The 896,000-nt window shown below is 64.5% G+C and carries 855 protein-coding genes, 10 tRNA genes, 10 pseudogenes and 1 riboswitch (2 of these 876 only partly in view); of the genes and pseudogenes, 332 read left to right on the forward strand and 543 right to left on the reverse strand.

Annotation, left to right across the window (positions count from 1 at the left end):
- Together ACE10W_RS19965 and ACE10W_RS19970 are read left to right on the forward strand one after the other, a co-directional pair.
- A protein-coding gene (locus ACE10W_RS19965) for a TRAP transporter large permease subunit (protein ID WP_375762686.1) crosses the window boundary here: on the forward strand, positions 1-1,582 show its 3' portion. Its footprint begins 308 nt before the window's first position; only the last 1,582 of its 1,890 coding nucleotides appear in the window; the start codon falls outside the window, past its left edge; it ends in the stop codon at positions 1,580-1,582.
- A gap of 20 nt (positions 1,583-1,602) precedes the next feature.
- The gene (locus ACE10W_RS19970) at positions 1,603-3,264 is read left to right on the forward strand and encodes an acyl-CoA synthetase (protein WP_375762687.1); all 1,662 of its coding nucleotides are present in this window, start codon (positions 1,603-1,605) and stop codon (positions 3,262-3,264) included.
- A 29-nt stretch (positions 3,265-3,293) separates the two neighbouring features.
- On the opposite strand, the gene ACE10W_RS19975 is transcribed toward ACE10W_RS19970, so the two are convergent.
- The 6 genes from ACE10W_RS19975 to ACE10W_RS20000 form a co-directional block, all read right to left on the reverse strand.
- Complete coding sequence (locus tag ACE10W_RS19975; RefSeq protein ID WP_060912239.1) at positions 3,294-4,091, reverse strand: MBL fold metallo-hydrolase; 798 nt, start codon at positions 4,089-4,091, stop codon at positions 3,294-3,296.
- A 13-nt stretch (positions 4,092-4,104) separates the two neighbouring features.
- Complete coding sequence (locus ACE10W_RS19980) at positions 4,105-4,881, reverse strand: TatD family hydrolase (RefSeq protein ID WP_375762688.1); 777 nt, start codon at positions 4,879-4,881, stop codon at positions 4,105-4,107.
- A gap of 12 nt (positions 4,882-4,893) precedes the next feature.
- Positions 4,894-6,837, reverse strand: coding sequence for a methionine--tRNA ligase (gene metG, locus ACE10W_RS19985; RefSeq protein WP_375762689.1), 1,944 nt, complete (start codon positions 6,835-6,837; stop codon positions 4,894-4,896).
- Positions 6,838-6,946: 109 nt separating this feature from the next.
- Positions 6,947-7,993 carry a DNA polymerase III subunit delta' gene (locus ACE10W_RS19990; RefSeq protein WP_011087288.1) on the reverse strand — a complete coding sequence of 349 codons (1,047 nt, stop codon included), beginning with the start codon at positions 7,991-7,993 and terminating at the stop codon, positions 6,947-6,949.
- The gene (gene tmk / locus ACE10W_RS19995) at positions 7,990-8,676 is read right to left on the reverse strand and encodes a dTMP kinase (RefSeq protein ID WP_028174037.1); all 687 of its coding nucleotides are present in this window, start codon (positions 8,674-8,676) and stop codon (positions 7,990-7,992) included. Before tmk ends, ACE10W_RS19990 begins: the two co-directional genes overlap by 4 nt.
- Positions 8,677-8,678: 2 nt before the next feature.
- Positions 8,679-9,941: a D-alanyl-D-alanine carboxypeptidase family protein gene (locus ACE10W_RS20000; protein WP_375762690.1), complete on the reverse strand. Its 1,263-nt coding sequence runs from the start codon at positions 9,939-9,941 to the stop codon at positions 8,679-8,681.
- Positions 9,942-10,093: 152 nt separating this feature from the next.
- Between ACE10W_RS20000 and ACE10W_RS20005 the strand changes: the two genes are divergently transcribed.
- Positions 10,094-11,050 (forward strand): alpha/beta fold hydrolase, encoded by a 957-nt coding sequence (locus ACE10W_RS20005; RefSeq protein ID WP_375762691.1) that lies wholly within the window; start codon positions 10,094-10,096, stop codon positions 11,048-11,050.
- A gap of 138 nt (positions 11,051-11,188) precedes the next feature.
- On the opposite strand, the gene ACE10W_RS20010 is transcribed toward ACE10W_RS20005, so the two are convergent.
- A complete protein-coding gene (locus tag ACE10W_RS20010) occupies positions 11,189-12,124 on the reverse strand; it encodes a septal ring lytic transglycosylase RlpA family protein (protein ID WP_049832503.1) in 936 nt (311 codons plus the stop codon).
- Between the two features lie 795 nt (positions 12,125-12,919).
- Between ACE10W_RS20010 and ACE10W_RS20015 the strand changes: the two genes are divergently transcribed.
- Complete coding sequence (locus tag ACE10W_RS20015; protein WP_256380384.1) at positions 12,920-13,048, forward strand: hypothetical protein; 129 nt, start codon at positions 12,920-12,922, stop codon at positions 13,046-13,048.
- Between the two features lie 33 nt (positions 13,049-13,081).
- On the opposite strand, the gene ACE10W_RS20020 is transcribed toward ACE10W_RS20015, so the two are convergent.
- Positions 13,082-13,315, reverse strand: a complete 234-nt coding sequence (locus ACE10W_RS20020) for a hypothetical protein (RefSeq protein WP_375762763.1) — start codon at positions 13,313-13,315, stop codon at positions 13,082-13,084.
- Between the two features lie 212 nt (positions 13,316-13,527).
- On the opposite strand from ACE10W_RS20020, the gene ACE10W_RS20025 reads away from it, so the two are divergent.
- Positions 13,528-14,109: a TIGR00645 family protein gene (locus tag ACE10W_RS20025; RefSeq protein WP_011087294.1), complete on the forward strand. Its 582-nt coding sequence runs from the start codon at positions 13,528-13,530 to the stop codon at positions 14,107-14,109.
- Positions 14,110-14,226: 117 nt separating this feature from the next.
- Here ACE10W_RS20025 and ACE10W_RS20030 read toward each other — a convergent pair whose 3' ends face one another.
- The gene (locus tag ACE10W_RS20030) at positions 14,227-14,544 is read right to left on the reverse strand and encodes a DUF1476 domain-containing protein (RefSeq protein WP_038967566.1); all 318 of its coding nucleotides are present in this window, start codon (positions 14,542-14,544) and stop codon (positions 14,227-14,229) included.
- Between the two features lie 253 nt (positions 14,545-14,797).
- Between ACE10W_RS20030 and ACE10W_RS20035 the strand changes: the two are divergent.
- Positions 14,798-15,023: pseudogene (locus tag ACE10W_RS20035) on the forward strand (hypothetical protein).
- A 55-nt stretch (positions 15,024-15,078) separates the two neighbouring features.
- On the opposite strand, the gene ACE10W_RS20040 reads toward ACE10W_RS20035, so the two are convergent.
- Positions 15,079-15,270 (reverse strand): hypothetical protein, encoded by a 192-nt coding sequence (locus ACE10W_RS20040; protein WP_028174031.1) that lies wholly within the window; start codon positions 15,268-15,270, stop codon positions 15,079-15,081.
- A 335-nt stretch (positions 15,271-15,605) separates the two neighbouring features.
- Entirely contained in the window at positions 15,606-16,349 is a 744-nt protein-coding gene (locus ACE10W_RS20045; RefSeq protein WP_375762692.1) for a DUF2786 domain-containing protein, read from the reverse strand.
- A gap of 121 nt (positions 16,350-16,470) precedes the next feature.
- Between ACE10W_RS20045 and ACE10W_RS20050 the strand changes: the two genes are divergently transcribed.
- Entirely contained in the window at positions 16,471-16,764 is a 294-nt protein-coding gene (locus ACE10W_RS20050) for a hypothetical protein (protein ID WP_161534942.1), read from the forward strand.
- 71 nt (positions 16,765-16,835) lie between these two features.
- Here ACE10W_RS20050 and ACE10W_RS20055 read toward each other — a convergent pair.
- The 4 genes from ACE10W_RS20055 to ACE10W_RS20070 form a co-directional block, all read right to left on the reverse strand.
- Positions 16,836-16,925 (reverse strand) — tRNA-Ser (locus tag ACE10W_RS20055).
- A 281-nt stretch (positions 16,926-17,206) separates the two neighbouring features.
- Positions 17,207-17,530, reverse strand: a complete 324-nt coding sequence (locus ACE10W_RS20060) for a hypothetical protein (RefSeq protein WP_375762693.1) — start codon at positions 17,528-17,530, stop codon at positions 17,207-17,209.
- Positions 17,531-17,764: 234 nt separating this feature from the next.
- Entirely contained in the window at positions 17,765-19,615 is a 1,851-nt protein-coding gene (gene ilvD, locus ACE10W_RS20065) for a dihydroxy-acid dehydratase (protein WP_028174015.1), read from the reverse strand.
- Between the two features lie 197 nt (positions 19,616-19,812).
- Positions 19,813-20,754, reverse strand: coding sequence for a VOC family protein (locus tag ACE10W_RS20070; protein WP_375762694.1), 942 nt, complete (start codon positions 20,752-20,754; stop codon positions 19,813-19,815).
- Positions 20,755-21,585: 831 nt separating this feature from the next.
- Between ACE10W_RS20070 and ACE10W_RS20075 the strand changes: the two genes are divergently transcribed.
- Positions 21,586-23,832, forward strand: a complete 2,247-nt coding sequence (locus ACE10W_RS20075; protein WP_375762695.1) for a TOMM precursor leader peptide-binding protein — start codon at positions 21,586-21,588, stop codon at positions 23,830-23,832.
- Between the two features lie 95 nt (positions 23,833-23,927).
- Entirely contained in the window at positions 23,928-25,304 is a 1,377-nt protein-coding gene (locus ACE10W_RS20080) for a SagB family peptide dehydrogenase (RefSeq protein ID WP_028174012.1), read from the forward strand.
- 39 nt (positions 25,305-25,343) lie between these two features.
- On the opposite strand, the gene ACE10W_RS20085 is transcribed toward ACE10W_RS20080, so the two are convergent.
- The 10 genes from ACE10W_RS20085 to pncA form a co-directional block, all read right to left on the reverse strand.
- Positions 25,344-26,306: an ABC transporter permease gene (locus ACE10W_RS20085; RefSeq protein WP_011087311.1), complete on the reverse strand. Its 963-nt coding sequence runs from the start codon at positions 26,304-26,306 to the stop codon at positions 25,344-25,346.
- On the reverse strand, positions 26,303-27,232 hold the full coding sequence (locus tag ACE10W_RS20090) for an ABC transporter permease (RefSeq protein WP_375762696.1): 930 nt from the start codon (positions 27,230-27,232) through the stop codon (positions 26,303-26,305). Before ACE10W_RS20090 ends, ACE10W_RS20085 begins: the two co-directional genes overlap by 4 nt.
- The gene (locus tag ACE10W_RS20095; protein ID WP_375762697.1) at positions 27,232-28,224 is read right to left on the reverse strand and encodes an ABC transporter ATP-binding protein; all 993 of its coding nucleotides are present in this window, start codon (positions 28,222-28,224) and stop codon (positions 27,232-27,234) included. The genes ACE10W_RS20090 and ACE10W_RS20095 overlap by 1 nt, the downstream gene beginning before the upstream one ends.
- Entirely contained in the window at positions 28,221-29,204 is a 984-nt protein-coding gene (locus ACE10W_RS20100) for an ABC transporter ATP-binding protein (RefSeq protein WP_011087314.1), read from the reverse strand. The genes ACE10W_RS20095 and ACE10W_RS20100 overlap by 4 nt, the downstream gene beginning before the upstream one ends.
- Before the next feature lies 1 nt (position 29,205).
- Positions 29,206-30,843 (reverse strand): ABC transporter substrate-binding protein, encoded by a 1,638-nt coding sequence (locus tag ACE10W_RS20105; RefSeq protein ID WP_011087315.1) that lies wholly within the window; start codon positions 30,841-30,843, stop codon positions 29,206-29,208.
- A 30-nt stretch (positions 30,844-30,873) separates the two neighbouring features.
- Positions 30,874-31,689, reverse strand: coding sequence for a sugar phosphate isomerase/epimerase (locus tag ACE10W_RS20110; RefSeq protein ID WP_304565062.1), 816 nt, complete (start codon positions 31,687-31,689; stop codon positions 30,874-30,876).
- 459 nt (positions 31,690-32,148) lie between these two features.
- Entirely contained in the window at positions 32,149-32,532 is a 384-nt protein-coding gene (locus tag ACE10W_RS20115) for a GrlR family regulatory protein (protein WP_038967432.1), read from the reverse strand.
- Positions 32,533-32,570: 38 nt separating this feature from the next.
- Complete coding sequence (locus tag ACE10W_RS20120) at positions 32,571-34,604, reverse strand: NAD(+) synthase (protein WP_375762698.1); 2,034 nt, start codon at positions 34,602-34,604, stop codon at positions 32,571-32,573.
- A 135-nt stretch (positions 34,605-34,739) separates the two neighbouring features.
- A complete protein-coding gene (locus tag ACE10W_RS20125) occupies positions 34,740-35,855 on the reverse strand; it encodes an alpha/beta fold hydrolase (protein WP_375762699.1) in 1,116 nt (371 codons plus the stop codon).
- Positions 35,856-35,871: 16 nt separating this feature from the next.
- Complete coding sequence (pncA, locus tag ACE10W_RS20130) at positions 35,872-36,516, reverse strand: bifunctional nicotinamidase/pyrazinamidase (protein WP_375762700.1); 645 nt, start codon at positions 36,514-36,516, stop codon at positions 35,872-35,874.
- A gap of 252 nt (positions 36,517-36,768) precedes the next feature.
- On the opposite strand from pncA, the gene glk reads away from it, so the two are divergent.
- The 3 genes from glk (at position 36,769) to ACE10W_RS20145 (ending at position 38,408) form a co-directional block, all read left to right on the forward strand.
- Positions 36,769-37,755: a glucokinase gene (gene glk, locus ACE10W_RS20135; RefSeq protein WP_161534916.1), complete on the forward strand. Its 987-nt coding sequence runs from the start codon at positions 36,769-36,771 to the stop codon at positions 37,753-37,755.
- A 148-nt stretch (positions 37,756-37,903) separates the two neighbouring features.
- Positions 37,904-38,107, forward strand: a complete 204-nt coding sequence (locus ACE10W_RS20140; RefSeq protein ID WP_375762701.1) for a hypothetical protein — start codon at positions 37,904-37,906, stop codon at positions 38,105-38,107.
- Positions 38,108-38,252: 145 nt separating this feature from the next.
- Positions 38,253-38,408 carry a hypothetical protein gene (locus ACE10W_RS20145; protein ID WP_165448160.1) on the forward strand — a complete coding sequence of 52 codons (156 nt, stop codon included), beginning with the start codon at positions 38,253-38,255 and terminating at the stop codon, positions 38,406-38,408.
- A 111-nt stretch (positions 38,409-38,519) separates the two neighbouring features.
- Here ACE10W_RS20145 and ACE10W_RS20150 read toward each other — a convergent pair whose 3' ends face one another.
- Both ACE10W_RS20150 and ACE10W_RS20155 read right to left on the reverse strand, forming a co-directional pair.
- Entirely contained in the window at positions 38,520-38,897 is a 378-nt protein-coding gene (locus ACE10W_RS20150) for a response regulator (RefSeq protein ID WP_375762702.1), read from the reverse strand.
- Between the two features lie 111 nt (positions 38,898-39,008).
- Positions 39,009-39,806 (reverse strand): Spy/CpxP family protein refolding chaperone, encoded by a 798-nt coding sequence (locus tag ACE10W_RS20155; protein ID WP_375762703.1) that lies wholly within the window; start codon positions 39,804-39,806, stop codon positions 39,009-39,011.
- Positions 39,807-40,321: 515 nt separating this feature from the next.
- On the opposite strand from ACE10W_RS20155, the gene ACE10W_RS20160 reads away from it, so the two are divergent.
- From ACE10W_RS20160 to ACE10W_RS20185, 6 genes are all read left to right on the forward strand, one after another.
- On the forward strand, positions 40,322-41,662 hold the full coding sequence (locus tag ACE10W_RS20160; protein ID WP_011087324.1) for an ABC transporter substrate-binding protein: 1,341 nt from the start codon (positions 40,322-40,324) through the stop codon (positions 41,660-41,662).
- 146 nt (positions 41,663-41,808) lie between these two features.
- Positions 41,809-42,750 carry a carbohydrate ABC transporter permease gene (locus ACE10W_RS20165; protein WP_028174000.1) on the forward strand — a complete coding sequence of 314 codons (942 nt, stop codon included), beginning with the start codon at positions 41,809-41,811 and terminating at the stop codon, positions 42,748-42,750.
- Positions 42,750-43,661 (forward strand): carbohydrate ABC transporter permease, encoded by a 912-nt coding sequence (locus ACE10W_RS20170; RefSeq protein ID WP_060912216.1) that lies wholly within the window; start codon positions 42,750-42,752, stop codon positions 43,659-43,661. The genes ACE10W_RS20165 and ACE10W_RS20170 overlap by 1 nt, the downstream gene beginning before the upstream one ends.
- 6 nt (positions 43,662-43,667) lie before the next feature.
- Positions 43,668-44,768: an ABC transporter ATP-binding protein gene (locus ACE10W_RS20175; protein WP_011087328.1), complete on the forward strand. Its 1,101-nt coding sequence runs from the start codon at positions 43,668-43,670 to the stop codon at positions 44,766-44,768.
- A gap of 34 nt (positions 44,769-44,802) precedes the next feature.
- Positions 44,803-45,792: a hydroxyacid dehydrogenase gene (locus tag ACE10W_RS20180; RefSeq protein WP_375762704.1), complete on the forward strand. Its 990-nt coding sequence runs from the start codon at positions 44,803-44,805 to the stop codon at positions 45,790-45,792.
- A gap of 169 nt (positions 45,793-45,961) precedes the next feature.
- The gene (locus ACE10W_RS20185; protein ID WP_028173998.1) at positions 45,962-46,447 is read left to right on the forward strand and encodes a hypothetical protein; all 486 of its coding nucleotides are present in this window, start codon (positions 45,962-45,964) and stop codon (positions 46,445-46,447) included.
- Between the two features lie 8 nt (positions 46,448-46,455).
- Here ACE10W_RS20185 and ACE10W_RS20190 read toward each other — a convergent pair whose 3' ends face one another.
- Positions 46,456-46,959, reverse strand: coding sequence for a DUF1993 family protein (locus tag ACE10W_RS20190; RefSeq protein ID WP_038967429.1), 504 nt, complete (start codon positions 46,957-46,959; stop codon positions 46,456-46,458).
- 114 nt (positions 46,960-47,073) lie between these two features.
- On the opposite strand from ACE10W_RS20190, the gene ACE10W_RS20195 reads away from it, so the two are divergent.
- The 3 genes from ACE10W_RS20195 to ACE10W_RS20205 all read left to right on the forward strand — a co-directional run bounded on the left by ACE10W_RS20195 (position 47,074) and on the right by ACE10W_RS20205 (position 49,509).
- Positions 47,074-47,856: a transporter substrate-binding domain-containing protein gene (locus tag ACE10W_RS20195; RefSeq protein WP_011087332.1), complete on the forward strand. Its 783-nt coding sequence runs from the start codon at positions 47,074-47,076 to the stop codon at positions 47,854-47,856.
- Between the two features lie 233 nt (positions 47,857-48,089).
- The gene (locus ACE10W_RS20200; protein WP_375762705.1) at positions 48,090-48,971 is read left to right on the forward strand and encodes a DUF2147 domain-containing protein; all 882 of its coding nucleotides are present in this window, start codon (positions 48,090-48,092) and stop codon (positions 48,969-48,971) included.
- Positions 48,972-49,152: 181 nt separating this feature from the next.
- Entirely contained in the window at positions 49,153-49,509 is a 357-nt protein-coding gene (locus tag ACE10W_RS20205) for a hypothetical protein (RefSeq protein WP_028173994.1), read from the forward strand.
- Positions 49,510-49,566: 57 nt separating this feature from the next.
- On the opposite strand, the gene ACE10W_RS20210 is transcribed toward ACE10W_RS20205, so the two are convergent.
- Both ACE10W_RS20210 and ACE10W_RS20215 read right to left on the reverse strand, forming a co-directional pair.
- A complete protein-coding gene (locus ACE10W_RS20210) occupies positions 49,567-49,971 on the reverse strand; it encodes a cupin domain-containing protein (protein WP_038967426.1) in 405 nt (134 codons plus the stop codon).
- A gap of 16 nt (positions 49,972-49,987) precedes the next feature.
- Positions 49,988-50,686: a ribonuclease activity regulator RraA gene (locus ACE10W_RS20215; RefSeq protein WP_011087336.1), complete on the reverse strand. Its 699-nt coding sequence runs from the start codon at positions 50,684-50,686 to the stop codon at positions 49,988-49,990.
- A 248-nt stretch (positions 50,687-50,934) separates the two neighbouring features.
- On the opposite strand from ACE10W_RS20215, the gene pxpB reads away from it, so the two are divergent.
- Genes pxpB through ACE10W_RS20230 form a run of 3 tightly spaced genes read left to right on the forward strand, consistent with a single transcriptional unit; the run spans position 50,935 to position 53,501 of the window.
- A complete protein-coding gene (gene pxpB, locus ACE10W_RS20220) occupies positions 50,935-51,666 on the forward strand; it encodes a 5-oxoprolinase subunit PxpB (protein WP_304553486.1) in 732 nt (243 codons plus the stop codon).
- Positions 51,663-52,700: a biotin-dependent carboxyltransferase family protein gene (locus tag ACE10W_RS20225; protein WP_304565058.1), complete on the forward strand. Its 1,038-nt coding sequence runs from the start codon at positions 51,663-51,665 to the stop codon at positions 52,698-52,700. Before pxpB ends, ACE10W_RS20225 begins: the two co-directional genes overlap by 4 nt.
- Before the next feature lie 30 nt (positions 52,701-52,730).
- On the forward strand, positions 52,731-53,501 hold the full coding sequence (locus ACE10W_RS20230; RefSeq protein ID WP_375762706.1) for a LamB/YcsF family protein: 771 nt from the start codon (positions 52,731-52,733) through the stop codon (positions 53,499-53,501).
- Here ACE10W_RS20230 and ACE10W_RS20235 read toward each other — a convergent pair whose 3' ends face one another.
- The 6 genes from ACE10W_RS20235 to ACE10W_RS20260 form a co-directional block, all read right to left on the reverse strand.
- Positions 53,502-53,654, reverse strand: a complete 153-nt coding sequence (locus ACE10W_RS20235) for a hypothetical protein (RefSeq protein WP_014495196.1) — start codon at positions 53,652-53,654, stop codon at positions 53,502-53,504.
- 331 nt (positions 53,655-53,985) lie between these two features.
- The gene (locus ACE10W_RS20240) at positions 53,986-55,605 is read right to left on the reverse strand and encodes a sulfite reductase subunit alpha (protein WP_375762707.1); all 1,620 of its coding nucleotides are present in this window, start codon (positions 55,603-55,605) and stop codon (positions 53,986-53,988) included.
- Positions 55,602-57,383, reverse strand: a complete 1,782-nt coding sequence (locus tag ACE10W_RS20245) for a NirA family protein (protein WP_375762708.1) — start codon at positions 57,381-57,383, stop codon at positions 55,602-55,604. Before ACE10W_RS20245 ends, ACE10W_RS20240 begins: the two co-directional genes overlap by 4 nt.
- Before the next feature lie 334 nt (positions 57,384-57,717).
- Positions 57,718-58,884 (reverse strand): CmpA/NrtA family ABC transporter substrate-binding protein, encoded by a 1,167-nt coding sequence (locus ACE10W_RS20250; protein ID WP_375762709.1) that lies wholly within the window; start codon positions 58,882-58,884, stop codon positions 57,718-57,720.
- Complete coding sequence (locus tag ACE10W_RS20255) at positions 58,881-59,471, reverse strand: ANTAR domain-containing response regulator (RefSeq protein ID WP_011087344.1); 591 nt, start codon at positions 59,469-59,471, stop codon at positions 58,881-58,883. The genes ACE10W_RS20250 and ACE10W_RS20255 overlap by 4 nt, the downstream gene beginning before the upstream one ends.
- A gap of 239 nt (positions 59,472-59,710) precedes the next feature.
- Positions 59,711-60,274 (reverse strand): hypothetical protein, encoded by a 564-nt coding sequence (locus ACE10W_RS20260; protein ID WP_375762710.1) that lies wholly within the window; start codon positions 60,272-60,274, stop codon positions 59,711-59,713.
- 191 nt (positions 60,275-60,465) lie between these two features.
- Between ACE10W_RS20260 and rimO the strand changes: the two genes are divergently transcribed.
- Positions 60,466-61,785 carry a 30S ribosomal protein S12 methylthiotransferase RimO gene (gene rimO, locus ACE10W_RS20265; RefSeq protein WP_375762711.1) on the forward strand — a complete coding sequence of 440 codons (1,320 nt, stop codon included), beginning with the start codon at positions 60,466-60,468 and terminating at the stop codon, positions 61,783-61,785.
- 242 nt (positions 61,786-62,027) lie between these two features.
- Here rimO and ACE10W_RS20270 read toward each other — a convergent pair whose 3' ends face one another.
- The 3 genes from ACE10W_RS20270 to ACE10W_RS20280 form a co-directional block, all read right to left on the reverse strand.
- A complete protein-coding gene (locus ACE10W_RS20270) occupies positions 62,028-62,447 on the reverse strand; it encodes a carboxymuconolactone decarboxylase family protein (RefSeq protein ID WP_038967418.1) in 420 nt (139 codons plus the stop codon).
- A complete protein-coding gene (locus ACE10W_RS20275) occupies positions 62,380-62,811 on the reverse strand; it encodes a MerR family transcriptional regulator (RefSeq protein WP_375762712.1) in 432 nt (143 codons plus the stop codon). The genes ACE10W_RS20270 and ACE10W_RS20275 overlap by 68 nt, the downstream gene beginning before the upstream one ends.
- Positions 62,812-62,968: 157 nt before the next feature.
- The gene (locus tag ACE10W_RS20280; RefSeq protein ID WP_375762713.1) at positions 62,969-63,916 is read right to left on the reverse strand and encodes a hypothetical protein; all 948 of its coding nucleotides are present in this window, start codon (positions 63,914-63,916) and stop codon (positions 62,969-62,971) included.
- Between the two features lie 298 nt (positions 63,917-64,214).
- Here ACE10W_RS20280 and ACE10W_RS20285 point away from each other — a divergent pair, with 298 nt between their 5' ends.
- Complete coding sequence (locus ACE10W_RS20285; RefSeq protein ID WP_375762714.1) at positions 64,215-65,189, forward strand: tetratricopeptide repeat protein; 975 nt, start codon at positions 64,215-64,217, stop codon at positions 65,187-65,189.
- Positions 65,190-65,314: 125 nt separating this feature from the next.
- Positions 65,315-65,584: pseudogene (locus ACE10W_RS20290) on the forward strand (hypothetical protein); the annotation flags it as partial.
- Positions 65,585-65,617: 33 nt separating this feature from the next.
- On the opposite strand, the pseudogene ACE10W_RS20295 reads toward ACE10W_RS20290, so the two are convergent.
- Positions 65,618-66,935: pseudogene (locus tag ACE10W_RS20295) on the reverse strand (IS256 family transposase).
- Between the two features lie 47 nt (positions 66,936-66,982).
- Between ACE10W_RS20295 and ACE10W_RS20300 the strand changes: the two are divergent.
- Together ACE10W_RS20300 and ACE10W_RS20305 are read left to right on the forward strand one after the other, a co-directional pair.
- Positions 66,983-67,360, forward strand: a pseudogene (locus ACE10W_RS20300) (hypothetical protein); the annotation flags it as partial.
- 267 nt (positions 67,361-67,627) lie between these two features.
- Complete coding sequence (locus ACE10W_RS20305) at positions 67,628-68,824, forward strand: acetylornithine transaminase (RefSeq protein ID WP_375762715.1); 1,197 nt, start codon at positions 67,628-67,630, stop codon at positions 68,822-68,824.
- 125 nt (positions 68,825-68,949) lie between these two features.
- On the opposite strand, the gene ACE10W_RS20310 is transcribed toward ACE10W_RS20305, so the two are convergent.
- The 3 genes from ACE10W_RS20310 to pcsA all read right to left on the reverse strand — a co-directional run bounded on the left by ACE10W_RS20310 (position 68,950) and on the right by pcsA (position 71,506).
- Positions 68,950-69,924: a quinone oxidoreductase gene (locus ACE10W_RS20310; protein WP_028173980.1), complete on the reverse strand. Its 975-nt coding sequence runs from the start codon at positions 69,922-69,924 to the stop codon at positions 68,950-68,952.
- Between the two features lie 92 nt (positions 69,925-70,016).
- On the reverse strand, positions 70,017-70,742 hold the full coding sequence (locus tag ACE10W_RS20315) for a TerC family protein (protein ID WP_375762716.1): 726 nt from the start codon (positions 70,740-70,742) through the stop codon (positions 70,017-70,019).
- Positions 70,739-71,506: a phosphatidylcholine synthase gene (pcsA, locus tag ACE10W_RS20320; protein ID WP_375762717.1), complete on the reverse strand. Its 768-nt coding sequence runs from the start codon at positions 71,504-71,506 to the stop codon at positions 70,739-70,741. The genes ACE10W_RS20315 and pcsA overlap by 4 nt, the downstream gene beginning before the upstream one ends.
- Before the next feature lie 87 nt (positions 71,507-71,593).
- Between pcsA and ACE10W_RS20325 the strand changes: the two genes are divergently transcribed.
- Positions 71,594-72,778 (forward strand): UbiH/UbiF family hydroxylase, encoded by a 1,185-nt coding sequence (locus ACE10W_RS20325; RefSeq protein WP_375762718.1) that lies wholly within the window; start codon positions 71,594-71,596, stop codon positions 72,776-72,778.
- Positions 72,779-72,784: 6 nt separating this feature from the next.
- Here ACE10W_RS20325 and ACE10W_RS20330 read toward each other — a convergent pair whose 3' ends face one another.
- Positions 72,785-73,738: an AEC family transporter gene (locus ACE10W_RS20330; RefSeq protein ID WP_161534902.1), complete on the reverse strand. Its 954-nt coding sequence runs from the start codon at positions 73,736-73,738 to the stop codon at positions 72,785-72,787.
- A 106-nt stretch (positions 73,739-73,844) separates the two neighbouring features.
- Here ACE10W_RS20330 and hspQ point away from each other — a divergent pair, with 106 nt between their 5' ends.
- Complete coding sequence (hspQ, locus tag ACE10W_RS20335) at positions 73,845-74,177, forward strand: heat shock protein HspQ (protein ID WP_011087359.1); 333 nt, start codon at positions 73,845-73,847, stop codon at positions 74,175-74,177.
- Between the two features lie 77 nt (positions 74,178-74,254).
- Here hspQ and ACE10W_RS20340 read toward each other — a convergent pair whose 3' ends face one another.
- The gene (locus tag ACE10W_RS20340) at positions 74,255-75,085 is read right to left on the reverse strand and encodes an invasion associated locus B family protein (protein WP_011087360.1); all 831 of its coding nucleotides are present in this window, start codon (positions 75,083-75,085) and stop codon (positions 74,255-74,257) included.
- Positions 75,086-75,345: 260 nt separating this feature from the next.
- On the opposite strand from ACE10W_RS20340, the gene ACE10W_RS20345 reads away from it, so the two are divergent.
- The 3 genes from ACE10W_RS20345 (at position 75,346) to ACE10W_RS20355 (ending at position 80,015) form a co-directional block, all read left to right on the forward strand.
- Positions 75,346-77,184, forward strand: a complete 1,839-nt coding sequence (locus tag ACE10W_RS20345; protein WP_375762719.1) for an extracellular solute-binding protein — start codon at positions 75,346-75,348, stop codon at positions 77,182-77,184.
- A 23-nt stretch (positions 77,185-77,207) separates the two neighbouring features.
- On the forward strand, positions 77,208-78,710 hold the full coding sequence (locus tag ACE10W_RS20350) for an AMP-binding protein (RefSeq protein WP_375762720.1): 1,503 nt from the start codon (positions 77,208-77,210) through the stop codon (positions 78,708-78,710).
- Positions 78,711-78,794: 84 nt separating this feature from the next.
- A complete protein-coding gene (locus tag ACE10W_RS20355) occupies positions 78,795-80,015 on the forward strand; it encodes a hypothetical protein (RefSeq protein ID WP_028173973.1) in 1,221 nt (406 codons plus the stop codon).
- A 62-nt stretch (positions 80,016-80,077) separates the two neighbouring features.
- On the opposite strand, the gene ACE10W_RS20360 is transcribed toward ACE10W_RS20355, so the two are convergent.
- From ACE10W_RS20360 to ACE10W_RS20385, 6 genes are all read right to left on the reverse strand, one after another.
- Positions 80,078-80,314 carry a hypothetical protein gene (locus ACE10W_RS20360; RefSeq protein ID WP_028173972.1) on the reverse strand — a complete coding sequence of 79 codons (237 nt, stop codon included), beginning with the start codon at positions 80,312-80,314 and terminating at the stop codon, positions 80,078-80,080.
- 233 nt (positions 80,315-80,547) lie between these two features.
- Positions 80,548-81,672, reverse strand: a complete 1,125-nt coding sequence (locus ACE10W_RS20365) for an acyl-CoA desaturase (RefSeq protein ID WP_375762764.1) — start codon at positions 81,670-81,672, stop codon at positions 80,548-80,550.
- Positions 81,673-81,874: 202 nt separating this feature from the next.
- Entirely contained in the window at positions 81,875-82,084 is a 210-nt protein-coding gene (locus tag ACE10W_RS20370; protein WP_028173969.1) for a cold-shock protein, read from the reverse strand.
- Between the two features lie 235 nt (positions 82,085-82,319).
- Positions 82,320-83,084, reverse strand: coding sequence for an SDR family NAD(P)-dependent oxidoreductase (locus ACE10W_RS20375; RefSeq protein WP_011087367.1), 765 nt, complete (start codon positions 83,082-83,084; stop codon positions 82,320-82,322).
- A gap of 42 nt (positions 83,085-83,126) precedes the next feature.
- Positions 83,127-84,122: an aldo/keto reductase gene (locus ACE10W_RS20380; protein WP_375762721.1), complete on the reverse strand. Its 996-nt coding sequence runs from the start codon at positions 84,120-84,122 to the stop codon at positions 83,127-83,129.
- A 39-nt stretch (positions 84,123-84,161) separates the two neighbouring features.
- Entirely contained in the window at positions 84,162-84,557 is a 396-nt protein-coding gene (locus ACE10W_RS20385) for a cupin domain-containing protein (protein WP_375762722.1), read from the reverse strand.
- 283 nt (positions 84,558-84,840) lie between these two features.
- On the opposite strand from ACE10W_RS20385, the gene ACE10W_RS20390 reads away from it, so the two are divergent.
- Positions 84,841-85,734, forward strand: a complete 894-nt coding sequence (locus tag ACE10W_RS20390) for a LysR family transcriptional regulator (RefSeq protein ID WP_375762723.1) — start codon at positions 84,841-84,843, stop codon at positions 85,732-85,734.
- A 34-nt stretch (positions 85,735-85,768) separates the two neighbouring features.
- Here ACE10W_RS20390 and ACE10W_RS20395 read toward each other — a convergent pair whose 3' ends face one another.
- The 3 genes from ACE10W_RS20395 to ACE10W_RS20405 all read right to left on the reverse strand — a co-directional run bounded on the left by ACE10W_RS20395 (position 85,769) and on the right by ACE10W_RS20405 (position 90,613).
- Positions 85,769-86,557 carry a carboxymuconolactone decarboxylase family protein gene (locus tag ACE10W_RS20395; protein ID WP_375762724.1) on the reverse strand — a complete coding sequence of 263 codons (789 nt, stop codon included), beginning with the start codon at positions 86,555-86,557 and terminating at the stop codon, positions 85,769-85,771.
- 250 nt (positions 86,558-86,807) lie between these two features.
- Positions 86,808-90,326, reverse strand: a complete 3,519-nt coding sequence (gene mfd / locus ACE10W_RS20400) for a transcription-repair coupling factor (protein WP_375762725.1) — start codon at positions 90,324-90,326, stop codon at positions 86,808-86,810.
- A complete protein-coding gene (locus ACE10W_RS20405) occupies positions 90,323-90,613 on the reverse strand; it encodes a succinate dehydrogenase assembly factor 2 (RefSeq protein WP_011087373.1) in 291 nt (96 codons plus the stop codon). The genes mfd and ACE10W_RS20405 overlap by 4 nt, the downstream gene beginning before the upstream one ends.
- 218 nt (positions 90,614-90,831) lie before the next feature.
- On the opposite strand from ACE10W_RS20405, the gene recG reads away from it, so the two are divergent.
- The gene (gene recG / locus ACE10W_RS20410; protein WP_375762726.1) at positions 90,832-92,940 is read left to right on the forward strand and encodes an ATP-dependent DNA helicase RecG; all 2,109 of its coding nucleotides are present in this window, start codon (positions 90,832-90,834) and stop codon (positions 92,938-92,940) included.
- Here recG and panE read toward each other — a convergent pair.
- The 4 genes from panE to glmS form a co-directional block, all read right to left on the reverse strand.
- Positions 92,937-93,866 carry a 2-dehydropantoate 2-reductase gene (gene panE, locus ACE10W_RS20415; RefSeq protein WP_011087375.1) on the reverse strand — a complete coding sequence of 310 codons (930 nt, stop codon included), beginning with the start codon at positions 93,864-93,866 and terminating at the stop codon, positions 92,937-92,939. The genes recG and panE overlap by 4 nt on opposite strands.
- Before the next feature lie 235 nt (positions 93,867-94,101).
- Complete coding sequence (locus ACE10W_RS20420; RefSeq protein ID WP_375762727.1) at positions 94,102-94,971, reverse strand: DUF1932 domain-containing protein; 870 nt, start codon at positions 94,969-94,971, stop codon at positions 94,102-94,104.
- Between the two features lie 105 nt (positions 94,972-95,076).
- Positions 95,077-95,847, reverse strand: coding sequence for a DUF502 domain-containing protein (locus tag ACE10W_RS20425; protein WP_011087377.1), 771 nt, complete (start codon positions 95,845-95,847; stop codon positions 95,077-95,079).
- A gap of 79 nt (positions 95,848-95,926) precedes the next feature.
- Positions 95,927-97,753: a glutamine--fructose-6-phosphate transaminase (isomerizing) gene (gene glmS / locus ACE10W_RS20430; RefSeq protein ID WP_304553525.1), complete on the reverse strand. Its 1,827-nt coding sequence runs from the start codon at positions 97,751-97,753 to the stop codon at positions 95,927-95,929.
- Positions 97,754-97,973: 220 nt separating this feature from the next.
- Between glmS and ACE10W_RS20435 the strand changes: the two genes are divergently transcribed.
- Positions 97,974-98,192 (forward strand): hypothetical protein, encoded by a 219-nt coding sequence (locus tag ACE10W_RS20435; RefSeq protein ID WP_028173960.1) that lies wholly within the window; start codon positions 97,974-97,976, stop codon positions 98,190-98,192.
- 3 nt (positions 98,193-98,195) lie between these two features.
- Here the strand turns inward: ACE10W_RS20435 and glmU are convergent, their stop codons facing one another.
- Positions 98,196-99,551: a bifunctional UDP-N-acetylglucosamine diphosphorylase/glucosamine-1-phosphate N-acetyltransferase GlmU gene (glmU, locus tag ACE10W_RS20440; protein WP_375762728.1), complete on the reverse strand. Its 1,356-nt coding sequence runs from the start codon at positions 99,549-99,551 to the stop codon at positions 98,196-98,198.
- Positions 99,552-99,724: 173 nt separating this feature from the next.
- On the opposite strand from glmU, the gene ACE10W_RS20445 reads away from it, so the two are divergent.
- Positions 99,725-101,104 carry a hypothetical protein gene (locus tag ACE10W_RS20445; protein WP_375762729.1) on the forward strand — a complete coding sequence of 460 codons (1,380 nt, stop codon included), beginning with the start codon at positions 99,725-99,727 and terminating at the stop codon, positions 101,102-101,104.
- Between the two features lie 114 nt (positions 101,105-101,218).
- The gene (locus ACE10W_RS20450; protein WP_011087382.1) at positions 101,219-101,599 is read left to right on the forward strand and encodes a hypothetical protein; all 381 of its coding nucleotides are present in this window, start codon (positions 101,219-101,221) and stop codon (positions 101,597-101,599) included.
- Here the strand turns inward: ACE10W_RS20450 and ACE10W_RS20455 are convergent.
- The gene (locus ACE10W_RS20455) at positions 101,559-103,223 is read right to left on the reverse strand and encodes a beta-(1-6) glucans synthase (RefSeq protein ID WP_375762730.1); all 1,665 of its coding nucleotides are present in this window, start codon (positions 103,221-103,223) and stop codon (positions 101,559-101,561) included. The two genes, ACE10W_RS20450 and ACE10W_RS20455, sit on opposite strands and share 41 nt — an antisense overlap.
- 223 nt (positions 103,224-103,446) lie before the next feature.
- Between ACE10W_RS20455 and ACE10W_RS20460 the strand changes: the two genes are divergently transcribed.
- From ACE10W_RS20460 to ACE10W_RS20485, 6 genes are all read left to right on the forward strand, one after another.
- Positions 103,447-104,043 (forward strand): hypothetical protein, encoded by a 597-nt coding sequence (locus ACE10W_RS20460; protein WP_011087384.1) that lies wholly within the window; start codon positions 103,447-103,449, stop codon positions 104,041-104,043.
- Positions 104,044-104,261: 218 nt separating this feature from the next.
- Positions 104,262-106,931, forward strand: coding sequence for a glycosyltransferase (locus ACE10W_RS20465; protein WP_011087385.1), 2,670 nt, complete (start codon positions 104,262-104,264; stop codon positions 106,929-106,931).
- Positions 106,932-107,260: 329 nt separating this feature from the next.
- Positions 107,261-107,336: transfer RNA gene (locus ACE10W_RS20470), tRNA-Lys, on the forward strand.
- A 349-nt stretch (positions 107,337-107,685) separates the two neighbouring features.
- A complete protein-coding gene (locus ACE10W_RS20475; RefSeq protein WP_375762731.1) occupies positions 107,686-109,140 on the forward strand; it encodes a DUF3696 domain-containing protein in 1,455 nt (484 codons plus the stop codon).
- Positions 109,141-109,298: 158 nt separating this feature from the next.
- Complete coding sequence (locus tag ACE10W_RS20480) at positions 109,299-110,207, forward strand: hypothetical protein (protein ID WP_375762732.1); 909 nt, start codon at positions 109,299-109,301, stop codon at positions 110,205-110,207.
- A 146-nt stretch (positions 110,208-110,353) separates the two neighbouring features.
- The gene (locus tag ACE10W_RS20485) at positions 110,354-111,253 is read left to right on the forward strand and encodes a hypothetical protein (protein ID WP_375762733.1); all 900 of its coding nucleotides are present in this window, start codon (positions 110,354-110,356) and stop codon (positions 111,251-111,253) included.
- Positions 111,254-111,483: 230 nt separating this feature from the next.
- Here the strand turns inward: ACE10W_RS20485 and ACE10W_RS20490 are convergent, their stop codons facing one another.
- The 5 genes from ACE10W_RS20490 to ACE10W_RS20510 form a co-directional block, all read right to left on the reverse strand.
- Entirely contained in the window at positions 111,484-112,317 is an 834-nt protein-coding gene (locus ACE10W_RS20490; RefSeq protein ID WP_375762734.1) for a hypothetical protein, read from the reverse strand.
- A gap of 50 nt (positions 112,318-112,367) precedes the next feature.
- Positions 112,368-112,700 (reverse strand): hypothetical protein, encoded by a 333-nt coding sequence (locus tag ACE10W_RS20495; protein WP_375762735.1) that lies wholly within the window; start codon positions 112,698-112,700, stop codon positions 112,368-112,370.
- A complete protein-coding gene (locus ACE10W_RS20500; protein WP_375762736.1) occupies positions 112,697-114,259 on the reverse strand; it encodes a hypothetical protein in 1,563 nt (520 codons plus the stop codon). Before ACE10W_RS20500 ends, ACE10W_RS20495 begins: the two co-directional genes overlap by 4 nt.
- Positions 114,256-114,669 (reverse strand): hypothetical protein, encoded by a 414-nt coding sequence (locus ACE10W_RS20505; protein WP_375762737.1) that lies wholly within the window; start codon positions 114,667-114,669, stop codon positions 114,256-114,258. Before ACE10W_RS20505 ends, ACE10W_RS20500 begins: the two co-directional genes overlap by 4 nt.
- Before the next feature lie 299 nt (positions 114,670-114,968).
- The gene (locus ACE10W_RS20510) at positions 114,969-115,382 is read right to left on the reverse strand and encodes a hypothetical protein (RefSeq protein WP_375762738.1); all 414 of its coding nucleotides are present in this window, start codon (positions 115,380-115,382) and stop codon (positions 114,969-114,971) included.
- A 51-nt stretch (positions 115,383-115,433) separates the two neighbouring features.
- Between ACE10W_RS20510 and ACE10W_RS20515 the strand changes: the two genes are divergently transcribed.
- Positions 115,434-115,604 (forward strand): hypothetical protein, encoded by a 171-nt coding sequence (locus tag ACE10W_RS20515; protein WP_375762739.1) that lies wholly within the window; start codon positions 115,434-115,436, stop codon positions 115,602-115,604.
- 144 nt (positions 115,605-115,748) lie between these two features.
- The gene (locus ACE10W_RS20520) at positions 115,749-116,378 is read left to right on the forward strand and encodes an SHOCT domain-containing protein (RefSeq protein ID WP_375762740.1); all 630 of its coding nucleotides are present in this window, start codon (positions 115,749-115,751) and stop codon (positions 116,376-116,378) included.
- A 23-nt stretch (positions 116,379-116,401) separates the two neighbouring features.
- Here the strand turns inward: ACE10W_RS20520 and ACE10W_RS20525 are convergent, their stop codons facing one another.
- From ACE10W_RS20525 to ACE10W_RS20535, 3 genes are all read right to left on the reverse strand, one after another.
- Positions 116,402-117,367 carry a hypothetical protein gene (locus tag ACE10W_RS20525; RefSeq protein ID WP_375762741.1) on the reverse strand — a complete coding sequence of 322 codons (966 nt, stop codon included), beginning with the start codon at positions 117,365-117,367 and terminating at the stop codon, positions 116,402-116,404.
- A gap of 760 nt (positions 117,368-118,127) precedes the next feature.
- Entirely contained in the window at positions 118,128-119,441 is a 1,314-nt protein-coding gene (locus tag ACE10W_RS20530; RefSeq protein WP_375762742.1) for a tyrosine-type recombinase/integrase, read from the reverse strand.
- A gap of 144 nt (positions 119,442-119,585) precedes the next feature.
- A complete protein-coding gene (locus ACE10W_RS20535; RefSeq protein WP_375762743.1) occupies positions 119,586-119,879 on the reverse strand; it encodes a hypothetical protein in 294 nt (97 codons plus the stop codon).
- A gap of 1,385 nt (positions 119,880-121,264) precedes the next feature.
- Here ACE10W_RS20535 and ACE10W_RS20540 point away from each other — a divergent pair.
- The gene (locus ACE10W_RS20540; RefSeq protein ID WP_060912148.1) at positions 121,265-121,477 is read left to right on the forward strand and encodes a hypothetical protein; all 213 of its coding nucleotides are present in this window, start codon (positions 121,265-121,267) and stop codon (positions 121,475-121,477) included.
- 333 nt (positions 121,478-121,810) lie between these two features.
- Here ACE10W_RS20540 and ACE10W_RS20545 read toward each other — a convergent pair whose 3' ends face one another.
- Positions 121,811-122,479, reverse strand: coding sequence for a hypothetical protein (locus ACE10W_RS20545; protein ID WP_028173954.1), 669 nt, complete (start codon positions 122,477-122,479; stop codon positions 121,811-121,813).
- 271 nt (positions 122,480-122,750) lie between these two features.
- On the opposite strand from ACE10W_RS20545, the gene ACE10W_RS20550 reads away from it, so the two are divergent.
- Together ACE10W_RS20550 and ACE10W_RS20555 are read left to right on the forward strand one after the other, a co-directional pair.
- Complete coding sequence (locus tag ACE10W_RS20550; RefSeq protein WP_165448161.1) at positions 122,751-122,921, forward strand: hypothetical protein; 171 nt, start codon at positions 122,751-122,753, stop codon at positions 122,919-122,921.
- 701 nt (positions 122,922-123,622) lie between these two features.
- On the forward strand, positions 123,623-123,865 hold the full coding sequence (locus ACE10W_RS20555; protein WP_011087435.1) for a hypothetical protein: 243 nt from the start codon (positions 123,623-123,625) through the stop codon (positions 123,863-123,865).
- 63 nt (positions 123,866-123,928) lie between these two features.
- Here ACE10W_RS20555 and ACE10W_RS20560 read toward each other — a convergent pair whose 3' ends face one another.
- Entirely contained in the window at positions 123,929-127,033 is a 3,105-nt protein-coding gene (locus tag ACE10W_RS20560; protein ID WP_375762765.1) for a DEAD/DEAH box helicase, read from the reverse strand.
- Between the two features lie 578 nt (positions 127,034-127,611).
- Between ACE10W_RS20560 and ACE10W_RS20565 the strand changes: the two genes are divergently transcribed.
- Complete coding sequence (locus tag ACE10W_RS20565; RefSeq protein ID WP_038967477.1) at positions 127,612-127,851, forward strand: hypothetical protein; 240 nt, start codon at positions 127,612-127,614, stop codon at positions 127,849-127,851.
- Positions 127,852-128,176: 325 nt separating this feature from the next.
- Positions 128,177-128,359, forward strand: a complete 183-nt coding sequence (locus tag ACE10W_RS20570) for a hypothetical protein (protein WP_231166484.1) — start codon at positions 128,177-128,179, stop codon at positions 128,357-128,359.
- A gap of 100 nt (positions 128,360-128,459) precedes the next feature.
- On the opposite strand, the gene ACE10W_RS20575 is transcribed toward ACE10W_RS20570, so the two are convergent.
- The 3 genes from ACE10W_RS20575 to ACE10W_RS20585 form a co-directional block, all read right to left on the reverse strand.
- On the reverse strand, positions 128,460-128,855 hold the full coding sequence (locus ACE10W_RS20575) for an NUDIX hydrolase (RefSeq protein ID WP_028173949.1): 396 nt from the start codon (positions 128,853-128,855) through the stop codon (positions 128,460-128,462).
- Between the two features lie 145 nt (positions 128,856-129,000).
- Positions 129,001-130,098, reverse strand: a complete 1,098-nt coding sequence (locus ACE10W_RS20580) for an AI-2E family transporter (protein ID WP_375762744.1) — start codon at positions 130,096-130,098, stop codon at positions 129,001-129,003.
- Between the two features lie 144 nt (positions 130,099-130,242).
- Positions 130,243-130,965, reverse strand: a complete 723-nt coding sequence (locus ACE10W_RS20585; RefSeq protein WP_375762745.1) for an outer membrane protein — start codon at positions 130,963-130,965, stop codon at positions 130,243-130,245.
- 255 nt (positions 130,966-131,220) lie between these two features.
- Here ACE10W_RS20585 and ACE10W_RS20590 point away from each other — a divergent pair, with 255 nt between their 5' ends.
- Positions 131,221-131,448 (forward strand): hypothetical protein, encoded by a 228-nt coding sequence (locus tag ACE10W_RS20590; RefSeq protein ID WP_271557833.1) that lies wholly within the window; start codon positions 131,221-131,223, stop codon positions 131,446-131,448.
- Positions 131,449-131,500: 52 nt separating this feature from the next.
- On the opposite strand, the gene ACE10W_RS20595 is transcribed toward ACE10W_RS20590, so the two are convergent.
- On the reverse strand, positions 131,501-132,304 hold the full coding sequence (locus ACE10W_RS20595; protein WP_375762746.1) for a helix-turn-helix transcriptional regulator: 804 nt from the start codon (positions 132,302-132,304) through the stop codon (positions 131,501-131,503).
- A gap of 98 nt (positions 132,305-132,402) precedes the next feature.
- On the opposite strand from ACE10W_RS20595, the gene ACE10W_RS20600 reads away from it, so the two are divergent.
- Both ACE10W_RS20600 and ACE10W_RS20605 read left to right on the forward strand, forming a co-directional pair.
- On the forward strand, positions 132,403-132,972 hold the full coding sequence (locus ACE10W_RS20600; protein ID WP_375762747.1) for a pyridoxamine 5'-phosphate oxidase family protein: 570 nt from the start codon (positions 132,403-132,405) through the stop codon (positions 132,970-132,972).
- Positions 132,973-133,236: 264 nt separating this feature from the next.
- Positions 133,237-135,285 carry an acetoacetate--CoA ligase gene (locus ACE10W_RS20605; RefSeq protein WP_375762748.1) on the forward strand — a complete coding sequence of 683 codons (2,049 nt, stop codon included), beginning with the start codon at positions 133,237-133,239 and terminating at the stop codon, positions 135,283-135,285.
- Between the two features lie 6 nt (positions 135,286-135,291).
- Here ACE10W_RS20605 and ACE10W_RS20610 read toward each other — a convergent pair whose 3' ends face one another.
- Entirely contained in the window at positions 135,292-135,504 is a 213-nt protein-coding gene (locus ACE10W_RS20610; protein WP_375762749.1) for a hypothetical protein, read from the reverse strand.
- Positions 135,505-135,703: 199 nt separating this feature from the next.
- Between ACE10W_RS20610 and ACE10W_RS20615 the strand changes: the two genes are divergently transcribed.
- Positions 135,704-136,006: a hypothetical protein gene (locus tag ACE10W_RS20615; RefSeq protein ID WP_028173942.1), complete on the forward strand. Its 303-nt coding sequence runs from the start codon at positions 135,704-135,706 to the stop codon at positions 136,004-136,006.
- A 5-nt stretch (positions 136,007-136,011) separates the two neighbouring features.
- Here ACE10W_RS20615 and ACE10W_RS20620 read toward each other — a convergent pair whose 3' ends face one another.
- Positions 136,012-136,245, reverse strand: coding sequence for a hypothetical protein (locus ACE10W_RS20620; protein WP_375762750.1), 234 nt, complete (start codon positions 136,243-136,245; stop codon positions 136,012-136,014).
- A gap of 333 nt (positions 136,246-136,578) precedes the next feature.
- Positions 136,579-136,863 (reverse strand): hypothetical protein, encoded by a 285-nt coding sequence (locus ACE10W_RS20625; RefSeq protein ID WP_375762751.1) that lies wholly within the window; start codon positions 136,861-136,863, stop codon positions 136,579-136,581.
- 189 nt (positions 136,864-137,052) lie between these two features.
- Here ACE10W_RS20625 and ACE10W_RS20630 point away from each other — a divergent pair, with 189 nt between their 5' ends.
- From ACE10W_RS20630 to ACE10W_RS20640, 3 genes are all read left to right on the forward strand, one after another.
- Positions 137,053-137,640 (forward strand): formyltransferase family protein, encoded by a 588-nt coding sequence (locus ACE10W_RS20630; RefSeq protein WP_011087445.1) that lies wholly within the window; start codon positions 137,053-137,055, stop codon positions 137,638-137,640.
- Positions 137,641-137,812: 172 nt separating this feature from the next.
- Positions 137,813-138,163, forward strand: coding sequence for a hypothetical protein (locus ACE10W_RS20635; RefSeq protein WP_038967470.1), 351 nt, complete (start codon positions 137,813-137,815; stop codon positions 138,161-138,163).
- Positions 138,108-138,653, forward strand: a complete 546-nt coding sequence (locus ACE10W_RS20640; protein WP_028173939.1) for a hypothetical protein — start codon at positions 138,108-138,110, stop codon at positions 138,651-138,653. Before ACE10W_RS20635 ends, ACE10W_RS20640 begins: the two co-directional genes overlap by 56 nt.
- Positions 138,654-138,705: 52 nt before the next feature.
- On the opposite strand, the gene ACE10W_RS20645 is transcribed toward ACE10W_RS20640, so the two are convergent.
- On the reverse strand, positions 138,706-139,104 hold the full coding sequence (locus ACE10W_RS20645; RefSeq protein ID WP_375762752.1) for a RidA family protein: 399 nt from the start codon (positions 139,102-139,104) through the stop codon (positions 138,706-138,708).
- A 147-nt stretch (positions 139,105-139,251) separates the two neighbouring features.
- Between ACE10W_RS20645 and ACE10W_RS20650 the strand changes: the two genes are divergently transcribed.
- Complete coding sequence (locus tag ACE10W_RS20650; protein ID WP_161534878.1) at positions 139,252-140,127, forward strand: DMT family transporter; 876 nt, start codon at positions 139,252-139,254, stop codon at positions 140,125-140,127.
- A 201-nt stretch (positions 140,128-140,328) separates the two neighbouring features.
- Complete coding sequence (locus tag ACE10W_RS20655; protein WP_375761849.1) at positions 140,329-141,756, forward strand: caspase family protein; 1,428 nt, start codon at positions 140,329-140,331, stop codon at positions 141,754-141,756.
- A gap of 76 nt (positions 141,757-141,832) precedes the next feature.
- Here the strand turns inward: ACE10W_RS20655 and ACE10W_RS20660 are convergent, their stop codons facing one another.
- Positions 141,833-142,072 (reverse strand): BrnA antitoxin family protein, encoded by a 240-nt coding sequence (locus tag ACE10W_RS20660; protein ID WP_028171896.1) that lies wholly within the window; start codon positions 142,070-142,072, stop codon positions 141,833-141,835.
- Positions 142,073-142,075: 3 nt separating this feature from the next.
- Positions 142,076-143,053: a cysteine synthase A gene (cysK, locus tag ACE10W_RS20665; protein ID WP_304553611.1), complete on the reverse strand. Its 978-nt coding sequence runs from the start codon at positions 143,051-143,053 to the stop codon at positions 142,076-142,078.
- Positions 143,054-143,276: 223 nt separating this feature from the next.
- Between cysK and ACE10W_RS20670 the strand changes: the two genes are divergently transcribed.
- Positions 143,277-143,495 carry a hypothetical protein gene (locus ACE10W_RS20670; RefSeq protein ID WP_038967464.1) on the forward strand — a complete coding sequence of 73 codons (219 nt, stop codon included), beginning with the start codon at positions 143,277-143,279 and terminating at the stop codon, positions 143,493-143,495.
- 3 nt (positions 143,496-143,498) lie between these two features.
- Here ACE10W_RS20670 and tgt read toward each other — a convergent pair whose 3' ends face one another.
- Positions 143,499-144,656, reverse strand: a complete 1,158-nt coding sequence (gene tgt / locus ACE10W_RS20675) for a tRNA guanosine(34) transglycosylase Tgt (RefSeq protein ID WP_375761850.1) — start codon at positions 144,654-144,656, stop codon at positions 143,499-143,501.
- A gap of 191 nt (positions 144,657-144,847) precedes the next feature.
- Between tgt and ACE10W_RS20680 the strand changes: the two genes are divergently transcribed.
- The 4 genes from ACE10W_RS20680 to ACE10W_RS20695 all read left to right on the forward strand — a co-directional run bounded on the left by ACE10W_RS20680 (position 144,848) and on the right by ACE10W_RS20695 (position 149,105).
- Positions 144,848-146,056: a patatin-like phospholipase family protein gene (locus ACE10W_RS20680; protein WP_375761851.1), complete on the forward strand. Its 1,209-nt coding sequence runs from the start codon at positions 144,848-144,850 to the stop codon at positions 146,054-146,056.
- Positions 146,057-146,183: 127 nt separating this feature from the next.
- Positions 146,184-146,930, forward strand: coding sequence for a TetR/AcrR family transcriptional regulator (locus tag ACE10W_RS20685; RefSeq protein WP_060912132.1), 747 nt, complete (start codon positions 146,184-146,186; stop codon positions 146,928-146,930).
- 251 nt (positions 146,931-147,181) lie between these two features.
- The gene (locus tag ACE10W_RS20690) at positions 147,182-147,784 is read left to right on the forward strand and encodes a PepSY domain-containing protein (RefSeq protein WP_028171890.1); all 603 of its coding nucleotides are present in this window, start codon (positions 147,182-147,184) and stop codon (positions 147,782-147,784) included.
- A gap of 283 nt (positions 147,785-148,067) precedes the next feature.
- Positions 148,068-149,105 carry an aspartate-semialdehyde dehydrogenase gene (locus ACE10W_RS20695; RefSeq protein WP_375761852.1) on the forward strand — a complete coding sequence of 346 codons (1,038 nt, stop codon included), beginning with the start codon at positions 148,068-148,070 and terminating at the stop codon, positions 149,103-149,105.
- Positions 149,106-149,154: 49 nt separating this feature from the next.
- Here ACE10W_RS20695 and ACE10W_RS20700 read toward each other — a convergent pair whose 3' ends face one another.
- From ACE10W_RS20700 to coaD, 6 genes are all read right to left on the reverse strand, one after another.
- Complete coding sequence (locus tag ACE10W_RS20700; protein WP_375761853.1) at positions 149,155-150,285, reverse strand: acyltransferase family protein; 1,131 nt, start codon at positions 150,283-150,285, stop codon at positions 149,155-149,157.
- A 239-nt stretch (positions 150,286-150,524) separates the two neighbouring features.
- Positions 150,525-151,625 carry a tRNA preQ1(34) S-adenosylmethionine ribosyltransferase-isomerase QueA gene (gene queA / locus ACE10W_RS20705; RefSeq protein WP_375761854.1) on the reverse strand — a complete coding sequence of 367 codons (1,101 nt, stop codon included), beginning with the start codon at positions 151,623-151,625 and terminating at the stop codon, positions 150,525-150,527.
- A 113-nt stretch (positions 151,626-151,738) separates the two neighbouring features.
- Entirely contained in the window at positions 151,739-152,203 is a 465-nt protein-coding gene (locus ACE10W_RS20710; protein ID WP_011087459.1) for a peptidylprolyl isomerase, read from the reverse strand.
- Positions 152,200-152,610 (reverse strand): hypothetical protein, encoded by a 411-nt coding sequence (locus ACE10W_RS20715; protein ID WP_304565010.1) that lies wholly within the window; start codon positions 152,608-152,610, stop codon positions 152,200-152,202. The genes ACE10W_RS20710 and ACE10W_RS20715 overlap by 4 nt, the downstream gene beginning before the upstream one ends.
- Before the next feature lie 12 nt (positions 152,611-152,622).
- Positions 152,623-153,198, reverse strand: a complete 576-nt coding sequence (locus ACE10W_RS20720; protein ID WP_375761855.1) for a peptidylprolyl isomerase — start codon at positions 153,196-153,198, stop codon at positions 152,623-152,625.
- 37 nt (positions 153,199-153,235) lie between these two features.
- Complete coding sequence (gene coaD / locus ACE10W_RS20725; protein WP_028171883.1) at positions 153,236-153,733, reverse strand: pantetheine-phosphate adenylyltransferase; 498 nt, start codon at positions 153,731-153,733, stop codon at positions 153,236-153,238.
- 257 nt (positions 153,734-153,990) lie between these two features.
- Here coaD and ACE10W_RS20730 point away from each other — a divergent pair, with 257 nt between their 5' ends.
- Together ACE10W_RS20730 and ACE10W_RS20735 are read left to right on the forward strand one after the other, a co-directional pair.
- Positions 153,991-154,248, forward strand: a complete 258-nt coding sequence (locus ACE10W_RS20730; RefSeq protein WP_008131028.1) for a hypothetical protein — start codon at positions 153,991-153,993, stop codon at positions 154,246-154,248.
- 218 nt (positions 154,249-154,466) lie between these two features.
- Positions 154,467-156,320: a potassium transporter Kup gene (locus tag ACE10W_RS20735; protein WP_375762766.1), complete on the forward strand. Its 1,854-nt coding sequence runs from the start codon at positions 154,467-154,469 to the stop codon at positions 156,318-156,320.
- Positions 156,321-156,443: 123 nt separating this feature from the next.
- Here ACE10W_RS20735 and gyrA read toward each other — a convergent pair whose 3' ends face one another.
- The 3 genes from gyrA to ACE10W_RS20750 all read right to left on the reverse strand — a co-directional run bounded on the left by gyrA (position 156,444) and on the right by ACE10W_RS20750 (position 160,437).
- Positions 156,444-159,176, reverse strand: coding sequence for a DNA gyrase subunit A (gene gyrA, locus ACE10W_RS20740; RefSeq protein ID WP_375761856.1), 2,733 nt, complete (start codon positions 159,174-159,176; stop codon positions 156,444-156,446).
- A 167-nt stretch (positions 159,177-159,343) separates the two neighbouring features.
- Positions 159,344-159,742, reverse strand: coding sequence for a DUF2306 domain-containing protein (locus tag ACE10W_RS20745; RefSeq protein WP_038967458.1), 399 nt, complete (start codon positions 159,740-159,742; stop codon positions 159,344-159,346).
- 200 nt (positions 159,743-159,942) lie between these two features.
- A complete protein-coding gene (locus ACE10W_RS20750) occupies positions 159,943-160,437 on the reverse strand; it encodes a single-stranded DNA-binding protein (RefSeq protein ID WP_011087466.1) in 495 nt (164 codons plus the stop codon).
- Positions 160,438-160,886: 449 nt separating this feature from the next.
- Here ACE10W_RS20750 and ACE10W_RS20755 point away from each other — a divergent pair, with 449 nt between their 5' ends.
- The 4 genes from ACE10W_RS20755 to uvrA all read left to right on the forward strand — a co-directional run bounded on the left by ACE10W_RS20755 (position 160,887) and on the right by uvrA (position 166,842).
- A complete protein-coding gene (locus tag ACE10W_RS20755; protein WP_028171880.1) occupies positions 160,887-161,666 on the forward strand; it encodes an outer membrane protein in 780 nt (259 codons plus the stop codon).
- A gap of 235 nt (positions 161,667-161,901) precedes the next feature.
- Positions 161,902-162,591: an outer membrane protein gene (locus ACE10W_RS20760; RefSeq protein WP_375761857.1), complete on the forward strand. Its 690-nt coding sequence runs from the start codon at positions 161,902-161,904 to the stop codon at positions 162,589-162,591.
- 223 nt (positions 162,592-162,814) lie between these two features.
- The gene (locus ACE10W_RS20765; RefSeq protein ID WP_011087469.1) at positions 162,815-163,567 is read left to right on the forward strand and encodes an outer membrane protein; all 753 of its coding nucleotides are present in this window, start codon (positions 162,815-162,817) and stop codon (positions 163,565-163,567) included.
- Positions 163,568-163,866: 299 nt separating this feature from the next.
- Positions 163,867-166,842: an excinuclease ABC subunit UvrA gene (gene uvrA, locus ACE10W_RS20770; RefSeq protein ID WP_011087470.1), complete on the forward strand. Its 2,976-nt coding sequence runs from the start codon at positions 163,867-163,869 to the stop codon at positions 166,840-166,842.
- A gap of 110 nt (positions 166,843-166,952) precedes the next feature.
- Here uvrA and ACE10W_RS20775 read toward each other — a convergent pair whose 3' ends face one another.
- Together ACE10W_RS20775 and ACE10W_RS20780 are read right to left on the reverse strand one after the other, a co-directional pair.
- Positions 166,953-167,090 (reverse strand): DUF5615 family PIN-like protein, encoded by a 138-nt coding sequence (locus tag ACE10W_RS20775; protein WP_157839442.1) that lies wholly within the window; start codon positions 167,088-167,090, stop codon positions 166,953-166,955.
- A 1-nt stretch (position 167,091) separates the two neighbouring features.
- On the reverse strand, positions 167,092-167,319 hold the full coding sequence (locus ACE10W_RS20780) for a DUF433 domain-containing protein (protein ID WP_375761858.1): 228 nt from the start codon (positions 167,317-167,319) through the stop codon (positions 167,092-167,094).
- Positions 167,320-167,418: 99 nt separating this feature from the next.
- Here ACE10W_RS20780 and ACE10W_RS20785 point away from each other — a divergent pair, with 99 nt between their 5' ends.
- Both ACE10W_RS20785 and ACE10W_RS20790 read left to right on the forward strand, forming a co-directional pair.
- Positions 167,419-168,060, forward strand: coding sequence for an HAD-IA family hydrolase (locus tag ACE10W_RS20785; RefSeq protein ID WP_375761859.1), 642 nt, complete (start codon positions 167,419-167,421; stop codon positions 168,058-168,060).
- 35 nt (positions 168,061-168,095) lie between these two features.
- Positions 168,096-169,022 (forward strand): nucleoside hydrolase, encoded by a 927-nt coding sequence (locus ACE10W_RS20790; RefSeq protein WP_375761860.1) that lies wholly within the window; start codon positions 168,096-168,098, stop codon positions 169,020-169,022.
- Positions 169,023-169,061: 39 nt separating this feature from the next.
- On the opposite strand, the gene ACE10W_RS20795 is transcribed toward ACE10W_RS20790, so the two are convergent.
- From ACE10W_RS20795 to ACE10W_RS20805, 3 genes are all read right to left on the reverse strand, one after another.
- Positions 169,062-170,009, reverse strand: coding sequence for a cytochrome D1 domain-containing protein (locus tag ACE10W_RS20795; RefSeq protein WP_375761861.1), 948 nt, complete (start codon positions 170,007-170,009; stop codon positions 169,062-169,064).
- A gap of 2 nt (positions 170,010-170,011) precedes the next feature.
- Complete coding sequence (locus ACE10W_RS20800) at positions 170,012-170,578, reverse strand: SRPBCC family protein (RefSeq protein WP_375761862.1); 567 nt, start codon at positions 170,576-170,578, stop codon at positions 170,012-170,014.
- A gap of 791 nt (positions 170,579-171,369) precedes the next feature.
- On the reverse strand, positions 171,370-172,137 hold the full coding sequence (locus ACE10W_RS20805; protein WP_375761863.1) for an AAA family ATPase: 768 nt from the start codon (positions 172,135-172,137) through the stop codon (positions 171,370-171,372).
- Between the two features lie 267 nt (positions 172,138-172,404).
- Here ACE10W_RS20805 and ACE10W_RS20810 point away from each other — a divergent pair, with 267 nt between their 5' ends.
- Positions 172,405-174,468 carry a DUF1217 domain-containing protein gene (locus ACE10W_RS20810; RefSeq protein WP_375761864.1) on the forward strand — a complete coding sequence of 688 codons (2,064 nt, stop codon included), beginning with the start codon at positions 172,405-172,407 and terminating at the stop codon, positions 174,466-174,468.
- Positions 174,469-174,484: 16 nt separating this feature from the next.
- On the opposite strand, the gene ACE10W_RS20815 is transcribed toward ACE10W_RS20810, so the two are convergent.
- The 3 genes from ACE10W_RS20815 to ACE10W_RS20825 form a co-directional block, all read right to left on the reverse strand.
- Positions 174,485-175,345, reverse strand: a complete 861-nt coding sequence (locus ACE10W_RS20815) for a PCC domain-containing protein (protein WP_028171870.1) — start codon at positions 175,343-175,345, stop codon at positions 174,485-174,487.
- Between the two features lie 9 nt (positions 175,346-175,354).
- Complete coding sequence (locus ACE10W_RS20820) at positions 175,355-176,962, reverse strand: acyl-CoA synthetase (RefSeq protein WP_375761865.1); 1,608 nt, start codon at positions 176,960-176,962, stop codon at positions 175,355-175,357.
- A gap of 105 nt (positions 176,963-177,067) precedes the next feature.
- Positions 177,068-177,565, reverse strand: a complete 498-nt coding sequence (locus ACE10W_RS20825) for a hypothetical protein (RefSeq protein WP_375761866.1) — start codon at positions 177,563-177,565, stop codon at positions 177,068-177,070.
- A 94-nt stretch (positions 177,566-177,659) separates the two neighbouring features.
- On the opposite strand from ACE10W_RS20825, the gene ACE10W_RS20830 reads away from it, so the two are divergent.
- The 5 genes from ACE10W_RS20830 to ACE10W_RS20850 all read left to right on the forward strand — a co-directional run bounded on the left by ACE10W_RS20830 (position 177,660) and on the right by ACE10W_RS20850 (position 185,853).
- Positions 177,660-178,025 carry a hypothetical protein gene (locus tag ACE10W_RS20830; protein WP_060912301.1) on the forward strand — a complete coding sequence of 122 codons (366 nt, stop codon included), beginning with the start codon at positions 177,660-177,662 and terminating at the stop codon, positions 178,023-178,025.
- A 351-nt stretch (positions 178,026-178,376) separates the two neighbouring features.
- Positions 178,377-183,953 carry a tail fiber protein gene (locus ACE10W_RS20835; protein WP_375761867.1) on the forward strand — a complete coding sequence of 1,859 codons (5,577 nt, stop codon included), beginning with the start codon at positions 178,377-178,379 and terminating at the stop codon, positions 183,951-183,953.
- A 109-nt stretch (positions 183,954-184,062) separates the two neighbouring features.
- Positions 184,063-184,914 (forward strand): outer membrane protein, encoded by an 852-nt coding sequence (locus ACE10W_RS20840; protein WP_011087483.1) that lies wholly within the window; start codon positions 184,063-184,065, stop codon positions 184,912-184,914.
- A gap of 136 nt (positions 184,915-185,050) precedes the next feature.
- Positions 185,051-185,566 (forward strand): DUF3828 domain-containing protein, encoded by a 516-nt coding sequence (locus ACE10W_RS20845; protein WP_375761868.1) that lies wholly within the window; start codon positions 185,051-185,053, stop codon positions 185,564-185,566.
- An 11-nt stretch (positions 185,567-185,577) separates the two neighbouring features.
- The gene (locus ACE10W_RS20850) at positions 185,578-185,853 is read left to right on the forward strand and encodes a GNAT family N-acetyltransferase (RefSeq protein ID WP_028171864.1); all 276 of its coding nucleotides are present in this window, start codon (positions 185,578-185,580) and stop codon (positions 185,851-185,853) included.
- Between the two features lie 49 nt (positions 185,854-185,902).
- On the opposite strand, the gene ACE10W_RS20855 is transcribed toward ACE10W_RS20850, so the two are convergent.
- Entirely contained in the window at positions 185,903-186,301 is a 399-nt protein-coding gene (locus ACE10W_RS20855) for an SPW repeat protein (RefSeq protein WP_038967269.1), read from the reverse strand.
- Positions 186,302-186,495: 194 nt separating this feature from the next.
- Entirely contained in the window at positions 186,496-187,431 is a 936-nt protein-coding gene (locus ACE10W_RS20860; RefSeq protein WP_375761869.1) for a tetratricopeptide repeat protein, read from the reverse strand.
- A 104-nt stretch (positions 187,432-187,535) separates the two neighbouring features.
- Between ACE10W_RS20860 and ACE10W_RS20865 the strand changes: the two genes are divergently transcribed.
- A complete protein-coding gene (locus ACE10W_RS20865) occupies positions 187,536-187,811 on the forward strand; it encodes a GNAT family N-acetyltransferase (protein WP_011087489.1) in 276 nt (91 codons plus the stop codon).
- A gap of 51 nt (positions 187,812-187,862) precedes the next feature.
- Here ACE10W_RS20865 and ACE10W_RS20870 read toward each other — a convergent pair whose 3' ends face one another.
- Positions 187,863-188,264 (reverse strand): DUF3597 domain-containing protein, encoded by a 402-nt coding sequence (locus ACE10W_RS20870; protein ID WP_028171860.1) that lies wholly within the window; start codon positions 188,262-188,264, stop codon positions 187,863-187,865.
- Positions 188,265-188,598: 334 nt separating this feature from the next.
- On the opposite strand from ACE10W_RS20870, the gene ACE10W_RS20875 reads away from it, so the two are divergent.
- Positions 188,599-189,507 carry a DUF2189 domain-containing protein gene (locus ACE10W_RS20875; protein WP_375761870.1) on the forward strand — a complete coding sequence of 303 codons (909 nt, stop codon included), beginning with the start codon at positions 188,599-188,601 and terminating at the stop codon, positions 189,505-189,507.
- Positions 189,508-189,637: 130 nt separating this feature from the next.
- Positions 189,638-190,462 (forward strand): lytic murein transglycosylase, encoded by an 825-nt coding sequence (locus ACE10W_RS20880; RefSeq protein ID WP_011087492.1) that lies wholly within the window; start codon positions 189,638-189,640, stop codon positions 190,460-190,462.
- A 59-nt stretch (positions 190,463-190,521) separates the two neighbouring features.
- On the opposite strand, the gene ACE10W_RS20885 is transcribed toward ACE10W_RS20880, so the two are convergent.
- On the reverse strand, positions 190,522-190,848 hold the full coding sequence (locus tag ACE10W_RS20885) for a hypothetical protein (protein ID WP_304553824.1): 327 nt from the start codon (positions 190,846-190,848) through the stop codon (positions 190,522-190,524).
- A gap of 666 nt (positions 190,849-191,514) precedes the next feature.
- Between ACE10W_RS20885 and ACE10W_RS20890 the strand changes: the two genes are divergently transcribed.
- The 6 genes from ACE10W_RS20890 (at position 191,515) to ACE10W_RS20915 (ending at position 196,684) form a co-directional block, all read left to right on the forward strand.
- Complete coding sequence (locus ACE10W_RS20890) at positions 191,515-191,667, forward strand: DUF1127 domain-containing protein (protein WP_007590701.1); 153 nt, start codon at positions 191,515-191,517, stop codon at positions 191,665-191,667.
- A gap of 126 nt (positions 191,668-191,793) precedes the next feature.
- The gene (gene trmFO, locus ACE10W_RS20895) at positions 191,794-193,221 is read left to right on the forward strand and encodes a methylenetetrahydrofolate--tRNA-(uracil(54)-C(5))-methyltransferase (FADH(2)-oxidizing) TrmFO (protein WP_011087495.1); all 1,428 of its coding nucleotides are present in this window, start codon (positions 191,794-191,796) and stop codon (positions 193,219-193,221) included.
- Positions 193,222-193,228: 7 nt separating this feature from the next.
- On the forward strand, positions 193,229-194,323 hold the full coding sequence (locus ACE10W_RS20900) for a serine/threonine protein kinase (protein WP_028171856.1): 1,095 nt from the start codon (positions 193,229-193,231) through the stop codon (positions 194,321-194,323).
- A 73-nt stretch (positions 194,324-194,396) separates the two neighbouring features.
- Positions 194,397-194,975 (forward strand): CAP domain-containing protein, encoded by a 579-nt coding sequence (locus ACE10W_RS20905; RefSeq protein WP_110116109.1) that lies wholly within the window; start codon positions 194,397-194,399, stop codon positions 194,973-194,975.
- A 91-nt stretch (positions 194,976-195,066) separates the two neighbouring features.
- Positions 195,067-195,480: a GFA family protein gene (locus tag ACE10W_RS20910; RefSeq protein WP_162603525.1), complete on the forward strand. Its 414-nt coding sequence runs from the start codon at positions 195,067-195,069 to the stop codon at positions 195,478-195,480.
- A gap of 25 nt (positions 195,481-195,505) precedes the next feature.
- Complete coding sequence (locus ACE10W_RS20915) at positions 195,506-196,684, forward strand: aminotransferase class V-fold PLP-dependent enzyme (protein WP_375761871.1); 1,179 nt, start codon at positions 195,506-195,508, stop codon at positions 196,682-196,684.
- A gap of 17 nt (positions 196,685-196,701) precedes the next feature.
- Here the strand turns inward: ACE10W_RS20915 and ACE10W_RS20920 are convergent, their stop codons facing one another.
- Genes ACE10W_RS20920 through yajC form a run of 6 tightly spaced genes read right to left on the reverse strand, consistent with a single transcriptional unit; the run spans position 196,702 to position 202,355 of the window.
- The gene (locus ACE10W_RS20920; protein ID WP_375761872.1) at positions 196,702-197,946 is read right to left on the reverse strand and encodes a threonine ammonia-lyase; all 1,245 of its coding nucleotides are present in this window, start codon (positions 197,944-197,946) and stop codon (positions 196,702-196,704) included.
- Between the two features lie 45 nt (positions 197,947-197,991).
- Entirely contained in the window at positions 197,992-198,855 is an 864-nt protein-coding gene (locus ACE10W_RS20925) for a phytoene/squalene synthase family protein (RefSeq protein WP_375761873.1), read from the reverse strand.
- Positions 198,852-199,235, reverse strand: coding sequence for an Mth938-like domain-containing protein (locus ACE10W_RS20930; protein ID WP_011087501.1), 384 nt, complete (start codon positions 199,233-199,235; stop codon positions 198,852-198,854). Before ACE10W_RS20930 ends, ACE10W_RS20925 begins: the two co-directional genes overlap by 4 nt.
- 60 nt (positions 199,236-199,295) lie before the next feature.
- Positions 199,296-200,315: a protein translocase subunit SecF gene (gene secF / locus ACE10W_RS20935; protein WP_011087502.1), complete on the reverse strand. Its 1,020-nt coding sequence runs from the start codon at positions 200,313-200,315 to the stop codon at positions 199,296-199,298.
- Between the two features lie 10 nt (positions 200,316-200,325).
- Positions 200,326-201,930 (reverse strand): protein translocase subunit SecD, encoded by a 1,605-nt coding sequence (gene secD, locus ACE10W_RS20940; protein ID WP_375761874.1) that lies wholly within the window; start codon positions 201,928-201,930, stop codon positions 200,326-200,328.
- A gap of 47 nt (positions 201,931-201,977) precedes the next feature.
- The gene (yajC, locus tag ACE10W_RS20945) at positions 201,978-202,355 is read right to left on the reverse strand and encodes a preprotein translocase subunit YajC (protein ID WP_028171851.1); all 378 of its coding nucleotides are present in this window, start codon (positions 202,353-202,355) and stop codon (positions 201,978-201,980) included.
- Positions 202,356-202,536: 181 nt separating this feature from the next.
- On the opposite strand from yajC, the gene ACE10W_RS20950 reads away from it, so the two are divergent.
- Positions 202,537-203,541 (forward strand): ATP-binding protein, encoded by a 1,005-nt coding sequence (locus tag ACE10W_RS20950; protein WP_375761875.1) that lies wholly within the window; start codon positions 202,537-202,539, stop codon positions 203,539-203,541.
- A 76-nt stretch (positions 203,542-203,617) separates the two neighbouring features.
- Here ACE10W_RS20950 and ACE10W_RS20955 read toward each other — a convergent pair whose 3' ends face one another.
- The 7 genes from ACE10W_RS20955 to ACE10W_RS20985 all read right to left on the reverse strand — a co-directional run bounded on the left by ACE10W_RS20955 (position 203,618) and on the right by ACE10W_RS20985 (position 213,439).
- Entirely contained in the window at positions 203,618-205,081 is a 1,464-nt protein-coding gene (locus ACE10W_RS20955; RefSeq protein ID WP_028171849.1) for an arylsulfatase, read from the reverse strand.
- A gap of 103 nt (positions 205,082-205,184) precedes the next feature.
- A complete protein-coding gene (locus ACE10W_RS20960; RefSeq protein WP_162494106.1) occupies positions 205,185-206,252 on the reverse strand; it encodes a transporter in 1,068 nt (355 codons plus the stop codon).
- A gap of 284 nt (positions 206,253-206,536) precedes the next feature.
- Entirely contained in the window at positions 206,537-207,514 is a 978-nt protein-coding gene (locus tag ACE10W_RS20965) for an HAD family phosphatase (RefSeq protein WP_049832412.1), read from the reverse strand.
- Between the two features lie 375 nt (positions 207,515-207,889).
- Positions 207,890-209,566: an arylsulfatase gene (locus tag ACE10W_RS20970; protein WP_038967256.1), complete on the reverse strand. Its 1,677-nt coding sequence runs from the start codon at positions 209,564-209,566 to the stop codon at positions 207,890-207,892.
- 100 nt (positions 209,567-209,666) lie between these two features.
- Positions 209,667-210,662, reverse strand: coding sequence for a formylglycine-generating enzyme family protein (locus ACE10W_RS20975; RefSeq protein WP_375761876.1), 996 nt, complete (start codon positions 210,660-210,662; stop codon positions 209,667-209,669).
- A gap of 622 nt (positions 210,663-211,284) precedes the next feature.
- Positions 211,285-212,679 carry a peptidoglycan DD-metalloendopeptidase family protein gene (locus tag ACE10W_RS20980; RefSeq protein ID WP_375761877.1) on the reverse strand — a complete coding sequence of 465 codons (1,395 nt, stop codon included), beginning with the start codon at positions 212,677-212,679 and terminating at the stop codon, positions 211,285-211,287.
- A gap of 109 nt (positions 212,680-212,788) precedes the next feature.
- Positions 212,789-213,439, reverse strand: a complete 651-nt coding sequence (locus ACE10W_RS20985) for a protein-L-isoaspartate(D-aspartate) O-methyltransferase (protein WP_011087512.1) — start codon at positions 213,437-213,439, stop codon at positions 212,789-212,791.
- A 241-nt stretch (positions 213,440-213,680) separates the two neighbouring features.
- Here ACE10W_RS20985 and ACE10W_RS20990 point away from each other — a divergent pair, with 241 nt between their 5' ends.
- On the forward strand, positions 213,681-214,052 hold the full coding sequence (locus tag ACE10W_RS20990; RefSeq protein ID WP_011087513.1) for a response regulator: 372 nt from the start codon (positions 213,681-213,683) through the stop codon (positions 214,050-214,052).
- A gap of 3 nt (positions 214,053-214,055) precedes the next feature.
- On the opposite strand, the gene surE is transcribed toward ACE10W_RS20990, so the two are convergent.
- The 12 genes from surE to ACE10W_RS21050 all read right to left on the reverse strand — a co-directional run bounded on the left by surE (position 214,056) and on the right by ACE10W_RS21050 (position 226,231).
- Positions 214,056-214,823 (reverse strand): 5'/3'-nucleotidase SurE, encoded by a 768-nt coding sequence (gene surE, locus ACE10W_RS20995; protein WP_375761878.1) that lies wholly within the window; start codon positions 214,821-214,823, stop codon positions 214,056-214,058.
- Between the two features lie 188 nt (positions 214,824-215,011).
- The gene (locus tag ACE10W_RS21000; RefSeq protein WP_028171843.1) at positions 215,012-215,374 is read right to left on the reverse strand and encodes a hypothetical protein; all 363 of its coding nucleotides are present in this window, start codon (positions 215,372-215,374) and stop codon (positions 215,012-215,014) included.
- Positions 215,375-215,468: 94 nt separating this feature from the next.
- Positions 215,469-216,800: a serine--tRNA ligase gene (gene serS / locus ACE10W_RS21005; protein WP_375761879.1), complete on the reverse strand. Its 1,332-nt coding sequence runs from the start codon at positions 216,798-216,800 to the stop codon at positions 215,469-215,471.
- A 198-nt stretch (positions 216,801-216,998) separates the two neighbouring features.
- On the reverse strand, positions 216,999-217,811 hold the full coding sequence (gene tatC / locus ACE10W_RS21010; RefSeq protein WP_060912318.1) for a twin-arginine translocase subunit TatC: 813 nt from the start codon (positions 217,809-217,811) through the stop codon (positions 216,999-217,001).
- Complete coding sequence (gene tatB, locus ACE10W_RS21015; protein WP_304553652.1) at positions 217,808-218,335, reverse strand: Sec-independent protein translocase protein TatB; 528 nt, start codon at positions 218,333-218,335, stop codon at positions 217,808-217,810. The genes tatC and tatB overlap by 4 nt, the downstream gene beginning before the upstream one ends.
- 89 nt (positions 218,336-218,424) lie before the next feature.
- Complete coding sequence (locus tag ACE10W_RS21020) at positions 218,425-218,658, reverse strand: twin-arginine translocase TatA/TatE family subunit (RefSeq protein ID WP_011087519.1); 234 nt, start codon at positions 218,656-218,658, stop codon at positions 218,425-218,427.
- A 166-nt stretch (positions 218,659-218,824) separates the two neighbouring features.
- Entirely contained in the window at positions 218,825-219,577 is a 753-nt protein-coding gene (gene scpB, locus ACE10W_RS21025; protein ID WP_028171841.1) for an SMC-Scp complex subunit ScpB, read from the reverse strand.
- A gap of 21 nt (positions 219,578-219,598) precedes the next feature.
- Positions 219,599-220,438 carry a ScpA family protein gene (locus ACE10W_RS21030; protein WP_011087521.1) on the reverse strand — a complete coding sequence of 280 codons (840 nt, stop codon included), beginning with the start codon at positions 220,436-220,438 and terminating at the stop codon, positions 219,599-219,601.
- A complete protein-coding gene (gene nagZ / locus ACE10W_RS21035; RefSeq protein ID WP_375761880.1) occupies positions 220,435-221,463 on the reverse strand; it encodes a beta-N-acetylhexosaminidase in 1,029 nt (342 codons plus the stop codon). The genes ACE10W_RS21030 and nagZ overlap by 4 nt, the downstream gene beginning before the upstream one ends.
- A gap of 46 nt (positions 221,464-221,509) precedes the next feature.
- Positions 221,510-223,081, reverse strand: coding sequence for an SPOR domain-containing protein (locus tag ACE10W_RS21040; protein ID WP_375761881.1), 1,572 nt, complete (start codon positions 223,079-223,081; stop codon positions 221,510-221,512).
- 141 nt (positions 223,082-223,222) lie between these two features.
- Positions 223,223-225,013 carry an arginine--tRNA ligase gene (argS, locus tag ACE10W_RS21045; protein WP_182871790.1) on the reverse strand — a complete coding sequence of 597 codons (1,791 nt, stop codon included), beginning with the start codon at positions 225,011-225,013 and terminating at the stop codon, positions 223,223-223,225.
- A gap of 9 nt (positions 225,014-225,022) precedes the next feature.
- The gene (locus ACE10W_RS21050; protein WP_375761882.1) at positions 225,023-226,231 is read right to left on the reverse strand and encodes a deoxyguanosinetriphosphate triphosphohydrolase; all 1,209 of its coding nucleotides are present in this window, start codon (positions 226,229-226,231) and stop codon (positions 225,023-225,025) included.
- A gap of 124 nt (positions 226,232-226,355) precedes the next feature.
- On the opposite strand from ACE10W_RS21050, the gene erpA reads away from it, so the two are divergent.
- On the forward strand, positions 226,356-226,685 hold the full coding sequence (gene erpA, locus ACE10W_RS21055; protein ID WP_011087527.1) for an iron-sulfur cluster insertion protein ErpA: 330 nt from the start codon (positions 226,356-226,358) through the stop codon (positions 226,683-226,685).
- A gap of 4 nt (positions 226,686-226,689) precedes the next feature.
- On the opposite strand, the gene ACE10W_RS21060 is transcribed toward erpA, so the two are convergent.
- On the reverse strand, positions 226,690-229,017 hold the full coding sequence (locus ACE10W_RS21060; RefSeq protein WP_375761883.1) for an ATP-binding protein: 2,328 nt from the start codon (positions 229,015-229,017) through the stop codon (positions 226,690-226,692).
- Between the two features lie 133 nt (positions 229,018-229,150).
- On the opposite strand from ACE10W_RS21060, the gene xth reads away from it, so the two are divergent.
- Positions 229,151-229,948 carry an exodeoxyribonuclease III gene (xth, locus tag ACE10W_RS21065; RefSeq protein ID WP_039185184.1) on the forward strand — a complete coding sequence of 266 codons (798 nt, stop codon included), beginning with the start codon at positions 229,151-229,153 and terminating at the stop codon, positions 229,946-229,948.
- 16 nt (positions 229,949-229,964) lie between these two features.
- On the opposite strand, the gene ACE10W_RS21070 is transcribed toward xth, so the two are convergent.
- The 9 genes from ACE10W_RS21070 to ACE10W_RS21110 all read right to left on the reverse strand — a co-directional run bounded on the left by ACE10W_RS21070 (position 229,965) and on the right by ACE10W_RS21110 (position 240,124).
- On the reverse strand, positions 229,965-230,786 hold the full coding sequence (locus ACE10W_RS21070; RefSeq protein WP_161534838.1) for a tetratricopeptide repeat protein: 822 nt from the start codon (positions 230,784-230,786) through the stop codon (positions 229,965-229,967).
- A complete protein-coding gene (ilvD, locus tag ACE10W_RS21075) occupies positions 230,773-232,497 on the reverse strand; it encodes a dihydroxy-acid dehydratase (protein WP_375761884.1) in 1,725 nt (574 codons plus the stop codon). The genes ACE10W_RS21070 and ilvD (ACE10W_RS21075) overlap by 14 nt, the downstream gene beginning before the upstream one ends.
- A 1,248-nt stretch (positions 232,498-233,745) precedes the next feature.
- On the reverse strand, positions 233,746-234,327 hold the full coding sequence (locus tag ACE10W_RS21080) for a hypothetical protein (RefSeq protein WP_304546648.1): 582 nt from the start codon (positions 234,325-234,327) through the stop codon (positions 233,746-233,748).
- Between the two features lie 75 nt (positions 234,328-234,402).
- Entirely contained in the window at positions 234,403-236,637 is a 2,235-nt protein-coding gene (locus tag ACE10W_RS21085) for a TonB-dependent receptor (protein WP_375761885.1), read from the reverse strand.
- A 113-nt stretch (positions 236,638-236,750) separates the two neighbouring features.
- Positions 236,751-236,965, reverse strand: a riboswitch (cobalamin riboswitch).
- 65 nt (positions 236,966-237,030) lie between these two features.
- The gene (locus ACE10W_RS21090; RefSeq protein ID WP_304568410.1) at positions 237,031-237,252 is read right to left on the reverse strand and encodes a hypothetical protein; all 222 of its coding nucleotides are present in this window, start codon (positions 237,250-237,252) and stop codon (positions 237,031-237,033) included.
- Between the two features lie 87 nt (positions 237,253-237,339).
- A complete protein-coding gene (locus ACE10W_RS21095) occupies positions 237,340-237,597 on the reverse strand; it encodes a hypothetical protein (protein ID WP_028171829.1) in 258 nt (85 codons plus the stop codon).
- Between the two features lie 140 nt (positions 237,598-237,737).
- Complete coding sequence (locus ACE10W_RS21100) at positions 237,738-237,950, reverse strand: hypothetical protein (RefSeq protein ID WP_028171828.1); 213 nt, start codon at positions 237,948-237,950, stop codon at positions 237,738-237,740.
- Between the two features lie 155 nt (positions 237,951-238,105).
- Entirely contained in the window at positions 238,106-238,282 is a 177-nt protein-coding gene (locus tag ACE10W_RS21105; RefSeq protein WP_166466009.1) for a hypothetical protein, read from the reverse strand.
- Between the two features lie 105 nt (positions 238,283-238,387).
- Positions 238,388-240,124, reverse strand: coding sequence for an adenylate/guanylate cyclase domain-containing protein (locus ACE10W_RS21110; protein WP_375761886.1), 1,737 nt, complete (start codon positions 240,122-240,124; stop codon positions 238,388-238,390).
- A 325-nt stretch (positions 240,125-240,449) separates the two neighbouring features.
- Between ACE10W_RS21110 and ACE10W_RS21115 the strand changes: the two genes are divergently transcribed.
- Entirely contained in the window at positions 240,450-242,636 is a 2,187-nt protein-coding gene (locus ACE10W_RS21115; RefSeq protein ID WP_375761887.1) for a transglycosylase SLT domain-containing protein, read from the forward strand.
- A gap of 84 nt (positions 242,637-242,720) precedes the next feature.
- Here ACE10W_RS21115 and ACE10W_RS21120 read toward each other — a convergent pair whose 3' ends face one another.
- Both ACE10W_RS21120 and ACE10W_RS21125 read right to left on the reverse strand, forming a co-directional pair.
- Entirely contained in the window at positions 242,721-242,885 is a 165-nt protein-coding gene (locus tag ACE10W_RS21120; RefSeq protein WP_231166487.1) for a hypothetical protein, read from the reverse strand.
- Positions 242,886-243,282: 397 nt separating this feature from the next.
- Positions 243,283-243,654, reverse strand: a complete 372-nt coding sequence (locus ACE10W_RS21125; RefSeq protein WP_236842062.1) for a hypothetical protein — start codon at positions 243,652-243,654, stop codon at positions 243,283-243,285.
- Positions 243,655-244,364: 710 nt separating this feature from the next.
- On the opposite strand from ACE10W_RS21125, the gene ACE10W_RS21130 reads away from it, so the two are divergent.
- The 3 genes from ACE10W_RS21130 (at position 244,365) to ACE10W_RS21140 (ending at position 247,938) form a co-directional block, all read left to right on the forward strand.
- Positions 244,365-246,803, forward strand: coding sequence for a PAS domain S-box protein (locus ACE10W_RS21130; protein WP_375761888.1), 2,439 nt, complete (start codon positions 244,365-244,367; stop codon positions 246,801-246,803).
- Positions 246,800-247,465 (forward strand): response regulator transcription factor, encoded by a 666-nt coding sequence (locus ACE10W_RS21135; RefSeq protein WP_011087542.1) that lies wholly within the window; start codon positions 246,800-246,802, stop codon positions 247,463-247,465. The genes ACE10W_RS21130 and ACE10W_RS21135 overlap by 4 nt, the downstream gene beginning before the upstream one ends.
- Before the next feature lie 86 nt (positions 247,466-247,551).
- Positions 247,552-247,938, forward strand: a complete 387-nt coding sequence (locus tag ACE10W_RS21140) for a response regulator (RefSeq protein ID WP_038967233.1) — start codon at positions 247,552-247,554, stop codon at positions 247,936-247,938.
- Positions 247,939-248,007: 69 nt separating this feature from the next.
- Here ACE10W_RS21140 and ACE10W_RS21145 read toward each other — a convergent pair whose 3' ends face one another.
- The 15 genes from ACE10W_RS21145 to ACE10W_RS21215 all read right to left on the reverse strand — a co-directional run bounded on the left by ACE10W_RS21145 (position 248,008) and on the right by ACE10W_RS21215 (position 263,432).
- Positions 248,008-248,979: a tripartite tricarboxylate transporter substrate binding protein BugD gene (locus tag ACE10W_RS21145; RefSeq protein WP_304546681.1), complete on the reverse strand. Its 972-nt coding sequence runs from the start codon at positions 248,977-248,979 to the stop codon at positions 248,008-248,010.
- Between the two features lie 208 nt (positions 248,980-249,187).
- Entirely contained in the window at positions 249,188-250,429 is a 1,242-nt protein-coding gene (locus ACE10W_RS21150; RefSeq protein WP_028171821.1) for a threonine synthase, read from the reverse strand.
- 229 nt (positions 250,430-250,658) lie between these two features.
- Complete coding sequence (lpdA, locus tag ACE10W_RS21155) at positions 250,659-252,080, reverse strand: dihydrolipoyl dehydrogenase (protein WP_060912350.1); 1,422 nt, start codon at positions 252,078-252,080, stop codon at positions 250,659-250,661.
- A gap of 17 nt (positions 252,081-252,097) precedes the next feature.
- Positions 252,098-252,331, reverse strand: coding sequence for a hypothetical protein (locus ACE10W_RS21160; protein ID WP_375761889.1), 234 nt, complete (start codon positions 252,329-252,331; stop codon positions 252,098-252,100).
- 8 nt (positions 252,332-252,339) lie between these two features.
- The gene (locus ACE10W_RS21165; protein WP_011087547.1) at positions 252,340-253,695 is read right to left on the reverse strand and encodes a pyruvate dehydrogenase complex dihydrolipoamide acetyltransferase; all 1,356 of its coding nucleotides are present in this window, start codon (positions 253,693-253,695) and stop codon (positions 252,340-252,342) included.
- A 62-nt stretch (positions 253,696-253,757) separates the two neighbouring features.
- A complete protein-coding gene (locus ACE10W_RS21170) occupies positions 253,758-254,210 on the reverse strand; it encodes a nucleoside deaminase (protein WP_027548267.1) in 453 nt (150 codons plus the stop codon).
- A 2-nt stretch (positions 254,211-254,212) separates the two neighbouring features.
- Positions 254,213-254,515, reverse strand: coding sequence for a DUF5076 domain-containing protein (locus ACE10W_RS21175; RefSeq protein WP_008142223.1), 303 nt, complete (start codon positions 254,513-254,515; stop codon positions 254,213-254,215).
- Between the two features lie 3 nt (positions 254,516-254,518).
- Positions 254,519-255,910 carry a pyruvate dehydrogenase complex E1 component subunit beta gene (locus ACE10W_RS21180; RefSeq protein ID WP_028171819.1) on the reverse strand — a complete coding sequence of 464 codons (1,392 nt, stop codon included), beginning with the start codon at positions 255,908-255,910 and terminating at the stop codon, positions 254,519-254,521.
- 29 nt (positions 255,911-255,939) lie between these two features.
- Positions 255,940-256,962, reverse strand: a complete 1,023-nt coding sequence (gene pdhA, locus ACE10W_RS21185) for a pyruvate dehydrogenase (acetyl-transferring) E1 component subunit alpha (protein WP_011087551.1) — start codon at positions 256,960-256,962, stop codon at positions 255,940-255,942.
- A gap of 226 nt (positions 256,963-257,188) precedes the next feature.
- Positions 257,189-258,706, reverse strand: a complete 1,518-nt coding sequence (gene adh / locus ACE10W_RS21190; protein WP_110116126.1) for an aldehyde dehydrogenase — start codon at positions 258,704-258,706, stop codon at positions 257,189-257,191.
- 280 nt (positions 258,707-258,986) lie between these two features.
- A complete protein-coding gene (locus ACE10W_RS21195; RefSeq protein ID WP_038967230.1) occupies positions 258,987-259,946 on the reverse strand; it encodes a GAF domain-containing protein in 960 nt (319 codons plus the stop codon).
- Between the two features lie 209 nt (positions 259,947-260,155).
- Positions 260,156-260,473 (reverse strand): septum formation initiator family protein, encoded by a 318-nt coding sequence (locus tag ACE10W_RS21200; protein ID WP_011087554.1) that lies wholly within the window; start codon positions 260,471-260,473, stop codon positions 260,156-260,158.
- Between the two features lie 144 nt (positions 260,474-260,617).
- Positions 260,618-261,169: an NADPH-dependent FMN reductase gene (locus ACE10W_RS21205; protein ID WP_271554112.1), complete on the reverse strand. Its 552-nt coding sequence runs from the start codon at positions 261,167-261,169 to the stop codon at positions 260,618-260,620.
- Positions 261,170-261,343: 174 nt separating this feature from the next.
- Positions 261,344-262,342, reverse strand: a complete 999-nt coding sequence (locus ACE10W_RS21210) for an MBL fold metallo-hydrolase (protein ID WP_375761890.1) — start codon at positions 262,340-262,342, stop codon at positions 261,344-261,346.
- 109 nt (positions 262,343-262,451) lie between these two features.
- Positions 262,452-263,432 (reverse strand): AraC family transcriptional regulator, encoded by a 981-nt coding sequence (locus ACE10W_RS21215; RefSeq protein WP_375761891.1) that lies wholly within the window; start codon positions 263,430-263,432, stop codon positions 262,452-262,454.
- Positions 263,433-263,528: 96 nt separating this feature from the next.
- Here ACE10W_RS21215 and ACE10W_RS21220 point away from each other — a divergent pair, with 96 nt between their 5' ends.
- On the forward strand, positions 263,529-264,266 hold the full coding sequence (locus ACE10W_RS21220) for an SDR family oxidoreductase (RefSeq protein ID WP_011087558.1): 738 nt from the start codon (positions 263,529-263,531) through the stop codon (positions 264,264-264,266).
- A gap of 29 nt (positions 264,267-264,295) precedes the next feature.
- On the opposite strand, the gene ACE10W_RS21225 is transcribed toward ACE10W_RS21220, so the two are convergent.
- From ACE10W_RS21225 to eno, 4 genes are all read right to left on the reverse strand, one after another.
- Complete coding sequence (locus ACE10W_RS21225; protein WP_375761892.1) at positions 264,296-265,432, reverse strand: zinc-binding dehydrogenase; 1,137 nt, start codon at positions 265,430-265,432, stop codon at positions 264,296-264,298.
- Between the two features lie 154 nt (positions 265,433-265,586).
- On the reverse strand, positions 265,587-266,342 hold the full coding sequence (locus ACE10W_RS21230; protein WP_011087560.1) for a hypothetical protein: 756 nt from the start codon (positions 266,340-266,342) through the stop codon (positions 265,587-265,589).
- Positions 266,343-266,432: 90 nt separating this feature from the next.
- A complete protein-coding gene (locus tag ACE10W_RS21235) occupies positions 266,433-269,873 on the reverse strand; it encodes a hypothetical protein (protein WP_375761893.1) in 3,441 nt (1,146 codons plus the stop codon).
- Between the two features lie 208 nt (positions 269,874-270,081).
- Entirely contained in the window at positions 270,082-271,365 is a 1,284-nt protein-coding gene (gene eno / locus ACE10W_RS21240) for a phosphopyruvate hydratase (protein WP_375761894.1), read from the reverse strand.
- A 177-nt stretch (positions 271,366-271,542) separates the two neighbouring features.
- Here eno and ACE10W_RS21245 point away from each other — a divergent pair, with 177 nt between their 5' ends.
- The 3 genes from ACE10W_RS21245 to ACE10W_RS21255 are packed head-to-tail and all read left to right on the forward strand — an operon-like array spanning position 271,543 to position 273,850.
- The gene (locus tag ACE10W_RS21245) at positions 271,543-272,520 is read left to right on the forward strand and encodes a lyase (RefSeq protein ID WP_375761895.1); all 978 of its coding nucleotides are present in this window, start codon (positions 271,543-271,545) and stop codon (positions 272,518-272,520) included.
- A gap of 51 nt (positions 272,521-272,571) precedes the next feature.
- Positions 272,572-273,024: a preQ(1) synthase gene (gene queF / locus ACE10W_RS21250; RefSeq protein ID WP_162603533.1), complete on the forward strand. Its 453-nt coding sequence runs from the start codon at positions 272,572-272,574 to the stop codon at positions 273,022-273,024.
- 16 nt (positions 273,025-273,040) lie between these two features.
- Positions 273,041-273,850, forward strand: a complete 810-nt coding sequence (locus tag ACE10W_RS21255; protein WP_011087565.1) for an extracellular solute-binding protein — start codon at positions 273,041-273,043, stop codon at positions 273,848-273,850.
- A 10-nt stretch (positions 273,851-273,860) separates the two neighbouring features.
- Here the strand turns inward: ACE10W_RS21255 and glsA are convergent, their stop codons facing one another.
- The 4 genes from glsA to ACE10W_RS21275 all read right to left on the reverse strand — a co-directional run bounded on the left by glsA (position 273,861) and on the right by ACE10W_RS21275 (position 278,337).
- Positions 273,861-275,735 carry a glutaminase A gene (glsA, locus tag ACE10W_RS21260; RefSeq protein WP_161534824.1) on the reverse strand — a complete coding sequence of 625 codons (1,875 nt, stop codon included), beginning with the start codon at positions 275,733-275,735 and terminating at the stop codon, positions 273,861-273,863.
- 106 nt (positions 275,736-275,841) lie between these two features.
- A complete protein-coding gene (locus ACE10W_RS21265) occupies positions 275,842-277,047 on the reverse strand; it encodes an MFS transporter (protein WP_161534823.1) in 1,206 nt (401 codons plus the stop codon).
- A complete protein-coding gene (gene kdsA, locus ACE10W_RS21270; protein WP_304546723.1) occupies positions 277,047-277,895 on the reverse strand; it encodes a 3-deoxy-8-phosphooctulonate synthase in 849 nt (282 codons plus the stop codon). The genes ACE10W_RS21265 and kdsA overlap by 1 nt, the downstream gene beginning before the upstream one ends.
- Positions 277,896-278,010: 115 nt before the next feature.
- Positions 278,011-278,337, reverse strand: coding sequence for an NIPSNAP family protein (locus tag ACE10W_RS21275; RefSeq protein WP_028171806.1), 327 nt, complete (start codon positions 278,335-278,337; stop codon positions 278,011-278,013).
- A 196-nt stretch (positions 278,338-278,533) separates the two neighbouring features.
- On the opposite strand from ACE10W_RS21275, the gene ACE10W_RS21280 reads away from it, so the two are divergent.
- The 3 genes from ACE10W_RS21280 (at position 278,534) to ACE10W_RS21290 (ending at position 281,350) form a co-directional block, all read left to right on the forward strand.
- Positions 278,534-279,208, forward strand: a complete 675-nt coding sequence (locus tag ACE10W_RS21280; protein ID WP_011087570.1) for a response regulator transcription factor — start codon at positions 278,534-278,536, stop codon at positions 279,206-279,208.
- Positions 279,205-280,581, forward strand: coding sequence for a sensor histidine kinase (locus ACE10W_RS21285; RefSeq protein ID WP_375761896.1), 1,377 nt, complete (start codon positions 279,205-279,207; stop codon positions 280,579-280,581). The genes ACE10W_RS21280 and ACE10W_RS21285 overlap by 4 nt, the downstream gene beginning before the upstream one ends.
- 106 nt (positions 280,582-280,687) lie before the next feature.
- Complete coding sequence (locus ACE10W_RS21290) at positions 280,688-281,350, forward strand: rRNA adenine N-6-methyltransferase family protein (RefSeq protein WP_060912364.1); 663 nt, start codon at positions 280,688-280,690, stop codon at positions 281,348-281,350.
- A 4-nt stretch (positions 281,351-281,354) separates the two neighbouring features.
- Here the strand turns inward: ACE10W_RS21290 and ACE10W_RS21295 are convergent, their stop codons facing one another.
- The 3 genes from ACE10W_RS21295 to tpiA form a co-directional block, all read right to left on the reverse strand.
- Positions 281,355-282,986: a CTP synthase gene (locus ACE10W_RS21295; protein ID WP_011087573.1), complete on the reverse strand. Its 1,632-nt coding sequence runs from the start codon at positions 282,984-282,986 to the stop codon at positions 281,355-281,357.
- Between the two features lie 166 nt (positions 282,987-283,152).
- On the reverse strand, positions 283,153-283,542 hold the full coding sequence (secG, locus tag ACE10W_RS21300; protein WP_011087574.1) for a preprotein translocase subunit SecG: 390 nt from the start codon (positions 283,540-283,542) through the stop codon (positions 283,153-283,155).
- A 140-nt stretch (positions 283,543-283,682) separates the two neighbouring features.
- Positions 283,683-284,438, reverse strand: coding sequence for a triose-phosphate isomerase (tpiA, locus tag ACE10W_RS21305; RefSeq protein ID WP_375761897.1), 756 nt, complete (start codon positions 284,436-284,438; stop codon positions 283,683-283,685).
- Positions 284,439-284,661: 223 nt separating this feature from the next.
- Here tpiA and ACE10W_RS21310 point away from each other — a divergent pair, with 223 nt between their 5' ends.
- Genes ACE10W_RS21310 through moaC form a run of 4 tightly spaced genes read left to right on the forward strand, consistent with a single transcriptional unit; the run spans position 284,662 to position 288,934 of the window.
- Positions 284,662-286,560: a SurA N-terminal domain-containing protein gene (locus ACE10W_RS21310; RefSeq protein WP_304568388.1), complete on the forward strand. Its 1,899-nt coding sequence runs from the start codon at positions 284,662-284,664 to the stop codon at positions 286,558-286,560.
- Between the two features lie 14 nt (positions 286,561-286,574).
- On the forward strand, positions 286,575-287,588 hold the full coding sequence (trpD, locus tag ACE10W_RS21315; RefSeq protein WP_028171799.1) for an anthranilate phosphoribosyltransferase: 1,014 nt from the start codon (positions 286,575-286,577) through the stop codon (positions 287,586-287,588).
- Between the two features lie 7 nt (positions 287,589-287,595).
- Positions 287,596-288,414 (forward strand): indole-3-glycerol phosphate synthase TrpC, encoded by an 819-nt coding sequence (gene trpC / locus ACE10W_RS21320; protein ID WP_304568387.1) that lies wholly within the window; start codon positions 287,596-287,598, stop codon positions 288,412-288,414.
- Between the two features lies 1 nt (position 288,415).
- A complete protein-coding gene (gene moaC / locus ACE10W_RS21325) occupies positions 288,416-288,934 on the forward strand; it encodes a cyclic pyranopterin monophosphate synthase MoaC (RefSeq protein ID WP_161534817.1) in 519 nt (172 codons plus the stop codon).
- An 11-nt stretch (positions 288,935-288,945) separates the two neighbouring features.
- Here moaC and ACE10W_RS21330 read toward each other — a convergent pair whose 3' ends face one another.
- On the reverse strand, positions 288,946-289,110 hold the full coding sequence (locus ACE10W_RS21330; protein WP_304568386.1) for a Flp family type IVb pilin: 165 nt from the start codon (positions 289,108-289,110) through the stop codon (positions 288,946-288,948).
- A 312-nt stretch (positions 289,111-289,422) separates the two neighbouring features.
- Here ACE10W_RS21330 and ACE10W_RS21335 point away from each other — a divergent pair, with 312 nt between their 5' ends.
- A complete protein-coding gene (locus ACE10W_RS21335) occupies positions 289,423-292,155 on the forward strand; it encodes an EAL domain-containing protein (RefSeq protein WP_375761898.1) in 2,733 nt (910 codons plus the stop codon).
- Here the strand turns inward: ACE10W_RS21335 and ACE10W_RS21340 are convergent.
- The 8 genes from ACE10W_RS21340 to ACE10W_RS21375 form a co-directional block, all read right to left on the reverse strand.
- A complete protein-coding gene (locus ACE10W_RS21340; RefSeq protein WP_028171794.1) occupies positions 292,152-292,763 on the reverse strand; it encodes an RNA polymerase sigma factor in 612 nt (203 codons plus the stop codon). The genes ACE10W_RS21335 and ACE10W_RS21340 overlap by 4 nt on opposite strands.
- A 350-nt stretch (positions 292,764-293,113) precedes the next feature.
- Positions 293,114-293,734, reverse strand: a complete 621-nt coding sequence (locus ACE10W_RS21345) for a hypothetical protein (protein ID WP_211433611.1) — start codon at positions 293,732-293,734, stop codon at positions 293,114-293,116.
- Positions 293,731-294,510 carry a class III cytochrome C family protein gene (locus ACE10W_RS21350; RefSeq protein ID WP_304568712.1) on the reverse strand — a complete coding sequence of 260 codons (780 nt, stop codon included), beginning with the start codon at positions 294,508-294,510 and terminating at the stop codon, positions 293,731-293,733. Before ACE10W_RS21350 ends, ACE10W_RS21345 begins: the two co-directional genes overlap by 4 nt.
- Entirely contained in the window at positions 294,507-295,214 is a 708-nt protein-coding gene (locus ACE10W_RS21355; protein WP_375761899.1) for an iron reductase, read from the reverse strand. Before ACE10W_RS21355 ends, ACE10W_RS21350 begins: the two co-directional genes overlap by 4 nt.
- A gap of 1 nt (position 295,215) precedes the next feature.
- Positions 295,216-297,165 carry an FAD-binding oxidoreductase gene (locus tag ACE10W_RS21360; protein WP_375761900.1) on the reverse strand — a complete coding sequence of 650 codons (1,950 nt, stop codon included), beginning with the start codon at positions 297,163-297,165 and terminating at the stop codon, positions 295,216-295,218.
- Positions 297,166-297,188: 23 nt separating this feature from the next.
- On the reverse strand, positions 297,189-298,043 hold the full coding sequence (locus ACE10W_RS21365) for a Spy/CpxP family protein refolding chaperone (RefSeq protein ID WP_375761901.1): 855 nt from the start codon (positions 298,041-298,043) through the stop codon (positions 297,189-297,191).
- Positions 298,021-298,434, reverse strand: a complete 414-nt coding sequence (locus ACE10W_RS21370) for a DUF1622 domain-containing protein (protein ID WP_082757022.1) — start codon at positions 298,432-298,434, stop codon at positions 298,021-298,023. Before ACE10W_RS21370 ends, ACE10W_RS21365 begins: the two co-directional genes overlap by 23 nt.
- Positions 298,431-299,660, reverse strand: coding sequence for an OpgC domain-containing protein (locus ACE10W_RS21375; protein WP_375762767.1), 1,230 nt, complete (start codon positions 299,658-299,660; stop codon positions 298,431-298,433). The genes ACE10W_RS21370 and ACE10W_RS21375 overlap by 4 nt, the downstream gene beginning before the upstream one ends.
- Positions 299,661-300,152: 492 nt before the next feature.
- On the opposite strand from ACE10W_RS21375, the gene ACE10W_RS21380 reads away from it, so the two are divergent.
- On the forward strand, positions 300,153-300,416 hold the full coding sequence (locus ACE10W_RS21380) for a hypothetical protein (protein WP_375761902.1): 264 nt from the start codon (positions 300,153-300,155) through the stop codon (positions 300,414-300,416).
- A gap of 148 nt (positions 300,417-300,564) precedes the next feature.
- Positions 300,565-300,801: a hypothetical protein gene (locus ACE10W_RS21385; protein WP_375761903.1), complete on the forward strand. Its 237-nt coding sequence runs from the start codon at positions 300,565-300,567 to the stop codon at positions 300,799-300,801.
- 73 nt (positions 300,802-300,874) lie between these two features.
- Here ACE10W_RS21385 and ACE10W_RS21390 read toward each other — a convergent pair whose 3' ends face one another.
- Positions 300,875-302,212 (reverse strand): S41 family peptidase, encoded by a 1,338-nt coding sequence (locus ACE10W_RS21390; protein WP_011087590.1) that lies wholly within the window; start codon positions 302,210-302,212, stop codon positions 300,875-300,877.
- Between the two features lie 304 nt (positions 302,213-302,516).
- Between ACE10W_RS21390 and ACE10W_RS21395 the strand changes: the two genes are divergently transcribed.
- The 8 genes from ACE10W_RS21395 to ACE10W_RS21430 all read left to right on the forward strand — a co-directional run bounded on the left by ACE10W_RS21395 (position 302,517) and on the right by ACE10W_RS21430 (position 309,258).
- Entirely contained in the window at positions 302,517-303,650 is a 1,134-nt protein-coding gene (locus tag ACE10W_RS21395) for an alpha-hydroxy acid oxidase (RefSeq protein WP_375761904.1), read from the forward strand.
- A gap of 14 nt (positions 303,651-303,664) precedes the next feature.
- A complete protein-coding gene (locus ACE10W_RS21400) occupies positions 303,665-304,291 on the forward strand; it encodes an HAD family phosphatase (RefSeq protein WP_304546746.1) in 627 nt (208 codons plus the stop codon).
- A 165-nt stretch (positions 304,292-304,456) separates the two neighbouring features.
- On the forward strand, positions 304,457-304,675 hold the full coding sequence (locus tag ACE10W_RS21405) for a hypothetical protein (protein WP_038967214.1): 219 nt from the start codon (positions 304,457-304,459) through the stop codon (positions 304,673-304,675).
- 223 nt (positions 304,676-304,898) lie between these two features.
- On the forward strand, positions 304,899-306,110 hold the full coding sequence (glp, locus tag ACE10W_RS21410; protein ID WP_271554154.1) for a gephyrin-like molybdotransferase Glp: 1,212 nt from the start codon (positions 304,899-304,901) through the stop codon (positions 306,108-306,110).
- Positions 306,111-306,285: 175 nt separating this feature from the next.
- On the forward strand, positions 306,286-306,981 hold the full coding sequence (lexA, locus tag ACE10W_RS21415) for a transcriptional repressor LexA (protein ID WP_011087594.1): 696 nt from the start codon (positions 306,286-306,288) through the stop codon (positions 306,979-306,981).
- Positions 306,982-307,268: 287 nt separating this feature from the next.
- Entirely contained in the window at positions 307,269-307,469 is a 201-nt protein-coding gene (locus ACE10W_RS21420; protein WP_375761905.1) for a hypothetical protein, read from the forward strand.
- Positions 307,470-307,662: 193 nt separating this feature from the next.
- Entirely contained in the window at positions 307,663-308,094 is a 432-nt protein-coding gene (locus ACE10W_RS21425; protein ID WP_028171781.1) for a hypothetical protein, read from the forward strand.
- Positions 308,095-308,316: 222 nt separating this feature from the next.
- The gene (locus ACE10W_RS21430; RefSeq protein ID WP_028171779.1) at positions 308,317-309,258 is read left to right on the forward strand and encodes a GAF domain-containing protein; all 942 of its coding nucleotides are present in this window, start codon (positions 308,317-308,319) and stop codon (positions 309,256-309,258) included.
- 9 nt (positions 309,259-309,267) lie between these two features.
- On the opposite strand, the gene ACE10W_RS21435 is transcribed toward ACE10W_RS21430, so the two are convergent.
- A complete protein-coding gene (locus tag ACE10W_RS21435) occupies positions 309,268-311,547 on the reverse strand; it encodes a ComEC/Rec2 family competence protein (RefSeq protein ID WP_375761906.1) in 2,280 nt (759 codons plus the stop codon).
- Positions 311,548-311,642: 95 nt separating this feature from the next.
- A complete protein-coding gene (locus ACE10W_RS21440; RefSeq protein WP_038967854.1) occupies positions 311,643-311,876 on the reverse strand; it encodes a DUF2171 domain-containing protein in 234 nt (77 codons plus the stop codon).
- Positions 311,877-312,268: 392 nt separating this feature from the next.
- Here ACE10W_RS21440 and ACE10W_RS21445 point away from each other — a divergent pair, with 392 nt between their 5' ends.
- Complete coding sequence (locus tag ACE10W_RS21445) at positions 312,269-313,597, forward strand: MFS transporter (RefSeq protein ID WP_011087600.1); 1,329 nt, start codon at positions 312,269-312,271, stop codon at positions 313,595-313,597.
- A gap of 64 nt (positions 313,598-313,661) precedes the next feature.
- Here ACE10W_RS21445 and ACE10W_RS21450 read toward each other — a convergent pair whose 3' ends face one another.
- Positions 313,662-314,024, reverse strand: coding sequence for an SPW repeat protein (locus ACE10W_RS21450; RefSeq protein ID WP_039184579.1), 363 nt, complete (start codon positions 314,022-314,024; stop codon positions 313,662-313,664).
- Between the two features lie 236 nt (positions 314,025-314,260).
- On the opposite strand from ACE10W_RS21450, the gene ACE10W_RS21455 reads away from it, so the two are divergent.
- Together ACE10W_RS21455 and glnA (ACE10W_RS21460) are read left to right on the forward strand one after the other, a co-directional pair.
- A complete protein-coding gene (locus ACE10W_RS21455; RefSeq protein ID WP_028171775.1) occupies positions 314,261-314,443 on the forward strand; it encodes a hypothetical protein in 183 nt (60 codons plus the stop codon).
- 126 nt (positions 314,444-314,569) lie between these two features.
- Complete coding sequence (gene glnA / locus ACE10W_RS21460; protein ID WP_011087603.1) at positions 314,570-316,000, forward strand: type I glutamate--ammonia ligase; 1,431 nt, start codon at positions 314,570-314,572, stop codon at positions 315,998-316,000.
- Between the two features lie 46 nt (positions 316,001-316,046).
- Here the strand turns inward: glnA (ACE10W_RS21460) and ACE10W_RS21465 are convergent, their stop codons facing one another.
- A complete protein-coding gene (locus tag ACE10W_RS21465; protein WP_304546790.1) occupies positions 316,047-316,433 on the reverse strand; it encodes a nuclear transport factor 2 family protein in 387 nt (128 codons plus the stop codon).
- A 7-nt stretch (positions 316,434-316,440) separates the two neighbouring features.
- A complete protein-coding gene (locus ACE10W_RS21470) occupies positions 316,441-318,117 on the reverse strand; it encodes a glutamine--tRNA ligase/YqeY domain fusion protein (protein ID WP_375761907.1) in 1,677 nt (558 codons plus the stop codon).
- Between the two features lie 154 nt (positions 318,118-318,271).
- On the opposite strand from ACE10W_RS21470, the gene gltX reads away from it, so the two are divergent.
- From gltX to ACE10W_RS21515, 9 genes are all read left to right on the forward strand, one after another.
- Complete coding sequence (gltX, locus tag ACE10W_RS21475; protein ID WP_375761908.1) at positions 318,272-319,699, forward strand: glutamate--tRNA ligase; 1,428 nt, start codon at positions 318,272-318,274, stop codon at positions 319,697-319,699.
- 167 nt (positions 319,700-319,866) lie between these two features.
- Positions 319,867-321,171, forward strand: coding sequence for a citrate synthase (gltA, locus tag ACE10W_RS21480; protein WP_011087607.1), 1,305 nt, complete (start codon positions 319,867-319,869; stop codon positions 321,169-321,171).
- A gap of 41 nt (positions 321,172-321,212) precedes the next feature.
- Positions 321,213-321,977: a hypothetical protein gene (locus ACE10W_RS21485; RefSeq protein WP_375761909.1), complete on the forward strand. Its 765-nt coding sequence runs from the start codon at positions 321,213-321,215 to the stop codon at positions 321,975-321,977.
- 147 nt (positions 321,978-322,124) lie between these two features.
- Entirely contained in the window at positions 322,125-323,303 is a 1,179-nt protein-coding gene (locus ACE10W_RS21490) for an ROK family transcriptional regulator (protein WP_375762768.1), read from the forward strand.
- A 58-nt stretch (positions 323,304-323,361) separates the two neighbouring features.
- Positions 323,362-324,648 carry an ABC transporter substrate-binding protein gene (locus ACE10W_RS21495; protein WP_028171769.1) on the forward strand — a complete coding sequence of 429 codons (1,287 nt, stop codon included), beginning with the start codon at positions 323,362-323,364 and terminating at the stop codon, positions 324,646-324,648.
- Entirely contained in the window at positions 324,645-325,568 is a 924-nt protein-coding gene (locus ACE10W_RS21500) for a carbohydrate ABC transporter permease (protein ID WP_038967845.1), read from the forward strand. Before ACE10W_RS21495 ends, ACE10W_RS21500 begins: the two co-directional genes overlap by 4 nt.
- A complete protein-coding gene (locus ACE10W_RS21505; protein WP_375761910.1) occupies positions 325,561-326,418 on the forward strand; it encodes a carbohydrate ABC transporter permease in 858 nt (285 codons plus the stop codon). Before ACE10W_RS21500 ends, ACE10W_RS21505 begins: the two co-directional genes overlap by 8 nt.
- Positions 326,419-326,428: 10 nt before the next feature.
- Positions 326,429-327,544 carry an ABC transporter ATP-binding protein gene (locus ACE10W_RS21510; RefSeq protein ID WP_375761911.1) on the forward strand — a complete coding sequence of 372 codons (1,116 nt, stop codon included), beginning with the start codon at positions 326,429-326,431 and terminating at the stop codon, positions 327,542-327,544.
- Positions 327,541-328,308, forward strand: coding sequence for an SDR family NAD(P)-dependent oxidoreductase (locus ACE10W_RS21515; RefSeq protein ID WP_375761912.1), 768 nt, complete (start codon positions 327,541-327,543; stop codon positions 328,306-328,308). Before ACE10W_RS21510 ends, ACE10W_RS21515 begins: the two co-directional genes overlap by 4 nt.
- 84 nt (positions 328,309-328,392) lie before the next feature.
- Here ACE10W_RS21515 and ACE10W_RS21520 read toward each other — a convergent pair whose 3' ends face one another.
- The 4 genes from ACE10W_RS21520 to ACE10W_RS21535 form a co-directional block, all read right to left on the reverse strand.
- Positions 328,393-329,337: an alpha/beta hydrolase gene (locus ACE10W_RS21520; protein ID WP_028171764.1), complete on the reverse strand. Its 945-nt coding sequence runs from the start codon at positions 329,335-329,337 to the stop codon at positions 328,393-328,395.
- Positions 329,338-329,357: 20 nt separating this feature from the next.
- Positions 329,358-329,789 carry a heme-binding protein gene (locus ACE10W_RS21525; RefSeq protein WP_231166490.1) on the reverse strand — a complete coding sequence of 144 codons (432 nt, stop codon included), beginning with the start codon at positions 329,787-329,789 and terminating at the stop codon, positions 329,358-329,360.
- Between the two features lie 103 nt (positions 329,790-329,892).
- Positions 329,893-331,386: an aldehyde dehydrogenase family protein gene (locus ACE10W_RS21530; protein ID WP_197982512.1), complete on the reverse strand. Its 1,494-nt coding sequence runs from the start codon at positions 331,384-331,386 to the stop codon at positions 329,893-329,895.
- Positions 331,387-331,399: 13 nt separating this feature from the next.
- Entirely contained in the window at positions 331,400-332,950 is a 1,551-nt protein-coding gene (locus tag ACE10W_RS21535) for a hypothetical protein (protein ID WP_375761913.1), read from the reverse strand.
- A gap of 290 nt (positions 332,951-333,240) precedes the next feature.
- Here ACE10W_RS21535 and ACE10W_RS21540 point away from each other — a divergent pair, with 290 nt between their 5' ends.
- The 5 genes from ACE10W_RS21540 (at position 333,241) to ACE10W_RS21560 (ending at position 336,074) form a co-directional block, all read left to right on the forward strand.
- A complete protein-coding gene (locus ACE10W_RS21540) occupies positions 333,241-334,011 on the forward strand; it encodes a TenA family transcriptional regulator (protein WP_049832404.1) in 771 nt (256 codons plus the stop codon).
- 15 nt (positions 334,012-334,026) lie between these two features.
- Entirely contained in the window at positions 334,027-334,359 is a 333-nt protein-coding gene (locus ACE10W_RS21545) for a 2Fe-2S iron-sulfur cluster-binding protein (RefSeq protein ID WP_039184585.1), read from the forward strand.
- An 89-nt stretch (positions 334,360-334,448) separates the two neighbouring features.
- Positions 334,449-334,745: a hypothetical protein gene (locus ACE10W_RS21550; RefSeq protein ID WP_028171760.1), complete on the forward strand. Its 297-nt coding sequence runs from the start codon at positions 334,449-334,451 to the stop codon at positions 334,743-334,745.
- A gap of 37 nt (positions 334,746-334,782) precedes the next feature.
- Positions 334,783-335,115: a 2Fe-2S iron-sulfur cluster-binding protein gene (locus ACE10W_RS21555; RefSeq protein ID WP_028171759.1), complete on the forward strand. Its 333-nt coding sequence runs from the start codon at positions 334,783-334,785 to the stop codon at positions 335,113-335,115.
- Between the two features lie 182 nt (positions 335,116-335,297).
- Positions 335,298-336,074 carry a GntR family transcriptional regulator gene (locus ACE10W_RS21560; protein ID WP_063623008.1) on the forward strand — a complete coding sequence of 259 codons (777 nt, stop codon included), beginning with the start codon at positions 335,298-335,300 and terminating at the stop codon, positions 336,072-336,074.
- A gap of 20 nt (positions 336,075-336,094) precedes the next feature.
- Here ACE10W_RS21560 and lpxB read toward each other — a convergent pair whose 3' ends face one another.
- Genes lpxB through lpxA form a run of 3 tightly spaced genes read right to left on the reverse strand, consistent with a single transcriptional unit; the run spans position 336,095 to position 338,938 of the window.
- Positions 336,095-337,273: a lipid-A-disaccharide synthase gene (gene lpxB, locus ACE10W_RS21565; protein WP_375761914.1), complete on the reverse strand. Its 1,179-nt coding sequence runs from the start codon at positions 337,271-337,273 to the stop codon at positions 336,095-336,097.
- Positions 337,270-338,127, reverse strand: coding sequence for an LpxI family protein (locus tag ACE10W_RS21570; protein WP_162603808.1), 858 nt, complete (start codon positions 338,125-338,127; stop codon positions 337,270-337,272). The genes lpxB and ACE10W_RS21570 overlap by 4 nt, the downstream gene beginning before the upstream one ends.
- Before the next feature lie 19 nt (positions 338,128-338,146).
- Complete coding sequence (gene lpxA / locus ACE10W_RS21575; protein ID WP_375761915.1) at positions 338,147-338,938, reverse strand: acyl-ACP--UDP-N-acetylglucosamine O-acyltransferase; 792 nt, start codon at positions 338,936-338,938, stop codon at positions 338,147-338,149.
- A gap of 170 nt (positions 338,939-339,108) precedes the next feature.
- On the opposite strand from lpxA, the gene ACE10W_RS21580 reads away from it, so the two are divergent.
- Positions 339,109-339,432 (forward strand): KTSC domain-containing protein, encoded by a 324-nt coding sequence (locus ACE10W_RS21580; protein ID WP_271554175.1) that lies wholly within the window; start codon positions 339,109-339,111, stop codon positions 339,430-339,432.
- A gap of 25 nt (positions 339,433-339,457) precedes the next feature.
- On the opposite strand, the gene fabZ is transcribed toward ACE10W_RS21580, so the two are convergent.
- The 17 genes from fabZ to ACE10W_RS21665 form a co-directional block, all read right to left on the reverse strand.
- Positions 339,458-339,919, reverse strand: coding sequence for a 3-hydroxyacyl-ACP dehydratase FabZ (gene fabZ, locus ACE10W_RS21585; RefSeq protein ID WP_011087619.1), 462 nt, complete (start codon positions 339,917-339,919; stop codon positions 339,458-339,460).
- On the reverse strand, positions 339,916-340,983 hold the full coding sequence (gene lpxD, locus ACE10W_RS21590; protein ID WP_011087620.1) for a UDP-3-O-(3-hydroxymyristoyl)glucosamine N-acyltransferase: 1,068 nt from the start codon (positions 340,981-340,983) through the stop codon (positions 339,916-339,918). The genes fabZ and lpxD overlap by 4 nt, the downstream gene beginning before the upstream one ends.
- Positions 340,984-341,131: 148 nt before the next feature.
- Positions 341,132-343,681, reverse strand: coding sequence for an outer membrane protein assembly factor BamA (bamA, locus tag ACE10W_RS21595; RefSeq protein ID WP_161534796.1), 2,550 nt, complete (start codon positions 343,679-343,681; stop codon positions 341,132-341,134).
- Positions 343,682-343,857: 176 nt separating this feature from the next.
- Positions 343,858-345,009 (reverse strand): RIP metalloprotease RseP, encoded by a 1,152-nt coding sequence (gene rseP / locus ACE10W_RS21600; protein ID WP_375761916.1) that lies wholly within the window; start codon positions 345,007-345,009, stop codon positions 343,858-343,860.
- A gap of 44 nt (positions 345,010-345,053) precedes the next feature.
- Positions 345,054-346,277, reverse strand: coding sequence for a 1-deoxy-D-xylulose-5-phosphate reductoisomerase (gene dxr, locus ACE10W_RS21605; RefSeq protein ID WP_375761917.1), 1,224 nt, complete (start codon positions 346,275-346,277; stop codon positions 345,054-345,056).
- A 4-nt stretch (positions 346,278-346,281) separates the two neighbouring features.
- Positions 346,282-347,124 carry a phosphatidate cytidylyltransferase gene (locus ACE10W_RS21610; RefSeq protein ID WP_011087624.1) on the reverse strand — a complete coding sequence of 281 codons (843 nt, stop codon included), beginning with the start codon at positions 347,122-347,124 and terminating at the stop codon, positions 346,282-346,284.
- Positions 347,121-347,879 carry an isoprenyl transferase gene (locus tag ACE10W_RS21615; protein ID WP_011087625.1) on the reverse strand — a complete coding sequence of 253 codons (759 nt, stop codon included), beginning with the start codon at positions 347,877-347,879 and terminating at the stop codon, positions 347,121-347,123. The genes ACE10W_RS21610 and ACE10W_RS21615 overlap by 4 nt, the downstream gene beginning before the upstream one ends.
- A gap of 10 nt (positions 347,880-347,889) precedes the next feature.
- Positions 347,890-348,453, reverse strand: coding sequence for a ribosome recycling factor (gene frr / locus ACE10W_RS21620; protein WP_028171750.1), 564 nt, complete (start codon positions 348,451-348,453; stop codon positions 347,890-347,892).
- Positions 348,454-348,521: 68 nt separating this feature from the next.
- On the reverse strand, positions 348,522-349,238 hold the full coding sequence (gene pyrH, locus ACE10W_RS21625; RefSeq protein ID WP_027545778.1) for a UMP kinase: 717 nt from the start codon (positions 349,236-349,238) through the stop codon (positions 348,522-348,524).
- A 61-nt stretch (positions 349,239-349,299) separates the two neighbouring features.
- Positions 349,300-350,223, reverse strand: a complete 924-nt coding sequence (gene tsf, locus ACE10W_RS21630; protein ID WP_011087628.1) for a translation elongation factor Ts — start codon at positions 350,221-350,223, stop codon at positions 349,300-349,302.
- Between the two features lie 133 nt (positions 350,224-350,356).
- Complete coding sequence (locus tag ACE10W_RS21635; RefSeq protein WP_028171749.1) at positions 350,357-351,352, reverse strand: 30S ribosomal protein S2; 996 nt, start codon at positions 351,350-351,352, stop codon at positions 350,357-350,359.
- Positions 351,353-351,584: 232 nt separating this feature from the next.
- Positions 351,585-354,092 (reverse strand): caspase family protein, encoded by a 2,508-nt coding sequence (locus tag ACE10W_RS21640; protein WP_375761918.1) that lies wholly within the window; start codon positions 354,090-354,092, stop codon positions 351,585-351,587.
- A 242-nt stretch (positions 354,093-354,334) separates the two neighbouring features.
- Positions 354,335-355,075, reverse strand: a complete 741-nt coding sequence (locus ACE10W_RS21645; RefSeq protein ID WP_110116166.1) for a carbonic anhydrase — start codon at positions 355,073-355,075, stop codon at positions 354,335-354,337.
- 59 nt (positions 355,076-355,134) lie between these two features.
- Positions 355,135-355,575, reverse strand: a complete 441-nt coding sequence (locus ACE10W_RS21650) for a DUF2846 domain-containing protein (protein ID WP_231166491.1) — start codon at positions 355,573-355,575, stop codon at positions 355,135-355,137.
- Between the two features lie 207 nt (positions 355,576-355,782).
- The gene (locus ACE10W_RS21655; protein WP_011087633.1) at positions 355,783-356,526 is read right to left on the reverse strand and encodes a carbonic anhydrase; all 744 of its coding nucleotides are present in this window, start codon (positions 356,524-356,526) and stop codon (positions 355,783-355,785) included.
- A 114-nt stretch (positions 356,527-356,640) separates the two neighbouring features.
- The gene (gene dnaE, locus ACE10W_RS21660; RefSeq protein WP_375761919.1) at positions 356,641-360,144 is read right to left on the reverse strand and encodes a DNA polymerase III subunit alpha; all 3,504 of its coding nucleotides are present in this window, start codon (positions 360,142-360,144) and stop codon (positions 356,641-356,643) included.
- A gap of 506 nt (positions 360,145-360,650) precedes the next feature.
- Positions 360,651-361,373 carry an outer membrane protein gene (locus ACE10W_RS21665; RefSeq protein ID WP_028171744.1) on the reverse strand — a complete coding sequence of 241 codons (723 nt, stop codon included), beginning with the start codon at positions 361,371-361,373 and terminating at the stop codon, positions 360,651-360,653.
- 255 nt (positions 361,374-361,628) lie between these two features.
- Here ACE10W_RS21665 and ACE10W_RS21670 point away from each other — a divergent pair, with 255 nt between their 5' ends.
- A complete protein-coding gene (locus ACE10W_RS21670; RefSeq protein ID WP_038967838.1) occupies positions 361,629-361,937 on the forward strand; it encodes a DUF3551 domain-containing protein in 309 nt (102 codons plus the stop codon).
- A gap of 1 nt (position 361,938) precedes the next feature.
- The gene (locus ACE10W_RS21675; RefSeq protein ID WP_038967837.1) at positions 361,939-362,193 is read left to right on the forward strand and encodes a DUF3551 domain-containing protein; all 255 of its coding nucleotides are present in this window, start codon (positions 361,939-361,941) and stop codon (positions 362,191-362,193) included.
- A 16-nt stretch (positions 362,194-362,209) separates the two neighbouring features.
- On the opposite strand, the gene ACE10W_RS21680 is transcribed toward ACE10W_RS21675, so the two are convergent.
- Positions 362,210-363,025 carry a transglutaminase-like domain-containing protein gene (locus ACE10W_RS21680; protein ID WP_161534791.1) on the reverse strand — a complete coding sequence of 272 codons (816 nt, stop codon included), beginning with the start codon at positions 363,023-363,025 and terminating at the stop codon, positions 362,210-362,212.
- Between the two features lie 254 nt (positions 363,026-363,279).
- On the opposite strand from ACE10W_RS21680, the gene ACE10W_RS21685 reads away from it, so the two are divergent.
- Positions 363,280-364,599, forward strand: coding sequence for an MFS transporter (locus ACE10W_RS21685; RefSeq protein WP_375761920.1), 1,320 nt, complete (start codon positions 363,280-363,282; stop codon positions 364,597-364,599).
- Between the two features lie 54 nt (positions 364,600-364,653).
- Here ACE10W_RS21685 and map read toward each other — a convergent pair whose 3' ends face one another.
- Positions 364,654-365,403: a type I methionyl aminopeptidase gene (map, locus tag ACE10W_RS21690; protein WP_011087638.1), complete on the reverse strand. Its 750-nt coding sequence runs from the start codon at positions 365,401-365,403 to the stop codon at positions 364,654-364,656.
- A gap of 218 nt (positions 365,404-365,621) precedes the next feature.
- Between map and ACE10W_RS21695 the strand changes: the two genes are divergently transcribed.
- The gene (locus tag ACE10W_RS21695) at positions 365,622-366,569 is read left to right on the forward strand and encodes a hypothetical protein (protein WP_375761921.1); all 948 of its coding nucleotides are present in this window, start codon (positions 365,622-365,624) and stop codon (positions 366,567-366,569) included.
- 19 nt (positions 366,570-366,588) lie between these two features.
- Here the strand turns inward: ACE10W_RS21695 and ACE10W_RS21700 are convergent, their stop codons facing one another.
- Complete coding sequence (locus ACE10W_RS21700) at positions 366,589-367,374, reverse strand: helix-turn-helix transcriptional regulator (protein ID WP_011087640.1); 786 nt, start codon at positions 367,372-367,374, stop codon at positions 366,589-366,591.
- A 109-nt stretch (positions 367,375-367,483) separates the two neighbouring features.
- On the opposite strand from ACE10W_RS21700, the gene ACE10W_RS21705 reads away from it, so the two are divergent.
- Positions 367,484-368,563, forward strand: a complete 1,080-nt coding sequence (locus tag ACE10W_RS21705) for an alcohol dehydrogenase catalytic domain-containing protein (RefSeq protein ID WP_375761922.1) — start codon at positions 367,484-367,486, stop codon at positions 368,561-368,563.
- Positions 368,564-368,694: 131 nt separating this feature from the next.
- On the opposite strand, the gene ACE10W_RS21710 is transcribed toward ACE10W_RS21705, so the two are convergent.
- From ACE10W_RS21710 to ACE10W_RS21745, 8 genes are all read right to left on the reverse strand, one after another.
- A complete protein-coding gene (locus ACE10W_RS21710; RefSeq protein WP_011087642.1) occupies positions 368,695-369,399 on the reverse strand; it encodes an ABC transporter ATP-binding protein in 705 nt (234 codons plus the stop codon).
- A gap of 7 nt (positions 369,400-369,406) precedes the next feature.
- Positions 369,407-370,687 (reverse strand): lipoprotein-releasing ABC transporter permease subunit, encoded by a 1,281-nt coding sequence (locus tag ACE10W_RS21715; RefSeq protein WP_011087643.1) that lies wholly within the window; start codon positions 370,685-370,687, stop codon positions 369,407-369,409.
- Between the two features lie 90 nt (positions 370,688-370,777).
- The gene (gene proS, locus ACE10W_RS21720) at positions 370,778-372,097 is read right to left on the reverse strand and encodes a proline--tRNA ligase (RefSeq protein ID WP_011087644.1); all 1,320 of its coding nucleotides are present in this window, start codon (positions 372,095-372,097) and stop codon (positions 370,778-370,780) included.
- A gap of 152 nt (positions 372,098-372,249) precedes the next feature.
- Positions 372,250-373,809, reverse strand: a complete 1,560-nt coding sequence (locus ACE10W_RS21725) for a copper resistance CopC/CopD family protein (protein WP_375761923.1) — start codon at positions 373,807-373,809, stop codon at positions 372,250-372,252.
- A complete protein-coding gene (locus tag ACE10W_RS21730; protein WP_028171736.1) occupies positions 373,809-374,327 on the reverse strand; it encodes a YcnI family protein in 519 nt (172 codons plus the stop codon). The genes ACE10W_RS21725 and ACE10W_RS21730 overlap by 1 nt, the downstream gene beginning before the upstream one ends.
- A 32-nt stretch (positions 374,328-374,359) precedes the next feature.
- Positions 374,360-374,881: a copper chaperone PCu(A)C gene (locus ACE10W_RS21735; protein ID WP_028171735.1), complete on the reverse strand. Its 522-nt coding sequence runs from the start codon at positions 374,879-374,881 to the stop codon at positions 374,360-374,362.
- Between the two features lie 40 nt (positions 374,882-374,921).
- On the reverse strand, positions 374,922-377,390 hold the full coding sequence (locus ACE10W_RS21740) for a TonB-dependent receptor (protein WP_162494110.1): 2,469 nt from the start codon (positions 377,388-377,390) through the stop codon (positions 374,922-374,924).
- An 84-nt stretch (positions 377,391-377,474) separates the two neighbouring features.
- A complete protein-coding gene (locus ACE10W_RS21745) occupies positions 377,475-377,849 on the reverse strand; it encodes a DUF2946 domain-containing protein (RefSeq protein WP_028171733.1) in 375 nt (124 codons plus the stop codon).
- A gap of 480 nt (positions 377,850-378,329) precedes the next feature.
- On the opposite strand from ACE10W_RS21745, the gene ACE10W_RS21750 reads away from it, so the two are divergent.
- The 4 genes from ACE10W_RS21750 (at position 378,330) to ACE10W_RS21765 (ending at position 382,466) form a co-directional block, all read left to right on the forward strand.
- Entirely contained in the window at positions 378,330-378,734 is a 405-nt protein-coding gene (locus ACE10W_RS21750; protein ID WP_375761924.1) for a globin, read from the forward strand.
- Positions 378,735-378,878: 144 nt separating this feature from the next.
- Positions 378,879-379,901 carry a sugar ABC transporter substrate-binding protein gene (locus ACE10W_RS21755; RefSeq protein ID WP_007610940.1) on the forward strand — a complete coding sequence of 341 codons (1,023 nt, stop codon included), beginning with the start codon at positions 378,879-378,881 and terminating at the stop codon, positions 379,899-379,901.
- Between the two features lie 21 nt (positions 379,902-379,922).
- On the forward strand, positions 379,923-381,425 hold the full coding sequence (locus ACE10W_RS21760) for a sugar ABC transporter ATP-binding protein (RefSeq protein WP_375761925.1): 1,503 nt from the start codon (positions 379,923-379,925) through the stop codon (positions 381,423-381,425).
- A 12-nt stretch (positions 381,426-381,437) separates the two neighbouring features.
- The gene (locus ACE10W_RS21765) at positions 381,438-382,466 is read left to right on the forward strand and encodes an ABC transporter permease (RefSeq protein WP_060912410.1); all 1,029 of its coding nucleotides are present in this window, start codon (positions 381,438-381,440) and stop codon (positions 382,464-382,466) included.
- 357 nt (positions 382,467-382,823) lie between these two features.
- Here the strand turns inward: ACE10W_RS21765 and ACE10W_RS21770 are convergent, their stop codons facing one another.
- A complete protein-coding gene (locus ACE10W_RS21770) occupies positions 382,824-383,513 on the reverse strand; it encodes an L-2-amino-thiazoline-4-carboxylic acid hydrolase (protein WP_060912411.1) in 690 nt (229 codons plus the stop codon).
- Between the two features lie 47 nt (positions 383,514-383,560).
- Entirely contained in the window at positions 383,561-383,953 is a 393-nt protein-coding gene (locus ACE10W_RS21775; protein WP_375761926.1) for a RidA family protein, read from the reverse strand.
- A gap of 128 nt (positions 383,954-384,081) precedes the next feature.
- On the opposite strand from ACE10W_RS21775, the gene ACE10W_RS21780 reads away from it, so the two are divergent.
- On the forward strand, positions 384,082-384,708 hold the full coding sequence (locus tag ACE10W_RS21780) for a LysR family transcriptional regulator (protein ID WP_011087656.1): 627 nt from the start codon (positions 384,082-384,084) through the stop codon (positions 384,706-384,708).
- 107 nt (positions 384,709-384,815) lie between these two features.
- On the opposite strand, the gene ACE10W_RS21785 is transcribed toward ACE10W_RS21780, so the two are convergent.
- Positions 384,816-385,091 carry a hypothetical protein gene (locus ACE10W_RS21785; RefSeq protein WP_375761927.1) on the reverse strand — a complete coding sequence of 92 codons (276 nt, stop codon included), beginning with the start codon at positions 385,089-385,091 and terminating at the stop codon, positions 384,816-384,818.
- Positions 385,092-385,774: 683 nt separating this feature from the next.
- Between ACE10W_RS21785 and ACE10W_RS21790 the strand changes: the two genes are divergently transcribed.
- Positions 385,775-387,229 carry a DUF1254 domain-containing protein gene (locus ACE10W_RS21790; RefSeq protein ID WP_011087657.1) on the forward strand — a complete coding sequence of 485 codons (1,455 nt, stop codon included), beginning with the start codon at positions 385,775-385,777 and terminating at the stop codon, positions 387,227-387,229.
- Between the two features lie 69 nt (positions 387,230-387,298).
- Here the strand turns inward: ACE10W_RS21790 and ACE10W_RS21795 are convergent, their stop codons facing one another.
- Positions 387,299-387,493 carry a hypothetical protein gene (locus tag ACE10W_RS21795; protein ID WP_375761928.1) on the reverse strand — a complete coding sequence of 65 codons (195 nt, stop codon included), beginning with the start codon at positions 387,491-387,493 and terminating at the stop codon, positions 387,299-387,301.
- A 3-nt stretch (positions 387,494-387,496) separates the two neighbouring features.
- On the opposite strand from ACE10W_RS21795, the gene ACE10W_RS21800 reads away from it, so the two are divergent.
- Positions 387,497-388,330, forward strand: a complete 834-nt coding sequence (locus ACE10W_RS21800; protein WP_375761929.1) for a hypothetical protein — start codon at positions 387,497-387,499, stop codon at positions 388,328-388,330.
- 87 nt (positions 388,331-388,417) lie between these two features.
- On the opposite strand, the gene ACE10W_RS21805 is transcribed toward ACE10W_RS21800, so the two are convergent.
- The 5 genes from ACE10W_RS21805 to ACE10W_RS21825 are packed head-to-tail and all read right to left on the reverse strand — an operon-like array spanning position 388,418 to position 393,823.
- Positions 388,418-389,470 carry an ABC transporter ATP-binding protein gene (locus tag ACE10W_RS21805; RefSeq protein ID WP_375761930.1) on the reverse strand — a complete coding sequence of 351 codons (1,053 nt, stop codon included), beginning with the start codon at positions 389,468-389,470 and terminating at the stop codon, positions 388,418-388,420.
- Positions 389,463-390,443: an ABC transporter ATP-binding protein gene (locus ACE10W_RS21810; protein ID WP_028171724.1), complete on the reverse strand. Its 981-nt coding sequence runs from the start codon at positions 390,441-390,443 to the stop codon at positions 389,463-389,465. Before ACE10W_RS21810 ends, ACE10W_RS21805 begins: the two co-directional genes overlap by 8 nt.
- On the reverse strand, positions 390,440-391,261 hold the full coding sequence (locus ACE10W_RS21815; protein WP_375761931.1) for an ABC transporter permease: 822 nt from the start codon (positions 391,259-391,261) through the stop codon (positions 390,440-390,442). Before ACE10W_RS21815 ends, ACE10W_RS21810 begins: the two co-directional genes overlap by 4 nt.
- Positions 391,258-392,181, reverse strand: a complete 924-nt coding sequence (locus ACE10W_RS21820; RefSeq protein WP_011087662.1) for an ABC transporter permease — start codon at positions 392,179-392,181, stop codon at positions 391,258-391,260. Before ACE10W_RS21820 ends, ACE10W_RS21815 begins: the two co-directional genes overlap by 4 nt.
- 52 nt (positions 392,182-392,233) lie before the next feature.
- Positions 392,234-393,823 carry an ABC transporter substrate-binding protein gene (locus ACE10W_RS21825; protein WP_375761932.1) on the reverse strand — a complete coding sequence of 530 codons (1,590 nt, stop codon included), beginning with the start codon at positions 393,821-393,823 and terminating at the stop codon, positions 392,234-392,236.
- A gap of 298 nt (positions 393,824-394,121) precedes the next feature.
- Between ACE10W_RS21825 and ACE10W_RS21830 the strand changes: the two genes are divergently transcribed.
- Complete coding sequence (locus ACE10W_RS21830; RefSeq protein WP_375761933.1) at positions 394,122-394,997, forward strand: hypothetical protein; 876 nt, start codon at positions 394,122-394,124, stop codon at positions 394,995-394,997.
- A gap of 13 nt (positions 394,998-395,010) precedes the next feature.
- Here ACE10W_RS21830 and mtnK read toward each other — a convergent pair whose 3' ends face one another.
- From mtnK to ACE10W_RS21940, 22 genes are all read right to left on the reverse strand, one after another.
- Positions 395,011-396,303 (reverse strand): S-methyl-5-thioribose kinase, encoded by a 1,293-nt coding sequence (gene mtnK, locus ACE10W_RS21835; protein WP_375761934.1) that lies wholly within the window; start codon positions 396,301-396,303, stop codon positions 395,011-395,013.
- Between the two features lie 33 nt (positions 396,304-396,336).
- On the reverse strand, positions 396,337-396,684 hold the full coding sequence (locus ACE10W_RS21840) for a hypothetical protein (RefSeq protein WP_011087666.1): 348 nt from the start codon (positions 396,682-396,684) through the stop codon (positions 396,337-396,339).
- Positions 396,685-396,720: 36 nt separating this feature from the next.
- Positions 396,721-396,996 (reverse strand): DUF1467 family protein, encoded by a 276-nt coding sequence (locus ACE10W_RS21845; RefSeq protein WP_011087667.1) that lies wholly within the window; start codon positions 396,994-396,996, stop codon positions 396,721-396,723.
- Positions 396,997-397,005: 9 nt separating this feature from the next.
- Positions 397,006-397,410, reverse strand: coding sequence for a methylmalonyl-CoA epimerase (mce, locus tag ACE10W_RS21850; protein WP_011087668.1), 405 nt, complete (start codon positions 397,408-397,410; stop codon positions 397,006-397,008).
- Positions 397,411-397,476: 66 nt separating this feature from the next.
- Positions 397,477-399,147, reverse strand: a complete 1,671-nt coding sequence (locus tag ACE10W_RS21855; protein ID WP_028171719.1) for a ribonuclease J — start codon at positions 399,145-399,147, stop codon at positions 397,477-397,479.
- Positions 399,147-399,953: a biotin--[acetyl-CoA-carboxylase] ligase gene (locus tag ACE10W_RS21860; protein ID WP_375761935.1), complete on the reverse strand. Its 807-nt coding sequence runs from the start codon at positions 399,951-399,953 to the stop codon at positions 399,147-399,149. Before ACE10W_RS21860 ends, ACE10W_RS21855 begins: the two co-directional genes overlap by 1 nt.
- Position 399,954: 1 nt before the next feature.
- Entirely contained in the window at positions 399,955-401,391 is a 1,437-nt protein-coding gene (nuoN, locus tag ACE10W_RS21865) for an NADH-quinone oxidoreductase subunit NuoN (RefSeq protein WP_375761936.1), read from the reverse strand.
- Between the two features lie 22 nt (positions 401,392-401,413).
- Positions 401,414-402,922, reverse strand: a complete 1,509-nt coding sequence (locus ACE10W_RS21870; RefSeq protein WP_028171717.1) for an NADH-quinone oxidoreductase subunit M — start codon at positions 402,920-402,922, stop codon at positions 401,414-401,416.
- Complete coding sequence (gene nuoL / locus ACE10W_RS21875; protein ID WP_161534773.1) at positions 402,923-404,995, reverse strand: NADH-quinone oxidoreductase subunit L; 2,073 nt, start codon at positions 404,993-404,995, stop codon at positions 402,923-402,925.
- Positions 404,996-405,003: 8 nt separating this feature from the next.
- On the reverse strand, positions 405,004-405,312 hold the full coding sequence (nuoK, locus tag ACE10W_RS21880; protein ID WP_008547737.1) for an NADH-quinone oxidoreductase subunit NuoK: 309 nt from the start codon (positions 405,310-405,312) through the stop codon (positions 405,004-405,006).
- Entirely contained in the window at positions 405,309-405,947 is a 639-nt protein-coding gene (locus tag ACE10W_RS21885; protein WP_060912423.1) for an NADH-quinone oxidoreductase subunit J, read from the reverse strand. The genes nuoK and ACE10W_RS21885 overlap by 4 nt, the downstream gene beginning before the upstream one ends.
- Positions 405,948-406,084: 137 nt before the next feature.
- On the reverse strand, positions 406,085-406,573 hold the full coding sequence (gene nuoI / locus ACE10W_RS21890; protein WP_026232873.1) for an NADH-quinone oxidoreductase subunit NuoI: 489 nt from the start codon (positions 406,571-406,573) through the stop codon (positions 406,085-406,087).
- 14 nt (positions 406,574-406,587) lie between these two features.
- Positions 406,588-407,655 (reverse strand): NADH-quinone oxidoreductase subunit NuoH, encoded by a 1,068-nt coding sequence (nuoH, locus tag ACE10W_RS21895; RefSeq protein ID WP_074076914.1) that lies wholly within the window; start codon positions 407,653-407,655, stop codon positions 406,588-406,590.
- Between the two features lie 10 nt (positions 407,656-407,665).
- Positions 407,666-409,741 carry an NADH-quinone oxidoreductase subunit NuoG gene (nuoG, locus tag ACE10W_RS21900; RefSeq protein ID WP_375761937.1) on the reverse strand — a complete coding sequence of 692 codons (2,076 nt, stop codon included), beginning with the start codon at positions 409,739-409,741 and terminating at the stop codon, positions 407,666-407,668.
- 5 nt (positions 409,742-409,746) lie between these two features.
- Positions 409,747-411,072: an NADH-quinone oxidoreductase subunit NuoF gene (nuoF, locus tag ACE10W_RS21905; RefSeq protein ID WP_011087678.1), complete on the reverse strand. Its 1,326-nt coding sequence runs from the start codon at positions 411,070-411,072 to the stop codon at positions 409,747-409,749.
- A 15-nt stretch (positions 411,073-411,087) separates the two neighbouring features.
- A complete protein-coding gene (locus tag ACE10W_RS21910; protein ID WP_011087679.1) occupies positions 411,088-411,294 on the reverse strand; it encodes a hypothetical protein in 207 nt (68 codons plus the stop codon).
- Complete coding sequence (gene nuoE, locus ACE10W_RS21915) at positions 411,294-411,905, reverse strand: NADH-quinone oxidoreductase subunit NuoE (RefSeq protein ID WP_011087680.1); 612 nt, start codon at positions 411,903-411,905, stop codon at positions 411,294-411,296. The genes ACE10W_RS21910 and nuoE overlap by 1 nt, the downstream gene beginning before the upstream one ends.
- Before the next feature lie 10 nt (positions 411,906-411,915).
- A complete protein-coding gene (locus tag ACE10W_RS21920) occupies positions 411,916-412,893 on the reverse strand; it encodes an FkbM family methyltransferase (RefSeq protein WP_375761938.1) in 978 nt (325 codons plus the stop codon).
- On the reverse strand, positions 412,893-414,089 hold the full coding sequence (locus ACE10W_RS21925) for an NADH-quinone oxidoreductase subunit D (protein WP_375761939.1): 1,197 nt from the start codon (positions 414,087-414,089) through the stop codon (positions 412,893-412,895). Before ACE10W_RS21925 ends, ACE10W_RS21920 begins: the two co-directional genes overlap by 1 nt.
- Positions 414,090-414,091: 2 nt before the next feature.
- Positions 414,092-414,703: an NADH-quinone oxidoreductase subunit C gene (locus ACE10W_RS21930; protein ID WP_375761940.1), complete on the reverse strand. Its 612-nt coding sequence runs from the start codon at positions 414,701-414,703 to the stop codon at positions 414,092-414,094.
- An 11-nt stretch (positions 414,704-414,714) separates the two neighbouring features.
- The gene (locus tag ACE10W_RS21935; protein ID WP_370140497.1) at positions 414,715-415,296 is read right to left on the reverse strand and encodes an NADH-quinone oxidoreductase subunit B family protein; all 582 of its coding nucleotides are present in this window, start codon (positions 415,294-415,296) and stop codon (positions 414,715-414,717) included.
- The gene (locus tag ACE10W_RS21940; protein WP_008136158.1) at positions 415,293-415,658 is read right to left on the reverse strand and encodes an NADH-quinone oxidoreductase subunit A; all 366 of its coding nucleotides are present in this window, start codon (positions 415,656-415,658) and stop codon (positions 415,293-415,295) included. The genes ACE10W_RS21935 and ACE10W_RS21940 overlap by 4 nt, the downstream gene beginning before the upstream one ends.
- A gap of 164 nt (positions 415,659-415,822) precedes the next feature.
- On the opposite strand from ACE10W_RS21940, the gene ACE10W_RS21945 reads away from it, so the two are divergent.
- Entirely contained in the window at positions 415,823-416,017 is a 195-nt protein-coding gene (locus ACE10W_RS21945) for a hypothetical protein (protein WP_375761941.1), read from the forward strand.
- A 342-nt stretch (positions 416,018-416,359) separates the two neighbouring features.
- Here the strand turns inward: ACE10W_RS21945 and ACE10W_RS21950 are convergent, their stop codons facing one another.
- A complete protein-coding gene (locus ACE10W_RS21950) occupies positions 416,360-418,615 on the reverse strand; it encodes a TonB-dependent siderophore receptor (protein WP_375761942.1) in 2,256 nt (751 codons plus the stop codon).
- Positions 418,616-418,792: 177 nt separating this feature from the next.
- Positions 418,793-419,302, reverse strand: coding sequence for a MarR family winged helix-turn-helix transcriptional regulator (locus ACE10W_RS21955; protein WP_011087686.1), 510 nt, complete (start codon positions 419,300-419,302; stop codon positions 418,793-418,795).
- Between the two features lie 216 nt (positions 419,303-419,518).
- Between ACE10W_RS21955 and ACE10W_RS21960 the strand changes: the two genes are divergently transcribed.
- The 3 genes from ACE10W_RS21960 (at position 419,519) to ACE10W_RS21970 (ending at position 422,414) form a co-directional block, all read left to right on the forward strand.
- A complete protein-coding gene (locus ACE10W_RS21960) occupies positions 419,519-420,709 on the forward strand; it encodes an aromatic ring-hydroxylating dioxygenase subunit alpha (protein ID WP_028171706.1) in 1,191 nt (396 codons plus the stop codon).
- A 63-nt stretch (positions 420,710-420,772) separates the two neighbouring features.
- Entirely contained in the window at positions 420,773-422,068 is a 1,296-nt protein-coding gene (locus tag ACE10W_RS21965) for a spinster family MFS transporter (RefSeq protein ID WP_375761943.1), read from the forward strand.
- Positions 422,069-422,210: 142 nt separating this feature from the next.
- Complete coding sequence (locus tag ACE10W_RS21970) at positions 422,211-422,414, forward strand: hypothetical protein (protein ID WP_375761944.1); 204 nt, start codon at positions 422,211-422,213, stop codon at positions 422,412-422,414.
- A 145-nt stretch (positions 422,415-422,559) separates the two neighbouring features.
- On the opposite strand, the gene ACE10W_RS21975 is transcribed toward ACE10W_RS21970, so the two are convergent.
- Positions 422,560-423,402, reverse strand: a complete 843-nt coding sequence (locus ACE10W_RS21975) for an FkbM family methyltransferase (protein ID WP_375761945.1) — start codon at positions 423,400-423,402, stop codon at positions 422,560-422,562.
- Positions 423,403-423,621: 219 nt separating this feature from the next.
- A tRNA-Asp gene (locus tag ACE10W_RS21980) sits at positions 423,622-423,698 on the reverse strand.
- A 234-nt stretch (positions 423,699-423,932) separates the two neighbouring features.
- Here ACE10W_RS21980 and ACE10W_RS21985 point away from each other — a divergent pair.
- Both ACE10W_RS21985 and pepT read left to right on the forward strand, forming a co-directional pair.
- On the forward strand, positions 423,933-424,232 hold the full coding sequence (locus tag ACE10W_RS21985; protein ID WP_011087690.1) for an HU family DNA-binding protein: 300 nt from the start codon (positions 423,933-423,935) through the stop codon (positions 424,230-424,232).
- Positions 424,233-424,336: 104 nt separating this feature from the next.
- On the forward strand, positions 424,337-425,587 hold the full coding sequence (gene pepT, locus ACE10W_RS21990; RefSeq protein ID WP_375761946.1) for a peptidase T: 1,251 nt from the start codon (positions 424,337-424,339) through the stop codon (positions 425,585-425,587).
- A 176-nt stretch (positions 425,588-425,763) separates the two neighbouring features.
- On the opposite strand, the gene ACE10W_RS21995 is transcribed toward pepT, so the two are convergent.
- Positions 425,764-426,480: a cation transporter gene (locus tag ACE10W_RS21995; RefSeq protein ID WP_375761947.1), complete on the reverse strand. Its 717-nt coding sequence runs from the start codon at positions 426,478-426,480 to the stop codon at positions 425,764-425,766.
- 232 nt (positions 426,481-426,712) lie between these two features.
- Between ACE10W_RS21995 and ACE10W_RS22000 the strand changes: the two genes are divergently transcribed.
- The 10 genes from ACE10W_RS22000 to ihpC all read left to right on the forward strand — a co-directional run bounded on the left by ACE10W_RS22000 (position 426,713) and on the right by ihpC (position 439,888).
- Entirely contained in the window at positions 426,713-427,270 is a 558-nt protein-coding gene (locus ACE10W_RS22000; protein ID WP_171901289.1) for a sigma-70 family RNA polymerase sigma factor, read from the forward strand.
- Positions 427,267-427,908, forward strand: a complete 642-nt coding sequence (locus ACE10W_RS22005) for an NrsF family protein (protein ID WP_375761948.1) — start codon at positions 427,267-427,269, stop codon at positions 427,906-427,908. Before ACE10W_RS22000 ends, ACE10W_RS22005 begins: the two co-directional genes overlap by 4 nt.
- Before the next feature lie 485 nt (positions 427,909-428,393).
- Entirely contained in the window at positions 428,394-428,753 is a 360-nt protein-coding gene (locus ACE10W_RS22010) for a hypothetical protein (protein WP_028171698.1), read from the forward strand.
- 121 nt (positions 428,754-428,874) lie between these two features.
- Positions 428,875-429,273, forward strand: coding sequence for a FixH family protein (locus ACE10W_RS22015; RefSeq protein ID WP_375761949.1), 399 nt, complete (start codon positions 428,875-428,877; stop codon positions 429,271-429,273).
- Positions 429,270-430,706, forward strand: coding sequence for an efflux RND transporter periplasmic adaptor subunit (locus ACE10W_RS22020; protein ID WP_375761950.1), 1,437 nt, complete (start codon positions 429,270-429,272; stop codon positions 430,704-430,706). Before ACE10W_RS22015 ends, ACE10W_RS22020 begins: the two co-directional genes overlap by 4 nt.
- Positions 430,703-433,861, forward strand: coding sequence for an efflux RND transporter permease subunit (locus ACE10W_RS22025; RefSeq protein ID WP_375761951.1), 3,159 nt, complete (start codon positions 430,703-430,705; stop codon positions 433,859-433,861). The genes ACE10W_RS22020 and ACE10W_RS22025 overlap by 4 nt, the downstream gene beginning before the upstream one ends.
- A 151-nt stretch (positions 433,862-434,012) precedes the next feature.
- Complete coding sequence (locus ACE10W_RS22030) at positions 434,013-434,378, forward strand: hypothetical protein (RefSeq protein ID WP_011087699.1); 366 nt, start codon at positions 434,013-434,015, stop codon at positions 434,376-434,378.
- Between the two features lie 56 nt (positions 434,379-434,434).
- Complete coding sequence (gene ihpA / locus ACE10W_RS22035; RefSeq protein WP_375761952.1) at positions 434,435-435,709, forward strand: divalent metal ion exporter subunit IhpA; 1,275 nt, start codon at positions 434,435-434,437, stop codon at positions 435,707-435,709.
- Positions 435,706-436,683, forward strand: a complete 978-nt coding sequence (ihpB, locus tag ACE10W_RS22040) for a divalent metal ion exporter adaptor subunit IhpB (RefSeq protein WP_161534761.1) — start codon at positions 435,706-435,708, stop codon at positions 436,681-436,683. Before ihpA ends, ihpB begins: the two co-directional genes overlap by 4 nt.
- Positions 436,676-439,888, forward strand: coding sequence for a divalent metal ion exporter subunit IhpC (gene ihpC / locus ACE10W_RS22045; RefSeq protein WP_375761953.1), 3,213 nt, complete (start codon positions 436,676-436,678; stop codon positions 439,886-439,888). Before ihpB ends, ihpC begins: the two co-directional genes overlap by 8 nt.
- Here the strand turns inward: ihpC and ACE10W_RS22050 are convergent.
- On the reverse strand, positions 439,885-440,007 hold the full coding sequence (locus ACE10W_RS22050; protein ID WP_375761954.1) for a hypothetical protein: 123 nt from the start codon (positions 440,005-440,007) through the stop codon (positions 439,885-439,887). The genes ihpC and ACE10W_RS22050 overlap by 4 nt on opposite strands.
- Before the next feature lie 60 nt (positions 440,008-440,067).
- Here ACE10W_RS22050 and ACE10W_RS22055 point away from each other — a divergent pair, with 60 nt between their 5' ends.
- On the forward strand, positions 440,068-440,883 hold the full coding sequence (locus ACE10W_RS22055; RefSeq protein ID WP_375761955.1) for a cation diffusion facilitator family transporter: 816 nt from the start codon (positions 440,068-440,070) through the stop codon (positions 440,881-440,883).
- A gap of 51 nt (positions 440,884-440,934) precedes the next feature.
- Here ACE10W_RS22055 and ACE10W_RS22060 read toward each other — a convergent pair whose 3' ends face one another.
- The 10 genes from ACE10W_RS22060 to ACE10W_RS22105 all read right to left on the reverse strand — a co-directional run bounded on the left by ACE10W_RS22060 (position 440,935) and on the right by ACE10W_RS22105 (position 451,665).
- The gene (locus ACE10W_RS22060; RefSeq protein ID WP_375761956.1) at positions 440,935-441,795 is read right to left on the reverse strand and encodes a class I SAM-dependent methyltransferase; all 861 of its coding nucleotides are present in this window, start codon (positions 441,793-441,795) and stop codon (positions 440,935-440,937) included.
- 111 nt (positions 441,796-441,906) lie between these two features.
- Positions 441,907-443,718 (reverse strand): acyltransferase family protein, encoded by a 1,812-nt coding sequence (locus ACE10W_RS22065; RefSeq protein WP_375762769.1) that lies wholly within the window; start codon positions 443,716-443,718, stop codon positions 441,907-441,909.
- Positions 443,687-443,863 (reverse strand): acyltransferase family protein, encoded by a 177-nt coding sequence (locus tag ACE10W_RS22070; RefSeq protein ID WP_375761957.1) that lies wholly within the window; start codon positions 443,861-443,863, stop codon positions 443,687-443,689. Before ACE10W_RS22070 ends, ACE10W_RS22065 begins: the two co-directional genes overlap by 32 nt.
- A gap of 183 nt (positions 443,864-444,046) precedes the next feature.
- Positions 444,047-444,123: transfer RNA gene (locus tag ACE10W_RS22075), tRNA-Val, on the reverse strand.
- Positions 444,124-444,172: 49 nt separating this feature from the next.
- A complete protein-coding gene (locus ACE10W_RS22080; protein WP_011087706.1) occupies positions 444,173-444,577 on the reverse strand; it encodes a GFA family protein in 405 nt (134 codons plus the stop codon).
- 70 nt (positions 444,578-444,647) lie between these two features.
- Positions 444,648-447,071 (reverse strand): endopeptidase La, encoded by a 2,424-nt coding sequence (lon, locus tag ACE10W_RS22085; protein ID WP_011087707.1) that lies wholly within the window; start codon positions 447,069-447,071, stop codon positions 444,648-444,650.
- A gap of 324 nt (positions 447,072-447,395) precedes the next feature.
- On the reverse strand, positions 447,396-448,667 hold the full coding sequence (gene clpX / locus ACE10W_RS22090; RefSeq protein WP_008547851.1) for an ATP-dependent Clp protease ATP-binding subunit ClpX: 1,272 nt from the start codon (positions 448,665-448,667) through the stop codon (positions 447,396-447,398).
- 448 nt (positions 448,668-449,115) lie between these two features.
- The gene (locus ACE10W_RS22095; protein WP_011087708.1) at positions 449,116-449,751 is read right to left on the reverse strand and encodes an ATP-dependent Clp protease proteolytic subunit; all 636 of its coding nucleotides are present in this window, start codon (positions 449,749-449,751) and stop codon (positions 449,116-449,118) included.
- 290 nt (positions 449,752-450,041) lie between these two features.
- Positions 450,042-451,403, reverse strand: coding sequence for a trigger factor (gene tig / locus ACE10W_RS22100; protein WP_375761958.1), 1,362 nt, complete (start codon positions 451,401-451,403; stop codon positions 450,042-450,044).
- A gap of 177 nt (positions 451,404-451,580) precedes the next feature.
- Positions 451,581-451,665, reverse strand: a tRNA-Leu gene (locus tag ACE10W_RS22105).
- Between the two features lie 154 nt (positions 451,666-451,819).
- Between ACE10W_RS22105 and ACE10W_RS22110 the strand changes: the two genes are divergently transcribed.
- On the forward strand, positions 451,820-453,124 hold the full coding sequence (locus ACE10W_RS22110) for a multicopper oxidase domain-containing protein (RefSeq protein WP_375761959.1): 1,305 nt from the start codon (positions 451,820-451,822) through the stop codon (positions 453,122-453,124).
- A gap of 1 nt (position 453,125) precedes the next feature.
- Here the strand turns inward: ACE10W_RS22110 and ACE10W_RS22115 are convergent, their stop codons facing one another.
- Both ACE10W_RS22115 and ACE10W_RS22120 read right to left on the reverse strand, forming a co-directional pair.
- Positions 453,126-453,563, reverse strand: a complete 438-nt coding sequence (locus tag ACE10W_RS22115) for a GNAT family N-acetyltransferase (protein WP_375761960.1) — start codon at positions 453,561-453,563, stop codon at positions 453,126-453,128.
- A complete protein-coding gene (locus ACE10W_RS22120) occupies positions 453,563-455,062 on the reverse strand; it encodes a bifunctional ADP-dependent NAD(P)H-hydrate dehydratase/NAD(P)H-hydrate epimerase (RefSeq protein WP_038966309.1) in 1,500 nt (499 codons plus the stop codon). The genes ACE10W_RS22115 and ACE10W_RS22120 overlap by 1 nt, the downstream gene beginning before the upstream one ends.
- Positions 455,063-455,442: 380 nt before the next feature.
- On the opposite strand from ACE10W_RS22120, the gene ACE10W_RS22125 reads away from it, so the two are divergent.
- Together ACE10W_RS22125 and glnA (ACE10W_RS22130) are read left to right on the forward strand one after the other, a co-directional pair.
- Entirely contained in the window at positions 455,443-455,781 is a 339-nt protein-coding gene (locus ACE10W_RS22125; RefSeq protein ID WP_007603495.1) for a P-II family nitrogen regulator, read from the forward strand.
- Between the two features lie 153 nt (positions 455,782-455,934).
- The gene (gene glnA / locus ACE10W_RS22130; RefSeq protein WP_011087712.1) at positions 455,935-457,344 is read left to right on the forward strand and encodes a type I glutamate--ammonia ligase; all 1,410 of its coding nucleotides are present in this window, start codon (positions 455,935-455,937) and stop codon (positions 457,342-457,344) included.
- Between the two features lie 82 nt (positions 457,345-457,426).
- On the opposite strand, the gene ACE10W_RS22135 is transcribed toward glnA (ACE10W_RS22130), so the two are convergent.
- The 4 genes from ACE10W_RS22135 to ACE10W_RS22150 form a co-directional block, all read right to left on the reverse strand.
- Complete coding sequence (locus ACE10W_RS22135; RefSeq protein WP_231166493.1) at positions 457,427-458,515, reverse strand: asparaginase; 1,089 nt, start codon at positions 458,513-458,515, stop codon at positions 457,427-457,429.
- Between the two features lie 131 nt (positions 458,516-458,646).
- Positions 458,647-459,408: a slipin family protein gene (locus tag ACE10W_RS22140; RefSeq protein WP_375761961.1), complete on the reverse strand. Its 762-nt coding sequence runs from the start codon at positions 459,406-459,408 to the stop codon at positions 458,647-458,649.
- Entirely contained in the window at positions 459,405-460,811 is a 1,407-nt protein-coding gene (locus ACE10W_RS22145) for a nodulation protein NfeD (RefSeq protein ID WP_375761962.1), read from the reverse strand. The genes ACE10W_RS22140 and ACE10W_RS22145 overlap by 4 nt, the downstream gene beginning before the upstream one ends.
- Positions 460,812-460,993: 182 nt before the next feature.
- Entirely contained in the window at positions 460,994-461,251 is a 258-nt protein-coding gene (locus tag ACE10W_RS22150; protein WP_011087716.1) for a tautomerase family protein, read from the reverse strand.
- Positions 461,252-461,403: 152 nt separating this feature from the next.
- Here ACE10W_RS22150 and ACE10W_RS22155 point away from each other — a divergent pair, with 152 nt between their 5' ends.
- The 3 genes from ACE10W_RS22155 (at position 461,404) to ACE10W_RS22165 (ending at position 463,836) form a co-directional block, all read left to right on the forward strand.
- On the forward strand, positions 461,404-462,381 hold the full coding sequence (locus tag ACE10W_RS22155) for a GlxA family transcriptional regulator (protein WP_375761963.1): 978 nt from the start codon (positions 461,404-461,406) through the stop codon (positions 462,379-462,381).
- Between the two features lie 288 nt (positions 462,382-462,669).
- Positions 462,670-463,227: a cytochrome b gene (locus tag ACE10W_RS22160; protein WP_038966310.1), complete on the forward strand. Its 558-nt coding sequence runs from the start codon at positions 462,670-462,672 to the stop codon at positions 463,225-463,227.
- Between the two features lie 363 nt (positions 463,228-463,590).
- A complete protein-coding gene (locus ACE10W_RS22165) occupies positions 463,591-463,836 on the forward strand; it encodes an EF-hand domain-containing protein (protein WP_011087720.1) in 246 nt (81 codons plus the stop codon).
- Between the two features lie 95 nt (positions 463,837-463,931).
- Here ACE10W_RS22165 and ACE10W_RS22170 read toward each other — a convergent pair whose 3' ends face one another.
- Positions 463,932-464,705: a gamma-glutamyl-gamma-aminobutyrate hydrolase family protein gene (locus tag ACE10W_RS22170; RefSeq protein ID WP_028171680.1), complete on the reverse strand. Its 774-nt coding sequence runs from the start codon at positions 464,703-464,705 to the stop codon at positions 463,932-463,934.
- Positions 464,706-464,955: 250 nt separating this feature from the next.
- Between ACE10W_RS22170 and ACE10W_RS22175 the strand changes: the two genes are divergently transcribed.
- Entirely contained in the window at positions 464,956-466,089 is a 1,134-nt protein-coding gene (locus ACE10W_RS22175) for an AI-2E family transporter (protein WP_038966312.1), read from the forward strand.
- 6 nt (positions 466,090-466,095) lie between these two features.
- On the opposite strand, the gene ACE10W_RS22180 is transcribed toward ACE10W_RS22175, so the two are convergent.
- From ACE10W_RS22180 to ACE10W_RS22205, 6 genes are all read right to left on the reverse strand, one after another.
- On the reverse strand, positions 466,096-466,392 hold the full coding sequence (locus ACE10W_RS22180; protein WP_025036647.1) for an antibiotic biosynthesis monooxygenase: 297 nt from the start codon (positions 466,390-466,392) through the stop codon (positions 466,096-466,098).
- 101 nt (positions 466,393-466,493) lie between these two features.
- Positions 466,494-466,733, reverse strand: a complete 240-nt coding sequence (locus ACE10W_RS22185; RefSeq protein WP_038966313.1) for a hypothetical protein — start codon at positions 466,731-466,733, stop codon at positions 466,494-466,496.
- A gap of 56 nt (positions 466,734-466,789) precedes the next feature.
- Positions 466,790-468,010: a diguanylate cyclase gene (locus tag ACE10W_RS22190; RefSeq protein ID WP_162603552.1), complete on the reverse strand. Its 1,221-nt coding sequence runs from the start codon at positions 468,008-468,010 to the stop codon at positions 466,790-466,792.
- Positions 468,011-468,240: 230 nt separating this feature from the next.
- Complete coding sequence (rpsI, locus tag ACE10W_RS22195; RefSeq protein ID WP_011087725.1) at positions 468,241-468,720, reverse strand: 30S ribosomal protein S9; 480 nt, start codon at positions 468,718-468,720, stop codon at positions 468,241-468,243.
- Between the two features lies 1 nt (position 468,721).
- Positions 468,722-469,186 carry a 50S ribosomal protein L13 gene (rplM, locus tag ACE10W_RS22200; protein ID WP_011087726.1) on the reverse strand — a complete coding sequence of 155 codons (465 nt, stop codon included), beginning with the start codon at positions 469,184-469,186 and terminating at the stop codon, positions 468,722-468,724.
- 158 nt (positions 469,187-469,344) lie between these two features.
- Positions 469,345-469,773 carry a PaaI family thioesterase gene (locus ACE10W_RS22205; RefSeq protein WP_011087727.1) on the reverse strand — a complete coding sequence of 143 codons (429 nt, stop codon included), beginning with the start codon at positions 469,771-469,773 and terminating at the stop codon, positions 469,345-469,347.
- 85 nt (positions 469,774-469,858) lie between these two features.
- Between ACE10W_RS22205 and ACE10W_RS22210 the strand changes: the two genes are divergently transcribed.
- From ACE10W_RS22210 to ACE10W_RS22225, 4 genes are all read left to right on the forward strand, one after another.
- Positions 469,859-470,683: an enoyl-CoA hydratase gene (locus tag ACE10W_RS22210; protein WP_162603553.1), complete on the forward strand. Its 825-nt coding sequence runs from the start codon at positions 469,859-469,861 to the stop codon at positions 470,681-470,683.
- 131 nt (positions 470,684-470,814) lie between these two features.
- Positions 470,815-471,399 carry a CoA-binding protein gene (locus ACE10W_RS22215; RefSeq protein WP_028171674.1) on the forward strand — a complete coding sequence of 195 codons (585 nt, stop codon included), beginning with the start codon at positions 470,815-470,817 and terminating at the stop codon, positions 471,397-471,399.
- 138 nt (positions 471,400-471,537) lie between these two features.
- Complete coding sequence (locus ACE10W_RS22220) at positions 471,538-472,818, forward strand: O-acetylhomoserine aminocarboxypropyltransferase (RefSeq protein ID WP_011087730.1); 1,281 nt, start codon at positions 471,538-471,540, stop codon at positions 472,816-472,818.
- Positions 472,819-473,023: 205 nt separating this feature from the next.
- Entirely contained in the window at positions 473,024-473,368 is a 345-nt protein-coding gene (locus ACE10W_RS22225) for a hypothetical protein (RefSeq protein WP_028171673.1), read from the forward strand.
- Positions 473,369-473,387: 19 nt separating this feature from the next.
- On the opposite strand, the gene ACE10W_RS22230 is transcribed toward ACE10W_RS22225, so the two are convergent.
- Positions 473,388-474,470: a COX15/CtaA family protein gene (locus tag ACE10W_RS22230; RefSeq protein WP_161534753.1), complete on the reverse strand. Its 1,083-nt coding sequence runs from the start codon at positions 474,468-474,470 to the stop codon at positions 473,388-473,390.
- A 124-nt stretch (positions 474,471-474,594) separates the two neighbouring features.
- Between ACE10W_RS22230 and ACE10W_RS22235 the strand changes: the two genes are divergently transcribed.
- A complete protein-coding gene (locus tag ACE10W_RS22235) occupies positions 474,595-474,813 on the forward strand; it encodes a DUF2842 domain-containing protein (protein WP_011087732.1) in 219 nt (72 codons plus the stop codon).
- Positions 474,814-474,831: 18 nt separating this feature from the next.
- Here ACE10W_RS22235 and ACE10W_RS22240 read toward each other — a convergent pair whose 3' ends face one another.
- A complete protein-coding gene (locus ACE10W_RS22240) occupies positions 474,832-475,872 on the reverse strand; it encodes a polysaccharide deacetylase family protein (RefSeq protein WP_161534752.1) in 1,041 nt (346 codons plus the stop codon).
- A 130-nt stretch (positions 475,873-476,002) separates the two neighbouring features.
- Here ACE10W_RS22240 and ACE10W_RS22245 point away from each other — a divergent pair, with 130 nt between their 5' ends.
- A complete protein-coding gene (locus tag ACE10W_RS22245; RefSeq protein WP_028171670.1) occupies positions 476,003-477,184 on the forward strand; it encodes a GNAT family N-acetyltransferase in 1,182 nt (393 codons plus the stop codon).
- 211 nt (positions 477,185-477,395) lie between these two features.
- On the opposite strand, the gene ACE10W_RS22250 is transcribed toward ACE10W_RS22245, so the two are convergent.
- Complete coding sequence (locus tag ACE10W_RS22250) at positions 477,396-479,666, reverse strand: GumC family protein (RefSeq protein ID WP_375761964.1); 2,271 nt, start codon at positions 479,664-479,666, stop codon at positions 477,396-477,398.
- A gap of 201 nt (positions 479,667-479,867) precedes the next feature.
- Here ACE10W_RS22250 and ACE10W_RS22255 point away from each other — a divergent pair, with 201 nt between their 5' ends.
- The 3 genes from ACE10W_RS22255 to ACE10W_RS22265 all read left to right on the forward strand — a co-directional run bounded on the left by ACE10W_RS22255 (position 479,868) and on the right by ACE10W_RS22265 (position 484,101).
- A complete protein-coding gene (locus ACE10W_RS22255) occupies positions 479,868-481,001 on the forward strand; it encodes a glycosyltransferase family 4 protein (protein ID WP_028171668.1) in 1,134 nt (377 codons plus the stop codon).
- A 117-nt stretch (positions 481,002-481,118) separates the two neighbouring features.
- Complete coding sequence (locus ACE10W_RS22260; RefSeq protein WP_028171667.1) at positions 481,119-482,666, forward strand: undecaprenyl-phosphate glucose phosphotransferase; 1,548 nt, start codon at positions 481,119-481,121, stop codon at positions 482,664-482,666.
- 178 nt (positions 482,667-482,844) lie between these two features.
- Positions 482,845-484,101: an O-antigen ligase family protein gene (locus tag ACE10W_RS22265; protein ID WP_375761965.1), complete on the forward strand. Its 1,257-nt coding sequence runs from the start codon at positions 482,845-482,847 to the stop codon at positions 484,099-484,101.
- Here the strand turns inward: ACE10W_RS22265 and ACE10W_RS22270 are convergent.
- Positions 484,070-484,546 carry a MarR family winged helix-turn-helix transcriptional regulator gene (locus ACE10W_RS22270; RefSeq protein ID WP_049832408.1) on the reverse strand — a complete coding sequence of 159 codons (477 nt, stop codon included), beginning with the start codon at positions 484,544-484,546 and terminating at the stop codon, positions 484,070-484,072. The two genes, ACE10W_RS22265 and ACE10W_RS22270, sit on opposite strands and share 32 nt — an antisense overlap.
- Before the next feature lie 147 nt (positions 484,547-484,693).
- Here ACE10W_RS22270 and ACE10W_RS22275 point away from each other — a divergent pair, with 147 nt between their 5' ends.
- Positions 484,694-485,890 carry an FAD-dependent monooxygenase gene (locus tag ACE10W_RS22275; RefSeq protein ID WP_060912454.1) on the forward strand — a complete coding sequence of 399 codons (1,197 nt, stop codon included), beginning with the start codon at positions 484,694-484,696 and terminating at the stop codon, positions 485,888-485,890.
- A gap of 50 nt (positions 485,891-485,940) precedes the next feature.
- Here ACE10W_RS22275 and ACE10W_RS22280 read toward each other — a convergent pair whose 3' ends face one another.
- The 4 genes from ACE10W_RS22280 to ACE10W_RS22295 form a co-directional block, all read right to left on the reverse strand.
- Complete coding sequence (locus ACE10W_RS22280; RefSeq protein ID WP_110116441.1) at positions 485,941-487,098, reverse strand: IS481 family transposase; 1,158 nt, start codon at positions 487,096-487,098, stop codon at positions 485,941-485,943.
- Positions 487,099-487,293: 195 nt separating this feature from the next.
- Positions 487,294-488,472 carry a trans-acting enoyl reductase family protein gene (locus tag ACE10W_RS22285; protein ID WP_011087741.1) on the reverse strand — a complete coding sequence of 393 codons (1,179 nt, stop codon included), beginning with the start codon at positions 488,470-488,472 and terminating at the stop codon, positions 487,294-487,296.
- A 9-nt stretch (positions 488,473-488,481) separates the two neighbouring features.
- Positions 488,482-489,264 (reverse strand): DUF169 domain-containing protein, encoded by a 783-nt coding sequence (locus ACE10W_RS22290; protein ID WP_375761966.1) that lies wholly within the window; start codon positions 489,262-489,264, stop codon positions 488,482-488,484.
- A 60-nt stretch (positions 489,265-489,324) separates the two neighbouring features.
- A complete protein-coding gene (locus tag ACE10W_RS22295; RefSeq protein WP_375762770.1) occupies positions 489,325-490,092 on the reverse strand; it encodes a YdcF family protein in 768 nt (255 codons plus the stop codon).
- 167 nt (positions 490,093-490,259) lie between these two features.
- Here ACE10W_RS22295 and ACE10W_RS22300 point away from each other — a divergent pair, with 167 nt between their 5' ends.
- From ACE10W_RS22300 to ACE10W_RS22310, 3 genes are all read left to right on the forward strand, one after another.
- On the forward strand, positions 490,260-491,201 hold the full coding sequence (locus tag ACE10W_RS22300; RefSeq protein WP_011087744.1) for an acetamidase/formamidase family protein: 942 nt from the start codon (positions 490,260-490,262) through the stop codon (positions 491,199-491,201).
- Between the two features lie 201 nt (positions 491,202-491,402).
- On the forward strand, positions 491,403-491,600 hold the full coding sequence (locus tag ACE10W_RS22305) for a hypothetical protein (protein ID WP_007603456.1): 198 nt from the start codon (positions 491,403-491,405) through the stop codon (positions 491,598-491,600).
- Between the two features lie 73 nt (positions 491,601-491,673).
- Positions 491,674-492,150 (forward strand): GcrA family cell cycle regulator, encoded by a 477-nt coding sequence (locus ACE10W_RS22310; RefSeq protein ID WP_161534745.1) that lies wholly within the window; start codon positions 491,674-491,676, stop codon positions 492,148-492,150.
- Between the two features lie 264 nt (positions 492,151-492,414).
- On the opposite strand, the gene ACE10W_RS22315 is transcribed toward ACE10W_RS22310, so the two are convergent.
- Positions 492,415-493,971, reverse strand: a complete 1,557-nt coding sequence (locus tag ACE10W_RS22315; protein WP_375761967.1) for a porin — start codon at positions 493,969-493,971, stop codon at positions 492,415-492,417.
- Between the two features lie 407 nt (positions 493,972-494,378).
- Here ACE10W_RS22315 and ACE10W_RS22320 point away from each other — a divergent pair, with 407 nt between their 5' ends.
- Positions 494,379-494,885: a MarR family winged helix-turn-helix transcriptional regulator gene (locus tag ACE10W_RS22320; protein ID WP_028171658.1), complete on the forward strand. Its 507-nt coding sequence runs from the start codon at positions 494,379-494,381 to the stop codon at positions 494,883-494,885.
- A 15-nt stretch (positions 494,886-494,900) separates the two neighbouring features.
- Here ACE10W_RS22320 and ACE10W_RS22325 read toward each other — a convergent pair whose 3' ends face one another.
- The 3 genes and pseudogenes from ACE10W_RS22325 to ACE10W_RS22335 all read right to left on the reverse strand — a co-directional run.
- Positions 494,901-496,016, reverse strand: a complete 1,116-nt coding sequence (locus tag ACE10W_RS22325) for a S9 family peptidase (RefSeq protein WP_028171657.1) — start codon at positions 496,014-496,016, stop codon at positions 494,901-494,903.
- Between the two features lie 272 nt (positions 496,017-496,288).
- Complete coding sequence (locus ACE10W_RS22330; RefSeq protein ID WP_375761968.1) at positions 496,289-497,260, reverse strand: SDR family NAD(P)-dependent oxidoreductase; 972 nt, start codon at positions 497,258-497,260, stop codon at positions 496,289-496,291.
- Positions 497,261-497,554: 294 nt separating this feature from the next.
- A pseudogene (locus tag ACE10W_RS22335) lies at positions 497,555-497,916 on the reverse strand (dihydrodipicolinate synthase family protein); the annotation flags it as partial.
- 328 nt (positions 497,917-498,244) lie between these two features.
- On the opposite strand from ACE10W_RS22335, the gene ACE10W_RS22340 reads away from it, so the two are divergent.
- The gene (locus tag ACE10W_RS22340) at positions 498,245-498,484 is read left to right on the forward strand and encodes a hypothetical protein (protein WP_027547402.1); all 240 of its coding nucleotides are present in this window, start codon (positions 498,245-498,247) and stop codon (positions 498,482-498,484) included.
- A 132-nt stretch (positions 498,485-498,616) separates the two neighbouring features.
- Here ACE10W_RS22340 and ACE10W_RS22345 read toward each other — a convergent pair whose 3' ends face one another.
- Entirely contained in the window at positions 498,617-499,591 is a 975-nt protein-coding gene (locus tag ACE10W_RS22345) for an alpha/beta fold hydrolase (protein WP_028171654.1), read from the reverse strand.
- A gap of 122 nt (positions 499,592-499,713) precedes the next feature.
- Between ACE10W_RS22345 and ACE10W_RS22350 the strand changes: the two genes are divergently transcribed.
- A complete protein-coding gene (locus ACE10W_RS22350; RefSeq protein ID WP_375761969.1) occupies positions 499,714-500,337 on the forward strand; it encodes a TetR/AcrR family transcriptional regulator in 624 nt (207 codons plus the stop codon).
- A 1,174-nt stretch (positions 500,338-501,511) separates the two neighbouring features.
- On the opposite strand, the gene ACE10W_RS22355 is transcribed toward ACE10W_RS22350, so the two are convergent.
- Both ACE10W_RS22355 and ACE10W_RS22360 read right to left on the reverse strand, forming a co-directional pair.
- On the reverse strand, positions 501,512-502,168 hold the full coding sequence (locus ACE10W_RS22355; RefSeq protein ID WP_375761970.1) for a phosphoribosylanthranilate isomerase: 657 nt from the start codon (positions 502,166-502,168) through the stop codon (positions 501,512-501,514).
- A 178-nt stretch (positions 502,169-502,346) separates the two neighbouring features.
- On the reverse strand, positions 502,347-503,093 hold the full coding sequence (locus ACE10W_RS22360; protein ID WP_074076895.1) for a class I SAM-dependent methyltransferase: 747 nt from the start codon (positions 503,091-503,093) through the stop codon (positions 502,347-502,349).
- Between ACE10W_RS22360 and ACE10W_RS22365 the strand changes: the two genes are divergently transcribed.
- The 4 genes from ACE10W_RS22365 to ACE10W_RS22380 all read left to right on the forward strand — a co-directional run bounded on the left by ACE10W_RS22365 (position 503,033) and on the right by ACE10W_RS22380 (position 504,988).
- Entirely contained in the window at positions 503,033-503,317 is a 285-nt protein-coding gene (locus ACE10W_RS22365; protein WP_028171650.1) for a hypothetical protein, read from the forward strand. The genes ACE10W_RS22360 and ACE10W_RS22365 overlap by 61 nt on opposite strands.
- Complete coding sequence (locus tag ACE10W_RS22370) at positions 503,304-503,714, forward strand: hypothetical protein (protein WP_375761971.1); 411 nt, start codon at positions 503,304-503,306, stop codon at positions 503,712-503,714. The genes ACE10W_RS22365 and ACE10W_RS22370 overlap by 14 nt, the downstream gene beginning before the upstream one ends.
- 140 nt (positions 503,715-503,854) lie before the next feature.
- On the forward strand, positions 503,855-504,640 hold the full coding sequence (locus tag ACE10W_RS22375; protein WP_028171648.1) for an outer membrane protein: 786 nt from the start codon (positions 503,855-503,857) through the stop codon (positions 504,638-504,640).
- Between the two features lie 63 nt (positions 504,641-504,703).
- A complete protein-coding gene (locus tag ACE10W_RS22380; RefSeq protein WP_038966330.1) occupies positions 504,704-504,988 on the forward strand; it encodes an addiction module antidote protein in 285 nt (94 codons plus the stop codon).
- Between the two features lie 361 nt (positions 504,989-505,349).
- On the opposite strand, the gene ACE10W_RS22385 is transcribed toward ACE10W_RS22380, so the two are convergent.
- The 3 genes from ACE10W_RS22385 to ACE10W_RS22395 all read right to left on the reverse strand — a co-directional run bounded on the left by ACE10W_RS22385 (position 505,350) and on the right by ACE10W_RS22395 (position 507,699).
- Complete coding sequence (locus tag ACE10W_RS22385) at positions 505,350-505,862, reverse strand: phasin family protein (protein ID WP_060913124.1); 513 nt, start codon at positions 505,860-505,862, stop codon at positions 505,350-505,352.
- 223 nt (positions 505,863-506,085) lie between these two features.
- Positions 506,086-507,276 carry an alpha/beta hydrolase family esterase gene (locus ACE10W_RS22390; RefSeq protein WP_375761972.1) on the reverse strand — a complete coding sequence of 397 codons (1,191 nt, stop codon included), beginning with the start codon at positions 507,274-507,276 and terminating at the stop codon, positions 506,086-506,088.
- Between the two features lie 3 nt (positions 507,277-507,279).
- Positions 507,280-507,699 carry a hypothetical protein gene (locus ACE10W_RS22395; protein ID WP_060913125.1) on the reverse strand — a complete coding sequence of 140 codons (420 nt, stop codon included), beginning with the start codon at positions 507,697-507,699 and terminating at the stop codon, positions 507,280-507,282.
- Between the two features lie 261 nt (positions 507,700-507,960).
- Here ACE10W_RS22395 and ACE10W_RS22400 point away from each other — a divergent pair.
- Positions 507,961-508,047, forward strand: a pseudogene (locus ACE10W_RS22400) (integrase); the annotation flags it as partial.
- Positions 508,048-508,316: 269 nt separating this feature from the next.
- On the opposite strand, the gene ACE10W_RS22405 reads toward ACE10W_RS22400, so the two are convergent.
- From ACE10W_RS22405 to ACE10W_RS22445, 9 genes are all read right to left on the reverse strand, one after another.
- Positions 508,317-508,724: an EF-hand domain-containing protein gene (locus ACE10W_RS22405; protein WP_182871855.1), complete on the reverse strand. Its 408-nt coding sequence runs from the start codon at positions 508,722-508,724 to the stop codon at positions 508,317-508,319.
- Between the two features lie 194 nt (positions 508,725-508,918).
- Positions 508,919-509,161: a hypothetical protein gene (locus ACE10W_RS22410; protein ID WP_161534739.1), complete on the reverse strand. Its 243-nt coding sequence runs from the start codon at positions 509,159-509,161 to the stop codon at positions 508,919-508,921.
- Positions 509,162-509,756: 595 nt separating this feature from the next.
- A tRNA-Pro gene (locus ACE10W_RS22415) sits at positions 509,757-509,834 on the reverse strand.
- Between the two features lie 126 nt (positions 509,835-509,960).
- On the reverse strand, positions 509,961-510,539 hold the full coding sequence (locus ACE10W_RS22420; protein ID WP_375761973.1) for a MerR family transcriptional regulator: 579 nt from the start codon (positions 510,537-510,539) through the stop codon (positions 509,961-509,963).
- A 26-nt stretch (positions 510,540-510,565) separates the two neighbouring features.
- Positions 510,566-510,907, reverse strand: a complete 342-nt coding sequence (locus ACE10W_RS22425; RefSeq protein ID WP_028171641.1) for an integration host factor subunit alpha — start codon at positions 510,905-510,907, stop codon at positions 510,566-510,568.
- 134 nt (positions 510,908-511,041) lie between these two features.
- On the reverse strand, positions 511,042-512,022 hold the full coding sequence (locus ACE10W_RS22430) for a beta-ketoacyl-ACP synthase III (protein WP_375761974.1): 981 nt from the start codon (positions 512,020-512,022) through the stop codon (positions 511,042-511,044).
- Entirely contained in the window at positions 512,019-513,080 is a 1,062-nt protein-coding gene (gene plsX / locus ACE10W_RS22435) for a phosphate acyltransferase PlsX (protein ID WP_375761975.1), read from the reverse strand. Before plsX ends, ACE10W_RS22430 begins: the two co-directional genes overlap by 4 nt.
- A gap of 297 nt (positions 513,081-513,377) precedes the next feature.
- Positions 513,378-513,941, reverse strand: a complete 564-nt coding sequence (locus ACE10W_RS22440) for a DUF177 domain-containing protein (RefSeq protein WP_161534703.1) — start codon at positions 513,939-513,941, stop codon at positions 513,378-513,380.
- Positions 513,938-514,489 carry a ubiquinol-cytochrome C chaperone family protein gene (locus ACE10W_RS22445; RefSeq protein WP_375761976.1) on the reverse strand — a complete coding sequence of 184 codons (552 nt, stop codon included), beginning with the start codon at positions 514,487-514,489 and terminating at the stop codon, positions 513,938-513,940. The genes ACE10W_RS22440 and ACE10W_RS22445 overlap by 4 nt, the downstream gene beginning before the upstream one ends.
- A 98-nt stretch (positions 514,490-514,587) precedes the next feature.
- On the opposite strand from ACE10W_RS22445, the gene ACE10W_RS22450 reads away from it, so the two are divergent.
- Together ACE10W_RS22450 and ACE10W_RS22455 are read left to right on the forward strand one after the other, a co-directional pair.
- On the forward strand, positions 514,588-515,073 hold the full coding sequence (locus ACE10W_RS22450) for an outer membrane protein assembly factor BamE (protein WP_162603564.1): 486 nt from the start codon (positions 514,588-514,590) through the stop codon (positions 515,071-515,073).
- A gap of 117 nt (positions 515,074-515,190) precedes the next feature.
- Positions 515,191-516,192: a tripartite tricarboxylate transporter substrate binding protein gene (locus ACE10W_RS22455; RefSeq protein WP_011087786.1), complete on the forward strand. Its 1,002-nt coding sequence runs from the start codon at positions 515,191-515,193 to the stop codon at positions 516,190-516,192.
- A gap of 276 nt (positions 516,193-516,468) precedes the next feature.
- Here ACE10W_RS22455 and ACE10W_RS22460 read toward each other — a convergent pair whose 3' ends face one another.
- The 12 genes from ACE10W_RS22460 to ACE10W_RS22515 all read right to left on the reverse strand — a co-directional run bounded on the left by ACE10W_RS22460 (position 516,469) and on the right by ACE10W_RS22515 (position 527,184).
- Positions 516,469-518,589, reverse strand: coding sequence for a sodium-translocating pyrophosphatase (locus tag ACE10W_RS22460; protein ID WP_011087787.1), 2,121 nt, complete (start codon positions 518,587-518,589; stop codon positions 516,469-516,471).
- A 267-nt stretch (positions 518,590-518,856) separates the two neighbouring features.
- Entirely contained in the window at positions 518,857-519,855 is a 999-nt protein-coding gene (gene thiL, locus ACE10W_RS22465) for a thiamine-phosphate kinase (RefSeq protein WP_375761977.1), read from the reverse strand.
- A gap of 174 nt (positions 519,856-520,029) precedes the next feature.
- A complete protein-coding gene (gene nusB, locus ACE10W_RS22470) occupies positions 520,030-520,527 on the reverse strand; it encodes a transcription antitermination factor NusB (RefSeq protein ID WP_011087789.1) in 498 nt (165 codons plus the stop codon).
- 3 nt (positions 520,528-520,530) lie between these two features.
- The gene (gene ribH, locus ACE10W_RS22475) at positions 520,531-521,022 is read right to left on the reverse strand and encodes a 6,7-dimethyl-8-ribityllumazine synthase (RefSeq protein WP_011087790.1); all 492 of its coding nucleotides are present in this window, start codon (positions 521,020-521,022) and stop codon (positions 520,531-520,533) included.
- 152 nt (positions 521,023-521,174) lie between these two features.
- A complete protein-coding gene (locus ACE10W_RS22480; protein ID WP_028171634.1) occupies positions 521,175-521,783 on the reverse strand; it encodes a riboflavin synthase in 609 nt (202 codons plus the stop codon).
- A 1-nt stretch (position 521,784) separates the two neighbouring features.
- On the reverse strand, positions 521,785-522,933 hold the full coding sequence (gene ribD, locus ACE10W_RS22485; protein WP_375761978.1) for a bifunctional diaminohydroxyphosphoribosylaminopyrimidine deaminase/5-amino-6-(5-phosphoribosylamino)uracil reductase RibD: 1,149 nt from the start codon (positions 522,931-522,933) through the stop codon (positions 521,785-521,787).
- Positions 522,930-523,412 (reverse strand): transcriptional regulator NrdR, encoded by a 483-nt coding sequence (nrdR, locus tag ACE10W_RS22490; protein ID WP_011087793.1) that lies wholly within the window; start codon positions 523,410-523,412, stop codon positions 522,930-522,932. Before nrdR ends, ribD begins: the two co-directional genes overlap by 4 nt.
- Positions 523,413-523,427: 15 nt before the next feature.
- Positions 523,428-524,726 (reverse strand): serine hydroxymethyltransferase, encoded by a 1,299-nt coding sequence (glyA, locus tag ACE10W_RS22495; RefSeq protein ID WP_110116252.1) that lies wholly within the window; start codon positions 524,724-524,726, stop codon positions 523,428-523,430.
- A gap of 266 nt (positions 524,727-524,992) precedes the next feature.
- Positions 524,993-525,214, reverse strand: coding sequence for a hypothetical protein (locus ACE10W_RS22500; protein ID WP_011087795.1), 222 nt, complete (start codon positions 525,212-525,214; stop codon positions 524,993-524,995).
- A 37-nt stretch (positions 525,215-525,251) separates the two neighbouring features.
- Positions 525,252-525,488 (reverse strand): hypothetical protein, encoded by a 237-nt coding sequence (locus ACE10W_RS22505; RefSeq protein WP_028171631.1) that lies wholly within the window; start codon positions 525,486-525,488, stop codon positions 525,252-525,254.
- A 194-nt stretch (positions 525,489-525,682) separates the two neighbouring features.
- On the reverse strand, positions 525,683-526,201 hold the full coding sequence (ldtR, locus tag ACE10W_RS22510) for a transcriptional regulator LdtR (RefSeq protein ID WP_011087797.1): 519 nt from the start codon (positions 526,199-526,201) through the stop codon (positions 525,683-525,685).
- A 479-nt stretch (positions 526,202-526,680) separates the two neighbouring features.
- Entirely contained in the window at positions 526,681-527,184 is a 504-nt protein-coding gene (locus tag ACE10W_RS22515) for a DUF6163 family protein (protein ID WP_060912471.1), read from the reverse strand.
- A 123-nt stretch (positions 527,185-527,307) separates the two neighbouring features.
- Between ACE10W_RS22515 and hemB the strand changes: the two genes are divergently transcribed.
- The 3 genes from hemB (at position 527,308) to ACE10W_RS22530 (ending at position 530,116) form a co-directional block, all read left to right on the forward strand.
- The gene (hemB, locus tag ACE10W_RS22520; RefSeq protein ID WP_375761979.1) at positions 527,308-528,369 is read left to right on the forward strand and encodes a porphobilinogen synthase; all 1,062 of its coding nucleotides are present in this window, start codon (positions 527,308-527,310) and stop codon (positions 528,367-528,369) included.
- A gap of 293 nt (positions 528,370-528,662) precedes the next feature.
- Entirely contained in the window at positions 528,663-529,220 is a 558-nt protein-coding gene (locus ACE10W_RS22525; protein ID WP_028171628.1) for an RDD family protein, read from the forward strand.
- Between the two features lie 119 nt (positions 529,221-529,339).
- On the forward strand, positions 529,340-530,116 hold the full coding sequence (locus tag ACE10W_RS22530; RefSeq protein ID WP_011087800.1) for an arginyltransferase: 777 nt from the start codon (positions 529,340-529,342) through the stop codon (positions 530,114-530,116).
- A gap of 20 nt (positions 530,117-530,136) precedes the next feature.
- On the opposite strand, the gene ACE10W_RS22535 is transcribed toward ACE10W_RS22530, so the two are convergent.
- The 5 genes from ACE10W_RS22535 to ACE10W_RS22555 all read right to left on the reverse strand — a co-directional run bounded on the left by ACE10W_RS22535 (position 530,137) and on the right by ACE10W_RS22555 (position 539,691).
- On the reverse strand, positions 530,137-531,576 hold the full coding sequence (locus ACE10W_RS22535) for a Dyp-type peroxidase (RefSeq protein WP_375761980.1): 1,440 nt from the start codon (positions 531,574-531,576) through the stop codon (positions 530,137-530,139).
- Positions 531,573-533,384, reverse strand: coding sequence for a hypothetical protein (locus ACE10W_RS22540; protein ID WP_375761981.1), 1,812 nt, complete (start codon positions 533,382-533,384; stop codon positions 531,573-531,575). The genes ACE10W_RS22535 and ACE10W_RS22540 overlap by 4 nt, the downstream gene beginning before the upstream one ends.
- Positions 533,385-533,403: 19 nt before the next feature.
- Positions 533,404-534,690, reverse strand: a complete 1,287-nt coding sequence (locus tag ACE10W_RS22545) for a hypothetical protein (RefSeq protein ID WP_375761982.1) — start codon at positions 534,688-534,690, stop codon at positions 533,404-533,406.
- On the reverse strand, positions 534,687-537,710 hold the full coding sequence (locus tag ACE10W_RS22550; protein WP_375761983.1) for an adenylate/guanylate cyclase domain-containing protein: 3,024 nt from the start codon (positions 537,708-537,710) through the stop codon (positions 534,687-534,689). The genes ACE10W_RS22545 and ACE10W_RS22550 overlap by 4 nt, the downstream gene beginning before the upstream one ends.
- Before the next feature lie 628 nt (positions 537,711-538,338).
- Positions 538,339-539,691: an Nramp family divalent metal transporter gene (locus ACE10W_RS22555; protein ID WP_011087805.1), complete on the reverse strand. Its 1,353-nt coding sequence runs from the start codon at positions 539,689-539,691 to the stop codon at positions 538,339-538,341.
- Between the two features lie 170 nt (positions 539,692-539,861).
- On the opposite strand from ACE10W_RS22555, the gene ACE10W_RS22560 reads away from it, so the two are divergent.
- On the forward strand, positions 539,862-541,106 hold the full coding sequence (locus ACE10W_RS22560) for an MFS transporter (protein ID WP_110116256.1): 1,245 nt from the start codon (positions 539,862-539,864) through the stop codon (positions 541,104-541,106).
- Positions 541,107-541,194: 88 nt separating this feature from the next.
- Here the strand turns inward: ACE10W_RS22560 and ACE10W_RS22565 are convergent, their stop codons facing one another.
- Entirely contained in the window at positions 541,195-542,454 is a 1,260-nt protein-coding gene (locus ACE10W_RS22565) for an adenylate/guanylate cyclase domain-containing protein (RefSeq protein WP_011087807.1), read from the reverse strand.
- Positions 542,455-542,631: 177 nt separating this feature from the next.
- On the opposite strand from ACE10W_RS22565, the gene ACE10W_RS22570 reads away from it, so the two are divergent.
- A complete protein-coding gene (locus tag ACE10W_RS22570; RefSeq protein ID WP_182871866.1) occupies positions 542,632-543,789 on the forward strand; it encodes an MFS transporter in 1,158 nt (385 codons plus the stop codon).
- 31 nt (positions 543,790-543,820) lie between these two features.
- Complete coding sequence (locus ACE10W_RS22575; protein WP_038966343.1) at positions 543,821-544,012, forward strand: hypothetical protein; 192 nt, start codon at positions 543,821-543,823, stop codon at positions 544,010-544,012.
- Here ACE10W_RS22575 and ACE10W_RS22580 read toward each other — a convergent pair.
- From ACE10W_RS22580 to dmeF, 3 genes are all read right to left on the reverse strand, one after another.
- Entirely contained in the window at positions 544,009-544,365 is a 357-nt protein-coding gene (locus ACE10W_RS22580; protein ID WP_244651760.1) for an EamA family transporter, read from the reverse strand. The two genes, ACE10W_RS22575 and ACE10W_RS22580, sit on opposite strands and share 4 nt — an antisense overlap.
- Before the next feature lie 50 nt (positions 544,366-544,415).
- Positions 544,416-545,246 carry an N-acyl homoserine lactonase family protein gene (locus ACE10W_RS22585; RefSeq protein WP_182871867.1) on the reverse strand — a complete coding sequence of 277 codons (831 nt, stop codon included), beginning with the start codon at positions 545,244-545,246 and terminating at the stop codon, positions 544,416-544,418.
- A gap of 87 nt (positions 545,247-545,333) precedes the next feature.
- Positions 545,334-546,293, reverse strand: coding sequence for a CDF family Co(II)/Ni(II) efflux transporter DmeF (gene dmeF / locus ACE10W_RS22590; RefSeq protein ID WP_028171620.1), 960 nt, complete (start codon positions 546,291-546,293; stop codon positions 545,334-545,336).
- A 206-nt stretch (positions 546,294-546,499) separates the two neighbouring features.
- Here dmeF and ACE10W_RS22595 point away from each other — a divergent pair, with 206 nt between their 5' ends.
- Positions 546,500-547,318, forward strand: coding sequence for a chromate resistance protein ChrB domain-containing protein (locus ACE10W_RS22595; protein ID WP_028171619.1), 819 nt, complete (start codon positions 546,500-546,502; stop codon positions 547,316-547,318).
- On the forward strand, positions 547,318-548,703 hold the full coding sequence (chrA, locus tag ACE10W_RS22600; RefSeq protein ID WP_375761984.1) for a chromate efflux transporter: 1,386 nt from the start codon (positions 547,318-547,320) through the stop codon (positions 548,701-548,703). The genes ACE10W_RS22595 and chrA overlap by 1 nt, the downstream gene beginning before the upstream one ends.
- Before the next feature lie 25 nt (positions 548,704-548,728).
- Here the strand turns inward: chrA and ACE10W_RS22605 are convergent, their stop codons facing one another.
- The 15 genes from ACE10W_RS22605 to rpoZ form a co-directional block, all read right to left on the reverse strand.
- The gene (locus ACE10W_RS22605; RefSeq protein ID WP_011087814.1) at positions 548,729-549,799 is read right to left on the reverse strand and encodes a c-type cytochrome; all 1,071 of its coding nucleotides are present in this window, start codon (positions 549,797-549,799) and stop codon (positions 548,729-548,731) included.
- 507 nt (positions 549,800-550,306) lie between these two features.
- A complete protein-coding gene (locus tag ACE10W_RS22610) occupies positions 550,307-550,489 on the reverse strand; it encodes a hypothetical protein (RefSeq protein ID WP_162494116.1) in 183 nt (60 codons plus the stop codon).
- Between the two features lie 1,424 nt (positions 550,490-551,913).
- Entirely contained in the window at positions 551,914-553,458 is a 1,545-nt protein-coding gene (locus ACE10W_RS22615) for a GMC family oxidoreductase (RefSeq protein ID WP_375761985.1), read from the reverse strand.
- A gap of 4 nt (positions 553,459-553,462) precedes the next feature.
- Positions 553,463-555,013: an ABC transporter substrate-binding protein gene (locus tag ACE10W_RS22620; RefSeq protein ID WP_375761986.1), complete on the reverse strand. Its 1,551-nt coding sequence runs from the start codon at positions 555,011-555,013 to the stop codon at positions 553,463-553,465.
- Between the two features lie 256 nt (positions 555,014-555,269).
- Positions 555,270-557,525: a DNA topoisomerase IV subunit A gene (gene parC / locus ACE10W_RS22625; protein WP_011087818.1), complete on the reverse strand. Its 2,256-nt coding sequence runs from the start codon at positions 557,523-557,525 to the stop codon at positions 555,270-555,272.
- A 61-nt stretch (positions 557,526-557,586) separates the two neighbouring features.
- Positions 557,587-557,871 carry a hypothetical protein gene (locus tag ACE10W_RS22630; protein ID WP_028171610.1) on the reverse strand — a complete coding sequence of 95 codons (285 nt, stop codon included), beginning with the start codon at positions 557,869-557,871 and terminating at the stop codon, positions 557,587-557,589.
- Positions 557,872-557,971: 100 nt separating this feature from the next.
- Positions 557,972-558,724, reverse strand: coding sequence for a DNA repair protein RecO (gene recO / locus ACE10W_RS22635; protein ID WP_304547056.1), 753 nt, complete (start codon positions 558,722-558,724; stop codon positions 557,972-557,974).
- A 137-nt stretch (positions 558,725-558,861) separates the two neighbouring features.
- Complete coding sequence (locus tag ACE10W_RS22640; RefSeq protein WP_011087820.1) at positions 558,862-559,242, reverse strand: hypothetical protein; 381 nt, start codon at positions 559,240-559,242, stop codon at positions 558,862-558,864.
- 21 nt (positions 559,243-559,263) lie between these two features.
- The gene (era, locus tag ACE10W_RS22645; RefSeq protein WP_375761987.1) at positions 559,264-560,190 is read right to left on the reverse strand and encodes a GTPase Era; all 927 of its coding nucleotides are present in this window, start codon (positions 560,188-560,190) and stop codon (positions 559,264-559,266) included.
- A complete protein-coding gene (rnc, locus tag ACE10W_RS22650) occupies positions 560,180-561,001 on the reverse strand; it encodes a ribonuclease III (protein WP_011087822.1) in 822 nt (273 codons plus the stop codon). The genes era and rnc overlap by 11 nt, the downstream gene beginning before the upstream one ends.
- Entirely contained in the window at positions 560,998-561,762 is a 765-nt protein-coding gene (gene lepB / locus ACE10W_RS22655) for a signal peptidase I (protein WP_011087823.1), read from the reverse strand. The genes rnc and lepB overlap by 4 nt, the downstream gene beginning before the upstream one ends.
- A gap of 249 nt (positions 561,763-562,011) precedes the next feature.
- Positions 562,012-562,431 carry a holo-ACP synthase gene (gene acpS / locus ACE10W_RS22660; protein WP_011087824.1) on the reverse strand — a complete coding sequence of 140 codons (420 nt, stop codon included), beginning with the start codon at positions 562,429-562,431 and terminating at the stop codon, positions 562,012-562,014.
- The gene (locus tag ACE10W_RS22665) at positions 562,428-563,180 is read right to left on the reverse strand and encodes a pyridoxine 5'-phosphate synthase (RefSeq protein WP_375761988.1); all 753 of its coding nucleotides are present in this window, start codon (positions 563,178-563,180) and stop codon (positions 562,428-562,430) included. Before ACE10W_RS22665 ends, acpS begins: the two co-directional genes overlap by 4 nt.
- A 44-nt stretch (positions 563,181-563,224) precedes the next feature.
- Complete coding sequence (locus ACE10W_RS22670) at positions 563,225-565,513, reverse strand: bifunctional (p)ppGpp synthetase/guanosine-3',5'-bis(diphosphate) 3'-pyrophosphohydrolase (RefSeq protein ID WP_011087826.1); 2,289 nt, start codon at positions 565,511-565,513, stop codon at positions 563,225-563,227.
- Positions 565,514-565,721: 208 nt separating this feature from the next.
- Complete coding sequence (gene rpoZ / locus ACE10W_RS22675; protein ID WP_008133017.1) at positions 565,722-566,114, reverse strand: DNA-directed RNA polymerase subunit omega; 393 nt, start codon at positions 566,112-566,114, stop codon at positions 565,722-565,724.
- Positions 566,115-566,440: 326 nt separating this feature from the next.
- On the opposite strand from rpoZ, the gene ACE10W_RS22680 reads away from it, so the two are divergent.
- Positions 566,441-567,085: an NYN domain-containing protein gene (locus ACE10W_RS22680; protein WP_011087827.1), complete on the forward strand. Its 645-nt coding sequence runs from the start codon at positions 566,441-566,443 to the stop codon at positions 567,083-567,085.
- Positions 567,066-567,740, forward strand: a complete 675-nt coding sequence (locus tag ACE10W_RS22685) for a uracil-DNA glycosylase (protein WP_028171606.1) — start codon at positions 567,066-567,068, stop codon at positions 567,738-567,740. The genes ACE10W_RS22680 and ACE10W_RS22685 overlap by 20 nt, the downstream gene beginning before the upstream one ends.
- Before the next feature lie 8 nt (positions 567,741-567,748).
- On the opposite strand, the gene ACE10W_RS22690 is transcribed toward ACE10W_RS22685, so the two are convergent.
- From ACE10W_RS22690 to dapA, 4 genes are read right to left on the reverse strand one after another with little or no spacing between them, the layout of a single operon-like run.
- Positions 567,749-568,330: a peroxiredoxin gene (locus ACE10W_RS22690; protein ID WP_110116265.1), complete on the reverse strand. Its 582-nt coding sequence runs from the start codon at positions 568,328-568,330 to the stop codon at positions 567,749-567,751.
- 4 nt (positions 568,331-568,334) lie between these two features.
- Positions 568,335-568,808: an SsrA-binding protein SmpB gene (gene smpB, locus ACE10W_RS22695; RefSeq protein ID WP_011087830.1), complete on the reverse strand. Its 474-nt coding sequence runs from the start codon at positions 568,806-568,808 to the stop codon at positions 568,335-568,337.
- A gap of 59 nt (positions 568,809-568,867) precedes the next feature.
- The gene (mscL, locus tag ACE10W_RS22700; RefSeq protein WP_027547170.1) at positions 568,868-569,284 is read right to left on the reverse strand and encodes a large conductance mechanosensitive channel protein MscL; all 417 of its coding nucleotides are present in this window, start codon (positions 569,282-569,284) and stop codon (positions 568,868-568,870) included.
- Between the two features lie 57 nt (positions 569,285-569,341).
- Positions 569,342-570,232 (reverse strand): 4-hydroxy-tetrahydrodipicolinate synthase, encoded by an 891-nt coding sequence (gene dapA / locus ACE10W_RS22705; RefSeq protein ID WP_375761989.1) that lies wholly within the window; start codon positions 570,230-570,232, stop codon positions 569,342-569,344.
- A gap of 281 nt (positions 570,233-570,513) precedes the next feature.
- On the opposite strand from dapA, the gene ACE10W_RS22710 reads away from it, so the two are divergent.
- Positions 570,514-572,925 (forward strand): transglycosylase SLT domain-containing protein, encoded by a 2,412-nt coding sequence (locus ACE10W_RS22710; protein WP_375762771.1) that lies wholly within the window; start codon positions 570,514-570,516, stop codon positions 572,923-572,925.
- 17 nt (positions 572,926-572,942) lie between these two features.
- Here the strand turns inward: ACE10W_RS22710 and ACE10W_RS22715 are convergent, their stop codons facing one another.
- From ACE10W_RS22715 to ACE10W_RS22730, 4 genes are all read right to left on the reverse strand, one after another.
- Complete coding sequence (locus ACE10W_RS22715; protein WP_161537054.1) at positions 572,943-574,625, reverse strand: arylsulfatase; 1,683 nt, start codon at positions 574,623-574,625, stop codon at positions 572,943-572,945.
- A 29-nt stretch (positions 574,626-574,654) separates the two neighbouring features.
- Complete coding sequence (locus ACE10W_RS22720) at positions 574,655-575,647, reverse strand: formylglycine-generating enzyme family protein (protein ID WP_375761990.1); 993 nt, start codon at positions 575,645-575,647, stop codon at positions 574,655-574,657.
- A gap of 306 nt (positions 575,648-575,953) precedes the next feature.
- Complete coding sequence (locus tag ACE10W_RS22725) at positions 575,954-577,561, reverse strand: porin (protein WP_271554713.1); 1,608 nt, start codon at positions 577,559-577,561, stop codon at positions 575,954-575,956.
- Positions 577,562-578,413: 852 nt separating this feature from the next.
- A complete protein-coding gene (locus ACE10W_RS22730) occupies positions 578,414-581,029 on the reverse strand; it encodes a tetratricopeptide repeat protein (protein WP_375761991.1) in 2,616 nt (871 codons plus the stop codon).
- A gap of 496 nt (positions 581,030-581,525) precedes the next feature.
- Here ACE10W_RS22730 and ACE10W_RS22735 point away from each other — a divergent pair.
- Positions 581,526-581,618 (forward strand) — tRNA-Ser (locus ACE10W_RS22735).
- Positions 581,619-581,751: 133 nt separating this feature from the next.
- On the opposite strand, the gene ACE10W_RS22740 is transcribed toward ACE10W_RS22735, so the two are convergent.
- The 9 genes and pseudogenes from ACE10W_RS22740 to ACE10W_RS22780 all read right to left on the reverse strand — a co-directional run bounded on the left by ACE10W_RS22740 (position 581,752) and on the right by ACE10W_RS22780 (position 589,895).
- On the reverse strand, positions 581,752-581,961 hold the full coding sequence (locus ACE10W_RS22740; RefSeq protein ID WP_375761992.1) for a hypothetical protein: 210 nt from the start codon (positions 581,959-581,961) through the stop codon (positions 581,752-581,754).
- Positions 581,962-582,158: 197 nt separating this feature from the next.
- A complete protein-coding gene (locus ACE10W_RS22745; protein ID WP_028171599.1) occupies positions 582,159-582,425 on the reverse strand; it encodes a hypothetical protein in 267 nt (88 codons plus the stop codon).
- Positions 582,426-583,987: 1,562 nt separating this feature from the next.
- Complete coding sequence (gene gatB / locus ACE10W_RS22750; RefSeq protein ID WP_271554717.1) at positions 583,988-585,466, reverse strand: Asp-tRNA(Asn)/Glu-tRNA(Gln) amidotransferase subunit GatB; 1,479 nt, start codon at positions 585,464-585,466, stop codon at positions 583,988-583,990.
- Positions 585,463-585,765, reverse strand: a complete 303-nt coding sequence (locus tag ACE10W_RS22755; protein WP_011087848.1) for a hypothetical protein — start codon at positions 585,763-585,765, stop codon at positions 585,463-585,465. Before ACE10W_RS22755 ends, gatB begins: the two co-directional genes overlap by 4 nt.
- The gene (gene gatA, locus ACE10W_RS22760; RefSeq protein ID WP_375761993.1) at positions 585,756-587,231 is read right to left on the reverse strand and encodes an Asp-tRNA(Asn)/Glu-tRNA(Gln) amidotransferase subunit GatA; all 1,476 of its coding nucleotides are present in this window, start codon (positions 587,229-587,231) and stop codon (positions 585,756-585,758) included. Before gatA ends, ACE10W_RS22755 begins: the two co-directional genes overlap by 10 nt.
- Complete coding sequence (locus tag ACE10W_RS22765) at positions 587,228-587,440, reverse strand: hypothetical protein (protein WP_027547180.1); 213 nt, start codon at positions 587,438-587,440, stop codon at positions 587,228-587,230. Before ACE10W_RS22765 ends, gatA begins: the two co-directional genes overlap by 4 nt.
- 18 nt (positions 587,441-587,458) lie before the next feature.
- Positions 587,459-587,746 carry an Asp-tRNA(Asn)/Glu-tRNA(Gln) amidotransferase subunit GatC gene (gene gatC / locus ACE10W_RS22770; protein WP_011087850.1) on the reverse strand — a complete coding sequence of 96 codons (288 nt, stop codon included), beginning with the start codon at positions 587,744-587,746 and terminating at the stop codon, positions 587,459-587,461.
- 77 nt (positions 587,747-587,823) lie between these two features.
- The gene (locus ACE10W_RS22775; protein WP_375761994.1) at positions 587,824-588,900 is read right to left on the reverse strand and encodes an NAD(P)H-dependent flavin oxidoreductase; all 1,077 of its coding nucleotides are present in this window, start codon (positions 588,898-588,900) and stop codon (positions 587,824-587,826) included.
- A gap of 18 nt (positions 588,901-588,918) precedes the next feature.
- Positions 588,919-589,895: pseudogene (locus ACE10W_RS22780) on the reverse strand (NAD(P)H-dependent flavin oxidoreductase).
- Between the two features lie 97 nt (positions 589,896-589,992).
- Here ACE10W_RS22780 and ACE10W_RS22785 point away from each other — a divergent pair.
- A complete protein-coding gene (locus ACE10W_RS22785; RefSeq protein WP_011087853.1) occupies positions 589,993-590,883 on the forward strand; it encodes a LysR family transcriptional regulator in 891 nt (296 codons plus the stop codon).
- Here ACE10W_RS22785 and ACE10W_RS22790 read toward each other — a convergent pair.
- The gene (locus ACE10W_RS22790; RefSeq protein WP_028171592.1) at positions 590,870-591,085 is read right to left on the reverse strand and encodes a hypothetical protein; all 216 of its coding nucleotides are present in this window, start codon (positions 591,083-591,085) and stop codon (positions 590,870-590,872) included. The genes ACE10W_RS22785 and ACE10W_RS22790 overlap by 14 nt on opposite strands.
- A gap of 46 nt (positions 591,086-591,131) precedes the next feature.
- Here ACE10W_RS22790 and ruvX point away from each other — a divergent pair, with 46 nt between their 5' ends.
- Both ruvX and ACE10W_RS22800 read left to right on the forward strand, forming a co-directional pair.
- Positions 591,132-591,617, forward strand: a complete 486-nt coding sequence (ruvX, locus tag ACE10W_RS22795) for a Holliday junction resolvase RuvX (protein WP_028171591.1) — start codon at positions 591,132-591,134, stop codon at positions 591,615-591,617.
- A 5-nt stretch (positions 591,618-591,622) separates the two neighbouring features.
- Positions 591,623-592,546, forward strand: coding sequence for an AEC family transporter (locus ACE10W_RS22800; RefSeq protein WP_028171590.1), 924 nt, complete (start codon positions 591,623-591,625; stop codon positions 592,544-592,546).
- A 167-nt stretch (positions 592,547-592,713) separates the two neighbouring features.
- On the opposite strand, the gene ACE10W_RS22805 is transcribed toward ACE10W_RS22800, so the two are convergent.
- The 3 genes from ACE10W_RS22805 to ACE10W_RS22815 all read right to left on the reverse strand — a co-directional run bounded on the left by ACE10W_RS22805 (position 592,714) and on the right by ACE10W_RS22815 (position 596,051).
- Positions 592,714-593,484, reverse strand: coding sequence for a CPBP family intramembrane glutamic endopeptidase (locus ACE10W_RS22805; protein WP_110116277.1), 771 nt, complete (start codon positions 593,482-593,484; stop codon positions 592,714-592,716).
- A 144-nt stretch (positions 593,485-593,628) separates the two neighbouring features.
- On the reverse strand, positions 593,629-595,272 hold the full coding sequence (locus ACE10W_RS22810; RefSeq protein WP_375761995.1) for an acyl-CoA dehydrogenase family protein: 1,644 nt from the start codon (positions 595,270-595,272) through the stop codon (positions 593,629-593,631).
- 20 nt (positions 595,273-595,292) lie between these two features.
- Positions 595,293-596,051, reverse strand: coding sequence for a M15 family metallopeptidase (locus ACE10W_RS22815; RefSeq protein ID WP_375761996.1), 759 nt, complete (start codon positions 596,049-596,051; stop codon positions 595,293-595,295).
- A 203-nt stretch (positions 596,052-596,254) separates the two neighbouring features.
- Between ACE10W_RS22815 and ACE10W_RS22820 the strand changes: the two genes are divergently transcribed.
- The 4 genes from ACE10W_RS22820 (at position 596,255) to ACE10W_RS22835 (ending at position 600,640) form a co-directional block, all read left to right on the forward strand.
- A complete protein-coding gene (locus ACE10W_RS22820) occupies positions 596,255-597,202 on the forward strand; it encodes an aspartate carbamoyltransferase catalytic subunit (protein WP_011087859.1) in 948 nt (315 codons plus the stop codon).
- Between the two features lie 5 nt (positions 597,203-597,207).
- Positions 597,208-598,509 carry a dihydroorotase gene (locus ACE10W_RS22825; protein ID WP_375762772.1) on the forward strand — a complete coding sequence of 434 codons (1,302 nt, stop codon included), beginning with the start codon at positions 597,208-597,210 and terminating at the stop codon, positions 598,507-598,509.
- A gap of 104 nt (positions 598,510-598,613) precedes the next feature.
- On the forward strand, positions 598,614-599,210 hold the full coding sequence (gene plsY / locus ACE10W_RS22830; RefSeq protein WP_028171585.1) for a glycerol-3-phosphate 1-O-acyltransferase PlsY: 597 nt from the start codon (positions 598,614-598,616) through the stop codon (positions 599,208-599,210).
- A gap of 212 nt (positions 599,211-599,422) precedes the next feature.
- Entirely contained in the window at positions 599,423-600,640 is a 1,218-nt protein-coding gene (locus tag ACE10W_RS22835; protein WP_375761997.1) for a patatin-like phospholipase family protein, read from the forward strand.
- Here ACE10W_RS22835 and ACE10W_RS22840 read toward each other — a convergent pair.
- Positions 600,632-601,876 (reverse strand): amidase, encoded by a 1,245-nt coding sequence (locus ACE10W_RS22840; RefSeq protein WP_375761998.1) that lies wholly within the window; start codon positions 601,874-601,876, stop codon positions 600,632-600,634. The genes ACE10W_RS22835 and ACE10W_RS22840 overlap by 9 nt on opposite strands.
- A gap of 90 nt (positions 601,877-601,966) precedes the next feature.
- Here ACE10W_RS22840 and dprA point away from each other — a divergent pair, with 90 nt between their 5' ends.
- Positions 601,967-603,109 carry a DNA-processing protein DprA gene (dprA, locus tag ACE10W_RS22845; RefSeq protein ID WP_375761999.1) on the forward strand — a complete coding sequence of 381 codons (1,143 nt, stop codon included), beginning with the start codon at positions 601,967-601,969 and terminating at the stop codon, positions 603,107-603,109.
- Here the strand turns inward: dprA and ACE10W_RS22850 are convergent.
- Entirely contained in the window at positions 603,106-603,528 is a 423-nt protein-coding gene (locus ACE10W_RS22850) for a helix-turn-helix domain-containing protein (RefSeq protein WP_161534669.1), read from the reverse strand. The two genes, dprA and ACE10W_RS22850, sit on opposite strands and share 4 nt — an antisense overlap.
- A gap of 83 nt (positions 603,529-603,611) precedes the next feature.
- On the opposite strand from ACE10W_RS22850, the gene ACE10W_RS22855 reads away from it, so the two are divergent.
- Complete coding sequence (locus tag ACE10W_RS22855) at positions 603,612-604,220, forward strand: FMN-dependent NADH-azoreductase (protein WP_375762000.1); 609 nt, start codon at positions 603,612-603,614, stop codon at positions 604,218-604,220.
- A 61-nt stretch (positions 604,221-604,281) separates the two neighbouring features.
- Here the strand turns inward: ACE10W_RS22855 and ACE10W_RS22860 are convergent, their stop codons facing one another.
- Positions 604,282-604,464: a hypothetical protein gene (locus ACE10W_RS22860; protein WP_011087867.1), complete on the reverse strand. Its 183-nt coding sequence runs from the start codon at positions 604,462-604,464 to the stop codon at positions 604,282-604,284.
- A 176-nt stretch (positions 604,465-604,640) separates the two neighbouring features.
- On the reverse strand, positions 604,641-605,414 hold the full coding sequence (locus tag ACE10W_RS22865) for an SDR family oxidoreductase (RefSeq protein WP_271554738.1): 774 nt from the start codon (positions 605,412-605,414) through the stop codon (positions 604,641-604,643).
- 121 nt (positions 605,415-605,535) lie between these two features.
- Here ACE10W_RS22865 and ACE10W_RS22870 point away from each other — a divergent pair, with 121 nt between their 5' ends.
- Entirely contained in the window at positions 605,536-606,006 is a 471-nt protein-coding gene (locus ACE10W_RS22870; protein WP_271554739.1) for a helix-turn-helix domain-containing protein, read from the forward strand.
- Between the two features lie 161 nt (positions 606,007-606,167).
- Here ACE10W_RS22870 and ACE10W_RS22875 read toward each other — a convergent pair whose 3' ends face one another.
- Entirely contained in the window at positions 606,168-606,407 is a 240-nt protein-coding gene (locus tag ACE10W_RS22875; protein ID WP_028171576.1) for a hypothetical protein, read from the reverse strand.
- Between the two features lie 228 nt (positions 606,408-606,635).
- Between ACE10W_RS22875 and topA the strand changes: the two genes are divergently transcribed.
- The 4 genes from topA to ACE10W_RS22895 are packed head-to-tail and all read left to right on the forward strand — an operon-like array spanning position 606,636 to position 612,960.
- Positions 606,636-609,392, forward strand: a complete 2,757-nt coding sequence (gene topA / locus ACE10W_RS22880) for a type I DNA topoisomerase (protein ID WP_375762001.1) — start codon at positions 606,636-606,638, stop codon at positions 609,390-609,392.
- Positions 609,393-609,399: 7 nt separating this feature from the next.
- Positions 609,400-611,742 carry a ribonuclease R gene (gene rnr / locus ACE10W_RS22885; protein WP_011087872.1) on the forward strand — a complete coding sequence of 781 codons (2,343 nt, stop codon included), beginning with the start codon at positions 609,400-609,402 and terminating at the stop codon, positions 611,740-611,742.
- On the forward strand, positions 611,736-612,176 hold the full coding sequence (locus tag ACE10W_RS22890; RefSeq protein ID WP_011087873.1) for a DUF983 domain-containing protein: 441 nt from the start codon (positions 611,736-611,738) through the stop codon (positions 612,174-612,176). The genes rnr and ACE10W_RS22890 overlap by 7 nt, the downstream gene beginning before the upstream one ends.
- 31 nt (positions 612,177-612,207) lie before the next feature.
- Positions 612,208-612,960 (forward strand): NUDIX hydrolase, encoded by a 753-nt coding sequence (locus tag ACE10W_RS22895; RefSeq protein WP_375762002.1) that lies wholly within the window; start codon positions 612,208-612,210, stop codon positions 612,958-612,960.
- Positions 612,961-613,017: 57 nt separating this feature from the next.
- Here ACE10W_RS22895 and ACE10W_RS22900 read toward each other — a convergent pair whose 3' ends face one another.
- The gene (locus tag ACE10W_RS22900) at positions 613,018-613,566 is read right to left on the reverse strand and encodes a hypothetical protein (protein WP_375762003.1); all 549 of its coding nucleotides are present in this window, start codon (positions 613,564-613,566) and stop codon (positions 613,018-613,020) included.
- Positions 613,567-613,859: 293 nt separating this feature from the next.
- Here ACE10W_RS22900 and ACE10W_RS22905 point away from each other — a divergent pair, with 293 nt between their 5' ends.
- Positions 613,860-615,185, forward strand: coding sequence for an LLM class flavin-dependent oxidoreductase (locus ACE10W_RS22905; protein ID WP_011087876.1), 1,326 nt, complete (start codon positions 613,860-613,862; stop codon positions 615,183-615,185).
- 124 nt (positions 615,186-615,309) lie between these two features.
- The gene (gene rpmG, locus ACE10W_RS22910) at positions 615,310-615,477 is read left to right on the forward strand and encodes a 50S ribosomal protein L33 (RefSeq protein ID WP_007603295.1); all 168 of its coding nucleotides are present in this window, start codon (positions 615,310-615,312) and stop codon (positions 615,475-615,477) included.
- Positions 615,478-616,596: 1,119 nt separating this feature from the next.
- On the opposite strand, the gene ACE10W_RS22915 is transcribed toward rpmG, so the two are convergent.
- Positions 616,597-619,449 (reverse strand): winged helix-turn-helix domain-containing protein, encoded by a 2,853-nt coding sequence (locus ACE10W_RS22915; RefSeq protein WP_375762004.1) that lies wholly within the window; start codon positions 619,447-619,449, stop codon positions 616,597-616,599.
- A gap of 223 nt (positions 619,450-619,672) precedes the next feature.
- Here ACE10W_RS22915 and ACE10W_RS22920 point away from each other — a divergent pair, with 223 nt between their 5' ends.
- Positions 619,673-620,620, forward strand: a complete 948-nt coding sequence (locus ACE10W_RS22920) for an AraC family transcriptional regulator (RefSeq protein WP_028171568.1) — start codon at positions 619,673-619,675, stop codon at positions 620,618-620,620.
- 33 nt (positions 620,621-620,653) lie between these two features.
- Here the strand turns inward: ACE10W_RS22920 and ACE10W_RS22925 are convergent, their stop codons facing one another.
- Complete coding sequence (locus ACE10W_RS22925) at positions 620,654-621,892, reverse strand: MFS transporter (protein WP_304568192.1); 1,239 nt, start codon at positions 621,890-621,892, stop codon at positions 620,654-620,656.
- A 131-nt stretch (positions 621,893-622,023) separates the two neighbouring features.
- On the opposite strand from ACE10W_RS22925, the gene ACE10W_RS22930 reads away from it, so the two are divergent.
- Complete coding sequence (locus tag ACE10W_RS22930; RefSeq protein ID WP_038966373.1) at positions 622,024-622,605, forward strand: TetR/AcrR family transcriptional regulator; 582 nt, start codon at positions 622,024-622,026, stop codon at positions 622,603-622,605.
- Positions 622,606-622,901: 296 nt separating this feature from the next.
- Here ACE10W_RS22930 and ACE10W_RS22935 read toward each other — a convergent pair whose 3' ends face one another.
- The gene (locus tag ACE10W_RS22935; protein WP_028171565.1) at positions 622,902-624,275 is read right to left on the reverse strand and encodes a PleD family two-component system response regulator; all 1,374 of its coding nucleotides are present in this window, start codon (positions 624,273-624,275) and stop codon (positions 622,902-622,904) included.
- Between the two features lie 14 nt (positions 624,276-624,289).
- Positions 624,290-624,655, reverse strand: coding sequence for a response regulator (locus ACE10W_RS22940; protein ID WP_007603272.1), 366 nt, complete (start codon positions 624,653-624,655; stop codon positions 624,290-624,292).
- Between the two features lie 237 nt (positions 624,656-624,892).
- Here ACE10W_RS22940 and ACE10W_RS22945 point away from each other — a divergent pair, with 237 nt between their 5' ends.
- Positions 624,893-625,204 (forward strand): DUF3572 domain-containing protein, encoded by a 312-nt coding sequence (locus ACE10W_RS22945; RefSeq protein WP_011087883.1) that lies wholly within the window; start codon positions 624,893-624,895, stop codon positions 625,202-625,204.
- A gap of 59 nt (positions 625,205-625,263) precedes the next feature.
- Positions 625,264-626,493: a DNA polymerase IV gene (locus ACE10W_RS22950; RefSeq protein WP_375762773.1), complete on the forward strand. Its 1,230-nt coding sequence runs from the start codon at positions 625,264-625,266 to the stop codon at positions 626,491-626,493.
- A 16-nt stretch (positions 626,494-626,509) separates the two neighbouring features.
- On the opposite strand, the gene ACE10W_RS22955 is transcribed toward ACE10W_RS22950, so the two are convergent.
- Positions 626,510-626,665, reverse strand: coding sequence for a hypothetical protein (locus ACE10W_RS22955; protein WP_165448163.1), 156 nt, complete (start codon positions 626,663-626,665; stop codon positions 626,510-626,512).
- 199 nt (positions 626,666-626,864) lie between these two features.
- Here ACE10W_RS22955 and ACE10W_RS22960 point away from each other — a divergent pair, with 199 nt between their 5' ends.
- Entirely contained in the window at positions 626,865-627,272 is a 408-nt protein-coding gene (locus tag ACE10W_RS22960) for an ACT domain-containing protein (protein WP_110116288.1), read from the forward strand.
- Positions 627,273-627,308: 36 nt separating this feature from the next.
- Here ACE10W_RS22960 and ACE10W_RS22965 read toward each other — a convergent pair whose 3' ends face one another.
- The 3 genes from ACE10W_RS22965 to ACE10W_RS22975 all read right to left on the reverse strand — a co-directional run bounded on the left by ACE10W_RS22965 (position 627,309) and on the right by ACE10W_RS22975 (position 629,261).
- Positions 627,309-627,668, reverse strand: coding sequence for an NUDIX domain-containing protein (locus ACE10W_RS22965; RefSeq protein ID WP_370204467.1), 360 nt, complete (start codon positions 627,666-627,668; stop codon positions 627,309-627,311).
- 51 nt (positions 627,669-627,719) lie between these two features.
- Complete coding sequence (locus ACE10W_RS22970; protein ID WP_028171561.1) at positions 627,720-628,121, reverse strand: RidA family protein; 402 nt, start codon at positions 628,119-628,121, stop codon at positions 627,720-627,722.
- Between the two features lie 294 nt (positions 628,122-628,415).
- Positions 628,416-629,261 (reverse strand): cell envelope integrity EipB family protein, encoded by an 846-nt coding sequence (locus ACE10W_RS22975; protein WP_028171560.1) that lies wholly within the window; start codon positions 629,259-629,261, stop codon positions 628,416-628,418.
- A gap of 248 nt (positions 629,262-629,509) precedes the next feature.
- On the opposite strand from ACE10W_RS22975, the gene ACE10W_RS22980 reads away from it, so the two are divergent.
- The 4 genes from ACE10W_RS22980 (at position 629,510) to ACE10W_RS22995 (ending at position 632,703) form a co-directional block, all read left to right on the forward strand.
- The gene (locus ACE10W_RS22980; protein ID WP_110116290.1) at positions 629,510-629,977 is read left to right on the forward strand and encodes a RidA family protein; all 468 of its coding nucleotides are present in this window, start codon (positions 629,510-629,512) and stop codon (positions 629,975-629,977) included.
- A 5-nt stretch (positions 629,978-629,982) separates the two neighbouring features.
- Positions 629,983-630,729 carry a glycerophosphodiester phosphodiesterase gene (locus ACE10W_RS22985; protein WP_182871893.1) on the forward strand — a complete coding sequence of 249 codons (747 nt, stop codon included), beginning with the start codon at positions 629,983-629,985 and terminating at the stop codon, positions 630,727-630,729.
- A gap of 228 nt (positions 630,730-630,957) precedes the next feature.
- Positions 630,958-632,214: a GNAT family N-acetyltransferase gene (locus ACE10W_RS22990; protein WP_182871894.1), complete on the forward strand. Its 1,257-nt coding sequence runs from the start codon at positions 630,958-630,960 to the stop codon at positions 632,212-632,214.
- Positions 632,215-632,274: 60 nt separating this feature from the next.
- Complete coding sequence (locus ACE10W_RS22995) at positions 632,275-632,703, forward strand: HIT family protein (RefSeq protein WP_182871895.1); 429 nt, start codon at positions 632,275-632,277, stop codon at positions 632,701-632,703.
- 121 nt (positions 632,704-632,824) lie between these two features.
- Here the strand turns inward: ACE10W_RS22995 and tsaA are convergent, their stop codons facing one another.
- The 4 genes from tsaA to ACE10W_RS23015 form a co-directional block, all read right to left on the reverse strand.
- Positions 632,825-633,316, reverse strand: coding sequence for a tRNA (N6-threonylcarbamoyladenosine(37)-N6)-methyltransferase TrmO (gene tsaA / locus ACE10W_RS23000; RefSeq protein WP_011087894.1), 492 nt, complete (start codon positions 633,314-633,316; stop codon positions 632,825-632,827).
- Between the two features lie 30 nt (positions 633,317-633,346).
- Complete coding sequence (locus ACE10W_RS23005) at positions 633,347-633,697, reverse strand: AzlD domain-containing protein (protein WP_028171555.1); 351 nt, start codon at positions 633,695-633,697, stop codon at positions 633,347-633,349.
- Positions 633,694-634,434 (reverse strand): AzlC family ABC transporter permease, encoded by a 741-nt coding sequence (locus ACE10W_RS23010; protein WP_060912523.1) that lies wholly within the window; start codon positions 634,432-634,434, stop codon positions 633,694-633,696. Before ACE10W_RS23010 ends, ACE10W_RS23005 begins: the two co-directional genes overlap by 4 nt.
- 255 nt (positions 634,435-634,689) lie before the next feature.
- Positions 634,690-635,712, reverse strand: coding sequence for a lytic transglycosylase domain-containing protein (locus ACE10W_RS23015; protein WP_244651766.1), 1,023 nt, complete (start codon positions 635,710-635,712; stop codon positions 634,690-634,692).
- 39 nt (positions 635,713-635,751) lie between these two features.
- Between ACE10W_RS23015 and ACE10W_RS23020 the strand changes: the two genes are divergently transcribed.
- Positions 635,752-636,768 (forward strand): TRAP transporter substrate-binding protein, encoded by a 1,017-nt coding sequence (locus tag ACE10W_RS23020; RefSeq protein WP_182871896.1) that lies wholly within the window; start codon positions 635,752-635,754, stop codon positions 636,766-636,768.
- A 70-nt stretch (positions 636,769-636,838) separates the two neighbouring features.
- On the opposite strand, the gene ACE10W_RS23025 is transcribed toward ACE10W_RS23020, so the two are convergent.
- The 8 genes from ACE10W_RS23025 to ACE10W_RS23060 form a co-directional block, all read right to left on the reverse strand.
- Positions 636,839-637,039: a hypothetical protein gene (locus ACE10W_RS23025; RefSeq protein WP_011087899.1), complete on the reverse strand. Its 201-nt coding sequence runs from the start codon at positions 637,037-637,039 to the stop codon at positions 636,839-636,841.
- Positions 637,040-637,083: 44 nt separating this feature from the next.
- On the reverse strand, positions 637,084-637,326 hold the full coding sequence (locus ACE10W_RS23030; protein ID WP_027548121.1) for a hypothetical protein: 243 nt from the start codon (positions 637,324-637,326) through the stop codon (positions 637,084-637,086).
- Between the two features lie 55 nt (positions 637,327-637,381).
- Positions 637,382-638,680 carry a glycoside hydrolase family 130 protein gene (locus ACE10W_RS23035; RefSeq protein WP_182871897.1) on the reverse strand — a complete coding sequence of 433 codons (1,299 nt, stop codon included), beginning with the start codon at positions 638,678-638,680 and terminating at the stop codon, positions 637,382-637,384.
- Positions 638,681-638,714: 34 nt separating this feature from the next.
- The gene (locus ACE10W_RS23040) at positions 638,715-641,000 is read right to left on the reverse strand and encodes a glycosyltransferase family 4 protein (RefSeq protein ID WP_182871898.1); all 2,286 of its coding nucleotides are present in this window, start codon (positions 640,998-641,000) and stop codon (positions 638,715-638,717) included.
- Positions 640,997-641,923 carry a class I mannose-6-phosphate isomerase gene (locus ACE10W_RS23045; protein ID WP_028171548.1) on the reverse strand — a complete coding sequence of 309 codons (927 nt, stop codon included), beginning with the start codon at positions 641,921-641,923 and terminating at the stop codon, positions 640,997-640,999. The genes ACE10W_RS23040 and ACE10W_RS23045 overlap by 4 nt, the downstream gene beginning before the upstream one ends.
- A 10-nt stretch (positions 641,924-641,933) precedes the next feature.
- Positions 641,934-642,305, reverse strand: a complete 372-nt coding sequence (locus ACE10W_RS23050; RefSeq protein WP_161534650.1) for a signal transduction histidine kinase — start codon at positions 642,303-642,305, stop codon at positions 641,934-641,936.
- 75 nt (positions 642,306-642,380) lie between these two features.
- Complete coding sequence (locus ACE10W_RS23055) at positions 642,381-642,629, reverse strand: hypothetical protein (RefSeq protein WP_028171546.1); 249 nt, start codon at positions 642,627-642,629, stop codon at positions 642,381-642,383.
- A gap of 87 nt (positions 642,630-642,716) precedes the next feature.
- Positions 642,717-642,884 carry a hypothetical protein gene (locus ACE10W_RS23060; RefSeq protein WP_231166499.1) on the reverse strand — a complete coding sequence of 56 codons (168 nt, stop codon included), beginning with the start codon at positions 642,882-642,884 and terminating at the stop codon, positions 642,717-642,719.
- 190 nt (positions 642,885-643,074) lie between these two features.
- Here ACE10W_RS23060 and ACE10W_RS23065 point away from each other — a divergent pair, with 190 nt between their 5' ends.
- The 7 genes from ACE10W_RS23065 to ACE10W_RS23095 all read left to right on the forward strand — a co-directional run bounded on the left by ACE10W_RS23065 (position 643,075) and on the right by ACE10W_RS23095 (position 648,268).
- Entirely contained in the window at positions 643,075-643,374 is a 300-nt protein-coding gene (locus ACE10W_RS23065; RefSeq protein WP_182871899.1) for a hypothetical protein, read from the forward strand.
- A 94-nt stretch (positions 643,375-643,468) separates the two neighbouring features.
- Positions 643,469-644,107 (forward strand): HAD family hydrolase, encoded by a 639-nt coding sequence (locus tag ACE10W_RS23070; RefSeq protein WP_028171544.1) that lies wholly within the window; start codon positions 643,469-643,471, stop codon positions 644,105-644,107.
- 106 nt (positions 644,108-644,213) lie between these two features.
- Positions 644,214-644,450 (forward strand): hypothetical protein, encoded by a 237-nt coding sequence (locus ACE10W_RS23075; RefSeq protein WP_110116297.1) that lies wholly within the window; start codon positions 644,214-644,216, stop codon positions 644,448-644,450.
- A gap of 115 nt (positions 644,451-644,565) precedes the next feature.
- Entirely contained in the window at positions 644,566-645,591 is a 1,026-nt protein-coding gene (locus tag ACE10W_RS23080) for an aldo/keto reductase (RefSeq protein ID WP_162603573.1), read from the forward strand.
- A 251-nt stretch (positions 645,592-645,842) separates the two neighbouring features.
- The gene (locus tag ACE10W_RS23085; protein WP_060912528.1) at positions 645,843-646,181 is read left to right on the forward strand and encodes a c-type cytochrome; all 339 of its coding nucleotides are present in this window, start codon (positions 645,843-645,845) and stop codon (positions 646,179-646,181) included.
- A 79-nt stretch (positions 646,182-646,260) separates the two neighbouring features.
- Positions 646,261-647,682 carry an MFS transporter gene (locus ACE10W_RS23090; RefSeq protein WP_304547113.1) on the forward strand — a complete coding sequence of 474 codons (1,422 nt, stop codon included), beginning with the start codon at positions 646,261-646,263 and terminating at the stop codon, positions 647,680-647,682.
- A gap of 127 nt (positions 647,683-647,809) precedes the next feature.
- Positions 647,810-648,268, forward strand: coding sequence for a PEGA domain-containing protein (locus ACE10W_RS23095; RefSeq protein WP_182871901.1), 459 nt, complete (start codon positions 647,810-647,812; stop codon positions 648,266-648,268).
- A 99-nt stretch (positions 648,269-648,367) separates the two neighbouring features.
- Here ACE10W_RS23095 and ltrA read toward each other — a convergent pair whose 3' ends face one another.
- The 5 genes from ltrA to ACE10W_RS23120 form a co-directional block, all read right to left on the reverse strand.
- Positions 648,368-649,609 (reverse strand): group II intron reverse transcriptase/maturase, encoded by a 1,242-nt coding sequence (ltrA, locus tag ACE10W_RS23100; RefSeq protein WP_232208763.1) that lies wholly within the window; start codon positions 649,607-649,609, stop codon positions 648,368-648,370.
- 605 nt (positions 649,610-650,214) lie between these two features.
- Positions 650,215-652,623 carry an ATP-dependent Clp protease ATP-binding subunit ClpA gene (gene clpA, locus ACE10W_RS23105; RefSeq protein ID WP_011087911.1) on the reverse strand — a complete coding sequence of 803 codons (2,409 nt, stop codon included), beginning with the start codon at positions 652,621-652,623 and terminating at the stop codon, positions 650,215-650,217.
- Positions 652,624-652,916: 293 nt separating this feature from the next.
- Positions 652,917-653,249, reverse strand: a complete 333-nt coding sequence (gene clpS / locus ACE10W_RS23110; protein ID WP_027548135.1) for an ATP-dependent Clp protease adapter ClpS — start codon at positions 653,247-653,249, stop codon at positions 652,917-652,919.
- A gap of 290 nt (positions 653,250-653,539) precedes the next feature.
- Positions 653,540-653,860, reverse strand: a complete 321-nt coding sequence (locus ACE10W_RS23115; protein ID WP_161534645.1) for a hypothetical protein — start codon at positions 653,858-653,860, stop codon at positions 653,540-653,542.
- 195 nt (positions 653,861-654,055) lie between these two features.
- Positions 654,056-654,394 carry a phasin family protein gene (locus ACE10W_RS23120; RefSeq protein ID WP_011087913.1) on the reverse strand — a complete coding sequence of 113 codons (339 nt, stop codon included), beginning with the start codon at positions 654,392-654,394 and terminating at the stop codon, positions 654,056-654,058.
- A gap of 389 nt (positions 654,395-654,783) precedes the next feature.
- On the opposite strand from ACE10W_RS23120, the gene ACE10W_RS23125 reads away from it, so the two are divergent.
- The gene (locus tag ACE10W_RS23125; RefSeq protein WP_182871903.1) at positions 654,784-656,610 is read left to right on the forward strand and encodes a D-alanyl-D-alanine carboxypeptidase; all 1,827 of its coding nucleotides are present in this window, start codon (positions 654,784-654,786) and stop codon (positions 656,608-656,610) included.
- Positions 656,611-656,830: 220 nt separating this feature from the next.
- Here ACE10W_RS23125 and ACE10W_RS23130 read toward each other — a convergent pair whose 3' ends face one another.
- On the reverse strand, positions 656,831-657,556 hold the full coding sequence (locus ACE10W_RS23130; RefSeq protein WP_011087915.1) for a DnaJ domain-containing protein: 726 nt from the start codon (positions 657,554-657,556) through the stop codon (positions 656,831-656,833).
- 119 nt (positions 657,557-657,675) lie between these two features.
- On the opposite strand from ACE10W_RS23130, the gene tehA reads away from it, so the two are divergent.
- Positions 657,676-658,668, forward strand: coding sequence for a dicarboxylate transporter/tellurite-resistance protein TehA (gene tehA / locus ACE10W_RS23135; RefSeq protein ID WP_182871904.1), 993 nt, complete (start codon positions 657,676-657,678; stop codon positions 658,666-658,668).
- A gap of 4 nt (positions 658,669-658,672) precedes the next feature.
- On the opposite strand, the gene ACE10W_RS23140 is transcribed toward tehA, so the two are convergent.
- From ACE10W_RS23140 to ACE10W_RS23150, 3 genes are all read right to left on the reverse strand, one after another.
- On the reverse strand, positions 658,673-659,422 hold the full coding sequence (locus ACE10W_RS23140) for a hypothetical protein (protein WP_011087917.1): 750 nt from the start codon (positions 659,420-659,422) through the stop codon (positions 658,673-658,675).
- 119 nt (positions 659,423-659,541) lie between these two features.
- Entirely contained in the window at positions 659,542-660,402 is an 861-nt protein-coding gene (locus ACE10W_RS23145; protein WP_011087918.1) for an alpha/beta fold hydrolase, read from the reverse strand.
- Positions 660,403-660,746: 344 nt separating this feature from the next.
- On the reverse strand, positions 660,747-661,670 hold the full coding sequence (locus tag ACE10W_RS23150) for a division plane positioning ATPase MipZ (RefSeq protein WP_060912532.1): 924 nt from the start codon (positions 661,668-661,670) through the stop codon (positions 660,747-660,749).
- A gap of 278 nt (positions 661,671-661,948) precedes the next feature.
- Between ACE10W_RS23150 and panC the strand changes: the two genes are divergently transcribed.
- Positions 661,949-662,800, forward strand: coding sequence for a pantoate--beta-alanine ligase (panC, locus tag ACE10W_RS23155; protein ID WP_028171533.1), 852 nt, complete (start codon positions 661,949-661,951; stop codon positions 662,798-662,800).
- A gap of 83 nt (positions 662,801-662,883) precedes the next feature.
- Here panC and ACE10W_RS23160 read toward each other — a convergent pair whose 3' ends face one another.
- The 5 genes from ACE10W_RS23160 to ACE10W_RS23180 all read right to left on the reverse strand — a co-directional run bounded on the left by ACE10W_RS23160 (position 662,884) and on the right by ACE10W_RS23180 (position 666,014).
- Positions 662,884-663,324: a DUF1489 family protein gene (locus tag ACE10W_RS23160; RefSeq protein ID WP_011087921.1), complete on the reverse strand. Its 441-nt coding sequence runs from the start codon at positions 663,322-663,324 to the stop codon at positions 662,884-662,886.
- Between the two features lie 42 nt (positions 663,325-663,366).
- Positions 663,367-664,353, reverse strand: coding sequence for a hypothetical protein (locus tag ACE10W_RS23165; protein WP_110116306.1), 987 nt, complete (start codon positions 664,351-664,353; stop codon positions 663,367-663,369).
- 151 nt (positions 664,354-664,504) lie between these two features.
- Positions 664,505-664,708, reverse strand: coding sequence for a hypothetical protein (locus tag ACE10W_RS23170; RefSeq protein WP_011087923.1), 204 nt, complete (start codon positions 664,706-664,708; stop codon positions 664,505-664,507).
- Positions 664,709-664,895: 187 nt separating this feature from the next.
- Positions 664,896-665,264, reverse strand: coding sequence for a YidB family protein (locus ACE10W_RS23175; RefSeq protein ID WP_182871905.1), 369 nt, complete (start codon positions 665,262-665,264; stop codon positions 664,896-664,898).
- An 87-nt stretch (positions 665,265-665,351) separates the two neighbouring features.
- A complete protein-coding gene (locus tag ACE10W_RS23180; RefSeq protein ID WP_182871906.1) occupies positions 665,352-666,014 on the reverse strand; it encodes a glutathione S-transferase family protein in 663 nt (220 codons plus the stop codon).
- Between the two features lie 123 nt (positions 666,015-666,137).
- Here ACE10W_RS23180 and ACE10W_RS23185 point away from each other — a divergent pair, with 123 nt between their 5' ends.
- A complete protein-coding gene (locus ACE10W_RS23185) occupies positions 666,138-666,854 on the forward strand; it encodes a DUF599 domain-containing protein (protein ID WP_060912536.1) in 717 nt (238 codons plus the stop codon).
- A 983-nt stretch (positions 666,855-667,837) separates the two neighbouring features.
- A complete protein-coding gene (locus tag ACE10W_RS23190; protein ID WP_028171482.1) occupies positions 667,838-668,089 on the forward strand; it encodes a hypothetical protein in 252 nt (83 codons plus the stop codon).
- A gap of 12 nt (positions 668,090-668,101) precedes the next feature.
- On the opposite strand, the gene ACE10W_RS23195 is transcribed toward ACE10W_RS23190, so the two are convergent.
- The 4 genes from ACE10W_RS23195 to mgtE all read right to left on the reverse strand — a co-directional run bounded on the left by ACE10W_RS23195 (position 668,102) and on the right by mgtE (position 672,095).
- Complete coding sequence (locus ACE10W_RS23195) at positions 668,102-669,088, reverse strand: hypothetical protein (protein WP_182871907.1); 987 nt, start codon at positions 669,086-669,088, stop codon at positions 668,102-668,104.
- 149 nt (positions 669,089-669,237) lie between these two features.
- A complete protein-coding gene (locus ACE10W_RS23200; RefSeq protein ID WP_028171480.1) occupies positions 669,238-670,056 on the reverse strand; it encodes an aldo/keto reductase in 819 nt (272 codons plus the stop codon).
- 130 nt (positions 670,057-670,186) lie between these two features.
- Positions 670,187-670,489 carry a DNA-binding transcriptional regulator gene (locus ACE10W_RS23205; protein WP_011088006.1) on the reverse strand — a complete coding sequence of 101 codons (303 nt, stop codon included), beginning with the start codon at positions 670,487-670,489 and terminating at the stop codon, positions 670,187-670,189.
- Positions 670,490-670,673: 184 nt separating this feature from the next.
- Positions 670,674-672,095, reverse strand: a complete 1,422-nt coding sequence (gene mgtE / locus ACE10W_RS23210; RefSeq protein ID WP_028171479.1) for a magnesium transporter — start codon at positions 672,093-672,095, stop codon at positions 670,674-670,676.
- Between the two features lie 77 nt (positions 672,096-672,172).
- Between mgtE and ACE10W_RS23215 the strand changes: the two genes are divergently transcribed.
- Positions 672,173-672,979, forward strand: coding sequence for a polysaccharide deacetylase family protein (locus ACE10W_RS23215; RefSeq protein WP_370204468.1), 807 nt, complete (start codon positions 672,173-672,175; stop codon positions 672,977-672,979).
- A 179-nt stretch (positions 672,980-673,158) separates the two neighbouring features.
- Positions 673,159-674,463 (forward strand): polysaccharide deacetylase family protein, encoded by a 1,305-nt coding sequence (locus tag ACE10W_RS23220; RefSeq protein WP_182871909.1) that lies wholly within the window; start codon positions 673,159-673,161, stop codon positions 674,461-674,463.
- A gap of 3 nt (positions 674,464-674,466) precedes the next feature.
- Here the strand turns inward: ACE10W_RS23220 and ACE10W_RS23225 are convergent, their stop codons facing one another.
- On the reverse strand, positions 674,467-674,841 hold the full coding sequence (locus ACE10W_RS23225; RefSeq protein ID WP_011088010.1) for a hypothetical protein: 375 nt from the start codon (positions 674,839-674,841) through the stop codon (positions 674,467-674,469).
- 292 nt (positions 674,842-675,133) lie between these two features.
- On the opposite strand from ACE10W_RS23225, the gene ACE10W_RS23230 reads away from it, so the two are divergent.
- The gene (locus tag ACE10W_RS23230; RefSeq protein ID WP_063194972.1) at positions 675,134-675,391 is read left to right on the forward strand and encodes a hypothetical protein; all 258 of its coding nucleotides are present in this window, start codon (positions 675,134-675,136) and stop codon (positions 675,389-675,391) included.
- 29 nt (positions 675,392-675,420) lie between these two features.
- On the opposite strand, the pseudogene ACE10W_RS23235 reads toward ACE10W_RS23230, so the two are convergent.
- The 3 genes and pseudogenes from ACE10W_RS23235 to ACE10W_RS23245 form a co-directional block, all read right to left on the reverse strand.
- Positions 675,421-675,534: pseudogene (locus ACE10W_RS23235) on the reverse strand (isochorismatase family protein); the annotation flags it as partial.
- A 357-nt stretch (positions 675,535-675,891) separates the two neighbouring features.
- Positions 675,892-675,976 (reverse strand) — tRNA-Leu (locus tag ACE10W_RS23240).
- Positions 675,977-676,141: 165 nt separating this feature from the next.
- Entirely contained in the window at positions 676,142-676,384 is a 243-nt protein-coding gene (locus ACE10W_RS23245) for a FliM/FliN family flagellar motor switch protein (RefSeq protein ID WP_011088012.1), read from the reverse strand.
- A 67-nt stretch (positions 676,385-676,451) separates the two neighbouring features.
- Between ACE10W_RS23245 and lipB the strand changes: the two genes are divergently transcribed.
- Both lipB and ACE10W_RS23255 read left to right on the forward strand, forming a co-directional pair.
- Positions 676,452-677,201: a lipoyl(octanoyl) transferase LipB gene (lipB, locus tag ACE10W_RS23250; RefSeq protein ID WP_182871910.1), complete on the forward strand. Its 750-nt coding sequence runs from the start codon at positions 676,452-676,454 to the stop codon at positions 677,199-677,201.
- A gap of 199 nt (positions 677,202-677,400) precedes the next feature.
- On the forward strand, positions 677,401-678,114 hold the full coding sequence (locus ACE10W_RS23255; RefSeq protein ID WP_182871911.1) for a DNA helicase: 714 nt from the start codon (positions 677,401-677,403) through the stop codon (positions 678,112-678,114).
- Between the two features lie 45 nt (positions 678,115-678,159).
- Here the strand turns inward: ACE10W_RS23255 and ACE10W_RS23260 are convergent, their stop codons facing one another.
- Positions 678,160-678,582 carry a 4-oxalocrotonate tautomerase family protein gene (locus ACE10W_RS23260; protein WP_161534612.1) on the reverse strand — a complete coding sequence of 141 codons (423 nt, stop codon included), beginning with the start codon at positions 678,580-678,582 and terminating at the stop codon, positions 678,160-678,162.
- Positions 678,583-678,695: 113 nt separating this feature from the next.
- On the opposite strand from ACE10W_RS23260, the gene ACE10W_RS23265 reads away from it, so the two are divergent.
- Positions 678,696-679,547: a LysR family transcriptional regulator gene (locus ACE10W_RS23265; protein ID WP_182871912.1), complete on the forward strand. Its 852-nt coding sequence runs from the start codon at positions 678,696-678,698 to the stop codon at positions 679,545-679,547.
- 11 nt (positions 679,548-679,558) lie between these two features.
- On the opposite strand, the gene ACE10W_RS23270 is transcribed toward ACE10W_RS23265, so the two are convergent.
- From ACE10W_RS23270 to ACE10W_RS23280, 3 genes are read right to left on the reverse strand one after another with little or no spacing between them, the layout of a single operon-like run.
- Positions 679,559-680,995 carry a TIGR01777 family oxidoreductase gene (locus ACE10W_RS23270; protein ID WP_370204469.1) on the reverse strand — a complete coding sequence of 479 codons (1,437 nt, stop codon included), beginning with the start codon at positions 680,993-680,995 and terminating at the stop codon, positions 679,559-679,561.
- Complete coding sequence (locus ACE10W_RS23275; RefSeq protein WP_182871914.1) at positions 680,992-681,657, reverse strand: DUF4166 domain-containing protein; 666 nt, start codon at positions 681,655-681,657, stop codon at positions 680,992-680,994. Before ACE10W_RS23275 ends, ACE10W_RS23270 begins: the two co-directional genes overlap by 4 nt.
- 16 nt (positions 681,658-681,673) lie before the next feature.
- Complete coding sequence (locus ACE10W_RS23280) at positions 681,674-682,231, reverse strand: GbsR/MarR family transcriptional regulator (protein ID WP_182871915.1); 558 nt, start codon at positions 682,229-682,231, stop codon at positions 681,674-681,676.
- A gap of 155 nt (positions 682,232-682,386) precedes the next feature.
- On the opposite strand from ACE10W_RS23280, the gene ACE10W_RS23285 reads away from it, so the two are divergent.
- A complete protein-coding gene (locus ACE10W_RS23285; protein WP_182871916.1) occupies positions 682,387-683,907 on the forward strand; it encodes a PAS domain-containing sensor histidine kinase in 1,521 nt (506 codons plus the stop codon).
- Between the two features lie 176 nt (positions 683,908-684,083).
- On the opposite strand, the gene ACE10W_RS23290 is transcribed toward ACE10W_RS23285, so the two are convergent.
- The 4 genes from ACE10W_RS23290 to ACE10W_RS23305 form a co-directional block, all read right to left on the reverse strand.
- The gene (locus ACE10W_RS23290; protein ID WP_011088021.1) at positions 684,084-684,383 is read right to left on the reverse strand and encodes an acylphosphatase; all 300 of its coding nucleotides are present in this window, start codon (positions 684,381-684,383) and stop codon (positions 684,084-684,086) included.
- The gene (locus ACE10W_RS23295; protein ID WP_011088022.1) at positions 684,380-685,246 is read right to left on the reverse strand and encodes an oxaloacetate decarboxylase; all 867 of its coding nucleotides are present in this window, start codon (positions 685,244-685,246) and stop codon (positions 684,380-684,382) included. Before ACE10W_RS23295 ends, ACE10W_RS23290 begins: the two co-directional genes overlap by 4 nt.
- 148 nt (positions 685,247-685,394) lie before the next feature.
- Positions 685,395-687,410: an acetyl/propionyl/methylcrotonyl-CoA carboxylase subunit alpha gene (locus ACE10W_RS23300; RefSeq protein WP_182871917.1), complete on the reverse strand. Its 2,016-nt coding sequence runs from the start codon at positions 687,408-687,410 to the stop codon at positions 685,395-685,397.
- A 187-nt stretch (positions 687,411-687,597) separates the two neighbouring features.
- Positions 687,598-688,680: a putative zinc-binding metallopeptidase gene (locus ACE10W_RS23305; RefSeq protein WP_182871918.1), complete on the reverse strand. Its 1,083-nt coding sequence runs from the start codon at positions 688,678-688,680 to the stop codon at positions 687,598-687,600.
- Positions 688,681-688,901: 221 nt separating this feature from the next.
- Here ACE10W_RS23305 and ACE10W_RS23310 point away from each other — a divergent pair, with 221 nt between their 5' ends.
- The 5 genes from ACE10W_RS23310 to ACE10W_RS23330 all read left to right on the forward strand — a co-directional run bounded on the left by ACE10W_RS23310 (position 688,902) and on the right by ACE10W_RS23330 (position 694,938).
- Positions 688,902-691,379 carry a PAS domain-containing sensor histidine kinase gene (locus tag ACE10W_RS23310; RefSeq protein ID WP_182871919.1) on the forward strand — a complete coding sequence of 826 codons (2,478 nt, stop codon included), beginning with the start codon at positions 688,902-688,904 and terminating at the stop codon, positions 691,377-691,379.
- Positions 691,380-691,530: 151 nt separating this feature from the next.
- The gene (locus ACE10W_RS23315; RefSeq protein ID WP_011088026.1) at positions 691,531-691,971 is read left to right on the forward strand and encodes an EamA family transporter; all 441 of its coding nucleotides are present in this window, start codon (positions 691,531-691,533) and stop codon (positions 691,969-691,971) included.
- Between the two features lie 65 nt (positions 691,972-692,036).
- Entirely contained in the window at positions 692,037-693,305 is a 1,269-nt protein-coding gene (locus ACE10W_RS23320) for an MFS transporter (protein ID WP_182871920.1), read from the forward strand.
- Between the two features lie 25 nt (positions 693,306-693,330).
- Entirely contained in the window at positions 693,331-694,581 is a 1,251-nt protein-coding gene (locus ACE10W_RS23325; protein ID WP_162603577.1) for an arsenic transporter, read from the forward strand.
- Positions 694,582-694,701: 120 nt separating this feature from the next.
- Positions 694,702-694,938, forward strand: coding sequence for a hypothetical protein (locus tag ACE10W_RS23330; RefSeq protein WP_182871921.1), 237 nt, complete (start codon positions 694,702-694,704; stop codon positions 694,936-694,938).
- 50 nt (positions 694,939-694,988) lie between these two features.
- Here the strand turns inward: ACE10W_RS23330 and ACE10W_RS23335 are convergent, their stop codons facing one another.
- Both ACE10W_RS23335 and ACE10W_RS23340 read right to left on the reverse strand, forming a co-directional pair.
- Positions 694,989-696,353 (reverse strand): MFS transporter, encoded by a 1,365-nt coding sequence (locus ACE10W_RS23335; protein ID WP_011088030.1) that lies wholly within the window; start codon positions 696,351-696,353, stop codon positions 694,989-694,991.
- A 24-nt stretch (positions 696,354-696,377) separates the two neighbouring features.
- The gene (locus ACE10W_RS23340; protein WP_011088031.1) at positions 696,378-697,145 is read right to left on the reverse strand and encodes a GntR family transcriptional regulator; all 768 of its coding nucleotides are present in this window, start codon (positions 697,143-697,145) and stop codon (positions 696,378-696,380) included.
- Positions 697,146-697,318: 173 nt separating this feature from the next.
- On the opposite strand from ACE10W_RS23340, the gene ACE10W_RS23345 reads away from it, so the two are divergent.
- Genes ACE10W_RS23345 through ACE10W_RS23355 form a run of 3 tightly spaced genes read left to right on the forward strand, consistent with a single transcriptional unit; the run spans position 697,319 to position 700,356 of the window.
- Positions 697,319-698,518, forward strand: coding sequence for a mandelate racemase/muconate lactonizing enzyme family protein (locus tag ACE10W_RS23345; RefSeq protein ID WP_038967093.1), 1,200 nt, complete (start codon positions 697,319-697,321; stop codon positions 698,516-698,518).
- A gap of 12 nt (positions 698,519-698,530) precedes the next feature.
- Positions 698,531-699,298: an SDR family oxidoreductase gene (locus tag ACE10W_RS23350; protein ID WP_028171461.1), complete on the forward strand. Its 768-nt coding sequence runs from the start codon at positions 698,531-698,533 to the stop codon at positions 699,296-699,298.
- Positions 699,299-699,324: 26 nt separating this feature from the next.
- Positions 699,325-700,356 (forward strand): L-idonate 5-dehydrogenase, encoded by a 1,032-nt coding sequence (locus tag ACE10W_RS23355; protein WP_182871922.1) that lies wholly within the window; start codon positions 699,325-699,327, stop codon positions 700,354-700,356.
- Here ACE10W_RS23355 and ACE10W_RS23360 read toward each other — a convergent pair.
- Positions 700,353-701,228, reverse strand: a complete 876-nt coding sequence (locus ACE10W_RS23360; protein WP_162603579.1) for a DUF3280 domain-containing protein — start codon at positions 701,226-701,228, stop codon at positions 700,353-700,355. The two genes, ACE10W_RS23355 and ACE10W_RS23360, sit on opposite strands and share 4 nt — an antisense overlap.
- 190 nt (positions 701,229-701,418) lie before the next feature.
- On the opposite strand from ACE10W_RS23360, the gene ACE10W_RS23365 reads away from it, so the two are divergent.
- Positions 701,419-702,801 carry a sensor histidine kinase gene (locus ACE10W_RS23365; RefSeq protein ID WP_182871923.1) on the forward strand — a complete coding sequence of 461 codons (1,383 nt, stop codon included), beginning with the start codon at positions 701,419-701,421 and terminating at the stop codon, positions 702,799-702,801.
- Positions 702,798-703,460 carry a response regulator transcription factor gene (locus ACE10W_RS23370; protein ID WP_182871924.1) on the forward strand — a complete coding sequence of 221 codons (663 nt, stop codon included), beginning with the start codon at positions 702,798-702,800 and terminating at the stop codon, positions 703,458-703,460. The genes ACE10W_RS23365 and ACE10W_RS23370 overlap by 4 nt, the downstream gene beginning before the upstream one ends.
- A 32-nt stretch (positions 703,461-703,492) precedes the next feature.
- On the opposite strand, the gene ACE10W_RS23375 is transcribed toward ACE10W_RS23370, so the two are convergent.
- Positions 703,493-704,476 carry a VOC family protein gene (locus ACE10W_RS23375; protein ID WP_182871925.1) on the reverse strand — a complete coding sequence of 328 codons (984 nt, stop codon included), beginning with the start codon at positions 704,474-704,476 and terminating at the stop codon, positions 703,493-703,495.
- Between the two features lie 146 nt (positions 704,477-704,622).
- Here ACE10W_RS23375 and ACE10W_RS23380 point away from each other — a divergent pair, with 146 nt between their 5' ends.
- From ACE10W_RS23380 to ACE10W_RS23395, 4 genes are all read left to right on the forward strand, one after another.
- Positions 704,623-705,414 carry a DNA-binding transcriptional regulator gene (locus ACE10W_RS23380; RefSeq protein ID WP_028171456.1) on the forward strand — a complete coding sequence of 264 codons (792 nt, stop codon included), beginning with the start codon at positions 704,623-704,625 and terminating at the stop codon, positions 705,412-705,414.
- Between the two features lie 76 nt (positions 705,415-705,490).
- Positions 705,491-706,999, forward strand: a complete 1,509-nt coding sequence (locus ACE10W_RS23385; protein ID WP_182871926.1) for a bifunctional 3-(3-hydroxy-phenyl)propionate/3-hydroxycinnamic acid hydroxylase — start codon at positions 705,491-705,493, stop codon at positions 706,997-706,999.
- 27 nt (positions 707,000-707,026) lie between these two features.
- Positions 707,027-707,878 (forward strand): fumarylacetoacetate hydrolase family protein, encoded by an 852-nt coding sequence (locus ACE10W_RS23390; protein WP_028171454.1) that lies wholly within the window; start codon positions 707,027-707,029, stop codon positions 707,876-707,878.
- Between the two features lie 46 nt (positions 707,879-707,924).
- Entirely contained in the window at positions 707,925-709,136 is a 1,212-nt protein-coding gene (locus ACE10W_RS23395; protein ID WP_182871927.1) for an ABC transporter substrate-binding protein, read from the forward strand.
- A 65-nt stretch (positions 709,137-709,201) separates the two neighbouring features.
- On the opposite strand, the gene ACE10W_RS23400 is transcribed toward ACE10W_RS23395, so the two are convergent.
- Positions 709,202-710,044, reverse strand: a complete 843-nt coding sequence (locus ACE10W_RS23400) for a hypothetical protein (protein WP_028171453.1) — start codon at positions 710,042-710,044, stop codon at positions 709,202-709,204.
- Positions 710,045-710,256: 212 nt separating this feature from the next.
- Between ACE10W_RS23400 and ACE10W_RS23405 the strand changes: the two genes are divergently transcribed.
- Positions 710,257-711,138, forward strand: a complete 882-nt coding sequence (locus ACE10W_RS23405; protein ID WP_110116322.1) for an IclR family transcriptional regulator — start codon at positions 710,257-710,259, stop codon at positions 711,136-711,138.
- A gap of 36 nt (positions 711,139-711,174) precedes the next feature.
- Entirely contained in the window at positions 711,175-712,149 is a 975-nt protein-coding gene (locus ACE10W_RS23410; protein ID WP_028171451.1) for a tripartite tricarboxylate transporter substrate binding protein, read from the forward strand.
- A 179-nt stretch (positions 712,150-712,328) separates the two neighbouring features.
- On the opposite strand, the gene ACE10W_RS23415 is transcribed toward ACE10W_RS23410, so the two are convergent.
- Together ACE10W_RS23415 and ACE10W_RS23420 are read right to left on the reverse strand one after the other, a co-directional pair.
- Positions 712,329-712,820, reverse strand: coding sequence for an SRPBCC family protein (locus ACE10W_RS23415; RefSeq protein WP_028171450.1), 492 nt, complete (start codon positions 712,818-712,820; stop codon positions 712,329-712,331).
- On the reverse strand, positions 712,820-713,209 hold the full coding sequence (locus ACE10W_RS23420) for a helix-turn-helix transcriptional regulator (protein WP_028171449.1): 390 nt from the start codon (positions 713,207-713,209) through the stop codon (positions 712,820-712,822). The genes ACE10W_RS23415 and ACE10W_RS23420 overlap by 1 nt, the downstream gene beginning before the upstream one ends.
- Positions 713,210-713,536: 327 nt before the next feature.
- Here ACE10W_RS23420 and ACE10W_RS23425 point away from each other — a divergent pair, with 327 nt between their 5' ends.
- Positions 713,537-714,592 (forward strand): serine hydrolase, encoded by a 1,056-nt coding sequence (locus tag ACE10W_RS23425; protein WP_182872569.1) that lies wholly within the window; start codon positions 713,537-713,539, stop codon positions 714,590-714,592.
- A gap of 71 nt (positions 714,593-714,663) precedes the next feature.
- Here the strand turns inward: ACE10W_RS23425 and ACE10W_RS23430 are convergent, their stop codons facing one another.
- Both ACE10W_RS23430 and ACE10W_RS23435 read right to left on the reverse strand, forming a co-directional pair.
- On the reverse strand, positions 714,664-715,497 hold the full coding sequence (locus tag ACE10W_RS23430) for an outer membrane protein (RefSeq protein ID WP_110116323.1): 834 nt from the start codon (positions 715,495-715,497) through the stop codon (positions 714,664-714,666).
- A 271-nt stretch (positions 715,498-715,768) separates the two neighbouring features.
- On the reverse strand, positions 715,769-716,473 hold the full coding sequence (locus ACE10W_RS23435; RefSeq protein ID WP_110116324.1) for an SDR family oxidoreductase: 705 nt from the start codon (positions 716,471-716,473) through the stop codon (positions 715,769-715,771).
- A 98-nt stretch (positions 716,474-716,571) separates the two neighbouring features.
- On the opposite strand from ACE10W_RS23435, the gene ACE10W_RS23440 reads away from it, so the two are divergent.
- Positions 716,572-717,414: a GNAT family N-acetyltransferase gene (locus tag ACE10W_RS23440; protein WP_182871928.1), complete on the forward strand. Its 843-nt coding sequence runs from the start codon at positions 716,572-716,574 to the stop codon at positions 717,412-717,414.
- On the opposite strand, the gene ACE10W_RS23445 is transcribed toward ACE10W_RS23440, so the two are convergent.
- From ACE10W_RS23445 to ACE10W_RS23475, 7 genes are all read right to left on the reverse strand, one after another.
- Positions 717,411-717,857 (reverse strand): hypothetical protein, encoded by a 447-nt coding sequence (locus ACE10W_RS23445; RefSeq protein WP_028171445.1) that lies wholly within the window; start codon positions 717,855-717,857, stop codon positions 717,411-717,413. The genes ACE10W_RS23440 and ACE10W_RS23445 overlap by 4 nt on opposite strands.
- A gap of 231 nt (positions 717,858-718,088) precedes the next feature.
- Positions 718,089-718,373, reverse strand: a complete 285-nt coding sequence (locus ACE10W_RS23450) for a hypothetical protein (RefSeq protein WP_038967087.1) — start codon at positions 718,371-718,373, stop codon at positions 718,089-718,091.
- A gap of 12 nt (positions 718,374-718,385) precedes the next feature.
- Positions 718,386-718,847, reverse strand: coding sequence for a curlin (locus ACE10W_RS23455; RefSeq protein ID WP_182871930.1), 462 nt, complete (start codon positions 718,845-718,847; stop codon positions 718,386-718,388).
- A gap of 44 nt (positions 718,848-718,891) precedes the next feature.
- Positions 718,892-719,314, reverse strand: coding sequence for a curlin (locus ACE10W_RS23460; protein ID WP_182871931.1), 423 nt, complete (start codon positions 719,312-719,314; stop codon positions 718,892-718,894).
- A 26-nt stretch (positions 719,315-719,340) separates the two neighbouring features.
- Positions 719,341-719,733 carry a curlin gene (locus ACE10W_RS23465; protein ID WP_110116328.1) on the reverse strand — a complete coding sequence of 131 codons (393 nt, stop codon included), beginning with the start codon at positions 719,731-719,733 and terminating at the stop codon, positions 719,341-719,343.
- 61 nt (positions 719,734-719,794) lie between these two features.
- Entirely contained in the window at positions 719,795-720,193 is a 399-nt protein-coding gene (locus ACE10W_RS23470) for a hypothetical protein (RefSeq protein WP_038967086.1), read from the reverse strand.
- A 166-nt stretch (positions 720,194-720,359) separates the two neighbouring features.
- Positions 720,360-721,019 (reverse strand): response regulator transcription factor, encoded by a 660-nt coding sequence (locus ACE10W_RS23475; protein WP_182871932.1) that lies wholly within the window; start codon positions 721,017-721,019, stop codon positions 720,360-720,362.
- Positions 721,020-721,618: 599 nt separating this feature from the next.
- Here ACE10W_RS23475 and ACE10W_RS23480 point away from each other — a divergent pair.
- The 5 genes from ACE10W_RS23480 (at position 721,619) to ACE10W_RS23500 (ending at position 728,097) form a co-directional block, all read left to right on the forward strand.
- Entirely contained in the window at positions 721,619-723,049 is a 1,431-nt protein-coding gene (locus ACE10W_RS23480) for an efflux RND transporter periplasmic adaptor subunit (protein WP_110116331.1), read from the forward strand.
- Positions 723,046-723,771, forward strand: coding sequence for an ABC transporter ATP-binding protein (locus ACE10W_RS23485; protein ID WP_110116332.1), 726 nt, complete (start codon positions 723,046-723,048; stop codon positions 723,769-723,771). The genes ACE10W_RS23480 and ACE10W_RS23485 overlap by 4 nt, the downstream gene beginning before the upstream one ends.
- Positions 723,768-724,991, forward strand: a complete 1,224-nt coding sequence (locus tag ACE10W_RS23490; RefSeq protein ID WP_182871933.1) for an ABC transporter permease — start codon at positions 723,768-723,770, stop codon at positions 724,989-724,991. Before ACE10W_RS23485 ends, ACE10W_RS23490 begins: the two co-directional genes overlap by 4 nt.
- A 53-nt stretch (positions 724,992-725,044) precedes the next feature.
- A complete protein-coding gene (locus ACE10W_RS23495) occupies positions 725,045-725,440 on the forward strand; it encodes a response regulator transcription factor (RefSeq protein ID WP_244651769.1) in 396 nt (131 codons plus the stop codon).
- A gap of 791 nt (positions 725,441-726,231) precedes the next feature.
- On the forward strand, positions 726,232-728,097 hold the full coding sequence (locus ACE10W_RS23500; RefSeq protein ID WP_182871934.1) for an alkaline phosphatase family protein: 1,866 nt from the start codon (positions 726,232-726,234) through the stop codon (positions 728,095-728,097).
- A gap of 43 nt (positions 728,098-728,140) precedes the next feature.
- On the opposite strand, the gene ACE10W_RS23505 is transcribed toward ACE10W_RS23500, so the two are convergent.
- Positions 728,141-728,713, reverse strand: a complete 573-nt coding sequence (locus tag ACE10W_RS23505) for a hypothetical protein (protein ID WP_182871935.1) — start codon at positions 728,711-728,713, stop codon at positions 728,141-728,143.
- Between the two features lie 392 nt (positions 728,714-729,105).
- Between ACE10W_RS23505 and ACE10W_RS23510 the strand changes: the two genes are divergently transcribed.
- Positions 729,106-729,765 carry a peroxiredoxin gene (locus ACE10W_RS23510; protein ID WP_011088064.1) on the forward strand — a complete coding sequence of 220 codons (660 nt, stop codon included), beginning with the start codon at positions 729,106-729,108 and terminating at the stop codon, positions 729,763-729,765.
- A 125-nt stretch (positions 729,766-729,890) separates the two neighbouring features.
- Here the strand turns inward: ACE10W_RS23510 and ACE10W_RS23515 are convergent, their stop codons facing one another.
- Complete coding sequence (locus ACE10W_RS23515; RefSeq protein WP_304547158.1) at positions 729,891-731,621, reverse strand: methyl-accepting chemotaxis protein; 1,731 nt, start codon at positions 731,619-731,621, stop codon at positions 729,891-729,893.
- Positions 731,622-731,728: 107 nt separating this feature from the next.
- Between ACE10W_RS23515 and ACE10W_RS23520 the strand changes: the two genes are divergently transcribed.
- Both ACE10W_RS23520 and ACE10W_RS23525 read left to right on the forward strand, forming a co-directional pair.
- Positions 731,729-733,174, forward strand: a complete 1,446-nt coding sequence (locus ACE10W_RS23520) for a deoxyribodipyrimidine photo-lyase (protein ID WP_370205771.1) — start codon at positions 731,729-731,731, stop codon at positions 733,172-733,174.
- A 66-nt stretch (positions 733,175-733,240) separates the two neighbouring features.
- Positions 733,241-733,543 carry a histone gene (locus tag ACE10W_RS23525; RefSeq protein WP_110116340.1) on the forward strand — a complete coding sequence of 101 codons (303 nt, stop codon included), beginning with the start codon at positions 733,241-733,243 and terminating at the stop codon, positions 733,541-733,543.
- Positions 733,544-733,617: 74 nt separating this feature from the next.
- On the opposite strand, the gene ACE10W_RS23530 is transcribed toward ACE10W_RS23525, so the two are convergent.
- The 3 genes from ACE10W_RS23530 to ACE10W_RS23540 form a co-directional block, all read right to left on the reverse strand.
- On the reverse strand, positions 733,618-734,361 hold the full coding sequence (locus tag ACE10W_RS23530) for a hypothetical protein (RefSeq protein ID WP_162603582.1): 744 nt from the start codon (positions 734,359-734,361) through the stop codon (positions 733,618-733,620).
- Between the two features lie 96 nt (positions 734,362-734,457).
- Complete coding sequence (locus ACE10W_RS23535) at positions 734,458-735,330, reverse strand: DMT family transporter (protein ID WP_110116342.1); 873 nt, start codon at positions 735,328-735,330, stop codon at positions 734,458-734,460.
- A gap of 98 nt (positions 735,331-735,428) precedes the next feature.
- On the reverse strand, positions 735,429-735,875 hold the full coding sequence (locus ACE10W_RS23540; protein WP_011088070.1) for a hypothetical protein: 447 nt from the start codon (positions 735,873-735,875) through the stop codon (positions 735,429-735,431).
- A gap of 292 nt (positions 735,876-736,167) precedes the next feature.
- Between ACE10W_RS23540 and ACE10W_RS23545 the strand changes: the two genes are divergently transcribed.
- On the forward strand, positions 736,168-736,431 hold the full coding sequence (locus ACE10W_RS23545; RefSeq protein ID WP_028171432.1) for a hypothetical protein: 264 nt from the start codon (positions 736,168-736,170) through the stop codon (positions 736,429-736,431).
- 30 nt (positions 736,432-736,461) lie between these two features.
- On the opposite strand, the gene ACE10W_RS23550 is transcribed toward ACE10W_RS23545, so the two are convergent.
- Positions 736,462-736,923: a host attachment protein gene (locus ACE10W_RS23550; RefSeq protein ID WP_028171431.1), complete on the reverse strand. Its 462-nt coding sequence runs from the start codon at positions 736,921-736,923 to the stop codon at positions 736,462-736,464.
- Between the two features lie 336 nt (positions 736,924-737,259).
- Here ACE10W_RS23550 and ACE10W_RS23555 point away from each other — a divergent pair, with 336 nt between their 5' ends.
- The 3 genes from ACE10W_RS23555 to ACE10W_RS23565 all read left to right on the forward strand — a co-directional run bounded on the left by ACE10W_RS23555 (position 737,260) and on the right by ACE10W_RS23565 (position 738,966).
- Positions 737,260-737,544, forward strand: a complete 285-nt coding sequence (locus ACE10W_RS23555) for a hypothetical protein (protein WP_028171430.1) — start codon at positions 737,260-737,262, stop codon at positions 737,542-737,544.
- A gap of 139 nt (positions 737,545-737,683) precedes the next feature.
- On the forward strand, positions 737,684-737,857 hold the full coding sequence (locus tag ACE10W_RS23560) for a zinc ribbon domain-containing protein (RefSeq protein ID WP_011088072.1): 174 nt from the start codon (positions 737,684-737,686) through the stop codon (positions 737,855-737,857).
- 146 nt (positions 737,858-738,003) lie between these two features.
- Positions 738,004-738,966, forward strand: coding sequence for an AraC family transcriptional regulator (locus ACE10W_RS23565; RefSeq protein ID WP_060912565.1), 963 nt, complete (start codon positions 738,004-738,006; stop codon positions 738,964-738,966).
- 66 nt (positions 738,967-739,032) lie between these two features.
- Here ACE10W_RS23565 and ACE10W_RS23570 read toward each other — a convergent pair.
- The 3 genes from ACE10W_RS23570 to ACE10W_RS23580 form a co-directional block, all read right to left on the reverse strand.
- A tRNA-Arg gene (locus tag ACE10W_RS23570) sits at positions 739,033-739,109 on the reverse strand.
- A gap of 152 nt (positions 739,110-739,261) precedes the next feature.
- A complete protein-coding gene (locus ACE10W_RS23575) occupies positions 739,262-739,810 on the reverse strand; it encodes a hypothetical protein (protein ID WP_110116343.1) in 549 nt (182 codons plus the stop codon).
- Positions 739,811-739,972: 162 nt separating this feature from the next.
- Positions 739,973-740,539 carry a hypothetical protein gene (locus ACE10W_RS23580; RefSeq protein ID WP_038967079.1) on the reverse strand — a complete coding sequence of 189 codons (567 nt, stop codon included), beginning with the start codon at positions 740,537-740,539 and terminating at the stop codon, positions 739,973-739,975.
- A gap of 182 nt (positions 740,540-740,721) precedes the next feature.
- Between ACE10W_RS23580 and ACE10W_RS23585 the strand changes: the two genes are divergently transcribed.
- Complete coding sequence (locus ACE10W_RS23585; RefSeq protein ID WP_110116345.1) at positions 740,722-741,108, forward strand: VOC family protein; 387 nt, start codon at positions 740,722-740,724, stop codon at positions 741,106-741,108.
- A 57-nt stretch (positions 741,109-741,165) separates the two neighbouring features.
- On the opposite strand, the gene ACE10W_RS23590 is transcribed toward ACE10W_RS23585, so the two are convergent.
- Positions 741,166-741,663, reverse strand: coding sequence for a hypothetical protein (locus ACE10W_RS23590; RefSeq protein WP_011088082.1), 498 nt, complete (start codon positions 741,661-741,663; stop codon positions 741,166-741,168).
- A 258-nt stretch (positions 741,664-741,921) separates the two neighbouring features.
- Between ACE10W_RS23590 and ACE10W_RS23595 the strand changes: the two genes are divergently transcribed.
- Complete coding sequence (locus tag ACE10W_RS23595) at positions 741,922-742,275, forward strand: GrlR family regulatory protein (RefSeq protein ID WP_028171426.1); 354 nt, start codon at positions 741,922-741,924, stop codon at positions 742,273-742,275.
- Here the strand turns inward: ACE10W_RS23595 and ACE10W_RS23600 are convergent, their stop codons facing one another.
- From ACE10W_RS23600 to ACE10W_RS23650, 11 genes are all read right to left on the reverse strand, one after another.
- Entirely contained in the window at positions 742,276-744,963 is a 2,688-nt protein-coding gene (locus ACE10W_RS23600) for a PAS domain S-box protein (RefSeq protein ID WP_011088084.1), read from the reverse strand. It abuts the gene before it with no gap.
- Between the two features lie 125 nt (positions 744,964-745,088).
- Positions 745,089-746,003, reverse strand: a complete 915-nt coding sequence (locus ACE10W_RS23605; protein ID WP_182871938.1) for a DMT family transporter — start codon at positions 746,001-746,003, stop codon at positions 745,089-745,091.
- Positions 746,004-746,082: 79 nt separating this feature from the next.
- Positions 746,083-746,877, reverse strand: a complete 795-nt coding sequence (locus tag ACE10W_RS23610; protein ID WP_028171423.1) for an NUDIX domain-containing protein — start codon at positions 746,875-746,877, stop codon at positions 746,083-746,085.
- Positions 746,878-746,881: 4 nt separating this feature from the next.
- Positions 746,882-747,835: a dihydrodipicolinate synthase family protein gene (locus ACE10W_RS23615; RefSeq protein WP_011088087.1), complete on the reverse strand. Its 954-nt coding sequence runs from the start codon at positions 747,833-747,835 to the stop codon at positions 746,882-746,884.
- Between the two features lie 104 nt (positions 747,836-747,939).
- Complete coding sequence (locus tag ACE10W_RS23620) at positions 747,940-748,818, reverse strand: SDR family oxidoreductase (protein WP_182871939.1); 879 nt, start codon at positions 748,816-748,818, stop codon at positions 747,940-747,942.
- 124 nt (positions 748,819-748,942) lie between these two features.
- Positions 748,943-749,803: a MaoC family dehydratase gene (locus tag ACE10W_RS23625; RefSeq protein WP_060912571.1), complete on the reverse strand. Its 861-nt coding sequence runs from the start codon at positions 749,801-749,803 to the stop codon at positions 748,943-748,945.
- Positions 749,804-750,025: 222 nt separating this feature from the next.
- A complete protein-coding gene (locus tag ACE10W_RS23630) occupies positions 750,026-750,415 on the reverse strand; it encodes a Zn-ribbon domain-containing OB-fold protein (protein WP_182871940.1) in 390 nt (129 codons plus the stop codon).
- Positions 750,415-751,572 (reverse strand): thiolase domain-containing protein, encoded by a 1,158-nt coding sequence (locus tag ACE10W_RS23635; RefSeq protein WP_182871941.1) that lies wholly within the window; start codon positions 751,570-751,572, stop codon positions 750,415-750,417. The genes ACE10W_RS23630 and ACE10W_RS23635 overlap by 1 nt, the downstream gene beginning before the upstream one ends.
- Before the next feature lie 145 nt (positions 751,573-751,717).
- A complete protein-coding gene (locus ACE10W_RS23640; protein ID WP_011088092.1) occupies positions 751,718-752,080 on the reverse strand; it encodes a hypothetical protein in 363 nt (120 codons plus the stop codon).
- A 201-nt stretch (positions 752,081-752,281) separates the two neighbouring features.
- A complete protein-coding gene (locus ACE10W_RS23645) occupies positions 752,282-753,295 on the reverse strand; it encodes a hypothetical protein (RefSeq protein ID WP_244651770.1) in 1,014 nt (337 codons plus the stop codon).
- 203 nt (positions 753,296-753,498) lie between these two features.
- Complete coding sequence (locus tag ACE10W_RS23650; protein WP_011088094.1) at positions 753,499-756,990, reverse strand: indolepyruvate ferredoxin oxidoreductase family protein; 3,492 nt, start codon at positions 756,988-756,990, stop codon at positions 753,499-753,501.
- Between the two features lie 293 nt (positions 756,991-757,283).
- Here ACE10W_RS23650 and ACE10W_RS23655 point away from each other — a divergent pair, with 293 nt between their 5' ends.
- A complete protein-coding gene (locus ACE10W_RS23655; protein ID WP_060912576.1) occupies positions 757,284-758,504 on the forward strand; it encodes a cytochrome c in 1,221 nt (406 codons plus the stop codon).
- Positions 758,505-758,610: 106 nt separating this feature from the next.
- On the opposite strand, the gene ACE10W_RS23660 is transcribed toward ACE10W_RS23655, so the two are convergent.
- Positions 758,611-759,252, reverse strand: a complete 642-nt coding sequence (locus ACE10W_RS23660) for a trimeric intracellular cation channel family protein (protein ID WP_182871943.1) — start codon at positions 759,250-759,252, stop codon at positions 758,611-758,613.
- 187 nt (positions 759,253-759,439) lie between these two features.
- On the opposite strand from ACE10W_RS23660, the gene ACE10W_RS23665 reads away from it, so the two are divergent.
- Positions 759,440-759,841 (forward strand): hypothetical protein, encoded by a 402-nt coding sequence (locus ACE10W_RS23665; protein WP_060912577.1) that lies wholly within the window; start codon positions 759,440-759,442, stop codon positions 759,839-759,841.
- Positions 759,842-760,047: 206 nt separating this feature from the next.
- On the opposite strand, the gene ACE10W_RS23670 is transcribed toward ACE10W_RS23665, so the two are convergent.
- The 3 genes from ACE10W_RS23670 to ACE10W_RS23680 all read right to left on the reverse strand — a co-directional run bounded on the left by ACE10W_RS23670 (position 760,048) and on the right by ACE10W_RS23680 (position 761,636).
- On the reverse strand, positions 760,048-760,857 hold the full coding sequence (locus ACE10W_RS23670; protein ID WP_060912578.1) for an oxaloacetate decarboxylase: 810 nt from the start codon (positions 760,855-760,857) through the stop codon (positions 760,048-760,050).
- Between the two features lie 91 nt (positions 760,858-760,948).
- Positions 760,949-761,299 carry an antibiotic biosynthesis monooxygenase gene (locus ACE10W_RS23675; RefSeq protein ID WP_011088099.1) on the reverse strand — a complete coding sequence of 117 codons (351 nt, stop codon included), beginning with the start codon at positions 761,297-761,299 and terminating at the stop codon, positions 760,949-760,951.
- Between the two features lie 28 nt (positions 761,300-761,327).
- Positions 761,328-761,636, reverse strand: a complete 309-nt coding sequence (locus ACE10W_RS23680) for an NIPSNAP family protein (RefSeq protein ID WP_018647290.1) — start codon at positions 761,634-761,636, stop codon at positions 761,328-761,330.
- Positions 761,637-761,831: 195 nt separating this feature from the next.
- On the opposite strand from ACE10W_RS23680, the gene ACE10W_RS23685 reads away from it, so the two are divergent.
- The 3 genes from ACE10W_RS23685 (at position 761,832) to ACE10W_RS23695 (ending at position 764,264) form a co-directional block, all read left to right on the forward strand.
- Positions 761,832-762,530, forward strand: a complete 699-nt coding sequence (locus ACE10W_RS23685; protein ID WP_161534578.1) for an ArsR family transcriptional regulator — start codon at positions 761,832-761,834, stop codon at positions 762,528-762,530.
- Between the two features lie 198 nt (positions 762,531-762,728).
- Positions 762,729-763,736, forward strand: a complete 1,008-nt coding sequence (locus ACE10W_RS23690; protein WP_182871945.1) for an alpha/beta fold hydrolase — start codon at positions 762,729-762,731, stop codon at positions 763,734-763,736.
- A 285-nt stretch (positions 763,737-764,021) separates the two neighbouring features.
- Positions 764,022-764,264: a GCG_CRPN prefix-to-repeats domain-containing protein gene (locus tag ACE10W_RS23695; protein WP_008143062.1), complete on the forward strand. Its 243-nt coding sequence runs from the start codon at positions 764,022-764,024 to the stop codon at positions 764,262-764,264.
- 152 nt (positions 764,265-764,416) lie between these two features.
- Here ACE10W_RS23695 and ACE10W_RS23700 read toward each other — a convergent pair whose 3' ends face one another.
- Positions 764,417-764,695, reverse strand: coding sequence for a twin-arginine translocation signal domain-containing protein (locus ACE10W_RS23700; protein ID WP_110116358.1), 279 nt, complete (start codon positions 764,693-764,695; stop codon positions 764,417-764,419).
- A gap of 107 nt (positions 764,696-764,802) precedes the next feature.
- Positions 764,803-765,117, reverse strand: coding sequence for a hypothetical protein (locus ACE10W_RS23705; protein WP_182871946.1), 315 nt, complete (start codon positions 765,115-765,117; stop codon positions 764,803-764,805).
- Between the two features lie 131 nt (positions 765,118-765,248).
- Between ACE10W_RS23705 and ACE10W_RS23710 the strand changes: the two genes are divergently transcribed.
- The gene (locus tag ACE10W_RS23710; RefSeq protein ID WP_182871947.1) at positions 765,249-765,896 is read left to right on the forward strand and encodes a glutathione S-transferase family protein; all 648 of its coding nucleotides are present in this window, start codon (positions 765,249-765,251) and stop codon (positions 765,894-765,896) included.
- A 134-nt stretch (positions 765,897-766,030) separates the two neighbouring features.
- Here ACE10W_RS23710 and ACE10W_RS23715 read toward each other — a convergent pair whose 3' ends face one another.
- The 8 genes and pseudogenes from ACE10W_RS23715 to ACE10W_RS23750 form a co-directional block, all read right to left on the reverse strand.
- The gene (locus ACE10W_RS23715) at positions 766,031-766,762 is read right to left on the reverse strand and encodes a protein-L-isoaspartate(D-aspartate) O-methyltransferase (protein ID WP_182871948.1); all 732 of its coding nucleotides are present in this window, start codon (positions 766,760-766,762) and stop codon (positions 766,031-766,033) included.
- A gap of 107 nt (positions 766,763-766,869) precedes the next feature.
- Positions 766,870-767,085 carry a dodecin family protein gene (locus tag ACE10W_RS23720; RefSeq protein ID WP_135178112.1) on the reverse strand — a complete coding sequence of 72 codons (216 nt, stop codon included), beginning with the start codon at positions 767,083-767,085 and terminating at the stop codon, positions 766,870-766,872.
- A 146-nt stretch (positions 767,086-767,231) separates the two neighbouring features.
- Positions 767,232-767,899: pseudogene (locus ACE10W_RS23725) on the reverse strand (SulP family inorganic anion transporter); the annotation flags it as partial.
- Positions 767,900-767,965: 66 nt separating this feature from the next.
- Positions 767,966-768,415 (reverse strand): GcrA family cell cycle regulator, encoded by a 450-nt coding sequence (locus ACE10W_RS23730; protein WP_306421904.1) that lies wholly within the window; start codon positions 768,413-768,415, stop codon positions 767,966-767,968.
- A complete protein-coding gene (locus ACE10W_RS23735) occupies positions 768,327-768,509 on the reverse strand; it encodes a hypothetical protein (RefSeq protein ID WP_028171408.1) in 183 nt (60 codons plus the stop codon). The genes ACE10W_RS23730 and ACE10W_RS23735 overlap by 89 nt, the downstream gene beginning before the upstream one ends.
- Positions 768,510-768,628: 119 nt before the next feature.
- A complete protein-coding gene (locus ACE10W_RS23740) occupies positions 768,629-769,114 on the reverse strand; it encodes an adenosine-specific kinase (protein ID WP_011088110.1) in 486 nt (161 codons plus the stop codon).
- Positions 769,115-769,275: 161 nt separating this feature from the next.
- Complete coding sequence (locus tag ACE10W_RS23745) at positions 769,276-769,623, reverse strand: hypothetical protein (RefSeq protein ID WP_011088111.1); 348 nt, start codon at positions 769,621-769,623, stop codon at positions 769,276-769,278.
- A gap of 119 nt (positions 769,624-769,742) precedes the next feature.
- Positions 769,743-771,275: an acyl-CoA carboxylase subunit beta gene (locus ACE10W_RS23750; RefSeq protein WP_182871949.1), complete on the reverse strand. Its 1,533-nt coding sequence runs from the start codon at positions 771,273-771,275 to the stop codon at positions 769,743-769,745.
- A 149-nt stretch (positions 771,276-771,424) separates the two neighbouring features.
- On the opposite strand from ACE10W_RS23750, the gene ACE10W_RS23755 reads away from it, so the two are divergent.
- From ACE10W_RS23755 to ACE10W_RS23765, 3 genes are all read left to right on the forward strand, one after another.
- Entirely contained in the window at positions 771,425-771,829 is a 405-nt protein-coding gene (locus ACE10W_RS23755) for a DUF4260 domain-containing protein (protein WP_011088113.1), read from the forward strand.
- A 164-nt stretch (positions 771,830-771,993) separates the two neighbouring features.
- The gene (locus ACE10W_RS23760; RefSeq protein WP_182871950.1) at positions 771,994-772,590 is read left to right on the forward strand and encodes a hypothetical protein; all 597 of its coding nucleotides are present in this window, start codon (positions 771,994-771,996) and stop codon (positions 772,588-772,590) included.
- Positions 772,591-772,660: 70 nt separating this feature from the next.
- Positions 772,661-773,653, forward strand: a complete 993-nt coding sequence (locus tag ACE10W_RS23765) for a dienelactone hydrolase family protein (RefSeq protein WP_182871951.1) — start codon at positions 772,661-772,663, stop codon at positions 773,651-773,653.
- Between the two features lie 157 nt (positions 773,654-773,810).
- Here ACE10W_RS23765 and blaOXA read toward each other — a convergent pair whose 3' ends face one another.
- The 4 genes from blaOXA to ACE10W_RS23785 all read right to left on the reverse strand — a co-directional run bounded on the left by blaOXA (position 773,811) and on the right by ACE10W_RS23785 (position 777,452).
- Positions 773,811-774,629: a class D beta-lactamase gene (blaOXA, locus tag ACE10W_RS23770; RefSeq protein ID WP_182871952.1), complete on the reverse strand. Its 819-nt coding sequence runs from the start codon at positions 774,627-774,629 to the stop codon at positions 773,811-773,813.
- A gap of 73 nt (positions 774,630-774,702) precedes the next feature.
- Positions 774,703-774,966, reverse strand: a complete 264-nt coding sequence (locus tag ACE10W_RS23775) for an EscU/YscU/HrcU family type III secretion system export apparatus switch protein (RefSeq protein WP_011088117.1) — start codon at positions 774,964-774,966, stop codon at positions 774,703-774,705.
- Positions 774,963-776,600, reverse strand: coding sequence for a flagellar hook-length control protein FliK (locus tag ACE10W_RS23780; RefSeq protein WP_182871953.1), 1,638 nt, complete (start codon positions 776,598-776,600; stop codon positions 774,963-774,965). The genes ACE10W_RS23775 and ACE10W_RS23780 overlap by 4 nt, the downstream gene beginning before the upstream one ends.
- A gap of 57 nt (positions 776,601-776,657) precedes the next feature.
- The gene (locus tag ACE10W_RS23785) at positions 776,658-777,452 is read right to left on the reverse strand and encodes an ATP12 family chaperone protein (protein WP_182871954.1); all 795 of its coding nucleotides are present in this window, start codon (positions 777,450-777,452) and stop codon (positions 776,658-776,660) included.
- Positions 777,453-777,528: 76 nt separating this feature from the next.
- Here ACE10W_RS23785 and ACE10W_RS23790 point away from each other — a divergent pair, with 76 nt between their 5' ends.
- Positions 777,529-777,975 carry a hypothetical protein gene (locus tag ACE10W_RS23790; protein ID WP_182871955.1) on the forward strand — a complete coding sequence of 149 codons (447 nt, stop codon included), beginning with the start codon at positions 777,529-777,531 and terminating at the stop codon, positions 777,973-777,975.
- A gap of 185 nt (positions 777,976-778,160) precedes the next feature.
- On the opposite strand, the gene ACE10W_RS23795 is transcribed toward ACE10W_RS23790, so the two are convergent.
- From ACE10W_RS23795 to ACE10W_RS23805, 3 genes are read right to left on the reverse strand one after another with little or no spacing between them, the layout of a single operon-like run.
- Entirely contained in the window at positions 778,161-779,378 is a 1,218-nt protein-coding gene (locus ACE10W_RS23795; RefSeq protein ID WP_060907953.1) for an RluA family pseudouridine synthase, read from the reverse strand.
- 52 nt (positions 779,379-779,430) lie between these two features.
- Entirely contained in the window at positions 779,431-780,768 is a 1,338-nt protein-coding gene (locus tag ACE10W_RS23800; RefSeq protein ID WP_182871956.1) for a replication-associated recombination protein A, read from the reverse strand.
- Complete coding sequence (locus ACE10W_RS23805) at positions 780,765-782,171, reverse strand: DegQ family serine endoprotease (protein ID WP_038967063.1); 1,407 nt, start codon at positions 782,169-782,171, stop codon at positions 780,765-780,767. Before ACE10W_RS23805 ends, ACE10W_RS23800 begins: the two co-directional genes overlap by 4 nt.
- Before the next feature lie 313 nt (positions 782,172-782,484).
- On the opposite strand from ACE10W_RS23805, the gene ACE10W_RS23810 reads away from it, so the two are divergent.
- A complete protein-coding gene (locus ACE10W_RS23810) occupies positions 782,485-784,116 on the forward strand; it encodes an OprO/OprP family phosphate-selective porin (protein ID WP_038967062.1) in 1,632 nt (543 codons plus the stop codon).
- A 41-nt stretch (positions 784,117-784,157) separates the two neighbouring features.
- On the opposite strand, the gene ACE10W_RS23815 is transcribed toward ACE10W_RS23810, so the two are convergent.
- The gene (locus ACE10W_RS23815) at positions 784,158-784,544 is read right to left on the reverse strand and encodes a helix-turn-helix domain-containing protein (RefSeq protein WP_011088126.1); all 387 of its coding nucleotides are present in this window, start codon (positions 784,542-784,544) and stop codon (positions 784,158-784,160) included.
- A gap of 133 nt (positions 784,545-784,677) precedes the next feature.
- Between ACE10W_RS23815 and ACE10W_RS23820 the strand changes: the two genes are divergently transcribed.
- Positions 784,678-785,691, forward strand: a complete 1,014-nt coding sequence (locus tag ACE10W_RS23820; RefSeq protein ID WP_182871957.1) for a zinc-binding alcohol dehydrogenase family protein — start codon at positions 784,678-784,680, stop codon at positions 785,689-785,691.
- A 106-nt stretch (positions 785,692-785,797) separates the two neighbouring features.
- Here the strand turns inward: ACE10W_RS23820 and ACE10W_RS23825 are convergent, their stop codons facing one another.
- A complete protein-coding gene (locus tag ACE10W_RS23825; RefSeq protein WP_060907958.1) occupies positions 785,798-786,106 on the reverse strand; it encodes a DUF1330 domain-containing protein in 309 nt (102 codons plus the stop codon).
- 10 nt (positions 786,107-786,116) lie between these two features.
- The gene (locus tag ACE10W_RS23830) at positions 786,117-786,905 is read right to left on the reverse strand and encodes an SDR family NAD(P)-dependent oxidoreductase (protein WP_182871958.1); all 789 of its coding nucleotides are present in this window, start codon (positions 786,903-786,905) and stop codon (positions 786,117-786,119) included.
- Positions 786,906-787,092: 187 nt separating this feature from the next.
- Here ACE10W_RS23830 and ACE10W_RS23835 point away from each other — a divergent pair, with 187 nt between their 5' ends.
- Positions 787,093-788,070, forward strand: coding sequence for a tripartite tricarboxylate transporter substrate binding protein (locus ACE10W_RS23835; RefSeq protein WP_011088130.1), 978 nt, complete (start codon positions 787,093-787,095; stop codon positions 788,068-788,070).
- A gap of 80 nt (positions 788,071-788,150) precedes the next feature.
- Here the strand turns inward: ACE10W_RS23835 and rplQ are convergent, their stop codons facing one another.
- The 31 genes from rplQ to rpsL all read right to left on the reverse strand — a co-directional run bounded on the left by rplQ (position 788,151) and on the right by rpsL (position 807,519).
- Entirely contained in the window at positions 788,151-788,567 is a 417-nt protein-coding gene (gene rplQ, locus ACE10W_RS23840) for a 50S ribosomal protein L17 (RefSeq protein WP_011088131.1), read from the reverse strand.
- A 191-nt stretch (positions 788,568-788,758) separates the two neighbouring features.
- On the reverse strand, positions 788,759-789,790 hold the full coding sequence (locus tag ACE10W_RS23845) for a DNA-directed RNA polymerase subunit alpha (RefSeq protein WP_011088132.1): 1,032 nt from the start codon (positions 789,788-789,790) through the stop codon (positions 788,759-788,761).
- Positions 789,791-789,902: 112 nt separating this feature from the next.
- A complete protein-coding gene (rpsK, locus tag ACE10W_RS23850) occupies positions 789,903-790,292 on the reverse strand; it encodes a 30S ribosomal protein S11 (protein WP_007603045.1) in 390 nt (129 codons plus the stop codon).
- A 122-nt stretch (positions 790,293-790,414) separates the two neighbouring features.
- Entirely contained in the window at positions 790,415-790,783 is a 369-nt protein-coding gene (rpsM, locus tag ACE10W_RS23855) for a 30S ribosomal protein S13 (RefSeq protein WP_011088133.1), read from the reverse strand.
- Positions 790,784-790,968: 185 nt separating this feature from the next.
- Positions 790,969-791,862 carry an adenylate kinase gene (locus tag ACE10W_RS23860; protein ID WP_182871959.1) on the reverse strand — a complete coding sequence of 298 codons (894 nt, stop codon included), beginning with the start codon at positions 791,860-791,862 and terminating at the stop codon, positions 790,969-790,971.
- Positions 791,863-792,141: 279 nt separating this feature from the next.
- Complete coding sequence (secY, locus tag ACE10W_RS23865) at positions 792,142-793,473, reverse strand: preprotein translocase subunit SecY (protein WP_011088135.1); 1,332 nt, start codon at positions 793,471-793,473, stop codon at positions 792,142-792,144.
- 148 nt (positions 793,474-793,621) lie between these two features.
- Positions 793,622-794,107, reverse strand: coding sequence for a 50S ribosomal protein L15 (gene rplO / locus ACE10W_RS23870; RefSeq protein ID WP_011088136.1), 486 nt, complete (start codon positions 794,105-794,107; stop codon positions 793,622-793,624).
- A gap of 75 nt (positions 794,108-794,182) precedes the next feature.
- Positions 794,183-794,377 carry a 50S ribosomal protein L30 gene (gene rpmD, locus ACE10W_RS23875; RefSeq protein ID WP_011088137.1) on the reverse strand — a complete coding sequence of 65 codons (195 nt, stop codon included), beginning with the start codon at positions 794,375-794,377 and terminating at the stop codon, positions 794,183-794,185.
- Positions 794,378-794,401: 24 nt separating this feature from the next.
- Entirely contained in the window at positions 794,402-794,995 is a 594-nt protein-coding gene (gene rpsE / locus ACE10W_RS23880; RefSeq protein WP_008136332.1) for a 30S ribosomal protein S5, read from the reverse strand.
- A gap of 44 nt (positions 794,996-795,039) precedes the next feature.
- Positions 795,040-795,402 carry a 50S ribosomal protein L18 gene (rplR, locus tag ACE10W_RS23885; RefSeq protein ID WP_007603036.1) on the reverse strand — a complete coding sequence of 121 codons (363 nt, stop codon included), beginning with the start codon at positions 795,400-795,402 and terminating at the stop codon, positions 795,040-795,042.
- Positions 795,403-795,413: 11 nt separating this feature from the next.
- Positions 795,414-795,947 (reverse strand): 50S ribosomal protein L6, encoded by a 534-nt coding sequence (rplF, locus tag ACE10W_RS23890; protein WP_011088138.1) that lies wholly within the window; start codon positions 795,945-795,947, stop codon positions 795,414-795,416.
- A 16-nt stretch (positions 795,948-795,963) separates the two neighbouring features.
- Complete coding sequence (gene rpsH / locus ACE10W_RS23895; RefSeq protein WP_011088139.1) at positions 795,964-796,362, reverse strand: 30S ribosomal protein S8; 399 nt, start codon at positions 796,360-796,362, stop codon at positions 795,964-795,966.
- Between the two features lie 14 nt (positions 796,363-796,376).
- Complete coding sequence (rpsN, locus tag ACE10W_RS23900) at positions 796,377-796,682, reverse strand: 30S ribosomal protein S14 (RefSeq protein ID WP_011088140.1); 306 nt, start codon at positions 796,680-796,682, stop codon at positions 796,377-796,379.
- A gap of 46 nt (positions 796,683-796,728) precedes the next feature.
- Positions 796,729-797,286: a 50S ribosomal protein L5 gene (gene rplE / locus ACE10W_RS23905; protein WP_011088141.1), complete on the reverse strand. Its 558-nt coding sequence runs from the start codon at positions 797,284-797,286 to the stop codon at positions 796,729-796,731.
- On the reverse strand, positions 797,279-797,593 hold the full coding sequence (gene rplX / locus ACE10W_RS23910) for a 50S ribosomal protein L24 (RefSeq protein ID WP_011088142.1): 315 nt from the start codon (positions 797,591-797,593) through the stop codon (positions 797,279-797,281). The genes rplE and rplX overlap by 8 nt, the downstream gene beginning before the upstream one ends.
- Positions 797,593-797,961 carry a 50S ribosomal protein L14 gene (rplN, locus tag ACE10W_RS23915; RefSeq protein ID WP_007603030.1) on the reverse strand — a complete coding sequence of 123 codons (369 nt, stop codon included), beginning with the start codon at positions 797,959-797,961 and terminating at the stop codon, positions 797,593-797,595. Before rplN ends, rplX begins: the two co-directional genes overlap by 1 nt.
- Positions 797,962-798,045: 84 nt before the next feature.
- A complete protein-coding gene (gene rpsQ / locus ACE10W_RS23920; RefSeq protein ID WP_011088143.1) occupies positions 798,046-798,294 on the reverse strand; it encodes a 30S ribosomal protein S17 in 249 nt (82 codons plus the stop codon).
- Positions 798,295-798,307: 13 nt separating this feature from the next.
- A complete protein-coding gene (rpmC, locus tag ACE10W_RS23925; protein WP_011088144.1) occupies positions 798,308-798,514 on the reverse strand; it encodes a 50S ribosomal protein L29 in 207 nt (68 codons plus the stop codon).
- A 5-nt stretch (positions 798,515-798,519) separates the two neighbouring features.
- The gene (gene rplP, locus ACE10W_RS23930; RefSeq protein ID WP_008549252.1) at positions 798,520-798,933 is read right to left on the reverse strand and encodes a 50S ribosomal protein L16; all 414 of its coding nucleotides are present in this window, start codon (positions 798,931-798,933) and stop codon (positions 798,520-798,522) included.
- 30 nt (positions 798,934-798,963) lie between these two features.
- Positions 798,964-799,689 (reverse strand): 30S ribosomal protein S3, encoded by a 726-nt coding sequence (rpsC, locus tag ACE10W_RS23935; protein WP_011088146.1) that lies wholly within the window; start codon positions 799,687-799,689, stop codon positions 798,964-798,966.
- Positions 799,690-799,707: 18 nt separating this feature from the next.
- The gene (rplV, locus tag ACE10W_RS23940) at positions 799,708-800,097 is read right to left on the reverse strand and encodes a 50S ribosomal protein L22 (RefSeq protein ID WP_011088147.1); all 390 of its coding nucleotides are present in this window, start codon (positions 800,095-800,097) and stop codon (positions 799,708-799,710) included.
- Between the two features lie 10 nt (positions 800,098-800,107).
- Positions 800,108-800,386 (reverse strand): 30S ribosomal protein S19, encoded by a 279-nt coding sequence (gene rpsS, locus ACE10W_RS23945; protein ID WP_008136357.1) that lies wholly within the window; start codon positions 800,384-800,386, stop codon positions 800,108-800,110.
- 12 nt (positions 800,387-800,398) lie between these two features.
- A complete protein-coding gene (rplB, locus tag ACE10W_RS23950) occupies positions 800,399-801,232 on the reverse strand; it encodes a 50S ribosomal protein L2 (RefSeq protein ID WP_011088148.1) in 834 nt (277 codons plus the stop codon).
- A 12-nt stretch (positions 801,233-801,244) separates the two neighbouring features.
- The gene (locus ACE10W_RS23955; protein WP_011088149.1) at positions 801,245-801,547 is read right to left on the reverse strand and encodes a 50S ribosomal protein L23; all 303 of its coding nucleotides are present in this window, start codon (positions 801,545-801,547) and stop codon (positions 801,245-801,247) included.
- Positions 801,544-802,164: a 50S ribosomal protein L4 gene (gene rplD, locus ACE10W_RS23960; protein WP_011088150.1), complete on the reverse strand. Its 621-nt coding sequence runs from the start codon at positions 802,162-802,164 to the stop codon at positions 801,544-801,546. The genes ACE10W_RS23955 and rplD overlap by 4 nt, the downstream gene beginning before the upstream one ends.
- Position 802,165: 1 nt before the next feature.
- On the reverse strand, positions 802,166-802,882 hold the full coding sequence (gene rplC / locus ACE10W_RS23965) for a 50S ribosomal protein L3 (RefSeq protein WP_011088151.1): 717 nt from the start codon (positions 802,880-802,882) through the stop codon (positions 802,166-802,168).
- A gap of 52 nt (positions 802,883-802,934) precedes the next feature.
- Positions 802,935-803,243, reverse strand: coding sequence for a 30S ribosomal protein S10 (rpsJ, locus tag ACE10W_RS23970; RefSeq protein WP_002712302.1), 309 nt, complete (start codon positions 803,241-803,243; stop codon positions 802,935-802,937).
- A gap of 81 nt (positions 803,244-803,324) precedes the next feature.
- The gene (gene tuf / locus ACE10W_RS23975; protein ID WP_011088152.1) at positions 803,325-804,515 is read right to left on the reverse strand and encodes an elongation factor Tu; all 1,191 of its coding nucleotides are present in this window, start codon (positions 804,513-804,515) and stop codon (positions 803,325-803,327) included.
- Positions 804,516-804,555: 40 nt separating this feature from the next.
- Positions 804,556-806,628 (reverse strand): elongation factor G, encoded by a 2,073-nt coding sequence (fusA, locus tag ACE10W_RS23980; RefSeq protein ID WP_011088153.1) that lies wholly within the window; start codon positions 806,626-806,628, stop codon positions 804,556-804,558.
- Between the two features lie 33 nt (positions 806,629-806,661).
- Positions 806,662-807,132 (reverse strand): 30S ribosomal protein S7, encoded by a 471-nt coding sequence (gene rpsG, locus ACE10W_RS23985; protein WP_011088154.1) that lies wholly within the window; start codon positions 807,130-807,132, stop codon positions 806,662-806,664.
- A 15-nt stretch (positions 807,133-807,147) separates the two neighbouring features.
- Positions 807,148-807,519: a 30S ribosomal protein S12 gene (gene rpsL, locus ACE10W_RS23990; RefSeq protein ID WP_007603006.1), complete on the reverse strand. Its 372-nt coding sequence runs from the start codon at positions 807,517-807,519 to the stop codon at positions 807,148-807,150.
- A 686-nt stretch (positions 807,520-808,205) separates the two neighbouring features.
- On the opposite strand from rpsL, the gene ACE10W_RS23995 reads away from it, so the two are divergent.
- Positions 808,206-809,441, forward strand: coding sequence for an FAD-dependent oxidoreductase (locus ACE10W_RS23995; protein WP_375762005.1), 1,236 nt, complete (start codon positions 808,206-808,208; stop codon positions 809,439-809,441).
- Here the strand turns inward: ACE10W_RS23995 and ACE10W_RS24000 are convergent.
- The 14 genes and pseudogenes from ACE10W_RS24000 to ACE10W_RS24065 all read right to left on the reverse strand — a co-directional run bounded on the left by ACE10W_RS24000 (position 809,372) and on the right by ACE10W_RS24065 (position 830,637).
- On the reverse strand, positions 809,372-811,387 hold the full coding sequence (locus tag ACE10W_RS24000; RefSeq protein WP_375762006.1) for an ABC transporter ATP-binding protein: 2,016 nt from the start codon (positions 811,385-811,387) through the stop codon (positions 809,372-809,374). The genes ACE10W_RS23995 and ACE10W_RS24000 overlap by 70 nt on opposite strands.
- A 133-nt stretch (positions 811,388-811,520) precedes the next feature.
- Positions 811,521-813,581 carry an FAD-dependent oxidoreductase gene (locus tag ACE10W_RS24005; protein ID WP_110116375.1) on the reverse strand — a complete coding sequence of 687 codons (2,061 nt, stop codon included), beginning with the start codon at positions 813,579-813,581 and terminating at the stop codon, positions 811,521-811,523.
- A 192-nt stretch (positions 813,582-813,773) separates the two neighbouring features.
- Positions 813,774-817,970, reverse strand: coding sequence for a DNA-directed RNA polymerase subunit beta' (gene rpoC, locus ACE10W_RS24010; RefSeq protein WP_011088158.1), 4,197 nt, complete (start codon positions 817,968-817,970; stop codon positions 813,774-813,776).
- Between the two features lie 131 nt (positions 817,971-818,101).
- Positions 818,102-822,220, reverse strand: coding sequence for a DNA-directed RNA polymerase subunit beta (rpoB, locus tag ACE10W_RS24015; RefSeq protein ID WP_011088159.1), 4,119 nt, complete (start codon positions 822,218-822,220; stop codon positions 818,102-818,104).
- Positions 822,221-822,703: 483 nt separating this feature from the next.
- On the reverse strand, positions 822,704-823,081 hold the full coding sequence (rplL, locus tag ACE10W_RS24020; RefSeq protein ID WP_011088160.1) for a 50S ribosomal protein L7/L12: 378 nt from the start codon (positions 823,079-823,081) through the stop codon (positions 822,704-822,706).
- 54 nt (positions 823,082-823,135) lie between these two features.
- Positions 823,136-823,654: a 50S ribosomal protein L10 gene (gene rplJ / locus ACE10W_RS24025; protein ID WP_011088161.1), complete on the reverse strand. Its 519-nt coding sequence runs from the start codon at positions 823,652-823,654 to the stop codon at positions 823,136-823,138.
- Positions 823,655-824,235: 581 nt separating this feature from the next.
- Positions 824,236-825,188: pseudogene (locus tag ACE10W_RS24030) on the reverse strand (2-hydroxyacid dehydrogenase).
- Positions 825,189-825,295: 107 nt separating this feature from the next.
- The gene (gene rplA / locus ACE10W_RS24035; RefSeq protein ID WP_011088163.1) at positions 825,296-825,988 is read right to left on the reverse strand and encodes a 50S ribosomal protein L1; all 693 of its coding nucleotides are present in this window, start codon (positions 825,986-825,988) and stop codon (positions 825,296-825,298) included.
- A 6-nt stretch (positions 825,989-825,994) separates the two neighbouring features.
- On the reverse strand, positions 825,995-826,423 hold the full coding sequence (gene rplK / locus ACE10W_RS24040; RefSeq protein WP_011088164.1) for a 50S ribosomal protein L11: 429 nt from the start codon (positions 826,421-826,423) through the stop codon (positions 825,995-825,997).
- Positions 826,424-826,556: 133 nt separating this feature from the next.
- Positions 826,557-827,111 carry a transcription termination/antitermination protein NusG gene (nusG, locus tag ACE10W_RS24045; protein ID WP_007602985.1) on the reverse strand — a complete coding sequence of 185 codons (555 nt, stop codon included), beginning with the start codon at positions 827,109-827,111 and terminating at the stop codon, positions 826,557-826,559.
- Positions 827,111-827,302, reverse strand: a complete 192-nt coding sequence (gene secE, locus ACE10W_RS24050; protein WP_007611620.1) for a preprotein translocase subunit SecE — start codon at positions 827,300-827,302, stop codon at positions 827,111-827,113. The genes nusG and secE overlap by 1 nt, the downstream gene beginning before the upstream one ends.
- A 358-nt stretch (positions 827,303-827,660) precedes the next feature.
- Entirely contained in the window at positions 827,661-828,929 is a 1,269-nt protein-coding gene (locus tag ACE10W_RS24055) for a class I SAM-dependent methyltransferase (protein WP_028171388.1), read from the reverse strand.
- Positions 828,930-829,014: 85 nt separating this feature from the next.
- Positions 829,015-830,037, reverse strand: coding sequence for a lysylphosphatidylglycerol synthase transmembrane domain-containing protein (locus ACE10W_RS24060; RefSeq protein WP_370204472.1), 1,023 nt, complete (start codon positions 830,035-830,037; stop codon positions 829,015-829,017).
- 12 nt (positions 830,038-830,049) lie between these two features.
- Positions 830,050-830,637 (reverse strand): SIS domain-containing protein, encoded by a 588-nt coding sequence (locus tag ACE10W_RS24065; RefSeq protein ID WP_231166508.1) that lies wholly within the window; start codon positions 830,635-830,637, stop codon positions 830,050-830,052.
- 160 nt (positions 830,638-830,797) lie between these two features.
- Here ACE10W_RS24065 and ACE10W_RS24070 point away from each other — a divergent pair, with 160 nt between their 5' ends.
- The 16 genes from ACE10W_RS24070 (at position 830,798) to ACE10W_RS24145 (ending at position 846,390) form a co-directional block, all read left to right on the forward strand.
- Positions 830,798-831,826, forward strand: a complete 1,029-nt coding sequence (locus ACE10W_RS24070) for an SDR family oxidoreductase (RefSeq protein ID WP_011088169.1) — start codon at positions 830,798-830,800, stop codon at positions 831,824-831,826.
- Positions 831,827-831,910: 84 nt separating this feature from the next.
- Positions 831,911-833,476, forward strand: a complete 1,566-nt coding sequence (locus ACE10W_RS24075) for a PfkB family carbohydrate kinase (RefSeq protein ID WP_097532105.1) — start codon at positions 831,911-831,913, stop codon at positions 833,474-833,476.
- 24 nt (positions 833,477-833,500) lie between these two features.
- Positions 833,501-834,502: an NAD(P)-dependent oxidoreductase gene (locus ACE10W_RS24080; RefSeq protein ID WP_028171385.1), complete on the forward strand. Its 1,002-nt coding sequence runs from the start codon at positions 833,501-833,503 to the stop codon at positions 834,500-834,502.
- 5 nt (positions 834,503-834,507) lie between these two features.
- Positions 834,508-835,119 carry a hypothetical protein gene (locus tag ACE10W_RS24085; RefSeq protein ID WP_244651773.1) on the forward strand — a complete coding sequence of 204 codons (612 nt, stop codon included), beginning with the start codon at positions 834,508-834,510 and terminating at the stop codon, positions 835,117-835,119.
- Positions 835,116-836,153 (forward strand): phosphotransferase, encoded by a 1,038-nt coding sequence (locus ACE10W_RS24090; RefSeq protein WP_370204473.1) that lies wholly within the window; start codon positions 835,116-835,118, stop codon positions 836,151-836,153. Before ACE10W_RS24085 ends, ACE10W_RS24090 begins: the two co-directional genes overlap by 4 nt.
- Positions 836,128-836,976 (forward strand): transketolase, encoded by an 849-nt coding sequence (locus tag ACE10W_RS24095; protein WP_182871964.1) that lies wholly within the window; start codon positions 836,128-836,130, stop codon positions 836,974-836,976. The genes ACE10W_RS24090 and ACE10W_RS24095 overlap by 26 nt, the downstream gene beginning before the upstream one ends.
- Positions 836,977-836,986: 10 nt before the next feature.
- Positions 836,987-837,946, forward strand: a complete 960-nt coding sequence (locus ACE10W_RS24100) for a transketolase family protein (protein ID WP_060907973.1) — start codon at positions 836,987-836,989, stop codon at positions 837,944-837,946.
- 8 nt (positions 837,947-837,954) lie between these two features.
- Positions 837,955-839,061 carry a DegT/DnrJ/EryC1/StrS aminotransferase family protein gene (locus ACE10W_RS24105; RefSeq protein ID WP_011088176.1) on the forward strand — a complete coding sequence of 369 codons (1,107 nt, stop codon included), beginning with the start codon at positions 837,955-837,957 and terminating at the stop codon, positions 839,059-839,061.
- Complete coding sequence (locus ACE10W_RS24110) at positions 839,051-840,169, forward strand: DegT/DnrJ/EryC1/StrS aminotransferase family protein (protein ID WP_182871965.1); 1,119 nt, start codon at positions 839,051-839,053, stop codon at positions 840,167-840,169. The genes ACE10W_RS24105 and ACE10W_RS24110 overlap by 11 nt, the downstream gene beginning before the upstream one ends.
- Positions 840,166-840,972, forward strand: coding sequence for a sporadic carbohydrate cluster 2OG-Fe(II) oxygenase (locus ACE10W_RS24115; protein WP_182871966.1), 807 nt, complete (start codon positions 840,166-840,168; stop codon positions 840,970-840,972). Before ACE10W_RS24110 ends, ACE10W_RS24115 begins: the two co-directional genes overlap by 4 nt.
- On the forward strand, positions 840,965-841,357 hold the full coding sequence (locus ACE10W_RS24120) for an LIC12192 family sporadic carbohydrate cluster protein (protein WP_060907975.1): 393 nt from the start codon (positions 840,965-840,967) through the stop codon (positions 841,355-841,357). Before ACE10W_RS24115 ends, ACE10W_RS24120 begins: the two co-directional genes overlap by 8 nt.
- Positions 841,358-841,382: 25 nt before the next feature.
- Positions 841,383-842,048, forward strand: a complete 666-nt coding sequence (locus ACE10W_RS24125; RefSeq protein ID WP_011088180.1) for a class I SAM-dependent methyltransferase — start codon at positions 841,383-841,385, stop codon at positions 842,046-842,048.
- On the forward strand, positions 842,026-842,604 hold the full coding sequence (locus ACE10W_RS24130; RefSeq protein ID WP_182871967.1) for a WbuC family cupin fold metalloprotein: 579 nt from the start codon (positions 842,026-842,028) through the stop codon (positions 842,602-842,604). The genes ACE10W_RS24125 and ACE10W_RS24130 overlap by 23 nt, the downstream gene beginning before the upstream one ends.
- A gap of 332 nt (positions 842,605-842,936) precedes the next feature.
- Complete coding sequence (locus tag ACE10W_RS24135) at positions 842,937-844,154, forward strand: class I SAM-dependent methyltransferase (RefSeq protein ID WP_182871968.1); 1,218 nt, start codon at positions 842,937-842,939, stop codon at positions 844,152-844,154.
- Positions 844,147-845,352, forward strand: coding sequence for a class I SAM-dependent methyltransferase (locus ACE10W_RS24140; RefSeq protein ID WP_182871969.1), 1,206 nt, complete (start codon positions 844,147-844,149; stop codon positions 845,350-845,352). The genes ACE10W_RS24135 and ACE10W_RS24140 overlap by 8 nt, the downstream gene beginning before the upstream one ends.
- A 36-nt stretch (positions 845,353-845,388) precedes the next feature.
- Entirely contained in the window at positions 845,389-846,390 is a 1,002-nt protein-coding gene (locus ACE10W_RS24145; RefSeq protein ID WP_375762007.1) for a Gfo/Idh/MocA family protein, read from the forward strand.
- Here the strand turns inward: ACE10W_RS24145 and ACE10W_RS24150 are convergent.
- Positions 846,380-848,074 carry a hypothetical protein gene (locus ACE10W_RS24150; RefSeq protein WP_182871971.1) on the reverse strand — a complete coding sequence of 565 codons (1,695 nt, stop codon included), beginning with the start codon at positions 848,072-848,074 and terminating at the stop codon, positions 846,380-846,382. The two genes, ACE10W_RS24145 and ACE10W_RS24150, sit on opposite strands and share 11 nt — an antisense overlap.
- 131 nt (positions 848,075-848,205) lie before the next feature.
- Between ACE10W_RS24150 and ACE10W_RS24155 the strand changes: the two genes are divergently transcribed.
- From ACE10W_RS24155 to ACE10W_RS24165, 3 genes are all read left to right on the forward strand, one after another.
- Entirely contained in the window at positions 848,206-848,712 is a 507-nt protein-coding gene (locus ACE10W_RS24155; protein WP_011088186.1) for a hypothetical protein, read from the forward strand.
- A 7-nt stretch (positions 848,713-848,719) separates the two neighbouring features.
- Positions 848,720-849,226, forward strand: a complete 507-nt coding sequence (locus tag ACE10W_RS24160) for a hypothetical protein (RefSeq protein ID WP_161534548.1) — start codon at positions 848,720-848,722, stop codon at positions 849,224-849,226.
- A gap of 126 nt (positions 849,227-849,352) precedes the next feature.
- A complete protein-coding gene (locus ACE10W_RS24165; RefSeq protein ID WP_060907981.1) occupies positions 849,353-850,114 on the forward strand; it encodes a glycosyltransferase family 2 protein in 762 nt (253 codons plus the stop codon).
- Between the two features lie 99 nt (positions 850,115-850,213).
- On the opposite strand, the gene ACE10W_RS24170 is transcribed toward ACE10W_RS24165, so the two are convergent.
- Positions 850,214-850,289, reverse strand: a tRNA-Trp gene (locus ACE10W_RS24170).
- 150 nt (positions 850,290-850,439) lie between these two features.
- On the opposite strand from ACE10W_RS24170, the gene ACE10W_RS24175 reads away from it, so the two are divergent.
- Positions 850,440-851,663: a serine hydrolase gene (locus tag ACE10W_RS24175; RefSeq protein ID WP_182871972.1), complete on the forward strand. Its 1,224-nt coding sequence runs from the start codon at positions 850,440-850,442 to the stop codon at positions 851,661-851,663.
- A 118-nt stretch (positions 851,664-851,781) separates the two neighbouring features.
- Here the strand turns inward: ACE10W_RS24175 and ACE10W_RS24180 are convergent, their stop codons facing one another.
- Positions 851,782-852,549: an SDR family NAD(P)-dependent oxidoreductase gene (locus ACE10W_RS24180; RefSeq protein WP_011088190.1), complete on the reverse strand. Its 768-nt coding sequence runs from the start codon at positions 852,547-852,549 to the stop codon at positions 851,782-851,784.
- Between the two features lie 140 nt (positions 852,550-852,689).
- Complete coding sequence (locus ACE10W_RS24185) at positions 852,690-853,388, reverse strand: histidine phosphatase family protein (RefSeq protein ID WP_182871973.1); 699 nt, start codon at positions 853,386-853,388, stop codon at positions 852,690-852,692.
- Between the two features lie 133 nt (positions 853,389-853,521).
- On the opposite strand from ACE10W_RS24185, the gene ACE10W_RS24190 reads away from it, so the two are divergent.
- Positions 853,522-854,307: an SDR family NAD(P)-dependent oxidoreductase gene (locus ACE10W_RS24190; RefSeq protein WP_182871974.1), complete on the forward strand. Its 786-nt coding sequence runs from the start codon at positions 853,522-853,524 to the stop codon at positions 854,305-854,307.
- Positions 854,308-855,206: 899 nt separating this feature from the next.
- On the opposite strand, the gene ACE10W_RS24195 is transcribed toward ACE10W_RS24190, so the two are convergent.
- Positions 855,207-856,259, reverse strand: coding sequence for an AraC family transcriptional regulator (locus ACE10W_RS24195; protein WP_110116393.1), 1,053 nt, complete (start codon positions 856,257-856,259; stop codon positions 855,207-855,209).
- Positions 856,260-856,376: 117 nt separating this feature from the next.
- Between ACE10W_RS24195 and ACE10W_RS24200 the strand changes: the two genes are divergently transcribed.
- From ACE10W_RS24200 to argE, 3 genes are all read left to right on the forward strand, one after another.
- A complete protein-coding gene (locus ACE10W_RS24200) occupies positions 856,377-858,341 on the forward strand; it encodes a YadA-like family protein (RefSeq protein ID WP_182871976.1) in 1,965 nt (654 codons plus the stop codon).
- Between the two features lie 207 nt (positions 858,342-858,548).
- Positions 858,549-859,115, forward strand: a complete 567-nt coding sequence (locus tag ACE10W_RS24205; protein ID WP_244651777.1) for a hypothetical protein — start codon at positions 858,549-858,551, stop codon at positions 859,113-859,115.
- Between the two features lie 126 nt (positions 859,116-859,241).
- The gene (gene argE, locus ACE10W_RS24210) at positions 859,242-860,414 is read left to right on the forward strand and encodes an acetylornithine deacetylase (protein WP_162603594.1); all 1,173 of its coding nucleotides are present in this window, start codon (positions 859,242-859,244) and stop codon (positions 860,412-860,414) included.
- A 123-nt stretch (positions 860,415-860,537) separates the two neighbouring features.
- On the opposite strand, the gene ACE10W_RS24215 is transcribed toward argE, so the two are convergent.
- The 5 genes from ACE10W_RS24215 to ACE10W_RS24235 all read right to left on the reverse strand — a co-directional run bounded on the left by ACE10W_RS24215 (position 860,538) and on the right by ACE10W_RS24235 (position 864,450).
- Positions 860,538-861,164 (reverse strand): LysE family translocator, encoded by a 627-nt coding sequence (locus ACE10W_RS24215; RefSeq protein WP_182871978.1) that lies wholly within the window; start codon positions 861,162-861,164, stop codon positions 860,538-860,540.
- A gap of 21 nt (positions 861,165-861,185) precedes the next feature.
- Positions 861,186-861,527, reverse strand: a complete 342-nt coding sequence (locus ACE10W_RS24220; RefSeq protein ID WP_011088200.1) for an NIPSNAP family protein — start codon at positions 861,525-861,527, stop codon at positions 861,186-861,188.
- Between the two features lie 135 nt (positions 861,528-861,662).
- A complete protein-coding gene (locus ACE10W_RS24225) occupies positions 861,663-861,950 on the reverse strand; it encodes a tetratricopeptide repeat protein (protein ID WP_182871979.1) in 288 nt (95 codons plus the stop codon).
- Positions 861,951-862,016: 66 nt separating this feature from the next.
- Positions 862,017-863,075 carry a phosphotransferase family protein gene (locus tag ACE10W_RS24230; protein ID WP_028171363.1) on the reverse strand — a complete coding sequence of 353 codons (1,059 nt, stop codon included), beginning with the start codon at positions 863,073-863,075 and terminating at the stop codon, positions 862,017-862,019.
- Positions 863,076-863,214: 139 nt separating this feature from the next.
- The gene (locus ACE10W_RS24235) at positions 863,215-864,450 is read right to left on the reverse strand and encodes an acyl-CoA dehydrogenase family protein (protein ID WP_011088203.1); all 1,236 of its coding nucleotides are present in this window, start codon (positions 864,448-864,450) and stop codon (positions 863,215-863,217) included.
- 325 nt (positions 864,451-864,775) lie between these two features.
- Here ACE10W_RS24235 and ACE10W_RS24240 point away from each other — a divergent pair, with 325 nt between their 5' ends.
- On the forward strand, positions 864,776-865,447 hold the full coding sequence (locus tag ACE10W_RS24240) for a TetR/AcrR family transcriptional regulator (protein WP_011088204.1): 672 nt from the start codon (positions 864,776-864,778) through the stop codon (positions 865,445-865,447).
- A gap of 3 nt (positions 865,448-865,450) precedes the next feature.
- Here ACE10W_RS24240 and ACE10W_RS24245 read toward each other — a convergent pair whose 3' ends face one another.
- The 7 genes from ACE10W_RS24245 to ACE10W_RS24275 all read right to left on the reverse strand — a co-directional run bounded on the left by ACE10W_RS24245 (position 865,451) and on the right by ACE10W_RS24275 (position 872,497).
- Positions 865,451-865,843: a RidA family protein gene (locus ACE10W_RS24245; RefSeq protein ID WP_028171361.1), complete on the reverse strand. Its 393-nt coding sequence runs from the start codon at positions 865,841-865,843 to the stop codon at positions 865,451-865,453.
- Positions 865,844-865,938: 95 nt separating this feature from the next.
- On the reverse strand, positions 865,939-866,154 hold the full coding sequence (locus tag ACE10W_RS24250; RefSeq protein WP_182871980.1) for a hypothetical protein: 216 nt from the start codon (positions 866,152-866,154) through the stop codon (positions 865,939-865,941).
- Positions 866,155-866,311: 157 nt separating this feature from the next.
- Positions 866,312-867,187 (reverse strand): 3-keto-5-aminohexanoate cleavage protein, encoded by an 876-nt coding sequence (locus tag ACE10W_RS24255; protein ID WP_182871981.1) that lies wholly within the window; start codon positions 867,185-867,187, stop codon positions 866,312-866,314.
- A 207-nt stretch (positions 867,188-867,394) separates the two neighbouring features.
- Positions 867,395-868,624 (reverse strand): CaiB/BaiF CoA-transferase family protein, encoded by a 1,230-nt coding sequence (locus ACE10W_RS24260; protein WP_011088207.1) that lies wholly within the window; start codon positions 868,622-868,624, stop codon positions 867,395-867,397.
- A gap of 183 nt (positions 868,625-868,807) precedes the next feature.
- A complete protein-coding gene (locus ACE10W_RS24265) occupies positions 868,808-870,013 on the reverse strand; it encodes an MFS transporter (RefSeq protein ID WP_028171357.1) in 1,206 nt (401 codons plus the stop codon).
- Between the two features lie 134 nt (positions 870,014-870,147).
- Complete coding sequence (locus ACE10W_RS24270; RefSeq protein WP_370204475.1) at positions 870,148-870,975, reverse strand: 3-keto-5-aminohexanoate cleavage protein; 828 nt, start codon at positions 870,973-870,975, stop codon at positions 870,148-870,150.
- 124 nt (positions 870,976-871,099) lie between these two features.
- Complete coding sequence (locus tag ACE10W_RS24275; protein ID WP_011088210.1) at positions 871,100-872,497, reverse strand: MFS transporter; 1,398 nt, start codon at positions 872,495-872,497, stop codon at positions 871,100-871,102.
- 120 nt (positions 872,498-872,617) lie between these two features.
- On the opposite strand from ACE10W_RS24275, the gene ACE10W_RS24280 reads away from it, so the two are divergent.
- On the forward strand, positions 872,618-872,968 hold the full coding sequence (locus ACE10W_RS24280; RefSeq protein WP_179883825.1) for a hypothetical protein: 351 nt from the start codon (positions 872,618-872,620) through the stop codon (positions 872,966-872,968).
- A 34-nt stretch (positions 872,969-873,002) separates the two neighbouring features.
- Here the strand turns inward: ACE10W_RS24280 and ACE10W_RS24285 are convergent, their stop codons facing one another.
- The 4 genes from ACE10W_RS24285 to ACE10W_RS24300 form a co-directional block, all read right to left on the reverse strand.
- The gene (locus ACE10W_RS24285; protein WP_028171354.1) at positions 873,003-873,206 is read right to left on the reverse strand and encodes a hypothetical protein; all 204 of its coding nucleotides are present in this window, start codon (positions 873,204-873,206) and stop codon (positions 873,003-873,005) included.
- 152 nt (positions 873,207-873,358) lie between these two features.
- Positions 873,359-874,312, reverse strand: coding sequence for a GDP-L-fucose synthase (locus tag ACE10W_RS24290; RefSeq protein WP_028171353.1), 954 nt, complete (start codon positions 874,310-874,312; stop codon positions 873,359-873,361).
- Complete coding sequence (gene gmd, locus ACE10W_RS24295) at positions 874,293-875,363, reverse strand: GDP-mannose 4,6-dehydratase (protein WP_370204476.1); 1,071 nt, start codon at positions 875,361-875,363, stop codon at positions 874,293-874,295. The genes ACE10W_RS24290 and gmd overlap by 20 nt, the downstream gene beginning before the upstream one ends.
- A gap of 507 nt (positions 875,364-875,870) precedes the next feature.
- Positions 875,871-876,191 carry a hypothetical protein gene (locus ACE10W_RS24300; RefSeq protein WP_049832405.1) on the reverse strand — a complete coding sequence of 107 codons (321 nt, stop codon included), beginning with the start codon at positions 876,189-876,191 and terminating at the stop codon, positions 875,871-875,873.
- A 564-nt stretch (positions 876,192-876,755) separates the two neighbouring features.
- Between ACE10W_RS24300 and ACE10W_RS24305 the strand changes: the two genes are divergently transcribed.
- The 4 genes from ACE10W_RS24305 (at position 876,756) to ACE10W_RS24320 (ending at position 883,403) form a co-directional block, all read left to right on the forward strand.
- Positions 876,756-878,474: a TolC family outer membrane protein gene (locus tag ACE10W_RS24305; protein ID WP_028171352.1), complete on the forward strand. Its 1,719-nt coding sequence runs from the start codon at positions 876,756-876,758 to the stop codon at positions 878,472-878,474.
- A gap of 191 nt (positions 878,475-878,665) precedes the next feature.
- The gene (locus ACE10W_RS24310) at positions 878,666-880,921 is read left to right on the forward strand and encodes a type I secretion system permease/ATPase (RefSeq protein WP_011088216.1); all 2,256 of its coding nucleotides are present in this window, start codon (positions 878,666-878,668) and stop codon (positions 880,919-880,921) included.
- Positions 880,911-882,161: an HlyD family type I secretion periplasmic adaptor subunit gene (locus ACE10W_RS24315; protein ID WP_011088217.1), complete on the forward strand. Its 1,251-nt coding sequence runs from the start codon at positions 880,911-880,913 to the stop codon at positions 882,159-882,161. Before ACE10W_RS24310 ends, ACE10W_RS24315 begins: the two co-directional genes overlap by 11 nt.
- A gap of 234 nt (positions 882,162-882,395) precedes the next feature.
- A complete protein-coding gene (locus ACE10W_RS24320) occupies positions 882,396-883,403 on the forward strand; it encodes a transglutaminase-like cysteine peptidase (RefSeq protein ID WP_244651778.1) in 1,008 nt (335 codons plus the stop codon).
- Positions 883,404-883,456: 53 nt separating this feature from the next.
- Here the strand turns inward: ACE10W_RS24320 and ACE10W_RS24325 are convergent, their stop codons facing one another.
- Positions 883,457-895,021 (reverse strand): immunoglobulin-like domain-containing protein, encoded by an 11,565-nt coding sequence (locus ACE10W_RS24325; RefSeq protein ID WP_375762008.1) that lies wholly within the window; start codon positions 895,019-895,021, stop codon positions 883,457-883,459.
- Between the two features lie 345 nt (positions 895,022-895,366).
- On the opposite strand from ACE10W_RS24325, the gene ACE10W_RS24330 reads away from it, so the two are divergent.
- Entirely contained in the window at positions 895,367-895,786 is a 420-nt protein-coding gene (locus ACE10W_RS24330; RefSeq protein ID WP_028176019.1) for a hypothetical protein, read from the forward strand.
- A gap of 122 nt (positions 895,787-895,908) precedes the next feature.
- Positions 895,909-896,000, forward strand: partial view of a hypothetical protein gene (locus ACE10W_RS24335; RefSeq protein ID WP_244651782.1) — the 5' portion only. 289 nt of this gene lie beyond the right edge of the window; 92 of the gene's 381 nt are visible here — the first part of the coding sequence; the start codon lies at positions 895,909-895,911; the stop codon falls past the right edge of the window.

An 896,000-nucleotide genomic window follows, 5' to 3' on the forward strand; every position in this document is an offset into this window, starting at 1 on the left:
CGCCGGACCCGCGATGCGGGCCTATCTCGACCTGGTCGCGACCGCTGCGGCGCTGGCGTTTCTGGCGCTGATCGTGTGGCCGTCCTGGGACTACGCTTACGAGGAAAGCTTCATCACCACGCCGGCGCTCCAGATCCCGAACATCTGGCGGGCCGCCGCGCTGCCGGCCGGCATCTGCCTGATGGCGGCGTTCGCGCTGCTGCGGCTGCTGCGCGCCGCCGATGTCCGCATGGTGCTGACGGCCGTGATCTCCGTTGCCGTCATCGTCGGCCTGTTCTGGCTGGCGCAGTCATATCTGCGGCCGCTCGGCAATCTCAACCTCGTCATCTTCTTCGTCGGCGTCGCCGGCTTCTGCGTCTTTGCCGGCGTTCCCATTGCGTTCGGCTTTGGCCTCGCGATCTTCGGCTATCTGGCGCTGACCACGCGCACGCCCGTCATGGTGCTGGTCGGGCGGATGGACGAGGGCATGAGCCATCTCATCCTGCTCTCGGTGCCGCTGTTCGTGTTCTTGGGCCTGCTGATCGAGATGACCGGCATGGCGCGGGCCATGGTGGCGTTCCTGGCGAGCCTGCTGGGTCATGTCCGCGGCGGCCTGCATTACGTGCTGGTCGGCGCCATGTACCTGGTCTCCGGCATCTCCGGCGCCAAGGCCGCCGACATGGCCGCGGTCGCGCCCGTGCTGTTCCCGGAGATGAAGCAGCGCGGCGCCCGTCCCGGCGATCTCGTCGCGCTGCTTGCGGCGACGGGGGCCCAGACCGAGACCATTCCCCCGAGCCTCGTGCTGATCACGATCGGCTCGGTCACCGGCGTCTCGATCGCGGCGCTGTTCACCGGCGGCCTGCTGCCCGGCGTCGTGCTCGCGATCACGCTCTGCATGCTGGTGTGGTGGCGCTACCGACACGAGGACATGAGCCATGTCCGCCGTGCCACGGGGGGCGAGATCAGCAGGACCTTCATCGTCGCCCTGCCCGCGCTCGCGCTGCCCTTCGTGATCCGCTACGCCGTGGTCGAGGGCATCGCCACCGCCACCGAAGTCTCCACCATCGGCATCGTCTATGGCGCCCTGGTCGGCCTCCTGGTCTATCGCCGCTTCGACTGGCGGCGGCTGTTTCCGATGCTGGTCGAGACTGCGGCGCTGTCGGGCGCGATCCTCCTGATCATCGGCACGGCCACCGGCATGGCCTGGGGCCTGACGCAGTCAGGCTTCTCGCGCTCGCTGGCGGCGGCCATGACGGGATTGCCGGGGGGAGCGGCGACCTTCATCGCCGTGTCCATCCTGGCCTTCACCATCCTCGGCAGCGTGCTGGAGGGCATCCCGGCGATCGTGCTGTTCGGGCCGCTGCTGTTCCCGATCGCCCGCGCCGTCGGCGTGCACGAGGTGCACTATGCGATGGTGATCATTCTGGCCATGGGTATCGGGCTATTCGCCCCGCCCTTCGGCGTCGGCTATTATGCCGCCTGCGCCATCGGACGCGTTGACCCGGCCGAAGGCATCAGGCCGATCTGGGGCTATCTGCTGGCGCTGCTGGTGGGGTTGATCATCGTCGCGATCTTCCCCTGGATCTCGATCGGATTTCTTTGAAGCGCTTTGAGGAGGTGTCGATGAGCGAACGGCAGAACCCGTACAATATCGGCCTCGACAAGACGCCCGCCAACTACGTGCCGCTGACCCCGCTGAGCTTTCTCGCGCGCAGCGCCGCGGTCTATCTCGATCACGTCAGCACGGTCTATGAAGGCCGCAGCTTCACCTGGGCGCAGACCTATGAGCGCTGCCGGCGCTTTGCGTCGTATCTCGCCGGCAAGGGCATCGGCGTCGGCGACACCGTGGCGGCGATGCTGCCGAACATCCCGGCCATGAACGAGGTGCACTTCGCGGTGCCGATGACCGGCGCCGTGCTCAATGCGCTCAACATCCGCCTCGATGCACCGTCGATCGCCTTTCAGCTCGATCATGGCGGGGCCAGGATCATCCTGGTCGATCCCGAGTTCTCTAGCGTCATCACCGACGCGCTCGCGCAGATGAGCGGACCGAAGCCGTTCGTGATCGACGTCGACGATGCCGCCTTCAAGGGGGGAATGCGCATCGGCGAGATCGAGTATGAGGCCGCGGTCGCGCAGGGCGATCCTGATTTCACTGCGATCCCGCCCAAGGACGAATGGGACGCGATCGCGCTGAGCTACACCTCCGGCACGACCGGCAATCCCAAGGGCGTCGTCACGCATCATCGCGGCGCTTATCTCAACGCCGTCAGCAACATCCTGGCCGGCAATCTCGGCCAGCATCCGGTGTATCTCTGGACGCTGCCGATGTTCCATTGCAACGGCTGGTGCTTCCCCTGGACCATCGCGGCCTCGGCCGGCATCAACGTCTGCCTGCGCAAGGTCGAGCCGACCAAGATCTTCGAGTTGATCAAGCAGCACGGCGTCACCCACATGTGCGGCGCGCCGATCGTCTACAACACGCTGATCAACGCCCCCGACGCGCCCAAGGAAACGCCAACGGGTAATGCCGCCCGCCGCGTCGTCGGCCTGATCGCCGGCGCCGCGCCTCCGGTTGCGGTGCTGGAAGGCGCGGAAAACATCGGCATCAAGCTCACCCACGTCTATGGCCTGACCGAGGTCTACGGCCCCGCCTCCGTCTGCGCCGAGCAGCCCGGCTGGGACGAGCTTCCGCCGGCCGAACGTGCGCGGATGAAGCGCCGGCAGGGCGTGCCCTACCCGCTCGAGGAAGGCGTCACCGTCATCAACCCGCAGACCATGCAGGAGGTGCCGCGCGACGGCGAGACCATCGGCGAGGTCATGTTCCGCGGCAACATCGTCATGAAGGGTTACCTCAAGAACGAGAAGGCGACGAAGGAGGCCTTCGAGGGCGGCTGGTTTCACACCGGCGATCTCGGCGTGCTCGACGAGCACGGCTACGTCATCATCAAGGACCGCTCCAAGGACATCATCATCTCGGGCGGCGAGAACATTTCCTCGGTCGAAGTCGAGGACATCCTCTACAAGCACCCGGCGGTGCTGTTCGCCGCCGTGGTCGCCAAGCCCGATCCGAAATGGGGCGAAGTGCCGTGCGCCTTCGTCGAGCTGAAGGACGGCGCCAGCGCGACCGAGGCCGAGATCATCGCCTTCTGCCGTTCGCACATGAGCGGCTTCAAGACGCCGAAGGCAATCGTGTTCGGGCCGATCCCGAAGACGTCCACGGGCAAGATCCAGAAATTCCTGCTGCGCAACGAGGTGGGATCGGCGAAGGCAATAACCGCCTGAGCTGATCTCCCGTTTCAAGGCTGCTGCGCTCAGTGTGTCTCCAGCCGCAGGCCGTCATATGCCGGCACCACGCCCGGTGGCAGCGACTGCCGGATGACTTCGTAATCGACGTCGGCCGTCATGTTGGTGATGACCGCGCGCTTCGGCTTGAAACGTTCGATCCAGGACAGCGCGTCATTGATGCTGAAATGGCTGACATGGCTGGTGTAGCGCAGCCCGTCGACAATCCAGAGGTCGAGATTTTCCAGCGCGCCCCAGCTCTCGCGCGGGATGTCGTTGAGGTCGGGCGTGTAGGCGGCGTCCCCGATGCGATAGCCGAGCGCGGGAATGTTGCCGTGCTGCACCAGGAAGGCCGTCATCGTCACGGCGCCGCCCTTCCCCAGAATGGTCTGGTTTTCGCCCGCCTCGATCGAATGCCGCGTCAGGATCGGCGGGTAGTCGCTGCCCTCCGGCGCGATGAAGCAATAGGAGAACCGCGACAGGATGTCCTTGGCGGTCGACTGGTTGAAGTAGGTCGGGATACGCCGGCGCATGTGCATGACGACCGAGCGCAGGTCGTCCATGCCGTGGGTCTGGTCGGCATGCTCGTGGGTCAGGAACACCGCGTCGATGTGGTCGACATTGGTCGAGAGCAATTGCTCGCGCAGGTCCGGCGAGGTGTCGATCACGATCCGCGTGGTGCCGTGCTCGGACGTCCGTTCGACCAGCAGCGAGCAGCGGCGGCGGCGGTTCTTCGGATTGCTCGGGTCGCAGGCGCCCCAGCCGAGCGCCGGGCGCGGCACGCCGGCGGAGGAGCCGCAGCCCAGGATCGTCAGCGTCAGCGTCATGCGGCTCCCGGAATCAAGCTGTCACCTTGGAGAACAGGCGGAAGAAGTTTTCGGTGGTCTGGCGCGAGATCTCATCAAACGACACGCCACGCGCTTCAGCCAGCACGTTTGCGACCTCGACCACATAGGCCGGCTCGTTGCGCTTGCCCCGGAACTTGCCGGGCGCAAGGTAGGGCGAGTCTGTTTCAACCAGAATACGGTCAGCCGGCAACTCGGCCGCGAGCGCGCGCAGCGCCTCCGACTTCTTGAAGGTCAGGATGCCCGTGAAGCCGATGTACAGGCCGAGCGATACCGCCTTCAGCGCCAGCTCGCGCCCGCCGGTGTAGCAATGCAGCACGGCGCGAAACGATCCGCGTGCTACCTCCTCTTCCAGGATGCGGCCGCAATCCTCGTCCGCCTCGCGGGTGTGGATCACCAGCGGCAGGCCGGTCGCGCGCGCGGCCGCGATGTGGGCGCGAAAGCCCCTCGCCTGCGCTTCCGGCGAGCCGTTGTCGTAGAAATAGTCGAGCCCGGCCTCGCCGAGCGCCACGACCTTGGGATGCTGCGTCAACGCGATCAGCTCGTCCGGCGAGATGCCGTCCTCCTCGTCCGCGTTGTGCGGATGGGTGCCGACCGAGCAGTAGACGTCGTCGTAGCGCTCGGCGATGGCCAGAAGCTGGTTCAGCTTTCGCACCCGCGTCGAGATCGTGACCATGCGGCCGATGCCGGCCGCTCGCGCACGTGACACGATCCCGTCGAGATCTTCCGCAAAATCGGGAAAATCCAGGTGGCAATGACTGTCGACAAGCATCGCGCGAACGCCTTAGGCCGCCGGCTCGATGTAGCGCGGGAAGGCCGGCGTCGGCGCGGGCAGCGTCGAGCCGGGCGCGATGCGCTTGGCGCCGCCGAGTGCCGCAAAATTGCGCTCGCCCCCGGGGACACCGAGGCTATCGAGCAGCAATCCCGAGGCGGTCGGCATCGCCGGCTGGGCCAGGATCGCAATCTGGCGCACGACCTCGGCGGTGACATAGAGCACCGTCTTCTGCCTGGCAGGATCGGTCTTGGCGAGCGCCCACGGCGCCTCGCCCGCGAAATAGCGGTTGGCTTCCGCGACCACGGCCCATACGGCGTTGAGCCAGTGATGGATCTGCTGCGTCGCCATCGCCTCGCGGCTTGCTGCGATCATGCCGTCGGCCATCGCCAGGATGGCCTTGTCGTTGTCGCTGAACTCACCCGGCTCCGGCAGCACGCCGCCGAGTTGCTTGGCGATCATCGACAGCGAGCGCTGTGCAAGGTTGCCGAGATCGTTGGCGAGATCGGCATTGATGCGCGCGACGATGGCCTCGTGGTTGTAGTTGCCATCCTGGCCGAACGGCACCTCGCGCAGGAAGAAATAGCGCATCTGGTCGACGCCATACTGGTCGGCGAGGTTGAAGGGATCGACGACATTGCCGACCGACTTCGACATCTTCTCGCCCCTGTTGAATAGGAAGCCGTGGGCATAGACCCGCTTCTGCACGGGAATGCCGGCCGACATCAGGAACGCCGGCCAGTACACCGCATGGAAGCGGATGATGTCCTTGCCGATGATGTGCACATCGGCCGGCCAGTAGCGCCAGTTCTTGTCGCTTTCGTCGGGGAAGCCTACCCCGGTGATGTAGTTGGTGAGCGCGTCGACCCAGACATACATCACGTGCTCTTCGTCGCCGGGCACCTTGACGCCCCAGTCGAAGGTGGTGCGCGAGATCGAGAGATCGCGCAGTCCGCCCTTGACGAAGCTCACCACCTCGTTGCGGCGCGAGTCCGGGCCGATGAAATCGGGATTATCGGTGTACAGCTTGAGCAGCTTCTCCTGATAGGCGGACAGGCGGAAGAAGTAGCTCTTCTCCTCGACCCATTCGACCGGCGTGCCTTGCGGCCCGAGGCGCACGCCGTCGTCGTTCAGGCGCGTCTCGTCTTCGGCGTAGTAGGCTTCGTCGCGCACCGAGTACCAGCCCGCATAGGTGTCGGCATAGATGTCGCCGTTCGCTTCCATGCGCCGCCAGATCTCCTGGGTGGAGCGGTGGTGCTGCTCTTCGGTGGTGCGGATGAAACGGTCGAACGACACGTTGAGCCGCTCGTCCATCGCCTTGAAGCGGGCCGCGTTACGGGCCGCGAGCGCGGACGGGGTCAGGCCCTCGTTCTGCGCGGTCTGAATCATCTTCAGGCCGTGCTCGTCGGTGCCGGTCAGGAAGAACACGTCCTTGCCGTCGAGCCGCGCAAAGCGTGCCAGCGTGTCGGTGGCGATCGCCTCATAGGCGTGGCCGATATGCGGGTTGCCGTTGGGATAGGCGATCGCGGTCGTGATGTAGAAGACGTTGTCGCGCGCGGGTGCCGCTGCGGGCACAGCGGCTTGCGCAGCTGCGACGGGCTTCGGCGCGCGGGGCGCCTTGGGTTTCGACACATTGGGCTTCACAGCCTTCGGCGGCGTGGCGACAGGCGTCGGTGCGGCGGTCACGGCAGCCGCAGTCACCTTTGCCTTCTTCGCAGGAGCCTTCTTTGTAGGAGACTTGGCCGGCTGTTTGGCCGCTTTCTTCACCGCCTTCTTGGCGCCGACCTGCTTCTTCGCAGCGTTCTTCTTCACGCCCTTCTTGGCGGCAGCCTTCTTGGTCTTCTTGACCTTCTTGGCAGCTTTGCGCGCAAGCGCCTTCACGGCCTTTTTGGTGGCCTTCTTCGCAGCTTTCTTGCCGCTCTTGCGCTTGACGGATTTTTTAGCTCGCGTTGCCACGACGAATTCCTTTACCGGCTTCTCGAAATTTGGAGACGAACCTGCGTTAGGTTATTGTTTTGAGCCTGATCCTCTTGGAAAACCGCTACACACTTTTCCGGATCATGCTCTAGCGCGTTGCGTCCGCCAGCCAGCCGAACACCGAGAAAACCAAGGGCTTTCGCTCCAGATTGTAGGTTTCGGTGTCGCGCGCGGCGCGGACGATCTTTTCCCATACCTCAGCTAGGCGCGCAAGGCGCGGCAGGTTCTGGTTGGCATTGGCCTCATCCGCATGCAGCCGTTCCGCGATCCAGCGGTCGATGCCGTCGATGAAGGCCGCAAGCGCGACGCGGTCGCTGGTGCCGAGCGAATCGCCGAGCGTGTGCAATTCGCGCGGATCGACCTGTGGCAATCGCGCAAGCAGTGCCGCCGTGCGCTGCTGGAGTTTCAGCGCATCGCCGCCGAGCAGCGTCAGCGCCCGCGCGACGCTGCCCTCCGAAGCCTCCGCCGCCTCGCGCAACGCCAGGTCGGTCGGAGCGAGGCCGGCCGCCTCCGCGGCGGCACTGATCACCTCGTCCGTTCCGAGCGGCCGCAGGCGCAGCTTGCGACAGCGTGACTGAATTGTGGCGAGCACGCGCGCGGGCGCGTGGCTCACCAGCAGGAACAGCGATTGCTGCGGCGGTTCCTCCAAGATCTTCAGAAGCGCGTTAGCCGCATTCGGATTGAGCTCGTCGACCGTATCGACGATGCAAACGCGCCAGCCTTCGGCTGCTGCCGTCGAGCCGAAGAACGAGATCGTCTCGCGCGTCTCGTCCACGGTGATCACGGTGCGCATCACGCCGCGGTCGTTCGCCGTGCGCTCCAGTGTCAGCAGCCCGCCATGGGACTCTGCGGCGACCTGGCGCGCCACGGCGTCATCAGGGTCGACTGCCAGGCTCTCGGCGCGCTGCACGACGTCCGCCAGCGGCTGGCCGTGCGCCAGCACGAAGCGCGCCATGCGGTAGGCCAGCGTCGCCTTGCCGATCCCCTGCGGCCCGCCGATCAGCCAGGCATGCGGGATGCGCCCGCTGCGATAGGCCGACAGCAGCGCCGTCTCGGCCTCGCGATGGCCGAACAGACGGCTGGTCTCGCGCGGATGCGGAATGGCGCTCTCGCGCTCTGCCTGACGCGGGCTCATACCGACACCACCGAGGCCGGCGTCGGAAGGAGACGATCGCGCAGTGCGTTCCAGACGCGGCCTGCGACCGTATCCGGATCGGAATTGGCGTCGATCAACACGCAGCGCGCGGGCTCGTCCGCGGCGATCTTGCGATAGGCCTCGCGCAGGCCCTGGTGGAAGCTGAGCTGCTCGCCCTCGAACCTGTCAGGCGTGCCACTGCCGCGACGGGCGGCGGCGCGCTGGAGGCCGATCTCGACCGGCAGGTCGAGGATGATGGTGAGGTCCGGCTTGAGATCGCCGATCGTAACGCGCTGCATCGCGTTGATCAGACCGGGAGAAACGCTGCCGAGGCTGCCCTGATAGGCGCGCGTCGAGTCGGCGAAGCGGTCGCACAGCACCCAAATGCCCTGCTTGAGCGCGGGCTCGATCACGGTGTGGACATGGTCATCGCGCGCGGCCGCGAACAGCAGCGTCTCGGCTTCGGGGCCGAGCAGCTTGCCCATGCCCGACAGCACCAGATGGCGCATGATCTCGGCACCCGGCGAGCCGCCCGGCTCGCGCGTCACAAGGGTGCGCATCCTTGCTGCCTTGAGGCGGTCGGCGAGCTTCTTGATCTGGGTGGACTTGCCAGTCCCCTCGCCGCCCTCAAAGGTGATGAAGCGTCCGCGTCCGGACGGCCGCTGTACCGCACTGTCACTCATGGTCAGAGCTTCTCGGCGCCTGCGCGGAACATTCCGATCACGAGCTCGCTGGCGCCATCGATGGCGCGGCGCATGGTCGAGCCGGTGGCGACTGCCTCGGCGGCATAGACCGGCGTCTCCACCGCGATGTTGCCGCTGCGCCAGACCTTCACCACGCCGACCCTCTGGCCGGCTTCGACCGGGGCCCGCACCGGACCGCTATAGACGACGCGCGCGATCAGCTTGTCGCTGCCGTTCTTGTGCACCATCACCTTCACGGGTGTCTTGGCGACCAGCTTCACCGAACGGCTCTCGCCGCCGAACACTTTTGCGTAGCCGACGGGCTGGTCGGCCGCGATCAGCGTGCGGGTCTCGAAATTGCGAAAGCCCCATTCCAGCATCTTCTTGGCTTCCGTGGCGCGATCCTCGGGGTCTTCCAGCCCGTTGACAACGACGATCAGCCGCGTGCCATTCTGCACGGCCGAGCCGACCATGCCATAGCCGCCCTCCTTGGTGTAGCCGGTCTTCAGGCCGTCAGCGCCTTCCATCGAGTTGAGCAGCGGATTGCGGTTGGGCTGCCGGATCTTGTTCCAGGTGTACTCTTTCTCGCCGAACAGTTTGTAGAACTCCGGAAAGTCCAGGATGATGTGGCGGGCGAGGATGCCGAGCTCGCGCACCGTCATCTTGTTGCCGGGGTCTGGCAGACCGTTGGAGTTGCCGAAGGTCGACTTGGTCATGCCGAGCTCGCGGGCTCGCTTGGTCATGAAGTCGGCGGCAAAGATGCGCTCATTGCCCGCCATGGCTTCGGCCAGCGCAATGCAGGCGTCGTTGCCGCTCTGGATGATCGCGCCATGCAGGAGATCGTCGACCGAGACCTTGCTGTTGATGGCGGCGAACATGGTCGAGCCGCCCGACGGCGCCCCGCCCTTGCGCCAGGCGTTCTCGCTGATCCGGTATTCGTCGGTCAGCTTGATGTCGCCCTTCTGGATGGCGTTGAAGACGACCTCCGCCGTCATCAGCTTCATCATGCTGGACGGCGCGCGCAGCTCGTCGGCGTTCTTCTCGAACAGCACGCTGCCGCTGGAAGCCTCGATCAGGATCGCGGTGGGGGCATCGCCGTCAAAGCCGGTATCTTCCGCCTTCTTGGCGCCCTGGATGCTTTGGTTGGCGGCGTAGAGCACGCCGCACCAGCCGAGGCTCGCGAGCAGCAGTCCGGCAACAAGCGCGCGCACCAGCATGCCGCAGGTGAAGCGGCTGCGACGGAGCGAAATGAGACGAAATGCCATGGCCAAGCCCTGAGAGCGGCGTTCTAACAGTTGGAACCGGCGCGAACAACACGAGGCTGGTGTCGGAACCCGAGATTGCACGATTCTCGTCACGCCCCTATCGTGGCACCTCACATTTCTCGACCAAACCCCTGAAACAAGGCGGAAAAGCGATGTCTTCCACCCGCGTGATCAAGGCCAACGGGATCGATCTGTTCATCCGCGAGGCCGGCCAGGGACCGCTGGTCGTGCTGTGCCATGGCTGGCCGGAATTGTCCTACTCCTGGCGCCACCAGATCCGGGCACTGGCGGCCGCCGGGTTTCACGTCGTCGCCCCCGACATGCGCGGCTACGGCCAGAGCGCGGCGCCGGCCGACGTGAGCGCCTATTCGATCTTCGACACGGTCGGTGACATCGTCGGCCTCGTGCAGGCGCTTGGCGAAAGCAAGGCCATGGTAGTCGGCCACGATTGGGGGGCGCCGGTCGCCTGGCACGCGGCGCTGTTCCGCCCCGACATCTTCACGGCGGTGGCCGGCCTGAGCGTGCCGCCGCCATTCCGCGGCCGCGGCAAGCCGCTCGACCTGCTGCGTCAGGGCGGCGTGACCAACTTCTACTGGCAGTATTTCCAGGTGCCCGGCGTCGCCGAAGTCGAGCTCGAGCGCGACGTCGCCCGCACCATGCGCATCGTGCTCGGCGGACGCGGCCTTGCCGATCCCTCCGCGGCCATGTTCGTGCAGGAGGGCAAGGGCTTTCTCGGCCACGCGACTGCCGATGAGCCGCTACCGGACTGGCTGAGCGAGGCCGACCTCGCCTACTTCACCGAGACATTCCGCAAATCCGGCTTCCGCGGCGGGCTGAACTGGTATCGCAACCTCGACCGCAACTGGGAGCTGACGGCGCCCTGGCAGGATGCGCAGATCCACCAGCCGTCCCTCTTCATTGCCGGTTCGAAAGACGCCGTCATCACAGGCCTGATCGGCGCCAAGCGCGTCAACGAACTCGAGCGCGTGCTGCCAAATCTCACACGAAAACTGATCATCGAAGGCGCCGGCCATTGGGTGCAGCAGGAGCGGCCCGACGAGGTCAACGCTGCGCTCGTGAAATTCCTGCGCGAAGCGTCGGCGCGCTAGCCGGTGTCCTTCTTCATTGCGATGTGAGCGGCGCCCGCCTGCTCCGTCTCGGCGAATCCGCGCCGAAGATAAAACCGGCGCGAATCCTGTTCTAGGCGTTAGCCAGCGACGTCAGAACCGCTCGGTGATTGTCCGGGTTTAGTAGAGGCCGCGGCCGCTCAGAATGCTGCGGGCCTCGGCGGCGCCGTCGGAGGCATAGGCGGCCGAGGGCGCGCTTTCGGTGGCGTAGCGGCCGTCCTCGTCATAGGACACGGCGCGCGCGTTCTGGAGCGGCCGGCCCCGGCTGCGGCTCGAGGCCGACATTTCCGAGGTCGCATTGAGTGAGGCCATGTCGGCCGAGGTATTGCCGAGACTGTAGGGCCGCCCCTCCGGCATCGGAACCTCGCCGCGGATGGCGCCACGGTTCGACGAGGGCAGCTCCGGCACGAATGGCCTTGCCGAGGCGACCCGGACCATCGAAGGCGACGGCGCCGGGATCCCGGTGCGCAGGGTCGCCATCAGCTGGCGGTCGTCGGAACCTTCCAGCGGCGCCCGGCCGACATATTCGACGCGGACCTTGGCGACGCCATTGCCTTTGAATTCAAGGAGTTCGGCGGCTTTGTTCGAGACGTCGATGAGCCGGTTGCCGTGATAGGGACCGCGGTCATTGACGCGGACGATCAGTGACTTGCCGTTCGAGATGTTGGTCACCCGGGCATAGGACGGCATCGGCAGGGTCGGATGCGCCGCCGTGAGCGAGGCCATGTCGAACACCTCGCCATTGGCGGTCAGGCGGCCATGGAAATCGTCGCCGTACCAGGACGCCATGCCCTCGGCACGATAGTTGACGTCCTCCTCCGGCACATAGGTCCGGCCGGCGACGACGTAGGGCTTGCCGACGCGGTAGGTGCCGCCGCCCTTGGGGACCGGATCACCCAAAGCCACGACCCGGGGGCTCGAGGACACGCCATATTTCGGGTCGACGCGGCTGGCGAATTTGTTGGAGGACGCGCAATTGGCGAGCGCGAGGCAGGTCGCGGCCGCCGCAACACCACGCGCGGCCCGCAATACCGAATCTGACCGTCGGATCCCCATTCGCCCCAAATACCATTTCGCCGGAGGCGTACCCACCCGCTCGGGGAGCGCTGTCCGGTCCTTTGCTCCGAGGCGGCCCACCACCGCTTCGGACGTCGTGACGATATCGCAACCCGAACACGGCGGAAATGGGGAGCCCGCGGCGATCGCGCGGAGATGGTAAACGGCGCGTTCGCTTTCCCCCGTTGATCTACGGAGCACAGGCACCTGCTCTGTGCCACTCCTGGACATTCTGTTGCGCCAAATCCTCACTCCACCCCCATTGTCGCGCCACTCACTGGAATTCTTTTGACTGTGCAAGGCCGCACGCGTTCTCTCGCATGCAAGGGCGGGATTTGGAATTTAACGATGATCGAGACGGTTTCGGCACTGATGGGTCTGGTAAGCGCGGGGATCTTCCTGGCCCATGCGTTTGAAGGTTACCGTACGAGGGCCTGAGGCACTCGCGCGGGCGGCAAGCATCACCTCTTTCAAGACGGCACGTTCGGGCAATTTCAAGCGATCCGATCGAGCATCGCAGACGAGAGCGGCAGGTGTCCAATGCGTAACCATGACCTCGTATCCGATGGCTTCCTGGCATTGACCGCAGGCGGTCTGGTGCTGTTGTGCTCGAGCCTGGTGGCGTTGGCCTTCGGCTGATCACAGCCCCCTTTCCCGGTGTTTCCGATCACGACCGTACTGCCCCGCAACACGGGTGTTTGTCCCGGAATTGTCCCGCTCCCGTTTAGTTGATTGAATTTCCGCGTTCGGCGCCTCGACTCATTTCAAGAGGCCATCACCAACGAAGGTGACGCAATGCTTGCCGAGAAATTCTTCCTGGTCCTGGAATCGCTGATCCGCGGCGGCCGGACCTATCCGGACGGAAGTCCAAGGGTCATCAGCACCTCCCCGCATATCCCGGTGAAGCTGCCCGACCGGAAATAGGCCGGATCGTTTTCGCTCTCCGACGCGCGCCGCTCAGCGCAGGCCAAGCAGCGAGCGACGATAGAAGCTGTCGCGGGCCTCGCCGAGGCAGACGAAGCTGCCGTCAAAACCCTGGCCATATCGCTTCTGGCCCCTGGCGTAGTAGACGCCCTTCCTGAAATCCAGCCAGACCACCTTGTCATGCGGACAATGGCGCTGCGCTTGCGCCTCGTAGCGAAACGGCGTCAACGGCGTAGCCGACACCTCGCCCCCGCCAAGCATCATCATCGCCGCAACAAGCGCGATCCTCCCGGGCCCACTGCTAAAGCCGCTCCGCACGTCCCGCCTCCCGCGATCCGGGCCGTCGCGCGACGGCCGCCCGGCACGGTAGCACGAAACGGCACGATCCCCGGAAGGCTGCGAGCGCACCACGCGTCTTCCGCCGGCCATCTTGTCGGGCTACATGAAAGCGATCATCTCGATGCGAGGATGCTGCCTGAATGTCGGTTGAGCCTGCCCCCACGACCGAAGCCCGCCCACCCTCGCCGCGCCTCGGCCTGCTGCCGATGATCATCTTCGGCTCGCGCTGGCTGCAACTGCCGCTCTATCTCGGACTGATCGTGGCGCAATGCGTCTACATCGCGCTGTTCCTCAAGGAGCTCTGGCATCTGTCCTGGCACGCCCTCGATCTCACCGAACAGCAGATCATGATGAGCGTGCTGGCGCTGATCGACGTCGTGATGATCTCCAATCTGCTGGTGATGGTCATCGTCGGCGGCTACGAGACGTTCGTTTCGCGGCTCGATCTCCAGGGCCATCCCGACGAGCCGGAATGGCTCGGCCACGTCAATGCGAGCGTGCTGAAGATCAAGCTTGCCATGGCCATCATCGGCATCTCCTCGATCGCGCTGCTCCGCACCTTCATCGAGGCCGGCAATCTCGGCTCGAACCGCGCCGGCTTCACCGAGACCGGCGTGATGTGGCAGGTGCTGATCCACATCACCTTCATCGTCTCGGCGCTAGGCATCGCCTACGTCGACAAGCTCAGCGATTCCGGAATGCGCAACAAGCATGCCGAGTAGGACCAGCCCGCTCACCTTGCGTCCCACCGCCTGGCAGAGGGCAGTTCTCTCACGGCCTCGGCGGCGAGCCCATAAAGATCGCCCACATGGTGCTGTGAGCGCCTAACTGCGCGGCGCTTACTCTTTGGCTTCGAGTTGTTGAATGGCCTGATGCAGGCATTCCTGGAACTTCGCGGCGACCTGCTCGCGCGCCACCCCCTTGGCGGCGAGATCGCCTGACACCTTGTCCAGGACCTCGTCCATCGTCCGGCTCTCCAGATGGTCCGTCGCCAGCGCCGTGGAATAGCTCTTGGCGGCATCGCCGCTGAGCCCGAGCTGGCCGGCGGCCCAGAGCCCGAGCAGCTTGTTCGACCGGGCCGTGGCCTTGAATATGAGCTCCTCGTCGTGGGCGAATTTGGCTTCAAAGCCCTGCTCGCGCTTGTCGAACGTGGTCATGGTCAGCTCCATTGCGTTTTCGCTGCTGCGGATCGGACTGGCTGGGAGCGAACGTCTCCGTCTTTCACGTCAGTTGAGGATCATTTGAATCTTCCGGCGGAAGCCAAACGCCGTCAAGCCCGCCGCTTGCGGCAGGCCCGGCCATCACGGCAGCCGGCCAGCTCCGCGCCAGCCAGACCGGCTACAGGAAAGCGTTTACTCTTTGTTAAGTGGACTCAGCGCCGCATAGCCCGGGGACATCGAGAGCTGACGCATGAACAGAGAGCTGCGGGAGTTTCGACGGCTTGAACGGGTCTGCCTGGAGCAGGCCGCCCTCTCCACCATGGACCTTGCACGACACGGACTGCTCAAGGTCGCCGACGATTGCCGCATCGCAGCCGAAGCGGATCGAGGCCCAATCGCCCCGCGGGGCATTGGCAGGCGCCGTCCAGGCGCTCAAGCTCGCCTTCAGCACGACGCGCACGCCGCAACGGCACTAGGTCCGGCCCGGCTGGAATATCCATCCGGAGGTTCTGGCGCGGCAACCGCGTTCGGTCAGTCCTTTGCCGTCGCTGCTTCGCGTGCGAGCCGCTCGGCCCGCAGCCGTTCCTTGTTGGCGTAGAACTGCTTCTGCGCCTCCTCGTGGTCGCGCATGGCCTTTTCAGCCTCGATCCGGCGTGCCGCATCGCGCGCCTGACGCTGTTCGGGGGTCAGGGGTTTGCGTCGGAAGGAAAGATCTTCGGTCATGGCAAGACAACGCGGACGCAGCGAAAGAGTTCCCCGAACCGAACCGGAAGACCCGGCGCGACCGAATAAAGAGACGAAATATCAGACAGTTAGAGGCGCCATCGAGAGCCGGCTCGACCTATTTCTTTGGGCGCGCCGGCTTAACGCCGACGAGCGGGCATTTCGGCGCGGCCCACTGGAATTTTCGAAAACAACCCCATGCACAGTAGCCAATGCGTTTGGGATCAACAGCTTGGGCGTCCCCCCCGCAAGGCCCTTTGGCACGTCGGGCAAAACAGGGGTATGCTGCTATTATTCCGAAATACATCGGCGCATCGTCCCTTGCCCCGATGCGATCAGCGTCCTTTGGGAGCGGTCCGTGACTGCGACTCGCCAAGGCCGGGATTGATGGCGAGCGACGCTCCGGCAGAGCCGCCGGCTTCATAGGCCGTCATCGACACCATCCGGCCGGTGCTGCGCTGGGTCCGGAGCTTGAGGTCGAGCTTGTCGAATTCCGCATCGACCACCGAGGTCTTGAGGACGACCAGCCCGCGGCCGGTGCTTTCGTTGACCTGATCGCGACTGGCCTTGATCGCCACCAGCCTGTGCGCGATTGACGCCACCATCCCGAGCGCGAAGGAGGCATTGGCCAGATGCCGCTCCTGGTGCCGGAACCTGCTGTAGTCGACCGAGGTCTTGAAGCGGCCGAGTTCGGCGCGCACGGCGCCGTCGATCAATTCGGCCAGATAATGCGCGACCTCGACATCCGCGCCGAGACCAAAGAACACATAGCTGCTCTCGCCGGCCGCATTCTTCTCGCGCCAGACCCGACAATCGCAGAAATGAGCGATCGCGCCGATGCAATCGTCCAGAGGAATTCGCTTCTTGCGATGGGTCTCAAAGACCCTCCGTTCGCACGGCGACGCCCGCAGGTCGACGTCGGAGAGCGACAAATCGTGGCGATCCAGCAGCTCGGCGACCTTGGCGGCGGCCGACAGCGCCTCTTCCTCGCTGCAGCCGTTGGCGATCGTCTTGGCGCGCAACGCCTGGATGCGAAGCTTGAGCTTGTCGAGCGCGGCCGGATTGGACGTCTGGTTCACCGATTACCTGCCCGGGAAAGCCCAACCGATCGTATGGCGGAAGGGGTGTCTGTCAAACCGCGCCCATTGATGCCGCAATCGGCGCGATGTTATGCTCGTCGCAGAACCGGGGGTTTTCTCGATGCGCAAAATCGCCGTCGCTGTCATGTTTGCTCTGATCGCACCGACCGCATTGGCGCAGGACCATGTTCCAATGTATGGCGAACAGTCCCAGGACAAGACGGAGACGCAGAAGGCGGACGACATTCGGGCTGAGCGCGCCTATCAACGCTCCCTCGGCAACGTTCCTGACCAAAAGGCCGTAGACCCGTGGGGAACTGCCCGCGGCGACGAAGCGTCGAAGAAGCTGGCCGCACCGCCTAAATCAGTAGTGAAACATTCGTCCAAGGCCAAGAGCGGCAGCACCCCCAACTAACGAATTTTAAAGGAGGCCCGCCGGCGTGAACCGGCCGCCCGAAGTTCGGCCCTACACATTTCGGTCGAAACTGGCGGAAGGGGTGGGATTCGAACCCACGGTACCCTTGCAGGCACGCCGGTTTTCAAGACCGGTGCCTTAAACCACTCGGCCACCCTTCCAAACCCGGAATGGCTGTCGCTTAACGTAGTCGACGGCGCAAGGCAACGCGAAGTTGGCCCCTCGTCCCCCTCGGCCGCCCTGATCTGTCAGGCGAGCGTCAGCCTGTTCCCTTAGCCTGGGTTTCTCAGCAATCCCGGACACTGGCGACATCTCCCAGGGCGTCGCTGGTTGCGAGGCCCGGTTTGGAGTCGCCTCCGTTTCCGGGCCTCGTTTGCTGCCCCCAAAGCAAAACGGCGCCCCGTGAGGAGCGCCGCATGGAATTGTTCGTCGCTGCCTTGGCTCAGTAGCCGCAGGACGCGCAGCCCGTCTGCACCGGGGCGTAATAGGAATAGCCGGGCGAGACCATCTCGACGCGCTGGCGCGTTGCGTATTGCGGCGGGATGCGCTCGTACTGGACGCCGGGCGGGGCGACCATCACGGTCTGCGGCACCATCACGGTGCGGTACTGCGCGGGCGTGCGGTGCGCGACGGTTGCGCCGGGCGACACCATCACGGTCTCGTCGACGGTGCGGTATTGCGGCGCGACGTATTGCTGCTGGTAGCAGGTCTGGCACGGCGGCGGCGCGTAGCAATTATAGCAGCCCGCGGAGGCTGCGCCCGTCATGGAAAGCGCGGCCACGGCTGTTGAGAAAACGACAGCAAGAGTACGAGACATTGTGGTGGTGCCCCAGTTGCCCGAAATGGATTTGCGAAGGTCGCAGCAGTATACGCGGCAAAATCCTAAGCTGCCGAACTTCGTTGAGGCATCCTTAATGCGAACGGCCGGCTTTCGCCGGCCATTCAGGACTTATTGACCATGCGCGACCGCGGCACTCGCGATCGCGCGCGCAAGCCGCGCTCAGTTCGAGCGGCGCTTCACTTCGCGCACCGCGCCGCGCGCGGCGCTGGTGGTGAGCGCAGCGTAAGCCTGGAGCGCGGTGGAGACGTTGCGCTTGCGGCCCGTCGCCTGCCAGGCGGCGTCACCCTTCGCCTCTTCCGCCGCGCGGCGCTTGGCGAGCTCCTCGTCGGAAACCTCAAGGGTGATGCTGCGGTTCGGAATGTCGATCGCGATAAGGTCGCCGGTCCGCACCAGGCCGATGTTGCCGCCTTCGGCTGCTTCCGGCGACAGATGTCCGATCGACAGGCCGGACGAGCCGCCCGAGAAGCGTCCGTCGGTGACGAGCGCGCAGGCTTTGCCGAGGCCCATCGATTTCAGATAGCTGGTCGGATACAGCATTTCCTGCATGCCGGGGCCGCCGCGCGGGCCTTCGTAGATGATGACCACGACCTCACCGGCGACAACCTTGCCGCCCAAAATGCCGTCGACGGCCGCGTCCTGGCTCTCGAACACGCGCGCCGGGCCGGAGAATTTCAGGATCGAGGCGTCGACGCCGGCAGTCTTCACGATGCAGCCGTCCTGGGCGAGGTTGCCGTAGAGCACGGCGAGACCGCCATCCTTGCTGAAGGCGTGCTCAAGATCGCGCACCACGCCCTTCTCGCGATCGGCATCGAGCTCGTCGTAGCGACGCTCCTGGCTGAAGGCGACTTGCGTCGGGATGCCACCGGGCGAAGCGCGATAGAAGGTGCGAACCGCCTCGCTCTTGGAGCGCTTGATGTCCCAACGCTCCAGCGCGTCAGCCATGGTCGGCGCATGCACGGTCGAGACCGACGTATCGATCAGGCCGGCGCGATCGAGCTCGCCGAGAATGCCCATGATGCCGCCGGCGCGGTGCACGTCCTCGACATGGACGTCGGCAACCGACGGCGCGACCTTGCAGAGCACGGGAACGCGGCGCGACAGCCGGTCGATATCCTTCATGGTGAACGCGACCTGCCCTTCGTGAGCCGCCGCAAGCAGATGCAGCACGGTGTTGGTCGAGCCGCCCATCGCGATGTCGAGCGTCATCGCGTTCTCGAACGCCTTGAAGTTCGCGACGTTGCGCGGCAGCACCGAGGCATCGTCCTGCTCGTAATAGCGGCGGACGAGATCGACGATGGTATGGCCGGCCTCGACGAACAGCCGCTTGCGGTCGGCATGGGTCGCGACCACCGAGCCGTTGCCGGGCAGCGCAAGGCCGAGCGCTTCGGTCAGGCAGTTCATCGAATTCGCGGTGAACATACCCGAGCAGGAGCCGCAGGTCGGGCACGCCGAGCGCTCGATCACCTTGACGTCTTCGTCGCTGACCTTGGAGTCCGCCGCGGCAACCATGGCATCGATGAGGTCGACGGCCTTGGTCTTGCCCTGGAGCTTGACCTTGCCGGCCTCCATCGGCCCGCCCGAGACGAACACGGCGGGGATGTTGAGCCGCAGCGCCGCCATCAGCATGCCGGGCGTGATCTTGTCGCAATTGGAGATGCAGACGAGGCCGTCGGCGCAATGGGCGTTGGCCATGTATTCGACGCTGTCGGCGATCAGCTCGCGCGACGGCAGACTGTAGAGCATGCCGTCATGGCCCATGGCGATGCCGTCGTCGACCGCGATGGTGTTGAATTCCTTGGCGACGCCGCCGGCCTGCTCGATCTCGCGGGCGACGAGCTGGCCGAGGTCCTTGAGATGGACATGGCCGGGCACGAACTGGGTGAAGGAGTTGACGACCGCGATGATCGGCTTGCCGAAGTCCGCATCCTTCATGCCGGTCGCGCGCCAGAGGCCGCGGGCACCCGCCATGTTGCGGCCGTGGGTGGTGGTGCGGGAGCGATAGGCTGGCATGGCGGTTTCCGTCCTCGGTTTGGCTGGCCGGCGGGAAAATTCAAGCCGCCTCAGGCCTTTCCGGCCGGATAGCGCACGGGGTCGGCTGGCGCAACGGGAACTTGGGCCGGACAGGGCCGGATCGGTCTTTCGCAGGCCTCCCCTGCTCCCGGCGCGGCCCATTGGAAGGACGCGCCAGCCCCGGGCAGACGCTGTAGCTAGCGCTTCGGCTTGGGCAGCACGATTCTCCCCTGTGAGGCAACCTCGCCCCACTTGGCGGACCACCCAACTTCCGAGGCCGAGGATGGCTCGATGCCTGCCTGACCCCGGGCCCCCTGCAGTGCAAACAGGGCGCCCTGGGGATCGACACATCGTGCGATCCAGCAGCCATCGGGCAATTCGATCGGACCCTGGAGGATCCGGCCTCCACCAGCATTCACCTGCTTAGTCGCAGCGCCGATGTCGTCGACATTGAAGTAATGCAGCCAACATGGCTGCGCTACGCTTGGAAGTTTCGTCAGCATGCCGCCGACCGTTTGCCCATCCGCCGAAAACAATTGATACCAGTCCGCTGGATCGGCTTGAGCGTCGGCCTTCTGCCAACCAAATAATGAGCTGTAGAAATCGAAGATCACGGTCCGGTCGCCGGCCAATAGCTCGTGCCAACCGACGCGCCCCGGCTCGTCCAGCCCGCCCGGCTTCGATCGGCCATGTGTCGGTTCCTCGATCAGACCGAACGTCGCCTTCTGCGGATCGGCAACGACTGCTATTCGGCCAATGTTGGTGTCGGTCGGCGGCACAAAGATCGTGCCTCCGAGACGCCTGATCTTCGCGGCGGTCCCGTCCAGGTCATCGACGGCGACGTAACCCATCCATCTCGGCGTTGCCCCCAATCTCCGCCCCTCGTCCGGGATATCCAAAAGTCCGCCGACCGGAACGCTGCCGCTGCGAACCACCGTGTAAGCCAGCTTCGGAGTCGACTCATCCTTCAAACCCCAGCCGACCGCCTTGCGATAAAATGCGCCTGCTGCCGCGACATCCGTGGTCAGGAGTTCGTACCAAGCGAAACGTCCGAGTTGATCTGCCACGCCGATCTCTCCGTTCAAGCCTGGATGCGATTGCGGCACCGCACCAAGCTGCACTCCGTGCGCGCCCGCCATGTACGTGGATCGGTGATGCCCTGTGTCAACGGGTCGGGCCGATGCTGTTCATGAAGATGAATACACTCTGAACGTGCGGCGCCACGCTTTTGGGCGCGCAATTGTTGCCTGCCCTATTTTCCGGGCGTAGAGTTAGCGCGGCTGGGATGCTTCTTGCAATGCACGGAGGTTCGACCATGCGGCAGGCGAAGCGATCTTCTAAAACGAAGAAGCGAGTAACCAAAGTCGCCGTGCCTGCGTTCGGGGCGGCAGGCCTGACTTTTTCGCTAGCGGGAGGCGCATCGGCATCGGCCGTGCCGGCACCCGACGTACAGCATATGCCGAACCTTGTACCGGGTCAGGCAATCACGCTCGATGAAGAGGAAATGGCCGACGTCAGCCTCGCCACCTTCCATCTCTTCGACAAGGAAAACGTCGGTAGCCGCGTGCAGTTGGCATGGCGCGGATGCGGTGGTTGCCGCGGCTGCAGAGGCTGTCGAGGTTGCCGCGGTTGCCGATGTGGCGTCGGTTGCCGGTGTGCTGGATGTGCTGTTGGTGTTGTAGGGTGCGCCGTATCATGCGCGGGTTGCTGCGCATCGTGGGGGCGCTGCCGCTGGTGCTAGGCCTCGGCGCGTTCCGAATTGCCTGTCCACAAGCCGACATATCTCATTGGCCGGCCCCTTTGTCACGGCCGGCCAAATGCTTGGTTTCTCTACGGCGCTTGCATCGATGGCTTGCCGGTGACGGGCGAATTTGTTTCAACTCTCTGGGAAAATACCAGCGCGCGGGCACGACGATCCATCTTGCGCCGGCGATCTGACGTAACGGCAACCGGATCGGCGTGCTGACGCAATGAATGCCAATAGCAAGACCCGCGTCCCGCGGCAGACCCGCAAAGACCTCCTCCGATTTGCACCGAACTTCACCGCCTACTTACTGCCTCCCGATGCGGTTTGCCTCTATTCCGAGGATCGCAAGTTCTTCCTGCACGGCGAACTCTACTGCGCCTTGGCCACCGCGATCGGGGAACATGGCAACGCCAGGCCGGCGATCATTCGCCAGCTTTCGAAGCGCTTCCCGGCCGACAAGATCGAGGAGGCGATCAAGCGGCTCCTCGATCGCCGGTATGTCGTTGCGCGGGTATCGCCAGCATTCGACGAAGCCGTCGGCGGTTTTTGGGCAAGCCTCGGCCTGTCTCCGGAAGTCGCGGAGCAAAATCTTCGCAGTTGCGCCGTGCAGATCGAGTCGATTGACGTCAAAGGCGCCAGGGAGCTAACCGCGGCCTTGAGTCGGCTCGGCGTTCAAATCGCCAAGCGCTCGCCGAAGCTCACGATCACGCTGGTGAACGATTATCTTGACCGCCGGCTCGCCGAACTGAACCAGGAACGCGTAGCCGGCAAGACGCATTGGCTGTTGGTGCAGCCGTCCGGCGCGTTTCCGCTGGTCGGGCCCATGTTCAAACCGGGCGAAAGCTCGTGCTGGACTTGCCTGTTCGATCGCATGATCCGCAACAGGGAGATCAAGGGGTTTCTTGACCGGGGACCGGCGCGTGCGGTCGCCATATCGCCGCTCGTCAACCATCCCGTCGGACGGACCGCAATCCATTTCGCAGCCGTCGAGATCGCCAAGGCAATCGCCTCGGGCTTTCGCACTGATCTGCGCGATCACATCGCAAGCTTCGACCTGGCCGGCGCCGTCATCGCAAAGCACTATGTCGCGCGACGCCCGCAATGCCCAACCTGCGGCAGCAAGAAGCTGCACAACCCGCGCCGATCCCCGGCCCTAGTCGAGATCGCCGAAGGCAAGAAGCTCGTCATGACCAGCGGTGGATATCGCACCATGACGTCGCGGGCCACGGTGTCGCGCTTCCGCAAGCATGTGAGCCCGCTGACCGGCGTGGTCACGCGGCTTGAGCGGATCGAGGCCGATCTGCCGATGAACACCAATTACTTCGCCCAGCATAATTTCTCCGCGCCGGCCCACAGCATCGACCAGCTCAGGTCCGGATTGAGCGGGGGCAGCTTTGGCAAGGGCTCGACTGCTGAGCAGGGCGAGGCCAGCGCGCTGATGGAGTCGATCGAACGCTATTCGGGCATTTTTCAAGGCGATGAGATCAGGACGACGCGCCGCTTTGTCGATTTCGCGCCTGGCGACGCGCTTCTTCCCAACGACGTCCAGCTCTTCAGCGAAACGCAGTTCAAGAACAGGTTTCTCCAGCAGCCGGACGATCCCCATCCGGTTCCCGAGCCGTTCGATCCCTCGACGAGGACCGAGTGGTCGCCGGTCTCATCGTTGCGCGACAAACGCTTTAAATATCTGCCGACCGGCCTGCTGTACTTCTTCTATGGCGGCTTTCATACCGATTCCAACGGGTGCGCGGCCGGCAATACCCGCGACGAAGCCATCGTTCAGGGCTTCCTGGAACTGATCGAGCGCGATGCTTACGCGATCTGGTGGTATAATCAGGTGCAGCGCGCCGCGGTCGATCTCGAGCAGTTCGACGATTTCTATGTCCGGGATCTCCAGGCTCAATTTGCGGATGCCGGGCGCAAGCTGTGGGTGCTCGATGTCACCACCGACCTCGGCATTCCGACTTACGTGGCTATCATGCACTGGATGCAGAATGGACACGAAAATATCGAGTTCGGTTCCGGCGCGCATTTTGACCGCCACATAGCCCTGTTGCGCTCCCTCACCGAACTGACCCAATTTATGTCCGTCGGCATGATGGGCGGCGCAAGCGGCGAGAAGCCGACACTTGACGGTGTCACGCCGCTGCGCCTGGAAAACTACCCGTTCCTGACACCGAGCGACCGCCCGGTCGTCCCCCCGGCGCCGAGCCTCAAGCTCCACGACAATACGCGTGACCAGGTCATTGCCTGCGTCGAGATCGCCGCCCGTGCGGGCTACGATTTCCTCGTCCTCGACCAGACACGTCCCGACGTCGAGGTTCCGGTCGTCAGAGTGCTCGTTCCCGGCTTGCGTCATTTCTATCGCCGCTTCGCACCGGGCCGCCTTTACGATGTGCCGGTGAAGCTCGGATTGTTGGACCGGCCGCGACTGGAAAGCGACCTGATTTCATTCCTTCCGCACACCTGAAGGGTTGCTCTTTCGTGCGCACCTCCAGGAAAAAACCGACCGGAAAGATCGCGCCAGACATTGCGGCCCGATTGAGCCATCGCTTCTCCCTCCAGATGCAGCCGGACGGAAACCTCGTCGCCTTTCTGGGCGACTATTCCGTCAACCTCGGACAATTCAGTAAGGCCGCGATAGACCGCGCGCGACATCTGAGCACCGGCCTTCCGCTCGCGTCCTTTGCAGGCAAGAGCGCCGTCGCGAGAGACGTCGACGCCCTTGTACACCGCTTGGCCCGGCAGGGGCTTCTGGAATACCGCCTCTCCTCCTCGCGCGACGAGCGGGACCTCGTGGTCATCGAGCCTCAAGTCCCCGAATACTGGCCGCGACGCGCGAAGCTGGGCAGCCGTGATACCATTGTGTTGTCACGCTTTGCCTATCTGCGCCGGCGCGGCAATGAGATGGTTCTGGAATCGCCACGCGCCGGCGCGCTGTTCCGGATTGGCGATCCCGCCGTCGCCGCCACCCTTTCTGCGCTGTCGCAGCCTCAGAAGATCGGCAAGCTCAACCTGAAGGCAGCCACTTTCAATCTCTGTCTGCTCGAACTGTTGGTGGAAAGCCGGATCCTGCTCAAGCTCGATGCGAAAGACGGACAAGGCCTGCGAGTGAACGAAGGCGACGGCAATCTCGTTCTCTGGGATTTCCATGACCTGGTGTTTCACACGCGGAGCACGGAGGGGCGGCAAGCCAATCCGGTCGGCGCCGCTTTCACCTATGCGAGCATCGTTCCGCCGCTGCCTGCGGTGCGCCCGCCCTGGCCCGGCAGCAAGATCGACCTACGCAAATTCTCCTCCCCGGAGCCGAACTCTCTCTTCCCGAAGCTGTTGCGCGAACGCCATTCGACACGAGATTTCGACGACAAAAATCCTGTCACGCTCGGCGAACTCGCACAGTTTCTCGACACCACCGCGCGCGTCGTGTCCGAATGGAAGAGCGGCCCGTATTTTGACGGCGGTCCCGACGTCACCTACAGCACGAGGCCATATCCGTCGGCGGGCAGCGCCTACGAGCTGGAGTTGTACCTGACGGTCTCGAACTGCGAAGGGCTTGCGCGCGGACTCTACCACTACGATGCAGGGAGCCACGCGCTGGTGGCGATCAGCGCCTCCACCCAACAACTCCAGGCGCACGCGGTGGCAGCCCAGTTCGCCATGGACGCGCCGGGTCAGCCACAAATCCTGATCACGATCGCGGCGCGCTTTGGGCGGGTCTCCTGGAAATACAGCTCAATCGCATATTCGTTGATCCTGAAGGATGTCGGCAGCCTGATCCAGACGTTTTACCTGGCCGCGACCGATATGGACCTCGGCGGCTGCGCGATCGGGAGCACCAACATCGACCTGTTCGCGACAATGACGGAGCTGGAATTCCATATAGAAGGCCCGGTCGGCCAATTCGCGCTCGGGCGCGGCAGGAAGCTCGATATCCCGAGCTAGAAGCTCGGGCAGTTCGGCGCTCGCCTCACGCCAGTCGCGCTATTGCAGGGTCGGATCCAGCCGGTCGCGCAGCCAGTCGCCGATCACGGAGACCGCCAGCGTGGTGACGACGATGGTGGTCGCCGGCGCCAGCATGATCCAGGGCGCCCGGGTGAGGTATTCGCGGCCGTAGCCGACCATGTTGCCGAGGCTGGTCATCGGCGGCTGCACGCCGAGGCCGAGGAAGGACAGGCCCGACTCCATCAGGATCACCTCGGGGAAGACCAGCGTCGTCGACACGATCAGGGTCGAGGCGATGTTGGGCAGGATGTGCCGGAGGTAAATCCGCGACGGCGTCGCGCCGAGCTGACGGACCGCGGCGGCATAGCCTTGGGCGTTGGCGGAGATGGCCAGTCCCCGCGCGATGCGGGCGTAGCGCTCCCAGCCGAACAGGCCCATCAGGCCGATCAGCAGCGGCAGCGAATTGCCGAAGAAGGCGAGCACGGCCAGCGCCATGATCAGGAAGGGCATGCTGGCCTGGAAATCGGTCAGCATCAGCACGAGCTGCTCGACGGTCCCGCGGAAATGCGCGGCGAAAAAGCCGAGCGTGGTGCCGACAATCGCCGAGATCGCGGTGGCGCCGAAGGCGATCAGGAGCGAGATGCGGATCGAGACGAGGAGGCGCGACAGCACGTCGCGGCCAAGCTCGTCGGTGCCGAGCCAGTGCGCGACATTGCCGGGCGACGCCAGACGATTGCGCAGGTCGAGCTGGGTGTAGCCATAGGGCGCGATCTTCTCGGCGAAGGCCGCAATCACCAGCATCGCGACGATCCAGGTGACCGCAAGCGCGACAGACACCGGGATCGCCGGCAGGCTGATGCGGCGGCGGACGCTAGAGCCCTTTCCGTTCCGATGAAATCGGAACGGGGCTCTAGATTCCAGTTTTGACGCGTTTTCTCTACGCGAACCGGTGTCCACTTCGCTTGAAAACGCTTCGGTGTCCTTCAGCGTCGCGTCGGTCATGCATGCGCTCCCTTGGTGCGCAGCCGCGGATCGAGGAAGCCGTAGAGGAAGTCGACGACCAGGTTCGACGTGACCATGGTCAACGCAACCAGCAGCAGGATGCATTGCACGACCGCGAGGTCGCGGTTGGCGACGGCGACGACAAGCAGGCGCCCTACCCCCGGCCACGAAAACACGCTCTCGACCACGACGGCGCCCGCGATCAGCGTTCCCACCATGAAGCCGAGAATGGTGACGGTCGGGATCGCCGCATTTGGCAGCGCATGCGAGGTCACCACCCTGCGCCACGGCACACCCTTGGCGGAAGCCGTACGGATATAGGGCTGGCCCAGCACCTCCAGCATCGCGCTGCGGGTGAAGCGCGCCAGCACCGCTGCGCCGCCAAGGCTCAGCGTTGCGATCGGCAGGATCGCGTGACGCCAGCTGTCCTGCCCGCCCGACGGCAGCCATCCCAATTGCACGGCGAAGACGAGAACCAGCAGCAGCGCAAGGACAAAACTCGGCACGGTGAACCCGGCGACCGCCGTCATCATCACGGCACGGTCGATCGCAGAGCCGCGATGCAGCGCGGCGTAAATGCCGGCGGGAATGCCGAGCCCCACCTTGAAGACGAAGGCCGGCAGCGTCAGCGCCAGCGTTGCCGGGATGCGCTCCAGCACGAGCTCGATCGCGGGGCGGCCGTCGCGCATGGAGCGGCCGAGCTCGCCTTTGGCAATGGCGCCGAAGTAATCGAGATACTGGAACCAGATGGGATCATCGAGGCCCCAGGCTTTCCGGAAGGCCGCGATGACCTCCGGTGGCGCCTCCGGTCCCAGGATCATCAACGCAGGATCGCCTGATAGCCGCAGCACGACGAAAGCGAAGGTGACGACCAGGACGATCGTCAGGGCCGCGCGCCCGATCCGAATGGCAAGATAACGCCCCATCACGCGGCGTCCCGCGTTTCGACCTGCGGACCGGTCACCAGATGACACGCGACCTGCCTGTCGCCGCCGACGACCGAGAGAACCGGCACTTCGCTCGCGCAGCGCGCGATCGCGCGCGGGCAACGCGGATGGAAGGCGCAGCCTTGGGGACGCGCGGCCGGGTTCGGCGGATCGCCAGCCAGTACGATGCGGCCCGCGCTGCGGCGGCCGGGCGCCGGCGAGGCCGAGACCAGTGCCTGCGTATAGGGATGCTCCGGCCGTGCGAACAGATCGTCGGCGCTGCCGATCTCGACGATGCGGCCGAGATACATCACGGCGACGATATTGCTGATTTGGCGGACGACGCGCAGGTCGTGGCTGATGAAGAGCAGCGTGAGACCAAGCTGAGCCTGAAGATCGGCGAGCAAATTCACCACCTGCGCCTGGATCGAGACATCGAGCGCGCTGACCGGCTCGTCGCAGACGAGGAAATCAGGTTTTGTCGCCAACGCCCGCGCCAGCACGATGCGCTGGCGTTGTCCGCCCGAGAGTGCGCCGGGATAGCGCGCGCCATGCGCAGGCGTCAGTTCGACCGCCTGCAGCAATTCGCGCACCCGCTCATCGCGTTCGCCCGGCGTACCGAGGCCATGAATGTCCAAGGGCTCGCGGATCTGTGTCGCGACCGGCAAGCGCCGGTCCAGCGCTCCCAATGGATCCTGGAAGATCATCTGCATGCGCGCCCGCTGCGCGCGCCACGCCTGCGTGCCTGGCGCTGCCATGGGCTTGCCGTCAAACCGCACCTCGCCGCGATCGGGCGGCTCGAGGCCAAGCACGATGCGACCCGTGGTAGATTTCCCCGAGCCGGACTCGCCGACCAGGCCCAGCGTTTCGCCCTTGGGAATCGTGAGCGAGACGCCATCGACCGCATGGACGGCCGTGCTCCGGCCGAACATCCCGGAGCGCATGCTGTAGCTGCGCGAGATCGCGGACACTTCGACGAGCGGCGCGCTCATTCGGCGGCGATCCCGAGCAGTGCGCGGCGCGAGGCCTCGGCCCGGATGCACGCGACCGCGCGGTCGTTCGTGATCGGTGCCAGGCTCGGCGCGGCGAGGCCGCACGGCCCGGCCGCCAACGCGCAACGCGGCGCGAACGCACAGCCATCAGGCATACTCGCGGGATCGGGCACCGTGCCGGGAATGGCGGTGAGGCGCCGGCGCGGACCGTCGAGCGGCGGCAGCGCGCCGATCAGGCCCTGTGCGTAGGGATGCACGGGATCGGCGAAGAGCTGGTTGGCCGGCGCCTCCTCGATGATGCGGCCGGCATACATCACGGCGACGCGGTCGCAATTCTCGGCGACGACGCCGAGGTCGTGGCTAATCAGGACCATCGCCATGCTCATCTCGCGGCGGATCGACGAGAGCAGCTCCAGGATCTGGGCTTGAATGGTGGCGTCGAGCGCGGTGGTCGGCTCGTCCGCAATCAGCAGGTCGGGATTTCCGGCGAGCGCCATCGCGATCATGATGCGCTGCACCTGACCGCCGGAGAATTCGTGCGGATAGGCGGACAGCCGCCGGCCCGCGTCGGGAATGCCGACGAGATCGAGCAGCCGTCGCGCTTCGGCTTTCACCGCTTCTCCAGAGAGATCGCGATGCAGCGCCAGGGCCTCGCAGAGCTGCTTGCGGATGGTCAGCACCGGGTTGAGCGCGCTCGCCGGATCCTGGAAGATCATGGCGACCCGCCCGCCCCGGACCCGATCGAGTTCAACCGCGGGCGCGCCCAGGAGCTCGTGCCCGTCGAGCCGCACCGAGCCCAGGACCCGCGCATGCCGCGGCAGCAGGCCCAGCGCGGCAAGCCACGTCACCGACTTGCCGGAGCCGGATTCCCCGACGAGGCCGAGGGCCTCGCCCTTGCGCAGGGTGAGATCGACGCCACGCAGCACCGGCACGCCGTTGAAGGCGACGCTCAGGCCTTCAATGCTGACCAGCGGCGACACCTCAGGCCTCGAAATTGCCGGCGCGGAAATCCATCGCGAAGGCGGGCGATGCCTTCCACTTGATCGATTTCGGCTTGGCCGTGAAGGTCGCGTTCTGGTGCAGCACCGTGTAGGCGGGGTCCTCGCGCTCGGCGATCTCCAGCATGCGGCGGAACGCCTTCTTGCGCGCCGCGCGGTCGGTCGAGGTTTCCAAGAACTCCGAAAGCGTGTTCAGCTCGGCGTTGGTCCACTCGCCGATCTGTTGCTGCTGGCCGTTCGGCCCGTGCTGGGCCACCAGCGAGGAGACGGGATCGTTGAAGGCGGCCGAGTTCGACCAGTCGCGCACGGCGCGCGTAGGCGCACGTTCCATGATCTGCGACCAGTTCTCCTTGGTCTCGATCTGCACGTTGAGGCCGACCGACTTCCACATCTCGACCAGGACCTGCGCGGTCGCGACCTGGTTGGTGTAGTAGTTGTTGAGCAGGCGATACGGGATCGGATCGCCCTTGTAATTGGCCTGCTTCAACAGGTCCTGCGCGAGCTTCGGATCATAGGCAGGCACGTTCCAGTCGGCGTTGAACATGTCGCCGTAGAATTCCCACTGAAGCCCCTTCGGCACGCGGGTGCGGCCGGCCCACAGGCTGTCGACGATGGCCTGGCGGTCGATCGCGTGGGTAAAGGCGCGCCGCACCAGCGGATTGGCGAGCTGGGCGTGGTTCTTGTCGAACACGGTCAGGCGGTGATTGAGGATGGTGCCGCCCTGCACTTCGAACGCCGCATTCTTCTCGATGCCGGCGATCTGGTCCGGCGGGATGTCGCAAGCGAACTGGTACTCGCCCGAGAGCAGCCCGTTGATGCGGCTCGCGACTTCAGGGACTTCGAGGAAGCGGATGCGCTTGAGCGGCGGACGGCCGCCCCAATATTCATCGTGTGCTTCCAGCGTCAGCGAGACGTCGGGCTTGAGCTCGACGACCCGGTAGGGCCCGGTGGTAACAGGCTTGCGCGCCCAGTCGAGATAGCTTGCGGACTCGTCCCAGGCCCGGCGGTTCATGATGTCGGAGCCGTAGCGCGACAGCCGGCCTTCGATGGTGACGTCGGGCGTCGCGTTGTAGAAGCGCACGGTGTATTTGTCGACGGCGTCGACGCGCACGAGGTCCGGCCAGATCCGGCGCGCGACGGCGGGCACATCGGGCGGCAGTTCCTTGCCCGGACGCGGCGTCGGGATCTTCTCGAAGGCCTGGATGGTGGAGCGGCTCTTGGCCTCGGTCTCGCCGAACATGCGTTCGCGGCTGAAGGAGAAGACCACGTCCTCCGCCGTCAGCTCGTCGCCATTGTGGAACTTGACGCCCTGGCGCAGCTTCACCTCGACAGTCTGGTCGTCGATGCGGCGCCACTCGGTCGCAAGGCCCGGCACGGCCTCGAGGCTGCCGCGCCAGTTCTTGGAAATCAGGCCCTCCCAGATCGAGGAGAAGAACACGCGCTCGCCGACATTGGACTGCTCGCGCAGCACGTCCAGCACGTTCGCGTTGGTCACCTTCTGCACGGCGATCGTCACCGACGGACGATTGTCGCCTTGCGCGATAGCAAAGCGCGGCAGCAGCAGCGTGCCCGCAGCCGCGGTGCCGGATTTCAGGATGGTGCGACGGGTGAGTTTGCTCATGACGATAGGCCCTGCCCTTGATGAGGTCGGTTATTCTGCGAGGCCAAGCGCGGCGAGATGGGCTGCGCCGGCGCGGACGTCGTCGTGGTTGCGGAGTTCGAGGATCAGCCGCGGGTTCGAGGTCAGCCGGCCCAGCGCGCGGAACACCGCGACCCACGGGATGTTGCCCTCGCCCGGCGCCCAGTGCCGGTCGGCAAAGCCGTCGGTGTCCTGGAGATGCACATGCGTCAGCATGTCGCCGGCGGTCTCGACATAGTAGTCGACCGGCGGCGCGCCGGTGGAGATGTGGGCGTAGTTGGCGTGGCCGGTGTCGAGCGAGACGCGGACCTTGCCGCTCTCCAGCGCCTTGGCGAGGCGCACGCGGTCGCGCGGATCCTTGTCCTCGATGTTCTCGATGACGATCTCGCAGCCGGTCGTCTCGGCACGCGCGATCACTTCGGCGAGGGTCGCCCTGACCCGTTCGACCAGATTGCCGCGATTGTCCGGATAGAGATCGAGATTGTTGTGGTCCCAGGTCGTGAACGGCGAATGGATCACCATCTGCGTGGCGCCGAGGAACTCGGCGGCTTCCAGCCCCTGCAGCAGGCGCTTGGTCACCGCCTGGCGGATCATCGGGTCGTGGCTGTCGATCTTGAAACCCCAGAACGGCCCGTGGATGCCGAGCCGACCGGTATGGCCCGCGAGCATCTGCTTGATCTCGCCGGCGGTCGCGCGCCAGTCGCTATCGAGGAGATCGGCGCGGAAGAAATCCTGGATCTCGAGATCGCGCTGCCGTTCCAGAAGCCAGTCGCGATGCGCGGGGATCGATTTGATGGACAGTGCGGCGCCCAACACCGGCTTCGACATGGCTTGCTCCTTTGACCGTCAGCAATGACGGGAGCAGCGCTAGACCAGTTCAATGACAGGCCCGTGAAACCGATGTTCCGCAGCGTCGAGCAGATGTGGACATCCCGCGCGTCGCCAGCATCGATGTTGTGCAGCGGCGCTGGCGTCGATGCAGGCACGTGCAGTCTGCCGCAGAAGCAAGCTGAATCGTGTCCGTAGTGCTCCGGAATGGAATCCTATTCCGATGTCGCGTACATCGCGCGACATCGATCGGCGGCCACTTCCAAGGGCATCACCCTCTGATCGCGCACCACGGGGTTGGGGGACCACATGGGGCGGGGGATCGAAGGCTGGGGCAAGGTGACGAGGTCCGGACTCCTAGGCACTCCGGACCTCGCGCTTTCCTTCAGCGCGAGCCTGCCAGCATATCGCTAGGCCCACATAGACCCATTCCACAGCAGCTCCGGCTGGCGCCTCGGCTCACATCGCATCCTTCAGCGTCAGCCGCGCCGTGAACGTCACGCTGATCTTGCCGACCAGCGCCATTCCCTCGACTTCCGCGCCGCCGGGGAAATAATCGCCGGAAAAGCCGCAAGTGACCTCCCTGCCTCCGAAGACGAGAGACCGGCCGACCGCTTCGGTGTGCTGATTGACGATCATGTCGCCACGCCATTTCCCGTTCCGGAACGTGTAGCTGCCGGTGTAGTAGAAATAGCTGTCGCCGCCCATGATACGCCCGTCGCAGAGCACGACCACGCCCCTCGCCTGCCCGCGCTTGCCGTCACGCATTTCGATGTCGAAGATGTAGAGGCCGTTGACGACGCTGGCCTCTTCACCCGTTTCTGAGCCTTCCCCGGCCGACATCAGATCGTCTCCCCAGCAATGTCGATCCGCCGCGTCATTCAGTTCGGTACGTTCCGGTCGAGATCCTCGAGCCATGCCGCTGCGCTCGAATCCGACGGTGCACGCCAGTCGCCGCGCGGCGACAGCGAGCCGCCGGCCGAAACCTTCGGGCCGTTCGGCATGGCCGAGCGCTTGAACTGGCTGAAGGCGAAGAAGCGGCGCAGGAACACTTCGAGCCAGCGGCGGATCTCGGGAAGCTCGTAGGCCTTGCGCCGATCGTTCGGGAACGCTGGCGGCCATTCGCCCTTGGCGACATCCTTCCACGCCTGGAGCGCCATGAAAGCGATCTTGGACGGCCGCATGCCGAAGCGGAGCGTATAGAACAGGTTGAAATCCTGGAGCTCGTAGGGGCCGACGGAGGCTTCGGTGCTTTGCGGTTTCTCGCCGGGCTTGACCGGAACCAGCTCGGGCGAGATTTCGGCCGACAGGATCGAGGCAAGCGTCCGGTTGACGTCATCGCTGAACTGCTGCGAGGCGATCACCCAGCGGATCAGATGCTGGATCAGCGTCTTCGGCACGCCGGCATTGACATTGTAGTGCGCCATCTGGTCGCCGACGCCATAGGTGCACCAGCCCAGTGCAAGCTCCGAGAGATCGCCGGTTCCGATGACGATGCCGCCGTGATGGTTGGCCAGGCGGAACAGATAGTCCGTGCGCAGACCCGCCTGCACGTTCTCGAAGGTGACGTCGTAAACCTTCTCGCCCTTGCCGAAGGGATGGCCGATATCCTTCAGCATCTGGGTTGCCGTGGTGCGGATGTCGAGTTCCTGCCAATTCGTCTGCAACGCCTTCATCAGCGCCAGCGCATTGGTCTTGCTCTCGCTGCCGGTGGCAAATCCCGGCATCGTGTAGGCGAGGATGTTCTCGCGCGGAAGGCCGAGCAGGTCGACGGCCTTGGCGGCGACAATCAGCGCGTGGGTGGAATCGAGCCCGCCCGAGACGCCGATGACGACGCGCTTGGTGCCGGTCGCGCGCATGCGCTGCACGAGGCCGGCGACCTGGATATTGTAGGCCTCGTAGCAATCCTGCTCGAGCAGGCTCTCGTCGCTCGGCACGAACGGAAAGCGCTCGACCTTGCGCAGGAAGCCGATGTCGGAGGCCGGCGGCTTCAGCGCGAACGTCACCTTGCGGAAGAACGCCTCACGCTGCCGGCGGTTGTCGTCGAACGTCCCCATCAAGGCGCGTTCCTGCCTGAGCAGGTCGAGATCGACGTCGGCGAACGTGATCTGGCCGCCCTGGCGGAACCGCTCGCCCTCGGCCAGCAGCACGCCGTTCTCGTAGATCGAGGTCTGGCCATCCCAGGCCAGATCAGTGGTCGATTCCCCTGCCCCTGCGGCGGAATAGACGTAGGCCGCGAGGCAGCGCGCCGAGGTCGATTGGCACAGCAGTGCGCGCGAGCGCGCCCGGCCGATCGTGATCGGGCTGCCCGAGAGGTTTATCAGCACGCTGGCGCCTGCGAGCGCGAGCTCCGAGGCCGGGGTCACCGGGATCCACATGTCCTCGCAGATCTCGACGCCGATGGTGAGGCCCGGCACGTCCTCGGCCGCGAACAGCAGATCGACGCCGAACGGTGCATGCAGCCCGCCGAAGGCGATCGTCTCTCCGGCGATGCCGGCGCCGGCGGCGAAATGCCGCCCCTCGTAGAACTCACGGTAGGTCGGCAGGTAACTCTTCGGCACCACGCCGAGGACGTTGCCGCGATGAATGACGACGGCGCAATTGTAGATGCGATGACCAAAGCGCAGCGGCGCGCCGACGATCAGGACGGTCATCAATGCATCGGAGGCCTCGACGATGGCCGCGAGACCGCGCTCGACGGCGTCGAGCAGCGGATCCTGCTTGACCAGGTCTTCGATCGCATAGCCGGACAGGCACAGCTCGGGAAACACGGCAACCGCCGCCGACTGTTCGTGGCAGGCATTGGCGGCCGCCAGGATGGCCTTGGCATTGGCCGAGGGATCGGCGACGTGGGAGGTGGTCACGCAGGCCGCCACGCGCGCAAATCCGTGGGCGTAGATCGAGTGGAAAGTCATCGAGCGCAGTACCTTTAATCTCTTTCCGGCCGGCCGCAGCCGTCAGCTCCAGCCTATGTAGCTCATCGATCCGGCTCCGTGCAGGCCATTCGCCATCATGCATAACGGATTTGCGCCTCGCTCTGGCCGGCGAGCTCAGGCGCTGCGGGCCAGGACGCCGGTCAGATCGTCGCGCAGCCACTGGGCGATCCGGGGCCAGGCATGCGCGTGGGTCCGCGCACCCATGAACAGGCCGAGGTGATTGCTCGGCTCGGAGGCCGCCGCAATGAAGGCTGGCGGCGTGCCGACAAGGCCGGCGGTGGCGAGCGCCTGCGTCACCGGCACCACTTCGTCGTCGAGCCCGGCCAGCAGGAAGATCGGCGCCTTGACGTCCTTCAGATCAATCGCGCGGCCGAGCGCCACGAAGTTGCCGCCGGCAATCTGGTTCTCCCGGAAAATCCGGTTGACGATCTCGAGATAGTAAGTGCCCGGCAGATCGAGCGTCTCCACGTTCCACTGGTCGAAACGCGCGAGCAGTGCCCCGCCTTCCTCGTCGGATAGGCCCACTTGCAAGGCGGCTGCGATATCCTCGCGGCTTGGCGTCCTTGACCAGAAGCGCAGCATCTCCTCGCCACTGACATTGCCTCCGCCACGCGCGACGAGTTGGTCGTAGACCATCTCCGGCGCGTTGCGGGCGAGCCTGGATAGCGAGGAATCGATCGACAGGTCGACCGGAGCGCCGACCAGGACCAACCGCCGCACCTTGGCCGGAAAGCGCGCCGCATAGAGCAGCGACAGCCAGCCACCCTGGCACAGGCCGACGAGATCGACCGGGACGCCGATCTCGTCGATGGCGACGTTGAGATCGGCAAGATAGCTGTCGATCGAGAGATAGCGCATGTCAGGGGTGGCTGAGCGCCAGTCGGTGAGATAGACCCGGTCGATGCCGCCGTCTTGCAGCGACTGCACCACGCTGTGGCCGGGTGCGAAGTCGGCGATCAGGGCCCGATGCAGCGCATAGGGTGCACAGACCAGCGCCGGCTGGCCGGATCGCGTCCGCGTGCAATCGCGCAGGCGCATGGTCGCAAGCTCCAGCGCGACCGTGTTGGGCGTCGTCCACGGCAGGCTGCTGTCGGCAGGCTCGTCCGGCCCGCGCTCCATCCATCCGAACCAGGCGTCCATGGCGAGCCGCGCCGCCGCAAACGGCCACAGCAGCGGATCGCCAGGGACATGGTCCGGCCCGCCCGGCTGTTTGCCTGTCTTCGCCGCCATGGCTATCTCGCGATTCTCACAGGAATGCCTCGAAGCTGATCACGGAAATGCCGAGCTCGACAAAACTCCGATGGGCTGCAGCCACAGAGCCGTCGAGGTCGATGCCGCGGCAGGCATCCTCGATCACTACGACCTCGCACCCGGCCTTGCGGGCGTCCTCTGCCGAAAAGCGGACGCAGAAGTCGAGCGCGAGCCCCGCGACGAAGACGGTCTTCAACTCGCGCTCGCGCAAATACCCGAGCAGGCCCGTCGGCGTCCTGTGGTCGTTCTCGAACAGCGCAGAATAGGAATCGATGCCGCGCCGAAAACCCTTGCGCACCACCAGGCTCGCCCGGGTGACGTCCAGCTCCCCATGGAATTCGGCGCCCGCCCTGCCCTGCACGCAATGCGTCGGCCAGAGCACCTGGCTGCCGTAGTCCAGCTCGATGGTCTGGAACGGCTGCTTGCCCGCATGATTCACCGCGAAGGAGACGTGGTCGCTCGGATGCCAGTCCTGGGTCAGCACCACATTGGCGAATTTTTGGGCGATACGGTTGATGGCTGGCACGACTTTCTCGCCGCCGGGCACGGCCAGTGCCCCGCCGGTGCAGAAGTCGTTCTGCACGTCGATCACCAGCAGCACGTCGCGGTCGGAAATCTTCATCGCAAGGCCCCATTCCATTTGCCGGCTCCGCCGGCGCCGAACGCTCCCTCCAATGTCGATCTTCCGGTGCGGCTTCGCAACCGCCGATCGCGTGTGGCCATATCGCGCTGGCGGCCAAGGATCGTCTCCAGGATGCAACGGTTTGGCCTCGTCCGTGTTGACTAGGCACAATCAAGCGAGGAATCTCAAACCGTCCGCAAACTGCGGATCGGATCAGGAGCGGAGGCAAAGGTTCCCGAAGGCCGGCAAGGCCGCGGCGACCAAAGGGTCATGAGTATCGGCAAGACAGGAAAAATTCTTCTCGCCGATATCGGCGGCACCAATGCGCGCTTTGCGCTGAGCCAAAGCGAACCGGGCAACGGCGACCAGACCGGATCGATCGACTATGTGAAGGTCGCCGACTTCCCGACCGTCCAGGAAGCCATCGTCGACGTGCTGGCGCGCCGGGCCGGCGGCGAACCGCCCCAACGAGCCGTGCTGGCCGTCGCAGGCCCCGTCACCAACAACCGCTGCGTCATGACCAACAGCCCCTGGGTCATCGACGGCAACGAGCTCCAGCCAACGCTCGGCTTCGACAGCGTCCATGTGCTCAACGATTTCGAGGTGGTCGCCTGGTCCCTGCCCGCCTTGCGGCCCGCCGATCTGATCCCGCTCGGCGGACAAGATGGCCTCCCCGGAGAACCGTTGCTGGTGGTCGGGCCCGGAACCGGCTTTGGCGTCTCCTGTCTGGTTGAGCGCCATGGGGCGCGGCTGGCCGTCGTCACCGAGGCGGGCCACGCGACGTTGCCGGCAGAGAACGAGCGCGAGGAACGCGTGATCGCGTCCTTGCGCCGACGTTTCGGCCATGTCTCCATCGAGCGCGGCGCGCTGTCGGGCTCCGGCTTGCAAAGCCTCTACGAGGCACTCGCGGAGATCGACGGCGTCCAGGTGCCGCACCGCGACGCGGCCGCCATCACCAAGGCCGCCCTGGATGGCAGCTGCCCGGTCAGCCGCGCGACGCTGGAGATGTTCTGCGCCACCCTGGGCTCGGTCGCGGGCAACCTCGCGGTGACCTTCGGTGCCCGCGGCGGCGTCTATATCGCCGGCGGGATCGTGCCGCGCTTCCCGGAGTTCCTTGCGGCCTCCGCGTTCCGCGCGCGCTTCGAAGCCAAGGGGCGCTTCCAGGACTATTTGCGCAACATCCCGACCCGGCTGGTCACGAAGCCCGATGCCAGCTTCGTCGGGCTGAAGATGTTCGCCGACCACAATCCTGATTGAAGTGCGGCCGGCCGAGACCGTCCGGTCCGTTAACTAATTCACAGCTGATTGCATCCAAAGCGGGGTTCCACGCAGGATCGTGCTTGCCCGATTGTTTCCCATGGGAAACAATCCCGCGGAGTGCGCGGCGTAGTTGCGGGGGCGTGACATGCGTAAACCGGATCTGGGCTTCGACTATCACCGTTATCACCGCCTGCTGACCGAGGCGGACGACGAGGACAAACGGCTGGCGCTGATCGAGCTCCTGATCGAGGAAAAGGCGCGAGACCGGCTGGCCGCCCAGCGCGCCTCGGATCGGGCCGCCATGACCGCCCATACGATCGCCACGGTGCTGAGGAACAGTCGCGGCTGAGACCTGCAATCCCGCGCCGGGAGGCGCGAATCCGCGAGCCGATTGCGATTCCGTTAACGATCCCTCGCAATCTCGCGTCAAACTTTTTGCTCTAAGAGTTCCCTCACCTGATGCAATTCAGGGGTCAACACAGGGGGGAATGAACATGAGCATGATTTCGCTCGCCGCGATGCCGGCCGCCGTCGAAACGCGTTTCGCCGATTCTTCGTTCAAGACCATCTTGCTGTTCTGCTGCACGGGCCTCGTCGCCTCGTTCGGCCTGATGGCGCACGGCATCGACCTCACCGCCGGCCTGATCTGAGAACCCGACGAATTCCTTCGTCACATGGCCGCCCCCGACGGGCGGCCATTTTCGTTGGCGATCCCTGCGCGGCGCCTGCTCCGTCGGTCAGCGCGGTGCCTTCACCGTCGCTCAGTGCGGCGCCTTCGCCGTGGTTTCCGGAAACATCGAATCGATCATCGCCTTGAGCTGGTCGATCGAAATCGGCTTGCGCAGGATGGGCCTGCGGCGGAGCAGTGACGGCAGGAGTTCCGGCCCGTAGCCGGTGGCGAACAGAAACGGCTTGCCGCGGCGCTCGATCAGGTCGGCGACGGGATCGACGTAGAGCCCCATGAGGTTGATGTCGAGGATCGCGAGATCGTATTGCGCGGTCATCGCAAAGGCGCTCGCGTCCCGGACATTGTCCGCTTCCGCGACGACATGGTGGCCGAGCTCCTCCACCATGTCGGCCATCATCATCCGGATCAACGTCTCGTCTTCGACCAGGAAAACGGAGAGTCCGTCCGCCATATCAACCCCGCAGTCAGCTTGCGAAGCTAATCATACCCGAATTGCGGAAAGGATTCACGAATTCGTGGCGGGCGCCGTTAATTCGTACGCCGGCGATCCGATTCAACTTGATCAATCCAGCCCGCGCTCGTGGCTGAGGCGTACCATCTCCTGGATGAAGACCTGTTTCTGCTTGTCGTCGAGGCTCGAATAGAGCGGCTCGGCGGCGTCGGCGACATTGCGCTGGTCGGCGGCCCGATCGATCAGGAACTGCGCCTCGTTGCGCATCTGCTCGATGATGTCGTCGGGCGGATCCCGCTTGGCGCGCGCAACCCGCAGGTTGAGCCGCTCCGCACCATTATGCCCAAGGTAGTGCATGGCGCTGGAGAACCCGTACCAGTGCTTCTCCTGATCAGGAGTGAGATTCAGTTCGGTCTTGATCCGCTCGATGTAGGAATCGCTGTTGGCGACGATCTGTTCAGCCGACTGTTGCGGCGCGCCGCTCTGGGTGAGGACCGTGACATCCTTGTTGTCCTTGGTGTCCTGCGGCGCGTTCTTGGCTTCCTTGCTCGCCTTGGCCCCCTTGCCCGCCTTGGCGCTCTTGGCATCCTTGTCCTTGCCGGCGCCTTCCTGCTGCTTGGCATCCTTGGTCGCGTCCTTGTTAGCGTCCTTGGCGGCCGGCGCCTGGTTGCCATTGTTGCCGACGCCGAGCACGCCGGTGAAAACGCCAACCACGCCGCCGATCGCACCGCCGAGCACGCCACCGACCGGACCGGCCGCCTTGTTCCCGGCTGCCGCCCCCTCCTGAACGCCTTTGACCAATCCTTGAGCGTTCGCGACTGCGGCTGCGCCGAGCAGCAGCGCGAGCACGGACCCCAGCGCGAGCCATCGTCGCAGGTAAAGCCGCGCTGGCGGCGCCGGGTTGATCATTCTCGTCTCCATCGTCGAACTGATTGGCCTATCCGGGTGGAAGCCGCCCGCTGGTTGCAACACTATCGTTTCCGCCGCTTCAAGGTCCAGACGCAGCCAATTGCTGTCCACGCCCGAAAAGTCTTTCGCGCGAAGCGGTTATGCAGGCTTATTCGAAACTGCGGCGTAATTGCGCACGGATCGTTCCAGGCCGGTTCGCGCACCGTGTGCGTCGCAAAAGGAGCAGCCACGGCGCAGGTCCGGCTCACCGCACCGCGGGCGCCGCCGCGCCGTCGGGCACAACGTTAGTTCTAGACGATCCCCGTTCGGCCTTTCTCGACAGACGCGATCAATCATGATCTGATCGCGCTACCAATTTGCCGCGCCTCGCGTGATTGCAATCGGAGCTGACGGCACCAACAAGAAACGTTCAACGAGAATTCCAACAAGAAACGCCAACAAGAAAATCAAGAGCAAAACTCGGAAGAGTTAAGAGGAAACGCCAGAACAATAAAACATCCAAGCGAGGAAACGAGATGTCACGCAAGACACTGACGCGACGTCAATTTGTGGCTGCCACTGCAATGTCCTCCGCGGCGCTGATCACGGCGCCCTATGTCAGAGGCGCTTATGCCGCCGGCAAGCTCTCGATCGGCTTCTGGGACCACTGGGTGCCCGGCGCCAACGACGCCTCCACGGCTCTCGTCAATGAATGGGCCGCGAAGGAGAAGGTCGAGGTCTCGATCGACTACATCACCAGCAACAACAAGAAGATCGAGCTGACTGCGGCGGCCGAAGCCCAGGCCAAGTCCGGTCACGACATACTTCAGATGCCGAGCTGGTGGCCGCACGCCTATTCGGAGAATCTCGAGCCGCTCAACGACGTCATGGAGCCGCTCATCAAGCAGAATGGCGAGGTGAACGGCACCGTCAAATATCTGGGCCAGTCGGGCGGCAAATGGCTCGCGATCCCAGCGACACCGGGCAGCCAGATCAAGGGCCCTTGCTCGCGCATCGACCTGATGAAGAAGCATGCGGGCATCGACGTGCAGGAGATGTACCCGGCAGGCAGTCCGCCGAAGGCCGACAACTGGACGATGGAGACGTTCTTGAAGGCTGCGGAAGCTTGCCAGAAGGCCGGCTTCCCGTTCGGCATCGGTCTCGGCGAGACCACCGACAGCGTCGATACAGCCGGCGCGATCTTCCAGTCCTTTGGCGCCGAACTCGTCAATGCCAAGGGCGATGTCACGGTCAAGACCGACGCGGTGCGGCAGGCGCTCGAATTCTACAAGAAGCTGATCGCCGTGCTGCCGACGGACGCGCCCTCCTGGGATGATGCGTCCAACAACAAATGGCTGATCTCGGGCCGCGGGGCGATGATCCTGAACCCGCCGAGCGCCTGGGCGGTCGCCAAGCGCGACGCACCGCAAGTCGCCGAGCAGTGCTGGACGCACGGCTTCCCGGCGGGTCCGAAAGGACGCTTTGCCCCGTACCTGCCCTATTTCTGGGGCGTCTGGAGCTTCGGCAAGAACAAGGAGGCGGCCAAGAGTCTGCTTACCCATCTGTCCTCGCCCGCGGCGATCGAAAAGTTCGTCGTGGCGAGCGGCGGCTATGACCTGCCGGCCTATGCCAACATGACGACGTTCAAGACCTGGGCCGAGGTCGGACCGCCGAAGGGCACGCTCTATCACTACCCGAACCCGTACAACCACCAGACGCTGTCAATCGCCGCATCGCCGGCGCCGCCGAAGATCGCGCAGCAGATCTACTTCCAGGCGACGCTGACCAAGATGGCGCTGCGCTTTGCGCAAGGAGAGAAGTTGGAAACGGCGCTCGCCTGGGCCGAGGGCGAGTGCGAGGGCTTCATGCGGACCTGAGCCGGGTGTGTGCCGTGGCGGTTCATGCCTTCGGGTGTGAGCCGCCGGGGCGCGCTCTCGCTACCTCCGCAAGCCAATGAAGCCGACCGGTCGCCGGCTTCACCGTTGAATCTTTCGCAAGAAAGCCTGACCAGAAAGTTTGACCCATGGCCGATGTCGTCGTTGAGCAAGGTCGCCTCGCTCGTGCCGGGAGCCCGCGCAAAAAGAACGCGAGCCTGCGCAATGTAATGGGTCGGAAATCGACCGTGGCGTTCTTCCTGACGCTGCCGCTGATCCTTCTGATCGCACTGTTCGTGCTCTACCCCGCCTTCTATTCGCTCTACCTGGCGACGCTGAACAAGGCGATGACGAAATTCGTAGGCCTCAGCAATTTCACCTTCCTGTTCAAGCGCGAGACGTTCTGGATGGTGGTGAAGCAGTCCTGCATCTTTGCGATTACCGCCGTGATCTTCAAGGCGCTGATCGGCTTCATCGTCGCGCATTTTGTCCACAACATTCCGGGCAAGAAGCAGCGCAAATGGCGCGGCATGCTGCTGGTGCCCTGGGTCATCCCGCCGGCAATGAGCACGCTGGCCTGGCTCTGGCTGTTCGATCCCTCCTACAGCGCCTTCAACTACACACTGTCCTTCTTCGGCGTCGGTCCGATCCCCTGGCTCGGTGACGCCTTCTGGGCGCGCTTCTCCGTCATCCTCGTCAACGTCTGGTACGGCGCGCCGTTCTTCCTGATCATGTACCTCGCCGCGCTGAAATCGGTCCCCGACCAGCTCTACGAGGCCGCCGCCATCGACGGCGCGAACTGGTGGCAGCGCATCTGGTTCATCACGCTGCCGATGATGCGCAACATCATCGCGATCACGACGCTGTTCTCGCTGATCGTCACCTTCGCCAATTTCGACATCGTGCGCATCCTCACCTCCGGCGGCCCGCTCGATCAGACGCATCTGTTCGCCACCTGGGCGTTCCAGGTCGGCATCCAGAGCAGCGACATTCCACTCGGCGCCTGCGTCTCGCTGTTCATGGTGCCCATCCTCGCCGTCGCAGCGGTCTTCATCCTGCGCGATGTCTCCAAACGCGGGAACGAAGCCTGATGAGCACGCTGGCAATCGACAAGGCTGGACCGAGCCGCAAGGTCAAACTCGGAAGCATGAGCCGGGACCGCACCTGGGCGCTACGCTGGTCCTACTTCTTCCTGGTGCTGTTTGCGATCTTCTTCCTGACGCCGCCGGTCTACATGCTGATCACCTCCCTCAAGAGCAGCGCGGAGATCTCGGCGGCAACCAATCCCTGGTGGGTCTTTCACCCGACATTGGCGAACTATGTCGAGCTCCTGACCTCGAACCAGTTCCTGCGCTTCTTCTGGAATTCGTCGATCATCTCGATCGTGGTCGTGATCGTCACGATGCTGATCAGCATCCCGGCGGCGTTTGCATTGGCGCGCATGAAATTCTGGGGCTCGGCGACACTCGCGACCGGTGTGTTCCTCACCTATCTCATCCCGGACAGCCTTCTGTTCATTCCGCTGTTCAAGATGCTCGCAGTGGTCCAGGATTTCACCGGCATCACCTTGCTCAACCGATGGTACGTGCTGGTGTTCATCTATCCGACGCTGACCGTGCCGTTCTGCACCTGGATCATGATCGGCTATTTCGCCTCGATCCCGAAGGAGCTCGATGAGGCCGCCCTCATCGACGGCGCCTCCTGGCTGCAGACCCTGACACGGATCTTCATTCCCGTGGCCCTGCCCGGGCTGATCGCCGCCACGATCTTCGCCTTCACGGTGTCCTGGGCGCAGTTCCTCTATCCCCTGGTGTTCACGACGTCGATCGATCAGCTCGTGCTGCCGGTCGGCATCACCACCACGCTGATCAAGGGCGACGTCTTCAACTGGGGGCAGATCATGACCGGCGCGCTGCTCGGTGCAGCGCCGCCGCTGGTCATCTACGCCTTCCTGATGGACTACTACATCGCCGGCCTGACCGCCGGCGCGACAAAGGGTTGATGTCTCATGGCTGACGTTGCATTGCGTAAGGTCGTCAAGCGTTACGATGATGTCGAAGCCGTGCGCGGCATCGACCTCGATATCGCCGACCATGAGTTCATCGTGCTGGTGGGCCCCTCGGGCTGCGGCAAGTCGACGACGCTGCGCATGATCGCAGGTCTCGAGGACATCAGCGACGGCGACATCATGATCGGCGGCGACGTCGTCAACGACGTGCCGCCGAAGGACCGCGACATCGCGATGGTGTTCCAGAACTATGCGCTCTACCCGCACATGACGGTCGCCGAGAACATGTCGTTCGGACTGCGCCTGAAGCACTATCCCAAGGCCGAGATCAAGGCGCGGGTGACGGAAGCCGCACGGCTCCTCGACATCACCGACCTGATCGACCGCAAGCCGAAGCAGCTCTCCGGCGGCCAGCGCCAGCGCGTCGCGATGGGGCGCGCCATCGTGCGCAATCCAAAGGTCTTCCTGTTCGACGAGCCGCTGTCCAATCTCGACGCCAAGCTGCGCGTGCAGATGCGGATCGAGATCAAGAAGGTGCACCAGAAGGTCCGCACCACCACGGTCTATGTCACCCACGACCAGGTCGAGGCGATGACGCTGGCCGATCGCGTGGTGGTGATGAACAAGGGGCGCATCGAGCAGATCGGCACGCCGAACGAGCTCTACCACAAGCCGGCGACACGCTTCGTCGCGGGCTTCATCGGCTCGCCGGCGATGAACTTCATCCCGTGCCGGCTGGAGGACGTGGGCGGCACGCTCCAGATCCGCCTCACCGATCGCATCGCCTTTGCGCTGCCGCCGGCCCGCGCCGCGCGCTACAACGCGCTGCCGCGCACCGACAAGCTGCTGCTCGGCCTCCGGCCCGAGCACCTCACCGAGGCGCATGCGCATCTGGGGCCGGGCGTCGAGAGCTTCGACACCGTGCTCGACGTCACCGAGCCGATGGGGATGGAGACCCTGGTCTATTTCGGCCTCGAGGGCACGCCGGTCTGCGGCCGTGTCGATCCCAATGCCGGCGCCAAGGACGGGGCACCCATGCGTTTGGCGATGGACCTCAACAATATGCACCTGCTAAACGAAGACACCGGCGTCGTGTTGTGACGCAGGTCCAAGAAATGCGAGCAGGCGGGGAGCGATGGCGACCAACAAGAAGAAGATTTTCGTTACACAAACTTTGTCGCAAGGGGCCCGCGCCCTCCTCACCCAGCGAGACGATATCGAGCTCGTCGAATTTGCGAACCTGATCTCAGCGAAGGATTTTGAGGCCCTGTTGAAGAGCCATGCCCCGGTCCATGGCGTGGCGCTCGGCGCCACCGCGTTCGGCGAGACCGAGCTTGAGGCCTCGAAGGACATGAAGGTGGTGACACGGATCGGCGTCGGCTACGACGCGGTTGACGTGCCCGCCCTCTCCCGCCGCAAGGTGCCGCTGATGGTCGCCGGCAGCGGGAATTCGCCCTCGGTCGCCGAGCAGGCGCTGTTCATGATGCTGACACTGGCAAAACGCGCGCAGGAGATGCATTCCTGCGTCAAGGACGGCAAATGGGCCGACCGTCTCGGCATGCTGCCGTTCGATCTCTACGGCAAGACCGTCCTGGTGATCGGCTTCGGTCGCATCGGCACCCGCACCGCCAAGCGCTGCCTCGCGATGGAAATGAAGGTCCAGGTCTACGATCCCTACAAGCCCGCCGCCGAGATCAAGGCCGCCGGCTGCGAGCCCGTCGCCGATCTCGACGCTGCGTTGCCCCATGCCGACTTCGTCACCATCCATTGTCCGAAGACGCCGGAAACGGTCGGCCTGTTTGACGCGGCCCGGATCGGCCGGATGAAGCCGAAATCCTATCTCATCAATACCGCACGCGGCGGCATCGTGAAGGAAGCGGCGCTGTACGACGCGCTCACGTCCGGAAAGCTCGCCGGCGCCGGCATCGACGTGTTCGAGGTGGAGCCGCCGCCGGTCAGCAATGCGCTGTTCGCGCTGCCCAACGTCATCATGGCCCCGCATGTCGCCGGCGTCACGGTCGAGGCAGTCCAGCGCATGAGCGAGCAGACCGCGCGCAACATCCTGAGTGTGCTGGACGGCGATCCTATCCGGCAGAACATCATCAATCAGGACGTGCTGGGCTGAGCAGACCGCAGGGCGGGCGGCCCATCCGCCCGCCTTCGGAACGCCAGAATGCGTCCCATTTTGGTGCAGATCGAGCCCCAACTCAGCCTTAATCAAACCCGCGTAATATGCCGAGCCGCGGCGGCAGTGGGACAGACTTGCCGGCCACGTCGAGCTGGAGGATGGACCCTTGGCAGAAATCGACCCGACCGACCACGCGCTGGCGACCATCGCCAGCATCCTGGAGCACCCCGAGCCCGTCCTCGTCGTCCGCGACGCCGAAACGGAAACGGCGGCTGCCGATGAGCATTCGGTCGTCGACGAGCATGCGGTCGTCGACGAGCATCCGGTTGCCGATGAGCATCCGGTGGTCGAGGAGCAGCCGCTGGTGCCGGAGCACACCGATGCCGACGGCTACAGCAAGGTCGGTCCCGGGCCGATGGTTGCGATCCGCCTCAAATGGACGGTCCATCGCGGCGATGACGACCAGTACTACGTCCACGAGACCATCGGCGAGCAGTCCGCGCCGGTCATCAGCGGCCCCATGACAAGCGACGCCGCCGTGCATTTCGTCGACACGCACGAGGACGAGGCGCACAGGCGTTTCGAGCTGCTGCGCAGCGAGATCGCCGGCCGCAGCTCGCTCGCCGAGTTCGAACGCAAGGGCGAAGCCTAAAGCGCGATCTAGCGCTCGCGGGGCCCGAGAAAATCCCGCTTCACGAGCTCGACGCCTGCGTGCCGCAACAGGTCGTAGGCCGTCGTGACGTGAAAGAAGAACTGCGGGACGCTGAACGTCAGCAGCAGCGTCCGCCCGGTGAAGGGCAGCTCGGTTCCGTTCTTCAGCCTGAAGAAGACATTCAGCTCCGCCGCCGCGTCGATCTCGGCCCGCGGCAGGCCCTCGATGAACTCGATTGACGTTGCGATACGCGCCTGAAGCCCGGCCATGTCGTGCTCCAGCGCCGGCAGCGTCACCGGCTCGCGCTGCGCCAGCAAGGCCGGAGCGACCGTTGCATGGCGGCAGGCCTCACCGACCTGCTGCGCCAGGTCGTACATGTTGGGTGCGAGGCGCATGCCGAGCAGGACCGCCGGGTTGAATTTGCGGGTCTCGGCGTAGGCCACGCCCTTGTCGAGCAGCGCGGACAGGTTGCGTAAGTACGGCACAAAGAGGCCGACCGAGGCCTCGTACATCGAGATCGTCACCTCAGGATTCCTTTCAATTCTGCCTCGCCAGCGACGGGCATCTGGTCTAAATCCACGTCTGAAGAGCTGCACAATGACAGCTTGGGCTTGGGTGGAGAAGAGATGACCGTTCGATTCCTGTCGGCTTTGGCCGTGGCGCTGCTGATGAACCTTTCGGCCCACGCACAGCAGGCGGCGCCGTCGCGCCTCGACGAGATCATGAAGCGCGGCACATTACGTGTCGGGATGACCGGCGACTACAAGCCCTTCACCTATCTGGACAAGGCCACGCAGCAGTTCAGCGGCTTCGACGTCGACATGGCGGAGGCGCTCGGCAAGGCGCTGGGCGTCAAGGTCGAGTTCGTGCCGACGGCCTGGCCGAAGCTGATGAAGGATTTCGAGGCCGACCAGTTCGACATCGCCATGGGCGGCGTCTCGGTGACGCTCGACCGGCAGAGGAAAGGCTTCTTCTCGATGCCGATCATGCGCGAAGGCAAGACGCCGATCGCGCGCTGCGCCGATGTCGGCAAGTACCAGACGCTCCCTGATATCGACAAGAAGGGCACCCGCGTCATCGTCAATCCCGGCGGCACCAACGAGCGTTTCGCCCGCGCCAACATCAAGGACGCCGACATCACCGTCTTCGCCGACAATACCGTGATCTTCGACGAGATCGCCAAGGGCAATGCCGATTTGATGATGACGGACGCTTCCGAGACGCGCTACCAGCAGAAGCAGCATCAAGGCGTGCTGTGCGCGGTGCATCCGGAAAAACCGTTCGACTTCTCCGAGAAGGCCTATTGGCTCCAGCGAGACATGGCGCTGAAGGCCTTCGTCGACCAGTGGCTGCACATTTCCATGGAGGACGGCAGCTACAGGAAGATCTACGCCGCCTGGTTCGACTAGAGCGTCTTCGAGCGAAATGGGTATCGGTTCGCGCGTTCCGATTCCATCGGAACGGGCTCTGGACCGTGTCCTCCTGTCGCTTGCTACGGCCAAATTGTGGACGGGTTCCGGGCGTATTGAACCCGAACCTGCCGGAGCACGACTCATACGGATGAAAGTGATCTAGATCACTTTTTGCGATCGAGCCGGGGCGTATGCGTCGGTCCGGGGACCATCTGTTCAGGAGATGCGAAATGAGGAAGCTGTTGGCCACGGCCGCATTCCTTTTGGCGAGCACCGCTGCGCAAGCGCAGTACACCTTCGAATATGGCGGGCGCACCATCCGCATCGATCCCGACCGGGGCACGGTGTCGATCCCCGGCGTCTATGACAACACCGGCCAGGGCAAGGCCAAGAAGGCCAAGAAGAACGAGACAAGTCCGGGCCAGCAGGCGCCGCAAGAGGCCAAGGCCGATCCGCAAGCCCCGGCTGCTCCGGCGCCTCCACCGGCCGCTGCCACAGCGCCGCCCGCAGCCGTGCAGGCTCCCGCGCCGCCCGTCGTGGCCGCACCGCCTCCCGCGCCACCTGCTCCGCCGTCGGCGACCGCCAATGCTGCACCGGCTGATACGGCCGTCGTGCCTCCGCCCGCACCGCCTCCGGCCCCTGCTCCCGTCGAGCAGCAGGCGGCTCCCGTGGCGCCGCCCCCGCCGGCTCCGACCGTGGCTGCCGCACCCCCGGCGCCACCTGCGCCGCCCGCGCCGGCGCCTGCCCCCGCACCCGTTCAGTCGGCCGCTGTCGCGCCGCCGGCTCCCGCTGCTGCACCGACGCGCGACCTCAATTCGCCGCTCGGCATCTGGCTCACCGAGGAGAAGGAAGGCAAGGTCCGCATCGAGCAATGCGGCAACAACCTCTGTGGCTATTCGGTCGACAGCAAGTCGAACCAGAACGGCGAGCAGGTCCTGATCAACATGAAGCCCGGCAAGGACCAGAAATGGTCCGGCCGCATCCTCGATCCCAACACCGGCTCGACCTACGATTCGACGATCGCCATGAAGGGTACGGATCGCCTGCGCGTGCAGGGCTGCGCCTTCGGCGGCATGTTCTGCGGCGGCCAGACCTGGACGCGGGTGAACTAAGCTCGGCTTCGACACTTTGACGGAGACAAGGGGCCCGTGATCCGGACCCCTTTGCTTTTGCCCGCGGTGTCATCGCGAGGTGCGCCACCTCACAGAGCCTGCTGCGCGCGTGACAGCCCTCACATCGCCGGTTGCGCAACCCATGCCACGATCGCCGCATGGTCAACCCCAGGGGCGTGTCATGAACGGTTTTCGCAAAGGTCTCTTCGCCACGATTGTCGCCATCGCCTTCCCGCTCACGCAGGCAGGCGCAACGACAAGCACTTTCGACGGGACATGGAACGTCCGCATCTCGTCATCGAGCGAGACCTGCGGCAACGGCGCGACCGTCGCGATCGGCATCAACAACGGTCAGATCGCCTCGAGCAGCGCCGCGGTGTCCGCATCCGGCCGCGTCGCCGATGCCGGCAGCATCAACGTCACCTTGAGCACCGGCATCAAGCGTGCAGTCGGCTTCGGCCGGCTGAGCGGCACGTCCGGCTCCGGCACATGGCGCGGGGCCCTTTGCACCGGCACGTGGACGGCGGAGCGGATTTAGGCTCCGGATCGCCGACGCATCGCCGTGGGGCGATGCGTCTTGTCCGGGGCGCGAGCGCTAACCCAGCGCTGCGCCATACTCCGCGTCGGTGACCGGCTCCAGCCAGGTCGAGTAGACGCCGTCGAGCGCTTCCTGCATGGCGATGTGGCACATGCCGTTGGTCGGCGATGCTCCGTGCCAGTGCAGCTCGCCCGGCGGAATCCAGACGGTGTCGCCGGGGCGGATCTCGCGGACCGGTCCGCCCTTGGTCTGAACGCGCCCGACGCCGGAGATGACGTAGAGCGTCTGCCCGAGCGGATGGTGATGCCAGTTGGTGCGCGCGCCGGGCTCGAATGCGACGCGCGAGCAGTTCAGCCGTGCTGGCGCGGGCGCCATGATCACGGGATCCTGCCACACGGTGCCGGTGAAGTTTTCCTTGGGCGCGCGGCGGGTCGGCCGCGTGCCTGCGACGGTGATATCCATAGTGTCCTCGCTTCTGTTACTTCTTGCTGGCGGCGTAACGCGCCTTGGTCTCGGCGTTCATGGGATAGAGCCCCGGCAACACCGCGCCGTTGTTCACCTCGTTGACGATCCAGGCTTCCATCCGCTCCTGCTCGACGCCCTCGTTGAGCACGTGATCGAGCATCGCCTGCGGTATCAGCACGCAGCCGTCCTGGTCGGCGACGACGATATCGTTCGGAAACACCGCGACGCCGCCGCAGCCGATCGGCTCGCCCCAGCCAACGAAGGTCAGGCCCGCCACCGACGGCGGCGCGGCATAGCCGTCGCACCAGACCGGAAGATTGGTGCCGAGCACGCCCTCGACGTCACGCACGACGCCGTCGGTGACGAGCGCGGTGACGCCGCGCTTCATCATGCGCGCACAAAGGATGTCGCCGAAGATGCCGGCATCGGTGATACCCATGGCATCGACCACGGCGATGCAGCCCTCCGGCATCGCCTCGATCGCGGTGCGGGTCGAGATCGGCGACGACCAGGATTCCGGCGTCGCCAGATCCTCGCGCGCCGGCACGAAGCGCAGTGTGAAGGCAGGTCCCACCAGCCGCGGCAGGCCCGGGCGCAGCGGGCGCGCACCGCGCATCCACACGTTACGCAGGCCCTTCTTCAGCAGGACCGTGGTGATGGTGGCAGTGGTGATGCCGGCGAGGGTCTTGCGGGCTTCGGGGGACAGCGACATGGAAACAGACGAGCTCCGGATGGGCGGGAAAGAACGCGCGCATCTTGCGAGCCGGGCGCTTTCCGTCAAGGGCCAAGAACGCAGGGCCGCAGGGCGGTTATGCGACGCGATAACAAGGCTTTATCGCTTCCCCTTGCATTAATTTATTGGACTTGCGGGCGCATTTACGCGAAGCAGGGACCAGCGGAACTCAAGGCTGAGCCCGCGTTTCCTGAGAAGCCCGATTTCGACAGCGCTTTGACAGTTCAATGGCCGCGACGCTTCCCCCGCCCCGCCTTCTGCCCAGTGGCGACAGCGCCGTCACGGTCGAGTTCAGCCGCACCATCGACGATGCTGCCAACCAGCGCGTGCTGGCACTCGACAAGGCGCTCGCGGCAAGCCCCATCGACGGCATCACCGAGACCGTGCCGACCTATCGCTCGCTGCTGGTGCACTACGATCCCGGCAAGATCGGCTTCGAGGCGCTCGGCGAAAAGATCCTCCCGATCGCGACCCAGCCGCTGCCGCCGGCCACCAAGACGCGCCGCTGGCGCATCCCCGTCGCCTATGGCGGCGAGCATGGCATCGACCTCGAGGATGTCGCCAAGGCGCTGAGCACAACGCCTGACGACATCGTCGCCCGGCACGTCGCCGGCGACTACAAGGTTGCCATGATCGGCTTCACGCCGGGCTGGTCCTATCTCAGCGGCCTGGACAAATCCCTGCACATGTCGCGGCGGCAGAACCCGCGGCTGCTGACGCCGGCCGGCACGATCTCGATCGGCGGCATCCAGGCCGGAATCCAGTGCCTGGCCGCCCCGAGCGGCTGGCACCTGCTCGGCCGCACGCCGGTGCGGACCTATCAGCTCCACCGCAATCCGACCTTCCTGACCGAACCCGGTGATCGCGTGACGTTTTTCGCCATCGACCACAAGACGTTCGAGGAACAGGACCGCGCCGCCGAGGCCGGCGAGATCATCGCCGAGCAGGTGGTCGCATGAGCCGGCTCATCGTCGCCAGCATCGGCCCTGCAAGCTCCGTCCAGGATGGCGGACGGCACGGTGCGCAGCGCTACGGCTTGACCGTGAGCGGGGCGATGGACCGTCTGTCGCTCGCGGCCGCGAATACGCTGGTCGGCAACGAGCCGTTCGCGGCCAGTGTCGAGATCGGCCCGTTCGGCGCCACCTTCACCGCCCGTGACGGCGCCGTGCGCGTGGCGATTGCCGGCGCGCCGCGCAATGCCGACGTCGCGGGGCGACCGGTCGCCATGGACACATCGGTGACGCTAAAGGACGGCGAAACCCTGACGCTCGGTTTCGCCCGCGGTGGCGCCTTCACCTATCTGGCGATCGAAGGCGGGATCAAGGGCGAGCCGGTGTTCGGCAGCCTCGCGGTCAATGCCCGCGCCGGCCTCGGCAGCCCCTACCCGCGCCCGCTCCAGGCCGGTGATGAGTTCAGCGTCGATGCCGCGAGCGGCGCGGCGGAGCTGCGCATCGAGCTGCCGAAGCCCGTGAGCGGTCCGATCCGCGTCGTGCTGGGCCCGCAGGACGACGAGTTCGACGACGCCAACAAGGCACTGTTCCTGGACAGCGAGTGGAAGATCTCGGCGACATCAGACCGCATGGGCTACCGGCTCGAAGGCCCCGCGATCAAGCACCTGCACGGCCACAACATCGTCTCCGACGGCACCGTCAACGGCAGCATCCAGGTGCCCGGCAACGGCTCGCCGATCGCGCTGATGATGGACCGCGGCACCTCCGGCGGCTATCCGAAGATCGCAACCGTGATCACGGCCGATGTCGGCCGTCTGGCGCAGACCTCGGCGGGGACCGCGTTCCGCTTCAAGGCTGTCAGCATGGCGGAGGCCCAGGACGAGGCGCGCAAATTCGCGCAAGCCATCCGCAGCCTGCCCGATCGCCTCCGCTCCGCCGACACCGTCGCGCTCAACATCGAGGCGCTCAGCGATGCTAACGTCGCGGGCTATGCGGTCAGCGCGGTGGATGCCGGAACGTGGCAGGTCACGGCGGAGCCGTAACGACAAGTCGACCAGAGGCGGAGAGCAACCATGAAGACGATCGATCTCAATTGCGACCTCGGCGAAGGTTTTGGCGCGTGGGAGATGGGCAACGACGCCGCGATGATCGAGCTGGCAAGCTCGGTCAACGTCGCCTGCGGCTTCCATGCCGGCGATCCCGACATCATGCGCCGGACGGTCGAGCTGGCGAAAGCCCGCGGCGTCTTGGTCGGCGCGCACCCAGGATATCGCGACCTGCACGGCTTCGGCCGGCATCCGATCGCGGGCCTGAAGGCCTCCGAGATCGAGAACCTCGTCGCCTACCAGATCGGCGCTTTGCAGGCGATCGCGACCGCGGCCGGCCACAAGGTCACGCATGTGAAGGCGCATGGCGCGCTCTCCAACGTCGCCTGCGAGGACGACATGACGGCGAAGGCGATTGCCGCCGGCATCAAGGCGGTCGATCCCAGCCTGATCTTCGTCGTGCTCGCCAATTCGAAGCTGGTGAAGGCCGGCGAAGCGGCCAATCTGCCGATGGTGCACGAGGTGTTCGCCGACCGCGCCTATGAGGACGACGGCAATCTCGTCTCGCGCAAGAAGCCCGGCGCGGTGCTGCACGATGCCAAGGCGATTGCCGACCGCGTGGTGCGCATGGTGCAGGACGGCGCGGTGGTGTCCGTGACGGGCAAGGTGATCAAGATGCGGACGGATACGGTCTGCATCCACGGCGATACGCATGGCGCGGTCGAGATCGCGCGGACCTTGCGTCAGGCGTTGAAGGATGCGGGGATCGAAGTCGCGCCGTTCAAGCGCGGGGCGTGATCAGAACGGGTGCACCGACAGCGTGCCGAACACGATCGCGGCGATGACCGCGAAGGCGCTGTAGAGCCCGACGTGGTGCATGCTCGCCCCGGTCCGGCGCGAGAGCGAGCGCGCGTAGAAGTGCAGCCTGGCTTCCGCCGATAGTTCGCGCATGATCGATCTCCAACGCCCCATTTGCGCGAGTATGAAGGATCAACCCTGGCGGGAGGCAAGATGGCGGCGAAAATAGCGATGGCGGTTCTCTGAAGGCGCCCCGTCGCAGGTGCAAATTCTCTTCACACGCGGGTTCCGAGAATCTTATTCGTTAAGATCCGAGCCAGTTGGAACCGGCCCGGATGACGGCGGGATGACAGCCGGCCTTTAGGCCCTGGACCCGGTCCAAACAAAAATGGCGAAAACAACCCCATGCACAGTAGAAGCGCGAACTCGGCGTGACGCCCGGCGCTTGCTCCGCCGGGACGATTCACGCTGATCTTGTCGCGCCTTAGTAGACGTCAGCCTGGAAGCGGCCGGTCTTCTTGAGCTCGGCGACAAAGCTGACGGCTTCGTCGGTCGAGCGCGCCCCGAACTGGGCGACGATATCGACCAGCGCACGCTCGACGTCCTTGGCCATGCGCTTGGCATCGCCGCAGATGTAGAGATGCGCGCCCTCGGCGAGCCAGGTCCACAATTCGCGGCCGACTTCGCGCATGCGGTCCTGCACGTAGAACTTCTTCTCGCCGTCGCGCGACCAGGCCAGCGACATGCGCGTGAGCAGGCCCGAGGTCTTCATCGCGTTGAGCTCTTCCTGGTAGAAGAAGTCGCAATCGCTGCGCTGGTGGCCGAAGAACAGCCAGTTCTTGCCCGGCGCACCGGTCGCCTTGCGGTCGAGCAGGAAGGCGCGGAACGGCGCGATGCCGGTGCCGGGGCCGATCATGATAACCGGCGTCTTCGGGTCCTGCGGCAGGCCGAAACCATGCGCCTTCTGCACATAGACCTTGAGCTTCTCGCCCTCAGCGATGCGCTCGCCGAGGAAGGTCGAGGCAACGCCGATGCGTTTGCGCTTGCCGATCACATAGCGCACGGAATCGACCGTCAGCGAAAGTTTTCCCGGCGTCGCATTGTGCGAGGACGAGATCGAATAGAGCCGCGGCTGGAGCGGCTCCAGCGCCTCGACGAAGGCTTCGGGATGCGGCCGTATGCCGGAAAACTTCTGGAGCGCCGCCATCACGTCCAGCGTGGCGGCGTCGCCATCGGGATCCTCGCCCTGCGCCAGCGCCCGCGCCTTTTCGCGCTGCGCGCCCCCGGTGATGAAGGAGATCAGCTCGAACAGCGAGTCAGGCGCCGGCGACAGCGAGACGTCGTCGATCAGCACCTCGCGCAGTGTCTTGCCGTTCACCTTGGTGGTGTGGGAAGCGCCGAGCAGTGCGATGATCTGGTCGACGAGGCCGACATCGTTGCGCGCGAACACGCCAAAGCTGTCGCCGACGATGTAGTCGAGCTTGCTCGCGGAGAGATCGAACTCGACATGATAGGTCTCCTTCTCCGACTTCCCCTTGTTGAGGAGGCGCCGCGACAGGAACGTCGCCTCGGTCGGATTGTCGCGCGAGCGGCCCGGCTCTGCGATCGTCACGGTCACGGCCGGCGCTGCCACCGCATCCGCCTTGTCGGCCCCCTTGTCGCCCGCCTTCGCCGCCGGCGCCTTGTCCAGCTCCTCGTACAGCGACTTCAGCATCCGCGCGGTTTCCTTGCCGCCGGGAACACACAGGTTGAGCCGCGCTTCGCTGCGGGTGGCGATCGCCTCCGAATAGTCGTGGCAATTGTAGCCGCACTGGCCGCAATCCTGCTGCGCCATCGCCGCCATCATCTTGCGGCGGACGGGACGCCCCTCTGCAAGCTTCATCCGGTCGGCGATCGGCATGGTCTGGTCGTGCCATGGCGCTTCGCCATCGTCGCCGTCGCCGGCTTGCATGACGGCGGCGCCCTGCTCCGCCGACAAGGGCGTAGCCACATCAGGCGACAGCAACCCGGCAAAGAATCCGTTCAGCCAGGAGCGCTGCGCGTCGGAGAACGGGGCGCTGGCGGGAATGATATCGAGTTTCGGCGGAGGGGTGATCTGGTTCATGCGGACACCTGTGCATCGGCAAGCTTGCGCAGCGTCTCGCCGTCATGGCGGCGCGCAAAGGAGAGGAAGGTTTCGTCGGGCGAGGCGCGATGAGCGATATAGGCCTTGAGCAGCGCTTCGACCGTCTTCGGCGCGTCCTCGGCCTTGAGGTCGTGATAGACCTCCTGCCCGACGTCGGCGTCGGGGCCGAACCCGCCGCCGGTGAAGAGGTGATAGCCCTCGACCGTGTCATCCTCGTTCACCGGCACCCGCGCTCCGATCAGGCCGATGTCGCTGATGTAGTGCTGCGCGCAGGAATGGTGACAGCCGGTGACGTGGATGTTGACCGGCTTGTCCATCTCGACGCGCGGCTCGCACCAGTCGCCGATCTCGGCGGCGTGGCGTTTGGTGTTGGAGGCGGCGAATCGGCAGCCGGCATTGCCGGTGCAGGCGATCAGGCCGGCGCGGATATGCGAGGCCTCGACCGCGAGCCCGATCTGCTTGATCGCGGCAATCGCAAGCTCGACGTTCTCGTCGCGCACGCCCGGGATCAAGAGGTTCTGCCAGACCGTCAGGCGGATCTCCCCGTCGCCGAGGTCACGCGCGACCTTGGCAAGGCCCCGCATCTGATCACAGGTGAGCTTGCCGAGCGTCAGCGAAACGCCGATCCAGTTGAGGCCGTCCTGCTTCTGCTTGTGCACGCCGATATGAGCCATGCGGTCAGCCGCAGGCCGCGGCGCAAACGCCTCTTCCGGCACGCGCGTGAATGGCGTCTTCAGCCGTTCTTCGACGAGCTTCAGGAAGCCGTCATGGCCCATGGCGTCGAGCACATACTTCAGCCGCGCCTTGTTGCGATTGGTGCGGTCGCCGTGGTCGATGAACACGCGCACGATGGCATCGGCGACAGCGGTCGCCTGCTCCGGCTTGACGATGATGCCGGAATACTTCGCAAAATCCTTGTGGCCGGTGATGCCGCCGAGGCCGAGCCGGAACCAGACCCCGGGCTCGACGCCGAACCCGTCCTTCACCTCGAACGCCGTGAAGGCGATGTCGTTGGTCTCTTCCAGCACCGCGATCCTGCCGGCGCCGTCGAAGGCGACGTTGAACTTGCGCGGCAGGCCGTAGAGCGAGCGGTCGTTGAGGATGTGGTAGTGCCACTCGCGCGCAAACGGCCGCGTGTCGATGATTTCCTGCGGATCGATGCCGGCGGTCGGCGTCCCGGTCACGTTGCGGATGTTGTCGGCGCCGGAGCCGCGCGAGCACAGGCCGAGATCCTGGATGCCTTCGATCAGCCTCACGGCGTGCTTCGGCGGGATCTCGCGAAGCTGGAGGTTGGCGCGCGTCGTGACATGGCTGTACGGCCCGCAGAGATCCTCGGCGAGATCGGCAAGGCCCGACAACTGCCAGTGCTTCATGATGCCGTTCGGGATGCGCAGGCGGCACATGTAGGAGTCCTGCGTCGGCGCGACATAGAAGATGCCGTAGTAGCGCCAGCGGAAATTGTCCGCCGGGCTCGGCGGCGCATTGTCGAGCGCCTGCTGGCGCAGCCGCGGATAGGCGTCGAAAGGATGCTCGTCGCGCTTGAACTTCTCCTGGTCGGCGAGCTTCTTGCCCGAGGCGATGACCTTGTCCTGCGCCTTGATGTGCACGGCATCCGGACCGGTCGGCTCGACATTCGCCTTGCCGGAGCCGCCACCAAGACCGCGACCGACCCGGCTGATCTGCAGACCGGTCGTGAAGCCTTCGAGATAGCGCTTCTGCTCGTCGGTAAAGTCGACTGAGACTGTTTCGAGTTTCATGGTCAGTAACGAAGCTCCTGCGGCCACCGGGGTGGTATCGACGGAAAATTGCGCGACCCGCGAGGCACTCGGCTGGCTCAAGAGCCTGCTCTGCACCCAACGGTCCGATCAGCTTCGTTGCTGCGGGACTCGGCTCAGCAGGCGTCTGTGACAAGCTGGCCGCAGTGCAACATACAAGTTGCGTGCCAGCTTCATCGAAATGAGAATTGCTGCAATTTCAGGTCATTAGGAGTGCCCCCGGGAACTCCCGGGCGGGGAACTCTCACGAAATTCGAGCAGCCAGCCCAAAATTTAGACGAAGAGCCCAGGCGCCTAAAAACGATGCAGGCTCGAATCAGGCCTTCCAGCGGCCGACTTCGAAGGCCTCGAGATGCCCCCTGATATTGTAGGGATCGAAGACGGGGCCGGCGAACGCCCCGAACGCCGCGGGAGCCTCACTGGGCGCCGCTCGGCTGCCCAGGGCGGCATCATAAAGATCCGGCCTGAACACGGCCATCGCCGTCTTGACGCCATCCGGCGCCAGCGCCGTCTGTCCCCAGCGCACCATCTGGGCGTAGAGCCAGGCGGCCTGGACCGGATCCGGGCGCCCCGCCCCTTCGCGTCCGACCAGGAGGTAACGGCCGCTTTCGCGGAAGGTGCCGTCGGGCGAGATCTTCAGGCGTCCGGTGAGCGTGCGCTGGATCACCTCGGCATCGACGCCGATCCGCTCCGGCTGCGCCAGGATGCGCGCGGCCTCGATGCGGTTCTCCGGATGCTCGATGAACTCGGCGGCCTTCACCGCCGCGCGCACGAGGCTAGCGACCACGTCCGGATTCTTGTCTGCCCAGGTCTGGCGGACCGCCAGCACCTTCTCCGCCGCGTGGACGAGGATGTCCGAGACGAAATGCAGGATGTGGCCGATGCCGAGATCGACCGCGATCGAATTCCAGGGCGCGCCGACGCAGAACGCATCGACATGGCCGTTCGCGAGGCTGTCCACCATGTAGGGCGGCGGCAACACCACCAGCCGCACATCCTCGTCGGGATCAACGCCGGCCGCCGCCATCCAGAACCGCAATTGGTAATTGTGGGTCGAGAACGGAAAGGTCATGCCGAAGGTCAGCGGATCGGCACCTAGCTTGCGCCGCCTGGCGACCACCCGAGCCAGCGCTTTCGCCGTAACGAGCGGATCGAAGCGGTCGCCGTCGATCTCCTCCATCAGCGCGGCATGGAGCGTCGGCGACACCGTGATCGCGTTGCCGTTGATGCCGAGATTGAAGGGCGCGGCGATCGGCACCTTGACGTGGCCGAGCCCGAGCGAGGACGCGATCGCCACGGGCGCCAGCAGATGAGCGGCGTCGAACAGGCCGATATTGAGCTTGTCGCGGACGTTGGACCAGGAGACCTCGCGCACCAGCTCGACGTCGAGGCCTTCGGCGGCGGTAAAGCCCTTGTCGACGGCGACGATCAGGGCGGCGGCATCGACCAGCGGAATGAACCCGATGCGGAGCGGTCCGGTCATTTCAGCATCTCCGACGCGGTGATGATCGACTGGGCGATCTCGCCGATTTTCTTCTTCTCGCGCATCGCGGTGGAGCGCAGCAGCACATAGGCCTCGTCCTCGGTGAGGCCCTTCACCTTCATCAAGATGCCCTTGGCGCGCTCGATGATCTTGCGGTCCTCGAGCTGCGACTTGGTGCGCTCGAGTTCCTCCTGAAGCTTGGCGAAGGCGTTGAAGCGGGACACGCAGAGGTCGAGGATCGGCTTGATGCGCTCCTTCTTCAGCCCGTCGACGATGTAGGCGGATACTCCGGCCTCGACCGAGGCCTGGATCGAGGCTGAATCGCTCTGGTCGACGAACATCGCGATCGGCCGGCGCACGGCGCGGCTGACCTGGAACATCGCCTCCAGCACGTCGCGGCTGGGGTTTTCCAGATCGATCAGGATGATGTCGGGATCGACCGCATAAATACGGGCCAGCAGGCTCTGCATCTCGCGGATATGGGCGACCTGCGTGAATCCGGCCTCCCGCAACCCCTCCTCGAGGATCGCGGCCCGGATCGGGCTTTCGTCGACGATCACGATTTTGGGCGACTGTTCGGCGCTCATGGCTCACTCACGTCAGGTGATTCATCCATAGCACGCCGGAACGCCCTGCAAAGGGTTGTAATTGACCGCATTTAGGACTAGCTGCTGCCGATCAATCAGGCAGATCAAGAGATATGCAAGAGACGGCTGCGCCCAAGGTCAGCTTCGTGTCCCTCGGATACTCCTGAGACAACGAATGTAAACTTTCAAAGCCGCCCACTCCCGCCCGACGGCAGCTGCCATCTGGTGGGCTTACGCTCTTACGGAATCCTCGCGCCAGCGATCATTTTATCGAGGAGTGGCACGGCGGCCAACACCGCACCCTCGTTCTTGCCGGAGACCGCCAGCCGCACGACATAGGAGTTGCCGTCCTTGTCGACATCAACGTAATGCGCGATCACTTCGACCGGTTGGTCCTTCAGGGACGGATTGTCGTACCGGTTGATGATGACACCGGGGCTGGCCGAGGGAAGCGAGGTGATCTTGGCATTCTTGCCGGACGTCGCCGCCCAATCCTGATCGCTCGTTGCCACCCATTGAACCAGTTCGGTTCGATCCTTGTTGTAGCGGCCTTCGGCATAGATGATTGCTTCGGCGTTACCGAATCCCTTCCCCCTGGGCACGAACATTGAGGCGCCGTATTTGAGGCTTGCGGCCTCGTCCCTCGCCCACCCGTCGGGCGCCTTCACGCGCGGCCTGAATTCCGGACACAGGCCTTTTTGTCCGTCGCAAACACGTAAGATCTTGTCGACTTCAGCCCGCGCCGGAAACATCGCGCTCCAGGAAATAACAGCGAAAACCATGCTGAAGATGAAGCGGCGCATCGCAGTCTAGCTCCGTGGAAATACGCAAGAACAGAATAACAACGAAAACGTGCACGTTGGAGCAATCCATCTCGGCTCCTCCACTCACACGATCGGAACCGGTCCATAGGTTAGTTATTGAATTTCGCCATCGGTTCAATTACTTGGATCGCTAAATCCGGACAATTCAGATCTAGGCTCCAGGCGATACAATGGACAGAGCGCCCCGCATTTCATTCACGTCACTCGGTTGTCCCAAGGCATTGGTGGATTCCGAGCGCATCATCACGCGCCTGCGCGCCGAGGGCTACGAGCTCGCCCGCAAGCATGACGGGGCCGACATCGTCATCGTCAACACCTGCGGCTTCCTCGACAGCGCCAAGCAGGAATCGCTATCGGCGATCGGCGAGGCCATGGCCGAGAACGGCAAGGTGATCGTGACGGGTTGCATGGGCGCCGAGCCCGAGCAGATCGAGCAGGCCTATCCCGGCGTGCTCTCCATCACCGGCCCGCAGCAATATGAGAGCGTGCTGGACGCGGTCCACCGCGCGCTGCCGCCGGCGCACAATCCGCATCTCGACCTGGTGCCGCCGCAGGGCATCAAGCTGACGCCGCGGCACTACGCCTATTTGAAGATCTCCGAAGGCTGCAACAACCGCTGCACCTTCTGCATCATCCCGAAGCTGCGCGGCGATCTGGTCTCGCGCCCGGCCAATGACGTGCTGCGCGAGGCCGAGCGGCTGGTCGGCGCCGGCGTCAAGGAGCTGCTGGTGATCTCGCAGGACACCTCGGCCTATGGCGTCGACCTGAAATACGCCGAGAGCCCGTGGAAGGACCGCCAGGTCCGCGCCAAATTCCTCGACCTCGCGCGCGAGCTCGGCGAGCTCGGGGCCTGGGTCCGGCTGCAATATGTCTACCCCTACCCGCATGTCGACGAGGTCATCGCGCTGATGACGCAAGGTACGGTGCTGCCCTATCTCGACATCCCGTTCCAGCATGCGAGCCCCGAGGTGCTGAAGGCGATGAAGCGCCCGGCGGCGCAGGACAAGACGCTGGCGCGGATCAAGCGCTGGCGCGAGGAATGCCCTGATCTCGCCCTGCGCTCGACCTTCATCGTCGGCTTCCCCGGCGAGACCGACGCGGACTTTGCCTATCTGCTCGACTGGCTCGACGAAGCCGAGATCGACCGCCTCGGCTGCTTCAAATACGAGCCGGTTGCCGGTGCGACGTCGAATGCGATCGCCAATCCCGTGCCGGAAGAGGTCAAGCAGGAGCGCTTCAACGCGCTGATGGCGCGCCAGCAGAAGATCTCGGCGCGCAGGCTGAAGCGCAAGGTCGGCACGCGCCAGCAGATCATCATCGACGAGGTCGGCCCGACCGTTGCCCGGGGCCGGTCGAAGGCCGATGCGCCCGAGATCGACGGCGCGGTCTACCTGTCGAGCCGCCGCCCCTTGCGCGTCGGCGAGATCGTCACGGCAAAGATCGAGCGCGCCGACCAATACGACCTGCACGGCAGCGTCGCGGGGTTCTGAGAGCACTGACGACAGCGCCTTCCACTTCATCACCGTCATCCTGAGGAGCCTGCTCTGCGGCGCAATCGCGCCGTAGAGCGAGCCTCGAAGGACGACGGCCCGGCTGCATCCCGTCAGCTCATCCTTCGAGGCTCCGTTCGCGATGCGTTTGCGTCGCAAGCCTCGCACCTCCAGCGACGAGCGCTACGCGCTCGCGCGGGGATGACAGGTCCGCTATCGCCTTTGCCGCGCTCGCGATGACGTCATGTCGCTTCTCCCGACCCCTGCCGTCCGTCATGCGCGGAAAACACCTCCTTGGCTGCGAACAGCCCGTTCACCGCCGCCGGGAAGCCCGCATAGACGGCCATCTGCATGATGATCTCCACGATCTCGTCGCGAGACAGCCCGACGTTCAGACCCGCCTCGATATGCACTTTGAGCTGAGGCGCGGCATTTCCGAGCGCCGTCAGCGCGGCGATCGTCGCGATCTCTCGATCGCGCAGGCCGAGATCCGGGCGGCTGTAAATGTCGCCGAAGGGAAACTCGATCACGTATCGTGCGAAATCCGGAGCGATGTCGGCGAGTGAGGCGACGACCTTTTCGCCGGCTCTGCCGTCAATGCGCGACAGGGCCCGCTGGCCGCGATCGAAGCGGCTTTCGGCTTGTGTTTGGGCGTGCGTCATTTTCCTTCGTCCTCTGTTCGCCGCCGGCATAGCCGGCGATCTTGGTATCAAGGACGAGCAGGCATTCCTGGAGTTCGGCAATCTCCGTGCGAACCTGTTCCCGGTGGATTTCCAGCATCTGCCGCCGGGCTGGCCCGGTGGCTTCGCCTTCATCACGAAGCGCCGCATAACGCAACATGTCCCGGATCGGCATTCCCGTGGTCTTGAGCCGACCGAGGAATTCGATCCATGTGAGGATCGATGCGTCAAAGTCACGCTGGCCGGAACGATCCCGGTCTGCGTATGGCAGCAGCCCGATGCGCTCATAATAACGCAACGTGTGAGTCGACAAGCCGGTTCGTTTTGCGAGGTCGCCGATCTTCATGTGTGCCCGTTCTCGTACTGACGCACGTACAGATACCCCTTCGAGCGCACTCTAAGTCAAGGGGGATCGAAGGTGCCGTTCCCGCGAGGTCAAGATGGCACGACAGCAGAAGATTTCGTCGCGCCGGCTGGGCGGCAGCATCGCGGGATTCCGAGCTTCAGGATGCCGCCAGCCATTTCGGCACCCAGCGCTCCGGGCGCGGGGCGCGGACGAGATCGGCCTTCGCCTCTGATAGCAGCGCGGGCTCGCCGTCGATGGTCGGGCGCAGATCGTATTCGAAGTTCGGCATGACGCGGCCGTCGGCGTAGAGCCCGAAACTCATCGCGTACCACAACCCGAGCTCGGGCTGTGCGCGGCGCATCTCTTCGCGCAGGTCGCGTAGCAGGGATTCGATCGAAGAAGCTTCCTCGAACGGCTGCGGTCCACGCGTGAGGACGCGCGCCTGATACTGCGCGCCCGATATCGCGACCTCGAAGTTCGTCTTGTCCCAGGGCTTCTTCCCCTTCGGTAGATGCGCAGCCAACCGCCAGCCGAGCTCGGCCATCAGGCGGTGATTGGCCCAATAGTCCTCGCGATCCCGGCTCCATTTTTCCACGAAGCCGCGAAAGTCGGGAAGCTCCGACGATGCGTCGTCCGGCGTCATCGGCTCGCCAGCCGGCCGCCCGGCGAGCCACCGCGCAAGCTCGACCGTCTGACACTCGACCTCGTCATGCGGCAGCAGGTCGCTCCAGGCGTTACCGAATTGCTGAGACGTCAGTTTTGCGAGCAGACCGTCAAGGCTCGGCGCCAGCAGCTCGTAGTCGCCCTCCGACCCCAGACCGACGATCGGCGGATTGTCCCGGTCGAGACCGGCACCGTACCACCCGCCGACGGCCGAGCCGTCCGGAAGTCGCATGAACAACGAAAACCTGTCGCGCAGGGGACTACCGTCGACGATCGGCGCATGATCGGAGAACTGGCCTTGCAGGGAGAAGCGGCCGACGCTGCCCCACGGGCGCCCGTTCAGCCAATCGGCGAAATCGACAAGCAGGGATGGCGCTTCGATGCCCGGCGGAAATGCGCCGCGAATGCTGTCGAGGTCGATCGGGTAAGGCGTATCGGACAAGGCTGAATACTGTCTGGTTGGTCACGCCAGTGTTGGTCTCAACGGACCAGCGTCCGGTTCGAACCAATTCGCGTCCTTCGATCACAAACGCGCCAGAGGCTCAATGGTTTCTGCGCGGCTATCGATGAAATACAATCACGAGGTTGGTATCCGGGCCGGGCTGTGCGCGATTGGCACAGCATTGATCCTGCTTGCACTTCCCGCCGCTGCACAATCGCCATCACCCGCCCAGGCGCGGCAATAGTGTTTCGGCACCGACAAGGTCGGCGACGACCGGCGCCTCGCCGGCTGCTCGGCGGTGCTGCAAGCCAATCCCTCCAATCCGCTGGCGCTTGCCAACCGCGGTGAGATCTTCCGGCGCAAGGGCGACGCCGAGCGTGCGCTCGCCGATCTCAACCGCGCCATCGATCTCGATCCGAACGACGCCATCGCCTGGTACAATCGCGGCATTGCCTATGACGATCTCGGCGATCGCGACCACGCCATCGCCGACTATACGCGCGCGATCCGGCTCAAGCCAAATGACGCGCTCTACTACAACAACCGCGGCAATTCCTACATCAGCAAGAACGACTACGCCCATGCGCTCGCCGACTACGATCAGGCCATCAAGCTCGATCGGACATTCGCGCTCGCCTATTTCAATCGCGGCACGGCCTATCGCGAGCACGGCGAGGCCGATCGCGCGCTCGCCGATCTCGACACGGCGATCAGGCTCGATCCCAACTATGGCCCGGCCTACGGCAACCGTGCACGCATCCTCCGCGACAAGGGCGAGCGGGCCCGGGCGCTGGCCGATTTCGGCAAGTCGCTTCAGCTCATGCCGAACAACGACCGCGACGCCTATGCGCGCGCGAACATGTATTTCGACGACCACGATTACCCGCGGGCGCTGGAAGACTACGACCGCGCGATCAAGGCCAATGCGAGCTATGCCGGCGTGTTCAATGCCCGCTGCATGACGCGCGCGATCCTGGGGCAATTGCAGGAGGCGCTGGCCGATTGCGAGCAGTCGCTTCGGATGCGCCCGGGCGATCCCTACACGCTGGACAGCCGCGCCCTCACCTACCTCAAGCTCGGCAATCTCGACGCGGCGATTGCGGACTACGACACGGCGCTGAGCGCAAAGCCGGAGCTCGACAGCGCGCTCTACGGCCGCGGCCTTGCGAAACGCAGGACGGGTGACGCCGACGGCGCGGAGCGCGACATCGCCGCGGCCAGGGCGATCAATGCCGGCATCGCCGACGTGTTCGCCCGTTACGGCGTGCAGTAATTTCTCTGCGCAACCGTCGTGCCGCGTACGACCGCACGCCGGAATGTGACACTATAGTGCATTCACGCGGAGGTCACGGACTCGTCCTAACTCTGCCGCGCTTTCAACGCGAGCGAGGATTGATGATGAGCTGCCTCTCGGACATGCTGCGCACGCAGCGCTTCGACGATTACCGCTTCTACCACCAGAGCACCGTCAACCAGACGCTGCACCTCTTCAGCGCCGTGATCTTCCTCGCCTGCTATGCGCTGCTGTTCAAAGATCCGGCGCTCGCGGGACTCGTCGGCTGGCTCGCGATGCTGACACGGCAGACCGGGCATTTCTTCTTCGAGCCGAGCGGCTATGACGCAGTCAACGACGTCAGCAACGCGTACAAGGAAGCGGTCAAGGTCGGTTAGAGCTATGCGGGATTTTGGGTGACGAGGCGATCAGGCGGCGTGGTTTTCCGGCACTTGGATGACCTCGATGCCGTTTTCGAATCTGACACCTGCGATGACCTTCGGCAACTGATTTGTGCCTTTCAGCCGCCGCCAGGTCTTTGATGCGGCGCAGAGCAGCTTGAACACCATCAACTTGGCAGTCGTTGACGATAACGAACCTTTCGTGCGCACCGTTCTGTGCCGGACCGTCGCGAACACGCTTTCGATGGGATTCGCCGTCCGCAAGTGGTCCCAATGCTCGGCGGGGAATTCGTAGAACGCAAGCATTGCGTCGCGATCTTTCGTCAGGCACTCGACCGCCTTGTCGTACTTCGCTCCGTATTTCTCGGCAAAGACATCGATCGCCACTTCGGCCGAAGCTCGGTTGGACGCCAAATAGACCTCGCGCAGATCCTTCTTCATGCTGGCCTGTACCGACACTGCGACTTTGTTCAAGATATTCGCGGTTTTGTGCACCCAGCACCGCTGATGTCGCGTGGCGGGAAAGACCTCGTCGAGCGCCTTCCAGAAGCCGAGCGCGCCGTCACCGACGGCGATTTCCGGGGCGATCTTCAGCCCACGGGTTTTCGCCTCGACGAGCAGTTCGTGCCAGCTCTGCGTGCTCTCGCGCACGCCGACCTGGAAGCCGATGAGTTCCTTCTTGCCTTCCGGCGTCGCGCCGATCAGCACCAGCATGCATTCGCTGTGGTCTTCCATGCGAGCCTGCAGGAAGACGCCGTCCGCCCACACGTATACGTACCGGCGCGCCGACAGATCGCGCTTCTGCCAACGCTCGTACTCGAGCTGCCACTCCGTCGTCAGTCTGGAAACCACCCCCGGAGAAAGATTCGGCGCATCCTTGCCCAGGAGCGCCGCCAGCGCCTCCTGGAAGTCGCCCGTCGAGATGCCTCGCAGGTACAGAACCGGCAAAAGTGCATCCAAGCTCTTCGTGCGCCGTGCCCACAACGGCAGGATCGCCGAGGTGAAGCGGATCCGCTCGCCATCGCTGGTCACCGCGCGATCGCGAATCTTTACCCGGGCGACTTCGACGGCGCCGATCCCCGTCTGGATCGTCCGCACTGGACCATGGCCGTGCCGCACGAGGCGGTCGCGGCCATCGGGAAGCTTCAAGCCCTTCATCGCGGCGAGAAACGCCTCGGCTTCCATCTCGACAGCCTGCGCAAGCAGCTGCCGAGCACCAGATCGCAAAATATTCGTCAGTGGATCGTCGATCTCATCGGGCTGACGCAGTGGGACAATGTTGCTATGCTCGTTCATGGCGTATCGCTCTCCTTGAGGTTCTGGCAGGCTCGACACCCGCCTCGATACGCCGCCTATCTCATTCCGTCATCACCCAGTTTCCCGCATAGCTCGGTCGGTTACAACCAGACCCGCAAGATCATCCTGCTCCTGGTCTGGGGCAGCGCGCCGCTCGCGCTGTACGTGTTCCCCACTCTGTTCGGACTGTTCGATCCACCCGCCACGCGTCTCGACTTCATCCGCCATGTCGGCGCGCTCTGGCTCGCGATCGGCGTCGGTGGCGGACTTGCGCGCATGATCCAGCTCTTCGTCGCGCGCGATGTCACAACCGGACTGGTATGGGTGTTCAAGGTGCTGACCGATCCCTTCCACAACATCGCACTGTACTGGACATCCCCGCTCAAGCTGATGCGCGGCGAGCTCATCGACAGCGCGATTGCGGCTGCGGATTGGGGGGCGGAGGACGCCGAAGAAGCTGCGCATCCGACCTGACCGATGCACGCTCGGCGGGCATCTCGCGAAACGCCCGCTTGACAAGTCCTGCCCTTCGGCTGTAGGGACGCGGCCCATGATCAATTCTCGGACCAACCGCCGCGCAGCTTTCCGTCGTCGCACCCGCGACGATGATGGGTTGCGCCATGTCCGACGACGCCGCTGAAGCACTGAATTCAGCCAGTTTTCGAGAAGGCCGCACCCGCAAAGTGCGGCCTTCTTGCTTTTTGCGTCCATTTTCCACCCGCCCCTCCAGAGGAGTTCGACATGATCACCGCCACCCATCCGTATGATGCGCTGATGGACATCACCGCACGGCCCAAGGCCGTGTTCGTCCGCGGCGCCGGCTCCTACCTCTGGGACGACAGCCGCAAGCGCTATCTTGATTTCGTGCAGGGCTGGGCCGTGAACTGCCTCGGCCACTCGCCATCGGCGATCGCCGACGCGCTTGCCGCGCAGGCCAAGCGGCTGCTGACGCCAAGCCCGGCCTTCTACAACGAGCCGAGCCTCAAGCTCGCGCAGGCGCTGGTCGCAAACAGTGCCTTCGACCAGGTGTTCTTCGCCAACTCCGGCGCGGAGGCCAATGAGGGCGCGATCAAGCTCGCGCGCAAACACGGCAGCCTGCACAAGGGCGGCGCATTCGAGATCATTAGCTTCGAGGGCGGCTTCCACGGCCGGACACTGGCGACGATGTCGGCCTCGGGCAAGAAGGCGTTCGAGCCCTTGTTCGAGCCGAAGGTCGCCGGCTTCAAGAAGGCGAAGCTCAACGACATCGCCTCGGTCGAGAAGCTGATCAACGACAACACCGTCGCGGTCATGCTCGAGCCGATCCAGGGCGAGTCCGGCGTATGGCCTGCGACCGATCAGTTCCTGCAGGAGCTGCGCGCGCTGACAAAGGCGCACGGCCTGCTGCTCATTCTTGACGAGATCCAGACCGGCATGGGCCGGACCGGAAAGCTCTTTCACTACGAGCACGCCGGGATTTCGCCCGACATCATGACGCTCGGCAAGGGCATCGGCGGCGGCGTGCCGCTCGCCGCCCTGCTTGCGACCGAACGGGCGGCCTGCTTCGAGCACGGCGACCAGGGCGGCACCTTCAACGGCAACCCGATCATGTGCGCGGCGGGCCTTGCGGTGCTGGACGAGGTCGGCAAGCCGGACTTCCTGAAGTCGGTCACCGAGACCGGCCTGTTGCTCGAAAGCGAGTTGCAGAAGGTCTCGGCCCGGCATGGCCTCGGCGGCGTGCGCGGCCGCGGCCTGCTGCTCGCGCTCGACCTCAAGCTGCCGATCGCGCCCGGCATCGTCGCGCAGGCGTTCGAAGCCGGCGTGCTGCTGAATGCACCGCAGGTCGACACGCTGCGCTTCATGCCGGCGCTGAACGTGACGCGGGCGGAGATCGCCGAGATGATCGATTGCCTCGACGCGATCTTGACCAAGGCCGGCGCGGCGAGGCGCGTGGCGTAGCGGCGCATACACAAGCTCGTCATTCCGGGGCGATGCGAAGCATCGAACTACGGTGCGCAATTGCGCGCCTGAGAATCTCGAGATTCCGGGTTCGGCTCTTCGAGCCGCCCCGGAACGACGGTTAGCTACGGCTTCAAAATCGACGCGCCCGTGGTCTTGCGGCTTTCGAGATCGATATGCGCCTTGGCGGCATCCTTCAGCGCGTAGGCGTGGTTGATCGGCACGTGCAGCTTGCCGTTGATGACGGCGGAAAACAGCGTGTCGGCGCCTTCCAGCAATTCCTTGCGCGTGCCGACGTAATCGTTGAGCTTCGGCCGGGTCGCGAACAGCGAGCCGTGGTTGTTGAGCTCGGCGATCGAGAACGGCGGCACCGGACCCGAGGCATTGCCGAACGAGACGAACATGCCGCGCGGCTTCAGGCAGGACAGCGAGCCCGGGAAGGTCGCCTTGCCGACGCCGTCATAGACGACATCGCAGCCCTCGTTGCGGCTGATTTGTTTGACGCGCGCGACGAAGTCCTCCTCGTTGTAGAGGATGACGTGGTCGCAGCCATTGGCTTCCGCAAGCTCGGCCTTCTCGCGCGAGCCGACCGTGCCGATGACGTGGGCGCCGAGCGCCCTCGCCCATTGGCAGGCGAGCAGGCCGATGCCGCCGGCGGCGGCGTGGATCAGCACGCGATGGTGCGGCTCGACCTTGAAGGTCTTGTGCAGAAGATACCAGACCGTGAGCCCCTTGAGCATCAGCACGGCGCCCTGCTCGTGGGTGATGTGGTCGGGCAGCTTGACCAGCTTCTCCCACGGGATATTGCGCTCGCCGGTATAGGCGCCGAGATTGTGGTAGTAGGCGACGCGGTCGCCGGGATGGAAATTCGTGACGCCCGGCCCGACCGCGATGACCTCGCCCGAGGCCTCGTTGCCGGCGATGAAAGGCAGCTCCGGCGCCTTGTAGAGGCCGGTGCGATAATAGACGTCGATGAAGTTCAGCCCCACCGCATGCTGGCGGATGCGCACCTCGCCGGGGCCGGGCGCCGGCACGTCGACGCTCTCATAGACCAGGGCTTCGGGGCCTCCGACCTTGTGCACACGGACGGCTTTGGTCATTGACTGACCTCCTCTCGGTCGTCGTGGCGGCAAGCCAAAGACATCACGACCACCTTGTCAACTCGACTTGCAATGGAACGGACCAAACGCGACTATTTGCCGGCTTTCCTGCGGTTGCGCTTGGCCAGCACGTTGAAGAACTCCACCGCGGCCGAGAACGCAATTGCGAAATAGATGTAGCCGCGCGGGATGTGGAATTGGAATCCATCCGCAACCAGCGCGACGCCGATCAGCACCAGGAAGGCCAGCGCCAGCATCTTCGTGGTCGGATGCTCCGCGACGAATCGCGACACCGGCCCCGACGAAAGGTACATGATCAGGCAGGCGATCACGACGGCCGCGATCATGATCTCGATGTCCTGCGCCATGCCGATCGCGGTGATGATCGAGTCCAGCGAGAACACGATGTCGATGACGATGATCTGGACGATCACCCAGAAGAAGGCGTTGCGGCCGGAAGCCCTGTCGTCCTCCCCCTCATCGGCTTCGACCTCGGCGTGAATCTCGTGCGTCGCCTTCGCGATCAGGAACAGGCCGCCGCCGATCAGGATGAGGTCGCGCCAGGAGAAATCGTAACCCGCAAACGAGAACACCGGCGCGGTCAGGCCGATCAGCCAGACCAGAACGCTGAGCAGGATGATGCGGAACACCAGCGCCAGCGCGAGCCCGATCTGGCGGGCGCGGTGCGCCTGCTTCTCCGGGATGCGCGAGACGATCACCGACAGGAAGATCACGTTGTCGATGCCGAGCACGATCTCGAGCGACGTCAAGGTGAGCAGCGCGGCCCAGGCTTCGGGGCTGGTGACCAGGTGCATCATACGAAGGATCTGGCGAAGCGGATTAATGCGTCGCTGAAGCTGATCCAGAGCGCGATGGCGCACAGCGCGAGCGTCACGCCGGGACCGACGCGAAAGTCCATGTCCAGCGTGTAAAGGGAGAGCACCGCCCAGATCCCGATCAGCGACATCGTCAGCCAGCGCAGCCGCACGACGCGGACCGGATGCAGCACGTGGAACGGCACGAAGGTCAGCACCACGAGGGCCGCGACCAGCAGCGTCGACCACAGCGGCGGCCAGTGCAGCAGGAACAGATAGAACGCAGCCGCGTTCCACAGCGCCGGGAAGCCGCGGAAATGATTGTCATCGGCCTTCATGCGCAGATCGGCGAAATATAGTGCGCTGGTGACGATGATGGCGACGCCGAGCAAGGGAGCCGCGACCGGCAGCAGCAGGCCGCTCGCCACGATCGCGTAGGCCGGCACGAACACATAGGTGACGAAGTCGACCACGAGATCGAGCACGTCGCCCGACCAGTTCGGCTGCACGTTCTTGACGTCAAGCCGGCGCGCGATCGGACCGTCGATCGCGTCGATGATCAGCGCGACGCCCAGCCATTGAAACATCGCCGCCCAGTGCTCGCGCACGGCCTCCAGCATCGCCAGCAGCGCAATGGCCGCGCCGAAGGCGGTGAAGACGTGCACCGAGAAGGCCGCGGCGCGGATCGCCGGTCTCGGCTTCAGGGAATCCTGCTGGGTATCCATGGCTTCTGCTATCAGAACGAGACCGGTTTGCACATAAGCCATTGCGGCGCTCGGTCGCACAATTCGCCACAAAATCACGGAAAAATAGGTGGGCTTGAATTTGCCGCCGGGCGTGTCAAATGTCGTTCCATGACAGACGTATCGACACTCTTTGACGCAGCCGTGATCGGCGGCGGACCGGCGGGACTTAGCGCGGCCATCGCGCTGGCGCAGGCGGGTGCACGGACCGCGCTGGTGGCGCGCCGCCTGCCCTATGCCGACAACCGCACCACGGCGCTGCTAGGCGCCTCCGTCGAGCTGCTGGAGAGCCTCGACGTCTGGCCGCGCTGCAAGGACAAGGCGGCCGCGCTCGAAATCATGCGCCTCGTCGACGACACCGGCCGGCTGTTCCGGGCGCCGGAGGTCCGCTTCTCCTGTCACGAGATCGGGCTCGACGCCTTCGGCTACAACATCGACAACCGCTCGCTGATGCTGGCGCTGGAAGAGCGCGCGGCCGAGCTGCCCGGGATCGTCCGGTTCGACGACGAGGCCGAAAGCGTCGTCATTGAAGCCGACGATGTCGCGATCCGCACGGCCTCCGCGCAATTCCTCGCAGCCCGCCTCGTGGTCGGCGCCGACGGCCGGCAATCGCTGTGCCGGGAGGCTGCCGGCATCGCGGTGACGCGGCGCGACCTGACGCAGACCGCGCTCACCTTCAACGTCGGCCATGCGCGGCCGCATCGCAATGTCTCGACCGAGTTCCACACGCCCCACGGTCCCTGCGTGTTCGTGCCCCTGCCCGGCAACCGCTCCAGCATCGTCTGGGTCGCGGCTCCTGCGGAAGCGGAACGGCTCCGCGGTTTAAGCGACGACGAGCTGTCCGCCGCGATCGAGAAGCAGTCGCATTCCATCCTGGGACGCATGACGGTCGAGCCCGGCCGCAACCTGTTTCCGCTGGCGATCGAACGTCCGAAATCCTTCGGCCGCGACCGCATCGCGCTGGTCGGCGAAGCCGCCCATGTGGTTCCCCCGATCGGCGCCCAGGGCCTCAACCTTGGCCTGCGCGATGCCGCCGACATTGCCAGACTTGCGGGCGATGCCATCGCCTCGGGCGAGGATCCCGGCGCGCCCGACGTGCTCGAGCGCTACGACCGCGCCCGGCGGCCCGACATCCTGAGCCGGACCTTTGCGATCGACATCGCCAACCGCTCCTTGCTCAACGATTTCCTGCCGCTCCAGCCGGTCCGCGCCGTCGGCATGCACCTGCTCGGCGCCATCGGCCCGCTCCGGCGCTTCGCCATGCGGGAGGGGCTGACGCCGACCTGGCGGCGGTAAGCTCGCTCACGGAAACGCCAGCCGGCCGGTCTGGATCGCCCACATCACGCTGGTCAGCGTGACCACGGACGCAAACGTCCCGAGCAGCACGGCGACGGAGGCGGATTCGATCCAGGCGTCATTTTGCCGGGCGATCACGAACACGTTGAGCGCCGGCGGCAGCGAGGCCATCAGCACGGCGGTCGCGGCCCAAGGCTGCGCGAACGGGCCGAACGCCAGCATCAGGCCGAACGCTGCGAGCGGATGGATCAGCAGCTTCACTGCGACCACGCCCGGCACCTCCCACGGCACCCGGTCGAACGGGCGGAGCGCCACGGTCACGCCGAGCACGAACAGCGCGGTCGGGGCTGCAGCGTTCTGGAGGAATGTGATGGTGCGGTCGAGCGCGACCGGCAGCTCGATATGCAGCGCTGCCACCGCCGCGCCAAAACAGGCCGACATGATCAGCGGGTTGAGCACGATCTGCTTCAGCACCACGCCGAACGCATGGACGATCGAGGGATGATCGCGGTCGGACAGCTCGATCAGGAGCGGCACGATCGTGAACAGGAAGATGCTGTCGCAGCAAAAGATCAGCGCGGTCGGCGCCGAAGCCTTCGCCCCGAGCACGGCGAGCGCCAGCCCCGGCCCCATATAGCCGATATTGCCGTAGCCGCCGGAGAGCCCTGCGAGCGTCGCCTCGCGCAGGGTCAGGCGGCCGAGAACCTTGCCGACGACGAGCGCCAGCGTGAACGCCGTAACCGTCGACAGCGTGGTTGCGACCAGGAACGGCGGGTTGTTCAGCTCCGCAAACGGCGTCTTCGACATGATCGCGAACAGCAGCGCCGGCAGCGACACGTAGAGCAGGAAGAAGTTCATCCAGGCCAGGCCCGATTCCGGCAGGGATTTGATCTTGCCGCAGGCAAATCCGACGAAGATCAAGCCGAAATACGGTAGCGCCAGATTGAGGATATCGACCATTTCTCAAGTTTCTTCTGAAGACTTGGGAGCTATCTGCCCCTTAAGCGGACGTTAATTCGAAGTTAGGCCACTAGCATCGGCCACAATCCTGGTCTATCGACGGGGAATGATAAAAGCGCGGACCGCGAAATTTCAGATCGGACAGGTCGTTCGCCACCGGATCTTCTCGTTCCGGGGCGTGATCTTCGACATCGATCCGGAATTCAACAACACCGAGGAGTGGTGGCTGTCGATCCCGGAGGAGGTGCGGCCCCACAAGGACCAGCCGTTCTACCATCTGCTCGCGGAGAACGCGGAATCCGAATACGTCGCCTACGTGTCCGAGCAGAACCTGTTGCCCGACGAATCCGGCGAGCCGATCCGCCATTCGCAGGTCGCCGAGATCTTCATCAAGGACAAGGGCGGCGGCTACCGCCCGCGCAATCCGTCGCTGAACTGAGTTAAGCCGCCGGCAAGCGGCCAATAAAAAAGGCGCTCGGAGTGAGCGCCTTTTTCATGTCAGGGATCTGGTCCCGATTATTTCTGGCCGGCCGGAGCCGCGCCGGGCGCAGCACCGCTCTGCTCGAGCTTCTTGCGCTGCTCGTCCGCCTTCTTCTGAAGCTCTTCCTGAAGCTTCTTCTGGGTTTCCTCGAACACCTTCGGATCGGTCGGCGGACCGTCATAGGCCTTCTGGAATTCGCCGGCGAGCGGCAGCGGCAGCGTCAGCGGCGCGCCGTTGGCGTTGATCGCCTGGACAACGAGATTCTGGCCCTTCTTCATGTTGGCGATGAGCTCGGGCGTCGCTTCGTAGTCCGACATGCAGCCGTTCTGGAAGCAGATCACGTACGGGCTCTGCAACGGCGCATTGCTGTCCACGATGATGCGGGTGCCGTGCACAAGCTGCATGCCGAGCGGCAGCGTCACGCGCAGGATCTTCTTCGGCTCGCCTTCCGGCTCGATGATGACGGCGGCGATGACCGGCTGGCCCGACTCGATGCGGCCGTCCTTGCCGGTGAAGCAGACCTGCTTGGCGTTGGCGTCCTGGCCCTTGAGGCAGAACTTGGTCCAGGGGGCGTAGATCAGCTGGATCTGCTGGTCTGCCGGCTGGGCTGCGCCCTGCTGCGCCGGCGCGCCCGCGGCGGGAGGAGCCTGCTGGGCGGGCGCCTGAGCGGCCGGTGCCGGAGCCTTGGGGGCTGCCTTGGGAGCGGCTTTCGGGGCCGGAGCTGCCTTGGGCGCGGCGGGCGCACCAGGGGCCGGCGCCGGGGTCTGGGCCTCGGCGGCAAATGGAACGGCCAATGCCGTCGCCGTCAACAAGGCGAGAAGTCGCCCGCGCGGCCGGACGGACGCGGCCAAGTAACGGAAATTCATTGCAGAAAACCCTTTCTGAACGGGAAGTGCCCGAACCGCTCCGAAGCGCCGAACCAAGCCGCCTTGGGCGCGGCTCTCTCCCCGTCAAATGAGGCGGATAAGTGACGGGCTCGGCGCTCTTGCGCGATTGCCCGCCTTCTTAACGTGGCCGACGAAAAGATCAATGCCGACAAGCGTCTTTGGTCACTCTGGCGCCAGCGCCCCGCCAAATTCCCTGTGATAGGATTCAGGTCCGCCGGTCCTCGAATCAACGTGTGCCGATGTTCATGTTCCAACGCCTTCTCGAGGGCCCCGGCATCCGCCATTGCATCATCCTCGCCTCGGCCCTCGTTATGGCCCTCGCCGCCGGGTTGCCGGCCAGCGCACGGGCCGAAGAGGCCCATGCCATCGCCATGCACGGCAAGCCGGCGCTGCCTGCCGATTTCACCCACATGCCCTATGCGAACCCGGATGCCCCCAAGGGCGGCCGGCTGACCTGGGGCCTCCTCGGCACCTTCGACAGCCTCAATCCCTTCATCGTGAGGGGATTGGCCGTGCAGCAGATGCGGAGCTACGTCATCGAGAGCCTGCTGGCGCGCGGTCAGGACGAACCGTTTACGCTCTACGGCCTGCTCGCCAAATCTGTCGAGACAGACGACGCGCGAAGCTATGTCACCTTCCGCCTCGATCCCCGCGCCCGCTTCTCTGACGGCAAGCAGGTCACCGCCGAGGACGTGTTGTTGTCCTGGCAGCTGCTGCGCGACCACGGCCGTCCGAACCTGCGGCAATACTATGCCAAGGCCACCAGAGCCGAGGCGACCGATCCCCTCACCGTCCGCTTTGATCTGACCGGTGCCAACGACCGGGAGCTCCCGCTGATCCTCGGCCTGATGCCGATCCTGCCGAAGCACGCGGTCGATGTCGCGACCTTCGAGGAGACGACGCTGGCCGGGCCAGTCGGCTCCGGCCCGTACCGGGTCACGGCGGTCAGGCCCGGCGCCAGCGTGACCTTGACGCGCAATCCCGACTATTGGGGCCGCGACCTCGCCATCAATCGCGGCCTCTACAATTTCGACGAGATCAGGCTCGACTTTTTCCGCGAGGCCAACGGCCAGTTCGAGGCCTTCAAGCGCGGCCTCTACGATTTCCGCGTCGAGAACGAGCCGCTGCGCTGGCACGACGGCTATGATTTTCCGGCCGTCAAAAGCGGCGAGGTGATCCGCGACACCGTCAAGCCCGGCGTGCCGCAGCCCTCGGAATTCCTGGTCTTCAACACCCGCCGTCCGATGTTCGCCGACATCCGCGTGCGAAAGGCGCTGACGCTGCTGTTCGATTTCGAGCTGGTCAACCGCAACTACTTCTTCTCGCTCTATTCGCGCGTCGCCGGCTATTTCGCCGGCTCGGACCTGTCGGCCTATGGCAGGCCTGCGGACGCGCGCGAGCGCGAGCTGCTCAAGCCGTTCGCCGCACAGATTCCGCCCGATGTCATGGACGGCAGCTACCGCCTGCCGGTGACCGACGGCTCCGGCCGCGACCGGGCCACGCTGCGCGCCGCGCTGAAACTGTTGTCGGAGGCCGGCTACGATCTCGACGGCACCGTGCTGCGCAACCGGACGACCAAGGCGCCCTTCACGTTCGAGATCCTGGTCACGACCCGCGACCAGGAGCGCATCGCGCTCGCCTTCCAGCGCGACCTCAGGCGCGCCGGCATCGAGCCGAGCGTACGGTCGGTCGATCCCGTGCAATTCGACCAGCGCCGGCTCGCTTACGAGTTCGACATGATCCAGAACCGCTGGGACCAGTCGCTGTCGCCCGGCAACGAGCAGTATTTCTATTGGGGCAGCGCTGCCGCCGACAATCCAGGCACCCGCAACTACATGGGCGCCAGGGATCCGGCGGTCGACGCCATGATCGCCGCCCTGCTGGAGGCCCGTGAACATACGGCCTTCGTCTCGGCGGTGCGCGCGCTGGACCGCGCCCTGATCGCGGGCTTCTACACAATCCCCCTGTTTAACGTATCCGAGCAATGGATCGCGCGCTGGAATCGGATAGAACGGCCAAAGGCCACTGCGCTGTCCGGCTACCTGCCGGAGACCTGGTGGTCGAAGGGTGAGCCTTAGGGCCAGTCAAGCGAAGTGACGCCGTGAACCAGCAAGCCGTATCGCCGACGCTCGACACGCTGTTCCAGCGCACGCTGATGCGGCAGCCGCACGCGACCGCCCTGCTCGACCCCCTCAACAAGGCGCGCGTGACCGGGCACCAGCCGCGGCGGCTGAGCTATGCCGAGGCCGATACCGCCATCGAGGCGCTGTCGGCCTATTTCGTCGAATCGGGCCTGCCGTCCAATTCCGTCATCGCAATCCAGCTGCCGAACACGGTCGAGTTCGTGCTGACGGTGCTCGCCGCCCATCGCGCCGGTCTCGTCGTCGCCGTGCTGCCGCTGCTCTGGCGCCACGCGGAACTGACCGCTGCGCTCAACCGCACCGCCGCGCGCGCCATCGTCACCATGAGCAGGGTCGACGGCGTCAGCTATTCCGACCTCGCGATGCACGCTGCGGCCGAGGCGTTCTCGATCCGCCATGTCTGCGGCTTCGGCACCGACCTGCCCGAAGGCATGGCCTCGCTCGACGAGGTCCTGGCCCGCCCGCCCGGCACCACGCGCGCCGTGATCCAGGACGGCCGCAAGGCGGCGATGATCTCCTTCGACGTCACGGCGGAAGGCTTTCGCCCGGTGCCGCGGCCGCATTTCAGCCTGATCGCCGGGGGCCTTGCGATGTCGCTGGAGGCCGACATCAAGCAGGGCGCAACCGTGATGGCGGCGTTCACGCCGATGTCGTTCGCCGGCCTCGCCTCCTCGCTCGCGGTGTGGCTGCTCTCGGGCGGCGCGCTGGCGCTGCATCATCCGTTCGAGAACGACGTGCTGGAGCAGCAGATCAACGAGCATGAATGCGAGGTGCTGATCGCGCCCGCGCAGCTCGCGCTGCGGCTCGGCGATTCCGACCTGGCGGCGCGGATGCCTACCTTACGCAACGTTATCGGCCTGTGGCGCGCGCCCGAACAGGTGGCGGCAAGCGATGCCTGGATCGCGCCGCATGCGCCGCTGACCGACGTCTATCTGTTCGGCGAGGCCGGATTGTTCGGCGTCCGCCGCGGCGAGGACGGCATGCCTGTTGCGGTGATGCCGGGGCCGCACGGCGCCCCGCGCGAACAGTCCGGCTCCTCCATCGCCGGCGAGATCCTGCTGACGCCGAAGGGCACGCTCGGCCTGCGCGGGGCGATGGTGCCGATCGCGGCCTATGCCCCGCCGCAGCCGGTCGGCGAGACGCTGATCGCGCAGCCGCCGCGCGACTATGTCGACACCGGCTATGCGGCGCGGCTCGACCGTCCGAGCGGTGCGATCTGCATCACCGCGCCGCCCTCGGGCATCATGGCCGTCGGCGGCTACCGCTTCCTCTCCAACGACCTCCAGGAATGGGCGCGCCGGCTCGGCCAGGGCGCCCTGCTCACCGCGCTGCCCGACCGCCTCTCCGGTCACCGGCTGGCGGGGCGGGCCCAGGACAACGCCCGCGCCCGCGAGGCGCTCAACGAGCTTGGGCTTAACCCCCTGATGGTTGAGGCTTTTCGCGACCGCTCCGGGGCGGCCTAGGCGCACTTTCGACCCATTCGTTGACGCTGCATTAAGGCGGCCAAACTAGATTGCGCAGCATCTGTCGCGTGATCAGAGTTTGCGATGTCCCAGGCGGGCCCGATCCTTTTTGTGTCCAATGCCGAGCGCCCCGCCTTCGTTGCGGCGCTGGACGAGGCCCGTCTCTTCCCCGTGGTCGACACCGACTGGGCCAGCGCGGTGCGCGCGGTCGAGCAGGTGCAGCCGGCCGCGGTTCTCGCCGCAATGAACAGCGGATATGAGCCGTATCTGGCGCTGCTCGCCAAGAAGATCGCCGACCAATCGCTTTACCTGCCCTTCGTGGCCCTGGACGCGGCGGGCACGCTGCCTCACAACGCCCTGCCCTTCTCCTCGCGCGGCAATCCCGACCGCCTGAGCGCGCGGCTGCGCGCCGCTCTGCGCGTGCGCACCCTTCATGCCACCGTGCTGCGCCGGCTGCCGGAGGCGAAGGTCGCGCTGCCGGAGAGCGACCCGTCGCGCGATGCCACCGTGCTCCTGATCGGCCGCGGCGCGGCCTATCCCGCACTCTCCGTCGCGCTCGGTGAGCGCGTCGGTGTCATCGGCGCGCTCTCGATCGAGGCCGCAGCCAAGCATCTCAACACTCGCGATATCGATGGCGTCGTGCTCGCGGAAGGTTTTACCGCGCGCGTCATCGACGCCTTCCTCACGGTGCTCGCCGAAGACACCCGCTTCCGCAGCCTGCCCGTGGTTGTCACCGCACACCAGCTCGTGCAGACCTACGACCTGCCTAATCTCGAGCTTATTCCGGGCGAGCCGGCGAAGGTCGCCGCCAACGCGCTGCCGCTGATCCGCCAGCACGCGATGGAAGCGCAACTGAGCCGCACGCTGCGCTCGATCGACGCCGGCGGCTGGCTCGATCCGCGCAGCGGCCTGCTTACGACGGAAGCCTTTGCCCGCGACTTCTCCAGGGCGGTCGAGCAGACGCTCGCCCGCGGCGGCGGCCTGTCGGTGGCGCGCTTCGCCTTCGATCCTTCAAATCCCCGCGCGCAACTGGATGCTGCGCGCATCCTGAGCCGCCTGATGCGGCAGATGGATTTCGGCGCGGCGCAGAAGGACGGCTCGGTCATCGTCGTGTTCGCCGAGACCGACTTCCGCACCGCCCACATGATCGCCCGCCGTCTCTCCGCGGTGATGCGGCACACCTCCAACGGCAAGCACGAGATGCGCAGCGATCCCGTGGTCAGCGTGGACTCGCTGTCGTCGTCGGATACGGCCAGGTCGTTGCTGGCGCGGCTGTCCGCCGACGCCTCGCGCGCGGCGTCGTAGTTGTTCGCCAGCGTTCAATAATCCAATACGCGTCTTGATGTCCGCCGTCGGGCCTCGGACGCTCACGTCATCATGAGCTTGATCTGGCCGTCCTCAACGGCTCCCATCGCGAGAGCGTCGCGAGCCATCTTTTCGACGGCCGGCCAATTCGCGAGAAGGTATTTTTGCGCCTGCGCCTTGGTTGGGAGCGTTGTCTGCAGAACACAGGTCTGCCGCGCGTTCCCGTTCGCGATCTGAAAGGACACGGCTTGGGGCCCTTCTTTGAGCTCTTGCTCGGTGGGCTTGGGAAACTTGCGCATGCGGCTCCTTCTCGGGGCTCAGCGAACGGGTGCGGTGACCCCGGACGCTTGATCGGCGCGGGCCATCCCGGCCGCGATCTTCCTGGCTTTCGCTGGGCGATTCGACTCGCGGCTGGGCTGCGTGTTGCGGACTGCCTCAGTCAGCATCTCGCGAAGCTCAGCCTTCGTCTTGGGTGGTTGCCGTGGACTCGACTTCTGCCAATTGGTCATACCCCTATATGGGGATGCTCGCGCTAAATGCCACTCTTCGCGTTCGCGTTGGCCGATAGAGCGGGAGTTGCCAGGAGAAAACCGACAGAATCGTGCAGGAGTTCGTAGGCGCGGTCGACGATATCGTCGAGGGATATGGTCTTGGCGAACATGCGCTGCGCCTCAGCCAGCAACTGCTCGCGGGTCGGCATGCTGGACAGGCGCAAGTCGGCACGGTGCTGCAACAGACTGAGCGCGTCCCGGACCGACAATTCGGTCTCGTGGATCGACGTTCTGATCGCGAGCGCGATGTGTTCAGGATCAAAGCGAGCGGCGAGCTGCTCGGCCGCTTGCTTGACCACGCGCGATCCCAAACGATGCTCGTTGCGCAGAACCTGCCGGGGCGGCAACTTCAGATCCCAGACGATCCCGAGCCAGGACAAGGCGACCAGGGCATAGTAGGTTAGATCGACCTCATACCAGTAGAAGCCCTGCCGGGCGCTGGCCTGGTAGGCGTGATGGTTGTTGTGCCACCCCTCACCCATGGTCAGCAGGGCGAGCAACCAGTTGTTGCGGGAATCGTCGCCGGTCACATACCGCCTGCGTCCGTGAACATGTGCGAGGGAGTTGATGCAGAACGTGGCGTGATACAGAACCACGGTGCTCCACATAAATCCGACCACGAGCCCCGACCACCCGGCAATGAGGAAGCACAGACCCGCGAGCACGGCCGCCGGCAACAGCTCCAGCCGGTGCAGCCACATCAACTCGGGATACGACGCCAGATCCGATACTTTCACGAGGTCGGTCGCATCGTGCTGCCGGTAGAAGATCCAGCCGAGATGACTGTACACGAAGCCCTTGTGCCGGGGTGAATGCACATCCTGCGCCGTATCCGAGTGAAGATGATGATGGCGGTGCTTGGCGGCCCACCAAAGCACGCTCTTCTGGGCGCTGCTCTGGGCAAGGAAGGCAAGGATGAACTGGAACGCCCGGCTTGTGGCGTAAGCCCGATGCGAGAAGTACCGGTGATATCCGGCAGTGATGCCGAACATGCGCAGCCAATACAGGGCAACGCAGATTGCAACGGCTTGCCACGAGACGCCCGACCAGATCGCCGCGAGGCATCCCGCGTGGATCAATACAAACGGCAGGACCTGCGGATACATGACGTCGTCGTGTTCCTGATCTGAGTCCTGGCCTGAATCGATATTGATAGACACGCTCGCGACCTCAGCTGTTTCGATGGGCGGGCCGACCCGCAACCGATGCAAAAAAACCCGCGGCCGGTAAACCAGTCGCGGGTCGAGAGAACCAGAAGCTCTGCCAGTACATCCGTGGTCAAAGCAACATAGTACCGATTGCGGTAGCCTAGACGGCGCGCAGATTTTCCGCAGCAGACTTGCCGGTCCGGCGGTCCGCGACGATTTCGAAGGAAACCTTCTGGCCCTCGTTGAGGGTGCTCATGCCGGCGCGTTCAACTGCGCTGATATGAACGAAAACATCCTGGCCGCCCTGGTCCGGCTGAATGAAGCCGAAACCCTTTTGGCCGTTAAACCACTTCACAGTTCCCGTATTCATGGGGTCGTCCTTTAACATAGATAAGTCTTTGGAACCGCGCTCAAGAGCACAGTTAGCGAATTCGAGATCTGGAGGGAGGGTCGTCAGTCAGGCACGCTTATCAGCGGCGAGGCCAAGTCGTTCGGCCGAAACTCGATGGCTTGAGTATGGCTATTGTTCGGGCATTCCGCAAGGGGCCATATGTCGCTGTTTTCGGACCTATATGTCCGGTTGGCGGCCTCCGGGTTCGCTGTATTCACCGCATGATGAACCCGCCGTCGACCGAGATGGACTGTCCGGTCACATAGCTGGCGGCGTCGCTGCAGAGCCATAACACCGCGCTCGCAATTTCCTCGGGACGGCCGACCCGTCCCATCGGCACGCTCTTCTCCAAGGCCCTGAGCGCATCGCCCTGGCCTGCGGCAACCATCTGGTCGGCCATCGGTGTCCAGATCAGCCCGGGGCAGATGGCGTTGATACGGACGCCGCGTGCCGCATATTCGAGCGCCGCGCTCTTGGTGAAACCAAGGACGCCGTGCTTGGCGGCGTGATAGATACCGCGCTCGGCGCCTCCCACAAGTCCCCCGAGAGACGAGCAATTGACGATCGCACCGCTGCCCTGCTTGCGCATCTGTTGCAGCTCGAATTTCATGCAGCTCCATTCACCGCGGAGATTGATCCCCATGACGCGGTCGTAGTCCTCACGGGTCGTGTCGGCGGTCTCCGCGAGAACATTCTGGACGCCCGCATTGTTGTAGGCGGCATCGAGCCTGCCGAAGACGGAAACGGTCTGCGCCACCATGGCCTCGACCTGCGCGTCATTGGAGACATCGCAGCGGATGGCGACGGCCTTGTGCCCCCGGGTGACCAGCTCGCCTGCCGCGGCCCTCACCGCGTCCTCGTTCCAGTCCGCCAGGGCAACGGACGCCCCGGATTCCGCGAAAGCCTTTGCCGTGGCGAGGCCCAGCCCGGACGCGGCACCGGTCACCAGCGCAACCTGTCCCTCGAATGAAATGTTCATGGATATCTCTCCTGTCGATCTGTCGGGTCGTCGTACGTGCCGTCAGCGCTGCGTACGTGCGGCTTCCGCCTGCGGGTAACGGTCGCCTGTGATGGTGATCTGCGCGACCGCGGCGTCGATGTGCCTGATATCGTCGGGTGTCAGCGCGACCGCGGCCGCAGCGATGTTTTCGTCGAGACGGCCGAGCTTGGTCGTGCCGGGGATCGGGACGATCCCCGGCTTCTGCGCCAGCAGCCAGGCCAATGCGATCTGCGCCGGCGTGGCACGTTTCTGGGCACCGATCTGAGCCAGCAGGTCGACGACCGGCCGGTTCGCCTTGCGGGCCTCGGGCGTAAAGCGCGGCAAGCCGGCGCGGTTGTCATTGCCGCCGAAGCTGGTGGTCTCGTCGATCTTGCCGGTGAGGAAGCCCCTGCCCAGTGGACTGAAGGGGACAAAGCCGATCCCCAGCTCCTCGCAAGCCGGCAACACCTCCGTCTCGGGCTGACGCCACCAGAGGGAATATTCGCTCTGGATCACCGTGACCGGCTGGACCGCGTGCGCACGGCGGATGGTAGAGGCGCCGGCCTCGCTGAGGCCGAAATGCCTGACCTTGCCCGCGGCGATCAGATCCTTGACCGCACCGGCGACGTCCTCGATCGGGACATTGGGATCGACGCGGTGCTGATAGAACAGGTCGATTGCCTCAACCCGCAACCGCTTCAACGAGCCTTCGGCCGCCTGCCGGATGCGTTCGGGGCGGCTGTTGAGCCCGCCAGTCCCCAGGGATCCGGCAGGACCAAAGTCGTGGCCGAACTTGGTCGCGATGACGATGTCTTTCCGGACCGGCTGCAGCGCCTCGCCCACCAACTCCTCGTTGGTGAACGGGCCGTAGACTTCGGCGGTGTCGAAGAAGGTGACACCGCGCTCCACCGCCGCCCGGACCAGCGCGATCATCTCGTGCCGTTCCGGCGCCGGGCCGCGATGATAGTTCAGGCCCATGCAGCCGAGGCCGATGGCCGAAACCGCGAGGCCGCTATCGCCAAGCTCGCGCATCTGCATGTTCAATCTCCTCGGCGCGCCGCTCGCACCAGCACGCAATCAATTGCGATACTGTTCGTCGCTGACCTTCTCCATCCAGTCGACATTCTTGCCGTTGAGCGATTCCGTGATGGCGATATGCGTCATCGCGGTTGTCGCGGTGGCGCCGTGCCAGTGTTTCTCGCCGGGCGGAAACCAGACGACGTCGCCGGGGCGGATTTCCTCGATTGGTCCCCCCTCGCTTTGCACCCAGCCCAGGCCGGACGTGACGATCAGGGTTTGGCCGAGCGGATGGGTGTGCCACATGGTTCGGGCACCGGGTTCGAAAGTTACTTGACCGCCGCTCAGACGTATCGGGTCACCCAACTGAAAGAGCGGATCGACACGGACCGTGCCGGAGAACCATGCTTCGGGGCCCTTGCCGGAGGGGCGTGAGCCGTTGCGTTTGATATCCATAGTTGCTTGCCTTCCCGTTGTCGGGCCAGTCTCGTCCGAGGCCCTCGCAAAGCCCGCATGCGACGATGCCAGCATGGCCAATCCGGCAGCGCCTGACAGCATGCTCCGTCGCGTCAGCGCGCTCGGGGCGTCCGCAGCGCACCTCTCGCATTGCCGGAAGGGAACGTCCGATCGATCCATATGCCGAGCTCGCCTCACCTCGCGGGACTGCGCCATATCTAATGCGTGCGGCTATGCGGACTAGCCACTATGATCGGCATGGACTTATAAGGAGGATCGATAAATGCAGCGCGGAAATCTCGACGACCTCGCGGCCTTCCTGATCGTCGCCCGCGAAGGCAGCTTTACGAGAGCCGCCGCGAAGCTCGGCATTTCGCAGTCCGCGCTCAGCTACACCATCAAGGAGCTCGAGGCGCGACTGAAACTGCGCCTGTTGACGCGCACCACGCGCAGCGTGTCGCCGACGGCCGCGGGTGAACGTCTGTTGCGCAACGTGGGGCCACGGATCGCGGAGATCGAGACCGAACTCGTCGCCTTGACCGAGCTCCGGGAAAAGCCCTCCGGTACCATTCGCATTACGGCGACCGAATATGCCACCGACGCCGTCCTTCTGCCGAAGCTAGCGAAGCTGTTACGCGAATATCCCGACATCAAGCTCGAGATCGTCAGCGACTACGGACTGACGGATATCGTCGCGCAACGTTTCGATGCCGGCGTGCGGGATGGCGAGCAAGTCGCGAGGGACATGATTGCGGTACGGATCGGCCCCGATGCGCGCATGGCCGTCGTCGGGACGCCATCCTATTTTCGGAGCCGGTCGGAGCCGAAGAAACCGTCGCAACTGGTCGAGCACAATTGCATAAATCTGCGCCTGCCGACCCACGGTGGATTGTACTCCTGGGAATTCGAAAAAGGCTCGCGGGAGCTCAAGGTTCGGGTCGATGGCCAATTATTCTTCAACACCACGACCCAGATGCTCCAGGCGGCGCTCGCCGGCCTGGGCCTGGCCTATCTGCCGGAGGGCCTCGTACAGCCCTACATCAACAGGGGCCGCCTCAAGCGGGTACTCGAGGACTGGTGCCCTCCCTATCCCGGCTACCACCTCTACTACCCGAGCCGGCGCCAGCCTTCCGCGGCTTTTGCACTCCTTGTCGAGGCGCTCCGCCACCGCGACTGAGCCGTCACTTCGGCACAAAGGCGGCGGGATGCGGCTAATGTTGCCGCTTCGCAAACACATCCTTCGCCACAGGCATTGCCGAAAACACGTTGGGCCAACCGACATAGAACGCCAGCTGCGTGATGGCCTCCGAAGCCTCCGTCTGGGTCAGGCCGTTATCCATCGCCCTGTTGAGATGCGGCGCGAGCTGCGCCATCTGCCCGTTGGCGATCAGCGCGCTGACGGTGACGAGACTGCGGTCCCTGGGCGCGAGGTCCGGACGCAGCCAAAGATCACGAAACAACACGTCGGTGGTGTACTGCACGACGCCCGGAACGGACGCGCCGAACTGGTCCTGGACGAACGCGGCGCGTTGCGCCTCGCCAGCCTCGTCGAGCGGCAACGGCGTCACCGAGACGACCGGAAGCTGCGCGGCGCCGACGTCGCGGGCGGCAAAGACGTCCTTGGCGACAGCGACGGCCGACATCGCATTGGCCCAGCCGGCGTAGAAGGCGAGATGCGTGATGATCTCCGAAATCTCGCGCGGCTTGACACCGTTATCGAGCGCAAGATTGAAATGATACGGCATCTCGATCGTCTGATTTCGCGCGATCAGTGCAGCCAACGTGACGATGCTGCGGTCGCGCGGCGCAAGGCCGGGCCGTTTCCAGACATCGCCGAGGAGACGGTTCTGCGTGTACGCCTCCAGTGCCGGGGCGACTTTCCGAACATCCTCATACGTTAGCGCGGGCTTTGATCCGGTCATGGCGGCAGTCTCCTCCGTGCGGGCCGATGGCATGGCCGTCAGCGCAAGCAATGCGACGACCGCGGCTTGCAGTTTCATGACGGATCTCCTGTACACTGCAGTTGCTTCCCGGGCGCACGCGCGCCGGCGGGGCGTGATCGCCCTTCGCAAGCTTGTTATAGGCGATGGGCCGCCGTGCGATTAGATGACGCAATTCGCATGGACTTATCGACCAGGCTTATGAATTGGTCCGTATCCCGCGCCAAACTTGAATGATGGCCGGCCAGGAAAGAACTGGGTCCCGGCTCAGCGCTCCGCTTCGCTGCGCTTGTCCGGGACACGATGACCGCTAGGCCGCCTTCTTGGCCTGCGCGAGTTGTGCGAGCTGCCGCATGATCTCGGTGGTGCCGGCGAGCCGATCTTCCGGCGTTTCCCAGTCTTGCAGGAACACCACCTTCATGTCGGGCCGCACCTTCGCAGCCTGGCCGTGGCTGCGGATGAACGTCACCAGGCGATCGGGATAGGCGAACGAATTGTCGCGGAAGGCGATGACGGCGCCCTTCGGGCCGGCGTCGATCTTCTCGACATTGGCCCTGCGGCAGAACGCCTTGATCGCGGCGACCTTGAAGAGATAGCGCACCTCGTCGGGCAACACGCCAAAGCGGTCGCGCATCTCGGCACCAAAATTCTCGATCTCCTCCTCGGTGTCGAGATCGGCCAGGCGCCGGTAGAGCGACAGACGGACCGAGAGATCGCTGACGTAATCCTCCGGGATGAGCACGGGCATGCCGATCGTGATCGACGGCGACCAGCGGTCGGCGGCGGGCTCGGAGACGCCGGCCTTGAGGTTGACGATCGCCTCCTCCAGCATCGACTGGTAGAGCTCGAAGCCGACCTCCTTGATGTGGCCGGACTGCTCCTCGCCGAGGAGATTGCCGGCGCCGCGGATGTCGAGGTCGTGCGAGGCGAGCTGGAAGCCCGCGCCCAGCGTCTCCAGCGATTGCAGCACGGTGAGCCGGCGCTCCGCCTGCGCCGTGATCTTCTGCTGCGCCGGCAGCGTGAACAGCGCGTACGCCCGAAGCTTCGAGCGGCCGACGCGGCCGCGGAGCTGATAGAGCTGGGCAAGGCCGAACATGTCGGCGCGGTGCACGATCAGCGTGTTGGCGTTGGGAATGTCGAGGCCGGATTCGACGATCGTGGTCGACAGCAGAATGTCGAACTTGCCGTCGTAGAACGCGGTCATGATGTCCTCGATCACCGCGGGCGGCATCTGCCCGTGCGCGACCGCGACCTTCATCTCCGGCACGTTCTTGTCGAGGAAGTCCTTGACCTCGGCGAGGTCGTCGATGCGCGGCACCACGTAGAACGCCTGGCCGCCGCGATAGCGCTCGCGCAAGAGCGCCTCGCGGATCATCAAGGGATCGTGCGGGGCGACAAAGGTGCGCACCGCGAGGCGATCGACCGGGGGCGAGGCAATGATCGAGAGCTCGCGGACGCCGGTGAGCGCGAGCTGCAGCGTGCGCGGGATCGGCGTTGCCGACAGCGTCAGCACGTGCACCTCGGAGCGAAGCGCCTTCAGCCTTTCCTTGTGCGTGACGCCAAAATGCTGCTCCTCGTCCACGATAACGAGGCCGAGATCGCGGAACTTGATCGCCTTGCCGAGCAGCGCGTGGGTGCCGACGACGATGTCGACGGAGCCGTCGGCAATGCCCTTCTTGACCTGGTTCAGCTCCTTGGTCGGGATCAGGCGCGAGGCCTGGGCCACGTTCACCGGAAAGCCCTTGAAACGCTCGGTGAAGGTTCTTGCGTGCTGGCGCGCCAGCAGCGTGGTCGGCACCACGACCGCGACCTGCTTGCCTTCGAGCGCCACGGCAAAGGCCGCGCGCAAGGCCACCTCGGTCTTGCCAAAGCCGACGTCGCCGCAGATCAACCGGTCCATGGGACGGCCGAGTTCGAGATCCTTCAGGGTCGATTCGATCGCCCCTAGCTGGTCCTCGGTCTCGTCATAGGGGAAGCGCGCACAGAACTCGTCATAGAGGCCCGGCTGCACCGGCAGCTTGGGCGCCTCGTGCAGATGGCGCGCGGCGGCGATCTTGATCAGCTCGCCCGCGATCTCGCGGATGCGGTTCTTGAGTTTCGCCTTGCGGGTCTGCCAGCCGCTGCCGCCAAGACGATCGAGCTCGACCGTGGTCTGGTCGGAGCCGTAGCGCGACAGCAGCTCGATGTTCTCGACGGGGAGGAACAGTTTCGTTTCGGCGGCATAGTGCAGCTCGAGACAATCATGCGGCGCGCCGGCGACGTCCAGCGTTTGCAGGCCGACGAACCGGCCGATGCCGTGATCGACATGGACGACGATGTCGCCCGCGGCAAGGCTCGTCACCTCCGAGATGAAATTGTCGAGCTTGCGGCTCGCCCTGCGCGGCCGCACCAGGCGGTCGCCGAGAATGTCCTGCTCGCTGATGAGCGCAATCTCGTCGGTCTCGAAGCCGCTGTCGAGGCCGAGCACGGCGAGCATGGTCTCGTTGCGCGGGGTCGCCTGCACCGTGCGCCAGCTGTTGACGCTGGTGGTGTGGGCCAGCTTGTGGTCGCGCAGCATCGAGGTCATGCGGTCGCGCGAGCCCTCGCTCCACAGCGTGATCACGACCTTCTTGCGCTGCGCCTGCAAGGCCATCACGTGGCTGACCACGGATTCGAACACGTTGACGGTGGTGTCGTTGCGTTCGGGTGCGAAGTCGCGGCCCTTGCGCGCGCCGGCATCGACGATGCTGGTGCCATCCGCCGGCACGGAGAATTGAGTCAGGCGCGCCAGCGGGACGTCGCCGAGGCGCCTGGTCCACTCCTCTTCGGTGAAATACAGCCGGTCCGGCGGCAGCGGCTTGTAGATGGCGCCGCCGCCGGGATGCTCCATGGCCTCGCGGCGGGCCTGGTAATAGTCGAGGATCTGCTTGAAGCGCTCGCGGACGGCGTCCTCGGCCTGCGGCTCGATCGCGATCGCTGCGCCTTGCAGATAGTCGAACAGCGTATCCATCCGGTCCTGGAACAGCGGCAGCCAGTGCTCCATGCCGGGATGGCGGCGGCCTTCGCTGACGGCCTCGTACAGCGCATCGTCGCGCTCGGGCGCGCCGAACTCGGCGACATAGCCCATGCGGAAGCGGCGGATGGTGTCGGTGACGAGCTGGAATTCGGAGACGGGCACGAGATCGAGCGAGCGCATGTCGAGCAGCGTACGCTGGGTCTCGGCGTCGAAGGAGCGGATCGATTCCAGGCTGTCGCCGAAGAAGTCGAAGCGCACGGGCTGGTCGAGACCGGCCGGAAACAGGTCCAGAATGCCGCCGCGCACGGCGTATTCGCCGGGCTCGCGCACGGTCGACGAGCGGTTATAGCCGTTGTGCTCGAGCCAGGCGATGATGGTGTCCATCGGCACGACATTGCCGGGGGCGACCGACAGCGCCTGCGCCGCGACGAGCTCGCGCGCGGGCACGCGCTGCACGATTGCGTTGACCGTGGTCAGCACGATCAACGGCTTGTCGCTGCCGGTCAGCGGCGCAAGCCGCGCCAGCGTGGTCAGGCGCTGGGCCAAAATGCCACCATGCGGCGAGACGCGGTCATAGGGCTGGCAGTCCCAGGCCGGGAAGGTCAGCACCGGCAGATCGGGCGCGAAGAATTGCAGCGCGCGTTCGAGCTGCTGCATCCGCGCGCCGTCGCGGCAGACCACCGCAAGGCTGACGGCCGGCTTCTTCGGCCGCGCCGCGATGGCGCGCGCCAGATCCGAGATGACGAGGCCTTCGGCACCTTCCGCGACATTGGCAAGCGTCAGGGCGCGGCCGGGCGTGAGCAGCTCGGCCGGCGACTTCATCCCCTGCTTCATAAATCGCCGTCCGTAATCGGGAACGCCTTGATACGGGCAAATAGCGCGCCGGTGACATCGGCCGGCAGCACCTTGTCGCCGGTGATGGCGGCATAGAGGTCGGGATCGTTGACCTCGAGCAGGTGCTCGAGCTCGTCGAGCTCGGCATCGGACAGATTGCCGATCTCGGCGTCCGCGAAGCGGCCGAGGATCAGGTCCATCTCGCGCGTGCCGCGGTGCCAGCAGCGGAACAGCAGCCGCTTGCGGCGGTCGTCCAGCCCGTTGCTCGATCGTGTCGTTCCCGTCATGTCTCAATTCCAGTCAAACGCCGAAAGCCCGGACGTGCCGGGCGGGCGTGATATAGCTACTTGGGGGGCCGGTGTCAGCTCTTTGTTGTGGCACTGCCGTCTGCCAATTCGTCATGGCCGGGCTTTATCCCGGCCATCCCCGCAGAGCCGTGAAAAAAGACGTGGATGCACGGCATAAAGCCGGGCATGACGGGCCGAAACGATCCTAGATTCCCCCGATGCGCCCCAGCCTGCTCAATCCGCTGTTTGCTCCCGTGACCAGCCTGCCCGGCGTCGGTCCGAAGCAGGACAAGCTGCTGCAGTACCTGCTCAGCCGCAACGAGACGCCGCGGCTGGTCGATCTGTTGCTGCACCTGCCGAGCCAGGTCATCGACCGCCGCGCCCGGCCGAAGATTCGCGACGCCGTGCAGGGAACCATGGTGACGCTGGAGGTGACCGTCGACCGCCACCGCCCGCCCCCGCCGCGCAACGCGCGGGCGCCGTATCTGGTCTACGCCAGCGACGAGACCGGCGACGTCGTGCTGACCTTCTTCCGCGCCAAGCCCGGCTATGTCGAAAAGCTGCTGCCTGTGGGTGAGAAGCGCTACGTCTCCGGCACGCTCCAGATGTATGACGGCATCCCCCAGATCGTGCATCCCGACCGCGTGCTGGACGAGGAGGCGATTTCAAAACTCTCAGGGATCGACCCGGTCTATCCGCTGACGGAGGGCCTCGCGCTCGGCTCACTGCGCCGCGCAATCGCGCAAGCGCTTCAGAAATTGCCCGCCTTGCCGGAATGGATCAGCCCGGAGGTGGTGCGCCGCTGCCACTTCCCGCCAATCGCGGAAGCCCTCACCCGCGTGCATCAGCCGGTCGAGCTCACGGACATTTTGCCCGATCGGCCGTTCTGGTCGCGCCTCGCCTTCGACGAACTGCTGGCCGGCCAGCTCGCGCTGGCCCTGATCCGCGCGCAATTGCGCCGCCCAGCAGGCATACGCAATGCCGGCGACGGGCATCTGCGCAACAAGATCATCGACGCCCTGCCCTATGCGTTGACGCTGTCCCAGCGCGACGCCGCCGCGGCGATCGCGAGCGATCTGCAACAGCCGGTGCGCATGCTGCGGCTGCTCCAGGGCGACGTCGGCTCCGGCAAGACCGTGGTCGCGCTGCTGGCGGCCGCAGCGGTGGCCGAAGTCGGCAAGCAGGCCGCGCTGATGGCGCCGACGGAAATTTTGGCGCGCCAGCACATCAAGACCATCGCGCCGCTCGCCGAGCGCGCGGGCTTACGGGTCGCGATCCTCACCGGCCGAGAAAAAGGCAAAGAACGGCGCGAGATCATCGCCCAGCTTGCCGAGGGCGAGATCGACCTGCTCGTCGGCACCCATGCGCTGATCCAGGACGACGTGATCTTCCGGGACCTCGCGCTCGCCGTGGTCGACGAGCAGCACCGCTTTGGCGTGCGCGAACGGCTCGCGCTGACCTCGAAGGGCGAAGCCGTTGACGTGCTGGTGCTGAGCGCAACCCCGATCCCGCGCACGCTGGTGCTGACTTATTTCGGCGACATGGACATCAGCGAGCTGCGCGAAAAGCCCGCCGGCCGCCAGCCGATCGAGACCCGCACCATCTCGATGAGCCGCCTCAACGAGGTCACGGATAGCATCGGCCGCGCGCTCCAGGCTGGCAAGCTGGTCTACTGGATCTGCCCGCTGGTCGAGGAATCCGAGGCCGAGGGCACCGAGCACCTCACCAATGCGACCAAACGTTTCGAGAATTTGCAGAAGCGTTTCGGCGACCGGGTCGGCCTCGTCCACGGCCAGATGAAGGGAACCGAGAAAGACCGCGTCATGGGCCAGTTCGCCGCCCACGAGATCGGGCTGCTGGTCGCGACCACCGTGGTCGAGGTCGGCGTCGACGTGCCGGCCGCCACCATCATGGTGATCGAGAACGCCGAACGCTTCGGCCTCGCCCAGCTCCACCAGCTGCGCGGCCGCATCGGGCGCGGCTCGGAGGCCTCGACCTGCCTGCTGCTCTACTCGGAGCCACTCGGCGAGATGTCGAAGGCACGGCTGAAGGTGATCCGCGAGACCACCGACGGCTTCCGCATCGCCGAGGAGGATTTGAAGCTGCGCGGCGAAGGCGACGTGCTGGGCGTGCGCCAGAGCGGCCTGCCCGGCTACCGCATCGCGCGCTCGGAGGTGCACGGCCAGCTCATCACCCAGGCCCGCGACGAGGCGCTACGCATCCTCAAGGACGATCCGAAGCTGAAGGGCGAGCGCGGCGAGGCGCTCAGGTGCCTCTTGTATCTCTACGAGCGCGACGAAGCGATCCCGCTGATTGGCGCGGGTTAGCCTGCTGCTCTTCGGCGCCCCACTTCGTAGGCCGCCACATGCGCGCGGGCGAGATCCAGCAGCGGTGTGTCGATGCCCAGCGCACGGGCACGATTGGCCATATCGCCGAGGATGTGCTCCGCCTCGGTGATCGAGCCGCGCTCGATATCGCGCAGCATCGAGGCCTTGAGCGGCGAGTCCAGGGTCGTGAAGAGTTTTCGGTCAAACTCGATGAACGGGGCGCGCGGCTCGAACCCCGAAGCCGTCGCAACGGTGCAGCATTCCGCGAATAACCGAAAGATAGACTGTTCGCCGTTCGGCACGGCCAGGATGTCTCCGATGCTTGCGCGCATCAGGCAGGTGATGCCGGCCAGCGTGCTGAGCTGGACGAATTTCTCCCACATGTCCTGCATGATCGCTTCGCTGGCGCGCACGTCGATGCCGGGGACCTGGAGCAGTGCCTCCAGCGCGAGCGCACGCTCGCTCAACGAACCCTTGATCTCGCCAAACACAATCGTCTGATTGGCCATGAACTGAACGACACGGCCATCCGCATCGAGGCCGGCACTGACATTCGCCAACCCGCCGAGGACACGCGCCGCGCCGAACCGCGCAGTCAGAGCGTCGATATGTTTCAACCCGTTGAGTATCGGCAGAATCATCGTGTTGGCGCCGACTGCCGGAGCAAACTGGGCCATCGCATCGTCGAGCGAATAGGATTTCACCCCGACGAGCACAACGTCGAACGGCTCCTTGAGATCGCTTGCCAGGATGATCTTCGGCTGCACGGCAAAGTCGCCGTGCGGGCTCACGACCTGCAATCCATCCCGCCGCAACTGCTCGGCCCGCGCGGGCCGCACCAGAAAGGTCACGTCGCCGCCTGCCCGGGCCAGGCAAGCTCCGTAATAACCTCCGAGCGCTCCTGCACCGATCACCAGCACTCTCATTCGAACTCCCGTTGCAGAAGACCTGCTTCCGCAGAGACAATAACAGATGAGCCTCGCAATGACGACGTGGATAGAGCCGTTTCAGAAGACTTGCCCTTTCGCCGCGGCCGACTTCATGCAACCTTCCCGCCATGCGCTGACGTCCCGGTCGTGCGCCTGAAACGCGACCGGGACGTCCAGGGATTTTTGGATTCCGCGCCAATGGACGGCAAGTCAACGACGTGAGACCGGACGACTAGACCTTCTTCTGCGCGATGCTCGCAGCAAACGCCTTCATCAGCCCGGCATCCACCGCCTCGCCTTTCGCGTCCTCGGCGAGGTGCTCGAACCAGCGCGCAAAGCCCTCGTAGATCTGGCTGGCCGGATGATCGGCGCCGAGGAATCCGGAAATCTCCCGCATCTCCGCAACCCAACGATAGGCCTTCGGGATCATGTCCGGCAGCGCGACTTCGAGCCGGGCCAGGACCGCGGGCTGGCTCAGTGCGAGCTCGTCGCGCAGCGCATCCGCGGCGCCTGCTTTCGTTGCCGCGATCACCATGGCCGAGCCGATGCCGGCCAGGCCCTTGACGATGCCGGCGTAGGACATCTTGAGCGCGGAAGCAGCGCCGACCGGGCCTTCGACGATCCTCACGTCGAGGCCGAGGTCCTTCAGAACGGCCACCTCGCCGGCGTGCTGGCCGGACATGTAGAAGGCCGGGCTCTTGCCGCCGGGCTGCGGCGGGAAGCCGATGATGCCGGCATCGACGAACGGCGCCTGCGCCGAGCCGATGATCTCCTCGATCCTAAGCACGGTGTCGACATTGACGGCGTTGCAATCGACCACGACGGGCTTCTTCGCGCGCCGGACGATCAGCGCGGCGAGGCGCTCGGCGAGTGCAACGGCCTCGCCCGGCGGCACGATCGAGAGGATGATGTCGGCCTCGGCGATCGCCTCGTCGTCCGCGCCGATCATGCCGGCATCCGCCGCGCGTTTTTGCGTCGCTTCGCTTCGCCCCTTCAACGACGTCAGCACGCGCGCTCCGTTTTCGCTGAGGCGGCGGGCCACGGCGCTGCCCATGGCACCGGGCGCGAGGATCGCAATGGTCTTTGACGTCGTCTTGGACATCGTGCACTCCAGGTCGAACACCGAGCGATGCGCCCGATTCAACCGGAAGACTAGCAGACGATGCGAGGCCTGGCGTGATCGCGGCCATCCCGCAGGGGAATGGCCCTACTCCACCTTCGCAGGCTGGGGCTGGAGTGCCGACGCATTGGCGATGCGCGCGGCATTCGCCATGCCCGCGAGCGCCGCGGCCTTCTTCGGGTCGGGTGCCGCGCCCGGCTGCACCACGCCGGCCGACATGATCAGGGTCGCGGCATCCTCGGTGCTCATGTCGACCTCGACGATCTTGCTCTTGGGCACGTAGAAGAAGAAGCCCGTGGTCGGGTTCGGCGAGCACGGCAGGAACACCGAGACGTGCTCCTCCTGCCCGGGCAGGCTGCGCGCGACCTCTTCATTCGGCGACTGCGAGATCAGCACGATCGACCACATGCCCGGCGACGGAAACTCGACCAGGCCGACTTTGCGGAAGCTCGAGCCCTTGCCCGAGAACAGCGTCTCGAACACCTGCTTCAGACCGCGGTAGATGGCGCGCACCGCCGGGATGCGGCCGAGGAAGGTCTCGCCGACATCGACCAGCGTCCGGCCGATCAGGTTGGCCGCGAGGAAGCCGACCAGCGTCAGCGTGAAGAATGCGACAATCAGTCCCCAGCCGGGGACGACATACGGCAGATAGGTTTCCGGTCGATAGGCCAGCGGCACGAACGGCCGCACCACGCCGTCGACCCAGGTGACGAACCACCAGACCAGATAGAGAGTGATTGCGATCGGCCCCGTCACCACGAGGCCGGTCAGGAAGTAGTTGCGGATGCGGCCCATCAGGCCGGTATGCGGTTCCGGGATGGGATCAAGCGGCGCAGGCGCGTCGTCGCGGGTGGTCATTCGGGTTCCAGGTCAGTCGCTGCATTCAAGCTAGGGTCTTCTAGCAGGTTTTGGAAGAGCGCAGCCTGATCCCTTCTGCCTATTCCACGGTCACCGATTTCGCGAGATTGCGCGGCTGGTCGACGTCGGTGCCCATGATGACGGCCGTATGATAGGCGAGCAGCTGCACCGGGACGGCATAGACCATCGGCGTGAACGCCGCCGCCATGTCGGGCATGACGATGGTGACGAGCGACTCGACGGTCGCCTCCGCCGCGCCCTTCGCGTCGGTCATCAGGATGATCTTGCCGCCGCGGGCGGCGACCTCCTGCATGTTCGACACCGTCTTCTCGAACACCCGGTCGTAGGGCGCGATGACGACGACCGGCATGGTCTCGTCGATCAGCGCGATCGGGCCGTGCTTTAGCTCGCCGGCGGCGTAGCCCTCGGCATGGATGTAGGAGATCTCCTTCAGCTTCAGCGCGCCTTCGAGCGCGAGCGGGAAGCTGGTGCCGCGGCCGAGATAGAGCACGTCGCGCGATTTCGCGATCTCGCGCGCCAGCTTCTCGATCTGGAGCTCCGTGGTGAGCGCATCCGACATCAGGCGCGGGATCTCGACGAGGCCGTGGACGAGCTTGGTCTCGTCCTCGTCGGACAATTCGCCTCTAGCCTTGCCGGCCGCGATCGCAAGGTTTGCGAGCACCATGAGCTGGCAGGTGAAGGCCTTGGTCGAGGCGACCCCGATCTCGGGTCCGGCCAGCGTCGGCAGCACCGTCTCGCTCTCGCGCGCAATCGTGGAGGTCGGCACGTTGACGACGGCCACCGTGTGCACGCCCTCGGCCTTGGCATAGCGCAGTGCGGCCAGCGTATCGGCGGTCTCGCCCGATTGCGAGATGAAGATGGCGAGGTCGCCCTTGCGCAAGGGCGCCTCGCGGTAGCGGAATTCGGAGGCAACGTCGACCTCGACCGGCAGGCGCGCGAAGCGCTCAAACCAGTATTTGGCGACGAAGCCGGCATAGCTCGCGGTGCCGCAGGCGGTGATGTTGATGCGCTGGATGTTCTTGAAGTCGAACGGCAGCTTGACCGGCAGCGAGACGCGCTCGGTCGCCATGTCGACGTAGCGTGCCAGCGTGTGGCCGACCACTTCCGGCTGCTCGTGGATCTCCTTGGCCATGAAGTGGCGGTAATTGGCCTTGTCCACCAGCGAGGTCGAGGCGGCGTGCTTGATCTTCTCGCGCTGGACCGCGTGGCCGTCCTTGTCGAAAATCGTGGCGCTATTGCGGGTCAGCACCACCCAGTCGCCGTCCTCGAGATAGCTGATCGTGTCGGTGAACGGGCCGAGCGCGATGGCGTCGGAGCCGAGATACATCTCGCCGTCGCCATAGCCGATCGCGAGCGGCGGGCCGTTGCGGGCGCCGATCATCAGATCGTTGTCGCCGGCGAAGATGAAGCCGAGCGCAAACGCACCGCGCAGCCGCGCCAGCGCCAGCTTCACCGCCTCGACCGGCTTGTTGCCGCGCGTGAGCAGGTCGTCGACGAGATGCAGCACGATCTCGGTGTCGGTCTCGGTGTGAAACACCGTGCCGTTCTTCTCGAGCTCCTCGCGCAGCTCGCGGAAATTCTCGATGATGCCGTTGTGGACCACGGCGACGCGCTCGGTCGCATGCGGATGGGCGTTGTTGACGGTCGGTTTGCCGTGGGTGGCCCAGCGGGTGTGACCGATGCCGGTCGTGCCCTTCAGCGGCTCGGCTTCCAGCCGCTTCTCCAGATTCTTCAGCTTGCCCTCGGCGCGGCGGCGCTCGAGATGCCTGCCTTCGAGCGTGGCGACGCCCGCGGAGTCGTAGCCGCGATATTCAAGACGTTTGAGCGAATCCACCAATTGCTCTGCAACCGGTTCGCGCCCGAGAATGCCGACAATCCCGCACATGCGGATCAATATCCCCCAAATCGTCGAAAAATCGCCAAAACGACGCGCTCAGTTTTTAGCGAAGTTCCTAAGGAACCAGATACTCAATAATTATTGCTGATTGAGACAGCATTCGCCGGCGCCATTGCCCGGCCTGCGTCGATGTGGCCGGCCTTTAACCCCGCACGTTAACTTGTTGTCAACAAGTTTGACCAACGATTCCGGTCAGGAGAACAAGGCCATGAAAGGCTCATCCGACCGCAAAGGTCTGTCGTCGTTGTATCTGCGTGCCAGCGAGACCACGGGCACGCACCTCGCCCATTGGCCGCCGCCCCAGCGCGGCAAGGAAAGCAAGCCCGTCTTCACCAAGCACCCGCAGGGCGAGCCGGCCAAGCGCGCCAAGCCGCGCGGCTGGCGCCTGACCCGCGCGATCTTCTCCGAATTCGCCGACGACGAATAGCGCTCACTTCTCCGGCTTCTTGCCGCGCGTCTTCATCTCGCGATAGCGCGCCGCGCCGCCTTCCCTGATGGTCTGCTGGTTGCGCTCGAGCGCCATCGCGTCGTCGGGCACGTCGCGCGTGATCACCGAGCCGGAGCCGATATAGGCGCCGTTGCCGATCTTCACCGGCGCCACCAGCGAGGAGTTGGTGCCGACGAAGGCGCCTTGCCCGATGATGGTCTTGTGCTTCTTGAAGCCGTCGTAGTTGCAGGTGATGGTGCCGGCGCCGATGTTGGAATTGGCGCCGACGGTGGCGTCCCCAATGTAGGAGAGATGGTTGACCTTGACGCCGGCCTCCAGCGTCGCCGCTTTGGTCTCCACGAAATTGCCGATCCGCGCACCGTCGCCGAGCGAGGTGCCGGGCCTGAGCCGCGCATAGGGTCCGATCGAGACGTTCCTGCCGAGCGTGGTCTCGACGATGTGCGAAAAGGAGTGGATCACCGTGCCGTCGGCGATCGAGACGCCCGGGCCGATCACCACGAACGGCTCGATGGTGACGTCCTTGCCGAACACGGTGTCGGCGGACAGATAAACGGTCTCGGGCGCAATCAGCGTCACGCCGGCCTCCATCGCCGCCTTGCGCAAGCGCGCCTGCATCACGCTTTCGGCTTCCGCGAGCTGCGCCTTGGTGTTGATGCCGCGCACCTCGTCCTCGCTGGTCTCGATCACCACGGACTCCCATCCCTGTTCGCGGACGATCTCGACCGCATCCGTCAGATAATATTCGCCCTTGGAATTCGCATTGCCGATTTTATCCAGGATCGCGAGCGCGCGGCGCCCGTCGATCGACATCACGCCGGCGTTGCACAGATCGATCTTGCGCTCGTCCGCGCTGGCATCGGCCTGCTCGCGGATCGCGACCAGGCGGTCGCCCTCGACGATGAAGCGGCCATAGCCGGCGGGGTCCGCGGCGCGGAAGCCGAGCGCGGCGAGCGCGGCGCCGTTGGCCAGCGGCGCGCGCAGACGCGCAAAGGTCTCGGCCGAAATCAGCGGCGTGTCACCGAAGGCGATCAAGAGGTCGTCCACGCCGCGCGCGATCGCCTCGCGCGCTGCCAGCACCGCATGCGCGGTGCCGAGCCGTTCGGCTTGCACGAAAGTGAGCGCATCGGGGCGGATGCGCCTCGCCTCATCGGCAACCGCCTGATGATCCGGGCCGATCACGACGGCGAGCGAGGTGCCGGTTCCCTCGGGAGCGGCGGCGAGCACATGGGCGAGCAGCGTCTGGTGAGCGACGGGATGCAGCACTTTCGGCAGGTGTGAGCGCATGCGCGTGCCTTCGCCGGCGGCGAGCACGATCGTGAGGCTGGAGCGGGCGGTCATCGAGATCCTGTCAGATACGGCCGAATCAACTGGCGCGGCAGGCGGCAGGCCGCCCTCATGCTGCCCGCCTTGCTACCCCCGCAAACGCCCGGAATTCAAGTGCGACACGCTTTTCCTGTTAATGTTCCCTGATTGATTCGGGGAAGCTGAACGGGGCTGGGCACTTAACGTTCATGGCAAAGGATTCCGACCCACTGGCGGATGCCTTCGGCACCAAGGAGACTGGCGGGCTGTTCTCCGGACTTCTGGCCGAGGAAAGCGCGTTCGACCGCCGCATGATGTGGCGGCTGGGCTCCTGGGGCGTTGCGGCCGTCGGCGCCGTCGTCATCGCGGTGATGGCCAACCAGGCCCAGCTCGGCTGGCGGCGCGACCAGGTGGCGTCCGCCGATCTCGTGCGCCAGGCCGACCGGCTCCAGCTACTGACCAGGGAAAGCCAGAACGAGGCGCGCCGCCTCGCCGCCGCCGTCGAGACACTGAACGCTGATCGCGACCGGCTCTATTCGCGCGTCACCGTGCTCGAGCAGGGGCTCGATTCCGTCACCGGCGCCATCGCCAGGCAGACCGCGAAGCCGCAGGACACGCCGGCGCCCGACGCGCAGCCTGCGGCGCCCAGCGTCGCGCCGGTCGCCTCGATGCCATCTCCATCCAGCGACAAGCCGCGCGCGGCAGCCGCAAAGGAGCAGGCGAAGGAGCCGACCAAAGACACAGTGAAGGAGACTGCGAAGGAGCCGTCGAGCCCGCCGCCGCAGAGCGCGGCCGCCGCCTCCCTCGTGCAGCAGTCGCCGGCGACGACATCGGCGCTGCCGATGCTTCCGCTAGTGCCCTCCAAGTCGATCATGGCGCCGCCTGATCCCGCCGCGTCGAAATTGACTCAGCCCGAGACGACTGAAAAGACAACCGAGAAGACCGCCGAGAAGAAGCCCGAGCCGACACCCGCCCCGACCGAAATCGCAGCCGCATCAGCCAAGCCGCCGGAGGCAACCGAAAGCGAGGCTCCCGCGATCGCGGTTCAGCAAACGCGCTTTGCGATCGATCTCGGCGGCGCCAACTCGATCGACGGCCTGCGCGCGCTCTGGCGCGGCGTGACCAAATCGAATCCGGAAGTTGCCACGCTGCGGCCGATCATCATGATCAAGGAAGGCACCACCGGCCTCGGCATGCATCTGCGACTGGGCGCCGGCCCGCTGATCAACGCGGCCGCCGCAGCAAAGCTCTGCGCGGGTCTCGCCGAGAACGACCGTCACTGCGAGACCACCGTGTTCGACGGCCAGCGGCTATCGATGCGCGGCGGTTCGGAAAAGGGACAAGAAAAGTCTCAGGACCGGATTCAGGAAAAGAACGCCGAGAAGAATCCGGATGCGGCGCCGCAAGCCGAGACCGCACCTGCGCCCGCCCCCACAGCCAAGCCGGACAAGCGCCGCCGCAGCTATTCCTCAAAGCGCTCGTCGAAGCGCGAGGAGCCCGCGCCTGCACCTGCGGCGCAGCCGGCAGCACCGGCCAAGCCGGAGACGGCCTCGGCGGGATCGACGTTGTCGTCGTTCTTCAGGCGGTAGGGAATGGTCGTGCCGATTGGATCGGGTAGCTAACCAGTAACGGCTTGCGAGCGACGGACAGAAAAGTTGGTCGCCCCTGTTGCCCCCTCCCGTCATCCCGACCATATTGCGCGCATGACAAAAAAGCCCTTCCGCCTCACGCCCTACCAGGTGCAGTTCCTGATCGTTGTCGGCTTCGTAGCCGTCGGTTATGCGATCTATCTGCGCTATCTCGGCATCGAGAACTCGAACGTCGGACTCGCCTGCGACGCCGGCTTGCAGACCCTGATGTGCAAGGCGCGTTCGGTCTCGACCGTACTGTTCAAGAATTCGGTGTTCGGCATCGTCGCGCTGGTGGTGGCGACGCTGAACCTGATGCGGCCGTCGATCGTGCTGCTCACCGTCGGCGTTGTCGCCGCCGGCCTCGGCATCGTGCTCTACAATGTCGTGCTGTCGGGCCTCGCGATCGGCCTGCTCATTCTTGGCTTTGCTCGGCCCGCGCCCGCCACAGCGTGAGCGCGAACAAGAGATACATCGCGCAGGTCCACAGCGACTGCCAGTTGTCGCGGCCTTCGTTGAAGAGCACATAGGCGGCCGACAGCGCGAGCACGCCTGCGAACACCGCTTCCGCGATCGGACGCACGCCGATCTGCGGCCGGTTCAGCATCAGGATCGCGAACGGCACCACCGCCATCGTCAGCGCGGCGTAGGGGAAGTCGTGGTAGCGCGGGTCGAACACGAAGGCGAGCGCGGTCTGTGCCGCGATCACCGCCGTCACCGCCAGCGTGAGGCCGAGCACGGCGGTGAGCTTTGACCATTTCCGCCCCTCGCTCGGGCCGAGCAGATCAAGGAAGGTCGGCAGGCTGCGGCCGATCACCAGCGCCTGCGCGCAGAAGATCGGCGACAGGATGCCGGCGGCGAGCAGCGCACCCCAGTGCAGCCAGCCGCCCCAGCCGTAGCTCTCATAGTACACCTTGTCGGCGCCGACCCCGAGCAGGACGCCTGCCGTGGTCGCCGAGATGGCGACGCCGAGCCAGGTCGAGAAGCGCGGCGTCCAGGGCCGCCGGCGCAGCGTGATGATAGCGACCGCGAACACCAGCGCGCAAAGGCCCATACCCGCGCCCATGTACCATTTCCAGTACGGGAAATTGCTGATCGGCTCGCCCGGCGGATATTTCAGGTTCCGGCGCACGGAGTCATAGAGACCCCAATAGCCGCCCGCGGTACCTTCCAGCTTGCGCTTCCACGGCTGGTCGTAGGACTCGATCAGGTTGACGCGGAACTTCTGCGCCTTCGCAAGGCTCAGGATTTCAGAGACCACGCGCGCTTGGTTGGTGCGCGACGGCAGCGCGCCCTCGCGCATGCGCCCTTCGCTCGGCCAGCCGGTTTCGCCGATCAGGATTTCCTTGCCCGGAAACGCCACCGCCATGCGCTCGCGGATCTGTTCGACATGGGCGGCCGCGAATTTCGCGCGCACCGGAACGTCTTCCCAATAGGGCAGGATGTGGATCGTCACGAAGTCGACGGCCTCGTAGACTTCGCGATTCCTGAGCCAAAACTCCCAGACGTCGGCATAGGTGACGGGCACGCGAACCTGCACCTTCACCGCGCGGATGAAGGAGACGAGGTCGGCCGTCGTCATCTCGCCGCGCAGCAGCACCTCGTTGCCAACGATGACCGAGGTGATGATGTCGGGGTATTCCTTCGTGAGGCGAACGGCGAGCGCGACCTGCTCAAAATTCTTGGCGCGGTTGCTGGAGAGCCAGATGCCCTGGAGCACCTTGAGCCCGCCGACCTTGGCGGCGATCGCCGGAACCTGGTCGAGCCCGTTCTCCATCGAATAGGTGCGGACGCAGTCGGTGATCTCCTTGAGCTGGCGCAGGTCCTGCTCGATCTGGTCGGCCTCGATATGGGTCCATGCGTTCAGCGGCGATTGCTCGCCGCGGAACGGCGCGTAGGAGACGCACTGAACCTTGTCGGCGGGGTCGATCGGGGCGCGCGCGAGCGTGATTGGCGTGGCCAGCCACCACCACACGGCAGCAATCGCACCCAGTGAAACGAGCAGAAGCGCCAGTGGCGTACGAAGTAAAATCGGTTCCGTCCTCCGCGAAGCGCCGTCGATTACCTGCTCGCGCGCCATCTGCCAAGGGGGTGGTTCGGAGCGGATCCCTCCCTCCCCCAAGGAATTTACCTGCGGCCGTTCGACAGAGGTCTAGGATCGTGACTTTGCTGGACAAAATTCGAAATACAGGTCATGCAACTGGCCGGGAATTTTCCGCCGCATTGGAGACCCATTTGGACGCCATCACCGACGCGTCCGCGGGATCCTGACGCGGGCGGTCAGCGGAGAAGTTGGGGAATTCATGCGGCAACGGGTGCGTCAGTCACGAAATGCGGTCCTGCGGCAGTTCGCCGCCACCTTGGCCGTCTCCTCTCTTCTGGCCCTGGCTGGTCTCGCTGGCGCCTCCGCCCAGAGCGGCACGCCCGCCCCCGATCAGGGCAAAGCCGCCGCCCAGCCCGCCGACGCCGCCGCCAAGGACGCCGCCCAGAACCAGCGCCGCACCGACGAGTTCGCCGAAGCCGCCCAGGTCATCAACGGCCCGGCCGGCAACCCCGAATGCGTCTGGCTCGGCCGGCGCGTGGTGCGGCTGATGTGGCGGGATGACCTCGATACCGCGTTCCGCCACCTCGACCTCTACGACCGCTTCGGCTGCCCCGGCGGCCACATCCAGGCCGCCTTCCGCTGCCTGACCCGCTTCGGCGGCCAGATCGATCCCAAGGTCGCCGAGACCCTGGACAGCCGTGTGCACGCGTGCTGGATCAATCCGGCCTCCCAGCCGCAGCAGGCGGCGGCCGCGGCATCCCAGCCGGCAGCGCCGACATCAGGCAACGCGCAGGCCCCGCAGCCCGCCGCGAGCCCCGCGCCTGCGGCAAGCCCGACACCGGCGCCCCAGAAATAGCAGCGGGTCGCTTCAGCCTCCGTTCATGAACGACCGGCCATAGAAACGATTGGCACTGCGACGCGTTCTTCGAAAAAGGACATGCCCTCATAAGGACATGAGGCCATGACAGTTGTGAAACCGCGCGGCAGAGATATGCTCCATTTGCCGCGGACTCGGTCGGATCTCGGGGTCAGATCCGCTTCCCTGCCACCCCAGCCCCTTTTGGTTTAGCCGCGATGCGCGTTGTCGCCGCCGTTCTGTTGCTTGTGTCCGCGCTTCACGCTGGGCTGTGGGGAGTCTTGCGCGACAAGGAACCCGCGCCCGACTTCAGGGGTCTGCTCCCCAGCGTCTCCTACGCGCCGTTCGAAGGCTCGGCCCATCCCGACATCGACAACATCCCGACCGTCGAGAAAATCCGCGCCGACCTGAAGACGCTGTCGACGATGACGCGCGCGATCCGCCTCTATTCGTCCACCGGCGGCGTGGAACTGGTGCCGGCGATCGCGGCCGAGTTCGGTCTCAAGGTCACCGTCGGCGCCTGGATCGACAAGGACAAGGATCGCAACGAGCGCGAGATCAAGGCCGCCATCGAGCTTGCCCGCAAGAACAGCAACGTCGTCGGCGTCGTGGTCGGCAACGAGGTGATCTACCGCGGCGAGCAGAAGGTCGAAGACCTCATCGACATGATCAAGAAGGTCAAGGGCTCGGTCCGCGTGCCCGTCACGACCGGCGAGATCTGGAACATCTGGCGCGACAATCCGGACCTTGCCTCCAACGTCGATTTCATCGCCGCGCACGTGCTGCCCTATTGGGAAAACTTCCGCTCGGACCAGGCGGTCGACCAGGCCGTCGACCGCTACAACCTGTTGCGGAACCTGTTCCCCGGCAAGCGCATCGTGATCGCCGAGTTCGGCTGGCCGAGCCAGGGCTACAACTTACGCAACGCCGACCCCGGTCCGTTCCAGCAGGCGCTGACCTTGCGCAACTTCGTCAGCCGCGCCGAAGCCATCGGCATGGAATACAACATCGTCGAAGCGATCGATCAGCCCTGGAAGTTCTTCGAAGGCGGCGTCGGTCCGTACTGGGGCATCCTCAACGCCAGCCGCGAGCCGAAATTCGCCTGGACCGGCCCGGTGGAGAACCCTGATTACTGGAAGCTGATGACGATCGCGCTGCTGGTCGGCGTCCTCTTGTCGCTTCCGATCCTGCGGCTGCAGCAGCCGACCGCCAAGCAGGCGTTCCTGCTGTCGGCGACCGCCAACGGCGTCGGCGCCTGGGCCGCCACCGTGTTCGCGTTCTGGAACGGGCACTATTTCATCTTCGGCTCGGCCTTCGCGCTGACGCTCGGCATGATCCTGCTTGTTCCGCTGGTGCTGATCGCGATGGCGCGCATCGACGAGATCGCGGCCGTCGCCTTCGGCCGGCCGCCGCAGCGGCTGCTCGCCAAGAGCAAGCCGGTCGAGAACGTTCCCGAAAATTACTACCCGAAGGTCTCGATCCACATCCCGGCCTACTTCGAGCCGGTCGAGATGCTCAAGCAGACGCTCGATGCGCTGTCGCGGCTGAACTACCCGAACTACGAATGCGTGGTCATCATCAACAACACGCCGGATCCCGCTTTCTGGCAGCCGATCCAGGACCACTGCCGCGCGCTTGGCGAACGCTTCAAGTTCATCAACGCCGAGAAGGTGCAGGGCTTCAAGGCCGGCGCGCTGCGCATCGCGATGGACCGCACCGCCGTCGATGCCGAGATCATCGGCATCCTCGATGCCGACTATGTCGTCGATCCCGACTGGCTGAAGGACCTCGTGCCGGCTTTCGCCGACCCGCGCGTCGGCCTCGTGCAGGCGCCGCAGGAACATCGCGACGGCGACCTGTCGATCATGCACTACATCATGAACGGCGAATATGCCGGCTTCTTCGACATCGGCATGGTCCAGCGCAACGAGGCCAACGCCATCATTGTGCACGGCACGATGTGCCTGATCCGCCGCGCCGCGATGGACATGGCCGGCGGCTGGTCGAGCGACACGATCTGCGAGGATAGCGATCTCGGCCTTGCGATCCAGGAGCTCGGCTGGGTCACGCATTACACCAACCACCGCTACGGCCAGGGCCTCTTGCCCGACACGTACGAGGCCTTCAAGAAGCAGCGTCACCGCTGGGCCTATGGCGGCCTCCAGATCGTGAAGAAGCACTGGCGGCACTTCCTGCCCGGCCGGAGCCGGCTGACGCCGGACCAGAAGCGCGAATACGGCCTCGGCTGGCTGAACTGGCTGGGCGCCGAAAGCCTCGGCGTGGTCGTGGCGCTGCTCAACCTCGTCTGGGTGCCGATCGTTGCCTTTGCCGACATCGCCATCCCCGACAAGATCCTGACGCTGCCGATCATCGGCGCCTTCGTCGTCTCGCTGGCGCATTTCCTGTCGATGTACCGGGCGCGCGTCGCGATCAAACCCGGCCAGATGCTGGGCGCGATGATCGCGGCGATGAGCGTGCAGTGGACGGTGTCGCGCGCGGTCGCGCAGGGACTGATCACCGAGCACATCGCCTTCGCGCGCACCTCCAAGGGCGGCCTGTCCAGGATGTCGATCGAGTTCCAGGCGTTCTGGGAGGCCGTGATCGGCGCCCTGCTCCTGATCGGCGCCGGCGTGCTGATCGCCTCCAACAGTTTCCGGCAGATCACCGAGATCTACATCTTCGCCGGCGTGCTGGTGCTGCAAAGCCTGCCGTTCCTGGCCGCGGTCGCCATCGCCATCCTCGAGCTCAGCCGCATCAACTCGTTCCAGTTCTGGCGCGACAGCGCGATCCGCACCGCCGAGCTGATTGGCCTGCGCCCGGTCGCCCTGCCGACTCCCGCCGGCACGCCGCAAGCCGTGCCGAACGAGGTCAGGCGCGAGGCGAACTGACGGCCGGATGGCTTCTCGGCGCGGGCGAAACCTCCGCGCCGCCAAGCCACAGGCAGCGTTCGGAGTGGATAGCGGGCCGCCAATCGGGTTGAAAATTCCGGCTTAAGCTGCGGACACCGCGAGCAAATCCCCGCTCCTGCCAAGAGTTGCGGCAGCCACCCGCGCTATTGACCTCAGCAGCCACTCACCCTACACAGCGCGGGCCGAAAGCATGATCCGGAAACAGCCGGTTTTTCCCCGCGACGCGAGCTTCAGCGCAGCGGCAAGACATGCTTCTCGAATGTCCGAAGACGATGGCGATCGATCTTGAAAGCCATCCGCGGCCATGGGAGCGCGTAGCTCAGCCGGTAGAGCACGTGACTTTTAATCACGGGGTCCTGGGTTCGAGCCCCAGCGCGCTCACCAACAAAATCAAACGGTTATGACCTTTTCGGGTCAGACAGCTCACGCAACGAGATTAGGTTTAGATTAGGTCGCGCGAGAGGCTTTCGCGGAGCCGCGCGTCGGCGTTAGCTATCCGATCGGAAAATTGTGGGGGCGACCTCAACTCGCTTGACAGTTGAAGGTTTTCCCGCGTCGATGCCGGTGTCACACAAGGTAAAGGCAACTCATGCTGAGTTTCGGACTCAGAAATCTCAGGCGGCTCGTGTCTGTCCCGCCCGTCGAAATCAAGCCAATCACCATTCTCGTCGGACGAAATAGCAGCGGGAAAAGCTCATTCCTCAGAGCCTTTCCGCTGCTTAGACAGTCGTTAATGACGAAAACCAGCTCACCTGTGCTCTGGTTCGGTGATCTCGTCGACTTCGGCTCGTTTCATGGGGCCGTGTCGGATAACAACGTGCAAAAGACGATCACCTTCATCTTTGCATTGGATGATTTGCGCTTTCCGCCCGATGTTCGTTCCTACTCTGCCGAGCCTCAACGCAATCTCAAGATCGAGCTGGAAGTCGATATCGGTGTCTTGAAATATCCCGCCGTCCAAGCTGCACCAAACGAACAGACTCACATTGCCGCCTTTCGGATCCTAAACGTTACGGACGGAGTTCTTTACGACGCGCGGCTGAACGACTCCAACGAACTCTTTTCACTAACGATCAATGGCCTCAGCGCTCTCGAATATTTCTCCGATTACGATCTGAAACTGTTCCAAGGCACGGTGTTTCCCGAACTGTTACTCCGCCCCAAGGACCCCGGCTCTCCTCCACAGAATAGAGTCTATTTGCGAGATCATCTCGTTTTGTTGGACGCAATGGGCAGAGCATTGCGACCGTTTCTCCATGGCAGCACCAAGCAGGATACGTTGGATCGATACGCAACCGCTCTCTTAATGCTTCCTACATTTGACAAGGAGACCTTATTGAAGCTGTCGAATGACATCCAGGCAGCTCAGTACTTCAAAGGCCTTTTGTCAGACGCGGCGACTAATGATGCTCGATCGATGTTTGACACCCTGCATCGCATCTATCACGCCAACCGACTAATCCAGATTTTGAATAGATTATCCGGACATCTGCGAGATGTTCTGGCAAACACGCTGTACATTGGTCCGGCTCGAGTGCGGAGCGAAAGGTACTACCGCTATCAAGACCTAGCTGTATCGGAAATCGATCCGAACGGAACGAATTTTCCTATGTTCCTAAATTCATTGGGGCCGCACCGGCTGGCCGAACTGTCCAACTGGGTGCAGGATTTGTTCAATTATCGGATTGAAATAAAGTCGAGCGAAGGACATTTGAGTATCAATCTTTTGGAAGGCAGCTACTCAACAAACATCGTCGACACGGGCTATGGTGTTTCTCAAATCCTTCCCGTTCTCGGACAGATTTGGTGGGCAGCACGAAGGCCGCGGCTTAGCGACAATCGTCTTCGCCGACGTGAACGCTTATCAATTTTAGCTATCGAACAACCAGAGTTGCATCTGCATCCCGCTCATCAAGCGTTGCTAGCCGACGCAATTTCGGGGCACGCAAAGGATTTCCCGTCAGGAGAGCCGCTCCACTTCGTTGTCGAGACGCACAGCGAAACATTTGTGAACCGCTTAGGCGAACTCATAGCGGATAAGAAACTCGATCCGGAGAATGTGCAAATACTCGTCTTTGACGCACGCGATGAAGACGCTCGCGTGACGGCGGTCGAGATTGCAAGATTTGGAAACGACGGCGAGCTAATAAACTGGCCGTATGGCTTCTTTCAAGCTGCCCAACAATAATGATCATTCACTTCGACATCACAGCGGCTCAGGCAGAGTCGGCCAATCAAAATTTTTTGCAGGTTTGCGTCTCAGAGGCTTTGCGGGCTCATAGGCTCGGGCACCACCTCGTTATCATAAATCGCAGTGTCGCTGACTACTGCGAGAAACATCTCGACATGAACTCGATCGATCGAGCGACATTGAAGCGGCTACGTTCGAACTACACACAGACCGCCGGGCTCCTTCGTCAAGCCACGTTTTATGTCCGCATCGCAGCCCTTCCCGATGGCACGGTCCGACGGGTGGGGAATACCGTTGAGCTGTCGATCGATCAAGCCTATATTACGGGGGTATATGAAAAGACCATCCTGCTGGTTGAAGACGAGCACACTGATGGGCCTCTTCTGAAGTTCCTGCTAAACAATTTGAGCACCAAAGTAGTCGGACAGCTGCCATTGAGCTTTCAGCCATTGCACGGTGGGGGAGAGCGCATTCCTGATATCGCACGAAGCCGAGTCCGAGAACGCCGAATTGTTTGTGCGGTCGTCGACACCGATAAAAAATTCCCGGATGGCACACCTTCGCTTAAGATGAAACGTCTTGGCCAAATATCTACCGACGAGGATTGGCCGCTGATTTTCGTGAACGCCACTCCCTGTAAGGAAACAGAAAATCTGATCCCCGTCGAAGTTGTTGCCCTCCTTGACTGCGCGAGGGAGCGTGCTGCAGATATCAGCATCGTTACCAGGATCGGCCAAGGCGAGCAGAAAGCAGGCAATCCTGCGACCGACGCTTTCTGGCTCTATTTTGACATCAAAGATGGTTGTAACCACGAGCAAGTTGGAAAGCTTGCGCACGAGCCTGAAAGGGCTTGGATACTAGCCAAAGTCGCGCATGGCACAAAACAGCAAGACTTCAAGATAGCTGGCTTCGGCCCGCACGTTGTGCCACAAGTTCTGAGCACCAATACTGCTTGTGCTCGCTTTCGAGATGAACTTCGAAGGAAGGACTGGTGGGACGTATTTGGCTCCTTTATCTCCGATATCACTTGGCTGACGGTAGGCGGAGTTCGCCAGTTTACGTGATTGACCATCGTCAAAATCGTCGCCTGATCAGACTTCCCGCCAACTATTTCATTGATTAGCGATGATTGCCGGAACAAGCCCCTTCCGCTCTCCTAGCTGAATGTCAGACTGCTGGTCTCTCACCGCCGTGAAGGAGCTCAGTCGATATGATCGCGAGAGTGGGTCCGCTGAAGCAATACGAGCTAATTGACAGTAAGAATGATTGGGAAGATCGAACTCAAACGTCCGCCCCGCTGAATTCGGGCTTGCCCGAAAGCATCACGCTTCATCGCGCGGGCCTAACGATGCCCGACACTCTATCGCACGAGCTGTGGGAAAAACTCGGCATCTGCCTTGCTGCGATGACCGGAGCTCTGCAATGGGCCATTGGAGACTGGTGGGCCTACGGCTATCACAAATACGGCAAGCGCAAATCCATCGCAGTCGCCAAGAGCCTTCCGTACGAGTTCGGCACTCTGATGAATTTGGGCACCGTGTCCCGCAGCGTATCTCCCTCACGACGTAATGAGGTTCTGAGCTGGAGTCATCACGCGGCTGTCGCGTCCTTGGAGCCTGCAGAGCAGACGAAGTGGCTAAAGAAGGCAGAGCGCGGGAAGTATTCAGTCAAAAAAATGCGAGAGATGATGCACGAACGTCGAGAGCGCGATTTCGACGACGACGAAGAATTGCAAGCGAAACGTTGTGCAAGTCATCTCTTAGAGATGGCCCGGCGCGCACTTCCACTCAGTGAATTCCACGGTTTGCTAGAAGATAGAGACTTACTTCTGCTGGACAACAAGCTGATTGACGATCTTCTCGAAAGCTCTCGCAGAGTGGTCCATGCATGGACAAGGGCGGTCGAATGCCTGGAACGACATCGAGAAAAGCGATCGTCAAAGCCGTTATCGTCCAAAAGAGAGCGGCTTCCGGACGATTTCCGAACCGTTGCGCGGAAGCGGAATGACGTGGCTGCCCGATCGCCATTAGCGGGTCCTGAGGCGGCTTTCCCGTCCCTGCCCGCCTCCCTAGCACATCCCGCAAGGGAAAAGCGCCTTCCGACCCGCTAATGAGCGCGGGAAATATAGCGAAAGCCCGTCGCCTCTCCGGGTGCCGGGAAGCTTCGGATTGACGACGGGCTTGCCTGGCGCGTCAGCGAAGGTCAATTCTGACCCCAGGCTCTGCGCTGTTTTTGCCTACGCGGACACCTGCGCAGTGGCCCGCTGCTGGCCCCGGACGGCATCAGAGGGAGGCCAGCACAATGCCCTCCCGGATGCAGCTTAACGGGAGGGAAACTCGTTCATGCGACTGCCCTGTTTCGATCGACGACAAGGCCGAGTATTGCCCTCGGATCGGCTGTCGGACGCCGATCGATCGTCTGTCCCTGTTCTTCGGCCAACGAGATCAGGGCCTCCTCCTCCGTCTCGCGCTCGTAAAGCAGGTCTTTGATCTCTCGGAGCCGTTTGGCCTTTTGCTCTGCCGACAAGCTGAGTCTTGGCTTAGGCATTTGCTCAATGGCTTCGTCGATCCGTTTCGTCAGCTTCTCCGGATAGAGAAATGCCATGATCGCAGCGATGTCGGGCATCGGAACCGATGCTTTTTCATCGTAGACTTCGAAGCTGATTGCAAACTCGTTATGTGTCGCGGTGATGCGCGGTCGCGCCGTCTGTGTTTGACTGGCAATCCAATCCCGAGCCTTCGCGCGGATTTCCTCGACCGGAAGCCCGCACTGCTGAACCTGAAATCGTTCGGAAACAAGGTTCGCGATGTCACGTCGGACGCGGTCGACGGCTGCGACGAAGCTCTCGCCTCCTCTAGGACGAACCTTGACCTTTCTTGCGTCCGACAACACCGCGTTGGCCGGGAGCATTCCGAGGTATCGACGGATTGCCGCGTTCACATCGCAGCATGAGCGATGCCGATCGGTATGCTCGTCTCTCCTCTCGCGGAGTAACGCAATCTCCTCCCGGACAGCATCGCCTCTGTCCCCGTCGGGATTGTTCATGATGATCCGTTCCAGCTCGCCAATCCTGCGAACAGTGGACGAGATCAGCGTCTGCGCCTGCTGCTCTGCGTCCTCCAGCCGGAGGATTTTGAGTTGGGCTGCTTTTGGTAGGTTCGATCCGTCAGCCATATGGCCCCTCCTTGTTAAGCCCACCGCGCTGGAACGCGGCAGGCTTGGTCCTAGCTCTTCCAGGCGTTCTCTAGACGCCGGTTTCTCAGCTCGATCGCGTCATCCACCGAGGCCAGCGGGGCTTGCTTCTCGGTTTCCTGCTGGTCGGGATGACGCCATGCATCTTCCATACGGGAGCAACGGGCCTGATAGGCGGCATCCAATTGCTCTTGGGTCGGGGGAGCGTCGCCTTCCACGTCGCGCATGGTGACAACGGACGGCGATGCTGGTGCGGCATCCATCAGCCGCATCCCGACGACAAGCCTGTCTCCGTCCGCGATCACGCCGTCGAGGCGACGAACGCGTTTGCCGTTTCTGTCGTAAAGAATGGAGTCGTTAGTCATCGTATGCCTCTTAAGGTTAGAATGTTGCTGAGCATCTGAGCACTTCTGCTCTGTCCGAGTTTGTGGGTATCGATCGGCCCACCGACCCAGCTCAAATCTGCGACGTACCGATATTTGCGGACACCCATGGACGTGAGGACGCCCGCCACCGCGTTGGCTACGTCGTCGTGACCGTTGGGAGCATGGTCGATGCTGTCTTTGCCGGATCGGGCTGTCCGTCTCTCAAGCCCGCAAAGCTGGTTCGTCAGCCGATTGTTATCTAGGAGGTCGCACTTCTTGCTCATCATCAGGGGCAGGAATTCCCCGTAGATGGTGCTCTTGGGTTTCGCGGCGTAATCGAGGGTGATCCCGTGCCCCAGGAATTTCTCGCGAACCCATTCGCCGGCATAACGATCCGCGAGGAGCTTGCTGATGCGATAGGTCTTCAACAGGTCCGAGTACTGCTCGACGATCGTCTCCGGCGAGAATGGAGGCTTGGCCTCCCGGATGACGTCGAGAACGGATGTGCCCTCTTCCACGTGACCAATGGCTAGTGTAAAGCTGTCCGAACCTGATCCGCCCGCAGCATCCGCGAACGCGTGATATTTGAACTCCGGCATATACGGCCGTTCCCGCTCGTCCGAGGTGACGGCTTCAACGGCTTCGCGCGCAATGAAGGCTTCGACGTCGGAACGGAACTGAGCCCCATATTCTGCGGCAGCCGAGACAGGATCATCCTCATAGGCTTGTGCCAGAAATGCCGGATCGATTTCCGGGTTCATGACGTCCGTTGCCGCGGACCATGCGAGCACTCGAGGGTCGTCCTTCCCGTGATATTGTCGGTGCATGTTGTACAGGACGCCCCGTCGGGCATACGGGCTGGAAGCGAGCAACAGCATAGACGTCGGGATCGTTGCCATTCCGGGCTTGATAGCATTGACGACCTCCGCGTCCGGATTGGCCGAGTCGTCCGATTGCCAGAACGCGATTTCATCGCAGAGGGCTGCGACAACCGTGCGGCCCCGGACTGCGCGATAGGAGGACGTGGTGATCTCAATTGAGATCGAATTTGAAAGCTCAAGCCCAACGTTGGTGTCCCGCTCGATCATCCGGGCGAGCATGGGGACTTTCTTGATAAAGCCCTTCACGTAACGGAGGATGACGCGAGCCTGCTCTTTATCCGCTGCGAGAACCTGGACGACGCCAAGCTCCCCCTCGTCGAGGTACTGCCGATAATCGTGGAAGCAGGCCAGCCAGACTGCGATCAATGCTAGGATGCGGGACTTGCCTCCACGACGTCCGATGACGAGCACAAGCTCTCGCATCTGCTGGGTCGGCGCATCCTTGCGTCCCGTACAGGCTTGATAGATCGCGAGTTCCTCGCCAGACATCGGCAGGCCGAACGCGGCGGCAATGAATGCACGCCACGCAATCCATGATGCTGGATTTTTAAAGAAGGGCTTGAAGAGCTTGGGGTCTGCGATCGCGTCTAGGAGTGTGAGACGATTTGATCTTGGTTGAGGCTTGAGGCGTGGTGCGGGTCTGGCATCCAGACGTTCCCGCACCAGCCTCTGCTTCATTCAAGCCGTTCCCTGTGTAGACGCGAGCCCCCGCGTTCGGCATATGCCAACGGATCGTCGTGCTCATCGTCAGCCCGATCCGGGGATGCGTTGAACAAGCCGATCTTTTTCATCAGCCGAGATTGCGTGTTGCTGAGCCGTTGATATTCGAGCCGTTCATCCAACGTGGTCGAGCCCGTCTTGACGTACTCGGCCTCCGCGTCCTCGAGCACACATTGCAGAAACGCGATACGCCGGATGTGATTGCGCGTCGTCTCGGAAATGGAGTCGGCTCCCCCGCAATCATCGGCATATCGATTGACGAGATCGACGAACCGACGTCCGCGCGGAGAGCTCGCAGGGACGCGCTCAGCAAAGAGACGTCGACCGGATGAAACGGCCGATCGATTGCGTCTCACATTCTGCTTCAATGTCCCGTGCAAAGCCCTCGCCCCATGCTTGCGAATGCGCCTTTGCGCAGTCGCTGTTGCGGCATCGATTTTGGGCGCGAAACGTAATCTCAGACCTGATCTCATTGCAAGGGGGATGCCCACATCGCCTATTTTACTGCGCGGGCGAAAGCCACCACGTGATAACGAGTCATGAGAACTGCGCTCACTCGTCTCAAATCAGCGTCCGGACGGATCGCGCGGAACAAATAAGATCGGGACACGCGTGCGGGTATGCGTACCGCTTTGGACGTCATTCGAAATGGCTTTGACGTCGCGCTTCAGATATAGAGGCGTTCGCGTTTGCGCCTCCGTCGCGCAAGATCGTCCGGATCAATGAGAGCCACATCGGGCTTTTGAAGTAGCCGCAGGACCTCGCGCATGTCTCTCCTCAAATTGGCGATTGTAGTGAGCGAGACGAAGTATCCCTCGCGTTGCAGCGCATCTCGTATCTCCGCAGGCTTGATATCGGAATGATCGATGACGAGGCGACGTATGATTTCCTTGATGTCGTTCGGATTGTCGTTTGGACCAGCGGTTCCCTTTGTGGGCTGCTTTGACAGCTGGCTCGTCTTTCGGGCTCGATCGATGGGCTTGAATGTCGACCTCCTTAAGCTCGTCTCCTCATGCTGTCGTCGTCGTTTGGCTCCCTTGCCTGCGAAGTCATAAAATCCCTCGTCATCACGTCCTCCCATTTTAGGCTCCTCTTCGGTAAGCTCTCAGCCGACTGGGGCTGGAGAGCAGGGATGATTTGGCTGGAATTTTCTAAGGCGGTCATTGCGGGCTGGATCGCGTACGGCCTCGCGACCAGAACAAGCAGCCGATGGGCCTGGGCCGCCATATTTGTTTTGGCTGTAATTCTGGGGCAGCTGGCTGCGTTCGAGCTGGGCTACTTCCTTGTCGCGGCCGGCCGCTGATTTTCGCTTGTTAGCGGGTTTGTGGGGCGCCTTTCCCTGCCCCCTTGGCGTCCTACTCTCTCATCCGTGAAGGGAGGCCCCCCAGGCGACGACTGTTCGAATTTTAGCCATTTTCTTACCGGGCTTTTTGCGTGCATACGCTACATGTCTCTCGCCGAACGGGAGATCGAAATGCTCTGCAAGGGAATTGGCGGCTCGTTAGAGCTGTTGGAGGATCGTTTAATCATAAGACGGTCGGCCATACTGGGTATTCTAACGCACGGCTTCAAGGGCGAAAAATCCATCCCGTATTCGGCAATAACCGCCGTCCAGTTCAAGAGGGCTGGCTTTGCGAGTGGATACATTCAATTCACATTAGGTGGCAGCAATGAGAGCTCTAAGGGACTCTGGGACGCCACCAAGGACGAGAACACCTTGATGTTCGGTGACAATGAGGTGTTCGAGAATGCACGCAAGTTCGTGGAAGACCGCATGGGCATTCGGCCAGTTGTCCCGCAGATGGTAGCAACGGAGTCTGTAGCTGATAGCCTTGAAAAGCTGGCCACTTTGCGCGATCGAGGCATTCTAACGGCCGAGGAATTTGAGGAGCAGAAGGCTAAGCTTTTGGGAAGGACAGACTCGCGCCCGGCCGCGAAGAAACAGGCGACCGAAATCGCGCATGAAGAGCAGCCCAACGAAGCGAAGTCACGCATGATCGCAGCAATGGATCGCGCGATTGAACAACGATCGGCATCAGCTCCGACTGTGCCGCCGACGTTCGGGCGCCGGATCTAAGCTAGCTGACACGGCGATCTAGCTTACAGTCTCTCTCGGATAAGGGGCTCGATCGGCTTGAGCGCCCTTTTAGGAGGTAACAAAGAACGCAATTCCCGCACTGCATCATCGCACGCGACATCAGCAGAAGCCCAATTCAAGCCCTCCTCAAAATCCAAGCAATCCCATTTTTCCAGACGATCAAAGCGATCTGGATAATATTTCGCGTAGACGGAGACGTGGTGAAGCCCGATCCGTCTGTTTAACGCGCGGACGCGCATTTCGGCGTAGGAGTAGTCTGCATCAGCATACTGTTTGCATGTTGATGAAATGCCGCGCAGCGTAATTTCTTCCAATCTTGCCCGATGATCTTTGACGACGCAGTACTGTCTGAAAATCTCCTCGGGCCTAATGCTCAGGATGTCTATAGGATCGAACATGCCCGCAGCTTGGACGGAGCGTTTTCTCTCCATTCTGATTTCGACATGAATAGCATTGTCCTCCCCCGTGATGCTCGACGGCTTGGTGTTGTAGACGCAGAGATTGCGATAGGGCCGAGATTTGCGGCGTGAGACATAGATCGAATACGTGGTGCCCTCGTATTCGTATATCCAGTCCGAATGTCTCCGATGGCGAAGGTGCAGCAAGTTCTTCAGCATTTCGACGGCTTGGTCGTACGTCCATCCGCGGTAAGTCTGGATCAGATCGAATGCGACATGAAGCCGATAAAGCGAGAGATTGCGATCGATCCGAGCGTACAGCTGCAATAGCTCGATGCAGAAGTGGGACGGCTGATTGATAACCAGAATGTGTCGCCATACCAGCTCGGGAATTTTCCGGTCCTTTTTCTCCTTCGGAAAGGCACTCCCGCTGTTCGCTTTGATCGCGCGAATGAAGGCAGGATGAAATCTGCGCGTGGATGATACCTCGATCGTGTCAACATACGGAGCCATAAGGCCGATCTTGAGAGCATTGTTCTGGTTCGCTACCTGTGATAGAATATTCGGCATCGATGATCTTCTCTGATGCTGATCACTCGTTCATGAGCATAAGCTTTCGACGGCTTGGCGTGATCTTGCTTCGCGCTAACGGACGGCCTCGCACTGCTCGAACAGTGCGGGGCCTTGTCGTTCTTAGGATTGCAGGGGCGTTGGATCGGGAATTCTGCGTGGCCCGACGATCGTCATGACGTCCGCAAGCCTGTAGTAGACGCTCCGACCAGATGGATGGAGCCGCTTAACCTCGAGACTGCCACCGCGACGCTGTTCAAGCTTCTTCACGGTGTCAACGTGACAGCCGAGAATTGCAGCTGCTTCCTTACGAGTGATTAGCTCGCGCGCTTCTGTGATGGGCTTGGGCTTACGACGAACGAGCTTTTCGCGAACGATCCTATTTGACGTCTTCATGGCAGTATCCAATAGCTACCGCACCGCGCGTCGTAAGACGCAACGTTGGTGCAAGTTGAAACTGGATCACAGCCGGGTCGTTGTCGACAGCCGATGCTCTACGTGATCGACGCCATTGTGCCTCCGCGGCACGATCGTCCCGCACATGATGATCACATGCGGCTCGTCCATACTGCAGGAATGATTAAGGGCGATCAAGGGCAAAAAACGCTGAAATTCCCGCACAAATTGAGGATTTCAACGCGACGTTGAGATTTGGAATGATGATGGAGAGCCTGGCGGCTCACAGGGCGGCTGGCTAAATGCTGGGGACCATCTCCCCATCCAGACCGGATCAAACGGCCCAGGAACCCGCCCCGCCGTGCTATGATCGTGTGGCACGAATGAGGGGGACCACATTCCCCGCCTTCCCCTCCAGAATGCGTGCGATCAAGGATGCCAGAGCCGTGAGGGCTTGGGCCCGTTCCAGATCGTACGCATGCCGGTCGTAGACGCCTTGGACGCCCGGAATTGCGTGCCCCAGGACGCGCTCTGCAATGTCCGGACGGACTCTTGCGCGGGACATCAGAGAACGCGCGGTCCTTCGCAAATCGTGCAGAGTCCAATGAGGAATGTTGGGCATAATGTCGGCCATCGCTTTGTCCAATGCGGCCTTGCCGTCTCCGAACGCACTAAAGCTCCCATAATGCCTCGTCGGATCGGTTCTCTTCGTTTTGAACGAGGCCGGAAACACATAGTTGTTCGTCCGAGTCTCCAGCTGTGCCTCGATGACGGCGAGAGCCAGCCTCGGGAGCTTTAGACGCGCGGCATTCCCCTTCTCCCGCTCTTCCGTCGCGATCGTCCAGACGTCTCCGGAGAGATCGTCCCAGCTCATGGTCGCGACTTTGATCCGACGTTGGGCCGTCAGGAGGAGCATCTTGGCAAGATTGCCGAAGACGCCCTGCCCCTCACACGCTCTGAACATGACCCGGATTTCCTCGTCCGAGAGGATGCGATCCCGTGCACGCTCGGAAGGGCTCTCGATGCGTGCCATGCCCTCTCGGATTGGAGAGGAATAGTCGTCATGGCCTACGGCATATTTCGACATCATCCGGCGCAATGTGGCGAGTGTAACGTCTGCTGCTCTCGGCCCGCGCGTCTCCTCAATGTCGTCGAGGAGACTGGAAACATCGGACCTCTTGATCGACTCAAACGACTTCTTTCCCCAAACGGGATAAATCTTCTCGACCATTTTGCGGATTTGAGGTCCTGATCGTCTTTTGCCGTCCACATATCGTTTTAGATACCGTTCGGCGACAACTTCAAACGTATCGGAACGGGCTGCGGCATTTTTCGCGCGCTCAGCGAGGAGGGTCGTCCTGTTCGCCCTGAAATTGTCGGCTGCGTCCCGCGCGGCCTTGAGGCTGACGTGATCGGACGATCCTGGCCGGAACTCACCCAGCTTTTCCGTTCGCATCGTGCCGCGCGATTTGTCATAGAAGGACACGAGCCACGACTTCCGGCCAGTGCCGTTGATACGCAAGATCAGCCCTTGCTTCTTTTTGTCGCGAAACGCGACCTGCTTCTCGCCCGGCCTCAGCTTGAGCTTCGCGATACTGATCTCGGTGAACAAACGATGCCGATCGGCTTCGCCGGAACGATCCCGTTTCGCGGGAGATGGGCTTTGTGGATCGAGCATACGGCCCCTGAGATTAGGTCTGAGATTAGGTTTTCCTGACGTCTGGGTGATCGCCGACGTTCGGTCTTAATCCTCAAGATCGTAATCTAAGGGCTTGATAAGGTGAAGGATTTGGTTCCAGCAATCATCGCTGATCATTGACCTTCATCGATACGCGATAGGACTTTTAATCACGGGGTCCTGGGTTCGAGCCCCAGCGCGCTCACCAAGCAAATTCAATAGCTTACGCCAGACCATCAACCGATTGAAAAAGCCCCGTGTGGGCGCTGTGCTGACAATTCGATTGCTGCTCTCCCGGTCGGAGATCTCGGCCCTGTAATTGTTCGCCGTAACAAGCAGGCCGGCGCGCTCCTCAGCCGTGGTCGCCTGCCCTGCCAATTCCAGGCAGATCCGCTCCATGCGGGCGAGTTCGTCGATGTCGTGTTGATATTGCCCCATGCGGCTGATCAGACTCCGGCGCCCCGCAAGGTCAAGGACGGGCCGCGTAAGGAGCCTTCGACCGCGACACGCGTTAAGGACCAGAGCAGGAGGACGGAGGCGGGTTATGAGTACCATCCCCCTAGACCTTCAACGAAGGTTCGAACAGCGCTGGGCCGCCCGATTTCCGCCGTCGGGGGGAGCGGTCGCAACTCGATGGGATCGGCCTGAAAAGCATGATCGACAGCTGGCCACGCCCAGAAAGGGCAAAAGAAAAAATCGCCAAGCGAACCTAGCTCGTTCAAGTTCAGCGCCGACGGCGTGAGCGCGGGACCGAAGCCCCCACGACGCGCAGTAGCTCGCGCGCGTTCCGAGACCCAAGGGATTGATAATTTGACTCTGGCCTGCGCCGCGTTTCGATGGCGGCATGCCCCGCCCTGCCCGCCGCCACACGCCCACGCACGTTGACGGCCGCCCCGTCAAGATCACTTTCGGCGAGATGCGGGAGATGGGCTTGCGCGGCGTCCTCGTCTATTGCCATTGCGGCCATCATATCGCTCTGAACTCTGAGCGCCGATCGCTGGCCTGACGATGTTCGCCTCTCTGGTATCGAGCCGCGCTTCGTCTGTGCCGGTTGCGGCCGCCGCGGAGCTGAGGTCAGGCCAGATTTCGAGAGCGGCATGCCGCCGCAGTTCGCGAGCTCGAACGCACGTGAGACCGCTGCAAAAAGGCCATATTTCGCGTGCGAGTTGATGAAGCGGGAACTTTCGGCAATTGGATACATTGCCGGTCTCGCCGCTTATCGCGTCCCTCGGGCCTGAGGAGCAGTCGTTGAACCGGGAATTAAAGGAATTCCGCAGGCTCGAACGCGCTTGCAGAGAGCACGCAGCCATCGCTTCCCTCGATCTTGAGCGTGAGGGTCTTCTCAAGGTGGCGGAGTATTATCGGAAAGCTATCGAAGCTTGCAACGCCACCCCACAGCGGACAGCCACCCGTAAATTTCCCAAGGAAGGCCCGCCAGCGTGAACCGTGGCGCTGCCTTTCCACGTCCCCACACGCAGCGACCCCGCCTCGCTGATAGCGTGGAAGGGCCGCCTGCCTTTCCTTGCTGGGGCTGGAAGGGGTAAAGCCAGCACGGTCGGCAAGTTCAATTTACGCCGGTGAAGTGGCGAAATGAACTGCCCAAAAGGGGCACTCCGCCGGAGGCGGAAGGTCTGCGAAAACCACACGGACCCGCTGAACAGACATCACGTCGCCGAACTCAATCCCAAGGGCAAGGAACCGCATTGGGGACGACGCAAGCTGAAACGGGATCAATGATCGTCTTCTCTCGGGAGACGCCACATGATTTTCATTTTTAGTCGGAATCAAATTGAGCCGTTGCTTCAATTATAAGGACGTCATTCATGACCAAGGAAAATTGCCTGATCGTCCACGTTGCTGGAAGACAGTTGGATCTGCTGCGAGGAGAAGCCTCGCGCATTGCAAAGGACAGTAAACTTGATTGGTGGATCGATCATGCCGATGTCGGCACGCGCTTCTGCTTTGAAGATGCGAAGGCGAAAGAAACCTTCGCTCTCACCTGCGACAACTTCGGCGTTCCGTGCCGCGACGGCTAGGAACTAAGCCCAATGGGAAAAGCCGCAGGGTGGTTCCAGCCCCCACTGCGGCATTCCCGGACAACTAGAAATTGGCTGGTACTCAAATCTCGCCGGTGTTCTCACAGTAGAACACCCCGTTCCGAAAATGGACTCCGTACAACTACCGGAGTTCGACGTCTCACGGATTGCAGCTTAAGAGCGAGCGTGGCACGGCTTGCATTCCAGCCCCCAAGGCTCCCGGCTGCCGATTCAATTGCGGATCAGAGCGCCGGGAGCGCCGAGGCCCGCCAGCGTGAACCAGCGGGCCAGTTCAGTGCGGGCACAGTCCCAAGCGTTTCGTTCGACCTATCTTCAGCTTTCCGGCGCCGCAACTGCAGCCGGCATGCTCAGCGGCGCTCCACCAACCGAAACAGGCCCCACCGACTTCGACTGCCGGACCATCCGTTTGCGCATCGCCGCGGACAGTCCATAGCGAGCATTCGCTCTTCGAATGGAGGACGTGACGTCCGACATCATTGCGCCTTGCAGCGAGTCCACCTTCGCGATCAGCGTGGACAGCTGCGAAGATATCTTCCTCACGTCGAAGCGTTCGTCCGTGATGCTCTGGCGCAGGGACAGCAGCACCATTGTGTCCTGCTGCAGCAGGGCGGCATTTTGCTGCAATGCTTGGTTGTTCTCCTGCAGCGAAGCCGTGTGCTGCTGCTGGGCCGACTGGATATCCTTCAAGGCGGCGACGACCGGATCCGGTTTCGGTGCGGGTGCGTCCCGGCGCGGAAGCAGTTCGGCCAGACTGCCGATATTCAACGACGAGAAATCGGCCGGCGATGTATAGATGGCCGCCGAGCCGTTGATGGCCAGGGCACACACCGACAGCGCCAGGACCGATTTCCGGCTGGAGCGCTTGATCGGAACTGGAGCTTCCGGTGCGGCGGGTTCGGGCGCTGCGGCTGCGAGCGCGAGCGCTGCGGGGTCGAGTTGTTCGACGAGGCCTTGCGCTTCCAAAGTCGTGGTCATCTGCATTGACCTCATGAGCGAGCAAAAGGAAGCCGACGCCGGAACGTCCTCGCGACGGCTCCTCTACGCAGCACCCACCTACAACTGTCTAAAATTGTAGGCTTTTCGGCTTAATTTCACGTTAGCGGCCGGGCCGCCCGGCAGGCCCGGCCACCCCGGCCGATTGCGGGGTCTAGGCGATGGAATGAGCAATGGGGCAGCCTGCTCCGAAGCGCGACAAAGCCGCGAGACAACGCCCTCAAAAGGTGTAAGATTCAGCAAAACAGGAGGGAGCGGCATGTTTGAAATCAACGGTTTCGACACGGCAGGCGTCGTCAGCCTCAAGCGGCTGTCACTCGAGGCCGCCCTCAAGAAGGCCAGAGAGCTCGTCGCGGACGGGTGCTGGGACGTTCAGATCGTTGATCCAACCGGCCGGATATACACCTCGTTCGAGGAGCAGGCCGCCTAGCCGCCCCGCCTTCCCTTTTCAGAAATCACCCAGCCATCGGATCGCGCTTCGCGAACTCCTGGCGTTGCCGTGATCCAAATGAAAACCCCAGCGCCTGGTGGGAAGCGCCGGGGCGTTTTCAAAATATCAATCGGTAAAGCAATGCGGCCTTCATAGCAGCGGCCGCGGAGACCGACTGTGAGCCGGTTCACAGCACGTCGCCGATTTTTCCATATCTGCGACGGTCGCCGGCTCTGGCCGACAACGTAACCGACCCGCTATCCGCCCCGGCCGACATTGGACGAGGCGCTGTTCAGCCACCGTTGCGTTGCTTCATCGCTCCAGCCGGGGACCGCGAAGCGCGCCCGCGGATTCACGTCCGCGCCGGAACGATCGACCGCGGGAGAGCGCGGATGATGTGCGCGGGAGCGTTGCGCCGTGGCCGCGTTTGCGGCGGTGCACAGGACGATCAACAGACCCATGGCCAGAACAGAGCGCATCATATCGGTTCCAATCGAGTAACCCGCTCGGGCTGATGTGATGCGCCAACCGTCCCGCCGCAATCTGACGCGGCATCACAGCTAAGCGATAGATACGCGAGCGCAACGCCCTTGCGGTGGCACGAGCCGCCGCTCAACGCCCGCGCGCCGCGCCGTTGCCAATCAACTCATTTGGGAGCACGCTCTCTCCAGGCGCTCAAGACGCCACACAGGGAGAGACACATGAAGGAATCGGGCCTGGATGGCCGCCATCGGGACAAGGATGGCGGGATCAGCAAGAAGCACGGCAACACGCTGGTTGGCACGTTGCGCAAGATCTACGGAAAGGGTTTTGCGGCCGGCTATCCCGATGCGACCCAGCTCAGCGAGGTCCTGGCTCAGCTGAACGAGACGTCGCTGAGCCAGTTGCGCCGCGATCACGACACCGGGCATTTGGGGCACAAGATCGACCACGCCTCGAAGTGACTGATGTCACCTGTCTGATTGACCCGGCTGGATGAAGACGGCGCCAGACCGGCGCATCCGTCCTCACCCCTCGTCCAGCACCTCGAACAACTCTTCAACCCGCTCGAACGGCGCGTCGCGCATCTGGCTGTGATAGACGACGCGATCGCCGTCGCGCTGCAGTGACTTCCCTCTCGACTTCCGCAACCGTCCGGGCAGGAACGTTGCGGCCACCGCCCCGAGGCCGACGTCGAGCCGGATGATGCCCCTTCGCTTGCATTCGAGCCTGAGCTTCGCGGCGGCAAAGAAGTCGCGCGCGACTTTCGGCAGCGGGCCGAAGCGGCGGGAGGTTTCCTCCTCGAGGTCGACGAGGTCGTCCTCGCTGCTGCATCTTGCGGCGCGCGCATAGAGTTCGAGCCGCACGGGCTCGGAATGCACATAGGTCTCGGGCAGCATGTCCGCGACCGGCAGGTTCAGGTCGGGCACCCACACCGCGGCCCGTTCCTCGTCGACTTTCTCCGAGGCCATTTTCAGCAGGTGGCTGTAGAGCACGGGCCCGAACACCTGGACATGGCCGGATTGCTGCTCCGAAAACAGATCGCCCGCACCTCTGAGATCGAGATCGCGTTCGCTGATGGCAAAGCCGGCGCCCGGCCGGCTGAACTCCTCGAGCACGGCCAGCCGCTTCTCCGACTGCCCGGAATTCGTCTCGGTCAGCAGATGGGCGAACGCGCGGATGCCGCTGCGTCCGACCCGTCCGCGCAGCTGATGCAGCTGGGCAAGGCCGAACTTTTCGGGCCAGCAGACCACGATGGTGTTCGCACGCGGAATGTCGAGGCCGCTCTCCACGATGTTGGTCGCGAGCAGGACGTCGGCCCTGCCCTCGACGAAGCTCATCATCCGGTCGTCGATCTCGTCGGCAGCCAATCTGCCGTGCAGGCACACGATGCGAAGATCACCGGCCACCGCCTGCACCCGCGCCAGCATCGGATCCAGATCCTGGATGCGCGGACAGATCAGAAAACTCTGGCCATGGCGCCGCTGCTCGCGCAGCAACGCCGACGCAATGGCCGCATCCGACAGCGGCGCAATCCTGGTTGCGACCGGAAGCCGGTGAACCGGCGGCGAGGCGATCACGCTGAGGTCGCGGAATCCGGCAAGGCCGGCGGCGAGCGTGCGCGGGATCGGCGTGGCGCTCATCATCAGCACATGGACATTTTTGGCGAGACTGGAAAGCCTGGCCTTCTCCGCCGCGCCAAAATGCTGCTCCTCGTCGATGATGACGAGGCCGAGATCGTCGAACTTCACGTCCTTGCCGCCGAGTGCCTGCGTTCCAACCACGACCTTGATCCGGCCGCTGCGCAGTCCCTCCCTGGTCGCCCGCAGCTCGGCGCCGGATGTCGCCCGCGACAGGTTCCCCACCTCGATGTCGAACGGGGCGAAGCGCTTCTGGAACGTTGCGACATGCTGCCGTGCCAGCACCGTCGTCGGCACCGCGATCGCCACCTGCTTGCCCGACAGCACCACAGCGGCAGCCGCCCGCAGCGCCACCTCGGTCTTGCCAAATCCCACGTCGCCGCAGATCACCCGGTCCATCGGATGGCCGGATGCAAGATCCTCCAGCACGTCGCGGATCGCCTTCGCCTGGTCGACCGTCGTGAAATAAGGAAAGCGCGCGACGAATTTCTCATAGGCCGATCCCGGCGGAACCAGCTTGTCGGCGCGCCGCCTGCGGCGCTGACTGATGTGCTTGGCCAGCACCTTGCCGGCGATCTGGATTTCGCGCTCGGCCTCGGTGCGGCGGGCCCACCATGAGCTGCCGTCCGCCTTGTCGAGCGCAAGCTTGCCGGGCTCGGTTGCGTAAGGCCACATCAGCGCCAGATCGGGCGGCGGCACGAGAACCGCATTGTCGCCTGCGAACACCAGGCGGATCATCTCGCGCAGTGCGCCGCCGCCCGTGTTCACGGTCTGCAGGCCATCGAGCACGGCAAGGCCGCGCTGGAGATGCACGACCACCGTGCCCTGCTCGGGCACGTCGGCATGGTCGAAGGCCGCGCTCCAGGCCCGCGCCATCGGCTGCGCATGATGCGCCCGGCTGCCGAGCACGTCGGGCGCCGTCACGACAACGAGCGACTTTTTCCCCGGGACGACGAAGCCCGCATCGAGATCGGCCAGAAGCGCCGCCTCGCCGCTCCGCCCGCGCACCGCCTCGTCCCAATTCTCGCAGCGCTGCGCCTTGACGCCGCCCATCCGCTCCATCACGCGCAGGTCGTCCTCCTGCGCCGCGACCAGGATCAGCCGCGAGCCGGCCCGGCGCGTCTCCTCGACAAAGGCACGCAGCGCCTTCCTGGAGGAGGTCAGCTTCGAAAACTCCGGGATGGGCTGGAACGACGCTGTCCGCGGCAACACCTTCATGCCCCTGGAGAGCTGCTTCCAGTCGCGCCGTCCGATGTATTCGCGTTCTCTCTCCGCGCGAGGCGCGGCCTCCTCGATCGTGCTGAGCCAGCCGTCGACATGCAACGGGACCCCTGCATCGGCGATCCATTTGGCGCGCCCGCAATAGTCGAACAGCGTCGCGCGCTTGCCGCGTTTGCCGGCGAAGGCCAGCCGCTCCGACATGGGATCGACGAGAAGCTCGCTGGTCTCGAAGATGATGTCGTGCTCTTTCGGATCGAACGCCACGATCCGGCTGATGGCGCGGCCTGAATGCTCGATCCGGAACGGCCCCAGCGCGCCCGCGGGAAATATCTCGAAGGTCTGTCCGTGAAACAGGGCTCCGCCCGGATAATCCGGCTCGTCCTCGAGATCGTATCCCAGCTCTTCGAGGCGCCCGCGCAGGTCCCGCTCGGAAAACGCGCCGCCCACCTTCAGGCCCACGCTCAGGCGCGACAGGCTCGCAGGCGGCGGCAGGCGCTCCATCACGGCTTCCGCCGTCGAGACCAGAAAGAGCGGCTTCCTGGATTTCGCGAGGCGTCGCAGCACCGAGGCTCTGCGCCCTGCCAGTTCGTGCGACGGCTCGAGCTGATCGAACGGCAAAGTGTTCAATCGCGGAAACACCAGGACCTCGCAGGCGGGATCGAGCGCGTGAATGACGCTACCGAGCCGCTCCGCCCTGTTCTCGCTCTCGGCGAGAAAAACGATGCCGCTGCGTCCGGACTGCTTCCATTGTGCAAGCAGATGCAGAGCCATCGAACCGAGGGGCGATGAAGACGAGATCGTGGCGCGCTGCGATCCTTTGCCCTTCTTTGGCGATGTCTTGGTCGCCTTCGCCTTTTTGGAAAGCCTCACTTGAATCCGTCTCTGGTCGTAAACTGTCACCCACCGAACGCGAGCCGCCTCATTGTCGATTCGGCGGTTCGCCGCCATCCATATGGGATTTGCCCTGCCAACGCACGCCTCGTGGCAACGTTCGGAGCGCCATTGCGCTCCCGAAATCTTTGGCTGTGGATCGGAACTCGCCGCTTCCGAAGCATTCAACGCGGCGTGGGACCTGCTTCTCTGGATGCACGGGCTGCTGCGATCGAGGACGCGCTGCTCGCATGTCCAGCACGAAAAACCCCAGCGCTTGGACGCTGGGGCGTTTCGTTCAAAATGAAATGGTCAAGCAATACGCTTTCATAGCAGCGAATGTGTCGCGTGCTTGTGAACTGGTTCACACGCGCTGTTGGTTGTTGGCGCGGCCCGATCATGCCGGAACGGGGTACCGCACCTCCGGTTTGAGCCTGCGCGCGCCGCGGGCTAGGATGCCTTCTTTTACGGAGGCTCATTTGAAACCATTCATTTTCATCGCCGCCATTGCACTCCTTGCGGCGTCCCCCGCCCGCTCGCAGCCGCTGGTCGATCCCAACAAGGTTGCTCCCGAATTCCGCGAGGCGGCCGAGAAGCGCCGGGCCGAGCAGTTGCGGCAGCGTGAATGCGCGCTGAAGGCCGATCTCGACAAGGTGCTGCCCAGGGATCGCACCGCGTATCTGAACCATTGCCTCGACACGCTCGCAGCCAGGCAATAGCGGCTGGTCGGGCAGCTCAAACGACCTGAGCCTGTTGACGACCTCTGCCTGCCGCCAGTCGCGGCGGGCCGATGACGCCCGGCCGCATCTTGCGAGCATCGCCGTCGTGCGCACGACATCGGCTGCGACAAGACCTCCGGTGAATTCACCAAGGCCTTCAGGCTTTCTTCAGACATTTGGGATCACCTGACGATCCATTCCCATCGGTCATTGTCGGTCGCGCATGAGTTTCGTCCAGATTCAGTGCACGCGCTGCAAGTCCGTGTTCCGCGATCGCGCCGGGCGGTTGCAGGACGGCTATTCCAGGCAATGTCCGAGTTGCGAGGTGGTGCTGTTTTTCGCCGAGGATTCGCAGCACCCCTTCGTCAAGCGCGCGATGCGCAACGCGCGCAAGGCGCGCAAGGAACAGCGCGAGGCCGAGGCGGCAAGGCGCGTCGCGCCGGAGCCGCGCGCGGCGCGCTCGCGGTCATTCGCCGGGCGGGACCGATCGGTGGATCGGGAAGACTAGAGCCGTTGTCCGTTCCGATAGAATCGGAACGGGGCCCTGGATTCCTATTTTGACGCGTTGTCTTGACGCCAACCGGTATCCACTTCGCGAGAACGCGAACTCAGCCGCGCCGCCGCGGCTTCCTCGGAAACAGGCGGTCGCGGATATAGCGCGAGGTCGGGGTCAGGCGGATGCCGCGCGGCTTCTGCCAGGCGGCGCGGTCGATCTCCTTCTTGTCGCCGATCGCGAGCCTGCCCTTGGCGCCCTTGGCGATGAAGATCGCATCGCTCATCTTGCGGCCGGAGCGCTTGTTCCTGGCCTTCACTTCCTTCCAGAGGCTGATCCGGCCGAGCTTCAGCTTGGGCAGCTCCTCCTTGATCTCGCGCCGCAGGCAGTCCTTCTCGGACTCGCGCGCGCGCTTGCGGCCGCCCGGGAACATCCACAGGCCGTCCGACCGGCGTCTGACCAACAATACCTTGCCGCGCTTGGCGGCAACCAGCTTGGAAGACTTCGCCATTGCTGCCGTAATCGAAATTAGAATCGTCCCAATCGTAACTTGTCTAGTCGGATAGACAAGTTCGGGACGCGCCTTGATCACAGGCCGCGGGCCTTCGGGCCAGCTGCGACACGGCGTTCAGATCGCGCCGTTCGAGGACGCAAGATCAGCCTTCGCTCGCCTTCGCGCCCGCCCCCGCCCGGTCCTCCGTCCTGATCCAGGCCATCATCATCTCCCAGGCAACCGACAGGATGATCGGCCCGATGAACAGGCCGACGATGCCATGGGCGAGCGTGCCGCCGATCACGCCGACGAAGATCACGATGGTCGGCGTGGTCAGACCGCGCCCCATCACGAGCGGCTTCAACATGGTGTCGATGAAGCCGACCAGGACGAGAAACACCGTGAGCAGCAGCGCCGTGGTGACGTCCTTGTCGGTCCAGATCCAGATGATCACCGGCAGCAGCACGAGGAAGGCGCCGATCTGCACGATCGAGAGCAGCAGCACGATGAAGGCGAGAAGGCCGGCGCTCGGAACGGCTGCGAGCTTGAAGCCGATGCCGGCGAGCAGTGCCTGCACGATCGCGACGCCGATCACCCCTTGAGCCACGGCGCGGATGGTCGCGCCGGCGAGCCCCAGGAAATGCTCGCTCTGCTCGGGCACGATGCGAAACAGGAAGCCGCGGCTGGCCGCAACCAACCGCGGCCCATGCGGGAACAGGAAGCCGGCGACGAACACCGAGACCAGAAACTGGAGCGTGCCGACGCCGGCATCGCCCGCGAACGACAGCAGCGGTCCTGCCAGCGGCTGGAGATAGGGCGCCACTTCGCGCAGCACCGCGCGGATGTTGGTGTAGGCCTGGTCCCAGAGGTCGTAGAGCCACGGGCCGACGAGCGGCCACGACTTGAGCTGCTCCGGCGCCGACTGGAGCGCGAGATCGCCGGTGCCGAGCTGGTGCGCCAGCTCGCGCACGCCGTCCACCGCGCTGATACCGAGCCAGGTTGCAGGGCCGATGACGATGCCGAGCGTGATCAAGGTGAGGATCGCCGCGGCGGTCTTGGGCCGACCGCCGAGGATCTTGGCGACCCAGCTGAAGGCCGGATAGAACGCGACCGCGAGCACGCCGCTCCAGGCCAGGATCGGCACGAACGGGCGGATGATCAGGAAGGTCCAGATGATCAGCAGGGCGAGCAGGCCGAGCCGGATCACGAGCTGGATGATGTCCTCTCCCGTCAGGAGCTGACGGAGGCTTTTCACGGGCACGACTTTCTTTGCGGCATCGACGCTGGTTCCGGCACATGCACGGGCAAGCCGTTATTGCCAGCCCCGCATCCGGCGTCAAGACGACCGGGCTCCCGCTCCGGCTTGACCGGACCGAGGGCTGATCCTGCGGCAACGCCTGCGCGGCTAGAAGTGGTAGTTCACGCCGACCGTTCCGGTCTGGATGTTCAGCTTCACATTGGCCGGCGTGGCCGCCAGGTTGCCTGATGTCGCCGGCTGCTCGGTGATCGCGGCGAAGCCCATGTAGTTGTACTCGGCCCTCACCGACCAGTTCGGCATGAACATCCATTCGACGCCGCCGCCGGCGAGCCAGCCGGTGCGGTTGAAGCTGCCCGAGGCAGAACCGGCGAGCGCGCCGGCAAGGCCATTATTGGCATTGTACTTGTCGCGGGTGAAGGCCGCACCGCCCTTGGCGTAGAGCAGCACGCGGTCGAAGGCGACGCCGAACCGGCCGGCGACCGTGGCGATGTAGTCGTTCTTGAGCGACAAGGTGAAGCCGGCGCCGCCGCCGAACGGACCGCCGGCGTTCTGCGCGACGCTGGACCAGGCGCCGGTGCCCTCGAGCCCCACCACGACATTGCCGATCTGGTAGTTGCCGCCGATCTGGCCGCCGACGATGCCGCCGCTGGCGGTGACGGAGGTCCAGACCGCGGTCGGATCGGTCGGGTCGATGCCTGTCCACTTGCTCCAGGCGCCGCCGCCGTGGGCGCCGATATAGAAGCCGGTCCAGGTGAAGATCGCAGCCGGCACCGGCGCCTTCACCGGCGCAGGCGCGATGATATCCGCGGCGAATGCCGGCGTTGCCAGCGACAGCAGCGCGGCCGTCAAAACGAGCTTTGTCCCCATCATCTCGCCCCCACTTGCGCGCCTCCCGACCGAGGCGACTGGGTGAAATCTAGCTGCCGGACCAGGCGCGCGCTTGGACCTGTCGGCGGCGCGATTTGGACTGACCGGCGCTCCGAACACCCGGAACATCCTGCACTGGCTCGGAGCGGAGCCCGGTTTGGCTAACGGCGATTAACCGGATTTCGTTGCCCCAGTTTACGCCGATGCAAAGACCCGCTCCTACCGTGCACCGAGGTCCCAAGAAAACATTCCGTGCAAATGGCGAACAGCATCTGGACGATCGAAGAATTCACCTGCACCGGTTGCAGCATGAACTACACCGCGACCAGGGAAGAGCACAGCGAAGCGCATTCCGGCAGCTTCAAATGCAAAATCTGCAGCGGCGTGGTGCACGCATGGTCCGGCAAGCATCACTTCTTCGGCTGGCAAGCCGTGAAGTCGAAGCCGCCGGTATTCGGCCGGCGCTGGGCGGGCGTGGGTTGGTAGACGGACGCTGACGAGCGAGCGGGCCGCGCGGCGGGTTTGGCCGCGATACCGGTCATCGATTGCGTATGGTTGGCGCAGAGAGAAGCATCGTCAGTCGATAGTCGGGCCAGCCCGCAAGAGACAGCGACACCTGCTGATAGCGCAGCAGTCCCATGGTCGGATGATCGAACGCACGTTCGCCCCCTTCGCGTGCCAAAACCCCCTGCGTCTCCCAGCAGTGCTCGAAGTCCGAGCTTCCAATTCTCAGTTCGTCTACGAGCCGGCGAATATCCGGATCGTCGGCGTAGCCCGTCACCGCGGCGCGGAACTCTGCGACGACGCGATGCGCACGGGACGTCCAGTCCAGGATCAGAGTTCGCGCCTCAGGCCGGAGGAAGATGTATCGCAGAAGGTTTTTTTCGCCGTCAGCATCGAGCCATCCCGCAAACAGTCGGGACGCTTTCGCGTTCCAACGACGCGCGCTCCATGTGCGATCGAGGATGTAGGCGGGACCATCGATCGCATCGACGCAGGCCAGCACCCCCTCAGGTGGATCATCCCTTTTGCCCGGCCGTTCGGGATCGCGCTTGCCCGCGAGCTCAAACAGATAGCCGCGCTCGGCTCGTGACAGGCGCAATCCGCGTGCGAGGCGCGCAAGTGTCGAAGCAGAGACGGACACATCGCGCCCCTGCTCGATCCATGTGTACCAGGTGGCGCTCAATCCGCAGAGCTGAGCGACCTCCTCGCGCCGGAGGCCGGGCGTGCGCCGTCGTGGTCCGGCGGCGAGACCGAATTCCGCCGGAGACTGGCGCTCCCGGAGCGCCCGCAAGAACGCGCTGAGCGAGAGTGCAGGAGCGATCGGATCCTGTCCTTTCATGGTGGTCGTTATACCAGGATAAAGTGTATCCTTAAACCGGTACATTTGACATGTTAGTTTCGGCCTCGGCTTCGTCGCTACGCAAAGGACGGACGGAAATGGGCAAGCAATTCGCAAGGATCGAGCCAGAGCACAGGGCTTTCATCGAGCGGCAGAAGATCTTCTTCGTCGCCAGCGCCCCGCCGAAGGGACGCATCAACGTCTCGCCCAAGGGCCTGTCCTCATTCCGGGTGCTCGGAGAAACTGACGTCGCCTACCTCGATTGCACTGGCAGCGGCAGCGAGACCCGCGCGCACCTGGTCGCCTCGAACGACAAGCGGCTGACCATCATGTTTTGCGCCTTCGATGGCGATCCGATGATCCTGCGGCTCTATGGTCAGGGTCGATCGCTGATGCGCGGCACGCCGGAGTACGCCGATCTCGTTCCGAAGTTCGAGGAAGTTGCAGGCGCCCGCCAAATCGTACGTCTCTCAATTGACCTCGTGCAGACATCGTGCGGCCTGGGCGTGCCGCTGTTCGACTACAAGCAAGAGCGAGGCAACCTCGTGCGCTACTGGACGGCGCAGGGCGTCGACAATCTGCGGAAATACTGGGGTCTGAAGAACATGAAGAGCATCGACGGCCTGCCGACCGACTTTACCCCCGACAGCATGGCTCCGCCACGCTGACAGACCAAGACTGCGTTCCCCCACACCTCCGTCATTGCGAGCGCAGCGAAGCAATCCAGAATCTTTCCGCGCGTGACTGCCTGGATTGTTTCACTGCGCTCGCAATGACGAATCTGTTGAAGCGATGGTTGCGATCTCTGCCACGTCGCGCTGGCGAAGGCCGGCCCCCGTTAGCCCGGTCAAAGCCGCCTGCTAGTACCGCGGCTTCTGCTAAGCTGCGAGACGGCTTAAACTCCCCTTCCCCGCAACTGAAGCCGACACGCAATGACCGCACCTTTCGTTCCCCAGATCGCCCTCTATCGCAACTGGCTCGCCGAGCAGCGTGGCCTCACCTTCGGCAGCTACGAAGACATGCGGCAATGGTCGGTGCGCGATCTCGACGGCTTCTGGCGCAGCATCTGGGACTATTATGATCTGCAATCGCCGACGCCGTTCGCGGCCGTGATCACCGAGCGCAAGATGCCCGGCGCGGCCTGGTTTCCAGGCGCGCAGGTGAACTATGCGCGTCAGGTATTCCGGCATGTCGAAGCGGCCGACGCCGCCGGCCTGCCCGCGATCGTCAGCGGCGGCGAGGACGGCAGGCTGAGGGAAACGAGCTGGCCGGAGCTGCGGCGCAAGGCGGCCGCGCTCGCGCTGCATCTGAAGGATAACGGTATCAAGCCCGGCGACCGCGTCGCGGCCTATCTGCCCAACATTCCCGAGACCATCATCGCATTCCTCGCGACCGCCAGCATCGGCGCGGTCTGGAGCGTCTGCGCACCCGACATGGCCGCGCCCGCCGTGATCGACCGCTTCAAGCAGATCGAACCCAAAGTGCTGATCGCCTGCGACGCCGTCACCTATGCCGGCCGGCGGCACGACCGGCGCGACGTCGTCGCCGAACTGCGGCGATCGCTACCCACGGTCGCGCATGTCATCCTGCACAGCGAGGCCGGTTCGCCTGCCGCGCCGGATGCCCTGCTCTCGAATATTGTCGCCGGGACAAGCGCCGCGATTGACACGTTCGAGCCGGCCTGGCTGCCGTTCGATCATCCGCTCTGGATCGTCTATTCCAGCGGCACCACCGGCCTGCCCAAGCCGATCGTGCACGGCCATGGCGGCATCGTCATCGTGGTGCTGGCGCTGCTCGGCCTGCACAACGACATCGGTTGCTCCTATCACCAAAACTCTTTCGGCGAGCGCTATCACTGGTACTCTTCGACCGGCTGGATCATGTGGAATTCGCAAGTCGGCGGCCTGCTCGGCGGCGCCACCTGCTGCATCTTCGACGGCAGCCCCGGCGGCGCCAAGGACAAGCCGGACTGGACCACGCTGTGGCGCTTCGTGGCGCAATCGAAAGCGACCTTCTTCGGCGCGGGCGCGGCGTTCTTCGCCAACTGCGCCAAGGCCGAAATCGATCTTGCCGCCGCGGGCGATCTGTCGCGGCTGCGCTGCCTCGGCTCGACCGGATCGCCGCTCAGCGCCGACACGCAAGCCTGGTTCAACGACCGCTTCGCCGCACTGTCGAAGACCAATGGCAGCAAGGCGCAGGCCGACATCTGGTGGGCGAACATTTCCGGCGGCACCGATTTCGCCGGCGCCTTCATCGGCGGCAACCGCGAATTGCCACAAACGCCCGGCGCGATGCAGTGTCGCCTGCTCGGCGCCGCCGTCGAAGCCTTCAGCGAACAGGGCCGCGCCGTCACGGACGAGGTCGGCGAGCTCGTCTGCACCGAGCCGATGCCGTCGATGCCGCTCTACTTCTGGAACGACAAGGACGGCGTGCGTTACCGCTCCAGCTATTTCGAGACCTATCCGGACAATTTCGACGGCAGCGGCCGCGGCCCCGTGTGGCGGCACGGCGACTGGCTCAAGGTCAATCCGGACGGCTCCTGCATCATCTACGGCCGCAGCGATGCCACCATCAACCGGCACGGCCTGCGCATGGGCACGAGCGAACTCTATTCCGCGATCGAAGCCTTGCCGGAGGTGCTGGACTCCCTCGTCGTCGACCTCGAATATCTCGGCCGCGACAGCTACATGCCGCTGTTCGTGGTGCTGCGCGAAGGCGTCGCGCTCGACGCCGCGATGCAGGCGAAGATCAACAAGGCGATCGAGGCCGGTCTCTCCCGGCGCTTCCTGCCGAACGAAATCTTCGCCGTCGCCGAGATTCCGCGCACGCTGTCGGGCAAGAAGCAGGAGCTGCCGATCAAGAAGCTGCTGCTCGGCCAGCCCGTCGAGAAGGTCATCAACAAGGAGGCGATGGCTAATCCCGGCTGCCTCGACTGGTATCTCGCCTTCGCGCGCGACTACCTGGCGCGAAGCGCTGCGTAGCTGCGATCAGCCTCCGCCGAAATTGGAGGGATCGAGATTCCTGTTCTCCGACGGCGGGATCGGCGGCCACCCGGGAAATTTGTACCAGCCGGGCGGCACCGGCGCGTCCTCGGCCGGACGGACGACAACGGGGTGGTGCGGGCGGGCGTGGCGCGCCGGCGCGGCGGCGACAGCCGAACATGCCGACATCAAGAGGATCACAACCGCGATAAACCGCATCGCACGGGCTCCAAACGTCCACCCGGGCTGACATGTGGTGCGGGAACCATGCTGTGCCCACGCATAAGCGACGTCGCGACCGGTCACAACGGCGGCACCGCGACATGCGGACGATCAGCCCAATTGCGCCGATGCCGTTTGCACTCCGTTCACCGATCGCCGCTAGATCAGGACGAATCCACAGCGACGAACCGCGGAAATGGCCGACCTCAACGCCGTCCTCACCAGGCTCAACGATCGTCTGCTCCGCCTCGAGGGCGAGCTGTTCGTGCTGCGCTCGCTGGCGCGCGCAACCCTGACGGCCGGCGACGATCATGCGGCGCGGATGCGCAAGCTGGTCGAGGCGGCCAAGGTCGCGCTCGACGACGAGGCGAAGCGGGAGCTCGACAAGCCGACGCGAAAATATGTCGATGCGGCCACCGCACTCGTGGAGGAATTGCTGGCGGAGCCGACCCCGGCGCGGCCATTGTTCACCGTCATCGACGGCGGCCGGCGCGACTGAGCGCGTCAGATCAAACGTGTCGTATCGGCATCGTTGGAGCCAGCCTTCAGCCGGCTGAGACCTGCCTCGATGATCGCGATCTCCTCGACGATCTGACCGATCGGCAGGCTGAAATCATAGCCCGACCTGCTCTTCAGATCGACCGCGAGGCGCTGCCTGTGCATCATCAGCTCGTCGAGGCCGCGCCTGTTCTTCAGTCGGACATAGATGTCGACGATCTGCTCAATCGCGCTCGGCATGAAATCGGTCCCGGCGAAAAAGCCCGCGCGGCGCACCCACGCCGGCGGGACATTTTCGGTGTCGCGGTACGCATTACAAATCCGCGACGGATTCGTCGATACGCCAGGCAGGTTGAGAACGCGTTACCGTCAGATGATTTTGCGACGCGCCGCATGAAAAGGCCGCTGGCGATCAGGCCAGCGGCCAAAGCCGGGTTCGAAAATGGATCCGGATCAAATGTCGCCAGCCCCGGTATCGCCATTCTAACGGCGGGATGGATTCCTTCTGTTCGAAATGAAACACAGGAACCGTCACATCATCATTTGCCGCTCGACCGTGGCCGTGCGGCAACGCTAGTCGGCGACGCAGAAGTACGTCCGCGGCAGTCGGCGATAGGCGCTGTAGCGATAATGCGGCCGGTAGGCGTAGCCGCGATAGAGCGCCGGCGGCTCCTCGCCGTAATAGGCGCCATCATAGAAATTATAGACCGGTCCCCCCGCGCAACGATAAGCGTCCCAGGTCGGCCCGATGAACGGCGCGACGCCGATCTCGGGCGGGACCGCCGGGTACGGCCCGCCGGCATGGCCCGAGGTGGCCGCAATCAGTGTCGCAAGAAGGATGAACCAGGCGCTGCGCATGCGCTCGCTCCGAACCGGTGCAATGCGCGCATGCAAGCACCGGAACGGTCGGCCGCGCAATCGCGGAATTCACCGTCTCCTGCGCCCGGCGCATTGTTGATAACCGGCAGAAACGGCCCGCAGATGGTGACACGGCGCCCGGACGTGTTATCGGGGGTATGACGCAGTTGCGAGACGGATCGGACACACATGCGCATTACCCTCGTCGGCTCCCGCCATTTCGGCGTGACCACCCTGAACATGCTCCGGGAGCACAGCGTGTCGATCGCGCGGGTCGTGGTGGCCGATGCCGAGGACCGCCTTGCTGCGACCGCCAGGGCGGCCGGCATCGAGGTGGTGGTGCAGGCCAATCCGAAGCTGGTGGTCGCCTCCGAGATCGCGCCCGACACCGATTTGATCATCACCGCGCACAGCCATGCCCGGATCGGAAAGGACGCGCTCGCCGCGGCCCGGTTCGGCGGGATCGGCTATCACCCCTCGCTGCTGCCGCGCCACCGTGGCAAGGCCGCCGTGGAATGGACCATCAAGGAAGGCGATCCGATCGCCGGCGGCACGATCTATCATCTCGCCGATCGCATGGATGCCGGCGCCATCGCCGCGCAGGACTGGTGCTTCGTCAAGAAGGGCGAGACCGCCCGCGAACTCTGGGAGCGCGCGCTCGCCCCGCTCGGGCTCAAATTGCTGGCCGACGTGATCGATTACGTCAAAGTCCACAAGGCACTGCCGGCCAAGGTTCAGGACGAGCAGTTCGCGACTTCCGCGCCGAGTCTGTCCTGACGTTTACCCTTAACGTGAGGCCGCATTGATTCTGCTTGAAAAATCGGAGCCAAAAACACAAATAAACCATTGTTTCCACAGGAACAATTTTCGATTTGGCATTGCAACAAATTTCCGTCACATTTCGTCCGAATAAGCGTCAGGATATCAGACAAATTCAAGGACGGAATTCATGCGTTTTGGTCGCATCGCGGCGTTCTGTGCCGCTTCAGTTTTCGCCGGCACCCTCGCCGCCACCGCCTTCGCCCAGACCCCCTATGACGGCAACTGGCAGGTCACCATCGTGACCAAGTCCGGTTCCTGCGAGCCGACCGCAAGCTCCATGCTGACAGTCGCCGACGGCAAGATCACCGCGCCCGGCGCTAACGTTTCCGGCACCATCGGCAGCGGGGGACTTGTGAAAGTTTCGATCAATGGTGCATATGCCAACGGTCAACTCAGCGGCAACGCCGGATCGGGGAAGTGGAATGGAGCATCTGCAGGCATACCGTGCAGCGGGCGGTGGGAAGCATCGCGCCAATAAACCAATCGAGACTCGCGCCGGAGGCCGGCGGCTGCTGATCGCGGCCGCCGTTTTGCTTGCGGCAGCGTTCGCGAACACCGAAAGCAAGGCCCAGTCCGGCCCGTTTGCCCCGCTCGCGGGCAGCTGGAGCGGCGGCGGGATCGTCACCCTGGATGACGGCTCCACCGAACGCATCCGTTGCCGGGCCAAATATGCTCCGATCGGGCCCACCATGGAGATGTCGCTGACCTGTGCCAGCGACGCCTACAAGTTCAACCTCGCCGCCAACGTCCGGTCCGAAGGCAGCGCCATTACCGGCGGTTGGAGCGAGGCCAGCCGTAACATCAGCGGCTCGCTCCAGGGCCGCGGCGGCGGCGGAAGTTTCGAGGTGGTCGCCAGCGCCGCTGGTTTCAACGCAAACATCTCGCTGCGGACCTCCGGCAACAAGCAGACGGTCACGATGCGCGCGGACAGCCAGTTCCGCGGCGCCAACATCTCGATGTCGCGCTAAGCCAGTACGACGACACGACAATCGATCCGGCGCCCGCGCCGGATCGATTTTTTTATGCGCTGGGAACGAACGCCGTCACCTCGATCTCGACCTTGGCCCGGTCGTCGACGAGGCCTCCGATGTAGAGCAGCGTCGAAGGCGGGAAATGGCGGCCCAGCGTCTCCTTCCAGGCCGCGCCGATGCCGGCGCCTGCGGCCTCATATTCGCTGCGGCTGGTCAGGTACCAGGTTAGGCGGACGATGTGCTCGGGGCCGGCGCCGGCCTCGCCCAGCAGCTTGATGATCCGCTTCAGGGCGGTTGCGACCTGGCCCGCCATGTCAGGGGCGTATTCGCCCGCCTCGTCGCCGCCGGTCTGCCCGGCCAGCACCACCCAGCGGCCCGGCCCCTCGACCACGACGCCATGGGAAAAGCCGCGCGGTTTCTTCCACTCGGCCGGCTGCAGGATACGCATGAGCTGTTTCTCCCATTTCGCTCGTTGGCCCTCCCTTAGCACGCACCCGTGCATCGCTGCATCCGCAGTTTTGGCCGTTGTAAACCGTATTGATGTCGCGGATACCAGCCTGCCCTCCAACGCCCTTTCCTTCCGCATCGCGCGCCAATGACCACTCCTCCGTCCAAAACGATGGCTGCATTGTGGATGGCCGGGTGGCTGTCGCTGACCCTGGTGATGGCGGTCGCGGGACGCGAGGCCGTGCGCGAGATGAACGTCTTCCAGGTGATGGAGGTTCGCTCGCTGCTCGGCCTCTGCATGCTGTATCCGATGATCCGGCGCGCCGGCGGATTCGGGACGCTCAGGACGAGGCGCCTGCCGCAGCACATCGCGCGCAATCTGATCCACTACGTCTCGCAGCTCGGCTGGTTCTTCGCGCTGACGCTGATTCCGATCGGCCAGGTGGTGGCAATCGAGTTCACGATGCCGATCTGGACGGCGATCCTCGCCGCGAGCTTTCTGTCGGAGCGCATGACCTCGTGGAAGATCGCTGCGATCGTGCTCGGCCTCGTCGGCGTGATCGTCATCGTGCGGCCCGCGACCGGCGAGATCAATCAGGGCCAGTTGATCGCGCTCGGCGCCGCGGTCGGGTTCGGCGTGTCCATGGCGTTGGTGAAATCGCTCACCCGGACCGAGAGCGCGCTGGCGGTCCTGTTCTGGATGCTGGTCGTGCAGTCGGTCGCAGGCTTCCTGCCGACGCTCTATGTCTGGGCCTGGCCGCCCACTTATGTCTGGGGTTGGGTGGCGGTGATCTCGGTCTGCGGCACGTTCGCGCATTATTGCCTCGCCAGCGCCATGCGCTACGCGGACGCGACGGTGGTGGTTCCGATGGACTTCCTGCGGGTTCCTCTCACCGCGACGGCCGGCTGGCTGCTGTATTCAGAACGGCTCGACGGCTGGACCGTGCTCGGGGCGGCGCTGATCCTGTTCGGCAACCTCCTGAATCTGAAGCCGGCGGCCCCGATTCCGGCCCGCGCGCAGTGAACCGGCGCGCGGCCTCGCGCGACAAAAACAAAGTGGTCGAACGTGATCTGGATCACGTTAGAAGGGGCATTCCATCGTGCACATTCGGCCGCGAAGCAGTGGGTTGGGCGAACCGTCGTTTCGCTAGCGCGAAGCCGGGCATTTTCGTGTAGGTTCGTCGCCAATTTGTTGCTGCCTGCAATTCGATTCTGGGGATTTCAGATGCGCTATCTCACCCTCATCGCCTCGCTGATGTGCATGGCACTGTCGGTCAGTGCCGCGAAGGCGGACCGCCGTGTTGCTTTCGTCGTCGGCAACGGTTCCTACAAGAACGTCGCGCAATTGCCGAACCCGCCGATCGACGCCAAGGCGATGGCGGCGACGCTGCGCAATGTCGGCTTCGACGTGATCGAAGGGTCCAATCTCAGCCGCGACCAGATGACGGAAAAGCTGCTCGACTTCGGCCGCAAGGCGCAGGGCTCCGACATCGCATTGTTCTACTATGCCGGTCACGGCATCGCCGTCGGCGGCACCAACTACCTGCTGCCGGTTGACGCCGACATCAAGTCGGAGATGGACGTCAAGCTGGGCGCTGCGATCAACATCGACCTGACACTCGAGCAGACCATGGGCGATGCCAAGGTCAAGCTCGTCTTCCTCGATGCCTGCCGCGACAATCCGTTCGCCGCCAAGATCAAGTCGAACTCCGCGACCCGCAGCGTCAACGTGCAGAGCGGCCTTGCCGAGATGAAGTCCGGCGAAGGCACGCTGATCGCGTTCGCAACCGGCCCCGGCCAGACCGCGCTCGACGGCCAGGAGGGCAACAACAGCCCGTTCACCCGCGCGCTGATCGACAACATCACCAAGCCCGGCATCGAGATCCAGCAGGCGATGACGTCGGTGCGCGCCCAGGTCAACGAAGAGACCCACAAGGGCCAGCTTCCCTGGGGCCACACCAACCTGATCGGCGCCGTCTATCTCAACCAGGCCCCGACCACCCAGGTTGCCAACGCGGCGCCGACGGCGGCTGGCAGCGTGCCGGCGGCGACTGGCGGCTCGGACGGCGTCGAACTCGAATACTGGCGCTCGGTGAAGGAGTCCAACAAGCCGGAAGAGCTCAACGCCTACCTCTCGGCCTATCCGAACGGCCAGTTCAAGGCCCTGGCGTTGGCGCGGCTTGCCGCGATCAAGAGCGGCCCCTCGACCGCGACGCGCACCCTCAACGCCGGCGTCGATCCTGCGACCTTCACCGATGAGGCCACTCAGATTACCGAGGACCAGATCGGCCTCGACAAGAACCAGCGCCGCGACGTGCAGCGTCGCCTCACCGGCCTCGGCTTCGACACCAAGCAGACTGGCGTGTTCAGCGACGAGACCCGGACCGTGCTCAAGCGCTGGCAGGCCGCGCGCGGCTATCCTTCGTCAGGTTACCTCAACAAGCTCCAGCACAAGGCGCTGCTCTCGGAGGTCGTGGCTGCTCCGCCGACTGCGAGCGACAACAGCCAGAAGGCGGCCCGGCGCGCCAGCGCCCCCGCGGCCAGCAGCGCACCGGCGCCGGCTCCCCAACGCAGCAACCCCGGCGATGCGGCCGGCGCGGCCTTCGTCGGCGTCGTCGTCGGCGGCATGATGGGCGGCATGTTCCGCCGCTGAGGCCAGATCAAACCCCAAATACAAAAGCCCGGCTCGCGCCGGGCTTTTTCGTTGGGCGACCTGGAAAGACCGGGCGCTACTTCCCCGTCGCCTTCCGCAGCGCCTCGTTGATGCGATCCTGCCAGCCGGGACCGCCCTCCTGGAAGAACTCCAGCACGTCCTGGTCGATGCGCAGCGTAACCTGCTCCTTGATCCCAGGCGCCACGTTCTGCTTCGGCGGCGCCGCGGCGACCTTGGCCGTCACCTTCTTGAACGCCGCCTCGGCCTCGGTCCTGGCATCGCCAAGCGTGCGCGGCCGCCTCGGTAGATCCGCCATGTCCTAGATTCCCTCAAACAGAGCCGTCGAAAGATACCGCTCGGAGAAGGACGGTACCACCGCCAGGATGGTTTTTCCCGCAGCTTCCGGCCGCTTGCCGATCTGGAGCGCCGCGGCGATCGCAGCACCCGAGGAGATACCGCCCGGAATGCCCTCGTGCCGCGCCAATGCGCGCGAGGTCTCGATCGCCGTGGTCGAGTTGATTTTGACGATCTCGTCGATCACGGAGCGATCGAGGATATCAGGGACGAAGCCCGCGCCGATGCCCTGGATCTTGTGCGGCGTATGCTGTCCCCCTGATAGCACCGGGCTCTCCTCCGGCTCGACCGCCACCACCCGCAACGAGGCCTTGCGCGGCTTGAGCACCTGGCCGACGCCGGTGATCGTGCCGCCGGTGCCGACGCCGGCAACGAAGAAATCGATGTTGCCGTCGGTGTCGTTCCAGATCTCCTCCGCGGTGGTGCGGCGGTGCACCTCGGGATTGGCGAGGTTCTTGAACTGCTGCGGCATCACCGAGTTCGGCGTCGTCTTCACCAGCTCCTCGGCGGCGGCGATCGCGCCCTTCATGCCTTGTGCGGCCGGCGTCAGCACCAGCTCCGCGCCGAGAAAGGCCAGCATCTTGCGCCGTTCGATCGACATCGATTCCGGCATCACGAGCTTGAGCCGGTAGCCGCGCGAGGCGGCGACGAAGGCGAGTGCGATGCCGGTATTGCCGGAGGTCGGTTCGATCAGCACGGTATCCGGCTTGACGATACCGGCCTTCTCCATGGCGATGATCATGGCCGCGCCGATGCGGTCCTTCACGCTCGCGGCCGGATTGAAATATTCAAGTTTTGCCAAAATCGTCGCGTTCACGCCGTGCATGCCCGGCAGCCGTCGCAATCGCACGATCGGCGTGTCGCCAAAAGCTTCGACAATCGAGTCATAGATCCGGCCGCGGCCGGGTTGATGCGCTGCACGCGTGGCGGACGATGCGTCCATGATGAACTCCCTGTAGCGACAATTTGCGCTTCTGCCGTGGCTCTTGCGCAGTTACAGACAGCTTGCGGCGACACGCAAGCGACAATGCGGCACATGTTAAATACGCTGCATCGCAAAATCACGTGAGCTACAAATATCAGAAAACCAACGCTTTTGTGTTGCGACCTCGTCAAGTGATTCTGCTTATGTTAGACTTACGTCTTAAAGCAGGGAGGTCACCACGATGTCAGCAGTTGCTGAAGTGATGTCGACCGTCGCGCTGAACCGCGATCCGCGTTGTAGCGAGTTGCCCACCTGTCCGGTCTGCGCCGACTCCATGGTCGCCGCCGAAGCATCCGCCTACGTCTCGGACCACATGATCAGCTATCTCTGGACCTGCGACAATTGCGGTTACGGCTTCGTGACCAAGCATGCCGTCAGGCAGCGGATCGTGTGCAACTGACCCTCAGTCGCCCTGGCGCGCGGCGATGTCGCCCCTCGCCCAGTCCTCGCGTGTACGCTGGTAGAACTCGTCGAACGTTCCGTGTGCGATCGCGTCCCTGATGCCCTGCATCAGGGACTGATAGTAAGCGATATTGATCTCGGACAGCAGCATTGCCCCCAGCGTCTCGCCCGCCTTGACGAGATGATGCAGGTAGGCGCGCGCGTAGCTGCGCGTCGACGGCCATGTGCTTTCTTCGTCGAGCGGACGCGGATCGTCCGCATGACGCGCGTTGCGCAGATTCACCTGACCGAAGCGGGTGAACGCGACGCCGTGGCGGCCATTGCGTGTCGGCATCACGCAATCGAACATGTCGATGCCGCGCTTCACGGCTTCGAGGATGTCGTCGGGCGTGCCGACACCCATCAGATAGCGCGGCCGCTCTTTCGGCAGCATCGGTGCGGTCTCGTCGATCATCGCCAGCATCACCGCCTGCGGTTCGCCGACCGCGAGGCCGCCCATCGCATAGCCGTGGAAGCCGATCGCGACGAGCCCTTCCGCGCTCGCATGACGAAGCTGGGGCACGTCGCCGCCCTGCACGATGCCGAACAGCATGTAACCGTCCGGCGCGCTCTCGAAGGCGCGCTTGCTGCGCTCGGCCCAGCGCAGCGACAATTGCATCGCGCGCTCGATATCGGCGTGCTCGGCGGGCAGCCGCACGCATTCGTCCATCTGCATGGCGATGTCGGAGCCGAGGAAACGCTGCACCTCGATCGAGCGCTCCGGCGACAGCTCGACCTTGGCGCCGTCGATATGCGAACGGAAGGTGACGGCGTGCTCGCTGACCTTGCGCAGGTCAGCAAGCGACATCACCTGGAAGCCGCCGGAATCCGTCAGCATCGGCCCGTTCCAGCCGGTGAACCGCTGCAAGCCGCCGAGCGCCGCAATCCGCTCGGCGCCGGGGCGCAGCATCAGATGATAGGTGTTGCCGAGCACGATGTCGGCGCCGGCATCGCGCACCTCGCGCCAGTGCATGCCCTTCATGGCCCCGGCGGTTCCGACGGGCATGAAGGCCGGCGTCCGCACCACGCCATGCGGCGTGGTCAGGCGCCCGGTGCGCGCGGCGCCATCGGTGGCGAGCAGTTCGAAATGATTGGGGAGAGCTGCGTCAGGACGATTCATGGCGGTGCTTATTGCGTGTCGGAGAAGGCCGATCAACCCGCGGGACCGCACTTCGGCCACCCCGTGCCTCAGACTGGGACACAAATGGCCCCGGATATGGTCCCCGCCACCTTGTTAAACAAAACGATACCGTGTAGTTTTACGGTGGGGGGCTGGACGAAAAGCCGCGGCGAGTTTGCCGGCGGCGGTAGATGCGTGATCGCCAGCCACCGACGATGCCCTTCGCTTCACATTCGACTGACGTGCCCGTCCCTTCACACGGCCGGGACAGGCAGACAGGCGCCCGCCTGATCGGGTTCCTGGTCCTGGCGTGCAGCCTGGCGCTCGGCGCCTGCACCTCCCTGCCCCGCGCGCCCTACACCGCCGCCGAGGCCAGCACCTCGCGCGTGCTCGATATCGATGGCCTCAGGCGCTACGCCGACGACCCCGTCACGAAGTTCAGCTTCGAGAAGGACAACAGCAACGCGTCAAAGTCCTATCTGGCGCTCTCCGGGGGCGGTGCGGACGGTGCCTACGGCGTCGGCGTGCTCAACGGCTGGACCGCGGCCAGAACCCGCCCCACCTTCTCGGTCGTCTCCGGCGTGAGCACCGGCGGACTGATCGCGCCCTTTGCGTTTCTCGGCCCGCAATATGACGACACGTTGAAGGAGGTCTACACCAGCGGCATCGCGGAAAGCCTCCTGAACGACCCCAGCATCATCCGCGTGCTGTTCGGATCCGGCCTGTTCGGCAACACAAGGCTGCGCGAACTGGTCGCCCGCTATGTCGGGCCCGAGATCATGGCGCAAGTCGCGCGCGAGAATGCCAAGGGCCGAAGGCTATTGGTGGTGACGACCGATCTCGACACCCAGCGCACCGCGATCTGGAACATGGGCAAGATCGCCGAGATCGGCACGCCCGAGGCGCTCAAACTGTTTCGCGACGTGATGGCGGCCTCCGCCAGCATTCCCCTGGTGTTTCCACCGATCATGATCGACGCCGAAGGCCAGGGCCGCAGGTTTCAGGAGATGCACGTCGACGGCGGCGTGACGGCCCCGGTGCTGACGCTGCCGGAAGCCTTGCTCTTCCAGGGCAGCCGCCTGCCGGGCAGTGCGAAGATGGACATCTACATCCTCGTCAACAAGAAGATCGAACGCAACTTCGAGCTCGTGTCCAACAGCACCGTCGATGTCGCCTCACGCAGCCTGTCGTCGATCACCCAGTCGCAGACGCGCTCGATCATCTTCTCGACCTACGATTTCGCCAGGCGCAACCATTTGGGCTTCCATCTCTCCTACATCGCGCGCGACTACCCCGCAGCGCCTTCGGAAGGATTCGACACCGCCTATATGCGGGCGCTGTATCAGTACGGATATGAGAAGGCGGCCGCGGGCCAGGCCTGGACGTCGGCGCTGCCATGAGACCCCGGTGCCGGAACGAGGTCGTATCGAGACCGTTGACGATAAGGCCAATTCGGCCAGATTCGCGATGACGCCCCGGTTGCTGCGCGTTATAGAGGCAGTGACGACCGCGCAGGAATCATTGGGCATGGGATTGACTGCGACAAAGACAAGACCGGCAGCAGCACGGCGCGAGGTGCCGAAATCACGCGGCGGCCGGCCGACGAAGACCGCCGCGATCGAGCGCGATCAGCGGCTGATCGAGGTCGCCACCCGCCTGTTCCTGGATCGCGGCTTCGACGCCACCTCGCTCGATGCGGTTGCGGAAGCGGCACGGGTGAGCAAGCCGACCGTCTATTCCCGTTACGGCGACAAGCGCGGCCTGTTTGCCGCCGTGCTGAGGCGCGAGATCGCGCGCTGGCTGGCGCCGCTGTCGGCGGCCGCCGAGACGCAGCTCAGCAGCGCCTCGGACATCCCTGTCGAGCAGCGGCTGGTCGAGATCGGGCGCGAGATGCTCAGCTTCACCTGCGGGCCCGATGCCGTCGCCTTCAGCCGCATGATGACGTCACAGGCCATCAACTTCCCCGATGTCGCCAAGCTCGGCATGGAGGAAGGCTGGCTCAAGGCTGTCGCCACGACGGCACGCTTCTTCGACCATCTGGTGGCGCAAGGCGCGCTCGACCTCGACGACACCACCATCGCAGCGGAAGTGTTTCTCGACGTCGTCGTCGGTCATACCCACCGCATGGCGACATTCGGAACGGCACTGGAGTTGAAGTCCGCGGAAAAGCGGATGCGTACCGCGATCAAGCTGTTCCTGGCCGGCGCGCTGGGTCCGGCCGACCGCGTCCAGGACGCCACCAAGGGCACGCCGCGGCGACGCCCATCCCGCTGACAATTTCGTGAGGTTGCGATCTATCCCCTGGGGGAACACGCCCTCGCCATTGACCAAAATAAAACGATACGGTATGGTTTAGTTAAGTCGGTACGGGCCGCTTTTTTCACCAGCCCCAAAAGAGGTCCGTACCGCTTCGATCGCCGCGGCGGGTACAGCTCGCCGCGGCGCTCCGCGGCCGGCCGATGCCCAAGGCTGGCCGCGAATTCTTTACGATCATCCGGCACACTCGCTGGCCGAGGGTTTCGAGCATGACGACAGCCAAACGATGGACCTCACGACTGCTTGCGATCGCCCTGCCCGCGCTGCTCCTCGCAGCGCCCGCGCGGGCAATCGTGACCGCAGGCACACCGACCGCGCTTCACAGCGACACAGATGGTGACGCTGAGGCGGATCGCCAAGCGGTCAGCCGCGAGATCGAGCGCTTCCGCGGTTCGTCGATCTCGATCAGCCAGGCCATGGCTCTCGCAGAGTCCCGCCACGCCGGCGCCACCACGGCGGACGTGAGTTTCGACGGCGCCTCCGGCGTGCCGGTCTACCGGGTGAAGACGCTGCACAACGACCGGATCTGGCGCCACACCATCAATGCCGCGACCGGCGAGTTCGTCGGCGGAGAGGCCGCCCTGCCCCTCGCCGAGCTCGACCGCGACGATCGCAGCAACCTCGCTGCACTCGGCGCCATCCGGCACCGCCTTGCGGATGCGGTGCGCGTCGCGGAGCAGGCCGCGTCCGGCAAGGCGATCAGCGGCGGCCTCGTGCGCGAACGTGGCCGGCTCAATTTCGCGATCGTCGTGATCAGCGGCGACGACCTCAAGGAGGTCATCCTCGAGCCGCCGGGCGCCCGGACGAAGTAGAGACGGCTCCCGGCCGGCGGCCACAATCCCGCCGAAAGGCCATTGACGGACGCAAGACTCTCCCCCATAAGTCGCCGCCATGTTCACGACCACCAAACGCACGACCAAAACCACCACGGCCTTCGGGGCCCGGGGAGGCGTGCGCGCGTAGTCGTCGACTGAAACGCATCAGCTCTACCGAAGCCCCGCCCTCGATGGTCCGGGGCTTTTTTGTTGTCTAAAGCTCACAGCATGATCCGGAAAAGTGGAATCCGGTTTTCCGACGAGATCATGCTCAACTTGAATGGAGGAGAATGTGAGTAACGATCCCGTCGTCGCGATTGTCGGCGTCACCGGTGCGGTGGGCGCCGAATTCATCGCCACCATGGACAAGCGTGGTTTCCGCGTCGGCAAGCTCAAGGCGCTGGCCAGCGCCCGCTCGGCCGGCAAGACGGTGTCGTTCCGCGGGCAAAACGTGGTCATCGAGGAACTGACCGAGCGCGCCTTCGAGGGTGTCGATATCGCCCTGTTCTCGGCCGGCGGCAGCATCTCCAAGAAGTTCGCGCCGCTCGCGGTCAAGGCCGGCGCGGTCGTGGTCGACAACTCCTCCGCCTTCCGGATGGATCCGAACGTGCCGCTGGTGATCCCCGAGATCAACGCGAACCGCATCCGCGACCACAAGGGCATCATCGCCAACCCGAACTGCGCCGCGATCACCGCGCTGGTGCCGCTCTGGCCGATCCACCAGAAGAACCGTATCAAGCGCGTGATCATCTCGACCTACCAGGCGGCCTCCGGCGCCGGCGCCGCCGCCATGGAGGAGCTCGTCGAGTCGACCCGCGCCAATCTCAACGGGCAGGTATATACGCCCAAGGTGATGCCGCACCCCTACGCCTTCAATCTGTTCAACCACAACACCGCGGTTGACCCTGAGACCGGCTACAACGACGAAGAGACCAAGGTCATCAAGGAGACCCGCAAGATCTTCGAGGACGAGACCATCGCCGTCGGCGTCACCTGCGTCCGCGTGCCGGTGCTGCGCGCCCATTGCGAGGCCATCACGTTCGAATGCGAGAAGCCGATCAGCGAGGACCAGGTCCGCGCCATCATGGCGCAGGCGCCCGGCGTGAAGATCGTCGACGACCGCGTGAAGAACCACTTCCCGATGCCGATCAACGCCTCGGGCCAGGATGACGTCCTGGTCGGCCGAATCCGCAAGGATCTCAGCGATCCCACGGGGCATTCGGTCTCGATGTTCGTCGCGGCGGATCAGCTGCTCAAGGGTGCCGCGCTGAACGCGGTGCAGATCGCCGAGCTCCTGCCGCAGCGGGTGATGGCGTAAGCCGACCAGCGGGACAGGCGGCGTCAAGCGTCCGCCTGTCTCGCATCTCTTACGCCAGCCCCTTCAACGCCTGTTTCATCGTAAGCCTGACAGGAACATCGACGAAGACGGTGGCCGCGTACGCCGCCGCTGCAACAACCGGTATTGCGACAAGCCCGACAAGGGCGGATTGAACCTCAAGATGCTGCGCGCAGGCCTCCACGGCGTGGAACATCACGACCTGGAGAACATAGATCCCGTAGGAAAGCAGTCCGAGGGTCTGCATCGTGCTTGCCAATGCGCCCCGCGGCGGATCGAAACGCGCGCAGATCGTGATGGCCAGCGGAAATACGACGATGACGGAGAATAGGCTCAGCGCGAGATCGAGACTACTCGGAAAATCCAGCGCAAGGATGGCGGTGACGAGAGCAAACGCGCTGATCGCGAATCCGGGGCGTGCCGCCGGCAATCGGGCCGTTTCGTAGAAGCGGTAGACCAGGACGCCCGCAAAGAACGAGAACCCGACCCGGATCACGCCGGCGCCGAAAGTTTCCCAGGTCGGTCCGCCCCCCAGGACACCTCGCTTGTCGGATTCGATGCCGAACCCAAGCCACCCCATCGTGGCGCAGACCACGAGCGCGAGCGCGAAGCCGCCGACGAGCCAGATCACGGATTTCGTATCGAGCCGCTTTCCGAGAGCCGCAAATAGCAGATTTGCCGCAACTTCAAAGAACAGCGACCAGGCGGCGAAGTTGAACGGGTACAGATCGGCATCGAGATGGGCGGGATTAGGGGTCGGCAGCATCAGCGCGCTGCAAAGGAGGCCGAGGATCGTTTGCGCCCGGTCCGGCGCTCCAGCGGCAAGCTGCCCGAGGAGAAACGGCAATGAGAGGATGAATGCCAGGGCGTACAACGGGTATAGCCGCTGGAGTCTCGCGAGCATGAAGGAGCGAACCGACAATCCCTGGCGGAAGCGTCTTCGATAGGCGTGCTCCAGCACGAAGCCCGACAGAACGAAGAACAGGTCGACAGCCAGGTAGCTATTCCCCATCCACCCGGTCGACGCAGCCGGGCCTTCCCAGAGGAAAGGAGCATGTCGCAGCGCAACCATGATCGCCGCGACGCCGCGCAATCCGTCAAGCGCAACGAAGGTTCGTTCCGTGAGCAGGGCCGTTTCGGTGCGCGCTGCCGGAGCCAGCAAGTTTACGGTTCCTCAACTGATCGACGCCGTCGATTGGCGGGCCCTCCCCGCGCAGCAAGACGTCCGCATCAGGCGGGCAGGCGTCTCCACCGCTCATCAAACGGCATGACGGTAGGCTCAATTGCTTGCGAAACAGCAAAGATGGATCGAGATTCCGGGGGAAACGGTGCGCAGACGCCCTGCCGGCCAACCTTCGGAAATCATTGCGGAAGCGGTGGGCGCGCCTCGCTTTGCCCGCGCTACGGCGGCGACGGGTCGTGGACTTCGGTCCCCCCTGCGCGAAACAGCAGGCAGGCGTCGCCGTACGAATAGAACCGATAGCCCTGCGCAATCGCGTGCGCATAGGCCCGCCGCATCGTCTCCAGCCCCGAGAATGCCGACACCAGCATGAACAGCGTCGACCTCGGCAAGTGGAAATTGGTCAGCAGGATATCGACGGCGCGGAAGCGATAGCCGGGCGTGATGAAGATCGACGTCTCGGCCGCAAACGGCTGGATGGTGCCGTCCTCGCGCGCGGCGCTTTCAAGCAGCCGCAGCGACGTGGTGCCGACCGCGATGATGCGCCCGCCGTTGTGCCGCGCAATGTTCAGTCGCTCCGCCGTCTCGGCCGAGATCGTGCCCCACTCGGCATGCATCTTGTGGCCTGCGGTGTCTTCTACCTTCACCGGCAGGAACGTCCCTGCCCCGACATGCAGCGTGACGCGGTTGAGGCCGATGCCGCGCTCGCGCAGCGCCTGCTCCAGCGCGGGCGTGAAATGCAGCCCTGCGGTGGGCGCTGCGACCGCGCCCTCGTTGGCCGCGAACATCGTCTGGTAGTCGGTGAGGTCCTGATCGTCAGGCGTGCGCTTGGAGGCGATGTAGGGCGGCAGCGGCGGGCTGCCGAGATCGGCGATCGCCTGGTCCAGCGCCGGGCCGTGGAACGAGAACGACAGCGTCACCTCGCCTTCGCTGCCCTTGGCCTCGACCTCGGCATCGAGATGGCCGAGCAGGCAGACCTTGCCCTCGTTGCCGAAGCGGATGCGATCGCCGGCAATGAGCTTCTTGGCGGGCTTCACCAGCGCCTGCCAGCGCGAGCCGTCGAGCCGCTTGATCAGCGTCGCCTCGATCTTCGGCTCGGTCTCGCGGCCGATGCGGCGGCCCTTGAGCTGCGCCGCGATCACCTTGGTGTCGTTGACGACGAGCTGGTCGCCGCGCTTCAGCCATTGCGGCAGCTCGGAAACGATCTGGTCGCGCAGCGCGGCGCGCTCCACGACCAGCATCTTGGCGGAGTCGCGCGGGCTCGCCGGGCGCAAGGCGATGCGCTCGGCGGGCAGGTCGAAATCGAAGAGGTCGGTGCGCATGAGCGCCGTTGCGCCTTAGTTCGTGTCATTCCGGGGCGATGCGCAGCATCGAACCCGGAATCTCGAGATTCCGGGTTCGCGCTAACGCGCGCCCCGGAATGACCGCTACGCGGTCATTCCGCGTCCGCGGCCATGCGCGCCTTGACGATCTTGTCCGGGTTCTGCACCGGCTCGCCGCGCTTGATCTTGTCGACGTTCTCCATGCCCTCGGTGACCTTGCCCCACACCGTGTACTGGTTGTCGAGGAAGCGGGCGTCGTCGAAGCAGATGAAGAACTGGCTGTCGCCGGAATCGGGGCTCGCTGCGCGCGCCATCGAGGTGGTGCCGCGCACATGCGGCTCCTTGTTGAACTCGGCCTTCAGCTTCTTGCCGGAGCCGCCGGTGCCGGTGCCCTGCGGGCAGCCGGTCTGGGCCATGAAGCCCTCGATCACGCGGTGGAACACGATGCCGTCGTAAAAGCCTTCGCGGACCAGCTCCTTGATGCGCGCGACATGGCCGGGTGCGAGGTCGGGCCGCATCTCGATGGTGACGGGGCCCTGTGTGGTCTCGAGGATCAATGTGTTTTCGGTGACGCTCATGCTCGTCTCTCTTGCGTTGGAGGTGAAGTCTTCCGGCTGCGGAACTGGATCGCGAATGGACGCCCCGCGGCGGCGCCGGCCATTGCATCGGTAAATGGCATCGGCGTGCAGCGTTGCAACGCCTCCATCACCGCGATCCGGTATTGCAGCCGGTCATCGTCGGAGGCATCCGCGGATTCATAGGTAATCCTCGGATGGCCCAAAATGTTTCCGGACCGGTTAAAGCTCACGACGACGGTGATGTCGATAGGGCGAGCCTTGGCGGCCGGAGGTGGTTTCCAGCAGGTGCGCAGATGCCGGAAGACGTCCTGGATGGTGTTGACCTGCGCGTCCTCGGCGGCCGCGCCGGAGATGCCGACAAGCAGCACTGCGGCAGCCAGCAGAAGCCTGTTGCCGCAGCGCGCCATCGCCTTCTCCCATTATTTGATGTCGGAGGCGACCTGCACCTTCACCATCTTGTCGGGATCGGTGACGGTGCCGCTCGGCGAACCGGGCGGTGCCTTCTTCAGCTTGTCGACCACGTCCATGCCCTGCACGACCTCGCCGATCACGGTGTAATTGTTGTCGAGGCTGCCACCGTCGGCGAACATGATGAAGAACTGCGAGTTGGCGGTGTCGACGCTGTCGCCGCGCCGGGCCATGCCGACGATGCCGCGTGCGAAGTGCACCTTGGAGAATTCCTGCTTCAGGTTCGGATATTTCGAGCCGCCCGTGCCGTTGAAGTTCTGGCCGTCGCCGGTCTGCGCCATGAAGCCGTCCATGACGCGGTGGAACGGCACGTTGTTGTAGAAGCCCTCGCGCGCGAGCTGCTTGATGCGCTCGGCGTGCTGGGGCGCAAGATCGGTCCTGAGCTTGATGACGATGCGGCCCTTGGTGGTGTCGATGACGATCGCGTTGGCCTTGTCGAGGCCGGCCGGCAGGGTCTGTGCGCCCGCCGGGACCGCGCCAACGAGCGCGGCAAAGATCGTGGCAAGAATTGCGAGACGACGGATCATGAAAACTCCGGATCAGGTGAGATGAAGAAGCGCGCCGTTATCCGGCGAATTTGGCCTTGAGCAGACTGGCTACGAGCGGCGGCACGAAGGTCGAAACATCTCCGCCCATGCCCGCGATCTGGCGCACCAAAGTGGCGGTGATCGGGCGGACCATGGGAGAGGCCGGCAGAAACACCGTATGGACCTCCGGCGCCATGGCCTCGTTCATCCCGGCAAGCTGCATTTCGTAGTCGAGGTCGGTGCCGTCGCGCAGACCGCGAATCATGATGGTCGCGCCGTGCTTGCGCGCGGCGGTCACCGACAGATCGTCAAACGTCACGGCTTCGAGCACACAGCCGGCCTGGGTTGCCACCGGCCCGCAGACGTCCTCGAGCATCTTCAGACGCTCCTCGGTGGAGAACAGCGGCTTCTTGCCGGGATGGACGCCGATCGCGACCACCAGCCGGTCGCACAGCGGAACGGCATGCCGGACCACGTCCAGATGGCCGTTGGTGATGGGGTCGAAGGAACCTGGGTAGAAGGCAATGCGCGGCATGGCCCCGTCCTACCGCGCCCGGCCCGGCCCGGCAAGCCGGGCTGGTTCCCCGCCGTTTCCCGGAAAATGTCTCCCCTTCGTGTCGGCGACGGCCGCTTTGTTTCGTCCTCGGGACGGCCACGAAACAAAACGGAGCGCGAACGAAACCATTTCCCGCGTCCGCGAAGACGTCCGGAAACTGGCCATGGTTACTAATCCAGCCAACGAATGACGGGCCGCACACTGGGCGTAGGCGGCCGCATCACAGGGGACAGTCAATGATCAAGGCTCTTTCAGCGATCGCTATCTCTGCGTGTGTTGCCGCGGCCCTCACCCTCCTGCCCGGCTTTGCCCCGACCGTCGAAGCCAGCGTGCCGCAGCCGCTGGCCAAGAGCGACCGGCTCGATATCCGCAGCATCGGCCGCGACTGCTCGCAGCAAGCCTGGCCGAACTTTGAGGCGTCGTGCCTGCGCCGTGCCGGCACCAAGGCCGACGTCCGCGTCGCTCGCCTCGTGACGGCCGACCGCACCCCGTAGCCCGGTCTGTCAGCTTCGCGTCAGGTAAGCCTTCGAGATCGACGACAAGATAAACCCCAAAGATAAACCCCATGGATATTTGCGACGTCTCGTCGCAGACTGCGTGATGCTCGCGCCCGTCGGAATGCCCCGCCGGGCGCGAACCCATCGAGGGGTCGCCATTGTCCAGTACGCCCGCAGTCGCTTCCGGCCATCATCCTGATCCACTGCCGCTTGCAATGACCATGGGCGCCCTCGGGGTGGTCTATGGCGATATCGGCACCAGCCCGCTCTACGCCTTGAAGGAAGCCGCCAAGGCGGCCGCCCACGGCGCGACAGTGAGCCCCGACGCTGTCCTGGGGGTTGCCTCGCTGATCCTCTGGGCGCTGCTGCTGATCATCTCGCTGAAATATGCGCTCTTGATCCTGCGCGCGGACAACCGCGGCGAAGGCGGCATCGTCGCCCTGTTGGCCCTGCTCCACGCCCGCAACGCCCAGCCCGGCACCTGGCGCTCGCATCTGCTGGTGGTCGGCCTCGTCGGCGCCGCCCTGCTCTACGGTGACGGCGCGATCACGCCGGCGATCTCCGTGCTGAGCGCCATCGAAGGCCTCAAGGTGGACGCGCCCTCGCTCGCGCCAGCCGTCGTGCCCGTCACCGTCGTCATCCTGGTCGGCCTGTTCATGATGCAGAAACAGGGCACCGGCTTCATCGGCCGCATCTTCGGACCGGTGATGCTGGCCTGGTTCGCCGTGCTCGCCGCGTTCGGCATCCACGGCATCGTCAAGGCGCCGGCCGTGCTGGCGGCGCTCAGCCCGCTCTACGCCGTCGAATTCCTGATCCACCAGGATTTTCACGTCTCCTTCGCGATCCTCGGCGCAGCCTTCCTCGCGGTCACCGGGGGCGAAGCCATGTATGCCGACATGGGCCATTTCGGCCGCCTGCCGATCCGGCTCGCCTGGTTCGCGATCTGCCTGCCCGCGCTGGTGCTGAACTATTTTGGCCAGGCCGCGCTGCTGATCACCGATCCCGCGATGATCGAGAACCCGTTCTTTCAGCTCTGCCCCGACGCCCTGCACTATCCGCTGGTCGCCTTCTCGGCGGTCGCGACCGTGATCGCCTCCCAGGCGATCATCTCCGGCGTGTTCTCGCTGACCCAGCAGTCGATCCAGCTCGGCTTCTTGCCGCGCATGCAGATCCGCCACACCACCAGCGACGCGATCGGCCAGATCTATGTGCCGCTGGTGAACTGGCTGCTCGCGGCCGCAACGCTCGGGGCGGTCCTGAGCTTCGGCAGCTCGGACGCGCTCGCAGGCGCCTATGGCATCGCAGTGTCGCTGCTGATGGCGATCACGACGCTGCTGGCTGCGCTGGTTGCGATCCAGTGGGGTTATTCGCCCTGGCTCGTGGTCGCCGTGAACGGCGCCTTCTTCGTCATCGACGTGATCTTCTTCTCGGCCAATTCGATCAAGCTGTTCGAGGGCGGCTGGTTTCCGCTGCTGCTCGCAGCCCTCGTCGCCTTCATGATGCTGACGTGGCGCAGCGGCGTGAAGCTGGTCGAGGCGGCGCGCGCGAAGCTGCGCCAGCCCGAGGAGGACCTGATCGAGACCGCCGTCAACAAGTGCAGCGCCAGACTGCCCGGGACCGCCGTGTTCCTGGCGTCCGCTCCGCGCGGCGTGCCGCTCGCGCTGACCCAGTTCGTCAAGCACAACCGCGTGCTGCACGAACGCGTGCTGCTGGTCACCGTGCTGATCGAGGAATCCCCGCACATTCCCGACGAGGAACGCGCGGAGGTGATCGAGATCATTCCCGGCATCACCCGCGTGATCCTGCATTACGGCTTCATGCAGAACCCGACGATCTATGACGGGCTGACGCTGACCTGCCGGCAGGGCAAGCTGCCTGGCATCGACCTCTCCGACATCACCTATTACGTCGGCCGCGAGACCATCATCCCGCGCGAGGACGTCCCGGGCATGTGGGTCTGGCGCGAAGGCCTGTTCGCCTTCCTCCAGCGCAACGCCGAACGCTCCGCCGCATTCTTCGGCGTGCCGACCAAGCAGGTCGTGGAGTTCGGCACGGAGCTGGAGATCTAGGGAAGTTCGTAGCCCGGATGGAGCGCAAGCGTAATCCGGGATTCTTGCCAGGCGCACAGAGGTCCCGGATTGCGCCGTCGGTCGGCGCTTCGCACCGACCTCCTGCGCCATCCGGACTACGCGTCACTCCCCGTTCGCGCCATTCCCGCTCTCGGCCTCTTCCGTGATGTGCTCGACCGAGACGACGTGCTCGTCCTCGGCGGTGTCGAACACGATCACGCCCTGGGTCGAGCGGCCGGCGATGCGGATGCCTTCGACCGGACAGCGGATCAGCTGGCCCTTGTCGGTGACCAGCATGATTTGATCCGCGTCTTCCACCGGGAAGGACGCAACCAGATTGCCGTTGCGGTTGTTGACGCTCATGGCGACGATGCCTTTGCCGCCGCGGCCGGTGGTGCGGTACTCGTAGGACGAGGTCCGCTTGCCATAGCCGTTGACGGAGACGGTGAGCACGACCTGCTCGGCCGCCGACATCTCGACATAGCGTTCCTGGGCGAGCTGGAAGCTGCCGGAAGTCTCCTCGGCTTCGGCGTCCGCTGCCGGCTCCTCGGTCGTGGCTTCGCCGGCCACCGCGCGGCGCATCTTCAAATAGGCCGAGCGTTCGTCGGACGTGGTCTCGACGTGGCGCAGGATCGCGAGCGAGATCACCTTGTCGCCCTCACCAAGCGCAATGCCGCGCACGCCCATCGAAGTACGCCCGGTGAACACGCGCACATCGGTGACGGGGAAGCGGATGCACTGGCCGCCGGCGCCGGTGAGCAGCACGTCATCGCGCTCGGTGCAGATCTGCACGTCGACGATCGCTTCATTCTCGTCGAGCTTCATGGCGATGATGCCGGAGCGGCGGACATCGACGAAGTCGGACAGCTTGTTGCGCCGGACGTTGCCGCCGGTGGTCGCGAACATCACGTCGAGGTTGCCCCAGGTCGATTCATCCTCGGGCAGCGGCATGATGGTGGTGATGCGCTCGCCCTGCTCCAGCGGCAGGATGTTGATCAGCGCCTTGCCGCGCGCGTTCGGCGCGGCCATGGGCAGGCGCCAGACCTTCTCCTTGTAGACCTGGCCGCGTGACGAGAAGAACAGCACCGGCGTGTGCGTGGAGGCGACGAACAGGCGCGAGACAAAATCCTCGTCGCGGGTCTGCATGCCGGCGCGGCCCTTGCCGCCGCGGCGCTGCGCCCGGTAGGCCGACAGCGGCACCCGCTTGACATAGCCGGCGTGCGAGACGGTGACGACCATGTCCTCGCGCTGAATCAGGTCCTCGTCCTCGACCTCGCCCTCCTGCTCCATGATCACGGTGCGGCGCGGGGTGGCGAACTCGGCCTTCACCTCGGCGAGCTCGGTCTTGATGATGCCCAGCACGCGCTCGCGCGAGCGCAGGATGTCGAGATAATCGGCAATCTCGCCGGCGAGCTTGTCGAGCTCGTCGCGGATTTCGTCGCGGCCGAGCGCGGTGAGGCGTTGCAGGCGCAGGTCGAGAATCGCCCTCGCCTGTTCCATCGACAGCCGGATCGTGCCGTCCGGGCTGATGCGGTGACGCGGATCGTCGATCAGCGTCAGCATGTCCTCGACGTCCCGGGCCGGCCAGTCGCGCGACATCAGGGTGTCGCGGGCGGTGGTCGGGTCGGGCGAGGTCCGGATGACGCGGATCATCTCGTCGATGTTGGCGACCGCGATCGCGAGACCAACCAGGATATGCGCGCGATCACGCGCCTTGGCGAGCAGGAACTTGGTGCGCCGCGTGACGACCCGCTCACGGAAGTCGACGAAGATGGCCAGCAGGTCCTTCAGATGCATGATCCGCGGACGGCCGCTGTCGAGCGCCACCATGTTGACGCCGAAGCTCGTCTGCAGCGGCGTGAATCTGTAGAGCTGATTCAGCACCACGTCCGCCACGGCGTCGCGCTTCAATTCGATGACGACGCGGTAGCCGTCGCGGTCGGATTCATCGCGCAGGTCGCCGATGCCCTCGATCTTCTTTTCCTTGACCAGCTCGGCGATGCGCTCGACCATCGTCGCCTTGTTCACCTGGTAGGGGATCTCGGTGATGATGAGCGCCTCGCGCTCCTTGCGGATGGTCTCGATCGCGACCTTGCCGCGCATGACGATCGAGCCGCGGCCGAGATGATAGGCGGCGCGGATGCCCGCGCGTCCGAGAATGACGCCGCCGGTCGGGAAATCAGGTCCCGGCACGATGTTGATGAGCTCGTCGATGGTGAGCGCAGGGTTGTCGATCAGCGCGACGCAAGCGTCGATGACCTCGCCGAGATTGTGCGGCGGGATGTTGGTCGCCATGCCGACCGCGATGCCGCCGGCGCCGTTGACGAGAAGGTTCGGGAACTTGGCCGGCAGGACCGACGGCTCGGTCTCGTTGTTGTCGTAGTTCGGCTGGAAGTCGACGGTATCCTTGTCGATGTCGGCCAGCAGAGCCAGCGCCGCCTTCGTCAGGCGCGCTTCGGTGTAGCGATAGGCGGCCGGGGGATCGCCGTCGACCGAGCCGAAATTGCCCTGGCCGTCGATCAGCGGCACGCGCATCGAGAAGTCCTGCGCCATGCGGACCATGGCGTCGTAGATCGACTGGTCGCCGTGCGGATGATACTTACCGATGACGTCACCGACCACGCGGGCGGACTTGACGTATTTCTTGTCGGGTGTGTGCCCCTGCTCGTTCATCGAGTACAGGATGCGGCGATGCACCGGCTTCAGACCGTCGCGCGCATCGGGCAGCGCCCGCGCCACGATCACGCTCATGGCGTAGTCGAGATAGGACTTCTTCATCTCCTCGAAGATGGAGACGGGGCGAATATCCGAGGGTTGCGCCGGCTGGTCGCCGGGCTTGTCGTCGTCGTCAGCCAAGGGGAAATCCGGTGAGGTTTATCTGGGAATCATATAGCGCATCGAGCCCCTGATAACCACCCTTGCCGGGGTAAAGGAAGCGCTTTTTCCGACTGTTTTTCCAGAGACTTACGCCCTCCCCGGCACCGCCCTGGGCGGGGCCCGGACGAGCCGCCCGAAACCGCCCCTTAGGCCCCGAAAACCACGCGGTGCATGATGCGCCCGGGCAGCAGTGTAAACAGGCCCGCCACCACCAGCGCGCCGGCGAAGATGAAGATCATCATCAGCCGGTGATCGGCGACGCGATGGGCGTGCGCCCGCCATACCGCGAGCGGCAGCACCACCAGCGTGAAGATCGACAGGACATGGATCGGGCTGAACGGCCCGATCAGGCGGCTCTGGTGGATCCAGAACGAGGAGGCGGCCACGACCACCATCAGCACCACCCAGATCCAGCCGATCGTCCGGTGTGGCAGCGTGCCTTTGGGAGCGGCAAACTGGACCAGGCCGAGCACGAAGGCGGCCATGGCGGCAAAGGCATGCAGCGGGATCGCCGGAGCAGCCGTAAGCAGCGGCGCGAGGCTCATGCGGGGCTTCCTCCGATCGGCGGGTGACCCATGTGAATAGGATTAACATCAAGTTAATACCATTCACATGATGCTCCGTCAAAGGCTTGAAGCAGCACATGAGGCAAGCTCGGAAAAACCGAGCCCTGCCCGCCAATTGGTAAGAATTCCTGCGGCTCTACGCGAGCACGACAACATTCGGGGCGAAGCGCCCGCCCGCCTCAGAACGGGATGTCGTCGTCCATGTCGCTGTTGCGGCCACCGCCACCGGCGGCGACGGCGCGGCGCGGCGCGCTGCTGACGGGACCGGAGGAGCCGAAATCGCCGCCCGGCTCCTCGCCGAAGCTGCCGCCTCCCCCGCCGCCGCGGCCGTCGAGCATCGTCAGCGTCGAGTTGAACCCCTGGAGCACGACTTCGGTGGAGTACTTCTCAACGCCGCTCTGGTCGGTCCATTTGCGGGTCTGGAGCGCGCCCTCGATATAAACCTTGGCGCCCTTCTTCAGGTACTGCTCGGCGACCTTGCAGAGGCCTTCATTGAAGATCACCACGCGATGCCACTCGGTCTTTTCCTTGCGCTCGCCGCTGTTCTTGTCGCGCCAGGTCTCCGAGGTCGCGATGCTCAAATTCGCGATCGGCCGCCCGTCCTGGGTACGGCGGATTTCAGGATCCTTGCCGAGATTTCCAACCAGAATGACCTTGTTGACGCTTCCCGCCATCGCCGCTCTCCACTCCGAATGCCACTGAATTGATAAGGCCCGACCGCGCCCCGCGGTCCTCTGCAACCTATTGAGGCGACCCTATACGCTTGCGCGGACCGATCAGCCCACCAGCCCTCAGGTTATCCCCACATATAGCATCGGCCGTCGGCTCGTTCCAGATTTGTTCCTGTTCGAGCGAGTGCGAAATGTATGGCCCGGGCGGTGCCCGCGTACTGCTCAAATGGCCGGCGCCGGATGGAACCTTTTCAGGTTCCCGTGAACGACGAAAAGCACTTAACATTCATTAAGTTACATACGCCGCACTTATCGCGCGACTGTTGTATTTCGGCGACGGACTCTGCCCACCCGTTAGGCTACGTTTGCCTCGGAATTGATTTCATATGGGCGTCGCGCCTGCTTGGCCGCTTCGGGGATTTCAAGAAGCGGCGGAAATTGGGGAGACTGCAATGAATAAGATTTTGATTGGTGCAATCGGTGCAGTGGCGTTGAGCCTGTCGGCTCCTGCAAGCGCGGCGGATCTGGCGGCGCGTCCCTACACGAAGGCTCCGCCGCCAATGGTCGCGGCCATCTACGACTGGAGCGGCTTCTACATCGGCATCAACGGCGGCGGCGGCTCGGCCCACAAATGCTGGGATTTTGTAACTCCCGTCACCGGCGTTCTGATTGGCGAAGGTTGTCACAACGCGACCGGAGGCACGGTCGGCGGCCAGGTCGGCTATCGCTGGCAGTCGGCCAACTGGGTGTTCGGGCTCGAAGGCCAGGGCAACTGGGCCGACTTCTCCGGAGACAACGTCAGCACGACGTTCATCGGCACGGGTCTTCGCGACCGCTCCAAGATCAACGCGTTCGGTTTGTTCACAGGCCAAGTCGGCTATGCCTGGAATAACGTGCTGTTCTACGTGAAGGGCGGCGGCGCCGTCGTCAGCGATCGCTACCGCGGCTACGATGTCATCACCGGCCTCGAATTCGATCGGGCCAACGAGACCCGCTGGGGCGGCACCGTGGGTGCCGGCCTCGAGTTCGGATTCGCGCCAAACTGGACGGTCGGCGTCGAGTACGATCACATCTTCATGGGCAATCGCACCATCGGCTTCGCCGGCTCCGGCAACTTCATTGTGGCTCCGGCCGGCGCTTTCACACGCTCGGAACGCATCGGTCAGGACGTCGATATCGGCCTGGTCCGCGTGAACTATCGCTGGGGTGGCCCGGTCATCGCGAAGTACTGATATCTCTTTGATATCACTTGAAGATTGAAGGCCGGCCCCGTGCCGGCCTTTTTTTGTGCGACATGCCGGCGGCTATAAGTCAGCAACCATTACGTTTTGTGACTGTTGTGGCTTTTGAGAGACACAACTTGCGGCTTTGCTGGTGTAAGCACGACGTCAGTTGGACCACAGCGTCCGATGCCCTTCCCGATCGTGGAAGGCACAACAGAAACTGGGACTGGGATTTAGGTTGAAAATGAAGAAGGTTTTGTTGGCTTCGGCCTGTTTGTTCGCTTTTGCGGCCCCCGCGTCGGCTGCTGATCTCGCGGCTCGCCCGTACACGAAGGCTCCGGTGGCCGTGGCCTCGGTCTACAACTGGACCGGCTTCTACCTCGGTATCGTCGGTGGCGGCGCCTGGGAAAACGGCTCGGGCGACCCGAAGATGAAGGGTGGCTTCGTCGGCGGCACCGCCGGCTACAACTGGCAGACCGGCAACGTCGTGTTCGGTGTCGAAGCCGATGGCACCTGGGCTGACGTCAGCGCCTCGGCGACCGGCGCGACCGTTGTCCCCGGCTTCGGCGTTGCGACCGCGACCGTGAGCTCGAAGACCGACGCGATGGGCACCGTGCGCGGCCGCATCGGCTACGCCGTCAACAACGTCCTGTTCTACGGCACGGGCGGCTACGCCTGGATCGACAACAAGATCACCCTCTCCGCACTCGGCGTGTCCGTCTCGGACAGCAAGTTCCACTCCGGCTGGACCGTCGGCGCGGGCGTCGAAGCGTTCTTCGCGCCGCAGTGGTCGGTCAAGGGCGAGTACCTCTATCGCAGCCTCGGCGACGAGACCTACTTCTCGGGCGCCCTGCCCACCGGCACGCTCAACTTCCACACCGTGCAGGTCGGCGTGAACTATCACTTTGGCGGCCCGATCGTCGCGAAGTACTGATCTTCGCCACCGACGCACATCGTCACGAAAGGCCGGCCTCGCGCCGGCCTTTTTGTTGTTCGCGCCCAAGTATCCAATCCAGCCGCTCGCTAGCGTTTTCGGAGAGGTGTGGCACCTCGGTGACACAACCTTTGGCTTTAATAATGTATAGCAATGACATCAGTCGGGTCGTTGGGTCCGCTGCTTTTCGCCGACGAAGAGAAACGAAACTGGGGAATTTGAAATGAAGAGAATTGTGCTGGCTTCGGCCAGTCTGCTCGTGCTCAGCGCGTTGGCTCCTGCCTCGGCGGCTGACCTGGCGGCCCGCCCTTACACCAAGGCGCCCGTGGCCGTGGCCTCGATCTACAACTGGAGCGGGTTCTACATCGGCGGCAACGCCGGTGGCGGCTCGAGCCATAATTGCTGGGATCTCACCGCCGTCGGAGTCGCCGCAATTCCGGTCACGGCTGAAGGCTGTCACAATGCGACCGGCGCTCTCGTCGGCGGCCAAATCGGCTATCGCTGGCAGTCCAGCAGCTGGGTGTTCGGCCTTGAAGCCCAGGGCGATTGGGCTGACCTGAAGGGCTCGAACGTCAGCGCTCCCGCCGCTCTCTTCCCGCTGGTGAACAATACCAAGATCGACGCCATCGGCCTCTTCACCGGCCAAGTCGGCTATGCCTGGAACAACGTGCTCTGGTACGTGAAGGGCGGCGCGGCCGTCACCCACAACAAGTTCAGCGGCACTCTGGCTGGCATTACGCTCGACACCGCGAACGAAACGCGCTGGGGCGGGACCGTCGGCACCGGCATCGAATTCGGCTTCGCTCCGAACTGGTCGGTCGCGGTCGAATACAACCACTTGTTCATGGGCAAGCACACCGACACTTTCACCTTCCTCGGCGTGGCCACCCGCAGCGACAGCATCAAGCAGGACGTCGACATGGGCACCGTCCGCCTCAACTACACCTTCGGCGGCCCCGTCGTCGCGAAGTACTGAGCTTCGCCTCCAACGGGATCGCGTTACGAAAGGCCGGCCTTGTGCCGGCCTTTTTGTTTTCGCGGACAGCCGAGCCGTCAGGGAATCGTGGGGCGAGAGGCCGTTCCGGTGCTCCGCTGCTGCCAGATGCCGCCAGCACGCCAACAATCCGTTGACGATTCGCAAGTCCCACTGGAAATCCGCCGCTGTTCTTCCTACGTTCGCTGACAACCCCATCGGCGCCGATCCCGGTTCCGGGCAAAGCGCGCCTTCACCATTGGCGCGGCCGCGCGTCTTTGGGATTCCCTGAGGACACCGGGATGGATGAAGTGATCAAGGCGAAGCGCCAACAACAGAACGCGGGCTCGAGCCTGCGCGCAATTACGATCCGTGGCGCGCGCGAGCATAACCTCAAGAACATCGACGTCGAGATTCCCCGCGACAAGCTCGTGGTGTTCACCGGCCTCTCCGGCTCCGGCAAATCCTCGCTCGCCTTCGACACCATCTATGCCGAGGGCCAGCGCCGCTACGTCGAATCGCTGTCGGCCTATGCGCGCCAGTTCCTGGAGATGATGCAGAAGCCTGACGTGGACCAGATCGACGGCCTGTCGCCGGCGATCTCGATCGAGCAGAAGACGACCTCGAAGAACCCGCGCTCCACCGTCGGCACCGTCACCGAAATCTACGACTATATGCGCCTGTTGTGGGCGCGCGTCGGCGTGCCCTATTCGCCGGCCACCGGCCTGCCGATCGAGAGCCAGACCGTCTCGCAGATGGTGGACCGCGTGCTGGCGCTGCCCGAGGGCACCCGCCTCTATCTGCTCGCGCCGGTCGTGCGCGGCCGCAAGGGCGAGTACCGCAAGGAGCTCGCCGAATGGCTCAAGAAGGGCTTTCAGCGCGTCAAGATCGACGGCACCTTCCATGAGCTCGCGGAAGCGCCGACGCTCGACAAGAAGTTTCCGCACGACATCGACGTCGTCGTCGACCGCATCGTGGTGCGCGCCGACATCGGCCAGCGTCTCGCCGAAAGCTTCGAGACCGCGCTGAAGCTCGCCGAGGGCCTTGCCGTCGTCGAGTTCGCCGATGCGCCCGCAGCCGCGCCGGCCGAGGAAAAGAAGAAGACCGCGAAGATCCACGACAAGAGCGGACCCGAGCGCATCCTGTTCTCGGAAAAGTTCGCCTGCCCCGTCTCCGGCTTCACGATTCCCGAGATCGAGCCCCGCCTGTTCTCGTTCAACAATCCCTATGGCGCCTGCCCCGCTTGCGGCGGCCTCGGCGTCGAGCAGCATGTCGACGAGGACCTCGTCATCCCCGACAAGGAGCTCGCCATCGGCAAGGGCGCGATCGCGCCCTGGGCGAAATCGTCATCACCCTATTACGTGCAGACGCTGACGGCGCTCGGCAAGCACTACAAGTTCACGCTGACCACCAAGTGGAAGGATCTGCCCAAGAAGACGAGAGACGCGATCCTCCATGGCTCCGGCGAGGACGAGATCAAGTTCTCCTATGAGGACGGGGTGCGCTCCTACGACACCAAGAAACCGTTCGAGGGCGTCATCACCAACATCAACCGCCGCTATCGCGAGACCGAGAGCGAGTGGGCGCGCGAGGAGCTGGCGAAGTATTTCCACGACGTGCCCTGCGGCGCCTGCAACGGTTTTCGGCTCAAGCCCGAGGCGCTCTGCGTCAAGGTCGGCACCAAGCACATCGGCGAGATCTCGGAGCTGTCGGTCAAGAAGGCCGGCGAGTGGTTCGAGACCGTGCCGGAGGCGCTGAACAAGCAGCAGAACGAGATCGCCGGCCGCATCCTCAAGGAGATCCGCGAGCGCCTCACCTTCCTGCTCGACGTCGGCCTCAACTACCTCACCCTCTCGCGCTCCTCCGGCACGCTGTCGGGCGGCGAGAGCCAGCGCATCCGCCTGGCCTCGCAGATTGGCTCGGGACTGACCGGCGTGCTCTACGTGCTGGACGAGCCCTCGATCGGCCTGCACCAGCGCGACAACGCCCGCCTGCTCGACACGCTCAAGCGCCTGCGCGACCTCGGCAACACCGTGGTCGTGGTCGAGCATGACGAGGACGCCATTCGTCTCGCCGACTACGTGCTCGACATCGGCCCAGGCGCCGGCATGCATGGCGGCCACATCGTCGCCGAAGGCACGCCCGCCGAGATCATGCGCAACCCGAAATCGCTCACCGGAAAATACCTGACCGGCGAACTCGAGGTCGAGGTGCCGGAGCGGCGCCCGCCGAACCATCGCCGCACCATCAAGGTGGTCAACGCGCGCGGCAATAACCTCAAGAACGTCACCGCCGAGATTCCGCTCGGCCTGTTCACCTGCGTCACCGGTGTTTCCGGCGGCGGCAAGTCGACGCTGCTGATCGACACGCTCTACCGCGCCATCGCCCGCAAGCTGAACAATGCCAGCGAAGGCGCCGCCCCGCACGACCGCATCGAGGGCCTGGAGCATATCGACAAGATCATCGACATCGACCAGTCGCCGATCGGCCGTACCCCGCGCTCGAATCCCGCGACCTATACCGGCGCCTTCACGCCGATCCGCGAATGGTTCGCCGGCCTGCCCGAAGCGAAGGCGCGCGGCTACGAGCCCGGCCGCTTCTCATTCAACGTCAAGGGCGGCCGCTGCGAGGCCTGCCAGGGCGATGGCGTCATCAAGATCGAGATGCACTTCCTGCCCGACGTCTACGTCACCTGCGACGTCTGCAAGGGCAAGCGCTACAACCGCGAGACGCTCGAAGTCCTGTTCAAGGGCAAGAGCATCGCCGACGTGCTCGACATGACCGTCGAGGAAGCCGCCGACTTCTTCAAGGCGGTCCCGCGCGTGCGCGAGACGTTCCAGACCCTGCACCGCGTCGGCCTCGACTACATCCATGTCGGCCAGCAGGCCACCACGCTCTCGGGCGGCGAAGCCCAGCGCGTCAAGCTGGCCAAGGAGCTGTCTAAGCGCGCCACCGGCCGCACGCTCTACATCCTGGACGAGCCCACCACCGGCCTGCACTTCCACGACGTCAAGAAGCTCCTGGAAGTGCTGCACGAGCTGGTCGCGCAGGGCAACACGGTCGTCGTCATCGAGCACAATCTCGAAGTCATCAAGACCGCCGACTGGGTCATCGACCTCGGCCCCGAAGGCGGCGACGGCGGCGGCGAGATCGTCGCCTGGGGCCCGCCGGAAGACATCGCGAAGGCGCCGCGGAGCTACACCGGCAAGTTCCTGGAGCCGGTGCTGAAGAAGGCAAGGAAGCCGAAGCGGCGGAGCACGAGCGAGGCGGCGGAGTAGCGCAGCCTCGCCGCTACTGTGGTTCGGTCCCGCTTGCCATGACTAACCACCGACGAACTCGATGACGGCCTCGCCCCGCGCGACGGCTTCGACAATTTGCGGCATGGCGCTCAGAAACTGTCGCACCAGCGCGCGATTGTCGATGTTGCCGCCATTCCGAACTCGACCACATGAGCCGCATCGTATCCAGCACGACGTAAGGCTTCCGCGAGTGCAGGGGGAAGCTGAGCGTCGATCAGGTAAAGCAAGCTATTTGGCCGCTATGATCGGGTGGTCAACCTGACGCGCGGCATAGGTGAGCACTGCGTCGATATCCGCCTCTTCCAGATACGGATAGTCCTCGAGAATGCTGTCGCGCGACTGTCCGGCGGATAGCAGTCCCAAGACGTCGGCGACCGTGATGCGCAGATCGCGAATACATGGGCGTCCATGCATAGGCTGCGGATCGACCGCAATCCTTGCCAGTAGGTCCGACATCTGTCACCTCTGAAGCCTAATCTAGCATCTCCGATGGCATCTGTCAGCGCGTCGCCAGCGGACCGGATGCGCAGGTCCGCCCGACACTTCCACTCCCCCATGCCCTACTCCCTCGCCATCTTCGACCTCGACGGCACCCTGGCCGACAGCTTCCCCTGGTTCCTGCGCACCATCAACGACGTCGCCGACCGCTTCGGCTTTCGGCGTGTCGCCGATGAGGACATCGAAGGGCTGCGGCATGCCTCGAGCCGTGAGATCCTCAGCCGGCTCGAGGTGCCGCTGTGGAAGCTGCCGGCGATCGCGCGGCATGCGCGGCGGCTGAAGGCCGAGGCAGCTAGCGAGATTTCACTGTTTGCCGGCGTCGAGACGATGCTGCGGACGCTGACCGAGAACGGCGTGCAGCTCGCGCTGGTGACTTCCGACAGCGAAGCCAATGCCCGCGAGAAGCTCGGCGAGGCCGCGGCGCTGTTTGCGCATTTCGATTGCTCTGCGTCGATATTCGGCAAGCCCGCGAAATTCCGCCGCGTCATCCGGCGCGCCAGCGTGGAGCTCGACCGTGTCATCGCGATCGGCGACGAGGTGCGCGACATCGAGGCGGCGCGCGCGGTCGGCATCGCCTGCGGCGCGGTCAGCTGGGGCTATGCGGCCCCAGCGGCGTTGCGGGCGCTTGCGCCGGATCACATGTTCGCGCAGATGGAGGACATTGCCGAAGTGGTCTGCCGGATTCCGCAGAGAGCCTGATCCGCAATCGCCACGCACGGCCCAGGGAGACGGCAATGACACTCACGGACGCAGTGCGCCTCAAGCTCCTGGAACCGCCGGTCGGCCGGTTGCGTGTCGTGCTCGACACCGACACCTATAACGAGATCGATGACCAGTTCGCGCTCGTGCAGATGCTGCTGTCACCGGAGCGCTTCGAGGTCGAGGCGATCTACGCCGCACCGTTCTTCAATGCGCGCGCGGACAGTCCCGGCCACGGCATGGAGCTGAGCTACCAGGAAATCCTCCGCCTGCTGGAGCGTCTGAGCGTCGCGTCGGAAGGCCTGGTTCATCGCGGCGTCACCGACTATGTCGGCCCAGGCAAGACGGCGCGGACGGCACCCGCCGTGGACGACCTCATCGCCCGGGCACGCGCGGGCACGCAGGAAAATCCGCTCTACGTCATCGCCATCGGCGCTATCAGCAACGTCGCCTCCGCCCTTCTGAAGGCACCCGACATCATCGACCGTATCGTCGTGGTCTGGCTCGGCGGCCATGCGCTGGAATGGCCCGACACCATCGAATTCAACCTCAAGCAGGATGTCGGCGGTGCGCAGGTGCTGCTCGACAGCGGCGTGCCGCTCGTGCTGGTGCCGTGCAAGGGCGTCACCTCGCGCCTCCACAGCACGGTGCCGGAGATCGAGCGCTACGTCGAACCGCATGGCAGCATCGGCGCATTCCTCGCGATGCGGTTCAAGGAGTATTCGTCCGACCACATGGGCTGGGCCAAGGAGATCTGGGACATGGCGCCGGTCGGCTGGCTGCTGAACCCCATGTGGGCGCCGAGCGTGATCATCCCCGCTCCGGTCCTCACGGACCAGATGACGTGGAGCATCGACCGCAGGCGGCATCCGATCCGCTACGTGACCTACGTGGATCGCAACCCGATCCTGAAGGACTTCTTCCTGAAGCTGCGGGATTTCACCGCGTCGAAAGTGCCGTAGGGTGGGCAAAGCGACTTGTCCGCCGCGCCTCTGCCCGCCCTACTCCGTCCTCCGCAGGAACGCCCCGAACGCGCGCGGGCCGTCGCCGGTCTTGACCTCGCCGATCACCTTCAGTTCGGTGGTGTCGATGATATCGAGCGTGTTGCTCTCCCAGCAGGCCACGATGATACGCTTGCCGTCGGCCGTTGCATTGATGCCTTCGGGGTAGTCGCCGACATTGATGCGCTTCACCGGCTTCAGCGTCGCCAGATCGAACACGCTGACGGTGCCGCCATACTGGTCCGTGACGAAGCCGCGCCCCTGCGCCAGCGCCACCGCATAGGGCCGCATCCCGACCGGCACGCGGCCGATCTCGGCCCCGGTGGCGATGTCGATCACGGAGACGTCGTTGGAGCCGACATTGGCGGTGTAGGCGCGTTTTCCATCGGTATCGATGGTGACGCCGAACGGGCGCGTGCCGACCTTGATGACCGCCTTGCGCGCGCGCTTCGCCGTGTCCACCACCGAGACGCTGTCGTCGTCGCGGTCCGCCGAGAGCAGCAGCTTGCCGTCAGGCGTTACCGCAAGGCCCGACGGCGAGGCGCCGACCGCGATGCTGGCAGTGACGCTGCGGCTCGCCGCGTCGATCACCCGCACCGCCGCGGCGTACCAGTCGGCGACATAGACGGTGCGGCCGTCGGGCGCCAGGGTAATGCCGAGCGGGCCGCCGCCGACCTCGATCCGCCCCGTCACCTGCCGCGTTGCCGCGTCCACCACCGTCACCGCCTTGGCATCCGGGCTGGTGACATAGGCAAAGCGGCCGTCGCCGCTAACGGCGACGCCCGCCGGCTTGCCGCCGATCGGGATGGTTGCCACCGCACGTGCGGTGGCAAGGTCCACGACCATCAGATCGTCGCTGAGCTGGTTGGTGACGAAGGCCTCCTCGGCGGACGCGCTGCCGAGGCAGGCAAGGCTGGCGGCGAGCGCCGCCAGGACCAGCACGCGCACGGTCAGCTTCCGCTCTCGATCTTCTTCTTCAGTGCCTCGAGGCCGGCCTTGTAGAGCCCGCTCACCGCAGTCTTGGCGGCCTCGTCGCTCAGCTCCGGCGGCGGATCGTTGTTGGGAAAGCCGCGGTAGAACGCGCCGGCCCACTCCAGCGTCGCGCCCTTGCCGTCGGCGCTCGGCGTCACCGTCAGCGTCGAGGAATAGTTGGTAAGCGGAAGCACCTTCACGTCCACGGCGGTGATCCGGTAGGAATAGGTCATGGCGGCCGCGTCGAACTTGTAGAGCTCCTCGTCCACGGTCGCCCCGCCGGTCAGGGTCAGCCGCCGCGTCGCGCCGATCTCGTTGCCCTTCTCGCCCTCGGTCTTGGTGACGGGCGGGAGCCAGCTCATGTCCTGGAAATTGCCGATCACCGCCCACACCTTGGCCGGGGCTGCGTTGATCTCGATGGATTCGCGCACCTTCTGCCGGGTCGGCCCGTGTGCCCAAACCGGCTCAAATGCGGCCGTCAGAGCCATCCCCGCCACCGCCAGCGCCGCCACCCCGGCGACCGCCGTTCCGCTTCTCATCCTCATACCGTTTCCTCACTCCTGGATCTGCGCGACTTGAGGCGCGCTGCGATCATCGTAGCGCATTTTCGGGCCGTGGGGAGACCGGTTCGTGGCACGGCTGTGGCGGGGATCGCTCCCGCATCCACGCCATCCCTTGCGTTGCCCGACGGGCAAAACACACAAGGCCGGGGTCAATCCGTTCCGATCAAAACAATTCGCTTTACGCGAATTCGGAAATGTCGCATGTTTCGGCCATCCTAGCCCGGTCCGAGGGGCGTATCGCGATCGTCACGACACGCGGGAGGGGACGTGGTGGACGCAGGCGGCGTCGGCGCGAAGGTGGTTTGCAGGGCGGCTCGCGCCGTGAGCAACGACCCGCGCGCACACGACCGGTGCAGCCTGCGTACGGCAAAATCGTGTGGTCCTGGCATCCGGGGTCTGTGTGCCAAGTCTTGCGGTGACACGTGCTGCCCGACCGGGCGGGCGCGTCAGCCATCCGCAAGGCGACGGGGGCAATAGTGCATCGCTCCCTGGGGAGATCACGACATAAGCCGTAAAACCACTGCGCAGGGAAGGCCGGATGTTCGGCTTCACCTGTATGCCGCTGTGCATCTGCTTCCAGCGCATTTCGCGCACAGCGGACCGCGGGTGCCAGCCGGCACCCGGCCTTCCCTGCGCCCTCGGCACTTTCGAGGGCGGTGACGACAGCAAGGCTCGGGCAGTTCATGCCGCGGGGCCGCGAAGGTGTGTTCGCGATTCAGATGCGAGTGGAAAAACAATGCGCGTGCCTCATTGAAGCGGCAGACGTCCCCCAATCATTCCGCCAGCGTCGCCTCCACGAAGCCCCGCGGGTCGTCACAAAACTCCCGCATCAGCCGGTAATGGTCGGTCTCCTCCACCGTCACCGGCTCCAGCCCGCATTTCCCGAGCCGCAGCAGCTTCGCATTGGGATAGGCCATCAGCATCGGCGAATGGGTCGCCATGATGACCTGGCAGATGCGGGAGTCGTCCATGCGTCGCAAGAGCTTCAGGAATTCGATCTGACGCGCCGGCGACAGCGCCGATTCCGGCTCGTCGAAGATGAAGATGCCCTGGCGCTGGCAGCGCTCTTCGAAGAAGCGCAGAAAACCTTCGCCATGGGAATGCGACAGAAAATCGGGTCCGACCTGGCCGGCATCACGTGCGGCCTTGTCGAGATATCGCGCCACCGAGAAAAAACTCTCGGCGCGGAAAAACCAGCCGTTGGTGATCTTCGGCAGCCAGCTTGCGCGCAACGCCTTGGAAAGCTGGCCACCCATCTTCTCCCGCGCGTCGGAATGATCGACCGGCATGTAGCCCTTGCCGCCACCGGCATCGTCGTAGCCGGCAAGCGCCGCGATACCCTCGAGGATCGTCGACTTCCCGGTGCCATTCTCTCCGACGATGATCGTGATGGCGGCGTCGAAGCTGAGCTCGAAATCATCCGGGAAGATGGGCAGGCAAAACGGATAAGCCTCGCGATCGTGAACCTGCGACGGATCGAGCCAGATCCGCTTCAGATACGGCGCCGGCAGGTTGATCGTGCGATTGCTTCTTCGGCTCATGCCCGGCTTCCAACCCGCTCCGGTCGATATTTCGGCCGGAACATATCAGGAACACAATCTTCGCGAAAGCTGCATCTGAGAAACATACAGCAACAAAACTCGGCACGCGTCACTTGGACGCAAACTAAAACTTAAGATTGTACTCTAGAATCGCCTTAAGAAGACGTTGCTGTGAGACAATCTGTTGGCATGAGGCCAGCCCCCACCTCGCGACCCGGCAATGATTGACGGACGTCCAGGACCGTAAGAAGCCGCGAGGAATGCGCGATGGTATCAACGTATTTCAGCTACAACTACATTTCGCACCATCTCAAGCAATCCCTGACGCGGGTCGAACAGCAGACCGACGTCGCGCGAGAGGCCGCCTATTACAAGGCCAACATCGGCAAGGTGAAGACCGTCGATGATCTCATGAAGGATTATCGCCTGTATCATTACGCACTGAAGGCGTATGGCCTGGAAGACATGGCCTACGCCAAGGCTTTCATGAGAAAGGTGCTGGAGAGCGACCTCTCCGACGCAAAGAGCTTTGTCAACAAGCTGGTCGACAAGCGTTACCGGGAGTTTGCCGCGGCATTTTCCTTCAACGGCACTGCGACGCCGGTTGCGCAATCGGAGAACCAGACCGACGAGACGATCGGTCTGTACACGGCAACCAAGAAGAGCCAGGTCGACGCACTTGCGGACGATACGAAATACTACAGCGCCCAGATCGGCAGCATCAGCAGTGCTGATCAGCTGCTGAACAACGATCGTCTCCGCAACTATGTCTATTCGGCATTCGGGATCGATCAAAGCAAGTGGCCGCCCGACACGATAAGCCAGGTCCTGCGCAGCGACCCATCCGATCCGAACAGCTACGTCAACACCGCCTTCGCGTCTCAGTTGACCGGCCTCAACGCCCAGCTCGCTCAAGCCAAATCGGACGTGAGCGCCACCAATACGAAGATCGCCGACTACACGGCCCAACTCTCGCAACCGGGCGCCGACGTGGCTCAGTTGAACGTCCAGATCCTGGTCGAAAAATATCACCTGGAGTCGTACACGAAGAGCATTTCCAGCCTCAACGACCAGATCGCGACGATAGGTGGCTTTGTAGACCTGGCCGGCGCGTTCGAGTTTTCGGCTGACGGGTCGCTGCCGTCGGGTGTGCCCGCGCAGACTGCTGCAAACGTCACGCTCACGACAAAGCGGTTCGACGACAGCAAGTCCGACGTCTATGCGGCGGCAAGTCCCCTGAATGAGGCCTTCGCAACCGTTCAATTCAGAAACGCGATCGGCAAGATCGATTCAGTCCAGGCGTTCGTATCGACTCCAGCCGTGTATGATTTTGCGCTGGGCGCCGTCGGCCTCGATCCTGCAGAGGTCTCGCAGGCCACCGTCAAGGCGGCCCTCGAAAGCGATCTCAGCGATCCCAAGAGCTTCGTCTATACGCTCAAGGACAACCGATACGTCGAGCTCGCGCGCGCCTTCAACTTCGACGCAAAGGGCAATCTGACGACCCCCTTGGTGGCTCAGGACTCGGCAAAAGTCCTCCAGACCGCGAAGGACTACGTCATTGCAGTGCTGAAACAGGCAAGCCCTGAGCAGCAGAAAGCGGTTCGGGAACAGGCCCAGAAAGACGCGACGTCCTATCAGGAGGCCATCGCAGGCATCGACAGCGTTTCCGAGCTGCTTGCGAACCGGAAGATGGTCGATTTCATTCTCGTCGCCAAGGGCCTGGACCCCAAGAAGGTCAGCACCGACTATCTGAAGAAGATATTCGCGTCCGATCTGAATAATCCAAAGAGCTTCGCGAACACCGAGAGCGATCATCGCTTTGCCGAGATCGCGGCGTCGTTCAATTTCGACAGCAAGGGCAATGTCGCGCGCCTTGCGATGGTTGGTCCTCAGAAGCAAGTCCAGCTGCGGGAAACACAGGCGAACTATCTCCAGCAAAGCCTCGAGCAGCAGCAGGGCGATACGAATCCCGGCGTGCGCCTGGCGCTCTATTTCCAGCGAAAGGCGGGGGAGATCACGTCCGCATACGACATCCTTGCCGACAAGGCTCTTTCGGAGGTGTTCAGGACCACCTTCAATTTGCCTGACTCGATGGCGGCGATGCCAATCGACCAGCAGGCCAAGTTCGTGGACAAATTCATGAAGATCAAAGATCTTTCCGATCCCGCGAAGGTCGAAAAGCTGCTGGGCCGTTTCTCCGCCATGTATGACGTCAAAAACGGCCAGAGCATCGGTCAGGGACAATCCCCCTTGCTCAATCTCTTTCAGGGATCCGGCTCGGGGCTAAGTGACTCTACGTACTTGGCCATTGCCAAGCTACGTTCTCACTGACGATCGCTCGCCGAGATTAGCTCAACACCTCGAGCACCAATTCCATGGTCATCAGCACGGGATTGTCGCCACGGATCAGACGCCCCTCCGCGATGCCGCCGGTGTAGTCGATCAGGGCAACGTCGAGAGCGGCCTCGAGCGCACCGGAAGCGCCCGGCGCGATCGCACCCGCGGTCACCGCAAGCTCCGTCGCAAACGGCTCGATCACGCCGCCATGGGTGAAGCGGGCGCCGATGGTCGAGCCGACGCCGCCATGAATCTTCGCGCGCGCAATGCCGTGCTCGCGGCAAAAGCCTTCGAGGCAGAAAGCGAAGTCCTGGTTGGGGCGCAGCCGCAGCGCGAAGGCGCGGCTGGTCGTGCGCGCACCAGTGCTCGCAGCCGCAACCGGTCCGAACAGCTTGAAATTGGTCTCGGGATCGGGCTCGGCCGTGAACATCGCGCCGTCGAGGCCGAAGGCCTCGACCTCGAACGGCTCAGTCACGATCGTCTCGTCCGGCAGCATATGGCCGCCGCTTGCCTTGCCGTCTGCCTCGGTCCACAGCCCATGGCAATGAAAGAACGGCGCGCCGTCCCGCGTGCCGAGCGTCATGCGGCCGAGCTTCGTGCGCGTCACGCCCTCGGGCCGGAACGTCTCGCTGTAGAACGCGGCGTTCTCGCCGGTCTTCGACAGCGCCGGCATCACATAGGCAAACGGCCCGAGCGTGCCGCGGCCGAAGTTCAGCACGCCGCCGGCAAAACCCTCCCCCGCAAAGCCGCGGCGTGCGGCTTCCAGCAGCGGCACGCCTGCCTCAAGCATGAACGTGAAAGCGCGTCCCCTCGCCTCCACCCATTGGATGCGTTCTGCGCCAGGTGCGCCCGGCTGCTTGATGCTGCGCATGCCCCTCGCTCAGCCTGTTTTCGTCTTGTCGAGGTCGAGCAATCCGCGCGCCTCGAGCTCGTCACGCACCATGCGCTTCGGCACCTTGCCATAACCGGACTTCGGCAGCGCCTCCCAGAAGAAGAACCGCTTCGGCATCTTGTAGCGTGGCACTTTTGGCGACAGGAATGCCGCCATCTCCGCTTCACTCACAGCCTTCGCGCCCTCGCGCGCCACACAGACGGCGACGCCGACCTCGCCCCAGGTCGCATCGGGCACGCCGAGCACGGCGACCTCGCCGACGCAAGGATGCGTCAGGATCTTCTCCTCGATCTCGCGCGGATAGATGTTGGAGCCGCCGGAGATGTACATGTCGGAAGCACGGCCGGTGATGTAGACGAACCCCTCCTCGTCCATGTGGCCGAGATCGCCTGTGCGGAACCAGCCGTTGCGGAATGCCTTCGCATTGGCCTCGGGGTTGTCGTAATAGCCGGCGAGCACCGCAGGACCGATCACGCAGATCTCGCCGCTCTGGTTCGCCCCGAGCTCGCGGCCCTCGTCGTCCTGGATCGAGACCTGCATACCGGTGCGCTCGAAGCCGCAAGTGCCGATCTTCGCATGCGGGCCGTCCTCGGGGTCGTGCAGCGCCGCCGGCAGCACGGTGATGTTGCCGGTGACCTCGCCCAATCCAAAATACTGCACGATGACCTTGCCGAGCTTCTTCAGCGCGGCCTTCTGGTCCTCGCGATACATTGGCGCGCCGGCATAGATCACGTGGCGCAGCGAGGAGTGATCGTATTTGTCGGCGGCGGGATGCTCGACCATCATCTTCAGAATGGTTGGCACGGTGAAGAGATTGCTGACCCGATGCTTTTCGATCAGGCGGAACGCCTCGTCGATGTCGAATTTCTCTGTCGGCAGCAGCACGGTGCGTACACCTCGCGCGGTCTGCACCAGCTGATGCACGCCGGCGCCATGCGAGAGCGGCGCCACCACCAGCGAGGCGTCGTCCTCGGTGACGCCAGGCGTCAGGTCGGCGAGATGGTTGGTGACGACAAAGCCCATCTGGCCGTGGGTCAGCACCGCGGCCTTGGAGCGGCCCGTGGTGCCGGAGGTAAAGAAGAACCAGCAGGGATCGTCGTGCTCGACAGCGACGTTCTCGACCGCGTGCCCCGCATGCGATGCGATGGCATCTGCAACCGACGCCTCGCCGAACGCGCCCTTGCCGTCAATGCTCCAGGTGAACGCGAGCGCACCGCCGCTCACGGCCGCCGCGTGCTCGGGAAAATCGACGTGGCACAGAAACGCCTTCGCGCCGGAGGCCTGGGCGAGGTAGGAGACCTCGTCCGGCATCAGGCGGAAATTGGTGGGCACCCAGACCGCACCGAGCCTGAACGCTGCGAACATCGAGAAGAACATCTCGTCGCCATTCTTGGAATGGACGAGGATGCGGTCGCCCTTCGCGATGCCGCGCGCGGCGAGCGCCGCCGCCAGTGCCGAGACCTGGGCGTCGATCTCGCGCCAGGTCCAGGACCTGTCACCCCAGACGAAACCGGGACGCGATCCATGCCGCCGCGCATTCTGGGTCAGCATGTGAGCGAGATTCATGACGCGGCGGGACATGCGCAGGGGCTGCATGGGGCTTCCTCTTCGACTGCGGGCGGCGCGCAAGCCGCCCGCTCCTTGCTGCCCATTTATCGCCAACGCCCGCACCCCCGCAAGGCCGCCGGCCGCGCACCTGCTCTACGGCTGCTTGAACGCGAACGGCGTCGCCGTGATCGTCTTCTCCTTGACGCAGGCCTGCGCGCCAAAACCGCCGCAATAGCTGCCATGCAGATCGAACCGGATGGTGCGCGCGGCGCCGCGCTTCACCGGCGACGTCACGATCTTGTAGCTGCGGACATAGCCGTCGAACACGGGGCGCACGCTGCCATCCGGCAGCGTCACCAGGATGTCCATGACGCAGCCGCCGGTTCCGCAATAAGTGGTCTCGCGCTCCCCGCATTTTGTGTCGCGGAAATCGACTATGTAGTCGTCGCGGCCGTCACCGGTCAGGTCGATCCGGCGCACCGTGTCCGGCGCAAAGGTTACCGCGCCACCGTCCTGGCTGTCGCATTCCTCGTTGGCGTAGCGCAGCGCCTTCTGCACACCGGCTGGATAGTCGGCCGGGTTGAATGGTCTTGCGTTGTCGGCGCGCGCAGCGGTGACGAGCAGAGCGAGCAGGAGGGTGAAACAGCGCATGCGCATTGGTCGTCGGCGATGCCGCAGTCGTTCAGGGATTTTTAAACATGATCGGCGCAACCTCAGCCAGTTCTCGCGTACAGAGTGCCGCATCATGGTCAAAGCGCCCGCCTTCCTCCTGTTGTCGCTGGCGCTTGCCGGATGTGCCGTCGCGCCGCAGGCGCATCTCGCTTCCGATCCGGCCTTCAGGCCTGCCCGCTTTGCCTGGGATGGTGCGGGCGAAGATCCCAATGAGCAGCGCCCCGCCTCGGGGCCATCGCGAACAACGCGATCCGCCGCGGTATCCGAGCGCAACAGTTCGCAAGCCGGACTTCAGCCCTATTCGAAGGAATGGTGGCAGGCGCAGGACGGTATCGAGGCCGAGCAGGACGCCAGGGTCAACCGCGCCCTCGTCATCTGCCAGGGCTGCGTCCGCCAACAGCCGAGCGAAGATACGCGCGTGGCCAAGGCCGCGGACTGACAGACATCGGTTTGAAGCCGCCGCACCGGAGCCAGTGCGCAGCGGGCTGGTCACGCGTACCGGCGCAGGTCGGCGCGATCATGCGCGAAGATCAACCGCCATTGATGAACGGCGACGCGCTGCGGCCCCCCGGCGGTGTCTCGTTTTCAAACAACTATCGCCAAAACACGCGGAAAAACGCGATATTTGCCCCGCAGGACGGCGGTCGCGCTCCGGTTGCATGTGCCGCGCGCAGGCTTGTTCCGGCGCAAGCTTCACGCTAGTTAATCGCTGTTTAATGCATTTGTTTGGCTGGCCCGGCGGCTGGCTCCCGGGTGGATATGCGCCGTTTCGGCGTGGAATGTGGTGAGTATGGGAAGAGTTGTTTTCATTGATTCCCGCGTTTCCGACATCGATGCCTTGCTGGAGGGGCTGGCCCCGGACGAACAGGCCTTTGTCCTCAACGGCGCCAGCGACGGCTTCGCCCAGATCGCAACCATCCTCAAGACCAACGGCCTGACCGGGCTCGCGTCGATCTCGATCGTCGGTCACGGCGCTCCGGGCGAGATTGAGATCGGCTCATCCGTCATCGACGACGCGGACCTCGCGAACGATGCCGCCGCACTCTCCGCGATCGGCGCCTCGCTCGCATCCGACGGAGCTCTCGCCCTCTATGCCTGCGACACGGCCGCGGGCGCGACCGGAAGCCAGTTCATCTCCGACCTCTCCGCCTATGCCGGCGGCGTCACCGTCGACGCGGCGACGCATGTGATCGGCAATGCCGATCCCGCAAGCTGGACGCTCGACGTCTCGACCACCCCGGCAGCGGCTGCCGTTAGCGCGCCCTTCGCGGAGCAGGCGCTTGCAAATTTCAGCACGACGCTCGGCATCATCGGCCTGACCCCCGGCACGTCAGCGACGTTCCACGGCGGTGGCGCCGCCGTGTCCATCGCACCGAACCTGATCGTAACGGACAGCGCCTCCTCAACACTCTCATCGGCCGTGGTGAGTCTCGTCGGCTTCGTCGCGGGCGACACGCTGAACTTCACGGACCAGAACAACATTCACGGCAGCTACGACGCCGCGCACGGCATCCTCACCCTGAGCGGGAGCGATACGGTCGCCGACTATCAGGATGCGCTGCGCTCGATCACCTACAGTTTTTCGGGGAACGGCGATCCGACCGGCGGCGGCACGCACCAGGTTCGCGATATTACCTGGCAGGTGTCGGACGGGACGAACACGAACATCACGGCATCCCCGATCAACAACGATCAGCCCTCGCTCGGGCTGACCCAGCTGATCCCGCTTCAAGGCACCTATCCCTCGCATGGAGACGGCACGTCCGATCCCGGCACCATCGATCTCGGGTCCATCAGGACCTTCGCCGGAAGCCTTGCTCCCAACCACACGGCGCTTGCCAGCGGGCAGCTGCTGTCGATCGCCCAGAACACCGCCCTGTTCTCGCTGTTCGGCACGACCTATGGCGGCAACGGACAGACGACCTTCGAGCTACCCAACCTCCAGGCCAAGCTCACGGTCGGCTCCGAGAACAGCGCGAATTTTTCGCTCGGAGCCAACTACGGCACGGACACGGTCACGCTGGGGACCCAGAATTTGCCCTCGGGCTTCGGCGCGGGGCAGGCTTTCACCAACGACCAGCCTTCGCTGACCATCAACTATCTCATCAACACCGGCGGACCGGGCGCGAGCTCAGCCTCGAACTGGCTCGACGTAGCCGGCGAAATTGTCCCGTTTCTCAGCAATTTTGCGCCGACAGGATATCTGCTGGCGGCTGGCCAGGTGCTGAACATCGCCGACTATCCGAACCTCTATAACGCCATCGGCACGACGTATGGCGGCGATGGTGTCACGACGTTCGCGCTGCCGGACCTCACCGGCCGCACCATCATCGGGGTCGGAACGAACTCGATCGGCGATTTCCAACTTGGCACGGTCATCGGCCAGGACACGACCACGCTCTCGACGTCGAACCTGCCCCATCCAGTCGGGGCTTCAGCCGACTTCAGCAACTACCAGCCTTCCATCGCTCTGCACTATCTGATCTCTCTCGAAGGAATATTTCCCTCCCAGAGCGGCTCGTACTCGGACTCCGCTCCATGGGTCGGCGAGATCATTTCCTACGCCGGAAACGGCACGGACCTCGACTATATGCTGGCGCACGGCTGGGCCGAGTGCCAGGGCCAGCTACTATCGATCTCACAGAACCAGGTCCTGTTTGCGCTCATCGGAACGACCTATGGCGGCGACGGCCAGTCCACCTTCGCCCTCCCGGACCTGACCGGTCGCGCCGTCGCGAGCGTGGGCACGAACTCCCAGGGCAATCAGGTCGAGCTCGGCGAGCAATACGGCACCGCCTCCACAACGCTCATCTCGAGCGAGGTGCCTCTGACGGCGAGCGTGCTCGGCATCGTCCATACCGCGCCGACCGTCACCGCAGGTGCCAGCCTGAACTATCCGGTCGGCAGTGCGGCAGCCCTGCTCGACAGCACGTTGATCGTCGCCGACCCCGACAGTGGCGGCAATCTGACCGGCGCGACCATCAAGATTGCCAGCGGCTTCGTCAGCGGCGATGCGTTGAGCTTCATCAGCCAGAACAACATCACCGGCAGTTACAACGCCGCTACCGGCGTGCTCACGCTGAGCGGCACCGACACGCTCGATCATTACCAGACCGTGCTGGAATCGATCGCGTTCAGCGCCCCCGGATCGACCGCGCCCGGCTCCCGGACCATCGAATGGACCGTGACCGACGGCTCCTCCAGCAACGGGACCAGCAACACCGCGACCAGCACGGTCAATCTGCTCCACGTTCCGCTCGTCAGCTCGGTCACGGCGGCGACGACGGGCAATGCGACCGATCTCAATGCCGGCAAGGTCGTCACCATTACGGTGGCCTTCACCGACCAGGTGAATGTCACCGGCGCGCCAGAGCTCCAGCTCAGCGACAATGTGATCGCGACCTATCAAGGCGGCAGCGGCGGCACCGCGCTGACGTTCAGCTACACGGTGCAGGCCGGCGACAGCAGCAGTGATCTGCAGGTGCAGAACCTTCTCCTGAACGGCGGCACCATCAAGGACGGCTCGGGCAACGATGCCGTGCTGGCCGGCACAGCCACCGACCTGCACCTGACGATCGACACCGCCGCACCTGTGGTCTCGTCGATCAATACCGCCGGCAGCAATCCGAGCAACGCGACCAGCGATACCTTCACCGTCACCTTCTCCGAAATCGTGAGCGCGGTCGACGCGAGTGACTTCACTATCGTCACCGGCGGGTCCGTCTCATATGGCGGGATGGTCGTGCTGCCCTTCAGCGGCAGCGTCTATACGGTGACGGTCACCGGCGTCACGGGCGATGGCACGCTAGGCCTCAAGCTCAACGCGTCCGGCACCGGCATCGCCGATCGCGCCGGAAATGCCATATTTGCCGGCTTCACCGGACAGACCTACACGATCGATCACACCGCTCCGACCGTGACGTCGATTGCCGCGTCGGGCGCCAGCCCGAACAACGCCGGCACCGAACAGTTCACGGTGACCTTCTCGGAGAGCGTCAGCGGCCTAACCGCCACCGATTTCACCCTGACCACGACCAACACACCGGGTGGTATCGCCCTCTCCACCACCGGCATCAGCCAGATCACCTCCGCCGACGGGAAGACCTACACGGTGACTGTCGGCAGCGTCACCGGCGACGGCACCGTGCGCCTCGATTTCAAGAGCGGCTCGAGCGGCGTCACCGACACTGCCGGCAATGGCGCCAGCGCGGGCTTCTCGAGCGGCGACGTCTACACCATTCGACATACCGCTCCGAGCGTTTCGTCGATCGTCGCGAACGGCTCGAACCCGAACAATGCCGGAAGCGATCAGTTCACGGTGACGTTCTCGGAAGACGTCACCGGCGTCGATGCGAGCGACTTCACGGCGACCCGCACCGGCAGTGTCACCGACACCGGCATCGTCGTGACGCCCGTCAGCGGCAACGTCTATACCGTGACCGTCAACGGCGTGACCGGCGACGGCACGCTGCGCCTCGACCTGAACGCTTCAGGCACCGGCATTGCCGATGCCGCCGGCAACGCCGTGGCGAACGGATTCACCGGCGGCGACGTCTACACCGTTCAGCATACGGCCCCGGCCGTGACGTCGGTGAGTGTGCCCGCGAACGGTACCTACGTCGCCGGTCAGAATCTCGACTTCACGGTCAATTTCAGCGAGGCGGTGTCGGTGACGGGCACCCCGGAAGTCGCGATCATGCTCGACACCGGTGGCCTCGTCGAAGCCCAATATGTCGGCCAAGGCAGCGCCTCCTCGCTAACCTTCCGCTACACAGTGGCTGCCGGCGAGAGCGATGCCAATGGCGTCGCGCTCGGCAGTGCGATCGTTCTCAATGGCGGCACGATCAAGGACGCGGTCGGCAACGCCGCCGTGCTCATGCTGAACAATGTCGGCTCGACCGCCGGCGTTCGGGTGGATTCGATCGCGCCGACGGTGATGTCGATCGCAACCTCGGGCGCGGGCATCGTCGCAGGCAGCGGCGATCTCAACGCCGGCCATAGCGTCATCCTGACGCTCAATCTCAGCGAAGCGGTCAACGTCGATCTGACCGGCGGCACGCCGACCATGCAGCTCAACGATGGCGGCGTCGCGACCTATGCGGGCGGCAGCGGCAGCAGCGCGCTGACCTTCAGCTATCTCGTGGCTGCGGGTGAGAACGCGAGCGATCTTTCGGTCAACCAGATCCTGCTCAATGCAGGGACCATCCGCGACCTCGCCGGAAACGATCTCACCTTGCCGGGCGGCACCGTCAACCCCGCCGGGATCTTGCAGATCGACACGCACGCGCCGGATATCGTCGCCGTCAGCGCATCGCCCGCGAGCGGCGCGGTCGGAGCCGGCCAGTCTGTCACGATCACGGTCGCCCTAGCCGAAGCCGTGACCTTGTCGGGCGGTGCGCCCACCCTCTCGCTCAACGATAACGGCATCGCCACCTTCGATGCGGCTGCGACCGCGGCCTTGCATGATTCCAGCAAGCTCGTGTTCAACTACACGGTGGGAGCCGGCGACACGCTCACATCTGCGCTGGCGGTCACGGGCATAGATCTGCACGGCGGAGCGATCGGCGACCTCGCCGGCAACGCCGCCAATCTCGGCAATATCGCCACGACATTCACCGGACTTGCCGTGATCGATTCACTCGTCACGGCGCACGCAGACAGCAACCGTGTCGTCGCCGGCCAGACCGTCACCGCCGATGCCGCGCACGGCCTGCTCGCCAACGACACCGACACCAACCCCGCCGATCACGTCGTGGTCAGCGCCGTCAACGGGCTCGCCGGCGCCGTCGATCACAGCATCGCAGGCGCCTATGGCAGCCTCACGGTGCATGCCGACGGCAGCTATTCCTACGCTGCCAGCGGCGGCGTCACCGGCGTCGCCTACGACAACTTCACCTACACCGCGAGCAACGGCCATGCGGCGCCCTCGACATCGACGCTGACCGTCCAGGTGATCGGCGGCAACCAGAACTTCGTGTTCGTTCCCGCCGGCGGATCCGCCACCACCGGTTATGGCAATACCGTCCTCGACGGCAGCGCCGGCGGCGCCACCATCACGGCCGCCTCGACCTTCAACGCCCACGAGATCCTGATCGGCGGCCCCGGCGACACGCTGATTGCCGGCAATTACGGCCGGGATACGTTCGTGTTCGCCGGCGATTTCGGTCACAACACCATCAACAACTTCCATACGGCCCTGGACGACATTCAGCTGCAGGCATCGCAGTTCGGAAGTCTCGCCAACGTCTTCGCGGACCTGCATCAGGTTGGGGCGGACACCGTGCTCACGCTCGACGCTACTCACGTGGTCACCATCACCAACACCGCGTTGGCAAGCCTGACGTCGGCCAATTTCCATCTGGTTTGAGTGCGATCCAGCCTGAAGGCGCTCCGATCCCGACCCGGAGTTGCCAATTGGTCACAGCGTTCAGCCGCCATGTAGCGTAAAACCACGTCGGAATCGGGGAATTGGGCCAATGAAAAATTTCGAGAAACTTGTGCTTGCGGGCGTCGTGGCTGTCGGGGCGGCTTGGGGGACGGCACATGCCGCGGATCTTGCCCCGACCTATAAAATGCCGGTGAAGGCGATCGCCCCGGTTCAGACCTGGAATGGCTTCTATGTCGGCGGCAATGTCGGCTACGACTGGAGCACGGGCTCCACGGGTATTTCCGTCCTGTCGACCGATCCGGCACTGGCGGCCCCGCTCGCCGCGCTGGTTGCGGCCGGTTCATTTCCGACCGCGCTGTCGCCGTCGGCGAAAGGCGTGATCGGCGGCGTCCAGGCCGGCTACAATTGGCAGGTCGCCCCGCAATGGCTGGTCGGCCTCGAGGCCGACTTCCAGGGCGCGGACGTCAAGGGCACGACCACCCAGGCGCTCGCACCGGTCGGCTTCGATGCCACCTCGACGACGGTCAGCAAGGGCATCGACTGGTTCGGCACCGTGCGTGGCCGGGTCGGCGTGCTGGTAGCGCCGCAATGGCTGCTCTACGGCACCGGCGGCTTCGCCTATGGCCGCACCAAATCCTCGTTCAGCACCACCGACGTGACCGGCGGATGCATCGTGGGCGCGACCATCTGCGCCAGCGGCGCCTCCTCGGGGACGAGCACCGGCTGGACCGCCGGCGCCGGCACCGAAGTGATGTTCGCGCCGAACTGGAGCTTCAAGGCCGAGTACCTCTACGTCGACCTTGGCCGGCGGACGCTGAACGTCGCCTCCTCCACCGTTCCGGCCATCGTGTTCACGACATCGACCCCGTTCCGCGAGCAGATCGCCCGGGTCGGCGTCAACTATCATTTCTCGGCCGGCCCCGTCGTCGCCAAATACTGATCAAGACGCCCTGGGTCCGCCGACCCCGTGCACGCATGGCCGAGGCCGATCAGAGCCGCTCTGATCGGCCTTCGCGTTTGAACCTGCCGGGCGCAATCAAGCTCTACTGACGTGCGCACCCCAACCAGGACACTCCATGCTCACCCGTCGCAGCCTCATCGCCACTGTCCTCCTCGCCGGCGTCGGCCCCGCCCTCGCCCAGGCTCCCGCAACCAGTGAACCGCTCGCTATTCTGACTGCGATCTACACCCGCGCCGCCAAGGGCAAGGGCGATGGCGGCGGCGCCTTCATCATCGAGAACAAGGCGGCCAAGGCCAAATATCTCTCCAAGGCCCTGGTCGCGCTGTGGGCCAAGGCCGATGCGCATACGCCCAAGGGCGACGTCGGACCGGTCGATTTCGATCCCGTCACCAACTCGCAGGAACCGGACGTGAAGTCGTTCAAGGTTGACGCCGAGAAGATGGAGGCCGACAAGGCGATACTTGCGGTGACCATCACCGGACACCGCAACGACCGCAAACCCGCCGACCTGATCGTGCGTTACGACTTCGTGCGCGAGGTTGGGAGCTGGCGGATCGACGACATCAAGGGCTCCTCCGACGGCGAAGCCTGGTCGATCCGCAAGATGCTGACAGACTCGCTGAAGAGCTGACCGGAGACGACATGAGCGACGTCATCGACAACAAGGCCCATCACCGTTTCGAGCTGGAGGTGGAGGGATATCTTGCGACCGAACATTACAAGCTCGACGGCAACGTCATCACGTTCGAGCACACGGACGTACCGAAGGAGCTCGGCGGCAAGGGCGTCGGCTCGAAACTAGTGCAAGGCGCGCTCGATCAGGTCCGCGCCGCCGGCTTGAAGCTGATCCCGCAATGCCCGTTCGTGAAGGCGTGGATCGAGAAGCACCCGGACTATGCGGATCTGGTGAAGAGATGAGCGAGCGCAGGCCCACCGATCGCGCGGCGGGCCTGCCGAAATCCGCAGCCTATTGCCCATGCTTCAGCAAATCCTGGTCACTCATGTCCCAGTCCTGCCACAACTGGAGTACGCCGAGGATCACCGCCACTGCGCCCAGACTGGTGTGGTAGATCCGGAGAAAACCTTCGCCGGAATAGCCAAGCACCAGGGGCGAGACAATGAGCCACAGCCCGACCAGGATGGTCGCCACCTCCTGCCAGCGCTGCAAGGCGACATATTCGAGCTGGCTGAGGCCAAATACGACGAGGCCGACTGCGACCGTGTTCAGGACCATCGTGTCGTGTCCGGCAATCCCCGAGCTATCCTGGATTGGGAACCACGGCGACGCAGCGATCAGCGCACCGAGCAGCATCCCGCACCAGTCTTCCCATGTTCGATGAGTATTCAAGAAACCAAAGTCCGACATCGTAACCTCCTGCAAAAGAGGCATACGTCTGCGGCTGGCGATCACGACACTCCGAATGTCTAGCGACCGTGCCGGCCGCATTCGGGCGTATGTCCTCTCAAGGACGTGGGAACCGCGGTGGAACTTGCAAGAGCGACACTGAGGATTTTTTGCGGTCGCCACGTGACGTCCAACGGGTCAAGAATTCACACCGGCTACAGCGCCCCAAGCTTTCGCAGTGCATCATGCGCGACGGGCAGTCCGGGCCGCAACTCCAGCGCCTTCCGGAAATCTGCAATCGCGCCCTGCTTGTCGCCGAGCCGCAAGCGGGCCTGCCCGCGGTTGCTCCATGAGAACACGTCGGACGGATCGTATTGCAGCGCCTTGTCGTAGTCGGCGAGGCCGCCCTTGTTGTCGCCCTGGAAGAGACGGATCATGCCGCGATTGCGCCAGCCGCGCGCATCTGTCGGAGCGATGCGGATCGCCTCGCCATAGTCGGCGGCGGCGCGGTCGAGCTGCTCGTTGTCGCGATACACGTTGCCGCGGTCGATATAGGCGAGCAGATCGGGCGCAAGCTTGATCCGCATGGTGTAGTCGGCGAGCGCATGCGCCGTGTCGTGCTTGCGGGCGTAGACGAAGCCCCGATTGGCGTAGGCGGTGGCATAGTTGGGATCGCGCTTGATCGCCGCGTCAAAATCCGCAATGGCACCGTCGAGGTCGCCCTTGTTGAAGCGCGACTCGCCGCGATTGCTGTAGGCGAGCGCCAGCGACGGATCGAGCTTGATAGCCTCGTCGTAATCGGCGATGGCGCGATCATAGTCGCGCTTGAAGCTGTAGACGCGGCCGCGGTTGTTGTAGGCGCAGGCGTAGGCCGGATCGAGCCTGACCGCCTCGTCGAGATCGGACAGCGCGGCATCGAGCTCGCGTTTCTCGGTGAGGCCATGGCCGCGGTTGCAATAGGCGCCGGCGAGCCTGCGGCTGGTCTCGCTCTTCGTGTCAATGACGGTCGAGCAGGCCTTGACCCGTTCGTCCGGCGTGCTCGTCAATCCGACGCAGGCTTCCCAGGCCGGACCGCCTTCGGCCGACGCCGGTGCTGGCGCCGTCGAGGCGAGCGCAGCGAGCAACGCCATGATGCTGAGCGGGACGCGCATTTTCCGGGTATCTCCCCTGCGGCAACCTCCCTTGGTCGCACCTTGGCAAGGGCGGGTTCAGGCGCCTAGATCAGAGCGCAGACATCGCTTCGGAAGGATTACGCATGGCGGCATCGGTACGCGACAACAAAGACAGGAGCCGCTTCGAGCTCGATGTCGGCAGTGACATCGCCTTCGCCAATTACCGGCTGACGCCGTCGGCGGTGATCATCACCCATACCGAGACTCCGCGCGCGCTACGCGGCCGCGGTATCGCCTCCGAGCTGGTCAAGGGCGCGCTGGATCTGATCCGCCGCGACGGCAGGAAGGTGATCGCCGGTTGCGGCTTCGTCGTCGACTATCTCGACAAGCATCCGGAGGACGCGGACCTCGTCGCCTGAATCAAAAGGGCCCGCGCGAACGCGGGCCCTGAGCAACGACCGAGCGATCGGTCAGTGCTTGATCTCAGGCGGGAGCTTGCCGCCATTTGCGGCGAGCTTGGACATCACCTGCTTGTGCAGCCAGACGTTCATGCTCGCGGAATCGTTGGTGTCGCCGCTGTAGCCGAGCTCCCGGGCGAGATCCTTGCGCGCGGCGAGGCTCGAGTCGATGTCGAGCGCCTTCATGAGATCGACGATCGAGGTGCGCCATTCCAGCTTCTCGCCCTTGTGCGCGGCGACCGCCTTGTCGACGATGGCGGCGACGTCGACGGACGCCATGGGCGCGGCTGCCGGCGCCGATGCGCCCGGCGCGGCCCCTGCGGGGGCACCGGCCGGCGCTGCGCCACCGGCAGGCGCGGCGGAAGCCGGTTGGCTACCGAAGATCGCGCTCATGATTTTCCCGAAAATGCTCATGTCTTCTCCCCGAAAAGGATCCGTTGGAAGGGCCTTGAGTGGCACTTATAGACGAAGTTTCTGCGTTGCGCCCGCGGATCATGCGAACCGACAACCAGCATCAGCTTATCTGCGGCGAAATGACGGCCGAATGACATCGTCGAGGTTGCGGTGCGGCATCGAATCTCACCCAAGCGTGAGGGACAGGACTCGGAATTGGGAGTACGGTTTCTGTTCAGCTCGCGATGCCTTCCGGAATTCGCGCCTGGTTGGGATCGCGATCATCCAAGAAAAGCGGCCGCTTGCGCCGTTTGCCGGCGCCGGATGCGGCCGCATGGCAAGGGAGCTAGCGACCATGGCCACACTTTACCAGGGCAATGTCCCCACAATGGCCCCGCCCGCTGATGCGGCGGGACCAATCATCCGGACGATCCAACTGTCCGACCTGCATGACGCGCTGAGGCGCGGCTGGGAGGATTTCAAGGCGGTTCCGAGTCACGCCATTATTCTCTGCGTGATCTACCCGGTGCTGGGCCTCGTGCTCGCCCGCGTGGTGATGGGCTATTCGGTGCTGCCGCTGTTGTTTCCGCTGGCTGCGGGCTTCGCGTTGATCGGGCCGTTCGCTGCCTTGGGTCTCTACGAGCTCTCGAGCCGGCGCGAACGCCATGAAGAGGCCAGCGCCTGGGATGCCATGGAGGTGCTGCGCTCGCCTTCGTTCGGGGCCATGCTCGGTCTTGGCACATTGCTGCTCGCCCTGTTCGTGACCTGGGTTGCAACCGCACAGGCGATTTATGTCGCAGCCTTCGGCTATGAGGGCGTGACCGGGATCTCGGACTTCATTACGCGCGTGCTGACGACCCGGCAGGGCTGGTGGCTGATCGTGGTCGGCTGCGGCACCGGCTTCCTGTTCGCGCTCGCCGCGCTCTGCATCAGCGCCGTGTCGTTCCCGCTGATGCTCGACCGCCATGCCGGCGCGTTCGATGCCATGGTCACCTCGCTGCGCGTTGTCGCAAAAAACCCGGTGCCGATGGCGGCCTGGGGCCTGATCGTGGCGGTGCTGCTGGCGCTCGGCACGATCCCGGCGTTCCTCGGCCTCGCCGTGGTGATCCCCCTGCTCGGCCATGCCACCTGGCATCTCTACCGCAAGGTGATCGTTTCCGATCCCGGTGCCCGCCCTGTGCCGCCTCCGCCGCATCGTCCGCGCAAGCCCGCCGCCGACTTCCCCGCCAACCTCTTCCCGTGGCGGAATCGGACGGACGCCTAACGATCTCGTGACATCCGGTCCTGCCCGGCTCCGGGCGGGACCGGGCCCGTCATGCGCCTTGCTTTGGCCGCGGTTCCGACCGAGATTGCACCTCGCCGGTCAGATCACTTCACGGAATCCATTTCATCTGATGACCCCGACGATTTCTCGTCTCGCTCTCGCAGCCTTAGCCCTCACCACGTCAATCCTCTCCGCCCAGCCAGCGCTCGCCGCCGTTGCCTGCGGCTCGGGCAATTTCGACGCATGGCTTGCTGACTTCAAGACCGACGCCGCGGCCAAAGGCATCTCACAGCAGGCCATTGCCGCCGGGCTCGCCGGCGTGACGCTCGATCAGAGCGTGCTCAACCGCGACCGCTCGCAAAAGGTCTTCACCCAGACCTTCGAGGAGTTTTCCGGCCGCATGGTGCCGCCGCGCATGACGCGCGGTTCCAACATGATGAAGCAGTACGGCTCGGTGCTGTCCCGCATCGAGCAGACCTACGGCGTGCCAGGAGAGGTGCTGGTCGCGATCTGGGGTCTGGAGACCGATTTCGGCGTCAACACCGGCAAGTTCGCAACCATCCGCTCGCTGGCGACGCTGGCCTATGACTGCCGGCGCGCCGAGCAGTTCCGCGGCGAGCTGATGGATGCGCTGCGCATCGTCCAGCGCGGCGATCTCGCACCCGCCGACATGAAGGGCGCCTGGGCGGGCGAGCTCGGCCAGACCCAGTTCATGCCCTCGTCCTGGATGAAATACGCCGTCGATTTCGACGGCAACGGCAAGCGCGATCTCCTGCACAACGCGCCCGACGTGCTCGCCTCCACCGCCAATTACCTCGCCGGCTATGGCTGGCAGCGTGGCAAGGATTGGCAGCCGGGAAGCCCGAATTTCGCGGTGCTACAGCAGTGGAACAAGAGCGAGGTCTATTCCAAGACCGTCGCCTATTTCGCCACCCAGCTCGCGCGCGCCCCTTAAGATCCCCCGCATAAAAGCGTAGGGCCGATCGCCCGGCGACCGGCCCTCTCTTGAAGCGTTTACTTACCCATGGTGGCGTGCATCGCCTTGTTCAGATGCGCGCCGCACGCACCCATTTTGCCGTTGAGCAGGGAGTCCTGCGCCGCCGCGATCTCCTTCTGCGCGACGAACTTGCTGTCGCCGTCGGCCATGTTCTCGATCGCGGTCTCCGTCTTCTCCAGATTGGATCCGCTGCAGCCGCCCATGGCGTGCTTGGCGGCCTGGGCCGGCGCGACGGCTAACGCGACGGCGGCAATGGCGATAACCCCGAGTAACTTCGTCATGATGTTACTTTCCTTCTCTTCTTCTTGGGACAGACCCAGCGACATTGCCGGAATCTGCGACACGACTTTGCTGCCGACGCGGCAACTTGCCGCAATAAATTCCCCGCGAGAATTGCGTGATGTTGCGCGCCGCGCAGAGCCGCATGCGGAAATTCTGATTTTCATTACAACCTTGTAATCAAGCGCTCACACCCTTGGCGTGTGTGCACCGCATCAGCGGCGGACGCACTCGACTTCCGGCGATCGGCCCTCGATACCCGGCTCCACCGCAGGCCGCCCGGCAGGTCCCGTGGGCGGAAGCGAGCGAATCGCCGCTCCCATCCCCCAGCGCCGGCGGACTCCGTCAGGCCAGCGCAACCCACAAATAATGTGAATATAAATTCATTTCTATATCACATCGCTTCATGCGATTCGCGCATGCGAGACTTGGGGTTACAAGCTGCCGCATCGTCTTGCGGGTCGCGACAATGCAACTTATTTCCGTCGTTACTGAAACCGCTAGGATTAGCACAAACCCGTGATTTCACGGAGCTTTCCTGCCATCTGGAGCGGCTAACGCCCAGCGGTTAGGCGGGACTGCCAAGAGGTTAATCGCGCCTTACCGATGCCATGCGCACATCGCTTAGCTGCATCGCAACATCGGAACTTTCGCAGTGCACCACTCTCACCTATATTCATTTCAACGATGACGCCCGGGCAAGGGCTGAATCGAACTACAGGAGACTACCAATGCTGCTCTCGCTCATCCGCATGATCCAGGCCTTCCGGGACTATCAGCGCAATGTTGCCGAGCTGTCCCAGCTCAGCGATCGCGAACTGGCCGACATCGGCCTCGATCGCTCGGACATCCCGCGCGTTGCCGCCGGTCAGTATCAGGGCTGATATCCTTCAGCCCTTCACCGGACGAACCGATAGCGCCCGCCTCGTGCGGGCGTTGTCGTTTCTGATGGCAGAAAACTCGATCTCGGCGATTCCACTGACCGCCGAAAAGCGCTACCTGTCCGCCCCATGACAGGACCCCATTCCAATATTGTGCATGTGATCGGCGCGGGCCTTGCCGGCTCGGAGGCAGCTTGGCAGGTCGCCAAAGCCGGCGTGCCCGTGATGCTGCACGAGATGCGGCCGGACCGCATGACCGAGGCGCACCGCACCGACGGGCTCGCCGAGCTCGTCTGCTCCAATTCGTTCCGCTCGGACGACGCCGCCAACAACGCCGTCGGCCTGCTCCATGCGGAGATGCGCCGCCTCGGTTCGCTGATCATGCGCGCGGCCGATGCCAACCAGGTTCCCGCCGGCGGTGCGCTGGCGGTCGATCGCGACGGTTTTTCGGCGGCCGTCACCAAGGCGCTGAACGACCACCCCCTGATCGAGATCGCCCGTGGCGAGATCGCAGGCCTTCCGCCGGCCGACTGGGGCAACGTCATCGTTGCGACCGGGCCCCTCACCTCCGCACCGCTGGCCGATGCCATCCGCGAACTGACCGACGAGAACGCGCTCGCCTTCTTCGACGCGATCGCGCCGATCGTGCACCGCGAATCCATCGACATGTCGGTGGCCTGGTTCCAGTCTCGCTATGACAAGGTCGGCCCCGGCGGCAACGGCGCCGACTACATCAACTGCCCGATGACCAAGGAGCAGTATGAGGGCTTCGTCGCCGCGCTGATCGCCGGCGAGAAGACCGAGTTCAAGGAGTGGGAGACCAACACGCCCTATTTCGACGGCTGCCTGCCGATCGAGGTGATGGCGGAGCGCGGCCCCGAGACGCTGCGCCATGGTCCGATGAAGCCGGTCGGCCTCACCAATCCGCACGATCCGACAACGAAGGCCTACGCGATCGTGCAGCTGCGCCAGGACAACAAGCTCGGCACGCTCTACAACATCGTCGGCTTCCAGACGAAGCTGAAATACGGCGAACAGCAGCGCATCTTCCGCACCATTCCCGGGCTGGAGAAGGCCGAGTTCGCCCGCCTCGGCGGCCTGCATCGCAACACCTTCCTCAACTCGCCAAAGCTGCTCGACGGCCAGCTGCGGCTGCGTGCGCAACCGCGGCTGCGCTTTGCCGGACAGATGACGGGCTGCGAGGGCTATGTGGAGTCGGCCAGCGTCGGCCTGATCGCCGGCCTTTACGCAGCAGCCGATGCCCGCGGCGAGACGCTGGCGAGCCCGCCTGCTACGACCGCGCTGGGATCGCTGCTCGGCCACATCACCGGCGGCCATATCGAGACCATCGAGCCCGGCACGCGCTCGTTCCAGCCGATGAACATCAATTTCGGCCTGTTCCCGCCGCTTGCGAGCGCCCCGACGAAGAAGCCCGACGGCACGCGCCTGCGCGGTAACGAGAAGACGGTGGCCAAGAAGCAGGCGATGAGCGCACTGGCGCTTGCCGATCTCGATCGCTGGATCGCCGATCATTTGCGCATCGCCGCAGCAGCGTGAGTTGTCGATGAGCCTTCCCAAAGACGACGCCGCAACGCTCTCGGCGCGCTGGACCGAGGGCGTGCTGCTCAAGCGCGACGTGTTCTCGACCGTCGAGCGCGGCCGCTTTCGTGCCGACACCGGCGAGGTCGATGCCGTGCTGCGCCGGCTCGACGAGGTGCCGTGGTGGTCGTTCCTGCTGGCCCGCCATCTGTTCGCGCGCGAGAAGCATGCGCTCGCCCTCGCCAAGGGCCTGAACGTCGGTCCCGAGCTGCTGTGGGCCGGACGCCGGGCGCTGGTGCGCGGCTTCGTCGACGGCGTCGCGCTGCATCTGGCAAAACCGCATGGCGACCTCGCCTATTTCCGCTCGGCCAAGGCGGCGCTGCGCCGGCTGCGCCGCGCCGGCATCTGCCACAACGATCTTGCCAAGGAGCAGAACTGGCTGGTCGGCCGCGACGGCCGCGCCTATGTGACCGACTTCCAGCTCGCCGCCTGCTTTGCGCGCCGCGGCCGGCTGTATCGCATCCTCGCTTATGAAGACCTCCGGCACCTGCTCAAGCACAAGCGCTCCTACGCGCCCGAGGCGCTGACGCCGCGCGAGCGCAAGATCCTGGCGAAGAAATCATTTGCCGCGAGCCTGTGGCTCGCCACCGGCAAGAAGGTCTACCGGGCGATCACGCGCGGCCTGTTCAATTTCACCGATCGCGAGGGCGGTGGGCGCCGCCTCGTCAACGACGCGCCGGTGCTGGCGGAGCTGATCCGCAAGAATCCCGCCGTGCGCGACACCGCCATCGTCGCCTTTGCCGACCGCCGTTCCGGCGTCGGGCTCTATGCCTTCGTCGAAGCCGATCAGGCCACGCTCGAAGGCCAGCTCCGCAGCGAGCTCACGGCCGCCAAAGGGCCGAAACCGCCGGAACACATCCAGGTGGTGCATGCACTGCCGCGCGACACCAGTGGCAAGCCGCGCACCGAGATCCTGCAACTGGTCGCCATGAACCAGCTCGACCTGATCGAGCCGATGATGAAGAACGACCAGGACCGCGCTTTCCTCAAGGACATTCTGGAGCAGCGCAAGAACCTGCGCGACCGCTTCAATTTCGAGGCGGACCTGCCCGCGGGCTGACGGAAGCAATGCGCCTTGAAGCGTCCACATTGGCGATAGAGAAGCAGTCGGATAACGCAGGCGTGGCGGGGTCATGAGCACTCGGGGGACGATGAGGCATCGCGTGGTCGGCGGCATGATCGCCGGCCTTCTGCTGTTGGCAGCGACGCCCGCACTGGCCGAAACCCCGGCCGAGCTGATCTCCAGCTTCCGCCTCAAGCACGGTGAAGTTCGCGTCGTGCGCGATTCAACCCTCGACCGCATCGCCATGGACCAGGCGCGCGCGATGGCGGCGAAGGACGACCTCAGCCACGACGCTCTCGGACCGTTCAACCGCCGCGTCGCACCGGCCGGCGCGGGGCGCGCCGCCGAGAACATCGCCTATGGCTACGACAATTTCGAGAAGACGCTCGGACAGTGGATCGACTCGTCCGGACACCGTAAGAACCTGTTGCTGCACAACGCCTCCCGCGTCGGCATCGCCAGCGCCAAGAATGCCAGCGGCAAGCGAACCTATTGGGCCATGGTGATCGCAGGCGACTACGAGCCGAAGGGCAAGGGCAAAGGCAAGAAGGACGGGGAGCCGCTGGTTGCCGTGAAGCGCGAGGCCGCGCCCGCGAAGAAGCCAAAATCCAGCGAGTGCCACATCAAGCTGCTCAGCCTCTGCATCTGAGACGACACGCTGCGCGGCAACCACTGTTGCGTGCGCTCCTCCGGCCGGCCAATATGCCATGCCGCTGTCTTGGACCAATTCGAGGCGATCAATGGCCAAAAAATACACCGCTCAATGCGCCTGTGGCGCCATCAAGTTCGAATTCGACACCGATCCGTCCTTCATCGCCAATTGTCATTGCAACGACTGCAAGCGCGCCTCGGGCGGCGAGATGGCAACTTTCTTTGCCGTGCCGGAGGATGACTTCACGCTGCTCAGCGGCAAGCCGAAGGCCTTTCACTACGTCGCGAACTCCGGCAAAGGCCTCGACCGCAACTTCTGCCCCGAATGCGGCTCGCGGGTGTTCACCTCCAACCTCGACAGCTTCCCCAAAACGGTCTTCGTTCAGTTGGGAAGCCTCGACCGGCCCGACCTGGTCGCACCGAAGCTCGAGATGTTCACCAAACGTCGCCTGCCGTGGAATACGCCGCTCCACCTGCCGCAGTTCGAAGAGATGCCGCATTGACGCGGCCAAAGCGCGAGAGCCCCGTTTGATCGACATCGACCAAATACGCATCGACACACCGGCCGCTGAGCGGATCGCCTATCTGCACAACGCAGGCGCGGCGCTCATGCCGGCGCCCGTCGTCGCGGCGATGAAGGAGCATATCGACCTCGAGAGCGAGATCGGGGGCTATGCCGCCGCCGACCGCGAGGCGCGCCGGCTTGATTCAGTCTACAGCTCGGTAGGCCGGCTGCTGAATGCCGCGCCCAACGAGATCGCGCTTCTGGAGAACGCGACAGTTGCCTGGCAGATGGCATTCTATGCGCTTTCGTTTCGCAAGGGCGATCGAATCCTGACCGCCGAGGCGGAATACGCCGCCAACTATGTTGCGTTTCTTCAGGTCGCAAAGCGCACGGGCGCGATCATCGAGGTCGTGCCGAGCAATGCCAGCGGCGAGCTCGACATCCACGCCCTCGAACGCATGATCGACGAGCGCGTGAAGTTGATCGCCATCACCTGGGTTCCGACCAACGGCGGGCTGGTCAATCCCGCGGCGGCCGTCGGCAAGATCGCGCGGGCGCACGGCATCCCCTATCTGCTCGACGCCTGCCAGGCGGTTGGCCAGATGGCCGTCGACGTCGAAGCCATCGGCTGTGACATGCTGTCGGCAACGGGGCGCAAATTCCTGCGTGGCCCGCGCGGCACCGGCTTTCTCTATGTCCGCCGCGGGCTGCTGCAGCGGCTCGAGCCGCCGATGATCGACCACTTCGCGGCGCCCTGGGTCTCGCGCGATCAATATCGGCTCCGTGACGATGCGCGCCGTTTCGAGACCTGGGAGAACAATTACGCAGCGCGGCTCGGGCTCGGCGCTGCCGTCGACTACGCGCTCGAAATCGGCATGGGCCCGATCGAGCAGCGCTGCCGCCTGCTGGCGGACCGCCTTCGGGGCGGCCTCGCTTCCGTTCGCAGCATCACCATTCGCGACCTCGGACGCACACCAGGCGCCATCGTCAGCTTCACGATGGACGGGTATGAGGCGGACGCGATTGTCAGTGGTGCCGCTGCCGCCGGCATCACCATCGGTGCTTCACATCCGTCGAGCACCCGCATCGACGCCGAGATCCGGGCGCTGCCACCGCTCGTGCGCGCCTCCCCGCATTACTACAACACCGAAGCCGAGATCGACCGGCTGATCGGCCACCTCGCAGGCCTGACGCCGCGATAGCGGGACGGCCGCGCCGCTCAGGTGCAGCGCGCGCTCAGGCCGGATGCACTAAGCCTCGCCATGACCTCGTCGAGATGGGCGCTGTCGCGGGTCTCGATCACGAGTTGCAGCAGCGTCGCCTTGGCCGGCAGGTCGGAGAAGGTCCGCTGATGCGAGACCTCGATGATGTTGGCGCCAGCCTCGGCCAGCAGCGCAGCCACCGCCGCCAGCTGCCCGGGCCGGTCAGGAATGTCGAGGGACAACTGGGTCAACCGTCCCTCGCGCGCCAGTTCGCGGGTCAGGACGGAGGCGATCAACCGCGTGTCGATATTGCCGCCGCTCAGCACCAGGCCGACCTTCTGGCCGGCAAAGCGGGACGGGTCGGACATCAGCGCGGCAAGGCCGGCGGCGCCGGCGCCCTCGACGACCGTCTTCTCGATCGAGATCAGGGTCGCGACCGCGCGCTCGAGCTCGGCCTCGTTGACCAGCGCGATGTCGTCGACGAGGCGCCGGACGATTTCAGTCGTGATCTTGCCGGGCGACTTCACCGCGATGCCCTCGGCGAGCGTATCGCCGCGCGCCGGCAGATTGCCGTCATGGATGGCGTTGTACATCGAGGGATAGAGCCAGGCCTCGACGCCTAATATCCGCAGCGATGGCTTGATCGATTTCGCGGCAATACCGATCCCGCTGATCAGGCCGCCGCCGCCGATCGGGACAACCAGCGTGTCGAGCTCCGGCACCGCCTTCAACATCTCCAGCCCGACGGTGCCCTGCCCCGCGATCACAAGCGGATCGTCGTAAGGGTGGACGAAGATCATGCCGCGAGCTTCACCGTGGCTCCGCGCAAACGCGGCCGCCTCCTCCAGCGTCGCGCCCGTCACCACCACCTCCGCGCCGTGGTGCTTCGTGTTCTCGACCTTCACCATGGGCGTGCCGACCGGCATCACGATGGTGGCGGGAATGCCGAGCCGCCTGGCGTGATAGGCGACGCCCTGCGCGTGGTTACCCGCCGACATGGCGATGACGCCGCGCATACGCTCCTCCGGCGTCAGCGCGGTGAGGCGGTTGAGCGCGCCGCGCTCCTTGAACGAGGAGGTGAACTGGAGGTTCTCGAATTTGAGCCAGATGTCACAGCCGCAGATGTTGCTCAGCGTGCGGCTGTAGCTGCAGGGCGTCTCGACGACGGCACCGCGGATGGTCTCGGCGGCTGCCTGAATGTCACCAGGCGCGACCGGAAGGCCGCTGAGATCGGAGGACGTGGTTTGGGACAAGTCAGCCATGGGACAGCATAGAGCATTTGCCCGGCTCGGGCGACAAGCCAACCGCTATTTGGTAAATTCCCGGGAACGTGAAGCCCGCCAGAGCGTCCACAGCGTGCGCAGCCGCGACGAAGGCTGCGGCGTGAACGGATTGCGTCCCGGACGCGCCAGGCGCTTGAGGTCGGCCTGCGCCTGGCTCAGCGGCAGGAACGCCGGCCGCACCGACGACGGCACCTGTGCCAGCAGCGACGAGGCCGTCGTCACATGCTGCCGGGCTTCACCCGCAAGCTGCTCGAGCACCGCATGGAGGTTGGGCGTCTCCCTGCTGGCGAACACATCCTCCATGTTGCAATTGTGGCTCGCCAGCACCTGCTGCGGCAGGAACATTTGCCGGTGTGCGGCATCGCGCGGCAGGTTGACGATGACCTGCACGATGCCCTGCGCCAGCCCGGCATGACGGGCAAGATGCTCGACCGCCTCCGACGGCGGCCCCATGATCCGTGCCGCGAGCATGAACAGCGCCGATGAAGTCGCGGCCAGATAGCCTTCCAGCGCCGCCATGGTCGGCATCGGATCGTTGTAGAGATCGAACTGATGCTCGTCGGCGAGCAGCGACAACGGCTCGACCGGCAGGTCGAAATCGCGGATCGCGCGCAGCAGCTCGGCCGCGACCGGATTGCCCTCGGCGCTGCCATGGACATGGCCGGCAAGCATGTCGGTCCACCATTGCAGGCGGATCTCGCCGGGCAAGGGCTGGCTCACCTGGTCGCGGACCCGGACGATCTCGACATTGAAGGCATAGAGCGCGAGCAGCGCACGGCGCTCGGCGGCGGGCGCGAACACGGTCGCGACATAGCGCGGAAAATCGTGGCTGCGCACGAGATCGGCGCAGAAGGCGACGGAATCGGGCGAAGGTGCAGCGCTGCTCATGGCACGGCGATCAGCGCGGCCGCAACGCGGCGCCGTTCGCCGATCATGATGTTGTAGGTGCGCACGGCCGGGCCGGTCTGCATCGTGTCCAGCACCACCCTCACCGCCTTCAGGGCCTGCCGCAGCGCCGGCGGCGGCAGCCAGACCCCGGTTCCGGTGCCAATCAGGAGCGTATCGATGCTGTTGGCGGCCGCGAAGACCCGATCCAGCGAATAGCGGTCGATCTTCGCGGGGTCCGTCACATCCCAGGCCCAGATCGCGTCAGGCAGACAGAGCAGCGATCCCCGATGCGACATGCCGGCAAAGGCGAAGCCGCCCTTGCCATAGGCCTCGATCGGCGCCGAGCGCGGGAAATGCGGTGCGTTGGGATCGCCGGCCATGAGGTTCGTCCGAATGGGCTTACTGCCCTCGCAAACGCGTGCGAGGGCGTGCGGTTCGGATCATGCCTTGTTTTTCTTCGCCGGCGTAGCCGTATCCGGCGCATCTTCGCGATGCTCGCCGACGCCGAGATAGATCAGGATCGGCGCCGCGATGAAGATCGAGGTGTAGGTGCCGACCAGCACCACGCCGAACATCATCACCGCGGTGAAGCTGTGGATGGCGTGACCGCCGAACAGCAGCAGCGCGAGCAGTGCCAGCGTCACCGTGACGTGGGTGATGATCGAGCGCGACAGCGTCGAGTTGATGGACTCGTTGAGCAGCTGCGGCATCGGCATCTTCTTGTAGCGCCGCAGCATTTCACGGATACGGTCGTAGATGACGACCGTGTCGTTGAGCGAATAGCCGAGAATGGTGAGCAGCGCTGCGATGCTGGTCAGGTCGAAATCGACCTGGCTGATCGACATGAAGCCGATCGTCAGCACGATGTCGTGCACGTTGGCGATCATGGCGCCCAGCGCGAACTGCCATTCGAAGCGGAACCAGAGATAGATCAGGATCGCGACGATCGCGAGCATCAGGCCGAGCATGCCGTAGGCCAAGAGCTCACCGGCGACGCGCGGACCGAGCACCTCGACGCGGCGGTACTCGATGGAATCGCCAAGCGCGGTACGGACCTTCTGCACGGCCTCCTGCTGGGCGGTATCGCCGCCCGGCTGCTCCGCGACGCGGATCAGGACGTTCTCGGGCCCGCCGAATTGCTGGAGCTGGACTTCGCCCAGACGCAAGCCATCCAGCGTCGTGCGCATCGCCGCGATGTCGGCGGCGCCGGACTTGGCCCGCACCTCCAGCAACGTGCCGCCCTTGAAGTCGATACCGAGGTTCAGGCCGTGGGTGAAGAACAGCGTGATGGCGACGATCGACAGCGCCGCCGAGATCGGGAAGCTGATGCGGCGGAATCGCGTGAAGTCGAAATGCGTGTTGTCCGGGACAATGCGCAACGACGGCAGCAAGCCGAGGGCCGCGACCACGGTGAGAATAGTGATGAGGACGCCGAGCCCGATGAGAACGGTGTGATTCACAATCAGGCTCCTAGATCGGCACGCTCTGCGGCCGCTTCCACCGCACCCACCCGGCGACGATCAGCCGGGTCAGGGTGAAGGCGGTGAACACCGTGGTGATGATGCCGATACCGAGCGTCACGGCGAAGCCGCGCACCGGGCCGGTGCCGATGTAGAACAGCACCGCGGCGGCAATGAAGGTGGTGATGTTGGAATCGAGGATGGTCGCGAGCGCCCGCTTGAAGCCGGCGTCGATCGCCGAGATCGCGTTACGGCCGCCGCGCAGCTCCTCGCGGATGCGCTCGTAGATCAGCACGTTGGAATCCACGGCGATGCCGACGGTGAGCACGATGCCGGCGATGCCGGGCAGCGTCAGCGTGGCGTTGAGCAGCGACAGCAGGCCGAAGATCATGGCGACGTTGATGGCCACCGCGATGTTGGCGAACACCCCGAACAGCCGATAGGTCACGAGCATGAAGATGATGACCAGGATCGAGCCGACGTAAGCCGCAAGCTCGCCCTTCTCGATCGAGTCCTGGCCGAGGCCCGGACCGACGGTGCGCTCCTCGACCACGGTGAGCGGCGCCGGCAGCGCGCCGGCGCGCAGGAGGATCGCGAGATCGTTGGCCGATTGCACGGTGAAATTGCCGGAGATCTGGCCCTGACCGCCGGTGATCGGCTCGCGGATGACGGGCGCCGAGATCACCTTGTTGTCGAGGACGATCGCAAACGGCAGCCCCACGTTTTCCTGCGTGGCCTGCGAGAACTTGCGCGCGCCCGACGTGTTGAACTTGAAGCTGACGACCGGCTCACCCGTACGCTGGTCGAAGCTCGCCTGGGCATCGGTCAGGTCGCCGCCGGCGACCAGCACCTGCTTCTTGACCACGTAAGGTGTGGGCGGTGGCGAGGCGCTCATCAGCAGATCGGATTCCGGCGGCAACCTGCCCTGCTGCGCCTGATCCGGCGGCACGGAGGTGTCGACCATGCGGAATTCCATCTTCGCGGTCTTGCCCAGCAGTTCCTTCAGGCGGGTCGGGTCCTGAAGACCGGGGACCTGCACCAGGATGCGGTCGTTGCCCTGGCGCTGGATGACGGGCTCGACGGTGCCGAGCTCGTTGACGCGGCGCTCGACGATCTGGATCGATTGCTCGATGGTCTTGCGCATGCGATCGAGCATCGCGGCCTGCGGGATGCTCAGGCGGATCACGCCGCCACCGGCATCGGTCACTTCAAGGTCGCGTTGACCGCTGGAGCCCATCAGACCGCCGAGCGGCTGGGCCAATTCGCGCAGCTTGGCGAGCGCCGGCTGCACATCGGTTTCCTTGGTGATGCGAACCTCGGCCGCGTCGTTGCGCACGGTGACGCCGCCGGTGAAGCCGATCTTGGCATCGCGCAGCGTCCGGCGAACGTCGTCGCGGACCTGGTCCAGCCTCTCCTTCTTCACATAGCTGGAATCGACCTCAAGCAGCAGATAGGAGCCGCCCTGGAGGTCGAGGCCGAGCACGAGCCGGCGCTGCGCCCAGGCGGGCCAGGTCTTGACCTGTGCCTCGGGGAAGAAGTTCGGGACCGCGCAGAGGCACACGATCAGCGCCGTCAGGATAATCCCCAGCGCCCTCCACCGCGTGAAATACAACATCGACTGGACCTGTCAGATCAGGAGACTTGAGATGCTCGCGGAAGCGTTCACTTCGACGCGGCGTCGTCCTTGGCGGTTTCCTTCGCGCTATCCTTGGATTCCTTCGCCGGCTCGCCCTTGGCGCGCACGCCGGAGATCATCTGGCGCATCTGCCGGACGCGGACGCCGTCGGAAATCTCGAACTCGATCTGGTCGTCATCGACGACCTTGGTGACCTTGCCGACGAGGCCGCCCGAGGTCACGACGGTGTCGCCGCGACGGATGTTCTTCACGAGGTCGGCGTGGTCACGGACCTTCTTCTGCTGCGGACGCAGAATCAGGAAGTACATAATCACGAAGATCAGGGCGAACGGCAGCAGCGACATCAACATGCTGTTGGTGTCGCCGGCGCCCGCGGCCTGGGCATACGCAGGGGTAATCAGCATTCGGACGATCCTCGTGACAACGGGGGAAAGCCGGTCAGGCCCTCAAAGGCGACCGGCTCGGTCAAATTCGCGCGGACTATAGCGGCCACCGCCCCAATTGCAACGCTGCCAGACCGTCCTTTTGGTCACCTTGCGGCGCGCCGTCAGGCCCGATAAGGCTGCATTCTCAGGAACTTCGGACATGCCCAAAAAACCAAGCAAAAGCCCGGCCGGCAAAGGCCCCCGTACCCCTGCCAGGAAGCCTGCCCGCGTCGCGGCAAAACGCCCCACGGCAGCCTCCAAAGCAGTCTCCAAGGTGATCTCCAAGGCAGCGCCTGACCTCAACCAGGAGCGGATCGTCCTCGCCCTCGAGACCATTGCGGCGCACCTCTCCGCCCAGGGCAAGCCGGCGGCCGAACCCGAGTCGTTCGGCCGGGCGGATGCCTATGTCTGGCATCCGGATGGCCGCCTCTCGGCGGTGCCGCGGGTCAGCCGCGTCGAGCTGTTCCTCCTCAAGGGCGTCGACCGGATGCGCGACATCCTGATGGAGAACACCGAGCGCTTCGCAGGCGGCCTACCCGCCAACAACGCCCTGCTCTGGGGCGCGCGCGGCATGGGCAAGTCGTCGTTGGTCAAGGCCGCGCATGCCAGCATCAATGCGGACCGCAAGCCGGCCGACAAGCTGAAGCTGATCGAGATCCACCGCGAGGACATCGAGACTTTGCCCGCGCTGATGGAGCAGCTGCGCGCCTCGTCCTTCCGCTTCATCGTGTTCTGCGACGACCTCTCCTTCGACGGCAATGACGCCTCGTACAAGTCGCTCAAGGCCGTGCTCGAGGGCGGCATCGAGGGCCGGCCCGAGAACGTCATCCTCTACGCCACCTCCAACCGCCGCCATCTGCTCGCGCGCGAGATGATCGAGAACGAGCGCTCGACCGCGATCAATCCCGGCGAAGCGGTCGAGGAAAAGGTGTCGCTGTCGGATCGCTTCGGCCTCTGGCTCGGCTTCCACCGATGCAGCCAGGACGAATATCTCGCCATGGTGCGCGGCTATTGCAGCCATTTCGACATAAAGGTCGATGATGAGGCGCTGGAGCGCGAGGCGCTGGAATGGTCGACCACGCGCGGCTCGCGCTCGGGCCGTGTCGCCTGGCAATTCGTGCAGGAGCTTGCGGGACGACTGGGCGTGAAGCTCACGGCGCAGTAGCGGTCGGATCGTAACCCACTTACGGCTGTCTTTCCCCGAAGGCGGGGAATCAAGGGCGCGTGCGCATAAAAACCGGTTATGGCGGCGTGTAGGGATCTGGGGTGCCAAGTTTGATTGGAGGGTACTTCTTGAAGCTCGCTTCCAGTTCTCCGATGATTCTCACTGCGGGATCGGCGACCCAGGAGTTTTGCGCGGCAACATCACGCTCCTCCTTCCGGTCGGTCAGTAGATTGATGACTCTCGGCAAGGGCAATTTCTGCGGCGTGGCGTACATAGTTTCCTGCCAGATCAAATGGACTTTCCAGTTTCGCCATTTGACGGCTGACAGCCGGTCGGCCACGTAGGCGGGGAACCCTTCGCGGTTAGAGGCCTCCTGCTTGCCCAAAAAGAAATCTAGCTGATCCACGCCGTCAATCGCGCGATCCGTAGGGACCTCTGCGCCCCCGATCCGCGCAAGCGTCGTGAAGAGGTCAACGATGTGAACGATTTCGTTGCTGATGCGGCCCGCCGGCACCTTGCCGGGCCAGCGAATGATGAACGGTGCCCGCAGTGAACCTTCCATCGCCGTGAAGTAAGTTCCGCGCCAAGGTCCGTTGTCACCCTCCCAGGGGTTGGTTGCCTCCGGGCCATTATCGCTGGTGAATATCACAAGCGTGTCGTTTTCGATGCCTGCTTGCTTGATGGCATCGAGGATTTGCCCGGTTCGGTAGTCCATTTCGGCCAGGCAATCGGCCCAATCGCCGTTGCCGGTTCTGCCCGCGAACTCAAGATTTGGAAGCGTCGGCATGTGAACGTGCGCGAACGGGACGTAGGCATAGAATGGCTTGCCTGAGCTCGCGTTGCGCTTGATGAACTCCACCGCACGGCTGGTGATTTCCGCGTCCATGGTGCGGCGGTGATCCACATCCAGCACGGCGACCTGTCGAGGTTTATCGCCCTTGCGTGCTTCATAGATATGTTGAGGGTGAACGACTTTCGCATTCCAACCCTGCCTGTTTCCGACCGACGGCCACATGCTTCGTGTCTCGTCCAGGGACGGCCACATCGCCTCGTCATACGTGCGCGGGATGCCATACCACTCGTCGAAGCCCTGATTGGTCGGCATCCGGTCTTCGGCGCTGCCGAGATGCCATTTGCCCCACATCCCGGTCGCGTAGCCCTGCCCCGACAACAGCTCCGCGGTCGTGATCTCCCACTGTGTTAATCCGTCGGGGATGCCGCCGATCGGAACTTCGTACGTTCCGGAGCGGATGGCAAAGCGTCCTGTAAGCAGGGCCGATCGGGACGGCGTACACTGCGCTTCAACATTGAAGTTGAGGAGGCGGGTGCCCTCACCGGCGAGCGCGTCAATACGTGGCGTGGGCGCGCCGCGGAGGATACCGCCGCCATATACGCCCAACTCGCCGTAGCCCAGATTATCCGCGAGGATGACGACAATATTGGGATTCTTAGGTTGCTGCGCTGCGGCAGGCGCGCTCGCAATCGCTATGGCGGCCACTGATGCCAACGAACCGAGCCAGATGGTTTTGCTCTTCGGCATTTTGCCCTCAGATCAATAGGCCACCTTCCGACCAAGCTCGGCACCAATTCTCTACGTGCCGCTAGAGCCGGTTGCCGGTTTGTGCCTTTCTCCAGTTGATCCCCTACTTCGTCACCCTGTGCCGGGTCGGCGCAACGGTGCTTTCAGGTGCGGCGGGCGAAATCGCAAAGGTCAGCCAGGTATTCCAGCCCGACGGCCGGTTCGCCGCCTCGAATTCGCCATATCCCTTTATGTTCAGATATCCCTGCATGCCGCCGATCGGAAAAAGATAGCCGAACTGCGGACCGATGCCGAAAACTCGCGACCTGAATCCGCCAAGGGCCGGCAGTCCGCCGGTATCGTTGGAGACCTGCTGATAGGCATAGCCGACCAGACCTACGAAGGCCTGCTTTGAGAGAAATTTCGACGCGCCCCAATCGAAGTGGAAATCGACGCCGCTCTGAACCAGCGTGTCCGGGTTCTTGAAGTTGTATGTGAAGCCGCCGACGCCGGAGAATTCATATCCCGTCATCGGGTTGAGGTAAGTGTAACCCCCGCCTGCGTCGATGGCGCCATGACCGATACCGATGTTGGAGAGGCGGCTGGGTTCATAGGCGCCGACTGGAATGTCGCCGGTCACATAGGTCATGTAGTTGTGGACGCCGTCGTGCCACTTCATCGAGACCATGGGATAGAGGTCGCCGAACCCGGTGAGCGAGTCCGATATGCTTCCCGTGCGGGTCGCCGAAATCGGACCGAACCCGGTCGTCAGCGTGCCATCAAGGGTCGTGCTGTTTCGGCCGTAAACGCCCATGACACCGACGGACAATTGCCCGCCGAGGACCGGCGTCGCGAACGTATACGTCGGAGCCAGAAACAGCAGGTCTGGCGGCGCTTTGAGATTTACGTTCAAGTTGACATTGACGTTCGGAGAGAAGCGGCCAATCTGAACTTCTCGGGCCGCTGCGGCAGCACCGGAGGCGGACACACTGGTGTGGTAATAGATCGTCCCGAGGGACCAGCCTGGGGCGGTGGGTGCCGCTGCCAGACTGCCGAACAGCCCCGGGACCCAGAACGAGATGCCGCTCTCGTCGGCGCTCGCGATTTGCGGCGAAAACGTGAGAGCTGCAACCACAACCGCGCTGAGCAGGGTCGGTTGAGAGGCACCCGCAAATTCCAACGTGGGCTTCATCTGCAATCTCCTAGCGGTTCGACGGATGCATCGAGATTTGGCGGTCGCGAACCCACCTTCCGTTTTAAGACCTGGTCCCGTCATCAGGCCTAAGCCTATCTCGAGACCGAAGGAATCGGAGTTTCGTCTACGGGCTGTAAGTAAGGCATGCTCCAGACCCGATGTCCGTTGTGAATTGGCCACATCTAAAAATATAGTCGGGTGCTATGCCCAACGGCGTGCATTGAGCTCAATGGCTGGCTGCGCACTGCATTCGCGCAGCCGTGGATCTTACGATTTCACCTCTAATCAAACGAAAAGATACTCTTCCAGTCGTTCTTCATGTCCACAACGGTCCACCTGTTCAGCGCTGCAGCATCGAGAGCGACATCGAGCTTGCCGAAATGTGATTGGCGATCGTAGGCATATTCGCGTTCCGCATCGGTATGGTGGACGATCAGGCCGAACCGCGCGCCACTGGTACCGAGCGTCGCCCATTGCAGCATTTCGAGGTCGCCATCGGAGTTGCCGAAGGCGGCGATCGGACGCCGGCCGATGTGGCTATTGATCCCGATCGGTTTGCCGGCCTTGTCGTCGATGAAATCGATATCCGGCAAGCGAAATAGAACCGGCGTGCTGTCGCGCATCTCATACCGGGTCTTGATTGACGATCCGACGACCTGCTCGGGAGGCACGCCATAAATCGCCTCGGTCCATGGTCGCATGAATTCGACGCCGCCACCTGACACGATGAAGGTCTTGAAGCCGTTGGTGCGGAGGTAAGCGAGCAGTTCGAGCATAGGCTGATAGACAAGTTCGGTATACGGACGCTTGAAACGGCCATCACGCGCGGTCGCAAGCCAGTCTGTGACGATCTTCTCAAACTCCGCCGTCGTCATGCCGGCGTGAGTTACCGCCAGCAGCTCGGCCACGCCCTTCTCCCCGAAAGCTGCGAGCGCCTTCAAGTCGCCATTCAGCACTGCCGCGAAGGGCTGCTTGTCCTTCCATTCCGGATGCATAGGCGCAAGGACCTTCACGCGATCCAGCGCAAACGCCAGTTGCACATACATCGGCTGTTCGATCCAAAGCGTGCCGTCGTTGTCGAAGGTTGCGATGCGTTGATCGGGGGGCACGAAATAGGGTCCACCGTTCTCCGTGACCCGTGCGACGAAGTCGACGATCGAGGCTTTCGTCGGGCCCTCGTTCCAGGACGGCAGAGGACCGGCTTGGGTCTGGGCCATGGCGGACGTGGAACGCAGAGCGGCAGATAGAAACGGAAGCATCGCCAGAGACGAGAGCAGTGCGCGCCGGTCAAGGCGTGATCGCGTGATCTGTTTCATTGTCGATCCGTTTCGATCGTGCGGTCCCTACTGGCCAACATTGAAGCGGCCACAAGCGAACTTCCGCTCAGCAGCAGATCGCGGCGTTTCATTCCGCCGTCCGATTACGGCGGAACGTCGTGGGATTCTTCTAGCGGACGCTTGTTACTCATGACGTGCTCCTCCTGTTGTTATGCAATTGGCTCTGTTCGCTTGATGCATCGGAAGCGGACGTGGCTTGTGGAGGTGCCGACCGGTCCGGCGCGGCCTCCTTGATCACTTTGCTCGCGATTCCGTTGGCGGGCGCCCTATGTCGGGCGCCCGCATCAAGCATCCGAGCTACTGGCTCGGGTGCCCCTGACCCTTCTTGAGCTGTTCCATGACCTGATCCAGGTTGTAGCTCGCGGGATCCTGAAGGGGTGGGAACTCCTTGTAGGATTCCAGCTCCTTCAGCCACAGCACCTGCCCGATGGGCAGCAGGTTCCAGTCGTATATGTAAGCCGTGACCGGCCCGGCGAGCGCGCCGCTGAACCAGAAACTCGCCTTTTTCTCATCGCCCCACGACGTCTCGAATGGATCGCGCTTGAGGTTAACCATGCCGGCTGCGAACTGGGTCTGGACTCCCGGCGAGAGGAAGCCCGTCGCGGTTTCGGGCGCGATCGCGAAATACATCTTCCAATTCTTGTAGCGCACCGCCGACGGGTGGCTGCTGGAATAGTAGAAGAAGGTATCGCGCGCCGACTTCTCCGAACGTCCCGAGAGGTACTCGGTCTGGTCGAAGCCATCGAGCCTGGTCTTGACGATGCCCGGATAGGCGCCGGCCATGATCCGCTTGTTCAGCGCATCGCCCTTGGCTCCGCCGGCGATATTGACAAGCGTGGGCAGCCAGTCGAGCGACGCGAAGATGTCGTTCTTGACCGTTCCAGGTTTGATGACACCCGGCCAGCGAATGACACACGGAGCGCGCATGCCGCCTTCCCAGGTGTTCATCTTCGAGCCCTTGAACGGGGTCGTGCCGCCGTCCGGGTAGGTGAACGTCTCGGCGCCGTTGTCGGTGGTGAACACGACGATCGTATTGTCGAGTTGGCCCATGTCCTGGAGCTTCTTCAGCACGTAGCCAATGTTGTCATCCATCTGCTTCATGCCGGCTTCGTTGACGCCCCAGTCCTTGCCACCCGGTTCGCCGACCATTGCCATGTACTTGTCGTTAAGCACGGTCGTCACATGCATGCGCGCCGGGTTGTACCAGACGAAGAAAGGCTTGCCCGTCGTCTTCGGGTCGTTGCGATCGATGAAGTCGATGACCTTGGCCGAGATTTCCTCGTCGACACCCTTCGATCGCTCGAGCGTCAGCGGGCCCTGGTCGATGCACTGCTGAGTCCTGGATGTACCATCCGACTTGCACGACAGGACGTTGCGCGGAGGCGTCAGGCAAACCGTCGTTAGCGGATCGACCGCGCCCGGTACTTCCGGGATACCGGGGATCGGCGTATTCTTGCATGGCGGGGCAACCGTCTGCTGGGTCGGGGACTTGTTGATGTCCGGGAAGCTCACGCCCTGCATCGCATCGAGGTGATATAGGTAGCCCCAGTATTCCTGGAAGCCATGCGCGGTCGGCAGCGCGTCGGTGTGGTCGCCGAGATGGTTCTTGCCGAACTCGCCGGTGTTGTAGCCGAGATCGAGCAGGAATTTCGCGATGGACGGGGTGCCGGGCCGCAGATAGGACGGGCTGCCGGGCAGTTGCGGAGGTATCATCCCGGTGCGCAGCGGATTCATGCCGGTGAAAAAGGCATTGCGGCCGGCCGTGCAGCTCTGCTCGGCGTAATAGTGCATGAAGATCGCGCCTTCGTTGCCGATGCGATCGATGTTGGGCGTTTCCCCGACCATCAGGCCGCGGTGGTAGATGCTCGGCTGCATCCAGCCGATGTCGTCGCCCATGATGAAGAGGATATTGGGTTTCTGTGCCGGCTGTGCGGTTGCCGGCGTGCTGGTCGGCCCGGACAGCGACATCAACATCGTCGCGCCAAGCAGCGATGCGCAGGACCGCTTGTGCCAACCAGGTGTCTTGCGTGACTTGTCGGGCAATATAGTACTCAACATGGTTACGCTCTCCTGTTTAATATGCGTCAGCGGCTCCTCGCCTGACGCACCGAAAGCCGAGATGACTCGTGGAAGTATCGATCGGCTCCGCATGCCGCGCAGCCGGCCGGTAGCGTCGGCAGTAATTCGGCGCGCACAAATGCGAGCCGCCTTTGATGACCTTTCGTGGAATCTTGACGTTGGTCGTTCTGGGGTCGTAGCTATCGGCCTCACGGCCGCCGCGCGGGTTCTCTGGAATGCAACAGGCTTTTGCAGCGTCGGCTTCATGCCGAGGCGAGTACCAGTCGGACGTCCACTCCCAGACGTTGCCGATCATATCGTGCAGCCCGTATCCGTTCGGCGGGAATGCGGTGACCGGCGAAGTCCGTTCGTATCCATCGTCCCTGGTGTTTTGGCGCGGAAATTCGCCCTGCCAGGTGTTGGCCATGTGGCGGCCGTCCGGCGCAAAAACATCTCCCCACGCGAACTCGGCGCCATCCAGCCCGCCGCGCGCCGCAAATTCCCATTCCGCTTCGGTCGGCAAATCCTTGCCAGCCCATCTTGCGTAGGCGAGCGCATCGCTGAAGGCCAAATGCACCACGGGATGATCGTCCAGCCCACGGATGTCGCTGCCCGGCCCGTAGGGATGTCGCCAGTCCGCGCCCTTGGCGAAGGTCCACCACTGGCTGAAGTCCCGGAGACTGACCGGGTGCGCGGGCGGAGAGAACACCAGCGAGCCCGCGTAGATCATATGCGGGAGTATTCCGGGATAGTCCTTTGGATCCGGCGTGATCTCGGCAACGGTGACGTGGCCGGTAGCCTTGGCGAACGCCTTGAATTGCCGGTTCGTCACTGGATGGCAATCCATCCAGAACGCATCCACGGTGACGCGGTGAACCGGCGCTTCCTCCGGATAGTGCCGATCCGAACCCATGCGAAACGTGCCGCCCGGCACGTACAGCATCCCCTCACCTGCTGGTTGCTGGTACGATTGTCCGGAATCAGGCGACGATTTCGTATCAGCCAGCTTCATGCCGGTCTCCGCCCCGTGTGTCGTTGGCCTGCGCTGCTACGGACACGGAACGCCAGACTTCCAGGTTGATCTAGATCAAAGGGGCCCGGTCGGGTCATTCACGACGGCGCTGGATCGCCAGCAAGCCCTGCCATGTCCGCTGCGCCATCAAAACCGAAGCAGATTCAGAACATTAGGACATCGCACCGGCAGCCATCGGCTACTTTGTATGGGGTTGTTCTTCGATAATTTGATCGTCCGGTCACAAAAGCCTCAGGCCGAACCTGATCTCATTCTCTTTAGCGGCCTCGCGACCAACGCGTTCCAGGCTCCGACACCGGACCCTCGAATCATACGCGACGAACTCAGCGATTTTGAATGGTTCGGGATTCAGAGAGCTTGCCGGAAAAGAAGGAGCAAGCACAAACATTCCGCCGGAGCGAAATCGCATGAGCGCGATCTGCTTCCGGCATTCGCCAAACTTTTATTAATCCGAATTTTGCTGCGTGCTGATCTACGCCACAGTTCACGGCAGCGTCTCGGCCTAGCGACTGCTGTCTATGCAATACTGGATCGCCCGCTTTCGCGGGCGATGGCAGTTTCCTTGTGGCGATGGCCTGCCCTACTCCTCAGGCCCTACGCCTCACGCCCCGTTCAGGAATTGAAGCGGGTCAACCGGACTCGATCCCTTGCGGATCTCGAAGTGGAGCTGCGGCGACGCCACCTCTCCGGATTGACCCGACTTGGCAATGACCTGACCGCGCTTGATGGTATCGCCGCGCTTCACCAACAGCTCACTCGCATGGGCATATGCGGTGACGTAGCCGTTGGAGTGCCGAACCAGGACCAGATTGCCGTAACCTTTCAGCTCGTTGCCGGAATAGGCGACGACGCCGTCTTCAGCCGCCTTGACCGGCGTCCCCTCGGGCACAGCGAGATTGATGCCGTCGTTGGACTTGCCGTTGGTCTTGGCGCCGTAGGTCGTGACCACCTTGCCGCGCACCGGCCAGCGGAAAGTCGGCAGCGCGCTGGTGGTCTCCGCAGCTTTCGCAGGTGCCTCGACAGCCTTCTCTTCGACATTGGCGGTGGCCTGGGCCAGGCGCGCGCTCTGCACCGGCGCGGCGACAGCGGCCATCTTGGTGGCAGGCGTCGGAGCGACCGCAACCGGCTGGAGTGTACCGGCGACCGGGGCTGCCCCGACTGGCGCAGCAACAGGTGCAGCGACGGCGGCGGTCTTCGCGCCGGGAACGGTCAGCTTGGTGCCGAGCTTGAGCTTCGCCGACGGATCGAGACCGTTGGCGCGGGCCAGTTCAGCCGCCGAGATGTGATTCTTGCGGGCGATGCTGGCGAGCGTGTCGCCGCGGTTGACGAAGTGCATGCTCGGCGGCGCGGCGAGGGCCGCAACCGGCTTCGCCGCCGGCGCCATCGCCGGAGCCGCGGCGACGGGAGCCATCGCCGGCGCGGGTGCAGCCGCGGTCGCGCCCGGATGCGGGATGATCAGCTGCTGGCCGGGCGAGAGCGCACGCGGCCCCTTGTAGCCATTGGCGGCGAGGATCGCCTGCGGCGTGACGTGATAACGCTTGGCCAGCACGTCGAGCGTGTCGCTGGTGCCGACGATGATCTTGGTCCCGCCGGCCGGCTGGGCGGCCGCGACCGAGCGCGACGGCACGGTGGCCGTGGTCTCCAGATGCGGCTGCGCCGGAGGCGCGTAGGAGCCGACGCCCCGCCCGCCACCAGACATCCCGCCGCCTGCCGCAACCGGATAGGATTGCGGCGCGGACACCGCCGGCGGCAAGGGCTGCGACTGGTAATAACCGGGCTGCGTCTGCGGCCGCGAATATTGCGGCAACTCACGCTGCGGCGGCGGTGCCTGCTGCACCGAACCGGTCTGATCGGAGGCAAAAGGATTGGAGAAGTTCGACTGGGACAGCCGCGACGACATGTCGGCGCTGCACCCAGCGAAGCTGAAGGATATCAGCGCCAGCACCGCGACCTGCGGTACGCGGCGCGAGTAAAGCAACTCGGCGACGACAGACATGGTTACTCACTCGTACGCAACAGAACTGGTCTTTTAAGTAAACACGCGCCGAGTAAATAACGGCTTAACCCTCCCAATAAGATGTTGGCCGCACAGCCAATCCGGAAATCTACAGCTCCCGCGCCACGCCGGGCAGTGCCGGCACGAAACGGACCTCGACGAGTTCCTTGCGGTCGATCCCGGTCGCGCTGCGGGTCAGACGGATCAGCGTCTGCACCCCCTGATGCGGGCCGACGGGCGCGATCAGGATGCCGCCCACCTCGAGCCGATCGACCAGGTTCTCCGGAATCTGCTCCATGGCGGCGGTGACGATGATGCGGTCGAACGGGCCGATATTGGCAGGCAGGTTGAGACCGTCGCCCAGCATCACCTCGACATTGTGATAGTCGAGCTTCTCAAGCCTGGCGCGTGCTGCGTCCGCGAGTTTGCGGTAGCGCTCGACCGTCAGCACCTGGCCTGCGAGCCGCGACAGCACGGCGGCCTGATAGCCGGAGCCCGTGCCGATCTCGAGCACGCGGTGCTGCTTCTGGAGCTGGAGCTGCTCGGTCATGTAGGCGACGACGAAGGGCTGGCTGATGGTCTGCCCGCACGCGATCGGCAGCGCGCTATCGCGATAGGCCACGTCGCGATCGGCCTCGTCGACGAACAGCTCGCGCGGCACCTCCTCCATGGTTCGCAGCACCGCCTGATCGCTGATGCCCCGACGCCTCAGCGTGAGCTGAAACATCATCTTTTCCGGCGGGTGCTGATGGGAGGTCATTGCTGCCAGTGTTGTCTCGTCAGGGTCCGGATCATCGCTTGCGGAGCTCAAGGGCTGGGGCAAGAATCCTGTTCCGGCTCAGGAACTCATGATAGCCTTTCGCCGAGGCATTTGACCACAAATTGGCTTGCAGCGGACTGGCTACGAAGGCCATTTTCAGGTGTCCGTTGGCCGAAACGCGCATTGCGTCGATTCGCGTTATCTGCGAACGTTTTCTTGATTGGGCAAGGACTCACCGACAATGACCGCGACAGGGCTTTCCGGCCGCTCTGTATTTCTCGTCGAAGACGAGGTGATGATCAGGATGATGGTCGCGGACATGCTGGAAGAGCTCGGCTACAAGGTCGCAGCTGAAGCCGGCGATATCCCCGAAGCAATGCGGCTCGCCGAAGCTACCCAGTTCGACATCGCTATCCTCGACGTCAACGTCAACGGCAAGGTGATCTCCCCGGTCGCCGACCTGATCAAGGCGAAGGGCTGCCCGTTCATCTTCGCCACCGGCTACGGCTCCTCCGGCCTGCCCGAGCAGTATCGCGACCGGCCCGCGCTCCAGAAGCCGTTCCAGCTCGATGCGCTCGGCAGGACCATCGAGGCCGCCCTTCGCGGCGACTAGCCGCTACTTCAGGGCCGCCCCCAGTGCTTCGGAAAACGCTTCGTTGGTGCGGTCGAGCCTGAGCGGCGTGACCGAGACATAGCGCTCGCGCAGCGCCGCCAGATCAGTGCCCTCGGCGGGCGTATCCATCATCGCCGCGCGCTCGAAGCCGATCCAGAAATAGGGATTGTTGCGGCCGTCCCTGCGCTCGTCGATCCTGAGGAAGCCGAGATTGCGCTTGCCCTGGCGGGTGACGCGAATGCCGAGCACATCCTCAGGCGCGCAGGACGGGAAGTTGACGTTGATGACGGTCTCCTTCGGGATGCCGGCGGCCATCACCTTGCGCAGGATGTCGGGGCCGAACGTGCGCGCGGTGTCCCACGGCGGCCGCTCGCGGGTCTCAACGCTGAACTCCTGCGACAGCGCGAACGACGGCAGCCCCAGGATGGTGCCCTCCAGCGCGCCGGCGATGGTGCCGGAATAGACCACGTCCTCGGCGACGTTGCGGCCCTTGTTGACACCCGACAGCACGAGATCGGGCGGCTTGGTGCCCAGGATATGGCGCGCGCCCATGATGACGCAGTCAGTCGGGGTGCCGCGCACGGCGAAGTGCCGCGGCCCGACCTCGCGCAGGCGCAAGGGATCGTTCAGCGACAGCGAATGCGACACGCCGGACTGGTCGAGCTCGGGCGCCACCACCCAGACGTCGTCGGACAATGCCTGCGCGATCTCCTCCACGACCTTGAGGCCGGGAGCGTGAATGCCGTCGTCATTGGTGCAGAGGATGCGCATGCGAAAGGTCGATTCCTGAAGGGGTCTGAGCCGTCTTATCCGGCTGGGACCGATCAGGCAAACCGGCCACCGCGCAGATCTCATCTGTGATCCCGCTTATTGCCGCAGCGCAGCACGCGGCCGGCTTCGGTTCCCGACGCTTGCTTCCGGATGCCGCCCACCTGTTCGAGCCCGGTGCCCGTGCTAGGCTAGCGGCGGATGCGCCATTGCGGCAGGAAGCGTGCGAGCCTGCCTTCGGCATACAACTTCATCGCCGGTACGACCGGACTGACAACCGGAGTCTCGATCACGCCGAGCGCCTCCAGCTCTGCAACGATCGGATCCGACGCCGGCGTCTGCGGAAAACGCTCGCGTGCCACTGTCAGCGCCTTGTCGAAATCCGCAGCATTGACGCCGGGCTTGGCTCGCCGGCTCTGCACGAGATCCTCGTCCCAGAGCCGCGCGATCTCGATGTCGAGCACACCGCGCAGGCGCTGATCGACGGCCTGGATGCCGCAACCCGTCACCGCCCATTGTCTGCCAACCCAGAAGATGTCGCGGTGCAAGGCCATGAACGGTGGGTTCGCATTGACGGGTGGCCGTCAGGATAACCGCCCGCCTGATCTTCGCAACCAAACGTTTCTGCGTTTCAGCGAGCAATACGCCTCAGTCGCGCGAGATCACCTTCAATCCACCCATGTACGGCTGGAGCACGCTGGGGACCGCAATCGAGCCGTCCTCCTGCTGATAAGTCTCCATCACGGCGATCAGCGCGCGGCCGACCGCAGTGCCGGAGCCGTTCAGCGTATGCACGAAACGCGGCTTGCCGTCCGGCCCGCGCGAGCGCGCGTCCATGCGGCGCGCCTGGAAGTCGCCGCAGACCGAGCAGCTCGAGATCTCGCGGAACATGCCGCCGTCGCCCTGCCCGGGCATCCAGACCTCGATGTCATAGGTTTTTTGCGACGAAAAGCCCATGTCTCCTGCGCAGAGCGTCATCACGCGATAATGCAGGTCGAGCTTCTGCAACACCTGCTCGGCGCAGGACAGCATCCGCTCCAGCTCGTCCTTGCTGGTCTCAGGCGTCGTGATCGAGACCAGCTCGACCTTGGTGAACTGATGCTGGCGGATCATGCCGCGGGTGTCGCGCCCGGCCGCGCCCGCCTCAGCGCGGAAGCACGGCGTCAGCGCGGTGAGCCGCATCGGCAATTGCTTCTCGTCGAGGATGGATTCGCGCACGAGGTTGGTCAGCGAGACTTCCGCCGTCGGAATGAGACCGAGGCGCTCTGTCTTGAGCCGCTCATGGTCGGGTGAGGCGAGCAGTTCGCCCTTGATCGCCCAGAACTGGTCGTCCTCGAACTTCGGCAGCTGTCCGGTGCCGAACATCACCTCGTTGCGCACCAGCAGCGGCGGGTTGATCTCGATGTAGCCGTGCTCGGTCGTGTGCAGGTCGAGCATGAACTGGCCGATCGCGCGCTCGAGGCGCGCGAGCCCTTTCTTCAGCACGACGAAGCGCGCGCCGGAGAGTTTTGCCGCCGCCTCGAAATCCATGTAGCCGAGCGCGTTGCCGAGATCGTCATGCAGCTTCGGCGCGAAGCCGTAGTTGCGCTTGTTGCCGAACACATGGTGCTGCACGTTGCCGTGCTCGTCGACACCGTCAGGCACTTCATCGAACGGAATGTTCGGGATCGCGGACAGCTCTTTCGTCAATTCCTCGTCGGCGGCCTTCGCGGCGGCTTCGGCCTGCGGCATCGTGGTCTTGAGCTCGGCGACTTCGGCCATCAGCGTGGCCGCACGCGCCTCGTCCTTGGCCTTCTTGGCGTCGCCGATTTCCTTGGAGGCCGCATTGCGCCGCGCCTGCGCCTGCTCGGAGGCCAGGATCGCCGCGCGCCGCCTCTCGTCGATCGCGAGCAGCGCGGCCGACAACGGCTTCAGGCCACGCCGGGCGAGACCGGCGTCGAAGGCTTGCGGATTGTCGCGGATCGATTTGATGTCGTGCATGGCCGTGGTCCTGGATCAGCGCGTAAACCTACAACGGCAAACGTTGCAAGTTTGCATTGGCGCGCTTCCCCCTAGCACAGCTGTCATCGCCCGCGAAAGCGGGCGATCCAGTATTCCAGAGACGGGAGTTATTCTCCGAGAGGCCGCGGCGTACTGGATTCCCCGCCTTCGCGGGGAATGACGCCGAGTATGGGGCCCCTACTCGGCCGGATTGGCCGGCGTCGACACGTCGGTGCTGGTCGCGGCCTGCGCGGCGGCCGCCTTCTTCTCCACCATCGCCACCGCGATGATCGAGCCCTCGTAGAGCGCCAGCAAGGGGATCGCGAGCGAGCACTGGCTCAGTACGTCCGGCGGGGTCAGCACGGCCGCGATCACGAAGGCGATCACGATGAAATAGCGGCGCTTCTCGCGCAGCATCTTCGAGGTGACGATGCCGATGCGACCGAGCAGCGTCAGGATCACCGGAAGCTGGAAGGCGATGCCGAACGCGAAGATCAGCGACATCATCAGCGACAGATATTCGCCGACCTTGGGCAGGAGCTGGATCTGGGCGGTCTCGTCGCTGCCGGCCTGCTGCATGCCAAGCGAGAAGCGGACCAGCATCGGCAGCACGACGAAATAAACCAGCGCCGCACCCAGCACGAAGAAGAACGGGGTCGCGACCAGATAGGGCAAGAAGGCCTGCTTCTCGTGCTTGTAGAGCCCGGGCGCGACGAACTTGTAGATCTGCGTTGCCACGATCGGGAACGAGATGAAGCCGGCGCCGAACAGCGCGAGCTTGAGCTGCGTGATGAAATATTCCAGCAGCGCCGTGTAGATGAATTTCGAGTTCTCGGGACCGGCGACCCACACGAAGGGCCAGACCAGCACGTTGTAGATCTGCTTGGCGAAGAAGAAGCAGAAGATGAAGGCCACGCCAAAGCCGAGCAGCGCCTTGATCAGCCGCGAGCGCAGCTCGATCAAATGGTCCATCAGCGGGGCTTTGCTGGCCTCGATATCGGCGTCGCTCATGACGCTTTGGCGTCCTTGATCGCTTCGGATGGCGCGGTGTCTTGCGCAACGACCGGCGCCTGCTCGACCTCACGGGTGACGGCGAGCGGCTCGTTCACCGCGCCATGGGCTTCCGCTTCCACGAAGGTTTCCGGCGTTGGGGCTTCCGGGGTTGTTGGAGTCATCAGCGCCTCACTTGAGGTCGCCGGCGCTTCGATGGCAGTCGTTGAGGACGTCTCGGCTGGCTTGTCGAGCGCATCGACGCGGAGCGCGTCGCTGACGTCCTTCTGGAGCGAGGTCATCAGATTGTTGCCGGCAAAGCCGGAGGCGGCTTCCTTGACCTCGTCGAAGCTCTTCTTGAGGTCGGCCATCTCGGCCTCGCGCATCGCCTCCTGGAATTGGCCCTGGAATTCGGCAGCCATCTTGCGGGCCTTGCCCATCCACTGCCCGACCATGCGCAGAACGCCCGGCAGCTCTTTCGGGCCGATGGCGATCAAGGCCACGACCCCGATCAGGACCAGTTCACTCCACCCGATGTCGAACATGAGGTCTTCCGTTCACGCCAGCAGCAAGCCGGCCCAATCCCTCGCGCGCAGGATCGGGGCCGCTACCCGCGTCTCGCGTGCTCTCTGGCTCAGACGGCCTTGCTGCCGACGTCGGAGCGTGCCGCGGTCGGCGCGGCATTGTGCTCGATGGACTTGGCCGGCTCAGGCTTGTCAGCGGGCTTGTCGTCGTCCTGCATGCCCTTCTTGAACGCCTTGATGCCCTGCGCCACGTCGCCCATCAGATCCGAAATCTTCCCGCGGCCGAACAGCAGCAGGACCACTGCGATCACCAAGATCCAGTGCCAAATGCTGAGTGAACCCATCCTGCAACCCTCCAAACGCGCATGGCCGGGGACCCGGCCGATCTTCACCGGAACGTAGGCTCCGCAGGCCTCAAAAACAAGGACCAGCCGGCGCCAATTCGCTGTTGGCGCTACGTAATCTTGCTAGTGTTAACCGGTCGCAGGGGGCCCGTAATTAGCCGGGAGGTTAGTCCTCGCTGCCGCCCTCGCCGCCCTCATTGCCACCTTCCGGCGGGCTCTCGGGCTCAACCGCAGGTGCCAGCGCGAGATCGAGGTCCTCGCCCGGTTCCAGCGGATCCTCGTCCTCGCGCAATTGCGGGTCATCGGACGGCGTCGGCACGCTGAATCCGGTCGGCAGGCGCGAATCCAGCAGGCCCGTGCCCTTCAGCTCTTCCAGGCCCGGCAGATCGCCCAGCTGTTCCAGGGTGAACTGCGACAGGAAGTCCTCGGTGGTTCCGAAGGTCAAGGGACGGCCCGGCGTCTTGCGCCGGCCGCGCGGCTTGATCCAGCCGGTCTCCAGCAGCACGTCGAGCGTGCCCTTCGAGGTGACGACACCGCGGATCTCCTCGATCTCGGCCCGCGTCACAGGCTGGTGATAGGCGATGATCGCCAGCACCTCGATCGCCGCGCGCGACAGGCGGCGGGTCTCGGTGCTCTCCCGCGTCATCAGCCAGGCGAGATCGCCGGCGGTGCGGAAGGTCCATTTGTTGGCGACGCGCACGAGGTTCACGCCACGCGAGGCATAATCGGCCTGCAGCTGCTCGAGCGCGGCCTTGACGTCCACGCCATCAGGCATGCGCTTGGCCAGTGTCGCGGTATCCAGCGGTTCACTCGACGCAAACAGCAGCGCTTCCAGCAGCCGCAATTCTTCAGGACGTGCCTGGGATTCGTTCTCCATCGGCTCGGCCTCGTCTACCCGCACTTCAGCCAGGCTTGCCATGGCAGATTCTCCTTCTTGCACTTAAGCGACCGGCGCATCGGGCGCGGGAGCTGCGTCAGGGACCGGTTTGGGGCGCCCCTTCCGGAAATAGATCGGCGCAAACGCCTCTTTCTGGTTCAGCTCGAGCTGACCTTCGCGCACCAGCTCCAGCGCGGCGGCGAAGCTCGAGGCGAACACCGTGGCACGCTGCGTCGGATCGGCGACGTGCCGGATCAGGAAGTCGTCGAGCACGCCCCAGTCATCCTGTTCGCTGATGCTGCCGACCAGCCGCTCCAGCGTGGCGCGCGCCTCGGCGAGCGACCACACCGTACGCTTGGCCAGATGCACGCTCGCCAACACGCGCGACTGGCGCTGCGAGGCATAGGCGGTGAGCAGGTCGTACAGCGTCGCGGTGTATTTCGGATGCTTGATCTCGGCGATCTGTTCGGGCTCGCCGCGCGGGAAGATATCGCGCTGCAATTGCGGCCGGTTCATCAGCCGGTTGGCCGCTTCGCGAATGGCTTCCAGCCGGCGCAGGCGGTTGGCAAGCGCGGTCGCCATCTCCTCGGCGCTCGGCCCTTCCGCGCTCGGCGGCTCCGGCAGCAGCAGGCGCGACTTCAGGAAGGCGAGCCACGCGGCCATCACGAGGTAGTCGGCGGCGAGCTCGAGCCGGATCTTTCGCGCGGCTTCGATGAAGTGGAGATACTGGTCGGCCAGCGCCAGGATCGAGATCTTGGCGAGATCGACCTTCTGCTGCCGCGCCAACGCGAGCAGGAGGTCGAGCGGGCCTTCATAGCCCTCGACGTCCACCACCAACGCCGGCTCACCCTCGGCGAGCTCTGCAGGCCGCCCGGTTTCAAACGATAGGATTTCTGCGGTCATGCGGATGCCGTGTTTGCCCGTACGATCAATGCGTCCAGTTCGGCGCGTGCGGCCGCCCGGTCGAATGGCTGCGGCGCCTTGCGCGCCGCGAGCGCGGCTGTCGCCCGCTCCAGCGCCTTGCCGGACAGTTCAGGCGTCTGGCCGGCGACCTCGCGCATCTCCTCGATGTTGCCGTTGCAATGCAGAGCCATGTCGCAGCCGGCCGCGAAGATGGCGCGGGTCCGATCGGCAATGCTTCCCGCCAGCGCGTTCATCGACACGTCATCACTCATTAACAAACCCTGGAACCCGATTGCGCCGCGAATCACCTGAGCAATCATTGTCGCAGATGTCGTCGCCGGATGGGCGGGGTCGACCGCGCTAAACACAACATGTGCAGTCATGGCCATCGGCAGGTCCGCCAGCGGCTTGAACGCCGCGAAGTCGGTCCGCTCCAGCTCGTCCCTCGGCGTGTCGACGGTCGGCAGCTTGAAATGGGTATCGGCGGTGGCGCGGCCGTGGCCGGGAATGTGCTTGAGGACCGGCAGCACGCCACCCTGCTCCAGGCCGTCGGTCACCGCGCGCGCGATCGCAGCGACCTTGCGAGGTTCGGTGCCGTAGGCCCGGTTCCCGATGACGGCATCCGCGCCCTGAACCGGCACGTCAGCCAGCGGCAAGCAATCCACGGTAATGCCGAGATCGGCGAGATCGGCCGCGATCAGCCGCGCGCTGAGGCGTGCCGCGGTGAGCCCGAGCGCCGAATCACTGTCGTACAGATTCGCGAATACGGCGCCCGGCGGATAGACCGGCCAGTGCGGCGGACCCAGCCGCTGCACCCGTCCACCCTCCTGATCGATCAGGACGGGGGCGTCGGGCGCGTTCGCAACCGCGCGCAATTCTGCAACCAAAGCAGCAACTTGAGCCGGCGTGGCGATATTGCGCTTGAAGAGGATGAAGCCCCATGGGCGCTCGGCACGGATAAACTCCCGCTCGGCGGCGGTCAGTTCCGTTCCGGATACGCCGGTAATGAAGGCCCGCGTGCTCATAAGGGCCGATTAACCCTGCCCCGCGAGGGGGTCAAGGAAACGGCCGTTAATTCCTCTGGACGAAGCAGGCCGACAAGCCTGCGGACTTCAGGCTGTTGCAGGCCTGCGTCGCCTCCTCGGCCGAGCCATAGGGACCGGCGAAGGCGCGATAGACGATGCCCTTGCCCTTGTCGGTGAGATCGACCCGCTTGATCACCGGCGAGCGCGATCCGAGCACGCTGCCATATTTGCTCTGAAGCACCCGGTACGACGCGGCGGCGCTGTCCTCGCTCTGCTGCGAGGAGACCTGCACAATGTAGCCACCGCCGCCACTGCTGGCGGGCGCGATCTGCGTTGGATTGGTCGCAGCCATCCGCTGCGGCGGCTCGGCTGCGGGCGTCGATTGCGGTGCCAGCGAGAGCGGCTGGTTGGCGCTGGCATTGGCCGAGGTCGGCGGCGTGCGCGGCGCGGGCGGCGCAGCGACCGGCTTCGGCGGAGTAGCCGACTTGGCAGCAGCGGCCGATTGCGGCGTGGCGCTATCGGTCTGATCGCCCCTCACGGCCACGGTCCGGATCGTGCGCGGCGAATTGTTCGGCAGCGTACCGTTGCTCGGAATCGGACCCGCGCTCGGCGGCGGGATCGTGGACGGCGACACGCTCGCCACCGGCGGCGGGTTCGCATTCGGGTTCAGCGGCGGGAACACCACGCGGGGACCGCCCGCCTTGGCGTTGACGTCAACAGGCGCTTCCTCGCGCGGCACGATCTTCTCGGTGCCATCGCCGCTGACCATGCGATCGGGCACCTTGGCCGAGGAATCCGTCGGCGCGGGCACGATCTTGGTCGGCGTGTTGTCGGCCTTGATGATCGGCGGCTCGCCGCTGCGGGGCGAGCCGACATAGGTCTTGTAGGCGAAGGCCGCGCCAGTGCCGACCACGGCGAGCGCCAGGATCGCCGCGACCGTCATCATCCCGCCGCGCTGCTTCTTCGGCTCGTCGAGATCGGCCTCGGGATAATCGCTCTGGAATGCGTAGGGATCGTCCGGATAGGCCGGATCGCGCTGATAGTCCTGCTCACCCGCCTCCAGCTTGCCGTAGAGCGCATCGTCATAGCGCGACGGATCGGGCTGTGCGTATGGCTCCTGGTAGGCCTGCTCCTGCTGATAGGCTTGATCCTGCTGATGAGCCGGAGCCTGATAAGGCTGATCTTGATAAGCGTGGTCCTGATAGGCCTGCGGCTGATGGAAATCAGGCTCGGGCGCGGTCGGCTGGGCTGAATAGCGATGCAACGGATGAACCGGGTTCACGGAGACGGGGTAGTCAGGCTCCGGCGCGGGTGCCGGCTGCGGCTGCACGTTGGCGCGCCGCATCCATGAGGGCGGCCCGGGCGGAGCCGACGGGGCCTGCGCGGCATAGTCCTGCTGGTCATCGTCCTGACGATAGTCGTCTTCCTGATAGCTCTGGGCGGGCGCCGGCGCGGCCGGCGGGCGCGCGGTGGGCCGCCCCTGCGCTGCAAATGGATCGGTCTGTCCGATCAGACGGGCGAGCTCGGCCAAGGGATCATTTTCCGCCTTCCCATGCTGATCGCCGCCGCGACCATGGTCATCGGAAGGAAACGGTCTGTCCTGATATCGTTCGGCCATCGTGATGATGCGTCCCTTCGGGAAAGCCGCGCGCCCCCTCGACCAAGGCACGGCTTTCGACCCACAAGGCTTTCAACCAAGTCTAAGCGGTCCGGCTTCTGCCGGTTACCCCCGAATTCCCCTTAAGTAGTTCGCCCCAAACTACCGCATCTCGTCCGGGGCATGGACGCCGAGGATGGCGAGGCCCGATGCCAGGACCGAGACGACGCCCTGGACCATGGCCAGTCGCGCCTTTGTAAGATCTGCATCATTATTGATAATGAAGCGTAAATAGGGCAAATCGCGCCCCTTCGTCCAAAGTGCGTGAAATTCGCTCGCTAAGTCATAGAGATAAAAGGCAATCCGGTGCGGCTCATGGGCCGCGGCGGCGGCTTCCAGCATCCGCGGATAAATTGCGAGACGCTTGAGAAGGTCGAGCTCCACCGGGTCCGACAGCCGCTCCACCGCCGACTCACTGAGCCAGGCGATGCGCTTGGCGGTATCATCCGGCAGGTCCGGGAACACCTCGGCCCGTGCGTTGCGGAAGATCGAGTGACCGCGGGCGTGGCCGTACTGGACGTAGAATACCGGGTTGTCGCGCGACTGTTCCATGACCTTGGCGAGGTCGAAGTCGAGCACCGCGTCGTTCTTGCGATAGAGCATCATGAAGCGGACGGCATCCTGGCCGACTTCATCCACCACCTCACGCAAGGTGACGAAGTCCCCGCTCCGCTTCGACATTTTCACCGGCTCGCCGTTGCGCAGCAGCTTCACGAGCTGGACGATCTTGACGTCGAGCGCGCCCTTGCCGGAGGTCGTCGCCTTCACTGCCGCCTGCATGCGCTTGATGTAGCCACCATGGTCGGCGCCCCAGACGTCGATCATCTCCGCAAAACCACGGTCGAACTTGTTCTTGTGGTAGGCGATGTCGGAGGCGAAGTAGGTATAGGAATTGTCCGACTTGATCAGCGGACGATCGACGTCGTCGCCATAGGCGGTCGCCTTGAACAGCAGCTGCTCGCGGTCTTCCCAATCCTCGACCGGCGCGCCCTTCGGCGGCGGCAGGCGCCCCTCGTAGATGTCGCCCTTGGCCTTCAGGAAATCGATGGTCTCGGCGACCTTGTTGTTGCCGCTCTCGATCAGGGAGCGCTCCGAGAAGAACACGTCGTGGCGGATGTTGAGGGCGGCGAGGTCGTCCTTGATCTCGTCCATCATCATCGCGATCGCCTTGGCGCGCACGGTCGGAAGCCATTCGGCTTCCGTCATCGCACGCAACTTGTCGCCATGCTCCTTCGCCAGCGCCTGCCCCACGGGCTTCAGATAGTCGCCCGGATAGAGGCCCTCCGGAATCGCGCCGATGTCCTCGCCGAGCGCCTCGCGATACCTCAGGAACGCGGAGCGCGCGAGCACGTCGACCTGCGCGCCGGCATCGTTGATGTAATATTCGCGCGTGACGTCGTGGCCGCCGAACTGGAGCAGGCTTGCCAGCGCGTCGCCGAACACGGCGCCGCGGCAATGGCCGACATGCATCGGTCCGGTCGGATTGGCCGAGACGTATTCGACATTGACCTTCGAGCCGCCGCGGACGCGGCCGTAATCGGCGCCCTCGCGCAGCACCGTCCGCAGCGCTTCCGCCCAGGCGGCAGGCTTCAGCGTCAGATTGATGAAGCCGGGGCCGGCGACATCGACCTTGGCGATCAACGCATCGGCGCGCAGCCGCTCGGCGATCTGCTCGGCGAGGTCGCGGGGCTTCGCCTTTGCCTCTTTCGCAAGCACCATGGCGGCGTTGGTCGCCATGTCGCCATGGGAAGCATCGCGCGGCGGCTCGACCACCACGCGCGAGAAATCGATGCCCTCGGGCCAGCTGGCATCCGCCGCGAGCGCGCGGCAGGCGGCGTGCACGCGTGCGAGCACGTCAGCGAACAGGTGCAGGGATGAGGATGTGTCGGGCATGGCCGCCGCCTAACGCAAATCCGGGGTCGAGTCAAAGAGCCGCTGGTGCTCGGTCAGGGCGAAACGGTCGGTCATTCCGGCAATGAAATTGCCGATCCGCCGGGCCCGGTCACCCTCATTGTCCGCCTCCGCCCCCGTGAGCCATTCCGGCGGCAGCTCGGCCGGCGATTTCAGGTATTTCGCGAACAGGTCGAACAGGATCTGTTCGGCCTCCCCCATCACCCGCATCACCCGCTTGTGACGGTACATGTGCTGGTAGAGGAAGCGCTTGATGGCGGCCTCCTCCTCGGCGACGTCAGCGGGGAACGCGATCAGCGCCCGGCTCTGTTGGCGCACGTCCTGGGCCGATTGCGGCTTGGTGGCGGCGAGGTTCTTCCGCGCCTCCGCAAACACCGCGCCGATCAGATGCGAGATCAGCTCGCGCACCAGCTCGGCGCCGCGCCTGACGTCTTCGAGATCGGGATAATGCGCTGAGGTTTCGGCGATGATCGCAGCTGTGAGCGGCATCACCTTGAGATCGTCGAGGTCGAACAGGCCGGCACGCAGGCCGTCGTCGATGTCGTGGGCGTCATAGGCGATGTCGTCGGCGATCGCGGCAACCTGCGCCTCCAGCGAGGCGAAGCTCCACAATTCGAGATCGTAGACCTTGATGTAGTCGGCGATGCCGACGGGAATGCCATGCTCGCGATAGTGTCCGACCGGCGCACCGCTGCGATCGGTCAGAGGGCCGTTGTGCTTGACGATGCCCTCCAGCGATTCCCAGGTCAGGTTGAGCCCGTCGAATTCGGGATAGCGGTGCTCCAGCGCCGCGACGACGCGCAAGGCCTGGGCATTGTGGTCGAAGCCGCCAAATTCCTTCAGGCAGGCATCCAGCGCCCGCTCGCCGGCGTGCCCGAACGGCGGATGGCCGAGATCGTGTGCGAGCGCCAGGGTTTCCGTGAGGTCCTCGTCGAGCCCGAGCTGCCGGGCCAGCGCGCGAGCGATCTGCGCCACCTCCAGCGAATGGGTCAGCCGGGTGCGGTAGTGGTCGCCCTCGTGGAACACGAACACCTGGGTCTTGTACTTCAGGCGGCGGAACGCGGTTGAGTGGATCACCCGGTCGCAATCCCGGCGGAACGGGCTGCGGGTCCGGCTCGGCGGCTCGGCGACCAGCCGGCCGCGGCTGCGATCGGGGTCGCAGGCATAGGGCGCGTGGGAGGCTGCCATTCCGACGGACACGGCGAATTTAGTCCCTATCCATTTGATTCTGCGTATGGTGGCACTTAACTATGCCGGACGCGGGATACCAAATGAATTGGGCAAGTAACCTTGGTATGACGCCGCCGACGATCGGAGACCTGAGATGACGACTGCCGTGACCATCAGTGACCGGGCCGCACGCCGGATTGGGGAGATCCTCAAGGGCGAAGGGTCAGGCGCGATGCTGCGCATCTCGGTCGAGGGCGGCGGCTGTTCCGGCTTTCAGTACAAGTTCGACATCGACCGCGACCGCACCGACGACGATCTCGTGATCGAGCAGGACAATGCGGTGGTGCTGGTCGATTCCGCCTCGCAGCCGTTCCTGGCGGGATCGCAGGTCGATTTCGTGGACGACCTGATCGGCGCCTCGTTCCGCGTCAACAATCCCAACGCGACGGCGTCCTGCGGCTGCGGGACTAGCTTCTCGATCTGAGCGCTTACGCGCCGGCGATTTGCCTCTCTTCCTCTGTCCACTCGACCTCGACCGGCATCAGCTCCGGCTGAAGCGGCGCGTCGTCCGACGCCACGTGGTTTAACGCCCGCAGCAACGCCGCGACCAGTGCGGGCTTGCGCAGCGGCTTTGCCAAGAAGTCCGACATGCCCGCCTCGCGGCAGATCTTGACGTCTTCGGGGAAGGCGTTGGCGGTGAGCGCGATGATCGGCAGGGCCTCGAAGCGGCCGCCTTGCGCGCGGATCGCCCGGGTTGCGGCAAGGCCGTCCATGTCGGGCATGCGCACGTCCATCAGAACGACATCGTAGTCCCCCTCCGAGGCCGCCGCGACGGCCTCGACGCCGTCGGTGACGACGCGCAGCTCGACATCGAAAGCACCGAGCATCTTGCTCACGACCAGGCGGTTGACGGCATCGTCCTCTGCGACCAGCACCTTCAGTGGCCGGTCGAGCTCGGCGATATGCGCCTTGAGCTCGTCGGCCTCGTCGCGGCCGGCCGCCTGGCCGGATGCCGGCGCCTGGCTCCAGGGCAGCACCAGCGTGAAGCGGAAGGTCGAGCCCTCGCCCGGCGTCGAGGTGACGCCGATCGTGCCGCCCATCTGCTCGATGATGCGCCGGGAGATCGCAAGGCCAAGCCCGGTGCCGCCGAAGCGGCGGCTGATCGAGGCGTCGGCCTGGGCGAAATCGCTGAAGAGCAGGCCGAGTTTTTCGGGCGCGATGCCGATGCCGCTGTCCTTGACGGTCCATTCGACGGTCGCCAGCAGGTCGCGCCGCGTCTGGCAGGTGGCCGAGATCGTCACCTCGCCTTCGTCGGTGAACTTCACCGCGTTAGACGCAAAGTTGAACAGCACCTGCCGGATGCGCGCGACGTCGCCGCGCAGCGTCGGCGGCAGGTTCGGATCGAGCTCGACCTTGACCGTGAGCCCCTTGCTCTTGGCGCTCGCGCGCACGACGGTCGCGACCGTCTCGACCAGCGCCTGCGGTGCGAAGTCGATCGCCTCGAATGCGAAGCGGCCGGCCTCCAGCTTGGACAGATCGAGGATGTCGTTGAGGATGCGCTGCAGGTTGTCGCCGGACTCGCGGATCGTGGCGACGGCCTCGCGCTGCTCCGGATCGAGCCTGGTCTCGAGCAGCATGCTGGCGAGCCCGAGCACGCCGTTCATGGGCGTACGGATCTCGTGGCTCATCACGGCGAGGAAGTCGGACTTGGCGCGGCTCTCGGCCTCGGCCTTTTCCGCGCGCCAGCGCTCGGTCACGTCGCGGCCGAAGCCGCGATAGCCGAGGAACTGGCCGTCGCGGTCGTAGGCCGGCTTCGCCGTGAACGACCACAGCCGCGCCTCGCCGCCGGCAACGACCTTGAGGTTCATTTCGTGCAGCGGCTCGGCATGTTCCATCAGGCCGACGATGTTGTAGGCCGCGCTCTTGTCCTCGGGGCAAAGCATGTCGAGCACGTCGGCGAAATGCGAGCCCTTCAGCAATGGAAGCGGCAGCTGCGACACATCGGCGAAGCGCTCGGGCACGTCGACCAAGTGTCCCTCGGCGTCGGTCTGCCACAGCCAGTCGCTGGCGTTCTCCTGGAAATCCTTCAGCAGCAGCGAGATGATCTCGGTCTGACGCTCGAGCTCGAGCTGGGCCTTGAGATTGCCGAGGAACAGGTTGCCTTGCATGACGATGTTGCGCGCCATGAAGAACGCGAACAGCAGCAGGAACACCGAGGTCACCAGATACGGCCCGGCGCCGCACAATAGGGGCGCGCCGACACAGCCGACCGTCATGGTGGCGAGATAGACGAGGCCGGCGCGCGGGAAGGTCGAGAGCGTGAAGGCGCCGCCGGACATCATGCCGACCATCAGGCAGGCCAAGATCAGCTGGCTGGTCGGCTCGATGTGGCTGAACAGCGCGAGTGGCAGCGTGCCCCATATCGCGGCGAGGAAGAAGGCCTGCCGCAGCATGTGCCGTGCGGCGCGGGGCGAAGCCTCCTGCGGCGGGTTCCGATACGACCGCCGCCACGAACGTACCGCGAGCGAGGCGGTGGCGGCGAGCGTCAGGCCCCAGATCGCGAGGAAGTCGTTCCAGCCCCTGCCCCAGAACAGGATCAGCACGATGGCGACGTTGAGCATGGTGACGGCCATTGTCACCGGGATCAGCCGCGTCACCGCGTCGATCTGCTTGGCGCGGATCCGGCCCAGCTCGCGCTCGCTGAGATCGGCGGTCAGGCCGTCCTCGATCTCGAAGCCGCCGAGCCAATACAGGAACGCGCCGACCAGTCCGTCGCGCGGTTCAGCCTGTTGTGAAGTTTCGACCCGCCATCCCATCCGTGGAACCTTTTCCGTATCAATGGCCTGCGGTCCGCTTAAGCCGGGTTAATTTTGTGGGAGATTTTGCGGCGTCCTTGACGGGGGCGTTTGCATTTTGTTCTAACGGGTGCCCCTGCCCGGAGCCGTCGAAATGCCCATCAGAGTAGCCACCTGGAACGTCAACTCGGTCCGGCAGCGGATCGACCTGCTCCTGACCTGGCTGAAGGAGTGCCAGCCGGACATCGTCTGCCTCCAGGAGATCAAATGCGTCGATGAGGCCTTCCCGCGCCTGGAGATCGAGGCGCTCGGCTACAACGTGGTCACGCACGGGCAGAAGACGTTCAACGGCGTCGCCCTGCTCTCGAAGCTCCGCTTCGACGAGACCAAGTCGGGGCTGGCCGGCGACGACGAGGACAGCCATGCCCGCTTCCTCGAGGGCGTGGTGACGCTCAAGCACGGGGTGCTGCGCATCGCCTGCCTCTATCTGCCCAACGGCAACCCTGTCGGGACCGAGAAATACCCCTATAAGCTCAAATGGATGTCGCGACTTCTTGAATATTCGAAGGAGCGCCTCAAGACCGAGGAGCCGCTCATCCTCGCAGGCGACTTCAACGTCATCCCGCATGCCCGCGACGTCCACAATCCGGCGGCATGGACCGAGGACGCCCTGTTCAAGACGGAGACGCGGGAGAGCTTTCAGTCCCTGCTCGGCCTCGGCCTGACCGATGCCTTGCGGGCCGTCACCGACGAGCCGGGCCTCTACACCTTCTGGGACTACCAGGCCGGCGCCTGGCAGAAGAACCATGGCCTGCGCATCGACCACCTGCTGCTGTCGCCGCAGGCCAGCGACCGGCTCGCCAATGTCGGCATCGACAGCTATGTGCGGGCTTGGGAGAAGCCGTCGGACCACGTGCCGGTATGGGCGGATCTGGATCTCGAGGCGGCGTAACGCCGCCTCTTCGGGATCACTCCCGGCGGCCCTGCACCCACTGTTCCAGCATTTGCAGGCACATGGCGCGGTCGTCGTCCGAGGCCTTCGCGAAGGCGCGATTGTAGCTTTCCTTGATCCAGGTCTCTTCGCTGCCGGCGCTGTCGCGCGCCAGCGTCAGCCACATCAGGCCGCGGGCGGCCTGCCGCGGCAGGCGGTCGCCGTTGAACAGCATCTGGCCGAGCAGCGCCTGTGCCTCGTGCTGGCCCTTCTGCGCGGCGAGCCCGAGCCAGCGCGCGCCATAGCGGAAATCCTCGCGCGAGGCGTCCGGCGTCTTCAGATACAGTCGGGCGAGATCGTACTGCGCGTCCGCATTGCCGAAATAGGAGGCGGCATAGGAGAACATCTCCCGCGCCCGGTCCTGGTCCGGCTTGATCTTCGAATTCGGGATGCCGCTGAGATAGTAGCGGCCGAGCGCGACGAAGGCATTGGCCACGATCTGCGCCTGAGGCGCCGAGGGGCTGTCCTCCGCATGCGCGTTGGCGATCCGGCTGAAATATTCGAAGGCGCGCACATCGTCCTGGGCCACGCCGTCGCCATTGGCGTACATGCGGCCGAGCTTCCACTGCGCGATCGGATGGCCGCCCTCGGCGGCATATTGCAGGGCGCTGAGCGAGGTTTCCTGGGTCGCCGGCGGCACCTTGCTGCGCACCGCACCCGCGGCCCCCGGCAAGGTGGTCACGACCGGGATGGTCGCGTCCTTCTGGTTGACCGGCGCGCCGTCGAAGGCGAGCGCCGGCATGGCCAGCGCACTGGCCCCCAACACAAACGCAACAATGGTACGCCTAGATGTCCGCATAGCACTGTTTCTCGTGCGCGCCGCCCGGATGGGTCACTGCCCCCCCGACCGCTGGTCCAACCTGCTGAGCATATTTCCAGAGCGCGCCCGTCGTGTGGTTAGTCGCGCGAGCGCTCCATTTGGTCTTGCGCTGGGCAAGCTCCTGGTCGCTCAATTTTACGTTAAGGGTGCCGACGACCGCGTCGATCTCGATGATGTCGCCATCCTCGAGCAGCCCGATCGGGCCGCCGATGGCGGCCTCAGGCCCGACATGGCCGATGCAGAAGCCGCGGGTGGCGCCGGAGAAGCGGCCATCGGTGATGAGCGCGATCTTGCCGCCCATGCCCTGGCCGGTCAGCGCCGCCGTGGTCTGGAGCATTTCCCGCATGCCGGGGCCGCCCTTGGGGCCCTCATAGCGGATCACGATGACTTCGCCTTCGCGGTACGTGCGGTTCTGGACGGCCTCGAAGGCGTCCTCTTCCCGGTCGAAGCAGCGTGCCGGACCGGTAAACCTCAGGTTGGACATTCCCGCGACTTTCACGATCGCACCTTCTGGCGCCAAATTGCCCTTCAGACCCACCACACCGCCGGTGACGGTGATCGGCTTGTCTGCCGGGTGCACCACATCCTGGTGCGGATTCCACTTCACGCTCTTGAGGTTTTCGGCGATCGTTCGACCGGTGACGGTAATGCAGTCACCGTGGAGAAATCCGTTGTCGAGCAGCGTCTTCATCAGAAGCGGGATGCCACCTACTTCAAACATGTCTTTGGCGACATAACGGCCGCCCGGCTTCAAATCCGCGACATAAGGTGTCTTTTTGAAGATTTCGGCGACGTCAAACAGATCGAACTTGATGCCGCACTCGTGCGCGATCGCCGGCAGGTGCAGCGCAGCATTGGTCGAGCCGCCGGAGGCCGCGACCACGGCAGCGGCATTCTCCAGCGCCTTGCGGGTGACGATGTCGCGCGGCCGGATGTTTTGGGCGATAAGCTCCATCACCTTCTCGCCCGCGGTCATGCAGAAGGCGTCGCGGATTTCATACGGTGCCGGAGCACCGGCCGAGTAAGGCAGCGCCAGGCCGATGGCTTCCGAGACGGTCGCCATGGTGTTGGCGGTGAACTGCGCGCCGCACGCACCCGCCGAGGGGCACGCCACGCGCTCGATCTCGTCGAGATCCTCGTCCGACATGGCGCCGACCGAGTGCTTGCCGACGGCCTCGAACATGTCCTGCACGGTGACCTGCTGCCCGCGGAAATTGCCGGGCAGGATCGAGCCGCCATAGATGAAGATCGAGGGCACGTTGAGGCGCACCATCGCCATCATCATGCCCGGCAGCGACTTGTCGCAGCCGGCAAGGCCGACGAGGGCGTCATAGGCATGGCCGCGGACGGTCAGCTCGACGGAATCGGCGATGCATTCGCGCGACGGCAGCGAGGAGCGCATGCCGTCATGGCCCATGGCGATGCCGTCGGTCACGGTGATGGTGCAGAATTCGCGGGGTGTGCCGCCGGCATGCGCGACGCCCTTCTTCACCGCCTGCGCCTGGCGCATCAAAGCGATGTTGCAGGGCGCGGCCTCGTTCCAGCAGGAGGCGACGCCGACGAAGGGCTGGTGGATCTGCTCCGTCGTCAGACCCATGGCGTAGAAGTAGGACCGATGGGGCGCGCGCGCAGGACCTTCCGTCACGTGACGGCTCGGCAGCCTCTGCTTGATGTTGGTCTTTGCGTTCATCGCAAACCAGTTTCCCCGGCCAACCCTTTCAGACCCGAAAAATCAGACCCAAGATTTGAATCGACCTTGGGATTTCCCGTTCGCCTCGAGGACCGCCGCAGCCCCTAAAACATTCGAGCAATTTTATTCATGTTCGGGTGTGGCTAAAAAGCGGCGGTGATGCGAACGGCTGACGATGAGGGCTTAATCCGGAAGGAGTGTTGCGTGGATGGCACATTCGTTACCGGGAAGACACGGATCGGCCTACTGGGATACCCCCGCGAAGATGACAATCCACAACCTGAGATTTCCAGGCGGGTACGACGCGCCCGATCACGCACCACACCTTGGAGTGAGTCGCTGTCGACATCACCAAGCCCCGCCATCCCCGGCAGTGGACACGCACTCTCCACATGGTCGTGGCGAGCGCAGCGAAGCAGTCCAGAGTCTTTCCGCTGACGGATTCTGGATTGCCTCGCTGCGCTCGCAATGACGGAGCGAGATGCATCGGCGTCATCCTCCAACTCGCATCGTAAATCGCAGACACGCCTTCGCATCCTCGCGGCGGATTTCGCCCGAGCTTTGCTTGATCGCTCCACCCTCTCAATCGAGAGGGCGCAGGGAAGGCCGGGTGCCCGACGGCACCCGCGGTCTGCTGCGCGAAAGCACACGCAGAGAAACCGCACAGCAGCATACAGGTGTAGCCAATCACTCGGCCTTCCCTGCGCAGTGGTTGGACGGCTTATGCCGTGCTCTCCCGGGAGCCGAGTTCGTTCTGGCCTCCCTCACTCTCGCGAAAGTCGCCGACATCGCGCCGGTTGACGCGACTGCCGCATCCGCAAGAGCTTGACCGTAGCAACGACGGCCAGGACCACACGGTTTTGCCGTACGCACGGCCCGCCATTTCGCCGCAGTTTTCCCAGCCCTGTCGACGGAGCCGGAAACTTACAGGCGAGACGAACCTGACAGCGTCGCTCATCCAGCACGAAGTCCTGGGCTCACGGAGAGCAATCCGCCCTGCCCTTAACTCTCGCGCCCGACGCTGCCGCGTCCACCGCAAGCCCGGCTCGCGAAACGTGACGACACAAGATCGCCCCTCAAGGATGAGCCGGGATGGGCGAGACGTACGCCATTTCCGAATTTCGGCAAAGTGGAATATTTTTGCGCAAGCGGATTGACCGACCGCGGGGGTGTTTTGCCCGTCGGGCAACGCAAGATCTCGTAGCCCGGATTTCACTGCGCTCCCATCCGGGGCTTTCAGAGGGCCGCTCAGGCCGACATCGCGCCCTTGCGCCCGAACGGATCGACCAGGCGGACGATCTCGCAGGCGGCGACGAGGCCGGCGAGCCAGACGGCGCCGGTCAGTCCAATCCGCGCCACGATGGCCGCGGTGAAGGCGCCCTCTCCGCCGAGGACCGGCGTCGCAGCGAGCAGCACGAGCTCATAGGCCGCGTAGGCGAGGACGAATGTGATCGCCAGCATCAGGGGCGTGCGGCCATGCGCCAGCGCACGGAGCGCGGCGGACGAGGCCGCGGTCGCGACGAGTGCAGCAGCGCCAATGACAAAGCCCCAGGCGATCGTGCTGCCGGCAACGGGATAGTGCAGCACGCCGAAGCCGATGCTCTGGTTCACGAGCCACGCGCCGCTGACGACGAGCAGTGCCGGCCGCAGCGGCAACATCGCGGCCGCGACGACCGCGAAGGCCGCAAAGGGCGTTGCGCAGGCGAGCGCAAGACTTGCGAGCGCGCATGACACCGCCAGCAGCGCAAAGCAGAACATCGATGCAAGGCGCGGCGCGACCGGATGGAGCCGGAAACGGTCGGCGTGAGGCGGCAGGGTGCTGAGAGCCATGGGTAATCTCCTTCTTTTCGAATTCTAGTCCATTCGGGAGCCTATGACAGCCCCCCGTCGCGATCAGAGCCTTGATCAGAAATTGGCGCCGGCCTTGAGCAGATAGGTGCGGCCGGGCAGCGGATAGGCACTGAAGCGGCCGTCCGTAAAGGTGCTTGCGATCGCATAGTCGTAGTAGAGCGCGTTCAGCACGTTGTTGACGCTCAAAAACCAGAAGTAGCGCTCGTACTGACCGCTGAGCTTGAGGTCGATCGTGCCATTGGCTGGGATCGGCCGCTGTGTTCCCGCCTGGTCATTGTCCATGCGCCGCTCGCTCCAGAAGCGCGCGGTGGCGTCGAGCACCACATAGTTCTGCCAGATGTTCCAAGTGACGCCTGCACTCGCGGTGTAGCGCGACACCAGCGGCACGTCGTTGCCGGCCCAGACGCCCTCGCGAAACACGGCCCTTGTATAGGCCATGCCGGAGCGCAGGAGCAGAGAGTCGTTGACGCGATAGGACAGACTGGTCTCCGAGCCGTAACGGCGGGTCGGATCGAGATTGGTGTTGTAGAACAGGACCGGATTGAAATGGATCTCATTGGCGAGGTCCATCAGATAGAGACTGCTCTGCAATTGCAGCCCGCCTCCCTTGATGCGCAGCCCGCCCTCGACATCCTGCGAGGTCTGGGTCTTGAGCTGGAAGGTTTGCGGGATCGGCGCGAAGGTAAAGGGATCGAAGGACGGCCCCGACGACACACGCTCATCGACATCCGGCGTGCGGAATGCGCGCGCAGCGCGGCCGAACAGCGAGACCATGTCATTGAGGCGATGCTCGGCACCGAGATGCAGAGCGTACTGGGTCTCGTCGCTCCTGAGCGGGAGCGCGCCGATGTCGGTGTTGAACGGAGCTGCGGCGTCAAAATGATCGCGCGCCGAGAGACTGACGTTCTGCACCCGCGCGCCGTAGGAGAGGTCCGTCGCCGGCGCTACACCCAATGTGTGCTGAAAATAGCCCGCAACCGTCTGCTGCCTGAGATCGTAATTGTGCCAGGGCGCGAGCCCCTGGCCGGCGCCACGGTTCTGCTGAAAGCTCGCATCGTAATAATCGAGGCCGGTCAGCAGTTGCGACGGCATCCCGAGCAGCGAGCCCTTCACGCTGAGCCGCGGCGTGATCGACCATGTCGTCAGATCGGCATCGACATAGGTGGACGTGAACAACGCGGGAATCGGCGCCGGGCCGGAGAAGAACGCGCCCTGCTGCTTCTTGTCGCGCACACCGCCGTCCACGATGAGATCGATGCCGTTGGCCAGGGTCTTCGTGAAGCCGGCCATCGCGCCAAAGCCCTGCTGGTTGGCGTAGTTGAAGGGTGTGCTGGTGCCCCGTCGGTTGGTCGCGAGCTCGTCGACGCCGATGGACGGATCGACGGTGCGGCCGCCCGGCAATCGCAGCTCCTGATTGTCGCCGGTAACGGTGACGAAAGCAGTCAGGTCTGATGTCGTGTAGTTCAGGTTGCCGACGCCATTCTCCTGGACAAGGCGATTGTTGTCGCGGTAGCCGTCTGTCTTGACGGCATTGCCGTAGAACGAGGTCGACCACGGACCGGAATTGAGCGACGTCGAGACATTGCCAAGCCTGGTGTCGAACGAGCCGAAGCCGGCCTCGATGCGCGCGGCAACGGGCGGCCCGCCGACGCCGTTCCTAGTGACGATGTTGATCACGCCGCCGACCGCATTGTCCCCATAGAGCACCGCGCCGGCATTGCCGCGCGTGATCTCGATACGCTCAATGGAATTGAGCGGGACAGTGGAGAGGTCCACCTGCGCGATGTCGATGTCGTTCAGCCGCCGCCCGTTGATCAGCACCAGCGAATTGGCAGTGGCAAACGCGCCGAAGCCGCGCAGGTCGACGCTCGTCTTCGCGCCGATCTGGCCGCCATAGAGCGTCGTGATCTGGGCACCCGGGACTTGCGTCGCGATGATCTCGGCAAGCGTCTGCGAGGGCGCATGTGCGATATCCGCGGCCGTGATGACGGTCGTGGCGGCTCCGACGATGCCTCCGTTGCTGGCGACCGCCTCGCCGCCGGAGCCGGACGAGCCGGCGCCATTGCCTGCCGGCGCGCCACTCGGGGCTCGCCGCCTCGTCGTGTCGCCGTCGCCGATCGCCCTGGCGCGTGTGCGGTTCTGATCGTCGGACCTGGTCACTTCGACCGGCGGCAGCTGCTCGGCGGCGGCCTGCTGCGCGAAAGCTGCGGGGAGATCGATCGCATGGAGGAAAACGGCAGCAACGATACCGGCGCGAAGGCGCCTGGCGGCAGAGACAATACGGGACACAGTTGTAACCTCGGCATGACGTCAGTGGCACGTCACAGCGAACGAGGCTTTACGGCGGAGCAATCGATTGCTCCGGTGAAGCTAATGCCTGTACTCCCCGACCGACATCTTCGCGTGTGACCACGGCTGACGGCAGGTCTCCTGGCTCGCGGGTCGTTACCTTACGTCGCCTTCCCAGGACCGAGATTCCCAGTGGCAAATGACGAAAGATTCACCGCTTACAGTTGCGGGGGCAGCCGTGGCGTTGGGACAATCCCGGCGTTGGGACAATCTCGCACCACGTTCCCTTTTGATCTCCGTGCGGAGAACCGTCACCGATCAATCTACGAGGCGGCCGTACGGAGAGTCAATCGACCGGTTGAACGATGGGCTGCAAACGCGAGGCAAACACAATCAGTCAGGCTTCCGCACCGCGCGCGTCGTGACCACCGCCCGCTCACCGGCATCGACAAGCTGGCCGATGCCGGTTCGGCCCGCGAGCGCGCAGCGGACGATGTTCTCGGCGACCGACCTGCGGAACCCATGATCCTCGCCCCTGGGCCGATTGCGGCAAATCCGATCCAGCGCCAGCTTCATGTTGATCCGTGTACGGGTGTCGAAATGCGCGCTGAACATTCGCCCGGCCTCGATACGTGATGTTGGGGCGGAAACGTCCGACGATCGCCCGGGTTCCGAAACGGGATCGCGCAATAGAGCGGCCGCCTACGCCCGCCCTCTCTGGCGCTGTGCCTGAGCCCAGGCCACCGTGACGTCGCGCGGCGGGATGTCGATGCGCCGGATCGGCGTCAATTCGCCCGAGGCGGAGATGATCGCGGTCTCCTCGCGGCGACAGCGCGGACACACGAAGCGGACCTCGCTCGGGGACGTGGACCAGCTCGAGCGTTTGACGTTGGCCGCCATCGGCCACGCGTCGCACTGCGAGCACGACACCAGAAACCGGCCGGGATCGAGCATACCCATTCCATCCGACTCCGCGTCCTGCCTGCTCCTACCAATGATTATGTCAGGTGAATCGTTCCGGTGCCCCGACACCGTCAATCCCTCAATGCCCAAGAGGGCCGGCGATCCCGGCCCTCAAGCTTCTGCAAACCGCTGGCCGCTCAGTGCGCGCCCTTGAGCGTGCAGGACGTGGTGCAGGTGACCGTGTTGCCATGGTCGCATGCCTTGCAGGCGGCCACACACTGGTTCATGTCGCGGGGGTTGTAGGAGCTGTAGTTCCGCACCGGGCAGGCTGCGGTCGAGCCGGTGATGTCCTGCTCCTGGTTGCAGGCCGCCGCCATGAGCGCGAGGATGAGGACCGCAAGCAGACGCATGGGATTGCCCCGAAAAAGCACCGGCAAAGCAACATCAGCGAGACACGCTGCATTGCAGCGAGTCCCGGCATTCCCACTGCGAGCCATCGCGAATCGCGACGCTCGCTCCCGTCAAAGGATGCGTGCCAAATGTTAAGAACGGATTGCAGCCGCCTTCAGGCCGCAGCGCTGGTCGCGACCGCAGCCCGCGTCTCGCGCGCAAGCTGATAATAGTGCTCGGCGAGCTTGAGATAGAATTCGCGCTTGGTGCTGTCGGTGGCGAGCTTGGCGATCAGCTCGCATTCGGCCGTGAGTGTCTCGAACCGTTCCAGCCTGTCCTCAAGTTCTGTCATCGGCGTGTCCCCATCAAACGCCTCAAGGACGATCAACCTAAGCCTGGGAAATAGGTCACGGCGAACATCGTTATCGAGTAGAAACAATTTTTCCCGCGCGGCGGCTTACTTCTGCTCCAGCCGCCAGGCACCGTCCCACCTCTCGTCCGGCGGATTGACCTCGAACTGCGCGATGCGGGCGAGCAGCGCGCGCGAGGGACCGTCGCCGGGGACGGCTTCGAGCGCCGCGTTGAAGGCGGCGCGGGCCTCGTCGAAGCGGCGGGCGCGATAGGCGGCAAGACCTTCGGCATAGTGCGTGCGCAAGCCGTCCTGCGCGGCGGTGAGCACGCCGGCCCTCGCCATCACCTCGAAGATCGCCTGCGGCGCGCTCTGGCCGGCGACCGCGAGACGATCGATCTCGCGCAATTCGAGGCGCTCACCGACCGCATCCGCCGTCGTCTGCGAGATCAGGATGCGGGTGCCGTAGACCTTGTTGACGGCCTCGAGCCGCGAAGCGAGGTTCACGGCATCGCCCATCACGGTGAAGCTCATCATCAGCTCGGAGCCGATGCTGCCGGTGAGGACCTCGCCGGTGGCGATGCCGATGCGCAGGTCGCAGGGCACGGGCATGGCGCGGATGCCGAGCAGATCGGGCAATTGCTTCTGCAGCGCGGGCACCTGGTCGGTCATGTCGATGGCGGCACAGCCGGCAAGAAGTGCCGGCTCATCCTCCTCGATGAAGGGCGGGCCCCAATAGGCCATGATGGCATCGCCGATATATTTGTCGATGACGCCGCGATTGCTCCTGATCGGGGCCGACATCACCGTAAAATAGTGGTTCATCACCTTGACGAGGCCGCGCGGGGTCATGCCCTCGCTCATCGAGGTGAAGCCGCTCATGTCGCAGAACATGATGGTCATCACCCGGCGCTGGCCGTCGATGGCGACCTCGGGCCGTTCGATCAGGCCCTGCACCACCTTGGGATCGATGTAGCGGCCAAACGTCTCGCGGATGCGCTCGTTGTGGCGCAACTGCTCGATCATGCGGTTGAAGGCGGCCGCGAGCTCGCCGATCTCGTCCTGGGTCGAGACGGCGATGGTCTTGTCGAACCGCCCCGCCTCGACCTCGCGGGTGCCGGCCAGCAACAGCCGCACCGGCCGCGTGATGCCGCCGGACACCAGCAGCGCGAAGGCAAATCCGACGATCGCGGCGAGCAGGGTCACGATGCCCGACACGATGATGGCCTGGCGCTGGTGGCTCATCACCTGCGATGTCGAAGCGAAGACCTGTGTCAGCATGTCGGCACGGATCGCATCGAACTTCCGATTGAACTGGTCGCGGATGGCGTCGATATGTTCCAGCGTGCCGCGGGCTTCTGCCATCTGCTTGGCGTCGACCTGCTTGAGCAGCTTTGCGTGGTCCTCGTTCAGGTCGCGGCGCAGCTCGGTGACGGCCGTCTCGATGCGGATCTCGATCCGCGCCAGCGCGGCATTGTCGGACGGCGTCCTCGGGTCGTCGATGATCGCGTTGATGAGCTTGCGTGCGCCCTCGGCCTCCTCCTCGATCTTGCGGTCCGCTTCCTCGAACTCGCGCAGGCGCGCCGCATAGGCCTCCTCGTCCGAGGACGCCTGCATCTTCATCATGACCATGCGCCGCAGCGCCACCGACCGCTCCAGCGAGCGGATATTGGCGCGCGCGAGATCGCCATAGGCCGGGATGTAGCGGTTGGTCAGCTCGTCCAGGAGGACGCCGACCTGGCTCGACATCACCATCGACAGGATCGAGGTGACCAGCATCAGGACGATCAATCCGAGGGCGATGCCGACGATCTTGCGTCGGATCGACTGGTTGAAAATCGGCATAGGTGCGGGGCAAAGGCTGAAAGGACGGGTCAGGGAACTCAATACACCGGATTTCAGCCCGGGAATACGCGCAATCTGGCCCTTCACGGCGCCCTGGACCGTGCGCAACCGTCGCCGGAGCCTTATTCGTTAACAAAGGTTAAGGGGCCTATTCTATTCCCCGTTGCAAGAGTTCCCGCCTTCCATCCGTATTTTGCCGCATTGTTGCGACAGCGTGACAAATGCGAAACGATGCCGTGGCATCGTTTTCGGCGTCACTTTGATTCTCGAGCCGCATGTCGTCGCGGACTTTGGTTTGTACTGGTTTCGCAGGGGGGACCACGGAATGAACCAGTGCCTACGCTCGCTCGCGTGTGTCGTTGCCGTGGCCGCCTTGGCTCTCCTTCCGACGGAGCTGGCGGCGAAAAGCAGTCACAAACCGTCCGCGTCGAAGAAGACGCATGAGGCGAAAGCCGGCAAGCAGCGCCACGCCGCGGCGAAATCGCGCCATGGCAAGCACGCCGAGGCGAAGCGCAAGCCGAAGAAGCAGGACGACGAGCCGTCAGACAAGCCGGCAGCGCCGCCGCTGACCGGCGACCTCGCCGCGCTGAAGGACGCGATCGATCTCGCGCGCAAGGGCAAGACCGATGACGCGAGCGCGGCGCGCGACCGCATCGCGGATCCCGCCGGGCAGAAGCTCGCCGACTGGTTCATGCTGCGCCATTCCGAGAGTACCGCGAATTTCAAGCGCTATGCCGCCTTCCTCGCCGCCAATCCTGACTGGCCGAGCAGCGCGCTTTTGCGCCGGCGCGCCGAGGCGCGGCTGTGGCAGGAGAAGACCGACGCGGCCACCGTGCACAAATTCACCATGGACCGCCCGAGCAGCGCCCAGGGCAAGTTCGCGCTCGCCCGCGTGCTGCTCACTGAAGGCGACAGCGACAGGGCCGCGCGGCTCGTCCGCGAGGCCTGGCGCACGGACGAATTGTCGGAGCGCAGCGAGGAAGATTCCTACGAGGCGTTCCGCGATCTCCTCACCGCGGACGACCACCGCGCCCGCATGGACAAGCGGCTCGGCGCCAAGGACTATGCCGGCGCAAGGCGCGCGGCAAAACGGCTCGGCGAGGATGCGCTCGCGATCGTCAAGGCCTGCGCCGCCGTCACCGGCAAGGCCAACAAGGCCAAGGACTATCTCGATGACGTTTCGACCGAGGCGCGCCGCGATCTCGGCTATGTGCTGTGCCGCGCGCAATGGCATCTCCAGAAGGACCGCATCGACGATGCGGCCGAGGTGATTTTGGCCGCCGCACCCGACGCCATGGCGGCGCAGGACACCGACGCCTGGTGGCGCGAGCGCCGTTTGCTCGCGCGAAAACTGCTCGACCAGGGCAAGTTCAAGACCGCTTACGACGTGGTGCGCGCTGCGGCCGTGCCGGCGATGGAGGTCTACCGCGTCGACTACCACTTCATGTGCGGCTGGATCGCGCTGCGCTATCTCGACGATCCCAGGACGGCGATGATGCACTTCGCCGCGATCGACGAAGGCTCGGCCAATCCACTCGCGCTGTCGCGCGCCCATTACTGGCGCGGCCGTGCCGCGGAAGCGATGGGGGCGCCGGCCGATGCGCGCCAGAGCTATCAAGCGGCGGCGCGCTACCCGACCGCCTATTACGGTCAGCTCGCCCGCGCCAAGCTCGGCCTCGACCGCATCGAGCTGCGCCCGCCCTCGCCCGTGCTGGCCGCAGCCGACCCGCAAGCCCTGGACGAGCGCGTGCGCGCGGCCGACATGCTCTATGGCATCGGCGAGCGCGACACGGTGTTCTACTACGCCGAGGATCTTGCCAAGGAGAGCACCGACGTCGCCGCGCTCGAAGGCCTCGGCGAGCTGGCCGGACAGCGCAACGATGCCCGCGTGATGCTGGAGGTGGGCAAGTCGGCGCTGGCGCGCGGGCTCGCGCTCGACCACTACGCCTTCCCGACCATCGGCATCCCCGAGCACAAGCAGGTCGCACCCGCGATCGAGACCAGCGTGATCTATTCGGTGGCGCGCACCGAAAGCTCGTTCGACCAGCGCGACAGGTCGGCTGCCAACGCGGTCGGGCTGATGCAGGTGACGCCGGAAGCGGGCCGCGACACCGCAAAGCGCTTCGGCCTGACCTATGACTGGGACAGGATGGTCTCCGATCCCGTCTACAACACGCAGATGGGGGCGGCCGAGCTCAGCGCGCTGCTGTCGGAATATCGCGGCAACCAGATCATGACGTTCGCCGGCTACAATGCCGGCCGCGGCCGCGTGCGCGAATGGGTGCAGGCGCGCGGCGACCCCAGGGATCCCAAGGTCGATCCGGTCGACTGGGTCGAGCGCATCCCGCTGTCGGAGACGCGCAATTACGTCCAGCGTGTGATCGAGAACGTGCTGGTCTACCGCGCGCGGTTCGAGAGCAGCGGCATGGTCGCCGCGAAATCCGAGCAGCGCGTCACGACGCAGGAAGTGAGCGCGGCACCAACGGTATCGGCCGCAGCCCCCTCGCCCTAGCCTCGCGACCGCCGGGGCTGGACGCGGCGCGGGGCTTGACGCGGTGACTGCGGCCGACGACTCTGCGCGGCCTGCGTCGTTCAGCTAGCCGTCACCTCCTTCCGTGGTCAGAAGGTCGTGGGCGCGCAGATATGCCTCGGTCAGCGAGCGCGAGAGCGCGCCCATCTGCATCATCCAGCTCCAGCTCGAGATCGCCGCCAGCACCGCGATCACCTCGAGCGAGCTGCGGTAGGGCCACAGCAGTTCCATGGCGGTCTGCTGATCTCGACGGTAGCAATCCTGGTCGCAATAACGCTCTTGCTTGGACACGTGCCGGACGTAGCTCGAACCCAGCGGCCGGGCGCACGCGCTGCAGACGGCGCCGTGGCAGGGACGCTCCTGATTGACGAGCATGAATCGCAATGCCGTGTCCTCTCCTGCCGGCAGGCGTACCCGCCGATTCGTCTCGTTCGCCTGTCTGCTCAAGACGCCGCGCGCGTACGTTCCTCGATCAACGGTGCCCTTTCATGCTGAAGCGCGTAGCATTCGTAGCCGCAGTAGGGCAGCAGCGTCCTGACATCGCGCAAGTAGCTGCCGCTGATCTCCTCGCAGCACCAAAGGCAGAACGTCTTGCGGAAAGGGGTTCGGCCGTTCACCAGTATGAACCTCACGTGGCACCTCCGAGCGCGAAGCAGTAGACCGTGTCGACCAGAGAGGCGGACGGCGGCGGGGCGCAAAGATGGTTGCGGCCGTCGGGATTATCCCTGTTTCGTTCCACCTTCTGGGACGGAATGAGGATGTACTTCCCGTCTTCCCGGCGCCGTGCGTAGATCCTGCCTTCGACGTACCGTACCTCTGTCGGATAGCAATCCGCGCTGTTGCAGCAACTCAGCACCGGATTGTCGGGCATGTGCCAGTTCGAATAGAACTTCTCGTGCAGGAGCTGATCCTGGGGCGGATGATGACGATGCGCACCATCCTGTCCAAACTCCTCGGCCTCCACGCCGGTCATCGACGGAAGCGACAGCGCGATCGTCAAGAGGAGCTTGCAAGCACGGTTCAGCACACAGCCTCCCGTTCAGAATTGCGGAATTCACGCCGCCTGAAATCGAAACAACCATCGGCGGTCGCGCTCGCGGCGCGCCCTGAAGCGATCGAGACACTTTCTGGAGCACAGCGGCGTTCGCCAGGAATAATATCGGATCAGGCCAAACTTGCCGTTGCAGACAGCGCAGCCCTTTACATCATGACCACGCTCGGAGTGTTCAGGCCTATCGCACATCATGCTCTCCTCCTGTCTCTCATGATCGTGGCTGCGCTCGCACGCTGGTGCACGGCCATCCACGCTCGTTTTTTGAAAATGCGGCCTCTCAATCACGACCCGCCAATCATGCGGCAACTCGGGGCAACGGACACAGAGCTTGGCTCTATGAGCAGCACATCGCGCAATTCGCTGGCTTGTGCCTTGCACATCGCGTCCCCTCGATTGGTCGTGAGACTAGTCCGCACGCAACGGACCGCTCAATTGTACGGAGGTAAATGTGCGCTATGATTAGGAATGCGCGAGCTATACGTAGGTTTGTCCCGTAGTTTTCCGGCCCTTCCCCTTCAATTAGACGAGGCAAAGCCAGCTGGCTGCACGGCAACCGCGAGTTTCGGTGGGCGGATTCCACTTTAGTCGGAAGGAATTGCTCCCCTTGTTGCAAAGTGCTCTACTTGCTTTGGCCTCAGCGAGCCGGGACGCCTGCGATGATGCCTGGCCAGATCGCGAAATTTGGGAATTCGGCAGCACAATTCCTGCTCGGCGGCCTTGCCGCGCTTCGATCGTTCGGCAACGGCGAGAAGGACGCGTCCGCGGTCGCAGATGACTCGCAGCAAGACACCGCCGATCTACGCGACGCCGTGAAGCAGTGGCGTGAGGTATTCGAGCACAATCCGGTCATGTATTTCATGGTCGATCCGGCCGGAACAGTGCTCAACGTCAATACGTTCGGCGCCGCACAACTGGGCTACACGCCGGCCGAGCTGATTGGCCAGTCCGTGCTCAACGTCTTCTTCGAGGAGGACCACGACGCCGTCCGTCGATGCGTAGCGTTGTGCCTGGAAACCCTGGACCAGTCGCATACCTGGGAGATTCGCAAGTTCCGGAAGGACGGCTCAGTCCTTTGGGTCCGTGAGAACGCCAAGGCGATGCTGCGCGGCGACGGAACGCCGATCGTGCTGGTCGCCTGCGAAAATATCACCCAGCGCAAGGAAGCGGAGGATGCGCTGCGGCAGAGCGAAGCCTACCTCGCAGAGGCGCAGGAACTGAGCCGCACCGGCAGCTTCGGCCTGGACGTCGCGACAGGCGCGATCGTCTGGTCAAGGCAAACCTTTCGCATCTTCCAGTGCGACCCGGCGGTGAAGCCGACCTTGGATTTCGTCTTCCAGCGCATCCATCCGGAAGATCGCGATGCGGTCAGCAGGACGCTCGATCGGGCCGCCCGACGAGCAGAGGATTTCGACCATGAGTATCGCCTGCTGATGCCGGATGGATCAATCAAATATCTCCATTCCGTGGCGCGCGCGCTGAGACACGGATCCGGGTGCATCGAGCTTGTCGGGGGCGTCACTGATGTCACGGTTGCAAAGGAGGCCGAACAGCGGCTGCGTCGCAGCGAGGCCTATCTGGCCGAGGCCCAGCGGCTCAGCCATACAAGCAGCTGGGCCTGGGATGTGCGCCGTCAGGAGTTTGCATACCGTTCGGCTGAACTCTACCGCCTGTTCGGATTTGAGCCGAACCAGATCGATGTACCGGCACGGGCTTTCCAGGAACGCATCCTCCCCGAGGATTTCCAGCGGATCATCGAGGTGGAACGTCAGGCCCTCCGGCGAAGGAAGCCCTTCGAAATTGACTTTCGCATTGCGCGCCCGGACGGCTCGATACGACGAGTTCATACCGAGGGACATCCCGTCGTCGGCAGCGACGGCGAAGTGACGGAAATTATCGGTACCCACGTGGACGTCACCGAGCAGGTCGCCGCAAAAGAAGCACTTCAAAGGGCATTTGACGAGCTCAAGGCATCCGAGCAGCGATTCCGCGACTATGCTGAAACCGCATCGGACTGGTTTTGGGAGACCGGGCCGGATCACCGTATCACGAAGATATCGGAACACTCCGATCCGGCCAGTGCTGCGCCGACGGCCTTGATCGGCCTGACGCGGTGGGACATTCCGCCCGATGCCGAGCTCGAGCCCGGAAAGTGGGAGCAGCATCGCGCGACGCTCGACGCCCACCTCCCGTTCCGCGATCTGGTTTACCGCGGCAGGGATCGCAACGGCTCTCCAATTTACGTGCGCACCAGCGGCAAGCCCTTACATGACGCGGACGGTCATTTTCTCGGCTATCGAGGCGTCAGCAGCGATGTAACGGCGGCGATCCGCGCGGAGCAGGCTGAAGATGCGCTGCGCAAGGCACAAGCCGAGCTCGCCCATGTCACGCGCGTCACGACGCTTGGCGAACTTACCGCCTCGATTGCCCACGAAATCACCCAGCCTCTTGCCGCCGTGATCTCCAATGCGGACGCCTGCATCGCTTGGCTCGATCGCGAACCCGCCGACTTGAAGGCCGCGCGCCGTTCCGCAGAATGGATTGTCGAGGACGCCAATCGGGCCAGCGAGGTGATCCGCCGGATCAGGGCGCTCGCGAAGAAAACCGAGATCGAAGTGGTTTCACTCGACATCAACCAAGTCGTCCGGGAGGCGGTGGCGCTCGTTCGGCGCGAGCTCGCGACCCATGGGGTGTCGGTGCGGATGGAGTTGGCGTCCGACCTGCCGAGGATTTGCGGCGACCGGATCCAGCTCCAGCAGGTGCTGATCAACCTGGTGATGAACGGCATCGAAGCCATGCAAGCCAATGTCGACCACCCGCGCGAACTGGCGATCCGCTCGAGCCTGACGGACGACGACGACGATGACGACCGCCTGCTCCTCACCGTGACGGATCGCGGTGTCGGCCTCGGCAAAGACGTAAAGGAGCGCATCTTCACCCCCTTCTTCACGACGAAGTCGGGCGGTCTGGGGATGGGACTCTCGATCTGCCGATCGATCATCGAGGCTCACGCGGGCCGGCTTTCGGCCCTTCAAAATGAGGGGAGCGGTGCAACATTCCAGATCGCCCTGCCCTTGCCGCACAAGGACACGTCGTGACCGACAATGCCAAGCAGGCCCAGGCGAGCGCAGGTGACCCGATCGTCCGGATCGTCGATGATGATCCGTCGATGCGCCGCGCGCTGACCAATCTCTTTCAATCGGTCGGCCTTAAGGTCGAGGCCTTCAGTTCGGCGGCGGAGATCATGGAAGCCCAACCGCCTGCGGTCCCCAGTTGCCTCGTGCTCGACATCCGTCTGCCAGGATCGAGCGGCCTCGACCTCCAGGCGGACCTCGCCAAGGCCAATATTCACACGCCCATTATCTTCATCACCGGTCATGGCGATATTCCCATGACCGTGAGAGCCATGAAGAGCGGTGCCGTCGATTTTCTGACCAAGCCGGTGCGCGACCAGGACATGCTGGATGCGGTGCAGGCAGCGATCGAACGGGATCGCAGGCGGCGCGATGCCGAGAAGTCGATCTCGGGCGTGCGATCCCGTTTCGAGGGGCTGACAGCGCGCGAGCGCGACGTGCTCGCCCTGGTTGCATCCGGCCTGATGAACAAACAGGTCGCCGCCGAACTTGGATTGGCCGAGATCACCGTGAAGATCTATCGCGGGCAGATCATGCGGAAAATGGGGGCGAAGTCATTGGCCGATCTCGTCAGAATGACCGACGCGCTTGGAATCCCGCGCAACAGGGGTCACCTGCAAACCTAAGTATGCTTTCCAATCCCGCTCCGGGGGCCCACTTTCCGTAAGCGGCTGAACCGTGCCCGGCGGCTCCCCGTTCAGGAGCGATCATATTGTCAGTGCCCTCGATCATTTCCGTCATTGATGATGATCCCTCCGTTCGCCTTGCGACGAACAACCTCCTGACGTCGCGCGGATACACGGTCTACACCTTTGGTTCCGCTCACGAATTTCTTCAATCCGCCGAACTGGACACGACCTCCTGCGTAATCGCCGACGTGCAGATGTTGGCCATGAGCGGTGTCGAGCTGTTGACGCATATGCGCAGCCTCGGGCGCATTACGCCCTTCATCTTCATGACGGCTTTTCCCGACGAGGCCGTGCGCGACCGCGCGCTGAAGGCCGGCGCGACCTGCTTTCTCGCGAAGCCGTTTTCCACGCCGAAGCTGCTTCAATGTCTGGAGGCGGCCCTGACGGGGGCGGATGAAGCCAAGTTGTAACGCGGCCGCGCCTGCCCCTCAGGCCGCGGCTACTCGTTGTCGTGGCGACATACGAAGCGGCAAGGTGCTCTAATCCACCTTGATATTCGCCGCCTTGATGATCGGCCACCATTTTGCGATCTCCGCCTTCTGGCGGGCGCCGAGGGCTTCAGGGGTGAGCTGATCCTGCGGCGTCATCTCCAGGCCCTGGCTTTCGAGCTGCTTCTTCACGGCGGGATCGTTCAGGGCCTCCACGGCGGCGGCGTTGAGCTTGGTCACGATCTCCTTCGGCGTGCCCTTCGGCACCCACATCCCCGACCACAGCGTCATGTGGAAGCCTTTCAGGCCCGCCTCCTCCGCGGTCGGGATGTCGGGCGCCGAGGACAGGCGCTTGTCGTCGGTGACGGCGTAGGCACGGATGGTGCCGGCGCGGACCTGGTTGATGGAGTTGGAGGTCTGGTCGACGATGACGTCGATCTGGCCCGCGATGAGATCGTTCAGCGCGGGCGCAGTGCCGCGATACGGCACGTATTGCAGCTTGATGCCGCTGACACTCTCGAAATAGACCCCGGCGATGTGGCTGCCGGAGCCCGCACCGGCCGTGCCGGCGGTTGCCGCCGACGGCCGCGACTTGAGCCAGTCCAAAAGCTCTTTCAGCGACGTCGCCGGGACCGCGTTCTTGCTGACGACGATCATGGGGTTACTCGGCAACAACACCACCGGTTCGAGATCGGCGACGAGATCGTAGTTGAGCTTGTAGACGGCGCCGTTGGCCACATGGGTGCCGAGATGGCCAAACGAGATGGTGTAGCCGTCTGCCGGCGAATGCACGGCGCGACCGACGCCGATCGAACCGCCGGCGCCGGTGACGTTCTCGATCACCAGGGGCTGGCCGAGCGTCGTCCGCATCCGTTCGGCGAGCACGCGCGCCATCGCATCCGACGGGCCGCCGGCCGCGAAGGGAACGATGATGGTGATAGGATGCGAGGGATAGTCGTCGGCGCGCGCAGCGCCGGTAAGAGCGAGAATACCGATCAGCCCGGCCCAGACGGCCTTCGTCATTGTGTTCTCCCCAGCAATGTCATTGTTGTTTTTCTTTACCTCGCCCCGCTTGCGGGGAGAGGTCGAATTGCGAAGCAATTGGGTCAGCGGGAGCCTCCGCGAGCCCATCTGCCACCGTGTTCGCGCGGAAGCAGGCCTCTCACCCCAACCCTCCCAGCGCGAGCAAAGCTCGTCGCGCCCCCGTAAGAACGGGGAGAGGGAGAGATTTCTAGAACTGCGAGAAATCGATCGGCTTGTGACGATCGAGCGTGCGGGTGACCGGCGGCAGCGGGTATTTCAGGCCGGTCGCGCAGTTGAACAACATCACGCGGTCGGTCTTGCTGACGCGGCCGTCGGCCAGGCTTTCCTTGTAAGCGGCGTAGGTCGCGGCGCCCTCGGGGCACAGCAAAAGCCCCTCCTCGCGCGCGACCTCGTTCAGCGCCGCCGAGATCTTGTCGTCGTCGACCGCGATGGCAAAGCCCTTGCTCTCGCGCACCGCGCGCAGGATCAGGAAATCGCCGATCGCCTGCGGCACGCGGATGCCGGACGCGATGGTGTGGGCGTCCTCCCAGCGCGTCGCATGCTCGGTGCCGGCATCGAAGGCGCGCACCATCGGCGCGCACCCGGAGGCTTGCACCGCGACCATGCGCGGGCGCTTCGAACCGATGAAGCCGATCTTCTCGAGCTCGTCAAAGGCCTTCCACATGCCGATCAGGCCAGTGCCGCCGCCAGTCGGATAGAAGATCACGTCGGGCACGTCCCAGCCGAGCTGCTCGGCGAGTTCGAGGCCCATCGTCTTCTTGCCTTCGATGCGGTACGGCTCCTTCAGCGTGGAGGTGTCGAACCAGCCGACCTTCGCCTTGCCCTCGCCGACGATCTTGCCGCAATCGTCGATATAGCCGTTGACGCGGTAGACGGTCGCACCCTGGAGCTCGATCTCGCTGACGTTCACTTCCGGCGTATCGGCCGGGCAGAAGATCGTGGTCTTGATGCCGCAGGAGGTCGCGTAAGCCGCGAGCGCCGCACCGGCATTGCCGTTGGTCGGCATCGCCATGTGCTTGATGCCGAGCGCCTTGCCCATCGACACCGCCATCACCAGACCGCGCGCCTTGAACGAGCCGGTCGGCAGGCGTCCCTCATCCTTCACGATGATCTCACCGCCGCCCAGCTTTTTTCCGAGCTTCGGCAGCCGGATCAGCGGCGTCGTCACCTCGCCGAGCGAGACGATGTCCTTGCATTTGCGCACCGGCAGCAGCTCGCGATAGCGCCACATGTCAGCGGGGCGTTCCTTGAGCGCATCCTTGGTCAGCGCCTTCTTCACGCCCGCGAGGTCGTAGCGCACCAGCAGCGGCTTGCCGGCTTTCGAGAGGTTGTGGACCTGGTCGGCCGCGTAGTGATCGCCTTCCATCGCGCATTCGAGATGGGTGACGAAGGTCGGGCGTTCGATGGTGAGGTTGTCGTTGTCGTGCATGGGTTGGCCCTCTTCTTGTTCTGTTCCGTTCATTACGTGATCCGTCACCTTGAGGCGCGAGCCATGCGGCGCATCGCGCCGTATGGTGAGCCTCGAAGGGCGACGAGACCGGCTGCATCTCGGCCGCTCATCCTTCGAGGCTCGGCCAACGGTGCTCCGCACCGCCGGCCTCACACCTCAGGATGACGGGACTGCTCAGAGCGCCCTCGACGCCGCAGTCCCCCTTCCCTCAAATATTCAACACTCGCCCATACGCATCCAGCACGGCTTCCTTCATCATCTCCGACAGGGTCGGATGCGGGAAAACCGTGTGCATCAGCTCTTCTTCGGTCGTCTCCAGATTCATGGCGACGACATAGCCCTGGATCAGCTCGGTGACCTCGGCGCCGACCATGTGGGCGCCGAGGAGCTGACCGGTCTTCTTGTCGAAGATCACCTTGACCAGGCCCTGGTCCTCGCCGAGCGCGATGGCCTTGCCGTTGCCGACGAAGGGGAAGCGGCCGACGCGGATCTCGCGGCCGTTCTCCTTGGCCTTGGCTTCGGTGAGGCCGACCGAGGCGACCTGCGGCTGGCAATAGGTGCAGCCCGGGATCAGGTTCTTGTCCATGGGATGCGGATGCAGGCCCTTGATCGCCTCGACGCAGATCACGCCTTCATGCTCGGCCTTGTGCGCCAGCATCGGGGGGCCCGCGACATCGCCGATGGCGTAGATGCCGGGGACGTTGGTCTTGCCGTAACCGTCGATCACGATGCAGCCGCGATCGGTTTTGACACCGAGCTTTTCGAGGCCGAGGCTCTCGATGTTGCCAACGACGCCGACCGCCGAGATCACGCGCTCGAACTCGGTGGTCACAGGCTTGCCCTTGCCGTCGTCGATGGTGGCGACGACGCTGTCGGCCTTCTTCTCGAGCTTCGTCACCTTGGTCGAGGACAGGATCTTGATGCCCTGCTTTTCGAAACGCTTGCGCGCAAGGCCGGCGATCTCGGCGTCCTCGACCGGCAGGATCTGCGGCAGCACCTCGACCACGGTGACGTCAGAGCCCATGGTGTGGAAGAACGAGGCGAATTCGATGCCGATCGCGCCGGAGCCGACGACCAGCAGCGACTTCGGCATCCGCTCCGGCACCATCGCCTCGAAATAGGTCCAGATCAGCTTCTTGTCGGGCTCGAGCCCCGGCAGCACGCGCGGCCGCGCGCCGGTCGCGACGATAATGTGCTTGGCCTGGTAGGTCCCCTCGCCCAGCGCGCCCTTCGGCGCTTCGACGTCGGACTTCTTCACGGTGACCTTGCCGGGCGCGTCGATCGAGGCAGCGCCCCAGATCACGCTGACCTTGTTCTTCTTCATCAGGAAGCCGACGCCGTCATTCAGACGCTTCGAGACGCCACGCGAGCGCTGCACCACAGCCTTCGGGTCGAACGAGACCTTCTCGGCCGACAGGCCGTAATCCTTGGCGTGCTGCATGTAGTGATAGATCTCGGCGGAGCGCAGCAGCGCCTTGGTCGGGATGCAGCCCCAGTTCAGGCAGATGCCGCCGAGGTAGGACTTTTCGACGATCGCGACCTTGAAGCCGAGCTGGGCGGCGCGGATCGCGGTGACATAGCCGCCGGGACCGGAGCCGATGATGATGATGTCGAAGGATGTATCGGCCATGGCGGCTCCCGTTCAACTCAAGCGGTCGTTGCGCCGCGGGCGCGGCGATTGAGGATGTAAATTCTGATTAGCCATTCCGCGAGGATGACCGCCGCCATGACGGCGATGATCACCAGCGCAATGGGTCTCCAGATGTCGCGCGACAGTCTCTCTCCGGCAAAGAAGGCAGATTCAATGATGTCGCGGCCGATCGGGCTGAGCGTCAACACCAGCGAGATCACCATTGAGATCCAGGGCCAGCGCGTCCGCATGCGCCATCTCAGACCATCATCATGACCGGATTTTCGATGAGCTGCTTGAACGCGCCGATCAGCTCGGCGCCGAGCGCGCCGTCGATGGCGCGGTGATCGCACGACAAGGTCACGCTCATCATGTGCGCGATCTCGATCTTGCCATTCCGCACCACGGGCCGTTCTTCGCTGGTGCCGACCGCGAGGATGGTGGCATGCGGCGGGTTGATCACGGCGGTGAAGTGGCTGATGCCGTACATGCCGAGGTTGGACACGGCGGTGGTGCCGCCCTGGTATTCCTCGGGCTTGAGCTTGCGCGAGCGGGCGCGCGCGGCAAAGTCCTTCATCTCGTTGGAGATGGTGGAGAGCGTCTTGGTCTCCGCTTTCCGGATGATCGGCGTGATCAGGCCACCGGGCATCGCCACGGCAACGCCGACGTCGGAATGGTGATGCTTGACCATGCCGCTTTCGGTCCAGCTCACATTGCAGTTCGGGATCTTCTGGAGCGCGACCGCCATCGCCTTGATGACGAAGTCGTTGACCGAGATCTTGTAGAGCGGCTTCTTCTCCTTGTCCTTGGGAGCCGCCGCATTGATCTCCTCGCGCGCGGCGAGCAGCTTGCCGATGTCGCAGTCGATGGTGAGGTAGAAATGCGGGACGTTCTGGATCGACGCAGTCAGGCGCTGCGCGATCGTGCGGCGCATGCCGTCGTGCGGGACGATGTCGTAGGAGCCGGGCTCGAACAGCGACAGGATCTGCTTGTCCGACATGGTCGGCGCGATCGAGGGCGCGGATGACGGCGCCGCGGCGGGCGCCTTGAGGCCCTTGCCGGACTTGGCCTGCTCGACGTCGCGGGCGACGACGCGGCCGTGCGGGCCAGTGCCTGTCACCATCGACACGTCGATGCCGGCGTCCTTGGCCAGACGTCGCGCCAGCGGCGATGAGAACACGCGGCCGCCATGGCCGTTGCTCTGAGCAGCCGGTGCGGCAGCCTGCGGCGCGGGTGCGGCGGCGGGCGGCGGTGCAGCCTTGGGCGCAGCAGGTGCTGTCGCGGGAGCTGGCGCAGCAGCGGGAGCATCCGTGGCTTTCGGCGGCGCGGCGGAGGCGCTGGGCTTGGCGGCACCAGCGGCCTTCACATCCTCGCCCTCACCGGCCAGCACGGCGATGACGTCGTTGACCGGGACGTCCTGCGTGCCTTCGGGCACCAGGATCTTGGCGATCGTGCCCTCGTCGATGGCCTCGACCTCCATGGTCGCCTTGTCGGTCTCGATCTCGGCGATGACATCGCCGGATTTGACCTTGTCGCCTTCCTTCTTCAGCCACTTGGCGAGGTTGCCCTTCTCCATCGTCGGCGAGAGAGCGGGCATCAGGATGTTGATGGGCATGCTGACCTCAAGAAGAACTTTGCAAAACGTCGTCTCCGACAGCGAAGACGAACAGACCAGGTTTAGTTGCCGATGTCGCCCTGCCAGAGGCGCTCATTGGCCGGGATAGAACGCCAATTCTTCATCATGGTGATGGAGCGGTCGTCGGCAAGGTCGATCCAGGGGATGCCGAACTTGTCGAGGATGTCCTTGGAGCCCGGAAAGGTGACGGATTCCCCGATCACCACCAGCTTCACCTTGAACAGAGCGAGCGCGCCGGCACACATCGAGCATGGCGACAGCGTGGTGTACATGACGGTGTCGTGGAATGTGATCGCGCCGGCCTCGCGCAGGCAGCTCATCTCGCCGTGCAGGATCACGTTGTTCTCCTGCACGCGGTTGTTGTGACCGCGGGCGATGATCTGGTTGTCGCGCGTCAGCACGGCGCCGATCGGCAGGCCGCCCTGCGCGATCGAGGCCTCCGCCTCGCGGATCGCCTCCAGCATGAAATCGAAGTGATAGGATTCGATCGCCACTGTCAGTGCCCCTTCCCGCGCGGCGTCGTGGTGCCGGTGTCCGTGGGGCGCTCGATCTCGGCCTGGAACATCTCGAGGATCCGGCTCAACGCGTCCTCCTCGGTATATTCGCTCTCGCGCGCATAGGCGCGCGCGGCGTGACGGGCAAGATCGACGAGCAAGAGGCCCCACATGTCGGGTTCCTCGAAGGCGCGCTGGAACGCCATCGACAGCCCGCCGTCCAGCACGAACACGCGCAGGATCTCGACCGCGTCCTCGCGGGTCATGACGTCGGGTGGCAGTGGCTGCTCCTTCGGGCCCGCCATGGTCTACCTGTAGCAGACGGCTTTGGCGGCCTCGACGACTTCCGCCGCCGACGGCAGCGCGAGCTTCTCCAGATTCGCGGCATAGGGCATCGGCACGTCCTTGCCGGAGACGCGCGCAACAGGCGCGTCCAGATAGTCGAAGGCGTTCTCCATGATCCGCGCGGCGATCTCGGCGCCGACGCCGCTCTGGGCCCAGCCCTCTTCCACCGTGACGGCGCGCCCCGTCTTCTTGACCGAGTTGACGATGGTCTCGGTGTCCATCGGGCGCAGCGTGCGCAGGTCGATCACCTCGGCCTCGATGCCGTCCTTGGCGAGCTCGTCGGCGGCCTTGAGCGCATAGGTCATGCCGTTCGACCAGGAGATGATTGTGACGTGGCTTCCGGAGCGCACGATGCGCGCCTTGCCGATCGGGATCACGAAGTCGTCGAGCTTCGGCACTTCGCCGGTGTGGCCGTAGAGCACCTCGTTCTCGAGGAAGATCACCGGATTGGGATCGCGGATCGCGGCCTTGAGCAGGCCCTTGTAATCCGCGGCCGAGAATGGCGCGACGACCTTGAGACCCGGGACGTTCGAATACCAGGATGAATAGTCCTGGCTGTGCTGAGCGGCGACGCGCGCGGCGGCGCCGTTCGGGCCGCGGAACACGATCGAGCACCCCATCTGGCCGCCGGACATATAGAGCGTCTTGGCGGCGGAGTTGATGATCTGGTCGATCGCCTGCATCGCGAAGTTGAAGGTCATGAACTCGACGACCGGCTTCAGCCCGGTCATCGCGGCGCCGACGCCGATGCCGGCAAAGCCGTGCTCGGTGATCGGTGTGTCGATCACGCGCTTGGCGCCGAATTCCTGGAGCAGGCCCTGGGTGACCTTGTAGGCGCCCTGATACTCGGCAACCTCTTCGCCCATCACGAAGACGTCGGCGTCGCGGCGCATCTCTTCGGCCATGGCATCGCGCAGCGCTTCGCGGATGGTCTGCGTCACCATCTCGGTGCCCGCGGGCACTTCCGGATCGGGCTCGGCGACGGCTTGCGGTGCGGACGGCGCAGCCCTGGGCGCGGGTGCCTCGGCCTTTGCGGCGGCAGGGGCTGCGGATTCGGCGGCCTTCGGCTGCGGGGCCGGCGCGGGCGCCTTTGCGAGATCAGCGGCGCTCTCACCGTCGGCAAGAATCGTCGCGATCGGCGTGTTGACGGCGACGTCGGCGGTGCCTTCGGGGATCAGGATCTTGCCGAGCGTGCCCTCGTCGGTCGCCTCGACCTCCATGGTCGCCTTGTCGGTCTCGATCTCGGCGATGACATCGCCGGACTTGATGGCCTCACCCTCTTTTTTCAGCCATTTGGCGAGGTTGCCCTTTTCCATCGTGGGCGACAACGCGGGCATCAGCACTTGAATTGGCATATCGGCTCCAAAAGAAAGCTTGCGCGCGTTCAGCGGTAAACGTCGGTCCAGAGCTCGGCGGCATCCGGCTCGGGATCATGCTGGGCAAAGTCGGCAGACGCGTTGACGATATCGCGCACCTCGGCGTCGATCGCCTTGAGATCGGCCTCGCTGACCTTGGCGGTCAACAGGCGGTTGCGCACCTGCTCGATCGGGTCCTGATCGTGGCGGACCTTCTCGACCTCCTCGCGCGTGCGGTATTTTGCAGGGTCGGACATCGAGTGGCCGCGATAGCGGTAGGTCTGCATTTCCAGGATCATCGGCCCCTTGCCGGCGCGGCACCAGGCGGCGGCCTCGTCGCCCGCAGCCTTCACCGCACGGACGTCCATGCCGTCGACTTGCAGGCCGGGGATGTTGAAGGACGCGCCGCGCTTGGAGAAGTCCTGCTGCGCGGAAGCGCGCGAGACCGCGGTGCCCATGGCGTAGCGGTTGTTCTCGATGACATAGATCACCGGCAGCTTCCAGAGCTCCGCCATGTTGAAGCTCTCATAGACCTGGCCCTGATTGGCCGCGCCGTCGCCGAAATAGGTGACGCTGACATTGCCGTTGCCGCGATAGTTGTTGGCGAAGGCCAGACCCGTGCCGAGCGAGACCTGGGCACCGACGATGCCGTGGCCGCCGTAAAAGTGCTTCTCCTTGCTGAACATGTGCATGGAGCCGCCCTTGCCCTTGGAATAGCCGCCGCGGCGTCCCGTGAGCTCGGCCATGACGCCGTTGGCGTCCATGCCGGTCGCGAGCATGTGACCGTGGTCGCGATAGCCGGTGATGACCTGATCGCCCTCCTTGAGAGCCATCTGCATGCCGACCACCACGGCCTCCTGGCCGATATAGAGGTGGCAGAAGCCGCCGATCGCGCCCATGCCGTAGAGCTGGCCGGCCTTTTCCTCGAACCTGCGGATCAGGAGCATGTCGCGGAGCGCCTTGAGCTCCTGCTCCCTGGTGAATTCCGGGGGCGAACCGCCGTTGGTCTTGTCCTGTGGAGCGCTTGCGGCGGCTTTCTTGGGTGCGGCCATGGGAATTCCGGGTCAGAGAAAACTTTCGTCCTCTCTAACCCAAGTCAAACACCCTTGGAAAGCACCGCGGCGGCATGACACGACATTCATTATGCCGCACTGCAACGTGATCGAAATATTGGAAAATCTTTGGCGCTGATCAGGCAACAAATCTAACGCCGTGCGGGCCAGATCCCGTTTACCGGAACGAGCGGCGCCAGAACGGCGCCGCCCGCTCCTGTTCCGATCAGAAGAAGCCAAGCTTCTTCGGGCTGTAGCTGACCAGGAGATTCTTGGTCTGCTGGTAGTGATCGAGCATCATCTTGTGGGTCTCGCGGCCGACGCCCGACTGCTTGTAGCCGCCGAACGCCGCATGCGCGGGATAGGCATGGTAGCAATTGGTCCAGACCCGGCCGGCCTGGATCGCCCGGCCGAAGCGGTAGCAGCGGTTGGCATCGCGGCTCCAGACACCGGCGCCGAGACCGTAGAGCGTGTCGTTGGCGATCGCGAGCGCCTCCTCGTCGGTCTTGAAGGTCGTGACCGAGACGACGGGACCAAAGATCTCCTCCTGGAAGATTCGCATCTTGTTGTGGCCCTCGAACACCGTCGGCTGGACGTAGAAGCCGCCCGAAAGATCGCCGCCGAGCTCGGCACGACCACCGCCCGCCAGCACCTTGGCGCCCTCCTGCTTGCCGATGTCGATATAGGAGAGGATCTTGGCGAGCTGCTCACCCGAGGCCTGTGCACCGATCATGGTGTCGGCCGCACGCGGGTCGCCCTGCTTGATCGCGGCGACGCGCTTCAGCGCCCGCTCCATGAAGCGGTCATAGATGTCGGCGTGGACCAGCGCCCGGCTCGGGCAGGTGCAGACCTCGCCCTGGTTCAGCGCGAACATGACGAAGCCTTCGATCGCCTTGTCGAAGAAGTCGTCGTCCTCGGCGGTGACGTCCTTGAAGAAGATGTTCGGCGACTTGCCGCCGAGCTCCAGCGTGACCGGGATCAGGTTCTGGCTGGCATATTGCATGATCAGCCGGCCCGTCGAGGTCTCGCCGGTGAAGGCGATCTTGGCGATGCGCGGGCTCGAGGCCAGCGGCTTGCCGGCTTCGAGGCCAAAGCCGTTGACGATATTGAGGACGCCGGGCGGCAGCAGGTCGCCGATGATCTCGGCCCAGACCATGATCGAGGCCGGGGTCTGCTCGGCGGGCTTGAGCACGACGCAATTGCCGGCGGCGAGCGCAGGCGCGAGCTTCCAGCAGGCCATCAGCAGCGGGAAGTTCCAGGGGATGATCTGGCCGACCACACCGAGCGGCTCGTGGAAATGATAGGCGATGGTATCGTGATCGATCTCGCCGATCGAGCCTTCCTGGGCGCGGACGACGCCGGCGAAATAGCGGAAGTGGTCGATGGCGAGCGGGATGTCGGCGGCGCGGGTCTCGCGGATCGGCTTGCCGTTGTCCCAGGTCTCGGCGATCGCGAGGCGCTCGAGATTCTCTTCCATGCGGTCGGCGATCTTGTTCAGGATCGCGGCGCGCTCGGCGACGCTGGTGCTCCCCCAACCGGCCTTGGCGGCATGCGCCGCGTCGAGCGCAGCTTCGACGTCCTGCGCGTCGGAGCGTGCGATCTTGCAGACGATCTGGCCGTTCACCGGCGAGGCATTGTCGAAATATTTGCCCGAAATCGGCGCGACGAACTTGCCGCCGATGAAGTTGTCGTAGCGTTCGGCGAAGGGAACTTTGGTGACGCTGAGGAATTCCACCTTGTTCATTGATCACTCCCGATGTTTGCTGTTTGCGCAATTCGTCGCTGATCGCGACTTGCGCCGACGATGATGCGGGAGGCGATTTCTGTCAGCCCTGATAGGAGCGATGGAGGAGCGGACCTGTCGCAGTTCTGCGACAGGTCCGGGGTGAGGCAGGTGCAAGATCGAGGGCTCGCGGCTTCCACCCCATCATTGCGAGCGTAGCGAAGCAATCCAGAGTCCCTCCGCGGAAAGATTCTGGATTGCTTCGCTACGCTCGCAATGACGGCTGAAAGGACAGTGGCCCTCAGTGGTTCAGCTCGAACCGCTTGAGCTTCCTGTGCAGGGTTGCGCGGCTGACGCCGAGGGCTTTGGCGGCCGCCGAAACATTGCCGCCCGCGCGGAGCAGCGCCCGCTGCACCACCGCGCGCTGACCGCCGGCGAGGTGGTCGCGCGCCGTATCGCCGCCGAGAAGATCGGCCGCGGGCACTGGCCGCAACGCCCGGCCTGGCGCGAGCCCAAGTCCCACCCGGGCGGAGCGTGTCGCGCCGATCACGAGATCGTCCGCATCGACCGCAACGAGGCCCCCGCACTGTCCGTCCGCAGCCGGCGTCAGCACGATGCGGGCATGGGCGAAAGCCCGGCGGAACAAGTCGGCCTCGATGCGCTTTGCCGCCTCGCCTGCCGCGAGCGCGATCAGATTGGAAAACGCATCGGTCCGGTCGGCGCGGCAGGAGGAGACGTCGAGCACGCCGGCAAACGCCGCCTCGTGGTCGTAGATCGGTACGGCGGTGCAGCTCAACAGCGTGTTGCGCGTGAAGAAGTGCTGGTCGCGGTCGATCGTCAGCGGCCGCTGCTCGACGACGCAGGTGCCGATGCCATTGGTGCCCTCGCGCTCCTCGCTCCAGAGCGCGCCGGTCCACAAACCCCAGGATTGGAAGGTGGTATCGTCCGCCGGCGTGCCGCGACGATCCACCGGTACCCCCTCGCCGTCGGCCAGCAGCACGCAGCAGCCGGCCGCGCCAACCGCCTGGTAGAGCCGGTCCATCGCGCCTCGTGCAGCGGCGAGCAGCGGTGCGATCCGCTCGCGCGCCTCGCGGAGTTCCGCGTCGGTCAGCCGCTGGGGCAGGCCGCGGCCGGAGGGGTCGAGATGATGCAGTCGGGACGAACGGCGCCAGGAGGCCACGAGCGCGGAGCGAGCCGCCTGGCCTGATGCAATAGCGGCTTCGACACGAGCCGCGTGATGCTGGGGCATTGACCCATTCATCACCGTTTCCTCCGGGTGGCAATCTACGGCGTGCCGGCGCGGCCTGATTGATCTCTGTCAATCCTGGGGTGCGGTTGCGCCGCATAAGCCATGCCCCCGCCCGCGCTGCTCCGTCAAGGCGGCAAGACGACTGCGGTCTTGCGACCTTTGCAGGAGGCGGCCGGACTCGGCGCCGGCTTTCGATACCGGTTTCGAAACCTGCGCAAGCGCTAGTTCGGCGGGATCATCCGAACGAGATCGCGCGGATTGACGTAGTCGAGCTGGAAGCGTGCCCGCTCGTCCAGCATGTCGGGATCGATCCTCGCCGAACGCAGCAGCGAGACGCGCTGCTCGCTCCTGGCGCGCTCGCGCTTGAGCTGGGCCAGCTCGCTCGTCAGCGCGATGATCTCCTGGTCGAGTTCCTGGCGGGCGTTGAGGCCGTATTTGCCGGTATAGGCGTTGACGCCGAAATAGCCGACGATGGCAGCCGCCATCGCATAGAGGGCAAGACCGGTCAGGATCGATTTGAGGCGCGCGCGGGAGACCATCTTGGGAAGATGGGGCAGCTTGGTTAAGGGAGCGCTAATCTTGGCAACTGTCATTCCGGGGCGATGCGCAGCATCGAACCCGGAATCTCGAGATTCCGGGTTCGGCACTTCGGGCCGCCCCCGGAATGACAAGGTTGTTCAGCCTCAGCCGTGATGCTTGGCCACGTGGGCGGCGAAGGCGTCGATATAGGCCTGGAGCACGGTCTTGAGCGCGTCCTTGGCGAGGTTACCCTCGGCATCGAAGGCGTCGCCAACCGCGTTCAGGTAGGTCTCGGGCTGCTGCATGATCGGGCCGGCAATGCCCGGCAGGATGTTCTGGAGCGTCTTGGCCGCGCTGACGCCGCCGAGCGGGCCCGGCGAGTTCGAGATGATGCCGACCGGCTTGCCGTTGAACGAGCTCTTGCCATAGGGGCGCGAGGCGACGTCGATGGCATTCTTGAGGACGCCCGGGATGGCGCGATTGTATTCCGGGGTGACGAACAGGACACCGTCCGATTTCTGGAGCTTTTCGCGGAAGGCCAGCCAGTCCGCGGGCGGCGCGCCCTCGAGGTCCTGGTTGAAAAAGGAGATGCCCGCCGGCGTGATGACCTCGAGCTTGAGAGAGGCCGGCGCGAGCTTGGCGAGCGCATTGGCGATCTTCAGCGAAAAACTGTCCTTGCGCAGGCTGCCGGCGATCACGACGATATTGTAGGCCATGGAGTGTCCTCAGAACTTGAGCGGGAGTGCCGGGCGGCACTTAAGCGATCCGGACCAATGGATGCAAGTGCATGAACCGGTCCGATTTGGAAACATTGAGTTTCTGAAACCGTCGTCCAAAACAATCAGGCCGCCAAGCGGCGGCCCGATCTTTCGCACAAACGTCCAGCCCGATCAGATCGTCGGATTCCAGGCCGACGGGATCAGGCGATATTTGGCGCCGTCCTTCTCGACATGGCCGACCGAGGGGAAGGTGAAGTGGAAGCCGATCACGGTCGCCTTCTCGGCCGCCGCCATGTCGTAGAATTTGTGGCGCGTCTGCTGCGCCAACGCGGCATCGGTGTCGAACACCACGTGCCAGTCCGGATTGCGCAGGAAGAACTCCGGAATGTTGGTGACATCGGACTGGATCAGCACCTTGGCATCGCCGGATGCAACCGCAAACGAGGTGTGGCCGGGCGTATGGCCGGGCGTCGCGATCGATGCGATGCCGGGCGCGACCTCCTTGCCCCACTCGTACTTGGTGACCTTGGATTCGAGGCCGGCGAAGGTCTTCTTCACGTTGGCGAAGTAGTTCTTCATCATCGCGTTGGACTCGGCCTTGGCGGCGTTGTCCTCGCTGGTCCAGAACTCCCAGTCCTTGCCCGGCACCATGATCTCCGCATTCGGGAACGCGAGCGCGCCGTCGGCGAGGCGAATGCCGTTGGTGTGGTCGGGATGCAGATGCGAGAGCAGCACGACGTCGATGCTCTTGGGATCGACGCCGGCGGCCGCGAGGTTCTGCAGGGTGCGGCCGACCGCGCCCTTGCTGGGCTCGAGATTGGCGACGCCGTTGCCCGTATCGATCAGAACGAGCTTGGAGCCGGTGTTGATGAGCTGCGGGTTGAACGGCACCGTGACCATGCCCTTGGGCATGTAGGCCGCCTCGCCCGCGGCGAGCGCCTCGTCCTTGGGCGCGTTGACGACGAACTTGTCCGGCATCGGGAAGGTGCGCGCGCCGTCATTGATCGAGGTGCACTCGAAGCTGCCGACCTTGTAGCGGTAGAAGCCCGGCGCCTGCGCCCCGGCTTGCGGCACTGAGGCACGAGCAGTGATCGGTCCGAGCCCGGTAACGGCAGCCGCGCCCACAGCGGCCGCGCCCGCCAGCAAGTGGCGGCGATTCAGATCAGTCATGGAAGTGTCCCCTTCTTTGCTTGCGGTTGTCCCGCTTTCAATAGCGGCGGAATAATCCCCCGCTTCGCTCAGAAGGCAAGACCTTCCTTCGGTGAGGTGCCGTCGCAGATCACGATAATTTATTTGGGGCGTTGGGGAATTTTTCGCCCGCGGCCTGTCCGCGCCAGTATCGCTTCGGTGCGTGGCCGTAGACTCGCTTGAAGGCATGTCCGAAGGCGCTCTCCGACGAGTATCCAAGCTGCGCGGCCGTTGCCGAAACGGTCGCTCCACGTCGTAGCTGATCGCGTGCAAGTCGCATTCGCCATCGAAGCAGGTAGTCGAGCGGCGCCAACCCCACAAGCGACTTAAACCGCTTCGAAAACGCGGATCGCGACATGGCGATCGCGTCGGCCAATGCGTCCAAGGTCCAGGGGTGAGCGGCGTTCTCGTGCATCAGCCTGATGGCCTTGCCGATCCTGGCATCGACCAGCGCGTTGATCCATCCAAAACCCTCGCCGGCACTCTGATCCAGCGCCGCGCGGAGCACCTGGACGAGCAGGACGTCGGCAAGCCTGTCGGTGAGTACGGCCGCTCCGATTCCCGTCCCCCTGATTTCAAGGTCGAGAATCCCGAGCGTGGAATGAATGATGGGGGCCGACGGGCTGCGCGACGGTATGAGCAGAAAGCGAGGAAGCGCATCGAGCAGCAATCCGGCGTCCGACGCTTCGAAACCGAAACTGCCGGCAAGCAGAACGGTATCGCTGCCCGCGTGACGCGCGACATCCGACTGCGTCCAATCGAACGCCGCTATGCCGTCTTCGGGAGCAAGGCGTTGGTCGTTGGCCAGAACATAGGCTGGTGCATTGGCCAGAAGAAAGCAGTCGCCGGTGACAAGCCGATGATGGGCTTCGTCACCGAAATCGATCCAGCAATCACCTCGGATGACCGCGCCGAACTTCAGGGCGGGTTTGGCCGGGAACCGATACGACCAATTGCCGCCCGCCTCGAACCTCGTGCAACGCGCAGCGCGAACGTTCAGGAGCGAGAAGACCTGAGACAGCGGGTCCGAGGTGTTACCCGAGGTCTCGTGCCTATCCGGGGGTGTGTCCAAGGCTTGATCCGATCTCGACGATTTTCGAGCACTTCGAGCATAGATCATCCTCGCTTTCGATGCGAAGTTCATCGCAACGAATTGCATGGAACATCTATGACGGGCATCGCAGGCAAAGTCATCGCCATCACGGGCGCCAGCAGCGGAATAGGCGCAGCCGCCGCCCGGCATCTCGCGGAACGTGGCGCCATCGTGGTCCTCGGCGCACGGCGCGCCGACCGGCTGGAGATGCTGGCCGCGAGCATCGCGTCAAAGGGCGGAAAGGCGTCGTACCTCGTCACCGACGTCAGGCAACGCGAGGATGTCGCCGGGCTCGTCGGACTGGCAACGGATCGATACGGGAAGCTGGACGTCTTGATCAACAATGCGGGGATTGCCCCGATTTCGCTCCTGGACGATCTGAGGGTCGACGACTGGGACGACATGATCGACGTGAACGTGAAGGGCGTGCTCTACGGGATCGCCGCGGCCCTGCCCGTGTTCCGTCGTCAGGGCTTCGGCCATTTCGTCAACACCCTGTCGACCGCCGGCCTCAAGATCGTTCCGACAATGGCCGTCTATGCGGGGTCCAAGAATGCCGTCAGGGCGATTTCCGAAGGACTTCGTCAGGAGGTCGGCCCGTCCCTTCGCGTGACGACCATCTCACCCGGTTATGTCGACACCGAACTGCCGTCCTCCATGACGGATTCCGCGTTGCGGGAGCAAGGGCAGGCAAGCATGAAGGCGATGGCCATTCCGGCGAGCGCAATCGCGGAGGCGATGGCCTTCGCGATAGCGCAGCCGGATAGCGTGGACGTCGGCGAGATCGTTATTCGCCCCACGGCTCAGGCATAAATTCGATCAGGCCTGGACGCCATCGCTCGTCACGACTTATTCGGGTTGATGAGGAATTTTTCGCCGGTGGCCCGTTTGGCGTAGACCGCAATGTTGGCGGGATCGAGCGCCTCGGGAAGCGAGACCACCTTGGTGTAGTGGCTGGCGAAGGTGGTCTTCAATTCGTTCACGACGCGCTGGCGCAGCCGTCCGATGTCGGCCGGACCGATCTTCTGAAGGAACGGGGTCAGCAGCCAACCGCCGACGCCCCAGGCCATGCCGAAGCCGCGCGGCAGTTCGATCGGGCGGATATCGAGCGCGCCGTAGACATAGACCTGCTTGTGCACGCTGGAGCCGTAGCGGCTGTATTCCTTGGCGGTCTTGTTGATCGCGATTTCCATGCAGTTGAGGATGTCGCCGGCAAGCTTGCCACCGCCGATGGCGTCGAAGGCAATAGTGGCGCCGGTCTCGACCAGCACGGCCGTGAGATCGTCGAGGAAGCTCGGCACGCTGGAATCGACGACGTATTTGGCACCGATCTTGTTCAGGATCTCCGCCTGCTCCTTGCTGCGCACGATGTTGACGAGCGGAATGCCGTCCTTGATGCAGATCTTGTTCAGCATCTGCCCGAGATTGGAGGCGGCAGCGGTATGCACCAGCGCCTTGTGGCCTTCGCGCCGCATCGTCTCGGTCATGCCGAGCGCGGTGAGCGGATTGACGAACCAGGACGCGCCCTCCGCCGCCGTCGTGCCGTCAGGCAATGGCTGGCAGTCCCTCGCCTTCAGGGTCCGGTATTGCGAGTACATGGCGCCGCCGATCATCGCGACCGTCTTGCCCATCAGCGCCTTTGCGGCATCCGACGAGCCGGTCTTGATGACGACGCCGGCACCTTCGTTGCCGACCGGCAGGGATTGGTCGAGCCGCGCGCCCATCGCGCGCATCGCACCGTCAGGCACTTTCGCGGTGATGACGGGCGCCTGCTTTGTGCCGGAGAGCTTCGCCGTGCTCATGTCGGCCGCGCCGACGAGCAGACCGAGATCGGACGGGTTGATCGGCGCCGCCTCGACGCGGACGACCACCTCGTCCTCGGCGGGCTCGGGGGTCGGCACGTCGAGAAGCGAGATTTCCAGCTCGCCGCTCTTCTTGATCAGCGAACGCAGTTGCAGTCCGGTTTCGCCATCGCTCATGTCGATCCTCCCTTGATGCAGGAGCGTCAGCGAGGCCTTGGGCCCTCGACCAACTCATGGCCTCAGGCCCAGGCATTGCAGCGCGACGCGCCCGGATAGGCGGCCTCCTTACCAAGTTCCGGCTCGCAGCGCAGCAACTGATTGAACAGGAAGCCTAGCCGACGGGAACGGCGGATTCGCGCTGCAGGATGTGCGGCTGGCTGCGCGGATGCAGATGCTGAAGTCCGATCGGCATGTCCTGCCCCAGCGGACGGGGGCCGCCGAGATCGACATCCGTCGAATACGCAAATGCATTGGTCGGCGACAGCCCCGATACCTTGAAGCATAGCCGCGCCTCCGGCAGACCGCCGCCGTAATCCTTGGGCGGTGCATATTCAACCGAAAGCCACACGATGTTGAAGCAGGCCGGACTGAGGAGCCCGATCATCCATTCGCCGGTGAAGGCCTCTGGCGTCACGTAGGTCCAGGCGTGCGGGTTGCTGCCAAGGCTCCAAAGTCCGAAGCCGGGCAAAACCGTAGCTCCGTCGGGCCCGCCAGTGACCCTGAGGTAGAGCTGAATCCATTCGGCTCCCAGCGAGAACGTGAAGACATAGGTCTTCCCGGTCATCACGGCATTGCTGCTCATGTCGCTGATGTACAGTGGCTGGTAGATGCCGGCCTGGTAAGTGTAGCCGTAGGTCGTCGGGACCATTCCCTGGGCGCCGAACGCGGTGCCGTTTCCGGACCAGTATTGCTTGCCCGGCTTCCACGGCGGCGGAGGTTCGTTGGGCGGCCCGTAGGCAAGCGCTCCGGCCGTCACCTTCAGTCCGTTCACCGCGCCGCTGCTGATGTACGATGCGTTGTTGTCGAGGTTGAGGCCGACAGTAAGCCTGCCTTTGGTCTGCAAGGTCGGATCCGAGAGTGCGGGCATGAAAATATCCTCTGATGAAACAGCCTGGGTGAAAATCAGTTTGCGAAATTTGAGCAGTGTGAGCGTCCCTCCGGACGCGCGGGCCGTGACCTAGGCCGAGCCCATCGAGACGCGCCTTGCAGTCAGCGTCGTCCCTTGCTCCGAATCGATGATCTCCTTGCCGTGGACGATCTTGGCGATTCCGGCGCTGACGTCGCTGACGATATCCACGACGCCGAGGAAGATACGGGCATCAAGCGGATCAAGCGTGTGCTTGGCCGGCTTTGCGATCGCCGACAATGACCCGGCGGCGCCGGCAACCCATTCCGACACCCGCGCCGTGCCCGCACTTTCCTTCTCGAAGAGCATCCATGCATTCATCGCCAAGGACAGGATGCCGCCGGCACTCAGTGCGCAAGATCCCGGGAACGAGCCGCGCGGACCATCCTTGAACTTACGGGCGATGCCCCACAAGAACTTGAACGCGATATTGCCGAACCCGGACAGCCAGGCCGCCGAGGTGGCCTTGTTGACCGGCGTGTCGAACGCGAGCCGTGCGAACGGGCCTCCGGGCCAGGCGAGAAACTGGATCAAGGTCGGGCCGAGAATCACGACGGCCAGCGCTTGCCAGGCAGGCGGGTTGTCGAACAATCCGACATCGAGCCCGACGTCGGCGACGCACCAGACCGTCGCCTGAACGAGGCCGGACAGGATCAGCAGAACGCCGATCTCCTTCTTGCTCGACGCAACGCCCTGCTCGGCTTGTTCGAGCGAGAACGGAGAATCCTCGAAGATGATGCGATAGAGCGTGGTCGCAACGAAAGCGCAGAGCAACGAGCCGAGGCCGACGACGGTCAGCCCCTCCGAAGACCCCGGGTTGATCAGATCGTAGAGCGCCTGAATGACGAAGTTATTGATGGAGGCGCCGAACACTGCGGTGTTGAGCGCGACGAGATCCTTGGCGAAGAAGTTCAAAACGGATTGAACCAGTCCATCGAGGACGCGCAGAACGGCCAGGATCAGGTCTTTCACCTCGCCGAGGATCGTGGCGAGCAGCACCTTGCCGAACTCCGACGTGCTGGTTGCCAGCGCCCGCAAGCGTTTCATGCTTGCCTGGATGAGCTTCGCGATCTCGGTGGCGAATGTCGACTGGACCCGCGAGATGAGAGCCATCGCATCCTGCACCATCGCCGACGGGATATTGATGCCAAGGCTGATGAGGCTGCCGAACGAAACCTTGTCCATCAGCCAGTTGGCGACGCTTGCGCTGTCCTCGATGATTTCGAGAAACGTGCTCACGCCGGACGGCGCATCCATCCCGTCATCCGCATCGATCTTGCCGAGATCCTTCTCGATCCCCGCAAAGGCCTGCTTGACGGTACCTTCCATGGTCTCAAAGAAGCTGTGACTGACCTTGCCGCCGTCGGCGGCAAAGCCTGCGAGCGAAACCAGACCCTGGCTGAAGATCCGCTCGAACTTCCGCTTGGTGGCCCAGATGTCCTTGCGCGCATCGCTCAACAGCCAGGCAAGGAAATTGTAGAGCCTGACGAAGAACGTCCTGACCGCGTTGAAGACGGTTTCCACGAAGCGGAACGCGCTTTCCACGGTGTCGACGATGCCGTTCCAGGCGATCTTGAGCTTGTCCGCCACCCAGTTGATGGCGAGTTCGAAACCGGTGGCGATCGGCTTAATGACGTAGTCGTACACCGCATCGACCGCGGTCTCGAACGCATTGCCGATCGCCTCGATCGCGTCCTCGAAAAAGTCGAGGAGTCCAAAATCCGGACTGGTGCGCAACGCCGCGATCTCGGCGATGGCGGCGTCCGCCTCCGCATCGGTGAGAGTCTTGAAGACGGCCCGCCCGCCGGCAACGGTGAAGCGGAAGGGCTGCCGGGGCTGCGCGCGCATCGGCAGCGGCAGCCGAAGGTCGTCCCTGGCACTGATGCGCGCCCGCACCAACGCGACCGGCCCGTCATGGATGTTCGCCATCGCTTCCGTGACGGCCAGCCGGATTTGATCGGCATCGCCGGCGAACTCGCTCGGCACGAGCTGCTTGACCTGGGCTGTCGTGATGTTGCGCAGCCGTTCCTGCACATCATGATTGGGCGTCACCGCGAAATCGCCGCCGTCCATCATCAGGTCCGGCAGCCTGGCGCTGAGCCCCGCGGCATTCAGCGACCGCGTCTCCGTCGTGACCCGCAGGCGGCCGGACGCATCGGTCGTGAACGTCAGGGCCCGCGCCGGACCAAGGGTCACGACTTGCCCGGCGATCGAGGCGCTCACGATCTCGGTCGATTTCAGCGCGACCTTGGCGTTGGAAAGGGTCACGCCCTTCGCGTCATAGAAAGTCAGCGTCGTCGAATAGGTCTTCTGCTCGACGAGCTTGCGGGTCAGCGGTGGATACTGAATCGGCTCCTGACTCCAGCCGCCCTTGCTGCCGTCCGGCGAAGTCGGATCGTCCGGCGGACTCTGCCATATCCGTATGAGGCCCTTTGTGGGCACATAGCCAACCAGCTCCGCATCGCCCTCCGTCCCCCGCGCAGTCAGGATGTTCCTCAGGCGAAGGAAGAAGTCGAATTTGGTGTCCGACGGCGGCGTCGCGATCAATTGCAGCGAGCCGCTGTCATCGAGCGCAAACAGCGCCAATGGATTGGCGCCGGCGCTCGCAACCGCCAGCGCGGTCGCCTTGATCGTGGAATCCACGACCACGAAGCCGGCGTCCGGATTGCCACCGTCGAGATACTGGATCTGCGGCCGATCGGTCATGTCACCGGGATCGGCAATGAACACCGCCGAATTGTTGTCCGCCTGCGAACCAACGGCCAGCGAGCGGAATACGATGTTTGCCGTCAGTAATGTTGCCGTTGCCGTGAAGGGAGCCGCCACGGTGAACAGATCCAGCGCGACGGGCGTCGCCTCGGCGGTGTTCGCGAACAAGAGACAATCGATGTCCGCGACGGTGCAGCTCTCGATGATGGTCTGGTCGGTATCGGCGATGTACTGCCAGCTCGGAGCGGCAGCATCCCAGCCGATACGCCACAGGCTGGACTGGCCGTTGGACCCCGGCGAGGGGCTGAGCAACGCGAACAGTTCGAGCTTGCCCGCGATTGCAAAGGCCGCAAGCTTGCTGGCCTGCATGAATACAGGCACCGAGCCGTCCGGTGCGATCGGCTGCGGCGCGCTCCAGCTTCCCCCGCTCTGGCGCGTCATGACATAAACATCGGGCGCCGCCGCATTCGAGCCGATGGCAAAGACCGTGAACCTGCCGCTGGCATCGATGCCGCCGACAACCTGGCTCGGCTGAAGGGTGGCATCGACCACCTCCTCGCTCCAGCCCGTATCGCTGTCAGGGTCCCGGCGCAGCGACATGATGTTGCCGGTCGCTCCGAGGTAAAGCAGGCTGTAACTGCCGTCGGCCTGTTGTATCGCCGTCAGATCCGTCTCGCCGGTCAGATCGGTGGCGTAGACGTAGTCGTCCATCAATTGACCGCTGGCCTGAACGGTAACGGTTCCATCCGTGCTGACGGCTCGGGTTGCTCGCAATCTGGTCATTTTGGCGCTCCTCGTTGGGCGAGGCAAAGCACCGGCGCTTCCGCGCCTGACGCGCGCGGAACGTCAAATTGCTAGAAAATGAAATAAAGAAAGAGCCTCACCTTTAAGGTGTATGAGCACATCACGACAACCATCCGGCGTCAACGCGCATGCGACTGAGCGTCGATCAAGCTAACGTGACGCCGGAGAATTGGCTTGGCGAGGCGCGTTAGGCCAGCGCCTTCAGTGCCGCCTTGCCGCCATAGAGCGCTTGCTTGCCGAGCTGCTGCTCGATGCGCAGGAGCTGGTTGTATTTGGCGGTGCGGTCGGAACGCGCGAGGGAGCCGGTCTTGATCTGACCGCAGTTGGTGGCGACGGCGAGGTCGGCGATGGTGGAATCCTCGGTCTCGCCGGAGCGGTGCGACATCACAGAGGTGTAGCCCGCCTTGTGCGCCATTTCGACGGCGGCGAGCGTCTCGGTCAGCGTGCCGATCTGGTTGACCTTGATCAGGATCGAGTTGGCCCGGCCCGCCTTGATGCCTTCGGCGAGGCGCTTGACGTTGGTGACGAACAGATCGTCGCCGACGAGCTGGCACTTCTTGCCGATGAGGTCGGTGAGCTCCTTCCAGCCGTCCATGTCGTCTTCCGACATGCCGTCCTCGATGGTCACGATCGGATAGCGCGCAACGAGATCGGCAAGGTACTTGGCCTGCTCGGAGATCGAACGGGTCTTGCCCTCGCCTTCATAGACGTACTTGCCGTCCTTGAAGAACTCGGTCGAGGCGCAGTCGAGGCCGATCACGATGTCACTGCCCGCCTTGAAGCCGGCCTTGCCGATCGCGTTCATGACGAATTCGAGCGCGGCGTCCGCCGACGGCAGGTTCGGGGCAAAGCCGCCCTCGTCGCCGACATTGGTGTTGTGGCCGGCCTTCTTCAGCTCCGACTTCAGCGTGTGGAAAACCTCCGCGCCGTAACGCAGGCCCTCGGCAAAGCTCGACGCGCCGACGGGCAGGATCATGAACTCCTGGAAGTCGATCGGGTTGTCGGCATGCACACCGCCATTGATGATGTTCATCATCGGCACCGGCAGCAGTCGCGCCGAGGTGCCGCCGACGTAACGGTAGAGCGGCATGTCGAGCGAGTTCGCAGCCGCCTTGGCGCAGGCGAGCGACACGCCGAGGATGGCATTGGCACCAAGGCGGCTCTTGTTCGGGGTGCCGTCGAGGTCGATCATGATCTGGTCGATCTGGGCCTGCTGCTCGACATCGAGGCCGTTCAGGGCCTCGAAGATCTCGCCATTGACGGCGCCGACCGCCTTGGTGACGCCCTTGCCGAGATAGCGGGCCTTGTCGCCATCGCGCAGTTCCACCGCCTCATGGGCGCCGGTGGAGGCGCCTGATGGCACCGCGGCGCGGCCGAGCGCGCCATCTTCCAGCACGACGTCGACCTCGACGGTGGGATTGCCACGGCTATCGAGAATTTCGCGGCCGATGATGTCGATGATGGCGGTCATGATGTTGCACTTCCGTTCGTTAGGTTTGATCGGTTCGCCGCGGGTCTTACACGGAGCGCAAGCAAATGTGAACGCTTGGACGGCGAGCTTCGACTGACGCGTGAATTCCCCAAGACTAAGCTTGAGAACACTGGGTCTGCGCGTCCATCCTCAATCCTAGACAGTCGGGGTAACGCCATGAATCGCCGCCAGTTTCTTGCTTCCAGCGCCGCCCTCCTCGCCGTTCGCCCATCTTTTGCTCAGGAGGGCCCGTTCCGGACAAAATATTTCCCCATCAATGCCGGGATCGGCCTGCACGACCTCGCGCCAGCCCCCGACGGCACGGTCTGGTTCACCGCGCAGGGCAAGGGCATGCTCGGCAGGCTCGATCCGAAGGATGGCACCTTCAAGACCGTCAGCCTCGGCCAGGGCGCCGCGCCGCACGGCGTGACGATCGGTCCCGATGGCGCGCCCTGGATCACCGAGGGCGGCCAGAACGCGATCGCGCGGGTCGATCCCGGCGATCTCAAGGTCACGCTGTTCCGCCTGCCGGAGAAATTCACCTCCGCCAATCTCAATACCGGCGTGTTCGACAATGACGGCACCTACTGGTTCACCGGACAGTCCGGCTATTACGGCCGGCTCAAGCCGAAGTCTGGCGAGATGGACGTGTTCCGGGCGCCCAAGGGCGTCGGCCCCTACGGCATCACCGTGACGCCCAAGGGCGACGTCTGGTACGCCTCGCTCGCCGGCAGCTATATCGCGAAGATCGATCTTGCGACCGGCAACGCCAATGTGGTCGAGCCGCCAACGCCGAACCAGGGATCGCGGCGCGTCTGGTCGGATTCGAAGAGCCGGATCTGGGTCAGCGAATGGAACAGCGGCCATGTCTCGGTGCACGATCCCGCTGACGGTTCCTGGAAGACCTGGAAGCTGCCGGGAGATCGTCCCCGCACCTACGCCGTCTATGTCGACGACAAGGACAAGGTCTGGCTGACCGATTTTTCCGCCAATGCCATCGTCCGTTTCGATCCCATGACCGAAAAATTCAACGTCTTCGCCAGCGACAAGCCGAATGCCAATGTCCGCCAGCTCGACGGCAGGCCGGGCGAGCTCTGGGGCTGCGAGTCCGGCAACGACCGCATCGTCATGATCCAGACAATCGCGGCCGGTTGACGGCAGCTTCAATTGCGTCCATCCCGGCATCCGCAAAAGGATGTGACGACGATGGCGAAAAAATCCCTCCAGCTCGGCCGCGCGGTCGAATGGCCGCACACACCGGAAGAAGCCCAGCTCGACCGCGTGCCCAATCCGCAAAAGGACACCGACTATCTGGTGCGCTTCACCGTGCCGGAATTCACCTCGCTGTGCCCGGTCACAGGACAACCGGATTTCGCGCATCTGATGATCGACTACGCACCCGGCCCATGGCTGCTGGAGTCGAAATCGCTGAAACTCTACATCGCGAGCTTCCGCAATCACGGCGCCTTCCACGAGGATTGCACCGTGATGATCGGCAAGCGCATCGCCTCGGAGATCAAACCGAAATGGCTCCGCATCGGCGGCTACTGGTATCCGCGCGGCGGCATCCCGATCGACGTGTTCTGGCAGACCGGCCGCGTGCCGAAGGGCCTGTGGGTGCCGGAGCAAGGCGTCGCGCCCTATCGCGGGCGGGGCTAGCTGGAGACCAACGACGATGAAATCGACATCAGACAAATTTCGCGGCCTTGTCCTGAACCTTTCCTTGGGCCTTCTGGGCGTCCTGTGGCTGACCGGCGCGTCCGACGCGGCCGAGGTCCGGGTGATGATTTCCGGCGGTCTGACGGCTGCCTATCAGGCGCTCGTGCCGGAGTTCGAGAAAGCCACCGGCAACAAGGTGCTGACCGCGTTCGGGCCTTCGATGGGCACCACCACCAATGCGATCCCGGTCCGGCTGGAGCGGGGCGAGCCGGCCGATGTCCTGATCATGGTGGGCTATGCCCTCAACGACCTCGCCAGCAAAGGCAAGGTCGTTGCCGGCAGCCAGGTCGATCTGACCAGATCGCCGATCGGGATTGCCGTCAAGTCGGGCGCGCCGAAGCCGGACATCAGCTCGGTGGAAGCCGTCAAGCGTGCGCTGCTGGCGGCGAAGACGATCGCCTATTCGGACAGCGCCAGCGGCGTCTACGTCTCGACCGAGATGTTCGACAAGCTTGGCATTGCCGATGTCATGAAGGACAAGGCGCGCAAGATTCCGGCCACGCCGGTCGGCGAGATCGTCGCGCATGGCGAGGCCGAACTGGGCTTTCAGCAGATCAGCGAACTGAAGCCGGTGAAGGGCATCGATATCGTCGGACCGCTGCCGAGCGAGTTGCAGAAGATCACGATCTTCTCGGCCGGCATCGCGACCGTTTCGAAGGAGCCCGAGGCTGGCCGGGCCTTGATCAAGTTCCTCGCCTCCCCCGCCGCCCGCGACACGATCATCGCGAGCGGCATGGAGCCGATCGCTGCCGGTGGAGCGAATTAGGCCCGGCCTCCTAATACGCGCTCAGCAGGTCGACCTTGGCATTGGCCGCCACCAGCCGCCGCGCCAGGATTGCGGCGAGGTTGCGCATGATCTTCAGCGCGGTCTCCGGGTGCAACCGGCGGTAATCGGCAAAGCTGTCGAGCGGCAGTTCGAGGCAGGCAACGGGCGTATCGGCAAACACGTCGGCGCTGCGGGTTCGCTCCAGGATCGCCATCTCACCGAACTCCATGCCGGGACCGAGCGAGGCCAGTCGAACGCCGCTCCGCAGCTTCACGCTGACCATGCCGCTCTGGAGGAAGAACAGCGAATTGGCGGGCGCGCCGGCGGCGATGACGCGCTGGCCGGCCGTGTAGTGCCGTGTGGTCGAGAGTTTGACGATGGCGGCGATCTCGTCGGTGTCGAGCTCGGCCAGCAAGGCCTGCTCGCCGAGATGCGCGCTCTCCTTCACGTCGGTGAAGCCGCCGAAGCGATAGATCACCTGGTCCTCGGCCCATTCGATGGCATCGTCGAGCAGCGCGAAGCGGCGCAGCCGGCGTGGATCCCCCGTGCGCGCGGCGATCGCGGCCCAGACCGCGGAGGCCTCCTCGAGGCCGGACAGAATCGTGGTGACGTTGGCATTGCCGAGCGCCGTCAGCGTCTCGCCCAGAAGCTCCGCACCGGCCGCGGTGATGTCGGGCACGCGGCGGAAATCGATGATCAACAGCGGCGCGTTCGGCGGCTCACTGGTCAGTCTTCGCGTGACGTAATCGATGGTGCCGAAATTCAGCGCGCCGACGAGCTCGAGGATGCGGATGTCGCTGTGACGCTCGTCAAGAATCTGCTGCTCGTGCGGCTGGCGGCTGCGGCGCGAGGAGATGCCGTAGACGTCGTAATCCGCCATGACGCTGGTGCGGACGTCGGCATTGCGGTTGAGCATGTGCAGGTCGAACCGCGCCGACAGTGCCTCGCAGACCTTCAGGCCGCGCACGCTGTTGAAGTGATTGTCGAGCAGCGGCGAGAAGGTGCCCAGTCCCAGTTGCGAGGGCAGCGCCGCGACGATGCCGCCGCCGACGCCGCTCTTGGCGGGGATGCCGACGCGATAGGTCCACTCGCCGGCATAGTCGTACATGCCCGAGCTCGTCATCACCGACAGCGTGCGGGCGACGATGTGCGGCGTGATCACCTGCGCGCCCGTCACCGGATTGATGCCGCGATTGGCGAGAGTTGCCGCCATCACCGCCAGATCGCGCGCCGTCACCAGGATCGCGCATTGGCGGAAATAGACGTCGAGCACCGCGTCGACGTCATCCGGCAGCACCGCGTAATTGCGGAGCAGCCACGCGATCGCGCGGTTGCGGTTGCCGGTCGCGGTCTCCGAGGCATGCACGGCCTCGTCGACGCCGAGCTCGCGCCCGGCGAACTCGCTGAGTTTTGAGCGGACACGCTCGAAAGCACCCTTGCCGTCCACCTCGTAGATCAGGCCCGAGCAGGCAATCGCACCGGCATTGACCATCGGGTTGAAGGGACGGTTGTCGTTGGTGAGCCGGATCGAATTGAAGGCTTCGCCGCTCGGCTCGACGCCGATGGTGGCCGAGACGCGCTCCTCGCCCACCGTCTCCAGCGCCAGCGCGAACACGAAGGCCTTCGAGACCGACTGGATCGTGAACGGCACCGCGCTGTCGCCGACCTCGTAGACATGGCCGTCGATGGTGACGAGCGCGATGCCGAAATGATCGGGGTTGGCGCGCTTCAGCTCGGGAATGTAATCGGCAAGCTCGCCCGAACCGTCGCCCCTGAACTCCTCGTGGCAATCGGTCAGGAAACGCCGCAGTGGCGGCCTGGTGGGATATCCGGCCGACCGGGTCGCGCCGGCTACGCTGGGCAAACGGATGGGCTGGGCGTCCACGGTCTCACACCTCGGTTTGCCCAGAATAAAAGCAATTCGTGTGCCATGTATACGGAGCCGACGGTGTCGTGGTGGGGCGATCCCCCCTTAAGGACCGAATAAAATCTCAGCGCGCGTCGGCTGGTGCACGCGGCTTGAGCAGCCGGGCGCAAACGATGCCGAGGACCACCATGATCGCGGCGCTCACGAACAGCGTCGGCATCTTGCCGCCGTGTTGCAGGCCGAAGCCGTAGGCGAGCGGCCCGACCGTCTGTCCCATGAAGAAGAAGAACGAATGCAGCGACAGCGCGGTGGCGCGCGCCTCGACCGAGAGCTCGCTGGCGAACACCTGGAGACAGCCATGGGCGATGTAGAAGCCCCAGCCCATGACGATGAGATTCAGCGCCTGCACCTCCCAGCGCGGACCGAAGGCCACGGCGACGAGCTGCGAGGCCACCAGCGTCATGCCCGCGATCATCATTCCCTTCATGCCGAGCCACGGCAGCAGGCGCGACACCGTCAGCGTGTAGAAAAGGCCGCCGACCGCGAAGCCCGCGATGACGATGCCGGCGATCGAGAGCGAGGTCTGGCCGAGCTCGAACAGGAACGAGGCTATATAGGGAAACAGGCCGAGCACGCAGCAGCCTTCGACGAACACGGCCGAGTAGCACACATAGGCGTTGGGGTTGGTGAAGATGGTGCGATAGCCGGCCTTCAGCGCCGACAGGCTCGTCTTCGGCGGATGCTTGACCTTGGCGCCGCGAAAGCCGGCGGCAACCGCGATCGATGCAACGATCACGAGCACGCCGAGCACCGCCAGCACGCCGCGCCAGCCGAGGAAATCGCCGATCAGGCCGGAGGCCGAGGCACCGAGCAGATTGCCGGTCATGGCGCCGGCGAGCGTGCGGCTGATCGCGACCTGCCGCTTCTCCGGACCGACCAGATCGCTGGTCAGGCTGAGCGCCACCGGAAAAACGCCGCCCGAGCCGATGCCGGCAAGGATGCGGGTCGCAAACAGAACCGAGAACGAGGTCGAGAGCGCACCGAGAATATTGGCAAGCCCGAGCAGCGCGAGGCAGCCGATCATCAGCCGCGTCTTGCCGAACAGATCGGCGGCTGCGCCGACGATCGGCTGGATGATCGAGAAGGTGAAAGCGAACACCGCGGCAAAGCCCGCGGCGGTCGCGATGCTGACGCCAAAATCCTCGGCGACGTGCGGCAGCACCGGGTCGAGCGCACGCGCTGACAACGCCGCGGCGAAGCTGGCGCCGGAGATGACGTAGAGCGCGGCCGGCAGACCGTGATCGTGCGGCCGCGCCTCGCCTTGCTGCATCAGCGCGGGTTCTTTGCGAGCGCGTCGAACGCCATCAGCCTGCGGATCAGACCCTCGAACTCGCGCAACGGCACCATGTTGGGGCCGTCGGAAGGCGCGCTATCGGGATCGGGATGGGTCTCGATGAAGACGCCGGCGACACCGACCGCGACCGCCGCCCGCGCCAGTACCGGCACGAATTCGCGCTCGCCGCCGGAGGACGTCCCCTTCCCGCCCGGCTGCTGCACCGAATGGGTGGCGTCGAAGATCACGGGCGCGCCGGTGGTGCGCGCCAGGATCGGCAGCGCGCGCATGTCGGAAACCAGCGTGTTGTAGCCGAAGGAGGCGCCGCGCTCGGTGACGAGCACGTTCGGATTGTTCGCGCTCGTGATCTTGGTGACGACGTTCGCCATGTCCCAGGGCGCCAGGAACTGGCCCTTCTTGACGTTGACAACCTTGCCGGTCGCGGCCGCCGCCAGCAGCAGGTCGGTCTGCCGGCACAGGAAGGCCGGGATCTGCAGGATGTCCACGGCCTGCGCCACCTCGGCGCATTGCGTGGCTTCGTGCACGTCGGTCAGCACCGGCAGGCCGAGCGAGGCGCGGATCTCGGCGAAGATCGGCAGCGACTGCGCGAGCCCGAGCCCGCGCGCCGCCGACGCGCTGGTGCGGTTGGCCTTGTCGAACGAGGTCTTGTAGACGAGACCGATGTTCAGCCGCGCGGCGATCTCCTTCAGCGCGGAGGCCACCTCCAGCGCATGCTGGCGGCTCTCGAGCTGGCAAGGCCCGGCAATGATGGAAATCGGCAGATCATTGCCGAATTTGACCCTGCCAATGGTGACGACCGGCGCCGCTGACGTCGAAGAGCTCAAGGCAAATCCCTCGTTTCGGCGCGACCATAGCCGCCATCGGGGTCGGATCAACCCCAATCGGCCCAGGCCGTCCGAATATCAGGGTTGCGCCGAAGTTCCGCGGGCGCCGCCGACGCTATTTCACCGCCGAAAAGGCGGTCGGCGTCAGGAGCTGGCTGACGATATTGCCGACGATCTGGCCGTCCGCCTCCGACTTCGCCCGCGCCTCGAGCCAGTCCGGATCGGTCACGAACGCGCCCCACTTCTTCTCGCGCTCGGCGAGCGACTCCCAGGCGAGGAAATAGGTCAGCTCCTGGCTGGATTCACCGATCAGCGTGGTGAAGAATCCAGCCTGGCGGATGCCATGCTTCTCCCACAGCTTCAGCGTCGCCGTCTCGAATCGCTTCAAGAGCGCCGGCAAGCGGCCGGGCACGCAGCGGTAGACGCGCATTTCGTAGATCATTCTTGCTTCCTCCCAGAACAGGTCCGCCGCTTATAACGGCCGGCCATAACCGTGTCTTGAGCCCTGCGCGGCCGCCCCTGTGGCGTTTCGCGCATGGCTCGGCGGCCTCCGGTAACGCATCAAGTCCGGCTCCCGCAATGCTGCCGCAATGATCGGGCCGCTAGAATGGCTTTAGTTGAAGCCTAGGTGCCGGATCATGCGGATTTTGCTCGTCGAGGATGAGGCGGAGATGGCGGGCGCGCTGGCGTCGGCGCTGAAGCGCTACGACATGGTGGTAGACCATGCCCCTACCCTTGCCGACGCGGAAGAGGCCATTTCCGCCGACGTCCATGTCGCGGTCCTGCTCGACCGCCAGCTCCCCGACGGCGACGGCCTTGCGCTGATTCCGAAGCTCCGGGCGCGCGCCGACGGCGTGCCGATCATCGTCCTGACCGCGCGCGGCGAGCTCGCCGACCGGATCGCCGGGCTCGACAGCGGCGCCGACGATTATCTGGCCAAACCGTTCGCGGTCGAGGAGCTGCTGGCGCGCCTGCGCGCCGTGATGCGGCGCCCCGCGGGACTTACGCCGGATGTCATCCGCGCAGGCCGCCTCGCCTTCGATGTCGGCCATCGCGAGGCGAGCATCGACGGCCAGCCGTTCGAGCTGCCGCGTCGCGAGCTGTTGGTGCTCGAGGCGTTGATCCGCCGCATCGGCCGCACCGTGATACGCTCGGCGCTGGAAGAGGCCGTCTACAATTTCGACGACGAGATCCAGTCGAACGCGCTGGACACGCATATCTCGCGGCTGCGCCGCAAGCTCGCCGAGGCGGATGCCGGCATCGAGATCCACGGCATTCGCGGCGTCGGCTATCTCCTGAAGAAGCTGCCATGAGCAGGCACGACGATCCCTACTGCCTGCGCTCGCGCCTGAGCTGGCGCCTGCTCTCGCTCCAGGCCGCGCTGCTCCTGGCCCTGGTTGCCGTCGTCGTCGGAGCGCTGTGCGCGTCAGGACTTGTGCTCGCCGAGCGCGACGAGGATCGCGTGATCGACGTCGTGCAGCACGCACTGACGCGCGACGCACAGGGCGGCCTGACCGTGCGGCCGACGCCCGAGCTCAAACAATTGCGTACCGAGACACCAGACCTTTGGTTCCTGGTCCGCGACCGGCAGGGACATTCGCTCGCCGAAGGTGCCGTGCCGGCCGAATTCGCTGCGATCGGCGGCGGCCTCGACCAGATCAGCCAGGCGCGGCTCGGCTGGCAGCTGTTCGAGGACGATCCGCGCAAGCCGGCGGCGCGGCTGAAGCGGGTCGACACCGAGGCCGGCAATGTGCAGGTCATCACGGCGACACAGGGCCGGCTGACCGGCGCCAAGGCGCTGGTCATGACATCGCTTGCGTTCCTCGGCATCGCCCTGCCAGGCCTGCTTCTGATGGGAACCGCGACCTTCATCGCGACACCGATGATCGTGCGGCGCGCCTTCAGAGGGCTTGATACGACCGCGGACCAGGCGCGTCGTATCGACATCCATCAGCGCGGCGCGCGTCTGTCGGTGGAGAGAATTCCGCTGGAGGTCGTACCGCTCGTGACTGCGGTCAATGACGCGCTGGCGCGGCTCGACCAAGGCTATGCCCGCCACAAGCGTTTCGTCGCCGACGCCGCGCACGAGCTGCGCACGCCGATCGCGATCCTCAACACGCGCCTGGAGTCGCTTGCCCCGGGGCCGGACAAGACCCGGCTGCTGGAAGATGCCGCGCGGCTGGCGACGCTTGCCGAGCAGTTGCTGGACATTCAGCGGCTCGACCGCTGCGGCCATCCTTTCGCGCGCGTCGACCTTGTCCGGGTCGCGCGAGGCGCGGCTGCCGACCTCGCGCCGCTGGCGATTGCCGGCGGCTACGAGCTGGCGCTCGATGCACCCACGACGCCGATCGAGACGATCGGTGACGCGGCCGCGTTGGAACGCGCGCTGACCAACCTCGTGCAAAATGCGATTCAGCACGGCCCTCGCCGCGGCACCATCGGCATTCGCGTCAGCAGACCCGCGAGCATCGAAGTCACGGACGAAGGTCCCGGCATTCCCGTCGGACAACGCGAGCAGATCTTCGAGCCGTTCTACCGGCTGACGCCGCTCGATCGCGGTGCCGGCCTCGGCCTCAACATGGTGCGCGAGATCGTGCAGCTGCATGGCGGCCACGTCTCGGTCACGGACGGGCCGGACGGCGGCGCCTGTTTCAGAATAACGCTGCGCCCAATCCCGCAGGATTGATTCACGTGCGCCCCTCACAGCGCAATGCTGTCGCAATGCACGGCCGTGACACTGCATCCGCTTCACCTCCGATCTTTCGAGGTGCAACCAAGATGCCGGAGTGCGCATGCCCAACGATTTCCTCTCCTTCTTCCTGTCCTGGATGTCGGCCCCGCGCCGGGTCGGCGCGATCGCGCCATCAGGCGCGGCGCTCGCCGATCTGATCACGCGCGAGATCACGGCATCGACCGGTCCGATCCTCGAGCTCGGCCCCGGCACCGGGGCATTCACCTACAACCTCCTGAAACGCGGCGTCCGCCAGCAGGACCTCACGCTGATCGAATACGGCTCCGACTTCATGAAGCTCCTGCAAGTGCGCTTTCCCAACGCGCGCGTCTTGTGGATGGATGCGGGGCGGCTGACGACGGAGCGCCTCTATGACGGCGCGCCCGTCGGCGCGGTCGTGAGCGGGCTGCCGCTGCTCAACATGTCGACGCGCAAGGTCGTCTCGATCGTCAGCGGCGCGTTCAGCTATGTCCGCCCCGGCGGCGCATTCTACCAGTTCACCTACGGCATGAGCTGCCCGGTGCCGCGGCCGATTCTCGATCGGCTGGGCTTACGCGCCACGCTGGTCGATCGCGCCCTGCTGAACATGCCGCCCGCCGCCGTCTACAGGCTGACACGGCGGCCGCAGATGAAGCTCGTCACGGGATCGCTTGCGCCGGCCCCCTCGACGCGAGTCGCCTTGGAGCCGATACATCACGCGCGCGACCACTCCGCCGCGCGCTGAGCCATCAGACCAGCCGGCTCTGCACCATCGCCGCCTGAATGAAGGAGGCGAAGAGAGGATGCGGCTCAAAAGGCCGCGACTTCAGTTCGGGATGGAACTGCACGCCAATGAACCAGGGATGATCCTCGTATTCGACGATCTCCGGCAGGACGCCGTCGGGCGACAGCCCTGAGAATTTCAGGCCGTGCTGCTCGAGGCGGTCCTTGTAGGCGGTGTTCACCTCGTAGCGGTGGCGGTGGCGCTCGGAAATCTCGGTGGCGCCGCCATAGACCTGCGAGACGCGGCTGCCGCGGTTGAGCGCCGCGGGATACGCGCCGAGCCGCATCGTGCCGCCGAGATCGCCGGCCTGCGAGCGCTTCTCGAGCTCGTTGCCGCGCAGCCATTCCGTCATCAGGCCGACCAGGGGCTCCTTGGTCGGGCCGAATTCGGTGGAGTTGGCGTCCTCGATGCCGACGAGATTGCGCGCGGCCTCGATCACCGCCATCTGCATGCCGAAGCAGATGCCGAAATACGGCACGTCGCGCTCGCGCGCGAACTGCGCCGCGCGGATCTTGCCTTCCGCGCCGCGCTGACCGAATCCGCCCGGCACCAGGATGCCGTTGACGTGCTCGAGGAACGGCGCGGGATCTTCCTTCTCGAAGATCTCGCTCTCGATCCAGTCGAGATTGACCTTCACCTTGTTGGCGATGCCGCCATGCGACAGCGCCTCGATCAGCGACTTATACGCATCCTTCATGCCGGTGTATTTGCCGACGATGGCGATGGTGACGTTGCCTTCGGGATTGCGGACGCGCTCGTTGATCTGCTGCCAGCTCCGCAGCTCCGGCGGAATCCGCGAGGCGATGCCGAAGGCGGCGAGCACCTCGTCGTCGAGGCCCGCATTGTGGTAGGCCTCGGGGACAGCATAGATGTTGTCGACGTCGCGCGCTTCGATCACCGCGCTTTCGCGGACGTTACAGAATAGCCCGAGCTTGCGCCGCTCCTCCTTCGGGATCTCGCGGTCGGTGCGGCAGAGCAGGATGTCCGGCTGGATGCCGATCGAACGCAGCTCCTTCACCGAGTGCTGCGTCGGCTTCGTCTTCAATTCGCCCGCGCTCGGAATGTAGGGCAGCAGCGTGAGGTGGATGTAGACGGCATGATCGCGCGGCAGATCGTTCTTGAGCTGGCGGATCGCCTCGAAGAACGGCAGGCCCTCGATGTCGCCGACGGTGCCGCCGATCTCGACCAGCACGAAGTCGTAGTCGTCATTGCCGTCGAGGACGAATTCCTTGATGGCGTTGGTGACGTGCGGAACCACCTGGATGGTCGCGCCGAGATAATCGCCGCGGCGCTCCTTGGTGATGATGTCCTGGTAGATGCGCCCCGTCGTGATGTTGTCGGCCTTGGTCGCCGGCCGCCCGGTGAAGCGCTCGTAGTGACCGAGATCGAGATCGGTCTCCGCGCCGTCATCGGTCACGAACACTTCGCCGTGCTGATACGGCGACATCGTTCCGGGATCGAGGTTGAGATAGGGGTCGAGCTTACGGAGGCGGACCTTGTAGCCCCGGGCCTGCAACAGCGCACCGAGTGCCGCTGAAGCCAAACCCTTGCCGAGCGAAGAAACCACGCCGCCGGTGATGAATATGTACCGCGCCATGGGACTTAACCTCTAATCCCTCGAATTCGATTCGCCAAAGCGATTCGTATTCCGCCCCAAAGATTTTGCGGGCCTGTGGGTGAGCCAGAACTAAGAATGGTAACAGAGCCTTGATGGGGATTGTTGACGCAGGACGGTAGAAGCCGCCCTGCATGGCCCCCCTGCTTTATTGCGAGCGAGGCACCTGCGGGCCGCTCGGCGCTGCCGGAGCCTGCTGCTGCTCGTCGGCCTTCTTCAGCGAATCCAGGATGCCGCCCGAGGTCGGCGGCGCAATCGGCGATCCGCCGGCCGGCTGGCCCTGCGATGCCGGCTGGCCAATGATCGACGAAGGCGCGCGGTTGTAGCCGGCGTACCAGGACAGGAACAGGCTGGTCACGAAGAAGCCGGCGGCGAGGATCGCGGTCGTCCGCGACAGAAGATTCGCGGTGCCGCGGCTCGACATGAAGCCCGCGCCTCCGCCCATGCCGAGGCCGCCGCCTTCCGACTTCTGGAGCAGGACGGCGCCGATCATGACGGCGACGATCATGAGATGGATGACGATGACAACAGTCTGCATAGTGCCCTTCCGTCACAAGCCGACAGCGCCGAGACGGCGGCCGATCGCGCTTCGCGGGTTTTCCTGAAGTTGCGCGGTGTTACACGATCGGAAACGGCATTGCCACCCCCGATCGGGTCCGGACCAACGGTTTGGGTTAGCTAGGGGCAGCCCTTGGCGATCGCAAGGAAATCGGCCGCCTTGAGGCTGGCGCCGCCGACCAGCGCCCCGTTGACGTTCTTCACGGCCATCAGCTCGGCCGCGTTCGAGGGCTTGACCGAACCGCCATAGAGGATCCGCATCTTCGCCCCATCCGCCCTAAACCGGGAGGTCAGGAATTCCCGGATAAACCCATGAATCTGCTCGACATCCTGGGCCGTGGGGGTCAGGCCGGTGCCGATTGCCCAGACTGGCTCATAGGCCACGACCAGGTTGGCCGCGGTAGAGCCGTCCGGCAGCGAGCCGTCGAGCTGGCCGCGCAGGATGTCCAGGGTCTGGCCGGCATCGCGCTGGGCTTGCGTCTCGCCGATGCAGACGATCGCCGTCAGCCCGGCCCGCCAGGCGGCTTCCGCCTTCTGCCGCACCAAAGCATCGCCCTCGCCATGGTCGGCGCGGCGCTCGGAATGGCCGACGATGATGGCGGTCGCGCCCGCATCCGCCAGCATTTCGGCGGCGATATCGCCGGTATGGGCGCCGGAGGCCTTGGGGTTGCAATCCTGGGCCCCAACCGCGACCTTCTTGCCGTGCGCCTTGTCGGCAAAGGCCGCGATCAGGGTCGCCGGCGGGCAGACCAGCAGATCGGCCTTGGCGGCCACGTCTGCCGCGCCATTGAGCATGGCGTCGAATTCGGCAGCGGAGGCCTTCAGGCCGTTCATTTTCCAGTTGCCGGCGATCAGCGGTCGGATGGCGTCGGTCATGTCAATTTCCAGCAAAATGAGGTTTGTGCATGCGCTAGCAGAGGTGCTGCGGCAGTTCCAGAGACCTAAGGGCTTTTAACCGCAGCTTCGCGAGGCCGCGTGACCTGAGGTTGCGGGGGGAAAGCCGCCACTTTATGATGATCTATCAATTTGGTGACGCGCTTTTGCGGAATCTGCATTAAGACGCGCTCCCGTTCCCCTCCTGCCAAACAAGTTGGACCAAATGCTTCGAGGAATGCGCAAGGCCTCATCAAACTGGCTCGGCAAGACCATTATGGCCGTGGTGATGGGCGTGTTGATCATCAGTTTCGGCATTTGGGGCATCGCCGACATCTTCCGCGGCTTCGGACAGTCCACGGTGGCCAAGATCGGCCGCACCGAGATTTCGCTGAACGAGTTCCGCCAGATCTATACCGACCGCCTGCAACAGATCAGCCGCCAGTTCGGCCGTCCGCTGACGCCTGATCAGGCCCGCGCCTTCGGCCTCGACCGTCAGGTGCTCCAGCAGACGATCGCGGAAGCTGCCCTCGACGAAGAGGCACGCCGGCTCGGGCTCGGCCAGTCGGACGACCAGATCCGCCAGGTCATCATGAACGACCCCAACTTCAAGGGCGTCGGCGGCAGCTTCGATGCGAACCGCTTCCAGGCCGTGATCCGCAACTTCGGCTATACCGAGCAGCGCTACGTCTCCGAGCAGCGCAAGGTGTCGCTGCGCCGGCAGCTCACCGGCACGATCGGCGCGGGTCTCGAGCCGCCGAAGGCGATGATCGACGTGCTGACGCGCTTCCAGAACGAGCAGCGCGCCATTGAGTTCGCACGGCTCGACGCCGCGCAGGCAGGCACCATCGATGCGCCCTCGCCCGAGGCGCTCGCCGCCTATTTCGAGGATCACAAGGTCCAGTTCCGCGCGCCCGAATATCGCAAGATCGCCTTCGTCGTGATCTCGCCGGAAGAGATCGGCAAGTGGAGCGAAGTCTCCGACGAGGACGCGAAGAAACTGTTCGACCAGCGCAAGGACCGGCTCGGCACGCCCGAGAAGCGCCAGATCCACCAGATCGTGTTTCCCAACGCGGCCGAGGCGCAGACCGCCCGCGAGCGCCTCGCCGGTGGAATGTCGTTCGAGGATCTCGGCAAGGAGCGCGGACTGAGCGCATCCGACGTCGATCTCGGGCTCGTGACCAAATCGTCGCTCGACCCGGCGGTTGGCGATGCCGCCTTCGCGCTCCCCGCAGGTGAAATCAGCCAGCCGATCCAGGGCCGTCTCGGCACCGCGATCGTCAAGGTCGACAAGATCGAGCCGGGCGTCGAGGCGAACTACGCCAGCCTCGTCGGCGACATCAAGCGCGAGATCGCCACCGAGCGCGCGCGCGTCAAGGTCGCCGATCTCCGCGACAAGATGGAAGACGAGCGCGGTGGCGGCGCCACCGTGATCGACGCGGCGCAGAAGCTCGGCCTCACTGCCGTCACCATCGACGCCGTCGACCGCTCCGGCCGCGCCCCGAACGGCCAGCCGGTCGCCAACATCCCGCAGGGCCTCGACGTGGTATCGCAGGCCTTCAATACCGACGTCGGCGTCGACAATGACGCGATCTCGTTCAAGGGCGGCTACGTCTGGTACGACGTGCTCGCCATCACGCCCTCGCGCGATCGCAACCTCGACGAGGTCCGCGACCAGGTCGAGGCGCGCTGGCGCCAGGACCAGATCGCGACCAAGCTGAAGGCCAAGGCGACCGAGATGGTGCAGAAGCTCGAAGCGGGCGGCAAGCTTGCCGATGAAGCCGCCGCGGTCGGCGCCAAGGTCGAGACCGCGACCGGCTTCAAGCGCGACGACTCGCCCGCCGGCGTGCCCGCGACCGTCGTTGCGGCCGCCTTCCGCACCGCCAAGGACGGCGTCGGACAGACGCCCGTGAGCGGCGGCAGCGAGGTGATCGTCTTCCGCGTCACCGACATCGTCGATCCCACGGTCGACGCCGCCTCCGACGCGGTGAAGAAGCTGAGGGAGAGCCTCGACCGGGCGCAGACCGAGGAGCAGGTCGCTTCCTACGTCAACAAGCTTGAAACCGACATCGGGACCACCATTAATCAGGCCGCCTTCGCGCAGGTGACCGGCGCGAACCAGTGAGTTGAAAGCACGCGATGGACGACCTGAAATCGATCATTGGAAAAGTGGCGACCGGCGCCAGCCTGTCGCGTGACGAAGCGGCTTCCGCCTTCGACGCCATGATGTCGGGCGAAGCCACCCCCTCGCAGATGGGTGGCCTCTTGATGGCGCTGCGGGTGCGCGGCGAGACCGTGGACGAGATCACCGGCGCGGTCGCGGCGATGCGCTCCAAGATGCTGACCGTGACCGCACCGCCGGACGCCGTCGACATCGTCGGCACCGGCGGCGACGGCTCCGGCTCGGTTAACGTCTCGACCTGCGCCTCATTCATCGTCTCGGGCGCCGGAGTGCCGGTGGCCAAGCACGGCAACCGCGCGCTGTCGTCGCGCTCGGGCGCCGCCGACGTGCTGGCTTCGCTCGGGGTGAGGATCGACCTCAGGCCGGAGCAGGTCGGGCGCTGCGTGCGCGAATGCGGCATCGGCTTCATGTTCGCCCCTGCCCATCATCCCGCGATGAAGAATGTCGGCCCGACCCGGGTCGAGCTCGCCACCCGCACGATCTTCAACCTGCTCGGCCCGTTGTCCAATCCGGCCGGCGTGAAGCGCCAGATGGTCGGCGTGTTCTCGCGGCAATGGGTGCAGCCGCTGGCGCAGGTGCTCAAGAACCTCGGCTCTGAATCCGCCTGGGTGGTGCACGGCTCCGACGGCCTCGACGAAATCACCCTCACCGGCCCGACTTTCGTATCCTCGCTCCACAATGGCGAGATCAGGAATTTCGAGGTGACGCCGGAGGAAGCGGGGCTGCCGCGCTGTGAGCCCGGTGCGCTCAAGGGCGGTGACGCCGACGCCAATGCGATTGCGCTGCAAAGCGTGCTCAACGGCAAGCCGAGCGCCTACCGCGACGTGGCGCTGATGAACGCGGCCGCCGCGCTGGTCGTGGCCGGGCGTGCCAAGGACCTCAAGGAGGGCGTCGCGATCGGCGCGAAATCGCTCGACAGCGGCGCAGCCAACGCGCGGCTGAAGCATCTGATCGCGGTCTCCAACGGCTGAGCCTGACATGTCGGACATCCTGACCAAGATCGAGACGTACAAGCGCGAAGAGATCGCCGCCGCCAAGCGCGCGCAGCCGCTCTCCGTCGTCGAAGAGGCGGCCAAGGCGCAGGCCGCACCGCGCGGCTTCCTGCGCGCCATCAAGGCCAAGCACACCAATGGCGACTTCGCGCTGATCGCCGAGGTCAAGAAGGCCTCGCCGTCGAAGGGGCTGATCCGCGCCGATTTCGATCCGCCGGAGCTTGCCAAGGCCTATGAGGCCGGCGGTGCCGCCTGCCTCTCGGTGCTGACGGACACGCCGTCGTTCCAGGGTCATCTCGACTTCATGGTGGCCGCGCGTGCGGCGACGTCACTGCCGGTGCTGCGCAAGGATTTCATGTTCGACGCCTATCAGGTGGTCGAAGCCCGCGCGCATGGCGCCGATTGCATCCTGATCATCATGGCCGCGCTCGACGACGCCATCGCCAAGGACCTGGAAGACACAGCTATCGCCTATGGCATGGATGTGCTGATCGAGATCCATGACCGCGCCGAGCTCGACCGCGCGCTCAAGCTGCGCTCGCCGATGATCGGCGTCAACAACCGGAACCTGCGCACCTTCGAGACCACGCTCGCGACCAGCGAAGCATTGGCGCCGCTGATTCCCGGGGACAGGCTGATGGTCGGCGAGAGCGGCATCTTCACGCCCGCCGACCTCGCCCGGCTCGAGCACGTCGGCATGTCGACCTTCCTGGTCGGCGAGAGCCTGATGCGGCAGGCTGACGTGACCGCCGCCACGCGTACGCTGCTCGCGCGCGAGACAGCCCGCGCGACCGGTACGCGCTGACATGGCGCGCAAGCCGTCCAAGACAAGGCCGTCGAAAACAAAGTCCGGCCCTGCCCTCACCCATATCGGCGCCTCCGGCGAGGCGCGGATGGTGGACGTCTCGGACAAGCCCGCGACCGAACGGCTTGCGGTCGCGGAAGGCCGCGTCCTCATGACCAGGGCGACGCTGGACCTGATCGTCTCGGGCAATGCCAAGAAGGGCGACGTGCTCGGCACCGCGCGCATCGCCGGCATCATGGCCGCCAAGCGCACCTCGGAGCTGATCCCGCTCTGCCATCCGCTCGCGCTGTCGAAGGTCACGGTCGATATCGAGCCCGACGCCAAGCTGCCGGGCTGCCTCGTCCGTGCCAGCGTGAAGGTGACGGGCCCGACCGGCGTCGAGATGGAGGCGCTCACGGCCGTGTCCGTCGCCTGCCTCACCATCTACGATATGATCAAGGCCGTCGAGCGCGGCGTGCGCATCGAGGGCATCCATCTCGTCGAGAAGCTCGGCGGCAAGTCCGGCCACTACCGCGCCTGAGCGCGCGGTTCTCACTTCAGCGAAGTGCTGATCGATCCGAATTTCGTGTTGAGCTTGCTGCCCATGCCGTTCACGACGGTGATGATCGCAAGCGCGATGCCGGCTGCAATGAGCCCGTATTCGATCGCGGTCGCGCCACGCTCGTCGGCGAGGAAGTTCTTCAAGGTGTTTTTCATCGTCGCGCCCTCTCTGTGTCGTTGGCATGCGTGTTCGCAAATCACGTGCCAACGCCGGCTTGAGGATCGTCAGCATGTTAGATGGTTAAGCCTTGGTTGATCATCGTGCGGCCGGCAGGAATTGACCGGCGTCGCAGGATCCTTGCGGCAATTCCTGCACGTCCTGCATCCCGCGTATCGATTGCTTTTGCCTGTGGGCATTCATGTCGCATTAACCGCGCTTCCTAACTTCGCCTCCACACCGTTCCCGTAAACCAACGGATGTTTTGAGGATCAAGAATTGATCCTGGCGTGTGCGCGGCAACGATCCACATGATGACGAAATACGGCAGTCGCCTCTTTGACCAGGTCTTCGTGCGCAGCGGGCCGATCCGCTGGCTGGTCGTTGGCGGCACGCTGCTGATCGCCGCGATCGCCGTCGGCGCGGTCCTGATGGCGCAGAACTTCCGCGAGCGCGCGCTGCGCAACTCCGGCCGCGAGCTCGAAAACACCGTGCTGATGCTCGCCCATCATTTCGACCAGCAATTGCAGGATTTCGCGGTCATCCAGAAGGATTTTGTCGACCACGTTCGCGCGATCGGCATTGCCAGCGCGGACGACTATCGCAAGCGCCTTTCCGGCCAGGACATCCACCGCCTGCTGCGCTCGAAGATCGAGGCGCTTCCCTACATGGGCGGCGTCAACGTCATCGACGCCGAAGGCAATCTGATCAACTCGTCGACGGCGTGGCCGGCTCCGAAGGTCAACGTCGCCGACCGCGCCTATTTCCGCACCTTCCGATATGCCCCCGATGCGCCCGACGTCCTGATCGAGCCGGTGCACAGCCGCATCTCGGGCGCCTGGACCATCCTGATCGTCCGCAAGATCGTCGGCCCGAACGGCGAGTTCATGGGCGTGGTCGGACGCGGCATCGAGCCGGCCAACTTCGAGAAATTCTTCGAGTCCGTCGTGCTCGGCGAAGGCGCGACCATCTCGATGCTGCATCGTGACGGCACGCTGCTCGCCCGCTACCCGCATTCGGGCGAATTGATGGGACGGAACTTCAGGAACGGCCCGTTCTCGCAGCAGCGAGTCTTCGGCCTCGACCATTTTGCCGGACGCTTCGTCAGCCCCGTCGACGGCGAGGACCGCCTGATCGCCTCGCACGCCCTGCCCCACTTCCCGATCCTGATGATGGCCACCACGACGCGCGCGGCGGCCCTGACGGACTGGCGCGAGCAGATCGGCATCCTGATCTCGGTCGCCGCCTCTTCCGCGCTCGCCATCGCCGGCGTGCTGATCGCGATCGTGCGCAAGCTTCTGGAGCAGCACCGCCTCTCGCGGGAACGGCTGACGCTGGAAAAGCAGCGTCTCGACCGCGCCGTCAACAACATGACCCAGGGCCTGCTGCTGTTCGACGCCGAGCAGCGGCTCGTGGTGTGCAACCAACGCTATATCGAGATGTACGGCCTGTCGCCCGAGGTGGTGAAGCCCGGCTCCAGCTTCCATGACATCATCGCCCACCGCAGCGCGACCGGCTCGTTCACCGGCGACGTCGACGGCTATGTCGCGCGCGTGCTGGGCGACATCCACGCGCGCAACTCCATGGTGGTCGACACCGCCGACGGGCGCTCGATCCACATCCTCAACGAGCCGCTCGCGGACGGCGGCTGGGTGGCGACGCACGAGGACATCACCGAGCGCCGGCGCATCGAGGAGCGCATCACCCACCTCGCCCATTATGACGCGCTGACCGACCTGCCCAACCGCGCCATGTTCCACGAGCATCTGCGCCAGGAGCTGGCCGCCATCACCGACGGCGACGAGATCGCGGTGCATTACATCGACATCGACGAGTTCAAGAGCGTCAACGACGCGCTCGGCCACCTCGTCGGCGACGAGCTCCTGAAATCGGTCGCAACGAGCCTCAGCCGCTGCGCGGGCCCGGCGGATTTCGTGGCGCGGCTTGGCGGCGACGAATTTGCCATCGTGCAGGGCGCGGTGACGTCGCCGGACCAGGTCAACGATCTCGTCGCCCGGGTCTTCCAGGCCATCCGCGCTCCCTTCGACTGCATGGGCCATCATCTCACCACCGACGCCAGCATCGGCATCGCGCTGGCGCCGGGACACGGCACGGTGCTGGATCAGATCCTGAAGAACGCGGACCTGGCGATGTACGCCGCCAAATCCGCCGGACGCCGCACCTATCGCTTCTTCGAGCCGGAGATGGACGCCAAGGTCCGCGAGCGGCGGCAGCTCGAGATCGACCTGCGCCACGCCATCGCCCAAGGGGGGCTCGAAGGCGGCCTCGAGGTCTATTACCAGCCCTGCCTCGGCCTGAAGGACGACCGCATCACCGGCTGCGAGGCACTGGTGCGCTGGCGCCATCCCGAGCGCGGCATGGTCTCGCCGGCCGAGTTCATCCCGATCGCGGAGGATACCGGCCTGATCAACGAGATCGGCGAATGGGTGCTGGCCACCGCCTGCCGCGACGCCGCAAGCTGGCCCGACGACATCCGCCTCGCCGTCAACGTCTCGCCGGTGCAGTTCAAGAGCGGCACGCTGGCGCTGAAGATCATGGCGGCGCTCGCCGCCTCCAATTTTCCGGCCAGCCGGCTCGAGCTCGAGATCACCGAGGCGGTGCTGATCCGCGACGACGACACCGCGCTGGCGATCCTGCACCAGCTCCGCACCATCGGCGTGCGCATCGCGCTCGACGATTTCGGCACCGGCTACTCCTCGCTGAGCTACCTGCACCGCTTCCCGTTCGACAAGATCAAGATCGACCGCTGCTTCGTCAACGACATCGCCGGCCCCGACGGCTCCGCCAGCATCGTCCAGGCCGTCGTCAATCTGGCGGCTGCCCGCCGCATGACCACCACCGCCGAGGGCGTCGAGACCGAGGAGCAGCAGCGCCTGCTCCGCACGCTCGGCTGCTCCGAAATGCAGGGCTATCTGTTCAGCGCCGCAAAGCCGGCGGACAAGGTGCTGGAGCTGTTCGCACTGCATCGCAGCCGGCTCGCCCAGCGCGGCGGCAACGAGAGTCGCCGCCGCGAGGCAGGCTAGGTCGGACCTCGGTTATCAGCGCAGCGGCATTCCCAGAAGCTTTCCTCCAAACACACAACGCAGGTCTGCTCCAGACGCACCTTCAGGGCGTGCCGGGCGCGATGAAGGCGGACGGTCAGGTTGTTGACGGTCACGCCCAGATCGGCCGCAACCAGCTCCCGCGGCTCACCGGCGAGATCCACCCTTCTGATGACTTCGGCATGCTCCGGCTTCAGCAGGGACAGGTGGGTATGAAGACACTCGCAGACCGCGGCATTCGCAGCGGAATCCTGATCGGCTGCAAGACGGTCGTTGAGCTCATGCGGAAAAGGCATCTCGCGAGTCCTGCTCCTTGATGCCTGGCGGTGAAAGTCTGCGATGGACGTGGCCAGGACCCTGCTCAGCCAGCCTCGAACCGAGTCCGCATCACGAATGTCGCCGGATCGCTCCAGTGCACGCAACATGAACGCCTGGAGCACCTCCTCCGCTTCCGCCTTCCCGCCAAAGCGCCGCTGCAAATAATTGCGAAGGCGATCGTAGCTGCCGACGAGGGCAGCACGAACGACTGCCTCCTGCACTTCCAGGGAGCCGGCTGTCAGCATCGGCAGATTCTCGTTCGGCGATTTCATGACCCATCGTCCTTGCATGACATTCGGTAGATCGCTTCGTTGGAGCGGGAACGCGACGGCGCGGCTGCCATCAGCCGGCGCGGCAGCCTCCCGAACAGGGGGCGCGAGCGATCGCTGCGACAGCGGCGCTCACGTGGCGACCTCTGTTTCCGCAAACCGGCGATCGCTCTTTCGGCGTTCTTCCTCTCAGCACGCAGCGTGCGGGAACAGCACCGAGGCCGGCGCCGTCACTCCGCCGCGTGTGAGGTCCTGGCGCGCATCGTCGTCATCCGCATGGCAACGTGCCTCTCGCAGACGAGTCGATCCGCGCTCGCACCTGGAGCGACGCAGTCCGGTTCTCAGGAGCTATCTCAGGCGATGGGGGGCCGGTAGTGGCGACGGAACGTGCCTTCGTCGCCGATCACGTCAGGCGGCGCTTCGCAGCGCGAGCGCGGCACGACGAACTCCGCAACGGCCGGAGCTTGCGGCCACACGGCGCTGAAGCAAAGCACCGAGCCGCAGCAGGTCGCATGCCGCTCGCCGGGCCGGTCATGGTCGTCGTCGTCGCAATCCCCGGCCATCGCAACGTCATGCGAATGTACTGCCGATCCGCCAGCGTGATCGTGCTCATGCGCATCTCCAGCCTGATCGCTCGGATGGTCGCACTGCATCGCTACGTCGAGGGAGATCGAGATCGCGAGGGACGGCGTCATCGACGCGAGCAAGTAAGCGATGGCGACAAGCCATCCCCACCATCTTCGCCTTGGCTTTCGCAAGCCAATCATCCCTGCACCTGCTGTCCCGACCGGAAACATATAGCTCTGGTTGCAGTGACGGCCAACAGAAAACGACGCTCGCGGCTTCGACATTGCAAGAACGGCGATGAGAGTCGTGCGCCGTGCCAGATGCGGCGCGGAAATCAGCTCCCGATTTCTTTCGTCGAGCCCTGTAATATATTGCACCCCTCTCCGTCGCGTGACCGAATCCGTCAATGGTGCTTCATCCAGCCGACGCCTTTGATGTCGTTGAACGAGTCGGTTCTGTGACACAGAAAGCATTGATCGACCGATGCGTGCTCCTGTCCCGTGATCATCCGATCCATCATGACGAAGTGGCCCATGTAGTGGCTCGGCGGCGCCTGATGGCATTGGGCGCAGTCCCTCGAAGTCGGCGAGGGGTGCAGGAAACCGGCGATTTTCCAGGACGCGAGCCCATGGCAATCCGCGCAGTCCCGTCCGAGCAATTCGCGGTGCGGCTCCCGGTTGCTGTGGCAGCTGGCACAGTCGAGCGCAGCCTTTTCCCGCCGTTCTGGCTTTGGCAGGCCGAGAAACTCCTTCAGGTCCGCAGTCAATTGATCGGCTGCGGACCGGTCGAACAACTGCGTGCCGGAGGCGGCCGCCGCGACTTGCAGCAGTGCCGCGTGGTCCATCCTGATCGGCCGCATGTCGCCCATGTGCTCGAGATGGCAGCCGGAACATTGAGTGCCCGCCGCGGCATGAAACGCCGTCGACTGCTTGGCGAGATCCGCGGCGGAAGGCGCGTGACAGGAGATACAGGCCGCTGCGTCGACGCCCCTGACCGGCGTGTGGCAGCTCTCACATCTGTCGGACAGAAAAGCGTGCTTCCCGGACAGCGGCCCGGGCATCACAAATCTCGTCCAGCCCGGGACTAGCTCGGAGCTGCCCCGATAGAGAGCGATCGATACGACGGCCGCGCTTGCGACGGCCAGTGTCGCGACCACGGCGTAGAGCACGCCCCTGATCGTCACGCCAGCCACCGCAGCCCGTAATAGACCTCGGCCGCCACATGCACCGCCAGCAGCGCATACATGACGATCGCCGCCATGACATGCAGCCCGATCCACTTCAGGAAGATCTTCTTGATTGCTTCGCTGGATCCGATCGCCGATTCGAGATCGGAAATACCATCGACGAGTTGCAGCACGGGCACATTCGGCAACGTCGATGCAGGCACGGCGTCCCCCTCACGGACCACACGATCGGGCGACGACATCGCCGACGCAATGTGCTCATAGGCCGACCTCAAGGTCGCCAGATGCGATTGCTGCTGGCGCAGCTCCATCGCGGTTTGCGGCAGGTAGTACCGCCCGACAAATCCGGTGACGACAACGATCAGCATGCTGGTCGCCAGGGCAATCCCAAGCGGACTTTGAAACTTGTGACCGGTATGCAGAAGCGCGAAGAATGCTGCGACGATTCCGGCATAGGCGTGAAACGCCAGGAGCGTCGGCATCGACACGCCTCGCGTGACCAGGACCTTCAAACCCACGCTGTATTTCGTCATCGGATAGACGAGAAGGAGAACCATCAGCACGGCCGCACCGGCCCCGAGGACAAAGCCCGCCAGGCTGCCTGCGAACCGGCTGTCGGAGTGCAGCAGGAAAGCCGGCACCAGCAGCAACAGGGCCGCCAGAACGACGTCGGCGATCAGGCGCTCTCTCCCGTCCATCATGTCAGGCCTCGACGACCAGATCTCCGACCGATCTCGCCTGGCAGGCCAGGATGAGACCGTTCGCCTTGTCGTCTGCGGTCAAGGCGTCCTGGACCTCCATCGTGACGTTTCCTTGCAACAGATGCGTCTTGCAGACGCCGCAGACCCCGACCCGACAGGAATAATCGATCGAAACGCCCGCGCTCTCGGCCACCTCCAGGACGCTCTTGTCCGGAGGCAGCGCCACAACCTTATCGGATGTCGCAAAGCGAATGGTGGCCGTTGCAGGACCGACTGTCGCAGCCCCTCGATTGCTCGCCTCGGCGGCCGGCATTTGCGCTTCGGCCGCGACCTTGCCGGGAGGTGGAACGGCGCCGCGGGCCGGCCCAAAGGCCTCCGTCTTGATCTGCTCGCGCGGTACGCCGAGCCCGATCAACGTCTTCCTGAGCGCGTCCATCATTCCGGGCGGACCGCACAGGTGAACGCGTCGTCTGGCGAGATCGGGCACGGCCTGCGTCAGGAACTCGGCCGTGATCTGCCCCTCGCTTCCCATCCACGACGTGCCCGCGGCCCGCACCATCGTGGCCGCGACGTGCAGATTGTTCATCCTGCGCTGAAGATATTCCAGCTCGTCCCGGAAAATGAATTGCTCGGTCGTCTGCGCGCCATAGACGAGGTAGATCTCGCCGGGCCATGCAATATCCGAGAGATACCGGATCGCCGCCATCAGCGGCGTGATGCCGACCCCGCCACCGATCAGGACGACGCTGTCGGCTTCCACGCCCGTGAATGTAAAGGCGCCGGAGGGGCCCGCCACTTCAACGAGGTCTCCCTCCTTCAGGTGGCCATGCATGTAGTCGGACAGAAGCCCGCCGTCTTCGCGCTTGATCGTGGTCTCGACATAGGCGGTCTGGGCGGCGGACGATGCGATCGTGTAGGAACGCCTGACGGCCTGTCCGTCGATCTCGATGGCATAGGTCAGGAACTGTCCCGGCAGGAATGCAAACGGAATCGCGCCGCCGTCTGGTGCTTGCAGACGAAAGGTCTTCACGTTCGGTGTCTCCTGATAGATCGCGCAGATCCTCAGCTTGCCCTTCCAGGAGCGGCTCGCCTCAACCCGCCGCGGATGGCGATCTGTCTCCCGGGAGGATGTCGCCTCGGGCTTGTCGTTCGGCACGCCGGCGGCCGGCGGGGACACGAGGGGCGCGGCAGCAGCCGGAGCGACCGCAGCGCGTGTCAGCCGATCGACCAGCGCGTTCGCCCGGCGCATGCGCGCGAGGTAGACGGCAAGCATCGCGAGCGAGAACAGCACCAGCAGCGCCATGGTCGTGACGTGAAACCAGGAGACCCCCGGTGCGCCGTCATCGCCATCCATGGCGCCTTGCCGAGGCAGGAGGTTCATCTGCGATTTGAACCAGGCCTGTGCGATTTGCTGCGGCGGCTTGCCCTCGTGCAGCGAGCGCAGCGCGACCACGCCACTCTGGACGGCGTTCAGGGATTCGCGAAGCCGACGCGCCGCCTGATCCGCGGCAACGATGTCGCTCCCGGCAATGGCGTGCCGCAGATCCATCTCAGCACCCGCAAAGCGATCGGTCTCCGCGCTGATCCGCTCGCGCGCCTGGATCTCCAGATTGCTCCGCTGTTCGGCGGACAGCGCCGGCATATTCATCAATGCCGGATAAAACTCCTTGCGCGGCCGGCCCATCATGCCGTCCATTCCACCCATCATCCCCGGCGTGGCGCCGCCGGGCGGCGCGCCGGCCGCACCGCCTGCGGAGCCGGACGCTGCGGGATGATGTGCGGCGTGGTCGTCCTCTGCCTGCGCCAGCTCCCAACCCCGAGCGACCTGCCCTGTCGGATGCGCGCGGCCGAGGCCGAAGTCCGATGCGAGCGCGGCATTCGCCACAAGCTGGCTCGTGAGGACGACGAGCGCAGACAGGCCGGCTCGACATCGAAGGGGCAGACCGAACATGATCTCGCTCTCGATTCCAGCGCTCAGAACGACGCAATCAGAGGCAGCAGGATCGTGTCTGCGGTCTGCTTCTGGCTCTCGTTCAACGACGCGTAGAGCCGCGTGAAGGCCACGCGAGCCGCCTTGAGCGCCTCCAGGCGCTCGGACAGGTGCCGCTCGTAATGCTCCAGACGGTCCGCGCTTCCCAGCCTGTCATCCATCGCGAGCATCTTGCGCGCATCCAGCAGGTGCTGCCGGCTCGACCGCAGGGCATCCGCCACATTATTCCAATCGGCAGCCTGCTTGTCGCTGATCTGCAATTCCGCCTTCAGAAATGCGATCCGCCCTTCGAGCCGCTCGGTCACGTCCGCCGGGCCACTCATCGCGCCGCTGCTGCCAGACGAACTCATCTGGCCGCGCATCATCTTCTCCATCATTTGCATCATCTGCATCATGCCGGAATTGTCCCGGCAGCCGGCGCCCTGGCAGTCCCGCATCTGGCCTTGCGGCGGCATCTTCATCTTGTCGTCGTTCATCTGACCGCCGCTCATGTTCTGCGGCTGACCCGATGGCTGTCCCGTATTCATCTTGCCGCTGGAATCCGACGGTGCGGGCATCTTCGACATCTTGTCGTCGTCCATCATCGCGACGCGAGTCAGATCGGTTGCAGCGACTGCGGACGACAGTCCACCCGGACCCAGCACGAGGACGGTAAGGGCGGCTGCGCTCACGACAAATTTCTTCGGACGATTCATGGTCATTCTCCAGGGTTTGATTCGGATGGTGGTCTGCTCATCGAGATCGACGATGAGGGCAGCGAAGTGCGGGTCAGGCCATATAGACGCGACGCGCCGGAAACTCTTACGCACGGAGACGTCAAAGGCCGCCGCGTGCTGCATCGCTCACCTCCCTGTCATGCCTTCGCCACGGCCATCGCCCCTCGATTTCAATCTGGAGCGAGAAGCTCAGGAAAGTGCGGATCACGATGATCAAGGCCAGGATGCCGAGCCGGTCGAACGACGGCACGATCGCGACCATTCCGATGATGTCGGCGGCAATCAGGAATTCGAGGCCAAGTAGGATGCCGCGACCGAGGTTCGCGCGATAGGAACGAAATGCGTCTGCAGGCGCACCGCGCCGCATCTCGTTCAACGACCAGACCGTTGCGGCAACCACGCCGCACACGATCACCACCACGCCAAGCAGCTCGATCGTCGATGCGGTCCAGTGCAGGCCATGCAGGATGACGCCCTGCACGTCCTCGGTGAAAATCAACTCGGAAGTTATCATTCGCCCGCCTCCCCGCCCTGCCCGGACGAACGGCTTCTGTCCACGCCCTTCGACCAGGTCCGGTAGTAGGCAACGCCCGTCATGATCCAGAGGCCCGCGGCTCCGACGATGAGCTGAGCCGGGATTCCCTCCGATCCAAAATCAAGCAGGAAATGCGCGATGAACGAAAGGAAGAGACCGACGCAGAACACGGGCAAGGATTGCTGGCCACATCGAATCAACGGCTGCAGGAAAGGCGACTTCAGTCCCGGCCAATCGATCGGAACGAGCGAGACGACGATGAGCACCAGGCTCGCCAGATGAATGACCCGATACGGGCTGAGATTGGTCTTGTCGTTCGGTACGAAGACGGCGACGAGTCCCTCGGGGATGTAGTCCCTGAGTCCGGGAATTCGCTCGGCCAGTGTCATCACAAGCGCGAAGAGCAGAAAGCCGCCGCTCATGACAAGGAGCGTGCGGGACGACAGCAGCCAGCGACTTGCCGTCGCCCCTCCCAATGCCAGCCAGGCCCCGAATACGAAGAGCAGTTGCCAGGTAAACGGATTGAAATACCAGACCCCGGCCGGATAGGCGGGCAAGTTCCAGCCGTAATGGCGGGCGGCCAGATAGAGACCGAACGAGCTGATCATCACCGCGTTCCGCCATCGCAACATGAACCAGAGCACGACGGGAAACGCAGCCATCAGCACGATGTAGAGCGGCAGGACGTCGAGATTGAGCGGTTTGAACTTGAGGACCAGGCCTTGCGAGAGCGTCTCGACGGGAAAGTCCATCAGCGGCGCGACGTTGAACTGATCCATCAGGTGAAGGTCGTCGAACCTGTGCGCAAGGTAATGCACGGCGGTGAGATAGACGAAGAACAGCAGAAGGTGGGCGACATAGAGCTGCCATACCCGCCGCAGCAGCCGGGTTGCCCCGATGACGAAGCCACGTTCCATCATCATGGTGCCGAACACGAACGTCGCGGTGTAGCCGGAGATCAACACGAACAGATCGGCGCCGTCGCTGAAGCCGTAATTGCGCGTCGTGAACCAGACCAGCACCGAATTCGGAATGTGTCCGAGGAAGATCAGCCAGTTCGCCAGACCGCGAAACAAATCCAGCCGGACATCGCGCCGGGGCTTGGCCAGCACCGATCTGATCGTGATCGTCTCCCAGAGCCGGCGGCGCAGGACAAATGCAACTTGCAGCGGCCGACCGGCCACCTGGATCGTCTCGTCAATCAAGAGCGTGCTTCCCATTCTTGCGCGATGTTTGCGGATCGCAACCGCGCCGCGATGCTCTATCCACTCGCGAGCCGGCACGCTAGGTGGCGTCGTTGATGCTCTTTTGACGGACATCAAACTCGAGCGATGCACCGGCCAAATCTTTTTTTCGCGCGGTCTTGTAATGAGTTGAGACGCCTCTCGTCCTCGAGTCATTCGATCGACATCGCCATCTTTCCAGCAACGCCTCTTGCCGGCACTGCAAGTGATCGAGGGCACGACATGAAGTCATCGAATTCGCGAGATCGATGCAAATTTTTTTCTGTAAGAAGATCGATACTTCCCGTCGCCTGCTGCAACTCGACGATCCACGCATCGGCGCACGCAAGTGCGCGCGTCGACATTTGATTTTGCTCAACCTAGACAATCGCGCTCCGGGTTTGGTTGCCTGTCAGTCAAGCCACCGGGACTTGATTGACACCAACTCGACAAGTTCAAACAGGAGAAACCAGAATGAGTCACCGCAAGCTGATCGTCGCTGCCGCGATCATGTCGCTCGTCGCGTTGCCCGCCTTGGCGCAGACGAGCACGACGAACACCACCGATGAGAAGAACGGCCACCACTATTCGGGCGGGCCAAAGACCGAGGTCCCGCACCACATGGGCAAGAAAGAGAGCGACGGCGGATCGACCGGCGGATCGGGCGGCAGCCACCATTACGGCGGCGGACCGAAGACGGAAGTCCCGCATCACATGGGCCCGAAGAAGGAGCAATGACGATCGCGCTGTGATCTCGCGGCTTGCGAGCCGCGGGATCACCGCAGAGCCCTATGTCCTAAGCTCGCAATTGATCAGACCCGTCGACTGAGATTTGAGCTGATTGTAAGACGAGGTCCGTTCAACTCGTTCCAAGAAAGAGCGCAAGATGGCTCAGATTTCCGGATATGTCCTGGTCACAGTTACCGGCTTGTCATCGGCCGGCACCGTCGCTGCGCCGGGCCTCAAGGTTGGAGATCGTGTCATCCAGGCCTCGTCACCCTCCCTCAATGGCAACGTGAACATCTTCGAAGCCGTCGTCACGGTCGATGATCAATTGCAACAATTCACCGCTTTCGGTGCTTCGACAGCGGTCACATTCGAAATCCTGGCGCTCCGCCTTTGACACGCCAGCCTCAAAACGAATTCGCCCGGGAGCGGTCATCCGCTCCCGGGCGACTATCTGGACGTCGTAGGATTTAGTTCGGCACCGCAGCCTTCGGCGCGGGCTTGGCCGCGACCGCATTCGCGGTGACGCCATGCAGGAAGTCGTAAGCCGCGTGCAGGGCCTTGTCGTCCTCCTCTTTCGGCGGGACGTAGGACTGCGATCCGGTCTGCTCGGTGCCGTCGGCAGCCTGCAGGTGGCCGCGCATCTGGGACTCCGCCATGGTATCCATCCGGCCCTTCAGCTCGGGCGGCACGTCCTGGAGGATCTCGATGTCGGGCGCAATGCCCTGGGCCTGGATCGAGCGGCCGGACGGCGTGTAGTAGCGCGCCGTGGTCAGCGCCAGCGCGCCATTGCCGGCGCCGAGCGGAATGATGGTCTGCACCGAGCCCTTGCCGAACGAGCGCGTGCCGATGATCGTGGCACGCTTGTGGTCATGCAGCGCGCCGGCGACGATCTCCGAGGCCGAAGCCGAGCCGCCATTGACCAGAACCACCAGCGGCTTGCCCTTGGTGAGGTCGCCACCATGCGCGGTGAAGCGCTGGGTTTCCTCCGGATTGCGGCCACGGGTCGAGACCACCTCGCCGCGCTGAAGGAACGCGCTCGACACCGACACGGCCTGGTCGAGCAAGCCGCCCGGATTGTTGCGCAGGTCCATCACATAGCCCGCGAGCTTCTCCTGCGGGATCTCCCTGGAGATCGCCGCGATCGCCTTCTTCAGGCCGTCGGTGGTCTGCTCGTTGAACGAGGTGACGCGGATATAGCCGATGTCGCCATTCTCGACGTGGAAGCGGACCGGCCGCACATGGATGATCTCGCGGGTGATCGCGATGTCGAGCGGGGCGTCGGCGCCCTTGCGCACGATGGTGAGCTTGGTCTTGGTGTCGACCGGGCCCTTCATCTTGTTGACGGCCTGCTCGAGCGTCATGCCCTGCACGGCATCGCCATCGATCTTGCTGATGAGATCGCCGGACATGATGCCGGCCTTGGACGCCGGCGTATCGTCGATCGGCGAGACGACCTTGACCAGGCCCTCCTCCATCGTGACCTCGATGCCGAGCCCGCCGAACTCGCCGGAGGTGGTCTCCTGCATCTCGGTCCAGGCCTTGTCGTTCATGTAGCGCGAATGCGGATCGAGCGAGGTCACCATGCCGGTGATCGCGCCTTCGATCAGCTTGGCGTTGTCGGGCTTCTCGACATAGCTCGCCTTCACGCGCTCGAAGACTTCGCCGAACAAGTTGAGCTGTGAATAGGCATCATCCGCGCCAGCCGCCGCCCGTGCCGCCCATACTCCGCCGTGCGGACTGGCTACCAGAAGGGTCAAACACGCTCCGGTGAGCGCGCCCAGGGGGAACAGCAGGGTTTTCCGCATGGATAGGCTGGCCTTTTTGCTTGGCGGTTCTCTTGGGCTTGGGAGGCGCCATGCAAATGGCGATCCAGCCCGCTTCTCACAATACCATTCTGGTTTCTTCAAGGCCGGGATGCCAGGCCGGCGGATACACCGTAAAAATCCCTTCGCCCGGACCTAAACTTTTGGCAACGTTCCGAAACCGTTTCATGCAAAGCAGGAATCGGTCGATCGCCCGCGCCTCGCAGCTATGCGATTTTAGGATGGTTTTGGAGAGCCGGACGGGTTAGGCGATGAAACAAGGCTTCAAATTCTCGGGAGGATAATAATGAACGAAAAACCCCGCATCCAGCCGGAAAGGAACGTCGAACTCGGCGCCAGCAGCGAGCCGTTCCAGAATCTGCACGAATTCATCCGCAAAGCACGCGCCAACCTCAACCAGAATGCCTGGGACTATATCGTCGGCGCCGCCGAGACCGAGACCACGATGCGCCGCAACCGGATGGCGCTGGACGAGCTCGCTTTTCGCCCGCGCGTGCTGCGCGACGTGCGCAAGGTCGATGGCTCCGTCGAGCAGTTCGGCCGCAGGATGCGCCTGCCGGTGGTGCTCGCCCCTGTCGGCGCGCTCGAGATCTTCGATCCGGATGGCGCCGCGAGCGTCGCGCGCGCCGCCGGCACCTTTGGGGCGGCGCACATGCTGAGCTCAGTGTCCGAGCCTGGCCTGGAGAAGACCGCCGCAGCCGCCCCCGACGCGCTGCGTCTCTACCAGCTCTACGTGCGCGGCGACGACGCCTTCGTCGCCGATGTCGTCAGCCGGGCCGAAAAGCACGCCTACGCCGCCTTCTGCCTGACCGTCGACACCGCCCATTACAGCCGTCGCGAACGTGACATCGCCAAGCGCTACGTTCGCGAGAGCCGCCTGCGCGCCACCGGCGGCGATTTCCAGAAAGGCCTGGAATGGCGGACCGTGAAGATGATCACGGACAAGTTCAAGATTCCGCTGATCCTGAAAGGTATCGCCACCGCGGAGGACGCCCTGATCGCGCTCGATCACGGCGTCGAATGGATCTACGTCTCCAACCATGGCGGCCGCCAGCTCGATCACGGCCGCGGCGCCATGCATGTGCTGCCTGAGATCGTCGAGGCCGTGAAGGGCCGCGCCAAGATCATGGTCGATGGCGGCTTCGGCCGCGGCACCGACATCGTCAAGGCGATCGCGGCGGGCGCCGACCTCGTCGGCATCGGCCGGTTGCAATGCTGGGCGCTGGCGGCGGCCGGCGAAGCCGGCGTGACGCGGATGCTGGAGCTTCTGGAGGACGAGGTGCTGCGCTGCCTCGGCCTGTTGGGCGCCACCTCGTTCACCGAGGTCAACAAGTCCTGCCTGCACCAAGCCACCGCGACGAACGCGCCGAGCGTGTTCAGCGCGTTCCCGCTGTTCGACCACGAACCTTACCGGTACTGATCCGAAAGGACGCAATGACCTCGCTCTCTCCCGGCAGCGCGGATGCGCTTCTGTTCGACCTCGGGCGCGTCGTGCTCGACATCGATTTCTCCAAGGCGATCGCCTGCTGGGCGGGACACGCCGGCTGCAAGCCGGAGGCGATCATTGCCCGCTATGTGCGCGACAGCGAGGCGTATCGGCTGCACGAGGTCGGCAAGATCAGCGACGAGGAGTATTTCGCCTCGCTACGCACCTCGCTCGGGATCGGCATCTCGGATGCGCAATTCCTCGAGGGCTGGAACGCGATCTTCGCGGGTGAAATGCCCGATGTCGCGGAGCTGTTGCCGCGTGCGGCGAAGCAGATGCCGCTCTACGCCTTCTCCAACACCAACCAGCCGCATGTCGACCATTTCTCGAAGGAATACGCCGACCTGCTCGGCCATTTCCGCGAGCTGTACCTGTCGTCCAGCATCGGCCTGCGCAAGCCGGACGCGGCGGCGTTCGACCATGTCGTGGCGGCCATCGGTGTGCCCGCCAGGCGCATCGTGTTCTTCGACGACCTCGCCGAAAACGTCGAGGGAGCGCGGGCGCGCGGATTGACCGCGGTGCATGTGACCTCGCCCCGCGATGTCGGCGACGCGCTCGAGGCGCTGGGAATCTGATCGAGACGCATCGGCCGGCGGGTGAAACCGGGGAGCTCCCGGAACCGATCTGGCCGAGATGAGGAACCAAATCGCTTTGTACATTTTTATACAGAGTTCCGGGAACGGAATGCCCGCTTCCGGACTCTTGAGTCCGTTGGGACTTCTACAGACGGACGTATCATCGTGTTGGGCAAAACCTACCTCACCAAACAAGCCTCTCTTCTGCTCGAATTCGCCAGAACGACTTCGGATTCTGACCTCTCCGCCAAGCTGATCAGCAAGGCCGCCGACCTGAAATCCCAGGCCGATCCGCTGCCCGACAAGGATCAAGGCCCCAAGCCCCCTGACGTGGCTCCCGACGTGGCGCCGGACCTCCGTCCGGACCGCCAGACCGGTCGATGACCGATGCTGGCCGTGGCTCCCGTCATTGTCGTCCTTGCCATGGCCACGCTCGTTCCCGTCTTTCTCGTCCGTCAGATCATGCCGCGGCAAAGCTGACGGTCCCTCATGACTGGACGGATCAAGCAGGATAAATCCTGATCCGGTCCCATTTTGCTTCATCGCCCGCGCTCGGCTAGAACTCTTGCCGCCCATTCGTCCAGACTTTCCGAGCAGGAGTTTCGCCGTGGCCTTGATGCCGGTTTCTGACGCGCTCGCCGCGGTGCTGGCCGGCGCGGAGCCGCTGCCTGAAGAGATGATTCCCCTCGACGAGGCCTACCACCGCGTGCTCGCGCGCGACGTCGCGGCGCGGCGTACCCAGCCGCCCGAGGCGATGTCGGCCATGGACGGCTACGCCGTGCGCGCAGCCGATGCGGCCAGGGTCGACGCGCAGCTCACCATGATCGGCGAGGTCGCGGCGGGCCGGCCGTTCGCGGGAGCGGTCGGCGCCGGCGAAGCGGTGCGAATCTTCACCGGCGGCGTCGTTCCCGCCGGCGCGGACGCGGTCGTGATCCAGGAGGATACGGTCGCCGAGGGCAAGCGCATCACGATCAAGGAAGCCGCTATCGCCGGTCGGCACATCCGGCCCGCCGGCGTCGACTTCCGCGAGGGCGACGTGCTCCTTCGCAAGGGAACCCGGCTCACCGAGCGCGACCTCGCGCTCGCCGCCGGGATGAACCATCCAGACCTGCCCATCCGCCGCCGTCCGAAGGTCGCGATCCTCGCCACCGGCGACGAGCTGGTGATGCCGGGCACCACGCCGGGCCCCGGCCAGATCGTCTATTCCAACGGCTATGCCCTGCACGCCCTCGCCCGCCAGGAGGGCGCAGATACCATCGACCTCGGCGTTGCCGCCGATACGCTGGAGGCCACCACAGCCGGCATCCGCCGTGCCCGAGAGAGCGGCGCCGACATCCTGATCACGATCGGCGGCGCCTCGGTCGGCGACCACGATCTGGTCCAGCAGGCGCTGAAGGCCGAAGGCATTGCGATGGCGTTCTGGAAGATCGCGATGCGGCCGGGCAAGCCGATGATGCACGGCCGGCTAGGGGCGATGGGGGTGATCGGCCTGCCCGGCAATCCCGTGTCGTCCTATGTGTGCGGCTTCCTGTTCATGGTGCCGTTGATTCGCGCCCTGTCGGGCCGCGCCGTGATTCACCATCGTCGCGAGCGCGCCGTGCTCGGCCGCGATGTCGGCGCCAATGACCAGCGCGAGGACTATCTTCGTGCGCGCCTGGAGCGGCGCGACGACGGCATGCTTGTCGCCCTTCCCGTCAATCATCAGGATTCCTCGCTGCTTGCGAATCTCGCTGCGGCGCAGGCACTTCTCGTGCGCGCGCCGTTCGCGCCGAAGGCCGAGGCAGGCGCGCCTTGCGAGGTGCTGCGACTGCCCGCCTGAACGCACTGGTCCTGCGCGTTCCGCGAACTTTGTCGCGTTCACGGTAAATTAAGCAGTTGCGGAACACATATCGAACATATAGTGTCCGTTCATGATTTGTTTCGAGCATCTGGCGGCTCGCCGCTGAATTCACCGTCTCGGAATCGAACGACATCAACCGGGGGATTTGGTCGAGATGTTAACGCGCAAACAATACGAGCTTCTGCGATTCATCAGCGAGCGTTTGAAGGAAAGCGGTGTGCCGCCCTCCTTCGACGAGATGAAGGACGCGCTCGACCTGCGCTCGAAGTCGGGCATCCATCGCCTGATCACCGCACTGGAGGAGCGCGGCTTCATCCGGCGCCTGCCCAACCGGGCCCGCGCGATCGAGGTGATCAAGCTGCCCGAGCTGCAGGCCGCCGCTGGCAACCGCCGTGGCTTCACGCCGAGCGTCATCGAGGGCAATCTCGGCAAGGTGCGAGCGAGCTCCAGCGCGGACGAGGGCGAACGCCCCGTCGCGGTGCCGGTGATGGGCCGCATCGCGGCCGGCACGCCGATCGAAGCGTTGCAGACCCGCAGCCACACCATCAGCGTACCGCCCGACATGCTCGGCTCGGGCGAGCACTACGCGCTCGAAGTGCGCGGCGACTCGATGGTCGAAGCCGGCATCCTCGACGGCGACATGGCGCTGATCCAGCGCAATGAGAGCGCCGACACCGGCGACATCGTGGTGGCGCTGATCGACGACGAGGAAGCGACGCTGAAGCGCTTCCGCCGCCGCGGCGCCTCGATCGCGCTCGAGCCCGCCAATGCGGCCTATGAGGTCCGCATCCTGCCGCCCAACCGAGTGAAGATTCAGGGCAAGCTGATCGGCCTGTACCGGAAGTACTGAGCATGATCCGGACTGGAGAGCCGCGTTAGCGCAAAGTGCGCAGCGGTTTTCCCTCGCGACAAGCGCAGGACGCGCTTGCGCGGAGATCATGCTCAAGCAATCACCTAAGCGCGGCCCGCCGGTTGGCGACCCGCGTCGTTGACGATTGGAGCGGACGATTGTCCGCTCCGGCTGGATAGTCTTTCTGGTTTTGCTCAGATTATCCGGCCCCTCTCTAGCGCTACATCCTCGCGACGCCGCACGAAGCCCTCATCGCTTCGTGGCCCTGGAGATCGAGGAGGCAATCAATGCGCAAGATCGTTTTGAGCACCGTCACGGTGGCGCTGATCGCAGCATCCGCGTCGGCATCGCAAGCCTTCGCCGCGCAGTCGCACCATGCCCGCAAGGCAACGCCGACGACGGCGAGCGAGCAATTGCGCAACGCCGTCGCGCAGCCGTCGCAACCCGCCTGGCAATATTCGGGCTGGTCGGCACCTGCTGGTCGCTGACGAAGATGCACGCCAAATGCACGGAAGCGGTTTTTGTTCCTGACGCATTTGAAAAAGATATTGTGATGGCAGCCTGCGAAGCCAAGCCGCAGATTTGCCTACAACCGAGAAGACGCTAACATGCTTCCACTCTGATAGAGGCCAGTGCCTCCGAAGGAGGCGCGGGTCGCTATCCCTGAATGAGGAGCACCCGATGTGTGACTACAGCCTGCATGCCGTCGCGACGCGTCCCGCACAAGTCGGCGAGACGATCGTCACGACCACCTTCCGCGGCACCTCGACGCGCGGCTTCGCCTCCGAGGCCGACATGTCCGTCGCGGTCTGCCTGCTGCCGGGAACGGAGCTCGCCTTCGCCGACAACGTCCGCTACGACAATCGCTGGATCTGGACGCGCACCATCAACTCCCGCGTCGGCAAGTTCGGCAAGATCGATCCGCACATTCCCGATCGCCATCATGACGCGATCGAATTCCCCGACGGCAAATACGTACTCGTGACGCAACTCGTCGAAGGCCAGCGCGCGACCGTGCTGCAATTGCCGGTGACCCAGCCGGCCGGCGAGCGTGAACACAAGCCGGAGATCATCGCTGACAGGCCGACGATCACACGCCTGCCGATCGGCTGATGTACCTCCCCCCGGCGCAGAGGTCGGGGCCGGGATTGAAATTGCCATCGCCGGCCGTGGCCGGCGAGATGGTATGATTTGCGTCTTCCGGAATCTTCCGCCGAGATCAGGCTCGCACCTGCCCATCGCACGAAGTTTGCGCGGCCCTGCCTGAATTTTGAACGTCCGTTCCGCGGCCAGATCGCCGATGCTGTCAAAGGCTTGAGGCGGCGGACACGTTCGATGAAAACCTTCATTCGCGTCGTTGAACTCTGGGTGCCGGACCGGACGCGCATGCGGCTGGAATTCGGCGGCGGCCTCTACGGCGAAGGGCTGTCCGCGTTCAAGGCCGTGAGCGAGGACTTGCGCTTCGGATACGACGAGGGCCTTCCCGGCAAGGCCTGGGCCAGCGGCCATCCCGTGATCCTCACCAAATTCGCCAACTCCTATTTCAAGCGGACCGACCAGGCGCTCGCGGCCGGCCTCACCTGCGGCGTGGCGGTCCCGGTGTTTTCAGGCGAGTTTTTGCAGGCCGTCATGGTGCTGTTCTGCGGCGACGACGAGGCGCATGTCGGCGCGATCGAGCTCTGGCACAATGATCCCGATAGCTCCCACGAGATGGGGCTCGTCGACGGCTACTATGGCACCGCCGACATGTTCGAATTCAACTCCCGCCACACCAGGTTTCCCCGCGGCTTCGGCCTGCCCGGACGCACCTGGAAAGCGGGCCTGCCGCTGATCATCAAGGACCTGCACAACGCCAGGAGTTTTCTGCGCTGGGAAGACGCCGCCGAGGTCGGGATCAATCTCGGCGTCGGCGTGCCCTATCGGACCGGCACCGACCAGACCTGGGTGCTGACTTTCCTGTCCGCACAGGCGACGCCGATTGCGCGACGCTTCGAGATCTGGGTGCCGAACGAGGCCCGTTCGGCACTGGTCTTTCGCGCCGGCGATTGCAGCGCGCAGACAGACCTTGCCGCGCTCTATGCGGACAAATCCATCGGCAGGGGCGACGGCAGCATCGGCGGAGCCTGGGCCACCGGCATGCCCGCGCTCAACGACGATCTCGGGCACGACGGCTCGGCCGCAGCCGCGGAGGCCCGCGCAATCGGACTGAGCCAGATGGTGGCCCTGCCGGTAATCGGGAGCGCTGGGCTCGAAGCCGTGCTGGCCTGGTACCTATAGCCCGTCCGCTCAATCCTCGGCCTGCAGGTCGGCCTCGGACGGCGTCGCGTCCCGGTTACGGGGGGCCGCCGCCTGCGGCGCAAGGCTCGCGCTGAAATCGCCCTCGCCGGCGGTCGCCGGCGACCACGGACGATCGGTGCCTCTCGCTTTCACCGCCTGAACCGCAAAGCCGTCGCCGCGCCGTGTCAGCGCGAGCGCGCCTTGCGCCGCGAGTCGCTGCCGGTCGACCACCATCGCCACACAATCCGCTGGCGCCGGCCGCGCCGTCACCACCAGCGCAGCGCGGCTGCAATCGTCCGCCAGAGCGTCGATGCGCAAGGCCAGCGCGACCAGGCGCCCGTCGGCGAGCGGCGTCACGCAGCCGGCCTCGTCGCACGACACGCCGGCGGCGAGCGAGGGACTACCGGCATCGCGCGGATCGGCGTCGGCAGCCAACCACTCCTTCAGCAGAAAGCCGTCCTTGTTCGCCCGGATCATTTGCAGGTGCCCGTCCCTGCCCCGCACCGCGACACTCTGGCCGTCCCCGGCGATCAGGATATCCGGCTGCCGGCCTGCCAGCCCCCAGAGGATCGCGACCAACAGCACCAGCGCGCCTGACCACCGTAAGGGCGTGCGCAGCAGGCCCATCACGATGATCCCGAGGCTCGCCGCGATCAGCGGCGCAATGCCGAACGCCGGGATGCGGCCGACCGCGCCCGGCAGCGCAGCCACCCAGCGCGAGACCGCGACCATCCAGTCGATGCCGATCCCCATCAGCCACCAGAACACGCCGTCGAGCCCGAACGGCGCCGCGAGCAATCCGAGCAGTCCCGCCGGCATCACCAGCGCCGACACCACCGGCATCGCCCCGAGGTTGGCAAGCACGCCGAACGGGGTGACGCGGTGGAAGTGGAAGGCGGCATAGGGCGTGGTCGCAAGCCCCGCGATCAGCGAGGCCAGGAACAGCATCGCGATCTCGCGGCCGCCCCACATCGCGATGCGCGCGGTCGCCGAATGATCGGGCGAAGCGAACAGGTTCGGCATGCCGATCTGCACCAGCGCAACCAGCCCCAGCGTTGCCGCAAACGACATCTGGAAGCTCGGATGCACCAGCGCTTCGGGCGCGACCGCGAGCACGATCAACGCGGCCACGGCCAGCGTGCGGAAGGTGATGGCGCGTCGGTCGACCATGACGGCGATCAGCACCACGGCGGTCATGAAGAACGAGCGTTGCGTCGCGACCTCCGCGCCCGAGAGCAGCAGGTAGAATGCGGCGGCTACCAGCGCCGCAGCCGCCGACCATTTCTTGATGGGGAAGCCGACCGCCAATCCCGGAATCAGAGCGAGCAGCGCGCGGACCGCGAAGAACACGACGCCGGCGACCACCGCCATGTGGTAACCGGAGATCGAGAGCACATGGCCCAGCCCTGAAATGAACATGGCATCGTTGACGGGCGTGGTGATCGCGTCGCGCCGCCCCGTCAGCAGCGCCGTCGCGATCGCGCGATTGTCGCCTTCGAGCGTTGCCCGGACGCGCGCGTCGATCGCATCGCGCAGGCCCTGCATGAAGGCGGCATAGCGCAGCCGCAAGCCACCGGCATCGGGCGGCACCGCAGCCGCGATCGCCCCCATCACGAAGCCGGAGGCGCCGATGCCCTGGAAAAACATGTCGCGCGAGAAATCGTAGCTGCCGGGGCGCACCGGCGAAATCGGCGGCATCAGCCGCGCCTTCAACTGCACGAAGCTGCCGACCTCCGGCGCAGTCCCCTTGCGCACCGAGAGGCGCACGCGCTCCAGCTTCACCTCGCTCCGCTGCGCCTCCATCGCGGCGACACGCAGCACGAAACGGTCGGTGCGCTCGCGGACGTCGCGCGTCTCGACGAAGCCCGACAACGACACCGAATAGAGCGGTTTTGCGAGAACGGTGTGAGCAATGCGCGCCGTCTTCCAGGTCGCCACGGCAAAACCGGCCGCAATCGCCGCGATCATGATCGCGGGGGCGAACAGCCGGCTCCGCCGCAACAGGACGGCGCCAAGCATGAGCGCGGCCGCTATCGCGGCAACGACCCACAGCACCGGCTCGTGATCGGCGGTAAAGTAGAGTGCGATGCCGCTGCCGAAGGCGACCGGCACCCACGGCAACAGCCGCCCGGCGCCGGCCTCCGCGCGCATCCATCCGCGCATCGCCTCGACGAGTGCGGGCCAGGCGCCAAAGCCCGCCGGCGCAAACCCGCCGGCCGGAGCAGCCCAGCCAACGGGCCAGGTCCCCGCAATCCCTTGGGACCGTGCTGGCCGGCCCGGCTCCGCCATTCCCTGCACCTTGCGATACGCGACGGAGGCCGAGGCTACCGGAACGTGCAGGGCGGCGAATAGCGGTACAGATCAGGAACGAACTCGATCGAGCCCTACTTTTCCTCTTCCATCGTCACGGCGACATCCGCCTTGGCCGACAGCCGGACCTTGTTGCCCTCGACGCCGGCGACGAGGCCCTTGTCGATGAAGTGATGATGGCCCCTGTGGCTGCCCTCGCCGCTGTCCTTCTTGGTCAGTTTGATCCGATGGCCCTCGACCTTGTCGACGGTGCCGATGTGGACGCCGTCGGCACCGATGACTTCCATATGCTCTGCAATGTTCTGCATGGCGGGCTCCTCGTTGGGGACCCACACAACGCCCGAGAGGTCCTTTCCGTTCATTCGTGACACGACCGCCCGGCGCGATGGGCGACCGTTCTGTCTCTGAACGGGGGCAGCCTGGGTTCGGGTCGATTGAGCCGAAAGTCTCATAAGGGGCCGGCCTTGGCAGGATTAAACTGCTCTCCACGCCTCCCCCGCACAGACGGGCCAGGTCGTGACAGCTCGCGGTACCGAAGGCCGCCGAAGCTCTTCTCAGGTGGTTCAAGGTTCCTCTGAGACCAGGCGTTGCGGACGCAACTCGCAATTCTCGCCTGTAGCGTCGCACACCAAACGCACTCCGCGAGCGAACTGGCGCTGAAATGCGCGAGGAGTGGGTTTGAATTTGATAGGAGCAGCACATGGCAGTTCAAGTACCGCACGATTTCCGCCGCGTGATCGTTGCTGCATCGGTGGGAAACGTCATCGAATGGTATGATTTCTATATCTTTGGCAGCCTGGCCGCCGTTCTGTCGGTCAAGTTCTTCGAGCAATCCCACCCGGTTGCAGCCCTCCTCAGTACGATCGCTCTGTTCACTGCGGGCTTCCTGATCCGCCCCCTGGGAGCCTTCCTCTTTGGATGGATGGGTGACAGGGTCGGACGAAAATATACATTCCTCATCACGCTGAGCGGAATGGGACTGGGTACGGGGGCAATCGGGTTGATCCCGACCTACCAGTCCATCGGTCTAACGGCGGCGTTCGTTCTGTTCGGCCTGCGCATGATCCAGGGTCTGTGCCTGGGCGGCGAATATGGCGGCGCCATCACCTATGTCGCGGAGCATGTGCCGGACGACAAGCGCGGCTACTACACCGGCTGGCTACAGACCTCTCCGACTCTCGGCATCGTGGTGTCGCTGGCCGTGATCGTCCTGACACGGACCTGGTTCGGCAATCAGGTCTTCGACGAATGGGCCTGGCGCGTTCCGTTCCTGGTGTCTTTCCTGCTGGTGGCCATCGCGATCTACATTCGGCTCCAGCTCCAGGAGACGCCGATCTTCCAGGAGATCAGGGCCCGCGGCCAAATGACGACGAATCCGTGGAAGGAGGCCTTCCTCAGCTCCAACATCAAATACATCGGGATCGCGATCGTGGTCCTGATCGGACAGGGCGTGGTCTGGTACAGCGGCCAGTTCTGGGCGCTGTACTTCCTGCAGCAGGTCTCCAAGGTGGATGCGCTGACCTCGGCCTACATCGTGGGAGCCGCGCTGCTGATCGCAACGCCGAGCCTGATCTTCTTCGGCTGGCTGTCGGATCAGATCGGCCGCAAGCCGGTGATCCTGGGCGGCATGCTGCTCGCTGCGATCACGTACTATCCGCTCTATCTGTGGCTGGGAACGGTCACGCAGCCCGGCAACATCAACTATCCGACCGCGATCTTCATCATCTTCATCCTGGTTTGCTACGTCGGGATGGTGTACGGGCCGGTCGGCGCGTTTCTGGCGGAATTCTTCCCCGCCAGGATCAGGTACACGTCGGTCTCCGTGCCGTACCACATCGGCAACGGTTGGGGTGGCGGATTGGTGCCGTTCATCACCTCGGCGGCATTCGCCGCGACCGGCAGCATCGGCTACGCGCTGATCTACCCGATTGCGGTGCCTGCGGTGTGCTTCGTGCTTGCGGTCTTCCTGATGCCGGAGACTCGCAAGATCAGCATCTGGCAACCGATCGAGCCCAGAGCCGCATTGTAACGTAACCACCTCTCCTCCGGCCGCCAGCCGATGGCGGTCGGAGAGAAGCCGGCAACCTCTCGTCTCAGCCGGCGCGGTGAGGCCAGTGATCGTGCCACCAGGTGCTGAAGTCGCGATCGGTCATCAATTCCCAAGCAGCGAGCAAGATCACCAATAGGCCCGACAATACGCTGCTGACCGTGGCCGATACCGGCTCATAGCCAATGGACCAAGGCGCCAGCACCAGAGCCAAGCCCAGCAGCATTTCGCCCCACTCTTCCAGGTAGGACGGGACGACAAAGGCCTCCACGGCAAACAGCATGACGCCGAGCCCGAGTGCGATGGTGATCCAGACAGCAGCCCCGGATAAGCCGAGGACGAAGGACGACAGGACCAGCCACACGCCCACCAACAGGCTACCAGCGTCTTGCCAATGTTGGATGCGCATGATGCTCACCTCCCTTCTCGTATTGATGTGGGGGCGCGCCGATGAAGAATCATCCCTCCGACCTGCGCTGTGTTGCCGCGACCAGGAGCCGGCGCCCCGTCCGGCCGCCCGTGCCCTGGAAAGGGCCCTTGCAAGTGCGGCGCACCAGGATGCAGACTATCGGCGCTTGACAGGTGTCAATGTCTGCCGTTCTCGGCCCACCCGGTTCGCGCCCAGAACAAGAGGGAGATGACGCCATGCGAGAAATGGAAATCCACGACTATGCGCGGCAGTTGCTGGAAGCCCATGGCCCCAAGGCCATTGCGGAGGCCGCTCAAAACGCCATCGACCTCGAGCAGAAGGGCGAGCTCGAATTGGCAAAAACCTGGCGGCACATCGAAGACGCGATGAAGCTGATGCGCGGGCCGCATCAAAGCTGACTGCCGTCGCGCGAAGCTTGCCTGACTGCGGCGACAACGCCGAACGTGGACCACAGTCCGTCGCGAGCCGCCAGGTTGCGGCCGAACGGCTACGCGATCTCGGGACGCTGACCTGGGAGCGAAGCCATGGTTGCGAAATGTACGACAGCCGAAGACCTCGTGAAGGCGATCACGGACGAGAAAGTCCAGATGATCGATTTGCGGTTCACCGACCTGCCGGGGGTGTGGCAACATTTTTCCGTCCCGCCGAGCGCGGTGAATGCCGATGCACTCAATGAGGGCATTGGATTCGATGGCTCATCGATCCGAGGCTTCCAGGAGATCCAGGAAAGCGACATGCTGGTCGTCGCCGATCCGACGACGGCATTCGTCGACCCCTATAGTCCGGCCAAAACGCTGGTTCTCATCTGCAACATCCGCGACCCCGTGACCGGCCAGTCCTACAGCCGGGATGCCCGCTACATCGCCCAGAAAGCCGAAATCCACCTTAAGGGCACCGGGCGCGCCGATACGAGCTATTTCGGCCCGGAAGCGGAGTTCTTCGTCTTCGACGAGGTGCGCTACGCACAGGGCATCAACTACGCCATGCACGCAGTCGACTCCAGCGAAGGCAGCTGGAACACCGGCTCTGAGGAAGGGCCGAACCTCGGCCACAAACCGCGCCCGAAGGAGGGATACTTTCCCGTTCCCCCGACCGACAGCATGCAGGCGCTACGCACCGAAATGGTGCTGACAATGGAATCTCTGGGGATCCAGATCGAGGCCCATCACCATGAAGTCGCAACCGGCGGCCAAAACGAGATCGACATGCGCTTCACCACCCTCACCCGGATGGCCGACAACCTGATGATCTACAAATACGTGGTGAAGAACACCGCGCATCAGCACGGCAAGACCGCGACATTCATGCCGAAGCCGCTGTTCGAGGACAACGCTTCGGGCATGCACGTTCACCAATCGCTCTGGAAGGGTGAGACAAATCTGTTCTACGACAAAGGTGACTACGCCGAGTTGAGCCAGCTCGGCCGCTACTATATCGGCGGGCTATTGAGCCACGCCTGGGCGTTGTGCGGGCTTTGCGCCCCCACGACGAATTCCTATCGGCGTCTGGTGCCGGGCTATGAAGCTCCGATCAACCTCGTCTACTCCCAGCGCAATCGCTCCGCCTGCTGCCGGATTCCAATGTATTCGCCGAATCCGCGCGCCAAGCGCGTCGAGTTTCGTTCGCCGGATCCGTCCTGCAATCCCTACCTGGCCTTCGCAGCAATGCTGATGGCTGGCCTCGACGGTATCGACAAGCAGATCGACCCCGGCAGCCCGATCGACAAGAATCTCTACGACCTCCCGCCTACTGAGGCGAAGGAGGTGAAGTCCACGCCAGGATCGCTGGACCAGGCGCTCGACGCGCTCGAGCGCGATCACGCATTCCTGCTACGCGGCGACGTCTTCACCGCCGACGTGATCGAAACCTGGCTCGACTACAAGCGCAAGAAGGAGGTCGACCCGATCCGCCTGCGACCTCATCCCTACGAGTTCCATCTCTACTACGACATCTAGCGGGCGGCGACCGCGCACCTAGCGGAACGGGCGGAGCCCTCCGCTGCTAGATCATCGGGACCCTCGACGAGGCGTGGTGATTGACGATCTTCCAGTCGGCGTCCTCGCGCGTGATGACCCAGCTCATCTTGACGACGAGTTCCGGGCGTTCGCCCGCGAAATCGAACGACACGATCGCGGCCATGTTGATGATATCAGGACCAGCCTGCGCAGCCTGCACCTCGGAAAACGCAGCACTCGGCTTGCGCCATCGCGGCAGGCCATTGAAGTAATCGGCAACGCCGTCCCTGCCCCGATAGAGCTTCGGGTTAGAGCCGAAGAAGAACGCTCTCTTGGCATAGAGCGACGACAGCGCGGCCGCATCGAGCGTCGCGAAGCCGGCGCACCATTTCGCGATGATGGCGGAAACGATGGCGTCGGCCTCACTGCTCATGAGTGCCTCAACCTTTCGCGACTTCCTTCGCGAACGTGTCGCGCAGGCCGATGGTGCGTGAAAACACCGGCTTGCCGGGCGTCGAGTCCTTGTCGCGCACGAAATAGCCCTGGCGCTCGAACTGCATCGGCTCGGTGGAATTGCTCTCCGCCACCGATGCCTCGATGCGCGCGTCGCTGAGGATCTCCAGCGACTGCGGATTGAGATCGGCGGCAAAGTTCGAGGCGTCCGGGCTCGGGTTCGCGAACAGCTGGTTGTAGATGCGGATCTCCGCCGGCTTCGACGCTGCCGCCGACAGCCAGTGCATGGTCGCCTTCACCTTGCGGCCGTCGGGCGCATTGCCGCCCTTGGTCGCGGGATCGTAGGTGCAGCGCAGCTCCACCACCTCGCCGTTATCGTTCTTGATCACGCCGGTGCACTTGACGAAATAGGCGTAGCGCAGCCGGACCTCGTTGCCGGGCGACAGGCGGAAGAACTTCTTGGGAGGGTTCTCCATGAAGTCGTCCTGCTCGATATAGAGCTCGCGGCCGAACGTGATCTTCCGCGTGCCGGCGGTGGGATCGTCCGGATGGTTGATCGCCTCGAGCTCCTCGGTCTGCCCCTCCGGATAGTTCTCGATCACGACCTTGAGCGGCTTCAGCACCGCCATGCGGCGCTGCGCGGTGCGGTTCAGCTCCTCGCGGATGCAGAATTCGAGCATGCCGACATCGACCACGCTGTTGGCCTTGGCGACGCCGATACGCTTGACGAATTCACGCAGCGCCGCCGGCGGCACACCGCGACGGCGCATGCCCGCCATGGTCGGCATGCGCGGATCGTCCCAACCCGCGACATGGCCCTCGCGTACGAGCTGGGTCAGCACGCGCTTCGAGAGCAGCGTGTAGGTCAGGTTCAGCCGCGCGAACTCGTACTGGTGCGGCTTCGACGGCACCGGCAGCTTCTCGATGAACCAGTCATAGAGCGGCCGGTGGTCCTCGAACTCCAGCGTGCAGATCGAGTGCGTGATGCCCTCGATCGCGTCCGACTGGCCGTGGGCATAGTCGTAGCTCGGATAGATGCACCATGCGTTGCCGGTGCGCGGATGATGCGCATGCAGGATGCGGTACAGCACGGGATCGCGCAGATTGATGTTGCCCGCGGCCATGTCGATCTTGGCCCGCAGCACGCGCGCGCCGTTGGGGAATTCGCCCGCCTTCATGCGGCGGAACAGGTCGAGGTTCTCATCCACGCTGCGGTCGCGGAATGGCGAGTTCTTGCCGGGCTCGGTCAGCGTGCCGCGGGAGGTGCGGATCTCCTCCTGGGTCTGGTCGTCGACATAGGCGAGCCCGTCGCGGATCAGCGTCTCCGCCCATTCGTACAGGCGGTCGAAATAATCCGAGGCAAAGAACAGGTTCTTGCCCCAGTCGAAGCCGAGCCAGTGCACGTCGGCCTGGATGGAATCGATATATTCCTGCTCTTCCTTGACCGGATTGGTGTCGTCGAAACGCAGATGGCAGCGACCCGGAAACTCCTGGGCGATGCCGAAATTGAGCGCGATCGACTTGGCGTGGCCGATATGCAGGTAGCCGTTCGGCTCCGGCGGGAACCGGGTCACGATCTCCCTGTATTTGGCCTGATCGAGGTCGGCTTGAATGATGTCACGAATGAAATCGCGCCCAACCTCAGCTGCCACCGGTTCTGTCATTACGAAAATCCTGTAGGGAAATCAGCGGTCCTTCTGCCAAATTCGCGAGGCTGAGCCAAGAGCTTAAGCAAGGCCTGGCAGGTCCGCCGTGGGCTTTAGTTATGCTCCGGTCCTGCTATACACCACCGCTTCCAATGCATAGGCCCTGCCAAGAATGACCGATTCCGTCGTCACCCGCTTTGCTCCCTCGCCGACCGGCTTCCTCCATATCGGGGGTGCCCGCACGGCGCTGTTCAACTGGCTCTATGCGAAGAAGCATGGCGGCAAGATGCTGCTCCGGATCGAGGACACCGACCGGGAGCGCTCCACGGAGGCCGCGATCGGCGCCATCCTGGACGGGTTGAAATGGCTTGAGCTCGGCTGGGACGGCGACGTCATCTACCAGTTCAGCCGCGCCGCCCGTCACCGCGAGGTCGCCGAGCAGCTGCTTGCCGACGGCAAGGCCTATCGCTGCTACGCCACCGCCGAGGAGCTCACCGCCATGCGTGAGAAGGCGCGCGCGGAGGGCCGCACCCGCCTCTATGACGGCATGTGGCGGGACCGCGACCCGGCCACGGCACCGAGCGACGTCAAGCCCACCATTCGCCTGCGCGCGCCGCAGACCGGCGAGACCGTGATCGAGGACCAGGTCCAGGGCCGCGTGGTCTGGCAGAACGAGAACCTCGACGACCTCGTCCTTTTGCGCGGCGATGGCAACCCGACCTACATGCTCGCGGTGGTCGTGGACGACCACGACATGGGCGTCACCCACGTCATCCGCGGCGACGACCATCTGATCAACGCCGCCCGCCAGAAGCAGATCTATGATGCGATGGGCTGGGCGCTGCCGAGCATGTCCCACATCCCCCTGATCCACGGCCCGGACGGCTCGAAGCTGTCGAAGCGCCACGGCGCACTCGGCGTCGACGCCTACCGCGCCATGGGGTACCTGCCGGCCGCACTCCGCAACTACCTCGTGCGGCTCGGCTGGAGCCATGGCGACCAGGAGATCTTCTCGACCGAGGAGATGATCGCGGCGTTCGACCTCTCGAGCGTAGGCCGCGCCGCTGCTCGCTTCGACTTCGCCAAGCTCGAAAACCTCAACGGCCATTACATCCGCCACGCCGACGATCAATCACTCGTGAAGATGTTCGAGGATGTGCTGGACCACGTCGTGCCCAGCCGCGACGAGCTTAAGGCCAAGTTAAACGACACCACGCGCGCGCAGCTTCTCAAGGCCATGCCGGCCCTGAAGGAGCGCGCCAAGACGCTGATCGAGCTGATCGACAGCGCCTATTTCATCTTCGCCGACCGGCCCCTGGAGCTCGATCCCAAGGCGCAGGCGCTGCTGACGCCCGAGAACCACAAGCTGATCGGCCAGCTTCATTCCGCGCTGGAGAATGTCGAGACATGGAGCGGCGCCACGACGGAAGCCGCGCTGCGCGCCTTTGCCGAGGAAAATAGTCTCAAGCTTGGCGCGGTCGCCCAGCCGCTGCGGGCGGCGCTGACCGGACGGACCACGTCGCCTGGTATATTTGAGGTTTTGGACGTGCTGGGACGCCAGGAAAGTTTGGGTCGGCTTAAGGATCAGGCCAAGGACTAGGCAAGGACCAGGCTAGACGTAAGTCGAGCATGCGCGGCGCCATCTTGCAGCGCACACAGCAATAATATACCCATCTCCCCCGTACCTTCTGGAACATCCGGCCTGCCCCACCATGTTATTGGGGCCTTCCGGGTCCGGCCCGTTTCACCATACATCGGGGACCTACGATGGACGCAAAAGCAAGCAATAAGACCGCCACGCTGACGGTCGGAAACAAGAACTACGATCTCCCGATCCACAGCGGCAGCGTCGGGCCTGATGTCATCGATATCGGCAAGCTCTACGGCCAGTCGGGCCTGTTCACCTATGACCCGGGCTTCACCTCCACCGCGAGCTGCCAGTCTAAGATCACCTATATCGACGGCGACGCGGGCGTGCTGGAATACCGCGGCTATCCGATCGAGCAGCTCGCCGAGAACGGCGACTTTCTGGAGACCTGCTACCTTCTGCTCTACGGGAACCTGCCGACCGCCGCGCAGAAGAAGGATTTCGACGACCGCGTGATCCATCACACGATGGTGCACGAGCAGATGGCCCGCTTCTTCCAGGGCTTCCGCCGCGACGCCCATCCGATGGCCGTGATGGTGGCGTCCGTCGGCGCGCTCGCCGCGTTCTACCACGACTCCACCGACATCAACGACCCGAAGCAGCGCATGATCGCTTCCATGCGCATGATCGCGAAGATCCCGACGCTGGCGGCGATGGCCTACAAGTACACGATCGGCCAGCCCTTCGTGTATCCGAAGAACTCGCTGAAGTTCGCCGAGAACTTCCTGCACATGTGCTTCGCCGTGCCGTGCGAGGAGTACAAGATCAATCCGGTGCTGGCTGACGCGCTGGACAAGATCTTCATCCTGCACGCCGACCACGAGCAGAACGCCTCGACCTCGACGGTGCGCATCGCCGGCTCCTCCGGCGCCAACCCGTTCGCCTGCATCGCCGCCGGCATCGCCTGCCTCTGGGGCCCGGCCCACGGCGGCGCCAACGAAGCCGCGCTCGCGATGCTCGCCGAGATCGGTTCGGTCGACAAGATTCCGGAATTCATCGCCAAGGTGAAGGACAAGAACAGCGAAGTCCGCCTGATGGGCTTCGGTCATCGCGTCTACAAGAACTACGATCCGCGCGCCAAGATCATGCAGAAGATGTGTCACGCCGTGCTCAAGGAGACCGGCCATGGCGACGATCCGATGCTGAAGGTGGCGATGGAGCTCGAGAAGATCGCGCTCAGCGACCAGTACTTCATCGACCGCAAGCTGTACCCGAACGTCGACTTCTACTCGGGCATCACGCTGAAGGCGATGGGCTTCCCGGTCTCGATGTTCACCGTGCTGTTCGCGGTCGCCCGCACCGTCGGCTGGATCAGCCAGTGGAGCGAGATGATCGAGGATCCGCAGCAGAAGATTGGCCGTCCGCGCCAGCTCTACACCGGCGTCACCCGCCGCGACTACGTCGCGATCAAGGATCGCAAGTAAGTCTTCAGCCAGCACGGCTTTCGAAACGGCGCCATCTCACGATGGCGCCGTTTTTGTTTGACAGGATACCGGGAACAGCGAGCAAAGCGCAGGGCGAGCGGATGCGGATCACGAACCCGGTGAATGGATGGCTGCAGGTGGTGGCCTGTTCGCCGTTCCCCGATGCGGCCGGCGAGATGGTTCTTTATCCCCGGTGCGACATTGACGGGGTCGTCACCGCGGAGCGCATCGCGGCGACCGCCGTGCGGTACAGCGCTTACGACGTTCCCAAGCCGAAATGGCCGCGTCCCGGGACGGTACTTCCGGTCACCCTGGACCTCGCTGATCCCACACGGTTCAGGATCGAATGGGATTTGGTGCCGACCGAGCGAGACGCGTCGGAACGGCTCGCGGAGCATTTGCGCGGCGAGCAGCAGGCCGACACGCCAAGCCGCCGGCCGTTTCCCGGCATCTGGCGCGAGGTGGAGCACTCGGCATCGTCGCCCGGTCTGGTCAATGGCCTGACGCCTCAGCAGATGGAGATTGCGCTCGCAGGCGGCGCCGCAGCCCTCGGTTTGGTCCCGACCACGGCGAAGGTGTTGACCGCGCACGAGGTGCAACCGAGCAGCGCGCCGGGCGGGACGTGGGACATTGCGGTCTCGGTGAACGACCCGAACGGCGGGCCGGGTTGGAAAGCGGTCACGCGCATGTCATTCAGCAGCTCGAGCCGCCGCGAAAGCCGCACCGTCGTCGGGGACGAGTTGCCAGTCCTGGTCGACCCGGACAATCGCAACCGGATCATCGTCGACGTCGCCCGTCTCTCCTGAGTGGTGTCGCTGCTCTGCGAATGCAGGCTGCGCTCATCAATCTTGTTGCCGCGCACAACAACAAGTCGGTGCCTCGCCCCCGCAAACGCTTGACAGTTGAAACGCTCCGCGCGCAAATTCTTACACTAAGTAAGAATGACCACAGGGATGGAAATGCCGGAGCAGCCGAGAAGTCGGCGGCAGACGCGCACTGCCATTTTGACTCATCTGCTTCAGTCGGGCGGTTCGTTTCGCCCGCCTCTGGCCAAGGCCGTGCGCCTGTCGGAAGCGAGCCTGTCGCGCATCCTGTTTGACCTGAAGGCCGAAGGCCTGATCGAGGAGGTGCGGCGCCCTGCCCCTTACGTCGGCGGCCCGACGGGCCTGGTGTCGCTCGATGGTTCGGTGGCGCTTGCGGCCGTCGAGCTGACCGGCCAGTGGCTCAGCGTCGGCGTTGGGACCTTGTCGGGCGAGTTGCACTATACGGAGCGTGTGGCGCTACCGGCAAAGCCCACGGCCGAGTCTGTCGGCAGGGTGTTTCGCGAGGCGCTGACATTGCTGCGTGACTGGACGCGGCGCCGCCGCATCGCGCTTGCGCAGATCGGCGTCTCCATTCCGGGCCTCGGCCGGCTGAGCATATCGACCAATCCGATCATCCCCTGCGACGTCGGGCGCATCGGTGCCATGCTCGCCCAGATGTTTGCCGGCGTGCCGGTCGAGTTCACCAACTCGGTCGTCGCGCACGCCACCTTTCACCGCTGCCGCAGGGAGAATTATCCGTTCAGCGGCGCGCATCTCTTCGTCTTCGTCGGCCAGGGCGTCGCAGGCACCTGGGTGGACGATCCGACCGAGGCCGATGCACTCCAGCCGGTCGAACTCGGCCACATGGTGTTCGGCACCGACGGACCGCGTTGCCGCTGCGGCCATCACGGTTGCGTCGAAGCCTATACGTCGCTTCCCGCTCTGGCCGAGCTCCTTGGTGTTTCCGAGGCCGAACTGCTTCAGCTCGGCAGCGATTGGGTGACCGCGGTCCCGCTCTCGGCGCGCGCTCGCCAGGAACTGCGGCGGCGGCTGTTCCGGCTCGGGCTCGCGATCGGCAACACGCTGAACGTCAAGCCATGCCGCGGCGTTGCAATCAGTGGCTGGCCGTCGCTCCTTGCGGAGGACGATCGAAAGGCGCTGGTCGACGGCGTCGACGCCAGCCTGCTCGGCGGCCCTGAGCATGCGCAGGTGTCGCTCGCTTTCGTGCCGCCCTCGAATGGCAATGATCCCAGGGCCGCGCTGGCGTTCGCTGCCTTCTGCCTTGCTTGCCGCGGCGGTATGCCGGCCGCATCGACGGAGGCCGCCTGAGATGCCCTGAAGCTGCGCGGCTGTCGCGCAAGAGAGTTCACACCGGGAGGAACTTGCCATGCCGATCACAACAACAAGGCGCCGTCTGCTCGCTGGGTCTGCTGCCGCGCTCGCGCTGCCGGCATTTGCCCGCGCGCAAGGCGCGGTCAAGCCGCGTTTGACCGCGATCTCGCAATGGTCCGCAGGCAGCGACGGCGCGGCGATCACCGCGCTCGGCAAGAAATTCGAGGAGAAAGGCGGGGTCTGGCAGCACTCGCCCGTCCCTGGGTTCACCACCGAGATGATGAACAAGCTGCGCGCTCAGATCATTGCCGGCGATCCGCCGGCATGTTCGCAGCTCAAGGGCCCCGAGATCGCGGCCTGGTCGAAGATCGCCCCGACCGTCGATCTCGACGCTGTCGTCGCTGCTGCAGGTTACGAGAAGGTCGTCGCGCCAGACCTCGCGAAATTGCACAAGCCGGGCGGCAAGTGGATCGCGCTGCCGTTGCAGATCTACAGCACCAACATGCTGTTCCTCTCCAGGCGCGCGATGGACAAGGCCAAGGCCGACAAGATCCCGGTCACCTGGGCCGACTTCAATGATCTCGCCGAAAAGATGAAATCAGGCGGCGTCGCATATCCCGTCGCCAATGGCGGCACCCGCCCCGACGATGGGCAGAAATTCGAGGCCGCTCTGGCGGGCATCAGTCCCATCGCATACCGCGCGGCCATCATGAATCTCGAGAAGAAGACCCTGGAGGGTCCGGAGATCAAGGCCGCGTTCGCACAGGTGCGCAAGATCGCCGACTGGATGGACCCCAACGTCGGCGCCCAACACTTTTCGACCAACCTGAAGCGCTTCATCGATGGCGACATGGGCATGATGATCATGGGCGGCTGGGCGCAGGGCGTATTGCGCAATGCCGGTTTCAAGTTCGAGGACTTCATCATCGCGCCAGGCCCCAGCGACAATGCCAAGCCGGTCTTCCTGTTGAACGCCGATGCCTTCATATTCTGGCAGCGCAAGGAGCCCGACCTGCAAGCCGGCCAGACGCTGATGGCCCAGCTCGTCATGGATCCCGCGATCCAGACGATGTATTCGCAGATCACGGGATCGATCCCCGTGCGCACCGATGTCGATCTGTCCGGCGAAGGCTGGTCGGACGGTCAGCGGCGGACCGCAGCTGCTCTGAAAGATGCCATCGCCAGCAATCAGGCGGTCCTCAGCCTCGCGCACAATATGGCGCAGGAAAACGGGATGACCGCGGCGATGATCGATGTGATCACGGAGTACGTGAAGAACAAGACGATCAAGCCGGAGCAGGCGGCCACTCGCCTCGCCGAGGCCGTCGAGGGCGCACGTTGACCAACGTCGTCTCGACAGGACTGGGCCGGCCGGCGGCCTCTGACGTGGTGCGCCGGCTGCCCGAAGTTCTGACGATCTGGGTGCCGCTGCTGTTGTCGGCTGCGCACCTCATTGCGTTTTCGCTGTGGACGATCTGGATATCGTTCACGCCATCCACTCTGGTCCCGGTCTCGGGCTGGGTGGGTTTGCGCAACTATTCCGCGGTTGCGGCATCGCGAAACTGGCAGATCGCCCTCGACAATCTGCTGCTCTTTGGCAGCGCCTTCGTGTTGCTGAGTCTGGCGACCGGCCTCATGCTTGCGATCCTGCTCGATCAGCGCATTCGCGGCGAGAACCTGCTGCGATCCATCTTCCTGTACCCCCTGGCGGTGTCGTTCGTGGTCACGGGCACGGTCTGGAGCTGGCTGCTCAACCCCGGCCTTGGAATCCAGAAGCTGGTCCACGACCTCGGCTGGACTTCCTTCCGGTTCGACTGGCTGATCGACCGCGACATGGCCATCTGGACCATTGTCATCGCTGCGATCTGGCAATCCTCGGGCTTTGCCATGGCGCTCTTCCTCGCCGGCCTCCGCTCCGTCGATGCCGACCTGATCAAGGCCGCGCAGATCGACGGCGCCGGACCGATCCGGATGTACCGCCGCGTCATCCTGCCGACGCTGTGGCCGATCACCATCACCGTCATCGTCATCCAGCTGCAGTTCGCGATTTCGACCTTCGACCTCGTCCGCGCGCTCACCAATGGCGGGCCTGGAATCGCGACGCAGCTTCCAGCGCTTGTCGTCTATGACCTAATGTTCCAGCGCAGCCTGCTCGGACGAGGAGCGGCGGCGGCAGTGCTCATGCTGCTCATTCTTCTCGCGGTGCTGCTGCCCTATGCAGCGTGGCGATATGTCCAGCGGCGGCGGGCGAACCATGCGTGACCGAACCTTCGCACCAAGCCGGATTTTGATCTATCTCGTCGTTTTCTTGATCGCGGTAGCATGGCTCGCGCCACTGGCTGTTGTCGTGCTGAATTCGCTCCGCAGCAACGAGGAGATCGCGCAGAGGTCGATGATCGGCTGGCCGCAACATCTGGCCTGGAGCAATTACGCCACCGCCTGGAGCGGTTTCTGCGTCGCCGAGACGTGCGCCGGCATCCGGCCATACGTGCTGAACTCCGCGCTCGTGACCATTCCCGCGACGATCTTCTCCACCCTGCTTGGTGCGATCGCCGGTTACGCGGTTTCGCTCTGGCGCTTTCGCGGCGATAGCTGGATTTACGGTATCGTCACGCTCGGCATCTTCCTTCCGCAGCAGATGCGTTTGCTGCCCTGGACCATCGTGCTGCGCGATACGGGCCTGATGAACACGCTGACGGGCCTGGTCGTGATCCACACGATCCAGGGGCTTTCCTTCACCACCTTGTTCTGCCGCAACTACTACACTGCCATCCCGCAGGAGTTGATCAGAGCTGCGCGTATCGATGGCGCCGGGTTCTTTCGCATTTTCTGGCGCATCATCCTGCCGCTCTCGCCGCCTATCCTGGTCGTCACCGTGATCTGGCAGTTCACGCATATCTGGAACGAGTTTCTCTACGGCGTGACATTCACGACCGGTCAGCAGCAGCCGGTCACCGCCGCGCTGATCGCGCTATCCGCGGCGGTCGCCGATATCCCGCAGCATGGCGTGCAAAGCGCCGCGGTGATGATCGCCGCTCTGCCGACCCTGCTAATCTATCTGATCGGCGGCAAGTACTTCGTACGCGGCCTGACCGCTGGAGCCGTGAAATGATGGAGCCGTCATGGCAGCGCTGAGCATCCGTACCTTGTCAAAGCGCTACGCCAATCTGGAGGTGCTGAAGGGCATCGATCTCGATATCGAGAGCGGCGAGTTCACCGTGCTGGTGGGGCCGTCCGGCTGCGGCAAGTCCACGCTGCTCAACATCGTGGCCGGTCTCGATCGCCCGAGCGCGGGGACGATCGAGATCGGCGGACGCGTCGTCAACGACGTCCCGCCCAAAGACCGCGACATCGCCATGGTGTTCCAGTCCTACGCGCTCTATCCGTCCATGACGGTGCGCCAGAACATCACCTTCGGCATGGAATGCCGGCATGTGCCGAAGGCCGAGCAGGAGAAGGCACTGGCGAATGTGGCTCGCCTGCTCCAGATCGAACCACTGCTCGGCCGCAAGCCGTCGCAGCTCTCCGGCGGCCAGCGTCAGCGCGTGGCGATGGGCCGGGCGCTGGTGCGCGATCCCCTGCTGTTCCTGTTCGACGAGCCGCTCTCCAATCTCGACGCAAAACTGCGCGTGGAGATGCGGATGGAGATCAAGCGCCTGCACCAGCGCATCGGCGCCACCATCGTCTATGTCACCCACGACCAGATCGAGGCGATGACGATGGCGACCCGGATCGCGGTGATGCATCAGGGCAGCGTGCAGCAGTTTGCCGACCCCGATACCGTGTATCGTTATCCCGCCAATCTGTTCGTCGCCCGCTTCATGGGCTCGCCGCCCATGAACACGATGCCCGCACGGCTCGATGCCGACGCCGACGGGCCGGTGGTCGTGATCGGCGCGGGACGGCCGGACGAGGTCCGTCTCCGCCTCCAGGGTTACGATGCCGCGGCGTCCTATGTCGGCCGCGAGGTGGTGCTCGGGATCAGGCCGGAATGCATCGCCGAGGGGGACCGCGTGTTCTCCGGTAGTACCGGCACACCCGTCGTCGTCACCGCGCCGGTCGAGATGGTCGAGCCCACCGGAGCCGAGACCATCGTTCTGCTGCGGCTAGGCGGCGAGCCCGCGCAGGCGCGCATCTCGCCCGACATCCGCCCCACCCCGGGCGCCGTGGCGGCGTTCGCACTCGACACCCGCCGCATCTGCCTGTTCGACCCCGAGACGGAGCGACTGATCGCATGACCCAGACGAGCTATGCCGGCCTCGCGGACCGCGTGGTGCTGATCACCGGTGGCGCCAGCGGCATCGGTGCCGCCTTCGTGCGCGCCTTCGCGGCCCAGGGCGCCCGCGTCGCGTTCCTCGATATCGACGAAGCGGCCGGCGGATCGCTGATCGAGGAAGTGGCGGCCGCGTCCGGCGCGGCACCACTGTTCGTGCGCTGCGACCTCCTGGACATCGACGCCTTGCGCGCCGCGATCGCGCAGGTCCACGGATCGCTCGGCGATGCCGCGGTCCTCGTCAACAACGCCGCCAACGACCAGCGCCAGGTGCTGGCCGAGGTGACGCCATCCGAGTTCGACTGGATGATCGGCGTCAACCTCAAGCACGTCTTCTTCGCCGCACAAGCCGTGGTGCCGCAGATGCAGGCGCGCGGCGGCGGCTCGATCATCAACATGTCGTCGATCGCCTGGATGCGCGGCGGGCCGGCGCTGCCGGTCTACGCCGCGGCAAAGGCGGCGATCGTCGGCTTCACCAACTCACTGGCGCGGCTGGTCGGTCCCGACCGCATCCGCGTCAACGCCATTGCGCCCGGCATGGTGATCACCGAACGCCAGCGCCGGCTGTGGTATCCCGACGAGCAGACCATCGCCGAGATTCGTGCGCGTCAGGCCATTCCCGATGCAGTGACACCCGACGACATCGCCAACATGGCGCTGTACCTCGCCTCCGATGAGAGCCAGCGCATCACGCGCCAGTGTTTTCAGGTCGACGGCGGCCTCGGCTAGCCGGTCCGCTGACCAGGACCAACTCCCCGAAGGTCGCCGCGGGCCGGTAGTTGCCTGGCGGCTTGGGCGGCAGCGGAAGATCGGTCATTGCGGGGGTCCCTTCCTGGTCGCGACGAAGGCGAGGATCTCGCGGCCGAGTTCGTCTTCGCCGGAATTGAAGTGCGCGACGATCGAGCTATGGTTGTGCCCATGCATCTGCACCACGCGGGGAGCGCGCCCGCAGGTCGTCGTCAATCGCGCCGCGAACTCCAATCCGTATGAATCAAGATGGCGGTTTTCGTGCTCGGCGACCGCCACGAACACGGGCCAGCGGCAGCGCTCGACGTGATTGACGGGGGAGCAGCGTTCGAGCACGGCCGGGTCCGAGCCGCAATAGGCCGCGACATTCGCGGCGTTGGGATTGCTCGGCAGGCATTCCAGGCGCAACCGCGCGCTGACGAGAACGGCCGCGGCGATGCCGGCACGGGGGGCGTCCCATGCCAGCGGATCGAGCAGATAGGACGCGACATGGCAGCCGCCGGCCGAATGGCCCATCAAGACCAGGTCGCCGGGATCGCCGCCATGAGCAGTGATGTTCTTAGCCACCCAGTCGACCGCGAGGCCGACGTCCTGAGCGCCAGCGGGAAACGGCGCCGCGGGAGCCAGACGATATTCCACATTGACCGCGACGAAGCCCTGGCTGGCGAACCAATAAGCGACGTTGTCGTAGAAGACGCCGTCGGCGCTCTTGCTGCCGCGCGTAAAGGCGCCTCCATGAACGAAGATCAGGACCCGACGCTTCCGGGCGCCTTGTGGGACGAACACGTCGAGCCGCTGCCGCGGATCGGCGCCATAGCCGATCTCCCGGAGCACCTCTATTCCCGCCGTGTCGGCGCGCCGGACCAACGGCGCATAGATTTCCAGGACCTCGGCGCGATGCTTAACGATATTGTCGTTCCAGCACCGGTTCAGCCCCGCCAGACGCGAACGATCCTCGGGAGACAGGTGGAGCATGGCGGTGTGGGGCGCTGCGGTCGAAGCCGTCGGCATGCCCGGCTCAGATTGCTTGATCACTTCTTGATATCGGCGGCAACGAGCACGCGATGATCGCGCAGCAGGTCCTGCAAGGCCTGCAAGGCGGCCACGCCGCATTGGGTATCCTGCTCGCCATTTCCGCCGCTGAGCCCCACGCCGCCCACGACCTCGTCGTCGACGACGATCGGAAAGCCGCCGACGAACACGGCGAATCGGCCTTCGAAGCTCCACTGGATTCCGAACGCTTCGTTGCCGGGCAGCGCCGGACCGTTCGGCACCTGATTGAAGAGATGCGTCGCGCGCTTGTGTCCGGCGGCGGTGAACGCCTTGTTCCAGGCGATCTGCGGGCCGGTGACGCGTGCGCCGTCCATGCGTTCGAGAACAATGGGATAGCCGCCATCGTCGACCACGCAGACCGTCTCCGGTACGCCGAGTTCGGCGGCCTTCCGGAGCGCGGCCGCGGCCATATGCCTGGCCTCCGGCAATTCGAGCTTGAGCGATGTCTTCATCTCACACCTTATCCATCTGACTGCCATCCGCCGCTCGCGCGGCGCCCGGCAAGATTGTCCATCAGCATCCGCGATAGACGGTTTTGATCTGGGTATAGAATTCCAACCCCGTGCGACCGGATTCACGGAACGTGGATGTGCTCGATCGCTTCAGGCCTCCGAATGGCGCATTGACGAGATTGCCGGTCGTGGTGCGGTTGATCTTGACCGTTCCCGACTGAATGTCGTTGGCAAAGTCGTGCATGACGCGCGGGTTGCGCGTCACGATCGCGGCCGACAATCCATATTCGGTGTCGTTGGCCTTGGTGATGGCGTCCGCATAGGACTCGACATCGATGACCGCGATCACGGGACCGAAGATTTCCTCGCGCGCGATCGTCATCTGCTGGGTGACGTCGGCAAATATCGCCGGCGAGACGTAGTAGCCGCGATCATGGCCGGCGCCGGTGAGCCGCTCGCCGCCGTGAACGTGCGTCGCCTCCTGCTTTCCTATTGCGATGTAGCGCAGCACCGTATCGAGCTGCCTCGCGGTGGCCAGCGGCCCCATATCCATCCCTTCCGTCAGGCCGCTGCCGATCTTCAGGGCCTTCACCCTGGCGACCAGCCGCGCGAGGAACTCGGCCCGCACCGCCTTCATGACCAGGACGCGGCTTGTACCCGTGCAGGCCTGTCCGGCGAGCGACAGGCCGCCCTTGATGGTCAGGTCGACCGCCTTGTCGAGATCGGCGTCGTCCATCACGATCAGCGGGTTCTTGCCGCCCAATTCCATCTGAGTGCGGGTGGTGAAGCCGACCGAGCGGCAGATGTGCTCGCCGGCCGCGGTCGATCCGGTAAAGGAAATTGCACGGATGACCGGCGGTTCGGTAATGGCGGGACCGACCTCGCCGGCGTTGCCGGTGATGAAGTTCAGCACGCCTTTCGGCAGGCCCGCCGCGACAAGCGCCTCGGCGAGCCGGTAGCCGCTCAGCGGCGCATCGGACGACGGCTTGAAGACGACGGTGTTTCCGGTGATGAGCGCGGGCGCGATCTTGCGGGCCGGGATCGAGATCGGGAAATTCCAGGGCGTGATGACCGATACCACGCCGAGCGGTTCGCGCAGCGTGTAGACGGTCATGTCGGAATCGTCGTTCGGAAACACCTCGCCGGTCAAAGACTGCCCCTCGACAGCGTAGAACCGCAATGTCTGCGCCGAGCGCAGGATCTCGTCCTTGGCAAGATTGAGCGCCTTGCCCATTTCCCGCGTCATCTCCCGCGCGCTTCGATCGACATGCGCCTCGAGATAATCGGCGGCCCGGTTCAGGACGGCGGCGCGCTTCGAGATCGGTGTCCTCTTCCAGCCTTCGAACGCCGCGGCCGCCGCAGCGACGGCCCGCGTCGCGTCCTCCGCCGTGGATGCCTGGAATCGTCCAACGATGTCCGACGTATCCGCGGGATTGAGGTTGTCGAAGGGTTCGCCTCCGCCGCGGGGCCACTCGCCATCGATCAAGTTCCGGAATTCGTCGATCCGCGCCGCATCACCGGACATCGGCGCAGCCTTCATCGCAACGTCGCTCATGTTCGAACCTTCTCTAGTGCCAGATCAAGACGGCGCAGATCGTGGAGGTCGCCAGTCCCACCAGCACCGGAACCATGACGGTCTGCACGATCTGGAAGACCGGGACGCGGGCGAACCCGGCCACCGCGATCAGGGACGACCACGCGACCAGCGTGCCGCCTCCCGTCCACACCGCGCCCATCTGGCCGATCGCGGCGAGCGTAGCGGGATCAAGCCCGACGGTGGGCGCCAGCGCGCCCGACAGCGAGCCGGTGAGCGGCAGGCCGGCGAAACCCGAACCATCGATACCGGTGATCATGCCGGCGATCAGTACGCCGAACGCGACGAATATCTGATTGCCCGGAATCGATCCCTGCACCGCCTGGATCAGCTCAAACAGCAGGCTCGGCGCCTGCGTCACGGGAACGTCGAGAATCGGCGCGGACAGGCTCGGCTCGGCGCCGAGGAAGAAGAAGCCGGCGATCGGCAACACCGACCCCATCGCCCTGAAGGCGAAGACGAAGCCCTCCGTGACATGGTCGGCGCTGGCGTCGAGGAACTTCCGCAACTGGTCGGTGACAAAGGACGCGCAGATCATCAGCGCGGCAGCGACGCCGCCGACCAGGGCCGCGGCAGCGCCGCCCTTGAGATCATGGCCGATGCCGAGCTTCGAGAGCACCATTACGACGATGACGGCGAGGAACGCGACCGGCGTGGCGATGGCGAAGAACTTCGACCATTTTTCGCGCCGACTCGGAATCGCGGCAAGCTCGGTGTCGATCTGCTCCTGGGTCGCGAACGACTGCCCGTCGCCGGCGGTCCCGCGCGCGATCTCGGCCTTGTCGAACGTGCCCTCCTCCTCGATGCGCGCCAGCTCGCCGTTCATCGACTGCGCTTGCCAGCGCTCGAGCAATTTGTCGTCCGGTTTGGTGATGAACTTGCGGATCGCGAGATAGCCCAGCACCAGCGCGATGATTCCGGTGATCAGCGACAACACGAGCGCGCGGTCGGCGACCGTGGCGGCGCTGACCGCGATACCGGCGGCCTTGGCGCTGATGCCCGGAGCGACTCCGATGACGTAGTCTGACGACAGCGCCATGCCCTGCCCCGCGATCGCGATCGCCAGCGCGCCGCCGAGCGGCGGCAGCCCGGCTGCGATCGCCGCCGGCAATAACACCGCAGACACGAGCGGCACCGCCGGCGTCGGCCAGAAGAACAGGGAAATGACGTAGGTGATGGCGGCCAGGACGAAATAGGCGGTATGGCCGTCCTTCATCACCGCACGAAATGGCTCGACCATGCGGATGTCGGAGCGCAGCACCTTGAGCGCGTTCAACAGCGCCGTCATCAGCGCGATCACAAGGAAGATGTTGAAGAGCTCCTTCGCCGCGGTGAAGCTCGCATTGAAGATACTGCCGAGCGCCGCGATCGGGCTATGCGTCCAGGCCAGCGTGACGAGGACGGTGGCGATGACCGACGGCACGACCACATTGGCCCGCCAGATCATTGTCAGAACGATGAGGGCGACGCCGAACAGGTAAACCCAGTGTGCGGCGACGATCGGAACGTGCGGCTGCATGGTCATATGGTGCTCCCCGAACCGTCGCAATATTGTATACTGTATTCTACTAATGCAACAAATAACTGCGAATGCCTTGCAGAGGCATCCAAGGTTACGTTCGAGGAATCCTGTAACTATTTTATATCATTGATACTTATCAACTTATCCACATACGAATTATCTTGCCGGCTCGTCCGAACCGTTGACACGCAACAAAAATTGTATACTGTATACTTAAAATGGCAGTTCGCGGACGAAATGCCCTATGGCCCGTGATTGAACGGCCCAATCTCTGCGGTGACAGGAGCGCGACGATGCAGAAGCTTATGAACCACGTCGAATTTCGCACGGCCCTTGAAAACGCCATCAAGGGCAAGAGCGCCAACAAGGCCCCCTTCAGCATCGCCTGGGCGAGTGGAAAGCTGAGCCGGGCGCATCTCGCGTCATGGGCGGAGAACCACTACCACTATGTCGGCCCATTCGCCGACTATCTCGGCTACATCTATGCGCGGATGCCGGAGCAATATCAGGAAGCCAAGGACTTCCTTCTGGCCAACATGTACGAGGAGGAGATCGGCGGCGATCGCCACACCGACCTTCTGATCCGTTTCGCCGAGGCCTGCGGCACGACCGCGGCGCGGGTCAAGGATCCCGACAACATGACCGCCACCACGCGCGGGCTGCAAAGCTGGTGTTATTCGGTCGCGATGCGCGAGGATCCGATCGTGGCTGTGGCAGGTCTCGTGGTCGGCCTGGAATCGCAGGTGCCGTCGATCTATCGGAAGCAAACGCCGACCCTGCGCGAGAAGTACAAGTTCACCGATGAAGAGGTCGAGTTCTTCGATCTCCACATCGTGTCGGATGAGATTCACGGCGAACGCGGCTACCAGATCGTGCTCGAGCACGCCAACACCGTCGAGCTGCAGCAGCGCTGCCTGAAGATCTGCGAGATCGGCGCGCAGATGCGGCTACTCTACACCACCGCGCTCTATCACGACTATGTAGCCCAGGACATTCCGCTGTCCGAACTCGACATGGCTGAGACCAGAGTTCCCGCCGAAGAGCGCGCGCTGCTGCAGGCCTAAGCGGAGCGAAACGGGATGCCCCACGTCGTTTTTCACAGGGCCGGCCAGACCTTTCACGGCGAGGTCAACGAAAACACCAATCTCGTCGTGCGGGCGGGCATCCGCCAGTTTCCATACCCGAACTTTCAGTACGGCTGCGGCATGGGTAAATGCGGGAAGTGCGCATCCCTGATCATCAAGGGGAGCGAGCATCTGCCAGAGCCGAACTGGAAGGAAAAGAAGCGCTTGGGAGCCAGAATTGAACTTGGCTATCGCCTCGCCTGCCAGGTCTGGCTGACCCACGACATCGAGCTGTCGCAGGAGGCAACGCCGCTCGCGGACGTCGTCGCGCCGGGCAACGCCGACTGATGCGCCGGCCGGTCCTTGGGGGCGGATACGCGCGCAGTCCTCGATGACCTGACGGACTGATTGTGCGGAGAACACGGGAGTTGCGAACGATGTATGTGATACTGACCAGCAAGGCCGGACAGTTCCGGACCGAGATCGTCGACGGGCTCAAGCCGCTCGCATCCTACGACTACCTGTTTTACGGCACGAAGAAGGCGACCTTCGTGATCGCGGAACTGCTCAGGGATACGAAGATCAAGGTCATCGACGAAGCCTGGTCGCCCCCCATCGTGAACGAGGTACCCTCCAAGTTCCTCGAGAAGTTTGAAACGCCTGAGCGTGCCTTCAGCGAGCTTCAGCACCTCACGACGTTCGGCCACATGGATACGGAGCTGCGCAAGTCGTGATCTCCGAAAAGCGCATGCGCCAGTCGCGAAGGCTGTCATGATCGAAGTCACGTTCCTGACCAACGATAGCAAGACCGTAACGGCTCCGGAGAACAGCAACCTGCTGCGGATATCCCTGCGAGAGCAAGGCGGCATCCCGTTCAAGTGCGGCGGCGGGATTTGCGGAACATGCAAATGCCGCATCGAGAAGGGCCTTGAGAACACCGACGCAATCAAGCCGAAGGAACGAAAGCACCTGAGCGAGGAGCAGTTCGCCGACGGCTACAGAATGGCGTGCCAGACGTTCCTCCTTGGCAATGTCAGCGTGTCCTGGACGCCCAGGCCGGCCTCACCGGCACCCCGGCTAGCCGAAGGCCGTGCCGGGGACTGAGCACCGGCTGGGACACTTCCGGCGCAATCGCTCTGTTGACGGTCATGGCGACGCCTTGCCGACGTGCACCGGCCGGTCTAAGTCTACCCCGTCGCCCTTGCCCGGAATTCCGTTCGGCCGATGGCGGCTTGGATCTCGCCGCGCGATTCAGATATTCAGTCGGCGGCTGAGCAGGTCATCTCATGGCGGGCAGGTTGGAAAACCCAAAACGGCGTCTTGGTGACGATTACCTTTCCCTTCACGACAGGGTCATCGAGGAACTGCGCCAGGCCATCTTGAGCCGGCGGCTGAAACCCGGCGAACGGCTAGTCGAGGGACGTCTCGCCGAAGAGCTCGGCGTCTCGCGCAATCCGGTGCGCGAAGCCATCCGCGTGCTGACATCGGAAGGCTTGGTTGAAGTGACCGCGCGGCGCGGCGCGTCAGTCCTTGCAATGACGGACGAGGAGGCGCGCGAAACCATCGAAGTCCGCGCGCTGCTCGAGGGCCAGAATGCGCGGCTTGCGGCACGCCGACGCGACCAGGACATTCTGGCGCGGATCGCGGCCGTGCTGAACAAGGGTTCGGAGGCGGTTGCGACCAAGCGCTACGACCTGTTGTCCGATCTCAACCAACAGTTTCACCACGAGCTAGCCGCGGCCGGCCGCAATCGCGTTCTGTCCGATCTGCTCAAACGACTGCGCGAGCGGACTGCGATGCTGTTCGCACCGACCGATCCGGAGCGTCAGGCGCGTACCTGGGATGAGCATGCCGGCATTCTGCGCGCCATCATTGCAGGCGACGAACGGGCGGCCGCCACGCTTGCCGCCGAGCACGTGATGCGGGCCGGCGCCGATTTTCTATCGACGCTTCAGGTTCCCCACGAGAGTCCGTCGCTGGAGGCCCCGTCCGTGCAGCCGAGCAAGGCGTCCGGTAAATCGCGGGCCAGTCACGCGACGACTGCCGGACAGCCCAAGAAATAGACCAGCAGGACCTGCTCCAGTTAGCCCGTTCCCTTACGCATGGTCGCCAGCACGATGTCGGCGGCGAGCACGCTCGGCGCTTTGTTGCCTGTGGACATGATGGTGTCGAGACAGGCGAAGGCTTCGACCTGCCGGCGGCGCATATCGCTGTCCGTGAGCACCTCTGACAGCGCCGATGCGAGCTTCTCCGGCGTGCAGTCTTCCTGCAAAAACTCCGGAATGACATCCTCACCGATCACGAGATTGGCGAGGATCACCGAGGAGACGCGGATCGCGCGGCGCAGGATGAAGGCCTCGATGGCGCCGACGCGATAGGCCGTCACCATCGGAATGCCCGATAGCGCCAGTTCCAGCGTCACCGTGCCGGATTTCGCCAGCGCGGCGTGCGCGATCCGGAAGGCGGCGCGCTTCTCGGCCTCGCCGATCACGATCTGCGGCTTGACCGGCCAGCTGGCGATGCCTTCGCGGACGGTGGCTTCGAGATGCGGCATGGTCGGCAGCATCAGTTCGAACGCGCGCCCCTCCGCCTGCAACCGGCCGAGCGCCGCGCCAAACACCTCGATATGATGCCGGATCTCGCTGCGCCGGCTGCCGGGCAGCACCAGCAGCACCGGCGGCTCACTGTTGCGGCGCTTCTGCTCCTCCGCATTCGGCCGCAGCGACCCCAATTGCTCGATCAAGGGATGGCCGACATAGCTGCATGGCGGCCCGCCGAGCTTGCGGTATTCCTCCGGCTCGAACGGCAACAGGCCGAGGACGTGATCGACATAGCCGAGCATGGTCCGCGCCCGTCCCGGCCGCCAGGCCCAGAGCTGCGGCGAGACGTAGTCGACGATCGGGATCGCAGGATTGCGCGCCCGCACGCGGCGCGCGACGCGATGGGTGAAATCGGGGCTGTCGATGATGACGAGCGCGTCGGGCACGGCCTCCAGCACGGCGTCCGCGGTCTCGCGGATCAAGCGCAGGATCTTCGGCAATTGCTGCACCACCGCGGCGAAACCGACGATCGACAGCTCCTCGATCGGGAACAGCGTCTCGAGCCCCTCGCGCGCCATGGTGCGGCCGCCGACGCCTTCGAACTGCACGCCGTCGCCGAGGCGCTGGCGCAGCACCTTCATCAAGGCGCTGCCGAGCCGGTCGCCGGATTCCTCCGTGGCGATCAGGAAGATCTTTCGCTTGGGATCGCGACCCTGCATCACGCCGGCAGGCCGATGATGAAGAGGTACTTTGCGTCGGCGAGCGCGATCATCGCCTGCGGCTCGGCGGCAATGGTGTTGCCGGCGATCACGGCGATGCCGGCAAGGCCGGCTCTCGCGACGCCCTCGATGGTGCGCGGGCCAATCGTCGGCAGGTCGAAACGCAGGTCCTGGCTGCTCTTCGGCGCCTTCACCAGCACCCCGCGGCCCGTCGCCGCGCGAATGCGGCCCTCCTCGCGCAGCCGCGCGACGCGCGCGAGCAGCGCGTCGGTGCCCTCGATATCCTCGACCGCCACCACATGACCGTCGATCACCACGACAGCCTGGCCGATGTCGAACGGCCCGAGCGCGGTCAGGACCGCGCGGCCGCGCTCGATGTCGGCCTTGCTGGTGTCGCTCGGCCAGGCGCGGCTGATGCAGCCCTCGGGCATCAAGAGGTCGGGCGCGACGTCCTTGATCCCGACCATGCGAAAGCCGCCTTGTTCGAGAATGCGCCCGACGCCCGACAGCAGATGATCGTCGCCGCCGCGAAAGGCACGGATGACATTGCCGAGCAACCGCAATGTCGTGAAGTCGAACCGGATCTCCGAAAGCGAAGGCCGCACCAAGGTGCCGATGAAGATGAGGTCACGGCAGCCCTCCTCGCGGAACAGCCGCATCGCGCGCCCGAGCTGGCCGACCGAGATCCAGCGGTGGCGGAACTTTTCCACCTGCACCGGATCGCAGGCGCCGCGCAGCGGAAACAGCACCGGCGTGATGCCGCGCGTGGCGAGCGAGTCGGCAACCGCAAACGGCATGGCGCCGCCGCCGGCGACCACGCCGACGGGCGATGAAATCCCTGCCGCCGCCGATGTCATGTCCGCGGCCATCGCAGGTTCACTTCTCGATGGCGGGAAGACAGAGCGGACGCTTGCCCTTGCCGATGAAGCCGAGGATCTCGGCGATCGCCGGATCTTCGCCGGCCAGCGGCCTGGACGCTTCGAGCCGCTCGGCGAAGGTGCCTGGGCCGTGGAAGAGCTTCTGGTAGAACGCGCGCACGGTCGCAAGCCGCTGCTTGGTGAACTTGCGCCGCTTCATGCCGATCAGGTTGAGGCTCTCCAGCACCGCATATTGACCGTTGACCAGCCCATAAGGGATGACGTCGTCGCGTACGCCGCAGACCCCGCCGACCATGACATACGGGCCGATGCGCGTGAACTGATGCACGGCAGACAGGCCGCCGATATAGACGGCATCGCCGATCTCGCAATGGCCGCCGAGCGTCGCCGACGTCGCGAAGATCACGCTGTCGCCGACCATGCAGTCATGGCCGACATGGCTGTTGTTCATGAAGTAGCCGCCGCTGCCGACGCGCGTCAGCCCGCCGCCCTTGATGGTGCCGACGTTCATCGTCGCGCCTTCGCGGATGGTGCAGCCCGAGCCGATCGCGAGCCGGGTCGGCTCGCCCTTGTAGCTGAGATCCTGGGGCGCGCCGCCGAGCACCGCGAACGGCGAGATCACGCAGTTGTCGCCGACCGAGGTGTGGCCGATGACGGTGACCTGTCCGATCAGCTTGCAGTTCGCGCCGATCACGGCATTCGGGCCGATGATGCAATAGGGGCCGATCTCGGTACCCTCGCCGATCACGGCGCCGTCCTCGACCCGTGCGGTGGGATCAATCTTGCTCATCAAGCAATCTAACTCGTCAAGAAGGTCTGGTTATGTGTTGAAGTCGTTCGGTTTTCCGCTGGTTAGCCCGACTATGCCCGATCTGTCCAGTGACGTATGATCTCGACGTGTTTCACGTGCCGGATGAGGCGGCCTTCCCGGCAACACGTTCATGCGGAGCTTCAGCTATCGTGGTCAGGGCCCTGGCAATGCTGCTCGCACAGCTCGCGGCCGCACCGGTCGTCTCCGAGACGGTCGAGACCGGCGGACACCGGCCCGTCGACCTCGCGACATTCGAATGCCGCGACATCACCCGCAGCACGGTGCTTCAGCGCGTCTGCTACGACCGCGCGCAGCAGGACCTGATCGTCGCGATCAACGGCGCGTATGACCGCTACTGCGGCGTTGATCCCGAAACGGTCGACAGCCTCCTGGGCGCGCCGTCCATGGGCCAGTTCTTCAACCGGAAGATCAGACGCGAGGCAGCGGGCAGCCGCTACGATTGCGGCGTATGAGCCCGTCCGCGGGGTCGTAAGCCGCTCAGTCGGTCAGCATGGCGCCGACGTCGGCCTCGGCGACGACCTGGCCGTTGACCTTGGCATCGCCGTGAAACCACCACATGGTCTTGCGGCGGCCGAGCGAGCGCATGTGATACTCGATGGTATCGCCAGGGAGCACGGGCTTGCGGAACTTGCACTTGTCGATGGTGAGGAAATAGACCGCGCGCGGTTTCTCGGTGCCCTCGACCGACTTGATGCCGATCACGCCCGCCGTCTGCGCCATCGCCTCGATCATCATGACGCCGGGATAGACCGGGCGCTCGGGGAAATGCCCCTGGAAGGCCGGCTCGTTGAAGGTGACGTTCTTGATGCCGATGCCGCTGTAATCGGCGCGGATGTTGATCACGCGGTCGATCAGCAGCATCGGAAAGCGGTGCGGCAGCGTCTGGAGGATCGCGTTGATGTCCACCAGCTCGAACTTAATAGGAGATCCCTCCGTCATTCCCGTCCCTCGTCCTTCGGATCGGCCCTGCTGTCGCGTACCAGGCGCTCCACTGCGATAATTTCCTTGAACCACTGCTTGGTCGGCTTGGCGAAAAAACCACCCCAGCGTCCGTTCGGCGGGATGTCGTCCTTGACGCCGCTCATCGCAGTGACCTGGGCTCCGTCGCCGATCTTGAGGTGATTGTTGATGCCCACCTTTGCTCCCAGCGCCACATTGTCGCCGATGGTCAAACTGCCGGCCAGCCCGATCTGGGCCGCCAGCAGGCAATTCCGGCCGATCGTCACATTGTGGCCGATCTGGACCTGGTTGTCGATTTTGGTGCCCTCGCCGATCACGGTGTCGCGCAGGGACCCACGATCGATGGTGGTGCCAGCGCCGACCTCCACATTGTTCTGGATCAGCACGCGCCCGGTCTGCGGCACCTTCAGGTGCCCCTCGGGGCCGAAGAAGATGAAGCCGTAACCGTCCTGGCCGATCGAGCAGCCCGGATGGATCAGCACATCGTTGCCGATCAGCGCGCACTGGATGGCGGTGCGGGCGCCGACATTGCAGTCCCGGCCGATCTTGACGCCGGGGCCGATCACGGCGCCGACGCCGACCACCGTGCCGCTGCCGATCTCGACATCCGCACCGATGACCGCCAGGGGGTCGACGATCACGCCGTCCTCGAGCCGGGCCGTGGGATCGATGATGGCCGACGGCGCGATGCCGTCATTGCCGACCCAGGATTGCGGCCTCAGCGCGTCGCCATGCCATTCCCGCGCGATCCTGACGAAGGCGCGAAATGGCTGCGCCGCCCGCAGCACGGCGACGTGTGCGGGCACCTGGGCCTCGAAGCGCGGGCTGACCAGGCAGGCACCCGCTCTGGTCGCCTTGAGCTGATCGGCATATTTGAGGTTGTCGAAGAACGCCAGATGCATCGGGCCGGCTTCGTCGAGCGAGGCCAGGCCCGTGATGACGTGATCGCCCCTGGTGGGGTCGACCAGCAGCGCCTTTGTCAGCGTGGCAATATCGGCCAGCGCCGTCGCAGGCGGCTTTGTGAAGAAGGTCGGCTGCGCCATTCCACCCCGTCGCGGTCCGGCTTCGACATGAAGCGGCCAAACCGCATCATGCCTTTTCTCCCGGATTGAGCACGATCTTATTGGAGACCGGCCCCAAGGAAAACCCAAGGGAAACCCAAGGGGGCCGGATCATGCCCTGCTGATCGAATTAGAACGAGGTGCCGCCGCCGAACCGGAACTCCTGCGTGCGGTCATACTTGCCCTTGCTGAGCGGCACGGCATAGTCGAAGCGCAGCGGTCCGAACGGCGACTGCCAGATCAGGCCGACACCGACCGACGAGCGGATCACCTTGCTGTCGTCGTACACGAGGCCGGTACAGGTGCCCGCCGTCGCCGGATTGATGGTGGACGGGATGCAGTTTGAGTTCCTTGTGGTGGTCGTCTCACCGGTCGCCGACCAAGTCGTCGGTCCCTGATAGTCGTACAGACCGCCGGCGTCAGCATAGACCGCGCCCTTCAGACCGACTTCCTTCGGCAGGAACCAGAACGGCATCTGCAATTCCATCGAAGCGCCCCAGTACTTGGTGCCGCCGAGCGCATCCTGCGTGCCAAAGGGGTTCAGGTCGCGAGGGCCGATGCCGTTCGGAGCAAAGCCGCGGACGAGGTTCGGGCCCATCTGGAAGTGGTCGAGCATCCGCAGATCGCTGCCCATCTTGGTCAGGATGCCGCTCTGAAGGCGCGCGACGGCGACGATGTCAGACACCAGCGGGGTGTAGTACTTCGCGTCGATAACGCTCTTCAGGTAGGTGACGTCGCCGCCGACGCCGGCGAAGTCCTGCCGGAAGTCGACGAGCAGACCGTCGGTGGGGTTCTTGTTGTTGTCCAGCGTGTTGTAGCTCAGCGAGTAGCCGAGCGCCGAGGTCAGGGTCTTGCCGTTGGCAAGCTCCTTGCGCACCGGCAGCGAGGCTTCGCCGTCGCTGTAGCAGCCAAGGCCGTTGGTCGAGGCGAGGCTAAGCCCAGTGGCGTTGGCAAACGCCGGGCTCGGATTGAAAGCAGGATTGGGCGAACCATCGGGCAGCGTCTGCACGTTATTGCAGTTCGCCAAGTAGTACGGCAGCGTGATTTCCTGCCGATAGATCGAGTAGCGCAGCTGCAGCGCCAGATCTTCACGCAAGGAGAAGCCGAGGCGCGGCGAGAAGCCGAGCGTCTTGGTGCCGTAGGAGATGTAGCTGTTGGACTTCTGCTCACGCTGATAGAGGTCGAGGCCCAGCGCGACGCGGTAGTCGAGCAGATACGGCTCGACGAACGACAGCGAATAGCCGCGTGCGTACTGGCCATAGGTCACCGACGCCTTGGCGAACAGGCCGCGACCGAGCAGGTTGCGTTCGGAGACCGAAACTTCGGCAAGCGCGCCGTCGGTCGTGGAGTAACCGCCGGAGATCGAGAAGTCGCCGGTCGATTTTTCTTCCATGTCGACGATCAGGATGACGCGGTCGCTGGACGAGCCGGGCTCCGTCGTGATCTTCACGCTCTTGAAATAGTCGAGGTTCTTCAGGCGCCGCTCGGCACGATCGACCAGTGCGCGGTTGTAGGCATCGCCCTCGGAGATGTCGAACTCGCGGCGGATGACGTAGTCGCGCGTGCGGGTGTTGCCGCGCAGGTTGATGCGCTCGATATAGGTGCGCGGGCCCTCGTCGATGTTGAACACGACGGAGACGGTGTGCGCCTCGAAGTTGCGGTCGCCGCCGGGACGGACCACGGCGAAGGCATAGCCACGGCGCGAGGCCTCGATCTGCATCTCCTCGACCGACTTCTCGACCGATTCGACGTTGTAGAGCGAGCCGACATTGACGCGCGAATAGGCGCGCATCGAGTTCGGATCGAAGTTCGGGATGCTGGAACGGAAGTCGAGCGCGCCGACGCGGTATTGGGCGCCTTCCTCGATCTTGAAGGTGACGTTGAAGCCCTTCTTCTCCGGATCGTATTCGGTGAGCGCGGCCACGACCTGGACGTCGGCGAAGCCGTTCTTGAGGTAGAAGCGGCGGATCAGGTCGCGGTCGGCCTCGACGCGGTCGGGATCGTAGATGTCGCCGCTGGCAAGGAAGCTCAGCAGGTTCGATTCGCGCGTCTTGATGACGTCCCGCAGGCGGTAGGACGAGAACGCGACATTGCCGACGAACTCGATCGACTTGACGCCGGTCTTGGCGCCCTCCTCGATCGTGAAGATGAGATCGACGCGGTTGTTCGGCTGCTCGATGACCTCGGGCGTGACGCGGACGTCGTAGCGGCCGGAGCGGCGATAGATTTCGGCGATTCGCAGCGTGTCGGACTGCACCATGGCGCGGGAGAAGGTGCCGCGCGCCTTGGACTGGACTTCAGTGCCGAGCTGCTCGTCCTTGATCTTCTTGTTGCCCTCGAAGGCGATGCGACCGATCACCGGGTTTTCCACCACGGAGACGACGATCTGGCCACCGGCGCCGCGGTTGATCTTCACGTCCTGGAACAGGCCGGTCTCGATCAGCGCCTTGAGGCCGTCGTCGATGGCGCCCTGATCCAGGCGACCGCCCGGACCCGGCTTGAAATAGGAGCGGATCGTCTCCACCTCGACCCGGCGATTTCCTTCGACGGAAATCGACTGGACGGTCTGCGCAAGCGCAGACGAAGACACAAGAGCAGCCCCAATCGGGGCAACCACCGGCGCGCCGAACATGATCAGGGTGGCAAGCAAGCCCCCCCGGAGTCGCAGTCCAAACTTCATTGCGCAACGCGCCCTTATCATTCCGTGCCAGACCCAACCCCAACGCCGGTCCGGAGATTCCCCAAGTTCAGGCCGCTTGTAGCCAATTTCACCGACGCCGCAAACGGCCGAGCGCGCCGCAATTTCAATTTCATTCCAAGACGTTGCCTAACAGCAACGCCACAAAAAAGCCCCTATCAGGAAGCTGCCATCCGCAGGATGTCGTTGTAGGTCGCAAACACCATCAACATCAGCACCAAACCCAGCCCGATTCGGAACCCCATTTCCTGAGTCCGCTCGGACAGGGGCCGGCCGCGAACCACCTCCGCCGCATAGAACATAAGGTGACCGCCATCCAGCAGCGGGATCGGGAACAGGTTCAGCAGGCCGATCGACACCGACAGCACCGCGCAGAGGTTGATCACGAACTGGAACCCGGCGCTGGCCGCCTGCCCCGACATCTTCGCGATTCCAAGGACGCCGCTGACCTCGTTGGGATTGCCGTTTCCGACAAACAGCGAGCCCAGGAACTTGAAGGTACTGGTGATGATGAACCAGACCTGCTCGAACCCGATCTTGAGCGCCTCGCCGACCCCGACCGGTGCGGTCGAGGCCTCACCAGCCTGTGACTTGTGCTCGACGCCCAGCACGCCGAGGCGGTGGCTGTTGCCGAACGGATCCTTGCGCTCGAGCAGCGCCGGCGTCGCGCTCAGCGACACGATGGCGCCGTCGCGCTTCACCTGGAAGGCAAGCGCCGAACCGGCATTCATCGCCACGATCCGCTGCATGTCGGCAAAGCTCTCGATCGGCTTGCCGTCGATCTGGACGACGATGTCCCCGATCTTGAAGCCGGCCGCAGCCGCCGCGCCATCGGCGACGACGCCGTCGACGCGCGCGATCGTGCTCGGCTTGCCGTAATACAGGGCCATGCCGGCGAAGATCAGCGCGCCCAGAATGAAATTGGCGATCGGTCCGGCCGCGACGATGGCGGCGCGCGGGCCGACCTTCTTATGGTGGAAGCTGCCGGCGCGCTCCTCGGCCGTCATGGCCGCGAGCGTCTCGGCCGACGGCGTCGAAGCCTCGCTCTCGTCGCCGAAGAACTTGACGTAACCGCCGAGCGGGATCGCCGAGATCTTCCAGCGGGTGCCATGGCGGTCGTTGAAACCGACCAGCTCAGGCCCGAAGCCGAGCGAGAAGGTTAACACCCGAACGCCCGCCCAGCGCGCGACCAGAAAATGGCCGAGTTCATGGAAGAACACGACGATGGTCAGGACGAACAGGAAGGGAACTGCGTAGCCGAGGAGCCCATGGCTCAACGTATTGAAACTATGGACAAAAAAGTCGATCATCGAATTCCCTCATCCAGCGCCGCAAGGCCCTGGCCCCGAACCATCTAGGATGCCTTTAAGGCAATTTGAGGCAATAGGGCGGCAGCTCTATTTCGAGCAACATGGTCAACAGAGATTGCATCGTCGGCGGACGTCAGAGGCGTCTGGTTCCCGCCGCGGATCCAGTCCTCCAACGTCGCCTCCACCAGCCGGGCAATCGCGCCGAACCGGATCTTGCCGGCGATGAAGGCGGCGACCGCGACCTCGTTGGCGGCATTGTACACTGTGGTCGCCCCCTTCCCGGTCCGGAGCGAATCGTAAGCCAGCCGTAGTCCGGGGAACCGCTCGAAATCGGGCGCCTCGAAGGTCAGCTGGCCGATCTTGGCCAGATCGAGCTTGGCCGCCGGTCCCTTGATGCGGTCGGGCCAGCCAAGGCAGTGGGCGATCGGGGTGCGCATGTCGGGAGAGCCGAGCTGGGCCACGACCGAACGGTCGGAGAACTCGACCATGCCGTGGATGATCGACTGCGGATGAACGAGAACGTCGATCTCGTCGGGCGAGAGCGCGAACAGATAGGAGGCCTCGATCACCTCGAGCCCCTTGTTCATCATCGAGGCGGAATCGATCGTGATCTTCTGGCCCATGCTCCAGTTCGGATGCTTCAGCGCCTGGGCGAGCGTCGCCTGCTCGATGTCGGCAGGATTCCAGGTCCGGAACGGACCGCCGGATGCCGTGATGATGACACGGACCAGCTCGTCGCGATTACCGGAGCCGAGCGCCTGGAACAGCGCATTATGCTCGGAATCGGCTGGCAGGATGCAGGCGCCGGCCTTCGCCGCGCGCTGCATGAAGAAATCGCCGGCGCAGACGAGGCATTCCTTGTTGGCGAGCGCGACATGCGCGCCGCGATCGACCGCGGCGAGCGCCGGCTTCAGTCCGGCGGCGCCGCTCACGGCAGCCATCACCCAATCGGCCGGACGCGCGCCGGCTTCGATCACCGCGCTTTCGCCGGCGCCGCATTCGGTGCTCGTGCCCGCAAGCGCAGCCTTGAGCTCGGCGAACTTGGAGGTGTCGGCGATCGCCACGAAGCGCGCCGAAAACTCCTTCGCGAGCTTTGCCAGCGCTTCGACATTGCCGTTCGCCGTCAGCGCCTCGACACGGTAGCGTTCGGGAGAGGCGCGCAGCAGATCCATCGTGCTGTCGCCGATCGAGCCGGTGGCACCGAGAACCGTGACGCTGCGGACGGCAGACGCCGCAGCCTTATTGTTACGCAATGGGACCGCGCTCATATCCTCACCAAACCACAAGACCGCTTCCGGCGCTATGCACACCATGGCGGAGAAAGCCGATAATCCATGCCGCCAGGATGGCGGCGACAAAACCGTCCAGACGGTCCAGTAGACCGCCATGGCCGGGAATTAAGTGACTGGAATCCTTGACACCGAAGCGCCGCTTCACCGCGGATTCGAAGAGATCGCCGAGCTGCGAGACCACCGACAGGACGGCGCTGACGAGCAGCAGTGGAACCGCCTTCCCGAGCCCGCAAGCCGCAAAGCCGGCGGCGACCGCAAGGCTCGCGGCAAAGCCGCCGAGCGCGCCGGCCCAGGTCTTCTTCGGGCTCACGCGCGGCCACAGCTTCGGTCCGCCAATGCCGCGGCCGGCGAAATAGCCGCCAATGTCGGTCACCCACACCACGAGCAGCACGAACATCAGCGCGGCAAAGCCGTTCACGAGATCCTGCCGTACCAGGATCGAGGCCAGCAGCGCCGCCGATGCATAGGCGAATCCGGCGGCCGCCCAGACGAACTTGCCTCGCGCGATCAGCGTCACGATGGCCCCGCCAACGAGGCCGGTGACGATTGCGGTCTTGAGCGCGCCGAAGGCAACGCAGAAGCCCATGATGGCGAGGACGATCGTTCCGCACGCGGTCAGCGCAACGGACCCCGCGCCCACCACCATCAGCCATTCCGCGAACAGCCCGATCGACACCAGCGTGACGAGGAGCGCCCACAGCCAGCCGCCGGCATAAGCGAGCGCAATGGCAAGCGGCGCCAGCACCAGCGCTGCGAGGACCCGCATCACGAGATTGCTTGGGGCAGGCTTCGAGCCAGCCGGTACGGTCTCGGGTTCGCTCACGAGGCGGTTTTCGCGACCAGGCCGCCGAAACGGCGCTCGCGCCTGGCGAATTCGGCGATCGCGCCTTCCAGCGCCGCCTTGTCGAAATCGGGCCAGTGGATCGGCACGAACACGAGCTCGCTATAGGCCGCCTGCCACATCAGGAAGTTGGACAGGCGCTGCTCGCCGCTGGTGCGGATGATGAGATCGGGATCGGGAATGTCGGGCGCATCGAGATGCGCCCCAAGCGTCTCGGCGTCGATCGTGGCAGGATCGCGCCTGCCCTCCGCGACCTCGCGCGCGAGCTTCTGTGCCGCCTTCGCGATCTCCTGCCGCGAGCCGTAGTTGAAGGCGACGACGAGCGTGAGACGCGAATTGTCGCGCGTCAGTTCCTCGGCCTCGTTGAGCAGCGCGCAGATGTCGCTCTCGAGCCCGTCGCGCTCGCCGATGATGCGGACCTTGACGCCGTCGCGATGCAGGCTCGCGAGATCGTTGCGGATGAACCGCCTGAGCAGGCCGAACAGATCGCCGATCTCGCTCGCCGGACGCGACCAGTTCTCCGACGAGAACGAGAAGATGGTGAGATAGCGGATGCCGAGCTCGTGCGAGGCGCGCACCACGCGGCGCAAGGCCTCCACGCCGCGGCGATGACCTTCGGCCCGCGGCAAACCGCGCGCGGCGGCCCAACGCCCGTTGCCATCCATGATGATGGCGACATGCGCAGGCGCGTCGGACCGGTCGGGTCCTTCCGTTGCGGGCGCGGCGGCGTTGGACATGACGGCAGCCTCAGACGGTGAGGATTTCTTTTTCCTTGGCGGCCAGCAGCTGGTCGATCTCGGCGATCGTGCCGTCGGTCACCTTCTGGACCTCGTCGGCATGACGCTTCTGATCGTCCTCCGACATCTCGTGATTCTTCTCGAGCTTCTTCAGAACGTCGAGGCCGTCGCGGCGGACGTGACGCGCGGCGACCTTGGCGGCCTCCGCGTATTTGTGCGCGACCTTGACGAGTTCCTTGCGCCGCTCCTCGTTGAGCTCGGGGATGCGCAGGCGCAGCACCTGGCCCTCGGTCGCGGGCGACAGGCCGAGATTGGAATCGACGATCGCCTTCTCCACCGCCTTGACCATCGACTTGTCCCAGACCTGCACCGAGATCAGGCGCGGCTCGGGCACGCTGACGGTGGCGAGCTGGTTCAGCGGCATGTGGCTGCCATAGGCCTCGACCTGCACCGGATCGAGCATCGAGGCGGAGGCGCGGCCGGTGCGCAAGCCGCCAAGCTCGTGCTTGAGGGACTGGACGGCGCCTTGCATGCGGCGCTTTACTTCGTTGAGGTCGAAATTTCCCGTGGGCATCACGTTTCTCCTTCAAAATCCCGGCGACCTCACCGCGCCCCTCCCTTCAGGGCGCGCCAGATGAGCCGTCAGCCGGCGACGATGGTACCGTGGCCGATGCCACGCAGAATCGCACCGATCGACCCCGGCTCCGCGATCGAGAACACGATGATAGGCAGCGACGTCTCGCGGGCAAGCGCGAAGGCGGTCGCGTCCATCACCTTGTAGCCGCCCTCGATCGCCTGCGAATGCGTCAGCCGGTCGAACCGCGTGGCGGTCGGATCCTTCTTCGGGTCGGCCGAGTAGACCCCGTCGACATTGGTCGCCTTCAGGACCGCCTGTGCGCCGATCTCGGCGGCGCGCAGCACCGCGGTCGTATCGGTGGTGAAGAACGGATTGCCGGTTCCGCCGCCGAGCAGCACGATCCGGCCCTCGGCGAGGTATTTGTGCGCCGCAGTCCGGGTGAACAGCTCGGAAATCTCGGGCATGACGAAGGCCGACAGCGTGCGCGCCGGCGTGCCCTTGCGCTCGATCGCCGCTTCCAGCGCGAGACAGTTCATCATGGTGGCGAGCATGCCCATGGTGTCGCCGGTCGGGCGCGAGACGCCGCGCGAGGACACCTCGACGCCGCGCACGATATTGCCGCCGCCGATCACGACCGCAACCTCGGTGCCGAGATGGCGGGCGGCGATCAGATCGTCCGCAACCCGATCGACGGTCGGCTGATCGATGCCAAAACCCTGCTGTCCCGCGAGATATTCGCCGGACAGCTTGATCACGACGCGACGATAGACCGGATCAGTCATGAGCACTTTTCCTTGTCCGGCCGCCGCTTCCGGCGGCACGCCGGAAGGAACGTTCCGGCGCTTACTTCTTGCCGCTGGCCGCAGCGACCTCGGCTGCGAAGTCGCTTTCCTGCTTCTCGATTCCCTCACCGAGAGCATAGCGCACAAAGCCCGCAATCTTCACAGCGCCGCCGACCTTGCCTTCGGCTTCCTTCACCGCCTGCGCCACCGACTTGCCGGTGTCGTGGATGAAGGCCTGCTCTAGCAGGCAGACTTCCTTGTAGTAGGTCTTGAGGCCGGACTCGACGATCTTCTCGATCACGTTCTCCGGCTTGCCCTGCTGGCGATATTTGTCGGCGAGCACGTCCTTCTCGCGCTTGACGACCGCCGGATCGAGGCCGGACGGATCGAGCGCCAGCGGGTTGGCGGCGGCGACATGCATCGCGATCTGGCGGCCGAGCGCGGCAAGCTCGTCGGCCTTGCCCGGCGATTCCAGCGCCACGATCACGCCCATCTTGCCGGCACCGTCGATGACCGCACCGTGGACGTAGTGCGACACCACGCCCTGGCTCACTTCGAGCGAAGCTGCGCGGCGCAGCGTCATGTTCTCGCCGATGGTCGCGATCGCGTCATTGATCGCGGTTTCGATCGTGACGTCGCCGACCTTGGCGGCCTTGATCTTCTCGACATCGGCGCCGACGTCGAACGCAACCTGGGCGATCATCTTGACCAGGCCCTGGAACTGGCCGTTGCGCGCAACGAAGTCGGTCTCGGAGTTGACCTCGACCACGACGCCCTTGGTGCCCTTGGTGAGCGCGCCGATGAGGCCCTCGGCCGCGACGCGGCCCGACTTCTTGGCGGCCTTCGACAGGCCCTTCTTGCGCAGCCAATCCTGCGCCGCTTCCATGTTGCCGTCGTTTTCAGTCAGTGCGGCCTTGCAGTCCATCATGCCCGCGCCGGTCGACTCGCGCAGGTCCTTGACCATCGCAGCTGTGATCGTTGCCATCGTTGAATATCCTTTGTGCCTGCCGGTTTGCCGCGGCGTGGCATCAAATTGCCCCGCCGCGGTCCATCTCAGGAATTCGCGTCAACTGAAATGGTGGCCGGAGTCTATCCGGCCAACCCATCGCTCTTTTTGACTATTCCGCTTCCGCGGTCAGCGCCTTGGCCTTGGCCACCCAGGCATCCGCACGGCTCGGCAGACCGACTTCTTCGCCGATCGTGTGCGCGGTGTCGTGATCGAGCTCGGCGAGCTGCCAGAAGTGGAAGATTCCGAGGTCGTTGAACTTCTTCTCGATCGCGCCCGACACGCCCGGGAGCTTCTTGAGGTCGTCGGCGGTGCCGCGGGGACCTGCAAGGCCCTGGAAGCCGCTCGAGGAGGCCGCCGGCAGCTCTTCGGCGAGCGGACGGGCCGAAGCACCGATGTCGATGCCCGAATCGCCCTGGGCGCGCGAGATGCCGTCGATCGCCGCACGCGCGATCAGGTCGCAATAGAGCGAGATCGCGCGGCCGGCGTCGTCATTGCCCGGCACCACATAGGTGATGCCCTTGGGGTCCGAATTGGTGTCGACGATCGCGGCGACCGGGATGTTGAGGCGCTGGGCCTCCTGGATCGCGATGTCTTCCTTGTTGGTGTCGATCACGAAGATCAGGTCGGGCAGACCGCCCATGTCCTTGATACCGCCGAGCGAGCGGTCGAGCTTGTCGCGCTCGCGCTGAAGCGTCAGGCGCTCCTTCTTCGTGTACGAATTGGCTTCGCCGCCCGAGAGCACGTCGTCGAGGTGACGCAGGCGCTTGATCGAAGCCGAGATCGTCTTCCAGTTGGTCAGCGTGCCGCCGAGCCAGCGCGAGTTGACGAAATACTGCGCGCAGCGCTTGGCCGCGTCCGCAACGCCGTCCTGTGCCTGGCGCTTGGTGCCGACGAACAGGATGCGGCCGCCCTTGGCAACCGTGTCGCTGACGGCCTGGAGGGCGTGGTGCAGCATCGGCACGGTCTGGGCGAGATCGACGATGTGGATGTTGTTACGGGTGCCGAAAATGAACGGAGCCATTTTCGGATTCCAGCGGTGAGACTGGTGACCAAAGTGCACGCCAGCTTCCAAAAGCTGACGCATGGTGAAGTCGGGTAGCGCCATTGTTATAATTCTCCGGTTGGTTCCTCCGGAAGCGTGTGAGCAAAACGGAGCGTTGCGCCCCGGCTGCCACCGGACGGCCTTGTGAGCCATGCTTCCGTGTGAGATGGCGCGCTATATAGCGCGATTTCGGCCAGAAGCAAGGAAATAAGGGCCATTCGCGGGCGGTTTCGCCCGCGAATGGCCCCCCTTCCGTAAAGACCGCGCCAAGCTCTGGCGCTGGACTAGCGCTTGCCTAGCACTTGGGCTGGTTCGGCGGGCACTTCTTGGCCGCCGGCGGCGGGGCCGCTGGGCGGGGCGGAGGTGCCGCCGGACGCGGCGGAGGTGCAACGGCCACCCGAGGCGGCGGCGGGGGCGCCGGCCGGGCTACTGGCGGGGGCGGCGCGGGCCGAGCCATTGGCGGGGGCGCCGGACGCGCCACTGCCACCGGCGGAGCGGGGCGTGGCGGCGGAGGTGCAGCCATCCGTGGCGGCGGCGCCGACACGCGCGGCGGAGGTGGCGGCGTGGGCCGCGCCACGGCCTGGGGCCGCGGGGGCGGTGCTGCTGGCTTGGCCGCCTGCGGCGGGGCCGGCGGGTGAGCCTGCGGCCTGATCGGCTCGTGCACTGCTGACGGAGGCGGTACGACCGGTTTTCCCGCGGCAGCAGGCGGCGGGCCGGCCGGCTCACGGGTTGCGGACTTGGCACGGTCGGCAGGCCCGGCCCCGGGCGGGGTCTGCGCGACCGGGGGCTTGGGCGGTTGGCCGGGCACAACGGCCGGATTTGTCGTGGTGGGCGCACCGGTGGTCGGAGCGGCGGCCGTTGGCGCACCAAGATGGGGCGGCGGCGTTGTGCCGGGCGCAGCCGTGGTCGGCGCCCCCGGATGCGTCGGCAGGGTCGTGCCGGGTGCAGTTGCCGTCGACGGCAAGGGCTTTCCGCCCGGCAGAGTCCCTGCTGCCCCTGCCGGCGGCGCCGGCGGCCCACCATGGGAGCCCGGAACCGGCAGCGTGTTGGCGGCAGGCAACCTGGTCTGCGGCGCGACGTTCGGTGCTGTACCTGGGAGGCCACCAGGTAGCGCACTTGGTCGCGCATTTGGCGCGACATTGGCCGGCGTCCCGGGAGGTATCCCGGGCCTCGCCGTCGGCTGGACCGTCGCGCTCAGCGGCATCGGCGCCTTGCCCTGCTGGATCAGAGCCGCGCGCTGCGTAGCGGCTTGCGGCAACATCGGTGCTACCGGGTTGGCGCGGCCGGCAATCGCCGGCGTCAGATTGCCAGGCCCGGTCCCTCCTCCTCCCCCACCCGCCGGCGGCGGGGCGGGAGGCCGGTTGATCACGGTGTTGATGACCGTGGTGTTATGGATGTTGTTGAAGATGATGTTGTTCGGCGGCGGCGCGACATAGACCGGCGGCCTGACGAACACCGGGATCGGCACGAACATCGGCTGCGGCAACACGAACAGGCCGACCACAGGCAGCGGCGGCTCGAGCACGACGAAATCCGGCGGCGGCGGCGGCAGATAGTAGACCGGCGGCGGTGGTGGCGGCGCGAAGCCAAAATCGGGATCGCTGAAGTACAGCACGGGACGGTCGACATAGACCACCTCCTCCGGCGGCGGCGGCGGCACGTCATAGTCGATCATCGCGAAGCTTGGCGGCGGCTCGGCCGGCGCGGTGAGGATCGCGAGGCGACGGCGCGCATCGCCTGCATGCGGCCCGCGCGGATAGCGGCGCAGATACGACCAATAGGCTTCCGGCGTGTCGGTGCGATAAGTCCGCCGCCAGGTGATCGCCTCGCGGCGCGCCGCAACGATCGCCATCACGCGCTTGGACATCGGATCGGTCGGATAGGCCGCGAGAAATTCCTCATAGGCCGGCAGCGTGTCGCGCTCCAGCGCGGCGGCGTAGGCGTCTTGCACACCGAGATCGCGGATCGGCTTGTTGCGGATCGCGGCGACCTGGGCGGCCGAGGCCTCCGGCGGCGGCGCGTCGGGCCCGCGATCGAAGAATGAGAATGGCGCCGATATCTTCTGCTCGTTCCAGGGTACCTGCGCGCCCTTGGAGGCCTCGTTGACACGCAGGCGGACGCGATCGAACACGTCAGGCAGCGGCAGGCCGCCGGTGCGGATCATCTCCGCCAGCGACTGCGCATAGATGCCGTAGGGCCCCGGCTCCTCCGGCGCCACCGTGCCGGGCGCGGCATTGAAGGCGATCAGCATGTTCTGATCGGGCTCGACCAGCGCCAGCCCGCTCGCGATCGGCTGGCCGCCCTCGATGAAGGGCTGCGCGCGGGCCGCGTCGAGCACCACGATGTTGGCCTTGAGCGGAATCGCCGCAAGCTGGCGCGCATAGTCGCTGATGCGCAGGGCCTCGGTCGGGATGTCGGTGTCGCGGGTGATGTTGGAATCGACCGGGATGAAATAGTTCTCGCCGGCAAGCTGCACGCCGTAGCCGGCGAGATAGACCATCGCGACGGTGCCGGGGCCGGAGGCCTGCGCCTTCTGGATGAAATCGCGAAAGCTCTTGCGCAGCGTGTCGCCGTCGAGATCGCGCGCGCCGACGACGTCGAAGCCCGCCGCCTGCAGCGTCTGCGCGATCAGGCCGGCATCGTTCGCGGTCGTCGCCAGCGGCGACTTGGCATAGGCGCCGTTGCCGACCACGAGCGCGATTCGCTTTTCCTGCTGCTGCGCGCGCGCCGGCTCCAGCGCCCCCGCGGCAAGGAACAAGATCGGCAAGAGGAAACAGAGGAAGGCCTTGTGGGTCCCACGCATGGCTTGCTTGCCCGCTTTGTTGTTGAGCTGCCAACACGCATCAGACGCGCGGCTGGCTGAATGGCACTTGAACGAAAGGCCCGGATTGAGGCGGCGGCATGACGCAGGCCGCCGCCGAAAGGCGCCTGTCGTCCAGGCGCCTTTCGTCAGGCCCACGTCAGCATCTCGACCGCCCGGCAACCGCGTTGCGGCAGTCTTGCTCAGCCTTGCGCGATCGGTCCTGCTCGCTCAGCCTAGCGCGATCAGCCTTGTGCGATCAGATCGACCGTTCCCGTCGTGAGCCGATAGATGCCACCCATCACCTTCAGCTTGCCCTGCTCCACGGCCGCATTGAGGATCGGTGCGGCCGACTTCAGCTTGGCGACGTTGTCGATCACGTTCTGCCGGGTCGCCTTGTCGAGCACGTCCCCGCCCTGCTGCATCGCAGCCTTGGCGGCGGGCGCGATCGCATCGATCAGCGAGGGGATGTGGCCGGGCGGCGAGGTGTTGTCCTTGATCGCCTTCAGCGTCGCATCGACCGCGCCGCAGCTGTCATGGCCGAGCACGAGGATCAGCGGCGCGCCGAGCACGGCAACGGCATATTCCATGCTGGCGATGGTCTCGGTGCCGGCAAAATTTCCGGCGACGCGGCAGACGAACAGGTCGCCGCGGCCGGTGTCGAAGGCGTATTCAGGCGCGATGCGCGAGTCGGCGCAGCTCAGCACGGCCGCGAACGGGTTCTGGCCGCCGGCCAGCGCCTCGCGCTCATGCTTGAAATCGTGCCGCCGCGACACGCCTTCGACATAACGCGCATTGCCCTCCATCAGCCGCTTCAACGCCGCATCCGGCGCCAGCACGTTTTGCGGCTTGGGCGGCGCCTTGGCCTCCTTGGCGAAGGCTGTGCCGGCGAAGGCCAGGCCGATCGCGGAGACGGTGAAGTGGATGAGCGATCTCCGCGAAGGGCGGATGTGGACGCCGCGAACACTGCCGCAATTCTCGCACATGCCGTGCTCCTGCCCATCGAGCCGCCGTCGTTGATGCAGCGGCAATCGTGCCGCGCATCTTACTCGACGGCCTGCAATTCCGCGAGCTTCGTTCGCGCGGTCGCCTCATCCAGCGCAACGAGCTCGGCGGGCCCGGGATTGGCCTCGCCAGCCGTCGCGACGGAAACCACCGCAAGCCCGGCCAGCCCGCCAAGCACCGCCCCGCCCGTGGCGGCATCGTGCCTGGCACTGCTCTTGATGAGGTAGAAGTGCGTTCGGCCGGATTCCATCACGATCTCGCGCTTGGTGTCGCCGGGAAACATCAGCTCGGTCACCAGCACGTCGTGACGGCCGGCCGGACGATCGGCGTAGGCATATTTGCCGGCGAGCACCTTACCCATCGGCGCACCGTCGAGCTTCACCTCGCAGGCGCAAAACGCCATGCTGAGGCCGTTGCGCTTGTCCTGCAGGAACACCACGCGCGACTGCCCCGCGCGCGGAGGTCCGATCTTCTTTGACACGGATGCGAAGTCCGTTCCGACCTGATCGCTCACGCACCCCGCCAACATGACGCCAGCGGTTACCACCAACGCGCCCCATCGCAGCATCGCACACCCCAGTCCATTCCCCGGGTGTATGCTAGCCAAAATCAGCGCAGGGTTGCAACAACATCCGACGACCGTGCGTGGATCGCGCGGACAAGCCGCCGGAAAGACGCGCCACCAACCTCAGCCTTGGGCCAGCAATTCGACGGTCCCTGTGCTCAGCCGATAGATGCCGCCGACCACCTTGAGCTTGCCCTGCTCGACTGCCGCATTGAGGATCGGCGCAGCCGATTTCAGCTTGGCCACGTTGTCGATGACATTCTGACGGATGGCATTGTCGAGCGCATTCCCGCTCTGCTGAGCAGCGGTCTTCACCGCCGGTGCGATCGCGGAGACCAGCGAGGGGATATGTCCCGGCAGCGGCTTGTCGTCCTTGAGCGACTTGATCGTCGCGTCGACGGCGCCGCAATTGTCGTGGCCGAGCACCAGGATCAGGGGCGTGCCGAGCACGGCGACGGTGTACTCCATGCTCGCAACGGTCTCATCGCCGGCAAAATTTCCGGCGACGCGGCACACGAACAGGTCTCCGCGTCCGCTGTCGAAGGCATATTCAGGCGCGATCCGCGAATCGGCGCAGCTCAGAACGGCAGCGTAGGGATTCTGACCGCCGACCAATGCCTCGCGCTCGTGCGCGAAGTCGTGACGGCGCGACACACCCGATACGTAGCGCGAATTGCCGTCCATCAGCCGTTTGAGCGCCGCATCGGGCGACAGCACGTTCTGAGGTTTCGGCGGCGCTTTCGCCTCCTTGGCCACCGCAGGCCCGCCAAACGCTGCCACCCCGAGCGCGGAGGCGGCGAAAAGCATCATCGAGCGTCGGGAGGGAGCAACCGATTGATGCAGATTTTCGGAGCATTTGTCACACATGATTCTTCTTCCTTGGTCTCGCGCCGGGAAACAACTGATAGCTGCGCGCGGCAGACTTCGAAACCAGGTGTGAACTTGATAGTTAAGCTTTGGTTTGCGGCGGCGCGTGCAACGTCAGAGCTGCTGGACGTCCACCACGCCCGCGACCGCCTTGATCGCGCCGGCGATCTGCGGCGAGACCTTGAAGCGGCCGGGCAGCTTCATCTCCACCTCGGTCTCAAGGTCGAGCATCATCACCAGCGAGACCTCGCCGTCGCCGTTGGAGCGCGGCGCAATCCCCGGGCTGCCGACCTTTGGCGCGGCGCCGTTCGAGGACGCCATCTCGGGGCCGGCGAGACGCTTGGCGATCGATTCCAGCGCCTTGGTGTCGCGCAGGAAGATGCGCAGGCCCTTCTGCGTCTTGGCCGCGGCATCGTCGAGCGGCTCGGCATGCAGCACGCGGGCGCGCACGTCCTCGCCCTGGAGCTCGGCGCCAAGCTGGAGCAGCACGGCCGCCCCCGGCTCGAGCACGTCGCGATATTGCGCAAGGCCTTCCGAGAACAGCACCGCCTCGAAGTGGCCCGTGGGATCGGAGAGCCCCATGATGCCCATCTTGTTACCGGTCTTGGTGCGCCGCTCCATGCGCGAGACCACGGTGGCCGCGACCTTGCCGGCGGTGGCGCCGGTCTTCACCGCGCGCGAGAATTCCGCCCAGCTCTGCACCCGCAGGCGCTTCAGCACGGTGGCGTAATCGTCGAGCGGATGGCCGGACAGGAAGAAGCCGATCGCGTCGTATTCGCGGCGCAGCCGCTCGGCCGGCAGCCACGCCTCGATCTGCGGCAGCATGATGGTCGGCGCGTCCGCCGACATGCCGAACATGTCGTTCTGGCCGATGGTCGCGGCCTCATGCGCGCGCTGGCAGGCGGCGAGGATCGCGTCCGCGCCGGCGAAGACGCGCGCGCGGTTCGGCTCCAGCGTGTCGAAGGCGCCGGCGGCGGCGAGACTCTCGATGATGCGCTTGTTGATCGCACGCGGATTGACCCGCGCGGCGAAGTCGGCGAGCGAGGTGAACAGCCCGTTCTTGGTGCGCTCCTCGATGATCTGGTCGATCGCCTGGATGCCGACGCCCTTGAGCGCGGCGAGCGCGTAGTAGATGGTCTTCTCTCCGACCTCGAAGGTCGCACCCGACCGGTTGATGTTCGGCGGCTCGACCTTGATGCCGAGGCGCTGCGCCTCGGAGCGGAATTCGGAGAGCTTGTCGGTGTTGTTGAGATCGAGCGTCATCGACGCTGCGATGAACTCCACCGGATAATGCGCCTTCATGTAGGCGGTGTGGTAGGACACCAGCGCGTAAGCCGCCGCGTGGCTCTTGTTGAAGCCGTAGTCGGCGAACTTCGCCAGCAGCTCGAAGATGGTCTCGGCCTGCCCCTTCGGCACGCCGTTCTTCACCGCGCCGGCGACGAAGATGTCGCGCTGCTTGTCCATCTCGGCGCGGATCTTCTTGCCCATGGCGCGGCGCAGCAGGTCGGCGTCGCCGAGCGAATAGCCCGACATCACCTGCGCGATCTGCATCACCTGTTCCTGGTAGATGATGACGCCGAAGGTCTCCTTCAGGATCGGCTCCAGCACGGGATGCAGATATTCCGGCTCCTCGTCGCCGTGCTTGCGCGAGCAATAGGTCGGGATGTTCGCCATCGGGCCGGGGCGGTAGAGCGCCACCAGCGCGATGATGTCCTCGAAACGGTCGGGCCGCATGTCGACCAACGCGCGCCGCATGCCCTGGCTTTCAACCTGGAACACGCCGACCACCTCGCCGCGCGCCAGCATCTGGTAGCTTTCGGCATCGTCGATCGGCAGCGTCGCGAGATCGACATGGATGTCGCGCGGCTTGAGCAGCTTGCACGCGACGTCGAGCACGGTCAGCGTCTTCAGGCCGAGGAAGTCGAACTTGACGAGGCCCGCCGGCTCGACCCATTTCATGTTGAACTGGGTCACCGGCATGTCGGATTTGGGATCGCGGTAGAGCGGCACGAGCTCGCTCAGGGGGCGATCGCCGATCACGATGCCGGCCGCATGCGTCGAGGCGTGGCGCGTCAGGCCTTCGAGGCGCTGGGCGATGTCGAAGGCGCGCGCCACCACCGGATCCTCGTCGCGGAACGCCTGGAGCTTCGGCTCGCTCTCGATCGCGGCGGCCAGCGTCACCGGCGCGGCCGGATTCTGCGGCACCAGTTTCGTCAGCTTGTCGACCTGGCCGTAAGGCATTTGCAGCACGCGGCCGACGTCGCGCAGCACGCCGCGCGCCTGCAGCGTACCGAAGGTGATGATCTGCGCGACCTGGTCGCGACCGTAGCGCTGCTGCACGTACTGGATCACCTCGCCGCGGCGGTCCTGGCAGAAGTCGATGTCGAAGTCCGGCATCGAGACGCGTTCCGGGTTGAGGAAGCGCTCGAACAGCAGGCCGAACTTGATCGGGTCGAGATCGGTGATGGTCAGCGCCCACGCGACCAGCGAGCCTGCGCCGGAGCCGCGGCCCGGTCCGACCGGAATGCCTTGCGACTTCGCCCATTTGATGAAGTCGGACACGATCAGGAAGTAGCCCGCGTACTTCATGCGCATGATGACGTCGAGCTCGAACGCCAGGCGCTTGCTGTAGTCCTCTTCCGTGGTGCCCTGCGACAGACCGTGCACGCGCAGGCGGTTGGCGAGCCCCTCCTCCGCCTGCCGCTTCAACTCGGCGGCCTCGACCGCAGCGGCATCGGAGCTTGCGGCGGCGCCGACCGTGAAGAACGGCAGGATCGGCTTGCGCGTCATCGGGCGGAACGAGCAACGCTCGGCGATCTCGACCGTCGAGGCCAGCGCCTCCGGAATGTCGGCGAACAGCACCGCCATCTCGGCGCGGGTCTTGAAGCGGTGATCCGGCGTGAGCTGCACGCGATCGCTCTCGGCGATCAGCCGGCCGCCGGCGATACACAAAAGCGCATCGTGCGCCTCGTAATCGTCGGTCGCGGCGAAATATGGCTCGTTGGTCGCAACCAGCGGCAGCCCCTTGGCATAGGCGATGTCGATCAGGCCGCCTTCGACGCGCCGTTCCTTGTCGATGTTGTGGCGCTGCAACTCGATGTAGAGCCGGTCGCCGAACAGGCCGGCGAGACGCTCGCAGCGCGTCGCCGCGAGTTCGGCCATACCGCCGGCAAGCGCCAGCGAGATCGGCCCGTCAGGGCCGCCGGTGAGCGCAATCAGGCCCTCGGTCTCGCCGTCGAACCAGTCGAACTTGATGAACGGGGCATGGCTGTCGGGCGTCTCCAGGAACGCCCGCGAATTCAGCCGCATCAGGCTGCGATAGCCGCGCTCCTGCGCCGCCAGCAGCACCACGCGCGAGGGGCCAATGGCGTTGCGCGCGGTCGGATCCTGGTCGCCGAAGTCGATCGCGAGCTCGCAGCCGACGATCGGCTGGATGCCGGAGCCCGCCATCTTGTCGGAGAACTCCAGCGCACCGAACAGATTGTCGGTGTCGGTCAGCGCCAGGGCCGGCTGATGGTCCTTCTTGGCGAGCTCGGCGAGCTTGCCGATCTTGATCGAGCCCTTGAGCAGCGAATAGGCCGAGTGAACGTGAAGGTGGACAAATCCGGCGCTCGGCATGGTCGCGTGACGGCCTCTTGCAGATGGGATGGAACGGTCGCCGGCCCCAAGGGGATGCTGAGGGGATCATGGCGTATCCTGCACCCACCTCCCAGCCGCCTTTGCCGACTCGCCGCCCAATGGTGGGGCGTCGCCGCCGCAGAGTCCACGCCAGAGCGGCCGATCGGCCGCGTCGTCCCGCTTTTCCCCAGGCGCGCCGAGGAGTTCCCGGCAACGGTTGTCCAAACCCTGGCCCTAGAGCTGCGGAATCACCTGCGCCCAGATTGCGATCATCCCGACGAACAGGGTGATCGATGCCAGTGCGGCGGCTTCTTCCACGAAAATCCTGAACATGGCCTGCTCCCTTGCTGGAACGTATGAAGAACATTGTTCTCATTTCGTTCTCAAGAGTCAAGCCGTCTGAACCGTCCCAAAAAGGAATGGTTAACTCGCTGACTTCAAACAACAAAAAAGCCCCGGCCGATGGCCGGGGCTTTCGACAACCGCTCGAAGATGAGCGATTGGTATCAGTAGCGGCCGATGATCGGGCCACCGAACTTGTAGTTCAGGCGGACGAGGCCCATGTCGACGTCCTGACGGATGCGGTCGGTACCCGCGAGACCCGCGAAGGTGACGTCCTTGTCCTGCAGGAAGATGTGGTTGTACTCGACGCCAACCGACCAGTTCGGGGCGAAACCGTACTCGAGGCCGGCACCCACCGTGCCACCCCAACGGGTCTGGTCGTTCGACGACAGCAGCGCGCCCGAGGCCGTGCTGAAGACTTCGTACTTGGTGCCGGCCACAGCCGCACCGCCCTTGACGTAGATGAGCACGTTGTTCCAGGCATAGCCGACCTGACCGGTGATCAGACCGAACGAGTCGATCTTCGAACGGTTGCGAGTCGCGAACAGCGCGCTGACGTTGTCGCCCGAGAAGTCGGCCCAGTTGCCCTGGCCTTCCACGCCGAACACCCACTGGCCGGACTGCCAGCGATAGCCGATCTGGCCACCGACCGTGCCGCCGGTCGCATCGTGCGAACCTTCACGGCCACCGCCGACCAGATCCCAGGTCGAGTGCGCCGAACCGCCGCCGCCGTTGATGCCGATGTAGAAGCCGCTCCAGTCGTAGATCGCGGCGACCATCGCAGGCGCCTTGGTGTACGGCCGAGCCGCGAGATCAGCAGCCACCGCCGGTGCAGCCGCGCTCAGTGCGACGAGGCTCACAGCGGCCAGCAACAAATTCTTCTTCATTTGAATCCCGTTCCAGTTTTCTTCAGTAGGCCCCCGGGCCGTGGGCATGGTCATAACAGTGATCGGCGGAATTGCTGTAACCGCGACGCAACAGTTCGCTCCAAAGGGCCGCGCTTCATTAATGAAGATTTATCGGCGCGCGCTGGAAACCCTTTGAAACAAGAGTTTTCAGCAATTTCAATGTCGACTACACGAGATACACTGCGTACGCGCGTAACATCGTCGCGCGCACATTCGCGTGATTGGAGATTCGAGATGCGTGCATTATTCACCCTCCCCATTGTCGCCACATTTTCGCTCGCAATCGCCACATTCACGCTTGCGTTCATCGCGAGCACACCGGCGCGCGCGTTCGGAACCAGTCATGCGTTCTGCCTGACCGGCGATGAATGGCCGGGGCTGAGCAATTGCAGGTTCGACACCTACACGCAGTGTCAGGCGAGCGCATCGGGCCGCGCGCTGACCTGTATCGCGAACCCGTATTTCGGAGGGCAAAGCGATGATCCCTACGCGTATCAAAATCGTCCGCGCACGTTTGCGCCGGTTTCTTCCTGGCCGCGCTGAGATGCGCCGCGCTTGCCTCGCACTGGTTGCGTCCGGCACGCTGCTCGTCAGCGCGCCGGCGCGTGCGCAGACCTATGATCCCAGCCATCCCGTCTGCATGCAGATCTACGGCCAGGTGGGCTATTTCGACTGCCGCTACACCTCGCTCCAGCAGTGCAGATATCTCGCCGTCGGCCGCTCTGCGACATGCGTCGTGAACCCGTATTTCCCGCAGGAACGGCCGAGGAGCCCTCGGAAGTCGAGCCGCGCCAATTAGGGCACGAACGAACGATCTATTGCCAGGGCGGCGCACCTAGTGACGGCGCGATCTCGATCGCGCCCGCCTCACCGCGCTGCGCGATGCCGTCACATTGCGACAGAGCTGCATCATCCAACGCGCGATGTGGTTCGCGCGCGGCGCGCCAATTATCCCATGCCGAGGTCTCGATCCCGGCGAGCGCGAGCAGATCGCGCGCGAGGTTGACGCGCGCAAAGAACAGACCGGTCGTCGTTCCGTGGCCAAGCTGCGCAGGATCGATGGCGCCGGTGCGGCATAGCTTCCATGCCTCGATGCCGGTGATGAACTCCGTACGAGGCACATCGATCGGCTCGAAATCGAACTTGAGGACATCGTGGTGCAATTCGTCGAGTTGAGCATCGACGAGGACCCAGCGTTGCTCATCCCGAGCCCAATATTCGCACACCCAATGATCGTCGTAGGGATTCCCGGCGAAGTACCTGCCGAAACCGCAGCGGACGCGGGCCGGCACGCCGTGATGGCGCAGAACACCACACAGCATCAATGAAAAGTCCCGGCACGTGCTCAAAACTCTCGCCTCGCCCGATCGGGCGACGGTCAGCGGCCTCTGGTCGATCGTCAGAAGTTGCTCCAGGCGCCGGGCCACAGGCAACGTGTCACGGCTTTGACCGGCGAAGGCCGCGGGGTTCAATCCTTGCCTCTCGATCCATGCTTCGTGGATCAGCAGGCCGTGCAGGGTGCGACACACGATTGCAACATCCGGCGGCAGGCCGCTGATCAACGCGGCGTAAGGACCGGGATCGGTGAGCGCGCTATGGCTGGCGTAGTCGGACGTCGCGGGTTCAATCATCGAGGCATTCCGGCAAGGATACGCAAATCCTATCAGCCTCCTGTTCCCGCACAACGACGTGATCTGCGTACCTGATGATTGCACGCGCTCTCGCCACGGCCACACCCAAATCGGGACACTGATATGCGGCCAGCCTTGCATCGCGTCTCCGGTGTTGACGCAGACCGCTCTCGGTTTAAGTACGACAGACAAATCTTGCAGGGGTGGCGACGTTCGCTGGGCTGGTTCCCGTTGACGCCACCAATGCAGGACACATGTCGATATCGCCTCAAGCGACCTCGCTCCGCGCGACCGCGGCCTCCGCGCCCCCTCACCTCGCCATCGTCCTGTTCTCGCTCGCGATGGGCGGCTTTGCGATCGGAACCACCGAATTCGCATCGATGAGCCTGCTGCCGTTCTTCGCCGCCGACCTTCGGGTCGACGAGCCGACCGCGGGACACGCGATCAGTGCCTACGCGCTCGGCGTGGTGCTGGGCGCACCGCTGATCGCCGTGCTTGGTGCGCGCTTCGCCCGGCGCACGCAGCTCCTGGTCCTGATGGCCGTGTTCGCGCTCGGCAATGCGCTCACCTCGCTTGCGCCGGGGTTTGGCTGGATGATCGCGGCCCGTTTTCTCGCAGGGCTGCCGCATGGCGCCTATTTCGGCATCGCCGCGCTGGTCGCAGCCTCGCTCGTTCCTCAACATCGCCGCTCGCGGGCAATCGGCCAGGTGATGCTCGGCCTGACTGGCGCGACGATCATCGGCGTGCCCTTGGCCAACCTGGTCGGCCAGACGGTCGGCTGGCGCGCCAGCTTCGGCCTCGTGTCGCTGCTGGCCCTGCTCACGGTCCTGCTTTGCGCCCTGTTCGCTCCGCGCGACCAGGCCGGCAGGTCGGACCCACTGCGAGAGCTCGGCGCCCTCAGAAGCGGCCGCGTCTGGATCACGCTGGCGATCGGCGCCATCGGCTTCGGTGGCATGTTCGCCGTCTACACCTACCTCGCAACGACATTGATCGAGGTCACCAAGGTCAGCCCCGCAGTGATTCCGTTTTTTCTCGCCGTGTTCGGCGTCGGCGCCACGCTCGGCAATCTGTTCGTGCCGCGCTTCGCGGACCGCGCCTTGATGCCGACGGCGGGCGTCATTCTCTTGTTCTCGGCGGTCGCGCTGCTGGTGTTTCCGCTTGCAGCCGGCAATCCCTGGCTGCTGGCGATCGACATCTTCGCGATCGGCGCCGGCGTCTCGCTCGGCGCCATCCTCCAGACCCGGCTGATGGACGTCGCGGGCGACGCGCAGGCGCTCGCCGCCGCGCTGAACCATTCGGCGTTCAACACCGCCAACGCGCTCGGCCCGTTCCTCGGCGGCCTTGCCATTCGCGAGGGGCTGGGCTGGACCTCCACCGGCCCCGTCGGCGCTGCACTCGCGCTTCTCGGCTTCCTGATCTGGATCGTCGCCTCTCGCGACGCCGGATCTGCGCCGGTCCAGATCACCTCAGAACTCGACGCTGCTCCGCTGAAGAACGCTGCCGCAAGACCGTCGCCACCGCTGGCGCCGGATGACCAGAGCCGTTCGGCTTCTCACAGGGATCCGGTGGCATGACGTTATCTCTAGCCGGGTGACGCATGAGATGTCTCGGCTCTGACCAGAGCGGCCTCAACCGGCCATCGTAACGATCAAAGGTCCATGTCGGGTGGCGACGACGGTGTGCTCGTACTGCACGGTCGGCGCCTCGGGACTGCTGTAGAGCGTCCACGGATCATCGCCATTCTCTGCCCACTCGGCGGCCAAGGACAGGAACGGCTCGACGGTGAACACCAGGCCGTCGCTCATGATGCGGCGTTCGGAGGAATCGGGCCATGTTGCGATCTCTGTCGGCTCCTCATGGAGCGACAAGCCGACACCGTGACTGGCAAGGTTCCTGACAAGGCTGTAGCCGTTCTTCCGCGCAAAGGTCCCGATGGCTTGGCCGATGCCGGCGATCGGCTTGCCAGCCCCGACCTGCCGCAGGCCCGTCCACATGGCCCGCCGGCCATCCCTGCAAAGACGTTCGATCGCGCGGGTTACGGGCGGGACGGCGAACGAGGCTCCCGTATCCGCGAAGAGGCCGTTCTTCTCCGCTGAAACGTCGATGTTGACGAGGTCGCCACGCGCGATCCGTCGGTCACCGGGGATGCCATGAGCGATCTCCTCGTTCACGCTGATGCAGGTCGCCCCCGGGAAGGCATAGGCCAGCTCCGGAGCCGAACGTGCGCCGGCTGTCTCCAGGAATCTTCGTCCGATCTGGTCCAGCTCGGAGGTGGTCATGCCCGGTTCGAGCGCCTTCCCCATCGCCTCAAGGGTATTGGCGACGATGCGCCCGATCTCTTTCAGGCGCGTGAGGTCGTTGTCATCGGAGATTGTCATCTTGGGCGCTCTCGAAAGCCCGGACATAGCGCTTGCGAACTCGACTTGCAAACGTGCGAGCCCCGCGCGAATTCGTAGACCTCGCATGCGGAGCCGGATGAGGTTGCGTTCGTGGACGCAGAATAATCGGCGCTCCGACACGCCACCAAAGGTTGTGATCGCACCGATCTTCGGATAGCTTTCGCGTCTGTTTTCGCCGCGTGTGGTCCCGTCAGTTCATGCTCGCCCGTATTCTGCTCCTCGTGACCTTGCTGTCGATCCCGGGCGCTTTGCGTGCAGAAGACGCCGCCTGCCTGAAGGTGAAGAACGCAGGCGGCGAGGTCGAGGCCGAGCTCACCACGCGCAATGCGATGTGCAACTCGGCCTGCGGTTACCTGTTTCTCGGGGCGACATCCCGCGAGGTGGCGCCCGACGCGGCGCTGGCGGTCCATAATTCCAGGCTGGTCCTGCGCTTTCGTGGGGATCCGCCCCCGCAGGTGGTCGCCGAGGCGAGGCAGCGCCGCATAGCGAGCGCCGATCGCGACCGCACTGCGTTCATCGCGTCGATGGGGATCAGCCGTGAGCTCGACGCCCTCATCCGGACCGTGAAGTACGAGAACCCGCACGTGCTGACGCGCGCCGAGCTCTATCGTTTCGGAATCGACACCCGACCGCTTGCCGAGTCGATGTGGAAGCTGGAGAAGGAAGCGCGCCCGTTTGTCCGCAAGATCGCGGTCTTGAAGAAGGAGAACGGCGCTTCGTTCCGGATGATGGAGTGGCGCCTGTCTTGCGAAAGCAAGAAACGCGTGCCGCTGACGTTCGCGGGAGAAGTCGACGAAGCAGCCACCGGCAAGAGCACGATCCTGGTGACGGCGGACGCCGGCACGGACAGGGAGGTCGGAGGGGCTCCGCTACGTTCCGGCAAGGTCGAGATCTGGCGCGGCAGCATCGACCCCGACATGGTCAAGGCGATCCTGGCGTCCCGCTCCCTGCATGTCCGCGAAACCATTTCGATGCCGGACGACAAGACGGACATGACGAAATTCGACATCGACTTGACGGGCCTGGCGTCGGTGTGGACACAGCTCAAATCATCCTGCGCTCTGTCGACGCTCAACCCGATAAGCCCTTGGCCAGCCACGCTGCCGAACGCCGGCACGACGCCTCCGGCCACGCCGTCGCCGTGAGCTCAGGCCTCGCGATGCATCAGCCTCTGCCCGTCACCGGCGTGTAGATCACGAGCTTCAGTGCGGGATCGTCATTGGCCTGGAAGCTGGTGTGCTCGAAATGCAGCACGCCGAGGGTCGGATGCGACATGGTCTTGAGGCCCGACGACGTGCTGCGGATCTCGTGGGCTTCCCACCATTTGACGAATTCCGGGCTGCCCTGCCGCAGCCGCGTCAGCAGTTCGGCGAACGCGGGATCGCCGGCCCAGACGTCGTGGGTGGCCCGGAACATCGCCACCATGCGCTTGGCCACGTCCGCCCAGCCCGCGCCGTAAGCCTTTCGCGTCTGCTTGTTGGTCATCACGAGGAGCAGCGTGTTGCGATCCTCCTCAGGCAATCGCCCAAACGCAAACACCTGCTCCGCGGCGGCGTTCCAGGCCAGCACGTCCCAGCGCCGTCCGACAATGTAGGCCGGCTGATTCAGGCTCTCGATCATCCGCAGGATCGGCGGCGGCACGATTTCGCGCGTGAAGGCGCGCTTGTCGCCGTCGCGCGCCAGCGCCTTCAGATGCGCATGCTCGGTCTTGCTGAGCCGTAGCGCGCGGGCCAGCGCGTCGACGGTGGTCACCGACGGGCTGACGGTGCGGCCCTGTTCGAGGCGAATATACCAGTCGACACCGATGCCGGCGAGCTGGGCGACCTCCTCGCGGCGCAGGCCCGCGGTGCGCCGCCGCCTGCCCGCCGGGAGCCCGACGGTCTTCGGCGACAGCTTTTCGCGGCGGGACCTCAGGAAATCGCCGAATTCGACGCGGCGTGGGTCGGCCATGATGTCGCTCCCGCGATGGAGGGTCTAAAAGATACTAGGATAATACCAGGCCTTCTTGTCCCCTCCAAGGCGGCGCATATGAGTTTCACCCCACTTTGAGGTGAACATCATGAAAGCCGCCGTACTCAAATCCTTCGGAACGCCGCTGGTGATCGAGAATGCCCCCGAACCGGTGCTCGGCACCGGCGAGGTCATCGTCGACGTCGTCGCCACGCGCGTGCTGTCCTACATGAACGAAGTCTTCAGCGGCGAACGCAACTATGCACTCGATTTGCCGATCATCCCGGGCCCGGGCGGCATCGGCCGGGTGCGCGCGATCGGCCCGGACGCAACGAAGCTCAAGATCGGCGACTGGGTGTTCTGCGACCCGACGGTGCGTTCGCGCGACGACGCGATCGCGCCCGACATCGCCCTGCAGGGATTAACGGCCGCCGGCGCCGGCGGCATGCTTCTGCAAAAGCATTTTCGCCATGGCTCGTTTGCCGAGCGGATGCGGGTGCCGACCGAGAACGTCAAACGCCTTGGCGCGATCACGTCCGAGGAAGCCGCACAATGGTGCGCGCTGGGGACACTGCTGGTGCCCTATGGCGGCCTCCTCGCCGCCAACCTGCAAGCAGGCGAAACCGTGCTGGTGAGTGGCGCCACCGGCAATTTCGGCAGCGCCGCCGTCTCTGTCGCGCTCGCAATGGGCGCAGCCTGCGTGGTCACGCCCGGGCGCAACGAGACGATTCTGGCCGACCTCGTCCGCCGTTTCGGCAACCGTGTGAAGCCGGTCAAGCTCACAGGTAACGAGGACGACGACCGCGAGGCGATGAAGCGCGCCGCGCCGGGGCCGATCGACTGCGTGTTCGACATCATGCCGCCCTCGGTGAGTCCGACTGTGGTGCGCGCGGCGGTCATGACGGTGCGCGCCTATGGCCACGTCGTGCTGATGGGCGGCGTCGGCATGGCCGGCGGCGCGGGCCTCGAGCTGCCCTACCCCTGGATCATGCGCAACTGCATCACCATCCACGGCGTCTGGATGTACCCGCCGGATGCGGCCAGCCGCCTGATCGCGCTGGTGCGATCAGGACTCCTGCAGCTTGACGAATACAAGACGACGGCGTTCGACCTCGATCACGTCAATGAGGCGGTGGCACACGCCGCGGCCAATGGCGGGCCGTTCAAATTGACGGTGATCCGGCCGTAGAGCGCCATACACCGGGGCGATGCGCCGTCGCTGCCGTTTTGCTTGACCTGTCAAAGGGCTGCAAGGCGTCACCCCGATCGTAGCCGGCCATGGCCGGCTACTGTGCATGGGGTTGTTTTCGCAGTTTTTTGTTATTCGAGCTCGACCACCTGGCCGTCCGACAGCGAGACCCGCCGGTCCATGCGGCCGGCGAGCTCCATGTTGTGGGTCGCGATCAGCATCGAGACCCGCGTCGCCTTGACGAGCTGCATCAGGGCCTGGAACACGTGGTCCGCCGTGTGCGGATCGAGGTTACCGGTCGGCTCGTCCGCAAACAGCACGCGCGGCGCATTCGCCACCGCGCGCGCGATCGCGACGCGCTGCTGCTCGCCGCCCGACAGCTCCGCCGGGCGATGGGTGATGCGGTCGCCGAGGCCGAGATAGCCCAGGATCTCCTTGGCGCGCTTGACGCTCTCGGACTTCTTCAGGCCGCGGATCATCTGCGGCAGCATCACGTTCTCCAGCGCCGAGAACTCCGGCAGCAGCCGGTGCGACTGGTAGACGAAGCCGATGTCGGTGCGGCGAAGCTGCGTGCGCTCAATGTCCGGCAGTTGCGAGGTCGGCGCGCCATTGACGTAGACCTCGCCGGAATCGGGCGCTTCCAGCAGCCCCGCGATGTGCAGCAGCGTCGACTTGCCCGAGCCCGACGGCGCCACCAGCGCGACCGACTGTCCGGCCCACAGCGCAAGCTTTGCGCCGTCCAGGATCGTCAGCGGTACCTCGCCCTGCAAGTACTGCCGCTTTATCTCGTGGAGATAAATGACCGGGACATCCTCAGCCCCCTGTTGCTGCTCCATCAGCCCCTCACTCGTACCGGAGCGCTTCGACGGGATCGAGGCGCGCGGCGCGCCACGACGGGTACAGCGTCGCCAGGAACGACAGCGTCAGCGCCATGATGACGACGGCCGTGGTCTCGCCGACGTCGATCTCGGCGGGCAGTTTCGACAGGAAATAGAGCTCCGGCGAGAACAGCTCGGTGCTGGTGAGCCAGGACAGGAATTGCCTGATGGATTCGATGTTGAGGCAGATCACGAGGCCGACGAAGAAGCCGACCAGCGTGCCGACCACGCCGATCGAGGCGCCCGTGATCAGGAAGATGCGCATGATCGAGCCTTGCGAGGCGCCCATGGTGCGCAGGATGGCGATGTCGCTGCCCTTGTCCTTCACCAGCATGATCAGGCCGGACACGATGTTGAGCGCCGCGACCAGCACGATCATGGTCAGGATCAGGAACATCACGTTGCGCTCGACCTGGAGCGCGTTGAAGAAGGTCGAGTTGCGCTGCCGCCAGTCGACCAGGAACACCGGCCGTGCCGCGGCTTCCGTCACCGCCTTGTTAAAGGCGACGATGCGATCGGGATTGGTGGTGAACACCTCGATCGAGGTGACGTCGTTGCTGCGGTTGAAATAGGCCTGCGCCTCCGCCAGCGGCATGAACACGAAGCCGAGATCGTATTCGGACATGCCGATCTCGAATACGGCGACGATCTTGTACGGCTTGATGCGCGGTGTCGTGCCCATCGGCGTCACCGCGCCCTTCGGCGCCACCAGCGTGATGCTGTCGCCGGCGTGCAGCGAGAGCTGGTCGGCGAGGCGCCGCCCGATCGCAACGCCCTGCCCGTCGTCGAAGCCTTCGAGCGAGCCCTGCTTGATGTTCTTGGCGATCGAGGTGAGGTTGTTGAGGTCGTCGGAGCGGATGCCGCGTACCAGCACGCCCGAGGCGTTCCACGGCGAGGACGCCAGCGCCTGGCCGTCCACCACCGGCGCGGCGAGCCGGATGCCCTGGACCTGGCTGATGCGGTCGGCGACGTCCTTCCAGTCGGTCAGCGGCGATTCCAGCGGCTGGACCAGGATGTGGCCGTTCAGCCCCAGGATCTTGTCGAGCAGCTCCTTGCGGAAGCCGTTCATCACCGCCATCACGATGATCAGCGTCGCCACGCCCAGCATGATGCCGAGGAAGGAGAACCCGGCGATGACCGAGATGAATCCCTCCTTGCGGCGCGCCCGCAAGTAGCGCGCCGACAGCATCCACTCGAATGGCGCAAAAGGCGCGGTTTGCACGGTTTCGGTCATGGTTTCATCCATCGCTCGATAATCCCATGATTCGGGGTCAATTGTGGCCGGATTGGCGGCCGCGATATCGCGCGATGAACAATATTCAGCCGACCAGGCTTATCAGCCCACAAGTCTTGCGACCGCGTCCGCAGGCGACATGGTCTCGCGTGAGCCGTCGCTGCGCCGCTTGAGCTCGACCTTGCCGTCGGCGAGCCCCTTCGGCCCGATCATGATCTGCCAGGGAATGCCGATCAGGTCGGCGGCGGCGAATTTGGCGCCGGCGCGCTGGTCGGTGTCGTCATAGAGCACGTCGACGCCCTTGGCCTGGAGCTCCGCATAGAGCTTCTCGCAGGCCGCATCCACCGCGGCATCGCCCTGCTTGAGGTTCAGCACCACCGCGCGGAACGGGGCGACGGCTTCCGGCCATTTGATGCCGGCGTCGTCATGGCAGGCCTCGATGATGGCGCCGAGCAGGCGCGAGACGCCGACACCGTAGGAGCCGCCATGGATCGGCACGTCGACACCGTCGGGGCCGGCCACCATCGCCTTCATCGGCTCGGAATATTTCGTACCGAAATAGAAGATCTGGCCGACCTCGATGCCGCGGGTGTTGAGCCGCTTGGCTTCCGGCACTTCCTGCTCGAAACGTGCGGCGTCGTGCACGTCCTCGGTCGCAGCGTAGACCGACGTCCATTGCTTGATGATCGGCGTGAGGTCGCTCTCATAGTCGACGTCCTCGCCCGGCACCGGCAGGTCCAGCACGTCGCGATTAATGAACACGCCGGATTCGCCGGTTTCGGCGAGCACAATGAATTCGTGGCTGAGATCGCCGCCGATCGGCCCGGTCTCGGCGCGCATCGGGATCGCCTTCAGCCCCATCCGCGCGAAGGTGCGCAGATATGCGACGAACATCTTGTTGTAGGCGACGCGCGCCGCCGCCTCGTTGAGATCGAAGGAATAGGCGTCCTTCATCAGGAATTCGCGGCCGCGCATCACGCCGAAGCGCGGACGCTGCTCGTCGCGGAATTTCCATTGGATATGATAGAGATTCAGCGGCAGGTTCTTGTAGGACTTCACATAGGCGCGGAAGATCTCGGTGATCATTTCCTCGTTGGTCGGCCCGTACAGCAGCTCGCGCTTGTGGCGGTCGGCGATGCGCAGCATCTCCGGACCGTAGGCGTCGTAGCGGCCGCTCTCACGCCAGAGGTCGGCGAGCTGGAGCGTCGGCATCAGAAGTTCCAGTGCGCCCGAGCGGTCCTGCTCCTCGCGCACGATCTGCTCGATCTTCTTCAGCACGCGGAAGCCGAGCGGCAGCCAGGCATAGATGCCGGCCGCCTCCTGCCGGATCATGCCGGCGCGCAGCATGAGCCGATGCGAGACGATCTCCGCCTCTTTCGGATTTTCCTTCAGGATGGGCAGAAAGAACCGCGACAACCGCATGGCAACACTCGGGGAATCAGTGAGGGGTTGCAGTGAAACCGGATTGGGAGCGAAAATACAAGACCGGGAATGAGGAAAAGCCGCTAACACGGCGGGATTCCTTGTCAATTTTCCGTCGACTTCAGGTTCTGCTTGAGCCGCAGCGGCGCCCCTTACGGCGTCACCTCAAGCTCGTCCTCGAGCGTGATCTTCTCGAAGTCGGTCACCAGCGCATCGATCCGCACATGCCAGCGGCCGGCAAAGGGCAGCTCGACCTTGCCTACATGCCAATAGCCATCCGGCCCGAGCGAGGCGTCCCGCTCCATCGGCTCGATACCGCGCTCGGGCAGGCTCAGGGTCAGCGTCACCTCCTTGGCCGCCAGCGGCGCCGCTTCACCGGTCATGAGCTGGAGCACGAAGTCATCGACACCGGCCTTGCCCGGCGAAACCAGGACCTGGAACATCGCCTTGTCGGTATGGATGTGGACCACCAAGGGCGTCTCCGGAACGATGGTCCGAGGCGGCGGCGTGAAGCGCCAGCCGGCGACAACGGCAAGGATCGCGAGTGCAATCGCGCCTTCCAGCAGGATCGAGCGCTTGAGCGCGGGCGTTCCTTTCTCGCCCCGGGCGAGGGCCGGCGTCAGCCGGAACCGATTCAGCGCGGCGAGCGCCAGCAATCCTGTGACCAACGCAAGCTTGGTCGAGAGAATCAGTCCGTAGCGGGTCTCGACCAGCGCTGCCGGCTTTTCGAGCTGAACGATCGCGAGTGCGAGGCCGGTCAAGGCCAGCACGCCGACCGCCAGCGCAGCGATGCGCGAAAAGCGGTTCACGACGGGAAGAGTCGCGATCGTCGGCTTCGACACCAGCGCGATGAGCGGCGCGAGAGCACCGATCCAGATGCTGACGCCGAGGCCGTGGAGAAAGATCGCCGGCCGGGTCAACGCCTCCGGCGGCGCCGTTGCAGCGTGCCCCGTCATGGCGAGCGACAGACCGACGCCGACGAGCGCGATGCTCGCAAGAGCACGCGCATACCAAGCGCTGCGCAACGCCATCAAGGCGAGCAGCATCGCGCCAATGGCAACCAGCAGCGCGGGGCCGGCGCTGGTCGCGAATGCGACCTTCCAGGGAGCAGCCGTCGCGAGAGCCGCTGGCGGCAGCCCGAGGAGATCGAGGCCCAACGCGCCAAGCGACGCCGTGGCACTCGGAATACCGATGGCGAGCGCTACGCGCGGAACGGTCATCCCGATCATCGACCACGCGATCCAGCGCGCAAAGAACACGCCGCCGACGCCGACGAACAGCCCGAGATAGAGACCGACCCGCGCCAGCCAGATCAGCGCGTTCAGCCCGCTATCCGTAGAGGTCGGAGGCTTCGTCGCCGTCGGCGTGCCAATCGAAAAGACCACCGATCCCGAGACGGGATGGCCGTCCTGCGAGATCACGCGATAGCTGACCACCGCCGTTCCCTGCGGCAGGTCCGGCGGCAGCGCGACCGAGATTGTCTCGCCCGATGCGCTGACGCTGGCATCGTCCCGCGCCCTGCCCGCGCCGTCGATCAGCAGAATCGCGCCCGGCGTCACCGCCTCGTTGAAGCGCAGCTCCACCGCCTTCGGCGCCGTTTTCAGGATGCTGCCACTCGCCGGCTCGACCGAGACGAGCGCGGCATGCGCCGACGCGCCGGTCGCGAAGCCGACAATCAGGAGCAGCGTCGCGAGCGCGGCGAGAACGCGCATCAGGGTTTTGGCAACAGCTTCACGCCAGGCGCGGGCGACTTGCCCTCGTGCGAATGCCCTGCCCCCTCCGCCGGAATTTCGATCCAGCGGCTGACGCCGGCCTCGCACTCCTGGACGACGGGAAAGTACAGGGTCGTGTTCGGCTTCAGCTTGTCGGTCAGCACCGTGTGCATGACGAACTCGTCATAGTTCTTGTCCGGCAGCTTGCCGCCGGACCACGACACTTCCTTGACGCCCGAGGCGAGCTTGTTGCCGTGATAGTCGTACTCGCTGGCATATTGGCCCTCGACGACATCGACGCTCCAGCCCGCCTTCGGCATCGGCTTCACCGCGATCACCCCTTCGGGGATCTGGACGCGGATCTTCACCGTGGGCGAGCCCGCGCAGCCGTGCGGCACGGCGAAGACGGCCTTGTACGACGCCCCCACACTCGCCTGCTTGCCCTCGAGGAAGACGTGCGCATTTGCCGGCGCTGCCGCAAGCACGCCGAGAAGGATCAGCCAGGTTCGCTTCGACATGTTCGGTCTCCCGAAGGTCCTGATCATGCTCGTCACATCTTCATTCCCGAATGGTCCGGCATTTTCTTCATCATGTGCCCGCCGTCGCCGGGCGCCTGCGCGCCGACGCCCTGCACGTCCAGGGAAACGGCGACCTTGCCGGCCTTCTCGAACTGAAGCGTCACCGGCACCTTGTCGCCCTGCTTGAACGGCCCCTTCAGCTCCTGGAGCATCAAATGATAGCCGCCGGGCGCGAACTTCACGGTCTTGCCCGGCTCGATCACGAGCCCCTTGTCCAGCTGGCGCATCTTCATCACGCCATTGTCCATCGCCATCTCGTGGACCTCTGCCTTGCCGGCGATATCGGCGGAAACGCTGACCAGCTTGTCTGCCACTGTGCCCTTGTTCTCGATGGTGAGATAGCCGCCCGCGACCTTGGCGCCGCCCGGCGTCGCCCGGCTCCACGCCTGCGAGATGACGAGATCGCCGGCCTTGACGTCGTCGGCCGACGCGGGTGCGGCGAACACGACGGCCGAGAGCGCCGCCAGTGCGAAGATGCGTGAGAGCTTGTTCATGTCGTAACCTTTCTTGTCGTCGTTAACATCGCCCCACCCTTCAGAACGTGTACTTGCCGGCGAGAACGAAGGTTCGCCCCGGGAACGGATGGAACAGGAAGTACTGCTCGTTGAAGAGATTATCGATGCCGAAGTCGAACGCGAAATTCTTCGTCGCGTTATAGTGCATCTTCAAGTCCACAACGAAAAAGTTATCGAACGCGCCGTAAACGTGGGAGATGCGATCGGTGTTGTCCAGCGTCGAGTACTGCTTGCCGCTGTAGCGGGCCGCGACCGTATAGGCCCAATTCTCATTCGGCCTGTAGGTGACACCGAACTTGGCGCGCCAGTCGGGCACGTAAGGCACGCGCTTGCCGACGACGGTGGTCGCGCCCTTCCAGCTCGGGTCGGAGATGATCCGCGAGTCGACGTAGGTCACGCTACCAAACACCTGCAAGCCCGCGATGAGAACGTTATCCTTGTCGGCAGACAATTCTACGCCCTGCATCCGGATCGCGGCGACGTTGCTGATCGCTGTCTGCACAGACTGCGCCCCACTTGCGTCGGTCACCGTGGTCGACTGTGAGATCAGTGCATTGTTGGTCCGCTCGCCGAATACCGTGAGCCGCACCCGACCATCCACCCAGCGCCGCTCAAGGTTGAGCTCGCCGGTGAAATCCTGCTCCGGCGACAGCAGCGGATTGGCAAGATAGGTGACGCCGTTGACGGTGATGTTTTGATAGAGTTCGGTGACCGTCGGATAGCGGTACGCCTCACCGAAATTCGCCGTGATATTCCAGTCCTTGTTCGGATCGAACGACAGCGACGCCTTCGGCGAGAAGTTGGTCGAGGACAGCCCCGGTTGCCATGTCGGCACAACGGACGTGATGACGCCGGCGCTGGTGGCCATGGTGTTGAGATTGAAGCCTTCAACTGCCTGCCAGCTCTCCAGCCGTCCGCCGAGTGTCAACTTGACAGTCGGGATGATCTTCCAGGCGTCCTGCACCCACAAAGCCCCAGTGCGCGTCTCGCCGACGCCGGTCGAATAGAGCTGGCCGTTGCCCGTCGATGGCGTGTTATACCAGACGCTCGAAGCATAGACCGGGTTTTCGAGCCGGTACCGGTCGCCGTGGATGCCAAAGCTGACCTCGTGCGCGCCGTCATAGCCCAGCGGACGCCAGATGCCCTTGGCGTCGGCGTTCTGCCAGTTGGTGCCATCCATCCGCGTCACCTTGCCGTTCAGGGAATAGCCAAGGCCCGGCGACGGCGAGACCGTATAGGGACTGACCTGGATGTCCTGGAGATAGTTGTAGCTCGAGGCCGCGAGGTCGAAGTCGAAGACACCCTTGGTATCGCTTTTGAGCGAGACGGCATTGCTCACATGGATCTGATCCCAGGTGTATTTGCTGTTGGCAAAGCTGCTGACGCCCCCGAAAGTCGGCAGACCCGTCACAGTCGACCTCAGATAGGTCTGCGGATCGGAGGTCTGGTGATTGTTCCAGATGCCGAACGAGTACGTCGCCTGCACCAGCGGCGTGATGTCGTAGGCGAGCCGCAGATTGCCCGAGGTCTGCTGCGAATGCGCCAGCGCGCCGGTGCCGACGACATTGGCGACACCACCTGCCTTGTTCTGGGCGGCGATCGTTCCCGTCGTGCCGGCAGGTCCCACCCCAAGCGTGGTGCCGAAGGTTGTGTAGCTCAACGGTTGCTGAAAACTGTCGAGGTAATTGGCGCTGACAAGCCAGGACAGCGCGCCGTCGCGATTACCCGCAGCCGCACTGGTCTGACTGGTCACGTAGGTGTCCTTGGTGCCGTACTGATTCCACGGCATCACCGAGACCGTTTCCTTGGCGACCGCAAACGGCTTGTCCGGCATTTTTGACGTGATCAGCAGCACGCCGCCAATCGAATTGCCGGGATAGGCGGCCGCGAACGGACCGTTGAGGTAATCGACCCGCCCGATCGCTTCCGGCGAGATCAGGTTCCATCTTGGCGAGGAGTTCGTGTTGTTGTTGCCGATCAGCGCCGAGATGAGGAGGTCATCGTAGTAGACCAGCGTGCGCGCACTGGAGTTCAGCCCCCAGCTTCGCGTCGCGAGCACCGCCTGATTGTCGCCGTCGTTCCGCTTTCGCACGAACAGGCTCGGCATGTATTTGACGGCGTCCTCGGGGTCCTTGAGGTTGATCGTCTCATCGACCTCCTTCGCCGTGACGCTGAAGGAGCGCTGCGGCAATTGATAGCGCGCCACGGCGGCCGGCGGATCCAGCGACGCTCGGGCGCTGGCCGCTCCCTGCTCGCTGGCAACAGCAGGAGCCGCGCGCTCGCCGGCGGGCTTTGCCGACCGGTTCCTGGCGGCAGCCGTATTAGCGGCCGGCTTGCGTGGCTTGGGCTTCACTGCAGCGGGCGCGTCGACGGTCACCGGCGGCAGCACTGCGCTGCTGCTTTGGGCGAAGGCTCCGCTCGACGACGCAAGCAGCGCGGCCTGAACGGCAACGACGCTCACGCCACGGCGGGCATGGCAACGTAACATGAGGCATTCCTGACGCCGGCTTTCTTCCCGGCTGTTCGACAGCATCAGTCGCCAGCGGACGGACCGCGGCGACACCGAGGGTCGTCAGGAAAATCGAGGAGGCGCGCGCGCCTGAGCACTTCCGTCCTTATGGACGGAAACAGCGGATGCGTCCGCCACGTGCCACGCCACACATTCGGCATGGCGGAAGGGAATGGCGAGCGCAACCTCTGGCGGCGAATCGAGCGACGCATTGGCCTGGGCCAGGCAGCAGAGCGCGCACGCAGCACCATGCGCGGTTGGCGTGCCCGTCTGATCGTTCAGTCCGCCCTGTTCATTCGCACTGTGGCAGATGACGGCGGCCGACAGCGGATCGGCCACGGCCTGGCCGGCCGCCCAGCAGGCGGCGATCGGCGCCAGCACCTGCATCGCCAGGGCGAGCAGGACCAGGGGTAGGAATTTTTGCAGCCGTGCGCGCATCCGCCGAACCATTCGTTCGTGCGCTAACTAAACACCGCGCCGGGACCTGAGTCGAGGTCAGTTCCGCCGCCTTCTTGATCCAGCGCAAATTTGCCGAAAACCGTGGTCGGGGCGCCCCATCCGGGGGCGGGTCCGGCATTTGAGGCAGCCGATCCGCCCCGCCCATCCACAGATTTCTTATATTTGTCATATGCTTACATGGCTAAAAGCCCGATCGTTTCGTTAACTGCTCTTATTTTGAACAATCGTTGCCGAAAATGATGACAAGTGAGAAAAGTTGATCTAGCATCCCTCTTGCTCAGGCTGGCCGAGAGGTCGAAGTCTGGTGGTCCAAGTCTCGGGAGGAGCCCCTGGCGCGCAAAACGCAGCGTCGCCCCGTCAATCAAGAGCAAATCTTAGAATCGGGGATAATAGGGTCGACACAATTTTTGAGCGGGGCTAGGGCCCCGCTCTTTTTTTGTCTGCATGGCGCCTACGCCGATGACTATCTCCCCCAATCCGATCGAACAGAGCTTTGAACGCGCGGCCTCGCGCTGCGCGGATCTCACGCCGCTGGTCTACCGGCGTCTTTTCGACGAACACCCGGAAACGCGGACGATGTTCCGCTCGCAAGGCAGCGATCTCGTCAAGGGATCGATGCTTGCGCTGACGATCGAGGCGATCCTCGATTTCGCCGGGACGCGCAGCGGACATTTCCGGCTGATCGCCTGCGAAGTCGTCTCGCACGATGCCTATGGCACGCCGCGCGAGCTGTTCATCGCGTTCTTCGCGGTCATCAGGGATACCCTGCGCGACCTGCTCGGCGATGCATGGTCGGCCGAGATCGCGCAGGCCTGGGATACGTTGCTGACCGACATCGAGGCATACGTCGCCGTTCCGGCCTGACGCTTTGCGCTGCACCACCACGGCTCGCCGCGACGTTGCGCGCAATCGCAGATTGGGTGGCGTGAACTCTTCGATTGTGAGACACTTTCCGCCTCGGTCGCGCAATCAATGACGCGCCGACGCCAAAATCTATGGGAGCGAGCGATGTCCGGGACGAAAGATTTCTCGACGACGAGGCGCGATCTTCTTCAGGCGGCAGCGACCGCCGGCGCCGCAACTGCCATCCTCGGCAGCATGGGCATAAACCCCGCATTGGCAGCCGAAGTCGGACGATCGGAGAAGCCGCTGAAGGCGGCGTTCTCCAACGCCGGCCTCCAGGCCACCTGGTGTGCGCAGGGCAAGCAGGCCGCGGAATTCTGGGGCAAGCTGTTCAACGTCGAAGTCACCTGGTTCGACGGCCAGCTCGATGCGGTGAAGCAGCGCGCCGCGATCGACAACATGGCCTCGCAGAAATGGGATTTCGTCGCGATCCAGGCCTTCGGCATCGGCACCCTCACCCAGCCCGTGCAGAAGATGATCGACGCCGGCACGCCCGTGATCGACATGGACACGCTGATTGCTCCGCTCGACCAGATCAACGTCCACTCCTTCCTCGCTCCCGACAACGAGTTCATGGGCGCCTCGGTGACGCAGGCGCTGTGCAACGCCATGGGCGGCAAGGGCAAGATCATCATGACGCAGGGCGCGCTCGGCCATACCGGCGCGCAGGGCCGCGCCAAGGGCTTCAACAACGTCGTCAAGCAATTTCCCGGCATCGAGGTGCTCGACACCCAGCCGGCCGATTGGGACGTCTCGAAGACCGCGCGCCTCTGGGAAACCTATCTGACGAAATATCCGCAGATCGACGCGGCGTTCTTCCACAATGACGACATGGCGCTGGCCGCTGCCAACATCATGAAGGCGCGGGGCCGCACCAACATCCTGATCGGCGGCGTCGATGCGATGCCGCCGGCAATCCAGGCGGTGAGCGAGGGCCGCATGTTCGCGACCGTGCGCAATCCGTCCTGCCGCATCCATGGCGGTGCGATCATCGCGGGCGTTTCCGCCGTCGTCGGCGGCGAGAAGAGCGGACAGGGCATCCCGAAGAACGTCGTCACCGACGGCCCGGTCGTGACCAAGGCCAACGCCGCCGGGATGCAGTGGATGCAGGATCACTTCCTGATCTGAGCCTCCAAGATCTGATCTGCAATGCGAGAGGATCGTTCGCCCATCCTGGAACTGCAAGGCATCACGAAGAGCTTCGGCGGCGTCGAGGCGCTTCGTGGTGTCGACTTCGCGCTTCATCCCGGCGAGATTCACGGTCTCGTCGGCGAGAACGGCGCCGGGAAAAGCACGCTGATGAAGATCATCGCCGGCGTGCACACCGAATTCTCCGGCCGCTTCCTGCTCGACGGGAAGGAGACCCATTTCCGCTCGGCGCGCGACGCGCATGCGGCCGGCATCGCCATGGTGCACCAGGAGCTCTCTGTCGCGCCCGACCTCACGGTCGCGGAGAACGTCTTCCTCGGCAACCAACCGACCAACGCCCTCGGTCTGGTGCAGTGGCGGCGCATGGCGCGCGAGGCCGGCGAGCAGCTTGCCCGCTTCGGCATCGACGTCGATCCGATGAGCCGGCTCGGCGACCTCCCGATCGGGCTCCAGCAGCTGATCGAGATCGCCCGCGTGCTGTTCTCCGGCGCCCGCATCGTCATCCTGGACGAGCCGACCTCCGCCCTCTCCCCGCCCGAGGTCGAGCGGCTGTTCGCGACGCTCCGGCGCCTGCGCGAGGAAGGCACCGCAATCGTCTTCATCTCGCATTTCATCGAGGACATCTTGCTCGTGTCGGACACGGTGACCGTGTTCCGCAACGGACGGAAGGTCGCGGAGACAGCGAGCGCGGCGACCAGCAAGGGCGCGCTGATCGAGGCCATGATCGGCCGCGGCGGCGAAGCGCTCGAGCATAGCTACACCGACGATCTGATGCTGCCCCAGCCGAGCGGCAGCTCGGTGGTGCTGAAGGTCGACCAGCTCTCGCTGGCGCGCAGCCTCAAGGACATCTCCTTCGAGGCGCGCGCCGGCGAGGTGCTCGGCATCTACGGCTTCATGGGTTGCGGGCAGCAGGAGCTGTCGCGCATCCTGTTCGGCAAGCTGAAGCCGGACGGCGGCACGCTCGCCGTCGAGGGCAAACCCAAGACCTTCGCCAGCACGGCGGCTGCGCGCCGCGCGGGCGTCGCGCTGGTGCCGGAGAGCCGGCGCGACATGCTGTTTCACCAGGAGCCGGTCTACAAGAACATCTCGATCAGCATTCTGGATCGCATCTCGTCGCTGCTGCTCAAGCCGGCACAGGAGCGCGACATCGCCAGGCGCCAGGTCGAGCAATTGCAGATCAGGCCGCCGGTGGTCGGCCTCGATCTCGGCATGCTCTCCGGCGGCAACCAGCAGAAGGTCGCGCTGGCGAAATGGCTGACCTATCCGCCAAAGCTGCTGGTGCTGTGCGAGCCGACCCGCGGCATGGACGTCGGCGCCAAGAACGACGTCATCAACATCGTCCGTGACCTCCGCGCCAGGGGGCTCGCGATCATCGTGCTGTCGACCGAGCCGGAGACGGTGCTGTCGCTGGCCGACCGCATCCTCGTGCTCAAGCGCGGCGCACTGGTGCGGGAATTTTCGAACGAGCCGGTCAGCAAGGACCGCCTGCTGGAAGCGGCGTGACGGAGAAGCACCATGGCGAGCAGTGAGACGGCCTTTGCTGAAGCTCATCGGGCGCGCGGTCTGGCGCCCTTCCTGCGCTCGCAGATGCGCAACATCGCGCCGTTCCTGACGCTGATCTTCCTGTCCGCCTTCTTCGCCTTCGCCAGCCCCTCCTTCGCCACGCTCGACAATCTCGGCAACATCCTGACGCAGGTGTCGGTGACAGGCATCATCGCCGTCGGCCTCACCTTCGTGATCCTCTGCGCCGAGATCGACCTGTCGATCGCCAGCATCGCCAACGTCACCGGCATCGCCGTCGCCTACTTCACGCTGCAGGAGTCCTACGTCAACATCGCCAACATCCCCCTGCCCGGCGCGGTTGCGATCATCCTGTCGATCCTGCTCTGCGCCCTGCTTGGCCTCGTCAATGCGCTGGGCCTGACCGTGATCGGCATCCCCTCCTTCATCATGACCTTGGCGATGATGCAGATCGCGGCCGGCATCTCGGCGCTGCTGGTGCGCGGCCAGATCGCCTACAAGGTGCCCGGCCTGATCACGACGCTCGGCTCCGGATCGATCGGCGGCATCCCCTGGATCGTCATCGTCGCGGCCATCATGCTGCTCGGCGGCCATCTGGTGCTGACCTACACGCGCTTCGGCCGCTACGTCTACATGGTCGGCGGCAACCGCGAGGCCGCCGAATATTCCGGCCTCAACGTCAAGCTCATCCTCGGCGCGGTGATGGTGATCTCGGCGGTGTGCTCCGGCATCGGCGGCATGCTGGGCGTCGCCCATTTCGGCAGCGCGCAGCAGAACGAGTTCGACACCTATTTGCTCGACTCCATCGCCGCCGTCGTGGTCGGCGGCACCAGCCTGTTCGGCGGCCGCGGCGGCATCGGCAACACCATCGTCGGGCTCTTCGTCCTGGGGGTCCTGAATAACGGCCTCGACCACGTCAACATCGACAGCTTCCTGAAGATCCTGATCCGTGGCCTGATTCTGCTGGCGGCCTTGATCATCAATGTCTACGCCCAGCGACTGAGGGAGAAAGCGGCGGAGTAGACAGCCCTCAAAACAAAAACTGCAAAAACAACCCCATGCACAGTAGACACTGTGAGGAAGTTCAGTCGCTTACCAAACTCGCGACTGCGCGAGTGCGACCGCACCGACATTTGACCCGTCGGGCAAAACAGGTGCAGGATGTCATCATTGCAACTGGTACGTCCGTGCAGCTTTCCAAGACCGCAGGAACAATGATCCGTCATCCCCGCGCAACGGCGAAGCCGTTGTCGCTGGAGATGCGAGGCAGGCGATGCGAAAGCATCGCATGCGGAGCCTCGAAGGATGAACGGCCGAGATGCAGCCGGGCCGTCGCCCTTCGAGGGCCGCTGAAGAAGCGGCCACCTCAGTGTGACGGTTCTACTCCGACGGCAGCCGCGAGAATCGGAAATTGCAGTGGCTCGCTCCGCCGGCCAAGGTTTGTGTCCTCTCCAGGCGGATGCCTCGCGTTGCATAGGCGTCGAAATCAAGTCCACAGATGTTCGGCAGGATGTCCTTGTCGCCATGGCGAGCCGCGAATTTGCAGAAGCCGCAAGCCTTGTAGTTGATGCCGAACTCGAAATTGTCATCCGGCCCCGGCTCGACGAAATCGTAAACGAAATCCTCCGGAAACTTTTCCCGATGGCTTTCAGTAACACTTCCTGCAGCCTGCGCCCGCAGCAAAGCCTGGTTCTCCGGCGACATGAACTGACGGCCCAAGGCGAGACGTTCCGTTTCGGGGACGGTGAGCAATTGCGCCTTGTAGGTTTCCCGCTCGATCTCGCCGATCACGGCCGGCGGCACGCCGTGTCGCCGCAGCACCCGGCTGATGGCCATGAAGCCCATGAGACGCATGAAGAAATCGCTCATGCGACTTGCCGCGCCGCCGACATAGGGCATTTGACTGAGCACGATCTCGAATTCGTCCATCACCTCCCGTCTGATCCCGCCGATGTCGGTGAGATGCGCGCGCTCGCAGAGCATCGGCTCGGCAAGGTCGAGCCGATCGCGCATGGCGGCCTCCATTGCGCCCCGATGCGTCTCGTAGAAGGGATGGATGTTCTCGGCCATTTGGCACCTGACATAATTGGCTGTTTGCAAGGTCGGCGAAGCCGGCTTCATTCCGCGGCAATCGCCTCGATCTCCAGCAGCCATTTGCTGTCAACGGTCTCGACGATCACGACCGTCAACGCGGGCTGGTGTTCCCCGAGCACCGCGCGACGAATGGTGCGGTTGGTCACGACTTGATCCCGGTCAGTCAGGAACGTGGTGACCTTGACTAGATGCTCGACGCCAAGGCCCGCGGCGGCGAGCACCTCGATGACGTTGCGCCAGGCCTGCTCGCATTGCGCCTCGAAACCTTCGGGCACGGTGCCGTCGGATCTCTCGGGCACTTGGCCGCTGATGAACAAGAGGCGGCGATGCTGCGTCAGTTCAAGTCCCATGCTGTAACCGCCGGCGGGAGGGTGGACCGCTGCGGGATTGTGGCTGACGATTTGAGCTGAGGGCATGGGGTTTCTCCGGATTGCGGGCTGACCGTAACCGGCGACATCGCCTCGGCGCAAAGCATCATTCCTGCGGTTCAGCGCAAGAAAATCTATTGCAAGGCCACGGCCCATCGGTGTCAAACTGCGGCGCAATGACCTACGCCCTTCCCCCGCTCAACGCGCTCCGCGCCTTCGAGGCCGCCGCACGGCATCTCAGCTTCAAGCTCGCCGCCCACGAGCTACACGTGACACCCGCCGCCGTGGGGCAGCAGGTGAAGGCGCTGGAGGCACGCCTCGGCGTGCAGCTGTTCGAGCGGCTGCACAAGCAGCTCATCCTCACGGCGGCCGGTCAGGCCTATCTGCCCGGGGTCTCCGAAGGCTTTCGCCATATTGCGGAGGCGACTTCGCAATTGAAACCGTCAGGTACTGTGCTGCTGCAACTGGGAGTCCATGGCAGCTTCGACCTGCGCCGCCTCGATCTGGCGGAGTTTCGCAGCGCGCATGCGGACATCGGTTTGCGGGTGCTGCAGCCCGCCGGCCTGCACGAATTGGTCGAGGGCAAGGTGGACCTGCTGATTGCCCGCGGCCTCAGCCGCCATCCGGGCTATCGCTGCGACCGGCTCAACGAGGGGTCGGGCCTCGGCGATTGGCTGATCGCGCCTGAAGGCACCGCGGATTGTCCCGAGATCGTCAGTTTTCGCGAATGGCTGCGCGCCCTGCCGGCCGAGAACCCGCTCGCAAACCGCCGCCCTCGCCTGGTCGGCATCAGCGGGAGCTGAGACGACCGTGAGGCATGGCTTGAGCCCTCGCCGCCAGGACGTTCGACACGTCGGGCAAAACACCGGCGCAATTCCATCACGGCGCCAATCCGTAGAGAGCGTCGAGCTCAGCGGAGCGGTTCGACCTTTGCCGCCATGTCGGGAACGCGCGAGATCCTGTACATGGCGTTGCTGCATTTCAGAACCCAAACGTCGCGATCAGGTCGAGACAACTTCGCATCCTTCCTTGCGCCGAGTGGCTTTTCGCAAGTGAAGCCTTGTGTGCGGATCTGAGCCGCCAGCATTCCCTGAATCGTTTCGGCCGGAATTTGCTGCGCCCGCACTTGCGGACCAAAAAGAATAAAAGCGATGGCAAACAGTAATGATCCAGATGCTCTGTGCATGATTTCAACCCTTGAACCGGCCGCCCCGCGAGTTCGAATGTCGCACTATAGCAGAAACACCGGCGTTGTCCGCGCCCGGCCCCCACCTTAGCGCGGCGTGCTCCGGTTCGCCTCCACGCCGGCCCATAGCGCGACGAGGTAGAGGCACAAAATAACGACCAAGGCTGGTCCTCACTGGGCGGTTGTGCTAGCGTTCCATTCGCAAGGAGCTTTCCAGAACTATCTATAATCGCCTCGTTGCAACGTTTCCACCACGCCTCGTTTCGATTTCCGAATACGCCGTCAGGCGTTTGATGCATTGCACATTGCCTCGCAATGGCGCGCCCAAGCACGAGTGTTTCAAGTCGTTCCGTAGTTTTTTGTACAAGGAATAATGATGTCATGCGTAACACAATACTGAATCAGATTTTCGGAATGCTCACCGTAACCGCGCCGTTGCGCGGGACCGAAACAGCGTTCGCCCAGAACGCGGCAGCCCCGCCTCCACCCTGTCATTGAGACGAACGAAGACGCGGGGAACGCGCGCGACGCGTGGGTCGAGGTCCCGGCGATATGATGTGGATCAACTGATCGAAAATTCGCCGGGCTCGACCGTCACGAGAGGCGAGACGATTCTGACGTTGGACAAGGAGAATTGAACGAAGCCGTAAATCCAAATCAATCATCAGCAGAGGAGGTTCGAGATGTTTCGAGGATTCCTGCCACTGACATTGTCTCTCTGCCTTGGTGCGGCGACGGCACCCGCAGCGCTGGCTCAATCGGCGCCGCCGATCACCGAACAGGAGGCGCACGCCATCGCGGTCGACGCCTATGTTTACTTCTACTCCATCATGTCGATGGATGTATCCCGCAAGCAATTCACCAACGGCACGACCGATTTCAGGGGACCGATGAACACGTTCGTCAACGTGCCCGAATACCCGCCGGCGGATTTCAAAGGCGTGGTGCGGTCCAACTTCGATACGCTGTATTCGGCCTCCTGGCTCGACATGACCAAGGAGCCGGTTGTCATCTCAGCACCGGATACCGATGGGCGCTACTATCTGCTGCCGATGCTCGACATGTGGACGGACGTCTTCGCATCGCCGGGCTGGCGCACGACGGGCACCAAGGCCGGGACGTTCCTGGTGGCGCCGGCGAACTGGCGGCCGGATCTGCGGGACAGATTCGCCGAGGAGTTCAAGCTTCCAAAAGACACCCAGCGCATCGACGCGCCAACGCCCTACGTCTGGCTGATCGGCCGGACTAAGACCGACGGGCCGCCGGATTATGATGCGGTCCACAAGATCCAGGCCGGCTACAAGGTCACCCTGCTTTCCGAGTATGGCAAAACGCCCAGGCCGGTCGAATTCAAGCCGGACCCAAGCGTCGACATGAAGACGCCGCCAAAGACGCAGGTCGATACCATGACGGCGGGGGTGTATTTCGCCTATGCCGCGGAATTGCTGAAGCTGCATCCGCCTCACGTCACCGACGAACCGATCCTCGCGCAGATGAAGAAAATCGGCATCGAGCCCGGCAAGAGCTTTGACATCGGCAAGCTCGACCCGGCCGTGCAAAGGGCGCTGGAGACCGCACCGCAGGACGCGCAGAAGCTGATGGCCTGGAAGGTGCCGACGCTGGCGCGGGTTGCCAACGGCTGGGGGATGAACACCGACACGATGGGTGTTTACGGCAACTACTACCTGAAGCGGGCCATTGTCGCGCAGCAGGGGCTTGGCGCCAACGTGGTCGAGGATGCCATCTATCCGCTCAATCTCGCCGACGACACCGGTAAGCCGCTCGATGGCGCGAACAAATACACCGTCACCTTCGAGAAGGGCGCCACGCCGCCTGTCAACGCGTTCTGGTCGATCACGCTCTACGATCAGGACGGCTTCCAGGTCGGCAACACGCTGAACCGTTTTGCGGTCTCCAGCTGGATGCCGTTCAAGTACAATGCGGATGGATCGCTCGACCTCTATTTCCAGAACGCGAGCCCCGGCAAGGAGCTCGAAGCCAACTGGCTTCCTGCACCGAAGGCGCCGTTCAATCTGACCATGCGCCTGTACGCGCCGAAGTCGGAAGCGCTGACCGGCAAATGGAATCCGCCGCCGGTTGTGAAGTCGCAAACAACGGTGGGCATTTCTGCCCAATAAAAGTTGGCGGCACGCCGGCGCTTCGGCGCCGGCGTCCGACCGCGCGAACGCGAAGCAGGCGGTGAAGGGTCAGTACTCCTTCCATAGTTCTCCAAGTACGAACATAGTTCCGCCCTCCTCGACTGCGTTAAAAATCAACACCGAGCGGCTGGCAAGAAACAATCCTCGCAGGCCCAAGAACCGATGCGTTGAGTGTTCGCTCGCCGTAGCGCGGATGCGCGGATCGCTCTCGCGCGATTGCCATTGCATTTTGATACGGAGCATCAAATGAACTCCATGCTAGACGACAGGCTCGTGGAAGGGCAGATTGCAAGCCTGGAGGAGCAACTGTCGAACCTGGCACGCGAAGCAGGAGTCAGTTCTTCGGCCGCGCCGATCAGCATCAAGCAGTCCCCCATCACCCTCGCAACGCTTCAGGCGGATTGGCGATATGTGGCTTTCGTCGGATTCCTGTTGGCGGCATCCCTTGGTGTGGTTGCCTGGTGGTGGTCATTCTCCGCTGATACAGCAAAGATGCCTCCCTCAGACCCAGCACCTCTGGCTCGCGCCACGCCGGAGGCGGTCGAGCCGAGCGCCGTTGTCCTGCGCTCCGAGTTGTCGCAGCAGTTTCAACCGATGGCGCGTGATCTCGCTGTCTTGAGCCAAACAGTCGAACAGCTTAAGGCGAGGCAGGAACAATTGATCCGCGACAATGAAAATCTGGCAAGCCAACTCAAGGTGAGTCGAGAGGAATCGGAGCGTAACAACGGCATCATCTTCCAGATCAAGGCCGATCAGATGCAAATGGCGCGCGAAAGCCAGACGCTCACCGAGCGGCTCAACGCAAGTCAGGACCAACTCGCCCGCGTCATCGCCAACGCTTCACAGCCAAAGGCAATCCCCGAAACGTCACCAACGACGAGCCCCGAAGAACCAAAGACGATGCCCGAAGCGCCACCAACGCTGAGCTCTGAAGAGCCCAAAGCGGTGCCTGACATACCGCTGCCACGTCCTCGGCAATCGGCCAATGTCGTCCAAACGCAACGGCCGGCGCGAACCCCGGAGCGGCCCGAGGCCAAGAAGCCGCGACCGTCAATCTCATGGCCATGGTCAGCGCACTAAAGCGGGCATCGACGTTCCACAGAAATTGACGCTGCGAGCGCTGGCAGCCGGCGAACCTGGGAGGCGGCAACGGACGCGCCCTCCATTCTAGGGATGTCCGCTTTCGGTCGAGGCCAATGCCGCCTGCCCGGCAATCTCGTCAGCCCGCCAGCACCGCACCGCGTGCCCGTCGGGACGCGTCTCCAGCGACGGACCGGGTTCCTGGCGGCACACGGCTTCGGCGTGACGACAGCGCGGGCTGAACGCGCATCCGTGCGGCGGATTGAGCGGATTGGGAAGATCGCCCCCTGTCGTCGCCAGCGGTGCATGGCGCAGCGGATCGGGGATGGCGGCGATCAGGGCTTGCGTATAGGGGTGCGCCGGCCGTTCGAAGATCTCGCGCCAGTCGCCATTCTCCACGATACGGCCGAGATACATCACGGCGACGCGGTCGCTCATGTGCTCGACCACGCCGAGGTCGTGGCTGATCATGATGTAGGACAGGCCGAGCGTCTCTTTTAGTTCCAGCAGCAGGTTGATGATCTGGGCGCGGATCGAGACATCGAGCGCCGACACGGGTTCGTCGCAGATGACGATCTTGGGGTTGAGGATCAGGGCACGCGCAATGCCGATGCGCTGGCGCTGGCCGCCGGAGAATTCGTGCGGGTAGCGGCCCGCCTGTTCGGGGCGCAATCCCACATGCTTGAGCATCGTCGCGACGCGGTCCGCGATCTCGCTCGCTGCGGTGACGCCATGCACCCGCAGCGGATCTTCAAGCGTGCGACGAACGGTCTGGCGCGGGTTGAGCGAGGCGTACGGATCCTGGAAGACCATTTGCACGATGCGGGCCAGCGCCTTGCGATCGCCGGATTGCCTGTTCGTTACGACCTGTCCGTCCAGCACGATGCGGCCGCGCGTCGGCCCCAACAGACCAAGGATCGACAATGCGACCGTCGATTTGCCGGAGCCGGACTCGCCGACGAGGCCGAGACATTCGCCGCGCTTCAGCCTGAGATCGACACCGTCGACGGCACGGAGCAGCCGCCGGCCGCGGCCCAGCATGCCGCCTCCCAGCGGAAAATGAACCGCGAGATCCTCGACGCTGAGAATGACATCGTCATCCGGCCTCGCCTCACCAGGCCTTTCTTGCGGTTCATGCATGGTGGTGACACCTCACCAGACCGCCCGCGTCCAGCCGTGTCGTCTCCGGCGCCGCGGTCCGGCAAATATCGGTCGCCCGCGCGCAACGCGGATTGAACCTGCAGCCATCAGGGAAAGCCGTGATCGCCGGCACGACGCCCGCGATCTCCTGGAGCCTGGTACGGCCAAGCGCCGCGCGGCTGCCCAGCCGCGGCAGCGAGTCGACCAGGCCTTGCGTATAGGGGTGCGAGGGCGCCCGGAAGATATCGGCCGAGCCGCGCTCCTCGACAATGCGGCCGGCATACATGACGGCAACGCGGCGACAGACATTGGCGACCAGGCCAAGATCGTGGCTGATCATCAGGATGGCCGTTCCTCGCTCGGCGCACAGATTCCGCATCAGCTCGATGATTTCGGCCTGCACGGTCACGTCGAGCGCGGTGGTCGGCTCGTCGGCGATCAGAAGGTCCGGACCGCATGCGAGCGCGATGGCGATCATCACGCGCTGTCGCATGCCCCCCGACAGCTGGTGCGGGTAATCCTTGACGCGTCGCTCGGGCGCGGGGACGCGGACACTCGCCAGCGCCTCGACCGCCAGCCGGTCTGCTTCCCGCCAGCTCTTGCCCTGGTGCAGCACGAACATCTCGGCGATCTGCCGCCCCACAGGCGAGACCGGATTGAGCGCCGTCATCGGCTCCTGGAAGATCATGGCGATGCGATTGCCGCGCAGCTCCCGCTGCCTGGCCGCGGAAAGGTGCTGGATCTCCCGCCCCTCAAACCGGATGGCGCCGCCGCCGATCGACAGCGGCGGCCGCAACAGGCCGATCAAGGCGAGCGCCGTGATGCTCTTGCCGCATCCGGATTCGCCGACCAGGCCGAACGTCTCGCCACGATCAATGCGAAACGAAATGCCCTCGGCCGCCGCAACGCGCCGCGATCCGTCGTCGAGATCGATGCGCAAATCCTCGACTTCGATAAGCGGCGGGCCCGTCATGTGCGCCGGCTCCGCGATTGCGGATCGAGAATGTCGCGCAGGCCGTCGCCGAGCAGGTTGAGGCCGAGCACCGTCAGGAAGATGGCAAGGCCCGGAAAGACCGAGAGCCACGGCGCCGTCGTGATCTGGTCGCGGGCTTCCGACAGCATGCTGCCCCAGCTCGGAAAAGGCGGACGGACGCCGAGGCCGAGGAACGAAAGGGCTGCTTCGGACAAGACCGCGCTGCCCATGCCAAGCGTGCCGATGACGATGATGGGGCCGAGCATGTTCGGCAGGAGCTGCGTGATCATGATGCGCAGATCGCCGTAACCGAGCACGGTTGCCGCCTGCACGTAGCCCTGGCTCCTCAGCGACAGCGCCGAGGCCCGTGCGATCCGGCAGGTGAAGGACCAGTTGGTCAGCCCGAGTGCGATGAGCAGGCTGGTCAGGCCGGGTCCAAGCACCGCCATGATGGCCAGCGCGAAGATCAGCGAAGGGATCGCGAGCATCAGATTGGTCAGTCCGTTGACGACATCGTCCCACCAGCCGCCCCAATAGCCGGCGCTCAGGCCCAGTGCCACGCCGATGACGCTGTTGATGAGCTGCGAGACGATGCCAACCGTCAGCGAGATGCGCGCGCCGTAGACGACCCGGGAATAGATGTCACGGCCCTGCCCGTCGGTCCCGAACCACCAGGTCCAGCTCGGGGGCTCTTCCGCATTCATCAAATTGGCGTCCAGGACGGGATCGGTGTGCGCCAGCCAGGGTGCGAGCAGGCCGACCAGGATCGCAAGCGCGAACAAGGCACCACCGATGACGAGATTGGCGCGGAGCCTCATGCGTATCTGATCCTGGGATCGATCACGCCGTAGAGCAGGTCGATCAGCAAGTTGATCGCAAGAAAGAACAGCACCACCACGAGGATGGAGCCCTGGACGGCGGGAATGTCGCGTTGCAGGACGCTGTCGACGAGCAGCGAGCCGATGCCCGGCCAGGAGAACAGTTTCTCGACGACGACCGCCTGCCCCATCAGCGCGCCGAATTGCAGGCCCATTGTCGTGAGAATCAGGACGAGCGCGTTGCGCATCACGTGCCACTTCACGACGCGCGTCTCGCTCATGCCCTTCGATCGCGCCGTGCGGACAAAGTCGGCGTGCATGATCTCGAGGACTGCGGCGCGCGTCGTCCGGGCCAGCAGCGCCATCGGCGAAACGCCGAGTGTCACGGCCGGCAGGATCAGATTTTTAAGGCCGCCATCGCCATAGCCAAAACTCGGCAGCCAGCCGAGCTTCAACGCGAACAGGTACATCAGCAGCAGTCCGAGCCAGAACTTGGCCATTGAAAGACCCGACACCGCCACGACCATCGCCGCGCTGTCGACGACACCACCAGGCCGCAACGCCGCGACGAAGCCGAGCGGCACGCCGATCGCGACCGCAAATGCCATGGACGCGAAGATCAATTGCAGGGTCGGCCCCATCCGCTTGGCAATCATGGTCGTGACCGGCTCGCGCGTCCGGAACGAGGTCCCGAAGTCACCGGTCGCGAGCTTCGCGATATAGGAGCCGAAGCGCAGGTAGACGGGCTCGTCGAGGCCGAGCTGCTTCTTCATGCGGGCCTCGACCTGCGGATCGCTGTCGTCGCTCATGGTCGAGACGATGCTGCCGGGAACGACGCTGAACAGCACGAAGACCAGCATCACCACGGCAAGCACGGTCGGAATGGTTTGCAGGAGGCGACGGATCAGGAAGGAGAGCATCGGCACTTTTCCTCGCTCCCTCCATCTGACGTTGCGATGGAGGGAGCGCGTGTCACTTCGCGGGCGAGGTCTCGTCGACCCAGAGGTCTTCGACGTTCTGATGGGTCAGCTCGGTCGCATTCAACTGAACCCCCTTGAGCCACGGCTGCACCGCCATGACCGCCTTGTTGTAGTTGAAGAACCAGACCGGCGCCTCTTCGTAGAGCAGCGCATTGGCCTTTTGCAGCAGCTGGCCGCGCTTTGCGGCGTCGTCGGTCTGCCCGGCCTCGTCGATCAACTTGTCGAAATCGGCGTTCTTGAAGTTCATGTAGTTGCACGCCGATTGCGGCGTCGACGAGTGGAAGCATTTCAGCGCGGCCTGGGGATCCGGGCCAGTCTGCTGGGAATAGATGAAGGCCTGGTAGTCGCCGCTGCGAACCACCTCCGCCAGCACCGCCGTCTCGACCAGCTTGACCTTCGCCTTGATGCCCACCTTGTCCAGCATCGGGATGACGGCCGTGACGATCGGCAAACCCCAGCTCTCGTTCTGGCTGGTGGTCCATTCGAACTCGAAGCCTGAGGGATAGCCGGCCTCCGCGAGCAGCTGCTTGGCCTTGGCCGGATCGAAGGCGTAGGGCTTCATGGTCTTGTCGTAGAGCGGCGAGGTCAGCGGCAGCCAGCTGGTGGCGCGATAGGCCTTGTTCTTGACCAGCTTGTTGATGATCAGGTCGGTGTCGATCGCATAGTTGATCGCCTGCCTGACGCGCTTGTCGGCGAACGGCTTGAACGCGGTGTTCATCCCCATGTAGCGCGTGAAGACCTCGGCGACCTCGACGATGGTGCCCTTGAGGTCGGCGTCGGACTGGTAGGCGACATACTGCGCAGGTCCCAGCACCGAGGTGTCGATCTCCTTGTTGCGGAAGGCGACATCGCGCGCCGCGGCCTCGCCCATGACCGACACGATGACCTTGTCGGCGTAGGGCTTGCCGGATTTGTAGAAGCGGTCCCACCGCTCCAGCACGATGCGCGATCCCGGCACGTGCTCGACGAACTTGAACGGTCCAAGACCGATCGGCTTCTGGATGAAGCTATCCTTCGCGGCCTCGTCGGCGGGATAGATCGAGGTCAGCGCGGTGAAGAAGTAGAAGCCCGGATCGACCTTCTCGGTCAGCTTCATCTCGAGGGTGAAGTCGTCGATCTTCTTCAGGCCGGAGATTTCCTTGGCCTGGCCCTTCTCGACCGCGGCGGCGCCCTCGATCACGCGGACAAAGCGCGCGCCGGGATAGGCCTTGGCGCCGTCCATGATGCGGTTGTACGACCAGATGACGTCGTCGGCCGTCATCTTGCGGCCATTGTGGAAATAGGCGTCGTCACGCAGCTTGAAGGTGTGAACGAGGCCTCCGCCCGAGACCACGTCCTCCTTGGCAAGTTCCAGGACGGGTTTTCCTTCCGCGGAATTCCAGATGTAGAGCGACCGATGCAGCGCCTTGGCGTAGATCTCGTCCTGGGCGCGCTGCGTGGTGTGAATGTCCAGGCTGGTGAAGCTGGAACCGTAGGGCGCCGTCATCCGGATGGTTCCGCCTTTGCGCGGAGTCTGAGCCTCCACCGATCCGGCGAGCGCCAGTCCCAACCCAGCGACGATCGCCACAATCCTGAACATCATGTCCCCTCCGGCACCGCAGGCATATTCCAGTCACGGAGTTGACCACTCGCGGCACGTCGAGTGCAAGCTCCTCTTTTCGCCTTCGATGCCGCAGTTCCTTGCAACGCTTCGTTCGAGACGCCCGCCCGGGGGGCGAGCCCTCAGGCGAAGCCGTAGCTTGCGGCGACCCTCTCAACCCGTCGAGAATCGGAAGCGGAAACAACGATCTACGAGCGGTGAACGTCCGGCGTGATCGATGCGACCAAGCTCAGGACAAGGGCCTTCAGCCCAGTGATCTCGTCGAGATGGGAATCCGCACATGAAAAGCCGAACGCTCGGTGCTTTGCTTATCGGCGGACTGGTCGCCGCCACGGCCGTGCTGGCAAGCCCGGTCGCGGCCAGCCTCGGCCGGTACAGCGAGGCGGACAGCATCCGGTTCGGCTGGAGTCGCACCACTGGCGTGAACGACTATCTTGACGAAACGGGGTGGGCGGTCCGGGGCCATGACACCCCGGATAATTTCGTCGAACGACTGCTCAGCATCCCCGTCGGAGCGGTCGCACGGGGCGCAGGTGTAGGTTTCGAAGCCAGGGTTTCCCAGGGCACCGGTCTGCCACTGCCGGAGAGCTGGAGCATCGCTACGGCGAAGAATTCGCCGTTCATCACGTCGGTCTACGCCGAGACCCCGCGCGATCTCGCGGCGGTGCTCGGCTTCTATCGCGCCGAGCTCGGCAAGCGTGGCTGGATCGAGACGGTGGTCGAACCAGACCGGGCGGTGATCACCTTCACGACGCCCCGTGGACCGGTCCTGCTCCGGCTTTCCCGTCAGAACGACAGGACAATCGCCGAGCTTTCGCTGCGCAAGCCGGGTATCGCGAATGCCGGCCTCCTGCCGAGGCCGAGGCAGGCAAAGCTGATGCTCGGCAACGAGTCGGACGAGGAGGCGGTCATCACCGTCGCCGACCAGACCATCAAGCTGGCGGCGCACGCCGGCGAGAACTTGACGAACTCCGACGCTGCCGCAGCCGAAATACCGGACCGTCAGAAGATCGATCTGCCGCCCGGCAAATACAAGGTCACGCTCAAGGTCGACGGCGGTGCGGCAGCGAGCCGGGAGTTCGAAGTCGCGGCCAACGAGACCTGGGGTCTGCTGGCCGGCACAGACGGCGTCCTGCTGCCGATGCGGCTTTATTGAAGCGCATCGGCCTCTAGCCGTTCGCAAACTCCGGCATCCAGTCGCGCAGCTTTCGCGCGGCGCCTGTCACGTCAGCGATCGTCCGAAACGCCCCCGTCTCCACCATCATCGCCCTCGCCAGCCGCACGGCGCGGGCCTCGCTGATCGCGCGCTTCTTCGGGTCTTCGATCAGCTCGAAATCGATGTTGTGGGCGAGGCCGAAGATGCGGCGAATGGTCTTGGCCGCGGCGAAGCCAATCGTGTCCGCGAACAGGCGCTGCATGTAGGCCTGCCGCTCCGCCTCCAGGCGCGCGGCGCCCTTCTCGCCGGCGAAGAGCGAGACCGGATAGGCATCGCCGGCGGCATGGCTGCGCCAGAGGTCGAGGAATTTGCCGGCGAACTCGGTCCAGACCTGCTCGACCGTCTCCAGCACCCAGCCCTCGAACGCGGCCCGCTCGCCTGGCGCGCGCTCGTGACCGCTGGAGGCGAAATAGGCCATCAGCAAATTGGCCAGCACGGCGCCGACGTCGAACCCCATCGGGCCGTAGAATGCGAATTCCGGGTCGATCACCCGCGTCTGGCTGCCCGTGACCATGATCGAGCCGGTGTGGAGATCGCCGTGGAGCAGCGCCTCCGGGCTTGCCATGAACTTCAGCTTGAGGCGGGAGATCGCGACATGCAGGTCCATGTCGTCGCGCAACGCGGCGGCCAGGCCGTCGAGGTAAGGCGCGGTCCAGCGGTTCTGCTCGGCGATGCGGTAGGGATCGGTGAAGATCAGGTCCTCGGTGATCTTGCACAGCGCATGGTTGCCGGCGAACGCGGCGATGCCCTCTTTCTTCTCGGCCGCGGACAGCGCGAGGTCTGAGGTGAAGAACAGCGTGCGCGCCATGAAGGTGGTGATGTCGCCCGCGAAGCGCGGGTATTGCGTCGCCGCGACCAGCCCCTTGCGCATGATGATGTGGGGCTCGAGCAGCTCCATCACCGTCAGCGCCAGCTTCTCGTTGTGATGCAGCAGCGCCGGCACGAGGCCGGGCGCGAGCTCGGCCTGCCGCGACAAAGCGAGATATTCGTAATGGGCCCGCGACAGCGGCAGCGGCCAGCTCTCGCCGACGAGACGGACATAGGGCAGCGCCTGCTTCACGGCGACGCCGCCGCGGTCGCCCTTGACGATGAAGACGAGATTGAGATTGCCGTCGCCGACCTCGGTGATCGACCAGGATGCGGGATCGCCGCCGAGCAGCGCCTTGAGGTCCGGAAGGCCCGCGAGATAGTCCCGCAGCGCCGCCTCATGCAGAATCCGATAGTCCCCTGCCCGGTCCCCGGTCATGACGATCCTACCCCATAAATATGGGCCGGATCGTTACTCCCGCTCCAGGAAGCTCGAGCCGATCCCGGCCTTTCTCTTGATCGGATCGTAATCGCAATAGACGCCGTCCGCCACCAGCGTGTAGCTGGCGCTGACGTTGTATTTATCCAGCTTGACCGAGTTCAGCCCGATCACCGAGGTGCTCTTGCCGCCGTTCCACTTGAACGGCGTCGAGCTCTTGGCCTGCTCGCAGGCCATCACGGCCTCGTTGAAGACATAGCCCTCGACGAACGCCTTCAGCGTTCGCACCTGGACGGCCATCTTCCACTCGAAATAGCCGATGGCACCAAGACCGGCGACGATCAGCACCAGAAGCGCAACGACGATCCTCTGAAAAGTCATTCGTTCCCCCAAAACAATATCGTCAGCAAAGAACGTCTAGAACGGCATGCCCATCAATTTCGACAGGCGTTCGATCGAGAGATAGCCGGCGTGATAGGCGGCAAGGCCCGCGCCGTAGATGATCGCCGAGATGATCGTGGTCCAGATCAGCTTGCGTCCCATCCGCGTCAGGATCGGCGCACCGGGATCGGTGCCGGGCGCGCCCACGCCGTCCTCGTGCTGGCTGCGCACGCCGAACGGCAGCGTCAGGAACAGCGCGACCCACCAGATGACGAAGTAGATCGCGATCGCGGTCGATATCTGGATGGCCATGGGACGGCCTTACGCCTGCTCGATTTCGACCAGCGCGCCGGAAAAGTCCTTCGGGTGCAGGAACAGCACCGGCTTGCCGTGGGCGCCGATCTTCGGCACGCCGTCGCCGAGCACCCGGGCGCCCTCCTTCACCAAGGTGTCGCGCGAGGCGATGATGTCCACGACCTCGTAGCAGACATGGTGGATGCCGCCGTCCGCGTTGCGCTCCAGGAACTTTGCGATCGGAGAAGCTTCGCCGAGCGGCTCGATGAACTCGATCTTGGTGTTGGGCAGTGTCGCGAACACCGTGGTGACGCCATGCTCGGGCAGCGCGACCGCCTCCGAGATCTGCGCCCCGAACGCGGCGCCGTAGATTTTTGCAGCCTTGACGGCATCCTTGGTCGCGATCGCGACATGGTTGAGCCGACCCAGCATGTTTCTCTCCCTCAGAGCACGATCCGGAAAAGCGTGAAGCGCCTTTCCGAAAAGACCATGCCTCAATCAGACTGTCAGCACATGTACCAGACAGGCGGGCTTTTTGCCCCAATGTTCGTTGATCACGGCCCGGACCGCGCGTCGCACCGACTCGGCCAGCGCGTCCGGATCGCGGCGGCGCGCTTTCGGCAGCCCCTCGATCGTGGACATCACGGCCTCGAAGACCAGGTCGTCAAAGGCCTCGCCCGCCCTGTTCTTCTCGGGAACGCCGACGAGATCGACCTCGGGTTCGTCGACAAGCTCGCCCTGCGCGGTCATGGCGATGGCGACGAAAGCGCAGCCGGAAAAGGCCATGCGGCGGCGCTCGACCACCGCGCGGGACTTGGAATCCTCCAGGATCGTGCCGTCCTTGTAGAGACGGCCCGAGGGCACCTCGCCGACGATGCCGGGATCGCCGGGGCCGAGCTTGACGAGGTCGCCGTTGCGGCAGACCAGGACGCGCGGCACGCCGGCGGCGCGCGCGAGCTTGGCGTGCTCGTGCAGATGCAGGGCCTCGCCATGGACGGGGATCAGGAGTTGCGGGCGCACCCAGGCGATCATATCGCGTAGCTCGTCGCGGCGGGGATGGCCGGAGACGTGGACCAGGGCGTCGCGATCGGTGATGACCTCGACGCCCTGGAGCACCAGGTTGTTGATGATCGAACCGACCGCCTTCTCGTTGCCGGGAATGGTGCGCGAGGAGAAGATCACGCAATCGCCGCGGTTGAGCGTGATCTCCGGATGGTCGTCATTGGCGATGCGCGCCAGCGCCGCGCGGGCCTCGCCCTGGCTACCGGTGCAGAGCGCCAGCACCTTGTCCTGCGGCAGATGGCCGTAGACGTCGATCGAGCGGAAGTTCTGGACCCCGTCGAGATAGCCGGTCTCGCGCGCGACCTGCGACACGCGGTCCATGGCGCGTCCGACCACGACGACCTCGCGATCGGCGGCCCGCGCCGCATCCGCCACCGCCTTGATGCGCGCGACGTTGGAGGCGAAGGTCGTCACGGCAACCCTGCCCTTGGCGGCCTTGACCAGCCCGGCGATGGTCCTGGCAACCTCGGCTTCGGAAGGCGAGCGGCCGTCGCGCACCGCGTTGGTGGAATCGCCGATCAGGGCGAGCACGCCCTCGTCGCCCAGTTCGCGCAGCCGCTTTTCGTCGGTCGGGCGGCCGATGATCGGGGTCGGGTCGATCTTCCAGTCGCCGGTGTGCAGCACGATGCCGGCTTCGGTATGGATGGCCAGCGCGTGCGACTCCGGTATCGAATGCGCGACCGGGATGAACTCGACGTTGAACGGGCCGATATCGACGCGCCCTCCCGACGGCACCACCGTCACCGGGATCTTCGGCGCGTTGCGCTCGGCGGCACATTTGGCCTCGAACAGCGCGGCGCTGAACTGGGTCGCATAGATCGGGCATTTCAGCTTCGGCCAGAGGTCGATGATGGCGCCGAAATGGTCCTCATGGGCGTGGGTCAGCACCAGGCCCATCAGGTTCTTGCGTTCCTTCTCCAGGAAGCTGATGTCGGGCATGATCAGGTCGATGCCCGGCAGATGCTCCTCGTCGCCGAAGGAGACACCGAGATCGACCGCGAGCCAGGCGCGCTGCTGGCGGTTGCCGAGGCCGTAGATCGACAGGTTCATGCCGATCTCGCCGACGCCGCCGAGCGGCGCAAAGACCAGTTCGTCAGGCTTCGCCATCACGCAGCTCCCACTGAGGCGGCCGAGCCGAAGAACACCTCGCCGGCCGCCACCGGCAGGCGTCGGCCGTCAGCAGTGCGGACGATCAGGCAACCGGCGTCGTCGATCGTGTCGAAAATGCCTTCGAGCGTCGTCGTTCCCGTGTTGATCGCAACCCTTTCGCCGAGACCTGCGGCCCGCTCCAACCAGAGCCTGCGGATCTCGGCAAAGCCGCGGCCATTGTCCCAGATGCCGCGGAACTCGACCCAGGCATCAGACAGAGCGGAAAACAGCTCCTCCGCGCTGATCTGGACGCCAAGCGCGGCCAGCGACACCGCGGGCGTCGGCGTGCCCTCCGGCGCGGCGACGACGTTGGTGCCGATGCCGACGACGACGGCGAGGCGGTCTCCGATGACTTCGGCCTCGAGCCCGATCCCGACGAGCTTCTTGCCGTCGGCAAGCACGTCGTTCGGCCATTTTAGGGCGTAGCGGGGACGGCCCTCGTCGAGGCGCAGCGCGGCCTCCAGGCTCACCTTCTCGAGGGCCGCCTCCTCCGCGAGCCCCGCCGCAAAGCCGAGCGTGGCCGCGACGGCTGGCGGAACAGTCATGACTTCGAGGATGCTGGCGGCAAGATTGCCGCGCGGCGCGATCCAGGCGCGCTGGCGCCGGCCGCGGCCGGCGGTCTGCTCCGATGTGACGAACCACATCGGGCCGGGTTCGCCGCCCCTGGCGTGCTCGATCGCTTCGGTATTGGTCGAGCCGGTCCGCTCGAAAGCCGCGAGCTTGTAGCCCGCCGAGAGTGCGCGAGGACCGAGCGCGAACCCCATCCTAGAACAGCGACTTTGCGGCGGCGGAGGCGACGCTCACCACCGGGCCCGCGAACAGCGCGAACAGGATGTTGAACAGGCCCGCGACCGCCAGCACCGTCTTCACCTCGACGCGCACCGGGTCGACCTGGCCGGCCGGCTCGTCGAAATACATCGTCTTGACGATGGCGAGATAGTAGTAGGCGCCCACCACGCTGGAGAGCACGCCGATCACGGCGAGCGTGAACAGGTTCGCCTTGATGGCCGCGACGAAGACGTACCATTTGGCGAAGAAGCCGGCGAGCGGCGGAATGCCGGCGAGCGAGAACAGCAGCATCGCGAACATGAAGGCGAGCAGCGGATTGGTACGCGAGAGACCGGCGAAATCGCTGATCTGCTCCACGGCCTGGCCGTTGCGCTTCATGGCGAGGATGATCGAGAACGAGCCGAGCGTCATCGCGACATAGATCACGATGTACATCAGGACGCCCTGTGCACCCTCGACGGTGCCGGAGGCAAGGCCGACCAGGGCAAAGCCCATGTGGCCGATCGAGGAATAGGCCATCAGGCGCTTGATGTTGCTCTGGCCGATCGCGGCGAAGGAGCCGAGCGCCATCGAGGCGATCGCCACGAACACCAGGATCTGCTGCCACTGCGAGACGATGCCCGGGAAAGCGGTGAGCGTGACACGGGTGAAGACGGCGAGCGCGGCCACCTTCGGCGCCGAGGCGAAGAAGGCGGTGACCGGCGTCGGGGCGCCCTCGTAGACGTCGGGCGTCCACATGTGGAACGGCACGGCCGAGACCTTGAAGCAGAGCCCGGCGAGCAGGAAGACGAGACCGAAGACGAGGCCGACATTCGCGGTCGTCGCGGTTGCCGCGATGCCGGCGAAGCTGACCGTGCCGGTGAAGCCATAGACCAGCGAGGAGCCGTAGAGCAGCATGCCCGAGGACAGCGCGCCGAGCACGAAGTACTTCAAGCCGGCTTCGGTCGACTTGGCGTTGTCGCGGTTCGAGCTCGCCACGACGTAGAGCGCCAGCGACATCAATTCGAGGCCGAGATAGAGCGAGATCAGATCGCCGGCCGAGATCAGCACCATCATGCCGAGGGTCGAGAGCAGTACCAGGATGGCGTATTCGAAGATGCGGCGCGACGGGTCGGACAGGAACTCGGTCGACAGCACCAGCGTCACCGCCGAGCCGATCAGGGCCAGGATCTTCATGAAGCGGGCGAAGTCGTCGACGATGAAGCTGCCGCCGAAGGTCACCTGCTTGCCCGCGGGCAGCATGTATTCGAGCACGCCGACCACGATCAGGAGCAGGATCGCCAGCGTCGTGACCGTCTTTGTGGTCTCCTGCCCGCGATACGCGCCGAGCATCAGAAGCGCCATGGCGCCGACCGCGAGCACGAGCTCGGGCAGCACCGGCGCCAGTTGATAACCTGCAGTCTCAAAGCTCATGGCGATATCCTGACCTGCCCGATCAATGGAGCAGTGCGGCGGCCTTCACGGCCGTCACAGCGGTGTTGTAATTGTTGACGAGTTGCTGGACCGAGGCCTCCGACATGTCGAGCACCGGCTTCGGATAGACGCCGAACAGGATCGTCAGCGCGATCAGCGGGAACAGCGTCAGGCACTCCCGGAAGGTGAGATCCTTGATCGTCATCAGCGACGGCTTGACCAGCGTCCCGAACACGACCTTGCGGTAGAGCCAGAGCGCGTAGCACGCCGACAGGATCACGCCGGTCGAAGCGAAGAACGCGGTCGGGATTGAGGTCTTGAAGGTGCCGAGCAGCGTCATGAACTCGCCGACGAAGCCGGACGTGCCGGGCAGACCGACATTGGCCATGGTGAAGACCATGAAGGTCAGCGCGTAGAGCGGCATCCGGTTGACGAGGCCGCCATAGGCCGCGATCTCGCGGGTGTGCATGCGGTCGTAGACGATGCCGACGCAGAGGAACAGCGCGCCGGAGACGATGCCGTGCGAGATCATCTGGAACACGCCACCGGCGACGCCCTGCAAGGTGCCGGCGAAGATGCCCATGGTGACGAAGCCCATATGCGCCACTGAAGAGTACGCGATCAGCTTCTTCATGTCCTCCTGCATCAGCGCCACCAGCGAGGTGTATATGATGGCGATGACCGAGAGCGTGAAGATCAGCGGCGCGAAGTCGTGCGACGCGAGGGGGAACATCGGCAGCGAGAATCGCAGGAAGCCGTAGCCGCCCAACTTCAAGAGGATCGCGGCCAGGACCACCGAGCCGGCGGTCGGCGCCTCGACATGCGCATCGGGCAACCACGTGTGCACCGGCCACATCGGCATCTTCACCGCGAAGGATGCGAAGAAGGCGAGCCACGCCCAGGTCTGCAGCGACCGCGGCACGGCTGTGTGCATCAGGGTCGGGATGTCGGTGGTGGCGCCGTTCCAGTACAGCGCCATGATGGCGAGCAGCATCAGGACCGAGCCGAGCAGCGTGTAGAGGAAGAACTTGAACGACGCGTAGACCCGGCGCGGGCCGCCCCAGATGCCGATGATCAGGAACATCGGGATCAGGCCGCCTTCGAAGAACAGGTAGAACAGCACGAGATCGAGCGCGGCGAAGGTGCCGACCAAAAACGTTTCCAGGATCAGGAACGCCATCATGTATTCACGCACGCGGCTCGTGACCGATTTCCAGCTCGCGATGATGCAGATCGGCATCAACGCGGTGGTCAGGATCACGAAGGGCAGCGAAATGCCGTCCACGCCCATGTGGTAGGTGATGCCGGTGGCGAGCCAGTTCGCCTTCTCGACGAACTGGAAGTCCGCATTCGAAGGATCGAAGCGCATGACCAGGATCACCGACACAGCGAAGGTGATCAGCGTGGTCCACAGGGCGATCCAGCGCGAGTTGCGCCGCGCCGCCTCGTCGTCGCCGCGGGTGAGATAGACGATCAGCGCGCCGACCAGCGGCAGGAACGTGGTGACCGATAGAATGGGCCAGGTCGTCATTTACTGGCCTCCAAAGCCGAACATGAACCAAGTGATCAGGCCGGCGACGCCGATCAGCATGGCGAATGCATAGTGATAGAGATAGCCGGTCTGGATCTTCACGACGTTGCGGGTGACGTCCAGCACGCGGGCCGAGACGCCGTCGGGACCGAGGCCGTCGATGATGAAGCCGTCGCCCTTCTTCCAGAGCTGGTAGCCGATCCACTTCGCCGGACGGACGAAGATGACCTCGTACAGCTCGTCGAAGTACCATTTGTTGAGCAGAAACTGGTACAGCATCGGCTGCGTGTTCGCGAGCTCGACCGGCAGATACGGCCGGCGGATGTAGAACAGGTACGAGACCAGGAAGCCCAGCACCATCATCACCGTCGGCAGCAAGGCGATGGTCTCGGGGATGTGGTGCATCTCCTCGATGATGTGCGGGTTCATCTTCACGGACTCGCGGAAGAACTCCTCGACGCCGTGACCGGCGAACAGCTCCTTGAACGGGAAGCCCGCGACGATCGAGCCGACCGCGAGCACGCCGATCGGGATCAGGATCCAGAGCGGGGCCTCATGCGCGGCTTCATAGTGATGCTCGTCATGCGGCTCGCCATGGAAGGTCTTGAAGATCAGGCGCCAGGAGTAGAACGAGGTCAGGCCGGCGGCGACGACCGTCATCAGGAAGCCGTAGATCGCGAACGGATTGTGCGAGGCGTAGGCCGATTCGATGATCGCATCCTTGGAGAAGTAGCCGGCAGTGAGCGGGAAGCCGGTCAGGGCCAGCGTGCCGACCACCATCACCGCGTAGGTGTAGGGGATCTTCTTCCAGAGGCCGCCCATATTGCGGATGTCCTGCTCGTGGTGCATCGCGTAGATCACCGAGCCGGAGCCCAAGAACAGCAGTGCCTTGAAGAAGGCGTGCGTGAACAGGTGGAACATGCCGACCGAATAGGCCCCTGCTCCCATCGCCACGAACATGTAGCCGAGCTGCGAACAGGTCGAGTAGGCAACGATGCGCTTGATGTCGTTCTGGACGAGGCCGATGGTCGCGGCGAAGAACGCCGTGGTGGCGCCGAAGAACATCACGACGGCCTGCGCGTTCGGGGCGAGCTCGAACAGCGGCGACAGGCGTGCCACCATGAACACGCCGGCGGTGACCATAGTCGCGGCGTGGATCAGCGCGGAGACCGGGGTCGGGCCTTCCATCGCGTCCGGCAACCAGGTGTGCAGCAGGAACTGCGCCGACTTGCCCATCGCGCCCATGAACAGCAGGAGGCACGTCAGGGTCAGCGCATCGGCGTGCCAGCCGAGGAAGTTGATGGTCTTGCCGGTGAGGCCGGGCGCGGCGTGGAAGATCGTCTCGAAATCGGTCGAGCCGACCAGCATGAAGATCGCGAAGATGCCGAGTGCGAAACCGAAGTCGCCGACGCGGTTGACCACGAAGGCCTTGATGGCGGCGGCGTTCGCCGACGGCTTCTGGTACCAGAACCCGATCAGCAGGTAGCTGGCGAGACCCACGCCCTCCCAGCCGAAGAACAGCTGCACGAGGTTGTCCGCCGTCACCAGCATCAGCATGGCGAAGGTGAACAGCGAGAGATAGCCGAAGAAGCGCGGCCGGTACGGATCCTCGTCCATATAGCCGATGGAATAGAGGTGCACGAGCGAGGACACGGTCGTCACCACCACCAGCATCACGGCGGTGAGCGTGTCGACCCGCAGCGTCCAGTAGACCTGGAGGTCGCCGGAGAGGATCCACGGCAACAGCGGGATCCGCATGTCGTGGTGCATGAAGCCGACATCGACCAGCGTCATCCAGGACAGCACCGCCGACACGAACAGCAGTCCCGTCGTGATCAGCTCCGCCGCGCGCGAGCCCGCCGCTGCAGGCTCGACCGGTCCGTGGTCATCGTGAGCGTGATCGTCGTGGCCATGGTCGTCATGGGCCGCGGACGCATGCGCATCGCCGTGACCGTGGTCGCCGTGATGCTCGACCTCGTCGCCTGAGGGGTTGCGGGCATGAGCGCCGAACAGCGCAATCAGGCCGGCCAAGATGGCGCCCAGGAGCGGCAGGAATACGATTGCCTGAACCATGACTGAGCTCAGCCCTTCATCAGATTGACGTCCTCAACCGCGATTGAGCCGCGGTTGCGGAAATAGACCACCAGGATGGCGAGACCGATCGCAGCTTCAGCAGCAGCGACCGTCAGCACCAGAAGCGCGAAGACCTGGCCGACGATATCGCCGAGGAAGGTCGAGAACGCCACGAGATTGATGTTGACCGAGAGCAGGATCAGCTCGATCGACATCAGGATGACGATGATGTTCTTGCGGTTCAGGAAGATGCCGAGGATCCCGAGCGTGAACAGGATCGCGCCGACCGCCAGGTAGTGTCCGAGCCCGATCGTCATTTCACCCACTCCGCCGCATCGGCATCCGAGAGCCCCTGCCCCGGCGCCACCTTGCGCATCGCCATCGCCATGTCGGGCGTGCGCGCGTTCTGAACGTTGATGTCCTGCCGCTTCACGCTCGCCTTGTGGCGCAGCGTCAGCACGATGGCACCGATCATGGCGACCAACAGCACCATGCCCGCGAGCTGGAAGTAGTAGACGTACTTCGTATAGAGCACGAGGCCGAGCGCCTCGGTGTTGGACACGTTGGTCGGGATCGCCGCTGTGATCGTCTTGGAGACGCCGGGGTTGATGACCCAGAAGCCGACGGTGAGCAGCAGCTCGAACAGGAAGATGCCGCCGATGACGAGGCCGACCGGCAGGTACTCGATGAAGCCCTCGCGCAGCTCGAGGAAGTCGACGTCGAGCATCATGATCACGAACAGGAACAGCACCGCGACCGCGCCGACATAGACGACGATCAGCATCATGCCGAGGAACTCGGCGCCCATCAGCACGAACAGGCCGGAGGCGTTGACGAAGGCCAGGATCAGGTACAGCACGGAGTGCACGGGATTGCGCGAGACAATCACCATCACCGCCGAGGCGACGCAGACGCCGGCGAAGAGATAGAAGAACAGCGCGGGAAGGATCATTGGACATTCCCCGTCATTCCGGGGCGCGGGCAAAGCCCGCGAACCCGGAATCTAGAGGTTGTGGCGCGAGATTCCGGGTTCGCGCTTTGCGCGCCCCGGAATGACGAGGAGGTGGCGGGAAGGATCATGCTCTCATCTCACCGGTACGGCGCATCGAGCTCGATCGCTTTCGCGATCTCGCGTTCCCAGCGGTCGCCGTTGGCGAGCAGCTTGGCCTTGTCATAGAACAGTTCCTCGCGGGTCTCGGTCGCGAACTCGAAGTTCGGACCTTCGACGATGGCGTCGACCGGACAGGCCTCCTGGCAGAGGCCGCAATAGATGCACTTCACCATGTCGATGTCGTAGCGCACGGTGCGGCGGGTGCCGTCGTTGCGGCGCGGACCGGCCTCGATGGTGATGGCCTGGGCCGGGCACACGGCCTCGCACAGCTTGCAGGCGATGCAGCGTTCCTCGCCGTTGGGATAGCGGCGCAGCGCGTGCTCGCCGCGGAAGCGCGGCGAGATCGGGCCCTTCTCGAACGGATAGTTCAGCGTCGGCTTCGGCTGGAAGAAATAACGCATGGCGAGGAAGAACGCCGAGACGAATTCCGACAGCAGAAGCGAGCGTGCAGTGGCGTTGATGTTGATACCCATGACGGCCCTCACTTCGGCGCGATGCCGGCGAAGTGCAGCACACCGGCCACCACGATCACCATCGCCAGCGACAGCGGCAGGAACACCTTCCAGCCGAGGCGCATCAGTTGATCGTAGCGGTAGCGGGGCACGATCGCCTTCGCCATCGCGAACAGGAAGAACATGAAGAAGACTTTGAGCGAGAACCAGATGATCCCCGGCACCCAGTTGAAGGGCGGCAGGTCCACCGGCGGCAGCCAGCCTCCGAGGAACAGGATCGTCGCCATCGCGCACATCGTGACGATCGCGACGTACTCGCCGAGCATGAACAGCAAATACGGCGTCGAGCCGTACTCGACCATGAAGCCGGCGACGAGCTCGGATTCGGCTTCGACGAGGTCGAACGGCGGACGGTTGGTTTCCGCCAGCGCCGAGACGTAGAACACCACGAACATCGGGAACAGCGGCCAGACGTACCAGTTCAGGATGGTGAGCTGCGGCAGCCCGATCAGGCTGGCGAGGCCGCGGACATGCTGCGCTTCGACCACGGCCGACAGGTTCAGCGTGCCGGCGCAGAGCAGCACCGTGATGATGACGAAGCCGATCGAGACCTCGTAGGACACCATCTGCGCGGCCGAGCGCAGCGCGGCCAGAAACGGATACTTCGAGTTCGACGACCAGCCGGCCATGATGATGCCGTAGATCGACAGCGACGAGATCGCGAAGATGAAGAGGATGCCGACATTGATGTCGGAGATCACCCAGCCGAGATTGGTCGGGATCACCGCCCAGGCGGCAAGCGCGAGCACGCATGAGACCAAGGGAGCAAGGAGAAACACGCCTTTGTTGGCGCCTGCCGGGATGATCGGCTCCTTCAGCACGAACTTCAGAAGGTCGGCGAAGGACTGCAGCAGGCCCCAGGGGCCGACCACGTTCGGGCCGCGGCGGATCTGCACCGCCGCCCAGATCTTGCGGTCGGCGAGCAGGATATAGGCGATCGCGACCAGCAGGACGACGAGCACCAAGACGCTCTCCGCGACCATGATGATCAGCGGCCAGAGGAAACCGGTCCAGAATGCGCTTTCGAAGAATTCCATCAGATCACGCTCACTCCGCTGCGGTCAGCATCTGCCCGGAGGCAAGCCGCGAGCACTCCGCCATCACGGCGGACGCACGCGCGATTGGGTTGGTCAAATAGAAGTCGTCGACCAGGGGCTTGAACGGCGCCTTCTCGGGCGAACCGCCCTTGCCCGCCAGCTTCTTGATCTGGTCGGCGCTGCCCGCCTCGATCTGGTCGAGCCGGATCAGATGCGGCACCGCCTTGAAGATCGCCTGGCGCAGCGCGGCAAGCGAGTCGTAGCCCAGCTTCTTGCCGAGCGCTTCCGACAGCGCGCGGACGATCGCCCAGTCCTCGCGGGCTTCGCCCGGCGGGAACGCGGCACGTCCCGTCATCTGCACGCGGCCTTCGGTGTTGACGTAGATCGCGGACTTCTCGGTGTAGGCCGCGGCCGGCAGGATCACGTCGGCGCGGTGCGCGCCGCGGTCGCCATGGGTGCCGATATAGACGACGAAGGTGCCGTCCGGCGCCTTGATCTCGTCGGCGCCGAGCAGGAACAGCAGGTCGAGCGTGCCGAAAGTCGTCATCTGCGCGGCGTTCAGGCCACCGGCGGTGGCGGAGAAGCCGATGTCGAGCGCGCCGACGCGCGAGGCGGTCTCGTGCAGCACGCCGAAACCATTCCAGCCGTCCTTGACCGCGCCGACATCCATCGCGAGCTTGGCGGCGGCGGCCAGAATGGCGGCGCCGTCGTGACGCGAGGCTGCGCCCGCGCCGACCAGGATGATCGGGTTCTTGGCATTCTTCAGCACGTCCATGAAGGAGTGCTTGCCGGCCGCGAGCTCGCCGAGCGTCTCGGTGCCTGCGCCGAGATGGTCGTAGTCATAGGTCAGGTCGGCCTTGGCGCCGATCACGCCGACCTTGAAACCGCCGGAGCGCCAGCGCTTGCGGATGCGGGCGTTGAACACGGCCGCCTCCTTGCGCGGATTGGCGCCGATGATGAGCAGCGCATCCGCCTGCTCGACACCGACAAGCGTCGGATTGAAGATGTAGGAGCCGCGGCCGAGCGCGGGATCGAAGGCGTCGCCGCCCTGCACCGCGAGGTTGCTCGAGCCGTATTTGGCGAGCAGGTCCTTCAGCGCGAACATCTCCTCGACGCCGGCGAGGTCGCCGGCGATCGCGCCGATGCGCTTGCCGTCGCTGCGCGCCGCTTTCGCAGCGATCGCGGCAAAGGCCTCGGGCCAGCTCGCCGCGCGCAGCTTGCCGGCTTCGCGGATATAGGGCCGGTCGAGGCGCTGGGTGCGCAGGCCGTCGACGACGTGCCGGGTCTTGTCGGAGATCCACTCCTCGTTCACGGCCTCGTTGATGCGCGGCAGCACGCGCATCACCTCGCGGCCGCGGGTGTCGACGCGGATCGCCGATCCGACACCGTCCATGACGTCGATCGACTGCGTCTTGCCGAGCTCCCACGGACGGGCCGCAAAGGCATAGGGCTTCGAGGTCAGCGCGCCGACCGGGCAGATGTCGACGAGGTTACCCTGCAATTCGGACGTCAGCGCGTGCTGGAGATAGGTCGTGATCTCCATGTCCTCGCCGCGGCCGGTCGCGCCCATCTCAGGCGCGCCGGCGACTTCCGCCGAGAAGCGGACGCAGCGCGTGCACTGGATGCAGCGGTTCATCGAGGTCTTGACCAGCGCGCCGAGATATTTGTCCTCGACCGCGCGCTTGTTCTCGGCGAAGCGGCTGGTGTCGACACCATAGCCCATCGCCTGGTCCTGCAGGTCGCACTCGCCGCCCTGGTCGCAGATCGGGCAGTCCAGCGGATGGTTGATGAGAAGGAATTCCATCACGCCTTCGCGTGCCTTCTTCACCATCGGCGAACGGGTGGAGATTTCCGGCGGCTCGCCCTTGGGGCCCGGACGGCAATCGCGCACGCCCCAGGCGCAGCTCGCGACCGGCTTCGGGCCGCCCTTCACTTCGACGAGGCACATCCGGCAATTGCCGGCGATCGACAGCCGCTCGTGATAGCAGAAGCGCGGAATCTCGGCGCCAGCCGCCTCGCACGCCTGAAGCAGCGTGTACTCGGCCGGAACATCGATCTCTTTGCCGTCGATGATGAGCTTGGTCATGTCTCTTACTCCGCCGCGACCATGTTCACGGGATCGCGGACGCCGATATCGTCGATGTCGGACTTATGCGAATACTGGTCGATGCGCGCTTCGATCTCATGACGGAAATGCGCGATCAGGCCCTGGATCGGCCAGGCGGCTGCGTCGCCGAGCGCGCAGATGGTGTGGCCTTCGACCTGCTTGGTGACCTCCAGCAGCATGTCGATCTCGCGCTTGTGGGCGCGGCCTTCGGCCATGCGGGTCAGGACGCGCCACATCCACCCCGTGCCCTCGCGGCACGGCGTGCACTGGCCGCAGCTCTCGTGCTTGTAAAAGTACGAGATGCGAGCGATGGCGCGGATCAAATCGGTGGACTTGTCCATAACGATCACGGCCGCGGTACCGAGGCCCGAGCGCAGCTTGCTCAAGCTGTCGAAATCCATCGGCGTATCGATGATCTGCTCGGCCGGCACCATGCGCACCGACGAGCCGCCGGGGATCACGGCCTTGAGGTTGTCCCAGCCGCCGCGGATGCCGCCGCAATGCTTCTCAATCAGCTCGCGGAACGGAATGCCCATGGCTTCTTCGACGTTGCAGGGCCGCTCGACATGGCCGGAGATGCAGAACAGCTTGGTGCCGACATTGTTCGGACGGCCGATGCCGGCGAACCAGGCCGCGCCGCGGCGGAGGATGTCCGGCGCCACCGCGATCGACTCGACGTTGTTGACGGTGGTCGGGCAGCCGAACAGGCCGACATTCGCCGGGAACGGCGGCTTCAGCCGCGGCTGGCCCTTCTTGCCCTCGAGGCTTTCGAGCAGCGCGGTCTCCTCGCCGCAGATATAGGCGCCGGCGCCGTGCGCGACGTAGATGTCGAACGGCCATCCGTTGACATTGTCCTTGCCGACCAGCTTGGCCTCGTAGGCCTGGTCGATCGCGGCCTGGAGATGCTCGCGCTCGCGGATGAACTCGCCGCGGACATAGATGTAGCAGGCATGCGCGTTCATCGCGCAGCTGGCGATCAGGCAGCCCTCGATCAGGAGATGCGGGTCGTGCCGCATGATCTCGCGATCCTTGCAGGTGCCGGGCTCGGATTCGTCGGCGTTGACGACGAGATAGCTCGGCCGGCCGTCGGTCGATTCCTTCGGCATGAAGGACCATTTCAGGCCGGTCGGGAAGCCGGCGCCGCCGCGGCCGCGCAGGCCCGAGGCCTTCATCTCGTTGATGATCCAGTCGCGGCCCTTGTCGATGATGTTCTTCGTACCATCCCAGGCGCCGCGGCGCCGCGCACCCTCGAGCCCCCAGTCATGGAGGCCGTAGAGGTTCTTGAAGATGCGGTCCTTGTCCTCGAGCATATCAGTGCTTTCCGATCAACGATTGGACTGCTTGTAGGCAAGTCCGGCGGCGCAGACGGCGAAGGTCAGCGCCCAGAGCAGGCTGGATTCCAGCGACGCGTTCAGGCTGAAACGCTGCAGCAGGAAGATGAAAATGGCCGCGACGGCGGCATGCATCGCGATGAAGCCCCACTTCTTCATGGCACCGCTCCCCTCCACTGCCGGCGACGAGAGATCACGCATCAGGTGATCTCCTTCAGCGTGGTCGGCCCGGTGATCGGCGCCGAGAACTGGCGGCCGTTCTGCGGACCGGGCTTCGGCGGATTGCCGGAGGCAAAGCCGTCGAGCACCTTGCCAAAGCTCTCCTTGGTCAGGTCCTCATAGGTGTCCTTGCCGATCAGCACCATCGGTGCATTGACGCAGGCGCCGAGACACTCGACCTCTTCCCAGCTGAAATTGCCGTCCTTGGAGAGATGGAAGGGCTCGTGATGGATGCGGTGCTCACAGACGTGGATCAGGTCCTCGGCGCCACGCAGGCGGCATGGCGTGGTGCCGCAGACCTGGACGTGGGCCTTCTTGCCGACGGGGGCGAGCTGGAACATCGTGTAGAAGGTCGCGACCTCGAGCACGCGGATATAGGGCATGTCGAGCATGTCGGCGATGACGCGGATGGCGGCTTCCGACACCCAACCGTCGTGCTGCTCCTGCGCGCGCCACAGGATCGCGATGACCGCGGAGGCCTGGCGCCCGGCCGGATATTTCGCGATCTGCTGCTTGGCGAACGCAAGGTTCTCCTCCGTGAACGCAAAGCTCGCGGGCTGGACTTCCTTCGGTGCTAATCGGCGGACGGACATCTCTTATCTCTCACTGCATGCGGCGCGCGGTGTTGGCATTCAGGGACTTGGCATTCAGGGCATCGATCCTGTCCTGCCAGAATGCGCTTGCGGTGCCGAAAACGTTGTAGCCGACGTGGGTCGAGACCTTGATGCGGTCGAGGATCGACAGCTCCTTCACGGTCTCCATCCGGTTGCTGCGCGGATCGAACACGATCAGCGTCAGCGGGGTCTGTTCGAGGATAAAGCGCGACACCGCGTGGCTGCGGTCGCTGCCGTGCTCCTCGCACATGATGACGCTGTCGGTCTCAAGCAGCCGGGCGCCGCCCTTGATCGCCTCGATCTCGACACCCTCGACGTCGAGCTTGATCAGGTACTTGCCGCTGGCCTCGACCTTGCCGTCGTCGATCAGATTGTCGAGCGCGATCACGGGCACGTCCTCGCCACCCGCCGACGGATCGCCGGCGATGCTGAAGGCTTCGTGCTTCGTGCCGGACAGCCGCGCAGTACCGCGGGCAGCGCCGATCGCGCATTTCATGGTTTCGAAGCGGCCACCGTTGATACGGGCGTTGTTGGCAAGCTTCGGATAGTTCTGGCCCGACGGCTCGATCGCGATCGCCTTGTGCGAGCCGAACGGCCTGCTCGACACCAGCACCGACCAGTAGCCGTAGTTGGCGCCGCAATCGAGCAGCGTGTAATCGACGTCGATGGAGTCGGCGAACAGGAGCTCCAGCTCGTCCTCATAGATATAGGAACGGTTGAGCAGCTTGCTCCAATAGCCGTCGCCATACGGGAATTCGAACACGGCGTCGGGATTGAGCTTGATCGCGATATTGCGCTCGGGCAGCGTTTTCCGCAGCAGGTTCGCGCAGGCGATATAGCCCATATGCGAGAAGTGCGACGAGATCTTCGAGCCCGTCACCAGCGCCAAGGCAGCCGTCCGCTCCCACAGGTTGGCCCCTTCAAGGGCCCCCGAGGCGCGGTCAAACTGGATTGGCGCCTGCGCCATCACCGATCGACCTCTCCGAACACGATGTCGAGCGAGCCGAGGATCGCCGAGACGTCGGCGAGCAGATGGCCGCGGCAGATGTGGTCCATGGCCTGCAGATGCGCAAAGCCCGGCGCGCGGATCTTGCACTTGTAGGGCTTGTTGGTGCCGTCGGCGACGAGATAGACGCCGAACTCGCCCTTGGGCGCCTCGACCGCGGCATAGACCTCGCCGGCCGGCACGTGAACGCCTTCGGTGTAGAGCTTGAAGTGATGGATCAGCGCTTCCATCGAGCGCTTCATCTCGCCACGGCGCGGCGGCGCGACCTTGTTGTCCTCGACGACGACGGGGCCCTTGCCCTCAGGCGCGTTCAGCTTCTGGATGCACTGCCTCATGATGCGCACGGACTGGCGCATCTCTTCCATGCGGATCAGGTAGCGGTCGTAGCAGTCGCCGTTCTTGCCGATCGGAATGTCGAAATCCATCTCGGCGTAGCACTCATAGGGCTGCGACTTGCGCAGGTCCCAGGCCGCGCCGGAGCCGCGCACCATCACGCCCGAGAAACCCCACTCCCAGGCTTCCTTCAGCGGCACCACGCCGATATCGACATTGCGCTGCTTGAAGATGCGGTTGGCGGTGAGCAGGCGGTCGAGGTCGTCCACCACCTTCAGGAACGGATCGCACCAGGCCTCGATGTCGTCGACCAGCTTCTGCGGCAGGTCCTGATGCACGCCGCCGACGCGGAAGAAGGCCGCATGCATGCGGCTGCCCGAGGCGCGCTCGTAGAACACCATCAGCTTCTCGCGCTCTTCGAAACCCCACAGCGGCGGGGTCAGCGCGCCGACGTCCATCGCCTGCGTGGTGACGTTGAGCAGATGCGACAGGATGCGGCCGATCTCGCAATAGAGCACGCGGATCAGCTGGCCGCGGCGCGGCACCTCGATGCCGAGCAGCTTTTCCGCGGCGAGGCAGAAGGCGTGCTCCTGGTTCATCGGCGCGACGTAATCGAGGCGATCGAAATAAGGGATCGCCTGGAGATAGGTCTTCTGCTCGATCAGCTTCTCGGTGCCGCGGTGAAGCAGGCCGATATGCGGGTCGACGCGGGCGACGATTTCGCCGTCCAATTCGAGCACGAGTCGCAACACACCGTGGGCCGCCGGATGCTGCGGCCCAAAGTTGATGGTGAAGTTGCGGAGATCTTCAGGTTGCTCGTTCATGATCAGGCCTTCGGTCCCGCCTTCTCGTCACCGGGAAGCGGATAGTCCGCCCCTTCCCACGGCGAGAGGAAATCGAACTTGCGGAATTCCTGGTTGAGCCTGACAGGCTCGTACACCACCCGCTTCTCCTGGTCGTCGTAGCGGACCTCGACGAAGCCGGTGGTCGGGAAATCCTTGCGCAGCGGATGGCCCTCGAAACCGTAGTCGGTGAGGATGCGGCGCATGTCGGGATGGCCGACGAAGAACACGCCATAGAGGTCGTAGGCCTCGCGCTCGAACCAGTCGGCGCCGGGGAACACGTCGATCAGCGACGGCACCTGCGTGGTCTCGTCGGCCTGGGCCTTGAGCCGGATCCGCGCGTTCAGGGTCGGCGACATCAGATGGTAGACGACGTCGAAGCGCTTCTCGCGCGACGGGTAGTCCACCGCCGTGATGTCGGTGAAGTTGACGAAGCGGCAGTTCGGATCGTCGCGGAGGTACTTGACCACCTCAACGATCCTGCCGGCCTCGACATCCACCGTGAGCTGGTTGAAGGCCACCGAATGACCGGTGGCCGCGCCCGGAAGCGCGCTAACGATCGTTTGCCCAAGGGCGTCGAGCTTGCCATCGTCCATGACGTAAAACCTTAGCGTTCGATGGTGCCGGTGCGCCGGATCTTCTTCTGAAGCAGCAGCACGCCGTAGAGAAGCGCTTCCGCCGTGGGCGGGCAGCCCGGCACGTAGATGTCGATCGGCACGATGCGGTCGCAGCCGCGCACGACCGAGTAGGAATAGTGGTAGTAGCCGCCGCCATTGGCGCACGAACCCATCGAGATGACGTAGCGCGGCTCGGGCATCTGGTCGTAGACCTTGCGCAGCGCCGGCGCCATCTTGTTGGTGAGTGTGCCTGCGACGATCATCACGTCGGACTGGCGCGGCGAGGCACGCGGCGCGAAGCCGAAGCGCTCGACGTCGTAGCGCGGCATCGACACCTGCATCATCTCGACCGCGCAGCAGGCGAGACCGAAGGTCATCCACATCAGCGAGCCGGTGCGCGCCCAGGTGATGAGGTCGTCGGTCGCGGCGACGAAGAAGCCCTTGTCGGACAGCTCCGAATTGACCTCGAGGAAGAACGGATCATTGGCCCCGACCGGCTTGCCGGTCGACGGATCCAGAATGCCCTTGGGGGCCGGCGCGAGAACCGGACCTGTGGACGGTGCTGGGTTCAATCCCATTCCAGTGCCCCTTTCTTCCATTCATAGGCGAACCCGACCGTCAGCACGGCGAGGAACACCACCATGGACCAGAAGCCGGTCGCGCCAAGCTTGCCGAACGCCACCGCCCAGGGAAACAGGAACGCCACCTCGAGATCGAAGATGATGAAGAGGATGGCGACCAGGTAGAAGCGGACGTCGAATTTCATGCGGGCGTCGTCGAAGGCGTTGAAACCGCACTCATACGCCGACAGCTTTTCGGGGTCCGGCTGCTGGAACGCCACGATGAAAGGCGCGATCAGCAGCACAAGGCCGATGAGGCCCGCTACCCCTATGAAGACGACGAGTGGAAGATAGTTCTGTAGAATGCCGCTCATTGGCGAGCCCTTTTTCCCGCGACGTCGGGGGAGCCGCGGATTCGTCCCGATTTGGAATTATTCTGAGCCTTAGCGCAGTGCACCAATGGGCGCAAGACACGCTCTTTTTAGGCCCTTTGCCGCCCCCAGAACGGAGAAAATCCCGGAATCACCCCGCGGCTGGTATGGAGCAGATCGCCAAACCCAGCAAGGGTGACCGCAGTTTTGTGCAGCGGCCGTTCCGAGATTGCGGTGCACAGACCAAGGCAGCGCTGGCCGCATGGCATTCGGTCAAAATGCCCGAGTTTTCTGTGCGGCAGTGCACCCGGACCCAGGCAATGACCGTCGCGGAGGCCCTTACCGTCACCCAGGCGACATAATGCTGGCGGCCGCGGCGGCAAGAGGACAGGTGCAGCAAGGACACGTATCCACAGGCGCGGATGGTCGGACGAGCCATGCATCGCGACGGGACCGGGGCTCGTCTGGCGAATGCGTCGGCGCAGAACCCGCCTCGGATCGACCGCGAGCGCGGCGTCGGCGACTTGCAGGACCGTCGCACGCGCCGCGCTCGCATGAGCTCCGGGCCGGGGGGCATAGCCCGGGAGCTCATCGATCTCCCGATGGAAGATCAGCGGTCGTCCGGTCAGCAGAACAAGGGCATGGTCGAGCTCAGGCCGGTCCGGACCTCGACATGTGCAGCGTCAACATGCGCTCGCCCGCCCTCACCACTTGTAGGAGACGCTGGCGGTCACACGCCGGCGATCGCCGTAGAAGCACGACGTGGCCGAGGCGCAGCTTGCGACATAGATCTTGTCGGTCAGGTTGATGACGTTGAGGGCCGCGCGCCAGTTCTGCCATTCGTGGTGGAGCGCGAGGTCGCCGAGCACGACCGCGGGAACTTCGAGCGTGTTGGCGGTGTCGGCCCAGGACGATCCGATGTAGCGCACGCCGCCGCCGAAGCCGAAGCCCTCGAGCGGTCCGTCCCTAAAGGTGTAGTCCGCCCAGCCCGACACCAGCAGCTCCGGCGTGTTGGTCGGCGTCTTGCCGACCAGCGACGGATCGAGATCCTTGCTGTTGAACAGGTGATAAGCCGTGAAGGCGCCGATCAGCTTCAGCTCCTTGGTGGCGTTCGCTACCGCTTCGAGCTCGATGCCACGCGAGATCACCTCGCCGGTCTGGTTCTGCAAGACCGGAACACTGCCCGGCAGTGTCGTCGCCACATTTTGACGGACCAGATCGAAGGCAGAAACGGTGAAATAGCCGTCAAAACCCTTCGGTGCGATCTTCACACCGATTTCGGCCTGCTTGCCGGTCTCCGGCAGGAACAGCTGGTTCTGTGCGTTGAGGCCGATGATCGGATTGTAGCTCGTCGCATAGGAGACGTAGGGCGCGATGCCGTTGTCGAAATTGTAAATCAGGCCGGCGCGCCCGCTGAACCTGCTGTCATCGCGGCTGCTGACCGTAGCCCCCGTGTCGCGGGCGTCTTGCCTCGTCGCGACCCAATCATTGCGGCCGCTCAAGACCAGCGTAAAATTGCCGAGCTTCATCTGGTCCTGGATGTAGGTGCCGGCCTGCTTCTGCGTGATCTGGAAGTTGCGGAACGGCGTGGTCGGCAACGGGGTTTCCGCCTGACCGTAGACCGGATTGAAGATGTTGATCGAGGACACGCCGAACCCGAAGGCCTGATAGTCATCGATCTGATAACCCTTCAGGTCGACCCCGAACAGCATCGTGTGCTTCACCGGACCGGTGTCGAAGCGATATTCGAGCTGGTTGTCGAGATCGCCCTGGTTGGCGGTGTTCTTCGCATACCAATTGTAGCGGTTGAGCGTGGCGGTTGCCTGATTGCCGTAGTCGTTGCCGACATAGCCACGATAGGTCACGTCGACATGGGCAAACCGCGCATTCTGCCGGAATGTCAGATCGTCGGTGAGATTGCGCTCGAACTGGTAGCCGAGCATCTCCTGCTCGCGCGTGAACTTGTCGACGCTGGGATCGCCGGCAAAGAAGCTGGTCGGGATCTTGCCGAACGAGGCATTGGTGACCGTCCCGACATAGGGCAGGAAGTTGATGCCGCGGGTTTCCTGCCGGGAAGCGGATGCCAGCACCGTAAACGTCGTGTCGGCATCCGGCTTCCAGGTCACGGACGGTGCGATGAAGTAGTTGTTGTCGGGCGTGAAATTGACCTGCGTCGGGCCGTTCTGGACCTGGCCGACGACGCGGTAGAACAGCTTGCCGTTCTGCGCTTGCGTCGCGACCGGCCCGCCGACATCGAAGCCGACATAGGCGTTGCCGAAATTGTTGACGCCGGTCTCGACATAGCGGATCGGCTCGGCCGGCGGCAGCTTGCTGATGACGTTGACGATGCCGCTCGGGCTCGATCCGCCGTAGAGCACCGCTGACGGGCCGCGCAGCACCTCGACGCGCTCCATGTTCGGCGTCTGGAGCTTCCAGCTCGCATAGGACGTGTAGAACAGCTGCATGCCGTCGAGGAACAGCCCGACGTCGTCGGACTTGAAGCCGCGGATCAGCCACCAATCGTTGCGCGTATCCGCGCCGAAGGTCCCTGCCCGCACGCCGGCGGTGTAGCGCAGCACCTCGTCGAGCTTGTTCGCCTTCTGGTCGCGGATCTGCTCCGCACTGATGACGGACACCGACTGCGGCGTCTCCATGATCGGCGTGTCGGTTTTGGTGCCTGACGCACTGCGGCCGGCGACGTAGCCGCGCACGGGGCCGCGCGGCGTCTCGACGAAGCCGGCGTTGCGCTGCGGCTGCGGTTTGCTTCTATTCGCTGCCTGCACTGACCGCCGCGGTGCGCTACGCACGGCCGACGCGGGTGCGCGGCGGCGCGCCTCCGGCGCCGTGACGGTCACCGACGGCAGGTTCTGAGCGCCACTCTGCATAGACGATTGTGCAAGCGATGCCTGCGGCACCAAGACCCAAGCGGATGCGGTCGCCAACACGGCCGATCGCAGCATTCCAAGACTGTTCAACGCGCCACCCCAAAGCTGCATGTTCGATGCGTCATGCCGTCGTGTCCCGACACGGCATGCGTTTGCAGTGACGCTTATGTGAGGGTGCGCGATTTCCCTAATTGAAAACTTCTTAGAGAGACTCTTAGAAGCGATCCAACATTTCCAGGGATTGCCGAGACATCAGCGCGAATTCTTTTCGGCCTCGAGCATCTCGGCGGCAATCGCCGTGAGCTGATCGACCTGGCGCAGCAGCGTGTCGAACTCGGCTTCGCTCAGCGATTCAAGCAGGCGCCGATTGCGGTCCTGCGCGCCTTCGACGATCACGTCATGCGCGGCGAGCCCCGCCGCGGTGAGCGAGACCAGCACCTCGCGACTGTCCTTCGGGTTGGCCGATTTCGCGATCAGCTTGCGCGAGACGAGTTCCGCAAGCGCGCGGCTGATCTGTCCCTTGTCCTGGCCGACCGCTTCGGCGAGCCGCGCGACGCTCATCGGCGGCCGCCGGCCGAGCGAGGCGACCAGACCGAACTCGACCGAGGACAATCCAGCGAGGCGCTTGTAGCGCAGGATGGCGCCGCGCTTGAGCAGATTGGCCAACACCATCAGCCGCGACGACAGCATCACGGTGATCGGCGCCGCCTCGCTCTCGCCCGCCTCGGGCGTCGTCCACCCATCCCTCGGTGTCTGGTTCATCGTTCACCTGTGCCAAGAAAGCGGTGACCTGCCAAGCCCAAGTCCGAAGCAAGTGCCGGGCTCAAGTCCCAAGCTTGAGGCAGGCCGCCTCCTACCTCATCCGAATGCGACCAAGCGGCACTTGGAAGATCGTTGACATTGTCATCGAATTATTTTTCACTGCGACAAAGGCACAAAAAAGGCCTGGCCAGCACGGCCCACAGCGGGAGGACCAGCATGACGATCACCCAGCGGGATCGCGATCTCGGCACGGCCTATGCGATGAAACCGGCGCAGACGCGCACCGAGCTAACCTCGGTCGTGCGCGGCACGCCAATGGGCGAACTGCTCCGCCGCTACTGGCACCCGGTCGGGCTGATCGGTGATGCCACCGACACCCCGAAGAAGGTGCGGGCGCTGGGCGAGGATCTGGTGCTATTCCGCGACAAGCATGGCCGCGCCGGCCTCTTGCACGCGCGATGCTGCCATCGCGGCACCACGCTCTATTATGGCAAGGTCGAGGAGGACGGCATCCGCTGCTGCTATCACGGCTGGAAGTTCGACACCGAGGGCCACTGCCTGGAGCAGCCCTGCGAGCCCGACGGCGGCCAGTTCAAGGACAAGGTGCGCCAGCCCTGGTACCCGGTCGAAGAGCGCTACGGACTGATCTTCGCCTATATGGGCCCGGCCGAGAAACGCCCCGTGCTGCCGCGCTATGAGTGCCTCGAAAACATGGACGACGGCGAGTTCGTCGAGGCCGACGATTCCTCGATCGGCGGCGGCGGACCGGCAGTCATTCCCTGCAACTGGCTGCAGCATTTCGAGAACGTGGTCGATCCCTATCACGTGCCGGTGCTGCACGGCTCGTTCTCGGGCCCGCAATTCACTGACATGATGGCCTCGATGCCGGAGGTGAAGTTCGACAAGACGCCGCGCGGGATCGCCGTGCGTTCGATCCGCAGGCAGGATGACGGCAAGGTGTTCTATCGCGTCACCGAAGCCGCCCTCCCCACCTTGCGCGTCGTGCCCAATCCGCGCGTGGCGCAGTTCGCCCGCGTCGAGTCGATCGGCTGGACACTGCCGATCGACGACACCTCGTTCCGCATCTACGTTGCCGGCCGCGTCAAGGCATCAGGCGACATCGGCCGGATGCGCTCCAAGTTCAACGGAAAATTCTGGTGGGACATGACCGAGGCCGAGCACCAGCAATTCCCGGGTGATTACGAAGCCCAGGTCGGCCAGGGCGAAGTGACCGTTCACTCCGAGGAGCATTTCGGCCAGAGCGACCGCGGCATCCTGATGATCCGGCGCATGCTGAGCGAGCAACTGGAGGCGATGGAGGCAGATCGCGACCCGATCGGCGTGTCGTTCGATGTGGGCGCGGCGCCGGTCGAATTCGAAGCGGGGAATTACATCCGCGACGCGTGAAGCGGCCAGCTCCAATAAGGGCTGGACCGACAACGACAACAAAGACAAAATTGGGGGGATGCGATGGTCGATGTGACGTCACAAGTGTCGGTGCAAACGACTGCCGCGGCAACGCCCTCGGCGCGGCGCTATTACGTGCTGGGGCTGCTCACCGTCATCTACGCGCTGAACTTCCTCGACCGCACGATCTTCAACGTCCTGATCGAGCCGATCAAGAAGGAGTTTGCCCTCAGCGACACCATGATGGGCCTGCTCGCAGGCTTCGGCTTCGCGCTGTTCTACTCCCTGCTCGGCATCCCCATCGCGCGCGCCGCCGACCGGCTCAACCGGCGCAACATCGTGGCCGTGGCCTTCGCGTTCTGGAGCGCGATGACAGCGCTGTGCGGCGCGGCCTCGAGCGTGACCTCGCTGGCGCTGGCGCGCATCGGCGTCGGCATCGGCGAATCCGCCGGCTCGCCCGCCTCGCAGTCGATCGTCGCCGATCTCTTTGCCAAGAACGAACGCCCGCGCGCGCTCGGCATCTACGCCATCGGCACCTATCTCGGCGTCTTCCTCGGCTATTTCGTCGGCGGCTACGTCAACCAGCACTATGGCTGGCGGATGGCGTTCTACGTCGCCGGCCTGCCGGGCATCCTGCTCGCGGCTATCCTGTGGCTGACGATCTCGGAGCCGAAGCGCGGCGCGATGCAGGAGAGCTTCGTGCCCGAGCCGCTCGGCCCGACGCTGCGCTTCCTGGCCTCGCAGCGGAGCTTCATCATCGTGCTGATCGGCTTCTGCCTCACCACCTACACCAACTACGCGACCGCGGCGTGGATCCCCCCGTTCCTCGCGCGCGTGCACCACCTGTCGAGCGCCGAGATCGGCACCTATGCCGGCACCTTCAAGGGGCTCGCCGGAATGGCCGGCACCCTGCTCGGCGGCTTCGTGGTGGCGCAAGTGAGCCGCGGCGACGACCGCTGGAAGCTCTGGGCGCCCGCGATCACCTCAGGTCTCGCCGGTCCGGTGTTCGCGCTGTGCATGCTGACGCAGGATTTCGCGATGATGGTCGCGATGCTGGCGCTGACCTCGTTCCTGGTCGGCTTCCATCTCGGGCCGATCTTCGCGATCGCGCAGACCGTGGCAAAGCCGAGCATGCGCGCGCTGGCCTCCGCCCTGATCGCGCTCACCGCCACCTGCTTCGGCCAGGGCGTCGGCCCGCTGGCCGTCGGCATGGTCAACGATGCCCTCAAAGGCAGCTATGGCGCGGACGCCGTGCGTTATTCCCTGCTCTCGGCGGCGGTCACGACCACGTTGGGCGCCCTGCTGTTCGTCTGGGCGGCCCGCGCGATCCGGGACGATATCGGTCGGGCCGCGGCCTGAGACCAGTTTCGGCCATAAGCTTGGCGAAACCAACCGGGCTTATTAATGAAACCATTTTGCGGAACCCGCGAAACCATCCGGAAACAGATGGTCCTTAAGACATGAGCCCATAGACGGCGGCAAAGCCCGTCGGGAGGCTCAGATGAACCACTCAATTCACTCTGCTGATCGTGCGACCCACCTGAAGATCGTGGTGGTGGCGCTTGTGGCCGGCATTGCGGTGGCCGGCTTCGGGATCGCGGCCCGCACCAATGCTGATTACAGCCAGACCGCCCAGTCGACCCAGATGATCAAGGCCGGCAAGCCTGTGGCGATCACCAGCGCGGGCACGTCGGAGATTCGCTGACGGCGAAAAGGTTCGATTTGACCCCCAACCGGCCGCCCTCGGGCGGCCTTTTGATTTTCAGCCGTCGACTGAAGGTGGCCTGCCAAGCCTTTGAAATGTCAAGGGTGTATTCTATAGCTCGACGAGCCGGCAGACTGCGCCAAAGTCAGTCGGCCCGGTAGCTGCCGCAGCAATGCTTGAATTTCTGCCCCGAGCCGCAGGGACAGGGATCATTCCGGCCGGCATCGGCCTGCCCGTAGCGCAGCCGGTTCAATATCTTGCTGTTCTGTTCGAGGATCATCTTGCGGCGCGCCTCCTGCACCTCGATGACCGCCGCATTGTCGCCGGTATCCCAGAACGCCTGCGGCTTCAGGTGGGCGAGCTTGCCGCTGACATAGACGGGGTAAAACCAGCCGAGCGTTCCGTCGCGCAGGCGCTGCAGCGTCGTCAGGTCGTAGAGGAAGAAACCTGCCTCCAGCAGCGTCGCGTTGATGTCCTGGAAGTCGTCGATGTCGGCCTCGCACACGACGACGCTGCAATTTTCGAGCACGTAACGCGCGCCCTTCAGCGCGGCCTTTTCGGCGCCCTGCACGTCGAGCTTGAGCAGGAACGGCGGCTCGAGCGACAGTTCCTTGACCAGCGCATCGAGTGTCGTCGCCGGCACCTTGACCTTGCTCTTGATCAGGTCGTTGAGCCGCGCCCAGTAGAGATCGCCCGCCGGGCGCACGGACGACCAGTAGGGATGCACCGACTCGGTGATCTCGATCTCACCCTCATGGTCGGTGATGGCGCAGATCCGATAGTGCCCGCCAAGCACCTCCTTGATGGCCCTCAGGGAGTTCTCATAGATCCGGTTGGCATCAATGTTGAGCGGCACCGCACCACCGAGCCGTGACAGGTGGTTAAGAACGAAATGCCCATCGGCACAGCCAAGGTCGATCACGGCCCCGTACCGCACGCCCTTGGCGAACAAATTTTGCAGCGTTGCGCTGAAATCGGCTGCCTGCATTGGATTGATCCGAATGAGAGCGGTTTGACCGGTCGTCGGCGGTCTGGCGGGTTGCACAATGTGTTGCACACCGCTTGTTGCGGGCAAGATCGGAAACACGAAAAAATCGAAAATAACGACCACCCGCTCGCCGATCGTCGCATACGCGCTTTGCTCCGCTGGCGGTTTGCCAGGGAGGGTTTCTATTCAGCGATTAAGTTATTGATTTCCGCCATAAAATGGCGCGAGAGACGGGGCTCGAACCCGCGACCTCCGGCGTGACAGGCCGGCGCTCTAACCAACTGAGCTACTCCCGCGTGGCGCACAGATGTCCGCGGAACGAGGGGGGACTTAAAGGCCGGGCTTGGTGAAGTCAAGGACGTTGCATCCACAGCCTGAAGGAGCGGATATCCGCCGGTGGCGCGCAGGAACGTGACCCGGCCGCGCCGGGCGGCGTAGTCAGTCCGGTCCCGAATCGTCTACGCCTCCGGGAACCTGCGGGGTCCGGGGGCGGTCTCCCCAGCCACCGGCAAGAATCGAGGAGGCCAGACATGGCGAAGAAGGCAGCCGCTCCCGCCACCATCACCCTCAAGCACCTCGCCGCCGACATCGCGGAAAGCCAGGACCTGTCGAAGAAGCACGCCGAGGCCGTCCTCACCGACATGGTCGAGCTGATCGCCAAGCACCTGAAGAAGGGCGACCGCGTCCGGATCGTGGGGCTGGGCATCCTCCAGGTCCGCAAGCGCGCGGCCCGCACCGGCCGCAATCCCGCCACCGGCGAGCCCATCCACATCAAGGCCAGCAAGAAGGTCGCCTTCCGCCCGGTCAAGGAACTGAAAGAGGCGATCTGAGGTGACTGTTCGTTAAGCCTGATCGAAGCTCGTTCCGGCCGCAACGTGGCCCTCTTTTCTGATATACCGCCTGCTCCCCCTGACCCCCGGCGGTTTGACCAGAAATGTCCTCACTCATCTTCACGCATACCGTGACCGAGCGCTTCCTGCGCTACGTCACCATCGACACCCAGTCCGATCCGGAATCCCCCAGCTCGCCCTCGACCGAGAAGCAGAAAGACCTCGGCCGCGTCCTCGTCACCGAGCTGAAGGCCATGGGCGTCGCCGACGCCCATCTCGACGACTACGGCTACGTTTACGCAACGATCCCGGCCAACACCGACAAGAAGGCGCCGGTGATCTGCTTCTGCTCGCACATGGACACCTCGCCCGACGTCACTGGCAAGGACGTGAAACCGCAGGTCGTGAAGAACTATCGCGGCGGCGACATCACCCTGCCGGGCGATACCAGCCAGGTGATCCGCTTCGCCGAGCATCCCGCGCTGAAGAACCAGATCGGCAACGACATCATCACCACCGACGGCACCACGCTGCTGGGCGCCGACAACAAGGCCGGCGTCGCCGAGATCATGGATGCCGCGCATTTCTTCATCAACAACCCCGATGCGAAGCACGGCACCCTCAAGATCCTGTTCACGCCGGACGAGGAAATCGGCCGCGGCGTCGACAATGTCGACATCAAGAAGCTCGGCGCCGATTTCGGCTACACCATGGACGGCGAGACCGCGGGCTCCGTCGAGGACGAGACCTTCTCGGCCGACGGCGCCACCATCACCATCAACGGCGTCAGCGCCCATCCGGGCTATGCCAAGGGCAAGATGGAGCACGCGATCAAGATCGCAGCCGCCATCGTCGAGCGACTCCCGAAGGAAGGCTGTTCGCCCGAGACGACGTCAGGCAAGCAGGGCTTCCTGCATCCAATTGGCATCGACGGTGCGCTCGAGCAGGCAACGCTCTCCTTCATCGTGCGCGACTTCACCGAGGAAGGGCTGAAGGAGAAGGAGGTCCTGCTCGAGAACATCGTCAAGGATGTGATGAAGGACTATCCGCGCTCGACCTACAAGTTCGAGGTCAAGGAGCAGTACCGCAACATGAAGCAGGTGATCGACCGTCACCCGCACATTCTCGAATACGCCATCGAGGCGATCCGCCGCGCCGGCCTGCGCCCGATGCGCACCGCGATCCGCGGCGGCACCGACGGCTCGCGCCTGTCCTTCATGGGCCTGCCCTGCCCCAACATCTTCGCGGGCGAGCACGCGTTCCATTCGCGCCTGGAATGGGTCAGCCGGCAGGACATGGAAAAGGCGGTGCAGACGATCGTGCACCTCGCCATGATCTGGGAGGAGAAAGCGTAGGCGCGCGGCTAATCTCGGCGCGCGAAATAATTCCAAGCCCTAGGGAACGAGCCGGCGCGGGGCGCGTTGGCGATCCAAGTCCCAAGGACGAAGATTGTGAGCACAAAGGCCTCAGCCGGTCAGCCCCGGGCTGGGGCCTTTTCGCGTCTCGATTGCGCCCGGGACCAGCCTGCCCCTCAGGCGGTCGCAGCAGCTTGGCCGCCGCGATACTCCGCCCACGCTTGCCGCAGGATCTGCAAAGATGAGGTGAGGAAAATTCCCGCCATCACGGCGGCAACAGCGAGATCAGGCCATGCCGTTCCGGTACCGAATACGCCAACGGCAGCAATCATCACAATGACGTTGCCGACCGCGTCATTGCGCGAGCAGAGCCATACCGACCGCACGTTGGCGTCGCCGTCCTTGTAGCGCGCGAGCAGGAGAACCGAGGTCAGATTCGCCGCCAGCGCGGCCAGGCTCATCGCTCCCATCAGCTCCGCGCGAGGAAGCCCCAGGATCAGGGTCTGATAGACCGTTGATCCGAACACCCAGGCTGCCATCGCGCTGAGCGACAACCCCTTGAACAGTGCGGCGGTGGCCCGTGTCTTGAGGCTCGCGCCGATGACCGAAAGGCTCAAGCCGTAGGTGACTGTATCGGCCAGGAAGTCGAGAGCATCGGCCTTGAGAGCCTGCGAGCCGGCCAAGTGGCCCGCCACCATTTCGGTCACGAACATCGCCGCGTTGATGGCGATGACGGTCCACAGCACGCGCCTGTATCGTGGATCAAGCCCGTCGAAAACCGGAACGCCTGCCGAGCAGCAGTCGGCGCAGCCCGACGTGGCGACCTCCTCCACGCGGGGTTTGGCGGCCTTCTCGCAGCACGCGTCGTGTGAGCAGCAGCACTCTTCAGGCATTCCAGGCTCCCTCCGGCGTCCCATTTTACCATGCGCCTGTAACGATGGCGATCTTCCAGGCGCGGTTCCACAATTGCCTCGACCTCTAGTCCCTACGTACGAAGTCGTCCCAATCCGCGTTGCGGACCACTCGATCGACCCCTCGCACCGTTTGCCTTGGAGGAGGAAATGAGAATCTTGCGAACTGACTGTAACCAAGTCGGCAATACGACCGAACTATAGCCATGTGGGTATGACGACCACGGAAACCGAGCTCAAGGCACTCATGCTTGCCAGCCAGGATGGCGATGCTGCGGCGCATCGCATGCTGCTTGAGCGGCTGAGCCGCCATTTGCGCGCTTATTACAAGGGCAAGCTCGCCAGGATGGGCCGGAGTGCCACGGAAGCCGAGGATCTGGTTCAGGAGGCCGTGCTGGCGATCCACCTCCAGCGACACACCTACGATCCGCAGGAGCTGTTAACGCCCTGGGTGCACGCGATCGCGCGCTACAAGCTGATCGATTTTCTCCGCCGAAACCGGGCCTCGGTTACCGACGTGCCGATCGACGAGGCGGGCGACGTCATTGCCAATGACGATTACCTCAGCACCGAGAGCAGCTTCGATCTCAGGCGGTTGCTCAAACACCTGCCGGAAAAGATGCAATGCGCGATCGAGGCCGTGAAACTCGACGGGCTGAGCGTCGCTGAAGCGGCACAGCGCTGCCACATCTCGGAATCGGGCGTGAAGGTCAATATTCACCGCGGGCTGAAGACCCTGGCGGCGTTGATCGCACAGAGGACGCAAACATGAAGACGGACGAGCTGATCAGCGCGCTCAGCGCGGGTGTCGAACCGGTCAACCGGCGACAGGTCAACCGCAGCGTCGGCACTGCGCTTGTGGTTGGAATGGCCGTTGCAATCGGAGTCACGTTCTTGGCACTTGGTGTCCGCACCGACCTGACCACGCCACGCACCCTGATTTTTCTGTTCCTGAAGATCGCATTCGCGTTCGGCACCACAGGCGCGGCGGCGGTCTATCTGGCACGGCTGGCGCGGCCTGGCGGGGAACGAAGAGTATCCCCGGGCCTCGCCGCACTGCCGTTTGTGGCGATCCTGGTGCTTGCAGGCGTCAGCCTCGGGCAGGCGCCTAGCTCGCACTGGGACAGGATGGTGATGGGTGATCAATGGCTCGAATGCCTCATCTCGATTCCGATCATCGCGATTGTCCCGTTTGCCGTCGTCATCTGGGCTGTGCGACAGGCGGCTCCGACCAATCTGGTCCGTACCGGCGCCTTCAGCGGGCTCGTCGCAGGTGGCATGAGCGCGATGGCCTATGCGCTTCACTGCACCGACGACTCGCTGCCCTTCGTCGCGCTCTGGTATGGCGGTACGATCGTGCTGTGCACCCTCGCAGGCGCATTGTTGGGACCCCGGCTGCTGCGCTGGTGAGAGGCTGCACTCACGTCGGCGTGAGCCTGTAACCGACTCGCGGATGGCTCCGAACTCCTCAGAAGAAGCGCAACAGAGGCGCTTCCGCGAAAATCATGGAGCCGGAACTATGTTGACGAAGAGCCTTCTCGCACTCACGCTTCTCTTGGCCGTCTCGGCCAGCGCCCATGCGGGCTCGACCATTTCCGACAGGAGCTATTGGCCGAATGAGGCCAGGCAAACCTCGCAATCCAGAACGTTTGTCCTACCTCAAGGCCCGTATTCCGCGTTGGCCTATGATCGACAAGCTCCTACGCTGCCCGCCACCGCACCGGCGGGCGGCGCATCCGGATGGCGTTATCAGGGAGGCCCCAAATCCCATTAGGATTGCGCAATAACATGGTACTCCGCGATCGCTCGAAACGGTTAACCACCAGCGCTCCCTGCTCTCACACTTGTGAACCGGGGGACTTTCCAGTGTTGCCACCGTGTGAGAGTGTCGCGCAATGATGGCTTGTCGCATCCTCAGGCTCGTGCTCGCGGTCCTCGTGACCGCGGGGCTGATGGTTGCGCCGCTGGTGACACCAGCAGCGGCGGAGCCTCTGATGGCTAGCGACATGCAGATGACCGGCGCACAGGACATGTCGGCGGACATGCCGTGCTGCCCCGACGAGCAGAACAGCAAGCAATGCCAGGACTGCCCGCTCCTCGCGATCTGCATGCTGAAGGCGTTGCAGGCAGGACCTGTCGTCGCGACCGCCATCCGCTATGCGCGTCCTCTCGCGCTGCTTCGGCCGCTCGATGATGCCATCGGCGACGGCCTCACCCGCCCACCTCCGGATCATCCCCCTCGATCGATCGTCTGACAGGCGCTCCGCCGCCTGGTGAACATGCGTGCCGCAATCGGCGCGCATGGCTGCATACCGTCTTGCGACGCGTCACGTCGTTGCGTGCGACTCCATCAGACCCATCGAGGAAATTGAAATCATGACAACGTCCCACGTCGCGCGCGCCGCCGTGGCCGCGCTGATCGCAACCGCGTTTGCGACCTCCGCACGCGCCGAAATCAAGAACTATGAATTCCAGCTCATGCAGCCGACCGTCAAGGCCGGCGCCGATCGCATCGTGACGGTACGGCTGGTCAACAAGACCTCCGGCAAGACCGTGCCGGATGCCGTGGTCTTCGCCAGCCGGCTCGACATGGCGCCCGACGGCATGCAGGAGATGGCCACCAAGGTCACGCCGATGCCGGGCACCGAGCCCGGCACCTACCGTTTCAAGGCCACCTTCGGCATGGCCGGGCGCTGGCAGCTCTCGCTTGGCGCCAAGGTGCAGGGCGAAAGCGGCACGGTCGAAAACAAGCTCGTCGTCACGGCCGAGCAATGAGCAAGAGCCGCCTCATCGGCACTACCGCTGCGCTTGTCGCAGCGGCAGGCGCCGCGCTGTTTGCCGGCAGCTTTTTGCCGGCGAATGGCGATCCGATTTTGTCCGCAGCGAATGCGGCGGATACGGCCGCCCCGCTCTATTATCAGGATCCGGACGGCAAGCCGCTCTATTCGCCGACGCCGAAGAAGACCGAGGACGGCCGCGACTACGTCGCCGTACCGGCGCCGTCCGATGCCGACGAGCCTAAAGGCGAGCACAAGGCCGATCGCAAGATCAAATATTACCGCAACCCGATGGGCCTGCCCGACACCTCACCAGTGCCGAAGAAGGATTCGATGGGGATGGATTACATCGCCGTCTATGACGGCGACGACAGCGACGACGGTTCGGTCAAGCTGTCGCCCGGCAAAATCCAGCGCAGCGGCGTCAAATCGGAGCCTGCCGAACTACGGCGGCTGCGGACGCTGGTGCGCGCGCCCGGCACTATCCAGCTCGACGAACGCCGGATCTCGGTCATCGCCATGCGCGCCGAGAGTTTTGTGCAGAAGGTTGCCGACGTCACCACCGGAAGCCGCGTGACCAAGGGGCAGTCGCTGATGGAGATCTACAGTCCGGCCGTATCGTCCGCAGCGGCCGAATATCTCGCGACCATCACCTCGAAGACGACCGCGGGCATCGAACCCTACGGCCGGGGCTCGCGGCAGCGGCTGGTCAATCTCGATGTCCCCGAACCCGTCATCGCCGAGATGGAGAAGAGCCATGCGGTGCCGATCACCATCCAATGGTCGTCGCCGCGTGACGGCATCGTGCTCCAGCGCAACGCCATCGACGGCATGCGCGCCCAGCCCGGCGACATCCTGTTTCGCATCGCCGATATCTCGCTGGTGTGGGCCAATGTCGACGTCGCCGAGCGCGACCTCGGCGGCATTGCCGTCGGCCAGCCCGTGACGGTGCGGGCGCGCAGCTATCCCGGTCGGGATTTTGGCGGCCGGATCAGCGTCATCTATCCGCAGCTGAACAAGGAAACGCGCACGGCGCGGATACGGATCGAACTCGCCAACGACGATCTCGCGCTGCTTCCCGACATGTATGTCGATGCCGCGATAGATACCGGCAATCCGGCGCCGGTGCTCAGCGTGGCCGAAAGCGCGGTGCTCGACACCGGCAGCCGGCAGGCCGTCCTGGTCGACAAGGGACAGGGCCGCTTCGAGCCGCGCGAGGTCAAGCTCGGGCGGCGGGGCGATGGGTATGTCGAGATCCGCGACGGGCTTGCCGAGGGCGACGTCATCGTCACCTCCGCCAACTTCCTGATCGATGCCGAGAGCAACCTCAAGGCGGCCCTCAAAGGACTCGCCGAAGGCGGCAACGTCCAAGGTACTAACGCGCAAGGCACTGATGCGCACGGCGGCCACGCGATGGGAGGCAAGCCATGATCGCGCGCATCATCGCCTGGTCGGCACGCAACCTGCTGCTGGTCCTGTTCGGCACCGGCTTTGCCGCCGCGGCCGGCCTCTATGCCTTGCTCCATCTGCCGCTGGATGCCATTCCAGACCTCTCCGACACCCAGGTCATCGTCTACACCGAATATCAGGGCCAGGCGCCCCAGGTGATCGAGGATCAGGTCACCTATCCCCTCACCACTGCGATGCTGACGGTGCCAAGGTCGAAGGTGGTGCGCGGCTTCTCCTTCTTCGGCGTCTCCTTCGTCTACGTCATCTTCGAGGACGGTACCGACATCTACTGGGCCCGTTCGCGCGTGCTCGAATTCCTCAACGGCGCCGCGTCGCGGCTGCCCGCCGGCGTCACGCCCACGATCGGGCCCGACGCCACCGGCGTCGGCTGGGTCTACCAATATGCGGTGATGTCCAAGGAATTGAACCTTGCTGAGACGCGGACGATCCAGGACTGGAATCTGAAGTTTGCGCTCGCCAAGGCGGAAGGCGTGGCGGAGATCGCGAGCATCGGCGGCTTCGTGCGGCAATACAACGTCATCCTCGATTCGCAGCGCATGCGCGACCTCGGCATCACCATGCAGAAGATGCGCGATGCCATCCGCGCCAGCAATGCCGACGTCGGCGGCCGCACCGTCGAGCTTTCCGAGTTCGAATATGTCATTCGCGGCAAGGGCTATCTGAAAAGCGTCGACGACATCGGCAACATCGTGCTGAAGACCGACAACGGAACGCCGGTCAAGCTGCGCGACGTCGCCCGCGTCGAGCTCGGACCGGACGAGCGGCGCGGCATCGCCGAGCTCAACGGCGAGGGCGAGGTGGCGAGCGGCATCGTGCTGCAGCGCTTCGGCATGAACGCACTCGACGTAATCGAGGGCGTCAAGAAGCGATTCAGGGAGATCGCAACCAGCCTGCCGAAATCGATCGAGATCGTTCCGGTCTACGACCGCTCCAACCTGATCAAGGCCGCGATCGAGACGCTCCGGCATACGCTGCTCGAGGAGAGCATCGTGGTGGCGCTGGTCTGCATCGTGTTCCTGCTGCATGTCCGCAGCGCGCTGGTTGCCATCCTGATGCTCCCCGTCGGGGTGCTGATGGCGTTCGGGGCGATGAAGCTGCTCGGGATCGGCTCCAACATCATGAGCCTCGGCGGCATCGCGATCGCGATCGGCGCCATGATCGACGCGGCGATCGTCATGATCGAGAACGCGCACAAGCATCTCGAGCGCGCCGCGCCCGGCCATTCGCGGGTAGCGATCCTGATCGAGGCCGCCGCCGAGGTCGGCCCGGCGCTGTTCTTCAGCCTGCTGATCATCACCGTCTCGTTCATGCCGATCTTCACCCTGGAATCGCAGGAGGGCCGGCTGTTCAGCCCGCTCGCCTTCACCAAGACCTTCGCGATGGCGGCGGCGGCGCTGCTGTCGGTCACGCTGGTGCCGGCGCTGATGGTGATCTTCGTCCGCGGCAGGATCATCCCGGAGCACAAGAACCCGATCAACCGCTTCCTGATCTGGATCTACCGGCCGGTGATCTCAGGCGTGCTGCGGGCGCGGATCCCAGTGATCCTGCTCGCGCTTGGCGTGCTCGCCGCCTCGATCTGGCCGGCAGGCCGGCTCGGCTCCGAGTTCATGCCGAATCTCAACGAAGGCACCCTGCTCTACATGCCGACGACGCTTCCCGGCATTTCCGTGACCAAGGCGGCCGAGCTGATGCAGACCCAGGACCGCATCATCCGCTCGTTTCCGGAAGTCGCCTCGGTCTACGGCAAGGCCGGTCGTGCGGCAACCGCGACCGATCCGGCGCCGTCGGAGATGTTCGAGACCATCGTCGACCTCAAGCCGGAGGAGCAGTGGCGCGCCGGCGTGACGATCGACAGCCTGATCGCCGAGATGGACAAGGCGCTGCAGTTTCCGGGCGTCTCCAACGCCTGGACCATGCCGATCAAGGCGCGCATCGACATGCTCTCGACCGGCATCCGCACCCCCGTTGGCATCAAGGTCATGGGCACCGATCTCGCCGGGATCGACAAGGTGGCCCGGCAGATCGAGCAGGTGCTCAAGGCGGTGCCCGGCACCTCCTCGGCCTATGCCGAGCGGAGCCTCGGCGGCTACTATCTCGAGATCACGCCGGACCGCGAGGCGCTGTCGCGTTACGGCATCATGGTGCAGGACGTGCAGGACACGATTGCGACCGCGCTCGGCGGCCAGACGGTGACGACGACCGTCGAGGGCCGGCAGCGCTTCACCGTCAACATGCGCTATCCGCGCGACCTGCGCGACAATCCGAAGGCGATCGCCAGCGACATCCTGGTGCCGATGCCGGGCGGCGGCGCCGTCCCGCTCGGCGAGGTCGCAAGCGTCACGCCGGCGCGCGGGCCGACCTCGATCCGGACCGAGAACGGCCAGCTCGCCACCTACATCTATGTCGACATCCGCGACCGTGACCTCGGCGGCTATGTCGCCGATGCGAGGGCTGCGGTGCAGGCGAGCGTCCAGTTCCCATCAGGCTACTATGTGGTCTGGAGCGGGCAATACGAATATCTGGAACGCGCCACCGCGCGGCTGAAGATCGTGGTGCCGGTGACGCTGCTGATCATCTTCCTGCTGCTCTACCTCAACTTCCGCTCGATCACCGAGACCATGATCGTGATGCTCTCCCTGCCCTTCGCCCTCGTCGGCGGCCTGTGGCTGATGTGGTGGCTCGGCTTCAACCTCTCGGTCGCGGTCGCCGTCGGCTTCATCGCGCTCGCGGGCGTGGCGGCCGAGACCGGCGTGGTGATGCTGATCTATCTCAACCACGCCCTTGCCGAAACCGAAGCGCGCTGCGCGCGCGCCGGACGCGTCCTGACCCGCGACGATCTCGACAAGGCGATCATGGAAGGCGCGGTCGAGCGCGTCCGCCCGAAAATGATGACCGTGGTTGCGATCATGGCCGGCCTGCTGCCGATCATGTGGAGCAGCGGAACGGGATCGGAGATCATGCAGCGGATCGCCGTGCCCATGATCGGCGGCATGATCTCGTCGACGCTGCTGACGCTGATCGTGATCCCCGCAATCTTCGGCCTGGTGAAGGGCTTCGGGCTCCGTACGGGCGACGGGGCTGTCGCGTCGGAGCAAATTCCGGAGGCCGCCGAATGAGCTCGTAATCCCCCGGAATGTTGCGCCCCGGTCGCACTCGCATCATGAGGTGCGGCTGCGACGTTGAGTTCCCCACACGTAACACTATTGCGGGTCGACACTGTTCCCGCTGCCATGCTAGGCCAGCCGAACCGACAGCGAGAGTGAATTCGTGGTCCTGAATCGCCGACCCTTCAGACGGAGCACCACGCGCCATTGGCGCGGGCTCGTGGCTGTGTTCGTCGCGGTCATGTATCTGCTCTCGGGCGCGCTCCACGGGGCCCACGACATCGATGTGACCAGCCCGTCCGGCGGCTCCGAGATCGCGGCGATGCTCGACCACGGTGCGGCCGGCCATGGCGATCATAAGGCGCTTGCCGGCCATCACTGCCACGGCTGCTTCTCCATCGCTGTCGTGCAACCGGTGCAGCCGGAAGCCGCGGCCGATGTAATGGCAGCGCCGGTCCCGCAGCGGCAGCCGGCGCTCGCCGGCATCGCGCCCGATACGGCATCCCCGCCCCCCAAGCACCTGACCTGAACGGATCAGCCGGGCGCCCCATCGCGCCCATCGGTTCTCCTTCACAGGTTCTGTTCATGTTTTGCAGGCGACTGGCTGCGCGCATCGCGTGCGCGCTGGCTATTCTCATCAGCCCACCCCTGGTGCTGACGTCACACGCCCAGACGCTGACCATGCGCGCGGCGCTCTCGCGCGCGCTGGCCGCGAGCCCGCGCCTGACGGCGGCGGAGCGCGACGTCGGCATCGCCACCGGTCAGCGCATCCAGGCCGGCGCGCTCCTCAATCCGGAACTGTCCTATGAACAGGACAATTCGTTCGGGTCGGGCATCTATCGCGGCACGAAATCGGCCGAGACCACCCTCCAGATCAGCCAGGCTTTCGAGCTGTTCGGCAAGCGCGACGCCAGGATCGCGGCCGGACAGGCCGGCATCGAGGTCGCCGCGATCCAGCGCAAGGCCGTCAGGTTGGAGGTGCTGTCGGAAACCGCGATCGCCTTCCTCAGCGTGCTCGGCGCGCAGCGGCGGATCCAGATCCTCGACGAGCAGATCGCCGCGATCGACCGGCTGACGCCGCTGCTCCGCCGCCGCGTGGAAGCCGGCGCCTCCTCTCCGGCCGAGACCGGCCGCGCCGAGGTCGCCTCCGCCCTGGTGAAGGCCGACCGCGAGCGATTCAAGGCGACGCTGGCAAGCGCCCGGCGCGAGCTCGCGGTGCTGATGGGCGATCCCTCTGCGAAATTCGGCGAGGTCTCCGGCCGGCTCGACACCACGGGGCGCCCGCCGACGTTCCAGTCGGTGGTCGCCGCCATCGATGCCAATCCGCAATTGGTGCGCTGGACGGCGGTCTTTGCCCAGCGCAATGCCGAACTATTGATGGCGCGGCTCAAGCCCTATCCGGACGTGCGGATCGCGGCCGGCTGGCGCCATTTCAACGAAACCAATGACGATGCGGCGCGCCTCACCGTCTCGGTGCCGATACCCGTGTTCGACCAGAACCAGGGCAACATCCTCTCAGCGCAGGAAAGCCTCGCCAAGACCGGGGCCGAGCGCGAGGCCAACCGCAACACGCTGATCGTGATTGCGGGCCGCGCCTATGACTCGCTCCAGGGCTCGCTGCGCGAGCTCGCGGTGCTGCGCGAGATCGCCATCCCCAAGGCCACTGAGGCTGCGGAAGCGATCTCGCAAGGCTACGGCCAGGGCCGATTCACCCTGCTCGAAGTGCTCGACGCGCAAGCGAGCGTGACCCAGGCGCGGCTGCGCGAGCAGGAAGCGCTCCAGAACTTCCACGCCGGCGTCGCGACCATCGAAGGTCTCGTCGGCAATCCCTTTGCGCTGGCCCGGGAGAGCGCGCGATGAAGACATCCTCCACCATCCTCGTCGCAATCGTCACCGCCGCGCTAGGTGCCTATGGCTACGCCATGCTCGCAGCGCCCAAGGTCGCACCGACCGAACATGCCGCGGACAAGAAGCCGGAGAAACCGAACGACCACGTCGAGCAGGACGAGCATGGCGCCGACCGCATCCGCATCTCCGACGTCAAGCTGGCCGCCGCCGGCGTCACGCTGGCGGAAGCCGCGGGCGCCACGCTGACCGACACGCTGGCCTTCAACGGCATCCTGCGCGCCAATCAGGAAGCCGTGGTGCAGGTGACACCGCGCTTTCCGGGCGTCGCCAAGTCGATCCAGAAGCGCATCGGCGACAAGGTCGCCAGGGACGACCTGCTCGCCGCGATCGAGAGCAATCAGAGCCTCACGGTCTATGAGCTGAAGGCGCCGATCGCCGGCACCATCATCGAGCGGCAGATCTCGCTCGGCGAATACGCCTCCGAGCAGAAACCGGCCTTCGTCGTCGCCGACCTCTCCAGCATCTGGGTCGACCTGTCGATCTACCGGCAGGACCTCCGGCGCGTCCGCCTCAACGACGAGGTGCTGATCGACCCCGACGATGGCCGCGGCGAGATCAAGGGCGCGATCTCCTACATGGCGCCGATCGGCTCGAGCGAGACCCAGACCGCGCTGGCGCGCGTGGTGCTGCCAAATCCCGACGGCCGGCTCCGCCCCGGCCTGTTCGTCACGGCGCGGCTGATCCTCGCCGCACGCAATGTCGCAGTTGCCGTGCGGCGAAGTGCGATCCAGACGCTGGAGAACAAAACCATCGTGTTCGTCCGCGAGGACGGCGACAAGATCGAGGCACGTCCGGTCGAGCTCGGCGATTCCGATCCGAAATTCGTGGAGATCCGCGCAGGCCTTTTGGCCGGCGAGCGCTACGTCGCCGAGAACAGTTTTGTGGTCAAGGCGGAGATGGGCAAGGGAGACGCCGACCATGATTGACGCCCTCCTCGCCTTCTCCATTCGTCAACGATGGCTCGTCGTTCTATTCGCGCTCGTCGCCGGCGGCTTCGGCGCCTGGAATTTCACCCGCCTGCCGATCGACGCGGTGCCCGACGTCACCAACGTCCAGGTCCAGATCAACACGCGCGCGCCGGGCCTGTCGCCGCTCGAAGCGGAGCAGCGCATCACCTTCCCGATCGAGACCGCGATGGGCGGCCTGCCCAGGCTCGACTACACCCGCTCGATCTCGCGCTACGGCCTGAGCCAGGTCACCGTCGTGTTCCAGGACGGCACCGACATCTATTTCGCGCGCCAGCTCGTCAACGAGCGCATCCAGCAGGCAAAGGACCTGCTGCCTGCAGGCACCGAGGTCGCGATGGGGCCGATCTCGACCGGGCTCGGCGAGATCTATGTCTACTCGGTCGAGGCCAAGGCCGGCGCGAAGTCACCGACCGGCGCCGAGTTCACGCCGACGGAACTGCGCACCATCCAGGACTGGATCATCAAGCCGCAACTGCGCACCATCCCCGGCGTGATCGAGGTCAACTCGATCGGCGGCTATGAGCGGCAATTCCACGTGCTGCCGATCCCCGGCCGGCTGATGGCCTACAAGCTCGGCTTCCGCGACATCATGACGGCGCTGGCCGCCAACAATTCCAATGTCGGCGCCGGCTATATCGAGCGCAACGGCGAGCAATATCTCGTCCGCGCACCCGGCCAGGTCGCCAATATCGAGGACATCAGGGACATCGTGATCGGCTCGCGCGGCGGCGTGCCGGTGCGCATCCGCGACGTCGCCGACGTCCAGGAAGGCCAGGACCTGCGCTCGGGCGCCGCGACCACCAACGGCAGCGAAACCGTCCTCGGCACCGCCATGCTGCTGATCGGCGAGAACAGCCGCACCGTGGCCCAGCGCGTCAAGGCGAGGCTCACGGAGATCGCGAAATCGCTTCCCGACGGCGTGATCGCGCGCGCCGTCTACGACCGCACGCATCTGGTGGAAGCGACCATCCAGACCGTCGAGAAGAACCTCGTCGAAGGCGCGGCGCTAGTGATCGCAGTGCTGTTCCTGATCCTCGGCAACATCCGCGCCGCACTGATCACGGCCTGCGTCATCCCGCTGTCGATGCTGTTCACGATATCAGGCATGGTCGAGAGCAAGGTCAGCGCCAATCTGATGAGCCTCGGCGCAATCGACTTCGGCATCATCGTCGACGGCGCGGTCATCATCGTCGAAAACTGCCTGCGGCTGCTCGCTGCCGAGCAGCACCGGCGCGGCCGGCTGCTGTCGCTTGAGGAACGGATGGAGACGATCCGCGCCGGCAGCAGCGAGGTCATCAAGCCGAGCCTGTTCGGCACGCTCATCATCGCCGTGGTCTACCTGCCGGTCCTGACCCTGACGGGGACCGAAGGCAAGATGTTCACGCCGATGGCCCTGACCGTGCTGATGGCGCTCGCGGGCGCGGCGCTGTTGTCGATCACCTTCGTCCCGGCCGCGGTGGCGATCTTCGTCACCGGCAGGGTCTCGGAGACGGAAAACCTCTTCATGCGGACCGCCAAGCGGTTCTATGTGCCGCTGCTCGACCGCGCCATCCGCTACCGCGGCAGCGTCGCGTTTGGCGCCGTCCTGATCGTCGCCGGCAGCGTCTTCGCCGCGACACGCATGGGCGGCGAATTCATCCCGAGCCTCGACGAGGGCGACATCACCATCGAGACCATCCGGATTCCCGGCACCAGCCTGACCCAGAGCGTCGACATGCAGATTCGGCTGGAGAAGGCGGTCAAGCAAGTGCCGGAGGTCGCGACCATCTTCTCCAAGGTCGGTACCGCCGAGATCGCCAACGACCCGATGCCGCCGAACGCCGCCGACACCTATGTCACGCTCAAGCCGCGCGAGGAATGGCCCGATCCCGCCAAGCCGAAGAACGAGGTGATCGAGGAGATCGAACGCGCCGCCAACACCCTGCCCGGCACCGCCTATGGCATGACCCAGCCGATCCAGATGCGCTTCAACGAGCTCATCGCCGGCATCCGCAGCGACGTCGGCGTCAAGATTTTCGGCGACGATCTCGACGTGCTCGCCGGCATCGCCCAGCAGGTCAACGGCGTGGTCCGCGGCATCGAGGGCGCCGCCGACGTCAAGACCGAGCAGGTCGCGGGCCTGCCGATCCTCACCGTCAAGCTCGATCGCCAGGCGCTGTCGCGCTATGGCCTCAGCCTCAGCGAGGTGCAGAACCTCGTCGAGATCGCGATCGGCGGCAAGCCGGTCGGCAAGCTGTTCGAAGGCGATCGCCGCTTCGACATCGTGGTCCGGCTGCCGGAAAGCCTGCGTGCCGACCCTGACACGATCAAGTCGCTGCCGATCCCGCTGCCGCCGGGCGAAGACGTGGCGGCCGTCACGAAGACCGCCTGGCCGGGGACATCGGGAACGACGCCGCGCTACGTGCCCCTCTCTTCCGTTGCGGCAATCGAGATCGCGCCGGGTCCCAACCAGATCAGCCGCGAGAACGGCAAGCGCCGCGTCGTGGTGATGGCCAACGTTCGCGGGCGCGATTTGCGCTCCTTCGTCGCCGAGACGCAAGCCGCCGTCGCGGAGAAGGTCAAGCTGCCGCCGGGCTACTGGATCCGCTGGGGAGGCCAGTTCGAGCAGCTGGTCTCGGCCACCAAGCGGCTGACCATCGTGGTGCCGGTGGCGCTGCTGCTGGTGTTCCTGCTGCTGTTCATGGGCATGGGATCGGCGGCTGATGCGGCGCTGGTGTTCTCCGGCGTGCCGCTGGCTTTGACGGGCGGCCTCGCGGCGCTCTTGCTCCGCGGCATCCCGCTGTCCATCAGCGCCGGCGTCGGCTTCATCGCGCTGTCGGGCGTCGCCGTACTCAACGGCCTCGTCATCATCGCCTTCATCGAGCGGCTGCGCAGCGAGGGACGATCCGTTGCGGAGGCGGTGCGCGAGGGCGCGCTGACCCGGCTGCGCCCGGTGCTGATGACCGCGCTGGTCGCCTCGCTCGGCTTCGTGCCGATGGCGCTCGCCACCGGCGCCGGCGCCGAGGTGCAGCGGCCGCTCGCAACCGTGGTGATCGGCGGCATCATCTCCTCGACCGTGCTAACGCTCCTTGTGCTACCGGCGCTCTACATGCTGTTCCGGCGTGACGTGGCAAGCGAAACGCCTAGAATGGCGACTGATTTGGCGGCGTCCAGGGAGGTCTAGGTTTGGGCAGCCACGACCACGGCCATCACCATCATGACCATGTAGGTCACGGGCATGATGATCACGACCACGGTCATGATCATGGCCATGGTCGTGGTCTCGGCCACGCGCATGTCCATGCGCCTGCCAGTTTCGGAAAGGCCTTCGCGATCGGCATTTCGCTCAACACTGCGCTGGTCGTGGCCGAGGCGGTCTATGGCTATATCGGCAACTCCACCGCCCTGCTCGCGGACGCCGGCCACAATCTCTCCGACGTGCTCGGCCTGGTCGTGGCGTGGGGCGCCGCAATCGCGGCGCGGCGCGCGCCGAGCGGACGCTTCACCTACGGCCTGCGTGCCTCGACCATCCTGGCGGCACTGGCCAATGCCGTGTTCCTGCTGGTCGCGACCGGCGCGATCGGCTGGGAGGCGATTTTACGCCTGCGCGAGCCGGAGCCGGTCGCGGGGGTGACCGTGATGGTGGTCGCCGGCATCGGCATCCTCGTCAACGGTTTCACCGCCATGCTGTTCGCGAGCGGTCGCAAGGACGACATCAACATCGAGGGCGCCTATCTGCACATGGCCGCCGACGCCGCCGTCTCGCTCGGCGTCGTCGTCTCGGCGGCGCTGATCATCTGGACCGGCTGGCTCTGGCTCGACCCCGTCACCAGCCTCGTCATCTGCGCCACCATTCTCTGGAGCACGACCAGCCTGCTCCGCGGCTCCGTCGACATGTCAATGGCGGCCGCCCCCAAGGGCACCGACCTCGCCGCGATCAGGGCGCTCCTGCTGGCGCGCCCGGGTGTGTCCGCGATCCACGATCTGCACGTCTGGCCGATCTCGACCACCGAGACGGCGCTGACCTGCCATCTCGTCATGCCCGCAGGTAGCGGCGATGCGTTCCTGATGGAGACCGCGCAGATGCTGAAGACATCCTTCCGCATCGGCCACACCACGCTTCAGGTGGAGACGCATCCGGATAATGGCTGTGCGCTGGCGCCGGATGACGTGGTGTGAAACGGCATTTGCTCAGCTTCAACTGCGCACAACGGCGTCGAGCAGCGAGCGCTACGACGCCTTCGCCGTCACGATCCAGATCGCGCCCTGAAGTGCCACCGACTGTCCCTTCAAAAACGGCGCGAGCATTTCGCGGATCGAGGCCTTAGCGGCCTCATACGTCTCCGGCGGATGCCCTTGCAGCGCACGGCTGGCCGGGCCGATCTGGAGCGCGCCGTCGACGGCGGCCTCGAGCCCACCGTCGATGGCGATATCCATCGCGAGATTGTGCGGCTCCATCGCCACATCGACGAAGCCCGCCCCTTTCAGGATGCGCATCACGCGCTCTTCGGATGCGAAGGCGAACGGGCCCGGCTCCTCCGGCCCGACCGGCGGCATTTTGGGCACGTGCTTGTAGACCGCCATCAGCGGCGCCATCATCCACGGGTTCTCCTTCGGCTCACGCCAACAGGCGAAGGCGAGCCGCCCGGACGGCTTCAGCGCGCGACGAAGGTTGGTGAAGGACGCAATGGGATCGGCGAAGAACATCACGCCGAAGCGCGAGGCCAGGAGGTCAAAGCTCGCCGGCTCGAACGGATGCACCGTCGCATCCGCCAGCACGAAATCGAGCGGCAGGCCCTTTGGCGCCAGCGCACGCGCCTGCGACAACATGGGGTCGGAGACATCGAGGCCGAGCGCGAAGCCGTTTGGCGCCACCGCCTTCGCAAATGCCACCGTCGTTGCGCCGGAGCCGCAGCCGACGTCGATCACGCGCTCGCCCGGCTTCGGCCCGGCGCGATCGATCAGGACATCCGCGATCGGCCCGAGCAACCTCTCCTGCACCGCATGTCGATCGGCCCAGCGTTGCCCGCTGGGGCCGTTCCAATAGGCGATCTGGTCGACATTCTGCTCGTGTCCGCTGGGTTGCTGCATCGGGACCTCATCGCGCACTCACGCGCCGTTCAGCCCATATCACGAACCGAAGTTGCGGCCCATTCAAATTGAAGGTCGGACGGGCACCGCTTGGATGCTTGTGCCTGGAGCCTACGAATTCGGCCAGGGCAGTTGGGCCTTGAGCTTCTCGCCAAGCAACTCCTCGCCGCAGGCGCTCAGATGATCGGGATCGCTGAACGTCAGACAATCGCCGGTCAGCAGGAAATACTGATCGACCTTGAGCACGTCGTAGAATGACAGATACTTGAAGGTCTGTGGCCCTTCGGCGACTTCCTTGGCAATCTCGGCGTCCAGCGCCTTGAAATGATGGAGCGAGACGGGATTCATCCTGAACGCGTCCCTTGCGATTGACGGCGGATCGCGGAAGTTGACCCGTGCTTCGACAAAGGGACCGAGCCACACGATCTTCGCCAGCGGCGCGATCGTCCGCAGATAGTTGATCGTGAAGGCGACCTTCTCGTAATTGATGAGATATCCCGTCTTCCACTCGAACAGGTGGTGGTTTTCCGAATTGCCTTCCAGGTCGGTCAGAAGGTGAGCTCCCGACACGTTGAAGACGATCCCGCGCACGGAAGCTCCGTTGCGCTCGAGGAAGCCCTTGAGCCTGGAATACGGACAGGCATCGCTGTCGTTCCACGCACGGCAGCCTTCGTCGACCAGACCGACGACGAACTCGCCGGGGCTCGCCTTGGCCACCGCATTGTAGACGTTCTCGCCGTGGGAATCGCCGACGACCATGGTGGCCGGGCCAAACTTCTCGGCACAGGATCGAAACCGCGCCTCGAACGCCTCGTCCGGACGGGGAGACCAGAACTGGCAGCCACGGTCGATCAGCCGGGCCTTGATATCGCGCAAGCCATATTGCTTTATGAGCGCATAGGCCCGCTGGGTCGCCATGTCGTTGCGGGCGAGATAGCTGTTCTCGAGCCCGCCGGTGAAGATGCCGACCAGGCCGAGGCCGGCCAGTCCCGCGGAGGCAGCACCGCAATAGGCGAACACCTCGTTCCGGGTGAGCCGCTTGCGGTCGCGCGCCGGGCGCTCGACCAGCACGTAGGTCAGGTAGGCCAGGAGCAGCGCAATCGCCGAAAGGCCGATGAAGACCGGGATATTGGCCTCATAGATCGCGCCGAGCCGCGCAAACGCAAACACGGGCTGATGCCAGAGATAGGCGCTGTAGCTGATCAGGCCGATGCCAACGAGGCCGCGCGTCGCAACGATGCGGCCCGATAGCGTATCGGGTCGCAGGAACACGATCGCCAGCGCCGTGCCGAGTGTCGGCGGCAACGTGTAAACGCCGGGATAGGGAATGTTGTGATAGGTGAAGATCGGAATCGCGATCAATGCAAGACCGAGCAACGCAAGCGGCTCGGCGAGCCGGCGCGGCAGGCGCCGCGCTTCGGTCTCGATGCGGCACAGCGGCAGCAGCGCACCGATCAAAAGCTCCCAATACCTTGCCGGCAGGAGGTAGAAGGTCGCTGCCGTCGCGTGACGCGATCCCCAAACAGCGAGAGCGAAGCTCAGTACAGCGGTCGCGACAAACAACGCGATGGCGTGACGTCGACCGAGCTTGAGCAACAAGAACAGCGCGATAGGAAAGACCAGATAGAACTGCTCTTCGACCGCAAGGCTCCAAGTATGGACGAGTGGCTTGAGCTCGGTCGGCCCGTCGAAATATCCGCTTTGCGACCAGAAGAAGAAGTTCGAAACGAAACCGCAGACCGAGAGCAGGCTCCTGGCGAACTCCTCGAGATCGCGCGGGCTCAGCGAATAGATGGCGAACGGAATGCTCGCAAGGCAGACCAGGAACAAGGGCGGCAGAATGCGCCGGGCGCGCCGCTCGTAGAAGCCGACGAAGCTGAAGCCGCCATTTTCATATTCGTCGAGGATGATCGACGTGATCAGATAGCCGCTGGATCACGAAGAAGACGTCGACTCCGACAAAGCCGCCCGAGAATCCGGGAACCCCGGCATGATAGAGAATGACAGGCAGGACCGCGATCGCTCGCAGGCCGTCGATCTCCGGTCGGTAGGGCAGCTTGGTCGGCATATGGCCGGCGTCGGATCCAGGTGGTGCTTGGCAGGGCAGCCGCTCTACGCGTCCCAGTTCGGGCCGATATGCCCGACGCGAAGACCGGCCGCAAGCACAAGATGCAGCCGGAACCGATGGCCGTCGGCTCGGTGCTGCCCGCTCGGCCCGTTCCAATTGACGAGGCAGTACCGAAAAACGCGTTGGTGGGCGGTCACGGATTCGAACCGCGGACCCTCTCGGTGTAAACGAGATGCTCTAACCAGCTGAGCTAACCGCCCCTCGCCGCCTCTTTATCCCTACCCGCCCTCGATGAGCAAGTACGGAACATCAATCCTGCGGCCTCCCCGGCAGCCCCGGCACGGCGTCGATCCACACTGCCGCCGACTGGCACCAGATCTGTCGGCTGGGCCTCAAAGCGTCGCGCTGGCGGATGCTGCCCCAGCGGATGCCCCAGTCGTCGGCCTGGTCGCCCTCGCCGCTGGTGAACAGCGGGGAACCACAGTCGGCGCAAAAATGCTGGAAGCGCATCCGGCCGTTGTCGCCGCGCTTGCCGTAGATTTTTGGCGTGCCGCCGGTGAGCTTGACGTCGCCGGCGGAACAGATCGCGGTGACCCGGAACGGTGATCCCGTCAGCGTCTGGCAGTCCTGGCAATGGCAGACCGAGACCGCCTCGGGGTCGATCTCGGCTTCAAAGGTGATCTGCCCGCAATGGCATTGCCCGTCGATCTGCATCGCCCTCGTTCCCTTGCATCAAAGCAAAAACGGCGCCCGAAGGCGCCGTTTTATCATCTTTCGCTGGAGCTCAGTGAGCGGTCAGGCCGCCAGCGGCTTCGTCGCCGTCCGGCTTCACCGTCACCTTGGTGTCCTCTTCCCAGACGATCGGCACCGGCTTCTTCACCAGCGCCCTGGCGACGACGTCATCCAGCCGCGAGACCGGGATGATCTCCATGCCGCCCTTGATCGCATCGGAAATCTCCGTGAGATCCTTGGCGTTGTCCTCGGGGATCAGCACCGTCTTGATGCCGCCGCGGGCAGCAGCCAGCAGCTTCTCCTTCAGACCGCCGATCGGCAGCACGCGGCCGCGCAGCGTGATCTCGCCGGTCATCGCGACATCGTGGCGGACCGGGATGCCGGTCATGACCGAGATGATCGCGGTGGCCATCGCCACGCCCGCCGACGGACCGTCCTTCGGCGTCGCGCCTTCCGGCACGTGCACGTGGATGTCGCGCCGGTCGAACAGCGGCGGCTCGATCCCGTAGACGATCGCGCGCGAGCGGACGTAGGACGCCGCCGCCGAGATCGATTCCTTCATCACGTCGCGCAGGTTGCCCGTGACCGTCATCTTGCCCTTGCCCGGCATCATGACGCCTTCGATGGTCAGCAGCTCGCCGCCGACATCGGTCCAGGCAAGGCCGGTGACGATGCCGACCTGCGGCTCGCTCTCGATCTCGCCGAAGCGGTACTTCGGCACACCCAGAAGCTCTTCGAGCGACTTCTCGGTGACCTTGACCGACTTCTTCTTGGAGATCATCAGCTCCTTCACCGCCTTGCGGGCGAGTGTGGAGAGCTCACGCTCCAGGTTACGCACGCCCGCTTCGCGGGTGTAGCGGCGGATCAGCAGCAGCAGCGCGTCGTCGTCGATCGAGAACTCCTTGGAGTCCAGGCCGTGCTTGGACACCGCGTTCGGGATCAGGTGCTTGCGCGCGATCTCGACCTTCTCGTTCTCGGTGTAGCCCGCGATCCGGATGATCTCCATGCGGTCCATCAGCGGTCCCGGAATATTGAGCGTATTCGCGGTCGTGATGAACATCACGTTGGACAGATCGTAGTCGACCTCGAGATAGTGGTCGTTGAAGGTCCCGTTCTGCTCGGGGTCGAGGACCTCGAGCAAAGCCGAGGACGGATCACCGCGGAAGTCGGCGCCCATCTTGTCGATCTCGTCCAGCAGGAACAGCGGATTGGACGACTTGGCCTTGCGCATCGACTGGATGATCTTGCCGGGCATCGAGCCGATATAGGTGCGGCGGTGACCGCGGATCTCGGCCTCGTCGCGCACGCCGCCGAGCGAGACGCGCACGAACTCGCGTCCGGTCGCCTTCGCGATCGACTTGCCGAGCGAGGTCTTGCCGACGCCGGGAGGTCCGACGAGGCACAGGATCGGTCCCGTCAGCTTGTTGGCGCGCGACTGCACCGCGAGATACTCGACGATACGTTCCTTGACCTTCTCCAGACCGTAGTGATCGGAGTCCAGGATGGCCTGCGCCGATTCCAGGTCCTTCTTGACCTTGGACTTCTTGTTCCACGGGATCGACAGCAGCCAATCCAGGTAGTTGCGCACGACGGTCGCTTCCGCGGACATCGGCGACATCTGGCGCAGCTTCTTCAATTCGTGCTGCGCCTTCTCGCGCGCTTCCTTGGAGAGCTTGGTCTTGGAGATCTTCTCTTCGAGATCGGCGAGCTCGTCGCGACCGTCGTCGTCGCCGAGTTCCTTCTGGATCGCCTTCATCTGCTCGTTGAGATAATACTCGCGCTGGGTCTTCTCCATCTGGCGCTTGACGCGAGAGCGGATGCGCTTCTCGACCTGGAGCACCGAGATCTCGCTCTCCATCAGGCCCAGCACCTTTTCGAGGCGCGTGGTGACCGACAGCGTCTCCAGGATGCCCTGGCGATCCGCGATCTTGACGGCGAGATGGGAGGCGACCGTGTCGGCGAGCTTGGCGAAATCGGTGATCGCCTGCACGACGCCGACGACCTCGGCCGAGATCTTCTTGTTGAGCTTCACATAGCTCTCGAAGTCGGACACGACCGAGCGTGCCAGCGCTTCCGCCTCGACCGACTTCGCATCGGTATCGGCGAGCGCAATCGCGGTCGCTTCATAGTAGTCGGCGCGATCGGTGTATTTCTGCACGCGCGCACGCTCGAGCCCTTCGACCAGCACCTTCACGGTGCCGTCGGGAAGCTTCAAGAGCTGGAGCACGCTGGCAAGCGTACCGGTCTCGTAAATCGCATCGGGCGCCGGATCATCGTCGGACGCGTTCTTCTGCGTCGCGAGCATGATCAGCGCGTCGTTCTTCATCACCTCTTCGAGCGCGCGGATCGACTTCTCGCGGCCGACGAAGAGCGGCACGATCATGTGCGGGAAGACGACGATGTCGCGCAAGGGAAGCACGGGATAAGCGTGCGTTTCGCCATGGACGATGGTTGGCCTGGGTTTTGGATTAGTCATGGCCTTTTCCTTTTGCTTTGCCCCCTTACACGCAGCCCGCCATGCTCATGCGCAACCGCCACAAGGTGCCGAGGTGATCCACAAAACCAGTCTACCATTCCAAGGGTGGACCGGGCTTGCCGGATCGGAACTGAGGCGAATCTTGAAGAGAATTCACGCTCGCCGCCGACATTAGGTGGCTATCGACCGGGGGGGTGTCAAGTCATTGAAAAACGCGCGCCATCAGGCGCTTACGCACACGGGTAAGCGACGCAAACTCGGCTGCGGAGATACCTTCCGCAGCCGTCACTTCTCAGGACGATTGGAGCGTTCCAGCGCCGCAAATCAGGCGCTGGCGTTCTCGACGGCGCGATCGGATCGATCGGCGTAGATGTAGAGCGGACGGGCCGTGCCTTCCACGACTTCGCGGGAAATCACGACTTCTTCCACACCTTCCAGACCCGGCAGGTCGAACATGGTCTCGAGCAGGATCGCCTCGAGGATCGAACGCAGGCCACGGGCGCCGGTCTTGCGCTCGATCGCCTTGCGGGCGACCGCGCCAAGCGCCTCGTCGGCGAAGGTCAGCTCGATGTTCTCCATCTCGAACAGGCGCTGGTACTGCTTCACAAGCGCGTTCTTCGGCTCGGTCAGGATCTTCTTCAGCGAGGTCTCGTCCAGATCCTCGAGCGTCGCCACGACAGGCAGACGGCCGACGAACTCGGGGATGAGACCATACTTCAGGAGATCCTCAGGCTCGACGTGACGGAAGATCTCGCCGGTACGGCGATCCTCCGGCGCGAGCACCTGGGCGCCGAAGCCGATCGAGGTCGACCGTCCGCGTGCCGAGATGATCTTCTCGAGGCCGGCGAAGGCGCCGCCGCAGATGAACAGGATGTTGGTGGTATCCACCTGCAGGAACTCCTGCTGCGGATGCTTGCGGCCGCCCTGCGGCGGGACCGAAGCCACCGTGCCTTCCATGATCTTCAAGAGCGCCTGCTGCACGCCCTCACCCGACACGTCGCGCGTGATCGAGGGATTGTCGGACTTGCGGCTGATCTTGTCGATTTCGTCGATGTAGACGATGCCGCGCTGGGCGCGCTCGACATTGTAGTCGGCGGCCTGGAGCAGCTTCAGGATGATGTTCTCGACGTCCTCACCGACATAGCCGGCTTCGGTCAGCGTCGTTGCGTCCGCCATCGTGAAGGGCACGTCCAGAATGCGGGCGAGCGTCTGCGCGAGCAGCGTCTTGCCCGAACCGGTCGGACCGATCAGCAGGATGTTCGACTTCGCGAGCTCGACGTCGTTGTGCTTGGTCTGGTGGTTGAGGCGCTTGTAGTGGTTGTGCACCGCGACCGACAGGACCTTCTTCGCGTGGCTCTGGCCGATCACGTAATCGTCCAGCACCTTGCAGATTTCCTTCGGCGTCGGAATGCCGTCGCGCGACTTGACCAGCGAGGACTTGTTCTCCTCGCGGATGATGTCCATGCAAAGCTCGACGCACTCGTCGCAGATGAAGACCGTGGGACCCGCGATCAGTTTGCGGACTTCGTGCTGGCTCTTGCCGCAGAACGAGCAATATAGCGTGTTCTTGGAGTCGCTCGTGCCGACCTTACTCATTCATGTCTCCGTCCGCGGTTCGATCCCGTTCCGCTCGATCGCTCCATCCCGACACACCGGTCGGTATGAAGTTCAAATAGAGCAAATTCCGTACCAAAAAAGACCCTACGCGCTACATCCCGTGCGAATCACGGTCACTCGATTCTCCCGCGATCATAGCGGATCATTCGTAGCCAACCATGCTGTCACCCGACTATCAAGAATTCGCTAATCGGGGGTCGCCGGCTACCCGTGACAATACCGTGATTTCAGGTCTTGGCACGGGCGAAGTGATCGAAATCACCCCGGCGTTGCTGGATTGCCACGAAAAACAAGCACGAAAGCGGAACTTTCTGCTTGTCGCAGGGCGCAAAACAGCGTTTTGCAGTGCGCACACGAGTCCTAAACGTGAACGCTCCCCTGAAGGTACCCGGGCGCCCCCGAGGGACGCCGCTACCGACCGGTAGTGCTACTGGGTCTTCGCCGCCGCCGGCTCTTCGGCGCGCTTGTCGATGACCCTGTCGACCAGGCCGAACTCCTTGGCGTCGTTGGCGGTCAGGAACTTGTCGCGTTCCAGCGCGTCCTCGATCGTCTTGTAGGTCTGGCCGGTATGCTTCACGTAGATCTCGTTGAGCCGCTTCTTCAGGTTCAGGATTTCCTGCGCGTGCAGCATGATGTCGGTGGCTTGGCCCTGGAAGCCGCCGGAGGGCTGGTGCACCATGATGCGCGCGTTCGGCAGCGAGAAGCGCATGTCCTTCTCGCCGGCGGCGAGCAGCAGCGAGCCCATCGAGGCCGCCTGCCCCGTGCACAGCGTCGAGACCGGCGGGCGGATGAACTGCATGGTGTCGTAGATCGCAAGGCCCGACGTCACCACGCCGCCCGGCGAGTTGATGTACATCGAGATTTCCTTCTTCGGATTTTCCGCTTCGAGGAACAACAGCTGCGCGACGACCAGCGTCGACATGCCGTCCTCGACCGGACCGGTCAGGAAAATGATGCGCTCTTTCAGCAGGCGCGAGAAAATGTCGTAGGCGCGCTCGCCACGGTTGGTCTGCTCGACCACCATGGGCACGAGGTTCATGTAGGTTTCAACCGGATCGCGCATGAGTCACCTAGGGTTTTCGGAGGCGGACATCGCCACTCTTGGCTGCCAGTTTGGCTGGATTTGCCGGAAGGCCGATGGACGCCCGTGATGCAGGAAGTTGGTAGCGGTAGAAGTTTGGGTACAGGGTGTACCGACAGATATAGCCCAATTCGCGCCAGACAAGTGCGGAGCGAATTAAGACTTAATCCGCCGGGCACTTGAAGCTGATTCTCGCAAGAAGGCCCAGCCAGCCACATGGCTAGCCGGGCCCTTCCGCAGATCATCCTTAATAGAAGACTGTCTCAAAGCCTTCAGGCCGCGGTCTTTTCCGCCTCATCGTCCTTGTAGAGGTCCTCGCGCGAAACCTTCTTCTCAGTCACGTTGGCGAGCTCGAGGATGAAGTCGACGACCTTGTCCTCATAGATCGGCGCACGAAGCTGGGCCAGCGCCTGGGCGTTGCTGCGGTAATAGTCCCAGACTTCCTTCTCGCGGCCGGGCATCTGGCGGGCCCGCTCGATCACGGCGCGGCCGACCTCGTCGTCGGTCACGGTGATCTTGTTCTTCTCGCCGATCTCGGAGAGCACGAGGCCGAGGCGCACGCGGCGGTCGGCGATCTTGCGGTACTCTTCCTTGGCGGCATCTTCGGTGGTGTCCTCGTCGGCAAAGGTCTTGCCGGCCGAGTCCATCTCGGCCTTGACCGAGTTCCACATCAGATTGAACTCCTCGTCGACGAGCGAGGGCGGCGCCTCGAAGCGATGCGCCTCGTCGAGACGGTCGAGCAGCGCGCGCTTGACGCGCTGGCGCGTCGCACCGGCGAACTCGGCAACCAGACGCTCGCGCGCGGCTTCCTTCAGCTTGTCCAGCGATTCGAGGCCGAGCATCTTGGCGAACTCGTCATCGATCGCAATGTCCTGCGGCGCTTCGATCGAGGTCGCGGTGGTCTCGAACTCGGCCGGCTGGCCGGCGAGCTTGTCGTTCATGTAGTTCTTGGGGAACGACACTTTCAGCGTGCGCGTCTCGCCCGCGGCGATGCCGGTGAGCTGCTCCTCGAAGCCGGGGATGAAGGTGTTGGAGCCGATGACGACCTGGATGCCCTCGCCGGTGCCGCCCTCGAAGACTTCGCCGTCGATGGTGCCCTTGAAGTTGATGGTGACGCGGTCGCCCGACCCGGCCTTGGCGCCGTCGGCCTTCGCGGCATAGCCGCGGTTGGTGTCGGCGATGCGCTTGATCGCCTCGTCGACGTCGGCGTCGGTAACGTCAGCCACGGGCTTCTCGACCTGGAAGGTCTTGAAGTCGGCGAGCGCGATCGACGGCACCACCTCGATCGCAACCGTGTAGGTCAGATCGGTCTTGCCGCTCAGCAGCTCCTCGACCTCGGCCTGCTCGCTCGGCATCGTGATCTTCGGCTCGGTCGCGAGGCGGAAGCCGCGCTCGGAGAACAGCTGCGTGTTGGTGTCGCGGATGGTCTGGTCGATGGTCTCGGCCATCACCGAGCGGCCATAGACCTTCTTCAGATGAGCGACCGGCACCTTGCCGGGACGGAAGCCGTTGATGCGGACCTTGTCCTTGAGGTCGACGAGCTTGGCGCCGGCCTTGGCGTCGAGATCAGACGCGGGAACGCTGATCTTGAACTCGTGCTTCAAACCTTCCGAGAGGGTTTCTGTGACCTGCATGGCGTCCAATCTTCTTCTCGTTCGGCCCCGGCACGCATGCGTCGGGACGCTGTCATTAATCGATCCAACGCGAGGCAAACGCCTCAACGCCGGTGGTTCATCAGAGCCCTGCTCCAGACGGAAAACATCCGCACGAAGCGAGGCCCTTCGGTAATCCGTGCAAACGCTGAAAGCGCTTGGTGCGGGCGGAGGGACTCGAACCCCCACAACTTTCGTCACTGGAACCTAAATCCAGCGCGTCTACCAGTTCCGCCACGCCCGCGTGAATTTGCATCAAGACCGGCCGCGATGCCGCGGGCGGCCGGGCTTATAGCATGCGCCTGACTGTTCGCAGCAAAAAAATGGCCTGATGGAGGCAGGCTTCAAGTAGGCACGATGGCTGGACTTATCCAGCGCGGCGTGGTCCGGATCGGGCCATGAAACCGCGGATCTTTCACCCGAGCCGACGCGAGGTTCTGGTTGGCCTCGGAGCCTCGGCTGCGGGGCTGATGGCCGGCGGCGCAGGTCCGTCCGTGACCGCCCAGATCGCCCTTCAGGCGAGGCCGGCAACGCTGGCTCTGAAGCCGGGGCAGCCGCCCACACCAATCTGGGAGCTGGCCGCCGTAAGCCATACCAGGGGCGTCCATCTCAAGCGCGGCGACCGCTGCGAGGTGGTGTTCCGCAACGACCTGCCTGTGCCGCTTGCCCCAGTCTGGTACGGCCTCAACGGCCCGGCTGCGGCGGACCCGCTGCGAGGGCGCGCGCCGACGGCGCCGGACGCGACTGAAACTTCAATTATTTCAATACCAAACGCCGGAACCCTGCTGACCGACTTTCGCCTCTTCGAGGACGGCCTGAAGCAGCCGGCGCGGCCGCTTCCGATCATCGCGGAGGAGACGAGCCGCATCGCCGTCGATCGTGACGAGGTCCTGCTGATCGAGGAATGGCGCCTGCGGCCGGATGGGACCGCGCTGCCCCCGGGCCGCGACCCCAAGGACACGACCCCGCTCTATACAATCAACGGGCAGACTTCATGCGAGCTCTCAGCCGCCGCCAATGAGCGGCTGCGGCTGCGCTTTATCAATGGCTCCCAACGCACTGTCCTCGCAATCAAATTGGAGAATCACGAGGTCCGCGTGATGGCCCTGGACGGACAGCCGGCCGAGCCGTTCCCGGCCCGCAACGGCGCCCTGGTGCTGGCCCCGGGCGGACGGGCCGACGCCTTTGTGGACGCAGCCACATCGGCCCAATTTCTGCTGCATGACGGCAAGGAGGCCCGCCCGATCGGAAACCTCTCGATCTCCGGCAGACTGGAGCGGCGCGCGCCGCTGTTGCCGCCACAACCGCTCCCTGCGAATGCCCTGCCCGACCAGCTCGATCTCAAAGGCGCCCTGCGGTTCGATGTCGCGCTCGGTGCACCCGATACCGGTTGGACGCGGCCTGCGGATTTCTCCACCTCGTCGGCGCCGGCCTTCCGCACCAGGACCGGCCGCACCGTCGTGCTGCCCCTCAAGAACCCCGCGCCCCTCACCGCGGTGTTCCACCTGCACGGCCATCCCTTCCGCCTGCTCGACAAGCTCGACGACGGCTGGAAGCCCTATTGGCTCGACACGCTCGCGATCGAGTCCGGCCAGACCCAACGCATCGCGTTCGCGGCGACCTCGCCCGGACGATGGCTGATCGAATCCGTCGTGACCGACTGGGCCGCGCCGCGGCTGGTGCGCTGGTACGCGGTGGAGTGAGCTATGCGCGCGTCCAGAGGTAGCGGGCATCCGGCTCCTTCTCCTCGTTCCGCGCCCCGTCCGTCTGCTCAACCAACGCGAATCCACGAGCCTCGTAGAAGCGTCGCGCGCGTTCGTTGCGCTGGAAGGTCCAGAGCTCCAGCCGTTCGCAGGTACGCTTGGCGACATCGAGGAACTCGGTGCCGACACCGCGGCCCTGAGCTACCGGAAGCACGTAGAGCTGCTCGACCCAGCCGTCGCGGAAGGCGATGATGCCGCTCAGCACACCGTCGTCGAAGCGTCCCCACACACGGCACGCCGGAAAGACACGCTCGCGATAGAACCAGCGGTCTTCGTCCTGCGTATGCAGCCCGACGAGCCACGGCATAGCCCGGTCAAACGCCATCCGATGGACCTGCGCGGCCGCGCCCATATCGGTGAGCGCGAGCTGCCTGAGCATTAGTACTCGATCCCCAGTGCATTATAGATCCGCCGGTGCACGGCCGGCAGGGTCTCGGTCAGGTCCTCCGCGATCAGCCCCGGCCCCGCCTCGCTTGCCGCCTCGCCATGCATCCACACGCCGATGCTGGCGGCTTCGAAGGCCGGCACGCCCTGCGCCAGGAGCCCCGCGATGATGCCGGAGAGCACGTCGCCCGCACCCGCCGTGGCGAGCCAGGGCGGCGCATTGGCGGCGATGGTGGCGCGGCCGTCCGGCGCGGCGATGGTGGTATCCGGCCCCTTCAGCAGCACCACGGCGCCGGAGCGTTCGGCGGCGGCGCGGACGCGCTCGAGCTTGGAACGGCCGGGGTGCTTGTTGCTGAGATCGGAGAACAGGCGCGGAAACTCGCCCTCGTGCGGCGTCAGCACCACCGCATTGTCGTGCGAGGCCTTGATCGATTCGAACAGGCGCTCGGGATTTGCGGCAAAGCTCGTCAGCGCATCCGCGTCGAGCACCAGATGCCGCTGCGCGCCAAGCGCGGTGTGGACGAAATCGCAGGTGCGATCGCCAACGCCCGTGCCGGGGCCGATGATGCAGGTGTTGTAGCGCTTGTCGCCGAGCAGCTCGCCGAACTCGATCGCGGTGTCGACGGGGCGAACCATCACCGCGGTCAGCGCGGCCGCATTGATCGCGAGCGCATCGCGCGGGCTCGCCAGCGTCACCAGGCCCGCGCCGGCCCGCAACGCGCCGCGCGCGGCGAGCCGCGCCGCGCCGGTCGCGGCTGCATCGCCCGAGACCGCCAGCACATGCCCTCGCGCATATTTGTGGCCGTCGATCCGCGGCACCGGAAAGGCCGCGCCCCAGAAATCCGGGTCGTTCTCGAAGGTCTGCGGCCTGATCTCGTCAAGCACCTGTGCGTCGATACCGATGTCGGCAACGCGCACGCGGCCGCAATGCATCCGCCCCGGCAGCAGCAGGTGCGCCGGCTTCTTGCGGAAGAAGGTGACGGTCTCGGTGGCGTTGACCGCAGCGCCCAGCACGGCGGCGCTGGTGCCGTTGATGCCGCTCGGCAGATCGACCGCGAGCACCAAGGCACCATTGGCGTTGACGGCCTCGATCATCGCGCGCGCCTCGCCGTCAACGGGGCGGCTGAGGCCCGCACCGAACAGCGCGTCGATGATCAGCGCGGGCTTTCCGATCGCCTGCGGATTGAACGGGAGCACCGGGTGCTTCCAGCCGCGCGCGGCGGAGGCCGCGTCGCCCTGGAGCTGGTCGCGCTCGCACATCAGGATCACCGAGACCTCGCGCCCCTGGGCGGCGAGCTCGGCGGCTGCGACAAAACCGTCGCCGCCATTGTTGCCGGGGCCGGCCACGATCAGGATAGGCCCCTCCTCCACCAGCGCGTTGGCGGCCTCGGCGACCGCCTGGCCCGCGCTCAGCATCAGCTTGAAGCCGGGCGTGCCGGCCGCGATCGAGAGCTGGTCGGCGCGCTGCATTTCGGCGTTGGTCAGAACTTCCATGCCACTTCCCTGTACAAACGCCTCTTCAACAGGCATCTTCGGTGCCGATCCGACCGCCGGAACGCCGATTTGCCCACAGATTGAACCGTTTGCCTATTTCGTAGTCTTCGGTATTTTGGGCCGGTCGGCTCCACCTATCAGAGATGCTCGTTAAAAGGCTGATAACGCTCCAATAATCAGGGCATTTGCAACTTGGCATAGACCCTGCTTTCGAGGAAGCCGCTTCGGTTCGTCGTGCTCACTGACATCTATCAGGGTGTGGCCGGCCGTTGGTGCCGGGCTGGTCAGGGATCCCGGCATAGCGAAGACAAGATCGTGCGTGAGAAAAGCGCATCCTGACGAAGACGTTGCTATTTGATCGAAATGCCGGGAGGCGCGCAGTGAAGAAAATCGAAGCCATCATCAAGCCGTTCAAGCTCGACGAGGTGAAGGAAGCGCTTCAGGAAGTCGGCCTTCAGGGCATCACCGTCACCGAGGCCAAGGGCTTTGGCCGGCAGAAGGGACACGCCGAGCTTTACCGCGGCGCAGAATACATCGTCGACTTCCTGCCCAAGGTGAAGATCGAGATCGTGATCGGCGACGATCTGGTCGAGCGCGCCATCGACGCGATCCGCCGCGCTGCGCAGACCGGTCGCATCGGTGACGGCAAGATTTTCGTCTCCAACATCGAAGAGGCGATCCGCATCCGAACCGGCGAATCCGGGCTGGACGCTATCTGAGCCGGGTGCTATCCCGCATTTTGCGACACTCTGACAAGAAATAAGGCTGCTTCGGCGGCCCGAATTCGTTTGTGCGGTCGCGCGCGAACTCGCCAAAAGCGAGAATAATCCTGCTCATCTGGAAACCGACCCGCAGAGCCAAAAGGGGTATGCATGAAGACCGCCAAAGACGTCCTGAAATCGATCAAGGACAACGACGTCAAGTACGTCGACCTGCGCTTCACCGATCCGCGCGGCAAGTGGCAGCATGTGACGTTCGACGTCAGCATGATCGATGAAGACATATTTGCCGAAGGGACGATGTTCGACGGCTCCTCGATCGCCGGCTGGAAGGCGATCAACGAGTCCGACATGTGCCTGATGCCGGATCCGGTGACCGCGACGATCGATCCGTTCTTCGCCGAGACTACCATGGTCATCACCTGCGACGTGCTCGAGCCGACCACCGGCGAGCCCTACAACCGCGACCCCCGCGGCATCGCCAAGAAGGCCGAGGCGATGGTGAAGTCGATGGGCGTCGGCGACACCGTCTTCGTCGGTCCCGAAGCCGAGTTCTTCGTGTTCGACGACGTGCGCTTTTCCTCCAGCCCCTACAACACCGGCTTCAGGCTCGACTCCTCGGAGCTGCCGACCAACACCGACACGGAATATGAAGGCGGCAATCTCGGCCACCGCGTCCGCACCAAGGGCGGCTACTTCCCGGTCCCGCCGCAGGACTCGGTGCAGGACATGCGCTCGGAAATGCTCGGCGCCATGGCCAAGATGGGCGTCAAGGTCGAGAAGCATCACCACGAGGTCGCCTCCGCCCAGCACGAGCTCGGCATGAAGTTCGACACGCTGACGCTGATGGCCGACCATCTGCAGATCTACAAATACTGCATCCACCAGGTCGCCCACATCTACGGCAAGACCGCCACCTTCATGCCGAAGCCGGTCTATGGCGACAACGGCTCGGGCATGCACGTGCACCAGTCGATCTGGAAGGACGGCAAGCCGGTGTTCGCCGGCAACAAATATGCCGACCTGTCGGAGACCTGCCTCCACTACATCGGCGGCATCATCAAGCACGCCAAGGCGATCAACGCCTTCACCAACCCCTCGACCAACTCCTACAAGCGTCTGGTCCCGGGCTATGAGGCTCCCGTGCTGCTCGCCTATTCCGCGCGCAACCGGTCGGCCTCCTGCCGCATCCCCTACACCGCTTCGCCGAAGGCCAAGCGTGTCGAGGTGCGCTTCCCGGATCCGCTCGCCAACCCCTATCTCGGCTTCGCCGCGATGCTGATGGCCGGCCTCGACGGCATCAAGAACAAGATCGATCCGGGTCCGGCGATGGACAAGGACCTCTACGACCTGCCGAAGGAAGAGCTGAAGCAGATCCCGACGGTGTGCGGCAGCTTGCGCGAGGCGCTCGAGAACCTCGACAAGGACCGCGCCTTCCTCAAGGCCGGCGGCGTGTTCGACGACGACTTCATCGACAGCTACATCGAGCTGAAGATGACCGAAGTCGAGCGCTTCGAAATGACCCCGCACCCGGTCGAGTTCGACATGTACTATTCGGGCTAAGCGGCCCGAACTGTCTGCGACAAGCACAAGGCGCTCCGCGAGGGGCGCCTTTTCGTTTTGGGGCGCCTCGTCGCCGATCCAGTCACCATGTCGCTGTAAAAGCCCGCTGGAGCTCGGCCGGCCCCGTGACGCCGCTCGCGATCAGCAATTGGGTGAGAACGCGTGCCTTCTGGGGATTGAGGTCCTCGGACACGACGAAGCCGTTCTTGTCATCGTCGACCTCGACATTGCGGGTGACGAAGCCAGACCGAACCCGCGTGGAACGGACGACGAGGATCCCTTTCTTCGCGGCGGCTTCGAGCGCATCGAGCGCCGGCTTCGACGTATTGCCGTCACCGACACCGGCCAGCACGATGCCTTTGGCGCCGTGGGAAATGGCGTCCTCGATCGGAACGGCGTCCATGTTGGCATGCGAGTAGACGATCTCGACCCGCGGCAATTGCTCGCCTGCCGGGAGCTGATAGGCCGCGCGCTTGAGACCGGCAGCCTGGGCCATGAAACGGATGCCGCCCGCGGTGTCGACATAGCCGATCGGCCCGCCGTTGGGAGAATTGAACGTCTCGATGCTCGTGGTGTTGGTCTTGGTGACCGAGCGTGCTCCCTCGATCTTGTCGTTCAGCACGGCCATGACGCCGCGACCGCGGGATCGGGGATCGGCGGCCACCTGGACCGCTTCGTACAGATTGCCGGGGCCATCCGCGCTGACCGCTGAAGCCGGACGCATCGAGCCGACGATGACCACCGGCTTGTCGCCACGCACCACATTGTCGAGAAAGAACGCCGTCTCCTCCAGCGTATCCGTGCCGTGGGTCACGATGACGCCGTCGGCCTCGTTCTTGTCGAAGGCCTCCTGAATGCGACGGGCCAGCGCAAACCAGACCTTGTCGTTCATGTCCTGGGATCCGATCGACGAAATCTGTTCGGCGTTCAGCTTTGCCAGCTTGTCCAGACCCGGCACCGACTGCATCAATTGCTCGCCCGTGATCTGGCCCGATTTGTACGCACCGGTCGCACGCGCGTCAGCCTGGCCTGCGATGGTGCCTCCCGTCGCAAGCACGAGAATGCGCGGCAGGCCTCCGGCCGAAGCGTCCTTGCCCGGCTCTGCAGCGTGCGCCGCTGCGCCGATGCCGCCGGACCAGAGCGCAAAAGACAGCAGTGGAATGGCAAGCATGGATGTTCGACGTTGGCGACAGCTGGCTGGGCTGGCGGTAGGCTTCGTCATCGAATTGTCCTCCCGTTCAAGTAGGGATCGACATTCGATACGCCCATTGAGGCCGAAGATGGGTCAGCCTGCTGCTTTCCCTATGGGCTGTCCCGCCGCGGCATAAAATGATCGAGCAAACCCGTCGGTAGCGGAAAGACGACGGTCGACGACCGTTCGCCCGCGATGTCGTGCAGGGCCGCGAAGTAACGTAGCTGCATCGCCTGCGGCTCCTGCGCGAGAATCCGGCCGGCCTCGACGAGCTTTTCGGCGGCCTGCTGCTCGCCCATCGCGTTGATCACCTTGGCGCGCCGCAACCGTTCCGCTTCGGCCTGCTTGGCGATCGCGCGCACCATGGTTTCGTTGAGATCGATGTCCTTGATCTCGATCCCGGTGACCTTGATGCCCCAGACGTCGGTCTGCTTGTCGAGGATCTCCTGGATGTCGGCGTTCAACCTGTCGCGTTCGGCAAGCATCTCGTCGAGCTCGTGCTTGCCGAGCACCGAGCGTAACGTGGTCTGCGCGAGCTGGCTGGTGGCGGCCATGTAATCGCCGACCTTGATGATGGCCCGCTCGGGATCGACGATGCGGAAATACAGAACGGCGTTGACCTTGACGGAGACGTTGTCCCGCGAAATCACGTCCTGGGGCGGGACGACCTGCACCATCACCCGTAGATCGACCTTTACCAATTGCTGCACGACCGGAATGAGGATGATGAGGCCCGGGCCCTTCACGCCGGTAAAGCGACCGAGCGTAAAGACGACGCCACGCTCGTATTCACGCAGGATTCGAATAGCCTGGGATAGGAACATGATGACAAGCAACGCGAGCGCCGCATAGGTCAGATATTCCAGCATCATGACGGATCTCCCTCGCCTGTTCGGGCTGGTGCGCGCCGTATCAGCAGCGTCAGGTCGACGACGTTTGCGACTTCGACCGTCTCTCCGGGCTTGAACGTTTCGGCGCCGCGCGCCTGCCAGCGCTCGCCATGGGCGAAGACATGACCTTCGCTCCCACGCCAGTCGAGAACCTCGGCGGGCAAGCCTCGCATGGCCTGCGCGCCGACCCGTTCAGGAGCGTTGGCGGCACGCCGCAGCGAACCAAGCACGACGAGCGCAAAGCCGGTGAACACAGCTGCAGCGATGCCGATTACCCACCACGACAGGTGGTAGCCGGGCGCCTCGACCCTGAAAAGCATCAGCGCTCCCAGCACGAAAGCGACGATCCCTCCGAGACCGATCACCACCGTCGGATTGAAGGCTTCGACAGTGAGAAGCACTATGCCGACCAGCATCAGGGCAAGCCCGGCATAGTTGATCGGCAGCAAATTGAGCGCATAGAGGCCGATCAACAGGCAGATCGCGCCGACGACTCCCGGAGCGACGGCCCCGGGAGACATGAACTCGAAGATCAGGCCGTAGATGCCGACCATCAGGAGAATGAACGCCACATTCGGATCGGTGATGACCGCCAGGAAGCGGGATATCCATCCGGGGTCGATGGCTTCAACGACCGCATCCTTCGTCGCGAGGCGTTGCGTTTTGCCGCCTGCAACCTCCACCACGCGGCCATCGAGTTGCCTCAGCAATTCGGCCTGATCGCGCGCGACGAGATCGATGGCATGGGCCTCTAGCGCGCCGTTGGCAGAGAGAGTGGCGGCCTCACGGACCGCTTTCTCCGCCCAGTCCACATTGCGGTTGCGCAGCTCCGCAAGGCTACGGATGAATGCAACCGCATCATTGGTCACCTTTGCCGTCATCGCATCCTTGGGCTGATCCTTCTCGCCCTGCTGGTCACCGTCCTTCTTGTCCTTGCCGCCCTTGTCCGGTGTACCGCTCGGCAGACCCGGCAGCGGTCCGCCAATCTGCACCGGCGTTGCTGCACCAATATTGGTGCCCGGCGCCATCGCCGCGATGTGGGTCGCATAAAGGATATAGGTCCCCGCGCTCGCCGCGTGGGCGCCGGAGGGAGCGACGTAACCGACGACAGGGACGGGCGAGGCCAGCACATCCGCAATGATCTCGCGCATGCTGGAATTGAGTCCGCCGGGAGTGTTGATTCTCAGAAGCACGACCTCGGCGCGCCGTTCGCTTGCGTGGGCCAAGGCCTCCTTCACGTAACTGGCCGACGCGGGGCCAATGGCCCCTTCGATCGAAACAATCAGTGCAAGACGGCCGTTCTCCTCTGCTGAACTGGGAAGGAGGCAGCAGATCAAAGCCACGACGCCAATCGCCGTAACGAGGGCCGCCTTCATGGTCTGCACGGCAGGGCTCCCTTGCAGAACATATGGTGTTCGTCTCTTGAAGCTCAATGCAGCCGTGTGCAGGCCCTTGTCTGATTGTGCGATGCAATGGAAATCGCCCCGCGGATCGGTTGAGCACAGGGCGGTGGCGGACCATGCCTTGGGGACCATGCCTTGGGCTGATCCGCCCGTGCACTTGGCGGCTACGGCCTCGCGATCCGCACCCCGTCCGCTCCGATCGCGCCGAACGTACTCGCGATGATCTCGCTCGTCGGCTGCATGCCGCCGAGCGACCAGTGCGAAGGTTCCTGCTCCTCGATCCTGACCCAGACGTTGCGGCGGAAGTCCGGACTGCCCTGCCCTTCGACCTCGACCAGGAGGTCGGTGACGCGTTCGAGCAGCGTTTTCTTCTGCGCGGCGTCCAGGATGCCGCGGACGGTGGATATGGTGACGTAAGGCATGTCTCTCTCCAATCATGTCGTGTGACGACACAGCGAATTTGGACCCGGTGCCCCGGGCAGGCCAGTGGCGGATCAGCCAGAGATCGGGCAATTTCCGCCACGCATCGCTGGCGCCGATCGGTTAGGGTCGCCAGTGGCTGGCAGGAGATCCCATGAAGCTCGCAGTTCTGGCGCTGGAAGGTTGCATGCATTCGGCGATCTCAGGCGTCGCCGACGTCCTGTCGCTCGCCAATCACGTCATGCAGCAGAGCGGCGAAAAATCCCGCTTCACCTGGCAGACGCTGTCGCTCGACGGCAAGGCGGTGCGCGCCGGCGGCGGCCAGACGGTCGCAGTCGACGGCGCGATCGGCAAGCGCGCCGGATTCGACGCGATCCTCGTCCCCGGCAACCTCGTCGATCACGTCACGGCCGAGCGCCTGCGGCCGCAATACGTCCGTGCCGGCGCCTGGCTGCGGCAGCAGCACGCCAACGGCCGGCTGATCGGCGCCTTTTGCAGCGGCGTCTTCCTGCTTGCGGGAGCGGGCCTGCTCGACAACCGCCGCGCCACCATCACCTGGTGGCTGCAAAGCGAGCTTCGGCAGCGCCATCCCGCGATCGACCTCGCCCCAGACGCCGTCATCACCAGCGCGGACCGCCTCGTCTGCGCCGCCGGCCCGATGTCGTGGGTCGACCTCCTGCTCAGGCTGATCGAGATGGTCGACGGCAAGCAGATCGCAAAACTGTGCGCGGACTACGTCGTCATCGACACCGCACAGCGCACCCAATCGATCTTCATGCCCGTGGGCTACCTGCTCTCGCAGGACCCGCTGCTGACCAGGGCCGACCTGCTGGTTCGTCGCACCGGCAAGAGCCCGATGACGGTCAAGCGCCTTGCCGGCGCGCTCGGCCTCAGCGAGCGCACGCTGAACCGGAAGTTTCAGGAGCTCACGCACGAGCCGCCACAAGCCTTCATCATGCGCCGCCGCGTCGAGCACGCGCGCACGCTGCTGGAGACGACGACGCAGCCGATCAAGACCATCGCGCGCACGACAGGGTATGAAGACGAGAGCAGCTTTCGCAAGGCGTTCCGCAAGCTGACGTTGATGTCGCCGCAAGCCTATCGCGCGCGGCGGATGGAGCGGGCGGCGTAGCCGCTGACCAAGAGTGTTCGACCCAGCTTAGCGCCTTGCTCGCCCGGCAAATCCACAACTGCGGTGACAGTGCACTTAACTCTGCTCCAGCCGACGCCGCGAGCAGATCGCGGCCGAGCAATACCGTAATACGCAGTAATCGAACTCGTCTCAGAAAGATGCAGCCATCCTCGCGCGAGAAACAGGTCGCGCCATGAGGTGGATCAACGAGTTGGCGCGACTTTTCTGATGTAATGATGTTTGAAGAGTTGACCCGCGCCACCGGATCGAAGCCGAAGGGAGGCGACATTGACGAGTTCCCCTGACCGATACGGTACTGTTCCCCAGTTCCTCCACTGGGCGACGGTAGTTCTGGTGATCGTTGCGTGGACGCTCGGCATATTTGGCGATGACTTGCCCAAGGGTGGCGCGCGCGAGACAGGCCTGCTTGTTCATGTTTCCGCCGGCCTGTTGATCTTGGCCGCATTGATCATGCGGCTGGTGTGGAGGGCGGCCGTTCCGCCGCCACCTCCTGAGCCAAACGAATTCCGCAGATGGCTTGGCGCCTTCGCCGACCCATCCGCCCGTCTTTTTCATTATACGCTCTACGCCTTGCTCGTTGTCGTTCCGGTCGCCGGGATCGTTACGCAGTTTGCGCGTGGCGAGGCGTTGCCGCTGCTCGGCATCTACGAAATATCATCGCCATGGATACGAGATAGAGCCTTCGCGCACTCGGTCAAGGAGATCCACGAAATTGCGGCCCACGCGCTTGTATTCGTCGCGTTCTTTCATGCTGGCGCAGCTCTGATCCATCATATCGTTTTTCGCGACAATACGTTGAACCGCATGCTACCTCGCAGCAAATGATGGCGTACCACGGGTACCGCAACATCCTCGGCGAGTGATGCAACGATCGAGGCGGCGGCGGACCAACGTGCTATTTCTGGACCTTTGTGGCGCCGCATGAACCGTGGGCGCTGGTTCGCGACCGGCTCATCCAGGAAATCAAGCGGCGCCCCCTGCCCATCATATTGATTTGCCTCAAGCCGAACCCGGACTGGATCGGCATCGTTGTGATTTCGGATCAACGTCGGAGGAACAGCTGCCCTGAACCATCCCGCGTTCGCTCAGACGGCATCTGATCACGAGGCCCATCATCCGGGATCGGACCAAGCAGCGGCACCCGCGCAAACGACGCCCCCCGCAAGCCCGTCCGGAGAGCGACAAGGCATGATGGGTGGTGGAGACATGATGGGTCGCGCGATGAAGGGGCGCAGCAGGATGGGCGTGGACGCGATGGGGCCTCCCATAATGTTCCGCATGATGTTTGCGCTTATGGACTCCGACGGCGACGGAGCCATCTCGTCGGCAGAGTTTCAGGCAGCCCACGAGCGAATTTTCAAGGCAATGGACAGCAATAAGGATGGCAAACTCACGCCGGAAGAGATGCAAGCGTTCCTACAAACCAGAAGATAGGCTGACTATCCGCCAAACGAGCTATCCCCCAGCAGGACCTCCGAGCAGCGTGGGTCCCGGATCGGCGCTTCGCTTGTCCGGGACACGAACGTGATCTACGCCGTCGCGCGCTGCCGCTCCACCAGCGCTGCGCCAAACGCCTCGAACAGCTTCCGGTTGATCGGATTGCGCTGGGGATCGTATTCGGCGTGCCATTGCACGCCGAGCGCAAAGGTCGGGGCTTCCGCGATGCGGATGGCCTCGATGGTGCCGTCCTCGGCGACACCTTCGATCAGCACGCGCTTGCCGGGATCGAGGATGCCCTGGCCGTGCAGAGAATTGACCCGGATCCTCTCACAGCCCAGCAGCCGTGCGAACGCCCCGCCCGGCGTGAGGTCGACATCGTGGCGGTCGGCGAACACCACGGTCGGATCGGGGTGGATCTCGCCGTTCTCGAGCCGGGGCATGCGATGGTTCATGCGACCCGGGATCTCGCGGATCTCGGGGTGCAGCGAGCCGCCGAAGGCGACGTTCATCTCCTGGAGGCCGCGGCAGATGCCGAACAGCGGGATGCCGCGCGCAACGCAGGCGACGGAAAGCGCCAGCGCCACCTCGTCGCGGTGGATGTCGTAGGGCTCGTGCTTCTCGCAAGGGTCTACGTTGAAGCGGGTCGGATGGACGTTGGCGCGGGCGCCCGTGAGGACGATGCCGTCGACGGTATCGAGCAGCGCACCGATGTCGGTGATGTCGGGCGAGCCCGCAAACATCACCGGCAGGCCGCCGGAGACCTCGGCCACCGCACGCAAATTGCGCTCGCCGACCATCTGGACCTGAAATCGATTTTCGACGCGATGGGCGTTCCCGATCACGCCGACGACCGGCTTTCTCATCTTCCGTTTCCGACCTCCCCCGTAAGAAGATTCTCCAAACATGCCCTTCCGATGGAACAAATTCAACCGAAGGGATTGCGGGACGGCAATGCTATTTTCGCGCCTTTGGCGCCGCGTCGGCCCACTTTCGCGCCCCGGCGTCGGCCAAAGCAGGCCCGCCGAGGCGTCAAACCGGTGCATAGCCTCGGCTTGATCCCAGGTAAGATTTGGCGAAAGAGTGCGCTCTGCGGCCTTCCCAAAAGGAGACGACGTGACAATTTCCCGAGATGAACGACCCCGGACCCGCAGCGACCTGGCCTGGGCCATCTCGGTCGGCGGCATCAGCGTCGTGCTGGTCACGGCGCTGCTCGCCTTCACCTGGTATTTTGCCGCCACCCTGCTCCTGATCTTCACCGGCATGCTGCTCGGCGTCGGCCTCAACGCGCTGACCAATGCACTCGGCCGCCGCGTGCACCTGCCGCACACAATGCGGCTTGCGATCGTCTGCATCGCGCTGGCCCTGATGCTCGCGGGCGTCGCCTATCTCGGCGGCGCCACCATCGCCGAACAGGCCTCGCTGCTCAGCAAGACCATCAGGTCGCAGATCACCAACGTGAAGTCCTTTCTCGACACCCACGGTATCGACACCAGCTTCTTCGATTTCGGCAACGCCGCACCCGCCGCCTCCACCGATGCAGGGTCGACGCCCACCCCAAACACGGCCCCGCGCGGCAATTTGCCGGGTGCAGGCGCCCTCGCGTCCAGCGGCGGGGCGATCGTGAGCCAGACCTTCAAGCTGCTGCTTGGCACCATCAGCGCCGTCGGCAACATCTTCATCGTGCTGTTTCTCGGGCTGGCCTTCGCTGCCCAGCCCAGCGTCTATCACGACGGCCTGCTGTTCCTCGTGCCGGCCAGGCACCGCACGCGGGCTACGCTCATCGTCGACCGCATCAGCGAGACGCTGGAGCGCTGGCTGATCGCGCAGATCATCGTCATGCTGGCAGTCGGCGTGGTGACCTGGATCGGGCTGGCCATCATCGGTATCCCCGGGTCGTTCATCCTGGGAATCCAGGCCGGCCTCCTCGCCTTCATCCCAACCGTCGGCGCCATCATCGCCGGCGTCGTCGTGGTGCTGGCGAGTCTCGCCTCGGGCTGGATCCCGGCGCTATCCGCACTGATCCTGTTTCTCGGCGTGCATGCGATGGAGAGCTACGTGCTGACGCCGCTGCTCCAGCGGCAGGCGCTGGACATTCCGCCGGCCACGCTGTTCGCGTTCCAGATCCTGCTCGGCGTCGTCTTTGGAATCTGGGGCCTGGCGCTGGCGCTGCCACTGGTCGCCATCGCCAAGGTCATGATCGACCATTTCAAGACCTATGAGGCGCCGCCCCTGGCAGAGGCGGCTTGAGGTGGCTCAGGTCGTCAGCACAGTCTCGGTGTGCTCGACCTCCGGGGGCGCAGCAAAATACTGGCCGACGAGGCCGCGCCATTCGGTGAAGTTCTCGGAGCCGCGGAAATCGACGGTGTGGTTCTCCAGCGTCGCCCATTTCACCATCAAGCGATAGCGCTGCGGCTTCTCGATCGACTTGTGCAGCTCGAAGCCGTGAAAGCCCTTGGAGCGGCCGAACGCGGCCTTGGCCTTGGCGACAGCGGCCTCGAAATCCTTCTCGCTGCCCGGCTTGACGTCGATTTGCGCGATCTCGGTGATCATCGGCTTCCACCCTCCTTGTTTGACGGGCGTGTCTACCGCACCCCGCCCAAAAGAAAAAGGCGCCGAAACGGCGCCCTGGCTGGCCGGAAACCGCAGGTCTCTCAGGCGAACAGCAGGACGGTGCCTGCCACGATGAGCGCGCAACCGACGAACAGCGCGAGCGGCCAATAGCTGCGGCGCTGCTGCGTGTAGCGTCCCTGGGCACGGCGCTCGGTGATCAGCGCCGTCTCGTATTCCTCAGCGGTCGAGAACAGACAGGCGAAGCCGCCTCGCGCCGAGGCGGCTTGAGCTTCGAGCGACATCAGGGCGGCCTGCGGTGTCTGTCGACGGATCGATTCCATGACCGCAATGGTAGGGATCGAATGGTAAACAAGGAATTATCGCAGGGCCCTTTGCCTCAAGCCGTGGCCGGACGCGCCTGCGGCGCGCCGATCCGCGCGGCGCTCTGGCGGCGCCAGTTCTCCAGCGACAGCGGCAGCTCCTCCGCGGCCTCGACACGGTTACGGCCGCCGCGCTTGGCCTGGTAGAGTGCAGTGTCGGCCGAGGCCAGCAGCACCTCGAGCTCGGTACCGGCCGGACCGCCGGCGACGCCAATGCTGACGGTGGTGTCGACCGGGCCGTCATCGACCACGACGCCGGAGGTCTCGAAGGCTTCGCGCACGCGCTCGGCGACCAGCACGCCCTCCTCCAGCGAACACGGCAGCAACGCCGCGAATTCCTCGCCGCCGATGCGGCCCGACATGTCGGTGATGCGCAGATTGCTGACGACCACGGTCGAGAACAGTTTCAGCATCTCGTCGCCGGCGGGATGGCCGAAGCGGTCGTTGATCGACTTGAAGTGGTCGATGTCGAAGATCATCACGGTCACGGGACGCCCGGCCTTGGCCTCGCGCTCGATCACGCGGCCGCAGGCTTCGGAGAAGCCGCGGCGGTTGAGCATGCCGGTCAGGGGATCGGTGGATGCGGCGGTCCGGTGCGCGGTGACGGCGCGCTCCGACACCAGCATGAAGATCACGAACACGGTGCCGACGGCATAGAGCACGAGCTCGACCGCGAACACGGTGACCCAGATGCTGCTGGAGAAGCCGGCATCGTGCGGGCGCAGGAAGCTGCCGAGCAGGATCGGCAGCATCAGCACGCAACCGTGCATCACCGGCACCACGAAGGCCGGCCAGCGCCGTTGCAGGCTCTTGCGCCGCTCGACCCAGAGCTCGCTTGCGGTCAGCGCGGCATAGACCGAGACGATGCCGGCGCCGATGATCATGCGCAGCATGGACGCCGCGGGATCGAGCAGCGTCACGGCAGCGGCCCATGCGAGCGCGCCGAGCACGAGGCCGGGCCAGTTCGGCTTGCGACCGTGGAAGACGCGCGCCGCGTTCCACACCATGCCGCAGGCGACGAAGCCGACGGCATTTAACGCCAGATAGAGATGCGGCCCCAGCCTGTCGCCTGCCGCCGTCCACAACGCGACCGAGGCCGCGCCCAGGAGATAGGCGGTGCCCCACCATTTCAGCGCAGGACTGTTCTCCTGCCTGCCGAAGAACACCATCATGGCGCCGAGCAGTGCGGCGACCATGGTGGCAACCAAATAGAGCGTGATGCTATCGAGCGACATCATGTCGGCCCCCTTGAAAACATAGCAGTTACGCGACCGGCCCAGCCGATTTGCGCGCCCTTCCAAAGGCGACGCTATGTTCCCGCGGGTTCCATTCAGGTTTTCACGCGGCCCCAACTTTTCGGGAAACACGTCGTCAATTTGCATACAAACGAACAACAAAAAGGGCGCTGAAATCAGCGCCCTTTTGCATCTCATTGAAGCCGCTTTCGCGGCGAATGTGACCGAAGCGATTAACGCTTCGAGAACTGGAAGGACCGGCGGGCCTTGGCCTTGCCGTACTTCTTGCGCTCGACCACGCGGCTGTCGCGGGTGAGGAAGCCGCCCTTCTTGAGCACCGTGCGCAGCTCCGGCTCGAAATAGGTGAGCGCCTTGGAGATGCCGTGACGGACGGCGCCGGCCTGGCCGGACAGACCGCCGCCGGCGACGGTGCAGATCACGTCGTACTGGCCGGAACGCTGGGCCACGGAGAACGGCTGCTCGATCATCATGCGCAGCACGGGACGCGCGAAATAGACCTCGACCTCACGCGAATTGACCGTGACCTTGCCGGCACCCGGCTTGATCCAGACGCGGGCGACCGCGTCCTTGCGCTTGCCGGTGGCATAGGCGCGGTTGAACTTGTCGACCTTCTTCTCGTGCTTGGGCGCGTCGGGCGCGGCCGCCGTCTTGAGCTGCGAGAGCTGGTCGAGCGACTGAATGGATTCGGCCATGTTATGCGGCCCTCGTGTTCTTGCGGTTCAACTTGGCGATGTCGATCTTCTCGGGCTGCTGCGCCTCGTGCGGATGATCGGCCCCGCCGTAGACGCGGAGGTTACCCATCTGCACGCGACCGAGCGGACCACGCGGAATCATGCGCTCGACGGCCTTCTCGAGCACGCGCTCGGGATGCTTGCCCTCGAGGATCTGGCGCGCGGTGCGCTCCTTGACGTGGCCGACATAGCCGGTGTGCTTGTAGTAGGTCTTCTGCTCGCGCTTGCGACCGGTGAGGACCGCATGCTGCGCGTTGATGATGATGACGTTGTCGCCGCAATCAACGTGCGGGGTGTAGGTCGGGAGGTGCTTGCCGCGCAGGCGCATGGCGACGATGGTGGCGAGACGGCCGACGACCAGACCCTTGGCGTCGATCAGCACCCACTTCTTCGTCACCTCAGCCGGCTTTGCCGAAAAGGTTTTCATATCGGAGTTTCCGTGGACGGGAGATATCGGCGCGAACACCGCACCGGACTGCGCGGTTTTCTAGAGAAGAGACGCGCAACGGTCAATGCCCGAAGACGGAAATTACGCTCGTAAAATCAACAGCTTAAAAATATGGTGCTATATTACCTGCAAAAAGCTCAAACATTTGGAATGGAATAGGTCGAGGTGACATGGGCGATCGGATCGGGCGAGGTGCCGGACAAGAGGTTCACTTCCCCGACCGCCAGGCGCTTGCCGAGCTTGAGCAGCCGCGCCTCGGCCAGAACGTCCTGGCCGGGCTGGCCCTTGCGCAGGAAGTTGATGTTGAGATTGGTGGTGACCGCGAGCCCGATCGGCCCGATCGCGGACAGAAGCACCACGTACATCGCGAAATCGGCGAGCGCCATCAGCGTCGGGCCGGACACGGTTCCGCCCGGCCGCAGCATCCTTTCGCTGTAGCGCTGGCGCAAAAGGCAGGTCTGGCCGTCCGCGCTCTCGATCGTGATGTCGCCGCCACTGAAGGCCTGGGGAAACTCGTCACGGAGAAACTGCTCGACCTCCGCCACGCTCATTTTCGCTAACGCCATGCCACCCCCACCCTCGCTTCAGGTCCGCTGTTACATTAGGTTATCTGCATCATCCAATTGCAATAATCCAACTGGAAACGCTTCGATGTCCGTCCAGCCCGCCCGCCCCCCCTTCCCGGAACCGCCGATCCTGCTGCGGGAGATCGTCGGCACCGTCGCCGTGCTCACGCTGAACCGCCCCGCCGCGCGCAACAGCCTGTCGGAGGCGATGATCGGCCAGCTGCATGCGAGCTTCAACGCAATTGCCGAGGACAAGCGCATCCGCGCCGCCGTCATCGCCGCCAACGGTCCGGCCTTCTCCGCCGGCCACGATATGAAGGAATTGACCGCGCGCCGCAGCGACCCCGATCGCGGCCGCGCATATTTCGCCGAGATGATGAACGCCTGTAGCGCGATGATGCAGGCGATCGTGCACCTGCCAAAGCCCGTGATCGCCGCCGTCCAGGGCATCGCGACCGCCGCCGGCTGCCAGCTCGTCGCAAGCTGCGATCTCGCGATCGCCTCGGAGGACGCGAAGTTCGCCACGCCCGGCGTCGACATCGGCCTGTTCTGCTCGACGCCGATGGTGGCGCTGTCGCGCAACGTTCCGCGCAAACAGGCGATGGAGATGCTGCTGACGGGCGAGCCTGTCACGGCCGACCGCGCCCGCGAGATCGGCCTCGTCAATCGCGTCGTGACAGCGGGTACCGAGCGCGGCGCCGCGATTGCGCTGGCGGAACAGGTCGCGCTGAAATCCGCCTACACGGTCAAGCTCGGCAAGGAGGCGTTCTATCGCCAGGCCGAGATGAGCCTTGCGGACGCCTATCGCTATGCGGCAGAGGTGATGACCGAGAACATGATGGCGCGCGACGCCGAGGAAGGCATCGGCGCCTTCATCGAGAAGCGCGCGCCGACGTGGCGGGATGAATAGCGACGTTTCACGCACCGTCATTCCGGGCGATGCGGGGCATCGAACTATGGTGCGCAATTGCGCACCTGAGAATCTCGAGATTCCGAGTTCGGCTCTGCGAGCCGCCCCGGAATGACGAACGAAAGAAAAAGATGAACCACGACGCCTATCCCGACAATTACATCCGCGCCATCCTCAATAGCGTGAAGTCGATCGCGATGGTCGGCGCCTCGCCGGTCAATGTGCGGCCGAGCTATTTCGCGTTCAAATATCTGGCGCAGCGCGGCTATGACATGATTCCGGTCAATCCCGGCCATGTCGGCAAGGAGCTGCTCGGAAAGCCCTTCGTCGCCTCGATGTCCGACATCGGCCGTCCCGTCGACATGATCGACATCTTCCGCAACTCCAGCCACATCATGCCCGTGGTCGAGGAAGCGCTGACGCTCGATCCGCTGCCGAAGGTGATCTGGATGCAGCTCGGCGCGCGCGACGACGTCGCGGCGGCGAAGGCGGAAGCGGCCGGTATCAAGGTCGTGATGAACCGCTGCCCCAAGATCGAATATGGCCGCCTGTCGTCCGAGATCTCCTGGATGGGCGTCAATTCGCGCACGCTCAGCTCCAAGCGCGCGCCGGCGCCGACGCAAGGTATGCGGCTCTCCCTCAATCGGATGAGTGTCGGCGGTGGCGATACCGCGGCATCCGATCGTGCCGCCAAAAACAAGAGCGAACAAAGCTGACGCAATTGCGAACGATTCGTTTCGCGAACGCGACAATACGCAGAACGATCGTTCCGATGTGAAGCCGCGCCTTGACGGCAGCAGCGGCGCCGATCAGCATGCCGCGCGATTTCAGACCACAAGAACAGGACGCCCTCAATGAGCGATCGCCTTCCGGGATTTTCAACCCTCGCCGTGCATGCCGGTGCACAGCCCGACCCCACGACCGGTGCGCGCGCGACTCCGATTTATCAAACGACCTCTTTCGTCTTCAACGACGCCGACCACGCCGCCTCGCTGTTCGGATTGCAGGCGTTCGGCAACATCTATACCCGCATCGGCAACCCAACCAACGCGGTGCTGGAAGAACGCGTCGCGGCGCTCGAAGGCGGCACGGCGGCGCTGGCCGTTGCCTCCGGCCACGCCGCGCAGGTCGTGGTGTTGCAGCAATTGCTCCAGCCCGGCGACGAGTTCATCGCGGCGCGAAAGCTCTATGGCGGCTCGATCAACCAGTTCACGCATGCGTTCAAGAGCTTCGGCTGGAACGTGGTGTGGGCCGATTCCGACGACATCGCCAGCTTCGAGCGCGCCGTCACCCCGCGCACCAAGGCGATCTTCATCGAGTCCATCGCCAACCCCGGCGGCAGCATCACCGACATCGAGGCGGTCTCGACGGTGGCGCGCAAGGCGGGCGTGCCGCTGATCGTCGACAACACGCTGGCCTCGCCCTACCTGATCCGCCCGATCGATCACGGTGCCGACATCGTCGTGCATTCGCTGACGAAGTTTCTGGGCGGCCACGGCAATTCGCTCGGCGGCATCATCGTCGATGCCGGCACGTTCGACTGGTCGACCGGCGGCAAATATCCGATGCTGTCGGAGCCGCGGCCGGAATATCACGGCATCCGCCTCCAGGAGACCTTTGGCAATTTCGCCTTCGCGATTGCCTGCCGCGTGCTGGGCTTGCGCGACCTCGGGCCGGCGCTGTCGCCGTTCAACGCCTTCATGATCCTGACCGGCATCGAGACGCTGCCGCTGCGCATGCAGAAGCACTGCGACAACGCCAAGGCGGTCGCCGAATTCCTCGCCGGCCATCCGGCGGTGGCCTCGGTGAGCTACGCGGGCCTTGCCAGCGACAAGTACAACCGGCTTGCGCGCAAATACGCGCCAAAGGGCGCAGGCGCCGTGTTCACCTTCAGCCTGAAGGGCGGCTATGACGCCGGCGTCAGCCTGGTGTCGAAACTGCAGTTGTTCTCGCATCTGGCCAATGTCGGCGACACCCGCTCGCTGGTGATCCATCCGGCCTCGACCACGCACAGCCAGCTCGACGACGCCGCCAAGGTGAAGTCCGGCGCCGGCCCCGACGTGGTGCGGCTCTCGATCGGCATCGAGGACAAGGAAGACCTGATCGCCGATCTGGAACAGGCGCTGGGGGCTTAGTTGCCCGTCGTTCCGGGGCGGTGCGAAGCACCGAACCCGGAATCTCGACGTCATTTGCTCATCTCTGGATTCCGGGTTCGGTCCTACCGGACCGCCCCGGAATGACGGACGGCGCATGGTGGCGGCGCCGCCCCTCAGTTAACAGTCATTAACCATATCGGCCGCATACATCGTCTTTGGATCGCCCTTTGATTCGGAGCCGACGATGCTGCGCTGGATGGTGCCTGCCCTTGCGGCGATGCTGACGCTCTCAAGCGCGCTCGCCGCCGACCTTCCGGCCACGCCGAAGCGGCGGGCCGCCGTGCCGCCGCAGGAGGCGCCAACCGTCTATGTCGAGACCGATCCGGATGCGCTGATCTCGCCGGCCTATGGCATCGGCAGCTACGTCCGCAATCTGCCGGGCACGCCGCTGCTGCCCGGCTCTCACACGCTGCCGGGCTACTATGGCCGCCCCTGGGACTACGACTATCAGGGCCCGTATTACGGCGGGAAACAGGTCGACTATTTCTGGCGCCTGCCCTACGCGTGCGGCGTCTACGGCTATTGCTGATCAGCCGGGCTGATGGTGATCAGCCGGGCTGACTGACCGGAACCACGCGCGGCTGCGTCTCGGCAGATTGCCGCGAGGCCAGCCGTTCCGTCTGCATCACCGCGAGCGTCAAGACCGCGATCGCGACTGCCTGATGCGCGAGCGCAAGCCCGATCGGCACCTGGTTGAGCAGCGTGAGGATGCCGAGCACCGCTTGCAGGCTCACCGCCGCAAACAGCCAGAGCGCGCCGCTCGCAGCCAGACCCGCGCGCGAACGCACCGCGTCGAACGTATGCAGCGCCGCCAACACGAACAGCGCATAGGCCGTCATGCGGTGCTCGAACTGCACCGTCAGCACATTGTCGAACATGTTGCGCCACCACGGCGTCTCGAACCACAGCCGCTCGGCGGAGGGAATGAGCGCGCCGTCGATCTCAGGCCAGGTGTTGTAGGCGCGGCCCGCGCGCAGGCCCGCGACCAATGCACCGAAATAGATCTGCACGAAGGTCACGACAAGCAGCAGCGCACTCGTGAACCGCAGCCGCGCGGGCGCGGCGATCTGCGCCCGCTCCTTGAGCCGCCGCACCGTCCAGACGATGCCGGCGAAGATCAGCAGCGCGAGCACCAGATGCGTCGCCAGCCGATATTGCGACACCTCGACCCGCTCCGAGAGACCCGAGGCCACCATCCACCAGCCGACCGCGCCTTGAAGCCCGCCGAGCGCGAACAGCAGCCACAGCCTGCGCTTCAACTCACGGGACAAGCCCCCGCGCCACAGGAAGAACAGGAACGGCAACAGATAAGCGACGCCGATGAAGCGGCCGAGCAACCGGTGGCTCCACTCCCACCAGAAAATCTCCTTGAACTCGGACAGGCTCATGCCCGCGTTGAGCTCGCGATATTGCGGGATCTTCTTGTAGGCCTCGAACGCCTCGGTCCACTGCGCCGCCGAGAGCGGCGGCAGGCTGCCCGTTACCGGCTTCCATTCGACGATCGAGAGGCCGGATTCCGTCAGCCGCGTCGCGCCGCCGACCAGCACCATCAGCGCGATCAGCGCGGCCACGGAAATCAGCCACCAGCGCACGGCGCGATACGGCTCGGACGGGGCGGAAATCGTCGTCATTTCAGGGCGAAACCAAACCTTGTAGCTAAGAGACTTGAACCAGGAGGCTTGAACCGGACTGCGTGCCCCTTATAGTCCCCCGCTCCCGCAGCGCAAGTTACGCAAGAGACCGCGACATTCCGTCATGACGATCCGCACCCGCAAGTTCCTCGGCGCCATCCTGCTCCTGGTGCTGGCTACCGTCTGGGCCCTGCTCGGCATGGCGGCGGCGCAGATGCCGTGGATCGCCGAATCCGGCTGGCGGCAGGCGATCTACTACGTGGTGGTCGGCATGGGCTGGGTGCTGCCGGCGATGCCGATCGTGAGCTGGATGCAGCGGCCTGATCGCGCCAAGCCCACCTAACGCTTCTACGTAACGCTCCTACGTCGCGCGGCCGGTCGGTTTCACCGGCGCAAAGGCGACACCCGACGCCAGCACGCGCAGCATGCGCAACGAGCGCACCCGGCCATCCCAGGAAATGCGCGGCAGCGCGCGCAGATTGGTTCGCCCTTCCGCATCCACGATTCCTGGTATCGCCGACACCGCGCTGGTAAAGCCCGCCTCCTCCGCCATCACCACGTGGCTGCGCCGGAACGAGGCGCGATCGCCGAACGGAAAAGCGAGATGCCTGATCTCGCGGTGGAAGGCCGCTTCCGCAACCACCTTGCCCATCGTCATCTCACGCAGCGCCGCACTATCCTTCATGTTGGCGAGAACGGGATAGTTCACGGTCGCGCTGCCAATCGTGACGAGCGGATCGGCCGCGAGCTTCGCCAGATCCTCCCAATCCATCGACGCTTCGCGCGAGAGCGCAGCCAGATCGATCCGGTAGCGCGTGCAGAGATCGGCGATCGCAGCCGACACATCCGCCGGCGGCAGCGAACGCAGCCAGATCTCGAGATGCGAGAACAGCGCCTGCTTCTCGGCATTATCAGTGACTGTGAAACGCTGCTCCTTCTCGCCCATCATCAGGCTGATGCGGCTCTCGCGCGCGATCACCTGCTCGAGCCCGAGCCACCAGGCCTCTCCGACCCCGTCGGGAAACGCGGTGGGCACATAGATCGTGAACGGCACGGCGTGGCGGGCCAGCACCGGGTAGGCGAACGTGATCAGATCTTTGCTGGCGCCGTCGAAGGTGAGCGCCGCGAAGCGCCGCTTCTCCGGCAGCGTCACTGCACGCCGGCAAACCTCGTCCATGCCGAGGATGTCGTACTTCCAGCGCTTCAGCGCCCGAATGGCACGGTCGAGGAATTGCGGCGTGATCTCGTTCTCGCGCAGCGGCTGAAATCCGCCGCGCCGCCGCGGCCGCACGTGCTGAAAGCGCAGGATGGCGCCAGCTCCACGACTGCGCAGCGCGGCCTGGCCGGTGAACCAGGTCAGCTCATGGCGCAGCCGTTCCAGCCATCTGTCGTCGGATGCCAATATCCCACCTTCGCGCTCGCCGGCGGCCCGTTCCCTCGCCTATTGTCATTACCCTTTGTTGACATTTCTTTGCAAAGGTCGGCCACAGGCCGAATTACGCATATTTTTGATTTCTCGACAGGTTTCGCGAATGACCATGGCTGCGGCGATGCAAAGCCGGACGGCAGAAGCGCCAGCGCGGTCGAAAGCGAGCCGTATCGCGCAGGTCGATATCGTCACCGATCTCGATCAGGCCGAGCCGGTCTGGCGCGCCCTCGAGGAGAGCGGCCACCTCTTCACGCCCTACCAGCGCTTCGACCTGCTTAGCCCCTGGCAGCGGCTGGTCGGCGGCTGCGAGGGCGCGCGCCCCTTCATCGTGATCGCCCGCGACGCCGAACATGCACCGGTCCTGCTGCTGCCGCTCTCGCTGCGCCAAGGCCACGGGGTGCGCACGGCCTGCTTCATGGGCGGCAAGCATACGACCTTCAACATGGGACTGTGGAACGCCGAGTTCGCGGCACAGGCCGTCGCCGCCGATCTCGACGCACTGCTCGCGCCGCTGCGCGAGCATGTCGACGTGCTCTCGCTGACGCAGCAGCCGCTGCGCTGGAACGATCAGCAGAACCCGTTCGCGGCTCTCCCGCGGCAGAGTGCGATCAACGGCTGCCCGCTGCTGGTGATGGAGCCGGGCGGCCCGCCCGCGTCGCGGATCAGCAACTCCTTCCGCCGCCGCCTCAAGAGCAAGGAGAAGAAGCTCCAGGCGCTCGCCGGCTATCGTTATCACCTCGCCACCAACGACGCCGACGTCACCCGCCTGCTCGACTGGTTCTTCCGCGTCAAGCCGGTGCGGATGGCCGAACAGAAACTGCCCAACGTCTTCGCCGAGCCGGGCGTCGAACAGTTCGTCCGCAGCGCCTGCCTGTCGCCGCGCGGCGACGGCCGTGTCATCGACATCCACGCGCTCGAATGCGACGACGAGGTGATCGCGATCTTCGCCGGCGTCGCCGACGGCCAGCGCTTCTCGATGATGTTCAACACCTACACCATGTCCGAGCACGCCCGCTACAGCCCGGGCCTGATCCTGATGCGCTACATCATCGACCGCTACGCCGAGCGCGGCTACCGCTCGCTCGACCTCGGCATCGGCTCGGACGACTACAAGCGGATGTTCTGCAAGGACGACGAGGACATCTTTGACAGCTTCGTGCCGCTGACCTCGCGCGGCAAGCTTGCGGCGATGGCGATGTCCTCGCTCAGCCACGGCAAGCGGCTGGTGAAGCAGAACCAGATGCTGTTCGATCTGGCGCAGCGGCTACGGCGAGCGTTCGGGTAGACTTCGTAGTAACGTAGGGTGGGCAAAGCGAAGCGTGCCCACCACCTCTGCCGCAATCGTTGAAAGGTGGTGGGCACGGCGCAAGTGCGCCTTTGCCCACCCTACGATTCCGAACTCGTGGAGAGAGACCCTTCACCCGTCTCACCCGGCTTCGCTTTCGCGAAGCCACCCTCTCCCACACGGGGCCCACACGGGGAGAGGGTAAAATCTACTAAGCCGCGACCACGCGCGGTCCCGTCTCGCGTGCATCCGACGGCTGGACCGGCCTGCTCAGCATCGTCACCTCGCTGAAGCCGACGGCCTTGAGCTGCTCGCTCATCAGCCTGCGCGCATCCGGCTCCATTGACGCATCGGGCACCACGACGGCGCGGGCATTGGCGGTCAGCAATTCTGCCGGCAGGTCGGAGGCGCTGCCGGCGTCGAGCAGCACGTGGTCGTAGGCGCGAAGCAAGGCGTCGATCGCGAGCGTCACGCGCGGCGATTGCAGCAGGCTGCGGTCGAAGCCGGGACGGCCGGCCATGACCAGATGCAGCCGCGACAGCTTGTCCCGGGTGATCACCTGCGCGAACGAGGCTTCGCCCTGCATCAGCTCGGCAAGGCCGGGCGCCGAGGCATCGACGGACACCGCGGCAATCGTCGGCGAGGATGCGGCGAGATCGACCACGACCACCCGCGCATCGCGCGCCAGGTGCCGGGCCAGCGTCAGCGCCGACAGCGTGACGGCTTCGCCTGGCGCGGTGCCGAGCACCGTGATCTTCTTTGCCGCCGCGGCGCGCAGCCTGTCGGCCAGATGCTCGATCTCGGCAAACTCGGTGACATCGGCATCGGCCGTCATCTCCGGCTGAAGCGGCGCGGGCTCGTCCATGACCGGTTCGACCACCGGCTCGACCATCGGCCGGACGAATGGTTCTTGACGAACCGCCGCCTGTGCCTGCGGCTGCGCCGGAGCAAAGACAGCCGCCGCGCGCGGCGCGGTCTGGCGCAATAGCTCGCCGGTGACGACGACACCGGACGAGAGCAGCAACGTCGCGATGGTTGCGATCAGCACGATCGGAAGCTTCTTCGGATAGGCCGGCGTGTTCGAGACGACGGCGCGCGAAATGATGCGGCCTTCCGCCGGCGCCGTATCGATGCTCTCACGGGTGCTCGCTTCGCGGTACTTGCCAAGATACGTTTCCAGCAGGTCGCGCTGCGCCTTGGCCTCGCGCTCGAGCGCGCGGAGCTGGACGTCCTGGCCGTTGGTCGAGGTCGCCTGCTTCTTGAGCTGCTCGAGGCTCGTGGTCAGGCCGTCGACCCGGCCACCGGCGATGCGCGCATCGCTTTCGAGCGAGCGGGAGATCTTGGCCGCTTCGTCGCGAATCTGGTTGTCGAGGTCGCCGAGCTGCGCCTTCAGCTCCTTGATCCGCGGGTGATTGCCGAGCAGCGTGGACGACTGTTCAGCGAGCTGCGCCCGCAACGTGACCCGCTGCTCGGACAGCCGCCGCATCAATTCGGAGTTCACCACCTCGGACGCCTCGATCGGCTTGCCGCTCTGGAGCATCTCCTTGATCAGCCGCGCCTTGGATTCCGCATCGGCCCTCATCGAGCGCGCGTTGTTGAGCTGGGTATTGACCTCGCCCATCTGCTGGTTCGACAGCGTCGTGTTGTTGGTCCCGACGAACAGCGACGACTTGGAGCGGAAGTCCTCGACCTTCGCTTCGGCGTCGGAAACCTTCTTGCGCAGATTCTCGATCTCGCCCGCGAGCCATTGGCTGGCATTGCGCGCCTGGTCCTGGCGCGCATTCTGCTGAAGCACGAGATAGCCGTCGGCGATCGAATTGGCGACGCGTACGGCGAGATCCGGATCAGCCGACTGGAATTCGATCACGATCACGCGCGACTTGTCGACGGCATAGGCCTGGAGGCGATCGTAATAGGCGTCGAGCACCCGCTCTTCCGGCGTCATCGAGAACGGATCGCGGCCGATGCCGACCAGTGCCGCAAGCGACTTCAGCGGCGAAATGCCTTGCAGCACCGGATCGAATTCGGGCCGTTCCGCAAGCTTGTTCTTCTTGATGATCTCGCGCGCGAGATCGCGCGACAGCACGAGCTGTACCTGGCTGGTGACAGCCTCGGGGTCGAGCGCCTGCCGCTCCTCGGTGCTGCGGTCGCTGCTCGGACGCAGGAATACGTTCTCGCGACCATCGATCAGGATGCGCGACTCGGACTTGTAGCGCGGCGTCACGAGATTGACGGCGGCGACGGACGCGACCAGCGCCAGCACCGTCGGCACGATGATCCAGCCGCGCTTGCGGGCGAGCGCGCCACCGAGCGCGTGCAGATCGATGTCGCCGGATTCACCGGACGCCTGCCTGGTGACAGCAGGCGCAGGCCTTGCTTCGACGTTGGGCGTGGCTTCGGGCTTGGCTTCGGCTTTGGACTTCGAAACAGCCCGCTCGACCACCGCCTTGTCCTTGCCGGCACGCCAGAACGCTAAACGCATCGAACACTCCCGCAGGGCAACGCCACCAAGCTACCTCAACCGGGGCGATTACACTCCATTAAGGTTGCCGCTGGGTTAATCGCGTTAATCCCGCGATGGGCACACGCGCGCCCGTCACCGTTTGTTAACCACGAGGCCTCTTAATCCGTCTCGATATTTCGGAAATTGTTCGGCATTCGCCGTCGAGCGCTGGTTCAGATCATGCCCCCCTCTCCCGACCGGCCGCTTCGCATCCTGCACGCCGTGCGCGCCCCCGTGGGCGGCATCTTCCGCCACATCCTCGACGTCGCCAACGGCCAGGTCGATCGCGGCCACCATGTCGGGATTCTCGCCGACCGCCTCACCGGCGGCGAGCGCGCCGACAAGGCGCTGGCCGAGCTCGCGCCGCGACTGAAGCTCGGCGTGCACCGCATGGCGATCCGCCGCGAGCCGTCCCCGGACGATGTCCTGGTGTGGCTTCGGATGCGGCGCCTGATCGCGGAGCTCAAGCCCGATGTCATGCACGGCCACGGCGCCAAGGCCGGCGCGTTCATTCGCATGCGGCGGCGCTCCGATGACACCATCCGCATCTACACGCCCCATGGCGGCTCGCTGCACTATCCGCTCAACACGTTGAAGGGCGAGTTCTATGCGCGGCTCGAACGCTCGCTGATGGACTCGACGGACCTGTTCCTGTTCGAGAGCGCGTTTGCCCGCGACACCTATCAGCGCATCGTCGGCACACCCAAGGGCGTGGTGCATTGCGTCTTCAATGGCGTGACGCCGGAGGAATTCGAGCCTGTTGTCACCACCGAGGATGCCACCGACCTCTGTTATGTCGGCGAGTTCAGGCACATCAAGGGCGCGGATCTGCTGGTCGATGCCGTGGCGCGCCTGCACGAAGGCGGCAAGAAAGTCACCCTCACGCTCGGCGGCGACGGCGAGGAGACGGCAGCGCTGAAGGCGCAGGTCGAGAGGCTCGGTCTCTCCGGCGCGATCCGCTTCATCGGCCACGTCAAGGCACGCTACGGCTTCTCCAAAGGGCGGCTGCTGGTCGTTCCCTCGCGCGGCGATTCCATGCCCTATGTGGTGATCGAGGCGGGCGCGGCCGGCATTCCCATGATCGCCGCGCGCGTCGGCGGCATTCCGGAGATCTTCGGCACGGAGAGCCCGGCCCTGTTCGCGGCAAGCAACGCCGAGGCGATGGCGGAAGCGATTGCGGCCGCACTCGACGATCCGCAGGCGACAGCGCAGCGCGCATCCTCCCTGCGCGAGCGCATCTCCGCGCATTTTTCCCAGCAGGCGATGGTTGACGGCGTGATCGCGGGCTATCGCGACGCATTTGCCAATCATTAACCACCCTTAAGGTCGCTTTAGAGATTCTTCCGATTTGTCCGATAATCGAGGTGCCGGGGGATGCTCGCCCGGGGTGCAAGGCTGCGCCACGGGTTTTTGGAATGGACGTGGACGCCCGTGGAACCGCTCAACGCACGCTCGATGCTCGATGCCGCGACCAGTGCCGCGGCCAAGCCGGCTGACCAGCCCTTTGTGGAGCGCCGCCGCCGGCTCTCGCCCGCTGCACTCGACGTCGTCAACCAGAAGGTCGCCCGCGCCTATTCGCCGATCGTGATCACCGGCATCGTACGCCTTGCCGACTTCGCGCTGCTGAGCCTCGTCGGCATCGCGGTCTATGTCGGCTACGTCATGCCGCTTTCCGGCTTCAGCTGGGTATATCCGGCGGAGATCCTCGCCGTCGCGGTCGCCGCCGTGGTCTGCTTCCAGGCCGCCGACATCTACCAGGTGCAGCTGTTCCGCGGACAGCTCCGGCAGATGACGCGGATGATCTCGTCCTGGTCATTCGTTTTCCTGCTCTTCATCGGCATCTCCTTCTTCGCCAAGTTCGGCAGCGAAATATCGCGGCTGTGGCTTGCCGCCTTCTACTTCATCGGGCTCGCAGCGCTCATCGCCGAGCGCCTGGTGCTGCGCTCGCTGGTGCGCGCCTGGGGGCGCGAGGGCCGGCTCGACCGCCGGACCATCATCGTCGGCTCCGACAGTAACGGCGAGCAACTGGTGGAGGCACTGAAGGCGCAGGACGATTCCGACATCCACGTGCTCGGCGTGTTCGACGACCGCAACGACAGCCGGGCGCTGGACACCTGCGCCGGCGCGCGCAAGCTCGGCAAGGTCGACGATATCGTCGAGTTCGCCCGCCGCACCCGCGTCGATCTCGTGCTGTTCGCGCTGCCGATCTCGGCGGAAACGCGCATCCTGGAGATGCTGAAGAAGCTCTGGGTGCTGCCGGTCGACATCCGCCTGTCCGCCCACACCAACAAGCTGCGCTTCCGTCCGCGCTCCTATTCCTATCTCGGCGAAGTGCCGACGCTCGACGTGTTCGAGGCGCCGATCACCGACTGGGACCTCGTGATGAAATGGCTGTTCGACCGTGTCGTCGGCGGCCTCGCGCTGCTCGCAGCCCTGCCGGTGATGGGACTGGTGGCGCTGGCGGTGAAGCTCGACAGCCCCGGCCCGGTGCTGTTCCGCCAGAAGCGCTTCGGCTTCAACAACGAGCGCATCGACGTCTACAAGTTCCGCTCGATGTACCATCACCAGGCGGATCCGACGGCCTCGAAGGTCGTGACCAAGAACGATCCACGCGTAACCCGCGTCGGCCGCTTCATCCGCAAGACCAGCCTCGACGAGCTGCCGCAGCTCTTCAACGTGGTCTTCTCCGGCAACCTCTCCCTGGTCGGCCCGCGCCCGCATGCGGTGCAGGGCAAGCTCCAGAGCCGCCTGTTCGACGAGGCCGTCGACGGCTATTTCGCCCGCCACCGCGTCAAGCCCGGCATTTCAGGCTGGGCCCAGATCAACGGCTGGCGCGGCGAGATCGACAATGAAGAGAAGATCCAGAAGCGCGTCGAGTTCGACCTCTACTACATCGAGAACTGGTCGGTGCTGTTCGACCTCGTCATTCTCCTGAAGACGCCGATCTCGCTGCTGACCAAGAACGAGAACGCGTATTGAGTTGTTTGCGTCAAGAACGCGCTGTCATCGCCCGGCTTGACCGGGCGATCCAGTAAACGCCGGCGGCGAACGTCGCCACTGACGGCGCGGAGTACTGGATGCCCCGCCCCCGTGCGCAAGCGCGCACTAGGCGGGGCATGACGGCGGAAGTTGTGTGTACGAGTAGCGTGAGCGTGTGATGGCGTATGCGGCAACAGCCGGGGAGATGAATGCAGCCGTTCGCGCTGCGCCCGGCGTGCTGGCCCTCCAGCGCGCGCTGGTGTGGCTGGTCGGCGCCTCCGGCGCCATCGTCTTCATCGAACCCAGCCCCTACGAGATCGTGACGCTGCTCGCCACCGTCACCTTCTTCGCCACCGGCCTGCGCCTGCGACTCGCGCTGATGCCGCTGCTGCTGATGCTGGTCCTGCTCAATGTCGGCTACACCATCAGCGCGATCCCGCTGTTCGATCAGCCCGAGGTGGTGAGCTGGATCGCAACCTCCTGGTACATGGCGGTGACCGTGGTGTTCTTCGCCACGATCACGTCCGAGGACACCGCGGCCCGGCTCGATATGCTCCGCCGCGGCCTCGTGGTCGGCGCGATGATTGCCTCGCTGTCGGCGGTCGCCGGCTACTTCCACCTGATTCCCGGCGGAGACGACCTCCTCACGCTCTACGGACGCGCGCGCGGCACGTTCAAGGACCCGAACGTGCTCGGCGCCTTCCTGATCCTGCCGGCGCTGTTCGCGCTCCAGAGCGTGGTCTCGGACAAGCTGGCTAAGGCCTTCCGCAACGTCATCGCCTTCGGCATCATGTCGCTGGCCATCCTGCTTGCCTTCTCCCGCGCCGCCTGGGGCGGGCTGGTGCTGACCTCAGCCTTCATGCTGGCGCTGATGGTGCTGACCAGCCGCACCAACGCGCAGCGCTCGCGCATCGTCGTCATGGCGATCGTCGCCGCGGTGCTGGGCGTTGCGCTGATCGCGGTGCTGCTGTCGTTCGATTCCACCGCCGAGATGTTCAAGCAGCGCGCCAGCTTCGACCAGAGCTATGACGAAGGCCGCTTCGGCCGGTTCGGCCGGCACATCCTGGGTGCGGAGATGGCGCTCGACCTGCCATTCGGGATCGGCCCCCTGCAATTCCACCGCTTCTTCCCCGAGGACACCCACAACTCCTATCTCAACGCCTTCATGTCGGGCGGCTGGCTGTCCGGCGTGTGCTATCCCGCGCTGGTCTTCACCACGGTGATCACGGGCTTCCGGCACATCTTCGTCCGCGTGCCCTGGCAGCGCGCCTATCTCGCCGTGTTTTCAGCCTTCGTCGGCACAGTCGGCGAAAGCTTCGTGATCGACACCGACCACTGGCGGCACTTCTGGATGATGCTGGGCGCGATGTGGGGCATGATCGCAGCCGCGCAGGCCTACAAGACTAGGGCTGGCGACGAAGCTTCTTCAGCTTGAGATCGGGACGCTTCTCCGGCGGCGTGTCGAGAAGGCTCTTCAGCGCTTCAGTGGCGGCAAGCACGCCCTTGTAGCCCTCCGTCGCGAAGCGCAGCAGAAGACGCAGCTCCTCGTCGGAATAGGCGCCGAAGACCTTCTCCATCGCCTGCTGCATCGGCACGTAGAACTGGCCGATCTTCATCGCCGCCTCCGGCACGACCGCGATGAAGACCTTGCGGCGGTCTTTCTCGTCCCGTTCGCGGCGCACGAGGCCAGCCTTCTCGAGCCGGTCGATCACGCCGGTGATGGCGCCCGTCGTGAGGCCTGTCACCTCGGCGAGCCGGCCCGCGGTGACGCGTCCCTCGAGATAGAGGATGTCCATGCATTCGAGGTCGGAATTGGCAATTCCGGCAACGTTCGCAACGGTCTGGCCATAAAGCACGCCCTGCGCGGACGACCGGCGCATCGCCTCCTCGAGCTCCTGCAACAGCGCCGCGCGCGCCTTCGTCCTTGACAAGGCCGACCTCATATCTTAGTCGATATATATCTTAGTCACTAAGAGATTTAGCGACCGTAATTTCTCCTAGCACCACGGAAACGTCGGGAGCAAGCCATGTCCAACCGTCCCCGCAAGGCCCTGATCATCGGCGCCGGCATCGCCGGGCCCGTCGCCGCCATCCTGCTCCGCCGCGCCGGCATCGAGTCCGCGATCTACGAGGCCTGGCCCTATTCGAAGGGCATCGGCGGCGGCCTTCAGATCGCGCCGAACGGCATGCATGTGATGGACGAGATCGGGCTTTCGAACGAGCTGATCAGCCGCGGCTCGGTCGCAGAGGCCTTCGACTTCTATTCGCAGGAAGGCCGAAAGCTCGGCTCGATCAACCGCGACATGCAGCGCCGCTTCGGCCAGCCCGCGGTGAACGTCTGCCGCGCCACGCTGAACGAGATGCTGATCGACAAGGCCTGGTGCGCCTGCGTCTCGCTCTATTTCGAGAAGCGCCTGATCAAGATCGAGGACCGCGGCGACCAGCCGATCATCGCCTACTTTGCCGACGGCACCACCGCCGAAGGCGACTTCCTGATCGGCGCAGACGGCGTGCATTCAATCACGCGACGCCAGGTGGTGCCGGACGGACCTCGGCCCTTCGACACCGGCCTGATCGGCTTCGGCGGCTTCGTGCCGCACGCCGTGCTCGACGGCAGGCCGATCGGCCGGCACGTCGAGACCACGTTCGGCCAGAGCGGCTTCTTCGGCTACGGCTATTGCAGCCCGGATCCGAACGACGGCGTGATGTGGTGGAGCACGCAGCCCGCGCACGGCATGGACGCGGCGATGTTCCGCGCGCTCGATGCGGCGACACTGAAGCAGCATCTGCGCGGCTTCCATCGCGGCTGGCACGATCCGATCCCCGACATCATCGAGGCGGCCGAGAACATCGTGGTCACCGACACGCTCGATGTCGCGACCTTGCCGACCTGGTCGCGCAAGCGCTCGCTGCTGATCGGCGACGCCGCGCATGCGACCAGCCCCCATGCCGGCCAGGGCGCCTCGCTCGCGCTGGAGGACGCGATGCGGCTCGCGCGCCTGATGCAGGACGGACAGGAGCTCGGCACCACCTTCCAGGCCTTCGAAGCCGAGCGCCGCCCGCGCACGGAAAAGATCGTCGCCATGGCCCGCCGCAACGGCAACAGCAAGCGCGAGTTCAGCGCCACCGGCGCGTGGATGCGCAATCAGATGCTGAAATGGCTGTTGCCGCTGGGCTCGAAGAGCATGGAGTTCATGTACGCGTATGATGCGCGGGCGGTGTAGCGCCGAACACGGTGTCATCGCCCGCGAAGTGTTCAGCCCGGGCACATAGCTTACACCTGTTCGGGGAGATGGTTGACACTTTTGGGGTTACGTAGATCGATCGTTTCGATCTGGTGAGCGGCAAAGAATATTCCGAACTTTCCCTCAGCACTGAGCTGACGAATGGCGAGTTTCTCACCACGGAAGGCTTGCGGGACTTTCCAGAGCCGTCCCTTGAAGCTGACATAGGCCTTCGTGGTGGAGACGGAACGGACGATCTCGCCCTCGTCGTACTCCACCGTTGGAAGGCGATCCGGCATGAGGCGCTGGCTTGGTCGATAACGGCTTGCGGGCACATCGAAGCCCAATGCCTCGTGCGGCCGATCTAGATTGTAGACGGCTCGCCATTGGTCAAATGCCCGCTGGACATCGGCAAGGTCCCGGTAGCGCTTGAAGGCGAGAACCTCGGCCTTCAGGCTGCGATGGAACCGTTCGTTCTTGCCTCGGCTCTGGGGATGATAGGGCCGGCTGTGGATCGTGCGGACGCCGAGCTTGAGAAGCCACACCGTCAGCGTGGTCCAGGGGTCTTCAAGGGTGAAGCCCCAGGGGCCGCCATTGTCGACGAACATCGCATCCGGCAGTCCGTAGCGATGGAACGTCGCCTCAAGATGTCCTCGTACCGTCGAGCCTCGTTCGTTGTCACAGGCTGCCAGGCATAAGGAAAAGCGCGAGTGATCGTCTAGCGTCGTCAGTGGATGACAAGACACGCCGTTCTCCAGCGCACTGTGCCCCTTGAAGTCCATTTGCCAAAGCTGGTTGGGCGCATCCTTCTCAAAGCGGGTATAGGGCTGTCCAGGCGTGCCCGCGGGCTCCTTCACACGATCGTAACGGCGTAAAATTTCGTGCACGGTCGATATCGCGGGAGTGGCTTGCCGATTGCGCTTCAGGCGATGCGCGAGCTTGCGCGCACCCCAGGCCGGGTGCGCATCTCGCAGCTCGACAATCTGCTGCTCGGTCGCAGCAGCTGTACGCTCCGGACTGTGATGAGGTCGTCGCGACCGGTCTGCCAACGTCGCATCGCCCGCTTCGTACCGCTGGATCCACTTGTAGCCGGTCTGGGCGCTGATGCCGAACTGCCGGCACAGCTTCCGCCGGTTCACTCCCTCCTGCTTGGCAAGCATCACAAACTCTCGCCGTTGATCCATGACAGACACCTCGCGCCACGGCATCGCTCGCCCCCTTGTTTGACGAATCGAGCCGATTTTGACGTGTCAACCATGTCCCCGAACACCCGTCAGTCATGTCTCCGGGCTAAACAGAAGGCGGGCGATCCAGTATTCCAGAGACAGCGATAAGATACGGAGAAGCCGCGGCGTACTGGATGCCCCGCCTTCGCGGGGCATGACAGCGTCTGTGATGCGGCCCTATCCCTCCACCTCGAACGTCAGCCCAGCGTGGTCCTGCAGCCGCTTGATCAGCCTGTGCTGCATCGCCGCGCCCGGGGTCCAGAAGCCGGCAGCGACGTCCGGCGTGTCGCGCAGCATGCAGATCGCACATTCCGAGATCATCTTGGACGTCGAGCCGTAGCCGGGATCGCGGTCGCCGGTGACGCCGGCGCGGACCATGCGGCCGTCAGGCGCGATCGCGACATAGAGCAGATTGAACAGACCGTTCTCCCGCTCTTCCTTCGACGGCCCCTCACCCGGTTTCGGCGCCTTCGGACCGGTCTTTTCGGCGTTGACGGCCATGACGCGCTTCGCATTGGCCTCGCCCTTCTCGCCGGGACCGGTCAACACCATCTCGTCGTAGACGAACTCCTGGCCGTAAGGGAATCCCATCAGCATGTTGGAGCGATGGACGTTGCGCGTGTTGATCAGCGCCATCATGAACGGCGCGGCCCAGGATTGCAGATCCTCCTCGAACGCCGCCTTGTTGCCTTTCGGCTGCTTTGGTCCGGCAAACCCGGGCGTCAGCGCGAAGTGGTCGTTGAGAATGGCGACAAGGCTGAGATCTTTCGCGACAGCATCGAAGGTCGCTTTCGCACTCGCCGCGGTGCCACCCGACAGCGTCCCGCGCATGTCGCGCACGCGGCCCTTCACGCGCGCAGCCGCTGCGCCGAACACGCGCTTGGCTTCCTCCTGGACGAAGAACGTACCGAGCTCGAACGGCACGGAATCATAGCCGCAGGAAAACACGATGCGCGCGCCGCTCGCCTTGGCCGCCGCCTCGTACTTGTCGATCATCTGCCGCATCCAGACGGGCTCGCCGCAGAGGTCGAAGTAATCCGTGCCGCCAGCGACGCAGGCCGCGAGCAGCTCTTCGCCATAGATTTGATACGGACCGACCGTCGTGATCACCGACTTGGTCTGCGCGACCATTGCCTTCAGCGAGGCGGCATCGGACGCATCTGCCACGATCAGCGGCGTATCCGCGGGCGCGCCGATCGCCTCGCGCACCGATTTCAGCTTGTCGAGGCTGCGGCCCGCCATCGCCCATTTCAGCGCCTTGTCGTCTTTGTAGTGCGCCGCCAGATATTCGGCGACGAGCTGGCCGGTGAAACCGGTCGCACCGTAGACGACGATGTCGAATTTCGCAGAGCTCATGACTGGCCTTTACTTTTTCGCGTAACTCACGCCCATGCCGGCACGGACGTCGCTTTGAATGCCATAGGGCGGAATCGGATAGCGAAGGCCGTTCTTCGCCAGCGCCTTCATGCCCAGGATCGCCTTGGCGAGATGCGAGGGCTTCAGGGCCATCAGCATCTCCTCGTCCGGCACGCCGCCATAGCGCCGTTCGGCATAGCATGGCAAGGACAGGCTGGGCTCCCCGGTCTTGAGCGCCCGCCCCCACGAATCCGCGCAAGCGGTCTCCCCGACCACGCCCCATTCGAACTTCTTGTAGCCGGTATATTGCAGCCCGTTGATCAGGATGATCATCTGCCCGGGCGTCGCATAGACGAGGCAGATGTCGGGCGGATCGAGCCGGCCGCTGGCGAGCGGGCTGACCGCGAGCGCCTGATAGTGCCCGAACGGCACCACGTCCAGCGCCTCCTGGCGCTTGCGCGTGTCCTCCGCCGTGCCGTGCCAGACCCCGACGTAATTTTCGCCGGCGAGCCATTTGTCGTCCTGGGGGCTAAGGCCAATCACCGCGCGGCACTGGCTACCTACGAGATCGTCGGCGGTGATGCCGACGGTCCACCCCAGACGCGCGGCCATGCTGACGACCTGGTCGGTGGTGTGGATCGCGTTCGGCCGCCGGATTTTCGGGATCGCTTCCATGTCCGCGGCGCGTGCGAACAGCTTCATGCCGATCACCGTGGTCTTCAGCCGCAACAGGCTGTTGAGATCGGCGACGAGGCCGGCAAGATCGATGTTTTCAGCGCTCTGCTGCTGCATGGCGTCCTCCGGGCCGGCGATCGTGCGCCGGTGCTGTGTTCTTGTTTTGCGCCTCTCGTTCTAGTCCTTGCCCGGCCCCGGAAGCAACTCGCCGGTCCGGCCCATGACACGGTAAGTCAACAGGCCGATCCATTCGCGCATGGCGACGTCGGTCCTGCCGAGCCCCTCCTTGCCGTTATGGGTGAACGCGAAGAGATCGTCACGCCCGCCCATTCGCCAGTCCACCGGATAGGCCTCGACGTCAAATCCGGCCTTGTGAAAGATCCCCATCGCGCGCGGCATGTGGAAAGCCGACGTCACCAGGAGCCAGCGCTCGCCCGGCTTCGGCGACACCAATTGCTTGGTGAAGACCGCATTCTCCCAGGTGTTGCGCGAGTCCCGCTCGACGATCAGGCGCTCCTTCGGGATCCCGAGGCTTTCCAGGATCGGCGCGGAGTAGTCGGCCTCCTTCGCATCGGTGGAGACGAGGTTCGCCGAGCCGCCGGTGAAGACGATGCGCGCATTCGGAAAGCGGCGCGCGAGCTCGGCCGGTGCCAGCATGCGATCGGCTGCGGACGCGACCACCGGCGTGCGATGCGCGGCCGACAGATCGGTGTCGACGGAGCCGCCGAGCACGATGATTCCGTCGGGCGCGCCCCGCGACGGGTCCCACTTCGGAAAGCGCGACTCCAGCGGATAAAGCAGGAGGTTGCCCAGCGGCGAGAACGCGGCGAGCGCCAGCAGGACCAGCGTGGTCACCGCAAGCTTGCGGCCGAGCGCCGCAAAGCGCGTCAGCATCAGCACCAGCGACAGGATTCCGAGCTCGACCAGAAGATTGATCGGCAGCAGCGCCGTGCCGAGGGTCTTGGAAAGAACGAAATACAGGGGGAGCCTCGCTGGAATGATCGGGTCATGCGCGGGCTTGACCGGCCCGTCCATCTTAAATCTTCTTGAAAGAGGATCGATCGCCCGGTCAAGCCCGGGCACAGCAGTTCAAACCGAACGGACGGCCGCAAATGACCCATCATCACCTGCATTCAAGCCCCGAAACCTGCCATTGGGGCTTCTTCGAAGCCGCGCTCGAGCCCGTCCTCACGGTCAAGAGCGGCGACGAGGTGACGGTCGACACCATCAGCGGCAGCCCGGACGTGCTGCCCGACCGCGACAAATTTCACATTCCGCCGGAGATGCACGAGGTCCACGCGAAGAGTGAGCGCATGCTGCCCGGCCACATCCTCACCGGACCGATCGCGGTCGAGGGGGCCGAACCCGGCGACGTGCTCGCGGTCGAGATCCTCGACGTCCAGCTCCGGCAGGACTGGGGCTGGAATCTGATCAGGCCGCTGTCCGGCACCCTGCCCGACGATTTCCACGAGACGCGCATCCTCAATATCCCGCTGGATCGGACGCGAATGGTCGGCCGCATGCCCTGGGGCCTCGACCTGCCGCTGAAGCCGTTCTTCGGCGTGATGGGCGTTTCGCCGCCGCCGGCCTGGGGCCGTATCTCCTCGCTGGTCCCGCGCGCCATGGGCGGCAATCTCGACAACAAGGAGCTCGGCGCCGGTGCGACACTGTACCTGCCGGTGTTCGTCCCGGGGGCGCTGTTCTCCTGCGGCGACGGCCATGGCGTGCAGGGCGACGGCGAGGTATGCGTCACCGCGATCGAGACCGCGCTCCAGGGCCGCTTCCGCCTGACGCTGCGCAAGGACCTCAGGCTCGACTATCCCCGTGCCGAGACGCCGACGCACTACATGACCATGGCGATGGACCCCGATCTCGACCAGTGCGTGGTGCGCGCGCTGCGCGACATGATCGCGCTGCTCGGCGAGACGCGTAACCTGTCGCGCGAGGACGCCTACACGCTGTGCAGCCTGGCGGCCGATCTGCGGGTGACCCAGACCGTCAACGGCTCCAAGGGCATCCATTGCATGATCGAAAAGGCGATCGTGCACGGCTGAGCCGCCGGCGCCTTCCCTGCCCCGTTGACGCCACGCCGCCGCCCGGTCTGCCGCGCGGCGCGCCGTGCCGTGCCCGATTTCTCAAGCGATTCCAACGAGCTGAAACGCCGATTCAGTCCGGATTTGACTTCCGGCCCCGAACCTAAATAGAGTCTTAATCGTTACTTTTATGTACTCGAGTAAGAGGCTAGCGTTCGGGCCATGGCCACCGAAAAAGCCGAGACTGACCGCATTCCCGTAACCTTGGCGCTCTCGACCATCACCTATCTGGAGAAATTGGTGAGACAGGGCACCCACGGCACCAGCGTTCCCGGCGTCGCACGGACATTGATCGAGGAAGGCATCCGTCTCGCCATCAAGGACGGGCTTTTGTCGATTCGCGACAATGGCAGGACGTGAGCGCGCGCCGGACGTGAGGCGGACGGATCTCGAGAGGCGGATGGCCGACATCTGCAACCTGGGACCGTTACAAATGCCTGTTCTCTCACCAACCTGGACTGACGAACGAATTGAACTTCTGAAGCAACATTTCGAGGCCGGCCTCTCCTGCCGCGAGATCGCCGCCGACATCGGCGTCAGCCGCAACGCGGTGATCGGCAAGCTGTCCCGGCTCAATCTGACGCGCAGCCGCGCGGTCGAAGACCGCAGGCTCGAGCGGAGCCTTGCGCCACCGCGTACGAGGAGAGCCGTGCCGCGGCTGCAATACGAGATGCTCGCCACCATCTACGGCGAGACCGACGCGCCCGTGATCGCCGGTCCAATCGACGACGCCAATCGCTGCTCGCTGCTGGAGCTGTCCGAGAACCGCTGCCGCTGGCCGATCTCGACGCCGGGTGAAGACGATTTCTGCTTCTGCGGCAATACTGCGCCCGACGGCCAGTCGTATTGCGCCGGCCACAGCCGCCTCGCCTACCGGCCGAACTCGCGCGCCCGCATGATGCGCGGCTGAGGCCGCACGTCCCAAAAACGAAAAACCTCCGGCGGGGCATCACCGGAGGTTTCTGGAGGCTTAGCGTGAAGCTAAGAGCCGCAACTTTCGTATTTGGCTGAAAGCTATATAGCTTAGTAACTCAGGTAAGTAAATAAGTTTGAGGCGATCGAATCGCATGGCTCGTCTTCGTCGCCTGCACAGGCTGCCGGATTTTCCGAAGGCCCAGCAGAAAGCCCCGGCGGTGTCCCGCCGGGGCTGCGTCAGATCCGAAAGCCCTGAAGCTTACCAGTTGCGCTGGGCGCGCAGCAGCAGGCTGTAGGTGTCCTGATCCTTCAGCTCATAGGTTGCCGCAGGCTTGGCAACGCCCGTGAGCGCCGGGGTCGTGATCACGCCCGAGTACTTCTGGTCGAGATGGCTGTAGGTGAAGTCAGCCGAGAAGGTCAGGTTCTTCACCGGCGTCCAGCGGGTGATGACGCCGACCTGGCCGATGTTGAAGTCCGGATTGCAGGTGCCGGTCAGGGTGGCGAACGCGGCGCTGCCGCAGATCAGGCCCTTGGCCGTGCCGCTGTAGTTGACCGCAGCCCACGCGCCGTAGAGCGCCGTGTTCCAGTACGGGCTCCAGTTGTGGGTGTAGGCACCACGGAAGCCGTAGGTCTTGGTCAGCTCGAGGCCGCCGCCCGGACCGAACACCGCGTCAGACACGCCGGCAAAGCCGATGCTCTGATACGCCGCGTTGGAGCTGCCGAACATCGAGTAGCTGGTCGCGGCCAGCTCCTGGAAGTTGTAGCGGCTCGCACCGTCGGTATAGACGCCTGAGATGTTGATCACGTCGCCGGCGCCGGTCGGGATGTTCTTGATCTGGAGAGCGAGCTGAACGGCCCAGCCCCACTTGTCTTCCGGATGGCCGGTGACTTCGCTCGCGCCGTAGTAGCCGACATGGTTGTCGTGCGCGGCGACCGACGCCTGGAACAGGCCCCAAGCCTGATCGACGCGGACCATGCCCACGAGGTCGGGAGCCCGGGTGCCGCCGAGATCGTTCGAGCCGTAGGCTCCGCCGAGGACGCCGGTCGTGGACATGCCGGCGGTGTTCCAGATGTTGGTCTGGAAGACCTGGGTCTGGTCCTGCGCCGAGAACGCGGCCGTCACACCCTGGCCGAAATCGGCCGTGTAGGTGAACTGGGTAACACCATTGGTGGTGCCGCTACCGCCGACCAATTGGTCGAAGTTGTTGCCGGGATAGTTGATCCAGGGCGCGTCGAACTGCGACACCGCCTTACCCATCGTGAAGCCGGCGAACTGGATGAACGCGTAGTAGACGCCGAGGGCGCCGCCCGAGAGGTTGCCGTCGGTGCCGTTGACGTTGCCGCCGCCCGAGCCCGTGAGACCGGTCCCCGCGGCATTGAGGCCGATCGTGCCGCTGTACTGGGTCGCGCCCGTGCCCGAACCGGTACCGCCATAGTTGCCGGTCGTCCAGGTGAAGACCGCATCGAAATAGGTGCGGACGACGCCGTATTCCGTTGCGGTGCGCGTGTCGATGTTGAGATCTTCACGAGCGCGCATCGAGTAGTAGTTGGTCAGCCGGTTGTTGGCCGCGAACACGCCGTTGTACTGGGCACTGTAGTTGCCGCCGGCATTGAGCGCCACTTCGGCACGCAGATAGCCGCCGAGCTTGATGCAGGTGTCGCTGCCCGGGATGTAGTAGAAGCCCGCGCCATAGAGCGTGCAGATCTTGACGTACTCGACCGCCTTGGCCTTGACCGGAAGATCGGCCGCCTGGGCTCCACCGACGGCGATCAGACCCGCCGCAGTGCCGAGCAAAAGGCTCTTCACCACTTTCATATAAAACCTCCAAGTTGCTCATTTTACGGAGACCGGACCGTGAGGCCCCCCAGATCCCCGTCTTTTCAAATCCGCTCGGCCGCTTTGCGCTTTCGGACACACCCGCATTCGACGCGAGGGACGTGAGCGAACCACCTGCAACGGGACGATCGAGTACCCCCCACCGTCGCGCACCACTATGCCTGCGCCATTACGCTAATTAAAATAGTTTATTTGGTAAGCTTTGTAGTTTCACTAAACCTGTGCCCCGGGCGCCACACCCGGGCGGACCAAATATGCTGACCTGCTCATCTTTGTAATTTTAGTGACAAAATTACCCTGCTCTGCACTTGCGTCAGAGCAGGCTTGCGTGGACTATGGCCTTCCACGAACACTGGCCTGAAGAATCAGTTCACGGGAGTGACGCTGTGTCCGCGACGAGGAAAGAAGGAGCGCGCCTGCGCCCCATCGGCAACCTGGATCTCATCAGGCGCTTCACCTGGGAGATATCGTCGATCAACATGTATCTCGAGGAGCTGCGTCAGTTCTGGGCGAGGACGCTCGGCATCAGCGGCCCGCAATGGCTGATCCTGATGGCGATCTCCGACCTCGACAAGGACGACGGCGTACCGGTCAACGTGGTCTCCAAGCTGCTCCACGTCGATCCCTCGTTCGTCACCACCCAGTCCAAGCTGCTCGAGAAGAAGGGCCTGCTCCGCCGGCGGCCCTCGCCGACCGACGCCCGGGTCGTGCGGCTGTCACTGGTCGACAAGACCCAGAAGCACATCGCGAGCCTCAACGAGCAGTACAAGACGATTCGCGAGTTCGTCTTCCAGGAGTTCGACGAGAACGAGCTGACGGAATTCACCACCAAGCTCGCGACGCTCAAGAACCGGCTCGAAAAGGCCTGCGTCAGGATATCGCTCGACTTCTGAGACGCGAGGCCGCGCTCAGCTCCGCCGACCGGCGGCGCCGAGCCGCGATTCCAGCCAGTCGAAGATGTATTCGTTGGCGAGACTCGGATTGTCCGCATGGGCCTGCGCCGCGCCGGTCTCCGCCGCGGTGAACACCTTCAGCACGATATCGGAGCTGCCGAGCCGGGATTTCTGGACGATCTGACGCGCCCGGTCGGCCTTGAGCCAGCCATCCTCGCCGAGCGTGATCAGCACCGGACAGTCGGCGCTGGAGGCCATCAGCGGCGCATGCGGCACCGGGACGATGCTGAGGTCGCTCATCGCGAAGCGGCTGGCGAAGAACGATCGTTCGTGCAGATCCCACAGGCCGCCATCGCAGACGGCGGCGGCGAGCCGCGGCTCCTGCAACACCGCGCGCGCCACGAATGAGGATCCCCACCCGTCCGCCACGATGGCGACGCGATCGAAATCGACGTCGCCGCGCGTTTCCAGATAATCCATGACGCTCGCGATCGAGCTCTCGAGATCGCGGCGCTGCAGGAGCGTATCGGTATAATCGTCGCGCTGGTCGCCGAGCAGGTCGAGCGCGAGCATCGACAGTCCGCGCTCGCGCGCATGCGGTGCGAGCTTGAACAGGAATTCCTCCTTGCGGTGTCCCGGCTCGCCGATGCAGATCACGGTCGGCGCCCGTCCGCTCGCCGACGCCGCGGGCAGGAAGTAGCCCTGCAACGCATGATCGTCGACCCAGGGAATCGTCACGACCTCGCCGGCCGGTGCGCGCGCCGTCAGGTAGCGGCGGGCGCATTCCTGCATCGCCAGCACCGCAACCCAGCGCCGCTCGTCGGCCTGATCGAGCGGCATTGCCGCTGCACCGTAGTAGTTCAACGCCCGCAGCCAGTTGCGCTGCGCGGTCGCCATGTGGCCCTCCGCGAACGCGGCCTCGGCGCGATGCCGGTTGGCCTGCGCAAGCCGCTTCCACTCGCGGTGCCAGGATTGCTCGTCGCCCCGCTTGAGCTGCCGCGCGATCATCAGGCATTCCGCGATCGTGGCGCCGCCCTCCTGGGCTGCGGTCAGGAGCCGCGTGAATTCAGCGGAGATGTCCTCTCTCTCCGGGCAAAGGGACCAGTCGTCGGAGAGGCATGCGGGTATCATCGGAGCTACGCTCTATCATCGCGTTACCCCTGATTCACTAAACTATTTTGGTTCGCCAACCAAGCCGCCGTGCGCGCCATTACAGGTGTTTGAGATCACCATCGCTTGAACGATGATTGAACGATGCGCCGCGCCGCATGCGTGACATTCCAATTCGTCATGAGGCCGCGAATATTGGCAAGAGCTGGCACGTCAAATGACCTGCGCACCTCTTGCCATGATGATCATCATACCTATATCCGCGCCTCGCTGGTCACAACAGCGAAGTAGACTCAGCCGAGCCGCCAGCCGACCTCCTGCGTAAAGCTCTCGTAGAAGGCGCGGTCATAGGCCTGCTCGGGCGTTGCGCGCACGCGCTCGTCGAGGCGTTTGGCGTCCTCGCCCACGAGGATGCGCCAGCGCTCCGCCTTGACCCCGTCGAGGATGATCTTCGCGGCCTGCGCAGCCGTCGTCGGAGCATCCTCCAGGAAGCTGCGGGCGCGCTCGGCGAACGCCGCCTGGATGTCCTCGTCCGACATCTTGTCGGCATCCGGCACGCCGGCCGCGACCATGCGCTTGCGGGTCAGCGCGACCTCGTCGGCGTTGAGCCGCTCCGACCCGTCCGTGCTCTGCACCTTGCGCGAATTGGAGACGATCGAGGTGCCGATATGGCCGGGCATCACCACCGAGCATTTGACGTGCGGGGCATGCAGGCGGAGGTCGTTGATCAGCGCTTCGGTAAATCCCTTCACCGCAAACTTGGCGGAGCTGTAGGCGGTGTGCGCCTGTCCCATGCCGATCGAGGCCCAGAAGCCGTTGACGCTCGCGGTGTTGACGATGTGGGCCTCGTCCGCCGCCACCAGCATCGGCAGGAAGGTGCGCACGCCGAGATAGACCCCGCCCCAGCAGATGTTGAAGGTGCGCTCCCACTGCTCGCGCGTGTTGGTGAACAGGCTGCCGCCGCCGCCGATGCCGGCATTGTTGAACAGCAGATGAATCTTGTCGGTCTTCTGCTGCTCGGCGAGATCGTCGCGAAAGCGCTTCAGGTGATCCTCGATCGCGACATCGGCAACATGCGTCGTGACGCGCAGGCCCTGCGGCAGCTTCTCGACCTCGCAGAGCCGCCTGGTCTCGGCCATTGCGGCCTCCGAGACGTCGCACATTGCGACATTGCAGCCTTCGGCCACGAGCTGTCGCGCGAGCTCGCGTCCCATTCCCGTGCCACCGCCGGTGATGACCGCGATCTTTCCTGCAAAATCCTTCATGGGACTTTCGGCCCCTCCCTTGTCGGTATGTTTCTTCAGAGCATGATCCGAACCCGGAGGGCCGCGTTAGCGCAAAGTGTGAAGCGGTTTTCCGAAGAGATCATGCTCAAACAATAACCTAAAGCGCGATGACGATTCATCCCAATCTCATCGCGCTTTAGCGCCGCTCATCGCAGCGCGCGCAAAATGTAACAGCGCCGCATCCGCAGGTAAAAGCGGATCGGCGCTGCCATCTTCGCCATCGTTATTTCGGCGGACGGACTATTCGGCCGCTTCGACGCACGGCCCGTTCAACGCACCGAGCGCCTCCTCGTCCGGCTCGAACAAATAGTGCACCGGCGTGACCTGGAGCGCGGCGACATTCATGTCGCGAACCAGCTTGCCGCGGCGGATCGCATCGCGCGTGGAGTCCACGAGGATGCCGGCGATCACGGGAATGCGCCCCTTCCCGCCTCGACCGTCGCGGCCATCAGGTCGCGATATTCCTCGTGATCGAGCGTGCGCCCCTCGCCGGTCGAACCGCCGGCGGCGACGCCGTGTGCGCCGGCGCCGATCATCCAGTCGACCTGGGGCGCCACGAGCCCAAAGTCGATCTCGCCGTCTTTCCGGAACGGCGTCGTCATCGGCGGGATCACGCCGGTCGGACGTACCTTCATGTTCTGCCCTCGCGTTTCCATAACCCTTGTGGCGGTCCCGCTCTTTTGACGAGTATCCGCCCGCTTCGAAGCCTATTGGCTGTGCAAGCCCTGTGAAGGGCCGCCCGCGCGGCGCAGCCCCGCAGAATCCAACATTCCTGTGATCACCCCCTCTGGTTCCCGTATTTGTCCGGCTTCGGGTTAAGGGCAATTTTTTTACAATCCGAATCATCAAATGGGGGTGGACGCTGGGTCGAGTCGGCCAGGTCAGCGTGTTGTTTGTGTCACAGGCTCTGGCACTCCGCTTGCATCCTCTTCGTGGTCAGAAACTACCGATGAGGTGACAGGAATGTTCGTGACCGTCGTTGCCGTGCTCTGCCGGCTTGGTGCATCTGCCTCGGGCGCTTGCGTCGAGGAAATCGTGACCGACAGCAACATGACGCCCGAAATGTCGATGATGCAGTGTGCAATCGGCGCACAGGCACCCTTGGCGAAGTGGATGGGCGAGCATCCGATCTATCACGCCAACTGGCGCCTCGAGCGCTACAAATGCGTGCCGGGTCACTACGAGATCAAGGGCCACGCCTAAGGCCCCGCAAAACTACTGATATCAAGACGACTGAGGAAACGCCCCGGGGGCCGCCTTTCTCCTCTGCGCGGGCACCGCTGGCGCCAGACCCATCGCGGCGGCGCGCTTTGTGACTATCGTCACGCTCTTCCCTCAAGCAATCGCACGCAAGATGATCGCGCGCGCCTTTCGCCCCTCCGGCGTCGGCATCAGCGCATAATTGTGCGGCTGGTTGCGGAGCAGATGCAGCTCGACCGGCACACCAACCGCCCTCGCCCGCTCCGCAAGATCGACGCTGTCGGGGTAGAGCAGATCGCGAGTCCCTGCGAAGATCGTCATTGGCGGCAGCGAACGGAACGCGCCGTTGAGCGGGCTGACGAAGGGATGGCCGACATCGAGCTCGCCGGCATAGAGGCGTCCCGCCTCGATGATCCCCGGAATGTCCTGCATCGGATCGCGCGCCGCGATCTCGACCTGCTCCGGACGGCTGACCGACGCATCCGCGGCGGGCGAGATCAGCACCATCAGGTTCGGCTGCCGATGTCCGCGATCACGCAGCCACTGGCAGGCGGCGAGCGCCAGGCCCGCGCCGGCCGAATTGCCGACCACCGTGACCTTTGCAGGCCCGGCATCTTCCAGCAGCATCCGCAACAGCTCGGCCGTCGCCGGCACGACGTCCTTCGCGGTGACGCGCGGCGCGAGCGGATAGATCGGCACGACGCAAACGACGCGCGCCTCGCGCGTCATCTGACCAATGAGCCGCCAATGCGCCGGCACGATCTCGTTGATGAAGCCACCGCCATGCAGGAACATGACGTAGTTGCAGCCCTCATGGCCGGAAGACGGCGCGGTGTAATAGACCGGCCATCCGCCCATCCTGGTCAGCGTCACCTCGACACCGCGGCCGAGCCCCGTCGGCTCATGCGAGGCCGGCTGCAAGGCGCGCTTGTGCACATGCGCCTGCACCGCCTCGGCGGATGCGAGCTGCTTCCTGAACGGAAGCAGCCTGAGCAGCACGTTGAAGCAACGGCTCTGCAAGCTCGGCGCGGGATCACGCTGCGGCGGCGCATCTAGCGCGCGGCCGCCAGGGCAAAACTGCAACGCCGACACGATCTTCGCAACGCTCATTGGCCACCTCCCCTCCGGGCTCTCCCGACGCGGCGGCAAAGACGCTTGCCGACCCGTCGCCACTTGCGGATATAATGCGAGCATTCACTCGCTTTTCCTACTCGCATTCGGACCGCTGGCCCATGGCGCGCAAACCACCGACAAAACCCCGGAAAAACGCCTCCCAGAAGAGGTCCCGCGCCACCGTCGACGCACTGGTCGAGGCAACCGCTCGCATTCTGGTCCGCGAAGGTTTTGAGAAGGCGAGCACCAACCGGATCGCCGAAGTCGCCGGCGTCAGCGTCGGCTCGCTCTACCAGTATTTTCCGGGCAAGGAGGCCCTCGTCGCCGCCGTGATCGACCGCCACAACGAGGAGATCATGGGCATCGTCCGCTCAGCGCTGACCGAGGTCGCCGACATGCCGATCGAGAAGGCGATGCGAAAACTCGTGAGCGTCGCGATCGAGGCCCACCGCATCGATCCGAAACTCCATCGGGTGCTCGCCGAGCAGATCCCGCGCACCGGCCAGCTCAAGGACGTCGAGGCCTTCAACCGCGAGGTCCACACCCTCGTCCGCGCCTATCTCGAAAGCCGCCGCAACGAGATGCGCAAGATCGACCCGGCCCTTGCCACCTTCATCTGCGTCAGCGCCATCGAGGCCGTCGCGCACAACACGGTGCTGAACCACGCCGAGATGCTGTCGGAGAAGACGGTGCGGACGCTGGTGGACGAGACGACGAGGATGGTGGTGGGGTATTTGAGGTAGGTGGAACGACGTCTGGAGAGTGGACGCCTACAAGAACGTTGGAAAGCTAGGACTGAGCATAGGAGAGAACTCCGCTCCAAACTTTCGCTCCGCGAAGCTTGGGGAATTAAAAAAGGACGCGAAGACCGCCCTGTACCACTCTACCGCATCAGCCGGCGGCAATGCGTCATCAGCCACTACCGGTTGCGCGCCTCAGTCGTCCCAGACGCGCTTGCCGCAGCCGCATTCGAACATGCGAGTAATGGCTCCGCTCTCAGAGTCCACCACCGCTCGGACAAGCTTCATTTTCTTGCCGCAGATGCGGCACGTTCTGGTTGAGTTGTCCTCGACAACGCAAATCTTCTCAGCACGGAATATTTCCATGAGTCGCGCCCCCCGTCTGAGGTGACCTGGTGGAGATTGCAAACTGACTGAAGCAGGGAAAGTAGAAGAACTGCGTAACGAGCCCCTGCGGGCAGTTTGCGACTGTCCAGGAAGCGAATCAAGACGCGCCGGCTATTCTGACGACCCCTTTTGGGTACCTCATCAGGATGGCCCGAGTGCCGGAACGGAGCGATCCGTTAATCCTCATCAGAGCTGGGTCTGATGTAATCCCTATGCAAAACGGTTGGTCGTTGGGCACCATCGAACAGAACGGTGATGCCGGTTGTACGTTGGCCTAGGGCGACAACGACGCCAACCTTGTCAGCCAGGTCTGGGCAACGAATTTTTCCGATTTCGCTGAGCTTAAAACGCGCGCCGACTTCAATCCTATTTGTTCTCAAATCCATGGTTGCGCCTCGCAAAGAGACCGATCGAAATGAAACAGAGTGGTGGCAAAGTTCCTCAAAAATACCGGTGACTATGGCGACTCATTGTTTCAAGAGTATTTCGTAATTCGAGAATTAGACAGCGTCGCAGACAGGTGCTTGGAGCAACAACTGGTAACCCCGTAAGGCCGCCTCGGTTGGCGGGAAGATTGAAAGCAACCTCGGCAAGCTCCCCGCCCCTGTCTGGTGGTCTAGGCCGTCGAGCGGGGAGCTGCCGCGCCAGCCCCGCACCAAAACAAGCTAAAAACGTGCCAGACGCAGAGCCCGCGTTTGCCGCTAGGAAGGTGGGCGTTGGCGCATTGGGCGCATTGCGATTGCTGTTCCGGGTCAGATCTGACGCGATGGGCCAAGAAGAGAGGTGCGATCTAACCGCTCGTCGCAGCGCGATAGAAGGCTTCTACCTTCCTCAGGTCTTTTGAGTGAGTGCCCTCTCGATCCGTTCTTGTTTTCGAATCAACGCCGGCAGGTCGCACCGACCGAATAGCTTCCTTGACATTGTCCGGTCCGAGGCCACCAGCAAGTATGACCGGGGTGCGAACACTCTCCACTATCGTTCGACTGATGCTCCAGTCGTGCGTCACCCCTTGCGCGCCGATTTGCACATCACCTGTCCGATGACTGTCGAGCAGGATCCAATCGACAACCCCATCATAAGCTTGCGCCACGCCTACTGCCTCAGGTCCCATGACAGGTACGCTGCGCATGAATTTGGTCTTCGGCAGGGACTTTCGCAGCGCCACGACAAGATCAGGCGTAAGCAATTCGCTGGATGCGCCAAGATGAACAATGGGCGGATCAAGCTCTCTCGCCATCCGTTCGATAAGAGCGACATCCGCCGAAAGGAACAGCGCGGAAACTACGGACGGCGCCCGCACCATCTTCATAACCGCTAACGCCTTCTGAACCGGAAGCTCCCGGGGGAAGGCTCCATCGCCGACGAGCACGCCGACATGATCCACGCCGATTACCGATATCGCCTCGGCTTCCGCAGGTGTCGCGACTTCGTAAATTTGCGTCAGCATTGTCTTACACGCTGCCACCACTCAGTTGAGTAGACAGGATGGGCTGGTCCTGGGTCAACGGCCGTTTTGGGTCAATCGCGTCGGTCGGGCGCTCGGCCAACCGCTTCTGATCGCGATCGTCCTTGCTGGCGACGCGCTCCCTGGCGCGAAAAGAATAGGCCGGGCGGCGGGCGTGGTGTCAGCGAGTGCCGGCGGGATCCCTGCAAGCAACGATGTCGCGGGGAGATTTTCGACCCGCGACCTCCGGCGGAGAGAATACTGCGAGGTACCCTCCGTCCCCTTCGAGCTTGTATGTGGCGACCTCGCGATAGCCGACGGCGGTCAATTCGCAGCGCAGGAGCTCAATTGGCGTGCCATGCTTCGACGTCGGAAGCTCAAGGTCGACAATTCCGACCCGTGCACCCTGCTTCAAGGCGGGCGCGAGATTGTAGAGGAAGGCATAGGGTTGGGCTATCTCGTGATACATGTGCACGAGGATTGCGGCATCCAGCGAGGAAGCGGGCAGACGCGGGTCGTGTGGTTCGCCGAGCGCGAATTGCACGTTCGTCAACTTCAGGAGTTTTGTTCGCCTGGCGAGTTCTATGAGGTAATCCCGCGTGACGTCCTGGGCAACAACAGAGCCGGCGGGTGCGACGAGGTACGAGAGTCTAACCGTATGGTAGCCACTGCCCGCACCAATGTCGCCGACTGTCATGCCAGGTTTCAGTTCAAGAACACGTGCGATCTGGCCGGCCTCATTGAGAGCGTCGCGGTGCTCTTCGGCGGCGCGGCGTGGGCTGACAATTCGTGCGACGGGGCGCTGCGGTGAGGGAAACTCGTTTGCAGCGACTCCGGGAGGAGCCAGATAACCTATGTCAGCGGCATATGCGCGAGTTGCAGCAAACGCCACAAGTAGCGTCGCTGCCGCTGTCGCGATGTTCCACACCCTACAGCACCTGGCTCACCAACCAGAGCGCGATCGAGCAGCAGAGCGCAATTCCAAGGTACGGCAATGCAATTGTCATCGGTTCCTCACTGACGAATTCCGATGCTGAAACGCTAGCGAGATTCGCATATTCGCAGCCGCGTGACTATCCCGTTCGCATGCACCGCGCGTTCGCGTTCTGCCTGGCCACCGCCGCCAAGGCGGTGCCTGATGGCCCCGACTGAAATCAAATATGACGCCTACCGCTCGCGCGTCGAGCGCAACGGCAAGACCGCCCGGCTATTCACCCGCAACGGCCACGACCGGACCACGCGCTTCCCCTGGATCGTCGAGGCCGCGCTGAAGAACCGCGAGCAGCAATTCGTCATCGACGGCGGGGCTGTGGTGCACGGCGTCGACGGCGTGTCCGACTTTAACGCCCTGCATTCGCGCTGGCACGACAACGAGGTGCAGCTCTACGCATTCGACGTTCTCGCGCTCGGCGGCGAAGATTTGCGCCAGCTGCCGCCCAGTCTGCGCAAGGCAATGTGGTCTCACATATTCCACGGGCCCGGATACTCTTGGCACTCTCGACATCATACGCACGCTAACGTGCGTTTAGTTCCACTCAACCATCTGTAAACGTTGAGAATTTCGGCCAACCTTTGGCAACGAGTGTGGCATGCGGGCTACAGCAATTATCAACCATCGACTTACTCTTTGTCAGGCAGGTGGGCGAACGCGCCAATTCATTGAACTCGTTACTCTGGGGAGATACTCGCATGAAGAAGGTTCTTGCGGCTGCGGCCGGAACATTGGCTCTCGCTCTGGCGGCTCCCGCCGGTGCGGCGGATCTGGCCGCCCGGCCGTACACCAAGGCCCCGGCGCCGATGGTCGCCGCCATCTACGACTGGAGCGGCTTCTACATTGGTATCAACGGTGGCGGCGGCTCCGCGCACAGCTGCTGGGACTTTGTCACGCCAGTTACCGGCACCCTCGTCGGTGAAGGCTGTCACAACGCGACTGGCGGCACGGTCGGTGGTCAGGTCGGCTATCGCTGGCAGTCAGCAAGTTGGGTGTTCGGTCTTGAAGGCCAAGGCAACTGGGCCGACTTCTCCGGCGACAACATCAGCCTCCTGTTCCCGGGTAGCGCTCTGGTCACGGGCGACCGCAATCGGTCACGGATCGATTCCTTCGGTCTCATCACGGGTCAGGTGGGCTACGCCTGGAACAGCGTTCTGCTCTACGTGAAGGGTGGCGCGGCTGTGGTCGGCGATAAGTTTGACATCTACGCTGCTCCCGGCACTCCCGGTGCTGGCACATTGCTAGCCTCAGGTCGCGACACGCGCTGGGGGGCCACAGTTGGCGCCGGCCTTGAGTTTGGCTTTGCGCCGAACTGGTCGGTCGGTGTTGAGTACGATCACATCTTCCTGGGCCATCAGACGAGAGACCTCACGGTCCCTGGGACCGGGTTGTTATTTCAGACTAATCGCATCAGCCAAGATGTCGATATGGGTCTCGTGCGCCTGAACTATCGGTTCGGCGGCCCTCTCGTCGCGAGGTACTGATTAGCATTATGCAAACGAACAAGGCCGGCTCTTTGAGCCGGCCTTGTGCGTTGGGAGGCTCGAGTGACGAAGACTTACCGACCAGTCACACCTTCGCAGCTCGCCGATGAGCTGAACCAAGCATTCGCCTCGGCCGAACCTCACACAATCTCCAGGGCGATCGGACAGGCCCTCAAAGATTTCAACATTTCAGAAATCTCGAAAAAGGCCGAGCTGCAGCGTACGAGCATTTATCGTGCTTTCGGCAACGAACAGCTTCCGAATTTTTCTACCGTCCTGGGGGTACTCACGGCTATGGGCTTGCAGCTGAAGGTAGCCCCCAAACGCGGCGGGCATGCGAGCTTCTGATCCGCCAGATACGCCTCTGAGCTTTTTTTGTGCCTATACGTGGCGATGCAGGCCCCAAAACGCGATCAGCAGGAGAGCTGCGGCCCCAATTCCCAGCAATAGGAGAATGGCTTCCAGCATGACGAATCAAGCTCCGCCCGCCCCTTTGGAACGATACACCTTGCCGGGTTTAGTCACCAAGGCCCGCCAGCGTGAACCGGCGGGCCTCCTGTGAATTCGGCGACCTCCGAGATCATCGGGAACATGATGCGCAGCGCGCGGTCATTGCGCGACGATGGAGAGGCCGGCGTTCCTGGGGCAGCGCCTTGTCGCCGCCGAGGATCAGAACGACAAGCTTTGCCGCAGCGGGTACGGCTTGCAGTTATCGTCCCGGCAGAGCCGTGAGCTCTCGGGGCGGCTTGATGCGCCAGAACGGATATGCCGCCAGTTCTTTCGAATGCTGCGCGAACATATCGACCCGTCTGCTTGTAAATTCCGTAATGACGCCGAAAAATTCAGTTGGTGACCTGATCGTCGCAAGTCTCAGGCCGAATTCAAAAGCAAATTGCGCGTTGGCCCCGGCTATCTCAAGAAGCTTCGCTTGATACGCCTGCATGTTTGCCGTCGCTAATGCAAAGCCGTTCGTTGGATCGCTATCCGTCATTCTCTGACTGAGGTCACCTGGTAAGGTATCCATCCGAGGCTCAATGATAGAAACCTCGTGTTTAGGATCATCATGAAGCTCGGGAGGCGGTTCGACCGAGACTGCCGCAGCAGAGTGAAGTAAATTCTCTTTCGGGCTTCTAACAATGGCCTGCTTGTTCCGTTGGGCCCGCGCGGCCATTTTCGGATTGCGGGCGCGCTTTGGCGCTGTCGCCGGTTTGCGTTTGCTCATCTGACGCTCCACGAAAATGGGGGGGCGACCAAAACGGTCACTTCTGAAAGGACAACAGGCTTTGTGACGTAGCGTTCCAAACCCGTGCATCGTTGGAGTCCCGCATCAATCGCACGTTCTACGAGGTCGACGATGATCTTGGGTAGCAACTCCAACCAACAAACGTCTAACTGGCGATCTTCCTGACCCATGCTCAGCGGCGTCAGTCTGAGAATAAGCCAGACTATCCACCGAGCGAATGCTCGAGGAAGAAGCGCAGCATTTCCCTCGTCGCATCCGGTCCTTGCGGATCAGTGTAGGACCCGGCGGGGCTGCCGCCTGACCACGCGTGTCCGGCGCCGTCGATGTTCCAGTGTTCGGATATCGCTCGACCGGCCCCGTCAATCAGGACGGTGCGAGTATAGGCATGGCCGTGGGGTACGCGTCCGCGAAGTACCTTCGTCGTCGGTCTCGTTGCCCCGGCGGACTGCTCGATAATCTGATCGCCATTCTTTGGATGCACCGTAGTGTCACGATCGCCATGGAAAACGATGGTCGGCACAGAAGTTATGCCGTCCGCAATTGCCCTGGAGCCGCCTCCCTGTCGCATGGCCACGAACGCGGAGGGGAGATCGCTCGCGGCTCCACACGCGAGGCCTGAATGAATACCGACGGCCGCGTACAGGTCGCTATACGTTGCGCCCATGATGGCGGCGGCGGCCCCGCCGGCCGACAGACCCGCGACGTATACGCGCTTCGGATCGATCACATGGTCGCGCATGATCTGGCGGGTAATGCCGGCGATCATCGAGGGCTCGCCCCCGCCGCGGCGCTGGTCGCCCGTGCGAAACCAGTTCCAGCACTTCGCCTGGTTGGCTCCGCTCGGCTGCTCAGGATAGACCACGAAGCAATTCTGCTCTTCCGCCAGGAAATTCATCCGGGTGCCGGCCGCGAAATCGTCCGGCGACTGGGTGCAGCCGTGAAGCATGACGATCAGGGGAAGCCGTTGTCCCTGACAGCGGCTTGGGATGAACAGCTTGTAGGTCCGGCTTCCCGCGGCGTTACTGAAGGTACCGGCGATAAACCGTGTGGCCTCGGGCACGATGTCCGATGGGGACAGAGGGGCGCGCTTGATCGGACTGCGCAGGCCGAGTCCGGAAAAATCCCGCATGCCGTCGAGCGGTAAGGAGTGTCTGCGTCCCTGAGCAGAGCGGGCCGGCGCAATCTGCGGAGCTTTCCGCTCCTCGACGACGTCGGCCGTGGCGTCGATGGTAAGCGGATCGAGCCGCGGGAGCCGAGCCTGAGAGGCGCTGCGAGACTCCGGTCTTGGCGCGCGACCGCCCTGGAGCATGCGCTGCAGCAGCGCGGTGGCCTCGACCAGTTGGCCGGCACGCGTGAGGCGGGTTGCTTCGCGGACTATGTCTTGATTCAGCATCGTTCACCTCGTTCTGTCGGCGAGTGCGGCCTTGACCGCGGGAGTGGCGTGAAGGGCCCCCAGCACCGAGACCGACGCGATTGTGGCGCGAGCCAACTCGGGAGTGACGTCCTGGGCGATGGTGGCTAAGCCCAAAACATTGATCTGCAGCATCTCGCCGGCGCGCCGCGCCGCTTCGAGATCCTCGCGAGTGTAGTTGCGCAGCCCGAGGTCCAATTTCTTCCGGGCCATGGACTGTCTGACGACCTCTACGTGTCGCTCGAGTTGGTTCCGGATTGCTGTCCGGATGAAATCGGTCCGGTTCGAATAGAACCCTTCCTGCACCATAAGATCGACGTGACCGAGGTCGACATAGCCAAGGTTGATCGTGATCTTCTCGGTGTCGGGGGCCTTGGGTCGCAGCTCGTGCACATTAGCGGGCATAGCGAAACATCCATATACCATCCCTTTGGATGGCTTATGGATGTTATCTAGATGCTCCCGGGCGTCTTTCAAGGGATGGAGCCATCCAATGACTGCATGAGCCGCTCGCGCAGGCGGGCCGTCTCACGTCGAGGGCGGTCGTCGCATCGGGGAGACCAGACAAATTCCTGGCGAAACGCGCCTCGCCGATCATCGCAAGCCCAATGGCCAGCTCGTTCAAAGGCTTCAAACGGAAACAGGTTCGTCGTGCTCCCACGCCGGGGGCAAACCAAAATCGAGAGCACCGTCCGGTACCTGGGAATTGAAGTCGACGATGCACTCGCAATAGCAGAGCAGGTCGACGTCTGAACTAACTGGGCAGAGCGGACATGCTCTGCCCCTCATTTGCAGCCGGCTTCGGGCCAACTGCGGCCATTCCTAACGAGGCTGCAATGTCTGCGTGGACGCGGCAGGTGACGTAAACAAGGAGACAAAAGAACAAGCGTACAACGACGCGAACGTGGTCGCGATTATGCGGATCGCGGACCTGAAGGCTTAAGGCTTCGTTTCATCAGCAGGAAAGATCCATTGTAGGAGCAGATGGCACACGGGACGACGCGCCATCCGCGGGCAGCCGATCACCTGGTTCCGTGGATGAACGTTTGCATCTCCTCTAACGTAAGCTTGCCATCTTTATTGCTGTCCATTGCCTTGAAAATTCGTTCGTGAGCTGCCTGAAACTCCTGCAGTGAGATGGTCCCATCGCCGTCGGCGTCCATCAGAGCGAACATCATACGCATCATAAAAGGTGGTCCCATCGCGCCTCCACCCATCATGCTGCGCCCCATCATATGTCCCATCATGCCGCCGCCCGGCATGCTTCCGTGTCCCGTCGTACCCACGCCTTCCTGGCCCATGGGATGCAATTGCGATTGCATTTGTTGCTGATCTGGTTGCGGTGTCATTTGGCTCTGTGCAAAGGCACCGAACGTGCCATACGTTAGAATGAGAGCGGATATCGTGAGTTGTAGAACGCGCGTATACATTTCGAACCTCCTCCGAAAAGCTGCGGTCACCCCAAAGAGCCAAATCGAAGGCGCTTCGCGCCGTCAATTGCTACTCGGCCGGACTGTGTCGCTTACACTCTCACGCCCTGTGACTAGATAACGTGACGGCGATCCCACGCGGTGCAACCAGAAGAAAGCTGCTCTCGACCACTGCCGGGTATTTTATCTTTATCTCAATAGGAATGCGGCACGACCGTTTGTGGCCCGCCGCTATAAAAATGCTGACGCTTGGGCTTTGGTGCGACTGCGGAAGGTGCCATTGCGAATGCGCTGCTCGCGGTTGTCATACGTGTGGCATGAGGAATGTTTGTTTTTGGGCCGCCCTGATAGGTGTGCCGATCCACGGTTTGCGCAATGCTGGACACCATCAGGAGTGGCATGACGAGCGCTACTGCGAGAACGTATTTGATTGTCATGATCTTCTCCCAGCTTAGCTGACAGCAGAGGAAGCGGACCACTAAAGCCGTAAAGCGCCATGATGCAGATCAATAGGTCAGCGGCGCTGTTTGAGATGCGCCAATCGGTCCTATGTCGTTCTAAGTGCGCAAGAGAAGACCGCATCGACAGATCATCCTGCTTGATCGCGTGCCAATCTCATTGTGTTACAGTCGCCGCGCGATAGCTTCCGCAGAATTTGGTTGAAAGTCCGCTCGTCATTCGACGTTCTCGCGCTCGGCGGCGAAGATCTGCGCCGGGGAGAAGACAACTCCGCTCCCGAGGTCGCGCGCCCAGCCCCCTGCGACGCAACCCATGAAGCAGCTGTCGTAGATACTCCTCCATCCGACGGGCTGCCACGATGACATCATGCCCTTGTTTTGCCCGACGGGTCAAACCGATTCGGAAAAACATGATTCGCCAACAGCTTCGCTACTGTGCATGGGGTTGTTTTCGGCATTTTAATCTGCCGACCATCGAAGCAGCGCCCCTCTGCCGATCGACGCGCATGCGTCCCGCGGCGGGAGTAGGCTCCACGCCGACGGTCAATCCACCCGACAGATGAGTTGGAAAAAATGGTCGGAGCGAGAGGATTTGAACCTCCGACCCCTAGTCTCCCAGACTAGTGCGCTAACCGGGCTGCGCCACGCTCCGAACGTCGTTCCATTAGCTAGGATCGCCGCTTTGCGCAAGGCGAGGTCGCAGCATTTTGGTATCGCGATCTGGTTGGCTCTGAGCCCAGAGCCCCCGGAACTGCCCGCAAAGCCGGCCGATACCGCCCTAGCCGTCCTTCAGCGCCTGGTCCAGCATTTCCCGGCAGGCGACGAGGTCGGCGAGCACCCGCCCTAACCGCTCCCGGTCGAGCGCGCTGGGGCCGGCCGGCGCGGCGGGGGTGCCGCCCTTGCGGAAGGTGGTGAGGATTTCCTCGTCGTCGACCTCCGTGAAGCGGAAGTCGATGCCGTCCTCTTCGTCGCCCTGGTAGTCGTCATCGTCGGCGTCGGCGACGCCCTTGATCGGCGCCTCGTCGTCCGGCTCGATCAGGCTTGCGCCGATGGCGTCCTCGATGGCTCCGAACGAGACCGCGGCCGCGCCGTCGGCGAGGCCCTGCACCGATTTGACGCCGTGCTCCTTCAGGATCCGCTGCACCCCGCGGATGGTGTAGCCCTCCCCGTAGAGCAGCCGGCGGATGCCCTTGAGCAGGTCGACGTCGTCGGGACGGTAATAGCGGCGGCCGCCGCTGCGCTTCATCGGCTTGATCTGGGAGAACCGGGTCTCCCAGAACCGCAGCACGTGCTGCGGAATGTCGAGTTCCTGCGCTACTTCGCTGATGGTTCGGAACGCATCCGGCGCCTTGTCCAAATGCCAAATCCTTATCCGAAAGGCGATTATGCCTCGGGTTGAACCTTGCTGCCGTCGCCGTTGGTACGGTGCTGGGCGTTGATCCGCTGCTTCAGGATCGCCGACGGCTTGAACACCATGACCCGGCGCGGCGAGATCGGCACCTCGGTGCCGGTCTTCGGGTTGCGGCCGATGCGCTGACCCTTCTTGCGGACCATGAAGGAACCGAACGACGACAGCTTCACCGTCTCGCCCTTCTCAAGGCAGTCGGTGATCTCCTTCAGCACGAGTTCCACGAAGGCGGACGATTCCGTGCGCGACAGGCCGACCTTCTGGTAGACGGCTTCGCACAGATCAACACGCGTTACGGTTTTACTTGTATCGGTCATCGCCCTGCCCCACATCACGGCGAACAATTGTTGTCTGAAATTATGAGGTTACGATACGCCGGTCAACAGCGCTCATCAATGCAGAAGCATCGATAATCGCCGCTGATTCCGGCAAAATTTTATCGACTGTGGCTCTACCAGCGCACCAGCGCCGAGCCCCAGGTGAAGCCGCCGCCCATGGCCTCGAGCAGAATCAGGTCGCCGCGCTTGATGCGGCCGTCCTTGCGCGCCACCGCCAGCGCCAGCGGGATCGAGGCCGCCGACGTGTTGCCGTGACGGTCCACCGTCAGCACCACCTTCTCCGGCGCGATATGCAGCTTGTGCGCGGAAGCGTCGATGATTCGCTTGTTGGCCTGGTGCGGCACGAACCAGTCGATGCTGTCGGCATTGAGCCCGGTCGCTTCGAAGGCATCGACGATCACGTCGGTGATCATGCCGACCGCGTGCTTGAAAACCTCGCGGCCCTCCATGCGCAGATGGCCGACGGTCTGGGTCGAGGACGGGCCGCCGTCGACGAACAGCTTTGCCTTGTGGCGGCCGTCGGAGCGCAGATGCGTGGTGACGACACCGCGGTCGGTCGCAGCACTGCCCGGCTGGCCCTGGGCCTCCAGCACGACCGCGCCGGCGCCGTCGCCGAACAGCACGCAGGTGCCGCGGTCGTTCCAGTCGAGGATGCGCGAGAAGGTCTCGGCGCCGATCACCAGCGCGCGCTTGAAGGCGCCGGTGCGCAGGAAATTGTCGGCAGTGGCGAGCGCGAACACGAAGCCCGAGCACACCGCCTGCAGGTCGAAGGCCGCGCCGTGGTTGATGCCGAGCCCGTGCTGCACGGCGACGGCCGTCGCGGGGAAGGTGTTGTCAGGCGTCGAGGTCGCCAGCACGATCAGATCGATCGACTGCGCGTCCACGCCGGCATCGGTGAGCGCGGCCTGCGCGGCCTTGATCGCCAAGTGCGAGGTGAACTCGCCCTCGGCCGCAATGTGCCGCTCGCGAATGCCGGTACGCTGGACGATCCACTCGTCGGACGTGTCGATACGCGCCGCCAATTGGGCGTTGGTCACCACCTGCTCCGGCAGATAAGAGCCGCAGCTCAGCACGACCGAACGAATTTTGGTCACGAAACAGCCTCCTGCGCGGCCTGCACGGAATTGAGTGCACCACCCTCGCGGTTGAGCATCTGATTGATCTTGTTCAGGAGATCGTAGTGAGCCATCTCATAGCCAACATCGATCGCATAGGCAAAGCCTTCGGCGCTGGTTCCGCCGTGGCTTTTAACCACCAGTCCATTGAGCCCCAGGAACACGCCGCCATTGGACTTGTTGGGGTCCATCTTGTCCCGCAGGGCCTGGAAGGCGCTGCGCGCAAAGAGATAGCCGAGCTTGGACAGCCAGCTCCGCTGCATCTCGTTGCGGAGTAATTCCGCCATCTGCCGTGCGGTTCCCTCGGCAGCCTTGAGCGCGATGTTGCCGCTGAAACCCTCGGCGACGATCACGTCGGCCAGCCCCTTGCCGATGCCGTCGCCCTCGACGAAGCCGATATAGTCGAGTTCCGGCAGGTTCCTCGCCCGCAGGATTTCACTGGCTTCGCGGATCTCCTCGTGCCCCTTGATCTCCTCGGCCCCGATGTTGAGCAGGCCGACCGTGGGGCGCGGCTTGTTGAACAGGACGCTTGCCATCGCCGCGCCCATGACGGCCAGCGACACCAGGTGGTGCGCATCGCCGCCGATGGTGGCGCCGAGGTCGAGCACGACGGACTCGCCGCGCTTGGTCGGCCAAATCCCCGTGATCGCCGGGCGGTCGATGCCCGGCAGCGTGCGCAGGTGGAAGCGCGACATTGCCATCAGCGCGCCGGTATTGCCGGCGGAGACCGCGACATCCGCCTCGCCCTTCTTCACCGCATCGATAGCAAGCCACATCGAGGAGGTCCTGCGGCCACGGCGCAGCGCCTGGCTCGGCTTGTCCGAGCCACTGACGGCGACGTCGGTATGGACGATCCTGGAAGCAGCCTTGAGCGCGGGGTGCTTCTCGAGCTCGGGCTCGATCCTGGCGCGGTCGCCGACCAGCAGGAATTCGGTCTCCCGATGCCTATGAAGCGAGATGGCGGCGCCTGGAATGACCACGGCGGGGCCGACATCGCCTCCCATGGCGTCAAGCGCGATGCGAACCTTGCTTAGCATAAAAGTCCTGGAAACCTGGTCTGGTGCGGTCTTCAACGAGCGGGGGCCGCGAAATGGGTTCGCCACGGACGTGGCGGCGGCCAGGCGCCACGCCGCGCCCGGACCGGGGCGCGACAATAGCGTTTTGTTATCCCGAAACAACCTCTTGCCCCCAGCCTTTTGCATTCGGGGCGATCCGGCGGCAAACCAGAAGATTCGCAGGAAATATATGGAAATCAGATAGATAAATCAGGTTTTCAAACCACTCCCGCAAAGGCCTCACGCTGCCTGGCAAGCGGTCTTACGGGGAATCGGCAGCTATTGGCCTTTCTTCTTGTCCTGAAGCGCCTTCAGCGCTGCGAAAGGATGGTCCGACGGGTCGAGGGCGACGACCTCCGCCTCGAACACGACCCCCGGCTTGCGCGGATAGGGGTCGATCGCCAGGAACAGGGCATCGGTGGCGAGCCGGCCGAGGTCGATGATGCCATTGATGATGGCCTCCGGCGGGTCGATGACCTCCGGTGGCTCCTCGTCGTCCTGGCCCTCCTCGATCAGGTCGGACAGGCGGCGTGCCTCGGCCTCGGGGGCGAACGTCAGGTCCACCTCCTCCTCGATCTCGTTCTCGATCGGATCGAGCGAGACCACGCAGGTCTGGCCGACCCGGGCGCGGACGTGGCCCGTGACCTGGACCCGGCCGCCGCTTTTCGGCACGACGTCGAAGCTGGCGTTAGCGGACAGGATCTCCCGCACGCCCGCGACCTCGGCCATGACCTGCCGTTCGGCGGCCGACGCCTCGATCTCGCGGTGCAGGCCGGTGTCGGGAATCTGCGCAACGATGACGGGGGACCGCCAGGGATCGGGTCCAGTATTCGGTCGGCTCATGGCGTGACATCCTCGGGAAGCGCCGGGGGAAAGTTGAAGGCCGCGCGCAGCAGCGCGGCCTCGCCGGTCCGGCCGAGATCGGCGTCCGTGGCCCGCGCGTAGGCCGCGAGCCGCTGCGCTTGGTCCATGCCCGACCCATTCAAGATATTCTTGCAGATCGCCGCTGCCAGCGCCTCACCGCCGCCTTCGATCGCCTGATCGTAGGCCTGCACCCGGCCGTAAAAGGCCTCGCCGAAGGCTCGCATCCGCTTCGGCACGGTCTGGTCGCCCACCCCCATCTCGCGCAGATTGTCGTCCATGTCCTCGCAGAAGCGGTCGAACAGCGCCTGCGACAGCTCCGTGGCGCCCTGGACCGTGCGCAGGCGGCGCAGCAGCAGCCAGAGATGGAGCAGCAACAGGTCGAAACGCCCGTTAACCGTATCGGGCACGCCCAAGTCGCGGTAAAATATGGGTTCTCGCGCCTGCGTCACGATCATGCCATAGATGGCTTCAATGGTGCCCGGCGGGGCTAGCCGGGGTTTCCTGAAGTGATTGAACGGCCAAAGCATTGTGGTTTCCGCAAGCGGGCGCGCGCGTGTTGCATTCAGAGCCTCAGCCCGGTACTTCAGCGCCTCGCGCGACGCAAGGGGACGGAATCAGTTCCGCTATGACGATAACGAACCAGACGAGCCCGCGCGCAGACAAGCGGCGCGGCCTTCATGCACGCTGGCGCGGCCTGCGCATGGCTGCCGCTGCGGCCTTGGTCGGCGTGGCGCTCGCGGGCTGCACCGGCGAGCAGTTCCAGAAGGGCTACATCCTGCCGCCCGGCGCGCTGGAGCAGATTCCGATCGGCGCGAGCCAGGACCAGGTGCTGATCGTGATGGGCACGCCCTCCACGGTCGCGACCCTCGACGGCGAGGTCTTCTACTACATCTCGCAGCGCTCGGAGCGGATGGTCGCCTTCATGAACCAGAGGGTGGTCGATCAACGCGTGATCGCGATCTATTTCGACAAGAACCGGCGCGTGCGCCGGCTGGCGAATTACGGCCTCCAGGACGGCAAGATCTTCGACTTCATCAGCCGCACCACGCCGACATCGGGCCAGGAGATGAGCTACCTCACGCCGCTGTTCAAACTGCTCAGCTTTAACTGAGCCTTCAGCCTGCGGCGTCGTGCCGCCCTCCGTGCGCCACTTACCGGCGCGTGCGACTTGCCGTCGCGCGCCGGGTTCCATACGCTCCCTGCAAAACAAGAAGCTGGGAGTGGATTCGTGCCGAAAACCTTGTTGTCCCGCCGCCGCGTGCTCACCGGCGCTGCCGGCCTGTCGGCTGCAGCGATCCTGCCGCGGTCGAGCCTGGCGGACTGGAAACCCACCGAAAACGTCCGCCTCGTCGTGCCGGCTGCGGCCGGCGGTTCGACTGATGTCATGGGCCGGCTCCTGGCCGCCCATCTGCAAACCGCCTGGGGCCAGTCGGCCGTCGTGGAAAACCGCTCCGGCGGCGGCGGCACGATCGGCACCGCCGAGGTGGTTCGCGCCAAGCCGGACGGCCACACCATCCTGATTGGCAACCCCGGGCCGAACGCGATCGCCTACAGCATCTTCAAGAACCTCACCTACAAGCCGGACCAGCTCCAGCCGGTCTCCAACATGATCCGGATCCCGAACATCGTGTCGGCGCATCCGAAGACCGGCATCAAGTCGGTCGCCGAGCTGATCGCCTATCTCAAGGCCAATCCGGACAAGCTCAGCTATGCCTCCTCCGGCGTCGGCCAGAGCCCTCACCTCACCGGCGCCTGGTTCTTGCAGCTCACCGGGCTGAAGATGACGCACATCCCGTTCCGCGGCGCCGGGCCCGCGCTCCAGGCCGCGCTCGCCGGCGACATCCAGATCCTGTTCGACAACCTCTATCCGAGCCTGCCGCAGGTCCAGAACGGCACGCTCACCGGCCTCTGCGTGACGACCGCCGAGCGCAGCGACCTCGCGCCGAACCTGCCGACCATGCGCGAGAGCGCACCGGAGCTGGCCAATTTCGACGTCTCGTCGTGGTTCTCGGTGTTCCTGCCGAAAGGCGTCCCCGCCGGGGTGCTCGAAGCGCTCAATCTCCAGGTGAAGGCGATGCTGGAGCGCGACGACATCAAGAAGAACATCGCCGCCATGGGCGCCCGCGCCGACTACGGCACGCCGCAGCAGTTCGCCGACTTCGTGGACGCCGAGACGAAGAAGTTCGCCGGCATCATCCAGAAGGAAGGTTTGCAGATGGATGTGCAGTAGGCGGGCTCGCTTGCGGCGCAGGAGATTTGAACCAGTTGAAGGCGATGAGGACGGCCGCCGCCAGCGCGACCGCCAGCATTGCACGCGCACCGGATTGCCGGCCACCGGCTTGCACCCTGCCGCAAGTCGGACAGACCGTGTCGGCCATCAGCATGTCGCAGCCGCACCGGATACACTTGGTCGTCTCGACCTTCATGGCGACGGTCCCCCGTAAAGCGGACAACAAAAAACCCGCGGTTTGCACCGCGGGTTTGTCGTTTGTAGCGCGCGACAGGTTCAGTGCGCCAGGATCGCCAGCAGCAGCAAAGCCACGATGTTCGTGATCTTGATCATCGGGTTCACCGCCGGTCCCGCCGTGTCCTTGTAGGGATCGCCGACGGTGTCGCCGGTCACCGCTGACTTGTGGGCATCACTGCCCTTGCCGCCGTAGTGACCGTCCTCGATGTACTTCTTGGCGTTGTCCCAGGCGCCGCCGCCGGAGGTCATGGAGATCGCGACGAACAGGCCCGTCACGATCACGCCGAGCAGCATCGCGCCGACCGCCGAGAACGCCGCCGACTTGCCGGTCGCACCGCCTCCGGCGATCGCGTAGATCAGGAAGTAGACGACGATCGGCGACAACACCGGCAGCAGCGAGGGGATGATCATCTCCTTGATCGCCGCCTTGGTCAGCAGGTCGACCGCCTTGCCGTAGTCCGGCTTGTCGGTGCCCTGCATGATGCCGGGCTTCTCGCGGAACTGACGCCGCACCTCCTCGACGATCGCGCTCGCCGCGCGGCCCACGGCCGTCATGCCCATCGCGCCGAACAGATACGGCAGCAGACCACCGAACAGGAGGCCCACCACCACATAGGGATTGTTCAGCGAGAAGTCCGGATTGACGCCGGCGAAGTAGGTGTGATGCGCGGAGTCCGCAACGAAGAACTTGAGGTCCTGGTTGTAGGCCGCGAACAGCACGAGCGCGCCGAGACCGGCCGAACCGATCGCGTAGCCCTTGGTGACCGCCTTGGTGGTGTTGCCGACGGCGTCGAGCGCATCGGTCGACTTGCGCACCTCCTTCGGCAGGCCCGCCATCTCGGCGATGCCGCCGGCGTTGTCCGTCACCGGACCGAAGGCGTCGAGCGCGACGATCATGCCGGCCAGCGCCAGCATGGTGGCCGTCGCGATCGCGATGCCGAACAGGCCGGCAAGGCTGTAGGTGACGAGGATGCCGGCGATGATGACGATCGCGGGCAGCGCGGTCGCCTCCATCGAGATCGCAAGGCCCTGGATCACGTTGGTGCCGTGGCCGGTCACCGACGCAGCCGCAATCGACTTCACCGGACGATAGTCGGTGCCGGTGTAGTATTCGGTGATCCAGATGATCAGCGCGGTGACGATCAGGCCGACGACGCCGCATTCAAACAGCGACATGCCGGTATAATCGACACCATCGAGCTTGCCGAAGCCGATCAGCGTGTAGATCACCACCGCAATGCCGATCAGCGACAGCACGCCGGTTGCGATCAGACCCTTGTAGAGCGCGCCCATGATCGACTGGCTCGGCCCGAGCTTGACGAAGAAGGTGCCGATGATCGAGGTGATGATGCAGATGCCGCCAATGGCGAGCGGCAGCGTCATCATGCTCATGAGGATCGGCGTCTTGGCGAAGAAGATCGCCGCGAGCACCATGGTGGCGACCGCGGTCACCGCATAGGTCTCGAACAGGTCGGCGGCCATGCCGGCGCAGTCGCCCACGTTGTCGCCGACGTTGTCGGCAATGGTCGCCGGGTTGCGCGGATCGTCCTCGGGAATGCCGGCCTCGACCTTGCCGACGAGGTCGCCGCCGACGTCCGCACCCTTGGTGAAGATGCCGCCGCCGAGACGGGCGAAGATCGAGATCAGCGAGGCGCCGAAGCCGAGCGCCACCATGGCGTCGACGACGACGCGGCTGTCAGGCGCGAGCTTCAGCGAATAGACCAGGAAGCCGAAATAGAGGGTCACGCCGAGCAGCGCGAGACCCGCCACCAGCATGCCGGTGATCGCGCCCGCCTTGAAGGCGAGCTCGAGGCCGCCGGCGAGCGACGTGGTCGCCGCCTGGGCGGTGCGCACATTGGCGCGAACCGAGACGTTCATGCCGATGAAGCCGGCCGCCCCCGACAGGATGGCGCCGATGGCAAAACCGATCGCGACATAGAACCCGAGGAAATAGACAAGCAGCACGAAGATGACGATGCCGACGATACCGATCGTGGTGTACTGGCGCCGCAGATAGGCCTGTGCGCCTTCGCGCACCGCAGCTGCGATCTCCTGCATGCGCGGCGACCCCGCATCCGCGCTCAACACCGAAGACGTCGCCCAAATCGCGTAGACGACGGAAAGCACTCCGCAGAGCACTATCAACCATAATGCTGTCATGTGATTTTTTGCCTCAGATCCTTGATGTGTCCCCGGCGCCTTTTATTGTCCGTCGTGCGGTGCGGCGCCTTGATTTCGAACAAGGCCGCCCCCTTTCCCGAAGGGGCGGCCTCAGTCGGTCGCGAGCTTGCCAAAATCAACTTGATGGTGCAACGCCGGAAGCGGCCGAAAAAGCCGATCTCGGCAAGTATTTAGGCCAAGTCCTGAGCAAGTCCTGAGCTCCAAGTCCTCAGCCCATCGCCCGAACGCCGCGATTTGGAGCAATTCCTAGAAGTGGCTGTAGGACAGCCGCTTCAAAGCCAATTCCTGGCCCTGGCCGTCCAGGAAGCGCGGCCGCGCGCTCCCTGCGACGATCATGCCGATCGCCGTGACCGCAACGCCAGCGGCCCGCCCCGCGGCAATCAGCGCATCGCTTTGCGCCGGCGGCACCGTGCACAGCACCTCGTAATCGTCGCCCCCGGCAAGCAGCGTCTCGACGCAAACGGCGTTGCGCACGATCAGGCCCGCCGCGGCGGCCGAGAGCGGCACGTTCGCCACGTCCACAGAGGCCGAGACGCCCGACGCCGCGCAGAGTTTTGTCAGGTCGCCGGCGAGCCCGTCGGAGACGTCCATCGCAGCCGACGCATGATCCCTCACCGCGCGCGCCAGCACGTTGCGTGGCTGCGGGATGCGATAGCGCGAGACCAGAGCTTCCCTTGCGGCAGGATCGGACGCCAGCGCCGCAGCCGCAGCGCCGCCCGTGAGCACGTCAAGTCCGAGCGCGGCATCGCCGATCGTGCCTGTCACCAAGATACGGTCGCCTGGCCGCGCCCCGGTGCGGCCGACCATCCGACCCCGTGGCACGCGGCCAAAGGCGGTGATCGAGATCATTTGCGGCCCTGGCGTCGACACCGTGTCGCCGCCGAGCAGCGGGCACGCGAAGGTTTTCGCATCCTCGCCCAGCGCATCCGCGAACGGCCCGAGCCAGGCGTCCTCCTTGCTCCGCAGCGCCAGCGTCAGCACGAAGCCGGCCGGCACGGCGCCCTTGGCGGCGAGATCGGACAGGTTCACCCGCAGCGCCTTGCGCGCGATGGTGTCGGGTGGGTCGGTGGCAAGATAGTGCACACCCTCGATCACGGCATCGGTGGTGACGACGATGTCGTCGCCGGACGAGGACAGGACCGCGGCATCGTCGACCAGCCCGAACGCACCGGGATCGGTCGCCAGCGGCTTGAAATAGCGCGTGATGAGGGAGTCTTCGGCGGAGGGATTGTGCGGGTCTGCCACTTGCCTAGCCCCATTCTCCGCTGTCATCGCCCGGCTTGACCGGGCGATCCAGTATTCCAGAGACGGTCACGCAAAATCGACAGGCCGCGGCGTACTGGATCACCCGCCTTCGCGGGTGATGACAGCGGCATATGGGGCAGCAGTCTCGCATCAATTCACCGCCCTCGCGGGAAACTACCCTCGCCCGAACTCGTCACCGCGAAACTGACGGCCGATCTGGTCGAGCACCGCATTCACCATGCCGGTCTCCTCGCGATCGACGAAGGCATTGGCAACGTCGACATATTCGGAGACCACGACGCGGCCCGGCACGTCCTTGCGATGCTGGAGCTCATAGGCCCCGGCCCGCAGCACCGCGCGCAGGATCGCCTCGATCCGCTTCAATGGCCAGCCCTTCGACAGCGCCTCGTCGATCAAGGGGTCGAGCTTCTTCTGGTCGCGCACGACGCCGGAGACGACGTCACGGAAGAACGCGGCTTCGGCCGGCAGGTAGGTGTCGCCCTCGACCTCGTTGCCGAGCCAGTGGCTCTCGAACTCGGCGAAGATGTCGTTGATGCCGGCGCCGGCGATATCCATCTGGTACAGCGCCTGGACGGCCGCGAGCCGCGCCGCACCGCGCCGGTTCGCCTTCTTCTCCGTAAGCCCCGCCGGCTTCTTGTTGTTGTCGGCCATGGCTCAGGCCCGCGCCAGGCGGCGCTTGATGCGCAGCATCGCAAGCGCAGCGCGCGCGGCATCGCCGCCCTTGTTGAGCTCGCTGGCGCGCGCCCGCGCCCAGGCCTGCGCCTCGGTGTTGACGGTGAGAATGCCGTTGCCGAGCGGGAGCTTTCGTGAAACCGCAAGGTCCATCAGCGCTCGGGAGGATTCCTGCGAGACGATCTCGAAATGGATGGTGTCGCCGCGGATCACGCAGCCGAGCGCGATCACCGCATCATAGGGCTTGCCGTTGGCCGCCGCGGCATCGACCGCAATGGCCACCGCCGCCGGGATCTCCAGCGCGCCGGGAACCGTGATGACGTCATGCGTCAGGCCGGCGGCCTTCAGCTCGGCCACTGCGCCGTCCAGTAGCGCATCCTGGAGATCGTCATAGAACCGCGCCTCGACAATCAGCGCACGCGCGCCGGAAATGTCGGTCTGGTCCTTCAAGGGTGCGCGCCGCGCGTCTGCCATCGTTCAATCCGTTTCACAGGGGTCGGCGCTATGTAGTCGCCGAACGCATGTAAGCCAAGTTTTAAACTGTCATTCCGGGGCGCGAAGCGAACCCGGAATCTCGAGATTCCGGGTTCGGTCCTACGGACCGCCCCGGAATGACGGCTTTGCCGTCACTTCATTTCCGTCAGCCGCGCCGCGTAGCGGGCCATCAGGTCGACCTCGATATTGACCTCGGCCCCCGCCTTCCAGCCGCCGATCGTCGTGACGGTCAGCGTGTGCGGGATAATCAGCACCGAAAAGGTCACGTCCGCAACCGTATTGACCGTCAGCGAGACGCCGTCGAGCGTAATCGATCCCTTGGTGGCGATGAACCGCGCCAGCTCGCGCGTCGTGGAGAGCACGAACCGCGCCATGTCGGGCAGGTCCTCGCGGCTGACGATGGTCGCGATCCCGTCGGCGTGACCGGCGACGATATGGCCGCCGAGCTCATCGCCGATCTTGAGCGCGCGTTCGAGATTGAGCCTGGTGCCCACCCTCCAGTGCTTTGCCGTCGTGAGCGCCAGCGTCTCGGCGGCCGCATCGACGTCGAACCAGGTCTTGCCGCCCGCGACACCTGAAGCGACAACCGTCAGGCAGACGCCGTTGCAGGCGATCGAGGCGCCATCGGCAATGGTGGTCTGATCGTAGCTGCAGGCGATGCGCAGCCGGTGCAACTGGCCCTGCGCCGTTGGCGTGAAGCTGACGATCTCGCCGAGATCGGTGACAATGCCGGTGAACATGTTAGGCGCGCTCGTAGATGGTGAGAGTATCCTTGTCGAATGTCTCGCTAGCATGAACCTTGTAGGCCTGCGACTGCGTGATTTTCGACAGGGGCAATGCATCGAGCGCATCGACGCCGCTGCTGCCGACCTCTTCCGCGCCGCGGAACAGCCAGATCTCGTCGACGAGATCGGCCGCCACGAACGAAGCCGCAACGCGGCTGCCGCCCTCGACCATCAGCCGCGAAATGCCCTTCTCGGCCAGCGCATGCAACACTGCTGGCAGATCGAGCCCGGAGGCGTTTCCCGGCGGTACGCGGATGATCTGCGCGCCGGCTGCTCCAAGCCGCGTGGCGGCCGCAGCCTCGGCAAGTTCAGAGCCCACCACCCACAGCGGCGTCTCGCGCGCGGAGCGCACGAGCTGGCTCGCCGCGGACATGCGCAGGCTCTGGTCGAGCACAACGCGCACCGGCGAACGCGCCGCCATGCCGGGCAGGCGGCAGGTGAGAAGCGGATCATCCGCCAGCACCGTGCCAATGCCGACCAGGATGGCATCGCTCTGCGCGCGGAGCAGATGCACGCGATTGCGCACAGCTTCGCCCGTGATCGCGACCGGCTTGCCGCCGGCGGCACCGATCTTGCCGTCGGGCGAGACCGCGAGCTTCAGGATCACATGCGGGCGCTTGTCGCGGATGCGGCGGAAATGCCCGGCGTGGTCGAACGCCGCCTCCGCCGCGCAGAGACCCACGTCCACCGTGATGCCGGCCGCACGCAGACGGGCGTGGCCTTGCCCCGCCACTTCCGGATTGGGATCCTCGATCGCCGCCACCACGCGCTTGATGCCGGCCGCAATCACCGCATCGGCACAAGGCGGCGATTTGCCGAAATGCGAGCACGGCTCCAGCGTGACGTAGAGCGTGGCCCCGCGCGCCGCCTCACCGGCACGCCGCAAGGCCTCGGGCTCGCCATGCGGACGTCCGCCGGGCTGCGTCCAGCCGCGGCCGACGATGACGCCGTCTTTCACGATGACGGCGCCGACGGCCGGATTGGGCCAGGTCCGTCCCTGCCCGCGCCGGCCGAGCGCCAGCGCAAGCTGCATGAAGCGGCGATCGGCGTCCTTGGATTCGCGGATCTTCTGCGCGAACTGATCCTCCAGGATGCGGAAGATCATTTGCGGATCGCGGCGAGCCGCGCTTCCTCCTCACCGGAGAGCTCGCCGAGCACGTCGGCGAAATCCTTGGCCTCACGGAAATTGCGGTAGACCGAGGCGAAGCGCACATAGGCGACGTCGTCGAGCGTGCGCAGATGCTCCATCACGGTCTCGCCGATCACCTCGGAGGAGATCTCGGCTTCGCCCCCGGTCTCGAGCTCGCGCACGATGGTGGAGACCATCTTCTCCACCCGCTCCGGCTCGACCTGCCGCTTGCGAAGCGAGATCTGCACCGAGCGCATCAGCTTGTCGCGGTCGAACGGCACACGGCGGCCGTTGCGCTTGATCACCGTGAGCTCGCGCAGCTGCACGCGCTCGAAGGTGGTGAAGCGGAAATTGCAGGCGACGCACACGCGCCGCCTGCGGATCACGGACGAGTCCTCGGTCGGACGCGAGTCCTTTACCTGCGTATCGAGACTGTTGCAGTTCGGGCAGCGCATCCGCTTGGCCTAGCCTTACTGATAGATCGGGAACCGGTCGGTGAGCGCCTTGACCCGTTCCTTGATCGCGGCTTCCACCAGCGGCGCCTTGCCGTCGTCGGACTGCGCGATCGCGTTGAGAACCTCGGCGATCATGCCGCCGACCTGCTGGAATTCAGCGACGCCGAAACCGCGGGTCGTCGCCGCCGGGGTGCCGAGACGCAGACCCGAGGTCACGAAGGGCTTTTCGGGGTCGAAGGGAATGCCGTTCTTGTTGCAGGTGATGGCTGCGCGGACCAGCGCCTTCTCCGAGACGTTGCCCTTCAGGCCCTTCGGCCTGAGGTCGACCAGCATCAGATGGTTGTCGGTACCGCCGGACACAATATCGAACCCGTGGCTCTTCATCGCCTCGGCCAGCGCTTTGGCGTTCTCGACGACGTTCTTCGCATAGACCTTGAAGTCCGGACGCAGCGCCTCGCCGAAGGCGACCGCCTTCGCCGCGATCACATGCATCAGGGGGCCGCCCTGCAGGCCCGGGAAGATCGCCGAGTTGAGCTTCTTGGCGAGTGTCTCGTCGTTAGAGAGGATCAGGCCGCCGCGCGGACCGCGCAGCGACTTGTGCGTCGTCGTGGTGGTGACGTGCGCATACGGCACCGGCGAGGCATGCACGCCGCCGGCGACGAGGCCGGCGAAGTGCGCCATGTCGACCAGCAGATACGCGCCGACGCTGTCCGCGATCTCGCGGAAGCGCTTGAAGTCCCAGGCGCGCGAATAGGCCGAGCCGCCGGCCACGATCAGCTTCGGCTTGACCTCCTCGGCCTGCTTCTGGACCGCGTCCATGTCGATGATCTGGTCCTCGCGGCGCACGGTATAGTGCGCGGCCTTGAACCACTTGCCGCTCATGTTGACGGGCGAGCCATGGGTGAGATGGCCGCCGGCCGCGAGGTCGAGGCCCATGAAGGTGTCGCCGGGCTGGAGCAGCGCCAGGAACACCGCCTGGTTCATCTGGCTGCCGGAGTTCGGCTGGACGTTGGCGAAGCCAGCGCCAAACAGCTTCTTGGCGCGGTCGATCGCGAGGTTCTCGGCGACGTCGACCCACTCACAACCGCCATAGTAACGCGCGCCCGGATAACCTTCCGCATATTTGTTGGTCATCACCGAACCCTGCGCTTCCAGCACGGCACGGCTGACGATGTTCTCGGAGGCGATCAGCTCGACCTCATGGCGCTGCCGGCCGAGCTCGCCCTTGATGGCGGCTGCGATTTCCGGGTCGGCCTGGTCGAGCGAGGCGGTGAAAAACGAATCGGGCGCGGAGGCGGTTTTGGCTGAGGTCATCTTGCGAATATCTCCACCGCCGCAGCCTTTTGGCGGGCTACGGGCGGGTCTGGTGTGGCGATCGGAAGCGGCGAGCGCGATCTACCACATCGCCCGCCCCCGGCCAAGTAGTTGCGGGTCGGGCCTGATATTTATGCAAGATATGGTGGGGATTGAAGGATCCGGACGCTGGAGCGGTTCGCTGGAACCGCCCCGTTCCGATGATGCCTGAAGGGGCCGTTTTGGACCTTAAGGTCCTGCCGGCAGATGAGAGCCGCCCCTCCCCCCTAGAGCCCAGTATACCCGGCCTTTACGGGGTCCACGCTGCCGTCGAGCTGGCGCAGATAGGTCAGGCCGCAGACCGTCAACCTGTGCGGGTCCTTCTCACCCGCTTCAATCAGCGTGTTGAGGTAATTCGTCACCTTGGCGCGTGCCTCCTCGCTGGCCGCCGCCGTGCGATTGGCGAGCAGGTCATAAGTCTGCATGATGCGGTCGATGGCAGCGTCCATGGCACCCTCTGGTTCTCTGGAATGTCGGGAGTTTTGATCAGGCAACCGCGCGGGCCTCGGACTGCGTCTCGAACCGGGCGATCGCCTTGTTGGCGAGCCTGATCTTGTTGAATTCGCCGTGCTGGAGCAGCTTGATGATGATCTCGAGCAGGTGTTCGTTGGTGACGAGCGTGTCGGGAATCGCACCGGAGCGGCGGAGGTAATTCGCGGCGATGGCATAGGCATCACTCACGAGTTGGACGTTCATGACCTGCAGCCCGCGCCCGACCAGCATCGCATCCTCCGAATCCAGAGAACTAACGGCGATACCGGGCTCCGGTTCCACCCGATCGGCGAATTTTCTCGCAGCTGCAAAATGACAAAACGCACCGGTCCGGGAGAAACCGGGCCGGTGCGCTTGGGGAAGTCAGGCACGTTCGGGAGGCTTGCCGGTCTTGTTGCGGGCCGGCTTGGCCATCCCTTGGAAACTCAGAGCCGATACAGGATCTGGTCGGTCCAGAACCGCTCGAGACGGTGCAGCGACTTGTTGAGGGTCGAGAATTCCTCGCCCGAGATGCCGCCGACCTGCTCGACCGTCTTGACGTGCTTCTGGTAGAGCGAGTCGACGATGCGGCGGACTTCCTGGCCCTGCGGCGTCAGGCGGATGCGCACCGAGCGGCGATCGACGCGCGAGCGCTGGTGATCGAGGAAGCCGAGCTCGACGAGCTTCTTCAGATTGTAGGAGACGTTGGAGCCGAGATAGTAGCCGCGCGTGCGCAGCTCGCCCGCGGTCAGCTCCTTGTCGCCGATGTTGTAGAGCAGGAGCGCCTGCACCGAGTTGATGTCGGCGCGACCGCGGCGATCGAACTCGTCCTTGATGACGTCGAGGAGCCGGCGATGCAGCCGCTCCACCAGAGTCAAAGCTTCCAGATAGAGCGACTGCACCGAACCCTGCTGGCCGGAGACGCGCTCTGCGGTATCTGCCGCAGTTGCGACGGCTTTCATCATGACACTTCCCCTGTTGTCGTTTTTATCGACACTTATTCGACGAAACTTGTGTCCCGTCTGATAGGTGCAACTTAAGGGGCTCGTTTGAAGATCGGCTTAAATAAGAGAATAAAGAGATCATGAATTTAAGACAGTGAATTGCGGATTAAGCCTGTGCCACAAGGGCTTTTCGCAACCCTCTGTTGACCCTCGCAAGGTCCTGTTCACCCTCCGTCCGCCCCGGTTGTCGCATTCCAGAACAGCCCCGCCCCGTTTCGAAACGCGCGCGTAAGAGCTGTGGCGGACCAGGCTAGGTTAGCGAAAACTTACCTCGAATTTTAGGCAACCAGCGGTCAACCACGCGCCGAACTCTGCTCTCGTGTCCCGGAGCTGAACAGATCGTTGGATGGGTAGAGCGAAGCGAAACCCATCGATGCGGGCGCACGTCGGTGATGGGTTTCGCTGCGCTCTACCCATCCTACAAGAGTCCCGCGCGCGCCCTACGGCGGCCGTTCGCGCGCGGCCATCCAGGCGAGCGCCAGATAAGCGGCGAGCATGAAGACCTCGACGCCGACCACGACCAGGCTGCCGCCGTAGATTCCCGGGAACATCAGCTCGATCACCGCCATCGACACCACGGTCGTCAGCCACACCACCGCGCCCCAGGGTGTTGCGAGCCACAGCCCGACGGCGGCGACGAGCTCGATCACGGCGAAGTAGACGGTCGCGGCCTGCCAGGCCATCGACTGGTTCTCGAACGCCTCGTCCTCGCCGCCGACGAAGCCGGTCACCTGCGCCCAATGATAGAGGCCCTTGAGGATCGAGAGCACCGCCATCACCCGCAGGAACAGCACGAGCCGGCGCGTCCAGACATTGTCGTCGGACTCCGGGCGCTCCGACGAGATCGCCGCCACCGACATTGCATTGTCTCTGGCATTGTCTCTGGCGGCGTCCCTGGCGTTGGCGCTGTCGCGGGCCGCATCGCGGGTGGAGATCTCGGACATGGCTCCCTTCTGGCTGTTTCGCCCCGCAAAATCAATCGGCTGCCATCCCTTGCGGCAGGTCAAGCCGCGGTGACGGGAACCATGCGAGCTGGTATAAGAATAATTCCAGCCGGAGGAAGAGTGATGGCGATCAAATACGGGCGTCCGATCGAATTGCGCGAGGTTTCGCGCCGGGATGGCGCAGCCGCTTCCCCTGCCCTCGATCTGGCCATCCGTCCGCGCCGCAACCGCAAGGCCGAGTGGGCCCGGCGGATGGTGCGCGAGAACGTGCTCACCACCGACGATCTGATCTGGCCGCTGTTCCTGATCGACGGCAACAACAAGCGCGAGCAGATCGCCTCGATGCCGGGCGTCGAGCGCCTCAGCGTCGACCAGGCCGTGCGCGAGGCCGAGCGCGCGATGAAGCTTACGATCCCCTGCATCGCGCTGTTTCCCTACACCGACCCGTCCCTGCGCGACGAGGAAGGCTCGGAGGCCTGCAACCCGAACAATCTGGTCTGCCAGGCGGTACGCGCGATCAAGCGGGAGTTTCCGGAGATCGGCGTCCTCTGCGACGTCGCGCTCGACCCCTTCACCAGCCACGGCCATGACGGCCTGATCGCGGACGGCGCGATCCTGAACGACGAGACGGTCGCCGTGCTGGTGCGCCAGGCCCTGGTGCAGGCCGAAGCCGGCTGCGACATCATCGCGCCGTCCGACATGATGGACGGCCGCGTCGCCGCGATCCGCGAGGGACTGGACCAGGCAGGGCTCATCGACGTGCAGATCATGGCCTATGCGGCCAAATACGCCTCCGCCTTCTACGGCCCGTTCCGGGACGCCATCGGCTCGGCCAAGACGCTGACCGGCGACAAGCGCACCTACCAGATGGACAGCGCCAACACCGACGAGGCGCTGCGCGAGGTCGAGCTCGACATCTCCGAGGGCGCCGACATGGTGATGGTGAAGCCGGGCATGCCCTATCTCGACGTGGTCCGCCGCGTGAAGGACACCTTTGCGATGCCGACCTTCGCCTACCAGGTGTCCGGTGAATACGCGATGATCGCGGCGGCCGCGGGCAACGGCTGGCTCGACGGCGACCGCGCGATGATGGAGAGCCTGCTCGCCTTCAAGCGCGCCGGCGCGGATGGCGTGCTGAGCTACTTTGCCCCGAAGGCGGCGGAGAAGCTGCGGACGCAGGGGTAAGGTCATTGTCGTCCTGGCGATGGCCGGGACCCATACCGCGTGATCCATCGATGGCGGGCGGTATTCGTACCAGCGAAGGAATCAAACTTCTGGTCTTCGCCAAACTCTTCCTGGGGTAATGGGTCCTGGCTTTCGCCAGGACGACGCTTGGGTTCGCGGTTGCAGCTCGTCCCTCCCGCCCCCTCGCCCCCGAATCGCCGGAATATTTCGGCTTGTTAATCCCGACGCCCTTGGCACGCGGACGGCCTGTTCCCATGTCCTGCCACGGAAGTTTCCCATCTGGAGGATGGACCATGTCGTATTCGGACTCGGGCAATTCAGGACCCCAGGCAGGCGCCTGGCGCAATGACGGCGGGGTGCAACCGCACGCTTACGATCCATATCTGCACCCGGAACTGTTCCGCGGCGTCGCGACGCGGCGGGTGTTCGCCTTCCTGATCGACATGGTCGTGATCGCGGTGCCGGTCATCCTCGGCTACCTCTTCATCGCCTTGTTCGGCGTGGTCACGCTCGGTATCGGCTGGGCGCTGTTCTGGCTGGCCTGGCCGGCGTCCGTGATCTGGGCCATCGTCTATTACGGCGCCTGCATCGGCGGTCCGTCGTCGGCGACGATCGGCATGCGGGTGATGGACCTGGAGTTGCGCACCTGGTACGGCGCTCCTGGCTATTTCGTGCTCGGCGCCACCCATGCCGTATTGTTCTGGGTGACGGTTTCGTTCCTGTCGCCCTTCGTGGTCCTGGTCGGCCTGTTCAACGGCCGGCGGCGCCTTTTGCATGACTTCGTGCTCGGAACGGTCGTGATCAACAACTCGGTCCGCGCACCCCTGCCCCAGGGCGCCAGAACCTACTGATCAAGAACCTATCAACCAGGACCGGCTAAGCTGACTGATCTGACCTGCCGAGCAGACCAATTGACCGGGGGCTTCCGTAGCGCGATGCTGACACCCGTTTTGGAGGCCCACGACGTCCCTTGACCCAGCACTCGCGCGACACCCCCCAATTTTACCTTACGGCGCCTTCTCCCTGCCCGTATCTGCCGGGCCGGCATGAGCGCAAGGTGTTCACGCACCTCGTGGGTGACCGCGCGGGCGACCTCAACGACCTCCTGACCCATGGCGGCTTCCGCCGCAGCCAGTCGATCGCCTATCGGCCCGCCTGCGACCAGTGCCGCGCCTGCGTGTCGGTCCGGGTCATCGCCAACGAGTTCCGCCCGTCCCGCAACTTCCGCAAGGTGATAGCGCGTAACGCCGACATCATCGGCGAGCAGCGCAGTGCGGTCCCGACCTCCGAGCAATATTCGGTATTCCGTGCCTATCTCGACGCTCGCCACCGCCACGGCGGCATGGCCGACATGACCGTGCTCGACTACGCCATGATGGTCGAGGACAGCCATGTCGAGACCCGCATCATCGAGTACCGCAAGCGCGGCCCCGACAGCGGTATCACCGGCCGCGGCGAGGAGCTGATCGCGGTTGCGCTCACCGACGTGCTCAGCGACGGCCTGTCGATGGTCTATTCCTTCTTCGAGCCGAGCCAGGTCAGCCGCTCGATGGGCACCTTCATGATCCTCGACCACATCGCCCGCGCCCGTCGGCAAGGGTTGCCCTATGTCTATCTCGGCTACTGGATCGAGGGCTCGAAGAAGATGGACTACAAGGCCCGCTTCCTGCCGCAGCAGCGCCTCGCTCCGTCGGGCTGGCTGCGCATCGACGCGCAAGGGGATGCGGCGTCAGAGCCGCAAGACTAAGCCCTCCGCCGTCTTCCCTCTCAGGAGGCCGCTTCAACCTGACGCGACGGGGCAGGCTTTGCACCGGCGCGACCTCCGGCGATGAACTGAAGCGCCGCGATCCCCGGCAAGAAGAAGTAACCGCCTCCGAGCGCCTGCGTGAATGAGGCCAGCGTCACTTCGCTGCCGCTCGGCAATCCCGGAATGGTGAACGTCTTCGGGACAGGCGACGAACCCACGACAGGATCGTCCTGGCCTTCAAGAGTCCCGAACCGGGGGTTTTGCACCCAGCGCTGGTGGATGAACTCGAACTGGCGCTCGAGATCGGCATTGCACGCGATAAAGAACAAGCCATCGCACGACGTGCCGCTTTCGGTCGTCTCACGATAGGGCCGTCCACGGCGGAGCAACCTGTGCAGCTTGGATGATTTGATGCTCGATGGCACATCGATGCCAAGGGAATCGCGCGGATTGGACCGGCGGACATGAGCTCCCTGGGGGCAAACGAAGCCGTTTGCGTCCTGGACTCGATAGCGGAAGGCGTCCGCCGCCGAATCCGACCCCAGAGGTCCCTGCCATCCGAGCGGCATGCCGTCCATCCGACGCCCCATCATTTTTTCGCAGATGTGCTGGCCATTAGCCGTCTTGAACTGCTCGAACGCATCGACATCCTGCGCGATCTGCCGCACGGCCAGGTAGCTTCCGTTCAGCGTGAAGCGGGCACTGGACTGCGGCCACTCCTTCACGTTGGGACAGTAGGTGAGTTCGTCATATTCGTTGCGATAGCCAAGAATGAATTCTCCGGGCTCGACGACGCGATCCTCATAGAGGTCGCCGGCATCGCGCTTGGCCTGCTTCAGCGCGGCACCCCCCTCTTCCCTGAGGCCGCGGATCACGGGTTGAGCGAGGCCGTCGCGGAACCCGAACGGCTCGCGCAGTTTGCCATCTTCCTCTTTCTTGAACGAGCAAGGATTGTTTTCAACGGTCCTGACGATGAACGCATCCGGATCGGGATCCTCCATTCGCGATTTCTTGTCGAGCACCCACCATTGCGCAACGAGGATGTGAACGGTTTGGCGGCCGTCGGGGTCTTCAACATCCGACCAACGCCATTGATCACGCCCAGCGTCCCTCAACAGCTCTTTGCGCAATGCGCTTCCCATGCCACTGCTGAAAGCAGTCGGAAACGGATGCGTTTCCGCCTCGGTACAGCCGAGCTTCTTGAGCCCTGAAAAACTGAAGGCGACCGCCACGGCCTCGCTGATCGACTCTTCCGGTTTCTTCCTGCCCGTCCCGACACGCTTGGCGCTGACGACCAAACCGCTGTCGACGAGTTTCGCGAGCCAGGCCCGGGCCTGATCCACGCGGCCGTCGCGGATCGTGAGCAACCAGAAACGGCTGCTCTTGAGCCAACCGAAGCCGCTCTTCAGCATGCCCTGGATGTCGTCACTATGATCGGAAAGAAGCGGTGCGTGCTTCATGTCTCGATGGCCCTCATGATCAGATCGTCGTTCTTCTCGTTGCGCTCGCCGAACAGGGCGTCGCGCAGTCCGGTCGCAAGATTGATCTGCTCGATCGTCCTGTTGCACGCGTCGAAATGGTAGATGTGCGGGAGCATGCTGTCGCGCGCGTAGGACTTGAATTTCAGCTCGCACTTCACACCACGGAAGATGACAAAGCGCGTCGGCGGGAAGCTGCGCGGCGCGGCAATGCCAGGCTGACCGTCCACCGCCGGCGCGCGTGGACTGAGCTCCGTCCAGCGCCAGGCCAGCGTGGTTCCGGTAGAAGCACCGTTGATGAAATCGTCGAGATAGCCGCCGAAATTGCCGTCATAGTTCGAGCAGAACAGAAAGCGGCGACCGTTGTCGATGATGTGCCAGTGACCGAAATGGATGCCCGGCGCATTTCCGAGCCACCCTTGCGTGAAAAACACCCGTCCGGCGAATGTCACGATACGCAGGGCCGTCCGGATGCACCACGCGCTCCACCCGTTCGGACGACGCACATCCGTAAGGCTGAACATGTGCTGGGTCTTGCGGACCAGCTCCGCCTCGCATCTCTCGACCGACGGGTGGATCTGCTGGGCGCGCGGAACGTCGTCTTCGAGCGGATGGAAGAACTGCTCGCTCAGCTTCGTGAAGCGGCGATTGAGCCAATAGAACAGCGCACCGATGCAAAGCACCACGGCGATCACCACGACGGCGATCCCGATGATCTCCAATCCGGTCAGTTTTGGTATCTTTGGTTCGACGATACGCGCCATATAGTCCGGAGCGAGCGCATAGGCCAGCGGCGCGAGAGTGTAGGCTATGGCGCACGCGGCGATGGCCAGCAGCAGCGGCACGCCGATGACCCAGCCACCGACATAGGTCGACAGCGATGAGAACGTATCGGTCGGTCGGTCGAGCTCTTGCTGAACGCTGTTCAACCACCGCCTCCATGACACGAATTGCGCAGGCAGCGGGACCAGGAACAGCCACACTAGAAATGCAATCACCGCGAACGCCAGCAAACCGTGTCCACTTATCGCCAGCAGACATTTGCTCGTCTTGCTGACGGCGTCCTCCACGGCCTGCACGATGGGACCCGGTTCGCCGAAGAACCAATTGTAGGCGCGCGGAAGTGCCGAGATGAGCCAGAGCGCGACAAACCACAGGACGATCGCCGCTACCGGATAGGCGAGCTTCGCGCCGATGCCGGCCCCCTTCCCGCGCCAGTAGGAACGCGGTGCAGGCGTGGCCGCCCACTCGAAGCGTGGGTCTGCGTATGCCCATCGCGCCAGCGCCAGCGCGAACGCGGTGCGATCATTGCCGTATTTGGATTTCAGCGTCCGCGCCTCGGCTCGCGTGCGCTCGAGCAGGTCCTGCTCCATCTTGATCTGCCGGACCGACCGGTCGCGGGCGCCGACGAAGGCGCCATCGGCGATGCTGTGCCACTGCATCAGCTTGTCCAGCAATTGCTGCTCGTGCTGCGCCGTGGGGACCGCAACGCCGGGAGCGACCATGGCGCCGAACAGCGACCACATCGCGCCGCCGGGATGGTGGATGAGGCGATACAGCAGGTCGTACGGGCGCAGGCCCTCCTCGACCGCAAGCTCGACCATCAGCGAGGGCCTTTGCTCCGCGGCATCGGCCACCGCCGGCAGGAGCCCGATCGAAGCGAAGTGAACCACCGCGACATCGCGCAAGAGGCTGTCCAGCGCATCCTGGAGTGATTGCGGGAGACCGCCTCCGCCGGGCCAGCCGGGCGCAACGATGCAGATCATCTGCTGCCGGACAATCTCGAGCATGGCTGTCTTCTCCGCGTGCTCAGGTGATACGCATGCGCATGCACAACATCAGCGGTCCGTCATAAGCAATGGCCTTGCCTTCACCGCGCGCCAGTTGCAGCCGGGGCAAGGTGAGCAAGCCGATCAGCGCGCTTGTCAGGATATCCACCGCGTAGTCCCGGGCGGGACATTGGCGGTAGCCATAGCCGAACATGAGATACCGCAAGGCATCTTCGCTGCCCCAATCGCGGTTCGGGCAGAAGCGACCGCTTTGGGGCACCGCGCTGGGATCGAACAGGGCAGCGATCGACAACAGCGAGACCTTGCCGCCGCCCGGACATCCAGCGTTGCTTCGCGCGCCCGTCTCCATTTCCGTATCCCGCGGCACGTCGCGCGCCAGCAGCGGAAAAATCGGCCGGAAGCGCATGAGCTCGAGCACATGGTTGCGCACGGCCTTGCGAAAATCGGGGTCGGTCCAGACGCGGGACTCGCCGAGAGCCCTGGCCCGCGATCGCAGCTGTTCATAGACCTTCTGGCGTCCCAGCAGCTCTTGCATGACAAGGGCTCCCGACTGGACGGTGACCGGATGCGAGATCCAGGCAAGGCCTACCGCGTTTCGTTCAATGTCCTCGGAGGAGCTTTTGACGCCCCACGCAGCGCCGATGGGGCCGGTGACGCGATCGATGCGCGCCTGTAGCGCATCCCCACACGATTCCGCCCGCCGCCGGAGGTCGAGTGTCGCCAGGTTGCCAGCCAGCAGCTGCCCCGCGACGTATCGGATCTCAAGCATGTACTGTCGTTGCAAGCCTTCATCGACATCGCCTTGCGCAGCGTTGGTCGCCGACCCCGCAACCACGGCGCCTGTCGCATCTCCAAACAGGGGTCTCATGGCGTGGAATACGACCCACATCAGGTAATCATCGATCAGATCGAATTCGGCCGCTCCGGGCTTGCTCAGGTCCTTGATCCGGCGCTGTGCCTCGGCATCGGAATCGGCTGGAACGTCCAGAGCCGCCAACCGCGCATGGACGAGATCCCGATCGGCCGAATAGGTCGGGCCGGGATCCATCCCGATGAGATAGTCTCCGGAGACCATGTTGGCCGCATGCGCCGTGTTGGAAAAGCTGCGCGTGCGCGTCAGCACGTCCTTGACGGCACTGGCGCGTGCCACCATGCCGAACAAGCCCCCCACCGAGGGCCAGCGCCGCAGCAGTGCGCCGAGCGCACGCAAGACGGTGATGTGGCGGTTGAGCCAGCAAAAGACACCATAGGAGAGACTGCGTGCTCCCGGCTGCAAGGCGTCGGGTTCATAAGTGGAGAGTTTCATGCTGCATGCCCATCCTTCCGCCAATCCGCGAGGGCCGCTGCGGCCCGCCTTTGATAGTGGGGCATGCCCAGGCGTTCCGCCGCCAGAGCGACTCGCTTGAAATGCGCTTCGGCCCCGGCCTGATCGCCGGCGTGCCGCAACGTTTCAGCGAGCTCGTACAGAGCTTCGGTCTGGTGCCCGTATTCTTCAGCGGCCTGCTCGACCGCCTTGCGTCCGACCGCGATCGCATCGTCCAGCCGTCGGAGCTTGCGATAGGCGACACCGAGGCTCACGCGCATGAACGTCCGGCCGTAGGGGCCGGCCGCCTCGTAGATGCGATCGGCGAACCCTCTCTCCAGCATGGGCACCGCTTCGGCAGCCTTGCCGTTGCGTGCAAGCGCGCTGCCGAGAACGCCCATGCAAACGGAAAGCATGGTCGGCACGTTGTGCGTCAGGCACTGCTGCAGGTCCATGCGCATCATGCGTTCCGCCCGGTCGAGCTCGTCGTTCTCGATCCACATCTGCGATTGGACGGTATCGATCAGCAGACGGGAGTATGGGTGGTCGATGTTCGACAAGATCTCGTAGGCCTTGGCGCAGAAGGCGCTACCGGCTTCGCTGTCCCCGAGGCGCCAGAGCGTGCTGGCGTGAAACGCATACAGGTTGATGATGGGAATGGCGGCCCATCCGGGCTGAACGTAGTGCGCCGACAGTTCCGGGCCGTATTCGGACAGCAGGACGTTGCCTTCGATGGCCGCTTCCGCGTATCGCCCGAGGGCATGCAGATGCATCAGGCGCGTCTGATGCGCCGCCATCGTCATGTGGCGACGCTGTGCAAGGCGGGCCGCTTCCAGGCCCTGCGAGGCGTAGCGCAAGCCTTGCTCGAAACGACCGCGCATCCACAGAAACACCGCTGTCTCGGTCGAAACCGCCGCCCGTGCGCGCTGATCGTTCAGTTGCACGGCAATGGCTTCAGCCCTTTCCATGTTGCTGAAGATGTCGTCGATCTGCCCAAGGGCCATCATTGCCCCGATGGCTTCCAGACGAAGCGCAAGCTCCAGGGCTTGCGCAGTCGGGGCGCCGTCGACACGCCGTGCAGCCTGGATCCCCTTCTCGAACAATTGGAGGGCCTCCTGATTGGCCGAATGCGAGATGGCTCGTGCCATCGACTTGATGGCGAACTTCGCCGCCTGCTCCCATTCCTCGCCTTTGAAGGAATGATGCGCCAACACCGGCGCGGCATCGGCATCCGCGGCTCCCGGCTGCGCGTGGAGCGCCAGGAAGGCCTGTCGATGCAGCGCCTTGAGCCTGCTGCGCGTAAGCACCCCGAGCACGACGTCGCGCACCAGCGCGTGGCGGAACGCGAACGCCGGCGGCTCGAGCGATAGGCTCGTCTGCTCCGGACACGACAGGAGGCCGGACGCGACGCAAAGAGCGAGCAATTCTTCGGCGCGCGCGATGTCCACCGCCTGCATCGTGGCGATCAGGTCGCGCGTGATGGGATCGCCAAGAACGGCCGCAGCCTCGAGCGCAGACTTGGCGGCTTCGGGCAGCCTGTCGGTCCGCGCGCCGATGACCGCGGCGATCGAGCCCGGCACGCGCAGCTCTCCGAGAGGCCTCTGGAGGCGGTACGCTCCCGGCGTTCCCTCGAGCGATCCGTCATCGATGAGGGTGATGACCAGTTGCTCAAGGAAGAAGGGATTACCGTCGGCGCGGGCGACCAGCTCGTTCATGACGCCGAGCACAGATGGATCGTCCCCCAGCAGGGCACGCGCGAGCCTGAGCATCTGGCCGTCGTGTAGCGGCTCGATCATGCGCTCTACGAACCACGGCGCCTGCCGCCACTGGTGCTCGAAATCGGGCCGATAGCTAACGCAGACCAGAACCGGCAGCTCCTGAAGCTTCGGAAGCAAGGCCTCGAACAACCTCCGGCTCTCGCGATCGGCCAGGAAAACGTCCTCGAGCACCAGCACGAACGGGCCAGACCGCGCGCGCCTGCGCACCAGCCACAGCAGAGCTTCGCCAATGCGGCGCCGTCGTTGTACCGGGTTCAGCGCCAGCCAGGCCTGATCGGGCGCCGCCAGCCCCAACAGGTCGCTGGCCGCCGCGAGATGTTCGGCGCCCTCGGCTGGCCATCCCTCGATCAAGGCCTGCCTGGCGGACTGCCGTACGTCCGTCACGTTCATTTGCACCAGCCCAACCAGGCTCGCGATCAGGTCCGCGGCGGCGCTGTAGGCGCGCGTGCTCGCATAGCCTCTCGCCTGCGAAACGCAGACGTCCATGCCCTCGCTTGCGAGGGCGGCCGTCCAGTCGGCAACCAAGCGGGACTTTCCGATCCCGGCATCGCCGCACAGCCCGATCGTTCGCATTCCACCCTTTCGGACGACCTCAAGGTCCCCTGCCAGGATCCGTAAGGAATCTTCGCGTCCGACCAGAGGCGCCCAGCGTTGCTTGCGCGTCAGCGGCGCCGCTGCCGAACTTTCGGTCTCGACCACGACCTCGTGGAGTTCGATCGGCTCGTCCAATCCCCGTATTTGCCGGGTCCCTACCGACCGCGTCTCGATCTGCTGGGCGACAAGCCGCTGCGTCGCGGCACTGACCAGAATGCCGCCGGGCGGTGCCATCTTTTCGAGCCGGGACGCAAGGTGAATCGTCTTGCCATCTGCTCCGTAGTGCGACCAATCGTATTGTCCGACAACCCCGACCAACACCTCTCCCGAATTGATGCCGATGCGCAGCGTCGGACTTGCAACGCCTTGCACATCATGGCCGGGAACGGTTGCTCTCTGCATCTTGAGGGCGGCAAGGCACGCACGTAAGGCGTGATCCTCCTGCGCCAGGGGCGCACCGAACAAGGCGACGAGCCCATCGCCGAGCAACTGGCTGACCGTGCCGCCATAGGTCTCGACCGCCTCGGCCAGTTGGTTCAGCGCCTTGCCGAGGTAGTTGCGGGCTTCTTCGGGGTCGGAATGCTGCAGCAATGCGGTCGAGTCGCAGACATCGGCGAAAAGCACGCTGACGTGCTTATTCTCGGTCAGCATCTTTGATCGTAGCGGCGGATGATCACGCAGCTGGACGACCTGTGCGCCCCGATCCTGGGTACCGGGCTCCACCACGCGACGCTTGAGATCCGCGCCGCATTGCGAGCAGAACCGATCTTCGCGGGCAACACGCGTTGAACACGTGGGACACCTGGTCACGGCAGCCCCCATTCATCAATGAATTTACCGAAACAACCGATGCTTCCTGGCCTGATCATCGTCCCCTCCCGGACGTGAACCCGCGCAGCGAAAAAACAAGCCGTCAATCAAAGCAATGAATCTAACCAACCATTCGCGTGCCGACCGGGCTCGCGCAGAACCGATAGATGTATCCGGAGAAAATGCGGTCGGCGCACTTTATCCGGCGCGGGCCGCCGATCATCCCGCGGGGAGTAAAATCAATCCTGAAACAAACAACATGACACTACGCCCTACAACACTCGTCCTAGTAGCAATTGGTGGGCAGTATACGCGCCCCGCATAAATTGAAAAGTGAGGCAGTTCACAAAATCGAGGTTCAGGCGTGTGCCCATCCGCCCTTTCGTGCTCTTGGGAAAATCAGGCCGCTAGCCCAAAATGCCACCGGGCGCGGCTGTTGTGGCCAGGCGGAGCAAGCGGCCGCCTCGGCTCACCCCAACAGCGTATCCGCCAGCAGCTTCAGATTCAAAACCACGATGACGCCCGCGACGATCCACGCGATCGCAGCGACGTACGGGGAAATCGCGAATTTGCCCATCTTGCGGCGATCGGAGACGAAGCGGACCAGCGGGATGACGGCGAAGGGCAGCTGCATCGACAGCACGACCTGACTGAACACCAAGAGATCGGCCGTGCCGCGCTCGCCGTAGATCGCCGTGACGATGATCACCGGAATGATCGCGATGCCGCGCGTGAGCAGGCGGCGCGCCCAGCTTGGCAGGCGCAGATCGAGAAAACCCTCCATCACGATCTGGCCTGCAAGCGTCGCGGTCACAGTGGAGTTAAGACCCGAGGCCAGCAGCGCGATGGCAAACAGCGTCGAGGCGATACCGAGGCCGAGCAGCGGTGACAAGAGCTCGAAAGCCTGGCCGATCTCGGCGACGTCGGAATGGCCGCTCTTGTGGAAGGTTGCCGCGGCGACCACGAGGATCGCGGCGTTGATGAACAGCGCCAGCATCAGGGCGATGGTCGAGTCCGTCGTCGCCCATTTGATCGCCTCGCGCCGGCCGGTCTCGTTGCGCTCATAGGCGCGCGTCTGCACGATCGAGGAGTGCAGATAGAGATTATGCGGCATCACGGTCGCGCCGATGATACCGATCGCGATGTAGAGCATCTCCGGATTGGTGAAGATCTCGCTCTTCGGCATGAAGCCATGCAGGACCTCCGCGACCGGCGGCGCCGCGGCCACGATCTGGACCGCGAAGCAAACCGCGATCACCGCGAGCAGCGCGATGACGAAGGCTTCCAGGAAACGGAAGCCGCGGTTCATCAATAGCAGCAGCAGGAAGGCATCGAGCGCGGCGATCAGCGCGCCGCCGATCAGGGGGATGCCGAACAGGAGCTTGAGCGCGATCGCCGTGCCGATGACCTCGGCGAGATCGCAGGCGATGATCGCCGCCTCGCAGGCGAGCCAGAGCAGGAAGTTCACCGCCGGCGAATAGGTCGCGCGGCAGGCCTGCGCGAGGTCGCGGTCGGTGACGATGCCGAGCCGCGCCGCCAGCGACTGGAGCAGGATCGCCATCAGGTTCGAGAGCAGGATGACCGAGAGCAGCGTGTAGCCGAACTTCGATCCGCCGGCGAGGTCGGTCGCCCAGTTGCCGGGATCCATGTAGCCGACCGAGACGAGATAGCCCGGACCGACGAAGGCGAGCAGCCGCCGCCACCACACCCCCGCCGTGGGGAGGGCGACGGAGGCATTCACCTCGGCCAGGCTTTTTGTGGTCGGCACGTCGGTGCGCCAGCCGGCGGCGTCGGTGGTTAAATCGGGCGATCGGGCATCCATGTGGTCAGAATACCGAAGTCGAAGCTTATTGCAACTCATTTGCAACTGCATCTGGCCCCATCGGTTCCCGGCACGGACCTGTTTTGCCCCGGGCCTGTCGGGAAGCGGGTGGGTTTGGCCGGTCTCGGGGGCGGATACTGGCGCCAATCCGACACTGCAGGAAATGAGCCATGTCAAATCCGCCTCGCCTCCCCGACACCTTCAACCGCCTCGCCTGGTCCAATCTCGCGGCGCAATCGGCCGAGCAGATCGCGCTGGCCGCAGCCCCCATCGTCGCCGTGCTGACGCTCGGGGTCGCTGAAGGCCAGACCGGCCTATTGCAGACGGCGCTGACACTTCCGTTCGTGCTCTTCGCCATCCCGGCCGGCCTGCTCGCCGACCGCATCTCCCGCCGCGCACTGATGGCGGGCGCCGAGGCGCTGCGGGCCGCAGCCCTCGCGGCGATCGTGCTGCTGCTTGCGCTCGGCGCCCTCAATCTGCCGCTGCTGGCCCTGCTCGGCTTCGCTGCCGTGTGCGGCACCGTCGTCTACAGCGTGGCCGCACCGGCCCTGGTGCCCTCGCTGGTGAGTTCGGACCTGTTGCCAGCCGCCAATGCCCGGATCGAGCTCGCGCGCACCATCGCCTTTGCCAGCGGGCCTGCGCTTGGTGGCGCGCTGGTCGGCTGGTGGGGCGCGAGCCTGGCTTTCGGCTTTGCCGCGGCGCTCTCGGCCATTGCCGTGGTGCTGCTCTCCGGCATCTACGAGCCCGCCCGCACGCCGGCGCCGCGGCGCCATCCGTTCCAGGACATCCGCGAAGGCGCAGCCTTCGTGTTTCACCATCCGCTGCTCAGGCCGGTCTTCATCACCCAGTTCATCTTCAACACCGGCTGGTTCTTGCAGATCGCCGTGTTCGTGCCTTATGCCGTGCGCCATCTCGGGCTGACCGCCGCCGGCGTCGGCACGGTGCTGACGATGTACGGCGTCGGCATGGTGATCGGCGCGCTGTTCGCGACGCGCGTTATGCAGCGCGTCGCCTTCGGCACGGTTGTCGGCCTCGGCCCGGTCACCGGCTTCGTCGCCTCCTTGGTGATGGCGCTGACGGTGCTGGTCCCCTCGCCCTGGCTTGCGGCCTTAAGCTTCTTCCTGCTCGGCGTCGGGCCGATCCTGTGGGTGATCTCGACCACCACCTTGCGCCAGTCCGTGACGCCGCCGCGCCTGCTCGGCCGCGTCTCCGCCATCAACATCATGAGCTACGGCGCCCGCCCGCTCGGCTCGGCGCTGGGGGCGATCGTCGGCGGGCTCTGGAGCGCGGAGGCGTGCCTTTATCTCGCGGCGGCGGTGTTCGGCATGCAGGCGCTCGTGATCCTGCTGTCACCGGCCGCGTCACTCGACCGGCAGCCGGACATGGTGGGGGATGAGGTGGCGGTGAGGTGTTAGCTGCGTCGCGATTGCGGAAAGTGGCGCAGCATCCTCCGTCGTCGTCGTCCTGGCTTTCGCCAGGACGACGTTAGCGAGGGAGTGATGCCTAACTCGCCAGATACCGCTCATAGCTCCCCGTCACCGGCTCGCTGGCGTCAACCTCCGGATCGAGCGTGTAGAGGTCCTGCGCGCGGCCGATGCCACGCAGCGCATAGCGGCCGGTGGAGACGAGATAGCGGCGGCCGGCGGCATCGAGCCCCTTGTAGAACTCCGCCGACGCCAACAGCTCGCGATCGACCGAGCGGCTCATCGAGGCGATGCGGCTGACCTCGTTCACCGTCGGACCCACCACCGTGAAATCGAGCCGATCCTCGCTGCCGATATTGCCGTAGAAGACCTCTCCGACATGCAGCCCGATATAAGCCGACGTGGTGGGACGGCCGTCCGCCTCCCGCCGCTTGTTCAGCGCTGCGACGTTCTGGCGGAACAGATGCTCGGCGCGGAGCGCAGCACGTCGCGCATGCGCCATGTCCTCGCCGGTGAACATCGCGAGCACACCGTCACCGATCAGCTTCAGCACGTCGCCGCCGGCATCGTGGATCGCATCGATCACGGCCTGCGCATAGTCGTTGAGAAACGGGATGATCTCGTCGGGACCGATGCTCTCGCTGATCCCGGTCGAGCCGCGCAAATCCGAGTACCACAGCACTGCCTTGATGCGCTCGGTGACGCCGCGCGAGATGCGGCCGCCCAGCACCTGCTCGGAGGCGCCGCGGCCGAGATAGACGCGCCCGAGCGTGCGCGCGATATCGACCTGCTGCGCCGACTTGATCGCGAGCCCCAGCACCGGCACGAGATCGCGCAGGGACTCCAACTCGGCTTCGCTGAAGCCGCTGTCGCGGCGCGTGGTCCAGCAGGAATAGAGGCAATCCATCAGGCCGAGCGCGCCGTTCTCGCCGAAGCGGTGCACGAAGGCGAGATAATGCTTATGGCCCTTCTCGGCGAGTTCGCCGATCTGCGAGAAATCCAGTGACGGCGCGTCGGCGAGATCGATCACCATCTCGTCGTGGCCGTGCTCGAGCATGTGGAAGAACACCGAGCGGCGCCAGTGCTGGGCCGCATCGCCTTCGGCGGTCGAACCGTATTCGAACGCGTCGCTCTCGTTGCTCGCCCGGTCGCTCCAGCGGAAACCGCGGCCCTCATAGATCGGATGCAGCGTGTCGATGACGACGAGGGCGCGCGAGAGTTCCAGGCCCTCGGCGCGGCAGCGCTCGCAGAACCCGCGGAGCAGTTCGTTTTCGGGCAGGCCCGTGAGCCCCTGGCCGGTCAGCCAGTTCATCAGCGCGAGGCGCGAGGTCAATTGCATGCGCCATTATGCCGTGCATTCGTGACGAGCGAAAGGCGCAAGCCTCGCGCGAGCCATGCGCAAGGCTCCCGTCCCTTGCAGGTCGAATATGCCGCGATCACGGTTGACGCACTCGCTGCGCCGGCGGCAAATGCCGGCGATGATGACTTTGTCGGCCAGAATCGGAAGCACGCGCGGATGAGCCAGCGCCAGCTCCCGATCATCCTGGCGCTCGGCACCACGCAGACCCTGGCCTGGGCTTCCAGCTACTATCTGCCGGCCCTGCTCGCCGATCCCATGGCGCACGACCTTGGTGTCTCCTCCAACTGGATCTTCGGCGCGTTCTCGGCCTCGCTGGTGATCTCCGCGATGCTCGGCCCGCGGATCGGGCGGCAGATCGATCTCGTCGGCGGACGGCAGGTGCTGTCCGCCTCGAACCTGACCATGGCCGCCGGCCTCGTGCTCCTTGGGTTGTCGCAATCCGTTCTGGTGATGGCGGTCGCCTGGCTCGTGCTCGGCATCGGCATGGCGATGGGGCTCTATGACGCCGCCTTCGCCGCGCTCGGCCGCATCTACGGCACCGAGGCGCGCAGGCCCATCACCGGCATCACGCTGATGGCGGGCTTCGCCTCCACCGTCGGCTGGCCGCTCACCGCCTGGGGCCTCGCCCATATCGGCTGGCGCGAGACCTGCTTTGCCTGGGCCGCCGCCAACATCCTGATCGGCCTGCCCCTCAACTTCTTCATGCTGCCGGCGATCAAGGGCGCGAAGCAGGCGGCGGCGACGGCCGCGAAGCCGCATGTGCCGCTCGACCGCACCATGATCCTGCTCGCCTTCGTCTTCGCCGCGGCCTGGACCGTCACCGGCGCGATGGCGGTGCATTTCCCGCGCATCGTGGAGGCAACCGGCGCGACCCATGTCGAAGCGATCGCGGCCGGCGCGCTGATCGGTCCGGCGCAAGTGCTCGCGCGCATCCTCGAAGCGAGCGTTCTGAGCCGCTTTCATCCGCTGTGGTCGACCCGGCTCGCCTGCGTGACCCATCCGATTGGAGCTGCCGTCGTCGCCATCTTCGGCGGCGCCGCGGCGAGCGCGTTCGCGTTGCTGCACGGCTCCGGCAACGGCATCCTGACGATCGCCCGCGGCACGCTGCCGCTGTCGATCTTCGGGCCGAAGGATTTCGGCTACCGCCTCGGCATCATCGGCGCGCCGGCGCGGATGGCACAGGCGGTGGCGCCACTGGCGTTCGGCCTGCTCATCGACGTCATGGGCGCCAAGGTGCTGATCGTCTCCTCCGCGCTGAGCCTCTCGGCGCTGGCGGCGCTGTTCCTGATCCGCGCCGAGCGCCGGCCCGATTGACCGCACCGCCGCTTTCGCGCACAAGCGGGCCATGACCGAAGACAACAGCCCGCCCCGCACATTCAAGGGCCTCCTGCGCTGGGCGACCACGCCGCCGCAGGCCTGGGTCGTCTATCTCCTTGCCGTCATGCTGGTGTGGCTGCTGTCGTTCTATGCCGGCACGCTGAAGCCGAAGAAGACGCCGGAGGCGAGCCCTCCCGCAGCGACCGCGCCGCGCAGCTAGGCGGGCTTCGCCTCGCTGGTCGCAATCCAGATTCCGGCGAAGACGGCGAGCAGCCCGACCAGGAGATTTGCCGTGATCGGCTCGCCGATCAGCAGCGCTGCCAGCAAGGTCGCGGCGATCGGATTGACCGTCATCGTATTGGCGACCCGGGTCGGCGTCGCCCGCGCCATGACCCAGAGGATGAAGGCGAACGCACCGCCGCCGGCACCGAGATAGATGCCGGCGATCCACTGCGCCGTCGTGAAGTTATCGAGCGCCGCAAAGCTGCCTTTCACGAGCCCCGCCAGCACCAGCACGACGGCGCCCGCACCCATGCCGACCGTGAGAAAGCCGAGCGCGCTTGAGCGCTGCATCAGGGGGCGCGACAACACGTTGTAGTGTGGCAGCAAGCGGGTACGAGAAGCTAGTCGTAGAACTCCGGAGCCATCTTCTGGCTGTCGCGCTGGGCCTTGTCGTGATTGATCCAGAGCTGCGCCTTCTCCCTGGAGAGCGTGTCGGCGATCTTCTGCATCGAGGCCGCGCTCTGGTCCTTGTTGACGTTCATGCTGGGCACGCGGCGGTTATCCCAATTATCCCTGAAGTGCACGGCATCGCCGGACAGGATCACCGCACCGGTCTTCGGCAACTTCACCAGCAGCGACTGGTGTCCCGGCGTATGGCCGGGCGTCGACAGGATGGTCACGCTGCCGTCGCCGAACACGTCCTTGTCACCCGCGAGCTGCTCGACGGGATGCGAAGGCTTGAAGCGCGGCTCGTTGTTGGCGCCGGGCCAGTCATATTCGGCCTTCTGCACGTAGAGCATGGCCTGCGGGAACAGCTCGACATTGCCGGAGTGGTCGGGATGGGTGTGGGAAACGGCCATCGCCTTGACGTCGTCGGGCTTGACGCCGAGCTGTTCGAGCTGGGCGGCAAGCGTCTTCGGCCGCCGCCAGGTCACGGCCTTGGGATCGGCGGGCACCAGCCCATTGGGCATGGCGGCGACGGAATCGGCGATGCCGGTGTCCCACAGGAACCAGCCCTTGGCGTGCTTGACGAGATAGCAACTGTCGACGAAGTCCATCGACTTGCCTTCGTTCAGACCGGGCGTCCAGCGCGAGATGTCGCCGGCGGTTCCCTCGCCGCAATTGAGGACGTAGAGCCTTTCGACGCCGGGCTTTTCCGATTGCGCCATCGCTGCATGACTGAACAAGGCGAGAGCGGCGGCGGCAAAAGCAAGCTTGATCCTGGACGTCATCCTTGGTCCTCCTTGGCAAGCGTTTGGGAAGCTACAACCGAGGATCAACCCCGGCCGCGCCGCAGAATTCCGCTCCCGCGGATCACGTCAGTGCGGGCAGGTCTCGACCTCGACCGTGACGTGGCTGAGGCCCTTCAGCCCGGCGAGCCGCTTCTTGTAGACGGCCGGCTGCTTCGGCTTGTCCGACACCACGGACACCAGCACGGCACAATGGCCGGGGCCGACCTGCCAGAGATGCAGGTCGGTGACGCGATCCTCGCCGACCTCCATGCGTGCCCGGATCACCCGCTCCAGCTTCTCGTCGGCGCGCACGTCGAGCAGCACCGCGCCCGAGCTCTTGATCAGGCCGAACGCCCAGCTTGCGATCACGACGCTGCCGATCAGGCCGACGGCCGGATCGGCCCAGACCCATCCCGAATACATCGCCACCGCGAGCGCGCCGATCGCGAGTAACGAGGTCGCGGCATCCGCCATGACGTGGACATAGGCGGCGCGGAGATTGTTGTCGTGATGACGATGGTGGTGATGGTCATGATCGTCGTGTTCATCGTGCGCATGGCCGTGGTCATGGCCGTGATGGTGATGATCGTGGCTGCCGCGCAGCAGCCACGCGCTGGCGAGGTTGACGCAAAGACCGAGCGCCGCCACCGCGATCGCCTCGCCATAGACGATCGGCACCGGCGTGAAGAGCCGCAGCACGCTCTCATAGGCGATCTCGACCGCGATCAGCCCGAGGATGATCGCGCTGGAGAAGGCGGCGAGATCGCCGAACTTGCCGGTGCCGAAGGTGAAATGCGCATTGCCCAGGTGCCGGCGCGCGAAGCGGTAGGCGAACGCGGCAATGCCGAGCGCGGCTGCGTGCGTGCCCATGTGCCAGCCGTCGGCGAGCAGCGCCATCGAGCCGAACAGCGAGCCGGCGACGATCTCGCCGACCATCATGACCAGCGTCAGGACCACCACGAGCCAGGTGCGCCGCTCGTTCTCGTCGTGCTTCTCGCCCAGGAAAGCGTGGTCATGGGTCCATTGCTCGATGGAATGGGAATGCATCGGCTCAACTCTCCGGAAAACAGAATCCGCAAGGGGCCAATATAGGCCCCGGCAGCACATCTTTCTAACGCTCATTAGCGGCAAAACCGGCGGTTGACAGCTTGGCGCGGTTTCGTTGTAATGCGGCTCATGGGGATTTGAGCGATCTCCCCACGAGGCGACATGCCCAAGTATCGCGTCCCGTTTGGTTTATGCGAGGACGCATCATGTCTACATTCACGACCATATCATCCGATAAATTGGCGCGCCTGATCGGCACGGCCAACGCTCCTGTCCTGATCGACGTGCGGACCGAGGAGGACTTTGCCGCCGACCGGCGGCTGATCCCCGGCTCCATCAGGCTCAGCCACGAGAACGTTCCCGACTGGGGCGCCGCCTTCGCGGGCCGCTCCGTCATCGTCTCCTGCCTGCGCGGCGCCAAGCTTGCGCAGGGCACCGCGGCCTGGCTCCGCCAGCTTGGCGTTCAGGCCGAGACGCTCGACGGCGGTTTCGAGGGCTGGAAGGAGGCCAAGCTGCCGCTCCTCGACACCCGCAAGCTGCCGCCCCGCGACGCCAAGGGACGCACCGTCTGGGTGACCCGGGCGCGGCCGAAGGTCGACCGTATCGCCTGCCCCTGGCTGATCCGCCGCTTCGTCGATCCCAACGCGGTGTTCCTGTATGTGGCGCCGTCCGAAGTGGTCGCGGTCGGCGAGCGGTTCAATGCAGCCCCGTTCGACATCGAGAACGTGTTCTGGAGCCACCGCGGCGAGCTCTGCACCTTCGACGTCATGATCGAGGAGTTCGGGATCGCCACCCCGGCCCTGCTCCGGCTCGCAACGCTGGTGCGCGGCGCCGACACCGCGCGGCCTGATCTGGCGCCGGAGGCCCCCGGACTGCTCGCGGCGTCGCTCGGGCTGTCGCGGATGTATGACGACGACCTCGAACAGCTCGAGGCCGGCTTGCTGCTCTACGACGCCTTTTACCGCTGGTGCCGCGACGCCACGGCTGAGACCCACAACTGGCCGACCAACAAAGTGAAGGCGTAATGGATACCCGTAACGTTCAATCAGGAGCTGATGCCGGTCACGGCATCAGCTTCAATGAAGCTTTCCGCGTCTGGCTGCGCGTCGCCTGCCTGAGCTTTGGCGGGCCCGCGGGCCAGATCGCGGTGATGCACCGCATCCTGGTCGAAGAAAAGAAGTGGATCTCCGAAGGCCGCTTCCTGCATGCGCTGAACTACTGCATGCTGCTGCCGGGGCCGGAGGCGCAGCAGCTTGCGACCTATGTCGGCTGGCTGATGCATCGCACCGCCGGCGGGCTGATGGCGGGCGGGCTCTTCATCCTGCCCGGCATCATCGCCATCATGGCCCTCAGCTACATCTACGCGGCTTTCGGCAATGTCAGCTTCGTCGAGGCGCTGTTCTTCGGCCTGAAGGCCGCCGTGCTCGCCATCGTCGTCGAGGCCGTGGTGCGCGTCGGCAAGCGCGCGCTGAAGAACCGCATCATGATCGCGCTCGCGGCTATCGCCTTCGTCGCGATCTTCTTCTTCGCAGTCCCCTTCCCGATCATCATCATCGCCGCCGGCCTGATCGGATATATCGGCGCCAGACAGGGCCGTCCGGAATTTGCTCCGGCCGGTCACGGTCATGGCGGCAGCAGCGCCGTGATCGACAGCATGCTCGGCGACGCCGTGCCCGATCACATCAAACCCGACACCGGCCGCGCGATCCGCGTGGGCGCGCTGTGGCTTGCGCTGTGGCTGGTGCCGGTAGTTGCCCTGCTCGCCGCGCTCGGCCAGGCCAACGTGTTCAGCCAGATCGCCCTGTTCTTCTCGGAGATGGCGCTCGTCACCTTCGGCGGCGCCTACGCGGTGCTGGCCTATGTCGCCCAGCAGGCGGTCGAGCATTATCACTGGCTGAAGCCGCACGAGATGCTCGACGGCCTCGGCATGGCCGAGACCACGCCGGGTCCGCTGATCATGGTGCTCCAGTTCGTGGGCTTCATGGCGGCCTATCGCGATCCAAGCGGCCTGTCGCCGATGCTGGCGGCAACGCTTGGCGGCCTGCTCGCGACCTGGGTCACGTTCACGCCCTGCTTCCTCTGGATCTTCGTCGGCGCCCCCTATATCGAGCGCCTGCGCGGCAACACCGGCCTTGCCGGCGCGCTCGGCGCGATCACTGCCGCCGTCGTCGGCGTGATCCTCAACCTCTCGATCTGGTTCGCGCTGCACACGCTGTTCCGCGAGACCGTACCGGTGCACGCCTTCCCGCTGAACTTCGACATGCCGGTGCTGACCAGCGTCGACATTCCAGCGCTCGTGCTGTCGGTCGCAGCCGCAACCGCGATCTTCCGCTTCAAGCTCGGCATGCTCACAGTGCTGGCGGGGAGCTGCGCCGCAGGCGTGGCGCTGCGGCTGGTGGGGGTGATCTAGGGCGTGTACGAGCAGCCTGGAAACGTCAAGGCATGAGCGACGCCGTGTAGGCGACCAGCGCGATCATGTCGTCGATGCCGAGGTTTTCAACAGCCGGTTTCATGACGTCGCTATTGGCGCCCTTCCGCGCGCCCGACTTGAAGTCGTAAAGCTGACGGAACATGTACGTGGGCGAACGGGCCGCAATCCCTGGCGCCACGGCAGTCCCTTTGAGGTCGGCACCATGACAGGCGGCGCACTGGACGCGGAGGTCGCTGCTCGCCGCCAACGCCCGCCCTTTCTTAATGCTGCCAACCGGGACATAGGCGATGAAACGAGCGCGCGAGTCCCGGCTGAGAAAGTGTTCCACGTTTTCCGGAATCTCGATGATGCGCTGGCCGATGGGCTCTTTCTCGCCGCCGTCCATCGGCGCCAGGAACAAGTCCCTGACATGTGTCTTCGGGACGGTGTCGGTCTCTACGACCGCAATGTTCGATCTCGGCTTGATTGACGCAAAATAGTTCGCAGCCTCCTTGAGTTCCTGATCGGTGATGGCCTTGGACGTCTTGATCATCAGGTCGGTGGCGACGCGGGGCACCGAATTCATGCGCAGGCCCGTCTTGAACTCCACCGTTTGCTGGATGATGTATTCCGCGGAGAAGCCAGACAGGCTGGCATTCTCAGGGCCGCCCGGTCCGTCTGCCCTGTGGCAGACGCCGCACGCGAACACGTCAGGCGTTCTCCCCTTTGCGACGATCTCAGGCATCGCCGGATGGTCTTCCGGGTGCCAGTCGGGAGCGGCGAACAGATCGCGCAGTTGCGTGAGCGTAAAACCGGCGGCGCTGTCGGGGACTCGCCGGATCGTACCGTCGTCGGGGGCGCGTTGGAAATTCGGCGGGTTTACCGGATAGGCCCATGCTGGCGGGCCGTCTTGGCCTTGTGCAGGCGCACCCGCTGAAGCAAGCGACGTCAGCGAAAGGGCGAAAAGCGCTGAAGAAATCCTCATGGCTAAGACCTCCATGCGCATCGGCGGACCTCGACCTTCGAAGCCGACAGCGTGAAGATCGGCCGCTCGCGAAGCAGTGCCGCAGAAATCTGCGGGCAGGCGTTCCTCCATTAGGCCCTCCCGGAAGCATTCAAGGACCGGGATAAGCTGGCGTCAATTAGGGATTTGGGTGCCTGGTCCGGTCTGGATCAACAGCAGACTTCGACACGGGGCGCCTCGAAGGGTCGCTAAGGGCCAGAAGGCGACATGTTCGCCGTCAATTGAAGGAGGCTTCGAACCGAGGCGGCCTTACTCCATGGAAAAAGCGCCGCCCGCTTAATCTGTGTAGCGGGCAGCGGCTTCCCAGCCCCGGGTGGGTTTGCAAAACCCCGGTGTGGCACGAATTGCATATCCGCATCGTCGCGTCTGAGCAAAATTGCTCACTCCCCGCGAGCCCTACCACTTCGGTTTTTTCTTATGCCAATTGGCAAGCTTGGCCTCTTCTTCCACCAGCAGGTTGCGAAGCGTCGGCTTGGCGCTCGGCCGCAGCCTTTTACGAGCCGACATGCAGCTTCATCGCGTCGACGGAAGCGACGGGCCAACAGGCGACATCCGAGAAGTCGGCCAACTCCGCCGATCTTATTTTGAATAGCGTTTCTCTTTGAGAGCTTGCTTGATCGCCCATTCGGCGGCAAAAACTGCCCCTGCACGATCACATGAAGTGCCAGTTTTCGGCGGGCGGCCTTCTCGCTCAAACGACCATTTCCAGCCAAAAGGATTGGCGGCTTGAACTATCGTGTATTCTATTTTTTGATATTGCATCGGTCGGCCAAATCATGTCGTTTTCGGCGGGTGCAATTCGCTTTTGGTCCATGCTTGAACTTCTGGGATCTGCATTGGGTCGATGTCATCGCACTTAATACACCGAAACTTGCGACCGCCTGTTTTGACGATCACGAAGTGCATCGGCTTGCCGCATTTCGGGCAGATCGGGCGCGGAGAGTTTTTGGGCATAGGGGCTCACGCTGAGTCGAGGGCGCGAGTCTTCTGCTCACAGTCATCGGTAGCCGGGCAGGCCGACGATAAAGCCACGCTACCTAACTATTGTGACGGCCGCATCAAGAAAGAATGGGACTACGTATTGTTACATAGGTTCTGGGGCAATCGGATCTGACGCGACTGTGCAACTCAAGCTTAAGCGTCCCTTTCATGTCTCAGTTGGGTCAAAAGCTGCCGTAGAGCACTGTATCGCGAAGGCTCCGCTAAGGGCCAGGAGCGGAATAACGCGCGGAAAAACAGCGGTGGCCTTACTCATCTGAATGAGATTGCAAACGGTCCTATTGCAAAAATCCAAAGACCGTATGCCATTTCATCGCCCTCTGGCCGAAAGCTCGTCACCTACGCCCCCGCCGACGATTGCCTGTCGGGCAATACAGCCGCGCCGCGTGATCTCACGACGTGTCAAGCTCCGGCCCCGAAAATATTCCACTTTACCGAAATTCGGATTTGTCGTACATGCGAAACACCCTGGCCTGAGACAAGGGGCGGATCGCGATCGTCACGAACCGCAGGCCGGGCAGCGATGGACGCGACGGCGTCGGGCGCGATCGGCATTGCAGGGCGGGACACCGTGAGCAATGGCTCTTGCGCATACGACCCGGCGCTGACAGCGTCTTCGCATGGCTTCGGGAGCGAGCACACGCCACCTCTCGGATTCCCAGCGAAGACGTGCGCGGACGGAGAAGTCGTGTGGTCCTGACGCCCGGGGTCTGTGCGTCAAGTCTTGCGGTGATGTTGCGGTCCGACCGGACGCGCGCATCAGCCATCCGTGAGGCGACGGGGGCAATAGTGCATCGCTCCCCGGGGAGAGCACGAAGGACACCGTTAAAACCATTCGCGCAGGGAAGGCCGGGCGATCCGGCGAGACCTGTAGTCCACCCCGTGTGCATTTTTTGTGGCGCACGGACTTGCGGGTGCCAGCCGGCGCCCGGCCTTCCCTGCGCCCTTGTCTCTACGAGGGCGCGCGAGAAGCAAAACTCGGGTGATATCCGCCGCGAGAAGGCGAACGCTCGCCCGCTGTTTGAAACGTGTATTGGCACGACGGCAAGTCTAGCCCCACTCTCGCTGTCATCGCCCGCGAAGGCGGGCGATCCAGTACTCCGCGGCGGACATTGTGCGAACCCACTGGTGCGTCGGAGTACTGGATGCCCCGCCTTCGCGGGGCATGACACCTGTATTTGTGACAACTACCGCATCATCATTCGCGCGATCGCTTCCCCGATCACCACCGTCGTGAAGTGGGTGTTGGCGCGGCAATCGGACGGCATGATCGAGGCGTCGGCGACGCGCAAGCCCGCGATGCCTTTCACCGTGCCATCAGGATTGACCACACCATCGGGGTCGTTGACGCCGCTCATGCGGCAGCTGCCGGCGGCGTGCTGGATGTCGCCGGTCTCACGACGCAGCAGCGCGTCGAGCTCGTGATCCGGCAAGGCCGCGGCCTGCGGCAAGGTCAGGTCCGTATCGGTCAGCCGGATCCAGTCGGCGATGCCGGAAAGCGCCGGCTGGGAGGTGATCACCGCGAGCCGTTTCACCGCATCCATCATGCGCAGCATGTCGCGGGGATCGGCCAGCATGTTCTCCTCGACAACGGGATCGATACTGGGGTCGGTCGAGCCGAGCTTGAGCGTTCCGCGCGAATAGGCGTTGAACAGCCCGGCGCCGATCGCCCCGGGCACGCCGATGCCGCGGTGGTTGAACGCGATCAGGATCATGTCGCGCTTGCCGCCCTTGGCGAGGCCCGAGGAATAGGTCACGCAGCAATTGGTGTGGCGGGTGTCCGGATCGGTCGGCCGGAGATTTTCGCGGAGCTGGATCGTGGCGCGAAACAGCGGGTGGTCGAAGAAGTGGCGGCCGACCGGCAGATCGCGCTCGACGGCGATCCCCATCGCCTTCAGTTCCTCGGCCGGGCCGATGCCCGAGCGCAGCAGGATCGCCGGACTGTGGATCGCGCCGGCGCTCAGCACGATCTGGCGCGCACCGATGTCGCTCGTGCCCTGCCCCTCGATGCGGACGCGGACGCCGGTCGCGCGGCCGTCGCTGATCAGCACACGATCGACCAGCGCATGACCGCGGATCTCCAGATTGGCACGGCCGCGCGCGGGCTCGAGATACCCCTCATTGGTCGTGATGCGGCGGCTGTCGCGGCTGTTGATGGGATAACAGGCGACACCCTCGCCGTCAGGGCCGTTGACGTCGGCGCACCTGGGATAGCCGCTGGCCAGCGCCGCATCGCGCAAGCCGCGATCGATCGGGCCCCATTTCTCAGGTGGCGCGCGATAGACCGGCAGCGGGCCGCCGCGTCCATGTCCCTCGGTGTGGCCGAATTCCATGTCGTCCTCGATCACCGAGAACAGCGGCATCACCTCTTTCGCCGACCAGCCGGTGCAGCCATTGGCCGCCCATTCGTCGAACGCATCCGCAACGCCGCGGATCGCGATCTGGCCGTTCATCATCGACGAGCCGCCCAGCCCCTTGCCGCGCCAATAGAAGCGCGGCTCCTGCCCCGCCACGCGGCGCGTCAGCAGATCAGGCCACTGCCATTTTTCCTGGTACTCGCGCTTGTGGATGATGGGAATCGGATTCGGCGTCATCACCTCCCAGGGCGCCTCGTTGGCGCGCCAGTCGAGGCCCGCTTCGAGCAGCAGGACGCGTCTTGCGGGATCCTCGGAGAGCCGCGCCGCAACAGCGGCGCCGGCGGAGCCGCCGCCGACAACAATGACATCGTACATCGCGTTACTTCTCAACGTTCCAGAACACCGGGATGGCGGACGGTATCAGATTGCGCAGCGTCGCGCGATAAAGCGCCGGCTGGGCGAACTGGCCCCAGGGAATCCCGGGCGCCTGGTCGTACATCACCGTCTGAATCTCGGCCGCGATTGTCTTGCGATCCTCCTCGGCAGGCGCCTTGGCGAAGGCTTCCATGAGTGGCGTGATGCGCGCATCGCATTGCCAGCCGGTGAAGTCGGCACAGTTGAACGCCACCATGACGTTGGTCAGCGGCGAGCCGAGATCGAAGCCGCCGGCGTGAACGCCATAGACGCTCCAGCCCTCCTTCTTGGCACGGCGCGCCAGCACGCTCGCCCAATCCATCACCTGGAGATCGACGTTGAAGCCGGCCTGCTTCAGCCGCTCGGCCAGCACCTGCGCCGAGACGCGCGGGGCTTCGAGGTCGTTGGCCTCCATGACGATCACGGGCTCGCCGGCATATTTGGTCGCCTTCAGCGCGGCGCGCGCCGCTTCGATCGACGGCTTTGCGGCGGCTTCCGTGCCGGCCTTGCTGTCATAGGTGGTGCCGCATGTGAAGAAGGTCGCGCAGGGCGTGGCGTATTTGGCGTCGAGGCCGAGCGCATCCAGCACTTCGCGCTGGTCGACCAGCTTCCACAGCACGCGCCGGATCGCCGGATCGTCGAACGGTTTCGACGCGGCGTTGAGGCGATAGGCGCCGGCGAACATGTTGCCGCCGGTGAAATTGAGCAGCTTCACGCGGGAGTTCTTCTCCAGGGTCGGCAGCAGATCGAACGGCGCGTACTGCATGAAATCGACTTCGCCGGCCTGGAGCGCGGAAGCCGCGGTCGCTCCGTCCGGAATGACGCGGATCTCGAGCGTGTCGACATTGACGCGCTTGCCGCCGGCGAGGAAGTCGGCGGGCTCGGGGCGCGGCACATAGTCGGCGAACTTCTTCAGGATCATGCGGTCGCCGGTGCGGTGATCGGCCTTGCTGTAGACGAACGGGCCGGAGCCGACGATCTCGGTGATGCGCTGATCACCGGGTGTCTTGGCAATGCGCTCGGGCATCATGAAGGCGACGGGGCTGACCGGATTGCCGAGCGCGTCGATGACGAGGCCGGACGGCTCCTTCAGCGTCAGCACGAACGTTTTGGCGTCCGTCGGCTCGAGCGAGGCCGTGATCGCGAAGATGCGGCGACCAAGCGCACTGCGGGTGCCCCAGCGGCGCAGCGATGCGACGCAGTCGGCCGCCGTGACCGGCTGGCCGTCATGCCACTTCAAGCCGTCGCGCAGCGTGAAGCTGTAGGTCAAGCCATCGGGCGAGACCTTCCAGTCCTGCACCATCTGCGGTTTGATCTCGCCCTTGGAATCCTTCGCAAACAGCGTGTCGAACACCATGTAGCCGAACGTGCGCGAAATATAGGCCGTGGAAAAATGCGGATCGAGCGTGACGATCTCCGCCTCGAGCACCGCGACGAGATTGCCCGCTGCATGTGCCGGCCCGGCAACCAGCGCGAGGGCGAACAGCGCCGGAATGAATGACTTTGGCTTGAACATTGTTGCTTATTTGCCTTTTGACTTGTCGTTTGCAGTCGCCAGGAAAAAGCAATGTTCGTGCCCGATCAACGGAGGCACGTATGCGCTCACGGCTATCTGCCAAGCGTTTGCGGGCTACACCGTCGGTGTCATCGCCCGCGAAGGCGGGCGATCCAGTATTCCAGAGACGATTGTGGTTCGGCCGAGAGGCTGCGGCGTACTGGATGCCCCGCCTTCGCGGGGCATGACACGGTGTTGTGGCAGGCAGTCGCAGCCCCTACTCGATCCCCCGGCCGAACTTGTTCGACTTCGGGAAACCCTTCGGCGGCAGGCGGCCGGCGTCGGCGCGGGTGCCCTGCCACTCCGCGAGCTCCTTCATGGTCGCGGAGAATTCGCGGCCCGCGGAGTCCTTCCAGGTCAGGCCGGCCTTGGCGTCGAACACGACGACGTCGGAGAGACCGCCGTCTTTGTATTTCTGCAAGCGGACGCCGCGGCCGCGGGCCATCTCCGGGATCTGGTCGAGCGGGAACACCAGCATCTTGCGGTTCTCGCCGATGACCGCGACGGTGTCGCCGACCACCTCGGTGACCGTGCGTGCCTCGTTCGGCATGTCGACGTTGAGGACCTGCTTGCCCTTCTTGGTGGTGCCGACGCAATCGTCCTCGTTGACGACAAAGCCCTGGCCCTCGTGGCTCGCGACCAGGAATTTGCGTCCACCCTTGTTGACGAACAGCGCGACGGGCGCCGCCTCCTGCTCGAGGTCGATGAACAGGCGGATCGGCTCGCCGTGACCGCGGCCGCCCGGAAGTTTCGCGACATCGAGCGAGTAGAACTTGCCGTTGGTGGCGAACAGCAGCAGCTTCGAGGTCGTCTCCGCAAAGAACGCGAAGCCGAGCCTGTCGTCCTGCTTGAAGGCAAGGCCCGAGAGATCCTCGACATGCCCCTTCATGGTGCGGATCCAGCCCTTGTCGGACACGACGACCGTCACCGGCTCGCGCTCGACGAAGGCCTCCTCGATCGCGGCGAGATCGTGCTCGGGCGCATCCGCAAAGGTGGTGCGGCGCTTGCCGAGCGGCGTCTTCGGCCCGAACATGTCGCGGACCTTGCCGACCTGCTCGCCGACCTTCTTCCACTGCTCGGCTTCCGAGGCGAGCACCGCATTGATGCCCTTGAGCTCGTTGCGGAGGTTCTTGTCCTCGGTGCGGATCTCCATTTCCTCGAGCTTGCGCAACGAGCGGAGCCGCATGTTGAGGATGGCTTCGGCCTGCACCTCGGTAAGCTTGAACGCCTTCATCAGCGCCGGCTTCGGCTCATCCTCGGTGCGGATGATCTTGATCACCTTGTCGATGTTCAGATAGGCGATCAGGAAGCCGCCGAGAACTTCCAGCCGATGCTCGATCTGCGCCTTGCGGTAGTTGCTGCGCCGGATCAGGACGTCGCGCAGATGGTCGAGCCATTCGCGCAGGCACTCCGCGAGCCCCACGACCTTGGGGATGCGGCCCTTGATCAGCACGTTGAGGTTCAGCGGAATCTTGTTTTCGAGCTCGGTCAGCCGGAACAGCGATTCCATCATCAGCGCCGGATCGACGTTCTTCGACTTCGGCTCGATCACGATGCGGACGTCTTCGGCCGACTCGTCCCTGACGTCGCCGACCAGCGGCAACTTCTTCTGATCCTGAAGCTCGGCGATCTTCTCGATCAGGCGCGACTTCTGCACCAGAAAGGGGATCTCGGTGACGACGACGACCCAGGTGCCGCGTGCGCCCTCTTCCTGCTCCCACCTGGCGCGGACGCGGAACGAGCCGCGGCCGGTCGTGTAGGCCTCCGCGATCGCCTGCTTGGAATCGACGCAGATGCCGCCGGTCGGAAAGTCCGGGCCCTTCACCCACTTCAGCAGCGCCTTGGATTTCGCGTCGGGCTTCTCGATCAGATGCAGCGCCGCGTCGCAGAGCTCGGCGGCATTGTGCGGCGGGATCGAGGTCGCCATGCCGACCGCGATGCCCTGCGCGCCGTTGGCGAGCAGGTTCGGGAAGCCGCCGGGCAGGACGATCGGCTCCTTCGACTGGCCGTCGTAATTGGGACGGAATTCAACGCCGTCCTCGTCGATGCCCTCGAGCAGAAGCCGCGCGACATCGGTCATGCGCGCTTCGGTGTAGCGGTAGGCGGCGGGGTTATCGCCGTCGATATTGCCGAAATTGCCTTGGCCGTCGACCAGCGGGTAGCGCGAGGAGAAATCCTGCGCGAGCCGCACCATGGCGTCGTAGATCGCCTGGTCGCCATGCGGATGGAACGAGCCCATCACGTCGCCGACGATCTTGGCGGATTTCTTGAAGGCCGTGCCGGGGTCGAGCCTGAGCAGGCGCATGCCGTAGAGGATGCGCCGGTGCACCGGCTTCAGGCCGTCGCGTGCGTCCGGCAGCGCACGGTGCATGATGGTGGAGAGCGCATAGGCGAGATAGCGCTCTTCCAGCGCCTCACGCAGCGGCACCTCATGGATTTCGGCCGGTTCCGGCGGAATCAATCGTTTTCCCATGCCGCCCGGTTAAACCGTGGAAGCGAATCGGGCAAGGATGGATTGGTTCCCTGTGGGCGGCTTACTGCCCCGCCCAGCCGGCGGTCACGGTCTGGGTGGCCTGGCGATTTTGGGCCTGTGTGGTGGTCGGCGCGTTGGTCAGGCAGCGCCGGGCAGTCTCGATCTCTGCTTCCGTCGCGCCCTTGGACCGGGCCCATGCCTCTGCGGCTGCTGCCGAATATTTGGCTACATAGAACCTGACGACCGTGCAGGAGGCACGGCGAACCAGTCCTGTTTGCTCGCCTGCGAGGGCGTCCGGCGCCAGCGCAATCAGCGCTGCCGACACAATAAGTCCCTTAATCAGCATCAGGTTTATCCCCGGGTTGGAACCCCACGGGCCAATCCAGGAAACCCGATTTGGTTCCGGGACATGCCATCTGATCAGACAATACAGAGGCGCGCTGACGTCATGGCGCCGGGATCGCCGCCCTCGCCTGCTGCCGCGTCAAGGCATTGATGAAGCCGGCCCGCGCGTCGGAATGGACCTGCCCGCGCGGCTCCAGCACGTGGCGCAGCAGGAACAATCCGGTCAGCCGAAAACCGTCCTGAAGATCCTGGTCGGTGAGCTCGGTCGCGGTTTCGCCGTGGCGCAGGAACGGCGGCAGGCGCAGCAGCCGGTCGCGCCATGGCTCGCCCGCGCCGCGCGACACCGCGCCGCCGGATTTCGGCGAAACGTAGATCAGGTCCGTGGTCTCCCCGGTCACCGCGCAGTTGTCCAGCGCGAGCCCGAAGCCGAGCTCGGCGAGCATCGCCAGCTCGAAATGGATCACGTGTACGGCCGCGCTGCCGATGTCGTCGAAATCGTCGAGCGAATGTTCGAGCAGCCCGAATATCTCCTCGTGCGGATCGCGCTCGGGAAGGAGCCGCGCGATCGAGGCGAGATGGGTGATGCCGTAGACGCCATGGGACGAGGCCAGCAGCGTGGCCGCACGCAGCTTCAGGCCCTCGACCGCGTAGGTGCCGAGATGCTCGTCGAGCCGCGCCCGCCACACCGCGCTGACGCTGTTGCCCGGTTGCAGCAAGGGCCGCATCCGCGAGCCGGCACCGCCGCGCACGAGACCGAGATGGCGGCCGTGCGCGCGCGTCAGCAGTTCGACGATGGCGCTGCTCTCGCCATGCCGCCGCACCCCCAGCACGATGCCTTCGTCGGTCCATTCCATTGAAGGAAGTCTAGCATTTTGAGCGACCGTCGGGTGGCCAAAGCGAAGCGCGCCCACCAATTTTGATCCACCGCGATCGTGGTGGGCACGGCGCGCAAGGGCGCACCTTTGCCCACCCTACGGCACCGCGCAAAACCTCACGCGTTGAACCAGCCCTGCGCGTCGCCGCTGAAGGAGAAATACAGGCCCATCGTGGTCAGCACGCAGGACACGATCTCGATGGCGCTGTCGAGCTCCATGCCCTTCTCGCCGATGATCTGGCCGAGCGAGATCACCGACAGCACCAGCGCTGCGGCCAGCACCCAGCGCGGCCAGTTCTTGCGCCAATGCGCAGCCAGCCAGACGAAATAGACCAGCAGCAGGATCATGCCGCCGGCGAGCAGCGTCGCCGTCATGATCATCTGCTCGGTCATCTCGGCATTGGGCGTGCGGTCCTGCACCGCGACCGACAGCGCATCCAGCATCAACGACGCATAGAGCAGCGCTTCGAAGCGCCGGACGTTCGTGGGCACGCTCATCGGATACCGATCTGTTCTTGCTTATTCTTTGGGAAATTCCAGGCCCATCTCGCGGTAGCGATCGGGATCGTCGCCCCAGTTCTCGCGCACCTTGACGAACAGGAACAGGTGCACCGGCACGCCGAGGATCTCACTAATCTCCTTGCGCGAATCCGCGCCGATCGACTTGATGGTGGCGCCGCCCTTGCCGAGCACGATCTTGCGCTGGCTTTCGCGCTCGACGAAGATCGTCTGCTCGATGCGCACCGACTTGTCCTTGCGCTCCTCCCACTTGTCGGTCTCGACCGTGGACTGGTAGGGCAATTCCTGGTGCAGCTTGCGATAGATCTTCTCGCGCGTGATCTCGGCCGCCAAGTGCCGCATCGGCGCGTCCGACATCTGGTCCTCGGGATAGAGGAACGGCCCCGGCGGCACCATCTCGGCAAGCGTCGAGCGGAGGTCGTCGACGCCGTCGCCGGAGATTGCCGCGATCATGAAGGTCTTGGCGAACGGCATGCGCTCGTTGGCCGCCTGCGCCAGCGCCAGCAGCTTCTCGCGCTGGACCAGGTCGACCTTGTTGATCACCAGGATCTTGTCGTGATTGACGCTTGCCGCCTTGGCGAGGATCGCCTCGGCCTCCTCGTCGATGCCGGTCTTGGCGTCGAGCAGCACGCAGACGAGATCGGCGTCGTACGCCCCGCTCCAGGCGGTCGAGACCATGGCGCGGTCGAGCCTGCGCTTCGGCGAGAAGATGCCGGGCGTGTCGACCAGGATGATCTGCGCGTTGTTCTCGATGACGATGCCGCGGATCAGCGCGCGCGTGGTCTGCACCTTGCGCGAGACGATCGTGACCTTGGCGCCGACCAGCGCGTTGACCAGCGTGGACTTGCCGACATTCGGTGCGCCGATCAGCGCAACGAAGCCGCAGCGCGTCGCGGCGGGCGCCTCGCCGCTTGCTTCAACCGTCATTGCCGCCGCCAACACCTTCACGTTCGATCATCACCGAGGCCGCCACCTTCTCTGCCGCGCGCTTGCTGCCGCCGATACCTTCCGCCGGCGCCAGTCCCGGCAGGTCCACCGCGACGCGGAACTGCGGATCGTGATGCGGGCCGGTGCGCTCGACCTCGCGGTAAACAGGCGTCGGCAGGCCCTTCCCCTGCGCCCATTCCTGCAGCACGGTCTTGGGATCGCGCAACGGACGCCTCGGCTTGTGCATGCGCTCGGTCCAGTTGCGCTTGACGAATTCGGCCGCCGCCGCATGGCCGCCGTCGAGGAAGATGGCGCCGATCACGGCTTCGCAGATGTCGCCGAGCACGCTCTTGCGCAGGCGGGCGTCGGCGCTGGGACCGACCGAGCCGAGCTTGATGTCGTCGAGCAGCCCGAGCGACTTGGCGACGTCGGCACAGCTCTCCTTGCGCACGAGTTCGGCAAGGCGCTTGGACAGCTCGCCTTCGTCGGCGTTCGGGAAGGCGTGGTAGAGCATGTCGGACACGACGAGCCCGAGCACGTGGTCGCCGAGGAATTCCAGCCGCTGATAGCTGTCGCCGCGCTTGCGCCCGGATTTCAGCGCCGAGACATGCGTGATCCCCTGCATCAGCAGGTTCGGGTCGGCGAAGCTGTGGCCGATGCGCGCCTCAAGCGCCGCGTTCGCATCCGTGCCCTTGGCCTTGCTGCTCCGCGCCCGCTTCTTCTTGGCAGGCGTCTTGGTCACAGCTTCGCCGTCAGGAGCGGCTTGCGCTTCGGTCGGCTGGGTCGTGATGTCCTTGGCTTCGTCTTTCATCGGACGATTTTGAAGAAGCGATTCCAGCGCACCGCCCACGGCCAGCGCCAGAACATCCAGGCATGCTCGCCTTCGGCGATGGAGAAGAAGATCATCTGGGCTCGGCCGATCAAATTCTCCTGCGGCACGTAGCCGACCTGGCCGAGGAAGCGGCTGTCGGTGGAATTGTCGCGATTGTCGCCCATCATGAAGAAATGGCCGGCCGGCACGGTGTAGACGTTGGTGGTGTCCATGTAGCCGTTGTCGGCGCAGTCCAGCGTCTCATAGGACACGCCGTTCGGCAGCGTTTCCTTCCAGCGCTTGACCCGGGAGATGCCGCCGCCTTCGGAGCCGCACGGATCCTCGCCGACATATTCGCTCATGCGCTGCCGCTCGACCGGGGTGTCGTTGATGTAGAGCAGCCCGTCCTTCATCTGGACGCGGTCGCCGGGAAGCCCGATCACGCGCTTGATGTAGTCGGTGGAATCGTCCTTCGGCAGGCGAAACACGACGATGTCGCCGCGGTTCGGGTCCGAGCCCCAGAGCCGCCCCGAGAACAGCGGCGGCGAGAACGGGATCGAGTAGTGGCTATAGCCGTAGGAATATTTCGAGACGAACAGATAGTCGCCGACCAGCAGCGTCGCCTTCATCGAGCCGGACGGGATGTTGAAGGGCTGGAACAGAAAGGTGCGGATCACGAGCGCGATCAGGAGAGCGTGGATCACGACCCGGATCGTTTCGCCGACGCCGCTTTCAGTTTTCGTTCCCGAAGTCACGCTCATTGCTCTCTCAATTCCGGCCGGCGGTCACAGAGCGCCCTCCTCCCGCGAACAGCCCATCGCTTCGCGGCCCAAGGAGATTGTCCTGATTCTGATAATGAGGGCCAATTCCGGCGTAAAGCCGAATTCGCCCAGCCTGATTTGCGTCCGCGGACTTTTAGACGGTTGTCGGAGGCCACGCAATCAAGGATCGCATCAAAACTGCATAAGATATTGATTCTTAACAAGAATTATAAAATGACCTGGGAACGGTCAGGACTTGGCCAGCGGAACGGCCGAAATGATGACGAAGGCCTGTGCGAGCGGCCAGTCATCGGTAATCGACACGTCGATCCGCGCCTCGAAGCCATCCGGCGTCAGGGCCTGGAGCCGGGCCAGAGCGCCGCCGGTCAGCTGCATGGTCGGCCGTCCACCCGGCAGGTTGACCACCCCCATGTCGCGCCACCAGACGCCGCGCCTGATCCCGGTGCCGAGCGCCTTCGAGCAGGCCTCCTTGGCGGCAAAGCGCTTGGCGTAGGTCGCCACCACCATCTTCTCGTTCTTGGCGCGCCGCTCCGCCTTGGCCCGCTCGGCCGCGGTGAAGATGCGGTCGAGAAAGCGTTCGCCATGGCGCTCGATCACCTTGCCGACGCGGGTGATGTCGATCAGGTCGGAGCCGATGCCGATGATCATGCCCGGCTCCGGCCGCGGTCCATCGCAGCGCGCATGCTGCGCACCGTCTCGGCGAGACCGACGAACAGCGCCTCGCCGATCATGTAGTAGCCGATATTGAGCTCCATGATGTCGGGCAGAGCTGCGATCGTCTCCGCCGTCGCATAGTCGAGCCCGTGGCCGGCGTGAACCTCCAGCCCCGCGTCCTTCGCCAGCTTCGCACCCGCCACGATCCGCTTCCACTCTGCGTCGGCCTTCTCGGTGTGGCCGTCGACGACGGCATCGCACCAGGCGCCGGTGTGGATCTCGATCACGGGCGCGCGCAGCCGCGCCGCCATCTCGATCTGCGCGGGGTCCGCGGCGATGAACAGCGAGACGCGGATTCCGGCATCGTTCAGCCGGGCGATGTAGGGCGCGAGCGCATTGTGCTGGCCGACGACATCCAGTCCGCCCTCGGTCGTCACCTCCTGCCGGCGCTCCGGCACGAGGCACGCCGCGTGCGGCCTGGTGGCGAGCGAGATGCGCATCATGTCGTCGGTCGCCGCCATCTCGAAATTGAGCGGCTTGGAGATCTCGGCCTTCAGCCGCGCCATGTCCTCGTCGCGGATATGGCGGCGATCCTCGCGCAGATGCGCGGTGATGCCGTCGGCGCCGGCCTCGATCGCCAGCAGGGCGGCGCGCACCGGATCGGGATTGCGGCCGCCGCGCGCGTTACGCAGGGTCGCGACATGGTCGACATTGACGCCGAGGCGGAGCGGAGAAGCGGGCATTGCAAGGCTCACAAATTCGAAGGACAGGCGAATACGAAAGACGCCTATCCATTAACACGTTCGACGCGGGCGACGACCGCCTTCGCGCGCAACTGGGCCAGGATCGCGCTCAGGTGCTTCAGGTCGTAGACTTCGAGATCGATCGTCGTCTCCGTGAAGTCCGGAGAGCGGCGCTGCATGCTGATGTTGTCGATGTTGCCGTCGTGCTCGGCGATCACGGTCGCGATCTGCGCGAGCGCGCCGGGCTCGTTGACGTTCTCGACCCTGATGCGGGCCGGGAAGCGCTGCGGCGCGGTGTCCTCGATGTCCCAGCGCACGTCGAGCCAGCGCTCGGGCTCCTCCTCGAAATCCTTCAGCGCCGGCGCCTGGATCGGGTAGATGGTGATGCCCTCGCCCGGCGTGACGATGCCGACGATGCGGTCGCCGGGTACCGCGCCGCCGTTCGGCGCGAACTTCACCGGCAGGTCGGAATTGATGCCGCGGATCGGGATCGCGACCGGGGTTCGCGGCGGCTCGGAGACCACCTTCTCCTTGAGCTTGGCGGCGAGCCCCTTCTTGATGCCGTAGCGGGCGACGCGCTCCTCCTTGTAGTCGGGATACATCGCTCGCGCGACGTGGGAGGCCTTGATCTCGCCGCGCCCCACAGCCGCCATGACGTCCTCGATCGAGGTGCGCGCAAGCCGCGGCAGCGCACCCTTGAGCTTGTCGTCGGCGTATTCGATCTTGGCGCGCTCGAACAGGCGCTCGACGATGCGCCGGCCGAGACCGACATATTGGTCGCGCACGGCGGTGCGCGTGGCGCGGCGGATCGCGGCGCGCGCCTTGCCGGTGACCGCGAGCGTCTCCCAGGCGGACGGCGGCGCCGATTGCGCCTCCGAGGTCAGCACCTCGACCTCGTCGCCGTTCTGGAGCTCCGAGGACAGCGGCGAAAACTTGCCGTTGATCTTGCAGCCCACCGCGCTGTTGCCGACGTCGGTATGCACCGCATAGGCAAAGTCGATGACGTTGGCGTGGCGCGGCAGCGCGATCAGCTTGCCCTTCGGGGTGAAGCAGAACACCTGGTCGTGGAACAGCTCGAGCTTGGTGTGCTCGAGGAATTCCTCGGGGTTGGCACTCTCCGAGAGGATTCCGACGGTGTGCCGCAGCCAGGCGAACGCGTTGGATTCGCGCTTGAGGAATTCGGTCGGCGAGCCCGCGCCTTCCTTGTAGAACACGTGCGCGGCGATACCGCGCTCGGCGATCTGGTCCATCGCCTCGGTACGGATCTGGAGCTCGGCGCGCTGGTTGCCCGGACCGATCACGGTGGTGTGGATCGAGCGGTAGTCGTTCTGCTTCGGCGTCGAGATGTAGTCCTTGAAACGCCCCGGCACGACCGGCCAGGTGGTGTGGACGATGCCGAGCGCGCGGTAGCAGGCCTCGATGTCGTTCACGACGACGCGGAAGCCGAAGATGTCGGACAATTGCTCGAAGCCGACCGATTTGCGCTCCATCTTGGTCCAGATCGAGAACGGCTTCTTGCGGCGGCCATAAACCCGCGCGCCAAGGCCGCGGTGGCGCAGATTGTTGGAGAGCTGGGCCTCGATCTCGCCGATCAGATTGCGGTTGCGCTCGGCGAGCGCGTCGAGCCGCTGCATCACCACCGAATAGGCCTCGGGGTCGAGCGTGCGGAAGGACAGGTCCTCCAGCTCCTCGCGCATTTCCTGCATGCCCATGCGGCCCGCGAGCGGCGCGTAGATGTCGAGGGTCTCCTCGGCAATGCGCCTGCGCGATTCCGGCGGCACGAATTCCAGCGTGCGCATGTTGTGCAGGCGGTCGGCGAGCTTCACCAGGAGAACGCGAACATCGTCGGCAATCGCCAGCAACAATTTGCGCAGGTTCTCGGCCTGCTTGGCCTCGCGCGACACCAGCTCCAGCCGCTTCAGCTTGGTCAGGCCCTCGACCAGCGCGCCGATCTCGGGTCCGAAGATCTGGTCGATCTCGGCCCGCGTCGCTTCGGTGTCCTCGATCGTGTCGTGCAGCAGCGCGGCCACGATGGTGGCGTCGTCGAGCTTCAGGTCGGTGAGAATCGCCGCCACTTCGAGCGGATGCGAGAAATACGGATCGCCCGAGGCCCGCGTCTGCGAGCCGTGCGCCTTCATGGCGTAGACATAGGCGCGGTTCAGCAGATCTTCGTTGGTGTTGGGATTGTAGGACCTGACGCGCTCGACGAGGTCATATTGACGCATCATGCGCGCACGCGGCTTGGCCGGGCGCGCCACCGGCGCAGTCGGGGCCACGGCAACCGATTCGGTTGCGGCCTGCATCTGCGTTGATCTGCGGCGTCGATACACCATGCCGTCCTGCCTTCAAACGGACCTCAAGACGCCCGTTGTATACATCTTAGCTCCGATCCCGCGCGCGTCCGATCAATTCGGTGACAGGTGCGCGGCGCGAACCGGCAACACTATGGTAACCACGAAAACGCCAACAAAAGCAAAGGCCCGAACGCAGGTTCGGGCCTCTGATAAGATCACAAGAATTCGGCGATTGCGACGGGACGATCTACTCGTCTTCCTCGGGCTGCTCTTCCGGCGGCGCGAGGCCTTCGAGGCCCTTCAGGAGCTCCTCTTCGGTCATGCGCTCAACGGCAACTTCGGTATCGTCCGCATCGACGCTGGCGCCGGCGGAACCGATCAGCGGCACCGTATCCGGCTCGGGCTCGTCGACCTCGACGAACTTCTGGAGCGAGTGCACCAGCTCCTCGCGGAGGTCCTCCGGCGAGATGGTCGTGTCGGCAATTTCACGCAAAGACACAACAGGGTTCTTGTCGTTATCGCGGTCAACCGTTAGTTGTGAACCCGACGAAATCATGCGGGCACGGTGGGCGGCCAGCAGGACCAGGTCAAACCGGTTATCGACCTTGTCGATGCAATCTTCTACGGTGACGCGAGCCATGGACTGTCGCTCCGTTGTGGGTGGGACGAAATATGTGGATGATTGGGGCTAGTTATAGGGGCCAAGACAATTTCGCAAGGCCAATTTGTGATTTGGCCTCGCCAAATGGCTCTGCTACCCCCACATTGGGGCTGGGATGGGCGATTTCCAGGGCTGCCACCGAGGGCGGCCCCGGGTGTTTGAGAGTTCGCCATAACTATACCTTGATTGCCCCGACTTCTCCGGATTTGCGGTTTCGACGGGTTTCGGCGGCACTCTAGAACTGCGCGGCGTGCTGCCGCGCCAACAATAAACGATCAATCACGAGCACTTCGCGAGCAAACTGAATGTCACCTTCTCCTACCAACAAGATCGCGCTCTTCATCGACGGGGCCAATCTCTACGCGACGGCGAAAACTCTGGGCTTCGACATCGACTACAAGCGCCTGCTGAAGGAGTTTCAGAGCCGCGGGACGCTGTTGCGGGCTTTCTATTACACCGCCATCATCGAGGATCAGGAGTACTCCTCGATCCGCCCGCTGATCGACTGGCTGGACTACAACGGCTACACCGTCGTCACCAAGGCGACCAAGGAGTTCATCGACGCCTCCGGCCGCCGCAAGGTCAAGGGCAACATGGACATCGAGCTCGCCGTGGACGCGATGGAGCTCGCCGAGCACATCGACCAGATGGTGCTGTTCTCCGGTGACGGCGACTTCCGCTCCCTGGTCGAGGCCGTCCAGCGCCGCGGCGTGCGGGTCACGGTGGTCTCGACCATCGCCAGCCAGCCGCCGATGATCGCCGACGAGCTGCGCCGCCAGGCCGACGTCTTCACCGACCTCGTCGAGCTGCAATCCAAGCTCGGCCGCGACCCGTCCGAACGCCCCGCCCCGCGCGATCGTGGCGAGCGCGAGGCCCGCCACCACGCCCCGCAATTCCTCCAGCGCGCGACCACGATGGCGCCGAGGGGCGATGACGACTTTGAGGAGTGAGGCGGCCCGGTCAGGCCGCCAGCCCCCCACCCTCGTCCCCGACCGTGACTGTCCGCTCTGTCCGCGCCTGGTCGCCTTTCGCGAGGCGAATCGCGCGCGCGAGCCGTCGTGGCATAACGCCCCGGTCGCCCCCTTCGGGGACGTCAAGGCGCGTCTCCTGATCGTCGGCCTCGCGCCGGGCATGCAGGGCGCCAACCGCACCGGCCGTCCCTTCACCGGCGACTATGCCGGCGACCTGCTCTACGCCACGCTGCTCGAATACGGCTTTGCCAAGGGCGCCTATCAGGCGCGGCCCGATGACGGGCTGAAGCTGGTCGACTGCCGCATCGCCAATGCGGTGCATTGCGTTCCGCCGCAGAACAAGCCGCTGCCCGCCGAGATCAACACCTGCCGCCAGTTTCTCGCGGCGAATCTGGCGACGATGCCGAACCTGCGCGCGATCGTCGCGCTCGGGCGGATTGCGCACGACACCGTGCTCAAGCCGCTGAATCTGAAGGGCTCGCAAGCCCCTTTCGGCCACGGCGCGGTGCACCAGGCCGGCGCGTTCAGGCTCTACGACAGCTATCACTGCTCGCGTTACAACACGAACACCGGCGTGCTGACGCCGGACATGTTCCGGTCCGTGTTCGCGAAGGTGAAGGCCGACCTCGATTAGCCCTTGGACTAGCCTTTGACGGGATTGGCCTTCAGCCAGTCCAGGACATCGCCGGCGTTCCGGTCGGGTGGAAACACCGGATAGAACACATGCGTGACCCTGGCGTCGTCGATGATCAGCGCAAGGCGCTTGATCAGCGTCAGACCTGCGACCTCCATGGTCGGCAGTTTGAGGGCGCGCGTCAGCGCCAGCTTCTCGTCCGACAGCACCGGAAACGGCAGATGCAGGCGCGAGGCCATCTCAGTCTGGTATTCGTTGCTCTGGGTCGAGAGGCCGAACACGTGGGCGGCGCCGGCGGCCTTCAGTTCGGCGAACAGATCGCGAAACGCGCAGGTCTGCGGCGTGCAGCCGCGCGCGCCCGGGATCATGTCCCAATCGTCGACCAGCGAGATCTTGCCGGGCTCGCCGGTGCGGGGATAGGCGAACACCACGGTTCGGCCGGGGAGCGCCGACAGCATCACTGATGTGTCGTCGGTCGCGAGCAGGCCGATCGCGGGCAGCGTCATGCCCGGCAGATGTGCGGCCCCGCCATCATCGGCCGGCGCCGGAATCTGGCTCCAGTCGACCTCGAGCAGGTTCTTCTGATTCATCCCGCTATCCCCTCGCCCGCAGCAGGCGCCCCTTCTCCCGGCTCCAGTCGCGCTTCTTCTCGGTCTCGCGCTTGTCGTGCAGCTTCTTGCCCTTTGCAACCGCCAGCTGCAGTTTGGCGCGGCCGCGCTCGTTGAAGTAGAGCTTGAGCGGGATCAGCGTCATGCCCTCGCGATCCACCGCGCCGATCAGCTTGTTGATCTGCCGGCGATGGAGCAGCAGCTTTCGCGGCCGTTTGGGCTCGTGGTTGAAGCGGTTGCCCTGGAGGTATTCGGGAATGGTGGCGTTGATCAGCCAGATCTCGCCGTTCTTCGAATCGGCGTAGGATTCCGCGATCGTGCTCTTGCCGTTGCGGATCGACTTGACCTCGGTGCCGGTCAGCGCAATGCCCGCCTCGATCGTATCCTCGATCGCATAGTTGAAGCGGGCCTTGCGATTTTCCGCCATGACCTTGATCGGTCGTTCGTTCTTATCGGCCATGGCAGACAAACCTGAGTGAGATACGCGCGAACGCTAACAGTTTGGACGAAGCGGACGCGTCAAGACTTCTTGAGGAGATCGCGGATCTCGGTCAGCAGCTCGACCTCGGCCGACGGCTTCGGCGGAGCGGCCGGTGCCGCCTCTTCCTTGCGCTTCAGGGTGTTGATGGCGCGGATCACCAGGAACAGCACGAAGGCAATGATGATGAAGTTGATCGTCAGCGTGAGGAAGCTGCCCCAAGCCAAGACCGCGCCTTGCTTTTTAGCATCCGCTAAGTTGGTGGCGGTGACCGCCTTCGACAAGGGGGTGAAGTAGTTCGAGAAGTCGAGGCCGCCGGTGACGGCGCCGATCAACGGCATGATCACGTCGCCGACCAGCGAAGTGACGATGGCGCCGAAGGCCGCGCCGATGATGACGCCGACCGCGAGATCGACGACGTTGCCCTTCATGGCGAATTCGCGGAACTCCTTGAGCATCCGCCTGCCCTTTTCATCGACCCCGCTCATGAAAGGCTCCCCGGAAAGGTTACCGCGTCAGTTGATCAGGCCGGCGTGAACCATGGCGCTGCGCACGGCAACGCGCGTCGGCTCGGTCACCGGCACCATCGGCAGCCGCAGCGCCTCGTCAAGCTTGCCGAGCAGCGACATCGCGTACTTGATCGGCGCCGGATTGCTCTCGATGAAGAGGTTGTTGTGCAGCGGCATCAGCTTGTCGTGCAGCTTCAGCGCGGTGGCGTGATCGCCCTTCTGCCAGGCGGTGTGGAACTCCGAGCACAGGCGCGGCGCGACGTTCGAGGTCACCGAGATGCAGCCATGGCCGCCATGGGCCATGTAGCCGAGGATGGTCGCGTCCTCGCCCGAGAGCTGGTTGAAGTCCTCGCCCATCGCCGCGCGCTGCTGCGACACGCGGACCATGCTGGCGGTGGCGTCCTTGACGCCGGCGATGTTCTTCAGCTCCCACAGCCGCTTCATGGTGTCGACCGACATGTCGATCACCGAGCGCGGCGGGATGTTGTAGATGATGATCGGAATCCCGATCGCATCGTTGATCGCCTTGAAGTGCTGGTACATCCCCTCCTGGGTCGGCTTGTTGTAGTAAGGCGTCACCACCAGCACGGCGTCCGCGCCCGCCTTCTCGGCGTGCTGGGCCAGCTCGATCGCCTCCTTGGTCGAGTTGGAGCCGGCACCGGCAACCACGGGCACGCGGCCCTTGGCCTCCTCGATGCACCACTCGACGACCTTCTTGTGCTCGTCATGGCTGAGCGTCGGGCTCTCGCCTGTCGTGCCGACCGGGACCAGTCCGTTGGTGCCCTCGGAAATCTGCCAGTTGACCAGGGAGCGGAACGCCGCCTCGTCGAGCGAGCCGTTCTTGAACGGCGTGACCAAGGCGGTGAACGACCCCCGGAATTTCGTCTTGGCTGCCATGGACTTCCTCCGTACGCGGCGAGTTTTGAGAGCAAGCCCCATTCATATCGGGTCTATCCCGCCGGTAAAAGGGCCGCTCCCGTGCGACGCACCGTTTAGGCCGCGATTTTGCCGCGGTGATGGTGCAAACCCGCCCGAGGTAAGCGGCTGTTGGTATTTTGTCCGCATATTCAATCAAATTCAGCTAGATCTTGAGCCACTTGACTGATTCGGGGCGACGAAACGCCGTGACCTCATTTCCTCGTGCCACATGGCGATCCACCGGTCTGGTCGTGTGCCTGATGGCAGGGCTGTCGGTCGGCTGCGCCGCCTGGGCCAAGTCCAATGAGACACCCGCGGAAGGGGCCAAGGACACTGCGAAGCCAGCCGCCAAGGACGCCGCGAAGGGATCCGGCAAAGGATCGGTCAAGGAAACAGCTAAGGACACCACCAAGGGAACCGGCAAGGACACAGCGAAGGGCGCGAGCAAGGGGGCGGCTGGCGCCCCCGCCAAGGATGCCGCGAAGAAACCAGCCCAGAATGCCGGCAAGGATGCTGGCAAGGAACCCGCCAAGGACCCCACCAAGAACAAGCCCAAGCCTGCGGCAGCGGCGACCGCGCCAAAATCGCAGCCGACCGCCACCGGCTCTCCCCCCAAAGCGGCACCCGCGCCGGCCGCGACGGCCACCGTCAGACCCGCCGCCCCTCCGGCCGCCAAACCGATCGCAGCTCCTGTGCTGGCGCCCGCGACCCGCCAGCACGCGGCACCTCGCAGGCCCGTGACGCCGGCCGCGATCGCTGCGACCTCGTCGACGTCGCAAGCCGACAAGGACACGCTGGAGAGCGTCATCGAACTCGTGCGCAAGCGCAAGGCGGGCGACGCCACCAATGCCGCCGCCACGATCTCGGATCCCGTCGCGCGAAAGCTCGCGGAATGGATCATCCTGCGCAGCGAGGACAATGGCGCGACCGTCGAGCGCTATCGCGTCTTCCTCTCCACCAATCCGAGCTGGCCGTCGCAGACCTTCCTGCGCCGCCGCCTCGAGGCTGCGATGTGGGACGACAGGCGCGACGATTCAGTTGCGTGGTCGTGGTTCGAGAACGAATCCCCGGTGTCCGCGAAGGGCCGCTTCACGCTCGCCAAGGCGATGCTGGCGCGCGGCGACCGCGCCAATGCCGAGCGGCTGGTGCGCGAGGCCTGGCGCAGCGATCCGATGTCGGAGGACACCGAGAACAACGCGCTCGACCAGTTCGGCGCCCTGCTGACGCCGGGCGATCAGAAGGCGCGGATGGACACCCTGCTCTACGGCAGCGAAAACGAGGCCGCTCTGCGCGCCGCAAAACGTCTCGGTGCCGGCTATGTCGCACTCGCCAAGGCCCGCATCGCCTCGTTCAAGAAGGCGCCGAACACGCGTGCCCTGCTCGAGGCCGTGCCGCGCGAGCTGCACAATGACCCCGGTTTCATCTTCAGCAAGATCCAGCTGCTGCGCCGCGAGGAGAAGTTTGCCGAGGCCGCCCAGCTCATGCTGTCGGCGCCGAAGGATCCGAACCGGCTCTACAATCTCGACGAATGGTGGATCGAGCGGCGCCTGCTCGCGCGCAAGATGATCGACACCGAGGAGTTCCGCAGCGCCTATCTGATCGCGCGCGACGCGGCGCTGCCCTCGCGCGACATCTACAAGACCGAGCAGGAGTTCACGGCAGGCTGGATCGCGCTGCGCTTTCTCAACGATCCCGCGACCGCCACCCAGCATTTTGCCCGCATCGGCGTCGGCAGCGTCAATCCGACCACGCTGGCGCGCGCCGGCTATTGGCAGGGCCGCGCGGCGGAAGCGGCGGGCCGCCAGCAGGAGGCGCGCAACGCCTATGCGCGGGCTGCCGAACAATCCACGAGCTATTACGGCCAGCTCGCACGCGCAAAACTCGGCCTGCCGCAGATCGAGCTCAACAGCCAGCCGCGCGGGCGCGGCGCTGAACGGCTGGAGATCGTGCGCGCGGCGCAACTGCTCTACGAGCTCGACGAGCGCGAGATGGCCGTGCCCATGCTCGCCGACATGGGCGAGAACGGCGATCCCGAAGCCCTGACCGGCCTTGGCGAGCTGACCCAGCGCTACAGCGATGCGCGCGGCATGCTGCTGGTCGGCAAGGCCGCGCTCAACCGCGGCCTTCCGTTCGATTTTTACGCCTATCCCGTCAACGGCATTCCGCAATTCACGCCGATCGGCCCCGAGGTCGAGCGCAGCATCGTCTACGCCATCGCCCGGCAGGAGAGCGCGTTCAATCCCTCGGTGGTCTCGCCGGCACAGGCCTACGGGCTGATGCAGGTGACGCCGGATGCCGCACGCTATGTCTGCAAGCGGCATGGCGCGACCTACGATTTGGGGCGGCTGAAGAACGATTCGGCCTACAACGCTACGCTCGGCTCGGCCGAGCTCGGTGGGCTGCTCGAGGATTATCGCGGCTCCTACATCATGACGTTTGCCGCCTACAATGCCGGCCGCGGCAGCGTGAAGAAGTGGGTCGACCGCTACGGCGATCCGCGCGATCCCAAGGTCGACGCGGTCGACTGGGTCGAGCTCATTCCGTTCTCCGAGACGCGCAATTACGTGCAGCGGATCATGGAGAACCTTCAGGTCTACCGCGCCCGCTTCGGCGGCGGCACGCGGTTGCAGATCGAGGCCGACCTGCGCCGCGGCACCGGCAGCGTGGAATAGCGGCGCCTTAAGCTGCGCTACTTGGCGATTGCCGCTCGCGCCGCTTCGATCTTGGCCTTCACAGCGTCTAGATTGAAGCTTGCACCCCTCTGCATCGGCGGAAACTCGATCGCCGTCATCGCCAGCTTTTCCACCTGCTGCTGAACAAACACGAAGCGCCAGAATTCGTATTTGAACCAGTCGAAGTATTGTTGCGCCCCGTATTTGGTCCCGCTATCGGGCCAGCCCGTGCGCTCGAAAGGATCGAGGCGAAGGTTGGTCAAATAGGGCACGTCAACCTTGCTTTTATCACCCAGCCAGCCTCCGGGCTGGTCGATAAAACGATATTTGTAGTCGTCGATGCGCACGGCCCCCAGCTCGCTTTCGCCGAAATAAAAGATTTCGTGCCGATTTGACGGCCCCTTGCCAGTGATCATGTCCAGCTGGTTGTAGCCGTCCAGATGGCACTTGTAGGTGCGGTCACCGATCTGCTTACCCTTTTTGAGCTCGTCGACGATGTTGGGGTTGCCGGCGGCGGCCAGGAAGGTCGGGAACCAGTCCAGTCCGGACATGATGCCGTTCTCGACCTTGCCGGCCGGCACCTTGCCCGGCCAGCGGACCATCGCCGGCGCGCGGAAGCCGCCCTCCATGATCGTGCCTTTGCTCTGCGCGAATGGCGTCTGTCCGCCATCGGGCCAGGTGAAGACCTCGGTGCCGTTGTCGGTCGTGAATACCACGATGGTGTTGTCATCGACGCCCATATCCTTCAGCTTCTGCATCACGATGCCAATGTCGTCGTCGAGCTGCGCCATGCCGGCTTCATGGATGGACCAACCATTCTTGGAGTTGCGCATCGCCTGGTACTTCGGCGACAGGTGCGTAACGATGTGCATGCGGGTCGGATTGAGCCACAGGAAGAATGGCTTGTTGTCGGCCCTGGCCCTGTCGATGAAATTGAGCGCGAAGTCGCGGATTTCATCGTCCACGGTTTCCATCCGCTTGGGATAGAGCGTTCCGGCGTCCTCGATCCTCTGCTTGCCGACCTTGCCCCAGCGCGGATCCACGGTGGCGTCGTCCACGTTGGTCGCCCACGAGTGAACCATGTTGCGCGGACCGACTGTGTTCAACAGCTCCTGCGGATAAGCGGGGTGGGCCGGATCTTCCATCGCGTCGAGGTGATACAGGTAGCCGAAGAACTCGTCGAAGCCATGCACCGTCGGCAGAAACTCGTTTTTGTCGCCAAGGTGGTTCTTGCCGAACTGGCCGGTGGCGTAGCCCATACCTTTCAGCGCCGCGGCAATGGTCACGGCCTCCGCCGGCAAGCCGGTGGGAGCGCCGGCCTGGCCGACTGTGGTCATGCCGGTGCGGATCGGCAGCTCGCCGGTGATGAAGTTGGCGCGACCCGCCGTGCAACTCGCCTCGGCGTAGTAATCGGTGAACAGCATGCCTTCGGCGGCGATCTTGTCGAGGTTTGGCGTCCGCCCGGCCATCATCCCGCGGTGGTAGGCCCCGATATTCCAGATGCCGATATCGTCACCCATGATGACGACGATGTTCGGCCGTTGCCCGGGCGTAGCGGGCGCCGGCGCCGTAGCTGGTTGCTGCGCTTGCGCAGGGCTCGTCAATCCGACGGCCGAGAGCGCCGAAGCGGCGACGAGAGAACTACCACTCAACAAGAGATCGCGGCGTTTCAATCCTCCGCCGATTGGTCCCGTGCTCATCTCAGGCTTTTCCGGAATCCGATCGTTACTCATGACGTGATCCTCTTCCTGGCGATGCACCTGAAGCCGACATGGCTTGCTGAGGTGTCGATCGGCTCGGCATGACGCGCGGCCGGACGATAGCGGCGGCAGTAGCTGGGAGCGCAAAGATGCGAGCCGCCTTTAAGTACCTTGCGTGGAATCCTGAGGTTCGGCTGACAAGAATCGTAGCTCGCGCCCTCGGGCCCGCCGCGAGGATTTTGCGGGATGCAGCAGACTTTCAGGGCGTCGGCTTCGTGCTTCTGCGAATACCAATCGGCCGTCCATTTCCAGACATTACCGATCATGTCGTGCAGGCCGTAACCGTTGGCCAGGAATGCGGTGACGGGCGAAGTGCGTTCGAAGCCATCAGCCGCAAGATTCTGGTGCGGGAAATTGCCCTGCCAGGTGTTTGCCATATGCCTTCCGCGGGGGAATAGCTCGTCACCCCAGGCGAATTCCGCGCCGTCCAGTCCGCCGCGTGCGGCGAATTCCCATTCGGCCTCGGTCGGCAATTCCTTGCCGGCCCATTTGGCATAGGCTTCGACGTCGCGGTAGGCGACGTGGACGACCGGGTGGTCGTCGAGCCCGCTGATGTTGCTGCGCGGACCATAGGGACGGCGCCAGTTGGCGCCGAACTTGAACGTCCACCATTGCCCCCAGTTGTGCAAGTCTACAGCTCGCTTAGGCGGCATGAAGACCAGTGACCCGGCCTTGAGCATGTGCGGCAGAGCGCCCGGATAGTCCTTCGCATCAGGTGTAATTTCGGCGAAAGTGACGTAGCCGGTCGCGTTCACGAATTTGCGGAATTGGCGGTTGGTGACCGGCGTGCGATCCATCCAGAATCCGTCAACGGTAACGAGATGGGCCGGCGCTTCCTCCGGATAATGCCGATCCGAGCCCATGCGAAACGTGCCGCCCGGCACATAAAGCATCCCCTCACCTGCTGGATCTTCGAACGATTGTCCGGAGCCAGACAACGATTTCGTATCAGCCAGATACATGACGACCCCCGGGGGCCATCGCATCAGCGGCCTGGTGGCACTCCTCCGGGTTGATCCAGATCAAAGGCCCGTTTCAGGGCCATAAGCAGACAGCGCAGGGAGTCGCTGCCGAGAGCATCGGTGGCAAGCGCCGGACATGCGCCGTCGTCCGGCTTGAGCAGCGGCCGCGACCTGAGGCGTGCACGCGACCGGTCACGGAAGCGACGCGCCGGCTCGGCCGACATTGCTGGGGCGCAAAGCCATGCACCAAAAGAAAAGCCCCGGCGGTTTCCCGCCGGGGCTCTCTGTCAGGTCGTTAGACCGAACTTACCAGTTGCGCTGAGCGCGGAGGAGCATAACGAGCGAGTTCTGATCCTTCAGCTCGTAGGCCGCGACCGGCTTGGCGGGAACGGGGACCAGAGCGGCCGGGGTCACCGTACCAGCATACTTCTGGTCGAGATGGGTCCAGGCAAGGTCAGCCGAGAACGTCAGGTTCTTGACCGGGGTCCAGCGGGTGATGATGCCCACCTGGCCGATCGCGAAGTCCGGGTTACAGGCAGTCACGCCGGCGAACCCAGCACCGATCACGCCACCACCAGCACCACCAGCGCCGCAAAGCGTGGTCTTGGCCAAGGTGCCGAACTGCGCCTGAGCGTAAGCACCGTAGATCGCCGTGTTCCAGTACGGATCCCAGTTATGGGTGTAAGCACCGCGGAAGCCCCAGGTCTTGACGGTTTCCTGCGAGCTACCCGTGATGAACACGGTGTCCGGAGCCGTGGCGTAGCCGAGGCTCTGGTAGGCGGTGCCCGAACTGCCGAACATCACGTAGGTGCTGCCCGCGAGGTTCTGGAAGTTGTAGCGGGTCGCGCCGTCGGTGTAGACGCCCGAGATGTTGATCACGTCACCCGCACCAGTCGGGATGTTCTTGATCGACAGAGCGAGCTGAACCGCCCAACCCCACTTGTCGTCGGGGTGGCCAGTCGGCTCGGTGGCGCCGTAGTAAGCGACGTGGTTGTCCTTGGCCGCAACCGATGCCTGGAACAGGCCCCAGGCCTGGTCGACACGCACCATAGCGACGAGGTTCGGCGAACGCGAACCGCCGATGGCGTTGGAGCCGTAGGAGGCACCGAGCACGCTGGACGCGGTCGCGCCGGTCATGTTGAGATTGCCGGCCTGCATGTACGAGGTCGGATCTTCCGCCGAGAACGCCGCCGTGATGCCCTGCCCGAAGTCAGCGGTGTACGAGAACTGGTTGATACCAGTGACCGTGCCGCTGCCGCCGACGAGACCGTCGAAGTTGTTGCCGGGATAGTTGGTCCAGGGCGCGTCGAACTGCGACACGGCCTTACCCATGGTGAAGCCGGCGAACTGGATGAAGGCGTAGTACACGCCGAGCGAACCGGCCGAGGTGTTGCCGTCGGTGCCGTTCACCGAGCCACCGCCCGAGCCAAAGAGCGACGTGGTGGTCGCGCCAGGGGTCGTGGCAGTCGCCAGCGCGCCGCTGTAGGCGGTGGTGCCGGTCGCGCTGCCGGTGCCGACGTAGTTGCCGGTCGTCCAGGAGAACACGCCATCGAAGAAGGTGCGGACCACGCCGTATTCGGTCGCGGTGCGCGTGTCGATGTTGAGGTCTTCACGAGCGCGAGCGGTGTAGTAGTTCGTCAGACGGTTGCGTGCACCGTTGGCGCCCTGGGTCGAGACGTTCTGATTCAGGGTGAAGTCCGAGTTGGTGCCCAGCGCGACTTCAGCGCGCAGGTAACCACCCAGCTTGATGCAGGTGTCAGTGCCCGGGATGTAGTAGAATCCGGCACCGTACAGGGAGCAGATCTTCACGTATTCGACCGCTTTGGCCTTCACGGGGAGATCGGCTGCCTGTGCTCCGCCAACGGCGATCAGACCCGCCGCTGAACCGAGCAAAAGGCTCTTAACCAACTTCATGTTAAACCTCCAAGTTTGCTCTATAGGGAAGGTTCCGGATCCGCTGGGTGAAGACACCCTAAGGTTGGTTCCCTTGTCCCTTAACTCACCGCTTAGTCGCTTCGCGCCTTCGGACACACCCGCTGAACGCGAGGGACTTAAGCGAACCACCTAAAACGGGACGACCTCGGGATGCCCCCCTCCGTCGCTCAGTCACAATTACCGAACGTCCTTGCACACACAACAACAGAACGCTCCGAAACGGGCCAATGGAGCGCGTTTTCCGATGGGTGTTGCACAAATAACACGCAGATGTGATCAGAACGGCCTCGCAACATATTGTTTTTACTGTGGTTTTTAGGACGGTTCCGACTGCCATCGAAATTCCTCACCTGGGGCGCCGCGGGGACGGGCGTCGCGAAGCTGCGGTCTGGCGCCATCGAATCGTAGAATCGGCGAGCGACTTGGCAGGATCCGCCGCCCCTTCAAGAATCGACTGATCTGGAAAGAGCGCGACCACGGCAACATCGGCGCCGGGATGTCACGCGGCAGGCCGAAACGGTCGCCCCCGGCCGGCGGCGACGGAGTCTCGCCAGCCCCTCTTCTTCCTCAGCCGGGGTCCGGGTTCTTCATTCCGGGCGGGCGGCGGGAACCCGCGAGGAAACCCAGTTTAACCGGCGCGCCTCCGCCGCACGGCAGGCGTGACGACAGGTCGCCGGTCAAAGATGAACGAAGCTACGCGATCATCGGTCAGGCCAACGAAAGACAGGAATATCGGCATTCGGGATAAGGCGACTGGAGACGGCATGGCCGGAGTTAAGCGCGGCCTGGTGGTCTGCACGAGCAACAGCAGACGCGCATAGGCAGCCTTCCTCATCCGAGCGGTCGAATGTCGATGTGATCCGGCGGAAGTCCCGCCTGATGCCGTTGATGCATGGCCTCGTAGGCCGCTTCCAGGTGCCTGGTATAGCGCGCCGCATCGAACAACGATGTCGTCAAACGGTTCTCTCGCAGCCTCTCGCGAATCCCCTGGAGCTTTTGCCTGTTCAGCGCCAGCTCGATTGCGAGCGCTTCATATTCGTCGCGTGTTCGCGCGACCAATTCGGGCAAGCCGACTGCGTTGAGCAAGCTCGCCGCGACGCGGCCTGCGAAACTGTTACCAATTTGCGTCACGACCGGCAGGCCGGCCCACAGCGCATCGCTCGCCGTCGTATGTGCGTTGTAGGGCAGCGTATCCAGGAAGAGGTCGGCAAGGCGATGCCGCGCCAGGTGCTCGGAGGATGATGAAAGGCGCCTTGCGAACACCAGGCGATCCGGATCGACGCCCCGGTCCTTGGCTGCTTTTCGCAGGTTCGATTTTGCGGCCTCTCCCATGTCGGACAACCACAACACCGAATGATCCACCTTCCCCAGAATATTCACCCAGCTATCGAAGACGGACCGATTGATCTTGTAGGCAGGGTTGAAACAACAAAATACAATCCATTCCTGCCGTAACCCGTGATCAGCCCTCTCGAGCCTTATGTCATCGATTGCCTCCCCCTTGTTGTCGCGGGGCATGAAACTGCCGGGCAGACGAACCACTTTCTCTGCAAAGAACTGGTTGTTTGACTCCGGCAAGACGACGTAATCGGCAATGATGTAATTCGACAGCTCCTTGCTGCCCACCGTCCCCGCGAACCCGAGGAAATTGACGGCTATCGGAGCGGGACCGGAAACGAATAGCGACAGCCTGGCATTCTGTGTGTGCCCCGCAAGATCGACGAGAATGTCTATCTCTGCCTCCTTGATCGCCTCCAGGACTTCACCGTCACTCTTATCCTGGCAATCGATGAAGCGGTGGAAGGCCCCTTCCAGTCGTCTGCGCAGGTCGCTGCCGTCGTTCGGACCGATCGAAAAGGCGTAGGTCTCAAATCGGCTGGTATCGTGGTTCTCGAACATCGCGGCGGTCAGGTACCCGACCGGATGCTGACGAAGATCGGGTGAAACATATCCGATCCGAATCTTGTCGTGCTTGTGGATCCCACCCCTTGAACCCGGTTTGGACAATTGCGGGAGCTTCGCGCTCACCCACGCCCTGGCGCATCGCAGATGATCGTCGGGAGTGTCAGTCAACGACAGCAACGCAAAAGGAGAGCTATTGGCCTTCCCGGCCCGTATCGCCCCCGTCAAATGACCGATCTCTCCCTCCAGATTGTCCCAATTGCACAAGTTCATCTTTGCAAAAAGGCGCAGCCCCTCGATGCCTTCCAGGTCCGGCTCGATCGACACCGCCTTGTCATAAGCAGCAAAAGCTACCTCATAGCGCTTGAGCTCGGTGAAGACATTGCCCCGACCGATCCACGCCCCCTCCAGGTCAGGCTTGATCGAGAGCGCCCGGTCATAGGCGGCGAGAGCCTCCTCATAGCGCTTGAGGCCCCACGCGACATTGCCTCGACCAAGCCATGCCTCCGCGAGGTCAGGCTTGATCGAGAGCGCGCGGTCGAATGCGGCGAGCGCATCGTCATGGTGCTTGAGCTCGTTGAGAACATTGCCCTGGCCAAGCCATGCTTCCGCCAGATCAGGCCGGACCGATAGCGCCCTGTTAAACGCGGCGGACGCTTCGTCATAGCGCTTCAGGTCAAACGACACATTGCCCCGACCAAGCCACGCATTCTCCAGATCGGACTTGATCGACAGCGCCTTGTCATAGGCAGTCGACGCCTCCTCATACCGCTTCAGGATCCAGAAGACATGGCCACGGGCAACCCACGCACCCTCGAGATCGGGCTTGATCGACAGTGCCTTGTCGTACGCAGCAAGCGCTTCGTCGTAGCGCTTGAGACTGTTGAAGACATCCCCTCGGCCGATCCACGCATTCGCAAAATCGGGCTTGAGCGACAGCGCCTTGTCGTAAGTGGCAAACGCTTCGTCGTAGCGCTTGAGATTCCTCAAGGCATTCCCTCGACCAAGCCACGCATGCTCGAGATCGGGCTTGACCGACAACGCCTTGTCGTAGGCAACGAGGGCGTCCTCATAGCGCTTGAGCTTTTCGAGGCAATTGCCCTTGCTTGAATATGCATCGGCAAAGTTCGGATTGTAGAACGCCGCCTTGTCGAACTGCTCGATCGCCTCCGAATAGTTCCTCGAGAATTCGGCGAGTATCGTACCTCTGTTGTGGTACGAGAGAGGATTGTGCGGATTCACCGCCAGGGCGCGGGTGAAATAGACCAGCGCTTCCTGGGGGCGATTCAGGCTCTTGAGCGCGTAGCCGTAATTGCTGAGCGCTTCATCACTGTTTCCATTCAGGCCGACCGCTGCTTTGAGATGGATCTCAGCGTCGGCAAATCGGCCCTGGACCAGCTTGATCACGCCAAGGAAGTGCTCGACGTCGAAGATTTTCGGGGAGGATCTCCTGATCTGCTCGAGTATCTTCTCCGCTTTCGCCAGGTCCCTGGCCTGAAAGGCATCGACAGCACGCCGAAATTTGGCCTGCAACTCATTCGCCAAGCCCATTCCTCCCTCGATTCAACTCGTTGACCATAGCAACCGGTCCCGCGAAGGCCCATCCGGCTCTGCCGCTGGGCGCCTGTTCCGCCGAGAGCATCGTTAGCAGAATCGGCGGACCGTCCGAGCGAATACGATCAGGGAGCAGCTCGTTCCACGTGCGGCAGCAGGCACTCAGCACAAAACAAAGTAAAATCAATGCATTGCCGACATGCTGGGAAGGCCAAGGGATTCGAACCCGTCGATAGGCTCCCTCTCACAAAATGTACTGATTTTGCAGTAAATCCAGCCACTTACGCCAGAAAGAATGCCCCCATACGCAAGAACATCCTTGCTGCATACGCCGGACATTCCAGCCTCCCGCGTCCGTTCTCGCGCGTAACGGTTCGCACCCCGGAAGCAAACCGGCTCCATTCCGAAAATCGCTGGGAATATTCGAGCGCAAACACGCGCTTACAAATTGACCGGCCCAAGTAATTAGAGGCATAAGGCTCGCACCGGAGAGGTGGCCGAGTGGCTGAAGGCAACGCTTTGCTAAAGCGTCATACGGTCTCAAGCTGTATCGAGGGTTCGAATCCCTCCCTCTCCGCCACCCAGCAGCAGAATCAAGGCCTGCCGTTCTCTCACCTGAAAGCGATCGCCGCGCCGGAGAGAGCTTGGTGCGGGGATCCGCGCGGCTGAGCTCAGCCCGATTCTCGCTCTCCCTATATTATGTGTGTCCGCACCTAGCGGCCGGACCGCCAGATTCGCCAATGCGAGGGCGAAATCAGCACCGGCTCCTCGGCCCAGACGTTGAACCAGACGCCGGACCTGCGCCGGCATGGAAAGGTCCAGGGCACGATGCCCGTCTTGTGCGGCCGTCCGAGTTCCAGATCGCAATCGTCGGGCGCGATCTGAATCGGCAGCCATTGTCCATTCGTGTCGGCAGCGCTCATGCCGCGCGGGTCTAGGCGGCGTCACGACGAAGGAACTTGATTCAGCGCAACCAAGCGCGCCCGTGGAAACACGGGGCCGGCTGCGATCCGCCGCTCAAAGCGTTTTTCAAGCGAGGCGGATACCGGTTCGCGTCGGGAAAACATCTCAGAACAAGACACCAGAGCCCTGTTCCGATGCCATCGGAACAGAAATGGCTCTAGTGGGTGGAAACCCACGCCCTCGCGTCGCGCTGTGCGGCCGAGATCTCGGCGTCCGACATCTGTCCGGCAACTTCCTGGCGCAGCGCCACGGCGTCCTTGCGGCCCTTCAGGGCGGCGAGGTTGAACCATTTGTGCGCGGCGACGAGATCGACGAGGCCGGCGCGGCCGCTCGCCCAATAGATCCCGCGCTCGAACAGCACGTCCGACAGCGCGCTCGCGTCGATCGGCGTTGCGGTCTCCAGATCGAAAGTACCCTGAAACATAACGCATCCCCTGTTTTCTTATGCCGCCTCGTTCCCCCGAGCGCGGCTCCCGTCCAACTCTGATTTGCGTGATCCCTTCTGGGATCATGCGCTGCTCAACTCTTCCCCAAGTCTTCTTGCCCAGGCCGTTTGCCGGCTTGTTGGAAGCGATGATGGCGGGCAAATTTGAATGGCAGTTTAAGTATCGCGATGAAGCAGACGTAAACGCGCCTTGACCGCGGCCGCGCGCAGAATGCCAAAAGTCCCCATTTGACGGGCACTTCTGCGATTTGTCAGATTCGGTTTACCCTGCGATTTTCGGACAACGATAACCATCGCGCGCGGTGGCGGGGCGCTGTGGCGTACACTCCGCCACTTCCTGTCGTCACCCATGACCCGGCTACGCCAAGGCACTGCCGGGGCTTGCGGTCCTGGAACGCCGAAGCTTCAGCGAAGGCGGCAGGCGGGCGCCCCATCCATCGAGAAGCCGCGACGCACCGGGTCGCCGCCGGGCGATGGCACTGCAAATAGGGAAAACGGCGCACGGACGTCGCGCAACGACAAAGCCGCAGCCCTCGCCTGCCCCGAGGCAGCGCTCAGCGGCGGCGCGGTCACGCCACGACCAGATCAGCAATGTATGGAAAGGGAATGCCGGCAATACCCCGGCCTCAGAGAACGAGGGCGTCGGCGAACACGTCAGGACCAGATTTCACGTTGACCCGAAGGCCGCTTGTGAAATTGCAGAACCGGAGAACCGGCACCGCACCGAACGAAGAAAACTCGTTTCTTCTGCCGGACCGCGAAAAGAGCGATCCGACCGTTGACCTGATGTCTCGCCGACACCCTCTATCGTCGACCAGAACCTCTGGGAGGCGCTGATGACGTGCCGGCTCTCTAGGAGCCGGCAACTTCAGAAGTCGAAGTTACTTCTTCTTCTTCGCGACCTTGCGGGTCTTCTTCGCAGTCTTCTTCACTGCGCTCTTCGCCTTCTTCGCCTTCTTCGCTTTCTTGGCCATGTTGCCCTCCGATGTGTGAGATGGCTTTAATCGCTGCATGCAGTCGGGGATCGAATGCACACTCATCCCGAATACACCAACACGACGAAAAAAACAGCTTCTCGCTTAAAGAAGTGTTGACGCAGCAAGGCGCGTGCGCTTGGCGAGCGCGATGCAAGCACACTGCATGACGTGTTCGTCCGATCGCGGAGAGTGGGCGCATCATCGATGTTTGCGAGAGTAATGATTGCAAGAAAACACTATGCAGAAAGTATTTTCCTGCACTCACGCATTGCGCGTGATCGACGCGATGACGCGCGTCGCGACGCGCAGGATCGCCCCGCGAAGGCGTTTCGCGGACTCTGAGTCGCAGTTTTTGGCAACGAAAATATTTTCATGCTTAACGGCGCGAGCGCTCGTCGGAGCGCGTGCAAGCCGCCGTTTTGCGCGAATCGCGTGACGGCGATTCGGTCGCCGCATCGCAGTCGTCGGGATGAAGATTGCCGCCGAAGACGCGCGCGAGCGTCGCATCGCGAACCCATAGCGAGGTGACGAAGCATGTCCGTCACCTCGTCCGAACGCGTGAGGCTAGATGCCGAGCTTGGACTTGAGCAGCTCGTTGACGCTTTGCGGGTTGGCCTTGCCGCCGGACGCCTTCATCACCTGGCCGACGAACCAGCCGAGCGACTGCGGCTTGTCCTTGACCTGCGCGGCCTTGTCGGGATTGGCCGCGATGATGTCGTCGACCACCTTCTCGATCGCCGAGAGGTCGGTGACCTGCTTCATGCCGCGGCTTTCGACCAGTGCGCGGGGATCGCCGCCCTCCTGCCAGACGATCTCGAACAGATCCTTGGCGATCTTGCCGGAGATCGTGCCCTCGCCGATCAGATCGATGATCGCAGCCAGCTGCTCGGCGGTGACGGGAGAGCCCGTAATATCCCGGCCTTCCTTGTTGAGACGACCGAACAGCTCGTTGATCACCCAGTTCGCCGCCATCTTGCCGTCGCGCGCGCGGTTGCCGAGCTTGTCGAGCACGGTCTCGTAGAACACCGCGCTCTCGCGCTCGGCGACCAGCACGCTCGCGTCGTAAGCTGACAGGCCGAAATCGGCGACGAAGCGCGTCTTCTTCTGGTCCGGCAGCTCGGGCAGCTTCGCCTTCAGCTCGTCGACGAACTCCTGGCTGAACTCCAGCGGCAGCAGGTCGGGATCGGGGAAGTAGCGGTAGTCGTGCGCCTCTTCCTTCGACCGCATCGACCGCGTCTCGCCCTTGTCGGGGTCGAACCGGCGCGTCTCCTGCTCGATCTGCCCACCGTCCTCGAGGATATCGATCTGACGCCGCGCTTCATACTCGATCGCCTGGCCGATGAAGTTGATCGAGTTCATGTTCTTGATTTCGCAGCGGGTGCCGAGCGGCCCGCCGGGCTTGCGCACGGAGACGTTGACGTCGGCGCGCAGATTTCCCTTCTCCATGTCCCCGTCACAGGTGCCGAGGTAGCGCATGATCGAGCGCAGCTTGGTGACATAGGCCTTGGCCTGCTCGGCGTCGCGGATGTCCGGTTTTGAGACAATCTCCATCAGCGCCACGCCACAGCGGTTGAAGTCGATGAGGGACAGCGACGGCGACTGGTCGTGCAGCATTTTGCCTGGATCCTGCTCGATATGCAGGCGCTCGATGCCGACGGTGACACTGCGACCGCCGTCGAGCTCGACCAGCACCTCACCTTCGCCCACGACGGGCGATTTGTACTGGCTGATCTGGTAGCCCTGCGGCAGGTCCGGATAGAAATAGTTTTTGCGATCGAACACCGAACGCAGATTGATCTTTGCGTTGAGACCAAGCCCGGTCCGGACAGCCTGCCTGACGCATTCCTCGTTGATGACGGGCAGCATGCCCGGCATCGCAACATCGACCAGCGACACGTGGCTGTTCGGCTCGCCGCCGAACGCGGTGGACGCGCCCGAGAACAGCTTTGAGTTCGACGTCACCTGGGCGTGGATCTCCATGCCGATGACCATCTCCCAATCGCCGGTGGCGCCTTTGAGAAGCTTGTGCGTGGCCGTGCTCATGTCTTGCTCCCGAGCAGCGTGACAGCGATCCGCTGCCACTCCGCTTCCAATGAATCCTTTGCCGCGACCTGTCCGGCCTGGCGATACCAGTAGCCGGCATTGCCGAGATCGCCTTCGACGCGGTGCAGATAGGCGTGCACCCAGGCCGCCTCGCGGCTGCTCTCATCCTGAACGATCTTGTGCGCCCGGTCCCAGTCGCCCTTGGCGGCCCACCAGAGACCTGTGAGCGGCGCGTTCAGGTCCGGCGCCGGCGCCGCGCCGTCGAGGCTCGCGATGAACGCTGCGACATTCACCACCACCTCGCGGGCGTGAAGCGGCCGGCGGCCTGCTCGATCACTTCGCCGAGCGAGAACAGCGTCTCCTCGTCGAAGGGACGGCCGATCAGTTGCAGGCCGAGCGGCAGGCCCTGTGCGTCCTTGCCGGCGGGCACGGCGATGCCGGGCAGCCCCGCCATGTTCACCGTCACCGTGAAGATGTCGTTGAGATACATCTCGACCGGGTCGGCGCCGCCCTTCTCGCCGATGCCGAAGGCCGCCGACGGCGTCGCAGGCGTCAGGATCGCGTTGACGCCCTTGGCGAAGCAATCCTCGAAATCCTTCTTGATCAGCGTGCGGACCTTCTGGGCGCGCAGATAATAGGCATCGTAATAGCCGGCCGAGAGCACATAGGTGCCGATCATGACGCGGCGGCGCACTTCCGCGCCAAAACCTTCGGCGCGGGTGTTCTCGTACAGCTCGATGATGTTCCTGCCCTGCTCGCGCAGGCCGTAGCGCACGCCGTCATAGCGCGCGAGGTTGGAGGACGCCTCCGCCGGCGCCACGATGTAATAGGCCGGCAGCGCGTACTTCGTGTGCGGCAGCGACACCTCGACGAGCTCGGCGCCGGCGGCCTTGAGCCACGCCGCGCCCTCGCTCCACAGCTTCTCGATCTCGGCCGGCATGCCGTCGAGACGGTACTCCTTGGGGATGCCGATCCTGATGCCCTTCACGGACTTGCCGATCGCGGCCTCATAGTCCGGCACGGGAATATCGACGGACGTCGTGTCCTTCGGATCGTGGCCGGCCATCGAGCGCAGCAGCATCGCGCTGTCGCGCACGCTGCGCGCGATCGGACCTGCCTGGTCGAGCGAAGATGCAAAGGCGACGATGCCCCAGCGCGAGCAGCGGCCATAGGTCGGCTTGATGCCGACGGTCGCGGTGAACGCCGCCGGCTGGCGGATCGAGCCGCCGGTGTCGGTCGCGGTCGCGCCCATGCACAGCAGCGCCGCCACGGCCGAGGCCGAGCCGCCGGACGAGCCGCCCGGCACCAGCGTGGTGTTGGAGCCTTCACGCCGCCAGGGATTGCCGACGGGACCGAAGCACGAGGTCTCGTTCGCCGAGCCCATCGCGAACTCGTCATTGTTGAGCTTGCCGAGCATCACCGCGCCGTCGCGCCAGAGCTGCGAGGTCACGGTGGACTCGTAGGTTGGCACGAAATTGCCGAGGATCTTCGAGCAGGCCGTGGTGCGCACGCCCTTGGTCGCGAACAGGTCCTTGATGCCGAGCGGGATGCCGGCGAGCGGGCCGGCATCGCCTTTGGCGATCTTGTCATCCGCCTCGCGCGCCATATCGCGCGCGCGGTCCGGCGTCTCCATCACGAAGGCATTGAGCACGCGCGCGGCTTCGATCGCGGACAGATGCGCGTCGGTCAGCTCGAGTGACGTGAAAGTCTTGGCCGCGAGACCCTTGCGGGCCTCGGCGAGCGTCAGCGATGTCAAATCGGTCATTTATTGATCGGGCTGCAGAAGAATGGAGACAGGGTCTTGTCGTTGGCCGGGTCGTCTTTCTTGGCGGCCGCTTTCGCAGCCGCCTCGATCTCGTCGAGCACGGCATTGACGGCGACATTGGGGTCGGCAGCCTTGCCCTGCCGCTCCATCTTGTCGAGATAGTTCATATAGGCCTGGTAGGCCTTCTCATCGTCGCAAAGCAGGCACATCGGACCACGTCCTAAAAATTACTCGACGACCTTCGGCACCAGGAAGAAGTGGCCTTCGGTCGCGGGCGCGTTGGCAACGATATCGTCCGCGATCTCGCCGTCATTGACCACGTCCTGCCGCTTCTTCATCTGCATCGGGGTGACCGAGGTCATGGCCTCCACGCCCTCGACATTGACCTCCGAGAGCTGCTCGACGAAGGCGAGCATGGCGTTGAGCTCGCCCTGCAGATGCGGAACCTCGCCCTCGGAAACCGCGATGCGCGCCAGATGCGCGATGCGGCGGACGGTAGCGGCGTCGACGGACATTATATAAGGCCTCTCACGGCAAAACCTATGTGCCGTATAGCAGAGGCCGGTTTTGCGCCGCAACCGGGGCTTCCCGCCTATCCAGCGAGCGCCTTCATGCGGGCCAGGGCCGATTTGGCCAGATCCCGGGTCAATTCGGCGGCAGGGAGCTCACGGCCGAGGGCGATGGCCTGGCCGGCCCAGAGATTGGTGAAATCCACCCTGCCCTGCTTTTCGGCGGCGGCCTTGAGCGGCCCCAGCGCGGTCGCCGCATGGGGAAACGGCGGTGCATCCGGCGAGATCGGCCCGGCCTCGCGCATCAGGCGGTTCTGCACCCCGCGCGCCGGCCGGCCGGTCATGACATTGGTGATGACGGTGGAATCGTCTCGCCCCTCGGCCAGCACAGCGCGGCCCGCCGCACTCACCTTGGATTCCGGGCAACGCAGATAGGCGCTGCCGATCTGCACGCCGGAGGCGCCGAGCGCGAAGGCGGCGGCGATGCCGCGCCCGTCGGCGATGCCACCCGCTGCGATGACCGGCACCTTCACGGCATCGGCGACCTGCGGCACCAGCGCGAAGGTGCCGGGCTGCTCGGCGATCTTGTCGGTCAGGAACATGCCGCGATGGCCGCCGGCCTCGGCGCCTTGCGCGATCACGGCGTCGGCGCCGTGCCGCTCGAGCCAGACGGCTTCCTTCACCGTCGTGGCGGACGAGATGACGAGGCAGCCGGCGGCCTTGACACGCTTGAGCAGCGCCTGCTCCGGCAGGCCGAAATGGAAGCTGACGACTTCCGGCTTCAGCTCCTCGACGACTTCGCAAAAGGCCGCATCGAACGGAGCCCGGTTCGCGGCATTGATGGGCGCCGCCGGATCGAGGCCATGCTCCCGGTAGTAACCGGCGAGCCGCTGCTTCCAGCGCACTTCGGCCTCAGCCGTGAGATCGATCGGCGTATGGCAGAAGAAGTTCATGTTCACGGGCGCCTTCACGCGCTGGCGAATGATGTTGACCTGCTCCCGCGCCTTCTCCGCCGACAGCATCGCGCAGGGCAGCGAGCCCAGCGCCCCGCCTTGCGCGGCGGCGATCACCAGCTCCGCATCCATCACACCGGCCATCGGCGCGAGCACGATCGGGAATTCGGTCTTGAAGAGGTCGATCAGTCGACGGTCAGGCCACATGGTTCTGTCTCTCATGGTTCAGGCGACGGACGTGATGGAGTTGCGCCGGCCGGCAAGCAGGTGCTCCGCCTCGGCCGCAATCCGCTCCACGATCTCGGCCGCCGGTGGAATATCATGGATCAACCCGACCGCCTCGCCTGCGATCACGGCGGCGATATCGAAATTGTCGGCCGCTTTCGCCACCGCATAGTCCGCCGCGACTGCGGCGACATTCTGCATCATCTCGACCTCGCGGCCGATCCAGCGCCTGGCGTGGTCGTTGAGCAGACACCTTCCCGTGAAGGGCGCCGGCCAGACATTGTTGCGCGACAGGTCGAAGATGATCCCGCGCACGGTCGAGCCGCTGCTGGCCGCGCAAATGCGCCGCTTGGCCTCCTCGGCGCCGTCGGCTTCCTGGCTCGCATAGAAGCGCGTGCCGAGCAGCACGCCGCTCGCGCCCAGCATCATCATGGCGGCGAGACCGCGCCCGTCCGCGATGCCGCCGGCCGCCACCACAGGCACACGGCCCGCGAGATCGACGATGGCAGGCACGAGATCGATGCTGGTCCGTGACGCGCCGTGACCGCCCGCCTCCGTGCCCTGCGCGATCAGGATATCGGCGCCGGCGTCGAGCGCCTGCCGCGCCATCGCCTCGTCCTGCACCTGGCAGATCAGGCGCGCGCCCGCGGATCTGATCTTCGGTGCGAACGGCGCAGGATCGCCGAAGGACAGCATGATCGCCGACGGCTTTGCGGCGAGCGCGATGTCGAGCAGCTCGGGCCGCTTGGCGAGGCTCCAGGTGATGAAGCCGATCCCGAACGGCGCACGCAGATCGGAGAGCTTTGCGACTCCCGCTCCAGCCACGCCCGCTCGCCATAGCCGCCGCCCAGAATGCCGAAGCCTCCCGCGCGGCTGACAGCCGCCACCAGACGGCTGCCCGCGACGACATCCATCGGCGCCAGCAGGATGGGATGCCTGATCTCCAGCAAGCTCGTCAGCGGCGTCGCAATGGGCATGGCTTCTCCCCGATCTGGACAGCGAGACTAAGCGCGACTAGCATTCTCGAAAAATGAATTGTAGCGAACGCTGCCATCACAAAAGCGAAACGACGCCATGGAACTCAGCGATATCCAGACCTTCGCCGCGGTCGCGCGTACCGGCGGTATCACCCGCGCCGCCGAGGAGCTCAACACGGTGCAGTCCAACGTCACCCAGCGCGTGAAGGCGCTGGAGGCGGAGATCGGCACGCCGCTGTTCGAGCGCCACAGCCGCGGCATGACGCTGACCGGCGCCGGCAAACGCCTCCTGCCCTACGCGCAACGGATGGCCGCGCTATCGCGCGAGGCCGTGCTCGCCGCGCGCGACGATGGCGAGCCGAAAGGGCCGCTGGCGATCGGTTCGATGGAAACGACAGCCGCCGTGCGTCTGCCGCCGCTGCTGGCCGATTTCCACCGCCGCTTCCCGGCCGTGCGCCTCTCCTTGCGCACGGCAACAACGGCCGACCTCGTTGCTGGCGTGCTCGAAGGCACGCTCGACGGCGCCTTCGTCGCAGGTCCCATCGCGCATGCCGACCTCACGGCGACGAGCGCCTTCCGCGAAGAGCTGGTGCTGGTCAGCGCGCGGCGCTGGAGCTCGCTTGCGGAGCTGCGTGCCGGCACGCCGGAGTCAGGTCCGACTGCGCTGGTGTTCCGCACCGGCTGCACCTATCGCCAGCGGCTCGAGCAGATCTTCGTCGAGTTCGGCTGGCCGTCGGCCGCACGGTTTGAGCTCGGCACGCTCGACGGCATGATCGGCTGCGTCGCCGCCGACATGGGCGTGACGCTGCTCCCGCGCGCCGTGGTCGAGCGCAGCGCGATGAACGGCAGCGTGTCGATCCACCCGCTGAGCGCCTCGCACGCGCGCGTCGAGACACTCTTCATCCAGCGCAGTGCCGGACATCAGTACAGCGCGCTGCAAGGCTTTGCCGCCTGCCTGAAGAAGGACGACGACGTCATCGCGGCCTGAGATACCAGCGCCGGAGCGCCACCACGGCCCAGATCGCCTCGACCAGCCCGAACGGCCAGGCGCCCTGCAGGAAGCCGTAGGCCGAGCCGAGCGCGCAGGACATCGCGAACAGCAGCACGAACCAGTGGCTGCGGTCCTCCATCGCATAGCAGACCAGCATCGCGGTGACGGCAAACAGGCCGAATAGTGTCAGCGCATCCATGTTCCGGGTTCACTCCACGGCGTGACGCGTGATATGCGCTGATGCCATGCCGGCTCTTATCCTGCCCCTGGTCGATGCTGCAACCCACTGGCCCGAACGCGGCGGGCTGGTTGGCCTTGATCTGGGCACCAAGACGATTGGCGTCGCCGTGTCGAACCCGGACCGGCGGTTGGCGACCGGCGTCGAGACCATTCAGCGCAAGGCGTTCAAGCAGGACGCCGCCCGGCTGCTCGCGATCGCCGCTGAGCGCAAGGTCGTCGGCTTCGTGCTTGGCCTGCCCATCAACATGGACGGCAGCGAGGGCCCGCGCGCGCAATCGACCCGCGCCTTCGCCCGCAACCTCGCCAATCTCACCACGCTCCCCATCGGCCTCTGGGACGAGCGCCTCTCGACCGCAGCGGTCGAACGCGAGCTGATCGGCATGGATGTCAGCCGCGCCAAGCGCGCCGAGGTGATCGACGAGCACGCCGCGATCTTCATCCTGCAAGGCGCGCTCGACCGCCTCGCGAACTTGCGCACCGGAAACGGCTGACCCCCATGGCCGTCGTGATCGCGGCGCTGCTGCCGGTCTTCATCCTCATCGTGCTCGGCGTCGTGCTGAGGCGCAGCCTGATGCGGCTGGACACGCAATGGCACGGGCTGGAGCGGCTGACCTATTTCGTGCTGTTTCCGATGCTGCTGATCCAGACGCTGGTGAAGGCCGACCTTTCCAAGGTGCCGGTCGCCGGCGTCGGCGGCGCGCTCTTGCTGTCGGCGCTGGCGATGTCGCTGCTGTGCCTCGCGCTGCGCCCGGCCCTGTCGCGGCTCGATATTGACGGGCCGGCCTTTACCTCGATCTTCCAGGGCGCGACGCGCTGGCAGACCTATGTGGCGCTCTCCGTCTCCGCCAACATGTTCGGCGATGTCGGGCTGGCGCTGGCTTCGGTCGCGATGGTCGCGATCATCCCTCTGGTCAACGTGTTCAGCGTCGCCGTGCTCGCGCACTATGCATCGCCGGAGAAACAGTCCGCCCGCGCGATCGTCATGACAGTGATCCGAAATCCCCTGATCTGGGCCTGCGCAATCGGGCTCTTCATCAACGTCGTCCATCTTCCGCTGCCGAAGATCTGGCACGAGGTTGCGGACGCGCTGAGCCGGTCATCGCTGGCGATCGGCCTGCTCGTGACCGGTGCGGGCCTGCATCTCGAAGGCCTCCTGCGTCCCAGCCTGAGCGCGACGATCGGCGTCGCCTTCAAGCTGGTCCTGATGCCCGTGCTCGCGCTGGGGCTTGCGGCCTGGTTCGGGCTATCAGGCAACAGTCTGGCAATCGTCGCGATCTGCGCGGCGGTGCCGACCTCACCCAGCGCCTATGTGCTGGCCCGGCAGATGGGTGGCGATGCGCCGCTGCTGGCGCAGATCATCACGCTGCAGACCATCCTGGCGGCCATCACGATGCCGGTTGCGATCGCGCTGGTGGCCTAGAACTCGCCATTGTGGGCGCCTCCCTCTGCTCGTCAGAGCGAGGAGCTCGCGACAAAATTGCGAAGCAATTTTGCGCTGATGCGACGAAGCAATCCAGAATCCCTCCGCGGAGAGATTCTGGATTGCTTCGCTTGCGCTCGCAATGAGGGAATGTGGGGCAACCGCCGTCAGCCCCCCAGCCACATCGTCAGCACCACCGCAGTCATGTTGTTCAGCGCGTGCAGCACGATCGTCAGCCAGAGCGAATTGGCGCGATAGCGCATGTAGCCGAACCACAGGCCGATGGTGAAGACCTCGGCGAGGAAGTACAGGTCGTATTGCAGATGCACGACCGTCCACACCAGCGACGACAGGATGATCGCGCCGGGCACGCGCAGGAAGCTCGCCGACCAGCCGCGATAGAGAAAGCCGCGCGCCAGCACCTCTTCCGACATCGGCGCCGCCACGCTGAAGGCGATCAGCAGCAACAGGGCCGCGCCCTTGTCACGGCCCGATTTCAACAGATCGGTCATGAAGCCCGGCGTCGCCTCGCGGCCGAGGCTCCGCGACACCGTCTCCCAGGCCAGCACCAGCAGGATGAGACCGACCGCGCCGAACAGGAGCTGCATCCAGGACGGCCAGCGCAGCGCGAGATAGTCGACGAAGGAGGCCTTCTTGATACGGATGGCGAGCCACACCGCGAGGAGTGTCGCCGGCAGGCCCATGATGACCGACAGCGCGAGCGCCGCCGGCTCGCGGCCGACCGACTGGATCGAGGCCATGTCGATCGGAAGGCCGCGCAGCGCGGCCAGCAGCAGGATCGCCCCGACCTGGCCGACGAACATCGCGACGAAGATGAGAAGGCCCCACAGCGCCGTACCGAAGAACCTCCAGACGCGCGGCGCGTGATCCGCGGGCGTCATGGTCAGTGGCGGATGCTCGGGATTGAGGGAATCCATCAGGAGGCTTTCGTTGAGATTGCCGTCATTCCGCGGCGCCCGAAGGGCGAACCCGGAATCTCGAGATTCTCAGGTGCGCAAGGGCGCACCGTAGTTCGATGCTTCGCATCGCCCCGGAATGACGGCAAAAAAGAAGCAAAAAGCTCACGGCAGCGCCCTCTCCAGCAGCGCGCGCACGTCGCCGCTCTCCAGCTCGACCGCGCCGTACATGCTGGCGTGGGTTGTGGCGAGGCGCGTGGCCGCGAACAGTTCAGCATGACGCGGCGACACGCCGTTCAGCGCGGCGGCCGCGGCGAGCAGCGCCAGCTTCTCGACCGCGAGCCGCGCGACGCGCTCGCCATCGGCGCGGCGGAAGGTCTTGCCGATGAACGCGACCGCCTCGCCTGCGCCCGGCAAACCCTTGGTCTCGGCGGCAAGCGATTGCAGCACCGCCATCGCCGCCTCCGGCTCGCGCGACAGTGCGCGCAGCACGTCGAGGCACATCACGTTGCCCGAGCCTTCCCAGATCGCGTTGACCGGCGACTCCCGATAGTGGCGTGCCAGGATGCCGTCCTCGACATAGCCGTTGCCGCCGAGGCACTCCATCGCCTCGTAGAGGAAGCTAGGCGCGCTCTTGCAGGTCCAGTATTTGATCGCGGGCGTCAGCAGCCGCATATAGGCGGCCTCCGCCGCATCGTGCGGGGTGCGGTCGAAGGCGCGGCAGAGCCGCATCACCAGGGCGACGCTCGCCTCCACATGCAGCGCCATGTCCGACAGCACCGCCTGCATCAAGGGCTGGTCGGCGAGATGCTTCTGGAACACGCTGCGGTGACGCGCATGATGCAGCGCATGCGCGAGCCCCGAGCGCATCAGGCCGGTGGAGGCGATCGCGCAATCCTGCCGCGTCAGCTGCACCATCTGGATGATGGTGCGGATGCCCTTGCCCGCCTCGCCGACCGCTTGCGCATAAGCGCCGGAGAACTCGACCTCGGACGACGCATTGGAGCGGTTGCCGAGCTTGTCCTTCAAGCGCTGGAACTGGATCGCGTTGACGGACCCGTCGGGCACAAAGCGCGGCATGAAGAAGCAGGTCAGGCCCTCGTCGGCCTGCGCCAGCACCAGGAACGCGTCGCACATCGGCGCCGACATGAACCATTTGTGGCCGGTGATGCGATAGGCGTCGCCGTCACGCACCGCGCGCGTCATGTTGGCGCGCACATCGGTGCCGCCCTGCTTCTCGGTCATGCCCATGCCGAGCGTCATGCCGCGCTTGTCCCACCACGGCGCGAACGTCGGGTCGTAGCTCTTCGTCGCCAGCACAGGCATCACGCGCGCCAGCAGATCCGGCTGCATCGCCAGCGCGGCGACGGAGGCGCGCGTCATCGTGATTGGACAGAGATGGCCGGTCTCGACCTGCGAGGCGATGTAGAATTTTGCGGCGCGGATGACCTCGGCGGCATCGCCCGCCGGCTTCCCGTCCGCCGTCCAGGTCGAATTGTGCACGCCGGCATGCGCGCTGTGCGCCATCAGCTCGTGATAGGCGGGATGAAACTCGACCTGGTCGCGGCGATTGCCCTTGGCGTCGAAGGTGCGCAGCTTGGGCGTGTTCTCATTCGCCACGCGCCCGCGATCGGCCATCGCGGCAGAGCCCCAGTGCTTGCCGAATTCGGACAGCTCCCGCTCCGCCTTAGCGCCGCCATTGGCCTTGACCGCCTCGACCAGCGGCCGGTCCACGGCAAACAGATCGACATCCCAAAACGGCGGCGACTGGTTGAAGACCTCGTGGGTTGCGAAGCTGGGCTGAGTCATCTTGTTTCCCCGGCGCGGAATCAGTTCCGCCGCGGCTGGATCGGGAAATCATAGGCCGCCCCGCCTGCCCCCGGCAGCGAAAAATGCCACCACTCCTTCGAATAGTTCACAAAGCCTTGCTTGGCCATCGCAGCCACCAGCCGCTTGCGCCACGCGCGCTGGTCCGGCGTGATCGACGGTGCTGCGGTATGGCCCTTCGTATCCGTGCAGTCGTAGCCGGTGCCCATGTCCACGCTGCCCTCCGGCGGCCGCGCCTCGACCGACGCCGTGCAGTCGGCATAGGTTTTCGACGGGTCGTATTTGCCGGAATTGTCGGCCTTGAGATCGACCAAGGTGAGATCGAGCGCCGCCCCCGTCGAATGCTGCGAGCGGCTCGCGATATAGCCGAGGCGAAACAGCTCGGTCTTGGGAATCCTGGGATTGTAGCGCCGCTCGGCGGCCGTCTCGCGGCCATTCTGCGACCACGCGACCATGTCGAGCGAGGCCCGCGCCGGCCGGTAGCAGTCGAACATCTTGAGCGACAGGTTTTGTGCGGCGAGGTCCTGCTGGACCGCCTTCAACCGCAGCCCCACCTCCCGCTTCACCACGCACTCACCGGCGCCGTAGCCGGCGAGCGGACGGCCGACGAAATTGTTCGAGGTGGCGTAGCGGATGTCCTGGATGATGCCGGGATCGATGTCGCGCAAATAGACGAAGCCTCCGGGGAGCGATTGGGCGTGGGCGGATGAGATTGAAGTGATCGCTAAAAGTGCGATCAAAATTGATTTGGCTGAGCGCATCCAAACTTCCCTGTCATTCCGGGGCGATGCGACAGGACCGCGAAGCGCGGCCTGGAGCATCGAACCCGGAATCTCGAGATTCCGGGTCTGGCGCTGGCGCGCCATCCCGGAATGACGGTGTACCAGACTCCTCAGGGGATAACTCCCCGCCCCGGCATTGGCCCTTGCCCCCCCAGCCATCCCCGCCTATAGCTCTCGTTTTAATGACATCGAAATCGACCTTCGTCCTCGGCCACCGGCATTTGCTGGGCATCGAGGGCCTTTCCGCGGCCGACATCACCGGCCTCCTCGACCTGTCCGAAGAATATGTCGAGCTCAACCGCCAGGTTGACAAGAAGCGCACCGTCCTGCGTGGACGGACGCAGGTGAACCTCTTCTTCGAGGCCTCCACCCGGACCCAATCCTCGTTCGAGCTCGCCGGCAAACGGCTTGGCGCCGACGTCATGAACATGTCGGTGTCTTCCTCGTCCATCAAGAAGGGCGAGACGCTGGTCGACACCGCGATGACGCTCAACGCCATGCACCCGGATATCCTGGTGGTCCGGCATCACGCGTCCGGCGCGGTGGAACTGCTGGCCCGCAAGGTTGACGGTTCCGTGATCAATGCCGGCGACGGCGCGCACGAGCATCCGACGCAGGCGCTGCTCGACGCCCTGACCATCCGCCGCAACAAGGGCCGGATCGAGGGCCTCGTCGTCGCGATCTGCGGCGACGTGCTGCATTCGCGTGTGGCCCGTTCCAACATCATCCTGCTCAACACCATGGGTGCCCGCGTCCGCGTCGTCGGCCCCTCCACGCTGCTGCCGCCCGGCATCGAGCGGATGGGCGTCGAGGTTGCGCGCGACATGCGCGAGGGGCTCAACGGCGCCGACATCGTCATGATGCTGCGGCTCCAGCGCGAGCGCATGAACGGCTCCTTCGTGCCGTCGACCTCCGAATATTTCAACTATTTCGGGCTGGACCAGAAAAAGCTTGGCTATGCCAAGCCAGACGCTCTCGTCATGCATCCCGGCCCGATGAACCGCGGCGTCGAGATCGACACAGCGGTCGCCGACGGCGCGCAATCGCTGATCCGCGAACAGGTCGAGATGGGCGTGGCGGTGCGCATGGCCGTGCTCGAAGCGCTCGCCCGCAACTTGCCGAACGCGTGATGCTCATGCTGACTGACCGCCGTCCCATCCTGCTCGCCAACGCCCGCGTCGTCGATCCCTCAAGGGATTTCGACGGCCCCGGCGATGTCCTGATTGCCGACGGCATCATCCGCGAGACCCGCCGCGGCATCGGCGCTGCAGGCGTCCCCGAGGGCACCGACGTCGTCAACTGCGCCGGCAAGATCGTGGCCCCGGGCCTGATCGACATGAAAGCTTTCGTCGGCGAGCCCGGCTTCAGCCATCGCGAGACCTTTGCGTCCGCGAGCCAGGCAGCCGCGACCGGCGGCATCACCACCATCATCTGCCAGCCCGATACGGAGCCCGTCATCGACAATTCGGCGACGGTGGACTTCGTGATGCGCCGCGCCCGCGACACCGCGATCGTCAACATCCAGCCGATGGCGGCGCTGACCAAGGGGATGCGCGGCGAGGAGATGACCGAGTTCGGCCTGTTGAAGGCCGCCGGCGCCATCGCTTTCAGCGACGGCGACAGGAGCGTCACCAACGCCCAGGTGATGCGCCGGGCCCTGACTTACGCGCGCGATTTCGACGCGCTGATCGTGCATCACACCGAAGATCCCGATCTCGTCGGCGAAGGCGTGATGAACGAGGGCGAGTTCGCCTCGCGGCTCGGCCTGATGGGCATTCCGAACGCAGCGGAAGCCGTGATGCTGGAACGCGACATGCGCCTCGTCGCGCTGACCGGCGGCCGCTATCACGCCGCCTCGCTGTCCTGCATCGACTCGCTCGACATCCTCAAGCGCGCCCGCGAGGTCGGGCTCGCCGTCAGCGCCTCGGTCTCGATCAACCATCTTGCGCTGAACGAGAACGATATCGGGCCCTACCGGTCGTTCCTGAAGCTGTCGCCGCCGCTGCGCACCGAGGACGACCGCCGCGCGCTGGTCGCAGCCGTCGCCTCCGGCCTCATCGACGTCATCATGTCCGACCACAATCCGCAGGACGTCGAGGTCAAGCGCCTGCCGTTCGCGGAAGCAGCTCCCGGCGCCGTGGGGCTCGAGACCATGCTGCCCGCCGGCCTGCGGCTGATGCACAATGGCGAGCTGGACCTGAAGACGCTGATCCAGGCGATGTCGACCCGGCCGGCCGAGATTCTGGGCCTGCCCGGTGGAACCCTGCGCGCAGGCAGCCCGGCGGATGTGATCGTGATCGACCCCGACGTCCCCTGGGTGGTCGATCCCGCCGAGCTCAAATCGCCCTGCAAGAACACCCCGTTCGACGAAGCCCGCTTTACAGGCCGCGTGGTGCGCACCATTGTCGGTGGACGGACGGTCTTCGAGCATGTCTAGGGTGACGGTTTTGGGTGTCGCCCTGCACCGCGACAGCGGATCGGGACAGGATCATGCGTGGCGTCGCAGTTCAGCATGGCGATGCGGTCAAGGGATTTGCAGCCATGGGTCTTGAAGCATTTTTGCCGGTGGCGCTCGTCATCGGCTACCTCCTCGGCTCGATTCCGTTCGGGCTGGTCCTGACCAGGCTCGCCGGCACGCAAGATATCCGCTCGATCGGCTCCGGCAGCATCGGCGCCACCAACGTGCTGCGCACCGGACGCAAGAGCCTTGCTGCGGGCACCCTCTTGCTCGATGCGCTGAAGGGCACCGTGGCGGTCGTGATCGCCGGCTACATCGCCGGCCCCAATGCTGCGATGGTGGCAGGCCTCGGCGCCTTCCTCGGCCATCTCTTCCCGGTCTGGCTCAAATTCAAGGGCGGCAAGGGTGTTGCGGTCTATATCGGCATCCTGCTCGGCCTGTTCTGGCCGGCCGCGGTGGTGTTCTGCCTGCTCTGGTTGGCGACCGCCTTCACCACGCGCTATTCCTCGCTCTCGGCGCTGGTGGCCTCCTTCATCACGCCGATGTTCCTGTGGTGGTTCGGCCACCTCGCTTTGTCCGCGCTGTTCGCCGTGCTGACGCTGCTGCTGTTCTACGCGCATCGCGAGAACATCAAGCGGCTGCAATCGGGCAAGGAAAGCCGGATCGGCGAGAAGGCCTAGAGCGTTTTCGAGCGAAGTGGATACCGGTTCGCGTCAAGAAAACGCGTCAAAACAAAATCCAACGCCGGGAAAAAGTACGGATACCGCCGCGCTCCTTCCGCATTATACGCCAAATCCTGTTCGCAACTCGCAAGCCAGTCGTGGCCAGAGTGGCGAACGAGTTCCATGCCTGTCATCCTGACAGCGCAAATGGCGTTACGCGGTTGCTCAGAATGAGCGAGAAGATTGTCGGCGCGCATATCGACGGTGGTTCGCAGGGTGCGGCACGCACTGCGGCAAGCCGACTGCTGTCCATGACGGACATCTGGTCCGATGCGCCCTCGCCGCCTCGTGTCCCCGAACCGGCTCCCGTTGCACCGCCACCTGCGCCGCCGCCCGCCCCCGTGGCACAAATTGCCGCGCCCATCGAGGCCGTGACCACGGCTGCACCTGTCGTGCGCGATCAGGTCCGCCCCGATCAATGGCCACCGCGAAAACTCTCGCTGGCGCTTCAGGGCGGCGGCACCTTCGCCGCCTTCACCTGGGGCGTGCTGGAGCGGCTCCTGGAAGAGCCCGATATCGAGATCGACACCATCAGCGGCGCCAGCGCCGGCGCCGTCAATGCGCTGCTGCTCGCTTGCGGCCTCGCCGAGGGCGGCCGCGAAGCGGCGCGCGCGCGGCTGAACCGGTTCTGGGTCCGCCTGATGCACGAGGCCTCGTTCCGCTCGCTGATGCTGGTCGGCAGCTTTTCGCCCGTGGGAAGCTCGGTCGCGTTCGGGCCGACGCTGCGCTCCGGCCAGTTCGATCCGTTCGATCTCGATCCGCTGCGGCAGGCGCTGTCGCGCGACATCAATTTCGCGGCCCTGCGCGCGGCGAAGTCGCCAAGGCTCCTGATCGCGGCGACGCGGATCCGCGACGGGCAGCAGCAGATCTTTCGCAATGACGCCATCACGACCGACGTCGCGCTGGCCTCAACCTGCCCGCCCCTGGTCCACTGCGCCGTCGAGATCGAGGGCGAAGCCTATTGGGACGGCGGCTTCGGCGGCAATCCGCCATTGCTGAAGCTGGCGCAGGAGACGGCGGCGACGGACATGCTGCTGGTCCAGCTCACCCCGTCCCGCGACAGCTACGTGCCGATCACGCTCGCCGCCATCGACCGCCGGCTCGACCAGATCACCGCAAACGCCGCGCTCAATGCCGAGGTTGCGGCGATCGCATGGACGCAATCGCACGCCGCATCCTCGCTGCGGCTGTCCAGGATCGCGGCGGAAGACTCCGTTGAGGGCCTGGCGCAGCGTAGCTCGGCCGATCTCGGCCGCGGCTTCATCCGCCTGTTGCACCGGAGCGGCCGCGAGGCGGCCGAGCGCTGGCTCGGGCAAGGTGCAACGATCAGTGCAGCTTCGCCTGCATCCGACCAGCGCACCGCTTCCGCAGAACCCGCGCTAGCCTGATTTCGCCAGCGCATCCTCCAGGAACCACGCCGTCGCAAGCGCATGTGCGTCGTTGCCGAAGCGCGCGATCACCTGCACGCCGATCGGCAGGCCACCGACCTTCAGCACCGGCACGTTGACGCAAGGATTGCCCATCAGCGTCCAGAGCCGGTTGTAGCGAGGGTCGCCGGTGCTCGCGAGAGCCTTGGCCGGCGCGGTGCCCGGCGCCGAATAGGTCAAGAGCACGTCGACGCCCTCGAACACTTCGCCAAGCTCGCGGCGGCCACGGCGGCCGATCCGGCGCGCCTCATCATATTCTTTCGGCGTGAGCCCGACCGTCGCATCGAGACTGGCGCGCAGCATCGGCGCGATCTCGTCGTGATGCTCGGAAAACTCCCAGGCGAGCGCGCGGTGCGCCTCGAAATCCTGGATGATGGGATGGATGCGCCAGGCCTCATGCACCGCCTCGGGCAGATCGATGGCCTGAACACTGGCCCCGGCCCGCTCGGCGGCCTTGATCGCCGCTTGCAGGCCCTGCTCGGCCGCCGGCTCGACAGCGCCGGCGAACTCCTGCCTGACCACGCCGATGCGCGGCGCCCTGGCCGGGACGATGCCGGAGAATTCGCTGCGGCCGGTCATCGCCAGCAGTCCGCGCGCGAGATCCTCCGCGCGCGCGCCGAACAGGCCGACCGTATCGAGCGCCCACGAATAGCACTTCACGCCGACGGTCGGCAGCATACGGAACGACGGCTTGATCGCGGCCGTCCCGCAATAAGCGGCGGGCCGGATGACCGAGCCGCCGGTCTGGGTGCCCAGCGCCAGCGGGATCATGCCGGCGCCGACGGCCGCCGCCGAGCCCGAGGACGAGCCGCCCGGGGAATGGCCGGTATTGTGCGGATTGAGCGTCGGCGTCGGATCGCGCGAGGCAAACGCCGTGGTCGTGGTCTTGCCGATGATGGTGGCCCCCGCCCGTTTCAGCATCATCACAACAGGCGCGTCCGAGCGCGGCTGCCAGCCGCGATAGATCTGCGAGCCCATCTCGGTCGGCATGTTGGCGGTGTCGATGATGTCCTTGATGCCGACGGCGATGCCGCGCAGCGGGCCGGAGGCTTGCGCCTTCGCGGACTTGTCGTGGCGGACGAAGGCATGGACCTCCTTCTCCCGCGCCTCGATCGCCGCGTGCGACTGGGCGATGGCTGCGTTAGGCGACAGCTCGCCCGTTTCGATGCGGCGCTGGAGGTCGGCGAGTGAGATCATGGCAATACCCTTCTTATTGGGATCGCTTTTAGCATTGCGCCGAGGTCGCGCAAGCGCACACCCCTGTTGCCCACGCCCTCAGGTTGTTCCATGTTACGCCTGCAAGGAGACGCCGTGGACGCCATCAACCCCAGCGTGGAGCTGACCGAGACCGAGCGGATCGACCGCCTGCGGCTGATCCGCTCCGACAATGTCGGGCCGCGCACCTTCCGCTCGCTGGTCGATCATTTCGGCAGCGCGCGTGCTGCGCTGGAGCGGTTGCCGGATCTGGCACGCCGCGGCGGCGCGGCGCGGTCGGGGCGCATCTGTAGCGCGGACGAGGCCAAGGCCGAGCTCGCCGCCAGCCGCAAATTCGGCATCGCCTGGCTCGCGCCCGGCGAGGACGGCTATCCGGCGCGGCTCTCGACGCTCGACGACGCCCCGCCGCTGCTCGCGGTACGCGGCGACACGACAACCTTGATGCGGCCGATGATCGCGATCGTCGGCTCGCGCAATGCCTCCGGCGCTGGGCTGAAATTTGCTGGTCAGCTCGCGCGTGAGCTTGGCGAAGCCGGCTTCATCATCATCTCGGGGCTGGCCCGCGGCGTCGACCAGGCCGCGCATCGCGCCAGCGTCGAGAGCGGCACGATCGCCGTGCTCGCCGGCGGCCATGACTGCATCTATCCGCCCGAGCACGGCGATTTGCTCGGATCGATCCTCGATCACGCGGGCGCGGCGATCTCCGAGATGCCGCTCGGCCACGAGCCGCGCGCCCGCGACTTCCCCCGCCGCAACCGGCTGATCTCGGGCGCCTCGCTCGGCGTCGTCGTGGTGGAGGCCGCCCACCGCTCGGGCTCGCTGATCACCGCGCGCATGGCGGCCGAACAGGGCCGCGAGGTGTTCGCGGTGCCGGGCTCGCCGCTCGATCCGCGCGCCGCCGGCACCAATGATCTGATCAAGCAGGGCGCAACGCTCGTCACCGAAGCTGCCGACGTCATCAACGCTGTCGCACCGATCATGGAGCGGCCGCTGGTGATTCCTGCGCGCGAGCCCGACAGCGGGCCGTTCGAGAGCGATCCGCAGACGCACGACCGCGACCAGATCACCGGCCTGCTCGGCCCCGTGCCGATCGGCCTCGACGACCTCGTGCGGATGTCCGGTGCCTCGCCGGCGATCGTGCGCACCGTGCTGCTGGAGCTCGAGCTCGCCGGCCGGCTCGAACGCCACGGCGGCGGATTGGTGTCGCTGCTTTAGTTCTCGCCGCGCTTGTCGAACCGCGTACGTGCGGCCTCGATCTGCGCCAGATGCTCCATCGCCCACTTGCCGAGCGCCTCCACGGGCCGCGACAAGCCGCGGCCGAGATCGGTCAGCTCATAGTCCACGCGCGGCGGAATGGTCGGGAAGATCGTGCGCGTGACGAGGCCGTCGCGCTCGAGGCCACGCAGCGTCAAGGTCAGCATCCGCTGCGAGATGCCGTTGATCATGCGCTTCAGCTCGTTGAAGCGCTTCGGTCCGTCGCCGAGCATCATGATGACGAACACGCTCCATTTGTCGCCGACGCGGGACAGCACGGAGGCGACCCCGCGGCAGTCCGCATGGTTGGGATCGGGCCTTGGAACCGACCTTGGCGAAGCAGGCAGATCGATGTGCGCAGGTTTCAAAGATGTGTCCATGGCTCAAAAAAGTGCGTTCTTGCGGGGATTTCGATGGTCACTCATGTAGTGCGGGTTACAAATCTATACCATGGGTGACCTCAATGAAACTCCTCCATATCGACTCCAGCGTGCTCGGCCCCCACTCCGTCAGCCGGCAGGTTTCCGCCGCCATCGTCGACCGTCTCCGCCAGGCGACGCCCTCACTCGAGGTCGTCTATCGCGATCTGACCCAGACCCCGCTCGCCCACCTCTCCGGCTCGCATCTGGCGGCCGCGCAAGGCGCGCCCGCGCCGGCGGAACTCGAACCCGACCTTGCCGCGAGCGCGGCCGTGCTGAACGAGTTCCTCGCTGCCGACGTGGTCGTGATCGGCGCGCCCATGTACAATTTCACCATCCCGAGCCAGCTCAAGGCCTGGATCGACCGCATCCTGGTGGCGGGGAAGACATTTCAATACGGCGCCAATGGACCTCAGGGCCTTGCCGGCGCAAAGCGCGTGATCGTGGCGATCTCACGCGGCGGCTATTACGGCGCGGACATGCCGACTGCCGCTGGCGAGCATCTCGAAACCTATCTGCGCTGGGTGTTCGGCTTCATCGGCATCACCGACCCCGAGTTCATCTCCGCCGATGGCATCCAGGTCGGGCCGGACCATCGTGAGAAAGCGCTGGCCGGCGCACTTCAGGCGGCCACCAGCCTTCAGGCGGCGTGAGGCTCACGCCGACCGCAGCAGCCGCTGCCGGATTCCGGCGGCGGCTGACAGATCGCACCGGCTAAAACCAGGCGCCCTGCATGCCCAGGATGACGGCCACGAGCGAAACGAACAGGCCAATGCCGGAGAAAACAGCCACCCCGATGAGCTCCGATTTGTCGGAGCGTCTGGCGGGAATGGCGGAGCGTTCGGTGAAAATGCGCGGTGTTGAAATCGACGAAAAAATACGAGCTGCCTTTGGCATGACGGGCTCCCTGAAAATGAGTCTTATGACCCCCTGCCCGTAAAAGGGTCTTGGCAGCTTGCGGCAAGGTTCAACCTCATCACGCAAGGTTCAGAAAATACATCCCGCAGGACGAGGGAACCGGTCGGCGCAACCGACCTCGTCGCGCCGACCGATTCAATTTGCACTTGATTTGATCAGCCGCGATAGATCGGCGCACCGCTCGGAGCGGCGACTGCGCCGCCATCGACGAAGATCTCCTGGCCTTGAATATGCGCGGAATCATCGGAGGCGAGGAACAGCACCGTCTTCGAGATGTGATCGGGTTCACCAATGCGGCCGAGCGGCGTCGACAGCGCGATCCGCTTCTCGAACGCCTTCTCGGCTTCAGGCGTTGCGATCGCAGCGCCCCAGATCGGCGTGCGGATCGCGCCCGGCGCGACGACGTTGACGCGGATGCCGCGCGGCGACAGCTCCGAGGCCATGATCCGCGCCATCGCCCGCACGCCGGCCTTCGCCGCGCCGTAAGCCGAATAGCCGGGAATGCCGAGCACCGAGATCACCGAGCCGTTGAGGATGATCGAGGCGTTGTCGTTCAGATGAGGCAGCGCCGACTGAACCGTGAAGAACACGCCGGTGAGGTTCGTGCTGATCACCTTCTCAAAGACCTCCAGCGTCGCCGCACCGAGCGGCGTGCTGCCGGGAATGCCGGCATTGGCGAACACGATGTCGAACTTGCCGAACTTCTCGGCGCCCTGCCTGATTGCAGCTTCGGTGGCCGCGATGTCGGTGGCATCGGCGACGACCGCAAGCGAGTTCGGGCCGAGCTCCTTCGCGGCAGCCGCCAGCGTCTCCTTGTTGCGCCCGGTGATCACCACCTTGGCACCCTCGGCCACGAACAGCTTTGCAGTCGCAAGGCCGATGCCGCCGTTGCCGCCCGTAATCAATGCCGTCTTGTTCTTCAGTCTCACGTTCGCCTCCAGTGGTTTCATAATGAAACTACGTTGCCATCTAGGGCATTTGGTTTTATGATGCAACCACACAAGCGCGTGATCGCCTCCGGAATCGGGCGAACGCGAAAGGACCAGGACGATGGTGAAACGAACCAGCTTCGAGGGCGATACCTGCCCGATCGCACGCTCGCTGGAGGCGATCGGCGACTGGTGGTCGCTCTTGATTATCCGCGAGGCGCTGTTCGGCCTGCGCCGCTTCGGCGAGTTTCAGAGCAAGCTCGGCATGGCGAAGAACATTCTGGCCGTACGGCTGCGCGCGCTGGTCGATCACGACATTCTGGAGACCGCCCCCGCCTCCGACGGCAGCGCCTATTCTGAATACGTGCTGACGCCGAAGGGCCGCGGCACCTTCCCGATCCTGGTCGCGCTGCGGCAATGGAGCGAGGAATTCGACGACCACCCCGAGCAGATCGCGACCATCCTGGTCGATCGCGAGAAAGGCCGCCCGGTGCGCAAGCTGGAGCTGCGCGCGGAGGACGGGCGCCTGCTCAGCCAGGCGGATACGACAGTGAAGCCGCGACCGGCGCTGCGGCGGCGCGCAACAGGATGACATCGCGTACGATCTCTCCTCATGGTCGTCCCGGCGAAGGCCGGGACCCATAACCACAGGGAGCGGTTAGGCGAAGACTCGTGGTTCGGAATTGGCCCCCCGCTCAGATCGATAGACCTCGCGGTATGGGTCCCGGCCTTCGCCGGGACGACATGAGAACCTCACGACAGCTTGCGCTTGGTGCGCAGCCGCAGATGCTCGTCGGCCTCCAGCTGCGTCATGCCTAAGAGATAATGCAGCACGTCGAGCCTGTGGCGCTCGGCGAGCTTGCGCAACACCGCCACCTGCTCGGCGATGAAGGCAACCGCCTCATCGGCCCCGCCTTCCCCCGGTTCCTCGTGGCGCGAGCCTTCCCGCGCGCCTGATGCGGCGCGCGCCCGTTTCTTTCCTGGCCTAGTCACCAGACCCCACCCCGAATCCATGCCCCACGGGAACATTACGCCCACATCGACCGCAACTCCAAGGTGGTATTTTGCAACTTTCTCGATATGAAACTTTTCCCATCGCGGCGGCTTTCTACACCCCTCGATTTGACAGCGACGGCCTCACCACCCATGTTCGGTTCGAAACGGCCGACCCGAATCTCGTCGAATTCGGCCTAGAATTTCCCCATAAGTTACTGGAACTACATGAATATCGTCATTGTGGAGTCGCCGGCGAAAGCCAAGACGATCAACAAGTATTTGGGCTCGTCCTATGAGGTTCTGGCCTCGTTCGGCCATGTCCGCGACCTCCCGGCGAAGAACGGTTCCGTCGATCCGGACGCCAATTTCAAGATGATCTGGGAGGTCGACCCCAAGGCGGCCGGCCGGCTCAACGATATCGCCAAGTCTCTGAAGAACGCCGACCGCCTGATTCTCGCCACCGACCCTGATCGCGAGGGCGAGGCCATCTCCTGGCACGTGCTGGAGGTGTTGAAGGAAAAGCGCGCTCTCAAGGATCAGAAGATCGAGCGCGTGGTGTTCAACGCCATCACCAAGCAGGCCGTCACCGACGCGATGAAGCATCCGCGCCAGATCGACGGCGCGCTGGTCGACGCCTATATGGCGCGCCGCGCGCTGGACTATCTGGTCGGCTTCACCCTCTCCCCCGTGCTGTGGCGCAAGCTGCCGGGCGCCCGCTCGGCCGGCCGCGTGCAGTCGGTGGCGCTGCGCCTCGTCTGCGACCGCGAGCTCGAGATCGAGAAGTTCGTCGCCCGCGAATACTGGTCGCTGGTCGCGACCCTGCTCACCCCGCGCGGCGATGCGTTCGAGGCGCGTCTCGTCGGCGCCGACGGCAAGAAGATCCAGCGCCTCGACATCGGCACCGGCGCGGAAGCCGAAAACTTCAAGAAGGCGCTGGAAGCCGCCGCCTACGCGGTCACCGCGGTCGATGCAAAACCCGCCCGACGCAATCCGCAGGCCCCCTTCACCACCTCGACGCTGCAGCAGGAAGCCAGCCGCAAATACGGCTTTGCGCCCGCGCACACGATGCGCATCGCCCAGCGCCTCTATGAAGGCATCGACATCGGCGGCGAGACCACCGGACTCATTACTTATATGCGTACCGACGGCGTGCAGATCGATCCGTCCGCGATCACCCAGGCGCGCAAGGTGATCGGCGAGGATTACGGCAACGCCTACGTGCCGGAGGCCCCGCGCCAGTACCAGGCCAAGGCCAAGAACGCCCAGGAAGCGCACGAAGCGATCCGCCCGACCGACATGTCCCGCCGCCCGGACAGCATGAGCCGCAAGCTCGATTCCGATCAGGCGCGGCTCTACGAGCTGATCTGGAAGCGCACCATCGCGAGCCAGATGGAAGCGGCCGAGCTCGAGCGCACCACCGTCGACATCACGGCGAAGGCCGGCGGCCGTACGCTGGAGCTGCGCGCCACCGGCCAAGTCGTCAAGTTCGACGGCTTCCTCGCGCTCTACCAGGAAGGCCGCGACGACGAGGAGGACGAGGACTCCCGCCGCCTGCCCGCGATGAGCGCCGGCGACGGCCTGAAGCGGCAGTCGCTCGCCGTCACCCAGCACTTCACCGAGCCGCCGCCGCGCTTCTCCGAGGCCTCGCTGGTCAAGCGCATGGAGGAGCTCGGCATCGGCCGGCCCTCGACCTATGCCTCGATCCTCCAGGTCCTGAAGGACCGCGGCTACGTCAAGCTCGAGAAGAAGCGCCTGCACGGCGAGGACAAGGGCCGCGTCGTGGTCGCGTTCCTCGAAAGCTTCTTCAGCCGCTACGTCGAGTACGACTTCACCGCCAACCTGGAAGAGCAGCTCGACCGCATCTCCAACAACGAGATCTCCTGGCAGCAGGTGCTGAAGGATTTCTGGAGCGGCTTCATCGGCGCCGTCGACGAGATCAAGGATTTGCGCGTGGCGCAGGTGCTGGACGTGCTCGACGACATGCTCGGACAGCACATCTATCCGCCCCGCGCCGACGGCGGCGACATCAGGCAGTGCCCGAGCTGCGGCAACGGCCGGCTCAATCTCAAGGCCGGCAAGTTCGGCGCCTTCGTCGGTTGCTCGAACTATCCGGAGTGCCGCTACACCCGCCAGCTCGCCGCCGACAGCGAGGCGACGGCCGACCGTTCGCTCGGCCAGGATCCCGACACCGGTCGCGACGTCTGGGTCAAGGCTGGCCGCTTCGGCCCGTACATCCAGCTCGGCGAGCAGAAGGATTATGAGGAAGGCGAGAAGCCGAAGCGCGCGGGCATCCCGAAGGGCACCTCGCCCGGCGACGTCGAGCTCGAGCTTGCGCTGAAGCTGTTGTCGCTGCCGCGCGAGATCGGCAAGCATCCGGAGACCGGTCAGCCGATCACCGCCGGCCTCGGCCGCTTCGGGCCGTTCGTGAAGCACGAGAAGACCTATGCCAGCCTCGAGGCCGGCGATGAGGTCTTCGACATCGGCCTCAACCGCGCCGTGACGCTGATCGCGGAAAAGGTCGCCAAGGGCCCGAGCCGCCGCTTCGGCGCCGACCCCGGCAAGGCGATCGGCGATCATCCGACGCTCGGCACCGTCACCGTGAAGAGCGGCCGTTACGGCGCCTATGTCACCGCCGGCGGCGTCAACGCGACGATCCCGGCCGAGTTCGAAAAGGACACCGTCACGCTGCCGCAGGCGATCGCACTGATTGACGAGCGCGCGGCCAAGGGTGGCGGCAAGACCAAGGCGAAGAAGGCGGCGAAGCCGGCCAAGGCCAAGAAGGCTGCGGCGAAGGCCGCCGGCGGCGATGACGCCGCGCCCAAACCCAAGAAACCGGCCGCGAAGAAAGCCGCAGCCAAATCCGAATCCACCAGCAAGGCGCGCGCCGCCGTGTCGTCGACTGCAAAGACGTCGCCGACCAAGGCCGCCGCCACCAAGAATCCTGCAAACACTCCGGCCAAGAAGAGTGCCGGCAAGAATTAGAGGTTAAGTGAAACGCAAGAATGACCGTGGCTTTCCCGACAGGCAAGCCATCGTCGCCTTCATCAAGGCAAATCAGGGAAACGTCGGCACCCGCGAAATTGCGCGCGAGTTCGGCCTGAAGAACGCCGATCGCGTCGAGCTCAAGCGCATGCTGCGCGAGCTCGCCGACGACGGGACCATCAAGAAGAAGCGCCACAAGGTCTCGGAACCGGACACCCTGCCGTCGACGCTGGTCGCCGACATCACCGGCCGCGACTCCGATGGCGAGCTGATCGCCTCCCCCACCGAATGGGACGAGGTCGAAAGCGGCGAACCGCCAAAAATCCTCATCGTCATGCCGCGCCGGCCGAAGCCCGGCACCGCCGCCGGCGTCGGCGACCGCGCCCTGCTGCGCGTCGAGCGCATCGACGAGACCGAAGGCCCGGCCTATCGCGGCCACATCATCAAGGTCTTCGACAAGGCCAAGAGCCGCATCCTCGGCGTGTTCCGCAGTCTGCCCGAAGGCGGCGGACGGCTCGTTCCCGTCGACAAGAAATCTGCCGACCGCGAGCTGAACATTGCCGCGGCCGACACGCAGGGCGCCCAGGACGGCGACCTCGTCAGCGTCGACATCGTCCGCTCACGCGCCTTTGGCCTCGCCTCAGGCCGCGTGAAGGAGAAGCTCGGCTCGGTCAAGTCGGAGAAGGCGATCAGCCTGATCGCGATCTACGCGCACGACATTCCCCTGCAATTCCGCCCCGCGGCAGAGCGTGAAGCCGAAGCGGCGGAGCCGGCGAACCTGAAGGGGCGCGAGGACTGGCGCGACGTCCCGCTCGTCACCATCGATCCGCCCGATGCGAAAGATCATGACGACGCGGTCCATGCGCAGGCCGACGACGATCCCAACAACAAGGGCGGCTTCATCGTCAACGTCGCCATTGCCGACGTGAGCTTCTACGTGCGGCCGGGCACAGCGCTCGACCGCGATGCGCTCGACCGCGGCAACTCGGTCTATTTCCCCGACCGCGTCGTGCCGATGCTGCCGGAGCGCATCTCCAACAATCTCTGCTCGCTGGTGCCGGGCGAGCCGCGCGGCGCGCTGGCGGTGCGCATGGTGATCGGCCCCGACGGCCGCAAGCGCTCGCATACGTTCCACCGCATCCTGATGCGCTCGGCGGCGAAGCTGAACTACGCACAGGCGCAGGCCGCGATCGACGGCCGGCCTGACGACACCACCGGCCCCCTGCTCGATCCGATCCTGAGGCCGCTCTACACCGCCTATGCCTGCGTCAAGCGCGCAAGAGACGAGCGCGATCCGCTCAATCTCGATCTGCCCGAGCGCAAGATCCTCTTGAAGAGCGATGGCACGGTCGATCGCGTCATCGTTCCGGAGCGTCTCGATGCGCACAAGCTGATCGAGGAGTTCATGATCCTCGCCAACGTCGCGGCGGCCGAGATGCTGGAGAAGAAGTCGCTGCCGCTGATCTACCGCGTGCATGACGAGCCGACGCTGGAGAAGGTTCACGCGCTCGCGGAGTTTCTGGAGACGCTCGACGTTCCCTTCGCCAAATCAGGCGCGCTGCGCCCGGCCCTGTTCAACCGCGTGCTGGCCCAGCTCGAGGGCCACGACCACTTCCCGCTGGTGAGCGAGGTCGTGCTCCGCGCCCAGGCGCAGGCCGAATATTCCGCCGAGAATTACGGTCATTTCGGCCTCAACCTGCGCCGCTATGCGCATTTCACCTCGCCGATCCGCCGCTATGCCGACCTCGTCGTGCACCGCGCGCTGGTTCGCGCGCTCGGCCTTGGCGAAGGTGCGCTGCCCGACACCGAGACACCGGAAACGCTCGGCGAGGTCGCCGCCCACATCTCGGTGACCGAGCGGCGCGCGATGAAGGCGGAGCGCGAGACCGTGGACCGGCTGATCGCGCACCATCTCGCCGACCGCATCGGCTCCAGCTTCCAGGGCCGCGTTTCCGGCGTCACGCGCGCCGGCCTGTTCGTCAAGCTGAGCGAGACCGGCGCCGACGGCCTGATCCCGATCCGATCCCTTGGCACGGAATATTTCAACTATGACGAGAGCCGCCATGCCCTCGTCGGCACGCGCAGCGGCGCCATGCATCAGCTGGGTGACGTGGTCGACGTCCGTCTGATAGAAGCAGCTCCGATCGCAGGCGCGCTGCGCTTCGAGCTGCTGTCGTCAAGCGGCGAGACCGCGCCGCAGGGCCGCAGGGCATCCGGTCGGCAACGCCGCCCCTCGTTCAAGGCGCATCCCGGACGCAGTCCGGCGAAGAAGCACAAGCCGGCGAAGCCGAAGAAGCCCGGCAAGGGCAAGAAGAACAAAGGCAAAGGCCAGAAGGGCAAGGCATGGTGACGATGAGCACGGCCCCAAAAATCTGGACGCGCGAGACCGGCCTCGTCGAGAAGCGCGATGTCTGGACGGCAATGAAGCGCGGCTTTCGCGGCCGCTGCCCGCGTTGCGGCGAAGGAAAACTGTTCCGCGCCTTCCTGAAGACCGCTGATCATTGCTCGGCGTGCGGCCTCGACTTCACGCCGCATCGCGCCGACGATTTGCCCGCCTATCTCGTCATCGTCATCGTCGGCCACATCGTGGTGCCCGGCATCCTCTGGATCGAGACCAACTACACGACGCCGGTCTGGCTCAGCTTCGCGGCCTACCTGCCTTTCACGTTCTTTGCCTCGCTCGCGCTGCTCCAGCCAGTCAAGGGTGCCGTGGTCGGATTGCAATGGGCTCTGCGCATGCACGGCTTTGACGACAACCCTCCGGATGGTATTCCGCCGGTGTAAGCAATAAGCAAGAAGCGGTTTGGGTGAGGACATGACGGACACGTTGCAGGCAGCCGAGAAGGCGAAGATCCACGAGGGCAAGGAAGCCGACCATCATCCCTATTTCCGCCCGAAGGATGCGGCGACACTGATCCTGGTCGATCGCAGCGGCGCCGTTCCGAAAGTCCTGGTCGGCAAGCGCCACGACAAGGTGGTGTTCATGCCCGGAAAATTCGTCTTCCCCGGCGGCCGCGTCGACAAGGCCGACTACCGTGTGCCGTGTGCGGCCCCCATCACCTCCGAGCTGGAAGCCAACCTCGCCAAGGGCAGCCCGAAGACGCCGGCCTCACGCGCAAAATCGCTGGCGATCGCCGCGATCCGCGAGGCCTGCGAGGAGACCGGCCTCTGCCTCGGCCGCAAGGCCGAGGGGAAAGCGCCGAAGCTCGACGGCGCCTGGAAGCCGTTTGCGGATGCGAGCCTGCTGCCCGATCCCTCAGGCCTGTTCCTGATCGCGCGCGCCATCACCCCGCCCGGCCGCGTCAAGCGGTTCGACACGCGCTTCTTCACCGCGGATGCCTCCGCGATCACCCATCGCGTCGACGGCGTGATCCATGCGGATGCGGAGCTGGTCGAGCTGGTCTGGGTCGAGCTCGGCTCGAAGCCGCTCGCCGACCTGCATCCGATGACGCGCAACGTGCTCAACGAGCTCGACACGCGCCTTACCACCGGCCCGCTCCGCCACGACGCGCCGGTGCCGTTCTTCCATTTCTACGGCGGCAAGATGCAGAAGGATATTTTGGGCTGACTGCTCACCTCTCCCGTAGGGAGAGGTGAACCGGGCTAAGCCGATCGAGTATTCTTATCATGCGTCGTCGCTATCCGGCTCGGTGCCGACATAGTCGCGCGCCGGCAGCTTGAGGACGCGGCCGATCTCGCCCGCGAGCTTGTCCGCCTCCTCGCGCCGGGTGAAGCTCATCAAGTTGATCGGCTCGGTGCCCTTGTTGCCGCAGAGATTGACGTCATAGGTCGTCAGATCCGCATCGTAGTCGTCGGTGATGCTGATGAAGTGATAGTCAGCGAGATTGCGATGCCTGCGAATGTTCAGCGGGCCGAACTGGCTGGTGATGACGATCTGGCGCAGCGTCTCGTTGAGCACGACGAAATAGCGAAAGGTGAGCAGGATCAGGCCGGGGATGCCGACGAGCAGCCCGAGGCCGGTGAACACCAGCACCGGCACGAGGTCATCGGCGAGCCGGCCGAAGCTGGAAAAATCCTGGCGCAGGCCGAGCGCGACATTCCACAGCAGATAACCGCTGGCCGCCAGCAGCGGCAACGACAGCAGCCGGCCAATCCAGGGCATCGGCCGGTCAATACGGACCATGCCGCCATCCACTGTCATCGCGCCTGCCATTGATGGTCTCCTCACGAGGTCATGGCTTTGGTCGGAGCGAGCGGCGGATTGGTTCGATGGGCGCTCCTTCGTCATTCCGGGACGCGCCCCTTGGCGCGAGCCCGGAATCCATTGCGCGTCAGTCTCTGCGGCCCGATGGATTCCGGGCTCGCCGCTGACGCGGCGCCCCGGAATGACGGGATTGTGCTGAGTGGATCGCGAAATACGAAAAATTCTTCCCGCCTCCCCCAATGGCGGAGTTCCCACTCATGCCTATGTCTTCCCCCAACGACACCCAGAACGGATACGGGGCGATGGCACAACGGCAACTCAAGCTTGGCGCGTTCATGCGCCCGATCAGCATCCACACCGGCGCCTGGCGCTATCCGGGGGCCTGGCCGGACGCCAATTTCAATTTCGGCCACATCAAGACGCTGATCAGGAAGCTCGAGGCCGGCAAGTTCGACGCCTTCTTCATGGCCGATCACCTCGCCGTGCTGAACATGCCGATCAACGCGCTCAAGCGCAGCCACACCGTGACGTCGTTCGAGCCGTTCACGCTGCTGTCGGCGCTCTCGGCCGTCACCGAGCGGATCGGCCTGATCGCGACCGGCTCGACCACCTTCGACGAGCCCTATCACGTCGCGCGCCGCTTCGCCTCGCTGGACCATCTCAGCGGCGGCCGCGCGGGCTGGAACATCGTCACCACCTCGAACCCGGACGCCGCGCTGAATTTCGGGCTCGAAGATCACATGGAGCACGCCGAGCGCTACAAGCGCGCCCGCGAGTTCTACGACGTCGTCACCGGCCTGTGGGATTCCTTCGCCGACGATGCCTTCGTGCGCGATGTCGAGAGCGGGCTGTTCTTCGAGCCCTCGAAGATGCACACGCTCGACCATAACGGCAAATATCTGAAGGTGCGCGGCCCCCTCAACATCGCCCGCCCGGTGCAGGGCTGGCCGGTGATCGTGCAGGCCGGCGCCTCCGAAGACGGCAGGCAGCTTGCGGCCGAGACGGCGGAGGCCGTGTTCACCGGCGGCGGCAGCCTCGCCGACGGGCAAAAGCTCTACGCCGACATCAAGGGCCGCATGGCGAAGGTCGGCCGCGACCCTGAACATCTCAAGATCCTGCCCGGCGCCTTCGTCGTGGTCGGCGACAGCGTCGATGAAGCCAAGGAGAAGCGCGCGCTGCTCGACAGCCGCGTGCATTACGACAGCGCCATCGCCTCGCTCTCTGTCATCCTCGGCACCGATGCGTCGGGCTTCGACCCGGACGGGCCTCTGCCGGAGATCCCCGAGACCAACGCCAGCAAGAGCGGCCGCCAGCGCATGGTGGACCTCGCCGCCCGCGAAAAGCTCACCGTCCGCCAGCTCGCCCAGCGCGTCGGCGGCTATGGCGGGCTGGCCTTTGTCGGCACGCCTAAGACCATCGCCGACCAGATGGAGGAATGGCTGGTCGGGCGCGGCTCCGACGGCTTCAACATCATGTTCCCGTTCCTGCCGGCCGGCCTTGACGATTTCGTCGACAAGGTCGTCCCGGAGCTCCAACGGCGAGGGATTTTCCGCAAAGAGTATGAAGGGGCCACTTTGAGGGAGAATCTGGGCCTGCCGCGGCCGAAAAACCGGTTCTTCGAGGCGTAATGGGCCCGATTTGGGTGGTTTTCGGGGTGTAAAACCTTGACATCAGGCGGTTTCTGGCTAGGTTGCCGGCCAACGCGGGCCGTTTGGCCGGCTCCAGATTCCCTTCATTTCTGAGGTTCTGAACATGGCCAAAGCGGTCACCATCAAGGTCAAGCTCGTGTCCTCGGCCGACACCGGCTTCTACTACGTCGCCAAGAAGAATTCGCGCACCATGACCGACAAGCTGGTCAAGAAGAAGTACGACCCGGTCGCGCGCAAGCACGTCGAATTCCGCGAAGCCAAGATCAAGTAAGAAGATCAAGTAAGATCGCGGGATACGTTACGGACTTTTGACGGGGCCTCACGGCCCCGTTTTTATTTTGTCTGTCGTGTCCCGGGCGCGCGGCAACGCGCGGGCGCTGTGGCGCTGGGTCCGGAGCGCGAGACTGAAGCTGACGCGCTACTCCTTCTCCACGCCGTCATTGCGAGGAGCTCGCGACAAAATTGCGGAGCAATCCAGTCGTTCTGCAGAGGCACCCTGGATTGCCTCGCGGAGCCTGTCATCGCGCCGCGCTTTGCGCGGCCGGTGGCTCGCAATGACGGCGCGAGCATTCCGCGTTCTGCATGGCTGCCATCTCGGCCGCGGGCCACCGGCAGACATCCGCTCAACCCTCGGTTGCCCGATCCGGAATGTATGTTACCGTGCACTTACCGGAACGGCATTTCCGTCCCGGATTTGGGAAGGACATGGTCATGAGATTGTCATCAAGCCTTGTCGTGCCTTCAACTGTCGCTGTCTTGTCAACCGTCCTGGTGTGCGGTCCCGCCGCGTCGCAGATCCCGACCGGCTCCGCCGCCACACTTCCCCCCGTCACGGTCGATGCACCGAAGCAATTGACGAAGCCACCGGCGCCGCAGCGGGCGGCAAACACCGGGGCATCATCGCGCCGGACTGCGTCAACCGTTCAAACGTCATCGTCAACCGCACGGACGCCTTCGTATGCACCGGGTTCAGTGATGGGGAGGATTGCCAGCCTGGAGAAAGTCGCCAGCAGCTGCAACGGGGGCTGTGCATCAAGTTTCCCACACGGCAAGGAGCCCTGGATTGGCTGTAGCGAGTCGGGCGGCAACATAGATTATGGACCTTTCTCGCCAACGTGCCGAGACACCATCACCCATACGTCCTACGAGAATTGCGTCGAGACGAAGGTGTTCCTGGGCGAGAATCGAAACAGAGCCCACTGGTTCTGCAGCAGCCTGGCCGCCGGCAACAGGTTTAAGGTCGCAGAACTCAAGCGGTCGGGGCGTCCGCGCTAGTCCCGTCCGCTTGAACTCAGCCCCGGATGTCGGCCCGCGCTTGCCGCGGGTCGCCACGTTGAAGCCGTCCGATTCCAACGTTGGCGCCAGCAGTCGGCGCCAACGGCCGTCTCCATCACGAGTTCGTCCTGCCGACCAGGGACGCCAACAGGCGGCCGGCAGCTGCCAGATCTGCCGTCTCCAGGCCTTCCGTGAATTGCTCGAACACGGGCCTTAACAGCCCGCAGGCATCGTCAGGTTGCCCTCGACCCGCCAACAGCGCAGCCAGATCGATTGCGGTGCGTAACTCCCAGGCGGGCGCGCCTTGGCGACGGCTCAATTCGAGCGACTGCTTGAACCAGCGTTCCGCATCGTCAACCCGGGTCGGCATAGCCAGGACGGCGCATCCCCTGACACGCAACGCTTCTGGCATGAAGAAGAGATCTCCATTCTCCTCGGCCCGGCTGATCGTGTCGTCGACCAATCTTATGGCTTCGCCGACCTGTTCGATTGCGAGGAGCCCTTGCGCCAGGAGAATGTTGAACTCCGTGTTGCGCACCTCGTAGTGCATCGCGTGGCAGTGCTTCAGGCAACCGCGAAGTGTGTCGACGCCGCCCCTTGCATCGCCACGACGGATCGCGAGGATGCCTTTGTACCCGTAGCCAACATGAAGATAGGGGCCCAGGGAATGGGACCGGGCATGCGCCACCAGGCGGTCAGCATGTGCTTCGGCGCTTGCGAGATCGCCGTTCCAGACGAATACGTCCGGAGCCCAGGCAAGAGCGACAGCAAGCGATGCGGGATTGGTGCTGGATTCCGCGTCTTTGATTGTCTCGCGCGCGCGGACCGCGGCCTTGGTGGGATGCCCCTGCACCCATAGGCCCCGCGCAAGGCCGAGGCCAACCAGGATACGGTCATCGAACCCAAGATAGGCCCGCTGGGCGTGCGACCAATGCTGGAGCGCAGCCTCGAGCTCCGACCGGGCGCTGCCGTGCTCACCGATGAAGTGGAGCGCCCTGCCCACGGCCGATTGGGCCAGGGCCATCGCGTGAGGGTCCTCGGCGGCCCCGGCAACCGTCCGCGCGCGCCTTGCATGATCCAGCGCAGTCTTGAATTCGCCGTCGCGCGTGCAGAACATCGACAGCGTGCCGAGAATTCCAACTTGGCTGAGCACGTTGCCGCCTGCCTCCGCAATCGCGAGGCTTCGGTCCAACGCCGCACGCGCTGCGTCGCTCGGCCCGTTCATGTGCATTGACGCAACCCCGAGGTTTGCCTGGAGCTGCATCTCCTCCGGTTCGCCGCGGGTCCTGCCTTCCAGCGCGACGATTGCGTGCTGCGACCAGCGATAGCATTCGGACAACAGCGACATCGCCAAAAGGACAGGCGCTGCGGCTGCCGCCAGCTTGATCCCGATTTCGGGATCGCCGCCCTCGCCAAAACACCATTCCAACGCCGCCCGGACATTGTTGAGGTCGGCAAGGTGCGCCTCCCTTTCAGCGCCGCTCGACAACGCTGCCCATTCCCTTCCCGCCTGCTCCGACCAGCGCCGAAAGTAGTTTGCGTGGCGCACGGCCAGATCGGCAGCCTCCGGATCGGTGATTTCCGTCCCGAGAATGTAAGTGCGCGTCGTATCAAGCAGCCGATAGCGCATCATGGCTCCGATCGGGCGGGTCGTAACCATCGACTTGGCAATGAGGCTGTCGATCGCGCCAAGGACGGCGGTCTGGTCGACGTTGACGCTTGTGACCACCGCGAGCATTGCGTCCAGCGTGAAATGTCCGACGAACACGGCCAGCCGGCGAAGTACCAGCCGCTCGACGCCGGAAAGCAACCGGTAGCTCCAGTCCAATGTTGCCTGCAAAGTCTTATGACGCGGCGGCGCGGTGCGCGAACCCAGCCACAACAAGGTCAAGCGCTGGTCGAGCAGTGCCGCCGTATCGCGCAATCCATAGGCCTCGACGCGCCTTGCTGCCAGCTCTATGGCCAATGCCACGCCGTCCAGCTTCCGGCAGATACCGACCACGATTGGCGCGTCTGCATCGTCGAGATCCAACCGGGCGCCGCTCGCCGCTGCGCGTTCGACGAACAGCTGCGTGGCTGGGAACGATCGCGCAATTGCCGCCGTTGGCATCGCGTCGTCTGGCGGGCATGCCAACGGCTCCAGTCGATAGATCTGCTCCCCATCAACCTGTAGCGCTTCTCTGCTGGTCGCGAGTATGTGGACTTGCGGGGTCTCTCTGAAGACGCACGACGCGAAGGTCGCTACCGACTCGATCAGATGTTCGCAGGTGTCGAGGATCAACAGGACCCGCTTGTCCCGAAGATAGGCGATCAGGTTCGGCGTAGCGTCGTCCGATCGCACCGATAGTCCCAGCATGGATGCGACGGTACTCGTCACCAGCCGTGAATCGCTCAACATGCTCAGATCGACAAACAGCACCGCGCCGCCGAATGCCTCAATCAGATGGTGCCCGAGCGCGGTCGCGAGCGTGGTCTTGCCGACGCCTCCGAGGCCGACCACCGTGACGAAGCGCGCCACTTCCAGTTGGGCGGCGACCCTTTGCAGATCATCTTCCCGGTCGATCAATCCTGCGGGACGGACGGGCAGGTTTGCGTTTCGAAAGCTCTCAGCGGCAGCTGATGCCGCCTCGGGCTCCCCGAGCGACCGTGAGACTGGCGCTACGAAGCAGTAGCCTCGACCGGCCACGGTCGTTATGTATCGCGCGCCGTCTTTTCCGTCGCCGAGCATCTTGCGCAGGCTGGCCATTTGACCGCGCAGGCTGCCCTCTTCGACCGTGACGTTGGGCCAGACCAGCGACAGAAGGTCTTTCTTGCTGATGACTTCGTTCGGCGTGGAGACAAGAGCGGTCAAAATTTCGTAGGCGCGTGCGCCCAAGTCGACGGGAACTCCGTCTTTGGTGAGCAACCGTTCGCTTGCAGTCAGGCGAAACGGCCCGAACGACAGGACTTCCTTGCCGTGCGTCGTCATTGGAACCGTCGCATTGTGCCCATGCTCCGGACCACATTTTAGGCCAAGGTCCCGCGTCAGGCCAACGGTCGGGAAATTGCCGTGCAGTCCTCACACTACCAAGGGCGAAGGACTGACGCCTCCTAACAACATTTCACAACGCATGACGGGCCATTCGCGACGGCCGGGCTTAGCTTGTTCGCCATCGGAAAGGACGGCGCACGACAATGTCGAGCACAAGCCCATGAACAAGACCATCTTGCACGATCCCTTGGCGGCTCTGTTCTCGCCGGCGGCGCACCCGAGGGACGTTCCGGTTCCCGAGCTCCGCCCGGCCGATGTGGAGATGGCGCGGGTGCTCAAGACCGCGCCAATTCGTATGGCCTCCGATCCGTTGGGCGGCGCCATCGCCCATTGGAAACATGGCGCCCTGCATGACGTCGTTGAACCCATGGCCAATCATGTCGTCATGACTTACCCGTGCGGCGTGCAGCGACTTGAGCGGCGCGCCGGCAAGTCGGTCGCGATCGGAACGGCCCGTTCCGGCGTGGTGACGATCATCCCGGCGGGCTCAAGCGCCCGATGGGACATTGCCGGGGACATCAATGTCGTTCAGCTCTACCTCCCCCACACGACGCTCGATCGTGTCGCCCGGGAAGCCCGCGCGGCTGCACCTGGCGACCTCATGGAGCGAACGGGGCATCCCGATCCCATCACATCCCGCCTGCTGCTGAGTGCAGCGGATGCACTGGACGGCAATGCGGCCCTGGATGCCTTGTTCAGACATCAACTGACAGATCTCCTGGCCACCCGCATCTTGGCCGCGCACGTCGGTTCGCCTACCGCGATCCAGGCACTGATCGGCGGGCTGTCGCCAACAGCCCTCCGCCGCGCGATCGATCGCCTGCGCTCGGAGAGCGATTCCGATGTCTCTCTCGCGATGCTTGCTTCGGATGCCGGCCTGTCACGCTTCCATTTCTGTCGTGCCTTCAAGGAAAGCACAGGGCTCTCGCCGCATGCCTGGCTCCGCCAGTACCGACTCGAGCAAGCCATGAACATGCTGCGCGATACTGACGATTCGGTCGTCTCGATCGCAGCGGCGCTCGGGTACGCCTCCCAAACCGCCTTTGCCGCGGCGTTCAGAAAGCTCGCCGGCGTGACACCGAGCGACTGGCGGCGACGTCTCCGTTAAGCAGCAATCGCCCTGACGCTCACGACTCCCTGGCTAGGCCGTCCGCAACACCGGCGCTGGCGGCTGCGACGGCCGGATCAGCGCGAATGCGACCTGCACGATGCCGCCGGCCAGCCCCAACGCGACGCCGATGCGCCAGGCCATGGTGTAGGAGCCGAGCGCGTCGTAGAGCACCCCTCCGCCGTAGGCGCCGAGGAAGCTGCCGATCTGGTGGCTCATGAAGGCGAGGCCCTGGATCATCGCCTGCCAGCGCAGGCCGAACATCTCGGCGACCGCGCCTGCCACCAGCGGCCCTACACCCATCCACAGGAAGCCCATGATGGCGCCGAACAGCAGCGTCGAGAACGACGTCGCCGGCAGCATGAAGTACCAGGCGAGCGCCAGCGAGCGCAGGATGTAGATGCCCCCTAACAGCGCGAGCTTATTCCAGCGCTGGCCGGCCCAGCCGAAGAACAGCGAGCCCAGCACGTTGAAGCCGCCGATCATGCCGAGCGTCTGCGCGCTCAGCATCGGATCGAGGCCGCAGATCGCGAGGTAGGACGGCAGGTGCGTCGTGAGAAACACGAGCTGCATGCCGCAGACGAGATAGGCGCAGGTCATCACCGCGAAGGAGGCGTTGCCGAACGCGGCCGTCGCCACCGATGCGGCCGTGGCGTCGCCGATATCGTCGGCGGCCGGCTTCGGCAGCGGGACCTTGTCGACACGCCCCGCATACCAGGCCGCAGGGATCATCAGCACCGACATGATGACGAAGCCGGCGAGCCCGATGCGCCAGCCAAAGCCTTCGTTGAGCAACTGCCCGATCGGCGCGGACAGCAGCGCGCCGAGCGAGCCCGCGCCGGAGACGATGCCGAGCACGGTGGACCGGACGGTCTCGGGCACAGCGCGCGCGGCCACCGACATCGCGATCGCCGCCGCGGTGCAGGCGAGCGAGGTGCCGATCAGCACGCCGGCGCCGATCATGATGCTGACGAGCCCGCCCGCGGTCGCCATCAGAATGAGGCCTGCGATGTACATCAGCGAGCCGACGATCATGATCGGGCGGAAGCCGTAGCGCACCGTCATCGCGCCGGCGAGCGGCTGGAGAAAGCCCCAGGCGAGGTTCTGCACGGCGAGCGCCAGCGTGAAATCCGAGATCGAAATGTGGATGTCGTGAGTCAGCGGCTGCATGAAGATGCCGAGGCTCTGCCGCAACCCCATGCTCAGAGTCAGCATGATCGAGGCGCCGATCAGGATGGGCAATGTCGGCCGCAGGACCTGCAACAGGGGCATGTTTCTTCTCCCTCGCGGGCGCGGCGCGAGCGCCAACGTCTGCAATATCAGTTGATTTTGGTTACACAGACCTGTGTACTTAGGCTATGAAAAGGTGCACGCTGTCAAGCGAACAGGACGCGCGCTGCTGCATGGCTCCCCCGACGACCCCACAGACGATGAAGGAGCGGATCCTCGAGACCGCCGACAAGCTGTTCTATCTGCAAGGCATTCGCGCCATCGGCGTCGACACCATCGCGGCCGAGATCGGCATCTCCAAGCGCACGCTGTACAACCACTTCCCCTCCAAGGACGCGCTGATCGCGGCTTACCTCGAGCGCCGTTTCGTAGCTCCGCGCCCCTCCGACAAGCCGCCGGCCGAGCAGATCCTCGCCACCTTCGATTCGCTGGAGCGCCGTTTTGCGGCGAAGGATTTTCGCGGCTGCCCGTTCGTGAATGCGGTGGCCGAGCTCGGCCCAAAGGACCGCGCGGTGAGGAAGATCGCGGTCGCCTTCAAGGAAAGCCGCCGCGTCTGGTTTCGCGAGCGGCTCAACGAGCTCGGCGTTGCGAATGCGGACGCGCTGGCAACGCAGCTCGTGCTGCTGGTCGACGGCTCGATCGCCCAGGACCTCGTCCGCGACGACCCCGCGATGGCGCGCGCCGCGAAGGAAGCGGCGAAGGTGCTGCTGCGGAATGCGGGGGTGGATGTGGGGGAGCGCAAGCGCGCGAAATAGCCGCTGTCCCCGTATCGTCAGGTGTCATCACCCGCGAAGGCGGGTGATCCAGTATTCCAGAGGCGGTTGTGATTGAACCGAGAGGCCGCGGCGTACTGGATTCCCCGCTTTCGCGGGGAATGACAGCGAAGTTTGCAGGGGCGTCGCGATCCTACCAACATACCCCTGTTTTGCCCGACGGGTCAAATGGCGCCGCTGCCGGCGCAAGCCTGTTTGCTACCCGCGTAAGCCCTTGATCCGACCAGCGCCGGCTACTGTGCATGGGGTTGTTTTCACAACTTTTGTGCGAGCCGCCCTCACGCCGCCTGCGAGACCACGCGATTGCGGCCGTCGTGCTTGGCGCGATACAGCGCAGTGTCGGCGCGCTTGAGGACGTCGGCGACCGCCTCGCCCTTCTGCTCCAGCGTTGTGAGGCCGATCGAGATCGTGACCTCGATGCGCTTGGTGCCCTTGTGGATCGCGAACGGCTCGCCCGCGATCGAGCGGCGCAGGCGCTCGGCGACCATGCCGGCGACGTGGAGATCGGTCTCCGGCATCACGATGACGAACTCCTCGCCGCCATAGCGGCAGGCCAGGTCAATGCCGCGGATCGACTTGCGCACGCGCACCGCGAATTCGCGAAGCACGTCGTCGCCGGCATCGTGGCCGTAATTGTCGTTGATCGACTTGAAATAGTCGATGTCCAGGATCATCAGCGCGAGCGGCTTGCCGCGGGTCGCCGCCTGCTCGGCCAACGTCGCCAGATGGCTCTCCATGTAGCGGCGATTGTGCAGGCCGGTGAGCGCGTCGGTGATCGCCATCTCGATCGAGTTCTGCACGTTGTCGCGCAGATGATCGGTGTAGCGGCGGCGACGGATCTGGGTGCGGGCGCGCGCCAGCAGCTCGGTCTTGTCGATCGGTCGCAGCAAATAGTCGTTGACGCCGATCTCGAGGCCGCGGAGCAGCCGCGTCGAGTTCTCGGGGTCCGCGATCGCCAGGATCGGCACATGGCGCGTGCGCTCCAGCGAGCGCGCCTGGCTGCAGAGCCTGAGGCCATCGAAATTGTTGAGGTCGAGCGAGACGATCAGTAGGTCGTAATTGCCCTCGGCGGCGTGGAACAGCGCTTCGGTCGGGTTCGGCTCGACATCGACGGTGTGCTCGGCGGCGAGCAGGCTCGCCAGCCGCTCATAGGAGGACTGGCGGTCGTCGACCAGGAGGATGCGGCCGCCCTTGCCGGTGTCGGCGACCGCAGTGCGCTCCGGCGCCTGCATGCCGATCTCGAGCGAGGTGATGGCGCGCATGCGCAGCTCGTCGGTCATCATCTTCAGCCGCGTCAGCGAGCGCACGCGTGCGATCAGCACGACGTCGGAGACGGGTTTGGTCAGGAAATCGTCGGCGCCCGCTTCCAGCCCGCGGTTGCGGTCGGACGGGCTGTCGAGCGCCGTCACCATCACGACGGGGATGTGGTGCGTCGCCGGATCGGTCTTCAGACGGCGGCAGACCTCGAAGCCGTCCATGTCGGGCATCATCACGTCGAGCAGGATGATGTCGCATTCGGCGCGGCGGGAGATCGCCAGCGCCTCGGTGCCGTTCGAGGCGGTCATCACGTCGAAATATTCGGCGGAAAGCCGGGCCTCGAGGAGTTTGACGTTGGCAGGAACGTCATCGACAACCAGGATACGCGCGGACACTTTGAACTCACTTCCTATCCGATAAAACGCCGGACCGTCTCAATGAACTTGCCGACCGAGATCGGCTTGGACAAATAGGCTTCGCAGCCGCCCTCGCGGATGCGCTCTTCGTCGCCCTTCATCGCGAAGGCCGTGACCGCGACGACGGGAATGGAGCGCAACTCCGGATCGTCCTTGATCCAGCGCGTCACCTCCAGGCCCGAGACCTGCGGCAATTGGATATCCATCAGCACGAGGTCGGGCCGCATCTTCCGAACGAGATCCAGCGCCTCGTAGCCGTTGCTGGTGCCCGTGGTCTGGTAACCGTGCGCCTCCAACAGGTCGCGGAAGAGCTTCATGTTGAGCTCGTTGTCTTCCACGATCAGGACGGTCTTAGCCATCCCGTCCTCCTGATTGGCACGAAGCCCGATACATGTGACGCCTCAGGCGCCGCTCCCCGGCGCTTCGAAAACTGGATTCAAACTAGCCTCAGATTCGCTCTAGTTTCGTTAAACCCGAGGGGCCACTTTCTGCGATGTGGTTTCCAGTTGCTTGTCGGGCGTCGCAAGACTCAGGCGCGAGACTCGGGCATATTCCAAAGTAGACACTGAAAGTTAACGGAAAGGCAAACTGGGCCCTTGAAAAAGCCTGTTCACAACCCCCGCGAAGTCGCTGAAATCGTTGCGATTCAGGCATTGTCCTTTGTCGCGGGCGAGCCCGAGCGGCTGGGCCTGTTCCTGGCCGAGACAGGTGTCGGCCCGGAGACCCTTCGGAACGCCGCCTCGGACCCCAATTTCCTCCTCAGCGTACTCGATTTCGTGCTGCGCGATGACGCGACCGTGAAGGCCTTTGCCACGGCCTCGGAGCTGCATCCGACCAACGTTGCCGCGGCGCGGCAGGTGCTGGGCGACGCGCTCGGCGACCGGACCTGGGAGCGCGACGTGCCGTGACCGTCTCCGACCCGGCCGGGCCCCGCTGCTTCTGCCGGGATTGCCTGGTCGATCTGGATATGGGCGTGCGGCGCTGCTCGGCTTGCGGTTCCCCTCGCCTCGTCCGCCACTGCTTGCTCTCGAGCCTGACCATCGCCCATATCGACTGCGACGCCTTCTATGCGACAGTCGAGAAGCGCGACAATCCTGACATCGCCGACAAGCCCGTCATCATAGGCGGGGGCAAGCGCGGCGTGGTGTCGGCCGCCTGCTACATCGCGCGCACCTATGGCGTGCGCTCGGCGATGCCGATGTTCAAGGCGCTGGAGGCCTGCCCGCACGCGACCGTGATCCGCCCCGACATGGCGAAATACGTCCGCGTCGGCCGCGAGGTACGCCAGGCCATGCAGGCGCTGACGCCGCTGGTCGAGCCGCTCTCGATCGACGAGGCCTTCCTCGATCTCTCCGGCACCGAGCGGGTCCACGGCATGATCCCGGCCAAGGTGCTGGCGCGGTTTGCCCGCAACGTCGAACGCGACATCGGCATCAGCGTCTCGGTCGGCCTCTCCTGCAACAAGTTCCTGGCCAAGATCGCCTCCGACCTCGACAAGCCGCGCGGCTTTGCCGCACTCGATCAGGAGGAAGCGCGTTTGATGCTGGCTTCGAGGCCGGTCGGCTTCATCTTCGGCGTCGGTCCTGCGACGCAGGAACGCCTGGTGCAGCGCGGCTTCCGCATCATCGCCGATCTTCAGAAAGCCGACGAGATCGAGATGATGCGGCAATTTCCGAGCGACGGCCGTCGGCTGTGGCGGCTTGCCCGCGGCATCGACGACCGCCGCGTCGAGCCCGATCGGGGCGCCAAGACGATTTCCAGCGAAACCACCTTCGAGACCGACATCCGCGATTTCGCGACGCTGGAGAAGATTCTCTGGCGCCTCTGCGAGAAGACGTCGTCGCGGCTGAAGAGCAGCGAGCTTGCCGGCTCGACCGTCACGCTGAAGCTGAAGACCGCCGACTTCCGCCAGCGCACGCGCTCGCAGTCGATCGCAGCGCCAACGCAGCTCGCCGCAAAGATCTTTTCGATCTGCCGCGAGATGCTGGCCAAGGAAATCGACGGCACCGCCTTCCGCCTGATGGGCGCCGGCGTCAGCGCGCTGCGCGAAGGCTCGCCCGCCGACGACACCGACATGCTCGACCGCCGCGCCGCCCACGCCGAGCGCGCGGTGGACAGTCTGCGCAAGAAGTTCGGCAACTCCGCCGTCATTCGTGGCATCGCGTATGATGGTCCCGAAACAGGACAGCAGGAGTGATCTAGTCCTGCTCAATTCAGTCGCGTTCGAAGATCCGCGCACCCGGATAGACACGCCGGGCATACTGAACGACCAACTGCCGATCCTGAGTCTCCAGGAACGGAGTTCGGATCTGACAAGACCCGACGACGAGGTGCCACAGGCCGTTGAGCTTTCGAATGATGACGTTCATTTGAGCTTCCTCGCAGTGACCCGAGTGGACTCAAATTGTAAGAATCTCCCGCCGTCGCTCAATTGTACCAGCGTAAGGTCAGCGTATGAGAAGGATTGCAAGAGATATACAAAGGTATGTTGACCGTGACTCCAACGGCTTCCGGCGCCGATAGCTTCGCAAGGGCTCAAACGATCCCGCCCGCCCAGGAGCTGGCACCGTGACAGGCGAACGCGACCTCAGCGTGCTGTTGAAAAACATGAAGCCGGAGATGCAGCCCGGCGCCTTCGTGTTTTGCACGATCCCGCCCAACGAGCCCATTCCCGCAGCGGTCAACCCACTGCTGACGTTCCGCGAGCAGGAAGGAACGACGCTGGTGATCCCACGCGAAGAAGCCGAGGCATCAGGCTTACGCTACGCGTTTGCATCGCGCCCGATCACCCTGACGGTTCACTCCGCACTCGATGCGGTGGGCTTTCTGGCGGCTATCACGGCGCGACTGGCCGAAGCCGGCATCAGCGTGAATGCCGTTTCGGCCTTCCACCACGACCATCTCTTTGTGGCTGTCGACCAGGCCGATGAGGCGATGGCCGTTCTGCGGGAGATGTCCAAAGCGAAGCACTCGTAGCCCGGGTGGAGCGAAGCGCAATCCGGGCTACGGGATTCACGAACACAGCGGAAGTAGGTTGTCCCGCGTCAAAGGCGCGAGTTTGACAGCTCCGGGCGTGGACGGATCGAGCCAGAGAATCTCCTCGATCTCGGCTCCCGGAGCGACCGGATGCGCAATGTCGATGCGGAATACTTCCGCATCGACCTGCCGGCCCGGCTCATTCGCGGCAGGCGCAGTGTATCGCCCGACATAGGTCATCTCGCTCGGATCGATATCGATCCCGAGCTCCTCCGACAATTCGCGCCTCAGCGCGTCCTGCGGATGCTCGCCGATCTCGATCTTTCCTCCGGGCTGCATGAAGCTTTCGGTAGCCTTCTTCCTGACCAGCAGGACGCGCCCATCGCTCCTGCTCATCAAGGCAGCAGCGATCCGAATGGAATTCTGCAAAGTCATTCCGTCCGCACCTCAATCCGCGACCGCCACCGCCTCGATCTCGATCAGCCATTCCGGCGCGGCGAGCGCGGAGACACCGACGAGGGTGGAGGCCGGCGGCTCCATGCCTTCGAAGAAGGCGGAGCGGGCCTTGCCGATGATCGGGCGCAGTTCCGGCTTGTAGTTCACCACGAAGGTCGTGATCTTGACGATGTTGGCGTAGCTCGCGCCGGCAGCTTTCAGCGCCAGGCCGAGATTCTGCATCACCTGCGTCGTCTGCGCGGCGATATCGCCCTCGCCGACGATCCGCCCCTCCTCGTCGGTCGAGACCTGGCCCGAGATGTAGATCGTCCGCGCGCCCGTGGCGGTGACGACGTGGGAATAGGCCGGATTGTGGTGCAGGCCGCTGGGGCGGAGATGGTCGAGCTTGGGCATGGAGCTGGCTCCCGGAGGTTTGTGGTTGGGAGAGAGCGTAGCGGGAGAGGGAGCTGAGGGCCAGCCCGTCATTGCGAGGAGCTCTTGCGACGAAGCAATCCAGAATCGTTCCTCGGAGAGATTCTGGATTGCTTCGCTGCGCTCGCAATGACGACACGGAGTGAGAGCCGACAAACAACTCTCGCCGTCCTTCCGGGGCGGTCCGCAGGACCGAACCCGGAATCTCGAGATTCTCAGGTGCGCAATTGCGCACCATAGTTCTCGCTTCGCGAGCCCCGGAATGACGATCGACGTTCAATTACAGGGCTTGCTGTCCTTGACGTCGAACTTGCCCATCGCGCCCGAGATGACGAAATCATTGTAATCGAGCACGAGCTGGCGCGAGACGCCGTTCTCATAGAGCTCGAATGCCATTGCATAGATCGGCGTCTGCTCGCCTTCCTTCTGCTGGGCGTCGCGGTCGAAATAGCTGACGGTGACGGGCCAGCGCTTGAGCGATTTCATGTGCTCGTCCGTGGTGGACGGATCGGTCGAGGAGGCACGGTCGGCGGGGATCGGCTGGCCGATCACGGTCAGCGTGTTGTAGACCTTCTGGCCGTCGTCGGAGCCGTCATAGACGGACAGCTCGAGCAGCGACTTGCCGTCCTTGGCGGCGGCGATGATGCGCTGGATCTGCTCGGTCGGGAACACGATCTTGCCGTCGAGCGTAAAGCTCTTCGGCGCCGGCAGCTTCAGCTTGACGTTGATGTGGTCGCCGTCGCGCTCTGCCGATCCGTCGACCCGTCCGGCGTCGGCCTCGTTCATCCGCGTCTCGATCTTGAAACGGTAGCTTTTTCCCGCGGCGTCCTCCCAGGAGTTGGAGCGGAGGTCGCTGAGCGTGATCTTGCCCTCGCCGCTGTCGAGCTCGGAGACCTGGCGGAATTCGGAGGTGTAGCCCTCGCAGGAGCTTCCGGTGAAATTGTAGAGGATGCGGCCGCGCGCGCTGTTGACCGAATTGGAACGCGATTTGACGAGGCTGAGGTCATAGAGCGCCTGATGCGCGAGGAACGGACCGTTGGCGGCCAGCGCCCCGCCGCCGGGGCCACAAGCGGCCGCCGCGAGCGCCATCACACCGAGCGAAGTCCGGAAAAGGTGCATCATGTCTGTTCCTTGAAGATGCGTCCTTGGGAAGCGCAGATTCGACATTTTAATGACCGTTCCATTGCGTCGCAACTGAGGCCGTTTCACGTAAAGTTGCGGCCCTCGCCCTGAACCTCCTGCCCTGCCTCAACAAAACGCAGCCCGCCGGGGTTGCTTGCATGTGGCGGCACGATGGGCGAAACAGGGCGCGCCCGGGCCGCCGATGGGACGCGCCCGGGGTGGATGATTTTTGGACAACGAGGTCGAAGATGGCGGGCACGGTCGAGCAGAAACTGGCGGAACAGGGCATCAAGCTGCACGAGGCGCCCACCCCCGTGGCCAACTACGTGCCGTTCGTGCGCACCGGCAATCTGCTGTTCGTCTCCGGCCAAGTCTGCTTCGATCCCGCGGGCAAGCTGATCGCCAAGGGGAAGCTGGGTGCCGGCGTCTCGATCGAAGAAGGTGCCGCGGCCGCGCGCGGCTGCGCCGTCAACCTGCTGGCCCAGGTCAAGGCGGCCCTCGGCGACCTCGACAAGGTCGTGCGCGTGGTACGCCTCGGCGGCTTCATCAACTCGGCGCCGGACTTCCTGGACGGGCCGAAGGTGCTCAACGGAGCCTCCGACCTGATGGTTGCCACCTTCGGTGACAAGGGCCGCCATGCCCGCACCACCGTCGGCGTCGCCTCACTCCCCGCGGATGCGGCTGTGGAGGTCGAGGGTGTGTTCGAGGTCACCTGACCCGAATGCGCGCCCCTGATTGGCTGACAGCCCGGCCGGTCGCCCATCGCGGCCTGCACGACATTTCCCGCGGAATCGTCGAGAACATGCCGGGCGCGGTCCAGGCTGCGATCGCAGGCAATTTCTCGATCGAGGTCGACATCCAGCTCTCGGCCGACGGCGAGGCCATGGTCCATCACGACCATGCGCTCGGCCGCCTCACCGAGGCCACCGGCGAGGTGATCGAGAGGACCGCGGCGGAGCTGAGGGCGATCAGGTTCAAGGACACGGACGAGCGGATGATGTCGCTGTCCGACCTCTGCGCCATGGTTGGCGGCCGGGTGCCGCTGGTGATTGAGGTGAAGAGCCATTTTGGCGGCGACCGCAAGCTGGTGAAGCGGATGGCCGAGGTGCTGGCGTCCTATCAGGGCCCCGCGGTCGGCATGTCCTTCGATCCCGACCAGGTGCTGGCGCTGCGCGAGCTGCTGCCCTCCCGCCCGCGCGGCATCGTCGCGCAGCGGAGCTATGGGGACGAGTACTGGGCCAAGCTGACCGAGGCGCAGCGCGACAGCATGCTGTACCTGCGCCACGGCTTCCAGACCCAGCCGCATTTCGTCGCCTTCAAGGTCGACCACCTCCCGGCACCCGCCCCCTGGATCGCCCGCAATGTGTTCGGCTGCGCCCTGCTCGGCTGGACCGTGCGGACGCCGGAGCAGCGGACGCGAGTCGGACAATACGCGGACCAGATGATCTTCGAGGGGTTCGTGCCGTAGCCCTAGGGTCGTCCTGGCGAAAGCCAGGACCCATTACCCCAGGGAGGAGTCGTGGCCCGAAGCTGCAACTCCGAGTCATCGCCAAACCAAATTCTGTGGGTATGGGACCTGGCTATCGCCAGGACGACTCGGGATAGATCTTTGCACAATCGCTGATACCGCGTTTGCATCTACACCTCAGCTCCCGCCCTCTTGAAGTCGCTGCTGCAATGCACGATCTTGGGCACGATGGCATCAACCGAAATCACGCTCGAGGCCGTACCGTCCATTGGCGAAGTGTCGCCCGAAGATTGGGACGCCTGCGCAAATCCCGGCAAGGCTCTTATCGAAAAGGCTTGCAACGGGCATGGCAAGGGATCCTCATCCGGGCTTCCAGGCGATTCGGCCGGTCTCTTAAAGCCTGCCTATAACCCGTTCGTCTCGCACGCGTTTCTCTCCGCCGTCGAGAAATCGGGTTCGGCCACGATCCGCACCGGATGGGGACCCCGGCATCTGGTCGCCAAGATCGACGGCCGCGTTGTCGGCGTCGTGCCCTGCTATCTGAAATCGCATTCGCAGGGCGAATACGTCTTCGACCGCGGCTGGGCTGACGCCTACGAGCGGGCCGGCGGGCGCTACTATCCCAAGCTCCAGGTCTCGGTTCCCTTCACCCCGGCGACCGGGCCGCGGCTGTTGGTCCGCGACGGTGTCGACCGCGAGCGCATCATGGAGGCATTGGCGAGCGGGCTGGTGGCGCTGTGCGGGGTCAGCAAGGCTTCCTCGGTGCACGTCACCTTCGCGCGGGAGGCGGAGTGGAAGCTGCTCGCCGGGCACGGCTTCCTCCAGCGTACCGACCAGCAGTTCCACTGGCACAACGAGGGTTTTGCGAGCTTCGACGACTTCCTCGCCACCCTGAACTCGCGCCACCGCAAATCGATTAAGCGCGAACGCCGCGACGCGCTCGCGTCCGGCATCACCATCCACTGGCTCACTGGAAAAGACATCACCGAGGAGGCCTGGGACGCCTTCTTCGAATTCTACATGGAGACCGGCTCGCGCAAATGGGGCCGTCCGTATCTGACGCGCGAGTTCTTCTCGCTGATCGGCGAGACCATGAGCGAGGACGTGCTGCTGGTGATGGCGCGCCGCAATGGCCGCTGGATCGCGGGCGCGATCAATTTCATCGGCTCGGACACGCTGTTCGGCCGCAACTGGGGCGCGGTCGAGCACCATCCGTTCCTGCATTTCGAGGTCTGCTACTATCAGGCGATCGATTTCGCGATCACGCGCGGCCTCACACACGTCGAGGCCGGCGCGCAAGGCGAGCACAAGATCGCGCGCGGCTACCTGCCGAAGACGACCCATTCCGCCCACTTCATTGCCGATCCGGGCCTGCGCCGCGCCATCGACGATTACCTCAAGCGCGAGCGCGCCTATGTCGCCGAGGCCGGACGGGAACTGGCCGAGCTCGGCCCGTTCCGGAAAGGCGCCGACGAGGCGCCTTGACGGTTCGATGCGGCTGGTGACAGTAAGCGCAAAATTCCGAGGAGCCGCCGAGGAGCTGCAATGACCGCCTACGACACCAACAACATCTTCGCAAAGATCCTGCGCGGCGAGTTTCCCTGCCACAAGGTCTATGAGGACGAGCACGTCTTCGCCTTCCTCGACATCATGCCGCGGGTGCCGGGCCATACGCTGGTGATCCCGAAGGCCCCTGCCCGCAACATCCTCGACATCAAGCCCGACGACTACTCCCATGTCGCTCGCGGCGCGCACAGGATCGCCGCCGCGGCGATGAAGGCGTTCAAGGCCGACGGCATCACCGTGCAACAGTTCAACGAGCCGGCCGGCGGACAGGTGGTGTTTCACCTGCACATGCACGTCTTGCCGCGCCACGACGGGGTGGCGATGCTGCCGCCCGCGAGCCGCAAGGAAGACGTCAAGGTGCTGGAAGAGAACGCGACCAAGCTGATCGCGGCGCTGAAGGCGGGCTGACTTTCTCCACATCGTCATTCCGGGGCGCGCCTCTTGGCGCGAGCCCGGAATCCATTTCACGACGATCTCTGCGGCCCGATGGATTCCGGGCTCGACGCTTCGCATCGCCCCGGAATGACGACTACTCCGTCTGGAAATCCCCGGCTTGCGGCGCGGCCAGCGGCGTGAACTCGCAGCGGTCAGGCTTGATGTCGATCAGCGGCGTGTTGTCGAGACAATCGAGCCCGCGCACCAGAATGGCATTGCCCTCGATGCCGACCAGCTTGACGATCGAGGTGCCGATCGGGTTGGGCCTGACCGGCGAGCGCAGCGAGAACGTGCCGCGGGTCTTCTCGTTGTTCTTCGGGCTTTGCAGGATGATGTCGCGGCGCGACTTGTCGAGCCAGTAGAGCACTTCGAGATTGCTGTAGAAGTCGACGCCCTTGATGGCCGGCACGAACGGCTCGAAGATCTCGAGGCGGCAGATCGGGCCGTCGTGCCGCCCCTGCCGCGGCGTCTCCAGCCGCGACGTCCAGGGCGTGCGGATGCGGCCGATGAAGACGAGGCCGGCATCCTCTGCGGGCGGCAGCTCGATGGCGACCTCGCCCTCGCGGAGCTCGTTTTCGCGAACCATATTTCCAGTTCCTTGCTGTTCGCGAAGGTTTTAGCCCAACCACCACGTGCCGGCCAGCATGAAGACTTCGCCCGTGACAACGCCCGCGAAGATCGAGCGGCGGGTCAGCAGGAAGACAACGAGGCCGGCGCCGACCGCGCCGTAGCGCAGGACATCGGACACGCTTGCCAATGCGCCCGGCGGCTCGACCACAATCTGGGCGATAACGCCGGCCAGGATCGCGGTGGCGACCGCCCTCACCCAGACCAGCAGCTCGGAACCCTCGTCGATACCGCCGCCGAACCACAGGCCCAGCATGCGCCAGATCTGGTTGGGCACGACGCCGGCGACGAACAGGACTGCGAGCGCATGCCAGTCGCCGATGAGCTGTGCGAAACTCATGCGCGCACCTCCCGCCACCAATGCACGCCGTAGGCGATCGACCCAGCCACCACGCCGCTGACGAGGATGTCGAGGCCGGAGTTCATCTTCGCCGCCAGCGGATAGAGCAGAATCCCGAGCGCCAGCGCGACCACGTCGGCGACCTCGCGGCTGTTGCGCGCGGTCGAGAACAGGAAGGACAGCGGCGTCAGCAGCAGGATCGCGGCGCCAAGCGTCTGCGTCAGGTTGGCGGCGAGGAAATAGCCGACCGTGTTGGCGGTGAGGCACACCGAGACCAGGCCACAGCCGAGCCCGTGGACAAAGGCGATGCGCCGCTCGCGCGGCACCTGCGGCAGGAAGCGGTGGCATTCGACCCAGAGCGTCACGGCGGTGAGATGCGCGGCGAAGACCAGCTCGCGCCGTTTCGTCTTCGGCGTGCGCATCAGCGGCAGCACCGAGACCACCATCGGAAAGAGGCGGATCGCACTGACCGTCACCGCGATCGCCGATTGGATGACGGTCGCGCCCGAGCCGAGCGTCGTGATCAGGATGATCTGCGCGGGGCCTGCCCAGACGAACAGCGTCGAGCAGAGCGCCCAGAGCAGGCTGAAATGGGTGTCGTGGGCGAGCGCGCCGATGCCGAGATAGGTCACGAACAGCACGATGGTGAGGATCGTCTGCGTGATCGAGCGCAGCCCCCACGCAAAGGCGCGCCAAGGACTTTGCCATTGAGGTGAATCGAGCGGAGGAAGCGCCACGGGACGGCCGGCTGGGGTTACGGAATCGTGCCTGCATAACGGGCAATGCGGCGGTCCGCGTCAAGGAACCGCGCGGCGGAGCTGGCATGCGCACGGCCAACACCCGCCGCCGTCATTCCGGGGCGCGACGAAGTCGCGAGCTATGATGCGCAATTGCGCATCTGAGAATCCATCAGGCCGCAGAGATTGTTGAACAATGGATTCCGGGTTCGCGCCAAGGGGCGCGCCCCGGAATGACGGCGGGAGAGAGTTGCCCTACCCGCTCACACCGCGGTTCTTCAGCACGAAGCAGGCACCGCCAGCCTTGCGGATGCGGTTGCAGAGATCATCCGCCTCGCTGCGCGTATCCGCGCCGATGCGCACCTGGTAGAACGCGCGCGTGCCGCGGCTGCGCATCACCGAACTCAGCAGGCTCGGGTCGCGCTCGCCGATCACCGCGCTCAGCCGCGTGACCGCGCGGGAATACATCGCCAATGCCCTGTTGCGGTCGAAGCCGGCGGCGAGCTGCACGCCCCAGATCTTCGCGGCGGCCAGCTCTACATGCTGCTCGAGCTCGGCGACGAACGGATTCGGCGCGCGCTTCAACAGGGCCATGAGATCGCGGCAGCTCGTCGGCGGCGCGCTCGGCGGGCCCTTGCCGGTACCGCCGGCCTTCGCCCAGGCATCCACCGTCGCACCGGTGATGGCATAGACGTAATTGCGGGTCTGCTCCGGCATCGAGCCGGTACCGGCCAGCCATTCCTGGACGCGGCGCGGGCCGGCATTGTAGGCGGCGGCCGCCAGGCCGAGATTGCCGAACTGATTGCGCAACTCGTTCAAGAATTCGGCCGACTTCGGCAAGGCCTGAACCGGATTGAACGGGTCAAGCAGCCCACGCTCGCTCGCGGTGCCCGGCATGAACTGCGCGATCCCCTGCGCATGCTCGCCGCTACGGGTCATCGGACCCACCGCATCGGCCTGGAAGCGGCTCTCCTGCCAGATCACGCGGGCGAAGAATTCCAGCGGCAGGTTGGCGTCCCGCGCGGCCGCCTCGACGATCAGGCAGATGGACTCCCGCGTGTCGCTCTCGCGCGCATCCGCTGGCTTCTGCGGCGGCGTCGCCAGCTCCTCGACGCTCGGCACCGCGACGTCGGTCCCCGCGGGCGAGTTGTCCCCTGCCGCGACCTCTGTCGCAGAGGTCAGCAGCACGGCAACGGCGAGTGATGCAATTCTCGCCAACGCTGCCCAAGCATCGCTGTGGCGCACGCCGGCGCGGCATGCGAGAAGCTGATCCGCCATGTTGTGGCATCGTGCCATGGTTCGACGAGTTGCCAGTATATGCTGCCTGCCCTGCTTCTCCCAATGCGTTCCCCCGCCAAACGGATCCGCGCGATCCTTGCCCTCGCCGCCCTGGTCCTGTCCGCCGCGCCGGCCATAGCGCAGGTCAACTGGCGGATGACCACGGAATATCCGCAAAACAACATTTCCGGGATTGGCCTCACCACTTTCGCCGACCGCGTCGCGGTGCGCACTAACGGTTTCGTGACCGTGGCCAGCGCCTTCGACAACGAGCTCAAGATCAACTCGGGCGAGATGCCGCGCGCGGCGCTGGAGGGCCGGATCGCCGGCGGCGATGCCTTTGCGGGCGCACTGTCCGGCCTCGACCCGGTGCTCGCCCTTTCTACCCTGCCCTTCCTGGTGCAATCGGTCGACGTCGCTCGCGCCACCAATGCGCGGGCACGCCCACTCTACGAAAAAGCGTTCGCCGCCCGCGGTCTCAAGCTGCTCTATCTGACGATCTGGCCGGCGACGGGCCTCTGGTCGGATCATGCGCTCGCAGGCGCCGACGATCTGCCAAAGCTGAACCTGCGGGCCTATGACGCCAGTTCCAGCGCGGTGATGCGCGCGGCCGGGGCCAATGCGCAGTTCCTGCCGATGGACAAAGCGCTCGCCGGATTGAAGGAGCACCAGCTGAACGCGTTCCTCACCTCCGGCGACGGCGGCGCGGGACGCAAGCTCTGGGACTTCCTGCCGCATTTCACGGCCATCAACTATGCTATGCCGGTCTCGATCGCCTTCGTCCGCAGCGAGGCGTTCGCGGAGCTGTCCGAGCCGATGCAACGCGAGGTGATGGCGGCTGCGGCCGAGACCGAGCAGAGCCAGTTCGCGCTGCTGGCCCATCGCACGACCGAGAATTATGCGCGCATGCGCGACAACGGCGTCAACATCGCCGAGCCCGCGCCGCCGTCCCTCGTCACCGCACTCCGCAACGCCGCGACGGACGCGATCGCCACCTGGGAGACCCAGGCCGGCGCGGATGCGGCGGCGATCGTCGAATGGGCGAGACAGCAATAAGGGGTCGCAGCCATCGGCATGCGACCGCTCACCTGCGACGAGATGTCGGCTGATTTCCCGTTGCGCTGCCTCAGTTCTTGACGGGCACCAGGCTTTCGCCGCTGATGGCGCGGTCGAGGGCGTCGATCAGCGCCTGAATCTCGACGAACTTGTTGCGCGCCCGCTCGGCCGTGTCGCGCACAAAGGGAGCGGCCAGCACTTTCGCATGCGCGTCTCTGTCCTCGATCATGCGATCGCGGGCCTTCTTCAGGGTTTCAAGTCGCTCGCTCATGTAGGCTCCTCTGAAAAATATCTTCTCGATCGCAACCAGGGACTTTAGTCGAAGCCGGCCGGAAGCTCGCCTTTCCGGAAAAACACCGTCGGCTCATCGTCATAGTCACCCATTTCGGCATCGCCGCTGGACGAGAACGCAACGACGCCGAGCTTGCTCAAGGCCAGTCTCTCCGCCGTTCGCAGCGCGCCGCTCTCCGATTTGCAGACGATCGGAGAGTCGGCCTTGAGATTCCCGCCCTTGCCGGCATTGAACGCCTGCACGACGTAGGTTGTTTGGCGAACCATGACGGCTCCTCTGACCCTGTTGGCAAACGGAAGTGACGTCAACGACTGCGAACGCTCAGCGTCGCATCGCATCCATGAGCGCGGAAATCCTGATCGTTGCGAAACTCGAGAAGGTGTCCGACACGGCATATGGCAGGATGATCTGGTCATTGTGCCTCATCGCGCCGCAGGTATAGACGACGTTGGGGACATACCCTTCGCGCTCGGACGGTTCAGGCCGCAACAGCGGCTCGCTCGAACGCGCCAGCACCCTGGATGGGTCGCGCTTGTCGAGCAGCGCCACTCCGATCGAATATTTCCGGATGGGGCCGACCCCGTGCGTCAACAGCAGCCAGCCTTCGTCGAGTTCGATCGGCGATCCGCAATTGCCGATCTGGACGAACTCCCAGGGAAACTGCGGTTTCAGAAGGGCCCGGCCGCCCTCCCATGTGGAGAGATCATCCGAATAGACCAGATACAGGTTCTCATTGTCCTGTCGCGCGATCATGGCATAGCTGCCGCCGATCTTGCGCGGGAACAGCGCCATGCCCTTGTTGTGGGCCGCAGCGCCCCGCAAAGGCGTCAGTCGAAACGACATGAAATCGCTGGTCTCGATCAATTCGGACCGGATCGCCCGCCCGCTGTAGGCCGTGTAGGTCGCGTAATAGGTCTTCCGATCGCCGTCGCTGAATTGGACAAAGCGCGCATCTTCGATGCCGTTCGATTGGGATTCGGTCACGGGAAAGATGACACGCTCGCTGAGATCTTCCTCGGGCCTGAACGTCAGCTCGACACGGTCGCCGTCCGGGCCGGATGCGCGATGGCTGATCCGCGGGACCGAGGCAAGGCGAGCCGTCGGATCGACGGTCAGGCTCCCGTCAGCCGCGATCGTTCCGGTTCGAAACGTCAGCGACGACACATGCCCTTCGCCGATCGCCCGGAGACTGAGGATGAAGCGTTTGCCGCCCTCCGGGCTACCGGATTGATCGGGGTGCGGTACGATGCTCGGATTGAACAAGGCTGAGGCCTCGAACGAATACTCGCTGAGAAAATAGGCGCCGATCAGCTGGCGCTGGGTTTTCGAAAAGACGCCATGCGTTGCGAAAGCATCCTCCATATCGTCGGCACGGGCCTCGAACCTCTCCAGGAGGTTGCGATGTCGGCCCTCGAAATTGTCGAGGACGTCCGCGAGCTGGGCCGCAACGGCTTCCGAATTGAGGGCGAGAACCCGCTCGACGATATGATTTGCGCGCATCTTGTCGGTCGGATTGAGATCGCGCGGTTCGGTCGCCGGCTTGAACGGCCGCACGATGACCCGCGCTGGATCGGGGCGCAGATGAAGTCCCTGCCGGTTCAGGAAGGAAGGCTGTGACACGGTATCCTCGGCTCGCTAGGTGGGAAGGTGAAGTTCAGGCGCCCACGGCGCGCAACGCGATCGGCCTTGTCAGGCTCGCGTTGACGCGCGCAAGCTGACGCATCTCGGCAAGGCCGAGGAGATAGCAAACGACCGACTCGCCCCCGCGGTTTTCGTTGGCGCGATCGGGGTGCAAGCCATCGCGGCAACTGCCGGTGAGCGGATCGACCAGCGCCACCGAGAGATCATTGCTGCCGAGAAACCAGGCGAAGGCTCGCGTTGCCATGGCCTTCCATTCGGCATCGCCATCCGCACGCCACGCCGTGAGGCAGGCCGCAATCGTCGCCGTTGCTTCCACCGGCTGCTGGTCGAAGGCACGGGGATGCTGCCGCTGCTCGCCGAAGCCAGAGGTGCCGACCGGCCGGAATTGACCTGCCGCGGTCGTCTGTTGCGTCATGAGCCAGCGCAACGACCGCAATCCCGCATCGATATATTGAGGCGTTTGCGTCGCCATGCCCGCGAGCATCAGAGCCTGCGGCAATCGCGCGTTGTCATAGGCCAGCCCCTCCTCGAACCACACCCAGTCCGACGTCTCCACCGACGCCAGACAGGACATCAACCTGTCGGCTAGGGAATGCCGGACTTCCCTGGCGTGGAGATCGTCCGGCGCCACGGCGCAGTAGGCGTCCAAACCCAGCAGCATGAAGGCCCACGCGCGGGGCGAACGAAAGCTCTCCGCGATCGACAATGCCTGCGCGAACAAGGCCGCAGCCCACCGGCGCCGCGCCGGGCTCGCGTCCGTGCGCGCCGCCTCACCCAAGGCCCAGAGGGTTCGCCCGTGACTGTCCTCGGAGCCCCTGTCTTCAAGCCAGGTGCGATTGAAGCCCATGAAGTTGCGAAATTGCCCGGTGTCAGGATTCCACGCGTGCTGCACAAAGGCGGCAAAGCGGGCCGTCAGGATCTCCGACAGCGGCTGCTCGCCCGGATTGTTGAGGGCGCAGGCCAGCAGCAATGCTCTGGCATTGTCGTCGACGCAATAGCCGTGCGCGCGATCGGGCACCGAATGCACCGCATGCTGGAGCAGGCCGACATCGTCGCACATCGACAGGAAGTGGCCAATCTGCATATCCGGCGGCGCGGGGCCACGCAGTCCCGGCAAGCCCATGTCGGAGCGCGCAAACACCCTGGGCCGGTGACCGTGCCGCGCCGTCTCGAAGACCGACATGTAACGCTCGGCCGTGCATTCCCACGTCATCATTCGGCTCGCGGCATAGGCGCGCCGAGACATCGCCTGCCGTCGCACGTCGTCGGTGAGCAAGTTTGCGATTTCGCCGCCGATCGCGGCGGCATCGCCGAACGGCACCAGGACTCCGCATCCCTCAGTGAGCAACTCGCGGGCGTGCCAGTACGGCGTCGAGACCACCGGCTTCCCCAGCCCAAAGCTGTAGGCTAGCGTCCCCGACGTCATCTGGGCCTCGTTGAGATAGGGCGTGACATAGACGTCGCACATCGAAATGAATTCGAGCAACGTTGCCAGATCGACGAACCGATCGAGGAACACCACGTGATCCTGGATGCCAAGTTCACGCACCCGCGCCATCAGGCCCTCGCGATAGGCCTCGCCCTGGTCTCGAACCAGATTCGGGTGCGTTGCGCCGAGCACGACGTAGACTGCGTCCGTGCAGCGCTTCATGATCGACGGCATGGCGTCGATCATGACCTCGATGCCCTTGTTGGGCGATAGCAGGCCGAAGGTCAGAATGACCGACTTTCCCGCAAATCCGAACCTGGCTTTCGCTGCGTCGGACCCGACGAATGCGACATCGGGAATGCCGTGCGCAATTACCTCGATCTTGTCGTCCGGCACCAGGTAGACGTCACGCAACAGCTCCCGGCCCTTGTTGGCCATCACCACGACCTTCGACGACGCGTCGACGATACGCTCCACGACGGCGCGTTGCTTGGCCGTCGGACGCGCCAGCACGGTATGGAACGTCGTCACGACCGGCATGGTGAGGCGCGACAACAGCACCAGGATATGGGCGCCGGCCTCGCCGCCGAAAATCCCGAATTCGTGCTGGAGGCACACGATGTCGAACCGGCCGGCATTGAGGAAATCAGCGGCGCGCATGTAGTCGTCGATATGGCCGTCCTTGATCTGAAAAGCGACCGCCGGAGGATAGTCGTAGGCCTGACCGGGATCGGTCATCGCCACGATGCTGGTCTCCAGATCCGCACGCGACATCGAGATCGCCTTGTGCAAGTCGGTCGTGAAGGTTGCAATTCCGCATCGGCGAGGCAGCGAGTTGCCGATGACGGCGATACGGTGGAGCGGCGTCATGTCGGTACCTCGATGATTTCACTTGATGTCGGCGCCTGAGCGGCGGTGGAATTCTTCGTCAGTCCCGTACAATCCTGCAGCAAGGATGCGATGGGATCCGGTCCCGGATAGGCGAGCAGCATGCTCATCCCGCTCGGGCCAATGTCGATACCGGCGCTGTCGGCCTCAATGAAGATGGCCTCTCCGACGGTCACGTTCGCCCGTCCGATGCGCCCCTTCCCGTCGATCACGAGGAGCCAGGCTTCCCGATCGGTATCGAGCTCCCAATGCGAATTGGCTTGAAGATCGATCCGCTCGAGCACGAAAGGCGAGCTCGCGACGAGAACCGTACGACCGTCGGTGAGACGCCGCGGAGGCAATTGCGTTGGCGGCGGCCAGGCATCGGAGGCGGCCACGGCACTGTCCTCATGCAGCTCGCGCTGCCGGCCAAAATCGAACAGACGGAATGTCGTATCGCTCTGCTGCTGAATCTCGGCGAGCACGATATTGGCGCCGATGGCGTGGATCGTGCCGCCGGGAACGAAGATGACGTCGCCTGGCGCGGCAGGACGCCATTGCACATGGCCCGCAATCGAGCCGTCCCTGATTGCCGCGCGCAACGCCTGCGGCGTGAGTTTCCGCTTCAACCCCAGCGCAACCCGCGCGCCCGGCGGCGCCGACAGGATGTACCACGCCTCCGTCTTCCCGTTCGGCAAGCCGATGGCGTGTGCGAATTCGTCATTCGGGTGAACCTGGATCGACAAGGGCTGGCTGGTGAACAGCAGCTTGAGCAGGAGCGCCGGGCTGGGCGCACGCTTGTCGATACGCCCAAGCCGCAACTCACCGACCGGATCAGCCGAAGCGTCGATGCTGCTCCAGGGACGCAGATCGACGCGGCCCCAGGGTTTGCGGGCGATCTCGACGGCGGCATGCTCGATGGTCATCCTGTCCGGCTCAAGCCAGCCGATGGAATGCCGGCGGCAACGGCTCGCGCACGAGCTCGCTCAGATCAAGGGCCTCACCACTTTCCTCAATGTCCGAGACCAGAACCTCGACAAACGGGTGTTGGCGGTTGAGCGTGACTCCAAGCTGGTACTTTGCACTGACGATGCGCTCGATCGACGCAAGATTCAGTTTGCCGAGCGCATTGTACTGACCACGGAACAGGCTTTGTTTGCCGACACGATGCGCGACCGAGGCAACCCAGATATCCATCACCTTGCGGCCAATGAACGCCTCGACCGGCTTAGCGCCATCCCGCGCGCTCAGTCGCAGCCCGTCCATGGTATGTGGCCCGTCATCGACGCCAAATTGTGTAAGTGACATGACAGATCCTCCCGTTAATGGCGCTTGTTCACGCCGTCAGCCCGCTGCCACGCCCGCGCTGCCTGGTTACAAGCCTCAACAACCGCGACAGATATTCTTCAGCTTCGCCGCGGTTCGGGCCTCTTCCGCAACGAATGGATCCTTGTATGGGGCCCGAGATATGTCGATTTCCACGGCAATGGACTTCTTCACCTTCGGAGGAAACGCGGCGTCGTAACAGGCGAGCCGTCCGCTCGTGCTTTCGATCTCGCGGCAGTCAGATTCACCGGCGATAGCGCCTTGCGCGAATGCGCCGAGCGTCAATACGACAAGGAGCGTTTTCATCCAGATACCTTTCGGGGGCGGCGTTCACACGAGGCATTCTCTTGCGATGGACCCGGGCGCGCCATGTGACGAACCGCAGGCGTCACCTCATGCCTCGAACTGGTCGAACTCATCGGAGAGCAGAATCCGGCCTTGCGGTGTGCATATCCGCACGTCGAGATAGCCTTCCTGCAACAGCTCCCTCGCCTTCTTCAAAGCGGCAGCCGTTGTGGTGCGACCCAAGCTGACGTAGCCGCTTTGATCGCGCGCGCTCACCAGATATTGCAGTGGCGTCCTATCCACGCAGAAAAGCCGCCGCAGCCACCAGAAGCAGTAGAAACATCGGGACGATCACTGGCGGCACGATCCAGTCGGCCAGACGAAATCGAGGCATGCACGCTCTTCCTCGTTCGGCGGGAGCGCTCGTGACCCTCAGTCACCGATGGAAGCCGTGGGAAGGGCGGTGATGACGCGACTCTACGCTTACGTCCCGCCAATAGCGAGCTTTATAACGGGGCGCGACTTCAGCGAACGCGATTTCGACGGACCAACCATTTCGAATTGTCTGAAATGCCGCGACAACAAGACGGCTGGCGGCGCCGGATCCGAGATTGCTCCTGATTTCCTCGCCAAATCTGTCCGCGAGCGCCGCCTTCCTGAACCTCTCCGCAGCCTGTGCCGACCGACGCATACCGGGGGGATTGCATTGTCCGGAACAAGCTCAGCGCCGCCAGGCATTATTCAGCTTGGTCGCGCTGCATTCTGATCGTCGAATGCGCACGACGGCATGATGCAGGGTCTTGACTTGAGGCCTGATCCAATTAGCAACGGGCGGCAGTCTCCACGCCGGTTCCGCATTGATGATGACAATCTATTTCGATCTCGACGGCACCCTGACTAACCCGAAGCCTGGGATCACCCGCTCGATCCAATATGCGCTTGAGCGCTTGAACCTTGCGGTGCCGAGCGAGGACAAGCTGACCTGGTGCATCGGGCCTCCGCTGCATGCCAGCCTGAAAAAGCTGACGGGCACCGACGAGCTCGCCGACCGGGCGCTGCTGCTCTATCGTGAGCGCTTTGCCGATATCGGCCTGTTCGAAAACGAGGCCTATGCCGGCATCACGGACACCTTGGCGACGCTGGCCGCGACAACACCGCGCATGTTCGTCGCCACCAGCAAGCCCGCGGTCTACGCCACGCGCATCGTCGATCATTTCGGCCTGAAGCCCTATTTCGAACGCGTGTTCGGCTCCGAGCTCGACGGCACACGCGTCGACAAGCGCGACCTGCTCCGCTACGCCCTCGACGAAGCCAGGGTCGATCCCACCAGTGCGATCATGATCGGCGACCGCAGCCATGACGTGGTCGGCGCCCGGACCAACGGCATGACCGCGATCGGCGTGCTCTATGGCTATGGCAGCGAGGCCGAGCTGCGGGACGCCGGCGCGCATCACATCTGTGCCGCGCATCCGGACTTGCTCGGCCATTGCCTGGCGTAGGACGCCCATCCCGGTCCGCCATCACCGCAAGCCTTCGTCCTGAGCGAAGGCAGCGCTCGGCAATTCCAGATTGTCTTGGTTGGCAGCCTGCATCAGGCTGGCACGCATGAGGACTCACGCCACGACAAGCGGATCCGAGCTGTTGCTGGGCATGATCGCGATCCGGCTCGCGGCGCTGGTCGTGGTGGGCTGGAGCCTTGCGTTCCTGCCGCGGCAGGCGCGCACCGTTGAGCTCGCCTGCACGCCCTCTGTCGCAGCAGCAATCAAGACGCAGGCTTCAGTGGAAACCGTCGGCCCGCGCGTCGTCGATGCCGCGTTCGACGACATGCTTCGGCACGACTAGAGCGTTCCCGAGCAAGGCCGGTATGTGACTGCGCGATAGGACAAGGCGCTCGCTTGCGCTAACTTCGGCGCCAAGGCCGCATCGATCAACCAGCGGCCAGCCGAGGAGCATATCGATGGAATACCGACGCTTGGGCCGGTCAGGCCTCATGGTGCCCGCTCTGAGTCTTGGAACCGGCACCTTCGGCGGCGTCGGCCGCCTCGCTGCGTGGGGCACCACGGACGCGAGCGAAGCCCGCCGCCTTCTCGATATCTGTCTCGAGGCCGGCGTGTCGATGTTCGACACCGCCGACGTCTATTCGCTCGGCGAGTCCGAGCGTGTTCTCGGCGAAGCCATCAAGGGCCGCCGCGACAAGGTTTTGGTCTCGACCAAGGCGACGTTCCGCTTCGGCGACGGGCCCAACGATATCGGCTCGTCACGGCAGCATCTGCTCGCGGCCATCGACGGCTCGCTCGCCCGGCTCGGCACCGACTACATCGACCTGTTCCAGCTCCATGGCTTCGACGCCTTCACCCCGCCTGAAGAGGTGCTCGCCACCCTCGACGTGCTCGTGCGCGCCGGCAAGATCCGCTATGTCGGCGTTTCGAACTTTTCAGGCTGGCACCTGATGAAGTCGCTCTCCGTCGCCGACAAGCACGGCTTCCCGCGCTACGTCGCCAATCAGACCTACTATTCATTGATCGGCCGCGACTATGAGTGGGAGCTGATGCCGCTCGGCCTCGACCAGGGGATCGGCGCCGTGGTCTGGTCGCCGCTCGGATGGGGACGCCTCACTGGAAAGATCCGCCGGGGGCAGCCGAAGCCCGAGGTCAGCCGCCTGCCCAAGACTGCCGATTTCGGCCCGCCCGTGCCGGACGAGCACGTCTATCGTGTGGTCGACGCGATCGACGAGGTCGCCAGGGAGACGGGAAAGAGCGTCTCGCAGATTGCGCTGAACTGGCTGCTCCAGCGTCCGACGGTCTCGACGCTGATCATCGGCGCGCGCAACGAGACGCAGCTGCGCGAAAATCTCGGCGCGGTCGGCTGGTCGTTGACCAAGGACCAGATCGCAAAGCTCGATGCCGCGAGCAAGGTGACGCTGCCCTATCCCTACTGGCACCAGCGCACGACCTTCACCGACCGCAATCCGCCGGCGGTGTAGCGCGCCCGGGCTTGAGCTGCATCAAGCCCGCTCGCGTCGGCCGTGGCATCGTACGGTCCTCGCGAGGCTTCCGATGCGCCGATTTGCCATGAAGGCCCTGTTTACGGCCCTCACTTTCAGAAAGGGTGAGAGAGAGAGGATCGATTGGGATCGCCGCATTCTGATCTTCTCGACAGTGGTAACGATCGTTTTGATCGCACTCTACGTCTGGGGCAAGGCAAACTCGCGCTGAGAATGACGGGGAATGCTCGATGAAGAGGTTCGTGCCGGCCCTGCTGGCCGTTGTCGTGCTATGGAGCACCGGCAGTCAAGCCATGGACTTCGAGCAGCGGCACGCTGAAGCACTGTTGCAGCGGATGTGCTCGCGGTGTCACGCGGTCGGGAAGACCGGCACGAGCCCGAACAAGGTGGCGCCGCCGTTTCGCCGCCTCGGCGAGAACAAGCTCTACGATCCCGATTTCATGCAGCGCCTTCAGGACGGCTACAGCAGCATTCACCGCTTCATGCCGACGTTTCGATTCGGCCGCGACGACGCCGAGGCCGTGGTAAACTACCTCAGAGCGATTCAGGAGCCGCAGAAGCCGAAATAGCCATCGGCTTTGGCTGGAACCATCCCGGGTCGGATCAAGTTGCGAACGAGCAACTGCGCCTCAACCGAACACGATTACCATGTCGTCCGCCCCAACAGTGCATGCCGACGGCCTGCCGCAGCCCCAGCGCAACCAGGCGATCCTGACCATTGCGCTCGGCATCATCATGGCGGTGGTCGACAGCGCCATCGCCAACGTCGCGCTGCCGACGATCGCGGCCGACCTCGACGCGAGCCCGGCCTTCTCGATCTGGATCGTCAACGGCTACCAGCTCGCGATCACCATCTCGCTGCTGCCTCTGGCTTCGCTCGGCGAGATCGTCGGCTATCGCCGCGTCTATCTGGTCGGGCTCGTGCTGTTCACGCTCGCATCCGCCTTCTGCGCGCTGGCGCATACGCTGCCGCTGCTGATGGTCGCACGCATCGTCCAGGGCTTTGGCGCGGCCGGCATCATGAGCGTCAACGCGGCGCTGGTGCGCTTCACCTATCCGCGCAGTCTGCTCGGCCGCGGCATCGGGCTCAATGCTCTTGTCGTCGCTTGCTCGGCCGCGGTCGGCCCGACGCTCGCGGCCGGCATCCTCGCGGTCGGAAGCTGGCCCTGGCTGTTTGCCATCAACGTGCCGCTCGGCGCGGTGACGCTGGTGCTCGGCCTGCGCAGCCTGCCGCACACCAAGCCCGCGAGCCATTCCTTCGACTGGCAGAGCGCGGGTCTCTCCGCGATCACCTTCGGCGTCGGCATTGCCGCGATCGACAGCGTCGGCCATGGCGAGGCCGCGCTCACCTGCCTCGTCCAGTTCGCCATCGCTCTCGTCGCCGGTGCGCTGCTGATCTACCGCGAGACACACATGGCCTCGCCGCTGCTGCCGGTCGACCTCTTGCGCATCCCGGTGTTCGCACTGTCGATCGCGACCTCGATCGCGTCGTTCTGCGGGCAGATGCTGGCCTTCGTCGCGATCCCGTTCTATCTCCAGAGCCGCTTCGGCTATTCCGCCGTGCATATGGGCCTCTTGATCACGCCGTGGCCGATCGCGATCGCCTTCGCGGCCCCCCTCGCCGGCCGCCTGGTCGAGCATTATCCGGCGGGCCTGCTCGGCGGCATCGGCCTCACGCTGTTCGCCTGCGGGCTCGGCGCGCTGGCCCTCCTGCCTGCCGCGCCAACGCCGCTCGACGTGATCTGGCGGATGGCGCTGGCCGGCGCCGGCTTCGGCCTGTTCCAGACCCCCAACAACCGCACCATGATCGCAGCCGCCCCGCGCGAGCGCGCCGGCGGCGCCAGCGGCATGCTGGGCACGGCGCGGCTGCTCGGCCAGACCACGGGCGCGGCGCTGGTGGCGCTGTTCCTCGGCCTCTATCCAATTGACGGAACCCGAGTCGCGCTCCTCGCTGGCGTCGGATTTGCGCTCTGCGGCGCGGTGCTGAGCATGCTGCGGCTCTCGCCCGCAGGCGCGCGCGGCGCCGAGCAAGTCCGCGTGCAGGACGACCAGCGCCTGCGCGGCGAATAGACCGGCCCACGCGCAGGTTCGCCCCCCTTCTCCGCACAACCGGTGCGTGGCTTAACTATCTGGACCAATGACGTATTGCCCTCCCGCCCTGGTTGCGCTTCACTGCGGACGGGACAAGGGGCATTTCATGCGTTCAATTGGAATTGTGGCGCTCAGCGTCATGCTGGGCGGCTGCGCGTCTGTCACGCGCGGCACGACCGAGAATATCAGCATTTCATCGACACCTTCAGGCGTTGAAGCCGTCGTTAGCGGAATGGAGGTTCCGACCACCTGCACGACGCCCTGCTCCGTGGTCGTCAAGCGGAACGCCGACATCTCCATCACCTTCCAGAAGGACGGCTACGAGCCGCAGATCGTCCCGCTCAGCCGCGACATACAGACCGGCGGCGCCGCCGGCTTTGCCGGCAATCTCTTGCTGGGCGGTGTCGTCGGCATGGGGGTCGATGCCGCGACGGGCGCGGCAACCGATCACAAGCCGAATCCGGTCATCGTCACGATGCAGCCGTCCGCTCCCGCCCGCGCACGGCCAACCGCGCCGAGGAAACCGCGGCCGCCTGCGGCACCCGCGCCTGACACCGGCACTTAAAGCCCCGCACTGCGACACAATCGGGATAGGGGGAAGCCTCGCGGCTCCGCCCCTCCCACACCACCGGACATACGGGTCCGTATCCGGCGGTTCAGCGGATTATGCGGGTCGCCGTGCCGCGACGGAAGCCAAGCCGAGTGAGGCAAAGAAGCCGTTTGGCAGAGCAATGGTGAGCGCGGGGCTGTTCGCGAGCCGCCAAGGGCCACGTGGGCTGCCGGCGGTTTGCGCCGCCAGATCCCGGCCGACGCCGCGGCGTCGCAACTCGGCAAAGCGAGCGGGTCCATACTTCCATTGCTTCCAGGCAACGGCGCGCAACCGTCGCCTGATCCACTGGTCAAGCACGCGCAACACCGACGGGGTTTGACAGAAGCCGAAGTAGCCGTGCCACCCAATCAGGTAGGTCGACAGTTCTTTGGCGATCTGCACGAGGCATCGACCACGCGTGCGTCGCGTGAGCTCCCGAACCTTCGCCTTGAAGCGGGCGAGTGCCTGCGGCGCGATGCGCCGCCGCGGTTCTTGCCCGCCGGTGAAGCTGAAGCCCAGGAACTTGCGAACACTCGGTTTGGCAACCGCGCTCTTCGCTTTGTTGATCTTGAGCTTGAGGCGCTTTTCGAGGAACCTCTCGACGCCAGCCAGCACCCGTTCGCCCGCCCGCTGACTGCGCACGTAGATGTTGCAGTCGTCGGCGTAACGCACGAAGCGGTGGCCGCGCTTCTCCAGTTCCTTGTCCAGCACATCCAGCATCAGGTTCGACAACAGCGGCGAGAGCGGACCGCCCTGCGGCGTGCCCTCTTCCGTCGGACTGACCAGCCCTCCTTCCAACACACCCGCATTCAGGAAGGCGCGGATGAGCTTCAGGATGCGCTTGTCAGCAACCCGCTTGGCAACCAGTCCCATCAGGATGTCGTGGTTGACCCGGTCAAAGAACTTCTCCAGGTCGATGTCCACCACGATGCTGTGGCCGGCCGCAATGTACGCCTGCGCCCGTTCCACCGCCCGATGTGCCGAGCGCCCCGGCCGAAAGCCGAAGCTCGTCTCGGCGAACGTCCTATCCCAATCCGCCTGCAGCACCTGCATCACCGCCTGCTGGATCAAGCGGTCGAGCACCGTCGGAATGCCGAGCGGCCGCAGGCCGCCCGACGCCTTCGGTATCTCCACCCGCCGCACCGGCTGTGGCTTGTAGGTGCCGTCAAGCAACTGGGCTCGGATCGCAGGCCAGTGCTCCTTCAGGTGGGCTGACAGCTCGCCGACGGTCATCCCGTCGACGCCCGCCGCGCCCTTGTTGCGCTTTACTTGCGCCAACGCTGCCTTCAGATTCTCACTCTCGACAACGTCTTCCATCGACGGTCCTGCGACCGCCGGGCGTTCGAGACAGACTTCCGCCGCACGCGCTTCAGGCTCTCGGGCGCCGGCGCTTCGGGCTTCACCCTCCGCTCCGGGGCTCAAGTTCAGCTCGACCTGATTCTTCTGCCGCATGGCTCGCACGAGATCGCCGCTCTACTGACCACTTCCACCGTTCAGGCCTTCAGCGGCGCGCTGCCGCCTACTACGCCCTCGGCTGACTTCTGCGCTGCGGTCAGGCCGTCTTGCGACGGTCTCAGTCTCGTTGCCGAGACACAGCGCAGACCTCCCGAGGTAAGACCGACCGCCTTCACCGCACGCCCGCCGAATTTACCACCCCGACCTTTGATGACCTTGGACTTCGCGATCAATTGCTCGCTCGTCCGGCCGGGTAGGCCTCGTTATCCGGTGTTTGTCCATCGGGCCGCGGCTTTGCTCCACGCTTTCTTCAGACCCCACCTCACGATGACGCCCTTGCGCTTCGCTAATCCTTCGCCGCCATCAGGCTGGATAGAGGACTTCCACCTCCAAGCTGTCGCTCATACTCGGCACACAACAAAAAGGCCGGCTGAACAGCCGGCCTTTTCGATTTCATCACGCGCCGATCAAGCCTTGACCAGCGGCCCCTTGGAGGTCGGCCCCTTCGAGCCGCCGGGGCCGCCCGGCTTGGGCTTGCCCGGCGGGCGCTTGCGGGCGCCGGGCAACTTTTCCTGCTTCGGCGTGACCGGGCCTTCGACGAACTCGAAGCCGATCTTCTCCTTGGTCTCGTCGGCCTCGTCCTTGACCAGGACGACGCGGACGTGGCCACCGCTCTTGAGCTTGCCGAACAGCACCTCGTCGGCCAGCGGCTTCTTGATGTGCTCCTGGATCACGCGGGCCATCGGCCGCGCGCCCATCTGCTCGTCATAGCCGTGCTGAACCAGCCAGGCCTTGGCGGGCTCGGACAGCTCGATGGTGACGTCGCGGTCGCCGAGCTGAGCCTCGAGCTGGAGCACGAACTTCTCGACCACCGTGCCGATCACCTCGACGCTGAGATGGCTGAACGAGACGATGGCATCGAGGCGGTTGCGGAATTCCGGCGCGAACTGCCGGTTGATCGCCTCGTGGTCGTCGCCTTCCCGCTTCGAGCGGGTGAAGCCAAACGCCTGCTTGGCCAGATCCGAAGCACCCGCATTCGTGGTCATGATCAGGATCACGTTGCGGAAATTGACCTGCTTGCCGTTGTGGTCGGTGAGCCGGCCGTGATCCATGATCTGGAGCAGCACGTTGTAGAGGTCGGGATGTGCCTTCTCGATCTCGTCGAGCAGCACCACGCAATGCGGATGCTGGTCGACGCCGTCGGTGAGCAGGCCGCCCTGGTCGAAGCCGACATAGCCCGGAGGCGCGCCGATCAGGCGCGACACGGTATGCCGCTCCATGTATTCGGACATGTCGAAGCGCAGCAGCTCGACGCCGAGCGACGCCGCGAGCTGCTTTGCGACCTCGGTCTTGCCGACGCCGGTGGGCCCGGAGAACAGGTAGCAGCCGATCGGCTTCTCCGGCTCGCGCAGGCCGGCACGCGCCAGCTTGATCGAAGCGGCGAGCGACTCGATCGCCTTGTCCTGGCCGAACACGGTGCGCTTCAGCGTCTGCTCGAGATGCTTGAGCACCTCGGCATCGTCCTTCGACACGCTCTTGGGCGGGATCCGCGCCATCGAGGCGATCGTGGTTTCGATCTCCTTGATGCCGATGGTCTTCTTGCGCTTGTTCTCGGCGACCAGCATCTGCGCCGCACCGGATTCGTCGATCACGTCGATCGCCTTGTCGGGCAGCTTGCGGTCGTGGATGTAGCGCGAGGAGAGCTGCACCGCAGCCTCGATCGCCTCATTGGTGTACTTCAGCCGGTGGTAGTCCTCGAAATACGGCTTGAGGCCCTTGAGGATCGCGATCGCGTCCTCCACCGTCGGCTCGTTGATGTCGATCTTCTGGAAGCGCCGCACCAGCGCGCGGTCCTTCTCGAAGTGCTGGCGGTATTCCTTGTAGGTGGTCGAGCCCATGCAACGGATCGTGCCCGAGGCAAGCGCCGGCTTGAGCAGGTTCGAGGCATCCATCGCCCCGCCCGACGTCGCGCCCGCACCGATCACGGTGTGGATCTCGTCGATGAACAGGATGGCGTTGGGATGCGCCTCGAGCTCCTTCAGCACCTGCTTCAGGCGCTCCTCGAAGTCGCCGCGATAGCGCGTGCCCGCAAGCAGCGTGCCCATGTCCAGCGAGAACACGGTGGCAGCCGCCAGCACCTCCGGCACCTCGCTGTCGACGATGCGCTTGGCGAGGCCCTCCGCGATCGCGGTCTTGCCGACGCCGGCTTCGCCCACGAACAGCGGGTTGTTCTTCTGCCGGCGGCACAGCACCTGGATCGCGCGGTTGATCTCGGAATTGCGTCCGATCACCGGATCGATCTTGCCGTCGCGCGCCTTCTTGTTGAGGTTGACGCAATAGGTCTCGAGCGCTTCGCCCTTCTTCTTGGCGTCGTCGCTGCCCTTGGTCTCGGTCTCCTCGTCGACGCCGCGCACGGGGCGGGCCTCGGAGACGCCCGGCCGCTTGGCGATGCCGTGGCTGATGTAGTTGACGGCGTCGTAGCGCGTCATGTCCTGCTCTTGCAGGAAGTATGCGGCGTGGCTCTCGCGCTCGGCGAAGATCGCGATCAGCACGTTGGCACCGGTCACCTCTTCGCGACCGGAGGATTGCACGTGGATCACCGCGCGCTGGATCACGCGCTGGAAACCGGCGGTCGGCTTGGCATCGTCGGCGCCATCCGTCACCAGGTTCTCGAATTCGGTCTCAAGATAGTTGACGAGGCTCGTGCGGAGCTTGTCGAGATCGACGCTACAGGCGCGCATGACGGCGGCTGCATCGGAGTCGTCGATCAGGGAGAGCAAGAGATGCTCGAGCGTCGCGTATTGGTGATGACGCTCGTTTGCGATCGCCAGCGCACGATGCAGGGATTGTTCAAGGCTTTGAGAAAAAGTCGGCATTCGCGTCCTCTATGGCCCCCACCATCATGATCGTCCTCGCCCGGTCAGGCAACAACAACCTTTGTCACATATAGTTATACAAGACCGCGGCGAAAGACCGGTTCCGCGACTCGGCAGCTAGCCACCTGCGGTATTTTTCGATGCAAAACCCGTTCCGATTTGGGCGGGATCGGCGCCGGTGCAGAATTCCGTAGTTTTGCCGGCTGCGATGGAGATCGCGCGCAGGCATCACGCGGCGATCACACTGCGACATACACAAGCAAGAGCCGGCTACGAACGCGCCGTGGGGTGACTTATTTCTTTTCCATCACGCATTGCAGCGGATGCTGGTGCTTGCGGGCGAAGTCCATCACCTGCGTCACCTTGGTTTCGGCGATCTCGTAGGTGAACACGCCACACTCGCCGATACCGTGATGATGGACGTGCAGCATGATCTTGGTCGCCGCCTCGACGTCCTTCTGGAAGAACTTCTCCAGCACGTGGACCACGAACTCCATCGGCGTGTAGTCGTCGTTCAGGATCAGAACGCGATACAGGTTCGGCCGCTTGGTCTTCGGCTTGACCTTGGTGATGACGGAGGTGTTCGGACCCGTCGGGCTGCCGGAACGGTTCTCGTCGTTGCTCATCCGGGGAGCGCGGGCGGCGGCGGCCGCAGACAGGTCAAGGCTGGAAGTCAATTGCGACATGGCTCAGGCGTTCAAATTCCCCACGGAAGCGTATGACGGCCCGCCGCGCGGCCCCGCCTTTCGGAGCTTCGCACTGGCGCACCGCGCTTTTGGATCGCCGCTTCCAACCGGTCCGGTCCAAACCAGATCGATTGCAGGAATATGGGCTTGCCCCCGCCTCGCCGCAAGCGTGCAAAAGTCCGGCTATGGCGGGCCCGATTCCCGATCCGGGCGATCCTGACCAAGGTTAATCAATCCGGACCGGTTTGACAAAAATTTCCGCCGCGCCGGTCTAGAAACAGGTTGACCAGGAACCTAGCCGTTAACGCGACCGCGACGGTTTCGCGCGGGATCGTCTCCGGTCTTCTACGGTACCTGCTGTTCAATCGCTTGGCGCGAAATCGAGCAAAATCGCAAATTTCGAGGATGGCCGTGCTGCGTCCGCCCTGCCCTGTGTCAGCCGCATCGCTCGACGCGTCCGGCACCACCATCACCTCGCAGATCAGCAGCGAGGCGCGGACCCAATTCAACGCGCCGTTCATTCGTGCTGTGCGCATCGAGCGGGTGAGCATCCGATCCACACCATGCCGGCGAACACCGGCAGCGCCCTGCCCCCAAGCGTGCTGCAATATCGCGCGAGCAGCACCGGCAAATTCTGCTTGGTCCCGCCGGCGAACCCGACCGCGCTCTGGCACGGATCGGTCGCGACAACAAAAAAGCCCGGCTGGTTCAGCCGGGCTTCTTGCTTCCAGGATGTCCGGGAAAAGTTAGTTGGCGGCCGGGGTGAACTTCGACACGATGGTCTCGACCGGCTTGAACGCCTGCTTGGCGAGGTCGCTGTAGAGGCCGGCAATCTTCTGCGATTCCGCGACGAAGGTCTCGTAGGCGGAACGGGCGAAGTCGGTCTGCGCTTCCATCGCCTTGTCCAGCGACTTCACGCCGGAAAGCTTCTCGACGAAGGACTTGGTGTCTTCGAACGACTTCTTGGTGTAGTCGCCGTAGGCGCTGGCGATTGCCTGGAGGCCGTGCTGCACCGAGGTCGCGGAGGCGACGCACTGCTCGAACTGCTCTTTCCCGTAGCTCTGAAAGTCTTCAACCTTGAACATTTCGGAATCCTTTTCCCTGGCTCGCGTCGGGAAGCCCCGGCTCCCTGACTCTGCCCACAATTAGTGCAACGCACAAAAAAGTCAAGAATCTTGTGCGTCGCACAAAAACTAGATCCAAACCGAAGAGATTCCCGGGGTTTCCCGCAAGGGTTCCTTAAGCTTTTGGAAACCGCGGACCCCTACCTTGATTCCCTGGACGTGTTCAGCTTCCGCAAGCGGCCAAAAGCCGTTTGAGAACATCACCTTAGCCAGAATAGCGGCTCAGGTTCAACGTCCCCCGCGGCGAGCACCAGCGGAGGGGCAGCCTGGGCAGGTAATGATCCCGGGTCCATTGGGCACAATTTCGCCTCACGGGCCGGTGATCAAGTCAGAAACGGGGACGGGGTTTCATGCTTCGTAAAAACTTGTCTTCCTCGCGCTTGGCGCGGGTCGGGGTTTTCGGGCTTCTTACGGTCACCACCGCGGTCATCTTCACCACCGATGCCGCCGAGGCGCGGCGTCACCGCCGCCACTACGCGCACCACCGGGTGCAGCGCGACGTGTCCGAGAGCTCCAGCCCGAAATTCGCGTCGATCATCGTCGACGGCAATTCCGGCTCCGTGCTCCAGGCAACGAGCCCCGACGGGATTCGCCATCCGGCGTCGCTGACCAAGATCATGACGCTCTATCTGCTGTTCGAGCGTCTCGAGTCCGGCAAGATGAAGCTCGACACCGAGATGCCGGTGTCGCAGCACGCCGCCGATCAGGATCCGACCAAGCTGAACCTGCGTGCCGGCCAGACCATCCGTGTCGAGGACGCGATCAAGGGTCTCGTCACCCGCTCCGCCAACGACGCAGCCGTGGTGATCGCGGAAGCGATCGCCGGCGACGAGGACGACTTCGCCCAGATGATGACGCGCAAGGCGCGTTCGCTCGGCATGTCCAAGACGGTCTACCGGAACGCCAACGGCCTTCCCAACGACGAGCAGGTCACGACCGCGCGCGATCAGGCCACGCTCGGCCGCGCCATCCAGGAGCGCTTCCCGCGCTACTACCGCTATTTCGCGACCTCGACGTTCAACTGGCGCGGCCAGTCGATCCGGAACCATAACCACCTGCTCGGCAGCGTCGAGGGCGTGGACGGCATCAAGACCGGCTACACCCGCGCCTCCGGCTTCAACCTCGTGACCTCGATGCGCCGCGGCAACCGCCACCTGATCGGCGTGGTGCTGGGCGGCCGCAGCGGCGGTTCGCGCGACGCCATCATGCGAAACCTGCTCGCGGAGAACCTCGACAAGGGCGCGACCAGCCACACCGTCGCCGCGGTTACCGAGCGTAGCGGCGCTGACGCCGCTGCCGAGGTCGCCGATGCGTCGGATACCCCGGCCCGCACCGCTCCGCAGGTCCAGGCCGCGGCCGCCCCTGCTCCCGAAGCAGCCCCGTCGCGTCTCGCCTCGCGCCTGTCCACGCTTGCGGCCGCCACCGCCGCAATGCCACCCGCTCAGCCCAAGCCTGAAGCTCGGCCGACTGAATCCAAGATCGAGCCCGCGCCGCTCACCAATGGCGTGATCTCCAGCCAGCCGCTCTCGATCATCCCGGGCTCGTCCGAACCGATGAAGCCGGTCCGGGTCAAGACGGTGCAGGTCAAGGCCGGCACCGTGAAGGTCGCCTCCGCCGCCCCGTCGCAGGTCGCGCCGCAGATTACCAACACGGTTGCCTCCCGCTCCGACGTCGCGGAAACCTCCGGCGCCGTCGTCGCCCGGGCCGATCTGATCAACAAGCCCGAGATCCAGAGCCAACCGGAAGCGCCGAAGGCGGAAGTCGCCCGCACCGAGCTGCCACGCCAGCCGGCCGGCTTCGGCACCGGCAACGGCGTCCTCGGCGTGCTGCCGGCTGCGACCGCCGCCGCGGCCGCTCCGAAGCTCGCCTCCGCCGACCCGGCGCCGCAGCCGATCCAGATGAGCGCCACCACCAAGCCGGTCGTCACGCACAGCGGCTGGATCGTCCAGGTCGGCGCGCTCGAGAGCGAGAACGAAGCCCAGCAGCGCATCGACGCAGCGCGTAGCTCGGCCCGCGGCCTGCTCAGCAAGGCGGATCCGTTCACCGAGCCGGTCGTCGCCAAGGACAATCGCAAGCTCTACCGCGCCCGCTTCGCCGGGCTCGAGCGGGATCAGGCCGAAGCCGTCTGCCGCGCCCTGAAGCGCGCCGACATCTCCTGCATCACCGTCCGCAACTGATCTCCCGCACCGCTCCGAAAAATGCCCGCGCCTTGCGCGGGCATTTTTGTTTTCGGCATGCGGCCAGCCAAAGTCGGTTCCGCGACAACCTCTCGTCAACGTTTTACGGTTAAATTTTTACTCAAGAGATCGGCCACGCCGAAATGGCGGGCATCGGGGCGACGACAGACAGAGCCAACGGAGATCACGCGGTACGGGCGTTTGTAGCGTAGTGCCGGAGTTAGCCGTTATGCGTGCGAAGCAGAGTATCCTTGGCCTCGTTTACCCGGGCAGCGAGATACGTCGAGCCCCCCTGGTCGGGATGGAGTTTCTTCATCAGGGACTTGTGGGCCCGGCTGATGTCGTCGCGCCCCGCTCCCGGCTGCAAGCCAAGGATCTGATAGGCCTCCTCCGTCGTCATTTTGCCGCTCGCCGCCGTGCGGCGCTGCCCCCCTGCCGCATCGCCCTGCGCGTTCTGACGCCAGGCGGGAAACCTGCGGTCCAGATAGCTTTCAAGTAAGGCCACGCTCTCGGCGTCGAACGCCGGGACCATCGCCAGCAGGCCGGCGAGATCGAACTCGTCGAGATCGCGCCCGGCGTGAGGCCCGGCAACGATCTGGCCTCCGAGCCGGCCGGAATCGTGGTCGAGCCGCATGTCGAGGAATTGCGAGCGCACGCGCGAGGCCTGCCCGGGCGCGGGCGCCGCACCGCCACCGAACAGCCCGCCGATATTGCCGAAGCCGGCGTTCGTCAACGGCGTCCAGCCGAGCAGCCCGGCGCCGAAAATCCCGAGCGGGATCGCGACCGCAAGCTCGCCCCGCAAGCCCGTGAAGGCCGCAACCGCCAGCGCCACCACGCCGCCGCCGAACTTGATGGTGCGCGCCAGCACCGCCGGATTGGCGGCGCGGAACATCTGAAGCAGCAGATACAGCGTGATAACGGCGACAGCGCCGGCGATCAGGGTCATGTCCGGAATATAGGCGCCCTGTTGTCAAAAAGCATGGCGTCCTTTCGCCCGTCGGCAATTGGCAGATGACATGGGACGCCGGCTTGCCCGATAGTCCGGCGCGACGATTGAGGGAGACAATGCGTAGCGGATTCAAGCCGCCGATCGTGCCGGCCGCCTTCTTCGGCATCGTGCTTGGCCTTGCCGGCCTCGGCAATACCTGGCGCGCCGCGCATCAGGTCTGGCATTTGCCGGCGATCGTCGGCGAGATCCTGCTCGCCCTCGCCTCCATCGTCTGGGCGCTGCTGCTCGTTCTCTTCATCCTGCGCTGGATCCTCGCGCGCGCCGAGTCGCTCAGTGAAGCCCATCATCCGGTACAATGCTGCTTTATTGGTCTCGCCGGCGTCTCCACCATGCTGATCGCGATCGCGGCGGAGCCCTACTCGCACCTTGCCGCCGAAATCCTGTTCGGCCTTGGCGCGGCGTTCACGCTCGGCTTCGCGCTGTGGCGGACGGGGTTGTTGTGGCGCGGCAATCGCGATCCCACCGCGACGACACCGGTCCTGTATCTGCCGACCGTTGCCGGCGGCTTCGTCACCGCGGCCGTTTCTTCGGTGCTCGGCTACCCCGATTGGGGACAGCTTGCCTTCGGCATCGCGCTGTTTTCCTGGCTCGCGATTGAATCCGTGCTGCTGCATCGGCTCTACACGGTCGCGACACTTCCAGTCGCACTGCGGCCGACGCTCGGCATCCAGCTGGCGCCGCCCGCGGTCGGTGCCGTCGCCTATCTCGCGATCAATGGCGGCGTGCCCGACATGGTCGCGCATGTCCTCGTCGGCTACGGACTGATGATGGCGCTGCTGCTGCTTCGCCTGCTGCCGTGGATCATGGAGCAGCCGTTCTCGGTGTCGTATTGGGGCTTCACCTTCGGCGCCACCGCGCTTGCGATCGCACCGATCCGCATGGCCGGCCACGGCGACACCGGTGCGATCGCGCTGCTCGCGCCATGGCTGTTCGGAGCCGCCAACATCGTGGTCGGATTGATCGGGCTGGGCACGCTGCGCCTGATCCTGCAGGGACGCCTGCTGCCGCCGGTCGCAGCGCCGCCGCCAACGCAAGCCGCGCCAGCGTAACCTGCTACTTCATCTGGCCGATCAACTGGGCCGCACCGCTCGCGCTCTTGGCCAATTTCAGCAGCGCCTCGCGCCCGCCGGCGGCATAGGCCGCGGCCGCCCGCAACAGCTCGCGCAGCTGTGCCGCAGCGCCGGGATCGAAACGGCACCAGGCGCCGCCGGTCAGGCGCGCGATCTCGCGAAACGCCTGCTCGGCCACCGGGTCATGGCCTTCCTGAAACACGAAGACGGGCACCTTGAGCATGCCGAGTTCGCCGGCCTTGGCGCAGAGCTCGTCAACCTTCTCCTCCATCGCATCGCCGACGAAGACCACGGCCCGCACGCCCGATGCGACCGCCTCGCGCCGCGCCTCGCTCAGCACCTTGCCGATCTGGGTGTCGCCGCCGCGGCAATCGATCTTGCTCATCAGCGTTGCGAGCCTGGCGCTGTCGGAGATCCACCCCGTGGCACGGCACTCGTTGAAGCCGCGATAGTAGACCAGCCGGATGTCGAGACTGCCGAGCGCCGCGGTCTCGCGAAACATGTCGGCCTGGAGCGCGCAGGCCATGTCCCAGGTCGGCTGCCGGCTCATCGTCGCATCCAGCGCGAAGATCAGCCGGCCTTTCGCGCCGGGAGCATGCGGTGACAGCGCACGCGCCTTGGCGACAAAGGCGGCGATATCGTCCGAGGTCGACGTCCCGGCCTGCGGCACCGCGCCGCCTGCTTGCGGCGAGACGGCATCGCGGCCGCGCGGTTTGATGGGTTCGCCCGACATCCCTTGGCCCTGCGTGAACGGCTAATGTGGTTAGCGGGTGCAGCCCGGTCAATGTGCAAAGCCTCCGCGGGCGAGCGCCGGCGGAGGCTTTGAAAGTCGTTTCTGACTATGATGAAACGTCAGCTCTTGGCAGGCGCCATCAGAGCGACCGGACCGGGCTCGAGAATCTTGGGTGGAGACGATTGCGTATCGACCGGCCCTACCTCGCTGTCAGTCGCGCTCAGGAATTTGTCGAGCATGCCTTGGATCGAGTTCTTGGCCACATCCGGACCGGTGTCGCGCATGTCGTTGTGCTGGAATTCGGTCTTCACGACCTGGATGCCGGCCTTCTCGCATTCCTCGTCGCTCGGGATCACGCCCGCATCGGTCTTGAACTGCGGATCGGTGGAGCGGAACGACAGGATCTTGAACTTGCCGGCGGTCACGAACGGCACGCGCAGATTGTCCAACGTGACGACCTTCTTGACCTCATCCGGATACTGCTTGGCGAAGTACATCGTGATGTCGCCGCCCATGGAGTGGCCGACCATCGTCACCTTCTCGTAGTCGGCGTTGGGCTGAACCTTCTTCATCTCCTGCATCGCCAGGTGGATATTGGCCACGCCGCGCAGGATCTGCGGCAACCGGCCGACATAGAGCTCGCCGGGCTTGGTCACCATCGGAGGATCGGTCGGCAAATCATGCTGCGGGCTCACGACGAGGTAGCCGCGCGCAGCGAAAATGTTAGCAAGGAAGCCGTACTCGGTGTTCTTGACGGTATTGCCATGGTTGATCACGGCGACAGGCATCGTGATCATGCCGGCATTGGCCTGCATTTCCTTGTCGCGACGGATCGCGATATCGACGGGCACGGGACGGTTGTCGCGCGAAGCGTCGTAGAAGGTGATGGTCTCGTGCCTGATGGCCCACTTGCTCGCCGTGAAATAGGCGATGCCGCAGAGGGCACTGACCGAAACCAGAACGGCAATTCCACGCTTCATTTTCGTCCTCAGCCTCAGGCTCTTGCGGCCTGAATCCCTGTTGAAAATCGTGTTCTTCCGGGGCTCTTCGGCCCCTGGTCGCCTATTCGCTAATATATGTCACAGCCGCGTGACAGGAAGGCCAAATATTGTGAACTGGCAGCCCTTTCATTGTGCGCCGCACACGTTTCTTGGGCATCCTCCTCTCATACGGCTACGTCAGGGTGCAGATCACCATCCGATGCAACCGGTCTCGATTGGGTGCAATTTCGCAGTAAACGTAGAGTGAAAACGGCCGAGGGCGGGCTCAGTTCCTGCGGGGGACCGGCTTATCAGGCCGCTGGCAGTAGCGATATACCGCTAAATCAGGCGCCGAGGATGTCGTGGACCTCGAGCGGCTTGTCGACCTGGCTGAACCACTCGGCGCGGTTGGCCGCGCGGCGGCGGCCGCGCTCGTCGAGCGGCAGCTTGAGCTGGCGGAGCAGGCTCGTCACCTCTTCCCGCGCGGTGAGATGGCCGAGATTGGGCCGCATGCCGAGCGTCGCCTCGTCGATCTCGTCGAGCGCGGTGAGGCCGCGCGGGAAGAATTCGCGGTAGACGACGCGCTCGGCGAAACCGTCGATGTAGCGGAAGCCGAGCCGCAGCGACAAATCCTTCAAGCCGTCGGCGACAAGCTGCTTGTTGCGGGAGCCGAGCATGGACAGGCGGTTGCGCACCACGATCCAGTCGGTGCTCGAGCCGTCGAGCTGGCGACGCTTGCGCCTGACATCCCGCACCATCTCGGCATAGTGGCTCTCGCCGGTGACCGCATAGTTGGCGGGGTCGACGGTGCCGAGCACGTCGAAATCGAGGAAGCTGTCGTTGATCGGCGTGACCAGCGTGTCGGCCATCGAATGGGCGAGCCGCATCAGGTAGCTGTCGGTGCCGGGCGTATCGATGACGATGAAATCGAAACTGCTCTCGACCGCAGAGACCGCCTCCATGAACTGCTGGAACTCGGAGTTCTCGTTCTCGGCAATCTGCATGGTCTCGCCGAGCTTGATGCAGCGATGCACCGGCAGCTCGAGATCGAGCTTGGTGCGACGGGCCCAGGCGGCGCGGTTGTTGATGTAGTGGGTGAAGCTTTGCTGGCGGCAGTCGAGGTCGATGGTGGCAACGCGCTGACCGGCCTTCAGGAGCGCGACCGCGATGTGCAAGGCAGTGGTCGATTTGCCAGAGCCGCCCTTCTCGTTGCCCAGCACAACGACGTGCGCCGAGCCGGATTGGCCTTGGCTAGCCTGCACAAGCATGGTGATCCTCAACACCCCTAAGCAATATCTTCAAGTTGGCCGCGTCTGCGGTCAAGTGAAATGCGTGACAGGATAGCGAAATCACAGTGCGTTAGTCTTCATCATGATTTGCGTCGCCGCCCCGCGTCTGTGATTCAGCCCACAATGTCGCGACGTCGTGCGCGGCATTGCGCGGGATGCTGTGCCGCATCCGGATGCATGGCGTCCACGATCGCTGCTTGTTAAGGTTAGCCGGCTGCACGCCGCGCCCCACCCATCCCCAAGCCCCCTGAGTCCTGATGTCACGAAGCCCTCTGATCGCCCGCACGGTCCCTGCGCTCCGACGCGCCGCCGACAATCTTCGCAAGCGAAAGGCCACGATCGCGCTGGTCCCGACCATGGGGGCGCTCCATGACGGGCATGTGTCGCTGGTGCGCCTCGCCAAGCGGCGCGCCAGCCGCGTCGTAGTCTCGATCTTCGTCAACCCGACTCAATTCGCCCCGACCGAGGATTTCGGCGCCTATCCCCGAACCTGGAAGGCCGACATCGCCAAGCTCGCGGCCGAGGACGTCGACATCGTCTGGCACCCGGGCGTCGAGGCCATGTATCCGGAGGGCTTTGCGACCCGAATCGTGCCGGAGGGTCCGGCCCTGGCCGGCCTCGAGGATCGCTTCCGGCCCCACTTTTTCGGTGGCGTCGCCACCGTCGTCGGAAAGCTGTTCACGCAATGCCGGCCGGACTTTGCGATCTTCGGCGAGAAAGACTTTCAGCAACTGCGGGTGGTGACGCAGATGGCGCGGGACCTCGATCTTGGCGTCAAGGTGATCGGCTCCCGCACCGTGCGCGAGCGCGACGGGCTCGCGATGTCATCGCGCAACGTCTATCTCTCACCGCAGGAGCGGCAGACCGCGACCACGCTCTACCGCGCCATGAAGGACAGCGCCGGCCGCATCCGCGCCGGCGAGGCCATCGCGCCGGCGATGGCGCGCGGCGCCGCGACCATCAAGGCGGCCGGCTTCGTGCTCGACTATTTCGAGGCCCGCCACGCCGAGACGCTGGCACAGGTCACCTCGCGTAAGGACGGCCCCTTGCGGATCCTGGTCGCAGCCAAGCTCGGCACGACCCGGCTGATCGACAATATCGCGGTCTGAAGCGCGATGACGACATCGCGCTTCAGGTTACTGTTTGAGCATGATCTTTCCGGAAAACCGCTACACACTTTTCCGGATCATGCTCAGAGCAATCCGAGATCGCGCAGCTCGCGCCGCATCGGCTCCGGCATCGCCGCGATCGTGCCGGCGGCGGACTTGCCGAGATCGGGCGGTACGGAATCGTCCGCGAGATAGCGCCAGCCCTGGAACGGGCGCATCGGCCGCGGCGAGACCGGGATCACCTTCGGCTGCATCACGATCCGGCAGCGCCCGATGCCGTCCTTGTCGCGGAACGGCTCGATGCCGATGATCTTTTCGCGCGCGGCGATCTCGCCCTTGATGACCCAATAGAGCGACCCGCCCGAGAGGATCTCGGCGTCGCGCTTGGGCACCATTCGGGTGATGTGGATGTGATGTTGCGGCAGACCCTTCTTCTTGGCGGTCTGCATCCGTTCGGCCACCCACTCCTTCAATTCCTTGACGGAGTCGCAGCCGACGGCGAGCTTGATCAGATGGAGTGGCATGCCCCAGCATTAGCGGGCCGGCCGCAGGTTTTCAAAGCCGAACTATTCGTTATCCGCAGCCGCGGGAGCCGCAGCAGCCGGCGGCGGTGCCAGCGGAACCGGTGCAGCTGCCGGTGCGCGCGCAGCCTTCGGCGCCGGCGGCTTCTTCGCGGCCGGTGCCGCAGGCGCTGCGGCCTGCGCCGAGGTCGTGGCCGGCGCGCGCGGAGCCGGCGCTGCGTTCGCGGCCGGCGCGGCCTGGCGCGCCGTCGCTGTAGGCGGTTCCGGATTCATGATGCTCACCGGCGGCGTCGACGAGGCGCTTGGGAATTCAGCGTTGGTCGGCTTGCCCGTCGGCATCGACGGCGGCAGCGCGGCGAGCGCACCTGCGGCCGGTGCTGCCGCCGCGGGCGCGTTCCAGGTGGGCGCATAGCGTGCGACCAGCATGTCGTAGAGATGGGACTCCATGTTGGCGGCGACCTGCTGCTGATCGGTCAGCGAGCGGAAGGCGGCGCAATCGAACCGGGTGCAGCCGTCGCGGGCGATCAGCACCTGCGCGACGAGGCCGTAGCGATCGCGCTCCAGCGCCTTGCGCAGCACCTTCATGTCCAGCGTCAGGCTCTTGTCGACGGTCGCGGCGTCGCCGAGCGCGGTCAGCCGGTCGATCCTGGCGGCGGTGTAGGAGACGGCCGCGGCCGCCGCATCCGGCGAACCGAACAGCGCCTTCTCGCAGCCAATGGCCACGGCATCGCCGGCAAGATCGTCAAGGCAGGACAGTGCCGGCAGGCTCGCGGTAACAACGCCCTGCGCGCGCGCCTCGGCCGGAGCGGCCTGCCCGTCCGGTCCATAGAGGTGCGCCGTGGCAGCCACCGCGATGGCAATGGCAAGCAGCGTGATGACGGTCAGCGCACCGTTGGCAACCGATCTCTCGGCGCGCAGCAGCGTGATCATGAGGATCAATCCGAAGAAGCCCGCAGCCGCCAGCGTCATCCACATCGGGACGGCCGGCGAGCGCCAGATTTGGTCGAGCGACGAGGCCCATGCCCAGTTCATGCGCGACGTCCCCTCACGCGAGCAAAGAGCGAATGGTCAAAGCGAGCACCGTGAGCCGGCAACTGCCCCCGACCCACCTTGTGAAGGTGAAGCGGGCCTTTTGACGGCGAGCGCAGGAAATTCGTCCGCGACATCAACGGGCGGCGGTGCCTCAGGAGAGCGCGAGCTGGCTTTCCTTGGCGACCCGTTCGAAGGCTTCAGTCGAGCTCTTGATCCGGTACTGGCAGTCGTCACCTTCCGTCGGCAACAGGCGGATGATCTCATACGAGCCGCTGGCAGCCGGGCGCGCGACGTTGCTGGCCGTGAACAATACGCGCGTTCCAACGGGGAATTTGTGCTTCAACACCCTCTCCATTACTCAAACAACGCCTGCCTCGCCCATGGTCCCACTGCGATGGCCGGCCGGAAACCCAGCCGTTATATAGCACGCATGCGGCGTTTTTGGCCAGCCTCATGCGAGCATGGCAAACACACCAATCTTGAAGTCTTTTCAGGACGATAACGGGAACAGCGGGCCACGCTAATACCGCTGGAACCGGGCCTCAGGCGGTATGGGGCAGATGACCCTGCGGGCTGGCCCGGTCCACCGCCTTGGGCAGCTCCTGGGCCAGGATCTGGCCCAGCTGGTCAACCGGGATGTTGTAGCGCGCAGCCAGCTGGCGGACGGTGTCGTTGCCGAGCACCGCGCGGAGCTGGTCGGCCGAGATCGGCAGGTTCTGGCCGTTGCCGAGCCAGGATTTGACCTGGTCACCGAACCCGGCCTGCTGAAGCTTGGCCACGATCGCGCTGAGGCCGCCCTGATTGTTGCTGCCGAGCACCTCGCTCAAGACGGCCGGCAGCACGGCGGCGCCGAGCTGGCCGAGCGCGCTGCGGAGCGCGGGGTTGTTTTCCAGCGAGTCCAGGATTCCCATAGCGTGCCCTCTTCCAAGCCGCAACTCGGTACGATTGAGCGCCGCCGGCTGGTGTATCGTCAAGCGGCGCCCGATCACATTCGCGGGTTACGCGTCCTCGAACTTCGCGATGACAAGCGTCTCGGCAAGCCCCTCGCGGGTCCATTCCTGGAATGCCGGCAGCGTCATCATCGTCTCCATGTAGGCCTTGGTATCCGGCGCCACCTCGATCGCGTAGGTGCGGAAGCGGTGCACGACCGGCGCATACATCGCGTCCGCCGCGCCAAAGCGGCCGAACAGGAACGGTCCCCTGGCACTGTGGCGCGCCCGGCACTCGCGCCAGATTTCCTCGATGCGCGCAACGTTGGCCTTCGCATCGGCCGACAGCGCCACGGGGCGGATCGGCCGGTGCAGGTTCATGCCGCATTCGCTGCGCAAGGCGACAAAGCCGGAATGCATCTCGGCGCACACCGAACGGGCATGGGCGCGGGCCGCGGCATCATCGGGCCACAGTTTCACTTCCGGGTAGCGCTCGGCGATGTATTCGATGATCGCGAGCGAATCCCACACCGTGGTCTCGCCGTCGACCAGCACGGGCACCTTGCCGGCGCGGCTGAAGGACAGGATCTGCTCCTTGTCCGCGGGGTTATCCGTGTAGAGCGGGATCAGGGTCTCCACGAACGGGATGTCGTTGGCGCGCAGCGCGAGCCAGGGCCGCATCGACCATGACGAGTAGTTCTTGTTGCCGATGGCAAGTTTTAGTGCAGCCATGTCCACTGGTCCTTCCCAAGTCCTCTGGATGCGGCGCTTTTAGCGCCATCGCCTGCCGTCAATCAATCGTTGCTGCGCCCGGCCTTGCGTGGCAATCGTTGCGATGCTCGCGAGGAGAGAGACATGAGCAGGCATTGGGTCGACATCACCGCCGTCGGCTTCTTCATCGTCGAATGGCTGGTCTATGCCCTGACCCTGGAACACTCGGCCTATGGCCGCGACAGCCTGTCGGCGCGCATGAACCGTTATCGCGAGGTCTGGGTGCGCCGGCTGCTCGACCGCGAGACGCGCATGGTCGACATGCAGATCATGGCCTCGCTCCAGAACGGCACCGCCTTCTTCGCCTCCACCAGCCTCATCGCACTCGGCGGCGCGCTGGCGCTGCTGCACGCGACCAACGACGCCATCACGATCCTGAGCAAGCTGCCGACCGACCTCAGCACCTCGCCCGCAATGTGGGAGCTGAAATGCGTCGGTCTCGTGCTGATCTGCGTCTACGCCTTCTTCAAGTTCGCCTGGGCCTATCGCCTGTTCAACTATGTCGCCATCCTGTTCGGCGGCATGCCGCCGGCGTCCCAGCGCGACACGCCTGCGGCCGAAGCCCATGTCATCCGCACCACGCGCCTGTTCGAATCCGCCGGCCGCCATTTCAACCGCGGCCAGCGTGCCTTCTTCTTCGCGCTCGGCTATCTTGGCTGGTTCGTCAGCCCCTGGGTGCTGTTCGTGACCACGGCGGCCGTGGTGATCGTGACATGGCGCCGGCAATTCGCCTCGAGCGCATGGTCGGCGATGGCGCCTGAGGTGGCCGGGGATGAGGAGATGCGGAAGCGCGGGCATTGACCCCAACTCTCTCCACGTCGTCATTGCGAGCGCAGCGAAGCAATCCAGAGTCTTTCCGCGGAGGGATTCTGGATTGCTTCGCTGCGCTCGCAATGACGGAGCAAGGGGCGGCATCGCCATGCTCCAATCCGCATCTCAATTTGCAGACACGCCTTCACATCCTCGCGGCGTAATTCGCCCGAGCTTTGCTTCGTCGCTCTGCTCTCTTGAGCCAAGAGGGCGCAGGGAAGGCCGGGTGCCGGCTGGCACCCGCGGTCCGCTGCGCGAAAAGCACACGCAGGAAGAACCGCACAGCAGCATACAGGTGTAGCCAATCACTCGGCCTTCCCTGCGCAGTGGTTGGACGGCTTATGCCGTGCTCTCCCGGGAGCCGAGTTCCTGCTGGCCTCCCTCACTCTCGCGAAAGTCGCCGGCACCACGCCGGTTGACGTGAATGCCGCATCCGCAAGAGCTTGACCGTAGCAACGACGGCCAGGACCACACGGTTTTGCCGTACGCACGGCCCGCCATTTCGCCGCAGTTTTTCCAGCCCTGTCGACGGAGCCGGAAACTTACAGGCGAGACGAACCTGGCAGCGCCGCTCATCCAGCACGAAGTCTTGGGCTCACGGAGAGCAATCCGCCCTGCCCACGCCTCTCGCGCCCGACGCTGCCGCGTCCACCGCAAGCCCGGCTCGCGAAACGTGACGACACAAGATCGCCCCTCAAGATGAGCCGGGATGGGCGACACATACGACAAATCCGAATTTCGGTAAAGTGGAATCTTTTTGGGAAAGAGGCTTGACGGCATTCGCTGTGTTTTGCCCGTCGGGTAATGGTTTGTTCTGGATGCCGTTGAGAAACACAACGACGAGATCGTCGCCAGCGAACAGTCAGTGCGCGCTTCCATAGCGCCGCCAGCACTTCACCCAAGGTTGCAGGCAGCAGTTCGATGCGCTACAGGCGCAGCATTGAGAATACTCAAAGCATAATTCCGGGGGCGAAATGAACAAGCTGATGATCGCGGTTGCCGTAACCATTCTCGGAGCATCAACGGCCAAGGCGGCTCCACTTTACGAATGCGGCGGCGACCCGGCCTGCCAGGCCAAGCGCGACAGCATGTCTCGCGCCACATATGAGCGAAACATCAACCAGTGCCTCGCCTCGGCGGGCGCGACGCGCGAGCAGTGGCGAGCTCACGCAGTGCCGAAGCCCGCCGCCGACAAGGTCCGCGCCTGTCTCGCCGCGCGCGGATAGCCGCGAGGCAACTTATCCCCCGCCGAAATCCTGCGGCGTGAACGGCAGGTCCAACACCTTCCATTCCTCGTATTTGTCGGCCGGCAGCATCTTGTACGGCTGACAGGCCTGGAGCGCGCTCGTCGCCGACTTCACGATGGCCACGCCCTTCGCGGATGGCGGGGCTTCGATCAGGATCGGCGGGCGCGCCAGCGTGCCGTCGGTGGCGAACACCGCGCGCAGCTTGATGCGCACCGGGTCGGTCGGCGCGACACCGGCCGGCAGTTTTGCGCAGCTCCTGAGGCGCCGACGAAGCTCGGCAATGACCTCGGGCGGCAGCTTGGCTCCGATGGAATCCTTGGCATCGCCGCCGTCATCCCTCGGCGCGTCTTTCGGCTCGACCGGCAGTTCCGGCGGCAGGCCCAGCATCACGCCGTATTTGACGGTGACGTCGGGCTCGGGGGCCTGATAGGCCGGAGGCGCGGCCTGCGGCTGCGGCATTCCTTGTGAGGGCTGCGGCGCGGGCTGAGGTTGCGACTGCGGCAGCGGCTGTTGCGGCGGCAACTGCGATGGCTGTGGTTGCGGCTGCTGGGGCTGCTCCGGCTGCGGCTGCGCGGTGGCCTCACGTTGCTTCGGCGTCTGTGAGGGTTGCGGCTGCGGCTGTTTCTGCTGCGTCGGCTGCTCCGGTTCGGGCGACGCTTTCTGCTGCGATGATTGCGACGCGGCCTGCTGCTTGGCGTCCGGCTTCGCCGCTGCATCCGCCTTGTCGGTGACGTCCAGCTTCGGCAGTCTCAGCTCGGGGGTCGGGGTCGGCTCCGGCGCTTTCTCCTTTGCTGCCTCCTCCGCCTTCGTCTCCTGCTCCTTGACCTGCTCCGGCGTGACGATGTCGACCGCAACAGCTTCGGGCGGCGCGGCATGGAACGGATGGACCTCGCTGATCACGATGATCAGCGCCACCAGCGTCAGATGCGCGATCGCCGACGCCGCAATGTCCGTCCGTATGATCTTCCGCAGTTCCATCGCCCGATCTTGGGTTGCCGCCCTGCTCCTAAAGCGCGATGAGGTTAGGATCAACTGTCATCCCGCTTTAGGCTCTTGTTCGAGCATGATCTTATCGGAAAACCGCTTCGCACTTTTCCGGATCATGCTGGGCATACGGCAGCCCGCCCTCAATCCCATTTTGGCGCGAAGCCAAAGTCGGTCAGGCGGCCCTTGGGATTGGCCAGCGCGGCGATCCGGGCCATCTCGTCGTCGGAGAGCTCGAAATCGAAGATCTCGATGTTCTCCGACAGACGCTCGATGCGCGAGGTGCGCGGGATCGCTGCGACGTTCTGCTGCACGAGCCAGCGCAGGCAGACCTGCGCCGGCGTCTTGCGATGCGCCCGCCCGATCCCGGCGAGCGTCTGGTCGGTCTTGATGCGCCCCCTGGCGATCGGGCTGTAGGCGACCAGCGCGAGCCCATGCTGGTCGCAGGCCGCCCTCACCTTGGCCTGGTCCAGATAAGGGTGAAATTCGACCTGGTTGCAGACGAGCGGCTCCGGCGACAGCGCGACCGCCTGCTCGATCAGCGCCACCGTGAAATTGGAGACGCCGATGTGACGCGTGAGGCCCATTTGCCTGGCATGCGACAGCGCGCCCAGCGTCTCCGCCAGCGGCACGTGCGAATTGGGCCAGTGCAGCAGCAACAGATCGACGGAGGGAAGTCGCAGCCGCGCAAGGCTCTCCTTCACCGACCGTTCGAGATCGTGGGGCGCGAAATGGTTGGTCCAGACTTTGGTGGTGAGGAAGACGTCGTCGCGGCGCACGCCGGAGGCGCGCACGCCATCGCCGACCTCGCGCTCATTGTCGTAGACCTGTGCGGTGTCGATGTGGCGATAGCCGAGCCGCAGCGCCTGCTCGACCACGCGCGCGCATGGCCGCCCGCTCAACTCCCAGGTCCCGAGCCCGATCGCCGGGATCCTTGCGCCATTGGCCTCGACGAACAGCATGAGGAATCCTCTCTGTTGCGGTCGCCCCAAATACCATCAGGCATCATTATGGACCGGGTCCGGGAGGCTGCCAACGGAAGCCGCTGCAACCGGGCCGGTTATTCAGCGCAATGCTAATGGGAGGTTCGCGTCAGGCTTTGGCAAGCGCCTGGAACACCGTGTCGGGCGCATGCGCGATCACCGCAAGCAGCGCGCGGGCCGGTCCCCGCGGGGCGCGCTTGCCCTGCTCCCAGTTGCGGATGGTCTCGACGGGAACGCCGAGCTTGGCGGCGAACTCCATCTGGGTCAGGCAGGCGCGGCGGCGCAGGTCGCGCACCGCGAGCGAGCCGGTGTCGGCCGGCGCGGCATTGGCCGTGGGCTGGACCGGAAATTCCTGCCCGTCCCGCAACTCGACGATCCGTCCGTCCGCCTTCAGCCGCAACCGCATGTTCATTCCCCCAGGCCCGGGCGATGATGCGTCAGGTCGCTTAAGTTCGGATTAAAGATGATGGCGGGCCGTCATTCCGGGGCGCGCGGAGCGCGAGCCCGGAATCCATCGTGCACCGGAGCACGCCGACAAATGGATTCCGGGCTCGCGCCAAGTGGCGCGCCCCGGAATGACGGAGCGGAGGCGAGAGCTACCTCAACCCGAACCACAAGGTCGCAATCCCGAGGAAGGAGAAGAAGCCGACGACGTCGGTCACGGTGGTGACGAAGGTGCCGGAGGCCACCGCCGGATCGGCTCGGACACGTTCGAGCGCCATCGGGATCAGGATGCCGCCGAGCGCGCCGGCGACGAGGTTGCAGATGATCGCAAGCCCGATGACGATGCCGAGGCCGGGGATCTTGAACCAGGCCACCGCGGCAATGCCCGTGATCACGGCGAAGGCCAGGCCGTTGACGAGGCCGACCAGGCCTTCGCGCATCACCACGCGCCAGGCATTGGAGGAGCCGAGCTCGCGGGTCGCGAGCGCCCTCACCGCGACCGTCATGGTCTGGGTCGCGGCGTTGCCGCCCTGGCTCGCCACGATCGGTGCGAGCACCGCGAGCGCCACCATCTTTTCCAGCTGGCCCTCGAACAGGCCGAGCACGGAGGACGCCAGGAAGGCGGTGGCGAGATTGACCAGCAGCCAATTGAACCGCGCCCGGGCAATGGTGAACACGGTGTCCGACAGCTCTTCGTCGCTGGTGACGCCGCCGAGCGCCTTGAGGTCTTCGTCCGCCTCTTCCTCGATGACGTCGACGACGTCGTCCACGGTGATGACGCCGACCAGGCGATCCTGGGTGTCGAGCACGGGAGCTGCGACGAGATTGTACTTGCCGAACATGCGCGCCACCTCCTCCTGGTCCTCCAGGACGGAGACGCGACGGCGATTCTCGTCGGTCAGCTCGGCAAGCGCCACCGGGCGGCGGGCGCGGAGCAGCACGTCGAGCGAGATCGCGCCCTGCCAGTGCTGGTCCTTGTCGACGACATAGATCTCGTAGAAGCGGTCGGGCAGATCCGGCGTCTCGCGCATGTAGTCGATCGCCTGCCCCACGGTGAAATCCTGGGGCACGGCGATGAACTCGGTCTGCATCCGGCGGCCGGCGGAATTTTCCGGATACAGCAGGCTGCGCTCGAGCGCGACGCGCTCCCGCATTGGCAGCTTCTCGAGGATCTCCTCCTGCTCGGCCTCGTCGAGGGTCTCCAGCAGCTCGACCGCGTCGTCGGATTCGAGCTCGCGGACGCCTTCCGCGACCGTCTCCGGCGGCAGCTCATCGAGGATCTCCTCGCGGACGCTCTCGTCGACCTCGTTCAGCGCCGAAAAGTCGAAGTCGCGGCCCGTGAGCTCGACCAGGCGGACGCGGTCGTCGGGCTCGAGCGCGCCGATGAGATCGCCGAGGTCGGCCTCATGCAGCTCCGCGACACAGGCGCGCAGCGCGGCACTGTCGCCGGCCTCGATCGCACGGGCAATCTCCTCGACGAATTCATGACGAATTTCGCCGTCTTCATTGCGCATCGGCACGTGGTCGAGTACCGAGGCCGCAGCGGATGGAGCACCGTCCATATGTTCATCCATGGTGCGCCTCGCCGTTTGACAGGTTGGTGGTCTGAGCTGATGGTTCAGGCAATACCCACAAGGCAACTCCGAGCGCAATGGCAAAGATGCTTCGGCTGAAATGGACATCGATGTCGGCGGGCGCGGTGCTCGCGGCCCTCGCCGGCATCGCCTCGACTGAAGCCGCCGAGTGCCCGCGCAAGGATGCGCTCGGCACCTCGCGCATTCTGAGCGTCGACGCCAGGACCACGCCGCGCGTGGGCTTGAAGAGCTTTCCGCAGACGCTGCAGCTCGCCGATCACGAGGTCGTGCTGACCTTCGACGACGGCCCCTATCCGCCGACGACATCGAAGGTGCTGGCGGCGCTGGCGCAGGAATGCGCGCGCGCGACCTTCTTCCTGATCGGCCTGCACGCCTCCGAACATCCTGACGTGGTCAAGCGCATCGCGCGCGAGGGCCACACCATCGGCCATCACACCTGGTCGCACCCGTTCATGGCGCGGATCCCGCTCGACAAGGCCAAGGCCGAGATCGACCGCGGCATCGCCGCCGACGAGATGGCGCTGCACGGGACCTCGACCACGACGCCCTCGACGCCGTTCTTCCGCTTCCCCTATTTCGAGGCGACGCAAGCCGAGCTCGACCTGCTCCAGTCGCGCGGCATCGTCGTGTTCGGGGCCGACCTCTGGGCCAGTGACTGGAACGAGATGACGCCGGAGCAGGAACTGAAGCTGATCACCGAGCGGCTCGCCGCGGCCGGCAAGGGTATCATCCTTTTCCACGATCCCAAGGCGCGCACGGCCGCGATCATGCCGGCCTTCCTGCGGTATCTGAGGGAGAACGGCTACCGGGTGGTTCACATCGTCCCGGCGGGCGCAGCGCAGAAGAATGCCGATACGCGCTGATGCCGGAATGTCACGCCGTCGCAAAATGGGGTGATTTAGGGCCTATTAACACTCTGTTCATGCTACGCCGTGCAAGTATCGAGGCGGACTCGTCGTGGGGAAGGTTCTCGTGCCTGAACCGTTTCCTGATGTCTCCGACCTACTTATGGCGACAATCGCGTATGAGGCAGACGGGATTCATGATCGGAAGTAGCGTTGTTGTTCGGACGCGATCGTGGATCGTCCTTTGTTTGGGCTTGCTGACCGTTGGAACACCGGCGGCCCTTGCATCCGACTGTCCCGGCCACCCGGACGCGCTCGGGACCTCCCGCACCCTCGTGGTCGATCCGCACGAGCATCCGCGCATCGGCACGATGCAGTACCGCGAGACGCTGCCGCTGAAGGATCACGAGGTCGTCCTGACCTTCGACGACGGTCCGCTGCCGAAATATTCCAACCAGGTGCTCCAGATCCTCGCCGACGAGTGCATCAAGGCGACCTTCTTCATCATCGGCGGCCAGGCCAAGGCGAATCCGGAAGGGGTGCGCAAGCTTGTCGCGGCGGGCCACACCGTCGGCACGCACAGCATGAACCATCCGCTGACGTTCGACCGGATGGGAATCGAAAAATTCGAGCCCGAGATCAACGGCGGCATCGAATGGACCTCGGCCGCGATGACCGATCCGTCCAAGCTCGCACCGTTCTTCCGCATTCCCGGCCTGATGCGCGCCGAGGGCGTCGAGAACTATCTGATCTCGCGCGGCATCCAGGTCTGGAGCGCCGATTTCCCCGCCGACGACTGGCGGCACGTGTCGTCCGACCGTGTCTACCAACTCGCGATCCAGCGGCTGGAGGCCAAGGGCAAGGGCATCCTGCTGCTGCACGACATCCAGGCCCGCACGGTGGCGGCGCTGCCCAAGATCATCCGCGATCTCAAGGCGCGCGGCTATCGCATCGTGCATGTGGTGCCCGCAACCGCGGACCGCCCGGCGACGCCGACCACGCCGGTGGAATGGCTGCTGCATCCGCCGACCGAGACCGTGCCGATCGCGCGCTGGCCGGCCGTGCCGAACTTCGTGTTCACGCAGACCCAGACGCTTCCGGCGCCCTCGCTTGCCGATCTCAATGCGCAAACCGGGCATCAGCCGCTGCTGCCGCGCCGGACCATGGCGCAGGCGAACGTCGCCGCCACCCTGCCCGTGCCCGACCGCGATCTCTTCGCGATTCCCGAGGGCTCGATCGAGGTCTTGCTGTCCACGACGCTGTCGCGGCGGGCCGCGACACGGCTGGCGATGGCGGCCGAGACGCCCCGTGCGGCCACGAGCAAGGCTGCCAAGTCGCGCCGCACCGCCCACGCGGCACACGGCGCACCGAAGCATGCCGCGCAGGCCAAGGGCATGGCCCCCAGGAGCGCTGCCCCCAAGAACGCTGCTCCCAAGAGCACTGCGCAGAACGCCGCGCCGCGTCCGACCCGCGTGGCCAGCCTGAAGAAGCGCGCGCAGTAAGCTCTACTGCCGCATGATGTTGGCGACGCAGAGCAGCACGATCAGCGCCAGGAAGAACAGGTCCATATAGGACTTGAGCTCGCCGTCGCGGCGCAGCCGCGCAACGTCGGTCACGATCTGCTTGCGCGTCGAGGTTCCGCCAGCGCCATCGTTGATCGGGGCCTGAAGGCGCTTGGTCTCGGCTTCCAGCTTCTCGATCTTCTGGAAGAAGTAGAACGCACGCAGCGTCGAGGCCGCGCGCATGCCGGTGTAGACCAGCACCAGGATCGCGACGATCGCCCGGTTTTGATATTTCTCCAGGAAGTTGAGGCTGAAATAGACCATCGCCATGAACGCGAAATTGGTCACGAAGCGGTAGACGAAGCTTAGAAAGACCATGCTGGCTCCAGCCCAGAGAGATGCGCGCAAGCGGATCGTATTGCGCGTTCAGCGATTATGGGACACAGGCCGGAACGGCCGGCCTGAATGCCGCGCGGGCCCGTCTACGCCAACTTCGTTTCAACAAAGATACCATCGCCCTCAACTCGCCGCCTTTTAGCCACGCGCGGCCATAATGCAAGCCGGGCCACGACGGCCGGCCCGTTCCGCACACGGATGTCCGCAACGCTCAATGGCGATCTGGCGGGAGTCGCGATAGACTGCGGCTCGCCGCCATATGTGGGGTCTGCCGATGCCGAAGAAGGGAATCACGGGCCACGACGACTGGGTTCTGACCGAAGCTCTCGCGACGGCGCTGGTCGCGCTGGAGCAGCTTGAGCCGAAGCACCAGCCGAACGCGCATATGGACGACATCCGCAAGATGCTTGCGAACGGCAAGGAGCCGGCGGCGGTGAGCCTGCACCTCGCCCAGGCCAAATGCCGCCTGTTTCCTGATCTCGACCCGCTGGAGATCTACCGCGAATACGGCATAGGCGAGGAATATGGCTGAGGGGGGCGGATCATCACCCTACTCCCGCCCGCATCGTGCCCGACATCGGACGAGCTGCACAGCGCGTCCTCGACGATGACAACGCTGAAGCCGAGGTCGACTATGCTCAGGACCGTCGACAGGACGCAGACGTCCGTCTCCGCCCGGGATGTCGGCAACTTCCGACGCGCTGTCCCTCGTCGTCCTCCACCTTCAAACGCATGGCCGCGCGACGGCACGCGGCGAGCACATCGGCTGTCATGCGCGTCCGACAGCCGTCGTTCCGCGGTCATCCGCGGTGGGCGAAGCCCCGCGCCATCAGCGCGCTCCATCACGCCGGCGAATCGCGGGATCGATTGACGGCGCCAGCGGAATAATGGGGAAGATCGCCGCGTTCGATCGGACCGGCCACGCGACGGCTCCGACCGACGCAAGCTGCGCGCGGAAGAGGGCCGGCGTGGCGCCAGTCCCGGGTCTACATCAGAAAAACTTCAGGGATTTCAAAGCCAAGTTCGGCCTTGTGGTGCGCTCGGAGGGACTCGAACCCCCACGATTTTACTCACTGCCACCTCAAGGCAGCGCGTCTACCAGTTCCGCCACGAGCGCTTTGGGGATGCCGGCCTGAGGCTTGAGGGCCGGCCGGATCAACGGCGCCGATCTAACAAATCCATCAGAGGGGTACAAGCCTGCAAAGACCCAGAATTCCACAAGCTTGGCAGGAAAGTTCCGGCCCTCCCCGCAGGATCGGCCTTTACCGCATGCCCGGGGCCGCTATCGCGTGCCCGGCGTGCGTGGCAGCATCTGCTTGACCTCGACCGCGATCCGGTTGCGGTCGACCAGCACGACGCCGGAGGCGACCGGCAGGTTGTTGGCCAAAACCTTGACCTCGTCGGCCTCGGTTGCATCCAGCTCGATGATGGCGCCGCGGGAAAGACGTAATACCTGATGGATCGGCATGGTGGTCGTCCCGAGGACGACCATGAGATCCACGGTGACTTTATCGAGAGTGGGCACTGTCGGGACCGCCGCAACTTGAGACTGGCATTTGCGCCTGCAATCATCACCACGTTATGGTTAGCCAATGGTTAATTCGCCTCAAAACCCCCGCCAAGATCAGCGTCAAGACCTCGATCTGACGTCGTTTTCCGCCACAGGCGGCGAGCCCGTCGAGTGGCGGATTTCGGACGCGCCGGTGCCCTATCCGGAGGCTGTAGCCGCCATGGAGGCGCGGGTTGCCGCGATCGCGGCCGGCGAGGCCCCCGAGCTGGTCTGGCTGCTCGAACACCCCCCGCTCTACACCTCCGGCACCTCGGGCAAGGATTCGGACCTGCTCGATCCCCGATTCCCGACCTTCGCCACCGGGCGCGGCGGGCAGCTCACCTATCACGGGCCCGGCCAGCGGGTGGCCTACATCATGCTCGACCTCAAGCGCCGCCGGCCTGATGTCCGGGCCTATGTCGCGAGCCTGGAGGAGCTGATCCTGAAGACGCTCGCCGCCTTCAACGTCCGCGGCGAACGGCGCGAGGACCGGGTCGGCGTCTGGGTGAAACGGCCCGACAAGGGGTCGGAACACGAGGACAAGATCGCCGCGATCGGCGTGCGGCTGAAGCGCTGGGTCGCGTTCCACGGCATCGCCATCAATGTCGAGCCGGAGCTGTCGCATTTCGCAGGGATCGTGCCCTGCGGCGTCGCCGATCCCCGCTACGGCGTCACCTCGCTGGTCGATCTCGGCCAGCTCGTGACGATGGCCGATGTCGACGTCGCGCTTCGGCAGGCGTTCGAAGAGCTGTTCGGACCGACCCGCGCGCTGGTGCCGGAAGCGGCCGCCTGACATTTTCCTGTTCGAGCCTGACCGCGCGAGTTCTCCGCTCGTAATGGAATCGGCTATGCTTGTTTCAGGTGCCGCCCACGCCTCCCCCCTCCGCCGGGAAAGCAGACCTCATGCCGGGCGAGTTGATCATCGGCCGACTGTTCGAGCGCCAGGCATAAGGAGGGGTTGCGATCCATGCTCGCAATGGGAGGTTTTGACGATGAGACTCTCTGCACCCATCTATCATCTGAAGCGCAAGGCGAAGCGCCTGTCCCGCGAGGAAGGCATTCCGCTCCACCACGCGCTTGACCGCATCGCCACGACGGAAGGGTTTTCCGCCTGGAGCATGCTTGCGGCAAAAGCCGCCGCGATGACGCCGGCCAATCGGCTGTTCCCGCAATTCCGGCCGGGTGACCTGGTGCTGGTCGGGGCGCGCCCCGGTCAGGGCAAGACGCTGATGAGCCTCGAGCTTGCCGTGGAGGCGATGAAGTCGGGCCATCGCGCCGCGTTCTTCTCGCTCGAATATACCGAGAAAGACGTGTTGGAACGCCTTCGGGCGATCGGCGTGGACCCCGCGCAATTCGCTGACATGTTCGAGGTCGATTGCTCCGACGCGATCAGCGCCGATTACGTCGTCAAGCAGATGGCCGCAGCCCCCCGCGGCACGGTCGTGGTGATCGACTATCTGCAACTGCTCGACCAGCGACGGGAAAACCCCGACCTGACCGTTCAGGTGCGCGCACTGAAATCGTTCGCGCGCGACAAGGGGCTGATCGTCGTCTTCATCTCGCAGATCGACCGGTCCTATGATCCCTCACTCAAGCCATGCCCCGACCTCGACGATGTCCGCTTGCCGAACCCGCTGGACCTCAAGCTGTTCGACAAGACGTGCTTCATCAACAACGCCGAAGTGCAGTTCCGCGCGGCGAGCTGATGGCTTCGGGCCGCGGGTGAGATGGTTCACCCGCGGCCCGCAACGTCATGCCGCCTTCAGCGCAACCTCGAGCTTGCCGGCGATGTAGCGCCGCTCCTGCGTCAGTCCGCCGAAGCCGTAGGCATCGCCCTTGACCTCGTCGACATGCAGATAGGTCTCGGGGTGCAGCGGGCCCAGGATCTCGGCCATGCGCTTGAACATCGCGGCCAGATAGGCCGCCTTCTCGTCCTTGGTGTTGGTGCCTTCGGTGACGTGGATGTCGATCCAGTAGCTTGCGAGCTTCTGCTCGGCGAGCGACCTGCCGCCGGCGAACCAGTCGCCCGCATCGACGGACTTCACGATGATGGCGGTCACCTTGGGATCCTTGTGCAGGATCTTTGCGGTGAGTTCGGACACGGCGCTGGCGATGTCGGCCTTCAGCGACGGCGACTGGCGGGACGTGGTGTAGGACACGGTGATCAAGGGCATGGTCGTTCTCCTCAAGATGCCGCACTGGCGTTGCGCGGTGGTGATGAGAAGCTAGACCTCCCCGCGTCATTTTGGTATCTTATCTATATTGATACCAGTGATAACTAATCATAATGACAGCCACCCTCGACATCGCCACCATCAAGGCCTTCCTGCTGGTCGCCGACCTCCAGAGCTTTACCCGCGCCGCCGAAGCGCTCGGCACCACCCAGGCCGCCGTCAGCCTCAAGCTGCAGCGGCTGGAGACGTTGCTCGGCAAACGCCTCGTCGAGCGCTCGCCGCGCGCGGTTCGGCTCACCGCCGACGGCGCCGCGTTCCTCGATCTCGCCCGTACGCTGATGGAAGCGCATGACCGCGCGCTGTCCGGCGATACATCGACTGCACAATCCCTCTCGCTCGGCATCTCCGACCATGCTGCGGGCCCCGAACTGGTGCCGCTGCTCGAACGGCTGCACGCGATGTCTTCGAATCTCACGCTCGCCGTCACCATCGGCTTCTCGCGCGAGATGCAGGACGCTTATGACGCGGGCGAGCTGGATGCGGTGATCGTCCGCCAGGAAGGCAGCCGCCGCGGCGGCGAGAAGCTCGCCGAGGACGAGTTTTGCTGGTTCGCGTCACGACGCTTCACGCTGCCGAAGGGTGAGCCGCTGCCGCTCGCGACGCTCGCCCCGCCCTGCGGCGTTCGCGCCATTGCGGTCCGCGCGCTCGACAAGGCCGGCCTCGCCTGGCGCGAGCGCTTTGTCGGCGGCGGCGTCACGGCGGTGGTTGCGGCCGCGCTCGCCGGACTTGCGATCGCACCGCTGGCGCGGCGCATCGCGCCGGCCGGGCTCGTTGATATCGGACCGGCGCTCAAGCTGCCAAAGCTCGGGAGTTCGAAAGTCATGCTGCATTCGAAGGTCAGCGATCCCGCCAAGCTGGCGGCGCTGCGGGCGGTGGCGGCGACGTTCAAGAGCGTTGCCGCCTGACGTCCATCACCTCACAAGATCGCCTCGAACGCGCTGCGCAGCGTCTCGTGCCGGAACACAAAACCGCGGCTCAGCGCCTTGTTCGGCAGCACGCGCTGGCCACCGAGCAGAAGCTCGTCGGCAAAGCCGCCGCCGATCCGACGCAGCAGGCCGCCGGGGATGCGGAACACCGCGGGCCGATGCAGGCGGCGGCCGAGCTCCTCGGTGAACTTTGCGTTGGTGACTGGGATCGGCGCGGTGGCGTTGACGGGCCCAGTGAGATCGGGCGTCGCGATCACATAGGCGATCAGCCGGATCAGATCGTCGCGCTCGATCCAGGACATCCACTGCCGCCCGGTGCCGAGCGGCCCGCCAAGGCCGAACTCGAACGGCGTCAGCATGCGCGTGATGAAGCCGCCTTCCGTGCCCAGCACGAGGCCGATGCGCAAATAGACCACGCGCACGCCAAGCTCCTCCGCCGGCCGCGCCGCCTGCTCCCACGCCGCGCACAGTTCGTGGCTGAAGCAGGCATGCGACTTCGCCGACTCGGTCAGCACCTGGTCGGCCCACAGGCCGTACCAGCCGATCGCGGAGCCGCTGACGAGCACGTCGGGCTTGTGGTCGAGCCGCGCGATCAGTTTGACGACCTCGCCGGTCATGTCGATGCGAGACTTCAGGATCTCCGCGCGCTTGGCCCCGGTCCAAAGGCCGTTGCCGATCGGCTCGCCGGCGAGATTGACGATGGCATCGATACGCATGCCCGATGCGAGCTGATCGAGGCTGGTGATCAGCGTCACCGGCGGCGGCAGCAGCTCGGCCTTCGCCGGATTGCGAATGAGCGCGATGACGTGATGCCCTGCCGCGCTGAGGCTCGCCGCGAGGCGGCTGCCGATGAAGCCGGTGGCTCCTGATATCAGCACGGTCTTGCGCCCAGGGAGCTTTTCGACGAGCCCGGCCGCCGGAACGCTCGTCATGCGGCCGAGCCGGCGCACCGCCGCAAAATCCCTGACGCCGCAGAGCGCTGCGCCGACCGCGCACGCGGTCGCGGCGATGCTGAGCAGGCCCTGATACACGACCGTCATCCCGAGGGGCTGCATCGCCCAATCGATCAGCACCGGCAACAACAGCGCCAGGATGGCGCCGTAGTTGATCGCAAGCAGCGTGTGATTGATCCGCTCACTCGGCGGCAATTTCCGGCTCAGATCCTCCTCGACGAAATCCATCAACGTGATGACGATCTCGGCGACCAGCACTGCGACGATCAAGAGCGCCAGCAGGCCATAAACCTCTAACCAGCCGAGCACGAGAAACAACAGCGCATAGAGCATGTTGCGGACGCCGTGCAGCTTCAGCTCGAAGCGCTGCGACACCCGCCAGGCCAGGCGCTCGGTGAATTCGTGGTGATAGAAGGTGTCGAACACGCCCATCGCGATCTGGACGGCGATGAGGATCCACAACAGCGGCGTCATGATACGGCCTCCCTGAAGGTGGCGGACTGGTGGATCAGCGCGCCGTAACGCGGGTGAGTGAGATCGAGGGTGAAGCGGAAGGCCCCCTCGCCGAGATCGCGATGCGTCACCGTGAGGTCGCCCGGCGTGAGCCATCGCGGCAACGGGATCCACAGGCTTCCGAACTGGAGGCCGTAAGCGGCGCTGCGGAAGGTCAGCACCTGGTCCTCGACCGCGATGCGCAGCGCCATCGAGACGCCGAAGCCGACATATTCCTCGAGCCCGGTCGGGCCGGCGAAGCGTTTTGCCGAATGGATCACCTGTGGAAAGCCGCGCTTACGCGCGCAGATACGCGTCCAGGTCTGGCCGCCGCTTGCGCCGTCCTCGGTGACGGTGACGATCATCGGCACGCCGGTGTCGCGGCCGGTCGGCAATGGCCCGCCGATCAGGCGTACGAGCTGCGCGAGCCACCAGCCGATGTCGCTGAAAGCGACCTCGTCGACGACGCCGACATAAACGACGCTGTCGCCGTCAGCGACGCGCTTGGAAAAGCGCCGCCAGGTCGCGAGCGGCAGGCGGCCCCAATCCTCGTCCGACAGCAACGCACGGAAGCGGCGGTCGTCGAGCAATTTGGCGTGAGTGGGAAGAGATGCGCTGGAACCTGATAATCGAGCCGACGTCATCGCACCCTCCCCGACGCTATTTGACCTTGCCCAGCGGCAGCAGGTTGACGACCTTCTCGCCAAGCCGCATCAGGGCGACCAGCCGCGGCCGCGGCACCTTCAGCATCTGCATGAACCAGTGGTCGGCGAGCTCGGTGAAGGCGAGCATCTCCTTCAGCCGTTTGCTCGCGACCGGATTGATGGTCGGATCGTCGGCGGCATCGGACACGCAGGCCCGGAGCGCTACGATCGCTGGATCGAGCTCCCGCTCCTTGCGCCGCGCCGCGATCCGGGCCGCAACCTCCCAGATGTCGGTCTCGGCTTCGAAATGATCGCGGCGGTCGCCGAGGATCGGCACCCGCCGGATCAGGCTCCAGGCCAGCAGCTCCTTGATCGAGTTGGAGACGTTGGAGCGCGCCATGCCGAGCGTGTCGGCGATGTCCTCGGCGGTCATCGGCGCTTCCGCCAGATAGAGCAGCCCGTGGATCTGGCTGACCGAGCGGTTGACGCCCCATTCGTCGCCCATGTCGCCCCAATGCAGGATGAAGCGCTCGACGGCGGCAGGGAGTTTCTTCTTTCCGGTTGCTTCTTTCATAACAGAAATATCTGACGGATGAGATTGACTGTCAAGTGCTCCCCGGCGGCCTGTCCCCCTGCATACCGTCCGCTGCATTTGCCTAAAAACTTCCCAGAGGCCAGGAACCAAACGACTTATTCAGCGTTTGCACGGGTCGAGGCAGGGTGTCCGAAATGGTTAGAAAGTCCAATCAGCAGAGAGACTTGTTCGAGAGCGAACGCAGTTTCCGGCTGTTGGTCGAAGGGGTTGCCGACTACGCCCTGTACATGCTCGATCCCAAGGGGATCATCACGAGCTGGAATATCGGTGGCGAGCGCATCAAGGGCTATTCGCCCCAGGAGATCGTCGGCCAGCATTTTTCGCGTTTCTACACCGAGACCGACCGGGCCAACGGCAAGCCCGCCCGCGCCCTCGGCATCGCCCGCGACAAGGGCCGCTACGAGGAGGAAGGCTGGCGCGTCCGCAAGGACGGCACCTTCTTCTGGGCGAGCGTCGTGATCGACCCGATCTACGAGGACGGCGAGCTCATCGGCTTCGCGAAGATCACGCGCGACATCACCGAGCGACGCAACACGGAGCTCAAGCTCGAGGCGATGCAGAAGCAGCTTGCCGAATCCCAGAAGTTCGACGCGCTCGGCCAGCTCACCGGCGGCGTCGCCCACGATTTCAACAATCTCCTGATGATCATCAGCGGCAGCCTTCACACCCTGAAGCGGGGCGCCGACGACGGTGCCAAGCTCCAGCGCGCGATCTCGGCGATCGAGACTGCGACCCGGCGCGGCGCCGCGCTGACCAACCAGCTCCTCACCTTCGCGCGGCGACAGAGCGTCAACCCGCAGGCGATCGATCTTGCCGAGCGCATCGGGGCGATCCGCGAGGTGCTCGAGGCCGGCGTCGGCAGCGCCGTGCGCCTCGCCTTCGACGTCGCCCGCGAGGTCTGGCCGATCAGAACCGACGTCTCGGAGTTCGAGACCGCGCTGCTCAATCTCGTCATCAATGCCCGCGATGCGATGCCCGACGGCGGCACGGTGACGATCCGCGCCCGCAACGTCGTGCTGGACGAAGCTCCGCTCGCCGGCGAGTTCGTGGCGATCGACGTCGCCGACACCGGGCTCGGCATTCCCGCCGACGTCGTCGACAAGATTTTCGAGCCGTTCTTCACCACCAAGCCGATCGGCAAGGGCACCGGTCTCGGCCTGTCCCAGGTGCACGGCTTTGCGCACCAGGCCGACGGCACGGTGAAGGTCGCAAGCGAGCTCGGCAAGGGCACGACTTTCAGCATCCTGCTGCCGCGCGGACGGGATGTGCCGGCGCGGGAAACGGCGGAAGCGGTGCCGTTCCGCGGCGCCGGCACGGTGCTGCTGGTCGAGGACAATCCGGATGTCGCCATCGTCAGCATCGGTCTGCTGGAGCAGCTCGGCTACCGCGTTCGCCGCGTCCCCGACGCGGAATCCGCGCTGCGCGAGCTCGAGCAAAACGGCGTCGATTTCGTCTTTTCGGACATCGTGATGCCCGGCAAGATGGACGGCCTCACCCTCGCCCATCATCTGCGCCTGATCCGCCCCGGCCTGCCGATCCTGCTCGCCACCGGCTACAGCGAGGCCGCCGCCGACGTGCGCGGCGATTTCCCGATCCTGCGCAAGCCCTACGAGATCCACGAGCTGAGCGAAGCAATCGCGAAGCTGCCGAGGTGATCTTCACCTCTCCCCGCTTGCGGGGAGAGGTCGAATTCGATCGCAGATCGAATTCGGGTGAGGGGGTACAGGTCACTCGACGACCACTCGTGTTGAGAGAGGCTCCTCACCCCAACCCTCTCCCCGTAAGAACGGGGTGAGGGAGCACACCATCTGTGTGGAACGAGGTGTAGCTCTCAAACCGTCGGCAACACCGAGAACTTCTCCCCTGCCCTGCGCAGGTTCAGCTCATCCGCACCGGCCGTCTCGCTGGTGACACTGTCGACGCGCGAGGATGGCGGACCATGGCGGCATAGCGCGACCATGTCGGCGACGTGGTTCGGCGCGCCCGCGAACAACGCTTCGACGCTGCCGTCGCGGCGGTTGCGGACCCAGCCTTCGAGGCCGCTCGCGGTGGCCTGGTATTCGACCCAGGCACGATAGCCGACGCCCTGCACGCGGCCGCGGATCATGACCTGGAGGATCGCCCGGCTCATTTCTTGAATCCGAGCACATCGGCGCCGCGCGCCTTCGTCTCGGCCTCGCGCATGACACGGCTGGTCAATTCCGCGGACGCCAATCCCTTGAGCGCTTTGGGCGGCGCGCCTTCGCGCAGCGCCTTCAGCGTGTCGTGGACGGCCTGCGTCGCGGCCGCGATCGGCGCATGGCCCTGGAGCGCGATGCGCACGCGCTGGCCGGCGAGATAATCGGGCGCATTCAATTCTTCCGGCGCGCCGCCGAGCACGATCGGCAGATGCGTCGCGGCTGCGACTGCTTCAAGCTCGGCACGCGACTTGATGCCGGTGAAGAACAGCGCATCCACGCCGGTCGCCTCGTAGGCCTGCGCGCGGCGGATCGTATCGTCGAGCGAGGTGATCGCGGCAGCTCCAGTGCGGCCCATGATGACGAGCGTGGGATCGCTGCGGCCGCTGAGCGCCGCCTTCATCTTGCCGACGCCCTCCTCCAGCGAGATCAATTGCGTCTTCGCTTCACCGAAGGCGGCCGGCAGCAGCGTGTCCTCGATGGTGAGACCGGCCGCACCCGCCGTCTCCAGCTCCTGCACGGTGCGGCGCACGTTGAGCGCATTGCCATAGCCGTGATCGGCATCGACCAGCACCGGCAGCGCGGACGCGCGCGACATCCGCCGCATCTGCTCGGCGAGCTCGGTGAGCGTGATCAGCGTGATATCGGGGTCGCCGAGCACGGCGAGCGAGGCCACCGAACCGCCGAACATGCCGAGCGGAAAGCCGAGATCCTCGGCGATGCGGATCGAGATGGCGTCGTAGACCGAGCCGGGATGGATGCAGCCCGGACCCGACAGGATCGATCGCAGTTTTTCGCGGCGGGAACGAAAGGCCATGGTCGCCTCACTCTCAATTCCTCATCCTGAGGAGCGCGCTCTTGCGCGCGTCTCGAAGGATGAAGGCCCGGCTGGTGGCCTCGCCCTTCGAGACGCCGCGCAAGCGCGGCTCCTCAGGGTGAGGGTCGACTGTTGTGCTCCGGAGTGCTTACGCAAACTCCAAAATCAGTGCGTCCACCGCGAGCGTCGCACCGGCGCTGGCGTGGATCTTCTTCACGGTGCCGTCCTGCTCGGCGCGGAGCACGTTCTGCATCTTCATGGCTTCGACCACCGCGAGCGTCTCGCCGGCCTTGACCTCCTGCCCCTCGGTCACCGCGATCGAGACGATGAGCCCGGGCATCGGGCAGAGCAGCTTCTTGCCAGTGTCGGAGGCCGTATTCACAGGCATCAGCCGCGCCGAGGCGGCCTCCGCCTCGGTCCAGACATAGACCGGCACCTCGACGCCCTGATGCGCGAGGCGGATGCCGTTGGCGATCGGCCGGGCCTGCACCGCGACGAAATGGCCGTCGATGGTGCCCTGCCAGACCGGATCGCCCGGCTTCCACGGCGACTGCAATAGATGCACGTGGCCGGCCTTGCCCTCGGCATCGACGAAGCGCACCGCGATCGCCTCGCCCTCGCGACCGACCTCGAGCGAAATCTCCTGGCGGTCGAGCCAGACCGCGCGGCGGCGCTCACGCTGCACGACGCGGCCACCAAGCTGACCGGAAATCTGACGCTTGCGTTCACCCAGCACGTGGTCGATGGCGGCGCCGACCGCGGCGATCCGCCGGGCGACCTCGCCTTCGGGCACGCGCACCGCAAAGCCCTTGGGGAATTCCTCGGCGATGAAGCCGGTCGAGAGCCGGCCCTCGCGCCAGCGTGGATGATGCATCAGCGCCGACAGGAACGGGATGTTGTGACGGATGCCGTCGACATAGAACGAGTCCAGCGCGGTCGCCTGTGCCTCGATCGCGGCCGCGCGCGACGGCGCGTGGGTGACGAGCTTGGCGATCATCGGATCGTAATGGATCGAGATCTCGCCGCCCTCCTGCACGCCGGTGTCGTTGCGGATGGTGATGCCGTCCTGGCTCGCTTCCGCCGGCGGACGATACTTCACCAGGCGCCCGATCGAGGGCAGGAAGTTGCGGAACGGGTCTTCGGCGTAGAGGCGGGATTCCACGGCCCACCCGGTCAGCGTGACGTCCTTCTGCGCAAGGCCGAGCTTCTCGCCTGCGGCGACGCGGATCATCTGCTCGACGAGGTCGATGCCGGTGACGAGCTCGGTGACGGGATGCTCGACCTGGAGGCGCGTGTTCATCTCCAGGAAGTAGAAGCTCTTGTCCTGGCCTGCGACGAACTCGACGGTGCCGGCGGAATCATAGTTCACGGCCTTGGCCAGCGCGACCGCCTGCTCGCCCATCTTGCGGCGGGTGGCCTCGTCGAGCAGCGGCGACGGCGCCTCCTCGATGACCTTCTGGTTGCGGCGCTGGATCGAGCATTCGCGCTCGCCGAGATAGATGACGTTGCCGTGCTTGTCGCCCAGCACCTGGATCTCGATGTGGCGGGGATCGACGATGAACTTCTCGACGAAGACGCGGTCGTCGCCGAACGAGGCCTTGGCCTCGGCCTTGGCGAGGTTGAAGCCTTCGGCGACCTCGCTCTTCGAATGCGCGATGCGCATGCCCTTGCCGCCGCCGCCGGCGGAGGCCTTGATCATCACGGGGTAGCCGATCTCGTCGGCGATGCGGACCGCGTGCTTGTCGTCCTCGATGACGCCGAGATGGCCCGGCACGGTCGAGACCTTGGCCTTGGCGGCGGCCTTCTTGGATTCGATCTTGTCGCCCATCGCGGCGATCGCGCCCGGGTTCGGGCCGATGAAGACGAGGCCGGCCGCCTCCAGCGCGCGCGGAAACGCCTCGCGCTCGGACAGGAAGCCGTAGCCGGGATGCACGGCCTGTGCGCCCGTCTTGCGGCAGGCCTCCACGATCTTCTCGATCACCAGATAGCTCTCGGCCGCAGCCGGCGGGCCGATCAGCACGGCCTCGTCGGCCATCTCGACATGGAGGGCATCGCGGTCGGCCTCGGAATAGACCGCGACCGTTTCAATTCCCATCCGGCGGGCAGTCTTGATGACCCGGCAGGCGATTTCGCCGCGATTGGCGATCAGGATGCGTTTGAACATGCTTTTCTTGAGTCTCGACCTTGGGCGGGACCCTTCCCCGACCGTTGGGGCCTCTGGGATGGGCCGTGTGACCCCCGTGGTACATTAAAATAGGCCGGAGGCAACGGTCTAAATCCGGCCCCTCTGGTGTACCAGCGCAAGACCGAAACGGGCTTAGGCAACGGGCTTGGCGCGCCCCGGGATGGGCCTACGGCTTCCCGGCCCTGGCCACGTCCCGCAACAGGGCGTGAATGAAGTCGAGTTTGGCGACCACCGCCTGCGACAGGATGAACGGATAGAGGTCGCGCATGCCCATGGCGCGGTTGACGCTGTTCATGGCGAAGGTGAAGGGCAGCCATGCGTCGACCAGCGGCTGGACGCCACGTGCCTCGTAGGGGTTGAACCGGAGCCGCGTCGACAACTCTCCGTCACGATCGACCCGCGGCCGCACCTCCATACCGAACTCGGAGGCCATCTCCAGGGTGTCGACGATGTGGAGGTAGTGCGCCCAGGTTTCGGCGAAATCCTCCCAGGGATGCGTCGTGGCGTAGGCCGAGACATAGCTCTGCTGCCAGTCCGGCGGCGCGCCTTCGGCATAATGGCGCTGCAAGGCCTGGCCGTAATCGGCCGAATCGTCGCCGAAGACGGCGCGGCATGCGTCGAGCTTGCCACCCTCGCGGACCAGCACGTCCCAGAAATAATGTCCGACCTCGTGGCGGAAATGCCCGAGCAGCGTCCGGTAGGGCTCGCCCATCTCCAGCCTGCGCCGCTCGCGCTCGATGCCGTCGGTTTCGGTGAGCGCGATCGTGATGAGGCCGTTGTCATGGCCGGTCATGATCCTCTGTCCGCTGTTCGGATCGTCGGCGAGGAAGTTGAAGATCAGGCCGCGCTCGGGATTGTCCTGCCGGTTCTGGAGCGGCAGCTTCCAGCGGATCAGGGAATAGAACAGCCGGTGTTTCGCCACCTCCAGCTCGCGCCAGCCGGCGAGCTGAGCCGGATCGGAGAGATCAGGCACCATGCCGTTGTGGCGGCAGGCGCGACAATATCCGTTGGTATCGCCCGGATCCGTGAGCCAGTTGCAGGCATCGTACTCGGCATTTCGGCACAGCATCCGTCCCCCGCCCTTGTCGGCCAGCGTCGTCCAGGACACCGCCTGAGCCTCGCCGTCCGGCTCGAGCGCCGACATCGTCTCCCTCTCCGGGAGGAAGGCGACGCGGTGACCGCAACGTCCACAGGCGCGGTTCTCGAAATAGAGGACGTTGCCGCAGGCCTGGCAGACAAAGAGCTTCAAGATTTAGCCTCTTCGAAAACGGAGTTTTATGAATGAGCGTTATGGCGCCTCGCAAAGACGCGTCCGCAGACGCATCGTTCCAATCTTCGGAACAAATAGCCAGCCCCGCCGTTAGCCGACCGGACTTTTCCGCGTTCAGGCTGGCCGCGGGCCTTTCCGACAATCTATCCCCTTTGAGCAATGGCTATCACGCTTTGTCTGTGTGAATATTGGTCCGGCACGTGCGCACACGCATCACAACGGCCGACGCCTTGAACGATCCTTTGCCAGAGACAATCGCCGCCGAAAGGCTGCGCCAGCACCTCGAAGATGTCGCGCGCGAGCGCGACAATGCCTATCGCGCGCTCCAGGAGCGCGAGGCCGAGCTCGCGCGCATCCAGCGCATCGGCAAGGTCGGCGGCCTCGAGGTCGACTTCCGCGAGGGCTTCAAGAACCGCCGCTCGCCGGAATATCTGATGATCCACGGCCTGCCCCCCGAGGCCGCCGACGAATCGCACGAGGACTGGGTCAACCGCATCCATCCCGATGATCGCGACGCCGCGGTGAAACACTTCTTCGATGTGCTGGCTGAGACCAGCGAGGATTATACCGCCGAATACCGCATCATCCGTCCGAGCGACGGCGAGACCCGCTGGATCCGCGTCGTCGCCAAGATCGAGCGTGACAGCAACGGGCGCGCCATCCGTCTCGTCGGCGCCCATATCGACATCACCGACCAGATGCTCGCTCGTGAGACGCTGCGCGAAAGCGAGGACCGGTTTCGGCTGATCGCCGACAGCGCGCCAGTGCCGATCTGGGTCACAAAACTCGACCGCAAGCGCTCCTTCGCCAACCAGGCCTATGTCGACTTCGTCGGCCTGCCCTACGAGGAGGCCATCGATTTCGACTGGCGCAAGGTGCTGCATCCGGACGACCTGCCGCATGTGCTCCAGCAATCCGTCCAGGGTGAAGCGTCGCTAAAACCCTTCGTGCTGGAAGCGCGCTACAAGAACGCCAGCGGCGAATGGCGCTGGCTGCGCTCCGAATCCCAGCCGCGCTGGGATCCGACCGGCAAGCATATCGGCTTCATCGGCGTCGCCCACGATATCACCGCCGCCAAACAGGCCGAGATCGAGCTGCGGCGGCTCAACGAGACGCTGGAAGAGCGCATCGTCGAGCGTACCGCCGAGCTCGAATCCAACGAGGCCCGCCTGCGCGCGATCCTGGAGACCAGCAACCAGTATCAGGGGCTGGTCAACCTCGAGGGCGAATTGCTCTACGCCAACAAGACCGCGCTCGCCGGCATCCGCACCGAGGCGCGGGACGTCATCGGCCAGCCGTTCTGGGACACGCCGTGGTTCACGGAGACCCCGGGCATGAGCAACGTCGCGCGCGAGGCCTTCGAGACCGTGCTGAGGGGCGAAGCGGTGCGGATGGAGATGCGGCTGCGCCTGCCGATCGGCGAGCGCGATTTCGAGTTCGGCATGCGCCCCGTGCTCGACCGCCACGGCAACATCACGGGCGCGGTGCCGGAACTGGTCGACATCACCGAGCGCCGCCGCGGCGAGGAAGCGCTGCGGCAGTCGCAGAAGATGGAGGCGATCGGCCAGCTCACCGGCGGCGTCGCCCACGACTTCAACAACCTCCTGACCATCATCCGCTCGGCGACCGACTTCCTGCGCCGGCGCGAGCTGCCGGAGGAGCGGCGCCGCCGCTATGTCGACGCCATCTCCGACACCGTCGAGCGCGCCTCGAAGCTGACCGCGCAGCTTCTGGCCTTCGCGCGACGGCAGCCGCTGAAGCCGCAGATCTTCAATGTCGGCAGCCAGGTCGAGGGCGTGGCGCAACTGGTCCGCCCGCTGGTCGGCGGCCGCATCGAGATCAGCGTCGAGGTTCATGACACGGATTGCTTCACCGTCGCCGACGTCGCGCAGTTCGAGGCCGCTTTGATCAACCTCGCCATCAACGCCCGCGACGCCATGGACGACGAAGGCCGCCTCACCATCGCGGTGCGCAAGGTGCAGGGCATCCCGAGCCTGCGCGCGCAATCGGCGCGTGGCGGCGACTATGTCGCGATCTCGGTCGCGGATACCGGCAGCGGCATCGCGCCGGAAAACATCGACGCCATCTTCGAGCCGTTCTTCACGACCAAGGAGGTCGGCAAGGGCACCGGCCTCGGCCTCAGCCAGGCGTTCGGCTTCGCCAAGCAGTCCGAAGGCGACATCGCGGTGATGAGCACGCCTGGCAAAGGCGCGACCTTCACGATCTACCTTCCGCAGGCGCAGAGCCCGGCCGCCGACGACGAAGCCGCAGCGCGGACCAGCGAGGCCGCGACCACCGGGCGCGGCTACCGCGTGCTCGTGGTCGAGGACAATGACGACGTCGGCCAGTTCTCGACCGAGCTGCTGGAGGATCTCGGCTATGTCGTCCGCCGTGTTGCCAACGCCAGTGCGGCGCTCGCGATCCTCGGCGAGAACGAATTCGCCGTCGACCTCGTCTTCTCCGACGTCATCATGCCCGGCATGAACGGAGTCGAGCTCGCCGGCATCATCCGCGAGCGCTATCCGGGCCTGCCCGTCGTGCTCACCAGCGGCTACAGCAACGTGCTCGCCGAAAACGCCCATCGCGGCTTCGAACTGATCCAGAAACCATATTCGGTGGAATCGCTGTCGCGCATCCTGCGCAAGGCGATCACCGAAAAGCTGTCGGTGGCGCGGTGAGTGTTATGGTTGCACGAAGCTCCCACAGACTCCGTCATTGCGAGCGCAGCGAAGCAATCCAGGCTGCCTCCGCGGAAAGACTCTGGATTGCTACGCTGCGCTCGCAATGACGGCGCTGGCGCCCCGTCCCAAAGCAACGGAACTTGACGACATGAAACCCGCCCTCCTCTCCGCCTGGCAGACCTGGGCGCTGCTGTCCGCTTGCTTCGCCGCACTGACCGCGATCTTCGCCAAGGTCGGCGTCGAGAACATCAATCCGGATCTGGCGACCTTCATCCGCACCATCGTGGTGCTGCTCGCCTTTTCGGTGCTGCTGTTCTTCACCGGGCAATTCGCCGTGCCCTCGGCGATCTCGTCCAGGACCTGGCTGTTCCTGGTGCTGTCGGGGCTCGCGACCGGCGCATCCTGGCTGTGCTATTTTCGCGCGCTGAAGCTTGGCCCCGCCACGCTGGTGGCGCCGATCGACAAGCTCAGCGTCGTTCTGGTTGCTCTCTTCGCGTTCGCCTTCCTCGGCGAGCGTCCGACAGCGCAGGGCTGGACCGGCATCGCCATGATCGGCGCCGGCGCGGTGCTGCTCGCGGTGAAGTTTTGACGCGGAACAAAGCTGCCGTGACATCCGTTGCTGCCGGGGCGCTTCTCGCCTCGATCGAGAGACTGATGTCGAGCCGAGATCCCGAACAGGCAAGGCAGGCCGGCCGTGCGCTGGATGCGGCCAACTTCTTTCTCGCCGACGTCCGCGACGGGCTTGGGCCCTATCTTGCCGTCTATCTCCTCACCGAGCAGCACTGGGACGAGGCGCGCATCGGCCTCGTGATGTCGATTGCCACAGTCGCGGGTATCGTGGCGCAGACACCGGCCGGCGCGCTGGTCGATGCGACCCGGGCGAAGCGGCTGGTGATGGTCGTCGCCGCCATCATGGTGACGCTTGCATCGCTTTCGCTGCCGTTGTTCCCCGGCTTCGTGCCGGTCGCAATCTCGCAAGGCATCGCGCAGGCCGCCGCCGTGGTCTTTCCACCGGCGATCGCCGCCGTCTCGCTCGGCATCTTCGGCCATGCCGCTTTCACGCGGCGGATCGGCCGCAACGAAACTTTCAATCATGCCGGCAACGCGGTCGCGGCGGGTCTTGCCGGCCTCTCCGCCTATTGGTTCGGCCCGACCGTGGTGTTCTACCTTCTCAGCGCCATGGCGATCGCAAGCCTTGTCAGCATTCTTGCGATCCCCGAACGGGCCATCGACCACGATCTCGCCCGCGGGCTGCACGAGGCCGATACACGCAGCGAACAGCCGTCAGGCCTCGCGGTGCTCCTCACCTGTCGCCCTTTGCTCGTCTTCGCGATCTGTGTCCTGCTCTTCCATCTCTCCAACGCGGCAATGCTGCCGCTGGTCGGCCAGAAGCTCGCGCTCCAGGACAAGAACATGGGCACCAGCCTGATGTCGGCCTGCATCGTCGCAGCCCAAGTGGTGATGGTGCCGTTCGCGATGCTGGTCGGCGCCAGGGCCGACCGCTGGGGCCACAAGCGCTTCTTCCTCGCTGCGCTGCTGATACTGCCCATTCGAGGAGAGCTCTACACGCTCTCCGACAATCCGTTCTGGCTGGTGGGCGTGCAGCTTCTCGACGGTGTCGGCGCCGGTATCTTCGGGGCGATCTTCCCCGTCATTGTCGCCGACCTCATGCGCAACACCGGACGTTTCAACGTCGCGCAGGGCGCGGTCATCACCGCCCAGAGCATCGGCGCGGCGCTGTCGACGACGCTTGCGGGCCTCGTCGTGGTCGGTGCGGGCTACAGCGCGGCGTTCATCACGCTCGGCGCGGTCGCTGCGATCGGCGCGATCGTCTGCCTTGTCGCCTTGCCCGAGACGCGGCATGGAACCTTGCCGCCGCTGGGGAAGACAGCGCCGCCGACATCAGCTATCGCTGCCGAATGAGCCGACCAAACCTCAAGGACTGAACGTGCCGTCTGACGCCATCTGGGCCTGGAGCATCATCGTCGCCGCGACCGCCGGCGTCATCATCCGTCCCTTCCGCCTCCCCGAAGCGATCTGGGCCGTGATCGGCGCTGGCGCCCTCGTGCTGCTCGGCTTGCTGCCGTGGCAGGATGCGCTTCTCGGCATTGGGAAGGGCGTCGATGTCTATCTCTTCCTGATTGGCATGATGCTGATCGCCGAACTGGCGCGGCTCGAGGGCCTGTTCGACTATCTCGCCGCGCTCGCGGTGGAATATGCAGACGGATCGCCGCAGCGGCTGTTTTTGCTGATCTATCTCGTCGGCACCCTTGTCACCGTGCTGCTCTCCAACGATGCCACCGCGATCGTGCTGACACCCGCCGTCTATGCCGCGACGCGCGCGGCCGGCGCCAAGCCGCTGCCCTATCTGTTCGTCTGCGCCTTCATCGCGAATGCCGCAAGCTTCGTGCTACCGATCTCCAACCCGGCCAACCTCGTCGTGTTCGGCGCGCGCATGCCGCATTTGACCGAATGGCTGCGCCTGTTCGCCCTGCCCTCGGCAGCCTCGATCCTGCTCACCTATGTCGTTCTGCGCCTGACCCAGCACCGCGCGCTGAAGGAAGAGACCATCGCGCGCAGCGTGCCGCATCCGAAGCTCAGCCGCGGCGGCAAGCTCACAGCCGTGGGCATCATCGCGATCGGAATCGTGCTGGTCACGGCCTCCGCGCTCGACAGGCAACTCGGCTTGCCGACCTTCATCTGCGGCGTGGCGACGTCCGCGATCGTGCTGCTGATCAGCCAGCAGTCACCTTTGCCTGTGCTGCGCGGCGTGCCCTGGAGCGTGCTGCCGCTGGTCGGCGGGCTCTTCGTCCTGGTGGAAGCGCTGGTGAAGACCGGCGTGATCGGGCAGCTCAGCGCGCTGCTGCACCAAGCGGTCGCGCAATCGATCCCGAAAGCTGCCTGGAGCGTCGGCATCGCGACCGCATTCGCCACCAATGTCGCCAACAATCTTCCGGTCGGCCTCGTCGCCGGCTCGGTCGCCGCCAGCGATCATTTGCCCGCGCCCGTCGTCAGCGCCATCCTGATCGGCGTCGACCTCGGCCCCAATCTGTCGGTAACAGGGTCGCTCGCCACCATCCTCTGGCTGGTCGCGCTGCGGCGGGAGAAGATCGAGGTTGGCGCCTGGCCGTTCCTCAAGCTGGGTCTGCTGGTGACGCCGCCCGCTTTGGTCGCCGCACTGGCTGCCGCGATCAGGTAGTCGCGGCCGAACCCGCCGACCAATCAAGTGCAATTGTTTGCGGTGCATCAATGCCGGCGGGGCTACCGCGGCTAGAGTTCACTTGTCGCGCGATACATGCCGCGGCAAGGAAGGTTCATCATGCAGATTCAATCAAAGGCGCTGCCGCAGCGCTTTTCCCTGCGTCGCGAAATCCGGAGCTTCATCGCGCCCGCTGAAGGCCGCGGGGAGACATCCCATCCCCTGCTCGTCTTCACCGTCGTGGCGCTGCTGGCCCTGTTCGCCATCGTGGAAATCGACCTGCACGCCGCCCAGCTTCAGGCGATCGGCCTGCTCAGCCATGGGACCGGGATCGATCCCGTCTTCCTGAGCCCGTAGCTGGAAAAGCCCGATCGCGGCCATAACGGCCGCGACCGGGCAGCGCATCCTCAGTCGTTCTCGTAGCCGTACACTTCCGGCAGGATGAAGATGGCGGCGAGCAATCCGATCAGCGGGAAGATCGCGACCATCAGCGTTGCATTCGCCTGCCCGATCGCAGCGAATACCGTCGGGAACAGGAAGATCGCCAGGAACGACGGCAGCTTCACGAACATGTAGGCGAAGCCGCTGGCGGTGCCGCGGTACTTCGGCTTGGCGACCATGGTCGGGATCGTCATGCAGTTCGACGCATCCCAATAATGGCCCCACAGCATCGCGGCGGCCGCGAACGGCAGCAGGATCTTGTTGTCGGTGTAAAGCGCGAAGGCCGCGACCAGCAACGAGGCCATCACGATCGAGAAGCCGGCGATCGCGATGCCGCGGTGGCCGATCTTCGGCGTCAACAGCGGCCCGACCCACCCGGACAGAGCGGCGAAGGAGAACAGCGCCATCGTCACCAGATTGATGCCGAGCACGCTCGACACACCGACCATCACGAACAGCACGGGCAGGTAGAACGCAAAGGTCGAGAACTCGCTCGCCTGGGTGAAACAAGCGATCCAGCCGTAGACCGTGGCGCGCCAGCGGATCGGATCCTTCTTGAGGTCGGCGAGGAACGCACGCGTGCTGGTCTTCGGAACCACCACATCCTGATCCGGCAGCATGTCGAGATTGTCGTTGAACATCTCGCGCGCGACCTGCTTGGCCTCGCGGTAGCGTCCCTTCTGCACCAGCCACACCGCCGTCTCCGGCACGTCATGACGCATGATCAGGATGATCAGCGCCGGCACCGCGCCGAGGCCGAGCGTCACGCGCCACAGCATCTCGTGCTGCATGTCGATCAGCAGGAAGATCACGATGACGCCGATGGTGAGCACTTCACCGACTGCGAACATGAACTGCCAGCGGTTGCCCATGACCTCGCGCTCACCCTTGGCCATGGATTCCATGATGTAGGTGTAGCCGGTCGAGATATCGGAGCCGAGCGGAATGCCGAGCAGGAAGCGGATCACGACGAGCCAACCGACGGTCGGCACGAAAGCCTGTGCCAGTGCCAGCACAATGAACAGCACCATCGTCACCAGGAACATGACGCGGCGGCCGATCTTGTCGGAGAGCCAGCCGCCGAGCAGCGCGCCGATCAACGCGCCGCCCTGCGTACCGGCGGCGGCAAGACCCAGCATCAGCGGATCGGGATTGTACTGCTCCTTGATGAAGATCAGCACGAAGGCGATCGAATAAAGATCCCAGGCCTCGACGAGGATCGAGGCCATCATCAGCCAGCCGACCTTGTTACCCTTGGGACTGTAGTTCGTGATCAGGTAGCGGACCGCGGCTTCGCTCGCGGTCGGTTGTGGCATCGCCATCGTCGACATTCTTCTTCCTTTCTCCAGAACTCTTTACGCGCCGAGCAGCGGCTCGATGCTGCAGTCGAGTAGGCGCGGGTCGATCCCCGCCTCCATGCCCGTGAACATCTCGCCCATGTAGTCGATCAGCGCATCGCTCGCCTTCACGGCGTCATCGACGCGGCGGCTGGCGACGGCTGCGAGAATGGCGAGATGATGGTCGATCGTGCCGGAAAGATCGGCCTGGCCCGGCATGAAGCGGTGGTGGATGTAGCCGATGCGGCGGTACAGCGTGTGCAGCGGCCGCAGCGTGTGCACCAGGAACGGCTCGCCGGCCGCCTCCAACACCAGCGCATCGATGCGGCGGTCGATGTGATTGAATTCGTCGAGGGTCAGGGTGGCGCGGCGCTCGCGCAGCAGGCGCTCGATGTGCAGCGCCTGATTACGGTGCGACAGGCTGGCGCGATCGGCCGCGAGCCGGACGACAAAGCGCTCCATGTCACGGCGCAAGGCCAGCAGCATCCGCTCGCGCGCAAGATCGATCGGCGCGATGTGCAGGCCGTGGCGCGGACGGATGATGATGAGCGTGTCGGCGGACAGACGATTGACGGCGTGATGCACCGGTGTGCGACCGAAGCCGGTGATGTGCTGCAATTCCAGCATCGTCATGAATTGTCCGGGCTTGAGCTCGCAGTGGACGAGGAGCTCTTCGATCCTCTGGTAAGCCAGCTCGAAGAAGTTGAGCCGGTTGCGCCGGGAGGGCTTGCCCTCGCCGTCGTCCTCGTTTCTCACCACCTCGAGCGCGCGCTTGCGCCGTGCCATGTCGTCCTCCTGTCAGCCGCGCTCTCATTGCTGGGTGGCGCCTATTTGTGGCACCCTTAAAACATGTTGTGATATATTACAAGCAGGCGTAAGACTTCGGCGCGACCTGCGGCATGCTGCAGTGCGAAATGAGACTTCAGGCGCGAGGCGCCTGTGATGGGAGGATTGTTGCCGTGAAGATCACGTCGATCGAGACGCTGCGCACCGAGGAATTTTCCAACGTCATCTGGGTGCGCGTCCACACCGACACGGGCATGATCGGTCTCGGCGAAACCTTCTATGGCGCGGGCGCGGTCGAAGCGCAGATCCACGATACGTTCGCCGGCCGACTGCTCGGCCGCAATCCCCTGCACATCGAAGCGATCCACCGCGACATGCTGAACCTGCCGATGGCGCAATCCTCGACCGGTGTCGAGTATCGCGCCGCTTCAGCGATCGACATCGCGCTGTGGGACCTGTTCGGCAAGGTCTGCAATCAGCCGGTACACCAGATGCTCGGCGGCCTCTGCCGCGACAAGCAGCGCATCTACAACACCTGCGCCGGCACGCAATATGTCCGCTCCACCAATATCAGCCCGGTCGCGAACTGGAATCTCGGTGCCTCCAAGGGTCCCTATGAGGACCTCGACGGCTTCATGCACCACGCCGACGCGCTCGCCGAAAGCCTTCTGGAGAGCGGCATCTCCGCAATGAAGATCTGGCCGTTCGATCCGGCGGCCCAGGAGAACAAGGGGCTCTACATCACCGCTGCGCAGATGAAACGGGCGATCGAGCCGTTCGAGAAGATCCGCAAGGCCGTCGGCGACAAGATGGAGATCATGGTCGAGCTCCATTCGCTGTGGAACCTGCCGACCGCCAAGCAGATCGCGCGCGCGCTCGAGCCCTACAAGCCGACCTGGTACGAAGACCCGATCCGCATGAACTCGCCGCAGGCGCTCGCCGAATATGCGCGCTCGACCGACGTCTGGGTCTGCGCCAGCGAGACGCTGGGCTCGCGCTTCCCCTACAAGGACATGCTCGACCGCGACGCCATGCATGTGGTGATGGCGGATCTGTGCTGGACCGGCGGCCTCACCGAGGGCCGCAAGATCGCCGCGATGGCCGAAACCTATCACCGGCCTTTTGCTCCTCATGATTGCATCGGCCCGATCGGCTTCATCGCCGCCATCCACATGTCGTTCAGCCAGCCCAACACGCTGATCCAGGAATCGGTGCGCGCCTTCTACAAGGGCTGGTACAATGAGCTCGTCACCACGATGCCTGTTATCAAGGACGGCTATGTTTTCCCGATGGAAGGCCCCGGCCTTGGCGTCGACCTGCTGCCTGCGGTATTCGACCGCAGCGATCTCACCGTGCGCCGCTCCAACGTCTGAGGATTTCTTGAGATGAGCACCGCCCTTTTCGACCTTTCCGGCCGCACCGCACTCGTGACCGGCTCCTCCCGCGGCCTCGGCCGCGCCATCGCCGAGGGCATGGCCAAGGCCGGCGCCAAGATCATTATCAACGGCGTCGATCCCAAGCGCGTCGAGCAGGCCGTCGCCGAATTTCGTACCGCCGGCCACCAGGCGGAAGGTGCTGCGTTCAACGTCACCGACGAGCCGGCGATCGTCGCGGCGTTCAATGACTTCGACAAGAAGGGCATTGAGGTCGACATTCTCGTCAACAATGCCGGCATCCAGCACCGCAAGCCGCTGGTCGAGTTCACCACCGACGAATGGCGCAAGGTGATCGAGACTGACCTGACCAGCGCCTTCGTGATCGGCCGCGAGGCCGGCAAGCGCATGATCCCGCGCAAGCGCGGCAAGATCATCAATATCGGCTCGCTCGGCAGCGAGCTCGCACGTCCCACCATCGCGCCCTACACGGCAGCGAAGGGCGGCATCAAGAACCTGACCCGCTCGATGGCGGTGGAATGGGCCCAGCACGGCATCCAGGCCAATGCGATCGGCCCCGGCTACATGCTGACCGACATGAACGAGGCGCTGGTCAACAACACCGATTTCAACAACTGGCTGATGGGCCGCATCCCCTCCAAGCGCTGGGGCAGACCGGACGAGCTGGTCGGCGCGGCGATCTTCCTGGCGTCGGACGCCTCCACTTACGTCAACGGCCAGATCATCTATGTCGATGGCGGCATGATCGCCGCGATGTGATCGCGAAACGCTAAGGGAAAGAGACCATGCGCGCCGTCGTCATTCACGCCCCGAAAGACCTGCGGATCGACAGCTATCCCGATCCGGCACCCGGCCCGGGCGAGGTCCGCGTCAAGATCGCCAATGGCGGCATCTGCGGCTCGGACCTGCACTACTACCACCACGGCGGCTTCGGCGTCGTGCGCATCCAGCAGCCGATGGCACTGGGACATGAGATCGCCGGTGTCGTCGCCGCCGTCGGTGACGGCGTCACCAGCGTGAAGCCGGGCACGCGCGTCGCCGTCAATCCGAGCAAGCCGTGCGGCCAGTGCCTGCATTGCCAGGAGGGCATGCGCAACCAGTGCCTCGACATGCGCTTCCTCGGCAGCGCGATGCGCTTTCCCCATGTGCAGGGCGGCTTTCGCGAGTTCCTCACGATCGATGCGACGCAGGCCGTGCCGATCTCCGACAAGCTGTCGCTGGCCGAGGCCGCGGTCGCCGAGCCGCTCGCGGTTTGCCTGCATGCCGGCAAGCAGGCCGGCCCCCTCCTCGGCAAGCGCGTGCTGATCACCGGCTGCGGCCCGATCGGTGCACTGATGATCCTGGTCTCACGTTTCGGCGGGGCGTCCGAGATCGTGGTGACCGATGTCGCCGACGCGCCGCTGGCGGTCGCCAGAAAGCTCGGCGCCACCCACGCCATCAACGTCGCGACCCATGCCACCGCGCTCGATCCCTGGCGCGCCGGCAAGGGCGTGTTCGACACGCTGTTCGAGGCTTCCGGCAACCAGGCTGCGCTCCGCACGGCGCTCGACGTGCTCAGGCCCGGCGCCACGCTGGTGCAGCTCGGCCTCGGCGGCGAGATGACGCTGCCGATCAACTCCATCGTCGCCAAGGAATTGCAGCTCCGCGGCACCTTCCGCTTCGATCCCGAGTTCGAGCTCGCGGTGCGCCTGATGGGCGAAGGCCTGATCGACGTCAAGCCGCTGATCACGGCCACCATGCCGTTCGAGAACGCGGTCGCCGCCTTCGAGCTTGCCAGCGACCGTTCGCAGTCGATGAAGGTGCAGCTGTCGTTCTAGGGCTTTGCCTGGCTCTCGATCAGCCGGTCGCTGACCAGCCGTACGGCGCCGCGCTTCCAGGAATAGTCCGCGCCCATGCGCAGGCCGCTGTCGCCGCGCGCCAGCACCGCCCCGGTCCTGGCATCGCGGAGCTGGAAGCCGAGCGTGTATTCGGTGCGGCTGACCCGCCGCACCACGCCGATCAGCGACTGGTCCGCGCCGAGCTTTTGCGCAATCGCGGCCTCGCAGCCGCCACAGTCCCGCAAGGCACGCGCCTTCACCGCCTCGCCGCTGATATCGACGATACGGTAGCGGCCGGACTGGCCCAGGGCCTCACGCACGCTGCCGGTGACCTCGGCCAGGTATGACGCATCCGAAGCGGCCGAGGCGCCCGCCGAAGCTGCGGTCGTGTCCTCGAGCTCGAAATCGAACACCGCCAGCGCGACCGGCGCCGGCGTGCTGAGCGCGGCCATCACCTCGCGGGAGACAAAAATCTCGGCGCGCTCCCAGGATTCATCATTGTCGCCGCGGAAGGTGTAGAGCTTGTCCATCACGAGCCTCTTCGCGCCGACGTCGATCACGGCGACCTTGGCCCATTGCACCAGCGTGCTCGTCTTCTGGATGCCGCCGATAACCTTGAACGCCGCACCGTCCTGGGCCGATGGTGCCAGCCGGTAGCGACCATCCGCGCCGATATCCCGCCTGAGCGCCGCCATGAACGCCGACAGCCGCCGCTCATGGGCGGCGGTCTGGTTGGCCGGCTCGGCCGACGTATCGGTATAGCTGAAATCGTCCATGGCAACGCCGATGGCCGCCCCGGCACCGGCTGGCGAATAGGCCGCCGGGAGGACGACAAGGAGAAAAGCAGAGCAGATCAACCGGGACAGGTGCATGAGCGGGCCTCGTGTGACGGAACGGCCTGAAAACCTGGATGGTCGCCTCTCGCCATGCAACCGTGCCCGTCCCGGCGAACGCCGGGAAATTTTCACGACGTTGCACTGCGGCAAGCGCAGCGCTTTCCGCCGCTTGCGTTCTGCCGTTTAATGCGGAGGCGACAAACCCGTTCGCGCCAGGTGCCTGCCGATGTGGAACCGCCCGAGATTCGATCTCAAGGTCCGTCTGACGTTGCGCGTGGCCGCAATATCGGCCGCCTGCTTCGCCGTGATCTCCGCCTATTTCCTTGTCACGGCCGACCGCGAGGCGCATGCGCGCATCGACGGTATCGCCGCCATCGTTGCGAAGTCGCTGGAGCTGCAACAGGGCAAGGTCCAGTGGGTGGCGAACCCGCGCTCGGACTTCCCCAACCTTGACCCCGTATCGGCCTACGTGATGACGCCCGGCCTGTGCCTGGCATTCCGTGGCACGAGCGGCGAGATACTCCAGCGGTTCTGCAGTGGCGCGCCTACTCCGGCAAACCCGCCGCCGCAGGTCTTCGCGGCCTTCTATCGCAGCCTGTTCGACCCCGGCCGTGAGGCAGCGCGGCCAGTGATCGTGCGCGGAGCGAAGCTCGGCGAGACCGTGGTCTCGGTCGATCCGGCCGTGCAGACGGCGGAGGCATGGCACGAGGCCGGCCGCCTGATGATTGCGCTTGCGATCGCACTGCCGCTGCTCTGCGCACTGGTCTATGCGGCACTGGCGCGGGCGCTGCGCCCCACCCGCATGATCCGCACCGGCCTCGAACGAATCGCCGCCAATGACCTCACCGCGCGGCTGCCGCCGTTCGACCTCGCCGAGCTCTCCTCCATCCGCGACGTCTTCAACCATCTCGCCGAAAGCCTCGACACCGCGCTTGCCGAGCGCAGCGAGCTGACGCGAAAGCTGATCGCGCTCCAGGACGAGGAGCGCCGCCATCTCGCGCGCGAGCTGCACGACGAGTTCGGCCAGTCACTGGCCGCCATCCGCGCGCTCGCCGCATCCGCCCGCCAGACCGCCGTGCAGGAGTGCCCTTCCCTGCTGTCCGAGTGCGACGGCATCGCACGGACCGCAACCGGCATGATGGAGATGCTGCGCGGCACGCTGTTCAGGCTGCGTCCGCCCGATGTCGAAGAGCTCGGGCTGGTCGCCAGCCTCGAAGGCCTGGTCGCCGGCTGGAACGGTCGCAGCCGCGGCGAGACGCGGTTTGCGATCCGCTTCGACGGCGCCTTCGAGACCCTGCCGGCCGCGATCAGCGCCAGCCTCTATCGCATCGTGCAGGAGGCTCTCACCAACGCCGCCAAGCATGCCGGCGCGACCAAGGTGAGCCTGGAATTGACGATGCGTGCCGACGAGATCGCGCTTACGATCGACGACGACGGACGGTCGAGCGATCCCGCCGCGAAATCCGGAATGGGCCTGCTCGGCATGCGCGAGCGCGTCGCGGCCCTGCGTGGCAAATTGAGCTTCGAGGCCGGACCGCATGGCGGCACTGCGCTGCGCGTCACCATCCCTGTCGCGGCCGATCGGCCGGTGCTGGAGCGGGCGGCATGAGCGCGGGCGATGCGACCATTCTGCTGGTCGACGACCATTCCGTCGTCCGCGAAGGCTATCGCTCGGTGCTGCAGAAGCAGCCGGGCCTGCGCGTCGTCGCCGAAGCCGCCGACGGCGCGGAGGCCTACCGTCTCTTCAAATCCGAGGCGCCCGACCTCGTCATCATGGATCTGAGCATGCCCGGCATCGGCGGCATCGAGGCTGTCAGGCGGATCAGGCAGTGGGACAAAAGCGCGAGAATCCTCGTCTTCACCATGCACCAGAATGCGGGCTTTGCCGTGCAGGCGATCCGCGCCGGCGCGAGGGGCTATGTCACCAAGACCAGTCCGCCCGAAACGCTGGTGCGCGCGGTGATGGACGTGCTCGCGGGCCGGATCGCCATCAGCCCCGACATCGACCACGAGCTCGCACTGAGCCGCATCAGCGGCGAGAGCTCGGCTGCCGACGTCCTCACGCCGCGCGAGTTCGAGGTGCTGCGGCTGCTGCTGGCCGAGGAGTCGACGGAGGAGATCGCCGAGACGCTCCACGTCAGCCCGAAGACGGTGGCAAACCTGCATTCGCTGATCAAGGACAAGCTCGGCGTCGACTCCGACATCGAGCTGGTCCGCCTGGCGCTGCGTCAGGGACTGTTGACCCAGGTCGATCTCGGCAAGGCTTGATCGCCGCTTGCGATATCCCGCTTGGCGGCGGATCATTCGCGCGCGACCACCGCGTCCAGCCATGCGCAGTTCAGCGGCGGCACACGTGGGTCGGCGACGCGCACGCCACGGGCCGCGGCGTCCAGCCTCATGTCGCGCAGGCGCTTGCGCTGCTCCTCCGGCATGTTGAGCCGCTCGTGGCCCCATAGCGACGGGCCGTCAAAGGTCTCGTGCGGCTGCCAGGTCTCGGGATCGATGACGCGGCCGCCCCAGCCATATTCGATGAAGAAGCCCGAGGGCGTATTCACGTAGAACGAGGTCATGTGGTCGTTGGTGTGCCGCCCCAGCGTATAGGCAATACGGCCGTCATCCAGCTGCGCGAGGTCGTAGCCCTGCCCGACATCGTCGAGGCTGCCGAGCTCGACCATGAAATGATGCAGCGCCTTCCGTCCGGAGCCTACCATCGCAAAGCTGTGGTGGCGGCCGTTGACGTGGAAGAAATAGAGCCCATAGGGCTTGAGCCCGAAATCGGAGACGTGGAAGCCGAGCACGTCGCGGTAGAACGGCAACAGCGGCTCGACGTCCTCGACGTTCAGCACCACGTGCCCCATGCCGAGCGCGCCGGTGCGAAAGCCCGAGATCGGCCGCCCCGGCTTGAACGGCTCGGTTGCAAGCTCCGGCTTGCAGAAGGCCTCAAGCCGGTTGCCGGCGGGATCGGCGAACGTGATCAGCTCGGCCACATGGCGTTCGTCGGCGAGCGCGCGCGAGCCGCGCGTCACCTTCACGCTGTGGCTTTCCAGCCGCCCGGCTAACTGATCGAGCTCGGCGGTTGAGGGAACTTCCCATCCCATCACCGCCAGCCCGGCATCGCTGCTGCCGTCGACGATCAGCCGCTGTTTGCGATCGTCCATGCGGAAGGCGCGCATCTTGCCGCCGCGATCGACCTGCTGCATGCCGAGCAGCCGGGTTGCCATTTGGCCCCACTGATCGAGCTGGGATGAATTGATCCGGACATAGCCGAGCGCGGTGATTTCCATCGACGTCCTCCCGAGGGCATCGCACCCGCCGCACTGCGGCGAACTTGATACCGGCCGCGCACGCTCCTACGGTGGCGTCCGCAATCGCTTCTCGTTTGCGATGACGATAGTCGCGGAGCGAAACGGCACAAGGGAGGAAATGCGAAGTGTCCAAGGAGCGGACGCGGACCGGAGCGCCGCGGCAGTCGGAGGGCGTCCGCGCCTTCAAGCGTGGGCTGGACGTGCTGCACGAGGTCAACCGGTCCGGCGGCATCCGCGCGGGCGACGTCGCCCGCGCACTCGACCTGCCTCGCCCGACCGTCTATCGCCTGCTCGAGACGTTGGAGGAACTTGGCTATGTCGCCCGCAGCGCCAGCGACGACCGCTTTCGCGTGACCCGGCGCGCGCTCAGTCTCGGCGACGGCTACGATCCCGGCGTGGTGATCTGCCAGGCGGCGGCGCCTTATCTCGCCGAGCTCAGCAAGAACCTCGTCTGGCCGGTCGATCTCTCGACTTACGAGAACGCCGCGATGGTGGTGCAGGAAACCACGCACTCCCGCAGCCCGCTCTCGATCGACCGCGGCATGATCGGCAAGCGCCTGCCGATGTTGCGGACGTCCGCGGGCCGCGCCTATCTCGCCGCCTGTCCTGCGCGCGAGCGCAACCTGATCGTCAATCATCTGCGCCGCATCGACGAGGCCGACGACCGCCCCTTCCTCGACGAAGGCCGCCTCGACCGCATGATCGCCGAGACGCAAGCCCGCGGCTACGCCATCCGCAGCGAGGGCGAGTACAATCCCAAGACGGCCTCGATCGCGGTCCCCATCGTGCGCAACGGCGCCGTGTTCGGCTGCATCTCCATCATCTGGATCCGCTCGGCCCTCGGAATTGAAGAAGCGGTGGCGCAATTTGCGGGACAGCTTCAGGAAACGGCATCGGCCATCCCGGTCGAGGTCTAGCGGGGTCCGTCCGCTGGGCGGACACTTGGCGCGACGGCATTGATGCTGCGGCGCGGCTTGGGGAAGAGATAGCCCCATGCAACATAAGTCCATCCCCGAAGAGTTTGATGTCGTGATCGTCGGCAGCGGCCCGGTTGGCGCCACGTTGGCCAATCTGCTCGGACTGTGCGGCATGCGGACGCTGGTACTGGAGCGCGAGGCGCGGACCTATCACCTGCCGCGCGCGGTGCATTTCGACGACGAATGCATGCGCGTGTTCCAGACCATCGGCCTCGCCGACGCGATCCTGCCGCATGTCATCCTCAGCCCCGGGATGCTCTTTCTCGACGCCGGCGGCCGGATGCTGCTGGACTGGTCGCGCCCGCAGACGCTCACGCCGATGGGATGGAATCTCAGCTATCGCTTCCACCAGCCCGATCTGGAGGACGTGCTGATCCATGGCCTTGCGCGCTGGCCGCATGTCACCCTGCGCAACCGCTGCGACGTGTTCGCGCTGGATCAGGACGAGACCGGCGTGCGCGTCCGCTACGAGGACCTTTCCAATGGGACGCTGAGTGAAGTCCGTGCCGGCTATGTGGTCGGCTGCGACGGTGCCCGCTCTCTGGTGCGCCGCTTCATCGGCTCCGGCATGGACGATCTCGGCTTTCACGAGCGCTGGCTGGTGATCGACGTGCTGCTCAAGCGCGACCGCGATGACCTCGGCGACTACAGCATCCAGCACTGCGACCCCCGGCGGCCGGCGACCTATGTGCGCGGCACCGGCACCCGGCGGCGCTGGGAGATCACGGTGTTGCCGGACGAGGATTCGCAAGATGTGGCGCAGCCGGCCAAGGTCTGGGAGCTGCTGTCGCGCTGGATCACGCCCGACGACGCCGAGATCGAGCGCGCCGCTGTCTATACTTTTCATTCCGTGATCGCGCAGCAATGGCGGGGCGGACGGCTGCTGCTCGCGGGCGATTCCGCACACCAGACCCCACCCTTCCTCGGACAGGGCATGTGCGCCGGCATCCGGGATGCCGCCAACCTTGCCTGGAAACTCGGCGCGATCATCCGCGACGGCGCCGCGCCTGATCTGCTGGAGACCTATCAGAGCGAGCGCCGGCCGCATGTGCGGGAGTTCATCGAGCTCGCCATTCGCCTTGGCGGCATCATCAACACCAAGGCGATCGAGGCCGGCCTTGCCGCCGGCGAAGCGCGCGACAACGCGCCCGTGAAACTCGAGGTGAAAAAGCCCCTGCTCGGCCCGGGGCTCGCGCTCGGCGGCCTGCCGCTGGCCGGGCATCTCGCACCGCAGTTCGAGCTGAACGACGGTCGCCGCAGCGATGACCGGACCGGCTACAGCCATGTGCTGCTTGTCGAGAGCGCGGCCGCGCTGCCATCGCATCTTGCCCCGTCGCCGGCTGGGATCGCAATCCTGACCGGCGACGAAGCCCAGGGCGTCGGGCACTGGCTGCGTGAGCACGGCATCATCGCCGCGCTGGTCCGTCCCGACCGCTATGTGCGTGGCACGGCCCGCAACGATTCCGAGTTCGAACGACTCGTCGCCGCCGTTACTCCCCCAACCCGCGTGCCGTCCGCGGCCTGACCGAACCCGCTTTCCAAGGACACTCTCATGAAGCTGCTCTCTTTCATCGTCGACAGCCGCGCCTCTTTCGGGGCCGTCAAGGACAACGGCGTCGTCGATCTCGGCGCGCGCATGGCAGGCTGCACGACACTGCGGCAGCTGCTCGAAGCCGGTCGCGTCGCCGAGGCGGCAAAGCTCGTCGCGTCCGCCGCGCCCGATCATGCCCTCGACAAGGTCAGCTTCGCGCCCGTCATCCCCGATCCCGGCAAGATCATCTGCGTCGGGCTGAACTATCGCGACCATGTCGCTGAAACCGGACGTATCGTCACCGAGAAGCCCGCACTCTTCGTTCGCTTCCCCTGCAGCCAGGTCGGCCATCTCCAGCCGATCGTGAAGCCGAAAGTCAGCGACGATTTCGACTATGAGGGCGAGCTTGCGCTCGTCATCGGCAAGGAAGGCCGGCACATCCCCGCGAACCGCGCGCTCGACCACATCGCCGGCTATTCCTGCTACAACGAAGGCAGCGTCCGCGACTGGCAGCGCCACACCAGCCAGTTCCTCTCCGGCAAGACCTTTGCAGAGAGCGGCAGCTTCGGCCCATGGCTGGTGACGGCGGACGAAATTCCCGATCCGTCAAAGCTGACCTTGCAGACCCGGCTCAACGGCACGGTGGTGCAGGACACCACCACCGATCTCCTGATCACCGCCATCCCCGGGCTGATCGCCTACATCTCGACGATCTGCCCGCTGGTCCCCGGCGACGTCATCGTCACGGGCACGCCCGGCGGCGTCGGCGCAAAGCGCACGCCGCCGTTGTGGATGCGCCCCGGCGACACCGTCGAGGTCGAGATCTCCGGCATCGGAACCTTGCGCAACAAGGTCATCGCCGAACCGGAGTGACCGCCAACGTCGCTCAATCAAAACGACAACAAAATCAGGAAACGCCATGGCCACTCACCGCACGACCTCCGCCGCTATCCTGCTGATCACGCTGGCGCTCGCAGGCACCGCCGCACGCGCAGAGATCAAAGGCGACGCCATCCGGATCGGCGTCCTCACCGACATGAACGGGATTTTCGCCGCCGCCATGGGTCCGGGCTCGGTCGAGGCGGCGCGAATGGCGGCGGAGGAGTTCGGCGGCAAGATCAACGGCAAGCCCATCGAGATTTTGCAGGCCGATCACCAGAACAAGCCGGACCTTGCAGGCTCACTCGCGCGAAAATGGTTCAGCGACGGCGTGCAGGCGATCGCGGACGGTGGCAGCTCGGGCGCGGCGCTCGCGGTGCAGGAGCTGGTGCGCGGCAACGGCAGGATCTTCCTCGTCTCCGGGGCCGGCGCCAACCAGCTCACGGATGAGGCCTGCGCGCCGACCAGCGTGCAATGGACCCAGGACGCCTACTCCACCGCGACTGCCGTGGTCTCCGGCATCATGCAGACCAGCAAGGAGCCTTGGTTCTTCATCACCGGCGACTACGCCTTCGGCCATTCGATCGAGGCGACCGCTCGCGCCCGCATCACCGAGCTTGGCGGCAAGGTTGCTGGCGGCGTTAAAGCCCAGCTCGGCACGCCCGACTACAGCTCGTTCCTACTCCAGGCGCAGTCCTCGGGCGCAAAGGTCCTGGCGATCAACGTCGCCGGCGACAACGCCACCGCGATCAAGCAGGCCGAAGAATTCGGGCTCGCCGCGCAGGGCATGAAGATCGTGCCGATGTCGTTCCAGAATGTCGACATCGAAGCGGTCGGCCTGAAGGCCACGCGCGGCGACCTTATCGTGACCTCGTTCTTCGAGGATATCTCGCCGGCGGCGCGGAAATTTTCCGATGCGTTCTATGCGCGCCGCAAGGCGATGCCCTCACAGATCCAGGCCGGGGTTTATTCCGCCGTACGCCACTATCTGCAGGCCATCAAGGACACCGATACGGACGACAGCGCGATCGTGATGGCCAAGATGAAGGCGACGCCGGTGTCGGATGCCTACACCACCAACGGCCGCATCCGCGAGGACCAGCGCATGGTGCACGATCTCTATCTGGTCCAGGTCAAGACGCCGGAAGAGTCGAAAGGCCCGTGGGATTTCGTCAAGCTGGTCGCGACGATCCCGCCCGACCAGGCCTTCCGCCCGCTCGACCGCAGCAAGTGCAGCCTGGTCGGCAAGTAAAGCGTTTTCAAGCGAAGTGGATACCGGTTCGCGTTAAGAAAACGCGTCAAAATAGGAATCAACCCTCAGGCGAGATAGCGCGTCAGATAGCCTTCCATCGCGTAGAGCGCGCAGAGCGCCAGGCTCGACCACACCGCGGCGCTGAAATACAGGAACATCCAGGTCAGCTCGCCCTTCCAGTGCGCGATGTCGTGGGTCACCACCCAGCGCGTCGAGACGTCATGCAGGCCTTCGAGGAAGCCCAGGAACCTGCCGCCCTCGGCATGCCCTGCCCGCCAGCGGCTGAGATACATCGGCACGTCGACGGTGACGAGGAAGGCGAGGAAGCAGGCGATGCCGACGATGCCGGCGATCAGAGCCCAGCGCACCACGCCCTGGAATTCCGGCATCAGGCGGCACAGCGCGATGCCGGCGAGGAAGAAGGTCACCGCCCACAGCGAATTCTCGATCGCGTTGTAGAGATAGTTGGTGGTCACGACCGCGTACCACGAGAAACACTCCGCGATGATGATCACGGGCACGATCACCCACGCGATGTTCACGGCCGTCTCGGCACCCGTCATGGTGCCGAGCTGATGCAGGATCACCGCCCATTGCGCGGCGAAGCAGACTTCGGCCACCGTCGCGACCGAGCGGCCGACAAAGACGCTCGAGAGCCAGGTGTCGAACAGGCAGATGCGCTGCACGTCGGCGCGCGGCAGGAACGAGCGGAAGGCGCAGCCGAACACATACCCCGCGCAGAGCAGGAACATCAGCCCGATGTCGGAGCCGCCGCCGACGCTGCCCGCAACCGTCGGGTAGAACTCGCGATACAGCATGAACCAGACGAGGATGTTGGCGCTGCTGACGAGCGTGAGCGACCCCCACCACCACGCGAGGGGATTTGACCGCGCCTGCCACTGCAACATGAATCGCTCCGCTGTAATCGATGTGACATCTATTCGTAATAATCCTGTCACAGGACGCCATGGAATCACGACAAAAATCTGTGTGCAGCTCGGCTCGCGCGCGTCTTTTTTGCCCGCGGTAACGACGGAGGGTGTATCCACATATCGGACGGAAGAGGCAAAATTGTCGAATCTATTGGACAAGCCAGCGGAGCGGGTCCATTAAATCTCCCATGGCTCGAACCGCGTCCAAACCGCCTCCCGCCTCCTCATCCGCGGCCGCAGTGCTGGCTTCGAGCGCGGATGACGCCGCGTTCGCGACGACGCTGGCAAAGGGCCTCGTGGTGCTCGAGGCGTTCAAGGCCGGAACGACGCAGCTCGGCAACATGGAGCTGTCGACGCTGACGGGGCTTCCGCGGCCGACGGTGGCACGGCTGACGCATACGCTCGCCGAGCTCGGCTACCTCCGCTACGACGCCGAACGTGCGAAATACCGCGTCGGGGCACGCGCCCTGCGGATGGCGCATCCGCTGCTTGCCGACATGCAGTTCCGCCAGGTCGCGCGCCCGATGATGATGGAGCTGGCGCAGAGCGTGCGCGGCACGGTCTCGATCGGCCTGCTGGATGGCACGTCGATGATCTATGTCGAGACCGCGCGCTCCGGCGATGTCGGCCCGCACGTCCCCGACATCGGCATGCCCATTCCCGTGGTGATGACGGCAATGGGCCGCGCCGCGGCCGCGACCTTGCCGCCGGCCGATGCAGCGCTGCTCGAACAGCAGATCGCAAGCGAGGATGCCGAGCTGTGGTCGGCCTTTCGCGACAGATATCGCGCCGGCCTTGCACAATGCGCCAGCCGCGGCTTCTGCACCTGCTGGGGCGAGTACATGGCCTCGATCCACGCCGTCGCCGCGCCGCTGTTTCATGCAGATGAGACGAGGCGGTCGTTCTCCATCAATTGCGGCATTCCGGCGTTCCGGCTCCAGCCCGGCCAATTGGAGGCCGAGATCGGCCCGCGCATCGCCGCCCTCGCCGACAGTATCCGCGCCATCGTCGGCGCGGCAGGGCCGGCGGCCGAGACACAAAAGCAAAACAAGAAGAGGGCCAGGAAATGAACAAGACAACTGGCGCTCCACCACCGGGAGGCCAACATGACCGTCACACGCCGAACATTGCTGGGCACCCTCGCCCTTGCCCTGTCCGGGCTTCCAGTCTCCGCGCGCGCTGAGGACGTTTGGCCGTCGCACATGGTGCGGCTGATCTCGCCCTACGGGCCCGGCGGCTCCAACGACATCTCGCTGCGTCTGCTCGCCGAAGAGTTCGGCCGCAGCCTGCACCAGCAATTCATCGTCGAGAACAAGCCGGGCGCCGGCACGCGCATTGCGAACGATCTCGTCGCGCATGCGCCGGGCGACGGCTACACCATTCTCTATGTCGCGGCCCCCTATGCAACCGCCGAGGCGCTGTTCGGCAAGCTGACCTATGATCGCAAGGATCTTCGGCCGGTCGCGATGGCGGTGATCGCGCCGCTGTTCCTGATCATCAGCGCGGACGCGCCGTTCAAGACGCTGCCGGACCTGATCGCCTACGGCAAATCGAAGCCGGACGGACTGACCTTCGCCTCACCCGGCGCCGGCTCGCAGCCGCATCTTGCCGGCGAGCTCCTGTTCAGGGATGCCGGCGTCAAGGGTCTCAACATCCCGTTCCGCGGTGACGCGGCGTCCTACACCGAGCTGCTCGCCGGCCGCGTCGATGCCACGCTGACCGCACTCCCGACGGCGCTGCCCTACATCCAGAGCGGCAAGTTCGCCGTGCTCGGCGTCGCCTCCAGCGAGCGCAGCCCGCTCTATCCGCAGGCGCCGACGCTGCGCGAGCAAGGCTTTCCCAACGTGATCGCCGCCGGCTGGTTCGGCTTCATGGCGCCCGCCGCAACGCCGCAGCCGATCGTCGACAAGCTGCAGACCGAAGTCTCGCGCGTGCTCGCCGACCCCGCCGTGAAGGACAAGCTCACCGCCCAGGGCCTGGAAGTGCGCACCGGCACCGCCGCCGAATTCGGCCAGTTCATCGACAGCGAGACCCAGAGGTGGACCGGATTGATCCGCGAGGCCGGGCTGAAGGGGGAGTGACAGCCGAGGTGGACGAGTGAGGGGCGCCATCGACCTCCTCTCGTCATGGCCAGGCTTGTCCCGGCCATCCACGCCTGACCGCGCGGCACGAAGAACGTGGATGCCCGGGCCTTCGCCTCGCCGGAGCGGCTTCGGCCGCGCAGGCGGGACAAGCCCGGGCATGACGACTGACGGTGCAGCTACCTCTTCAACGCGCCCACATAAGCCGCGAGCTTGTCCAGCGTCTGGTAGCCGTATTCGACGGCGCCGAAACTGATCATGCCATCGCGCTGCTCCGTGCTCGAGGCCAGTTGCCGCATCATCAGCACGGTCTTGCCGTTGCTCTGCTCGGCGAAGGTGATGGTGAAGCGAAACATGCCGGGATCGTCGTCCTGGTCGACGCCATGGTCCATCTCCATCAAGGACGGCCGCTCAATGCGCCGAAAGCGCATGCGGTTCGGATAGACGGTGCCGTCGGGGCCGATCATGTTGAAGCGCCAGACGCCGCCAACCCGCACGTCGATCTCGAAGGTCTCGATCTTGAAACCCTTGGGTCCGAACCATTGCGGCAGATGTTTTGGGTCGGACCACGCCTCGAACACCAGATCGCGCGGCGCGTCGATCACGCGCGACATCACGATCTCGCGGTCGAGCGACCATTGCGACAAAGCGGGATTGGCAGAATTCGTCATCACTCAGAACCTTTCCGTTTGGTTGTTCGGGACGGCCGCTTGGCGGCCGCCCTCTCCTTCTCTTTCTTGAGCTTCATCACGTAAGCCTCGAACCGGTCGAGGCGCGCCTCCCAGATCGCGCGCTGCTGCTGGAACCAGTCCTCCGCGCCGACGAGCGCGTCCGGGCTGAGGCGGCAGGTGCGCACGCGGCCGGATTTCTCCGACAGGACGAGCCCGCTCGTCTCCAGCACATGGACGTGCTTCATGAAGCTCGGCAGCGCCATGTCGAAGGGATCCGCGAGCTCGCCGACGGATGCCTCGCCCATGCAGAGCCGCATCACGATCGCCCGCCGTGTCGGGTCGGCGAGCGCGGAAAAAATCTGGTCCAGTCGAGATAATTGGTTAGCCATGAAGCTAACTATAGACCCGTCGCGAACCCGCGTCAATATTTGTTAGCCGACAAGCTAAGTAAAATCCGCCGTCGAGGCGGCCGTGCGCTGGATAGGCGGCTAGAAGGTTCGCTACGGAACTTCCAACGCGCGATTGTGAATTGAGGCGGGACGCGGTTTGCAGGTACGACTGGCGCCGGGGGCGTCGGCAATCTGTTCATCAAGCGCGTGTCCTCTCTTGTCACCTTACGATCTCTTTCGATCAGCCGGCGCGGCTTCGCCAAGGCGGCCCTGCTTCCGCTCGCAATCGGCCTCATCAGGCCGCGCGAGGCGGCTGCGGATTCCGACATGATCGCGCAGATGCGCGACATCGTCGCCAATGAGCTGGCGCCGACCGCGACGCCGGACCAACCGGGCGGCCTCGCCGCCGCGCTCTATGCCGGCCGTCATGTCGAGTTCTTCAACTACGGCTTTGCCGACGACACCACACGACGGCCGGTCACGTCGGACACGTTGTTCAACCTCGGCTCGCTGCGCAAGCCGTTCGAGGCGACGCTGGTCGCGCTCGGCACGCTCCGGGGCGAGCTGCGGCTCGACGACCGCCTGCCGAAATACCTGCCCGAGCTCACCGGCGACTCTATCCGCCGCGTCACCGTCGGCGAGCTCGTCACGCACACGTCGGGACTGCTGCTGCCGACCGACCACCCGCCCTGGCCGAACGAGGAGTTCTCGCGCGCACAGTTCATCGAGATGCTCAACGCCTGGAGACCGCAGGCTGGCGAGGCGCCCGGCAAGCAGCGCATCTACAGCCATGCCGGCTATGTGCTGCTCCAGCTCGTGCTCGAACGCTGTTACGGCACGCCGATCGCAACCCAGCTCGAACAGCGCATCTTCAAGCCGCTCGGTATGACCGCGACCTCGGTGCCCGAACGCGGCGAGGACAACCGTGCCGTCATGGATGCAGCGTGGATGCAGCGGGTCGTCCAGGGCTATTCGGATCAGGGCATGGCGATCGGCCCGCCCGGCAACCAGCAGAGCTATTTCGATTTCCCCGGCACCGGCCAGATATTCTCTTCGCCGCGGGATCTTTCAACCTTCGTTGCGGCCTGCGTCGATAGCCACTCGGTCGACCCGCATTTGCGCGAGGCGCTGAGGATGACGCAGCACGAGGCCTTCCGCGTCGACGAGAAATTCGGGCAAGGCATGGCGTGGGAGACGGTGCATCTTCCCGAGGCCACCGTCGTCGACAAGCCGGGCGGCCTCAACAACGCCTCCGGCTATCTCGGCCTCGTGCCGGCGCGGCGGATCGGCATCGTGCTGCTGGCCAATCGCGGCGAATATCCGCACGAGATCGCGCGCTACAGGATCCTGCCCGCGCTGGCGAAGCTCGTGGCCTCGCACTGAAGCCGGCCCTCGAAACAGAAAGCCCCGGCTGAGCCGGGGCTTTCCACGCCAGATTCGGAACGGGATGAAGCTCAGTACCTGGCGACGACGGGTCCGCCGAACTTGTAGTTCACGCCGACGCGGACGATGTTCGACTTGAGGTCGACCGAGTGGGTGTAGACGTTGCTCGGGAATGCGATGGCCGGCACGAATGCAGCAAGGTTGTTGCTGGTCGCGCTGGCGCGCCCGAGATCGACATAGAGATATTCGGCCTTGAGCGACCAGCCGCCGCCGAACGCATATTCGGTGCCCACGCCCGCGGTCCAGCCGAGACGCGTGTCGCGGATCGCGCTCGACTCGGTTGCTCCCGCAAACGTGTCGGTGAAGTTGAAATTGCCCTTGACCTCCGCGATCGCGGCGCCGCCCGTGGCGTAGAGCAGCCAGGTCGGAGCGGCCAGGAAGCCGATACGGCCGCGGATGGTCGCGAGCCAGTCGGCCGAGACCGACGACGACACCGTAAAGCCGGTCGGCGCGCAGCACGGATAAAGCGCCGAACCGGTCGCACTGCCCTTGAAGCCGAAATAGTTGATGTCGCCTTCGAGGCCGAGCACGGCATGGTTGACCTGCCAGTTGTAGCCGGCGGTGAAGCCGCCGGTCACGCTGGAGCTGTTGATGCCCTGGGCGCCGACCGTGTTGATGGCGGGAACGCTGCTGGCGGCGAAATAGCCCGTCGGAGAAAACACGGTCGAGGTGCTGGGATCGGAGCTGCCCCACTGCCCGCCGACATTGCCGCCGACGTAAAATCCGGTCCAGTTGTAAGCCGGCGCCATCATCGGCGCCTTGGTGTAATGCGCCGCGAGGTCGGCCGCCTGCACCGATGCGGTGCCCAAAACAACCGAAGCGACCGCCAGCAAAAACTTCTTCATTCTAGTCTCCTTGCCCACGCGATCAGCTCGCGTTTCGAATGCGCGCGGGCGGAAGGCATCCGGCGCAGATCGGGCATAGGCCGCCGGCCCCATGCCGTCTTGGGCTGCGGCGAAGTTCATAGGGACTGTGACGTAGTGTGCGCCCCACGTCGTGCGAACGGACGAGGAGTGTGACCCAAGAGCCACGCCTCGCCCTTCATCCGTGGCGCGCTACGCGCGCCGGTGTCGCATCACGACAAGGCGGCGCGAGCGCGATTCGAATCTTCCGGCGTCAGACCGAACGCGTCAGCCCACCGTCCACACGGATGTTCTGGCCGGTGATGTAGGCCGCGCCGTCGGACGCCAGGAACGCGATCGTCGCCGCGATCTCCTCGACCTTGCCGTAGCGCTTCATCGGCACGCTGTCGCGGCGCGCATCTAGCTGCGGCAGGCTGTCGATCCAGCCCGGCAGAACGTTGTTCATGCGGATGTTGTCGGCGGCATGGGTGTCGGTGAAGATTTTGGTGAAGGCGGCAAGGCCCGCGCGGAACACCGCCGAGGTCGGAAACATCGCGCTCGGCTCGAATGCCCAGGCGGTCGAGATATTGATGATGGCGCCAGCCTTCTGTGCCTGCATCACCGGCGTCACCAACCGGGTCGGCCGGATCACGTTGAGCAGATATGTATCGAGGCCGGTGTGCCACTGCTCGTCGGTAATCTCCGTGATCGGCGCGCGCGGTCCGTGGCCCGCACTGTTGACGAGCACGTCGATACGCCCCCACTTCGCCATCGCGCCGTCGACGAGACGCTTCAGATCGTCATTCGACTTGTTGGAGCCGGTGATGCCCAAGCCGCCGAGCTCGGCCGCCAGCGCCTCGCCCTTGCCGGAGGACGACAGGATCGCGACGCGGAAGCCGTCGGCCGCAAGCCGCCGCGCAGCCCCTGCCCCCATGCCGCTGCCGCCGGCGGTGACGAGTGCGACTTTCTCTGCTGCCATGACTGATCATCCCTGTCTTGAGGCGAGCCGCGGGCCCGGCCTATCATGAGGCCTTCTACCGCCAGACTTGCCGGCAGGTCCAGTCGAAGGCATCCGTCATGAGCGATTTGCAGATCCGCAATTTGCGGCCCGAGGAGATCTCGATCGCCGTCGACTGGGCCGCGGCAGAGGGCTGGAATCCGGGCCTCTCCGACGCCGCCTGCTTCGCCATCCCCGACGCGCAAGCTTTCTTCGTCGGCGAGATCGACGGCGAGCCGGTCGCGACCGTCTCCTGCGTCAACTACGACGACCGCTTCGCCTTTCTCGGCTTCTACATCGTGCGTGAAAGTTTTCGCGGTTCCGGCCACGGCCTGCGCATCTGGAACGCGGCGATCGCGCATGCGCGCCCTCGCGTGATCGGCCTCGACGGCGTCGTCGCGCAGCAGGACAACTACAGAAAGTCCGGTTTCCAGCTTGCCTACGCCAATATCCGCTATGGCGGCATCGTCGCCGCGCCGCCGGGGCCGCCCACTGACCTCGTCGCACTCGACACGATCCCGTTAGCGCTCGTCGAAGCCGACGACGCCACGGTGTTCCCAGCGCCGCGCAGCGCCTTCCTGCGCGCCTGGATCAACACATCAGGACATGTCGGCCGCGCGCTGCTGCGTGATGGCAAGCTTGCCGCATGGGGCGTGATCCGCCGGTGCCGGAGCGGCCACAAGATCGGCCCGCTCGTCGCCGATGATCGCGCCGCCGCGGAGAAGGTCGTGCAGGCGTTGCTGGCGAGTGCGGGCGGCGGCGAAGTCTTCCTCGATGTCCCCGCCGTCAATCGCGAGGCCATCGCGCTCGCGGAACAGCTCGGCCTCAAGCCGGTGTTCGAGACGGCGCGGATGTACACGGGGCCGATCGCGCCGCTGCGGATCGACCGCGTCTTCGGCGTGACCAGCTTTGAGCTGGGCTAGTAGCAGCGCATGATGTTGACGGTGTGCTCGCCGCCGCCGCGGCCGGGCACCGTCACCTGCTCCGTCGGGCAGCTCGGCACGTAGGGCCGGTCGGACGGCACCACGTTCGGCGGGAAGCGATGCGTCCAGTCCCAGGGAACGTCATAGGTATAGGTGTAGCGCACGTCGTTGGAGAGCGGCTGCCCGGCGTCGGCGAAGGGCTGGCCGTAGCCTGCGCCATCGTAGAAGAACCCGCCGCCGCCCGGCCAATAGACCCACGGCGTGTTGCGGCCGCGGAACCGGGCACCCGGCGCGATCGGCGGACGCATTGCCGCAGTCGGCGGCGCCGCAGCCAGCCCATGCGCAGCAACGCCGCCGGGCCTTGAAAAACTGTCGCTTGAAGAAAGGAGCAGCGCGGCTGCGCTGAGCGAGGCGAGCAGCGCCCCATATGATCTGGACATCATGATACGCACCAACTCGTTTGGCTTCGGCGGCTCCCCACCACACGCTAGGCCGGGCTGTCGCCCAGCCGCAAACGTATAATTAATTGTTGGTTAAGACACGGGATTAACGGGGAACAAGGTGCGGCAGAACGCCCGGAAGTCCCGGCCTGTTTCAGCGACGTCGTTCCGGCCAACGCGGGTGGCCCGTCGTCCTTTCAGGGACGATGGGCCTCTCTGCGTCAGCAGGACGTGTCAGTGGTCTTGCTGGTGCTTGCGCAGCCAATCGAGCATGTCCTGCGCATTTCCGGTGCCCTGCGTCACGATCGCGGTGTTTCCGCCGCTGCGCCGGTACACCGTGGTGCGCCCAGGCTCTTTCTCGATCCTGACCTCGGCCTGCGCGGGATCGCCGCTTTGCGTGATCGCCGCCGTCCCGTTTTCGTCCTGGACCACCGTGGTGTGACCGTCGCCGGCCCCGGCCGGCGCCATCGCAACCACGCTCATGAATCCTATTCCGGATGCGAGCAGAAGCAACCTCATGTCATCCCTCCATCATCGGCCGAACTGGAAGATCGCCAGCCAGTTGAAACGTCCGAACTGCCTCACCGCTCCCGAGTTCATGTCGCCGATCTGAAGCAGGAGCGCATTGGTGGAATTGCCGATCTGGGTGATGTCGGCGGCGTTGCTGAGGCCGGACTGACCGACCGCCGCGTTGGTGGTGCCGCCCATCTGGATCACGTTGGCATAGTTGCGCGTGCCGTTCTGGATGATGGTCGCATCCACCGTTCCCGATCCGCCGATCTGGATCACCCGCGCGATATTGACGCGGCTGTTCTCCTCGATCGTGACAGGCTGAACGTCGTTGCCGAATTGCACGATCGTCTCGATGCTCACGTTCGGGTTCGTCACGCTGCGCTGGATGGATCCGGCCGACGCCTGCGTCGCCGCGCCGATGGCGGCAAGCAACGCCGCCACGGCCAGAACCCGCTTTGAGACCTCTCTGCCGCTCCGCATCGCGCTTCCCCGCTGGTTCCCGACGCCGATGAGCTCGCGCGTCTTTACGGACCGGTCTGGACGATCGTCGACGTATTGACCGTGCTGAACTGCGCCACCGTGCCCGTGTTCATGGCCCCGAGCTGCGACACGAGACTGGTCGCCGACTGGCCGGTCTGGCCGACGAAGGCGAAATTGTTCATCCCGGCCTGCCCGACCGACGCCGAATTCGTCCCGCCGAATTGCAGGACGCCCGTGGCATTGTTGGTGCCGTTCTGGACAACGGTCGCGCTGGTGCTGCCGCCGACCATGAACACGCCCGCCATGTTGAGCTGACTGTTCTGGTTCAGCACGACCGGCGGTCCGCCGACCGACACGATAGTCTTGATGTCGGCGGTCTGGGCGCCGGCTGATCCGGCGCCGGCGCAGCACAAGGCGAACATCGCGGCGCAGCTGCTTGCCAAGAGGCGTTTCGAGAGACGTTTCATGACGTGCCTCACCACTTCAGAATTGCTCACGGGGTCTGCTGGAGAATCGTCGAGCCGTTCAGGATGCCGAGCTGCCCAACGCCGGCCGTATTGTTCGCGCCGATCTGGCCGATCAGGCTCGAATTGGAGCCACCGATCTGACCGGTCAGCGCCGTGTTGGAGGCCGTCGCCGTGGTGCCGCCCTGCCCGGTCACCGCGGTGTTGACGGTGAGGAGCGAGCCTGTCTGCAAGGTGGTCGCCGTATTGGTCGCACCGAACTGCAACGTCGTGGCGTTGTTGCTGGTCGAGCCCGTCTGCGAGATGAAGGAGCTGTTGGTCGTGCCGAACTGCAGCACGCTGGCCGAGTTGCCGGCCTGGGCATCGACGGTGGTCAGTGCACTGAGCGCGATGGCCGTCGCAACGAGATAGGTGATCCGCATGTCATGTTCCTCCGGGAGAATTGGCCGGACGCGCCGTGACGCATCCGGCCGACGAGATGGTTCAGTGCGCCGTCTGCGAGACGGTGCTCGTGTTGATGCCGAAGCTGAGCTGGCCGACGCTGGCGGAGTTATTCTGGAGCGCGGGCGGCCCGAACGAATTCTGGGTGATCGCGCTGCCGTTGTTGCCGAAGGCCACCTGGCCGGTGGTCGCCGAGTTCTGCACGCCGGCCTGGTTCACAGTGCTGACGTTGTTGAGCGACGGCGAGCTGGTGCCCTGCATGGTGGACGCACCGTTCAGGATGCCGATCTGGGTCGTCGACGAACTGTCGTTGGTGAGGCCGTTCTGCGTGACGCTCGAACCGTTCACCAAGCCGACCTGCACCGTGGTCGAAGTATTGGCGGCCTGGGCCGCGGAAGACAGAGCGAGCACGGCAACGGAAGCAAAAAACAATTTGCGCATGGAGTATCCCTTTCTGGCCAAGTTGTCTGACTGGTTTCGGATGCTGGTCCTGAATGCGACCGACATCGTGGGATGACTCTGAACCGATCGCAGCGATCGCGACAGACTGCAGTTCATGCTAATCGGTACGGACTAGACGAAGCGCTGAATGTCGCCACGCGCAGCCTCAGATTTGCGGCTGTCCTGCACCGGTGCGCGTCGTCTCCGCTTCGCGTCCCATGCTGTCGATCAGCCGCGCCACCTCGATCGGCGAACGCAACTCAAGCTTTCGCATCATCCGGGCGCGATGGACCTTCACCGTCACTTCGCTCACGCCAAGCCTCGCCGCGATCTGCTTGGCGACAAGCCCCTCGGCCATCAGCAGCATGATCTCGCGCTCCCTCGCCGTCAGCGTCTCGATGCGCAGCCGGGCCTCGCGCACGGCGTATTCGCGTTCCATCCGCCTGCGGTCGCGCTCGATGCCATGCCTGATCGCATCGAGGATCTCCTGCTCGCGAAAGGGTTTTGGTAGAAACTCGACCGCGCCGCGCTTCATCGCCTCGACCGAGACACGGACGTCTGAGTGGCCGCTGATGAAGACGATCGGAATCGGCACGCCCGTCTCGGCGAGCCGGCGCTGCAGCTCGAGACCGGTCGGCGAGGTCCCGGGAAAGCGAACGTCGAGCACGAGGCACGAAGGCCCGCCGGAAAGTCTCTCCGCGAGAAATTCGTCGGTCGACGCAAACAATCTCACCTGGTGTCCGGTCTCCTCGCAGAGACTTCCAATCGCAGTTCGAATCTGAACCTCGTCGTCAACGACGTAAACGGTGGCTTGACCTGAGCTCATGGCAGACGGACTCCCCGGCTTGGGGCTCGATGAGCAAGCAGCGAGCCATCCATTCTTCTTGCAAGCGAGAACAAGGTGCTTGGTTGAATTCGCGGGGATCGAACGAATGGCGTCGGTCCACCGGTTCGACGTCTTAGGGCCAACACTCCGTGAAGACGAGTGAAGGCGTTCACATATCGGGCTTCGTGATTGCAGAGATTCGATCTCGCCACCGGCGGCATCACGGCGAGGCGCGTTATCGCGAATGAAGCAATCCGACGTCGTCGCCGCGGTATCGCCGACTGCGTCATGGCGTCGCCACCCATACGCCGACTTGAACGCCGGCGACTGGCCGCATCGGCCAGATCATACGGGACGTTCAGTCAGCCTATCGAGTTCGATACCGCGCGCAACCTTTGGCATACGCCGGGTATACATTTCACGCAAATCACGAAAAGTCGCACCCCCGCACTTTACTTCTGGATCGCTCAGCGCACCCGACCGTCGCCCCGGCAACGACGACATACTGACGATCGATATTGCTTTTGACAATTTACAACCATAGCGCGATCTCGCTCCGCGCCGCCAACGAAGCCATTTCAAGCAGGCGAGTTTTTGATATGCGATTTGTGCCAATTATTGCCGTGCTTGGAACTGCATGCGGCCTTGCCGCGGTCTTCGCCGCGGAGCCGGCCGTCATCGCCGGCGCCGCCGGGAGCGCGGCAGACACGGCGGCTCACGCCTACGACTCGACGAAACGGCTGCTCGTGCCCGGCGGGCGCGAAGCTTCGGCCTTCGGGTCGGATGCGCCGATGTTCCGCTATGCCGCGATCCAGCGCGGCAGCATCGAGCAGACCGTCACCGTCACCGGCGCGCTGCAGCCGGTCAAGACGATCGAGGTCGGTTCCCAGCTGTCCGGGCAGCTCGCCCGGGTCTATGTCGACTTCAACGACACCGTCGCCAAGGACCAGCCGCTCGCCCTGATCGATCCGCGCAGCTTCGCGGCCAAGGTCGACGAAGCCAGGGCTTCCCTGGCGGTCGCCAATTCCCTGGTCGACATCGCGCGCGCCAAGCTCGATCGCGCCAGGATCGATCTGCAGAACGCCAGGGGCAGCCGGGACGTGCTCGCCGCCAAGCTCGAGAGCGCGCAAGCCGTCAAGGCCTCGGCGCAGAGGACCCTGCAGCGCAAGCTGGCGCTGCAGTCGCAGAACGTGGTGGCGACGACGACGGTCGACGACGCGCAGACCGAGTTCACGGCACGGCTGGCCCAGGAGCGCGAGGCCGAGGTCCTGATGTCGCTCAATTCCTACTCCGTGGACGGCGCGCAGGCCGACGTCCGCCGGATCGAGGCCGAGCTGCAACAGGCCCGAATGGCGGTGCCGGAGAAGGCGGCCGTTCTCGCCGCGGCCCAGGCCGATCTCGACCGCACCGTGATCCGCTCGCCGATCGACGGCGTCGTCGTCGGCAGGTTCGTCAACGAGGGCCAGACGCTCGCGGTCGGCCTGGAGTCGCGCACCACCTTCGTGGTCGCCCACCGGCTGGAAGACATGGAGATTCACGCCCAGGTCGACGAGGCCGATATCGGCCGCATCGCCTCCGGCCAGCGCGCCCATTTCACGGTGGATGCCTACCCCGACCGCCGCTTCGAGGCCGTGGTGCGGCAGGTGCGCAAGGCGCCGCAGAACCAGCAGCACGTCGTCACCTACACCGTCGTGCTGTCGACCTCCAACCTCGACGGCGCGCTGCTGCCCGGCATGACTGCCCTGGTGAAGATCGTGATCGAGCGGCAGGACGACGTGCTGAAGGTGCCGCTCGCCGCGCTGCGTTTCCAGCCGTCCGGCACACGTCCGGACCCGACCACCGCGCACAGCGGCGTGTGGGTGCGCACCGCCGGCGGCTCGCTCCGGCGTATTGCGGTGACGGTCGGCGCCTCCGGCACCGAACAGGTCGCACTCAAGAGCGGCGACCTCGTCGAAGGCAGCCAGGTCGCCGTCGGCCAGGCCATCCGGCCGGCAGGCATGGAGTTTCTCGGAATCAGGTTCGGATCATGACCGCCCCTCTACCCCTCATCAGTCTCCGGTCCGTATCCAGGACCTATCGCACCGACGGGGTCGCAGTGGCCGCGGTGCGCAACGTCAGCTTCGACATCGCACAGGGCGAGATCGTCGCCGTGATGGGACCGTCGGGCTCCGGCAAGTCGACGCTGATGAACATGATCGGGCTGCTCGACCTGCCGAGCGAAGGCGAGGTCCATCTCGAGGGAGCCAATGTCGCCGGGCTCTCGGAAGATCGCCGGTCGTCCCTGCGCGCCCGCAGCATCGGCTTCGTGTTCCAGTCCTACAATCTGCTCGCACGCCATAATGCGATCGAGAACGTCGCACTGCCGCTGGTCTATTGCGGCATCGGTCGCAAGGACCGCCTGGCGCGAGCCGAAGCGAGCCTTCAGGCCGTCGGCATGCTGCACCGGGCTCATCACTTTCCGCGGCAGCTCTCGGGCGGCGAGCAGCAGCGCGTCGCGATCGCGCGTGCACTGATCGCCTCCCCGCTGATCGTGCTCGCCGACGAGCCGACCGGCGCGCTCGACAGCCGCACCGGCGCCGAAATCCTGGCGCTGTTCGCCGCGCTCAACCGGACCGGCCAGACCATCGTGATGATCACGCACGACCCCGGCATCGCGACGCGGTGCCGGCGCACGATCCGCCTGCACGACGGCGAGCTCGTCAGCGACGAGACGGTGGCCCCGCTGCTGCCGAAACGGAGCGCTGTGTCATGACGATGCTCCAGGGCTTTCAGATCGCCCTGCACGCCTTGCGCCTCAATCCATTGCGCAGCTTCCTCACCATGCTCGGCATCGTGATCGGCGTTGCCTCGATCGTGACGGTGTTTGCGATCGGGTCCGGCGCGCAGCTTCGCCTCCAGGAGCAGATCCGCTCGATCGGCGCCAACGTGCTGATGATCACGCCGGGCGCGGTCTATCAGGGCGGCGTGCGCCTCAAGGACGGCAGCAAGCTGACGATGACCGAGAGCGACGTGCAGGCCATCCTCGAGCAGATCCCGGAGATCCAGGCCGCGGCCGGCTCGATCGCCGGAACGGCGCAGGTCATCCACGAGAGCAAGAACTGGAATACGACCATCAACGGCACGACGACCGGTCACTTCATGGTGCGCGACTGGCAGCTCGCGGCCGGGCGCTATTTCTCCGGCACCGAAGAGACTGGTGCCGGCAAGGTCGTGATCCTCGGCAGCACCGTCGCGCGCGAGCTGTTCGCGCCCGGCGACGATCCGATCGGCGCGCAGATCAGGATCATGAAGGTGCCGCTCGAAGTCGTCGGCGTGCTCGATCGCAAGGGCCCGGCGCAGGACGACGTCGCTTTCGTCCCCCTCACCACGGCCAAGCTGCGCTTCCTTGGCAGCGCGAGCAACATCAACCGGGATTCGGTCGCCTACATCATCGCCAAGGTGGCCGCGGACAGTCAGATGGCGGGCGCGCGATCGGAGATCGAAAGCCTGCTGCGGCAGCGCCACCGCATCCCCGCCGGCCAGGAGGACGACTTCAAGGTCCAGGATCCGGCCGCCGCCATGGAAGCGCAGCAGGGCGCGATCCGCACCGTGGCGCTCCTGCTCGTCGCCATCGCCTCGGTCTCGCTGCTCGTCGGCGGCATCAGCATCATGAATGTCATGATCGTGTCGGTTACGGAGCGCACGCGGGAGATCGGAATCCGCCGCGCGCTTGGCGGCCGGATGCGGGACATCAGACTCCAGTTCCTCTGCGAGGCACTCGTCCTCTGCCTGCTCGGCGGCGCCATCGGGGTTGCCGGCGGCATCACACTCTCGATGACCGTCGCCCGTATGGCCGGATGGATCACCTCGATCGACGGCGAAGCGATCGGCCTTGCCCTCGTCTTCTCGATCGCGACCGGCCTGATCTTCGGTTTCTACCCCGCCCACAAGGCATCCAGGCTGAGCCCGATCGAGGCGCTCAAGACGGAGTGAGAAGATGCCGGGGGGGCTGCCACGTCAACCAGAAGACCAGGGAGGAGCCAGTCATGAGCCCGGATCCGAAGGATTCGATTACACCGACGCCGCGCGAACGTGAGCTGATGATGTTGATCGCGCGAGGCATGCAGAACAAGAACATCGCCTACGAGCTCAAGATCTCGGAGAACACGGTGCGGGCGCATATCGGCAACATCATGCGTAAATACCGTCTCCAGAACCGGACCCAGATCGCGATCATCTATGCGCTCAAGACGGCCCCGCTCTCGCTGCGGCGCGATCGGACCAGGAGCGGAGCCGACCCGGCGTCCGTCAAGCCGGCACAGGCCCTCGCGCAGACTCCGCGGGTGACGACCGCGCCGGAATCACCGTCCCGGCCACAACCCCTTGTGCACCCCGTCGGGCAAGACACCCAAGACCGGGGTCAAGCGACCGGCATCAAATAATTCTATTTATTAGAATTCGGATTTTTGTTAGACATTTTTCACTCCGGCCCAAGGAAGAGGGGCGTATCGCGATCGTCACGACACGCGGGCCGGGCAGCGGTGGACGCAGGTTTCACTGGCGCGAAGGCTTCGCAGGGCGGAGAGCCGTGAGCGAAAAGCGTCGCGCACACGACCGGTGCAGCTTGCGTACGGCAAAATCGTGTGGTCCTGACGCCCGGGGTCTGTGCGTCAAGTCTTGCGGTGATGTTGCGGCCCGACCGGGTACGCGCATCAGCCATCCGCAGGGCGACGGGGGCAATAGTGCATCGCTCCCCGGGGAGCTCACGACATAAGCCGTTCCAACCATCCGCGCAGGGAAGGCCGGGATGTCTCCGGTTGCCCTGTTTCCCGCTGTGCATTGTAGCGCAACCTGCTCTTGGCATAGCGGTCAATGGGAGCCAGCCGGCTCCCGGCCTTCCCTGCGCCCTCTTTCATTGATGAGGGTGAAGTGACAAAGCAGAACTCGGGCGAAACAAGCCGCGAGGATGCGGAGGTGTGTCTGCGGGGTTGTAGGATGGGTAGAGCGAAGCGAAACCCATCACCTTTCGTCTACGGGGAAGCATGATGGGTTTCGCAAGTGCTCTACCCATCCTACGAGCTGCGTCGCGTCCGGGACACGAGGGTGTTGCCGTCCCCCTCCCCATCCCTCTTGCACTAGTAACAGGCCTTGTAACAAAACTGTCATCCAGCAAAACTAAACGATGGCAGGGCCGCGGTCGCGGCCTTGCCGCCTCACCGTTAGGAGAGATTTGATGCGCCGTTCACTGGTGTTGCTGTCCGCCGGACTGACAGTGCTGTCCACCGGACTTTCCGCTGGACTTGCCTCCGCCCAAAACAACACCCCCCGCAACCTCATCCTGTTCATCCCGGACGGGCTGCGCGCGCTGAAGGTCACTCCTGAAACGGCGCCCGCGATGGCCGAGGTCCGCGACAAGGGCGTCAACTTCAAGAACCCGCATTCCCTCTTCCCGACCTTCACCATGGCCAACGGCTCGGCGATGTCGACCGGCCATTATCTCGGCGACACCGGCGTGTTCTCCAACACGATCTGGACCAACTACACCTCCGTCCCCGCCGGTGACACCGTGGTCCCCTTCATCGAGAACGACGCCGTGCTCGGCGACATCGACGAGCATTTCAAGGGCGACTATCTCAACGAAGAGACCATTCTGAAAATGGCCCGCGACAAGGGGCTGAGCACGGCGGCGATCGGCAAGGTCGGCCCGACCTACCAGTTCGACCACACCGACAAGCCCGAGAAGCCCGGCCTGCATTCGGTGGTGTTCGACGACTCAACCGGCGGCAAGAACGGCGTGGCGCTGTCGGACGAGGTGAAGGCGGCGCTGACCAAGGCCGGCCTGCCCCTTGCGACGCCCCCGCGCGGCGACAACAGCAAGGCCGGCGATGCCAAGACGCCCGGCACCACCGTCGCCAACGTCGCGCAGCAGGCCTATTTCGCCGACGTCGCCGCGAAGGTGGTGCTGCCGATGTTCAAGGCGCGCAACAAGCCGTTCGTCCTGGTGTTCTGGTCGCGCGACCCTGACGGCAGCCAGCACAACACCGGCGACAGCCTCAACCAGATCATGCCCGGCATCAACGGGCCGACCTCGATGGCCGGCATCAGGAACGCCGACAACAACCTCGCCCAGCTCCGCAAGGCGCTCGACGAGCTCGGGCTCGCCGCCTCGACCAACATCATCATCTCGGCCGACCACGGCTTCTCGACGATCTCCAAGGAGAGCAAGACCAGCCCGTCGGCCAAGGTCAGCTATGACGACACGCCGAAGGACTTCTTGCCGATGGGCTTCCTGGCGCTCGACCTTGCCAAAGCGCTCGAGCTGCCGCTGTTCGACCCCAACGACAAGAATGCGAAGGTCGAGGGCAACAAGCATCCCAAGGCCGGCAACGGCGTGCTCGGCAAGGATCCGGAGAAGCCCGACCTCGTCGTCGCCACCAATGGCGGCTCGGACCTGGTCTACCTGCCGAGCAAGGACAAGAAGCTTGCGGCGAAAACGATCAAGGCCCTGCTCGAGCAGGATTACGTCTCCGGCCTGTTCGTCGAGGACTCGCTCGGCCGCTTCCCCGGCACGCTGCCGCTGTCGAGCCTCAACCTGCGCGGCAAGTCGGCGACGCCGACGCCGACGATCGTCGTCAACTTCCGCTCCTATGCCAGCGATTGCGGCGAGGCGCCGACCAACTGCTCGGTGCAGGTCGCCGACACCGTGCTGCGCCAGGGCCAGGGCATGCATGGCAGCTTCAGCCGCGGCGACACCATGAACTTCATGGCGGCGATCGGCCCGGATTTCAAAGCCGGCTATGTCAGCCTGATCCCGGTCAGCAATGCCGACGTCGGCATGACGGCTGCCCAGCTGATGGGCCTGCGCGGCGCACATAATGGCGGCCTGGTCGGCCGCGTGATGTCGGAGGCCCTGCCCAACGGCATCGTGCCGAAGGCATTCAAGGGCGTCGAGAAGTCGAAGATGTCCGAGAACGGCCTTCAGACCGTGCTCAACGTCCAGCGCGTCGGCAGCCAGCGCTATTTCGATGCCGCCGGCTTCCCGGGCCGCACGCTCGGGCTCGAGCCGGACGCCGGCAAACAAAAAACGGCGGGGAAATAACCCCGCCGCTCAATAGCGTCGTCCTCATGAGAGGCGCGTGAAGCTACATGCCGATGTCGAACACGTTCGGCAATTGGCCCGCCAGAGGCAGCGCGGTGGCGCCCAGGAAGGTCGCCACCATCGCCATCAGGCGACGATTGTTCTGGCGCTTGCCGCGCATCTGGCCGGCGATCCACTCCAGCATCTCGCTGTTGACCTTGGAGGCATAGGACGGCGCCCAGCTCTCGATCTCGGTGTCCGCCGACAGCGCGACGCTGCGCGGCGGCACCTTCAGGCCCGAGGCGCTTGCGGCGTAGTGAGCCACGGCCTTGGCAAGCAGGTCGTCGAACCGGCCGCCGTCGGTGCGCTCGGTCGCGGCCTCGTTGATCTCGAACAGCGCCTCGGCTTCGGCGCGGCTGACCGGCTGGTCGTTGACGGCGGTGGCGGTCAGGATGCGCGTGCACCAGGCGGTGTCATCGGCATCGAGCGAGCGGGAGAAGTGCACCCGGCCCTTGGTGGTCGGGCCTTCGCCCGTGATCACGCCGTCGCGCACGATTGAGAGAGCATGAGCCGCGGTATCGCGGCAGGACGGTTCGAGGGACGGCGACTCAACAGATTTAGGCGCAGCGGCAGACATAGTTCACTTCCAGATTTCTTCTGACCGACCAGCATTTTCATGCGGGCGTAAAGGGGTGGTTAATGATTCGATACGGGGATCGCGACTTTTCTCAATGGTTGCCGATTAGTCGCTATGAGGACCATTTCGGTTCCGGAGAGCGTCGGGCGGGCGTGATGCGGGTCATAAAAGGCTTTATCGCGGCAATCGAGACCGTGAGGCCCCGGTGGAGATGTTTCGCCGCAGGTGCCGCTGTAACAGAAAAGTGCTAGGAGATCGGCTCTTCAGAGAAGGAATTCACATTTTACTTCAAGCGGTCCAGTCAACGTTCACTTAGCCTCGCCAAGCCCCTATACTGACGGCGACGGCCAAAGACCAATTCTCAAGCAAATTCAATGTGATGAGGTAGAACCATGACACTTCCGATCGGCACCACCGCCCCCGACTTCGAAGCTGAGACGACCGAAGGGAAGATCAAGTTCCACGATTGGATCGGCAACAGCTGGGCACTGCTGTTCTCGCACCCCAAGGACTTCACGCCGGTTTGTACGACCGAGCTCGGCGCACTGGCCAAGCTGAAGCCGGAATTCGACAAGCGCGGCGTCAAGCTGATGGGCCTCTCGGTCGATCCGGTCGATCGCCACGCGAAGTGGTCTGAGGACATCAAGGAGACGCAAGGCGCGGCTCCGAACTATCCGATGATCGGCGACACCGACTTCAACGTCTCCAAGCTGTACGAGATGCTGCCGGCCTCGACCTCGGGCGATCCCCTCACCCGCACGCCTGCCGACAACCAGACCGTCCGCAACGTCTTCATCATCGGGCCGGACAAGAAGATCAAGCTGGTGCTGGTCTATCCGATGACGACGGGGCGGAACTTCCAGGAGATCCTGCGCGTCGTCGACTCGCTCCAGCTCACCGCCAAGCACCGCGTCGCGACCCCGGCCGACTGGACGCAGGGCGAGGACGTGATCATCGCAGGCTCGGTCTCCAACGACGAGGCCAAGACGATCTACCCGCAGGGCTGGAAAGAGCCGAAGCCCTACATCCGGATCGTGCCGCAGCCTAAATGACTTTTGGCGGTCGCGAATAGCGACCGCTAAAAGTCATCCCGGGATGGTCCGAAGGACCAGACCCGGGATCTCGAGATTCCGGGCTCGGTGCTGACGCACCGCCCCGGAATGACCGCGTTGGAGCCCTACGCCGCGTGAACGCGCTCGAGGAAGCCGTCGACCTCGGCCTTCAGATGCAGGCTCTCGCCCGACAGCGCCTGCGCGGAGGCAAACATCCGGCTCGACGTCTCGCCGGTCTCGCTTGCGCCCTTGGCGGCGTGACGGACGTTGACGGCGACCTCGGCCGTACCCGAGACCGCGGCGCGAACGCTGGCCACGATGTTGTGGGTGGCGCTCTTCTGCTGCTCGACCGCAGCCGAGATCGAGCCGGCGATGCCGCTGATGCGCTCGATGGTCTGGCTGATCGCCCTGATGGCGGCGACCGATTCCTCGGTCGCAAGCTGCATGCTGGCGATCTGGTTCGAGATCTCGTCGGTCGCCTTGGCGGTCTGTCCGGCGAGCGTCTTGACCTCCTGAGCCACGACCGCAAAGCCGCGGCCGGCATCGCCGGCACGCGCGGCTTCGATGGTGGCGTTCAGCGCCAGGAGGTTGGTCTGCTCGGCGATCGAGGTGATCAGCTTGACGACGTCGCCGATGCGCGTGCCCGCCTCGGAGAGCTGCGCGATGCGCTGGTCGGTGACCTCGGCCTGCCTCACCGCCTCGGCGGAGATCTCGTTCGATTCCTGCACTCTCCGGGTGATCTCGGAGATCGACTGGCTCAGCTCGTCGGAGGCTGACGCCGCCGAACGCACGTGCTCGGAGGCGTCCTCGGACGCCCCGGCCGACTGTGCGGACAGATCGGCGGTCGAGCGTGCGGTGTCGGTCAATTGCCGCGCCACCCGCTCGAACTCGCCTGACGACGTCAGCACCTTGTCGAGGATGCCGCCGACGCTGCCGCGGAACTGCTCGACGAAGTTGCGCAGGTCGGCCTTGCGCTGCTCGACTGCGGCAGCCGAAGCCGCCGCTTGCTCGCTGCGCATGCGGGCGCGCTCCAGCGAATTGCTCTTGAACACCGCGACGGTGCGGGCGATCTCGCCGATCTCGTCGGCGCGATCCTCGCAATCGATCTCGACATCGCTCTGGCCGTTCGCCAGCGCCGTGAGCGAGCGCGTGACCGAGGTCAGCGGCCGGGTGACACGGCGGACGATCAGCAGGGTGAGGATTAGAACCAGCAGCGCGGCGAACCCGGCGGCGGCGGCCATGCTCGAGATCGCCTGGGTCAGCATGCTCTCGAACTGGGCCATGGGGATGCCGACGTAGAGAATGCCGGCGACCTTGCCGGTCGCGTCCGCGACCGGGAAATAGGCGGTCATGAAGGACTTGCCGAACAGAACGGCCGGGCCCTTGTAGGCCTCGCCACGGCGCAAGCCGGCCTGCGCCGGATGATCGGCGGCAAGCTGGGTGCCGACGGCGCGGTCGCCATTCTCCTTCTTCACATTGGTCGAGCGACGGACGAACTGCCCGCTCGCCTCGTCGAACACGAACAGGGTTGCGTTGCCCCCGACATAGGACACCGCGCGGTCGACGATGGCGTGATCACTGAATTCGGGCATCTTGGGGATCTCGGCGCGCGCGACCGCGCCATCCCGCACAGTGATCTTGGCGTCGGGCACGATCTCGGCAAAGGCCAGCGCCAGCGTGCGCAGATTGACCTCGATGTCGCGCAGCGCGCGGTCATTGAAGGCGTTGGTCAGCGACCAATAGCCGGCGCCAACCACGAGCGCCGTGTTTACGGCGATCAGCAGCACGGCGCACAGGACGGCCTTGGTGCCAAGTTTGAACTGCGGCAGGAACTTCGCCGTCGAAAGGCTGGACATGAATGGAATGACCCCCGTAATTCCTGCATAATCGTGCAAGGGGCTTACGGCCGCATTAACGGCGGTTCACGCCGCCCCATGCTTTACAAATTGTAAACGAGGACGCCCTGACCACACCAAGCGCGCCGCCTATCGTCGTCTGGTTCCGCGATGACCTCCGCCTGTCCGATCACCCCGCCCTCAATGCCGCCGCCAAGACCGGTGCGCCGGTGGTCTGCCTCTACGTACTCGACGACACAGCCGGCCGGGCACCCGGCGGCGCGGCGCGCTGGTGGCTGGCACAGTCGCTGCGGGCGCTCGGCGCCGAGATCGCAGCGCGGGGCGGATCGCTGATCCTGCGCAAGGGGCCCGCAGCCAAGGTGATCCCCGAAGTGGCGCGCGAAAGCGGCGCCCGCGCCGTCTATTGGAACGGGATCGCGCAAGCGCCGCATCAGGCAGTTGAGAGGCAGCTCGAAGCGACACTGGCAAAGCTCGGCGTGGAGTCGCAAAGCTTCCCCGGAGACTTGATCGCCCCACCTTCGGCGATCCGCAACAAAGAAGGCCGGGGCCTGCGCGTGTTCACGCCGTTCTGGCGGCGCGTGCTGTCGCTCGGCGATCCGCCAAAACCCCTGCCCGCGCCGAAGCAGCTGCGCCCGGGTCCGAAGATCGCGCGCGACAGGCTGGAGAGTTGGACGCTCGCGCCGACCAAGCCCGATTGGGCGGGCGGCCTGCGCGAGAGCTGGATGCCGGGCGAAGCCTCGGCCCGCGCGCGCCTGCGCGACTTCCTCAAGACGATCGCGCGCGGCTATGCCGGCGACCGCGACCGCCCGGACCGGGTGGGCACGTCAGGCCTGTCGCCGCATTTGCGGTTCGGCGAGCTCAGCCCGCGGCAGGTCTGGCACGCCGCGCGCTTCGCCGCGGCCGAGGATGCGGCGCTCGGGCCCGGCATCGAGAAGTTCCTGAGCGAGCTCGGCTGGCGCGAATTCTGCCGCCACCTCCTCCACGACCACCCCGACCTCGCCACCGAAAACCTGCAAACGAACTTCGACGGCTTCCCCTGGAAGCGCGACACCAAGGCGCTCGCCGCCTGGCAGCGGGGCCGCACCGGCTACCCGATCGTCGATGCCGGCCTGCGCGAGCTCTGGCACACTGGCGTGATGCACAACCGGGTACGGATGGTGGCGGCGTCCTTCCTGGTCAAGCACCTCCTGATCGACTGGCGCGATGGCGAGGCCTGGTTCTGGGACACGCTGGTCGATGCGGATGCCGGCAGTAATCCCGCCAACTGGCAGTGGGTCGCGGGCTGCGGCGCCGATGCTGCGCCCTATTTCCGCGTGTTCAATCCGCAGCTGCAGGGCGAGAAGTTCGATCCCGATGGAACCTATGTCCGGCGCTGGGTGCCGGAGCTGCAAGGACTGCCGGCGAAGCTGATCCACCAGCCCTGGCAGGCGACGCCGATCGAGCTGGCGAGCGCCAGCGTCACGCTCGGCAAGACCTATCCGCAGCCGATCGTCGATCACGCCCGGGGACGCGAGCGCGCGCTCTCCGCCTACGCAAAGATCCGCAAAGGTTGAGGGTTGCTTTGACACAATTTTGAAACCCGCTATCGTCATCGCTCTATACAAACCGTGGGGGACGATATGGACGACGATAAGCCGATCACCGAACAGGCAATGGAGACGATCACCACCGCCGTGGATGCGACCAAGGACGCCGCAGTCACGGCCGTCAAGAAGGTCAGGAAAGCCGCCAAGAAGGTCGCGAAAAAAGTAGCGCCGAAGAAGGCCAAGAAGGCTTCCAAGAAGATGGCCAAGAAGACTTCGAAGAAGGCCGCAAAGAAGTCGTCGAAAAAGGCGGCCAAGAAGACCGCGAAGAAGGCCGTGAAGAAATCCGCGAAGAAGGCCGCCAAGAAGAAAAAGAAGGCCAAGAAGTCCAAGCGCTGATCGCGCTCCCGAGAGCAGACACGAACAAGCCTTCGGGTGCGGACGCGCCCCCGGAGGCTTCTCCCCGCAATAGCCTATCCTCGCCGCTTGGCTGCGCGCCGCCCCGGATGATGGACCCCTCGCGGGTCGCGAAATTCGCTGCGATGGCCGCGCCGGTCCTCCTTGGCAAAGCGCCGCCGTTTCTCGGGCGAGCCGAACTGCTTGATCACCCGCCTGCCGTTGACCTTCTTGATGACGTAGCCGCCCTCGGTCATCGAGAACGGCTCCTTCAGCGTTCCCTTGTGGTCGAACTTGGTGCCGCGCGGATGCTCAAACGGCTCGAACCAGGACGGATAGACGAAGTTCGACATCTCGAAGCCGCCGACGCGGAAGGAGTCCTCCTCGACGGCGTCGCAGACCTCATAGGCGTATTGCGTGTTCCTATTCTTGTCGGCCCAGAGATTGGCCATGGGGTCGAGCACCATCTCGAACAGCTCGTGCGAGGCCGCGACGCTGACGGGCTCCTCGCCCAGCGCCTTGACGAAGATCTTCGAAATCGGCTGGCCGCGATGCGTCAGCTCATGGCGCCCGAGCAGCCCCTCATGCGAGGCGTCGTCGAAATAGACGAGCTGCCAATCGGTGGGCTTCGGCCTTTTCGTGACATAAAGGTCGACCGGATAGCCCCACACCGGCAGGAAATGCTTGTCGTAACATTTCTGGAGCGCCGCGGTGAGCTGGCTCATCATGCGGCCGCTGATCGTTTCCTCCGCGTAGTTGATGCAGGCAATCCGGACCGGCTTCAGGGACCGGCCGAGCAGCGCACGTCTCGCCTTCTTCATGGAGGTCACCGCGTGAAAGGGAAGCTGAAATGCGGCCAGCCTAACACGGCGCGCCGCGCACGTCAGGGATGTATGCCGTCGCCTCGCCCCGTCAGCCTAGACGCGCCGGTTGACCACGAACACCGCGGCCGCGCACATCGCCATGCCGGCAATCGCCATCGCATCGAGCTTCTCGTCGAACAGTGCGTAAGCCATCAGCGCGGTCACGGCGGGAACGAGATAGAACAGGCTCGCGACCGACGTCGCCGCGGCGTGGCGGATCAGCCAGTACAACAGCCCGATCGATCCGATCGAGAGCGCTACAGTGAGCCAGGCGAGCGCGAGCACGAACTCCCGCGTCCAGTGCACCACGCGATCCTCGAACAGGAAGGCGCCGATCGCGAAGAAGACGGTGACGGCCACATATTGCACGAAATTGCCGGCGCGCCAGTCGATGTGGTTGCAGTAACGGCGCTGATAGAGCGTGCCGAGTGTGATGCTGATCAGCGAGACCACCGAGGCAAGCCAGCCGAGCCCGGCTTCGCCGGTCATGGGACGGTTGTGCAGGATCAGCACCACGCCGCCGAGGCCGAGCACGAGCCCCGCCCATTGCAACGGCGTCACCTTCTCGCCCAGCCAGCGGTTGGCGATGGTCGAGGTCAGGATCGGCTGCAGGCCCGGAATCAGTGCGGAGAGCCCGGCCGGAATCGAATGCGCGATCGCGATCGCGGTGCCGCCGAGATAGAAGCCATGGACGAGGATGCCGGCAACCGCGCTGTGCGCGATGCCAATACGGTCGGGCCATTTCGGCCGCGCAATGCCTGCGATGATCGCCATCAGGCCGACCACGATCGCCATGCGGATGGCGAGATAGGTCAAGGGATCGGCGTTGCTGATGACGTATTTGGTGCCGATGAATCCGGTGCTCCAGAGCAGGACGAACAGGATCGGCGCGGCGCGTGCGGTCAGGGCTTCTTGATTATGGTTCATTGCCGCCCTCATTGCCCCATGGGGGCCGATGCGGCAATGCGAATTTCTCGCCTAGCGATGCTGCGCTGCGACGAGCGGCAGCGGCTCGGATCAGCCGCTCACCATTCTTCCGGACAGGGGTCGATGATCTTCCAGAGCTCGACGCCGTTCTTGATCTTCTTCATGTCGGTGGTGAGCCCGCCATTGCGGCGGATCCAGTCCTTCACCGTGTCAGGATAGTAGGACATCAGGTCGGACGTCCCCTCCGAACTGGTGACCTTGATGCCGAAGGTGAAGGCCTTGTCATAATAGGCCTGATGGAAGCCGAGGCTGGCGCGCGGCGTTACGCAGATCTTGTTCATCGGCACGATGCCGAGCACGAGCGTGCAGGCCGAATTGCAGATGCCGTCGATGATGACGCGCTCGCCCTTCTCGCGGACACGCTTGTACTTGGCCTTGTACTCCTCGACATAGCCGCCATGGTCGCGGGTAATGTGCAGCTCGGCCCGCGCCGGCGTGGCGGCGGCGAGGCAGAGCAACAGCAGGCTCAAAAGCGTGATGCGCATGGCGGCGGACGACGAAAGCCTTCAGGAATGGGACCGGCCTCGAAGGACCCCCAAAGGGCCGGCAACAGGATTCTAAACTGAATTCTCTTTGGTCATACTTGTGTGGGGAATTCGTTAAGCATCCCGAAAAGGCCAAAAATGGGCAGGGTCCGGCCGCACTTCCGGCAATTCTGTCACACCCACCCGGGAATCGGCGGGACTGGCCCCGTTTTCCGGCCGCCGGACAGGTGTCCTGGCGGCTTGAAATGGCTATAACCGGACGACCTATTCGCGCGGGTTCCGGAGAATCGAGATGAGCAAGTTGAAGCTTGTAGCCGCGGTTGCTGCCCTGTCGGCCGCAATCCTAGCCCCTGGTCTCGCGGAGGCGCGGGGACATCACCGGTACCACCGCTCCTACGTCAACCCGCTGCCCTACCCGATCAGCTATCTGCACAATTACGGCCCCGGCATCACCCCCGGCACCTTCGCCTATTACGACGGCCCTTCGACGAACCGCTGCTACCAGAGCGCGGCCGCCTATGTCGGCCAGGACCGCCGCCGGCACCCCTGCTTCTGAGGGGCGCCGGCGCGTCCGCTGCGGGCGTCCCTATCTGGCGGCGCCCGACAGCAGCAATTGCTTCTCGATCTCGTAGACCGGCAGCTTGACGAGGTCCTTGCCCACCTCGCCCTGAAGCGCCTTGCGCACGACGTCCGAATAATCGGCGCGGATCATGCCGAGCGCACGCGGCGAGGCCACCATGGTCAGGGCCGACGTTTCGCCCGAGCTGACCGCGGCGTCGAGCCGGCTGGCTAGGCCGCGCAGAAAGGCGCGCTCGGCCTCATCGTGCCAATCGGTCTGCTCGACCGAGCTGCGCGCACCGCCGGCTGCGCCATGCAATCGGCCCGGCGCATCGCTCCCTTGTGCGCTCGTCGGGGGATTGGGCTGCTCGTGCACCTCCCTGGTGTGCAGGTTCGGAAACATCTCGTCGCCGAGGTTTTCCAGAATGAGCGCCTTGCGCCCGTCGCACACGACCAACCAGTCACCCTTGTCGATTCTCATCTTGTCCATTGCACAGCTCCAAACAAACAGTGGGCCCCGGACCGATGCGGACGACCGACCGAACGCTCTTCGTATTCCACGAAGGGCGGCCCACGGCGACAAGACTAGGGAGGAAGCCTCGAAGATGAATTGCGCAGGATCAAGGTTAGTGGCGACGTCCCGCGATGCGGCCGCGAGGCAAGCACGGCATGGCCAGAGGCGCGGAGCTGCAGTAATCTGGCACAGCCGGATCAGGCCCGCGGCGGAGCGACTGAAGATTTGTTCATCAGCATTACATTTCGGTTCCGCCACAATTTGATCAGAACAACTTCGATATCCTGCATCGCGTAAGCGGAGGAAGACATTATGAATCTGAAGATTGGCCTCGTCGCCGCGTCCCTGTTCGGTGCCCTCGCGGCATCGCCGGCGGCGTCCGCCATGCCCATCGCGCCTGCACCTGCTGTCCCGCAGGTCTCCGACGTCGAGCAGGTCCGCATGGTCTGCGATGCTTGGGGGCGCTGTTTCTGGCGTCCGAACTATTATGGATATTACGGCCCGCGGCCGTACTACGGCCCCCGATATTATGGACCGCCGCGCTACTACGGCGGCTACGGCCCGCGCTATTATGGTTACGGCTATCGCCGCTGGTAACATTCGAAGGGGCCCTCGGGGCCCCTTCGCTTTTGCAAGATCGCGGATGGTCCACGCGCGCCTGTTCGGCCGGTCTGGAGCAATTCCAAAACTGATCTAGATCAAAGAGAAAAATTCGCCGCGCCGACATTCTGCGACGATGGCCGACCTGATTGTTTTTCGATGCCCCCAGACGGGCATGAATGTGCAGACGCATCTGGAGAAGCAGCAGATACCGGAGGGACGGAGCTTCGAGTCCTTCGTCTGCCCCGCCTGCACGCGCATCCATTTCATCGACCTCGCCTCCGGCCAACCGATGAACCGGGAACGTTGACGGTGACAATGATCTGACGGACGCCTTGGCATGATGTCCGCAATACTACGGCCCGGAATCCGGTTTACTGAAGCGCGATGTTTCGCCATTGATGGCGATGTACCGACGTTCATTTTATTGTCACATTGCAGCAGCCGGCCAGACGCATGTTCGACGCCTTCGCCCCGTCCTCCGCGCTTCAACTGATCGACTTTGCCGATGTCGATGCCTTTCGGCCGATCGAGTCGATGGAGGACGCTCGAAGCATTCCGCTCGACGTCCCGAACTTCGCGGCCGCTCGCGCCGTCGTCTCTCTGCCGGCGTGCCGCATCATCGTGATGAGATCGTTCGCGCGCATCCTCGACACCGCCTATCGCATGCCGGGCGGGATGGTGATCCTGTCGATGACCGACGACCTTCTGGTCAATTCCAAGGGAATGGATCTCGACGCGCGCTTCTTCGTTGCGCTCCGCGGCAACGACGAATGCCATTTCGTCGAACCCCGCACGAACTATCATGCGATGATCATCTTCTCTCCAGGCCTGAAAGACCGGGGCTGGTTCGATCATGCCGACGATTTGCGGGCCTATGTCGCGAACCGGCCGGCCCTGCTGCACACACGGCAACTCCTGCTCGACATCCTGCGAACCGCGTCGGTGCAGCCGCTCCTGTTCGAGACCACCGAGGCCGCCGCCCATCTCCAGGAAGGCCTGCTGCTCGCGCTCGACGATTTGTTTCGGATCGACGCGCGACCGGAGCGGAGCACCTCGGTCCAGGGCGGGCGGTCGGCCAAGCTCGTGCAGTGGATCGACGAATACGTCGCGGCCTATCCGACCGCTCCGATCTATACGGCCGACCTCGCCGGCGAGTTCGGCGTCTCGATTCGGACGCTCGGCGGCGCAGTCAGCAAGGTGCGCGGCATGAGCCTGCACCAGTACATCCGCCTGAAGAGACTGTGGGCGACACGCGCCCGGCTGCTGAAAGGCGGCGGCGCCACCGTCGCCACCTGCGCACGTGCCCAGGGTTTCCATCACATGGGCGAGTTTGCCGCGGCCTACCGTGCGACCTTCCACGAGGCGCCCTCGGACACGCTGGCGCGGGGGCGGCAGATCGGACTTCCGGCAAGCTGACAACGCACGCCGTGCGACGCTGACCGGCATTGGCGCCAGTTCGGAACATATCCGGAACATCAAGACTGGCGCGCTCGGAAGGATTCGAACCTCCGACCCTCGGAATCGAAATCCGATGCTCTATCCAGCTGAGCTACGAGCGCCCTGGCCCGAATATCGGGCCGCAACCGAGAAGCGCCGGACCGTTGCTGGCGAGCCAGCGTACCGGGCGGCGTTCGGACGCGTTCGAATTAGCAGAGAGGCTGGCCAATAAAAAGCCCTTCCCGTCTCGTTTCGAGACGGGTCAGAGGCGCTCTCACCAGGTCGTGTTGAAGAGGCCGAAATGCGGCTGCTGGGCCACCATCATCGGCCGGCCGTATTGTGGCCCACCAAACTGTGGCCCACCATAATACTGCGGCGCCGGATGCGCCCTTGCGATCTTGCGCTTGGGCTGAGCCCGGGCCGGCGAAGCCGCCGGTATCTCCGCCTGGGCCTGGGCCGTCTTCCTGGCTGCAGCGGCATCGGCCTTCGAGCCCGGCGTAAACTGGGCGAAGGTCTCGCGGACCCGCGCCTTGGCCGACATCTCGGCGAGCGCCGCCGAGGCGGCATCCTGCACCGGCGGCTGAGGCGCAACGACAGCTGCGGCTGCGGTCTTCATCGCGGGCGGGGCAATCGTCGGCTGGGTGGTGTCGAGCACGACGCGCTCAGGCAGGTGCCGATCGGACCGGATCCGGATCAACGGCTGGTCATTGCTTGCGGTCGCGACGACTGGCGTCACGGGCGAGGCCGGCACAACGAAGTTCACCGCAAACAGCAGTGCGAGCAACGCTCCGCCGACAAACATGAAATACCGAAAGATGGGCATTGGCCGCGCTCCGCCCCCCGCAATCCCCGCGTGGGCACTCCGCCTTAACAGGCGATACTATAATTGGTTCCTGGCCCAGCCCTTTGGTTCAAATGGCAACCCCAGGTTTTTCTGCCAAGGCCCGGTAAGGGTAACTTTTCCGCTACCCGAAAATGCCGCCCTTTACGCGCGACGGGCTGCAACCAGCGAACACTTCGCCTGATCGGCATTGACGTTGACGTAGCCGACAGGGATGCGCGCAAAGGTCTTGCGGCTCTTCATGCTGACCGTGTCGGCCAGAACGCGGCTGCGGTCGGTGAGATGACTGCCGTCGCGCCGTGCGAACGCGCAAACGATCGCCAAATCCTTTACGGCATAGTCATTGTCATTTCGCAGCGTGAACGTCACCAGCGCCTTCGAGCCAAGGCCGCCGCGGCGCCAGGTCTGGGAGGAAATCCTGAGACGGTCGAGTTCTGCCGCAGCCTGGGCTTCGGACCCCGGCGTGACCGCAACTGCCGCATCGCCCGAAGGCGCCATCTCGACGGATGCCAACTCCGGCTTCACCGGTTCAGCGCTGTTGCCTTTGGAGAGCGGCAGCAGCATCCAGACGCCGCAGCCCACGATGATGGCGGCCAGCAGCCACAGAATGCTTCGGCCAAATGATACGCTCGCGACCGTCACGACCCGCGCCGTGCGCTCACCAATGGCGGCGAAGCGTCCCAACCCGACCCGCTCAAGCCCTGCGCTCATGGCTGCATCACCGATGGTGGCCGCAACAGGTTCGACGGCGGACGCGGCCACTGCTTACCTTAATCCCGGAGACGAACTAAGGTTCCCGCGCTTCAAGCGAGTCGGCAAGGACGGTGGCGATCACCCTCCGGGGCCGCTAACATGCGCCGCAATATCGAAAGACCCTGTTGGGAGAACATGAAATGCCAATCGCCGTCACCTGGGATCACGTCCATCTGCGCAGCCCCGATCCCGAGACCACGGCGGCTTGGCTGCGCGACATCCTCGGTGGCGAGATCGTGCGCGCGCCCGGACGGATCGACGTGAACCTCGGCGGCGCCAGGATCTTCATCGCCCCGCTCGAGGGCGACAACGCCGTCAGCCCGCCGCCGCCGCATCCGCACCAGGGCCTCGATCATTTCGGACTCACGGTGAAGGACATCGACGCCGTCGCGGCCGAGATCAAGGCCAAGGGCGTCACGTTCACGCGTGAGCCGACGACGATCCGGCCCGGCGTGCGCATCTGCTTCATCCGTGGCCCCGAAGGAATTTCCGTCGAGCTGCTCGAGCGCGACAAGAAATACACCTGACGCGGCGCACGCCACATCGGCCATCAGCGAGACCAGGCGGCGTGCCGCCTGGCGCAGCTAAGTCATGCTGCCGGGCATGAAGCAGCGGATGGTGACGCCCATATAGCCGTAGATCGGCCACACCATGGTACGCCCGACCCGGTTCGGCTCCGAGATCACGGCCTCCTCAGGCACGTCGACCCAGACGAGTTCCTGCTTCTGGCCCTCGAGCGCGTAGCCATAGCGCGGGACGCGGACACGATAGTGCCCGTCCTTGCTGTCCCAGTCGGTGTCCGAGAGCGCCGAGCCGTCGGCATCGGAGCAGCACGGCCCCTTGCCGCTTCGCAGGCCGTCGAACCAGGCCTTCAAATCCGCATTGGTGTTGACGAACTGGCCGCGGTCACGGGCATGCCCGAAGGGGGCTGCTAGCGCGATCAAGGCCGAGGCGCATGCCAGCTTCGTCACGCTTCGCCAGCGTACCGCGCTGCCTATCCGCCGTCGTTCGCTTTTGCAATTCGTGGGACGCGCACTGTACAGACGCGGCTGATCGCCGCCGGAATCGATCCAGTTGCTCACGTTTGTCTTGCTCCAGCACCCCGCGGCCAGTGCAACAATGGTTATGCATTTCGCGGGCCAACTTGATTCGCAACGACGGGCCTCGCCTCATGATGAGACCGTCATAACCGCGTCATAGACAAGCCGGGACAATTACGGTCCGCGCCACGGAATAGCTTGCCGGCCGGCAAACTGCCGCGTTGCGCGAGGGGATACGCTTTGGCATAAAAGCTCTACCGGTTACGCCATTGGGCGATGGTGGCCGGCCTGCGGGACGTTATGAAGAACGGCCTCTATTCGATCCACGTGAACCTGCTCGATGGTCGAGCCGGCAAGGGCAGCGGCGTGATTCTTTTCCGCGACGGCAAGATCCTTGGCGGCGATGCCTACCTCTATTACACCGGCAGCTACGTGGTGAAGGATGACCACTCCTTCAAAGGCGAGGTGCTGGTGCAGCGGCACACCTCACCGCGGGGCGACGACAATCCGCTGTTCGGCGGACCGGCGCCGGTCGGCATCGGCGTCAGTGGGACCTACACGGACACGCGCGCGGAGATGACGGGAACGGCGCTCGTCGGCAAGGCCAGCCTGATTTTCGGCGCTACTCTGCACAAGCTCGCCGAAGTCGACTAGCTATTCCGCAGCCTGCTCGAGCGGCGCCGTGCGCGGCAGGATAATCTGGATGCGCGTGCCCCCGCCCGGCTCGGAATCGAGATCGAGCCGGCCGCCGAGCCGGTTGGTGACGATGCTGTAGACGATGTGCAGCCCGAGTCCGGTGCCGCCCTGGTCGCGCCGCGTCGTGAAGAACGGATCGAAGGCGCGGCGGCGGACGTCGAGCGACATGCCGCAGCCGTTGTCGGAGAAGATGATCTCGACATTGTCCTTGCCGGACTCGCGCACCTGGATGTCGATGATCCCCGGACGCCCGTCGGGAAAGGCGTGCGCCACCGAATTGAGAAACAGGTTGGTCAGCACCTGCCCGTACGGGCCGGGATAGCTGTTCATGGTCAGGTTGGGCTGGCAATCGACGTTGAGCGTCAGATTGTGTTTGCGCAGGCCCGGCCGCAGGCTCATCACCACCTGCTCGGTGAGGTCGCCGAGGTCGAAGCTGCGCTGGTCCGAATAGTTGCGGTCGGCCGCGACCTGCTTGAACGACTGGATCAGCTCGGCGGCGCGGTTGAGATTGGAGACCAGCTGCGAGGATGCGTCGCGGCTGGTGTTGAGGAACTCGTTGAGCGTCGAGCGGCGGAGCTCGCCGCGCTCGACCTCGGACGTGAACATCGCGGTCTTGCGCTCCAGCGCGGAGGCGACCGTCAGGCTGATGCCGACGGGATTGTTGACCTCGTGAGCGACGCCGGCGACCAGCCGTCCGAGCGCGGCGAGCTTCTCCGCCTCGATCAGCGAGGCCTGGGTCTCGCGCAGATTGCGCAGCGCGGTCTCCGCCGATTCCTTGGCTTTGCGCATCTCCTGCTCGCCGCGCTTGCGCTCGCCGATGTCGAGCGCCACCGTGACGATCCGCTCGATCTCGCCCTCGGCATCGAGCAGCGGCAGCTTGTTGACAAGCCATTGGCGCATGTTGCCGGAGGCGTCCTTGTACTCCTCCTCGTAGAAGCCGAGCCCCTTACGGAGCCTCAGCACGCGCTTGTCGTTCTCGTCAGTCTTGGCCGCGCCGTAGCGCGACATCAGGTCCGCGGTGGTGCGGCCGAGCGCATCGCCAGGCTCGATGCCGAAGATGCCGGCCATGTAGCGGTTCATCAGCACATAGCGCAGGTCGCGGTCCTTGACGTTGATGACCGCGGGCACGGTATCGATGACCTGCTGGAGCAGGCGCCGGCCCTCGGCGATGGCGTCTTCCGCCCGCTTCTGGTCGGTGATGTCGCGCAGCGTGCCCTCGTAGCGGATGATCTTGCCCTGCTCGTCCCGCACGCCGGTCGCACTGTCGGAAAGCCAGAGGATGTCGCCGCTGCGCTGGCGCACCTGGTACTCGAACTCGCGCACCATGCCGTCGCGATGCATCAGCCGCTGATACTCGACGCGCGCCTCGGGGTGGACGTAGATCGTATGGGCGATGTCGTTGATGCTGTCGATGAGGTGCTGCGGGCTATCATAGCCCATCATCCGCGCCAGCGCCGGATTGGCGTTGAGGAGGTCGCCGGCCGGCGTCGTCACATAGATGCCGTCGACCGAGCCCTCGAACAGTTTCCGGTAGCTCTCTTCGGCGAGGCGCTGCTCGGTGAGCGCGCGCACCGCCGCCTCGCGCGCGGTGTCGGCTTCTTCCAGCGCGCGGCGGAACACTTCGGCGGCGCGTGCGATGTCGCCGATCTCGTTGTCGACGTCGGCGGACGGGATCGAAGTGTCTTTCTGGCCGGCCGCGAGCGCGCGAATCGATCGTGCGATCTGGGCCAGCGGACGCACCGTCCGCCGCACCACGAAGCCGGCCGCGAGGATGCCGATCAGCACGCCGATGCTGCCGAGCACGATGCTCTGCCACCGCGCCTCCGTGAGCGTGCGGGCGAAATCGCGCGACAGCACATGGCCGCGCCTTGCGCTGACCTCGCGCAGCAATTCGGTGACGCGGCCGATCAGCCGGCCCTCGGTGCCCAGCACCTCGCGGTCGATGTCGGCGATCTGCCGCTCCCGGACGGCGACCGCCATGATCGCCTCGGCGTAATCATTCACGGCCGTCCGGAGCTTGGCGTCGGCGATGTCCATCGTCCGCATGTTCTGCGCGGCCTGCTCGGCCGCGGAGGGATTACGCGCGAGCAGCCCGAGCGCGATCCGGCTCTGCGCCTCGGATAGGCGCGAGGCGAGCTCGCGGTCCGCGGTGCCGGAGACCGCCGCGTCGAACTGGTCGCGCAGCGGCGGCAGGCCGGCAAGCAGCTGGGCGCGGCGGTCGATCAGGGTGGAGATCCGCTCGAGGCCGTTGCGATAGGTCGCAAGGCGCTCGGTGACCCCGTCGATCATGTCCTGCTGCTCGGGCGCGAGCTCGATACGGGTCTTCTTCAGGATGTCGCTGAGCGTCGAGGCCGCCTCGCCCACCTGCTTGAACTGGATGCCGGCGCCGGGGTCGGTGACGAAGTCGCGCGCAGCAAGGCGCAATTCGTTCATGCGGCGGTCGATGTCCTCGGCAAGGTCGCCGACGCTCTGGAGCCGCTGCAATTCGGCGAAGGTCGTGTCGATGTGCCGGATCGCGATCACGCTCGCGGTCGAGGTGACGATGATCACCGCCAGCACCAGGATGAAGCTTCCGAACGTAAGCTGGCCGATGGACAGCGAGAAGATTCGCTTTTTCTCGGGGGGCGGCGTCAAGTCGGCGGACATTGGTGCGTTGAGGGACCGGGCTGTTGGAAGCCCAATATACGACGTATTGCACGCCCGGGGGAACCTGCCTCCCGCCTCGGAATATCCTTAATATCGTGGTTCTCGGCCCGTCCTCCTCGCCGGCTTTATGACGTTTTGACGCTCGCCTGCCGCCAGGCCGGGATCGTCATGGCGGCAACGCCGAGGACGACGCAGGCCAGCCCGATCCAGGCGGTCCGGCTCAGGGTTTCGCCGAGGAAGGCGACACTGATGGCGACCCCGATCGGCACGCGCAGATAAGCCTGCGCGGTGGTCCCGACCGAGCCCAGGGTCTGGATCAGGCGGAAATAGATCGCGAACGCCGCCGCGGTCGAGAACACCGCGAGCGCGAGCAGCGCCAGCACGGAACTCAGCGACGGCGATAGCGTCCAGGGCTGCTCGACAACCAGCGAGGCCGGGATCAGGACGGCCGCGCCCGCCAGCAGCGAGCCGGCGGCGGGCGCCATCGGGTCGAGGCCCCTGAAGCTGCGGCCGAAGATCGCGGCGCAGGCGTAACAGATGGTGGCGGCGACGATCGCCGCCTCCGCGATGAGGCCGCTGCCGATGTCGTGGACGGTATCGACGCCGACGATCAGCAGGATGCCGGCCATGCCGGCGACCACGCCGAACAGCTTTCGCGGTGTCGTCGCCTCGTGGCGGGTCACGACCGCCGTAAGCAGGAAGGTGAAGATCGGCCCGGCCGAGTTGAGGATGGTGGCGAGCGCGGCATCGACATGGCGCTCACCCCAGGCGATCAGCGTCCAGGGGATGACGCTATTGAGCACGGCCTGGAACGCGAAGCGCTGCCAGGTCGCGGCATCCGTCGGCATTTTGATGCCGCGCGCCCGCATGACGATGAGCAGCAGCAGGCCGGCGATCGCGGTGCGCGCCGCGATCAGCGTGATCGGCGGAATGGTGGCGACGCCGAGCTTGATGAAGGTGTAGGAGCCGCCCCACAGCGTTGCGAGCGCGACGAGCAGCACCAGCTCGACGGCGATGTTGGTGTCCTGCCGGTTGTCCATTGTGCGCTCCGTCCATCCCGCGATGGACGGAACCTAGCGCGTCCGCAAGCGTCAATACTTCGCTGCGTGTCGAAGTGTATCAGCCGACCGCGCCGACCTCGAACACCTCGCCGTCATAGCCGGCCTCGCGGGGGATGCGGAGCTGGCGGCCGGTTTCGGTCTTGGTCATCACTGGCATCACCGTGACGATGGACATGCCGCGGGCGTGCTCCAGCGCGGCATCCACGCTGCCCTGCTTGGCAAGCCGGATCAGATTGCGCGTGGTCGGGAACGGCAGCTTGAAGCGGCCGCTCTCCCCGCCCTCCACCGCCTCGCGCGGCGACACCCAGATCGAGTCGGTCGACTCGCGGCCGTCATGCGCGCCGAGCTGGTCCGGGGGCGCCGCGGCCAGGAAGAACCAGGTGTCGAACCGCTTCGGCATGCCCTCGGGCGTGATCCAGTGTGCGTAGGGCACCAGCGTGTCGAGCGCGAGCTGGAGGCCGTTGTCGGCGAGGATGCTGAGGAACGAGATCTTGTGCTCGTTGAGCGCGACGCGATGCTTGTCGGCGAGTTCGCCGGCACGCCTGGCATCGACCGGCGTGCCCGTGTCCTTCGACCGCGCCAGCAGGATGCCGCTCTCTTCAAAGGTTTCGCGGATCGCGGCAATACGAAAGCCGCGGTCCGATTCACTCAGGCCCTCGCCGCCCGAATACAGGTCGGCGCGGGCGACGATCTCGTTGTCGCCGGCATCGACACTGCCGCCGGGAAACACCAGCGCGCCCGAGTTGAACTCGATCTGATGATGGCGGACCATCATGAAGACTTCCACCTCCTCCGTTCCATCACGGAGCAGAAGGATCGTCGACGCCGGGCGTGATGCTGATGTCTCGGCCATTTACCTAACCTGCAGCGCTGGATTGCGGGCCAAGATTGGCGCGCTTGTCGACGCGGGCAACGCGCGACAGCAGATACTCGACCTCGGCCTTCGCCGTCGCCGTGATGGTGGCGCCCGGCTTGCGCTGCGCGCTGGAGGCGATAATACCGCGCTTCTGCAGCACGTATTTGCGCACCGCAAGGCCGGCCCCCGGCTGCTGCTCGTAACGGATCAGCGGCAGATGCGCGTCGAACAGATCATGCGCCGCATCGCGCTTGCCGGCCTTGGAGAGGTTCACGACGTCGATCAGAAGTTCGGGAAAAGCATAGCCGGTCATGGCGCCGTCGGCGCCGCGCTCCATCTCGAAATCCAGGAACGTGCCGCCATTGCCGCAGAGGATCGAGAGCGGCCGAAGCGAGCCGTCTTTCTGGAAGTTGCGCAGCGTCGTGATCTTCTCCAGGCCCGGCCAGTCCTCGTGCTTGAGCATCACGCAGTTCGGATTGTCCATGACGATCTTGCGGATCACCGCCGGCGTGAACACCACCTGCAGGGTCAGCGGATAGTCCTGGAGCACCCACGGCACGTCGGGGCCGATGGCTTCCGCCGCCTGCTTGAAATAGCCGACGATCTGGTCGTCGGTGCGAAGCGAGGGCGGCGGCGCGATCATCACGCCGGCCGCGCCTGCATCCATCGAGGCCTTCGCCAGCGAACGCATGGTGGCAAAGCCCGGCGCGGAGACGCCGACGATCACCTGCATCTTCTTGGCGCGCTTGACGAAGCGAACCGCGACCTGCTCGGCCTCGGCGGCATCGAGCTTCGGCGCCTCACCGAGGATGCCCAGCACCGTGACGCCATCGCAGCCGACCTCCTCGTAGAAATCCGTCAGGCGGTCGATCGAGCGCTCGTCGATCCGGCCGTCGTCGTGGAACGGCGTCGGCGCGATTGCGAAGGTGCCCTTGGCGTCGGCGGTCAGTTTCATCAGTCTCTCTCTTTCTCCGTCATTCCGGGGCGCGCGCAGCGCGAACCCGGAATCTCGAGGTTCCGGGTTCGGCTCTTCGAGCCGCCCCGGAACGACAACAACGGCTAAAACCGCCGCGCCCCCATCTTGATCTGCTCCTCGGAGAAGAAGATCTCCTTGGCATGATCGACGATGTCCTGAGCATTCCAGCCCGAGTGCGGCGGTTTCCAGCCTTCCATTTCCATCATCCGCATTTCGCGCACGCCGCGGGGCCCGGACACGCCCAGCACCTTGCCGGTCTGGTCGCCCGACAAGTCGCTGACCATGTATAGCACGGCCGGCGCGATGCCGTCCGGCCCGAGCGCCGCCGAGGGGTTCTCCTTATAGCGGGGCAGGTCTGCGGTCATGCGGGTCAGGGCGCCCGGGGCCAGCGTCCAGATCCGGATGTTGTACTTGCGGCCCTCGATCGCCAGCACGTTGGACAGGCCCCAGATGCCGCCCTTGGCCGCGCCGTAATTGGTCTGCCCGAAATTGCCGATCAGCCCTGATGTCGAGGAGGTGTTGACGATGACGCCGCCACCGTTTTCCCGCATCCAGCGAAACACCGGCATGGTGCAACAAAAGGTACCCTTCAGGTGCACCTTGATGACTTTGTCCCAGTCGGCCTCGGAGGCCTTGGCAAAGGTCTGGTCGCGCAAGATGCCGGCATTGTTGACGAGGATGTCGGCGCGGCCGAAATGCTTGATGGCGTCGTCGAACACCGACTGGCCGCCCTCCATGGTGGAGATGTCGGCGCCGTTGGCGACCGCCTTGCCGCCTTCCGCCTTGATCGCGTCCACCACGAGCTGTGCAATCGACTTGTCGGCGCCGGAGCCGTCGCGGGGGCCACCGAGGTCATTGACGACGACGGATGCCCCTTCCCGCGCGAACAGTTTCGCGTAGGCCTCACCGAGCCCGCCGCCCGCACCAGTGATCAGCGCGACCTTGCCGTCGAGTAGTCCCATGGTGGCTTCTCCCTGTTTTATTATTGTCATTCCGGGGCAGCGCGCAGCGCTGAACCCGGAATCCAGAGGTTGTAGCTCGAGATTCCGGGTTCGCGCTTCGCGCGCCCCGGAATGACGGAGGCAGCTAACCCAGCACCGTCTTGCCGTTCTTGATCACGGTGACGCCGCGCGACTTCACCTTGGCTTCGAACGAGATCGTGTTGCCGTCCTTCCAGAGGTCCATGGTCACGGTCTCGCCGGGATAGACCGGGGATGAGAACCGCGCGACGTGCTGGCGGAAGGCGGAGGCGTCGTAATCGGCATAAGTCTGGAGCACGCCGCGGCAGGTGATGCCGTAGGTGCACATGCCGTGCAGGATCGGGCGCGGGAAGCCGGCCTTCTTCGCAAACTCAGGATCTGAATGCAGCGGGTTGCGGTCGCCGCAGAGCCGATAGACCAGCGCCTGGTCGGGACGCGTGACGATGTCGATCGTCTTGTCGGGCGCGCGCGCCGGGATCTTGTGCGGATCGGGCTGGGTCAGGTTCGGCCCGCCAAAGCCGCCGTCGCCGCGAGCGAAGCGCGAAGCGACCAGCGTCGCCAGCTTCTCGCCCTTCCCGTTCTTCAGCACGGTCTGGTGGCTGATCACCACACCCTTGTCCTTGCCCTTGTCGTAGACCTCGAGCACGGAGGAATCGGCGGTGATGTTCGCGGCCACCGGCAGCGGCTGGTGAAAGGTGATGTCGCGCTCGCCATCGACCACCATCACGCGGTTGAGGTTCATCTCGCCCGGCCCCGAGCCCCACGCCGCGACGGAAGCAAAGGTCGGCACCACCTTCAGCGGCCGCGGCGTGAACGTGCCCTCGTTGACGAAGGCGAGTTCGTTCTCGTCCATCGGATCGGCACCGAGCCCGATGCCGTAGGCGTAGAGCATCACCTCGCGATCGGTGTAGGCGTATTTCTGGCCGATGTTCTTCAGGCCTTTGAGTTCTTCATATCTGGCGGACATTTTTTGGTTTCCTCCCGGCATTCTTAGCGAGCAGCGGCGCTCGTTAATGTGCCCTCTCCCCTTGTGGGAGAGGGCCACGAGAACCGTGCGGTAAACTCGTTTGGGTGAGGGGTTAGCTCCGCATCGAAAGTCTTTCCGCGGAGCGATACCCCTCATCCGGCGCTTCGCGCCACCTTCCCCCACAAGGGGGGAAGGAAGAATTCGTAGGATGGGTAGAGCGCATCAGGCCGGCGTGAAGAACGGCAGCGGAGCGCCGTCGGTCGGCTTGAACACCACTTTCACCTTCTGGCCGATCTTCAGCTTCTCGAGATCGCAATCGACGAAGTTGGTCTGCACCGAGGGGCCTTCCTTCAGCGTGACGTAGCCGATGGCGTAAGGGCCGGTCGGCGACTTCCGCATCAGGCTCCAGGTGTAGATCGTGCCCTCGCCCGAAGCTTCCTCCCACACCGTCTTGTCGGAGTAGCAGAACGGGCAGATCGAACGCGGGAAGTAGTGCGCCTCACCGCAGGCGGTGCAGCGCTTGATCATGAACTTGCCCTCTTTCGCCGCATCCCAGAACGCAGCGGTCTCCGGATTGGTCACCGGTGCCGGATACTTTTTCGCTTCACTCATCACGCGCGCTCCAGAATGGCCGTCGAGGCGGCGTGGCGAACGCCCAGAAGGCCGCCGGTGCCGTGGGCGATGGCGAGGTCGCAATTCTTGACCTGCACCTTCGGATGCGCCTCGCCGCGCAGCTGCCTGACGGCCTCGATGATCTTGGTCATGCCGCCGCGGTTGACGGGATGGTTGCTGCAGAGGCCGCCGCCGTCGGTGTTGAACGGCAGCTTGCCGACGCCCGAGATCAGATTGCCGTCGGCGACGAATTTTCCGCCCTCGCCCTTCTTGCAGAAGCCGAGGTCCTCGAGCTGCATCAAGACGGTGATGGTGAAGCTGTCGTAGATCGAGGCGTATTTGATGTCCTTCGGCGTGATGCCGGCTTCCTCGAACGCCCGCGGGCCGGACCAGATGCCCGCGGAGTATGTGAGATCGAGATCCTTGCCGCCGCGCGGTCCCTTCATCGCCTCGCCATGGCCGATCAGCTTGACCAGCGGCTTCTTCAGGCTCTTGGCGATCTCGGGCGTGGTCACGATCAGCGCGCCGCCGCCGTCGGAGACGACGCAGCAATCCATGCGATGCAAGGGATCGGAGATCATCGGCGAATTCAAGACGTCCTCGACCGTGACGACGTCCTTGAGCATCGCATGCGGATTGTATTGCGCGTGATGCGAAGCCGCGACCTTGATCCAGGCGAGCTGCTCGCTCGTGGTGCCATAGTCGTGCATGTGGCGCATGGCACACATGCCATAGGCATTATGCGTGGTCGCGCCGTAAGCGGACTCGAAATCGGCTTCCGCGCCGGCCGCGCGCGGCGGCATCACGCCGGTGCGCGGTTTCCCGGCGAGCGTGATCAGCGCGATCGAGCACTTGCCCGCCGCGATGGCTTCAGCGGCATGGCCGAGATGGATGATGTAGGAACAGCCGCCGGTCTCTGTGGAATCAACGTGGCGGAGCTTTTTCGTGTTCAGGCCGAGATAATCGACCATCGGCCAAGCGCCGCCGGGTGCGTCGCCCGCACAGAAATAGCCGTCGACATCGTCCTTGCTGAGCCCGGCATCCTCGATCGCGCCCTTGGCGACCTCGGCATGGAGCTGCGCGGTGGATTTGTCCGGCGCATGCCGGGTCGGGTGTTCGTAGATCCCGGCAATGTAGGCCTTGCCCTTGATGGTCAAACTCAGGTCTCCGCTCGCGTTTCTTCTTGGCTCTTTTTTCTGAACCCCGGTGGCCTGATTGGCAAGCGCGGAAATATTCCGTCGGGCGAGAGGGCAGCGGGTGGGCGCAAGTGGGCGATATAGCCCGCCGTCGATCACAGCCCCGTCAATGGTGGATCTCCAGAACAATGATCGGCATCGGCGCCGTGCCGCTCCAAGCGGTCGCGACGTAGCAGTAACTGTCAGGATAGTCGTCGAGACTGAAGCAATCAGCGTCCCGGGCTATCAGCCGCCCCTTCACCTCGGTCTTCCAGAACGAAAAGCGGTCGGCGGCCGATATCCATCGCAACGGCTTTCCAACGTCCGCGACCACGAAACTCGCACCGTCCCGCAGAAGCAGCTCGATCTCAGCCGCGCCCACTCTTTGGTCAGGCCGGACATCCAACAGACCTTCGCTGTTCCAAAGCTCGGTAAGCGGCAGGCACGTCACGATGCGCCAAGCAAAATCCATATTCGACCACAGGTCCATTTCAGCGCGGACAGCCTCACGTCGCCGCTCCAGCCAGGCAGAATCCTAAAGGTGTTTTGCCCGACGGCACAAGCGATTTTCGTTTTATCGAAAGAACCCGTTGTACGAAGACAACCCCATGCACAGTAGAACGGCGATTGATATCAAACAGGAAATCGCGAGGGGGATCTGCCTAACCCAACCGACGTCCCTCTCCTGCGATCAAGCCGCGCTCGGACGCGCGCGATAGCGGAACGCGGTCACCGCGGCCAGGATCAGGCCGAAGACGAGAAAGACCGCGCCGCCCTTCACGCCAAAACTGTTCTGGTATTGGGCTTCGGCCGCGTCGTCGACGATCAGAGGCCGCGCATCCGGCCTGCCTGAGAGATAGCGGATCCTGGTCTGCCTGACCGTCTGGACGCCGTTCCGCGTGATCTGCCGCCAGAAGGCCGGGCTGATGTGGGTCGGCCCGTAGCTTTGCTGTTGTCCGCTCTTGTCGGTCCACGCCAGGGTAACGAGATAGCTCGGCGCGTCGCCGGCTTTGTTCACTTCACCGTAGGCACGCGTAATGTCGGCGGTGGCCTCATCGCCGTGGTCGAGGATCTCCTTCAACGTGCTTTGCTCGAAATAGGAGGTCACTAGCATGTAGCCGCCGAATGGAAGCATCACGGCGGCCAAGATCCCGAGGATGAAAGGAAAGGGCCGCCGCGATCCGGCGGCGATTGCGGCGCTTCCCGGCCCGCTTCGACGCGCCGACCATGCCTGCCATCCGATCACGAGCACCAGCATCACGGCGCAGATACCTGCTCCCGCCGCCATAAATCTGGACGTGGACCGGATATGGCTCAGATGATCGTCGATATCCTCGACGATCACAGGAAGCGATGAATCATCGTCAACGGCCTGAATGGGGACCGTCAGGAGCTTGAGCTGATTGCCAACCGTGATGCGCGCCGCATAGGCGGCGCTGACCGCGATGCCCTTGCGCTCGCGCTGAACGCCGTCCTTTCCGATCCATTGCAATCCGATCGACAGATTTTCGTCGACATAGCGGGGCCAGAACCCGTCGAACACGAACGGAAATCGCGTCGAGACGACTTCAGCGGACGTGATCTTGCCCGTGGTGCCGTAGCCATCACGCATGACACGTTCGATATCATGCTGATTCCAGTACATCCCCAAGGCCGCCAATACGCCAACGGCGACCAATACAATCAAGACACCGCGCAATGACATCGATCGTCGCTCCGCATAGCGCACGACCGCATCACCCGCCGCGCGCCACTATCGCAAGTTGCTGATATCGCGCGGTCACAACCCTTGTCAAACGTAGGTCTTGTAGGGTGGGCAAAGCGAAGTGTGCCCACCTCTTCTGACTCAATCCTGGTGAGGTGGTGGGCACGGCGCTTCGCGCCTTTGCCCACCCTACGGGACTTGCCCTACTCCGCCGCGATCTGCCGTGGCGCGGGCGGCGGGCTCGCCAAGTCCGCGGCGAGCTGGGCGTAGCGGGCCTTGGCGTCAGCGACGGCCTTCTCCTTCACCGGGCCGTAGCCGCGGATGCGGTCGGGCAGCGAGAGCAACTCCACCGCGGTGTCGATCGTGAGCGGCGACAACAGGCCGAGCACGGTGGCGACGTCCTTTTCGTAGCCCACGATCAGGTCGCGCTCGAGCTTGCGGTCGGCGCTGCGGCCGAAGATGTCGAGCGGGGTGCCGCGCAGGAACTTGAACTTCGCCAGCACGCGGAAGACCTTCAGCATCCACGGGCCGAAGGCGCGCTTCTTCGGGCGGCCCAGGGCATCGACGCCGGACGCCAGGATCGGCGGCGCGAGATTGAAGCTGAACTTGAAATCGCCCTCGAACTGGTCGCGGAGCTGCTGCTCGAAGGCGCCGTCGGTGAAGAGGCGCGCGACTTCGTATTCGTCCTTGTAGGCCAGCAGCTTGGCGTAGTTCACCGCGACCGCGCGCGGCAGCGCGTCGTCATAACCGCCTTGCCTCGCGGCATCGCGAACCTGATCGACCAGCTTGCGATAGCGTTTTGCCAGGCGGCCGTTCTGATAGGCGGTCAGATGCTTGGCGCGATGCTCGACGATCTCGTCGAGCGTCATCGCATCCAGCGTCTTGGGTGCGACAACCTCGCCCGTTCCCTTCAGCATGCCCGCAAGACGCTCGGGATCGGCGACCGCGAGGCGACCGAGGCGGAAGGCTTCCTTGTTCATCTTGATCGCGACGCCATTGACCTCGATCGCCTGCTCGATCGACTCCGCCGCCAGCGGGAAGAGCCCCTTCTGATAGGCGTAGCCCATCATCATCATGTTGGTAGCGATGCTGTCACCGAGCAGCTGCTCGGCGGGCTTGGTGAAGTCGAAGAAGACGGAGTCCTTGTGCAGTGCCGTCTCCAGCAATCCGTTCAGCTTGCGCGTCTGGAAGTTGAAGTCGCGGTTGAGGACGAAGTCGGCGGTGGGAATGACGTGGCTGTTGATGATGCCGCGGGTGCGGCTGCTGTCGCAGAGCGAGATGGTGTCCTTGGCGACCGCGACCACCTCGTCGGCAGCGAGGACGAGATCGGCCGTGCCGGTGACGATGCGCGAGCACGTTACCTCAGCCGGATGATCGGACAGGCGGACATGGCTCAGCACCGCCCCGCCCTTCTGCGCGAGGCCCGACATGTCGAGGATCATCGAGGCCTTGCCCTCGATGTGGGCGGCCATGCCGAGCAGCGCGCCGATGGTGAGCACGCCGGTGCCGCCGACACCGCCGACGGCGATGTTGTAGGGCTTGTCGAGCGTCGGGCGCGAGGCCGGCTCGGGCAGCGCGCCGATCTCTTCAAGCTCGGCCGGCGCACGGTGGCGCGGCGCGCCGCCGTCGACGGTGACGAAGGACGGGCAGAAGCCCTTCACGCAGGAATAGTCCTTGTTGCAGGACGACTGGTTGATGGCGCGCTTGCGGCCGAACTCGGTCTCCAGCGGCTCGACCGAGATGCAGTTCGACTGCACCGAGCAGTCGCCGCAGCCTTCGCAGACGGCCGGGTTGATCATGACGCGACGCGCCGGATCCTCCATCAGGCCGCGCTTGCGGCGGCGGCGCTTTTCGGCGGCGCAGGTCTGCACGAACACAATCGCCGAGGTGCCCTTGTACTCGCGGCACATCTTCATGACGTTGTCGAGTTCGTCGCGGTGATACTTCTTCACGCCGGGCGCGATGGTGTCGGCGGGATAGGTGTCGGGCGCCTCCGAGACCAGATAGATCTCGCGGATGCCCTCGGCGTGGAGCTGGAAGGTGATCTGCTGCGGCGAGAGATCGCCGTCATGGCGCTGGCCGCCGGTCATGGCCACCGCGTCGTTGTAGAGGATCTTGTAGGTGATGTTGGTCTTGGAGGCGACCGCCTGACGGATGGCGAGCAGGCCAGAGTGGAAATAGGTGCCGTCGCCGAGGTTGGCGAAGATGTGGTTCTCGTTGGTGAAGGGCGCGATGCCGACCCACGGCACGCCCTCGCCGCCCATATGCGTGAACGTCTCGGTCGAGCGGTCCATCCACAGCGCCATGAAGTGACAGCCGATGCCGGCCAGCGCGCGGCTGCCTTCGGGGACCTTGGTCGAGGTGTTGTGGGGACAGCCGGAGCAGAAATACGGGGTGCGGGAGACAGGCGCGGTGGCCTGCATCTGGGTGGCCTGGCGGCCGTTGAACCAGTCGGCCTTGACGCGGAGCATCTCCGCGATCTCTGGGTTGAGATTAAGTCGGAGAAGGCGCTCGGTGATCGAGGTCGCAAGCGAGGCGACGCTGAGCTCGGCGGCAAAGGTCAGGAAGCGCTTGTCGTGCTCGTCCATCTTGCCGACGATGCGCGGGCGGACGTCGTCGCGCCAGTTGAACAGCTCCTGCTTGACCTGGTTCTCGACGATCTCGCGCCGCTCTTCGATGATGAAAATCTCTTCGAGCCCGACCGCGAACTGGCGCACGCCTTCCGGCTCCAGCGGCCAGGGCATGCCGATCTTGTAGAGACGGAGACCGATCTTGGCGGCGACCTCCTCGGTGACCCCGAGCTCGCGCAGCGCCTGCCGCACGTCCTCATAGCTCTTGCCTGAGGCCATGATGCCGAAGCGCGCGTTCGGCGAATCCATGGTGACGCGGTTGACCCTGTTGGCGCGCGCGAAGGCGATCGCGGCAAAGCCCTTGTAGTCCTGGAGGCGGCGGTCCTGCTCGAAGCGGTCGTCGGGCCAGCGCAGATTGAGGCCGCCGGGCGGCAGCTCGAAATCGGGCGGGATGATGAAGGGCTTCATCTCGTCGGTGAGGTCGATCTCGGCGGTGGTCTCCACCGTCTCCGTGATCACCTTCATGCCGACCCAGCAGCCCGAGTAGCGCGACATCGCGATCCCGAGCAGGCCCATCTCGATCATCTCGTGGATGCTGGACGGGTAGAGATACGGCATCAGCGCCGACATGAAGGCGTGGTCGGACTGATGCGGGACGGTCGAGGATTTTGCGCCGTGGTCGTCGCCGGCCAGACACAGCACACCGCCGTTCTTGGCCGAGCCCGCGGCATTGCCGTGGCGGAACACGTCGCCGCAGCGATCGACGCCGGGGCCCTTGCCGTACCAGATGCCGACCACACCGTCATACTTGGCGCCGGGCGAGAGATTGAGCTGCTGCGAGCCCCAGACGGCGGTCGCGGCCAGGTCCTCGTTCACGCCGGGCTGGAACTTGATGTTGTACTGCTCGAGATGCTTTCGCGCCGCAAAGAGCTGCTGGTCGTAGCCGCCGAGCGGCGAGCCGCGATAGCCGGAGATGAAGCCCGCGGTGTTGAGGCCATTGGCGCGGTCGCGCCGGATCTGGGCCATGGGCAGGCGAACCAGGGCCTGGATGCCCGTGGTGAAGACGTGTCCGGTGTCCTGGGTGTATTTTTGATCGAGACTGATCGGACCCTGGTTGATTCCCATGCTGTCCTCTTTCCACGCCCTGTTCAGGTCTTTGTCACTCAACGTCGCTTAAGCCGTTGCCTGCCCGTTGTTTTTAGCTAGGGCGCGCCGACCATCTCCGCCACTCTATGTCGGATATTTAACGCTCCGCACCACAAATCTGGACCAAAGCGAGCGCCAGGTAAAAATCGCAATTTCGTGGCTGCAAAGGCATCAGGCATTTTCAATTTGTGTCACCATACCCCCGCCGTCGCGAAATGAATTGATGCCCCCGTCACGCAGGCGACGTCGATTGGTCGCAGGAAAGGCTCTCGATGCGGACGATTCTGGCTGGCCTGGCTGTGGGTTTGGCGTTGTGCAGTGCGGTTGCAGGCGCGGCCCTCGCCGCCGAACCGTCGCCGGAGCTGATCGCCTATGGCAAGACGCTGGTCGAGGCCGGCGACTGCGCGGGCTGCCACACCGCCGATCCGGCCAAGCCGTTCGCGGGCGGAAAGCGCATCGACACGCCCTTCGGCGCGATCTATGCGCCGAACCTGACGCCCGACCGAGACACCGGCATCGGCGCCTGGGCGGATGCCGATTTCACCCGCGCCCTCCGCTATGGCGTCGCGCCCGACGGCTCGAACTACTATCCGGCCTTCCCCTATCCCTACTTCACGAAGATGACGAAGGACGACACGCTGGCGATCCGGGCCTATCTCGGCACGCTCGCGCCCGTCGTGAGCCGCAACAAGCCGCCGGAGTTGCGCTGGCCGTTCGGTTACCGCGGCCTGATGCGGATCTGGAATGCCATGTATTTCAAGCCCGGCCTGTTCGAGCCGGACCAGAGCCAGAGCGCGGCGTGGAATCGCGGCGGCTATCTCGTCACCGGGCTCGGCCATTGCGGCGCCTGCCATACGCCGAAGAACTATTTTAGCGCGGACAAGCAGGCGCAGGCATTCGCCGGCAACGAGATCGGCGGCTGGTACGCCCCAAGGCTCGATGGCGCGCCGCGCACCGGGCTGAAGTCGTGGAGCGTGGAGGACATCGCCGAATATCTGCAGAGCGGCCGCAATGCCAAGAGCCATGCCGACGGGCTGATGGCGGAGGTGGTGGTCAACTCGACCTCGAAGATGAGCGACGCCGATGCGCGCGCGATCGCGGTCTACCTGAAGGGCCTGCCGCCGGCGCGGCGCGAGACGATCGTGACGCCGCCTGACGAAGCCGAGATGAAGGCCGGCCAGGCGGTCTATGCCAAGCTCTGCATCGCCTGCCACGAAGCCGACGGCACGGGAGCGCCGCGCATCTATCCGCCGCTGCCCGCCAACGCGCTGCTGCAATCGGTCAATCCGTCCTCGACGTTGCGCATCATCCTCGACGGCGCTCGCACCCTGACCACGCCGCGCGCGCCCAACACCGGCGAGATGCCGGCCTATGCCAAGCAATTGTCCGACGGGGAGATCGCGGCGGTGACGAACTACATCCGCAATTCCTGGGGCAATTCGGGCCCGCTGGTGACGCCGGCGCAGGTGGCCAAGGCGCGGAAGCAACCGTAGCCAGCTCTCTCTCCCGTCATTGCGAGCGCAGCGAAGCAATCCAGAGTCCCTCCGCGGAAAGATTCTGGATTGCTTCGCTGCGCTCGCAATGACGAGATGGATAGAGCTACCGCTCATCCCCCGTGAACACGAATTTCGGCATCTCCCATTTGTAGCGCACCGCGAGCAGGCGGAAGCTGATGCCGAGGACGAAGGTCAGGATCGTCCAGAGCTCGGCGTTGAGATTGAGACCGAAGGCCGTCGCGTAGAACAGCCCCGTCACCACGGAGACGCTGGCGTAGAGCTCGGAGCGAAACAAGAGCGGCACGTCGTTGCAGAGCACGTCGCGCAACACGCCGCCGGCGCAGCCCGTCACCATGCCCGAGACGATGACGATCGGCAGCGAGACATCCATCTGCCAGGCGATGTCGCAGCCGGTCATGGTGAAGACGACGAGGCCGATGGCATCGAGCACGATGAAGGCGAGCTGAAGCCGGTGCACGAGGCGTGCGAACAGGATGGTCAGCAGCGCGGCAGCGCCAGGGAGCACGAGATAGATCGGGTTCGCGACCCAGGCGAGCGGATAGTGGCCGAGAAACAGGTCGCGCAGCGTACCGCCGCCGAGCGCGGTAATGCTGCCGAGCATGCAGACGCCGACATAGTCCATGCTGCGCCGCCCCGCAGCAAGCGCCGCGGTCATGCCCTGCGCCGTCAAGGCAACAAACGCCAGAAGATGCAGCACGCTATCGCTCGGCGGCAGGCTCCACATCGCTTTGTTCCCTTATTCCCCGTGGAACTTACGTCCGCTGTTCCAGGATGAACAAGGGGTCCATCCGGAATGAGCAGGTTCCCGATTCCCGACGCGGGGGCAACATGCGACGAAAGCATCAGAGGGGGCGGAACAGAATCTCGCATCTATGGGTTGTCCAGCCGCCATAATCGAGGAGACCCAATCGATGGCTGACGACCGTTTTCCCAACGATCCGTATCGCCCGAATCTCGCCGATGATGAGTATCTCCGTGCGGCGCGACGGGATGCCGACCTTCAGGTCGACCCCGAGCTGGGCGAAGGCCCCGCCTCCAGCGGCAAGGTCGCACTGTTTGCCGTGGCTGTCGCCCTGGTGCTGGGCGCCGTGTTCTACGGCTTGAACAACACGACCACCGGCAACCAGGCGAGCAACGAGCCGGCGAAGCAGACGGCCCAGCAGGCTCCGCCGGCCAATCCAGCGGCGCCTCCCGGCATGCGCGACGTGACGCCGCGCAACAACACCGCGCCGGGCGTGACCACGGGTGCTGCGCCGAGCAAGCCGGCCGCGCCGGATCCGGCCGCACCGTCTAACGGCGGCAAGTCGCAGTAACTTCGCGAATGTCATCGCGTAATGCACAACTGTCGTCGCCCGGCTCGACCGGGCGATCCAGTACTCCGAGACGGTCGTGGTTCAATAGATAAACTGCGGCGTACTGGATGCCCCGCCCCCGTGCGCAATTGCGCACTAGGCGGGGCATGACACCGAGAGGATGAAAGAGCGGCGGGATCTCACATCCCGCCGCCTTTCGTTTGGCTCTAGCTGAACATCTTGTTGAGCTCGCCGCCGGGATAGCCGCTGCCGAGCTCGGTGAAGGTCCCCTTCTCGGCCATCTCCTTTGCCGCGCGCATGAAGCCGCCCCACGCGGCGCGGGCGAGCGAGCCGCCGACGCTGATCCGGCGCACGCCGAGATCTTCGGCCTCCTGCAAGGACAAGCCGGAACCGCCGATCAAGAGGTTGAACGGCTTCGGTGCGACAGCCTTGACCACCGCGGCGATGTCCTCGCGGCTCTTCAGGCCCGGCGCGTAGAGGCAGTCGGCGCCGGCATCCGCGTAGGCGCTCAGCCGGTCGATGACGAGCTTGAGGTCGGTCACGCCCCACAGATAGGCCTCGCAGCGGCCGACCAGCAGCGTGCCGCTGTCGCCGATCGCCTTGCGCGAGGCCATGATGCGCTCGACCGCGAGCGCGCGATCGTAGAGCGGCCTGTCCTTGTCGCCGGTGGAATCCTCGATCGACAGGCCGGCGACGCCGGTACGCACACAGCGCTCGACATTGTCAGCGACCTTGTCCGGCTCGACCGCAAAGCCGCCCTCGAAATCCGCATTCACGGGAATGTCGACCGCCGAGCTCAATGCTGCCAGATGCTGACAGACGTCCTCGACGGTGACGTGGTTGTCGGCCTTGCCGATGGTCCACGCAAAGCCCGCGCTCGATGACGCAATCGCCTTGAAACCGAGATGCTGCAACGCCTTGGCGCTGCCGACATCGACCGGATTGGGCAGAATGAAGCAGCCGCTCTCGTGCACCTTCCTGAAGGTCGCGCGCTTGTCCGCGGTCGTCACGTGCATGTTTCTCTCCCTTGTTGGCCGCGCAGACATAGGCACGCATTCAGGGCAGCGCCAGTGCGCGCCCGGCAGCGCCAGTGCGCGCCCGAACGCGCTAGTGCGCATCGTGCACGGCGCGACTGTCCTTCGGCGCCTCGTCGCGATCGTTCATGCCGTAGTCCCTGATGACGCTGGCGATGCGCAGATGATAGTCGGCAAAGATCTGTGCCCTGCCCTTGGCCTGGGTGCGCCGGTGCTCCATCGTGTTACGCCAGGCCTGCACGGCTGCCTCATCCCGCCAGAACGACACCGACAGGATCTTGCCTTTCTCGGTCAGGCTCTCGAAACGCTCGACCGAGATGAAGCCGTCGATGGTTTGCAGGATCGGCTTCAGATCGGCTGCAAGGTCGAAATAGGTCTGGCGATGCTCGGGCTTGGGCCAGACCTCGAAGATCACGGCGATCATGGGCGTCTCCTGCTGACGGTGTCGTGGCCTACAATACCACCTTGCGCAGGAAGGTGCGCTCTTCCGCGAGGATGAACTTGTGTTCCTCGGCGAAATGAAAGTTCGCCATGCCTTCCGCATCCTGGCGCAGCCGGGCGCGGTAGGCCTCGTAGGCGGCCAGGCTCTCGAAGGTGATCAGTGCGAAGGCGATGTTGTTGGTACCCTCGTGCGGCATGAAATAGCCGATCAGGTCGCCGCCGCATTTCGGAATGATAGTGAGCCAGCGCTTCGAGTATTCCTCGAACTGCGCGCGCTTGAACGGATCGAGCTGGTAGCGGATGAAGACGGTGACGGACATGTAAGGCTCCTGTGTTTCCACCTCGTCATTGCGAGCGCAGCGAAGCAATCCAGGAATCTCTCCGCGGAGACAGCCTGGATTGCTTCGTCGCCAGTGCAAAATCGCTTCGCAATTTTGTCACGGGCTCCTCGCAATGACGACTTGGTGAGAGCCTACGCGCTTGCCCGACCGCAATGCTTCGGCTACCATCGAAGCATGAAATCAGGACCCGACATCGCCATGGTCGCTTCGCTGGTCGGCGACCCCGCCCGCGCCAACATGCTCACGGCGCTGATGAACGGACGCGCGCTGACCGCGAGCGAGCTCGCGCAGGAGGCCGGCATCACGCCGCAGACGGCGAGCTCGCACCTTTCGAAGCTCGAGGCCGGCGGGCTGGTCGAGCCGGAGAAGCAGGGCCGGCATCGCTACTACCGCCTCACCGACGACGACGTTGCCGGCGTGCTCGAAGGGCTTGCGGGCCTCGCCGCGCGCACCGGCCACATGCGCGTGCGCACGGGACCGAAGGATCCGGCGCTGCGGCGCGCGCGCATCTGCTACGATCATCTCGCCGGCGATCTCGGCGTGCAGATGCTCGACACCATGCGCGAGCGAAACCTGGTCAGGCAGAAGAAACAGGACATCGAGCTGACCGCCGAGGGCGAACGCTTTCTCGCCAAACATTTGCAGATCTCGCCCGGCATGCTCGCCCATCCGCGCCGGCCGGTGTGCAAGGCCTGCCTGGACTGGAGCGAGCGGCGCCACCATCTCGCCGGCACGCTCGGCGCCACCATGATGCAGCGCTTCACCGAGCTGAAATGGGCCGCGCGCGACGCCACGCCGGGCAGCCGCGTGGTGAATTTCACCCGCACCGGCGAGAAACAGTTTGCCGCGCTGTTCGGGAATGGGAAGGACTGATCACGCCGGAAGCGTGACGGCACACAATCGCGTGTTAGCTCTCACTCTCGTCATGGCCGGGCTTGACCCGGCTGTTCACAGGTTTACTGGCACCGTCATTCCGGGATGGTCCGAAGGACCAGACCCGGAATCTCGAGATTCCGGGGTCGCGTCTTCGACGCGCCCCAGAATGACATTCTGCAAAAGCCAGAGAGCCCAATGATCCGCTTCCTCCCGGCCGCGCTTGCCGCCGCCCTCCTCGCCGCCCCTCTTGCCGCATACGCCGCCGACACCACACCACGCGAGCCTTACGGCATCGCGCTCGAAGGCTTCGCCTATCCCTATCCCGTGCACCTGCTGCCTGTCGTCAACGATGGCGAGCAGCTCAGCATGGCCTATATGGACGTGGCGCCTCAGCAGCCGAACGGCCGCACCGTGGTGCTGCTGCACGGGCGCAATTTCCCGTCGAGCTACTGGGCGCCCGTCATCAAGATGCTCAGCGAGGCCGGCTATCGCGTCGTGGTTCCGGACCAGATCGGCTTCGGCAAATCCTCCAAGCCGCAAGGCGAGCTGCATTTCGACACGTTGGCGCGCAACACCATCGCGCTGCTCGATCACCTCAAGATCGACAAGGCCGAGGTTGTCGCGCATTCGCTCGGCGGCATGCTGGGCGTGCGCATCGCCCGCGCTTATCCCGACAGGGTCGCCCACCTCGTGCTGACCGCGCCCATCGGGCTGGAGGACTACCGCCTCTACGTGCCGCCGACGCCGACCGAGAAGATGATCGAGAGCGAAGACAAGCTGACGGCCGAGGGCTATCGCAAGCAGCTCCAGACCAATTACGCGATCAAGCTGCCGCCGGATGCAATCACGCCGTTCATCGACGCCCGCTTCAACATCAAGGGCAGCCCCGACTATCCGCGCTGGCTGCGCGCCTTCGTGAGCTCCGGGCAGATGATCTATCGCGAGCCGGTCGCGCACGAGGTCGCGCTGATCACCGAGCCGACGCTGTTCATCATGGGCGCCGACGACCACAACGCACCGGGCCGGCCGAACGCACCGGAAGCGCTGCGCGCGAAGATGGGGCAGAACGCCGAGCTCGCGAAGGCGTTTGCTGCGAAGATGCCGAATGCGCGGGCCGAGGTGATCCCCGACACCGGCCATCTCGTCTTCCTGGAAGCGCCGGAGAAGTACCGGGAGCTGGTGCTCGGCTTTCTCGGCCGGTAGAGCGTTTTCGAGCGAAATGGATACCGGTTCGCGTAGCGTCAAAACAAAGAACCTGGAGGCCCGTTTCGATTCCATCGGAACGGGCCGCTGGCGCCATTGCTGTCGCCCGAAGCCGTATGCGGACAACGTTCATGCCGCATTCAGGTCATGATTGGCAGGTTTGGATCGCGACGTGTCGGCACGTTTCTACCCAGATTTAACGTGTCGAATCGTGTCTTTTGATTCATTGTGCGCCGCAAGCGCGCTGCCCAAACATTCTGTCCCGAGGACGAGAAGGAAGTTCAAATGAAATATCTCTTCGCCGCCGTCATGCTCGCCAGCGCGGTCGTCGGTTTCAGCGAAGCGGCCAGCGCCGCCGGCGGTTGCGGCCCCGGCTGGTATCGCGGCCCCTATGGCGGCTGCCGTCCGATGGCCGGGCGCCCGCCGGTTGTCGTCGTGGCGCCCCGCCCCGCGCCGGTCGTAGTCGTGCGTCCGCGCGTGTGCCCCTATGGCTTCCGCTGGTACGCCGGCCGTTGCCGGCCGTTCTGATCTCGTCCTTTCGCATCGCGAATGGCCGCGCGGCGACAGCCTGCGCGGCCATTTTCTTTTCAGCGCTCTGCAGCACATCGGCTTGCAGGAGCGCCGAATCAAAACGGGGATCGCGAACCGCGATCCCCGTCCAGGCCTCGACGGCCGGGCGCCTACCAGTGGCGGCGATGCCAGCGCCGGCGACGCCAGCCCCAGTGGCGGTGGCGCCAGCCCCAGTGATGGCCACGACCGTGCCAGTGCACCTGCTCGGGCTTGAGCTGCGCAGCTTCGTCACTGGTGGTGACGGCGGGATGAGCATCCGGATTGCCTTGCGGCATGCGGGGATCACCGAGCGGCTGCGGCGCCAGCGGCGCGGCCTGTGCGGCGGCGGTGAACGCGGCGGCTCCCGCCGCGGCACCGAATGCAAGTTTCAAAAAATTGCGGCGTTCCATGACATCTTCCTCTCAGGCACGCGTTGATGATGCCGAGCAAGTGTCGGGCCTGCGATATGAACTGCGGCTGAATCGTCCGTTCAGATTCGTTGCAAAGGCGACAGGAACTACTTCGCAAACTCCTGCGCCAGCACCAGCGTCTCGCGCGTCCGTTTCACGTCGGGCCAGTCGCGGTTGAAATCGGCGACGAGCTTTTTCAGCGCGTCACCTCTAAGCATCGCCGCGAGCTTGGCCTCGTCGTCGAACTGATACATGGCCTGATGCAGGGAGGGATCGTCCAGGCTCCAGAACCGCCAGGCCTTGGCTACGCCGAACGCCGTCACCGCGTCGGGCACGTGCTCGGTCTCGTACCATCTGTCGAAGGCGGCACGCTTGCTGGCGTCGGTGACGATGGCGCGGACGACGAAGAAGGCGGCGGGCATCGGGGTTTCCTCCTGTTGTTTTGGGGCGAGACTAACCGCTCAAGTCGCCGGCGACAAAAAGAATTGACACCGGTGTCGGAACGCACGTCCCTCGCCCGTCCTATGCCTTGAGCAGCACTGGGAGACACCGCATGGCCGACCTCACCCTCACCACTTTCGACTGGGTTCCCGAGATGCCCAGGGGTTTCGTGCGCGACCTCCGTGTGCGCTGGGCTCTCGAAGAGGCCGCGTTACCGTACCGCGTCGCGAGCGTGCCGTTCGGCCCGCGGGACGCCGCGCATTTCGCGCACCAGCCCTTCGGCCAGGTGCCGTGGCTGACCGACGGCGACCTCTCGATCTTCGAGAGCGGCGCGATCCTGCTGCATCTGGGTGAGCTCAGCCCGGCATTGATGCCCACCGATCCGCGCGGCCGCAGCGACACGGTCGAATGGATGTTCGCGGCGCTCAATTCGGTGGAGATGCCGGCCCTGCCGTGGACGATGTTCAAGTTCACCGGCAGTGACGATGGCTCACCTGCCGTGAAGTTCGTCGACGACTTCCTCAAGCTCCGCCTCAAGCACATGGAGCCGGTGCTCGCCGGCCGCGAATGGCTGGCGGGCTCCTTCTCCGTCGCCGACATCCTGATGTCGGACGTGCTGCGCGTCGTCGATCGCTTCGATGGGTTGGCGGCACATCCGGCTTGCCGCGACTACGTCGCGCGCGCCACGGGCCGCCCGGCCTTCGCCAAGGCCCGCGCCGACCAGATGGCGCATTTTACTGCGGCGGATGAGGCACGCTAACGCAGACGGATTAGCGAAGCGCAATCCGCCAATGTCCGCCTCAACAAGATTGGTGGGTTACGCCCAGCGAACTGCGCTTCGCGCAGTCGCAAGGCTCACCCACCCTACGCGCTCAACCTGTTCCACCCTGGCTTCTAGTTTTGCGAACGCGTAAAGGGGACAAAACGCACGAAAACGACGCCGCGCGTCGTCGTCTTGCCGGGGGCGATTTTTTCGACGACCGTGAGCTGCTGTGTGCCGTAACCGGGGCCCACCGGCATGACGAGTCGGCCACCTACTTTAAGCTGCTCGATCAGCGGCGGCGGTGGCTCCCCGAGCGCGGCAGTCACGACGACTGCGTCAAAAGGACCACATTCGGGCCAGCCATCGTAGCCATCGCCAAGCCTGACGCTCACGTTGTCATACGCGAGGTCCCTTAGTGTTTTCGCGGCGGTCTCGGCCAATTGCGGGATGATCTCGATGCTGCAGACCTTTCGCGCGAGCTGCGCGAGGATGGCGGCCTGGTAGCCCGAACCGGTACCGACTTCGAGCACAACGTGATCGGGCGCGACCTCGGCCAACTGGGTCATCAAGGCCACAATGTACGGCTGCGATATGGTCTGGCCGAGGCCGATTGGTATCGGTCTATCGGCGTATGCGATAGAGCAAGATTGCTCAGGGATGAACAGGTGGCGTTTCGTTTGCGCCATGGCCTCAAGGACCTTCTCCGACAGGCCTTGCTGTCCCAAAACACCGGCAGCGGACCGGGCGTAGGCCCGGATGGCCTCGACCATGGCGGCGCGTTCGCGGACGCATTGTGCGTCCTGTGCGGTCGCTTCCCACGCGACGACACCCATGGCGACCACGAGCAGTGGCAAGACCTTCATGATCGTGCGCTCTCCAAGAGGGACACAATTCACGTCGACCGTTTGAGCGCTAACCCTGCGCGTAAGATCCGACCTCGCCCCGCATGCGAGGCGAGGTTTGCTTAAGCTCAGGTGCCCTCGAACTTGAACGACACGTTGAGTTTAGCGCGATAGGCCTCTACTTTTCCTTTGGCGTCCAGCTGAATATCGAGCTTGACGACCTCTGCGACACGAAGGTCACGAAGAGATTTTGCAGCCTGCTCGACCGCGTTGGCGGCGGCCTTTTCCCAGGAATCGTTGCTGGTGCCGATCAGTTCTATGACCTTGTAGACGCTCTCAGGCATGTCGTCCTCCCGTTCGGTATGAAGCAGGAAGCAGGTGCTCCCTGCCACAGTCGAGCCTAGCACGATATCGGCGTGAAAGGACGCCACGATCGCAGGGCGCACCAAGGTCCATCGAGACCAGGCTTTGGCTCGGTCCTCCCAGTCCTCCCAAGATCCAGCGCGCCCGCGACGGCCATTGCCCCGACGACGGCAATCAGAATGCCTGGCAGCCGCTTGTTGCTCTCGAGCAGAAGGATCACCGTCAGCGTGCCGAGCCCGAGCCCAAGGGCTACCCAGCTTGTCTTTCCTTCGGTGATTGCACCGGCGATCGCCCACAGGCTCCGCAGAGGTCCTCGCTAAAGCCGAACAGCTTTGGCAGTTGACTGATCAATACGGTCAATGCAATTCCGTTCATGTAACCGTGGCGTATGGGCTTTGGAGAGAAGTTCGGTTACAAAGCCCAGGCGTAGAATGCCTGCCAGAATACATGCCGTGCCGGAAACGATTGCCATCATGCCGGCCAAGGTTATGGCGCGCATGGGATCGCCACCCGACAATGGACCGACAACCCCCACGATACAATGGCTGCCAGAGCCGAGTCTGGTCCCAGGACGAGGATGCGGCTTGGACCGAACAGCGCGTAAGCGAGGAGCGCTGTGATCGTTGCGTATGGACCCTGGATACCGGGCAAGCCCGACGCCTCCGCATAGGCAATGCCAACCGGGACCAGCATTGTCGCCAATACGAATCCAGCGAAGATATCGTGCGAATGCCACTTCCCTTGATATCGACGAAGGGTGGCAAGACCTGGTAACCAGCGGGTCCAATGATCCATTGCCCCTCCCAACCCGGTCGGACTCGGCTCATTGAGCCCGCGCCGCAACAACGTCGCGGTAGCCCGTTAGCCCGTATTCCTGACCGCTTCAGCTAGCATGGCGTAAAGCTGGTGCTTGCTGAATTCCTTGGGCTGCTTGTTTGTTGTCTTCCGCGACACCTTCTTGGCTGCCGGTTGGGCACAGGCAACCAACAACGCCGGCTCTCGCTTCCGGACCGACCTTATCTTGGGTTTTGCTGTTGGCGGCTTGTGGCCACGCGTCAGGCCCAAGCGAGTTAGCCTGCCGCAGACAGCGTTACGGCTACACCCGAGACGGCGCGCGATCTGCGCGGCACTCTGTCCTTGGACCCAGAGTTTTTTGAGCAGCGCTACGTCTTTCGCATCCCAACTCATGGGAGATATTGTACGCCAACTGCCATCCACTTTTCTAGTCTTCGTCCGGCTCGCGTACGACCGCCGGTTCGTCGTCGTCCCCCTCCTCTTCTCCCTCCTCGTCCTCGTCCTCTTCATCGTCATCAGGATCCCGGGGCGGCATCTTGCTGCCCTTGATCACAAAGCGACTCCAATCCATCAAGCCGGTGGGAAATTCTTCGGGGATGTTTTGCTTCATGGTGTTGCTCCTCGGGTCTGGAGCTTGAGAGCGCCGGCGATTAATGTGCCGGGCATCTTGCGGTTGTGGGTTCGACGGTCTTGTCGATGCAGGCCCGCCGCTTCGGCTGCATCCAGCCACTACAGCTTGTAGCCGATCTTTCGCAGCAGGTCTTTCCGCCACGCAATGTCCTCGTCGGTTTCGACACCCAGCGGTGAGGCGCCATCCACCACCCCGAGCACGCCGCAGCCCTGCTCCGTTTGCGCGACGATCACTTGTGTGGGGTTGGCCGTCGCGCAGTAGATGCGGCAGACCTCCGGCGCCGCACGCACCGCAGCCAGCACGTTGACTGGAAAGAATCCGTCGCCCAGGAAGATCAGGAATGTATGGCCGGCGCCGATGGCCATTGCGTTGTCGCGTGCAAGCGCGATCGCGGCTTCGTCGTTCCCCGACCAGCGCACCAGCCGCTTGCCGGAGGCCTCGCAGAAGGCCAGCCCGAAGCGGATGCCCGGAACTGCGCCCACCAGCGCCTCATGGAGGTCTTCCACAGTCTTGATGAAATGCGACTGGCCGAAGATGAAGTTGGTTGCGTCCGGCTTGACGATCGGCACCACGGTGAGTTCCATGGCTGCACTCCTTCAAGGTCCCAACGCTGTTCATGGTAGGCCACCAGAAGGCAATTGCAAGCGGCCAGAGACAGCCGATTTCGCGCCGGAAGCCACTGGCAGCGAAGCAAAGGGACGGGCGAAGCTGGGGCAGTGAACAAAGGTGCCGAACGGCCGGCGCGTCACACCAGCTTCATCGGCGCATCGGCAACCACGCGCAGGTCGATCCTGCCGATCAGCCGAGATCGAAGCGCCTCCGCATCACCGATCGCGCTCTCCGTCTGCCGCAACGTGCTGACATTCGAGCCAAGTGACACGATCCCGCCCAGCACCAGAGCGATCGATCCGAGCGCGGCGGTCTGACCTGTCCCAAACAGGCCGAGGATCGCGACCAACAGCAGCGCGCCCCCGCCGCCGATGGCGATCTTGGACGCGAGAATGTACTTCCGGCACCGCTCGGCAATCTCGGCGAGCCGCTCGATCCGATCTTCGATCTGTGAAATTTCGTCGGTCGGATCGTGTTCGGTCATCGGATCTTGATCGAGGATGCCAAATCAGAAGCGTAGCCAGTAGCCCGCATGAGCGAAGCGACATGCGGGACCCTGAGCAAGAACCCGGATGTCGCTGCGCTCATCCGGGCTACGTTTCCTCACAACGGCAAATTGTCGTGCTTCTTCGCCGGCATTTCCACCTTCTTGTCCTTCAGCATCGCCAGCGCCCGCGCGATGCGCTTGCGGGTCGAGTGCGGCATGATGACGTCGTCGATGTAGCCGCGCTCGGCGGCGATGAAGGGGGACAGGAAGCGGTCTTCGTATTCCTTCGTTCGCGCCGCGATCTTGTCGGGGTCGCCGATATCGCCGCGGAAGATGATCTCGACCGCGCCCTTGGCGCCCATTACGGCGATCTGGGCAGTCGGCCAGGCGTAGTTCATGTCGGCGCCGATTTCCTTGGAGGCCATGACGTCGAAGGCGCCGCCATAGGCCTTGCGGGTGATGATGGTGACGAGCGGCACGGTGCACTGCGAATAGGCGAACAGGAGCTTGGCGCCATGCTTGATCAGGCCGCCATATTCCTGCGCGGTGCCCGGCAGGAAGCCCGGCACGTCGACGAAGGTGACGATCGGGATGTTGAAGGCATCACAGAAGCGGACGAAGCGCGCGGCCTTGCGCGAGGCGTCGCTGTCGAGCACGCCCGCCAGCACCATCGGCTGGTTGGCGACGAAGCCGACGGTGCGGCCGGCGATGCGGCCGAAGCCGGTGACGATGTTCTTCGCAAAGCTCTCCGCGATCTCGAAGAAGTCGCCCTCGTCCACGACCTTCAGGATCAGCTCCTTCATGTCGTAGGGCTTGTTCGGATTGTCGGGGATCAGCGTGTCCAAGGACATGTCCACGCGGCCGATGTCGTCGAAGCTCGGCCATTCCGGCACGCCGTCGGTGTTGTTGGACGGCAGGAAGTCGATCAGGCGCCGCATCTGCAGAAGCGTCTCGACGTCGTTCTCGAAGGCGCCGTCGGCGATCGAGGAGCGCGTGGCGTGCACCGAGGCGCCGCCGAGCTCCTCGGCGGTGACGACTTCGTTGGTGACGGTCTTCACGACGTCGGGGCCCGTGACGAACATGTAGCTGGTGTTCTTCACCATGAAGATGAAGTCGGTCATGGCGGGCGAATAGACGTCGCCGCCGGCGCAGGGACCCATGATGACGGAGATCTGCGGGATCACGCCGGAGGCCAGCACGTTGCGGCGGAACACGTAGGAATAGCCGGCGAGCGCGGCGACGCCTTCCTGGATGCGGGCACCGCCCGCGTCGTAGAGGCCGATGATGGGCGCCCGCGCCTTCATCGCCATGTCCTGGAGTTTCGTAATTTTCAGCGCATGGGTTTCAGAGAGCGACCCGCCGAACACCGTAAAATCCTTGGCAAAGACAAACGTCTTGCGGCCATTGACGGTGCCCCAGCCGGTGACGACGCCGTCGCCGGGCACCTTGGTCTTCTCCATGCCGAACTCGGTGGAGCGGTGCTCGACGAACATGTCGAACTCCTCGAACGATCCCTTGTCGAGCAGGAGCTCGATGCGCTCGCGCGCGGTCAGCTTGCCGCGGGCGTGCTGCGCCTCGATGCGCTTCTCCCCGCCGCCGAGCTTTGCGCCGGCACGACGATCTTCAAGGGCGTCCAGGATATGTTTCATTTGCTCCCGCCAGTTCTTAGCCTAAATGCGATTGCCGGGGGTTCTAACACGGCATTTTGCGGGCCGGGAAGCGGCTTTCGGGCCCGCAGGGCTGCCTTGCCGCGGCGGGAAAGCGCAAGGAATTACAGAGTTTTGCCTGGGAGGCGACGATGGACCAAGGAACGGCCGAGACCGGCACTGTGACGGGCGGTGTCAACATCCTGCTGCGGCTGGAGGGCCTGACGCTGTTTGCAGGCATGGTGGTGCTCTACTGGGCCTGGGACGGCTCCTGGCTCGTCTTTGCCCTGCTCTTTTTCGTCCCCGATCTGAGCTTCCTGGCATACCTCTCGGGCGCCAGGTTCGGCGCGCTGGTCTACAACGCCGCCCACAGCTACATGGCGCCGGTGGCGCTGCTGACGCTGGGCTTCGGCCTCGCCTCGCCGCTCACCTTGTCCATCGCCTTGATCTGGCTGGCCCATATCGGCATAGACCGGGCGCTGGGCTATGGCCTGAAATATTCAGCCGGGTTCGGCTTTACCCATCTCGGGCGGATTGGCCGGCAGAAGGACGCCTGATCCCGCGCGCGACTTGGCGGCGGGAGGGTCGATTTTGTCCGTGCTGGTCGGTTGACCCGGCGCGGCGATTCAGGCTTGCTCCAGGCTTACGATCAGGCGCCGAATGTTGCGTGAGCCCAGTCGGTACGGCGGCGGTCCTCACGTCTGACTGCAAGCATCACCTCATGTCCGCGACGGTCGTCCCCCTGCCGCCGAACTCGTCGTCCGAAACCGTCGACTTCCTGCGGCGCATGGCCAGCATGGTGTCAGGGCGGAACGGCGAGATGCTGCTGCGTGCCGCAAGCCTGATCGAGTCCCTGACGCAGCGGGCGATGTCAGCCGAGCGGCTCTATCATCAGCAGCATGAAGAGAACAGACGCCATGTCGAGCTGCGCGAAGCCGCCGAGCTTGCCTCCGACGCCATGGTCAGCCAGATCGAGGCGCTGCGGGCGCAGTTGACCGAGGTGACGGCGGCTGCGGCGGCCGAGCGTGCGGCGTTCGATGCCGAGCGCGGCAAGCTGCTCGGCCTGATGCAGGACGCGGAAAGCCACATCGGGAAGCTCAGCACCGAGCTGGAGACGCTGCGCGCCTCCGTCGACAGCTTCAACGAGACCGCGGTCTCCGTGCCGATCGAGGTGCTGCGGCTGGCGCGGACGCAGTTCGACTATCTCTCCAGCGGCTTTGCCAGAAGCGGCGACGTGATCTCGCAGGCCATGAGCGAGATCGGCGGCTTTGCCATCGACCAGGCGCTGACGACCAACAAGACGGCCGAAAAGGCCTGAGGCCGCCGCGCGCCAAATTGACAGCGCGCGGGCCTGTTGTTCTACTACAAAAAAAATCAGGGAGAATCCGATGCCGAGGGCATTCCGCGCCGCTGCCGCGCTCATCGCGCTTTGCGTCTCAGCCGCGTTCGCCAACGCGCAATCCCTTCCCAGGGAAGTCGCCACCCGCGCCGAGATCTACCCGATCCCCTCGCTCACCCTCTCCGACCAGCAATTTTTGAGCGGCGATGCGGCCGCCGGCAAGGCGGTGACGGTTGCCGGCGAATTCCGCGTTGCGCAGGGCACCGGCAAGCTCCCGGTCGTGGTGCTGATGCACGGCTCCAGCGGCGTCGGCGCCACCACGGAAGCCTGGGTCCACGCCTTCAACGCCATGGGCATCTCGACCTTCGTGATCGACGGCTTTACCGGCCGCGGACTGACGGTGGTCGGACCGAACCAGGCCCTGCTCGGCCGGCTCAACCTGATCGTCGACATCTACCGCTCGCTCGAGATTCTGGCGAAGCATCCCCGCGTCGACCCCGACCGCATCGTGCTGATGGGCTTTTCGCGCGGCGGACAGGCAACGCTCTATGCGAGCCTCGACCGCTTCAACAAGCTCTGGAACAAGTCCGGCATCCAGTTCGCCGCCTACATCCCGTTCTATCCGGATTGCTCGACGAGCTACGCCGGCGATACCGAGGTCGCGGCACGCCCGATCCGCATCTTCCACGGCACGCCTGATGACTACAACCCCGTGAAGAGCTGCAAGGCCTTCGTCGAGCGGCTCAGGACCGCCGGGCGCGACGTGGTGCTGACCGAATACCCCGATAGTGCGCACGGCTTCGACAGCGGCCTGCTCGGGGTCGCCACCGTGGCTGTCTCCGCCAACGCGCAGACCGTGCGCAATTGCCAGATCAGGGAAGGCGACGGCGGCGTGCTGATGAACGCCAGCACGCAAGCGCCCTTCACCTACAAGGATTCCTGCGTCGAGCTCAATCCGCATGTCGGCGGCAATCCCGCAACCGCCGTGGAGTCGCGCAAGGCTGTGGAGGAATTTTTGCAGGCGCTGTTCAGGCTGGGCTGAGAGGGTCTGGTCCGCACGCGATACCGTAGGGTGGGCAAAGCGAAGCGTGCCCACCAACTACAGGTGACCGTATCGAGAGATGGTGGGCACGGCGCTACGCGCCTTTGCCCACCCTACGGCATCGCTGCGCTCGCAATGCAGATCAGCGCGGTTGCGCTCAGACGGCGCCGATCTCGGCAAGGCAGGCTTGCGTCACCGGCATGCGCTCGCCGACGAGGCGCGGCTCGGTGCAATCCATGTTGAGCGCAAACACGGTGTGCGCCTCGCCCTTCTCGGCCCAGCCGACCATCCAGCCCAGCGACGGCTCGCCGCGCTCGGCGCCCAAGAGGCCGGACTTGGCGCGGATGACGCTATCGCCGACCTTGGTCACCGGCAGGATATCAGCGACGAGATCCTGGCTGCGTTTGGAGATCGGCAGCGCGCGGCGCCGCAGCCGGTCGACGAAATCGATCTGCTCGACCGGATCGATGCGCAAATTTCCGGTGAGCCAGAACTGGTCGATGCCGCCGCCGATGTCGCGATTGCCGTAGTCGAGCAGGTCGACGTATTTCTGCATGCGCTCCTGCCCGATGCGGCGCGCGATCTCCTGATAGACCGGCACCGCACTGACCGCGATGGCACTGCGCAGCGTGTGATCCTTGTTCCACGCTTCGATTCCGCGCTTCACGCCGTCCCAGGGGAACACGTCCTTGTCAGGATCGGCAACCACGCCGGTCTCCAGCGCAATCAGCGAGTTCGGGATCTTGAAGGTCGAGGCCGGCAGCTTCCCCTCGCCCGAGCGCTCCTTGTCGCTGGCGACGATCAGATAGTCCTCGACCTTGTAGCCGACGAAGGTGCCTGATGTGCCGAGATCGGTGAAGCGTTTTGCCAGGCTGTCGCGGATCTCATTGCGCGGCGGCGCGACATGGGCGAACGCGCGCGACGGCAGGATCGCGGCGGCAGTGAGAAGGCCGAGGGTGGAACGGCGGGTGAGCAAGGGCGATGTCCGTTGAACTGAGAAATGCCACGCGACCATGCAGCCGCTATCGTGGTGAAACGATGACAGCGCGTCAGCGCCCCCGGCCCGACAGCCGCAGCACGAACACCAGCACTTCGGCGACGGCCTTGTAGAGATCCGGAGGGATCTCCTCGCCGAGCTCGACCTTGGACAACGCGCCGGCCAGGATCTCGTTCTCCTCGATGGGGATGTCGTTGGCCTTGGCGATCTCGACGATTTTTTCGCCGATCGTGCCCTTGCCCTTGGCGACGACCACAGGCGCGCCAGAGCCCTTCTCGTAATGCAGCGCAATCGCGAGCTTGGACGGATCACTCATGTGGCGCGGTCCAGGAAGTGGCCGGCGCGGGCCGGTGCCGGCTGCGGCGGCGTGCCGTCGCGCACCACGATGTCGCCGGGCTTGAGCTCGGCCCTGGTCATCGCCTGGCTGAGCTCACCGATTCCGGCGCGGAGCTGTTGCGCGGTCGCCGGCCGCTCCGCCCACATTCGCACGAAGGTCTTGTCGCCGTTCAGCGTGATCAGCGCATGCACCGGGCCGGCCGGCTCGACATTGAGCGTGAAGCGCGCGCGCCAGGCGCGCTTGGTTGGATCGGTGGATTCGTTACCGCCGTCGCGCGAGATCTCGAACTGCGCCATGGCGGTGCCCTGCGGCGTCGCAAAGGGAATCTCGAAATTCCACTGCGGCACGGCCGGATCGACGCGATGGCCGGAGGCATCGGTGCGATCGGGGAGCGAGGCGACCTGGAGCAACGTCTGCCGCGCGATCGCGGCATTGGTGTCGTCGAGCAGGCGGTGCACGGTCGCGGCCAGCGGCGTATCCGGCGCGAGCGACGGCGAGGCGATGGACTGCGGCGACGGCAGCGCGCCGCGGAACGGCGGTGGCGTCCCGCGCGCGGCGGCCTCGAAGATGTGGCCATCGGGCACCGCCTTGTTCGAGCCCGGCACGTTGCCGATCATGCGCGGCAGGTTTTGCGTGACCTCCTGCAGGAGGCTCGCGGCAAGGCCTGCGGACATGGTTCGCGGGCCCGCCGTCTGCGGCGCCTTGCCCGGCATGTCGGCCAGCACGGCGGCTGCGAGCGCAGCGCCGCGCGGCAGTTGCGTCGGCTGGGCGATCTCCGTATCGGGCGACGGGGATGCCGCTTGCGCGGCCGCGCCCGCCGCCTGAAGTGCGGATGCTGCGGTCTGCGGTGTGGTCGTGACGCTTGTCGGCGGCGCGGCGGCTTGCGCCGGTGCCTGCGGCACGCCGGTCTCGCGCGCGCCTGAGGTCGCGGCCAGCGTCTGGCGCAGCACCAGCAGCGCCGCCTTCAGGTCCGGCACGGCGCCTGGCGACGGCGTCGCGCCCGCGGCCAGTGAAGCCTCGAGAAACAGGCCGGACTTCTGGAAGGCGGATTCGATGTCGCCGCCATCGAGCTGAGTATTGAGCGGCGTCTGCTGCGCCAGCACGTCGAGCACCGCCTGCTTCAATCCCGCCGGCAGATCGCTGCCGGCCACGACGGAGGCGAGATTGGCGAACAGCGGCGCCTGGCTGCCCTGCTTGCTCGCGGCCTCCGCCGAAGCCATTGTGACAGCAACCTGCTCCGATGGCGTCAAGGTGTTGCGGGCGGCGCTTGCGGACGGCGCGAGCGGCGGGCTCTCTACCAGCGAAGCCGCGGCCGGCGTCAGCGTGACCTGGTCGGCCGCCGCCTCGCCTGCGCCGTTGACGACGGCGAGCCGGATCGTGCCGTCGTTCTGCGATACCGCGAGCTGAAGATTTTGTCCAGGCGACAGCGCGACTTCCGACATCACGTCGAGGGAGAGGTTTGCGATCGCGATCCGCACCAGATTGTCGGCGAGCACGCTGACCACTCTGGCGTCGACGACGCTGCCGGCCTGAAGCACGAGATCGGGCGTCGCCGCATCAGCCACGGGGCTGGCAGCACTGACGGGAACGATCGAGCTTATCGGCGTCGGCATCTCGGGGGGCCCAGGGAACGCTGGTCCCACCCTAAGGCCGCCCTCGTAAACCTCTCGTTAAGGACCTTTGACCGCAGATACCTTCACCGCGTCTAGAACCGCCACGGCAGCCTCGAAATCCTGCGCGCGGGCGGCCCGGCGTGCCGCAGCTTCCTCGTCCACGCCCCATTGGTCGATGTTCCAGTCCTCGTCGACATGGGCGGCGACCCAGACCTGGTCGGCCCCGCGCACGCCATGGGCCAGGGCCAGCGCCAGCAGCGCCGAGCCGGTCAGGGTCGTCACCACATGGAGCGCCGCGACCGACCAGGCATCCCCGGGCAGTGCCGCGCGAGCGGCCCGAATGGCCTCGTCCGGCTGCTTCACATGCATGATGCCCTCGGACAGGATGAAGTGCGCGCCCAGCGTCTCCGCGGCCCAGAACAGCACGGGATCCCAATGCGTGGCCTCGCGGGCCACGAGCGCCTCGGGATGGCCGGCGCGATAGAACAGCAGGTCGGACTCGAAATATTTCGCAAGGTCGTCGCTGACGAGCTCGACGCGGTCGACTACGCCCTCGACCACGCTGTTGGCGATCCGCGTCAGCGGCATGGTCACGGGATCGATCGTCTCGCCCTGGGCCGCCCATTCGGCGGCGACCGCGTCGGCCAGCGCGCGCGAGGGGATCACGACCTGGCGGCCGGACGGCGTGCGGATCGGCCTGCCGTCGAGTGTGATGGCGAAGCCGCCTTCGGCCTCGGCGAAGCCGGCCTCCTTGTAGAAGCGCTTGCGCTGCGGCGTGCGCGCGGACTGGCGGGCCGATTCCCGCGGATCGCGCGGAGGCTGGCCCGCAGCTTCATCGAACAATTCACGCATCTTGGGTTTTCGGTCTCCGCGGCTGGATGCTAGGCTTTTAAGCTAAGACCTGTGGCCGATAAAGCGAGCGGCAGGCATGAGGGAACTTACGGGCATTGTCGCCCTATATGCGGGACTTGGACTGGCCGCGGCGGAGGCAGGCTTTCGTAGCCCGGAATCGCTGGTTCGCAATGTCTACGCCCATTACGGCCAGGGCGCGCCGGAGCTGTCAAAAGGCCTGCCGCGGGATGGCACCACCGCCCGGCAATTCTTCGATTTCCCGCTGCGCAAGGCCTGGAGCACGCCGAGGGCCGAGCCCTATGATTTCCTGGTGCAGAGCCCGAGCTGGAAGCTCGGCCCGGTCGCGATCGCGGTGGCCCGCAGGCAATACGACAAGACCTATGTCGCGGCGAATTTCGACAATCACGGCCGCCGGGTGACGCTGAACTTCATCCTCGTCAACGGACCCGAGGGCTGGCTGATCACCGATGTCGAGAGCTCGCACGACAGCTTGCGGATGTTTCTGGAACAGTTCCGGAATTGAGGGGTAAGCCGCTCACCAAACACCTGATGTCGTCCTGGCGAAGGCCAGGACCCATACCGCGTGATCTATCGATCGCGAGAGGTCGGAATACCGAACGAGGAGTCTTCGCCAAACCCCTCCCTGGGGTAATGGGTCCTGGCTTTCGCCAGGACGACGTCGCGGAAACTCCCTAGCCTACGGATTCACTATTCCTCAGGCGCGTTCTCGATCGGATCAAACCGGCTTGCATCGAGCCCGAGCAGATTCCACGACTGCTGCATGTGCGGCGGCAGCGGGGCGGTGGCGTCGATCACGCCGCCGCGCGGATGCGGAATGACGATGCGGCGCGCCAGCAGATGCAGCCGGTTTTGCAGGCCGCCCGGCAGCTGCCAGTTCTCGATGTTGAAATATTTGGGATCGCCGACGATGGGATGGCCGATATGCTCCATATGTGCGCGGAGCTGGTGGGTGCGGCCCGTCACCGGCTTCAGCGACACCCAGGTCAGCTTGTTGCCGGCGGTCTCGACCACGGCGTAATAGGTCACCGCGTGGCTGGCGCCCTCATCGCCGTGCTGGGCGATACGCATGATGGTGTCGTCCTCGCTCTCCTCTTTCGCGAGAAAGGTCGAGATGCGGCCCTGCTTCGGCTTCGGCAGCCCCGGCACCAGCGCCCAATAGACCTTTCGCGCCGACCGCGAGCGGAACGCGCCGGTCAGGTGCGAAGCAGCGAAACGGGTCTTCGCGATCAGGAGGCAGCCCGACGTGTCCTTGTCGATCCGGTGCACAAGCCGCGGCTTCTGCCCCTTGGAGTCGCGCATCACCTCCAGCATCTGGTCGATGTGCCGCGTCGTGCCGGAGCCGCCCTGCACCGCAAGCCCAAACGGCTTGTTAAGCACGAGGACGTCGTCGTCCTCGTAGATCGTCATCTCCTTCAGCGCCTTGAGCGTCTTCTGCGCAGCCTCCGAGAGCTCGCCGACGGCCTTGGGCGCGTCGAGCTTCAGCGGCGGGATGCGGACGCTCTGCCCCTCCTCCAGCCGGTCCTTGCTGTCGACGCGCTTGCCGTCGACGCGGAGCTCACCTTTGCGGACGACGCGCTGGATGTGGGAGAACGACAGGCCGGGAAAGCGCGCCTCGAGGAAGCGATCGACCCGCATGTTGTTCTCGTCGGCCGTCACCTTGACGGTCTGCACCTTGGTCGGCAGCAGCGCCTCGACCGGCTTTTCGGGCGCAGGCCTTTCCTGTGCAGCAGCCTTGGGCGGCCGCCGCTCGGCGCGCTCGCCCGCAAAGCGCGGCGGCTTCGTCCCCGGCTTGCCACCCGGCCGCGGTCCCGCTTTCTTTGCGGTGCGCGCCTTGAACGGACGCGAATCGTCGCGCTCGTCACGCGAACGGGGCTTTGGGTTCATTCTCTTGATGCGGCGGCTCATGGCTGCCTGCGTACCCTAAAAGCCGGCTCCCGTCACGGCGAAATGGCCGTTTCTAGCGCGAGCCGCCCCGCTCCTTCCGCAGCTTGGCCCAGTAATCCAGCCGCTTCCGGATCTCCCGCTCGAAACCGCGCTCGGGCGGATCGTAGAAGGTCTGGCGGCCCAGGGCTTCCGGGAAATAATCCTGGCCGGAGAAGGCGTCGGGGGCGTCGTGGTCGTATTCGTAGGCTGCGCCGTAGCCTTCCGACTTCATCAGCTTGGTCGGGGAATTGAGGATGTGCTTTGGCGGCAGCAGCGAGCCGGCCTGCTTTGCGGTCTGCATGGCGGCCCCGAAGGCGGTGTAGACCGCGTTCGATTTCGGCGCAGTGGCGAGATAGACCACCGCTTGCGCGATGGCGAGCTCGCCTTCGGGATGGCCGAGGAAGTCGAAGGCGTCCTTGGCGGCATTGGCGATGACGAGCGCCTGCGGATCGGCAAGCCCGATGTCCTCGACCGCCATGCGCACGACGCGGCGGGCCAGGAACAGCGGGTCCTCGCCGGCATCGAGCATGCGCGCGAGATAATACAGCGCCGCGTCGGGATCGGAGCCGCGCACCGACTTATGCAGCGCCGAGATCAGGTTGTAATGGCCATCGGCCGACTTGTCATAGATCGGGGCGCGGCGCTGCAGGATGTCCTGCAACTGCGCGGCATTGAAAATCTCGTCAGCCCGTGCAGAGCGCCAAACCTCTTCGGCAAGCGTCAGCGAGGCCCTTCCATCGCCGTCGGCCATGCGCACCAGCACCGCGCGCGCCTCCGCATCGAGCGGCAGCTTGCGGCCCTCGACTTCCTCGGCGTGCGCAAACAGCTTCTCGATCGCGGCAGCATCGAGCGAGCGAAACACCAGCACACGCGCGCGCGACAGAAGCGCCGCGTTGAGCTCGAAGGACGGATTCTCGGTGGTGGCACCGACCATCACCACCGTGCCGTCTTCCATGACAGGCAGAAACGAATCCTGCTGGGCGCGGTTGAAGCGGTGCACCTCGTCGACGAACAGCAGCGTGCCCTTGCCCATCTCGCGGCGGGCACGCGCTGCGTCGAATGCCTTCTTCAGGTCGGCGACGCCGGAGAACACGGCGGAGATCTGCTCGAAATGCAGGTCGGTCGCGTCCGCCAGCAGCCGCGCCACCGTGGTCTTGCCGGTGCCGGGCGGGCCCCAGAACACCAGCGAGCCGAGCGTGCGCGTCTCCAGCATGCGCGTCAGCGCGCCGTCGGGGCCGAGGATGTGATCCTGGCCGACGACCTCCGACAACGCGCGCGGGCGCAGCCGGTCCGGCAGCGGATGCGGAGCCTCGTGATCGAGCCCCGCCGCGGCAAAGAGAGTTGGCGTCTCCTGTGGTCGCTTCGGACTCATCCGCCCAGCGTGACGTTGATCTGCTGCCCGCCGCGCACCAGCGTGATGCGCCAGATCCGCGGGCGCTCGCCCGCGGCCTTTTCGAGATCGCCGGTCTTGCTGATCTTCTGGTTGTTGACGGCCAGGATGATGTCGCCCTTCTGGAAGCCGACATTCGCGGCCGCGCTGTCGCCGCCGAGATCGGCAATCACGACGCCCTCGGTGTCGGCGTCCAGATGCAGCTCGTCGGCAACCGCCGGCGTGATGGTCGAGACCTTCGCGCCCTGGAACGGCGAACGCGCGGTGATGACGAGCTCGTTGCGGCCGGCGTCGGGTGCGGTCTCCAGCGCGATCGCGAGCTTGAGCGGCTTGCCGCCGCGCTGCACGTCGATCTGCGCGGAACCGCCGAGCGGACGCGTCGCGAAGCGGTAGTCGAAGGCATTGGGATCATCCACGGTCTGGCCGTCGATCCCGGTGATGAGATCGGAGGATTTCAGGCCGGCCTTCGCTGCGGGACCGTTCGAGACCACGCTCGCGACCAGCGCGCCGGTCGGCGAACGCAAGCCGAGGCTTTCGGCGATCTCGGGCGTCACCGCCTGCAACTTCGCGCCGAGCCAGGGACGCTTCACCGCCTTGCCGCCGCCCTTGGCGGAAGCGACGACCACGCGCACCATGTTGGCGGGGATCGCAAAGCCGATGCCCTGCGAGCCGCCGGAGCGCGAATAGATCGCGGTGTTGATGCCGGCAAGCTTGCCGCTCATGTCAACCAGTGCACCGCCGGAATTGCCGGGATTGATCGCCGCATCGGTTTGGATGAAGAACTGGTAGTCGGTGATGCCGACCTGCGTGCGCGCCAGCGCCGAGATGATGCCGTGGGTCACGGTCTGGCCGACGCCGAAGGGGTTGCCGATCGCGAGCACGACGTCGCCGACCAGCAGCTCGTCGGAATTGGTGAAGTCGAGCGTTGGAAATTTCTCCTTGGTGTCCTTCAGGCGCAACACGGCGAGATCGGTGCGGGGATCCTTCAGCAGGATCTCGGCCTCGAACTCGCGCTTGTCCGACAGCGACACCTTGACCTGGTCCGCGCCCTCGATGACGTGGACATTGGTGACGACGAGGCCCGACGCATCGACGATGACGCCGGAGCCGAGCGAGCGCTGCATCTGCTCGGGCTGCTGGCCGGGCACGCCGAAGAAGCGGCGGAAGATGGGATCATCCAGCAGCGGATTGCGGTTCTGCACCACCTTGGCGGCATAGACGTTGACGACCGCCGGCTGCACCCGCTGCACGATCGGCGCATAGGACAGCCGCAGCTCGGCCGGCGACGACGGGGCCCGACGGTCCTGCGCCGCTGCCGGATTGAAGTGGGTCGAAAAGCCTATGCACAATGCCGTGACGACGGCGGTCCAGGTCGATCGAAACATTCCTACCTCTTGGAAAAGACGCCGGAATATAGGCGCGTTCGCCCCCCAATAGAAGGGCGCGGGATGGCAATATTCACCCCCCTTCCGGCGCCCGCCGCATACCGGCCCGGTGTGCGAAATGGCAATTTGCCCGGCGCTACGGATTGGCATGATACGCGTCATCTTGCATGGTGATGCAAGGCGGATTCGGTTGCGGCGAATTTGCATCAGTGGGAACCACGCAACCGGACGCAGCGTCGCGGGGCAGTCATCGATCCTTCCTAGGCTCTCCGTTCGCGACTTGGGGAAGTTCGTCAAACGATGGAGGCGTAACGTGAGCAGGACAAGAATTGCAGCCACGGCGATTGGTCTCGCCGGCGTGCTGGCGGCATCGCAAGCCCAGGCCCAATCGGCCAGCAACAGCGAACAGGAGATCGCACTCCTGAAGCAGCAGCTGAAGATGCTCGAGCAGAAGCTCGACAAGCTCCAGAGCCAGACCGCAGCGAACACCGCAGCGACGGCGAAAGCCAAGGCTGAAGCCAAGGCCGAAGCAAAAGCTGAAGCGCGCTCGGAGGCGAAAGCGGTCGTCGCCAATGCCAATGCGGCGATCCCGCTCAAGGGCCCGGCGCCGGCTTCCGGCGTCGTCGTGACGATGCCGAACAACCGGCCGACCATCTGCACGGCCGACGGAGCGAACTGCGTCGCGATCACGAGCCGCGTGCACTGGGATGTCGGCGGCTACGATTATCGTCCCAATACGGCAGGCACCGTGCCGCAGAAACTCGACAGCGGCGAGAACGTCCGTCGCGCACGCATCGGCGTCGTCGGCAAGTTCCTCGAAGACTGGAATTTTGCCCTGATCTACGACTTCGGCGGTTCGGCTGACGGCTTCGGCGGCACGGGGGCCGCCGGCGCTACTCCTGTCGGCTTCCTGCCCGGCGGTGGCACATCCGGCATCGAGAACGCGTATGTGAGCTACACCGGGCTGAAGCCTTTTGGCGGCAAGATGGCGATCGAGGCCGGCATCATGGACCTTGCCTGGACCCTCGATGAGTCCTCGAGCTCCAACGACATTCCCTTCATGGAGCGCGCCTCGGTCGGCGTGATCGCGCAAAATATCGCCGCCGGCGATTTCCGTTCTGCCGTCGGCGCCCGCTGGTACAACGACGTGTTCTGGGCCGGCGCGTACGTGACGGGTCCGACCACGGGTGCGATTCACTCAGCGTCGAGCGTCTCACCTCCGGGCACCAGCGAGCAGTACGGCGCGACGGCCCGCGTTGCGGGCCAGCTCGTCAGCGGCAAGGATTATTCGCTGCATCTCGGCGGCGACGCACAGTGGCTGATTCAGCCGCCGCGCAATCTGGTCGCCAACACGCAGACGCTCACGCTCAGCGACCGGCCTGAGCTGCGAATTGACCCTACGACACTGATCTCGACCGGTGCGATTGCCAATGTCGCGGGCGCGCAGGTTTATGGTGTCGAAGCCGCCGCGACCTATGGATCGCTGTTCCTCCAGGGCGAATACTACTGGTTCAACATCGATCGCAACGCGAACACCAGCGTGCCGTTAATCGGAGCGCCAAGCCTGAAATTCCAGGGCGGCTACGCGGAAGCGGCCTACGTCTTGACCGGGGAATCGCGCAAGTACAATCCAGCGAACGCCTCCTATGGCGGCGTGAAGCCCGATCATCCGTTCTCGCTCGATGGCGGTGGCTGGGGCGCCTGGGAGATCGCCGGCCGCTATTCCACTATGGATCTGAATAATCAGCTCGCGACTGCCGCCGGCATCGCCGGCGGACGCCAGACGGTCTACACGCTCGCGCTCAACTGGTACGTCAACGGCAATGTCCGCTTCATGCTGGACTACCTGCATGGCACGGTGTCGAAGCAAGCCTCGCCGGTCTCGACCGCCGACGTCGGCTCGAAGTTCGACGCGGTCGCGATGCGCACGCAGTTTGCGTTCTGACGCAATCTTGTCCGGGAGCGGCGCAGTCCGCTCCCGGACATTCACGCTGCTCGCTTCGGCTTCTTGACCGGTTCCGCCGCCTCGGGCGCCGGCGCGCAGGACAGCCGTTGCTGATGGCTCTCGCCCCACGCCTTCAGGATGTCGATCACGGGCCTGAGGCTCTCGCCGAGTTCGGAGAGGCAATACTCCACCCGCGGCGGTACTTCCGCATAAACCTTGCGGATGACGAGCTTGTCTTCCTCCAGCGCGCGAAGCTGTTTTGTCAGCATGCGCTGGGTGATGCCGGGCATCCGGCGGCGCAGTTCGCCGAAGCGCTGGGTGCCGTCCTGGAGGTGGTAGAGGATCACGCCCTTCCACTTGCCGTCGATCAGGTCCAGCGTCGCCTCGACCGAGCAGCCGGGACGCCGGGTAAAATCTCGCCGCTTCATGCGTGTTTTCCCAATAGTATCCAAACAGGGACTATATCCCCGAATTTACAGTACTTGCCAAACCGGAGCCAGCGGGACAGTTAGCAGGCCGGGCGCACGTCACAAGCTGCGCGCTATCTGATGGAGACAAGCCATGAAGGCCGTTGGCTACAAGAAATCGCTTCCGATCGAGGATCAGGACGCGCTGTTCGATTTCGAGACCGCAAAGCCCGAGCCCAAGGGGCGCGACATACGCGTCGCCGTGAAGGCGATCTCGGCCAATCCGGTCGACTACAAGGTGCGCAAGCGCGCCGCTCCGCCCGAGGGCGAGACGAAGATCTTGGGTTATGACGCAGCCGGCGTGGTCGACGCCGTCGGGCCCGAGGTCACGCTGTTCAAGCCGGGCGACGAGGTGTTTTACGCGGGCTCGATCCTGCGCCAGGGCACCAATGCGGAATTCCACCTGGTCGACGAACGCATCGTCGGCAACAAGCCGAAGAGCCTGTCGTTCGCGCAGGCCGCCGCCCTCCCCCTCACTTCCATCACCGCGTGGGAATTGCTGTTCGACCGCCTCGGCGCGGTGCCGGGCAAGAGCGTCGATCCGCGCACGCTGCTGATCACGGGCGGCGCCGGCGGCGTCGGCTCGATCCTGATCCAGCTCGCCCGCCGCCTCACGGGCCTCACGGTGCTCGCGACGGCGACGCGGCCGGAATCGCAAAAGTGGTGTCTCGATCTCGGCGCACATGCGGTGATCGACCACGGCAAGCCGATGAAGGAGCAGATCGAGAAGCTCAAGCTGCCGCCGGTGGCGCTGGTGGCGAGCCTCACCTTCACCGATCAGCACTACAAGGCGATCGCCGAGTTCATGGCGCCGCAAGGCCGGTTCGGCCTGATCGACGATCCGCCCGAGTTCACCATGAGCACGTTCAAGGGCAAGGCGATCTCGGTGCACTGGGAATCGATGTTCACGCGCTCCTCGTTCCAGACGCCTGACATGATCGCGCAGCATCATCTGCTCAATGACGTCGCCGACCTCATCGACAAGGGCGTGTTGCGCACCACGCTCGACCAGACCTTCGGCTCGATCAACGCGGCCAGCCTCAAGCGCGCGCATGCGCTGCTCGAGAGCGGCAAGTCGCGCGGCAAGATCGTGCTGGAGGGGTGGTAGGCGAGCACAGCGCCGCTGCCTAGGGTGGGCAAAAGCGCGCTTGCGCCGTGCCCACCATCACGCAACGGGCGCAGAAAGGTAGTGGGCACGCTTCGCTTTGCCCACCCTACGGCAGTTGTGCTCCTGGAGCGATGCCCTCGACGAACATCAACCGCCGCTCCAGCGCCGTCTGCCGCAGCTTCAACGCCTCGGCATATTCCACTGAGGCGTACCATTCGCGCGCGCGGGCCATCGTAGGAAACTCCACGATGATGATGGTCTTGGGCGGCGGGCCGCCCTCCACCACCTCGGCGGCACCGCCGCGCGCGAGGTAGCGGCCGCCATATTGCGCGATAGTCTGCGCCGCAAGCGCGCGATAGGCTTCCATCATCGCCTGATCGCGCACCTCGACCTCGGAGATCACATAAGCCGGCACGTGCGCAGCCTCAGGCAATCGTGTTGACGATACCACCCTCGGCCCGCAGCGCCGCGCCATTGGTCGCGGACGCTTCCTTCGACGCAACATAGACCACCATATTGGCGATCTCGTCGACGCTGGCGAAGCGCTGGATCAGCGAACTCGGGCGATGCTGCTTGACGAAATTGGCGGCGGCCTCATCCACCGACTGACCGTTTTGCTTCGCGAGATCCTTCACGAAGGTCTCGACACCCTCCGACATGGTCGGGCCCGGCAGCACGGAATTGACGGTGACGCCGGTGCCGCGGGTGAGCTGCGCCAGACCGCGCGCGACCGAGAGCTGGGCGGTCTTGCTCATGCCGTAGTGAATCATCTCGACGGGAATGTTGAGGCCGGATTCCGAGGAGATGAAGACGATGCGACCCCAGTTGCGCTTGAGCATGCCCTTCAGGTATGCGCGCGACAGCCGCACGCCGCTCATGACGTTGACCTCGAAGAAGCGGCTCCAGTCCTCGTCCGGGATATCGAAAAAGTCCTTCGGCTCGAAGATCCCGGCATTGTTGATGAGGATGTCGACCTCGGGCAGCTCGGACACAAGCGCCTTGCAGCCCGCCGCCGTCGAGACGTCGGCGGCGATGCCGCGCACCTTGCCACCCGCCGCTTCCAGCTTGCGCACGGCGGCGTCGACCTTGTCCTGGCCGCGCCCGTTGATCACGACGCTCGCACCGGAGGCGGCGAGACCTCTGGCAATGGCGTGGCCGATGCCAGCGGTCGAGCCGGTCACCAGTGCAGTTTTTCCGGAAAGGTCGATATTCATGTAGTATCTCCATCAGATCGATGATGGGAATATCGGACGCGGCGGATCGGGCCGCAATCGGCGCTCACCAATCAGTGAGACGCAGAGCACTTTTCCTGCGACAACGTAGACACCCCGCCTGAGCCGCGGCTGGAACGATTATTGCTAAGCAGCACGGCGTCTCATGTGAACACGGAAGAACTATGCGATGAAGCGGACGGCTCTCACGATTTTTCTCGGACTGGTCGGCTTGATGGGCGGCAATTCGCTCGCGCCGGCTCAAACGGTCTATCCGGAGAAATCTTTGCAATTGATCGTCCCCTTCCCGCCGGGCGGCGCCTCCGACGTGGTCGCGCGCATCATCGGCGGCGAGCTGGAGACGCGGCTCGGCAAGCCCGTGATCATCATGAACCGTCCCGGGGGCGGCACCACGATCGCGGCCAAGGAAGTCGCACGTTCGGCGCCTGACGGCTACACCCTGTTCTTCAGCTCGAACTCGAGCTTCACGCTGCCGGCAGCCGTGAAGGAAAGCGTGCCTTACGACGCGGCCAAGGATTTCGAGCCGCTCGGCCAAGTCGGCAAGATCACGCTGGCGCTCGTCACTTACAAGGACAATCCCGTCAAGGACGTCGCTTCGCTCGTCGCCGAGGCGAAGGCCAATCCCGACAAGCTGTCGCTCGCATCCTTCGGCGTCGCGACCGTCTCGCATTTCGCCGGCGAGCTGTTCAAGTCGAGTGCCGGGGTCAAGATGGTCCACCTGCCCTACAAGGGCAGCGCACCGGCGATGAACGACCTCATCGGCAAGCACATCCAGTACCACGTCGACACCGTGATCGCCGTGAAGCCGCAGATCGAGGCGGGTACCGTCAAGGTGCTCGCGGTGTTCTCCGGCAAGCGCACGCCCTACCTGCCCGACGTGCCGACGCTTGCCGAGCTCGGCTACACCGGCATCGACTTCGCGTCCTGGGGCGCGGTCGTCGCGCCCAAGGGGCTGCCGCCGGCCGTTCACGACAAGCTGACGGCGGCGCTGGAGGAGATCGTCAACAGCCCTTCCGTCATCGAGCGCTTCACCACGGTCGGCTTCGAACCGGGCTTCATGCGCTACAGCGATTGGGCAGGAGCCATCGGCAAGGAGACCGCCGAGATGAAGGAGATCGCGCAAAGGGCGGGGATCAAGGAAGAATAGCCGCGCTGATCTTCGCGAGCCCCAAAAACAAAAGCGGCGCCCGAGGGCGCCGCTTTCAATTCCGTACCTGCTGAAACGGCTTACGCCGCCTCGGCTTCCTTCTCCTGCACCGGACCGGAGTCCTGGCCCTTGGCATCGACGTCGCGATCGACGAACTCGATCACGGCCATCGCGGCGTTGTCGCCGTAGCGGAAGCCGGCCTTGATGATGCGGGTGTAGCCGCCCTGGCGGTCCTTGTAGCGGGTCGCGAGCACGTCGAAGAGCTTCTTGACCTGATCCTTGTCGCGCATCTCGGAGATCGCCTGGCGGCGCATGGCCAGCCCGCCCTTCTTGCCGAGGGTGACGAGCTTCTCGACGATCGGACGGAGCTCCTTGGCCTTCGGCAGCGTGGTGACGATCTGCTCGTGCTTGATCAGCGCGGCCGCCATGTTGGCGAACATCGCCCTGCGGTGCTCGGCCGTGCGGTTGAGCTTCCGATGAACCTTGCCGTGACGCATGTAACTATTCCTTACGTTAAAACTGCCGCGACGGTTCGTCGGACATGTTGCTCAGGTGGGCTGCCTGCGTTCGCCCAGTCAGTTATTCCGGGGCGGCTCGCAGAGCCGAACCCGGAATCTCGAGGTTCCGGGTTCGATGCTCCAGGGCCGCGGTTGCGCGGTCCCGTCGCATCACCCCGGAACGACGAATCTCAGTAGTGATCCTCGAAGCGCTTGGCGAGCTCGTCGATGTTCTCCGGCGGCCAGCCCGGCACTTCCATGCCGAGATGCAGACCCATCTGAGCCAGCACTTCCTTGATCTCGTTCAGCGACTTGCGGCCGAAGTTCGGGGTGCGGAGCATTTCCGCCTCGCTCTTCTGCACGAGATCGCCGATGTAGACGATGTTGTCGTTCTTCAAGCAGTTGGCCGAACGCACCGACAGCTCGAGCTCGTCCACCTTCTTGAGGAAGGCCGGGTTGAAGGCGAGGTCCGGGATGATCTCCTGGGCGACTTCCTTGCGCGGCTCTTCGAAGTTGACGAACACGTTGAGCTGATCCTGGAGGATGCGGGCGGCGTAAGCCACCGAGTCATCCGGCGAGATCGCGCCGTTGGTCTCGATCGTCATGGTCAGCTTGTCGTAGTCGAGGATCTGGCCCTCGCGGGTGTTCTCGACCTTGTAGGAGACCTTGCGGACCGGCGAGTACAGGCTGTCGACCGGGATCAGGCCGATCGGCGCATCCTCGGGACGGTTGCGCTCGGCGGGCACATAGCCCTTGCCGGTCGCGACGGTGAACTCCATGCGAATCTCCGCGCCCTCGTCGAGGGTGCAGATCTGGAGGTCCGGATTGAGCACGACGACGTCGCCGACAGTCTGGATGTCGCCGGCGGTGACGACGCCCGGGCCCTGCTTCTTCACGACCATGCGCTTGGGGCCTTCGCCCTGCATCTTGATCGAGATGTCCTTGATGTTGAGCACGATGTCGGTGACGTCCTCACGGACGCCAGCGATCGAGGAGAACTCGTGCAGCACGCCGTCGATGTGCACCGACTGCACCGCCGCGCCCTGGAGCGAGGAGAGCAGGATTCGGCGCAGCGCGTTGCCGAGGGTCTGGCCGAAGCCGCGCTCGAGCGGCTCGGCGACGATGGTCGCGAAACGGGCCGGATCGCTGCCGGGCGTGACCTGGAGCTTGTTCGGCCGAATCAGTTCTTGCCAATTTTTCTGGATCGTCACTGTTTCACCCATACAGGCCAGTCGAACTGCCGTTGCAGACACTGGCGTTGGAGAAAGGCCGCAGGTCGCACCTGCGGCTTCTTGCAAAAGTCATTGCGGGCGCCGATGCACCCGCAACCTCGTATCAAACGCGCCGACGCTTGCGGGGACGGCAACCGTTGTGCGGGATCGTGGTCACGTCGCGGATCGAGGTGACGGTGAAGCCGGCGGCCTGGAGCGCGCGCAGCGCCGATTCGCGGCCCGAACCGGGACCGGCGACTTCGACTTCCAGCGTGCGCATGCCGTGCTCCTGCGCCTTCTTCGACACGTCCTCGGCGGCAACCTGCGCCGCGTACGGGGTCGACTTGCGCGAGCCCTTGAAGCCCATCGTGCCGGCGGAGGACCAGGCAATCGTGTTGCCCTGCGCGTCGGTGATGGTGATGGTTGTGTTGTTGAACGACGAGTTCACGTGCGCAACGCCGGAGGCGATGTTCTTGCGTTCACGACGGCGAACGCGGGTGGCTTCCTTGCCCATTGAGTACCTTTCCTGGAGATCTCAAACGCCGCCGTAATGCCAGCGGCTACACCTGTGGAACGAAAGGCGCGTGGCGAACGGGTATCCCCGGTTCGCCACACGCCGCGATTGGATGCGAAAACTTACTTCTTCTTGCCGGCGATGGCCTTGGCCGGGCCCTTGCGCGTGCGCGCATTGGTGTGGGTACGCTGACCGCGCACCGGCAGACCGCGACGATGACGCAGGCCGCGATAGCAGCCGAGGTCCATCAGACGCTTGATGTTGATGCCGACCTCACGACGCAGGTCACCCTCGACGAGATAGTCGCGGTCGATGACTTCGCGGATCTGGAGCACTTCGGCGTCGCTGAGCTGGCTGACGCGACGATCCACCGGGATCTTCACCTTCTCCAGAATCTCACCGGCGATCTTCTGACCGATGCCATGGATGTACTGGAGCGCGATCAGCACGCGCTTGTTGGTGGGAATGTTCACGCCGGCAATACGGGCCACGGCCTTCTCTCCTGTTGCCGGTCCTCGTCAGGACCAGGCTTTAAGTGCTTGCGTTCTCGGGCAGGTGTTCACAAACGCGAACACGACGCCCACCCCCGGTCTTCCTGGGGCCCGGCATCGTCTGAAACTATCCGACTTGGATGCGGGGCTTATTAAGGGATTCCGGGGGCTTTCGTCAACCGCTGCTAGCGCTTAGCTCGCTTTTTCGTGACCTTTTTTGCGGCCTTTTTGGCACCTTTTTTGACAGCCTTCCCGGCGGTCTTTTTGGCAGCCTTCTTCACCGTCTTCTTCGCGGTCTTCTTGACCGCCTTCTTGGTGCCCTTCACGGCCTTCTTGGTCGCCTTTTTAGCGGATTTGGCGGGTTTTTTGGCCGTTTTCGCCGACTTCTTGGCTGTTTTGGCCTTGGCCGCCCCCTTCTTGGCCGGCGCCGTCTTGGCGGCACTCTGGGCAGTTCCCTTGGCAGTTCCCTTGCCATGCGTCTTGGGCTCGACTGCCCCGAGCGCCAGGAGCTGGCGGTGAACCGCACGGGTGACCTCGTCGATGGCCATCATGCCATCGATGGTCGAGAGCTTCCGCCGCTCGGAATAGTAGTGAATCAGCGGCTCCGTCTGGCTGCGGTAGCTGGCAAGCCGCTTGGTCAGGACCTCGGGGGTATCGTCGAGGCGAACCTCCTCACCGCGCTCCCGCATCTGGGCGACTCGGGTCTCGACGCGACTCAGCAGCGCGCTTTCGTTGACGCGGAGCTCGATCACTGCATCGAGCTTGAGGTGCTTCTGCCTCAGCAGCTCATCGAGCGCCTCGGCCTGCGGCACGGTGCGCGGGAAACCGTCGAGGATGAAACCGTTCTTGGCGTCCGGCTGGTCGATCCGGTCGGAGATGATTCCGACCACGACGTCGTCGGGTACGAGGCCGCCGCTGGCCATGATCTCCTTGGCCTTCAGACCGACCGGCGTTCCCGCCGCCACGGCCGCACGCAGCATCTCGCCGGTCGAGAGCTGGACGATACCATAGCGCTCCACCAGCAGCTGCGCCTGGGTCCCTTTGCCCGACCCCGGCGGTCCCAGAAGTATAATTCTCATCGGCGTACGCCCCCCGGATTGGTGAGCGATACGTCGCGCACCTGTGTTTGAAGATCAAGAACAGTGCAAACCATAATCGGCGCCGCACCGCTACCCATATCATAGGGGAGCGAATACCCGGTCGCCAAGAAGGCCTTTGAAATCAGGGATTGCATCGCGCTGAGAGCAGCTCCGCCGATGCGATCGAACGGCTGGCTGGTCGTCTCTGCGGGCGCCGCGCGTTGCTCTCGCGCGGGCGAATCGGCGGCGCAGTCGCGCCGCCTTCAGAGGACGCCGCGCTTAGCGGCGGCGACCGCGCAGCTTCGACTTGCGGATCAGGCCTTCGTACTGATGGGCCAGCAGATAGCCCTGCACCTGCGCCACCGTGTCCATGGTCACGCTGACCACGATCAGCAGCGAGGTACCGCCGAAGTAGAACGGCACCGAGGCATAGGAGATCAGGATTTCGGGGATCAAGCAGACGATCGCCAGATAGATCGCGCCGAGCACGGTGATGCGCGACAGCACGTAGTCGATGTATTCCGCGGTGCGCTCGCCGGGGCGAATGCCCGGAATGAAGCCGCCGTGCTTCTTCAGATTGTCCGCGGTCTCGGTCGGGTTGAACACGATCGCGGTGTAGAAGAACGCGAAGAACACGATTAGCGCGAGATACATGATCAGGAACAGCGGACGGCCGTGGCCGAGCTGGGTGGTGATCCACTGGAACCATTCCGGCCCGCTGCCCGCATTGAAGTTCGCAACCGTGGTCGGCAGCAACAAGAGCGAAGACGCGAAGATCGGCGGAATCACGCCCGAGGTGTTGAGCTTGAGCGGCAGATGCGAGGACTGACCCTCGAACATCTTGTTGCCGACCTGGCGCTTCGGATACTGGATCAGCAGGCGGCGCTGCGCGCGCTCCATGAACACGATGAAGGCGATCACGGCGACCGCCATGATGATGACGACCAGGATCAGGCCGGTCGACATCGCACCCTGACGGCCGAGCTCGAGCATGTTGGCGAGCGCCGCGGGCAGCTCGGCGACGATGCCGGAGAGAATGATCAGCGAGATGCCGTTGCCGATGCCGCGCGAGGTGATCTGCTCGCCCAGCCACATCAGGAACATGGTGCCGCCGGTCAGTGTGATCGCCGTGGACAGGCGGAAGAACATGCCGGGGTCGCTGACGACGTTGCCGGCCCCCTCAAGGCCCACCGCGATGCCGTAGGACTGGAACGCCGCCAGGATGACGGTCAGATAGCGGGTGTACTGGTTCAGCGTCTTGCGGCCGGCCTCGCCTTCCTTCTTCAGCGCCTCGAGCTGCGGCGAGACGGTGGTCAGGAGCTGGATGATGATCGAGGCCGAGATGTACGGCATGATGTTCAGCGCGAAGATCGCCATGCGGTGGATGCCGCCGCCGGCGAACATGTTGAACATGCCGAGGATGCCGCCCGCCTGGGAGCGGAACACCTGCTCCCAAATGTTGGGATCGATGCCCGGCAACGGGATGTAGGTCCCCAGCCGATAAACGAGCAGCGCGCCCAGGGTGAACCAGATGCGCTTCTTCAGTTCGTCAGCCTTGGCAAACGCACCGAAATTGAGGTTGGCTGCCAGTTGTTCCGCTGCTGAGGCCATCTTGGACTTTCTCCCGCCGCCTGTTGCGCCGTCATGCCCGCGGCCGGGCTACTTTAGCGGACGCCGGACATTATCTGGGGCTCGGCATCGATAAGTCCACGTCCCGCATGCGTAAAGGCCCGCGAGCCGCGGGCCAATGACGCAGTTGTTACGCCGCCTCGCCTTCTTCCTTGGCAGGGGCGAGGATCTTCACCGAGCCGCCCGCCTTCTCGACCGCGGCAATCGCGGTCTTGGTGGCGCCGTGCACCTCGATGTTGAGCTTGGACTTGAGCTCGCCACGGCCGAGCAGCCGCAGGCCGCCCTTGGCGCGGCGCAGCACGCCCCCCTTCACCAGGGCCTCGACGTTCACGACGCTGCCGGCGTCGATCTTCTTGGCATCGACCGCTTCCTGGAGCCGGTCGAGATTGATCTCGGCGAACTCGACGCGGAAGATGTTGTTGAAGCCGCGCTTGGGCAGACGGCGATGCATCGGCATCTGGCCGCCTTCGAAACCCTTGATGCGCACGCCCGAACGCGCGGTCTGGCCCTTGCCGCCGCGGCCCGACTGCTTGCCCTTGCCCGAACCGATGCCGCGGCCGACGCGCATACGCTTTTTGCGCGAGCCGGCGTTGTCGGCGATATCGCTGAGCTTCATCGCCCTTCTCCTTGTGTCTTGCGCATGATCTTCACCGAAAACCGGCACCCGTTTTTCGGGATCATGCGCCTTTGCTTACTTCTCGTCGACGATGCGGACGAGATGGTGAACCTTCTCGATCATGCCGCGCACGGCCGGAGTGTCCGGCAGTTCGCTGGTGCGGCCGATCTTGTTGAGCTTGAGCCCGATCAGCGTCGAACGCTGCGAGTGATGGCGGCGGATCGCGCTGCCGGTCTGCTCGAGCTTGATCGTCTTTGCGGCCTTGGCCATTTGATCTACTCCGAAAAGCTTCCGTTAGTCGGCAGCCGCCTCGGCATCGCCGCCGATACGGCGCGACTGGAGGGTGGACACCTTGATATTGCGGCGGGCTGCGACCGAACGCGGCGAATCCTGGTGCTTCAGCGCGTCGAAGGTCGCGCGCACCATGTTGTACGGGTTCGAAGAGCCGATCGACTTCGCCACCACGTCCTGGACGCCGAGCGTCTCGAACACGGCGCGCATCGGGCCGCCGGCGATGATGCCGGTACCGGCCGGAGCGGCACGCAGGTAGACACGGCCCGCGCCATGACGGCCGGCGATGTCGTGATGCAGCGTGCGGCCCTCGCGCAGCGACACGCGGGTCAGGTTGCGCTTGGCGGACTCGGTTGCCTTGCGGATCGCCTCAGGCACTTCGCGCGCCTTGCCGTGACCGAAGCCGGCGCGGCCCTTCTGGTCGCCGATCACGACCAGCGCTGCGAAACCGAAGCGCTTGCCGCCCTTGACGACCTTGGCCACGCGGTTGATGTGGACGAGCTTGTCGACGAACTCGCTGTCGCGCTCCTCGCGCTCCTTGCGTTCGCGTCCGCCGCCGCGTTGATCGCGTCCACCACGTTGTTCGCGTTCTGCCATTTTTCCAATCCTTCAGAGGCTTACGCCTCAATCCTCAAATTCTGTTAGAAGCTCAGCCCGCTCTCACGCGCCGCATCGGCAAGAGCCTTGACGCGCCCGTGATAGAGGTAGCTGCCGCGATCGAACACGACTTCCTTGACGCCCTTCTCGGCGGCGCGCTCGGCCAGCAGCTTGCCGACCGCCTTCGCCGCATCGATGTCGGCGCCGGTCTTGCCGCCGTCGCGCATCGACTTCTCGAGCGAGGAGGCGGAGGCCAGCGTCTCGCCCTTCAGATCGTCGATGACCTGGGCGTAGATGTGCTTGGACGAGCGGAACACCGACAGACGCGGACGGCCACCACCGGAGCGGCGCAGCTTCAGCCGCACACTCCGCTTGCGCCGGGCATTCGTAACCTTGGCTTTCGACATGACCGGCTCCGTTACTTCTTCTTGCCTTCCTTGCGGAAGATGAATTCGCCAACATACTTCACGCCCTTGCCCTTGTAGGGCTCCGGCGGGCGGTATGAGCGGATTTCGGCCGCGACCTGGCCGACGCGTTGAATGTCGCTGCCCGTCACCGTGATTTCGGTCGGCTTCGGCACCGTGATCGTGATCCCTTCGGGGATCGTGTAGATCACGTCGTGGCTGTAGCCGAGCGCGAGCTGCAGGTTCTTGCCCTGCATCGCGGCGCGGTAGCCGACGCCGGTGATCTCGAGCTTCTTCTCGAAGCCCTTGGTGACGCCTTCGACCAGATTCGCGACCTGGGCGCGAGCGGTACCATACAGCGCCCGGGCGCGGTTGGTCTCGAGCCGCGGCTTGACCTTGATCTGGCCGCTCTCGAGCTTCACCTCGACGTCGTCATGGACGACGAACTGAAGCTGGCCCTTGGGCCCCTTCATCTTGACGGTCTGCCCGTCGACGGTCGCGGTAACACCCGACGGAACCGCCACAGGCCTTTTGCCAACACGTGACATGGATCAAAAATCCTTCTCAGAACACCGTGAAGAGGACTTCACCGCCCACATTCGCGTCGCGCGCGCTGTGGTCGGCCATGATCCCCTTCGGCGTCGACAACACCGAAATGCCGAGCCCGTTGTTGACCCGCGGCAGGTTCTTCACCGAGGCGTAAACACGACGCCCGGGCTTGGAAACACGTTCGATCTCGCGGATGACGGGCTCGCCGTCGAAATACTTCAGCTCGATCTCGATCTCGCTGCGGCCCGAGGAGTGCTCGACCGTGGCATAGCCGCGGATGTAGCCCTCGCTCTTGAGCACCTCGAGCACGTTCTCGCGCATCCGCGAGCCCGGCGTGGAGACCTTGGTCTTGGAGCGCATCTGCGCGTTGCGGATGCGGGTGATCAGATCGCTGATTGGATCGTGCGTAGACATCTAAACGACCCTCCTTACCAGCTCGACTTCACGAGGCCCGGGACCATGCCCTTGGAGCCAAGTTCGCGCAGCGCGATACGGGACAGCTTGTTCTTGCGGTAGTTCGAGCGCGGACGGCCCGACAGCTCGCAACGAAGACGCACGCGGGTCGCCGACGAATTGCGCGGCATCTCGGCGAGCTTCAGGGTCGCGGCGAACCGCTCCTCCATCGGCAACGTCTTGTCGGCGATGATCGCCTTCAACCGCTCGCGCTTCGGGGCGGCGTTCTTCACCATCCGCTTGCGCCGGTTGTTCTTCTCGATTGAACTCTTCTTTGCCATGCTTGGCTCCTGGGTATCCGCGTTTGAGAGGCTTTAGGTCAGCGTCTCACTGCCGGAACGGGAAATTGAAAGCGGTCAACAAGGCCCTCGCCTCTTCGTCGGTCTTGGCCGTGGTGCAGACGGTGATGTCCATACCGCGGGCTTCCGTGACCTTGTCGAAGTCGATCTCGGGGAAAATGATGTGCTCCTTGATGCCGAGCGAGTAGTTGCCGCGGCCGTCGAAGCTCTTCGGGTTCAGGCCGCGGAAGTCGCGGACGCGCGGCAGCGCGACCGTGACCAGGCGGTCGATGAACTCGTACATGCGGGCCTTGCGCAGCGTGACCTTACAGCCGATCGGCTGGTTCTCACGCAGCTTGAAGGTCGCGATCGCGATGCGCGAATAGGTCACGATCGCCTTCTGGCCGGCGATCTGGGTCAGCTCGGCAGCGGCGGTCTCGGCCTTCTTGCGATCGTTGACGGAATCGCCAACGCCCATGTTCAGCACGACCTTGTCCAGGCGCGGAACCTGCATGACGTTCTCGTAACCGAACTTCTCGGTCATCGCCGTGCGGATCTTCGCATCGTATTCCGCGCGCAGGCGCGGCGTGTAAGCAGCCTCAGCCATCGATCTCAGCTCCCGAGCTCTTGGCGATGCGGACCTTCTTGCCGTCCGCCAGAATCTTGAATCCGACGCGGGTCGGCTTTCCGTCCTTGCCGACATACGCGATGTTGGACAGTTGGATCGGCGCCTCTTTCGAGATGATGCCGCCCTCCTGGGCCTGCGTCTGCTTCTGGTGACGCTTGACCATGTTGATGCCGCGCACGAGCGCCGTACCGGCGTCGGGGCGAACCTCGAACACTTCGCCGGTGCGCCCCTTGTCGCGACCGGTCAGCACGACGACCTTGTCGCCCTTGCGGATCTTCGCAGCCATCACAGCACCTCCGGCGCGAGGGAAATGATCTTCATGTGATTCTTGGCGCGCAGCTCGCGCGGCACGGGCCCGAAGATACGGGTGCCGACCGGCTCGGACTGGTTGTTGATCAGCACGGCGGCGTTGCGGTCGAAGCGGATGACCGAACCGTCGGCGCGGCGGATGTCCTTGCGGACGCGCACCACGACGGCCTTCATCACGTCGCCCTTCTTCACCTTGCCACGCGGAATCGCTTCCTTGATCGAGACGACGATGATGTCGCCGATCGTGGCGTAGCGGCGCTTGGAGCCCCCGAGCACCTTGATACACATGACACGGCGTGCGCCAGAATTGTCGGCCACGTCGAGGTTGGTCTGCATCTGAATCATTGATGCACCTCGTCCTCTTCTCTCTTGCGCCAGCCCAGCCGGCGCTCAACATTTCCCTGAAGACAGTCGGCTAAAGCCAACAGATCAGGCGCTTTTCTTGTGTTCGCCCCGGATCACGACCCAGCGCTTCAACTTCGAAATCGGCTTCGATTCCTCGATCCAAACCATGTCGCCCGGCTTGAACTCATTGTTCTCGTCGTGCGCGTGGTAGTTCTTCGAACGGCGGATCGTCTTCTTGTAGATCGGGTGCGTGAAGCGGCGATCGACGCGCACAACGACCGTCTTGGCTGTCTTGTCGCTGACGACCACGCCCTGCAAAGTACGTTTCGGCATCTTCGTAAGCCTCTTACTTCTTCTTCGCGCGCGTCTGCGCGGCGACGGTCTTGATCCGGGCGATGTCGCGGCGAGCCTCGCGCAGGCGCGAGGTGTTCTCGAGCTGCCCGGTGGCGCGCTGGAAGCGCAGGTTGAAGCGCTCCTTCTTCAGGTTCAGGATGGCGTCATCCTGCTGGTCGGGGCTCATCGCGCGGATGTCTTCGATCTTCATCTGGGCCATGGCCATTACTCCGCAATGCGCTCGACGAAGCGCGTCTTGATCGGCAGCTTGGCGGCCGCCAGGGTCAGCGCCTCACGCGCCGTCTGGGTGTTGACGCCGTCGATCTCGAACAGCACCCGGCCCGGCTTGACGCGCGCCACCCACAGTTCCGGCGAACCCTTGCCGGAACCCATGCGGACTTCGGCCGGCTTCTTCGACACCGGAAGGTCGGGGAACACGCGGATCCAGACGCGGCCGGCGCGCTTCATGTGACGGGTCAGCGCGCGGCGAGCGGCTTCGATCTGGCGCGCAGTGACGCGCTCAGGCTCGGTCGCCTTCAGGCCGTACTGGCCGAACGCCAACGTCGCGCCCGAAGACGCAACGCCGTGGATGCGGCCCTTATGCGCCTTCCGGAACTTCGTTTTCTTAGGTTGCATCATGGCTTTAAGCCCTCAAATTCCTGTGCTGGCTCAGACCGCAGCGTTGTCGCGGCGCTGACGGCCACCACGATCACCACCGCCGCCGGTCTCGCCTTCGGCCATTCTCTTGTCCTGGGCCATCGGATCGTGCTCGAGGATCTCGCCCTTGAAGATCCAGACCTTGACGCCGCAGGTGCCGAAGGTCGTGAACGCGGTCGCAACGCCGTAGTCGATGTCGGCGCGCAGCGTGTGCAGCGGCACGCGACCTTCGCGGTACCACTCCATGCGCGCGATTTCCGCACCGCCCAGACGTCCCGAGCAGTTGATGCGGATGCCTTCCGCGCCGAGACGCATCGCCGACTGCACGGCGCGCTTCATGGCACGGCGGAACGCCACGCGGCGCTCCAGCTGCTGCGCGATCGACTCGGCCACCAGCGTCGCATCGAGCTCCGGCTTGCGGATCTCGACGATGTTGATGACGACGTCGGACGAGGTGATGTCCGCGACCCGCTTACGCAGCTTGTCGATGTCGGCGCCCTTCTTGCCGATCACCACGCCCGGACGGGCCGAGTGGATGGTGACGCGGCACTTCTTGTGCGGACGCTCGATCACGATGCGGGCGACGGCCGCCTGCTTGAGCTCCTTGTGCAGGATCTCACGGATCTTGACGTCCTCGTGCAGCAGCTTGCCGTATTCCTGCTTGCCGGCGAACCAGCGGGAATCCCAGGTCCGGTTGATGCCGAGACGCAGACCGATCGGATTGATCTTTTGACCCATCGTTTTCTCCTGCGACCCTTAAGCCGCTGCTGCTTCGGCTTCGACCTGACGAACAATGATCGTCAGCTGCGAAAATGGTTTGTAGACACGGCCCGAACGGCCACGGCCGCGGGCGGCAAAGCGCTTCATCACGAGGCCGTTGCCGACGAAGGCCTGCGCCACGACGAGATCGTCAACGTCGAGGTCGTGGTTGTTCTCGGCATTGGCGATAGCCGATTCCAGGCACTTCTTCACGTCAACCGCGATCCGCTTGCGCGAAAACTGCAGATCGGCGAGCGCAGCAGCCGCCTTCCGGCCGCGAATGAGCTGGGCGACCAGGTTGAGCTTCTGCGGGCTCACCCGCAGCATCCGGGCGACCGCCTTGGCCTCGTTCTCGGCGAGGCTCCGTTCGCGCTTAGGTTTGCTCATCGTTTAATCCTCAAGCCTTCTTGGCTTTCTTGTCACCGGAGTGGCCATGGAAGGTCCGGGTCGGCGAGAACTCGCCGAACTTGTGACCGACCATTTCCTCGTTGACGGCCACCGGCACGTGCTTCTGACCGTTGTAGACGCCGAAGGTCAGACCGACGAACTGCGGCAGGATCGTCGAACGACGGCTCCAGATCTTGATGACGTCGTGACGGCCGGACGCGCGCGCGGCATCTGCCTTCTTGAGCAGAGAACCCTCGACGAACGGGCCTTTCCAGACTGAACGAACCATGTCCGGCGTTCCTTACTTCTTCCGCTTGTGGCGGCTTAGGAGAATGAATTTGTTGGTCGACTTATTGGAGCGGGTCTTCTTGCCCTTGGTCGGCTTGCCCCACGGAGTAACCGGGTGGCGACCGCCCGAGGTACGACCTTCACCACCGCCGTGCGGATGGTCGATCGGGTTCATCGAAACACCGCGGTTGTGCGGCTTGCGACCCAACCAACGGTTGCGGCCGGCCTTGCCGATCGAGGTGTTCATGTGATCCGGGTTCGACACCGCGCCGATCGTGCCGCGGCAACGGCCGTGCACCAGGCGCTGCTCACCCGAGTTCAGGCGGATGATGACGTAGTCCTGGTCGCGACCGACGAGCTGGGCGTAGGTGCCCGCGGAACGGGCGAGCTGGCCGCCCTTCCCGATCTTGACCTCGATGTTGTGGATGATCGTGCCGACCGGCATGTTGCCGAGCGGCATGACGTTACCCGGCTTCACGTCGACATAGTTGCCGGCCACCACGGAATCGCCGACCGCAAGGCGCTGCGGCGCCAGGATATAGGCCTGGGTGCCGTCTTCGTACTTGACCAGTGCGATGAACGCAGTGCGGTTCGGATCGTATTCCAGCCGCTCGACGGTCGCGGGCGCATCGACCTTGTCGCGCTTGAAGTCGACGATGCGCAGGGTCTGCTTGTGACCGCCGCCGCGGAAGCGCACGGTGATGCGACCGGTGTTGTTGCGACCGCCGGAGGAATGCTTGCCTTCGGTGAGGGCCTTGACCGGCTTGCCCTTGTACAGGGCCGAACGATCGACCATGACCAGCTGGCGCTGGCCCGGCGTCGTGGGATTGAATGTCTTCAGTGCCATCGTCGTACGACCTTACAGACCGGTGGTTACGTCGATCCGGTGGCCCTCTTCGAGGGTCACGATCGCGCGCTTGGTGTTCGACTGCGAACCGAGGTTGCCGCGGAAGACCTTGGTCTTGCCCTTGCGGACCAGCGTGTTGACGCTCTTGACCTTGACGTCGAACAGCTTCTCGATCGCTTCCTTGATCTGCGGCTTGGTCGCCTTCGCGGCCACCTTGAACAGGACCTTGTTGTGCTCGGACGCCAGCGTCGCCTTTTCGGTGACGACCGGAGCAACGATCACGTCGTAGTGGCGAGGCTCAATGTTCTTCGTCATTTGAAGCGCGCCTCCAGCGCATCGATGGCGGCCTTGGTCAGAACGAGCTTCTGACGGCGCAGGATGTCATAGACGTTGATGCCCTGGATCGGCAGCACGTCCATGTTCGGGATGTTGCGAGCCGCGGCGGCAAAGCCGTTGTTGAGCTCGGCGCCGTCGATGATCAGCGCGTTGGTCAAGCCCAGACCCGAGAAGTGACCGAGCAGCGCCTTGGTCTTGGCGGCTTCCAGCGCGGCCTTGTCGATCACCAGCAGATCACCGTCCTTGGCCTTGGCCGACAACGCATGCTTGAGAGCCAGCGCGCGGACCTTCTTCGGCAGGTCGGTGGCGTGCGAACGCACCACCGGACCGAAGGCGCGGCCACCGCCCCGGAACTGCGGCACGCGGGCCGAGCCGTGACGAGCACCGCCGGTGCCCTTCTGCTTGTACATCTTCTTGCCGGTGCGCCAGATCTCGGCGCGGCCCTTGGCCTTGTGGGTGCCGGCCTGACGCTTGTTGAGCTGCCACTGCACGCAACGCGCAATGATGTCCTGGCGCGGCTCGAGGCCGAAAATGGCGTCGGAAAGCTGGACCGAGCCGGCTTCCTTACCTTCGAGGGTGGTGACCTTCAATTCCATCTCACGCACCCTCCTGCTGGGCCGCAGCCTCGGCTTCGCCACCCGCAACCTTGAACTTGCCGGGCTTCGGAGCTTCCTTCGGCAGCGGCTTCTTGACGGCGTCGCGCACGCGGATCCAGCCGCCCTTGGAGCCGGGAACGGCGCCTTCGACGAGGATCAGGCCGCGCTCGACGTCGAGCTGAACGACTCGAAGATTGAGCGTGGTGATGCGGTCGACACCCATGTGGCCGGGCATCTTCTTGTTCTTCCAGGTCTTGCCGGGATCCTGACGACCACCGGTCGAACCGATCGAACGGTGCGAGATCGACACACCGTGCGTGGCGCGCAGACCGCCGAAGTTCCACCGCTTCATGCCGCCGGCGAAGCCCTTACCGACCGAGGTGCCGGTGACGTCGACGAACTGGCCAACCACGAAATGATCGGCCTGGATCTCGGCGCCGACCGGGATCATGGCATCCGCGGTGACGCGGAATTCCTCGACCCGGCGCTTCGGCTCGACCTTGGCGACCGCGAACTGGCCGCGCTCCGCCTTGGGCATGTAAACGGTCTTGCGACTGCCAGAACCGAGCTGGAGCGCGACGTAACCGTTCTTCTCTTCGGTACGGTGGCCTACGACCTGGCAATTGCCGAGCTTCAGCACGGTCACGGGGATATGTTCGCCGGCCTCCGTGAAGACCCGCGTCATCCCGACCTTTTGTGCGATCACTCCGGAGCGCATCGGCTTGCTTCCTGTTCTTTCTGTCCGCTTACGCGAACGGGATCCAAAAATCTTAGAGCTTGATCTCGACGTCGACACCGGCGGCCAGATCGAGCTTCATCAAAGCATCGACGGTCTGCGGGGTCGGATCGACGATGTCGAGCAGGCGCTTGTGAGTGCGCATCTCGAACTGTTCGCGGCTCTTCTTGTCGACGTGGGGCGAACGGTTGACGGTGAACTTCTCGATGCGGGTGGGCAGCGGAATGGGTCCGCGGACCTGCGCGCCGGTGCGCTTCGCCGTGTTCACGATCTCGCGGGTCGACGTATCGAGGATACGATGGTCGAACGCCTTGAGACGGATACGAATGTTTTGGCCGTTCATTGCCGTGGTCTCTCTTCAGTGGGTGGCGAATAGCGAATAGCGAATGTCACCATTCGCTACTCGCCGATCCCTATTCTCGTATTACTCGATGATCGAGGCGACGACGCCGGCGCCGACGGTACGACCGCCCTCGCGGATCGCGAAGCGGAGCTTCTCTTCCATCGCGATCGGCACAATCAGGTGCACTTCCATCGCGATGTTGTCGCCCGGCATCACCATCTCGGTACCTTCCGGCAGATGCACGACACCGGTCACGTCGGTGGTGCGGAAGTAGAACTGCGGACGGTAGTTGGTGAAGAACGGGGTGTGGCGACCGCCCTCTTCCTTGGTGAGGATGTAGGCCTCAGCCTTGAACTTGGTGTGCGGCTTGACCGAACCCGGCTTCGCCAGCACCTGGCCGCGCTCGACGTCCTCGCGCTTGGTGCCGCGGAGCAGAGCGCCGATGTTGTCGCCGGCCTGGCCCTGATCGAGCAGCTTGCGGAACATTTCGACACCGGTGACGGTGGTCTTCTGGGTCGCACGCAGACCGACGATCTCGATTTCCTCGCCGACCTTGACGATGCCGCGCTCGACACGGCCGGTCACCACGGTGCCGCGGCCCGAGATCGAGAACACGTCTTCAACCGGCATCAGGAACGGCTGGTCGATCGGACGCTCCGGCTGCGGGATGTACTCGTCGACGTTGCGCATCAGCTCGAGGATGGCGTCGTGGCCGAGCTTCTTGTCCGAATCTTCGAGAGCGGCGAGCGCCGAGCCCTTGATGATCGGGATCTTGTCGCCCGGGAATTCGTACTTCGAGAGCAGTTCGCGGACTTCGAGCTCGACGAGCTCGAGCAGCTCCGGATCGTCGACCATGTCGCACTTGTTGAGGAACACGACGAGCGCGGGCACGCCGACCTGGCGGGCGAGCAGGATGTGCTCGCGGGTCTGCGGCATCGGGCCGTCAGCGGCCGACACGACCAGGATCGCACCGTCCATCTGGGCGGCGCCGGTGATCATGTTCTTCACGTAGTCGGCGTGGCCGGGGCAGTCGACGTGGGCGTAGTGGCGGTTCTTGGTCTCGTACTCGACGTGCGCGGTCGAGATCGTGATGCCGCGCGCCTTCTCTTCCGGCGCCTTGTCGATCTGGTCGTACGCGGTGAACGTTGCACCGCCGGTCTCGGCGAGGATCTTGGTGATCGCCGCGGTCAACGACGTCTTGCCATGGTCGACGTGACCGATGGTGCCGATGTTGCAGTGCGGCTTGTTACGTTCAAACTTTGCTTTGGCCATTTGACTCTCCGTTCAATCGTCAGCTTGAGACCGACGACAATCAGGCAAACTTCTTTTGGACTTCTGCCGACACGTTGGCCGGCGCTTCTGCGTAGTGATCGAACTGCATGGTGAAGGTTGCGCGCCCCTGGCTCATCGAGCGCAGGTTATTCACGTAACCGAACATGTTCATGAGCGGCACCATCGCGTTGATGACGTTGGCGTTGCCGCGCATGTCTTGACCCTGGATCTGACCGCGCCGGGAATTCAGGTCGCCGATGACCGAGCCGGTATAGTCTTCCGGGGTCACCACTTCGACCTTCATGATCGGCTCGAGCAGCACGGACTTGCCCTTCTGCAAGGCTTCGCGGAATGCCGCGCGCGATGCGATTTCGAAGGCGAGCGCCGACGAGTCGACGTCGTGGTACTTGCCGTCGACGAGCTGAACCTTGACGTCGACCACGGGGAAGCCCGCGACGACACCAGAGCTCATCACGCTGTTGAGGCCCTTTTCGACGCCGGGGATGTATTCCTTCGGAACCGCACCGCCAACGATCTTGGACTCGAACTCATAGCCCTTGCCGGGCTCGTTCGGCTCGACCACGATCGACACTTCCGCGAACTGACCGGTACCGCCGGTCTGCTTCTTGTGGGTGTACTTGACCTCGGCCTTCTTGGTGACGCGCTCACGGAAAGCGACCTGCGGCGCGCCGATGTTGGCGTCGACCTTGTAGGTGCGCTTGAGGATGTCGACCTTGATGTCGAGATGGAGTTCGCCCATGCCCTTGAGGATGGTCTGGCCGGACTCCTGGTCGGTCGACACGCGGAAGGACGGATCCTCCGCCGCGAGCTTGGCCAGCGCCACGCCCAGCTTCTCCTGGTCGGCCTTGGACTTCGGCTCGATCGCGATCTCGATGACCGGCTCGGGGAATTCCATCTTCTCCAGGATCACCTGCTTGTCGGGATCGCACAGCGTGTCACCGGTGCGCGCTTCCTTCAGGCCGGCCAGGGCGACGATGTCGCCGGCATAGGCTTCCTTGATGTCTTCGCGGTTGTTCGCATGCATCAGCAGCATGCGCCCGATGCGCTCCTTCTTCTCGCGGGTCGAGTTCACGACGCCGGTGCCGCTCTGCAGAACGCCGGAGTAGATGCGGCAGAAGGTGATGGTGCCGACGAACGGGTCGTCCATGATCTTGAACGCGAGCAGCGCGAGCGGCTCCTTGTCGTCGGCCTTGCGCACGACCTCGTTGCCGCGGTCGTCGGTGCCCTTGATCGCGGGCACGTCGATCGGCGACGGCAGGTAGTCGACGACGGCGTCGAGCAGCGGCTGCACGCCCTTGTTCTTGAAGGCCGAGCCGCACAGCACGGGATAGAACGCGCCGGTCAGCACCGCCTTGCGGATCAGGCGCTTCAGGGTCGCTTCGTCCGGCTCGTTGCCGTCGAGGAAGGCGGCCAATGCGTCGTCGTCGAGCTCGACGGCGGCTTCCACCATCTTCTCGCGATATTCCTTGGCCTGCTCGACGAGGTCTTCCGGGATGTCGACGTAGTCGAACTTGGCGCCGAGCGATTCATCGTTCCAGACGATGCCCTTCATCTTCACGAGGTCGACGAGACCCTTGAAGTTGTTCTCGGCACCGATCGGAAGCTGGATCGCGATCGGCTTGGCGCCTAGGCGGTCAACGATGTCGGCCAGACACTTGAAGAAGTCGGCGCCGGTCTTGTCCATCTTGTTGGCGAAGACGATGCGCGGAACCTTGTACTTGTCGCCCTGGCGCCAGACGGTCTCGGTCTGGGGCTCGACGCCCTGGTTCGAGTCCAGCACGCAAACGGCGCCGTCGAGCACGCGCAGCGAACGCTCGACTTCGATGGTGAAGTCGACGTGGCCGGGAGTGTCGATGATGTTCAGGCGCTTGCCGGCCCAGAAGGCGGTGGTCGCAGCCGAGGTGATCGTGATGCCACGCTCCTGCTCCTGCTCCATCCAGTCCATCGTCGCGGCACCTTCGTGCACTTCGCCGATCTTATGGCTCTTGCCGGTGTAATAGAGGATGCGCTCGGTCGTCGTGGTCTTGCCGGCGTCGATATGCGCCATGATACCGAAATTACGGTAGTCCTCGATGGCATGTTGGCGGGGCATAGGTCGTTCCTTGCGAGTCCGAGTGTGTCGCCGTTACCAGCGATAGTGCGAGAAGGCGCGGTTGGCTTCCGCCATCCGGTGCACGTCTTCACGCTTCTTGACGGCGTTCCCCCGGTTATTCGATGCGTCCAAGAGCTCCGCCGAGAGCCGCTCGGTCATCGTCTTCTCGTTGCGCTCGCGCGCGGCCGAGATCAGCCAGCGAATGCCCAGGGCCTGCCGGCGGGTCGAACGAACCTCGACCGGAACCTGGTAGGTCGCGCCGCCGACGCGGCGGGAGCGAACCTCGATCGTCGGCATGACGTTCTCGAGCGCCTGCTCGAACACGCCGAGCGGGTTCTGCTTGGTCTTGGTTTCGATGATGCCGAGCGCACCGTAGACGATGCCTTCGGCGACCGACTTCTTGCCGGCGTACATCACCGAGTTCATGAACTTCGTGATCACGATGTTCCCGAACTTCGGATCCGGGAGAACTTCGCGCTTTTCCGCTGAGTGGCGACGAGACATGGACGTGGTTCCCGCTTACTTCGGACGCTTGGCGCCGTACTTCGAACGACGCTGCTTACGGTTCTTGACGCCCTGGGTATCCAGAACGCCGCGGAGGATGTGGTAGCGCACGCCGGGCAAGTCCTTGACGCGGCCGCCGCGGATCATGACCACCGAGTGCTCCTGGAGGTTATGGCCCTCGCCGGGGATGTAGCCGATCACCTCGAAGCCGTTGGTCAGGCGCACCTTGGCAACCTTACGAAGCGCCGAGTTCGGCTTCTTCGGGGTCGTGGTGTAGACGCGGGTGCAAACACCACGCTTCTGAGGCGACTGCTGCAGCGCCGGCACCTTCTTGCGCGACTTCTGCACTTCCCGCGGTTGAGCGATCAGCTGGTTGATCGTCGGCATCCTGGCCTTACCCTTTGTTCTGCCGCGGCCCCTTCCGGGTCCGCTGTCTTGCCGCGGCCCGTTGCCGGAACCGCAAATTCGTTTCGAGCCACCCGCTCGAGGGGCCGCCTTCCGCGGAACAATCCGCACAAAGCGAAATTGCGCCAACCGCTCCATCACCGAGCGGAAAGCGTTACGACGCCACAGAGGACCGCAGTTTCCGGGTCAATCAGCGTAAAGCTGTGGCCCGCGCACTGAGGTCATGCATCCGAATTCGATCTCAAGAGAACAAGCTCAAGAGAACTAGAATCGCACTGGCATTGCCTAGCTATGATCGACAGCGTTTGAGCGGCATTCGTCGAGGTTGGTGCCCGTCTTCAACGACCCCTTGTGGATCTAATCCTTGGGGATCAACGGGTGGCCCGTTCCGACGTTGGCGATGCTCACCGCCTGTCGTTAAGTGAGGCGCTTTCTATAAGTGGGAATCGATCAAGTCAAGGCGAAACGACAGTCACAAAGCGCTTCTCGCGCCTATGGAATTCGCCCGTTTGCCGCCCTCACCGCGCTTCCACGATGTGGGAACGACGAGCCCATTCCGCTAGCCCTAGATCTATTTGTGCCCGGGTGAAATATACTTTTATAACCCGCGCTAAGGCTTTTTTTCCTGTTGATGCGTCAAACTGCCGCCTTCGGCGGGGATTGGCGCCATGCGGTACACCGACATTGCCATTATCGGCGGGGGATTGTCCGGCTCAACCGCCGCCGCAATGCTCGGCCGAGCCGGCATTTCGACGGTGCTGATCGATCCGCATGAGAGCTATCCGGCGGACTTTCGAGTCGAAAAACTCAGCGGCCACGAGCAGATCGAGCGATTCCTGAAGACCGGAATCGCAGAATCAGTGCTGCGCCGCGCGACCTTCGCCGGTGAGAACTGGATCGCCCGATTCGGCCGCCTGCTCGACAAGGCGCCGAGCCGGCAGTTCAACATCCTCTACGATTCGCTGGTCAACGCGGTCCGCGACGAAATCCCAGCCACCGTCGAGCGCATCTGCGCCAAGGCCGTGGCGGTCGAGACCAGTCTGGAGCGGCAGAAGATCACGCTCGCCAACGACGAGACGATCTCGGCCCGCCTGGTCGTGCTCGCCAACGGCCTGAACGTCGGCCTGCGCCACCAGCTCGGCATCGCCCGCAAGGTCGTCAGCGCCTGCCATTCGATCTCGATCGGGTTCGACGTGATGCCGGCGGGTCGGAATTCGTTCGACTTCCCGGCGCTGACCTATTTCTCGGAGCGGCCGAGCGACCGCACCCCCTACATCTCGCTGTTTCCGGTCGGCACGCGGATGCGCGCCAATCTGTTCGTCTACCGAAGCTTCGACGATCCCTGGCTGCGCGAGCTGCGCCGTGCACCCGCTGAGACGCTGGACGCCACCCTGCCCCGGCTCAAGCGCATCACCGGCGCGTTCGACATCCCCGGTGAGCTGAAGGTCCGTCCGGTCGATCTCTACGTGAACGACCCTCGCGGCCAGCCGGGAATCGTGCTGGTCGGGGATGCCTTCGCGACCTCGTGCCCCGTCGCCGGCACCGGCTGCGACAAGGTCTTCACCGACGTCGAGCGGCTCTGCAACGTCTACATCCCGCAGTGGCTTTCCTCCGACGGGATGAATGCGGCCAAGATCGCCGGCTTCTACGCCGATCCGGTCAAGCAAGCTTGCGATCAATGGTCGGCGGCGAAGGCGTTCGACTTCCGCTCAGTCTCGATCGCGACGAGCCCTTACTGGACGGCGCAGCGCTGGGCGCGCTTCATCGCCTGGTCGGCTCAAGGGCTGCTGCGGCCGCTTGGAGGAGCGTTCCATCTGGAGCCGAACTTCCTCGGTCACTCCTCCTCGTCGTCCTCGTCCTCATCACCCTCGAGGTCGTCATCGTCGCTGTCGTCGTCGGCCTGAGCCACAGCGCCATGCGGCTGGTGGATCTGGTCGTTCCACAGCTTGCGATAGGTACCGTTCCTGGCGAGCAGCTCGGCATGCGACCCGCGCTCGATCGCCCTGCCCCCTGAAATCACGATGATCTCGTCCATCTCGACCACCGAGGTCAGGCGGTGGGTCGACCAGATCATGGTGCGGCCCTTGGCGACCTTGAGCAGCGTGCGGTTGATCGCGGCCTCCGTGGTCTGGTCGAGCGCCGAGGTGGCTTCGTCCAGCAGCAGCACGGACGGGTTGCGGATGATCGCGCGCGCGATCGCGATGCGCTGGCGCTGGCCGCCCGACAGAGTATCGCCGCGCTCGCCGACCGGCGTGTCGTAGCGTTGCGGCAGGCTCATGATGTAGCGATGGATCTCGGCCTTCTTGGCCGCCTCCTCCACCTCCGCGTCGGTCGCGCCCTCCTTGCCGAGCCGGATGTTCTCGCGGATCGACATGTTGAACAGCATGTTCTCCTGGAACACTACCGCCATGCTCCGGCGTAGCGAATCCAGCGTCACCTTGCGGACGTCGACGCCGTCGATGGTGACGCGCCCCTCGTCGGGCACGTAGAGCCGCAGGATCAGGTTGAGCAGCGTGCTCTTGCCGGAGCCCGAGGGGCCGACGATGGCGATGCTCTTGCCGACATTGAGCTTGAGGCTGAGATTGTCCAGCACCGGCGTCTGGCTGCCTTCGTACTGGAAGGTGACGCGGTCGAAGGTGATGTCGTGGGTAATGCGCGGCAGATCGGGCGCGCCGGCACGATCGGCCCCGCGCGTCGGCTCGTCGAGCAGCTCCTGGATGTGCCGGATCGCGGCGGCCGAGGAGATCGACACCGGGATGAAATGCATCACATGGGCGATGTTGTAGGAGACCTCCCAGAACGCGCTCTCGAAGGTGACGAAGGTGCCGATGGTGATCTGGCCCTTGGTCGCCAGATACGCACCGATTGCCAGCACAACGAGATGCAGGAGCAGCACCGAGATGGTGACCGTCCGCTCCACCATGGTCGACAGGAACGCGGCTGAGGCGATCCTGTTGCGGGTTTCGTCGTTGCGGAAGGTAAAGAAGCCGAACATCCGGCGTTGCAGGCTGAACGCCTTGATCACGGCCTGCGCCGCCACGTTCTCCTGCACCATGCCGAGCAGCGCGGATTCATTGAGCTTCTGCTCGTAATTGGCCTGCACCGCCTTCGGCGTGAGCATGCGCGGCCCGATCAGCGTGATCGGAAAGACCAAGAGCGCGACCACCGCGAGCTGCCAGTTCAGGAACACCATCAGGATGATGCCGGCGAACAACTCCAGGAACGGCAGCGCCGCGCTGTTGGCGAAGGTCTTGACCGAGCCCTCGAAGGCCGCGAGGTCGACGGAAAAGCGCGACAGGATCTCGCCGCGCTTGGTGCGGCCGAAATAGGCCGCCGGCAGGTCCTGGACGTGCTCAAACAGGTGCTTGCGGACGTCGGAGATGATGCAGGCCGCGAGCCGCGCATCCCAGCGCTCATACCAGACCGCCACGATCGAGGTGAAGATGCCGGCGGCCGCGAGCACGCCGAGGATCTTGTACAGCGCCTGGAAATCCTCCTCGCCGAGCGCGTCGTCGATCAGGAACTTCAGGCTGAGCGGCATGATGACGTTGAACAGCGTCTCGACGACGACGCCGAACGCCACGAACGACAGCATCCGCTTGTAGTTGGCCAGATAGGGCTTGACGAAACCCAGGATGGTGGCGAGCGCGCCGGCGGCCTCGCGCGCGGTAAAGACGACGAGGTCCTCGTCCTCGTCGTCGTCATCGAGCTCCAGCTCGTCATCCTCCTCGCCTTCGTCGTCCTCGTCGTCTTCGAGGTCCGGCTTGGCGGTGGGGGCAAGCTTGTCGAGCTCGGCCGCCTCTTCCACGGGGGGCTTCTGTTTGTCGGGAGAAGGAGGCTTGGACGCCATGAAACCAACGGATGCTGACGGCCGGCATGACCGCAGAGAAAGCAGGAAATAGCGGCAACCGCTATTGCACTGATTCTATGCGATCAGAATGAATTCGGCAAAGCAATTGGCGAATCCGGTCCGATCCTTGCGGCTAGTCGTCGTCCTCGTTTTCGACCTTGTCGAAGAAGGAATAGCGCAGACTGTCGGCGTCGGCGTACCACTGGCCCGGCCCCTTGTTAGCGGCGAGCGTCGCCTCCCAGAGCGCATCGGTGCAGTCCTTGCGGTGCATCGACAGATCGAAGCCATTGCCGAAGAACAGTTCGGACCATTCCCACCAGGTACCGAGCTTCTTGACCCCGCGCAGGAGGTCGTAGCGGTCGATCACGGCCGAGGCCATGTCCGAGGTGATCGAGCCGAACACGAGGCCGGTCTTGACGACGCGGTTGAGCTCGCGGATCGCGCGGACCACCTGCTTCGGGGAAACGTGGCAAAGACTGGTCTCGAACACGAAGTCGAAGGCGCCGTCCTTGAACGGCATGTCGGTGATCGAGCCGAGCTTGTTGTATTTCTTCAGCGCCTTGGGCGTTTTGGCGTGGATGGCGCGGTTGTTCTCGATGCCGAAGGCATCGATGCCGCGCTCGCGCAGCGCGCCGACCAGCTCGCCACTGGCCGAGCCCGCGATCAGCAGCTTCGCGCCCTTGGCCTTGCCCCAGACGATACCGATCAGCTTGGTGAGGTAATCGGGATCGGTGAAATGGCGCCATGCCTCGCTATAGGGGCCGAGGCCGCGATAGTTCTCGAAATAGTCGCGATCGATCCTGTCGGAGAGCGGCTTGTCGTCCTGCGCGCGCTCGCGGCGCAGGCGCATCATCTCGGTGAGGATAATGTCGGTCGCCGCGTCCGAGGAGTCGAGCAAGCCGTTCAGCGTCGAGTCGAACAGATAGTCGCCGACCACGACGATGCCGGGATGCTCCTTCGGCTCGGGCCGGTGGTTGGTCATGACGTCGCGCACCGGCAGGCCGCCGGGAATCGCGTTCACCGACGACAGCCAGCGGTGGATCTTGCCTTCCATGAAATGCGCGCGCGCATCGCCGAGCGAGGCCGGCAGCGATTTCAGCGCGGCGTCGATCAACTCCTGGTCCGACAGGTTGGCGAAGGCCAGCGCGTCGGAGCCGGGAATGAGCCAGTTCAACACGCCGTGCTTGCCGACGTCGTGGCGCGCGCCCTCATTGTAGACGCAGCAACCGCCGAAGGCCTCCGACATGAACCAGGCGCCGGCAATCTTGTCGCCCCAGAACGGCGTGTCGAACAGGATCGAGACGCGCAGATAATGCGCCGGACGGTCGAAATACGAGACGTGCTTGACCATCGACTTGCGGAGCTGCTCGCCTTCCCAGCCCATGGTCGCGAGCCAGGAATGCGGCAGGCAGACCAGCACGAGATCGAAATCGCGCGTCTCCGGCCCCTTGCCGTTCATCATCTTGAGCTGGTAGCGGCCGGTCGGCGCCTTGCCGACGGCGAGCACGCGGTGATTGAGCTGGATGTCGGCATTGACCTCCGACTGCAGGCACTCGATCAACTGCTCGTTGCCGTTCTGGATCGAATAGAGGCCGATATAGCCGTCGACATCCATCAGGTAGTTCTTGAGCGCGTTGAGGCCATTGGTGTTGTGGCTCTCGGTCGCGATGTCGGAGCGCGCCATCACCTTGAAGAAGCGCTTTGCGGTCTCGTCCTCGACCTCCTCGTCGAGCACCTGCTCGGCGGTCTTGTAGGCCCAGGGATTCTCGTTGTCGTGCGCGCCGACGCCCTCGTAATATTCGATCGGCGACATCGCCTCGGTGCAGCGCTTGCGGAACGCCTCGATCGCGGCCGCGGTCTTGGCGCCATATTTGCGGCGCATGCCCGGCACGTCGTTCAGCAGCTCGCCGCCGAACTGCACCTGCTCGGCATCCATCGGAATGGTCTGAAGCCCGAAATGCTGGATCAGCTCGCGCAGCGGATCCGGACCGGTCATCGAGTAGTCGTAGATCTCGGCAACGCCGGCCTCGTACATCGCCGGCGCCGAATCGAATTTGCGGGTGACGATCTTGCCGCCGAGCCGATCGGACGCCTCGTAGATGGTGACGCGGCAGAGGTCGCCGAGCTTACGCTTCAGATACCAGGCGCTCATCAGCCCGCCGGGGCCGCCGCCTACGATTGCGAGATCAAGCATGTGAGTTCCGTGGTCTCCGGCCCTGCCCCCGTCACGGGACCACCGGTCTAAACTCCCCTAGCAGAAGCGCTTTTACGCCTGAAGGAAAGATGAACAAAGGTTGATCCTGCACCGCAACAGGGAAACAAAGCAGCAAAAAGGCCGGCTTGCGCCGGCCTTTTCATTGTCCTCGGTATTCCTACGGATGAACGATCATTCCGCAGGCGGCAGCGCAGGAAGCTCCGCTTCCGGCGCCGGCGACACGACGGCCGCCTGCTTCTCGCGCTCGTCCAGGATCAGCTTGTCGCGCTTCATCGCGACTTCGCGGATCTTGGCCATGGAGGCGCCGGTGCCCGCCGGGATCAACCGGCCGACGATGACGTTCTCCTTGAGGCCTTCGAGCGGATCGACCTTGCCGTTGACCGCCGCTTCCGTGAGGACGCGGGTGGTCTCCTGGAACGAGGCCGCCGAGAAGAAGGAGCGGGTCTGGAGGCTCGCCTTGGTGATGCCGAGCAAAACCGGCGTACCCGTGGCGATCTTCTTGCCCTCTTCCTTGGCCTTCTCGTTGAGCGCGTCGAACTCGATCTTGTCGACCTGCTCGCCGGAGATCATGTCCGTGTCGCCCTGGTCGGTGACTTCCACCTTCTGGAGCATCTGACGGACAATCACCTCGATGTGCTTGTCGTTGATGAGCACGCCCTGGAGCCGGTAGACCTCCTGGATCTCGTTGACCAGATAGGCCGCGAGTTCCTCGATGCCCTTGACCGCCAGGATGTCGTGCGGCGCCGGGTTGCCTTCCACGATGAAGTCGCCCTTTTCGACGACGTCGCCGTCCTGAAGGTGGATGTGCTTGCCCTTCGGGATCAGGTACTCGCGCGGTTCGTCGGTCTTGTCCATCGGCTCGATCGAGATGCGACGCTTGTTCTTGTAGTCGCGCCCGAACCGGATGGTGCCCGCGATTTCGGCGATGATCGCCGCATCCTTCGGACGCCGTGCCTCGAACAGTTCCGCCACCCGCGGCAGACCGCCGGTGATGTCACGCGTCTTGGCGCTTTCGGTCGAGACACGGGCGAGGATGTCGCCCGGCGCAACCTTGGCTCCGATGTCGACCGAGAGAATGGCGTCGACCGACAGCATGTAGCGGGCATCGCCGCCACGGGCGAGCTTGAGCACCTTGCCGTCCTTGCCCTTGACCACGATGGCCGGACGCAGGTCCGAGCCGCCGCGGGTCGAGCGCCAGTCGATGACCACGCGCTTGGCGATGCCGGTGGCTTCGTCGAGCGTTTCCGAGATCGACTGCCCCTCGACCAGATCCTCGAAGCCGATGGTACCTTCGACTTCGGTGAGCAGCGGACGGGTGTAGGGATCCCACTCGACGATGCGCTGGCCACGCTTGACCGTGTCGCCCTCGTCGACGTGCAGGCGCGAGCCGTACTGGATACGGTGCGTCGCACGCTCGGTGCCGTCGGCATCGACGATCGCCACCACCATGTTGCGCACCATCGCGATCAGGTGGCCTTCGCTGTTGCGGGCGATGGCCTTGTTCCGGATCACGATCTTGCCGTCGAAGTTGGATTCGACGAACGACTGCTCGTTGAGCTGCGCCGCACCACCGATGTGGAAGGTGCGCATGGTGAGCTGGGTGCCCGGCTCGCCGATCGACTGCGCCGCGATGACGCCGACCGCTTCGCCGTGGTTGACCGGCGTGCCGCGGGCGAGGTCGCGGCCGTAGCACTTGCCGCAGATGCCGTTGACGAGTTCGCAGGTCAGTGCCGAGCGGATCTTCACCTCCTGGACGCCACCCTGGTGGATGGCATCGAGGTGGCTCTCTTCCATCAGCGTACCGCGCTTGATAATCACCTTGCCCGAGCTGTCACGCACGTCTTCGCAGGCCGTGCGTCCGAGGATGCGCGAGCCGAGCGAAGCGACCACGGTGCCGGCATCGACGATGGCGCGCATCTTGATGCCGAGCTTGGTGCCGCAGTCGTCCTGCGTGATGATGCAGTCCTGCGCGACGTCGACGAGACGACGGGTCAGGTAGCCCGAGTTCGCGGTCTTCAACGCGGTGTCCGCGAGGCCCTTGCGGGCGCCGTGGGTCGAGTTGAAGTACTCGAGCACCGAGAGGCCTTCCTTGAAGTTCGAGATGATCGGCGTCTCGATGATCTCACCCGACGGCTTGGCCATCAGGCCGCGCATGCCGGCGAGCTGGCGCATCTGGGCCGGCGAACCGCGGGCACCGGAGTGAGCCATCATGTAGATCGAGTTGATGTCGGCATCGGCTCCGCTCGCCGTCTTCTTGGTGGCGGAGATCTCCTTCATCATCGCCTTGGCGATTTCTTCCGTGGCCTTCGACCAGGCGTCGACGACCTTGTTGTACTTCTCGCCATGGGTGATCAGGCCGTCGTTGTACTGCTGCTCGAAGTCCTTCGCCAGCGTACGGGTGGTGTCGACGATCTTCCACTTGCCGTGCGGCACGACCATGTCGTCCTTGCCGAACGAGATGCCGGCCTTGAACGCGTTGTAGAAGCCGAGCGCCATGATGCGGTCGCAGAAGATCACCGTCTCCTTTTGGCCGCAGTGACGATAGACTTGGTCGATCACGCCCGAGATCTCGCGCTTGGTCATCAGCTTGTTGATGATCTCGTACGAAATCCGCGGGTTCTTCGGCAGCAGGTTGCCGAGCATGACGCGGCCCGCGGTGGTCTCGATCCAGCGCGTCGAGACCTTGCCGGTCTCGTCCATGCCCTGCCACCGGTACTTGATCTTGGTGTGGAGGTGGATGACCTTCGCGTGCAGCGCGTGCTCGAGCTCGGCCATGTCGCCGAAGATCTTGCCCTCGCCGGGCAGGCCTTCGCGCATGATCGAGACGTAGTAGAGACCGAGCACGATGTCCTGCGACGGCACGATGATCGGCTGGCCGTTCGCGGGATGCAGGATGTTGTTGGTCGACATCATCAGGACGCGCGCTTCCAGCTGCGCTTCGAGCGACAGCGGAACGTGCACGGCCATCTGGTCGCCGTCGAAGTCGGCGTTGAACGCGGCGCAGACCAGCGGATGCAGCTGGATCGCCTTGCCCTCGATCAGCACGGGCTCGAACGCCTGAATGCCGAGACGATGCAGCGTCGGCGCGCGGTTGAGCAGCACCGGATGCTCGCGGATCACCTCGTCCAGGATGTCCCAGACCTCGGGCCGCTCCTTCTCGACCAGCTTCTTGGCCTGCTTCACGGTGGTGGACAGGCCCTTGGCGTCAAGCCGCGAATAGATGAACGGCTTGAACAGCTCGAGCGCCATCTTCTTCGGCAGGCCGCACTGATGCAGGCGCAGCTCGGGACCGACCACGATCACCGAACGGCCCGAATAGTCGACGCGCTTGCCGAGCAGGTTCTGGCGGAAACGGCCCTGCTTGCCCTTGAGCATGTCGGCGAGCGACTTCAGCGGGCGCTTGTTGGCGCCCGTGATGACGCGGCCGCGGCGGCCGTTGTCGAACAGAGCATCGACCGCTTCCTGAAGCATGCGCTTCTCGTTGCGGATGATGATGTCGGGCGCGCGCAGTTCCATCAGCCGCTTCAAGCGGTTGTTGCGGTTGATGACGCGGCGGTAGAGGTCGTTGAGGTCCGAGGTCGCGAAGCGGCCGCCGTCCAGCGGCACCAGCGGACGCAGGTCCGGCGGGATCACCGGAACCACGGTCATGATCATCCATTCCGGCTTGTTGCCGGAGTGGCGGAACGCTTCGACGATCTTCAGGCGCTTGGCGAGCTTCTTGTGCTTGATGTCGGAGTCGGTCTCCTGCATCTCGACGCGCAAGGAGGCCTCGAGCTTCTCGAGGTCCATGCCCTTGAGCAGCTCGCGGATCGCTTCGGCGCCGATCATGGCGGTGAAGGAATCCTGGCCGTACTCGTCCTGCGCCTTCAGATACTCGTCTTCCGACAGCAGCTGACGGTCCTTCAGCGCGGTGAGGCCCGGCTCCAGCACGACGTAGTATTCGAAGTAGAGGATCCGCTCGAGATCCTTCAGCGTCATGTCGAGCAGGAGGCCGATGCGCGAGGGCAGCGACTTCAGGAACCAGATGTGGGCGACCGGGGCTGCGAGCTCGATATGGCCCATGCGCTCGCGCCGCACGCGCGACAGCGTGACCTCGACCGAGCACTTCTCGCAGATGATGCCCTTGTACTTCATGCGCTTGTACTTGCCGCACAAGCACTCGTAGTCCTTGATCGGCCCGAAGATGCGGGCGCAGAACAGGCCGTCGCGCTCGGGCTTGAAGGTACGGTAGTTGATGGTCTCCGGCTTCTTGATCTCGCCGTAGGACCAGGACAGAATCTTCTCTGGAGACGCGATCGAGATCCGGATCTGGTCGAAGACCTGAGCCGGAGTCGTCGGATTGAAGAGATTCATAATTTCTTGGTTCATCGTCTTCTCCTCGCGTGCCGGTCGCCTCCGGCCGCAAATTCGAAAATCACTCAAGCGGGGCGCCCTGCCCTCAAGGCATTGGGAAGGGGCGCCGATGCCCGGCCGCTAAAGGCCGGGCATGAAAGGTCGAATTACTCGGCCGCTTCCGACGTCGGCGCGGGTCCCATCTTGGAGTTGTGCAGGTCGACGTTGAGGCCGAGCGAGCGCATTTCCTTGACCAGCACGTTGAACGATTCCGGAATACCGGCCTCGAACGTGTCATCGCCGCGCACGATCGCCTCGTACACCTTGGTGCGGCCGGCGACGTCGTCCGACTTCACCGTCAGCATCTCCTGGAGCGTGTACGCCGCGCCGTAAGCCTCGAGCGCCCACACCTCCATTTCGCCGAAGCGCTGGCCGCCGAACTGCGCCTTGCCGCCCAGCGGCTGCTGGGTAACGAGCGAGTACGGACCGATCGAACGCGCATGGATCTTGTCGTCGACCAGATGGTGCAGCTTGAGCATGTAGATGTAGCCCACCGTCACCTTGCGATCGAACGGATCGCCGGTGCGGCCGTCATAGACGGTCGACTGACCCGAAGCGTCGAGACCGGCAAGCTTCAGCATCTCCTCGATGTCGGCTTCCTTGGCACCGTCGAACACCGGCGTCGCGATCGGCACGCCGCGGCTCAGATTGTGGCCGAGCTCGATCAGTTCGTTGTCGTTGAGCGACTTGATCGTCTCGTCCTCGCCGTAGACCTTCTTCAAGGTTTCCTTCAGCGGCTTGATGTCCTGCTTCGACAGGTAGGCATCGACCGTCTGGCCGATGCGCTTGCCGAGGCCGGCGCAAGCCCAGCCGAGATGGGTCTCGAGGATCTGTCCGACGTTCATGCGCGAGGGCACGCCGAGCGGATTGAGCACGATGTCGGCATGCGTGCCGTCTTCGAGGAACGGCATGTCCTCGATCGGCACGATCTTCGACACCACGCCCTTGTTGCCGTGGCGGCCGGCCATCTTGTCGCCGGGCTGGATCTTGCGCTTCACGGCGACGAAGACCTTGACCATCTTCATCACGCCGGGCGGCAATTCGTCACCGCGCTGGAGCTTCTCGACCTTGTCGAGGAAGCGCTGCTCGAGCCCCTTCTTCGACTCGTCGTACTGCTTCCGCATGGCCTCGATCTCGGCCATCAGCTTGTCGTTGGGCGACGCGAACAGCCACCACTGCGACTTCGGGTACTCCTCGAGCACCGCGCGGGTGATCTTGGTGTCCTTCTTGAAGCCCTTCGGACCCGCAATGCCCTGCCGCCCCTCGAGGAGCTCGGCAAGACGGTTGTAGACGTTGCGGTCCAGGATCGCCTGCTCGTCGTCGCGGTCCTTGGCCAGACGCTCGATCTCTTCCCGCTCGATCGCCAGCGCACGCTCGTCCTTGTCGACGCCGTGACGGTTGAACACGCGCACTTCCACGATCGTGCCCTGCACGCCCGGAGGAACGCGCAGCGAGGTGTCGCGAACGTCGGAGGCCTTCTCGCCGAAGATGGCGCGCAGGAGCTTCTCTTCCGGCGTCATAGGGCTTTCGCCCTTCGGCGTGATCTTGCCGACCAGGATGTCGCCGGCGCGCACTTCCGCGCCGATGTAGACGATACCGGCTTCGTCGAGGTTCTTGAGCGCTTCTTCCGAGACGTTCGGAATGTCGCGGGTGATTTCCTCAGGCCCGAGCTTGGTGTCGCGGGCCATCACCTCGAACTCCTCGATGTGGATCGAGGTGAAGACGTCTTCCTTCACGATCCGCTCGGAGAGCAGGATCGAGTCTTCGAAGTTGTAGCCGTTCCACGGCATGAACGCGACCAGCACGTTCCGGCCGAGCGCGAGCTCGCCGAGATCGGTCGACGGACCGTCCGCGATGATGTCGCCCTTCTTGACGATGTCGCCGACCTTCACCAGCGGACGCTGGTTGATGCAGGTCGACTGGTTGGAGCGCTGGTACTTCATCAGCCGGTAGATATCGACGCCCGACTTGGTCGGATCGAGATCTTCGGTGGCGCGGATCACGACGCGGGTGGCGTCGATCTGGTCGATCACGCCCGAGCGGCGCGCCGCGATCGCGGCGCCCGAGTCACGGGCAACGACGCCTTCCATGCCGGTGCCGACGAACGGCGCCTCGGCGCGAACCAGCGGCACCGCCTGGCGCTGCATGTTCGAGCCCATCAGCGCGCGGTTGGCGTCGTCGTTCTCGAGGAACGGGATCAACGCCGCAGCGACCGAAACGAGCTGCTTCGGCGACACGTCCATGTAGTCGACCTTGTCCGGCGTCACCGGCAAGACTTCGCCGGCGTGACGGCAGACCACGAGGTCTTCGGTGAAGCGGCCCTTCGGGTCGAGCGGCACGTTGGCCTGCGCGACCGTGTAGCGGCCCTCCTCCATCGCCGAGAGGTACACGACCTCGTCGGTGACGCGGCCGTCCTTGACCTTGCGGTACGGCGTCTCGACGAAGCCGTACTTGTTCACGCGCGCGAAGGTCGCGAGCGAGTTGATCAGGCCGATGTTCGGACCTTCCGGCGTCTCGATCGGGCAGATGCGGCCGTAATGCGTCGGATGCACGTCGCGCACCTCGAAGCCGGCGCGCTCGCGGGTCAGACCGCCCGGTCCAAGCGCCGACAGGCGACGCTTGTGGGTGATCTCCGACAGCGGGTTGGTCTGGTCCATGAACTGCGAAAGCTGCGAGGAGCCGAAGAACTCGCGCACCGCGGCAGCCGCGGGCTTCGCGTTGATCAGGTCCTGCGGCATGACCGTGTCGATGTCGACCGAGGACATGCGCTCCTTGATCGCGCGCTCCATACGCAGCAGGCCGATGCGGTACTGGTTCTCCATGAGCTCGCCGACCGAACGCACACGGCGGTTGCCGAGATGGTCGATGTCGTCGATCTCGCCCTTGCCGTCGCGAAGGTCCACCAGCGTCTTGATGACGGAGAGGATGTCTTCCTTGCGCAGCGTGCGCTGGGTGTCCGGCGCATCGAGGTCGAGGCGCATGTTCATCTTGACGCGGCCGACCGCGGAGAGGTCATAGCGTTCGGCGTCGAAGAACAGCGACTGGAACATGGCCTGCGCCGAATCCAGCGTCGGCGGCTCGCCCGGACGCATCACGCGGTAGATGTCGAACAGCGCGTCCTCGCGCGTCATGTTCTTGTCGGCCGAGAGCGTGTTGCGGATGTAGGCGCCGACATTGACGTGGTCGATGTCGAGCAGCGGCAGTTCCTTGTAGCCCTGCTCGTTGAGGGCCTTCATGTTCTTGTCGGTGATCTCCTCGCCGGCCTCGGCGTGGATCTCCCCGGTCTTCGGATTGACGAGATCCTCGGCGAGGTAGTTGCCGACGAGCTCCTCATCCGACAGGCGCAGCGCCTTCAGCCCCTTCTCCTGGAGCTGGCGGGCGGCACGGACGGTGAGCTTCTTGCCGGCCTCGAGCACGACCTTGCCGGTGTCGGCGTCGATCAGGTCGTTGATGGTCGAGTAGCCGCGGAAACGGTTGGCGTCGAACGGAACGCGCCAGCCTTCCTTGGTCCGCTTGTAGAGGATCTTCTTGTAGAACGTGGACAGGATCGCCTCGCCGTCAAGGCCGAGCGCGAACATCAGCGACGTCACCGGAATCTTGCGGCGACGGTCGATACGCGCATAGACGATGTCCTTGGCGTCGAACTCGATGTCGAGCCAGGAGCCGCGATACGGGATCACGCGGGCGGCGAACAGCAGCTTGCCCGACGAATGGGTCTTGCCCTTGTCGTGGTCGAAGAACACGCCGGGCGAACGGTGCATCTGCGAGACGATGACGCGCTCGGTGCCGTTGACGATGAAGGTGCCGTTCATCGTCATGAGCGGGATGTCGCCCATGTAGACGTCCTGCTCCTTGATGTCCTTCACCGACTTGGCGCCGGTTTCCTCGTCGATATCGAACACGATGAGGCGCAGCGTCACCTTGAGGGGCGCCGCGAAGGTCATGCCGCGCTGGCGGCACTCGTCGACGTCATACTTCGGCTGCTCGAACTCGTAGCGGACGAATTCCAGCATCGAGGTGCCCGAGAAGTCGGAGATCGGAAACACCGAGCGGAACACCGCCTGCAGACCCTCGTCGAGACGCCCGCCCTGGGGTTCGTCGACCATCAGGAACTGATCATAGGACGCCTTTTGAACCTCGATGAGGTTCGGCATCTCGGCGACTTCCTTGATGTGTCCGAAGAACTTGCGAACGCGTTTGCGACCGGTGAATGTCTGCTGCGCCATCGTGGCCTCTCATTTCGTCGCCCGCTCTGGGCGCGCCGTCCAGGACGCAGCTGCCGCCGCTCCCCGGGTTGAATTTTTCGAACCCGTTTTGGGGACCAAAAATCCAGTTTCAGGCCGTCATGTCCTGAATCTGTTCTTCAGACCTTCAAAACGCAAAACGACGCGCGGGGCGCATAGGCACGCCCGCCCGTCACAACGATTGTCTTCACGGACTGCAAAAGCCCGAAATAGCCTGCTCTCCCAACGGCTTACAGGGAAATCCCGCATCCCTGCCCACCGCGCTTTCGTGCTGCCGACCCGATATGGGGCGACAATAGTGCAGATTCGAGGGGTAAACCCTCAAATCCCCACACTTTTTCGTGTTCGGCCCGCGTCGGGACGTTCCGTCGCACGCCTTTTGCATCCGGCCCACCCTCGCGAGGGTGGACCAAGATCCCGGGCTTAGCTGATGCTCGCCCGGGATCTCGCGCCAGTAAGCGTTGCTTACTTGAGCTCGACCTTCGCGCCAGCCTTCTCGAGCTGGACCTTGATCTTCTCGGCTTCGTCCTTGTTCACGCCTTCCTTGACAGGCTTCGGCGCGCCCTCGACGAGGTCCTTTGCTTCCTTCAGGCCGAGGCCGGTGATGGCGCGAACTTCCTTGATGACCTCGATCTTCTTCTCGCCGGCGCTGGCGAGGACGACCGTGAACTCGGTCTTCTCTTCCGCCGGAGCGGCGGCAGCGCCACCACCAGCCGGGCCGGCCACGGCGACAGCCGCGGCAGCCGAAACGCCCCACTTCTCTTCGAGGAGCTTCGCAAGTTCGGCAGCTTCGAGCACGGTGAGGCTCGAGAGGTCGTCAACGATCTTCTGCAAGTCAGCCATTGTTCAGTTTCCTTACGTGTAAGTCTGGTTCGGGTTTGAGTTTTGCGAAGGGCGTCAGGCCGCTTCGCCCTTTGAGGCATGAGCCTGGATGACACGCGCGAGCTTGCCCGCGGGCGCGTTGGCGAGCTGAGCGAGCTTGGTCGCCGGGGCCACAATCAGGCCGACGATCTTGCCGCGCAGTTCGTCAAGCGACGGCAGCGAGGCAAGCGCCTTCACGCCGTCGACATTCAGGACGGTCTTCCCCATCGAGCCGCCGACGATGACGAACTTTTCGTTCGCCTTGGCGAATTCGATGGCGACCTTTGGCGCCGCTACCGGATCGTTCGAAGTGGCGATCACGGTCGGCCCCTTCAGCATGGGGCCGATGGCAACGACGTCAGTGCCTTCAAGAGCAATTTTGGCGAGACGGTTCTTCGAGACCTTCACCGAGGCACCCGCCTGCTTCATCTGCTGGCGCAGCTTCTGCATCTGGGCGACGGTGAGGCCGGAATATTGAGCAACGACCGCGACGCTCGTGGTCTTGAAGACCCCATTGAGCTGTTCGACCGCTTCTTTTTTTGCCGCTCGTTCCACAGCAAGCTCTTTCCGGTTGGCGGTCATCGCGAAAGCGGGACCGCCGGGTTGCACCCATCGTCCCGCCCAAACCTGAACCTCAGGGGGCAAACCCTTCGGACACGCCGGGCAAGACGACAATTCAAAGCCTGCCCTCCGGGAGCCCGCTAGAGCCCACGGCGTGTCGAGGTCCGAACCAGACCCGTTCCGCAAGCCAGCCCTTAAAGCTGGATGCGAAGTGAAATCCGGTCTTCACCCGTCTATGCAGGCCATGCGATTAAGCCGTTGAGAAATCGAAATTTCCCGCGGGCGCCTGCAGTCTTGGACAGGACAAGGTCAGCCGGCGAACCGCCCGACCCCTGCCCGCATTCCACCAACCGACGGGTTTTCCTTCCTTTTCCGGCAAATCCTTGCGGACGTCCTGAAAAGGAATGAACTCCTGTCTTGTCGGGTTTTCGGAATGCGTGCACGAACGCGCCAGCCGAGGCCGGCACGTCCGGAGGCGGTTCTTTAACCGCTCCGGGCCTGCTTGCCAAGAGCAAAATTCACACCAGTTCCAATCCGTTGCCGGGCGGGCTTGAGATGGCCCAACAAGGACCGATTCAGGCCGATTTGACCGCGTAAGGCAGCGGCTTGCCGCGAAGAACGCGGTCAAGTTCGCAAGTACACAGTTCTGCATGGCGGCGTGCGAGTCCAGGGTGTGGCCGCCGATATGGGGGGCGAACACGACGTTCGGGAGCGCGGTCAGCGCGTCGGGCGTGTGCGGTTCCTTCTCGAAGACGTCGAGGCCGGCGCCGGCGATGGTCTTGTCGGTCAGCGCCGCAACCAGGGCCTTCTCGTCGATGACGGAGCCACGGGAGATATTGACGACATAGCCGTCGGCGCCCAGGCGCTTCAGGATATCGGCATTGACGACGTGCTGTGTCTCGGCCCCTGCCCGGACCGCGATCATCATCACGCTGCACCAGTCGGCGAGCGCCTCCAGCGTCGGGAAATATTGATAGGCCAGATCGTATTTGCTGCGGCTGAAATAGCCGACCTCGCTCTCGAAGGCGGCGCAGCGCGCGGCGATCTTGCGGCCGATCTCGCCCATGCCGTAGACGCCGATACGGCGGCCGGGCATGCCGGCCTGCGGGCGCATCATCGGCGAGGGCTTTGACGCGGCCCAATCGCCACTGCGGACATACTGGTCGGCGACCAGGATCCGCCGCGTCGTCGCCAGCATCAGGGTCATCGCGATATCGGCAACCGAGGCCGCATTGGCCCCCGGGCTGTGGCCGACCGCGATGTCGCGCGCAACGGCCGCTTTCAGGTCGATGCCGTCATAGCCGGTGCCGTAACAGACGATGGCGCCGAGATTCGGAAACAGGTCCATCGCCTCGGCCCCGACCGGGGTGCCGCCCGCAGTCAGCATCGCGCGAATGCCGCCGAGCTCGTCCGCCGAAAACACCTCCCGCACGGGCTTGCCGCCGGTGTCGAGCAGCTCGAACCGCTCGGCGAAGCGCGCCATCATCGTCTTGGGGAAGCGCGAGTAGATGAGGACCTTGTCAGCCATTGTTCTTGTTTCCAGTGAACGCCGCCACAAACGAAGAGGGGCGGAATCGGTTGCCCAATTCCGCCCCTCGCCTCGTGCAATTTCCAAACCTCTAGCCGAGGCAAACCTTAGCCGAGAATGGTGCCCGGCTCGACCTTCACGCCGGGGCCCATGGTCGAGGACACCGCAACGCGCTGGATGTAGGTCCCCTTGGAACCGGCCGGCTTCGCCTTGGAGACAGCGTCAGCCAGGGCCTTGATGTTCTCGACCAGCTTCTCCTCGGAGAACGAGGCCTTGCCGACGCCGGCCTGCAGGATGCCGGCCTTCTCGACGCGGAACTCGACCGAGCCGCCCTTGGCACCCTTCACCGCACCGGTGACGTCCATGGTCACGGTACCGATCTTCGGGTTCGGCATCAGGCCGCGCGGGCCCAGCACCTTACCGAGACGGCCGACCAGCGGCATCATGTCGGGGGTGGCGATACAGCGGTCGAAATCGATCGAGCCGTTCTGCACCTTCTCGACCAGGTCTTCGGCGCCGACGACGTCGGCACCTGCCGCCTTGGCCTCATCGGCCTTGGCGCCACGGGCGAACACGCCGACGCGCAGCGTACGGCCGGTGCCGTTCGGCAGGGTTACGACGCCACGGACCATCTGGTCGGCGTGACGGGGATCGACGCCGAGATTGATCGCGACCTCGATGGTCTCGTCGAACTTCGCCTTCGCGCGTTCCTTGACCATCTTGATGGCTTCCGCGAGCGGGTAAAGCTTTTCGCGGTCAACACCTTCGCGGGCTTTGTTCAAACGCTTTCCGATTGCCATGACCGCTTACCCCGCCACTTCCAGACCCATCGAACGGGCAGAGCCCTCGACCATCTTCATGGCCGATTCGATGGTGTCGCAATTCAGGTCCTTCATCTTCTTCTCGGCGATCTCGCGCACCTGCGCCTTGGTCACCTTGCCGGCCTTGTCGCGGCCCGGCGCCTTCGAGCCGGACTGGATCTTGGCGGCCTGCTTGAGGAAGTAGGACATCGGCGGCGTCTTCATCTCGAAGGTGAAGGAACGGTCCGCATAGATGGTGATGATCACCGGGATCGGGGTGTTCTTCTCTTCCTTCTGGGTCTGGGCGTTGAACGCCTTGCAGAACTCCATGATGTTGAGACCGCGCTGACCAAGCGCGGGACCGATCGGGGGCGAAGGATTCGCCGCACCGGCCGGGACCTGAAGCTTCAGGTATCCGGTCACTTTCTTTGCCATGTATCACTCCTGTTGTGCCGGCATGTCGCCGGCGGTTTCAGGTTCGTGGTCTGGGTCGGATGCGGCTGGCAACCGCCCTCTCCCTCCCACGGCCTCTCTTTGCGCGAAGCATTCGGCTTCACGCGCGACCCGATCAGACCTTCTCGACCTGACCGAATTCCAGCTCGACCGGCGTGGCGCGGCCGAAGATCGACACCGCGACCTTCACGCGCGAGCGCGCCTCGTCGATTTCCTCGACCACACCCGAGAACGAGGCGAACGGGCCGTCGGCCACGCGCACGTTCTCGCCGATCTCGAACGACACCGACGCCTTCGGTCGTTCCACGCCTTCCTGCACCTGGTGCAGGATGCGCATGGCCTCGGCTTCCGAGATCGGCATCGGCTTGTTTTCCGCGCCGAGGAAGCCGGTCACCTTCGGCGTGTTCTTGATCAGATGAAACGCCTCGTCGGTCAGCTTCATCTTCACCAGCACGTAGCCCGGGAAGAACTTGCGCTCGGCGTCGATCTTGCGGCCGCGACGCACTTCCGTGACCTTCTCGGTCGGAACCAGCACCAGCTCGAACAGCTCCTCGAGCCCGCGCTGCTTGGCCTGCTCGCGGATCGATTCGGCGACCTTCTTCTCGAAGTTCGAATAGGCGTGGACGATGTACCAGCGCTTGTCGGACAATTGAGCGGTTGCTGTAGCCATCAGTGAATGCCCAAGAGGAAGGTAATGAGGTAACGGATGATCTGGTCGGCGGCGAAGAAGAAGATCGAGGCCACGGCGACCATGACGAACACCATGATGGTGGTGATCGTGGTCTCGCGACGGGTCGGCCAGGTGACCTTGGCGGTCTCCGAGCGCACTTCCTGCAAGAACTTGAACGGGCTGACTGCCATCGTTTGATGTCCAACGTCCGTCGACAGACGCGAATGAATTTCAGGGATCCGAACAGCCGCCGTTGGCCCAGCCCTCTGTCTCGAAGGATGAGCCGGAAACCGGGCTCGATTGTTCGGGGGATTTCAAAGCCGCGCCGGAGATCCGCGTCTAACGGGCCGGCTGCAGGTGGCGGGTATCTACTGCGAACGGGGCCAAACGTCAAGGTCACGGCTCACCCGTCCAGCGTCCCTCGTCCCCGGACGACCTACGGCAGAGCCCATGCGAATCAACGGTTTACCGGGCCGGGTCGAGCGTCCTCCTGACGCTCGGACCGACCTCACCACCCGCCTCACGCTGACGGCGCCCGCAGGAGGCGCGTCAATCGGCCCGGTCGACCATGGAAATGCCCGGCAACGGCACCACGAACTTTCCGCCGTCAGCGAAATAACCGGCATGCTTGGCCCGGATCGGGTCGACGTAGCGCCAGGCGAACACGACGACGAACGCCGGCTTGCGCTCGTAAAGGGCGGCGGGCGGCAGGATCGGGATGTCGTAGCCGGGGCCGGCCATCACGTTCCCCTTCTTGGGATCGTCATCCACCAGGAAGTCGATCTTGCTCTCCAGGCCGAACTGCGGAAGCAACGTCGTGGTGCCGACGGAGACGCCATAGCCGGCGACAGATTGACCGCGCGCATGGGCGGCATCGGCCATCGCGACCAACTCGTCGCGAATCGCCGCGATCCGCTTCACATAGGGCGCATAATAGGCCGGCTGATCGACGCCGAGCCGGTCTTCCTCGGCGATGAACCGCGCGACCTCCGCCGACGGCTTCTTCGCGCCGCCGGCGCGCTGCACCGTCACGCGGATCGAGCCGCCCTTGGTCCAGATGTGCTGGACGTCGATCACTTCCATCCCGAGCCGCGCGAAGAAGCGCGTCAGCGGCTTGATGTTAAAATACGACAGATGCTCGTGATAGACGGTGTCGAGCAGGTTCTTCTCGGTGACGTCGACGCCGTATTGCGTTTCGAAGACGAACAACCCGTCCGGCGCAAGCACGTCACGGACCCCGATCACCAGCGGATCGAGATTATCGACATTCGCGATCATGTTGTTGGCGATCACGACGCTCGCCGCACCGTGGCTTTTCAGGATGCGGTGCCCGACAGCGTCGGTGAAGAAATCGCCGATGGTCTCGATGCCCGCCTCAGTCGCGCGCCGCGCGATGTCGACGGCGGGATCGACGCCCAGCACCCGCATGCCACGCTCCTTGAAGAAGCCGAGCAGCGATCCGTCGTTGCTGCCGAGTTCGACCACCAGCGAGCCCGGCGCGATTCCGAAGCGGCTGACGACGTCGCTGGCATAGCCTTCGAAATGCTGCCGCAGGCCGAGCGAGAGCGAGGTCGTGTAGACGTAGTTGCGGTACTGGACCTCCGGATTGCCGACATGGAGAATCTGGAGATGGCCGCAGTCCCTGCACAGATGCAGCGCCATCGGCACCGCGGCCCTGAAGACGGGATCGTCAACGCTGGCGTCCGGCACCTGGAAGTTCGGCGTGCCAATGGGCATGCCGGCCATCGGGACGACCAGCTCTTGCTTGTCCGAGTGACAGAGGCGGCAGGTATGACGGACGTAGAACAGGTTTTTCATCGTGGAACCGGAAAACGGAGAGATGCGCGCAGGTGGGGCAATCCCACCCTGTGAAGATCAGATGGACAGAACTGGTTCAAGCGGGTCAAGGGTGGCTCGATACCTCCTCGGCCTTCGCCAGCCCGTAGTTCGGTGATTCTTCCGCAGCCTTCGCCGCCTTGTCCGCGGAATACGAGCCGCGCTCCGGACTTGCCAGCCAGATCACGCCGCCTGCAAGACCGATGACCACGCTGACGGCACCCAGCAGGAGCGAAACCGACAGCGCCTCCTCGGAAGGAACGCCCGCAAGGCCAAGGCAGGCGACCATGGCCCCCTCGCGAACGCCCCAGCCGCTGATCGAGATCGGAACGGCCGTCAACAGCACCACCGGCGGAATCAGGATGCCGGCGTCCAGCATCGAGAGTTGCGCTCCGACGCCGCGCGCCAGGACGTAGCAGGCCGCTGCCGTCACGAGATGGATGAGGAGCGCCGATCCGAGCAGCAAACCGCGGCATTCGGATCGCACGAGAAGAAACCTGACGAGCGTTCCGAACCGGACGAAGCTTGCGATCGCGGGAAGCGCGATGAGACGCTTCGGCAGGCGATCGAGCGTCAACAGGACCACAGTGCCGGCGACACCCGCCAGCGTCAGCCCGCCGATCGCCAGGATCGCGGCCTCGTTGGACACGTGCGACATCAGGAGCGGCAATCCCGCCGCCATCAGCACGACCAGCCCGATCAACGCCGTGAAACGGTCTGCGGCAACCGCCTTGACCGCCTCCGGCCACTGCACGCCGCGCTGGCGCAGCAGCCACATCCGAACCGCGTCACCGCCCACCGACGACGGCAGCACCTGGTTGAACCAGAGGCTGATCATGAGGATCCGCCAGCCGGCGAACCAGTCCAGCGACACGCCGAGCGCACGCATGATCAGCTCCCACCGGCCGTTGAGCACGAAGGTCTGAAAGAAGATCAGCGCCAGCGCGAGAGCGAACAGGAAGGGGTCGACGGAGACGAGATGAGTCCGCAACCGGCCCAGATCGAGGCCGCGCGCGATATAGGCCAGCACCGCGATCGACAGCAACAGCTTCACCGAAAACAAAGCTGTCTGTTTAAAGCGCGACTGCATCCGATACCCGCCTCAGGACGCCGGGTATTCCGCGCGACCGATGACGAGGTCGATCGCGGCCATCATCCAGAACTGGTGCGTGGTCTCGACAATGTTGTAGCTGCGGCTGTCCACCCAGAAATTGACGTCGCCGAGATTACGCAGGGGATTGTCCGCATTCATGCCCGACATCGTGATCACATCGAGCTTCATCGAACGCGCCTGCGCGACCGCATTGAGAATGTTCTTCGAGCGCCCCGACGAACTGATCGCAACGAGGCAGTCGCCGGCGCGGGCGCTCAGCCGCACGGCGTGCGCGATCCAGTCCTCAAAACCGTAGTCGTTGGCGAGGCACGACATCATGCTTGCATCGCTGAAGCACAGCGCAGGCACCGATGCATTCTTTGCGAGGTCGATCGCCAGATGCGAGGCGATGCCGGCCGAGCCGCCATTACCGATGAAGATGACGCGACCGCCCTGCTCGCGCGTGCGCAACCAGGCCGTGCGGGTGGCAGAGATGCCGGCAAAAACACCGTCGTCAATCGCCGTCGCGCGATGAAGGCGTCCGACGTAATCGTCGAGGAAAGCCTTGTGATCGGGATCGAGAGATTCGGCGGGCATGGCGTGACGGCTCGACTGCAACATGACGCCCTGATACCGGCTATTACTAGCGATTGCAAAGGTATAATACTTGCAAAAGTTGCGACCGACTGTTAGTCGGCTTCAGGGTTTCACTCAACATTGGCGACGCCCGCAGGGCATTCGCGCTACGGATGTTCCTATGAAATGCATCGTCACTGGCGGCGCCGGTTTCATCGGCAGTCACCTCGTTGATCGCCTCCTCGATGACGGCCACGAGGTGATCGCGCTCGACAATTTCGTCATCGGACGTTCCGAAAATCTGTCGTCGCGCGCCGATTCGAGCCGGCTGAAGATCGTCCGTGCCGACGTCACTGACCGCGAGTCGATCAGCCCGTATTTCTCCGGTATCGATTGGGTGTTTCACCTCGCGGCACTCGCCGACATCGTTCCCTCGATCGAATCGCCGATCCCGTATCACCGCGCCAATGTCGACGGCACGGTCAACGTTCTCGAGGCTGCGCGGGAGGCAGGCGTCAGCCGCTTCGTGTATGCGGCGTCGTCGTCCTGCTACGGCATCCCCGACATCTATCCGACGCCGGAGAGCGCCGAGATCCGGCCGATGTACCCCTACGCGCTCACCAAGAATCTCGGCGAGCAGTGCGTCATGCACTGGTGCCAGGTCTACAAGCTTCCGGCGGTGGCGCTCCGTCTGTTCAACGTGTTCGGGCCACGCCATCGCACCACGGGGACCTATGGTGCCGTGTTCGGCGTGTTCATGGCGCAGAAGCTCGCCGGCAAGCCTTTCACGGTGGTCGGCGACGGCGAGCAGACCCGCGATTTCACCTTCGTCAGCGATGTCGCCGACGCCTTCGTCACGGCAGCGCGTTCCGACGTCTCGCACGAGATCTTCAACGTCGGCTCGGACAACACCTACAGCGTCAACCGGCTGGTCGAGTTGCTCGGCGGCGACAAGGTCCACATTCCCAAGCGCCCCGGCGAGCCCGACTGCACCTACGCCGACATCACCAAGATCAAGCGGGTCCTGAAGTGGACGCCGAAGGTGAAATTCGAGGACGGCGTCGCGACGATGCTGAAGTCGATGGACCAGTACAAGGACGCTCCCCTGTGGACGGTGGACAAGATTGCCGACGCCACCAAGGACTGGTTCAAATATCTCGGTGACGACAGCGATTCGGCGCCCGGTACCCCGCAGAAGGCAAGCTATTGAACAGGTTCGCCGGGTATCATTACCGCGAATCGATCAATTTCGGACCAGCCGGCTGAGGCCGGCCGGCGCTTTTGGGTAACTCACATGGGCAATTCTGCGACAGACAAGGCGGCCGTCCATCCGGCGCCGCACGAGAAGATCAAGACGATCGAGGAACTGGGAGCGGTCGCGCGCGCCGCGCAGGCCGAGGGCCGCACCGTTGCGCTCTGCCACGGCGTGTTCGATCTCGTGCATCTTGGCCACGTCCGGCACATCCTGGCGGCGCGCAACGAGGCCGACGTCGTCATCGTGACCGTTACGGCCGACCGTTTTGTCAACAAGGGCCCCGGGCGGCCGATCTTCCCGGAGAACATGCGCGCCGAGATGCTGGCCGCGCTCGGCACGGTCGACTGGGTCGGCATCAACCAGACATCGAGCGCCGAGCCGATCCTCGATACCGTGCGCCCCGACATCTACGTGAAGGGTTCTGACTACGAAAACCCCGAGGATGACGTCACCGGCAAGATCGCCACCGAGCGAGAGGCCGTCGAGCGTCATGGCGGCCGCATCGTCTTCACGCGCGACGTGACCTTCAGCTCGTCGTCGCTGATGAACCGCTACTTCGACATCTACGATCCCCCTCTGCGCGACTACCTCCAGAAGGTGCGCGAAGGCGGTGGCGCCGAACGACTGCTGAAGCTGATCGACAAGATCCAGGACATGCACGTCGTGCTGGTCGGCGACACCATCATCGACGAATACCAGTACGTCACGGCGCTCGGAAAGGCCTCGAAGGAAAACATCGTCGCCACCCTGCTCAAGAACGGCGAGCAATTTGCCGGCGGCGTCATCGCCGCGGCCAATCACGTGGCGAGCTTCTGCAAGTCGGTGGAGATCGTCACGACGCTGGGTGGCAACGACTACCCTGAAGAGTTCATCCGCGCGCATGTCCGCCCGAATGTCACGCTCACGCCGATCCGCGTTCAGGGCCGTCCGACGACCCGCAAATTGCGGTACGTCGAGCTGGGCTATCTGCACAAGCTCTTCGAAGTCTACACCATGGACGACACGCCGCTCGACGAGACCGAGCGGAAGGAGATCGACCGTATCACCGCCGAGCGCGTTCGCGGCGGGGATGTGGTGATCGTCACCGACTTCGGTCACGGCATGATCGCACCCAGCACGATCGACACGCTGATCGCGAACTCCAGGTTCCTGGCGATCAACGCCCAGAGCAACAGCGGAAACCACGGCTACAATCTGATCACGAAGTATCCGCGCGCCGACTACATCTGCATCGACGCGCCGGAAGCGCGCCTGGCGGCCACCGACAAGTTCAACGACATCGCGTCGGTGATCGAGAACGGCCTGCACCGCAAGATCGACTGCAACAACATGATCATCACGCACGGCTCCTTCGGCTGCTACCCCTTCTCGTCGAAGACGGGTGTCGCGCGTGTCCCCGCTTTCACCAAGACCGTCGTCGACACCGTCGGCGCGGGCGATGCCTTCCTGACGATCACGGCGCCGCTGGTTGCCGCGGGCGGCAATATCGAGGACGTCGCCTTCATCGGCAATGCCGCAGGCGCGATCAAGGTCGGCATCGTCGGTCACCGCAACTCGGTCGAAAAGGCCCCCCTGGTCAAGTTTGTCACCGCGTTGCTGAAGTAGCGCAAAGAATTCTGGAGAACGACAGTGATTGATCAGAAATGGAACGTGATGGTCACCGGTGGCGCCGGCTATGTCGGCAGCGTGCTGGTTCCCCACTTGCTGGCCGCGGGCCACAAGGTCACCGTGCTCGACCTGTTCATGTATGGCGAATCCGTCTTCGACGCGGTTCGCAACAATCCGAATCTCCGGCTGATCAAGGGCGACATCCGCGATGAGGCCGCGATCAACGAGGCCTTGCGCGGCAACAACGCGGTGATCCACCTCGCCTGCATCTCCAACGACCCCTCGTTCGAGCTGGATCCGGCGCTCGGCAAGTCCATCAACTACGACTGTTTCCGGCCGATGGTGCGCGCCGCGAAGAAGGCGGGCATCAAGCGCTTCATCTATGCCTCCTCCTCGAGCGTCTACGGCATCAAGGACGAGGCCGAGGTGACCGAGGAGCTGTCCTGCGAGCCGCTCACGGACTACTCCAAGTTCAAGGCGATGTGCGAGACCGACCTTGCCGACGAGGCGGCGTCCGGGTTCGTCGCGTGCACCGTTCGTCCCGCCACCGTCTGCGGCTACGCACCGCGGCAGCGGCTCGACGTCGTCGTCAACATCCTGACCAATCTCGCGGTCAACACCGGCCGCATCCGCGTGTTCGGCGGAACGCAGCGCCGGCCCAACCTGCACATCGAGGACATGTCCGCGGCCTATCTGTTCCTGCTTCAGCAGGACGACGCGAAGATCGACGGAAAGACCTACAATATCGGCTACGAAAACCACTCGCTCATGAAGATCGCCGACATCGTGAAATCGGTGGTGGGCAACAACGTCGACATCGCGGTCGAGCCGACCGACGACCTGCGCTCCTACCATGTGTCCTCGGAGAAGATCCGCCGCGAACTCGGATTTGCGCCGACGCACACGATCGAACAAGCCGTGTCCGGACTGGTGGACGCCTTCAAGGCCGGCCGCCTGCCGAACTCGCTCAACGACCCCCGGTACTTCAACATCAAGATGATGCAGAATATCAGCCTGAAGTGAGCGGCGTGCGGATCGGCATCGATTTCGACAACACGATCATCTGCTACGACAAGGTCTTTGCCGCCGTCGCGCGTCAGCGCGGGCTGGTGCCCGAGGGCTGGGAGGGGCCGAAGACCGATGTGCGGGATCATCTGCGATCCCGCACTGGCGGCGAGCTCGCTTGGCAAGGGCTGCAAGGCTTCGTCTACGGCAAGGGCATTGGCGCCGCCGAAATCTATCCGGGCGTGCGGGAATTCCTGGCGGCGTGCAGACAGGCTGGCGCGAAGGTGTACATCGTCAGCCACAAGACCCGATTCGGTCATCAGGATCCCGACCATACCGACCTGCGTGAAGCCGCGCGCGGCTGGCTGCGTGGTGCCGGCCTGATCGACGCTGCGGATGCGGCAGTGGCTGCCGGCGACGTTTATTTCGAGGACACGATGGCCGCCAAGGTCGAGCGACTCGTGAGCCTGGAGCTCGACATCTTCATCGACGATCTCGTTGAGGTGTTCGAGCAACCGCATTTTCCGAAGGGCACGCGATCGATCCTGTTCACGCGTTCGCAGCCTCCCCACCCCGACCACTGCAAGCCGATCGCGACATGGACCGGCATCCGCCACGAGGTGTTTGCGGAATGAGCGAGCCCGAGATCAGCGCGCCGGATGCAATGGCGATCGGCAGCCGCCTGGCCGGAGCGCGGGTCGCGGCCGCCCAACCGGCGCGGGCCGGCGGTAACAACAGGGTGTTTCGGCTGGAGATGGCGGAGGGACCGCCCCTCGCCCTCAAGCATTATCCGTCCGACGGGCGCGACCGCCTGGGACAGGAATATGACGCGCTGTCGTTTCTGTCGCGCCACGGCATCATGTCGACACCGCGCCCGATCGCGAAGGATTCGGGTGCGTTCTGCGCGCTGTATCAATGGTTCGACGGCGAAGCGGCGGTGCTGCGCCCTCAGGACGGCGATGCCGATCAACTGGCTGATTTCCTGATCGCGTTGCAGAAACTGCGCAACGCCGACGGCGCGCAAACTTTGCGGAACGCTTCGGCCAGCATCTTCTCGCCCGAGGAAGCCGTCGCCCAGTACGGGCAGCGCCTGGACGGACTGAGGCGCGCCTCGGATGATCATCCGGACCTGCGCGCGTTCATGGACGACAGCCTGGTTCCCAGCACTGCCATCGCGATTCGGCGGCTCCGCCAGCGCTATGCGGAACTCGGCCGGGATCCCGCAGCGGACCTTGCGCCCGCGCATCGCGCGTTGAGCCCGTCGGATTTCGGACTACACAATGCGCTGCGCGCCGCGGACGGCCGGCTGCGCTTCATCGACTTCGAATATTTCGGCTGGGACGATCCGGTCAAGCTGGTGTCGGACACCGCGATTCACCCCGGTAGTAATCTGCCTGAAGCCAAAGCAAATCGATTGACCGAACGCCTCGCGCAAGCCTTCGCGGCTAGGGATGACGCGTTTGCGATCCGCCTTGACGTACTGTATCCTCTGTTTGGAGCGATTTGGTGCCTGATTGTCCTGAATGCCTATTTGCCGGAAAGCCGCTCCCGGCGCGCCTTGGCTGCGCAAGGTGGCGAGCTGACGGTCCGCCTCGCCGGTCAGCTCGACAAAGCCCGCCAGCTCCATCAAACGATTTGCCAACGTGATCCAGATCTCACCCCACGCTGAAGCCGCCCTCACCTGCACGCTCGACGAGCGCAGCCTTTACCTGCGCCGCCTGGTCCTCGGTTCTGTCCGTTCGGCGGGACGCGGACATGTCGGTCCGGCCCTGTCGCTGATCGAGATGGTCCGCGTGCTCTACGACGATGTGCTGCGGATCGATCCGAAGAACGCGCGCGATCCAAATCGCGACCGCGCGATTCTCAGCAAGGGACACGGTTGTCTGGCGCTCTACGCGCTCTTGGCCGATCGCGGCTTCTTCCCCCTGTCGGAGCTGGACGGCTTTTGCGGCCCGGACAGTATTCTGGGCGGACATCCCGAATACGGAATGGTGCCTGGGGTCGAGGCCTCGACTGGCGCGCTTGGACATGGTCTGTCGATCGGTGTCGGCCTCGCGCTCGCCGCACGCATGCGCGAACGCACTTACCGCACCTTCGTCCTGCTCGGCGACGGCGAGATCAACGAGGGATCGGTGTGGGAGGCGGCGATGGGCGCGGCCAAGCACGGGCTCGACAACCTCGTCGCGCTGATCGACTACAACAAGCTCCAGAGCTACGGACCCACCGACTACGTGCTGCCGCTGGAGCCGCTTGCGGACAAGTGGCGCAGCTTCGGCTTTGCCGTGCAGGAGCTCAACGGCCACGACGTCGGCGCCCTGCGCACCGTCCTGAAGCAAGTCCCGCCCGTTGCGGGGAAACCCACCGCGATCATCTGCCATACCGTCAAGGGCAAGGGTCTGCCGGCCGCAGAATCCAACGCCGACTGGCATCACAAGAACAAGCTGACCGACAGCGAGCTCGACGCGATACGCGTTGCTGTCGGCGATTTTTGATCGGCACCCCATGCGCAACACCGCCATGAACATGGTCCACAAGCTCGCCGCGCGCGACGAGCGTGTGCTTTACATCGGCTCCGATCCCGGCGCGGGCACCTTGCGCGCGATGAGCAAGGAGTTTCCGAAGCGCCATCTGATCGAAGGCATCTCGGAAGCGCACATCATCGGCATGTCGGCAGGCCTCGCGATGGAAGGCTTCGTGCCCTACGTCAACACCATCGCGACATTCCTCACTCGCCGCTGCTACGAGCAGGTCGCCGTCGACCTCTGCCTGCACAATCTGCCGGTGCGGCTGATCGCCAATGGCGGCGGGCTCGTCTATGCGCCGCTCGGCCCCACCCACCAGGCGATCGAGGACATCGCCATCATGCGGGCGCTGCCCAACATGACGGTGGTCTGCCCGTGCGATGCCGACGAGGCGGCGCGCATGATGGAGCAGACCCTCGACTGGAAGGGACCGATCTACATCCGCCTGGGCAAGGGCGGCGATGCCGTCGTTTCGAAGGCCGAGCACGGCTTTGAGATCGGCAAGGCCATCCTGATGCGGCCGCCGGGTGACGTCCTCATGGTGACCACCGGAATCATGCTTCAGCGGGCGCTGGCTGCAGCCGACCTGCTGGCGGCACAAGGCGTCCGCGCGGGCATCCTGCACATGCATACCGTCAAGCCGCTCGACACCGAGGCGCTGCTGCAAGCGATCCGCGGCATCAAGCTTGTGGCAACTCTCGAGGAGCATGTCCCGTCCGGCGGCCTCGGCAGCGCGGTCGCGGAGACGCTGATCGACAAGCTCGGGGCAGGCCTGCCGGCGATGCTGCGGCTGTCGCTGCCGGACAGCTTCATGCACAATTACGGCTCGCAGGACTCGCTGCTGAAGAAGCACGGGCTTTCCGCCGGCGCCATTGCCGCCTCGATCGAGCGCGCGCTTGCCGCCTCGCACACCGCCTCCCCTCAACTCCATTCCACCTGACGGGCCACATGTACGACGTTCGATATTCCTATCTGCTCGAGCAATTCTCCGATCCTGCCCCCATCCTGGCCGAGATCGGCCGGCTGGTCGCGACCGGGGACTTCACCCTTGGCAAGCCCGTCGCCGAATTCGAGAAGCGCTTTGCCGAGCTGATCGGCGTGCGCCACGCCATCGGCGTCGGATCGGGCACCGACGCGCTCAAACTGCCGCTCAAGGCGCTCGGCATTGGCCATGGCGATGAAGTCATCACCGCCGCCAATACGTTCATCGCGACCGTCGGCGCCATCGCGGAGACCGGGGCGAAGCCCGTGCTGGTCGACTGCGACGATTCGTTCTGCATGAACGTCGACTATGTCGAAGCCGCGATCACAGCGAAGACCAAGGCGATCATGCCGGTTCAGTTGACCGGCGAGGTCACCGACATGGGCAAGCTGATGGCGATCGCGCAGCGCCACAACATCCCCGTCGTCGAGGACGCCTGCCAGGGCATCCTGTCTGAGTTCGCGGGAAAGCGCTCCGGCACCCACGGCATCGCGGCCGGCTTTTCCCTGCACCCGCTCAAGAACCTGAACGTCTGGGGCGATGCCGGCGTCGTCGTCACCAATGACGACGGCATGAACGAGAAGCTCCGGCTCATCCGCAACCACGGCATGAAGAACCGCGACGAGATCGCGATCCTCGGCTGCAACTCGCGGCTCGATTCCTTGCAGGCCGTCGTCGGCAACTGGCTGATCGGCCAGACCAGCGAGATCACGCGGCGCCGGATCGAGAACGCGGCCTATTACGACGCAGGCCTCGCCGGCCTGCCCGGCCTGCGCGTCCCGCCGCGCCGGCCCAACGTGAAGCACGTCTATCACCTCTACATGGTGTTCGCCGAACGCCGCGACGAGCTTTACAAGTACTGCCTGGACAACGGCATCGAAGCCAAGATCCACTATCCGATCCCGCTGTATCAGCAGGAAGGCCTCAAGCATCTCGGCTACGCCCCGGGAACGTTCCCGGTCACCGACCGTCATGCCAAGGAAGTCATCAGCTTCCCGGTGGACCAGCACCTGACACGCGCGCAGCAGGACCGCGTCATCGAGACTGTTCGGAAGTTCTGCCATGGACGCTGACACCGGCCGCCGACGCATCGGTTACGTCAACCTTCCGGCGCAATTCGAGGAAGAGCGCGCCGAGATCATGCAGGCGGTCGAGGGCGTGTTCCAGCGCGGCGATTTCATCGGCGGTGCGGCGGTCGGAAAGCTCGAAGAGGAATTGTCCGCCTATCTCGGCTCGCCGCATGTCGTGACGCTGAATTCCGGCACCGATGCGCTGATCCTCGCGATGAGGGCGCTCGACATCGGTCCCGGCGACGAGGTCATCACCCCGCCGAATTCGTTCGTGGCATCGACCGCCGCGATCATCGCAGTCGGCGCCTCGCCGGTCTTTGCGGACGTGCTGCCGGACCAGAACATCGATCCGGCGGCGGTCGAGGCCGCGGTCACGCCGCGGACCAAGGCGATCATGCCGGTGCACCTGACCGGGCGCATGGCCGACATGAACCCGCTGATGGCGATCGCAAGCAAGCACGCCCTCGCCGTGATCGAGGATAGCGCGCAGGCCGTGGGCTCGACCTATGACGGGCGAATGAGCGGCACCATCGGAACCTTCGGCTGCTTCTCCGCGCATCCGCTGAAGAACCTCAATGCCGCGGGCGATGCCGGCTTCCTCGTCACCGCCGACGCCGAGCTTGCCGCACGAATTCGCCGCCTGCGTAATCACGGTCTGATCAACCGCAGCGACGTCCAGGAATGGGGCCTCGTATCGCGGCTCGACACGCTGCAGGCCGAGCTGCTTCGCATTCGCCTGCGCAACCTGCCCTCGGTGATCGAGCGCCGGCGGCGCAACGCCGCGCAATACCGCGCCGAGCTCGCAGGCCTGCCGCTGTTCATTCCGCCCTGCCGCAACATCGAGTTCAACACGTTCCACACCTTCGTGGTGCAGACCGACCGCCGCAACGACTTCCAGAAATATCTTGCCGACAACGGCATCGAGACCGCGATCCATTATCCGGTCCCGATCCACCTGCAGCCGGCGGCAGCGCATCTCGGTCATGGTCGCGGCGCATTTCCGGTGACCGAGCGTCAGGCCGACCAGATCCTCACCCTTCCCATCAACCAGTTCCTCTCGGCCGCCGATATCAGCTATATCTGCGCGACCGCCCGGGAGTACTTCGCATGACGGATACGGACTTCCTCGAGGCCGATGAGCAGGCGCTGGCGCAGCGCTTCATCGACGATGGTTTCGTCACCACGCCGGCCGACGACCGCGCCGGGCTCGACCGCATCCAGCGGCGCGCCGCCGAACTCGCGGCGGACTATCTCAAGCTGCCGCACAGCAACGATCCCTATGCGATGCTCGACACCATCCACACGCGCGTGAACGTGGATGATCTCAACGGATTGCGGCTGCACGTCTTCAACGGCCTCAACGCCGAGCCCTGGTTCCGGCCGACCTATTTCCGTCTGGCGCGCTCGACGATCGAGACCATCGTCGGCAACGAGCTCTGCATGCAGCGCCGCGTCAATCTCAGCATCCAGCTTCCCGGCGACAGCTCATCGCTGCTCGGCACCCATTCCGACGTCTGGTCGGGGGACTCGCCGTTCGAGGTCGTGGTGTGGGTGCCGCTGGTCGACGTCCGCCACACCAAGTCGATGTACCTGCTGCCGCCGTCCCTGAACGGCGAGATGCAGGACCGGATGGCCAGCCTGCGCAGCGCCGAGGAGCTGTACAAGACGATCAAGCCGCACGCGACCTTCATCGAGATCCCCTACGGTCACGTGATGCTGTTCAACCAGACACTGATGCACGGCAATCGCGTCAACGAGGAGCCCGGCACACGCTGGAGCATGAACTGCCGCTTCAAGAGCATCATGTCCCCCTACGCGGACAAGCGCTTCGGCGAATTCTTCGAACCGATCCTGCTGCGCCCGGCGACACGGGTCGGCATGCAATACAAGCTGCCCGGAGGCTTCCATGGCTGAGCGAGCCGGCCATCGCGGCTATATCGGCGCCCGCCCGCTGAACGGCAGCCGTACCCCGCAGCACGTCCAGAACATCGTGATCCGCGACTATGCCCGGCGGAAGAACCTGCACTATCTGCTCAGCGCCGCCGAGCACACCATGCCCGGCAGCTACATGGTGCTCGAGGATATCCTGGATGAGCTGCCGCGGCTGCGTGGCCTGATCCTTTACAGCATCTTCATGCTGCCGCCCGACGAGGCACGGCGGCGGGAGATCTACGACCGCGTGCTGCGCGAGGGCTGCGATCTGCACGCGGCCGTGGAGGAGATCACGCTCTCGTCGCAGAAAGACGTCCAGGCCGTCGAGGACATCCTGCTCGTCAATAAATTCGCGACCATCCTGTGACGATGCCGCGGACCGGTTGACGATCATGACCGAGATCAACCTGCTCCAGCCGATGCACGCATCGACCAAGCGGGACTACGTTCAGCGCGTCGTCGAGCACGACAAGGCCGAATCCGCCGCCGTGGCGCGGCAATGGGGGCGCGACTATTGGGACGGCGACCGCCGTTACGGCTATGGCGGCTATCGCTACGACGGACGGTGGCGCCCGCTCGCCCAGACCCTGATCGACCGCTACGGCATCAAGCCGGGCATGAGCGTGCTCGATGTCGGCTGCGGCAAGGGCTATCTGCTCTACGAGTTCACCCAACTCGTCCCCGACCTCACGATCGCCGGCATCGACGTCTCCGAGTATGGCATCGCCAACGCCAAGGAGGACGTGCGGCCGCAGTTGAGGGTCGGCAGCGCCGTCGAGCTGCCCTACCCCGATCACAGCTTCGATCTCGTAGTGTCGCTCGGCGTGCTGCACAACCTTCCACTCGAGGACGTCTTCCGCGCGGTGTCGGAGATCGAGCGTGTCGGACGCGGCGCCTCGAAATATCTGATGGTGGAATCGTTCCGCAACGAGCGCGAGAAGGCAAATCTCCTCTACTGGCAACTCACCTGCCTGAGCTTCCATGGCCCGGACACATGGGCCTGGATCTACGACAAATGCGGCTATCGGGGCGACCATGGGTTCATCTTCTTCGAATGAGACGGCGCGTCCGCGCCCACCGACCTCGCTGCGTGCGCAGAATCCGGAAGTCTACTATTCGGACGACGCCATCGTCACGGTGGACGACGCCACGATCGCGGAGCTGAAGCGTATTGCCGCCGGCAACCCGCGCCTGCGCAGCCGGCTGTGCACGCATCCCGATCCCTCGTCCGGCCTGCATGAGATGCTGATCGTGCATCATCGCGAGGCCTATGTGCGACCCCACATGCATCTTGGCAAACCTGAATCGTTTCACGTGATCGAGGGCACCGCGCAGGTCGTGATCTTCGAGGATGACGGCCGCATTCGCGACGTGCTCGAGATGGCGCCCTACGGCCAGGGCAAGCGCTGCTACTACCGGATGCCCGAACAGGTCTTCCACTCGATCCTGATCACCTCGGAGTGGCTGGTGTTTCACGAAACCACCGCCGGTCCCTTCGACCCCTCCCGCACGGCTTTTCCCGACTGGGCACCGGATGGCAGCGATGCCGCCGCGGTTCAGGACTATGTCGCGAAGACTGGCGTGCTCGCCGCGGAGCATCTGGCGGGACGTTAGATTTCGACTGATACCGCTACTCGACTATACCGCCTTGAACGTCCGAGGACGACCTACCCGATGAAGCTGCCTACGTTACGCGCGACTTCAGAAAGATCGCATTGGGGACCGCCGACACGGCGGAAGCCACGCCGTACCCGCTTCCCTTCAATGGACTGCCGCGCGTCTTGCGGGACCTACCGACGACTGCTACCTGCATTGATTGAGGACGCATCGGCCGGAGGGCTGCGCCGTGCACCCCGGGTTGGATGTATCCGGGACCATCTCATTGCGGGCCGCGCCGGTTTCATTGAAAATCGCCCCGTCAGACCTGCCAAATGCGAGAACAACCAGTGACCGACCATTGCCGCCTCTGCCATTCGACCAACCTGCGACCGGTCATCGACCTCGGGCAGATGCCGATTGCGCATCGGCTTCGGCACAGCCGGAACGAGCAGGAGGAACGGTATCCGTTCGAGGTGCTCGCCTGCGGCGATTGCGGTCTGCCGCAGATCGTCAAGCCGATCGATCCCGACATCCTGTATCGCCAGTTCAACTACAATTTCAGCAGCTGGAAGCCTGAGCCGCACCAGGTCGACGAGCTCGATACCATCGCGAAATTCTCGAGCCATCAATCCGTGTTCGAGATCGGCTGCAACGACGGCCTGTTCATGGACAAGCTTCGCGAGCGCGGCGCGAAAGTTTTGGTCGGCGTGGAGCCCAACCCGGTGTCGGGCAAGATCGCCCGCGAGCGCGGCATCAAGGTCTATGCCGACATGATCAGCCCTGCGATGTGTCACGACGCCGTGGCGCAGGCCGGCAAATTCGATCTCGTCGTCTCGCGCCAGGTGCTGGAGCACATCGTCGATTTCGAGAACTTTTTCGATTGCGTGAAGATCGCGCTCAGCGACGACGGGCTGCTGTTCATCGATGTGCCGGATTTCGCGCCGGGCTCGACGGCCGGCGACCTCTCAGTCCTCTGGGAGGAGCACGTCAGCTATTTCACCGAGCCGACCCTGGTCGCGCTGCTGGCGCGCCACGGCTTCGAGGCGGTGTCCGTGAAGAAATACAATTTCAGCGGCGGCAGCCTCGCGATCGCGGCCCGCCGTGCGACGCGCGACGTGACGCCACCGCCCGCCCCCGCCGGCGTCGGCGAGAAATTCGGCCAGCGCGCGAGGGAGTATGGCGCCCGCCTGCGACCGATTCTCGCCAAGGCCCGCGCCAGCGGCGCCGAGATCGCCATCTACGGCGCGGGCTGCCGCGCCTGCACCTTCACCAATGCCCACGAACTTGCGGATCTCGTCGATCTCTCGGTCGACGATCAGAAGGAGCGTCAGGGACTGTTCCTGCCCGGCACCGGGATTCCGATCCGATCGCCCGAGGATCTCGCCGGCAAGTCCGAACCGCTCGTCTGCCTTCTTGCCGTGAACCAGGAGAACGAAGCCAAGGTCAGCAGCCGGCTGCGCGAAAACGTGAAGCGTCCGCTGCACATCGTCTCCATCTTCGCGCCGTCCGATATCTGGAGCGAGCTCGATCGCCTCGAGGCGGCCGCAGGGTCGCAGCATGGCTGACGACAAGCTCTTCAACTACTACGAACGCCAGGACATCCTGCCGACGTTCGGCAATTTCAAATCCTCTGCCGAACTCACCGCCTACGCCGGCCAGCGTCGCGAGCTGTTTTCGGACAAGCTGGTGCTGCCTTCGCGGCTGTTCCGCGATGCGGAAGTTCTCGAATTCGGTCCTGATTCCGGTGAGAACGCCCTGGTGTTTGCCGGCTGGGGCGCAAAAATGACGCTTGCCGAACCGAACCGGCATGCGCACCCGAAGATTGAGGCCTACTTCGCGCATTTCGGCCAGGCGGAACGTCTTCGCGAACTCGCATTGTCCGACGTCGAGGGGTTTCGCAGCGACCGCCGTTTCGACGTCATCGACGCCGAAGGGTTCATCTACACGGTGCAGCCGAGCGAAAAATGGCTCGGCATCTTCCATCGGTTGCTCAATCCGGACGGTTACGCCGTCGTTTCCTATTACGAACGTTACGGCGGCTTCTTCGAGCTCGCACTCAAGGCGATCCATGCCGCCGGCAAGGTCTTGACGGGCCGCTCCGAGCTGGAGACGGCGAAGCTGCTGTTCGAGCCGAAGTGGAACAGCATTCCGCACACCCGCAGCTTCGAATCCTGGCTGATGGACGTGCTCGAGAATCCGTTCGTCCGGCACCGCTACTTCCTCGATGCGGAGGCCCTCTGTACGGCGGCGCATGAGCAGGGGTTCGACATCCATTCGGCATGGCCCGCCTATCGCGACAGCCTGGACGTCTACTGGCACAAGAAGGTCCTGTCGGCGGACGAGAAGCTGCGTCGCGCCACGCGCCATCTCGACCGCAGCCGTCTGAGCTTCCTCGGGGGACGAAAGCTTTATCTGGTCGGCAAGGCCGACGCGGTGAGCGCGATCTCGGCTTCGATCGAAGCGCTGGTGCTCGATGTGGACAGGATGATCGACGAGCCCTTCGGCGACAGCCTGCCCCGCGTGATCACCAGCCTCGCCTCGTTACGCGAGACGATCCTGACGACGGACATTCTCGCCGACGATGCTTCCGACATCGAAGCCATCACCGCAACGCTCGACAGTTTCCATCGCATCTTCAGCGCGATCGGACGGCGCGATGCGTCCGCGATCGCCGCCCTCACCCAGTCAGACCAGGCGTTCATCGACACCTGGGGGCAGCCGGCGCATTTCCTCGTCGTCCGGAAGCGCATCGAGGGATCGTAGCAAGTGAGGCCAGGCATTGGCATCATCGGAACGGGCATGGTCGGCCAGATGTGCCACCTCGCCAATTTCGTCGCCAATCCCGGCTGCCGCGTCGTTGCGATTGCAGATCTCCGACCTGACCTGGCAACCGCCGCGGCGCAGAAATTCGGCATCTCGCGGGTCTACGGCACGCACCGCGAACTGCTCGCGGACAGCGAGGTATCCGCCGTCGTCGTCGTGACCAAGCGCCGCGCCACCGGCCCGATCGTGCTGGACGCGTTGAACAGCGGCCGGCACGTGCTGTCGGAGAAGCCGATGGCCTACACGACGGTTCAGGCCGCGTCGCTGGTCGAGGCTGCGCGGCGGCAGCGTCTCGTCTACAGCATCGGCTACATGAAGCGTCACGACGCCGGCGTAGCGCGCGCATTGGCCGAGCTGGCGCGTTTGCGCACAGACGGTTCGCTCGGATGCGTTGTCGGAGCAAGGGGCTGGTGCTTCGGCGGAGACACTGGCCGATCGCACGACAATTTCGTCATGACCGGCGAAACCCGGCCGGACGGGCTCGAGCTCTGGCAGGATGGCCCCGATTGGATGCCGAGCGCGATGCGGCCCGGCTACGATAATTTTCTGAACGTGTTCAGCCATATCATCAATCTGGCGCGCTACCTGCTCGGATCGTCGCCGGCAGTCGCCGAAAGCACCGTCGAGATCGCGGGCGCGGCGCGCATAACCCTCGACTTCGACGGCGTCGCGTGCGCGCTGGATCTGGTGAATGGATCCGAAGGTGCGTGGCGCGAGGGATTGACGATCGATTTCGAGCGGGGCGCATTGACCATCGAACTGCCCCCGCCCTTTGCCGAGCAGGAGGCGGAGGTCATTCTCGACCAGGGCGGACAACGCACGCGGCTGGTGCGCGAAGGGAGTTGGGCGTTTCGGCGTCAGGCCGACGCTTTCGTCGCCGATATTGTCGAACAAGGAACGCCCCTGGCGTCCGGCCAAGATTCGGTGGCCGACATCGCGCTCGCCGAGGCGATCTGGAAGCGGCAGGTCAGCGGCTAGGCATCGCATCCGCTTTCGCGCGATCGAGCGGCGTTATCCCCGCGATCGGCCCTGGCTTGATGGTGACCTCGGCAAGTTGACGCAGAAACTGCGATACGTCGCAGCGCGCCAGCAGCCGGCATGCATAGTACTTGCGCACCAGAACCCAGTTTGGCGCCGCGCCGGGCCCCGGCTGGAACGAGATCGTCGCCTGGGGGCCCGACGGGTCGACATGATGAAACGCACTTCCTGGCGCTGTCCGGGCCAGTTCGACGTCCTGGAGAACGCTCGACCTCTCGCCGCGCAAGGCGAAGCCGACAAATGGCTGATTGCCCCAGGCAAGGCGGAGTATGCCGGTGACCTCCGCGAAGCCGAACGGCACGTGGCGCGACGGGTAGTCGACGAATCCGTCATCGAGCGCGAACACCGTTGCTGCCGGCTGGGCGCGGCTGACGAGCTCGTTCGCCAGGGCCTCTTGTTTCAGGGTTCTCGCCTGCATGAAGATGTATGTGTCCCACAGCAGGCCGATCGACAGCACCGATCCAAATCCCAGCACGACCGCGAAGGCTGCCTTCGGACCGATCGCGTGTTCGACCCATCGCTTGAGACCGAGAAGGATCAACGCCAATGGCAGGCCGAACATCAGCAGATGACGGCTCTCATAAAAGTGCAAGCTGGAGGGCCGCAGGCCGGCGACCAGATAGGGAAACGACAAGGCCAGAAACAACACGACGGCGAGCAGGAGCGGCGCGGCAACCGTATATTTCGCGGTGGTCGGCTCCGTCTCGGACCGCAACAACAATAGGGCGGCGCCGACGAGAAGCGCGGCAACGACGAGCGGCGCCGGTGCCTCGATCGTCATCTTGAGCGCGCCAGCCACAACGTCCCAATAGCTCGTGATGAAAAACGCCTTCCAGCCGCTCGCCAACTCGCCGAGCGTCGGAAAATGGGCGCCATAGTGCTGCGCGTACGCGCCGATCCGCTTGAACCAGATATTGAGCGTGCCCCAATAGACCAGAGGAAGCACCATCAATTCCGGATAGCCCAGAGCGCAGCGCCAGGCCGCGAGCCATGTGCGGCGAACGAAGCCATGCGCCGCATCCCCGCCCCGCCATATCGAGACGAAGAGGCCGAGCACCATGAAGGCATAGAGCACGATCGTCGAGTTGAGCGCGAAGCTCAGCAGGAACACGAGCGCAGCGGCGACACGAAGCAGAACACGTCGCAGGCCGCGAGCACTGAAGGCGAGCGTCAACAGCCAGGCACCGGTGAACAGCAGTCCGAAACTAAACACGTAGACCGCGTTCGCCTTGCCAGCCCAGAGCTGATAGCCGGGATAGGTCCAGACGATCAGCGCGAAGCCGACCGCCTCCGCACGGTCAAGCAGACCGAGACGCGTTGCGGTCAGCACCAGACACGTCGCACCGAGGAGAATTCCGGCGAGCGCCAGCGCCACCATCACGGCGATGGGCGCGCCGGTCCAGTTGGCGAAGGTGTCGTAGCTGAAGAAGATCGGATGGCCCGCAGCGCTCAGGAGAAAATCGATGTCGATCACGAAATCCGGACGCGGCTTGAGCACCAGCCAGTCGTCCATGAAGAGGCCGTCGTTCAGCAGCATCGGCGCATGCGCGACCAGCAGCAGCGCCAGCAGAACGACTGTCGCGCGCAGCGTTGCGGATGTGCTGGGACGGGAGAGAGATGGCATCGACGGCAAGAATTCGCACGCCCACCCGACCGCCGCAAGGGCCGGATGACGGGCATTGACCCCCAAAATGCGACCTCCTATAGACGCCGTACAGGCTGGGCACCACAGAGGCGTCCGAGGCGATTTGCGCGATGAATTTCCTACCGGGCCCGGCGCAGACCACTGCGATTTGTCTCAGTGCCGCGCTTCCGCTGCTCTTGCTTTGCTATGCACGTATCGCCGCCATTCGAGGTGCCGGCCGCCGTTTTCGGCTGGGCTGTCTCAGCGTGGTCGTGCTCTTTGTGATCGCCTGCATCGCAATTCCGGGTCCAAGGCTTCTCGACGACGTGGTCAGCGGCCTCTTCCTTCTGGCGACGGCGATGATGCTTTGCTACGTCCTGTTCAGCCTGCTGGCCTGGGGCTTCACCCTGACGCTGCTCACGGCACTCGTCCGGGCCGGATCTCCCCTCACCTTGGAGCAATGGGCTGCGGCCTACATGCAGGGGGGTGATCTCGGCACCTTCGCACACAATCGATTGAAGCTGCTGATCGGTTCGGGGATGGTGATGATAGCCGACGGCAAATTGGCGCCGACGGCCAAAGGACTTGCGGTGGCGCATCTCGTCAAGTTCGTTCGTTTCTCAACGGGTCTTGGATAGCGACACGATGTCATTTGCTGTCGGTCTCATCGCTGCCGTCGCATTTGCCGTGCTGGCGCCTGTCCTGCAGTTCGTCGCTCGCGCTCGGGCATGGTCGCTGGCACCGGTGATCGTGCTCGCGATCGCCGCAGTCGTTGCGCATCTTCTCGGGGTGCTGCTCGGCGTCCTGATCCTTCCGCAATTCCGCTATTGGGACGCCGCATCGATTTTCGGCTTTGGCGTCATGGGTTACGTTTTCGCCTTCGGCGCAGTCTACAAATCGGTCTCGCTGGACATCCTGCTGGGTCTTGCCGAGCGGCCCGACCGGGCGGCTCCGCTGTCGGACGTCGTCGAAGGGCAAGTTCCAGAACTGTTCCGCGGACGGACCAAGATCTTGATTGACGGGGGTCTGGTCGAGCAGGTCGATCCGCGGTTTGCCGCGACGGCGGCCGGACAGACCATGGCAAAACGGATCGCGCGGCTACGGCGTGCCTTCGGCATCGGCGATACCGGACTCTACGATTTTGCCGACTAGTTGCCCGAATGCAACGCAGTTGCGTTGACCTGATTGACTGGACCGATATTGTTGGCCGGATTTTGATCACCTAGCGTTGCAGGTGAGGTTCCAACAGTACTGAGTGGCCGGCGACGGCGGTATGTGATGACACCTTCCAGGGCGGAAAAAAGTCTTACGATCGTCATCCCTGCGCTGAACGAGCAGGACAAGATCGCCGACACCATCGACGGCGTGTTGCCGCTCGCCCGCGAATTGCTGGACGATTTCGAGATTTTCCTGATCGACGACGGCAGCACCGATGCCACCGGCGCGATCATGGACGAATTCGCAGCCAGCGACCGGCGGATCACCGTTCATCATAACGCCGAGCGGCGGGGCGTCGGCGCCGGCTTCGAATACGCCCTGTCACGCGCGAAGTTCGATGCCATTACCCTGATCCCCGGCGATCATGCCTTCCAGAACGAAGGCATTGCCAGGATGTTCAAGGCGGTTGGCGCCGCCGACATGGTGATCACCTATCGTGACAACCAGTCGGACCGTTCCGTCAACCGCTCGATCCAGTCGCATTCGCTGCGCTTCGTCCTGAACTGCATGTTCGGCTTCTGGCTGTCCGACTACCACAGCATGATCGTCTACCCCGTGAAATGGCTGCGCCAGATCGCGGTCAGGGCCGACGGCTACGGCTATCAGATCTGCGCGTTGATCTCGCTGCTCCAGCTCGGCCTCACCTACGTCCAGGTCCCCGTGAGCCTGAACGCGGAGTTGAAGGGGTCATCGCGCGCGCTGCGGCTGCGCACCTATTTGGAGCTCATCGGGACCATCGTCTCGCTGCTCCGCCGCGTTCCCATCCGGGATGTCGATCGCGATCAGGTTCCGGTTGACGCCGGACGGACCCCCGCACGCTAGTCCCCGGCCGAGGCCCTCATCGCTGCGGGCGGCCGCGAGCGCCTGCCGGGGCAATCTTGCCCCATCCCGCCAGTATCTAGTCTAAGTGGTTGATTTCGCTGGCAGGAGTGGCAGGGCTCGAACCTGCGACCCCCGGTTTTGGAGACCGGTGCTCTACCAATTGAGCTACACTCCTACGGACCCTGCGTCGCCTTAGGATCACGGCCGCTTTCAAGCACAGGGGACGGCCGGATTGCAAGGGAGAAGCGCGCCCGCTTCGCTTGTTTGTGCCGCACCTTCTGGGCCACATTTCGCTCCCGACAATAATGTGCCCCCGGGAGTGACCATGACCGCGACAGCCGCCCTTAGCCCCGCAACCGCGCCGAAAACACCGCCTTTGCCCGAGGCCAAGCCCGAGACACTGGGCCTGTCGCGGCCGCGCCTCCAGGCGATGTCGGACGCCTTCAAGCGTGAGATCGACAAGGGCACCGTCCCCGGAATCACCGTGCTGGTGGCCCGCCGCGGCCAGGTCGGCTGGTTCGAGGCGCTGGGCCGCCAGAGCCCGGCCGCATCAACGCCGATGGCGCTCGATTCGATCTTCCGGATCTTCTCGATGACCAAGCCGATCGTCTCCGTCGCCGTCATGGCGCTGGTCGAGGACGGCCACCTCCTGCTCGGCGATCCCGTCGCCAAGTTCATTCCGGAGTTTGCCGACCAGAAGGTCGGGATCGTCAGCGGCGGCAAGCTGGACCTGGTTCCGCCGAAGCGGCCGATGACGGTGCAGGACCTGCTCCGCCACACCTCTGGCCTCACCTACGAGCACCAGGGCGACGGGCCCGTGCACAAGATCTACCAGGACTCGCGGGTGCGCAGCCGCAAGATCACCAATGCCGAGCACGCCGCACTGGTGGCGAGCTTCCCGCTGGTCTGCCAACCCGGCGACGAGTTCAACTACAGCCGCTCCACCGACATCCTCGGCCGCATCATCGAGGTCGTCAGCGGCAAGTCGCTCGGCACCTTCCTCGCCGAACGCGTGCTTGCGCCGCTCCAGATGGCCGAGGCCGGCTTCTCGACATCCGAGGCCAATGCCGGCCGGCTCGCCGAACCGTTCGCGGCCGATCCCTGGACCGGCGACAAGGTCGCGCTGTTCAACATGCTGGAGCAGCCGGTGATGGAATCCGGCGGCGGCGGCCTCGTCTCCACCACGATGGACTACGCCCGTTTCGCGCTGATGTTGCGCAACGGCGGCACGCTCGACGGCAACAGGATCATCGGCCGCAAGACGCTGGAGCTGATGGCCTCCGACCACCTCGGGCCCGAGGTGAAGACCAACGGCACCCTGCTCTCGCCCGGCCACGGCTTCGGCCTCGGCTTCGCCGTGCGCCGCGAGGCCGGGATCGCGCCCTTCCCCGGCAGCGTCGGCCAGTATTTCTGGAGCGGCATTGCGGGAACGTTCTTCTGGATCGACCCGAAGGAGGATCTGCTCGCGGTGTTCATGAGCCAGGGTCCGGGCCAGCGCGACTACACGCGCACGCTGGTGCGGGATCTGGTTTACGCGGCGGTGGATTGACCCGAAGGGTCATTCCGGGGCGATACAAAGCATCGAGCGATGGTGCGCAATTGCGCACCTGAGAATCTCGAGATCCCGGGTTCGCGCTAAGCGCGCCCCGGGATGACGCTCTATCGCGTCAACTGATCGTCGCGCCGCCGTCGATCACCATGGTCTGGCCGGTCATGAAGTCGCCGGCCTTCGAGCCCAGGAACACGGCCGCGCCGGCGATCTCGTCGGGGATGCCGATGCGGAGCAGCGGCGAACGCGAGGTCGAGGCCTTCAGGTTCTCCGGATTGTCCCACAGCGCCTTGGCGAAATCGGTCTTGATCAGGCCGGGCGCGATGCAGTTCACGCGGATGTTGTGCTTGCCGTATTCGCAGGCGAGGTTGCGCGCGAGCTGCATGTCGGCGGCCTTCGAGATCGCGTAGGCGCCGAGGATGGTCGAGCCCTTGAGGCCGCCGATCGAGGACACGATGATGATCGAGCCGTCCTTGCGCTCGATCATCTGCGGCACCACCATCGAGATCAGCCAGTTGTTGGCGACGATGTTGTTGTCGAGGATCTTGCGGAACTGATCGTCGGAGATGCCGGCGAGCGGACCGTAATACGGGTTCGACGCCGCGTTGCAGACCAGCACGTCGATCTTGCCGAACGCTCGGTTGCTCTCGTCGATCAGGTTTTGCAGATTTTCCTTCGAGGAGATGTTGGCCGCGATCGCGACCGCGGTGCCCTTGTCGAACCTGTCGTTGATGCCCTTGGCTACCTGGTCGCAGACGTCGGCCTTGCGTGAGGAAATCACGACTTTGGCGCCGTGCTCGGCCATGCGTTCGGCGATCGCAAGCCCGATGCCGCGCGTCGAGCCTGTGATGACGGCGACTTTCCCCTTCATGTCGAACAAGGTCATGTTTCTCTCCCAGATTGATTTACGTATTCAGTGTCGTTCCGAGGCGATGCGAAGCATCGAACTATGCTGCGCGGTTGCGTACCTGAGACTCTCGAGATTCCGGGTCCGGTCCTGCGGACCGTCCCGGAATGACAGCTTGCTCAGGCGAGCTTCTTGACTTCCGGGCCCGCCAGTTGATGCATCGCCGCGTGCGCATCATCCGCGATCCACGGCTGCTGATTGACCATCGGCAGCCGCCAGACCGTGCGCTCGGGACTCGCAAAATAGTCGAGCCGCGTCACCGAGCAATTGTCGATGTCGAACGACAGCCCCCGCTCCGGCTGGCCGTCGAGCGCGAGTCCCACCGCGGCCTTGATGGTGCCGCCATGCGCGACCGCGATGATGTCCAGCCCCGCCGCCTCGCTGTTGATCCGCTCGATGGTGCGGCGCGTGCGGTGGTAGAGATCCATGAAGCTTTCGCCGCCGGGCGCGGGCTCATTGATGTCGGCGAACCAGCTCGTGCCGACCGGACGGCTGGCGATGAACTGGGCGCGGTTCATGCCCTGCCAGCGGCCGAGATTCTGCTCGGCGAGGTCCGCTTCCCACGTCATGGACGCAGGCCTTGGAAAGCCGGCCGCCCAGATCGCTTCGGCCGTTTGATGCGTCCGCATCAGATTGCTCGAATACCAGACCGCCTTGCGTGGCAGCACCTTGGCGACAGCATTGAACACGTAGGTATCGCTGGTGTCGCAGGCGATGTCGCTCTGACCGTAGATATTGCCGCCGTCATTGCGCACCGGCGCGTGACGGACCCACCACCACCGTGTCGTGACCACATTCGGCTTGTCTGCGCCTGCCATCGAAACCCTTCCATCCCGTGTGATGTCGCTGTACGTCAGGTGTGAACGTGTCTCAAGACACTTTACCGTTTGAAATCTTGTTTGAAATTCCGTCGCGCGGCAAGCGTCGCGCACGCGTCAAAGGGAGAAACGCATGGGCCGTCTGCAAGGCAAATCCGTCATCATCACCGGCGCCGGCAGCGGCATCGGTCGCGCCGCTGCGCTGCTGTTCACCAGGGAAGGCGCCAGGCTGATCGCGGTCGATCGCACCGAGGCGGTGAAGGAGACCGTCGAGGAGGTGAAGAAGGCCGGCGGTGCCGCGGAAGCGATGGTCGCGGATGCGGGTTCCGAGAAGGACGTGATCGCCGTCATCGACAGGGCGGTGAAGACGCACGGCCTGCTCGACGTGATCTGGGCCAATGCCGGCGTCTCCGGCGGGCTCGTCCCGCTCGGCGAGCAAACCGTGGAACACTGGCAGGAGGTGCTGCGCGTCAACCTGATCGGTCCGTTCCTCGCGGTGAAGCACGCGATGCCGCACATGGTGAAGCAGCAGTCCGGCGCAATCGTGCTGACGGCGTCGGTCGCCGGCCTCAAGGCCGGCGCCAGCGGTCATCCCTATGCCGCGAGCAAGGCCGGCGTGATCAGCCTGGTGCAGACCACGGCCTATTCGCTCTCCGGCACCGGCGTGCGCATCAACGCGGTCTGCCCCGGCCTGATCGAAACCGGCATGACGAAACCGATCTTCGACCGCGCCAAGGAGCGCGGCACCGCCGATAAGATCGGCCAGCTCAACCCGCTGAAGCGCCCCGGCCAGCCGCACGAGCTCGCGGCTATGGGATTGTTCCTGGCCAGCGACGAAGCCTCGTATGTCAACGGCCAGGCGTTCCCGGTGGACGGCGGTCTGACGGCATCGATGCCGTATGCGGGCAAGCCGGTTTAGCAAAGTCGTTCTCTACGTTGATGATGGCCGGGCGAGCCCGGCCATTTTCGGACCGGCGTTTTGCGCGGGACCGCGGCAACACCCTCGCTGTCGTCCTGGCGCAAGCCAGGACCCATAGCCGCCGAACTTGGTTGCTGCGAACGCTGGTGGCCACATCGCGCTTCGGCAACGCTGACCGGGGTGCGGAGGGATTCTGGATTGCTTCGCTGCTCGCAATGACGGAGTGTGGGAGACGGCGTCGCTCTTTCAACTCGCATTCCCATCGCAGACACACCTTCACCCTCTCGCGGCTCATCTCGCCCGAGCTTTGCTTCGTCACCTCACCCTCGGATGAAAGAGGGCGCAGAGAAGGCCGGGAGCCGGCTGGCTCCTACTGACCGCCATGCGAGAAGCGGATTGCGCTACGATGCACAGCGGGAAACAGGGCAACCGGAGACATCCCGGCCTTCCCTGCGCAGTGGTTGGAACGGCTTATGTCGTGCTCTCCCCGGGGAGCGATGCACTATTGCCCCCGTCGCCCTGCGGATGGCTGACGCGCGCGGTCCGGTCGGGCCGCACACATCACCGCAGAACTTGGCGCACAGACCCCGGGCGCCAGGACGACACGATTTGGCCGTACGCCGATCACACCGGTCGTGCGCGCGACGTCCTCGCTCACGGTTGCCCGCCCTGCGAAACCCTTCGCGCCGATGCAACTAGCGTCCACCGCCGCCCGGCCCGCGTTCGTGACGATCGCGATACGCCCCTCTTCCTTGGGCCGGAGTGAGGCGACACATACGCCGTTTCCGAATTTCGGTAAAGTGGAATATTTTCGACGATGGGCGTTGACCGCCATCTTGCGTGTCTTGCCCGAGAGGCAACGCAAGGTCTTGTGGCCCGGATGGCGCCGGCGGCCCGCCTTATTCCGGTGGGATCGTCCCGGCCTGCTCGCGCAGCGATTTCGGCGTGACGTTATAGGCGGCGCGAAACGCGCGGTAGAAGCTCGAGACGTCGAGAAAGCCGCAGCGGAACGCAATGTCCGCGACCGACAGATCGGCGTAGACGGGATCGAGCAGATGAACGCGGGCCCGCCGCAGCCGCGCCGCCATCACCACCTGCGAGAAGCTCTCGCCGGCCTTCGCCAGCATGTGCTGCACGGTGCGCGAGGGCATGCCGAGCCGCCGAGCCACCCGCTCGAGGCTGACCTCGGGATCGAACGCCTGCTTGCTGATCGTCTGCCGAACCAAGGCGAGCCGCGCGCGGTAGACGGCCTCCTCACCGTCCACTCCCTGCACGCCGTCCCTGGCGCCGAGCCAGCGGCCAGTGAGCTTGATCAGGTGCTGCGTCGCCTCCGCGGCGCCGCCTTCGTCCAGCCCCGCCCCGTTCGCGATCAACAGCCGCGCATAGCCGGTCAGGAGCTGATAGTCGGCACCGGTGCAATCGAGCGGGCGGCAGGCCAGGTCGACCGGGGACAGGCCCCACTCCCTGAAGATCGCGTTCGGCAATTTCAGGCTGATGCAATGGCCGTTGTTCGGGGCAATGGCCTGTGTGCTCGCGTCCAGTACGAGCAGCCCCGCCTGTCCCGGCTGGACATCGATCTCGCGCCCGAGCTGGCGGCCGATATGAGTTGTCGCGCCGATGTTGAAGCTCAGATAGACATGGTCCTCGTCGTCGCGGTTGATGTGCTTTTTGGTCCGCGCGCCGATAAAGGAGGAGCTGAACATCTCCCCCAGCGCGACCGTCTCGTTCATGAGGAATTTGTGCGTCCCGATGATGCGGGCATCCCCCTCGGAAAACCCCATGTCCATGCCGGTGACGATCTGCTCGAAACACTCGGCCCACACGCGAGCGCGAATGGCGGGATCGGTAATGCCGTCAAGCACAGTCGTATCGAAAATCAGGCTCTGAAAGACCGACATCCCCCCGCCCCACAGTTGCAAACGAAAAAATAACACGGAAGAAGAACGGCGCATCTTCCGGCAATAATTTGCAATAGACGCAATGTGGTTGCGTGCCAAGCGGTAGAGGCGGACCGGTCGGGGCGATAATTTCGTCAGCCACAAATCATTGCAGCTGCAGGCTTCGGCCCGATGCAGCGCGCCATTCGCATCGCGATAGCGTGCCGCAACGAGGACGACGCCTCTGCTGCGGGCATGGGCGAGAGCGACATGATGTTGAATTGGGCGGGGCTGACAGCGTATCGATCATCCGAGGATCGCAGGTGGCGCGCGTCCAATCCCCGGCGCCGGCCCTGCCTGATACGTCTCGCCGCGACCGTTGCCCTGTCAGCCCTTTGTCTCCTGTCCGGACAGCCGGCGACGGCGCAGTTCGCCTGTAGCACCTCCGGCGGTGCGACGATGGGCGCCTCCGCGGGCGGTCTCGCCAGCACCAACTTCGCCTGCGGGCCGAACGCCAACGCCTTTGGCCTCGTTAGCGCCAATTTCGCCGCCGGCGTCAACTCCGACGCCAGCGGAGACGCCAGCTCGAACTTCGCCGCGGGCGTGAATGCAAGCGCGACCGGCGACAACAGCAACAACGTCGCAATCGGCAACGGCGCCAGCGCCGCCGGCGATTCCGGCACGAGCGTGGCGACCGGCTTCGGCGCCAACGCCGCCGGGATCGGCGGAAAGAACGTCGCCACGGGCGACCATGCCAATGCCAGCGGCAACAATGGGACCAACATCGCAATCGGCGTGAACGCCGCTGCCAATGGCAACAACTTGAGCAATACGGCCGTGGGTTCCAATTCAATCGCCACCGGTACGAATTCGTCGGCGTTCGGCGCCAATGCCCACGCGTTCGGCAGTCAGAGCAGCGCATTTGGCCTCGGCAACACCGCCAACGGCGGCAACAGTGCCGCGCTCGGCACCAACAACACCGCCACCGGCAACAACAGCGCCGCCGTAGGCTCGACCAACGCCGTCAACGGCGACGGCAGTGGGGCCCTCGGCTCCGGCAACGCCATCAACGGCACCAACTACGCGGCCGTCGGCTCCAACAACGTCGTCGCCGGCAACAACGGCGCGGTTGTCGGCTCCGGCAACGGCGTCACCGGCGACAACACCGCGGCCTTCGGCTCCAGTATCGGCATCGCCGGCGGCAACAACGCGGCTGTCGGCTCCTTCAGCACCGTCACCGGCAGCAACAGCGCGGCTGTTGGCTCCTTCAACAACGTCAGCGGCAATAACAGCGGCGCCTTTGGCACCGGACAGAACGTCCGCGGTAACGGCACGTTCGCCATCGGCGATCCCAACATCGTCAACGGCAACAACAGTTTGGTGTTCGGCGACAACAACACGGTGAACGGGTCCAATGTGGCGGGTCGCGGCGACAACATCCAGCTGGTCGGCTCGAACAACACCATTGCGGCAACGTCCAGCGCCGCCGGCTCCTCCGTGTTCGGCAGCGGCAACACCGTCAACGCCACCAATGCCGTGGTGATGGGCAACAACAGCACCGTCTCCGGCGCGTCCTCTGTCGCGATCGGCAATGGCACGGGCGCTACCGGCATCAACACGATCGCGATGGGCACCGGCGCCGGCGCGAATTTCGACAACTCGGTCGCGATCGGCAGCGGCGCGACCACGACGCGGAGCAACCAGGTCGCAGTCGGCACCGCCAGCAGCACCTACACGATGAGCGGCATCACCTCGGCTGCGAGCAAGGCGGCGCAGTCGGGACCGACACAGCTCGTCACATCGGACGCGGCCGGCAATCTGGCGACCACCTCGCTGGCTGGCCTCGGACTTGCCTCCGCCGGCGACATCAACGGAATCAACTCCCAACTGGCCGCCCTCAACGGCCGCGTCGACAACCTGACACGGGAGTCGCGCGGCGGCGTGGCGTTGGCGCTCGCGGCGTCCAGCCTGCAATTCGATCCTCGCCCCGGCAAGATCTCGGTCTCCGGCGGCTTCGGCAATTTCCAGGGACAATCCGGCCTCGCGGTCGGCCTCGGCTATTCCTATTCGGACGCCATGCGCTTCAACGCGGCATTCACGGCCGCACAGCAAGGCGCCATCGGCGTCAGGGCCGGCGCGTCGTGGACGCTGAACTGAGGATGATGTTACCGACCGATCTTGCGGGCCGCGACAACTTCGCGTGTCCGGATGTTGCCGGACGGTGACAGATTCCGTTTGATCGAACCGCTAGTGTCGTTGGGCTCGGTTGGTCTGAGGAATAGCGATGCATGTTATTATTGGCTCGGGTGTGGGAGCCCGACCTGGATCGATGGGATTCGGCGCGCGTGTCGGGGTCAGGCCCGGATGGTGAGGCTGGGTTGGGCCGTGCGCTCGCGGAAATATCTCGGCCTCGCTTTGGGCGTGGTGATCGCCTTGTCGCCGATCGTGATGAACCCGATCAGCGCCGAGGACGACAAGGCCGCCGCCAAACAGCCACAGCTTCCCGTCAGCGCCGAGCAGGCGCTGTACCTGATCCGCTCGACGCTGCTGACGCTGAACGATGCCAACCGCTCCGGCAACTATTCGGTGCTGCGCGATCTCGCCGCGCCCGACTTCCAGGCCAGGAACAGCGCCGCCGACCTCGCGCTGGGATTCACCGACCTGCGGCGGCGGAATTTCGACCTGTTCTCGGTGGCGCTTGCCGCGCCGCAGCTCTCGACGCCGCCTTATCTCGATCCCAACAAGATGCTGCGGCTGACAGGGTTCTTTCCGACCCGCCCGCTCCAGATCAATTTCGACCTCACCTTCCAGAACGTTGCCAACCAGTGGCGGCCCTACGGCATTTCGGTTGCGACACCGCAGGCGCCGCCGGAAACCGCCGCGGCGCCGGCGCCCGCGCCGGCCAAGAAGAACGCGACCCAGAAGAACTGAGCGCATTCGGACGGCCGAGCGGGCTCGCCCCCTGCCCGGCGGGTTTGCACGTCGTGCCGTTCCGTTGGTATGGTTCGTGCAGGCGGCAGAGCCGACCACGATCCCTCCCATCACATGATCCCGAGAATGCTGGACACAAGACCCGACCGGATTCGCAAGCTCCTCGCCGACCTCGTCGGCTTCGACACCATCAGCGACCGCACCAACCTGCCCCTGATCGCCCATATCGAAAGCTATCTCGCGGCGCTCGGCGTCGGCTTTGAGCGCATCGTCGACGAGACCGGACAGAAAGCCTCGCTGTGGGTCACGATCGGGCCGGAGGACCGCCCGGGCCTCGTGCTGTCGGGCCATACCGACGTCGTTCCGGTCGTGGGCCAGGACTGGAGCCACGATCCGTTCAAGCTGGTCGAGCGCGACGGCAGGCTCTACGGCCGCGGCACCACCGACATGAAGGGTTTTGTCGCGGTGTGCCTCGCCATGGTGCCTGACATGGTGGAGGCCAGGCTCAAGACGCCGATTCACCTGGCGATCTCCTATGACGAGGAGATCGGCTGTGTCGGCGTGCGGCCGATGCTCGGCGAGGTCGCCAGGAAGAAGGTCAGGCCGCTCGGCGCTTTCATCGGCGAACCGACGCAGATGCAGGTCATCATCGGCCACAAGGGCAAGCACGGCGTGCGCGCCACCTTCCGCGGTCTTGCCCGCCACTCCTCGATCGCGCCCGACGGCGTCAATGCGATCGAATATGCCGCCGAACTGATCGTCGAGATCCGCCGCCGCGCCGTGCTGCTCGCTGGCAAGAAATCGACCGACAGCCTCTACGACGTGCCGCACTCGACGCTGCTCACCAGCATCGTGCATGGCGGCGCCGCGCTGAACATCGTGCCCGATACCTGCACGGTGGATTTCGAATGCCGCGGCATCGGCATCACCGAGTCGCGCGAGGTGACGGATGCGATCGTCGCCTGGGCCAAGGCCGAGATCGAGCCGGCGATGAAGGCGCGGCATCCGGAATGCGGCATCGATTTCGAGGAGATCCTCGACTATCCCGCGCTCGACACCGCCGCCGATGCGACAATCGTCACGCTGGCCAAGAGCCTCGCGGGCCGCAACGACCACGCCAAGGTCGCCTTCGGCACCGAGGCGAGCCTGTTTGCCAGCATGGCCGGTATCCCCTCGGTCGTGATCGGCCCCGGCGCGATCGCACAGGCGCACACGCCGGACGAGTTCGTGGAGATGTCGGAGCTGTTGAAATGCGCGGGGTTCGTCGAGAAGCTGATCGCGCATTGCGCGAAGGGGTAAGCGACGCTGCCGTAGGGTGGGCAAAGCGGAAGCGTGCCCACCAATGTTACCGCGATCGCGGCAAGATGGTGGGCACAGCGCTGCGCGCTTTTGCCCACCCTACGAGAGCCGGCGCGGGCCGCCTCATCTTTCCTGCAACGCCAGCCGCACGCCGACGGCGCAGTAGATGGTCCCAACCACCTTGCCCTGCCACTTCACGACGGCCGGATGGCGGCGCAGGAAATTGCCGAGACGACCGGCACCAACGGCGAACACGACGGTGCTCAACAGGCCGAGCAGCACGAAGACGATGCCGAGGACCGCAAGTTGAAGCGCGGTCGCGCCGTGTTCCGGCCGGACGAATTGCGGCAGGAAGGCGAGGAAGAACAACGCGGTCTTGGGATTGAGCACCTCGGTCAGCACGGCCTCGCGGAATGCGCGACCTGCGCTGATCGTGGGCGCTCCGCCGTTCAGCTCGATCGGTGCCTTGTCGAGCATGGCGCGAATGCCGAGATAGATCAGGAACGCGGCCCCAGCATATTTGACGATGCTGAACAGGAGCGCCGAAGTGGCGATGATCGCCGAGAGGCCGACGATCGCCATGCTGGTGTGAATCACGTCACCCGCCGCAATCCCCGCGCCCGTCGCGATACCCACCTTCGCTCCGGAGCTTGCGGCCCGCGCCATGGTGAGGAGCGTGGCCGGGCCGGGAATGAAGACAAAACCGAGCACGATGAGGATGTAGGTGATGAGGGTCGAGTGGTCGATCATGTGGCAGGCTCCGGAGACGCATTAATGCAGGAGGCTGAGCGACGGCGAGTAGTCCACCGGCACAAGCAAGCGATCCTCGATCTGACCTACCATGAGCCCGTGCTCAGCGTGAGTAACCCGCTTGATCTCGCTCCACTCAGCATCCGCCATGAAGGCCGCCCATGCCGACGTCTTGGCCGCCTCGTCCGGCCACTCCAGGAGATAGGCGAATTCGGTCCTGTCGCCGAATTTCGTTTCCCACATCGCCACGATCCGGAAGCCATATCTGGTTCGCATGATGCGCGCCGCGTGATCGCCAAACCGCGCGTGGAATGCGGCCTTGTTCTTCTCGAAGATTTCGTAGATGCGCAGTTGCTGGATCATGACCGTCTCCTTGCGGAGGAGATATGGTCACGCCTAGTGGCAGGACAAGCTACGGACGCCCCTCCTCGTCATTGCGAGGCGCGAAGCGGGGCACATGACCCGGATATCGCTGCGCTCATCCGGGCTACGAAGTGACTACGACTGACTACCGTGAAGATGCAGAAACGAGGCGAGACCGCCTATGAAGGTCGGACTCTCCGGTTCGTAGCTCAGCGCCCTGCGGTAGCACTCCTCGGCAGAAGTGAGCTCGTCCAGATCTTCGTAACAACAGGCCAGCGAGTATAGCGCGGCTCCGTGCTCCCAACCCGGATTCAGCGCGACAATCTCAGCATAAAGGGCAGCAGCTTCCTTCAGGTGCCCTGCATTCATGGCTCCGAGCGCGAGCTTTTCGAGCTCCAGCAGGTCGAGAGCTGTGCGTGCCAAAATATGTTCCTGTCTCGGAAACTCACGCAGAAAAAAGCGCGGCCATCAGCCGCGCCTTCGTTAGTCCTACACGGCGCCTGCCTTCTGCGCGTATTCCCATGACGCCTGCGACAGCGGCACGGTGCGCTTGGCGGATTCCAGCGCCTTGGCGTTGGCGGCGGTGCCGTCGCGGATGCGCCCCGCAATGCCTTGCGTGATGCCGGCGAGACGGAACAGATTGTAGGAGAAGTACCAGTTGAGATCCGGCACGCTCATCCCGGTCGCGTTGCAGTAGATCTGCGCGGCCTCCTCCAGGCTCGGGATGTTCAGCGCCTTGAGATCGACGCCCTGCAGGCCCGGCATGATCCACTGCATGAGCAGATAGGTGAAGTCGGCCATGGGATCGCCGAGCGTCGACAGCTCCCAATCCAGCACGGCCTGCACGCGCGGTTCCGTCGCGTGGAAAATCATGTTGTCGAGCCGGTAGTCGCCGTGCACGATCGAGACGCGCGCCTGTTCCGGCACGGTCTTGGGCAGCCATTCGGCGACCTTCTCGAACTCCGGAATGTGCTGGGTTTCGGAGGCGCGGTATTGCTTGGTCCAGCGGTCGATCTGGCGCGCGAAATAGTTGCCGGGCTTGCCGAAGTCGCCAAGGCCGATCGCGACGGGATCGTACATGTGGAGTTTCGCCAGCGTCTCGATCTTGCTGGTGAAGATCTTTCGCCGCGCGTCGGCATCCTGGCTCGGCAGCGCCGGATCCCAGAACACCCGGCCCTCCTCCATCGACATGATGTAGAACGCCGCGCCGATGACGCCGTCGTCCTGGCACAGCGCATAGGCGCGCGCGACCGGAAAGCCCTGTTTTCCAAGGGCCGCGATCACGCGATATTCGCGATCGACCGCATGCGCCGACGGCAGCAATTTGCCGAACGGCTTGCGGCGCATCACGTAGGAGCGCTTCGGCGTGTTCAGCCGGTAGGTCGGGTTGGACTGGCCGCCCTTGAACTGCAGGACGACCAGCGGTCCCTCATAGCCTTCGACGTTGTCGCGCATCCACGCCTCGAGGCGCAGCTCGTCGAAACGATGCCGCTCCTCGACCGGCTTGGTGCCCGAGAACTCCTCGTCTTTCCTGACGCCGTCGGCCACGATGACGCTCCCTCAATTCTTTTGTCCGTCATTCCGGGGCGCCTCGAAGAGGCGAACCCGGAATCTCGAGATTCCGGGTCTGGTCCTTCGGACCATCCCGGAATGACGGCGTGGAGAGCGGCTTGTGCCCTCCCCCATTTTAGTGCGTGGAAGAGTTTGCATACTTCCGAACTTCAAGTCTGGCAATGGCGCGGTTGTGCACCTCGTCCGGACCGTCAGCGAGACGGAGCGTGCGGATGTGGGCGTAGTCCTTGGCAAGGCCGGCCTCGTCGGAGACACCGGCGCCGCCAAAGGCCTGGATCGCCTGGTCGATGATCTTCAGCGCCATGTTGGGGCCTGCGACCTTGATCATGGCGATCTCGAGCTGCGCCGCCTTGTTGCCGACCTTGTCCATCATGTCGGCGGCCTTGAGGCACAGCAGACGGTTCATCTCGATGTCGGTGCGCGCCTCGCCGATGCGCTGCTCCCACACCGAATGCTCGATGATCTTCTTGCCGAACGCGGTGCGCGAGGAGAGCCGCTTCACCATCTTCTCCAGCGCCTCCTCGGCCTTGCCGATGGTACGCATGCAGTGATGGATACGGCCCGGTCCGAGACGGCCCTGCGCGATCTCGAAGCCGCGGCCTTCGCCGAGCAGGATGTTCTCCTTCGGCACCCGCACATTGTCGAGCAGCACCTGGGCGTGGCCGTGCGGCGCGTCGTCGAAGCCGAAGACGGGGAGCATCTTCTCGACCTTGATGCCGGGCGTGTCGAGCGGAACCAGGATCTGCGACTGCTGCTGGTGCTTGGCCGCCTTCGGATCGGTCTTGCCCATCAGGATCGCGATCTTGCAGCGGGGATCGCCGACGCCGGACGACCACCATTTGCGGCCGTTGATGACGTAGTGATCGCCGTCCTTCTCGATGCGGGTCTCGATGTTGGTGGCATCAGACGAGGCCACAGCCGGTTCCGTCATCAGGAACGCCGAGCGGATCTCGCCGTCCATCAGCGGCCGCAGCCATTTCCGCTTCTGCTCCTTGGTGGCATAGCGGATGAACACTTCCATGTTGCCGGTGTCGGGCGCGGAACAGTTGAACACTTCCGAGGCCCAGGTGACGCGGCCCATCTCTTCCGACAGCAGCGCGTATTCGAGATTGGTCAATCCCGCGCCACGGAATTCATCATCCTCATGCTCGGACGGCGGCATGAACATGTTCCAGAGGCCTTCGGCCTTCGCCTTCTTCTTGAGGTCCTCCAGGATCGGGATCACCTTCCAGCGCTCGCCGTTGCGATCCTGCTCGTCATAGACCGGCACCGCGGGACGTACGTGCTTGGCCATGAAGGACCGCACGCGGTCGAGCCATTCCTTCTGCTTGGGGGACAGATCGAAATCCATGGGACGCTCCTCGTTTTCTCTCGTTCGAACCGGTTTTGCGCCGGACTGTCCTCCCGCTGCATACGGCCCGCAAGCGCGCATGCGCGGCTTGCGAAGCGCACCGGAACCAGATCGCAGTTGCGAACGAGTCCCGATTGCGGATTGACTTTTCCCGGCCTTCAAACGATAGTTTCATACAACTGTTTGAATTGCAACTCCCTCGGCCCTTCGCGCCCACTCGTCATTCCGGGGCGACGCGAAGCGTCGAACCCGGAATCCAGAAGTTGCGGCGCGAGATTCCGGGTTCGCGACGATGTCGCGCCCCGGAATGACGGGATAAAGAGTCATGGCCAGCGATCATACGAGGTCTGCCATTCTCGCCGCCGCCGAACGGCTTTATGCCGATCGCGGCTTCGGCGACGTGACGCTGCGGGACATCGTCGCGGAGGCCAATGTCAACCTCGCGGCGGTGAACTATCATTTCGGCTCGAAGGACGAATTGATCGCGGAACTGTTCGTCTCCCGCTCGATCGCCACCAACCGCGAGCGCCTGCGCGAATTGAAGGCGGCGGAAGAAGAAGGCGGCGGCCGCGCGCCGATCGAGGTGATCCTGCGCGCCCTCGTCGGCCCGACCTTGCGCGGCTGCCTCGGCCCTGAGAACCAGCGCTCGACGGCGGCGCGCTTCATGATCCGCGCCTCGATCGAATCCGTGCCGCCAATCCGCCGCATCAAGAACCGCGAGATCGACCATTTGCGCAAATTCGCCGGCGCGATGCGCAGGTCCCTGCCCGACCGCAGCGACGTCGACATCTACTGGGGCCTCAACTTCGCGCTCGCCATGGCCCACCACACCATCCGCGAGAGCGAGCGGCTGACGAAACTGTCCGAAGGCAAATGCGATCTCGACGACGTCGAGGACGTGGTCGCGCGCGTGGTCAGCGTGGCGACGATGGCGCTGACGGCGGGAAAGGCGGAGACGAAGGCGCCGGCACGCGCGCTGGCGAGAGACGCGCGCTAGCCTTCACATCATCGCGATGCAGTCGATCTCGACGTCGAAGGGGGCGAACCATTCCGGCGTGCAGACGAAGATCCGCGCCGGCGGATCGACCGGGAAATAGCGCGCATAGACCGCGTTGAACGCGGCGAAGTGCTTCGTCGAGGTGCAGTAGACGTTGCACTTCATGACATTGTCGAGGGAGGCGCCGGCCGTCTCCAGGCACAGCTTCATCTGCTCCATGATGATCTCGCTCTGCCGCTCGATCGGCGCGGAGGCGATCTCGCCGGTGTCAGGATCGAATGGCGGCAGCCCGGCGACGAAGATCATGTTGCCGGCGCGCGTCACCGGCGAGGTCGGCGCCTTCCAGCGGTCGAGAAACGACGAGATCGGTTCGACGCGGAGCGCTTCGCGTTTCATGGCGGCCACCTTCGGTTCGAGCGAGACTGGCGCCTTGCTACATTATATTGCAGCCGGCATGTTTCGCTTCTGATCGAAGTGTGGTCGTAGCGGGGTCAGGCCCGCTGCGGCATCTCCTCGGCCTCTTCCTTGGCCAGCAGCAGCAGCATCTCGATACCCATCTCACCTTCCTGCGGCGAGCGGATGAACTTTATTTCGTCGGCGCTTTGCCGCAGCGCGGCAATGATAGCGACGGCCTGATTGGCGGTTGCCGCCTCGGTCGCCAGAACGGCCGTCTGGTTCTTGGACTGAAACCCGATCGTATAGGACATGCACTTCCCCTCCCGGAACTCGTAGGGAGATCGAATCAGAGTCGCGCGCGGAGCGGAAGCCTGTGTAAGTACGGACCGGGTTTATCTGGGGATTGCGCGCAAGCCTCACGCAAGGCCAGCAAGCGTCACGCTGCGGTCACTTTTGGTTCGACGGCGCTCAGCCGAGCCCAAGCATCGCACGCGCCTCAGCCGCAGTTGCGACGCTCGCACCCAGGCTCTTCAAAATGCCTGTGGCATGCGCGACCAGCTCGGCATTGGTCTTGGCCAGCACGCCCTTGGACATAAAGAGATTGTCTTCCATGCCGACGCGGACATGGCCGCCGAGCAGAAAGGCCTGCGCCACCATCGGGAATTCGGCGCGGCCGATGCCGAAGCCGGACCAGATCGCGCCCGGCGGCAGCAGGCCGCGGGCGTAGAACATCGTCTCCGGCGTCGCCGAGAAGCCGTATTTGACCCCGAGCACGAGCGAGAACAGGCCCGGCCCCTTCAGCGTGCCGTCGGCGAACATATCGCGCGCCAGGTGGCAGTCGCCGGAATCGAACAGCTCGATCTCCGGCAGCACGCCGGCCGCCTTCATGCGCTCGGCCATGATGCGGACATTGCGCGGCGTGTTGATCACGACCTCGCCGCCGGAGTTCATGGTGTTGAGGTCGAGCGTGCAGATGTCGGGCTTGAGCAGCTCGACATGCTCGACGCGCTTTTCGGGAGGAAGCAGCGTGGTGCCTGCAGCAGCGATGCGGGGATCCTCGATTGAAGGCACAAAGCGTCCGCCCGGGCCGGTCGTGAGATTGATGACGAGGCTCTTGTTGCGGGCGCGGATTTTTTCCACCACCTCGCGATAGAGGTCGATCGCCATCGACGGCCGACCGGTCGCGGGATCGCGCACGTGGATATGGGCGATGGCGGCACCGGCGTCAGCTGCCTCCAGTGCAGATGTCGCGATCTGCTCGGGCGTGATCGGCAGATACGGCGACTGCTCGGGCTTGGTCAGGTTGCCGGTGATGGCGCAGGTGATGATGGTTTTGCCGGTCATGCGATGCTGTCCTTTGCCCGTCTGTTTCAACGCGATCGCGGGCATCTTCCTTCTCCCCTTGTGGGAGAAGGTGGCGCGAAGCGCCGGATGAGGGGTATCTCTCCGCGAACTCAACAGGCAGTTACGCGCGCGGAGAGATACCCCTCACCCGTCTCGCCGCTTTGCGGCGAGCCACCCTCTCCCACAGGGGGAGAGGGTAAGAAACCGCTAGATAATCCCCTGCTGCTTCAGCGTCTCGATCTTTCCCGCATCATAGCCGAGCTTGCCGCCGAGCACCTCCTTTGTGTGCTCGCCGAGCAGCGGCGGGGCGCGGTAGTTCTTGATCGGGGTCTCCGAGAAGGTCAGCGCGTTGCGGATCAGCGACAGCTCCGGCTCGAACTTGTGCTCGGTCTTCACCCGCATGCCGCGCGACTGGACGTGCGGATCGGAAAATACCTGCTCGAAATTGTTGATCGGACCTGACGGCACGCCGGCCTCCTCCAGCTTGTCGAGCCAGTAGGCCACCGGCTTCTTCAGGAACAGGCCGGCGAAGATCGCCATGATCTCCTTGCCGTGCACGACGCGGTCGTTGTTCTTGATGAAGCGCTTATCGTTGGCGAGCTCGGGCTCGCCGAGCACCGCACAGGTGCGCTGAAACTGACCGTCATTGCCGACCACCAGCATCAGCTCGCCGTCGGTGCAGCGGAACACGCCGGCCGGCATGCCGCCATTGCCCCAGGTGCCGCGGCGCGGCGGCGTCTTGCCGTTGACGAGGTAGATCTGGAGCCAATGGCTGAGCGAGGCAATCACGGTGTCGAGCAGGCAGACGTCGAGATGCTGTCCGACACCGCCATTGGCGTCGCGATGGTAGAGCGCCGAGAGAATGCCGATCGAGGAATTCATGCCGGTCATGTAATCGACGATCGACGGGCCGACCTTCATCGGGCCCTCGCCCGGCTCGCCGTCGATATGGCCGGTGACGCTCATCAGGCCGCCCATTGCCTGCAGGATGGCGTCATAGCCGGCGCGCGGCGCGTACGGGCCGGTCTGGCCGAAGCCGGTCACCGAGCAATAGATGATGCCGGGGTTGATCGCCTTGATGGTCTCGTAGTCGAGGCCGTAGCGCTTGAGATCGCCGACCTTGTAGTTCTCCATGAAGACGTCGACGTCCTTGGCAAGCTCGCGAATGATCGCCTGGCCCTCGGGCTTGGCGATGTTGACCGTGACCGACTTCTTGTTGCGGTTGGCGCACAAGTAGAACGAGTTGTTGTTGTTCGCCTTGCCCTCGGGGTCTGTCAGATAAGGCGGGCCGAAGGCGCGCGCGTCGTCGCCGGTGCCCGGCCGCTCGATCTTGATGACCTCCGCACCGAGATCGCCCAGCATCTGGGCCGACAGGGGCCCGGCGAGCACGCGGGTAAGGTCAAGGATCTTGATGCCTGAGAGCGGCAAGGCCGACATGTCGGTTTCCTCCGGGGAACTGGTGTTGGCGCGGCGGCCCGAATGCTGAGGTTCGGCCGTGACTGCGCTCCCTGCGGATACACCATTTTCGGGCCTTGAGCACTGCACTCCGGGCATACGGCCATCCCTGCGCCGGCGGCCGGATCGGCCATCGAGAGCGAATTCCGCGCCGTGAATATTGCCTCAGGTTACGGCAGCCGCAGCCACCTGCGGCCGGCGGCGGCCGAGCAGGACCAGGATCAGCACGGTCGCGCAGGAAAACACCAGCGTGAGGCCCAGCGCGCCGCGGCTGCCGAACTGGGTGAGCAGAGCTGCAAGGAGCGGCGGCGAGATCGCGGAGGCCAGATTGAGCGGCAGCGCGATCATCGACATCGCCTTGGCGAACTCGGCCTGGTCGTAGAAGACGAGCGGAATCGTCGCTCGCGCCACCGCCATGGCACCGCTGCCCGCGCCATAGAGCAGGATGAAGGCTGCGACCGCCCAGGTCGCCCCCTCGCTCAGCATCAGCAGCAGCATGGCGACGGGGAGCGCCGTGCCTGCGACAAGCCCGGTCGTGATTCCGTCCCATCGTCCCCCGCCGAGGAAGTCCAGCCCGCGGGCGCTGACCTGGATCACACCGAGCATCGAACCGAAGGCGATGGCCTGGGCCGGCGCCAGCCCTTCCGCCCGCAGCAGCTCGATGAGCACGGCGCCGAGACCAAAATTCACGAAGGCGTTCAGCGTGATCGCGATGACGACAAGATTGAAGGTGCTTCGCGGAATCGCGGGCGCATCGGAAGGTCTTGCAGCCGAGCCGCCGTCGTCCTTCATGATATTCCGGCGCGGCGCACCAAAGGCATAGAGCGGAAGCGAGACCAGGATCAGCATGGCGGCGTAGACGAGGCAGGTGCCCCGCCAGCCGAAATGGCCGCTGAGAAACGAGGTGGTCGGCCAGAAGATGCTGCTGGAGAGGCCCGTCACCAGCATCAGCGCGCCGATGGCGTTCTTGGCCTGGCGTCCGGCAACCTCGTTGAGCATGATATAGGCACCGGTCGACAGTGTGGCGCTGCCGCCCATGCCGAGAATGACCCAGGCCACGAAATAGAGCAGCGGCTCGCGCGCGAAATACAGCACGACATAGCCCGGCACGGCAACGACGGTGCCCACCATCATCACCTTGCGTGCACCGTGCCGCGCAAACGCCTTGGCGAGCCAGGGCGCGCACAGCCCCATGGTGACATAGAGCGTGGAGGTGCCCGCAAACACCATCGGCAGGCTCATGCCGAGATCGGCCGCAAGGTCGCGGCCGACGATCGGCGGAAGACCGATCGTTCCCCATCCGATGAGCTGGGTGATTGCAAGCACCAGCAGGACCCCGATGAGCCTGCCGTCAGTCTTCAAGAACCGCATTCCAAACGTCGCCTGCCCGGCAGGCGCAGATCGCGCCTGTGGCACTCGTCTTACCCGGAGACTCAGCGCACGGGAACGCCGGCCGCCGAATGGCAGAAGGCAGCCGGGAGCATGTCAGGCGGAGGCAGTAGCCCCTACCGCGGGATCCCGAGCACGGATCGCGCCTCGACTGCGGTCGCGACGCGCCGGCCGTGGCGCGCGACAGCCTCGCCCGCGATGGTCACGAGCTCCGCGTTGCTGGCGGCGAGGCGCGTCTTGTCGACCCTGATATTGTCCTCGAGCCCGGTGCGAACCGCGTCGGCGCCGCGCGCGAGCGCCCAGCCCATGACCTCGGCTTGGTGGCGCCCGATCCCGGCCGCGGTCCACGTCGCTTTCGGGATCAGCCGCCTGAGCTCTCCCAGGAGGATATCGAGGACATGCTCGTCCGCCGGCATCGCGTTCTTGACGCCCATGACGAACTGCACGTGCGGACGAGGGTCGATCAGCCCCGCCTCGATCAGGCGGCGGGCGCCATGCAGATGCGACAAATCGAAGATCTCGATCTCCGGCCGGATGCCACCTTCCTTCATGTTGGTGGCGAGGGTCTCGACCAGGGCAGCGCTGTTCTCGTAGACAATCGTCGGAAAGTTCTCCGATCCCGTGGACAGCGAGGCCATGTCCGGCCTCAGATAGAGCGATGATCCCCGCGCCGAGGGATCGCGGCCCCGCCCGCCGGTCGAGAACTGAACGATCATCCCTGGGCAATGCTTCCTGATGCCTTCCTGCACCCGGGCAAAGCGCTCCGGGTCGGAGGACGGCGTCTCGTCATCGTTGCGAACATGGATATGGGCAAGCGTGGCGCCGGCCTCGAAGGCTTGTTGCGTCGACTCGATCTGCTCGGACGGCGAGATCGGCACCGCGGGATTGTCCTTCTTGCGCGGAACGGAGCCGGTGATAGCGACGGCAACGACAACGGGGTTCATCCTGCAACCTCATGATGATCGCGCTCACGCGCACATATTCTGGATCGGCAGCCACGCAGTGCTGCGAAACCCTGCCGCTGCGACAATCATCGATCGCAGCGGCAATCGCCTCATACCATACCCGTCAGGTCGGAACTGCGGCAGCCCCGCTCGCCGCTCCCGCACGCTGCCGCTCATAGTCTGCGCGCGCCATCGGAACGGCTTCGGGATTACCGAGATCCTCAATGTTGATCCGGTAGGTCTCCCGGGCCGTGACGGCCGCCAGCGCGGCGATGATCGTGATGCCGAAGGCGATCGCCCCCACCGTCAACGGAATGTTGGCCGAGCCGGGAGGCGCCACGGTCGCAAACAAAGCGGGAAGCAACGCGGTGATGGTCGTGCCGATGTTCTGCGAGATCGCCATTGCCGACACACGGGTGCGCGTCGGAAAGAGCTCCGGGTAGAAACTCGGGAAGATCGCGTTGTAGCCCTGGTAGACGACGCCCCACATCAGGAGGGACAGCAGGATCGCCAGCGGCACATTCCGGATGCTGATGGCATAGAGATAGCCGAAGGCGAGCAAGCCGGAGAGCAGCGCGCCCACGATGATCGGAGGCTTGCGGCCGACCTTGTCGGAGAGATGGCCGACGAAGGGAATGACGAACACGGCCAGCATGTTTCCGAGCACCGGGATCCAGAGATAGACGTCCTTGGCAAAGCCGATGCCATAGGCGGGCTGGACCGCGTAGGCCGCACCGAAGATGGTCGCAACGACGGGGATGACGTTCATCAGAGCCATGCAGATGACCCTGAGCATGTCGCGCCAGCTCAGCTTGATGGCCTGGACGATGGGCGCCCGCGGCGTTTCTCCCAGCTCGCCCTCGCGGGCAAAGGCGGGGGTTTCGTCGACTTCGCGGCGAATGATGTAGCCTGCGACGATGACGAAGAAGCTGAGCAGGAAGGGAATCCGCCAGCCCCAGCTATTGAAGGCGTCGGTCGGCATATAGGCCGCCAGCGGCAGGAAGACCGCGGCCGCGAGAATTTGTCCGGCCTGCACGCCCTGAAGGGCGAAGCTTGCATAGAAGCCGCGCCGGCCGAACGGCGCATGCTCCAGAATCATCGAGCTTGCGCCGGAGATCTCACCGGCCACGGCAAATCCCTGCACGAGGCGAAGGATGACGAGCAGGATCGGCGCCAGGATGCCGACTTGCTGATAGGTCGGCAGGATACCCACCGCCATCGTCGAGATGCCCATCAGGAACATGCAGACGATGAGAACAGTCTTGCGGCCATGGGTGTCGCCCCAATGTCCGAGGACGAAGGCGCCGATCGGCCGGGCCACGTATCCAACACCATAGGTCGCCAGCGATGCGACGATGGCGACGGTGGGATTGTCCGACGGAAAGAAGATCTGCGGGAAGATCAGCGACGCAGCGGTCGCGTAGATGAAGAAGTCATAATATTCGAGAGCCGACCCGATCCAGCCGCTGGCAGCAGCCTTCCTCGACTGACTCATGTGGTGCATCGCGCGAGTCGTGACCATTTCAAAATTCCTCCCTGGTTTTCTGGCGTCCCGTTGGCGGGCTTCGTTGAAAATTGGGCAGCAATCTCCGGGCGTTCTGCGAAGCTTCGCGAGCGCTGGTCACTGCCGATGGGTGTCTGATTGATCGCGACAATAGGCTTTCGCTGGGCTAACACAATTACCCAGTTATGCGATAAACCTAACATGATGTTATTTGCGTCGGAGCGCGAACGTCGGGCAGCGGGCTCGCGGACCGCGGCTCGGCATGCCGCCGCGGGAGAGCATCGTCACCGGCTCGCTTGCGATCGCCAGCAGCTTTGGTCAGCCCTCCCCGCCAACTCGCCCCCCGCTGAACAATTGCGCATCCGCTCGCTGATGTCGGAAAACGGCGCCATCTTCAGCGGCGGCGTCGAAGCCGACCGCCTCTATTCCAATGCGGGTGCCGAGGTCACGATCGGAATTGCCGCGCGGCGCGGGCGATTGATCGTTTGATGCGGCGCGCAAGAGGCCCACCACACTGACGATGCTAGCTCCCGAGGTCAGCCTCGCCGTCTTCGCGGCCGGGCGCACTGACATGGACCTCGTGCCCCTGCCGGAGTGCCAGCGAGGCGGCGGCCACGGCCGCTTCGAACGCCGATTCCTTGGTCGCATATTTGCCGTTGACGTTGCCGTCGTGCAGCACACCCCATTGGTCCCGGACCGGCACGATGGCGTATTGAGCAAGGCCCATTGTCCAAATCCTGTCGCTGCCCGGGTTGCGGCCGCGCGCGAGTTAGCCGTCACCCCCTCCGACCAGCCAACTCGTGCTTGCGGTGAAGGTTCCCATGGGGATTTGTTCTGATCTCCCCCTGCATCGAACAACGCGGGCGAGCAGTCGCTGGATTATTGCGCAGCTAGCTGCGCGGCTTGATACGCCGCATAGGCGCGCTTCAGGCCGTCCTCGAGCGAGGTAGTCGCGCGCCAGCCGAGTCCTGCAAGGCGGCTGACGTCGAGCAGCTTGCGCGGCGTACCGTCGGGCCGCGAGGTGTCGAAAGAGATCTCGCCGCTGTAACCAACGACCTCGGCAACGACGCGCGCGAATTCGGCGATGGTGATGTCCTCGCCGGTGCCGATGTTGATCAGCCCGGCACCGGAATACGTCTTCATCAGGTGCACGCAGGCATCCGCCATGTCGTCGACATAGAGGAACTCGCGCCGCGGCGTGCCGGTGCCCCACACGACGACGCCCTTGGCGCCCGAAACCTTCGCCTCGTGGAAGCGGCGGATCAGCGCGGCGACGACGTGGCTCATCTCAGGGTGATAATTGTCGCCGGGGCCGTAGAGGTTGGTCGGCATCACGCTGATGAAGTCGCATCCATATTGGCTGCGGTAGGCCTCCGCCATCTTGATGCCGGCGATTTTTGCAATTGCATAGGGCTCGTTGGTCGGCTCCAGCGGGCCGGTCAGCACGGACTCCTCGCGCAAGGGCTGCGGGGCCAATTTGGGATAGATGCAGGAGGAGCCGAGGAACATCAGCTTCTCGGCGCCGTTCCGATGCGCGGCGTGGATCACGTTGGCCGCGATCGCGATGTTGTCGTAGATGAACTCGGCGCGCAGCGTGTTGTTGGCGACGATGCCGCCGACTTTCGCCGCCGCGAGGAACACGACCTGCGGCCGCACCTTTGCGAACCAGTCGAACACGGCGGCCTGGTTGCAGAGATCGACCTCGCGACGGTCCGCGGTGACGAGCTTGACATCCTCTCCTGCGAGCCGGCGCACCAGCGCGCTGCCGACCATGCCGCGATGGCCGGCGACGTAGACGCTTCTGCCCTTCAGCTCAAACGGAGCGTTTGTCATGGGCAGCGTCCCGTTTCGCCTGTGCCAGATCGCTCGCCATCATCTCCTCGACAAGCTGGGCAAAGCTCCGCTTCGGCTTCCAGCCGAGCACCTCGCGCGCCTTGCTGGCATCACCGATGAGGAGATCGACCTCGGTCGGGCGGAAATAGGTCGGATCGATCTTCACCACCGTCTTGCCGCTCTTGGCATCGACACCGGTCTCCTCGACGCCTGCGCCACGCCAGGCGATGCGCCGGCCGACCTGCGCGAACGACAATTCGACCATCTCCCGCACCGAGCGCGTCTCACCGGTGGCGAGAACGAAGTCGTCGGGCTTGTCGGCCTGGAGGATCATGTGCATGCCCTCGACGTAATCCCTGGCATGGCCCCAGTCGCGCTTGGCCTCGAGATTGCCGAGATAGAGCGTCTCCTCCAATCCCACCTCGATGCGGGCGACGGCGCGCGTGATCTTGCGCGTGACAAAAGTCTCGCCGCGGATCGGGCTCTCATGGTTGAACAGGATGCCGTTGGACGCGAACATACCGTAGGCCTCACGGTAGTTCACCGTGATCCAATAGCCGTAGAGCTTTGCCACGCCGTAAGGAGAGCGCGGATAGAACGGCGTCGTCTCCTTCTGCGGGATCTCCTGCACGAGACCGTAGAGCTCGGAGGTCGAGGCCTGGTAGAACCGTGTCTCCTTCTCCATGCCGAGGATGCGGATCGCTTCCAGCAGCCGCAGCACGCCGATCGCGTCGGCATTAGCTGTGTATTCCGGGCTCTCGAAGCTCACGGCGACGTGGCTCTGGGCGGCGAGATTGTAGATCTCGGTCGGCCGGATCTGCTGCACCAGGCGGATCAGATTGGTCGAGTCGGTCATGTCGCCGTAATGCATCAGGAACGGCACGTTGCCGACATGAGGATCCTGATAAAGGTGATCGACCCGCGCGGTGTTGAACGAAGACGAGCGCCGCTTGATGCCGTGCACGACATAGCCGAGCGACAGCAGATATTCGGCGAGATAGGCGCCGTCCTGGCCGGTCACGCCGGTGATGAGAGCGATCCGCTCGGTCATAGCTATCCCGATCTCCTGGTACCCATTGGCGGGGCGGTCCGCGCGTTCGTGGCCGTCGATGTGACGCCCTTCTTTGACAGAACGGCCGCCCCGGTCAACACGTACGGGACGCAATGGAGATTGAAGCGGGTGAAGCGCTCCGGCTTAGAATCTCTTTCCCGCTTTTATACGTAATTCCAAGAAGTTACATCATCCCCAAGTTTCGTGTTGGACATTCCAGCCGCGGCTCACTTTGGCGCGTGTGCTGCGCAAGACGGCCGGCACCCATGACGCGGCGAGTCGGGGGCGCTCGCCGGCGCAGGTTCTGCTCAAACCGGCCATTGTCGATCGCTCGCGGCCTCTGTCCGGATAGCGCCGCACGCATGCCAAGGATGTCGAGCGCTTCACCCACCCAACACGCCGCTTTGAAGTTTCTTCATTCTGCGGCGATGCAGCCGGCGTCAATCGACGTCAGGGAAACCGCATTTCATGCTCGGCACGGATCCTCGAATGAACGGATTTCAGCACCTATTCGTCGTCCGAAGGCTTCACGCCGGCCCCCTCGCCTCGACGGAGCTTTCTGACGAATGCCGCGATCGCATCATAAGCTTGCAGCAACGGCGGGCTCAGAGAAAAGAAGGCGCCGAGCGCGACTGCAATAATCGCATGACGAAGCGAAAAACCCTCGTCCTCTTCCAGCCGGCTTTTCGGATCGATCAATGCAGGCGACAGGCCGCTCTGTCCTCGCTCACCATTCGACCTCCGCGACTTCCGCGGGGGGATCATGATCACGGCGAAGAGAACATTGATGAGCAGCCAAATGCCAAGAATAATGAGCAGAGTTCGCATCGAAAATCCGAAAAATATCAATCGAAAAAAAATCAGTCACGTCATTTCAGCGAATATTCGTTCACGCTTTCCGTCACAATCACTAGGTGCCTTGCCGGACGCAAGCAAAATGCGCGCTCTCCTCGCCTAAAGGACCGTGCAGCGTTACCAGCGCCGACGCTCTGCATCGGCGACACCTGCTTGCAACGACGGCTGTGATGACAGGCGCCGAAGCCGGCCCGCGTGTCGGCCGCGACCTGTCCTCGCGCTGTGGCAGCGGGCTCCTTCGGATGATCGGTTGAGCGTGAAGCCCGGTTTCTGTTCGCCAATACAGAACCGTCCGCCGGCGGAACAGTACGGGCATCGTGGATCGACAACAGCCTGAGAGGTAAAGCGGCACAGCGGAAGCTTGCGCTTCGTCACATCCAGGTTTGGCGCCGCCCTCCACCTCGAAGACAGAGGTATTATTACACCTCTGCTCTGCCTCCGACGTGGCAGAAATGCGACAACCCGGTATAATTGCTCAATTTTCCCGCATTGCGCCTAGCTTGTCGGTTCAGTCCTTGCGAGACTTGAGGCAATTTCATGGGGGACCCCGCGACCGAATTTCGGAAACGGGCGGAGGTAAAATTGCTCAAGTACATTTTCGTTTTCACAGCATTGGCTCTGGTTCCATGCGGCGGCGCATTGGCCGAACCGTTCTCGATCAATGACGCGTTGAAACAGGCCGTACGAACCAACCCTGGAGTTGGTGAAGCCTCGGCCAACCGCCGCGCTACCGAGAGCGAGCTTCGCCAGACCCAGAGCACGCTGCTTCCGCAGGTTCGCGTGGAAGCGCGCTGGGGTCCCGAAAAATTCGACCAGAGTGCTGCCGTATCAACCGGCACCGCCCTGCCCGTCCCGATCGTCGGAAATGGCTCGTGGCGAAACGGATCGCAGGAATCCGTCGTCGTCCGGCAGATCTTGTTCGACGGCTTCGCCTCGATTCACGACATCTGGCGGCAGACGGCGCGCGTCAACGCAGCGGCTTTCCGCGTTCGCGAGCGGACCGAGTTGATCGCCCTGGACGCAGCGGAAGCCTATGTCGACGTCGTGCGCTATTTGCGACTGGTCACGCTCAGCGAGCAGAACGTCGTCACCCACGAGAAGATCTTCAGCAACGTCAACACGCGCTTTTCCGGCGGACGCGCCGGTGAAGGCGATCTCGAGCAGGCCCGCGAACGGGTTGAAAATGCGCGTGCGACGCTCGCCGAATTCCGCCGGAGCCTGGAAGAGTCCCGCGCCAGATTCCGCAAGGTCGTCGGACTTGAACCCATCAATCTTCGCTTCCCGGGACCACTGGGCGGCTTGCCCACGACCCGCGACGAGGCCCTTGCCACCACGGTACGGTTCAACCCCACCATTCAGGCCGCGCAGGCCGACGCCGATGCGGCAAAACATGCGTTTCGCGTGACGGACGGCGCTTTTGTTCCGACCTTCTCGCTCGAGGGCCGGGCGACGCACAACGACAACACCTACCCCTATCTTGGGGTTACTCACGACGACTACAGCGGCAAGGTTGTCATGTCCTGGGATGTCTTCCGCGGCGGTCAGGATGTCTGGCGGCGGTCGGAGATGTCCGAACGCTACGTCGAAAGTACCGCGCGGCATGCACGCCTTCAGCGCGATGCAATCGAATCCATCGACAAGGCCTGGGCAGCGCGGACGGTCACCGTGACACGAATCGCCGCGCTGACGCGGCAACTCGAGGCTGATCGCAAGACGATTGCGGCCTTCCAAAAGGAATATGAGCTTGGCCAGCGTTCGCTGATCGACCTCTTGAATGCCCAGAACCAGTATTTCAACGCCTTGGTTTCGTTGACCTCGGCTCGTGGCGTCGTGGTATTCGCCGACTATCAACTTTTGGCGGCCATGGGCACGCTGCTTGAATATTTGAAATCTCCGCCGCCTGTTGACGCAGCGCCGGTGGATCTTGGGGTTTTCGGAACGCCCGACTACAAGGCGCCGACGCTCCGCGTGAAGCTGCCCCAGACCGGTTCCGAACCGCTGAACGTCCCGGTGCCTGCACCGGAACGAGTTCCCGCCCGTCTGGGCTACGCGAGCGAAGCGCCCGAACCTGATGCGTTCAAGGATAGATGGCCGACACGATCCAATCTGCCGACCATGGTGGGAGCGTCCGAATGGATCACGCAGCGGCGAAGCACCGACGATCCGGTCATACTCAACACCTCTCCCGCTACCGCGTACGCGGCCGATAGAAAGCCGCACTGGCTGGCGACGGCATTCGAGCCGGTTCAGAGATAGTTCCAACTCCGCGAGCGCGTCCGTGATCGGCGAAAGGCGGTTCGAAGATTAACCTTTAGTTGCGCTTTTGCCGATTAACCAAATGATTTCGTGCGTTTTCCGCTATGCTGGAATGACGGTTCGCTTTTCGCTCCGCATCATTTCATTTTGGACATTCGCATTTGTTGTTTCGAGCATCCGAGTCAACGCACATGCATGGCCACTCCGTCGCGGAGCAAGCCGTTGCGTCTGAACCGAAGCAAGCGACAGGTCGCCTCGAAAGCGACGACCCACTTGCATCATCGCTCATTTTCCTGGCGTCGTACCACGGCCGCGCTGTTAGTCGCGAGGCATTGCTAGGCGGCCTGCCGATCCTCGACGGCCGGTTGTCAGTTCCCCTCTATGACCGTGCGGCTCAGCGCGCGGGCCTCCAGACCGAAGCGGTCAAACGGGACATTGCCGATATTCCCGCGCTGGTGCTGCCGGCCGTCCTTATCATGAAGAATGGCACGACGCTGATCCTGCTGGGGTTCGACAAATCCGGAAGCAGTGTCAAAGTCCTCAATCCGTCCCTCAAGGCCGGCATCCCTGAGCTTCACGCGATCCAGACCATCTCGGCCGGCTACACCGGATACGCTTTCTTCGTCAGGGCTACGGTTGAGAGCAACGCACGCGCCGTCGCTGCCGGCGACCTGCCGCGAAGCCATTGGTTTTGGTCGGTGGTCAAGCTGCATTGGCGCGGCTACGGTCACATCGCGCTTGCAGCCTTCCTGATAAATATGCTCGCGCTGGCGACGCCCCTCTTCACCATGAGCGTCTACGACCGCGTCGTCCCCAATGGCGCGCTTCCTTCGCTGATCGCCCTGTCGATCGGAATGGGGTTGGCGATTGCGTTCGACTTCATCTTCCGGACGGTTCGCAGCCGTATGATCGATGTCACCGGCAAGACGATCGACGTCATCCTCGCTGCCAACATTTTCGAGCACGTGATGGGCGTGAAGATGGCGCAGCGTCCCGCGTCGGTGGGTATCCTCGCCAATCAGTTGCGCGACTTCGATTCAGTTCGCGAGTTCTTCACGTCCGGCAGCGTCGTATCCGCGACGGATCTGCTGTTCGCGATGCTGTTTGTCGGGATTCTCTTTGTCATCGCAGGGCCGCTGGCCTGGATACCTCTGGTGATGTTGCCGGTCATGCTCCTGATCGGCCTGGCATTGCAGCGCCCGCTGGACCGGGCCATGAAACGCCAGCAGGCTGAAGCTGCGGCACGTCATGGCGTGCTGGTCGAATCGCTGTCCGGCCTCGAGACGATACGCGCGACCGGCGCCGAAGCGCGCATGCAAACGGCCTGGGAACGATCGGTCGCGGCAACGGCCCGCTCGGGCGAAGACGTCCATTTCTGGGCCTCGCTCGCGCTGACGAGCGCCAATACGGCCCAACAGCTCACCAGCCTCGCCCTGATCGTCGTCGGCGTATTCCTGATACTCGACGGCAAGCTCACGGTCGGAGCGCTGGTCGCGGCAAACATGCTGGCGGGGCGCGTTCTGGCACCGATCGCCGGGATCGCTTCGGTGATCACGCGCGGAACGCAAACGCTGAGTTCGCTAAAGGCCATCGATCGCATTATGTCGCTGGAGCGCGAGCGATCCCCTGCGCGTGCCTATGTCTCTCGACAGATCCGTGAAGGCGCGATCGCTTTCGACGGCGTCAGCTTCACTTACCCCAACGCGCCCGGCAAGGCCCTCGACAAGGTATCCTTCAAGATCGAAGGCGGCGAGAAGGTCGGCATCATCGGACGGATTGGATCCGGCAAGACGACTGTGGGGCGGCTTCTGCTCGGCTTCTATGAGGCGCAGGAGGGCCGCATCCTCGTCGATGGTGTCGACTCGCGGCAATACGATCCGTCCGACCTGCGGTCCGGGGTTGGCTTTGCGATGCAGGACACCGAGCTGTTCTTCGGAAAGCTGCGCGACAACATCGCGCTGGGCAAACCCGAGGCAACCGACGAGGAAGTCCTGGCCGCGGCACGGCTGGCCGGCGTCGAGACGTTCGTCGCGGGCCATCCCATGGGCTACGACATGCCCATTTCGGAAGGCGGCCGGAGCCTCTCCGGCGGCCAGAAGCAGGCCATCGGCCTTGCGCGGGTGCTCATCAGGAAGCCGCGGATATTGTTTCTGGACGAACCGACAGCCCATTTCGACATTCGCAGCGAAGCCGAATTTCTCGAGCGCCTGAGGGCGTTGCGCGAAGAGCAGATCACCATTCTGATCTCGACGCATCGGCTCTCACTGCTGAATATGGTCGACCGCCTGCTGCTGTTCGACAACGGCCGACTGATCGCCGACGGCCCCCGCGACAAGGTTCTCGCGCTCCTGCAGGGCAAGCCGGCGCCATCGACGCCGAGCCAGACCCCGATGCCGGCGGCTGCCGAGCAACCCGTCTCACCCATGGCCAGAACCAATGTCGTCTGATTTCGCGTTTGCCAACGATGTTCGGGCTGCCGCCGCGCTTCGTGCGCCGCGGACCTCCCGCATGCTGCTTGTAGCGTCCCTTGCCCTGCTCGCCACGTTCCTGACCTGGGCTCATTTCGCCGTGCTGGATGAAGTCAAGCGAGGCAACGGCCGCGTCGTACCCGCGCGCCAGATGCAGGTGGTGCAGTCGCTCGAAGGCGGGATCGTCGGCGATATCCTCGTCCAGGAGGGATCGATCGTCCAGCAGGGACAATCCCTGATGCGCATCGACGATACAAAGTTTGCATCCGAATTCGGCGAGATCAGGGAACGGCGGGCTGCGATGGCGGCCCGTGTCACCAGACTTGAGGCCGAAGCCAGGGGAAAGGGCGAGCTGATCTTTCCCGATCAGCTTGACCAGGTGGTGCCGTCGGCCGTGGCTACGGAAAGCAGCGTGTTCAAGATGCGCGCGCAGAAACTGGCGCAGGATGTCGACGTCTTGAACCAGCAGGTCGCCCGGCTCGGCGGCACGCTCAAATTGCTGGATCGGGAGCTGGCGTTGACGCGCAAGCTGTACGAGCAAAAGGTGGTGCCGGAAATCGAGATGCTGCGGCTCGACCGCCAGGCGACCGAGATGAGAGGACAACTCGCGGAGGCCCAATCCAAGATCGCGAGCACGGTCTCCTCCTTCCGCTCCCAGGCGGACGAAGATCTTGCGAAGTCCAAGGGCGACCTGGCCGTGCTCGATGAAAATATCAAATCGGCGCAGGACCGGGTCCGGCGAACCGACCTCAAGGCACCCGTGCATGGGATCGTCAACAAGTTGAACGTGACCACCGTGGGGGCAGTCGTGCAGCCCGGCGCCAACGTGATGGACATCGTCCCCCTCGACGACACGCTGCTGGTCGAAGGTCGCATCAAGCCCCAGGACATCGCCTTCATCCGGCCCGGCCAGGACGCCGTGGTGAAGATCTCGGCCTACGATTCCTCGGTCTACGGCTCGCTGAAAGGCAAGGTCGAGCGCATCAGCGCCGATACGATCGTCGACGACAAGGCCGAAAAGACCCCGGATCGCCAGGAGAGCTTCTACCGCGTCATGGTGCGGACAGAGAAGAACCACCTGGGCACGGAGCAGAAGCCGCTCCCGATCATTCCCGGCATGATCGCGACGGTCGAGGTGCTGACCGGCGAGAAATCGGTTCTCGATTATCTGGTGAGGCCGGCCCGCACACTGCGCGACGAAGCCCTGCGCGAGCGTTGAGGCCTCGACAAGGTTAACAGGGCGCAAAGGTCGCGGCGACAATTTGCCGGTCGCTCGAAGCGCGCGATTGACCGCCTTTGCGACAAGGCTGCCGCCCTCCCCCCGCTTTAACCTCACCTAAGCGTCGCAGACCTCAGTCTCGATCCGACAACAGGATCGGGGCGTGGATCGACGCAATAGACGTTGACGACGCTCCCGGCGCAGGGGACGTCGTCTATGACACTGCATTGGGAATTGCAGCGCAAAGGCCTGTGCGCGCTCGGCGTGGGGCTGGTTGCATTGGTCGTTGCCGGCGTGACATCGCCCGCCCGGGCCGATGACGCCCTGGCTCGGGACGTCTTGACTCAAGACGCCCAGGACACTCTCGCTCCCGGCATTGACGCGGCAACGCGTGCGCCGGCGACGTTCTTCCGCATCACCGACGTGCTGGCGAAGCTCGATGCCATGCGCGGCCGCGGGCCGAATGCCGTCCGTCTCGCGGCGCTGACACCTTCCAACATCGCGACCGACGCGGCCCCCGAGCCCGGGCCGGTGCCGGCGAAAGGCGACGAGCCGTTCGGCCTCTTCACCTTCCGCGCGCCCGAAGGCCTGTTGTGGCAGAAATGGCGGGGCCTCGAGACCAGGCTGGCCAGCGACGCAGAGACACTGAGCCGCTGCCAGACCGACGCCGGCAATTGCCCCTCAAACGCCGCCCAGTTCCTGCGATTGATCGGCGCCGTCAAATCGAAATCGGGACGCGCGAGGCTCGACGAGGCCAACCGCGCGGTCAACACAGCCGTCCGCTACGTGAGCGACTTTGCCCAGCATGGCGAGGCCGATCGCTGGAGCTCGCCGCTGGAGACCTTCGCGACGGCAAAGGGTGATTGCGAAGACTATGCGATCGCGAAATACGTCGCACTGCGCGAAGCCGGATTTCCGCGTGAGGATCTGCGGCTCGTGCTGGTCCGCGATCGCGCCGTGCGGCAGGACCACGCCGTGCTCGCCGCGCGCCTCGACGGGCAGTGGCTCGTGCTGGACAACCGGCGCTCCGAGCTGATCGAGGATTCAGGGGCGACGAACCTGGCCCCGCTGTTCGCCATCGACCACGCCGGCGTCCACCTGTTCGCCGCGCCCTATGCCCAGCGCCAGCTGGCCGGCCCCGCGGAAGCCGCACCCGCCGCCAGCGACGAAGCGACGCAATGGGGTAATGCGGACATCGCCGCCGGCAGCGCCTGGCCCGGCGCGCTCCCGCTGCTGATGTGAGCTTGTGCAGTAGAGGCGAAAGCGGCTCCGGTTGAGCCGCTTTCCGCTGTCGACTAGGCCTGCGCGGCGTGGTTCACCTGCAGGTCATTGTCGATGAACAGGCTTGCCGTCGCCGTCGCCACGGTCGAGCCTGTCGGAATCCACTGATGGAAGACCTGCCCGCCGGTGGAGGTGAAGGTGTTCGCCGACTCGGTCCACCCCCCGGCCCCCGTCGCAAGCTGCACATCGTCGCCGGCCGAACCGACAACGAAGAGCGAGTGAGCCGTCGCCGAAGTGCTGTTGGTCGCCTCAGTGATGGCGGTGACCTTGGCGATCGATAGCCCGTTGAGCTCGGTTCCGTAGAGCGAGCTTGCGAGCGGATCGTCGGTGATCAGGATCGATTCCAGATTGGTCAGGTTCGCCCCCGACAGATCGATTCCATAGAGATGGACGCCCCCCACCGTGTGGGCATTGCCAGCTGACAGCCCGTTGGCCGACGCACCGCTGATCTCCAGCGACGAGTTATAGATCGCTCCGTCATCGATGCGCAGAATATCGAAGCCGCTGCCGCCATCGATCGTGGTCGACGGGTGGTACACCAGAATGTCGTTGCCGGCTCCGCCGTTCTCCACGTTGCCCGGAGAACCCGCCGCATTGAGAAGGTCGGCATCATTGCTGCCCGACGCGGTCGCGCTCTTACCATCCACATACGTCATGTTGTAGGTGTTGGTATTGGCTGACGGATCCGAGATGCTGTCGTTGTTGGTGTGCGAGTCGTGTGAATCCGTGCCGGTCACGCCAGCGGCATTGTTCGTCGTCATGACCGCGGTGAAGCCGGCACTGACGCTGCCGCCGCTAATCCCGATCTGAGGGTGCCCAGACGCCTCGTCGATATGCGTGCCGTTGAGTGTGAAGTTGGTCACACCGATCTTTGAAGTGTCGAACGGGGCATCGAGCGAGACCAGGAAGTGGTCCGCTCCCGAGATGTTGAAACCGGCGTCCGAGGTGACGTTGCCCTGCTGGCCCTGCGCGTTGGTGATCACCAGTTGTGAGAAGGCGTCGAGCGGGTGCTCCTGGTCGACGAACGTCAGGATCATGTCCTGGGCGGTCTGGTTCGAGTTGGTGACGATCGTCCCGGACAGCAGCCGCGCAGCCGGGATACCGGTCGTATCGGTGAAGGCCGCCACGTTGTCTGTGGTGAGATCGGCATTGCTCGCGCCGACCCCACCGCCATGCAAAGTGGTCTCGGTGGCAGTCGCCGTGGCCGTGAAGTTCAGCGTGCTTGGCAGCGTGCCCGTCGCCGGCGCCGTCACCGCAAAGCTCAGATCGATCGTGGCGGTCTGGTTGGCGTTCGGATTGAGACCTGTATCCTGGGGGACGGCGATGTGGATGTCGCCCGTCGCCGAAGTGTAGGTGTAGCTGAACGTCGTGGCGACACCGTTGTAGGTGCCAGCGATCGTGCCGCTTGCCAGGAGGCCGGCCGTGAACCCGCTCTGGAGATGGATATCCAGCGTGTGGCTCTCCGATCCGTCGTGAACGTCGCCGAACGTCGCCTTGATTTGCAGCGCTCCGGTTTCGCCGTTGCTGAAGGCTGTATTGGAATCGCTGGGCGAGTCGGTCACGAAGATCATGTGCGTCTGGCCGGCGACCACGGTCGGCATGTCCGCGACGGCGTCGACATAGATGGTGCCCGCCGTACCCGCACTGGTGGCGCTGATCGCGCCCTGCGCGGCGGTGGCCGTCATCGTGATGCTCGCGTCCACGTCGGTGTTCAGTGGCGGCGTCATCGCCACCGAGACCGTCTCGACTGTGCCGGCCGCGGCGCCGCTGATGTTGAAGGTCAGCACGCCGCTACCGGAGTTGAAGGTTGCGGTCACAGTCGCACCGTTGACCGTGGCCGTGGACGTATCGACGCTCCAGCCCGTGAGGCCTGAAACGACGACCTGGGTGACATGCGAGCCGGCGCTGACGGGCGTAGCCGTGAACTGGAACACCTCCTGGGTGTCTTCCGGCAGGGCGACATTGTTGCCGACGGCAACGGTTGGCGCGTACACGACTGGCACCGAGGCCGTTCCGGTCGTCAGCAGCTGCTCGTATTCGCCGCCGCCGCTGAAGACTCCGGTGATGGAATCGGCGATCGACGCCTGATTTGTGATCTGCGCGTCGGTGTAGTTGGTCGTCACCGAACCGCTCGGCTGCCCGGCGAAGATCGTGACGTGCTCACCGTTGGCCAGGGTCAACACCAAATCGGTCTTTGGAGTGAATGGCGTCAGCCCGCTCGTCAGCGTCACCGTGTAGGTGACCGAGCCGCCAAACTCGGAGATGCCGGCGGTGGACGTCGTCAAGGTGGCTGTAACGGGATCCTGGTCGTCGGTGATCGTCGTCGTCACCGTCGCCGGGTTGGTCACCAGGCTCTCGTACTCGCTGCCGCCGGTATGGCTGACAATGCTGTTCGTCACCGGGTGGGTGTCGATATAGACGTCGTCCTCGTTGACCGCGATCGTCGTCGAGCCGCTGGCCTGGCCCGCCTGCACGATGACGTGCTCGCCATTGGCCAGGGTGAAGTCCAGATTGCTGGTCGGCGTGAGCGGGCTCAGCCCGCTCGTCAGCGTCACCGTATAGGTGATCGAGCCGCCGTCCTCGCTGGTCGACGGTGTCGCCGTCAGCGTCGCCGTCACCGGGTCGCTGTCGTCGGTGATCGTCGTCGTCACCGTCGCCGGGTTCGTCACCAGGCTCTCGTACTCGCTGCCGCCGGTATGGCTGACAATGCTGTTCGTCACCGGGTGGGTGTCGATATAGACGTCGTCCTCGTTGACCGCGATCGTCGTCGAGCCGCTGGCCTGGCCCGCCTGCACGATGACGTGCTCGCCATTGGCCAGGGTGAAGTCCAGATTGCTGGTCGGCGTGAACGGGCTCAGCCCGCTCGTCAGCGTCACCGTATAGGTGATCGAGCCGCCGTCCTCGCTGGTCGACGGTGTCGCCGTCAGCGTCGCCGTCACCGGGTCGCTGTCGTCGGTGATCGTCGTCGTCACCGTCGCCGGGTTGGTCACCAGGCTCTCGTACTCGCTGCCGCCGGTATGGCTGACAATGCTGTTCGTCACCGGGTGGGTGTCGATATAGACGTCGTCCTCGTTGACCGGGATCGTCGTCGAGCCGCTGGCCTGGCCCGCCTGCACGATGACGTGCTCGCCATTGGCCAGGGTGAAGTCCAGATTGCCGGTCGGCGTGAACGGGCTCAGCCCGCTCGTCAGCGTCACCGTATAGGTGATCGAGCCGCCGTCCTCGCTGGTCGACGGTGTCGCCGTCAGCGTCGCCGTCACCGGGTCGCTGTCGTCGGTGATCGTCGTCGTCACCGTCGCCGGGTTCGTCACCAGGCTCTCGTACTCGCTGCCGCCGGTATGGCTGACAATGCTGTTCGTCACCGGATGGGTGTCGATATAGACATCGTCCTCGTTGACCGGGATCGTCGTCGAGCCGCTGGCCTGGCCCGCCTGCACGATGACGTGCTCGCCATTGGCCAGGGTGAAGTCCAGATTGCCGGTCGGCGTGAGCGGGCTCAGCCCGCTCGTCAGCGTCACCGTATAGGTGATCGAGCCGCCGTCCTCGCTGGTCGACGGTGTCGCCGTCAGCGTCGCCGTCACCGGGTCGCTGTCGTCGGTGATCGTCGTCGTCACCGTCGCCGGATTCGTCACCAGGCTCTCGTACTCGCTGCCGCCGGTATGGCTGACAATGCTGTTCGTCACCGGGTGGGTGTCGATATAGACGTCGTCCTCGTTGACCGCGATCGTCGTCGAGCCGCTGGCCTGGCCCGCCTGCACGATGACGTGCTCGCCATTGGCCAGGGTGAAGTCCAGATTGCCGGTCGGCGTGAACGGGCTCAGCCCGCTCGTCAGCGTCACCGTATAGGTGATCGAGCCGCCGTCCTCGCTGGTCGACGGTGTCGCCGTCAGCGTCGCCGTCACCGGGTCGCTGTCGTCGGTGATCGTCGTCGTCACCGTCGCCGGGTTCGTCACCAGGCTCTCGTACTCGCTGCCGCCGGTATGGCTGACAATGCTGTTCGTCACCGGGTGGGTGTCGATATAGACGTCGTCCTCGTTGACCGCGATCGTCGTCGAGCCGCTGGCCTGACCCGCCTGCACGATGACGTGCTCGCCATTGGCCAGGGTGAAGTCCAGATTGCTGGTCGGCGTGAACGGGCTCAGCCCGCTCGTCAGCGTCACCGTGTAGGTGATCGAGCCGCCGTCCTCGCTGGTCGACGGTGTCGCACTCAGCGTGGCCGTCACCGGATCGATCGTATCCTTGGTCGTAACGGTGGCGTTGCCGTACGTCGTGGTGTTCACCGCCTCGAAATTGCCGCCGGACGTGCTGGCGATCGAGACCGGGATGACCTGGCCGTCCACATAGACGTCTTCGCCCTGCGCCGGCTGCGGATCCGAGGTCGCCGTAAACTGACCGGGCGCGAAGGTGATGTTCACGCCGTTGTTCAGCGTCACCGTGAACGGCGTCAGCGAGGCGTAGTCCATGTGCGCCGTGTAGACGAACGTCTGGTTCTCGAACACCACGACGTTGTCCAGCGTCACGAAGTTGGTGGTGATCGTGTCGTTGACCGTCACCGTCGCCGTGTCGGTGGTGTCAAGGAGCTCATAATTGCCGCCGGTCGCGCCGGTGACCGAGACGGGATAGGTCTCGTGATCGACATAGGGGTCGTCGCCCTGCACCGCGAACGGCGTCGAGGTGCCCGTCGTCTGGCCATTAAGGATCGTGATTGTCGCGCCGTTGCTCAAGGTCAGCACGAGATTGCTGCCCTGCGGCGCATGGTCCACGCTGGCCGAGATCGTCGCCGTGCCGACGCCCTCGTTCACCGTCACGTCGTTCAACGTCACCTTGGTCGGGTCGATCGTGTCCTTGAACGTGACCGTGGCATTGCCGTAGGTCGTGGTGTTCACCGCCTCGAAATTGCCGCCGGACGTGCCGGCGATCGAGACCGGGATGACCTGGCCGTCCACATAGACGTCTTCGCCCTGCGCCGCCTGCGGAGCCGACATCGCGGTAAACTGACCGGGCGCAAAGGTGATGTTCACGCCATTGTTCAGCGTCACCGTGAACGACGTCAGCGAGGCGTAGTCCATGTGCGCCGTGTAGACGAACGTCTGGTTCTCGAACACCACGACGTTGTCCAGCGTCACGAAGTTGGTGGTGATCGTATCGTTGACCGTCACCGTCGACGTGTCGGTGGTGTCAAGGAGCTCATAATTGCCGCCGGTCGCGCCGGTGACTGAGACGGGGTAGGTCTCGTGATCGACATAGGGGTCGTCGCCCTGCACCGCGAACGGCGTCGAGGTGCCCGTCGTCTGGCCATTAAGGATCGTGATCGTCGCGCCGTTGCTCAAGGTCAGCACAAGATTGCTGCCCTGCGGCGCATGATCCACGCTGGCCGAGATCGTCGCCGTGCCGACGCCCTCGTTCACCGTCACGTCGTTCAACGTCACCTTGGTCGGGTCGCTGTCGTCGGTGACCACGAACGATACCGTCGATGCCGACGTATCGCCGTCACCATCGGTCACGGTGTACGTGAAGTTCGCCGGCCCGCCGGTCTTGTAGACGTCGTCGGGCTGCGCAACGAACTTGTAGGCGCCGTCCGCGGTGACCTGGAGACTGCCATGGGCGAGCGCGATCGCCTGGGAATACCCGTCCACACCGAAGGACAAGTTCACCCCGTTGATCTCAGTGACGGTCGCGCCGTCAGCGCCCGGATCGAAGTCGAGCTGTCCGGTGACCGGCGCGGAACCTTCGAGGACATCTTGCGGCGCTTCCGCAAATGCATGCGGACCATCGTCCTGGAAATTGATGTGAAGCCCGGCCGGCGAAACGGCATGGGCGGTGTCGCCATCACCGTCGGTCGCGGTGGCCGAGATGTACACGAGGCCGTTGGTGATCGAGACCTCGTCGTCATAGGCGGCGGGCGTCGAGCCATCGACATTGTGCGCGATCGCCGCGAACTGTGCGACCCACAGATGCCCGTCGGTGTCGACATAAAGCGCGAACACCTTCTCGCCGGTCTGGAGGTTGTTGCTGTCGACGCCCCAGACGATGTTCGGGTTGGCGGAATCCGTGAACAGGAAGATGTCGCGGTTGCCGACCGTGGTGTTCAGCCCGGAATCCTGGCCGGTGAACCCGCCACCGGTGGAATTCGTCAGTTGATAGGACACACCTCCGGCCGGGCCGGGTCCATCCGTGCCGAAATCGGGCGTCGTGAACAGAGTGTTGGCGGCGCCGGTCGACTCGGCGTAGCCGAGAACCGTACCGATCTGGGCGCCGGCAATCGCGGCTGTCAGCACGCTCGGAGCGGTCGCGGGATCGACGTCGTTCTCCGGGTTCGGGCCGGACTGCGGAGCGAATCCCGCGCTCTCGTCATGGGTGACGCTGAGCGTGGCGGGCGCGCACACCACGGACGAAATGCCGCTCACCGAGAACGGATGACCGACATTGAGCTCTTGCGAATCGTTCGGGTCGACCGGAAGGGTCGGCGCGCCGTTCGGCGTGCTCGAGAAGGCGACATTGTCGTAATTGGAAATGACGAGACGATTGAAATCGTTCGACGTGTCAACCGTGACGGTGGCACCCTCGTTCAGGCCGACGATGACGACGCCGACCAGCGTATTGCCGTCATACACCGGAATTTTGGTGTAGCTGGCATCCCCGGTCACGGTGACGTCGTTCAGCGTGATCGGCAGCGGATTGCCGTCATCGGTGAAGTCGTTGTTGTCATTGGCATTGAAGACCTGGACGAAAACCGTCGCCGTATTGCTCGGATTGCCCTGGATCTGGTGGATCGTGAACGAGGCCGCATCAACCTCATAGTGCCCATTATAGGCGAAGGTATTGGCAGGGAACGTGACATTGTTGACGAAGTCGAGCCGCAGTATCTCCGCAGCCAGGTCGTTGCCTCCGTGGACCTCGTGGCCCTCGATCGACTGGTTGCCGACGCCAATATCACTCCCTGTCGTGTTGATCGTGTTCGCGTTCGGGCTATTGCCCTGGCCGACGCCGGACATCAGCACGTCCTGATCGCTCGGACCATCGAGACCGCGCTCGTCGACGTTGCCCGCCTTGATGCCGACATAGCTGAGCGGCGTATCGACGCAATCCTGCGAAGCGGAGATCGTCGGACCAGAATCGTCGATCGAGACGATGGAATTGCTATGGTCGATGACAGTCGCGGTGGCCGATTTCGTGACATGGTCACCATCGCCGTCGGTCACCGTCACGGTGAGCTTCACGCCGACGCTCTGGCCGGCAATCGCCGTGAGCAACGAGATCGACTCGTCGAACAGCGAGGGATTCTCGGGCAACTGGGCCCCGGCAGGCTCCGACGCGTCGTGATCGATCGGCAGGAATTGATCGACCACGAGCTGTGCCGTGGCCGGATCGGTCGAATTCAGGGAGATACGCAGCACGACGAAATCATCGGCCGTGGACAGCGTATCATGACCGACGCGGCCGACGATCTGACCGCCCTCGATCGTCAGCCAGACGGTCCGATGCTCCTGCGACGTGCCTTCGAGCAGGCTATCCGCCAGCGCGGTCGCGACAAGGTTGGTCTTGATGCCGCCCGCCTCGGGCGCGCCCGTCAGGACGAGGCTGAGCGCGGACGTGACGGGATTGACCAGGGCGGGACCATCAGCCCCGTAATCGATCACCGCATTCGTGAACAACGGCGCCAGCAGCCCCGCGCCCGTCATCAGCTCGCCGATCTGAGCCGTCGAGGTCGCGTCCGTCGTGAACGTGACGGTGGCGTTGCCGGTGTCGTCGGCCGTTCCGTTCGGCACTCCGCCGCCCGACTCGCCCTCGCCGAGATTGTATTGATCCGGCGGCGACCCGTCATGGCCGATCGTCTCGTCCAGATTCAGTGCGAGCGCGACAAGTTCCGGCGTGGTCACGCCGGTGCCGATGGTCAGCGCCGGACCGTCGTCGTTGAAGTGGATCTTGCTCGAAATATCCGCCGACGCGGACGCCGTGTCGCCATCGCCATCCTTGATGGTTACGACGGCGGAAATCGAGCCAGCAGCGAGCGAAACCTGATCGTTCGGATTGGACGAATCGGAGTGATGCAGCGAGAGATATTCGACCACCGACACCTTGCCGGAGAGCGGATCGATGGCCACGGCAAAGGCGGTGGTGCCGCTCAGCTCGGGATGCACGTTATCCGTACCCACCGTGCCGATCACCCGGCCGGCGCTGTCCAGCGACAACGAAATCGCCGTTCCGTCTGTCAACGTCACGCCGGAGTTTGAAGACTTCAGTTCGAGCGAATAGGTGATCGCCGCAGCCGGATCGGGTCCGTCGACGCCGAAGTACGGCAGGATGCTCAGGGCTGCGCCACTGCTGGTCGCGTAGGCGAGCGGTGTTCCGGGCTCATCCGGATCAACGCCGGGATTCTGCACGCCAGCAAAGATCTGCAGCGGGCCGGTAACGTCGTTCGCCTGGTTGCCCGGTGTCTCGTCCGCCGTCACCCCGAAATTGCGAGACAGCGTCGCCGCCACCAGCGGGCCGTCGTCTTCGAACTGGATACCACCGCCAATGTTGGCGGACGCCGAAGCGTGGTCGCCGTCGCCGTCGGTGACCATCACGGTCGCCTTGACCTGGCCGAGGGCGCCTGCAAGCGAGACCGCCTCATCGATATCGCCGCCGATATCAGCGCTGTTATGGTGAAGCGAAACATACTGGACGACGGACACCTTGCCGTTCACCGGATCGATCGCAATCGCAAACGCGGCCGGATCGTTGGTGCTGGTCACGTCATTGCCGGGATCGCCCCCGTCGTAACGGCCGACGATCAGGCCGTTCTCGAGGAACAGGAAGATCTCTTTCCCTTCCGTCGTGGCGAGATTCGAATCGATCGGGCCGGTCGTGCTCTGACCCTGCGCGTCGGTCAGCGTCAGCGAGAAGAGCTGGGCGCCCGTCTTGGCCGCGCCGTCGGTGCCGAAATCCACATTGTCGATGGTGAGCGCGGCGACGTTGCTCTGCGCGTACCCGATCGGAAGGCCGAAGAGAACCTGCGGATCGTGTCCGGGATTGCTGACGCCGTTGAACACCGGCGTGAACAGAATGTCATTGTCGTCGCCGAACGGCGGGCTCTGCAGCAGCAGGGTCTCGTCGTGAACGACCTGGAAAGTCGAATTGGCGGAAACCGAGACCGCGGGGCCGTCGTCCTGGAAGCTGATGCTGGAGTCCTCGGTACCCACGATCTCGATCGTGGCCGAGGACGTCGCGGTATCATTGTCGCCGTCGGTGATGGTCGCGGTCAGCGTAATGCCGAGGCTCGCGCCTTCTCCGACCAGATTGAGGAACTGCGTCGAATCGAAATTGTTGAGGTCCGCGCCATGGTCGATCGCCATGTACTGGTCGACGACGAGCTGGCCTCCCGAGAGGCTGCCTGCGTTGTCCAGCGTGATGCGAATCGCGACCGGGCCGTTCGGATCGTCGCCGACATGGCCCACGATCTCGGTGTCGCTGACCTTGAACAGATAGATCGTGTCGTCAGAATAGGTGTGGTTCGGGTCCGTCACCTTCAACGTGGTGGCGATGCCGCCGTTCTCCGCTTCTTTGCCGCCCGAGAGCGCGAACGAATAGGCATAGTCGGTCGACTTCTCGCCGTCGGTGCCGGCAATCTTGGTGACGTCGAACAGCGCCTCCAGATCGCCGTTCAGCTCGCCTTCGCCGGCCACCGTCTTCAGCTCGCCGATCGGATTGGTGCCGGTCGGATCCGGGCCCGTGTTGCCTGAGACGTCGTCGACCGTTCCGTCAGGAAGACCGTTGGCGCCGCGATCGCCGCCGATCGATTCGTCGAGCGACAGTGTGGCTAGATGGGCCGAACCCTCCACCGGCTGATGCACGGTCACATCAATCGACGGGCCGTCATCCTGGAAGCCGATGCTTGACTGTTGGGGCCCCGCGATCTCGATCGTGGCCGAGGACGTCGCGGTATCATTGTCGCCGTCGGTGATGGTCGCGGTCAGCGTAATGCCGAGGCTCGCGCCTTCTCCGACCAGATTGAGGAACTGCGTCGAATCGAAATTGTTGAGGTCCGCGCCATGGTCGATCGCCATGTACTGGTCGACGACGAGCTGGCCTCCCGAGAGGCTGCCTGCGTTATCCAGCGTGATGCGAATCGCGACCGGGCCGTTCGGATCGTCGCCGACATGGCCCACGATCTCGGTGTCGCTGACCTTGAACAGATAGATCGTGTCGTCAGAATAGGTGTGGTTCGGGTCCGTCACCTTCAACGTGGTGGCGATGCCACCCTTCGATTCCTCCGAGAAGCCGGCGGCGTTGAGAGTAAACGAATAGGCATAGTCGGTCGTCTTCTCGGTGTCCGTGCCGCCATCCTTGACGACATTGAACAGGGCTGCCAGATCGCCCGGGCTTTCGACATTGCCGACATCGGTCTTCATCGTGCCGATGGGATGGGTGCCGGTCGGATCCGGACTCGTATTGCCCGAGACGTCGTCGAACGTTCCGTCCGGGAAGCCGTTCGCGCCGCGGTCACTGGCGATCGATTCGTCTAGCGACAAGGTTGCAAGACGCGTGGGTCCTTCGCTTCCGTCAGCCACCGTCACCAGGATCGTCGGACCATCGTCGAGAAATGACACGCCGAGCGAGCCGGTCGACAGCGCAGTCGCCGTGTTGCCGGAGCCGTCCGTCACCGTCTGCTGCACGAAAACGACATGGCCAAGCTGCGCGCCTTCGCTCGTGTCGGGGGCGGACGCGGTGCCGTGCTTGATGGCTTCATACTGGGCCACGTCAAGCTTCAGGCTCGCAGGATCGAGGTAGAGCTGGAAGGCGACCGCACCGTTCGGATCGGCCACGCCGCCGGCGCCCTCACGTCCGACGACCAGATTGCCCTCGGTGAACAGGAAGATTTCATTGCCGGTGACCGTGGCCTGCAGACCGGAATCGACGCCGGCGAACGCCGCGCCGGTCGAGGTCGTCAGCGCATAGGCGATCGTTCCGGTCCCGCCGCTGCCGAAACCGGCGCTCGACGACGCGATCTCCGAAACGGCGCTTTGGGCCCATCCGATCAGTCCGACGGCGGAGAAGACTGCGGGCAGACCAGCACTGGGCTGATCGTTCGCACCGTTCAGAATCTGTACATCGACGGTTTCATCGTGGATGACGATCGTATCCGAGAGCGTAAAGCCTGCACTCGGCAGAGTCGTTGCAGGCAGTCCGGCGAAAGTCTCGGGATTGAGGACGAAATTGCCGAGCTGTTCCTGCCCGAGCAGGTCCAACGGATTGCCGGCGTTTAGGGTATCGACCGCAGCATTGGAGAAGTTGGCGCCGCTTCCCTGGGCGTTGCCGTTGCCATCACCGGCTGCAGGCAGCACGGACTGGTCTGTGGTGATGGGGAAGAGGCTCGCGAATTCCTGCACGTTGACGTCGCGTCCGGGCGCCAGCTCGATGGACAGCAGGTGCTGATCGTCGTGTCGGGAATCGAAGACCGGATCGACCGTGATCGTCGATTTGTTGTCGAACAGAATGATCAGCTTCTCGCCGACATGGACGAGCGTGATCTTTTCGTTGGCTATAGCCGAGAAATCGAGCTTGACCTTCTGGTCATATCCGAGATGTACGACCACCGCCTGATCTGTTAGCGGCTTTGCCAGCGTGAAAGTTCGAACTGGAGTTGTGTTGGTAGGAATAGCCGTGCCGGTAGCCTGCGCTACCTGAAATTGTGCGTTCATTATCTGCCCCTGCCAAAACTCTATGCAGTTCAAATCAAGTCTTTAGAAAGCAATCCGAAAAATTTCGCTATTAAGCTATTGTTAACCGAGGCGGGGGTCAACGAAATCAACTAGTTAACGAGGGGTTTTTGGTGCGCCGTGGTAAATTGGCTAATCGGGACACCGGGCGCCGAAAAGGCATTTAGATTGAGCATCTTGCAGCGAACTGACCGGGAAAACCCGGTAAGCGGGAGAGCACCAATGAGGGTATTATTGTCCGCAGGCATCGCAATGTTGTCTGGGTTCGTCGCACCAGCCTTGGCCGAGGACGCATTGTCTCCCGTCGAGCGAACGGTCAAATCCGCCCCCAATAAGGACACGCGGGTCGGCGTCTTCATCAACGTACTACCCGATTGCACGTCAGGTCCCCTGCCGACGATCCGCCTGGTCAATGCGCCCGCATCCGGGAAGGTGACGGTCAAGTCGGCGAAGGTGAAAGCCACCAACTACAAGTCATGCCTCGCGCTGGAAGTGCCCGCCTATGTCGCGTTCTACAGGTCGCAGCCCGACTTCATCGGCGACGACGTTCTGACCATCGAGGTCAAATATGCCGGCGGTCGGACGGAAATTCAGAAGATCACGATCAACGTTGCCGGCCCCGGAGCGCAGCAGAAGATCTAGGCGCGCGACCTCTTCACGATGCTGATCAAGCCGCCGGCCGTGTTGCCATTCATTGCGGTTTGACGCTGTTAGGGATTTTTGCTCTGTTAGCCGGTGATTTTAAGAATCCATTGGGGGCAACGATGCGCAATTTGATGGCCAAGAGTCTCACTGCAGCCATTCTCATCGGAGGCGGCTTGGCCGCCAATCCCGGCGCAGCCACCGCCGCCGACAT

Origin of the sequence: Bradyrhizobium sp. B025, assembly GCF_042257955.1 — a bacterium.
Classification (GTDB): Bacteria; Pseudomonadota; Alphaproteobacteria; order Rhizobiales; family Xanthobacteraceae; genus Bradyrhizobium; species Bradyrhizobium diazoefficiens.

Bases quoted from the DNA above. Each gene is read 5' to 3' on its own strand.
- ACE10W_RS23295 (WP_011088022.1), bottom strand. From the start codon at position 685,246: ATGGCCTTTCGTTCCCGCCGCGAAAAACTGCGATCGATCCTGTCGGGT.
- ACE10W_RS22025 (WP_375761951.1), top strand. From the start codon at position 430,703: ATGATCGCGCGCATCATCGCCTGGTCGGCACGCAACCTGCTGCTGGTC.
- ACE10W_RS21400 (WP_304546746.1), top strand. From the start codon at position 303,665: ATGACCTCGCTCTCTCCCGGCAGCGCGGATGCGCTTCTGTTCGACCTC.
- ACE10W_RS21545 (WP_039184585.1), top strand. From the start codon at position 334,027: ATGCCCCACGTCGTTTTTCACAGGGCCGGCCAGACCTTTCACGGCGAG.
- ACE10W_RS21995 (WP_375761947.1), bottom strand. From the start codon at position 426,480: ATGCCTGAAGAGTGCTGCTGCTCACACGACGCGTGCTGCGAGAAGGCC.
- ACE10W_RS21820 (WP_011087662.1), bottom strand. From the start codon at position 392,181: ATGCTCTCCTTCCTGATCCGTCGCCTCCTGCAAACCATTCCGACCGTG.
- xth (WP_039185184.1), top strand. From the start codon at position 229,151: ATGCCCATCAGAGTAGCCACCTGGAACGTCAACTCGGTCCGGCAGCGG.
- ACE10W_RS20360 (WP_028173972.1), bottom strand. From the start codon at position 80,314: ATGCGCAAGTTTCCCAAGCCCACCGAGCAAGAGCTCAAAGAAGGGCCC.
- ACE10W_RS20435 (WP_028173960.1), top strand. From the start codon at position 97,974: ATGAAAGGCTCATCCGACCGCAAAGGTCTGTCGTCGTTGTATCTGCGT.
- ACE10W_RS21380 (WP_375761902.1), top strand. From the start codon at position 300,153: ATGAGTCACCGCAAGCTGATCGTCGCTGCCGCGATCATGTCGCTCGTC.
- ACE10W_RS22550 (WP_375761983.1), bottom strand. From the start codon at position 537,710: ATGCTGACCGAGAATAAGCACGTCAGCGTGCTTTTCGCCGATGTCTGC.
- rplX (WP_011088142.1), bottom strand. From the start codon at position 797,593: ATGGCTGCGAAGATCCGCAAGGGCGACAAGGTCGTCGTGCTGACCGGT.
- glnA (WP_011087603.1), top strand. From the start codon at position 314,570: ATGGTTGCGAAATGTACGACAGCCGAAGACCTCGTGAAGGCGATCACG.
- ACE10W_RS21705 (WP_375761922.1), top strand. From the start codon at position 367,484: ATGAAAGCCGCCGTACTCAAATCCTTCGGAACGCCGCTGGTGATCGAG.
- ihpA (WP_375761952.1), top strand. From the start codon at position 434,435: ATGTTTTGCAGGCGACTGGCTGCGCGCATCGCGTGCGCGCTGGCTATT.
- ACE10W_RS23595 (WP_028171426.1), top strand. From the start codon at position 741,922: ATGAAGAACGGCCTCTATTCGATCCACGTGAACCTGCTCGATGGTCGA.
- ACE10W_RS21165 (WP_011087547.1), bottom strand. From the start codon at position 253,695: ATGCCCATCAACATCCTGATGCCCGCTCTCTCGCCGACGATGGAGAAG.
- ACE10W_RS20040 (WP_028174031.1), bottom strand. From the start codon at position 15,270: ATGACCGAAGATCTTTCCTTCCGACGCAAACCCCTGACCCCCGAACAG.
- ACE10W_RS23140 (WP_011087917.1), bottom strand. From the start codon at position 659,422: ATGTCGGGCGAACCCATCAAACCGCGCGGCCGCGATGCCGTCTCGCCG.
- ACE10W_RS20020 (WP_375762763.1), bottom strand. From the start codon at position 13,315: ATGATGATGCTTGGCGGGGGCGAGGTGTCGGCTACGCCGTTGACGCCG.
- ACE10W_RS20630 (WP_011087445.1), top strand. From the start codon at position 137,053: ATGCGCATTACCCTCGTCGGCTCCCGCCATTTCGGCGTGACCACCCTG.
- ACE10W_RS22925 (WP_304568192.1), bottom strand. From the start codon at position 621,892: ATGCCCCTGTTGCAGGTCCTGCGGCCGACATTGCCCATCCTGATCGGC.
- nuoF (WP_011087678.1), bottom strand. From the start codon at position 411,072: ATGCTCGAGGACAAGGACCGCATCTTCAAGAACCTCTACGGCCTCCAT.
- ACE10W_RS20270 (WP_038967418.1), bottom strand. From the start codon at position 62,447: ATGACGCACGCCCAAACACAAGCCGAAAGCCGCTTCGATCGCGGCCAG.
- clpX (WP_008547851.1), bottom strand. From the start codon at position 448,667: ATGAGTAAGGTCGGCACGAGCGACTCCAAGAACACGCTATATTGCTCG.
- ACE10W_RS24160 (WP_161534548.1), top strand. From the start codon at position 848,720: ATGTCATTTGCTGTCGGTCTCATCGCTGCCGTCGCATTTGCCGTGCTG.
- ACE10W_RS21470 (WP_375761907.1), bottom strand. From the start codon at position 318,117: ATGACAGAACCGGTGGCAGCTGAGGTTGGGCGCGATTTCATTCGTGAC.
- ACE10W_RS22870 (WP_271554739.1), top strand. From the start codon at position 605,536: ATGGTGAAACGAACCAGCTTCGAGGGCGATACCTGCCCGATCGCACGC.
- ACE10W_RS22235 (WP_011087732.1), top strand. From the start codon at position 474,595: ATGACGATCCGCACCCGCAAGTTCCTCGGCGCCATCCTGCTCCTGGTG.
- lpxD (WP_011087620.1), bottom strand. From the start codon at position 340,983: ATGGCGCAGCCGACCTTCTTCACAAAGCCGCCTGCGACGGCGCTGGCC.
- ACE10W_RS22220 (WP_011087730.1), top strand. From the start codon at position 471,538: ATGAGCGATCGCCTTCCGGGATTTTCAACCCTCGCCGTGCATGCCGGT.
- ACE10W_RS21770 (WP_060912411.1), bottom strand. From the start codon at position 383,513: ATGGCCGAGAACATCCATCCCTTCTACGAGACGCATCGGGGCGCAATG.
- ACE10W_RS20305 (WP_375762715.1), top strand. From the start codon at position 67,628: ATGATCACCGCCACCCATCCGTATGATGCGCTGATGGACATCACCGCA.
- ACE10W_RS21020 (WP_011087519.1), bottom strand. From the start codon at position 218,658: ATGGGTTCACTCAGCATTTGGCACTGGATCTTGGTGATCGCAGTGGTC.
- ACE10W_RS22185 (WP_038966313.1), bottom strand. From the start codon at position 466,733: ATGGAATCGATCCGTCGACAGACACCGCAGGCCGCCCTGATGTCGCTC.
- ACE10W_RS23630 (WP_182871940.1), bottom strand. From the start codon at position 750,415: ATGAGTGAAGCGAAAAAGTATCCGGCACCGGTGACCAATCCGGAGACC.
- ACE10W_RS21950 (WP_375761942.1), bottom strand. From the start codon at position 418,615: ATGCTGCGATCGGCCGTGTTGGCGACCGCATCCGCTTGGGTCTTGGTG.
- ACE10W_RS22985 (WP_182871893.1), top strand. From the start codon at position 629,983: ATGCGCGCCCCTGATTGGCTGACAGCCCGGCCGGTCGCCCATCGCGGC.
- recO (WP_304547056.1), bottom strand. From the start codon at position 558,724: ATGGAATGGACCGACGAAGGCATCGTGCTGGGGGTGCGGCGGCATGGC.
- ACE10W_RS22080 (WP_011087706.1), bottom strand. From the start codon at position 444,577: ATGCAGATCGACGGGCAATGCCATTGCGGGCAGATCACCTTTGAAGCC.
- ACE10W_RS22345 (WP_028171654.1), bottom strand. From the start codon at position 499,591: ATGAGCGTTGCGAAGATCGTGTCGGCGTTGCAGTTTTGCCCTGGCGGC.
- ACE10W_RS20820 (WP_375761865.1), bottom strand. From the start codon at position 176,962: ATGCAGCCCCTGCGCATGTCCCGCCGCGTCATGAATCTCGCTCACATG.
- lon (WP_011087707.1), bottom strand. From the start codon at position 447,071: ATGACTAATCCAAAACCCAGGCCAACCATCGTCCATGGCGAAACGCAC.
- dmeF (WP_028171620.1), bottom strand. From the start codon at position 546,293: ATGCATTCCCATTCCATCGAGCAATGGACCCATGACCACGCTTTCCTG.
- ACE10W_RS21745 (WP_028171733.1), bottom strand. From the start codon at position 377,849: ATGCGCGCACGGCTGCAAAAATTCCTACCCCTGGTCCTGCTCGCCCTG.
- ACE10W_RS20545 (WP_028173954.1), bottom strand. From the start codon at position 122,479: ATGCAGATGACCACGACTTTGGAAGCGCAAGGCCTCGTCGAACAACTC.
- ACE10W_RS21885 (WP_060912423.1), bottom strand. From the start codon at position 405,947: ATGATCCTTCCCGCGCTGTTCTTCTATCTCTTCGCCGGCGTCTGCGTC.
- ACE10W_RS22230 (WP_161534753.1), bottom strand. From the start codon at position 474,470: ATGACGACGATTTCCGCCCCGTCCGAGCCGTATCGCGCCGTGCGCTGG.
- ACE10W_RS22670 (WP_011087826.1), bottom strand. From the start codon at position 565,513: ATGGTGTATCGACGCCGCAGATCAACGCAGATGCAGGCCGCAACCGAA.
- ACE10W_RS23685 (WP_161534578.1), top strand. From the start codon at position 761,832: ATGAAATCAGGACCCGACATCGCCATGGTCGCTTCGCTGGTCGGCGAC.
- ACE10W_RS22745 (WP_028171599.1), bottom strand. From the start codon at position 582,425: ATGTTTCAGGGTACTTTCGATCTGGAGACCGCAACGCCGATCGACGCG.
- ACE10W_RS23070 (WP_028171544.1), top strand. From the start codon at position 643,469: ATGATGACAATCTATTTCGATCTCGACGGCACCCTGACTAACCCGAAG.
- ACE10W_RS23800 (WP_182871956.1), bottom strand. From the start codon at position 780,768: ATGAGTCCGAAGCGACCACAGGAGACGCCAACTCTCTTTGCCGCGGCG.
- ACE10W_RS22850 (WP_161534669.1), bottom strand. From the start codon at position 603,528: ATGGACACATCTTTGAAACCTGCGCACATCGATCTGCCTGCTTCGCCA.
- adh (WP_110116126.1), bottom strand. From the start codon at position 258,706: ATGAACAAGGTGGAATTCCTCAGCGTCACCAAAGTTCCCTTCGCCGAA.
- ACE10W_RS20585 (WP_375762745.1), bottom strand. From the start codon at position 130,965: ATGATGGGGACAAAGCTCGTTTTGACGGCCGCGCTGCTGTCGCTGGCA.
- acpS (WP_011087824.1), bottom strand. From the start codon at position 562,431: ATGATCATCGGCATCGGCTCCGACCTGATCGACATCACCCGCGTCGGC.
- ACE10W_RS21540 (WP_049832404.1), top strand. From the start codon at position 333,241: ATGCAGAAGCTTATGAACCACGTCGAATTTCGCACGGCCCTTGAAAAC.
- pyrH (WP_027545778.1), bottom strand. From the start codon at position 349,238: ATGACTGATCCGGTCTATCGTCGCGTCGTGATCAAGCTGTCCGGCGAA.
- ACE10W_RS22165 (WP_011087720.1), top strand. From the start codon at position 463,591: ATGATGGGTGGTGGAGACATGATGGGTCGCGCGATGAAGGGGCGCAGC.
- ACE10W_RS21000 (WP_028171843.1), bottom strand. From the start codon at position 215,374: ATGGCCTTGCACCGCGACATCTTCTGGGTTGGCAGACAATGGGCGGTG.
- ACE10W_RS23220 (WP_182871909.1), top strand. From the start codon at position 673,159: ATGATCGGAAGTAGCGTTGTTGTTCGGACGCGATCGTGGATCGTCCTT.
- rpsN (WP_011088140.1), bottom strand. From the start codon at position 796,682: ATGGCAAAGAAGAGTTCAATCGAGAAGAACAACCGGCGCAAGCGGATG.
- ACE10W_RS23215 (WP_370204468.1), top strand. From the start codon at position 672,173: ATGGCAAAGATGCTTCGGCTGAAATGGACATCGATGTCGGCGGGCGCG.
- rplO (WP_011088136.1), bottom strand. From the start codon at position 794,107: ATGAAGCTCAGCGATATCGCCGACAACGCCGGCTCGCGCAAAAAGCGT.
- ACE10W_RS21420 (WP_375761905.1), top strand. From the start codon at position 307,269: ATGCGCAAGATCGTTTTGAGCACCGTCACGGTGGCGCTGATCGCAGCA.
- ACE10W_RS23175 (WP_182871905.1), bottom strand. From the start codon at position 665,264: ATGGGAATCCTGGACTCGCTGGAAAACAACCCCGCGCTCCGCAGCGCG.
- ACE10W_RS21815 (WP_375761931.1), bottom strand. From the start codon at position 391,261: ATGAGGCTCCGCGCCAATCTCGTCATCGGTGGTGCCTTGTTCGCGCTT.
- ACE10W_RS22505 (WP_028171631.1), bottom strand. From the start codon at position 525,488: ATGCTGGTCGGGCGCGGGCTGCAGGTCATGAACGTCCAACTCGTGAGT.
- ACE10W_RS22900 (WP_375762003.1), bottom strand. From the start codon at position 613,566: ATGGCAGGCGCGATGACAGTGGATGGCGGCATGGTCCGTATTGACCGG.
- ACE10W_RS20890 (WP_007590701.1), top strand. From the start codon at position 191,515: ATGCTGCTCTCGCTCATCCGCATGATCCAGGCCTTCCGGGACTATCAG.
- ACE10W_RS20245 (WP_375762708.1), bottom strand. From the start codon at position 57,383: ATGAAACTCGAAACAGTCTCAGTCGACTTTACCGACGAGCAGAAGCGC.
- ACE10W_RS22810 (WP_375761995.1), bottom strand. From the start codon at position 595,272: ATGACTCAGCCCAGCTTCGCAACCCACGAGGTCTTCAACCAGTCGCCG.
- ACE10W_RS20380 (WP_375762721.1), bottom strand. From the start codon at position 84,122: ATGCAGATGCGCGAGCTTGGCGATAGCGGCCTCGCGGTTTCGGCCATC.
- pdhA (WP_011087551.1), bottom strand. From the start codon at position 256,962: ATGGCCGCACCCAAGAAAGCCGCCGCAAGCGCTCCACAGGACAAGACC.
- ACE10W_RS20515 (WP_375762739.1), top strand. From the start codon at position 115,434: ATGATTTGGCTGGAATTTTCTAAGGCGGTCATTGCGGGCTGGATCGCG.
- ACE10W_RS23090 (WP_304547113.1), top strand. From the start codon at position 646,261: ATGTCGTCCGCCCCAACAGTGCATGCCGACGGCCTGCCGCAGCCCCAG.
- ACE10W_RS20510 (WP_375762738.1), bottom strand. From the start codon at position 115,382: ATGGGAGGACGTGATGACGAGGGATTTTATGACTTCGCAGGCAAGGGA.
- rplK (WP_011088164.1), bottom strand. From the start codon at position 826,423: ATGGCAAAGAAAGTGACCGGATACCTGAAGCTTCAGGTCCCGGCCGGT.
- ACE10W_RS21760 (WP_375761925.1), top strand. From the start codon at position 379,923: ATGCGAGAGGATCGTTCGCCCATCCTGGAACTGCAAGGCATCACGAAG.
- eno (WP_375761894.1), bottom strand. From the start codon at position 271,365: ATGACCGCCATCATCGACATCATCGGCCGCGAAATTCTCGATAGCCGT.
- ACE10W_RS22905 (WP_011087876.1), top strand. From the start codon at position 613,860: ATGGCACAACGGCAACTCAAGCTTGGCGCGTTCATGCGCCCGATCAGC.
- ACE10W_RS21110 (WP_375761886.1), bottom strand. From the start codon at position 240,124: ATGCCGATTTTCAACCAGTCGATCCGACGCAAGATCGTCGGCATCGCC.
- ACE10W_RS22370 (WP_375761971.1), top strand. From the start codon at position 503,304: ATGGCCCCGACTGAAATCAAATATGACGCCTACCGCTCGCGCGTCGAG.
- ACE10W_RS23435 (WP_110116324.1), bottom strand. From the start codon at position 716,473: ATGGCAGCAGAGAAAGTCGCACTCGTCACCGCCGGCGGCAGCGGCATG.
- ACE10W_RS22405 (WP_182871855.1), bottom strand. From the start codon at position 508,724: ATGTATACGCGCGTTCTACAACTCACGATATCCGCTCTCATTCTAACG.
- ACE10W_RS23615 (WP_011088087.1), bottom strand. From the start codon at position 747,835: ATGAAACTGACCGCCGACGCCAAGGGCACCTTCGCAATCGCGCCGACG.
- ACE10W_RS23705 (WP_182871946.1), bottom strand. From the start codon at position 765,117: ATGCCCGCCGCCTTCTTCGTCGTCCGCGCCATCGTCACCGACGCCAGC.
- ACE10W_RS24195 (WP_110116393.1), bottom strand. From the start codon at position 856,259: ATGCGCCGTTCTTCTTCCGTGTTATTTTTTCGTTTGCAACTGTGGGGC.
- ACE10W_RS23350 (WP_028171461.1), top strand. From the start codon at position 698,531: ATGAGCACCGCCCTTTTCGACCTTTCCGGCCGCACCGCACTCGTGACC.
- ACE10W_RS21130 (WP_375761888.1), top strand. From the start codon at position 244,365: ATGATGCCTGGCCAGATCGCGAAATTTGGGAATTCGGCAGCACAATTC.
- ACE10W_RS23165 (WP_110116306.1), bottom strand. From the start codon at position 664,353: ATGAACTGGGCATGGGCCTCGTCGCTCGACCAAATCTGGCGCTCGCCG.
- ACE10W_RS20120 (WP_375762698.1), bottom strand. From the start codon at position 34,604: ATGACTTTCCACTCGATCTACGCCCACGGATTTGCGCGCGTGGCGGCC.
- ACE10W_RS21570 (WP_162603808.1), bottom strand. From the start codon at position 338,127: ATGACATCGGCGGCGGCAGGGATTTCATCGCCCGTCGGCGTGGTCGCC.
- ACE10W_RS23405 (WP_110116322.1), top strand. From the start codon at position 710,257: ATGGCTCGAACCGCGTCCAAACCGCCTCCCGCCTCCTCATCCGCGGCC.
- ACE10W_RS22585 (WP_182871867.1), bottom strand. From the start codon at position 545,246: ATGACGTCCAGGATCAAGCTTGCTTTTGCCGCCGCCGCTCTCGCCTTG.
- ACE10W_RS19975 (WP_060912239.1), bottom strand. From the start codon at position 4,091: ATGACGCTGACGCTGACGATCCTGGGCTGCGGCTCCTCCGCCGGCGTG.
- ACE10W_RS20345 (WP_375762719.1), top strand. From the start codon at position 75,346: ATGTTCATGTTCCAACGCCTTCTCGAGGGCCCCGGCATCCGCCATTGC.
- ACE10W_RS21465 (WP_304546790.1), bottom strand. From the start codon at position 316,433: ATGAGCAGTGAGGCCGACGCCATCGTTTCCGCCATCATCGCGAAATGG.
- nuoG (WP_375761937.1), bottom strand. From the start codon at position 409,741: ATGACCAAGCTCATCATCGACGGCAAAGAGATCGATGTTCCGGCCGAG.
- ACE10W_RS20025 (WP_011087294.1), top strand. From the start codon at position 13,528: ATGTCGGTTGAGCCTGCCCCCACGACCGAAGCCCGCCCACCCTCGCCG.
- ACE10W_RS20175 (WP_011087328.1), top strand. From the start codon at position 43,668: ATGGCTGACGTTGCATTGCGTAAGGTCGTCAAGCGTTACGATGATGTC.
- rplA (WP_011088163.1), bottom strand. From the start codon at position 825,988: ATGGCAATCGGAAAGCGTTTGAACAAAGCCCGCGAAGGTGTTGACCGC.
- ACE10W_RS19990 (WP_011087288.1), bottom strand. From the start codon at position 7,993: ATGAGCCCGCGTCAGGCAGAGCGCGAGAGCGCCATTCCGCATCCGCGC.
- nuoE (WP_011087680.1), bottom strand. From the start codon at position 411,905: ATGTCCGTCCGCCGATTAGCACCGAAGGAAGTCCAGCCCGCGAGCTTT.
- ruvX (WP_028171591.1), top strand. From the start codon at position 591,132: ATGCCGGCTCTTATCCTGCCCCTGGTCGATGCTGCAACCCACTGGCCC.
- ACE10W_RS24270 (WP_370204475.1), bottom strand. From the start codon at position 870,975: ATGAACCCCGTTGTCGTTGCCGTCGCTATCACCGGCTCCGTTCCGCGC.
- ACE10W_RS20620 (WP_375762750.1), bottom strand. From the start codon at position 136,245: ATGCCGAGCGCGATTGAGCAGATCGTCGACATCTATGTCCGACTGAAG.
- ACE10W_RS23420 (WP_028171449.1), bottom strand. From the start codon at position 713,209: ATGGCTAACCAATTATCTCGACTGGACCAGATTTTTTCCGCGCTCGCC.
- ACE10W_RS23300 (WP_182871917.1), bottom strand. From the start codon at position 687,410: ATGTTCAAACGCATCCTGATCGCCAATCGCGGCGAAATCGCCTGCCGG.
- ACE10W_RS20000 (WP_375762690.1), bottom strand. From the start codon at position 9,941: ATGGCATTTCGTCTCATTTCGCTCCGTCGCAGCCGCTTCACCTGCGGC.
- ACE10W_RS23700 (WP_110116358.1), bottom strand. From the start codon at position 764,695: ATGGAACGCCGCAATTTTTTGAAACTTGCATTCGGTGCCGCGGCGGGA.
- glyA (WP_110116252.1), bottom strand. From the start codon at position 524,726: ATGACCTCAGCCAAAACCGCCTCCGCGCCCGATTCGTTTTTCACCGCC.
- ACE10W_RS21750 (WP_375761924.1), top strand. From the start codon at position 378,330: ATGACTATCTCCCCCAATCCGATCGAACAGAGCTTTGAACGCGCGGCC.
- ACE10W_RS24145 (WP_375762007.1), top strand. From the start codon at position 845,389: ATGGTCGGCCAGATGTGCCACCTCGCCAATTTCGTCGCCAATCCCGGC.
- ACE10W_RS23755 (WP_011088113.1), top strand. From the start codon at position 771,425: ATGGACCAAGGAACGGCCGAGACCGGCACTGTGACGGGCGGTGTCAAC.
- ACE10W_RS20950 (WP_375761875.1), top strand. From the start codon at position 202,537: ATGCCCAAAAAACCAAGCAAAAGCCCGGCCGGCAAAGGCCCCCGTACC.
- ACE10W_RS20730 (WP_008131028.1), top strand. From the start codon at position 153,991: ATGATCAAGGCTCTTTCAGCGATCGCTATCTCTGCGTGTGTTGCCGCG.
- ACE10W_RS20355 (WP_028173973.1), top strand. From the start codon at position 78,795: ATGTCCCAGGCGGGCCCGATCCTTTTTGTGTCCAATGCCGAGCGCCCC.
- ACE10W_RS22305 (WP_007603456.1), top strand. From the start codon at position 491,403: ATGGCCACCGAAAAAGCCGAGACTGACCGCATTCCCGTAACCTTGGCG.
- ACE10W_RS22355 (WP_375761970.1), bottom strand. From the start codon at position 502,168: ATGCTGACGCAAATTTACGAAGTCGCGACACCTGCGGAAGCCGAGGCG.
- ACE10W_RS23370 (WP_182871924.1), top strand. From the start codon at position 702,798: ATGAGCGCGGGCGATGCGACCATTCTGCTGGTCGACGACCATTCCGTC.
- ACE10W_RS21845 (WP_011087667.1), bottom strand. From the start codon at position 396,996: ATGGCCATCCAGATATCGACCGCGATCGCGATCTACTTCGTCATCTGG.
- ACE10W_RS23425 (WP_182872569.1), top strand. From the start codon at position 713,537: ATGATCGCGCAGATGCGCGACATCGTCGCCAATGAGCTGGCGCCGACC.
- ACE10W_RS20150 (WP_375762702.1), bottom strand. From the start codon at position 38,897: ATGGCGGACGGACTCTCCGTTTTCCTGGTCGAAGACGAGACGTTGATC.
- ACE10W_RS20255 (WP_011087344.1), bottom strand. From the start codon at position 59,471: ATGAGCGCCGAACAGTCGCCCAAAATCGTGATCGTCGACGAAAGCCCG.
- tsf (WP_011087628.1), bottom strand. From the start codon at position 350,223: ATGGCAACGATCACAGCTGCGATGGTCAAGGACCTGCGCGAGTCGACC.
- ACE10W_RS22720 (WP_375761990.1), bottom strand. From the start codon at position 575,647: ATGTATCTGGCTGATACGAAATCGTTGTCTGGCTCCGGACAATCGTTC.
- ACE10W_RS22330 (WP_375761968.1), bottom strand. From the start codon at position 497,260: ATGAAGGATTTTGCAGGAAAGATCGCGGTCATCACCGGCGGTGGCACG.
- ACE10W_RS23675 (WP_011088099.1), bottom strand. From the start codon at position 761,299: ATGATCGCCGTGATCTTCGAGGTCTGGCCCAAGCCCGAGCATCGCCAG.
- ACE10W_RS21245 (WP_375761895.1), top strand. From the start codon at position 271,543: ATGAATCGCCGCCAGTTTCTTGCTTCCAGCGCCGCCCTCCTCGCCGTT.
- ACE10W_RS22640 (WP_011087820.1), bottom strand. From the start codon at position 559,242: ATGAGCGTGCCCACGAACGTCCGGCGCTTCGAAGCGCTGCTCTATGCG.
- ACE10W_RS23355 (WP_182871922.1), top strand. From the start codon at position 699,325: ATGCGCGCCGTCGTCATTCACGCCCCGAAAGACCTGCGGATCGACAGC.
- ACE10W_RS20835 (WP_375761867.1), top strand. From the start codon at position 178,377: ATGGGAAGAGTTGTTTTCATTGATTCCCGCGTTTCCGACATCGATGCC.
- ACE10W_RS22285 (WP_011087741.1), bottom strand. From the start codon at position 488,472: ATGAGCTCTGCGAAATTCGACATCGTCGTCTACGGTGCGACCGGTTTC.
- clpS (WP_027548135.1), bottom strand. From the start codon at position 653,249: ATGAGCAACGACGAGAACCGTTCCGGCAGCCCGACGGGTCCGAACACC.
- glk (WP_161534916.1), top strand. From the start codon at position 36,769: ATGAGTATCGGCAAGACAGGAAAAATTCTTCTCGCCGATATCGGCGGC.
- ACE10W_RS22265 (WP_375761965.1), top strand. From the start codon at position 482,845: ATGGCGTATGCGGCAACAGCCGGGGAGATGAATGCAGCCGTTCGCGCT.
- ACE10W_RS23580 (WP_038967079.1), bottom strand. From the start codon at position 740,539: ATGAGCGCAGGGCTTGAGCGGGTCGGGTTGGGACGCTTCGCCGCCATT.
- nuoH (WP_074076914.1), bottom strand. From the start codon at position 407,655: ATGGAATTCTTCGAAAGCGCATTCTGGACCGGTTTCCTCTGGCCGCTG.
- rplQ (WP_011088131.1), bottom strand. From the start codon at position 788,567: ATGCGTCACGGCAAGGTTCATCGGAAGCTCAACCGCACGGCCGAGCAC.
- ACE10W_RS20670 (WP_038967464.1), top strand. From the start codon at position 143,277: ATGTCAGCAGTTGCTGAAGTGATGTCGACCGTCGCGCTGAACCGCGAT.
- ACE10W_RS22815 (WP_375761996.1), bottom strand. From the start codon at position 596,051: ATGCGCTCAGCCAAATCAATTTTGATCGCACTTTTAGCGATCACTTCA.
- ACE10W_RS20375 (WP_011087367.1), bottom strand. From the start codon at position 83,084: ATGAACATTTCATTCGAGGGACAGGTTGCGCTGGTGACCGGTGCCGCG.
- ACE10W_RS22350 (WP_375761969.1), top strand. From the start codon at position 499,714: ATGGCGCGCAAACCACCGACAAAACCCCGGAAAAACGCCTCCCAGAAG.
- plsY (WP_028171585.1), top strand. From the start codon at position 598,614: ATGGGTCTTGAAGCATTTTTGCCGGTGGCGCTCGTCATCGGCTACCTC.
- lipB (WP_182871910.1), top strand. From the start codon at position 676,452: ATGGTTAATTCGCCTCAAAACCCCCGCCAAGATCAGCGTCAAGACCTC.
- ACE10W_RS21080 (WP_304546648.1), bottom strand. From the start codon at position 234,327: ATGGCTCTCAGCACCCTGCCGCCTCACGCCGACCGTTTCCGGCTCCAT.
- ACE10W_RS23365 (WP_182871923.1), top strand. From the start codon at position 701,419: ATGTGGAACCGCCCGAGATTCGATCTCAAGGTCCGTCTGACGTTGCGC.
- ACE10W_RS20145 (WP_165448160.1), top strand. From the start codon at position 38,253: ATGAGCATGATTTCGCTCGCCGCGATGCCGGCCGCCGTCGAAACGCGT.
- ACE10W_RS23860 (WP_182871959.1), bottom strand. From the start codon at position 791,862: ATGAGAATTATACTTCTGGGACCGCCGGGGTCGGGCAAAGGGACCCAG.
- mtnK (WP_375761934.1), bottom strand. From the start codon at position 396,303: ATGACCGGGGACCGGGCAGGGGACTATCGGATTCTGCATGAGGCGGCG.
- ACE10W_RS20560 (WP_375762765.1), bottom strand. From the start codon at position 127,033: ATGGCTCTGCATCTGCTTGCACAATGGAAGCAGTCCGGACGCAGCGGC.
- ACE10W_RS20195 (WP_011087332.1), top strand. From the start codon at position 47,074: ATGACCGTTCGATTCCTGTCGGCTTTGGCCGTGGCGCTGCTGATGAAC.
- ACE10W_RS20080 (WP_028174012.1), top strand. From the start codon at position 23,928: ATGCAGCCGGACGGAAACCTCGTCGCCTTTCTGGGCGACTATTCCGTC.
- ihpC (WP_375761953.1), top strand. From the start codon at position 436,676: ATGATTGACGCCCTCCTCGCCTTCTCCATTCGTCAACGATGGCTCGTC.
- ACE10W_RS23455 (WP_182871930.1), bottom strand. From the start codon at position 718,847: ATGCGGAGCGGCAGAGAGGTCTCAAAGCGGGTTCTGGCCGTGGCGGCG.
- ACE10W_RS24180 (WP_011088190.1), bottom strand. From the start codon at position 852,549: ATGACCTTGTTCGACATGAAGGGGAAAGTCGCCGTCATCACAGGCTCG.
- ACE10W_RS21095 (WP_028171829.1), bottom strand. From the start codon at position 237,597: ATGGGTATGCTCGATCCCGGCCGGTTTCTGGTGTCGTGCTCGCAGTGC.
- uvrA (WP_011087470.1), top strand. From the start codon at position 163,867: ATGGATGAAGTGATCAAGGCGAAGCGCCAACAACAGAACGCGGGCTCG.
- ACE10W_RS20200 (WP_375762705.1), top strand. From the start codon at position 48,090: ATGAGGAAGCTGTTGGCCACGGCCGCATTCCTTTTGGCGAGCACCGCT.
- ACE10W_RS20735 (WP_375762766.1), top strand. From the start codon at position 154,467: ATGACCATGGGCGCCCTCGGGGTGGTCTATGGCGATATCGGCACCAGC.
- ACE10W_RS23150 (WP_060912532.1), bottom strand. From the start codon at position 661,670: ATGCTTGTGCAGGCTAGCCAAGGCCAATCCGGCTCGGCGCACGTCGTT.
- ACE10W_RS23285 (WP_182871916.1), top strand. From the start codon at position 682,387: ATGGTTAGAAAGTCCAATCAGCAGAGAGACTTGTTCGAGAGCGAACGC.
- fabZ (WP_011087619.1), bottom strand. From the start codon at position 339,919: ATGACGGAGGGATCTCCTATTAAGTTCGAGCTGGTGGACATCAACGCG.
- ACE10W_RS20615 (WP_028173942.1), top strand. From the start codon at position 135,704: ATGGCCGACCTCAACGCCGTCCTCACCAGGCTCAACGATCGTCTGCTC.
- scpB (WP_028171841.1), bottom strand. From the start codon at position 219,577: ATGGCAAGCCTGGCTGAAGTGCGGGTAGACGAGGCCGAGCCGATGGAG.
- ACE10W_RS21485 (WP_375761909.1), top strand. From the start codon at position 321,213: ATGGCGCCGTTTTTGTTTGACAGGATACCGGGAACAGCGAGCAAAGCG.
- ACE10W_RS22140 (WP_375761961.1), bottom strand. From the start codon at position 459,408: ATGATGCTGGAATATCTGACCTATGCGGCGCTCGCGTTGCTTGTCATC.
- ACE10W_RS21920 (WP_375761938.1), bottom strand. From the start codon at position 412,893: ATGGCGCAGGCGCCAATCCAGTTTGACCGCGCCTCGGGGGCCCTTGAA.
- ACE10W_RS22205 (WP_011087727.1), bottom strand. From the start codon at position 469,773: ATGGCGTTAGCGAAAATGAGCGTGGCGGAGGTCGAGCAGTTTCTCCGT.
- ACE10W_RS21395 (WP_375761904.1), top strand. From the start codon at position 302,517: ATGAACGAAAAACCCCGCATCCAGCCGGAAAGGAACGTCGAACTCGGC.
- ACE10W_RS21490 (WP_375762768.1), top strand. From the start codon at position 322,125: ATGGAAATGCCGGAGCAGCCGAGAAGTCGGCGGCAGACGCGCACTGCC.
- dapA (WP_375761989.1), bottom strand. From the start codon at position 570,232: ATGGCAGCCAAGACGAAATTCCGGGGGTCGTTCACCGCCTTGGTCACG.
- ACE10W_RS23040 (WP_182871898.1), bottom strand. From the start codon at position 641,000: ATGACGCCGCTCCACCGTATCGCCGTCATCGGCAACTCGCTGCCTCGC.
- rplL (WP_011088160.1), bottom strand. From the start codon at position 823,081: ATGGCTGACTTGCAGAAGATCGTTGACGACCTCTCGAGCCTCACCGTG.
- ACE10W_RS20605 (WP_375762748.1), top strand. From the start codon at position 133,237: ATGACCGCACCTTTCGTTCCCCAGATCGCCCTCTATCGCAACTGGCTC.
- ACE10W_RS22595 (WP_028171619.1), top strand. From the start codon at position 546,500: ATGTCTACATTCACGACCATATCATCCGATAAATTGGCGCGCCTGATC.
- ACE10W_RS20800 (WP_375761862.1), bottom strand. From the start codon at position 170,578: ATGAGGATGAGAAGCGGAACGGCGGTCGCCGGGGTGGCGGCGCTGGCG.
- dprA (WP_375761999.1), top strand. From the start codon at position 601,967: ATGTTACGCCTGCAAGGAGACGCCGTGGACGCCATCAACCCCAGCGTG.
- ACE10W_RS21235 (WP_375761893.1), bottom strand. From the start codon at position 269,873: ATGACCAGATTGCGAGCAACCCGAGCCGTCAGCACGGATGGAACCGTT.
- ACE10W_RS20250 (WP_375762709.1), bottom strand. From the start codon at position 58,884: ATGACCGGACCGCTCCGCATCGGGTTCATTCCGCTGGTCGATGCCGCC.
- ACE10W_RS22460 (WP_011087787.1), bottom strand. From the start codon at position 518,589: ATGACAGCATTATGGTTGATAGTGCTCTGCGGAGTGCTTTCCGTCGTC.
- ACE10W_RS23390 (WP_028171454.1), top strand. From the start codon at position 707,027: ATGAAGCTGCTCTCTTTCATCGTCGACAGCCGCGCCTCTTTCGGGGCC.
- ACE10W_RS22210 (WP_162603553.1), top strand. From the start codon at position 469,859: ATGTCCGTCCAGCCCGCCCGCCCCCCCTTCCCGGAACCGCCGATCCTG.
- ACE10W_RS20405 (WP_011087373.1), bottom strand. From the start codon at position 90,613: ATGACGGGAACGACACGATCGAGCAACGGGCTGGACGACCGCCGCAAG.
- ACE10W_RS20125 (WP_375762699.1), bottom strand. From the start codon at position 35,855: ATGGCGGCGAAGACAGGCAAACAGCCGGGCGGGCCGGACCATGTCCCT.
- ACE10W_RS20190 (WP_038967429.1), bottom strand. From the start codon at position 46,959: ATGTACGAGGCCTCGGTCGGCCTCTTTGTGCCGTACTTACGCAACCTG.
- rpmC (WP_011088144.1), bottom strand. From the start codon at position 798,514: ATGGCCCAGATGAAGATCGAAGACATCCGCGCGATGAGCCCCGACCAG.
- ACE10W_RS23440 (WP_182871928.1), top strand. From the start codon at position 716,572: ATGAGCGATTTGCAGATCCGCAATTTGCGGCCCGAGGAGATCTCGATC.
- ACE10W_RS23490 (WP_182871933.1), top strand. From the start codon at position 723,768: ATGACGATGCTCCAGGGCTTTCAGATCGCCCTGCACGCCTTGCGCCTC.
- panE (WP_011087375.1), bottom strand. From the start codon at position 93,866: ATGAGAGTGCTGGTGATCGGTGCAGGAGCGCTCGGAGGTTATTACGGA.
- rpoB (WP_011088159.1), bottom strand. From the start codon at position 822,220: ATGGCGCAGCAGACATTCACCGGTCGCAAACGCGTTCGCAAGTTCTTC.
- rpsI (WP_011087725.1), bottom strand. From the start codon at position 468,720: ATGGCCGAATCCATTCAGTCGCTCGACCAGCTCTCGCAGCTCAAGACG.
- ACE10W_RS20990 (WP_011087513.1), top strand. From the start codon at position 213,681: ATGACCGCGACAGGGCTTTCCGGCCGCTCTGTATTTCTCGTCGAAGAC.
- rpsL (WP_007603006.1), bottom strand. From the start codon at position 807,519: ATGCCGACGATCAACCAGCTGATCGCTCAACCGCGGGAAGTGCAGAAG.
- ACE10W_RS22855 (WP_375762000.1), top strand. From the start codon at position 603,612: ATGAAACTCCTCCATATCGACTCCAGCGTGCTCGGCCCCCACTCCGTC.
- ACE10W_RS20910 (WP_162603525.1), top strand. From the start codon at position 195,067: ATGGCCAAAAAATACACCGCTCAATGCGCCTGTGGCGCCATCAAGTTC.
- ACE10W_RS22410 (WP_161534739.1), bottom strand. From the start codon at position 509,161: ATGACAATCAAATACGTTCTCGCAGTAGCGCTCGTCATGCCACTCCTG.
- ACE10W_RS21735 (WP_028171735.1), bottom strand. From the start codon at position 374,881: ATGAACAAGCTCTCACGCATCTTCGCACTGGCGGCGCTCTCGGCCGTC.
- ACE10W_RS23395 (WP_182871927.1), top strand. From the start codon at position 707,925: ATGGCCACTCACCGCACGACCTCCGCCGCTATCCTGCTGATCACGCTG.
- ACE10W_RS22315 (WP_375761967.1), bottom strand. From the start codon at position 493,971: ATGAAAGTGGTGAAGAGCCTTTTGCTCGGCACTGCGGCGGGTCTGATC.
- rpsJ (WP_002712302.1), bottom strand. From the start codon at position 803,243: ATGAACGGCCAAAACATTCGTATCCGTCTCAAGGCGTTCGACCATCGT.
- ACE10W_RS23795 (WP_060907953.1), bottom strand. From the start codon at position 779,378: ATGAGCCGCCGCATCAAGAGAATGAACCCAAAGCCCCGTTCGCGTGAC.
- trpD (WP_028171799.1), top strand. From the start codon at position 286,575: ATGGACGACCTGAAATCGATCATTGGAAAAGTGGCGACCGGCGCCAGC.
- ACE10W_RS21555 (WP_028171759.1), top strand. From the start codon at position 334,783: ATGATCGAAGTCACGTTCCTGACCAACGATAGCAAGACCGTAACGGCT.
- ACE10W_RS22665 (WP_375761988.1), bottom strand. From the start codon at position 563,180: ATGCCCGCTTCTCCGCTCCGCCTCGGCGTCAATGTCGACCATGTCGCG.
- ACE10W_RS23785 (WP_182871954.1), bottom strand. From the start codon at position 777,452: ATGCGTGAATTGTTCGATGAAGCTGCGGGCCAGCCTCCGCGCGATCCG.
- tgt (WP_375761850.1), bottom strand. From the start codon at position 144,656: ATGAATCGTCCTGACGCAGCTCTCCCCAATCATTTCGAACTGCTCGCC.
- ACE10W_RS21290 (WP_060912364.1), top strand. From the start codon at position 280,688: ATGCCCAACGATTTCCTCTCCTTCTTCCTGTCCTGGATGTCGGCCCCG.
- ACE10W_RS21970 (WP_375761944.1), top strand. From the start codon at position 422,211: ATGAACCACTCAATTCACTCTGCTGATCGTGCGACCCACCTGAAGATC.
- ACE10W_RS23530 (WP_162603582.1), bottom strand. From the start codon at position 734,361: ATGAAGAAGGCGAGACGTGCGCTGCTCGGCCGGTCCCTGAAGCCGGTC.
- rpsH (WP_011088139.1), bottom strand. From the start codon at position 796,362: ATGTCTACGCACGATCCAATCAGCGATCTGATCACCCGCATCCGCAAC.
- rplB (WP_011088148.1), bottom strand. From the start codon at position 801,232: ATGGCACTGAAGACATTCAATCCCACGACGCCGGGCCAGCGCCAGCTG.
- glmS (WP_304553525.1), bottom strand. From the start codon at position 97,753: ATGTGCGGGATTGTCGGCATTCTCGGGCGCGAACCGGTTGCAGAGCAA.
- ACE10W_RS21765 (WP_060912410.1), top strand. From the start codon at position 381,438: ATGGCGAGCAGTGAGACGGCCTTTGCTGAAGCTCATCGGGCGCGCGGT.
- ACE10W_RS24070 (WP_011088169.1), top strand. From the start codon at position 830,798: ATGAAATGCATCGTCACTGGCGGCGCCGGTTTCATCGGCAGTCACCTC.
- fusA (WP_011088153.1), bottom strand. From the start codon at position 806,628: ATGCCCCGCCAACATGCCATCGAGGACTACCGTAATTTCGGTATCATG.
- rplR (WP_007603036.1), bottom strand. From the start codon at position 795,402: ATGTCGAAAGCCAAGGTTACGAATGCCCGGCGCAAGCGGAGTGTGCGG.
- ACE10W_RS24165 (WP_060907981.1), top strand. From the start codon at position 849,353: ATGACACCTTCCAGGGCGGAAAAAAGTCTTACGATCGTCATCCCTGCG.
- ACE10W_RS22215 (WP_028171674.1), top strand. From the start codon at position 470,815: ATGAACCACGACGCCTATCCCGACAATTACATCCGCGCCATCCTCAAT.
- ACE10W_RS23955 (WP_011088149.1), bottom strand. From the start codon at position 801,547: ATGACGAAGAACATTGAGCCTCGCCACTACGACGTGATCGTTGCTCCG.
- ilvD (WP_375761884.1), bottom strand. From the start codon at position 232,497: ATGAACGCAAAGACCAACATCAAGCAGAGGCTGCCGAGCCGTCACGTG.
- ACE10W_RS22250 (WP_375761964.1), bottom strand. From the start codon at position 479,666: ATGCGTTTAGCGTTCTGGCGTGCCGGCAAGGACAAGGCGGTGGTCGAG.
- ACE10W_RS23815 (WP_011088126.1), bottom strand. From the start codon at position 784,544: ATGAAGCGGCGAGATTTTACCCGGCGTCCCGGCTGCTCGGTCGAGGCG.
- ACE10W_RS24100 (WP_060907973.1), top strand. From the start codon at position 836,987: ATGCGCAACACCGCCATGAACATGGTCCACAAGCTCGCCGCGCGCGAC.
- gltX (WP_375761908.1), top strand. From the start codon at position 318,272: ATGACCGATTCCGTCGTCACCCGCTTTGCTCCCTCGCCGACCGGCTTC.
- ACE10W_RS23585 (WP_110116345.1), top strand. From the start codon at position 740,722: ATGCCAATCGCCGTCACCTGGGATCACGTCCATCTGCGCAGCCCCGAT.
- ACE10W_RS21195 (WP_038967230.1), bottom strand. From the start codon at position 259,946: ATGAATGGGTCAATGCCCCAGCATCACGCGGCTCGTGTCGAAGCCGCT.
- ACE10W_RS23830 (WP_182871958.1), bottom strand. From the start codon at position 786,905: ATGAATATCGACCTTTCCGGAAAAACTGCACTGGTGACCGGCTCGACC.
- serS (WP_375761879.1), bottom strand. From the start codon at position 216,800: ATGCACGACATCAAATCGATCCGCGACAATCCGCAAGCCTTCGACGCC.
- frr (WP_028171750.1), bottom strand. From the start codon at position 348,453: ATGCCCACGGGAAATTTCGACCTCAACGAAGTAAAGCGCCGCATGCAA.
- rplC (WP_011088151.1), bottom strand. From the start codon at position 802,882: ATGCGCTCCGGAGTGATCGCACAAAAGGTCGGGATGACGCGGGTCTTC.
- ACE10W_RS23500 (WP_182871934.1), top strand. From the start codon at position 726,232: ATGCGCCGTTCACTGGTGTTGCTGTCCGCCGGACTGACAGTGCTGTCC.
- ACE10W_RS21930 (WP_375761940.1), bottom strand. From the start codon at position 414,703: ATGGACGATGGCAAGCTCGACGCCCTTGGGCAAACGATCGTTAGCGCG.
- ACE10W_RS21230 (WP_011087560.1), bottom strand. From the start codon at position 266,342: ATGCCCGCACTCTCGGATCCGACCTTGCAGACCAAAGGCAGGCTTACT.
- ACE10W_RS21495 (WP_028171769.1), top strand. From the start codon at position 323,362: ATGCCGATCACAACAACAAGGCGCCGTCTGCTCGCTGGGTCTGCTGCC.
- ACE10W_RS22965 (WP_370204467.1), bottom strand. From the start codon at position 627,668: ATGAGCAGGAGCGATGGGCGCGTCCTGCTGGTCAGGAAGAAGGCTACC.
- secY (WP_011088135.1), bottom strand. From the start codon at position 793,473: ATGGCCTCAGCAGCGGAACAACTGGCAGCCAACCTCAATTTCGGTGCG.
- ACE10W_RS21355 (WP_375761899.1), bottom strand. From the start codon at position 295,214: ATGATGGACGGGAGAGAGCGCCTGATCGCCGACGTCGTTCTGGCGGCC.
- ACE10W_RS21675 (WP_038967837.1), top strand. From the start codon at position 361,939: ATGCGCCGCGCTTGCCTCGCACTGGTTGCGTCCGGCACGCTGCTCGTC.
- ACE10W_RS23680 (WP_018647290.1), bottom strand. From the start codon at position 761,636: ATGTCCGTCACCGTCTTCATCCGCTACCAGCTCGATCCGTTCAAGCGC.
- ACE10W_RS22255 (WP_028171668.1), top strand. From the start codon at position 479,868: ATGCCCCCCTCTCCCGACCGGCCGCTTCGCATCCTGCACGCCGTGCGC.
- ACE10W_RS20655 (WP_375761849.1), top strand. From the start codon at position 140,329: ATGCGCTATCTCACCCTCATCGCCTCGCTGATGTGCATGGCACTGTCG.
- ACE10W_RS21310 (WP_304568388.1), top strand. From the start codon at position 284,662: ATGCTTCGAGGAATGCGCAAGGCCTCATCAAACTGGCTCGGCAAGACC.
- ACE10W_RS20720 (WP_375761855.1), bottom strand. From the start codon at position 153,198: ATGATCCGTCGTCTCGCAATTCTTGCCACGATCTTTGCCGCGCTCGTT.
- rpsG (WP_011088154.1), bottom strand. From the start codon at position 807,132: ATGTCTCGTCGCCACTCAGCGGAAAAGCGCGAAGTTCTCCCGGATCCG.
- ACE10W_RS22545 (WP_375761982.1), bottom strand. From the start codon at position 534,690: ATGAAACTCTCCACTTATGAACCCGACGCCTTGCAGCCGGGAGCACGC.
- ACE10W_RS21450 (WP_039184579.1), bottom strand. From the start codon at position 314,024: ATGCGCATCCAACATTGGCAAGACGCTGGTAGCCTGTTGGTGGGCGTG.
- ACE10W_RS22500 (WP_011087795.1), bottom strand. From the start codon at position 525,214: ATGGACGCTGCCATCGACCGCATCATGCAGACTTATGACCTGCTCGCC.
- ACE10W_RS22840 (WP_375761998.1), bottom strand. From the start codon at position 601,876: ATGATCTCACTCGCCGACCTCCAGCGCCGCATCGAAACGGGCGAGCTG.
- ACE10W_RS22805 (WP_110116277.1), bottom strand. From the start codon at position 593,484: ATGGATTCCCTCAATCCCGAGCATCCGCCACTGACCATGACGCCCGCG.
- ACE10W_RS23745 (WP_011088111.1), bottom strand. From the start codon at position 769,623: ATGACCGAACACGATCCGACCGACGAAATTTCACAGATCGAAGATCGG.
- erpA (WP_011087527.1), top strand. From the start codon at position 226,356: ATGACGACTGCCGTGACCATCAGTGACCGGGCCGCACGCCGGATTGGG.
- ACE10W_RS22375 (WP_028171648.1), top strand. From the start codon at position 503,855: ATGAAGAAGGTTCTTGCGGCTGCGGCCGGAACATTGGCTCTCGCTCTG.
- pepT (WP_375761946.1), top strand. From the start codon at position 424,337: ATGTCCTCACTCATCTTCACGCATACCGTGACCGAGCGCTTCCTGCGC.
- ACE10W_RS21670 (WP_038967838.1), top strand. From the start codon at position 361,629: ATGCGTGCATTATTCACCCTCCCCATTGTCGCCACATTTTCGCTCGCA.
- ACE10W_RS22800 (WP_028171590.1), top strand. From the start codon at position 591,623: ATGGCCGTCGTGATCGCGGCGCTGCTGCCGGTCTTCATCCTCATCGTG.
- ACE10W_RS24130 (WP_182871967.1), top strand. From the start codon at position 842,026: ATGGGTTCATCTTCTTCGAATGAGACGGCGCGTCCGCGCCCACCGACC.
- rpsK (WP_007603045.1), bottom strand. From the start codon at position 790,292: ATGGGCAAGGAAGCCACCCGCGTTCGCCGTCGTGAACGCAAGAACATC.
- ACE10W_RS20755 (WP_028171880.1), top strand. From the start codon at position 160,887: ATGAATAAGATTTTGATTGGTGCAATCGGTGCAGTGGCGTTGAGCCTG.
- ACE10W_RS20095 (WP_375762697.1), bottom strand. From the start codon at position 28,224: ATGAGCGCGCCGCTCGTCGAAGTGTCCGCGATCTCGCGCAGCTACAGC.
- ACE10W_RS20685 (WP_060912132.1), top strand. From the start codon at position 146,184: ATGGGATTGACTGCGACAAAGACAAGACCGGCAGCAGCACGGCGCGAG.
- gatA (WP_375761993.1), bottom strand. From the start codon at position 587,231: ATGACCGATTTGACATCGCTGACGCTCGCCGAGGCCCGCAAGGGTCTC.
- ACE10W_RS21295 (WP_011087573.1), bottom strand. From the start codon at position 282,986: ATGGCGCGGTACATATTCATCACCGGCGGCGTGGTTTCTTCGCTCGGC.
- ACE10W_RS21855 (WP_028171719.1), bottom strand. From the start codon at position 399,147: ATGGCGAAGCCTGACGAACTGGTCTTTGCGCCGCTCGGCGGCGTCGGC.
- nusB (WP_011087789.1), bottom strand. From the start codon at position 520,527: ATGGCCGACAACAACAAGAAGCCGGCGGGGCTTACGGAGAAGAAGGCG.
- ACE10W_RS20385 (WP_375762722.1), bottom strand. From the start codon at position 84,557: ATGGATATCAAACGCAACGGCTCACGCCCCTCCGGCAAGGGCCCCGAA.
- ACE10W_RS21210 (WP_375761890.1), bottom strand. From the start codon at position 262,342: ATGACTGATCTGAATCGCCGCCACTTGCTGGCGGGCGCGGCCGCTGTG.
- ACE10W_RS23255 (WP_182871911.1), top strand. From the start codon at position 677,401: ATGAGACTCTCTGCACCCATCTATCATCTGAAGCGCAAGGCGAAGCGC.
- ACE10W_RS23275 (WP_182871914.1), bottom strand. From the start codon at position 681,657: ATGACGTCGGCTCGATTATCAGGTTCCAGCGCATCTCTTCCCACTCAC.
- ACE10W_RS22070 (WP_375761957.1), bottom strand. From the start codon at position 443,863: ATGCCGACCAAGCTGCCCTACCGACCGGAGATCGACGGCCTGCGAGCG.
- ACE10W_RS20715 (WP_304565010.1), bottom strand. From the start codon at position 152,610: ATGGCGCGCTGCGGCAACAGGCTTCTGCTGGCTGCCGCAGTGCTGCTT.
- coaD (WP_028171883.1), bottom strand. From the start codon at position 153,733: ATGCCGCGCATTGCCTTCTACCCAGGTTCCTTCGACCCCATCACCAAC.
- ACE10W_RS23050 (WP_161534650.1), bottom strand. From the start codon at position 642,305: ATGTCACTTACACAATTTGGCGTCGATGACGGGCCACATACCATGGAC.
- chrA (WP_375761984.1), top strand. From the start codon at position 547,318: ATGGATACCCGTAACGTTCAATCAGGAGCTGATGCCGGTCACGGCATC.
- ACE10W_RS22725 (WP_271554713.1), bottom strand. From the start codon at position 577,561: ATGAAGTTGGTTAAGAGCCTTTTGCTCGGTTCAGCGGCGGGTCTGATC.
- ACE10W_RS23470 (WP_038967086.1), bottom strand. From the start codon at position 720,193: ATGCGCAAATTGTTTTTTGCTTCCGTTGCCGTGCTCGCTCTGTCTTCC.
- ACE10W_RS22115 (WP_375761960.1), bottom strand. From the start codon at position 453,563: ATGCTCAGGCAGCTCGCGCTCACCGATATGGGCGCGGCCGCGCAGGTC.
- ACE10W_RS21960 (WP_028171706.1), top strand. From the start codon at position 419,519: ATGACGATCACCCAGCGGGATCGCGATCTCGGCACGGCCTATGCGATG.
- ACE10W_RS22915 (WP_375762004.1), bottom strand. From the start codon at position 619,449: ATGACGACGCACGGCAAGGAAGTCCTGTCGTTCGGGCCGTTTCGCCTG.
- ACE10W_RS20575 (WP_028173949.1), bottom strand. From the start codon at position 128,855: ATGGCGAAGTCTTCCAAGCTGGTTGCCGCCAAGCGCGGCAAGGTATTG.
- ACE10W_RS20450 (WP_011087382.1), top strand. From the start codon at position 101,219: ATGACAAAAAAGCCCTTCCGCCTCACGCCCTACCAGGTGCAGTTCCTG.
- ACE10W_RS20460 (WP_011087384.1), top strand. From the start codon at position 103,447: ATGCGGCAACGGGTGCGTCAGTCACGAAATGCGGTCCTGCGGCAGTTC.
- ACE10W_RS21040 (WP_375761881.1), bottom strand. From the start codon at position 223,081: ATGGCCGAACGATATCAGGACAGACCGTTTCCTTCCGATGACCATGGT.
- ACE10W_RS20830 (WP_060912301.1), top strand. From the start codon at position 177,660: ATGGTCAAAGCGCCCGCCTTCCTCCTGTTGTCGCTGGCGCTTGCCGGA.
- ACE10W_RS24060 (WP_370204472.1), bottom strand. From the start codon at position 830,037: ATGCAGTCGCGCTTTAAACAGACAGCTTTGTTTTCGGTGAAGCTGTTG.
- ACE10W_RS20855 (WP_038967269.1), bottom strand. From the start codon at position 186,301: ATGTCGGACTTTGGTTTCTTGAATACTCATCGAACATGGGAAGACTGG.
- ACE10W_RS22015 (WP_375761949.1), top strand. From the start codon at position 428,875: ATGACAACGTCCCACGTCGCGCGCGCCGCCGTGGCCGCGCTGATCGCA.
- dxr (WP_375761917.1), bottom strand. From the start codon at position 346,277: ATGAGCGCGGTCCCATTGCGTAACAATAAGGCTGCGGCGTCTGCCGTC.
- ACE10W_RS20480 (WP_375762732.1), top strand. From the start codon at position 109,299: ATGAACTCGATCGATCGAGCGACATTGAAGCGGCTACGTTCGAACTAC.
- ACE10W_RS23145 (WP_011087918.1), bottom strand. From the start codon at position 660,402: ATGAAGCGTGGAATTGCCGTTCTGGTTTCGGTCAGTGCCCTCTGCGGC.
- tuf (WP_011088152.1), bottom strand. From the start codon at position 804,515: ATGGCCAAAGCAAAGTTTGAACGTAACAAGCCGCACTGCAACATCGGC.
- ACE10W_RS23720 (WP_135178112.1), bottom strand. From the start codon at position 767,085: ATGCCTGAGAGCGTCTACAAGGTCATAGAACTGATCGGCACCAGCAAC.
- ACE10W_RS20005 (WP_375762691.1), top strand. From the start codon at position 10,094: ATGTCTTCCACCCGCGTGATCAAGGCCAACGGGATCGATCTGTTCATC.
- ACE10W_RS24055 (WP_028171388.1), bottom strand. From the start codon at position 828,929: ATGAAAAACCTGTTCTACGTCCGTCATACCTGCCGCCTCTGTCACTCG.
- ACE10W_RS20660 (WP_028171896.1), bottom strand. From the start codon at position 142,072: ATGGCGGATCTACCGAGGCGGCCGCGCACGCTTGGCGATGCCAGGACC.
- ACE10W_RS22630 (WP_028171610.1), bottom strand. From the start codon at position 557,871: ATGCTGATTAAGGGACTTATTGTGTCGGCAGCGCTGATTGCGCTGGCG.
- ACE10W_RS20870 (WP_028171860.1), bottom strand. From the start codon at position 188,264: ATGAGCATTTTCGGGAAAATCATGAGCGCGATCTTCGGTAGCCAACCG.
- nuoL (WP_161534773.1), bottom strand. From the start codon at position 404,995: ATGGTTCAGGCAATCGTATTCCTGCCGCTCCTGGGCGCCATCTTGGCC.
- ACE10W_RS22990 (WP_182871894.1), top strand. From the start codon at position 630,958: ATGGCATCAACCGAAATCACGCTCGAGGCCGTACCGTCCATTGGCGAA.
- ACE10W_RS21265 (WP_161534823.1), bottom strand. From the start codon at position 277,047: ATGCAGCAAGGCGAGGCGCGGCCGCACGATCACGGTCTGCCGGCCGCG.
- ACE10W_RS21910 (WP_011087679.1), bottom strand. From the start codon at position 411,294: ATGCGTGATCTCTCGTCGCCGGCAGTGGAGGGGAGCGGTGCCATGAAG.
- ACE10W_RS22835 (WP_375761997.1), top strand. From the start codon at position 599,423: ATGAGCGAGAAGATTGTCGGCGCGCATATCGACGGTGGTTCGCAGGGT.
- ACE10W_RS22385 (WP_060913124.1), bottom strand. From the start codon at position 505,862: ATGAGCAAACGCAAACCGGCGACAGCGCCAAAGCGCGCCCGCAATCCG.
- ACE10W_RS20930 (WP_011087501.1), bottom strand. From the start codon at position 199,235: ATGGCCGGCGATCCCAACGCACCGCATTTCCCGCGCTCGGCGCCGATC.
- ACE10W_RS20650 (WP_161534878.1), top strand. From the start codon at position 139,252: ATGACCACTCCTCCGTCCAAAACGATGGCTGCATTGTGGATGGCCGGG.
- ACE10W_RS23510 (WP_011088064.1), top strand. From the start codon at position 729,106: ATGACACTTCCGATCGGCACCACCGCCCCCGACTTCGAAGCTGAGACG.
- ACE10W_RS20365 (WP_375762764.1), bottom strand. From the start codon at position 81,672: ATGTATCCGCAGGTCCTGCCGTTTGTATTGATCCACGCGGGATGCCTC.
- ACE10W_RS20750 (WP_011087466.1), bottom strand. From the start codon at position 160,437: ATGGCGGGAAGCGTCAACAAGGTCATTCTGGTTGGAAATCTCGGCAAG.
- ACE10W_RS22790 (WP_028171592.1), bottom strand. From the start codon at position 591,085: ATGGATGCGCTGACACTATTCGGCCTGTTTGCCGTCACCGCGATGCTG.
- ACE10W_RS23845 (WP_011088132.1), bottom strand. From the start codon at position 789,790: ATGGGTGAAACAGTGACGATCCAGAAAAATTGGCAAGAACTGATTCGG.
- ACE10W_RS23335 (WP_011088030.1), bottom strand. From the start codon at position 696,353: ATGTCGACGATGGCGATGCCACAACCGACCGCGAGCGAAGCCGCGGTC.
- ACE10W_RS23075 (WP_110116297.1), top strand. From the start codon at position 644,214: ATGAGGACTCACGCCACGACAAGCGGATCCGAGCTGTTGCTGGGCATG.
- ACE10W_RS21785 (WP_375761927.1), bottom strand. From the start codon at position 385,091: ATGCACAGAGCATCTGGATCATTACTGTTTGCCATCGCTTTTATTCTT.
- rpoZ (WP_008133017.1), bottom strand. From the start codon at position 566,114: ATGGCTCGCGTCACCGTAGAAGATTGCATCGACAAGGTCGATAACCGG.
- ACE10W_RS20590 (WP_271557833.1), top strand. From the start codon at position 131,221: ATGGCGAACAGCATCTGGACGATCGAAGAATTCACCTGCACCGGTTGC.
- ACE10W_RS23130 (WP_011087915.1), bottom strand. From the start codon at position 657,556: ATGACCCTGATCGCCGGCGCTGTCGCCGTTATCACGCTGTATCTGCTG.
- ACE10W_RS20275 (WP_375762712.1), bottom strand. From the start codon at position 62,811: ATGAAGATCGGCGACCTCGCAAAACGAACCGGCTTGTCGACTCACACG.
- ACE10W_RS24245 (WP_028171361.1), bottom strand. From the start codon at position 865,843: ATGAAACGCGAAGCGCTCCGCGTCGAACCGATCTCGTCGTTTCTCGAC.
- ACE10W_RS21340 (WP_028171794.1), bottom strand. From the start codon at position 292,763: ATGAAATCGCCGAACGAGAATCTGCCGATGCTGACAGCCGGCTCCCTG.
- ACE10W_RS23170 (WP_011087923.1), bottom strand. From the start codon at position 664,708: ATGGAGAGGGTGTTGAAGCACAAATTCCCCGTTGGAACGCGCGTATTG.
- yajC (WP_028171851.1), bottom strand. From the start codon at position 202,355: ATGCTGATTACCCCTGCGTATGCCCAGGCCGCGGGCGCCGGCGACACC.
- ACE10W_RS20495 (WP_375762735.1), bottom strand. From the start codon at position 112,700: ATGACTAACGACTCCATTCTTTACGACAGAAACGGCAAACGCGTTCGT.
- ACE10W_RS23610 (WP_028171423.1), bottom strand. From the start codon at position 746,877: ATGGCCGAGACATCAGCATCACGCCCGGCGTCGACGATCCTTCTGCTC.
- ACE10W_RS21200 (WP_011087554.1), bottom strand. From the start codon at position 260,473: ATGGTCTCCCGCGCGCGCCTCAAATCGATCCTGACCGGTCTTGCCCTC.
- ACE10W_RS22135 (WP_231166493.1), bottom strand. From the start codon at position 458,515: ATGCTTGCCATTCCACTGCTGTCTTTTGCGCTCTGGTCCGGCGGCATC.
- ACE10W_RS23045 (WP_028171548.1), bottom strand. From the start codon at position 641,923: ATGACCATCGAGCATGCCGCCGTCGAGATCGCCCGCAAACCCTGGGGC.
- ACE10W_RS21700 (WP_011087640.1), bottom strand. From the start codon at position 367,374: ATGGCCGACCCACGCCGCGTCGAATTCGGCGATTTCCTGAGGTCCCGC.
- ACE10W_RS22535 (WP_375761980.1), bottom strand. From the start codon at position 531,576: ATGAAGCACGCACCGCTTCTTTCCGATCATAGTGACGACATCCAGGGC.
- ACE10W_RS23740 (WP_011088110.1), bottom strand. From the start codon at position 769,114: ATGGAACTCACCGTGGTGCCGATCGTCAAGCCGGACGCAACCAACTTC.
- ACE10W_RS24310 (WP_011088216.1), top strand. From the start codon at position 878,666: ATGCATGGCCACTCCGTCGCGGAGCAAGCCGTTGCGTCTGAACCGAAG.
- hemB (WP_375761979.1), top strand. From the start codon at position 527,308: ATGGCGATCAAATACGGGCGTCCGATCGAATTGCGCGAGGTTTCGCGC.
- ACE10W_RS21685 (WP_375761920.1), top strand. From the start codon at position 363,280: ATGTCGATATCGCCTCAAGCGACCTCGCTCCGCGCGACCGCGGCCTCC.
- ACE10W_RS21860 (WP_375761935.1), bottom strand. From the start codon at position 399,953: ATGGGGTTCGCGCTCGGTCCTCGCGCACTCTCGGCGGGCTACAAGCTC.
- tehA (WP_182871904.1), top strand. From the start codon at position 657,676: ATGCGTAGCGGATTCAAGCCGCCGATCGTGCCGGCCGCCTTCTTCGGC.
- ACE10W_RS20240 (WP_375762707.1), bottom strand. From the start codon at position 55,605: ATGAACCAGATCACCCCTCCGCCGAAACTCGATATCATTCCCGCCAGC.
- ACE10W_RS22555 (WP_011087805.1), bottom strand. From the start codon at position 539,691: ATGGATGCCCGATCGCCCGATTTAACCACCGACGCCGCCGGCTGGCGC.
- ACE10W_RS21205 (WP_271554112.1), bottom strand. From the start codon at position 261,169: ATGGCCTACAATATCGTCGTGATCGCCGGCAGCCTGCGCAAGGACAGT.
- ACE10W_RS21665 (WP_028171744.1), bottom strand. From the start codon at position 361,373: ATGAAGAAGAATTTGTTGCTGGCCGCTGTGAGCCTCGTCGCACTGAGC.
- ldtR (WP_011087797.1), bottom strand. From the start codon at position 526,201: ATGATGAAAGCCGTCGCAACTGCGGCAGATACCGCAGAGCGCGTCTCC.
- ACE10W_RS21695 (WP_375761921.1), top strand. From the start codon at position 365,622: ATGCTCGCCCGTATTCTGCTCCTCGTGACCTTGCTGTCGATCCCGGGC.
- ACE10W_RS21840 (WP_011087666.1), bottom strand. From the start codon at position 396,684: ATGACTTTTCAGAGGATCGTCGTTGCGCTTCTGGTGCTGATCGTCGCC.
- tsaA (WP_011087894.1), bottom strand. From the start codon at position 633,316: ATGGTTCGCGAAAACGAGCTCCGCGAGGGCGAGGTCGCCATCGAGCTG.
- rplM (WP_011087726.1), bottom strand. From the start codon at position 469,186: ATGAAAACCTTTTCGGCAAAGCCGGCTGAGGTGACGAAGAAGTGGGTG.
- ACE10W_RS23575 (WP_110116343.1), bottom strand. From the start codon at position 739,810: ATGCCCATCTTTCGGTATTTCATGTTTGTCGGCGGAGCGTTGCTCGCA.
- ACE10W_RS22150 (WP_011087716.1), bottom strand. From the start codon at position 461,251: ATGCCTTACGTCACCATATCCACCGTCCGCGGCATCCTGGACGCCGCG.
- ACE10W_RS21275 (WP_028171806.1), bottom strand. From the start codon at position 278,337: ATGATCTACGAAATGCGCGTCTACCGCTGCGTGCCCGGCCGCTTGCCG.
- ACE10W_RS22050 (WP_375761954.1), bottom strand. From the start codon at position 440,007: ATGGACATGCGCGTGGCCGAGACCACGACCATGGCCATGATCATGACC.
- ACE10W_RS20540 (WP_060912148.1), top strand. From the start codon at position 121,265: ATGACCAAGGAAAATTGCCTGATCGTCCACGTTGCTGGAAGACAGTTG.
- ACE10W_RS23515 (WP_304547158.1), bottom strand. From the start codon at position 731,621: ATGTCCAGCCTTTCGACGGCGAAGTTCCTGCCGCAGTTCAAACTTGGC.
- ACE10W_RS21160 (WP_375761889.1), bottom strand. From the start codon at position 252,331: ATGCGGACGCGCTGGCCCTGGATCTCAATGGTGATCTCGCTGGTGTTG.
- ACE10W_RS20810 (WP_375761864.1), top strand. From the start codon at position 172,405: ATGGTATCAACGTATTTCAGCTACAACTACATTTCGCACCATCTCAAG.
- ACE10W_RS21795 (WP_375761928.1), bottom strand. From the start codon at position 387,493: ATGCTCCGTATCAAAATGCAATGGCAATCGCGCGAGAGCGATCCGCGC.
- ACE10W_RS22110 (WP_375761959.1), top strand. From the start codon at position 451,820: ATGAAACCGCGGATCTTTCACCCGAGCCGACGCGAGGTTCTGGTTGGC.
- ACE10W_RS21645 (WP_110116166.1), bottom strand. From the start codon at position 355,075: ATGTGCGAGAATTGCGGCAGTGTTCGCGGCGTCCACATCCGCCCTTCG.
- ACE10W_RS21780 (WP_011087656.1), top strand. From the start codon at position 384,082: ATGACCTACGCCCTTCCCCCGCTCAACGCGCTCCGCGCCTTCGAGGCC.
- ACE10W_RS23185 (WP_060912536.1), top strand. From the start codon at position 666,138: ATGAGCAGGCATTGGGTCGACATCACCGCCGTCGGCTTCTTCATCGTC.
- ACE10W_RS22440 (WP_161534703.1), bottom strand. From the start codon at position 513,941: ATGAGCCGACCGAATACTGGACCCGATCCCTGGCGGTCCCCCGTCATC.
- ACE10W_RS23645 (WP_244651770.1), bottom strand. From the start codon at position 753,295: ATGTCATTGCGCGGTGTCTTGATTGTATTGGTCGCCGTTGGCGTATTG.
- ACE10W_RS21090 (WP_304568410.1), bottom strand. From the start codon at position 237,252: ATGTTCAGCGCGCATTTCGACACCCGTACACGGATCAACATGAAGCTG.
- ACE10W_RS20785 (WP_375761859.1), top strand. From the start codon at position 167,419: ATGCCCTACTCCCTCGCCATCTTCGACCTCGACGGCACCCTGGCCGAC.
- ACE10W_RS21975 (WP_375761945.1), bottom strand. From the start codon at position 423,402: ATGCAGGCAGCCGATTTCAGCGCAACGCTGCAAAATTTGTTCGCCAAG.
- ACE10W_RS20920 (WP_375761872.1), bottom strand. From the start codon at position 197,946: ATGGCTGACTTGTCCCAAACCACGTCCTCCGATCTCAGCGGCCTTCCG.
- ACE10W_RS21640 (WP_375761918.1), bottom strand. From the start codon at position 354,092: ATGCGTGGGACCCACAAGGCCTTCCTCTGTTTCCTCTTGCCGATCTTG.
- ACE10W_RS20165 (WP_028174000.1), top strand. From the start codon at position 41,809: ATGGCCGATGTCGTCGTTGAGCAAGGTCGCCTCGCTCGTGCCGGGAGC.
- ACE10W_RS23005 (WP_028171555.1), bottom strand. From the start codon at position 633,697: ATGAGTTTCGCACAGCTCATCGGCGACTGGCATGCGCTCGCAGTCCTG.
- ACE10W_RS20530 (WP_375762742.1), bottom strand. From the start codon at position 119,441: ATGCTCGATCCACAAAGCCCATCTCCCGCGAAACGGGATCGTTCCGGC.
- ACE10W_RS23805 (WP_038967063.1), bottom strand. From the start codon at position 782,171: ATGTTTCGATCGACCTGGACCGCCGTCGTCACGGCATTGTGCATAGGC.
- ACE10W_RS20555 (WP_011087435.1), top strand. From the start codon at position 123,623: ATGAAGGAATCGGGCCTGGATGGCCGCCATCGGGACAAGGATGGCGGG.
- ACE10W_RS23790 (WP_182871955.1), top strand. From the start codon at position 777,529: ATGAGGGAACTTACGGGCATTGTCGCCCTATATGCGGGACTTGGACTG.
- gatC (WP_011087850.1), bottom strand. From the start codon at position 587,746: ATGTCCGTCGACGCCGCTACCGTCCGCCGCATCGCGCATCTGGCGCGC.
- ACE10W_RS20645 (WP_375762752.1), bottom strand. From the start codon at position 139,104: ATGCGTATCCTGCAGCCGGCCGAGTGGAAGAAACCGCGCGGCTTTTCC.
- ACE10W_RS22120 (WP_038966309.1), bottom strand. From the start codon at position 455,062: ATGGAAGTTCTGACCAACGCCGAAATGCAGCGCGCCGACCAGCTCTCG.
- ACE10W_RS23465 (WP_110116328.1), bottom strand. From the start codon at position 719,733: ATGCGGATCACCTATCTCGTTGCGACGGCCATCGCGCTCAGTGCACTG.
- tig (WP_375761958.1), bottom strand. From the start codon at position 451,403: ATGCAGGTCACAGAAACCCTCTCGGAAGGTTTGAAGCACGAGTTCAAG.
- ACE10W_RS20955 (WP_028171849.1), bottom strand. From the start codon at position 205,081: ATGCCGAAGAGCAAAACCATCTGGCTCGGTTCGTTGGCATCAGTGGCC.
- ACE10W_RS21390 (WP_011087590.1), bottom strand. From the start codon at position 302,212: ATGCGGAAAACCCTGCTGTTCCCCCTGGGCGCGCTCACCGGAGCGTGT.
- ACE10W_RS20075 (WP_375762695.1), top strand. From the start codon at position 21,586: ATGAATGCCAATAGCAAGACCCGCGTCCCGCGGCAGACCCGCAAAGAC.
- ACE10W_RS20485 (WP_375762733.1), top strand. From the start codon at position 110,354: ATGATCGCGAGAGTGGGTCCGCTGAAGCAATACGAGCTAATTGACAGT.
- ACE10W_RS20790 (WP_375761860.1), top strand. From the start codon at position 168,096: ATGACACTCACGGACGCAGTGCGCCTCAAGCTCCTGGAACCGCCGGTC.
- ACE10W_RS23545 (WP_028171432.1), top strand. From the start codon at position 736,168: ATGAGCAAGTTGAAGCTTGTAGCCGCGGTTGCTGCCCTGTCGGCCGCA.
- ACE10W_RS23205 (WP_011088006.1), bottom strand. From the start codon at position 670,489: ATGAACATGCGGTTGCGGCTGAAGGCGGACGGACGGATCGTCGAGTTG.
- ACE10W_RS21385 (WP_375761903.1), top strand. From the start codon at position 300,565: ATGGCTCAGATTTCCGGATATGTCCTGGTCACAGTTACCGGCTTGTCA.
- ACE10W_RS22940 (WP_007603272.1), bottom strand. From the start codon at position 624,655: ATGGCTAAGACCGTCCTGATCGTGGAAGACAACGAGCTCAACATGAAG.
- ACE10W_RS20210 (WP_038967426.1), bottom strand. From the start codon at position 49,971: ATGGATATCACCGTCGCAGGCACGCGGCCGACCCGCCGCGCGCCCAAG.
- ACE10W_RS22010 (WP_028171698.1), top strand. From the start codon at position 428,394: ATGATGGCTTGTCGCATCCTCAGGCTCGTGCTCGCGGTCCTCGTGACC.
- surE (WP_375761878.1), bottom strand. From the start codon at position 214,823: ATGCGCATCCTCTGCACCAATGACGACGGCATTCACGCTCCCGGCCTC.
- ACE10W_RS21680 (WP_161534791.1), bottom strand. From the start codon at position 363,025: ATGATTGAACCCGCGACGTCCGACTACGCCAGCCATAGCGCGCTCACC.
- ACE10W_RS21370 (WP_082757022.1), bottom strand. From the start codon at position 298,434: ATGATAACTTCCGAGTTGATTTTCACCGAGGACGTGCAGGGCGTCATC.
- ACE10W_RS21335 (WP_375761898.1), top strand. From the start codon at position 289,423: ATGATGACGAAATACGGCAGTCGCCTCTTTGACCAGGTCTTCGTGCGC.
- ACE10W_RS20315 (WP_375762716.1), bottom strand. From the start codon at position 70,742: ATGATGCACCTGGTCACCAGCCCCGAAGCCTGGGCCGCGCTGCTCACC.
- ACE10W_RS23080 (WP_162603573.1), top strand. From the start codon at position 644,566: ATGGAATACCGACGCTTGGGCCGGTCAGGCCTCATGGTGCCCGCTCTG.
- ACE10W_RS23560 (WP_011088072.1), top strand. From the start codon at position 737,684: ATGGCCGACCTGATTGTTTTTCGATGCCCCCAGACGGGCATGAATGTG.
- ACE10W_RS24120 (WP_060907975.1), top strand. From the start codon at position 840,965: ATGGCTGAGCGAGCCGGCCATCGCGGCTATATCGGCGCCCGCCCGCTG.
- ACE10W_RS23200 (WP_028171480.1), bottom strand. From the start codon at position 670,056: ATGCTGTTCGTCGAGGCCAATGGCGCAAGGATCCCGGCGATCGGGCTC.
- ACE10W_RS22775 (WP_375761994.1), bottom strand. From the start codon at position 588,900: ATGTGGCCTGACCGTCGACTGATCGACCTCTTCAAGACCGAATTCCCG.
- ACE10W_RS20155 (WP_375762703.1), bottom strand. From the start codon at position 39,806: ATGATCAACCCGGCGCCGCCAGCGCGGCTTTACCTGCGACGATGGCTC.
- ACE10W_RS22005 (WP_375761948.1), top strand. From the start codon at position 427,267: ATGAAGACGGACGAGCTGATCAGCGCGCTCAGCGCGGGTGTCGAACCG.
- ACE10W_RS21755 (WP_007610940.1), top strand. From the start codon at position 378,879: ATGTCCGGGACGAAAGATTTCTCGACGACGAGGCGCGATCTTCTTCAG.
- glnA (WP_011087712.1), top strand. From the start codon at position 455,935: ATGAAGACCGCCAAAGACGTCCTGAAATCGATCAAGGACAACGACGTC.
- secE (WP_007611620.1), bottom strand. From the start codon at position 827,302: ATGGCAGTCAGCCCGTTCAAGTTCTTGCAGGAAGTGCGCTCGGAGACC.
- ACE10W_RS24285 (WP_028171354.1), bottom strand. From the start codon at position 873,206: ATGGGCCTTGCTCAATACGCCATCGTGCCGGTCCGGGACCAATGGGGT.
- gatB (WP_271554717.1), bottom strand. From the start codon at position 585,466: ATGAGCACGGCCACGCACAAGCTTCTCAAAGGCGCCACCGGCGATTGG.
- ACE10W_RS24305 (WP_028171352.1), top strand. From the start codon at position 876,756: ATGGGGGACCCCGCGACCGAATTTCGGAAACGGGCGGAGGTAAAATTG.
- ACE10W_RS23555 (WP_028171430.1), top strand. From the start codon at position 737,260: ATGAATCTGAAGATTGGCCTCGTCGCCGCGTCCCTGTTCGGTGCCCTC.
- ACE10W_RS22685 (WP_028171606.1), top strand. From the start codon at position 567,066: ATGACGACTTTGAGGAGTGAGGCGGCCCGGTCAGGCCGCCAGCCCCCC.
- ACE10W_RS24215 (WP_182871978.1), bottom strand. From the start codon at position 861,164: ATGATCGACCACTCGACCCTCATCACCTACATCCTCATCGTGCTCGGT.
- ACE10W_RS24075 (WP_097532105.1), top strand. From the start codon at position 831,911: ATGGGCAATTCTGCGACAGACAAGGCGGCCGTCCATCCGGCGCCGCAC.
- ACE10W_RS21520 (WP_028171764.1), bottom strand. From the start codon at position 329,337: ATGCCGACGGCTTCGACCGCAGCGCCCCACACCGCCATGCTCCACCTG.
- ACE10W_RS21940 (WP_008136158.1), bottom strand. From the start codon at position 415,658: ATGAGCGGCATTCTACAGAACTATCTTCCACTCGTCGTCTTCATAGGG.
- ACE10W_RS22570 (WP_182871866.1), top strand. From the start codon at position 542,632: ATGAGCCAGCGCCAGCTCCCGATCATCCTGGCGCTCGGCACCACGCAG.
- rplE (WP_011088141.1), bottom strand. From the start codon at position 797,286: ATGGCTGAGGCTGCTTACACGCCGCGCCTGCGCGCGGAATACGATGCG.
- ACE10W_RS23820 (WP_182871957.1), top strand. From the start codon at position 784,678: ATGAAGGCCGTTGGCTACAAGAAATCGCTTCCGATCGAGGATCAGGAC.
- ACE10W_RS21655 (WP_011087633.1), bottom strand. From the start codon at position 356,526: ATGTGTGACAAATGCTCCGAAAATCTGCATCAATCGGTTGCTCCCTCC.
- ACE10W_RS23655 (WP_060912576.1), top strand. From the start codon at position 757,284: ATGCGGACGATTCTGGCTGGCCTGGCTGTGGGTTTGGCGTTGTGCAGT.
- mce (WP_011087668.1), bottom strand. From the start codon at position 397,410: ATGCTGGGTCGGCTCAACCATGTCGCGATCGCGACCAAGGATGCCGTC.
- ACE10W_RS23195 (WP_182871907.1), bottom strand. From the start codon at position 669,088: ATGGAACTGCGGAAGATCATACGGACGGACATTGCGGCGTCGGCGATC.
- ACE10W_RS23260 (WP_161534612.1), bottom strand. From the start codon at position 678,582: ATGCCCTTGATCACCGTGTCCTACACCACGTCCCGCCAGTCGCCGTCG.
- ACE10W_RS22860 (WP_011087867.1), bottom strand. From the start codon at position 604,464: ATGCCAAAGGCAGCTCGTATTTTTTCGTCGATTTCAACACCGCGCATT.
- ACE10W_RS24125 (WP_011088180.1), top strand. From the start codon at position 841,383: ATGACCGAGATCAACCTGCTCCAGCCGATGCACGCATCGACCAAGCGG.
- ACE10W_RS24065 (WP_231166508.1), bottom strand. From the start codon at position 830,637: ATGCCCGCCGAATCTCTCGATCCCGATCACAAGGCTTTCCTCGACGAT.
- ACE10W_RS22785 (WP_011087853.1), top strand. From the start codon at position 589,993: ATGGAACTCAGCGATATCCAGACCTTCGCCGCGGTCGCGCGTACCGGC.
- ACE10W_RS22820 (WP_011087859.1), top strand. From the start codon at position 596,255: ATGACATCGAAATCGACCTTCGTCCTCGGCCACCGGCATTTGCTGGGC.
- ilvD (WP_028174015.1), bottom strand. From the start codon at position 19,615: ATGCCAGCCTATCGCTCCCGCACCACCACCCACGGCCGCAACATGGCG.
- ACE10W_RS20880 (WP_011087492.1), top strand. From the start codon at position 189,638: ATGACCCCGACGATTTCTCGTCTCGCTCTCGCAGCCTTAGCCCTCACC.
- ACE10W_RS20925 (WP_375761873.1), bottom strand. From the start codon at position 198,855: ATGAGCAGCGCTGCACCTTCGCCCGATTCCGTCGCCTTCTGCGCCGAT.
- ACE10W_RS20960 (WP_162494106.1), bottom strand. From the start codon at position 206,252: ATGAAGCCCACGTTGGAATTTGCGGGTGCCTCTCAACCGACCCTGCTC.
- ACE10W_RS20965 (WP_049832412.1), bottom strand. From the start codon at position 207,514: ATGCTTCCGTTTCTATCTGCCGCTCTGCGTTCCACGTCCGCCATGGCC.
- ACE10W_RS21220 (WP_011087558.1), top strand. From the start codon at position 263,529: ATGACGGGCATCGCAGGCAAAGTCATCGCCATCACGGGCGCCAGCAGC.
- ACE10W_RS22225 (WP_028171673.1), top strand. From the start codon at position 473,024: ATGCTGCGCTGGATGGTGCCTGCCCTTGCGGCGATGCTGACGCTCTCA.
- ACE10W_RS20745 (WP_038967458.1), bottom strand. From the start codon at position 159,742: ATGAGCCTCGCGCCGCTGCTTACGGCTGCTCCGGCGATCCCGCTGCAT.
- ACE10W_RS21175 (WP_008142223.1), bottom strand. From the start codon at position 254,515: ATGGCGGGCCCGAAGGAGCAGCCACTGCCACCCGACGTCATGACCCGC.
- ACE10W_RS21790 (WP_011087657.1), top strand. From the start codon at position 385,775: ATGTTTCGAGGATTCCTGCCACTGACATTGTCTCTCTGCCTTGGTGCG.
- ACE10W_RS20875 (WP_375761870.1), top strand. From the start codon at position 188,599: ATGGCCACACTTTACCAGGGCAATGTCCCCACAATGGCCCCGCCCGCT.
- clpA (WP_011087911.1), bottom strand. From the start codon at position 652,623: ATGCCGACTTTTTCTCAAAGCCTTGAACAATCCCTGCATCGTGCGCTG.
- ACE10W_RS23360 (WP_162603579.1), bottom strand. From the start codon at position 701,228: ATGCACCTGTCCCGGTTGATCTGCTCTGCTTTTCTCCTTGTCGTCCTC.
- ltrA (WP_232208763.1), bottom strand. From the start codon at position 649,609: ATGGAAGACGTTGTCGAGAGTGAGAATCTGAAGGCAGCGTTGGCGCAA.
- ACE10W_RS20390 (WP_375762723.1), top strand. From the start codon at position 84,841: ATGCAGCGCGGAAATCTCGACGACCTCGCGGCCTTCCTGATCGTCGCC.
- rnc (WP_011087822.1), bottom strand. From the start codon at position 561,001: ATGAAAGACGAAGCCAAGGACATCACGACCCAGCCGACCGAAGCGCAA.
- ACE10W_RS20780 (WP_375761858.1), bottom strand. From the start codon at position 167,319: ATGTCGGACCTACTGGCAAGGATTGCGGTCGATCCGCAGCCTATGCAT.
- ACE10W_RS20465 (WP_011087385.1), top strand. From the start codon at position 104,262: ATGCGCGTTGTCGCCGCCGTTCTGTTGCTTGTGTCCGCGCTTCACGCT.
- ACE10W_RS20805 (WP_375761863.1), bottom strand. From the start codon at position 172,137: ATGAGCCGAAGAAGCAATCGCACGATCAACCTGCCGGCGCCGTATCTG.
- ACE10W_RS23375 (WP_182871925.1), bottom strand. From the start codon at position 704,476: ATGGAAATCACCGCGCTCGGCTATGTCCGGATCAATTCATCCCAGCTC.
- ACE10W_RS20260 (WP_375762710.1), bottom strand. From the start codon at position 60,274: ATGCGCCGCTTCATCTTCAGCATGGTTTTCGCTGTTATTTCCTGGAGC.
- ACE10W_RS21945 (WP_375761941.1), top strand. From the start codon at position 415,823: ATGGAGCAGATCGCCAAACCCAGCAAGGGTGACCGCAGTTTTGTGCAG.
- ACE10W_RS21115 (WP_375761887.1), top strand. From the start codon at position 240,450: ATGAACCAGTGCCTACGCTCGCTCGCGTGTGTCGTTGCCGTGGCCGCC.
- ACE10W_RS21725 (WP_375761923.1), bottom strand. From the start codon at position 373,809: ATGCGCGTTCTCGCCGCGCTCGCGACGCTGCTCCTGATTGTCGGCTTC.
- ACE10W_RS22270 (WP_049832408.1), bottom strand. From the start codon at position 484,546: ATGCGCCGGTCGTCCGCGCAGGGCGTGCTTTATGGCCAGACCGTTGCG.
- ACE10W_RS23665 (WP_060912577.1), top strand. From the start codon at position 759,440: ATGGCTGACGACCGTTTTCCCAACGATCCGTATCGCCCGAATCTCGCC.
- ACE10W_RS21360 (WP_375761900.1), bottom strand. From the start codon at position 297,165: ATGTTCGGTCTGCCCCTTCGATGTCGAGCCGGCCTGTCTGCGCTCGTC.
- ACE10W_RS23735 (WP_028171408.1), bottom strand. From the start codon at position 768,509: ATGAAGCAAAACATCCCCGAAGAATTTCCCACCGGCTTGATGGATTGG.
- ACE10W_RS21710 (WP_011087642.1), bottom strand. From the start codon at position 369,399: ATGGAGCAGCAACAGGGGGCTGAGGATGTCCCGGTCATTTATCTCCAC.
- ACE10W_RS21515 (WP_375761912.1), top strand. From the start codon at position 327,541: ATGACCCAGACGAGCTATGCCGGCCTCGCGGACCGCGTGGTGCTGATC.
- ACE10W_RS23485 (WP_110116332.1), top strand. From the start codon at position 723,046: ATGACCGCCCCTCTACCCCTCATCAGTCTCCGGTCCGTATCCAGGACC.
- ACE10W_RS20900 (WP_028171856.1), top strand. From the start codon at position 193,229: ATGAGCCTTCCCAAAGACGACGCCGCAACGCTCTCGGCGCGCTGGACC.
- ACE10W_RS23670 (WP_060912578.1), bottom strand. From the start codon at position 760,857: ATGCACGTGACGACCGCGGACAAGCGCGCGACCTTCAGGAAGGTGCAC.
- ACE10W_RS21120 (WP_231166487.1), bottom strand. From the start codon at position 242,885: ATGGAACTGCTGTGGCCCTACCGCAGCTCGCTCGAGGTGATCGCGGTG.
- ACE10W_RS20085 (WP_011087311.1), bottom strand. From the start codon at position 26,306: ATGACCGACGCGACGCTGAAGGACACCGAAGCGTTTTCAAGCGAAGTG.
- queA (WP_375761854.1), bottom strand. From the start codon at position 151,625: ATGCGCACCGACCTCTTCGATTTCGACCTGCCCGCCGAGCGCATCGCC.
- ACE10W_RS23605 (WP_182871938.1), bottom strand. From the start codon at position 746,003: ATGGACAACCGGCAGGACACCAACATCGCCGTCGAGCTGGTGCTGCTC.
- ACE10W_RS21100 (WP_028171828.1), bottom strand. From the start codon at position 237,950: ATGCGTCTGCTTGCGGTCCTCATCCTCGCGCTCATGGCGGCGGCCTGC.
- ACE10W_RS24330 (WP_028176019.1), top strand. From the start codon at position 895,367: ATGAGGGTATTATTGTCCGCAGGCATCGCAATGTTGTCTGGGTTCGTC.
- moaC (WP_161534817.1), top strand. From the start codon at position 288,416: ATGGCGCGCAAGCCGTCCAAGACAAGGCCGTCGAAAACAAAGTCCGGC.
- ACE10W_RS21225 (WP_375761892.1), bottom strand. From the start codon at position 265,432: ATGAGCGATGGCGAAACCGGACTGCAACTGCGTTCGCTGATCAAGAAG.
- ACE10W_RS22425 (WP_028171641.1), bottom strand. From the start codon at position 510,907: ATGACCGATACAAGTAAAACCGTAACGCGTGTTGATCTGTGCGAAGCC.
- ACE10W_RS24260 (WP_011088207.1), bottom strand. From the start codon at position 868,624: ATGTCGGCCTTGCCGCTCTCAGGCATCAAGATCCTTGACCTTACCCGC.
- ACE10W_RS23780 (WP_182871953.1), bottom strand. From the start codon at position 776,600: ATGCCGACGCCGATAAGCTCGATCGTTCCCGTCAGTGCTGCCAGCCCC.
- ACE10W_RS22155 (WP_375761963.1), top strand. From the start codon at position 461,404: ATGAAGCTCGCAGTTCTGGCGCTGGAAGGTTGCATGCATTCGGCGATC.
- ACE10W_RS22740 (WP_375761992.1), bottom strand. From the start codon at position 581,961: ATGAGCGCTGCCGACACGAATGGACAATGGCTGCCGATTCAGATCGCG.
- ACE10W_RS23995 (WP_375762005.1), top strand. From the start codon at position 808,206: ATGCGGTACACCGACATTGCCATTATCGGCGGGGGATTGTCCGGCTCA.
- ACE10W_RS21740 (WP_162494110.1), bottom strand. From the start codon at position 377,390: ATGTTACGTTGCCATGCCCGCCGTGGCGTGAGCGTCGTTGCCGTTCAG.
- ACE10W_RS22980 (WP_110116290.1), top strand. From the start codon at position 629,510: ATGGCGGGCACGGTCGAGCAGAAACTGGCGGAACAGGGCATCAAGCTG.
- ACE10W_RS23550 (WP_028171431.1), bottom strand. From the start codon at position 736,923: ATGGACAAGATGAGAATCGACAAGGGTGACTGGTTGGTCGTGTGCGAC.
- ACE10W_RS20500 (WP_375762736.1), bottom strand. From the start codon at position 114,259: ATGAAGCAGAGGCTGGTGCGGGAACGTCTGGATGCCAGACCCGCACCA.
- gltA (WP_011087607.1), top strand. From the start codon at position 319,867: ATGGACGCAAAAGCAAGCAATAAGACCGCCACGCTGACGGTCGGAAAC.
- ACE10W_RS20235 (WP_014495196.1), bottom strand. From the start codon at position 53,654: ATGCGCGAACTATCGGCGGAAGCCAGGCTGCACTTCTACGCGCGCTCG.
- ACE10W_RS23430 (WP_110116323.1), bottom strand. From the start codon at position 715,497: ATGAAGAAGTTTTTGCTGGCGGTCGCTTCGGTTGTTTTGGGCACCGCA.
- ACE10W_RS22565 (WP_011087807.1), bottom strand. From the start codon at position 542,454: ATGCAATTGACCTCGCGCCTCGCGCTGATGAACTGGCTGACCGGCCAG.
- ACE10W_RS22095 (WP_011087708.1), bottom strand. From the start codon at position 449,751: ATGCGCGATCCGGTTGAAACCTACATGAACCTCGTGCCCATGGTGGTC.
- ACE10W_RS20180 (WP_375762704.1), top strand. From the start codon at position 44,803: ATGGCGACCAACAAGAAGAAGATTTTCGTTACACAAACTTTGTCGCAA.
- ACE10W_RS23620 (WP_182871939.1), bottom strand. From the start codon at position 748,818: ATGGGACTACTCGACGGCAAGGTCGCGCTGATCACTGGTGCGGGCGGC.
- pxpB (WP_304553486.1), top strand. From the start codon at position 50,935: ATGGCCGCGACGCTTCCCCCGCCCCGCCTTCTGCCCAGTGGCGACAGC.
- ACE10W_RS20905 (WP_110116109.1), top strand. From the start codon at position 194,397: ATGAGCACTCGGGGGACGATGAGGCATCGCGTGGTCGGCGGCATGATC.
- ACE10W_RS22975 (WP_028171560.1), bottom strand. From the start codon at position 629,261: ATGATGCACCTTTTCCGGACTTCGCTCGGTGTGATGGCGCTCGCGGCG.
- ACE10W_RS20600 (WP_375762747.1), top strand. From the start codon at position 132,403: ATGGGCAAGCAATTCGCAAGGATCGAGCCAGAGCACAGGGCTTTCATC.
- ACE10W_RS20595 (WP_375762746.1), bottom strand. From the start codon at position 132,304: ATGAAAGGACAGGATCCGATCGCTCCTGCACTCTCGCTCAGCGCGTTC.
- ACE10W_RS23495 (WP_244651769.1), top strand. From the start codon at position 725,045: ATGAGCCCGGATCCGAAGGATTCGATTACACCGACGCCGCGCGAACGT.
- ACE10W_RS22575 (WP_038966343.1), top strand. From the start codon at position 543,821: ATGACCGAAGACAACAGCCCGCCCCGCACATTCAAGGGCCTCCTGCGC.
- ACE10W_RS22895 (WP_375762002.1), top strand. From the start codon at position 612,208: ATGACGGACACGTTGCAGGCAGCCGAGAAGGCGAAGATCCACGAGGGC.
- ACE10W_RS21455 (WP_028171775.1), top strand. From the start codon at position 314,261: ATGCGAGAAATGGAAATCCACGACTATGCGCGGCAGTTGCTGGAAGCC.
- ACE10W_RS20695 (WP_375761852.1), top strand. From the start codon at position 148,068: ATGGAGGAGAATGTGAGTAACGATCCCGTCGTCGCGATTGTCGGCGTC.
- ACE10W_RS21425 (WP_028171781.1), top strand. From the start codon at position 307,663: ATGTGTGACTACAGCCTGCATGCCGTCGCGACGCGTCCCGCACAAGTC.
- mgtE (WP_028171479.1), bottom strand. From the start codon at position 672,095: ATGGATGAACATATGGACGGTGCTCCATCCGCTGCGGCCTCGGTACTC.
- ACE10W_RS20425 (WP_011087377.1), bottom strand. From the start codon at position 95,847: ATGACCACCCGCGACGACGCGCCTGCGCCGCTTGATCCCATCCCGGAA.
- ACE10W_RS23025 (WP_011087899.1), bottom strand. From the start codon at position 637,039: ATGAGCGAGCGACTTGAAACCCTGAAGAAGGCCCGCGATCGCATGATC.
- ACE10W_RS24150 (WP_182871971.1), bottom strand. From the start codon at position 848,074: ATGCCATCTCTCTCCCGTCCCAGCACATCCGCAACGCTGCGCGCGACA.
- argE (WP_162603594.1), top strand. From the start codon at position 859,242: ATGCTGGACACAAGACCCGACCGGATTCGCAAGCTCCTCGCCGACCTC.
- ACE10W_RS24105 (WP_011088176.1), top strand. From the start codon at position 837,955: ATGTACGACGTTCGATATTCCTATCTGCTCGAGCAATTCTCCGATCCT.
- ACE10W_RS22955 (WP_165448163.1), bottom strand. From the start codon at position 626,665: ATGAACGTCATCATTCGAAAGCTCAACGGCCTGTGGCACCTCGTCGTC.
- tatC (WP_060912318.1), bottom strand. From the start codon at position 217,811: ATGAGCGACGCCGATATCGAGGCCAGCAAAGCCCCGCTGATGGACCAT.
- ACE10W_RS23660 (WP_182871943.1), bottom strand. From the start codon at position 759,252: ATGTGGAGCCTGCCGCCGAGCGATAGCGTGCTGCATCTTCTGGCGTTT.
- pcsA (WP_375762717.1), bottom strand. From the start codon at position 71,506: ATGGCTTATGTGCAAACCGGTCTCGTTCTGATAGCAGAAGCCATGGAT.
- rpsE (WP_008136332.1), bottom strand. From the start codon at position 794,995: ATGGCAGAACGCGAACAACGTGGTGGACGCGATCAACGCGGCGGCGGA.
- ACE10W_RS23505 (WP_182871935.1), bottom strand. From the start codon at position 728,713: ATGTCTGCCGCTGCGCCTAAATCTGTTGAGTCGCCGTCCCTCGAACCG.
- ACE10W_RS22395 (WP_060913125.1), bottom strand. From the start codon at position 507,699: ATGCCCGCTAATGTGCACGAGCTGCGACCCAAGGCCCCCGACACCGAG.
- ACE10W_RS20215 (WP_011087336.1), bottom strand. From the start codon at position 50,686: ATGTCGCTGTCCCCCGAAGCCCGCAAGACCCTCGCCGGCATCACCACT.
- ACE10W_RS20490 (WP_375762734.1), bottom strand. From the start codon at position 112,317: ATGGCTGACGGATCGAACCTACCAAAAGCAGCCCAACTCAAAATCCTC.
- ACE10W_RS20760 (WP_375761857.1), top strand. From the start codon at position 161,902: ATGAAGAAGGTTTTGTTGGCTTCGGCCTGTTTGTTCGCTTTTGCGGCC.
- ACE10W_RS20395 (WP_375762724.1), bottom strand. From the start codon at position 86,557: ATGAAACTGCAAGCCGCGGTCGTCGCATTGCTTGCGCTGACGGCCATG.
- ACE10W_RS20340 (WP_011087360.1), bottom strand. From the start codon at position 75,085: ATGAATTTCCGTTACTTGGCCGCGTCCGTCCGGCCGCGCGGGCGACTT.
- ACE10W_RS21365 (WP_375761901.1), bottom strand. From the start codon at position 298,043: ATGCAGCACGCGGCGGCCTTTGACGTCTCCGTGCGTAAGAGTTTCCGG.
- ACE10W_RS22245 (WP_028171670.1), top strand. From the start codon at position 476,003: ATGACCATGGCTGCGGCGATGCAAAGCCGGACGGCAGAAGCGCCAGCG.
- ACE10W_RS22765 (WP_027547180.1), bottom strand. From the start codon at position 587,440: ATGTGCCTGCTTTGCGACGATGAGAAGGCCTACCAGGCCTATATGAAC.
- ACE10W_RS21535 (WP_375761913.1), bottom strand. From the start codon at position 332,950: ATGACCATGCAGCCGCACGTTCCGATCGTCGCCGCACACTGGGTTTAC.
- ACE10W_RS21150 (WP_028171821.1), bottom strand. From the start codon at position 250,429: ATGCACGACAACGACAACCTCACCATCGAACGCCCGACCTTCGTCACC.
- ACE10W_RS23065 (WP_182871899.1), top strand. From the start codon at position 643,075: ATGACGCGACTCTACGCTTACGTCCCGCCAATAGCGAGCTTTATAACG.
- queF (WP_162603533.1), top strand. From the start codon at position 272,572: ATGGCGAAAAAATCCCTCCAGCTCGGCCGCGCGGTCGAATGGCCGCAC.
- ACE10W_RS23690 (WP_182871945.1), top strand. From the start codon at position 762,729: ATGATCCGCTTCCTCCCGGCCGCGCTTGCCGCCGCCCTCCTCGCCGCC.
- ACE10W_RS21955 (WP_011087686.1), bottom strand. From the start codon at position 419,302: ATGAACCAGACACCGAGGGATGGGTGGACGACGCCCGAGGCGGGCGAG.
- ACE10W_RS22995 (WP_182871895.1), top strand. From the start codon at position 632,275: ATGACCGCCTACGACACCAACAACATCTTCGCAAAGATCCTGCGCGGC.
- ACE10W_RS22060 (WP_375761956.1), bottom strand. From the start codon at position 441,795: ATGCAGCAACCCAGCGGACACGAGCAGAATGTCGACCAGATCGCCTAT.
- ACE10W_RS21030 (WP_011087521.1), bottom strand. From the start codon at position 220,438: ATGACCGCAGAAATCCTATCGTTTGAAACCGGGCGGCCTGCAGAGCTC.
- ACE10W_RS20825 (WP_375761866.1), bottom strand. From the start codon at position 177,565: ATGCGCTGTTTCACCCTCCTGCTCGCTCTGCTCGTCACCGCTGCGCGC.
- ACE10W_RS23400 (WP_028171453.1), bottom strand. From the start codon at position 710,044: ATGTTGCAGTGGCAGGCGCGGTCAAATCCCCTCGCGTGGTGGTGGGGG.
- ACE10W_RS23715 (WP_182871948.1), bottom strand. From the start codon at position 766,762: ATGAAGGTCTTGCCACTGCTCGTGGTCGCCATGGGTGTCGTCGCGTGG.
- ACE10W_RS23600 (WP_011088084.1), bottom strand. From the start codon at position 744,963: ATGTCCGCCGACTTGACGCCGCCCCCCGAGAAAAAGCGAATCTTCTCG.
- glmU (WP_375762728.1), bottom strand. From the start codon at position 99,551: ATGACCGCCCGCTCCAGCCTCACGATCGTGCTCGCCGCCGGCGAAGGC.
- ACE10W_RS20680 (WP_375761851.1), top strand. From the start codon at position 144,848: ATGCGTGATCGCCAGCCACCGACGATGCCCTTCGCTTCACATTCGACT.
- tpiA (WP_375761897.1), bottom strand. From the start codon at position 284,438: ATGACCGACGCCATCCGACCGCTGATCGCCGGCAACTGGAAAATGAAC.
- ACE10W_RS20445 (WP_375762729.1), top strand. From the start codon at position 99,725: ATGGCAAAGGATTCCGACCCACTGGCGGATGCCTTCGGCACCAAGGAG.
- ACE10W_RS23125 (WP_182871903.1), top strand. From the start codon at position 654,784: ATGCTTCGTAAAAACTTGTCTTCCTCGCGCTTGGCGCGGGTCGGGGTT.
- ACE10W_RS20370 (WP_028173969.1), bottom strand. From the start codon at position 82,084: ATGAATACGGGAACTGTGAAGTGGTTTAACGGCCAAAAGGGTTTCGGC.
- ACE10W_RS24115 (WP_182871966.1), top strand. From the start codon at position 840,166: ATGACGGATACGGACTTCCTCGAGGCCGATGAGCAGGCGCTGGCGCAG.
- ACE10W_RS23265 (WP_182871912.1), top strand. From the start codon at position 678,696: ATGACAGCCACCCTCGACATCGCCACCATCAAGGCCTTCCTGCTGGTC.
- ACE10W_RS23540 (WP_011088070.1), bottom strand. From the start codon at position 735,875: ATGCGCATCACGCTTTTGAGCCTGCTGTTGCTCTGCCTCGCCGCCGCC.
- ACE10W_RS21870 (WP_028171717.1), bottom strand. From the start codon at position 402,922: ATGACGACCTGGCCCATTCTATCGGTCACCACGTTCCTGCCGCTGGTC.
- ACE10W_RS23225 (WP_011088010.1), bottom strand. From the start codon at position 674,841: ATGGTCTTTCTAAGCTTCGTCTACCGCTTCGTGACCAATTTCGCGTTC.
- ACE10W_RS20030 (WP_038967566.1), bottom strand. From the start codon at position 14,544: ATGACCACGTTCGACAAGCGCGAGCAGGGCTTTGAAGCCAAATTCGCC.
- ACE10W_RS24235 (WP_011088203.1), bottom strand. From the start codon at position 864,450: ATGGATTTCGATCTGTCCCCCAAGCAGAAGGAATGGCTCGACCGCGTG.
- ACE10W_RS22825 (WP_375762772.1), top strand. From the start codon at position 597,208: ATGCTGACTGACCGCCGTCCCATCCTGCTCGCCAACGCCCGCGTCGTC.
- nuoN (WP_375761936.1), bottom strand. From the start codon at position 401,391: ATGAGCTTTGAGACTGCAGGTTATCAACTGGCGCCGGTGCTGCCCGAG.
- rpsS (WP_008136357.1), bottom strand. From the start codon at position 800,386: ATGGTTCGTTCAGTCTGGAAAGGCCCGTTCGTCGAGGGTTCTCTGCTC.
- ACE10W_RS24005 (WP_110116375.1), bottom strand. From the start codon at position 813,581: ATGCTTGATCTCGCAATCGTAGGCGGCGGCCCCGGCGGGCTGATGAGC.
- ACE10W_RS24200 (WP_182871976.1), top strand. From the start codon at position 856,377: ATGCAGCGCGCCATTCGCATCGCGATAGCGTGCCGCAACGAGGACGAC.
- ACE10W_RS24255 (WP_182871981.1), bottom strand. From the start codon at position 867,187: ATGACCGGCAAAACCATCATCACCTGCGCCATCACCGGCAACCTGACC.
- ihpB (WP_161534761.1), top strand. From the start codon at position 435,706: ATGAAGACATCCTCCACCATCCTCGTCGCAATCGTCACCGCCGCGCTA.
- ACE10W_RS23290 (WP_011088021.1), bottom strand. From the start codon at position 684,383: ATGAGCCGGGCGATCCTCCAGGTCATGATCCGCGGCCGCGTGCAGGGC.
- ACE10W_RS24090 (WP_370204473.1), top strand. From the start codon at position 835,116: ATGAGCGAGCCCGAGATCAGCGCGCCGGATGCAATGGCGATCGGCAGC.
- ACE10W_RS24155 (WP_011088186.1), top strand. From the start codon at position 848,206: ATGAATTTCCTACCGGGCCCGGCGCAGACCACTGCGATTTGTCTCAGT.
- ACE10W_RS24250 (WP_182871980.1), bottom strand. From the start codon at position 866,154: ATGTCCTATACGATCGGGTTTCAGTCCAAGAACCAGACGGCCGTTCTG.
- rpmG (WP_007603295.1), top strand. From the start codon at position 615,310: ATGGCCAAAGCGGTCACCATCAAGGTCAAGCTCGTGTCCTCGGCCGAC.
- nrdR (WP_011087793.1), bottom strand. From the start codon at position 523,412: ATGCGCTGCCCGAACTGCAACAGTCTCGATACGCAGGTAAAGGACTCG.
- ACE10W_RS20640 (WP_028173939.1), top strand. From the start codon at position 138,108: ATGGAGCATCTGCAGGCATACCGTGCAGCGGGCGGTGGGAAGCATCGC.
- ACE10W_RS20850 (WP_028171864.1), top strand. From the start codon at position 185,578: ATGAGCGACGTCATCGACAACAAGGCCCATCACCGTTTCGAGCTGGAG.
- ACE10W_RS23535 (WP_110116342.1), bottom strand. From the start codon at position 735,330: ATGAACCATAATCAAGAAGCCCTGACCGCACGCGCCGCGCCGATCCTG.
- ACE10W_RS20815 (WP_028171870.1), bottom strand. From the start codon at position 175,345: ATGCGCAGCATCAAGCAGCCGGGCGCACCTGGCGCAGAACGCATCCAA.
- ACE10W_RS20140 (WP_375762701.1), top strand. From the start codon at position 37,904: ATGCGTAAACCGGATCTGGGCTTCGACTATCACCGTTATCACCGCCTG.
- ACE10W_RS20625 (WP_375762751.1), bottom strand. From the start codon at position 136,863: ATGCGCAGCGCCTGGTTCATCCTTCTTGCGACACTGATTGCGGCCACC.
- ACE10W_RS20610 (WP_375762749.1), bottom strand. From the start codon at position 135,504: ATGCGGTTTATCGCGGTTGTGATCCTCTTGATGTCGGCATGTTCGGCT.
- ACE10W_RS23765 (WP_182871951.1), top strand. From the start codon at position 772,661: ATGCCGAGGGCATTCCGCGCCGCTGCCGCGCTCATCGCGCTTTGCGTC.
- ACE10W_RS21810 (WP_028171724.1), bottom strand. From the start codon at position 390,443: ATGACGGGCCCGCCGCTTATCGAAGTCGAGGATTTGCGCATCGATCTC.
- ACE10W_RS23180 (WP_182871906.1), bottom strand. From the start codon at position 666,014: ATGGCTGCACTAAAACTTGCCATCGGCAACAAGAACTACTCGTCATGG.
- ACE10W_RS23120 (WP_011087913.1), bottom strand. From the start codon at position 654,394: ATGTTCAAGGTTGAAGACTTTCAGAGCTACGGGAAAGAGCAGTTCGAG.
- ACE10W_RS21440 (WP_038967854.1), bottom strand. From the start codon at position 311,876: ATGCAGAACATTGCAGAGCATATGGAAGTCATCGGTGCCGACGGCGTC.
- ACE10W_RS20970 (WP_038967256.1), bottom strand. From the start codon at position 209,566: ATGTTGATGTCGCTGTCCGGGCCGACCAGCACGCCGGCAACCGCACAG.
- lpxA (WP_375761915.1), bottom strand. From the start codon at position 338,938: ATGAGCAAGATTGATCCCACCGCACGGGTCGAGGACGGCGCCGTGATC.
- parC (WP_011087818.1), bottom strand. From the start codon at position 557,525: ATGGGAAAACGATTGATTCCGCCGGAACCGGCCGAAATCCATGAGGTG.
- ACE10W_RS23160 (WP_011087921.1), bottom strand. From the start codon at position 663,324: ATGCCACTCCATCTGATCAAGCTCGCCGTCGGCTGCGACTCCGTCAAG.
- ACE10W_RS24240 (WP_011088204.1), top strand. From the start codon at position 864,776: ATGGCCAGCGATCATACGAGGTCTGCCATTCTCGCCGCCGCCGAACGG.
- smpB (WP_011087830.1), bottom strand. From the start codon at position 568,808: ATGGCCGATAAGAACGAACGACCGATCAAGGTCATGGCGGAAAATCGC.
- ACE10W_RS20060 (WP_375762693.1), bottom strand. From the start codon at position 17,530: ATGACGGGCGCAGCCTCCGCGGGCTGCTATAATTGCTACGCGCCGCCG.
- ACE10W_RS20525 (WP_375762741.1), bottom strand. From the start codon at position 117,367: ATGCCGAATATTCTATCACAGGTAGCGAACCAGAACAATGCTCTCAAG.
- ACE10W_RS22615 (WP_375761985.1), bottom strand. From the start codon at position 553,458: ATGTACGATGTCATTGTTGTCGGCGGCGGCTCCGCCGGCGCCGCTGTT.
- rplD (WP_011088150.1), bottom strand. From the start codon at position 802,164: ATGGAATTGAAGGTCACCACCCTCGAAGGTAAGGAAGCCGGCTCGGTC.
- ACE10W_RS23230 (WP_063194972.1), top strand. From the start codon at position 675,134: ATGCCGAAGAAGGGAATCACGGGCCACGACGACTGGGTTCTGACCGAA.
- ACE10W_RS22620 (WP_375761986.1), bottom strand. From the start codon at position 555,013: ATGTTCAAGCCAAAGTCATTCATTCCGGCGCTGTTCGCCCTCGCGCTG.
- ACE10W_RS20170 (WP_060912216.1), top strand. From the start codon at position 42,750: ATGAGCACGCTGGCAATCGACAAGGCTGGACCGAGCCGCAAGGTCAAA.
- ACE10W_RS20455 (WP_375762730.1), bottom strand. From the start codon at position 103,223: ATGGCGCGCGAGCAGGTAATCGACGGCGCTTCGCGGAGGACGGAACCG.
- ACE10W_RS21070 (WP_161534838.1), bottom strand. From the start codon at position 230,786: ATGCGGACATCTAGGCGTACCATTGTTGCGTTTGTGTTGGGGGCCAGT.
- ACE10W_RS23115 (WP_161534645.1), bottom strand. From the start codon at position 653,860: ATGCTCACCCGCTCGATGCGCACAGCACGAATGAACGGCGCGTTGAAT.
- ACE10W_RS23330 (WP_182871921.1), top strand. From the start codon at position 694,702: ATGCAGATTCAATCAAAGGCGCTGCCGCAGCGCTTTTCCCTGCGTCGC.
- ACE10W_RS21330 (WP_304568386.1), bottom strand. From the start codon at position 289,110: ATGAAAAACACCTTGAAGAACTTCCTCGCCGACGAGCGTGGCGCGACC.
- ACE10W_RS21615 (WP_011087625.1), bottom strand. From the start codon at position 347,879: ATGTCCAACGCCGCCGCGCCCGCAACGGAAGGACCCGACCGGTCCGAC.
- era (WP_375761987.1), bottom strand. From the start codon at position 560,190: ATGACGGTTGAAGCAAGCGGCGAGGCGCCCGCCGCGACGCGCTGCGGC.
- ACE10W_RS22365 (WP_028171650.1), top strand. From the start codon at position 503,033: ATGCGCGAGTTGCAGCAAACGCCACAAGTAGCGTCGCTGCCGCTGTCG.
- ACE10W_RS20330 (WP_161534902.1), bottom strand. From the start codon at position 73,738: ATGGTCGATATCCTCAATCTGGCGCTACCGTATTTCGGCTTGATCTTC.
- ACE10W_RS23775 (WP_011088117.1), bottom strand. From the start codon at position 774,966: ATGAGTGATCCGTCCAAGCTCGCGATTGCGCTGCATTACGAGAAGGGC.
- trmFO (WP_011087495.1), top strand. From the start codon at position 191,794: ATGACAGGACCCCATTCCAATATTGTGCATGTGATCGGCGCGGGCCTT.
- lexA (WP_011087594.1), top strand. From the start codon at position 306,286: ATGTTAACGCGCAAACAATACGAGCTTCTGCGATTCATCAGCGAGCGT.
- ACE10W_RS20310 (WP_028173980.1), bottom strand. From the start codon at position 69,924: ATGACCAAAGCCGTCCGTGTGCACAAGGTCGGAGGCCCCGAAGCCCTG.
- ACE10W_RS23410 (WP_028171451.1), top strand. From the start codon at position 711,175: ATGACCGTCACACGCCGAACATTGCTGGGCACCCTCGCCCTTGCCCTG.
- ACE10W_RS23640 (WP_011088092.1), bottom strand. From the start codon at position 752,080: ATGGACCTGTGGTCGAATATGGATTTTGCTTGGCGCATCGTGACGTGC.
- ACE10W_RS21435 (WP_375761906.1), bottom strand. From the start codon at position 311,547: ATGGCGGAGCCGGGCCGGCCAGCACGGTCCCAAGGGATTGCGGGGACC.
- hspQ (WP_011087359.1), top strand. From the start codon at position 73,845: ATGATAAAAGCGCGGACCGCGAAATTTCAGATCGGACAGGTCGTTCGC.
- ACE10W_RS20050 (WP_161534942.1), top strand. From the start codon at position 16,471: ATGCGCAAAATCGCCGTCGCTGTCATGTTTGCTCTGATCGCACCGACC.
- ACE10W_RS22450 (WP_162603564.1), top strand. From the start codon at position 514,588: ATGACGATAACGAACCAGACGAGCCCGCGCGCAGACAAGCGGCGCGGC.
- ACE10W_RS23280 (WP_182871915.1), bottom strand. From the start codon at position 682,231: ATGAAAGAAGCAACCGGAAAGAAGAAACTCCCTGCCGCCGTCGAGCGC.
- ACE10W_RS23650 (WP_011088094.1), bottom strand. From the start codon at position 756,990: ATGGGAATCAACCAGGGTCCGATCAGTCTCGATCAAAAATACACCCAG.
- ACE10W_RS19980 (WP_375762688.1), bottom strand. From the start codon at position 4,881: ATGCTTGTCGACAGTCATTGCCACCTGGATTTTCCCGATTTTGCGGAA.
- ACE10W_RS23445 (WP_028171445.1), bottom strand. From the start codon at position 717,857: ATGATGTCCAGATCATATGGGGCGCTGCTCGCCTCGCTCAGCGCAGCC.
- ACE10W_RS24185 (WP_182871973.1), bottom strand. From the start codon at position 853,388: ATGGCAGGCGCAGACAAGCCGAATGTGGTCACGACACGGTGGTGGTGG.
- ACE10W_RS21730 (WP_028171736.1), bottom strand. From the start codon at position 374,327: ATGTCGAAGCGAACCTGGCTGATCCTTCTCGGCGTGCTTGCGGCAGCG.
- ACE10W_RS23710 (WP_182871947.1), top strand. From the start codon at position 765,249: ATGGCCGACCTCACCCTCACCACTTTCGACTGGGTTCCCGAGATGCCC.
- ACE10W_RS21505 (WP_375761910.1), top strand. From the start codon at position 325,561: ATGCGTGACCGAACCTTCGCACCAAGCCGGATTTTGATCTATCTCGTC.
- ACE10W_RS20765 (WP_011087469.1), top strand. From the start codon at position 162,815: ATGAAGAGAATTGTGCTGGCTTCGGCCAGTCTGCTCGTGCTCAGCGCG.
- ACE10W_RS22950 (WP_375762773.1), top strand. From the start codon at position 625,264: ATGGGCGTGCGGCGCTGCTCGGCTTGCGGTTCCCCTCGCCTCGTCCGC.
- plsX (WP_375761975.1), bottom strand. From the start codon at position 513,080: ATGCTAAGCAAGGTTCGCATCGCGCTTGACGCCATGGGAGGCGATGTC.
- ACE10W_RS24110 (WP_182871965.1), top strand. From the start codon at position 839,051: ATGGACGCTGACACCGGCCGCCGACGCATCGGTTACGTCAACCTTCCG.
- ACE10W_RS22920 (WP_028171568.1), top strand. From the start codon at position 619,673: ATGAACAAGACCATCTTGCACGATCCCTTGGCGGCTCTGTTCTCGCCG.
- ACE10W_RS20980 (WP_375761877.1), bottom strand. From the start codon at position 212,679: ATGTCTGTCGTCGCCGAGTTGCTTTACTCGCGCCGCGTACCGCAGGTC.
- ACE10W_RS23270 (WP_370204469.1), bottom strand. From the start codon at position 680,995: ATGACGCCGCTGTTGTGGATCCTCATCGCCGTCCAGATCGCGATGGGC.
- ACE10W_RS22310 (WP_161534745.1), top strand. From the start codon at position 491,674: ATGCCTGTTCTCTCACCAACCTGGACTGACGAACGAATTGAACTTCTG.
- ACE10W_RS22610 (WP_162494116.1), bottom strand. From the start codon at position 550,489: ATGCAATATCAAAAAATAGAATACACGATAGTTCAAGCCGCCAATCCT.
- ACE10W_RS22275 (WP_060912454.1), top strand. From the start codon at position 484,694: ATGTCCAACCGTCCCCGCAAGGCCCTGATCATCGGCGCCGGCATCGCC.
- ACE10W_RS23020 (WP_182871896.1), top strand. From the start codon at position 635,752: ATGCTGCCTGCCCTGCTTCTCCCAATGCGTTCCCCCGCCAAACGGATC.
- ACE10W_RS21925 (WP_375761939.1), bottom strand. From the start codon at position 414,089: ATGAACGAGCAACCTGAAGATCTCCGCAACTTCACCATCAACTTTGGG.
- ACE10W_RS20110 (WP_304565062.1), bottom strand. From the start codon at position 31,689: ATGTCGAAGCCGGTGTTGGGCGCCGCACTGTCCATCAAATCGATCCCC.
- ACE10W_RS20865 (WP_011087489.1), top strand. From the start codon at position 187,536: ATGGCGGCATCGGTACGCGACAACAAAGACAGGAGCCGCTTCGAGCTC.
- ACE10W_RS22930 (WP_038966373.1), top strand. From the start codon at position 622,024: ATGGCTCCCCCGACGACCCCACAGACGATGAAGGAGCGGATCCTCGAG.
- ACE10W_RS23315 (WP_011088026.1), top strand. From the start codon at position 691,531: ATGAAACCCGCCCTCCTCTCCGCCTGGCAGACCTGGGCGCTGCTGTCC.
- ACE10W_RS21985 (WP_011087690.1), top strand. From the start codon at position 423,933: ATGGCGAAGAAGGCAGCCGCTCCCGCCACCATCACCCTCAAGCACCTC.
- ACE10W_RS22300 (WP_011087744.1), top strand. From the start codon at position 490,260: ATGACCCATCATCACCTGCATTCAAGCCCCGAAACCTGCCATTGGGGC.
- ACE10W_RS21635 (WP_028171749.1), bottom strand. From the start codon at position 351,352: ATGGCGCTACCCGACTTCACCATGCGTCAGCTTTTGGAAGCTGGCGTG.
- panC (WP_028171533.1), top strand. From the start codon at position 661,949: ATGTCACGAAGCCCTCTGATCGCCCGCACGGTCCCTGCGCTCCGACGC.
- rpmD (WP_011088137.1), bottom strand. From the start codon at position 794,377: ATGGCCAAGGCCGCAAAGACGATCAAGCTCGAGCAGACCGGCAGCGCG.
- ACE10W_RS24275 (WP_011088210.1), bottom strand. From the start codon at position 872,497: ATGGTCACGACTCGCGCGATGCACCACATGAGTCAGTCGAGGAAGGCT.
- ACE10W_RS22340 (WP_027547402.1), top strand. From the start codon at position 498,245: ATGTTCGTGACCGTCGTTGCCGTGCTCTGCCGGCTTGGTGCATCTGCC.
- ACE10W_RS22325 (WP_028171657.1), bottom strand. From the start codon at position 496,016: ATGATACCCGCATGCCTCTCCGACGACTGGTCCCTTTGCCCGGAGAGA.
- nagZ (WP_375761880.1), bottom strand. From the start codon at position 221,463: ATGAGCACGCGGGCCTTCATTACCGGCGTATCCGGAACGGAACTGACC.
- rplN (WP_007603030.1), bottom strand. From the start codon at position 797,961: ATGATTCAGATGCAGACCAACCTCGACGTGGCCGACAATTCTGGCGCA.
- ACE10W_RS22180 (WP_025036647.1), bottom strand. From the start codon at position 466,392: ATGATCACCGAGATCGCGCAAATCGACGTCAAGCCGGGCAGCGAGAAG.
- ACE10W_RS24300 (WP_049832405.1), bottom strand. From the start codon at position 876,191: ATGCGAACTCTGCTCATTATTCTTGGCATTTGGCTGCTCATCAATGTT.
- ACE10W_RS22605 (WP_011087814.1), bottom strand. From the start codon at position 549,799: ATGGAGGAACGCCTGCCCGCAGATTTCTGCGGCACTGCTTCGCGAGCG.
- ACE10W_RS22890 (WP_011087873.1), top strand. From the start codon at position 611,736: ATGGTGACGATGAGCACGGCCCCAAAAATCTGGACGCGCGAGACCGGC.
- ACE10W_RS24265 (WP_028171357.1), bottom strand. From the start codon at position 870,013: ATGCGGTTCTTGAAGACTGACGGCAGGCTCATCGGGGTCCTGCTGGTG.
- ACE10W_RS23450 (WP_038967087.1), bottom strand. From the start codon at position 718,373: ATGAGGTTGCTTCTGCTCGCATCCGGAATAGGATTCATGAGCGTGGTT.
- rplP (WP_008549252.1), bottom strand. From the start codon at position 798,933: ATGATGCAACCTAAGAAAACGAAGTTCCGGAAGGCGCATAAGGGCCGC.
- ACE10W_RS21255 (WP_011087565.1), top strand. From the start codon at position 273,041: ATGAAATCGACATCAGACAAATTTCGCGGCCTTGTCCTGAACCTTTCC.
- ACE10W_RS20205 (WP_028173994.1), top strand. From the start codon at position 49,153: ATGAACGGTTTTCGCAAAGGTCTCTTCGCCACGATTGTCGCCATCGCC.
- ACE10W_RS20535 (WP_375762743.1), bottom strand. From the start codon at position 119,879: ATGGGGCAATATCAACACGACATCGACGAACTCGCCCGCATGGAGCGG.
- ACE10W_RS22715 (WP_161537054.1), bottom strand. From the start codon at position 574,625: ATGAGCACGGGACCAATCGGCGGAGGATTGAAACGCCGCGATCTCTTG.
- ACE10W_RS24205 (WP_244651777.1), top strand. From the start codon at position 858,549: ATGGTGAGGCTGGGTTGGGCCGTGCGCTCGCGGAAATATCTCGGCCTC.
- pncA (WP_375762700.1), bottom strand. From the start codon at position 36,516: ATGGAATGGGGCCTTGCGATGAAGATTTCCGACCGCGACGTGCTGCTG.
- ACE10W_RS20115 (WP_038967432.1), bottom strand. From the start codon at position 32,532: ATGTCGGCCGGGGAAGGCTCAGAAACGGGTGAAGAGGCCAGCGTCGTC.
- gmd (WP_370204476.1), bottom strand. From the start codon at position 875,363: ATGACCGAGCGGATCGCTCTCATCACCGGCGTGACCGGCCAGGACGGC.
- ACE10W_RS20550 (WP_165448161.1), top strand. From the start codon at position 122,751: ATGTTTGAAATCAACGGTTTCGACACGGCAGGCGTCGTCAGCCTCAAG.
- lpdA (WP_060912350.1), bottom strand. From the start codon at position 252,080: ATGGCCGATACATCCTTCGACATCATCATCATCGGCTCCGGTCCCGGC.
- ACE10W_RS20160 (WP_011087324.1), top strand. From the start codon at position 40,322: ATGTCACGCAAGACACTGACGCGACGTCAATTTGTGGCTGCCACTGCA.
- mscL (WP_027547170.1), bottom strand. From the start codon at position 569,284: ATGCTCAAGGAGTTCCGCGAATTCGCCATGAAGGGCAACGTCGTCGAT.
- ACE10W_RS24290 (WP_028171353.1), bottom strand. From the start codon at position 874,312: ATGACAAACGCTCCGTTTGAGCTGAAGGGCAGAAGCGTCTACGTCGCC.
- map (WP_011087638.1), bottom strand. From the start codon at position 365,403: ATGACAATCTCCGATGACAACGACCTCACGCGCCTGAAAGAGATCGGG.
- ACE10W_RS21825 (WP_375761932.1), bottom strand. From the start codon at position 393,823: ATGATGTTCAGGATTGTGGCGATCGTCGCTGGGTTGGGACTGGCGCTC.
- ACE10W_RS22390 (WP_375761972.1), bottom strand. From the start codon at position 507,276: ATGCTGAATCAAGACATAGTCCGCGAAGCAACCCGCCTCACGCGTGCC.
- rimO (WP_375762711.1), top strand. From the start codon at position 60,466: ATGGACAGAGCGCCCCGCATTTCATTCACGTCACTCGGTTGTCCCAAG.
- ACE10W_RS23340 (WP_011088031.1), bottom strand. From the start codon at position 697,145: ATGGCACGGCGCAAGCGCGCGCTCGAGGTGGTGAGAAACGAGGACGAC.
- nusG (WP_007602985.1), bottom strand. From the start codon at position 827,111: ATGGCTACAGCAACCGCTCAATTGTCCGACAAGCGCTGGTACATCGTC.
- rpoC (WP_011088158.1), bottom strand. From the start codon at position 817,970: ATGAACCAAGAAATTATGAATCTCTTCAATCCGACGACTCCGGCTCAG.
- ACE10W_RS23760 (WP_182871950.1), top strand. From the start codon at position 771,994: ATGTCCGCGACGGTCGTCCCCCTGCCGCCGAACTCGTCGTCCGAAACC.
- ACE10W_RS20225 (WP_304565058.1), top strand. From the start codon at position 51,663: ATGAGCCGGCTCATCGTCGCCAGCATCGGCCCTGCAAGCTCCGTCCAG.
- ACE10W_RS22000 (WP_171901289.1), top strand. From the start codon at position 426,713: ATGACGACCACGGAAACCGAGCTCAAGGCACTCATGCTTGCCAGCCAG.
- ACE10W_RS20840 (WP_011087483.1), top strand. From the start codon at position 184,063: ATGAAAAATTTCGAGAAACTTGTGCTTGCGGGCGTCGTGGCTGTCGGG.
- bamA (WP_161534796.1), bottom strand. From the start codon at position 343,681: ATGAAGTTTGGACTGCGACTCCGGGGGGGCTTGCTTGCCACCCTGATC.
- ACE10W_RS23055 (WP_028171546.1), bottom strand. From the start codon at position 642,629: ATGAAAACGCTCCTTGTCGTATTGACGCTCGGCGCATTCGCGCAAGGC.
- ACE10W_RS20420 (WP_375762727.1), bottom strand. From the start codon at position 94,971: ATGTCCAAGACGACGTCAAAGACCATTGCGATCCTCGCGCCCGGTGCC.
- ribH (WP_011087790.1), bottom strand. From the start codon at position 521,022: ATGGCAGACGCGCGGCGCGCACCCTTGAAGGACCAGACCGACATTTCC.
- ACE10W_RS22445 (WP_375761976.1), bottom strand. From the start codon at position 514,489: ATGCTTTGGCCGTTCAATCACTTCAGGAAACCCCGGCTAGCCCCGCCG.
- ACE10W_RS24140 (WP_182871969.1), top strand. From the start codon at position 844,147: ATGGCTGACGACAAGCTCTTCAACTACTACGAACGCCAGGACATCCTG.
- ACE10W_RS22970 (WP_028171561.1), bottom strand. From the start codon at position 628,121: ATGCCCAAGCTCGACCATCTCCGCCCCAGCGGCCTGCACCACAATCCG.
- ACE10W_RS23460 (WP_182871931.1), bottom strand. From the start codon at position 719,314: ATGAAACGTCTCTCGAAACGCCTCTTGGCAAGCAGCTGCGCCGCGATG.
- ACE10W_RS22020 (WP_375761950.1), top strand. From the start codon at position 429,270: ATGAGCAAGAGCCGCCTCATCGGCACTACCGCTGCGCTTGTCGCAGCG.
- ACE10W_RS20520 (WP_375762740.1), top strand. From the start codon at position 115,749: ATGTCTCTCGCCGAACGGGAGATCGAAATGCTCTGCAAGGGAATTGGC.
- ACE10W_RS21830 (WP_375761933.1), top strand. From the start codon at position 394,122: ATGAAAAGCCGAACGCTCGGTGCTTTGCTTATCGGCGGACTGGTCGCC.
- ACE10W_RS24220 (WP_011088200.1), bottom strand. From the start codon at position 861,527: ATGATCCAGCAACTGCGCATCTACGAAATCTTCGAGAAGAACAAGGCC.
- ACE10W_RS21445 (WP_011087600.1), top strand. From the start codon at position 312,269: ATGGCAGTTCAAGTACCGCACGATTTCCGCCGCGTGATCGTTGCTGCA.
- ACE10W_RS21430 (WP_028171779.1), top strand. From the start codon at position 308,317: ATGAAAACCTTCATTCGCGTCGTTGAACTCTGGGTGCCGGACCGGACG.
- rplF (WP_011088138.1), bottom strand. From the start codon at position 795,947: ATGTCACGTGTTGGCAAAAGGCCTGTGGCGGTTCCGTCGGGTGTTACC.
- ACE10W_RS22680 (WP_011087827.1), top strand. From the start codon at position 566,441: ATGTCACCTTCTCCTACCAACAAGATCGCGCTCTTCATCGACGGGGCC.
- ACE10W_RS21560 (WP_063623008.1), top strand. From the start codon at position 335,298: ATGGCGGGCAGGTTGGAAAACCCAAAACGGCGTCTTGGTGACGATTAC.
- rseP (WP_375761916.1), bottom strand. From the start codon at position 345,009: ATGATCGACTTTTTTGTCCATAGTTTCAATACGTTGAGCCATGGGCTC.
- ACE10W_RS21060 (WP_375761883.1), bottom strand. From the start codon at position 229,017: ATGGGATGGCGGGTCGAAACTTCACAACAGGCTGAACCGCGCGACGGA.
- ACE10W_RS20325 (WP_375762718.1), top strand. From the start codon at position 71,594: ATGACAGACGTATCGACACTCTTTGACGCAGCCGTGATCGGCGGCGGA.
- lepB (WP_011087823.1), bottom strand. From the start codon at position 561,762: ATGAGCGTGACTTCGGGAACGAAAACTGAAAGCGGCGTCGGCGAAACG.
- ACE10W_RS21965 (WP_375761943.1), top strand. From the start codon at position 420,773: ATGGTCGATGTGACGTCACAAGTGTCGGTGCAAACGACTGCCGCGGCA.
- rpsQ (WP_011088143.1), bottom strand. From the start codon at position 798,294: ATGCCGAAACGTACTTTGCAGGGCGTGGTCGTCAGCGACAAGACAGCC.
- cysK (WP_304553611.1), bottom strand. From the start codon at position 143,053: ATGGACGCATCGTCCGCCACGCGTGCAGCGCATCAACCCGGCCGCGGC.
- ACE10W_RS23750 (WP_182871949.1), bottom strand. From the start codon at position 771,275: ATGAAACATATCCTGGACGCCCTTGAAGATCGTCGTGCCGGCGCAAAG.
- ACE10W_RS22480 (WP_028171634.1), bottom strand. From the start codon at position 521,783: ATGTTCACCGGCATTGTCACCGATCTCGGCGAGATCGTCAGCTTCACG.
- ACE10W_RS19970 (WP_375762687.1), top strand. From the start codon at position 1,603: ATGAGCGAACGGCAGAACCCGTACAATATCGGCCTCGACAAGACGCCC.
- ACE10W_RS22710 (WP_375762771.1), top strand. From the start codon at position 570,514: ATGGCAGGGCTGTCGGTCGGCTGCGCCGCCTGGGCCAAGTCCAATGAG.
- topA (WP_375762001.1), top strand. From the start codon at position 606,636: ATGAATATCGTCATTGTGGAGTCGCCGGCGAAAGCCAAGACGATCAAC.
- mfd (WP_375762725.1), bottom strand. From the start codon at position 90,326: ATGAAGCAGGGGATGAAGTCGCCGGCCGAGCTGCTCACGCCCGGCCGC.
- ACE10W_RS23385 (WP_182871926.1), top strand. From the start codon at position 705,491: ATGCAACATAAGTCCATCCCCGAAGAGTTTGATGTCGTGATCGTCGGC.
- ACE10W_RS21530 (WP_197982512.1), bottom strand. From the start codon at position 331,386: ATGAGCGACGTTGCGATGAAGGCTGCGCCGATGTCCGGTGATGCGGCG.
- ACE10W_RS21285 (WP_375761896.1), top strand. From the start codon at position 279,205: ATGAGCAGGCACGACGATCCCTACTGCCTGCGCTCGCGCCTGAGCTGG.
- ACE10W_RS23625 (WP_060912571.1), bottom strand. From the start codon at position 749,803: ATGTCCGCCAGATATGAAGAACTCAAAGGCCTGAAGAACATCGGCCAG.
- ACE10W_RS21105 (WP_166466009.1), bottom strand. From the start codon at position 238,282: ATGACAGAACTTGAGGACAGGCTGGAACGGTTCGAGACACTCACGGCC.
- rpsC (WP_011088146.1), bottom strand. From the start codon at position 799,689: ATGGGTCAAAAGATCAATCCGATCGGTCTGCGTCTCGGCATCAACCGG.
- ACE10W_RS23190 (WP_028171482.1), top strand. From the start codon at position 667,838: ATGAACAAGCTGATGATCGCGGTTGCCGTAACCATTCTCGGAGCATCA.
- ACE10W_RS22170 (WP_028171680.1), bottom strand. From the start codon at position 464,705: ATGAGAAAGCCGGTCGTCGGCGTGATCGGGAACGCCCATCGCGTCGAA.
- proS (WP_011087644.1), bottom strand. From the start codon at position 372,097: ATGCGGTTGTCGCGGTTCTTTCTGCCCATCCTGAAGGAAAATCCGAAA.
- ACE10W_RS23695 (WP_008143062.1), top strand. From the start codon at position 764,022: ATGAAATATCTCTTCGCCGCCGTCATGCTCGCCAGCGCGGTCGTCGGT.
- ACE10W_RS20475 (WP_375762731.1), top strand. From the start codon at position 107,686: ATGACGAAAACCAGCTCACCTGTGCTCTGGTTCGGTGATCTCGTCGAC.
- ACE10W_RS20010 (WP_049832503.1), bottom strand. From the start codon at position 12,124: ATGGGGATCCGACGGTCAGATTCGGTATTGCGGGCCGCGCGTGGTGTT.
- ACE10W_RS21280 (WP_011087570.1), top strand. From the start codon at position 278,534: ATGCGGATTTTGCTCGTCGAGGATGAGGCGGAGATGGCGGGCGCGCTG.
- ACE10W_RS20690 (WP_028171890.1), top strand. From the start codon at position 147,182: ATGACGACAGCCAAACGATGGACCTCACGACTGCTTGCGATCGCCCTG.
- secD (WP_375761874.1), bottom strand. From the start codon at position 201,930: ATGTTGTATTTCACGCGGTGGAGGGCGCTGGGGATTATCCTGACGGCG.
- ACE10W_RS21775 (WP_375761926.1), bottom strand. From the start codon at position 383,953: ATGCCCTCAGCTCAAATCGTCAGCCACAATCCCGCAGCGGTCCACCCT.
- ACE10W_RS22515 (WP_060912471.1), bottom strand. From the start codon at position 527,184: ATGTCCGAGATCTCCACCCGCGATGCGGCCCGCGACAGCGCCAACGCC.
- ACE10W_RS24315 (WP_011088217.1), top strand. From the start codon at position 880,911: ATGTCGTCTGATTTCGCGTTTGCCAACGATGTTCGGGCTGCCGCCGCG.
- ACE10W_RS23835 (WP_011088130.1), top strand. From the start codon at position 787,093: ATGAAGCGGACGGCTCTCACGATTTTTCTCGGACTGGTCGGCTTGATG.
- trpC (WP_304568387.1), top strand. From the start codon at position 287,596: ATGTCGGACATCCTGACCAAGATCGAGACGTACAAGCGCGAAGAGATC.
- ACE10W_RS22690 (WP_110116265.1), bottom strand. From the start codon at position 568,330: ATGAATCAGAAGAACCTGCTCGAGGTCGACTGGAGCCAGATTCCGGCG.
- ACE10W_RS22540 (WP_375761981.1), bottom strand. From the start codon at position 533,384: ATGCTCGAGATTGTCCGGCAGCAGATGATCTGCATCGTTGCGCCCGGC.
- ACE10W_RS21550 (WP_028171760.1), top strand. From the start codon at position 334,449: ATGTATGTGATACTGACCAGCAAGGCCGGACAGTTCCGGACCGAGATC.
- ACE10W_RS20975 (WP_375761876.1), bottom strand. From the start codon at position 210,662: ATGAAGCTGGCTGATACGAAATCGTCGCCTGATTCCGGACAATCGTAC.
- ACE10W_RS23015 (WP_244651766.1), bottom strand. From the start codon at position 635,712: ATGGCGGATCAGCTTCTCGCATGCCGCGCCGGCGTGCGCCACAGCGAT.
- ACE10W_RS20635 (WP_038967470.1), top strand. From the start codon at position 137,813: ATGCGTTTTGGTCGCATCGCGGCGTTCTGTGCCGCTTCAGTTTTCGCC.
- ACE10W_RS20860 (WP_375761869.1), bottom strand. From the start codon at position 187,431: ATGCGCGTCCCGCTCAGCATCATGGCGTTGCTCGCTGCGCTCGCCTCG.
- nuoK (WP_008547737.1), bottom strand. From the start codon at position 405,312: ATGACGATCGGGCTCGGACACTACCTGGCGGTCGGCGCGATCCTGTTC.
- ACE10W_RS20090 (WP_375762696.1), bottom strand. From the start codon at position 27,232: ATGGGGCGTTATCTTGCCATTCGGATCGGGCGCGCGGCCCTGACGATC.
- ACE10W_RS23475 (WP_182871932.1), bottom strand. From the start codon at position 721,019: ATGAGCTCAGGTCAAGCCACCGTTTACGTCGTTGACGACGAGGTTCAG.
- ACE10W_RS22580 (WP_244651760.1), bottom strand. From the start codon at position 544,365: ATGCAGCGCTCAAGCGCGCTCGGCTTTCTCACGGTCGGCATGGGTGCG.
- ACE10W_RS20985 (WP_011087512.1), bottom strand. From the start codon at position 213,439: ATGACCTCCCATCAGCACCCGCCGGAAAAGATGATGTTTCAGCTCACG.
- ACE10W_RS22190 (WP_162603552.1), bottom strand. From the start codon at position 468,010: ATGATGTCGCTCGATAGCATCACGCTCTATTTGGTTGCCACCATGGTC.
- ACE10W_RS23030 (WP_027548121.1), bottom strand. From the start codon at position 637,326: ATGGTTCGCCAAACAACCTACGTCGTGCAGGCGTTCAATGCCGGCAAG.
- ACE10W_RS20070 (WP_375762694.1), bottom strand. From the start codon at position 20,754: ATGGCGGGCGCGCACGGAGTGCAGCTTGGTGCGGTGCCGCAATCGCAT.
- rplV (WP_011088147.1), bottom strand. From the start codon at position 800,097: ATGAGCAAACCTAAGCGCGAACGGAGCCTCGCCGAGAACGAGGCCAAG.
- tatB (WP_304553652.1), bottom strand. From the start codon at position 218,335: ATGTTCGACATCGGGTGGAGTGAACTGGTCCTGATCGGGGTCGTGGCC.
- ACE10W_RS23565 (WP_060912565.1), top strand. From the start codon at position 738,004: ATGTTCGACGCCTTCGCCCCGTCCTCCGCGCTTCAACTGATCGACTTT.
- ACE10W_RS20710 (WP_011087459.1), bottom strand. From the start codon at position 152,203: ATGAGCGTCACCGAAAACACATTGATCCTCGAGACCACACAGGGCCCC.
- ACE10W_RS23095 (WP_182871901.1), top strand. From the start codon at position 647,810: ATGCGTTCAATTGGAATTGTGGCGCTCAGCGTCATGCTGGGCGGCTGC.
- ACE10W_RS24190 (WP_182871974.1), top strand. From the start codon at position 853,522: ATGGGCCGTCTGCAAGGCAAATCCGTCATCATCACCGGCGCCGGCAGC.
- ACE10W_RS21525 (WP_231166490.1), bottom strand. From the start codon at position 329,789: ATGGCCGCGGCCGCGCTCCGGAAGGCCGCCGAACTCGGCGTACCGGAG.
- ACE10W_RS23730 (WP_306421904.1), bottom strand. From the start codon at position 768,415: ATGACGATGAAGAGGACGAGGACGAGGAGGGAGAAGAGGAGGGGGACG.
- ACE10W_RS21800 (WP_375761929.1), top strand. From the start codon at position 387,497: ATGAACTCCATGCTAGACGACAGGCTCGTGGAAGGGCAGATTGCAAGC.
- ACE10W_RS20105 (WP_011087315.1), bottom strand. From the start codon at position 30,843: ATGAGCAAACTCACCCGTCGCACCATCCTGAAATCCGGCACCGCGGCT.
- recG (WP_375762726.1), top strand. From the start codon at position 90,832: ATGCGCCCCAGCCTGCTCAATCCGCTGTTTGCTCCCGTGACCAGCCTG.
- ACE10W_RS20845 (WP_375761868.1), top strand. From the start codon at position 185,051: ATGCTCACCCGTCGCAGCCTCATCGCCACTGTCCTCCTCGCCGGCGTC.
- ACE10W_RS21715 (WP_011087643.1), bottom strand. From the start codon at position 370,687: ATGGATGAAACCATGACCGAAACCGTGCAAACCGCGCCTTTTGCGCCA.
- ACE10W_RS24000 (WP_375762006.1), bottom strand. From the start codon at position 811,387: ATGGCGTCCAAGCCTCCTTCTCCCGACAAACAGAAGCCCCCCGTGGAA.
- ACE10W_RS22525 (WP_028171628.1), top strand. From the start codon at position 528,663: ATGTCGTATTCGGACTCGGGCAATTCAGGACCCCAGGCAGGCGCCTGG.
- ACE10W_RS22280 (WP_110116441.1), bottom strand. From the start codon at position 487,098: ATGCCGTGGCGCGAGGTGTCTGTCATGGATCAACGGCGAGAGTTTGTG.
- secG (WP_011087574.1), bottom strand. From the start codon at position 283,542: ATGCAGACTGTTGTCATCGTCATCCATCTCATGATCGTCGCCGTCATG.
- ACE10W_RS23415 (WP_028171450.1), bottom strand. From the start codon at position 712,820: ATGACGAATTCTGCCAATCCCGCTTTGTCGCAATGGTCGCTCGACCGC.
- ACE10W_RS20230 (WP_375762706.1), top strand. From the start codon at position 52,731: ATGAAGACGATCGATCTCAATTGCGACCTCGGCGAAGGTTTTGGCGCG.
- ACE10W_RS20015 (WP_256380384.1), top strand. From the start codon at position 12,920: ATGCTTGCCGAGAAATTCTTCCTGGTCCTGGAATCGCTGATCCGCGGC.
- ACE10W_RS24175 (WP_182871972.1), top strand. From the start codon at position 850,440: ATGACCGCGACAGCCGCCCTTAGCCCCGCAACCGCGCCGAAAACACCG.
- ACE10W_RS21805 (WP_375761930.1), bottom strand. From the start codon at position 389,470: ATGCATGAACCGCAAGAAAGGCCTGGTGAGGCGAGGCCGGATGACGAT.
- tmk (WP_028174037.1), bottom strand. From the start codon at position 8,676: ATGAGTGACAGTGCGGTACAGCGGCCGTCCGGACGCGGACGCTTCATC.
- ACE10W_RS22290 (WP_375761966.1), bottom strand. From the start codon at position 489,264: ATGCAGCAGCAGAGCGCTGAAAACATCGATCTTGCCGGCCTCGTCGCC.
- ACE10W_RS21145 (WP_304546681.1), bottom strand. From the start codon at position 248,979: ATGACGAAGGCCGTCTGGGCCGGGCTGATCGGTATTCTCGCTCTTACC.
- dnaE (WP_375761919.1), bottom strand. From the start codon at position 360,144: ATGCCGAGCGCCGGATTTGTCCACCTTCACGTTCACTCGGCCTATTCG.
- ACE10W_RS23525 (WP_110116340.1), top strand. From the start codon at position 733,241: ATGGACGACGATAAGCCGATCACCGAACAGGCAATGGAGACGATCACC.
- ACE10W_RS22560 (WP_110116256.1), top strand. From the start codon at position 539,862: ATGTCAAATCCGCCTCGCCTCCCCGACACCTTCAACCGCCTCGCCTGG.
- argS (WP_182871790.1), bottom strand. From the start codon at position 225,013: ATGCCCGACACATCCTCATCCCTGCACCTGTTCGCTGACGTGCTCGCA.
- ACE10W_RS21180 (WP_028171819.1), bottom strand. From the start codon at position 255,910: ATGCCAATTCAAGTGCTGATGCCCGCGTTGTCGCCCACGATGGAAAAG.
- ACE10W_RS23480 (WP_110116331.1), top strand. From the start codon at position 721,619: ATGCGATTTGTGCCAATTATTGCCGTGCTTGGAACTGCATGCGGCCTT.
- ACE10W_RS23320 (WP_182871920.1), top strand. From the start codon at position 692,037: ATGTCGAGCCGAGATCCCGAACAGGCAAGGCAGGCCGGCCGTGCGCTG.
- ACE10W_RS23085 (WP_060912528.1), top strand. From the start codon at position 645,843: ATGAAGAGGTTCGTGCCGGCCCTGCTGGCCGTTGTCGTGCTATGGAGC.
- ribD (WP_375761978.1), bottom strand. From the start codon at position 522,933: ATGATCTTCCGCATCCTGGAGGATCAGTTCGCGCAGAAGATCCGCGAA.
- ACE10W_RS21510 (WP_375761911.1), top strand. From the start codon at position 326,429: ATGGCAGCGCTGAGCATCCGTACCTTGTCAAAGCGCTACGCCAATCTG.